The organism is Rhodococcus wratislaviensis (assembly GCF_041228765.1).
Lineage (GTDB): Bacteria > Actinomycetota > Actinomycetes > Mycobacteriales > Mycobacteriaceae > Rhodococcus_F > Rhodococcus_F wratislaviensis.
The window spans coordinates 1,959,897-2,882,642 of the sequence record NZ_CP150488.1 but is presented as its reverse complement, the minus strand read 5'-3'; the positions used below and the strand labels follow the sequence as shown (position 1 = coordinate 2,882,642).

The 922,746-nt window shown below is 67.6% G+C and carries 856 protein-coding genes, 6 tRNA genes, 13 pseudogenes and 4 riboswitches (2 of these 879 running past the window's edge); of the genes and pseudogenes, 402 read left to right on the top strand and 473 right to left on the bottom strand.

The genetic code is table 11. The features are described 5' to 3' along the window. From WKC72_RS13120 to rplJ, 7 genes are all read right to left on the bottom strand, one after another. Positions 1-927: the 5' portion of an MCE family protein gene (locus WKC72_RS13120; RefSeq protein WP_037233517.1), read on the bottom strand. The gene continues 153 nt to the left of window position 1, outside the view; 927 of the gene's 1,080 nt are visible here — the first part of the coding sequence; its start codon is at positions 925-927; its stop codon lies beyond the left edge, outside the window. Continuing rightward, positions 924-2,282 carry an MCE family protein gene (locus WKC72_RS13115; protein ID WP_037233514.1) on the bottom strand — a complete coding sequence of 453 codons (1,359 nt, stop codon included), beginning with the start codon at positions 2,280-2,282 and terminating at the stop codon, positions 924-926. The genes WKC72_RS13120 and WKC72_RS13115 overlap by 4 nt, the downstream gene beginning before the upstream one ends. Further along, positions 2,279-3,139: an ABC transporter permease gene (locus WKC72_RS13110; protein WP_025433123.1), complete on the bottom strand. Its 861-nt coding sequence runs from the start codon at positions 3,137-3,139 to the stop codon at positions 2,279-2,281. Before WKC72_RS13110 ends, WKC72_RS13115 begins: the two co-directional genes overlap by 4 nt. 4 nt (positions 3,140-3,143) lie before the next feature. After that, the gene (locus WKC72_RS13105; protein WP_005252107.1) at positions 3,144-3,938 is read right to left on the bottom strand and encodes an ABC transporter permease; all 795 of its coding nucleotides are present in this window, start codon (positions 3,936-3,938) and stop codon (positions 3,144-3,146) included. Positions 3,939-3,947: 9 nt separating this feature from the next. Further along, positions 3,948-5,042, bottom strand: coding sequence for an ABC transporter ATP-binding protein (locus WKC72_RS13100; protein WP_037233512.1), 1,095 nt, complete (start codon positions 5,040-5,042; stop codon positions 3,948-3,950). Positions 5,043-5,343: 301 nt separating this feature from the next. Next, complete coding sequence (gene rplL / locus WKC72_RS13095) at positions 5,344-5,730, bottom strand: 50S ribosomal protein L7/L12 (protein ID WP_005252104.1); 387 nt, start codon at positions 5,728-5,730, stop codon at positions 5,344-5,346. Between the two features lie 78 nt (positions 5,731-5,808). Further along, the gene (rplJ, locus tag WKC72_RS13090; protein WP_005252102.1) at positions 5,809-6,369 is read right to left on the bottom strand and encodes a 50S ribosomal protein L10; all 561 of its coding nucleotides are present in this window, start codon (positions 6,367-6,369) and stop codon (positions 5,809-5,811) included. Positions 6,370-6,831: 462 nt separating this feature from the next. Between rplJ and WKC72_RS13085 the strand changes: the two genes are divergently transcribed. After that, positions 6,832-8,451, top strand: a complete 1,620-nt coding sequence (locus tag WKC72_RS13085) for an MFS transporter (protein ID WP_112301798.1) — start codon at positions 6,832-6,834, stop codon at positions 8,449-8,451. 66 nt (positions 8,452-8,517) lie between these two features. Here the strand turns inward: WKC72_RS13085 and rplA are convergent, their stop codons facing one another. The 10 genes from rplA to WKC72_RS13035 all read right to left on the bottom strand — a co-directional run bounded on the left by rplA (position 8,518) and on the right by WKC72_RS13035 (position 13,010). After that, entirely contained in the window at positions 8,518-9,234 is a 717-nt protein-coding gene (gene rplA, locus WKC72_RS13080; protein WP_005252097.1) for a 50S ribosomal protein L1, read from the bottom strand. 131 nt (positions 9,235-9,365) lie between these two features. Then, complete coding sequence (gene rplK, locus WKC72_RS13075; RefSeq protein WP_005252095.1) at positions 9,366-9,800, bottom strand: 50S ribosomal protein L11; 435 nt, start codon at positions 9,798-9,800, stop codon at positions 9,366-9,368. 59 nt (positions 9,801-9,859) lie between these two features. Beyond that, positions 9,860-10,726, bottom strand: a complete 867-nt coding sequence (nusG, locus tag WKC72_RS13070; RefSeq protein WP_037233508.1) for a transcription termination/antitermination protein NusG — start codon at positions 10,724-10,726, stop codon at positions 9,860-9,862. 58 nt (positions 10,727-10,784) lie between these two features. After that, the gene (secE, locus tag WKC72_RS13065) at positions 10,785-11,237 is read right to left on the bottom strand and encodes a preprotein translocase subunit SecE (protein ID WP_037233495.1); all 453 of its coding nucleotides are present in this window, start codon (positions 11,235-11,237) and stop codon (positions 10,785-10,787) included. Positions 11,238-11,268: 31 nt separating this feature from the next. Then, positions 11,269-11,341, bottom strand: a tRNA-Trp gene (locus WKC72_RS13060). A 184-nt stretch (positions 11,342-11,525) separates the two neighbouring features. Continuing rightward, the gene (hadB, locus tag WKC72_RS13055) at positions 11,526-11,951 is read right to left on the bottom strand and encodes a (3R)-hydroxyacyl-ACP dehydratase subunit HadB (RefSeq protein WP_005252091.1); all 426 of its coding nucleotides are present in this window, start codon (positions 11,949-11,951) and stop codon (positions 11,526-11,528) included. Further along, positions 11,938-12,501, bottom strand: coding sequence for a (3R)-hydroxyacyl-ACP dehydratase subunit HadA (gene hadA / locus WKC72_RS13050; protein ID WP_009474668.1), 564 nt, complete (start codon positions 12,499-12,501; stop codon positions 11,938-11,940). Before hadA ends, hadB begins: the two co-directional genes overlap by 14 nt. 89 nt (positions 12,502-12,590) lie before the next feature. After that, positions 12,591-12,758, bottom strand: coding sequence for a 50S ribosomal protein L33 (gene rpmG / locus WKC72_RS13045; protein ID WP_005252089.1), 168 nt, complete (start codon positions 12,756-12,758; stop codon positions 12,591-12,593). A 61-nt stretch (positions 12,759-12,819) separates the two neighbouring features. Then, positions 12,820-12,892 (bottom strand) — tRNA-Met (locus WKC72_RS13040). Positions 12,893-12,937: 45 nt separating this feature from the next. After that, positions 12,938-13,010 (bottom strand) — tRNA-Thr (locus WKC72_RS13035). Between the two features lie 365 nt (positions 13,011-13,375). Here WKC72_RS13035 and WKC72_RS13030 point away from each other — a divergent pair. Then, entirely contained in the window at positions 13,376-13,681 is a 306-nt protein-coding gene (locus WKC72_RS13030; protein WP_245973446.1) for a hypothetical protein, read from the top strand. 102 nt (positions 13,682-13,783) lie between these two features. On the opposite strand, the gene WKC72_RS13025 is transcribed toward WKC72_RS13030, so the two are convergent. Continuing rightward, a tRNA-Tyr gene (locus WKC72_RS13025) sits at positions 13,784-13,866 on the bottom strand. A gap of 199 nt (positions 13,867-14,065) precedes the next feature. Between WKC72_RS13025 and WKC72_RS13020 the strand changes: the two genes are divergently transcribed. Next, on the top strand, positions 14,066-14,557 hold the full coding sequence (locus tag WKC72_RS13020; protein WP_007298080.1) for a YajQ family cyclic di-GMP-binding protein: 492 nt from the start codon (positions 14,066-14,068) through the stop codon (positions 14,555-14,557). 68 nt (positions 14,558-14,625) lie between these two features. Here the strand turns inward: WKC72_RS13020 and htpX are convergent, their stop codons facing one another. Both htpX and WKC72_RS13010 read right to left on the bottom strand, forming a co-directional pair. Continuing rightward, a complete protein-coding gene (gene htpX, locus WKC72_RS13015) occupies positions 14,626-15,486 on the bottom strand; it encodes a zinc metalloprotease HtpX (protein WP_037233493.1) in 861 nt (286 codons plus the stop codon). Between the two features lie 143 nt (positions 15,487-15,629). Beyond that, the gene (locus WKC72_RS13010) at positions 15,630-16,685 is read right to left on the bottom strand and encodes a polyprenyl synthetase family protein (protein WP_016882791.1); all 1,056 of its coding nucleotides are present in this window, start codon (positions 16,683-16,685) and stop codon (positions 15,630-15,632) included. Between the two features lie 130 nt (positions 16,686-16,815). Here WKC72_RS13010 and WKC72_RS13005 point away from each other — a divergent pair, with 130 nt between their 5' ends. Beyond that, the gene (locus tag WKC72_RS13005) at positions 16,816-18,078 is read left to right on the top strand and encodes a geranylgeranyl reductase family protein (protein ID WP_370182846.1); all 1,263 of its coding nucleotides are present in this window, start codon (positions 16,816-16,818) and stop codon (positions 18,076-18,078) included. Positions 18,079-18,081: 3 nt separating this feature from the next. Here WKC72_RS13005 and WKC72_RS13000 read toward each other — a convergent pair whose 3' ends face one another. From WKC72_RS13000 to menD, 5 genes are all read right to left on the bottom strand, one after another. Beyond that, positions 18,082-18,780 (bottom strand): demethylmenaquinone methyltransferase, encoded by a 699-nt coding sequence (locus WKC72_RS13000; RefSeq protein WP_037233487.1) that lies wholly within the window; start codon positions 18,778-18,780, stop codon positions 18,082-18,084. Positions 18,781-18,842: 62 nt separating this feature from the next. Next, on the bottom strand, positions 18,843-20,219 hold the full coding sequence (locus WKC72_RS12995) for an NAD-dependent succinate-semialdehyde dehydrogenase (RefSeq protein WP_037233484.1): 1,377 nt from the start codon (positions 20,217-20,219) through the stop codon (positions 18,843-18,845). 55 nt (positions 20,220-20,274) lie between these two features. Further along, complete coding sequence (locus WKC72_RS12990) at positions 20,275-21,420, bottom strand: glycosyltransferase family 1 protein (protein WP_218027725.1); 1,146 nt, start codon at positions 21,418-21,420, stop codon at positions 20,275-20,277. Between the two features lie 72 nt (positions 21,421-21,492). Continuing rightward, positions 21,493-21,933, bottom strand: coding sequence for a DUF3592 domain-containing protein (locus WKC72_RS12985; RefSeq protein ID WP_112301795.1), 441 nt, complete (start codon positions 21,931-21,933; stop codon positions 21,493-21,495). Then, positions 21,930-23,555, bottom strand: coding sequence for a 2-succinyl-5-enolpyruvyl-6-hydroxy-3-cyclohexene-1-carboxylic-acid synthase (gene menD, locus WKC72_RS12980; RefSeq protein ID WP_037233479.1), 1,626 nt, complete (start codon positions 23,553-23,555; stop codon positions 21,930-21,932). The genes WKC72_RS12985 and menD overlap by 4 nt, the downstream gene beginning before the upstream one ends. Positions 23,556-23,648: 93 nt before the next feature. On the opposite strand from menD, the gene WKC72_RS12975 reads away from it, so the two are divergent. Together WKC72_RS12975 and WKC72_RS12970 are read left to right on the top strand one after the other, a co-directional pair. Beyond that, complete coding sequence (locus WKC72_RS12975) at positions 23,649-24,245, top strand: flavin reductase family protein (protein WP_370182842.1); 597 nt, start codon at positions 23,649-23,651, stop codon at positions 24,243-24,245. A 65-nt stretch (positions 24,246-24,310) separates the two neighbouring features. Then, on the top strand, positions 24,311-25,138 hold the full coding sequence (locus tag WKC72_RS12970; protein WP_037233473.1) for a siderophore-interacting protein: 828 nt from the start codon (positions 24,311-24,313) through the stop codon (positions 25,136-25,138). 54 nt (positions 25,139-25,192) lie between these two features. Here the strand turns inward: WKC72_RS12970 and WKC72_RS12965 are convergent, their stop codons facing one another. From WKC72_RS12965 to WKC72_RS12955, 3 genes are read right to left on the bottom strand one after another with little or no spacing between them, the layout of a single operon-like run. Then, positions 25,193-25,639 (bottom strand): hypothetical protein, encoded by a 447-nt coding sequence (locus WKC72_RS12965; RefSeq protein ID WP_005258295.1) that lies wholly within the window; start codon positions 25,637-25,639, stop codon positions 25,193-25,195. 45 nt (positions 25,640-25,684) lie between these two features. After that, positions 25,685-26,686: an o-succinylbenzoate synthase gene (locus tag WKC72_RS12960; RefSeq protein WP_128641578.1), complete on the bottom strand. Its 1,002-nt coding sequence runs from the start codon at positions 26,684-26,686 to the stop codon at positions 25,685-25,687. Between the two features lie 4 nt (positions 26,687-26,690). After that, positions 26,691-27,344, bottom strand: coding sequence for a PaaI family thioesterase (locus tag WKC72_RS12955; protein WP_037233467.1), 654 nt, complete (start codon positions 27,342-27,344; stop codon positions 26,691-26,693). 73 nt (positions 27,345-27,417) lie between these two features. On the opposite strand from WKC72_RS12955, the gene WKC72_RS12950 reads away from it, so the two are divergent. Then, positions 27,418-28,311: a 1,4-dihydroxy-2-naphthoyl-CoA synthase gene (locus tag WKC72_RS12950; protein ID WP_037233464.1), complete on the top strand. Its 894-nt coding sequence runs from the start codon at positions 27,418-27,420 to the stop codon at positions 28,309-28,311. Positions 28,312-28,318: 7 nt separating this feature from the next. Here the strand turns inward: WKC72_RS12950 and WKC72_RS12945 are convergent, their stop codons facing one another. Beyond that, the gene (locus WKC72_RS12945; RefSeq protein ID WP_370182839.1) at positions 28,319-30,646 is read right to left on the bottom strand and encodes an arylsulfatase; all 2,328 of its coding nucleotides are present in this window, start codon (positions 30,644-30,646) and stop codon (positions 28,319-28,321) included. Positions 30,647-30,799: 153 nt separating this feature from the next. Here WKC72_RS12945 and WKC72_RS12940 point away from each other — a divergent pair, with 153 nt between their 5' ends. From WKC72_RS12940 to WKC72_RS12895, 10 genes are all read left to right on the top strand, one after another. Further along, complete coding sequence (locus WKC72_RS12940; RefSeq protein WP_037233459.1) at positions 30,800-31,249, top strand: hypothetical protein; 450 nt, start codon at positions 30,800-30,802, stop codon at positions 31,247-31,249. Positions 31,250-31,252: 3 nt separating this feature from the next. Then, a complete protein-coding gene (locus WKC72_RS12935; RefSeq protein WP_037233456.1) occupies positions 31,253-31,648 on the top strand; it encodes a VOC family protein in 396 nt (131 codons plus the stop codon). A 79-nt stretch (positions 31,649-31,727) separates the two neighbouring features. Further along, a complete protein-coding gene (locus WKC72_RS12930) occupies positions 31,728-32,936 on the top strand; it encodes an inorganic phosphate transporter (protein WP_037233454.1) in 1,209 nt (402 codons plus the stop codon). 11 nt (positions 32,937-32,947) lie between these two features. After that, on the top strand, positions 32,948-33,214 hold the full coding sequence (locus WKC72_RS12925; RefSeq protein WP_037233452.1) for a hypothetical protein: 267 nt from the start codon (positions 32,948-32,950) through the stop codon (positions 33,212-33,214). Positions 33,215-33,259: 45 nt separating this feature from the next. Further along, entirely contained in the window at positions 33,260-33,613 is a 354-nt protein-coding gene (locus WKC72_RS12920) for a DUF3349 domain-containing protein (RefSeq protein WP_037233450.1), read from the top strand. Positions 33,614-33,615: 2 nt separating this feature from the next. Then, positions 33,616-33,915: a DUF3349 domain-containing protein gene (locus WKC72_RS12915; RefSeq protein WP_005252058.1), complete on the top strand. Its 300-nt coding sequence runs from the start codon at positions 33,616-33,618 to the stop codon at positions 33,913-33,915. Next, entirely contained in the window at positions 33,912-35,057 is a 1,146-nt protein-coding gene (menE, locus tag WKC72_RS12910) for an o-succinylbenzoate--CoA ligase (protein WP_370182837.1), read from the top strand. The genes WKC72_RS12915 and menE overlap by 4 nt, the downstream gene beginning before the upstream one ends. Positions 35,058-35,226: 169 nt before the next feature. Continuing rightward, positions 35,227-36,141 (top strand): hypothetical protein, encoded by a 915-nt coding sequence (locus WKC72_RS12905; protein ID WP_112301914.1) that lies wholly within the window; start codon positions 35,227-35,229, stop codon positions 36,139-36,141. 148 nt (positions 36,142-36,289) lie between these two features. Next, the gene (locus tag WKC72_RS12900; RefSeq protein WP_005252054.1) at positions 36,290-37,276 is read left to right on the top strand and encodes a daunorubicin resistance protein DrrA family ABC transporter ATP-binding protein; all 987 of its coding nucleotides are present in this window, start codon (positions 36,290-36,292) and stop codon (positions 37,274-37,276) included. Beyond that, complete coding sequence (locus WKC72_RS12895; RefSeq protein ID WP_009474694.1) at positions 37,273-38,103, top strand: ABC transporter permease; 831 nt, start codon at positions 37,273-37,275, stop codon at positions 38,101-38,103. Before WKC72_RS12900 ends, WKC72_RS12895 begins: the two co-directional genes overlap by 4 nt. A 53-nt stretch (positions 38,104-38,156) precedes the next feature. On the opposite strand, the gene tatA is transcribed toward WKC72_RS12895, so the two are convergent. The 3 genes from tatA to WKC72_RS12880 are packed head-to-tail and all read right to left on the bottom strand — an operon-like array spanning position 38,157 to position 40,607. Further along, positions 38,157-38,324, bottom strand: a complete 168-nt coding sequence (gene tatA / locus WKC72_RS12890; RefSeq protein ID WP_005252050.1) for a Sec-independent protein translocase subunit TatA — start codon at positions 38,322-38,324, stop codon at positions 38,157-38,159. Beyond that, positions 38,324-38,998, bottom strand: coding sequence for a Rid family hydrolase (locus WKC72_RS12885; RefSeq protein WP_128641574.1), 675 nt, complete (start codon positions 38,996-38,998; stop codon positions 38,324-38,326). Before WKC72_RS12885 ends, tatA begins: the two co-directional genes overlap by 1 nt. A gap of 28 nt (positions 38,999-39,026) precedes the next feature. Further along, a complete protein-coding gene (locus WKC72_RS12880) occupies positions 39,027-40,607 on the bottom strand; it encodes a flavin monoamine oxidase family protein (RefSeq protein WP_370182835.1) in 1,581 nt (526 codons plus the stop codon). A 226-nt stretch (positions 40,608-40,833) separates the two neighbouring features. Here WKC72_RS12880 and WKC72_RS12875 point away from each other — a divergent pair, with 226 nt between their 5' ends. Together WKC72_RS12875 and WKC72_RS12870 are read left to right on the top strand one after the other, a co-directional pair. Then, complete coding sequence (locus WKC72_RS12875; protein WP_370182833.1) at positions 40,834-42,348, top strand: APC family permease; 1,515 nt, start codon at positions 40,834-40,836, stop codon at positions 42,346-42,348. Beyond that, positions 42,348-43,091: an IclR family transcriptional regulator gene (locus tag WKC72_RS12870; protein WP_370182831.1), complete on the top strand. Its 744-nt coding sequence runs from the start codon at positions 42,348-42,350 to the stop codon at positions 43,089-43,091. Before WKC72_RS12875 ends, WKC72_RS12870 begins: the two co-directional genes overlap by 1 nt. Positions 43,092-43,100: 9 nt before the next feature. On the opposite strand, the gene WKC72_RS12865 is transcribed toward WKC72_RS12870, so the two are convergent. Then, the gene (locus WKC72_RS12865; protein WP_370182830.1) at positions 43,101-46,352 is read right to left on the bottom strand and encodes a BTAD domain-containing putative transcriptional regulator; all 3,252 of its coding nucleotides are present in this window, start codon (positions 46,350-46,352) and stop codon (positions 43,101-43,103) included. A gap of 76 nt (positions 46,353-46,428) precedes the next feature. On the opposite strand from WKC72_RS12865, the gene WKC72_RS12860 reads away from it, so the two are divergent. Beyond that, positions 46,429-47,298: a 1,4-dihydroxy-2-naphthoate polyprenyltransferase gene (locus WKC72_RS12860; RefSeq protein WP_037233427.1), complete on the top strand. Its 870-nt coding sequence runs from the start codon at positions 46,429-46,431 to the stop codon at positions 47,296-47,298. A 13-nt stretch (positions 47,299-47,311) separates the two neighbouring features. On the opposite strand, the gene WKC72_RS12855 is transcribed toward WKC72_RS12860, so the two are convergent. The 4 genes from WKC72_RS12855 to WKC72_RS12840 form a co-directional block, all read right to left on the bottom strand. Beyond that, positions 47,312-47,692, bottom strand: a complete 381-nt coding sequence (locus WKC72_RS12855) for a phage holin family protein (RefSeq protein WP_370182828.1) — start codon at positions 47,690-47,692, stop codon at positions 47,312-47,314. Between the two features lie 60 nt (positions 47,693-47,752). After that, a complete protein-coding gene (locus WKC72_RS12850) occupies positions 47,753-48,319 on the bottom strand; it encodes a Clp protease N-terminal domain-containing protein (protein WP_037233423.1) in 567 nt (188 codons plus the stop codon). 6 nt (positions 48,320-48,325) lie between these two features. Beyond that, positions 48,326-48,541: a hypothetical protein gene (locus WKC72_RS12845; RefSeq protein ID WP_005258323.1), complete on the bottom strand. Its 216-nt coding sequence runs from the start codon at positions 48,539-48,541 to the stop codon at positions 48,326-48,328. Positions 48,542-48,606: 65 nt separating this feature from the next. After that, on the bottom strand, positions 48,607-49,359 hold the full coding sequence (locus WKC72_RS12840; protein WP_370182827.1) for a lysophospholipid acyltransferase family protein: 753 nt from the start codon (positions 49,357-49,359) through the stop codon (positions 48,607-48,609). Positions 49,360-49,486: 127 nt separating this feature from the next. Here WKC72_RS12840 and WKC72_RS12835 point away from each other — a divergent pair, with 127 nt between their 5' ends. Beyond that, positions 49,487-50,032, top strand: coding sequence for a GNAT family N-acetyltransferase (locus WKC72_RS12835; RefSeq protein WP_370182826.1), 546 nt, complete (start codon positions 49,487-49,489; stop codon positions 50,030-50,032). On the opposite strand, the gene WKC72_RS12830 is transcribed toward WKC72_RS12835, so the two are convergent. Together WKC72_RS12830 and WKC72_RS12825 are read right to left on the bottom strand one after the other, a co-directional pair. Continuing rightward, positions 50,020-51,129 carry a PLP-dependent cysteine synthase family protein gene (locus tag WKC72_RS12830; RefSeq protein WP_370182824.1) on the bottom strand — a complete coding sequence of 370 codons (1,110 nt, stop codon included), beginning with the start codon at positions 51,127-51,129 and terminating at the stop codon, positions 50,020-50,022. The two genes, WKC72_RS12835 and WKC72_RS12830, sit on opposite strands and share 13 nt — an antisense overlap. Further along, positions 51,126-51,503 carry a DUF4229 domain-containing protein gene (locus WKC72_RS12825; RefSeq protein WP_037233414.1) on the bottom strand — a complete coding sequence of 126 codons (378 nt, stop codon included), beginning with the start codon at positions 51,501-51,503 and terminating at the stop codon, positions 51,126-51,128. The genes WKC72_RS12830 and WKC72_RS12825 overlap by 4 nt, the downstream gene beginning before the upstream one ends. A gap of 187 nt (positions 51,504-51,690) precedes the next feature. Between WKC72_RS12825 and WKC72_RS12820 the strand changes: the two genes are divergently transcribed. Then, the gene (locus WKC72_RS12820; protein ID WP_037233625.1) at positions 51,691-51,918 is read left to right on the top strand and encodes a BldC family transcriptional regulator; all 228 of its coding nucleotides are present in this window, start codon (positions 51,691-51,693) and stop codon (positions 51,916-51,918) included. A 115-nt stretch (positions 51,919-52,033) separates the two neighbouring features. Beyond that, positions 52,034-52,237 carry a hypothetical protein gene (locus WKC72_RS12815; protein ID WP_037233412.1) on the top strand — a complete coding sequence of 68 codons (204 nt, stop codon included), beginning with the start codon at positions 52,034-52,036 and terminating at the stop codon, positions 52,235-52,237. A 47-nt stretch (positions 52,238-52,284) separates the two neighbouring features. On the opposite strand, the gene WKC72_RS12810 is transcribed toward WKC72_RS12815, so the two are convergent. The 10 genes from WKC72_RS12810 to hppD all read right to left on the bottom strand — a co-directional run bounded on the left by WKC72_RS12810 (position 52,285) and on the right by hppD (position 62,383). Then, complete coding sequence (locus tag WKC72_RS12810; protein WP_370182822.1) at positions 52,285-53,589, bottom strand: AAA family ATPase; 1,305 nt, start codon at positions 53,587-53,589, stop codon at positions 52,285-52,287. A 94-nt stretch (positions 53,590-53,683) separates the two neighbouring features. Continuing rightward, a complete protein-coding gene (gene ccsB / locus WKC72_RS12805; protein ID WP_370182821.1) occupies positions 53,684-54,661 on the bottom strand; it encodes a c-type cytochrome biogenesis protein CcsB in 978 nt (325 codons plus the stop codon). Beyond that, positions 54,658-56,322, bottom strand: a complete 1,665-nt coding sequence (locus WKC72_RS12800; protein ID WP_370182820.1) for a cytochrome c biogenesis protein ResB — start codon at positions 56,320-56,322, stop codon at positions 54,658-54,660. The genes ccsB and WKC72_RS12800 overlap by 4 nt, the downstream gene beginning before the upstream one ends. Further along, a complete protein-coding gene (locus WKC72_RS12795; RefSeq protein WP_037233399.1) occupies positions 56,319-57,149 on the bottom strand; it encodes a cytochrome c biogenesis CcdA family protein in 831 nt (276 codons plus the stop codon). Before WKC72_RS12795 ends, WKC72_RS12800 begins: the two co-directional genes overlap by 4 nt. Beyond that, positions 57,146-57,745, bottom strand: coding sequence for a TlpA disulfide reductase family protein (locus WKC72_RS12790; protein ID WP_037233396.1), 600 nt, complete (start codon positions 57,743-57,745; stop codon positions 57,146-57,148). Before WKC72_RS12790 ends, WKC72_RS12795 begins: the two co-directional genes overlap by 4 nt. Then, positions 57,742-58,401 (bottom strand): histidine phosphatase family protein, encoded by a 660-nt coding sequence (locus WKC72_RS12785; RefSeq protein ID WP_005566498.1) that lies wholly within the window; start codon positions 58,399-58,401, stop codon positions 57,742-57,744. Before WKC72_RS12785 ends, WKC72_RS12790 begins: the two co-directional genes overlap by 4 nt. 79 nt (positions 58,402-58,480) lie before the next feature. Continuing rightward, a complete protein-coding gene (gene hemL, locus WKC72_RS12780; RefSeq protein ID WP_370182817.1) occupies positions 58,481-59,806 on the bottom strand; it encodes a glutamate-1-semialdehyde 2,1-aminomutase in 1,326 nt (441 codons plus the stop codon). 61 nt (positions 59,807-59,867) lie between these two features. Continuing rightward, positions 59,868-60,380, bottom strand: coding sequence for a VOC family protein (locus WKC72_RS12775; RefSeq protein ID WP_370182815.1), 513 nt, complete (start codon positions 60,378-60,380; stop codon positions 59,868-59,870). Further along, positions 60,377-61,141: an SDR family NAD(P)-dependent oxidoreductase gene (locus WKC72_RS12770; RefSeq protein ID WP_370182813.1), complete on the bottom strand. Its 765-nt coding sequence runs from the start codon at positions 61,139-61,141 to the stop codon at positions 60,377-60,379. Before WKC72_RS12770 ends, WKC72_RS12775 begins: the two co-directional genes overlap by 4 nt. A gap of 33 nt (positions 61,142-61,174) precedes the next feature. Beyond that, positions 61,175-62,383 (bottom strand): 4-hydroxyphenylpyruvate dioxygenase, encoded by a 1,209-nt coding sequence (gene hppD / locus WKC72_RS12765; protein ID WP_370182812.1) that lies wholly within the window; start codon positions 62,381-62,383, stop codon positions 61,175-61,177. A 115-nt stretch (positions 62,384-62,498) separates the two neighbouring features. Here hppD and WKC72_RS12760 point away from each other — a divergent pair, with 115 nt between their 5' ends. Next, on the top strand, positions 62,499-63,014 hold the full coding sequence (locus tag WKC72_RS12760) for an Lrp/AsnC family transcriptional regulator (protein WP_037233380.1): 516 nt from the start codon (positions 62,499-62,501) through the stop codon (positions 63,012-63,014). Here the strand turns inward: WKC72_RS12760 and WKC72_RS12755 are convergent. Further along, a complete protein-coding gene (locus WKC72_RS12755; RefSeq protein WP_370182810.1) occupies positions 62,974-63,432 on the bottom strand; it encodes a MarR family winged helix-turn-helix transcriptional regulator in 459 nt (152 codons plus the stop codon). The genes WKC72_RS12760 and WKC72_RS12755 overlap by 41 nt on opposite strands. Before the next feature lie 75 nt (positions 63,433-63,507). On the opposite strand from WKC72_RS12755, the gene WKC72_RS12750 reads away from it, so the two are divergent. Together WKC72_RS12750 and WKC72_RS12745 are read left to right on the top strand one after the other, a co-directional pair. Further along, positions 63,508-64,362, top strand: a complete 855-nt coding sequence (locus WKC72_RS12750; RefSeq protein WP_037233374.1) for an alpha/beta fold hydrolase — start codon at positions 63,508-63,510, stop codon at positions 64,360-64,362. A 75-nt stretch (positions 64,363-64,437) separates the two neighbouring features. Next, positions 64,438-64,941 carry a DUF427 domain-containing protein gene (locus tag WKC72_RS12745; RefSeq protein ID WP_370182808.1) on the top strand — a complete coding sequence of 168 codons (504 nt, stop codon included), beginning with the start codon at positions 64,438-64,440 and terminating at the stop codon, positions 64,939-64,941. A gap of 18 nt (positions 64,942-64,959) precedes the next feature. On the opposite strand, the gene WKC72_RS12740 is transcribed toward WKC72_RS12745, so the two are convergent. After that, positions 64,960-65,292, bottom strand: coding sequence for a DUF3099 domain-containing protein (locus WKC72_RS12740; RefSeq protein WP_370182807.1), 333 nt, complete (start codon positions 65,290-65,292; stop codon positions 64,960-64,962). A gap of 160 nt (positions 65,293-65,452) precedes the next feature. Between WKC72_RS12740 and WKC72_RS12735 the strand changes: the two genes are divergently transcribed. Continuing rightward, positions 65,453-67,399 (top strand): acyl-CoA dehydrogenase, encoded by a 1,947-nt coding sequence (locus WKC72_RS12735; RefSeq protein ID WP_268789728.1) that lies wholly within the window; start codon positions 65,453-65,455, stop codon positions 67,397-67,399. Here the strand turns inward: WKC72_RS12735 and WKC72_RS12730 are convergent. The 9 genes from WKC72_RS12730 to WKC72_RS12690 form a co-directional block, all read right to left on the bottom strand. Further along, the gene (locus tag WKC72_RS12730) at positions 67,331-67,666 is read right to left on the bottom strand and encodes a hypothetical protein (RefSeq protein ID WP_112301772.1); all 336 of its coding nucleotides are present in this window, start codon (positions 67,664-67,666) and stop codon (positions 67,331-67,333) included. The genes WKC72_RS12735 and WKC72_RS12730 overlap by 69 nt on opposite strands. Then, complete coding sequence (locus WKC72_RS12725; protein WP_370182806.1) at positions 67,663-68,145, bottom strand: hypothetical protein; 483 nt, start codon at positions 68,143-68,145, stop codon at positions 67,663-67,665. Before WKC72_RS12725 ends, WKC72_RS12730 begins: the two co-directional genes overlap by 4 nt. A 255-nt stretch (positions 68,146-68,400) precedes the next feature. Then, positions 68,401-69,006, bottom strand: coding sequence for a hypothetical protein (locus WKC72_RS12720; RefSeq protein ID WP_037233357.1), 606 nt, complete (start codon positions 69,004-69,006; stop codon positions 68,401-68,403). Positions 69,007-69,034: 28 nt separating this feature from the next. Then, positions 69,035-70,009, bottom strand: coding sequence for a porphobilinogen synthase (gene hemB / locus WKC72_RS12715; RefSeq protein ID WP_370184353.1), 975 nt, complete (start codon positions 70,007-70,009; stop codon positions 69,035-69,037). 78 nt (positions 70,010-70,087) lie between these two features. Continuing rightward, entirely contained in the window at positions 70,088-71,653 is a 1,566-nt protein-coding gene (locus WKC72_RS12710) for a bifunctional uroporphyrinogen-III C-methyltransferase/uroporphyrinogen-III synthase (RefSeq protein ID WP_005566479.1), read from the bottom strand. 75 nt (positions 71,654-71,728) lie between these two features. Then, the gene (hemC, locus tag WKC72_RS12705) at positions 71,729-72,694 is read right to left on the bottom strand and encodes a hydroxymethylbilane synthase (protein WP_007300748.1); all 966 of its coding nucleotides are present in this window, start codon (positions 72,692-72,694) and stop codon (positions 71,729-71,731) included. Beyond that, a complete protein-coding gene (locus tag WKC72_RS12700) occupies positions 72,691-74,130 on the bottom strand; it encodes a glutamyl-tRNA reductase (RefSeq protein ID WP_037233350.1) in 1,440 nt (479 codons plus the stop codon). The genes hemC and WKC72_RS12700 overlap by 4 nt, the downstream gene beginning before the upstream one ends. Beyond that, the gene (locus tag WKC72_RS12695) at positions 74,127-74,981 is read right to left on the bottom strand and encodes a redox-sensing transcriptional repressor Rex (protein WP_370182804.1); all 855 of its coding nucleotides are present in this window, start codon (positions 74,979-74,981) and stop codon (positions 74,127-74,129) included. Before WKC72_RS12695 ends, WKC72_RS12700 begins: the two co-directional genes overlap by 4 nt. Positions 74,982-75,121: 140 nt before the next feature. Beyond that, a complete protein-coding gene (locus tag WKC72_RS12690; protein ID WP_037233346.1) occupies positions 75,122-75,382 on the bottom strand; it encodes a glutaredoxin family protein in 261 nt (86 codons plus the stop codon). Positions 75,383-75,561: 179 nt separating this feature from the next. Between WKC72_RS12690 and WKC72_RS12685 the strand changes: the two genes are divergently transcribed. Next, entirely contained in the window at positions 75,562-76,548 is a 987-nt protein-coding gene (locus WKC72_RS12685) for an HAD family phosphatase (RefSeq protein ID WP_037233343.1), read from the top strand. Between the two features lie 24 nt (positions 76,549-76,572). Here the strand turns inward: WKC72_RS12685 and WKC72_RS12680 are convergent, their stop codons facing one another. The 10 genes from WKC72_RS12680 to WKC72_RS12635 all read right to left on the bottom strand — a co-directional run bounded on the left by WKC72_RS12680 (position 76,573) and on the right by WKC72_RS12635 (position 85,051). Continuing rightward, entirely contained in the window at positions 76,573-77,592 is a 1,020-nt protein-coding gene (locus WKC72_RS12680; protein WP_005251979.1) for a lysophospholipid acyltransferase family protein, read from the bottom strand. Further along, entirely contained in the window at positions 77,589-78,632 is a 1,044-nt protein-coding gene (locus WKC72_RS12675; protein ID WP_037233342.1) for an NAD-dependent epimerase/dehydratase family protein, read from the bottom strand. Before WKC72_RS12675 ends, WKC72_RS12680 begins: the two co-directional genes overlap by 4 nt. A gap of 199 nt (positions 78,633-78,831) precedes the next feature. After that, positions 78,832-78,933, bottom strand: a complete 102-nt coding sequence (locus tag WKC72_RS12670; RefSeq protein ID WP_003402602.1) for a 30S ribosomal protein bS22 — start codon at positions 78,931-78,933, stop codon at positions 78,832-78,834. 220 nt (positions 78,934-79,153) lie between these two features. Continuing rightward, entirely contained in the window at positions 79,154-79,390 is a 237-nt protein-coding gene (locus tag WKC72_RS12665) for a helix-turn-helix domain-containing protein (RefSeq protein WP_005258384.1), read from the bottom strand. A 125-nt stretch (positions 79,391-79,515) separates the two neighbouring features. Then, positions 79,516-80,331 (bottom strand): pyrroline-5-carboxylate reductase, encoded by an 816-nt coding sequence (proC, locus tag WKC72_RS12660; protein ID WP_112301767.1) that lies wholly within the window; start codon positions 80,329-80,331, stop codon positions 79,516-79,518. Between the two features lie 36 nt (positions 80,332-80,367). Further along, positions 80,368-81,210 carry a thioesterase family protein gene (locus tag WKC72_RS12655; protein WP_370182800.1) on the bottom strand — a complete coding sequence of 281 codons (843 nt, stop codon included), beginning with the start codon at positions 81,208-81,210 and terminating at the stop codon, positions 80,368-80,370. Then, a complete protein-coding gene (locus WKC72_RS12650) occupies positions 81,207-81,842 on the bottom strand; it encodes a MerR family transcriptional regulator (protein ID WP_037233332.1) in 636 nt (211 codons plus the stop codon). The genes WKC72_RS12655 and WKC72_RS12650 overlap by 4 nt, the downstream gene beginning before the upstream one ends. A gap of 107 nt (positions 81,843-81,949) precedes the next feature. Further along, on the bottom strand, positions 81,950-82,891 hold the full coding sequence (locus WKC72_RS12645) for a sugar phosphate isomerase/epimerase (protein ID WP_052033243.1): 942 nt from the start codon (positions 82,889-82,891) through the stop codon (positions 81,950-81,952). Positions 82,892-82,898: 7 nt separating this feature from the next. Continuing rightward, a complete protein-coding gene (locus tag WKC72_RS12640) occupies positions 82,899-84,101 on the bottom strand; it encodes a hypothetical protein (protein ID WP_370182799.1) in 1,203 nt (400 codons plus the stop codon). Continuing rightward, positions 84,098-85,051 (bottom strand): Ppx/GppA phosphatase family protein, encoded by a 954-nt coding sequence (locus WKC72_RS12635; RefSeq protein ID WP_009474743.1) that lies wholly within the window; start codon positions 85,049-85,051, stop codon positions 84,098-84,100. Before WKC72_RS12635 ends, WKC72_RS12640 begins: the two co-directional genes overlap by 4 nt. Before the next feature lie 66 nt (positions 85,052-85,117). Between WKC72_RS12635 and WKC72_RS12630 the strand changes: the two genes are divergently transcribed. Together WKC72_RS12630 and WKC72_RS12625 are read left to right on the top strand one after the other, a co-directional pair. Continuing rightward, positions 85,118-85,903 carry a hypothetical protein gene (locus tag WKC72_RS12630; protein WP_112301764.1) on the top strand — a complete coding sequence of 262 codons (786 nt, stop codon included), beginning with the start codon at positions 85,118-85,120 and terminating at the stop codon, positions 85,901-85,903. A gap of 69 nt (positions 85,904-85,972) precedes the next feature. After that, positions 85,973-86,308 (top strand): hypothetical protein, encoded by a 336-nt coding sequence (locus WKC72_RS12625; protein WP_370182798.1) that lies wholly within the window; start codon positions 85,973-85,975, stop codon positions 86,306-86,308. Positions 86,309-86,394: 86 nt separating this feature from the next. On the opposite strand, the gene WKC72_RS12620 is transcribed toward WKC72_RS12625, so the two are convergent. The 8 genes from WKC72_RS12620 to WKC72_RS12585 form a co-directional block, all read right to left on the bottom strand. After that, positions 86,395-87,084 (bottom strand): response regulator transcription factor, encoded by a 690-nt coding sequence (locus WKC72_RS12620; protein WP_005251956.1) that lies wholly within the window; start codon positions 87,082-87,084, stop codon positions 86,395-86,397. Beyond that, a complete protein-coding gene (locus tag WKC72_RS12615) occupies positions 87,081-88,274 on the bottom strand; it encodes a cell wall metabolism sensor histidine kinase WalK (protein WP_037237858.1) in 1,194 nt (397 codons plus the stop codon). Before WKC72_RS12615 ends, WKC72_RS12620 begins: the two co-directional genes overlap by 4 nt. Positions 88,275-88,423: 149 nt before the next feature. Next, positions 88,424-89,179, bottom strand: coding sequence for a phosphoglyceromutase (locus tag WKC72_RS12610; RefSeq protein WP_174233884.1), 756 nt, complete (start codon positions 89,177-89,179; stop codon positions 88,424-88,426). 43 nt (positions 89,180-89,222) lie between these two features. Further along, entirely contained in the window at positions 89,223-90,815 is a 1,593-nt protein-coding gene (locus WKC72_RS12605) for an AMP-binding protein (protein ID WP_370182796.1), read from the bottom strand. A gap of 150 nt (positions 90,816-90,965) precedes the next feature. After that, on the bottom strand, positions 90,966-91,457 hold the full coding sequence (locus WKC72_RS12600) for a YbjN domain-containing protein (protein WP_112301762.1): 492 nt from the start codon (positions 91,455-91,457) through the stop codon (positions 90,966-90,968). Beyond that, the gene (mshA, locus tag WKC72_RS12595) at positions 91,454-92,812 is read right to left on the bottom strand and encodes a D-inositol-3-phosphate glycosyltransferase (protein ID WP_174233883.1); all 1,359 of its coding nucleotides are present in this window, start codon (positions 92,810-92,812) and stop codon (positions 91,454-91,456) included. The genes WKC72_RS12600 and mshA overlap by 4 nt, the downstream gene beginning before the upstream one ends. Before the next feature lie 12 nt (positions 92,813-92,824). After that, positions 92,825-93,652 carry an alpha/beta fold hydrolase gene (locus WKC72_RS12590; RefSeq protein WP_370182794.1) on the bottom strand — a complete coding sequence of 276 codons (828 nt, stop codon included), beginning with the start codon at positions 93,650-93,652 and terminating at the stop codon, positions 92,825-92,827. Beyond that, the gene (locus tag WKC72_RS12585; RefSeq protein ID WP_370182793.1) at positions 93,598-94,800 is read right to left on the bottom strand and encodes an MFS transporter; all 1,203 of its coding nucleotides are present in this window, start codon (positions 94,798-94,800) and stop codon (positions 93,598-93,600) included. Before WKC72_RS12585 ends, WKC72_RS12590 begins: the two co-directional genes overlap by 55 nt. A gap of 56 nt (positions 94,801-94,856) precedes the next feature. Between WKC72_RS12585 and WKC72_RS12580 the strand changes: the two genes are divergently transcribed. Beyond that, on the top strand, positions 94,857-95,630 hold the full coding sequence (locus tag WKC72_RS12580) for a PIG-L family deacetylase (RefSeq protein WP_112301760.1): 774 nt from the start codon (positions 94,857-94,859) through the stop codon (positions 95,628-95,630). Here the strand turns inward: WKC72_RS12580 and WKC72_RS12575 are convergent. Beyond that, positions 95,567-96,211: a hypothetical protein gene (locus WKC72_RS12575; protein ID WP_268789720.1), complete on the bottom strand. Its 645-nt coding sequence runs from the start codon at positions 96,209-96,211 to the stop codon at positions 95,567-95,569. The two genes, WKC72_RS12580 and WKC72_RS12575, sit on opposite strands and share 64 nt — an antisense overlap. A 63-nt stretch (positions 96,212-96,274) precedes the next feature. Between WKC72_RS12575 and WKC72_RS12570 the strand changes: the two genes are divergently transcribed. After that, a complete protein-coding gene (locus WKC72_RS12570) occupies positions 96,275-96,679 on the top strand; it encodes a PaaI family thioesterase (RefSeq protein WP_370182792.1) in 405 nt (134 codons plus the stop codon). A 3-nt stretch (positions 96,680-96,682) separates the two neighbouring features. After that, entirely contained in the window at positions 96,683-97,711 is a 1,029-nt protein-coding gene (locus WKC72_RS12565; RefSeq protein ID WP_370182791.1) for a tocopherol cyclase family protein, read from the top strand. Here the strand turns inward: WKC72_RS12565 and WKC72_RS12560 are convergent. Further along, positions 97,704-98,369, bottom strand: coding sequence for a cysteine hydrolase family protein (locus tag WKC72_RS12560; protein ID WP_128641554.1), 666 nt, complete (start codon positions 98,367-98,369; stop codon positions 97,704-97,706). The two genes, WKC72_RS12565 and WKC72_RS12560, sit on opposite strands and share 8 nt — an antisense overlap. A 120-nt stretch (positions 98,370-98,489) precedes the next feature. On the opposite strand from WKC72_RS12560, the gene WKC72_RS12555 reads away from it, so the two are divergent. After that, entirely contained in the window at positions 98,490-99,077 is a 588-nt protein-coding gene (locus tag WKC72_RS12555; RefSeq protein ID WP_370182790.1) for a DUF742 domain-containing protein, read from the top strand. Between the two features lie 89 nt (positions 99,078-99,166). Here WKC72_RS12555 and WKC72_RS12550 read toward each other — a convergent pair whose 3' ends face one another. Next, positions 99,167-100,441, bottom strand: coding sequence for an ROK family transcriptional regulator (locus tag WKC72_RS12550; protein WP_037237877.1), 1,275 nt, complete (start codon positions 100,439-100,441; stop codon positions 99,167-99,169). Positions 100,442-100,923: 482 nt separating this feature from the next. On the opposite strand from WKC72_RS12550, the gene WKC72_RS12545 reads away from it, so the two are divergent. From WKC72_RS12545 to WKC72_RS12530, 4 genes are all read left to right on the top strand, one after another. Beyond that, positions 100,924-103,359 carry a penicillin acylase family protein gene (locus WKC72_RS12545; protein ID WP_370182788.1) on the top strand — a complete coding sequence of 812 codons (2,436 nt, stop codon included), beginning with the start codon at positions 100,924-100,926 and terminating at the stop codon, positions 103,357-103,359. Between the two features lie 84 nt (positions 103,360-103,443). Beyond that, positions 103,444-104,742 (top strand): MFS transporter, encoded by a 1,299-nt coding sequence (locus WKC72_RS12540; protein ID WP_370182786.1) that lies wholly within the window; start codon positions 103,444-103,446, stop codon positions 104,740-104,742. A gap of 173 nt (positions 104,743-104,915) precedes the next feature. Next, entirely contained in the window at positions 104,916-105,863 is a 948-nt protein-coding gene (locus WKC72_RS12535) for a TauD/TfdA dioxygenase family protein (protein ID WP_370182785.1), read from the top strand. 9 nt (positions 105,864-105,872) lie between these two features. Next, positions 105,873-106,619: an SDR family NAD(P)-dependent oxidoreductase gene (locus tag WKC72_RS12530; protein WP_037237881.1), complete on the top strand. Its 747-nt coding sequence runs from the start codon at positions 105,873-105,875 to the stop codon at positions 106,617-106,619. Positions 106,620-106,967: 348 nt separating this feature from the next. Here the strand turns inward: WKC72_RS12530 and WKC72_RS12525 are convergent, their stop codons facing one another. Together WKC72_RS12525 and WKC72_RS12520 are read right to left on the bottom strand one after the other, a co-directional pair. Beyond that, complete coding sequence (locus WKC72_RS12525) at positions 106,968-108,152, bottom strand: Ig-like domain-containing protein (protein ID WP_370182783.1); 1,185 nt, start codon at positions 108,150-108,152, stop codon at positions 106,968-106,970. 32 nt (positions 108,153-108,184) lie between these two features. Then, positions 108,185-109,276: a UDP-N-acetylmuramate dehydrogenase gene (locus tag WKC72_RS12520; RefSeq protein ID WP_268789712.1), complete on the bottom strand. Its 1,092-nt coding sequence runs from the start codon at positions 109,274-109,276 to the stop codon at positions 108,185-108,187. A gap of 26 nt (positions 109,277-109,302) precedes the next feature. On the opposite strand from WKC72_RS12520, the gene WKC72_RS12515 reads away from it, so the two are divergent. The 4 genes from WKC72_RS12515 (at position 109,303) to WKC72_RS12500 (ending at position 113,056) form a co-directional block, all read left to right on the top strand. Then, on the top strand, positions 109,303-109,800 hold the full coding sequence (locus tag WKC72_RS12515) for a DUF2505 domain-containing protein (RefSeq protein ID WP_037237884.1): 498 nt from the start codon (positions 109,303-109,305) through the stop codon (positions 109,798-109,800). 51 nt (positions 109,801-109,851) lie between these two features. Next, entirely contained in the window at positions 109,852-110,352 is a 501-nt protein-coding gene (locus WKC72_RS12510) for a DUF2505 domain-containing protein (RefSeq protein ID WP_005560412.1), read from the top strand. Between the two features lie 21 nt (positions 110,353-110,373). Further along, entirely contained in the window at positions 110,374-111,171 is a 798-nt protein-coding gene (locus WKC72_RS12505) for a class I SAM-dependent methyltransferase (RefSeq protein ID WP_370182782.1), read from the top strand. Between the two features lie 337 nt (positions 111,172-111,508). Further along, entirely contained in the window at positions 111,509-113,056 is a 1,548-nt protein-coding gene (locus WKC72_RS12500; RefSeq protein ID WP_370182781.1) for a TROVE domain-containing protein, read from the top strand. A gap of 18 nt (positions 113,057-113,074) precedes the next feature. Here WKC72_RS12500 and WKC72_RS12495 read toward each other — a convergent pair whose 3' ends face one another. Continuing rightward, positions 113,075-113,692, bottom strand: coding sequence for a hypothetical protein (locus tag WKC72_RS12495; RefSeq protein WP_037237890.1), 618 nt, complete (start codon positions 113,690-113,692; stop codon positions 113,075-113,077). Positions 113,693-113,805: 113 nt separating this feature from the next. Here WKC72_RS12495 and WKC72_RS12490 point away from each other — a divergent pair, with 113 nt between their 5' ends. Then, a complete protein-coding gene (locus WKC72_RS12490) occupies positions 113,806-114,573 on the top strand; it encodes a DUF2993 domain-containing protein (RefSeq protein ID WP_037237892.1) in 768 nt (255 codons plus the stop codon). A 12-nt stretch (positions 114,574-114,585) separates the two neighbouring features. Here WKC72_RS12490 and deoC read toward each other — a convergent pair whose 3' ends face one another. Beyond that, positions 114,586-115,251 carry a deoxyribose-phosphate aldolase gene (deoC, locus tag WKC72_RS12485; protein ID WP_112301748.1) on the bottom strand — a complete coding sequence of 222 codons (666 nt, stop codon included), beginning with the start codon at positions 115,249-115,251 and terminating at the stop codon, positions 114,586-114,588. A gap of 57 nt (positions 115,252-115,308) precedes the next feature. Between deoC and WKC72_RS12480 the strand changes: the two genes are divergently transcribed. Both WKC72_RS12480 and purU read left to right on the top strand, forming a co-directional pair. Next, complete coding sequence (locus WKC72_RS12480) at positions 115,309-116,142, top strand: class I SAM-dependent methyltransferase (RefSeq protein ID WP_112301747.1); 834 nt, start codon at positions 115,309-115,311, stop codon at positions 116,140-116,142. 13 nt (positions 116,143-116,155) lie between these two features. Next, positions 116,156-117,040 (top strand): formyltetrahydrofolate deformylase, encoded by an 885-nt coding sequence (gene purU, locus WKC72_RS12475; RefSeq protein WP_370182779.1) that lies wholly within the window; start codon positions 116,156-116,158, stop codon positions 117,038-117,040. Here purU and WKC72_RS12470 read toward each other — a convergent pair. Then, positions 117,033-117,725: a GntR family transcriptional regulator gene (locus WKC72_RS12470; RefSeq protein WP_037237897.1), complete on the bottom strand. Its 693-nt coding sequence runs from the start codon at positions 117,723-117,725 to the stop codon at positions 117,033-117,035. The two genes, purU and WKC72_RS12470, sit on opposite strands and share 8 nt — an antisense overlap. A gap of 193 nt (positions 117,726-117,918) precedes the next feature. Here WKC72_RS12470 and WKC72_RS12465 point away from each other — a divergent pair, with 193 nt between their 5' ends. Genes WKC72_RS12465 through WKC72_RS12455 form a run of 3 tightly spaced genes read left to right on the top strand, consistent with a single transcriptional unit; the run spans position 117,919 to position 120,822 of the window. After that, complete coding sequence (locus tag WKC72_RS12465; RefSeq protein WP_112301746.1) at positions 117,919-118,671, top strand: HpcH/HpaI aldolase/citrate lyase family protein; 753 nt, start codon at positions 117,919-117,921, stop codon at positions 118,669-118,671. Next, positions 118,668-120,020: an MFS transporter gene (locus WKC72_RS12460; RefSeq protein ID WP_370182776.1), complete on the top strand. Its 1,353-nt coding sequence runs from the start codon at positions 118,668-118,670 to the stop codon at positions 120,018-120,020. Before WKC72_RS12465 ends, WKC72_RS12460 begins: the two co-directional genes overlap by 4 nt. Position 120,021: 1 nt before the next feature. Then, positions 120,022-120,822, top strand: coding sequence for a carbon-nitrogen hydrolase family protein (locus WKC72_RS12455; protein WP_370182774.1), 801 nt, complete (start codon positions 120,022-120,024; stop codon positions 120,820-120,822). Positions 120,823-120,892: 70 nt separating this feature from the next. Here WKC72_RS12455 and WKC72_RS12450 read toward each other — a convergent pair whose 3' ends face one another. The 7 genes from WKC72_RS12450 to WKC72_RS12420 form a co-directional block, all read right to left on the bottom strand. Next, the gene (locus WKC72_RS12450; protein WP_370182773.1) at positions 120,893-121,924 is read right to left on the bottom strand and encodes an alpha/beta fold hydrolase; all 1,032 of its coding nucleotides are present in this window, start codon (positions 121,922-121,924) and stop codon (positions 120,893-120,895) included. 16 nt (positions 121,925-121,940) lie between these two features. Further along, positions 121,941-122,711: a MerR family transcriptional regulator gene (locus WKC72_RS12445; RefSeq protein ID WP_370182772.1), complete on the bottom strand. Its 771-nt coding sequence runs from the start codon at positions 122,709-122,711 to the stop codon at positions 121,941-121,943. Beyond that, a complete protein-coding gene (locus WKC72_RS12440; protein WP_268789706.1) occupies positions 122,711-122,920 on the bottom strand; it encodes a hypothetical protein in 210 nt (69 codons plus the stop codon). The genes WKC72_RS12445 and WKC72_RS12440 overlap by 1 nt, the downstream gene beginning before the upstream one ends. A gap of 108 nt (positions 122,921-123,028) precedes the next feature. Beyond that, positions 123,029-123,322, bottom strand: coding sequence for a DUF2516 family protein (locus tag WKC72_RS12435; RefSeq protein WP_005251878.1), 294 nt, complete (start codon positions 123,320-123,322; stop codon positions 123,029-123,031). Between the two features lie 72 nt (positions 123,323-123,394). Continuing rightward, positions 123,395-124,225: a major lipid droplet protein TadA gene (gene tadA, locus WKC72_RS12430; protein WP_005261062.1), complete on the bottom strand. Its 831-nt coding sequence runs from the start codon at positions 124,223-124,225 to the stop codon at positions 123,395-123,397. Further along, entirely contained in the window at positions 124,218-124,724 is a 507-nt protein-coding gene (locus tag WKC72_RS12425) for a helix-turn-helix domain-containing protein (RefSeq protein WP_370182771.1), read from the bottom strand. Before WKC72_RS12425 ends, tadA begins: the two co-directional genes overlap by 8 nt. Positions 124,725-124,827: 103 nt before the next feature. Then, positions 124,828-126,099: a DUF445 domain-containing protein gene (locus tag WKC72_RS12420; RefSeq protein ID WP_037237978.1), complete on the bottom strand. Its 1,272-nt coding sequence runs from the start codon at positions 126,097-126,099 to the stop codon at positions 124,828-124,830. 190 nt (positions 126,100-126,289) lie between these two features. On the opposite strand from WKC72_RS12420, the gene WKC72_RS12415 reads away from it, so the two are divergent. Together WKC72_RS12415 and WKC72_RS12410 are read left to right on the top strand one after the other, a co-directional pair. Beyond that, entirely contained in the window at positions 126,290-126,985 is a 696-nt protein-coding gene (locus tag WKC72_RS12415; protein WP_370184349.1) for a TetR/AcrR family transcriptional regulator, read from the top strand. 48 nt (positions 126,986-127,033) lie between these two features. After that, on the top strand, positions 127,034-127,342 hold the full coding sequence (locus tag WKC72_RS12410) for a DUF4873 domain-containing protein (RefSeq protein WP_037237916.1): 309 nt from the start codon (positions 127,034-127,036) through the stop codon (positions 127,340-127,342). On the opposite strand, the gene WKC72_RS12405 is transcribed toward WKC72_RS12410, so the two are convergent. Beyond that, positions 127,329-128,804: an NAD(P)/FAD-dependent oxidoreductase gene (locus WKC72_RS12405; protein WP_112301909.1), complete on the bottom strand. Its 1,476-nt coding sequence runs from the start codon at positions 128,802-128,804 to the stop codon at positions 127,329-127,331. The genes WKC72_RS12410 and WKC72_RS12405 overlap by 14 nt on opposite strands. A gap of 35 nt (positions 128,805-128,839) precedes the next feature. Between WKC72_RS12405 and WKC72_RS12400 the strand changes: the two genes are divergently transcribed. After that, on the top strand, positions 128,840-129,700 hold the full coding sequence (locus WKC72_RS12400) for a polyphosphate kinase 2 family protein (RefSeq protein ID WP_370182769.1): 861 nt from the start codon (positions 128,840-128,842) through the stop codon (positions 129,698-129,700). Positions 129,701-129,721: 21 nt separating this feature from the next. On the opposite strand, the gene WKC72_RS12395 is transcribed toward WKC72_RS12400, so the two are convergent. Further along, complete coding sequence (locus tag WKC72_RS12395) at positions 129,722-129,952, bottom strand: hypothetical protein (RefSeq protein WP_012689035.1); 231 nt, start codon at positions 129,950-129,952, stop codon at positions 129,722-129,724. Positions 129,953-130,048: 96 nt separating this feature from the next. Between WKC72_RS12395 and WKC72_RS12390 the strand changes: the two genes are divergently transcribed. The 3 genes from WKC72_RS12390 to WKC72_RS12380 all read left to right on the top strand — a co-directional run bounded on the left by WKC72_RS12390 (position 130,049) and on the right by WKC72_RS12380 (position 132,167). Then, positions 130,049-130,606 carry a DUF2231 domain-containing protein gene (locus tag WKC72_RS12390; RefSeq protein WP_037237920.1) on the top strand — a complete coding sequence of 186 codons (558 nt, stop codon included), beginning with the start codon at positions 130,049-130,051 and terminating at the stop codon, positions 130,604-130,606. Positions 130,607-130,622: 16 nt separating this feature from the next. After that, positions 130,623-130,778, top strand: coding sequence for a DUF6131 family protein (locus WKC72_RS12385; RefSeq protein ID WP_005251863.1), 156 nt, complete (start codon positions 130,623-130,625; stop codon positions 130,776-130,778). A 186-nt stretch (positions 130,779-130,964) separates the two neighbouring features. Further along, the gene (locus tag WKC72_RS12380; protein WP_268789700.1) at positions 130,965-132,167 is read left to right on the top strand and encodes a glycosyltransferase; all 1,203 of its coding nucleotides are present in this window, start codon (positions 130,965-130,967) and stop codon (positions 132,165-132,167) included. A 22-nt stretch (positions 132,168-132,189) separates the two neighbouring features. On the opposite strand, the gene WKC72_RS12375 is transcribed toward WKC72_RS12380, so the two are convergent. Both WKC72_RS12375 and WKC72_RS12370 read right to left on the bottom strand, forming a co-directional pair. Then, entirely contained in the window at positions 132,190-132,498 is a 309-nt protein-coding gene (locus WKC72_RS12375; RefSeq protein ID WP_255221643.1) for an STAS domain-containing protein, read from the bottom strand. Between the two features lie 358 nt (positions 132,499-132,856). Next, positions 132,857-133,621, bottom strand: a complete 765-nt coding sequence (locus tag WKC72_RS12370; RefSeq protein ID WP_370182768.1) for a GAF and ANTAR domain-containing protein — start codon at positions 133,619-133,621, stop codon at positions 132,857-132,859. 221 nt (positions 133,622-133,842) lie between these two features. Here WKC72_RS12370 and WKC72_RS12365 point away from each other — a divergent pair, with 221 nt between their 5' ends. Together WKC72_RS12365 and WKC72_RS12360 are read left to right on the top strand one after the other, a co-directional pair. Continuing rightward, entirely contained in the window at positions 133,843-134,277 is a 435-nt protein-coding gene (locus WKC72_RS12365) for an ATP-binding protein (protein ID WP_268789698.1), read from the top strand. Continuing rightward, entirely contained in the window at positions 134,274-135,071 is a 798-nt protein-coding gene (locus tag WKC72_RS12360; protein ID WP_037237929.1) for an RNA polymerase sigma factor SigF, read from the top strand. The genes WKC72_RS12365 and WKC72_RS12360 overlap by 4 nt, the downstream gene beginning before the upstream one ends. A gap of 1 nt (position 135,072) precedes the next feature. On the opposite strand, the gene WKC72_RS12355 is transcribed toward WKC72_RS12360, so the two are convergent. The 4 genes from WKC72_RS12355 to aceA form a co-directional block, all read right to left on the bottom strand. Further along, on the bottom strand, positions 135,073-136,113 hold the full coding sequence (locus WKC72_RS12355; protein WP_370182766.1) for an NAD(P)-dependent alcohol dehydrogenase: 1,041 nt from the start codon (positions 136,111-136,113) through the stop codon (positions 135,073-135,075). A gap of 82 nt (positions 136,114-136,195) precedes the next feature. Continuing rightward, positions 136,196-138,490, bottom strand: a complete 2,295-nt coding sequence (gene metE, locus WKC72_RS12350) for a 5-methyltetrahydropteroyltriglutamate--homocysteine S-methyltransferase (protein WP_370182764.1) — start codon at positions 138,488-138,490, stop codon at positions 136,196-136,198. A 123-nt stretch (positions 138,491-138,613) separates the two neighbouring features. After that, positions 138,614-139,510: a 3-hydroxybutyryl-CoA dehydrogenase gene (locus WKC72_RS12345; RefSeq protein WP_370182763.1), complete on the bottom strand. Its 897-nt coding sequence runs from the start codon at positions 139,508-139,510 to the stop codon at positions 138,614-138,616. Between the two features lie 119 nt (positions 139,511-139,629). After that, on the bottom strand, positions 139,630-140,919 hold the full coding sequence (gene aceA / locus WKC72_RS12340; RefSeq protein WP_037237932.1) for an isocitrate lyase: 1,290 nt from the start codon (positions 140,917-140,919) through the stop codon (positions 139,630-139,632). 332 nt (positions 140,920-141,251) lie between these two features. Between aceA and WKC72_RS12335 the strand changes: the two genes are divergently transcribed. The 14 genes from WKC72_RS12335 to atzF all read left to right on the top strand — a co-directional run bounded on the left by WKC72_RS12335 (position 141,252) and on the right by atzF (position 158,671). Then, positions 141,252-141,611: a zinc ribbon domain-containing protein gene (locus WKC72_RS12335; RefSeq protein ID WP_370182762.1), complete on the top strand. Its 360-nt coding sequence runs from the start codon at positions 141,252-141,254 to the stop codon at positions 141,609-141,611. 21 nt (positions 141,612-141,632) lie between these two features. After that, positions 141,633-142,892, top strand: a complete 1,260-nt coding sequence (gene fmdA / locus WKC72_RS12330; RefSeq protein ID WP_037237936.1) for a formamidase — start codon at positions 141,633-141,635, stop codon at positions 142,890-142,892. 139 nt (positions 142,893-143,031) lie between these two features. Then, a complete protein-coding gene (ramB, locus tag WKC72_RS12325; protein ID WP_370182760.1) occupies positions 143,032-144,444 on the top strand; it encodes an acetate metabolism transcriptional regulator RamB in 1,413 nt (470 codons plus the stop codon). A gap of 262 nt (positions 144,445-144,706) precedes the next feature. Beyond that, a complete protein-coding gene (gene urtA, locus WKC72_RS12320) occupies positions 144,707-145,960 on the top strand; it encodes an urea ABC transporter substrate-binding protein (RefSeq protein ID WP_280779843.1) in 1,254 nt (417 codons plus the stop codon). A gap of 44 nt (positions 145,961-146,004) precedes the next feature. Further along, entirely contained in the window at positions 146,005-146,889 is an 885-nt protein-coding gene (urtB, locus tag WKC72_RS12315; protein ID WP_005251836.1) for an urea ABC transporter permease subunit UrtB, read from the top strand. After that, positions 146,886-148,004, top strand: coding sequence for an urea ABC transporter permease subunit UrtC (gene urtC / locus WKC72_RS12310; RefSeq protein WP_112301731.1), 1,119 nt, complete (start codon positions 146,886-146,888; stop codon positions 148,002-148,004). Before urtB ends, urtC begins: the two co-directional genes overlap by 4 nt. Further along, a complete protein-coding gene (urtD, locus tag WKC72_RS12305; RefSeq protein ID WP_037237940.1) occupies positions 148,001-148,846 on the top strand; it encodes an urea ABC transporter ATP-binding protein UrtD in 846 nt (281 codons plus the stop codon). Before urtC ends, urtD begins: the two co-directional genes overlap by 4 nt. Further along, on the top strand, positions 148,833-149,546 hold the full coding sequence (gene urtE / locus WKC72_RS12300; protein WP_037237942.1) for an urea ABC transporter ATP-binding subunit UrtE: 714 nt from the start codon (positions 148,833-148,835) through the stop codon (positions 149,544-149,546). Before urtD ends, urtE begins: the two co-directional genes overlap by 14 nt. After that, positions 149,546-150,244 carry a GntR family transcriptional regulator gene (locus WKC72_RS12295; RefSeq protein WP_005251830.1) on the top strand — a complete coding sequence of 233 codons (699 nt, stop codon included), beginning with the start codon at positions 149,546-149,548 and terminating at the stop codon, positions 150,242-150,244. The genes urtE and WKC72_RS12295 overlap by 1 nt, the downstream gene beginning before the upstream one ends. Positions 150,245-150,343: 99 nt before the next feature. Then, positions 150,344-151,180 carry an SDR family NAD(P)-dependent oxidoreductase gene (locus tag WKC72_RS12290; RefSeq protein ID WP_037237944.1) on the top strand — a complete coding sequence of 279 codons (837 nt, stop codon included), beginning with the start codon at positions 150,344-150,346 and terminating at the stop codon, positions 151,178-151,180. Then, positions 151,177-151,710 carry a carboxymuconolactone decarboxylase family protein gene (locus tag WKC72_RS12285; RefSeq protein ID WP_370182757.1) on the top strand — a complete coding sequence of 178 codons (534 nt, stop codon included), beginning with the start codon at positions 151,177-151,179 and terminating at the stop codon, positions 151,708-151,710. Before WKC72_RS12290 ends, WKC72_RS12285 begins: the two co-directional genes overlap by 4 nt. A gap of 33 nt (positions 151,711-151,743) precedes the next feature. Then, positions 151,744-153,183 (top strand): short-chain fatty acid transporter, encoded by a 1,440-nt coding sequence (locus tag WKC72_RS12280; protein WP_370182755.1) that lies wholly within the window; start codon positions 151,744-151,746, stop codon positions 153,181-153,183. A gap of 92 nt (positions 153,184-153,275) precedes the next feature. After that, positions 153,276-156,926, top strand: coding sequence for an urea carboxylase (uca, locus tag WKC72_RS12275; protein WP_370182753.1), 3,651 nt, complete (start codon positions 153,276-153,278; stop codon positions 156,924-156,926). Further along, the gene (atzF, locus tag WKC72_RS12270; RefSeq protein WP_370182751.1) at positions 156,926-158,671 is read left to right on the top strand and encodes an allophanate hydrolase; all 1,746 of its coding nucleotides are present in this window, start codon (positions 156,926-156,928) and stop codon (positions 158,669-158,671) included. Before uca ends, atzF begins: the two co-directional genes overlap by 1 nt. Here the strand turns inward: atzF and WKC72_RS12265 are convergent. Next, positions 158,668-159,525 carry an SDR family oxidoreductase gene (locus WKC72_RS12265; RefSeq protein WP_370182749.1) on the bottom strand — a complete coding sequence of 286 codons (858 nt, stop codon included), beginning with the start codon at positions 159,523-159,525 and terminating at the stop codon, positions 158,668-158,670. The genes atzF and WKC72_RS12265 overlap by 4 nt on opposite strands. Before the next feature lie 122 nt (positions 159,526-159,647). On the opposite strand from WKC72_RS12265, the gene WKC72_RS12260 reads away from it, so the two are divergent. Next, positions 159,648-160,058 (top strand): helix-turn-helix domain-containing protein, encoded by a 411-nt coding sequence (locus tag WKC72_RS12260; RefSeq protein ID WP_268789689.1) that lies wholly within the window; start codon positions 159,648-159,650, stop codon positions 160,056-160,058. On the opposite strand, the gene WKC72_RS12255 is transcribed toward WKC72_RS12260, so the two are convergent. Further along, positions 160,051-160,500 carry a DUF5709 domain-containing protein gene (locus WKC72_RS12255; RefSeq protein WP_112301725.1) on the bottom strand — a complete coding sequence of 150 codons (450 nt, stop codon included), beginning with the start codon at positions 160,498-160,500 and terminating at the stop codon, positions 160,051-160,053. The two genes, WKC72_RS12260 and WKC72_RS12255, sit on opposite strands and share 8 nt — an antisense overlap. A gap of 112 nt (positions 160,501-160,612) precedes the next feature. After that, entirely contained in the window at positions 160,613-162,013 is a 1,401-nt protein-coding gene (gene lpdA / locus WKC72_RS12250; RefSeq protein WP_011594956.1) for a dihydrolipoyl dehydrogenase, read from the bottom strand. Positions 162,014-162,080: 67 nt separating this feature from the next. Here lpdA and WKC72_RS12245 point away from each other — a divergent pair, with 67 nt between their 5' ends. Then, positions 162,081-164,159 carry a prolyl oligopeptidase family protein gene (locus WKC72_RS12245; RefSeq protein ID WP_370184345.1) on the top strand — a complete coding sequence of 693 codons (2,079 nt, stop codon included), beginning with the start codon at positions 162,081-162,083 and terminating at the stop codon, positions 164,157-164,159. Positions 164,160-164,211: 52 nt separating this feature from the next. Here the strand turns inward: WKC72_RS12245 and WKC72_RS12240 are convergent, their stop codons facing one another. Both WKC72_RS12240 and WKC72_RS12235 read right to left on the bottom strand, forming a co-directional pair. Beyond that, on the bottom strand, positions 164,212-165,045 hold the full coding sequence (locus WKC72_RS12240) for an alpha/beta fold hydrolase (protein ID WP_005251814.1): 834 nt from the start codon (positions 165,043-165,045) through the stop codon (positions 164,212-164,214). 73 nt (positions 165,046-165,118) lie between these two features. After that, positions 165,119-166,162, bottom strand: a complete 1,044-nt coding sequence (locus tag WKC72_RS12235) for an alpha/beta hydrolase (RefSeq protein WP_370182746.1) — start codon at positions 166,160-166,162, stop codon at positions 165,119-165,121. A 784-nt stretch (positions 166,163-166,946) separates the two neighbouring features. On the opposite strand from WKC72_RS12235, the gene WKC72_RS12230 reads away from it, so the two are divergent. After that, on the top strand, positions 166,947-167,153 hold the full coding sequence (locus WKC72_RS12230) for a PspC domain-containing protein (protein ID WP_005251806.1): 207 nt from the start codon (positions 166,947-166,949) through the stop codon (positions 167,151-167,153). Between the two features lie 580 nt (positions 167,154-167,733). On the opposite strand, the gene WKC72_RS12225 is transcribed toward WKC72_RS12230, so the two are convergent. The 6 genes from WKC72_RS12225 to WKC72_RS12200 form a co-directional block, all read right to left on the bottom strand. Continuing rightward, entirely contained in the window at positions 167,734-168,708 is a 975-nt protein-coding gene (locus WKC72_RS12225) for an alpha/beta hydrolase (protein ID WP_370182744.1), read from the bottom strand. Positions 168,709-168,982: 274 nt separating this feature from the next. Then, entirely contained in the window at positions 168,983-170,608 is a 1,626-nt protein-coding gene (gene groL / locus WKC72_RS12220; protein ID WP_005251801.1) for a chaperonin GroEL, read from the bottom strand. 228 nt (positions 170,609-170,836) lie between these two features. After that, the gene (locus WKC72_RS12215) at positions 170,837-171,391 is read right to left on the bottom strand and encodes a DUF6764 family protein (protein WP_037237967.1); all 555 of its coding nucleotides are present in this window, start codon (positions 171,389-171,391) and stop codon (positions 170,837-170,839) included. 80 nt (positions 171,392-171,471) lie between these two features. Then, a complete protein-coding gene (locus WKC72_RS12210) occupies positions 171,472-172,251 on the bottom strand; it encodes an HAD-IIA family hydrolase (RefSeq protein ID WP_370182742.1) in 780 nt (259 codons plus the stop codon). Positions 172,252-172,310: 59 nt separating this feature from the next. Next, positions 172,311-173,204 carry a universal stress protein gene (locus tag WKC72_RS12205; RefSeq protein ID WP_370182741.1) on the bottom strand — a complete coding sequence of 298 codons (894 nt, stop codon included), beginning with the start codon at positions 173,202-173,204 and terminating at the stop codon, positions 172,311-172,313. Positions 173,205-173,216: 12 nt separating this feature from the next. Continuing rightward, complete coding sequence (locus tag WKC72_RS12200) at positions 173,217-174,218, bottom strand: zinc-binding alcohol dehydrogenase family protein (protein WP_370184343.1); 1,002 nt, start codon at positions 174,216-174,218, stop codon at positions 173,217-173,219. A gap of 147 nt (positions 174,219-174,365) precedes the next feature. On the opposite strand from WKC72_RS12200, the gene WKC72_RS12195 reads away from it, so the two are divergent. After that, complete coding sequence (locus WKC72_RS12195; protein ID WP_370182740.1) at positions 174,366-175,529, top strand: PucR family transcriptional regulator; 1,164 nt, start codon at positions 174,366-174,368, stop codon at positions 175,527-175,529. A gap of 85 nt (positions 175,530-175,614) precedes the next feature. Next, positions 175,615-176,871 (top strand): NAD(P)/FAD-dependent oxidoreductase, encoded by a 1,257-nt coding sequence (locus tag WKC72_RS12190; RefSeq protein ID WP_370182739.1) that lies wholly within the window; start codon positions 175,615-175,617, stop codon positions 176,869-176,871. A 144-nt stretch (positions 176,872-177,015) separates the two neighbouring features. Here the strand turns inward: WKC72_RS12190 and hutH are convergent, their stop codons facing one another. Continuing rightward, on the bottom strand, positions 177,016-178,563 hold the full coding sequence (gene hutH / locus WKC72_RS12185) for a histidine ammonia-lyase (protein ID WP_370182738.1): 1,548 nt from the start codon (positions 178,561-178,563) through the stop codon (positions 177,016-177,018). A 477-nt stretch (positions 178,564-179,040) separates the two neighbouring features. Here hutH and WKC72_RS12180 point away from each other — a divergent pair, with 477 nt between their 5' ends. The 6 genes from WKC72_RS12180 to WKC72_RS12155 all read left to right on the top strand — a co-directional run bounded on the left by WKC72_RS12180 (position 179,041) and on the right by WKC72_RS12155 (position 184,914). Continuing rightward, complete coding sequence (locus WKC72_RS12180; RefSeq protein ID WP_037240667.1) at positions 179,041-179,496, top strand: SRPBCC family protein; 456 nt, start codon at positions 179,041-179,043, stop codon at positions 179,494-179,496. A 34-nt stretch (positions 179,497-179,530) separates the two neighbouring features. Further along, positions 179,531-180,055 (top strand): hypothetical protein, encoded by a 525-nt coding sequence (locus WKC72_RS12175; RefSeq protein WP_370182737.1) that lies wholly within the window; start codon positions 179,531-179,533, stop codon positions 180,053-180,055. Continuing rightward, the gene (locus tag WKC72_RS12170) at positions 180,030-181,067 is read left to right on the top strand and encodes a MerR family transcriptional regulator (RefSeq protein ID WP_370182736.1); all 1,038 of its coding nucleotides are present in this window, start codon (positions 180,030-180,032) and stop codon (positions 181,065-181,067) included. Before WKC72_RS12175 ends, WKC72_RS12170 begins: the two co-directional genes overlap by 26 nt. A 62-nt stretch (positions 181,068-181,129) precedes the next feature. Then, entirely contained in the window at positions 181,130-181,843 is a 714-nt protein-coding gene (locus WKC72_RS12165; RefSeq protein WP_370182735.1) for a phosphatidylserine decarboxylase, read from the top strand. Continuing rightward, positions 181,840-182,703 carry a CDP-diacylglycerol--serine O-phosphatidyltransferase gene (gene pssA / locus WKC72_RS12160; protein ID WP_370182734.1) on the top strand — a complete coding sequence of 288 codons (864 nt, stop codon included), beginning with the start codon at positions 181,840-181,842 and terminating at the stop codon, positions 182,701-182,703. Before WKC72_RS12165 ends, pssA begins: the two co-directional genes overlap by 4 nt. A gap of 27 nt (positions 182,704-182,730) precedes the next feature. Next, positions 182,731-184,914: an AAA family ATPase gene (locus WKC72_RS12155; RefSeq protein ID WP_037240654.1), complete on the top strand. Its 2,184-nt coding sequence runs from the start codon at positions 182,731-182,733 to the stop codon at positions 184,912-184,914. 78 nt (positions 184,915-184,992) lie between these two features. On the opposite strand, the gene WKC72_RS12150 is transcribed toward WKC72_RS12155, so the two are convergent. Together WKC72_RS12150 and WKC72_RS12145 are read right to left on the bottom strand one after the other, a co-directional pair. Further along, the gene (locus WKC72_RS12150; RefSeq protein ID WP_370180656.1) at positions 184,993-186,192 is read right to left on the bottom strand and encodes a DDE-type integrase/transposase/recombinase; all 1,200 of its coding nucleotides are present in this window, start codon (positions 186,190-186,192) and stop codon (positions 184,993-184,995) included. Positions 186,193-186,324: 132 nt separating this feature from the next. After that, positions 186,325-187,077 carry an isocitrate lyase/phosphoenolpyruvate mutase family protein gene (locus WKC72_RS12145; protein WP_037240651.1) on the bottom strand — a complete coding sequence of 251 codons (753 nt, stop codon included), beginning with the start codon at positions 187,075-187,077 and terminating at the stop codon, positions 186,325-186,327. A 112-nt stretch (positions 187,078-187,189) separates the two neighbouring features. On the opposite strand from WKC72_RS12145, the gene WKC72_RS12140 reads away from it, so the two are divergent. Next, positions 187,190-188,530 carry a hypothetical protein gene (locus WKC72_RS12140; RefSeq protein WP_128641518.1) on the top strand — a complete coding sequence of 447 codons (1,341 nt, stop codon included), beginning with the start codon at positions 187,190-187,192 and terminating at the stop codon, positions 188,528-188,530. Here WKC72_RS12140 and WKC72_RS12135 read toward each other — a convergent pair. Continuing rightward, a complete protein-coding gene (locus WKC72_RS12135) occupies positions 188,527-188,943 on the bottom strand; it encodes an NUDIX domain-containing protein (RefSeq protein ID WP_005264381.1) in 417 nt (138 codons plus the stop codon). The genes WKC72_RS12140 and WKC72_RS12135 overlap by 4 nt on opposite strands. Before the next feature lie 195 nt (positions 188,944-189,138). On the opposite strand from WKC72_RS12135, the gene WKC72_RS12130 reads away from it, so the two are divergent. From WKC72_RS12130 to mnhG, 6 genes are read left to right on the top strand one after another with little or no spacing between them, the layout of a single operon-like run. Next, a complete protein-coding gene (locus tag WKC72_RS12130) occupies positions 189,139-191,973 on the top strand; it encodes a Na+/H+ antiporter subunit A (protein WP_128641517.1) in 2,835 nt (944 codons plus the stop codon). After that, on the top strand, positions 191,970-192,536 hold the full coding sequence (locus tag WKC72_RS12125) for a Na(+)/H(+) antiporter subunit C (RefSeq protein WP_037240643.1): 567 nt from the start codon (positions 191,970-191,972) through the stop codon (positions 192,534-192,536). The genes WKC72_RS12130 and WKC72_RS12125 overlap by 4 nt, the downstream gene beginning before the upstream one ends. Next, a complete protein-coding gene (locus WKC72_RS12120; protein ID WP_112300901.1) occupies positions 192,533-194,155 on the top strand; it encodes a Na+/H+ antiporter subunit D in 1,623 nt (540 codons plus the stop codon). The genes WKC72_RS12125 and WKC72_RS12120 overlap by 4 nt, the downstream gene beginning before the upstream one ends. Then, a complete protein-coding gene (locus tag WKC72_RS12115; RefSeq protein ID WP_037240639.1) occupies positions 194,152-194,724 on the top strand; it encodes a Na+/H+ antiporter subunit E in 573 nt (190 codons plus the stop codon). Before WKC72_RS12120 ends, WKC72_RS12115 begins: the two co-directional genes overlap by 4 nt. Next, a complete protein-coding gene (locus WKC72_RS12110) occupies positions 194,721-194,981 on the top strand; it encodes a monovalent cation/H+ antiporter complex subunit F (RefSeq protein ID WP_005251754.1) in 261 nt (86 codons plus the stop codon). Before WKC72_RS12115 ends, WKC72_RS12110 begins: the two co-directional genes overlap by 4 nt. Continuing rightward, on the top strand, positions 194,978-195,316 hold the full coding sequence (mnhG, locus tag WKC72_RS12105) for a monovalent cation/H(+) antiporter subunit G (RefSeq protein ID WP_037240636.1): 339 nt from the start codon (positions 194,978-194,980) through the stop codon (positions 195,314-195,316). Before WKC72_RS12110 ends, mnhG begins: the two co-directional genes overlap by 4 nt. On the opposite strand, the gene WKC72_RS12100 is transcribed toward mnhG, so the two are convergent. The 5 genes from WKC72_RS12100 to WKC72_RS12080 all read right to left on the bottom strand — a co-directional run bounded on the left by WKC72_RS12100 (position 195,285) and on the right by WKC72_RS12080 (position 199,576). After that, positions 195,285-196,568 carry a phosphatase PAP2 family protein gene (locus WKC72_RS12100; protein ID WP_128641515.1) on the bottom strand — a complete coding sequence of 428 codons (1,284 nt, stop codon included), beginning with the start codon at positions 196,566-196,568 and terminating at the stop codon, positions 195,285-195,287. The genes mnhG and WKC72_RS12100 overlap by 32 nt on opposite strands. Before the next feature lie 118 nt (positions 196,569-196,686). Then, a complete protein-coding gene (locus WKC72_RS12095; RefSeq protein ID WP_370182732.1) occupies positions 196,687-197,811 on the bottom strand; it encodes a glutamate--cysteine ligase in 1,125 nt (374 codons plus the stop codon). 75 nt (positions 197,812-197,886) lie between these two features. After that, the gene (locus WKC72_RS12090; protein ID WP_370182731.1) at positions 197,887-198,588 is read right to left on the bottom strand and encodes a superoxide dismutase family protein; all 702 of its coding nucleotides are present in this window, start codon (positions 198,586-198,588) and stop codon (positions 197,887-197,889) included. 73 nt (positions 198,589-198,661) lie between these two features. After that, entirely contained in the window at positions 198,662-199,213 is a 552-nt protein-coding gene (locus tag WKC72_RS12085) for a LytR C-terminal domain-containing protein (protein ID WP_370182730.1), read from the bottom strand. Positions 199,214-199,237: 24 nt separating this feature from the next. Further along, a complete protein-coding gene (locus WKC72_RS12080) occupies positions 199,238-199,576 on the bottom strand; it encodes a DUF3263 domain-containing protein (protein WP_011594977.1) in 339 nt (112 codons plus the stop codon). A gap of 178 nt (positions 199,577-199,754) precedes the next feature. Here WKC72_RS12080 and WKC72_RS12075 point away from each other — a divergent pair, with 178 nt between their 5' ends. Genes WKC72_RS12075 through WKC72_RS12065 form a run of 3 tightly spaced genes read left to right on the top strand, consistent with a single transcriptional unit; the run spans position 199,755 to position 202,138 of the window. Then, positions 199,755-200,345, top strand: a complete 591-nt coding sequence (locus tag WKC72_RS12075) for a peptide deformylase (protein ID WP_112300904.1) — start codon at positions 199,755-199,757, stop codon at positions 200,343-200,345. Beyond that, entirely contained in the window at positions 200,335-201,300 is a 966-nt protein-coding gene (locus tag WKC72_RS12070) for an N-acetyltransferase (protein ID WP_268789674.1), read from the top strand. Before WKC72_RS12075 ends, WKC72_RS12070 begins: the two co-directional genes overlap by 11 nt. 34 nt (positions 201,301-201,334) lie before the next feature. Further along, positions 201,335-202,138 (top strand): exodeoxyribonuclease III, encoded by an 804-nt coding sequence (locus WKC72_RS12065; RefSeq protein WP_112300906.1) that lies wholly within the window; start codon positions 201,335-201,337, stop codon positions 202,136-202,138. Here the strand turns inward: WKC72_RS12065 and WKC72_RS12060 are convergent. The 4 genes from WKC72_RS12060 to WKC72_RS12045 all read right to left on the bottom strand — a co-directional run bounded on the left by WKC72_RS12060 (position 202,105) and on the right by WKC72_RS12045 (position 203,725). Then, positions 202,105-202,515 (bottom strand): hypothetical protein, encoded by a 411-nt coding sequence (locus tag WKC72_RS12060; RefSeq protein ID WP_370182729.1) that lies wholly within the window; start codon positions 202,513-202,515, stop codon positions 202,105-202,107. The two genes, WKC72_RS12065 and WKC72_RS12060, sit on opposite strands and share 34 nt — an antisense overlap. Continuing rightward, entirely contained in the window at positions 202,476-202,781 is a 306-nt protein-coding gene (locus tag WKC72_RS12055) for a hypothetical protein (RefSeq protein ID WP_370182727.1), read from the bottom strand. Before WKC72_RS12055 ends, WKC72_RS12060 begins: the two co-directional genes overlap by 40 nt. Before the next feature lie 93 nt (positions 202,782-202,874). Beyond that, complete coding sequence (locus WKC72_RS12050) at positions 202,875-203,237, bottom strand: GNAT family N-acetyltransferase (RefSeq protein ID WP_112300979.1); 363 nt, start codon at positions 203,235-203,237, stop codon at positions 202,875-202,877. Between the two features lie 101 nt (positions 203,238-203,338). Beyond that, entirely contained in the window at positions 203,339-203,725 is a 387-nt protein-coding gene (locus tag WKC72_RS12045) for a GNAT family N-acetyltransferase (protein ID WP_037240670.1), read from the bottom strand. A 133-nt stretch (positions 203,726-203,858) separates the two neighbouring features. Next, positions 203,859-203,966, top strand: a riboswitch (TPP riboswitch). Between WKC72_RS12045 and thiC the strand changes: the two genes are divergently transcribed. Together thiC and thiD are read left to right on the top strand one after the other, a co-directional pair. Beyond that, a complete protein-coding gene (gene thiC / locus WKC72_RS12040; RefSeq protein ID WP_370182725.1) occupies positions 203,959-205,605 on the top strand; it encodes a phosphomethylpyrimidine synthase ThiC in 1,647 nt (548 codons plus the stop codon). It overlaps the preceding riboswitch by 8 nt. 10 nt (positions 205,606-205,615) lie before the next feature. Next, positions 205,616-206,461, top strand: coding sequence for a bifunctional hydroxymethylpyrimidine kinase/phosphomethylpyrimidine kinase (gene thiD / locus WKC72_RS12035; protein ID WP_268789670.1), 846 nt, complete (start codon positions 205,616-205,618; stop codon positions 206,459-206,461). A 32-nt stretch (positions 206,462-206,493) separates the two neighbouring features. Here thiD and WKC72_RS12030 read toward each other — a convergent pair whose 3' ends face one another. The 7 genes from WKC72_RS12030 to thiO all read right to left on the bottom strand — a co-directional run bounded on the left by WKC72_RS12030 (position 206,494) and on the right by thiO (position 212,904). Next, on the bottom strand, positions 206,494-207,348 hold the full coding sequence (locus tag WKC72_RS12030; protein ID WP_370182723.1) for an adenylate/guanylate cyclase domain-containing protein: 855 nt from the start codon (positions 207,346-207,348) through the stop codon (positions 206,494-206,496). Between the two features lie 52 nt (positions 207,349-207,400). Continuing rightward, positions 207,401-208,855 (bottom strand): M20/M25/M40 family metallo-hydrolase, encoded by a 1,455-nt coding sequence (locus tag WKC72_RS12025; RefSeq protein WP_174233845.1) that lies wholly within the window; start codon positions 208,853-208,855, stop codon positions 207,401-207,403. Positions 208,856-209,000: 145 nt separating this feature from the next. Next, a complete protein-coding gene (locus tag WKC72_RS12020; RefSeq protein WP_370182721.1) occupies positions 209,001-209,795 on the bottom strand; it encodes an ABC transporter permease in 795 nt (264 codons plus the stop codon). Beyond that, positions 209,795-210,736: an ABC transporter ATP-binding protein gene (locus WKC72_RS12015; RefSeq protein ID WP_011594987.1), complete on the bottom strand. Its 942-nt coding sequence runs from the start codon at positions 210,734-210,736 to the stop codon at positions 209,795-209,797. The genes WKC72_RS12020 and WKC72_RS12015 overlap by 1 nt, the downstream gene beginning before the upstream one ends. Positions 210,737-210,849: 113 nt before the next feature. Continuing rightward, entirely contained in the window at positions 210,850-211,617 is a 768-nt protein-coding gene (locus WKC72_RS12010) for a thiazole synthase (RefSeq protein ID WP_128641507.1), read from the bottom strand. Next, positions 211,610-211,834 (bottom strand): sulfur carrier protein ThiS, encoded by a 225-nt coding sequence (gene thiS / locus WKC72_RS12005; protein WP_037240872.1) that lies wholly within the window; start codon positions 211,832-211,834, stop codon positions 211,610-211,612. Before thiS ends, WKC72_RS12010 begins: the two co-directional genes overlap by 8 nt. Positions 211,835-211,836: 2 nt before the next feature. After that, entirely contained in the window at positions 211,837-212,904 is a 1,068-nt protein-coding gene (gene thiO, locus WKC72_RS12000) for a glycine oxidase ThiO (RefSeq protein ID WP_128641506.1), read from the bottom strand. Further along, a riboswitch (TPP riboswitch) is annotated at positions 212,901-213,015 on the bottom strand. Its footprint overlaps the gene before it by 4 nt. A gap of 24 nt (positions 213,016-213,039) precedes the next feature. Here thiO and thiE point away from each other — a divergent pair. Continuing rightward, positions 213,040-213,738 (top strand): thiamine phosphate synthase, encoded by a 699-nt coding sequence (thiE, locus tag WKC72_RS11995; RefSeq protein WP_037240867.1) that lies wholly within the window; start codon positions 213,040-213,042, stop codon positions 213,736-213,738. Here the strand turns inward: thiE and WKC72_RS11990 are convergent, their stop codons facing one another. After that, positions 213,739-214,497 (bottom strand): NUDIX domain-containing protein, encoded by a 759-nt coding sequence (locus WKC72_RS11990; RefSeq protein WP_370182720.1) that lies wholly within the window; start codon positions 214,495-214,497, stop codon positions 213,739-213,741. It abuts the gene before it with no gap. 124 nt (positions 214,498-214,621) lie between these two features. On the opposite strand from WKC72_RS11990, the gene WKC72_RS11985 reads away from it, so the two are divergent. The 3 genes from WKC72_RS11985 to WKC72_RS11975 are packed head-to-tail and all read left to right on the top strand — an operon-like array spanning position 214,622 to position 219,311. Beyond that, on the top strand, positions 214,622-216,004 hold the full coding sequence (locus WKC72_RS11985) for a hypothetical protein (protein ID WP_370182718.1): 1,383 nt from the start codon (positions 214,622-214,624) through the stop codon (positions 216,002-216,004). Then, positions 216,001-216,981: a glutamate ABC transporter substrate-binding protein gene (locus WKC72_RS11980; protein WP_370182717.1), complete on the top strand. Its 981-nt coding sequence runs from the start codon at positions 216,001-216,003 to the stop codon at positions 216,979-216,981. Before WKC72_RS11985 ends, WKC72_RS11980 begins: the two co-directional genes overlap by 4 nt. Before the next feature lie 8 nt (positions 216,982-216,989). Beyond that, a complete protein-coding gene (locus WKC72_RS11975) occupies positions 216,990-219,311 on the top strand; it encodes a tetratricopeptide repeat protein (protein ID WP_370182715.1) in 2,322 nt (773 codons plus the stop codon). 3 nt (positions 219,312-219,314) lie between these two features. On the opposite strand, the gene WKC72_RS11970 is transcribed toward WKC72_RS11975, so the two are convergent. Together WKC72_RS11970 and pta are read right to left on the bottom strand one after the other, a co-directional pair. Next, positions 219,315-220,508 carry an acetate kinase gene (locus tag WKC72_RS11970; RefSeq protein WP_370182713.1) on the bottom strand — a complete coding sequence of 398 codons (1,194 nt, stop codon included), beginning with the start codon at positions 220,506-220,508 and terminating at the stop codon, positions 219,315-219,317. Next, entirely contained in the window at positions 220,505-222,625 is a 2,121-nt protein-coding gene (gene pta / locus WKC72_RS11965) for a phosphate acetyltransferase (protein ID WP_370182711.1), read from the bottom strand. Before pta ends, WKC72_RS11970 begins: the two co-directional genes overlap by 4 nt. A gap of 62 nt (positions 222,626-222,687) precedes the next feature. Here pta and WKC72_RS11960 point away from each other — a divergent pair, with 62 nt between their 5' ends. Beyond that, positions 222,688-223,197: a nitroreductase/quinone reductase family protein gene (locus WKC72_RS11960; protein WP_112300916.1), complete on the top strand. Its 510-nt coding sequence runs from the start codon at positions 222,688-222,690 to the stop codon at positions 223,195-223,197. An 8-nt stretch (positions 223,198-223,205) separates the two neighbouring features. Here WKC72_RS11960 and WKC72_RS11955 read toward each other — a convergent pair whose 3' ends face one another. Then, positions 223,206-224,480 carry a DUF222 domain-containing protein gene (locus WKC72_RS11955; RefSeq protein ID WP_370182709.1) on the bottom strand — a complete coding sequence of 425 codons (1,275 nt, stop codon included), beginning with the start codon at positions 224,478-224,480 and terminating at the stop codon, positions 223,206-223,208. Between the two features lie 144 nt (positions 224,481-224,624). Here WKC72_RS11955 and WKC72_RS11950 point away from each other — a divergent pair, with 144 nt between their 5' ends. Next, on the top strand, positions 224,625-225,287 hold the full coding sequence (locus WKC72_RS11950; protein ID WP_370182707.1) for a CatB-related O-acetyltransferase: 663 nt from the start codon (positions 224,625-224,627) through the stop codon (positions 225,285-225,287). A 1-nt stretch (position 225,288) separates the two neighbouring features. On the opposite strand, the gene WKC72_RS11945 is transcribed toward WKC72_RS11950, so the two are convergent. Beyond that, the gene (locus WKC72_RS11945) at positions 225,289-225,555 is read right to left on the bottom strand and encodes a hypothetical protein (RefSeq protein ID WP_112300919.1); all 267 of its coding nucleotides are present in this window, start codon (positions 225,553-225,555) and stop codon (positions 225,289-225,291) included. A 254-nt stretch (positions 225,556-225,809) separates the two neighbouring features. Between WKC72_RS11945 and WKC72_RS11940 the strand changes: the two genes are divergently transcribed. Further along, positions 225,810-226,724, top strand: a complete 915-nt coding sequence (locus WKC72_RS11940; protein ID WP_128641500.1) for a diiron oxygenase — start codon at positions 225,810-225,812, stop codon at positions 226,722-226,724. 69 nt (positions 226,725-226,793) lie between these two features. On the opposite strand, the gene fgd is transcribed toward WKC72_RS11940, so the two are convergent. Together fgd and WKC72_RS11930 are read right to left on the bottom strand one after the other, a co-directional pair. Then, positions 226,794-227,801 carry a glucose-6-phosphate dehydrogenase (coenzyme-F420) gene (gene fgd, locus WKC72_RS11935; RefSeq protein WP_370182705.1) on the bottom strand — a complete coding sequence of 336 codons (1,008 nt, stop codon included), beginning with the start codon at positions 227,799-227,801 and terminating at the stop codon, positions 226,794-226,796. A gap of 55 nt (positions 227,802-227,856) precedes the next feature. Further along, positions 227,857-228,198, bottom strand: a complete 342-nt coding sequence (locus WKC72_RS11930; protein WP_037240845.1) for a YidH family protein — start codon at positions 228,196-228,198, stop codon at positions 227,857-227,859. A 92-nt stretch (positions 228,199-228,290) separates the two neighbouring features. Here WKC72_RS11930 and WKC72_RS11925 point away from each other — a divergent pair, with 92 nt between their 5' ends. Further along, the gene (locus WKC72_RS11925) at positions 228,291-229,250 is read left to right on the top strand and encodes an alpha/beta hydrolase family protein (protein ID WP_268789661.1); all 960 of its coding nucleotides are present in this window, start codon (positions 228,291-228,293) and stop codon (positions 229,248-229,250) included. Here WKC72_RS11925 and WKC72_RS11920 read toward each other — a convergent pair. The 28 genes and pseudogenes from WKC72_RS11920 to WKC72_RS11785 form a co-directional block, all read right to left on the bottom strand. Further along, entirely contained in the window at positions 229,206-234,182 is a 4,977-nt protein-coding gene (locus WKC72_RS11920) for an amino acid adenylation domain-containing protein (protein WP_370184341.1), read from the bottom strand. The two genes, WKC72_RS11925 and WKC72_RS11920, sit on opposite strands and share 45 nt — an antisense overlap. A gap of 130 nt (positions 234,183-234,312) precedes the next feature. Further along, positions 234,313-240,741 (bottom strand): annotated as a pseudogene (locus WKC72_RS11915) (amino acid adenylation domain-containing protein); the annotation flags it as partial. Further along, positions 240,728-241,588, bottom strand: a complete 861-nt coding sequence (locus WKC72_RS11910) for a 3-hydroxyacyl-CoA dehydrogenase family protein (protein ID WP_370182703.1) — start codon at positions 241,586-241,588, stop codon at positions 240,728-240,730. The pseudogene WKC72_RS11915 and the gene WKC72_RS11910, both read right to left, overlap by 14 nt. Continuing rightward, a complete protein-coding gene (locus WKC72_RS11905; protein WP_370184339.1) occupies positions 241,585-246,015 on the bottom strand; it encodes a condensation domain-containing protein in 4,431 nt (1,476 codons plus the stop codon). The genes WKC72_RS11910 and WKC72_RS11905 overlap by 4 nt, the downstream gene beginning before the upstream one ends. Before the next feature lie 16 nt (positions 246,016-246,031). Further along, positions 246,032-255,178 (bottom strand): amino acid adenylation domain-containing protein, encoded by a 9,147-nt coding sequence (locus tag WKC72_RS11900; protein WP_370182702.1) that lies wholly within the window; start codon positions 255,176-255,178, stop codon positions 246,032-246,034. Next, the gene (locus WKC72_RS11895) at positions 255,165-256,736 is read right to left on the bottom strand and encodes an amino acid adenylation domain-containing protein (protein ID WP_370182700.1); all 1,572 of its coding nucleotides are present in this window, start codon (positions 256,734-256,736) and stop codon (positions 255,165-255,167) included. Before WKC72_RS11895 ends, WKC72_RS11900 begins: the two co-directional genes overlap by 14 nt. After that, positions 256,733-257,785, bottom strand: a complete 1,053-nt coding sequence (locus WKC72_RS11890; RefSeq protein ID WP_370182699.1) for an HAD-IIIC family phosphatase — start codon at positions 257,783-257,785, stop codon at positions 256,733-256,735. Before WKC72_RS11890 ends, WKC72_RS11895 begins: the two co-directional genes overlap by 4 nt. Next, complete coding sequence (locus WKC72_RS11885; protein ID WP_370182698.1) at positions 257,782-258,792, bottom strand: 3-oxoacyl-ACP synthase; 1,011 nt, start codon at positions 258,790-258,792, stop codon at positions 257,782-257,784. The genes WKC72_RS11890 and WKC72_RS11885 overlap by 4 nt, the downstream gene beginning before the upstream one ends. After that, positions 258,789-259,886: an acyl-CoA dehydrogenase family protein gene (locus WKC72_RS11880; RefSeq protein ID WP_037230726.1), complete on the bottom strand. Its 1,098-nt coding sequence runs from the start codon at positions 259,884-259,886 to the stop codon at positions 258,789-258,791. The genes WKC72_RS11885 and WKC72_RS11880 overlap by 4 nt, the downstream gene beginning before the upstream one ends. Further along, positions 259,883-260,182 (bottom strand): acyl carrier protein, encoded by a 300-nt coding sequence (locus WKC72_RS11875; protein ID WP_037230727.1) that lies wholly within the window; start codon positions 260,180-260,182, stop codon positions 259,883-259,885. Before WKC72_RS11875 ends, WKC72_RS11880 begins: the two co-directional genes overlap by 4 nt. A 44-nt stretch (positions 260,183-260,226) precedes the next feature. Then, complete coding sequence (locus WKC72_RS11870) at positions 260,227-261,369, bottom strand: LLM class flavin-dependent oxidoreductase (protein WP_037230728.1); 1,143 nt, start codon at positions 261,367-261,369, stop codon at positions 260,227-260,229. Continuing rightward, entirely contained in the window at positions 261,366-262,280 is a 915-nt protein-coding gene (locus WKC72_RS11865) for an LLM class flavin-dependent oxidoreductase (RefSeq protein ID WP_370182696.1), read from the bottom strand. Before WKC72_RS11865 ends, WKC72_RS11870 begins: the two co-directional genes overlap by 4 nt. Before the next feature lie 2 nt (positions 262,281-262,282). After that, positions 262,283-263,080 carry a DUF1684 domain-containing protein gene (locus WKC72_RS11860; protein ID WP_370182695.1) on the bottom strand — a complete coding sequence of 266 codons (798 nt, stop codon included), beginning with the start codon at positions 263,078-263,080 and terminating at the stop codon, positions 262,283-262,285. Beyond that, positions 263,077-264,441, bottom strand: coding sequence for an NtaA/DmoA family FMN-dependent monooxygenase (locus WKC72_RS11855; RefSeq protein WP_370182694.1), 1,365 nt, complete (start codon positions 264,439-264,441; stop codon positions 263,077-263,079). The genes WKC72_RS11860 and WKC72_RS11855 overlap by 4 nt, the downstream gene beginning before the upstream one ends. Before the next feature lie 4 nt (positions 264,442-264,445). Beyond that, positions 264,446-265,582, bottom strand: coding sequence for an LLM class flavin-dependent oxidoreductase (locus WKC72_RS11850; RefSeq protein WP_370182693.1), 1,137 nt, complete (start codon positions 265,580-265,582; stop codon positions 264,446-264,448). After that, positions 265,575-267,254 (bottom strand): dipeptide ABC transporter ATP-binding protein, encoded by a 1,680-nt coding sequence (locus tag WKC72_RS11845; RefSeq protein ID WP_370182691.1) that lies wholly within the window; start codon positions 267,252-267,254, stop codon positions 265,575-265,577. Before WKC72_RS11845 ends, WKC72_RS11850 begins: the two co-directional genes overlap by 8 nt. Beyond that, entirely contained in the window at positions 267,251-268,171 is a 921-nt protein-coding gene (locus WKC72_RS11840; protein ID WP_370182689.1) for an ABC transporter permease, read from the bottom strand. Before WKC72_RS11840 ends, WKC72_RS11845 begins: the two co-directional genes overlap by 4 nt. Then, positions 268,164-269,153, bottom strand: coding sequence for an ABC transporter permease (locus tag WKC72_RS11835; protein WP_370182688.1), 990 nt, complete (start codon positions 269,151-269,153; stop codon positions 268,164-268,166). The genes WKC72_RS11840 and WKC72_RS11835 overlap by 8 nt, the downstream gene beginning before the upstream one ends. Before the next feature lie 3 nt (positions 269,154-269,156). Then, a complete protein-coding gene (locus WKC72_RS11830) occupies positions 269,157-270,791 on the bottom strand; it encodes an ABC transporter substrate-binding protein (RefSeq protein ID WP_037230736.1) in 1,635 nt (544 codons plus the stop codon). A 152-nt stretch (positions 270,792-270,943) separates the two neighbouring features. Further along, positions 270,944-271,027, bottom strand: a complete 84-nt coding sequence (locus WKC72_RS11825; RefSeq protein ID WP_310794466.1) for a putative leader peptide — start codon at positions 271,025-271,027, stop codon at positions 270,944-270,946. A gap of 4 nt (positions 271,028-271,031) precedes the next feature. Next, positions 271,032-271,125: riboswitch (SAM riboswitch) on the bottom strand. A 46-nt stretch (positions 271,126-271,171) separates the two neighbouring features. Beyond that, positions 271,172-272,566, bottom strand: a complete 1,395-nt coding sequence (locus WKC72_RS11820) for an NtaA/DmoA family FMN-dependent monooxygenase (protein ID WP_128642364.1) — start codon at positions 272,564-272,566, stop codon at positions 271,172-271,174. A 15-nt stretch (positions 272,567-272,581) separates the two neighbouring features. After that, positions 272,582-273,640 (bottom strand): LLM class flavin-dependent oxidoreductase, encoded by a 1,059-nt coding sequence (locus tag WKC72_RS11815; protein ID WP_370182687.1) that lies wholly within the window; start codon positions 273,638-273,640, stop codon positions 272,582-272,584. Next, complete coding sequence (locus WKC72_RS11810) at positions 273,637-274,698, bottom strand: LLM class flavin-dependent oxidoreductase (RefSeq protein ID WP_037230738.1); 1,062 nt, start codon at positions 274,696-274,698, stop codon at positions 273,637-273,639. The genes WKC72_RS11815 and WKC72_RS11810 overlap by 4 nt, the downstream gene beginning before the upstream one ends. Beyond that, positions 274,695-275,237 (bottom strand): GNAT family N-acetyltransferase, encoded by a 543-nt coding sequence (locus tag WKC72_RS11805; RefSeq protein ID WP_370182685.1) that lies wholly within the window; start codon positions 275,235-275,237, stop codon positions 274,695-274,697. The genes WKC72_RS11810 and WKC72_RS11805 overlap by 4 nt, the downstream gene beginning before the upstream one ends. 11 nt (positions 275,238-275,248) lie before the next feature. Continuing rightward, positions 275,249-276,220 (bottom strand): ABC transporter substrate-binding protein, encoded by a 972-nt coding sequence (locus WKC72_RS11800; protein WP_037230740.1) that lies wholly within the window; start codon positions 276,218-276,220, stop codon positions 275,249-275,251. Between the two features lie 37 nt (positions 276,221-276,257). Then, positions 276,258-277,040, bottom strand: coding sequence for an amino acid ABC transporter ATP-binding protein (locus WKC72_RS11795; protein WP_112300936.1), 783 nt, complete (start codon positions 277,038-277,040; stop codon positions 276,258-276,260). Beyond that, entirely contained in the window at positions 277,037-278,017 is a 981-nt protein-coding gene (locus WKC72_RS11790; protein WP_037230742.1) for an amino acid ABC transporter permease, read from the bottom strand. Before WKC72_RS11790 ends, WKC72_RS11795 begins: the two co-directional genes overlap by 4 nt. A 145-nt stretch (positions 278,018-278,162) precedes the next feature. Then, positions 278,163-278,237: a putative leader peptide gene (locus tag WKC72_RS11785; protein WP_368681154.1), complete on the bottom strand. Its 75-nt coding sequence runs from the start codon at positions 278,235-278,237 to the stop codon at positions 278,163-278,165. A 7-nt stretch (positions 278,238-278,244) separates the two neighbouring features. Further along, positions 278,245-278,341: riboswitch (SAM riboswitch) on the bottom strand. Between the two features lie 212 nt (positions 278,342-278,553). Here WKC72_RS11785 and WKC72_RS11780 point away from each other — a divergent pair. Both WKC72_RS11780 and WKC72_RS11775 read left to right on the top strand, forming a co-directional pair. Beyond that, positions 278,554-279,321 (top strand): sulfite exporter TauE/SafE family protein, encoded by a 768-nt coding sequence (locus WKC72_RS11780; RefSeq protein ID WP_037230743.1) that lies wholly within the window; start codon positions 278,554-278,556, stop codon positions 279,319-279,321. Positions 279,322-279,397: 76 nt separating this feature from the next. Then, positions 279,398-280,192 carry an HAD-IIA family hydrolase gene (locus WKC72_RS11775; RefSeq protein ID WP_052033043.1) on the top strand — a complete coding sequence of 265 codons (795 nt, stop codon included), beginning with the start codon at positions 279,398-279,400 and terminating at the stop codon, positions 280,190-280,192. A gap of 21 nt (positions 280,193-280,213) precedes the next feature. On the opposite strand, the gene WKC72_RS11770 is transcribed toward WKC72_RS11775, so the two are convergent. Next, the gene (locus WKC72_RS11770) at positions 280,214-280,753 is read right to left on the bottom strand and encodes an LppA family lipoprotein (protein ID WP_370182684.1); all 540 of its coding nucleotides are present in this window, start codon (positions 280,751-280,753) and stop codon (positions 280,214-280,216) included. Beyond that, positions 280,750-282,411, bottom strand: a complete 1,662-nt coding sequence (locus WKC72_RS11765) for an alpha/beta hydrolase (protein ID WP_370182682.1) — start codon at positions 282,409-282,411, stop codon at positions 280,750-280,752. Before WKC72_RS11765 ends, WKC72_RS11770 begins: the two co-directional genes overlap by 4 nt. Positions 282,412-282,504: 93 nt before the next feature. On the opposite strand from WKC72_RS11765, the gene WKC72_RS11760 reads away from it, so the two are divergent. Continuing rightward, positions 282,505-282,825, top strand: coding sequence for a type VII secretion target (locus tag WKC72_RS11760; RefSeq protein ID WP_370182680.1), 321 nt, complete (start codon positions 282,505-282,507; stop codon positions 282,823-282,825). Between the two features lie 67 nt (positions 282,826-282,892). Here the strand turns inward: WKC72_RS11760 and WKC72_RS11755 are convergent, their stop codons facing one another. From WKC72_RS11755 to WKC72_RS11745, 3 genes are read right to left on the bottom strand one after another with little or no spacing between them, the layout of a single operon-like run. After that, the gene (locus WKC72_RS11755) at positions 282,893-284,116 is read right to left on the bottom strand and encodes an O-succinylhomoserine sulfhydrylase (protein WP_081792324.1); all 1,224 of its coding nucleotides are present in this window, start codon (positions 284,114-284,116) and stop codon (positions 282,893-282,895) included. Further along, the gene (locus WKC72_RS11750) at positions 284,113-284,532 is read right to left on the bottom strand and encodes a rhodanese-like domain-containing protein (RefSeq protein ID WP_005562410.1); all 420 of its coding nucleotides are present in this window, start codon (positions 284,530-284,532) and stop codon (positions 284,113-284,115) included. Before WKC72_RS11750 ends, WKC72_RS11755 begins: the two co-directional genes overlap by 4 nt. Before the next feature lie 48 nt (positions 284,533-284,580). After that, positions 284,581-285,033, bottom strand: a complete 453-nt coding sequence (locus WKC72_RS11745; RefSeq protein ID WP_037230749.1) for a hypothetical protein — start codon at positions 285,031-285,033, stop codon at positions 284,581-284,583. A 214-nt stretch (positions 285,034-285,247) separates the two neighbouring features. Between WKC72_RS11745 and WKC72_RS11740 the strand changes: the two genes are divergently transcribed. Next, positions 285,248-286,639 carry an FAD-dependent oxidoreductase gene (locus WKC72_RS11740; RefSeq protein WP_370182678.1) on the top strand — a complete coding sequence of 464 codons (1,392 nt, stop codon included), beginning with the start codon at positions 285,248-285,250 and terminating at the stop codon, positions 286,637-286,639. Positions 286,640-286,692: 53 nt separating this feature from the next. Here WKC72_RS11740 and WKC72_RS11735 read toward each other — a convergent pair whose 3' ends face one another. After that, positions 286,693-287,262, bottom strand: coding sequence for a TetR/AcrR family transcriptional regulator (locus WKC72_RS11735; protein ID WP_037230751.1), 570 nt, complete (start codon positions 287,260-287,262; stop codon positions 286,693-286,695). Between the two features lie 106 nt (positions 287,263-287,368). On the opposite strand from WKC72_RS11735, the gene WKC72_RS11730 reads away from it, so the two are divergent. Continuing rightward, a complete protein-coding gene (locus WKC72_RS11730; RefSeq protein WP_370182676.1) occupies positions 287,369-288,124 on the top strand; it encodes an amidohydrolase in 756 nt (251 codons plus the stop codon). 15 nt (positions 288,125-288,139) lie between these two features. On the opposite strand, the gene WKC72_RS11725 is transcribed toward WKC72_RS11730, so the two are convergent. The 5 genes from WKC72_RS11725 to cobF form a co-directional block, all read right to left on the bottom strand. Then, entirely contained in the window at positions 288,140-288,901 is a 762-nt protein-coding gene (locus WKC72_RS11725; protein WP_128641475.1) for a hypothetical protein, read from the bottom strand. Positions 288,902-288,999: 98 nt separating this feature from the next. Then, entirely contained in the window at positions 289,000-289,482 is a 483-nt protein-coding gene (locus WKC72_RS11720; RefSeq protein ID WP_370182675.1) for a DUF456 domain-containing protein, read from the bottom strand. Then, on the bottom strand, positions 289,479-290,690 hold the full coding sequence (purT, locus tag WKC72_RS11715) for a formate-dependent phosphoribosylglycinamide formyltransferase (protein WP_370182674.1): 1,212 nt from the start codon (positions 290,688-290,690) through the stop codon (positions 289,479-289,481). The genes WKC72_RS11720 and purT overlap by 4 nt, the downstream gene beginning before the upstream one ends. Before the next feature lie 38 nt (positions 290,691-290,728). Next, positions 290,729-291,595 carry an Fpg/Nei family DNA glycosylase gene (locus WKC72_RS11710; protein ID WP_037230756.1) on the bottom strand — a complete coding sequence of 289 codons (867 nt, stop codon included), beginning with the start codon at positions 291,593-291,595 and terminating at the stop codon, positions 290,729-290,731. A 55-nt stretch (positions 291,596-291,650) separates the two neighbouring features. After that, positions 291,651-292,391 (bottom strand): precorrin-6A synthase (deacetylating), encoded by a 741-nt coding sequence (gene cobF / locus WKC72_RS11705; RefSeq protein WP_370182672.1) that lies wholly within the window; start codon positions 292,389-292,391, stop codon positions 291,651-291,653. A gap of 86 nt (positions 292,392-292,477) precedes the next feature. Between cobF and WKC72_RS11700 the strand changes: the two genes are divergently transcribed. The 4 genes from WKC72_RS11700 (at position 292,478) to WKC72_RS11685 (ending at position 294,657) form a co-directional block, all read left to right on the top strand. Beyond that, on the top strand, positions 292,478-293,278 hold the full coding sequence (locus tag WKC72_RS11700; RefSeq protein ID WP_105415229.1) for a thymidylate synthase: 801 nt from the start codon (positions 292,478-292,480) through the stop codon (positions 293,276-293,278). Then, positions 293,278-293,784 carry a dihydrofolate reductase gene (locus WKC72_RS11695; protein ID WP_128641473.1) on the top strand — a complete coding sequence of 169 codons (507 nt, stop codon included), beginning with the start codon at positions 293,278-293,280 and terminating at the stop codon, positions 293,782-293,784. Before WKC72_RS11700 ends, WKC72_RS11695 begins: the two co-directional genes overlap by 1 nt. Positions 293,785-293,841: 57 nt before the next feature. Next, on the top strand, positions 293,842-294,255 hold the full coding sequence (locus WKC72_RS11690; protein ID WP_370182671.1) for a hypothetical protein: 414 nt from the start codon (positions 293,842-293,844) through the stop codon (positions 294,253-294,255). Positions 294,256-294,330: 75 nt separating this feature from the next. Next, entirely contained in the window at positions 294,331-294,657 is a 327-nt protein-coding gene (locus WKC72_RS11685) for a cupin domain-containing protein (protein ID WP_005254209.1), read from the top strand. Between the two features lie 222 nt (positions 294,658-294,879). Here the strand turns inward: WKC72_RS11685 and WKC72_RS11680 are convergent, their stop codons facing one another. Then, a complete protein-coding gene (locus WKC72_RS11680) occupies positions 294,880-295,071 on the bottom strand; it encodes a hypothetical protein (RefSeq protein ID WP_370182670.1) in 192 nt (63 codons plus the stop codon). A gap of 26 nt (positions 295,072-295,097) precedes the next feature. Between WKC72_RS11680 and WKC72_RS11675 the strand changes: the two genes are divergently transcribed. Further along, entirely contained in the window at positions 295,098-295,454 is a 357-nt protein-coding gene (locus tag WKC72_RS11675) for a hypothetical protein (protein ID WP_370182669.1), read from the top strand. Next, positions 295,451-296,176 carry an SRPBCC domain-containing protein gene (locus tag WKC72_RS11670; protein ID WP_370182668.1) on the top strand — a complete coding sequence of 242 codons (726 nt, stop codon included), beginning with the start codon at positions 295,451-295,453 and terminating at the stop codon, positions 296,174-296,176. Before WKC72_RS11675 ends, WKC72_RS11670 begins: the two co-directional genes overlap by 4 nt. A gap of 12 nt (positions 296,177-296,188) precedes the next feature. Here the strand turns inward: WKC72_RS11670 and WKC72_RS11665 are convergent, their stop codons facing one another. Further along, positions 296,189-296,812, bottom strand: a complete 624-nt coding sequence (locus WKC72_RS11665) for a hypothetical protein (RefSeq protein WP_009474921.1) — start codon at positions 296,810-296,812, stop codon at positions 296,189-296,191. Positions 296,813-296,929: 117 nt separating this feature from the next. Here WKC72_RS11665 and WKC72_RS11660 point away from each other — a divergent pair, with 117 nt between their 5' ends. Further along, positions 296,930-298,576 carry a GAF domain-containing sensor histidine kinase gene (locus WKC72_RS11660; RefSeq protein ID WP_037230762.1) on the top strand — a complete coding sequence of 549 codons (1,647 nt, stop codon included), beginning with the start codon at positions 296,930-296,932 and terminating at the stop codon, positions 298,574-298,576. 8 nt (positions 298,577-298,584) lie between these two features. On the opposite strand, the gene WKC72_RS11655 is transcribed toward WKC72_RS11660, so the two are convergent. After that, the gene (locus tag WKC72_RS11655; protein WP_037230763.1) at positions 298,585-299,220 is read right to left on the bottom strand and encodes a response regulator transcription factor; all 636 of its coding nucleotides are present in this window, start codon (positions 299,218-299,220) and stop codon (positions 298,585-298,587) included. Positions 299,221-299,392: 172 nt separating this feature from the next. Between WKC72_RS11655 and WKC72_RS11650 the strand changes: the two genes are divergently transcribed. After that, the gene (locus tag WKC72_RS11650; protein ID WP_112300985.1) at positions 299,393-300,256 is read left to right on the top strand and encodes a nitroreductase family protein; all 864 of its coding nucleotides are present in this window, start codon (positions 299,393-299,395) and stop codon (positions 300,254-300,256) included. A 23-nt stretch (positions 300,257-300,279) separates the two neighbouring features. After that, a complete protein-coding gene (locus WKC72_RS11645) occupies positions 300,280-301,230 on the top strand; it encodes an acyl-ACP desaturase (protein ID WP_370182667.1) in 951 nt (316 codons plus the stop codon). 265 nt (positions 301,231-301,495) lie between these two features. Here WKC72_RS11645 and WKC72_RS11640 read toward each other — a convergent pair. Further along, positions 301,496-302,233: pseudogene (locus tag WKC72_RS11640) on the bottom strand (alpha/beta hydrolase family protein); the annotation flags it as partial. Here WKC72_RS11640 and WKC72_RS11635 point away from each other — a divergent pair. Further along, complete coding sequence (locus WKC72_RS11635) at positions 302,166-302,387, top strand: hypothetical protein (RefSeq protein WP_370182666.1); 222 nt, start codon at positions 302,166-302,168, stop codon at positions 302,385-302,387. The pseudogene WKC72_RS11640 and the gene WKC72_RS11635 sit on opposite strands and share 68 nt — an antisense overlap. Here WKC72_RS11635 and WKC72_RS11630 read toward each other — a convergent pair. From WKC72_RS11630 to WKC72_RS11620, 3 genes are all read right to left on the bottom strand, one after another. Next, entirely contained in the window at positions 302,371-303,261 is an 891-nt protein-coding gene (locus tag WKC72_RS11630) for a universal stress protein (RefSeq protein WP_037230765.1), read from the bottom strand. The two genes, WKC72_RS11635 and WKC72_RS11630, sit on opposite strands and share 17 nt — an antisense overlap. Positions 303,262-303,309: 48 nt before the next feature. Further along, positions 303,310-304,350, bottom strand: a complete 1,041-nt coding sequence (locus WKC72_RS11625; RefSeq protein ID WP_268789637.1) for an LLM class F420-dependent oxidoreductase — start codon at positions 304,348-304,350, stop codon at positions 303,310-303,312. Positions 304,351-304,423: 73 nt separating this feature from the next. Then, positions 304,424-305,308 (bottom strand): universal stress protein, encoded by an 885-nt coding sequence (locus WKC72_RS11620; RefSeq protein WP_037230767.1) that lies wholly within the window; start codon positions 305,306-305,308, stop codon positions 304,424-304,426. A 249-nt stretch (positions 305,309-305,557) separates the two neighbouring features. Here WKC72_RS11620 and WKC72_RS11615 point away from each other — a divergent pair, with 249 nt between their 5' ends. Next, positions 305,558-306,034: an Rrf2 family transcriptional regulator gene (locus WKC72_RS11615; RefSeq protein WP_037230768.1), complete on the top strand. Its 477-nt coding sequence runs from the start codon at positions 305,558-305,560 to the stop codon at positions 306,032-306,034. 1 nt (position 306,035) lies between these two features. Next, positions 306,036-307,217 carry a globin domain-containing protein gene (locus WKC72_RS11610; protein WP_037230769.1) on the top strand — a complete coding sequence of 394 codons (1,182 nt, stop codon included), beginning with the start codon at positions 306,036-306,038 and terminating at the stop codon, positions 307,215-307,217. Between the two features lie 18 nt (positions 307,218-307,235). On the opposite strand, the gene WKC72_RS11605 is transcribed toward WKC72_RS11610, so the two are convergent. Further along, positions 307,236-308,744, bottom strand: a complete 1,509-nt coding sequence (locus WKC72_RS11605; protein ID WP_112300953.1) for a glutamate--cysteine ligase — start codon at positions 308,742-308,744, stop codon at positions 307,236-307,238. A gap of 119 nt (positions 308,745-308,863) precedes the next feature. On the opposite strand from WKC72_RS11605, the gene WKC72_RS11600 reads away from it, so the two are divergent. Continuing rightward, positions 308,864-309,124, top strand: a complete 261-nt coding sequence (locus WKC72_RS11600) for a hypothetical protein (RefSeq protein ID WP_005251602.1) — start codon at positions 308,864-308,866, stop codon at positions 309,122-309,124. 4 nt (positions 309,125-309,128) lie between these two features. On the opposite strand, the gene WKC72_RS11595 is transcribed toward WKC72_RS11600, so the two are convergent. Then, the gene (locus WKC72_RS11595; RefSeq protein WP_037230771.1) at positions 309,129-309,917 is read right to left on the bottom strand and encodes a M23 family metallopeptidase; all 789 of its coding nucleotides are present in this window, start codon (positions 309,915-309,917) and stop codon (positions 309,129-309,131) included. Positions 309,918-310,030: 113 nt separating this feature from the next. Beyond that, positions 310,031-311,509 (bottom strand): D-serine/D-alanine/glycine transporter, encoded by a 1,479-nt coding sequence (cycA, locus tag WKC72_RS11590; protein WP_174233846.1) that lies wholly within the window; start codon positions 311,507-311,509, stop codon positions 310,031-310,033. 176 nt (positions 311,510-311,685) lie between these two features. Here cycA and WKC72_RS11585 point away from each other — a divergent pair, with 176 nt between their 5' ends. After that, on the top strand, positions 311,686-311,943 hold the full coding sequence (locus WKC72_RS11585) for a hypothetical protein (RefSeq protein ID WP_105415257.1): 258 nt from the start codon (positions 311,686-311,688) through the stop codon (positions 311,941-311,943). Here the strand turns inward: WKC72_RS11585 and WKC72_RS11580 are convergent, their stop codons facing one another. Further along, positions 311,944-312,714, bottom strand: a complete 771-nt coding sequence (locus tag WKC72_RS11580) for a dienelactone hydrolase family protein (protein WP_370182663.1) — start codon at positions 312,712-312,714, stop codon at positions 311,944-311,946. A 71-nt stretch (positions 312,715-312,785) separates the two neighbouring features. Here WKC72_RS11580 and WKC72_RS11575 point away from each other — a divergent pair. Beyond that, positions 312,786-312,858, top strand: a tRNA-Arg gene (locus tag WKC72_RS11575). Positions 312,859-313,234: 376 nt separating this feature from the next. After that, positions 313,235-313,678 (top strand): VOC family protein, encoded by a 444-nt coding sequence (locus WKC72_RS11570; protein WP_370182661.1) that lies wholly within the window; start codon positions 313,235-313,237, stop codon positions 313,676-313,678. Positions 313,679-313,720: 42 nt separating this feature from the next. Here WKC72_RS11570 and WKC72_RS11565 read toward each other — a convergent pair whose 3' ends face one another. After that, positions 313,721-314,596, bottom strand: a complete 876-nt coding sequence (locus tag WKC72_RS11565; RefSeq protein WP_037231023.1) for an amidohydrolase family protein — start codon at positions 314,594-314,596, stop codon at positions 313,721-313,723. Positions 314,597-314,657: 61 nt separating this feature from the next. After that, on the bottom strand, positions 314,658-315,191 hold the full coding sequence (locus tag WKC72_RS11560; RefSeq protein WP_037230776.1) for a ribonuclease H: 534 nt from the start codon (positions 315,189-315,191) through the stop codon (positions 314,658-314,660). A gap of 72 nt (positions 315,192-315,263) precedes the next feature. Between WKC72_RS11560 and WKC72_RS11555 the strand changes: the two genes are divergently transcribed. The 8 genes from WKC72_RS11555 (at position 315,264) to WKC72_RS11520 (ending at position 321,455) form a co-directional block, all read left to right on the top strand. Beyond that, positions 315,264-316,190, top strand: coding sequence for a DNA-3-methyladenine glycosylase (locus WKC72_RS11555; protein ID WP_128641465.1), 927 nt, complete (start codon positions 315,264-315,266; stop codon positions 316,188-316,190). Between the two features lie 127 nt (positions 316,191-316,317). After that, positions 316,318-317,013 carry an energy-coupling factor ABC transporter permease gene (locus WKC72_RS11550; protein ID WP_268792283.1) on the top strand — a complete coding sequence of 232 codons (696 nt, stop codon included), beginning with the start codon at positions 316,318-316,320 and terminating at the stop codon, positions 317,011-317,013. Then, complete coding sequence (locus WKC72_RS11545; RefSeq protein ID WP_112300958.1) at positions 317,010-317,372, top strand: PDGLE domain-containing protein; 363 nt, start codon at positions 317,010-317,012, stop codon at positions 317,370-317,372. Before WKC72_RS11550 ends, WKC72_RS11545 begins: the two co-directional genes overlap by 4 nt. A 2-nt stretch (positions 317,373-317,374) precedes the next feature. After that, positions 317,375-318,139, top strand: coding sequence for a cobalt ECF transporter T component CbiQ (cbiQ, locus tag WKC72_RS11540; protein WP_370182660.1), 765 nt, complete (start codon positions 317,375-317,377; stop codon positions 318,137-318,139). Further along, positions 318,136-318,930, top strand: a complete 795-nt coding sequence (locus tag WKC72_RS11535) for an energy-coupling factor ABC transporter ATP-binding protein (RefSeq protein WP_370182658.1) — start codon at positions 318,136-318,138, stop codon at positions 318,928-318,930. The genes cbiQ and WKC72_RS11535 overlap by 4 nt, the downstream gene beginning before the upstream one ends. Before the next feature lie 51 nt (positions 318,931-318,981). Then, a complete protein-coding gene (locus tag WKC72_RS11530; RefSeq protein WP_112300961.1) occupies positions 318,982-320,052 on the top strand; it encodes a class I SAM-dependent methyltransferase in 1,071 nt (356 codons plus the stop codon). Between the two features lie 180 nt (positions 320,053-320,232). Beyond that, positions 320,233-320,835 carry a hypothetical protein gene (locus WKC72_RS11525; RefSeq protein WP_037231025.1) on the top strand — a complete coding sequence of 201 codons (603 nt, stop codon included), beginning with the start codon at positions 320,233-320,235 and terminating at the stop codon, positions 320,833-320,835. 191 nt (positions 320,836-321,026) lie between these two features. Beyond that, the gene (locus WKC72_RS11520; RefSeq protein WP_037231028.1) at positions 321,027-321,455 is read left to right on the top strand and encodes a hypothetical protein; all 429 of its coding nucleotides are present in this window, start codon (positions 321,027-321,029) and stop codon (positions 321,453-321,455) included. A 54-nt stretch (positions 321,456-321,509) separates the two neighbouring features. On the opposite strand, the gene WKC72_RS11515 is transcribed toward WKC72_RS11520, so the two are convergent. Further along, positions 321,510-322,706: a CaiB/BaiF CoA-transferase family protein gene (locus tag WKC72_RS11515; protein WP_037231030.1), complete on the bottom strand. Its 1,197-nt coding sequence runs from the start codon at positions 322,704-322,706 to the stop codon at positions 321,510-321,512. 8 nt (positions 322,707-322,714) lie between these two features. Next, positions 322,715-323,080 (bottom strand): helix-turn-helix transcriptional regulator, encoded by a 366-nt coding sequence (locus WKC72_RS11510; protein ID WP_005251569.1) that lies wholly within the window; start codon positions 323,078-323,080, stop codon positions 322,715-322,717. 167 nt (positions 323,081-323,247) lie between these two features. Here WKC72_RS11510 and WKC72_RS11505 point away from each other — a divergent pair, with 167 nt between their 5' ends. The 5 genes from WKC72_RS11505 to WKC72_RS11485 are packed head-to-tail and all read left to right on the top strand — an operon-like array spanning position 323,248 to position 328,452. Further along, a complete protein-coding gene (locus tag WKC72_RS11505) occupies positions 323,248-324,816 on the top strand; it encodes a long-chain-fatty-acid--CoA ligase (protein WP_128641462.1) in 1,569 nt (522 codons plus the stop codon). Continuing rightward, positions 324,813-325,856: an MBL fold metallo-hydrolase gene (locus WKC72_RS11500; protein ID WP_037230783.1), complete on the top strand. Its 1,044-nt coding sequence runs from the start codon at positions 324,813-324,815 to the stop codon at positions 325,854-325,856. The genes WKC72_RS11505 and WKC72_RS11500 overlap by 4 nt, the downstream gene beginning before the upstream one ends. An 11-nt stretch (positions 325,857-325,867) precedes the next feature. Further along, positions 325,868-326,629: a crotonase/enoyl-CoA hydratase family protein gene (locus WKC72_RS11495; RefSeq protein ID WP_037230784.1), complete on the top strand. Its 762-nt coding sequence runs from the start codon at positions 325,868-325,870 to the stop codon at positions 326,627-326,629. A 47-nt stretch (positions 326,630-326,676) separates the two neighbouring features. Continuing rightward, positions 326,677-327,555 (top strand): LysR family transcriptional regulator, encoded by an 879-nt coding sequence (locus WKC72_RS11490; protein ID WP_037230785.1) that lies wholly within the window; start codon positions 326,677-326,679, stop codon positions 327,553-327,555. Positions 327,556-327,567: 12 nt separating this feature from the next. Then, on the top strand, positions 327,568-328,452 hold the full coding sequence (locus WKC72_RS11485; protein ID WP_370182654.1) for a LysR family transcriptional regulator: 885 nt from the start codon (positions 327,568-327,570) through the stop codon (positions 328,450-328,452). On the opposite strand, the gene WKC72_RS11480 is transcribed toward WKC72_RS11485, so the two are convergent. Further along, the gene (locus tag WKC72_RS11480) at positions 328,434-329,396 is read right to left on the bottom strand and encodes an NAD(P)H-dependent flavin oxidoreductase (RefSeq protein ID WP_370182652.1); all 963 of its coding nucleotides are present in this window, start codon (positions 329,394-329,396) and stop codon (positions 328,434-328,436) included. The genes WKC72_RS11485 and WKC72_RS11480 overlap by 19 nt on opposite strands. 269 nt (positions 329,397-329,665) lie before the next feature. Here WKC72_RS11480 and WKC72_RS11475 point away from each other — a divergent pair, with 269 nt between their 5' ends. Continuing rightward, a complete protein-coding gene (locus tag WKC72_RS11475) occupies positions 329,666-330,490 on the top strand; it encodes an enoyl-CoA hydratase/isomerase family protein (protein WP_370182650.1) in 825 nt (274 codons plus the stop codon). Here WKC72_RS11475 and WKC72_RS11470 read toward each other — a convergent pair. From WKC72_RS11470 to WKC72_RS11445, 6 genes are all read right to left on the bottom strand, one after another. Then, the gene (locus tag WKC72_RS11470) at positions 330,459-331,118 is read right to left on the bottom strand and encodes a Dabb family protein (RefSeq protein WP_052033056.1); all 660 of its coding nucleotides are present in this window, start codon (positions 331,116-331,118) and stop codon (positions 330,459-330,461) included. The genes WKC72_RS11475 and WKC72_RS11470 overlap by 32 nt on opposite strands. Then, complete coding sequence (locus WKC72_RS11465; RefSeq protein WP_037230792.1) at positions 331,111-331,464, bottom strand: hypothetical protein; 354 nt, start codon at positions 331,462-331,464, stop codon at positions 331,111-331,113. Before WKC72_RS11465 ends, WKC72_RS11470 begins: the two co-directional genes overlap by 8 nt. Before the next feature lie 87 nt (positions 331,465-331,551). Further along, positions 331,552-333,201, bottom strand: a complete 1,650-nt coding sequence (locus WKC72_RS11460; RefSeq protein ID WP_370182649.1) for a class I adenylate-forming enzyme family protein — start codon at positions 333,199-333,201, stop codon at positions 331,552-331,554. A 17-nt stretch (positions 333,202-333,218) separates the two neighbouring features. Continuing rightward, positions 333,219-333,983, bottom strand: a complete 765-nt coding sequence (locus WKC72_RS11455; RefSeq protein WP_037230795.1) for an SDR family NAD(P)-dependent oxidoreductase — start codon at positions 333,981-333,983, stop codon at positions 333,219-333,221. 33 nt (positions 333,984-334,016) lie between these two features. Next, entirely contained in the window at positions 334,017-335,150 is a 1,134-nt protein-coding gene (locus WKC72_RS11450; RefSeq protein WP_037230799.1) for a thiolase family protein, read from the bottom strand. Between the two features lie 84 nt (positions 335,151-335,234). Beyond that, the gene (locus WKC72_RS11445; protein ID WP_370182647.1) at positions 335,235-336,563 is read right to left on the bottom strand and encodes an MFS transporter; all 1,329 of its coding nucleotides are present in this window, start codon (positions 336,561-336,563) and stop codon (positions 335,235-335,237) included. Between the two features lie 214 nt (positions 336,564-336,777). On the opposite strand from WKC72_RS11445, the gene WKC72_RS11440 reads away from it, so the two are divergent. From WKC72_RS11440 to WKC72_RS11430, 3 genes are read left to right on the top strand one after another with little or no spacing between them, the layout of a single operon-like run. After that, a complete protein-coding gene (locus WKC72_RS11440; RefSeq protein WP_128641457.1) occupies positions 336,778-337,971 on the top strand; it encodes an acyl-CoA dehydrogenase family protein in 1,194 nt (397 codons plus the stop codon). Positions 337,972-337,988: 17 nt separating this feature from the next. Next, the gene (locus tag WKC72_RS11435) at positions 337,989-339,146 is read left to right on the top strand and encodes an acyl-CoA dehydrogenase family protein (RefSeq protein ID WP_037230804.1); all 1,158 of its coding nucleotides are present in this window, start codon (positions 337,989-337,991) and stop codon (positions 339,144-339,146) included. Between the two features lie 49 nt (positions 339,147-339,195). After that, entirely contained in the window at positions 339,196-339,960 is a 765-nt protein-coding gene (locus WKC72_RS11430; protein WP_370182645.1) for a trans-aconitate 2-methyltransferase, read from the top strand. A 26-nt stretch (positions 339,961-339,986) separates the two neighbouring features. On the opposite strand, the gene WKC72_RS11425 is transcribed toward WKC72_RS11430, so the two are convergent. The 6 genes from WKC72_RS11425 to WKC72_RS11400 form a co-directional block, all read right to left on the bottom strand. After that, entirely contained in the window at positions 339,987-340,928 is a 942-nt protein-coding gene (locus WKC72_RS11425) for a TAXI family TRAP transporter solute-binding subunit (protein WP_370182643.1), read from the bottom strand. Further along, the gene (locus WKC72_RS11420; RefSeq protein WP_370182642.1) at positions 340,925-342,346 is read right to left on the bottom strand and encodes a sensor histidine kinase; all 1,422 of its coding nucleotides are present in this window, start codon (positions 342,344-342,346) and stop codon (positions 340,925-340,927) included. The genes WKC72_RS11425 and WKC72_RS11420 overlap by 4 nt, the downstream gene beginning before the upstream one ends. A 1-nt stretch (position 342,347) precedes the next feature. Next, complete coding sequence (locus tag WKC72_RS11415) at positions 342,348-343,007, bottom strand: response regulator transcription factor (RefSeq protein WP_037230808.1); 660 nt, start codon at positions 343,005-343,007, stop codon at positions 342,348-342,350. A 15-nt stretch (positions 343,008-343,022) separates the two neighbouring features. Next, complete coding sequence (locus WKC72_RS11410) at positions 343,023-344,390, bottom strand: MFS transporter (RefSeq protein ID WP_370182641.1); 1,368 nt, start codon at positions 344,388-344,390, stop codon at positions 343,023-343,025. Between the two features lie 138 nt (positions 344,391-344,528). Continuing rightward, entirely contained in the window at positions 344,529-345,662 is a 1,134-nt protein-coding gene (locus WKC72_RS11405; protein WP_370182639.1) for a CaiB/BaiF CoA transferase family protein, read from the bottom strand. Continuing rightward, positions 345,659-346,831, bottom strand: coding sequence for an acyl-CoA dehydrogenase family protein (locus WKC72_RS11400; RefSeq protein WP_037230814.1), 1,173 nt, complete (start codon positions 346,829-346,831; stop codon positions 345,659-345,661). Before WKC72_RS11400 ends, WKC72_RS11405 begins: the two co-directional genes overlap by 4 nt. A 147-nt stretch (positions 346,832-346,978) precedes the next feature. Between WKC72_RS11400 and WKC72_RS11395 the strand changes: the two genes are divergently transcribed. After that, complete coding sequence (locus WKC72_RS11395) at positions 346,979-348,013, top strand: LacI family DNA-binding transcriptional regulator (protein ID WP_268789623.1); 1,035 nt, start codon at positions 346,979-346,981, stop codon at positions 348,011-348,013. Here the strand turns inward: WKC72_RS11395 and WKC72_RS11390 are convergent, their stop codons facing one another. From WKC72_RS11390 to WKC72_RS11335, 12 genes are all read right to left on the bottom strand, one after another. After that, positions 348,014-349,537, bottom strand: coding sequence for an acyl-CoA synthetase (locus tag WKC72_RS11390; protein WP_370182638.1), 1,524 nt, complete (start codon positions 349,535-349,537; stop codon positions 348,014-348,016). Positions 349,538-349,584: 47 nt separating this feature from the next. Next, positions 349,585-350,193, bottom strand: a complete 609-nt coding sequence (locus tag WKC72_RS11385) for a hypothetical protein (protein WP_037231031.1) — start codon at positions 350,191-350,193, stop codon at positions 349,585-349,587. A gap of 171 nt (positions 350,194-350,364) precedes the next feature. Continuing rightward, complete coding sequence (locus WKC72_RS11380; RefSeq protein WP_037230821.1) at positions 350,365-351,147, bottom strand: enoyl-CoA hydratase; 783 nt, start codon at positions 351,145-351,147, stop codon at positions 350,365-350,367. A gap of 43 nt (positions 351,148-351,190) precedes the next feature. After that, positions 351,191-352,372, bottom strand: coding sequence for a fumarylacetoacetase (fahA, locus tag WKC72_RS11375; protein ID WP_370182636.1), 1,182 nt, complete (start codon positions 352,370-352,372; stop codon positions 351,191-351,193). Continuing rightward, on the bottom strand, positions 352,369-353,226 hold the full coding sequence (locus tag WKC72_RS11370) for a hypothetical protein (protein ID WP_370184334.1): 858 nt from the start codon (positions 353,224-353,226) through the stop codon (positions 352,369-352,371). The genes fahA and WKC72_RS11370 overlap by 4 nt, the downstream gene beginning before the upstream one ends. Then, positions 353,223-354,422: a homogentisate 1,2-dioxygenase gene (locus WKC72_RS11365; protein ID WP_370182635.1), complete on the bottom strand. Its 1,200-nt coding sequence runs from the start codon at positions 354,420-354,422 to the stop codon at positions 353,223-353,225. The genes WKC72_RS11370 and WKC72_RS11365 overlap by 4 nt, the downstream gene beginning before the upstream one ends. 98 nt (positions 354,423-354,520) lie before the next feature. Further along, entirely contained in the window at positions 354,521-355,075 is a 555-nt protein-coding gene (locus tag WKC72_RS11360) for a MarR family winged helix-turn-helix transcriptional regulator (protein WP_005261372.1), read from the bottom strand. A 132-nt stretch (positions 355,076-355,207) separates the two neighbouring features. Then, positions 355,208-356,779 carry a polyamine aminopropyltransferase gene (locus WKC72_RS11355; RefSeq protein WP_370182632.1) on the bottom strand — a complete coding sequence of 524 codons (1,572 nt, stop codon included), beginning with the start codon at positions 356,777-356,779 and terminating at the stop codon, positions 355,208-355,210. Positions 356,780-356,783: 4 nt separating this feature from the next. Further along, positions 356,784-357,254, bottom strand: coding sequence for a DUF350 domain-containing protein (locus tag WKC72_RS11350; RefSeq protein WP_037230847.1), 471 nt, complete (start codon positions 357,252-357,254; stop codon positions 356,784-356,786). Between the two features lie 28 nt (positions 357,255-357,282). Next, positions 357,283-357,705: a DUF4247 domain-containing protein gene (locus WKC72_RS11345; RefSeq protein ID WP_037230853.1), complete on the bottom strand. Its 423-nt coding sequence runs from the start codon at positions 357,703-357,705 to the stop codon at positions 357,283-357,285. Beyond that, a complete protein-coding gene (locus WKC72_RS11340; RefSeq protein WP_037230855.1) occupies positions 357,693-358,199 on the bottom strand; it encodes a DUF2617 family protein in 507 nt (168 codons plus the stop codon). The genes WKC72_RS11345 and WKC72_RS11340 overlap by 13 nt, the downstream gene beginning before the upstream one ends. Further along, a complete protein-coding gene (locus WKC72_RS11335; protein WP_037230858.1) occupies positions 358,196-358,792 on the bottom strand; it encodes a DUF4178 domain-containing protein in 597 nt (198 codons plus the stop codon). The genes WKC72_RS11340 and WKC72_RS11335 overlap by 4 nt, the downstream gene beginning before the upstream one ends. A gap of 223 nt (positions 358,793-359,015) precedes the next feature. On the opposite strand from WKC72_RS11335, the gene WKC72_RS11330 reads away from it, so the two are divergent. From WKC72_RS11330 to WKC72_RS11320, 3 genes are all read left to right on the top strand, one after another. Next, positions 359,016-359,663 carry an isochorismatase family protein gene (locus tag WKC72_RS11330; RefSeq protein WP_037230861.1) on the top strand — a complete coding sequence of 216 codons (648 nt, stop codon included), beginning with the start codon at positions 359,016-359,018 and terminating at the stop codon, positions 359,661-359,663. Between the two features lie 161 nt (positions 359,664-359,824). Continuing rightward, complete coding sequence (locus WKC72_RS11325; RefSeq protein ID WP_370182630.1) at positions 359,825-366,907, top strand: amino acid adenylation domain-containing protein; 7,083 nt, start codon at positions 359,825-359,827, stop codon at positions 366,905-366,907. Next, positions 366,904-367,968 (top strand): iron-siderophore ABC transporter substrate-binding protein, encoded by a 1,065-nt coding sequence (locus WKC72_RS11320; RefSeq protein ID WP_370182629.1) that lies wholly within the window; start codon positions 366,904-366,906, stop codon positions 367,966-367,968. The genes WKC72_RS11325 and WKC72_RS11320 overlap by 4 nt, the downstream gene beginning before the upstream one ends. Positions 367,969-367,984: 16 nt before the next feature. Here WKC72_RS11320 and entS read toward each other — a convergent pair whose 3' ends face one another. Then, on the bottom strand, positions 367,985-369,250 hold the full coding sequence (gene entS / locus WKC72_RS11315) for an enterobactin transporter EntS (protein WP_370182627.1): 1,266 nt from the start codon (positions 369,248-369,250) through the stop codon (positions 367,985-367,987). Positions 369,251-369,396: 146 nt separating this feature from the next. Here entS and WKC72_RS11310 point away from each other — a divergent pair, with 146 nt between their 5' ends. Both WKC72_RS11310 and WKC72_RS11305 read left to right on the top strand, forming a co-directional pair. Then, a complete protein-coding gene (locus WKC72_RS11310; RefSeq protein WP_037230874.1) occupies positions 369,397-369,645 on the top strand; it encodes a phosphopantetheine-binding protein in 249 nt (82 codons plus the stop codon). 75 nt (positions 369,646-369,720) lie between these two features. Beyond that, the gene (locus WKC72_RS11305; protein ID WP_112302542.1) at positions 369,721-371,064 is read left to right on the top strand and encodes a YhgE/Pip domain-containing protein; all 1,344 of its coding nucleotides are present in this window, start codon (positions 369,721-369,723) and stop codon (positions 371,062-371,064) included. A 1-nt stretch (position 371,065) separates the two neighbouring features. On the opposite strand, the gene WKC72_RS11300 is transcribed toward WKC72_RS11305, so the two are convergent. Beyond that, on the bottom strand, positions 371,066-371,275 hold the full coding sequence (locus tag WKC72_RS11300; RefSeq protein ID WP_128641443.1) for a hypothetical protein: 210 nt from the start codon (positions 371,273-371,275) through the stop codon (positions 371,066-371,068). Positions 371,276-371,398: 123 nt separating this feature from the next. Between WKC72_RS11300 and WKC72_RS11295 the strand changes: the two genes are divergently transcribed. Both WKC72_RS11295 and WKC72_RS11290 read left to right on the top strand, forming a co-directional pair. Then, the gene (locus WKC72_RS11295; RefSeq protein WP_370184332.1) at positions 371,399-372,934 is read left to right on the top strand and encodes a bifunctional 3'-5' exonuclease/DNA polymerase; all 1,536 of its coding nucleotides are present in this window, start codon (positions 371,399-371,401) and stop codon (positions 372,932-372,934) included. 83 nt (positions 372,935-373,017) lie between these two features. Next, entirely contained in the window at positions 373,018-375,240 is a 2,223-nt protein-coding gene (locus WKC72_RS11290) for an MMPL family transporter (protein ID WP_370182625.1), read from the top strand. Here the strand turns inward: WKC72_RS11290 and WKC72_RS11285 are convergent. Genes WKC72_RS11285 through WKC72_RS11260 form a run of 6 tightly spaced genes read right to left on the bottom strand, consistent with a single transcriptional unit; the run spans position 375,237 to position 379,047 of the window. After that, positions 375,237-376,088, bottom strand: a complete 852-nt coding sequence (locus WKC72_RS11285; RefSeq protein ID WP_370182624.1) for a DNA-3-methyladenine glycosylase — start codon at positions 376,086-376,088, stop codon at positions 375,237-375,239. The two genes, WKC72_RS11290 and WKC72_RS11285, sit on opposite strands and share 4 nt — an antisense overlap. Next, a complete protein-coding gene (locus WKC72_RS11280; protein ID WP_037231036.1) occupies positions 376,085-376,741 on the bottom strand; it encodes an alpha-ketoglutarate-dependent dioxygenase AlkB in 657 nt (218 codons plus the stop codon). The genes WKC72_RS11285 and WKC72_RS11280 overlap by 4 nt, the downstream gene beginning before the upstream one ends. A 5-nt stretch (positions 376,742-376,746) precedes the next feature. After that, entirely contained in the window at positions 376,747-377,457 is a 711-nt protein-coding gene (locus WKC72_RS11275; RefSeq protein WP_370182623.1) for a 2OG-Fe(II) oxygenase, read from the bottom strand. Further along, positions 377,454-378,056 carry a methylated-DNA--[protein]-cysteine S-methyltransferase gene (locus WKC72_RS11270; protein WP_112302537.1) on the bottom strand — a complete coding sequence of 201 codons (603 nt, stop codon included), beginning with the start codon at positions 378,054-378,056 and terminating at the stop codon, positions 377,454-377,456. The genes WKC72_RS11275 and WKC72_RS11270 overlap by 4 nt, the downstream gene beginning before the upstream one ends. Then, a complete protein-coding gene (locus tag WKC72_RS11265; protein ID WP_370182622.1) occupies positions 378,053-378,544 on the bottom strand; it encodes an RNA polymerase sigma factor in 492 nt (163 codons plus the stop codon). Before WKC72_RS11265 ends, WKC72_RS11270 begins: the two co-directional genes overlap by 4 nt. Next, positions 378,541-379,047 carry a methylated-DNA--[protein]-cysteine S-methyltransferase gene (locus WKC72_RS11260; protein WP_037230903.1) on the bottom strand — a complete coding sequence of 169 codons (507 nt, stop codon included), beginning with the start codon at positions 379,045-379,047 and terminating at the stop codon, positions 378,541-378,543. Before WKC72_RS11260 ends, WKC72_RS11265 begins: the two co-directional genes overlap by 4 nt. Positions 379,048-379,141: 94 nt before the next feature. Between WKC72_RS11260 and WKC72_RS11255 the strand changes: the two genes are divergently transcribed. Next, entirely contained in the window at positions 379,142-379,693 is a 552-nt protein-coding gene (locus WKC72_RS11255) for a hypothetical protein (RefSeq protein ID WP_037230905.1), read from the top strand. Here the strand turns inward: WKC72_RS11255 and WKC72_RS11250 are convergent. The 4 genes from WKC72_RS11250 to WKC72_RS11235 all read right to left on the bottom strand — a co-directional run bounded on the left by WKC72_RS11250 (position 379,690) and on the right by WKC72_RS11235 (position 383,377). Further along, positions 379,690-380,427 carry an SDR family NAD(P)-dependent oxidoreductase gene (locus tag WKC72_RS11250; RefSeq protein ID WP_370182620.1) on the bottom strand — a complete coding sequence of 246 codons (738 nt, stop codon included), beginning with the start codon at positions 380,425-380,427 and terminating at the stop codon, positions 379,690-379,692. The two genes, WKC72_RS11255 and WKC72_RS11250, sit on opposite strands and share 4 nt — an antisense overlap. After that, complete coding sequence (locus tag WKC72_RS11245; protein ID WP_037230913.1) at positions 380,424-381,449, bottom strand: phosphotransferase family protein; 1,026 nt, start codon at positions 381,447-381,449, stop codon at positions 380,424-380,426. The genes WKC72_RS11250 and WKC72_RS11245 overlap by 4 nt, the downstream gene beginning before the upstream one ends. Beyond that, positions 381,446-382,657 carry an acyl-CoA dehydrogenase family protein gene (locus tag WKC72_RS11240; protein ID WP_370182619.1) on the bottom strand — a complete coding sequence of 404 codons (1,212 nt, stop codon included), beginning with the start codon at positions 382,655-382,657 and terminating at the stop codon, positions 381,446-381,448. The genes WKC72_RS11245 and WKC72_RS11240 overlap by 4 nt, the downstream gene beginning before the upstream one ends. 99 nt (positions 382,658-382,756) lie before the next feature. After that, positions 382,757-383,377, bottom strand: coding sequence for a TetR/AcrR family transcriptional regulator (locus WKC72_RS11235; RefSeq protein ID WP_112302531.1), 621 nt, complete (start codon positions 383,375-383,377; stop codon positions 382,757-382,759). Positions 383,378-383,496: 119 nt separating this feature from the next. On the opposite strand from WKC72_RS11235, the gene WKC72_RS11230 reads away from it, so the two are divergent. After that, positions 383,497-383,955, top strand: a complete 459-nt coding sequence (locus WKC72_RS11230) for an SRPBCC family protein (RefSeq protein WP_037230919.1) — start codon at positions 383,497-383,499, stop codon at positions 383,953-383,955. Here WKC72_RS11230 and WKC72_RS11225 read toward each other — a convergent pair. From WKC72_RS11225 to WKC72_RS11195, 7 genes are all read right to left on the bottom strand, one after another. Then, complete coding sequence (locus WKC72_RS11225; RefSeq protein WP_112302530.1) at positions 383,952-384,941, bottom strand: NADPH:quinone oxidoreductase family protein; 990 nt, start codon at positions 384,939-384,941, stop codon at positions 383,952-383,954. The genes WKC72_RS11230 and WKC72_RS11225 overlap by 4 nt on opposite strands. A 3-nt stretch (positions 384,942-384,944) precedes the next feature. Continuing rightward, positions 384,945-385,703, bottom strand: a complete 759-nt coding sequence (gene fabG, locus WKC72_RS11220; RefSeq protein WP_037230925.1) for a 3-oxoacyl-ACP reductase FabG — start codon at positions 385,701-385,703, stop codon at positions 384,945-384,947. Continuing rightward, complete coding sequence (locus WKC72_RS11215; protein WP_037230928.1) at positions 385,700-386,941, bottom strand: acyl-CoA dehydrogenase family protein; 1,242 nt, start codon at positions 386,939-386,941, stop codon at positions 385,700-385,702. Before WKC72_RS11215 ends, fabG begins: the two co-directional genes overlap by 4 nt. 22 nt (positions 386,942-386,963) lie before the next feature. Next, positions 386,964-387,773: an SDR family oxidoreductase gene (locus WKC72_RS11210; RefSeq protein WP_370182616.1), complete on the bottom strand. Its 810-nt coding sequence runs from the start codon at positions 387,771-387,773 to the stop codon at positions 386,964-386,966. Positions 387,774-387,896: 123 nt separating this feature from the next. After that, complete coding sequence (locus tag WKC72_RS11205; protein WP_037230932.1) at positions 387,897-388,592, bottom strand: TetR/AcrR family transcriptional regulator; 696 nt, start codon at positions 388,590-388,592, stop codon at positions 387,897-387,899. A 44-nt stretch (positions 388,593-388,636) separates the two neighbouring features. After that, positions 388,637-389,398 carry an SDR family NAD(P)-dependent oxidoreductase gene (locus WKC72_RS11200; protein WP_370182615.1) on the bottom strand — a complete coding sequence of 254 codons (762 nt, stop codon included), beginning with the start codon at positions 389,396-389,398 and terminating at the stop codon, positions 388,637-388,639. Between the two features lie 41 nt (positions 389,399-389,439). Further along, positions 389,440-390,585 carry an acyl-CoA dehydrogenase family protein gene (locus WKC72_RS11195; RefSeq protein WP_005251441.1) on the bottom strand — a complete coding sequence of 382 codons (1,146 nt, stop codon included), beginning with the start codon at positions 390,583-390,585 and terminating at the stop codon, positions 389,440-389,442. A 137-nt stretch (positions 390,586-390,722) separates the two neighbouring features. Here WKC72_RS11195 and WKC72_RS11190 point away from each other — a divergent pair, with 137 nt between their 5' ends. The 13 genes from WKC72_RS11190 (at position 390,723) to WKC72_RS11130 (ending at position 401,844) form a co-directional block, all read left to right on the top strand. Further along, positions 390,723-391,322: a TetR/AcrR family transcriptional regulator gene (locus tag WKC72_RS11190; RefSeq protein WP_037182564.1), complete on the top strand. Its 600-nt coding sequence runs from the start codon at positions 390,723-390,725 to the stop codon at positions 391,320-391,322. Positions 391,323-391,402: 80 nt separating this feature from the next. Beyond that, positions 391,403-392,746: a DUF222 domain-containing protein gene (locus WKC72_RS11185; RefSeq protein WP_370182613.1), complete on the top strand. Its 1,344-nt coding sequence runs from the start codon at positions 391,403-391,405 to the stop codon at positions 392,744-392,746. Positions 392,747-392,843: 97 nt separating this feature from the next. Continuing rightward, positions 392,844-393,185 carry a hypothetical protein gene (locus WKC72_RS11180; protein ID WP_370182612.1) on the top strand — a complete coding sequence of 114 codons (342 nt, stop codon included), beginning with the start codon at positions 392,844-392,846 and terminating at the stop codon, positions 393,183-393,185. Continuing rightward, positions 393,182-393,772, top strand: coding sequence for a DUF3558 domain-containing protein (locus tag WKC72_RS11175; RefSeq protein WP_112302526.1), 591 nt, complete (start codon positions 393,182-393,184; stop codon positions 393,770-393,772). The genes WKC72_RS11180 and WKC72_RS11175 overlap by 4 nt, the downstream gene beginning before the upstream one ends. 3 nt (positions 393,773-393,775) lie before the next feature. Beyond that, positions 393,776-395,107 carry a hypothetical protein gene (locus tag WKC72_RS11170; protein WP_370182611.1) on the top strand — a complete coding sequence of 444 codons (1,332 nt, stop codon included), beginning with the start codon at positions 393,776-393,778 and terminating at the stop codon, positions 395,105-395,107. Then, entirely contained in the window at positions 395,104-395,853 is a 750-nt protein-coding gene (locus WKC72_RS11165) for an ESX secretion-associated protein EspG (protein WP_370182609.1), read from the top strand. The genes WKC72_RS11170 and WKC72_RS11165 overlap by 4 nt, the downstream gene beginning before the upstream one ends. 16 nt (positions 395,854-395,869) lie before the next feature. Continuing rightward, positions 395,870-396,343 carry a DUF309 domain-containing protein gene (locus WKC72_RS11160; protein ID WP_037230957.1) on the top strand — a complete coding sequence of 158 codons (474 nt, stop codon included), beginning with the start codon at positions 395,870-395,872 and terminating at the stop codon, positions 396,341-396,343. After that, a complete protein-coding gene (locus WKC72_RS11155) occupies positions 396,343-396,981 on the top strand; it encodes an LON peptidase substrate-binding domain-containing protein (protein ID WP_037230959.1) in 639 nt (212 codons plus the stop codon). The genes WKC72_RS11160 and WKC72_RS11155 overlap by 1 nt, the downstream gene beginning before the upstream one ends. Positions 396,982-397,042: 61 nt before the next feature. Further along, positions 397,043-397,119 (top strand) — tRNA-Met (locus WKC72_RS11150). A gap of 104 nt (positions 397,120-397,223) precedes the next feature. Further along, positions 397,224-398,447: a cytochrome P450 gene (locus tag WKC72_RS11145; protein WP_128641432.1), complete on the top strand. Its 1,224-nt coding sequence runs from the start codon at positions 397,224-397,226 to the stop codon at positions 398,445-398,447. A 33-nt stretch (positions 398,448-398,480) separates the two neighbouring features. Further along, on the top strand, positions 398,481-400,079 hold the full coding sequence (locus tag WKC72_RS11140) for a phytoene desaturase family protein (protein ID WP_370182607.1): 1,599 nt from the start codon (positions 398,481-398,483) through the stop codon (positions 400,077-400,079). Positions 400,080-400,149: 70 nt separating this feature from the next. After that, positions 400,150-400,989 (top strand): alpha/beta hydrolase, encoded by an 840-nt coding sequence (locus WKC72_RS11135; RefSeq protein WP_037230968.1) that lies wholly within the window; start codon positions 400,150-400,152, stop codon positions 400,987-400,989. Between the two features lie 51 nt (positions 400,990-401,040). Beyond that, positions 401,041-401,844, top strand: coding sequence for a transglutaminase family protein (locus tag WKC72_RS11130; RefSeq protein WP_112302521.1), 804 nt, complete (start codon positions 401,041-401,043; stop codon positions 401,842-401,844). Between the two features lie 4 nt (positions 401,845-401,848). On the opposite strand, the gene WKC72_RS11125 is transcribed toward WKC72_RS11130, so the two are convergent. Further along, entirely contained in the window at positions 401,849-402,229 is a 381-nt protein-coding gene (locus WKC72_RS11125; RefSeq protein WP_112302520.1) for a MarR family winged helix-turn-helix transcriptional regulator, read from the bottom strand. Positions 402,230-402,293: 64 nt separating this feature from the next. On the opposite strand from WKC72_RS11125, the gene WKC72_RS11120 reads away from it, so the two are divergent. After that, on the top strand, positions 402,294-403,790 hold the full coding sequence (locus WKC72_RS11120) for an MFS transporter (RefSeq protein ID WP_112302519.1): 1,497 nt from the start codon (positions 402,294-402,296) through the stop codon (positions 403,788-403,790). Between the two features lie 55 nt (positions 403,791-403,845). On the opposite strand, the gene WKC72_RS11115 is transcribed toward WKC72_RS11120, so the two are convergent. The 3 genes from WKC72_RS11115 to WKC72_RS11105 form a co-directional block, all read right to left on the bottom strand. Next, the gene (locus WKC72_RS11115; RefSeq protein ID WP_037230973.1) at positions 403,846-404,817 is read right to left on the bottom strand and encodes an alpha/beta hydrolase; all 972 of its coding nucleotides are present in this window, start codon (positions 404,815-404,817) and stop codon (positions 403,846-403,848) included. A gap of 172 nt (positions 404,818-404,989) precedes the next feature. Then, complete coding sequence (locus WKC72_RS11110; protein WP_037230974.1) at positions 404,990-405,541, bottom strand: gluconokinase; 552 nt, start codon at positions 405,539-405,541, stop codon at positions 404,990-404,992. A 34-nt stretch (positions 405,542-405,575) separates the two neighbouring features. Further along, positions 405,576-406,970: a GntP family permease gene (locus WKC72_RS11105; protein ID WP_037230976.1), complete on the bottom strand. Its 1,395-nt coding sequence runs from the start codon at positions 406,968-406,970 to the stop codon at positions 405,576-405,578. A 167-nt stretch (positions 406,971-407,137) separates the two neighbouring features. Between WKC72_RS11105 and WKC72_RS11100 the strand changes: the two genes are divergently transcribed. Further along, positions 407,138-407,869 carry a FadR/GntR family transcriptional regulator gene (locus WKC72_RS11100; protein WP_005251406.1) on the top strand — a complete coding sequence of 244 codons (732 nt, stop codon included), beginning with the start codon at positions 407,138-407,140 and terminating at the stop codon, positions 407,867-407,869. 37 nt (positions 407,870-407,906) lie between these two features. Here WKC72_RS11100 and WKC72_RS11095 read toward each other — a convergent pair whose 3' ends face one another. The 5 genes from WKC72_RS11095 to zwf form a co-directional block, all read right to left on the bottom strand. After that, on the bottom strand, positions 407,907-409,358 hold the full coding sequence (locus WKC72_RS11095) for a sugar porter family MFS transporter (RefSeq protein ID WP_268789600.1): 1,452 nt from the start codon (positions 409,356-409,358) through the stop codon (positions 407,907-407,909). A 228-nt stretch (positions 409,359-409,586) separates the two neighbouring features. After that, positions 409,587-410,765, bottom strand: a complete 1,179-nt coding sequence (locus WKC72_RS11090; RefSeq protein WP_037230981.1) for an ROK family transcriptional regulator — start codon at positions 410,763-410,765, stop codon at positions 409,587-409,589. A gap of 29 nt (positions 410,766-410,794) precedes the next feature. After that, positions 410,795-411,421 carry a bifunctional 4-hydroxy-2-oxoglutarate aldolase/2-dehydro-3-deoxy-phosphogluconate aldolase gene (eda, locus tag WKC72_RS11085; protein WP_370182604.1) on the bottom strand — a complete coding sequence of 209 codons (627 nt, stop codon included), beginning with the start codon at positions 411,419-411,421 and terminating at the stop codon, positions 410,795-410,797. A 10-nt stretch (positions 411,422-411,431) separates the two neighbouring features. Beyond that, positions 411,432-413,285: a phosphogluconate dehydratase gene (gene edd / locus WKC72_RS11080; protein ID WP_037230986.1), complete on the bottom strand. Its 1,854-nt coding sequence runs from the start codon at positions 413,283-413,285 to the stop codon at positions 411,432-411,434. After that, positions 413,282-414,760 (bottom strand): glucose-6-phosphate dehydrogenase, encoded by a 1,479-nt coding sequence (gene zwf / locus WKC72_RS11075; protein WP_370182602.1) that lies wholly within the window; start codon positions 414,758-414,760, stop codon positions 413,282-413,284. The genes edd and zwf overlap by 4 nt, the downstream gene beginning before the upstream one ends. A gap of 151 nt (positions 414,761-414,911) precedes the next feature. Here zwf and WKC72_RS11070 point away from each other — a divergent pair, with 151 nt between their 5' ends. Next, positions 414,912-416,099 (top strand): ROK family transcriptional regulator, encoded by a 1,188-nt coding sequence (locus WKC72_RS11070; protein WP_037230991.1) that lies wholly within the window; start codon positions 414,912-414,914, stop codon positions 416,097-416,099. 68 nt (positions 416,100-416,167) lie between these two features. Here the strand turns inward: WKC72_RS11070 and catC are convergent, their stop codons facing one another. The 3 genes from catC to catA (WKC72_RS11055) are packed head-to-tail and all read right to left on the bottom strand — an operon-like array spanning position 416,168 to position 418,458. Then, positions 416,168-416,449, bottom strand: a complete 282-nt coding sequence (gene catC / locus WKC72_RS11065; RefSeq protein ID WP_037230994.1) for a muconolactone Delta-isomerase — start codon at positions 416,447-416,449, stop codon at positions 416,168-416,170. Between the two features lie 15 nt (positions 416,450-416,464). Then, positions 416,465-417,586, bottom strand: coding sequence for a muconate/chloromuconate family cycloisomerase (locus WKC72_RS11060; protein WP_370182601.1), 1,122 nt, complete (start codon positions 417,584-417,586; stop codon positions 416,465-416,467). Positions 417,587-417,615: 29 nt separating this feature from the next. Then, positions 417,616-418,458, bottom strand: coding sequence for a catechol 1,2-dioxygenase (catA, locus tag WKC72_RS11055; RefSeq protein ID WP_037230996.1), 843 nt, complete (start codon positions 418,456-418,458; stop codon positions 417,616-417,618). A 207-nt stretch (positions 418,459-418,665) separates the two neighbouring features. Here catA (WKC72_RS11055) and WKC72_RS11050 point away from each other — a divergent pair, with 207 nt between their 5' ends. After that, positions 418,666-419,436 (top strand): IclR family transcriptional regulator C-terminal domain-containing protein, encoded by a 771-nt coding sequence (locus WKC72_RS11050; protein ID WP_112302564.1) that lies wholly within the window; start codon positions 418,666-418,668, stop codon positions 419,434-419,436. Between the two features lie 14 nt (positions 419,437-419,450). Here the strand turns inward: WKC72_RS11050 and WKC72_RS11045 are convergent, their stop codons facing one another. After that, positions 419,451-419,990: an intradiol ring-cleavage dioxygenase gene (locus WKC72_RS11045; protein ID WP_112302513.1), complete on the bottom strand. Its 540-nt coding sequence runs from the start codon at positions 419,988-419,990 to the stop codon at positions 419,451-419,453. 231 nt (positions 419,991-420,221) lie between these two features. On the opposite strand from WKC72_RS11045, the gene WKC72_RS11040 reads away from it, so the two are divergent. Both WKC72_RS11040 and WKC72_RS11035 read left to right on the top strand, forming a co-directional pair. After that, on the top strand, positions 420,222-421,169 hold the full coding sequence (locus WKC72_RS11040) for an acyl-CoA thioesterase (RefSeq protein ID WP_112302512.1): 948 nt from the start codon (positions 420,222-420,224) through the stop codon (positions 421,167-421,169). Between the two features lie 49 nt (positions 421,170-421,218). Then, positions 421,219-422,702: pseudogene (locus tag WKC72_RS11035) on the top strand (multicopper oxidase family protein). A gap of 10 nt (positions 422,703-422,712) precedes the next feature. Here the strand turns inward: WKC72_RS11035 and WKC72_RS11030 are convergent. Further along, a complete protein-coding gene (locus tag WKC72_RS11030) occupies positions 422,713-423,651 on the bottom strand; it encodes an AraC family transcriptional regulator (protein WP_370182597.1) in 939 nt (312 codons plus the stop codon). Positions 423,652-423,816: 165 nt separating this feature from the next. On the opposite strand from WKC72_RS11030, the gene WKC72_RS11025 reads away from it, so the two are divergent. Next, positions 423,817-424,377: a flavin reductase family protein gene (locus WKC72_RS11025; protein ID WP_370182595.1), complete on the top strand. Its 561-nt coding sequence runs from the start codon at positions 423,817-423,819 to the stop codon at positions 424,375-424,377. Between the two features lie 24 nt (positions 424,378-424,401). Beyond that, positions 424,402-426,018: a 4-hydroxyphenylacetate 3-hydroxylase family protein gene (locus WKC72_RS11020; RefSeq protein ID WP_144288115.1), complete on the top strand. Its 1,617-nt coding sequence runs from the start codon at positions 424,402-424,404 to the stop codon at positions 426,016-426,018. Positions 426,019-426,040: 22 nt separating this feature from the next. Here WKC72_RS11020 and WKC72_RS11015 read toward each other — a convergent pair whose 3' ends face one another. Next, a complete protein-coding gene (locus WKC72_RS11015) occupies positions 426,041-426,988 on the bottom strand; it encodes an AraC family transcriptional regulator (RefSeq protein ID WP_037225707.1) in 948 nt (315 codons plus the stop codon). Positions 426,989-427,192: 204 nt separating this feature from the next. Here WKC72_RS11015 and WKC72_RS11010 point away from each other — a divergent pair, with 204 nt between their 5' ends. From WKC72_RS11010 to WKC72_RS10980, 7 genes are all read left to right on the top strand, one after another. Next, a complete protein-coding gene (locus tag WKC72_RS11010) occupies positions 427,193-428,404 on the top strand; it encodes a cytochrome P450 (RefSeq protein WP_268789594.1) in 1,212 nt (403 codons plus the stop codon). A 2-nt stretch (positions 428,405-428,406) separates the two neighbouring features. Continuing rightward, positions 428,407-429,402 carry a 2Fe-2S iron-sulfur cluster-binding protein gene (locus tag WKC72_RS11005; RefSeq protein WP_370182593.1) on the top strand — a complete coding sequence of 332 codons (996 nt, stop codon included), beginning with the start codon at positions 428,407-428,409 and terminating at the stop codon, positions 429,400-429,402. A gap of 180 nt (positions 429,403-429,582) precedes the next feature. Continuing rightward, positions 429,583-430,959, top strand: a complete 1,377-nt coding sequence (gene benA / locus WKC72_RS11000) for a benzoate 1,2-dioxygenase large subunit (RefSeq protein WP_037225713.1) — start codon at positions 429,583-429,585, stop codon at positions 430,957-430,959. A 14-nt stretch (positions 430,960-430,973) separates the two neighbouring features. Beyond that, positions 430,974-431,483, top strand: a complete 510-nt coding sequence (benB, locus tag WKC72_RS10995) for a benzoate 1,2-dioxygenase small subunit (protein ID WP_037225714.1) — start codon at positions 430,974-430,976, stop codon at positions 431,481-431,483. A gap of 36 nt (positions 431,484-431,519) precedes the next feature. Next, the gene (benC, locus tag WKC72_RS10990) at positions 431,520-433,058 is read left to right on the top strand and encodes a benzoate 1,2-dioxygenase electron transfer component BenC (RefSeq protein WP_370182591.1); all 1,539 of its coding nucleotides are present in this window, start codon (positions 431,520-431,522) and stop codon (positions 433,056-433,058) included. Continuing rightward, positions 433,055-433,849: a 1,6-dihydroxycyclohexa-2,4-diene-1-carboxylate dehydrogenase gene (locus WKC72_RS10985; RefSeq protein WP_037225722.1), complete on the top strand. Its 795-nt coding sequence runs from the start codon at positions 433,055-433,057 to the stop codon at positions 433,847-433,849. Before benC ends, WKC72_RS10985 begins: the two co-directional genes overlap by 4 nt. 146 nt (positions 433,850-433,995) lie before the next feature. Then, entirely contained in the window at positions 433,996-435,348 is a 1,353-nt protein-coding gene (locus tag WKC72_RS10980; protein ID WP_037225726.1) for an aromatic acid/H+ symport family MFS transporter, read from the top strand. Here WKC72_RS10980 and WKC72_RS10975 read toward each other — a convergent pair. Continuing rightward, positions 435,324-436,391, bottom strand: a complete 1,068-nt coding sequence (locus WKC72_RS10975) for a 2-oxoacid:ferredoxin oxidoreductase subunit beta (protein ID WP_052032818.1) — start codon at positions 436,389-436,391, stop codon at positions 435,324-435,326. The two genes, WKC72_RS10980 and WKC72_RS10975, sit on opposite strands and share 25 nt — an antisense overlap. Before the next feature lie 5 nt (positions 436,392-436,396). Further along, entirely contained in the window at positions 436,397-438,331 is a 1,935-nt protein-coding gene (locus WKC72_RS10970) for a 2-oxoacid:acceptor oxidoreductase subunit alpha (protein WP_370182589.1), read from the bottom strand. A gap of 122 nt (positions 438,332-438,453) precedes the next feature. Between WKC72_RS10970 and WKC72_RS10965 the strand changes: the two genes are divergently transcribed. The 3 genes from WKC72_RS10965 to WKC72_RS10955 all read left to right on the top strand — a co-directional run bounded on the left by WKC72_RS10965 (position 438,454) and on the right by WKC72_RS10955 (position 443,550). Continuing rightward, complete coding sequence (locus WKC72_RS10965; protein WP_370182588.1) at positions 438,454-441,156, top strand: AAA family ATPase; 2,703 nt, start codon at positions 438,454-438,456, stop codon at positions 441,154-441,156. A 103-nt stretch (positions 441,157-441,259) separates the two neighbouring features. Then, complete coding sequence (locus WKC72_RS10960) at positions 441,260-442,096, top strand: class I SAM-dependent methyltransferase (protein ID WP_370182587.1); 837 nt, start codon at positions 441,260-441,262, stop codon at positions 442,094-442,096. A gap of 164 nt (positions 442,097-442,260) precedes the next feature. Continuing rightward, positions 442,261-443,550, top strand: a complete 1,290-nt coding sequence (locus WKC72_RS10955; protein ID WP_370182586.1) for a DUF222 domain-containing protein — start codon at positions 442,261-442,263, stop codon at positions 443,548-443,550. Positions 443,551-443,558: 8 nt separating this feature from the next. Here WKC72_RS10955 and WKC72_RS10950 read toward each other — a convergent pair whose 3' ends face one another. Continuing rightward, on the bottom strand, positions 443,559-444,227 hold the full coding sequence (locus WKC72_RS10950) for a hypothetical protein (RefSeq protein WP_370182584.1): 669 nt from the start codon (positions 444,225-444,227) through the stop codon (positions 443,559-443,561). Between the two features lie 106 nt (positions 444,228-444,333). On the opposite strand from WKC72_RS10950, the gene WKC72_RS10945 reads away from it, so the two are divergent. Beyond that, the gene (locus WKC72_RS10945) at positions 444,334-445,341 is read left to right on the top strand and encodes an NAD(P)H-dependent glycerol-3-phosphate dehydrogenase (RefSeq protein ID WP_037225735.1); all 1,008 of its coding nucleotides are present in this window, start codon (positions 444,334-444,336) and stop codon (positions 445,339-445,341) included. A gap of 135 nt (positions 445,342-445,476) precedes the next feature. After that, positions 445,477-460,182 carry an amino acid adenylation domain-containing protein gene (locus WKC72_RS10940; protein WP_370182582.1) on the top strand — a complete coding sequence of 4,902 codons (14,706 nt, stop codon included), beginning with the start codon at positions 445,477-445,479 and terminating at the stop codon, positions 460,180-460,182. Here WKC72_RS10940 and WKC72_RS10935 read toward each other — a convergent pair. The 3 genes from WKC72_RS10935 to WKC72_RS10925 form a co-directional block, all read right to left on the bottom strand. Beyond that, on the bottom strand, positions 460,117-460,833 hold the full coding sequence (locus tag WKC72_RS10935; protein ID WP_112302496.1) for a M50 family metallopeptidase: 717 nt from the start codon (positions 460,831-460,833) through the stop codon (positions 460,117-460,119). The two genes, WKC72_RS10940 and WKC72_RS10935, sit on opposite strands and share 66 nt — an antisense overlap. Before the next feature lie 28 nt (positions 460,834-460,861). Continuing rightward, a complete protein-coding gene (locus WKC72_RS10930; protein ID WP_370182580.1) occupies positions 460,862-462,817 on the bottom strand; it encodes an aconitate hydratase in 1,956 nt (651 codons plus the stop codon). A 130-nt stretch (positions 462,818-462,947) separates the two neighbouring features. Further along, a complete protein-coding gene (locus WKC72_RS10925) occupies positions 462,948-464,135 on the bottom strand; it encodes an AAA family ATPase (RefSeq protein ID WP_370182578.1) in 1,188 nt (395 codons plus the stop codon). A 169-nt stretch (positions 464,136-464,304) separates the two neighbouring features. Here WKC72_RS10925 and shbA point away from each other — a divergent pair, with 169 nt between their 5' ends. From shbA to WKC72_RS10910, 3 genes are read left to right on the top strand one after another with little or no spacing between them, the layout of a single operon-like run. Next, on the top strand, positions 464,305-464,892 hold the full coding sequence (shbA, locus tag WKC72_RS10920; protein ID WP_009475065.1) for an RNA polymerase sigma factor ShbA: 588 nt from the start codon (positions 464,305-464,307) through the stop codon (positions 464,890-464,892). Positions 464,893-464,944: 52 nt separating this feature from the next. Next, positions 464,945-466,042, top strand: coding sequence for a glycosyl hydrolase (locus WKC72_RS10915; protein WP_037225746.1), 1,098 nt, complete (start codon positions 464,945-464,947; stop codon positions 466,040-466,042). After that, positions 466,039-466,329, top strand: a complete 291-nt coding sequence (locus WKC72_RS10910; protein ID WP_128642355.1) for a MoaD/ThiS family protein — start codon at positions 466,039-466,041, stop codon at positions 466,327-466,329. The genes WKC72_RS10915 and WKC72_RS10910 overlap by 4 nt, the downstream gene beginning before the upstream one ends. Before the next feature lie 6 nt (positions 466,330-466,335). Here the strand turns inward: WKC72_RS10910 and WKC72_RS10905 are convergent, their stop codons facing one another. Then, positions 466,336-467,007: a cyclase family protein gene (locus WKC72_RS10905; RefSeq protein WP_128641411.1), complete on the bottom strand. Its 672-nt coding sequence runs from the start codon at positions 467,005-467,007 to the stop codon at positions 466,336-466,338. A 69-nt stretch (positions 467,008-467,076) separates the two neighbouring features. Here WKC72_RS10905 and WKC72_RS10900 point away from each other — a divergent pair, with 69 nt between their 5' ends. After that, the gene (locus WKC72_RS10900) at positions 467,077-470,574 is read left to right on the top strand and encodes a serine/threonine-protein kinase (RefSeq protein ID WP_128641410.1); all 3,498 of its coding nucleotides are present in this window, start codon (positions 467,077-467,079) and stop codon (positions 470,572-470,574) included. Positions 470,575-470,580: 6 nt separating this feature from the next. On the opposite strand, the gene WKC72_RS10895 is transcribed toward WKC72_RS10900, so the two are convergent. The 14 genes from WKC72_RS10895 to WKC72_RS10830 form a co-directional block, all read right to left on the bottom strand. Beyond that, entirely contained in the window at positions 470,581-471,597 is a 1,017-nt protein-coding gene (locus WKC72_RS10895) for an aldo/keto reductase (RefSeq protein WP_370182574.1), read from the bottom strand. Further along, positions 471,594-472,085: a hypothetical protein gene (locus tag WKC72_RS10890; RefSeq protein ID WP_370182572.1), complete on the bottom strand. Its 492-nt coding sequence runs from the start codon at positions 472,083-472,085 to the stop codon at positions 471,594-471,596. The genes WKC72_RS10895 and WKC72_RS10890 overlap by 4 nt, the downstream gene beginning before the upstream one ends. A 4-nt stretch (positions 472,086-472,089) precedes the next feature. Next, positions 472,090-473,691 (bottom strand): GMC family oxidoreductase, encoded by a 1,602-nt coding sequence (locus WKC72_RS10885; RefSeq protein WP_128641407.1) that lies wholly within the window; start codon positions 473,689-473,691, stop codon positions 472,090-472,092. Then, a complete protein-coding gene (locus WKC72_RS10880; protein ID WP_112302492.1) occupies positions 473,688-475,199 on the bottom strand; it encodes an aldehyde dehydrogenase family protein in 1,512 nt (503 codons plus the stop codon). Before WKC72_RS10880 ends, WKC72_RS10885 begins: the two co-directional genes overlap by 4 nt. Positions 475,200-475,215: 16 nt before the next feature. Next, positions 475,216-476,334, bottom strand: coding sequence for a Zn-dependent alcohol dehydrogenase (locus WKC72_RS10875; protein WP_370182570.1), 1,119 nt, complete (start codon positions 476,332-476,334; stop codon positions 475,216-475,218). Between the two features lie 34 nt (positions 476,335-476,368). Continuing rightward, positions 476,369-477,394, bottom strand: a complete 1,026-nt coding sequence (locus WKC72_RS10870) for an ABC transporter permease (RefSeq protein WP_112302490.1) — start codon at positions 477,392-477,394, stop codon at positions 476,369-476,371. Beyond that, positions 477,391-478,908, bottom strand: coding sequence for a sugar ABC transporter ATP-binding protein (locus WKC72_RS10865; RefSeq protein ID WP_370182569.1), 1,518 nt, complete (start codon positions 478,906-478,908; stop codon positions 477,391-477,393). Before WKC72_RS10865 ends, WKC72_RS10870 begins: the two co-directional genes overlap by 4 nt. Beyond that, positions 478,905-479,936, bottom strand: coding sequence for an ABC transporter permease (locus tag WKC72_RS10860; protein WP_112302559.1), 1,032 nt, complete (start codon positions 479,934-479,936; stop codon positions 478,905-478,907). Before WKC72_RS10860 ends, WKC72_RS10865 begins: the two co-directional genes overlap by 4 nt. 45 nt (positions 479,937-479,981) lie before the next feature. Further along, positions 479,982-481,022 carry a sugar ABC transporter substrate-binding protein gene (locus tag WKC72_RS10855; RefSeq protein WP_128642354.1) on the bottom strand — a complete coding sequence of 347 codons (1,041 nt, stop codon included), beginning with the start codon at positions 481,020-481,022 and terminating at the stop codon, positions 479,982-479,984. Between the two features lie 190 nt (positions 481,023-481,212). After that, a complete protein-coding gene (locus WKC72_RS10850; protein ID WP_268789575.1) occupies positions 481,213-482,337 on the bottom strand; it encodes a glycerate kinase in 1,125 nt (374 codons plus the stop codon). After that, positions 482,324-483,151, bottom strand: coding sequence for an aldo/keto reductase (locus tag WKC72_RS10845; RefSeq protein ID WP_370182566.1), 828 nt, complete (start codon positions 483,149-483,151; stop codon positions 482,324-482,326). The genes WKC72_RS10850 and WKC72_RS10845 overlap by 14 nt, the downstream gene beginning before the upstream one ends. Beyond that, positions 483,148-483,906 (bottom strand): SDR family NAD(P)-dependent oxidoreductase, encoded by a 759-nt coding sequence (locus WKC72_RS10840; protein ID WP_112302487.1) that lies wholly within the window; start codon positions 483,904-483,906, stop codon positions 483,148-483,150. The genes WKC72_RS10845 and WKC72_RS10840 overlap by 4 nt, the downstream gene beginning before the upstream one ends. Continuing rightward, on the bottom strand, positions 483,903-485,072 hold the full coding sequence (locus WKC72_RS10835; RefSeq protein ID WP_370182565.1) for an acyl-CoA dehydrogenase family protein: 1,170 nt from the start codon (positions 485,070-485,072) through the stop codon (positions 483,903-483,905). Before WKC72_RS10835 ends, WKC72_RS10840 begins: the two co-directional genes overlap by 4 nt. A 10-nt stretch (positions 485,073-485,082) precedes the next feature. Then, positions 485,083-486,645, bottom strand: coding sequence for a CoA-transferase (locus WKC72_RS10830; protein WP_370182564.1), 1,563 nt, complete (start codon positions 486,643-486,645; stop codon positions 485,083-485,085). Positions 486,646-486,763: 118 nt separating this feature from the next. Here WKC72_RS10830 and WKC72_RS10825 point away from each other — a divergent pair, with 118 nt between their 5' ends. Together WKC72_RS10825 and WKC72_RS10820 are read left to right on the top strand one after the other, a co-directional pair. Beyond that, positions 486,764-487,921, top strand: a complete 1,158-nt coding sequence (locus WKC72_RS10825) for a dihydrodipicolinate synthase family protein (RefSeq protein WP_370182562.1) — start codon at positions 486,764-486,766, stop codon at positions 487,919-487,921. Between the two features lies 1 nt (position 487,922). Continuing rightward, positions 487,923-488,726, top strand: coding sequence for a sugar phosphate isomerase/epimerase (locus WKC72_RS10820; RefSeq protein WP_112302485.1), 804 nt, complete (start codon positions 487,923-487,925; stop codon positions 488,724-488,726). A gap of 8 nt (positions 488,727-488,734) precedes the next feature. Here WKC72_RS10820 and WKC72_RS10815 read toward each other — a convergent pair whose 3' ends face one another. From WKC72_RS10815 to WKC72_RS10795, 5 genes are all read right to left on the bottom strand, one after another. Continuing rightward, positions 488,735-489,748, bottom strand: a complete 1,014-nt coding sequence (locus WKC72_RS10815) for a LacI family DNA-binding transcriptional regulator (protein ID WP_370182560.1) — start codon at positions 489,746-489,748, stop codon at positions 488,735-488,737. A gap of 100 nt (positions 489,749-489,848) precedes the next feature. Next, entirely contained in the window at positions 489,849-490,901 is a 1,053-nt protein-coding gene (locus WKC72_RS10810) for an alcohol dehydrogenase catalytic domain-containing protein (RefSeq protein ID WP_370184330.1), read from the bottom strand. After that, complete coding sequence (locus tag WKC72_RS10805; protein ID WP_370182559.1) at positions 490,898-491,932, bottom strand: Gfo/Idh/MocA family protein; 1,035 nt, start codon at positions 491,930-491,932, stop codon at positions 490,898-490,900. The genes WKC72_RS10810 and WKC72_RS10805 overlap by 4 nt, the downstream gene beginning before the upstream one ends. Further along, positions 491,929-493,281: an MFS transporter gene (locus WKC72_RS10800; protein WP_037225795.1), complete on the bottom strand. Its 1,353-nt coding sequence runs from the start codon at positions 493,279-493,281 to the stop codon at positions 491,929-491,931. Before WKC72_RS10800 ends, WKC72_RS10805 begins: the two co-directional genes overlap by 4 nt. A gap of 194 nt (positions 493,282-493,475) precedes the next feature. Continuing rightward, entirely contained in the window at positions 493,476-493,901 is a 426-nt protein-coding gene (locus tag WKC72_RS10795; RefSeq protein ID WP_037225798.1) for a pyridoxamine 5'-phosphate oxidase family protein, read from the bottom strand. Positions 493,902-494,054: 153 nt separating this feature from the next. Here WKC72_RS10795 and WKC72_RS10790 point away from each other — a divergent pair, with 153 nt between their 5' ends. Together WKC72_RS10790 and WKC72_RS10785 are read left to right on the top strand one after the other, a co-directional pair. Next, positions 494,055-495,107 (top strand): Dyp-type peroxidase, encoded by a 1,053-nt coding sequence (locus tag WKC72_RS10790; RefSeq protein WP_370182558.1) that lies wholly within the window; start codon positions 494,055-494,057, stop codon positions 495,105-495,107. Then, positions 495,104-495,910, top strand: a complete 807-nt coding sequence (locus WKC72_RS10785) for a family 1 encapsulin nanocompartment shell protein (RefSeq protein WP_005251300.1) — start codon at positions 495,104-495,106, stop codon at positions 495,908-495,910. The genes WKC72_RS10790 and WKC72_RS10785 overlap by 4 nt, the downstream gene beginning before the upstream one ends. Positions 495,911-495,925: 15 nt before the next feature. Here the strand turns inward: WKC72_RS10785 and WKC72_RS10780 are convergent, their stop codons facing one another. The 4 genes from WKC72_RS10780 to WKC72_RS10765 are packed head-to-tail and all read right to left on the bottom strand — an operon-like array spanning position 495,926 to position 499,661. After that, entirely contained in the window at positions 495,926-497,260 is a 1,335-nt protein-coding gene (locus tag WKC72_RS10780) for a hypothetical protein (protein ID WP_370182556.1), read from the bottom strand. Beyond that, the gene (locus WKC72_RS10775; protein ID WP_370182554.1) at positions 497,257-497,619 is read right to left on the bottom strand and encodes a hypothetical protein; all 363 of its coding nucleotides are present in this window, start codon (positions 497,617-497,619) and stop codon (positions 497,257-497,259) included. The genes WKC72_RS10780 and WKC72_RS10775 overlap by 4 nt, the downstream gene beginning before the upstream one ends. Then, entirely contained in the window at positions 497,620-497,814 is a 195-nt protein-coding gene (locus WKC72_RS10770; protein WP_037225804.1) for a hypothetical protein, read from the bottom strand. Beyond that, positions 497,811-499,661, bottom strand: coding sequence for a hypothetical protein (locus WKC72_RS10765; RefSeq protein ID WP_037225805.1), 1,851 nt, complete (start codon positions 499,659-499,661; stop codon positions 497,811-497,813). Before WKC72_RS10765 ends, WKC72_RS10770 begins: the two co-directional genes overlap by 4 nt. 263 nt (positions 499,662-499,924) lie before the next feature. Between WKC72_RS10765 and WKC72_RS10760 the strand changes: the two genes are divergently transcribed. Next, positions 499,925-500,437, top strand: a complete 513-nt coding sequence (locus tag WKC72_RS10760; protein WP_037225807.1) for a CGNR zinc finger domain-containing protein — start codon at positions 499,925-499,927, stop codon at positions 500,435-500,437. Positions 500,438-500,610: 173 nt separating this feature from the next. On the opposite strand, the pseudogene WKC72_RS10755 reads toward WKC72_RS10760, so the two are convergent. The 3 genes and pseudogenes from WKC72_RS10755 to WKC72_RS10745 all read right to left on the bottom strand — a co-directional run bounded on the left by WKC72_RS10755 (position 500,611) and on the right by WKC72_RS10745 (position 503,424). Then, a pseudogene (locus WKC72_RS10755) lies at positions 500,611-501,753 on the bottom strand (RNA-guided endonuclease InsQ/TnpB family protein). 292 nt (positions 501,754-502,045) lie between these two features. Continuing rightward, positions 502,046-502,218, bottom strand: a pseudogene (locus WKC72_RS10750) (AraC family transcriptional regulator); the annotation flags it as partial. 36 nt (positions 502,219-502,254) lie between these two features. Then, positions 502,255-503,424: an LLM class flavin-dependent oxidoreductase gene (locus WKC72_RS10745; protein WP_061044074.1), complete on the bottom strand. Its 1,170-nt coding sequence runs from the start codon at positions 503,422-503,424 to the stop codon at positions 502,255-502,257. Positions 503,425-503,559: 135 nt separating this feature from the next. On the opposite strand from WKC72_RS10745, the gene WKC72_RS10740 reads away from it, so the two are divergent. From WKC72_RS10740 to WKC72_RS10730, 3 genes are all read left to right on the top strand, one after another. Further along, positions 503,560-504,885, top strand: coding sequence for an MFS transporter (locus tag WKC72_RS10740; RefSeq protein WP_037225810.1), 1,326 nt, complete (start codon positions 503,560-503,562; stop codon positions 504,883-504,885). Between the two features lie 99 nt (positions 504,886-504,984). Then, positions 504,985-505,692: a TetR/AcrR family transcriptional regulator gene (locus tag WKC72_RS10735; protein WP_037225812.1), complete on the top strand. Its 708-nt coding sequence runs from the start codon at positions 504,985-504,987 to the stop codon at positions 505,690-505,692. Continuing rightward, positions 505,689-507,344 (top strand): FAD-binding dehydrogenase, encoded by a 1,656-nt coding sequence (locus WKC72_RS10730; RefSeq protein WP_370182550.1) that lies wholly within the window; start codon positions 505,689-505,691, stop codon positions 507,342-507,344. Before WKC72_RS10735 ends, WKC72_RS10730 begins: the two co-directional genes overlap by 4 nt. 43 nt (positions 507,345-507,387) lie before the next feature. On the opposite strand, the gene sfnG is transcribed toward WKC72_RS10730, so the two are convergent. Then, positions 507,388-508,503: a dimethylsulfone monooxygenase SfnG gene (sfnG, locus tag WKC72_RS10725; RefSeq protein WP_370182549.1), complete on the bottom strand. Its 1,116-nt coding sequence runs from the start codon at positions 508,501-508,503 to the stop codon at positions 507,388-507,390. Between the two features lie 125 nt (positions 508,504-508,628). Here sfnG and WKC72_RS10720 point away from each other — a divergent pair, with 125 nt between their 5' ends. Further along, complete coding sequence (locus tag WKC72_RS10720; RefSeq protein ID WP_370182548.1) at positions 508,629-509,840, top strand: SfnB family sulfur acquisition oxidoreductase; 1,212 nt, start codon at positions 508,629-508,631, stop codon at positions 509,838-509,840. A gap of 58 nt (positions 509,841-509,898) precedes the next feature. Here WKC72_RS10720 and WKC72_RS10715 read toward each other — a convergent pair whose 3' ends face one another. Continuing rightward, positions 509,899-511,371, bottom strand: coding sequence for a DUF4185 domain-containing protein (locus WKC72_RS10715; protein WP_370182547.1), 1,473 nt, complete (start codon positions 511,369-511,371; stop codon positions 509,899-509,901). A 482-nt stretch (positions 511,372-511,853) separates the two neighbouring features. On the opposite strand from WKC72_RS10715, the gene WKC72_RS10710 reads away from it, so the two are divergent. The 3 genes from WKC72_RS10710 to WKC72_RS10700 are packed head-to-tail and all read left to right on the top strand — an operon-like array spanning position 511,854 to position 514,773. Continuing rightward, entirely contained in the window at positions 511,854-512,852 is a 999-nt protein-coding gene (locus WKC72_RS10710) for a ScbA/BarX family gamma-butyrolactone biosynthesis protein (protein WP_128641391.1), read from the top strand. Further along, entirely contained in the window at positions 512,849-513,514 is a 666-nt protein-coding gene (locus WKC72_RS10705; protein ID WP_370182545.1) for an HAD family hydrolase, read from the top strand. Before WKC72_RS10710 ends, WKC72_RS10705 begins: the two co-directional genes overlap by 4 nt. Positions 513,515-513,540: 26 nt before the next feature. Further along, entirely contained in the window at positions 513,541-514,773 is a 1,233-nt protein-coding gene (locus WKC72_RS10700) for a cytochrome P450 (protein ID WP_370182543.1), read from the top strand. 21 nt (positions 514,774-514,794) lie between these two features. Here WKC72_RS10700 and WKC72_RS10695 read toward each other — a convergent pair whose 3' ends face one another. Both WKC72_RS10695 and WKC72_RS10690 read right to left on the bottom strand, forming a co-directional pair. Next, on the bottom strand, positions 514,795-516,315 hold the full coding sequence (locus WKC72_RS10695; RefSeq protein ID WP_370182541.1) for an FAD-dependent oxidoreductase: 1,521 nt from the start codon (positions 516,313-516,315) through the stop codon (positions 514,795-514,797). Further along, positions 516,312-517,886: an MFS transporter gene (locus WKC72_RS10690; protein WP_370182540.1), complete on the bottom strand. Its 1,575-nt coding sequence runs from the start codon at positions 517,884-517,886 to the stop codon at positions 516,312-516,314. The genes WKC72_RS10695 and WKC72_RS10690 overlap by 4 nt, the downstream gene beginning before the upstream one ends. Positions 517,887-518,021: 135 nt before the next feature. Here WKC72_RS10690 and WKC72_RS10685 point away from each other — a divergent pair, with 135 nt between their 5' ends. Then, the gene (locus WKC72_RS10685) at positions 518,022-518,336 is read left to right on the top strand and encodes a helix-turn-helix transcriptional regulator (RefSeq protein WP_037225829.1); all 315 of its coding nucleotides are present in this window, start codon (positions 518,022-518,024) and stop codon (positions 518,334-518,336) included. Positions 518,337-518,415: 79 nt separating this feature from the next. Then, positions 518,416-519,480: a GAF domain-containing protein gene (locus WKC72_RS10680; protein WP_370182539.1), complete on the top strand. Its 1,065-nt coding sequence runs from the start codon at positions 518,416-518,418 to the stop codon at positions 519,478-519,480. Here the strand turns inward: WKC72_RS10680 and WKC72_RS10675 are convergent. From WKC72_RS10675 to WKC72_RS10665, 3 genes are all read right to left on the bottom strand, one after another. Then, positions 519,403-520,494, bottom strand: a complete 1,092-nt coding sequence (locus WKC72_RS10675; protein WP_370182537.1) for a VIT1/CCC1 family protein — start codon at positions 520,492-520,494, stop codon at positions 519,403-519,405. The two genes, WKC72_RS10680 and WKC72_RS10675, sit on opposite strands and share 78 nt — an antisense overlap. 69 nt (positions 520,495-520,563) lie before the next feature. Then, entirely contained in the window at positions 520,564-521,232 is a 669-nt protein-coding gene (locus WKC72_RS10670) for a vancomycin high temperature exclusion protein (RefSeq protein WP_037225835.1), read from the bottom strand. Between the two features lie 20 nt (positions 521,233-521,252). Then, positions 521,253-522,287 (bottom strand): ABC transporter permease, encoded by a 1,035-nt coding sequence (locus WKC72_RS10665; protein WP_370182536.1) that lies wholly within the window; start codon positions 522,285-522,287, stop codon positions 521,253-521,255. Positions 522,288-522,382: 95 nt separating this feature from the next. Between WKC72_RS10665 and WKC72_RS10660 the strand changes: the two genes are divergently transcribed. Together WKC72_RS10660 and WKC72_RS10655 are read left to right on the top strand one after the other, a co-directional pair. Further along, a complete protein-coding gene (locus tag WKC72_RS10660) occupies positions 522,383-522,982 on the top strand; it encodes a TetR/AcrR family transcriptional regulator (RefSeq protein ID WP_025433238.1) in 600 nt (199 codons plus the stop codon). Positions 522,983-522,987: 5 nt separating this feature from the next. Beyond that, positions 522,988-523,377 (top strand): hypothetical protein, encoded by a 390-nt coding sequence (locus tag WKC72_RS10655; protein WP_370182535.1) that lies wholly within the window; start codon positions 522,988-522,990, stop codon positions 523,375-523,377. Between the two features lie 6 nt (positions 523,378-523,383). Here the strand turns inward: WKC72_RS10655 and WKC72_RS10650 are convergent, their stop codons facing one another. After that, positions 523,384-524,796, bottom strand: a complete 1,413-nt coding sequence (locus WKC72_RS10650; protein WP_370182533.1) for an FUSC family protein — start codon at positions 524,794-524,796, stop codon at positions 523,384-523,386. 66 nt (positions 524,797-524,862) lie between these two features. Between WKC72_RS10650 and WKC72_RS10645 the strand changes: the two genes are divergently transcribed. Beyond that, complete coding sequence (locus tag WKC72_RS10645) at positions 524,863-525,387, top strand: MarR family winged helix-turn-helix transcriptional regulator (RefSeq protein ID WP_016882593.1); 525 nt, start codon at positions 524,863-524,865, stop codon at positions 525,385-525,387. A 9-nt stretch (positions 525,388-525,396) separates the two neighbouring features. Here the strand turns inward: WKC72_RS10645 and WKC72_RS10640 are convergent, their stop codons facing one another. Further along, complete coding sequence (locus WKC72_RS10640) at positions 525,397-526,452, bottom strand: SDR family oxidoreductase (RefSeq protein WP_370182531.1); 1,056 nt, start codon at positions 526,450-526,452, stop codon at positions 525,397-525,399. Between the two features lie 90 nt (positions 526,453-526,542). On the opposite strand from WKC72_RS10640, the gene WKC72_RS10635 reads away from it, so the two are divergent. Then, the gene (locus WKC72_RS10635; RefSeq protein ID WP_370182530.1) at positions 526,543-526,860 is read left to right on the top strand and encodes an ArsR/SmtB family transcription factor; all 318 of its coding nucleotides are present in this window, start codon (positions 526,543-526,545) and stop codon (positions 526,858-526,860) included. A gap of 5 nt (positions 526,861-526,865) precedes the next feature. Here WKC72_RS10635 and WKC72_RS10630 read toward each other — a convergent pair whose 3' ends face one another. Together WKC72_RS10630 and WKC72_RS10625 are read right to left on the bottom strand one after the other, a co-directional pair. Continuing rightward, entirely contained in the window at positions 526,866-527,339 is a 474-nt protein-coding gene (locus tag WKC72_RS10630) for a hypothetical protein (protein ID WP_112300039.1), read from the bottom strand. Positions 527,340-527,410: 71 nt separating this feature from the next. Next, the gene (locus WKC72_RS10625; protein WP_370182529.1) at positions 527,411-528,226 is read right to left on the bottom strand and encodes a DUF72 domain-containing protein; all 816 of its coding nucleotides are present in this window, start codon (positions 528,224-528,226) and stop codon (positions 527,411-527,413) included. An 83-nt stretch (positions 528,227-528,309) separates the two neighbouring features. On the opposite strand from WKC72_RS10625, the gene WKC72_RS10620 reads away from it, so the two are divergent. From WKC72_RS10620 to WKC72_RS10605, 4 genes are all read left to right on the top strand, one after another. After that, positions 528,310-528,630 (top strand): GYD domain-containing protein, encoded by a 321-nt coding sequence (locus WKC72_RS10620; RefSeq protein ID WP_005251258.1) that lies wholly within the window; start codon positions 528,310-528,312, stop codon positions 528,628-528,630. A 76-nt stretch (positions 528,631-528,706) separates the two neighbouring features. Further along, positions 528,707-529,273, top strand: a complete 567-nt coding sequence (locus WKC72_RS10615) for a hypothetical protein (protein WP_128641381.1) — start codon at positions 528,707-528,709, stop codon at positions 529,271-529,273. A 56-nt stretch (positions 529,274-529,329) separates the two neighbouring features. After that, complete coding sequence (locus WKC72_RS10610) at positions 529,330-530,184, top strand: LLM class F420-dependent oxidoreductase (RefSeq protein ID WP_370182527.1); 855 nt, start codon at positions 529,330-529,332, stop codon at positions 530,182-530,184. Positions 530,185-530,300: 116 nt separating this feature from the next. Next, positions 530,301-531,707, top strand: coding sequence for an AarF/ABC1/UbiB kinase family protein (locus tag WKC72_RS10605; protein ID WP_268789553.1), 1,407 nt, complete (start codon positions 530,301-530,303; stop codon positions 531,705-531,707). A gap of 21 nt (positions 531,708-531,728) precedes the next feature. Here WKC72_RS10605 and WKC72_RS10600 read toward each other — a convergent pair whose 3' ends face one another. The 7 genes from WKC72_RS10600 to WKC72_RS10570 form a co-directional block, all read right to left on the bottom strand. Then, positions 531,729-533,297, bottom strand: coding sequence for a TerD family protein (locus tag WKC72_RS10600; RefSeq protein WP_370182526.1), 1,569 nt, complete (start codon positions 533,295-533,297; stop codon positions 531,729-531,731). Positions 533,298-533,305: 8 nt separating this feature from the next. Continuing rightward, entirely contained in the window at positions 533,306-534,544 is a 1,239-nt protein-coding gene (locus tag WKC72_RS10595) for a TerD family protein (protein WP_370182525.1), read from the bottom strand. 62 nt (positions 534,545-534,606) lie between these two features. Continuing rightward, a complete protein-coding gene (locus WKC72_RS10590; RefSeq protein WP_370182524.1) occupies positions 534,607-535,485 on the bottom strand; it encodes an HAD family hydrolase in 879 nt (292 codons plus the stop codon). Beyond that, positions 535,482-536,591 (bottom strand): cysteine protease StiP family protein, encoded by a 1,110-nt coding sequence (locus tag WKC72_RS10585; protein WP_370182523.1) that lies wholly within the window; start codon positions 536,589-536,591, stop codon positions 535,482-535,484. The genes WKC72_RS10590 and WKC72_RS10585 overlap by 4 nt, the downstream gene beginning before the upstream one ends. Then, positions 536,588-537,904, bottom strand: coding sequence for a phosphoribosyltransferase family protein (locus tag WKC72_RS10580; protein WP_370182521.1), 1,317 nt, complete (start codon positions 537,902-537,904; stop codon positions 536,588-536,590). Before WKC72_RS10580 ends, WKC72_RS10585 begins: the two co-directional genes overlap by 4 nt. Continuing rightward, the gene (locus WKC72_RS10575; RefSeq protein ID WP_081792170.1) at positions 537,901-539,127 is read right to left on the bottom strand and encodes an HpcH/HpaI aldolase/citrate lyase family protein; all 1,227 of its coding nucleotides are present in this window, start codon (positions 539,125-539,127) and stop codon (positions 537,901-537,903) included. Before WKC72_RS10575 ends, WKC72_RS10580 begins: the two co-directional genes overlap by 4 nt. Before the next feature lie 12 nt (positions 539,128-539,139). After that, positions 539,140-540,261 (bottom strand): hypothetical protein, encoded by a 1,122-nt coding sequence (locus WKC72_RS10570; RefSeq protein WP_037225871.1) that lies wholly within the window; start codon positions 540,259-540,261, stop codon positions 539,140-539,142. A 258-nt stretch (positions 540,262-540,519) separates the two neighbouring features. On the opposite strand from WKC72_RS10570, the gene WKC72_RS10565 reads away from it, so the two are divergent. From WKC72_RS10565 to WKC72_RS10540, 6 genes are all read left to right on the top strand, one after another. After that, positions 540,520-541,095 (top strand): TerD family protein, encoded by a 576-nt coding sequence (locus WKC72_RS10565; RefSeq protein WP_370182518.1) that lies wholly within the window; start codon positions 540,520-540,522, stop codon positions 541,093-541,095. Between the two features lie 118 nt (positions 541,096-541,213). Continuing rightward, a complete protein-coding gene (locus WKC72_RS10560) occupies positions 541,214-542,356 on the top strand; it encodes a DUF475 domain-containing protein (RefSeq protein ID WP_128641374.1) in 1,143 nt (380 codons plus the stop codon). Positions 542,357-542,436: 80 nt separating this feature from the next. Next, positions 542,437-543,060 carry an AIM24 family protein gene (locus WKC72_RS10555; RefSeq protein ID WP_037225874.1) on the top strand — a complete coding sequence of 208 codons (624 nt, stop codon included), beginning with the start codon at positions 542,437-542,439 and terminating at the stop codon, positions 543,058-543,060. Between the two features lie 5 nt (positions 543,061-543,065). Beyond that, complete coding sequence (locus tag WKC72_RS10550; RefSeq protein WP_037225876.1) at positions 543,066-543,764, top strand: AIM24 family protein; 699 nt, start codon at positions 543,066-543,068, stop codon at positions 543,762-543,764. Beyond that, positions 543,761-544,516: an AIM24 family protein gene (locus tag WKC72_RS10545; RefSeq protein WP_011595185.1), complete on the top strand. Its 756-nt coding sequence runs from the start codon at positions 543,761-543,763 to the stop codon at positions 544,514-544,516. Before WKC72_RS10550 ends, WKC72_RS10545 begins: the two co-directional genes overlap by 4 nt. A 110-nt stretch (positions 544,517-544,626) precedes the next feature. After that, the gene (locus WKC72_RS10540; protein WP_370182515.1) at positions 544,627-544,863 is read left to right on the top strand and encodes a hypothetical protein; all 237 of its coding nucleotides are present in this window, start codon (positions 544,627-544,629) and stop codon (positions 544,861-544,863) included. A gap of 83 nt (positions 544,864-544,946) precedes the next feature. On the opposite strand, the gene WKC72_RS10535 is transcribed toward WKC72_RS10540, so the two are convergent. Further along, positions 544,947-545,429, bottom strand: a complete 483-nt coding sequence (locus WKC72_RS10535) for a hypothetical protein (RefSeq protein WP_037225883.1) — start codon at positions 545,427-545,429, stop codon at positions 544,947-544,949. 52 nt (positions 545,430-545,481) lie between these two features. After that, positions 545,482-545,931 (bottom strand): PPOX class F420-dependent oxidoreductase, encoded by a 450-nt coding sequence (locus WKC72_RS10530; protein WP_037225885.1) that lies wholly within the window; start codon positions 545,929-545,931, stop codon positions 545,482-545,484. A 218-nt stretch (positions 545,932-546,149) separates the two neighbouring features. Between WKC72_RS10530 and WKC72_RS10525 the strand changes: the two genes are divergently transcribed. After that, on the top strand, positions 546,150-547,490 hold the full coding sequence (locus tag WKC72_RS10525) for a TrkA family potassium uptake protein (protein ID WP_037225887.1): 1,341 nt from the start codon (positions 546,150-546,152) through the stop codon (positions 547,488-547,490). 4 nt (positions 547,491-547,494) lie between these two features. On the opposite strand, the gene WKC72_RS10520 is transcribed toward WKC72_RS10525, so the two are convergent. Genes WKC72_RS10520 through WKC72_RS10510 form a run of 3 tightly spaced genes read right to left on the bottom strand, consistent with a single transcriptional unit; the run spans position 547,495 to position 549,703 of the window. Next, complete coding sequence (locus WKC72_RS10520) at positions 547,495-547,899, bottom strand: RidA family protein (protein ID WP_005251231.1); 405 nt, start codon at positions 547,897-547,899, stop codon at positions 547,495-547,497. Positions 547,900-547,943: 44 nt separating this feature from the next. After that, the gene (locus WKC72_RS10515) at positions 547,944-548,693 is read right to left on the bottom strand and encodes an IclR family transcriptional regulator (RefSeq protein WP_037225888.1); all 750 of its coding nucleotides are present in this window, start codon (positions 548,691-548,693) and stop codon (positions 547,944-547,946) included. Continuing rightward, complete coding sequence (locus tag WKC72_RS10510; protein ID WP_370182511.1) at positions 548,690-549,703, bottom strand: sugar kinase; 1,014 nt, start codon at positions 549,701-549,703, stop codon at positions 548,690-548,692. The genes WKC72_RS10515 and WKC72_RS10510 overlap by 4 nt, the downstream gene beginning before the upstream one ends. Positions 549,704-549,924: 221 nt before the next feature. On the opposite strand from WKC72_RS10510, the gene WKC72_RS10505 reads away from it, so the two are divergent. The 4 genes from WKC72_RS10505 to WKC72_RS10490 are packed head-to-tail and all read left to right on the top strand — an operon-like array spanning position 549,925 to position 554,949. Then, on the top strand, positions 549,925-551,247 hold the full coding sequence (locus tag WKC72_RS10505) for an amino acid deaminase (protein WP_370182509.1): 1,323 nt from the start codon (positions 549,925-549,927) through the stop codon (positions 551,245-551,247). A gap of 22 nt (positions 551,248-551,269) precedes the next feature. Continuing rightward, a complete protein-coding gene (locus WKC72_RS10500; protein ID WP_370182508.1) occupies positions 551,270-552,889 on the top strand; it encodes an amidohydrolase family protein in 1,620 nt (539 codons plus the stop codon). Beyond that, positions 552,886-553,515, top strand: coding sequence for a bifunctional 4-hydroxy-2-oxoglutarate aldolase/2-dehydro-3-deoxy-phosphogluconate aldolase (locus WKC72_RS10495; protein ID WP_037225894.1), 630 nt, complete (start codon positions 552,886-552,888; stop codon positions 553,513-553,515). The genes WKC72_RS10500 and WKC72_RS10495 overlap by 4 nt, the downstream gene beginning before the upstream one ends. A 42-nt stretch (positions 553,516-553,557) precedes the next feature. After that, on the top strand, positions 553,558-554,949 hold the full coding sequence (locus tag WKC72_RS10490) for a GntP family permease (RefSeq protein WP_009475153.1): 1,392 nt from the start codon (positions 553,558-553,560) through the stop codon (positions 554,947-554,949). Here the strand turns inward: WKC72_RS10490 and WKC72_RS10485 are convergent. Beyond that, positions 554,946-555,797: a spermidine synthase gene (locus WKC72_RS10485; protein WP_370182506.1), complete on the bottom strand. Its 852-nt coding sequence runs from the start codon at positions 555,795-555,797 to the stop codon at positions 554,946-554,948. The two genes, WKC72_RS10490 and WKC72_RS10485, sit on opposite strands and share 4 nt — an antisense overlap. 120 nt (positions 555,798-555,917) lie before the next feature. On the opposite strand from WKC72_RS10485, the gene WKC72_RS10480 reads away from it, so the two are divergent. Beyond that, positions 555,918-556,247 (top strand): hypothetical protein, encoded by a 330-nt coding sequence (locus WKC72_RS10480; protein ID WP_037225897.1) that lies wholly within the window; start codon positions 555,918-555,920, stop codon positions 556,245-556,247. Between the two features lie 39 nt (positions 556,248-556,286). Here the strand turns inward: WKC72_RS10480 and WKC72_RS10475 are convergent, their stop codons facing one another. Then, entirely contained in the window at positions 556,287-557,369 is a 1,083-nt protein-coding gene (locus WKC72_RS10475; protein ID WP_370182503.1) for a sorbosone dehydrogenase family protein, read from the bottom strand. A gap of 104 nt (positions 557,370-557,473) precedes the next feature. On the opposite strand from WKC72_RS10475, the gene WKC72_RS10470 reads away from it, so the two are divergent. From WKC72_RS10470 to WKC72_RS10460, 3 genes are read left to right on the top strand one after another with little or no spacing between them, the layout of a single operon-like run. Further along, on the top strand, positions 557,474-558,064 hold the full coding sequence (locus WKC72_RS10470; RefSeq protein ID WP_370182502.1) for a hypothetical protein: 591 nt from the start codon (positions 557,474-557,476) through the stop codon (positions 558,062-558,064). Between the two features lie 31 nt (positions 558,065-558,095). Beyond that, complete coding sequence (locus WKC72_RS10465; protein ID WP_128641364.1) at positions 558,096-558,920, top strand: arylamine N-acetyltransferase; 825 nt, start codon at positions 558,096-558,098, stop codon at positions 558,918-558,920. Between the two features lie 45 nt (positions 558,921-558,965). Then, entirely contained in the window at positions 558,966-559,745 is a 780-nt protein-coding gene (locus WKC72_RS10460) for an IclR family transcriptional regulator C-terminal domain-containing protein (protein WP_370182500.1), read from the top strand. Between the two features lie 67 nt (positions 559,746-559,812). Here the strand turns inward: WKC72_RS10460 and shiA are convergent, their stop codons facing one another. Further along, positions 559,813-561,171, bottom strand: a complete 1,359-nt coding sequence (gene shiA / locus WKC72_RS10455; protein WP_370182499.1) for a shikimate transporter — start codon at positions 561,169-561,171, stop codon at positions 559,813-559,815. 270 nt (positions 561,172-561,441) lie between these two features. On the opposite strand from shiA, the gene WKC72_RS10450 reads away from it, so the two are divergent. Both WKC72_RS10450 and WKC72_RS10445 read left to right on the top strand, forming a co-directional pair. Then, on the top strand, positions 561,442-562,857 hold the full coding sequence (locus WKC72_RS10450; RefSeq protein ID WP_037225908.1) for an amino acid permease: 1,416 nt from the start codon (positions 561,442-561,444) through the stop codon (positions 562,855-562,857). 116 nt (positions 562,858-562,973) lie between these two features. Further along, positions 562,974-563,957 (top strand): Gfo/Idh/MocA family protein, encoded by a 984-nt coding sequence (locus WKC72_RS10445; RefSeq protein WP_370182498.1) that lies wholly within the window; start codon positions 562,974-562,976, stop codon positions 563,955-563,957. Between the two features lie 10 nt (positions 563,958-563,967). Here WKC72_RS10445 and WKC72_RS10440 read toward each other — a convergent pair whose 3' ends face one another. The 9 genes from WKC72_RS10440 to WKC72_RS10400 form a co-directional block, all read right to left on the bottom strand. Further along, positions 563,968-565,503, bottom strand: a complete 1,536-nt coding sequence (locus WKC72_RS10440; protein ID WP_037225912.1) for a phospholipase C — start codon at positions 565,501-565,503, stop codon at positions 563,968-563,970. A 56-nt stretch (positions 565,504-565,559) separates the two neighbouring features. Further along, on the bottom strand, positions 565,560-566,426 hold the full coding sequence (locus tag WKC72_RS10435) for a TauD/TfdA family dioxygenase (RefSeq protein WP_128641359.1): 867 nt from the start codon (positions 566,424-566,426) through the stop codon (positions 565,560-565,562). A 270-nt stretch (positions 566,427-566,696) separates the two neighbouring features. Beyond that, positions 566,697-567,458 carry an SDR family NAD(P)-dependent oxidoreductase gene (locus WKC72_RS10430; RefSeq protein WP_037225914.1) on the bottom strand — a complete coding sequence of 254 codons (762 nt, stop codon included), beginning with the start codon at positions 567,456-567,458 and terminating at the stop codon, positions 566,697-566,699. After that, positions 567,458-567,940: a nuclear transport factor 2 family protein gene (locus tag WKC72_RS10425; protein WP_037225917.1), complete on the bottom strand. Its 483-nt coding sequence runs from the start codon at positions 567,938-567,940 to the stop codon at positions 567,458-567,460. Before WKC72_RS10425 ends, WKC72_RS10430 begins: the two co-directional genes overlap by 1 nt. A gap of 104 nt (positions 567,941-568,044) precedes the next feature. Continuing rightward, on the bottom strand, positions 568,045-568,875 hold the full coding sequence (locus WKC72_RS10420) for a mycofactocin-coupled SDR family oxidoreductase (RefSeq protein ID WP_370182495.1): 831 nt from the start codon (positions 568,873-568,875) through the stop codon (positions 568,045-568,047). 2 nt (positions 568,876-568,877) lie between these two features. Next, positions 568,878-569,678: a mycofactocin-coupled SDR family oxidoreductase gene (locus WKC72_RS10415; RefSeq protein ID WP_370182493.1), complete on the bottom strand. Its 801-nt coding sequence runs from the start codon at positions 569,676-569,678 to the stop codon at positions 568,878-568,880. 12 nt (positions 569,679-569,690) lie between these two features. Beyond that, positions 569,691-569,945: a hypothetical protein gene (locus tag WKC72_RS10410; protein WP_005258959.1), complete on the bottom strand. Its 255-nt coding sequence runs from the start codon at positions 569,943-569,945 to the stop codon at positions 569,691-569,693. Continuing rightward, entirely contained in the window at positions 569,946-571,637 is a 1,692-nt protein-coding gene (locus WKC72_RS10405) for an FAD-binding protein (protein WP_370182492.1), read from the bottom strand. A 144-nt stretch (positions 571,638-571,781) separates the two neighbouring features. Next, positions 571,782-572,300 (bottom strand): flavin reductase family protein, encoded by a 519-nt coding sequence (locus WKC72_RS10400; RefSeq protein WP_037225927.1) that lies wholly within the window; start codon positions 572,298-572,300, stop codon positions 571,782-571,784. Between the two features lie 130 nt (positions 572,301-572,430). On the opposite strand from WKC72_RS10400, the gene WKC72_RS10395 reads away from it, so the two are divergent. Beyond that, entirely contained in the window at positions 572,431-573,168 is a 738-nt protein-coding gene (locus WKC72_RS10395) for a PadR family transcriptional regulator (protein WP_037225928.1), read from the top strand. Here WKC72_RS10395 and WKC72_RS10390 read toward each other — a convergent pair. From WKC72_RS10390 to WKC72_RS10370, 5 genes are all read right to left on the bottom strand, one after another. Continuing rightward, positions 573,165-574,118 carry an alpha/beta hydrolase gene (locus WKC72_RS10390; protein WP_370182490.1) on the bottom strand — a complete coding sequence of 318 codons (954 nt, stop codon included), beginning with the start codon at positions 574,116-574,118 and terminating at the stop codon, positions 573,165-573,167. The two genes, WKC72_RS10395 and WKC72_RS10390, sit on opposite strands and share 4 nt — an antisense overlap. A 20-nt stretch (positions 574,119-574,138) precedes the next feature. Then, complete coding sequence (locus WKC72_RS10385; RefSeq protein ID WP_037225931.1) at positions 574,139-574,930, bottom strand: IclR family transcriptional regulator; 792 nt, start codon at positions 574,928-574,930, stop codon at positions 574,139-574,141. A gap of 171 nt (positions 574,931-575,101) precedes the next feature. Then, positions 575,102-576,007 (bottom strand): biphenyl-2,3-diol 1,2-dioxygenase, encoded by a 906-nt coding sequence (gene bphC, locus WKC72_RS10380; protein WP_268789533.1) that lies wholly within the window; start codon positions 576,005-576,007, stop codon positions 575,102-575,104. A 37-nt stretch (positions 576,008-576,044) separates the two neighbouring features. Continuing rightward, on the bottom strand, positions 576,045-577,226 hold the full coding sequence (locus tag WKC72_RS10375) for an acyl-CoA dehydrogenase family protein (protein ID WP_370182486.1): 1,182 nt from the start codon (positions 577,224-577,226) through the stop codon (positions 576,045-576,047). Between the two features lie 28 nt (positions 577,227-577,254). Continuing rightward, the gene (locus WKC72_RS10370; protein ID WP_112300074.1) at positions 577,255-578,415 is read right to left on the bottom strand and encodes a Rieske 2Fe-2S domain-containing protein; all 1,161 of its coding nucleotides are present in this window, start codon (positions 578,413-578,415) and stop codon (positions 577,255-577,257) included. A gap of 226 nt (positions 578,416-578,641) precedes the next feature. On the opposite strand from WKC72_RS10370, the gene WKC72_RS10365 reads away from it, so the two are divergent. Beyond that, positions 578,642-579,148 carry a hypothetical protein gene (locus WKC72_RS10365; protein ID WP_370182484.1) on the top strand — a complete coding sequence of 169 codons (507 nt, stop codon included), beginning with the start codon at positions 578,642-578,644 and terminating at the stop codon, positions 579,146-579,148. Between the two features lie 74 nt (positions 579,149-579,222). Here WKC72_RS10365 and WKC72_RS10360 read toward each other — a convergent pair whose 3' ends face one another. From WKC72_RS10360 to WKC72_RS10350, 3 genes are all read right to left on the bottom strand, one after another. After that, the gene (locus WKC72_RS10360) at positions 579,223-580,845 is read right to left on the bottom strand and encodes an NAD(P)/FAD-dependent oxidoreductase (protein ID WP_200887840.1); all 1,623 of its coding nucleotides are present in this window, start codon (positions 580,843-580,845) and stop codon (positions 579,223-579,225) included. 155 nt (positions 580,846-581,000) lie between these two features. Continuing rightward, on the bottom strand, positions 581,001-581,777 hold the full coding sequence (locus WKC72_RS10355) for an RsiV family protein (RefSeq protein WP_128641349.1): 777 nt from the start codon (positions 581,775-581,777) through the stop codon (positions 581,001-581,003). A gap of 31 nt (positions 581,778-581,808) precedes the next feature. Next, the gene (locus WKC72_RS10350; RefSeq protein WP_370182482.1) at positions 581,809-586,335 is read right to left on the bottom strand and encodes an amino acid adenylation domain-containing protein; all 4,527 of its coding nucleotides are present in this window, start codon (positions 586,333-586,335) and stop codon (positions 581,809-581,811) included. 199 nt (positions 586,336-586,534) lie between these two features. Between WKC72_RS10350 and WKC72_RS10345 the strand changes: the two genes are divergently transcribed. Beyond that, the gene (locus WKC72_RS10345) at positions 586,535-587,518 is read left to right on the top strand and encodes an LLM class F420-dependent oxidoreductase (protein ID WP_268789529.1); all 984 of its coding nucleotides are present in this window, start codon (positions 586,535-586,537) and stop codon (positions 587,516-587,518) included. 108 nt (positions 587,519-587,626) lie between these two features. Next, a complete protein-coding gene (locus tag WKC72_RS10340; protein WP_037225949.1) occupies positions 587,627-588,622 on the top strand; it encodes an LLM class flavin-dependent oxidoreductase in 996 nt (331 codons plus the stop codon). 43 nt (positions 588,623-588,665) lie between these two features. Here the strand turns inward: WKC72_RS10340 and WKC72_RS10335 are convergent, their stop codons facing one another. The 6 genes from WKC72_RS10335 to WKC72_RS10310 all read right to left on the bottom strand — a co-directional run bounded on the left by WKC72_RS10335 (position 588,666) and on the right by WKC72_RS10310 (position 597,045). Further along, positions 588,666-589,778 carry an NDMA-dependent alcohol dehydrogenase gene (locus WKC72_RS10335; RefSeq protein WP_370182481.1) on the bottom strand — a complete coding sequence of 371 codons (1,113 nt, stop codon included), beginning with the start codon at positions 589,776-589,778 and terminating at the stop codon, positions 588,666-588,668. Between the two features lie 23 nt (positions 589,779-589,801). Further along, complete coding sequence (locus tag WKC72_RS10330) at positions 589,802-591,310, bottom strand: aldehyde dehydrogenase family protein (protein ID WP_112300081.1); 1,509 nt, start codon at positions 591,308-591,310, stop codon at positions 589,802-589,804. Positions 591,311-591,426: 116 nt separating this feature from the next. Continuing rightward, entirely contained in the window at positions 591,427-593,082 is a 1,656-nt protein-coding gene (locus WKC72_RS10325) for a sigma-54-dependent Fis family transcriptional regulator (protein WP_370182479.1), read from the bottom strand. A 157-nt stretch (positions 593,083-593,239) separates the two neighbouring features. Beyond that, positions 593,240-594,382: a lipase family protein gene (locus tag WKC72_RS10320; protein WP_370184326.1), complete on the bottom strand. Its 1,143-nt coding sequence runs from the start codon at positions 594,380-594,382 to the stop codon at positions 593,240-593,242. A 93-nt stretch (positions 594,383-594,475) separates the two neighbouring features. Continuing rightward, positions 594,476-595,804: an MFS transporter gene (locus WKC72_RS10315; protein ID WP_370182476.1), complete on the bottom strand. Its 1,329-nt coding sequence runs from the start codon at positions 595,802-595,804 to the stop codon at positions 594,476-594,478. Continuing rightward, positions 595,801-597,045 carry a M20 family metallopeptidase gene (locus WKC72_RS10310; protein WP_112300085.1) on the bottom strand — a complete coding sequence of 415 codons (1,245 nt, stop codon included), beginning with the start codon at positions 597,043-597,045 and terminating at the stop codon, positions 595,801-595,803. Before WKC72_RS10310 ends, WKC72_RS10315 begins: the two co-directional genes overlap by 4 nt. Positions 597,046-597,173: 128 nt before the next feature. On the opposite strand from WKC72_RS10310, the gene WKC72_RS10305 reads away from it, so the two are divergent. Further along, positions 597,174-598,193, top strand: coding sequence for an Lrp/AsnC family transcriptional regulator (locus WKC72_RS10305; RefSeq protein ID WP_037225964.1), 1,020 nt, complete (start codon positions 597,174-597,176; stop codon positions 598,191-598,193). A 42-nt stretch (positions 598,194-598,235) separates the two neighbouring features. Next, positions 598,236-598,775, top strand: a complete 540-nt coding sequence (locus tag WKC72_RS10300; RefSeq protein WP_370182475.1) for a DinB family protein — start codon at positions 598,236-598,238, stop codon at positions 598,773-598,775. Between the two features lies 1 nt (position 598,776). On the opposite strand, the gene WKC72_RS10295 is transcribed toward WKC72_RS10300, so the two are convergent. Beyond that, a complete protein-coding gene (locus WKC72_RS10295; protein ID WP_370182474.1) occupies positions 598,777-599,538 on the bottom strand; it encodes a class I SAM-dependent methyltransferase in 762 nt (253 codons plus the stop codon). 84 nt (positions 599,539-599,622) lie between these two features. Here WKC72_RS10295 and WKC72_RS10290 point away from each other — a divergent pair, with 84 nt between their 5' ends. After that, positions 599,623-599,967 (top strand): TraR/DksA C4-type zinc finger protein, encoded by a 345-nt coding sequence (locus WKC72_RS10290; RefSeq protein ID WP_037225970.1) that lies wholly within the window; start codon positions 599,623-599,625, stop codon positions 599,965-599,967. Here the strand turns inward: WKC72_RS10290 and WKC72_RS10285 are convergent. Beyond that, a complete protein-coding gene (locus WKC72_RS10285; RefSeq protein ID WP_370182473.1) occupies positions 599,964-600,248 on the bottom strand; it encodes an ANTAR domain-containing protein in 285 nt (94 codons plus the stop codon). The two genes, WKC72_RS10290 and WKC72_RS10285, sit on opposite strands and share 4 nt — an antisense overlap. 360 nt (positions 600,249-600,608) lie before the next feature. Between WKC72_RS10285 and WKC72_RS10280 the strand changes: the two genes are divergently transcribed. The 4 genes from WKC72_RS10280 to WKC72_RS10265 all read left to right on the top strand — a co-directional run bounded on the left by WKC72_RS10280 (position 600,609) and on the right by WKC72_RS10265 (position 605,137). Continuing rightward, positions 600,609-600,827 carry a ferredoxin gene (locus WKC72_RS10280; protein ID WP_037225977.1) on the top strand — a complete coding sequence of 73 codons (219 nt, stop codon included), beginning with the start codon at positions 600,609-600,611 and terminating at the stop codon, positions 600,825-600,827. Further along, positions 600,817-602,181: an NAD(P)/FAD-dependent oxidoreductase gene (locus WKC72_RS10275; RefSeq protein ID WP_037225980.1), complete on the top strand. Its 1,365-nt coding sequence runs from the start codon at positions 600,817-600,819 to the stop codon at positions 602,179-602,181. Before WKC72_RS10280 ends, WKC72_RS10275 begins: the two co-directional genes overlap by 11 nt. A gap of 14 nt (positions 602,182-602,195) precedes the next feature. After that, positions 602,196-603,407 carry a cytochrome P450 gene (locus tag WKC72_RS10270; protein WP_037225981.1) on the top strand — a complete coding sequence of 404 codons (1,212 nt, stop codon included), beginning with the start codon at positions 602,196-602,198 and terminating at the stop codon, positions 603,405-603,407. A 584-nt stretch (positions 603,408-603,991) separates the two neighbouring features. After that, a complete protein-coding gene (locus WKC72_RS10265; RefSeq protein WP_037225983.1) occupies positions 603,992-605,137 on the top strand; it encodes an LLM class flavin-dependent oxidoreductase in 1,146 nt (381 codons plus the stop codon). Between the two features lie 26 nt (positions 605,138-605,163). Here WKC72_RS10265 and WKC72_RS10260 read toward each other — a convergent pair whose 3' ends face one another. Both WKC72_RS10260 and WKC72_RS10255 read right to left on the bottom strand, forming a co-directional pair. Then, positions 605,164-606,603, bottom strand: a complete 1,440-nt coding sequence (locus WKC72_RS10260) for a DUF222 domain-containing protein (RefSeq protein WP_370182470.1) — start codon at positions 606,601-606,603, stop codon at positions 605,164-605,166. 65 nt (positions 606,604-606,668) lie between these two features. Then, positions 606,669-607,616 carry an AraC family transcriptional regulator gene (locus tag WKC72_RS10255; protein ID WP_370182469.1) on the bottom strand — a complete coding sequence of 316 codons (948 nt, stop codon included), beginning with the start codon at positions 607,614-607,616 and terminating at the stop codon, positions 606,669-606,671. Between the two features lie 238 nt (positions 607,617-607,854). Between WKC72_RS10255 and WKC72_RS10250 the strand changes: the two genes are divergently transcribed. From WKC72_RS10250 to WKC72_RS10235, 4 genes are all read left to right on the top strand, one after another. Next, on the top strand, positions 607,855-608,427 hold the full coding sequence (locus tag WKC72_RS10250; protein WP_112300093.1) for a flavin reductase family protein: 573 nt from the start codon (positions 607,855-607,857) through the stop codon (positions 608,425-608,427). Positions 608,428-608,447: 20 nt separating this feature from the next. Further along, positions 608,448-610,064, top strand: a complete 1,617-nt coding sequence (locus WKC72_RS10245; protein WP_037225988.1) for a 4-hydroxyphenylacetate 3-hydroxylase family protein — start codon at positions 608,448-608,450, stop codon at positions 610,062-610,064. A gap of 21 nt (positions 610,065-610,085) precedes the next feature. After that, a complete protein-coding gene (catA, locus tag WKC72_RS10240) occupies positions 610,086-610,934 on the top strand; it encodes a catechol 1,2-dioxygenase (RefSeq protein ID WP_268789515.1) in 849 nt (282 codons plus the stop codon). A 73-nt stretch (positions 610,935-611,007) separates the two neighbouring features. After that, positions 611,008-611,802, top strand: coding sequence for an alpha/beta fold hydrolase (locus WKC72_RS10235; RefSeq protein ID WP_268789514.1), 795 nt, complete (start codon positions 611,008-611,010; stop codon positions 611,800-611,802). A 4-nt stretch (positions 611,803-611,806) separates the two neighbouring features. Here WKC72_RS10235 and WKC72_RS10230 read toward each other — a convergent pair whose 3' ends face one another. The 6 genes from WKC72_RS10230 to WKC72_RS10205 form a co-directional block, all read right to left on the bottom strand. After that, positions 611,807-613,039 (bottom strand): acetyl-CoA C-acetyltransferase, encoded by a 1,233-nt coding sequence (locus tag WKC72_RS10230; RefSeq protein WP_370182467.1) that lies wholly within the window; start codon positions 613,037-613,039, stop codon positions 611,807-611,809. Then, complete coding sequence (locus WKC72_RS10225; protein WP_268789512.1) at positions 613,032-614,738, bottom strand: AMP-binding protein; 1,707 nt, start codon at positions 614,736-614,738, stop codon at positions 613,032-613,034. The genes WKC72_RS10230 and WKC72_RS10225 overlap by 8 nt, the downstream gene beginning before the upstream one ends. Next, the gene (locus tag WKC72_RS10220) at positions 614,735-615,583 is read right to left on the bottom strand and encodes an alpha/beta fold hydrolase (protein ID WP_268789511.1); all 849 of its coding nucleotides are present in this window, start codon (positions 615,581-615,583) and stop codon (positions 614,735-614,737) included. The genes WKC72_RS10225 and WKC72_RS10220 overlap by 4 nt, the downstream gene beginning before the upstream one ends. Then, on the bottom strand, positions 615,580-616,383 hold the full coding sequence (locus WKC72_RS10215; protein WP_370182464.1) for a hypothetical protein: 804 nt from the start codon (positions 616,381-616,383) through the stop codon (positions 615,580-615,582). Before WKC72_RS10215 ends, WKC72_RS10220 begins: the two co-directional genes overlap by 4 nt. After that, positions 616,380-617,573, bottom strand: coding sequence for an acyl-CoA dehydrogenase family protein (locus tag WKC72_RS10210; RefSeq protein ID WP_370182462.1), 1,194 nt, complete (start codon positions 617,571-617,573; stop codon positions 616,380-616,382). Before WKC72_RS10210 ends, WKC72_RS10215 begins: the two co-directional genes overlap by 4 nt. Before the next feature lie 133 nt (positions 617,574-617,706). Beyond that, a complete protein-coding gene (locus tag WKC72_RS10205; protein ID WP_370184324.1) occupies positions 617,707-618,288 on the bottom strand; it encodes a TetR/AcrR family transcriptional regulator in 582 nt (193 codons plus the stop codon). 227 nt (positions 618,289-618,515) lie between these two features. Here WKC72_RS10205 and WKC72_RS10200 point away from each other — a divergent pair, with 227 nt between their 5' ends. The 8 genes from WKC72_RS10200 to WKC72_RS10165 all read left to right on the top strand — a co-directional run bounded on the left by WKC72_RS10200 (position 618,516) and on the right by WKC72_RS10165 (position 624,819). Beyond that, positions 618,516-618,995, top strand: coding sequence for a nuclear transport factor 2 family protein (locus WKC72_RS10200; protein WP_128970089.1), 480 nt, complete (start codon positions 618,516-618,518; stop codon positions 618,993-618,995). Beyond that, positions 618,992-619,345, top strand: a complete 354-nt coding sequence (locus WKC72_RS10195; RefSeq protein WP_112300101.1) for a DUF485 domain-containing protein — start codon at positions 618,992-618,994, stop codon at positions 619,343-619,345. The genes WKC72_RS10200 and WKC72_RS10195 overlap by 4 nt, the downstream gene beginning before the upstream one ends. Continuing rightward, positions 619,342-620,946 carry a cation acetate symporter gene (locus tag WKC72_RS10190; RefSeq protein WP_268789507.1) on the top strand — a complete coding sequence of 535 codons (1,605 nt, stop codon included), beginning with the start codon at positions 619,342-619,344 and terminating at the stop codon, positions 620,944-620,946. The genes WKC72_RS10195 and WKC72_RS10190 overlap by 4 nt, the downstream gene beginning before the upstream one ends. A 145-nt stretch (positions 620,947-621,091) precedes the next feature. Further along, positions 621,092-621,562 carry a DUF1348 family protein gene (locus WKC72_RS10185; protein WP_370182461.1) on the top strand — a complete coding sequence of 157 codons (471 nt, stop codon included), beginning with the start codon at positions 621,092-621,094 and terminating at the stop codon, positions 621,560-621,562. A gap of 20 nt (positions 621,563-621,582) precedes the next feature. Continuing rightward, positions 621,583-622,155 carry a TetR/AcrR family transcriptional regulator gene (locus WKC72_RS10180; RefSeq protein WP_112300104.1) on the top strand — a complete coding sequence of 191 codons (573 nt, stop codon included), beginning with the start codon at positions 621,583-621,585 and terminating at the stop codon, positions 622,153-622,155. Positions 622,156-622,196: 41 nt separating this feature from the next. After that, positions 622,197-622,520, top strand: coding sequence for a putative quinol monooxygenase (locus WKC72_RS10175; protein WP_370182459.1), 324 nt, complete (start codon positions 622,197-622,199; stop codon positions 622,518-622,520). A 54-nt stretch (positions 622,521-622,574) separates the two neighbouring features. Beyond that, positions 622,575-623,273, top strand: a complete 699-nt coding sequence (locus WKC72_RS10170) for an HAD family hydrolase (RefSeq protein ID WP_037226017.1) — start codon at positions 622,575-622,577, stop codon at positions 623,271-623,273. Between the two features lie 145 nt (positions 623,274-623,418). Beyond that, positions 623,419-624,819, top strand: coding sequence for an IS1380-like element ISRop1 family transposase (locus WKC72_RS10165; protein ID WP_370180111.1), 1,401 nt, complete (start codon positions 623,419-623,421; stop codon positions 624,817-624,819). Between the two features lie 156 nt (positions 624,820-624,975). On the opposite strand, the gene WKC72_RS10160 is transcribed toward WKC72_RS10165, so the two are convergent. Then, a complete protein-coding gene (locus WKC72_RS10160) occupies positions 624,976-626,058 on the bottom strand; it encodes a diacylglycerol kinase (RefSeq protein WP_370182457.1) in 1,083 nt (360 codons plus the stop codon). Positions 626,059-626,179: 121 nt separating this feature from the next. On the opposite strand from WKC72_RS10160, the gene WKC72_RS10155 reads away from it, so the two are divergent. Together WKC72_RS10155 and WKC72_RS10150 are read left to right on the top strand one after the other, a co-directional pair. Continuing rightward, positions 626,180-626,668 carry a hypothetical protein gene (locus tag WKC72_RS10155; protein WP_037226020.1) on the top strand — a complete coding sequence of 163 codons (489 nt, stop codon included), beginning with the start codon at positions 626,180-626,182 and terminating at the stop codon, positions 626,666-626,668. Between the two features lie 29 nt (positions 626,669-626,697). Further along, positions 626,698-627,582, top strand: coding sequence for an aminoglycoside phosphotransferase family protein (locus WKC72_RS10150; RefSeq protein WP_370182454.1), 885 nt, complete (start codon positions 626,698-626,700; stop codon positions 627,580-627,582). 171 nt (positions 627,583-627,753) lie between these two features. Here the strand turns inward: WKC72_RS10150 and WKC72_RS10145 are convergent, their stop codons facing one another. Next, positions 627,754-629,154, bottom strand: a complete 1,401-nt coding sequence (locus tag WKC72_RS10145) for an IS1380-like element ISRop1 family transposase (RefSeq protein WP_370182453.1) — start codon at positions 629,152-629,154, stop codon at positions 627,754-627,756. A 212-nt stretch (positions 629,155-629,366) separates the two neighbouring features. Continuing rightward, positions 629,367-629,644, bottom strand: a pseudogene (locus tag WKC72_RS10140) (M13-type metalloendopeptidase); the annotation flags it as partial. 87 nt (positions 629,645-629,731) lie between these two features. Here WKC72_RS10140 and WKC72_RS10135 point away from each other — a divergent pair. The 8 genes and pseudogenes from WKC72_RS10135 to WKC72_RS10100 all read left to right on the top strand — a co-directional run bounded on the left by WKC72_RS10135 (position 629,732) and on the right by WKC72_RS10100 (position 636,820). Continuing rightward, positions 629,732-630,082: a YrdB family protein gene (locus WKC72_RS10135; protein ID WP_370182452.1), complete on the top strand. Its 351-nt coding sequence runs from the start codon at positions 629,732-629,734 to the stop codon at positions 630,080-630,082. A gap of 260 nt (positions 630,083-630,342) precedes the next feature. Then, the gene (locus tag WKC72_RS10130; RefSeq protein ID WP_370182450.1) at positions 630,343-631,575 is read left to right on the top strand and encodes a fatty acid desaturase; all 1,233 of its coding nucleotides are present in this window, start codon (positions 630,343-630,345) and stop codon (positions 631,573-631,575) included. Next, positions 631,575-631,742 (top strand): rubredoxin, encoded by a 168-nt coding sequence (locus tag WKC72_RS10125; protein ID WP_112300111.1) that lies wholly within the window; start codon positions 631,575-631,577, stop codon positions 631,740-631,742. The genes WKC72_RS10130 and WKC72_RS10125 overlap by 1 nt, the downstream gene beginning before the upstream one ends. 1 nt (position 631,743) lies before the next feature. Continuing rightward, positions 631,744-631,929: a rubredoxin gene (locus WKC72_RS10120; protein ID WP_037226029.1), complete on the top strand. Its 186-nt coding sequence runs from the start codon at positions 631,744-631,746 to the stop codon at positions 631,927-631,929. 5 nt (positions 631,930-631,934) lie between these two features. Next, on the top strand, positions 631,935-633,200 hold the full coding sequence (locus WKC72_RS10115; protein ID WP_370182449.1) for an NAD(P)/FAD-dependent oxidoreductase: 1,266 nt from the start codon (positions 631,935-631,937) through the stop codon (positions 633,198-633,200). A 10-nt stretch (positions 633,201-633,210) separates the two neighbouring features. Beyond that, on the top strand, positions 633,211-633,837 hold the full coding sequence (locus WKC72_RS10110; protein WP_370182447.1) for a TetR family transcriptional regulator: 627 nt from the start codon (positions 633,211-633,213) through the stop codon (positions 633,835-633,837). 119 nt (positions 633,838-633,956) lie between these two features. Next, positions 633,957-635,356 (top strand): annotated as a pseudogene (locus tag WKC72_RS10105) (IS1380-like element ISRop1 family transposase). A 264-nt stretch (positions 635,357-635,620) separates the two neighbouring features. Further along, positions 635,621-636,820, top strand: a complete 1,200-nt coding sequence (locus WKC72_RS10100; protein WP_370180656.1) for a DDE-type integrase/transposase/recombinase — start codon at positions 635,621-635,623, stop codon at positions 636,818-636,820. A gap of 89 nt (positions 636,821-636,909) precedes the next feature. On the opposite strand, the gene WKC72_RS10095 is transcribed toward WKC72_RS10100, so the two are convergent. The 3 genes from WKC72_RS10095 to WKC72_RS10085 all read right to left on the bottom strand — a co-directional run bounded on the left by WKC72_RS10095 (position 636,910) and on the right by WKC72_RS10085 (position 641,003). Continuing rightward, entirely contained in the window at positions 636,910-638,088 is a 1,179-nt protein-coding gene (locus tag WKC72_RS10095; RefSeq protein ID WP_268789501.1) for a 4-hydroxybenzoate 3-monooxygenase, read from the bottom strand. Between the two features lie 91 nt (positions 638,089-638,179). Beyond that, on the bottom strand, positions 638,180-638,917 hold the full coding sequence (locus WKC72_RS10090) for an IclR family transcriptional regulator (protein WP_268789500.1): 738 nt from the start codon (positions 638,915-638,917) through the stop codon (positions 638,180-638,182). A gap of 16 nt (positions 638,918-638,933) precedes the next feature. Then, complete coding sequence (locus WKC72_RS10085) at positions 638,934-641,003, bottom strand: acyltransferase family protein (protein ID WP_268789499.1); 2,070 nt, start codon at positions 641,001-641,003, stop codon at positions 638,934-638,936. 275 nt (positions 641,004-641,278) lie between these two features. Here WKC72_RS10085 and WKC72_RS10080 point away from each other — a divergent pair, with 275 nt between their 5' ends. From WKC72_RS10080 to WKC72_RS10070, 3 genes are all read left to right on the top strand, one after another. Then, a complete protein-coding gene (locus tag WKC72_RS10080) occupies positions 641,279-642,556 on the top strand; it encodes an aromatic acid/H+ symport family MFS transporter (RefSeq protein WP_037226040.1) in 1,278 nt (425 codons plus the stop codon). 91 nt (positions 642,557-642,647) lie between these two features. Further along, the gene (locus WKC72_RS10075) at positions 642,648-643,124 is read left to right on the top strand and encodes a VOC family protein (protein WP_037226042.1); all 477 of its coding nucleotides are present in this window, start codon (positions 642,648-642,650) and stop codon (positions 643,122-643,124) included. A 26-nt stretch (positions 643,125-643,150) separates the two neighbouring features. Continuing rightward, a complete protein-coding gene (locus tag WKC72_RS10070; protein ID WP_037226255.1) occupies positions 643,151-643,543 on the top strand; it encodes a VOC family protein in 393 nt (130 codons plus the stop codon). On the opposite strand, the gene aztA is transcribed toward WKC72_RS10070, so the two are convergent. Further along, on the bottom strand, positions 643,524-644,159 hold the full coding sequence (gene aztA / locus WKC72_RS10065) for a zinc ABC transporter ATP-binding protein AztA (protein ID WP_037226044.1): 636 nt from the start codon (positions 644,157-644,159) through the stop codon (positions 643,524-643,526). The two genes, WKC72_RS10070 and aztA, sit on opposite strands and share 20 nt — an antisense overlap. Before the next feature lie 18 nt (positions 644,160-644,177). On the opposite strand from aztA, the gene aztB reads away from it, so the two are divergent. The 4 genes from aztB to aztD all read left to right on the top strand — a co-directional run bounded on the left by aztB (position 644,178) and on the right by aztD (position 648,467). Continuing rightward, on the top strand, positions 644,178-645,032 hold the full coding sequence (aztB, locus tag WKC72_RS10060; protein ID WP_268789498.1) for a zinc ABC transporter permease AztB: 855 nt from the start codon (positions 644,178-644,180) through the stop codon (positions 645,030-645,032). A 13-nt stretch (positions 645,033-645,045) separates the two neighbouring features. Then, entirely contained in the window at positions 645,046-646,320 is a 1,275-nt protein-coding gene (locus WKC72_RS10055) for an ABC transporter (RefSeq protein WP_268789497.1), read from the top strand. 5 nt (positions 646,321-646,325) lie between these two features. Next, positions 646,326-647,237, top strand: coding sequence for a zinc ABC transporter substrate-binding protein AztC (gene aztC, locus WKC72_RS10050; protein ID WP_268792275.1), 912 nt, complete (start codon positions 646,326-646,328; stop codon positions 647,235-647,237). Positions 647,238-647,312: 75 nt separating this feature from the next. Beyond that, complete coding sequence (gene aztD, locus WKC72_RS10045; protein ID WP_370182446.1) at positions 647,313-648,467, top strand: zinc metallochaperone AztD; 1,155 nt, start codon at positions 647,313-647,315, stop codon at positions 648,465-648,467. A gap of 15 nt (positions 648,468-648,482) precedes the next feature. Here the strand turns inward: aztD and WKC72_RS10040 are convergent, their stop codons facing one another. From WKC72_RS10040 to WKC72_RS10030, 3 genes are read right to left on the bottom strand one after another with little or no spacing between them, the layout of a single operon-like run. Beyond that, complete coding sequence (locus tag WKC72_RS10040; protein WP_037226052.1) at positions 648,483-648,902, bottom strand: carboxymuconolactone decarboxylase family protein; 420 nt, start codon at positions 648,900-648,902, stop codon at positions 648,483-648,485. A gap of 43 nt (positions 648,903-648,945) precedes the next feature. Continuing rightward, a complete protein-coding gene (locus WKC72_RS10035) occupies positions 648,946-650,493 on the bottom strand; it encodes an NAD-dependent epimerase/dehydratase family protein (protein ID WP_370184321.1) in 1,548 nt (515 codons plus the stop codon). After that, the gene (locus WKC72_RS10030; protein ID WP_370182445.1) at positions 650,493-651,725 is read right to left on the bottom strand and encodes an aminotransferase class I/II-fold pyridoxal phosphate-dependent enzyme; all 1,233 of its coding nucleotides are present in this window, start codon (positions 651,723-651,725) and stop codon (positions 650,493-650,495) included. The genes WKC72_RS10035 and WKC72_RS10030 overlap by 1 nt, the downstream gene beginning before the upstream one ends. 168 nt (positions 651,726-651,893) lie before the next feature. On the opposite strand from WKC72_RS10030, the gene WKC72_RS10025 reads away from it, so the two are divergent. Together WKC72_RS10025 and WKC72_RS10020 are read left to right on the top strand one after the other, a co-directional pair. Beyond that, positions 651,894-653,009, top strand: a complete 1,116-nt coding sequence (locus WKC72_RS10025) for an acyl-CoA dehydrogenase family protein (protein ID WP_370182444.1) — start codon at positions 651,894-651,896, stop codon at positions 653,007-653,009. A 77-nt stretch (positions 653,010-653,086) separates the two neighbouring features. Beyond that, positions 653,087-653,443, top strand: a complete 357-nt coding sequence (locus WKC72_RS10020) for an MmcQ/YjbR family DNA-binding protein (RefSeq protein ID WP_268789494.1) — start codon at positions 653,087-653,089, stop codon at positions 653,441-653,443. Here WKC72_RS10020 and WKC72_RS10015 read toward each other — a convergent pair. After that, a complete protein-coding gene (locus tag WKC72_RS10015; protein WP_370182443.1) occupies positions 653,440-654,786 on the bottom strand; it encodes a TIGR01777 family oxidoreductase in 1,347 nt (448 codons plus the stop codon). The two genes, WKC72_RS10020 and WKC72_RS10015, sit on opposite strands and share 4 nt — an antisense overlap. A 59-nt stretch (positions 654,787-654,845) precedes the next feature. Here WKC72_RS10015 and WKC72_RS10010 point away from each other — a divergent pair, with 59 nt between their 5' ends. Further along, positions 654,846-656,327, top strand: coding sequence for an SDR family oxidoreductase (locus tag WKC72_RS10010; RefSeq protein WP_112300125.1), 1,482 nt, complete (start codon positions 654,846-654,848; stop codon positions 656,325-656,327). Here the strand turns inward: WKC72_RS10010 and WKC72_RS10005 are convergent. After that, complete coding sequence (locus WKC72_RS10005; protein ID WP_370182442.1) at positions 656,306-656,905, bottom strand: lipocalin family protein; 600 nt, start codon at positions 656,903-656,905, stop codon at positions 656,306-656,308. The two genes, WKC72_RS10010 and WKC72_RS10005, sit on opposite strands and share 22 nt — an antisense overlap. Positions 656,906-657,112: 207 nt before the next feature. Between WKC72_RS10005 and WKC72_RS10000 the strand changes: the two genes are divergently transcribed. The 9 genes from WKC72_RS10000 (at position 657,113) to WKC72_RS09960 (ending at position 665,548) form a co-directional block, all read left to right on the top strand. Beyond that, positions 657,113-657,778 carry a fasciclin domain-containing protein gene (locus WKC72_RS10000; RefSeq protein ID WP_370182441.1) on the top strand — a complete coding sequence of 222 codons (666 nt, stop codon included), beginning with the start codon at positions 657,113-657,115 and terminating at the stop codon, positions 657,776-657,778. A gap of 171 nt (positions 657,779-657,949) precedes the next feature. Next, positions 657,950-658,597, top strand: coding sequence for a S9 family peptidase (locus tag WKC72_RS09995; RefSeq protein ID WP_037226062.1), 648 nt, complete (start codon positions 657,950-657,952; stop codon positions 658,595-658,597). After that, a complete protein-coding gene (locus WKC72_RS09990; protein ID WP_370182440.1) occupies positions 658,590-659,930 on the top strand; it encodes an NAD(P)/FAD-dependent oxidoreductase in 1,341 nt (446 codons plus the stop codon). Before WKC72_RS09995 ends, WKC72_RS09990 begins: the two co-directional genes overlap by 8 nt. Continuing rightward, the gene (locus tag WKC72_RS09985; RefSeq protein ID WP_370182439.1) at positions 659,927-660,658 is read left to right on the top strand and encodes a DUF1365 domain-containing protein; all 732 of its coding nucleotides are present in this window, start codon (positions 659,927-659,929) and stop codon (positions 660,656-660,658) included. The genes WKC72_RS09990 and WKC72_RS09985 overlap by 4 nt, the downstream gene beginning before the upstream one ends. Then, positions 660,655-662,037 (top strand): class I SAM-dependent methyltransferase, encoded by a 1,383-nt coding sequence (locus WKC72_RS09980; protein WP_037226065.1) that lies wholly within the window; start codon positions 660,655-660,657, stop codon positions 662,035-662,037. The genes WKC72_RS09985 and WKC72_RS09980 overlap by 4 nt, the downstream gene beginning before the upstream one ends. Continuing rightward, positions 662,034-663,344 carry a class I SAM-dependent methyltransferase gene (locus WKC72_RS09975; protein ID WP_370182438.1) on the top strand — a complete coding sequence of 437 codons (1,311 nt, stop codon included), beginning with the start codon at positions 662,034-662,036 and terminating at the stop codon, positions 663,342-663,344. Before WKC72_RS09980 ends, WKC72_RS09975 begins: the two co-directional genes overlap by 4 nt. After that, entirely contained in the window at positions 663,341-664,141 is an 801-nt protein-coding gene (locus tag WKC72_RS09970; protein ID WP_370182437.1) for a DUF1295 domain-containing protein, read from the top strand. Before WKC72_RS09975 ends, WKC72_RS09970 begins: the two co-directional genes overlap by 4 nt. 98 nt (positions 664,142-664,239) lie before the next feature. Next, positions 664,240-664,818 (top strand): sigma-70 family RNA polymerase sigma factor, encoded by a 579-nt coding sequence (locus tag WKC72_RS09965; RefSeq protein WP_005259110.1) that lies wholly within the window; start codon positions 664,240-664,242, stop codon positions 664,816-664,818. After that, positions 664,811-665,548, top strand: a complete 738-nt coding sequence (locus WKC72_RS09960) for an anti-sigma factor domain-containing protein (protein WP_370182436.1) — start codon at positions 664,811-664,813, stop codon at positions 665,546-665,548. Before WKC72_RS09965 ends, WKC72_RS09960 begins: the two co-directional genes overlap by 8 nt. 57 nt (positions 665,549-665,605) lie before the next feature. Here WKC72_RS09960 and WKC72_RS09955 read toward each other — a convergent pair whose 3' ends face one another. The 15 genes from WKC72_RS09955 to dctA form a co-directional block, all read right to left on the bottom strand. After that, positions 665,606-667,789: a malate synthase G gene (locus tag WKC72_RS09955; RefSeq protein WP_370182435.1), complete on the bottom strand. Its 2,184-nt coding sequence runs from the start codon at positions 667,787-667,789 to the stop codon at positions 665,606-665,608. Positions 667,790-667,924: 135 nt separating this feature from the next. Then, positions 667,925-669,397 carry a pyruvate kinase gene (gene pyk, locus WKC72_RS09950; RefSeq protein ID WP_370182434.1) on the bottom strand — a complete coding sequence of 491 codons (1,473 nt, stop codon included), beginning with the start codon at positions 669,395-669,397 and terminating at the stop codon, positions 667,925-667,927. An 18-nt stretch (positions 669,398-669,415) separates the two neighbouring features. Further along, the gene (gene aceE / locus WKC72_RS09945; RefSeq protein WP_370184320.1) at positions 669,416-672,286 is read right to left on the bottom strand and encodes a pyruvate dehydrogenase (acetyl-transferring), homodimeric type; all 2,871 of its coding nucleotides are present in this window, start codon (positions 672,284-672,286) and stop codon (positions 669,416-669,418) included. Positions 672,287-672,370: 84 nt separating this feature from the next. Next, a complete protein-coding gene (locus WKC72_RS09940) occupies positions 672,371-673,099 on the bottom strand; it encodes an aspartate/glutamate racemase family protein (protein ID WP_112300136.1) in 729 nt (242 codons plus the stop codon). 12 nt (positions 673,100-673,111) lie between these two features. Further along, entirely contained in the window at positions 673,112-674,629 is a 1,518-nt protein-coding gene (locus WKC72_RS09935) for an NCS1 family nucleobase:cation symporter-1 (protein ID WP_370182433.1), read from the bottom strand. Between the two features lie 207 nt (positions 674,630-674,836). Further along, entirely contained in the window at positions 674,837-676,180 is a 1,344-nt protein-coding gene (allB, locus tag WKC72_RS09930) for an allantoinase AllB (RefSeq protein ID WP_370184317.1), read from the bottom strand. Next, entirely contained in the window at positions 676,173-677,570 is a 1,398-nt protein-coding gene (locus WKC72_RS09925) for an NAD-dependent malic enzyme (protein WP_370182432.1), read from the bottom strand. Before WKC72_RS09925 ends, allB begins: the two co-directional genes overlap by 8 nt. Before the next feature lie 36 nt (positions 677,571-677,606). Then, entirely contained in the window at positions 677,607-678,665 is a 1,059-nt protein-coding gene (alc, locus tag WKC72_RS09920) for an allantoicase (protein ID WP_370182431.1), read from the bottom strand. Continuing rightward, positions 678,662-679,813, bottom strand: a complete 1,152-nt coding sequence (locus WKC72_RS09915; RefSeq protein ID WP_370182430.1) for a glycerate kinase — start codon at positions 679,811-679,813, stop codon at positions 678,662-678,664. Before WKC72_RS09915 ends, alc begins: the two co-directional genes overlap by 4 nt. 9 nt (positions 679,814-679,822) lie before the next feature. Beyond that, positions 679,823-681,628, bottom strand: coding sequence for a glyoxylate carboligase (gcl, locus tag WKC72_RS09910; RefSeq protein WP_370182429.1), 1,806 nt, complete (start codon positions 681,626-681,628; stop codon positions 679,823-679,825). Between the two features lie 36 nt (positions 681,629-681,664). Continuing rightward, on the bottom strand, positions 681,665-682,549 hold the full coding sequence (locus WKC72_RS09905) for a 2-hydroxy-3-oxopropionate reductase (RefSeq protein WP_037226085.1): 885 nt from the start codon (positions 682,547-682,549) through the stop codon (positions 681,665-681,667). Between the two features lie 34 nt (positions 682,550-682,583). Then, positions 682,584-683,405 (bottom strand): hydroxypyruvate isomerase family protein, encoded by an 822-nt coding sequence (locus WKC72_RS09900; protein ID WP_370182428.1) that lies wholly within the window; start codon positions 683,403-683,405, stop codon positions 682,584-682,586. A gap of 26 nt (positions 683,406-683,431) precedes the next feature. Continuing rightward, the gene (locus WKC72_RS09895) at positions 683,432-683,839 is read right to left on the bottom strand and encodes a gamma-glutamylcyclotransferase (protein WP_009475269.1); all 408 of its coding nucleotides are present in this window, start codon (positions 683,837-683,839) and stop codon (positions 683,432-683,434) included. A gap of 4 nt (positions 683,840-683,843) precedes the next feature. Further along, the gene (locus WKC72_RS09890; protein WP_112300143.1) at positions 683,844-684,626 is read right to left on the bottom strand and encodes an MTAP family purine nucleoside phosphorylase; all 783 of its coding nucleotides are present in this window, start codon (positions 684,624-684,626) and stop codon (positions 683,844-683,846) included. Beyond that, on the bottom strand, positions 684,619-686,052 hold the full coding sequence (gene dctA, locus WKC72_RS09885; protein ID WP_370182427.1) for a C4-dicarboxylate transporter DctA: 1,434 nt from the start codon (positions 686,050-686,052) through the stop codon (positions 684,619-684,621). Before dctA ends, WKC72_RS09890 begins: the two co-directional genes overlap by 8 nt. Positions 686,053-686,265: 213 nt before the next feature. Here dctA and WKC72_RS09880 point away from each other — a divergent pair, with 213 nt between their 5' ends. From WKC72_RS09880 to WKC72_RS09865, 4 genes are all read left to right on the top strand, one after another. After that, positions 686,266-687,036 carry an IclR family transcriptional regulator gene (locus WKC72_RS09880; protein WP_037226090.1) on the top strand — a complete coding sequence of 257 codons (771 nt, stop codon included), beginning with the start codon at positions 686,266-686,268 and terminating at the stop codon, positions 687,034-687,036. Between the two features lie 59 nt (positions 687,037-687,095). Then, positions 687,096-687,311, top strand: a complete 216-nt coding sequence (locus WKC72_RS09875; protein ID WP_005260938.1) for a hypothetical protein — start codon at positions 687,096-687,098, stop codon at positions 687,309-687,311. Next, positions 687,308-687,799 carry a Clp protease N-terminal domain-containing protein gene (locus WKC72_RS09870; protein ID WP_370182426.1) on the top strand — a complete coding sequence of 164 codons (492 nt, stop codon included), beginning with the start codon at positions 687,308-687,310 and terminating at the stop codon, positions 687,797-687,799. The genes WKC72_RS09875 and WKC72_RS09870 overlap by 4 nt, the downstream gene beginning before the upstream one ends. Positions 687,800-687,900: 101 nt before the next feature. Then, complete coding sequence (locus WKC72_RS09865; protein WP_112300146.1) at positions 687,901-689,139, top strand: LuxR C-terminal-related transcriptional regulator; 1,239 nt, start codon at positions 687,901-687,903, stop codon at positions 689,137-689,139. Positions 689,140-689,216: 77 nt separating this feature from the next. On the opposite strand, the gene fdhD is transcribed toward WKC72_RS09865, so the two are convergent. From fdhD to WKC72_RS09845, 4 genes are read right to left on the bottom strand one after another with little or no spacing between them, the layout of a single operon-like run. Further along, entirely contained in the window at positions 689,217-690,038 is an 822-nt protein-coding gene (gene fdhD / locus WKC72_RS09860) for a formate dehydrogenase accessory sulfurtransferase FdhD (protein WP_370182425.1), read from the bottom strand. Beyond that, a complete protein-coding gene (locus WKC72_RS09855; protein ID WP_370182424.1) occupies positions 690,038-692,344 on the bottom strand; it encodes an FdhF/YdeP family oxidoreductase in 2,307 nt (768 codons plus the stop codon). The genes fdhD and WKC72_RS09855 overlap by 1 nt, the downstream gene beginning before the upstream one ends. Positions 692,345-692,348: 4 nt before the next feature. Further along, the gene (locus WKC72_RS09850) at positions 692,349-692,981 is read right to left on the bottom strand and encodes an MBL fold metallo-hydrolase (protein ID WP_370182423.1); all 633 of its coding nucleotides are present in this window, start codon (positions 692,979-692,981) and stop codon (positions 692,349-692,351) included. Next, complete coding sequence (locus tag WKC72_RS09845; RefSeq protein WP_037226097.1) at positions 692,978-694,063, bottom strand: S-(hydroxymethyl)mycothiol dehydrogenase; 1,086 nt, start codon at positions 694,061-694,063, stop codon at positions 692,978-692,980. Before WKC72_RS09845 ends, WKC72_RS09850 begins: the two co-directional genes overlap by 4 nt. A gap of 256 nt (positions 694,064-694,319) precedes the next feature. On the opposite strand from WKC72_RS09845, the gene WKC72_RS09840 reads away from it, so the two are divergent. From WKC72_RS09840 to WKC72_RS09820, 5 genes are all read left to right on the top strand, one after another. Then, positions 694,320-695,816 carry an aromatic amino acid ammonia-lyase gene (locus WKC72_RS09840; RefSeq protein ID WP_037226098.1) on the top strand — a complete coding sequence of 499 codons (1,497 nt, stop codon included), beginning with the start codon at positions 694,320-694,322 and terminating at the stop codon, positions 695,814-695,816. Positions 695,817-695,881: 65 nt separating this feature from the next. Continuing rightward, complete coding sequence (locus tag WKC72_RS09835; RefSeq protein WP_037226100.1) at positions 695,882-696,997, top strand: ABC transporter ATP-binding protein; 1,116 nt, start codon at positions 695,882-695,884, stop codon at positions 696,995-696,997. Beyond that, positions 696,994-697,644: an ABC transporter permease gene (locus tag WKC72_RS09830; RefSeq protein ID WP_005250988.1), complete on the top strand. Its 651-nt coding sequence runs from the start codon at positions 696,994-696,996 to the stop codon at positions 697,642-697,644. The genes WKC72_RS09835 and WKC72_RS09830 overlap by 4 nt, the downstream gene beginning before the upstream one ends. Next, positions 697,641-698,396, top strand: a complete 756-nt coding sequence (locus WKC72_RS09825) for an ABC transporter permease (RefSeq protein ID WP_037226101.1) — start codon at positions 697,641-697,643, stop codon at positions 698,394-698,396. The genes WKC72_RS09830 and WKC72_RS09825 overlap by 4 nt, the downstream gene beginning before the upstream one ends. An 11-nt stretch (positions 698,397-698,407) precedes the next feature. After that, on the top strand, positions 698,408-699,316 hold the full coding sequence (locus WKC72_RS09820) for an ABC transporter substrate-binding protein (RefSeq protein ID WP_037226102.1): 909 nt from the start codon (positions 698,408-698,410) through the stop codon (positions 699,314-699,316). 137 nt (positions 699,317-699,453) lie between these two features. On the opposite strand, the gene WKC72_RS09815 is transcribed toward WKC72_RS09820, so the two are convergent. Continuing rightward, positions 699,454-700,593: a serine hydrolase domain-containing protein gene (locus WKC72_RS09815; protein WP_370182421.1), complete on the bottom strand. Its 1,140-nt coding sequence runs from the start codon at positions 700,591-700,593 to the stop codon at positions 699,454-699,456. Between the two features lie 223 nt (positions 700,594-700,816). Between WKC72_RS09815 and WKC72_RS09810 the strand changes: the two genes are divergently transcribed. Then, complete coding sequence (locus WKC72_RS09810; RefSeq protein WP_268789470.1) at positions 700,817-703,171, top strand: arylsulfatase; 2,355 nt, start codon at positions 700,817-700,819, stop codon at positions 703,169-703,171. A gap of 37 nt (positions 703,172-703,208) precedes the next feature. On the opposite strand, the gene WKC72_RS09805 is transcribed toward WKC72_RS09810, so the two are convergent. Beyond that, on the bottom strand, positions 703,209-704,987 hold the full coding sequence (locus WKC72_RS09805) for a CocE/NonD family hydrolase (protein ID WP_370184314.1): 1,779 nt from the start codon (positions 704,985-704,987) through the stop codon (positions 703,209-703,211). Positions 704,988-705,202: 215 nt separating this feature from the next. On the opposite strand from WKC72_RS09805, the gene WKC72_RS09800 reads away from it, so the two are divergent. Further along, a complete protein-coding gene (locus tag WKC72_RS09800; RefSeq protein ID WP_037226111.1) occupies positions 705,203-705,880 on the top strand; it encodes a GntR family transcriptional regulator in 678 nt (225 codons plus the stop codon). A 98-nt stretch (positions 705,881-705,978) separates the two neighbouring features. Here WKC72_RS09800 and WKC72_RS09795 read toward each other — a convergent pair whose 3' ends face one another. Next, the gene (locus WKC72_RS09795) at positions 705,979-706,776 is read right to left on the bottom strand and encodes an alpha/beta fold hydrolase (RefSeq protein ID WP_370182419.1); all 798 of its coding nucleotides are present in this window, start codon (positions 706,774-706,776) and stop codon (positions 705,979-705,981) included. Between the two features lie 77 nt (positions 706,777-706,853). Between WKC72_RS09795 and WKC72_RS09790 the strand changes: the two genes are divergently transcribed. Both WKC72_RS09790 and WKC72_RS09785 read left to right on the top strand, forming a co-directional pair. Then, positions 706,854-707,765 (top strand): amidohydrolase, encoded by a 912-nt coding sequence (locus tag WKC72_RS09790; protein ID WP_370182418.1) that lies wholly within the window; start codon positions 706,854-706,856, stop codon positions 707,763-707,765. 80 nt (positions 707,766-707,845) lie between these two features. Then, a complete protein-coding gene (locus WKC72_RS09785) occupies positions 707,846-708,736 on the top strand; it encodes an alpha/beta fold hydrolase (RefSeq protein WP_112300155.1) in 891 nt (296 codons plus the stop codon). Between the two features lie 9 nt (positions 708,737-708,745). Here WKC72_RS09785 and WKC72_RS09780 read toward each other — a convergent pair whose 3' ends face one another. The 4 genes from WKC72_RS09780 to WKC72_RS09765 form a co-directional block, all read right to left on the bottom strand. Then, positions 708,746-709,201: a hypothetical protein gene (locus WKC72_RS09780; protein ID WP_370182417.1), complete on the bottom strand. Its 456-nt coding sequence runs from the start codon at positions 709,199-709,201 to the stop codon at positions 708,746-708,748. A gap of 5 nt (positions 709,202-709,206) precedes the next feature. Next, positions 709,207-711,153, bottom strand: a complete 1,947-nt coding sequence (locus WKC72_RS09775) for a primary-amine oxidase (RefSeq protein ID WP_370182416.1) — start codon at positions 711,151-711,153, stop codon at positions 709,207-709,209. Continuing rightward, positions 711,150-712,640: an APC family permease gene (locus tag WKC72_RS09770; RefSeq protein ID WP_370182415.1), complete on the bottom strand. Its 1,491-nt coding sequence runs from the start codon at positions 712,638-712,640 to the stop codon at positions 711,150-711,152. Before WKC72_RS09770 ends, WKC72_RS09775 begins: the two co-directional genes overlap by 4 nt. Before the next feature lie 169 nt (positions 712,641-712,809). Then, positions 712,810-714,315, bottom strand: a complete 1,506-nt coding sequence (locus WKC72_RS09765) for an aldehyde dehydrogenase family protein (RefSeq protein ID WP_037226274.1) — start codon at positions 714,313-714,315, stop codon at positions 712,810-712,812. A 421-nt stretch (positions 714,316-714,736) separates the two neighbouring features. Here WKC72_RS09765 and WKC72_RS09760 point away from each other — a divergent pair, with 421 nt between their 5' ends. Continuing rightward, positions 714,737-716,191, top strand: coding sequence for an APC family permease (locus WKC72_RS09760; protein WP_174233820.1), 1,455 nt, complete (start codon positions 714,737-714,739; stop codon positions 716,189-716,191). Next, the gene (locus WKC72_RS09755; RefSeq protein ID WP_112300388.1) at positions 716,188-716,943 is read left to right on the top strand and encodes an IclR family transcriptional regulator; all 756 of its coding nucleotides are present in this window, start codon (positions 716,188-716,190) and stop codon (positions 716,941-716,943) included. The genes WKC72_RS09760 and WKC72_RS09755 overlap by 4 nt, the downstream gene beginning before the upstream one ends. Positions 716,944-716,945: 2 nt before the next feature. On the opposite strand, the gene WKC72_RS09750 is transcribed toward WKC72_RS09755, so the two are convergent. Both WKC72_RS09750 and WKC72_RS09745 read right to left on the bottom strand, forming a co-directional pair. Next, the gene (locus WKC72_RS09750) at positions 716,946-717,776 is read right to left on the bottom strand and encodes an SDR family oxidoreductase (RefSeq protein WP_235214665.1); all 831 of its coding nucleotides are present in this window, start codon (positions 717,774-717,776) and stop codon (positions 716,946-716,948) included. A gap of 107 nt (positions 717,777-717,883) precedes the next feature. Next, complete coding sequence (locus WKC72_RS09745; RefSeq protein ID WP_112300159.1) at positions 717,884-719,242, bottom strand: LLM class flavin-dependent oxidoreductase; 1,359 nt, start codon at positions 719,240-719,242, stop codon at positions 717,884-717,886. Positions 719,243-719,465: 223 nt separating this feature from the next. Between WKC72_RS09745 and WKC72_RS09740 the strand changes: the two genes are divergently transcribed. After that, on the top strand, positions 719,466-720,323 hold the full coding sequence (locus WKC72_RS09740) for an SGNH/GDSL hydrolase family protein (RefSeq protein ID WP_037226135.1): 858 nt from the start codon (positions 719,466-719,468) through the stop codon (positions 720,321-720,323). Between the two features lie 244 nt (positions 720,324-720,567). Next, positions 720,568-720,873, top strand: a complete 306-nt coding sequence (locus tag WKC72_RS09735; protein WP_037226136.1) for a WhiB family transcriptional regulator — start codon at positions 720,568-720,570, stop codon at positions 720,871-720,873. Positions 720,874-720,902: 29 nt separating this feature from the next. Here the strand turns inward: WKC72_RS09735 and WKC72_RS09730 are convergent, their stop codons facing one another. Continuing rightward, the gene (locus WKC72_RS09730; RefSeq protein WP_268789462.1) at positions 720,903-721,445 is read right to left on the bottom strand and encodes a PadR family transcriptional regulator; all 543 of its coding nucleotides are present in this window, start codon (positions 721,443-721,445) and stop codon (positions 720,903-720,905) included. A gap of 46 nt (positions 721,446-721,491) precedes the next feature. Here WKC72_RS09730 and WKC72_RS09725 point away from each other — a divergent pair, with 46 nt between their 5' ends. Continuing rightward, entirely contained in the window at positions 721,492-722,058 is a 567-nt protein-coding gene (locus WKC72_RS09725) for a peptide deformylase (protein WP_037226140.1), read from the top strand. A gap of 360 nt (positions 722,059-722,418) precedes the next feature. Here WKC72_RS09725 and WKC72_RS09720 read toward each other — a convergent pair whose 3' ends face one another. Then, on the bottom strand, positions 722,419-722,985 hold the full coding sequence (locus WKC72_RS09720; RefSeq protein WP_370182414.1) for a hypothetical protein: 567 nt from the start codon (positions 722,983-722,985) through the stop codon (positions 722,419-722,421). Positions 722,986-723,037: 52 nt separating this feature from the next. Between WKC72_RS09720 and WKC72_RS09715 the strand changes: the two genes are divergently transcribed. Beyond that, positions 723,038-724,669 (top strand): protein kinase, encoded by a 1,632-nt coding sequence (locus tag WKC72_RS09715; RefSeq protein ID WP_370182413.1) that lies wholly within the window; start codon positions 723,038-723,040, stop codon positions 724,667-724,669. Here WKC72_RS09715 and WKC72_RS09710 read toward each other — a convergent pair. Further along, entirely contained in the window at positions 724,647-725,081 is a 435-nt protein-coding gene (locus WKC72_RS09710; RefSeq protein ID WP_370182412.1) for a LytR/AlgR family response regulator transcription factor, read from the bottom strand. The genes WKC72_RS09715 and WKC72_RS09710 overlap by 23 nt on opposite strands. A gap of 77 nt (positions 725,082-725,158) precedes the next feature. Beyond that, positions 725,159-726,700, bottom strand: coding sequence for a DUF4118 domain-containing protein (locus tag WKC72_RS09705; protein ID WP_037226148.1), 1,542 nt, complete (start codon positions 726,698-726,700; stop codon positions 725,159-725,161). A 256-nt stretch (positions 726,701-726,956) separates the two neighbouring features. Here WKC72_RS09705 and WKC72_RS09700 point away from each other — a divergent pair, with 256 nt between their 5' ends. After that, positions 726,957-727,190 (top strand): hypothetical protein, encoded by a 234-nt coding sequence (locus WKC72_RS09700; RefSeq protein ID WP_005250954.1) that lies wholly within the window; start codon positions 726,957-726,959, stop codon positions 727,188-727,190. On the opposite strand, the gene WKC72_RS09695 is transcribed toward WKC72_RS09700, so the two are convergent. The 7 genes from WKC72_RS09695 to WKC72_RS09665 all read right to left on the bottom strand — a co-directional run bounded on the left by WKC72_RS09695 (position 727,187) and on the right by WKC72_RS09665 (position 734,250). Next, a complete protein-coding gene (locus WKC72_RS09695) occupies positions 727,187-727,786 on the bottom strand; it encodes a hypothetical protein (protein ID WP_037226150.1) in 600 nt (199 codons plus the stop codon). The two genes, WKC72_RS09700 and WKC72_RS09695, sit on opposite strands and share 4 nt — an antisense overlap. Positions 727,787-727,805: 19 nt before the next feature. Next, a complete protein-coding gene (locus WKC72_RS09690) occupies positions 727,806-728,468 on the bottom strand; it encodes a TetR/AcrR family transcriptional regulator (protein ID WP_370182411.1) in 663 nt (220 codons plus the stop codon). Positions 728,469-728,557: 89 nt separating this feature from the next. After that, positions 728,558-729,700 carry an acyl-CoA dehydrogenase family protein gene (locus WKC72_RS09685; RefSeq protein WP_370182410.1) on the bottom strand — a complete coding sequence of 381 codons (1,143 nt, stop codon included), beginning with the start codon at positions 729,698-729,700 and terminating at the stop codon, positions 728,558-728,560. An 11-nt stretch (positions 729,701-729,711) separates the two neighbouring features. Continuing rightward, positions 729,712-731,391: a class I adenylate-forming enzyme family protein gene (locus WKC72_RS09680; RefSeq protein WP_370182409.1), complete on the bottom strand. Its 1,680-nt coding sequence runs from the start codon at positions 731,389-731,391 to the stop codon at positions 729,712-729,714. Positions 731,392-731,415: 24 nt separating this feature from the next. After that, on the bottom strand, positions 731,416-732,150 hold the full coding sequence (locus tag WKC72_RS09675) for an SDR family NAD(P)-dependent oxidoreductase (protein WP_037226161.1): 735 nt from the start codon (positions 732,148-732,150) through the stop codon (positions 731,416-731,418). Between the two features lie 29 nt (positions 732,151-732,179). Continuing rightward, positions 732,180-732,974 (bottom strand): enoyl-CoA hydratase-related protein, encoded by a 795-nt coding sequence (locus tag WKC72_RS09670; RefSeq protein ID WP_037226164.1) that lies wholly within the window; start codon positions 732,972-732,974, stop codon positions 732,180-732,182. 124 nt (positions 732,975-733,098) lie between these two features. Next, on the bottom strand, positions 733,099-734,250 hold the full coding sequence (locus WKC72_RS09665) for an acyl-CoA dehydrogenase family protein (protein WP_370182408.1): 1,152 nt from the start codon (positions 734,248-734,250) through the stop codon (positions 733,099-733,101). 140 nt (positions 734,251-734,390) lie between these two features. On the opposite strand from WKC72_RS09665, the gene WKC72_RS09660 reads away from it, so the two are divergent. Together WKC72_RS09660 and WKC72_RS09655 are read left to right on the top strand one after the other, a co-directional pair. After that, positions 734,391-735,341: a hypothetical protein gene (locus WKC72_RS09660; protein WP_370182407.1), complete on the top strand. Its 951-nt coding sequence runs from the start codon at positions 734,391-734,393 to the stop codon at positions 735,339-735,341. Between the two features lie 131 nt (positions 735,342-735,472). Next, positions 735,473-736,084, top strand: a complete 612-nt coding sequence (locus WKC72_RS09655) for a TetR/AcrR family transcriptional regulator (RefSeq protein ID WP_005250938.1) — start codon at positions 735,473-735,475, stop codon at positions 736,082-736,084. 82 nt (positions 736,085-736,166) lie between these two features. Here WKC72_RS09655 and WKC72_RS09650 read toward each other — a convergent pair whose 3' ends face one another. Next, positions 736,167-736,634, bottom strand: coding sequence for a DUF6069 family protein (locus tag WKC72_RS09650; protein WP_268789455.1), 468 nt, complete (start codon positions 736,632-736,634; stop codon positions 736,167-736,169). Positions 736,635-736,817: 183 nt separating this feature from the next. Here WKC72_RS09650 and WKC72_RS09645 point away from each other — a divergent pair, with 183 nt between their 5' ends. Next, positions 736,818-737,357 (top strand): nitroreductase family deazaflavin-dependent oxidoreductase, encoded by a 540-nt coding sequence (locus WKC72_RS09645; RefSeq protein ID WP_128641277.1) that lies wholly within the window; start codon positions 736,818-736,820, stop codon positions 737,355-737,357. Here WKC72_RS09645 and WKC72_RS09640 read toward each other — a convergent pair. Beyond that, positions 737,335-737,895, bottom strand: coding sequence for a TetR/AcrR family transcriptional regulator (locus WKC72_RS09640; RefSeq protein ID WP_112300390.1), 561 nt, complete (start codon positions 737,893-737,895; stop codon positions 737,335-737,337). The two genes, WKC72_RS09645 and WKC72_RS09640, sit on opposite strands and share 23 nt — an antisense overlap. 251 nt (positions 737,896-738,146) lie before the next feature. Between WKC72_RS09640 and WKC72_RS09635 the strand changes: the two genes are divergently transcribed. Genes WKC72_RS09635 through WKC72_RS09620 form a run of 4 tightly spaced genes read left to right on the top strand, consistent with a single transcriptional unit; the run spans position 738,147 to position 744,999 of the window. Beyond that, a complete protein-coding gene (locus WKC72_RS09635; RefSeq protein ID WP_370182406.1) occupies positions 738,147-739,385 on the top strand; it encodes a cytochrome P450 in 1,239 nt (412 codons plus the stop codon). 26 nt (positions 739,386-739,411) lie between these two features. Beyond that, positions 739,412-740,038, top strand: coding sequence for a TetR/AcrR family transcriptional regulator (locus tag WKC72_RS09630; protein ID WP_112300172.1), 627 nt, complete (start codon positions 739,412-739,414; stop codon positions 740,036-740,038). Between the two features lie 33 nt (positions 740,039-740,071). Beyond that, positions 740,072-741,781, top strand: coding sequence for an AMP-binding protein (locus WKC72_RS09625; protein ID WP_370182405.1), 1,710 nt, complete (start codon positions 740,072-740,074; stop codon positions 741,779-741,781). Further along, positions 741,778-744,999, top strand: a complete 3,222-nt coding sequence (locus tag WKC72_RS09620) for a carboxyl transferase domain-containing protein (protein ID WP_370182404.1) — start codon at positions 741,778-741,780, stop codon at positions 744,997-744,999. Before WKC72_RS09625 ends, WKC72_RS09620 begins: the two co-directional genes overlap by 4 nt. Positions 745,000-745,031: 32 nt before the next feature. Here the strand turns inward: WKC72_RS09620 and WKC72_RS09615 are convergent, their stop codons facing one another. The 10 genes from WKC72_RS09615 to WKC72_RS09570 form a co-directional block, all read right to left on the bottom strand. Next, positions 745,032-746,021 (bottom strand): MDR family oxidoreductase, encoded by a 990-nt coding sequence (locus WKC72_RS09615; protein ID WP_370182402.1) that lies wholly within the window; start codon positions 746,019-746,021, stop codon positions 745,032-745,034. An 88-nt stretch (positions 746,022-746,109) separates the two neighbouring features. Beyond that, a complete protein-coding gene (locus WKC72_RS09610) occupies positions 746,110-747,180 on the bottom strand; it encodes an L-idonate 5-dehydrogenase (protein WP_370182401.1) in 1,071 nt (356 codons plus the stop codon). Positions 747,181-747,215: 35 nt separating this feature from the next. Beyond that, entirely contained in the window at positions 747,216-748,154 is a 939-nt protein-coding gene (locus WKC72_RS09605) for a sugar kinase (RefSeq protein WP_128641271.1), read from the bottom strand. Further along, positions 748,154-748,768, bottom strand: a complete 615-nt coding sequence (locus WKC72_RS09600; RefSeq protein ID WP_037226187.1) for a bifunctional 4-hydroxy-2-oxoglutarate aldolase/2-dehydro-3-deoxy-phosphogluconate aldolase — start codon at positions 748,766-748,768, stop codon at positions 748,154-748,156. Before WKC72_RS09600 ends, WKC72_RS09605 begins: the two co-directional genes overlap by 1 nt. Next, positions 748,765-750,144: an MFS transporter gene (locus tag WKC72_RS09595; RefSeq protein WP_037226190.1), complete on the bottom strand. Its 1,380-nt coding sequence runs from the start codon at positions 750,142-750,144 to the stop codon at positions 748,765-748,767. The genes WKC72_RS09600 and WKC72_RS09595 overlap by 4 nt, the downstream gene beginning before the upstream one ends. A 50-nt stretch (positions 750,145-750,194) precedes the next feature. Continuing rightward, a complete protein-coding gene (locus WKC72_RS09590; RefSeq protein ID WP_370182400.1) occupies positions 750,195-751,724 on the bottom strand; it encodes a mannitol dehydrogenase family protein in 1,530 nt (509 codons plus the stop codon). Between the two features lie 5 nt (positions 751,725-751,729). After that, positions 751,730-752,947 (bottom strand): D-mannonate dehydratase ManD, encoded by a 1,218-nt coding sequence (gene manD / locus WKC72_RS09585; RefSeq protein WP_012689609.1) that lies wholly within the window; start codon positions 752,945-752,947, stop codon positions 751,730-751,732. Beyond that, positions 752,944-753,948 carry a 2-hydroxyacid dehydrogenase gene (locus WKC72_RS09580; RefSeq protein WP_037226196.1) on the bottom strand — a complete coding sequence of 335 codons (1,005 nt, stop codon included), beginning with the start codon at positions 753,946-753,948 and terminating at the stop codon, positions 752,944-752,946. The genes manD and WKC72_RS09580 overlap by 4 nt, the downstream gene beginning before the upstream one ends. Continuing rightward, complete coding sequence (locus tag WKC72_RS09575) at positions 753,949-754,965, bottom strand: LacI family DNA-binding transcriptional regulator (RefSeq protein ID WP_370182399.1); 1,017 nt, start codon at positions 754,963-754,965, stop codon at positions 753,949-753,951. A gap of 111 nt (positions 754,966-755,076) precedes the next feature. After that, entirely contained in the window at positions 755,077-756,051 is a 975-nt protein-coding gene (locus tag WKC72_RS09570) for an MsnO8 family LLM class oxidoreductase (RefSeq protein WP_370182398.1), read from the bottom strand. A 141-nt stretch (positions 756,052-756,192) separates the two neighbouring features. Here WKC72_RS09570 and WKC72_RS09565 point away from each other — a divergent pair, with 141 nt between their 5' ends. Next, a complete protein-coding gene (locus tag WKC72_RS09565; protein ID WP_370184311.1) occupies positions 756,193-757,320 on the top strand; it encodes a nitric oxide synthase oxygenase in 1,128 nt (375 codons plus the stop codon). Here the strand turns inward: WKC72_RS09565 and WKC72_RS09560 are convergent. Beyond that, on the bottom strand, positions 757,308-757,778 hold the full coding sequence (locus WKC72_RS09560) for a group II truncated hemoglobin (protein ID WP_009475460.1): 471 nt from the start codon (positions 757,776-757,778) through the stop codon (positions 757,308-757,310). The genes WKC72_RS09565 and WKC72_RS09560 overlap by 13 nt on opposite strands. Positions 757,779-757,846: 68 nt before the next feature. On the opposite strand from WKC72_RS09560, the gene WKC72_RS09555 reads away from it, so the two are divergent. Next, entirely contained in the window at positions 757,847-758,425 is a 579-nt protein-coding gene (locus WKC72_RS09555) for a helix-turn-helix domain-containing protein (RefSeq protein ID WP_370182397.1), read from the top strand. Positions 758,426-758,433: 8 nt separating this feature from the next. Here the strand turns inward: WKC72_RS09555 and WKC72_RS09550 are convergent, their stop codons facing one another. Beyond that, positions 758,434-759,858 (bottom strand): MFS transporter, encoded by a 1,425-nt coding sequence (locus tag WKC72_RS09550; protein WP_112300185.1) that lies wholly within the window; start codon positions 759,856-759,858, stop codon positions 758,434-758,436. Further along, positions 759,855-760,307, bottom strand: a complete 453-nt coding sequence (locus WKC72_RS09545) for a MarR family winged helix-turn-helix transcriptional regulator (protein ID WP_037226211.1) — start codon at positions 760,305-760,307, stop codon at positions 759,855-759,857. Before WKC72_RS09545 ends, WKC72_RS09550 begins: the two co-directional genes overlap by 4 nt. A 255-nt stretch (positions 760,308-760,562) precedes the next feature. Between WKC72_RS09545 and WKC72_RS09540 the strand changes: the two genes are divergently transcribed. Continuing rightward, positions 760,563-761,759: an Ig-like domain-containing protein gene (locus WKC72_RS09540; protein WP_370182396.1), complete on the top strand. Its 1,197-nt coding sequence runs from the start codon at positions 760,563-760,565 to the stop codon at positions 761,757-761,759. A 9-nt stretch (positions 761,760-761,768) separates the two neighbouring features. After that, positions 761,769-763,178 (top strand): FAD-binding oxidoreductase, encoded by a 1,410-nt coding sequence (locus tag WKC72_RS09535; protein ID WP_370182395.1) that lies wholly within the window; start codon positions 761,769-761,771, stop codon positions 763,176-763,178. A gap of 562 nt (positions 763,179-763,740) precedes the next feature. On the opposite strand, the pseudogene WKC72_RS09530 reads toward WKC72_RS09535, so the two are convergent. From WKC72_RS09530 to WKC72_RS09520, 3 genes and pseudogenes are all read right to left on the bottom strand, one after another. Further along, positions 763,741-763,935: pseudogene (locus tag WKC72_RS09530) on the bottom strand (hypothetical protein); the annotation flags it as partial. Between the two features lie 125 nt (positions 763,936-764,060). Next, positions 764,061-764,705, bottom strand: coding sequence for an RES family NAD+ phosphorylase (locus WKC72_RS09525; RefSeq protein WP_370182394.1), 645 nt, complete (start codon positions 764,703-764,705; stop codon positions 764,061-764,063). Next, positions 764,706-765,332 carry a hypothetical protein gene (locus tag WKC72_RS09520; RefSeq protein ID WP_037231408.1) on the bottom strand — a complete coding sequence of 209 codons (627 nt, stop codon included), beginning with the start codon at positions 765,330-765,332 and terminating at the stop codon, positions 764,706-764,708. Positions 765,333-765,626: 294 nt separating this feature from the next. Between WKC72_RS09520 and WKC72_RS09515 the strand changes: the two genes are divergently transcribed. Further along, positions 765,627-766,871 (top strand): hypothetical protein, encoded by a 1,245-nt coding sequence (locus WKC72_RS09515; protein ID WP_370182393.1) that lies wholly within the window; start codon positions 765,627-765,629, stop codon positions 766,869-766,871. Positions 766,872-767,185: 314 nt separating this feature from the next. Here the strand turns inward: WKC72_RS09515 and WKC72_RS09510 are convergent, their stop codons facing one another. The 3 genes from WKC72_RS09510 to WKC72_RS09500 all read right to left on the bottom strand — a co-directional run bounded on the left by WKC72_RS09510 (position 767,186) and on the right by WKC72_RS09500 (position 768,240). Continuing rightward, positions 767,186-767,536: a hypothetical protein gene (locus tag WKC72_RS09510; protein ID WP_128970086.1), complete on the bottom strand. Its 351-nt coding sequence runs from the start codon at positions 767,534-767,536 to the stop codon at positions 767,186-767,188. Positions 767,537-767,854: 318 nt separating this feature from the next. After that, positions 767,855-768,055, bottom strand: coding sequence for a hypothetical protein (locus WKC72_RS09505; RefSeq protein WP_162484012.1), 201 nt, complete (start codon positions 768,053-768,055; stop codon positions 767,855-767,857). Then, positions 768,052-768,240: a hypothetical protein gene (locus WKC72_RS09500; protein WP_174484669.1), complete on the bottom strand. Its 189-nt coding sequence runs from the start codon at positions 768,238-768,240 to the stop codon at positions 768,052-768,054. Before WKC72_RS09500 ends, WKC72_RS09505 begins: the two co-directional genes overlap by 4 nt. A gap of 651 nt (positions 768,241-768,891) precedes the next feature. Between WKC72_RS09500 and WKC72_RS09495 the strand changes: the two genes are divergently transcribed. Next, positions 768,892-769,188: a lipase family protein gene (locus WKC72_RS09495; protein ID WP_235214661.1), complete on the top strand. Its 297-nt coding sequence runs from the start codon at positions 768,892-768,894 to the stop codon at positions 769,186-769,188. A gap of 408 nt (positions 769,189-769,596) precedes the next feature. Here the strand turns inward: WKC72_RS09495 and WKC72_RS09490 are convergent, their stop codons facing one another. Then, positions 769,597-770,502, bottom strand: coding sequence for an alpha/beta fold hydrolase (locus tag WKC72_RS09490; RefSeq protein WP_370182392.1), 906 nt, complete (start codon positions 770,500-770,502; stop codon positions 769,597-769,599). A gap of 109 nt (positions 770,503-770,611) precedes the next feature. Beyond that, positions 770,612-772,183, bottom strand: coding sequence for an MFS transporter (locus WKC72_RS09485; protein WP_370182391.1), 1,572 nt, complete (start codon positions 772,181-772,183; stop codon positions 770,612-770,614). A 52-nt stretch (positions 772,184-772,235) separates the two neighbouring features. On the opposite strand from WKC72_RS09485, the gene WKC72_RS09480 reads away from it, so the two are divergent. Then, positions 772,236-772,907, top strand: coding sequence for a helix-turn-helix domain-containing protein (locus WKC72_RS09480; RefSeq protein WP_037231402.1), 672 nt, complete (start codon positions 772,236-772,238; stop codon positions 772,905-772,907). Positions 772,908-773,110: 203 nt separating this feature from the next. On the opposite strand, the gene WKC72_RS09475 is transcribed toward WKC72_RS09480, so the two are convergent. Next, complete coding sequence (locus WKC72_RS09475) at positions 773,111-773,242, bottom strand: hypothetical protein (protein WP_370182390.1); 132 nt, start codon at positions 773,240-773,242, stop codon at positions 773,111-773,113. A 262-nt stretch (positions 773,243-773,504) separates the two neighbouring features. On the opposite strand from WKC72_RS09475, the gene WKC72_RS09470 reads away from it, so the two are divergent. The 4 genes from WKC72_RS09470 to WKC72_RS09455 all read left to right on the top strand — a co-directional run bounded on the left by WKC72_RS09470 (position 773,505) and on the right by WKC72_RS09455 (position 776,433). Beyond that, a complete protein-coding gene (locus WKC72_RS09470; RefSeq protein ID WP_370182389.1) occupies positions 773,505-774,086 on the top strand; it encodes a transposase in 582 nt (193 codons plus the stop codon). Between the two features lie 208 nt (positions 774,087-774,294). Then, on the top strand, positions 774,295-775,617 hold the full coding sequence (locus WKC72_RS09465; protein ID WP_370182388.1) for a cytochrome P450: 1,323 nt from the start codon (positions 774,295-774,297) through the stop codon (positions 775,615-775,617). A gap of 68 nt (positions 775,618-775,685) precedes the next feature. Further along, positions 775,686-776,003, top strand: a complete 318-nt coding sequence (locus WKC72_RS09460; RefSeq protein ID WP_370182387.1) for a 2Fe-2S iron-sulfur cluster-binding protein — start codon at positions 775,686-775,688, stop codon at positions 776,001-776,003. Position 776,004: 1 nt separating this feature from the next. Beyond that, positions 776,005-776,433 carry a DUF2834 domain-containing protein gene (locus tag WKC72_RS09455; protein ID WP_043779306.1) on the top strand — a complete coding sequence of 143 codons (429 nt, stop codon included), beginning with the start codon at positions 776,005-776,007 and terminating at the stop codon, positions 776,431-776,433. A 34-nt stretch (positions 776,434-776,467) separates the two neighbouring features. On the opposite strand, the gene WKC72_RS09450 is transcribed toward WKC72_RS09455, so the two are convergent. Continuing rightward, on the bottom strand, positions 776,468-777,826 hold the full coding sequence (locus WKC72_RS09450; protein WP_370184309.1) for an NlpC/P60 family protein: 1,359 nt from the start codon (positions 777,824-777,826) through the stop codon (positions 776,468-776,470). Between the two features lie 308 nt (positions 777,827-778,134). Between WKC72_RS09450 and WKC72_RS09445 the strand changes: the two genes are divergently transcribed. The 15 genes from WKC72_RS09445 to WKC72_RS09375 all read left to right on the top strand — a co-directional run bounded on the left by WKC72_RS09445 (position 778,135) and on the right by WKC72_RS09375 (position 794,079). After that, positions 778,135-779,238, top strand: a complete 1,104-nt coding sequence (locus WKC72_RS09445; RefSeq protein ID WP_280781277.1) for an NAD(P)-dependent alcohol dehydrogenase — start codon at positions 778,135-778,137, stop codon at positions 779,236-779,238. A gap of 55 nt (positions 779,239-779,293) precedes the next feature. Then, positions 779,294-780,088, top strand: coding sequence for an MlaE family ABC transporter permease (locus WKC72_RS09440; RefSeq protein ID WP_370182386.1), 795 nt, complete (start codon positions 779,294-779,296; stop codon positions 780,086-780,088). A 132-nt stretch (positions 780,089-780,220) separates the two neighbouring features. After that, positions 780,221-781,006: an ABC transporter permease gene (locus tag WKC72_RS09435; RefSeq protein ID WP_237735154.1), complete on the top strand. Its 786-nt coding sequence runs from the start codon at positions 780,221-780,223 to the stop codon at positions 781,004-781,006. 1 nt (position 781,007) lies between these two features. Next, positions 781,008-782,171, top strand: a complete 1,164-nt coding sequence (locus WKC72_RS09430; RefSeq protein ID WP_370182385.1) for an MCE family protein — start codon at positions 781,008-781,010, stop codon at positions 782,169-782,171. Next, positions 782,171-783,178: an MCE family protein gene (locus WKC72_RS09425; RefSeq protein ID WP_370182384.1), complete on the top strand. Its 1,008-nt coding sequence runs from the start codon at positions 782,171-782,173 to the stop codon at positions 783,176-783,178. The genes WKC72_RS09430 and WKC72_RS09425 overlap by 1 nt, the downstream gene beginning before the upstream one ends. Further along, positions 783,178-784,179 carry an MCE family protein gene (locus tag WKC72_RS09420; protein ID WP_037231341.1) on the top strand — a complete coding sequence of 334 codons (1,002 nt, stop codon included), beginning with the start codon at positions 783,178-783,180 and terminating at the stop codon, positions 784,177-784,179. Before WKC72_RS09425 ends, WKC72_RS09420 begins: the two co-directional genes overlap by 1 nt. Further along, a complete protein-coding gene (locus WKC72_RS09415) occupies positions 784,179-785,393 on the top strand; it encodes an MCE family protein (protein ID WP_370182383.1) in 1,215 nt (404 codons plus the stop codon). The genes WKC72_RS09420 and WKC72_RS09415 overlap by 1 nt, the downstream gene beginning before the upstream one ends. Next, positions 785,390-786,529, top strand: a complete 1,140-nt coding sequence (locus WKC72_RS09410) for an MCE family protein (protein ID WP_370182382.1) — start codon at positions 785,390-785,392, stop codon at positions 786,527-786,529. The genes WKC72_RS09415 and WKC72_RS09410 overlap by 4 nt, the downstream gene beginning before the upstream one ends. Then, a complete protein-coding gene (locus WKC72_RS09405; RefSeq protein ID WP_370182381.1) occupies positions 786,529-788,007 on the top strand; it encodes an MCE family protein in 1,479 nt (492 codons plus the stop codon). Before WKC72_RS09410 ends, WKC72_RS09405 begins: the two co-directional genes overlap by 1 nt. After that, positions 787,983-788,564: a hypothetical protein gene (locus tag WKC72_RS09400; RefSeq protein ID WP_037231334.1), complete on the top strand. Its 582-nt coding sequence runs from the start codon at positions 787,983-787,985 to the stop codon at positions 788,562-788,564. The genes WKC72_RS09405 and WKC72_RS09400 overlap by 25 nt, the downstream gene beginning before the upstream one ends. Next, entirely contained in the window at positions 788,561-789,091 is a 531-nt protein-coding gene (locus WKC72_RS09395) for a hypothetical protein (RefSeq protein WP_370182380.1), read from the top strand. The genes WKC72_RS09400 and WKC72_RS09395 overlap by 4 nt, the downstream gene beginning before the upstream one ends. Before the next feature lie 56 nt (positions 789,092-789,147). Continuing rightward, positions 789,148-790,185, top strand: coding sequence for an ABC transporter ATP-binding protein (locus WKC72_RS09390; protein WP_112300202.1), 1,038 nt, complete (start codon positions 789,148-789,150; stop codon positions 790,183-790,185). Positions 790,186-790,250: 65 nt separating this feature from the next. Then, on the top strand, positions 790,251-791,696 hold the full coding sequence (locus WKC72_RS09385) for an aldehyde dehydrogenase (protein ID WP_009475484.1): 1,446 nt from the start codon (positions 790,251-790,253) through the stop codon (positions 791,694-791,696). Between the two features lie 201 nt (positions 791,697-791,897). After that, positions 791,898-793,565, top strand: coding sequence for an AMP-binding protein (locus WKC72_RS09380; protein WP_370182379.1), 1,668 nt, complete (start codon positions 791,898-791,900; stop codon positions 793,563-793,565). 193 nt (positions 793,566-793,758) lie between these two features. Then, on the top strand, positions 793,759-794,079 hold the full coding sequence (locus tag WKC72_RS09375; RefSeq protein ID WP_037231323.1) for a 2Fe-2S iron-sulfur cluster-binding protein: 321 nt from the start codon (positions 793,759-793,761) through the stop codon (positions 794,077-794,079). 1 nt (position 794,080) lies between these two features. Here the strand turns inward: WKC72_RS09375 and WKC72_RS09370 are convergent, their stop codons facing one another. Beyond that, on the bottom strand, positions 794,081-795,109 hold the full coding sequence (locus WKC72_RS09370) for a LuxR C-terminal-related transcriptional regulator (RefSeq protein ID WP_327205292.1): 1,029 nt from the start codon (positions 795,107-795,109) through the stop codon (positions 794,081-794,083). A 169-nt stretch (positions 795,110-795,278) separates the two neighbouring features. Then, positions 795,279-796,418, bottom strand: coding sequence for a LuxR C-terminal-related transcriptional regulator (locus WKC72_RS09365; RefSeq protein WP_037231319.1), 1,140 nt, complete (start codon positions 796,416-796,418; stop codon positions 795,279-795,281). Positions 796,419-796,686: 268 nt separating this feature from the next. On the opposite strand from WKC72_RS09365, the gene WKC72_RS09360 reads away from it, so the two are divergent. The 4 genes from WKC72_RS09360 to WKC72_RS09345 all read left to right on the top strand — a co-directional run bounded on the left by WKC72_RS09360 (position 796,687) and on the right by WKC72_RS09345 (position 800,452). Then, entirely contained in the window at positions 796,687-797,667 is a 981-nt protein-coding gene (locus WKC72_RS09360) for a zinc-binding dehydrogenase (RefSeq protein ID WP_037231317.1), read from the top strand. Positions 797,668-797,722: 55 nt separating this feature from the next. Next, the gene (locus WKC72_RS09355; RefSeq protein WP_009475490.1) at positions 797,723-798,253 is read left to right on the top strand and encodes a MarR family winged helix-turn-helix transcriptional regulator; all 531 of its coding nucleotides are present in this window, start codon (positions 797,723-797,725) and stop codon (positions 798,251-798,253) included. A gap of 218 nt (positions 798,254-798,471) precedes the next feature. After that, complete coding sequence (locus tag WKC72_RS09350) at positions 798,472-799,626, top strand: acyl-CoA dehydrogenase family protein (RefSeq protein ID WP_128641238.1); 1,155 nt, start codon at positions 798,472-798,474, stop codon at positions 799,624-799,626. A 28-nt stretch (positions 799,627-799,654) separates the two neighbouring features. Then, on the top strand, positions 799,655-800,452 hold the full coding sequence (locus WKC72_RS09345; protein ID WP_112300208.1) for an SDR family NAD(P)-dependent oxidoreductase: 798 nt from the start codon (positions 799,655-799,657) through the stop codon (positions 800,450-800,452). 73 nt (positions 800,453-800,525) lie between these two features. Here WKC72_RS09345 and WKC72_RS09340 read toward each other — a convergent pair whose 3' ends face one another. Beyond that, the gene (locus tag WKC72_RS09340) at positions 800,526-801,587 is read right to left on the bottom strand and encodes an extradiol ring-cleavage dioxygenase (protein WP_037231306.1); all 1,062 of its coding nucleotides are present in this window, start codon (positions 801,585-801,587) and stop codon (positions 800,526-800,528) included. Between the two features lie 119 nt (positions 801,588-801,706). Beyond that, the gene (locus WKC72_RS09335; RefSeq protein ID WP_235214660.1) at positions 801,707-802,513 is read right to left on the bottom strand and encodes an IclR family transcriptional regulator; all 807 of its coding nucleotides are present in this window, start codon (positions 802,511-802,513) and stop codon (positions 801,707-801,709) included. A gap of 196 nt (positions 802,514-802,709) precedes the next feature. On the opposite strand from WKC72_RS09335, the gene WKC72_RS09330 reads away from it, so the two are divergent. The 12 genes from WKC72_RS09330 to WKC72_RS09275 all read left to right on the top strand — a co-directional run bounded on the left by WKC72_RS09330 (position 802,710) and on the right by WKC72_RS09275 (position 813,748). Continuing rightward, positions 802,710-803,774 carry an amidohydrolase family protein gene (locus tag WKC72_RS09330; protein ID WP_370182378.1) on the top strand — a complete coding sequence of 355 codons (1,065 nt, stop codon included), beginning with the start codon at positions 802,710-802,712 and terminating at the stop codon, positions 803,772-803,774. Beyond that, entirely contained in the window at positions 803,761-804,744 is a 984-nt protein-coding gene (locus WKC72_RS09325) for an alpha/beta fold hydrolase (RefSeq protein WP_128641236.1), read from the top strand. Before WKC72_RS09330 ends, WKC72_RS09325 begins: the two co-directional genes overlap by 14 nt. A 194-nt stretch (positions 804,745-804,938) precedes the next feature. Beyond that, positions 804,939-806,078 (top strand): MFS transporter, encoded by a 1,140-nt coding sequence (locus WKC72_RS09320; RefSeq protein WP_370182377.1) that lies wholly within the window; start codon positions 804,939-804,941, stop codon positions 806,076-806,078. A gap of 72 nt (positions 806,079-806,150) precedes the next feature. Beyond that, positions 806,151-807,347 (top strand): NAD(P)/FAD-dependent oxidoreductase, encoded by a 1,197-nt coding sequence (locus tag WKC72_RS09315; protein WP_268789428.1) that lies wholly within the window; start codon positions 806,151-806,153, stop codon positions 807,345-807,347. Positions 807,348-807,358: 11 nt separating this feature from the next. Continuing rightward, positions 807,359-807,646: a hypothetical protein gene (locus tag WKC72_RS09310; protein WP_012691800.1), complete on the top strand. Its 288-nt coding sequence runs from the start codon at positions 807,359-807,361 to the stop codon at positions 807,644-807,646. Continuing rightward, complete coding sequence (locus WKC72_RS09305) at positions 807,643-808,956, top strand: Rieske 2Fe-2S domain-containing protein (RefSeq protein ID WP_112300215.1); 1,314 nt, start codon at positions 807,643-807,645, stop codon at positions 808,954-808,956. Before WKC72_RS09310 ends, WKC72_RS09305 begins: the two co-directional genes overlap by 4 nt. Positions 808,957-809,016: 60 nt before the next feature. After that, the gene (locus WKC72_RS09300) at positions 809,017-809,520 is read left to right on the top strand and encodes an aromatic-ring-hydroxylating dioxygenase subunit beta (RefSeq protein ID WP_037231289.1); all 504 of its coding nucleotides are present in this window, start codon (positions 809,017-809,019) and stop codon (positions 809,518-809,520) included. Positions 809,521-809,550: 30 nt separating this feature from the next. Beyond that, positions 809,551-809,886 carry a non-heme iron oxygenase ferredoxin subunit gene (locus WKC72_RS09295; RefSeq protein ID WP_037231287.1) on the top strand — a complete coding sequence of 112 codons (336 nt, stop codon included), beginning with the start codon at positions 809,551-809,553 and terminating at the stop codon, positions 809,884-809,886. 45 nt (positions 809,887-809,931) lie between these two features. After that, a complete protein-coding gene (locus WKC72_RS09290; protein ID WP_037231285.1) occupies positions 809,932-810,714 on the top strand; it encodes an SDR family NAD(P)-dependent oxidoreductase in 783 nt (260 codons plus the stop codon). 81 nt (positions 810,715-810,795) lie between these two features. Continuing rightward, a complete protein-coding gene (locus WKC72_RS09285; RefSeq protein ID WP_009475507.1) occupies positions 810,796-811,716 on the top strand; it encodes an LLM class flavin-dependent oxidoreductase in 921 nt (306 codons plus the stop codon). A 5-nt stretch (positions 811,717-811,721) separates the two neighbouring features. Continuing rightward, positions 811,722-813,041, top strand: a complete 1,320-nt coding sequence (locus WKC72_RS09280; protein WP_009475508.1) for a CdaR family transcriptional regulator — start codon at positions 811,722-811,724, stop codon at positions 813,039-813,041. Beyond that, entirely contained in the window at positions 813,038-813,748 is a 711-nt protein-coding gene (locus tag WKC72_RS09275) for an SDR family oxidoreductase (RefSeq protein ID WP_370182376.1), read from the top strand. Before WKC72_RS09280 ends, WKC72_RS09275 begins: the two co-directional genes overlap by 4 nt. Positions 813,749-813,764: 16 nt before the next feature. On the opposite strand, the gene WKC72_RS09270 is transcribed toward WKC72_RS09275, so the two are convergent. After that, the gene (locus tag WKC72_RS09270; RefSeq protein WP_037231279.1) at positions 813,765-814,550 is read right to left on the bottom strand and encodes an SDR family NAD(P)-dependent oxidoreductase; all 786 of its coding nucleotides are present in this window, start codon (positions 814,548-814,550) and stop codon (positions 813,765-813,767) included. A 123-nt stretch (positions 814,551-814,673) separates the two neighbouring features. Here WKC72_RS09270 and WKC72_RS09265 point away from each other — a divergent pair, with 123 nt between their 5' ends. Beyond that, positions 814,674-815,714, top strand: a complete 1,041-nt coding sequence (locus WKC72_RS09265; protein WP_268789424.1) for a phosphotransferase family protein — start codon at positions 814,674-814,676, stop codon at positions 815,712-815,714. Between the two features lie 12 nt (positions 815,715-815,726). Here the strand turns inward: WKC72_RS09265 and WKC72_RS09260 are convergent, their stop codons facing one another. Beyond that, a complete protein-coding gene (locus WKC72_RS09260) occupies positions 815,727-816,767 on the bottom strand; it encodes an NADPH:quinone oxidoreductase family protein (RefSeq protein ID WP_268789423.1) in 1,041 nt (346 codons plus the stop codon). 20 nt (positions 816,768-816,787) lie between these two features. After that, positions 816,788-817,240 carry a MaoC family dehydratase gene (locus WKC72_RS09255; protein ID WP_009475514.1) on the bottom strand — a complete coding sequence of 151 codons (453 nt, stop codon included), beginning with the start codon at positions 817,238-817,240 and terminating at the stop codon, positions 816,788-816,790. 151 nt (positions 817,241-817,391) lie between these two features. Between WKC72_RS09255 and WKC72_RS09250 the strand changes: the two genes are divergently transcribed. From WKC72_RS09250 to WKC72_RS09240, 3 genes are all read left to right on the top strand, one after another. Beyond that, a complete protein-coding gene (locus WKC72_RS09250) occupies positions 817,392-818,654 on the top strand; it encodes an acyl-CoA dehydrogenase family protein (RefSeq protein WP_128641224.1) in 1,263 nt (420 codons plus the stop codon). A gap of 129 nt (positions 818,655-818,783) precedes the next feature. Beyond that, positions 818,784-820,055 (top strand): MFS transporter, encoded by a 1,272-nt coding sequence (locus WKC72_RS09245; RefSeq protein ID WP_009475516.1) that lies wholly within the window; start codon positions 818,784-818,786, stop codon positions 820,053-820,055. Further along, a complete protein-coding gene (locus WKC72_RS09240) occupies positions 820,052-821,068 on the top strand; it encodes a hypothetical protein (RefSeq protein ID WP_370182375.1) in 1,017 nt (338 codons plus the stop codon). Before WKC72_RS09245 ends, WKC72_RS09240 begins: the two co-directional genes overlap by 4 nt. A 51-nt stretch (positions 821,069-821,119) precedes the next feature. Here WKC72_RS09240 and WKC72_RS09235 read toward each other — a convergent pair whose 3' ends face one another. Continuing rightward, positions 821,120-821,671: a TetR/AcrR family transcriptional regulator gene (locus WKC72_RS09235; RefSeq protein ID WP_037231263.1), complete on the bottom strand. Its 552-nt coding sequence runs from the start codon at positions 821,669-821,671 to the stop codon at positions 821,120-821,122. A 45-nt stretch (positions 821,672-821,716) separates the two neighbouring features. Here WKC72_RS09235 and WKC72_RS09230 point away from each other — a divergent pair, with 45 nt between their 5' ends. The 5 genes from WKC72_RS09230 (at position 821,717) to WKC72_RS09210 (ending at position 826,442) form a co-directional block, all read left to right on the top strand. After that, positions 821,717-822,232: a thioesterase family protein gene (locus WKC72_RS09230; protein WP_128641222.1), complete on the top strand. Its 516-nt coding sequence runs from the start codon at positions 821,717-821,719 to the stop codon at positions 822,230-822,232. Between the two features lie 376 nt (positions 822,233-822,608). Next, on the top strand, positions 822,609-823,403 hold the full coding sequence (locus WKC72_RS09225; RefSeq protein ID WP_112300222.1) for an enoyl-CoA hydratase-related protein: 795 nt from the start codon (positions 822,609-822,611) through the stop codon (positions 823,401-823,403). 88 nt (positions 823,404-823,491) lie between these two features. Continuing rightward, positions 823,492-824,628, top strand: coding sequence for an acyl-CoA dehydrogenase family protein (locus tag WKC72_RS09220; RefSeq protein WP_370182374.1), 1,137 nt, complete (start codon positions 823,492-823,494; stop codon positions 824,626-824,628). A 29-nt stretch (positions 824,629-824,657) separates the two neighbouring features. Then, positions 824,658-825,554, top strand: coding sequence for an SDR family oxidoreductase (locus WKC72_RS09215; protein WP_009475533.1), 897 nt, complete (start codon positions 824,658-824,660; stop codon positions 825,552-825,554). A 78-nt stretch (positions 825,555-825,632) separates the two neighbouring features. Next, on the top strand, positions 825,633-826,442 hold the full coding sequence (locus tag WKC72_RS09210) for a PaaI family thioesterase (protein WP_370182373.1): 810 nt from the start codon (positions 825,633-825,635) through the stop codon (positions 826,440-826,442). Between the two features lie 19 nt (positions 826,443-826,461). Here the strand turns inward: WKC72_RS09210 and WKC72_RS09205 are convergent, their stop codons facing one another. The 17 genes and pseudogenes from WKC72_RS09205 to WKC72_RS09125 form a co-directional block, all read right to left on the bottom strand. After that, positions 826,462-826,770: a fatty-acid--CoA ligase gene (locus tag WKC72_RS09205; RefSeq protein ID WP_370182372.1), complete on the bottom strand. Its 309-nt coding sequence runs from the start codon at positions 826,768-826,770 to the stop codon at positions 826,462-826,464. Between the two features lie 68 nt (positions 826,771-826,838). Further along, complete coding sequence (locus WKC72_RS09200) at positions 826,839-827,189, bottom strand: hypothetical protein (RefSeq protein ID WP_370182370.1); 351 nt, start codon at positions 827,187-827,189, stop codon at positions 826,839-826,841. Between the two features lie 166 nt (positions 827,190-827,355). After that, positions 827,356-827,433: pseudogene (locus WKC72_RS09195) on the bottom strand (AMP-binding protein); the annotation flags it as partial. 117 nt (positions 827,434-827,550) lie between these two features. Further along, positions 827,551-828,585: a phosphotransferase family protein gene (locus WKC72_RS09190; protein WP_370182369.1), complete on the bottom strand. Its 1,035-nt coding sequence runs from the start codon at positions 828,583-828,585 to the stop codon at positions 827,551-827,553. A gap of 36 nt (positions 828,586-828,621) precedes the next feature. Continuing rightward, the gene (locus WKC72_RS09185; RefSeq protein WP_370182367.1) at positions 828,622-829,473 is read right to left on the bottom strand and encodes an enoyl-CoA hydratase/isomerase family protein; all 852 of its coding nucleotides are present in this window, start codon (positions 829,471-829,473) and stop codon (positions 828,622-828,624) included. 5 nt (positions 829,474-829,478) lie between these two features. Further along, positions 829,479-830,288, bottom strand: a complete 810-nt coding sequence (locus WKC72_RS09180; RefSeq protein ID WP_370182366.1) for an enoyl-CoA hydratase/isomerase family protein — start codon at positions 830,286-830,288, stop codon at positions 829,479-829,481. 78 nt (positions 830,289-830,366) lie between these two features. Then, positions 830,367-831,557, bottom strand: a complete 1,191-nt coding sequence (locus tag WKC72_RS09175; RefSeq protein WP_370182365.1) for a CaiB/BaiF CoA transferase family protein — start codon at positions 831,555-831,557, stop codon at positions 830,367-830,369. Then, a complete protein-coding gene (locus WKC72_RS09170; RefSeq protein WP_370182364.1) occupies positions 831,558-832,529 on the bottom strand; it encodes an EamA family transporter in 972 nt (323 codons plus the stop codon). A gap of 5 nt (positions 832,530-832,534) precedes the next feature. Continuing rightward, positions 832,535-833,320, bottom strand: coding sequence for an enoyl-CoA hydratase-related protein (locus tag WKC72_RS09165; protein ID WP_009475541.1), 786 nt, complete (start codon positions 833,318-833,320; stop codon positions 832,535-832,537). 116 nt (positions 833,321-833,436) lie between these two features. Then, on the bottom strand, positions 833,437-834,294 hold the full coding sequence (gene menB, locus WKC72_RS09160; protein WP_370182363.1) for a 1,4-dihydroxy-2-naphthoyl-CoA synthase: 858 nt from the start codon (positions 834,292-834,294) through the stop codon (positions 833,437-833,439). 105 nt (positions 834,295-834,399) lie between these two features. After that, a complete protein-coding gene (locus tag WKC72_RS09155; RefSeq protein WP_128641208.1) occupies positions 834,400-835,158 on the bottom strand; it encodes an SDR family NAD(P)-dependent oxidoreductase in 759 nt (252 codons plus the stop codon). A gap of 45 nt (positions 835,159-835,203) precedes the next feature. After that, a complete protein-coding gene (locus tag WKC72_RS09150; protein WP_009475544.1) occupies positions 835,204-836,127 on the bottom strand; it encodes a hydroxymethylglutaryl-CoA lyase in 924 nt (307 codons plus the stop codon). 19 nt (positions 836,128-836,146) lie between these two features. Next, the gene (locus WKC72_RS09145) at positions 836,147-837,385 is read right to left on the bottom strand and encodes an acetyl-CoA hydrolase/transferase family protein (RefSeq protein WP_370182362.1); all 1,239 of its coding nucleotides are present in this window, start codon (positions 837,383-837,385) and stop codon (positions 836,147-836,149) included. Next, a complete protein-coding gene (locus WKC72_RS09140) occupies positions 837,385-838,578 on the bottom strand; it encodes a thiolase family protein (protein ID WP_012691751.1) in 1,194 nt (397 codons plus the stop codon). Before WKC72_RS09140 ends, WKC72_RS09145 begins: the two co-directional genes overlap by 1 nt. Then, entirely contained in the window at positions 838,578-839,327 is a 750-nt protein-coding gene (locus WKC72_RS09135) for an SDR family NAD(P)-dependent oxidoreductase (protein WP_012691750.1), read from the bottom strand. The genes WKC72_RS09140 and WKC72_RS09135 overlap by 1 nt, the downstream gene beginning before the upstream one ends. Further along, a complete protein-coding gene (locus WKC72_RS09130; RefSeq protein ID WP_317569110.1) occupies positions 839,327-840,493 on the bottom strand; it encodes an acyl-CoA dehydrogenase family protein in 1,167 nt (388 codons plus the stop codon). Before WKC72_RS09130 ends, WKC72_RS09135 begins: the two co-directional genes overlap by 1 nt. A 72-nt stretch (positions 840,494-840,565) precedes the next feature. Further along, complete coding sequence (locus WKC72_RS09125; RefSeq protein WP_370182361.1) at positions 840,566-841,645, bottom strand: acyl-CoA dehydrogenase family protein; 1,080 nt, start codon at positions 841,643-841,645, stop codon at positions 840,566-840,568. 117 nt (positions 841,646-841,762) lie between these two features. On the opposite strand from WKC72_RS09125, the gene WKC72_RS09120 reads away from it, so the two are divergent. After that, entirely contained in the window at positions 841,763-842,524 is a 762-nt protein-coding gene (locus WKC72_RS09120; protein ID WP_012691748.1) for a FadR/GntR family transcriptional regulator, read from the top strand. Positions 842,525-842,591: 67 nt separating this feature from the next. On the opposite strand, the gene WKC72_RS09115 is transcribed toward WKC72_RS09120, so the two are convergent. Continuing rightward, entirely contained in the window at positions 842,592-844,535 is a 1,944-nt protein-coding gene (locus WKC72_RS09115) for an AMP-binding protein (protein WP_370182360.1), read from the bottom strand. A 2-nt stretch (positions 844,536-844,537) separates the two neighbouring features. Beyond that, positions 844,538-845,713, bottom strand: coding sequence for an acyl-CoA dehydrogenase family protein (locus tag WKC72_RS09110; protein WP_370182359.1), 1,176 nt, complete (start codon positions 845,711-845,713; stop codon positions 844,538-844,540). A gap of 62 nt (positions 845,714-845,775) precedes the next feature. On the opposite strand from WKC72_RS09110, the gene WKC72_RS09105 reads away from it, so the two are divergent. Together WKC72_RS09105 and WKC72_RS09100 are read left to right on the top strand one after the other, a co-directional pair. Continuing rightward, positions 845,776-846,228: a MaoC family dehydratase N-terminal domain-containing protein gene (locus tag WKC72_RS09105; RefSeq protein WP_370182358.1), complete on the top strand. Its 453-nt coding sequence runs from the start codon at positions 845,776-845,778 to the stop codon at positions 846,226-846,228. After that, positions 846,225-846,641, top strand: coding sequence for a MaoC family dehydratase (locus WKC72_RS09100; protein ID WP_370182357.1), 417 nt, complete (start codon positions 846,225-846,227; stop codon positions 846,639-846,641). The genes WKC72_RS09105 and WKC72_RS09100 overlap by 4 nt, the downstream gene beginning before the upstream one ends. A 61-nt stretch (positions 846,642-846,702) precedes the next feature. Here the strand turns inward: WKC72_RS09100 and WKC72_RS09095 are convergent, their stop codons facing one another. Continuing rightward, positions 846,703-848,388 (bottom strand): AMP-binding protein, encoded by a 1,686-nt coding sequence (locus WKC72_RS09095; protein WP_370182356.1) that lies wholly within the window; start codon positions 848,386-848,388, stop codon positions 846,703-846,705. A gap of 108 nt (positions 848,389-848,496) precedes the next feature. Then, on the bottom strand, positions 848,497-849,276 hold the full coding sequence (locus tag WKC72_RS09090) for an enoyl-CoA hydratase/isomerase family protein (protein ID WP_370182355.1): 780 nt from the start codon (positions 849,274-849,276) through the stop codon (positions 848,497-848,499). Positions 849,277-849,526: 250 nt separating this feature from the next. Here WKC72_RS09090 and WKC72_RS09085 point away from each other — a divergent pair, with 250 nt between their 5' ends. Both WKC72_RS09085 and WKC72_RS09080 read left to right on the top strand, forming a co-directional pair. Continuing rightward, positions 849,527-850,651, top strand: coding sequence for a LuxR C-terminal-related transcriptional regulator (locus WKC72_RS09085; RefSeq protein ID WP_370182354.1), 1,125 nt, complete (start codon positions 849,527-849,529; stop codon positions 850,649-850,651). Continuing rightward, complete coding sequence (locus WKC72_RS09080) at positions 850,644-851,612, top strand: LuxR C-terminal-related transcriptional regulator (protein WP_370182353.1); 969 nt, start codon at positions 850,644-850,646, stop codon at positions 851,610-851,612. The genes WKC72_RS09085 and WKC72_RS09080 overlap by 8 nt, the downstream gene beginning before the upstream one ends. A gap of 15 nt (positions 851,613-851,627) precedes the next feature. On the opposite strand, the gene WKC72_RS09075 is transcribed toward WKC72_RS09080, so the two are convergent. Further along, positions 851,628-851,948 (bottom strand): 2Fe-2S iron-sulfur cluster-binding protein, encoded by a 321-nt coding sequence (locus WKC72_RS09075; RefSeq protein ID WP_043779394.1) that lies wholly within the window; start codon positions 851,946-851,948, stop codon positions 851,628-851,630. Positions 851,949-852,235: 287 nt separating this feature from the next. Between WKC72_RS09075 and WKC72_RS09070 the strand changes: the two genes are divergently transcribed. From WKC72_RS09070 to WKC72_RS09050, 5 genes are all read left to right on the top strand, one after another. Continuing rightward, the gene (locus WKC72_RS09070; protein ID WP_370182352.1) at positions 852,236-853,558 is read left to right on the top strand and encodes a cytochrome P450; all 1,323 of its coding nucleotides are present in this window, start codon (positions 852,236-852,238) and stop codon (positions 853,556-853,558) included. Between the two features lie 4 nt (positions 853,559-853,562). After that, a complete protein-coding gene (locus WKC72_RS09065; RefSeq protein ID WP_268789396.1) occupies positions 853,563-854,792 on the top strand; it encodes an NAD(P)/FAD-dependent oxidoreductase in 1,230 nt (409 codons plus the stop codon). Between the two features lie 58 nt (positions 854,793-854,850). Continuing rightward, positions 854,851-855,957 carry an NAD(P)-dependent alcohol dehydrogenase gene (locus tag WKC72_RS09060; RefSeq protein ID WP_370184306.1) on the top strand — a complete coding sequence of 369 codons (1,107 nt, stop codon included), beginning with the start codon at positions 854,851-854,853 and terminating at the stop codon, positions 855,955-855,957. Positions 855,958-855,992: 35 nt separating this feature from the next. Then, positions 855,993-857,429: an aldehyde dehydrogenase gene (locus WKC72_RS09055; RefSeq protein ID WP_268789395.1), complete on the top strand. Its 1,437-nt coding sequence runs from the start codon at positions 855,993-855,995 to the stop codon at positions 857,427-857,429. 76 nt (positions 857,430-857,505) lie between these two features. Then, positions 857,506-857,760, top strand: coding sequence for a hypothetical protein (locus WKC72_RS09050; protein WP_128641193.1), 255 nt, complete (start codon positions 857,506-857,508; stop codon positions 857,758-857,760). Positions 857,761-857,775: 15 nt separating this feature from the next. Here WKC72_RS09050 and WKC72_RS09045 read toward each other — a convergent pair whose 3' ends face one another. The 4 genes from WKC72_RS09045 to WKC72_RS09030 are packed head-to-tail and all read right to left on the bottom strand — an operon-like array spanning position 857,776 to position 862,713. Continuing rightward, entirely contained in the window at positions 857,776-858,621 is an 846-nt protein-coding gene (locus tag WKC72_RS09045) for a PaaX family transcriptional regulator C-terminal domain-containing protein (RefSeq protein ID WP_128641192.1), read from the bottom strand. 9 nt (positions 858,622-858,630) lie between these two features. Further along, entirely contained in the window at positions 858,631-860,520 is a 1,890-nt protein-coding gene (locus WKC72_RS09040) for an AMP-binding protein (protein ID WP_370182351.1), read from the bottom strand. Between the two features lies 1 nt (position 860,521). Then, positions 860,522-861,334 (bottom strand): SDR family NAD(P)-dependent oxidoreductase, encoded by an 813-nt coding sequence (locus tag WKC72_RS09035; protein ID WP_128641191.1) that lies wholly within the window; start codon positions 861,332-861,334, stop codon positions 860,522-860,524. After that, positions 861,331-862,713 carry an MFS transporter gene (locus tag WKC72_RS09030; RefSeq protein WP_009475564.1) on the bottom strand — a complete coding sequence of 461 codons (1,383 nt, stop codon included), beginning with the start codon at positions 862,711-862,713 and terminating at the stop codon, positions 861,331-861,333. Before WKC72_RS09030 ends, WKC72_RS09035 begins: the two co-directional genes overlap by 4 nt. A gap of 421 nt (positions 862,714-863,134) precedes the next feature. Here WKC72_RS09030 and WKC72_RS09025 point away from each other — a divergent pair, with 421 nt between their 5' ends. From WKC72_RS09025 to WKC72_RS09005, 5 genes are all read left to right on the top strand, one after another. Beyond that, positions 863,135-864,298 carry a 2-hydroxyacyl-CoA dehydratase subunit D gene (locus WKC72_RS09025; protein WP_370182350.1) on the top strand — a complete coding sequence of 388 codons (1,164 nt, stop codon included), beginning with the start codon at positions 863,135-863,137 and terminating at the stop codon, positions 864,296-864,298. 30 nt (positions 864,299-864,328) lie between these two features. Next, complete coding sequence (locus tag WKC72_RS09020; RefSeq protein WP_009475566.1) at positions 864,329-865,654, top strand: 2-hydroxyacyl-CoA dehydratase subunit D; 1,326 nt, start codon at positions 864,329-864,331, stop codon at positions 865,652-865,654. Between the two features lie 20 nt (positions 865,655-865,674). Then, complete coding sequence (locus WKC72_RS09015) at positions 865,675-866,553, top strand: acyl-CoA dehydratase activase (protein WP_009475567.1); 879 nt, start codon at positions 865,675-865,677, stop codon at positions 866,551-866,553. An 81-nt stretch (positions 866,554-866,634) separates the two neighbouring features. Continuing rightward, on the top strand, positions 866,635-868,800 hold the full coding sequence (locus tag WKC72_RS09010; RefSeq protein WP_370182349.1) for a molybdopterin-dependent oxidoreductase: 2,166 nt from the start codon (positions 866,635-866,637) through the stop codon (positions 868,798-868,800). After that, positions 868,788-870,485, top strand: a complete 1,698-nt coding sequence (locus tag WKC72_RS09005; RefSeq protein WP_268789388.1) for an FAD-dependent oxidoreductase — start codon at positions 868,788-868,790, stop codon at positions 870,483-870,485. Before WKC72_RS09010 ends, WKC72_RS09005 begins: the two co-directional genes overlap by 13 nt. An 82-nt stretch (positions 870,486-870,567) precedes the next feature. On the opposite strand, the gene WKC72_RS09000 is transcribed toward WKC72_RS09005, so the two are convergent. After that, positions 870,568-871,359: an SDR family NAD(P)-dependent oxidoreductase gene (locus WKC72_RS09000; protein WP_370182348.1), complete on the bottom strand. Its 792-nt coding sequence runs from the start codon at positions 871,357-871,359 to the stop codon at positions 870,568-870,570. A 353-nt stretch (positions 871,360-871,712) separates the two neighbouring features. Between WKC72_RS09000 and WKC72_RS08995 the strand changes: the two genes are divergently transcribed. The 8 genes and pseudogenes from WKC72_RS08995 to WKC72_RS08960 form a co-directional block, all read left to right on the top strand. Next, on the top strand, positions 871,713-873,341 hold the full coding sequence (locus WKC72_RS08995) for an AMP-binding protein (RefSeq protein WP_370184303.1): 1,629 nt from the start codon (positions 871,713-871,715) through the stop codon (positions 873,339-873,341). A gap of 69 nt (positions 873,342-873,410) precedes the next feature. Beyond that, the gene (locus WKC72_RS08990; protein ID WP_370182347.1) at positions 873,411-874,463 is read left to right on the top strand and encodes an NAD(P)H-dependent flavin oxidoreductase; all 1,053 of its coding nucleotides are present in this window, start codon (positions 873,411-873,413) and stop codon (positions 874,461-874,463) included. A gap of 42 nt (positions 874,464-874,505) precedes the next feature. Continuing rightward, positions 874,506-875,357 carry a PaaX family transcriptional regulator C-terminal domain-containing protein gene (locus tag WKC72_RS08985; protein ID WP_368680404.1) on the top strand — a complete coding sequence of 284 codons (852 nt, stop codon included), beginning with the start codon at positions 874,506-874,508 and terminating at the stop codon, positions 875,355-875,357. A 134-nt stretch (positions 875,358-875,491) separates the two neighbouring features. Beyond that, entirely contained in the window at positions 875,492-876,664 is a 1,173-nt protein-coding gene (locus WKC72_RS08980) for a 2-hydroxyacyl-CoA dehydratase subunit D (protein WP_370182346.1), read from the top strand. Positions 876,665-876,756: 92 nt separating this feature from the next. Continuing rightward, positions 876,757-878,031: a 2-hydroxyacyl-CoA dehydratase subunit D gene (locus tag WKC72_RS08975; RefSeq protein ID WP_370184301.1), complete on the top strand. Its 1,275-nt coding sequence runs from the start codon at positions 876,757-876,759 to the stop codon at positions 878,029-878,031. After that, positions 878,031-878,966: an acyl-CoA dehydratase activase gene (locus WKC72_RS08970; RefSeq protein ID WP_370182345.1), complete on the top strand. Its 936-nt coding sequence runs from the start codon at positions 878,031-878,033 to the stop codon at positions 878,964-878,966. Before WKC72_RS08975 ends, WKC72_RS08970 begins: the two co-directional genes overlap by 1 nt. Next, positions 878,963-879,427, top strand: coding sequence for an SDR family NAD(P)-dependent oxidoreductase (locus WKC72_RS08965; protein WP_370182344.1), 465 nt, complete (start codon positions 878,963-878,965; stop codon positions 879,425-879,427). The genes WKC72_RS08970 and WKC72_RS08965 overlap by 4 nt, the downstream gene beginning before the upstream one ends. A 217-nt stretch (positions 879,428-879,644) precedes the next feature. Further along, positions 879,645-881,306, top strand: a pseudogene (locus WKC72_RS08960) (PucR family transcriptional regulator); the annotation flags it as partial. A gap of 94 nt (positions 881,307-881,400) precedes the next feature. Here WKC72_RS08960 and WKC72_RS08955 read toward each other — a convergent pair. After that, positions 881,401-882,621: an IS701 family transposase gene (locus WKC72_RS08955; RefSeq protein ID WP_370182343.1), complete on the bottom strand. Its 1,221-nt coding sequence runs from the start codon at positions 882,619-882,621 to the stop codon at positions 881,401-881,403. A gap of 375 nt (positions 882,622-882,996) precedes the next feature. On the opposite strand from WKC72_RS08955, the gene WKC72_RS08950 reads away from it, so the two are divergent. The 4 genes from WKC72_RS08950 to WKC72_RS08935 are packed head-to-tail and all read left to right on the top strand — an operon-like array spanning position 882,997 to position 887,153. Further along, entirely contained in the window at positions 882,997-884,376 is a 1,380-nt protein-coding gene (locus tag WKC72_RS08950; RefSeq protein WP_370182342.1) for an MFS transporter, read from the top strand. A gap of 42 nt (positions 884,377-884,418) precedes the next feature. Beyond that, positions 884,419-885,408 carry a hypothetical protein gene (locus WKC72_RS08945; protein WP_368680078.1) on the top strand — a complete coding sequence of 330 codons (990 nt, stop codon included), beginning with the start codon at positions 884,419-884,421 and terminating at the stop codon, positions 885,406-885,408. Between the two features lie 12 nt (positions 885,409-885,420). Continuing rightward, the gene (locus WKC72_RS08940; protein WP_368680077.1) at positions 885,421-886,641 is read left to right on the top strand and encodes a phosphotransferase family protein; all 1,221 of its coding nucleotides are present in this window, start codon (positions 885,421-885,423) and stop codon (positions 886,639-886,641) included. Continuing rightward, a complete protein-coding gene (locus WKC72_RS08935; RefSeq protein WP_370182341.1) occupies positions 886,641-887,153 on the top strand; it encodes a hypothetical protein in 513 nt (170 codons plus the stop codon). The genes WKC72_RS08940 and WKC72_RS08935 overlap by 1 nt, the downstream gene beginning before the upstream one ends. 274 nt (positions 887,154-887,427) lie before the next feature. On the opposite strand, the pseudogene WKC72_RS08930 reads toward WKC72_RS08935, so the two are convergent. Next, positions 887,428-887,687: pseudogene (locus WKC72_RS08930) on the bottom strand (IS21 family transposase); the annotation flags it as partial. A gap of 187 nt (positions 887,688-887,874) precedes the next feature. Here WKC72_RS08930 and WKC72_RS08925 point away from each other — a divergent pair. Beyond that, a pseudogene (locus WKC72_RS08925) lies at positions 887,875-888,888 on the top strand (class I adenylate-forming enzyme family protein); the annotation flags it as partial. Positions 888,889-888,953: 65 nt separating this feature from the next. Here the strand turns inward: WKC72_RS08925 and WKC72_RS08920 are convergent. Genes WKC72_RS08920 through WKC72_RS08900 form a run of 5 tightly spaced genes read right to left on the bottom strand, consistent with a single transcriptional unit; the run spans position 888,954 to position 894,332 of the window. Beyond that, positions 888,954-890,039, bottom strand: a complete 1,086-nt coding sequence (locus WKC72_RS08920) for an ABC transporter ATP-binding protein (protein ID WP_268789378.1) — start codon at positions 890,037-890,039, stop codon at positions 888,954-888,956. Between the two features lie 51 nt (positions 890,040-890,090). Beyond that, complete coding sequence (locus WKC72_RS08915; RefSeq protein ID WP_007301609.1) at positions 890,091-890,969, bottom strand: carbohydrate ABC transporter permease; 879 nt, start codon at positions 890,967-890,969, stop codon at positions 890,091-890,093. After that, positions 890,969-891,934, bottom strand: coding sequence for a carbohydrate ABC transporter permease (locus WKC72_RS08910; protein WP_037231181.1), 966 nt, complete (start codon positions 891,932-891,934; stop codon positions 890,969-890,971). The genes WKC72_RS08915 and WKC72_RS08910 overlap by 1 nt, the downstream gene beginning before the upstream one ends. After that, positions 891,931-893,256: a sugar ABC transporter substrate-binding protein gene (locus WKC72_RS08905; protein WP_037231371.1), complete on the bottom strand. Its 1,326-nt coding sequence runs from the start codon at positions 893,254-893,256 to the stop codon at positions 891,931-891,933. Before WKC72_RS08905 ends, WKC72_RS08910 begins: the two co-directional genes overlap by 4 nt. A 53-nt stretch (positions 893,257-893,309) precedes the next feature. Continuing rightward, on the bottom strand, positions 893,310-894,332 hold the full coding sequence (locus WKC72_RS08900; protein WP_370182340.1) for a sugar-binding transcriptional regulator: 1,023 nt from the start codon (positions 894,330-894,332) through the stop codon (positions 893,310-893,312). Between the two features lie 150 nt (positions 894,333-894,482). On the opposite strand from WKC72_RS08900, the gene WKC72_RS08895 reads away from it, so the two are divergent. Genes WKC72_RS08895 through xylB form a run of 4 tightly spaced genes read left to right on the top strand, consistent with a single transcriptional unit; the run spans position 894,483 to position 899,287 of the window. Continuing rightward, positions 894,483-895,487, top strand: coding sequence for an NAD(P)-dependent alcohol dehydrogenase (locus WKC72_RS08895; protein WP_370184299.1), 1,005 nt, complete (start codon positions 894,483-894,485; stop codon positions 895,485-895,487). Between the two features lie 10 nt (positions 895,488-895,497). Further along, the gene (locus tag WKC72_RS08890) at positions 895,498-896,979 is read left to right on the top strand and encodes a mannitol dehydrogenase family protein (protein ID WP_370182339.1); all 1,482 of its coding nucleotides are present in this window, start codon (positions 895,498-895,500) and stop codon (positions 896,977-896,979) included. Continuing rightward, on the top strand, positions 896,976-897,899 hold the full coding sequence (locus WKC72_RS08885; RefSeq protein ID WP_268789374.1) for a carbohydrate kinase: 924 nt from the start codon (positions 896,976-896,978) through the stop codon (positions 897,897-897,899). Before WKC72_RS08890 ends, WKC72_RS08885 begins: the two co-directional genes overlap by 4 nt. Then, the gene (gene xylB / locus WKC72_RS08880; RefSeq protein ID WP_370182338.1) at positions 897,896-899,287 is read left to right on the top strand and encodes a xylulokinase; all 1,392 of its coding nucleotides are present in this window, start codon (positions 897,896-897,898) and stop codon (positions 899,285-899,287) included. The genes WKC72_RS08885 and xylB overlap by 4 nt, the downstream gene beginning before the upstream one ends. Positions 899,288-899,321: 34 nt before the next feature. On the opposite strand, the gene WKC72_RS08875 is transcribed toward xylB, so the two are convergent. Further along, positions 899,322-900,329 (bottom strand): NADP-dependent oxidoreductase, encoded by a 1,008-nt coding sequence (locus tag WKC72_RS08875; RefSeq protein WP_037231170.1) that lies wholly within the window; start codon positions 900,327-900,329, stop codon positions 899,322-899,324. Between the two features lie 25 nt (positions 900,330-900,354). After that, positions 900,355-900,741, bottom strand: coding sequence for a DUF1304 domain-containing protein (locus WKC72_RS08870; RefSeq protein ID WP_370182337.1), 387 nt, complete (start codon positions 900,739-900,741; stop codon positions 900,355-900,357). 80 nt (positions 900,742-900,821) lie between these two features. Between WKC72_RS08870 and WKC72_RS08865 the strand changes: the two genes are divergently transcribed. Continuing rightward, positions 900,822-901,412, top strand: a complete 591-nt coding sequence (locus tag WKC72_RS08865; protein WP_037231167.1) for a TetR/AcrR family transcriptional regulator — start codon at positions 900,822-900,824, stop codon at positions 901,410-901,412. Between the two features lie 41 nt (positions 901,413-901,453). Here WKC72_RS08865 and WKC72_RS08860 read toward each other — a convergent pair whose 3' ends face one another. The 6 genes from WKC72_RS08860 to WKC72_RS08835 form a co-directional block, all read right to left on the bottom strand. After that, complete coding sequence (locus WKC72_RS08860) at positions 901,454-902,686, bottom strand: allantoate amidohydrolase (protein ID WP_370182336.1); 1,233 nt, start codon at positions 902,684-902,686, stop codon at positions 901,454-901,456. Between the two features lie 104 nt (positions 902,687-902,790). After that, positions 902,791-904,107 (bottom strand): FMN-binding glutamate synthase family protein, encoded by a 1,317-nt coding sequence (locus WKC72_RS08855; RefSeq protein WP_005569862.1) that lies wholly within the window; start codon positions 904,105-904,107, stop codon positions 902,791-902,793. 10 nt (positions 904,108-904,117) lie between these two features. Further along, the gene (locus WKC72_RS08850; RefSeq protein WP_370182335.1) at positions 904,118-904,816 is read right to left on the bottom strand and encodes a protein glxC; all 699 of its coding nucleotides are present in this window, start codon (positions 904,814-904,816) and stop codon (positions 904,118-904,120) included. Beyond that, positions 904,804-905,700, bottom strand: a complete 897-nt coding sequence (locus WKC72_RS08845; protein WP_037231159.1) for a glutamine amidotransferase family protein — start codon at positions 905,698-905,700, stop codon at positions 904,804-904,806. Before WKC72_RS08845 ends, WKC72_RS08850 begins: the two co-directional genes overlap by 13 nt. Positions 905,701-905,724: 24 nt before the next feature. After that, positions 905,725-907,086 carry a type III glutamate--ammonia ligase gene (gene glnT / locus WKC72_RS08840; protein ID WP_268789366.1) on the bottom strand — a complete coding sequence of 454 codons (1,362 nt, stop codon included), beginning with the start codon at positions 907,084-907,086 and terminating at the stop codon, positions 905,725-905,727. Positions 907,087-907,131: 45 nt separating this feature from the next. Further along, the gene (locus tag WKC72_RS08835; RefSeq protein WP_370182334.1) at positions 907,132-908,325 is read right to left on the bottom strand and encodes an NAD(P)/FAD-dependent oxidoreductase; all 1,194 of its coding nucleotides are present in this window, start codon (positions 908,323-908,325) and stop codon (positions 907,132-907,134) included. Positions 908,326-908,639: 314 nt separating this feature from the next. On the opposite strand from WKC72_RS08835, the gene WKC72_RS08830 reads away from it, so the two are divergent. The 8 genes and pseudogenes from WKC72_RS08830 (at position 908,640) to WKC72_RS08795 (ending at position 913,643) form a co-directional block, all read left to right on the top strand. Next, positions 908,640-909,023, top strand: a complete 384-nt coding sequence (locus tag WKC72_RS08830; RefSeq protein ID WP_005250830.1) for an ethanolamine utilization protein — start codon at positions 908,640-908,642, stop codon at positions 909,021-909,023. An 18-nt stretch (positions 909,024-909,041) separates the two neighbouring features. After that, positions 909,042-909,569, top strand: a complete 528-nt coding sequence (locus WKC72_RS08825) for a dimethylamine monooxygenase subunit DmmA family protein (RefSeq protein ID WP_370182333.1) — start codon at positions 909,042-909,044, stop codon at positions 909,567-909,569. Beyond that, positions 909,566-910,543: a 2Fe-2S iron-sulfur cluster-binding protein gene (locus WKC72_RS08820; RefSeq protein WP_370182332.1), complete on the top strand. Its 978-nt coding sequence runs from the start codon at positions 909,566-909,568 to the stop codon at positions 910,541-910,543. The genes WKC72_RS08825 and WKC72_RS08820 overlap by 4 nt, the downstream gene beginning before the upstream one ends. Next, positions 910,540-911,538, top strand: coding sequence for a DUF3445 domain-containing protein (locus WKC72_RS08815; RefSeq protein ID WP_370182331.1), 999 nt, complete (start codon positions 910,540-910,542; stop codon positions 911,536-911,538). The genes WKC72_RS08820 and WKC72_RS08815 overlap by 4 nt, the downstream gene beginning before the upstream one ends. Then, a complete protein-coding gene (locus WKC72_RS08810; RefSeq protein ID WP_268789361.1) occupies positions 911,535-912,110 on the top strand; it encodes a TetR/AcrR family transcriptional regulator in 576 nt (191 codons plus the stop codon). Before WKC72_RS08815 ends, WKC72_RS08810 begins: the two co-directional genes overlap by 4 nt. A 397-nt stretch (positions 912,111-912,507) precedes the next feature. Further along, a complete protein-coding gene (locus tag WKC72_RS08805; RefSeq protein ID WP_370182330.1) occupies positions 912,508-913,194 on the top strand; it encodes a leucine zipper domain-containing protein in 687 nt (228 codons plus the stop codon). A gap of 25 nt (positions 913,195-913,219) precedes the next feature. Further along, positions 913,220-913,366 (top strand): annotated as a pseudogene (locus tag WKC72_RS08800) (integrase core domain-containing protein); the annotation flags it as partial. A 106-nt stretch (positions 913,367-913,472) separates the two neighbouring features. Next, positions 913,473-913,643 (top strand): hypothetical protein, encoded by a 171-nt coding sequence (locus WKC72_RS08795; protein ID WP_370184661.1) that lies wholly within the window; start codon positions 913,473-913,475, stop codon positions 913,641-913,643. A gap of 284 nt (positions 913,644-913,927) precedes the next feature. On the opposite strand, the gene WKC72_RS08790 is transcribed toward WKC72_RS08795, so the two are convergent. Further along, positions 913,928-914,479: a HutD family protein gene (locus WKC72_RS08790; RefSeq protein ID WP_370182329.1), complete on the bottom strand. Its 552-nt coding sequence runs from the start codon at positions 914,477-914,479 to the stop codon at positions 913,928-913,930. Positions 914,480-914,681: 202 nt separating this feature from the next. Between WKC72_RS08790 and WKC72_RS08785 the strand changes: the two genes are divergently transcribed. Continuing rightward, positions 914,682-916,034 (top strand): ammonium transporter, encoded by a 1,353-nt coding sequence (locus WKC72_RS08785; RefSeq protein WP_370182328.1) that lies wholly within the window; start codon positions 914,682-914,684, stop codon positions 916,032-916,034. A 73-nt stretch (positions 916,035-916,107) separates the two neighbouring features. Here WKC72_RS08785 and WKC72_RS08780 read toward each other — a convergent pair whose 3' ends face one another. Beyond that, entirely contained in the window at positions 916,108-916,704 is a 597-nt protein-coding gene (locus WKC72_RS08780) for a transcriptional regulator (protein ID WP_370182327.1), read from the bottom strand. A 73-nt stretch (positions 916,705-916,777) separates the two neighbouring features. Further along, positions 916,778-917,443, bottom strand: coding sequence for an XRE family transcriptional regulator (locus WKC72_RS08775; RefSeq protein ID WP_005255983.1), 666 nt, complete (start codon positions 917,441-917,443; stop codon positions 916,778-916,780). Between the two features lie 170 nt (positions 917,444-917,613). Here WKC72_RS08775 and styD point away from each other — a divergent pair, with 170 nt between their 5' ends. From styD to WKC72_RS08750, 5 genes are all read left to right on the top strand, one after another. Beyond that, positions 917,614-919,101, top strand: coding sequence for a phenylacetaldehyde dehydrogenase StyD (gene styD, locus WKC72_RS08770; protein WP_370182326.1), 1,488 nt, complete (start codon positions 917,614-917,616; stop codon positions 919,099-919,101). Positions 919,102-919,140: 39 nt separating this feature from the next. Next, positions 919,141-920,256 carry an NDMA-dependent alcohol dehydrogenase gene (locus tag WKC72_RS08765; RefSeq protein ID WP_037231141.1) on the top strand — a complete coding sequence of 372 codons (1,116 nt, stop codon included), beginning with the start codon at positions 919,141-919,143 and terminating at the stop codon, positions 920,254-920,256. Positions 920,257-920,322: 66 nt separating this feature from the next. Further along, positions 920,323-920,643 carry a multidrug efflux SMR transporter gene (locus WKC72_RS08760; RefSeq protein ID WP_037231140.1) on the top strand — a complete coding sequence of 107 codons (321 nt, stop codon included), beginning with the start codon at positions 920,323-920,325 and terminating at the stop codon, positions 920,641-920,643. 52 nt (positions 920,644-920,695) lie between these two features. Then, positions 920,696-921,265: a TetR/AcrR family transcriptional regulator gene (locus WKC72_RS08755; protein ID WP_037231139.1), complete on the top strand. Its 570-nt coding sequence runs from the start codon at positions 920,696-920,698 to the stop codon at positions 921,263-921,265. A gap of 172 nt (positions 921,266-921,437) precedes the next feature. Continuing rightward, positions 921,438-922,746, top strand: partial view of a primary-amine oxidase gene (locus tag WKC72_RS08750; protein WP_268789355.1) — the 5' portion only. It continues 650 nt past the right edge of the window; 1,309 of the gene's 1,959 nt are visible here — the first part of the coding sequence; it begins with the start codon at positions 921,438-921,440; its stop codon lies beyond the right edge, outside the window.

The window sequence follows — 922,746 nt, the reverse complement described above, 5'->3', positions numbered from 1 at the left end:
CTGGAACCAGGATCCGTAACTGGCTGCCCGGCCGAGCTTCTCGAGCTTCACCGGAAGCGTCTGGAGAACGCTGTTGACCGTGTCGGAGTTACGGTTCAACGTCGTCGCCAGTGTGTTCAGCGACGTGATGGATTCCTGGATGGACGGTCGGGTGGGTTCGAGCAGGTCGGCCGTCGCGTCGGTGAGTCCCGCGAGGGACGTCACCGCCGAACCGACGGTTCCCCGCTCGTTCGCCAGGCCCGTGACGAGCTGCTGGGTGTTGACGATCAGCGAATCGAGTTGATCGTCACGCTGATTCACCGTGGCCAGCACGTCGTTGAGGTTGTTGATCACCGCACCGATCACCCGATCCTTGTCGGCGACGGTGTTGGTGAGGCTTGCCGTGTTCTTGACGAGCTCGGTGATGGTTCCCGATTCACCCTGGAACACCTGGATGATCTGGTACGACAGCTTGTTCACGTCATCGGCGCTGAGGGTCTGGAACAGCGGACGGAACCCGTCGAACAGCGTGGTGAGGTTGACGGCAGGCTTGGTCCGCTCCATCGGAATGGTGTCGCCGCCGCTCATCTTCATTCCCTGCTGGCCCTCGCCCTGTTCGAGCGCGATGTAGCGCTGCCCCACGAGGTTCCGGAAGCGGATGGTCGCGGTGGTGCCGGCGGGCAGCCAGTCCCGTTCCGCCACGGTGAACTGGACCTCTGCTTCGCGGTCGTCGTGGATCGCGATCTTCTCGACCTGACCCACGCGCACACCGGCGATGCGGACCTCGTCGCCCTCGTTGAGCGAGGTGACGTCCGAGAAGATCGCGTTGAACTTGGTGCCGCCGCCACCACCGAGGTTGGCGATGGTGGCGGCCAGCAGACCGGTCGCCAGGATGGTGACCACGGCGAACACGATCAGCTTGACCAATGGTGCGGTCAGGCCCCTCACTTGAAGCTCACCTCAGTCCCCCTCATGGTCGGCGCGCCGACGAGTGTCGTCCAGCTCGGCACGTCCTCCGGTGCCATGCCCCCGGCCTCGCCGTAGACGACGTCCAACGTGTCCTGCTCCATCTTCGAACCCGCGTAACTTGCGGGCGTGACCTCGGCTCCGTACCCCGGGACCTGATCGGGGACCCCGGCGGGCGCCGGGAGGAAGTCGATGGTCGAGGGGCCGGGATTCCGCGAGGGCACCTGGTAGGCACCGTCGTTGTAGGACGACCCGCCCGGGTACTGCGGGAACTTTCCACCCGGAGCGGTGACGTTGTCGTAGCAAGCCGGTCCACGGTTGTCGAGCAGCCGCGGCTCGTCCTGGTTGGGCACGTAGCGACCCTTCGGATTGACGAACTGCACGCTGGCACGCACACCCGGGTACGGATCGTCCGGTGCCAGCAGTTCTCGGGCGACGGGAGCGGATTTCGCGAAGCCCGCGAACGTGCAGCCGAAGCTCGGCGAGTAACGGCCGAGGATCTGCAGCGCCTCACGCGAATCGGCGGCGATACTGACGATCGATTCGGCGTTGGTCTGCAGGAGATCCGCGGTGCTCGACGCGGTTCCGGTCAGCGACGCGAGCAACGTGGAGATCTCGCCCTGCTTCTCCACCACGGTATTTCCGGTGGTGCGCAGGTTGTCGAGGGCGTTGACCAGGTCGGGTGCCGCCTCGGAATACGTCTGCGAGAAGTCGGCCAGGCCGCGCAGATCCTCCTGGATGGCAGGAAGTTCGGTGTTCAGACCGCCGAAGATTTCCTCGAGACGGTCGAGTGTCAGGCCGAGTTCGGCGCCGCGGCCGCTCAGTCCCTGGGACAACGCGCCGAGCGTGTTCGCCAGGTCCTGCGGCGGAATCGCCTGCAGCAGCGGCAGCAGACCGTCCAGAACCTCGCCGACCTCGACGGCGTTGCCGCTCTTGTCCTGACGCAGCGTGTCGCCGGCCTGGATCGGCGGAGCGGTGTCGCCCTCGGGAACGATCAGCGACACATAGCGCTCACCGAACAGCGTCTTGGGCAGCAGCCGCGCCGTCGCGTTGGACGGAATCAGCTCCGCCTTGTCCGGCTGGATCGCGAGGGCGAGGGTGACCTCGCCCTCCTGGGAGGATGCCGAGCGCACCTCGCCGACGATGAGGCCACGGACCTTCACGTCGGCATTGGGCGGCAGCGCATTTCCGGCGGTATCGGTGAGGAGGTCGATCTTGACGACCTTGGTGAAGGTCTTGTTGAACATGCCGATGGTGAAGGCCAGGAACAACGCGAGGACGAGGAAGAACACCAGCCCCAGCACCCGTCGGCCCACAACAGATGTCGTGTTGCTCATCCGGCCACCCTCACTGTGGTCGTCGTGCCCCAGATGGCGAGGCTCAGGAAGAAGTCGAGAACGGCGATGGTGACGATCGCGGTACGGACCGCCCGGCCCACCGCCACACCCACACCGGCGGGGCCACCCGACGCGTGATAGCCGTAGTAGCAATGGATCAGGATCAGCACGAACGCGAAGATCAGCACTTTCGCGAAGGAATACAGGACGTCCTGCGGTGGCAGGAACAAGTTGAAGTAATGGTCGTACGACCCGGTCGACTGGCCGTTGAATACGGTGCTGATGATGCGGGAAGCGAGATAGGCCGCGAGCAGACCGACGATGTACAGCGGGATGACGGCGACGAATCCCGCAATCATGCGAGTGGTGACCAGGAACGGCACACTCGGCACCGCCATGACCTCCAGCGCGTCGATCTCCTCCGAGATCCGCATGGCGCCGAGCTGCGCGGTGAAACCACAACCGACGGTGGCCGAGAGCGCGAGCGCCGCAACGATCGGCGCGATCTCACGGGTGTTGACGTAGGCCGACAGGAAGCCGGTGAGGACCGAGCTGCCCAGCTGTTCGAGCGCGGCGAAACCCTGCAGTCCGACGACGACGCCGGTGAAGCCGGACATCATCGCGATGACGCCGATGGTGCCGCCGATGACGGCGAGCGCGCCGCTGCCGAACGTGACCTCGGCAAGTAGCCGGAGCACTTCCTTGCGGTAGTGCACGAGAGTGTGGGGCGACCAGGCGATTGCCCTGGCGTAGAACGACATCTGCTCACCGGCCCGGTCGAGCACGTTGAGCGGCGCACGACCGACTCGGCGTGCCGCCATCAGCGTCCGGTCACCGCGTCCCTTGGCGATTGTCATCGGGTCACGATCCCTTCGCCGGAACGATCTGGAGGTACACCATGGTCAGGATCAGGTTCGCGAAGAACAACAACAGGAACGTGATCACCACCGACTGGTTCACGGCGTCACCGACGCCCTTGGGTCCGCCCTTCGGATGGAGGCCCTTGTACGCGGCGATGACACCGGCGATGACACCGAAAACGGCCGCCTTGAGCTCGCCGACCCAGATGTCGGGAAGCTGCGCGAAGGCCGAGAACGATGCCAGGTACGCACCGGGATTACCCCCTTGGAGGATGACGTTGAAGAAGTACCCGCCGGCGATACCGACCACGGACACGAGGCCGTTGAGCAGGATCGCGACGAGAACCATGGCAAGCACCCGAGGCACGACGAGTCGCTGAATCGGGTTGATACCGAGGACTTCCATGGCGTCGATCTCTTCGCGGATCGTTCGCGCACCGAGATCCGCCGTGACGGCCGAGCCCGCAGCCCCGGCCACCAGTAGTGCCGTCACCAGCGGGGAACCCTGCTGGATGACGGCGAGCACGCTGGCCGCTCCCGTGAACGACTCTGCACCGAGCTGCTTGATGAGCGATCCGGTCTGCAGTGACACCACTGCGCCGAACGGAATCGCGACCATTGCCGTCGGCAGGATCGTGACGCTGGCGATGAACCAGGCCTGTTCGATGAACTCGCGGAACTGGAACGGCCGCTTGAACGTGTTTCGTGCGACGTCGACGAAGAGCTCGACGATGTTTCCGGCCTGCGTCAGCGCACCGTTGACCGGCCGCAAGACCGAGCTGCGGGTAACCCCCATCCGATATGCCTACCCTTGCCCGTGAGTGGTGTTTTCGTATCCTTCACCCCGGTATGCGGGGATGACCTGGGTGTCTTCCTGGCTGTATGCGTAGTCGTAGCCCCCGCCGCCGTTTCCGCCGGACGTCTCGTCGAGGCTGTCCTGGATGGCGATCTGGGCGTTCTCCGGCAACGTGTGCATGATGTGCCGGACGCGTTCCTGACGGCGGGCGACGGCCTGCCGGAACGGCATCCCCGGCGTCGCCTTCATCTGCGGGACGATGCCCTCGACGTCGTCGACACCACCGGCGTGGTGACCGGCATCGACCATCGCCTGCTCCTGCGCCATGGTGGCCTCGTCCTTCTCCTCCGACATGCCGATCGGACCGATCATCGTGCCGTTCAGGAACTGCTTGACCACCGGCTCCTCACTGGTGAGCAGCACCTCCCGCGGACCGAACATCACCAGATGCCGGCGGAACAGCATCCCGATGTTGTCCGGCACCGTCCGTGCCAGGTTGATGTTGTGCGAGACGATCAGGATCGTCGCGTCGATCTCGGCGTTGATGTCGATCAACGTCTGCGAGATGTACGTGGTGCGCACCGGGTCCAGACCGGAGTCCGGCTCGTCGACGAGAATGATCTGCGGGTCCAGCACCAGGGCGCGGGCCAGGCCGGCACGCTTGCGCATACCGCCGGAGATCTCGCCGGGCAGCTTGTCCTCGGCCCCGAGCAGGCCGACGAGCTCCATCTTCTCCATGACGATCTTGCGGATCTCGGACTCGGACTTCTTGGTGTGCTCACGCAGCGGGAACGCCACGTTGTCGAACAGGTTCATCGAGCCGAACAGGGCGCCGTCCTGGAACAGCACGCCGAACAGCTTGCGGATCTCGTAGAGCTCCTTGCTGGAGCACTCGAGAATGTTGGTGCCGTCGATCACGATCGAACCCTGCTCCGGGCGGAGCAGACCGATCAGTGACTTCAGAAACACCGATTTACCCGTACCCGACGGCCCGAGCAACGCACTGACCTCACCGGCGGGAAGGGTCAATGTGACGTCCTGCCAGATCCTCTGCGAGCCGAACGACTTGGTCAGTCCCTCGACGGATACCTCGACTCCCACCATTACCTCCGCGACCGTTCGATGCACTCACCCCGTGTGGGTTGGGTCACTCTATCGCATCGACGTGTTACCTGTGACAAGGGATGCTACTCATGAGTAAGGAAGCATGCCAACACCGGGTCCCACTATGCAAAACAACGCGTCTGAACTGGGATAACGGTAGCGAAAATTCTGGTCGCGCGTCCAGCTTTCGGCCAGGAATCTCGACACTCCGAAGCCGTCTGCGGACGCAAAAAGAGGGCCACTCCCCACGGATGGGGAGTGGCCCTCTTCGTCTGCTCGGTGAGCAGCGCGGGAGACCGTCTTACTTGACGGTGATCTTCGCGCCGGCAGCCTCGAGCTTCTCCTTGGCGGCGTCGGCCGCGTCCTTGGCAACCTTCTCCAGGATGGCCTTCGGAGCACCCTCGACGAGGTCCTTGGCTTCCTTCAGGCCGAGGCCGGAAACGACCTCACGGACGACCTTGATGACCTGGATCTTCTTGTCGCCGGCCGACTCGAGGACGACGTCGAACTCGTCCTGCTCCTCAGCAGCCTCGGCGGCAGCCGGTGCTCCGCCTGCAGCGGCAACGGCGACCGGGGCAGCGGCGGTGACCTCGAAGGTCTCCTCGAATGCCTTCACGAACTCCGAGAGCTCGAGGAGGGTGAGCTCCTTGAACTGGTCCAACAACTCTTCGGTGCTGAGCTTCGCCATTGTGGCGGTCCTTCCTGTAAGTCCCATGTCGCTGATCCGCGACCGGGCGGGGTTATAGCAGTGATGCGCGGGTGCGGATCAGCTTTCGGCTGCAGCCTCGGCGGGAGCTTCGGCAGCTCCGCCTTCTGCGGCCTTCTTTTCCTGCAGTGCAGCAGCCAGTCGGGCCACCTGCGAAGCAGGAGCGTTGAACAGGCCTGCGGCCTTTGCCAAGTTGCCCTTCATCGCGCCGGCAAGCTTGGCCAACAGGATCTCGCGGGACTCGAGGTCCGCGATCTTGTTGACCTCGTCCACGGACAGCGCAGCGCCGTCCATGTAGCCGCCCTTGATGATGAGCGCCTTGTTGTCCTTAGCGAAGTTCTTCAGAGCCTTCGCAGCATCGACGGGCTCGCCCTTGATGAATGCAATGGCGGTCGGACCGACGAAAAGGTCATCAAGGCCCTCGACGCCCGCCTCAGCAGCGGCACGCTTGACCAGGGTGTTCTTGGCGACGGAGTAGGTGGCACCTTCTCCGAGAGCGCGTCGCAGTGTCGTGATGTTGCCCACCGTCAGACCACGGTATTCCGTGATCACAGCAGCGGTCGAACCCTTGAACTGCTCGGTGATCTCCGCAACCGCGGAAACCTTCTCAGGCTTTGCCATACTTCGCCTCCTCTCATGACAGTCGTTATCCCACTTCGGAACCGCTGCGCACCGCCGGAATCCCGGAGCACACAATCCACGACATGCAAAACGCCCCGGTGCAGGGCACACGGGGCGTGAAAGGAAACGATACGGTCAGGGCGCGAAGCCACAACCGATACGCATCCCCCTACCTCGTCCTCCTGCGTGGGCCGCCGGACATTCCCGGACTTTCAATCGCACCCTTGCGGGAGCGATCACCAACGGTCTTGGGCAGAACATGATTTGGGGTGAAGTTCAAATACTGCATTGAACTCCGCAGGACAGATTACGGCATGGCCTGCACAACCGCCAAATCGCGGCCGGACCGAGGCTCGCCGAAGTGATCGCCGTCACTGGGCGTGTGGTGGTGTGTCTCAACAGACTAAAGGCGCATCCAATTACCTGTTACGCGGCGTTACATATATAGGCTAGCTTTTTCTCATGACAATCCTCGAAGCCCGGGCCGTCGTGACCGGGTCCCGGACACGCCGCTTCCTCGCGCTCGCCGTGATCTGCCTTGCCGAACTGCTGGTCGTGCTCGACAACACCATCGTCAACGTCGCTCTCCCGTCGATCGGTGTCGAACTCCGCACCAGTGTCAGCGGCCTGCAGTGGGTCGTCGACGCCTACACGCTGACATTCGCCGGCCTGCTCCTGGCGTTCGGCAACCTCGGCGACCGCTACGGTCGCCGCCGCGTCATGGTCATCGGTCTGGTCGGCGTCGCGGTCATGTCGATCGCCGGCGCCAACGCCGAGAGTCTGGGGCAGGTCATCGCGGCCCGCGCGGCGATGGGTGTCTTCGCGGCTGCAGTCTTCCCCGCGACCCTCGCCCTCGTCATCAACATCTTCACCGACGTGCGCGAACGTGCCCTGGCCATCGCCGCCTGGACTGCGATGGCCGGATTCGCGATCGCCATCGGGCCGATGGCAGGCGGGTGGCTGCTCGAGCATTTCAGCTGGCACTCCGTCTTCTGGATCAACGTGCCGATCGCCGTGGTCGCGGCAGCAGCGACGCTGCTCCTGGTGCCGGAATCGCGCGCCTCCGTCATCGGCCGGATGGACCTCGTCGGAATCGCAGCCTCGATCACCGGAATCACCGTCCTCGTGTGGGCGATCATCGAAGCCCCTCACCACGGGTGGACGTCGTCCGTCACCGTCGGCGCCGTCGCCCTCTCGATCGCGGTCCTGATCGGATTCGTCTTCTGGGAGCTGCGCACCGAGCACCCGATCCTCGACCTGCGGCTGTTCCGCAACCGCAGGTTCTCCCTGCCCGCCCTCGCGATCGCCATCGGGTACTTCTCGATGTTCGGCTTCCTGTTCCTCATCACGCAGTACTTTCAGGGCGTCCGCGAGTACACGCCGTTCGAGTTCGGTGTCGCGTCGCTGCCGTTCGCGGTATCCGTGGCGGTCGGCGCCCCTGTCGCAACACTCCTGGCGCAGCGAATCGGGACGACCCCGGTCATCGTGTTCGGCCTCCTCCTCACCGGTGTCGGCCTGTACCTCGGCGGTCAGGTGGCCGTCGACAGCAGCTACTTGACGGACGTCCTCCCGTCGATGGTGTCGATGGCACTCGGCTTGGCCATCGTGCAGGGACCTTCGACCGAGTCGATCATGGCGTCTCTGCCCCTCGACGAGGCCGGAGCAGGCTCCGCCGTGAACGACACGACCAGGGAAATCGGAGGAACGCTCGGTGTCGCCGTGCTCGGATCGATCGTCGCGTCGTACTACGCGACGACGATGAGTCCGCTGCTCGACCGGATTCCGGCCGCATTGATGAACGACGACGAGAAGGGCTTCGCGCGCGCGACGGTCCTGAGTGTGCTCGAGATCCGCAAGCGGGAGATCCCGCCGTTCCTCGAACAGCAGCGTGAGAATCTCATCCTCACCATGAAGACGACGGTCCTGCAGGGGTCGCACACTGCGTCGCTCGTCGCGGCGGGCGCCGTGGTGGTCTGCGCGCTCGTCGTTGCGATCTTCATGCCCTGGGCGCCGGCTCGCACGGACTCCGTGATGCTGGCGTGGCGGAAGAACTCCGAATCGGGAACCGTCGACGAAGACTGATCCCGGAGAAAGCAGTTCGGCCGGTACGGAAGAATTCCGTACCGGCCGAACTGTGTGAAGCGTGACTTACGCGTCGGCATCCTCGAGAAGGTTGCGGGTGCGGTTCGGGTCCACCGGGATGCCCGGGCCGGTGGTGGTCGAAACGGTGACCTTCTTGACGTAGCGGCCCTTCGCGGAGGACGGCTTCGCACGCAGGATCTCGTCCAGCGCGGCGCCGTAGTTCTCCACCAGCTTGGCGTCGTCGAACGATGCCTTGCCGATCACGAAGTGCAGGTTGGCCTGCTTGTCGACGCGGAAGTTGATCTTTCCGCCCTTGATGTCCGCGACAGCCTTCGTGACGTCAGCCGTCACGGTGCCGGTCTTCGGGTTCGGCATCAGGCCACGCGGTCCGAGGACGCGGGCGATGCGGCCGACCTTGGCCATCTGATCGGGAGTCGCGATGGCGGCGTCGAAATCGAGCCATCCACCCTGGATCCGCTCGATGAGGTCCTCGGCGCCGACGGCGTCGGCTCCAGCTGCCTCGGCCTCGGCGGCCTTCTCTCCGACTGCGAACACGATGACGCGGGCGGTCTTACCGGTGCCGTGCGGCAGGTTGACGGTGCCGCGGACCATCTGGTCCGCCTTGCGGGGGTCGACGCCCAGACGGACTGCAACCTCGACGGTCGCGTCCATCTTGCTCGACGACGTCTCCTTCGCCAGCTTCGCAGCCTGCAGCGGGCTGTACAGCTTGTCGAAGTCGATCTTCTCAGCGGCGGCGAGATACGCCTTGCTGCGCTTTGCCATTTCTTCTGTCCTAACTTCTCACCGCAGTGTGTGTCTTGTCTGCGATGGTGAATGGTTCAGTAGTGGTCTGGGCCTGGCCGGCCCTCCCACGCTTTCTTCGACGGCGGTGCCGTCGATCGATCAGGGCTGACTCAGCCGTCGACCGTGATACCCATCGAGCGTGCGGTGCCGGCGATGATCTTCGCGGCCTGCTCGATGTCGTTCGCGTTGAGGTCTTCCTGCTTGGTCTTCGCGATTTCGCGCACCTGATCCATGGTCACGGAAGCAACCTTGGTCTTGTGCGGCTCGCCGGAGCCCTTCTGCACGCCTGCAGCCTTGAGCAGCAGCTTGGCAGCCGGAGGGGTCTTCAGCTTGAAATCGAAGGTCCGGTCTTCGTAGACCGAGATCTCGACCGGCACCACGTTGCCGCGCTGGGACTCAGTCGCCGCGTTGTAGGCCTTGCAGAACTCCATGATGTTCACGCCGTGCTGACCAAGCGCGGGACCCACGGGCGGTGCAGGGTTAGCCTGACCGGCCTGGATCTGAAGCTTGATGAGCCCTGCGAGCTTCTTCTTCTTGGGGGGCATCTCGATTTCCTAATTCTTGCTGGGTGTGTTTCTTGCTACTGCAGTGCAAGTATGTGGCGCTAGATCTTCGCGACCTGCGTGAAGGACAACTCGACCGGGGTCTCACGACCGAAGATCGAGACCAGGACCTTGAGCTTCTGCTGCTCGGCGTTGACCTCACTGATGCTGGCGGGCAGCGTGGCGAACGGGCCGTCCATGACGGTGACCGACTCGCCGACCTCGAAGTCGACCTCGATGAGCGGCTTCGCGAAGCTCTCTCCGCCGGTCTCCCCCGCCGAGACGGTCGCCGCGGCAGCCTGCTTCTTCTGCTCCTGCTGCGGAAGCAGGAACTTGATGACCTCGTTGAGGGTCAGCGGGGACGGACGCGACGTCGCACCGACGAATCCGGTGACGCCGGGCGTGTTGCGCACCGCTCCCCAGGACTCGTCGTTCAGATCCATACGGACCAGGATGTAGCCGGGCAGAACCTTGCGGTTGACCTGCTTGCGCTGTCCGTTCTTGATCTCGGTGACCTCTTCGGTGGGAACTTCCACCTGGAAGATGTAGTCGCCGACGTCGAGGTTCTGAACACGGGTCTCGAGGTTGGCCTTGACCTTGTTCTCGTAGCCCGCGTAGGAGTGAATGACGTACCAGTCACCGGGTGCGCGACGCAGAGCGGCCTTGAGTTCCGCAACGGGATCCTCGGGCTCTTCGGCAGCTACAGCCTCGTCGGCAGCTACAGCCTCGTCGGCAGTCACAGCCTCGTCAGCGGGCGCCTCGTCCGCGACGATCTCGTCGGCCGGGGCGTCCTCGGCAACGTCGTCACCGACGATTTCCGCGGCTTCGGTGCCCTCGTCGGCAGCCTCGACATCCACTTCGGCTGCCGCCTCGGCAGAAACACGCTCTTCGGCCAAAGCCTCATTCGTGTCGTTCTCGGGGGTGCTCACTGGGGCACTCGCTTCCTCTCGTCACTCACATACTTCGGATCCACCGGGGCGGATTCCGTCAACCGAACAACCAGGTGACGCCCTTGATGACCACCAGATCCAACACGCCGATGAACGTCACCATGAACACCACGAAGACCAGGACGACGCTGGTGTAGGTGATCATCTGCTTGCGATTGGGCCAGATGACCTTGCGCAGCTCGGCGATGACCTCGCGGAGGAACCGGCGCAGGCGCTTGAAGATGTTTTCCTTGCGCGGCTTGTCGGCGCGATCCTTCTTCGCCGGCTTGACCTTGGTGGTCGTGTCCGACTTCGACAGTTCCGGTGACTTCACGGAACTCGCGGCGACCTCGGTACCTGCCGGAGAACGACGGCCCTGGCGCTTACCGCTGGGCTTTCCCGAGGGAGTGGCGGAACGCGTGGTGGTGGCGTCGGCCGCGGTGTCGTCGGCACCGTCCGGGCGCGTCGACCCTGAAGTGTCGCCGTCGCGCTTGGCGCGCTCCTCGCTCACGTCGTTCCTCTCAGTCGCTGGCATCCGGGGGCAGGGGCGACAGGACTTGAACCTGCAACCTGCGGTTTTGGAGACCGCTGCTCTGCCAGTTGAGCTACGCCCCTTTGGTCGGGAGAGCTGATCCGAAACTAGCCTCGGACCAATTCTTGACCGACCTCTCTGTGATTACATGACACGCGCGCCACCCTTGCCGGCCATACAGCACCGTAGGGCAGCGCGCAGCGCTGAGTAATCCCAGAAATCTCAGTGTACTTCAAAGCCCCGGAACAAACCCAATCCACCCGGCTGTCAGGCCAGACGGACCGTTGCGGTGGCGCGACCGAAGATCTTCTTTCCCTCGGAGCGCGCCACGATCGCGACTACTGCTGTCTTGCTTTCCTCGTCGAGCGACTTCACCTTACCGGTGTACTCGACCTGCGCGGCCTCGTCCTCCCGGACGTAGACCGAGCTCGTAAAACGAACGTTGTATTCCTTGACGGCACCCGGATCGCCGAGCCACGACGTGACGAAACCGCCGCCTAGACCCATGGTGAGCATTCCGTGCGCGATCACGTTGTCCAGACCGGCGAGCTTGACGACCTCGTCGCTCCAGTGGATCGGGTTGGGATCGCCGGACACGCCCGCGTAGTTGACCAGGTCGCCACGCGTGAGCTTCACGATGCGCTCGGGGAGTTCTTCACCCACCGAGACGTCCTCGAACTTACGAAGCGCCATGCATGATCACGTCCTTGACTGCGTGAGCGATGTTCTCGTCGACCTCGCCACCGGTGCGCGCGACGAGCGTCGTCCACGTGGTCTGGACCAGTTCGTCGTACTGATCGGTGACGATGTTCTTGGTGACGATGATGTCGCTGCCGCCCATCTGACGGAACGACTCCAGGTAGACGTCACAGACCAGACGGTCGCCGACCTTGATCGGCTTGTGGAACTCGAGCCGCTGGTCGGTCTGGAGAATCTGGCTCGGGTCGTAACCCGTGACGATCTCCTTGAAGAGACGCCCCTGGGCGATGATGCCGACGAGCGAGATGAACGTCAGAGGAGCGAGGAGACCGTCGTAGCCGAGGCCCTTCGCGGCTTCCTCGTCGTGGTGAGCGGGGTGCCAGTCCTGCACGGCACGCGCGTACTCGCGCACCTTCTCGCGTCCGACCTCGTAGAAGTCGTCGACGCGGTAGTGGTGCCCGACCATTGCCAGTGCGTGCGCGGCAGGATCAGCAGGAACAGCCTCGGGCACGTATGCCTCTGTCTCTGTCACAGTGTCAGTCACGCGAAAGAACCTCTTCTACCCTTGACGTCAGCGCGTGAGGGCAGCCTAGAGGACTCCCTTCGCGAACGCAGTCCTAGTTCCGGACCGTGTTACTTGGACTCGCGATGCGACTGGTGAGTTCCGCAGTTCGGGCAGAACTTCTTGATCTCCAGGCGATCGGGGTCGTTGCGCCGATTCTTCTTGGTGATGTAGTTGCGGTGCTTGCATACCTCGCAGGCCAAAGTGATCTTGGGCCGAACGTCAGTCGAGGAGGCCACGGGATGCCTTCTTTCGGGTGAATCTGATTACGAACAATCAGGGTGGATCATGCATATTGTGTAGCGGTGACCGGACTTGAACCGGCGACGCAACGATTATGAGTCGTTTGCTCTACCAACTGAGCTACACCGCCTCGGTGTCGAGTGTCGCGCACTGGGCGCTCCACTTCAATCCAGCGAGCCCCCTAACGGAATCGAACCGTTGACCTTTTCCTTACCATGGAAACGCTCTGCCGACTGAGCTAAGGGGGCGTGCTTCGCTCGCACATCGCTGCGCGCTGAAGCCTTGACGAGATTACACAGAGTTCGCGTCCAGAACCAAATTGCCTGGTCAGCGGCTTTCGTATGTCGCTGCGCCCGACAGTTCGGGTGCGCAAGCCAGGCTAGAGACCTGCGATCGACCTCGGGGAGCCCGCCGACATCCACCCAGCCTGTCGCGACGAAGGCCATCCAGGACATCCGGACGCGAAATTCGATGGACTCGACGATCCCCGCGACCGTACCTTCGGCCGGTCCAAGGGTTCGCGTCCGGCACCGGGGTCGACATCAGCGCGGCCTTCATCGGCGCCGCCCGCGCGCGGGCCGTCGAGCTGGGCGTGGCCGACCGGGCCTGATTCGTGCACGGGGACGCGTCAGGCCACGTCGCCGACGATCGCAAGGACGACCTTCTCCCGCTGCCGGAATTGCTCGAGCAGTTCCGCGACCTGCGCTGCGACGTCGTGGACATGGTTCTGGCCGACCAGGACAGCTGGGATCGGTACGTCGCTGCGCAGTGGCTCGACATCCGCCGTTGGCTCGACGCCAACCCCGACGACGAGCCGGCCGACGACATGCGCGCGGAACTTGACGCGGCTCCCGCCCAGCACGCCAGGTACCAGCGCGAATACCTCGGGTGGGGAGTGTTCGTCCTGATGAACCGCTGACACACCACTCCACGCGGGCAGACCGGGATGCCGGCCGGGCACCCGGTCTCGTCCACGAACGACAGAACCCCGGTGAGCTGTCGCTCACCGGGGTTCTGTGTGTGGCAGATGTAGGATTCGAACCTACGTAGGCATAAGCCGACGGATTTACAGTCCGCTCCCATTGGCCGCTCGGGCAATCTGCCGGGGTTGCACGAGGAGCGCGAAATCTGTGCGAAATCGCTCTCCGCTGCGGAAAGAAGAATACAACGAACGGCCCCCCGTTTTGCAAACCGGGTGGATACGGGCGGTTGCGAACCGATAGCGTCGAATCTGCTCGCCGGCATTCGGCGAGCCCCCGGCCGGGTCGCGGCGGGGAGAACTAGACGAAACCGGGAGTGTGAAGTGGCTGATTCGTCCTTCGATGTGGTGAGCAAGGTGGAGCGTCAAGAGGTGGACAACGCCCTGCATCAGGCCGGCAAGGAGCTGTCGACCCGGTTCGACTTCCGGAACACGGGAGCCTCGATCGAATGGTCCGGCGAGGAAACCATCACCCTGACCGCCGACACCGAGGAGCGACTGCTCGCCGCCCTGGACGTCTTCAAGGAGAAACTGATCCGGCGTGACATCTCCCTGAAGGCGTTCGACGCGGGTGAGCCGGCGCAGTCCGGGAAGATCTACAAGCTGTCGGGCAGCCTCGTTCAGGGCATCACCACGGAGAACGCCAAGAAGATCACCAAGAAGATCCGCGACGAGGGCCCCAAGGGCGTCAAGGCGCAGATCCAGGGTGACGAACTGCGGGTGAGCAGCAAGAAGCGCGACGACCTGCAGGCCGTCATCTCGCTGCTGAAGGGCGAGGACTTCGGGATCGCGCTGCAGTTCGTGAACTACCGGTAGGCGCTCCGCGCCCGTGCGCGGTTCACGAGTCCCTGCACTCGTCAACCGCGCACGGGCGGCGAAGCCGCCTACATGCCCGCCATCCGCTCGAGCCGCTCGATCCGGTCGGCCATCGGCGGGTGGGTGGAGAACATCCGGCTCATCTTCTCGCCGGTGCGGAACGGGTTGGCGATCATCAGGTGCGACTGCGCGGCCAGCTGAGGCTCCGGCGGCAGCGGCGCGGCCTGAGTGCCCTGCTCCAGCTTCCGCAGCGCGGACGCCAGCGCCAGGGGGTCGCCCGTGAGCTCTGCGCCCGACTGGTCGGCCTGGTACTCCCGGGACCGCGACACCGCGAGTTTGACGACGGTCGCGGCAATCGGCCCGAGCAGCGACACCAGGAGCAGCGCGATCGGGTTGGCGCCCTGTCCCCCGCCGCGTCCGCCGAACATGTTGGCGAACATGGCGAAGTTCGCGAGTCCCGACACGACGGCGGCCATGGCGCCGGCGACGGAGGAAATCAGGATGTCGCGGTTGTAGACGTGCGACAGCTCGTGTCCGAGCACGGCCCGCAACTCTCGTTCGTTGAGAATCTGCAGAATGCCGCTCGTGACGCACACGGCGGCGTGCCGCGGACTGCGCCCGGTGGCGAACGCGTTGGGCGCGGCGGTGGGGCTGATGTAGAGCCGCGGCATCGGCTGGTGCGCGGTGGTGGCCAGTTCCCGGACGATGCGGTAGATGACCGGTGCCTGCACCTCGGTGATCGGCTGGGCGTGCATGGCCTTGAGGGCCATCTTGTCGCTGTTGAAATACACGTACGCGTTCATTCCGACCGCGAACACGATCGCCAGCAGCAGGATGGTGGGGTTGCGGAACAACGCACCGATGAACACGATCAGCGCCGACATGCCGACCAACAGAACCAGAGTCTTCGCCCCGTTTGCGTAGCGCACGTCACGCCTTCCTTGTCGTTGTCACCCGATCACGTCGCCCGAATTTCGGGATCTTGATCATTCAACGAAACACGGCGGCGGGACGGTTCCCGCTCGGACGACGAGAATCGGGTGAAGACGAGTTCAGGTACTGACGATACGGCTCAGCCGACGCGCTCGATCGTGTAATCGACGAGCTTCACGAGGGCGTCGTTGGCGGGGCCCTGCGGCAGTTCGGCGAGCTGCGCGCGTGCCTGGACCGCGAACTCCTCCAGCTTCGCCTTGGCGGCGGCCATGCCGGGTGACCGTTCGAGGAGCGCGAGCGCCTCCGCGACGTCGTCGTCGTTGGTGACGGGACCGTCGAGGAGAACCCGGAGACGATCGGCGTCGGGTCCCTCGTCGCGCAGCGCGTACAGGACGGGCAGCGTGTGGACGCCTTCACGCAGGTCGGTTCCGGGTGTCTTGCCGGACTGGGCGGACACCGAGGAGATGTCGATGATGTCGTCGGAGATCTGGAATGCGGTGCCCACGGCGTCGCCGAGGCGTTCGAGCCGCTTCACGTGGTCGGCGTCCGCACCGGAGAAGGTGCCGCCGAAGCGTCCGCACGCCGCGATGAGCGAGCCCGTCTTCTCCCACACGACCTTGAGGTAGTGCTCGACCGGATCCTGCTCGCCGCGAAGCCCGATCGTCTCGCGCATCTGGCCCGTGACGAGTTCGGCGAACGTCTCGGCGATGATGCGCACCGCCTCGGGTCCCAGCGTCGAGACGAGACGGGACGCGTGCGCGAACAGATAGTCGCCGGCGAGGATCGCAACACTGTTGCCCCACCGCGAGTTCGCGCTGGGTGCACCGCGGCGCATCGACGCCTCGTCCATCACGTCGTCGTGGTAGAGCGTGGCGAGGTGGACCAGCTCGACGACGGTGGCCGCAGTGACCACCGACGGGTCGGAGGCCTTCGGTCCGAGCTGGGCGGTGAGCACCGTGAACAGCGGGCGGAAACGCTTGCCTCCCGCCTTCGCGAGATGCAACGCCGCCTCCGTGAGGAAGTCCTCCCCGTCGGAGAGCTCACTGACCAGCAGTTCCTCGACTTGCTTCAGTCCTTCACGGACCGTGGCAGCGAGCTGCGGGTCGCCGAGATCGATCCCGGCGACCGTAGTGCCCACTACAGCGTCGGCAGCGGTGTGTGCTGCGCCCTCGGTGCTCACGTTCTCAGTACCCATTCCTGTCGTCAGTGACGGCTCGGTTCCCGCGCCGTCGGTGGCGGCTCGGCTACCACGGTAGTGAACCTAGCGGTTCCGCTGCCCGTCGGCCTCGCCGCGGTCGCATAGCGAAGCCTGACAGGATGTAGGTGTGGTCGCAGCAGAACAGTCGCCCGCGGGATCCCCGCTTCCCACCGCCACCGATGTCCTGGTCATCGGTGCTGGTCCGGCCGGTTCCTCGGCTGCCGCGTGGGCGGCACGCGCGGGACGTGATGTCGTCCTCGCCGACGCGGCGGTGTTTCCCCGCGACAAGACGTGTGGCGACGGACTCACCCCGCGTGCCGTCGCCGAGCTCGACCATCTCGGTCTCGGCGACTGGGTGCGGTCGAAGGGGACCAACCGCGGGCTGAGGCTCAGTGGGTTCGGTCACGAGCTCGAGCTCGAGTGGCCGGGCAGGTCGTTCCCGGCCGTCGGCAGCGCGGTGGCCCGCACCGAGCTGGACGACAGGATCCGTGCCACCGCCGTCGACGCGGGGGCCGTCATGGTGCAGGGCGCCAAGGCGATCGGCGTGGAACGGGACGGCGATCGGGTGACGGCGGTGACGCTGAAGACGTCCGACGGAACCCACACCATCGGCTGCCGGACGCTGATCGTCGCCGACGGCGTCCGGTCCACGCTGGGCAAGCAACTGGGTCGGGAATGGCACCGGGACACGGCCTACGGTGTGGCCGCCCGCGCCTACATCGCCACCGACCGCAGCGCCGACCCGTGGATCACCTCGCACCTCGAACTGCGGGACGAAGCGGGGACGCTGCAGTCGGGCTACGGCTGGGTGTTCCCCCTCGGCACCGGAGAGGTGAACATCGGCGTCGGCACCCTCGCCACCGCCAAACGTCCGGCCCCGGGTGCGCTGCGACCGCTGCTCGACCTGTACACGGCGCAACGCCGCGACGAATGGAACTGGGACGGCGAGCTGCGCGCGGTCGCGTCGGCGCTGCTGCCGATGGGCGGTGCGGTGTCGCACATCGCGGGCCGGAACTGGGCGATCATCGGCGACGCGGCGGCATGCGTGAATCCGCTGAACGGCGAGGGCATCGATTACGGGCTCGAAGGCGGGCGCCTGGTTGCGGAGATCCTCGACGCCGACGACCTGACGGAGCTGTGGCCCTCGATTCTCCGGGAGCGGTACGGCCGGGCGTTCTCCGTGGCGCGGCGACTCGCCGGGCTGCTGACCGTCCCCCGGGTTCTGCCCGCGTCCGGTCCGGTGGCGATGCGGTCCCGGGCACTGATGACCGTCGCGGTCCGGGTCATGGGCAACCTCGTCACCGAGGAGGACAGCGACCTCACCGCCCGCGCGTGGCGGGCGTCCGGTCTGCTGTCGCAGAAGGTCGACTCGCGACCGCTGTTCGGCTGACGTTCAGCGGGTGGCGCGGTGCAGGGCAACCACGCCGCCGGTGAGGTTGCGCCACTGCACGTTCCGCCACCCGGCCGCCTCGATGCGCAGCGCGAGTTCCTGCTGAGTCGGCCAGGCGCGGATGGACTCCGCGAGGTACACGTAGGCGTCGGGGTTGCTGCTGACGGCGCGCGCGACCCGCGGCAGCGCCTTCATCAGGTACTCCATGTAGACGGTGCGGAACGGCCCGAACACCGGGGTCGAGAACTCGCTCACGACGAGACGCCCGCCGGGCTTGGTGACGCGGGCGATCTCGCGGAGACCGGCGTCGAAGTCGGAGACGTTGCGCAGCCCGAAGGAGATCGTCGCGGCGTCGAACACGGCGTCGGCGTACGGCAGGTGCATCGCGTCGCCCGCGACCATCGGGACGTCGCGTCCGCTGCCGGCCTGCAGCATCCCCTTGGAGAAATCGGTGGCCACACACCACGCACCCGACCGTCCGAGCTCGACGGTCGACACTCCGGTCCCCGCCGCGAGGTCGAGAACGCGCTCGCCCGGCTTCAGGGCCAGGGCCGAGCGCGTCGCCTTGCGCCAACTGCGATCCTGACCGAACGACAGGATCGTGTTGGTGAGGTCGTAGCGCTTCGCGACGCCGTCGAACATCGACGCGACCTCGTGCGGATCCTTTTCGAGCGACGCCCGCGAACCGTGTGTAGTTGCCACGCCCGAAACGCTACCAACCGCGCCCGGCGCCGATGTCGGCGCCGGGCGTGGTGGCGAGGCGGTCACTTCTTGGAGACCCGCACCAGCTTCTTGTTGACGAATTCGTCCATCCCCCACGGACCGAGTTCGCGGCCGACGCCGGAGCGCTTGACGCCGCCGAACGGCAACCCGGGGAGCGTCGTGCCGTGTTCGTTGACGAAGGCCATGCCGACGTCGAGCCGGTCGGCGACCTCACGTGCCCCGTCGAGGTCGGTGCTCCACACCGAACCGCTGAGACCGTAGGAGGAGGAGTTGGCGAGTTCCACGGCTTCGTCGGCGGTGGCGACCTTGTAGACGACGCCGACCGGCCCGAACAGTTCCTCGCTGTACGCCCGCATCTCGGGGGTCACGTCGACGAGGAGCGTCGGTTCGACGTATGAGCCGGGACCGTCGATCTTCTTCCCGCCAGCGAGGAGCGTCGCGCCCTTGGCGATGGCGTCCTCGATCTGCTCGATCAGCGAATCCGCGGCACTCTGCGAGGACAGCGGCCCGAGGACGGTCTTCGCGTCGAGCGGATCGCCGGTCGGTGTGGCCTTGAACGACTCGGCGAGCTTCGAGACGAACTCGTCGTAGTTCGGCTCGGTCACGATGAAACGTTTGGGCGAGTTGCAGGCCTGGCCCGCGTTGGACAGGCGGGCACGGGTCGCGGTCTTGACCGTGGCGTCCATGTCGTTGGTGTCGAGGACGACGAACACGTCGGACCCGCCGAGTTCGAGCACCACCTTCTTGAGGTTGCGGCCCGCCGTCTCGGCGACACTGGTCCCGGCCCGCTCACTGCCGGTGAGAGAGACACCCTGAACACGCGGATCCGCGATCATGTCGGCGATCTGCTCGTTGGTGGCGAACACGTTGATGTACGCGTCCTCGGGGAGACCGGCCTGCCGGAAGATCTCCTCCATCAGCAGCGCCGACTGCGGACAGTTCGGGGCGTGCTTGAGCAGCACGGTGTTGCCGAGCATGAGGTTCGGCGCCGCGAAACGGGCCACCTGGTAGTACGGGTAGTTCCACGGCATCACGCCGACGAGCGCACCGATCGGCCTGCGGTAGACCACGGATTCGTCCGCGCCCGGCACGTCGAGCCGTTCCGCCTCGAGCAGCGCGGGACCGTTGTCCGCGTAGTAGCGGTAGATCGCCGAGGAGAGCTTGACTTCGCCTTTGGCCTCCCGGACGGGTTTGCCCATCTCGAGGGCGATCATCCGCGCCAGTTCGTCCTCGCGCTCCGCGTAGAGATCGGCGGTCCGGCCCAGAATCCGGGCACGTTCCTCGGCGGGGGTCGTCCGCCAGTCGAGATATCCGCTGTGGGCGCGGGAGAGCGCCGCCTCCACTCCTGCATCGTCCAAGGTCGTGAATTCCCGGACGGTTTCACCGGTCGCGGGATTGACAGTCTTGTACTTGGCCATACCTGGGCAACGACGAGACGCCCCCTGCAAGTTCCCGCGGCTACCGATCCGGTGGTCAGGCCGCTCGCGATTCGCGGGCGCCGTGCCCGCCGGTGACCGCCGCGTAGTGGCCCAGCAGTTCGTCGCAGATCGCGGGCCACGTGCGGTGCAGTACCGACTGCCGGGCGGCCTCCCCGAAGCGGGCCCGCATGCGGCGGTCGCTCAGTGCCTCGACTGCGCTCGGCAACAGTTCGCCGAACCGGTCGACGGGAAGCAGGTAGCCGTTGCGGCAGTGCGCGACCAGATCGCGCGGTCCACCGGCATCCGGTCCGATCACCGGCACCCCACTGGACAGCGCCTCCTGCACCGCCTGGCAGAACGTCTCGTGCTCGCCCGGGTGGACGAAGACGTCCAGGCTCGCGTAGGCCTCGGCGAGCTCCATACCGCCGAGCTGGCCGGTGAACACCGCATCGGGCATCAGGCGGCGCAGACGGGCTCGCTCCGGGCCGTCGCCGACGATCACCAGCTGGACCCGCTGGTCGCCGGAGAGTGCGGCCAGCCGCTCCACGTGCTTCTCGGGCGCGAGCCTGCCCACGAATCCGACGACCAGCCGGTCCGAGCCGTCCAGCCAGGAGTCCCGCAGACCGGTGCTGCGTCGGGACGGCGCGAATCGAGCGGTCTCCACGCCGCGCGACCAGCGGTGGACCCGCGGAATCCTCTGCTCGGCGAGTGCCTCGACCGCCGACGTGGACGGCGCGAGGGTGCGGGTGCAGCCCCGGTGGATGCGACGCGTCCAGGCCCACGCCGCGCGGCTGGTGATGCCGAGGCCGTAGCTCTCGGCGAAACCCGCCACATCGGTCTGGTACACGGCCACCGTGGGGACGTCGAGCCGGTGCGCCGCGCCGAGCCCGCCGGCCCCGAGCAGGAAGGGCGACGCCAGGTGCACGACGTCGGGGTCGAACGCCCGCAGCGCGGCGGTGAGTCCGGGCTGCGGCAGACCCACCGGGAGCGAACTGACCTTCGGAACCATCACCGCGGGGACCCGGTGGACGGGCACACCGCCGTGTTCGGTCGGCGCGGACGTCTGCGATCCGACCGTGTCCGGGGCGACGACCATCGCCTGGTGTCCGGTGCGCTGGAGGTGGTCGAGGACCCGCAGCACCGAGTTGGTCACACCGTTCATGTTGGGAAGGAACGATTCCGCGACGATGGCTACTCTCACGCGTTCAGCGTGGCAGTGCTCGTGGTCACAGCAGCGAGATCGACGTGACCGTCGCGCGAAGTTCCGGGAAACTCAGGATGACACGGCCGGCTGGGCCTCCGCCGGGCTCTCCCGCCGCCGCAGGTACCAGATCACCGGTCCCGCGATCAGCCACGTCACGACGATCAGCGAACCGGCGGGGACGACGGCCACGCTGGCGTCGCGTCCGGACACCCGCACGAGGTCGGGTTCGCTGCGCGCGTACTCGACGTCGATGCGCTGCCCCACCGTGAGCTTCGTCGGGTACAGCACGCCGAGTTCAGGGTTGTGCGTCACCCCGTCGGGCGTGACGAAGCTGATGGCCGACCGCAGCGAGCCCGCCGACAGCACCTCCGCCGTGGCCACGCCCCGGTCGGATTGGATGGTGTGGTCGTTGCGCCAGGCGGCCAGCACGAGGAGCACGGCCAGGACCGAGATGCCGATCGCCGCCACCAGCACCCCGCGCCGGACGCGCCGCGTCACTCGCGCATTCACAGTTGTGCCCGCACCGCGGCGTGCAGTTCGCGCAGCCCGGAACGTTCGGTGGTCACCTCGAGCACCCGGATGCCGCGGTCGCCGGGCGCCTCCGGGGCGCTCAGCCGCGTCGACAGCTCACCCAGACCCACCAGGTGATGCTCCACCCGGTACGCGGCGCAGAGTGCGGCGAGATCCATCCCGTGCGGAGTACCGAAGACCCGCTCGAACACCCCGGCGTACTGCGGATCGCCCTGCTCGAGCAGTTCGAAGATGCCGCCACCGTCGTCGTTCGCGACCACGATCGTCAGGTCCCGGGGACGCGGTTCGCCCGAGCCGATGAGCAGCCCGGACGCGTCGTGCAGGAACGTGAGGTCGCCGAGCAGGGCCACCGTGCGCCCCTCCTCGTAGGCCAGCGCCGCCCCGACGGCCGCGGACACGGTGCCGTCGATGCCGGCGACACCCCGGTTGGACAGCACCCGGATCTTCGGCGCCGGATAGCTGACGAGCGCGGCGTCGCGCACGGGGTTGGACGCCCCGAGCAGCAACTGGTCGCCGTCGGTCAGGGCGTCCATGACGGCCGCCGCCACGTGCAGTCCCGTCGCCTTCGGGTGGGCGGCGAGTTGCGCGCGCACCGCCTTGTCGGTGTGTTCGGACAGCGTGCGGCACCGGTTGATCCAGGCCCGGTCGGGTTCACCGGACACGACCGCGCGGGTTCCGGTGGCCAGCACGTTGCCGGACACGTCGGGCCAGCGGGGGCCGGTGGTGAGCGCATAGACGGCCACCGCCGGATCGGCCAGAACCTTCGACACGGACCGGTGGAGTGTGGGGCGTCCAGTGATGACGGCCTGCCGCGGCTTGAGCTGCGGCAGCGCCATCGGATGCACCGGGATGCCGTGCAGAGGCGCGGTCGGCTCGGCGACCGTCGGAAGTCCGGCAAGTTCCGGCCGCAGCGCGGACCCGTGCCCGGAGACCACGATGGTGTCGGGGGTGAGGTCGAGGTCCATCGGCACGTCGAGCGTCGCGTGCTGGGTGGTGGTCCACGCCGCGCCACCCGGTCGTCCCTGCGGGACCGGGCCTTGCGCGTGGACGTCGGGAACGAGCGGTTCCCGGAGCGGGATGTCGAAGTGCACGGGACCGGCGTTGCCGGACCTCGTGCCGCGCGCGGCGGCGAGGACCCGGCACACGGCCGAACGCCACTGGCTGTTCTGCCCGGCGTCGTCCTCGGCCAGGCCCAGGCTGATGGTCGCGCGCACCTGGCTGCCGAACAGTCCGAGTTGCTCGATGGTCTGGTTGGCGCCCGTGCCGAGCATCTCGTACGGGCGGTTGGCGCTGAGCACCACGAGCGGCACCCGGGCGTAGTTCGCCTCGAGGACCGCGGGTCCGAGATTGGCGACCGCGGTGCCGGACGTCATGACGATCGGGACGGGGCGCTTGCCGGCCACGGCCAGGCCGAGCGCGAGGAATCCGGCGGTGCGTTCGTCGATGCGCATGTGCAGACGCAGCCGGCCCTCGAGATCGGCGGCCTGCAGGGCGAACGCCAGCGGCGCGTTGCGCGAACCCGGGCAGAGCACGACCTCGCGTACTCCCCCGCGGACCAGTTCGTCGACGACCGCGGTGGCTTGTGCAGTGGACGGGTTCACGACATCAAGAGTGTCAGATACTCCGGCAAGTCCGTCCGGCGACCTCGCCGGGTGAGTTCACGGCCACATCGCGGGCGCTGACACCATGAACGCATGCGCACTGTCTTCGATCCCGCCGAGCTTCCCCCGCACCGCATGTACCAGGTGCTGACCGCTTCGATCGTGCCCCGGCCGATCGCATGGGTGTCCACGGTCTCGGCGGACGGGGTGGCCAACCTGGCCCCGTACAGCTTCTTCTCGGTGTCCAGCACCCGCCCGCCGGTGGTGCAGTTCACCTCGGTCACCCGCAAGGACAGCCTCCGCAACATCGAGGCGACGGGAGAGTTCGTGATCAACCTGGCGACGGAGCCGCTGATGTCGACGGTCAACGCCAGTTCCGCCACGTACGACAGCAATGTCGACGAGTTCGCTGCGCTGGGCATCGACACCGAGCCCAGCGAGCGGGTTCGTCCCGTCCGGGTCGCGGGTTCGCCAGTCGCCATCGAATGCACCCTGCACCAGGTGATACCTGTCGGTGATTCGTTCGTGGTGATGGGCGACGTCGTCACGGTCGCGGTGCGGTCCGAGGCGCTCGCCGACGACGGACTCCCGGACTTCGCGGCTCTCGCCCCGCTCAGCCGCCTCGGCCGCAACGAGTGGGGCCTGCCGCCGAAGGTCGTGATGCTCGACCGCCCGCATCGCCCCGAATAACCGATCAATTGGTTAGGCTTACCTGACAAATCGCACCGCTATTCCTCGGGGGAGCACCCAACGCCATGGCTCAACGCAGCAAGTTCGTCAAACCTCAGAGTCGCCGGATCGCGTCCGCACGAGTCGTCGCCGGCAAGCAGATCAGCCCGAACTTCGTCCGCGTCACCATCGCGGGCGAGGAACTCGACTCCGTCGCCCCGATGGGGTTCGACCAGTGGTTCCGGATGTTCATCCCCCAACGGGGACAGAGCACGCTGCGGCTTCCGACCAGTGCGAGCAACCTCTGGTACGCCCAGTACAAGCTGATGTCCAAGGACACCCGGCCGGTCGTGCGCAACTACACGATCCGCGAGATCCGCGTGGCGGGGTCGGGAACGTTCGGCGACACCACCGAGATCGACATCGACTTCGCGTCGCACGGTGACCTCGGTCCCGCGTCGGCGTGGGCCAACTCGGCCGCCGCCGGTGACGAGGTGGCGATCCTCGACGAGGGCCTGATCTACAACCCGACGCCGGACGCCGAGTGGCAATTGCTGGTCGGTGACGAGAGCGCGCTTCCCGCAATCGTGGGGATCCTGCGTTCGGCACCGCGGGACCTGCGGGCCGAGGTGTTCGTCGAGATTCCCGATGCCGAAGACGCTCAGGAGGTTTCGGTGGGCGACGGCGTGAACGTGCACTGGCTGGTGCGCGAGGACGCCGATGCCCGTCCGGGAGTACTCGCGCTGAACACGGTGAAACAGGCGGAACTGCCTGCCGGGCCGTCCTACACGTTCATCGCAGGCGAGAGCGAACTGACGACGGCGTTGCGACGCCACCTCGTCAACGAGCGCCGCATCCCGAAGGCCGACATCTCGTTCACGGGGTACTGGCGCCACGGTCACGCTGCCAACTGACCGCAGGTGAGTGGCAAAGCGTGCCGGGGCACACTTTGCCACTCACCTGGGTTCTCAGTTGGCGTGCTTCTGAACGAGGGCGCCCAGACGCGGAAGTGCCTCGATCACATTCTTCTTCGCCGACGGACGCAGCGACGAGTACACCTTCTTGACAGCACCGCGGTCGCTGCCCTCGATGCGCTCGTCGGTCACCCCGAGGAGCGAGTCCGCGACCTCGTCGCCACGCGCGACCAGGTACTCGGAGAATCCGGCCTCACCACTGGCGGTGAAGGCCTGCCAGTACGGCTCGAGCTTGGTGACGAATGCCGGCAGCAGGCCCTCGATGGCGTCCGGCACGATCGACGGTCCCACCTTCTTGACGGCGCCGTATCCACCCTTGAGTGCCAGTCCCGAGGCCCCCGACTTGTCCGAAACCTCCGCGTCGATGAGAGCCTGGACGTCTGCGATGACCGCAGGAACGCGCGACTCGTCGAGCAGGGTTTCGTTCAGAGCTGCAACCACTTTCAATGCCTCCGTATTGACTGAGCGATCAGGTCCGGCCAGACACTATACGAAAAACCGGACTCCGCGTTGTTCGAGCAGGCCATGGCACCGGCGCGCCCGCTCGACCCACCAGCGTGAACGCTCCGCGGACGCGGCGAGCGCCGTGACGCGTTCGACGTCGGGTACCACCGCTTCGACGGTGAGCTCGCCGTCCACCGGTTCGCGGGGACGGGCCACGTCCGCCTCGAAGAGGCCCCCGGTGCCCAGACCGCACGCGAACTGCAATTCGGGGAGCGCGGCGGCAGCGGCGACACCAGCGGCGATGCCGACAGCGGTGTCCAAGGCGCTCGACACGACCACCGGCACACCGTACGAAGACAACTCGTCCGCGAGCGACAGCAGACGTCGCATCCCCCCGAGCGGGGCGACCTTCACGACGGCCACGTCGGCACCGCCGGCCCGCACGACCTTCAGCGGATCCTCGGCGCGCCGGATGCTCTCGTCGGCGGCCACCCGCACGTCGGGCATCCGCCTGCGGACCTCCACCAATTCGGGCACACTCGCGCACGGTTGCTCTACGTATTCGAGCGGACCGTCGACGGTCAGTGCCCGCAGTGCGGTCTCGGCCTCGTCGACCGACCATCCCCCGTTCGCGTCGACGCGCACGTTCGGAACGAGTGCGCGGACCGCCCGCACCCGCGCGACGTCGTCGTCGAGGGTCTGTCCACGTTCGGCCACTTTCACTTTCGCGGTCCGTGCGCCGGGGTAGCGCTCGAGGACCGCGGGCACCCGGGCGGCGTCGACGGCGGGGACGGTGGCGTTGATCGGCACCCGCTCCCGGAGCGCGGGTGGCGGCCCGAGCCACGCGTCCTCGATCGCCGACTGCAACCAGTGCGCCGCCTCGTCGTCCGCGTACTCGGGGAACGGCGCGAACTCGCCCCACCCCGCGGGACCGCGCAGCAGCAACGCTTCTCGCGTCGTGATGCCGCGGAACCGCACGCGCATGGGCAGACTCACCACGACGGCGTCGGCCAGGACCTCCTCCACGGAGGGCAGGGACGTCACGGGGTCAGGGCTGCCCGGGCAGCAACTGGAGCATGAGGGCCTCGCAGTCGGCGAGCAACGTGTCGTCCTGCATCAACCGGGCGGTGATGAACGTCTTGCGCCCCTCCACCCGGTCGACGCTGCCCTCGACGGTCAGATGCGTGTCGAGCGGTGTGATCGCGCGGTAGTTCACATGCAGGTAGGCGGTACGGCTGATGGGCCGCCCGTATGCGTGGACGATCATGCCCATCAAGTCATCGAACAGCAGGGGCAGTGTGCCGCCGTGCGCGGCGCCGTTGCCACCGAGGTGGTAGCGCCGGAACATGCCCGCGCTGCGCACCCCCTCGGGCCCGAACTTCTCGATGTTCCACGGCGGCATGAGGAGACTCCCCCGGCCCGGCAATTCGATGGTGCGGCCCGCAGGCGACCGCCCCTCGGGAACGACGTGTGGGCCGAGCAGTTCGGCCAGCTTCTCCACCTGGTCCGCGGCCTGCGTGAGCACGTCGTCCGGGGCGTCGACCGACACCGCGAGGTCCTGCAACGTGCGCATTCCCTCGACGAACCGCGCCCAGTCCGGACCGGGTGTCACCGGCTCGTATTTGGGGAACCCGCCGTGGTGCTCGTACTCGTCGTCGCCCTTGCCGTCGAGACGGGTGACGTCGGCAGCCTGTTCGCTCATACCTGCACGGTAAACCCGGGCAAAGTCCTGCGCGCGCGGACACCCGCCAACGCCACCCGATAACCTCGGAGCCGTGACTTTCAACCCGCAGCACTGGCGACCGGTTCCCGGTTTCGAGAACCTGACCGACATCACCTACCACCGGCATGTCACCCAGGGAATCGTCCGGGTGGCGTTCGACCGTCCCGAAGTGCGCAACGCCTTCCGACCGCACACCGTCGACGAGTTGTACCAGGCGCTCGACCACGCCCGGATGACGTCCGACGTGGGCGCCGTGCTGCTCACCGGCAACGGTCCGAGCCCCAAGGACGAGGGCTGGGCGTTCTGCTCCGGCGGCGACCAGCGCATCCGCGGCCGCAGCGGATACCAGTACGCGGAAGGCGAAACCGCGGACACCGTCGACAAGGCCCGCGCCGGACGCCTCCACATCCTCGAGGTCCAGCGGCTGATCCGGTTCATGCCGAAGGTCGTCATCTGCCTCGTCAACGGCTGGGCCGCGGGCGGCGGTCACAGCCTGCACGTGGTCTGCGACCTGACGCTCGCCAGCCGTGAACACGCCCGCTTCAAGCAGACCGACGCCGACGTCGGCAGTTTCGACGGCGGGTACGGCAGTGCCTACCTCGCCAAGATGGTCGGCCAGAAGTTCGCCCGCGAGATCTTCTTCCTCGGTGAGACGTACACCGCGGAGGAGATGCACCGGATGGGCGCCGTCAACAAGGTCGTCGACCACGCCGAACTCGAGGACGTCGCAATCGACTGGGCCACCAAGATCAACGGCAAGTCCCCGCAGGCCCAGCGCATGCTCAAGTACGCGTTCAACTTGCAGGACGACGGTCTCGTCGGGCAGCAGCTGTTCGCAGGCGAGGCCACCCGCATGGCGTACATGACGGACGAAGCCGTGGAGGGCCGCGATTCCTTCCTCGAGAAGCGCGAACCCGATTGGAAGCCGTACCCCTGGTATTTCTGAGCCTTCCCTACGTGTACTCGACCGCCATGCGGTCGATGGTGCCGTTGAACGGGAACGGCGCCCGGTCGTAGTAGTCCAGCGACACCGGGGAACCGAGGCAGGTGCCGACGTCGAGACAGTCGTTGGCTGTGAACAGCAACGGCACGCTCACCGGCACCTGCCCCTCCCCGACGACGGTGCCGTCGGCACAGAGCTTCACGTTCAGCGGTCCACCGGGCCGCGCCTCGACGAACTCCGTCACGACCTGCACGGTGCGGGTGCCCGGCGGGATCGGCACGGTCGCACGAATCTTGGTGCGCATCAGGATGAACAGGTTGTACTCGTAACAGAGGTAGCCGTCGTCGACGAAGCACGTGAGTCCGCCGGCATTGCTTCCCAGTGCGTAGAGCACGCCGCTCGGATTCTCCGGCGCGGAGAGGTCGAGGGTGACCCGGTTGTTCTTGTTGCCCAGCGCGGGAGCACAGAACTCGGGCATGCGGATCGTGTCGCCGGAGAACTCCCAGCTCGTGTACGGCGTCGTGATCCGCTGCTCGGGATGCAATGCGATGACCCACAGCCCGCCGCCGATGGGAAGCGCATTGTTCTTCGCGGCCTCGATCACGAACAGTTCCCGCAGTTGCGCCAGCTTGTGCGGATGCTGCTCGGCGAGATCCCGGTTCTGGGTCCAGTCCTCGTCCAGGTTGTAGAGCTCCCACACGTCGTCGTCCGGGCTCCAGTCGCGGATGCCACCGGGCACACCGGCCGCCCAGGGTGCGCGCGGCCCGAACGCGGACGCCATCCAGCCGTCGTGGTAGATCGCCCGGCTGCCCATGATCTCGAAGTACTGGGTGAGCTTTCCCCCGGCCGCGCCGCGTTCGACGAGCGTCTGCGCGAAGCTGGCGCCGTCCACCGGGTCCTGCGGAACACCGTTCACCGTCCGCGGCGGGGTGATCCCGACGATGTCGTACAGCGTCGGCACCACGTCGTTGCAGTGCAGGAAATGCGTGCGGGGTGCCGGGTCCGGTGCCACCTTCGCCGGCCACCGGACGACCATCGGGTTGCGGGTGCCACCGAGATGGGAGGCCAGCAGCTTCATCCCCTTGTACGGTGCGCTGCCCGCCCACGCCCAGCCCGCGTGATACATGTTGTCGGTCTTCGGCGACCCCAGGACGTCGAGGCCACCGAGTTGTTCGAGTGCCGCGATGTGCTGCGCCGGTGTCGTCGGAATGCCGTTCTGCGCCAACAGTTCACTGATCGTGCCGTTCTGGCCCTCACCGGACGAGCCGTTGTCGCCCCAGATGTACAGGATCAGGGTGTCGTCCCGGTACCCGAGACGGTCCAGCTCGTCGAACAGCCTGCCCACCTGGACGTCACAGTGCTCCGCGTACCCGGCCGCCACCTCCATCAGCCGGCGCTGGAACGGTTTCTCGTCCTCGGGAATGTCGTCCCACGCGGCCATCGTCGGGTCGCGGTCGGTCAACTCGGCTTCGGGCGGGATCCAGCCCTTCTCCTTCGCCCTCGCGAAGACCCGCTCCCGGTAGGCATCCCATCCGTCGTCGAACTTCCCGGCGTACTTGTCGGCCCACGGCTTCATGATGTGGTGCGGTCCGTGCAGACAGCCGCTTGCCCAGTACATGAAGAACGGCTTGTCGGCATCGAATGCCTTGTGCCTGCGCAGCCAGCCGATGGCGTCGTCCGCGAGATCCTCACTGAGGTGGTAACCCTGCTCCGGTGTCTTCGGGGGCAGCACCACCGTCGTGTTCCGCACCAGGTTCGGTTCGTACTGCGACGCCTCGCCGGCGAGGAAGCCGTAGAAGTACTCGAACCCGAGACCTGTCGGCCAGTTGTCGAACGGACCGGCGGCGGTGGTCTCCTCGGCCGGTGTGTTGTGCCATTTCCCGAATGCGGCAGTGCTGTACCCGTACTGGCGCAGCACCTCCGGCCCCGTCGCACTCGACCGGGGGATGTGGCCGGAGTAGCCGTCCCAGTCGTTGGCCAGCTCGGCGATCTGCCCGTTCCCGACGCGATGGTGGTTGCGGCCGGTCAACAGCGACGCCCGGGTCGGCGAACACATTGCGGTCGTATGGAATCGGTTGTAGCCGACACCGTCCTGCAACATCGCATCGAGCGTCGGGGTGTTCACCTCACCGCCGAGACCGCTCGGCAGGCCCGGCCCGGCGTCGTCGATGAGAACGATCAGAATGTTCGGGGCGTCGTCGTGGAGCCGCCGCTCCTTCGGATGGGGGCTGTACACCGACTCCTGCATGGTCCGGCCGGCGATGCTTCCCGACGGCGTCGGCGGGAACGGTAACGATTCGCCACCCGGAATCGGCACGCCTGTCACGCTCGAACTCATGGCCCAGTCCCCTCGTCGTCCGACGCTGCCTGTCCAGTCCAGCACCGGCCGGTCGCGCGCGAGTAGACCCTCGGGGGGTGAAATCCGCGAGCGGATTCGTCGCCTCGGCAGGAGAGGGCGCGCGGCGACCCCGATTCGGGCACACTGACCCACATGAGCATCGACCGCGAGCTCCCCGCACCGGAACATCGTCGTCCGCCCGGAGTCAGTGACGACACCGTCGCCGCGCTCGGGAAGTTGTCCGAGGCCCTCGAAACGGTCGAGCGTGCCCGCGGGCACCTCTACTCGTTCCATCAGCTGATCGGACACGCCGATCTTCAGCTCGGTGAAGCCGTCGACGCGCTGCGGGACGCGGGACACGCGGCCGTCGCGGACCGGGTGCAGTCCGAGCTGGTGGGGCGCAACGTCGTCGAGGGCCGGTGGACGTTCCAGCTCGTCGAGGAGTTCGACGACCACTACTGGTCGCCGCTGCGCGAGCACGAACGTGGCGCTCGTCACGAACTCGCCGACGGACGGCGGCACCTGTTCGAGGCGGAGATGAAGGAAGATCGACGCACACACGGCCGGACGGGACACGAAGCCCGGCCCGGCGAAGGAGGGTGACGGGTGGAGATCCTCAGCAGCAGGACGATTCTACGGCCGCGCGACTACACGACGACGCTGAGCTTCTACCGCGACATCCTCGGTCTCGCCACTGCCCGCGAATACCCCGGGGGCACGGTGTTCTTCGCCGGTCAGGGCCTGATCGAGGTTGCCGCGCACGGTGGAACCGGTGAGTCGTCCTCCTTCGACGGCGCCCTGTGGCTGCAGGTTCGCGATCTCACCGCGGTCCAGACCGAGCTGGTTCTCGCCGGGGTGAAGATCGACCGCGAGGCCCGGCAGGAACCGTGGGGACTGTACGAGATGTGGATCGCGGACCCCGACGGAATCCCGATCGTTCTGGTGCAGATCCCGGAGGATCACCCCATCCGCCGCGACTCCCGTCCGAAGGGTGAGAACTGACCGGAGGCCATACGCAGGAGTGATCCTGTGCACCGGACGTCAGCTGTACTTTTTCGGTTGAAATCCGCACAATCTGGGTGTGACCGCAGAGCTCGTAGTTCTCCTGGTGGTGGTCGTCACCGCCCTCGCTTTCGATTTCACAAACGGCTTTCACGACACCGGCAATGCAATGGCCACCTCGATCGCGACGGGAGCTCTGCGCCCCAAGGCCGCTGTCGCGCTCTCCGCATCGTTGAATCTGGTCGGCGCGTTCCTGTCCGTGGAGGTGGCGGCGACAGTCGCCAAGGGCGTGGTGAACCTGGGCGAAGTGGGGGGCGAGGATCTGCTGCTCATCGTGTTCGCGGGCCTGGTCGGCGGCATCATCTGGAATCTGGCGACGTGGCTGCTCGGCCTGCCGTCGAGCTCTTCCCACGCACTGTTCGGCGGACTGATCGGTGCGGCCATCGCGTCCATCGGCATGAGCGGTGTGGAGTGGGGCGGCGTGCTCAGCAAGGTCGTCGTTCCCGCCGTCCTCGCCCCTGTGGTCGCAGCACTGGTCGCCACTGCGGGCACCAAGCTGGTCTACCGGATCACCTCGGGCGTGCCGGAGGACACCAAGGAGCACGGGTTCCGCATCGGTCAGATCGGTTCCGCGTCCCTGGTGTCGCTGGCCCACGGAACCAACGACGCCCAGAAGACGATGGGCGTGATCTTCCTCGCACTGGTCGCGCACGGATCCCTGTCCGCCGACGACGAGATGCCGTTCTGGGTGAAGCTCAGTTGTGCGATCGCCATCGCGCTCGGCACCTACCTCGGCGGCTGGCGCATCATCCGCACACTCGGCAAGGGACTCGTCGAGATCGCCGCTCCCCAGGGCATGGCCGCGGAGTCTTCCTCCGCCGCCATCATCCTGACGTCCAGCCACCTGGGACTGCCGCTGTCCACCACACACGTCGCGACCGGCTCCATCCTCGGCACCGGGCTCGGACGCAAGGGCGCCGAGGTCCGCTGGGGCATCGCCGGACGTATGGCCGTCGCGTGGCTGGTCACGCTGCCGTCCGCGGCGATCGTCGGAGCCGTGTGCTGGGTCATCGCCCACATGATCGGTGGTCTGCCCGGTGTTCTCGTCGTGTTCGCCGCCCTGATCGTGCTCGCCGGGTTCATGTACCTGCGCTCCCGCCTGCAGCCGGTGACGTCCGGCAACGTCAACGCCGAGTGGGAGTCGGACGACGCCCACGTTCCCGCCGAACCCGCAGAGCCGGGCGTGGCCGAGACCGCGGACTCCGCCGGTCCCGCCACGAACCGCTGAGGGGGCGCGCCATGACATTGCTGACCACCACCATCCACTCGCTCTGGCAGGTCATCCTCGTCGGTCTGCTGTTCGGTGCCGGCCTCCCCGCGATCTTCGCGCTCGGACTCCGTTCTCTCGGCGGCGCGGACACCGGTGAGGGAGTCTCGCAGCCGACCGTCGCAGGCCGGATCGGCGCCTGGGCCTGCTTCGCCGTGGTGCTGATCGCGATCATCACTGGGATACTGCTATTGATGCAGGGCTTCCTGGCCAGCAGCTTCGGTATCCACATCTTCTGAGCGGCGACCACGAGTCCCGTTCCATCGACGAAAGAAGCCGAACGCGTGCCCAAGAATTCACTTCGCTCCGTGCTCGACTGGCTACGCGCCGGGTACCCCGAGGGAATCCCGGCGAAGGACCATTTCGCGTTGCTGGCCGTGCTGCGTCGCCGTCTCACCGACGAGGAAATCGAACAGGTCGTCGCGCTGTCCATCGAGACGGCCCACGAGACACCCGAACGCCACGTCGACTACGACAACATCCGCCGCCTCATCAGCGAGATCACCCACGAGGAACCGTCCGAGGAGGACGTCGCCCGGGTGACGGAGAACCTCGAGGCCGGAGGGTGGCCGGTCGGACCCGACGCCGAATGCGGCGACGATTCCGGCGACACGGAAGAAACCCGCGACGCAGGCTAACCATGAGCCTTCCACCGTTTCTCTCCTCCATCATCGGCTGGCTGCGAGCCGGCTACCCGAACGGCGTGCCCGAGCAGGACTACATTCCGCTGTTCGCGCTGCTCACCCGCCGTCTGTCGGAAGACGAGGTGGACGCCGTCGCCGACGCCCTCGTCGAGGAGGGCGATCTGCCCATCGAGAAGACCGACATCCAGGTACTCATCACCAAGGTCACCGACGAGTTGCCGTTGGAGTCGGACGTCGACCGGGTGCGCAGCAACCTCGCAGCGGGCGGTTGGCCGCTCGCCGGGCCTGCACAGTGAGCGAACTGCAGGTCCTGCCCGTCCCGTCGGGTGCCGGGGTTCTCGGCATCCTGCCGCAGCTGTCGGCGATCCTCGACGGCACCGCCCCGGCCGCGCTCCCCGTCCCCGCCGCGGACGAGCGGGAGACCCGGCGACTGACGGATGCGCTGCGCCCCGGGGATCCGATCGACGACGGCGTCGCCCTCGTGGTCGCGACGTCGGGCACGACCGGAGTGCCGAAGGGGGCCATGCTGTCCGCGGCCGCTCTCCGCGCCAGCGGTGAGGCGACACACGCGCGGCTCGGCGGTCCGGGCTCCTGGCTGCTGACTCTTCCCGCCCACCACATCGCGGGCATGCAGGTGCTGCTGCGCAGCGTCCTCGCGGGCACCGAGCCGGTGGTGATCGACGTGACCGACGGCTTCGACCCCGGTGCGCTGCCTGCCGCACTCGCGTCGATGAACGGCCCCCGCCGCTACACCTCGCTCGTTCCGACCCAGCTGGTCAAGGCCCTCGACCACCCCGACGCCGTGGCGTCGCTGGCCGCACTCGACGCCGTCCTCCTCGGCGGAGCCGCGACCCCCGCCCCGGTCCTGCGGCGCGCCGTCGACGCCGGCATCACCGTCGTCCGTACGTATGGAATGAGCGAGACGTGCGGTGGATGCGTGTACGACGGGGTGCCCCTCGACGGCGCCCGGATGCGGATCGACGGTGACGGCCGCGTCCTCCTCGGCGGGCACATGCTCGCGTCCGGTTACCGCGGACTCCCCGACCACCCGGCGTTCGCCGAACCAGGCTGGTTCCGCACCGACGACGCCGGCGCCGTCACCGACGGCGTCCTCAGCATCTCCGGCAGGCTCGACGAGGCCATCTCCACCGGCGGTCTCACCGTCGTCCCGCAGGTGGTCGAGGCGGCCCTCGTCACGCACCCCGCGGTCCGGGAATGCGCGGTGATCGGCCTCCCCGACGAGCGACTGGGGCGCCGTGTCACCGCCGTCGTCGTCGCCGAGCCCGGCACCGAACCGACACTCGCCGAACTCCGCTCCGTCGTCGAACGCACCCTCGACCCCACCGCCGCCCCACGCGAACTGCACCTCGTCGACGCCCTCCCCCTCAGAGGTCCGGGGAAGATCGACCGGCGCGCGCTGGAATCGCGGTTCGGCTAGCGGGTCGCCGATCTGCGTAGACATTGGCCAGATGCGCCCGCAATTTCCGCGCGTCTGGCCAGAATCCACGCGGATGCTGTTATCCACAAGCCGACCTCTATCCACAGGCTCCGCGAAAGCCCAGGTGAGCGAACCGATCACCACCGCGGGGGTGGGGCACGATGTCGCCATGAGCGACGACGTGATCTTTCGACGCAGAGCCTTGGCCGACGGTTTCACCGACTCCGAGATCCGGCATGCACGCGATTCCGGACGTCTCGTGCGAATCGCGGCGGGTGCGTACGTTTCCGACGAGCACTTCGCCGCACTCGATGCGCCTGCGCTACACCGGGCCCGCATTGCGGCGGCCCTGCAGTCGCGACCACCCGGCGTCGTGGTGAGCCACACCTCTGCGGCACTGCTGCACGGCATGGACCTCGGCGACCTGCCATTGGAACGGGTGCATCTGACGAGGAGCCAGGCCTCCGGCGGTGGCCGAACCACGGGAGTCCACGTCCACGCCACGCCGTTGGACGCGTCCGACGTCGTCACCCTGGGCGGGCTGGCGGTCACCTCCCCCGCCCGGACAGTGGTCGACACCGCACGCATCTCGACGTTCGACCAAGCCGTCGTCGTCGGCGATTCGGCGCTGCACCGTCGACTCGTCACGCTCGACGAGATTCTGGACGAGGTCGGCAGGGCAGGACCTCGCAAAGGTATCGCGACAGCGCGGCGGGCAGCGAGCTTCCTGGACGGTCGCAGCGAGAGCCCTGGGGAGTCGCTGAGCCGCATCCAGATCCGTCGGCACAACCTGCCGTCTCCCGAACTCCAGCACGTGCTCCACGACGGCACCGGTGACTTCCTTGGCCGAGTCGATTTCTTCTGGAAAGAATTCGGCGTGGTCGGGGAGTTCGATGGCCTGGGGAAATACGGCGTCGACGGTGGCCAGGCGGCAGTAGCGGTCCACCGCGAGAAGCTCCGAGAGGACGCGATCCGCGACGCCGGGTACGAGGTCGTCCGGTGGACGTGGCGGGACCTGTTCGACTTCGCTGCCGTCAAGGCGCGCTTCGGCAGGGCTTGCGCGCGTGCCGAGCACCGGCGCTGACGGACGTTTGCCGTGACATTCGCCGGATTCCGGCGCAATTGCCCCTGATTCCGACCAATGTCTGTGAATCCGCAGGACAGCAGCGTCCGCAAGCCCGTGCAAGAGGCGTGCAAGCCCGCTGCAAGGGGTGGGCTGCATCGTCTACGGCATGAACCTCACTGCAACTCCCCCAGCCATCGAGGCCGACGGGCTCGTGAAGCTCTTCGGCCGTCAGCGTGCCGTCGACGGCGTGAGCCTGTCCGTTCCGACCGGGTCGGTGTACGGAGTGCTCGGCCCGAACGGCGCCGGCAAGACCACGACGGTGCGGATGCTTGCGACGCTGTTGCGTCCGGACGGCGGCGAGGCCCGCATCTTCGGCCACGACGTGGTGCGCGAACCGAACGCGGTTCGCTCGCTGGTCGGTGTCACGGGCCAGTACGCGTCCGTCGACGAGGACCTGTCGGCGGTCGAGAATCTGGTGATCTTCGCCCGGTTGCTGGGCCTGAGCCGGGGTGACGCCCGCCGCAAGTGCACGGAACTGCTCGAGGAGTTCGACCTCACCGAGGCGGCGACGAAGCCGCTGAAGAATTTCTCGGGCGGCATGCGACGACGTCTGGACCTGGCGGCCAGCCTGATCGCCCATCCCCCGCTGCTGTTCCTCGACGAGCCGACGACGGGTCTGGACCCTCGGACGCGCGCCCAGATGTGGGACACGATCCGCAGGCTGGTCGCGGACGGGTCGACGGTGCTGCTCACCACGCAGTACCTCGACGAGGCGGATCAGCTGGCCGATCGGATCGCCGTCATCGACCGCGGAAAGGTGATCGCGGACGGCACCGCCGACGAGCTGAAGGCGTCCGTGGGCGTCTCCTCTCTGCAGTTGACCCTGGTCGATCGCGGGCAGACCGACGATGCGCGTTCGGTGATCGCCCACACCCTCGGTGTGGAGGTGGCGATCACCCCGGAGATCGGCCGCCTCACCGCGCCGATGACCGATCCGTCGCTCACCGTGGAACTGCTGATCCGACTGCGCGACCACGGGATCGCCGTCGACGAGATCACCGTCCAGAAGCCGAGTCTCGACGAGGTCTTCCTCACCATCACCGGCCACGGCGCAGACGCCACCGAGGCCGACACCGAACGGAGCGTCGCATGACCACCACCCTCGAATCCCGCACTCACGCGGGCCCCCAACCGATTCCGGAGGCCCGGAACCGGATCAGCCTCGAGCAGTCCGTCGCGAACACGCTGACCATGGCGTACCGGGGACTGCTCAAGATCAAGCACAACCCGGAGCAACTGTTCGACGTCGTCGTCCAGCCGATCATCTTCACGTTGATGTTCACGTACATCTTCGGTGGCGCCATCTCCGGCGACGTGGCGTCGTATCTGCCGATCATCATCCCGGGCATCCTGGTCCAGACGGTGATCACCACCTCGATCGTGACGGGCACCCAGTTGCGGGAAGACATGGACAAGGGCGTCTTCGACCGCTTCAAGTCCCTGCCGATCGCCCGGATCGCGCCGCTGTCCGGTGCACTCCTCGCCGACGTCGTGCGGTACGGCATCGCCACGACCATCACGTTCGCCGTCGGTATCGCGATGGGTTACCGGCCAGGCGGCGGTGTCGTCGGGGTGGTGTCGGCAGGCGCGCTCGTCATCGTCTGCGCGTTCTCGATCAGCTGGATCTTCGCCCTGATGGGCGTCCTCATGAGCAAAGCGTCCTCGGTGCAGGGCATTTCGATGCTCATCCTGTTCCCGCTGACGTTCATGTCCAACGCGTTCGTGCCCGCCGACACGATGCCGGGCTGGATGCAGGCGTTCGTGAACGTCAACCCTGTGTCGCACGTCGTGACCGCGGTGCGGGAACTGGTCAACGACGGCCACTTCGGTGTCCATGTCGTGTGGTCGCTGCTCGGCGCCGCCGTGATCGTCGCGATCATGGCTCCGCTGACGGTGCGGACGTACATGCGTAAGGCCTGACACCCGAAGAACGAAGCGAGCCGGTGGACGCGGGGTCCACCGGCTCGCTTCGCCTATTTCTCCAGTTCGGGGGCGTCCGCCTGCAATTCCCCCACCTCGGTCTTGAGGATCCGCATGGAGCGGCCCAGGCCGCGGGCGGCGTCCGGGAGTTTCTTCGACCCGAACAGCACCACGAGCACCACCGCGATGATCGCCCAGTGGCTCGGGCTCAGCGCCCCCACTACTGGGGCTCCTCACCGTCGGGGTACACGGCGTCCACCTCGACCTCGACGAGCCAGCCCGCGGCGGGCAGGCTTGCGACCTCGAGCGCGAACCGGCTGGGACGCGCGGAGTTCCGTTCCATCGGGGCGGCCGGTTCCGCGGTGCCGAGGGGGACCAGTTCGGTGTCGCCGGTGTCGAGGTTGGTGTTCGCGAAGAACTGCCGGTAGGCGCGGTTCCAGCCGGCGTAGTCGGCGCGGTCGGTGCCGGGGGCGTTGTCGAGGAACACCCGCATGGTCACGACGTCCTCGAGTGTCAGGCCCTGTGCCTCGAGATTGTCGCGAATCCGCTTCAGCGCGTTGATGCCCTGCGCTTCGGTGATCGTGACTCCGGCCGGGAGTGCGCCGCCCGCGAACACGTCGGTGTCGATGTACGACTCGGGGGTGCCTTCGGGTGCGGCCTTGTTGGACGCGCCCGGGCCGATGCCACTCGACTTGTAGACGGCGGTGCCGCCACCGATCGCGACACCCTGCGCGATCATCGGATTCGCTTCCCCGGCTTCGAGAACGGACTTCGAGACGAAGGTGCTGCCGGGCGCCTCCGCTGCCGCCTCGTCGGAGGAGCACGACGTCGCCCCGGCGATCAGAGCGGATGCGGCGAGCGCGGCGGTCATGGCCTTGGTACGAAAAGACTTCACTGTTCGGGCTCCTTGTTCTTCGGGTGTGTCAGGCTTCCTGGGCCACGCGCTCGTGGATGTGAGTGACGACGTCGCGGGCGGACGTCAGGGCGCCGTGCTGCCAGGCGATGGCGTTGGACAGGTGGTCGCCGGCGAAGTAGATCTTGTCGACGGGTTCGAGGAGCTTCTCGTACTCGGGAGTGGCCGCCCCACCGTGCGAGCCGCCGCTGCCCGCCCAGTTCGCCCAGGCACTCTCGGAGTATTTGGTGCGACGCCAGCTACCCGAGAACGACGACGAGATGTCGCGGGTGTACTTCTCGCCGTGGATCTCCGAGCCCTCCGCGATCGCCTTGGCGAGCCGCTGGCGGTGGGTGAGGGACTCGAACGCCTCCTGCCGCTTGCCGCTGCTGTAGTAGGCGACGACCACGCCCCGATCGGAGTTGTAGTGGTCGTACGGGAACATGATCTGCGAGATATCCCTGTCGGTGTTGGATGCGCCGCCGTAGATGCGGTCCTCCGTCTCCCACCACCGGCGCGAGTACTCGATGCCGAGCTTCCCGGACGACGACGGCTTGGCCCCCTTCAGCGCGGTGAGCACGTCGGCGGGCAGATTGTGCTGCAGTCGCCCGACGAGGTGCGGCGGGATCGTGCAGATCGCGTAGTCGGCGGTGATCGACTTCTTCGAGCCGCCTGCGGTGTACTCGACGGTGACGCCCTCGGACACGTTCTTCATCGACGTGACCTCGGCGCCGAAGACGATGTTGTCGGTGCCGATCCTGTCCTGGAACGCGTAGTAGATCCGGTCCATGCCGCCGACCGGGGTGAACATCATCATCGCCTGGTCGTAACCGAAGTCGAAACTGAAGTTTCGGCCGATGCCGCTGCGGATCACTTCCTGCATCGCGAACGGCTTCTTCTCGGTGCCGAAGTTCAGGCCGGCCCCGGGCTCGGAATCGTAACCGCGACGCGAGGATCCCAGGTAGCGGCCGTCGTCGGACAGGTCACCGAAGTCGCTGAGGAACTCCGACAGCGCGTCCTTGTCCTCCCGGGTCAGCACCTGGTCCAGGGCGCCCTGATCGGTGGCCTTCTTCAGCAGTTCCGACATGTAGCCGAACGTGTCGGCCTTCGCGGCCCGGTAGGTGACGGACTGGCCGGACAGCGACGTGTCGCTCGCGTAGTTCACGAACGTGTTCGCGTTCTGGTTCCCGAAGCCCTGGATCTCGACGCCGAGTTCGCGGCAGTAGTCGAGCGTGATGTGGCTCTGCGGGATGCGGGTGGCGCCGACGTTGTAGAAGTGGCCCTCCGAGAAGGTGCACTTCTGCGTCTCACCGTTCAGGTCCGTCTCCTCGGTGCCGGCCCGGGCGGTCCAGACTCGGCCACCGGGCCGGGTGCGGGCCTCGAGGACCGTCACCTTGTACCCGGCCTTCTGCAGTTCGAACGCCGAACACAGACCGGCTGGGCCGCCGCCGAGCACGACCACGGAGTGGCTGCCCTTCACCTTGCCGATCAGGTCTCCGGCCGCGAGTGGCTGGAAGGCGCGGGCGGGCGCGGCGGTCGACGGTGCGAGCCCGAGCGTCGACATCGCACCGTACGCGAGTCCTGCGCCTCCGGTGGCCCCGAGGCCCTTCATGAAAGATCTACGTGTGAATGCCAATTCGCGCTCCCATTCTTGCGCCCGGCGACCCGGGTAACTTGTCCGGATTCATCCTGGGAGGGACGCGAGTCGGGAAGTTGTCGGCGGCGAAACAGTCTGAGGCCGGCGAGCGAGAACGGGCGCGTGCCGTTCTCACTCCCGAGTCGGAGTTCGACCCGAAACCGAAACTTTTCGGCAACACGACCCGGCTAGTTTCACGCGCATGTCAGCCCTTTCCGACGCCATCGCGCGTTCGTTCGCCACCGGCGAGCCCGAACGTCAGGCCCTGTCGCCGTTGCGCGCGCTGGGCCGGCGGCAGTTGTCGGGCTTCGAGGTTCTCGCCCAGTCGGTGGCCACGACGGCTCCGGCGGTGTCGATGGTGGTCCTGCCCGTCACCATGTTCACCCACCAGATGCTGCTGAGCGGTCTGATCACGATCGTCGTCGCGACGGTGGTGGTCTCCCTGATCGCGGTGTGCGTCTCGCAGTTCACGCGACGTATGGCGGCCGCGGGCGGGCTCTACAGTTTCGTGTTCCAGGGCCTCGGCACGCGTGCCGCGCTGACCGCCGGGGTCGCCATGCTGACCAAGTACGTGGGCAGTGCGGTGATGACGCTGTACCACGGTGGCCAGGCCGTGATCGCGACGCTCGGCTTCTTCGGGCTGGAATTGCGCGAACCCGCCGAACGTCTCCTCGTGTACGCCGGGATCGCGATCGTGATCCTCGGCTGCCTGGTCCGCGGAGTGCGGTTCGCGGCCCTCGCCATCCTCGCCGTCGAATCGTGCTCGTTGCTGTTCATCGTCGGTCTGATGATCGTGACCGGCGCCGGCGGCCAGCACGCCGCGGTGCCACCGTCCGATTCCGCGTACGGGCCGCTGCTCATGACGCTGGCCGCGGTGTTCGCCCTTGCCGGCTTCGAGAGCGCCACGTTCTTCGGGCCGGAGGCCAAGCGCCCGCTCGCCACCGTCACCCGCACCGTGATGCTCACGCCGATGATCTGCGGCGCTCTGTTCATCTTCTCGGCGTGGGCCGCCTGGTCCGGTCGCACGGACACCCTGGTCAACGCGTACCTGCACGGCACCTCCACCGGGGTCGACCCGGCCGTGGTGATCGCCCTGAACCTCGGGTTGGGCACGTCGTGGCTGGCGTCGGCGATGGCGTCGTCGAATGCCGCGTCGCGCCTGCTGTATTCGATGGGGATCGAACGAGTCGTGCCGTATCTGTTCGCCCGGGTGCACCGCAGCTACCGCACCCCGTACGCGGCGCTGGCGGTCATCGTGTGCGCCGTGTGCGCCGGTGCCGCGACGTTCGGCATCGTCGGCAAGTCGACCGGATTCGGTCACGTGCAGTTGATCGCCAGGACCGCGGTGGTCGCGGCGTACGTGCTGGTGGCCGTGGCGTCGGTGCGGTTCCTCAGCCGGATCGGGGAGCACACCCCGCTCGTACTGGTGGCGGGAGTCGCGGGCAGCGCCGCCGGCGGAATCGTTTTGGCCTACATGCTGTTCGTGAACATGGCCCACGGCTTCGCGATGGTCCCCACCGTGGTGCTGACCCTGTTGCTGTCGGGTTCGGCGTGGCAGCTGTACCTGCGATGGCGCCACCCGGCGAGCCTGCGGTCGATGGGTGTGTTCGACACCGCGGAAACGGACGACGTGCTGCCGGGAGCCGGGGTGTTCGCCACGGACGCCGCCGGAAACCTCGCGTTGACGGCGGCTGGACGTACATCCGGGTCCCGGTGATGGGCGCCCGAGCCGGGGAGATCGCGGGCCACGAACCACGCGCCGTGCAGAAGGCACTCGCTTTACTCGAGGCCGTGGCTCAACTCGGGTCCGGGGCGACCGCGCGAGACATCGCCGCGCACGCGGGGATCCCCCAGGCCACGGCGTACCGGCTGCTCAATCTCCTGACCGCCGACGGCTATCTGGTGCGGATCGCCGATCTGTCCGGGTTCGCGCTGGGCCGCAGGACAAGGCAGCTCGCGGGGGCGGATGCGGCGCCGGACCCGGTCGACCACCACGCCGTGCTCGAGGAACTGCGCGAGCAGGTCCGGTTCGGGATCCACCTGGCGTCGTTCGCGGGCGGCCGGGTGCGACTGATCGACCGGGACCCCGACCACGAACTCAGCGGCGAGAACACCATCGCCGCGCAGCTGCACGCGTCCGCCATCGGCAAGATCCTCCTCGCGTCCCGTCCGGACCTCGTGCCGCCGATTCTGCGCCAAGTCACGTCGCGGACCATCACCGACATCGCCGCGCTGCAGGGCGAACTCGACGCCGTCCGTCACGCGGGCTCGGCCCGAGAGGTCGACGAGGTGCGGGTGGGCCGCAGCGCCGTCGCCGTCCCGGTGCACGATGCGCAGAACGCGGTGGTCGGTTGTCTTGCGGCGATCGGCAAGACCGGACGCCTGGCGGTCGACGATCCGGAACTCACCGACCTTCTGCGCTCGTGCGCGGCCCGGGTGAGCGGCCGGGTCCCCGCCTGAGGCCGACGCTCACCTCGAACTGGCGAGCAGGTCCAGGATTTCGGCGCGCACCGCGCGGCGCGACCAGTTGCCGAACCGTTTCTGCGCCGACTCCCAGTGGTCCTCGCCCACCCGGTCGAGCGCGAACGCGACGTGCCCGGGGTGTCGCAGCGAGGCGATGTCCTGCCGGGCGCGCGCTTTCACCGACAACGCCAGCAGGGCGAGGCCCCGCTCCTGATCGCCGTGCGCGAGCTCGAAGCACCCCACACCGGCCGCGACGGCCCCGGTGACCGGCAGATCCTGATAGGCACCCTGCCCCAGCCTCGACAGCGCTGCCTCCGCGAGCTTCGGCACGAACTCCACCATCATCTCGGACCGGCCGTGCAGCACGTGAGCGCACACCACCGACGCCGCCAGCATCATTCCGAACGGATCGGCGTACGGCTCGGACAGCATCCGGGGATACACCATGTCCAGCGCCTCACGGTAGCGGGCGAGCCCGCGTTCGACGTCGCCGTCCGCGAGATCGATTTCCGCGAGACTGCCGGTGGCGGCGGCCCGCCATTCGTCCGGCTGGTGGTCGTCCGTCCCGGTGCCCGCACCGCGATGCTCGAGTACCGTCTCGGCCAGCACTTTCCGGCCGGCATCCACGTCACCGTCGGCGATCAGCGCGGAGGCCTGGAAGCTCCACAGCTGATCCGCCTCCTCCTGCGCACCCAGCTTCCGCATGCCCTCGACGGCATCCTGATAGTGCCGCACCGCGTCCCGGTACTCGCCGGACTGGCTCTGCAGTGAGCCGAGGAACTGCGACGCCATCGCTGTGCCCCACACGTCACCGATCGCCCCGCACAGTTCGGACACGGTCGCGGCATCCTTCATCGCGCCGCGGAAGTCGCCGAGGTTCTCCCGCATGCTGGCCCGCGCGGAGAGGGCGGCCGCGCGGGTCTCCGGATCCTCCGAGCGCACGCCTTCCGCGACGATCCTGGCCAGGCGCCGTCCCGAACCCAGCGACAGGATGAGCCGGACCGCGAACCCGGTGACCGACGGAAGGTCGGGGCGTTCCCGGAGCAGGTGACGCAGCCGGATCCGCGCACGGGCGAGCGTGCGTGTCTGGCCACCGAAGACCAGGTGCATCGCCGCGAGCAGGAACGTGTACGCCACCAGTTCCGAACCGACGTCCGTCAGGTCCGCGTCCGCCGTCGACCCGAGAATCCGCGGGGTCCAGTTCATCACCTCCGAGTGCGCGCCCCGAATGGCCCACAGGCCGCCCAGCACCGGGAACACGGTCGCCACCGTCTCGGCGTCGTCGCGCTCGACCGCCCACCGGAGGACCGCGAGCAGGTTGTCGTGGTCGGCGTCGATGTCGTCCGCGAGCGCGACCTGGTCGGCGCGGCACCGGCGGAGCGCCTCGGACGCGAACCGACTTGCCCAGACCCCTTGGCGAGCAAACACTTCCGATCCCTCGCCGGCCGCCGCGAGCTGTTCCTCGCCGTATTCGCGCACCGTCTCGAGCATGTAGTAGCGCAGCGTGTCCGAAGTCTCCGACACGGACAGCAGGGATTGGTTGACGAGACCCTCGACAGCGTCCACGACGTCGTCGACGCCGTCCCACTCCGCGATCGTCCGGGCGGCGTCGAGGGTGAACCCCGCCGGGAACCGGCAGAGTCTGCGCAGCGCGATCTGCTGTTGCTCGCCCAGAAGCTGCCAGCTCCAGTCGATGACGGCGTGCAGCGTGCGGTGCCGCTCGGGCGATGTCGGGTCGTGCGACCGCAGCAGCGCGAACCGGTGCTCGAGCCGTCGGCCGATGTCCTCGACGCTCATGCTGCGTACCCGGGCGGCGGCCAGTTCGATCGCGAGCGGGAGACCGTCGAGGGTGCGGCAGACGCTGCGTACCGTCTCCGGGTCGAGGCGCGCGGTGGGCCGCACGGCGCGGGCCCGCGCCGTGAACAGTCGGACGGCGGGCGCGTCGTCGTCGTCGATCGCGAGCGGCGGCAGCGGGTACACGGCCTCGGACGCGAGCATGAGAGGTGACCGGCTGGTGGCGAGGACGGTCAGCTGGTCGCCTGCGGCCACCAGGTCGGCCACGACCTCGGAGCAGGCGCCGATGACGTGCTCACAGTTGTCGAGGATCAGGAGCATCGGCCCTGCCGACAACGCTTCCCGGAGCCGTTCCCGCGCCGAATGGACGCGGCTGACGGTGAGCCGGCCCGGCGCGATGTCGACCTCGCTGAGCCCGAGCGTGCTGCTGATCGCCGCCACGACGTCCTCACTGCTGCGCAGCGACGCGAGTTCCACCAGAGCCACGGATGTCCCTGCGGCGGCGCGCGCACCCAGTTCGTGTGCGATTCGCGTCTTGCCGGCACCGCCGGGCCCGAGGACGGTTACCACCCGCGAGGACGTGAGCAACCTCTCGATCTCCGTGATGTCCGAGTCGCGTCCCAGGAGGGCGTTGGGTGCCGCGCGGAGCCCGATCGCCGCCCGATCCGGCGACGCGAGGTGCCGAGCCGCTACCCCGTCGGAACGTCCGCCCCGCAGGATCTCGGTGTGCAGGGCGACGAGCGCCTGCGACGGATCGGCCCCCAGCCGGGACACCATCCGCTTGCGGAAGGTCGCGAACACGTCCAGCGCCTCGTTGTCCCGCCCGAGCCCGGCGAGAGCCCGCATCAGGTGCGCGTGCGCTTGCTCGTCCAGAGGTTCGGCGGCGACGTGGGCCAGCGCCTTCGGGAGGGCGGCGTCCCAGTCTTCGACCGCAACCAGCGCCGCCAGTTCCGCGGCCTCGAGCTTCCCCCGGATCACTGCGGCATCGGCGGCGAGTTCCGTTGCGGCGGCACCGCCGGGAAGGTCGGCACCGGGGTCGCCGCGCCACAGCGCGAGGGCGTCGCGGATCTCGTCCGGCCCGACGCTGCGACCGTTCCCCCGGCCCCTCAGCCGGCGTGCCACGTCCTCCGCGCGCGTCAGATCGACGGCATCCCTGGGTACCGCCAGCCGGTAACCGGCCGGGCCGATCTCCAGCGCCCCGTCCGGCAACGCCGCGCGCAGGCGGGAGACCTGCGTGTGCAGCGCGTTCATCGGGGACCGCGGGGGATCCTCGCCCCACACCTCGTCGATGAGGGCCTGCGCCGACCGGCTCCGGCCGGGATCGCGGGCGAGAGCAACCAGCAGGCTGCGCGCGCGGGTGCCGGGCAGCGGTGCGAGCACGCCCGACCGCCACGTCGATACCTCACCCAGCAAGGCGACCTGGATCGGTGTGCTTGCGGGTGCCACCCTCTCGTCCACGCTCATGTGCTGGTCCACCGCGTTCGATGGTATTGCACGGCGTGGGTGCGGGCGTCTTCTCGCTCGGTGCAAAGATCGGTACATGGCAACGGCTGCTCAATGGATCGAAGGCGCTCGTCCGCGCACCCTCCCGAACGCGATCGCCCCGGTGCTCGTGGGCACCGGCGCCGCGGCGTCGCTCGGCGGCGCGGTGTGGTGGAAGGCAGTGTTGGCACTGGTGGTCTCTCTCGCGTTGATCGTGGGCGTCAATTTCGCCAACGACTACTCGGACGGGATCCGGGGCACCGACGACGAGCGGGTGGGGCCGCTGCGGCTCGTCGGGTCGAAGCTGGTGAAACCGTCGGCGGTGAAGGCTGCGGCCATCGCCTGCTTCGGCGTCGCCGCGGTGGCCGGTCTGGTCCTCGCCGTCACCACCGCCTGGTGGCTCGTGCTGATCGGCGCCCTGTGCATCGTGGGCGCCTGGTTCTACACGGGCGGCAAGAAGCCGTACGGGTACAGCGGCTTCGGCGAGGTCGCCGTCTTCGTGTTCTTCGGTCTCGTCGCCGTGCTGGGCACCCAGTACGTGCAGGCCGAGACGGTGGATTGGGCCGGCCTCGTGTCCGCGATCGCCGTCGGTTCGTTCTCGAGCGCGGTTCTCGTCGCCAACAATCTGCGGGACATTCCGACCGACACCGAATCCGGCAAGCGGACGCTCGCCGTCCGGCTCGGCGACTCGCGTACCCGCATCCTGCATCTCGTCACGCTGACGGTCCCGTTCGTGGTGACGCTCGTCCTGGTGCTGCGCACTCCCTGGTCGCTCGTCGGACTGCTCGCCCTGCCTCTCGCGGTCCGGGCGAACGCGCCGGTCCGCTCCGGCGGCCTGGGCCTCGCACTGATTCCCGCGCTACGGGATTCGGGGCTGGCGATGCTGATCTGGGGCGCCGCCACCGCCGTGGCCCTGTCGGCCGCCTGAGCGCCCCGCCGGGTCAGTTGCCGTCCGGGAGAAGGATGCCGAGGACGAAGTTGACGATCGAGATGATCAGGCCTCCCCACAGGGCCGTCCAGAAGCCGTCGACGGTCAGTCCGTAATCGGTCTGGGAGCTCAACCATGCGGTGAGCAGCAACATCAGGGCGTTGATCACCAGGGTGAACAGGCCGAGCGTCAGGATCAACAAGGGCAGCGACAACAACTTCACGAGTGGTTTGACGAAGATGTTGACGACGGTGAACACCAGCGCGATGCCGAGCAGCACCACGATGTCCCATCCGGTTCCGTTGCCCGAACTGGAGATGTCGATGCCCGACACCCAGGCTGCCGCCAGCCAGATCGCGAACGCGTTGATGACGAGGCGTACCAAGAAGGTCATGGGTGCATGCTGGCACATCGTTCGGACAAACGGGAACCGGATGACGCGGGACCGGGATGGTCAGGCCGCGCGGTCGTCGAGTGCCGCGTGCACGCGACGGCGGAGTTCGCCGACACCGACCTGGACCTCGAGGATCTCCCGCGTCGTGCCGTCGGCCACTCGCAGCACTCCGAGGAAGATGTGCTCGGCGCCGATGTGATCGTCCTTGCGCGCCAGCGCCTCCCGCAGTGACAGTTCGATCGCCTTCTTCGCGTCGCGGGTGAACCCGATGTGCCCCGACTTCCGGCCGAACCAGCCGCGCTTCTCCGACGGCTCTTCGGGGTCGAGGACGCCCTTGCCGAAATTCTGCTCGAGGCTCTGCCGCACCGCGTCGAGGTCGATCCCGATCGATTCGAGCGCTTCGGCGTCGGCGTCGCTCAAGGCCGTGCCGCGCGTCGCGACGGTCGATCGCGACTTCTCCTCCTCGATGCCGGCGTCGGCGAGGATGCCGTGGACGGGTTCGGTTTCCACGGACAGCAGCGCGAGTACGAGGTGTTCGGGCCCGATCTGTGGCGACTTCAGTGCGCGCGCTTCCTGTTGCGCGCCGATCACCACGGCCCGGGCGTCCGTCGAGAATCGTTCGAACATGCGCCGTCACCTCCCTCTCCGATTGTGCTTCTGATGGACGGCCTGCCTGCTCACCTCGAGGGAGTCGGCGATCGCCTGCCAGGACCAGCCCTGGGCGCGGGCGTTGGCGACCTGGATGGCCTCGAGCCGTTCGAGGAGACGCCGCAGCGCACGCACGGCCCGCAACCCCTCGGCGGGGTCGGGGCTGCCCGCCGCTGCGGCGAGCGTGGTTGCTTCGGTCATGCATGTCAATTTAGGTTGACACCCATCAGGTGTCAACCCTTCTTGACAGATTTCCGGGGCGGCCGTCAGTACGCCGCGACCGCCCCGTCGACGGCGATCTGCAGGTCCTTCTGCACGACGTGGGCGATGTCCATCGGTTTCGCCGGGAGGTCGAACAGTGGCTCTCCGACGAAGACGCTGGCCGACTTCACGTTCTCCGTATCGGGCCCGTGGGCGTCCGGCCCGTAGCTGATGCCGATGGACAGCAGCACGGGTGAGACTCCGCGATCCGCCGCACGTTTCGCGATGTGACCGATGCCGCTGTTGATGTGCTGCAGGCGGGTCGGGTCGTCCTCGTTGCACGTGCCCTCGGGGAAGATCGCCAGGTTGTCACCGCGGCACACCCGTTCGGCGGAGATATCCATCATGAGTCGGCCCGCGTCGGCGACCGCCCGGAGACCGTAGTTCTTACTGCGGAACACCGGGATACCGCCCATCATGTCGACCTTCTTGTGCAGGTCGGGATCGACGAACAGTTCGTCCTTCGCGAGCACCCGGGTGCGTCCGATAGCGCGGCGCAGCGGCGTCTTCCAGGCCGTGGCCGCGAGCGTGTACTGATCGCTGTGGGTGATGTGATTGGCGGCGACGATCAGCACCCTGCCGGACTTCACCAGCCCGGCCAGCTGCGCCTTCGCATCGTCCGCGTACGTGATCCGCGGCCGGTACTTCGCATACAGCGACGCGTACGCCAGCATGGCGAGCATCCGATTCTGCTGATGGTCGCGGTAGTACGCGTACACCGCTTCGAAGTTCTCGAGAGTCACCTCGGGCTTGTCCATGCTCGTCCCCGCTCCGTCGTCCTATCGCCAGGCTACCAACCTACGGTTGCGTAGCCTACGGTGGAGTAAGTTTTCGGAAAGTGCAGGGAAACTGTGCGAACAGCACGATTTCGGGTACAAAAGACCTGTGATCCGCCCGGCCATTTCCACCGACCTGCCCGTTCTGCAAGACATCGAAATCGCGGCGGGTGCGCCGTTTCGTGACATCGGAATGGACGCCGTCGCCGACGATCCCCCGTTCACACTCGACGAGCTGACCGAATACCTCCAGCTGGAATGCATTTGGGTCGCGGTCGACGCAGACGACGTCCCGGTCGCATACGCACTCGTCGCCGTGGTCGACGGGGCCGCCCACATCGAGCAGGTGTCGGTCCACCCCGGCCACGCCCGCCAGGGGCTCGGCGCCCTGCTCCTCGACGAGATCTCGTCGTGGGCGGCCGTCCGCGGACTGCCCGCCCTCACCCTCACCACGTTCGTCGACGTCCCGTGGAACGCCCCCTATTACGAGCGGCTGGGTTTCCGCCCGCTGCCGGAGGACGCCCTGACCCCGGGCCTGTCACGCATCCGCGCCGACGAGGCCCGGCACGGCCTCGCCGCGTGGCCGCGGGTCACGATGTCCCGCCCGGTGACGGCGCCGGCGCGGACCGCCGCGACCGCGCCTCAGCCGGGCTGACCGGGCCACTCCCCGGTCGCCGCGAAGCGGTCGAGCACCGCGGCCGGACCGGTGAGGTCGATGCCCTCCCCGGCCACCCAGTCGTCGTCGAAGTAGGTGTCCGCGTAGCGTTCGCCGCCGTCGCACAGGATCGTGACCACACTGCCGGACCGTCCGGCCGCGAGCATCTCCGCGACGACGGTGAACGCACCCCACAGGTTCGTGCCCGTGGAACCGCCGACCCGGCGGCCCAGCACCGCACTGGCGTGCCGAGCCGTCGCGATGGACGCGGCGTCGGGCACCCGCATCATCCGGTCGATGACCTGCCCGACGAACGACGGCTCCACCCGCGGCCTGCCGATGCCCTCGATGCGCGAGGGCATCCCCGTCGCGTAGTCGCAGGAATTGGTGTCGTAGCCGCCGAAGAACGCCGAGTTCTCCGGATCCACCACGAGCAGACGGGTGGCGTGCCTGCGGTAGCGGATGTACCGGCCCAGCGTCGCGCTCGTGCCGCCGGTCCCGGCGCTCATGACGAGCCACTCCGGCACCGGATGCTCTTCACGAATCATCTGGTGGTAGATCGACTCGGCGATGTTGTTGTTGCCCCGCCAGTCGGTGGCCCGCTCCGCGTGCGTGAACTGGTCCATGAAGTGACCGCCCGTTTCCGCGGCGAGCCGTCGGGCCTCGCTGTAGATCTCCGGCGGCCGGTCGATGAAGTGGCAGCGACCGCCCTGCGCCTCGATGAGGGCGATCTTCGCGCCGCTCGTGCTGCGCGGCATGACGGCGACGAAGTCGAGGCCGAGCATCTTCGCGAAGTACGCCTCGCTGACGGCGGTGGACCCCGAGGACGCCTCGATGACCGTCGTCCCCTCGGTGATCCATCCGTTGCAGATCGCGTAGAGGAACAGTGACCGGGCCAGCCGATGCTTGAGGCTGCCCGTGATGTGGGTCGACTCGTCCTTCAGGTAGAGCTGCACACCCCATTCGACGGGCAGCGGGTACCGCAGCAGGTGCGTGTCGGCGCTGCGCTGCGCGTCGGCGTCGATGAGGCGGACTGCGTTGTCCACCCAGTCACGCGGAAAGCTCCGGTCGATGACGACGCATTCGCCGTCCGTCACCGGGCCGTGCCCTCACCGCGGAGCCGGGCACGCAGGTCCGCCTGGTCGGCGCGGCGCTGCGCGTCGAACGCGGCGATCCCCTCGTTGACCCGGCGGCGGAGTTTCGCGAACAGCAGCAGCGACAGCGGGAGTGCGATGAGGACCGCGAAGATGGCCGCGACGAGCAGCGGCACGGCGACTCCGACGAGTGCGGCCACCCCGAGGATGATGGCGCCGATGACGACGACCAGCAGCAGCCGGGCGATCGAATAGATCGCGACGTCGCGCGCCAGCTGCCCCTTGGTCACCCGCCCGTCCTGCTTGGCCGGTGCGCTCGAATCGGCAGCACCGGGGCGCTCGACCTGGTCTTCTGGCTTCTCGGATGACTCACTCACGCCCCCAGGTTACCCATCGCCGAGGCCGCTCCTCACACGTCCGACTTATCCGATTTGTCTATTACCTCCCCTTTACCAACATTAGATCGTTCGAGTACCCGGGGTGCCGGATGCCACGATGACCGAGATCAGTCGCAACAGCGGCCGGCTTCAGCACAGACCAGTCGAAAGCAGTGGAGGACCGTCGATGAGCGCACCCACCTACAACGGATCCGGATTCAGCGGATCCAACGAAGCCCTCATGACCCCGGGCCAGGTGGCTGCCCTGTTCCATGTCGACCCGAAGACAGTGACGCGATGGGCGCACGCGGGCCGGCTCGGATCGCTGCGCACCCCGGGCGGACACCGCCGCTTCCGCGAGGCCGAGGTCATGCAACTGCTCCGCTCCCTCACGACAGAAGCAGGCCGACCGTAAGGCTGACCGCGACAACACTGCCCGGACGCCACCCAGCCGGGTAGGTGCCCTCTGCCGCCGACGCGGCTACGCTCAGGGATACCGGCTACCCTCGAGCGGTGTAAGGAGGTGCGCGGTGATCTATCTGTTGGCACTCATCGGGCTCGTGACAGTGGCGGTCCTGCTCTGGAAGGCGTTCGGCCCGAACACCAGGCCCGTGCTCAGCAATCGGGTGCAGGGACCCGACGACGATCCGGATTTCCTCTGGAAGGTCGACCGGGAGACCCGTCGGAAGAAGTCCGACGAACCCGATACCGGTCCGGCGGACCCCGCCGGATGAGCCGAGACCGGGGTGCCGGTCGATCCGGCGCCCGCGGTGTCATCGCCTCAGCGACGATCCTGTAGCGCGAAACTGGACGCTGGGAAGTCCGACGCCACCGCGGCAGCCAGTTCGAGAAGAGCGTTGCGCGTCTTCGGACGCAGCCGCTCCAGTTCGATCTCGGCGCCCTCCTCGAGGTGCGGATCGAACGGAATCAGCCGGACCAGGCGGCACCGCTGCTCGAAATGCTCGACGACCTTCGGCAGATCCACCTTGCCCGACCGTGGTCGCACCGCGTTGACGACGGCCACCGACCGGGACACCAGTTCGCGGTATCCGTGGGCGTCGAGCCAGTCGAGGGTCGCGGAGGCGCTGCGGGCGCCGTCGACGGACCCCGAACTGACCACCACGAGCGCGTCGGCCTCTTCGAGGATGGTCTGCATGGCGGAATGCATCAGTCCGGTGCCGCAGTCGGTGAGGACGATGCTGTAGAACTTCTCGAGCATCGTGACGGTCCGCGAGTAGTCGTCCGCGCTGAACGCCTCCGACACCGCCGGGTCGCTGTCGGACGCGAGCACCTCGAGCCGGTGCCGGCTCTGCGACGTGTAACTGCGGACGTCGCTGTACTTTTCGATACTCTGCTCGTCGCGCAGCAGGTTGCGCACCGTGGCGGGGGTCTCGAGGGGAATCTTCTGACTCAGCGTGCCCCGGTCGGGGTTGGCGTCGACGGCGATCACGCGGTCGCCGCGCAGTGACGCGAACGTGGAGCCGAGCGTCGCGGTGGTGGTGGTCTTGCCCACTCCGCCCTTGAGGCTCAGCAGCGCGATCTTGTAGCAACCCTGCAGCGGCTGGTTGACCTGCTTGGTCAGCTCGATCCGACGCTGTTCCTTCGCACTGTTGCCGACGTTGATGTACCGGCCGGACAGTTGGTACAGCGCCTTGCGCCACCCCGTGGTGGGGGCCGGCTTGACCTGCTTGAGGAGCAGCGACGTCGACAGGTCACGCGCCGACACCGCGTACTGCTGGTCGGCATTCGTGTTGTGCGGGCGGGGATGCTGGGGTGCGTGCTGGACCGGCGCCTGCTGCGGCGGAGTGAACGCTCCCGGCGCGGGAGTCTGCTGCGGGGCCGGGGCCTGCTGGGAGACGGGCGCCTGTTGCGGGACGGGCGCGGCGGCCGGGGCCTGGGTCTGCGGCCGCGCGGGTGCGGCGGAGGGGGCCTGGACCCCGTGCTGCGCGAACGGGTTGGGACCCTGCGGCTGAACGTACGGGGCCTGCCGCGCGGCGTTCCACGCGGCAGCCGAGGCGTGGTCGTCCGCGGGCGGATTCGATGCAGGCCGTACCGGCTCCCACATGCCGGCGTCGTTTTCGGACATGGCTGAACATCCCCCTCGTGAAGTCTCCATCGTCCCCACCGGATCACACCGGTCGGAGACGTCGCGGCGGAAGGATATCAGTCGGCAACTACCGTCAGTTGAGGCCCGCGTACGAGTGCAATCCCGACACCACCATGTTGATGATGAACAGGTTGAACAGCATCGCGACGAAGCCCGCCACGTTGATCCATGCGGCCTTGGTGTCACGCCAGCCCGACGTCGCGCGGGCATGGAGGTAGGCGGCGTAGATCACCCAGGCGATGAACGACACCGTCTCCTTGGGGTCCCAACCCCAGAATCGGCCCCAGGCGGCCTCGGCCCAGATGGCGCCGAGGATGACGCCCGCGCCGAACAGCGGGAACCCGATGATGGTGGTCTTGTACGCCAGCCGGTCCAGGGTCTGCGCGTCGGGCAGCCGCTCCGCGATCCGCGCGAACACGCCCGTTCCCTCCTCGCCGCGCGGGTACCGCATGCGCAGCAGGAACAGCAGGCTCGCGATGCCCGACACCAGGAACACACCGGAACCGACGCTCACGATGGTGACGTGGATGGGCAGCCAGTACGACCGCAGCGCGGGCACCACGGGCGCCGCGTCCGCGTACAGCACGGTGGCGGCGAGGAACATCAGGATCAGGACGGGGACGAGCAGGAACACCCACATCGACCGGTACGCCGGCTTCGACAGAAGCGCGAGACCGACGACGAGTGCGGCCGCGCAGGCCATGGTCACGAACTCGTACATGTTGCCGAGCGGGAACCGCTCGGTGGCGAATCCGCGCAGCACGATCGACGCGAAGATCAGTACCGTGCCGACGACGAGCACGGCGGCGCCCATGCCGCCGAAGCGCTCGGACATGGGCTTCTTCGGCTGTTCGACCAGTCGGCCGGGAGCCGACGGCGCCTCGGCCGGACGGGCGCCGGAGCCTGCCGAGACGAGTTCCCGGTCCTGCACGGCCTGCGCCCGGGTGGACGCGTACTGCACGATGAGCAGCACGAGTGCCAGCACCAGCACGGTGAAGGCTGATCGGAAGGCCCAGTCGCTGTACTGCGCCAGTGTCTCGTTGGTCGTCATCGTTGGCTCTCCTGCGCGTCAGGCTTCGTGTCGTCCGTGAGCAGACGGGTGCAGAGTCGGCCGAACTCGTCGCCCCAGCCGGCCTGATCGGTCCGGGCGAGTCCACCAAGCTCTACTACAGTACGTCGTGGGTCAAGATCGGAAGCGTCCGCGGGGTAGATGCGGGCCCAGACGCGGCGACGCTTGACCAGCAGCGAGACGAGCAGTCCGGCCATCATCGTCAGCGCCGACACCAGCACCCACTGCTGCGCCGGGTCGTGCGACACCTGCAGGTTCACGAAGTCCACGGCACCGTCGAACCGCACCTGGGTGCCATCGGCCAGCGTCGAGCTCTCCCCCGGCTTCAGATTCACCCGGTCCTGCTTCACGAGCCGGCCCTGGTTGATCAATTCGGTGTTGAGCGAGAACAGCGACTGCGGATTGCCCGTGTCGAGGCCGGTGTCGCCCTTGTAGATGTCGATGGCAACGGCCGGGTCGTTCATGGCCGGGTAGCTCGACGCCAGCAGATTGCCGTGCAACAGCGCGGTCGGCGCGAACAGTCCCTCGATCGCGATCTGGTTCTTCCGGCGCTCGTCGGTGTCGGTGTACATGCCGCCGGGCGGGTCGAACCGCATCGCGCCGCTGCTGAGGAACGTCGTCGCGTCGTCGGGCCGCCACTGCAGCGTCTCGGTGCGGGTTTCCCCGTTCGGGAACGTGACGGTGAACGTCGGTGCGTACCCGTGCCCCTGCAGGTAGACGCGGTCACCCTCGACGCGCAGCGGGTGGTTGACCTGCAACTGCCCGTCCCGCCACGTGTTCGTCTCGAGGTCGTCGCCGGCCTGGTAGGCGATGTTGGACGTGAACATCTCGGCCTGACCGCTGTCGAGGTAGTCGGCCGCGAAGTCCTTGACCTTGACGCACAGCGGTGTCATGCCGGTGCCGTCCTGCGTGTTGCCCGCCTTGAACGAGTCGAAGACCGCGGGCGACGTGGTGCAGAAGCCGGGACCGTTGTTGGCCACCACGATGACGTTGCCCTCGTAGCCGAACAGCTTGCCGACGGCGATCGCGACGAGCAACGCGACGAGCGACAGGTGGAAGACCAGGTTGCCGAGTTCGCGGAAGTAGCCCTTCTCCGCGGAGATGGTGATCTCGCGGTCGTGCGCGGCGCGCTCCCCGCCCTCGCGCGTCTCGACCCGCCACCCCTTCAGGTGGGCGCGGATGCGGGCGGCGAGTTCCTCCGGCGTCTCGTCGACGCGGTCCTCGTGATGGTGCGGCAGTCGCGCGAGATTCCGCGGGGCAGGCACCGGACGGGTGCGCAGCGCCTTCGCGTGGTCGACGCAGCGCGGCAGGATGCAGCCGACGAGGGAGATGAACAGCAGGACGTAGATCGCGGTGAACCAGAAGCTGCCGAACACGTCGAACAGCTCGAGTTTGTCCATCCACGGACCGAGGGTCGGCCGGTTCGAGATGTACTCGTCGACCTTGCCCGCGTTGAGGCTGCGCTGCGGGAGCAGGGCGCCGGGAATGGCCGCGAGGGCCAGCAGGAACAGCAGCACCAGCGCCGTGCGCATCGACGTCAGGCCGCGCCAGGTGTTGCGGACGACCGCGAACGCGCGACCCGGCAGCGATTGGCGGGGCACCGACGCGGCTTCCGGGGCCTCGGGGGTCTGGGTGTCGCTCATATCGGCAGAGTCACTTCCGAGATAAAGGCGTCGCGAACCCAGCCGACGAACTGGTCCCACGCGCCGGTGACGAGGGCGATGCCCACGGCCACCAGCATGATTCCGCCGAAGATTTGAATGGTGCGCGCGTTGCGGCGCAGCCAGCCGACACCGCGCAGCGCGCGGGACGAGCCGAGCGCCAGGATCACGAACGGCAAGCCGAGGCCGAGGCAGTACGCGACGATCAGGGCCACTCCGCGGGCGGCGGTGGCACCGTCGGTGCCTGCGGCCAGGGAGATGACACCCGCCAGGGTCGGGCCGAGGCACGGGGTCCAGCCCAGTGCGAACACGGCACCGAGCAGCGGGGCCCCGGCCAGGCTGGAGATGCGGCGCGGCTCGAGCCTCGTGTCCCGCTGCAGGGCCGGGATCAGGCCGATGAACACCAGGCCCATGGCGATGGTCACCACCCCGCCGACCCGCATCAGGATGTCGCGGTTGATCGCGAGGGCCGAGATGGCGCCGAACACCGACGCGGTGGCCAGCACGAACACCACGGTGAAACCGGCGACGAACAGGGCCGCGGCGCCCGCTACCCGCAGCCGTCCGTCGGCGACCGTCTTCGTGCGGGTGGCCGCCTCCTCCGCGGTGACGGCCGGGGCGTCCGCACCGACCACACCCGCGAGGTAGGACAGGTATCCGGGAACGAGGGGCACGACGCACGGCGATGCGAACGACACCAGACCGGCGAGGACGCACGCGCCGAGCGCGAGCAGCAGCGGCCCGGATGCCGCGGTGGACTGGAAGGCGTCGCCGACGCCGCCGGCGAGAAGGGTGGTGCTGGTGCTCACGATTCCTGCGCCACCCGTTCGACCACCGGCTTCAGGTCCTCGGCGAGCAGTTCCTTGAGGAACACGGCGGCCACGCGGTGTTCCCGGTCGAGCACGATCGTGGTGGGGATGACGCTCGTGGGGTAGTTCTGCCCCAGCGCGATCATCGTCCGCATGGCGGGGTCGTAGATCGACGGATACGACACCTTGTTGTCGATCACGAAGTCCTGCGCCTTGTCCTGCTGATTGTCCCGCACGTTGATCCCGAGGAACGACACTCCCTGATCCTTGGTTTCCTCGTACACCTGCTCGAGGTCGTTCGCCTCACCCCGGCACGGGCCGCACCACTGCCCCCACACGTTGAGGACCACCACCTGCCCCGCGAAATCGTCGAGCGAGGTGGTCTTGCCCTCGGTCATCAGGTCGGGTCCGGACACCGTGCCGATGGTGCCGCGGTCGGCAGGCGGGTCGTAGAAGATCTCCGTCTGCCCGCCCGGCGACACGAAGTCGAACGTGCCGCCCTGAGCCACGGCGTCGTCGCCGGACGCACACGCCGACAGCGACACCGCGGCCGTACAGATCACCGCGAGAAGCCCGGCGAAGCGCCCCCGACTCATGCCCCGGTCACCCTCGGATCCGACGCGCCCGCGGGCTCCGAGTACACAATGTCGATGAGGGTGTCGCCCTCGTAGACGAGGGAGGTCAGCGACGCGAGACCGCACTGACGGTGCCGCGGGTCGTGCCACAGCCGCTCCCCCTGCAGGAACCGGCGGAGGGTCCAGACGGGGAGTTGGTGGCTGACGACGACGGCCTCGTGGCCCACCGCCGACACGCGGGCGCTGTTGACGGCGGCCAGCATGCGGTGCGCGATCTGCAGGTACGGCTCGCCCCAGGACGGTGTGAACGGGTCGCGCAGTTTCCACCAGTGCCGGGGCCGGGACAGCGCGCCGTCGCCGACGGACACCTTGAGGCCCTCGAATTCGTTGCCCGCCTCGATGAGGTTCTCGTCGGTCGCGATCTCGACGCCGTGCGCGTCGGCGATCGGAACCGCCGTCTCCTGCGCCCGCTGCAGCGGCGAGGACACCACGTGCGTGATGTCGTGCTTGGCCAGCACCGACGCCACCGCGCGGGCCTGCGCCTCACCCGTCACCGACAGCCGGAACCCGGGGAGCCTGCCGTAGAGGATTCCGCGCGGGTTGTGCACCTCGCCGTGCCGGAGCACGTGCACGATGGTGCGGGTCTGTGTGTGGTCGGGATGATCGGCTTCGGTCACGTTGGGGTTCCTCGGGTCGGGACGGGAGGTCAGGTGGGTGTCGGCGGCGGGGCTACCGGCCGCGAGGGGGGACGACACGTCAGGGCTGGACGGCCGCGGCGGCGGCCTTCGCGGCGTGCGGCAGGGCGTCGGCGATGATCGAGAACGCTCTGTCGTCCATGGCGGCGGAGACGAACCACGCCTCGAACGCGCTCGGCGGCGGGTACACCCCGCGCGAGAGCAGTCCGTGGAAGAACGCCGGGAAACGCCAGGTCTGGGCGGCCTTGGCCTCGGCGTAGTCGGTCACCGGGTCCTCGCTGAAGAACACGCTGAGCATCGTGCCTGCGGTCTGCACCCGGTGCGGCACGCTCTCGGCGGTCAGCGCGTCGGACAGCAGGGTCCGCAGGGTGGCGCTGTTGCGCTCGAGTGCGTCGTACACGCCCTGGTCCGCGGCGCGCAGGCTGGCGAGCCCGGCTGCGACGGCGACAGGGTTCCCGGACAGGGTGCCTGCCTGGTAGACGGGTCCGGCCGGGGCGAGGTGTGCCATGACGTCGGCGCGGCCACCGAATGCGGCGGCGGGCAGACCACCGCTCATCACCTTGCCGAACGTGTAGAGGTCACCGGCGACGCGGTCGAGTCCGAACCAGCCGGCGGAGCTGACGCGGAATCCGGTCATCACCTCGTCCATGATGAGCAGCGCGCCGTTGTCGCTGGTCAGCTTCCGCAGGCCCTCGTTGAATCCGGGCAGCGGCGCCACGGCGCCCATGTTGCCCGCGGCGGCCTCGGTGATGACGCACGCGATCTGACCCTCGTTCGCGGCGAAGGCCTGGGCGACGGCGTCGAGGTCGTTGTACGGGACGACGATGGTGTCCTCGGCCTGCGCGCCCGTCACGCCGGGCGATGTCGGGAGGCCGAACGTGGCGAGTCCCGAGCCGGCGTCGGCCAGCAGCGCGTCGACGTGTCCGTGGTAGCAGCCGGAGAACTTGAGGACCTTGGTTCGGCCGGTGAATCCGCGGGCGAGGCGGACGGCGCTCATGGTGGCTTCGGTGCCGGAGTTGACCAGGCGCACCTTCTCCACCGGCGCGACCCGGCCGACGATCTCCTCGGCCAGTTCGATCTCGCCTTCGGTGGGCGCGCCGAACGACAGGCCGGTGGCGGCCGCCTTCTGCACGGCCTCGACGACGGCGGGGTGCGCGTGCCCGAGGATCATCGGCCCCCAGGAGCAGATGAGGTCGACGTAGTCGTTGCCGTCGACGTCGGTGAGCGTGTAACCGGACGCTTCCCTGATGAACCGCGGGGTGCCGCCGACCGAGTGGAAGGCCCGCACCGGGGAGTTGACGCCGCCGGGAATGACCAGATCAGCCCTTTCGAAGAGCTGGGCGGAGCGGGATGCGTGCACGTCGGGGTCACCGGAGGAAACAGTCACGGCCTCCAGTGTCCCAGTTCTGTCGAATTTGCCAACGACAGGGTGTAGTGGGTGGCCAGGATCACTCTGCCCGATCGGTCGCGCCGGGCGATTCGGGGACGAGCGAGGCGAACATCGCCCGCATCTCCTCGGACAGTTTCATCAGTTCCACGTATCCGCCGAGCGGGCCGCCCTCGAGGTACGCGAACTCCATCCCGACGCCCTCGAACCGGCCCCGCTGCACCACCGGCAGTCCCCGGCGCCCGGCCTCGGCGAGGGTGGCCTCGAAGTCTTCGGGAACCCAGGCCACGTGATGGACGCCGGGACCGCTCGTCTCCAGCTGTTCCGTATAGAGGTTGCGTCCCGACACCGGTTGGATCAGTTCCAACTGCTGTCCGCCGGCATATCCGAGCGACACGTGGACCACGTAGTCGGCGGGCTGCCCGCGGTACGTGCAGTGCTCGGGTCCGAAGTGCACGCCCGGGAGCCGCAACCATCGCGCGACGCCCAGCTGTTCCGTGAAGTACCGCTCCGCCGACTCGATGTCGTCGACGACCCAGCAGATCTGGAAGATCGGGCCTTCGACGAGACTCATGCCATCTTCCCGTTGTCCACCGAGTACACGGCTCCGTGGATGGCGGAGGCGTCGTCGGATGCGAGGAAGGCCACCGTCTTCGCCACGTCCTCGGGTTCCATCAGCCCTCGCGGGGAGGCCGACTGCATGACCAGATCGAAATCGACACCGTCGGGGAACGCGAAATTCGTGACCTGCGGCGTCATCATCCCGCCCGGGCAGACGGCGTTGACCCGGAGCGGTGTGCCGGTGAACTCGAGCGCCATCGCGCGGGTGAGGCCGACCAGTCCGTGCTTGGCGGCGCAGTAGCCGGCCGAGTACGCCTGCCCCTCCAGCCCGGCAACCGACGCGACGTTGACGATGTTACCTCCGCGTTCGAGCAGATGCGGCAGTGCTGCCCGCGACAGGTAGAACGGCCCGTTCAGGTTCACGGCGAGGTCCCGTGCCCAGTCGTCGTCCGTGACGTCCGCGGTGTGCCGGAGGGTGTGCGAACCGGCGACGTTGATCAGGACGTCGAGACCGCCGAGCCCGGAGACGCAGGCTGCCACGGCCGCGCTGCACGCGTCCGGCGACGCGACGTCCGCCGGCGCACAGTGTGTCGCCGCCTCCGGTCCGGCGATGTCGATCATGGCCTGCCGCAGCACATCCCCGTCCCGAGCGACCCCGAAGACGCGAGCTCCCCGGTCGGTGAGGAGCCGAGCTACGGCCCGTCCGAGCCCCGAGGATGCTCCGGTGACGAGAGCGACTTTCCCTGCGAACGTTCCCCGACCCGTGTCATCCATCAGTCGATGATGCACTGCGTGCCGGTCGGAGGTTCACAGATTGCCGCGGGCCGCCTGCTCGCGCTCGATGGATTCGAACAGAGCCTGGAAGTTGCCCGCCCCGAACCCGAGCGAACCGTGCCGTTCGATCAGCTCGAAGAACACGGTCGGCCGGTCACCGAGCGGCTTGGTGAAGACCTGCAGGAGGTATCCGTCCTCGTCGCGGTCGACGAGGATTCCGCGCTTCTGCAGTTCCTCCACCGGCACCCGGACCGTGCCGATGCGGGCCCGCAGCTGCGCATCCTGGTAGTACGCGTCGGGTGTGTTCAGGAATTCGACGCCCTCGGCCCGCAGCGCGTCCACCGTCGCGAGAATGTCTCCGGTCGCGAGGGCCAGATGCTGGCAGCCCGGCCCACCGTAGAATTCGAGATACTCGTCGATCTGCGATTTCTTCTTTCCCACCGCGGGTTCGTTGAGCGGGAACTTCACCCGGTGGTTGCCGTTCGCCACGACCTTCGACATGAGCGCCGAGTACTCCGTGGCGATGTCGTCGCCGACGAATTCGGCCATGTTCGTGAATCCCATGACCCGGTTGTAGAACCGGACCCAGTGGTCCATCCGGCCCATCTCGACGTTGCCGACGGCGTGGTCGAGCGCCTGGAACAGCCGAGCGGGTTTACCCGGTCGTGCCGCGAAACCGCTGGAGCGCGCGACGAATCCGGGGAGATAGGGGCCGTCGTACCGGCTGCGGTCGACGATGGTGTGCCGGGTGCTGCCGTACGTGGCAATGGCCGCGAGCCGCACGGTGCCGAACTGATCCGTGACATCGCGAGGCTCGTCGAGAATGGTGGCCCCCTGCGAGCGTGCGTGCGCGATGCAGCGATCCACGTCGAGCACTTCCATGGCCAGGTCCACCACGCCGTCGCCGTGGGCCCGGTGATGGTCCGCGAGCGGGCTCTTGGGATCCACGGCTCCGTGCAGCACGAACCGCGCCGACCCGGACTCGAGGACGAACGACTTGTGCGAGCGCTGACCGGTCTCCGGCCCGGCGTAGGCGACGAAGGTCATGCCCCAGGTGGAGACGAAGTACTGCATGCTCTGCGTCGCATTGCCGCACGCGAACACCACGGCATCCAACGCGACCACCGGAAACGGGTCCGACGCGTCGTCGTGTTCGACGAGCCCGACCAACTGCCGGAGTTCGTCGGTCTCCAGATGTGCGGCCACCTCGCGGGGCGTCAGGCGAATGTCGACGGTAGTCATACCTCACTGTGATCCAGCTCACACCACTGCGCAACGGCGCCTCTTGACGCTGTTCAACCTGTACAGAATGCTGGATGAAAATACGGATCGACCCTACATATTGACCAGGGACGCCATGAGCATCGATCAACTCGACGCCGCACTGCTCGACCTACTGCATACCGAGCCGAAGGTTGGCGTGCTCGAGGCGTCGCGACGCCTGGGAGTGGCGCGCGGCACCGTTCAGGCGCGACTCGACCGCCTCGAACGCACCGGCGTGATCACCAGTTCGGCACCGACTCTCGACCCGGACGCACTGGGGTTTCCGGTGGTCGCGTTCGCCACCCTCGAGATCGCCCAGGGCAACGGGCACGCCGCGGTCGTCGAGCACCTGACCGCCATCCCCGAAGTCCTCGAGGCACACACGATCACCGGAGCCGGCGACGTCCTGGTCCGCGTGGTGGCGCGCACCCACGCCGACCTGCAGCGGGTGATCAACTCGATCGTGGACGGGCACAACGTCCTTCGCTCGTCGACTGTCATCGCGACACAGACCCAGATCGCCCTGCGTCACGATCAGCTCGTCCGCGCCGCGGTCCCGCCGCCCCCTGTCAGCGATCCTCGGGACTCAGCTCGTCCAGCAGAGAACTGAGCAGATAGCAGGCGTCGTCGAACCGGTCGTGCCCGACGATGCCGCCCCAGCGCTGCTCGATCTCGGCGACCCGCACGGCGGCGTCCTGCAGCGCCTGCCGTCCCCGCGCGGTCGGGACAACCAGTTTCGCCCGCCGGTCCGTTGCGTCCGGAATCCGTTCGACGTACCCGAGATCCTCGAGATCGTTGATCAGTTCGGACGCGGCGGACAGACTCAATTCGGCACGGGAGGCGATCTCCGTCAACCGCCGCCCGTCCCAGCCGATGTTGCCGAAGATCTGCAGATGCGGTGGGCGGATGTCGCCGTAACCGCGCTCTGCCATGGGCTCGCTCAACTCCCGGCGGAACTCGTGCAGCAATCGGACCAGTAACTGTCCCACCGCCGGCCGATCGGACGGCAGACCTCTTGACCGTTCCATGACACAGGAGAATACTACGGTTACCGAAGTTTCGGTTTCCGAAGCAAACTCGAACCCACGCATTTGGGACCTCCCATGGACACACACTCGATCACCCGGACCATCCCGACGAGCGTCGGGAACCTCGCCGTCCACGTCACCGGCAACGGACCGCCGACCGTGCTGTGGCACAGCCTTTTCGTCGACTCGACGACGTGGGCGCCCCTGCGCAGCCATCTGGTCGCAGACCGGCAGTTGATCTCGATCGACGGACCCGGCCACGGAGCCGGCACCGCCGTGCAGCGGCGGTTCACGATGGAGGAGTGTGCGGAGGCGGCAATTGCCGTCCTCGACGCACTCGACGTCACCGAGCCCGTCGACTGGGTGGGCAACGCCTGGGGTGGACACGTCGGACTCGTCGCGGCCGCCCACACTCCCGACCGGTGCCGCACCGTGATCACCATCGGGACACCGACCCAGGCCCTCACCCGCAGAGAACGCGCCAGGATCGTGCCGATGGTATGGGCCTACCGCATCGCCGGGCCGATTCCACCGCTCACGAATGCGGTGATGAACGTCCTTCTCGGCAAGGAACTCTCACGAACGCACCCGCAACAGTTCCGGGCCGTCTCCCGCACTCTCCGGCAGGCACCACGACGTGGCATGCACCAGGCGATGCAATCGATCATGCTGCACCGCAAGGGGCTGGACCCCCTCCTGCCCCGGATCGGGGCGCCGACGCTGATGGTCGTACCCCGCGCAGACACGATGATCTCCATCGAGCAGGCACGGGCCGCCGCGGCGACGATGCCGCACGCCGCGGCCACCACGGTGGACGGCGCCGGCCACATCACACCACTGATCGCCGACCCCGCCGGACTCGCCGACCTGATCACCGCCTTCTGGCGCGATCCGGTCGGATACCTCGCGACGATCAGCACCTCGGCCTGACTCGGCTGGTCCGCGCATGTTTCAGGCAGCGAAGGCCGCCCGGCTGACGAATCGGCCCTCGTCGGCGGACCTCCCGTGACGAGCGGCCGCCCGATCCCGGACCCCGTCGGTCCGGGACAGGAATCGGTGTGGGACTACCCGCGGCCACCCGTGGTCCAGCAGAGCGGCGAGTTGGTGGAGGTGCGGTTCGGCGGGCACCTCGTCGCACGCACACGCAACCCGCTGCGCCTGCTCGAGACGAGCCACCCGCCGACGTACTACCTGCCGCGCACGTGTTTCGCCGAGGGGGTCTTGCGTCCGGTTGCCGGGAGCACGGTGTGCGAGTGGAAGGGGCGGGCGGATTATTTCGACGTCGTCGCGGGCGGACACGTCGCCGAGCGTGCGGCGTGGCACTATCCCCGGCCGGTCGCCGGGTACGAATCTCTCGTCGGGCACGTTGCGGTCATGCCGGGATCGATGGACGGCTGTTTCGTCGACGGCGAGCGGGTTCGGCCCCAGACGGGGGGCTTCTACGGCGGGTGGATCACCGATCGGGTGGTGGGCCCGTTCAAGGGTGGGCCCGGGAGTCGCTTCTGGTGATCGTTCCGGTCAGACGCCTCACCCGGTACCGTGGAACTCGTCCTTCTCCCACGGTGGCAGGTCGTCGACGATGAGGGCAACGATCCACGGCAGGGGAAGCGACACACCGATGATCGCCACAGCCGCCCACGGGTTGCCGGACAGACCGTAGACCACCGCCGACAGCACGAACGCGAGAATCCTGAACGACGTCACGATCACGTATCTGCGCACCCGTACCCGATGCTGTTGTTCGAGGGACACCGACGCCGTGGTGATGCTGATCGGGTGGCGGGCGGTGCCACTCGGTGCGGAGGTCCACCGAAAGGTCGGGCCCGTGACGGCGGAGCGCAGTACGCGGGAAAAGTTCACCACACCGGAATACCCAGGACATCACAGAGTGCAACCCCCATCGCCGATCTCACGGCCGGCCGAAGGGGGGTGATCGCAGATGCGTAGAGCACGCGGCCACGATCCCCATCCGTTCCTCGACCGACATCGCGCCCCTCACGGCGACGGCTACTGTCGAGTCATGGCCACCACAGCTGACCACCTGAGAAGCACACTCGACGGACGCTGGCGGGAGGTACGCGAGCGCGTCAGGGCGGAATTGTCCGGCTCCCCCGACTTCGCACCGCACTACACCCCCGACCTCGACGAGGCCCGCGCCAAGACGCTGGCGCAGTTGCGTCTGCTCGCGAGCAACGGGTACGCCGCCGACGGTTTCGCGAAGGACCACGGCGGTACCGGTGACGCCGGCGCCGCAGTCACGAGCATCGAGATGCTCGCAATGTCCGATCTGTCCCTGATGGTCAAGGCAGGCGTGCAGTGGGGACTGTTCGGCGGCGCGATCGAGAACCTCGGCACCGCGCGCCATCACGAGGCGTACGTGAAGCGTCTCGTCGACCTCGATCTGCTGGGGTGTTTCGCGATGACCGAGACGGGTCACGGCAGCGACGTGCAGGCGCTCGAGACCACCGCCACGTACGACGCGGACGCGGGCGAATTCGTCATCCACTCCCCCACGCCGTCCTCGCGCAAGGACTACATCGGCGGGGCGGCGCAGCACGCGACGATGGCAGCCGTGTTCGCGCAGTTGATCACGGGCGGCGAGTCGCAGGGCGTGCACTGTTTCGTGGTGCCGATCCGGGACGAGGACGGCAACGACCTTCCCGGCGTCCACACGTCGGACTGCGGCTACAAGGGCGGGCTTCCCGGGGTCGACAACGGCCGAATCACGTTCGACCAGGTCAGAATTCCGCGGGAGAACCTTCTCAACAAGTACGCCGACGTGGAACCCGACGGCACGTATACGTCGCCGATCGACAACGCGAACCGCCGGTTCTTCACCATGGTGGGCACTCTCGTGCGGGGACGCGTCACGGTGGGCGGGTCCGCCGGCGCCGCCGCTCGCGTCGCATTGTCGATCGCCACCCGATATGCGTTGCAGCGCAGGCAGTTCAACGCCCCGCAGGACGAGGACGAGGTGCTGCTCATGGACTACCTCGTCCACCAGCGCAGGCTGTTCCCGCTGATCGCGCGCTCCTACGCTCTGCAGTTCGCCCAGAACGAGCTCGTCGCCAAGATGCACGAGATCCAGAGCAGCGCCGACGCCGACCCCCAGGAACAGCGTGAGCTCGAGGGCCGCGCCGCCGGGCTCAAGGTTGCGAACACCTGGCACGCCACCCGTGCGATCCAGGAGGCCCGTGAAGCGTGTGGCGGCGCCGGGTACATGGCCGAGAACCGCCTCACGGCGCTCAAGGCGGACACCGATGTGTTCACCACGTTCGAAGGCGACAACCACGTCCTGACGCAGCTGGTGGCGAAGGAACTGCTCACGTCCTACGCGGACGAGGTGCGCGGCATGAGCCCCGTCGAATGGATGCGCTTCGCGGCCACCACGGTCTCCGACGTCGTCAAGAAGCGCACCGCCGCGCAGCAGATCATCCAGACGATCCTCGACACGAGGCAGGACAACGAGGAAGACGGCAGCCTCTTCAACCGCGGCACCCAGCTGACCATGTTCGAGGACCGCGAGCAGTACCTGCTCTCGACCGCCGCCCGTCGCCTCCAGGGTGCGCAGAAGCGCGAGGAGAACCCGTTCGACGCCTTCAATTTCGTGCAGGATCATGTGCTGCACGCCGCGCAGGCCCACATCGACCGGGTCGTGCTCGAGGCGTTCGTCGCCGGCATCGACGAGTGCGAGGACGACGACGCCCGCGACCTGTTGAGCGATGTCTGCGACCTCTACGCGCTGAGCGTCATCGAGGAAGACAAGGCCTGGTTCATGGAGCACCGGCAGCTGTCGGTGGAGCGGTCGAAGGCGGTGCAGCGGGGAATCAACGAACGATGCCGGTCGCTACGGCCCCACGCGCGGACGCTGATCGAGGGACTCGGGGTTCCCGAGGCGCTACTCGGCTCCGCGATGCTCGACGGTCCCGGGACCGACACCGTCCGCAAGACCCAGATCTTCCGGTGACGAGGACGGCTCGGCGGGTTCGCCCGCCGGGCCGGACCGGAGCCGGCGCACCGAGTCGATCACCAGCAACCCCGCGACCGTCACCAGGCCGGCGGCGACGGCGATCCACGACCCCGAATACGCGGTTCCCTCGAAGGAGGGTGCACCCGGCGCCACGGGACCGAACGCCGATGTGACCTGGGAGCGGTTCCAACACCACACCGCGGCGACGACGCCGGCCACGGCGCCGATCCACTCCGCTGCCGCCACCGCGGTCCGGCGGTTCATTCCGCCGACCCTCCCGCCGACTTCGCGAGCAGCGATTCGAGTTGCTCGCGCAATGCCACGTCGTCCTTCGCCCACGCCTGCACCAGGGCACCGCCCCGCAGTCGCAGTCCGATGCCCGTCCGCCGGCGGGGAACCGCCGACAGCTCGCCCAGACTCCGCGCGGTTTCCCACGGCTGCTGCTCGTACGATTCCGGGTCGGCGGGGGGCATGATCTTCAGGATCTCGGTGATCGGCAGGTCTTCGGTGCCCTGCCGCAACGACGACGGCGTGAGTTCGACGCTGGCATGTCTGCGGGCGGCCACCACCTGCACGTAGACGAACCCGCTGAGCAGCACCGCGAACAGCGACAGCGCGAACCAGTGCACCACCGGGCCGGTGAGCAGTTCGATGATCAAGGCGATCAGGCAGAACACCGGGCCGAACGCCACCATCCGCCAGCGGGCGCCGGGCTCACTGAACAAGACGGCTGGTTCGCTCACACGCTCATCCTGCGACATCACGGCCCGCGAGGAAAACGTGAGGCACGTCAGGAGAGGGCGCCCGGGATCACGACGAGCAACAGAGTCAGCAGCACGAAGGCCACGATGATGGCGAACATCAGTGCTTCTTTGCGAGACCCGTGTGCTCGATCGTCAGCGCGCATGGAGGAAAGTCCTTCGGTCGAAATGAAGTCTGCGGTCTGCCCTTGTGACGTACTTCACGGTACATCTTTATATTTCACGAGCAAATCGGAGCTACTCGGCGGAGGGGGGCAACCTCAGGAAGTAGCTGTTGGAATCCTTGCGGTGCATCAGCACGACGGCGCCGACGGCCACCACGGCCTGGAGTATCTGCACGCCGCCGAGAGCGAGCGCGGTGCCGCTTCCGTCGGATCCGATGCCGAAGAGCACCGGGACGGTCCACACCACCATCATCACGCACGCGATGGTGAGCAGCATCCGGGCCCAGTTCCGGCCCTTACGCATGAAGTGCACGAACAGGAGAAAGAGCCCGGTGAGGATCAGGATGAGGACGACAGTGAACCCGATGCCCACGTAGAACAGCGACTCCACGCTGTCGCGGCTCATGTCGACCTCGCCGGATGTGACGCTGGGGTTGTTCATCAGTTCGTCGACGAACGTCGACTTCTCGCCCACCACCAGAACCATCGCGGCCAACGCCTGGATCAGACCGAGCCCGGCCACCGCCCACAGCAACTGGGCCGCGGTGCCCACGTCGATCGGTGCCGGACGTTCGGGCTTCGGCTGCGGCACCGGCGGGGGGTAGGGGAAATCGTGCGGAGACGGGCTCTGCTGATGCGGAGCCTGGTGCGGCGGTGTCGGTGGCCACTGCTGGGTCATGGCACTACCGTATCCGCCGACGAGACGATCACAACCAGCCGGCCGCTTCGGTCGCCCAGTACGTCAGCACGACGTCCGCACCGGCGCGGCGGATACTGGTGAGCGATTCGAGGATCGCGGCGTCCCGGTCGATCCAGCCGTTCTGCGCGGCGGCCGTGATCATCGAGTACTCACCCGAGATCTGATACGCCGCAACGGGGACCGGCGAGCGGTCCGCCGTCTCGCGCAGAACGTCCAGGTAGGACATCGCCGGCTTCACCATCACCATGTCGGCGCCCTCGTCGATGTCGAGGTCCACCTCACGCAGCGACTCCCGGCGATTGGCCGAATCCTGTTGGTACGTGCGGCGATCACCCTGCAGTGACGAACCCACGGCCTCACGGAACGGGCCGTAGAACGCCGACGCATATTTCGCCGAGTACGCGAGCTGACCGACGTCGGTGTACCCCGCGTCGTCGAGGGACTTGCGGATGGCGGCGACCTGGCCGTCCATCATTCCGCTCGGACCGAGCAGATGCGCGCCGGCCTCGGCCTGCGCGACCGCCATGTCGACGTACCGCTGCAGCGTGAGGTCGTTGTCCACCGCACCGTTCGCGTCGAGAACGCCACAGTGACCGTGGTCGGTGAACTCGTCCAGGCAGGTGTCCGCCATGATCACCGTTGCATCGCCGACTTCGTCTGCGAGCCAGCGCAATCCGCGGTTCAGGATGCCGTCCGGATCGGACGCGCCGGATCCCTCGGCGTCCTTGTCGTCGGGACGGGGCACCCCGAAGAGCATGAGTCCGCCGAGTCCCGCCTCGACCGCTTCCGTCGCCGCCCGCCGCAGCGAGTCGGGAGTGTGCTGGAAGACGCCGGGCATCGACGAGATCTCACGAGGCTCGTCGATACCGTCCGCGACGAACATCGGCAACACGAGATGCCGTGGCTCGAGCGAAGTCTCGGCGACCAGACGACGCAGGGCTGGTGTCCGGCGAAGCCGTCGCGGTCGGTGGGTCGGGAACAAGGACATGCCCTCCTTCGTCGGGCCTGTGAGTGGTTGAGGAGTGCCTGGACTCCTCAACCACTCACAGGCGCGTAGCGCCTATCGCCGAGCGCGGGACTTCTTGCGCGGCGGGGGCAGTGCGCCCTCGGCACGCAGGCGCGCGGCGTGCTCGGCCAGAGCCTCCACCAGCGGGCCGACCTGAGCGGTCTCCGGCTGCACGTCCACGCGCAGGCCGAACTCGATGGCCGTCTCGGCGGTCTTCGGACCGATGCAGGCAACGAGGGTGCGCGCGTGCGGCTTTCCGGCGATGCCGACGAGGTTGCGGACCGTCGAGGACGAGGTGAAGCAGACGGCGTCGAACCCACCGGTCTTGATCATCTCGCGGGTCTCGGCCGGCGGCGGCGCAGCCCGGACGGTGCGGTACGCGGTGACGTCGTCGATTTCCCAGCCACGTTCGCGCAGGCCCTCGGCCAGCGTCTCGGTGGCGATGTCGGCGCGGGGCAGCAGAACCCGGTTGACCGGGTCGAACACGTCGTCGTAGGGGGCGAACTCGGCCAGCAGGCCTTCGCTCGACTGCTCGCCGGAGGGCACGAGTTCGGGGTTGATTCCGAACGAGCGCACCTTCGCGGCCGTGGCCTCACCGATGCAGGCGATCTTGACGCCGGAGAACGCGCGGGCGTCGAGCCCGAACTCCTCGAACTTCTCCCACACCGCACGCACCGCGTTGGTGGACGTGAAGACCACCCACTGGTAGCGACCGTCGACGAGGCCCTTCACGGACCGTTCCATCTGCGCCGGGCTGCGGGGCGGCTCGACGGCGATGGTGGGTACCTCGATCGGGATGGCGCCGTGCGTGACGAGGCGGTCGCTCATTTCGCCTGCCTGATCCTTGGTGCGCGGCACCAGGACCTTCCAGCCGTACAGTGCGCGCGACTCCCACCAGGACATCTTGTTGCGCTGGGCGACGACCTTGCCGACCGTCACGACCAGCGAACCGACCAGTTCGGAACCGGCCTCGTTCAGCGTCGCGAGGGTGGCCTCGACGGTGCGCTGCTGCCGGGTGGTGCCGCGGACCGTGATGGCCGCCGGGGTCTGCGGAGCCAGGCCGTGCTCGACGAGGGCGCTCGCCGTCTCGGCGAGATGACCCGACGTGGCGTGCAGGACCAGTGGTCCGGGCGCGGCGGCCAGGGCCGCCCAGTCGACCTCGCCGCGGACGTCGGCCTCGGTGTGTCCCGACCCCAGTGCCATACCGGCGTAGGAGGGGACGGCGGACGCGGACGGCAGGCCCGGCAGGACCTCGAACTGCACCTGGGTGCGGGCGACGGCGGTGACCTCGGCGATCACCGAGTCGGTGGTCAGCGGGTCGCCGGACACCAGACGCACCACGTCGTGGCCGTTCTTCGCCTCGTGGACGAGGGTCTTCGCGACCTCCGCCGGCTCACCCAGCGCGGGACGGACCTCGGCGAGCGGCTCACCGGTCTCGGCGTCGACGCCCAGGTCGGTGCCCACCAGGACGGTGACGCCCTTGTCGACGTCGGGGTCGGTGAAGGCGAGGGTCGCTGCGGCAAGGACGTCCCGTGCGTGCACGGTGAGCAGTGCCGGATCGCCCGGTCCGGATCCCACGAACAGGATTCGTCCGGGGGTGTTCTTACGGACTCGGCTCATCGGTAATTCTCCAGTGCGATCATGTGTCGAGATGGGTACAGGGAGCGGATCGGCCGATCAGTCGGCCTTCGCACATCAAACATCGGCATCACCGGCCTCGGTGACATTCATCAGCTCCCGCGCACCGAGCTCGAGAAGCTCCCGCGCGACGGAGCGGCCGAGTTCTTCGGCGTTCTCCGGGGAGCCCACGGCTCCCGTGCGAATGACGTCGGAACCGTCGATGGCTGCGGCGCAGCCCCGGACGGACAGTTCGTCGAAGATGCGGCCGTCGTCGTCGAGTGATTCGACGACCTCGGCGATCGCGCCGACGGGCGCGGTGCAGCCGGCCTCGAGCTCGGCGAGCAGTGCGCGTTCCGCGGTGACGGCGGCGCGGCTGTTCGGGTCGTCGAGCTCCGACAGGATCGCGACGAGTGCCGTGTTCGCCGACAGGCATTCGACGGCGAGCGCGCCCTGCGCGGGTGCGGGCAGCATCTGGACCGGCTCGATGGACTCGGTGATCAGGTCCAGTCGTCCGATCCGCGCGAGGCCCGCCCGGGCCAGGACGACGGCGTCGAGTTCGCCGGATTCGACCTTGCCGAGGCGCCGCTGCAGGTTGCCGCGCAGCGGCCGGATGTCGAGGCCGAGGCCCAGCGCCCGCAGCTGTGACGTGCGCCGCGGTGCGGACGTGCCGACCTTCGAACCGGCGGGCAGTTCACCGAGGACCAGTCCGTCGCGGGCCACGAGCGCGTCGCGGGGATCCTCGCGCGGCGGGATGGCGGCGATGGTGAACCGCTCGTCGGGGGCGGTCGGCAGGTCCTTGTAGGAGTGGACGGCCACGTCGACGCGGCCGTCGGCGAGCGCTTCCCGGAGTTCGGCGGTGAAGACGCCGACCCCGATCTTCTCCACCGACTCCATGGACTGGTCGCCCTTGGTCTTGATGATGACGAGCTCGGCGTCGTGCCCGGCCGAGATCAGTGCGTCGCGCACGGTGCCGGCCTGGGTGGTCGCGAGCTCGCTCCCACGGGTTCCGATCCGCAGCGTACGGGTGCCGACGGCGCTCATGCCTGCGATTCCTTCCCATGGTTGTCGTCTGTGACGAAGCGGCGCAGGCGCGGGTCCTGGCCGGCGATGAAGCCGTCCGTGATGTCGATGGCGCTCAGGTCGGTGGCGCCGCCGAGGTCGGTGGGCTTCGCGACGGCCTCGACGGATCCGGGGCTGAGTTCGAACAGTTCCCGCAGGGCGGCGGCGTAGGAATCGCCACCGGGTGCGGAGGCGAGCTGCTTCACCCGGACGGTGGGCGCGTGGAGGAGCTTGTCGACCACCCGCCGCACGGTGCGTGCGACCTCGTCGCGCTCGGGGTCGTCGAGTCCGGGCAGACGCGAATCCAGTCGCATCAGCTCCGCCTCGACCACGTCCGCGGCGCGCTGGCGCAGGGCTGTGACGGTCGGCGTGACCTCCGCCAGCCGCTGGCCGGCGAGGTAGTTGGCGAGTTCGGCGGCGACGATGGTCCGGGCGGCGTCGGCGTCGGACGCGGCGGCGCCTGCGGCGGGATCGCGCTGCAGCGACTCCATGTCGAGGACGGTGACCCCGGGCAGACCCGACACGGCGGGCTCCACGTCGCGGGGCAGACCGAGGTCGCAGATGACGAGGGGGCGTTCGGCGTCGCGGCCGGGCTGTGCCAGCGCGCGGTGGGTGTCCGCGAGCGTGACGACGGCGCCGACCGCGCCGGTACAGGTCACGAGGACGTCCGCCTGGGCCATCGCGGCCGGGAGTTCGCCCAGTTCGAGGGCCTCCGCCTCGACACCGTTGGATCGGGCCGTGTCGGCGAGGTGCTCCGCACGCTCCTTGGTGCGGTTCACCACGACGATGCGGCCGATCCCGGCACGCGTCAGGTGCGCGACCGACAGACCGCCCATGGAACCGGCGCCGACCACGACGGCGGTGCGTCCGGTCAGTCCGCCGTCGCCCACGATGCCGGCGGCGCGGTCGAGGGCCACGGACACGACGGACGCGCCCGCCGAGTCGATACCGGTCTCCGAGTGCACTCGCTTGCCGACGCGCAGCGCCTGCTGGGCGAGCTCGTGCAGCGTGCGGCCCGCGGCCTGCTGTGCGTCGGACGACGCGTAGGCGGTCCTGATCTGCCCGAGGATCTGCTGCTCGCCGATCACCATCGAGTCGAGTCCGCTGGCCACGGCGAACAGGTGCTCCGCCGCAGCCTCGCTGTAGCGCACGTACGCGTGCCGGTGCAGATCGGTGAGATCCAGCCCGGAATGGTCGGCGAGCAATTCGCCGACCTCGGCCAGCGCACCGTGGAATGCATCGACGACGGCGTAGATCTCCACCCGGTTGCAGGTGGAGACGATCATCGCCTCCGAGATGTGCGACGACGCCAGAAGCTTGTCCGTCAGCTTCGGGCGATCGGTGTCGGTGACAGCCACCCGCTCGAGAACCGGCACCGGGGCCGTCCTGTGCGAGACCCCGACAAGCAGAACACTCACGGCGCGATCACTGATCCGTTTCTTGGTGCGGTGGACGGGACAGCCGAATGTCCGATGCGGACGCGGGGAGCGGTGGGGACCGATTCCGTGTTGCGTGCGCTGTTGAACGAGAGGACCTGCATTTCGACCGCGAGATCGACGCGGCGCATCTCGACGTGGTCGGGGACGTCGAGCGAAGTAGGCGAGAAGCTGAGGATGCAGCGCAGTCCGGCGCGCACGAGCCGGTCGGCGACTTCCTGCGCCGCCTCGTCGGGCGTCGAGATGACACCGATCGTCGCCTCGAGCTCGCCGCAGGCCTGTTCGAGTTCGTCGACGTGCCGCACGGTGAGGTCGCCCACCGGCGCACCGACCCGCGCCGGATCGCTGTCGAACAGTCCGACCATGGAGAACCCGCGACGGCCGAAGCCGCCGTAGCCGGCGAGCGCCTGGCCGAGGTTTCCGACGCCGACGAGCACCACCTTGTGTCCCCGGTCCAGGCCGAGCGCCCGCTCGATGCGGGCCCGCAGGCGCGTCACGTCGTAGCCGACGCCGCGCACGCCGTTCGGCCCCAGGAAGGAAAGGTCCTTGCGGAGCTTGGCGGAGCCGACACCGGAAGCGGCGGCGAGTTCCTCGCTCGAGACGATGATCGTGCCGCGTTCCGTCAGCACTCCGAGGACCCGCAGGTACGTCGCGAGGCGCGTCACCGTAGCCTGGGGGATGTCCCGCGATTCGGGGATCGGAGCCGCGCCGGCGACCGAGGGGGCCGGAGACCCGACCACTGACTGCCCGACCGCCCCCGTGACGCCAGGGGCCACAGACCCATGCGTCTGGTGCGTTTCGGTCACGTCGTTGGCTCCTCGTCCGACCGGCATTCGATGCCGTTCTTCACGATGCTCCGGGGAATTGTTCACACCACGGTAACTGCTTGTGAACCCATGCACAAAGTCGCTGCGACTGCGCGACATGCGGTCCTACCTGCACGGCATCGGAAGATCCCACTTTTAGGGTTCCCTTACTTGCGTAAATCCGAGCGAAGGCGCTCTTCGTCGACCTCCCAGTAACTGTGCTCACGTCCGTCGAGCAATACCACCGGCAATCGGTCGCCGAATTCGGCCCGCAATTCGGGGTCCGTGGCCGCCGCCTCGTCCACGTCTATGCACGTCAGTTCCAGCCCGAACTCCTCGCACAGAACCAGCAGCCGGTCGCGGGCCGGCGCGCACGCACCGCACCCCGCCCTCGTGAGAAGCGTCACCTCGTGTCCGCTCGTGCTCATGCCTCGCCACTTCCTTTCGACGCCTCCGGTGGAGTCACTGTGCCGTTTCGGGGTCCGCAGACGCCAATCGGCTCGGAGATGAACGTCACACAGTTCCCCCAGCGCGGCCATCCACCCGCCCCGTCCCCGATTCGGGAGATAGGCTGCTCCCAGAGGCTTCTGCGATACGGGAGGTGCGAGTGCCTGCGCGATCACTACCGAACGGCACGGGTTTCGGTTCAGGTCTGGCGGGGATCATCCTCCCGGGCCGACGCCAGTTCAGGAATCCGCTGGGACCCAGCGAAGCCGAGGTACGTGCCAACGTCGCAGGTGAGGCGAGTGCCGATGCGGCCCTCGCACTCCACGTCGCGGCCGGCGAAGAAACCGAACTGGTGGAACACGATGTTCCCCTCGACCTCACGGCGGCCGCGTTCTTCGACGTCGACAACACGATGGTCCAGGGCGCCTCGATCATCCACTTCGCCCGCGGACTCGCCGCCCGCAAGTATCTGAAGACGTCCGACCTCGTCGACTTCGCGTGGAAGCAGATCAAGTTCCGCGTCACCGGCAAGGAGAGCAGCGACGACGTCGCCTCCGGCCGGGAGAAGGCCCTCTCGTTCGTCTCCGGACGGTCGACGGCCGAGCTCGCCCGGCTCGGTGAGGAGATCTACGACGAGGTCATCGCCGACAAGATCTGGCCCGGCACCCGCGCGCTGGCGCAGATGCATCTGGACGCCGGACAGCAGGTATGGCTCGTCACCGCGACGCCGGTGGAGCTGGCCCAGGTCATCGCGAAGCGCCTCGGCCTCACCGGCGCCCTCGGCACGGTGGCCGAGAGCGAGGACGGGATGTTCACGGGACGCCTGGTGGGCGACATCCTGCACGGCCTCGGCAAGGCGCACGCCGTGCGCGCCCTCGCCGTCCGCGAGGGACTCAACCTCAAGCGCTGCACCGCGTACTCGGACAGCCACAACGACGTGCCGATGCTGTCGCTGGTCGGCACCGCGGTCGCGATCAACCCCGACACCGATCTGCGCGAGCTGGCCAAGAACCGGGGCTGGGAGATCCGCGACTTCCGGACCGGACGCAAGGCCGCCAAGATCGGCGTCCCCACGGCGCTGCTCCTCGGCGCTGCCGGCGGCGCACTCGCCGCAATCGTCGCGCGGCGCCGCGAGCAGGCGGCCTGAACCGCTGCGCCGCGGCGCAGCGGTTCAGCCCAGGAACACGTTCCGGCGCTTGGCGAGGAGCCGGTACAGCGTCTGCTGGATGGTCTCCCGGACGTGGTCGGTGACCTCGAACAGTTCCATCGGGTCGTCGGCCGCCGCAGCGTCGTAGGTGTCGGTGACGATCGGCTTGCCGAACTCGATGTACCACTTCGACGGCAGCGGGACGAGGCCGAGCGGTCCGAAGTGCGGGAACAGCGGGGTCACCGGGAAGTACGGCATGCCCAGCAGCCGGGCGAGCGTCCCGAGTTCGCCGATCTTCGGGTAGATCTCCTCGGACCCGACGATCGAGCACGGAATGATGGGCGCACCGGTCCGCATGGCGGCGGACACGAAGCCGCCGCGGCCGAACCGCTGCAGCTTGTAGCGCTCGCTGAACGGTTTGCCGATGCCCTTGAAACCTTCGGGGAACACGGCCGCGACCTCCCCGTCCTGCAGGAGGCGCACCGCGTCCGGGTGGCACGCGAGGGTGTGCCCGGCCTTGCGGGCGACACCGCCGACCAGCGGCATCTCGAACGCCAGATCGGCGGCCAGCATCCGCAACGGGCGATGCGCGGGGTGATGATCGTGGACGGCGACGGACGTCATCAGACCGTCGATGGGCAGGACACCGGCATGGTTGGCGACCACCAGCGCGCCACCGGTCGACGGGATGTTCTCCAGACCGCTGACCTCGACGCGGAACCACTTGTCGAACAGCGGCCGCAGGATGGGGAGCCACACGTTCTCGGCGAAGTGCGGGTCGTAGCCGAAGTCGTCGACGTGATAGTCGCCCGACAGCCTGCGGCGCACGAACTCGGCTGTGTTGACGATCTGTTCGGCCAGGGCGTTGCGGACGGCGTCGACGGCCGAGGACTCGGTGACGGGCTCGGGTGGGGTGATCACGGCGGGTGGAGGCATCGCGGACGGATGTCGGCTCTCGCTCTGCTCACGCCTCGAACGTCCGATAGCGGCCCCGCGCGCGGCTGTCGCACCGTGCAACGGAATGACCTTCGCCACTTCGTTCACCTCTCCCCTTTCGCCGTGCCGGTAAGAGCGAGTAGTGCGTTTTCTGCTGCGTCGACCCATTCGTTCTTGATGATCGCCTTGACGCCTGCCGCGCGAGCGAAGTCGTCGAGCGCCTGCATCGAGGTCCACCGTGGCTCGAAGGATAGTTCGCTTCGCATGCGGGTGGTGTCGAGTCCGCAACCGAAGTGGAAGTACTCGAGTTGCTCGGTGGTGTACGACCTCATCACCGGACCCATCAGCGCACGTCCGAGGTTGCGGAACAATCCGAACGGCATCGGGACCTCGATCCGCCCGGCGCGGCGGATGGCCTGGGACATCATGACCACGCCGTCGCCGGCGACGTTGAACGTGCCCGCCGGACCCGACACCGTGGCCCGTTCCAGTGCGGCGAGCGCGTCTTCCTCGTGCAGCACCTGCAGGCGTGCGTCGCGTCCGAGGATGGTCGGCACCACGGGTGAGGTGAGGTACTGCGCGACGGTCGCGTTGAGACGGGGCCCGACCAGCGGTGCGAGGCGGAGAATCGACACACCGATGTCGGGGCGCCTGCGCCCCATTCCGCGCAGATAACCCTCGATCTCGATGCAGTCCCGTGCGTAGGCGCCCGCGGGACGCCGCCGGGCGCTCATCTCCTCGGTGAACTTGGCCGGGTCCTTGGCGCTGCAGCCGTACACCACGGAGGCCGAGCGCAGTACGACCTTCCGGACCGTCGGCGCCTTCTGGCAAACGGCGAACAACTGCATCGCGCCGATGACGTTCATGTCCTTCATGGCCGCGCGACTGCCCGACTTCGGCGGGCGCGCCAGCGTCGAGGCGTGCACGACCGTGTCGACCTCGGCGTTGCGAATAACCTTGCCGATCAGGGGATTCCGGATATCGGCGCGCACGAACTCGGCGCGGCCCATGCGCCGCAACATGTCCTTGCTCGGTGACACCGCGTCCACCGCGATGACCCGCTCGATGTCCGGATTCTGAGCGAGCCGGGTGACCAGGTACCCACCCAGAAACCTGCTTGCCCCAGTGACCAGTACGACGCGCGGCACCGCCGTCCGCGTAGTACTGTCTCCGTCACTCACAACCACTAGAACCCCCGATCACGTAGCGAGTGACGTCAACGATACGTGCAGGAGGGGGATGGCGCTCCGCACAACGACAATTGGTCGGTCGCCCACTATGCGGAGGGTGCCGGCGAAACGACGGATGCCCGCCACCGGAAGGTGACGGGCATCCAGACGCAACTCTTTACTTACCGAGTTTCCTGCGCTGCACTCGGGTGCGTCGAAGCAGCTTGCGGTGCTTCTTCTTCGACATGCGCTTGCGTCGCTTCTTGATCACTGAACCCATAGCGGGTGTCCCTCACGTTCTTCTCTAGCGTTCGTGCGCACGCCTGTCACGTACGCCTGCGCCACTCTGGCGCCTGGGCCTCGTTTTAACTAGCTCAGCGCCTTACGACACCAGCTGGCTGGTACGACAGTCGCTAATCGTACCGGTGCGGGTCCGCTCCCGGAAAACTAGGTCGCACCGCTCCCGGCGAAACCGAAGTGACCCTCTTCGTGCCGATCGGTCAACCGGCGTCGAAGTACGAGGTTTCGAGGTAGTCGTGCACTGCTTTCGCATGCACTCTGAACGAGCGGCCCACACGGACGGCGGGCAGTTCGCCGCTGTGCACCAACCGATACACAGTCATCTTGGACACTCTCATCAGCGTCGCTACCTCGGCGACGGTGAGAAATTGCGTTCCGGCCAGTGCCGGTTGTCCGTCCGGGGCCGAGCCCTTGGACGGCTTTTTTGCAGACGTCATCAACCACTTACCTCCGGCACGTCTCGCGCCGCCGGCTTCCCCTCCGGCGGAACAGACACGCACGTGCTACTTCGAGCTTAGCGGGACGGATGGGGTTACTGCGACGGGTGTGGGCAATCGAATATTCATTCGGTCGTCGTGCCGAGTTCGGCGGATCGAATTTTCGCAGCTTCGAGGGCATCGAAAAATGCTGTTCGGAGCCCGTTTCCCTCCAGCCGGCGGATCGCTGCGGCGGTGGTTCCGCCGGGCGAAGTCACAGCGGCACGAAGTTCGGTTGCGCTCTCCCCTGACCTGTCGAGCATGGCTGCGGAGCCGACCATGGTCTGCACGACCAGTTCGGAGGCGGTCGCCCGGGTCAATCCGAGCCCGACGCCCGCGTCGATCATGGCCTCGGCAACCAGGAAGAAATAGGCCGGACCGGAGCCGGAGACGGCGGTGACGGCGTCGATCTGCGATTCGGGGACGACGACGACCTTGCCGACCGACGACAGGACGCCGCGCACCAGTTCGAGGTGCTCCTTCTTCACGTGCCTGCCGGGTGCGAGCACGCTGACGCCCTCACCGACCAGCATGGGCGTGTTGGGCATGACCCGCACCACCGGGAACCCGGCAGGCAGTCTCGTCTCGTAGAAGGCGGTGGGGATACCGGCAGCGAGCGACACGAGCAACTGCTCGCGCTCACCGTCGAGTTCCACCTTGGACACCTCGGTGAGCGCAGCCTCGACGTCGCCGGGCTTGACGGCCATCACGATGACGTCGGCACCTTCGGCGGCGTCGGAGGGGGTGGTGACCCGCACCGAATACGCCGCGGCCAGCTCGTCGGCGCGCGCCGGATGCTGCTCGGCCACCACCAGATCCTTGACGGCGTGACCTGCCTGCAGAAGCCCCGAGATGAGGGCCTCGCCGATCTTGCCGCCTCCGATTACCGCAATTCTCGTCATGCCGAACAGCCTGCCACGACGCTCTGCGGCGCCTTCCTAGCGGGGGATCATCGCCAACTGCCGGCTCTGCACGACGATCGCCCCGGTCGAGTCGAGAACGGTGTGGTCCTCCTCGAACCACGCACCGCCGAGCACGGTGCTGCTGGCCATCACGCGCAGCCAGCCCGGCGCCGGCTGCCTGCGCAGGTACGTGGTCAGCTGCACCGTGGGGGCCCAGCCGAACATGCCGCGGTTCATCGTCACGGGGGCGCTGATGTCTCCGGTCATGATCGCGAACAGGGCGGCCGTGTCGGGATCGTCCTCGTCGCCTGCACGCGGTCGCACCCACATGCGCACCTCCGGTTCACCCTGGTTGCCGGTCAGGAAGTGCGCCGACGTCCCGTCCACCCGCATGTCGCAGCCCTGCGACACGTGGACGATCTGCCCCATCGGATGGTCGGCCGTGAGCACGACGGCGTCGGCGGGCGGTTCCGCCGGAAGCTGGGACAGGGCGTGGTCTCCGCTGTACTGCGGTTCCCCCACGTCCGGGACGCCGAGCGTGACCGACGCGTGCACGGCGACGCGGTCGCCCTGCTTCAGCTCCACGTCGACGAACGACACCTGCTTGCCCTGCTTGCAGACCGTCGTCGACAGCGTCACCTCGCCGGGGTCGGGAGCGGACAGATAGTTGGCACCGACCGCGAGGGGCTGCACCCGGGACAGATCGGCGTCGCCGGTCTCGTCGAGCAGTCGCCTGCGGGCCGCGGCCGCGCAGAGCGACATCATCGAACCGCCGTGCACCTTGGGGCCGATCGTCCAGATCGGGTCGATCGACGCCTGGTAGGCCCCGTCACCGGCAGCGGTGAGGACGTTGAGGTCGCGGAAGGGAGTTGAGCTCACTGCTGTTCCTGTTCTTCGGGGTTCCGGAGGCGCTTCTGCGCGACGTCCTGGTGCGCGAGCCGGCGCATCGCGGCGATCACCGGCTCGTAGATGGCCGTGCCGAGCACCGCGTAGCGGATCGCGTCCTCGGCCGATTCGGTGGGCATGAGTCCGATGTCGATCTCGGCGATCCCGCGCACGTGCCGCCCGTAGGCCTCGAGCCGCTCCTCGGTCATCGGGATGCCGGCTTCTTCGAGCCCCTCGAGTGCACGTTCGAGCTGGCCGACCGCGACGTACCGCGGGTCGTACACCTGCCCGAGCCTGTCGAGGACGGCACGTGCCCGCGGGAACTCGTCCACCTCGTCGGCGGACGCGTCGAGGTAGGGCGGGAGTTGCGCGATGGCCTCGCCGAGCACCTCGAACAGCGAGCCGTCAGGGTTGTCCACGAGCCGGAGGATCTCCCGGATGCGCGGAATCGGGAGTCCGGCTCCGGCCAGCGCCTTGACGAGGCCCAGTCGCTCGACGTGCTTCTCGCCGTACCGTGCCTGGGTAGCGCTCGTCGCCTCGCCGGGCATCAGCAGACCTTCGCGCAGGTAGTACTTCACCGTCGCGAGCGGAACGCCGGTACGGGCGACCAACTCGGAAACGCGCACGGCCCCTCCTTCGGCTCGTCGACCCTCGACTTCGGATACCCAGAACTAGATACTGAAACTATCCAATGTGGCGACGAGCTTACCGCAGCAGGCCCGCGGCAGAAATCTCAGGTGTCGTCGTGATCGCCACCGGAGTGGCTGCGCGGCGACCCCGAGGCAGCGCGGCCCGGTTCGAGGTGCTCACGGGCGAAGGCCAGCGCCTGCGCGAGCATCGAGGACCGTTCCCGCTGCGTCCGGGCGTTCTGCGTGTTGATCTCGATCACCGCCTGCCCGTCGAATCCGGTGTCGACGAGATGACGGCACAACTGCGCGCAGGGCTGGGCGCCGTGGCCGGGGATCAGGTGCTCGTCCATCGACGCGCCCCGGCCGTCGGCGAGATGGAGATGAGCGAGGCCCTCCCCCATCCGCTCCGCCAGCTTCATCGCATCCATGCCGGCCGTGGCCGTGTGCGACAGATCCAGGGTGTAGTGGGCGTGGCCCGAATCGGTGGGGTCGTAGGACGGGCTGAACGCCGACAGGGCCGCCCCCGGTCCACCCCGTCTCCGGAGCCGCTGGGCCGACCTCTCCTTGCTGCCGAAGAAACCGTCCGCCCGCATGGGGAACATGTTCTCCACCGCGACGATCACGTCACTGCGCTGTTCCAGGTCGGCCACCTGATCGGCGAAACCCTCCGCGTACCGGCGCTGCCAGCGGAACGGGGGGTGCACCACGACACTCGTCGCCCCGAGCGACTCGGCGGTGCGGACGGAACGCTCCAGCTTCGCGACCGGGTCGGCGCCCCACACCCGCTGCGAGATGAGCAGGCACGGCGCGTGGATCGCCTGCACCGGTATCGCGTACCTGCGCACCAGCCCGGCCACCGCCCCGATGTCCTGGCTGACCGATTCGGCCCACACCATCAGTTCGACGCCGTCGTATCCCAGATCGGCTGCGTACCGGAACGCCGCTTCCGTGTTCTCCGGGTACACCGAGGCCGTCGACAGGCCCACCAGTACCTTCCGCCCGCGCGGTGACCGTCGAACCTGCCCGTGCCCGCTGTCCCCGACCATGAGCAACTCAGCCCGACGCAAGCATGAAGGCTAACGGCCCCAGAGTGACGATCATCCCGACCACGACAGCGATCACGAAGCTGGTGATGTCGTCGGTGCGACGCAGGATGCGGACCATCGCGACCAGCCCCACGATGACGAGCAGCGCCAGAATCAGCGCGACCCACGGAAAGACGTCCCACAACTTCTCGAAACCCTTGAAGAGCAGGGCCCCGGCGATCACGGCTACGACACCCTGACCGATGAGGACGGCCCACTCCCGGGTGGAGTTCTCTCCTGCCTCGTCCTTCTTGCCCGCCCTCTCCGCTTTCGCGGCCTCGGCCTTCTCGGCCTTCGCCTCCTTGCGGGAGCGGCGAGGACTCTCGGGCTTGTCGCCCTCGTGCTTCTCCGTGTCCGCATCGTCGGTGGCGGCCTCGATGAGTTCCGTCTCCTCGCCCGCGTTCGCCGTGTCCGAGTCCCGGGACTGCCGCATCAGGTCGCCGGCCAGCGTCGAGCCGGACAGCAGTGCAGGTTCCGGCTTCGCCTTGGCGGGAGCCTCGGGCTTCGGCGTCTTCACGAACTTCGACGCGCCGTTCGACGGTGCAGCGCTACCCGCCTTGGCGGGGGTTCCGGTTTTCGCCGTCGCCTCGGGCTTCGCGGGTGCTTCGGCCTTCGTCGCCGGTTCGGCCCCGGCCGCCGGAGTGCCGGCCTTCACCGCCGGCTTCACGCGGGGAGCGGCGACGGTCGGGGCGGGCTCCGGCTTCTTCACGACCGGGGCGGCCACGGTGGGCGCCGGCGCGGGGGCCTCGGGTGCCGGCCGTTCTTTCTGGACGGATCGACTCACCCAGGTTCCCTGGTGTTCACGCGACGTCCCGCCCGACACCACTCCGCGCCCGCGGCCGCCGGGGCGACTGGCGATGGGCTCGTCGTCATCGTCTTCGTCGTCGTCGACCGGAGCCTTGAACGCTGCCGTGCGCTCGTCCGCGCGCACGGACGGCGCCGCCGGCGCGGGCGCGCGCGGCGGCTCGGGAGCGGCAGGTTCCGGTTCAGGGTCGGGTTCGAGTGCCCGCGAATCGGACGGATCCCGGACCACCGGGATTTCGCCGGTCAGCTCGGCAACGGAGATTCCCCCCTTGACGCCGCGACGACGCCGCCCGCCCCGGGACTCCACCTGCTGCCCGTTGCGTTTGAGCAGTTCTGACACAGAGATCTGCTGACTGTCCTCGGTCATCGAGCACCCACCATCAATTCACCGCCCATTTCCGTATCGAGCTTGCGGAGGATCAAACCCTCACGCAGAGCCCAGGGGCAGATTTCCAGTTCCTCCACGCCCAGTGCTCTCATGCTGGCCTCCGCAACGAGTGCTCCGGCCACGATCTGCTGCGACCTGTCGGAGCTCACCCCTTCCAATTCTGCACGGTCCGAGGCCGTCATCCGCGAAATGAAAGCTATGAGTTGCCTGAGACCGCTGGCGGTGAGGGTGCGCTTTACCCGCGGGCCCGCGCCGGACGGCGCCGCGCCCGTCAGCCTGGCCAGCGAGCGGAACGTCTTGGACGTGCCGACGGCCCGATCCCACTGCCCCGCCGCGCGCAGTTCCTTCGACGGGACGGTCAGTTCGGCGTCCAGCCAATCCCTCAGCACCGCCACACGACGCTTGCCCGGCGGGTCGGCCTCGAGCCAGTCCCGGGTGAGCCGTCCCGCGCCGAGTTGCAGCGACAGCGCGACGTCCGGGTCCTCGTCGCCACCCGTCGTCAGCTCGAGGGATCCGCCTCCGATGTCGAGGTTCAGGATGCGGCCCGCGCTCCACCCGAACCAGCGGCGCACGGCGAGGAACGTCAGCCGGGCCTCGTCGACACCCGACAGAACCTCGAGCGTCACCCCGGTCTCGGCGTGTACCCGCTCGAGCACGGCGTCCGAATTGTTGGCGTCGCGCACGGCGGACGTGGCGAAGGCCATGAGCTCACCGCACCCCGACGTCTTCGCGATGCTGGCGAAGTCTGCCACCGTCGAGACCAGGCGATCCGCACCCTGGGAGGTGATGTCACCCCGGTCGTCGGTGTTCTCTGCCAACCGCAGAGTCGACTTGGTCGAACTCATCGGTGTGGGGTGGCCGCCCCTGTGGGCGTCCACTACGAGAAGATGGACGGTGTTGCTTCCGACGTCGAGTACCCCTAGTCGCACATTGACACGGTACTGGGTCTACCGTCGGGCTTTGTGACAGCACGTAAAGCAGGGCGTTCACACAAGATGACACCCAGCCCCGAAGTACCCCTCGACTTCGCTCGCGAATGGGTCGAATTTCCCGATCCCGACAACACCGAGCACATCATCGCCGCGGACATGACGTGGCTGCTCTCCCACTGGACCTGCGTGTTCGGGACCCCCGCCTGCCAGGGCATCATCGGCGACCGACCGGACGACGGCTGCTGCTCCCACGGCGCGTTCCTGTCCGACGAGGAGGACCTGGAGAAGCTGAACAAGTCAGTGAAGCTGCTCACACCCGAGGACTGGCAGTTCATGGAGAAGGGTCTCGGCAAGAAGGGCTACGTCGAGGAGGACGACCTCGAGGACGAGCCCGCGCTGCGCACCCGCCGCTATCACGGCGCCTGCATCTTCCTGAACCGCCCCGGCTTCGAGGGCGGCGTCGGCTGCGCGCTCCACTCGATGGCCCTCAAGCGCGGGATCGAGCCTCTCGAGGTCAAGCCCGACGTGTGCTGGCAGCTCCCGATCCGCCGCACCCAGGAGTGGGTCGAGCGTCCGGACGGCGAGCAGATCCTCAAGACCACCATCAGCGAGTACGACCGTCGCGGCTGGGGTGAGGGCGGCTCGGACCTCGACTGGTACTGCTCCGGCTCCCCCGACGCCCACGTCGGCGCCAAGGCCGTCTGGCAGTCGTACGCACCCGAGCTGACGGAACTGCTCGGCAAGGCGGCGTACTCGGAGTTGGCGAAGATGTGCAAGCGCAGGGCCGGCCTCGGCCTCGTCGCCGTCCACCCCGCCACCGCGGCCGCCCAGCGGAAGGCCGCCGAGTAACGCATCAGACCCATCGGTCGATTTACCCGTCACGGCCCCATTCCGGGCACAGCCATGACGGGAGAGACAATGTTCGCTCGAATTCTGACCGGTGCCCTGTTGACCGCCGCCGCGACGCTCGCCCTCGCGCCGACCGCGTCCGCCCAGCCGACCCCGGACTGGAACACCTTCTACGACAAGACCGCGAACTTCGTCGCACCGTTCGATCCGGGAGCCTTCGGCGACAAGGGTGACCGGGCGCTGGTGCTGAGCCCGTACGGAACCAGCCGGGTCATCGAGTGCAAGGGCGACGGACACTACGTCGCGGTCTACTGCAGGCAGTTCGACGACCAGGGTCGCGAGCATGCCATCACGCAGATCATCTCGGCGCCGCTCCGCGGCGTGTACGTGTACAACCCGTTCTGACAAGCTCCCACCAATTCGTCAGCCGCACAGTCAATTTCCTGTGCGGCTGACGAATTCGTCTGCAGTTGTGGCGGATCGGCGTCCGCTCAGGCCTCCAGCTTGTAGCCCAGTCCCCGGACGGTGACGAGGTGTTCCGGCTTGGCCGGGTCGGTCTCGATCTTCGAGCGCAGACGCTTGACGTGTACGTCGAGGGTCTTGGTGTCGCCGACGTAGTCCGCGCCCCACACCCGGTCGATCAACTGTCCGCGGGTGAGCACCCGGCCCGAGTTCCGCAGCAGGTACTCGAGGAGGTCGAACTCCTTGAGCGGCAGCGTGACGGCCTCGCCGTTCACCTGGACCACGTGACGTTCGACGTCCATCCGGACCGGCCCCGCCTCGAGGACGGCCGAGTCCTGCGCGACGTCGAGTTCGCTGTCGACGCCGCGGCGCAGCACCGCGCGGATGCGGGCGATCAGTTCCCGCGCCGAGTACGGCTTGGTCACGTAATCGTCGGCGCCGAGTTCGAGGCCCACCACCTTGTCGATCTCGCTGTCCCGTGCCGTCACCATGATGACGGGGACACCGGACCGGCTGCGGAGCTGCTTGCAGACGTCCGTGCCGCTCATGCCGGGCAGCATGAGGTCGAGGAGGACGATGTCGGCACCGGCCCGATCGAACTCGGCGAGCGCGGACGGTCCGTCGCCGACGATCGTCGTCTCGAACCCTTCCTTGCGTAACAGGAATGCCAATGGGTCGGCCAGTGACTCCTCGTCTTCCACGATCAGCACACTTGTCATCGCTTGGCCTCCATACCGATTTCTCTCTTCCCGACGTTTCCGCTCGCGGCGTCCACTGTCTCGATGTGTGCAGGAATCTGCAGGGTAAACGTCGAACCTGTTCCGGGCTTGCTCCACAGGTCGATCGATCCGTTGTGGTTGGCGGCCACGTGTTTGACGATCGCGAGTCCGAGCCCTGTTCCGCCGGTCGCGCGTGCCCGCGCCTTGTCGACGCGGAAGAAGCGTTCGAACACGCGCTCCTGGTCGGCCTTGGCGATGCCCTCGCCGCGGTCGGTCACCGAGATCGCCACGTTGTCGCCGCGGATGGACCGGCTCACCGACACCGGCGTGCCCTTCGGCGAATAGGCGATCGCGTTCTGCACCAGGTTGGACAGCGCGGTGACGAGCAGGGCGCGGTCGCCGAGCACTTCGTAGCCGCTGTTGTGGTCCGTGGTGACGGCGATGCCGGCGGCTTCCGCGGAGATCTTGCAGCGCTGCAGCGCCTCGTCCACCACCTCGTCGACGGAGACGGCCTCGAGGTCGGGCAGTTTCTCGGCGCCCTGCAGCCGCGACAGCGCGATCAGTTCGGTGACCATCTTGCCGAGCCGGACGGATTCACTGAGCACGCGTTCGCCGAAGTGCCGGACCGACTCGGGGTCGTCCGCCGATTCGAGGAGCGCCTCGGCCAGCAGGCCCATCGCGCCGACCGGGGTCTTGAGTTCGTGGCTGACGTTGGCGACGAAGTCGCGGCGGGTCGCCTCCATCCGCACCTGCTCGGAGTCGTCGTCGGCGAACAGGACCACGAAGTTGTGGTCTTCCTTGCTGAGCAGACGTGCGGTGCCGCGCACCGCGATCCGATCGCGTCCCCGCTGCGGGTTCTTGGTACTCAGGTCGACCTCGACGGGTTCGCCGGTTTCGAGGACCCGGAGCGCCGCCACCCACGCGCGGTCGTCGACGAGCCGGTTCCGTACCAGGCCCAGCTCCTCCGCGCGGGGGTTGAACAGGACGACGTCGTGGAACTGATCGACCACGGCGATGCCGCTCTCGGATGCCAGCACGATCAGGTCGAGGACCTGCGACATGGTGAGCCCGGACTTCTCTTCCATGCGCTGCGCCTGCCGGGTGGACAGCATGGGGATCAGCACGCCACCGACGAGGTAACCGACGAAGCCGCCCACGATGGCAAGCAAGACGGCTTGAACAACACTCACGCCTGAATCGTACGTTCGCGCGGCGGGCCGGTTACGCAGGGTCCAGGCATTTCCGCGCACGTCACACACGGGAACCGGAGTCTTCGTCCGTAGTTAACCTGCTGTTGGCCGGATGTCCCGCGAACGGGACATCCGGCCGGGCGCACGGGTTACTTCCCGCCCTGGTTCGCGACCGCGGCGGCGCCCGCGGCGGCGGCTTCGGGGTCGAGGTACGTGCCACCGGGGTTGAGCGGCTTCAGGTTCTCGTCCAGGTCGTAGCGCAGCGGGATGCCTGTCGGGATGTTCAGGCCCGCGATGTCCTCGTCGGAGATTCCGTCGAGGTGCTTGACGAGGGCGCGCAGCGAGTTGCCGTGCGCCGTGATCAGCACGGTCTTGCCGGCCTTCAGGTCGGCGGAGATGGTGTCTTCCCAGTACGGGATCAGGCGGTCGACGACGTCCTTCAGGCATTCCGTCAGCGGGACCTCATCGAGGTTCGCGTAGCGGGGATCGGTGTCCTGGCTGTACTCGCTGCCTGCCTCGATCGGCGGCGGCGGGGTGTCGTAGCTGCGGCGCCACAGCATGAACTGCTCGTCGCCGTACTTGTCCTTGACCTGCGCCTTGTTGCGTCCCTGCAGGGCACCGTAGTGGCGCTCGTTGAGACGCCAGTCGCGGATGACGGGAATCCAGTGCCGGTCAGCGGTGTCGAGCGCGATGTTGGCGGTGCTGATCGCGCGGCGCAGCAGCGAGGTGTACAGCACGTCGGGGAGCAGGTTGTGCTCGAGCAGCAATTCGCCGGCACGCTTGCCCTCGGCGATGCCCTTATCGGTCAGGTGGACGTCCACCCAGCCGGTGAACAAGTTGAGCGCATTCCATTCGCTCTCGCCGTGGCGGAGCAGCACAAGGGTTCCGGTACTCATGCCGTTCATCCTGGCATGCCTCCCGGAACCCTCGCGCCGTGAACCCCTGCCGTCAGCTCCGGCCGGCCTCGCTCGCCCGGAGATCCTTGCGGAGGATCTTGCCCGCGGCGGACTTCGGCACCAAGTCGATGAACTCGACCCTGCGCACCTTCTTGTGCGGCGACACCCGCTCGGCGACGAACGCGATGACCGCGGCCTCGTCCAACTCGGCGCCCTGCTGTTTGACGACGAACGCCTTCGGCACCTCCTCACCCTCCTCGTCGAGGACACCGATCACGGCGGCGTCGGCGATCTGCGGATGCGTCAACAGCAACGCCTCGAGCTCGGCCGGCGGCACCTGGTAGCCCTTGTACTTGATCAGCTCCTTCATCCGGTCCACGATCGTCACCACCCCCTCGGAATCGACGGTCGCGATGTCACCGGTGTGCAGGTACCCCTCCCCGTCCAGGGTCTCCGCGGTGGCCTCGTCGTTGCCGAGGTACCCGGCCATGATGTTCGGGCCCTTGCACCACAACTCACCCGGTTCGCTGACGCCCTCGGCCGGGTAGGCGACCTCCTCACCGGTGCCGGGGTCGACGAGCTTGCACTCCATGTTCGCGATCGACGGACCGACCGAGTCCAGGGCGATGTCGTCGCGGTCGAACGGGATCGCATGCGAGACCGGGCTCATCTCGGACATCCCGTAGCCCTGCCGGACTCGGCACCCGAGCCGGTTGGCGACGGCCTTGCCCAGTTCCTGATCGAGCGGGGCGGCGCCGGAGAAGATCGAGTGCACACTCGACAGGTCGTAGTCGTCGACCAGCGGGTGCTTGGCCAGCGCCACCGCGACCGGCGGGGCGATGAACACATACGTGCACTTCTGCCCGGAGACGATTCTCAGGAATTCGACGAGGTCGAACTTCGGCATCGTCACCAAGCTCGCCCGGTTGAACAGGGCCGCGTTCAGCAGCACCGTCATGCCGTAGATATGGAAGAACGGCAGCACCGCCAGCAGCCGGTCCTCGGCGCCGATGCCCATCCGCGGGTTGATCTGACACACGTTGGCCACCAGGTTGCGGTGCGTGAGCATCACCCCCTTCGGCCGGCCGGTGGTCCCGGACGAATACGGCAGCACCGCCAGCTGGGTCGCCGGGTCGAACGACACGTCGGGGGCGGGGGCGCCCTCGGTCAGCAGATCGGTCAGCGACGGGTGCCCGTCGGCGCCGTCGAGGACGATCACGTTCCCCGCCGGGATCCCGACCTTCGCCGCGGCGGCCTGCGCCTGCGGCAGCAGCGGGGAGACGGTGAACAGGAACTTCGCCTTCGAGTCGGTGAGCTGCTTGGCGATGTCCTCCGCGGTGTAGAGGGCGTTGATGGTGGTCGCGACCCCACCGGCACGCAGGATCCCGTGGAACACCGACGCGAACGCCGGCACGTTCGGCGAGTGCAGACCCACCACCTCACCGACCGCGAGACCGCGGGCGGCCAGCGCCCCGGCCACCCCGTCGATCTGGGCGATGAGGGACTGGTAGGTGGTGACCGCGCCGGAGGCACCGTCGATCAGCGCAGGCCGGTCCCCATCGGCCGTATCGACCTGGCCGAAGAGGAAATCGTAGACACTGAGGTTCGGAATCTCGACGTCCGGAAACGGGCTCTTGAAGCTCACTGGGGCCTCTCCCTCGAAGTGTTGCAGCAGCAGTTGTCGGTACAAGTTTCTGTGAACATCAGACACATGTACCTAAGCTGTGACAACAGTCACAAGCTCGCCGCAACTCTACCCGTGCGTATTTTCCGTCCGCGGGCGGTCGACCAGCACTCAGGCCTGCGAGTCCTCGATGAGATGCTCGAACGGTTTCAGGTTCGCGAGCGACTCCCCCCGTGAGACGCGCCACTCCCACTCACGCTTGATGGAACCGGCGAAACCGAGCTCGAGGAGGGTGTTGAAGTCTCCGTCGGCCGCCTCGAGCACCTGCCCGAGAATCCGGTCCAGTTCGTCCGCGGTCACCGCGTGCTCGGCGATCTGGCCGACCAGGTAGATGTCGCCGATCTTGTCGATCGTGTACGCCACCGAGTACAGCCGGCGATTGCGCCGCAGCAGGTACTTGTAGACGCCTTCGAAGTTCTCGTCGGGCTTGCGGCAGACGAACGCCTCGACGCGCAGACCGTGCTTGCCGACGGTCAGGAGCGTGGTGGTCTTGAGCTTGCGCTCGCCGGGCAACTCGACGATGAAGTGCGTCGAGTCCTTCCTCGTGAAGTCCATCTCACGTTCGGTCAGGGCGGACTCGATCACGTCGGCCAGGTCGCTCATGCGCGCACTCCCCCGGCCCTGCGCAGCTTCCACAATCCGCGTCCGCGACGCGGGGAGAATTCGCTGGGGCCGTGTCCGTAGTTGTAGTTGACGGTCGCCATCCGATAGCTCTCGAGGAGGCCGTCGGCGGTGTGTTCCCAGGAGAAATTCTCCGCGTGGCGCGGAGCCTCGGCGGCCAGTGCGGCGAGCCTGCCGGGCTCCGAGACCAGTGACTGCAACGCCGTCGCCCAGTCCTCGGTGCGGTGCCCGTCCACCAGTAGCCCGGTCTCGCCGTGCCGGACCGCGACGCCGAGACCGCCCACGTTCGCGGCGATCACGGGTGTGCCGCAGGCCTGCGCCTCGATGGCAACCAACCCGAACGACTCCGAATAACTCGGCACCGCAACGAGATCCGAGGCCCGGTACACGTCGACGAGCCGATCGGGCGCCTGCGGCGGGAGGAACGTCACCCGAGCCGCGATGCCGAGCGAGGAGGCGAGTTCGATCAACGCGTCCGGCCGCGCCAGCCCGGAGCCGGACGGGCCCCCGACCACGAGCACCCGCAGTGACGATTCGGGATCTCGGGCGATCAGCTCGGCGGCAGCGCGGAGCAGGACGTCGGGCGCCTTGAGCGGCTGGATGCGTCCGACGAACGTCACGACGGTCTCGCTCGGGTCGAGCCCCAGCTTCGCCCGGGCGGCGGTCCGGTCGCCCGGCCGGTACCGCGTCAGATCGGCGCCCGGCGCCACCACGTCGATCCGGTTCGGGTCGGCGCCGTAGTGGCGCACCAGCTGATCGGATTCCTCGGTGGTGTTGGCCACGAGCCGGTCGGACTCGGCCACCACCTGCTGCTCGCCGATCTGGCGGGCGGCCGGTTCCGGGGTGTCGCCGTCGGCCAGGGACAGATTCTTGACCGCGGCAAGCGTGTGCGCGGTGTGCACGAGCGGCACACCCCACCGGTCGCGGGCGAGCCACCCGACCTGCCCCGACAGCCAGTAGTGCGAGTGCACCAGGTTGTAGTAGCCCGGTTCGTGGCGGGCCTCCTCACGGAGCACCCCGGCGACGAACGCGCACAGCTGCGTGGGCAGATCCTGCTTGTCCAGCCCCTCGAACGGGCCGGCCACCACGTTGCGGACGAGGACCCCTGGCGCGGCTTCCTGGACCGGTGCGTCGGCGGAGGACGTGGCCCGGGTGAAGATTTCCACCTCGACGCCGCGACGCGCCATCTGGATGGCGGACTGCAGCACGTAGACGTTCATGCCGCCCGCGTCGCCGGTACCGGGCTGCGCCAGTGGTGAGGTGTGGACCGAGAGGACGGCCACCCTGCGGGGGCGCGAGTTGTGCATGGGCGTCACCACTCCATAGTGCTCCCTCACCGATCGGCCCCTTTAACCGAGGTTGTCGACGAACTCGCCGACCTCTTTCACGAACCTCTCGGGATCCTCCACGAACGGTCCGTGATCGCAGCCTTCCCAGAACGACGCCCGCGCCTGCGGGATCAGTTCTGCAGCGTGCCTACCAGCCGAGACATCGACGACGGAGTCCTCGGTGCCGTGCAGGACGAGCACCGGGACGTCGAGCGCCCGCAGCAGGTCGTCGTGGCTCGCGGACCGGTTGAAGAGGGCGGCCCGCACCCGGGGCGGGGTGGCGAGGCCGGCCCCGAACAGCGCCTGCGACTGTGCGCCCTTGCCTTCCGGCGGTCCGATGAGCGCGTTGCCGAACGCGCCCAGCGCGCGGATGGCGTCGCGCGGCTCCTCGGACATCGCGCCGGGGATCGCCGCGCGCATCGCCGCACCGACCTTGCCGCCCGCCTCCCCCCGGCCGATGCTGGTGATGGCTCCGACGAGGACCACGCCGTCGACGGCGGCCGTGCCGTGAGACGCCAGGTAGTCGCAGATCACGAGGCCGCCGTAGGACCAGCCGAGGAGCACGGCGCCGGACGTGACGCCTTCGGCCGTGAGCACCGCGTCGACGTCCCCGGCCCAGATCGCGGAGTCGTCGTAGCCGGTGTGGGGCGCACCCGAGTAGCCGTGCCCCCGCAGATCGACGGCGATGACGCGGTAGCGGGCCGCAAGTTCGTCGAGCACCGCGGGGCCCCAGCACTTCGAGGACTGCGCCCAACCGTGCAGGAGTACCAGGGCCCGCGCGTCGGGGGCACCGGTCACCGAGTAGACGAGGGGCGTTCCGTCGACGCCGACTGTTTCACGAATAGCCATGGGGTCACCATAGAGGCCAGCAGCGCGGCGCCCGCCGCCACCGCGTATCCCGCTGTCGTGCCGAATTCGTCGATCATCCGGCCCGCGAGTGCCGACCCCACGGCGACGCCGACACCCAGTCCGGTGACGATCCAGGTGATGCCCTCGGTCAGCGCGGCCGCGGGCACGATCTGCTCGACGAGACCGGTCGTGGCGATCATGATCGGCGCCACCGTCATCCCTGCCACCGCGTAGGCGACGGCGAGCGCCGGGATGCTGTCGGCCAGCAGCAGCGGAATCGTCAGGACGGCCACCGCGAGGACCGCGACCATCAGCTGTTTCCGGAGCGACGCCGACACCCGGATCGCGCCGAACACGATGCCTGCCACAGCGGAACCGGCCGCGAAGAGGGCCAGCACCACGGTGGCGGAGGCGGGTGCGTCGTGGCTTCGGGTGAAGGCGATGGCACCGACGTCGACGACACCGAAGATGGTGCCCATCGACACCATGACTGCCACGAGGATCCACACGGCGGGCGTCCGGACGACGGACGGGCGTCCGTCGTGCGATGCCGAATGCACGGGTGGTTCGGTGCCACGCTGAGCGACGAGCGCGAGCGTGCCGACCACCAGCAGGACGAGCCCCGCGAGCGGTCCCGCCTCGGGGAACACCGTGACGGACAATCCGACGGAGACCACCGGTCCCGCGATGAAGCACAGCTCGTCCACCACGGCCTCGAACGCGAATGCCGTCCGCAGCAGTGGCGTGCCGCGGTACAGCTCGGTCCAGCGGGCGCGCACCATCGCACCGATCGTGGGCATGCAGCCGGCGGGAACGGCCCACACGAACAGCACCCAGTCGGGCGTCCCGAACCGGACGCACAGCAGCATCGCGGCGATGGATGTCGCGCTGATCCCCGACGCGACGGGAAGGACGCGGGACTGCCCGTACCGATCCACCGCCCGGGACACGACCGGCGTGATGAACGCGTACGTCAGCGCGAACACCGCGGCGAGGGCACCGGCCAGTGCGTAGTCGCCGCGCAGTTCGGACAGCATCGTGACGATGCCGATGCCGACCATGGCGATCGGCACGCGCGCAACGAATCCTGCGGCGGAGAACGCTGCGGAGCCGGGGGCGGCGAAGATCTGACGATAGGTACCGAGCACGCGTCGAGCCTCACAGATCGTGGCCGCGACTTCCAGCACGTGCAAGTATTGCGCTCATGAGTGTCCTGGTGTGTTTCCACGCCCATCCCGACGACGAAGTGTTCACCACGGGCGGCGTGATGCGTCAGGCCGCCGACGCCGGTCATCGCGTCGTCGTGGTCACCGCGACGGACGGAGCGCTCGGCGAGGCCCCCGAGGGAATCCTGACCGAAGGCGAATCACTCGCCGAGCGTCGGCGCCGCGAGCTGGAGGAGTCGACGTCGCTGCTCGGCGCCCAGCGTGTGGTGTTGCTGCACTACGCGGATTCCGGGATGGCCGGAACGCCGGAAAACGAGAATCCCGCCGCGTTCTGCAACGTCGACGTCGAGGAGGCCGCCGCCCGGCTGGCCGCGATCCTCGTCGAGGAATCCGCCGACGTGGTCACCATCTACGACCCCAACGGTGGCTACGGCCATCCGGACCATGTCCAGGTGCATCACGTGGGCATCCGGGCCGCCGAACTCGCCGGTGTGCCGCACGTCTACGAGGCCGCCGTCAGCCGCGACCACGTCCGGCGACTCATGGCCGCGAATCCGGAGTGGTCCGAGAACGCCCAGCCACCGGACCTCGACACGTTCGGTCTGCCGGACTCCGAGATCACCACGGTCGTGGACGTCACCTCGGCCATGGACGCCAAGCGCGCCGCGATGCACGCGCACGCCACCCAGATCGGGGATTTCGGCCCGTTCCTGCAGATGCCCGAGGAGCAGTTGCGGGCGGCGTTCGGTCAGGAATGGTTCCGCCGTCGCGGGGCGCCGGCCGGGCTCGCGGAGTCTTCGCTGCCCCTCTGATCGACCGGCCCTGGTGTCCTCCTGCCGGAGAACCTCTTTCCCGCCAGGGTGAGGACCGCTGCGGCGAGGAGGCATCCGCCCGCCCCGATCCCGGTCACCGTGCCGGGTGCCACCGTCGTCGTCAGACCCAGGAGGAGCCCGGCCGCGGCGACCACGACGAGCAGCGCACCGAGCACGGTCAGCGACGCCTCGCCGAGGACGCCGGCCAACGGCACGAAGTGCACGCCGACGGCGAAGCACACCCAGACCGGAATCCACGCCGACAGACCCGTGTTTCCGAGAACGGCTGCGCCCGCCCAGATCACCGCGAACTCGATCACCACCACGAGGGTGTACCGCCGGCGTACCGCCCGGTCCGCCAACGCGGAACTCTCGGTCGGACTACGCACGGCGAGCACCGCTCCCAGCACGGCGACGACGAGCGCCACCACGATGGCTGCGTCGAGGAGCGCGGTGAGGGGGCGGGGAAGGTCGACGGCCATGGCCCAGGCGAACCAGGCTGCGGCGAAGAATCCGACCACCGCGGCGGCACTCCCCCGTGCCCGGCCCGACCGGCGGGCGGCTTCCGACAGACTGGACATGCCGCCAATCTAGCCCCGCGAACCGCCTGCGCGGGTTCGGTTCCGCGCCTAGCATCCACGGGTATGGATCCCGCTGATCTCGTCGCGACCATGCCGTTCGCCGTGCACACCGGGGTTCGCCTCACCAAGGCCGCACCCGAGGAGGTCGTCGGGCACCTCGAATGGGACCAGCACCGCACCACCGCGGGAAGCGGCATGCACGGCGGGGCGCTGATGACGCTCGCCGACAGTGTCGGCGCCGTCTGCGCGTTTCTCAACCTTCCGGCCGGAGCGTCCACGTCGACCACGAGTTCGAGCACGGTGTTCACCCGCGGTGTGCGCAAGGGCACCGTCACCGCGACCGCGCGTCCGCTGCACGCCGGCCGAACCACGGTCGCCGTCGTCACCGAACTGCGCGACGACGAGCACCGGCTCGTGGCGCAGGTGACGCAGTCACAGGAAGTGCTGCACCCTCAGCCGGGAAGCTGACCGATGTCGCGACTGCTGCGGGCGTACCGCGCCACGGGAGCGGATCTGCCGTTCGGCAACGTCCTCGCCGCGCACGACGTCGCGATGGAAGGCTATTTCTGGCGGTTCACCCAGCCCGCGACGGGACAGGTCGTCATCGCGCTGGCGGGAATCAACCGCGCCGCGGACGGGCACTGGGCGACGCTCGGTCTCGCCGGTCACCCCACCCGGTTCCTGCGAACCGCCGCGCATCCGGAGGGCTGTGCCAACCCGGCCGGACTCGGCGCGTTCGCGGGCGACGCGTTCCGCGGGTCCGTCGACCGCGTGAAGGTGGATCTCGGCCCGGACGCCCGCCTCGACGTCCGGGTCGGCGCCCAGGTCCCGTGGCCGCGACGCAGGCTCGGCGGATCGAGTGTGTTCCAGACCGTGCCCGCGCTGAACCAGTACTGGCACCCGTGGCTGCTCGGCGGACGGGCCGAGGGAACAGCCGTGCTGGGCGGCACCGAGATCGACCTCGACGGCGCCCAGGTCTACGGCGAAAAGAATTGGGGTAAGGGCGGATTCCCCGACTCCTGGTGGTGGGGCCAGGCCCAGGGTTTCGCCGACCGGCAGGCGTGTGTCGCGTTCGCAGGCGGCGAGGTCACCGCGGGTGGACTGCGCACCGAGGTCACGGCCGTCGTCGTCGCGCTGCCCGACGGCACGGTGGTCCGCCTCGGCAATCCGGTCACGTCCCCCGTCCGGGCGCACGTCACGGACGAGCGGTGGTCGTTGCGGGGCCGCGGCACCTGGAGCGTCGAGATCGAGGGCGGTTCCCCGCTGGGCTCGGCGCACGTGCTGCCGGTTCCGCTCCCCGCCGAGCGTCGCAACATCCCCGGCGCCCTCGAGCACCTCGCGGGCTCGATGAGTGTCACGGTCCGCCGTCGGGGAGAGCTCGTCTGGGCCGACGAATCACCACTCGCCGCGTTGGAACACGGCGGGATCGAGCGGGCGCGCGCGGAGCTGCGCAGGCGGGGTGCGCCGCCGGACGCGACATCGGCGCCGCCGCTCAGCTGATCACCTCGAGCTCGGGTGGCTGCAACGCCTCGACGATCTCGTCGGTCTCCGCGTGGAGAACCCCGATTCGCCCGGCCTCCTCCAGGTGACGCGCATCGACGCCCGAGATCGCGTCGGCCGCGACGAGCACCTTGTAGTCCCGTTCGCTGGCATCGAAGATCGTGGCGCGCGGGCAGTTGGGATAGTTGCATCCCGCGATCACCACGGTGTCGACCCCCCACTGGCGCAGGCGATCGTCGAGTTCGGTGCGGTAGAACGAACTCCACCTGGGCTTGAACAGAATGTGCTCGGCCGGAGATACGGCCTGGAGGCCGCCGCCGAGGAGCGACTCGGGATCGAGCGGTGGCACGCCCAGCTCCGGCGCCACCTGGGAGCCCGCGGTGCCCGGTCTGGCGAGGTCGAATCCGGCCGCGATCACGCGGCGCCGGCACAGGTCGACGTCGTCGCCCTCGTACAACCGGACGACGTGCACGATCGGGGCCGAGGCCTCCCGGTAGGCGTCCACGAGACGCGCGATCGCGGGCAGCACTGCCGAGGTGCCCGGAATCGGGGCGGCCCCGCCGTCCACGAAGTCCACCTGTGTGTCGACGACGAGCAGCGCGGACCGGCCGAGATCGGGAGCGAGGAACGGATCCGAGTTCTGCCGCCAATGGGTCACGCAGCAAATCTAACGCTCGCGCGCACCCTGTAGCCGGAATCACAGGGACCGGTTCATTCACCCGAACCGAGGGTTTGGGACCATGGAGTGGGTGGGGTAGTGCGAGAAGGGTCCCAACCGATGACTGTGAGCGATGAGAACTGGCCGTTGATCGGCGCGACAGGGGCGCGCTTCGGATCAGCCGGCCGGCGCCGCAGCGCCAGGAAAGACCAGGACCCGAGCCCGCCGCAGTCGACCGAGTGGGTGGAGCCCGGCCCGGCCGAGGCCGCCCCCGAGCAGGTGGAACCCGCTCCCGAACCCGCCGGCCAGGCCCCCGAGACCATCGACAGTCCTGCCGCCGAGTCCACCGAGTGGGTGACGCCCGAGGACACCGTCTCCATCGTCCGGCCGTTCATCCTCACGGGCGGTCGGACCGAGTCCGGGGTCGATCTGCCACTGGAGGCGCTCATCGTCGCCCGCCCGGACGGGGACACCGTCGTGGACGGGATGCCGGCGCCGGACGAACTGCGCCGCGTCCTCGCGCTGTGCTCGGAACCGCGGTCGGTGGCCGAGATCGCGTCGCTCGCGTCGATCCCGCTCGGGGTCGCGCGCGTACTCGTCGGCGACCTCGCCGCGGCCGGGGCGGTCACCGTCAACGAGACGGCCGGGTCCACCGGCCCGGACCGGAAACTGATGGAACGCGTCCTCGACGGGCTGCGCAAACTCTGAGACCCGCCGGGGTGAGCGCCCGGACGGACACACACGAATTCGTCAGCCGCACAGACTATTGCCCGTGCGGCTGACGAATTGCTGTGACGCTAGTTCGATGTCCGGCGCATCGCTCCGACCGGATCGGAGTAGATCGTGCTCAGCGACACGACCGTCGAGGCGTACTCCTGCACCCGGTTGCCGAAGCCGGAAATGCGAATGTCCCTGCGCTCCAGCGACGACGCCTGCGCGAAGGCCTCCGCGACGTGCGGGATACCTGCCGGGTACTCGGTGAACGCCTGACCTCCGAGGATCACCCGGTCCGGGTTGAACAGGTCCCGCAGCATGGCCACCGTCTTCCCGAGCACCTGAGCGCGTTCCACCAGAAGCTCGTGCGCGGGAACGGAACCCGAGGACGCGGCCTTGTAGAGGGCGCTCATCGTCGGCCGCTGGTTGGACTCCGGGAGGATGCCCGCATCGAGGGCGGCGGAGATGACCGCGCGATCGCTGATCGTCGCCTCGAGGCACCCGCGTGAACCGCACGAGCACTGCGCCGACGAGCCGGTCGGCAGATGCGCGATGGAACCGGGACCGCTCGACGGCGTGTGGACGCGGCCGTCGATCGTGATCGCGATGCCTGCGGTCTCGCGGGCGTAGAAGTACAGGCCCGTTTCGCCTTGCGCGACACCGTCTTCGCTGTCCGGGCTCAGCAGCAGTTCGGACGCGGCCATCGCCTCGACGTGCGCCGCGACGGAGACGGGCAACCCGAGTCCGGTGGCGATGATGGCACCGACCTGGGCGGACTTCCATCCCAGCCGGGGATGGTCGACGACACCGGTCTGCGGATCGACGCGACCGCCGAGTGCGACACCCGCCCACAGCGGGCGACGCCGGTGCCAGCGGGAGGCGAAGGCCCGCGCGCTGCGTGCGATGCCGGCGAGTGCGTCGGCGGATGCTCCCTGCGGGGTGGGTACCTCGACCGCGCCGAGGACCTTCCCGCGCAGGTCGCTGGCGATGATGCTGGTCACGACCGCGCCGATGTGGATGCCCACCGTCAGGTAGGGCTCGTGGTTGACCTCGAACGGAACGCGCGGACGACCGATGGCGCCGGACGGCGTGAGGTCGCCGCGTTCGCGCAGCAGCCCGAGGTCGAGAAGCGCCGACACCTGACGGTTGACGGTGGCGATGCTCAGGCCGGTCGCTTTCGCGGCGACATCCCTGGACAGCGGCCCGCGAGACCGGGCCACCCGCAGAACACCGGCGGCCGGGCCGTCGCTGATCCGCAGCTCGGGGGGAACGATGTGGAGACGGGGACGGGACACGGGCCGCTGGAATCGAGATGCGGAGCCGGTCCGGGTGGGGCTGGAAAGAGTGGGGGTAGACACGTGGCAGTCCTTGCAAGCGGAGGCGGTGCGCACCTTCGTCCGAACGCTGCATCCGTCCCATCGGAGAGTGGGACGACCGAGGACGATCGATCAGGAGAAGACTGCGCGAATTAGCTGCAGATGCTGAGACAGCGACAACACAGTTCCCGCGCCAAGGGCAGCCGCGAGCCCAGCGCGGAAGTCACATAGGTGACCCGCGGAGCGGTCGACTGGCCTGAAGACATGACACGAAACTAGCAGCTTCGGTCGGTTTCACCAATCGGAGGGCGCGTCGGCGTGTAGCTCCGCGCCGCGCCACTTCCGCAGTTCCCGCCATTGCGAGGCGCCGCCTGCGGCGCGCATCGGAGAGCATCACCACTCTTGACGGCAATCGTGTTTCACGACACAATACGCCGGGATACCAACCGAACGTACGGTTATAGGAGCGAGATGTATCGATGTGATCGACACCGGTCTGCCACCGACCGGAACCGAGGCTGTCGATGAAGACGACGAAGGCGCTGCTCGCCCTGGGCGTCGGACTCAGCGTGCTGCTGACGGCCTGCTCGGCCACCGGAACGCAGGACTCCCCCGGAACCGGGATCACGGTGAAGAGGGACGGCTACGGAATCCCCCACGTGTACGCCGACACCACGCGCGCGCTGTACTCCGGATACGGCTACTCGGTCGCCGAGGATCGGCTGTTCCAGATGGAGATGGCCAAGCGGTCGTCGATCGGCACGGCGGCCGAGGTGCTCGGACCCGACTACGTCGAAATCGACAAGACGGCGCGCAACAGCATCGATCCACAGTCGATCAAGGATCAGCTGGCCCGACTCCCGCAGACTGAACGCGACATCTTCGAGGGCTACGCCGAGGGGTTCAACAAGCGGATCGACGAGGTCGGCGCAGATCCGGCACACCTGATGCCGAAGCAGTTCCTGGACGGCGACTTCCGGCCCGAGCACTGGACCGGGTACGACGTGGCCATGGTCTGGGTGCAGACCATGGCCAACAGGTTCTCCCAGTCGAGCAGCGAACTCGCGAACCTCCAGGTCCTGAAGAGCCTGCAGGCGAAGAACGGCGACGAGAAGGGCAGGCAGCTCTTCGACCAGCTGATCTGGGCCGAGGAAGATCCCGGCGCCCCGACGACGGTCCCCCGCGACGAGTCGACTTCGCCCGACGACGGGCCGCACGCGATGTCACAGGAAGCGGGGCTCTCCGACGTCACGCAGGCTCTGCCCGACGCGAATCTGACCCGGATGAAGAACGCCGGCGGAGGCGAATGGCCGCACATGAAACCCGAGGCCAGCAACCTCTGGATGGTCGGCGCCGACAAGACCGCCGACGGCACATCCATTCTGATGAACGGACCGCAGTTCGGCTGGTTCAACCCGTCCTACGTGTACGGCGTCGGTTTGCACGGCGCCGGCCTCGACGTTGCGGGAAACACCCCCTATGCCGTCCCGACCGTTCTGTTCGGCACCAACAAGACGATCTCGTGGGGAGCGACCGCCGGGCCGCTCGACGTCAACGACGTCTATCAGGAAGTGCTCGACCCCTCGAACGAGCACGCGTACCGGTACGACGGCGAATACCGCCCGATGGAGGTGCGGAACGAGACGATCGAGGTGCGGGGCGGACCGGACGTCGCGTACCCCGTCTACTCGACGGTGCACGGCCGCGTCACCAGTTTCGACACCCCGAACGGCAGTGCCTACTCCCTGAAGGAGAGCTGGGCGGGATACGAGATCCAGTCGCTGGTCGCCTGGATCGACATCATGAAGGCCACGAGCTGGGACGAGTTCCTCGAGCAGGCGAAGAAGGTGGCCATCACCATCAACTGGTACTACGCCGACAACCAGGGAAACATCGGGTACGTCTCCCCCGGTCGACTGCCGGTCCGCCCTGCCGACCAGGACCTTCGACTTCCGGCGATCGGTGACGGCAGCATGGAGTGGGAGGGCATCCGCCCCTTCGAGGAGAACCCGCAGTCGTACAACCCCGAGCAGGGCTATCTGGCCAACTGGAACAATCAATCCGCGGCCGGCGCACTCGCCGACGGCTACAACTGGTCCCCCGTCGACCGCGTGCGAGCGATCACCACTCGCCTCGAGGCCAAGGACAAGTTCACCCCCGGCGAGATCTGGGACATCAACCGGCAGGCGTCGTTCGCCGACCTCAACGTCGACTATCTGCTGCCGTACCTGGCGCAGGCCACCGAGCAACTGCCGGGCAGCGACCCTGTCGCCGCGGGCGTGAACATGCTCCGCGACTGGGACGGACAGGCCACCGACGACAACGCGGACGGCGTGTACGACGACCCGCAACCGGCGATCATGCGCACGTGGCTGCCGATCCTGTTCGACACGGTGATCCGGGACGACCTGCCGGAAGACGTGTACGCCTCGTACGCGGCCAAGGTGTACCCCTCCGCGGGCACCGCGCGTCCCGCCGAGGCGACGAAACTCGTCTACAACGCCCTGCGCGGCGACGAGTCCGGAGTTCCACAGACCACCGACTTCTTCAACGGAGCGGACCGGATGTCCGTCCTCCGTTCGACGTTCGGCCAGGCGATGGACCGGCTGCGCACCGAGCAGGGCCCCGACCCCGCCGGCTGGAAGATGCCGGTCGCCGCGAATCGGTTCGACTACAAGAACTACCTGGGCGTCCCCCAGGCCGGTAGCGACGAGGTGCTGTCCCTGTCGCCGTACATGAACCGTGGTACCCAGAACGACCGCATCGTGCTCGGCGACGGCATCGCCGACCTCTGCACCGTCGGGCCGCCCGGCCAGAGCGGGTTCATCGCACCGGACGGCACGCGTTCACGGCACTACAGCGACCAGATGGACATGTACCGGAACTTCCAGTGCAAGACCGACAACCTGACCGAACAGTCGGTCGACGCGAACAAGTCCAGCGAGGTGACGCAGAACTAGTGGGCTCGGCAGTTCGGTAGGCATCCCGTCATCACCCCGCCGGGGCGGCACGTCCGCCGCCCCGGCGCCCTCGAAGGAATCGACATGACCTCCACCCAGATCTCCGTGACACCGCAGGCGCCCGTCCGGCCGCTGAAGGTGGCCGGCGCCAGTCTCATCGGGACCGCCATCGAGTGGTACGACTACTTCATCTACGGCATGGCCGCGGCAATCGTGTTCGGCCCGTTGTTCTTCCCGTCCTTCTCGTCCATCGCGGGCACACTGGCCGCGTTCGCGACGTTCTCCGTCGGCTTCATCGCCCGGCCGATCGGCGGCGTCGTGATGGGCCACTTCGGTGACCGCATCGGACGCAAGTCCATGCTCGTCCTGTCCCTGATGCTGATGGGCGGCGCGACCGTCGGCATCGGACTGCTCCCCACGTACGCCACCATCGGCGTGTGGGCGCCGATCCTGCTGGTCACCCTGCGTTTCGTGCAGGGAATCGGCGTCGGCGGGGAATGGGGCGGCGCAGTGCTGATGGCGGTGGAGCACGCACCCGCCAACAGGAAGGGCTTCTACGGGAGCTTCCCGCAGATGGGTGTGCCCGGCGGCCTGATCCTGGCGAATCTCGTGTTCCTGGGGGTGTCGACGAGCCTCAGCGAGGAAGCGTTCCTGTCCTGGGGCTGGCGGGTGCCGTTCCTGGCCAGCGCGGTGATGGTGCTGATGGGTCTTGTCATCCGGTTCACCATCACCGAGAGCCCCGACTTCGAGAAGGTCAAGAGCACCCACCGCGACCAACGACTGCCGATCGTCACCGTCCTGCGGGAGAACCTGCGCGAAGTACTTCTGGCCGCAGGCGCGTTCATCGGCATCAACACCGTCGGCTACATCTTCATGGCGTACCTGCTGTCCTATTCGACGAAGGTCCTCGGCATGAGCAAGACACTCGTGCTCGTCTTCACACTGATCGCCTCGTTCGTGTGGCTGATCGTCATCCCCGTCGCGTCGATGCTGTCCGACCGGTACGGCCGGCGGCGACTCCTCGTCACGGGCTCGGTGGGGCTGACCGTCTGGGCGGCCGCACTGTTCCCGCTGATCGACCTCGGGAACCCCGCGGTGACGATGCTCGCCCTCCTCGGCACGGCCGTGTTCATGGGCATCGTCTACGGGCCGATCGCAGCACTGTTCACCGAACTGTTCAGCGCCGAGGTCCGGTACAGCGGTGCGTCGCTCGGCTACCAGATCGGCTCGGTTCTCGGCGGCGGCCTGGCCCCGACCGTGGCCGCCGCGCTGTACGCGAACTGGGGTTCGTCGGCACCGATCAGCCTGTACCTCACCGCGGTCACACTGCTCAGCCTGCTCTGCGTCATCGCGATCACACGGAAGGTTCGCGCCGCCGCGTAGCGCCGACACGATCGACGCTCCCGTCGCCGCCGCACCGCCTCCCGGTGCGGCGGCGACGTCGTTCCGCGCACCCGCCCGTTGCGATCAGGGTGACGTAAATCCTTCCGGCGACACACTGCCCGATGGTTCGGTTACGGGACTCCACACCGTCTCCGGTATCCGAAAGGCTCACCATGTCCATCGATTTCGCGCCCGAGCACGTGACAGACGCCGAGGGTTCCCAGAACACTGCGAGCGTCGTCAAGCTCGGCGCCCACATCGGCGCCCGGATCGACGGCGTCCGGCTCGGCGGCAACCTCGACCCCTCCACCGTGTCGCTCATCCGCCAGGCCCTGCTCGAGCACAAGGTGATCTTCTTCCGTGGCCAGGAACACCTGACCGACGACTCGCAGTACGAGTTCGCGGAGCTTCTCGGCTCCCCCACCACGGCGCATCCGACCGTCACGTCGCGCGGCACCAAGGTGCTGCCCATCGACTCCGACTACGGCAAGGCCAACAGCTGGCACACCGACGTCACGTTCGTCGATCGCATCCCGAAGGCGTCGATCCTGCGCGCCGTGCAACTCCCCACGTACGGCGGATCCACCACCTGGGCGTCGGGTGTCGCCGCCTACAACGCGCTGCCCGAACCGCTGAAAGTCCTCGCCGACAACCTGTGGGCGACGCACACCAACGTCTACGACTACGCGGCGACCAGCGCGGAACGCGCGCAGGACGAGAAGTCGAAGGAGTACCGCGCCGAGTTCCAGTCCACCTACTTCGAGACGGAGCACCCGGTGGTGCGGGTGCACCCCGAGACCGGTGAGCGCACACTGCTGCTCGGTCACTTCGTCAAGAGCCTGGTCGGTCTGAGCAGCACCCAGTCGCAGGCACTCTTCCGGGTTCTGCAGGATCACGCGATCTCGCTCGAGTTCACGACCCGGTGGAACTGGCAGTCGGGCGACGTCGCGATCTGGGACAACCGTGCCACTCAGCACTACGCCGTCGCCGACTACGACGACCAGTACCGGCGACTCAACCGCATCACCCTGGCCGGCGACGTCCCCGTCGACATCCGGGGCGAGCGCAGCCGCAGCGTCGCCGGCGACGCGAGTGGCTACTCCGTCATCGACGAGCCCTAACATGTCGGCATGACCTTTTCACCTGACACCCGCATCGCCGTCGTCACCGGGGCGAGCTCCGGAATCGGAGAAGCCACCGCCCGCACCCTGGCCGCGCAGGGATTTCATGTGGTCATCGGGGCCCGGCGACTGGATCGTCTGGAGAAGATCGCCGAAGACATCGGCGGTACCGCACTCGAACTCGACGTCACGGACCAGGATTCCGTGGACGCGTTCAGTGCGGTACTGCCGAGGGTCGACGTGCTCGTGAACAATGCGGGCGGCGCCAAGGGACTGGCCACCGTCGCCGAGGCCGATCTCGACGACTGGCGGTGGATGTGGGAGACCAACGTCCTGGGGACCCTTCGGATCACCAAGGCGCTGCTGCCGAAGTTGATCGAGTCGGGTGACGGTCTGGTCGTCACCATCACGTCGCTGGCCGCGCTCGAGGCGTACGACAACGGTTCCGGATACACGACCGCCAAGCACGCGGAGGGCGTCCTGCACCGCACGCTGCGCGGAGAACTGCTCGGCAAGCCGGTCCGTCTCACCGAAATCGCGCCTGGCGCGGTGGAAACCGAGTTCTCGCTGGTGCGATTCGAAGGCGACCAGGAGCGTGCCGACAAGGTCTACGAGGGAATCACCCCGCTCGTCGCCGCGGATGTCGCGGACGTCGTCGGGTTCGTCGCGTCGCGACCCTCCCATGTGAACATCGACCAGATCGTCGTCAAGCCACGAGATCAGGCTTCGTCCGGGCGTTTTCACCGCACGACGTAGACGCGTTCGCGGCTGTCCGCCGGTCCTGGTGTTCGAGCACCAGGACCACGGTCCACAGTCCCGCCACTATCGTCACGACCCCCAGCAACATCCATCCCATCCCACAGCCCCCTGCCGATCAACGACTTTCGACCGAAACGGACTGTCGGGGTCGTCCGTCGACCCCTCGACAGCGGACGACTCCCCACAGTTGTGTGAACCGAGAACACGGCGCCGTCGACGCGTCCTCATTCAGGTAGACGCGGCGGCCCCGGTTTCGGTTCCACCGGGTGCGAAAAAAAGTTCGTCGATCGGGTCAGGCACCGCACGTGAGTGGCAATGGGTGCCCGGGCACCCATTGCCACTCACCTATGCGAGGGCGGAGAGAGACTGCCATTCGGGCCAGCTGACGGCCCAGTCGTAGATGTCGCCGTCGGCGGCCGAGAGGTCGATGGACGTTCCGGTCACCTCGACGGGATCGCCGTACATCGCGGTGCCGAAGTACTGCTGGGCGTCCTCGAGGGACAGGTTGATGCAGCCGTTGGTGACGTTCGACGAACCCTGGACGCCGATGGTCTCGGGGTTCGCGTGGATGAACTCACCGTTGTTGGAGATGCGGACCGCCCAGCGCTCGCGCACGTTCTCGTAGAACGGCGGGTTGGACATGAGGAAGTCCTCGTGCTTCTCGGTCACCATGTGGATGCCGCTGCGGGTGACGTTGCGGGCCTCGTTGCCTTCGCCGTAGCTGACGGGGATGTCCATGATGGTCTCGCCGCCGCGCACCACCTGCATGCGGTGGCTCGGCGCGTTCGCGATCACGATCTGGCTGCGCCCGACGGTGAAGTTCAGCGACAGATCCTCCGCGCCGTACGCTCCGTCGCCGAAGTCCAGTCCGTACAGCTTGGCGTCGAGGCTCACGGTGGTGCCGGGCGCCCAGTAGTTCTGCGGGCGCCAGTGTGCGCGCGACCCGTTGTCGTCGGGCAGCCACGCCCACGAGCCGGGTGTGGGCGGGTTCGTCGTGACGGTCATCGCCTTCTCGACCGCCGCCTTGTCCTCGATCGACTCGTGGAACTGGACGATGATTGGGGCGGCGATCCCCACTTCCTGACCGTCGCCGATGTTGAGGGTGGCGCCGATCGTCTCGTCGGGCTCGACCGTGGTGAAGCTGCCGTCGACGGCGACGGACTTGCCGTCGGTGCCGAGCGCCGTGCCCTTCCACGTGTACGTGGCGCCGTAGCCCAGCGCCTCCCCGACGGTGAACGTGGTCCGGTCGGGTGACAGCACACCCTGCACGGCACGCCCGTCGGCGTTGACGAGGGAGATGTCGGTGAACGTGCCCTGCGACGCGGTCGCGGAGATCGGCGCCACCGGATTGACGTCCTCGGTGCCCGACGCCGGATTCTGGGTGACCTCGACCGCCGGCTCGGGCGGCGCGGTGGCGGTTCCCGACTCGGTGCCGACCGTGCATCCGGTCAGCAGAACGAGAAACGCGATCAGCGCCGTCGCGATCAACGCGACGCGCGACCGACTTGTCCGAGAACCCAGTTCATGCACAGCTAACAGGTTACCTGCGCTACGGACCTGTCTCAGATCGCGCAGCCCACCGTCACGGGTTCGGGTTCGAGCCGGACACCGAACGCCGACTGGACGCCGTCCCGGACATCGCGAGCCAATGCCAGCAGGTCTTCGCTCTTCGCGGCACCTCGATTGGTCAACGCGAGCGTGTGCTTGGTCGACAGCCGCGCGACAGCGTTCTCGCCGGGATACCCCTTCGAGAAGCCGGCCCGCTCGATCAGCCACCCCGCAGACAACTTTGTTCCACCGTCGGCCGGGTACTGCGGAACGGCGGCGTCGCCGAGGCGGGTCTCGATCGCGGCGAGGACACCCGCCAACTCGCCGTCGGGCACGACGGGGTTGGTGAAGAAGGAGCCCGCGCTCCAGGTGTCGTAATCCTCGGGATCGAGCACCATGCCCTTGCCCCGCCGCAGGTCCAGCACGGCGTCGCGGACCTGCGCCGACGGCAACCGGTCGCCCTCGGCACCGTTCAGCGCCGAGACCAGTTCGCGGTAGCGCAGCGGCTCGCCGAGCCCGTCGGGATGCACGGTCAGTTCCACGGCCAGCACCAGGGCGGCATCGGAATGCTTGAGGACGCTCGTGCGGTAACCGAGACCGAGAGCCTCGGGTTCGACCCAGCGCGACTCACCGGTGCGTCGATCGAGGAGGTGGACCCGCCGCAGCATCGACCCCACCTCGACGCCGTACGCGCCGACGTTCTGCACCGGGGTGGCCCCGGTGGAGCCGGGAATCCCCGACAGGCATTCGAGCCCGCCCAGCTCGGCGGCGACGGTCTGCGCGACCACCTGATCCCACTCGGCGCCTGCCTCGGCAGTGACGAATCCCTCCTCCAGACCGACGGTGGTGTTGCACACACGCACGACCACACCGTCGAATCCGTCGTCCCCGACCACCAGATTGGAGCCGCCGGCGAGGATCAGCGTCGGGATGTGCGCGGCGTCGAGCAGCCGCACCACGTCGACGAGGACCTGCGTGGTCGGACACTCCGCCACGATCCGCGCCGGCCCGCCCACGCGCAGCGTGGTCATCCCCGACAGTTCGAGGTTCTCGGACACGAAGGCGCCCGAATCGACGAGTTGACTGACAATGCTCACGTCCCACACAACCGCAAACGGTAGCCTCACGGATCGTGAGTCGCCGCATCGAGCATTCGTCGTCCTATGCGTTTCCCGTCGCCCAGGTCCATGCGGGCCTGATCACCGAGCAGTACTGGCGCGACCGTCTCGACCGGGTCGGAGGACCGGGGGCAACCCTGGAAGAGGTCACGACCGGCCCGGGCACCATCTCGGTGGCCATGTCGCAGTCGATTCCCGCCGAGCACCTGCCCAGCATCGTCTCGAAGGTCCGGTCGGGCGATCTCGTGATCAAGCGCACGGAGACGTGGGGCACGCTCGACGGCGATCACGCCGAGGGCACGTTCACGGCCGAAGTCCAGGGTGCGCCCGCGACGATCTCGGGGACCCAGACCCTGACGGCTACCGGTTCCGGGTCGAACGTGCAGGTCGAGGGCAAGGCCGACGTGAGGATCCCGCTGATCGGCGGCAAGATCGAGAGCGCGATCGCGGACGAGGTCCTGCGCCTGATCGAGAAAGAGCAGGGCTTCACGCAGCAGTGGCTCGGGGCCTGACCTGGGGCGGGTGTCCCTTGTGTTCTGTCACAGCCGGTAACCTTGGCGATCATGGCTCGCCGCATCGACTACTCAGCCCGTTACAAGCACACCCCGAAAGAGGTGTACAACGCGTTCACCAACCGTGACTACTGGGATGCGCGCATCGAGGAGATGCGGAAGTACTCCGAGAACCACATCGAGCACTTCGACGTGAACGACGACGGGATCGACATCGTCCTGCACCACATCCTGCCGCGGTCGGAACTCCCCGAGATCGCGCAGACCGTGATGAAGAAGGACATGGTCATCACGCGCAAGGAGTCGTACACGCCCTTCGGTGAGCCGACCACGGGCACGTACGAAGCGTCGATCCCCGCGGGCCCGGGCAGCCTTACGGGCACCATGAAGTTGTTCGCCACCGAGACGGGCTGCACGTTCCGTACCTCGTCCGAGGCCAAGGTGTACCTGCCGTTCATCGGCGGGAAGCTGGAGCAGCTGATGCTCGTCAATCTCATCGACCTCTTCCGCGCCGAGGCCGAGATCACCGAAACGTGGTTGTCGCAGCACTAGAAACCACCGCACGGATTTCCCATGACTTCAGCGACGCTGAAGCGGCCTCACGGTGTCATCACCCGGGGTACGACAGGCATCAATCGGCTGCGCCGCAGCGACCGCTGGCTCGTCCACGACGCGCTGGTGCGCCGGACGCTGCACGCTTCCGCCGACCCGCTCGTCGTCGACCTCGGGTACGGCGCCCGGCCGCACACCACGTTCGAGCTCGCCGACCGGCTGACGGCCGTGCGCGGCGACCGCCGGGTGGTCGGGCTCGAGATCGATCCCGAGCGTGTGGTCGAGAGCCGGAACGGAGTCAGTTTCGCCCGCGGCGGGTTCGAGCTCTCCGGACTGCGCCCCGTCCTGGTCCGTGCCTTCAACGTGCTGCGGCAGTATCCCGAGGATGCGGTCGGGCCGGCGTGGGCGCGGATGCAGTCCGGGCTCGCACCGGGTGGGCTGATCGTCGACGGCACGTGTGACGAGCTGGGCCGCCGCTGCGCGTGGGTGCTGCTGGACGCCACCCGCCCGCTGTCGCTGACGCTGGCGTGGGATCCGTTCGCCGTGGACAGGCCGTCGGACATCGCCGAACGGCTGCCCAAGGCGCTGATCCATCGCAATGTCCCGGGTGAGCCGGTCCACGCCCTCCTCGCGGCTGCGGATCGCGCGTGGGCCACCGCGGCGCCGCACGGCTCGTTCGGACCGCGGGTGCGGTGGCGGGCCGCCCTCGAACTGCTGCGCGCGCAGGGACTTCCCGTGCAACCCCAGCGCCGCCGGCTCCGCGACAACATCCTCTCCGTTCCCTGGGACGTGGTCGCGCCCGGTTCCGGCACGAATTAATTCACGCGACATCCCCCGACGCGCCCCGTAAAGTCACTTCACGAAACATGTTGTGCCGGTGCGCAGGCGAGGGCTACTTCGACTGTGGATCGCGTGGTCGCCGGTTCGAATCCGGTCAGGGACGCGGGTCCCTGTAGCTCAGTGGTAGAGCGCGTCCGTGCCTCCGCCGACTCCGAACTCGGCACGACATGCGTGCGCGCCACCCGGTGCGTAGACGACGGATACTTCTCAGGTGAAGTGCGCAAGCACGCGGTTCGACTCCGCACCCCGTCGTCGCCTCGACCTCGGGTGGCGCGCACCCTCGGGCACCGACACCTCCCGGAAGGAGGAACACCCCATGAGCAAGTTCAACCTGAAGACGCTGCGCCGCACCAAGGTACAGAGCCCCATCACGTCGGAAACGCAACCGGCCGGCCGCACGTTCGAGGGCGGCAGCGGCTACGCCCGCGACGCGAAGAGCGAGTTGTTCCTCCTCGCGGTCACCAACATGGTGGGTGAGCACACGTTCTACGAGTCGGCTCCGGACCGCGACGACCGGTTCGTCGAGCTCATCCACGAGGTCGCGCTGTCGGACCCGGAGTGGGCCGCCCGCCTGATCGGGTGGCTGCGCCGCGACGCGCATCTGCGTTCGGCGTCGGTGGTGGCCGCAGCCGAGTTCGTCCGGGCCCGGCTGGGCGCCGGTCTGCACGGCGGCAACCGCACCGTCATCTCCTCGGCGCTGGAGCGGGCCGACGAGCCGGGTGAGATCCTCGCCTACTGGATTGCGCGCCACGGTCGTTCGATCCCGAAGCCGGTCAAGCGCGGTGTCGCCGACGCCGCCGTCCGCCTGTACTCGGAACGCTCACTGCTGAAGTGGGATTCCGATGCCAGGGACGTCCGCTTCGGCGACGTCCTCGAGCTCACCCATGCGGCGCCGTCGGCGACGTGGCAGGGCGAGCTGTTCCGGCATGCAATCGATCGGCGGCAGGGACGCGAGAACCCGGTCCCCACCGGCCTGCGGATGCTCACGGAACGGGCGGCGCTGGCGGCGCTCCCGCCGGAGGATCGGCGTGCCGTCCTCCGGACCCCGGAGCGGCTGTCGGCGGCCGGGATGACGTGGGAGTCGCTCGCCGGCTGGCTGCAGGGGCCGATGGATGCCGCGGCATGGCAGGCGGTGATCCCGTCCATGGGATACATGGCGCTTCTTCGCAACCTGCGGAACTTCGACGAGGCCGGGATCCCCGACCACGTCGCGGAACAGGTGGCGGCCCGGATCTCCGATCCGGGTGGGGTCGCGAAGTCGCGGCAGCTGCCGATGCGGTTCCTCGCGGCCTACCGGAACGCGCCGAGCCTGCGGTGGGGACATGCTCTCGAGCGTGCGCTCGGGGCGTCGCTGTCCGCGGTCCCGTCGTTACCCGGCCGCACCCTGGTGCTCGTCGACCGGTCCGGATCGATGTTCTACAGCCGCGTCTCGGCGCGGTCGGATCTGACGCGGGCGGACGCGGCCGCCGTGTTCGGCACCGTACTGGCGGCGCGGGCCGAGCGGGCGAACCTGGTCGAGTTCGGCACGGACAGCCGGTACGTGCCGTTCAAGCACCAGCCGGTGCTGCGGGTCGTCGACAGTTTCGGCGACCTGGGCGGCACGGACACGGCGTCGGCGGTGCGGAAGCACTACCGCGACCACGATCGCGTCGTCATCGTCACCGACGAGCAGGCGGCGTGGGGCGATCCGACCCGGCACGTCCCGGCCGACGTCCCCGTGTACACGTGGAACGTGGCGGGCTACCGCCACGGACACGGACCGACGGGGTCCGCGAACCGCCACACGTTCGGCGGACTGTCGGACGCGGGATTCTCGATGATCCCGCTCCTGGAGGGCACCCGGAACGGCGAGTGGCCGTTCTGATCCCGGAACGGTGACCGGTCAGGTGCAGGTGGCCAGTGCGTGTTCGACGCGCTGCGCCACCTGCGCCGGCAGCGAACCGCACTCCCCGTGCAGTGCTCGCGCATTCAGTCGCCCGATCGCGACGCCGTCGGCGACCACCTCGTCGAGCAGTTCCTGCGAGATGCCGCTCGCGGCGAGGTCGAGTGCCGTGCACAGCGGTGTCGTGATGCGCAGGGGGCCGACCTGCTCGCAGTCCTCCGGGCGTAGCGATCGCCGGTGCAGCGCCAACTGCTGCGTCGGCGACGGAGGTGACAGCACCGTCGAGAGGTGGATGAACCGCGGGTACAGGTGCCCGAGCCCGTGAAGTTCGGCGGCACTCTGGTGGGAGACCGCGGCAGCGGCACCGAACCAGGTGCACCACTTCGCGAACTCCTCGAGATCGGAGTGCGGACAATCCTTCAAGCGGAACAGATCTCGCTCGACCTTGACCCACGAACCGTCGGCGACGCGCTCGCCGATCTCGTCAGAGGCGAAACCGAGGCGCAGCACTTGCGCAGTGGTGAAGAAACCCGCCTGAGCCGTCGCGACGCGCGTCAGTTCTTCACCGACGCCTTCGCGCTCCGGGTCACCGGGACGTGGAGCCAACCATCCGGACATTCCCCTAGATTACTGGGCAATTGTGGCACGCATCACAATTTCTGCGGATCCCGACGACACGCCTCCGACGCATTCACAGAATTTGTTCAGAGTTGTCGGGAAGAATCGCTGCAATGGCAGCCCGAACGAACTCCGCACCCCGAAGTAACCGTGTGCTCGTCATCTCCCTTGTCGTCATCGCCGCGCTCGTGGCGGTCCTCGTCGGCGGCGAACTCTACGTGCGCAACAGAGTGAAGACCTGCATGGCAGACCAGTTCGAGAGCCAACTCGGCTCGCAGGTGGACGTGGGGCTGAGCTGGAAGCCGGTCCTGCTCCAGTCGGTCGACAAGAACGTCCCGTACATCACCATCGACAGCGACGACACCAAGTTCGGCCCCGCGCAGGGAATGCAGGTGCACGCTCAGGTCAACGACATCCGGATCGAGAACACCGCGGACAGCAGCGGCACCATCGGCAGTTCCGACGCGGACATCACCTGGTCTACCGCGGGCATCCTCGCGACGCTGCAGCAGCAGGCGTTCGGTTCGCTCATCAGCGGTGTCACCGCCGATTCCAATGCCGGGACGTTGAGGTTCTCCGTCGGCCCGGCCGGGCTCGCGGATCTGACCGTCAAACCGGAGGTCGTGAACGGGACCGTCAAGGTGCAGACGGTGGGTGCGGAGATCCTCGGTTTCGGTCTTCCCACCGATCTCGTCGACGGGGTCGTCCAGACCCTGACCTCGAGCCTGCAGACCTACCCTCTGGGCATGCAGCCGACATCGCTGAAGGTCACCGACGACGCCATCGAGATCACCCTCGAAGGCGGCGCCTACACGATGCCTGCCGCCGGCACCCAGCAACAGCAGCAGGAACAGCAGAGCAGCTGCGGCCTCCTGGTCTGATCGACCGCCGGGTCAGTCGGGCAGCCCGTCCAGGACGGCACGGGTTCCCGACAGTCCCAGCCGCGTCGCACCGGCCGCGATCATGTCGAGCGCGGCCTGCGCGGTGCGGATCCCGCCGCTCGCCTTCACACCGATCCGCCCGCCGACGGTCTGCGCCATCAGCCGCACCGCCTCCACGGTCGCTCCCCCGGCGGGATGGAACCCGGTGGACGTCTTCACGAAGTTCGCGCCGGCGCGTTCGGCGGCCCGGCATGCTTCCACGATCGCCTCGTCGCTGAGCGCGGCGGTCTCGAGGATCACCTTCAGGACCGTGTGGTCGCCGACTGCCTCGCGGACGGTGAGGACGTCGGCCAGTACCGCGTTGAAATCGCCGGCGACGGCGGCACCGATGTCGATCACCATGTCGATCTCCTGCGCACCCTGATCCACGGCGAGCCGGGCCTCGGCCCCCTTGACCAGCGAGTGGTGCTTTCCCGAGGGGAACCCGACCACCGCGGCGGTCACCAGACCGGGCGCCTTGACCGGCAGCATGGACGGCGACACGCAGACGGCGAGCACACCGAGCGAGCGCGCCTCGTCGATCAGCGCCTTCACATCGTCGGTGGTGGCCTCGGGCTTGAGGAGCGTGTGGTCGACGAGGTCGGCCACCTGGGAGCGGGTCAGTGCAACGTCGGACATACCTGTGAGCTTCGCACAATGCCTTCCGGGGCTTGCGGCACGGCCTAGCATCGCCGTATGAGTGATCCGGGATCGATCTTCGACGAGGCGCGGCTGGAATTCGACCGGCTGACGACGGCCGTGTGGGCGCCGGCCGGGCAGTCACTCGTCTTCCAGCTCGGACTGCGTCCCGGCGATGCCGTCCTCGACGTGTGCTGCGGCGCAGGGTCTTCGGCGCTCCCCGCGGCCGCTGCCGTGGGACCGTCGGGGCTCGTCCACGGCGTCGACCTGGCCGACGAACTCCTCGAGCAGGGGCGGCTGAAGGCATCGGAGCGCGGACTGCAGAACGTCGAGTTCGTCTGCGCGGACGCCACCACCTGGGAGCCGCCGAGCACGGTCCCGGAAGCGGGCTACGACGCGCTCGCCTGCTCGTACGGCGTGTTCTTCCTGCCCCACATGGATGCCGATTTCACCCGGCTCGCGGGCCTCGTCCGTCCCGGCGGGAAGGTCGGGATGACGGTGTGGCGGCGGGGGGCGCTGCGCGACTTCGCGGACGCATTCCACGACGCCGTGGCCCGGCATCGGGAACCCGAACCCGAACCGGCCGGGTCGCCGTTCGATCCCCTCGAGCGCATCGACACCCCGGACGCGCTCCACCAGTGGCTGGGCGAGCTGGGCGCCCACTCGACCGAGGTACGGGAGCTGTCCAACATCATTCCCGCGACCCCGGAGTTCTCCTGGGACCTCGTCCTGGGTGGGAACTTCCGCCGCGCGCTCGCCCCGTTCGACGACCGGACGGTCGAGCAGATTCGCCTCGATCTCCTGCAGTTGCTCACCGAGCGCGCGATTCACGACGTCGACGCGAGCACCCTCGTCGGCACCGCCGTGGTGAACGGCCGGAGCGCGACCTGAAAGACTGTTGACCATGAGCGCTGCTTCGACCGAGGATCACCGGTACGTTCTTTCTCTCGGCTGCCCCGACCGCACCGGCATCGTCGCCCGGATCTCGACGTTCCTCGCCGAGGTAGGCGGCTGGATCGTCGAGGCGGCGTATCACGCGGACGCCGACACCGGCTGGTTCTTCACCCGTCAGGCTGTCCGTGCGTCTTCGGTCGACATGTCGATCGAGGAACTCCGGGAGCGATTCGCGGCCGTCGCCGCCGAACTCGGCCCCGAGACCGAGTGGACGGTATCCGACACCGGTGAGCGCAAGCGGGTGGTGCTGCTGGTGAGCAAGGAGGCGCACTGCCTCCACGACCTGCTCGGCCGCGCGGCCGGCGGCGAGTTGCCCGCCGACATCTGCGCGGTGATCGGCAACCACCGCGACCTCGAGACCGTCACGCGGCAGCACGGCATCGACTTCCATCACGTCCCGTTCCCGAAGGACCCCGCCGAACGCGGGCCCGCGTTCGAGCAGGTGCGCGAACTGGTCGACGCCCACGACCCCGATGCCGTCGTGCTGGCGCGTTTCATGCAGGTGCTGCCGCCGGAACTGTGTGAGCACTGGGCCGGCCGGGCGATCAACATCCACCACAGCTTCCTGCCGTCCTTCGTCGGCGCCCGCCCGTACCACCAGGCGTTCGCCCGCGGTGTGAAGCTGATCGGCGCCACCTGCCACTACGTGACGGCCGAACTGGACGCGGGTCCCATCATCGAGCAGGACGTGATCCGCGTCGACCACGCCGACGAGGTCGCGGACATGGTCCGGCAGGGTCGAGACATCGAGAAGCTCGTGCTGTCCCGCGGCCTGCGCTGGCATCTCGAGGACCGCGTCCTCGTGCACGGTCGTAAGACGGTGGTGTTCAGCTAGTTTCGTCGTCCCGCAACTGGGACGGCAGCAATGCCATCACTTCCGGGACGGGCCGGAGGTGGGCGGTGAGGATCTCCAGCGCCTTGTCTGCGTCGACGGCGTCGAGTGCGGCGACGAGCGCCCGGTGCTGGGCGTTGATGGTGCCGAGCCGCTGGGGTCCGACGTTCAGCGCGCGGACGGCGACGCGTTGCTGCCGTGATCGCAGCGAATCGTAGAGTTCGGTCAGCACCGAATTCTGCGCGGCGCTGACCATGGTCAGGTGGAATTCGCGGTCGAGGCCGGACACCGCGAACCAGTCCTGCTCGCGTCCCGCGGCTTCCATCGGCTCGATCAGATCGACCATGTGCGCGGGTGCGCCGACTCCCCGCGCGCACAGGGTGGACACCGCGTGGCCCTCGATCAGCAGCCGGGTCTGGTAGACCTCTTCGAGTTCGCGGGCGGTGACCGTGCGCACCTGCGCACCCTTGCGCGGAAGCAGCGTGATGAACCGTTCGGCGGCAAGGCGGTGAAACGCTTCGCGCACCGGAGTGCGTGACACTCCCATCGTCCCCGAGACCCAGAGTTCGTCGAGGAATCGGCCGCCTTCGATGGACCCGCGGATGATCTCGTCCCGCAGCCAGACGTAGACCCGATCTCGTGCCGGTCCGGATTCACCGGTGGGCCCGGCGAGCGTCGATGCCGACATCGCGATCCCTTCGTCAGACGGCCCATCGGATTGACGGACTCGTAACAAATTGATCATACAAGCTATGGACACACCAAGGATCCTCTGTGTATACATGAGGTATATAAATCGGATGTGCGAGCGGTCACAACGCCGTGACCGCCAGTAGCCATCCGTTCCGGAACGGGACCCCCAGAAAAAGGAGACCACCAGCATGTACAGCACCCCCGCCGATCGGCGTTACGCGATCTGGCTGTCCGACCCGAGCTTCGCCGCAGCGGAGATCGCGCGCGGCATCGGCTACGGCGCCGTGGTCCTCGACATCGAGCACGGATCCTTCGACCTCGCGGATCTCGAACGGTTCATCCCGTTCCTGCGCAGCATCGGCATGGAGGTCCTGGCGAAAGTACTCGGGCCCGAACGCGGCCCCATCCAGCAGGCACTGGACTTCGGCGCGACAGCTGTCGTCATCCCCCACATCGAAAATGCGGCTCACGCAAAGGAAGTCACGGCATTCGCGAAGTTCCCTCCACTCGGCGACCGGAGTTTCGCGGGCGGCCGCACCACCAACTACGGCGGTTTCACCGACGAGTGGGTCACGGAGCAGGATTCGTTCACCCGCTGCTACCCGATGATCGAGGACGCCGGAGCGATCGAGAACATCGCCGAGATCCTGGCACTCGACACCGTCGACGGCGTGTTCGTCGGACCGTCGGACCTCTCCCTCCGCCGCGAACGCGGGGCATACTCACGCGAGGAGGGTGACTTCACCGACCTCGCCGCGGTGGCCACGGCCGCCGCCGAGGCGGGTAAGCCCTGGGTGCTCCCGGCATGGAGCGTGGAAGAGAAGGAGTTCGCGGTGCAGCACGGGGCCGACCAGATGGCGCTGATCATGCAGCACGGTGCGCTCGCCGCAGGATTCGCGGCACCGTTCGAGCAGATCAAGCAGATCAGGGAGTCACGATGACGACCCAGACGTCGGGACCGGTATCCCCCGACCGCGCGGAAGCGGCGGCCCACCCCGGCGTGGGCCGTGCCCGGTGGACCATCGCCGGCGTTCTCGGGGTCGGAATGTTCGTCAACTACATCGACCGCGTCAACCTCTCGATCGCCGCCCCGGAGATCATGCGGGACTTCGATATCAGTGCGTCGCAGATGGGCATGGTGTCCTCGGCGTTCCTCTGGACGTACGCGATGCTCCAGATGCCGATCGGATCGTTCATCGACAGGATCGGCGTCCGCTGGGTCAACCGGGCCGCGGCGTTCCTGTGGGCGGTCGCCTCGTTCGCGTCCGCGGCCGCGGGTGGTCTCGGCATGCTTCTCGTCGCCCGTCTGGTCCTCGGCATCGGCGAGGCGCCGACGGTGCCCGCGGGGTGGAAGGCGATCGGTCAGTGGTTCCCGCGGCAGGAGCGCGGAACCGCGACGGCCATCTTCGACGGGTGCGCAAAGATCTCCAACGTGATCGGCATCCCGATCATGGCCTTCCTCGTCACCACGTTCAGTTGGCACGCGGCGTTCATCTTCACCGGCATCCTGTCCGTCGGCTACCTGGCCGTGTGGTGGCTGCTCTACCTCACCCCGAAGCAGGCACTCGCCAAGGGACGTCTCAGCCAGGCGGAATTCGACTTCATCCGAGCCGGCGGTGCGGAGGACGAAGACGCCGAGACGGCCGGGTCTCTGAACGGACTCGGTTATCTCCTGCGCCGACGCAAGACTTGGGGCCTGGCCCTCGGCTACGCGTCGTACACCTACGCGTACTACGTCCTGCTCACCTGGCTGCCGGCCTATCTGGAGAAGCAGTTCGGTGTGAACCTGCTCAAGGGCGGCATCTACACGATGATTCCGTGGCTGGTCGCCGTCATCGCGCAGTTCCTCATCGCGGGCATCCTGATGGACCGATGGCTGGCCCGAACCGGCGACGTCACCAAGGTCCGTCGAACCGTGCTGGTGGTCAGCCTGCTCGCGTCCCTCGCGGTGACGGGCGCCGCGTACGCGGGATCGATCGCCGTCGCGCTGATCTTCCTGTCGATCGGCGCAGCCGGACTGGCGGTGTCCGTTCCCGCGGGTTCCAGCATCGTCGCCCTGATCGCCCCGCAGGGGTACACCGGATCGCTCGGCGGAATCGTCAACTTCATCGCCAATCTCCTCGGGATCGCGGCGCCCATCGTGACCGGCATGGTGGTCGACTCCACGGGCTCGTTCGCGGGTGCCTTCATCGCGACCGGAGCGGTCTTGATCGGCGGAATCTTCTGCTACACCGTGGTGCTCGGCAAGATCGAACGAATGCCCGCACCCGTCACTTCGGAAAGGCACTGACATGGTCGACATCGCAATCGCACAGTTCGCACCGGGTTCGGACAAGCAGGACAACCTCGGCCGGATCGCGAAGTTCGCCGAGGAGGCGGCGGCGGGCGGCGCCCGGGTACTGGCCGCACCCGAATACGCGATGTTCACGGTCCCGACCATGGACGAGAGGTTCGTGGACTCCGCGGAATCCCTGGACGGCGAGTTCGTCACCGGGCTCCGCGGGATCGCCGCCCGGCACGGGTTGACCGTGGTCGCGGGGATCAACGAAGCGATCCCGGGCGAGCGCCGCATCTTCAACACCCTCGTCGCGGTCGCCCCCGACGGCAGTATCGCCGCCGCATATCGGAAGCTGCACCTGTACGACGCATTCGGTTACACGGAGTCGGACTTCGTGCAGGCCGGCGCGATCGGCGAACCCGAGACGTTCACCGTCGACGGCGTGACGTTCGGCATGCAGACGTGCTACGACCTGCGGTTCCCGGAGGTGACCCGACGCATCGTCGACGCGGGCGCGGACGTCCTGGTCCTGCCCGCCGAGTGGGTGCCCGGCCCGCTCAAGGAAGACCACTGGACCACACTCGTCCGCGCCCGGGCCATCGAGAACACCATCTACGTCGCCGCGGCCGATCAGAGCGCCCCGGCAGGTTCGGGTGCGTCGATGATCGTGGATCCGATGGGGGTGGTGATCGCGTCCCTCGGCGAACGGGTCGGGACGGCGATCGGCGCCGTCTCCCCCGAGCGCATCGCAGAGGTCCGTGCCAAGAATCCGGCGCTGTCGCTGCGCCGCTTCGGCGTGGTCGCCAACCAGTAGATTCCGACGGATTCGTCAGGCTCACACACCATTGCGTGTGAGCCTGACGAATTCGCGGGCAACTGTCGGATCAGAGGTTGCGGAGCCGGACGATTTCCTTGTCGAACTCGTCGATGCTTTCGACGGAACTCATGTGGCCCACGCCGGGCAGGACGATCAGCCGCTCGAGGTGACCGGCCTCGTCCAGGACACGAGCGAGCTTGCGGGCGTGGACCGGTGGGGTCAGCCGGTCCATGGAACCGACGAGCACCGTGGTCGGGACGTCGAGGTTGTCGAGAGCCTCGTGGATGTCGAGGCCGCTGAGCGCAGCACCCCAGCCGCCGCGGATGCGCGGCTTGCAGTCCCGGACGATGTTCTCGCAGAACTGGACTTCGGCGCGGGAGGCGTTCGGCGACATCGACACGTACTGGAGTGCGCGCGTCATCACCGGCGACGACACCAACGGGACCGGGGTGCTCAGGACGGCGCGTCCGACCGGAACCGGCACTCGCGGAAACCGATTCGGCAGCGGAATGACGGTGGTCTCGGCGATGAGCCGGTCGCAGGCGGTGCTGGCGAGCAGAACTGCCGACGCGTACTTCTTCACCTCGTCGGGGTGCCTGCCGGCCCACGCCATGATGCTCATGCCACCCATGCTGTGACCCACGAGCACGGCCTTCTTGTCGTCACGCACCGTCGCCTTCAGCACCTCCGACAGGTCGTCGGCGAGGACGTCGGGGCCGAGCGGGAGCGAGCCGACCGTGCTGCGGCCGTGCCCGCGCTGGTCGTAGGTGATGACCCGGTACTCGTCCGCGAGCGCGTTCACCTGCGGGTACCAGTATTCGGTGGAACAGGTCCAACCATGGCTCAGCACAATGGGATCACCGTCCACCGGCCCGTAGGCGCGGACGTACAGCGTGACCCCGTCGTCGGTGAGGATCTCCGTCACGTCCGGGCGCAGGTTCGGGGTGCGCAGCAGCTCGTTCGGCGCCACCTCGGTCGACAACGTCAACCCGCGGGTGGCGCGCTTGTGGCGGATCGCCGCTGCCGCGGCGACGACGGTGCCCACTCCGGCTGCACCGGCGAGTGCCCGGAAGGCGATGGTGCGCGAACTGCTGGTCATTCCTACCCCTGTCCTGTCAACTTGCTCTGTCGGTGTCTGTGCTCGCCGCCGGACTCGGCGTCTCAGCGAGTTGCCTGGCCGCCCGTTCGAGCGCCTTGGAGATCTGCTCCTCCATCGCCTCGTCGAACAGCGACTGGACGGCGTCGTGCGCGAGGGGACGCATCTGGTCGACGAGCCGCGCGATGTCCGAGACCGTCGACTCGTCGAGTTCGAGCGGCTCACCCTCGGCGGCGAGGTAGCGGTCGGCGACGACGGCGACGAACCGCGCGGCGACGTCCGAGAGGGCTTGCCGCACCGCCGCGGTCTGTTCGAGGACGTCTTCGAGCGGGATGCCGGCGTCGACGAGGACCTGCGCCGCCTCGACCAGTCGCGGATCGTTCACCGCGTAGTCGTCCCCGGCGGGAACGAGCACACCCAGTTCGGTGCCCCGGGCGATGTTTGCCTCGGTGGTCTGCGCACCGAACATGCGTTTCAGCTCGGCGATCGTGAGGCGGGCCGCTCGCCTGCGCTTCTTCCACCGGCTGCCCGGGTCGTCGGTCTCCAGAACGTCCTTGACCTGGAGTCCGTAGTGCGCAGCCGTGAGGAGTTCACTGATGGTGGCGAACGTGTAGCCGCGATCGAGCATGCGCCCGATCAGGTGCAGCCGGGCGAGATGCGATTCGTTGTACCACCCCGTGCGCCCCTGCTTCCGTGGCGGCGGAAGCAGTCCGCGGTCCTGGTAGACGCGCACGTTGCGCACGCTCACCCGCGCCTCGCGTGCAAGGTCGTCGATCCGGTATTCCTTCATCAGACGATGTGCGCCCGTCGGAGCAGCAGCCGGGACGGGCCGCCGACGAGTCCCACCTCGTCGAGAAATTCGATGGTCTTCGAGCAGCCCTCACACAGCATGTCGTGGTAGTGCCGGATCGACTTCGCGGCGCTCCTCGCCTGGTCCACGTGGAGACCTGCGGCCGGGTGGGCATCGCTCGCTGAGTCACGCAGATGGATGACGGACATGTCAGCTCCTCGGTAGCCGTGTCACCACAATAGCATTGTCACAATGTCCATTGTCATCGTCTGGGCGCGCGAGGTCCGCGCATTCGCGTGCTCATGGGGTGGGAGCGGCTACCAGCGAGGCCCGCGCTGCACGTCGTCGACGCGCGGGCGCACGTCCACGAGGTAGACGCACACCGCGACGACCGCGACGATGCCGAACAACTGCACGGCGGGGAACAGCAGGAGGACGAGGAACGCGACGGCGAGAATGCTCAGCCAGATCGGTTTGCTCAACTTGTCCACCGCGGTGAACGCGTCTTTGCGCTGGCGAGCCGCGTGGAACAGCGCGTATGCAGCACCGCCCAAGGCGACGATGCGAATCACCAACAAGATCACCGAGACGACGCCGTCAACTTGAATCACAGCCCCATCCTACGAGGTCGACACGCAAACGGCCCCCGCACCGAACGTGCGGGGGCCGAAAAGCGTGAAGGATCAAGCCTTCTTGGCCGGAGCAGCCTTCTTGGCCGGAGCGGCGGCCTTCTTGGCCGGAGCCGGGGCGGGAGTTGCCGCAGCCTTGGCCGGAGCAGCCTTCTTGGCGGGAGCGGCATGCTTGGCCGGGGCAGCCTTGTCGGCGCGAGCCTGGACGTCGGCCGCGGTGGCGGTGACGCGATCGGCAGCGTCCTTCGACGCTTCCTCGGCCTGGTCGCCCAGGTCGAGAACCTTCAGGGCAGCCTCGTCGCCGGCGTCGGCGATGGCCTCGCCGAGTCCCTCGGCGGTGTCGGAGATGCGACCCGAAGCGCGGCCCGCGAGCTTCGCGGCCTGCTCGCCGACGGCGCGCGTCTGGCGTGCAACGGTGCCGAGAGCTTCCTCGGTCAGCTCGACGGCGTCACCGAAGGCGGTCTCGGCGCGGCCGATGCCCTCCTCGACGACCGGCTGCTTGCGGATGCGCTCGACGGTGTCCTCGCCACGCTCGGCGAGAGACGTGTACAGGTCGGATGCGACCTTCAGGTAGGCCTCGGCGACCTTGCGCAGCTCGTCGGCGGTGAACTTCTCACGCAGCTCGGCAAGCTCCTCGGGGAGCTCGGACGGCAGTCCGGCGAGACGGTCGCGAAGGTTCTCGACACCCTCGGTGACCTCTTCCTGGAGTCCGGCGATGCGCTCCTTGGCGCCGCCGACGCGCTCCTCGACGTCACCCTGGGTGGACTCGGCGCGCGAGCGGACCTGGGCGACGACGTCGGCCACGGCCTGCACGACGACGTCTCCGGCGCCTACGGCCGCGTACAGCGAGGTCTTGACGCTGTCGATGGTCTTCTGGTCAGTCATCGGCTTTCTCCTGTTCAACGGTGGGGGGTTCTGGTTCCGGCGTCTGGGAATCAGAACGCTGGTGTTCTTCTGTCCGAAGCTCGGACGTCCGGGATTCGGCCGCTTCCGCCGATTCGTTCTCACGACAGAACGACTCGTAGATCTCGAGCAGCACTTGCTTCTGCCGCTCGGTAAGGGCCGTATCCGCGAGCAGAGCGTCACGGAGGGGACCGTGTGGCCGCTGCTCGAGGTAACCCGCCTGGACGTACAGGACCTCCGAAGACACCCGGAGACCCTTGGCTATCTGCCCAAGCACCTCGGCCGAGGGCTTGCGCAACCCACGCTCGATCTGACTCAGATACGGATTACTGACACCGGCCAGCTGCGCCAGCTGCCGCATCGACACCTGGGCCGCTTCGCGCTGGGCACGAATGAAACCTCCGATGTCGTGAGCGGCGTTGCTGACTACGCGAGCTGCCAGATCTCCTGCACCGGCCGCGTCGCGATCATCGCTTGCCATCAGTCCTCCGTGTTGCTGGGCAGAACCAAGCCTAAAGCAGGGTGCTAGCAATTGCAAGCACTCTGTTAGCACCCAGCTAGCGGACCCTCCGCCGAGGCGATGGTCAGCCGAACATCAACGTCGAGAACGTGTAGATCAGCAGGCCCGCGATCGAACCGACCACAGTGCCGTTGATGCGGATGAACTGGAGGTCCCGTCCCACCTGCAGCTCGATCTTCTTGGACGCCTCCTCGGCGTCCCAGCGCTCGACGGTGTCGGAGATGATCCCGGTGATCTCGTCGGTGTAGTGGACGACGACGTAGCGCGTGCCGGCGAGTACCCACCCGTCGACCTTCGTCCTCAGCTCGTGATCGTCGCGCAGCCGCTCGCCGAACCGCACGACGTTCTCCGCGACCTTTGTGCGCAGCGTGCTGTTCGGGTCGTCGACGGATTCCATGATCAGGCGCTTGGCGACCGTCCACGTCGCCGCGGCGAGGCCGGTCACCTCCTCGCGGCCCATGATCTCGGCCTTGATCTTCTCGGCCTTCTCCATGGTCGCCGGGTCGTTCTGCAGGTCGTCGGCGAAGTCGACGAGGAAGCGGTTGGCCGCCTGCCGCACCTCGTGCTCCGGGTTGGATCGCACCTTCCAGGTGAATTCGACGAGCTCGCGGTGGATCTTCTCGCCGAGCATGGCGTCGACGAACTTGGGCGACCAGGCGGGCGAATCGCGGCTGACGATCCGGTCGATGGTCTCCTGGCTCCCGAGCGCCCACTGGTGCGCCCGCTCGGCGAGCAGATCCAGGATCGGCAGCTGCCGGTTCTCGCGCAGGAGTTCGCCGAGCACGCGCCCGATCGGCGGCCCCCACTGGGGCTCGGCCAGCCTGCGCACCAGTGTGCTGTCGATGATCTGCTGCACGTCCTCGTCGCGAAGGATCTCGACGAAGCCGCGCAGGATGGTGGCCGTCTCGGCAGCCACGCGCGCGGCATGCTTGGGCTGCGCCATCCACGTGCCCAGCCGCAGCGGGATCTCCGCGGCCTCCACCTTGGCTGACACCACCTCGGGGGCGAGGAAGTTCTGGCCGACGAAGTTGCTGAGGCTCGCCCCCAGCTGGTCCTTCTTGCGCTTGATGATCGCGGTGTGCGGGATCGGCAACCCGAGCGGATGCCGGAACAGGGCCGTCACCGCGAACCAGTCGGCCAGCGCACCGACCATGCCTGCCTCCGACGCGGCCCGCACGTAGCCGACCCACGCCCCCGCACCCCGCGATTCCTGCCACCTGCACACCAGGTAGACCACGGTGGCGAACACGAGGAAGCCCGTCGCGACAGCCTTCATCTTGCGGAGATCGCGGCGCTTCGCGTCGTCGTCGAAGGCGGAAAGGCTCAATTGGTCCACAGACGCCATTGTGCCCAAGGTCGGCGCGGAGGCGGCTGCCCAGCCGCCGGACGCGCGCCCGCACAGACGGCGTTGTGCCGTGCGACAAGACCCGAGCACTAAGCTGACAGGAGATCGCGACACGAAACGGATGTGAAGAGAGTCAGTGGCGAACGACGGCGTGAAGGATCCTGAGCAGGTGACCGACTCGATGACGAAGCTGGACAAGGCAGCAAAGCCCGATGGGCGCAAGCGCCGCTGGCGTGAGCACAAGATCGCACGCCGAGAAGAACTCGTCGACGGCACGATCGCCGCCATCCGCCTGCGTGGACGGGACATCGGGATGGACGAGATCGCATCCGAGATCGGTGTCTCCAAGACGGTGCTGTACCGCTATTTCGCGGACAAGAGCGACCTGACGAACGCGACCATGGCGCGCTACGTGGAAACCACGCTCGCCCCGCGGATCTACGAGGCCATCGGCGGAGATCTCGACGACTTCGAGCTGACCCGCGCCACCATCACGGCGTACGTCGAGACGGTGGCGTCGGATCCCGACGTCTACCTCTACATCATGGCCAACGGCTCCGGCCCCGGCCGCGAGACGGTCGCCGACTCGGAACGGATGATCGCGGAGGTGCTCTCCACCGTTCTCGGCGAGCGGCTGCGGCAGATGGAGATGGACTCCGGCGGCGCCGTCCCCTGGGCGTACGGAATCGTCGGCGGTGTGCAGCTGGCGACGCACTGGTGGATCTCCAACCGGTCGATGTCGGTCGAGGATCTGATCAACTACCTCACGATGATGACCTGGGGTGGCGTCACCGGCATCGCTGCCGTCAACGGCTCACCCGCGCGATTCAACGCGGTCCCGCACCCGCTGCTGCCGCCCGCGGCCGAGGCCGACTGAGCCCGATCCTTTCTTGTGTAACTGACAGTTACAGGTAAACTTGCCCGTGTGAACGAACACGAGGAAGAAGAAGGGGGCTACCGCGGCCCCGCCGACGTCGTCGTCGGCGACCGTCCCGCCGTGACCGTGCAGGTCCAGTTGGCGGGAAACTTCGAACCCATCAGCGGTCGGTACGTCTGGCACGGCCGCGTCCGCACCCTGACGGACGCCCTCGGTGTAACTGCAGACCTGTCCGCGGGCACGGAATTGCAGATCACCAGCCCGGAAGGAACGGCCACAGCCCGGATCACCGGGGTGGACCTCTGGGGAAGCCATCTCGTCGACGGAGTGACGCCCCCGCCGTTCAGCCGGGTGTGAACTCGAAGTCCGCCGGTTCCACCGACCGCGTCCGCCGCCAGTAGCGCACGGTCGAACCCGGCCAGATCGTGCGGTTGACGCCGTGCGAATCCAGGTACCAGCTCATGCACCCGCCGGTGGACCACACGCCCTGAGCCAATTTCCGTTGGATGTCGGTATTGAAGCGGCTCTGCACCGCGGGCCGGACGACGGCGGAATCGGCGCCGCGCCGGTCGACGAGATCCATCAGTTCCAGTGCATAACGAATCTGCGCCTCGATCATGAAGACCACCGAATTGTGACCGAGCCCGGTGTTGGGTCCGAAGAGGAAGAACGCGTTGGGGTAACCCGCGACGGTGATACCGAGGTGGGTGCGGATCCCGTGCTCCTCCCATTCGTCGGCGAGGCGCCTGCCCCCGGCCCCGGTGAGCTCGACATTGTCGAACCCGTCGGTGACGTGGAATCCGGTGGCGTAGATGATCGCGTCCACGGCCCGCTCCACCCCGTCTCCCGCGACGATGCTGTGCGGGCGGACCGTGTCGATACCTTCGGTGATCACGACCGTCTTCGGTGAGATCAGCGCCGGGTAGTACACGTCCGACCCGAGGATCCGCTTGCAACCGATGCGATAGGACGGGGTCAGCTTCCGGCGCAGTTCGGGATCGGTGACCGTCCTGTTCAGGTTCCTCCGCGCCGCGCTCTCGATCGGCCGCATCAGCCGGGAGTGCCCGTTGAACCCGAGCGCGAGCGATTCGTATGTCCAGTAGACCGCGGTACGCACCATCCGACGGACCAGCGGGACCCGGCCGAACAGGCGCCGCGCCTCCGGCGGAATGCCGAAGTTCAAGCCAGGTATCACCCAGGGCGGCGTCCGCTGGTACACCTGCAACTCGGCGACGTCGCCCACGATCTCGGGAACGAACTGGACGGCGCTGGCGCCCGTGCCGATCACCGCGACCTTCTTGCCCCGCAGGTCGTAGTCGTGGTTCCACTCCGCCGAGTGGAATGCCGTGCCCTCGAACGTGTCGGCACCGGGCAGATCCGGGATGTTCGGAATGTGGAGGGCACCGATCCCGGACACCACGAACTGGGCGACGTACTCGTCGCCCGACTCGGTGCGGACATGCCACCGTCGCTGTTCGGCGTCCCAGTTCCCGCCCGTCATCGTGCGGCCGAAATGGATGTTGCGCCGCAGGTCGTACTTGTCGGCCAGGCCGCGCAGATAGTCGAAGATCTCCTCCTGACCCGACCACATCCGCGTCCAGTCCGAGTTCGGCTCGAACGAGAACGAGTACAGGTGCGAGGGGACGTCACACGCACAACCCGGGTACGTGTTCTCCCGCCAGGTGCCGCCGACCTCCTGCGCCTTCTCCAGCAGAATGAAGTCGTCGCGTCCCCGCTTACGCAGCTGGATGGCCGTGCCCAGACCGGAGAAGCCCGTCCCGATCACCAGGACACGACACCGATGCACCTTGCCGCCCACCACTCCATGTAACGCTCCTGTGGCACTGTTTGCACATGGCAGACAAGGCACGCGGACTCTGGACGACGCCGGCGATCGAGGTCCTGCGGGCGCGCCCCGGTCAGCGGATCGCCGAACTCGACTGCGGGAGCACACCCGGATTCGTGGGCGGCAAGTCGGACGGGCTCGCGCTGTTCGAGGAGCGCGGGACGGTGCTGTCGTCCCTCCAGGAGAAGCTCTACGCCAACGGACGATCCGGCGACAGCCGGTCGGTGCTCCTCGTGCTCCAGGGCATGGACACCGCGGGTAAAGGCGGGATGGTCCGCCACGTCATCGGACACGTGGATCCGCAGGGCGTGGATCACGCGTCGTTCGGCGTGCCCACCCCCGAGGAGAAGGGCCACCACTTCCTGTGGCGAATCGACAAGGCCCTGCCCCGCGGCGGGCAACTCGGTGTGTTCGACCGATCGCACTACGAGGACGTGCTGGTGGTCCGGGTTCACGATCTCGTGCCCGAGGAAATCTGGAGCGGCCGCTACGACGAGATCAACCAATTCGAGAAGGAACTCGTCGCCGGCGGCACGACGCTGGTGAAGGTCGCGATGTTCGTCTCGCTCGACGAACAGAAGTCGCGGCTGCTCGAACGGTTGGAACGCCGGGACAAGTACTGGAAGTACAACCCCTCGGACGTCGACGAACGCAGGCTGTGGCCCGCGTACCAGGACGCGTATCAGGCGATGCTCGACGAGACGTCGACCGATTACGCGCCGTGGTACGTGGTTCCGTGCGACCGCAAGTGGTACAGCCGGATCGCGGTCACCGAACTGCTGATCGACGCCCTGGAGAAGCTCGACCTCGATTGGCCGCCCGCCGCGTTCGACATCGAAGCGGAGAAGCGGAGGCTCGCGGAATCCTGAGGACGCCCGGAAATGCCGCCGTCAGAAGAGGTGCGGCGTTTCGTGGTGCAGCCTGTGATCGTGACGCACGGTGCCGCCGTACAGCGCCATCGCTCCGGCCAGCGCGACGACGCACAGAGATCCGGAGATCACCGCCCAGCCGCCCTGCCCCGAGCCTGCGGCGACGAGGAACCCGCCGAGACAGACCACCGACAACAACACGAGAGCGAAGCTGACCCAAGCAGCGAAGAGATTGAGTTTCACGGCACTCACCTCACCTTCGAGAACGTGGTCCCGACGCTACGCCCGACCTGCATCGACGACAAGGTAGGCCGGTTTTCTTCGCGCTGCCCTGGGTAACCGGGATTCATGAACCTCGAGAGCCTGTTCCGGAAGGCGGAATCCGCCGGGTTCCTCGACGGCGGCAGCCGGTTCCTGCAACAGCGGATCCGGGGGGCGCTCGGGTCGACCGGCGCGGGCGCGGTGTTGCGCGGATCCTGGCTCGGCCACCCGGTGCATCCCGTTCTCGTCAGCCTCCCCATCGGGGCGTGGGTCGGCGCGACCGTCTTCGATCTGGCACTGCGCGATCACGTCGGCGCACGCAGGCTGATCGGCCTGGGACTGCTCGCCGCTCCCCCGACGTTGGTGACCGGCTGGGCGGACTGGGCCGAACGCGATACGCGTCAGCGCCGCGTCGGCTTGATCCACGCCGAGGCCAACGCCATCGGCATCACGGCCATGCTCGCGTCCTATCTTCGCCGCAGGCACGGAACGGACGCACGCGCTGTCGTCACGAGCACCGCGGGACTACTCGCGATCGGCGTCGGCGGCGCGCTCGGCGGGCATCTGACCTACGCAATGGGCGCAGGAGTCGACGGGGTGCGGGAGGATCCGGGATCGGACACTCTCCTCGCCCCGGTGGGATGAAGAATCGAGGAACGTCATGATCGTGCTCGGACTGATCTTGCTCCTGATCGGATGGCTCACCGGTCTCACCTGGCTGTGGACCATCGGCATCATCCTCCTGGTGATCGGCGCGATCCTGTGGATTCTCGGCGCCACCGGGCGTGCGGTCGGCGGCAGGCGGCGTTGGTATTAGAACGCAACACCGGCCTGCCCGTGCCACCTGTCCTGTGACAGAGTGCTAGCCGGTCGGTTTACAAACCCGAAGTTCGGGAATCCCCGTGGCATGACGGCCACTCATCGCGAACCCAGACCTCCCGTGTGCGGCGGGCAGACGATGAGAACGGCAGCCGTCGGCAACTCGAGACGATTGAGGATTTCGATGGTCTCGGCCAACGCCAGTCCTCTCGACGTCTCGGACGGCGCCGACGTCGGGGGGCAGAGCATTCACCTCGCCGAACTGTCGGCCGCCCTCACGCGAGAGGGGCACGACGTCACCGTCTACACCCGGGCGGACAGCGCGGACGCCCCGGAGCGGGTCACCACCCCGGGCGGGTACACCGTCGTGCACGTGCCGGTCGGGCCGGCGCGCCGGATGTCCGAGGCCGAGATCCTGCCGCTGATGGGGGCATTCGGCAGCTTCCTCAAGACCGAATGGGAATCCGAACGGCCCGACATCGTCCACGCCCACTACTGGATGTCCGGGATCGCGACGCAACTCGCCGCCCGCACGCTCGGCATTCCGGTGGTCCAGACGTTCCACGCGCTGGGAGTGGTCGAGCAGCGATTCGAGCGCGCGGATTCGTCGAGCACCCACAACCGAATTCACTTGGAACAGTTGATCGCCCGCGGAGCCACCCGGGTGGTGGCAACCTGCACCGACGAGGTCTTCGAACTCTCCCACCTCGGCCTGCCGCGCTCGCGGACGTCCGTGGTTCCGTCCGGCGTCGACGTCGCCGAGTTCACGCCCGACGGCCGCGCCGACGAGAAGGGCAAACGTCATCGCCTCGTCATGGTCGGCCGGCTGGCGCCGAGCAAGGGGTTCGACACCGCCATCGAGGCGCTCACGCACTTCCCCGACACCGAACTCGTCATCGCGGGCGGGCCGGCCGCAGACGACGTCGCCGACGACCCCGAAGCGTCGCGACTGCTGACACTGGCCCGCGAGGCGAAGGTGCGCAACCGGGTACGGATCGTCGGGCGCGTGCCGAGAAATGCCATGCCCTCGTTGCTGCGCTCGGCGGATGCCGTCGTGTGCACCCCGTGGTACGAGCCGTTCGGCATGGTTCCGCTCGAGGCGATGGCTTGCGGCACCCCGGTGGTGGCGTCCGCCGTCGGGGGTATGCGGGACACGGTGGTCGACGGAATCACCGGACGCCTCATCTCACCGCGCAACCCGGTCCGCCTGGCCGAGGCCCTGCGACAGATCTTCGACGACGACGCCCTGCGCACGGGATACGGCATGGCGGGCTGCGATCGCGCCCGCGCCCGCTACTCGTGGGACCGGGTCGCCACCGACACCCTCCGTGCCTACGGCCGCTGCGTGTCGGCCCCTCCGCGCACGAGTCGAACCGGCGCCCACTGACGTCGGGCGCCGGTTCGGACGGTCAGGCCGTTCGGCCGTGCCAGGCCCCGAGGGCACTGTCCACGGAAGCGAAGCAGGGGTAGCTCGACTCCTGACCCGCGGCTCTGAGCAGCCGATACACCGGCCGGCCGCAGATCATCGCCCACGTCCGCCCGTCCCGGACGTTCGTCGCGTGCACAGTGTCGAGCACCGACAAACCCGCGGTTCCGATGAAATCCACCTTCGACATGTCGAGGATGAACTGCCCCTCGGGCGAGATCCGCGTGCACACGTAGTCGCGGAACTCCGGTGCACTGAACAGGTCGATCTCGCCTCGCACCCCTACCAACATCACCCCGGAACCGAGTCGCTCGGAAGTGAATTCCGCGCTCGCACAGCGTGTCGGAGCGGAACCGACGGCCGAGAGCGTTACCCTCGGCTTGTACGTGGTACCGAACTCCGTGCCCGAACACGCCATTTCAGGTTCTGGGACCCCTGGACCAACAGACATGGCTCACCCCATCTCGAACATTGAGTGGGGAAGCGGAGCACCTGCAGACAGACCCGACCTCGGACACATGACACCGTCTGCTACGGCAGCGCTTCCCGACATCGGCTGTGTGTTCAACCTCGATTCGAGACTACTCCCGCCTGTGATGTGTCACAAGGAAATAACAGATACTCGAGCTCTCATTTGCCCTGGTGAGCGATTACAAACCGTTACGCATGGTTGTACGCGCCGAAACAGCCGCGACGACACGTTCTGCGACGACGCGCAGTTTGACGTTCTCCCGCTGCGAACGCGTGACGAGGACGTCGAACGCGGTCTCGGCGTCGAGACCTCGCAACGCCATCACGATTCCCTTGGCCTGGTCGATGACGGCGCGGGACCGGAGGGCGATACGAAGTTGCTCGATCAGATTCCTCGCCTCGCTGTACCGCCGCGCGGTGCGCACCGCGACCGCCGCCGCCTCGACGTACAGCTCGAGCACGGACTCGTCCATTTGGTGGAAGGCGTGCGGCAGCACTCCGTACAGATTCAGCGCGGCGGACTGCTCCGCGACGGGCAGGGGTATCGACAGATAACTGTGGATGCCGGCCGGTTCGGAGTTCGCGGCGTACGCCGGCCACCTCTCGTGCGCGGCGGCACGGTCGGCCCGCACGGTGTCGCGGGAGCGTACGGCGTCGAGTGCCGGGCCCTCGCCGAAGCGGTACTGCAACTCCTCGAGATCCATGACCTCGTCCGGCGTCGCCGCCACCGTGACGGGGCCCGTCGCCCGGAGAACGGTGATCGAGGCCATCGCCGCGCCCGGGAACGCCTGGACCACCCGGCGGCACAGCGTGTGCAGCACGACGTCGGTCTCGTCCTCCGGCTCGAGCAACTCGAGCACGGAGTCGAGCGACACGGCGACCGCGTCGGCGTCCGCGGTCTCGACGTCACTCGTCAACGTGTGCAGGTGAATCTCGTCAGGCATCCCACTCGTCTCCCGTGACCACCATGACCCTGCCGAGGGCCTCAGGAACGCTGATCGTGCCGCCAACATTACCCGGGCAAACGTACTGATCGGACTGGTTTGATCGGTCCTGTTCTGCGGTATTCCACCTGCGGTGTCGCCGGATCGCTACCCTGACTTCTCAGCAGCGCGAGCCGACCCACCGCCCGCCGACAGCACGGTACGCCCGACCCGGAGGTCTCATGGCCATCGCCAAGACAATCGAACCCGACCAGGATCACACACATCCCGTCGTCGAACTGCGCGTGCGAGCAACGCCCGATCAGCTCTCCGTACTGCGCGCCCTGGCAGCAACCGTTGCCATCCACGAAGATTTCGACCTCGACTCCATCGCCGACATCAAACTGGCCATGGACGAGATCTGTACCCAGCTGATCGTCCGCGCGACACCGGGTGCGGTCCTGGTGTGCCGGCTGCAGTATCTCGACAACACCCTGCGAGTCGACGTATCGAGCACCACCACCTCGGTCGACTCCCTCGGCGAGCGCTCGTTCGCCTGGCACGTCCTCAACGCCCTCACCGATTCGGTCGATCTGAAACAGGAGCCCGACCCCGCCACCGCGGGTTTCGTGACCACCATGGAATTCACCAAGGTGAAGAACGGCCTGAGTCTGTGACGTCCCATACTCACAGTGGGGGGCACACGGCCCGTTGGCCGGACGAGTATCAGGACGTCACAGCACTCTTCGAACAGATGGCCGCCCTCGACCTGCACGATCCCCGGCGCAGCAGGCTGCGCGACGCCGTCGTGACGCGCTGTCTTCCCCTCGCCGAGCACATCGCCCGCCGTTTCGACGGCCGCGGCGAGGCGCACGACGATCTGGTTCAGGTCGCGCGCCTCGGGCTGGTCAACTCCGTGGACCGGTTCGACGTCGAGCGGGGATCCGACTTCGTGTCGTTCGCCGTCCCCACCATCATGGGTGAGGTGCGACGCCACTTCCGCGACACCGGGTGGGCCGTTCGAGTACCCCGCCGGATGAAGGAACTGCACCTCGCGCTCAGCCAGGCCGTCGCCGAACTGTCCCAGAGCCTCGGCCACGCCCCCACCGTCAGCGAACTCGCCGAACACCTGGACCTCGAACAGGAGGAGGTGGCGCAGGGACTCCTCGCCGGCAACGCCTATCAGACCGTCTCCGTCGACAACACGTCGTCGGACCGGACCGGCGAGCTGTCCATGGTGGAGACGCTCGGCGACTACGACGCCGCGATGGACGACGTCGAGAATCACGAAACCCTGCGGCCCCTGCTCCAATCGCTGCCCGAACGGGAGCGGACCGTCCTCATGCTGCGGTTCTTCGGCAACATGACACAGACCCAGATCGCCGACCGCGTCGGTATCTCGCAGATGCACGTGTCCCGCCTGCTGGCGAAGACACTGGCATCACTGCGAGATCAACTCGGCGACGCGTAGGTCAGATCGTTGCCGTGTCGATCACGAATCGGTACCGCACGTCGCTGCCGACCACGCGGTCGTACGCGCCGTCGATCTCGTCCGCCGAGATCACCTCGATCTCGGCACCGATGCCGTGCTCGGCGCAGAAGTTCAGCATCTCCTGCGTCTGAGCGATGCCGCCCACCATCGAACCGGCCAGGCTGCGACGGTTGGCTGCGAGACTGAACGCGCGCACCTCGATGGGCTTCTCCGGCAACCCCAGTTCGACGAGGGTGCCGTTGATCGCGAGCATCGACAGGTACGCGTCGATGTCGAGATTCACCGAGACGGTGTTGACGATGAGGTCGAATTCTCCGCGCAACTGCCTGAACGTGGTCGGATCCGAGGTGGCGTAGTAATGGTCGGCACCGAACTTCAGGCCGTCGTCCTTCTTGCCGAGCGACTGACTGAGCACCGTGACCTCGGCTCCCATCGCGTGCGCGATCTTCACACCGACGTGTCCGAGGCCGCCCAACCCGATGACGGCGACCTTCTTGCCCGGTCCGGCTCCCCAGTGTGCGAGCGGTGAGTACAGGGTGATCCCCGCGCAGAGCAGCGGCGCCGCGACGTCCAGTTCCAGGCCGTCGGGGATGGACAGGACGAATCGTTCGGTCACGACGATGTGCGTCGAATAGCCGCCCTGCGTCCACTCGCCGTCGCGCCCCTTGGCGTTGTACGTGCCGGTCACCCGGTTGGCGCAGTACTGCTCCTCGTCGGCCCGGCAGGCGTCGCATTCGCCGCAGGAGTCGACGAAGCAACCGACACCGACCCGGTCGCCGACCCGGTGCGTCGTGACGTCGGAACCCACCGCGCTCACCACGCCCGCGATCTCGTGACCGGGCACGACCGGATAGTGCGTGCTGCCCCACTCGTTGCGGGCGGTATGAATGTCGGAGTGGCAGATGCCGGCGTACTTGATCTCGATGAGCACGTCGAGCGGTCCGAGCTCGCGGCGTTCGATGGTGGTTTTCTCGAAGGAGCCTTCGCTGGACGTGACTGCGTATGCGGCTGCGGTAACCATGCTTACATGCCTACATGTTTGCGCGACCGAACGCACGTTCGGGGCCACCGCTGACGCGGTGACCCCGAACACGCCTGAGGAATCAGTCCTCGAATTCTTCCTTCTCGGACCGCCGGCGCAGGCGCCTCGCCGCCGCCACCATATTGCGCAGCGACGGCTCGAGCTGCCAGTAGTGACGCGTCTTCAGACCACCGTCGGGGTTGGCCCACAACCGCTCGAGCGAGACCGACTCGCTCGCCTCCGTGAGCAGTTCGTCCAACTCGTCGATGTCCGGAATCCGGGCCGACCGACTCTCGTACACGCCCGGACCGACGCCGTGGGTCAGCGCCCGCTCCTTGATGGCACCGAGCACCCACGTGATGGAGCGCGTCGCCACGATCGCCGTCACGTCCGCATCGAGCCGTTCGATGGCGTCGACCACCGACGCCCGGCTCGTGTACGTCAGATGCGTGTGGATCTGCGTCTCCGGCTTCGCCCCGCCCGTCGCGAGACGGAAGGCGTCGACCGCCCATTCGAGATAGGCCTCGCGGCCGTTCTCGCGCAACGGCAGCAGTTCCCGTATCGCCGGCTCGTCGACCTGGATGATCGCGATACCCGCAGCCTCGAGGTCGGCGATCTCGTCACGGATCACCAGCGCCAACTGATCGGCCGTCTCGTACAGCGGCTGATCCTGGCGGACGAACGACCGCGCGATCATCGTCACCGGACCCGTGAGCATGCCCTTGACCGGCTTGTCCGTCAGCGACTGCGCGTACGAGATCCACTCGACGGTCATCGGCTTCGGCCGCGACACGTCCCCGTAGAGGATCGGCGGACGTGTACACCGCGAGCCGTAAGCCTGCACCCACCCGTTGTGGGTGAAGGCATACCCCTCGAGAAGCTCCGCGAAGTACTGCACCATGTCGTTGCGTTCGTGCTCACCGTGCACGAAGACGTCGAGACCGATGTCCTCCTGCAACCGGATCGTGCTTTCGATCTCGGCCTGGATCCGCTTGTAGTACTCGTCCCACTCGAGGCGACCCTCACCCAGCTCGTACCTCGCCTGCCGGATCGCGTCCGTCTGCGGGAACGAGCCCAGCGTCGTCGCAGGAACCAGAGGCAGGTTCAGGCGCTCCTGCTGGGCGACCCGCCGCTCCTCGTACGGAACCCGGATGCGGTCACCCGGCTTGATCGCGTTGACCCGTGCGCGCACCGCATGCTTGAGCTTGAAGTGCACCGACGTGGGACGCTTGCGCCACTTGTCGGACGGACCCTCGGTGAGCGCCTTCGCCAGCGACACCACCTCGCCGACCTTCTGCTTCGCGAACGCGAGCCGGTCCGCGACATCACCGGGGATGTCGTACTCGGACAACACGTCGTACGGCACGTGCAGCAACGACGTCGACGTCGAGACCACGAGATCCGGCACGACATCCTTCAGCGTGTTCAGGTACGTCAACGTGTTGTACCGGTCGACGCGCCACACGTTGCGGCCGTCGACGACACCGGCGTAGATGCGCTTGCGCTTCATGCCCGGGATCTTCGCCAGCTCGTCGGCGCTCAGCCGGTGACTGACGAGGTCGAGGCCGAGAGCCTCCACCTTGGTGGCGGCGAGAATGGCGAGGGCCTCCCCGAGATGCCCGTACGGACCGGTGACGAGGATGCGGGGACGCAGCGGTGCGTGCGACAGCGTCTCGTACGCCTTGGCCAGCGCGGCCAGTTCTTCCGGTGTGCGGTCCTCGGTGAACGACGGCTCGTCCAGCTGGACGCACGTGGCGCCGGCCTTCGCGAGCTGCTCGAACAGCCGCTCGTACTCCGGCAGCAGCTTGTCCAGCAGGTCGAGGGTCGAGAAGCCGTGCCGCTTCGACGTCGGGCCGACCTTCGACAGCAGGAGCAGCGACACGGGTCCCAGCACGACGGGACGCAGTTCGATCCCGCGCGCCTTCGCCCGCTCGAACTCGTCCATCACGGTCTCGGACCGCAGCGAGAACTCGGTGTTCTCGTCGAATTCGGGCTGACGGTAGTGGTAGTTGGTGCCGAAGAACCGCACCAGTTCGAGCGGCGGGAAGTCCGGCCGGCCACGTGCCATCGTGAAGTAGAAGTCCAGCGGATCGAGCTGGCTCCCGAGCGCTGTGAACCGCTCGGGCACGGCACCGAACAGCAGCGCGTTGTCGAGTACGTGGTCGTAGTAGGAGAACGTGTTGCCCGGGACCTGGGTCAGACCGGTCGCGGCGAGCTCACTCCACGTCTCCTCCTGGAGGTCCCGGGCGACGGCGACGAGTTCTTCCTTCGTGCTCGTGCCGTGCCAGTAGGACTCGAGGGCACGCTTGAGTTCGCGGCGAGGTCCGATGCGGGGATACCCCAGGATGCTGGATCCGTATGCTGCGGTGCTGGACATGCGGTCGACCTTTCTGGGCTCAGTCCAGTGGCTGAGAATGCCTCTGGGCTCGATGCACCTGTGCGCCTCTCACAACCGCCAGTGGTCGTGAAAGGCGCACAGGTGTAGTCGCCTACCTACCTACTAGCTGGCCTTCTTGCTGGCACGGCCGTAGTCGCCGTACTCGTAGAAGCCCGCGCCGGACTTCTTGCCGACCAACCCGGCCTCGACCATGCGCAGCAGCAGCGGCGGCGCCGAGTACAGGGGCTCCTTGAACTCTTCGTACATGGAGTCGGCGATCGACTTGACCGTGTCCAGGCCCACCAGGTCGGTCAGCGCGAGCGGACCCATCGGGTGTGCGAGGCCGAGAACCGTTGCCTTGTCGATGTCTTCCTTGGTGGCGAACCCGGACTCCACCATGCGGATCGCGGAGAGCAGGTACGGCACCAGGAGGGCGTTGACGACGAATCCGGAGCGGTCCGCGGAACGGACGACCTGCTTGCCCAGCACATCGCTCGCGAAGGCCTCGGCCCGCTCGGACACCGACTTGCTCGTCTTGAGCGTGGTCACCAACTCGACGAGGGGAAGCACCGGAACGGGGTTGAAGAAGTGCATCCCGATGACCCGTTCCGGGGACTTCGTGGCGATGCCCAGCTTCATGATCGGGATCGACGACGTGTTGGACGCCAGCACGGCGTTCGGATCCGTCACGACCTGGTCGAGTTCGGTGAAGATCTCGCTCTTCACCTTCTCGTCCTCGACGACGGCCTCCACGACGAGCTGCCGATCGGCGAAATCACCGAGATCGGAGGTGAACCGCAACCGCCAGGCAGCCTGCTCACGTTCCCGCTCGGTGATCTTGCCGCTGCTCACTCCGCGGTCGAGCGAACGCAGGATGCGCGAACGTCCCGCCGCCGCAAGTTCGCGGGTCTGCTCGAACACCAGAACGTCGACGTGCGCGCGAGCGCACACCTCTGCGATTCCGGCACCCATGATCCCGGCGCCGATCACGCCGACGCGCTGAATCTTTTCGCTGGTCACGTCAGCTCCTTTTCGTCTAGTGGAGTCGTCGCCCGGGGAGGGGCCCTGTTACAGGCCCCTCCCCGGGGTCGGGTTGATCAGGTGAAACCTTGATCGGTCGAAGCCTTGGAGGACAAGGCTCAGTGGAACTGACCCTCTTCGGTGGAGCCCTTCAGAGCAGCCGTCGAGGTGTTGGGGTCGACCGTGGTGGCGATGCTGTCGAAGTAGCCGGCACCGACCTCACGCTGGTGCTTGATGGCGGTGAAGCCACGCTCCTCGGCGGCCTTGAACTCGCGCTCCTGCAGGTCGACGAAGGCGGTCATGCCCTCGCGGGCGTAGCCGTGCGCCAGGTCGAACATGCCGTAGTTGAGCGAGTGGAAGCCGGCCAGGGTGATGAACTGGAACTTGAAGCCCATCGCGCCGAGTTCCTTCTGGAACTTCGCGATGGTCGAGTCGTCCAGGTGCGCCTTCCAGTTGAAGGACGGCGAGCAGTTGTAGGCGAGCAGCTGGTCCGGGAACTCGCTGCGAACGGACTCGGCGAACTTCTTGGCGACCTCGAGGTCCGGCACGCCGGTCTCCATCCAGATGAGGTCGGCGTACGGGGCGTAGGCCTTGGCGCGAGCGATGCAGGGCTCGATGCCGTTCTTGACACCGAAGAAGCCCTCGGCGGTGCGGGTTCCGTCCAGGAACTGCTGGTCGCGCTCGTCGACGTCGGACGTGATGAGGGTCGCGGCCTCGGCATCGGTGCGGGCGATGACCACGGTGGGAACGTCCGCGACGTCGGCGGCGAGGCGAGCCGAGGTCAGGGTGCGGATGTGCTGCTGCGTGGGGATGAGCACCTTGCCACCGAGGTGGCCGCACTTCTTCTCCGACGCGAGCTGGTCTTCCCAGTGCGAACCGGCGACGCCGGCCGCGATCATGGCCTTCTGCAGCTCGTAGACGTTGAGAGCGCCACCGAAGCCTGCTTCGCCGTCGGCGACGATCGGGGCGAGCCAGTTGTCGACGGAGGTGTCACCCTCGACCTTGGCGATCTCGTCGGCGCGCAGCAGCGCGTTGTTGATGCGGCGCACGACCTGCGGGACCGAGTTGGCCGGGTAGAGGCTCTGGTCCGGGTAGGTGTGTCCGGACAGGTTCGCGTCACCGGCGACCTGCCAACCGGACAGGTAGATGGCCTTGAGGCCTGCACGGACCTGCTGAACGGCCTGGTTACCGGTCAGCGCGCCCAGCGAGTTGATGTAGTCCTCGTTGTTCACGAGGTCCCAGAGGATCTCGGAACCACGGCGTGCGAGGGTCTGCTCTTCGACAACGGTGCCCTGGAGCTTGGTGACCTGCTCCGCCGTGTAGTTGCGGGTTACTCCCTTCCAGCGCGGGTTGGTGTCCCAATCCTGCTGGATTTCAGCTGCGGTCTTCGGGGTGCCGGTGGTCGACATCAAGACTCCACTCTCTTCGATCTGCTGGTCCGGTACGGATGTACTGCTTCACATCCTTGCCAGGCCCTTCGTATGTACTTACCGAGAATGACACAAGCAAAAAGTGCCGTCTACCTGTTGCTACTGCCAATCTTGGCTAGCTTTTCACAGCCGATTGCAAAGACTGTTAATAAAGTTCGGCGCCACACCTGCCCGATCGGAGAGGAAAAATACTCGCCAGTAGCAAAAAGCCGCAGGTGGTGAACCAAATGCACGCAACTCGCCGTACACAGATATTTCCGCCCCTGCGACCCTCGCCTTCCCGCCGCGGCACACCCCTCGACGCGCCCGTTGTGACTGCAATCACCAATCAGGTCGGTTACCGTGACCTCGAATGGTCTCCTCCGGCGAAGGGCACCACGATGCCGCTGTACGAATTCCGATGCGCCGCCGACTGCGGCCCGTTCGAGCGGTCGTTCCCGATGGCCGACGTACCCGGCACCACGCGCTGCCCCCGGTGCGACCGCGACGCCGTCCGGCGCGTGTCCCCGCCGCGACTCGGACACGGGTCGTCGTCCGCGATGAACCTCCTCGACCGCACGAAGAGGTCGGCTCACGAACCGGAAGTCGTGACCGGTCCGCCGCCCTCGACCACGGCCGGGCGTTCAGCCGTCACGAGCAATCCGCTGCACCGCCGACTTCCTCGTCCCTGACCGGCTACCGAAGGAGCGCACATGCCCGAACTGCTGTTTCCGCTCGATTCCTCGAAGAAGTTCACCGATCAGGCGATCGTCGGCCACAACCGCTGGCACCCCGACATCCCGGCCGCGGTCACGGTGAAACCGGGCGACTCCTTCCGTGTGCACTGCCGCGAATGGTTCGACGGCGCCATCCACAACGACGACTCCGCCGACGACATCCTGAATGCGCCCCTCACCACGGTCCACACACTGTCGGGACCCTTCGCCGTGGAGGGCGCGAAACCCGGCGACCTGCTGATCGTCGACATCCTGGACGTCGGACCCATCCCTCAGGAGGATTCCGGCCCGCTGGCCGGCCAGGGATGGGGATACACGGGGATCTTCTCCCGCCACAACGGCGGCGGATTCCTCACCGAGCAGTTCCCCGACGCCTACAAGGCGGTCTGGGACTTCTCCGGGCAGACCGCCACGTCGCGGCACGTCCCGCACGTCTCGTTCACCGGCATCGTCCACCCCGGACTGATGGGCACCGCGCCGTCGGCCGCCCTCCTGTCGAAGTGGAACGCGAGGGAGGGCGCGCTCATCGCCACCGACCCGGGCCGGGTTCCCCCGCTCGCCCTGCCGCCCGAACCGCAGGACGCCGTCCTCGGGTCCCTGCCGGACGCCGACTTCGACCGCGTCGCCGGCGAGGCCGCCCGCACCGCGCCTCCACGCGAGAACGGCGGCAACCAGGACATCAAGAACCTCACGAAGGGCAGCCGCGTCTTCTACCCGGTGTTCGTCGACGGCGCGAACCTGTCCGTCGGCGATCTGCACTTCTCCCAGGGCGACGGTGAGATCACGTTCTGCGGCGCCATCGAGATGGGCGGATTCATCGACCTGCGCGTCGACATCATCAAGGGCGGCATGGACACGTACGGCGTGTCCGAGAACGCGATCTTCATGCCCGGCAACACGGACCCGCAGTACTCGGAATGGCTCGCGTTCTCCGGAACGTCCGTCACCCTCGACGGGGAACAGAAGTACCTCGACTCGCACCTGTCGTATCAGCGCGCCTGTCTCCACGCGATCGACTACCTCACGAAGTTCGGGTACAGCCCCGAACAGGCGTACCTCCTGCTCGGCGCCGCGCCGATCGAGGGCAGGCTGTCGGGTGTCGTGGACATCCCGAACTCCTGCTCGACGGTGTACCTGCCGACGGCGATGTTCGACTTCCCCGTCGCACCGTCCGCGTCGGGTCCGTTCCAGATCGACCCGGGCGTCGGCGCGCCGCGCTCGGAGAACAAGACCTGAACTGCGGGCGAATGTACCTTTCAGCGCCTCCAGTGCGCCCACAGGCACGTTCGCCCCGCGTCACCGCGTCCCGACCCGCGCAAGTAAATCTTGCGAAGGTTCCGTTCGCACATCTGACCTGCGCCGGTACCATTGCCATATGTCCAAGACCTTCGTCGGCACCCGGTTGCGTCAGCTCCGAACCGAGCGTGGACTGAGCCAGGCGGCGCTGGCGAAGACGCTGGAGATCTCCGCCAGCTACCTCAATCAGATCGAGCACGACGTCCGGCCGCTGACGGTGCCGGTGCTGCTGCGGATCAGCGAGGTGTTCGGCGTCGACACCACGTTCTTCTCCTCCCAGGACGACACGCGCCTGATCGCGGAGATGCGCGAGGTGGCGCTGGACCAGGAGATGGGCATCGACGCGGACGCCCAGGAGATCGCCGAGATGGTGGCGTCGCATCCGGGTCTGGCGAAGGCCATGGTCAACATGCATCGCCGCTTCCGCAACACCACCGCGCAGCTGGCTCTCGCCACGGAGGACCGATACAGCGACGGCAGCGGCAGCGGCTCGATCACGATGCCGCACGAAGAGGTTCGCGACTACTTCTATCAGCGGCAGAACTATCTGCACGAACTGGACACGGCGGCGGAGGAACTGACCGCGCGCATGCGATTCCACCGCGGCGACGTCGGCGGTGAGATCGCCCGCCGGTTGCAGACCGTGCACGACGTGCAGATCGTCAAGCGCATCGACCTCGGCGAGAACGTCCTGCACCGGTACGACCCCGAATCCCGGCTGCTGGAAATCTCGCCGCACCTGTCGGGCGGGCAGCAGGTGTTCAAGTTCGCGACCGAGCTGGCGTTCCTCGAGTACGGCGTCCTGCTCGACAAGCTGGTGGCGGAGGGCGGCTTCACCAGCGACGAGTCCGTGGCGCTCGCCCGGCTCGGGCTGGCCAACTACTTCGCTGCGGCCACGGTGCTGCCCTACGGACAGTTCCACGACGTGGCCGAGGACTTCCGGTACGACATCGAGCGGCTGTCCGCGTTCTACTCGGTGAGCTACGAGACGATCTGTCACCGCCTCTCGACGCTGCAGCGTCCGAAGCTGCGCGGTGTCCCGTTCATGTTCGTCCGCGTCGACCGGGCCGGGAACATGTCGAAGCGGCAGTCCGCCACCGGGTTCCACTTCTCCACCAGCGGCGGCACGTGCCCGCTGTGGAACGTGTACGAGACGTTCGCGTACCCCGGCAAGATCATGAACCAGATCGCGCAGATGCCGGACGGCCGCCGGTACCTGTGGATCGCCCGCACCGTCGAACGTCGAGCCCAGCGCTACGGTCAGCCCGCGAAGATCTTCGCGATCGGACTCGGCTGCGAGATCCGGCACGCCCACCGCCTCGTCTACGGCGACGGTCTCGACCTCGACGATTCCAACCCGGGCACTCCTATCGGCGCCGGCTGCCGGGTATGCGAACGCGTCAACTGCCCGCAGCGCGCCTTCCCTCCGCTCGGCAAGCAACTCGACATCAGCGAGCACCAGAGTTCGGTCTCCCCGTACCTGATCCGCTGACGCACCCAGTGTCACATCGGTTCAATCCGACTGAACCGGTGTGACATTGGCCGCAGCGGAAGCAGTATCCGGACCCGCCGGGAGCACTGTGAGCGCTTGTTCACGCAACCGTAATTCGCGTCACGAACACGTCACCGACAGACATTCAGGCGCAACAACGGCCGCTTAATGTTCGCCCCACGAATACACCTCTGTATACGTGGGGCGGATACATGTCCCGGGTTGCGGAGGTCACCAAGTCCTCCGACGGAAAGGCCCGTACATGCGCACCTTCTCCAAGCGCGCCCTCGCTGCACCGACCGCGCTCGCCGCCATCGGGCTCGTGCTGACCGGTTGCGGCAGCAAGGCGTCCGACACGGTCGGCGAGTCCACCGCGGCGTCCTGTGTGGACACCTCCGGGGACACGATCAAGGTCGGGTCGCTGAACTCGCTGTCCGGCACGATGGCCATCAGCGAGGTGACCGTCCGGGATTCGATCGCACTCGCGGTCGACGAGATCAACAACTCGGGCGGCGTGCTCGGCAAGAAGATCCAGATCGTCGCGGAGGACGGGGCCTCGGAGCCCACCGTGTTCGCCGAGAAGGCGGAGAAGCTGATCAGCAGTGACTGCGTCGCAGCCGTGTTCGGCGGCTGGACGTCGTCGAGCCGCAAGGCGATGCTGCCCGTGTTCGAGGACAACAACTCGCTGCTCTACTACCCCGTGCAGTACGAGGGGCTCGAGGATTCGAAGAACATCTTCTACACCGGGGCCACCACCAACCAGCAGATCGTGCCCGCCCTCGACTACCTGAAGGAGAAGGGCGTCAAGTCGCTGTACCTGGTGGGCAGCGACTACGTGTTCCCCCAGACCGCCAACCGCATCATCAAGGCGTACGCGGAGGCCAACGGCATCGAGATCAAGGGTGAGGACTACACCCCGCTAGGCTCCACCGACTTCTCCACCATCGTCAACAAGGTCCGCTCCGCCGATGCGGACGCCGTCTTCAACACCCTCAACGGCGACTCCAACGTCGCGTTCTTCCGCGAGTACGCGAACGTCGGCCTGAAGCCCGCCGACATGCCCGTCGTGTCCGTGTCGATCGCCGAGGAGGAGGTCGGCGGTATCGGCGTCCAGAACATCGAGGGCCAGCTGACCGCATGGAACTACTACCAGACCATCGACACGCCGGAGAACAAGAAGTTCGTCGACGCGTACAAGGCTCGGTACGGCGCGAACAAGCCGACGTCCGACCCGATGGAAGCCGCGTACACGTCCGTGTACCTGTGGAAGAACACCGTCGAGAAGGCGAACTCCTTCGCCACCAAGGACATCCAGGACAACGCGGACGGCGTCACGTTCGCCGCGCCGGAGGGACTGGTCACCATCGACGGGTCCAACCACCACATCACCAAGACCGCGCGCATCGGCGAGATCCGGAACGACGGCCTGATCTACACGGTCTGGGATTCGGGCACCCCGATCCAGCCGGACCCGTACCTGAAGTCCTACCCGTGGGCCGAGTCGCTGGGTAGCTAGAACACGGTCCGACGAGCACGAGGGAAGAGAGAGGACATACATCGATGGATGTAGTGATCGGGCAGCTGTTCACCGGGTTGAGTATCGGATCGATCCTGTTGCTGGCAGCGCTGGGGCTGTCGTTGACGTTCGGCCAGATGGGCGTCATCAACATGGCCCACGGCGAATTCATCATGGCCGGCTCGTACACGGCATACGTGGTGCAGCAGGTGGTGTCGAGCGCCACCGGTTCTCTGTTCATCTCTCTGCTCGTCGGCTTCGTGGTCGGTGGCGCGATGGGTGTCCTCCTCGAGGTCACCCTCGTCAAGCGGATGTACCACCGGCCGCTGGACACACTGCTGGTGACGTTCGGTGTGGGGTTGATCCTGCAGCAGCTGGCGCGGGACGTCTTCGGTGCGCCCGCAGTCAACGTCGCCGCACCGGAGTGGCTCTCCGGCGGTGTGGAGATCCTGGGCGCGGTGGTGCCGAAGACGCGCCTGTTCATCCTGGTGCTGGCCGTCGTGGCCGTCGTCGCATTGTCGCTGGCAATGCAGAAGTCCCCGATGGGACGTCGCATCCGCGCCGTCGTGCAGAACCGCGACCTCGCGGAGACCAGCGGGATCTCCAGTCGCCGAACCGATGTGACGACGTTCTTCATCGGTTCCGGCCTGGCGGGCGTCGCGGGTGTGGCGCTCACCCTGATCGGCTCGACGAGCCCGACCATCGGGCAGAGCTACCTCATCGACGCGTTCCTGGTGGTCGTGGTCGGCGGCCTGGGTCAGATGAAGGGCGCGGTGATCGCCGCGTTCGCCCTCGGCATCCTCAATTCGTTCGTCGAGTACTCGACCACGGCGTCGATCGCCAAGGTCATCGTGTTCGTGGTCATCGTGGTGTTCCTCCAGGTTCGGCCGCAGGGCCTGTTCGCCGTCAAGACGAGGAGTCTCGTATGAGCATCCTGACGAGTGGCCGCTACCGCGCGTGGGCGGGATTCGCACTGGCCGCACTGCTTCTGTTCGTCGTCGCCCCCGCGGTTCTCAGCGACTTCCGGCTGAGTCTGCTCGGCAAGTTCCTGTGCTTCGCGATCGTCGCGGTCGGTATCGGCCTGGCGTGGGGCCGCGGCGGCATGCTCACCCTCGGCCAGGGTGTCTTCTTCGGGCTGGGCGCCTACATGATGGCGATGCACCTGAAGATCGCCGACGCCGAACTCCGCGGCGACACCGTGCCCGACTTCATGCAGATCGCGGGCATCCGCGAACTGCCGGGCTACTGGGTGCCGTTCACGTCGCCGATCGTGACGATCCTGGGAATCCTGCTGATCCCGGCGCTGGTGGCGTTCGTCCTCGGGCTCGGCGTGTTCAAGCGCCGCGTCAAGGGCGCCTACTTCGCGATCCTCAGCCAGGCGCTCGCCGCCGCGTTCGCCATCCTGCTGGTGGGTCAGCAGAGCACCGGAGGAAGCAACGGTCTCAACCGGTTCCGCACGTTCTTCGGTTTCAACCTGAACGATCCGGCCAACAAGCAGATGTTGTTCTTCATCGCCGCCGGCGTGCTGCTGGCCGTGGTCGCCGTCACCCGGCAGCTGATGAACAGCCGTTACGGCGAACTGCTCGTCGCCGTCCGGGATCAGGAGGAGCGCGTGCGCTTCCTCGGATACGACCCGGCGAACATCAAACTCGTCGCCTACGTGACGGCCGCGTTCTTCGCGGGCCTCGCCGGCGCGCTGTTCGTGCCGATCGTCGGCATCATCTCCCCCGCCGACGTCGGGATCGTCCCGTCGATCGCGTTCCTGATCGGGGTGGCCATCGGCGGACGTTCCACACTCCTCGGCCCGGTCCTCGGCGCCATCGGGGTGGCGTGGGCGCAGAGCGCGTTCTCGGAGTCGTTCCCGTCCGGCTGGACGTACGCGCAGGGCCTGCTGTTCATCGTCGTCGTCGGCTTCTTCCCGGCCGGTGTCGCGGGACTGTTCGCGCTACTCAAGCGGAAGAGGAAGGCGTCCGCCGACGAACCTGCCCCGCCCGGACCGGAAGACGAAACCGAGGCGACGGAACGAATGGAGATGGCCCGATGACGATTCCTGCCACGGCCAAGGAGCCCGTCCTCGGCGGCAACGCCGGAATGTCCAGCGAGTACCTCGAGGTCCGGGACCTTCGGGTCAGCTTCGACGGCTTCAAGGCGGTCGACGGCGTCGACCTCACCCTGATGCAGGGTGACCTGCGGTTCCTCATCGGCCCCAACGGCGCCGGCAAGACCACTCTCGTCGACGCCATCACCGGGCTCGTCCCCGCGACGGGTTCGGTCACGAAATCCGGTGTCGAGTTGGTCGGCAAGAAGGTGCACCGCATCGCCCGGCTCGGCGTGGGCCGCACGTTCCAGACCGCGAGCGTGTTCGAGGAATTGACGGTTCTCCAGAACCTCGACATCGCGGCGGGCGCGGGCCGCTCGGCACTCACGCTGCTGCGCCGACGCAAGACGGTGCTCCCCGCCATCGAGGAGGCGCTCGACGTCACGGGTCTCGGCAAACTCCGCGACACCCCGGCGGGAATCCTCGCGCACGGGCAGAAGCAGTGGCTCGAGATCGGGATGCTGCTGGTGCAGAACTGCTCCGTCCTGCTGCTCGACGAACCGGTGGCAGGCATGAGCCACGACGAACGCGACGAGACGGGAAACCTGCTGCGCCGCATCGGCGGTGAGCGGACCGTCGTGGTGGTCGAGCACGACATGGACTTCATGCGCGCGTTCGCGACGTCGGTGACCGTGCTGCACGCCGGGAAGGTGCTGAGCGAGGGAACCGTGGAGCAGGTGCAGGCCGATCCGCGTGTGCAGGAGGTGTATCTCGGGACCGCCGCGGCCGGCGCCGCACCCGAGTTGCAGCCCGAAGTTTCGAAGGAGGACAGCGATGCTCGAGCTTGACGACATCCGGGCCGGATACGGCCGAACCGAAGTGATCCACGGAGTCTCGCTGACGGTCCCGTCGGACGGTGTGGCCGCGGTGATGGGACACAACGGCGCGGGCAAGACCACGCTTCTCCGGGCCGCGGTCGGACTGATCAAGGTCAACTCGGGGCGAGTGCTGTTCGACGGCGAGGACGTCACGGCGCTTCGGCCGAGTGCCCGGGTGGCGCGTGGCCTCGCCTACGTGCCGCAGGGCCAGCAGTCGTTCGGTCAGCTGACCACCGCGGAGAATCTTCAGGTGGTGGCCGACGGCCGCAAGCGCGGAAAGGAACTCGTCGGCGAGGTGCTGGATCTGTTCCCGGCTTTGCGCGGCCTGCTCGACCGTCGTGCCGGTCTCCTCTCCGGCGGGCAACGTCAGCAACTCGCCATCGCGCGGGCCCTGATCACGGAACCGACGATGCTGATCCTCGACGAACCGACGGAGGGCATTCAGCCGTCCGTCGTGGCCGAGATCGAGCGCACCATCATGGAACTCACCCGCCGCGGCGGTCTGGGAGTTCTGTTGGTGGAGCAGCACATCGGGTTCGCGCTCGAATCCGCCGACAGCTATTATGTCCTCGAGTCGGGGCGGGTCACCTCCTCCGGCGCCGGTGGCGCCGCACCCGATTCCGACGTCCGTATCGCGGTCTCCGACGTCCGCGCGGCGATGGCCATCTGATGGCACGCCGAGAACCGGCCGGCTCCCTCAGCGATCACGTGTATCTGTCGCTGCGCACCGACCTGATGAGCGGCCGGATCCCGCCGGGACAGCGTCTGGGCGAGGAGCGTCTCGCCGACACCTACGGGGTGTCGCGGACGCCGGTGCGAGAGGCCCTGGCCCGGCTCCTCGCCGACGGACTCGTCCAGCGCGATGTGGGCGGTTTGTTTCCGTACCGCCCTCGCATCGACGAGCTGGCCGGACTGTACGAACTGCGCATCACGCTCGAGCTCCAGGGAATCGCCCGGGTCCGCGCCGACGAGTCGCTGTCGCACGACCCGGACGTTCTGGGCCCCGAGCTCGACCGGTGGTACGCGTTGCGGAAGGAGAACCCCGAGCCGGACGCCGGGTTCGTGGCCCTCGACGAGCAGTTCCACACCGTGCTGTTGCGGTCGGCGGGCAACCGGGCGCTGTCCGATGCGCTCGTCAACGTGAACGCGAAGGTGCGGCCGGTCCGGATGTTCGACTACCTCACCCCCGACCGCATGAGCGCGACCATCGACGAGCACATCTCGGTGGCCGAGTTCGCCCTCGACGGCAAGCTGGATACCGCGTACGACACGCTGCTCGCACACATCAGTGAGTCGCGAGAAGTGGTGATCGAGCGCGCTGAACAGGCACTTTCCCTCGCACGGATGGCGTGGGCGATCCGCGATTGAGACAGTTGTCCAACTCGGTTGGACATTTTTCCCACCAACGAACCGAGCGGGTGCTAGCGTCTTGCTACCGCTCGGTAACACAGGTTGGGAACTCGCTTCATGTCACGCACTCTCGAAGAGAATCTGGTCGGACGCCGCGTCCTGATCACCGGCGCAGCCCGGGGTATCGGCGCCGGACTCGCCAGACGACTTCACGAGCGGGGCGCCCGTGTCGGGCTGCTCGGCCTCGAACCCGAACTTCTCGAACAGACGGCCACCACGTGCGGCCGGGCGCCGTGGCGTCGATGCGACATCCGCGACCGCCGAGCGGTCGAGGACTCGGTCGACTACCTCGCCGACCGCCTCGGCGGCCTCGACGTCGTCGTCGCCAACGCGGGCGTGACGCCGCCGGCACGCATCGTCGAGGGCGATCCGGACGTGATGCGGTACGCCATCGAGGTGAACGTGATGGGGACGTACCACACGCTGCGGGCCGCGGGACCGTACATCGGACACCGCAACGGGTACGCGCTCGTCGTGGCGTCGTCGACGACGTTCAGCCCCCTGCGCGGTGTGCACGGCGCGACGCGAGGCGGCGCCGAGGAACTCGGCGAGGCCCTGCGGGAAGAGATGAAGCCGCTGGGGACCCGGGTCGGTATCGCCCGGCTCGGCGAGATCGACACGGACCGGACCCTGATCGACTTCGACGGCGTCGCGGTGCCCCCACCCCGCGGCAGCGCACTGGCCCGGACCTCCTCGATCACGGTGGCGGTCGACGCACTCGAACGGGGAATCGCGGGGCGGAAGAATCGGATATACGCGCCGTCCCGGGTACCCGGGACGGATTCTGTGCGTATGCTCGCACTTCGGGCCACGGAGATGACCCGTTCGATCGAACTACGCGCGCACGCAGCCGTTCCCGCGAGGGGACGAGTAGAAGGAGAGGGGGCGGCGTGACCGCACGCATTCCACCCGGACGTCTGAAGGAACTCGGCCCCGTCAACTGGGTGCTGTGGCGAATCATCTCCCGTGTCGCCGGTGTGCCGGATGCACATCTGTTCAGTACGGTGGGCCGCACGAGGGGCCTCTTCCGTGCGTGGCTGCAGTACTCCGGCAAGATGATGCCGGGCGGGCAGATCTCCCGGTACGAGACCGAGCTGATCATCCTCCGGGTGGCACACCTGAGGAAGTGCGGCTACGAGATGGACCACCACGTGCGCCTCGGACGGCGGGCGGGCGTCACCCCGGCGCACCTCGAACAGGTGCTGGAAGGTCCCGCCGCGGAGGGCTGGGACGCGCGACGCCGCGCCATCCTCACCGCCGTCGACCAACTCGTCACCACCGACAACCTCGACGATGCCGCATGGTCGGCGCTGAGCACCCACTTCGACGACCGCCGGATGATCGAATTCTGTTTTCTGGTGACCCAGTACGACGCCCTGGCCACCACCATCGGGACTCTGAGGATCGAACGCGACTATTCGTAGGTTCCGCATCGCGTAGAGAAGAGGAACGGCCGCATGACATCCGCTACCGACGAAGTCCGTTCCGAGAAGGGGCTGGCGCGGGTCGCGCAGTCGCTGGCCGGCTGGACGGAGAAATGGTTTCCGGACGCCTACGTCTTCGCGCTCGTCGGCGTCTTCGTCGTCTCGGTGGCCGCACTGGCCAACGGTTCGTCGCCGCAGACGGTCGTGGACGCATTCGGTGACGGTTTCTGGGATCTGACGGCGTTCACCCTGCAGATGGCCATGGTGGTGCTGACCGGATACGTCGTCGCCACGTCCCCACCGGTCGCCCGGCTGATCGATCGCCTGGCCCTGGTGCCTCAGTCGGCGCGCACCGCAGTCAGTTTCGTCGCATTCCTGTCCATGTCGGTCTCCTTCCTGAACTGGGGGCTCAGTCTGGTGTTCGGCGGGCTGCTCGCCCGGGCGATCGCCCGCCGATCCGACCTGCGAGTCGACTACCGCGCGCTCGGCGCTGCGGCCTTCATGGGTCTGGGCGCCGTGTGGGCGCTCGGCATGTCCTCGTCCGCCGCGCAACTCCAGGCCACAGCCGCATCCCTGCCGCCGGCCCTGCTGGAGATCACCGGCGTCCTCGACTTCGGGACCACCATCTTCACCTGGCAGTCGCTGCTGATGTGCGTGATCATCATCGCCCTGACCGTGGTGATCGCCCACTTCTCCGCGCCGAGAGGCGCGGCCGTCACCACCGCCGAGGATCTGGACGTCGACCTGGACGACCGGCCGAAGGAGGTGGCACCCCGATCGCGACCGGGAGAGTGGCTCGAATACAGCCGGATCCTGCCGGCGCTGGCCGGTCTGATGACGTTGGGATGGCTGATCTCCCAGCTGGTGACCGAACCCGTGCTCACCGTCGTCAGTAGCCTGAACGCCTATCTGCTGGTCTTCCTGATGCTGGGGCTGGTGCTGCACGGGACGCCGCGCAAATTCCTGCAAGCCGTCGCGCTGGCCGTCCCGGCCACGGCCGGCATCCTGGTCCAGTTTCCGCTGTACGCGGCGATGGCCGCGATCCTCACGAAGGCCGAGGGCAGAAATGGCCTCACCATCTCCGAGCATCTGGCCGAGTTCTTCACGAACATCGGCAGTGGCGGCGGCTTCACCGTCGTCATCGCCCTCTACACGGTCGTGCTGGGTCTCTTCGTTCCGTCCGGAGGCGGAAAATGGCTGGTCGAGGCGCCCTACGTCATGCAGTCGGCCACCGATGTCGGGATGAACCTGGGCTGGACGGTCCAGGTGTACAACGTCGCCGAGGCCCTGCCGAACCTGATCAACCCGTTCTTCATGCTGCCCTTGCTCGCAGTGCTGGGGCTCAAGGCGCGCGATCTGGTGGGATTCACGTTCCTGCAGTTCATGTTCCACCTGCCGGTGGTCCTGCTCCTGGTATGGCTGCTCGGAACGACGTTCGACTTCGTGCCCCCGGTGCAGCCGTCCTCACCGTGACCCCGACGCGCGCAGGCCGTGAGAGGTCTTACTAACCCACGCTTTACCTCGAGAAATCTCGGTGAAACACCCCGTCCTTAGCGTATACAACCATGTCCACAGGGATGAATACGCCGCCGATCGAGTACTCCTTCGACACTCTGCTCGTCGCGAACCGGGGCGAAATCGCCTGCCGCATCATGCGATCGGCACACCTCCTCGGACTGAAGACGGTCGCGGTCCACTCGGACGCCGATTCGGCTGCCGCGCACGTCGAGATGGCCGACGTCGCCGTCCGGCTGGGCCCGGCTCCCGCCCACGAGTCGTATCTGCGGGCCGACGCCGTCGTGGAGGCCGCCTTGGCGACGGGCGCGGGCGCGATTCATCCCGGATACGGCTTCCTCTCGGAGAACGACGCGTTCGCCGCGGCAGCCGAATCCGCCGGGATCGCGTTCGTCGGCCCCACCCCCGAACAGCTGCGCACGTTCGGGAACAAGCACACGGCACGCGAAGCAGCCCGCGCCGTCGGCGTCCCGCTCGTCGCGGGCAGCGGGCTCCTCGACTCCGTCGACGCCGCCCTGTCCGCGGCCTCCGACATCGGCTATCCGGTGATGATCAAGGCGGTCGGTGGCGGCGGGGGCATCGGGATGCAGGCGTGCTTCGACGCCGCGGAACTCCGCGAAGCCTACGATCGCGTCCAGCGACTCGCCCAGGCCAACTTCTCCTCGTCCGGGGTGTTCCTGGAGCGCTTCGTCGCCCGTGCCCGGCACATCGAGGTGCAGGTGTTCGGCGACGGTCTCGGCCGCACGCTGAGCCTCGGCACCCGCGACTGCTCACTGCAGCGCCGCAATCAGAAAGTGGTCGAGGAGGCCCCGGCGCCCGGACTCCCCGACGAGGTGGTGGAACAACTGCTCAGCTCGTCCCGCAGTCTCGCGTCCTCGGTGAGCTACCGGTCCGCCGGCACCGTCGAGTTCGTCTACGACGTGGACCGCGGCGAGGCGTCGTTCCTCGAGATGAACACGCGACTGCAGGTCGAGCACCCGGTGACCGAGGAGGTCACCGGGGTGGACCTCGTCGAGTGGATGCTGAGGCTCGCCCGTGGGGACGGTTCCATGCTCGACGGGCTGCCCGACTCCGGACCCGAGATCAGGGGAACCGCCGTCGAGGCGCGCATCTACGCCGAGGACCCCGGCCACGACTACCGTCCCAGCGCTGGACGGCTCACAGGCGTGGAGTTCCCAGCTCACACCCGGGTCGAGACGTGGGTCGACACGGGCACCGAAGTGAGCGCCTACTACGACCCGATGCTGGCGAAGGTGATCACCCGCGGGCACCGGCGCACAGCGGCGTTCGCCGCCCTCGCAGAGGCACTCGCCGACACGCACATCTACGGGATCCAGACCAACCTGCCCCAGCTGCGGCGGATCTGCGTCGCCGACACCGTTCTGAGTGCCGAGCACACCACGCAGTCGCTGGCCGATCTGCGGCCCACCGGTCGCCGCGTCGACGTGCTCCGCGCCGGGACGATGACCACCGTGCAGGACCACCCCGGCCGAATCGGATTGTGGGAGGTCGGGATTCCCCCGTCGGGCCCGATGGACGACCTGTCGTTCCAGTTGGTCAATACCGCTGTCGGCAATCCGGTCGGCGCACCGGGGCTCGAATGCACCCTGCAGGGGCCGCGTCTCGTGTTCTCGGACGCCACCGTGATCTGCGTCGGCGGCGCCGACACCCCGGTCACGCTCGACGGCGAACCTCTCGCCCTGTGGGAACCGGTGGAAGTGCCTGCCGGGTCCGTCCTCGACGTCGGCACTCCGGCGGACACGGGCCTGCGGACGTACGTCGCGTTCCGGGGCGGCATCGACGCTCCGCTGTACCACGGCAGTGCGTCCACGTTCACGCTCGGCGGATTCGGCGGCATCACCGGCAAGGCCGTCACCACCGGTGACGTGCTGGGACTGTTCGACGACTCGCTGTTCGAGAACACCACGGGTCTCGGCGCACCGCATCCCGTCCCGGAGGACTCGCGTCCCGAGTTCACCCACGTGTGGCATCTCGCCGTCACCGAGGGACCGCAACCGGCGCCCGCCTACTTCACCGACTCCGACATGGCGCAGTTCTACGACACCACCTGGAAGGTCCAGACCCACGCGAACCGGACCGGGCTCCGACTCGACGGCCCCAAGCCGGTCTGGTCGAGGACCGACGGCGGCGACGCCGGGCTGCACCCGTCGAACCTGCACGACAACCCGTACAGCGTCGGAGCGCTCAACGTCTCCGGCGACACCCCGATTCTGCTCGGCCCCGACGGCCCGAGCCTCGGCGGCTTCGCGTGCCCCCTCACCGTGGTGAAGGCGCACCGGTGGAAACTCGGGCAGATCCGGCCAGGCGACGAAGTGCGGTTCGTCGCCGTCTCCGACGACGGCGCGCACGTGCTGCGATCGTCGGATTCGTCTCGCAGACTGGATGTTCCGCCCACGGCAACCCGAACGGCCAACAGCGACGGCGGGGTCCTGTCCCGCATCGCGCCCGTACTGAACCGTCCGGAGGTCGCGTACCTCCGCGGCGGCGACGACAACATCCTCGTCGAGTACGGCGACCGGGAACTCGACCTCGGACTCCGCATGCGCGTCCACGCGCTGTCGGAAGCGCTGATCCGGCGCCGGGTTCCGGGCATCATCGACATCACCCCGGGTGTGCGCTCCCTGCACCTGCACTTCGACGCCGACGAACTTCCCGCCTGCCGGTTGCTGGACATCCTCCAGGACATCGAGGAACTGCTGCCCGCGACACACGACCTGGTGGTGCCGAGCCGCACGGTCCGGTTGCCGCTGTCGTTCGACGACCCGTCCATCGCCGAGGCCATCGACCGGTACCGCAACGGTGTCCGCGACGACGCGCCGTGGCTGCCGTCGAACACCGAGTTCATCCGGCGCATCAACGGTTTGGACAGCGTCGACGACGTCCGCGACGCCGTGTTCGACGCCGAATACCTGGTGCTCGGACTCGGCGACGTCTACCTCGGCGCACCCCTGGCTGTGCCCCTCGACCCGCGGCACCGGCTGATCACCACCAAGTACAACCCGGCCCGCACGTGGACGCCGTCCGACGCGGTCGGGATCGGCGGCAAGTACCTGTGCGTCTACGGCATGGAGTCGCCGGGCGGCTACCAGCTGATCGGCCGCACCGTCCCGATCTGGTCGGGCTACCGGCAGCACCGCCCGTTCGAGGAGGGCACACCGTGGATGTTCCGGTTCTTCGACCGCATCGTGTGGGAACCCGTCACCCCGGAGCAGCTGCGCGAATACCGCGAGCAGGCGGCCGCGGGGCGGTTCGACGCGGAGATCTCCGACGGCACGTTCGCGTTCGCCGACCACCTGAAGTTCCTGCGGGACAACGCCGAATCCATCGCCGAATTCGACTCCCGGCAGTCCGCGGCGTTCGAGGCGGAGAAGTCAGCGTGGCGCGCGTCGGGCGAATTCGACCGCATCGAACAGGCTCCCGCACCCGAACCGTCCGCACGGGTCGACCTCCCGCCCGGGGCTGTCGTCGTCGAGGCTCCCATGGTCGGCAGCGTGTGGCGCGTCGAAGTCGAAGCCGGGCAACGCATCGAACCGGGTCAGAACGCCGTGGTACTCGAGGCGATGAAACTCGAGATGCCGGTCGCGTTCACCACAACCGGAACAGTCCTCGAAGTCCTCGTGTCACCGGGCGCGATCGTCGAACCGGGCACCCCTCTCGTCGTGATTGGAGCAGAAAACTGATGACTGTCGATGCCGTGAACCGCGGACAGACCACCCTCTCCCCCACCGCCCGTGTCGAGGACGCCTTCCGGCGGATCGCCGAGGTGGACCGTCCGGAGGTGTGGATCACCCTCCGGCCCGCCGAGGACGTGCACGCGGACGCCGTTGCCGTGCAGGCGCGTCTCAATGCCGGCGAGCGCCTCCCCCTGGCCGGGAAGGTCGTGGCGGTCAAGGACAACATCGACGTCGCGGGACTGCCGACGTCGGCCGCGTGCCCCGAGTTCGCCTACCTCCCCGACGTCACCGCGAGCGCCGTGCGCCGCCTGGTCGAGCAGGGCGCCGTCGTGCTGGGGAAGACGAACCTCGACCAGTTCGCGACCGGGCTGGTCGGGACACGCAGTCCGTACGGCGCCGTCCGGTGCTCGTGGGATCCCGAACGAGTGTCGGGCGGATCCAGTTCGGGTTCCGCCGTGGCCGTCGCCCTCGGCATCGCCGACATCGGAATCGGCACCGACACAGCGGGATCCGGTCGAGTTCCGGCCGCGTTCAACGGTCTCGTCGGCATCAAGGCGACACTCGGCGTCATCCCCGCCGACGGCGTGGTCCCCGCCTGCGTCGACTACGACTGCGTCACCGTCTTCGCCACCGAACTCGACACCGCCGTGACCGCCGCCCGCATCATGTCGGGCCTGGCGAGTGCGGACCCGCGGAGCCGCGCATGGCCGTCCGACGTCCGCCTGGCGGCGCCCGCGCAGCCGAGGGTCGCGATTCCCGCGGAAGGGAATCTCGCCCTGCTGGCACCGGAGTACCGCGCGGCCTTCGTCGCCACGGTGGCGTCGTTGACGGACCGAGGTGTCTACGTCGAGGCGGTCGACATCTCCCCGCTCCTCGACGCCGCCCGGCTGCTGTACGACGGCGCCGTGGTCGCCGAGCGGTACACCGCTGTCGGGAAGTTCCTCGACACCGCACCGGCAGGCGCCGATCCGGTGGTCACCGCCATCGTCGAGTCGGCGAGGAAGCCGGCGGGCCACGAGTTCGCCGCCGACCTCGACACGCTCACCCGCGTCAAGGCGCAGACGCGGGAACTGCTGGCCGGTTTCGACGGCCTCCTGCTGCCCACCACCACCGAACACCCGACCATCGCTGCCGTGCAAGCCGATCCGATCGACATCAACCGGCGGATGGGCACGTACACGAACTTCTGCAACCTGCTCGACATGGCGGCCGTCGCGGTCCCGGGCGCCCCGACCGCCGCCGGCGCACCGTTCGGTGTCATGTTCGTGGTGCCGGCGTTCGCCGATCAGGTGGCCGTGGACCTCGCGGCCCGGCTCGTCGGCGTACCGGCGCCCACCCTCGTCGAGGACGGCGTCGAACTCGCCGTGTTCGGGGCCCACCTGCGCGGACAGCCCCTGCATTTCCAGCTCGAGGACATCGGCGCACGATTCGTCGACACCGTCACCACCACGGACGCCTACCGGCTCACCGCACTCGCCACGACGCCACCCAAGCCCGGCCTCGTCCGCCGCGGCCCCGGCGCGGGAGCGGCGATCGTCGGGGAACTGTTCCGGGTGTCACCCGCCGGGCTCGGCAACTTCCTCGCCGCCCTGCCCGCCCCGATGGCGCTGACGAGCGTCGAGTTGTCCGACGGCCGCGCCGTGGTGGGCTTCAGCTGCACCCACGACGCGGTCGACGGGGCCACGGACATCACCGAGTTCGGCAGTTGGGTTGCTTACGCCCGTGAGTACTTGTCAACCGCGGGCGGTTAATAAGTACTCACGGCAAGGGCGGTGGCGGCAGGGGTCGAGTTGCGGCCGATCAGCTTCTGCAGGTCGCCGCTCTCGGTGTCGAGGGCGCCGACGGCAACTCCCGCATCGGAGTCGGCGAGCATGCTCGCGATCGGTGCGGGCAGTCCGGCGCCCTCGAGAACCGCGGCGTACTCGGCCTGCGGAAGGTCCTTGTACGAGACCGGCTTTCCGAGGACGGACGAGATGACCTCCGCCAGTTCGCCGTACGTCAGGCGCTCGTCGCCACCCACTTCGTACACCCTGCCTGCCTGCCCGTCGGCGAGCAGGACCGCGGCGGCCGCCTCGGCATAGTCCTTGCGGGCGGCGGCGGCGACGACACCCGTTCCGGCACTGCCGAACAGCGCACCGGTCTCGGCCGCAGCGGGAATGCTGCCGAGGTAGTTCTCCCAGTACCAGCCGTTGCGGAGCAGCGCGAAGTCGATTCCTGACTGCGTCAGCCGGTCCTCCGTGGCGCGGTGTTCCACAGCCAAGCCGATCGGGCTGTTCTGCGCGTCGAGGACGCTGGTGTAGGCGACGAAGCCGACGTCAGCGGCCTTCGCGGCATCGATCACGTTGGCGTGCTGGGCAATCCGCTGACCGACCTCGCTGCCGGAGACGAGCAGCAGCTTGTCGACGCCGGCGAAGGCGGTCTCGAGTGCGGCGCGATCGCTGTAGTTCGCCTGCCTGATCTCGACGCCCTTGGCGGCGAGGTCGGCGGCCTTGGCCGGGGTGCGGACCACGGCGACGATGTCGCCGGCGGGGGTGCCCTGGTCGAGAAGTGCCTCGACGACGAGTCGACCGAGGTGTCCGGTTGCTCCTGTGACGGCGATGGTCATGACGAACTCCTAGCGCGTGAGGTGCGAGTTGACTGTTCAAGCTCACTTCTCATCATGCACTAATTTTTCGTAAGTGCAAATGCTCGAGTAAGCACTTCCTTCGCGTGGGGTAGACTGGACGCATGTCCGAGCTCGCACAGCCAGCACGAGAACACGAAGACGTCACCCTCGAGGCCGACGTCTTCGCGCGCGACTGCACGTCTCGCGAGACCCTGCAGACCATCACCGGTCGCTGGGGCGTGCTCGCGCTCGCGGCGCTGACCGAAGGCAGCTACCGGTTCAGCGCGCTTCGCCGACGCGTCGACGGCGTCAGCGAGCGCATGCTGTCGCAGACGTTGCAGGCCCTCGAGCGAGACGGACTCGTAGTCCGTGAGGTGCTCGAAGCCATCCCACCGAAGGTCGAGTACAGCCTGACTCCGCTCGGCGCCGACATCGGTTCACGCCTCGTCGGCCTGATCGAGCTCGTCGAATCGCGCATGCCCGACGTCCGGACGGCACAGGAGAAGTACGAGGCCGGTCGCGGCGTCAGCTGAGTTCGTCGAAGTCGGTTTCCTCGTCGACGATGTGGACCGCGGCCTCCTCGGCCGACGCGGCTCCCCCGTCGATGCCGATGTCGGACGCCACCAGGTCCTTCTCCTGGTCCTCGCCCACTCCCTCGTCCTCTGCGACGAGCCGGCCCGACCGCAGCCGCCCGACCTCGTTGTCGTCGAGGATCTCCGCGTTGTCGTCGTCTTCCAGAGCCGGGTCCGGTTCTTCCTCCGCGAGCCGCTGATCGAGGGTCTCGCCCTCACGCTGCTCCGCGGACGTCGTCCCGTACGCGTCCAGCCCGAGCGGCCTCTCCGGAGGCGAATAGCCCTCGTCGAGAACGTCGTCCACACCTCTGTCGACCAACGTGTCCTCCGGCTGCAACTGGTCCTCTTCGTCCAGGCTGTACTCGCCCTCGGATCCTTCTGGCGTGCTGTCCGGCATGGTCATCTTCCCCACGATGCCACCGGAACGGACGCTTCGCCATCGGATCGCGGAAGCAACCCGGTGAGAGACGAAAAGGGCCCGCACAGAGACTGTGCGGGCCCTTGCGGTGTTCGGGTCAGAAGTTGATCATGTGCCCGGCGAGACCGTGGATGGCCTCCTGCAGGGCTTCGCTGAGCGTCGGGTGCGTGTGCACGTTGCGGGCCAGCTCGTTGACCGTGAGGTCCCACTTCTGCGCGAGGGTCAGCTCGGGCAGCAGCTCGGAGACGTCGGGGCCGATGAGGTGTCCACCGAGCAGTTCGCCGTACTTCTTGTCGGCGATCAGCTTGACGAAACCGGTCGGGTCACCGAGGCCGTGCGCCTTGCCGTTGGCGGTGAACGGGAACGTCGCGACCTTCACGTCGTACCCCTCGTCCTTGGCCTGCTGCTCGGTGAGACCGAAGCTCGCGACCTGCGGCTGGCAGAACGTGGCCCGCGGCATCATCCGGTAGTCCTCGATCGGCAGCGTCTCGACGCCGGCGATCGTCTCGGCGGCCACGACGCCCTGAGCCTCGGCCACGTGGGCCAGCTGCAGCTTCATCGTCACGTCACCGATGGCGTAGATGTGCGGCACCGACGTCTGCATCGTGTCGGTGATGCCGATCGCACCACGATCGAGCTGCACGCCGGTCTTCTCGAGGCCGTAGCCCTCGACGCGGGGCGCGAACCCGACCGACTGCATCACCTTGTCGACCACGACGGTCTCGATGTCGCCGGACTTGTTGTTCTTGATCGAGACGGTGACCTTGCTGCCGTCGTCGTCGATGCTCTGGACGGCGGCACCGGTCTTGATCGTGACGCCGAGCTTCTTGTACTGCTTCTCGATCTCCTTGGAGACGTCCGCGTCCTCGTTGGGCAGCGCACGGTCGAGGAACTCGACGATCGTGACGTCCACTCCGTAGTTCTTCAGGACGTACCCGAACTCCATGCCGATCGCGCCGGCACCGACGATGAGGATCGACTCCGGGAGATCGCGGGTGAGGATCTGCTCCTCGTAGGTGACCACGTTCTCGCTGAGCGAGGTGCCCGGCAGCAGCTTGGTGGTGGAACCGGTGGCGATGATGGCGTTGTCGAACGTCACCGTCTCCGTCCCGCCCTTGGACAGCTCGACCGAGAGGGTGTTGGCGTCGGTGAACGACCCCTTGCCGTCGTACTCGGTGATCTTGTTCTTCTTCATCAAGAAGTGAACGCCCTTGACACGCCCGTCCGCGACCTTGCGGCTGCGGTCGTAGGCTGCGCCGAAATCGAAGGACGCCTCTCCCGAGATGCCGAACGTCTTGGCCTCTTTTGTGAAGAGATGCGCAAGTTCGGCATTGCGGAGAAGTGCCTTGGAGGGGATGCAGCCGACGTTCAGGCAGACACCGCCCCAGTACTTCTGCTCGATGATGGCGGTGCTCAATCCCAGCTGTGCCGCGCGGATAGCAGCGACGTACCCACCGGGACCGGCTCCGAGGACAACGACGTCATAGTGTGAGGTCACGGTTGTTCAGGGTAGTCCCGTCCGAAATCGCTGTCTCCACGCGGTCGTATTACCCGCCGGTAGCCTCATCCGTCACACCTTTGCCGCCGCGACCAGGCACGACACCGCCTGCAAGAATGGCGCCATGACGGATCCCTTCCTCTGGCTCGAAGATGTCACCGCGGAACGGTCACTCGACTGGGTGCGGGAGCGCAACGCCCGCACGCTCGCCGAGTACACCGAGAACGCCGAGTTCTCCGCGCTCGAGAGCCGGATCCTCGACGTGCTCGACACGGACGACCGGATCCCCTACGCCGGCATGCGCGGTGAGTACCTGTACAACTTCTGGCGCGACGGCGACCACAAGCGCGGCATCTGGCGGCGCACCACCCTCGAGCAGTACCGCACCGACAACCCGGAGTGGGACGTCCTGCTCGACGTCGACGCCCTCGCCGAACGTGAGGGCGAGAACTGGGTGTGGGCAGGGGCCAGCGTGCTGCGACCCGAGCAGTCGCGTGCCCTGCTGTCCTTCTCCCGCGGTGGCGCCGACGCGTCCGTGGTGCGCGAGTTCGACCTCGAGACGCGCGAATTCGTCGGCGGCGACCACGCATTCGACGTCCCCGAGGCGAAGACCAGCATCAGCTGGATCGACACGGACACCGTGTACGTCGGGACCGACTTCGGCGACGGCTCGATGACCGATTCCGGCTACCCCAGGATCGCGAAGCGCTGGCACCGCGGCACCCCGCTCACCGAGGCGGTCACCGTCTTCGAGGGCGAGACCACCGACGTGTCCGTCGGCGCGTCGTACGACGACACTCCCGGATACGAGCGGCACTTCGTCGGCCGGTCCATGGACTTCTACAACTCCGAGCGCTACCAGCTGCTCCCGGACGGGTCGAAGGTCCGGATCGACACCCCCGACGACGCGGGCTCGTCCGTGTACCGCGACTGGTTGACCATCCGTCCGCGCACCGACTGGGAGGTGGACGGCACCGTCTACCCGGCCGGGTCGCTGCTCGCCGCGAACTACGCCGACTTCCTCGCCGGGTCACGGGAGCTGACGCCACTGTTCACCCCGGACGAGCACACGTCCCTCGAGCAGGGGACATGGACCCGGAACCACCTCCTCCTCGTGCGACTGTCGGACGTGCAGACCAAGCTGTCGGTGCTCACGCCGAACGACACCGGGTGGGAGGAGAAGCCCCTCGACGGTGTACCGGAACTCACGGCGAGCGGGATCATCAGCACCGACCCCCGCACCAGCGACAGCTTCTTCGTCAACTCCAGCGGATTCACGACGCCGGCGACGCTGCTGTACGGCACGGTCGGCGGACCGCTCGAACCCGTCAAGCAGGCGCCGTCGTTCTTCGACGCGGACGGCATGTCCGTGACGCAGCACTTCGCGGTGTCCGACGACGGAACCGAGATCCCCTACTTCGTCGTGCGCCGCGACGACGTCACCGGCCCCTGCCCCACCATGCTGTACGGATACGGGGGCTTCGAGAATTCGATGGTCCCGGGGTACAGCGGTTCGGTCGGGTTCGCGTGGCTCGAGCGCGGCGGCGCGTACGTGGTGGCGAACATCCGCGGCGGCGGCGAGTACGGCCCGTCGTGGCACACCCAGGCGGTGCGGGAGGGTCGTCACAGGGCTTTCGAGGACTTCGCCGCCGTCGCTCGCGACCTCGTGGCCCGGGGGATCACGACGTCGAAGCAGCTCGGGATCCAGGGCGGCAGCAACGGCGGACTCCTCATGGGTGTCATGCTCACCCGCTACCCGGAACTGTTCGGGGCGATCGTGTGCCAGGTTCCGCTCCTCGACATGAAGCGGTACCACCTGCTGCTCGCCGGGGCGTCCTGGATGGCCGAGTACGGCGATCCGGACAACCCGGACGACTGGAAGTTCATCAGCGAGTACTCGCCGTATCAGAACACCGACGCGACCGCGGACTACCCGCCGATCCTCGTCACCACGTCCACCCGCGACGATCGCGTCCACCCGGGCCACGCCCGCAAGATGACGGCGCTGCTCGAGGAGCAGGGCCACGAGGTCTGGTACTACGAGAACATCGAGGGCGGGCACGGCGGGGCGGCGGACAACGCGCAGGCCGCATTCAAGTCGGCGCTGACGTTCACGTTCCTGTGGGAGATGCTCACCCAACCGTGAGCACCTGCCGTGAGTACTTGTTAACCGCCCGCGGTTAACAAGTACTCACGGGTCAGGTGTGGTCGTGGATCCACTCGACGATCCGGTCGACGGTGCCGGCCGGGTCGCGGATCCAGCCGTTGTGACCCAGCGGCTGCGGTTGGTGCCACAGCGTGACGTCGGCGTTCGGGAGTTTCGCGAGGAGGTTCTTCGCCGAGGATTCCGGAGCCAGATCGTCACCCTCGACGGTCACCGACAGCACCGGCAGTTTCAGCCGGGCGATGCGTTCCTCGTAGTCGATGTCGGCGCCGTCGGGCTCGATCCTGCCGGTGCGGGCGAATCGCGACCAATCGGTGATCAGCGCCTTCGACTGCCGCCCGAACCCTCCGATGTCGAGTTTGTCGCCGGGCCAGAACCCCGCAAGGTTGGCCGTCATCGACATCGCCGCGGCGCCCACCAGCATCCGCGGGGCATGGATGCCGGGGAACCCCCGGTGATACGGCGACCCGGACGCGACGAGCACGATCCCGCCGAGCCGGCCGCGGATCCGGGCCGCGTACATCACCCCGAGCTGACCCCCCATGCTGTGTCCGAGCAGGAAGGGCGTGGCGGCGGGAAAGCGCTCCCGCACCACTTCGAAGATCGCGGGAAAGTCGAGGGCCACCAGTTCGTGGTAGCCGTACGTGCTGGCACTGCTCGGGCGGGGACGACTGTCGCCCTGGCCACGGAGTTCGCCGATCGCCGCGTTGAACCCCCGGGACACGAGTTCCTCGGCGAAGGGTTCGTAGTAGCCGGCGGGAATTCCCAGGCCGGGAAACACCACGATGACGGGGGCCTCGTCCGGGCCGGGAAACAGGCGAACCGGAGTGGTGGTTCCGTCGGGCATCTGGATCGGTACTGTCTCCACTTCGTCAGACTAGACGGCTCGACCCCCGCAGATCCGGGATCTGCGGGGGTCGAGTCTCATCCGAGACCGGTGATTACAGGCCGATGGACGCAGCGAGCATCGGCCACGACTTGTGCAGGTCTTCCTGCCAGTAGGACCACGAGTGCGTGCCGACGGGCCTGAAGTCGAACGTTGCGGGAATCTGCAGTCCGTTCAGCTTGTCCGCGAGCGCGTGGGTGCACTGGTTGGTGGCCGCCTCGATGGCGCCGCCGAGGAGAATCTGGTTGGCGAGCGTTCCGACGTCGCCGTTGATCCCCGGACCGTTCAGCTGATCGCCGGGCCCGGGCAACCCGGAACCGTTGCTGACGTAGATGTCGAGTCCGCGCAGCTTCTCCGCGTTGATGTACGGGTCGTTGGCCGTCCAGCCGGGGCCGTCTTCCGGTCCCCACATGTTGGAGGTGTCGCCGCCGCCGCGGCCCTCGACTACCAGCTGTACGTACGTGCGGCCGGGGTCGGTGCTGGTCATCGCGCAGCCGCTGTAGGCGCCGACGCTCTCGTACAGGCCGGGCGCCGACTGTGCCAGGCTCAGCACCGAACTACCCGCCATCGAGATACCGGCGATCGAGTTGACGCCGTTGGTGCCGAGCGCGGAATCGACGATCGGCGGAAGTTCCTGCGTGAGGAACGTCGTCCACTTGTTGTTGCCCAGTTCCGGGTCGGTCTGCTCCCAGTCCGTGTAGTAACTGAACGCGCCCTCCATGGGCGTGACGACGTTGACGTTCTTGTCGGCGAAGAAGTCGACGACATCCGTCCTGGCCTGCCACGTGGCGGAGTCCTCGCCGCCGCCCGCCCCGTTGAGCAGGTACAGCGTGGGCCTCGGTTCGCTCGTATCCGCGGGGGTGATCACCCGCAGCGGGATCTCCCGGTCCATGGAGGCCGAGTACACCTGCATGGTCGACTGCCGGTCGTCGATCTCGTCGGTGCTCACCAGGTGGGAGCCACCGTCCGCGACACTGGTGTCTTCGGTCGGATCGGCAGAAGCGGACGCCTGGACTCCGAGGCACGGAATTGCCGTCGTCAGAGCGACCGCGAGCGCAAACCGCACCCCGTACCTACCCGCTGCAGTGCGGTTGACCATCGTTCTCCTTCGCTGCGACGTCACCTGCCCGACTCCGAAGAGGCGAGAGCTGGAGTCCACATGATGTCATGTGGACTCCAGCTCTCGTCGAGAAGTGGGGTCGAAACGGGGGTTTCCCTATTCCGCGACAGACCCGATGAAGTCGATCAGTGTGGTGAGCGCTTCGAGCAGAGTCAGAAAGCTGTCGGACATAGTATTACTCCTTTTCGACGCAGTGGATTTCGAACTTCCCCCCGCGATCAGGGGCTCCGTCATTTGTACCCGAGTTTTCTCCCCGAATAAGCACAAAGTGGTAAACATTTGCGATCGTTGACTTAACGACGAACCCGGAAATCAGCACCGGTTACTTCTCAATTACCTTCAGAACATGCCCATCTAACTGGGGATATGCGGCGACTGCGATCGCCGGATCCACGTTCTCGTAATCGAAGAGCGACAGAACATACCTCGTTGCATTGTTTCCGGACTTTTTCTTGTCACTGCCCTTGAATTCTCCTGCGGAGTAACGAGGCGTGGACGAATTCGAACATCTCTTCTTCGCCCTGGTGAACGCATCCGATTTTGTCTCGAAACCAATAATTCGATGGCAAAAGTTTCCATTGTGGCATTTAATTGACCTGAAGTGTGGGATATCGGGCTTCTCGGCGCGGCGCGGACACGGAGAACGATCGATTCGACGCACGAGCAACCGGCGGTACGGAACGGACACTCAGGGTGAAAGACCAGGGTCGAGATCGGGGTACATCCCGATGTGCCGGCAGGCCCCGCCGAACAGAATGGAGGCATGACATTCGACAGCAACACTCCCCGCCAGTTCACCCGTTCCGACAACCAGAAGATGCTCGCAGGCGTCTGCGGCGGCATCGCCGAATACTTCTCGGTGGACGTCAACCTCGTCCGGTTGCTCACCGTGGTTGCCACGCTGGTCACCGGCGGCACCGCGGCACTCGTCTACCTCGCCGCATGGATGCTGATGCCGGCCGGACACTGACACGGGCGACAGCACCGGAAAGCACTGTGGCCGTGGAACGAATCCACGGCCACAGCCGACACGAGATCTACCGACGCGCCACGGTCACAGAGACCCTGTGACGAGGGCCGGAATGATCGCCAGGATGAGCTGAGTGAACTGGCTGATCGCTTCCCAGCCGTTGGTGATGCTTCCCATTCTTCCTCCATCTTCACGGACGCACAGCGCGTCGCTTTCGGTGACGAACTACCCCGGCAGCGCCGAGGGATGACTTGATCAGCTGAAGAACGTGGCGCTTTGCGCGAGCAGATCGAATACGAAAGTGATGATGTCGGTGAGGGTCGTGCTTCCCATGAATCCTCCTGTTACTTGGTGCGCAGCAACGGAATTCAGCCTCCGTTACCGTCCCTCACATTAAAGCATCAACCTCTGTGAGCACGTGTGGGTTTCGAAAAGTATGCTTCTGCAACAACTCTCGAGCACTTCTGGACGAGTCGGGGCGCGGACAGGACGAAACCGGCCCTCCGAGGCGAAGTGCCGGATCAATCGCTTTGTTGCAGCAGAACAGGATTCAACCGGACTGCGCGCGCGAATACTCCCCCTACAACCCCATGGAGGCGGCAAGCATCGGCCACGACTCGTGCAGGTCGTCTTCCCAGTAGCCCCACGAGTGCGTCCCCGACGGCCGGAAGTCGAACGTCGCGTCGATGCCGAGCTCGTCGAACCGAGACGCCAGCCGGCGAGTGCAGCTGTCGACCGCCGCCTCGATGATTCCGCCGACGATCACCTGATTGGCCAGCATCGACGGATCGCCGTCGACCGACCTGGCAGTCAGAGTGTCGTGCTCCCCGGGAAGTCCCGAGGACGACGAGATGAACATGGCCGCGCCGCGAAGCTTCTCGGCATTCACCAACGGATCGTTGGCGACCCAGCCGGGGCCACCCACCGGCCCCCACATGTTTTCCGAGTCGGCTCCGCCACGGCTCTCGACCACGGTCCGGACGTAGAACTGCCCAGCGTCGGTGCTCGTTTCGGCGTATCCGCTGTAGGCGCCGATGCCCCGATACAGCGACGGGGCCGCGATCGCGAGGCTCAGTACCGACGTACCCGCCATGGAGATGCCCGCGATGGCGTTGACGCCCGACGTCCCGAACTCCGCATCGATGATCGGCGGCAACTCCTGCGTGAGGAACGTCGCCCACTTGTTGCGTCCGAGTTCGGGGTCGTCGCGTTCCCAGTCCGTGTAGTAACTGAAGGCGCCGGCGAGCGGCGTCACGACGTTCACGTTCTTGTCGGCGAGGAACGACTCGACGTCGGTCTGGTGTTGCCACGTCGCCTCGTCCTCACCGCCCCCGGCGCCGTTGAGGAGGTACAGCGTGGGACGCGGGACGCTGGTGTCCGCGGGTGTCTGCACCGCCACCGGAACGACCCTGTCCATCGCCGGGGAGTAGACGTGCACCGTCACGGTCTCGGGGTCGGGATCGGGTTCGGCCGACGCCACCGGTAGACCGGCCGTCAACGGCAGCGCGACCAGCGCCGTCCAGCGTGCGTAACGCCGCGTTTGCCCACAACGCATTCGTCTCGTCCACTTCCGTCGTACCCACGCCGCAGCGAACCGGAAAGTCGTTCGGGAGGGTTGCTAAAGGTCCTTTTTACCCGAATTTCCGCGGTCCGAGACCGAAATGCGAAAAACAGTTGAACAACCGACCAGTTCATGGAAAAGGGGAGGTCACAGACTAGAAAGAGCCCGGGACACCAGATGGTGTCCCGGGCTCTTCGAGCACTTCGTGCCCGTGAGTGGTGGGCGAGTCCGAGGACTCCTCACCCACTCACGGGAGGCGTAGCCGCCTTTAGAAGTCCATACCGCCCATGCCGCCGGTCGGGTCGCCCACGGGCGCTCCGGCCTTCTCCGGCTTGTCGGCGACGACGGCCTCGGTGGTCAGGAACAGAGCCGCGATGGACGCTGCGTTCTGCAGCGCGGAGCGGGTGACCTTGACCGGGTCGTTGATGCCGGCTTCGAGCAGGTCGCCGTACTCGTTGGTCGAGGCGTTGAGGCCGTGACCTGCGGGCAGGTTGCGAACCTTCTCGGCAACGACGCCGGGCTCGAGGCCCGCGTTGAAGGCGATCTGCTTCAGCGGTGCTTCGAGGGCGACGCGAACGATGTTCGCACCGGTGGCCTCGTCACCTTCGAGCTTCAGGTCGTCGAGCGCGGGAGCCGACTGCAGCAGAGCCACGCCACCACCGGCGACGATGCCCTCTTCGACGGCAGCCTTGGCGTTACGCACGGCATCTTCGATGCGGTGCTTGCGCTCCTTGAGCTCCACCTCGGTGGCAGCGCCGGCCTTGATGACTGCAACGCCACCGGCCAGCTTGGCCAGGCGCTCCTGCAGCTTCTCGCGGTCGTAGTCGGAGTCGCTGTTCTCGATCTCGGCGCGGATCTGCGACACGCGACCGGCGATGGCCTCGGGGTCTCCCGCGCCTTCGACGATGGTGGTCTCGTCCTTGGTGATGACGACCTTGCGTGCCTGGCCGAGCAGCTCGAGTCCGGCGGTCTCCAGGGAGAGGCCGACCTCTTCGCTGATGACCTCGCCACCGGTGAGGATGGCGATGTCGGCGAGCTGAGCCTTGCGACGGTCACCGAAGCCGGGAGCCTTGACGGCCACGGACTTGAAGGTGCCACGGATCTTGTTGACCACCAGGGTGGACAGGGCTTCGCCCTCGACGTCCTCGGCGATGATGACCAACGGCTTGCCGGACTGGATGACCTTCTCCAGCAGCGGCAGCAGGTCCTTGACCGTGGAGATCTTGGAGCTCACGAGCAGGATGTACGCGTCCTCGAGGACGGCTTCCTGACGCTCGGGATCGGTGGCGAAGTACGCCGAGATGTAGCCCTTGTCGAAGCGCATGCCCTCGGTGAGCTCGAGCTGCAGGCCGAAGGTGTTGGACTCCTCGACCGTGATGACGCCTTCCTTGCCGACCTTGTCCATGGCCTCGGCGATGAGCTCGCCGATGGACGGGTCGCCTGCGGAGATACCAGCGGTAGCAGCGATCTGCTCCTTGGTGTCGATCTCCTTGGCGGTCTCGAGCAGACGCACGGTGACGGCCTCGACGGCCTTCTCGATGCCGCGCTTCAGACCCAGCGGGTTGGCGCCGGCAGCGACGTTGCGGAGACCCTCACGGACGAGAGCCTGGGCGAGAACGGTAGCGGTGGTGGTTCCGTCGCCGGCGACGTCGTCAGTCTTCTTGGCGACCTCCTTGACCAGCTCGGCACCGATCTTCTCGTAGGGGTCCTCGAGCTCGATCTCCTTGGCGATGGAAACACCATCGTTGGTGATCGTGGGGGCGCCCCACTTCTTCTCGAGCACGACGTTGCGACCCTTGGGGCCCAACGTCACCTTGACTGCGTCGGCGAGGGCGTTGAGTCCCCGCTCGAGGCCGCGACGGGCCTCTTCGTCGAACGCGATGATCTTGGCCATTGCGAAGTGATCCTCCGGATTGGGGGTGACACACAAGGCGACCGCTAGTCGGGTCGCCTCATTTACGCCTTCGGCCGAGTTCGGTGCCCGCGACGGACGACCAGGGGTGTCTTTGGTTCCCGGTCTCACCGTCCCGACCTGGCACTCACGCGTCGTGAGTGCCAAGTGCATTTTTAGCACTCGGACAGGGTGAGTGCAAGGTCGGGACGGAACCGGTGCGCCGGGCGATCAGCGCATCGCGCAGACCTGACCGGTGTTCACGTTGAACGCGAGGGACAGCGCGCCGACGCAGTCGACGCCGTTCGCGTCGGCAGTCGCACCCGAACCCCAGCCTGCGATCGCGACGGTGGTGGTGCCGTCGGCCGCACCGGAACGGGCGATGCCGCCGCCGAGCGCGAGCGCGTACGCCTGACCCGAGCCGGTCGACGCACCGAGCGACGTTCCGTATCCGTTGGCGTACGTGGTGGCGCCGCTGTGTCCGTTGGCGACACTCACCGCGGTGCCGCTGTCCGCGGCCATCGCGTGGGCGACGCCGGCCTCGGTCGCCTTGGCGCCGCAGCTCGCGGTGTCCGACACCTGAACGTCGTTCGCCGACGGCGGGGAGACACAGTTGACGGGGGCGGCACCGGCGACGCCAGCGCCGGCCACCGAGATTCCCGCCGCGACGCCCAGACCCACGGCCATCGCCGCTCCCACACGTGCCAGCCGTCGGCCGAACAGAGACGAGATACGAGTACGAGATGCCGAGGCGGTCGAGGTGACGGGGGTGGAGACAGCGAGCATGGAAGCTCCTTCTGGGAACGTCGAATTGGAGGATTCGCCGCGAGAGTACCCGCTCGCGGCCGGTTAGTCCCGGACCGCGGTCAGGCGAGTTCGTCGAGGAGCTTCGGCAGCTGCGCGACCGAATCGACGACGTGGTCCGGTCGCTGCGGGGCGAGGTCCAGAATCGACTGGCGGAACTTGCCCGTCCGCACCAGCACGCCCGTGAGTCCCACCCGCTGCGCGGCCAGGACGTCACCCGTCAGATCGTCACCGACCATCACCGTCACGTCCGGTTCCGTGCCTATCAGATCGGTGGCGGTGAGGAACGCGGCGAGCGACGGCTTGCCCACCGAGACGACGTTGGTTCCCGCGACCTCCTCCATGCCGGGGAGGTAGGTGCCCGTGTCGATGCGCAGCCCGTCGTGGGTGGCCCACGTGGTGCCCCGGTGCATCGCGACGACGGGGACGCCGTCGAGCATCAGCTCGACCACGCGGCTGAGGGCCTCGTGGGTGAATTCCGGCCCCGCCCCACCGAGGATCACCACCTCGGGGTCCTCGTCGTCCAGTTCGATTCCGGACAGATCGGCTGTGATGTCGCCGCTGTTGAGGACCCAGGCCCGCGACCCGGGGTAGGTCGACCGGACGTACTCCGCGGTGAGCCGGGCCGCCGTGACGATCTCGCCGGAGTCCGCCTCGATGCCTGCCGACCGCAGGGCCTCGGCGATCTCGTCGCACGTCCGGGACGTCGTGTTGGTGAGGTAGGCGCACGCGAGTCCGCGCTCGCGCACCTCCCGCACCGCGGCAGCCGCACCGTCGATCGGATGCCACGAAGTAACCAGCACCCCGTCTATATCGAGCAGGACACCCTCGACCCCAGCCATGACAGGAGCCTATCCGCGCGGCTCGGACGGTGTCACTGCCGAGCACGGCTCGGACGGTGTCACTGCCGAGCCCGGCAGACGAGAACGGGGCAGGGGGCGTGGTGGACCAGATTCTGGCTGACGGATCCGAGCAGGGCACCCATCACCTTCCCCCGGCCGTGGCTTCCGACCACCAGCAGTTGCGCCGTCGCCGCGTGCCGCAGGAGGACGTCGGCGGACACCCCCTGTGTCGTCACCTCGTTCACCGGCACGTCCGGGTACTCGTCCCGGATGCCGGCGAGGCATTCGGACACGACGGCCTTCTCCCCTTCCTCGTAGGCGGCCCAGTCCACGTACTTCGACGCATGGGCGAGCCCGTGCTGCTTCTCGCCGCTCCACGCGTGCACCACGTCCAGACCGACACCGAACGCGGACGCGAGTGCGAACGCCTCCTCGACGGCTTTCTCGCTGACCTGGCTGCCGTCCACGCCCACGACGATCGGGCGGGTGTCCGGCGACGCCGTCGCGGGCGCTCCCCGGACGACCGCGACCGGGCTGTGCGCGTGGTTGACCGTGCGGAGCACCGTGGACCCGAGAAGGTAGTCGGTGACCGCGCCCGCACCCTGCGCGCCGAGCGCCACGACCCGCGCCGCCCTCGACAACTCGATCAGGTGGGACGCCGCCGTCCCGGATCGGACGTCGCGCTCGACGGCGAGTCCGGGATGGTCCTGCAGGACGGCGGCGGTGGTGGCGTCGAGCATCGCGTTGCCGTCCTCGCGCAGTTCCTGGATGAACTGGGCGTCGATCATCATCGCGGTGCCGTTGTAGAACGTGGCCTCGTCCGGGTAGGTGTGGGCGAGCAGGAGTGGGGCGCCGATCCGGACCGCCGTGCCCGCGGCCCAGCGCGCCGCGTCGAGCGCGGCGCGTGAACCATCGATACCGACGACCACGGGCGGCCCTGCATGTTCGCTCATATTTCTCTCCCTCTACGGCTCGAGAACTGCTGCACCGCTGAACTTTCCGCCGTCCAGGTCGCGCAGGGCCCGGTCGGCGCGGTCGAGTGGGTACGGGTGGATGTCGATACTCAGCCGGTGTTCCGCTGCGATGCGCAGGAATTCGACGGAATCCGAACGGGTGTTGGCGGTGACGCTGCGGATCTGCCGTTCCCGGAACAGATGCCTCTGATACTCGAGCGTGGGAATGTCGGAGAGGTGGATCCCCGCGACTGCGAGGGTGCCGCCGTCGGCGAGCGCCTCCATCGCCACGGGCACCAGATCGCCCACCGGGGCGAACAGAATCGCGGAGTCGAGGGGTTCCGGCGGCACGTCGCGGACGCCCTGCACGGACGCCGCCCCGAGTCGCTGCGCCAGCGCACGGGCCTCCGCCCCGCGCGTCATGACGTGCACCCGGGCACCGCGGATCGACGCGACCTGGGCGGTGAGGTGCGCGCTGCCGCCGAACCCGTAGATGCCCAGCGCACCGCCGTCGGGGACGGCGGCACGTTCGAGCGCCCGGTAGCCGATGATCCCGGCGCACAGCAGTGGTGCGAGTTCGGTGTCCGAGTAGCCCGCAGGCAGGTGCAGCGCGTAGTCGGCCGGGACCGTCGCGAATTCGGCGTATCCGCCGTCCGCATCCCAACCCGTGTACCGCGACTGCCTGCACAGGTTCTCCGCGCCGCGCAGGCAGGCCGCGCAATGTCCGCAGGTGTGACGCAGCCAGGCGATACCTACCCGGTCGCCGACTGCGAAGGACCCCGACACCGAATCACCCAGTGCGGCAACCTCCCCCACCACCTCGTGGCCGGGAATCACCCCGGGCCGGTGCACGGGCAGATCCCCTTCGGTCACGTGCAGGTCGGTGCGGCACACTCCGCACGCCAGCACCTTCACGAGAAGTTCGCCCGGCCCCGGCTCGGGGATGGTCTCACGTCCGAATTCCAGAGGGTGGCCCGCGACGGGGCCCGGCGCGACCACGCGCCACGCGGTCATCGTTCCGGTTCCGCCCTGCGCCGCCGCCATACCCCCACAATGCCCGTGCGGGGTGGCCACCGCCAGGACCCTGAGGCCCGTGTCTCGAGGACACGGTGTCGCGGCGAAGACCGGGCCGGACCGGCCCCGGCAACTAGGCTCCCAGACATGGACCTGCGCGGTGAAGACCTGTTCACGGTGGCGGGGTCGCTGGCCGAGCTGATCGGCGCGCCGATCACGATCGAGGACGAGAACTCGACGGTTCTGGCCTATTCGAGCGGCGAGCAGGCCGTGGACCAAGCCCGCATCGAAACCATCCTGGGACGGCAGGTGCCCGGGAAGTACCGGCAGCTCCTCGAGGACGCCGGCATCTTCGAGCGCCTCCATCGCGACACCGACGTCTTCTACGTGGACATGCGAATGCCGAACATGACTCCCCGCGCGGTGATCGCGGTGCGCGACGCGGGACGGTCGGTCGGGTCGATCTGGGCGGCGATGACGTCCGCCCCCACCCCGGAACAGGAATCGATCCTGCGGTCCGCGGTCCCCGTCGTCGCCGAACACATCGCGGCGGAGCGGGAACGGGTGGACGTGACACGCCGGATGCAGGTCGATCGGGTGCGTGCGCTGATCAACGGCGGCGAGCCCGCCTTCCGCGCCGCCGACGACCTCCGGCTGGAGGGAAGGCTGACCGTCGCGGCGGCCGCCCCGGTCGCGATCGGCCGCTCCCTGCCGTCCGGTTTGCTCGCCTCCCTCGGCCTGTACCTCGACACGCTGGCGGTCGATTCGGTCGCCGCCCAGCTCGACGACGTCATCTACGTCGTCATCGCCGCATCGGAGAAGGATGTCCGTCGCCTCGCCGAGAATTTCCTCGGTCGCGCCCGCAGCGGGGCGGCATTCGTAGTCGCCGTCGGACGCGAAGTGACCACGGCCAGCCAGGCTCACCTGTCGCGGGGGGACGCCGACCGGGTCCTCACCGTCCTGCAGCACGCCCGATCCGGCGGTGTCGTCGGGACGATGCGGGACAGTCTCGCGTCCGTGCTGGCGTTGCGCGTCGCGGACATCTTCGACGGCCTGGGCGAGCTCACCCCGCTCGCCGCGCTCACCCGGCACGACGAGCAGCACGGGACCGATCTCGTGGCCACGGCCCGCGCCTTCCTCGCCCACGGCGGCGACGTCGCCGATGCGGCGGCCGCACTGCACGTGCACCCCAACACCCTCAGGAACCGGCTGCGACGCTGCGTCGATTCGTGCGGCGTGGACCTGGCCGACGCGGACACCCGGCTCATCCTGATGCTGCACCTGAAGCTGACGGGACTGCGGGACATGTGACCCCTGGCCGATTGCACAGGGGTCACTGTCCGGGACTGGCCGAACGGCTACTCCCCCGGCGCCGTCGCCGACCGATGATGGAGTCATGAGCACAGTGCAGCGCCCTGACCATGTCGCGATCGTCGGAGCAGGCGTCGTCGGATTGTCCACGGCGTGGTTCCTCCAGGAGCGTGGCGTGCGTGTCACGGTCGTCGACCGGGACGGTGTCGCGTCGGACGCGTCCTGGGGTAATGCGGGTTGGCTCGCACCGGCATTGACGCTGCCGCTTCCCGAGCCCGCCGTACTGAAGTACGGGCTGCGCGCGATGCTGAATCCGTCGTCGCCGGTCTATGTTCCCTTCACGACCGATCTGCGCCTGGTGCGTTTCCTCGTCGGCTTCGCGCGGCACTGCACGCCCTCCCGGTGGGAGGACGCGATGAAGGTCTACGCCGAGGTCAACCGGATCTCCCTGGGCGCCTACGACGAACTCGCGGACGGCGGCGTGCGGGAGCACACCCATCTCGCCGACCCGTTCCTCACCGCGTTCAAGTCGGACGAGGACCGGGAAGCGCTCGTCGACGAGTTCCGTCACGTCGAGGCCGCCGGCGGGGAGGTCGAGTACGACCGCGTCGACAGGGACGAGATCCACTCTCTCGAGCCGAGTCTCGGCGACGGCGTGCACTCCGGCCTGAGGCTGCGCAACCAGCGTTTCATCGACCCGCCGCGCTTCGTGCACTCCCTCGCCGACGCCGTCCGGGCCCGTGGCGGTGAGATCAGGTCCGGCTTCGACGTGACGGCTGTGCAGGATCGGGGACAGTCGGGGGTCCGGCTGGTCTCGGCCACCGGCGACGCGGTAGCCGCCGATGCCGTCGTCATCGCCAGCGGCGCACGCCTCAATGCACTGGCCCGCCCGTTCGGTGTCCGCGCCCTCGTGCAGGCCGGCCGCGGCTACAGCTTCAGCGTCCAGCCCCAGCAGATGCCGAAGAACCCGATCTACTTCCCCACCCAGCGAGTGGCGTGCACGCCGTTGCAGGATCGTTTCCGCGTCGCCGGAATGATGGAATTCCGCAGTCCCGACGCACCTCTCGACCCGCGCCGGGTCCAGGCGATCATCGAGGCCGCGACGCCCATGTTCACCGGCATCGACTGGGAATCGCGTCAGGAGGAGTGGGTCGGGTCCCGGCCCTGCACCACCGACGGACTTCCGCTCGTCGGAGCCACCCGCTCCCCCCGCGTGCACGTAGCGGGCGGTCACGGAATGTGGGGCATCGCGCTGGGGCCGCTCACCGGACGCATGCTGGCCGACTCCATGACCGGCGGCGAGGTTCCCGGCGTCATGCGGCATTTCGACCCGCTGCGTTGAGCGCGGCTCAGGACCGGGCCGCCCAGAATCTGCGCAATTCGACGACCAGTTCGCGCGAACGCTCGTCGGGGAAGAACAGCTTGCCACCCCGGATCTCCACGACTTCCCGCGCTCCCGGGATGAGGTCGCGCAGCCAGTAGGCCCTCAGTCCAGCTTTCCCACCACCGACTCCGCGCTCGCGACGAGAGCGCCGGACGAGGCGAGGGCGACCGCGGCCTCGATCTCCGGCGCGAGGTGACGGTCGGTCCCCGGTCCGTCCACGTGCTCGCGGATCGTGTCCCGCACCGCACCCGTCGCCGGCGACGGAGCGAGGGGGGCCCGCAGATCGAGCGCACGAGCGGCCGTCAACGCCTCGATCGCCAGCACCCGGGTGAGCCCGTCGACCGCACGGCGCAGCTTCCGGGCCGCCGACCACCCCATCGACACGTGATCCTCCTGCATCGCCGACGACGGAATCGAATCCACACTCGCCGGCGCCGCCAGCCGCTTCAGTTCCGAGACGATCGCCGCCTGGGTGTACTGGGCGATCATGTGGCCGCTGTCCACCCCGGGATCGTCGGCCAGGAACGGCGGCAGCCCGTGATTGCGGGCCACATCGAGGAAACGGTCGGTGCGGCGCTCGCTCATGCTCGCCACATCCGCGACGACGATCGCCAGAAAATCCAGCACGTACCCGACCGGCGCCCCGTGAAAATTGCCGTTCGACTCGACCCGACCGTCCACGGTGACCACCGGATTGTCGATTGCGCTGGCCAGTTCCCACGACGCCACCCGCTCGGCGTGCGCGAGAGTGTCCCGCGCCGCCCCGGCCACCTGCGGGGCGCACCGCAACGAGTAGGCGTCCTGCACCACCGTGCAATCCGGACCCGTATGGCTGGCGACGATGCCTGAACCCGCGAGCAACCGCGTCATGTTGTCCGCAGCCGCTGCCTGCCCGGGATGCGGCCGGAGCGCCTGCAGGTCCGGGGCGAACACCTTGTCGGTGCCGAGCAGCCCCTCCACGCTCATCGCCGCGGTGACGTCGGCCAGACGGAGAAGCCCGTGCAGGTCCTCGCATGCCAGCAGCAGCATGCCGAGCATGCCGTCGGTGCCGTTGATGAGGGCCAGCCCTTCCTTCTCCTCGAGGATCACCGGTGCGATACCGGCAGCGGCCAGCGCCTCCGCGGCCGGCCGCAGTTCGCCGTCCGCGTCCCGCACCGTGCCCTCACCGATCACCGCGAGCGCGACGTGCGCCAGCGGCGCCAGATCCCCCGAGCACCCGAGGCTGCCGTACTCGTGGACCACGGGGGTGATCCCCGCCGACAGGAGCGACGCGTAGACCTGCGCGACCTCCGGCCGCGCGCCGGTCCTGCCGGTGGCCAGCGTCGACAGTCGCAGCAGCATCAGAGCGCGCACGACCTCGCGTTCCACCTCGGGGCCGTTCCCGGCGGCATGCGAGCGGACCAGACTGCGCTGCAGCTGCGTCCGTAGCGCCGAGGGGATGTGCCGGGTGGCGAGTGCCCCGAACCCCGTCGAGATCCCGTACACGGGCTTCGGGTCCTCGGCCAGCGCCTCGATGCGCTTCCGGGTTTCCGCCATGGCCGACATCGCGTCCCGCGAGATCCGCACCGGCGCGCCGAGACGCGCCACCCGGATCACTTCTTCGGCGGCGACCGCTCCGGTTCCGACCACGACAGACTCTTCGGCTCCCACAACCCCCAGTCTCCCCCGGGGCCGGGCGGAGAGTGAGGAGATTGCGGGAGCGACGACGGCGTCTACAACCGGCCGCGGAGAGCTTCCTCGATTTCGCGTGGCGTCATCAAACGTTCGAGTTTTTCACTCGGCCACGAGGACGGACGTCCTTGCAATCGGGCTGATTCGAGTAGAGGGAGAGGGCTGCGGTCCCACCGCAGGATCGAATGAACATTCACTACCGATCACTTCCGAACACCGACTCGACAACTTTCCATTTGCGCCATTGCATCGGCGACATTTCGTCGCGCTCTTGACTCATCGCCCATCGTGCCCCTTTGGTTACACGGTTTCGATGAGGCGCGCGGAAGTGCTGGAAAACTGCGGTCGGGACGAGAATTCAGTGACCTACCGCACACGGCTCCGGCGCGAGCGCCTACCATGACGGAAAAGTAATTGTTACCTTACGTACCACCTTCCCCTGACTGGAGACAGCCGATGGCAAACACCCTCGAAGCAAGCATCGACATCGACGCGACCCCGCAAGACGTGTGGGCCGTCGTGTCGGATCTGAAGCGGATGGGCGAATGGAGCCCCCAGTGCCGCAAGATGCGCGTCCTCGGTGGCGTCGTCGAAGAGGGCACCAAGACCGTCAACATCAACCGCAAGGGCCTCCTCGTGTGGCCGACCACGTCGAAGGTCGTGAAGTTCCAGCCGAACAAGGCCATCGCGTTCCGGATCCTCGAGAACCGCACCATCTGGTCGTACGAACTCGAGCCGACGGCAGGCGGAACCAAGGTCACCGAGCGCCGCGAAGCCCCGACCGGAACGTCGAAGGTGTCGCAGTTCCTGGTCAAGACCGTCCTCGGCGGCAACGAGGACTTCGAGGTCGACCTCGTGAACGGCATGAACACCACCCTCGCCCGCATCAAGTCGGCGGCTGAGCGCACGTAGTCCGGTTGACCCTCGACCTGGTCGAGGCCCCATCGTGGTCCGCATGGACACATCGGACGCCGTCATGGCGAGGATCGCGCAGGGGCAGGAACTGGCAGTAGCGGGAGACCGGGAGGGCGCCCGACGCATCTTCGAGAAGGTGTGGGACGCCCTCGCGGGTTCCGGCGAGGACACAGCGGACCCGTTGCACGTCGTCACGCTGGCCCACTACATGGCTGACGTCCAGACGGACCCCGCCGAGGAGCTGCGCTGGGATCTGCGGGCCCTCGCCGCCGCCGACTCGCTGACCGACGAGCGAGCTCAGGAACACCACTCTTCGCTGCAGGTCGCGGGGTTCTACCCGTCGCTGCATCTCAACGTGGCGGCCTCTCATCACGCACTCGGCCAGTCGTCCGAGGCACGTCATCATCTCGATCGGGCCGCGCAGAGCTGCGAACATCTCGCCGAGGACGGATACGGACGGATGATCCGCGGGGCGGTCGAGCGCCTGCGCGCAGAACTCGACGCCGCGACTGTCGGACCGTGGGGGCAGAGTGAGTGCCGTGCTCAGCATCGGTGAACTCGCCCGGGCGTCCGGTCTGTCGGTCAGCGCGCTGCGGTTCTACGACAAGGCCGGGGTGGTCACCCCGCACGCGGTCGACCCGCGCACGGGCTATCGCTGGTACGCCGACCGGCACGTGGACGCGGCGATCCTCGTCGCCGCGATGCGCCGGGTGGGTATGCCGGTGAAGGAAATGGCGGCCGTACTGAGGGGGACGGACGCCCACGGACTCCTCGACCGGCATCTCGGCCGGCTCGAGAAGGGGCTGGACGACGCTCGACGCGAACTGGCGAGGATTCACGGACTGCTCGACGCGCGGACGGCACGGGAGTGCACGGCCGTCCTCCGCACCACCGACCTCCTCACCGCGTTCGGCGCGGTGCGGTTCGCCGCCGACGCCGACTCGGAGTTCCCGGTGTTGCGCGGCTGCCTCCTGGAGACGGACCACGGCGTGCTTCGGCTCGTCACCACCGACCGCTACCGGCTGGCGGTCGGCACGGTGACCGTTCTCGAACCACCGGACGAGCCGATCTCCGCCGTCGTCCCGTGCACGTTCCTGGACGACGCGGCCGGTCTGCTGGGACGCCACGACACGGTGACCGTCGTCGTCGGCTCCGACAGCATCACCCTCCGCTGCGACGCCGAACAGCTCAGCACCCGCCTCGTCGAGGGCGCGTTCCCCGACCATCGCAGCCTGTCGCCGCGCGACCCGGGAATCGAGCACACCTTCTCCTCGGCGGACCTGCGTGCACTTCTCGCGGACGCAGGCGACCGGGTGGTTCTCGGCGTTCTCGAGTCCGGCGAGATCGTCGTCGGCAGCCCGGGGACGGATCAGCCCGTGCGCTTCCATGTGCAGGTGAGCGCCGGTTTTCTCCTCGAAGCCGTCGACGCGCTGCCGGGTGAGCAGCTGACGTTCCAGGTGGGCGGACCCATCACGCCGCTCGCCATCCGGCCACGATCCGTTCACACATCGGACCCCGCGAGTGCGTACTCTCTCCTGATGCCGTTGCAGCCGGTAGCGCTCACGTAATCTGTGAGTGCGGCGCGATGGCGCGCAGGCAGCACGTCCGTCCGACACAGTTAGAGGAGCCCGTGGCACGCAAGCCCACACCCCCCGGAACCCCGCAATCCACGAGCGTCGGCCACATCGTCGACCTCGTCCGCGGAGCAGTTCCGCCCCTGCATCCGGCCGGGCTGCCCTTCGTCCTCGCACCACTCGGTGTGGCCGTCCTCGGCCGCAAGCGCAAGTGGGTCCGGCGTGGAGCGCTGACCTCCGCCGCGGCCTGCGCCGCGTTCTTCCGGCATCCGCACCGCGTTCCGCCGAACCGTGTCGGCGTCGTCGTCGCACCGGCCGACGGCGAGGTCGCACTCGTCGACTCCGCGGTCCCGCCGTCCGAACTCGACATGGGAACCGAGCCGCTCCCCCGGGTCAGCATCTTCCTGTCCGTGCTCGACGTGCACGTCCAGCGCAGTCCTGTCGGTGGTGAGGTCACGAAGGTCGTCCACCGGCCGGGCCAGTTCCTCTCCGCCGATCTCGCCGACGCCAGCGAGGTCAACGAACGCAACAGCATGCTGCTGCACACCCAGGGAGGCCACGACGTCGTCGTCGTGCAGATCGCCGGTCTGCTCGCCCGCCGGATCGTCTGCGACGCCAAGGTCGGCGACACCCTCCCGATCGGTGACACGTACGGCCTGATCCGGTTCGGCTCCCGCGTCGACACGTACTTCCCGGCGGGCACCACGTTGCTCGCCGAGCGTGGCCAGCGGACGATCGGCGCCGAGACCGTCATCGCTCAACTGCCGTGATCGCCAACGCCAAGCAGCAGAGGCGGGGACGACCCCAGCAGGCGGTTCGGCTCCTGCCGAGCGTGGTCACGATCCTCGCCCTGTGCGCGGGGCTGTCCGCCGTCAAGTTCGCGCTCGACGGCGACCTGGGGACGGCGCTGGCGATGATCGGCGCCGCCGCGGTGCTCGACTCGCTCGACGGCCGCATCGCGCGCCTCCTCGACGCCACCAGCAAGATGGGCGCCGAACTGGACTCGCTCGCCGATTCCATCTCGTTCGGTGTCGCACCGGCCCTCGTCCTCTACGTCACACTGCTGGACGGGCAGAGTTTCGGCTGGATCATCGCGCTGATCTATGCGGTGAGCATCGTGCTGCGGCTGGCACGGTTCAACACGCTCCTCGACGAGGACGACGCGCCGGGCTACACCAACGAGTACTTCACCGGGGTGCCTGCGCCGGCGGGTGCGCTGATCGCACTGACCCCGCTGGCCGCCGCCGCGCAGTGGGGTGACGGCTGGTGGTCGTCGTATCCCGTCGTCGTGGCGTGGACCGTGATGTCCGCGGCGCTGATCGTCAGCCGGATTCCCACACTGGCGCTGAAGACGGTGTCCGTGCCCCCGCGGATGGCGGCCGGTCTACTCGTCCTCGTGGCGCTCGCGGCGGCGGCCCTGGTCACCTACCCGTACATCCTGCTGATCGCGCTCGTGGCCGTGTACCTCGTGCACATTCCGTTCGCGGTCCATTCCAAGCGGTGGGTGGCCGCACGCCCCGAGACGTGGGACATCAAGCCGTCCGAGCGGCGGGCCATCCGGCGTCAGCCCGACGCCCGCGGCAGGCGATCCGCCGCACGGCTCGGACTGCGTCGTCCCCGGGCCCGATAGTTCGCTCCCGCACGTAGGCTCGACGGCGTGACCTCACCGGAACTCGCGCTCACAGTCCGACTGAACACCTCGGCCGCCGACGCCCGGCGCGGCGTGGTCCGGCTGCATCCGGAAGCCCTGGCCGCGCTCGGCGTCCGCGAGTGGGACGCGATCGCCCTCGTCGGCGCGCGCCGCACCGCCGCGGTGGCGGGTCGCGCGCCGACCGGAACCCCCACCGGGACTGCACTCCTCGACGACGTGACCCTGTCCAACGCCGGGTTGTCCGAGAACAGCACGGTCGTCGTGACACCGGTGACGGTGTACGGCGGGAAGACGGTGACGGTCAGCGGCTCGAATCTGGCCGTCAACTCCGTCTCCGACGTCACCCTGCGTCACGCCCTGCTCGGCAAGGTCCTCACGGTCGGCGACACGGTCTCGCTGCTCCCCCGCGATCTGGGCCCCGGAACCAGCACCGCCCCCGCGACACAGGCACTGTCCCGGACGTTCGGTGTCGCCTGGACGTCCGAGTTGCTCACCGTCACCGGGGTCGACCCGGCCGGTGGTCCGGTGAGCGTGCAGCCCAACACCGCGGTCGGGTGGGGTGAGGGTGTGCGCGCGACGGTGTCCGCGGCTCCGCCCCGGTTGCCCGCGCCGCCGGTACCGCCCGCCGAGGAGGTTCCCCCGGTCCCCGTCGAGGACCTGGTCGGTGCCCACACCCAGGCAGCCAAACTCACCGAGTGGCTCGGACTGGCACTCGACGAACCCGAACTGCTCCGCAAACTGGGGGCCTCACCCCATCTGGGCGTCCTGGTAACCGGGCCCGCCGGTGTCGGGAAGGCGACGCTGGCCCGTTCGGTGCTCGCCTCCCGTCGGGTGGTCGAACTCGACGGGCCGAGTGCAGGCGCGCTGGAAGCGGACTCGCGGCTACAGCGGGTCACCGCGGCGGTCGACGCGATCCGCAGCGGCGGCGTCCTGCTGATCACCGACATCGACGCCCTGCTGCCTGCCACCCCGGAGCCCGTGTCGGCGCTGATCGTCGAACAGCTCCGCCGCGCAGTCGACACCGTCGGCGTCGCGTTCGTGGCGACGTCGGCGCACCCGGAGTCGGTCGACGCACGGTTGCGCGGGCAGGACCTGTGCGACCGCGAACTCACCCTGACCCTGCCCGACGGCTCCACCCGCCGGGCGCTGCTGGAACTGCTTCTGCGGAAAGTCCCCACCGACGGGATCGCCCTCGACGCGATCGCGGCCCGCACACCGGGGTTCGTCGTCGCCGACCTCGCCGCGCTGTGCCGGGAAGCGGCCCTGCGTGCCGCCTCGCGCGCGACCAGGAAACCCGTCGACCCGGCGCTCACACAGGACGACCTGCTCGGCGCGCTCGACGTCATCCGCCCCCTGTCGCGGTCGGGCAGCGAGGAACTCGCGATCGGCAGCGTCACCCTCGACGACGTCGGGGACATGGTGGAGACCAAGCAGGCGCTGACCGAGGCGGTCCTGTGGCCGTTGCAGCATCCGGATTCGTTTGCCCGGCTGGGTGTCGATCCGCCGCGCGGAGTGCTGCTCTACGGTCCCCCCGGTTGCGGCAAAACCTATCTCGTTCGGGCGCTGGCAAGTTCGGGGCATCTGAGTGTGCACGCCGTCAAGGGCGCCGAACTGATGGACAAGTGGGTGGGCGCGTCCGAGAAGGCGGTCCGCGAACTGTTCCAGCGGGCGCGGGATTCGGCTCCGTCGCTGATCTTCCTCGACGAGGTGGACGCCCTCGCCCCGCGGCGCGGTCAGAGCTCCGACTCCGGGGTATCCGATCGGGTGGTGGCCTCGCTGCTCACCGAACTCGACGGCGTCGAACCGCTGCGTGACGTCGTCGTCGTCGGCGCCACCAACCGGCCCGACCTCATCGACCCGGCGTTGCTGCGCCCCGGCCGGCTGGAGCGGCTGGTATTCGTGCCGCCACCGGACGGTGATGCCCGACGCGCGATCCTGCGAACGTCCGGGAAATCGGTGCCCCTCGCCGACGACGTCGACCTCGACGCCCTGGCCGACGACCTCGACGGCTACTCGGCCGCCGACTGTTCGGCGCTGCTGAGGGAAGCCGCGCTGGCCGCCATGCGCCGGAACATCGACGCCGCCGACGTCACCGCGGCCGACGTCGCCGAGGCACGCGAAAAGGTGCGCCCCTCACTCGATCCCGAGCAAGTGGCGCACCTGAAGTCCTATGCGCTGTCGCGCCCGTGAGTACTTGTTAACCGCCCGCGGTTTGTGCTGTCTACGTAGATGTGAGACACGGGTGTCTACGTAGATGTGAGACAGATTTTAGGCGGGGCGGAGTTTGCCTTGGTAGCGCTTGGTGTGGTCGAGGTGTAGGTGGCCGATCACGTCGCCGTCGGTGGTGTAGGCGGTGACGTGGTCGTCGTCGCGCAGCAGGGTGACGGTCTGTCCGGCCATCTTTCGGCCGACGCTCAGGCGGGCGCGGGAGTCGACGCACACGGTGCCGGTGGAGGAGACGACGAGGGCGTGCACGGTGGCGTCGTGTTGGATCGGAAGGTGCTGTGGCCCACCGTGGATCGCCGCATTCCGCCAGGCCTGCAGCGGTGGCATCTTGACGGCGCTGTGCGGGCGTTCGGTGTTGTAGAACCGCTGGTAGGTCTCGCACAGTTGCTGCAGTTCGGTGGTGGTGGCCGCGGTGGTGGGCCGTGCGGCCAACCATTGCTTGAAGGTGCGGTGGTGGCGTTCGACCTTCCCGCAGGTCTGCGGGTGATACGGGGTGGAGTGGATCAGCCGGGCCCCGGCCTGCTCCACGACCCGGGTGAAGCCGGAGATGCCGCCCTTGGTGCGGCGGGAGGTGAACGCGCTGCCGTTGTCGGCGAGCACCAACGCCGGGATCCCGAAGCCGGTGAACGCGGCGGTGATCGCCGCGATCGCCCCGGCGGCGGTTTCGGCGTCCGCGACCCGGGTGGCGACCAGGGTGCGGGTGCAGTCGTCGAGGACCTCGAAGACGACGACCTTCTCGCCGGTGGCCAACCGGACCTGGGTGGCGTCGATCTGGTAGCAGTCGCGGGGGTTGCGGTAGCAGAACCGGCGGTACGACGATTTCGGGCGTTTCTTCGGTTCCGGGATCACCAGGTCGTAGCGGGAGAGGATCGTGTTGATCGTGGCCCGGGACGGGATGGTCCAGCCCTCGGCGGCCCAGTGGTGTTTGTCGGCGACGGCCTGCAGGTGGTAGGCGATGGTGTCGGCGCCGCGCTCGTGGTGGGGCAGGTTCAGGCGAAGCCGGACGATTTCGATCTCGACCGGTAGTGGGGTGGCGTGTGGGCAGGAGGTGGGCCGGCGGGACCGGGTGGTCCACCGGCCCTCCTCCTCGATCCGTTTCTTGTGTCGGTAGGCGGTGGCGCGGGAGATCCCGTGGTCGGCGCACCAGCGGGCGAAGTTCCCGTCGAACATGTCGGCGCCGGTGGCGTGGGCGAGCACCAGCAGGGCGTGTAGCAGGTCCATGACGGCATCCGTTCCGGTCATGAACCAAGTTCACGACCAGTCAGGTGCCTCACACCTCGTCGACGGCAGCGTGTCTCACATCTGGGTAGACATCATCTGTCTCACATGTCCCCAGACTCAACAAACCGCCCGCGGTTAACAAGTACTCACGGGTCAGGACCAGCGGCCGAGGAGCGTGGCCGCGTGTGCGGCGAGGGCGGCCTGGAAGAACGGGCCGAAGCTCACCCGCGCGACGCCGAGCGGGCCGAAGCTCGCCGGATCGTCCTGATCGGGCAGACCGATGGCGTTGACGGGCAGCGGGAGCTCCGACGTGAGCCGCTTCTGGGTGGCGTCGTCGTGGCGACCCACGGGGTACAGCACATCGGCTCCGGCCTCGGCAGCGAGCTTCAGCCGAGCGATCGCGCGATCGACACGGTCGGATTCGTCACCCACCTGCTTCACGAACAGGTCGGTGCGCGCATTCACGACCACGTGGATCCCGGCAGCGTCGGCCGCCTGCCGCAATCCTCCGACGAAGTCGGCGTGCTCCTGCGGTTCACGGAGACGCCCACCCTCGCTGTGAACCGTGTCCTCGATGTTCAGGCCGACTGCTCCCGCGCCGATCAGACCCTCGATCAGACGGGCTGGCTCGAGCCCGTATCCCGATTCGATGTCGACCGACAGCGGCAGATCCACCGCTGCGGTGATCTGGGAGATGCGGTGCAGCAGTTCGTCGAACGTGATCCCCTCGTTGTCGGGCTTGCCGATCGAGTCGGAGACCGGGTGGCTTCCGACCGTCAGCGCCTGAAACCCAGCGGACACAGCCAGATTCGCGGACCACGCATCCCACACGGTGGGCAGGATGACGGGGTTGCCGGGCTGGTGCAGCCCCAGCAGGGTGGTGGCCTTCTCGTTGATCGACGTCATAGGTGGGCTCCTCGCCTCGTTTGTATTCGATCGGAGTCGTTCTCGGGCACGCCTTCGGTGCCAACGCCGGGTTCGCCATTTCCATTCCTACCCGCTCGAGTACCGTGAGCGAATGGACTTCCGGGAACCTCTGTCGGCCGCGGCTGCTCTCGCGTCCGGTGCACTGGCCGGTTTCGTTCTCACCAATCCCCGCAACCGGGCCTGGACGATCAATGCTTCCGACCGGGAGATCGATCGGTGGCTCAGCAGCCAGCCGACGGGTGTGGTGGTGGCTCTCGTTCTCGCCGTCATCGCGGTGGCCGGTCTGCAACGGTCCGGCTCCCGGCGGGTGTCGTGGCTCCTGGCGGCGGCCTGCGCGCTCGCCCTGATCGGCGCGCGCTGGGCGGTGCCGCACGCCGGCGGGGTCGACACGCTGATCGCCCTGCACTTCGCCAAGACCGCGACTGCCGGGTTCCTGCTGGGTGCGGCGGTCGCCGCGGTGTGGGGTCGCTGGGTTTCGCAGCTGGCGCTGACTCTCGGTGTCGCGAGCGCGTTCCTCCTCGCGAGTGTGCAGCGACTGCCGCGCGGCGACACCGCGTACGTCGAACCCGCGAGTATGAGCACCTCCGCGATCGGCGAACCCCCGCAGTGGATGCTGATCGCGGTTCTCGTGCTCGCGCTCGCGTCGGCGGTGGTGGCACGGTCGCAGTTCCGGGTGCAGCGTCCCGACCGGAAGACCCTGCTGACCGCGCTGGTCGGCGCCCTGGCTCTCGCCCTGCTCAACCGGTTGCTCGGGGCGTGGATCGACGATCAGGAATTCGGCGAACCCCTGACGGTCTGGCTGATCGTCGCATTCTCACTGGCCGTGATTCTCACGGTCACGGTGCTGATCGCACGCCGGTTCCCGGGGATCGACGGACGCTTTCTGCTCGCCTCGACCGGTGTCACCGCCGCCGCCGTGCTCGTCCTCGACGACCTCCGCACCCCGCGGGTGACGACGCCCGCGCCGGCGTTGCTGGCGGTCGGCGTCATCACTCTGGTCGCGGGAATCGCGATAGCGGTCAGGGTCCCACCGAAGTGGCGGCGCCCGCAGTGGGGACTCTGCCTGGCCGCCGTCGTTCCGCTCCTCGCCGCCGTCTGGCCCGACTTCGGCGACGACGGCGTCGCACTGTTGATCCGGCTGGCCGTGCTGGGTTGCGGCGCGGGTTTCGCGCTCGCCGCCGCTCTGCCGGGGTCGGCGCCCGTCGCGGTACTCGGTTTCGCGTTGCCGTTCGCGTCGCTGGTGTTCGTGGCGGCGACCACGGTTCCCCGTAGCCGGGTGGTCTACTCGGGTGCGAGCACCGAACACCGCCTGCCGTCGTCGCCTGCCTCGACCGCCGCGTCCGACCACCTCGTCGGCTTCGTGATGCTGCTCGTCGTCGCGTTCTGCGTCTACTCGGTACACGAGCGGCGCAGCACACCGGAGGTCACCTAGTCGAGGAGGCCGAGCGACTGCAGCCTGCGGAACACGAGCATCGAGCCGGGCGCGACGTCGGGCATGGCCGCGTATTCGTCGACGGTGAAGTACCGGAGTTCGGCGATCTCGCTCGTCGGCCGCGGCTCGGCGCTCAGTTCGGCGAGGAAGCAGGTCATGTGCAGGTCGGTACCCTCGGGATGTCCGTACGCGGGCGCCTCGAAGACCCCCAGATGTTCGAGCGTCCCGTCGACGATTCCGGCGTCGAGTTCCTCCCGGATCTCGCGGTGGAGCGCCTGTTCGGCGTTCTCGCCCGGATCGATCTTCCCGCCGGCCATGTAGAACGCGGTCTTCCCCACCGATCGGGTCTGAAGGAGTTTCCGGTCGCGGATGTGGGCGAGCGCGGCGGTTCGGATCTCGGCAGGCACCGTCACAAGATAGAACAGTCAGGCCGGCCGCCCATAACACAATGCGCCCCATTAGTCCGATTTGCCGCGATTGTAAGTCCGAATAACCGACCCAGTAGGATGTATCCCGTAGCCCAGTTCGCTAGCTAAGCGAACGGTCTACACGACTCGGTTCGTTTCGTTCCGACACCCCGCCGCCCGCTGACCCCGACGGAGTGCCTTTTGCTTGCTGTTCTGCTCGCCCATGCCGTTGCCGCCGTTCTGGCTCCGCTTGTGGTGCGCAAGTTCGGCCGCAACGGTTTCTACCCACTCTCCCTCGTCCCGCTGGCGTCACTCGGATGGGTGATCGCGAACTGGGGCACCGAACAGACCCTGTCCATCGTGTGGGCTCCGGGCCTGTCGATGGACCTCGACTTCTGGTTCGATCCGCTCGCCGCGATCATGTCGGTGCTCGTGCTGGGTATCGGCACGCTGATCCTGGTCTACTGCGCGCGCTACTTCACCGACGACGAACCCCGGCTCGGCATCTTCGCCGCCGAGATGGTGGCCTTCGCCGGGGCCATGTTCGGCCTCGTCGCCAGCGACAACATGTTGCTGCTGTACATATTCTGGGAACTGACGACGGTCCTGTCGTTCCTGCTGGTCGGGCATTACGCCGAACGCGCGTCGAGTCGCCGGGCCGCGACGCAGGCGCTGCTCGTCACCACCGCGGGTGGTCTGGCCATGCTGGTCGGCATCATCATCCTCGGCCAGGTGAGTGGCACGTACAACCTGTCCGAACTGATCGAGATCGCACCTCGCGGCTGGCTCGCCGGCGTCGCCGTCGTGCTGGTCCTCATCGGTGCCCTGTCGAAATCCGCGATCGTCCCACTGCACTTCTGGCTGCCCGGAGCGATGGCCGCCCCGACTCCGGTCAGCGGTTATCTGCACGCCGCGGCCATGGTGAAGGCCGGCATCTACCTCGTGGCCAGACTGTCGCCCGGGTTCGCCGATTCGGCGCCCTGGCGGTTCACGATCATCACGCTCGGCCTGCTGACGATGGTCCTCGCCGGGTGGCGGGCGATGCGCGCCTTCGACCTCAAACTGGTGCTCGCGTTCGGCACCGTCAGCCAGCTCGGTTTCATGATGGTGCTCGTCGGCCTCGGCACCCGCGACGCCGCGCTCGCCGGCATGACGATGGTCGTCGCGCACGCGATGTTCAAGGCCGCGCTGTTCATGGTGGTCGGCATCATCGACCACACGACGGGCACCCGCGACATCCGCAAACTCGCGCACCTCGGTGACCGCGCACCCGCGCTCACGGTCGTCGCCGCGATGGCCGCGGCGAGCATGGCCGGGCTTCCCCCGTTCCTCGGGTTCGTCGGCAAGGAAGCCGCATTCGACTCCCTGCTGAGCACGACGGTCCTCGCCGACCCGGCGCGGATCGTCACCGTCGGCGTCGTGGTGCTCGGTTCGATCCTGACGCTCGCCTACAGCGTGCGGTTCATGTGGGGCGCCTTCGGTCGCAAGCGGCTCGCGCGGCCGAGCCCGGCCGTGCAGGGCATGCATGCACCCGGACCGTTGTTCCTCGCCGCGCCCGCCGTGCTCTCGGTACTGAGCCTGGCGGCGGGACTCGTGGCGCCGCAGCTCGAGAAGCTCCTGACGCCGTACTCGCAGACCCTGCCCGCCGAGGGTGTCTCCGACTATCACCTCGCACTGTGGCACGGCGTGAACACCGCCCTGCTGCTCACCCTGCTGGTGTTCGCCGTCGGCACCGCGCTCTTCGTGGCGCAGCGCTGGGTCAACCGGTTGCGGTTCGAGCATCCGCCGCTCGGCAACGCCGACCGCATCTACGACGCGACGCTGCGCGGCATGGACGCCCTGTCGATGCGGCTGACGGGCGCCACCCAGCGCGGTTCGCTCCCGCTGACGCAGGCGACCATCCTCGGCACCCTGGTGGTGGTGCCGCTGGTGCTGCTCGTCGTCGGCACGAATACGGGCGCCGACGTCCGGTTGTGGGATTCGCCGGTGCAGTTCGTGATCGGGCTGATGATGGTCGCGGCCGCGCTTGCCGCGACGGTGATGCGCAACCGTCTGGCCAGCGTGATCCTCGTCGGTCTCAGCGGCTACGGCTGTGGTGTGCTGTTCGCCCTCCACGGAGCCCCCGACCTCGCGCTCACCCAGTTCCTGGTGGAGACGCTGACCCTCGTCATCTTCGTCCTCGTGTTCCGGAAGCTGCCCGCCGAGGTGGACGAGCGCAGGGCCATCGGCTTCAAGATTCCGCGGGCACTGCTGGCGGTCGCGGTCGGTGCCACCATCACCACGATCGGCGCGTACGCCATCAATGCGCGGAACTCGGTGCCGATCTACGAGCGACTCCCCGACGCGGCGTACTACCTCGGCAACGGCAAGAACGTCGTCAACGTCCTGCTCGTCGACATCCGTGCCTGGGACACGCTCGGTGAGATCTCGGTGCTGCTGGTGGCGGCCACGGGTGTCGCGAGCCTGGTGTTCCGCAACCGTCGCTTCGGCAGCGCACCCCGGGTGTCCGACGCTCCCGCGGTCACGGCCGATTCGTCGGCGTCGCATTCCGAGACCACGTGGCTGCTCGGCGGCGAGCTCATCGATCCGAAACACCGGTCACTGGTCCTCGAGGTGACGACCCGGCTGATCTTCCCCACCATCATGGTGTTGTCGGTCTACTTCTTCTTCGCCGGTCACAACGCGCCCGGTGGCGGGTTCGCCGGCGGCCTCACGGCCGGTCTCGCGCTGGTCCTGCGGTACCTGGCGGGCGGACGGTACGAACTCGGCGAAACCGTCCCGATCGACGCGGGCAAGATCCTGGGCCTCGGACTCACGCTTGCCGCGGGCACCGCGCTGGCGTCGCTGTTCCTCGGCGCCCCGGCGCTGTCCTCCGCGGTGTTCGAGGTGACGCTGCCGCTGGTCGGCCACGTCAAGATGGTCACCGCCCTGTTCTTCGACCTGGGTGTGTATCTCATCGTGGTCGGGCTCGTACTCGACGTGCTCCGCAGTCTCGGGGCGCGTCTCGACGCACAGATCGAGGTGAACCAGCGATGAGCGCGAACATCGGATTTCTCGTCATCATCGGCGTCCTGGTGTCGGCCGGCGTCTACCTGCTCATCGAACGCAGCATCACCCGCATGCTGCTGGGACTGCTGCTGTTCGGCAACGGCATCAACCTCCTGATCCTCACGTCCGGCGGTACGGACGGCAATCCGCCCATCGTAGGCCGCGAGTCCATCCACGAGTCGATGGCCGACCCGCTGGCTCAGGCGATGATTCTGACGGCGATCGTCATCACGATGGGCATCGCCGGCTTCGTGCTGGCGCTCGCGTACCGGTCGTTCAAGATCACCACGCAGGACGCCGTCGAGAACGACCCCGAGGACACCAAGGTCCTGCGGCGCCGGTCGCCCGCCGAGGCCCCCGACCGCGACCGCTCCGACGACCCGGTCACCGGCGAGCCGAGTTTCAGCGGCGACGCATTCGACAAGGACGGAAACCCCATTCCCCTGGAAGAGCTGAAGAACCTCGAAGACCTCGAATGCTACGAAGACCTGCACGAGGGTGACTTCGACGACGAGGACTCCGACAAGGCCGGGATCGGGGAGAAGTCGTGACCATATCCCCGCACATCATCACGGCCCTCGCGCCGCTGCCGGTCCTCGTGCCGATGCTCGCCGCCGCGGCCACGCTGGTGCTCGGCCGGCGTCCGCGAGCTCAGCGGATCATCACGCTCGTCGCGTTGATCGGCGTCCTCGTCGTGTCGGGACTGCTGCTGTACCTGGCCGACCGCGACGGGACGACGGCCATTCAGGTGGGTGGCTGGGATTCGCCGATCGGCATCACGCTGGTAGTCGACCGGCTGTCGGCGATGATGCTGGTGGTCTCGTCGATCGTGCTGCTCGCCGTCATGGCCTACGCCGTGGGTCAGGGTATCCGCGACGGCAGTGAGGACCAGCCCGTCTCGATCTTCCTGCCGACGTATCTGGCGCTGACGGCGGGCATCTCCAACGCGTTCCTCGCGGGCGACCTGTTCAATCTGTACGTCGGCTTCGAGGTGCTCCTCGCCGCCAGCTTCGTGCTGCTGACGCTCGGTGCGAGCGCCGACCGTGTCCGTGCCGGTGTGTCGTATGTGATGGTGTCGATGGTGTCGTCGCTGATCTTCCTTGCGGGCATCGCATTCGCCTACGCGGCCACCGGAACCCTCAACCTCGCCGACATGGCCACCCGCCTCGACGGCATCCCGTCCGGCACGCGCACGGCCATCTTCGGTGTGCTGCTCGTGGCGTTCGGTATCAAGGCGGCGGTGTTCCCGCTGTCGACGTGGCTGCCCGACTCCTACCCCACCGCGCCCGCACCGGTCACCGCCGTGTTCGCCGGCCTGCTCACCAAGGTGGGTGTGTACGCGATCATCCGCGCGCACACGCTGCTCTTCCCGGAGGGCGAACTCGACAACGTGCTGATGGTGTGCGGCCTCCTGACGATGCTCGTCGGCATCCTCGGTGCGATCGCGCAGAGCGACATCAAACGTCTGCTGTCCTTCACGCTGGTCAGCCACATCGGGTACATGGTGTTCGGTGTCGCGCTGTCGACGCAGTCGGGGCTCTCGGGTGCCATCTACTACGTGGCCCACCACATTCTGGTGCAGACCACGCTGTTCCTGGTGGTCGGTCTGATCGAACGCCAGGCCGGGTCGTCGTCGTTGCGACGTCTCGGCGGGCTCGCCGCGGCGAGCCCCGTCCTGGCCATCGTGTTCCTCGTCCCGGCCCTCAACCTCGGTGGCATTCCCCCGTTCTCCGGGTTCATCGGCAAGGTCGCGCTGCTGCAGGCCGGCTCGGCCGACGCGAGCGTGCTGGCGTGGATCCTCGTCGCGGGCGGAACCCTCACCAGCCTCCTCACGCTGTACGTCGTCGCACGCGTCTGGACCAAGGCGTTCTGGCGGGCCCGCGCCGACGCCCCCGAGGGTGATCTCGCGGACGTCAGCCCGTCGGCGCTGCTCGACGAGTCCGAGGCCGACATCTCGTTCGACGACCGCGCCGACGTGGGCCGTATCCCCGCGATGATGCTCATCCCCACCGTCGCCCTCGTCGCCGTGGGGCTGGCGATGACGGTGTTCGCCGGCCAGATCATCCAGATCAGCGATCGCGCGGCGAGCGACCTGCAGAACCGGTCCATCTACATCGACGCCGTCCTCGGCGGGCATCCCGGCGGCGAAGCGCAGGAGGCACCGCGATGAAACGCGAGAGACTTCTCCAAGTCGGCGCGCTGCTGTGGCTGATGGCGGTGTGGATCCTGTTGTGGGGCAACGTCAGCTGGGGCAACATCCTCGGTGGGCTCGCCGTCGGCGCGCTCATCATGGTGCTCATGCCGCTGCCGCGGGTGCCCGTGGAGGGCCGGGTGCACGTCCTGCCGCTGCTCCGGCTGGCCGTGATGTTCGTGTACTACTCGCTCCAGTCGAGCCTCCAGATCGCGTGGCTCGCGCTCCGGCCAGGCCCGCCGCCCGTCACCGGGGTCCTGCGCTACCAGCTGGGGATCAAGTCGGACCTCGTCCTGACCCTGTGCATCGACGTCCTGAACCTCATTCCGGGCACCATGGTCCTCGAGATCGACCAGGTCCGGCGGATCGTCTACGTGCACGTCCTGGACATGGGCTCGCAGAAGGCGGTCAGCCAGTTCTACCGCACGGTCGCGCAATTGGAACGGCTGTTCATCGCGGCGTTCGAACGCGACTCCGACTGGAAACCGAGCCCCTGGCACAACCGCGACCTGCAATACGAAGACCCCACCCAGGAGGGCAGCTCATGACGGTCGTCTCGGTCATATCCGGAATCATCCTGGTCGTCGCCGGGGTCCTGACGACGTTCCGGCTGCTCGACGGACCCAACTCGCTGGACCGTCTCGTCGCCCTCGACACCCTGATCGCGCTCGCGATGTGCGGGCTCGCCGTGTGGGCCGCGTACACCGGCGACACGACGATCGTGCCCGCCATCGTCGCGCTGTCGTTGGTGGGATTCATCGGCTCGGTGTCGGTGGCCCGGTTCCGGGTGAGTGACAAGTCGTGACCACCGCGCTGAACGTCATCGGGGCCACGCTCATGCTGTGCGGCTCGCTGCTCGCACTGACGGCCGCCATCGCCATCGTCCGGTTCCCGGACACCCTGCGCCGCATGCACGCCGCCACCAAACCGCAGGTGGTCGGTCTCATCATGGTTCTCGCAGGCGCCGTCCTCGAACTGCGCGGCAACGTCGACATCTGGATGCTGATCCTCGTCGGCATCTTCACCCTGTTCACCGCGCCGGTCATCGCGCACAGCGTCGGCCGGGTGGCGTACCGGGAGCAGCGAGATCAGGACGGGCTGTTGATGATCAACGAGTTGGAGCCGCCAGAACGTCGGTGACCGCCGCCTTCGCGCCGCTGCCCCACCGCGCGAGTGCGGTGTCGGGCCGGGCGAAGAACGTCGCGTAGAACCCGAGGCTGATCGCGGCGAGGGCGCCGAGCACGAGCGGTCCGGACACCTCGGGGAATCGGCCCATCGGCACCGCGAGGTAGCGGTAGCTGAGCAGCAGTCCGGCGAGCACCAGCGCGCCGCCTCCGACGAGGCGGACCCGGAACCAGCCCCACCCCCGCTCGGGGTCGCGCAACGCGGATTCGATGGTCAGGCACAGGACGGCTCCGGCGACCAGGTCGACGCCGTAGTGGTAGCCGAATCCGAGGGTCGCCGTCAGCGTGCACACCAGCCAGAACGTGCCGCCGAGGCGCAGCCACCAGGCACCCTGCCGGGAGTGGATGAACAGGGCGAGGGCCCACGCCGTGTGCAGGCTCGGCATGCAGTTGCGGGGGGTCACCGAATCGAACGACATCGGTTCGGGTGCGAAGTCGGGTGTCGGGACGAGGTTGGGCCAGTAGTCGCTGACCTGGAACCCCTGGCCTTCGGTGCCGAACGCGAAGATCGGACCGACCACCGGGAACAGCACGTAGAACACGGGACCGACGAGACCGATCAGCAGGAACGTGCGCACCAGGTAGTGCGACGGCCAGCCGTTCCGCAGTTGGTAGACGGCCACCGCGATGGCCGCGACCGGCAGTTCGATGTAGACCCAGTGGAGGATGCCGTACCCGACGGGACCGAGAGCGTCGACGAACTGCCCCAGGTGCCACGACGGGCTGCCCAGCGCATGATCGGCCAGTTGGGCGTACTCGTCGAGCACCATCGGCCCAGCCATGATCGTGACCTGCAGCCAGGCGTCGCCGAATTTGGTCGCAAGTATCAGCAGCGCACCGAGACCGACGCCCTGGAGGGCGCTGCGCCGCTGGTCGCCGGTCCAGCGGACCGCCGCGTACACGCCCACCGCCGTGAGTACCCAGGTCGCGCCGTTTCCGACGGTCAGCGGGCCGCCCGACAGGTAGCGTGCCGCAGCGACCACGACGTCGATGCCTGCTGCGGCGGAGAGTGCGACGACGCGCTGGCGATTGGTGAGCCCGACCATCGCGAGCGCGAGGCCGGCCCACGGGACGGACGCCGACTTGGGGGTCAGGACGTAGTCGTGGAACAGGCTTTCGAGGGGGCCCTGGAAACCCTGGGTGGACGCGACCACTTGGACCACCACCAGCAGGATCGCCACACCGAGCGCCCCGCTCGCGACGAACATGCGGGAACGATCGACGGGCCCACCCGGCCGCATAACGGCAACATCGTCGATCGACACCCGCCAAGTGTAAACAACACGTGAACGGGAAGTGGACGAGTGTCCTGCCCGAGACCGTCTTTCAGGTCCCGAGCTCCTTCACCAGCGCATCGACCACAGCCACCAGGTCACCGCCGGTCGCCTCCGCGACCTGACGTTGCCGCTGGTAGGACGCACCCCGGCGGGGAATCTCCGCGACCGCGGCCAGTTCGTCCGCGCAGCCGAGACGCACGGCGGTCGGGACCAGCTTCTCGAGCAGGTCGTTCAGGTCGTCGGTGACGAGCCGCTCGTTGCTGTCCTCGTCGAGGATGATCTCGGCGTCGAGCCCGTACCGCGCGGCCCGCCACTTGTTCTCCTTCACGTGCCACGGCTGCAGGTTGGGCAGGTTCTCGCCCGCCTCGAAACGCCGGTCCAGGTCGACGATCAGGCAGTGCACGAGCGCGACGAGGGAACTGAGTTCGGCGCGGGTGGAGATGCCGTCGAAGACGCGGACCTCGATGGTGCCCCACCGCGGCGCCGGCCGGATGTCCCAGTGCATCCCGCCGATCTTGGTGATCACACCGGTCTTCATCTGGTCGCTGATGAAGTCCTCGTACTGCCCCCAGTTCGCGAACTGGTACGGCAACCCCGCGGTGGGGAGTTGCTGGAACATCAGCGCACGGTTACTCGCGTACCCGGTGTTGACGCCGGCCCACATCGGCGAGGACGCGGACAGCGCGAGCAGATGCGGGTACCGCTGCAACAGCGCATTGAGGATCGGGAACACCTTCTGCGGCGAGGACACACCGACGTGGACGTGCACACCCCAGATGAGCATCTGACGGCCCCACCACTGGGTGCGTTCGATCAGCTCGTCGTAATCCGGTGTGCGCGTGACCAATTGGGTCGACCACTGCGCAAACGGGTGGGTGCCCGCGCAGATGAGATCGACGCCGAGCGGGTTCGCCGCCCGCCGCAGCAGGTCGAGCGACTCGTCGAGGTCGTCCATCGCCTCACCGACGGTGGAGTGGATCCCGGTGACGAGTTCGACGGTGTTGCGCAGCAACTCCTTGGTGATCCTCGGATCCTCGGGACCGGCGAGACTCGCCACCGCGTCGAACACTTCCGCGGCCGTGTTGGAGAGATCCCGCGTGACCCTGTCGACCAGCGCGATCTCCCACTCGACACCCAGCGTCGGCCGCGGCGAACCGGGAAAGGGAACTACCACGGTTTCGATCCAACCACAGGCCGCAGTGCGCGGCAGCGCACCGACATCCCGGCCGAAGCCGGGATGTCACGCGGCTCAGCTGGCGCCGATGACACCGCAGGCCACGCGCGAGCCTGCGTCCCCGGTGTTCAGGGTTTCCTGATCGGGGGCGGGTGCGTAACGAGTGGGGATGTTGGCGAAATTGTCGGAACCCGAGTGGATCATGACCGCGGTGCCGCTGTCGCCGTTCTTCAGGTCCTCGACCGTGAAGGCGTCGGTGGTGGTGACCAACTCGGCCGTGCCGTCGGCAAGAACCTGCAGCGAGGTGAGGTCGCCACTCGCGGGGTGGCCCGAGTGACCTTCGGCCTGGAAGTGCCCGCCCGCGGACTGGAAGTTTCCGGGCGCACCGCCGGTGGGTGCCACGGAGTTCGTCTCACACTTTCCGACGGAGTGCACGTGGAAACCGTGGAAGCCGGGCGTCTGATCCTTGACGGAAACGGTGACCTCGACGTGACTGCCTGCCTGCTTGAACGTGGCGGTGCCCACGTCCTCGCCCTCGGCGTTCTTCAGCGTCGCGCTGACCGCGCCGCTCTCGGCGGATTCACCCGAACCGCTCTCGGCGTCGCCGGGAACGCCTGCGGCGCTGGGATCGGCGGCACCGGTCCAGACGGGAGGAGTGGTGCCGGGAACGTCGGTCGGCTCCTCGTTGTTACTGCAGGCGGTCAGTCCGAGTGCTGCAATGGCCACCACCGGGGTGACAATGCGCCAGGACATCCGACGGGTAGAACTCGAGGCCATCAAACCGCTCCTTTGAGGTGGCGAAGAAGTGCATCTGATCATAACCGCGGCGATGGTGCACCGACCGTCCGGTCTACTGCGCGGAGGTGACGATCACGATCACACCCGCAGACGAATTCGCGATACCCGGGAACCGCGGCTGGGCCGACACCCCGAGCTGCGCGGCGATCTCCGTTGCCGCTTCCTTCTCGGCGGCGGAAGTCCCGTAGTACACCGTGGTTTCGGAGATGGTGCCGTCGCTGTAGTTACCGGTTTCCGACACCGTCCACCCCGAGGACATCAGTTCGGTGGCCGTCTGGCTCGCGAGACCGGTGACGTTGCTGTTGTTGAGCACCCGCACCGGGACCGACGCCGCGTCAGCGGACTTCGAGGTGCTCGAGGCGCCGGACGTGGTGCTCGCCGCGGAAGCCGAGGTGGCGCCCGCTGCTCCGGCGGCCGTCGTCGGGCGCGCGGCGGCGGTGGTCCCGGCGGCCGCCGTGGTCGTGACGGTGGCGGCGGTCTCCTCCGAGTCCGAGCCTCCCAGGGAGGCGAACCCGAGACCCGCGAACAGAATCGCGAGGGCGATCAGCACCATCGCGAGGGCACGTAACGGCGGGCCGGACGATTCGGGTTTCGGAATACTCACGATGTCGACCTTAGCCACCGGGTGCTACGTGACGTCGAACCCGAGGCGACGAGCGGCGCGGGCCTTCTGCCTGCTTGCGCGCAGCCGTCGCAGCCGCTTCACGAGCATCGGGTCGGCGGCGAGCGCCTCCGGCCGGTCCACCAGCGCGTTGAGAACCTGGTAGTACCTGGTGGCGGACATGTCGAACAGCTCTTTGATCGCTTCTTCCTTCGCGCCGGCGTACTTCCACCATTGGCGTTCGAAGGACAGGATGTCGTGCTCCCGACGCGAGAGGCCGTCGTCGCCGACGTCCTTGACCCCCGCCGAGTTGTCGCCGTCGATGCGCTCGGACTGGTTCCGACTACGCGCTGTTGCGCCGTCCATCTCACTCCTCGACTACTAGCTCTCGCTCGACCTCAGCGAAACCACGTTCCCCCGGCTCCTCGATCGCGTGGCCGACCGAGCAACGAATTACACCGCTGTTCTTCAGCGACTATTCAACCATGACGAACGCCGCGGGCAGTGCGAACGGCTCGGGCGCGCCGCACTATCCTTGACGACCATGGCCATCCTCCCCATCCGGATCGTGGGCGACCCGGTATTGCACGAACCGACCGAGGCAGTGTCCCAGTCACCTGCGGAACTCGCTGAGATCATCGCCGACATGTACGACACGATGGACGCCGCCAACGGCGTCGGGCTCGCCGCCAACCAGGTCGGCCTGCCGCTGCGGTTGTTCGTCTACGACTGCCCCGACATCGACGGAGACGGCACGGCGCTCCGCCGCCGGGGTTGCGTCGTCAACCCGGTCCTCGAAACATCGGAACGACCCGAGACCATGCCGGACCCGGACGACGACGTCGAGGGTTGCCTGTCGGTTCCGGGCGAGCAGTTCCCCACCGGACGGGCCGAATGGGCGAAGGTCACCGGCACCGATGCCGACGGCAACGCCGTCGAGATCGAGGGACGCGGCTTCTTCGCCCGCATGCTGCAGCACGAGGTCGGTCACCTCGACGGCTTCCTCTACGTCGACATGCTGGTCGGCCGCAACGCGCGCGCCGCCAAGAAGACCATCAAGCGCGCCGGCTGGGGAGTTCCCGGTCTCAGCTGGGTGCCGGGAACGGTCGAAGACCCGTTCGGGCATGACGACTGACATTCCGCTGGGAAGCCGGGTGGTGCTGCGATATCAGCTGCCACCCGGTCACAGCCATCCGATGACCGATGTCATCGGGGTGCTGGAGAGCGTCGAACCGGTGGTGGTCGTCCGCGCCGCGGACGGCTCCGTCGTCGAGGTGGATCCGGAGCGGGTGATCGCGCTGAAGGCCGTCCCCGCACGGCCGGTGCGCGCAAGCGAGATCCGATCCCTCGAACTGGCCTCGGCCGACGGCTGGCCGGGTGTCGAGCACACGTGGATCGACGGGTGGCTCGCCCGCTACGGTCACGGCTTCACCGGACGCGCCAACTCGGCGGCCCCGCTCGGCGACCGTGGGTCGGTCGGCAGTCTGGACGATCTCTCCCCCGGCGGCACGCTCGATCGCCTGCGCGAGTGGTACGCCGAGCGCGACCGCCCGCTGCGGTTGCTGATCCCCGACCGGCTGGGCGAGGTACCGCTCGGCTGGAACGTCAGCGACGAAGTGGTCGTGATGGCGGCCGACATCGACAACCTGGCCCTGCCCGAGGGCCCACGAACCACCACCGTCACCGATCACCCCGACCCGGACTGGCTCGCCCTCTACCGCTACCGCGGGTCCGCGCTCCCCGACTTCGCGGTCGACGTGCTGGACTCGGTCCGCGGCGGCACCCTCGGGTTCGGCCGGATCGGCGCCGCCGACTCGACGCTCCTCGCCGTCGCCCGCGGATCCGTCACGTCCGCCCCCGACGACCGCCGGTGGGTCGGGCTCACCGCGGTCGAGGTCGCGGAGGCTCACCGCCGCCACGGGATCGGCAGCCTCATCTGCGGCGACATGATCAACTGGGGACGCGAACAGGGCGCGACCCACGCGTGCCTGCAGGTCGCCGTCGAGAACGAGGGTGCGCAGGCGATGTACCGCAACCTCGGCTTCGTGGCGCACCACCGGTACCGCTACGCCACCGAACCTGTCGGCTGACAACCTGTCGGCGACGGCCGCTAGGGTGGCTGCCGTGCGCATCGCAACCTGGAACGTGAACTCTGTTCGTGCCCGTACCGACCGGATCCTGGACTGGCTCCAGCGGTCCGACGTCGACGTGCTGGCGATGCAGGAAACCAAGTGCAAGGACGAGCAGTTCCCGTACGAGCGTTTCCGCGAACTGGGCTACGAGATCGCGCACGTGGGCCTCAGCCAGTGGAACGGGGTCGCGATCGCGTCCCGCGTCGGTCTCGACGACGTACAGATCGGGTTCGAGGATCAGCCCGGTTTCCACAAGGACCCGGAGGTCGCGCCCGCGCAGGAAGCCCGCGCCATCGGCGCCACGTGCAACGGCGTCCGCATCTGGAGCCTGTACGTCCCCAACGGCCGTGAGCTGACCGATCCGCACTACACGTACAAGCTCGACTGGCTGGCGAAGTTGCACACCGACGCGGTCGGGTGGCTGGAGCAGAACCCGGACGCGCAGATCGCGCTGGTCGGCGATTGGAACGTGGCCCCCACCGACGAGGACGTCTGGGATCCGGCGCTGTTCGAGGGCAAGACCCACACGTCCGCCCCCGAGCGTGAGGCCTTCCAGGCCTTCGTCGAATCGGGGTTCGCCGACGTCGTCCGGCCGCACACCCCGGGGCCGGGTGTCTACACCTACTGGGATTACACCCAGTTGCGGTTCCCGAAGAAGCAGGGAATGCGCATCGACTTCGTCCTGGGATCGCCTGCCCTCGCCGGCCGCGTCGACAAGGCCGAGATCGACCGCAACGAACGCAAGGGCAAGGGCGCCAGCGATCATGCACCGGTCATCGTCGACCTCGGCGACTGAGAACGCAGCACACCGAGCGCCACGACCGCGCACCCGAACCCGATGAGCACTCCGTGCCCGATGCGCAGTGGGGCGTCGACGTAGAACTGCGGGATGAACAGCGCGAACCCCACTGCCATCGGGATCCCCGCCCACCCGGCGAGCAGTCGGGATCGGGCGATCGCGACGGCGGCCGCGCCAGCGCCGACCGCGACGAGTAACAGTCCTGCGGCGAACAGCGTCGCCTGGGCCGCGCCCATCCGCACGCTCTCGGCGAGGGTCGTGACGGCCCCCTCGTCCAGGCTGCTGCCGCCCAGGGCGTACAGCGCGAACGTTTCGGCACCGTAGTAGGGCAGCGTCAGCCCGATCCCGATCCACGACGCCGCCAAGGAGACCACCGCCGCTCGTTCGCCACCCGTCCCTTCAGCAGGCCGCTGAGCGCGACGAGCGCAAGACCGAACGCGATGAATCCACCGACGGCGGCGAGGTGGGCGACGAGCCACCACGGTGAGGCGAACTCGGCCCGTCCGTCGGGGGCCCCGCCCGCCGCGTAGGGACGCACCACGGGGTAGACGACGAACAAGGCGCCGGCCACGGCGAACAGCACTGCGGCGCAGGTCCCTGCGACCCCGGTACGACTCTCGATCCGATCCGACACGGTCATGACGACTCCTTCGAGCGTGAGCACTGCTCTCTATACAGAGCAGTATTCACAGCGGAGCCGCAGATGGCAAGAGCAGTGCTCTCGAAAGCGGGGCTACCCGGCAATCAGCACGTCGAGATGCTGCGGATTCAGCGCCAGGTAACGCTGGACATACGTGCAGATGGGACGGACCTTCCATCCTCGCCGACGTGCCGAGTCCAACGCCTCGCCCACGAGGAACGCGGCCAGTCCGCGCCCACCGAACTCTTCCTTGACGACCGTGTGCATGAATGCGACCACCTCGCCGGGCTTGGCGGTGAATCCGGGGATGTCGTCCTCGTCCCGATAGCCGAGGATGCCGACCAACTCGTCCCCCAGCCACAGATCGAATCGTTCGTGGGCAGGGTTGTCGAGCACGCGAGCATCAGCGGCCGCGATGTTCCCCGGCGACTCGGAACTGTTCGAAATGTGATCCATGCCACTCATGGAATCAGTAAGGCGGCATCCTCGCGAGCGGAATCGCCGCCCCCGCAACCGTTTCGTTGCCGACGAGTGCTCGATTCGTGCCCCGACCGCCGTCAGCCCTCCACCGGGACGACGAGGTCGCGGTACTCGGGGTGCGCCGAGACGAAGCGCTGCACGTACGTGCACACGGGCCGCACCTTCCAGCCGTACCCGCGGGCGAGGTCGAGGGAGCGACCCACCATGAGGGCGGCGAGTCCGCGGTGACCGAAGTCCTCCACGATCACCGTGTGCATGAACGAGACCACGGGTGCCTGCCGCCCCCGGCTCTTCGGGCCCGGCGGCCGGGCGGCCACCACTCCCACGCCGGCACCGGCGCCGGGCGGCGTGTCCGCGAGGTCGAAATACCCGAGGATGCCGACCAGGTCACCACTCAGTCGTAGCTCGAATCGGTTCTGATCGGCGTTGTCGATCACGTCCACAACCTGGGCGTCCGTCAGCATGGCTATCTCCTGGGGGTATGTGTCGTAATCGAAATGTGATGTTCATCACCCTTTATACCGATGCCGGGAACCGCTGTCCAAGTTTCACCCGAATGTTTACTCAGAGAGATCTCGGTTACAGTTTGCGGGACAACTACACATCCACGGGGGCTCGCACCAGCGGGCTGAGAGGACGGCTAGGGCCGTCGACCGTCGAACCTGTCCGGGTAATGCCGGCGTAGGGAGCATCATCGATGAGCACAAACGTATCTACAGCCACGTCCGTCACCACGGGACCGATCGAGGGCAGCACCAAGCAGTACCTGCTGTCGGGCGACGACGTCCGGGTGCCGGTCCGGCGCGTCCACCTCACCAACGGTGAGCACCTCGACGTGTACGACACGTCGGGTCCGTACACCGATGCGGACGCCACCATCGACCTGGAAGCGGGACTGCCGCATCTGCGCGCGCCGTGGATCGCCGACCGCGAAGGCACCCAACTCGACGCCGCCCGCGCCGGCGCCGTCACCCCCGAGATGCAGTATTGCGCTGCACGCGAGGGCGTTTCATCCGAAACCGTGCGCACCGAGGTCGCGGCGGGACGCGCCGTGATCCCCGCCAACCGCTGCCATCCCGAACTCGAGCCGATGATCATCGGCAAGGCTTTCGGGGTGAAGATCAACGCGAACATCGGCAACAGCGCGGTCACGTCGTCGATCGCGGAAGAGGTCGAGAAGATGGTGTGGGCGACGCGGTGGGGCGCGGACACCATCATGGACCTGTCCACCGGCAAGAACATCCACGAGACACGGGAATGGATTCTGCGTAATTCGCCTGTGCCCGTGGGAACGGTGCCGATCTATCAGGCGCTCGAGAAGGTCGGCGGCGACCCGACCGCGCTCACGTGGGAGATCTACCGCGACACCGTGATCGAACAGTGCGAGCAGGGCGTCGACTACATGACGGTCCACGCCGGTGTGCTGCTCCGCTACATTCCACTGACCGCGCGCCGCGTCACCGGCATCGTCTCCCGTGGTGGGTCGATCATGGCGGCCTGGTGCCTGGCCCACCACCGGGAGTCGTTCCTGTACACCCACTTCGACGAGCTGTGCGAGATCCTCCACCGCTACGACGTCACGTTCTCGCTCGGTGACGGTCTGCGCCCCGGCTCCATCGCGGACGCCAACGACGAGGCCCAGTTCGCGGAATTGCGCACCCTCGGCGAGCTCACGGGGATCGCGAAATCGCATGGGGTGCAGGTGATGATCGAAGGCCCTGGGCACGTGCCGATGCACAAGATCGTCGAGAACGTGCGCCTCGAGGAGGAGTTGTGCGAGGAGGCGCCGTTCTACACCCTCGGGCCGCTCGCCACCGACATCGCGCCGGCGTACGACCACATCACGTCCGCGATCGGCGCGGCGATGATCGCGCAGGCGGGCACCGCGATGCTCTGCTACGTGACCCCCAAGGAACACCTCGGACTGCCGAATCGGGACGACGTCAAGACCGGGGTCATCACGTACAAGATCGCGGCGCACGCCGCGGACCTCGCGAAGCAGCATCCTCGGGCGCAGGAGCGCGACGACGCGCTGTCGAAGGCCCGGTTCGAATTCCGCTGGCACGACCAGTTCGCGCTGTCCCTCGACCCGGATACCGCGCGGGAGTTCCACGACGAGACGCTGCCGGCCGAACCGGCGAAGACGGCCCACTTCTGCTCGATGTGCGGCCCGAAGTTCTGTTCGATGCGGATCTCCGCCGACGTGCGTGAGTACGCGCAGCAACACGGACTCGATTCGGTCGAAGCCATCGAGGCGGGAATGGCCGAGAAGTCGAGCGAGTTCGTCGACGCAGGTGGTCGCGTGTATCTGCCCGTCGAATCCGTCACCTCAGAGAATCGGTAAGGTCCCCTTCGTGAAGCTGCTGCCCCTGACCCCCGACGGCCAGACCCCCGTCCGAGTCCTCACCATCGCCGGCACCGATTCCGGCGGCGGCGCCGGGATCCAGGCCGACTCGCGGACGATGGCGCTGTGCGGCGTCCACGCATGCGTCGCGGTCGCCGCGGTGACGGTGCAGAACTCGGTGGGCGTCAGCGGTTTCCACGAGATTCCGCCGGAGACGGTGGCCGCGCAGGTGCGGTGCGTCGTCGACGACATCGGGGTCGGGGCAGCGAAGACGGGCATGCTGGCGTCGACGGCCATCATCGAGGCCGTCGCCGCCGTGTGCACCGAGGTCGGGATCGGCCGCGACCAACCGGTCCCGCTGGTCGTCGACCCGGTGTGCGCGTCGATGCACGGAGATCCGCTCCTGCACGCCGAGGCGCTGGACGCCGTGCGGAACACGCTGATCCCGATCGCCACGGTGGTCACCCCGAACCTCGACGAGATCCGATTGATCACCGGCATCGAGGTGGTGGACGACGCGACCGCGCGCCGGGCCGCCGAGGCGCTGCACGCGCTCGGGGCCCAGTGGTCGATCGTGAAGGGCGGGCATCTCCGGACGTCGGCGTCGAGCACCGATCTGCTGTTCGACGGCGACACGTTCCGCGAGTTCAGCAGTCCCCGCATCGACACCGGCAACGACCACGGCGGCGGCGACACCCTCGCGGCCGCCATCGCGAGCGCTCTCGCCCACGGGTGGTCCGTGCCCGATGCGGTGGCGTTCGGCAAGGAATGGGTCACCAAGTGCCTGGAGGCGTCGTACGACCTGGGCGCCGGTCACGGCCCCGTCTCCCCCCTGTGGCGGCTCCGTCACTCGTGAGTACTTCTTAACGTCCGGCGGTTGAGAAGTACTCACGGGCGGCGGAGCCGCAACCGCCAGATACCGAGGTCGGAGGGCACGCCGTTGGGCGCGGGGGCGAAGAAGGCGCGTCGCCACGGTTTGACGCCGACACCCAGTTCGTCGAGGGTGCCCGGCTGCAAACTCTCCAGCGTGGCGGACGACGCCATCACGTTGCCGTCGCCGCCCAGTTCCATCATGCGTGCCGCGATCGTCACGTCCACGCCGAGCCAGTCGCTGCCGATCTGCCGGGGAACACCGGTGTGGATGCCGACGCGCATGCGGGGGCGGTAGCCGTCCACCTCCACGTCCGCGAGCGCTTCCTGTGCGGCGAAGACGGCGTCGATCGCGCGGTCCGGGCTGGGGAAGACGGCCATCACACCGTCCCCCAGGCGTTTCACCACATGTCCGCCCCGGTCGACGATGGGGGTCTCGACAGCACGGGCGACGTCGCGCAGCAGGGCGAGGGTGGCGCTGTCGCCGGCGGGCAGCGACCAGCTGGAGAACGCGACCAGGTCGGTGAAGACGATGGTCACCTCCTGCGTTCCCCGACCGCGTCCGGTGCGCTCGAGCAGTGCCTGCCAAACCTGCAGCGCGCCGAGGCTCATCTCCCGGGACGCACCCGGCTGGTGGTCGAGGAAGCGATCCGCGACGCGGGCGATGGCCCGTGCGCTTCCGGGTCCCGCCGTCGACAGTGGGTCGCCGAACGCGGGATCCCCAGGCAGGGCGCGACGGACCCTCCGCAGCCCCTCGATCAGCTGCGGCTGACGGTTCACCGATCCCACCCAGCCCAGAACCTTGTCGCCTCGTCTCGGTGTCTGCGCAGCGTCGAGTTCGGCACTGTTCTCTTCGGCCGGGTCGTCGCTCACGAGAGTAAGGGTAACCCAGCGTCACATGCACAAACCCGTGACGAATCGGACATCACTCCGCCGCCCGCGCCTTCTCCCGGTCCGCCCCGGTGGGGACGCCGTTCGGTCCGGCGAGGGACTCCGCGTACACCCCGACGGCGTATGCGACCGCGGCGGCATTCTCGGCGAGCGCAGCCCGGTTCACGTTCTCGAGGGTGTCGGTCGCACTGTGGTAGTTCTCGTCGTACACCACACCCGGGGTGCCGCCCCACTTCTGCGCCTGCTCCGGCGTCTTCGTTTCGTCGGCGCCGCTGAACACGCCGCCCGACGGGATGCCGTGCTCGATGAACGGACCGTAGTCGGATCGGCCGTCGAAGTCCGTGCCGTCCGCGGCGACGCCCTTGCTCTGCAGGAACTCGGTGAACGTGCGTTCGATGCCCGCGGAGCCTTCGGGTCCGGGCCCCTCGCCGACGTTGTCGGAGTTGTCGCCGTCGTACGCCAGGTAGCCGGCGTTCACGGAACCGAGCATGTCGAAGTTGAGGTACAGCGCGATGTCGTTCCGCTGGTCCTCGCTGAGGCTGTTCACGTAGGCCTCCGAGCCGAGCAGACCCAGTTCCTCGGCGCCCCAGAACGCGAAGCGCACCGCGTTGTCGACGTCGGGGGAACCGCCGAGTTGTACGGCCGTTTCGAGGGTCGCGGCGACGCCGGTGCCGTTGTCGTTGATGCCGGGACCGTCCGGGACGCTGTCCAGGTGGGCGCCGACCATCACGACGTCCTCGGCCGAGCCGGTCTTCGTCTGGGCGATGACGTTGCGAGCGGTGCTCGACTCGGTGGTGGTGTCGAGTGTGAGGGTGACGTCACCCCCGGCCTGCTCGAGTGCGGCCCCGTCCGCCTTGCTCACCCCGCCGGTGGGCACCTTGCCCACGTCCGGGTCGCCGAGGGTTCCGCCGCTCATCGGTCCGTCCTCGTTGTTGACGACGATCACGCCTGCCGCGCCGCGCTCGGAGGCCAACTGTTGCTTGGCCGCGAACGGGCACACCCCGCGGTTCACGAGGACGATCGCCCCGGTCACGTCGAGGCCGTCGTAATCGGTGACCTCGCATCCCGGACTCTCGTCCTTGGGTGCGGGCACCAGGCGGGCGGTGATCCCCTCCGGACCGGTGGACGGTGAGTACGACAGTGCACGCACCTCGAAGTCACGGTCGCCGGACCTGAGGGCCTCAGTCCGGACGTCGAACTTGTGGAACTCGAATTCCGGGGTCTGGACGTCGAAGCCCTTGTCTTCCAGCACCTGTGCGACGTAGTCGACACTGGCGTCGTAGCCGGAGGTTCCGGCCGCGCGGTTACCGTTGTTGTTCTCGGCGATCGTCTGCAGTTGCTCCAGGTGCCCCACCACGCCGCCCTCGGTGACCGAGGCGGCGAGAGCGCTCGCGTCGACCGGCGGCGAATCGGGTTCGCTCGTCGACGAGCACCCGGCCAAGATCATCGCACCGGCCACTCCGACTGTGAATGCTCCCCGTAGTCGCATGTCGGGAGCCTAACGCAGAAGCACCTGTGGGCCGGCGCGAATGGATTTCGCACCGGCCCACAGGCTCCCGCCCCGCTGTCACCCTCAGCCAGGTCTCCCGACGATCACCTGGCGGAGGAGCGAGGCGAAAGTACTGTATCGGGTGTCAGGCGTCGCGCTTGTTGACGACCACCAGGCCGGCCCCGAAGATCACGAAGACGAACACCGCGAAGTACACGAGGCTGCCCCACGGGCCCCAGTGGAATTCGACCCCCTGCGGCGCCCCCAGGAAGTTGTTGGCGTTGAGGAACGGCAGGAAGGGCATGATCTTCGAGCCGAACGAGCCGAACAGGTTGAACAGGCTCTCGATCAGCAGCGGCCACAGCAGCAGCAGGGCGATCGCGCCCGCCGACTGGCGCAGCAGGGTGCCGACACCCACGGCGAGAACCACGCACAGGAACGCGTAGATCGGGACGCCGTAGATCGACCGCCACGCGTCGTCACCCGACAAGGTGAGCGCCGCTCCGGCCTCGTCACCCGCGGTCGCCTTGGCGATGGCGTACGCGCCGAAGGTGAGTACGAACGTCAGCACGGCGCCGAACGCGCCGATCAGGCCGGCCTTCGCGACAAGGACGGACGCGCGGTTCGGGATGGCCTGGAACGTGGTGCGGATGACGCCGAACCGGTATTCGCTGGTCACGGCGAGCGCCGCGAGGATCATCAGGACCAGCACGCCGAATCCGGAGACACCGCCGACCGCGTCCGACATCTGCGGCAGGAACGGATCGAAATCCGGTTGCTTACCGTCGGCGATCTGGTTGTTGAAGGAGTTGATGCTGGCCTTCGCGCTCAGCCCGATGACCGCGGCGAGACCGAGACCCAGCACGATGATGATGACCGTGCACCACAACGGCGACCTCGTCGACGTGATCTTGATCCGTTCGGCATTGAGAACAGCCATTACAGTGCACCCCTCATCACATCTTCGACGCCCTCTGCGTGGTACTGCACGTCGTCTCCGGTCAACTTCATAAAGGCGTCCTCCAGCGATCCGCGCTGAGATGCCAACTCGTGCAGGACGATGCCCTGCGAACCGGCGATCCCGCCGACGACGTCCGTCGACGAATCCACCACGACGAGCGCCTGCTGCCCGTCGGATCCGTCCTCGCGCACGGTGAGCCCGTTGGACGTCAGCGCGCTCCGCAGCGCGTCCAGCTGTGGGCTCCGCACGCGCACCGTCGATTCCGAGGACTTGCTGACGAACTCGGACACGGTGGTGTCGGCGATCAGACGCCCCCGGCCGATGACCACCAGATGTTCGGCGGTGAGCGCCATCTCGGACAGCAGGTGGCTCGACACCAGCACCGTGCGCCCCTCCGCGGCGAGGCGCTGCATGAACTTCCGGATCCAGACGATGCCCTCCGGGTCGAGCCCGTTCACCGGCTCGTCGAACAGCAGCACCTTCGGGTCGCCGAGGAGCGTGGCGGCCAGGCCCAGTCGCTGGGACATGCCCAGCGAGAACCCGCCTGCCTTCTTCCCGGCCACCTCGGTGAGCCCGACGAGGTGCAGCACCTCGTCGACCCGGCTCTTCGGCAGCGAGTTGGACGCCGCCATCCACTGCAGATGGGCGCGGGCCGAGCGGTTGGGGTGCACCCATTTCGCGTCGAGCAGAGCCCCCACCGTCCGCAGCGGCTGCACCAGGTCGCTGTACGGTTTGCCGTCGATCAACGCGCTGCCCGCCGTGGGGCGGTCCAGCCCGAGGATCATGCGCATCGTCGTCGATTTGCCTGCACCGTTCGGGCCGAGGAAGCCGGTGACCATACCCGGCTTCACGTTGAACGTCAGGTTGTCCACCGCCTTCGTCGCACCGAAGGTCTTTGAAAGTCCCCTCACTTCAATCATGGTGAGAAGGATGCCGGAACCTGCGGCCGGCGCGCATCGGCCGCAGGTCTACTCCCGACTCGTCCCCTGGTACCGGTCGGACCCTGAGCGGGACCCCGACGCGACCCCGAGAACTACGACGACGCCTGCGCCCAGAACCGCTTGGGAATGCGGCCCGCGTGACGCGCCTCGTAGCCCGCCACCACGGCCCCGCGCATCGCCGACGCCATGAGTGCCGGGTCCTTCGCCCTGGTCACAGCCGTGGCCAGCAGCACGGCATCGCAGCCGAGTTCCATCGCGAGGGTCGCGTCGCTGGCCGTCCCGATGCCGGCGTCGAGGATGACGGGTACCCCCGCACCGTCCACGATCATCTCGATGTTGTGCGGGTTCGCGATACCGAGCCCGGTGCCGATCGGCGAACCCAGCGGCATCACGGCCACGCAGCCTACGTCCTCGAGCCTGCGGGCCAGAACCGGGTCGTCGGTGGTGTACGGCAGGACGATGAAACCATCGTCGACCAGTTGCTCTGCAGCGCTGACCAACTCGATGGCGTCGGGCATCAGGGTGCGTTCGTCGGCGATGACCTCGAGCTTCACCCAGTCGGTCTCGAGCGCCTCGCGGGCGAGTTGCGCCGTCAGCACCGCCTCGGCAGCACCGCGACACCCGGCGGTGTTGGGCAGCGGCGCGATGTCGAGCCGGCGCAGCAGGTCCAGCACACCGGTGCCGCCGACGGCGTCGACGCGGCGCATCGCGACCGTGGTCAGCTCGGTGCCGGACGCGACGAGCGCCTCTTCGAGCACCGTGAGGTTGGCTGCGCCGCCGGTGCCCATGATCAACCGTGAACCGAACGTGCGGCCCGCGATCGTGAGGCCCTTCTGCACGCCGGGCGTCGCGTCAGCCACCCTGCACCGCCGTGAGGATCTCGATCTCCCAGCCCCGGACCACGAGCTCGTCCCACCGGGCGCGCGGGAACACGGCGCCGTTCACGGCCACCGCGATGCCCTTGGTGGGCAGGTTCAGCACCTCCAGCAGCCCGGCGACGGTCAACGGTTCCGTGAACTCGTGGTCCTCACCGTTGACGCTGATGCCGATCGGCACCACTACTTGCTGCTCACTCATCTCTACCTCGCTACTTTCTCGAAACGTTCGGGGTCGGCGGCTTTCGCCTCGACCAGTGCCGAGCCCTCCAACAATGCCACCGTCGCGTCGGCGGTCACCGGGGTGAGCAGGATGCCGTTACGGCCGTGTCCCGTCGCCACCACGACCCGATCGGACACCCGGCCGATCAGCGGCAGGTTGTCCGGCGTCATCGGACGCAGACCCGCCGAGGTCTCCCGCAGTTCGTACTCGCCGATGGCGGGCATCAGCGCCTCGGCGTCCGCGATCAGGTCCCGCACACCGGCCACCGTGACCTGCGTGTCGTTGCCCGACTCGTACTGGGTGGCACCGACGACGATGCCGTCGGCTCGCGGAACCAGGTAGGCGGGCCTGCCGTGCACACTGCCGCGGATGGTGCGGCCCGGTGCGGGAGTCACCCCCGGACGCGAGCGCAACCGCAGAATCTCGCCCTTCACCGGGCGCACCGGAAGCCCGGGCCACAGGGCCGGGGACGCGATGCCCGCGGTGACGACGATCTGGTCCGTGTCGAGCCGGTCGAGGCTGTGCACGGCCTCCCCGATCAGCTCCACTCCGGCGTCGACGGCGCACCGCTGCAACGCCTGCAACAGCAGCCTGTTGTCCACGGCCAGTTCTTCGACGGCCAAGAGTCCCAATCGGACTCCACGCCCCAGCATCGGCTCGAGGGCGCGCACTTCGGCACGGTTCAGGATCTGCAGTTCCCGCCCCTGGGCACCCACCCATTCGGCGATGGTCCGCAGGTCCTCCGCGTCGGCGCCGTCCAGCGCGACGGTGAGCGAACTCTCCGACGTGAACAGCTCGACGCCGGCTCCGGCCTCGAGTTCCTTCCCGAATTCGGGCCACCGGTCGAGCGACGCGCTCCCCAGTTCGAGGACGCTCTCCTCGCCGGGCCAGCCCTCGGACAACGGGGCGAGCATGCCGCCCGCCACCCAGGACGCCCCCGAACCGATCGACGGGTCGTACAGCTTCACCGACCAGCCGTTGCGGGCTGCTCGCCACGCAATGGACAGGCCGATCACTCCGCCTCCGACGACGGATACCGATCTCGCCATTGAACTCCACCTCACTTCCTGCGCCGGCATGATCCGGGTCAGGTATGACGGTCGGGCTCGGCGTGAGCCCCTCTCAGCCCCACGTTCCCCGGGACTCCCGTGTTGCACTTTCACCGTAGAGGCTACCGTCATGCCGTGACCACCTCGCATCACAGCAACCTCACGGACCGTCGGCGCCGCCTCGGAACAGCACGTTTGTATCTGTGCACCGATGCTCGGCGCGAGAAGGGCGACCTGGCGCAGTTCGCCGAGGCCGCGCTGTCCGGCGGCGTCGACATCATCCAGCTCCGCGACAAGGGCTCGGCCGGAGAGAAGAAGTTCGGCACGATGGACGCCCGGGACGAACTCGCGGCGCTGTCGGTGCTCGCGGCCGCGGCCAGGCGTCACGGAGCGCTGCTCGCGGTCAACGACCGCGCCGACATGGCGCTGGCGGCCGGGGCCGACGTGCTGCACCTCGGCCAGGGCGACCTGCCCGTCCCGTACGCACGGACTGTAGTGGGTTCCGACGTCCTGATCGGCCGCTCCACCCACAGCCGCGCGCAGGCCAGCCTCGCGGCGATCGAGGACGGCGTCGACTACTTCTGCACCGGACCGGTGTGGGCCACCCCCACCAAGCCCGGGCGGACCGCGTCGGGCATCGATCTGGTGCGATCGACCGCCGACTCCGAGCCGAACCGCCCGTGGTTCGCGATCGGGGGCATCGACGAGGCCCGGGTTCCGGAGATCCTCGCCGCGGGAGCCTCCCGCATCGTCGTCGTGCGGGCCATCACCGAGGCCCGCGACCCGCAGGCCGCCGCGCGCTCGCTGTCCGCCCTGTTGCAGCAGAACGCGTAGTTACGGCTGATCCAGCCAGTTCAGCACCGTGGCGGGCGGCAGGACCACGACGGTGGTCGGCAACTGTTCGATCAGGTCGGGGTCGGTGGTGACGACCGCCGTCATCGTTCCCAGCGTGGTGCCGTGGCCGGCCGGTTCGGCGAGGCGACCGACTGCGTCCGGGGCCTCGAGCACCTCGACGCGCGGCAGCCACCCGTACGTGCCGTCCGGCAGGTGCACCGTGCGGGGCAGAGCCTTCGACAACTGCGCCAGCGCGCCGCGTTCGCCCAGCACGTCGTGCCGGTCGAGCAGCAATCGCACCTCGGTGGTGCGCAGTTGCGGCCACCCCGCTTCGAATCCCGGGTGCAGCGGGAGCCCGGCGACGTCGGTTTCCCGCACCCACCGCAGTTCGGTGCTCTCGCCGTTCGCGACGGTGGGTAGCGGGCGTTCGGCGTCGGCGATCACGGTGGTGTAACTCCAGCCGCTCGCGGCCTTCATCGTGACGACCTCGGTGCGGACACGGATCGCTGCACTCTCGATGCCGGCTTCCTCGTGCGCCTCGCGTACCGCGGCGTGGGTGGTGGTCTCGTGGCTGTCCCGGGCACCGCCGGGCAACGCCCAGGTGCCGCCCTGGTGACTCCAGGCCGCACGGTGCTGCAGAAGCACGGCCGGCGTCTCGTCCGGGAGCGGCGCACGCAGCAACAACCCGGCCGCACCGTGCTTGCCCCAATGACGACTGCCGTCCGGCCCGGTTGCCCAGCCGTCACCGTCACCACGCATCGACTACCCCTGTCCGACCTGATGGGTCTCCCTGCAGTTCCCTCACACTAACGGTTTCTTCCGGAACTGCCCGTCGGCAGTCGTGAACCGACCGCTGCTTATATGCTCCCCACAAAGTGCGGCCATGACACAGGAGGGGTGCGAGGTGGTTCTGCGGGAGGCACCGTCGATCGAACCCCGGGGCAGCCGCGCATTGTCCGCCGCCGCGGACGACGACGTCGACCCCGCGGTGGCACGCCGCAAGGAACTGCGCGCGTTCCTGGTGTCGACTCCCGCCAAGCTCACCGCCCTCGGCGCCCTCCTGGTCCTGCTCACCCTGACCGCCGGCCTCCTGGCCGCCTCGACGGTGAACAGCAGGGAGGCCACCCTCGACACTGTCCTCGCCGAGACGGAACCGCTGTCGTTCTCGGCGCAGAACCTGTACAGCGCCCTGTCGGTGGCGGATGCCGCGGCCACGACGGCGTTCATCTCCGGCGGTCTCGAACCTCCCGAACTCCGGGACACGTACACGCAGGCGATCGGCACGGCCTCCGGCGACCTCGTGTACGCGTCCGGCGGGCTCGCGGCGAGCGACGTGGACAGCCGGCGCCTGCTCGCCTCCATGTCCACCGACCTCAGCGTCTACTCCGGTCTCGTCGAGACCGCGCGCGCCAACAACCGCACCGGTCATCCCGTCGGCGCGGCCTACCTCAGCGAGGCGTCCACGCTGATGCAGACGAGCATGCTGCCGATGGCGCAGCAGTTGCACGCCCAGCAGGAAGCCGACGTCGCGGACACCCAACGGGACTACTCCCGTCCGCCCTGGCTGGCGCTGATCCTGATCCTCGTGGCCCTCGTCGCGCTGCTCGTCGCCCAGATCGTCATCGCGAGGCTCAGTCGGCGCACGTTCAACCTCGGGTTGATCGTGGCGTCGTCGTGCACGGCGATCCTCCTGGTGTGGATGCTGGTCGCCGGGTTGGTCTCCTCCCTCGACACCAAGCGGGCACTGACCGAGGGCGCCCGCCCGATGCACGAGTTGACCGCCGCCCGCATCCTGGCCCAGCAGGCGCGCACCGAGGAGACCCTCAAACTGGTCCGCCGTGACTCGAACGGTGACTACGACGCCGTCTTCGAAGACAAGTCCGGTCAGCTCGACACACTGCTGTCGAGCTACCCCCACGACGGCGACCGCGCCGTCGGCCACGACGAGGTGGCACGGGCGCAGGAGGCGTGGACGCGCTGGTCCTCGGCACACGACCGCATGAACGAGATCCTCGCCAAGGGCGACTTCGTCTCGGCGGCAATGGTCGCCATCGGACCGGGACCGTCGGATTCCGCGGCTCAGTTCACCGCCGTCGACGACGCGCTCACCGACGGAATCGGCACCGCACGCGACCGGCTGCGGTCGAATGTCGAATCCGCGGCCCGGGTGCTGACCGCGCTCGGTTCCGGTGCCCTCGTCCTGACGCTGATCGCGTTCGGCGGAATTATCATCGGGTTGTGGCCTCGATTGCGGGAGTACCAGTGAGGCGGCGCCGGATCGCGCTGGTGCTGGTGGCGGCCACGTTGCTGATCGGCGGGTGCGCCGAGTCGAGTCCGGAGCACGTCGGATCGCCGAGCGTGTCGTACACCGAGCCCCCGCTTCCCGCGGCCGCGATGCCGGCGCCCGAAACCAGCGCTGCGCCCCCGACTCCCGAGAAGGACTGCGGCGATCCCACCGCGAGCCTTCGCCCGTTCCCCGACACCGACGCCGCGCCGCCGATGCCGACCGTCGACGCCATCCGCGCACGGGGCCGTCTCGTCGTCGGCCTCGACACGGGCAGCAATCTGATGAGTTTCCGCGACCCGGCCACCGGTACCGTCCAGGGCTTCGACGTCGACATCGCCCGGGAGATCGCGCGGGACCTGTTCGGCGACCCGAACCGACTCGAGTACCGCATCCTCACGTCGGCGAATCGTGAGAAGGCACTTCAGGAATCGATGGTCGACATCGTGGCCAAGACGATGACCATCACCTGCGACCGAAAGGAACGGGTGGCGTTCTCCTCCGAATACTTCGAGGCGCAGCAACGGGTTCTCGTCGTGAAGGGCTCCCCGATCCGCAGCGCCGCCGACCTGGACGGGAAGCGGGTCTGCGTCGTCCGCGGCACCACGTCGCTGACACGGTTGCAGCAGGTGGCGCCCACCGCGGACATCCTGACGGTCCCCATGTGGTCGGATTGCCTGGTGGTCCTGCAACAGCGGCAGGTCGATGCGGTGAGCACCGACGACACGATCCTCGCCGGTCTGGCGTCCCAGGACCCGTATCTCGAGATCGTCGGAGACAGCATGGGCGCCGAGCCGTACGGCGTCGGCATCACCAAGTCGAACGAGGACCTGGTGCGGTTCGTCAACGGCACGCTCGAACGCATCCGCCGTGACGGTACCTGGACCAGGATGTACGACCAGTGGCTGTCGATGCTGGGGCCGTCCCCCGCCCCGCCGTCCGCCGTGTACCAGGACTGAGGGGACGCATGCCGCACCATCCGAAGAATCCCGAGTCCACCGACCCGGACATCGCCACCCAGGCCGCCGTACGGGAGCCGGAAGCGGACGCTACGCAGGCCGCGGTTCGGGAAGAACCGGACGAGGGTCCGGCCACCCAGGCGGCGCCGACGTCCCGGCCGTCCGGCGCGTCCGGCACCGGCCGCTCGACGCGCTCACCGCGCACCCGGTCCGGGCAGCGCCTGCGTCTCGGCGGCGGTCTCGTCGAGGTTCCCGTCGTGAAGACACTCGACCCGGCGTCCGCCGTGATGACCGACCCGAAAGTCCCCGAGAGCAAGCGCTTCTGCTGGAAATGTAACAAGCCGGTGGGCCGCACCAGCGCCACCTCCGAGGGCTCCGAATTCGGTCTGTGCCCCAAGTGCGGAGCCACCTACGACTTCCGGCCGCTGCTCGGCCCGAACGAGCTGATCGGCGGCCAGTACGAGGTGCAGGGCTGCATCGCGCACGGCGGCCTCGGCTGGATCTATCTGGCCATCGATCGCAATGTCAGCGACCGGTGGGTGGTCCTCAAGGGTCTGTTGCACTTCGGCGACGCCGAGGCTCAGGCCGTGGCGGTCGCCGAACGCCAGTTCCTCGCCGAGGTGGCCCACCCGAGCATCGTCAAGATCTTCAACTTCGTGGAGCATCCCCGGTCGGACGGGACCCCGATGGGCTACATCGTCATGGAGTACGTGGGCGGTCACTCGCTGCGGGACGTCCTGTCGACGCACGCGAAGCCCGAGCGCATGCCGGTCGAGCAGGCCATCGCCTACGTGCTCGAAATCCTTCCCGCACTGGCGTATCTGCACTCCACCGGCCTGGTGTACAACGACCTCAAACCCGACAACGTGATGGTCACCGAGGACGCCCTCAAATTGATCGACCTCGGGGCCGTCGCCGGCATCGAGGACTACGGCTACCTGTACGGCACGCCCGGGTTTCAGGCGCCGGAGATCGTCAAGACCGGCCCGACCGTGGCGTCCGACATCTACACGGTGGGGCGCACACTCGCCGTCCTGACGCTCGACATGCCGTCCGACAAGGGGCGGTACCTCGACGGGATCCCGTCCCCCGAGCAGGCGCCGCTCCTCGCGGAATACGAGTTCTTCCACCGACTCCTGTTGCGCGCCACCGACCCCGATCCGAGCAGGCGTTTCGCGTCGGCCGAGGAGATGGCGGGTCAGCTCACGGCGGTACTGCGGGAGGTGCTGGCGCAGCAGACCGGCGAGGAGCATCCCGGACTGTCGACCGTGTTCAGCAAGCAGAGAACGACGTTCGGCACGGATGAGGCCGTCGAGCAGACCGATGTGTACGTCGACGGCGTCGACCGGGACGAGAACCTCGATCCGCAGTCCGTGGCGCAGGCGTTGGCGGTGCCCCTGATCGACCCGACCGATCCCAACGCCCCGCTCCTGGCCGCCGCGGTGCACAGCGAACCGCAGCAGACACTGGATTCCATTCGGCACGCGCGCGAGAACGGTATCGAACGGGTCGTCGGCGACCTCGACGTGTCGTTCTCCCGGGAACTCACACTCGCCGAGATCAAGGCGCACCTCGATCTCGGTGACGCCGCCACCGCCACCGGACTCCTCCGCGACGTGGAGGGAGACATGGGCGGGAACTGGCGCGTCGACTGGTACGCCGGACTCGCGACGCTCATCGACGGCGAGTACGAGACGGCGTTCTCCCGCTTCGAATCCGTGCTGAAGGCGATGCCCGGGGAGACGGCTCCCAAGCTTGCGCTCGCCGCCACCGCCGAACTGATTCTGCAGCACTGGGAAAGTTCCGATCCCCACCAGTGGCGGGCGTTCGCCGAGAAGTACTACCGAACGGTGTGGCGGACCGACCACAGCATGGTGAGTGCGGCATTCGGGCTGGCGCGGCAACTCACCGAACGCGGCGACCTGCCCGGTGCCATCGCCGCCCTCGACCAGGTTCCCGCGACGTCCCGGCACTTCACCATGGCCCGGATGACGAGTGTGCTGATGCTGTTGTCCTGCAAACCGATCGAGGGGATCGACGAAGCAGCCCTCCGGGAGGCTGCACTCCGCGTCGCCGCGCTCGCACCCGAGGAGAGCCGGGCACTGCAGATGCGTACGCTCGTACTGGGCACCGCACTGGACTGGATGCGTGCCGGTCACACGTCGGCGACGGAACTCGAGCAGATCCTCGGTGTGCCGTTCACCGAACGGGGCCTCCGCAAGGGCGCCGAGGCCGGCCTGCGGGCCCTGGCCCGCAACGCCCCCGAGCGCACTCACCGGTACACGCTGGTGGATCTCGCCAACGCCATCCGGCCCAAGAGCCTGCTGTAACGCTCAGGCCCCGATCAGGTCCGCCGCCGCACGGGCGATCGCGAACTCCTCGTTGGTGGGCACGACCAGCACCTGCACGTCGGAGTCGTCCGCCGAGATACGGCGTGCGTCCCGGGAATCCGCGCCGTTGCGGTCGTCGTCGACGACGATGCCGAGGCGCCCCAGCCCGGCCAGGCTGTCGCGGCGGACGTCGACATTGTTCTCGCCGACTCCCCCGGTGAACGTGATGACGTCGACGCCGCCCAGTTCCACCAGGTAGGCGCCGATGTACTTGCGGAGTCGGTGCACGTACACGTCGTACGCCAACGCCGCGGCCTCGTCACCCTCGCCGACGAGCGTCAGGAGCGCCCGGAAGTCGTTGACACCCGACAGGCCCTTGAGTCCGGAGTGCCGGTTCAGGAGGTCGTCGATCTGATCGACACCCATCCCGCTGCGGTGCAGGTGCAGGATGACACCGGGATCGACGTCCCCGGACCGCGTGCCCATGACAAGACCCTCGAGCGGGGTCAGCCCCATGCTCGTGTCTACGGCCAGTCCCCCGCGGATCGCGGACGCCGAGGCACCGTTCCCCAGATGCAGCACGATCTGGTTCAGCTCGGACAGGTCCCTGCCGAGGAAGTCGGCCGCCTGCGCCGACACGTACTGGTGCGACGTGCCGTGGAAGCCGTACCGCCGGATGGAGTGCTCCCTCGCGACCTGCCGGTCGATCGCATACGTCGACGCCTCCGCGGGCAGGGTGTGGAAGAACGCGGTGTCGAACACTGCGACGTGCAGGATGTCCGGCAGTTCCTCCCGCGCCACCTCGATCCCGATCACGTTCGCCGGATTGTGCAGCGGCGCAAGGGCCGAAAGGTCCGAGATGGACTGCACCACCGCGTCGTCGATGATCGTGGGTTCGAAGAACACGTCGCCGCCGTGGACGATGCGATGACCGACCGCGACGATCCCCGCCTCCCTCAGCGGTCGGCCCACCTCGGCGACGATGTCCGACACCATCTTCAGCCCGGCCCGGTGGTCGGCGATGTGCACGTGGCGCTCCGCCAATCCGGTGCGGTGGTGATAGACGATGCGCCCCTCGGGTTCCCCGATCCTCTCGATGAGACCGGACGCGGAGGACTTACCGGTGTCCGGGTGGATCAGCTGGAACTTGATCGACGACGAACCGGAATTGACTACCAGTACGGACCCCTCGGTCACTGCTCTGCTCCCTGCGCCTGGATCGCGGTGATGGCCACGGTGTTCACGATGTCCTCGACCAGCGCCCCTCGTGACAGGTCGTTGACGGGCTTGTTGAGGCCCTGCAACACCGGACCGACGGCGATCGCACCGGCGCTGCGCTGCACCGCCTTGTACGTGTTGTTCCCGGTGTTGAGGTCGGGGAAGATGAAGACCGTCGCCTTACCGGCCACTTCCGAATCGGGCATCTTCTTGTCGGCCACGCTCTGCTCGATGGCAGCGTCGTACTGAATGGGGCCCTCCACCAACAGGTCCGGGCGACGCTCGCGAACAAGTTTCGTCCCAGAGCGCACCTTGTCGACGTCCGCACCGCTGCCGGAGTCACCAGTCGAGTACGACAGCATCGCGATGCGCGGATCGATGCCGAACTGGGACGCCGTCTGCGCCGAGGAGATCGCAATGTCGGCCAGCTGTTCGGCCGTGGGGTCGGGCACCACCGCACAGTCCCCGTACGCGAGCACCCGATCGGACAGGCACATCAGGAACACGCTCGACACCGTGGACACCCCCGGTTGCGTCTTGATGATCTCGAACGACGGCCGGATGGTGTGCGCCGTGGTGTGCGCGGCACCGGAGACCATGCCGTCCGCGATTCCCAAGTGCACCATCATGGTTCCGAAGTACGAGATGTCGGCCATCACCTCGCGGGCCCGCTCCACGGTCATGCCCTTGTGGGCGCGGAGCCGCGCGTACTCCTCGGCGAACGGACCGGCGTGGTCGGACGTCCGGGGGTCCAGCACCTGCGCGTCTCCGAGGTCGACGCCGAGTTCCGCCGCGCGGCGCCGCACCAGCACCTCGTCGCCGAGAATGGTCAGCGCCGCCACCTGTCGTTGCAACAGTCTCCCCGCCGCGCGGAGGATGCGGTCGTCGTCGCCCTCCGGCAACACGATGTGCTTGCGGTCGCGGCGGGCGCGGTCGATCAGCTGGTATTCGAACATCTGCGGAGTCACCACCGAAGGGATCGGCAGCTTCAACCGCTCCAGCAGCGTGGGTGCGTCCACCCGCAGTTCCATGACGCTCAGGGCGGTGTCGATCTTGCGCTGCGAACCTACCGCCACCCGGCCACGGGTCTGCGCTGCTGCGCTGGCCGTGTCGAACGTGCCCAGTTCGGTGGTGAGGATCGGCAACCGCGGCTTCAGGCCGGCCATCAGCTTCGCGATCGCCGGGTGCGGCATCAGCCCACCGTTCATGACGATCCCCGCCAGTGATGGGAATCCCTCGGCCTCATGCGCGTTCACCATCGCCAGCAGCACGTCGGAACGGTCGGCCGGGGCGATCACCACCGTGCCCTCCGTCAGCCGTTCGAGAATGTGCTCTGCCGTCATTCCGCCCACCATCACCCGCAGCGCCTCGCGGTGGAGAAGCTCAGGATCGCCACTGAACAGGCTGCCGTCGATCGACTCGAGAAGTTCGGCCATGGTCGGTGCGACCAGCAGCGGGATCTCGGGCAGACTCCACGCGGGCACACCGGTCGACGCCAACGCGGCGGTGACCGCATCGAGCTGATCCGGGTCACAGCGATTCGCGACCACGGCGAGCGGATGGGCGTGGTGAGAAGTTAGTTCACCGATCGCGAGATGGGCGAGTTGCGCGACCTCCTCGGGGGTGCGCCGGGCTCCCTTCACGGCGAGCAGCACCGGTGCGCCCAGGTTGGCCGCGATCCTCGCGTTGTAGCCGAGTTCGCTCGGGCTCGCCACGTCGGTGTAGTCGCTGCCGATCACGACGACGGCGTCGCACTGCGCCGCCACCTGGTGATACCGGGAAACGATCTCGCTGAGCGCCCCGTCGGGATCGGCGTGGACCTGCTCGTACGTGACCCCGAGGGACTCCTCGTAGCCGACGTCGGCCGTCGTGTGTTCGAGGAGCAACTCGAGGATGTAGTCGGTTTCCTGCGTCGATCGGGCAATCGGACGGAAGACGCCCACCCTCGCCGCCGACGCACACAGCATCTGCAGGACACCCAGCGCGATGGTGGACTTGCCGGTGTCGCCCTCCGGTGAGGCGATGTAGACGCTCGACGGCTGGGGACGGGCGGGCGGATTCACGGGTGAGGGTGTCGCTGGCGCAGCCATTGCCATAGCGTATCCGGCCACCGCCGCTCGCCGATTGACACCGCACCCGCCGGGCGGTCAGATGACCTATGGCCGAATCACCCTTCCCTGATGTCCGGTGGGGCAGCGAGAACAGCTTCCTCCGCGAGCCCGCCGCGAAATTTGCCGCCACTCGACCTGGATCGTGGGTGATCCGGAATCTCGCCGGAGTCGACCGCCGGCTCCTCCAGAAGAGCAGGGGACGCTTCACGATCCTCGGTCCGATCGCCGCACCGGTTGTCCTGCTGACGACGACGGGTCGTAAATCGGGAGCGCCGCGGACGAGCCCGCTCCTGTACTACCGCGAGGGAGAGCAGATCTTCGTCGTGGGCAGCAACTTCGGGCAGGATCACCACCCGGCGTGGTCGGGAAACCTCCTCGCCGAGCCGAATGCGAAGGTCACGATCGGCGGGAAGGACATCCCCGTCACCGCGACCCTCCTCACCGAACCGGAGCGGACGCGGATCTATCGCGAATTCGACGAGATGGTGCGCGTCTACGGCGTCTACGAGCACCGAACGAACCGCACGATGCGGGTATTCGCTCTCACCGCCGCGTGACCCGACCGTCATGCCGCGCCCGGGAGCGGCGGCGCGGCCGAGCGGTAGTGGTGCCCGGTCGGGGTGCCCACGTCGATGAGGTGGGTGCCGCCGGGGTTGTGCACCGGGCGGGCGGTCCATCCGTCGCCTTCCTTCGCGTAGTTGCAGGCCTCGCACAGCCCGGACCCGTTGTCTGCCGTCGTGGCACCGGATTCTCGGCGGGAGCGGATGTGGTCGTGGTGCCGGATCGGCGCATCACACCACGGCGTACGACACGTCCGGTCCCGCAGGTCGATCAGCTGTCTCAGACTCTTCGGGAACGTGCGCGACTGCGATTCCATCGCCGTCAACGCCCCCGACTGCGGGCACGAATACACCCGCCGCACCGACGTCTCCACGTCACCATCAAGGGCGTCCGCCACGAGTTGCCGGGCGATTCCGGCCGGCACCGGCCCGAACCCCTGCAACTGCGCGGCCTCGTGCCCGCCGGCAAGCAAGGTCTCGTCGGAGAGCACCAGGTTCACCGCCACCGGCACCCCCGACGCCACTGACGCTCCGGTGCCGCGCTCGAACAACAGGTCCACCATCAACTGACTGCGGGTACGACCGCCGCTGTTTCCTGTGGCGATCAGGCTGTCCGCATCCCGGCCGAGCGTGGCCTGCAAACACACCGCCTGCTCGACCGGCATCAGCACGCTCAGGTAGGCCATGGAATCCGGCGCCGGACGGGTCGTGACCCGACGCTCGGACACCGCCTTACGGTGCCGGCGCACGACCGCCGCGGCGTCGAGTTCCACCGCCAACGCTTTCGCCTGCGCGATCAGCCCGCGGTCGCCGACCCCGTCGAGAGTGGCCGGGTCCGAGCACAACCGGCGGTCCACGTTTCCCCGATCCGCGGCCGACAGGCACGCCGTCTCGCGCACCAACAGGGTGGCGCGCCATTCGTTCAACCGGCCCGACCGCAACAGGGCCAGGGTGTGGGGCATCTCGTGCACCAGGGCCTGCGCGAAATCGAGATGCCGACCGCCGCGGTTCGGGGATTCCCTGCGCGCCAACGCAATCTGCGACGCAATCCCGCGGCCCCAGTCCGCCCGCGGCAACCCCCGAGCCCTGCGGTCCGCACGAATACTCGCCGCGACACCATCGGTGATCACCGCCTGCACCGCACACCCGACCGACTTCAACGACTCGATCGCATCGAGCCACTCGATCCCCAACCCCGCATCCCCGTCGGCGGAAACCTCTCGCAGCCGTGCCGCGAACACACGCAACTCGGCCAGATCCGGCGCAATCACATCCCCCACGACCAACCTCCCCCAAGGTTCGAATACACGTTCGACTCTAGCAACAGCCCCTGAACAATGGCAATAGTCGGCCCTCGTAAAGCGCGTGCAGCGCAGCGCCGTACGGCGCTATACAAGAGATCGCGCACACCTGCGCCCGAGGGAATGGAGACACAATTGCCCACGAATGCCGCACCGGATCCGATGACCCTGCACCCCGTTTCGGGTCAGCCTCGGGTGGTCCTGCTCAAACCGCTGATCGAGAACCCGCTGATCGACGTCGGGGAGTACAGCTACTACGACGACCCCGAATTCGCGGACGAGTTCGAAACGCGCAATGTTCTGCACCATTACGGGCCGGACCGGCTGATCATCGGCAAGTTCTGCGCATTCGCGACCGGGACGACGTTCATCATGAACGGCGCGAATCATCGGATGAGCGGAGTGTCGACCTTCCCGTTTCCGATCATGGGAGGGTCGTGGGCCCAGCATTCCGATCTGCTCGCCGATCTACCGTCGCGCGGCGACACCGTCGTCGGCAGCGACGTGTGGATCGGAGGCAACGCGACGATCATGCCCGGGGTGCGTATCGGGCACGGCGCGATCGTGTCGACCGGTTCGGTGGTGACGCGGGACGTGCCGGACTATGCCGTCGTGGGTGGGAATCCGGCCGTCCACATCAAATACCGCTACTCGGAATCCGAGATCGCCGCGCTGGTGCGGATCGCGTGGTGGGACTGGCCGATTTCGGTCGTCACCGAACATGTGCGGACCATCGCCGCAGGTACTGTCGAGCAACTCCAGGATGTCGCCGACGGACTCGGCTGAATCAGCCGAGCGCCGCCTGCGGTGCGTCGGTGTCGAGGTCGAGTTCGCCGTCGTCGGCGAACACGAGGCGTCCGTCGTCGAGAGCTACGGCCCAGCGGTGCACGGGCGCCCAATCACGCCCGAGGAGTCCCTCCGACTGCGACAGGTCCGCGAAATCCTCGATCACGACACCGGGTGCGGGAGCGTCGGAGTCGCGACGGACCCGAACGCGGGCGCCGACGACGACGTCGTGGCTGTGGGGCTGTGCGGCACTCTTCTGATCAGACATGGGTTCATTCCGCTTTCTGCAGGGTGATGCCAGGGCAAGGGATCATCCGGGCCCGCTGCCGAGAACTCACTACAGACGATCGGCAAATTTTGAGCAAGCCGCGAGTCGGAGTTGTGGGGATCATCACCGAGGCCTTGACGCCCGAGGACCTACCCATTCTTTGTCCACTGTTTGTACACCAGAGGCATTGACGTCAAGGATCTTCTTCGACATGATTAGGTGTAACTGCTGGACACACTGACATGGAGGATTTCATGGCACGCTCGACGCTCGCTATCCGCAATCCGAAGATCACGGATCGCCAGGACACCGGCGCCCGGCTTCTCCAGTCCTCCGCACGCATGTCGTACGACCCGACTGTCGAGGTCGACTGGGACGCGCCCGTCCCCGACGACCTGTACGGCCTCACACCCGAGTGGTCCACGCTGTACGGCACGCCGATGTGGGACGAGATGACGTTCGAACAGCAGATCACGCTGACGAAGCACGAGGTGTCCTCGATCATGGGCACCGGAATCTGGTTCGAGATGATCCTCCAGCAGATGGTCATCCGGGACATGTACGCCACGGACGCGTCGCAGGCCCATTTCCAGTTCGCGCTGACCGAGGTGGCCGACGAGTGCAGGCATTCGGTGATGTTCGCGCGCACCGCCGAGAAGTTCGGGTGCCCCTCCTACGTTCCGCGCAAGTCGGTGGTGACGCTGGGTCGCGGGTTCAAGGCGCTCGCCTCGGGAGAGGTCGCGTACGCCGGCATTCTCGTCGCCGAGGAGATCCTCGACGTCATGCAGCGCGACTGGATGAAGGACACACGCGTCCAGCCGATCGTCCGCGTCACCAGCAAGATTCACGTGGTCGAAGAAGCGCGGCACATGCGCTTCGCCCGGGAGGAGACGCTGCGACGGGCTCAGGGCATGAGCAAGGCACACCGTGCGGCGAGCCGCGCGTGCATCGCGATCGCGTCGAACCTGATCGTCTCCAGCATGATCAATCCCGCCGTCTACGCGGCAGCCGGGCTGGACACCGAACGCGCGTTGCGCGAGGCGAAGAACAACCGGTTCCGGGCCGAGAAGATCCGTGAGAGTTCGCAGCCGCTCATGCGGTTCCTGGACGATGCCGATCTGCTCGGCGGTCCGTCCCGCCATCTCTACAAGCGCGTGAACATGCTCTGAGGCGCTCCGCGCCCGTGAGTGGTTGACGAGTCACTGCACTCGTTAACCACGCACGGGCGGCGAAGCCGCCTACCCCCGCAACCGCGGCGCGAGATCCCGCTCGAAGAGTTCCAGGAACCGCTTCTGATCGTGGCCGGGAGCGTGGAACACCAGGTGGTTCAACCCCGCATCGAGATACGGGCGGATCTGCGCCACCGCCTCATCCGGATCCGACGCCACGATCCACCGCTTCGCCACCTGCTCGATCGGCAACGCATCGGCTGCCTTCTCCATCTCGATCGGATCGTCGATCGAGTGCTTCTGCTCCGGCGTCAACGACAACGGCGCCCAGAACCTCGTGTTCTCCAGCGCCAACTCGGGATCCGTGTCGTACGAAATCTTGATCTCGATCATCTTGTCGATCTCCGCCACATCACGGTCCGCCTTCTCCGCCCCCTCCGCGACGGCAGGCATCAACTTCTCCGTGTACAGCTCCATGCCCTTACCGGACGTGCAGATGAACCCGTCACCGCTACGACCGGCGTACCGGGCCACCACCGGACCACCGGCGGCGATGTACACCGGAATCCCTCCCTCGGGCACGTCGTAGATCGACGCCCCCTTCGTGGTGAAGTACTCCCCCTCGAAATCGACCCGGTCGCCGAGCCACAGTTCGCGCATCAACCGGACCGCCTCCCGCAGCCGCGCGAACCGCTCCTTGAACTCCGGCCATTCCCCCGCGAAGCCTGTCGCGATCTCGTTGAGCGCCTCCCCGGTGCCCACCCCGAGCATGATCCGCCCCGGGTACAGACACCCCATCGTCGCGAACGCCTGCGCCACCACCGCCGGGTTGTACCGGAACGTCGGCGTCATCACCGACGTCCCCAACTGCAACCGTGACGTGCGCTCCCCGACCGCCGTCATCCACGCCAACGAGAACGGCGCATGACCACCCTCGTGCCGCCACGGCTGGAAATGATCCGACACCGTCGCCGAATCCATACCGTGTGCCTCCGCCAGAACACCCAGCTCCACCAACTCCCGCGGACCGAACTGCTCCGCGGACGCCTTGTAACCGAGCTTGAGTTCGTGGGCCACCGTGTACTCCTTCGTCTTCACGTCCGGTTCGCGAGATGCAAACCTCTTCTGCAGGTTAGAGCGCGGCCACCAGGCTGGCGAGCGCCGCTCCCAGTGCCACCACCGTCAGTGTCACCGCGAACAGCCACAACTCGTGGGGCGGCGGCATCGGTGATCCGTCGCGCAGGGCCTTCTCGACCTGCGACCACCGCCGCATGCCGACGAGGGCCGCGGCTGCGGCGAGACCGATCAGGATCAGGCCGAGGGTCGTCCGCACCCACCCGGTGCTGAATTCGGGGACCAGGTGGATCATCGCGATGCCACCGGCCAGAAGTGCGAGCGAACTTCGCATCCAGGCGAGGAACGTCCGCTCGCTTGCGAGGGTGAAACGCTCGTCGGGCCGGTCGTTGTCGGTCACCGAATCATCTTTACACCGGTTCGCTGGAACCGCACCAAGCAGGTACCCCGCAGTCCTAGATTGGAAGGGCAGGCCACAGCCAGGGGGCGTCCATGCGACCGTTCGAAGCTCTGCGATCCGCGTTCTCTCTGCGTGTACTGGCGGTGATGCTGCTGGTCGTATCCGGGTGGGCGGTGCTCGGTCCGCCGGCGGCGTCGGCGGAGCCCCGCATCGCCAGGGTGGACGTGTATTCGGAGTCGATGGGCCGGTGGGTGGCCAACGACGTCATCTCTCCCGCATCGGGCGGTTCGGCGCCCACCTTCTACCTGCTCACCGGGATCGGCGGCGGGTCGGACGGGATCTCCTGGTTCAACAACACCGGTGTGCGGGACTTCTTCGCCGACAAGCACGTCAACGTGGTAATGCCGATCGGCGGCCAGTACAGCATGTACACCGACTGGGATGCCGACGATCCGGTCCTCGGCCGGAACAAGTGGCAGACCTACCTGACGAGCGAACTCCCCGCAGCCATCGACGGCCGGTTCGCGACCACCGGGGCGAACGCGATCGGCGGGGTGTCGATGGCGGGCGGCGCGGTACTCGATCTCGCCATTCAGGCTCCGGGTTTCTATCGTGCCGTCGGCTCGTACAGCGGGTGTGCCGCGACGAGTGGGCTGCTAGGTCAGGCGATGGTGCGGTCGATGGTGGAATTGCGGGGCGGCGGCAATGCGGCCAACATGTGGGGCTCTGCCGTGGACCCGCGGTGGCGGGTGCACGACCCGATGCTGAATGCCGAACGTCTGCGCGGCACAGAAGTGTTCGTCTCGAGCGGCAACGGACTTCCCGGCAGCATCGACAACCACGACCCCGTGCTGGTGGTGCCCCAGACGATCGGCGGCAGCGTCGTCGAGATGGTGACCAACGCGTGTGCGGCCGCGTTCCAGTCGCGGCTGCACTCGCTGGGGATTCCCGCCACGTTCACGTATCTCTCGCAGGGCACGCATTCGTGGGGGCTGTTCGAGACCGAGTTACGGGAGTCCTGGCCCGTCATCGGCGGTGCGATCGGGGCGTGACGCCAGAGACCGCTCCAGGATCGGCCCGATGACCGCGAGGGCTTCCGGTGTGGTCATCCGCAGGTGGTCACACTCCACCTTGTGCTCGACGATCACGCCGGTGACCGCGGGCTGCCAGACGCTCGGCGACGGCCGTTCGCCTTCCTCCCCGGCGGCGGACTGCCCGGCGCTGAAGAACAGCAGGTCGCCGTCGAACACCCGCGGCCTGTATCCGGTGGAGATCTGCTTCGAGTTCTCCAGGCCGGTGCTGATGCGTCCGAGGAGGGTCGACGCGAACGCGGGGTCGCGGCCGAAGGACCGTCCGAGCATCTCGACCAATTGCTCGCGGTATGACGTGCCGGTGTCGCCCTCGCCCTCGAACTCGACACCCAGCCCGTGCAGCCACTCCTCGGCGTTCACCTCGAGGTCACCGAAGTTTTCGCCCTCCGCGACGTAGCTGTCCATCATCGCGAGGGTGCCGACCTCGGCGCCGGACTCACGGAGTTCGACGGCTATGGCCTGGGCGATGACACCGCCGAGGGACCAGCCCAGCAGGTGGTAGGGACCCTGGGGCTGCACCGCACGCATCTCGACGACGTAGCGGTGGGCGAGTTGCGCCATCGACTCGAACGTCGTTCCGCCGCTGAGGATCGGCAGTTGCAGTCCGTACACCGGACGGTCGGGCGAGACGTACTTCATCAGTCCGGCGTATCCCAGCGCGAGTCCGCCTGCCGGGTGCACGCAGAACAGCGCGGGTTGTGCGCCGGACGCCCGGAACGGCACGACGACGTTCAGCACGTCGTCGGCCGGCATGCTTCCGAGCACCGACGGGTCGACGATGCGGCGAGCCAGGCCTTCCGGGGTGGGGTTGCGGAAGATCCACTGCAGGACGACGTCGGTGCCGAGCCGGTCGCGGAGCGCGGACGCCACCCGGGTCGCGACGAGAGAGTTCCCGCCCAGCTCGAAGAAGTCGTCGTCGGCCCCGACGCGGTCGATTCCCAGGATGTCGGCGAAGACTTCCGCCACCGCCTCCTCGATTGCGGTGGCGGGCGCCCGGAACTCTCGTGGCGCGAGAATCGGTGCGGGTAGCGCTCGCCGGTCCAGCTTGCCGGTGCGGCCGACGGGCAGCCGGTCGAGCACCACCAGCTGGGCGGGCACCATGTAGGGCGCGAGGTGGGATCCGGCGTACCGGAGTACCTCGGCGGTGTCGATGCTCGCACCGGCTTCGGCCGTCACGTATCCCACCAGCCGGTCGCCGGTGCCGCTGTGCACGGTGACCGCCGCGCGGCCGACGCCGTCGCAGCGGGCCAGCACCGACTCGATCTCGCCGAGTTCCACCCGCTGGCCACGGATCTTCACCTGGAAGTCGTTGCGTCCCACATACTCCAGCCTGCCGATCTCACTCCACCGGACGAGGTCGCCGGTCCGGTACATGCGGGAGCCGGGTTCGCCGAACGGGTTCGCCACGAAGGACGCCGCCGTCAGCGCGGACCGCCGGTGGTAGCCGCGCGCCAGGCCCGGCCCGGCGACGTACAGTTCCCCGATCACGCCCACCGGAACGGGCTGCAACCACGCGTTCACCACGATCACGTCGACGCCCCGCCCCGGGCCTCCGACGTTCACCGGTTCGTCGGGCGAGAGCACCTCGCTGACCGTGGTCTGCACCGTCGCCTCGGTGGGTCCGTATCCGTTGAAGACGAATCGTCCCGGGGTCCAGCGGTCGGCCAGTTCGGGTGGGAACCGCTCGCCCGCGACGGCGAGAATCCGCAGGGACGGAACGTCCTCGGGGCGGAGGGTGTCCAGGATCGTGGGTGTGAAGAATGCGTGCGAGACGTGTTCGCTGGTGAGGAGTTCGGCCAGTTCCCGCCCCCCGAGGACCGTCGGTGGCACGACGACCAGTGTCGCGCCGACGGCGAACGCCATCAGCAGTTCGAACAACGACGCGTCGAAGCTCGGTGACGCCAGATGCGACACCCGCGCACCGTGCATGGATGCGAACCGTTCCCGTTCCTCGACTGCGAGATTCGCGAGTCCGCCGTGCGTGAGCACGACCCCCTTCGGTGTTCCCGTCGATCCCGACGTATAGAGCAGGAACGCGGCGTGGTCGACTCTCAGCGGACGCAGCCGGTCGGCGTCGGTCACCGCGTCGCCGGAGTATTCGCTCGCCACCGCGGGATCGTCGAGCAACAACCACGGGACCACTCCCGGTAGCCGGTCACGGTGCGCCGTCGCCGTCAACCCGAGCACCGCACCCGAATCCTCGAGCATGCCGCCGGTGCGCGCGGGCGGCAGGGCGGGATCGACCGGCACGTACGCCGCCCCCGATTTCGCGACCGCCCACACCGACAGCACCCATTCGATCGATCGCGGCACGCCGATCGCGACGAATGCGTCCGGGCCGGCACCCCGACGGATCAGAGCCCTGGCCAGTCGGTTCGACCGCTCGTCGAGTTCCCGGTACGACACGGTGACGCCTTCGCACGACACTGCGGTCGCCCCCGGTGCGAGCGCGGCGCCCGCGGTGAGGACGTCCGGGAGTGTGCGCTCCGCGGCCGCGGGAAAGCCGCGCATGGGCACGAGTTCGTCCCGTTCGAGGGCGTCGAGGATCTCGAGGTCGCCGACCCTGATCGACGGGTCGGTGACGGCGGTGTCGAGCATCCGGACGAACCGGTCGGCCAGGCCTGCGACGGTTTCGGCGTCGAAAAGGTCGGTGGCGTAGGTGAAACCGGCCGTGATGCCTGCCGGTGTTCCGTCGTCCGTGTACTCCTCGGACAACGTCAGCTGCAGGTCGAACCTGGCGATCGTCGCACCGAGATCGATACCGCCCACCTCGACGCCGGGCAGCGAGAGGTCGGGGCGCTCCACGTTCTGGAACTCGAGCAGCACCTGGAACAGCGGTGAATGTGCCGTCGAGCGGGGCGGATCCAGCGCTTCCACGACCTTCTCGAACGGCACCTCCGCGTGGGCGTACGCACCGAGATCGACGTCGCGCACCTGCTCGAGCAGTTCGGAGAACCGGCTCGCGTCGGCGACGACGGTCCGCAGCACCACGGTGTTGACGAACATCCCGACGACGTCGTCGAGGGCGGCCTCGCCGCGACCGGCGACCGGGGTGCCGACGGCGATGTCCTCGGTACCGGACATCCTCGCGAGGAACGCGGCCAGGGCGGCGTGCGCGACCATGAACACGGTCGACTGGTGCGTGGACGCCGTCGCCAGCAGCCGGCGGTGCAGACCGGCGTCGATCTCGAATCCGACCCTGCTCCCGTCGGGCGTGCGTTGCATCGACCGCGGGCGGTCGGCGGGCAGGTCCAGGGCGGCGGGGAGACCGGCCAGCGTGGTGCGCCAGTAGTCCAGTTGCTGCGACACCATCGACTGCGGATCGTCTTCCGACCCGAGGAGTTGGCGCTGCCAGAGCGTGAAATCGGCGTACTGGACCGTCGGCGGGCGCCACTCCGGGGCGTGCCCCGCCGCCCGCGCGGTGTATGCCACCATCATGTCGCGCGCGAGCGGGACCATCGACACGCCGTCCGCGACGATGTGGTGGACCACCACCAGCAGCACGCGGTCGGTGTCGGAGGTCTCGAACACGGCTGCCCGCACCGGGATCTGCGCTGTGACGTCGAACCCCTCCGCGACCGCCGCCGACAGCCGTTCCCGCAACTCCGCTTCGCTCGACACGGACGTGACGGGCAGGTCCGGCACCGAATCAGCGGCCGAGAGGATCACCTGCACCGGTTCTTCGCCGGCCATCGGGAATCGGGTGCGCAGCGATTCGTGACGCTCCACCACATCGGACACCGCAGCCCGCAGCGCACCGAGGTCGAGTGCGCCGGTGAGCCGGAACGCCATGGCGATGTTGTAGGCGGGCGACGAGGTGTCGAACTGGTTGAGGAACCACATGCGGGTCTGGGCCAGGGACAGGGGAATACGCTCGGGGCGCGGCGCTGCCCGCAACTCCGGCCGATGTGTCAGCACACCTGCTTTCGCCGCGCGCTCCGCGAACCCGGCCACGGTGGGCGCCTCGAACAGGGCGTGTACGCCGACGTCGACGCCGAGAGCGGCATCGACCCGTGCGACGACCCGGGTGGCCGACAGCGAATCTCCGCCCAACCGGAAGAAGTCGTCGTCGGCACCGATGCGATCGACACCGAGGACGTCGCCGTACACCTCGGCGACGACGGCCTCGAACGGGGTGGCCGGAGCCCGGAATCGACGCACCGGAGCGTCCGGTGCGGGGAGTGCGGCACGATCCACCTTCCCACTCGCCGTCACCGGCAACTCCCCCAACACCACCACCACCGACGGCACCACACCCCCCGGCAACACCGACCCCGCAAACTCCACCACCACACCCGGATCCACCCGCACCCCCACCTCCGGCACCACATACCCCACCAACCGACCACCCTCACCCACCACCACCACAGCCGCCCCCACCCCCGGACACGACACCAACACCGACTCCACCTCCCCCAACTCCACCCGCTGACCCCGCACCTTCACCTGAAAATCAGCACGCCCCACAAACACCAACGACCCCAACCCATCCCACCGCACCAAATCCCCCGTCCGATACAACCGCGACCCCACCACCCCAAACGGATTCGCCACAAACGACCCCGCCGTCAACCCCGCCCGCCCCAGATACCCCCGCGCCAACCCCGCACCCCCCACATACAACTCCCCCACCACACCCACCGGCACCGGACGCAACCACCCATCCAGCACCACCACCTCCACACCCACCGCCGGACCACCCACCGTCACCACACCCCCCGCCACCAACGCATCACTGACCGTCGCCTGCACCGTCACCTCCGTCGGCCCATACGCATCGAAAAACTCCCGCCCCGGCGCCCACCGCGCCACCAACTCCGGCCCACACACCTCCCCCGCCACCACCAACACCCGCACCGACCCCAAACCCCCCGACTCCACCGTCGCCAACACCGACGGCGTCACAAAACAATGCGTCACCCCCTCCACCGACAACCACTCCCAACGCCGCACCCCCGAACACCCCCGGCGGCGCCACCACCAACCGCGCCCCCACCGAAAACGCCATCAACCACTCGTACACCGACGCATCAAAACTCGGCGACGCCACATGCGACACCACACACCCCGACCACAACCCGAACCGAACCCGCACCTCCTCAACCAAATTCGCCAACCCCCCATGCGTCACCACCACCCCCTTCGGCCGCCCCGTCGACCCCGACGTATACATCACATACGCCGCATCCCCCACCACCAACCGCCGCACCCGATCCCCATCCGACACCCCCGCACCCGACACCCCCTCCACCACCACCACATCATCAACCCGCAACCACTCCACCACCGACGGCAACACCACCCCCGACACCGACAACCCCACCACCGCACCCGAATCCACCAACAACTCCCGCACCCGCACCACCGGCAACCCCGGATCCACCGGCACAAACGCCGCCCCCGACTTCACCACCGCCCACACCGCCACCAACAACTCCACCGACCGCGGCACCGCCACCCCCACCACCAACCCCGGACCCACACCCCGCCCGATCAACACCCGCGCCCACCGATTCGACCACTCATCCAACTCCCCATACGACAACTCCACACCCCCACACGAGACCGCCACACCACCCCGATTCGCCGCAACACCCCCCGCCACAATCTCCGGCAACAACCGCACCCCCACACCCACCCCACCCCGCACCGGCACCAACAACCCACGCTCCACCACACCCAACACATCCACACCGGCCAACGGCGTATCCGGATCGGAGGCCATCACCTCGAGCACCCGGGTCACCCGGCCTGCGATCGCGTCGACGGTGGCCCGGTCTACCAGGTCGGGTCGGTAGTGAAACGTCATGCGCAGCTGCGTGTCCACCGAGAAGGCGACGCTCAGCGGATAATGCGTGGCGTCGACGCCACGCACGTCGACCACCCGGATCCCGGCGAGGTCGGTGTCCTCGGTCAGGCCTCCCCGATCGATCGGGTACGACTCGAAGACGGTCGCCGTGTCGAAACCGATGTCGGGGCCGGCTGCTCGCTGGATGTCGGCGAGCCCGAGGTGATGGTGGTCGAGGAGGGCTGCCTGTTCCGCTTGTGTCCGGTCGAGCAGCCGGCCCAGCGTTTCCCGGGGGTTCAGAGTGATGCGGGTGGGCACGGTGTTGACGAACAACCCGATCATCGATTCGACACCGGACAGGTGCGGCGACCGGCCGGACACGGTGCTCCCGAACGTCACGTCGTGGCGGGAGGTTGCTGCGCCGAGCACGATGCCCCACGCCACCTGCGTCACCGTGTTCAGTGTCGTGTCGCGGGTGCGCGCGAGTGTCGTGAGGTCGGCGGTCAGTTCCTCGGACACGGTGAACCGGGCACTCTCGGGAGGAGCCGACAGCGGCCGTCCCTGTGCGTCGGGCACGAGCAGCGTCGGACCGTCGACGCCGGCGAGCGCGGTCGCCCACGCCGCTCGCGAGTCCGCCGGGTCTCGGCGATGCAGCCACGACAGGAAGTCTCGGTAGGGCCGGGGGCGTGGCAGCGCCGACACGTCCTCGTCTCCGGCCACATAGAGCGCGAGCAGCTCGCGGATCGCCGGCGGCATCGACCATCCGTCGAGAAGGGTGTGATGATTGGTCCACACGAGCCGCGATTCGCGGCTGCCGGTCGTCACGAGCAGGAACCGCACCAGAGGGGCCCGGGACGTGTCGAACGGCTCGGCGCGGTCGGCGGTGAGGACCCGGTCCAGTTCGGCGGTGCGCTCGGCCTCGGGTAGATCCGTGAGGTCGATCTCGCGGAACGGGACGTCGACCGCCGCGGGAACCACCTGGACGAATGTTCCGTCTCGGGCGGGAACGAACGCCACCCGCAGATTCGCGTGCCGCTCCAGCAATGCGTGTGCGGCGCGGCGCATCCGGTCCGGGTCGACGGCGCCTTTCAGGTGCAGTTCCACCTGCACCGTGTATGCGTCGATCGACGGTCTCGCCAGCAGCGCGTGGAACAGCAACCCGGCCTGCAATGGTGCGGGCGGCCACACGTCGGTGAGCGCACCGAAGCGCCGCTCCCATGTGTCGAGGTCGCTCTGGGTGACGTCGACGAGCGGAACGTCCGACGGTGTGAGTCCGCCTGCGTCCCCACCGCGAGCGTGGGACACCAAGGCGAACAACGCTTCCCGCCATCGTGCTGCCAGCCGCTCCACGTCGGCGTGCGCGAGCAGGGTGTCCGGGAAACCGAACCCGACCCGGAGTCGTCCGCCGGTCACGATCGCGTTGACCTCGACGGCGGCAGACGCCGGCATGTCGGGGTCCGGGACGTACCGCAGGTCGCCGAACCCGTCGGCGGGACTCCAGCCGACCGCGGAGTTGCCGTCCGCCGAATCCGGCACCTGACCGAGATAGTTGAAGCTGATCTGCCCCGGTTCCGTTCTCGGCAGGCTGCCTGCGGTGTCCGGATTCAGGTACCGGAGCAGACCGTAGCCGATGCCCATGTCGGGCACTGCCCTGAGTTGTTCTTTCACGCGTTTCACGGCGCTGCCCATGTCGTGGCCGCCGGCCAGCGCGTTGTCGAGGTCGATGCCCCGGAGATCGACGCGGACGGGGAAGACCGTCGTGAACCAGCCGACGGTGCGGGACAGGTCGGCACCGGGCACCACCTGTTGCTCCCGGCCGTGGCCTTCCAACCGGATCAGAGTCGACGTTCCCGGTATTCCCCGCTCCGCTCGCCACCTCGACGACGCCACCACCAGCGCCGTCAGCAGGACGTCGAGGACGCCCCCGTGATACAGCTCCGGCAGGCGTGTGAGCAGAGCGGACGTGTCGTCGCGGGACGTCTCGACACTCACGTCCTGCAGCGCGGTCGCGAGGTCCAGCCCCGGATCGAGGGGGCGGTCGGTGATCGGAGGATCCGGTCCTTCGACGACGTCTTGCCACCACACCAGCTCTGCGGCTCGCTCGCTGCGGGCAGCTTCCTCGGCCAGCGCGTGCGCCCAGCGGCGCATCGACGTCGCCGGTTCCGGGAGGTCCGGCGCGACCCCCGTGCTGATCTGGGACCAGGCAGTTGCGAAGTCGGGCAGCAGAATCCGCCACGACACCCCGTCGACCGCGAGGTGGTGGGCCACCACGATCAATCGGCCTGCCCGGGCCGGGGGCGTGGCGGCAGGCTCCGGGTCGAGCCACACGAACTGGACGACCACCCCGTCGGACGGCCGCAATCTGTTCACGGCCGCTTGGTGCTCGGCGGCGATCAGGTCTGCCACCGTGCCGGGATCGGTCGCCGGGTCGAAGGCGATCCGCCGGACCAATGCGTCGGTGTCGATCTCTGTCGCGGCACGAGTCTCCATCTGCCACTGCCCGTTCGCGCCCTGATAGAGCCGCGACCGCAGCATGTCGTGTCGTGCGAGCACCGCGGTGATGGTCTCGAGGAGCCGGTCCGAGTCGATGCCGCCCGGGAGGTCGAGCAGCACGCTCTGGCTGAACCGCTCGAAGTGTCCGCCGCGCTCGATCAGGTACCGGACCACCGGCGTGGGCGGGAACGTGCCGATTCCGCCGCCCGCGAGTTCGGCGAGCGCAACCGTGGTCTCACCATCCGTGATCTCCGACTCCGCGGCCAGCGCGGCCACCGTCCGGTGCTCGAACACCTGCTGTGGCGTGAACACGAGACCTCGTGCCTTGGCACGGGATACGAGCCGGATCGACAGAATGCTGTCGCCGCCCAGCGCGAAGAACGACTCGTCCAAGCCGACCTGGTCGACGCCGAGCACTTCGGCGAACACCGACGCCAGCGTTTCTTCCGTCGCTGTCCGCGGCGCGCGATGTGGTCCGCGCGCCACGTCCGGTGCGGGGAGTGCGGCACGATCCACCTTCCCACTCGCCGTCACCGGCAACTCCCCCAACACCACCACCACCGACGGCACCACACCCCCCGGCAACACCGACCCCGCAAACTCCACCACCACACCCGGATCCACCCGCACCCCCACCTCCGGCACCACATACCCCACCAACCGACCACCCTCACCCACCACCACCACAGCCGCCCCCACCCCCGGACACGACACCAACACCGACTCCACCTCCCCCAACTCCACCCGCTGACCCCGCACCTTCACCTGAAAATCAGCACGCCCCACAAACACCAACGACCCCAACCCATCCCACCGCACCAAATCCCCCGTCCGATACAACCGCGACCCCACCACCCCAAACGGATTCGCCACAAACGACCCCGCCGTCAACCCCGCCCGCCCCAGATACCCCCGCGCCAACCCCGCACCCCCCACATACAACTCCCCCACCACACCCACCGGCACCGGACGCAACCACCCATCCAGCACCACCACCTCCACACCCACCGCCGGACCACCCACCGTCACCACACCCCCCGCCACCAACGCATCACTGACCGTCGCCTGCACCGTCACCTCCGTCGGCCCATACGCATCGAAAAACTCCCGCCCCGGCGCCCACCGCGCCACCAACTCCGGCCCACACACCTCCCCCGCCACCACCAACACCCGCACCGACCCCAAACCCCCCGACTCCACCGTCGCCAACACCGACGGCGTCACAAAACAATGCGTCACCCCCTCCACCGACAACCACTCCCCCAACGCCGCACCCCCGAACACCCCCGGCGGCGCCACCACCAACCGCGCCCCCACCGAAAACGCCATCAACCACTCGTACACCGACGCATCAAAACTCGGCGACGCCACATGCGACACCACACACCCCGACCACAACCCGAACCGAACCCGCACCTCCTCAACCAAATTCGCCAACCCCCCATGCGTCACCACCACCCCCTTCGGCCGCCCCGTCGACCCCGACGTATACATCACATACGCCGCATCCCCCACCACCAACCGCCGCACCCGATCCCCATCCGACACCCCCGCACCCGACACCCCCTCCACCACCACCACATCATCAACCCGCAACCACTCCACCACCGACGGCAACACCACCCCCGACACCGACAACCCCACCACCGCACCCGAATCCACCAACAACTCCCGCACCCGCACCACCGGCAACCCCGGATCCACCGGCACAAACGCCGCCCCCGACTTCACCACCGCCCACACCGCCACCAACAACTCCACCGACCGCGGCACCGCCACCCCCACCACCAACCCCGGACCCACACCCCGCCCGATCAACACCCGCGCCCACCGATTCGACCACTCATCCAACTCCCCATACGACAACTCCACACCCCCACACGAGACCGCCACACCACCCCGATTCGCCGCAACACCCCCCGCCACAATCTCCGGCAACAACCGCACCCCCACACCCACCCCACCCCGCACCGGCACCAACAACCCACGCTCCACCACACCCAACACATCCACACCAGCCAACGGCGTATCCGGTGCCGCGACCGCGGCGTCGAGAATGTGGGCGAGGCGCTGGGCGTCGCCGGGGCCGTGCACGTCGACGGTCCAGGAACCGTCTCGGTCGTCGACTTCCACGAACACCCCGCCGCCGGTGGAGTCCCACCGCTTCACGACGGCGACGGCACCCTCACCGATGCGCTCGACGCCGAGGTGTTCGCGCATTCCGCCTGCGACCGGCCACGATTCCACCGGACCATCTGCGGACGCGAGGAACCGGTGTCTCCGGGATCTCCGGAGTTGCAATCCCACGTTCCGTGTCAGCGCGTCGAACGTGAGTTGCGGTGCGAGGGACAGCCTCACGGGCGTGGTGGACCCGTGCGACCGGTGCCCGACCAGCACGTCCTCGACACCGGTGCGGCTGTGCCGGTACACCGCCAGCGCCGCGAGCAGGACGGCGGCGGAACCACCACCACTGCGCCGTGCGAGCCGCACGAGCGCGCCGTCGGCGGGAATGGTGAACGGGCCGGGATTCCCCTCTTCGGCGATCGGTCCGGACGGGGTCTCGTGTCGCGGCGCTCCGGCGAGCAGGTGCTCCCAGTAGCGGCGATCGTCCGCCCAGGAGTCGCTCTCGCGGTATCGCGCATCGGAGGTCAGCGGGACGGAGGGCGGCACGAACGGCCGGGACTCCGGCGGCGAGGTGGGAGCGGCTTCCCCCGTCTCGTAGGTCTCGGCGGTGCGGCGGACGATCGCCGTCATGCCCGGTTCGTCGTTCACCAGGCGGTGGTAGCGCTGGAACCACCCGTATCGGCCGCGCGGAAGCCGGAACAGGACGTGCACATACAGCGGTCCGGTTCCGGGGTCCATCGGCCGGTTCAGCTCGTGGTCGATCCACGTCGTCACGAGCCGGCCGGGATCGTCGGACGCGGCGGCGTCGAGGACGTCCGGGCCGGTCACCGCGGCGCCGGCGACCTGTCCGGGTTCCGGGCCGTCGAGCACGAAAGTGGTGTGCAGGCCGTGGCATTCGGCCAGCGTCTGCTGCAGTGCCCGGCAGAACCGGTCTTCGTCGAGCGGCCCTTCGAGTTCGAGATACTGTCCGAAGGAGGAATCGGGCAGGTCGGCGCGGAGCACCGCGAGCTGATCGTAGGTGAGGGGCAGCACCTCACCGGTACTCATGGAATCCTCGCCCGGTCTTACGTCCGAGATGACCGGCCTCGACCAGGGCGACGAGCGCTTCGGGCGGGTGGTAGTGGTCGTCGCCGGTCAACTCGCGCAGCGCGGTCATCGTGTCGTGGACGTTGTCCAGGCCGATCAGGTCCGCGGTCCGCAGTGGTCCCATCGGGTGGCCGAGGCAACCTTCGAACAACGCGTCGGTGGTGTCCGCGTCGGCGATACCGTCGCCGAGCGCGGTTGCCGCCTCGGCGATACACAGCATGAGGACACGGTTCAGCAGGAATCCGGGACCGTCGCCGACGACGATGCCGGTCCTGTTCAGCGAGGCGAGGAGCGCCAGCGCACGGTCCAGCGACTGCGGCGACGTCCGCGGCCCCCGCACCACCTCGACGGTGTCCTTGAGCGGCGCGGGGTTCATGAAATGCAGTCCGACCACCTGTTCCGGTCTCGTCGTACTGTCCGCGAGACGGTCGACGGGGATGCCGGAGGTGCACGACGCGAGTAGCGCGGCGGGTGCGCACACACGGTCCAGTTCGGCGAAGACCTTCTCCTTGAGATCGATTCGCTCGGGGACGCATTCGATGACGACGGCGGCGTCCCGCAGATCGGTCATCTGCCCGGTCCAGTGCACCCGCGCGGCGACCTCGGCGGGTTTCGGACCACCGGCCCGGCCGAGGAGTATCGCGAGCCGCAGCGAGTCGCGCATCCGAGACCGGGCCCGCTCGACAGCCTGTGGGTCGGGATCGACGACGATCACGTCGTGGCCGGCCTGCGCGAGACATTCGGCCACCCCGGCGCCCATGGTCCCCGCCCCCACCACACCGACGCTCATCGCACTGTCTTCACTCATCGCGCCGCCTCCGTCGAGAAGCCTGTGTCGTCCTGATGCACGTACTCCATCGCCACCTCCTGGGTGGGCAGGTCGGGATGAGCCTCGAGTCCGGCGAGCAGCCGCCGGAGGTCGGTGAGCATCGCGGTAGCGGTGCTCCGGTCGAAGAGGTCGGTGGCGTAGTCGAGTTCGAGGGTGAGTGCCGTGGGACCGCGGGTCCACGACAGTCCGAGTTCGACGGGCGACGGGCCGGCCCGATCGTCACCGCCGTCGCGCTCCCCGTCGCAGCGCACCGGGAAGTGCTGCACCGCCGAGTCGGCCGCGCGAGGGTCCGCGGAGAGCTCCCCGCGTACGGTCTCCACAAGCTCCGGGTAGGTGGGTTCGCCGGACAGGTCCACGGCGACGAGTCGCGGCGGTCTCCCCGGCCCCGCGACGGTGCCCACCGCCACCTCGTCCTGCGCCGTGTACCAGGCGAGGAGCGTGAGCCAGGCGGCGAGCAGTTCCGGGTGACCCGGCTGTCCGTCGAGCGTCGCCGTCACCCGTGCGGTCGAGTAGCTCGGCGGTTCCGCGCCGGTCGAGGGCTGCCGGGGCCGGTCGGCCGGGACCAGGGGCGGTGCCACCAGTCGCGCCGCCGGCGTTGGGGCTGCGTCGGTCAGGAACATGGAAATGGGTTGTGTGCGGGGCGCTTCCGCGACACCCTCGAGGAGGCGGACATACTCGGCGCACAGCGCGGCGGCAGTCCGCTCGGTGAACAGTTCCGTGCTGAACTCGAGCCCGGCCGCCATGCCGTCCTCGCCGCCCCGCTCCGTGGTGACGAGGGTGAGATCGAACTTGGCCGTGCCGGACGGCACCCCGCCGAACGCGATGGCCGCGGGGTCCTCCTGGTCGAACAGCGTCTCCGTGAGCCCTTGCTGCGACTGCAGCGCCGGCAGTTCCTGGTGGACGTGGCAGACGTCGAACAGGGGTGTCCGGCTCAGGTCCCGGTCGCCGGTGAGTGCGGTGACGACGCGGTCGAACGGGATCTCCTGGTGCTCGAGGGCGCCCAGCACGACATCACGCACGCGGGCGCACAGCTCGGTGATGCTCGGGTCCCCGGACAGGTCGGCGCGCAGTGCCACCGTGCTGTTGAAGTACCCGATCATGCCGGACAGTTCCGGCCGGTTACGCCCGGTCGTCGGTGTCCCGACCACGAGGTCGCGCTGGCGGCTGCGGCTCGCCATGAGGAGGTAGAACGCGGAGAGCAGCACCACGAACAGCGACACGGACTCCCTCCGCGCCACGGCCCGCAGGCTCCGTGTCAGGTCCTCGGAGACGGTGAACGTGTGGAACGCGCCGGTGAAGTTCTTCCGTTCCGGGCGCGGGTGGTCGGTGGGCAGCCGGAGCACCGGCACATCCTCCAGAACGGTTCTCCAGTATTCGAGTTCGGAGTCGAGCGCGGCACTCGCGATCAGTTCCCGCTGCCACAGGGCGTAGTCCCAGTACTCGACGGGGAGCGGGGCGAGGTCGGCGCGGCGACCGGCTCGGCGTGCCGCGTACAGGGCGGGCAGTTCCTGTTCGAAGATCCTCGGCGAACCCCCGTCGTTGACGGAATGGTGGGTGGTGACCTGCAGGACGTGCTCGTCGGGGCCGATCCTGATGAGCAGTGCCCGCACAAGCGGGTCGGTGGCCAGGTCGAACGGTGCCACGGCGGCCTCGTGGACGAGGGCCCGGGCCGCGGCCACCGGATCCGGTTCGCCCGACACGTCGGCGGTGCGGAAGAAGTCGCCGAGGGATTCGCGGATCCGCAGTTCCGGCTCCCCGTCGACCTCGACGTAGTTGGACAGCAGCACCCGATGCCGCGCGGCGAGGTCGTCCCACATTCCCCGGACGGCGGATTCGTCGATCGGCCCGTGCAATTCGCTGACCATCGGGAGGTTGTAGATGGTCGTGACGGCGTCGAGTTGATGATGGAACCACATGCGTACCTGACCGAACGACATCACGTGCCGCCCCCGCGGCACGATCGGGGGTAGCCCACCGGACGCGGACGTGCCGTCCGCGAGGAGTGCGGCGAAGTCTGCGACCTTCGGCCGCTCGTAGAGGTCGATGAGTTTGGGCCGGACCCCGTACCGGTCCGACACCCGGTCGACGAGTTGCATGCCGATGAGCGAGTTTCCGCCGAGGTCGAAATAGTCGTCGTCGGCGCCGACGTCCCTCTCGCTGTGGAGCAACTCGCGCAGTGTCGTCTGCAACCAGTCGAGGCTGTCTTCCGGCGCGGCCGTCACCGCTCGGGTGCTCGGTTCCGCCGAGGGATTGTCCGGCGCGTCGGCCCAGTCGGGTTGGCCCGGGAGGTCGAACCAGCACCGCGAGCCGCGCATCGGATGGCCGGGAAGTCGCACTCGCCAGGCGGAGTCGTCACCGCGGTCGACGGCCGCCCAGTCGAGGTCGATTCCCCGCTCGTACAGCCCGGCGAGGAGGTGTGTGACCGCGTCGGACGTGTCCGGCGCGCGGAGTATTTCGGCGTCCGGCGTGTCGCGGAGAGCGTCGGCGAGCAGCGCGCCGAGGCGTCCCTCCGGGCTCGGCTCCACGAAGACGACGGGTCCGTCCGCGTGCATTGCCTTCGCGACCGCGACGAGCCGGTCGGTGTCGATCGAGGGGTCCACGGCCGCGGCGGCGATGTCAGCAGCCTCCACCGCCGACATCGTGTCCCGCAGATACCGGGCCGCGTACCGGGACACGCCGCCGCTGAGGACGGCGTCGACGGTGACTCCCGCGGCCCGGAGTTCGCGGTGGACGGCGATCTGGCCGGCGAGGAGGTCCGCCTCGGCGCCGGTGGCGGGAAGCTCCGACGGCAGGGTGCGGCCGCGCAGTGCGGGCGGCATCCGATCGGGCGACAGCAGCAACGCCACGGCGGGGCGTTGCCGGGTGAGCGGTGCGGAGTCCTCGCCGCGGGCGTCGAGTTCGGCGGCGCGGGCAGCGAGCGACTGCGCGAGTTCGGCAATGCTGCGCGCGCGCACCGCCACCCGGTGGTCGTGGTGCGGGCGGCCGCGATTGAGGGTGAAGACCACATCGTCGAGGTCGTGCCCGCGGATGGCAGTCGCCAGTTCGGCACACAGCGTGGCGAGGGCGCCCACGCTCTTCGCCGACACCCCGACCAATCGAGTCGTAGTGCTGGCGCGGGATCCGGCGGCACGCTCCGGCGGCTGTTCCACCACGCAGTGTGCGTTGATGCCGCCGAGGCTGAACGAACTCACCCCCGCCCGCCGGGGTCCGGTCTCGTCGCTCCACGTCCGGGCCTCGGTGACCACCTCGATTCCGTTGTCCGCGAGGTCGACTCCACCGGTGGGTCGTTCGAAGTGCAGCGACGGGTACAACTCGCCGTGCTCGACGGCCAGGATCGCCTTCACGAGGCCGGACACCCCGGCGGCGTGGTCGAGGTGACCGATGTTGGTCTTCACCGAACCGATCGGCAGTACGCCGGGACGGCCCCGGAACGCGGTCGTGATCCCTTCGAGTTCGACCGCGTCGCCCAGTGGGGTTCCCGATCCGTGGGCCTCGAGGTACCCGGCATCGTCCGGGGTGAGGCCCGCCTTCTGCCAGGCCCGGGAGATGACGGCCACCTGCGCCCGGGCGCTCGGGGAGCTGATCGTCGCGGACGAATGCCCGCTGGACACCGTTGCGGTGCCACGGATCACGGCGTGGACCGGGACGCGGTCGGCGCGGGCGCGGGCCATCGTGGTGAGGAGGAGCGCCGCCCCGCCCTCCCCGACCGCGGTGCCGTCCGCGTCCGCGTCGAACGCGCGGCAGCGCCCGCCGGGTGACATCAGTTCCGCGGATCCTTCGGCCATGTCCGCGCGGAGGCCGTTCACCCGGAGACTGACTCCGCCCGCGAGGGCGAAGTCGGCGTCACCCGACCGCAGCTCCCGGCAGGCGTGGTGCACCGCGATGAGCGACCCGTTGCACCCCGAATCGACGGCATAGCAGGGTCCGGTGAGGCCGAGCTGGTACGCGATCCGGGCCGGTACGGCGAACGGAACGTTGCCCAGGGTGCTCAGCACTCCCGGTTCCGCCCACATCGCCGGATACGTCGAGGTGGCGGCGCTGAACACCACTGCCGTCGCGCTGTCACGGAACTCCGCCACCGAGTAGCCGGCGTCCTCGACCGCCTGATACGCGAGGACGAGTGCCAGACGCTGCTGCGGGTCGATCAGCGACGCTTCCCGTTTCGACAGGGTGAAGAAGGCGTAGTCGAACGTGGAGATGTCCTCGACGAAACCCATCGCGTGGTAGTGGGAGGGAGGTCCCAGCCCGGTCTCCTTCGCCCGTGACCGCGACAGCGGACGTACCGAATCCCGGCCCGCCGCGAGGTTGGCGCGGAACTCCGCCAGGTTCGCGGCCTCGGGGTAGCGCGCGGCGATGCCGACCACGGCGATGTCGTCGTCGCCCGGCGTGGGATGTCGCATGGTAATGCCTCCTCCCGGCTGCTCAGAACTCGTAGGTGGCGGGCGCGGACGCCTCGCCCGTGTCGGTGGACTGCGAAATCGCCTCGGCCTGCGCCGCCACGGTGACGAGGTCGAACAGCTGGCCCACCCGCAGCGCTCCGGGCCACCGCTCGTCGAGACGACGCTGCAGTTCCACGACGCGATGCGAGTTGCCGCCGATGTCGAAGAACCCGTCTTCCGGACCGAAGTCGTCGTGCCCCAGCACCGCCGCCCAGTGCTCGGCGACCGACCGTTGCAGCGCGGTCCAGCGTTGCCGCGACTCGACGGGCGCAGGCTCCGCCTCGGAGACGAGTGCGCGCAGCGCGTTCTCGTCCACCTCGCCGTCCGCCGTTCGCGGGACCGCACCGAGTGCGACGAACCGCGTCGGAACCGATCGGGCGTCGAGCCGCCCGGCGCTGAACGCCCGCAGGTCCTCCGCCATCGGTAGCACGGCTGCCGCGGCCGCCGGGACCCAGAAGGCGGTGACGCCGGCCGCGGTCGTGAGGACAACCGCCTCGCGGACTGCCGGGTGGCTCTCCACGACGTCCGTGACCGACCGCGCCGGAGACCCGGTGGCGCCGACGCTCAGCAGTCGTCCGGACCGGTTCCACCGCGCGAGCGTTCCCGTCCGGACCATCCGGGCGCCTGGGGCGCCGAACGGATTCGCCACGAACGTCGTGGCCGCCGCCCGCGCCGAGGTGTGGTGCTCCCGCGTATCGGCCACGTACACGGCGCCGGTCACGCCTTCGGGGATGAGCTGCAACCGGGGATCGAGCACGACGGTCTCGGCCGCGGCACTCCATTCGCGAATCCGGGTGCGCTCGTCCGGGGCCAGCACGTCGACGTCTCCGACGGCGACACCCGGATCCGCGACGAATGCCGCGAGGATCCTGGTGAAACGATCGGCCAGGGACTGCACGGTCGCCGCATCGAAGAGGTCGGTGGCGTAGGTGAATCCTGCCGTCATCCCTTCCGGTGTTCCGGAGTCGTCGTACTTCTCGCGCACCGTCAGCTGCAGGTCGAAGAGCGACACCTCGACGTCGGGTTCGAGGACTTCGGCCTCCAGGTGCGGGAGCGCGAGATCGGGGTGCTCGGTGTTCCGGAACTCGAGCAACACCTGGAACAGGGGTGAATGCGACTGGGACCGAGGCGGGTTCAGCGCCTCGACGACCCGCTCGAACGGCACGTCCGAGTGGGCGTAGGCCGCGAGGTCGGTCTCGCGGACCCGTGCGAGCAGATCCTCGAAAGTCCCCGACACGTCGGTCCGCAGGACGAGCGTGTTGACGAACATCCCCACCACGTCGTCGAGGACGGCCTCGCCGCGGCCGGCGACCGGCGACCCGATCACCACGTCGCCGGTACCGCCCGAGCGGGCCAGCAACACGGCGAGGGCCGCGTGCACGACCATGAACACGGTGCACCGCCGGGTCCGCGCCAACGCCACCGCGTCCCGGTGCACGTCGGCTCCGATCGCGAACGTCACCCGGTCGCCGGACGCAGAGCGCCGCGGCGGGCGGTCACGGTCCGTCGGCAACGCGGTCACGGCCGGCGCGTCGGAAAGGGTGGATCGCCAGTAGTCCAGTTGGCGCGACAGCAGGGAGTCCGCATCGTCCGCCGAGCCGAGGAGTTCCCGCTGCCACACGGTGTAGTCGGGGTATTGCACCGGCAGCGGCTCCCATCCCGGCGTGCAGCCCTCGGTCCGCGCGGTGTAGGCCGTCATCACGTCGCGGGCGAGCGGAACCATGGAGAACCCGTCGGCCGCGATGTGGTGCACCACCATGACGAGGACGTGCTCCCGGTCGCCGAGTGGGAACAGCCTGGCCCGCATCGGGACTTCGGTGGCGACGTCGAAGCCCGCGGACACGAGTTCCGAGATCTGTTCGCGTACCGGATCGGCGGACGTCGACACGGTGAGCTGCGCGACGTGGCCCGCACCGACGATCACCTGAGTGGGTCCCGAATCGCCGTACGGGTACCGGGTGCGGAGCGATTCGTGCCGCTCCACCACGTCGGCGAGCGCGGCGGTCAGTGCGTCGACGTCGAGGTCACCCGACAACCGGACGATCATCGCGACGTTGTACGCGGGCGAGGACGGGTCGAACTGATTGAGGAGCCACATCCGGTGCTGCGCCCACGACAGCGGCACCGGGTCGGGGCGCCGGGGCACCGCCACGGCGGGCCGGGCCTCGCCGCCCGCGGTCTCGCGCGCGATCCGCGCCGCGAGCGCCCGCACGGTCGGGGTCTCGAACACGTCCCGCACACCGACATCCGTGTCGAGCGCGGAGTTGATCCGCGCGACCACCTGCGTCGCGGTCAGCGAGTTGCCACCGGACGCGAAGAAGTCGTCGTCGGCACCGACGACACCGCCCCCGAGGACCTCGGCGAACACGTCGGCCACCGCGGACTCGAACGGTGTGCCGGGTGCACGGAAGATGCGGGGCGCGAATTCGGGGTCCGGCAGCGCGTGCCGGTCGACCTTGCCGTTGGCCCCCAGCGGCAGCCGGTCGAGGACCGTCACCGAGGCCGGCACCATGAAGGGTGCGAGCACGGATCCGGCGAACCGCAGCACCTCGGTCGTGTCGAGGTCCGCGCCGTCCTCCGCCGTGACGTATCCGGCGAGGACCGCCTCCGCAGCGGGCGTGCGGCGGACGACGACCACCGCCTGCGCGACACCGGGGCAGCGGGTGAGCGCCGCCTCCACCTCCCCCGGCTCGACCCGCTGGCCGCGCAACTTGACCTGGAAATCGTTGCGGCCCAGATATTCCAGCCGCCCTTCCTTCGTCCACCGCATCAGGTCGCCGGTGCGGTACATGCGGGAGCCGGGGTGGTCGAACGGGTTCGCCACGAACGAGGCGGCGGTCGCTCCTGCCCGCCGGTGGTAGCCGCGCGCCAGCCCCTCCCCGAGCACGTACAGCTCACCGACCACACCGACCGGCACCGGACGCAGCCACTCGTCGAGGACGAGTTCGCGGACACCGCGCATCGGGTGGCCGATCCGCACGGGGTCGCCGGGTGTCATCGGGTCGCCGATGTTCGACATCACCGTCGTCTCCGTCGGACCGTAACCGACGAGCAGGGTGCGCCCGGACGCCCAGCGAGCCAGCAACTCCGGCGGGCAGCGTTCGCCGCCGACGACGAGCGTGCGGAGCAGGCGCAGTCCTCGCGGGTCGATCGTGGCCAGGACCGCCGGGGTGGTGAACGCGTGCGTGATCCGCTCTGCCGCCAGCAGCTCCGTCAGGGCGGCGCCGCCGTACACCTGGGGCGCCGCGATCACCAGTCGCGCACCGGCGCCGAACGCCATCAGGTATTCGAGCATCGTCGCGTCGAACCCGGGGGACGCGAGACTCAGGACGCGCGAGGCGTTCGTCGTCGCGTACCGGGCGCGCTGATCGATCGTGAAGTTCTGCAACCCCGCATGGGGGATCACGACGCCCTTCGGTGCCCCCGTCGACCCGGACGTGTACATCAGATACGCCGGATGGCCTGGTCGCAGCGGCACGACCCGGTCGTCGTCGGCGATCGGACGGGACTCCCAACGCCGCGTCGGACCCGGATAATCCAGGAGCAGCCATTCCACGCCGTCCGGCATCCGGTCGCGCTGTTCGGCGACGGTGAGTCCCGCGACCGCCCCGCAGTCGGCGAGGATGTCGGCGATCCTCCCCGGCGGCAGACTCGGATCCACCGGCACGAACGACGCACCCGACTTCGCCACCGCCCACACCGACACCACCAGTTCCACGGACCGGACGAGCCCGATCGCCACGTGGTCCTCCGGTCCGATTCCGCGGCGGATCAACACCCAGGCCAGGCGGTTCGACCAGTCGTCGAGTTCGCGATACGACATCACCGCGTTGCCGTACGACAGCGCGACGGCGTGCGGGTCCCGGGCGGCCGCGGCGGAGAGGATCTCCGGCAGCAGCCGGGTCGTGCCGGTGGGCCGCCCGCGCACTGGGACGAGTGCCTCGCGTTCGCCGGGGGACAGCAGATCGAAGTGGGCCAGCGGAACGTCGGGGTCGGCGACCATCGCGTCGAGGAGCCGCACGTATCGTTCGGCGAACTTGCGGACGGTCGCGGTGTCGAAGATGTCGGTGGCATAGGTGAATCCCGCGCTGATCCCGGCGGGTTCCCCGTCCTCGCCGAATCGTTCGGCCAGGGTCAGCTGCAGGTCGAACGTGGAGACGGAGACACCGAGGTCGATTTCCTCCACGTCCAGTTCCGGCAGGCTCGGGGTGGGCCGCACGACGTCCTGGAATTCGAACAGCACCTGGAACAACGGCGCGTGGGCCGTGGTGCGCGGCAGAGCGAGTGCCTCGACCACCCGCTCGAACGGCACCTCCGCATGCGCGAACGCCTCCAGATCGCGGTCCCGCACGGCGGCGAGCAGCGCGGCGAACGAGTCGGCGCCGTGCACGGGGGTGCGCAGTGCCAGGGTGTTGACGAACATCCCCACCAGGTCGTCGAGCACGGCCTCACCGCGGCCCGCCACCGCGGATCCGATCACCACGTCGGTGGTGCTTCCCAAGCGGGACACCAGTACCGCGAACACCGCGTGCGTCACCATGAACACGGTCGCATCGTGTTCTCGCGCAAGGGCTACCACCTTCCGGTGCAGGCGCTCCCCGATGTCGAACGACTCCCGCGCGCCGGCGAGCGACCGGTGTTCGGGACGTGCGCGATCCATCGGCAGGTCCGTCACGACCGGCGCATCGGCGAGCGCGGAACGCCAGTACCCGAGCTGGCGGGACATCAGGGAGCCGGGATCGTCCTCCGATCCGAGCAGTGCCCGCTGCCAGATGCTGTAGTCGGCGTACTGCACCGGAAGCGGCACCCAGTCCGGCGCGTGTCCCCGCGCCCGGGCGGTGTACGCGGACGTGATGTCCCGGGCGAGCGGGCCCAGCGACAGCGCGTCCGCCGCGATGTGATGGACCACGAGGGCCAGGGCGTGATCGTGTGGTCCGGCCTCGAGCAGGTGCGCCCGCAACGGAACCTGCGCGGTCACCTCGAAGCCCGCCGACAGCGCCGCCGCGAGCCGGTCCCGCAGGTCGCTCTCCCCCGACACCGTGACCGCGCGGAGACCGGGCACCGCGTCCGCCGCCGGGATCACCGACTGCACGGGCGTGTCGCCCCGCATGGGGAAGATCGTCCGCAACGCCTCGTGCCGGTCCACGACGTCGGTCAGCGCCTTGTGCAGCGCCGCGACGTCGAGGGGGCCGCGCAACCGGAAGGCCGCCGCGATGTTGTAGGCGGGCGACGTCGTGTCGAACTGGTCGAGGAACCACATCCGCGTCTGGGCAAGGGACACCGGCGCCGCCGCGGATCGGTCCGTCGCCACGAGCGGCGGCCGGTCGGCCGAGTCCGCCCGGCTCACCCGAGTCGCCAGCGACCGCACCGTCCGCGCCTCGAAGACGTCGCGCACTCCCACACCCGCACCGAGGACACCCTGGATCCGCGCCACGACCTTCGCCGCGATCAGCGAGTTGCCGCCGAGCGCGAAGAAGTCGTCGTCGACGCCGACCGCGCGCACGCCGAGCAGCGCGGCGAAGATGACGGTGAGCGACTCCTCGACGGGAGTGGCCGGTGCCACGAATTCGGCGCGAGAATCCGTGACGGGCGCCGGAAGTGCCGCCCGGTCCACCTTCCCGTTGACGGTCAGCGGCAGCCGCTCGAGGACCGTCACCGAGGCCGGGACCATGTACGACGGCAATGCGCCTCCGGCGAATTCGAGCACGGCCTCCGGGTCGACGATCGCACCCGCCTCGGGCACCACGTACGCCGCGGGCGCCGGGCCCGTCACCGGATCCTCGTGCAGGGTCACCACTGCCTGCGCGACCCCGGCACACCGGCCCAGCACCCATTCCAGTTCGCCGAGTTCCACCCGGAACCCGCGGATCTCGACCTGGAAGTCGTCGCGTCCGAGGTAGTCGAGACCCCCGTCGCGTCGCCACCGCACGACGTCCCCGGTCCGGTACATCCGGGCACCCGACGCATCCGCGACGAAGCGGGACGCCGTGAGCCCGGCGCGGCCCAGGTAGCCGCGCGCGACCTGCGGTCCCGCCACGTACAGTTCGCCCGCCACACCAACCGGCACCGGATGCAGCCGCGCGTCCAGCACCGACACCCGGAATCCGGGAATCGGCCGCCCGACCCTGCTTGTCCACGCGGCCGCGGCGAGCCCGCGACCGAGCGGGAGGTGCGTGACGTGCACCGTCGTCTCCGTGATGCCGTACATGTTCACGAGCACGGGCGCACCCTCGTCGCGGCGGGAGTACCAGCGCTCGAGTTGCCCGAAGTCGAGCGCCTCGCCACCGAGCACGACGTACCGCAGCGGCGGTGTGCCCGCGCCGTCCTCCGCATCGGCGACGTCGATCAACTGCGAGAACGCCGTCGGGGTCTGGCTCAGCACCGTCACCCGCTCGCGGCGCAGCAGCGCGAGGAACGCGGCGGGCGACCGGGTGGTGTCGAAGTCGACGACGACGAGCGTCCCGCCGTGCAGAAGCGCGCCCCACAGCTCCCAGACCGAGAAGTCGAATGCCGGGGAGTGGAACATCGTCCACACGTCGGTGTCCCCGAACCGGAACAGATCCCGGGTGCTCGTGAAGAGCGAGACCACGTTGCGGTGTGACACCGCAACGCCTTTCGGCCGGCCCGTCGATCCCGACGTGTAGACGACGTAGGCCACCGTGTCCGGATCGATCGGTGCCCGTTCCGCGTCGGTCAGCGGGTCGGCGGAGCCGCCGCCGAGATCCGGGTCCGTCGGATCGAGGAGCAGGACGGGGACGTCCGACGCCGGCAGCGCGGTCGCGGTGTCGCGGGTGGCCAGAATGCACATCGGGTGGGCGTCGTCGAGGACGAGCGCCGAGCGCTCACCGGGATGGTCCGCGTCGATGGGCAGGTACGCGGCCCCGGCCTTGACGACCGCCAGGAGCGCGACGACGAGCGCCGCCGACCGCGGCATCGCGACCGCGACCGACGACTCCGGACCCACCCCCAGCGAGAGCAGGCGCCGCGCAAGGCGGTTCGAGCGGGCATCGAGGTCGCCGTAACTCATGCGTTCGCCACCCGACACGACTGCCGCGGCGTCGGGGCTCCGCGCTGCCCGGGCGGCGAACAGCGCACCGAGCGTCGTCTCGTCGGCGGCATCCGCGGGCCGGGACGACCAGTCCCGCAGCAGGGCGCGTTCGGCCGGTTCGACCAGGTCGATGTCCCCGATCACGGCCGACGGATCCGCGGCGGCGGCCTCGGCGGTCCGCACGAACCGCCGAGCGATTCCCTCCACGGTGGCGGCGTCGAACAGGTCTGTCGCGTAGGCGAATCGGGCCGTCGTGTCCGACACCCGCACCCGCAGATCGAGGTCGCCGAGTTCCCCGCCCTGTTCCGAGAATTCGAGTAGCACCTGGAAGAGCGGTGCGTGCGACCCGGACCGCAGCCGGTCGAGCGCGTCTGCGATTCGGAGGGCGGGCACACCGCGGTGTGCGAACGCCTCCGCGGCCGCGACCCGCACCGTGTCGACGTACTCGCCGAAGCGGTCCGAACCGCGCACGTGGGTCCGCACCACCACCGGGTCGGTGTCCGTCCGCCTGCCGATGACGACGTCGTCGGTCCGGGCCGATCGTGCCAGCACCAGCGCCAGCACCGCATGGATCACGGTGGCGGCGTCCGTGCGGTGTGTGGCCGCCCACGCTTCCAGGCTGCGCCGCAGATCCGGGTCGAGTGCGACGTCGACGGCGGCGCTGCGATGGGACGGCCGTGCGGGCCGCGGACGGTCGGTAGGCAGGTCCAGCACCGGGGGCGCGTCCGCCAGTGTGCGCGTCCAGAAGTCGAGCCGGGCCGTCTCCTCGTGGACGGTGCTGAGCGCGGTGTCCGCGTCGGCTGCGACGAAATCGCCCAGCAGTCCCAGGAATTGCCGGTGATGCGCGTCGACCTCGTCGGCGTCGTACCGGTTGGGGTTGGCCAGGAAGTGAACGAAGGTCCGGACCGGCGTGCCGCTCCGGTACACGTTGACGAGCAGGTCCTCGACCGGCCCGGACGTGACGATGTGGTATTCGCCGACGAGCGACCCGAGAGCGAGTTCCTGGTGGAAGAGCATGACGTTGACCATCGGACCCGACAGTGTCTCCGCCGCAACGGCACCCGCGTCGCGCCGGATGTCGCCGAGCCCGAAACGCTGGTGTCGCAGCGAGCCCATCAGGTCGAGTTGCACCCGCTCCACCAGCTGCCCCACCGTGTCCTCGGGGCGGATCTGCACGGGAAGCGGCACGACACCCGCCACCATTCCGCCGGACCGTCGCAGGGTCGCGGTGGTGCGCGCCGACACCGGGATCTTCACGAGCACGTCCCGGCGTCCGGTCGTCCTCGACAGGTAGCAGGCGAACGCGGCGATGATCTTCGCGGTCCCGTGGGCGCCGGCGTCGCCGAGCGCACGCTCCGCCGCGTCGGGCAGGGGCGCGGTGACGTCGGTGCTCGTGGCAACCGCGGGCCCGGTCCGCCGGGCCAGGGTCGACCCGGGTCCGAGGCCGCCGACCCGTTCGGCCCAGAACTGCCGGTCCGCGGCGAAGCGGCTCGACGACCGGTACTGCTGGTCGGCGTCGTACAGATGCCGGGGGTCCACGGCCTCGTTGGGCGGCAGTTCCCGGTCGAGCACCTCCGCGGTGTAGCGGGACGCGATGCGGTTGAGCATCGTCATCGCACCGTAGCCGTCCAGGGCGACGTGGTGAATCTTGCTGTACCACAAGTAGTGCGCGTCGCCGACGCGAAGAATCGACGATTCGACGAGGCGGTCGCGAGTCGGATCCAGTGGGGTCTCGCAGTCGGCGCGGATCCATCGACGGGCGGCCTCCACCGGTTCGGCGTCCCCGCGGAAGTCCATCAGGCCGATCGACCGGTCCGCCGACGGATCGACCAGTTGGAACGGCTGACCGCCCCTGTCGATCAACCGGAGAAAGGGCGACCCGAATTCGTCGGCGGTCGCGACGGTGGCCTCGCGCAGGAGGTCGACGTCCAGGTCGCCGTGTACCTCGACGTACTGGGCGATGCACAACGGCACGTCGGGGGCCAGTTGCTGGGCCAGCCACGCCTCGTATTGGGCCGAAGACAGCGGGAACGGTGCGTCCGCGCGGCCTGCGGCCTCGGTATGGTGCTCACGCAACGCCACCACCTCCGCTCTGCAGCAGCCGGCGCAACGCCGCCTCGTCCACCTTGCTGCTCGGTGCGAGCGGAAGGGCACCGAGCGCGAGGAAGCGGTCGGGCACCGCCTGCGCGACGAGCCGCCCGGCGCAGTGCGCGATCAGGTCGCGCGGTGTGGGCAGTACGGTCGCCGCGGCCGCGGGCACCCAGAACGCGGTCAACACCGTCTCCCCGTGTTCGTCGGCGGTCGCGAGAACCACGGCCTGGTGTATCGCGGGGTAACTCTCCAGGACCGCCTCCACCGCGTGTCTCTCGACCCGGGCGCCGCGCACTTTCACCTGTCCGTCGAACCGGCCCCGGAATTCGATGTCGCCGTGCGGATCGACGCGCGCGAGGTCACCCGTGTGATACATTCGGGCACCCGGCCGCGCCGCGAAGGGGTCGGCGACGAAGCGGGCCGCGGTGGCAGCCGGGCGGGACGCGTACCCCTCGGAGATCTGCGGACCGCCGATGTACAGGTCCCCGACCGCTCCGTACGGCACCTCGACCAGTTTCGCGTCGAGGACGTACGCCGTGCTCGCCCCGAGTGGTCTGCCGATCGGCGCGATCGAGGCGGGCACGTCGCGCACCGGATGAGCCAGGCAGCTGACGGTCGTCTCGGTCGGACCGTACTCGTTGCTCAGCGGGACCCCGGACAGCACCGCTCGATGCTGTTCGACGAGCGTGCCCGGAAGGGCTTCTCCCGCAAGCGTCACCAACCGCAGACGTTCGCGCAGCGGGGTGAGATGCGGCAGCAGCAGCCGGTAGAAGGAGGGGGTCGCGACCAGGTGGGTGGTCCGCCACGTCCGGGCGAGCGCGGCGACGGCCTCGGCGTCCATCAGTTCGCGGGCGTCCGGGAGCACACTGGTGCCGCCGGTGCACAACGCCCACAGGGTTTTCAGCAGGGAGCCGTCCCACGTGAGGCGGAACGCGGAGAACGTGACGAGGTCGCCGTCGTCGAAGTCGTAGTTGCGACCGTCGACCATGCTCGCGAGGTTGGCGCGGCTCGCGACGACGGCCTTGGGGACGCCGGTCGACCCGGACGTGGTGATCACGTAGGCGGCGGTGCCCGCGGGCACGTCCTCGGGAAGATCGGCCCGTTCGGCGACGGGCGGGTGGTCGGCGTCCCGGTCGTGCAGTGCGGGAACACGTCCGCCCGCACTCCGGGCGAGTTCCCGGACCGACTCCGGCGACGTCTTCGGATCCGCGGACCCGAAGACGATGGCACCGCAGTCGATGTCGCCGAGGAGCGCGCGGAGTTGACCCACCGGATGGCCGGGCTCGATGACGCACCACGCCGCACCCAGCCGCAGCGCGGCGATCATCCCCACCACCGTCTCGACGCTCTGCCGCTGGTGGATCAGCACCACCCGGCCCGGCCGCACGCCCAGGGCAGCGAGTTGCCGCGCCAGTGCCTCGCTCGCCGAATCGAGTTCGCGATACGTCAGCGTCCGGTCGCCCACCACGATCGCGATCCGGTCGGGAACCCGCGCGCACTGGCGGAGGATCCCGGACATCACCCCACCGTTCGCGACCACGTCCGTCATGGCGCCACGTCTCCCGAGAGGACCGCGACGTGATCGGCGTTCGGTGCGCCGGCACTGCGAACGTCATTGCACAGCAGCAGCATCCGATCGGGGTTCGGGTCGACCACGTCGAAGCCCGCGAATCGCAGGGTCACCAGCATCACCCGGTTGACGTCCGTCGGCACGAACTCGGCGAGCGCCCGCCTGCCGTGGGCGCGTGCCCGCTCGACGACGTGCCGGATCAGCGCGGTCCCGACCCCTCGGGACATCACCCGGCACGACATCAGCAGCAGTTGCAGGACGGAATCGTCGCCGCGGATCTCCGAGACCGCGAGACCGATCGTGCCGTACCCGCCGAATCGGTCGCCGAGCGACGCGACGAGCACCTCGTGGTCGTCCGAGGCGCACAGCCGGCGCAGTTCGTCGATGCCGAAAGTCCGGCCCGTCGTGTTGAGTTGATGAGACCGCACCGTCAGTTCGTGGGCGCGTTCGAGGTCGTCCTCGGTCGCCCGGCGGACCGTCATGACCAGTTCGAGCGAGGCCAGGAACTCGGAGTTGGACCCGTGAAATTCCTGTTCGCTCACCTGACGGATCCGTTCGGCGTGGTACAGCGACCTCCGCTGCCTCGCCTCCTCGGTGACGGCGGGCGGCGTCAGTTCGGGAAGGTCGGGGAACGACGCGATCTGCTCGGCCGGATAGCAACGCACCGGGGGAAGCGCCTCGGACACCTCGGCCCGCTCGACGGGATCGTTGTCGACGAACGCGATGGTGTCCAGACCCAGATTCAGTGTCTCCGCGATGCGGCGCACGGCCTCCGACTTCGGGCCCCAGCCGACGTCGACGGCGCAGAACAGTTCCTCGATGCCGTGCATGCGCAGGTGCGCGGCGGCGGGTTCGTATTCGCCGCGGCTCGCCACGGCGTGCAGGATGCCGCGGCGGTCGAGCACGTCCAGGGCGCGGAGGGCGTCCGCTTTCGGCACCGGGGCATCCTGTTCGAGGACGACGCCGTCCCAGATGGTGTCGTCGAGATCCCAGACCATGCACTTGACCGTCTGCGCCATCGCGATCACTTCCCGTGCCCGGGTCGATCCGGCAGGCGCCGGAGCAGTGCGCTGCTCCAGGCCGCGACCGGGCTGCTGTTCATGATCACGCAGTAGTCGCCGGGCGCCTGTGCGGACGCCGCGCGCTCGAGGTTCGCCGCGACGTCGACCGATCCGAGGTGGCCGAACCGGGCCAGGTTGTCGCGGCAGACGGGATCGATGGTGACATCGAGCGCCTCCTGCCAGAACGCGAACGCACCGAGCGACAGGTTCTGCATGAGGAATACGCCGATCGCGTCCTGCTGCAGCCCGTTCCGGGCCAGCAGGTCCGCGTTGATCTCCGTGAACCTCTTCCGGCTCTCGACCGCGAGGCGGAACGAGTACGTGGGTTCGTCGGCGCATTCCTCGACCCAGTCGGCTTCGCGGACGTCGCGGTAGTCGATGTGGAACAGGTCGGCGTACTTTCCGTCGCTGCGGATCATCTGGTCGACGAGTTCGAAACGCCCGGTCCCCGACGTCGTCAGCAGGACCGCGGCGGCGCCGTCGCCCAGGAGCGTCATCGGCGACCGGTACCGTGACCGGGTCGGTGTCTTCGCCGCAGAGACGACGAGGACGTTCTGGCAACGGGGGTCGCCGCGGAGCAACGCCGACGCGAGCGCGAACGCCGCCGAGACGGACACGCACCCGAGGTCCCCCACACTTGTGGTGAACGCCTGGGTCGCGCCGAGCCGGTGCTGCAGCCGGGTCGCCTCGGATGCGAGCAGATACTGCGGAACCCGGCCCTGGACGAGCAGCAGCGCATCGAGCTGGGTGGCGTCGAGGCCCGCCGTCCGGAGCGCCTCGTCGGCCGCGGCGTGCGCCAGATCCACCTCGGAGAGCCCGATTCCGATCCGCACCGTGTCGATGCCCAGAGACAAGGCGTGCTCGCGCTGAGCGATCGGCAGTTCGTCGAGCTCGGGCAGGCCTGCCACGGTCACCTCGTCGTCCGGGAACCAGAGCGCGACCGAATCGATCGTGACCGGTCGGTCAACGGTCATCGCGCACCTCCCCCGAGCACGTACTCACCGATCTGGAGTTCGGCGACCTCCGTCGCGCCCTCGATGATCTGCATGACCTTGGCGTCGCGGAAGAAGCGACCCACCCTGCTGCCGGGGGCGCATCCCGCGGCCCCCAGCACCTGGACCGCCTGCTGGCTCACCGACGCGGCGACGCGGGCCGCGGCGTACTTCGCGGCGATCGTCGTGAACAGCGCGCTCGGCTCGTGGGCATCGCGTTGTTCGGCGGCCCGTTCGCACAGCGCGCGGGCGCCGGCGGCATCGACCCAGCTGCGACCGACGATCGCGCGGACCGAGTCGTGCTCGGACAACACGGCGCTGCCCTGCACCCGGGTGGAGGCGTGCGCGACGGCGTCGGCGATACACCCGCGCGCCATCCCGGCGCACCCCCAGGCGATGGTGTACCGGCCGTGGTCCAGGGCGGTGCCGACGACGTGGGACAGTCCGAATCCGGGCGGTGCGATCAGGTGGTCCGCGGGGACGACGACGCCGTCCAACGCGATGTGTGCGATCCGGGCGCCGCGCATACCCAGCTGTCCGTGGACCGGTTCGACGGACACTCCGGGTGAGTCCGTTTCGACCAGCGCGGTCGTCAGCCCGGCCTGCGACCGGCCGAGGACGAGCAGTACGTCCGCGACCTCGCCGAACGTGACCCACAGTTTTCGTCCCGAGATCCGGTGATCCGAGCCGTGCTCCTCGAAACTGGTAGTCACAGAGGAGAGGTCGCTGCCGGCGCCGGATTCGGTGGCGGCGAATCCGGCGAGGAGTTCGCCGGTCGCCAGGGCCGGCACCCACTGTGCCCGCTGTTCGGCGGTGCCCCACCGATCGAGGGCGGCGTTCACCATCCCCTGCACGGTCAGCAGCGAGCGCAACGACGTGCAGACCGCCCCGAGTCTTTCTGCGACCGAGCCGAGTTCGGCCGCGTTCAGGCCGAGTCCCCGGCAGTCCGTCGTCCGGTCCAGCCCGAGGACTCCCGCCCGCGCGGCGGCCTCGATGACGTCGACCGGCAGTCCGGTCTCGTCCCAGCTGCCGGCGTCGGTCTCGGCGGAGGCGACAAGTGTGTCGATTCCGATCACGGCGACGCCCCGTCCGTCGCACGAAGCTGCTCGCCCCGCTTTCTCCGAATGAAGCCCGCCACCCGCGTTGCGGTACGGAAGTTGTCGAGATCGAGATCCTCCACCTCGACCACGACGTCGTGGGAGCCCTCGATGTACGTGACGATCTCCAGGGCCCGCAACGAACTCACCAATCCCAGGGTGAAGTAGTCGTCGTCGGGACCGAGTTCCGTCGACGTGATCGAGCTCAGGTACTTCCGTAACTGCTCGACCAGCTCGTCATGGGACCCGGGCACAGGGGCATTTGCTGTGTCCATGCGCCTGGGATTCCCATTTGGACCAGCGTTCAATCATCGTGCTCTCAGGCGGCCAGCAGACCCGGCAGTCCCCACTCCGCCGCGAGCAGCTCGTAGGAGCGCAACCGGTCGCCGTGATCGTGGGTGACGCTGGTGATCACCAGTTCGTCGGCGTCGGTGAGCCTTCGCAGACTGTCGAGTCGGTCCGCGACGGTGGCTGGTGCCCCCACGAACTGGGTGATCAGCCGGTCCTCGACCGCCGCGCGTTCCGTCTCGCCGATCGGTGCCGTGTGCGCCGGGTCGGGATACGGGATCGCACCGTGCCCGCTGCGGATGCTGTGCGTCCAGTGTGCGAACGTCGACGCCAGTTCCTTCGCGGTCGCGTCGTCCTCCGCCACGACCGCGTCGGCGGAGACGACGACGTACGGCTTCTGCAGGTTCGACGACGGGCGGAACGCGGCACGGTAGGCCTCGACCGCCTCGAGGGTCGTCGACGGGCTCACGTGGTAGTTCGCCCCGAAGGGCAACCCCAGCCGGCCGGCCAGTTCGGCGCTGGGCCCCGCACTGCTGCCGAATACCCACACCTCGACGTCGGCGCCTTCGCCGGGGCTGGCGTGGAGCTCGATCCCGTCCGGGGTGCGGTACGTGCCGCCGAGCAGTGCCAGGATGTCGTCGACCTGCTGGTCGAATGCGGGCGACAGCGCGCCCGGTTGCTGGAGTACCGACTGGGCCGCCGAGAGCCGCGGAGACAGCAGGAGCCCGGACGGATCGAACGGTGCCGGGATCACGACGCCGTCGCGGATCTCCGTCTCCCGGCGGGGCGGGGCCGGCTGGTTGTTGCGCTCCGCAACGGCTTTCAGCGCCTCGGCCCGCCGCTGACCCGACCTCCCGAGCCCGAGGTCCAGGCGACCCGGATACAGCGCGTCGACGGTGCCGAACGCCTCGACCACGGCCGCTGCGGTGGTGTGGCCCAACTGCACCGCGGCGGCGCCGACCCGGAGCGTGCTGGTCGCCGCGGCCAGGATCCCGACGAGCACGGCCGGCGACGAACTGGCGACGCCCACGAAGTGGTGTTCGGCAACCCAGTACCGCTTGTATCCCCACGCTTCGGCGTGCCGGGCCAGGTCGACGGTGTTCCGCAGCGCGGTGCGGGCGGTGGCGCCCTCGCTGACGGGCGACAGATCGAGGACGGACAACGGAGTGGTCATGAGGGCACCTTCTGGAGAGAGCGGGGATTGACAGCGCGATGGCTGCGCGGGGCACCGAGTCCGAGGTGCTGCCGCAGCGTGGCGGTGGTGTATTCGGTGCGCAGAACGCCGCGGTCCCGGAGCAACGGCACCACCGTGTCGACGAACAGGTCGAGTTCGCCCGGGGTGAGGTGGGAGGGCAGGACGAACCCGTCCGCTGCGTCCCCGCGGACCCACCGGACGATCCGGTCCGCGACGGACGTGGCGGTGCCTGCGAACGTCGCGGCGGACAGAACCTTCACCGCACCGGCGGGCCTGCCGGCTTCGACCGTGCGGCGCGCGAGGTCGTCGTAGAACGCGCGACCGGCCTCGAACGTGCCGAGCGGCGCGAGGATCACGTCGCCGTGCCGGGCGGCGAGATCCCGGGCCTGCGGGCCGTCGCCCGACACGATCACCACCGGTTGCGCCTGCGGGCTCCGCGGGACGGTGAAGCGTCCACCGATGTCGAAGTGCCTGCCCCGGTGGTAGAACGCCCCGGCGGTGGGGTCCGAGACGAATCGCCCCGCGCCGCGGTCGACCGTCACGACCCCCTCGGCCCAGGAATCCCACAGCGTGCGGGCGGTGTCGACGAACTCCGCGGCCCGCTCGTCGCCGGGAGCCGGCGTGTTCCACGCCCCACGGCCGCCGGACAGGTGATCGAGTGAGGCCAGCCGGCGGGCCACGTCGTACGGTTCGGCGGAGGTCGTGTCCAGCGTCGCCGCGAGCCCGATCGCGTCGGTGAACCCGGCCAGCGCGTTCGCCGCGGTGACGCCGTCGGCGAGGAAGAAGTCGAATCTCCCCCGCTCCGCGGTGCGGGCGGCATGCGCGAGGACGGCGAAGTCCGTCCGGCCCGCGGGTGCCGCCGCCCCGAGCACGACCTGCTTCTCGGCCATGCCTACCGCGGGTTCTTCTCGCCGGCCTCGACCGCGAGCGTCAGCCGGTTCTCGGCGGGCGCGACCGGGCAGGTGGCGTAGTCGGTGAATGCGCACGGCAGGTTGGCCGCCCGGTTGAAATCGAGGACCACCCGGCCGTCGGCGGCGGGGGCGACCACGGCCAGTGACCGCGCCGCGGGGTACGTGCTGACCCCGCTGGTGGCATCGGTGAACAAAACGTGCAGGCCACCGTCCTTGCCGGCGAACGCGACGAGTTCGTGTGCGGCGCCGTCGTAGTCGAATGCCAGCGTCCCCAGCGCCGTGTGGTGGTGCTCGAGTCCCTCGACGACCGCACCCGTCGTCACGACGCGGGACTGTGGGAACGGGGTGAACGTTCCCGGCACGGCCCACTGCCGCGCAGGCAGGAACGTCGGGATTCCGGTGAACGCGGCGAGGGTGCCTGCCTCGGGGTCGTGGATCCGCAGGGCGACGTCACCGGTTCTGCGGATCACCTCGATGTTGCGGCTCCCGTGCCGGACGAGCAGACCGGGTGCACCCTCCAGCGGTGCGAGGGTCTCCGTGCCGTCGACCGCGTCGCCGTCGACCTCGAGACCGGCGTCGGCGGTGGCCGTGATCACCACCCCGTCCGCATCGGCCCGCCACTTCCCGGGCAGGTCGGGGAACGTGGTGTCCGTCTCGACGAGCCAGTGCAGGGCCGTGAGACTCAGCCATCCCAGCGGGTCGCGGAACGACTCCTCCCGCGCCGAATGCCAGTCCTGCCAGTCCTGCTCGAATGTCGCGCCTGCGGTGACTGCGGTCATGATGCCCGAACTCCTTCTGTCTGGTGATGCGGATGGCGCAGTCCGAGATGGCTGCGCAGGGTCGTCCCCGAGTACTCGGAGCGGAAACTGCCGCGGTTCTGCAACTCCGGGACCACCGTCTCGACGATCTCGTCGAGCCCGGCCGGAGTGAGGTGCGGTACCAGGATGAAGCCGTCGCACGCGTCCGCCTGCACGTAGCGGTCGATCTCCTCGGCCACCTGCGCGGCGGTGCCGACGAACTGCTGGCGGGTGGTGACCGCGATGATCAGTTCACGGATGCTGAGCTTCTCGGCTTCCGCCTTCGCCCGCCACGCGGCAGCGATCTCGCGTGGGTCCGTCGCGTGCCGGACCCGGCCGCGGGTGATGTTCGTGTCGTCGGCCGGTTCGACGTCCGGTAGCGGACCGTCCGGGTCGTACGCGGAAAGGTCACGGCCCCACACCTGTTCGAGAAACGCGATCGCCGTCTGTGGGCCCACCTGCTGGTGCCGGATGTGATCGGCGCGCTCGGCCGCGTCCGCCGCGGAGTCGCCCAGCACGAAGGTCGCCGCGGGCAGCACCTTGAGGTCGCCGTGGCTGCGCCCGTACTTCGCCAGCCTGCCCTTGACGTCCGTATAGAACTTCTGACCGTCCTCGAGCGATCCGTGAATGGTGAAGATCGCATCCGCTTGGGCGGCGCCGAATTCGCGGCCCTCATCGGAGTCACCGGCCTGCAGCAGCACCGGATGCCCCTGCGGGCTCCGGGGAATCGTGAACCGTCCCCGGATGTCGAACTGGGAGCCGGAGTGGGTGACGTCGCGAATCGCGTTGTCCGCGGCGAACACTCCCCGGGCGCGGTCGATCTGCAGCGCATCCTGATCCCAGCTGTCCCAGAACTTGCGGGCGCCCTCGATCAGTTCGCCTGCGCGGACGTACCGGTCGGCCTTGTCGAGGTATCCCCCGCGCCGGAAATTCTCCCCCGTGAACGCGTCCGAGGACGTCACCATGTTCCACGCGGCCCGGCCGTCGGACAGGTGGTCGAGCGAGGCGAATTGCCGTGCCAGCTCGTACGGTTCGTTGAACGTGGTGTTGATCGTCCCCGCCAGGCCCAGATGTGTGGTGACTCCGGCGAGCGCGCCGAGCACCGTCAACGTGTCGGGCCGGCCCACCACGTCGAGGTCGTGGATCTGTCCTCGGTGCTCACGCAGGCGCAGGCCCTCGGCGAGGAAGAAGAAGTCGAACAACCCGCGTTCGGCGGTCTCCGCGAGGTGCACAAACGAGTCGAAGTCGATCTGACTCTTCGACTCGGGATCGCTCCACACGGTGGTGTTGTTGACGCCGGGAAAGTGCGCGGCGAGATGAATCTGCTTGCGCTGGTTGCTCATGATGTCAGTCCTGCCCGGCGAAGTGATTGACGGGACGGGTGAAGCCGAGCCGCTCCCGGAGCACTCCGCTGTCGGGCGCTCGGTCGCCCGGGCGCAGCAGCGGCAGGACGCGCTCGGTGATCTCGTTCAGGCCGGACGTCAGCGCCAGCGGCCGGAGGGTCACGCCGTCGACGCCCCCGGCGCCCACCACGTCGGTGATCAGGCGGGAGAGTCCCGGCGCGTCGCCGCGATGGAGAATCGACGCCGGCTCGTATCGGCTGCCGGACCAGTTCTCGAGCTGGGCGAGGTCGCGTTCCGCCGCGTCGGCGGTCGCGGCGATCACCACCTCGACGTCCAGCAGGATCCGCAGCGAGGCGGAGTCCCGGCCCGCCTCGGCGGCGGCACGTCGCACCCGGTCCGCGGCGTCACGTGCTGCGTCCACGGTGGGCGCGCCGATGCGGATCACGTCGGCGCGCGCCGCGGCGACCCGGGTGGAGTGCTCGTCCCGCGCACCTATCACGATCAGCGACTGCCCCTGCGGCGATCGCGGCGTGATCGAGGGACCCTTCACGGAGAAGTGCGTGCCCTCGAAATCGATGTAGTGCAGCTTGTCCCGGTCGATGAAGCGGCCGGTGCGCACGTCGCGGATCTCGGCGTCGTCCTCCCAGCTGTCCCACAGCAGGCTGACGACCTCGATCGCGTCGGCCGCCTCCGCCCACAGACTCTCGACATCCTGTGCGTCCCTGCGCCCGAACAGATTCGCCTGCGCCTGACCGGCCGACACGTCCGCCTGCCATCCGGCGCGGCCGAGCGACGCGTGGTCGAGGCTCGCGATGGCCTTGGACACGTGGAACGGTTCGGTGTGGGTGACGGTCACCGTCGGAACCAGGCCGATCCGCTCGGTGGACGCGACGGCCCGTGCGGCGATCGCCACGGCGTCCAGTTGTCCACGCTGATCGGCGTGTCCCGTCGTGGCGATCGCGAAGGTATCGCCGACGAACGCGAGGTCCACTCCGGCGGAGTCGGCCTGCCCGAGCAGGCCGGTCCAGTAGCCGGCGGTGAAGAGGTCCTCGGCGCGCGAGTCCTGACGACGCCAGGACTGCGGATGAATTCCCGTGCCGTACAGATCGACGGCGACGAGCGGGTCGTGTGGCTCAGGCATGAATCGATTCCTCCAGCTGTGCAGAACGTGGACGCACGACGGATCGTCCCGGGATGGCGTCGAGCAACTGCCGGGTGTAGTCGTGGCGGGGATTGTCGAATATTTCCGCCGCGGTGCCCGATTCGACGATGCGGCCGGACCGCATCACCGCGACCGTGTCGCTGATCTGCCGGACCACGGCGAGGTCGTGTGAGATGAACAGGTAGCTGAGCCCGAGGTCCCGCTGCAGGCGCTCGAGCAGCCCGAGGATCTGCGACTGCACCGAGACGTCCAGCGCCGACACCGGTTCGTCGAGCACGACGAGTTCGGGGTGCAGCGCGAGCGCGCGGGCGATGGCGACCCGCTGCCGTTGGCCGCCGGACAACTCGGCCGGTCGGCGTTCGAGGTAGGTGCGCGGCAACGCGACCTGCTCGAGCAGGTCGGCGACTCGCGCCTCCCGTTCCGCCCGGATGCCGACACCGAACGCACCGAGCGGTTCCGCCACGATATCCGCAACGGCCAGCTTCGGATCGAGGGACGCATAGGGGTTCTGGTACACGATCTGCACTCGGCGCCGCAGGGCGCGCAGCGCGCCGCCGCGCAGGGTGGTGATGTCCCGGCCGTCGAACTCGACGCGGCCTCCGGTGGGAGACTCCAACCGGATCGCGATCCGGGCCACCGTGGACTTGCCGGACCCCGACTCCCCCACCAGCGACAGGGTGCGCCCGCGGGGGACCTCGAACGACACGTCATCGACGGCGTCGATGGCCGTGCGCCGATCGATCCGGAACGTCTTGGACACCCCGGACACCCGCAGCAGGACATCGGGTTCGGCCCCGCCCGCCTCCGCGGCGCGGCTGGGCCCCCGTCCCACCGAGAGACTCGGCGCCGCGGCCAGCAGGGTGCGGGTGTACTCGTGCTGGGGGTTCTCGAGGATCTCGCGGGTGGGGCCCGCTTCCACCACCTCACCCTGGCTCATCACCACGATCCGGTCGGCGCGGTCGGCTGCGACACCCAGATCGTGCGTGATCAGCAGGACCGCGGTGCCGGATTCGGCGATCCGCGCGTCGAGGTGATCGAGAATCCGGCGCTGCACCGTGACGTCGAGTGCGCTGGTCGGCTCGTCCGCGATCACGAGTTCGGGGCTGCACGCCAGCGCGATCCCGATCAGGACGCGCTGCCGTTGCCCGCCCGAGAGGTCCTGCGGGTACTGTCTCGCCCGCACCTCGGGCTTGTCGATCCCGGCCTCGGCGAGAATGCGCACCGCCTCGACGGCGGCCGTCCGCCGGTCGGCGAGACCGTGGATCCGGAGCACCTCGGCCACCTGGGCGCCGACCCGCAGGACGGGGTTGAGCGACGTCGTCGGGTCCTGGGGAACCAGGCCGATCCGGGCGCCGCGGACCCGTCCGAGTGCGCGCTCCGACTTGGTGTCGAGACGCTCACCGTCGAATGTGACGGTGCCGGCGACGGCCCGCCCGGATCCGCTGAGCAGCCCGAGGATGGCGTGCGCGGTGGTGGATTTTCCGGAGCCGGACTCGCCGACCACGGCCACCACTTCGCCGCGCGAGACCGTGAGGTCGACGCCCTTCACGGCCACGACGGGATCGCTCACGCTCCCGTACGCCACCCGCAGTCCGGAGACCTGGAGGAGCGGCGCCGTGGTGCCTGCCGCAGCAGTAGTGGTCGAACTCATCGCACTTCCCTCTGTTCGAGCGCATGTCCGAGTCGGTGCGCCGACAGCACGACGGCCACGATCACCAGTCCGGGCAGGGTGGTCATCCACCACGCGGTGGCGAGGTAGTTCCGGCCCTCGGAGATCAGCGAGCCCCATTCCGGGGTGGGCGGCACCGCGCCGAACCCGAGGAAGCTCAGCGACGACACCGCGAGGACCGCCATCCCGAACTCGACGGCGGCGAGTGCCACGACGGGCGCGTACGAGTTCCGCAGAACGTGGCGGCGCAGCACCGTGTGCCAGCGGACACCCGACGCGAACGCCGCCTCGACGTACAGCGACCGGCGCACGCGCAGCACCTCCGAACGCATCACGCGGGCGAAGTTCGCGATCAGCGACACGCCCACCGCGATGGCCACGTTGACCGTGCCGAATCCCAGCGCGGTCACCAGAGCGAGCGAGAGCAGCAGGGCGGGGATCGACAGGAGGACGTCGACGACGCGCATCAGGAAGGCGTCCAGCGCACCTCCGACGGCACCGGACAGCAGGCCGATCAGCGAACCGACGACCAGTGCGATGCCCACGGCCAACAACGTTGCGGTCAGCGACAATCCGGCGCCGTGGACCACGCGGGTATACACGTCGCGGCCGATGTTGTCGGTGCCGAACCAGTGCGCGGCGCTCGGCGCCTGCAGTTTCTCGGCGGGCACCCCGACCAGCGGGTCGCCGCTCGCGAACACCGACGGCGCCACCGCGAATCCGACCGCGACGAGGAGCACCGCGGCCGAGGCCACGAGCACGAGATTGCGACGCAACCACGTCACCACGCGGCGTCCGCGGCTGTCCGACTCGGACGCGATCACGGGCGGCGGTTCGACCGGCGGAGTGCCGAAACCCTCGGCCTCGTCGATCAGTTCCCTGCTGAGGATGTCAGACATGAACCTTCTCCTCCACATCCGCGCCGCCGCTGCGGTCCGAACTGCGCCTGCCCTCGACGATCCGGGGATCGATCAGCGGGTAGAGCAGATCGACGGCGAGATTGACGAGTACGTAGACGACGGAGCTCAGCACCACGATTCCCTGGACCACCGGAATGTCCTGCGCCATCACGGACGTCTGGGTGAGCCGCCCGACTCCGGAGCGCGAGAACACCGTCTCGACGACGACCGATCCGGCCAGCAGATTCCCCACGAGCACACCGGCGATGGTGAACGCGGGAATGCTCGACAGGCGCAGCGCGTGCCGGGTCTGGATCTGCCAGCGGGACGCGCCCTTCGCCCGCGCGGCTTCGATGAACGGCTGCCGCCACGTGGTCTGCAGACTCGCCGCCAGCACCTGGGCGATCACCGCGCCGGTCGGCAGCGCGAGCGTCACCGCGGGGAGCACCAGCGTCGCGATCCCCTGGTCGCCGAACGCCGGAAAGGCCTTCAGCCGGAACGAGAACAGCTGCAGCAGAATCAGTCCCACCCAGAACGTCGGCACCGCGACACCGAGCGGAGGCAGCGAGAACAGCAGATTCCGCACCCAGTGGACCCTGGTGTAGGTGGCGAGGAACGCGACCGCTGCCCCGAACACGACCGCGAGGAGCAGCGCCGCGGACGCCAGCGCGAGCGTGCTGGGGACCGCGTTCCCGATCGCCTCGGTCACCGATTGCCCGGTGGCGATCGAGTACCCGAAGTCACCGCGGACGGCGTGGCTCAGCGAATTCCAGTACTGCACCCACACCGGCTGGTCGAGGCCGTACCGCGCCTGCAGCTCCGCGACGGCGGCCGCGTCGACCGTCGTTCCGGCGGTCGCCGAGTCGACGGCGATGCTCACCGGGTCGGACGGCAACAGGAACAGCACGGCGAACGACACGGTGAACGTCGCCCACAGGACGGCGATCGCCTGCAGCACGCGTAGTCCGAGGTAGCGAATCATGGCTCAGCGTCCGCTGATCCAGGTGTCGAAGAACTGGAGCCGGGCCGAGGCCTCGAACTTCAGGTCCTGCACGTTCGGGCCGGCGCCGATCGCCTGCGACAACTCCACCGTGGGGATCCACAGGCCGTTGTCGAGCACCTGCTGCTGGGCGTCGGCGACGAGCGCGCTCCGCTCGGTGGTGTCGGTGGTGGCGAGCTGCTTCGCGAGCACGGCGTCGAGCGCGGGAATCGGTCCGCGGTTGTTCAGGTTGCGGCCCTCGAGTCCGAACTGGGTGCGGAGGATGTCACCGTCGGCGCGGGTGCTGTTGTAATAGGTGGCGTCGAAGTCCTTGGCATTCTGGCGAGCGGTGGCCTCCGGGGTGGACACGAGATTCAGCTGCAGATCCACTCCCACCTCTTTGAGCTGCTGCTGCACCAGTTCGAGGATGGCCTGGTTGCCGGCGAACACGGAGCTGAACAGAACGGGGAAGCTCAGCTTCTGACCGCCCTTCTCCCGGATGCCGTCGGCACCGGGAACCCAGCCCGCCTGGTCGAGGATCGACTTCGCCTTCTCCGGGTCGAATGTCACGTCCGGCAGCGCCACGTAGCCGGGGGTGCGGCTGGCCAGCGTGCTGGTGGCGGGCTTGAAGTTGGGCCCGAGCACGGTGTCGACCAGTTCCTGCCGGTTGATCGCCGGGACCAGCGCACTGCGCACGACCGGATCGACGAGCGGTCCGCGAGTCACGTTGGGCTGGAAACCGAACGGCGTCCCGGGGTTCGACGTGGTGAGCACCTGCCCGCCTGCGCCTTCGATCTGCGGGGCATCCTGCGGCAACGCGTCACTGATCGCATCCAGCTGTCCCGAGGACAGGCTGCCCGTGCGGACACCGGATTCGGGCACGACACTGAACTCGATGGTGTCGAGGTAGGCCTCGCCGTCGTGGCCGAACACGTCCGAACCCCAGTTGTATCCGGCGCGCTTGGCGAGGGTCACCGACTTGTCCTGCTGGTAGTCGGCGTACGTGAACGGTCCGGTGCCCGAGATGTTGCCGGTGCACCGCTCTTCGGCGGACTTCGCGACGGACGCATCGGACAGGATGCCCAGCTGCGGGGTGGACGACGCCTGCAGGAACTGCGCGTTGGGTGCGGCGAAGTCGACCTGCGCGGTCAGCGGGTCGATCACGGTGGTTCCGGTGTACCCGGCGAGGTAGCTGGCACCGAGCGGGGCCTTGGCGCCGGAGAGGGTGTTCACGATGGCGTCGAGATTCTTCTTCACCGACTCCGCGGTGAAAGGCGTTCCGTCACTGAACGTCACCCCCTCCTTCAGGTGGAACGTGAAGGAGGATGCGTCGGCGTCGGTTTCCCAGCTCTCGGCGAGCCACGGCTTCAGTTCGCCCGTCTCCGGGTCCTGGTCGGTGAGCGAGTCCACCACCTGACGAGCCACGTAGATCGTCTGATTCGTGCCCGACTGCGCGGGGTCGGCGCACGTGGGTGCCTGGGAGAGGCCGTAGCGGAGTGTGCCGCCCGGCTGTGCGGGGCCCGCATCCGCGGAGGAACTGCTGGAACCGCCACCGCAGGCGGTGAGCGCCGTGGCCAGCACGGCGGCGGCGCCGATACCTGCTGCGATGCGGGCACCGCGGTGGGGCGAGGACAAAAGCACTGATGGCACCGAGAACTCCGTGATCTCGAAGAAGTGCCGTGCGCGCTGCCCGTCGTATCGGCAGCGCTCACGCGCACAGGAAGGTGAGGGACACCGGATCCGACGCGGATGCGGTGTGAAGAGCCGGAACCCCGAGGGATCGGGGTATCAGGTCAGCTGTGACAGATCGAGGTGGACAGCCGACAGAGATCGACGTGCAGGCGCCCCCAGGCGCTCACGAAACCTTCGGTCAACATCGTTCCTCCATCGATCCCGGCGGTAGCACCCGCACCCGCAGGGCGGGGGGTTGCTGCGACGTCAACGAGCCAGGTCTCTCGGTCGCTCTGGATGGTCGTTACCGAGTGTAAGAGATCGCCGGTCGCGGCGCCACACGGACCCCGCTACCCGACCGCCTGCCGGGACTCGACCTCCCGGCGCGACAGGGCGGGCCGGAGCCCGAGGTGCTCACGCAGGGTGGAGCCTTCGTATTCCGTTCGGTACGAACCTCGCTCCTGCAATTCGGGCACCAGCAGGTCGACGATCTCGTCGAGTCCGGTGGGCACCAGATACGGCGAGATGTTAAATCCGTCCGTCGCCCCACTGCGAACCCACCGGGTGAGTTCGTCGGCGACCTGCCCGGGGGTGCCCGCGAAACCGGAGCGCTGGGTGGTCGCGATCGCCACCTGACGCAGCGACAGGTTCTGCGCCTCCGCCAGTGCCCGCCATTCCCTGGCGATGGCGAGCGGATCCTTTCCGTCACGCGCCGCCCCGCGGGTGACGGAGATCGGCGCGGGCACCGGATCGAATTCGGGCAGTGGACCGTCCGGGTCGCGATCGGACAGATCGCGGCCCCACACCTGACCGACCAGAGACAACGCCGTCTGCCCGGTGTACTGGCCCTCGAGAACCCAGCGCACCTTCTCCTCCACCTCGGACGCGTTCTCCGCGAGCACGATCTGCGTGCCCGGCAGAATCTTGACGTCGTCCTCGGGGCGCCCCGCACGACGCACTCTCGCCCTGATGTCCTCGGCGAAGGCGAGCGCCGCGTCGAAATGCGTTCCGTGCCGGGAGAAGATCACGTCGGTGTGCGCGGCCGCGAAGTCCCGGCCCGCCGGTGAGTCACCGGCCTGGAAGATGACGGGGTGTCCCTGGGCGCTGCGCGGCAGCGTGGGGGTGATCGTGACGTCGAACTGCGACGTGCGCCGGGACACCTCCCGCACCCCGTCCGGGGTTGCCCACGACGGCGCGTCGGTCCTCGTCGCGACCGCGCCGTCGGCCCACGCATCCCAGATCGCCCGGGCGGTGTCGAGGAACTGCCCGGCCCGCTCGTACCTGTCCGCGTGATCGAGGAAGCCGCCGCGCCGGAAGTTCTCACCGGTCCAGGCATTGTCCGTGGTGACCGCGTTCCAGCCGGCACGGCCACCGGACAGCAGGTCCAGCCCGGACAGCCGCCTGGCGAGGTCGGCGGGCTCGTTGTAGGTGGTGTTCTGGGTGGCCACCAACCCGATGTGCCGGGTGATGCCGGCGAGCGCCGCGAGCTGGGTGATCGCGTCCGGGCGGCCCACGATGTCGAGATCGAGAATCTTGCCCTCCTGTTCCCGCAGGCGCAGGCCCTCACCGAGGAAGAAGGCGTCGAACAGGCCGCGCTCGGCGGTCAGTGCCACCCGCCGGAACGTCTCGAAGTCGATCTGCGATCCGCTCGACGGATCCGACCAGATCGTCGTGTGGTTGACGCCCTGGAAGAAGACACCGAAGTGCACCTGGGCGCCGGGTCGGGCGTACGAGTTGTCGGTCATGTTCTCCACAACCTTTCAGCGAGAGGAGTGTTCGAGGCGCTCGGCCTGGAATCGGGTGACGGGACGGTCGAGGCCCAGCGTGCCGCGCAGGGTCGAACCGGGAACTGGACGGTGGGCGATGCCGGCACGGAGAAGCGCCGGAACCACGAACCGGGCCAGCACCGGAAGGTCCTCGTCGACGACGGCGGGATGCAGGCGCACGCCGTCGACGTGCGCATCCAGGGTCCGCAACAGGTCCACCAGCCCGGTGGCATCGCCGGCGAACGACACCCGTCCGCTCGGCGGGGCAGGCGGCGACGCGCCCAGCGCGACGTCCAGTTCCGCGAACACCAGTACCGCCCCGCCTGCCTTTGCGCGCACGGCCGCCTCGACGGTGTCCTCGACTGTCGGTCCGGACACCAGCACCACGTCGACCAGCGACGGATCGGTGTCCCCCGCACGGCCGAACACCACCAGTTGCCCCTGCGGTGGTCGCGGCACGATGGCCGGACCCTTCACCGAGTACGTCTCGCCCTGGAAGTCGAGGTAGTGCACTCGGTCGCGGTCGAGGAAACGTCCGGTCGCGTAGTCGCGGATCACCGCGTCGTCCTCCCACGAATCCCACAGGTCCCGGACCACGGTGATCGCGTCCCGTTCCTCCTGAACGAGATCGGCGGGTGCGGTGACCTCGGCCCGGCCCAGTGCGCTCGCGACCCGCGGGTCGGTGTCGCGTGCTGCGATCCAGCCACCGCGACCGCGCGACGCGTAGTCGAGCGTCGAGAGCTGGGAGGACGTGTGAAACGGCTCGGCATACGTGGTGCCGACGACCGGTACGAGTCCGATCGTGCTGGTGGTCGCGGCGACGAACGCCGCGCGGTTCACCGCGTCGATCCGGCCGACGGGTCCCCCGCCGGCGCCGGGAGGCAGGAGCGAATCATCGAAGGAGGCGAACGTGAAACCCGCGTTCTCGGCCGCCGCGACCCGGTCCGCCACCGTTCGCCCGGTCAGCAACCGGTCGGGTGTGTGCGCGGCTCGGCGCCAGGCTTCGGGATGCGCACCCTCGCCGTCGAGTTCGATGCCCAGAACCAGGCTCATGCGTCTTCCTCCTCGGTGCGGGCCGCGAGGGGGCGGCTCGGAATGGTCTCGCGCAGCGCGGGTGCCACCTCGGCCTGGAACAGCTCCAGGCTCTCGCGGTGCTGCTTGTCGGTGCCGACGCGGTCGGCGCTCAGGTGGATCACCTCGTGGCCGAACTGCTCGTGGTAGCGCTGCACCTTGTCGATCACCTGCTGCGGGCTGCCGATCAGTGCGGAACTGCGTTCGACGAAGTCCTCGACGGTCTCGAACACGACCGGAAGTCCTGCCCTGCGGGCGAAGTCGAGGCGAGCGGCGTGAATGGGACGCCACACGTCGAGCGCGTCCTGCGAGTTCGGAGTCACGTAGAACCCGGCGGTTCCGGCGCCGACGAGGGCGTCGGCGGGATCGTGACCGTAGTGCGTCCACCGTTCGCGGTAGTGCCGGACGAGTTCGGCGTACGAGTCGATGGGATACGTGACGTTCGCCGAGAAGATCGGATCACCGTAGCGGGCCGCGAGATCCACCGATTCCTTGCTCGTCGCGCTGCCGTGCCAGATCCGGATCCGTCGCTGCAGCGGGCGCGGCAGTGCGACAGCGTGCGCGAGCGACGGCCGGAACGCGCCCTCCCAGGTGACGTCCTCACTTTCCCACAACTGCCGGAACAGTTCGTAGCCTTCGCGGTTGCGGTCCCACTGGTCGTCCGGGGTGACGTGGAACAGCTCCGCTTGCGCGGTGCCGTTGCCCTTCCCGATGATGAGCTGCAGCCGGCCGCCCGACAGGTTGTCCAGCGTCGAGTAGTCCTCGAACGCGCGGACCGGGTCGAGCAGGCTCAGCGTGGTCACCGCGGTCCACAACTGCAGCGTGCCGGTGCGCGCCGCGATGGCGCTGAGCACCACGGGTGGGGACGAGGACAGGAAGGGATGCTCGTGGCGCTCGCCCACGGCGAACCCGTCGTACCCCAGTTGCTCGGCGAGGACGGCGGACTCCACGACCTCCTGCAGCCTGGCCGCAGTGCTGATCCTCTCCCCGGTCACCGGATCCGGTTGGTGAGTGATCAGGCTCATCAGCAGAAACTTCATACGGACTCGTACTCCTTTGCGGCCCAGGCGGAAGGCAGAGCGTTAGGGGTGTGCAGGACCTTCTCGAATCCGTGGATTCCGACGTCCTGCGGCGGGAGGGAGCGATCGAACAGCGCCGTGTACCCCGCGGCCAGGTACAGGGCCACCGCCTCGGGCTGCCGCGGGCCCGTGGTGAGGAAGATGCGGGAATAGCCGGCCCGGACGATCTCGGCCTCGAGCTCCCGCAGCACGATTCGTCCGAGGCCGCGGCGGCGGTGCGCCGACGAGGTCCAGATCCGTTTGAGTTCGGCCGTCGTGTCGTCGTAGCGGCGGAAGGCTCCGCCCGCCACCGATGTCCCGCCCTCGACGACGACGAGCAACGCGCCACCCGGCGCGGCGAACTCCTCCGCCGGATACGTGCTGAGATCGTCGTAGATCTCGTTGCGGGTGCGCCCGTACCGGGTGCTGTATTCGATCGCCAATTCTTCGAGCAGCGGCGCGGCGAGTGGATCTGCCTGGTCGACGAACACGGTCTGCACGGATTCGGTCCTCTCGGTCACTGGTCCTCCTGTCAGCTGGTCTTCGGGAGTCCGGGCGGGTTGACGACCGACGTGCCGACTGCCTCGCTCGCGATGTTCCAGCGGTCGAGAACCTGTGCGTACGTGCCGTTCTCGATGATGTGGTTGATTGCCTCGTTGACGGCGGTCACCAGGCCGTTGTCCTTCTTGGTGAGCACGGCGATCTCACCCTGGAGGGCGTCGCCCGCCCCCGAGAACGTTCCGGCGATCTCACTCTCCCCCGCCTGCGCCACGTGGAACGACGACGACGGGTTGGGCCCGAAGTAGGCGTCGATCCGGCCCGACGCGAGTGGCAGGTAGTAGTCGGTGACGTTCTGGTAGTAGGTGATGTCGGTGGGTTCGAGCCCCGCCGCGACGTTCTGCTCACTCCACTTCACCAGCAGCGCTTCCTGATTGGTGCCGGAGGAGACCGCGATCTTCAGGCCCGCGACGTCCTTGGGCTCCTTGATCTGGATGCCGCTGTCCTTCTTCGTCTCGAACGCGACCGTGTCGAGGCGGTACGTCGAGAAGTCGTACTTCTCCTTCCGCTCCTCGGTGACGGTGACGTTGGAAATGAACGCGTCGGCCTCCCCCGAATCGATGCGGACGAAGTTCTGCGCCCAGTCCGCGGCCTGGAGATCGACCTTCAACCCGAGAACGTCGCCGATCAGGTACGCGAAGTCGGTCTCGGAGCCGATGAGCGTCTTGTCGTCGTCGGCGTAGAAGCGCAGGGGCGGGGCGGAACCGGCGCTGCCCGTCACGATGAGCGTGCCGCGGTCGCGGATCTGCTGGGGAACCTTCGCGGCGATCGACTCGACCTCGTCGGTGGTGATGCGGTTCTGGTCTGCGGTGAGGTTGTAACCGGCGGCCGAGGTCGGCCCCGATCCCTCGTCCTCGACGTCGCCGCCCCCGCACGCGGCGGCGAGCAGCGCGACGGTGGTGAGGGCCGAGGCCAGAATCTTCGTACGGAACCGTGCGGTGGACATGTGTGCCTTTCGGGGATCCACACCGAGGTGTGGGAAATCAGAGAACTCGGGAGAGGAATGCTGCGGTGCGGTCGTGCTGCGGGTTGTCGATGACCTGCGAGGGTGGGCCCTGTTCCACGACGACGCCGGCGTCCATGAAGACCGCCGTGTCGGCGACCTCCCGCGCGAAGCCCACCTCGTGGGTGACGATCACGAGGGTCGCGCCGTCTCGAGCCAGTTGCTTGATCACGGCGAGGACCTCGCCGACCAGTTCCGGGTCGAGGGCCGACGTGGGCTCGTCGAACAGGATCACCGCCGGGCGCAGTGCGAGGGCCCGGGCGATCGCGACCCGCTGCTGCTGGCCGCCGGACAGCTGCCGCGGGTACTCGTGGGCCTTCTCGCCCACGCCGACCCGTTCCAGCAGCGCAATCGCCTCGGCCTCGACCTCTGCCCGGTCGCGGCCCTGCGCGGACACCGGCGCCTCGATCACGTTCTCCAGCACCGTGAGGTGGGGGAACAGATTGAAATTCTGGAACACGAATCCGATCCGGGACCGCTGCTTCAGGATCTCGCGTTCACGCAGTTCGTGCAGTTTGTTGCCCTTGCGCCGGTAACCGATGAGGTCGCCGTCGATGCGAATGGTGCCGCGGTCGACCTTCTCCAGGTGGTTGAGCGTGCGCAGCAGCGTGGACTTGCCGGAACCCGACGGCCCCAGGATCACCGTCACCTCGCCCTTGCGGACCAGCAGGTCCACACCCTGGAGGACTTCGAGTGCGCCGAAGGACTTGTGGACTCCGCGAACTTCCACTGCGTACTCCGCCGGATGGGCTTCGGTTGTCATTTCGTGGCACCTCTCGGTACGGAGACACCGGCGTCACGGATCTCGGCGAACTTCCGGGTGAGCTTCTGCCACGGAGTCGGCGGCAGTGCCCGAGCCGATCCGCGCGCGTAGTGCCGCTCGACGTAGTACTGGCCGATCGACAACAGCGTGGTCAGGATGATGTACCAGATCGTCGCGACCATCAGCAGTGGCACGACGCGGCCGTTGCGGCCGAAGATCACCTGAACCTGATAGAACAGCTCGGCGATCGCCATCGTCGACACGATCGAGGTGCCCTTGAACAGGCTGATCACCTCGTTCGCGGCGTTCGGCAGGATGCCGCGCATCGCCTGGGGCAGAACGATCTTGAAGAACTGGCGACGGCGCGGGATGCCCAGCGACTGCGCCGCCTCGATCTGCCCGTGGTCCACCGAGATGATGCCGGACCGGATGATCTCGGCGGAGTACGCGGCCTGGTGCAGGGCCAGACCGATGACGGCGGCGGTGAAGCCGCTGATGACGCCGTTGACCTCGAACGTGAAGAAGCCCGGGCCGAACGGAATGCCCAGCGACAGAGTCTGATACAGGTACGTGATGTTGAACCAGAACAGGAGCTGCACGATCAGCGGAATCGATCGGAACGCCCAGATGTACACCCAGGCGATCACCTGCAGCACCGGGTTGTGCGACAAGCGGCTGACCGCCAGCACCACACCGAGTGCGAATCCGAGGATCGTCCCCCACAGCGTCAGCTTCACCGTCATCCACAGGGCCTGCAGCACGGAGCCGGCCGTGAAGTACTTGGCGAACGTGGCCCAGTCCCACCCCGGGTTGGTGGCGAGGCCGTGGACGAACTGGGCGAGTAGTACCAGCACGACGGCGCTGACGATCCACCGCCACGGATGCCACCTCCGCGCCACTTCCAGCGCGGCGTCCCCGTCGCCGGAGGGCACTGACTCGAGGGGCGCGGCCGAACGCGCCCGGACGGGGGCGCTCACGCTCCCTCACCACTTACGACAGACATCACTGAGGCGGCCTTTCACCTGGAACCGGGACGGGAGGAGGGCGCGTCTTCCGCGGGATGCGGGCGCGCGTCAGGCGCTCACCGGGCGAAATGCCCGGGGAGCGTGCTGTGAGACCCCGTCAACAGTGGCAGGAGGTGGTCCGGCACAGGTCGATGTGCCGTCTGCGCCACGCAGGACGCGCGAGGTAGTTCATGTGCTGCCTTCCATCGATCCCGGCGGTAGCACCCGCACCCGAAGAATTCGGAAGGGTTGCTGCGACGTCAACGAGCCAGGTCTCTCGGTCGCTCTGGATGGTTGAAGCGAACACTAGCCGCATTCCCGGGACCCGTCAACACGGGGTATTTCCCTGCGACACAGGGGAAATGGTGACGATCGCTCGCAAGAATCACCGTGCGCAGAAGTACTGACAGACGGAGATCCATGCGGTTGAATGGGGCTTGCAGCCCTGCATCTCCACGGTGGTGCGACCCGGCTGCCGGGCCTCCGGAGGCCCTTGTAACGTCGCCTCGGTGACACCACTCGAAGTCATCGCGATCCTGGTAGCCGGCGTAGGCGCGGGCGCGATCAACGCCATCGTCGGCAGCGGCACGCTCATCACCTTCCCCACCCTGGTGGCATTCGGGTTCCCTCCGGTGACCGCCACGATGTCGAATGCGATCGGCCTGGTCGCCGGTGGCGTGTCCGGGACGTGGGGGTACCGGCGGGAACTGGCCGGGCAGGGACCGCGGCTGCGGTGGCAGATCCCGGCGTCACTGTGCGGTGCGATTCTCGGCTCGTGGCTACTGCTGCACCTGCCCGAAACTGTGTTCGAACTCGTCGTCCCGGTGCTGCTGATCCTCGCCCTGATCCTGGTGGTGCTGCAGCCGAAGATCCAGGCCTGGGCGAAGCAGCGCGGCAGCCACGAGGCGGGCCTGAGCCCGGCGCGCCTCACCCTGCTGACCGTCGGCACGTTCGCGGTGGGCGTGTACGGCGGATACTTCACCGCTGCGCAAGGCATCCTGCTGATGGGCGTGATGGGCGCGATCCTGCCGGAGAGCCTGCAACGGATGAACGGCGCGAAGAACCTGCTCTCGCTCATCGTCAACGTCGTCGCCGCGACCGCGTACACGCTCGTGGCCTTCGACCGGATCAGCTGGGCGGCCGCCGGCCTCATCGCGGTGGGCTCGCTACTCGGAGGCGTCCTCGGCGCCCGCTACGGCCGCAGGCTGTCGCCCACCGCGTTGCGGGGAACCATCGTCGTCGTCGGCCTCATCGGTCTGTTCCGGCTGCTCGCATAGTCGCGCATGCACCCTGCCACTCCCTCATACTGAGTCGGTGAGCAACGACGTAGAGCACCCGGGCTGGACCTACCTCATGGACATGGACGGCGTTCTCGTCCACGAAGAGCACCTGGTCCCCGGGGCCGACCTGTTCCTGGCCGAACTCCGGGAGTCGGGTACCCCGTTCATCGTGCTAACCAACAATTCGATCAGGACTCCGCGCGACCTCCGCGCCCGTCTGCTCCGCACCGGCCTGGACATTCCCGAGGAATCGATCTGGACGTCCGCCCTGGCCACCGCGACGTTCCTGGCGAGCCAGCGTCCGGGCGGCAGCGCGTACGTCGTCGGCGAATCCGGGCTCACCACCGCGCTGCACGACATCGGGTACGTCCTCACCGAGAACGATCCCGACTACGTGGTCCTCGGCGAGACCCGCACCTACTCCTTCGAGGCCATCACCACCGCAATTCGTCTGGTGGAGAGGGGCGCTCGCTTCATCGCCACCAACCCCGACCCCACCGGGCCGTCCCGGGAGGGTTCCCTTCCGGCCACGGGATCCGTTGCGGCACTGATCAGCAGGGCCACCGGTCGCGACCCGTACTACGTGGGCAAGCCGAATGCGCTGATGATGCGCTCGGCGCTGCGGGCCATCGGCGCGCACTCCGCGAACACATTGATGATCGGCGACCGCATGGACACCGACATCGTCTGCGGGCTCGAGGCCGGGTTGCAGACCATCCTCGTCCTCACCGGAATTTCGACGCGGGATTCGGTGGAACTGTTCCCCTACCGCCCCACCGCGGTGCTCAAATCGGTCGCCGATCTGGTCGGCCGCACGTCGGATCCGTTCGGCGGCGATGCGGCTCCGCCGCCCGTGAGTACTTCTTAACCGCGGGACGTTAACAAGTACTCACGGGTGGCGGCAGCCGGTGATGCCCCTGATGGCCGCTGCCCGGTACGTCCCGAACGTGATCCGGTTCCCGTCCCCACCGGCGAACGTGACGTCGTGGCGTCCGGGTCGGTCGGTGTGCACGTCGAGCCGGTCCATTCCGGCGTCGGTGGCGATCGCACGGGCCGCGGTCAGCACGGCGGGCCAGTCGGCGTCGCCGATCGGGTTGTCGGACAGCAATACCTGCGTGGTGACGGAAAGCCCCTCCGTGTACGCATACGGTCCCGGGCACCCGCCGCCCTGGCTGCGTTCGCGATGCCACCGCCACCGGACGTCCGGTGCTATCGCAGCGACGGCCTCGCTGATCCGCACCAGCGCATCGGTGACCTGCCGCTCGGTGACCGCGAGTGTCGGCCGGCCGCTCAGGCTCGCTGCCGCCGCAGCGATCTCGTCGTCGCTGAAGTTGTACGGGTTGTCCGTCACGCCACCACATCCGCTCGTCAGGATCGCCGCGCCGATCACGGCGACCGCCGTCATTGCCCATTCGCCGCGGACCCTCACCGGATCGCCAGTTCCGGCATGCCCGCGATGATCACCGCCATGTTGTATCCGGACGTCCGTAACTCTCCGTTGCCGCTCGGCCGTGGATACTCGCTGTGCCCGTTGGCATCTTCCCGCTGCACGCCGTCGGGGGTCGACGCCTCGCGCACCGACAGTTGTTCGAGGTCCGTCTGCACCGGATCGGGGCCGAGCCTGCCGAACCCGTCTGCCACGGTGATGGGGTCGTCGTGTGCGCGCATCACGAACCCGTGCCGGGGTGTCAAACCGAGATCCGATTCGTCGTTCGCGTGGAACCCGGGCGACCCGTAGAACACGGCGTCGTCGACCGGTTGCCGCGGTCCCGCGTCCTGCAGGGCCAGGCCCTGGGTGTACGAACCATACGAATGGCCGAGCGCGGTGATGTGCGGATCGGGCGTCCGCGAGGCGACGTCGAGGCCCTCGTAGAACGCGGCGAGCTTCGGTGCACCCGCGGTCGCGCGGTCGGACTGCCAGGAATCGACGAGCCATCCACGCCCGAGATTCTGGTCGATGAACGGCACATCGAAATTGCCCGGACCGGTGGTCGTCGGCGGTTGATACCCCAGCCACGCGATCGTCGACACCGAATCGCTCGAGCGGCCGGCCAGGTCCAATTGCCGTTCGGTCTCGGCTTTCAGCGCCGCCGCCTCCTCGGTCATCCCGCGCAGCGAGGCGACGGTCGTGTCGATGCCCGGTGTGGTGACGGAGATGTGGTCGGCGGTGTCCGGGTCGCCGAGTGCGAATGCGGTCATCGTCCGTTCACCCGACTGCAGGTCGAGCAACATCAGCCTGCCGTCCGGGTGAGCGCGCACGAGTTCCTCGAGGTTGTCGAGGTCCCGCAACTTCTGCTCGGCGTACCACAGTTCGGCGTCGTCGTCGGTGAATGTTCCACCGAACATGGTGTGGTCCAGCCTGTCCCGGAGTCGGTCTCGTTCCGTCTCCCACCGCGACCGCTCGTCGTCGAACCGGGTCACGTTCGCCTCGTGCCGCACCGCGGACGGGATGCCGTCGCGATTTCCCACCCATTCGGGATGCTGCTCGATCACCTCGCGGCGCTGGGCTGCCGGCAGGGCGTCCCAGTACGCGCGGTTGTCGAGCGGGGAGCCGTCCGGCGGGGGCGCCGGGGCGGACAGTCCGGTGCCCGGGCGATCCGCCTCACCGGGTTCGGTCGCGCCGTCCGCGGCCCGCGTGAGGACGGCGGCCGCGTCGGCGACGAGGTCCTCCGCGTGCAGAATCAGCGCGCGGGCGGCGGCACGGAGTTCTTCACGACGCGCTGCCACCGAGGCGTCGACGGGCGATCCATCGGTGACATCCCCATTGTCGGACAGGGCCATACCGTGGGTGGCAGCCGCTTCCCGGACGCCCTCGAGCTCGGTCTTCAGGTGCGTGACCGCGTCGACCAGGTCGCGGGCCAATTTCTCGACGACGGCGATCGCCGCGGCCTCGCCGCTCAGATCATCCGCGGCGCTCCGGAACCGCCGACGTGCAGCGTCCGCGGCGTCGTCCTGCCACGCCGGCAACCGGCCGATGTCGGCGAGACGGTCCTGCACGAAACGGATCGTCGCCGCCCGCGCGGACAGCGACCGTTGCACGGCGTGAAGCGCGTGGGTGTCCCACTGGGCAATGTCCCTCAGATTCACGATCCCCCCCAGGATGCATAATGCCCGTACCCTAACGGATCGATCGCGTCCGCGGGAGTCCGATCTCGTCTCGACCGACACGAAGGATCGAAAATGAGCGGTTCCATCCACGTCGACACCGCGGCCCTCCGCGCAGCGGCCGGTCAGCTCGACGTCCTGTTCGACGATGCGTCCTCACAGCTGAACACCACCGACGCGGCCCTGGCCGACTCGGGTGCGGCGTGGCCGGAGGCGGCCGGCGTCGCGTTCGGCCGGTTCACGTCCTACCTCGACGATCGGCGGGAACTGTTGCAGCGGACTGTGGCCGAGATGTCGGCGAGTCTCGCCGAGAGCGCGCGGCGGTACGACACTCAGGACGGGACCACAGCCGGGCACCTCGACGCGGTCACGCCGGCGACGAGCCTCGACCTCTAGGAGCTTCGCACCCGTGCGCCTTTCTGGTTGCTGGAACAACCAGAAGGCGCACGAGCGGCGGAGCCGCCTATGCCAGCGCCTGCTCCAGGTCCGTCAGCAGGTCCGCGGTGTCTTCGAGTCCCACGGACAGCCGGACGACGCCGTCGGTGATGCCCACGGCTGCACGACCTTCCGGGCCCATCGCCCGGTGGGTGGTGGTGGCGGGGTGGGTGATGAGCGACTTGGAGTCGCCGAGGTTGTTGGAGATGTTGACCAGCCGCAGGGCGTCGAGGAGTTCGAATGCCCGCTTCTTCGCTTCGCCCTCGGATGCGTTCAGCGCGAACGTGACGACGGTGCCGCCGCCGCTCATCTGGCGCTTCGCGAGTTCGTACTGGGGGTGCGACTCGAGGAACGGGTACTTGACCCAGTCGACAGCGGAGTGACCCTCGAGGAACTGTGCGATCTCCAGTGCGGACCCGACGGAGTGCCGCACCCGGATCGGCATCGTCTCGAGCCCCTTGAGGAGCGTCCACGCGTTGAACGGGCTCAGCGCCGGCCCGGTGTGGCGCATCAGGTTCTGGACGGGCCCCTCGATGTAGTCCTTCGGTCCGAGGATCGCCCCGCCGAGCACGCGGCCCTGGCCGTCGATGTGCTTGGTGCCGGAGTAGACGACGATGTCGGCACCCAACTCCAGGCTGTGCTGCAGCAGCGGCGTCGCGAACACGTTGTCCAGCACGACCTTTGCGCCGGCGGCGTGCGCGAGTTCCGTCACCCGGGGCACGTCGACGAGCGTCTGCATCGGGTTCGACGGTGTCTCGAAGAACACCGCGGTGGTCGGCTCGGACAGAGCCTTCTCCCACTGGTCGAGGTCTTCACCGTCGACGAACACCGTCTCCACACCCCAGCGGGGCAGGATCTCGTTGCACACCACGAAGCAGGAGCCGAACAGGCTGCGTGCCGCAACCAGCCGGTCGCCGGCCTTCAGCAGCGCACCCAGCGCGGTGAACACCGCGGACATGCCGCTGGCGGTGCCGAAGCACGCTTCCGCGCCCTCGATGAGGCGCAGCCGCTCCTCGAACATCTTCACGGTCGGGTTGCCGTACCGGGAGTAGACGAAGTGGTCGATCTCGCCGGTGAACGACGCCTCGGCCGCTCCCGCGCTCTCGAACACGAAACCGGAGTTCAGGAAGATCGCTTCGGACGTCTCTTCGAAGCCGGAGCGGAGGGTTCCTCCGCGCACGCTGATCGTGCCCTGGCCGATGTCGTCCGGCAGCGCCTTCTGAAACGCGCCGCCCTGAGGAATTGCACTCACCACTGCCTCCACGGCAGGCCCAAAGCCCGCCAGCCGACCGCCCCACGATGACCTTCGGCGTCCAGGCCGCCTTCGAAACCGTCGAGCACGTTGTACGACGGGCCGATGCCCGCCGCTGTCGCGGCCTCCGCCGCACCGATGGACCGCTGGCCGGAACGACACAGGAAGATCACCGGGGCATTCTCGCCACCCGCGATCCCCGCCTCCTTCAGCTGGTCCACGAAGTTGTCGTTACGAGTGCCCGTCGGGTAGCTGACCCATTCGATCAGCACGGTCTTCCGCCCGAGCGAGGTGGTGTCGGGCACGCCGACGTACTTCCACTCGGCGTCCGTCCGCACGTCCACGAGCACAGCGTCGGGATTCTCGCGGAGCAGCTCCCAGGCATGCTCCGGCGTTATGTCGCCTGCGTAACTCACCATGTCAGCTTTTCACAACCCTGTTCGGTGCGCCCTTCCGGGCAACGGTCAGTTGCAGACGACCCATGTCTCGCCGTCCCGCGTCAATTGCCATGTATCCGTCGTCTCGCCCTTGCCGTCGTCGGCGCTGACCCGGACCTCCGCCCGCGCACGGTCCCCGTTGACCTCCGACGACTCGACGCCCTTCAGCGTGACCTCGCCTTCCCGGTCCCGGAGCACCGACCGGTCGTCGGACCACGACGCGCAGACCAGCGTCTTCTGCAGATCGGCGTCGTCGTGGTTGTGGGCCTGGATGAAGTCGGCGACCGAACGGTTGATGCGGTCCGCTTCCGTGACGTTCTCGTCGGCGGGCGAGAGCCTGCTGGACACGACGATGGCGACCAGGATGACGACGATGACGGTGACGGCGGCGATGAACGGCACCGCCGTGGTGCGCCGCGGATCCACCGGATCTTCGGTGCCTTCCGCGTCGCGCTGGGGCGATTCGCTCGAACCGGACATGACTTCCCTTCGATCTCGGCGTGGCCACGAGTGTATAGAGCAGCCCCTACAAATCGTGTTTGTGACCCCCCAAGACGAAGGCGACTACCCTCTACAGGCGTGCGTCCCGAGAATGGGCTCTGCCCTGTCTGCCGCACCTCGGCCACCCGATTAGGCTGGGCTTAATTTAAGCTGAGGTTTCGTTGTCCGCCCATCAGAAGGTAGTTCGCTCCAGATGACTGATCAGACACGTCCGTTGCGCGTTGCGATCGTGGGTGCCGGCCCCGCCGGTATCTACGCAGCCGACGCTCTCATGAAATCCGATGCCGCGTCTGACGGCGGGATCAGCATCGACCTCTTCGAGCGGATGCCTGCCCCCTTCGGTCTGATCCGGTACGGCGTCGCACCCGACCACCCGCGCATCAAGGGCATCATCACCGCCCTGCACAAGGTGCTCGACAAGCCGTCGGTGCGCCTGCTGGGCAACATCGACTACGGCAGCGACATCACCCTCGAAGACCTGCACAACTTCTACGACGCGGTGATCTTCTCCACCGGCGCCAACGCCGACCGCGCCCTCAACATCCCGGGCATCGAACTGGACGGCAGCTACGGCGCCGCCGACTTCGTCTCCTGGTACGACGGCCACCCCGACGTCCCGCGCACCTGGCCCCTGGAGGCCGAGAAGGTCGCCGTCCTCGGTGTCGGCAACGTCGCCCTCGACATCGCCCGCGTCCTCGCCAAGACCGGCGACGAACTGCTGCCGACGGAGATCCCCGCCAACGTCTACGAGGGACTCAAGGGCAACAAGGCCGTCGAGGTCCACGTGTTCGGTCGCCGCGGACCCGCGCAGGCCAAGTTCACCCCCCTCGAGCTGCGTGAACTCGACCACTCGCCGACGATCGAGGTCATCGTCGATCCCGAGGACATCGACTACGACGAGGGCTCCGAGCAGGCGCGCCGCAACTCCAAGCAGGTCGACATGGTCGCCAACACCCTGCAGGACTGGGCCATCCGCGACGTGGGCAACCGCCCGCACAAGCTGTTCCTGCACTTCTTCGAATCGCCCTCCGAGGTGCTCGGCGAAGACGGCAAGGTGGTCGGTCTGCGCACCGAGCGCACCCAGCTCGACGGCACCGGCAACGTCAAGGGCACCGGCAAGTTCAACGACTGGGACGTGCAGGCCGTGTACCGCGCGGTGGGTTACCTGTCGCAGAACATCGCCAAGCTCCCGTTCGACGAGCAGGCAGGCACCGTCCCGAACGAGGCCGGACGCGTCATCGCCGACGACTCCGCCGAGGGCAACGACCGGTTCATGCCCGCCACCTACGTCACCGGCTGGATCAAGCGCGGCCCGGTCGGCCTGATCGGCCACACCAAGGGTGACGCCAACGAAACCGTCGCGAACCTGCTCGAGGACCGGTCCGGTTTCGCCGAGCCCGCCAACCCGTCCGAGGACGCGATCATCGACTTCCTCGAGGGCAAGCAGGTCCCGTACACCACCTGGCAGGGCTGGTACCGCCTCGACGCGCACGAGCGCAGCCTGGGCGAGCCCGAGGGCCGGGAGCGGATCAAGGTCGTCGAGCGCGAAGACATGCTCAAGGCCAGCGAGCCCGACAAGGCCTGATCTTCCGAATCGGTGTGAAGGGAACCTCCTGCGGGAGGTTCCCTTCCGTCGTCTCAGGCCAGGTGTGACGACAGCGCCCGCAACGCCGTGAGCAGTTCCTCGGCCGACATCGCGTGGTCGGGGTCGACCAGCCACTGCTCCGCGACGCCGAGCAGCAGCGCCTGGTACAGCGCGCCCAGCGTGTGCGCCCGGCCCGGCTCGATGCCCGCGTCACCGAAGAGCTCGACCAACCCGTCGCGGGCATCGGCGGTCGACGCCACCAGGTTCTTTCTCAATTCCGGCAGGGAGTCCAGGTGCCCGAGCAGTTCGAACTGCAGCATCCACAACCGACGATGGGCGGTGAACGACTCGATGACACCGGTCCAGATGGCCTCGAACCGTTCCGTGGGACTCATGCCGGGTTCGATCTTCTTCGCGGCGGCCGTCGCGAGGTCGTCACCCCAGCGTGCCATCTCCCGGTACAGCGCGGCGTGGAGCAGCGTCTCCTTGGTCCCGAAGTGGTAGCCGATGGCCGCGAGGCTCACCCCGGATGCCGACGCGATGTCCCGGGCCGTCGTCCGCGAGTATCCCTTTTCGTACAGGCTGCGCGCGGCGCCGTCGATCAGGTCTTCGCGATTTCCCATGACCTCACCCTAATGAGCCTGAGACGTAGGTGTAGGACGCTCGTACCAGCACTCGCGGACCGCTCCGCGACTCGGCGTGTCCCCCGCACAAGGCAGGATGTAAGTCGTGTTTGACGCCCACGTTCACATCATCGACCCCCGGTTCCCGGTGGTCGAGAACCACGGCTACCTCCCGGAGCCGTTCACCATCGCCGACTACCGGGCGCGCACGGAAGGCTTCGGTGTGGACGGCGGCGCCGTCGTCACGGCCTCGTATCAGGGCACCGATCAGAACTACCTGAAGGCGGCGCTCACGGAGCTCGGCCCCAGCTGGGTGGGCGTCACCCAGATGGAGCCCGACGCCACCGACGAGAGCATCCTCGAACTCGATCGCGCCGGGGTTCGCGCCGTCCGATTCAACCTCCGGCGCAGCGCGACCGACGTGAAACTCCTCACCAAGCAGGCCCTCCGTGCATACGAGCTGGCCGGCTGGCACGCCGAGTTCTACGTGGACGCCACGCTGCTGCTGTCGCTCGAGCCCGTGTTCGCCAAGCTGCCCGCGGTGTGCATCGACCACCTGGGGATGTCGACCCGGGGTCTGCCGTACCTGCTCGACCTCGTCGACCGAGGAGTCCGGGTGAAGGCCACCGGGTTCGGGCGAACCACCATCGAGAACGTCGGCGACGTGCTGCGCAAGATCCACGCCGTCAACCCCGAGGCGCTGATGTTCGGTACCGACCTTCCGGGTAGCCGTTCCCGAAGAGTGTTCCAGGACAGCGATATCGACATCGTCGCGGACGCGGTGGGTGACGACTTCGACGCCGTCATGGGCGGCAACGCACGCGCCTGGTACCGCTGCGACACTCCCGGAGGAACCTGCTAGCACGTAGGCCCCTTGTCAACAGCCTTCCATCTGCACACTGTTCATCGACACCATCTCGGCCACCGGCGGCGTCTGCGGTTGCGACACCAGCCACGTGTTGTAGTTGTTCATCTCGTCGCAGTCGAGCTGTTCGCGGCGTTCCTGCCGCCGCTCACGCTGCCGATCGTCCATCTGGTCGTCATTCCGGTCGACGGCGATGCCGCCTGCGGTCGACCCGTTGGCCTGCCGTTCGAGCCCCCGGACGCCGTCGGCGGTCATGATCCAGCCGAGGGTGTAGTCGGCGCCGTCGCGGTTGGTGGTTGCCCGGAACATGCCCTCGTCGGCGCCGGCCGGGTGGGCAACGAACGCCTTGTCGGGCATACCCGGCGCGCTGACCTGCCCCGTCACGGTGCCGTCACTCATCGACGCGGTGAGGGTCGCTCCGTCCGGCGAGGACAGCGACGCCTTGTCGCCGTCCATGGTGCCGGTCATCCATGTCCACATCTGGTCTCCGTCGCACAGGAAGGCGATCATCTCGTCGCCGGACCTGGCCAGCGCGACGTACGCGTCGGATCCGTCGACCGAACCGACGTAGGTCGGCTCCATCTGCGGGGTCATCACGAAGGGTGACGGAACCTTCTCCATCATGTTCGACGCGGGCGCCGCTTCGCCGCTGCTCGTGGCAGCTGCGCTGGTCGTGCTCGGTGCCGCCGAGTCGGACGAGTCGTCGCCGCAGCCGCTCAGGGAGAGGGCCACGGCGGCGAGGGGCGCCAGGATCCAGGTCGTCTTCTTGTTCACGGCGTATTCCTCCGCTAGCCGGGAAGATCAACATCCGCATTTCATCATCGCAGGTGGAGGACGCTTCTGGATACCCCTCGGCGCCGATTTCGAACGACCTACGTCGCGACCACCGCAGCCAGCCACACACCCGAGGCGATCAGGGCGCCGAGCAGTTCGATCAGCATCGACAGTCCGACGGCCTTGCAGGCGTGCCACGTCGACGCCCACGCCCGGTTGTGCGCACGCAACCGGTACAGCTCGGCCACATACGTTCCCGCGATGAAGCCGAGGAACAACCCCACTACGGGAATGACGAAGAACCCCACGATCCCGGCCAGTCCGCCGACGATCAGCGACTTACTGGGAACCCCCGCCGTGCGCATCCGTTTACCGGGCCAGGTGTATTTGACGACGCCGCTGATCACGAGGAACACCGTTGCGACCGCGAACACCGTCCACGCCGTCGCGCCGCCGGTCATGATGGCCCACACCAGGATTGCGGCGAAGATGAGGATGGTTCCGGGCAGGATCGGGATGACGATTCCGACGAGCCCGATGACGACGGCCAGGCCGACGAGGAGTTCGGCGACCGGACTCACGCGACGGGCTCGACGCGGGATGCCGCCTCCCGCGCACGGCTGCGCGCGGTCTCGACGTCCGGTCCCGTGGACACGGCGACTCCCATCCGCCTGCGCACGAAACTCTCGGGCTTGCCGAACAATCGCAGGTCCGTCTCGGGGACCGCCATCGCATCGGCGACGCCCTCGAAGCTGATCCCCGCGGCGTCGACGCCGCCGTAGATCACCGCGGACGCACCGGGTGTCGTGAGGGTGGTGTCGACGGGCAGGCCGAGGATGGCGCGGGCGTGCAGTTCGAACTCCGAGAGTCGTTGCGTCCGAAGGGTGACCAGCCCCGTGTCGTGCGGGCGCGGACTGACCTCCGAGAAGTACACGTCGTCGCCCTTCACGAACAGTTCCACACCGAAGATCCCGCGGCCGCCCAGCGCCGTGGTCACCTTCTCGGCCACCTCCCGCGACCGGGCGAGTGCCGCGTCGCTCATCGGTTGCGGCTGCCACGACTCCACGTAATCGCCCGAGTCCTGCAGGTGCCCGATGGGCTCGCAGAAGAAGGTGCCCACCTCGCCGTCGGAACCGATCGCCCGGACGGTGAGCTGGGTGATCTCGTAGTCGAAGTCGACGAACCCTTCCACGATGACGCGGCCGTGATTGATGCGGCCGCCCGCGAGCGCGTACTCGCAGGCCGTCTCGACGTCGCCGGCGTCGCGCACCGTCGACTGTCCCTTGCCGGACGACGACATCACCGGCTTGATCACGCAGGGAAAGCCGATGCGTTCGGTGGCCGCCCGGACCTCCTCGAGCGATTCGGCGAACTCGTAGGGCGACGTCGGCAGCCCCAGTTCCTCCGCCGCGAGGCGCCGGATCCCCTCACGGTTCATGGTCAGCTGCGTCGCCCGGGCGGTGGGGATGACCACCGCGGTGCCGCGCTCCTCGACCGTGGCCAGCGCGTCGGTGGCGATCGCCTCGATCTCGGGGACCACGAAGTGCGGTCGTTCCTCCTCGACGAGACGCAACAGCGCGTCCGGGTCGCTCATGTCGATCGTGTGCGCGCGGTGCGCCACCTGGTGGCCCGGCGCATTGTCGTAGCGGTCGACGGCGATCACCTCCACCCCGAGCCGTTGGAGGGCGATGATCACTTCCTTTCCCAGCTCACCCGACCCGAGCAGCATCACGCGCGTCGCGCCTGCCGTCAGAGGTGTACCGAACCGTACGGGTGCCTGTTCACGCATGGTCACAACTATATGCGGGCACGGTTTCGCGCCGACGCCTACTTCAGCAGCCGCGACATCCGGCGGTCGGCGAGCACCTTGCCTCCGGTCTGACACGTCGCACAGTACTGAAAAGACTTCTCCGCGAACGACACTTCCCGGACAGTGTCGCCGCAGACCGGACACGGGAGGCCGGTCCGGGCGTGAACCCGCATGCCGGATCGCTTCTCCCCCTTCAGCCGCGCCGCATCCTGGCCCAGCGACCTCTGGACGGCATCGCTCAGCACGGACCGCATCGCGTCGTACAGCACGTGCACCTGGTCATCCGGCAGGGTGCGCGACGTGGCGAACGGGGAAATCTTTGCGGTGTGCAGGATTTCGTCGGAGTAGGCATTTCCGACCCCGGCGAGGAGCGACTGGTCGACGAGCGCATTCTTGATCCGCGCCGACGTCGTGGACAGCAGCGCGGCGAACTCGGGTTCGGTGACGGCAAGCGCGTCGGGCCCCAGCCGGGCAATCCCCTCCACCTCCTGAGGGTCGTGCACCACCCACACCGCGAGCCGCTTCTTGGTGCCCGCCTCGGTCAGGTCGAACGCCGGCGTCGCGCCCTCCGGGGTGAAGAAGTGCACTCGCAGCGCCAGCGGGCCCTTCCCCGGCTTCGGCGGCGCCGCCGACGGGTTGTCGGTCCAGCGCAACCAGCCCCCACGCGACAGGTGTGTGACGAGCCACAACCCGGAGCAGTCGAGTGCGAGGTGCTTGCCGAACCGGGCTGCGCCCGTCACGTCGCGACCCTGCAGGTCGGTGATCGGGGGGTCGAACGTCTTCAGCACGCTCAGGGCCGCCACGTCCACTCGGCCGACGACCGCTCCCACGGCGTGTTCACGCAGGAACTCGGCTAACGCCTCCACCTCGGGCAGCTCGGGCATGGTCCCAGGCTAACGGTAGGTGAGCGCCGAAGTGTGCTCCTCGACGCTTTCGCACTCACCTGCGGAGGAGATAGGTGTCCATGATCCAGCCCTTGCGTTCGCGCAGTTCGGCGCGCACCCGCTGGATCTCGTCCTCGACCTCGCGCAGGCGACCCGAGATCAGCACCTCGTCGGGTGTGCCGAGGTAGGCACCCCACCAGATCTGGACGTTGTCGCCGGGGACCTGGGTGAACGTGCAGTGGGCGTCGAGCATGACCACCGCGTTGTCGACGCCGTCGGGCAGGCCCTCGGCCAGTCGCCTGCCGGTCGTGACGTGCACGGGTTCGCCGATCCGGTTGAGCACGATCCGGTGCTGCGCGGCCAGCGACTGCACGCTGGTGACGCCCGGGATCACCGAGTAGTCGAACGACACGTTGCCGCGGGCGAGCACCCGCTCGACGATCCGCAACGTGCTGTCGTAGAGAGACGGGTCACCCCAGACGAGGATCGCCCCGACCCGCGGCTCGGACGCGAACTCGGCCTCGAACAGTGCCGCCCGGCGCTCGTGCCAGTCGTCCACCACGCCCTCGTAGTCGGACGGCGTGCGGTCGCGGGGCGGATCGACGATGTCGACGACGCGGTGCGGGCCGGTGACGTGCTCTTCGAGGATCGTGGTGCGGAGATCGACGAGGTCCTGCTTCTCGTCGCCCTTGCCGATGACGAAGAACACATCGGCCTTGTTCATCGCCTTGATCGCCTGGACCGTCACCTGGTCGGGGTCGCCGGCGCCGATGCCGATCACGAAGAGTTCACGCATGGCGGCAGGCTATCGCTCGTGCGCCTTTCCGGTTGTTCCAGCTACCGAAAAGGCGCACGGGCGGGGAGCGCCTTAAACTGGACGCCGTGACTGTGCCGACCCCGTACGAAGACCTGCTCCGACTCGTCATGGACACGGGCACCCCGAAGGCAGACCGCACCGGGACCGGCACGAAGAGCGTCTTCGGTCATCAGATGCGCTGGAACCTCGCGGACGGGTTTCCGCTGGTCACCACGAAGAAGGTGCACCTCAAGTCGATCGTCTACGAACTGCTGTGGTTCCTGCGCGGCGACTCCAACGTGAAGTGGCTCCAGGACAACGGCGTCACGATCTGGGACGAGTGGGCGGACGCGGACGGCGAACTGGGCCCGGTGTACGGCGTGCAGTGGCGCAGCTGGCCGACCCCGTCGGGCGAGCACATCGACCAGATCACCCAGACCATCGAGACGCTGAAGTCGAACCCGGACTCGCGTCGCATCATCGTGTCGGCGTGGAACGTCGGCGACATCCCGCAGATGGCGCTGGCACCGTGCCACGCGTTCTTCCAGTTCTACGTCGCGGACGGCAAGCTGTCGTGCCAGCTGTACCAGCGCAGCGCCGACCTGTTCCTGGGCGTGCCGTTCAACATCGCGAGCTACGCGCTCCTCACCCACATGGTGGCGCAGCAGGCCGGGCTCGAACCGGGCGACTTCATCTGGACCGGCGGCGACTGCCACATCTACGACAATCACGTCGACCAGGTCACCGAGCAGTTGAGCCGGGAGCCGTTGCCGTACCCCACGCTGAAGTTGAACAAGCGGGACTCGATCTTCGACTACACCTTCGAGGACGTGGAGATCGTCGACTACCGGCACCATCCCGCCATCAAGGCGCCGGTGGCCGTCTAGTGGCGGCGCGTCAGGTCAAGCTGGTCTGGGCCCAGGGCGTCGGCGGCGTCATCGGCCTCGACAACACGATCCCGTGGCACGTCCCCGAGGACATGGCGTATTTCAAGAAGGTGACGCAGGGCCACCCCGTGATCATGGGCCGCAGAACGTGGGACTCGCTGCCCCCGAGATTCCGGCCCCTTCCCGGCCGGCGCAACATCGTGATCAGCCGTCAGCCCGACTGGACCGCGGAGGGGGCCGAGTCCGCCGACGGGATCGACTCGGCGCTCGCGCTCACCGACGAGGACGTCTGCATCATCGGCGGCGCCCAGATCTACACGGCGGCAATGCCGCTCGCCACCCACCTGCTGGTCTCCGAGATCGACGTCACGATCGACGGCGACGCCTGGGCACCCCCGATCGACGACTCCTGGCACGCACAGGACACCGGCGAGTGGCGCACGTCGGAGAAGAACGGCACCCGGTACCGGTGGATCACCTACACGCGGGCATTACCTGCGAGGTAATTGAGAGCATTCGGCTTCGGCGCGAGTCTGAGTGACGTACCCGTTCACTCGTCTCACGTGAGGACCGCCGCCATGATCGCCGCGCTCGAAACCCACACCGCACTCTCCCCACTGCGCCTCGCCCTCCGCGTCGACGCCGTCGTCACCGGCGCCAACGGGGTCGCCTACCTCGCCGCCGCCACCGTGCTCGACGACGTCCTCGGCCCGACTGCCGGTTTCCTTCGTGCCATCGGCGTCTTCCTGCTCGTCTTCACCGCCGGGGTGTGGGCGGTGAGCGTGCCCGACCGTCCCGCGCCGGCCGCAGTGGACGCCGTCGTCCTCGCGAACGTCGTCTGGGTGGGCGCGAGCGTGGCCCTGGTGCTGACGGAGTGGCAGCACCTCACCACCGTCGGGGTCGTCTGGGTGCTGCTGCAGGCCGTGGTGGTCGGCGCGTTCGCCGCAGCCCAGGGCTGGGCCCTCACCCGGCGCTGACCGGCACCCCCTTTGCCGCCGCACCGTTACCCCATTCGACGGGTGACGGTGCGCGCAGTGGTTCATACTCACCTCATGGACAAGAAGTCACTGACCGCCCTTGCCCGTCAGCAACTGAAGTTGGCAGGCGGGACGTCCAGCGGCCGCAGTTCGCAGACCGTGTACGGCGGGCATCGGCGCAGCCTCCGACAGACTGTCATCGCCTTGGCCGCGGGCCAGAAGATGGCCGAACACGAGAGCCCGGGCGAGGCCACCCTGTTCATTCTCAGCGGCAAACTGAACCTCGTGTCCGGCGAGGACTCGTGGAAGGGTTCCACCGGCGATCTGCTGGTCCTTCCGACCGATCGGCACAGCGTCGAGGCGATCGAGGACGTCGCGTTCCTGCTCACCGTCGCCATGTGACGGTCGTGCTCGACCGTGTCGAAGATTCCGTTCGGAGCTCTGGCGGCTCGTGGGGTACCGCCGCGAGGTCGTCGACGACCTGCCCGATGCGAGTCGCGGATTCGGATTCTTCACGTTCATCCCGGGGACCGACGTGCTCGGCGTGCGCCTGGCGATGGACGGCCACCATACCGTCACCGCGATGCTCCTCACCGTCGCGGCACTGACCTGGATCGCGCTCGGCTACGTCGTTCCGTGGACCGCCGTGCTCGGCACCTCGGAACGTCCGGTGGTGGCGCGCGCCAACGGAACCTGGTTCATCTGGGTGGTCGCCGCCCAGTCGGTGGCCGTCGCCGCGCGGATGATGCTGTATCCGCTCCGGCCCCGGGACCTCACGGCGCCGTACTGGGTGTCGATGGGTGCGTGTGCGATCACGCATCGTCGAGATGGAGGATGCGCCGATGGTGAACGCCACGCGCGGCCTCATCGGCGGGCTCGCGGTGGTGTTCTGGGCGTTCGCGACGTGGTTGATCCCGGTCCTGGTGGCCGCCGGATGGTGGCGTCACGTCGCGCACAAGGTGCCATTGCGCTACGACGCCACCGTGTGGAGCATCGTGTTCCCGCTCGGCATGTACGCGGTCGCCGGCATCTACCTGGGGTGTGCGGACCATCTTCCGCTCGTCGGTATCGTCGGTAGTGCCGAACTGTGGTGTGCATTCACCGTGTGGTGCGTGGCGTTCGTCGTCATGGTGGTGCATTTCTGGCGGTCGGTGGTTCATGTCGGACCGGCAACAGTGAAGACGCAGGAGAACGCGTGACCGAATCCCAGACCGTGATCGAGGTGTCTGTCGCTGCGGCGCCGTCGGTGGTGTGGCCTGCCCTGCGCGACCCGGAGTTGATCCGGCGCTGGCACGGCTGGGACTACGCCGGCCTGGCCGACGAGATCAGGGAAATCTACTTCGACGACGTGAAGGAGGACGCCGCCGCCTTCACTCTCGCCCTGAACGGCGCCGACAAGTTCAGTCTCCACGAGCACGAGGGCACCACGCTGGTGCGGATCACCCGCCCGCCCCGCAGCGGCGACCCCGCCGCCGACGACTGGTACGACGACGTCACCGAGGGCTGGACCACGTTCCTGCAGTTCCTCAAGTTCGGCATCGAGCGGCACGGACTCGACGAGCGTCGCACGCTGTTCCTCGAAGGTCCGGTCGCGGAGGGTGATTCGGCGCGGCACCTGCTCGGCCTCGACAAACTCGAGGGCATGACGGTCGGCGATCATTTCACCGTGGTCGCCGAGACGGGCGATCTGCTGCACGGGGTGGTGTGTTTCGTGGGCGAACACCAGACCGCGGTGAGTGTCGACGACCTCGGCCCGGGACTGTTGCAGTTCGGCGAGCAGCCCGTCAACGCGGCACGCCCCAACGGCGGCGCGCAGATCCTGCTGGCGGCCTACGACCTGGACGACGAGGAGTGGGCCGAACTCGAAGAGCGCTGGAGAGAGTGGTGGCAGGCCCGGCCGGGAGCCGAACCTGCCACCTGAGTTCTCGAACGGTCAGGCGAGCACGGTGCCCAGGGTGGGCCACCAGATCGTGCTCTTGACGACGTTCGGTCCCACCTGATGGTTCAGCGAGCCGTACACGGCCGCCACGACGAGACCACTGCCGAGCCCGGCGACCGGCGGCGAGGAGACGACCGTGGGAACCGCGACGTTGTTCTGGTCCAGCTTCACGATGCCGCTGGCACCGGTGGCGAAGCTGTAGTACACGACGTCCAGTTCGGCGCCGGTCTGGTCGTTCGCGATGACGCCCGGGCCGCCGAAGAATCCGAAGCGGAACTGGTTGCTCATGTTGGTCGCCACGCCCGCGCCGTACAGCTGTCCGAGGACCGGACCGCCCTGCCCGGTGTCGGAGTACGCGGGGATCTGGAAGATCTGGCCGGGGAGGGCGATGTTCGTTGCCGCGGTGTCGGTCGGCGACGCGGCGAGTCGCTCGAGTGCCGCTTCGGCCTCGGGGTTCCCGGCGGCGACGGTGCGCAGCTTCGCGATCGCGGTGGCCGGGTCGACGACGGGGGCGGAATCTGCGGGCTGCGCCGACACGACACCGGTGAACATCATCGTCGCTGCCACTGCAGCGGTCAGACCTGCCGCGACCCGTCGCCCGAAGTGCCGTCGATTCATTCTTCTTCTCCCTCGTCACGTCAATGGGTAAGCATTAGTTCGAATGAGTAAACACTCGAGCCCTTATCGACGCCCCGGTTCGCGGCGTTACGCCGCCCCCGGACCTATGCTGCAGACATGGGATCGGACGGTGGGCACGAGGCGAGGATCAGTGAGTTTCGGGAGGGGCTCGCCGACGTGGTCCCCACCCGCCGAAGTCTGCAGCGCTTGTTCGAGGCGGTCCTCGTGGTCGGGTCGGGACTTGAGCTGGATTCCACCCTGCAGCGCATCGTCACTTCGGCGACGTCCCTGCTCGACGCCCGGTACGGCGCCCTCGGTGTCCACGCCCCCGACGGGGGCCTGTCGGAGTTCGTCTACGAGGGCATCACGCCCGAAGAGCGTGCGGACATGGGCCATCTGCCCGAAGGCCTCGGCCTGCTGGGACTGCTGATCCACGACCCTCGCCCGGTGCGCCTCGCCAATCTGGCCGATCACCCGGGGTCGATCGGCTTCCCACCCAATCATCCCCCGATGAAGAGCTTCCTGGGCATGCCGATCATGATGCGGGGCAAGGTTTTCGGTAGCATCTATCTCACCGAGAAACTCAGCGGACCCGAGTTCACCGACGAGGACGAGGTGATCCTGCGCGCGCTCGCGACCTCGGCAGGCGTGGCGGTGGAGAATTCGCGGCTGTTCGAGGAATCGCGGACGCGGGAGCGGTGGTTGACGGCCGTCGCGGCGATCACGTCCCGGCTGATGGTCGGCGGATCACTCGACGAAACGCTCCACACACTCGCCGCCGAGGTACGCGAACTGTCCAGCGGCGACGAGGTCTTCATCGTCGTCACGCTCGGCGAGGGCGCGGTGGTCGGGGCGGACAGCACGGTGCGGCCACTACGCGACACCTTCCGAATCGCCACCCAGGCCGAACCGTTCGCCGACGTGCTGCGCTCCCGCACTCCCGCACTGCTGACGGGTCTCGACGGTCTCGCACCGTTCTCCGCCGAGGCGGGCCGGGCCGCGGTGCTGCCGTTGTCGACGGCGTCGGGGGTCGGCGGGATCCTGGTGGTCACGGCGCGTGGCAACACTGCATGGGATCCGGACGAGGTCGCCCGACTCGAATCGGTGGCCGACCTGGCTGCCGTCGCGGTGGAATTCTCCGATCAGCAGAGCAAGCAACGCCTGCTGTCGGTGCTCGCCGACCGCGACCGGATCGCGCGGGACCTGCACGACAACGTCATTCAGCGACTGTTCGCCACCGGCATGAGCCTGCAGAGCACGCATGCAGTCGGAGACGTCCCGGACGGCGTGCGCTCCATCGTGGCCACCGCGGTCGAGCAACTCGATCGCACGGTGCGCGAGATCCGCACCACCATCTTCGATCTGCAGGCCACCGGCATCGCGTCCGCGACCAGTCTGCGCCGTCGCCTCCTCGACGTGATCGGCGACCTCACGTCCCAGTCACCGATCGCGCCGAACGTCCAGTTCTCCGGCGCCATCGACACTCTCGTGCCCAGCCGCATCCACCAGCACGCGGAGGCGGTGCTGCGGGAAGCCCTGAGCAATGCGCTGCGGCACGCGCGGGCCACTACCATCGACATCTCGGTGGCCGCCGGGGACGACCTCACCGTGACGGTCGCGGACGACGGCATCGGGATCGCCGACGGCGCCCGGCGCAGCGGACTGGACAACCTCGATCGGCGCGCCGAGCACTGCGGCGGCATCTGCACCGTCGACGCCGCCGGCGGTGGGACCGTCGTCACCTGGCGGGTTCCGTTGACGTGATGAAGAATTCAGCGCTGGTTGCGTAGTTCGGTGGCCAGCACGGCCGCCTGCGTGCGTCGTTGCATCCCGAGTTTGGACAACAGCCGCGACACGTAGTTCTTGATCGTCTTCTCGGCGAGGAAGAGCCGCTCGGCGATCTCCCGGTTGGTGAGCCCCTCGCCGATCAACTCGAACACGGCGCGTTCCTGCTCGGACAGTTCCGCCAGCGGGTCTTCCCGGCGCGCGGACCTGATCCGGTTCATCAGCGCCGATGTCGCCCTGCTGTCGAGCAGCGAACCGCCCTCCCCCACCGTCCGCACGGCCGCGACCAGGTCGGTGCCGAGGATCTGTTTGAGGACGAATCCGGACGCGCCGGCCATGATGGCGTCGAACAGCGCTTCGTCGTCGGAGTACGACGTGAGCATCAGGCACCGCAGTTCGGGCAGGGCCGCGCGGAGGTCCCGGCACAGTTCGACGCCGTTGCCGTCGGGCAACCGGACGTCGAGCACGGCGACGTCGGCGCCGCTGCCCGGGATCCGTGCCATCGCCTCGCCGACGGACGCGGCCTCCCCGACCACCTCGAGGTCGGGCACGCTGCCGAGTAGGTCGACCAGGCCTCGTCGCACGATCTCGTGGTCGTCGACCAGGAACACCCGCGTGGTCATGTCTGCACCTCCACCGTCTTCTCCTCGAACCGTACCGCGCCGGCGACCGGTGCCCACCCCTCCGGGACCTCTCCCTCACGCATTGGGGACCTTCGACCCAAGCGCAGGCGCCGCGGTGCGCGGAAAACTGAGGTTGCGGGGGAACACCCGGACACCACAACTGGAGGTCGCGATGAACAGCTGGTCGCTCAGTGACATCGAGGTGGTCTCCCGCGCCATCGTCTCGGCTCCGTCGGTCCACGACACGCAGCCGTGGGATCTGCGGCTGGACGGCAGGTGCGCGGAGGTCACGGAGCGTCGCGGTTTCACGGACACACCGCGCGCCGACCGCGTGATCTCGTGCGGTGCGGGTGTCGCGAACGTGGAACTCGCGCTGCGGGCGCTCGGCAAGAAGATCGAGACCGACCTGCTGCCCGATCCGCGCAGGCCCGACCTCGTCGCGACCGTTCGGGCCGTGGGCACAGCTTCCCCGTCGAGCACCGAGCTGAGACTCTTCTCCGCCATGGCCCGCCGTCGAAGTCATCGAGAAGCGTTCGCCGACATACCGGTTCCCGCGGCAACCATCGCCGACATTGTCGCCGCGGCGGAGATGGAGGGCGTCCGTGCTCGGCTGCTCGCCGCGGACGAGGCGCCCGCGCTCGCCGACGTGCTTCTCTATTCCGCCGACCGGGTTCGGCAGGATCCCGGCCACCAGCGCGACCTCTTCCCGTGGACGTCGCACTGGCTGCCGCAGGGCGGTCACGAGTCGGTGGACCCAATCCGGACCGTCGTCACCCGCGGCGTCCCCGATTCGGCACGACTCGCCGCGGCGATCGAGAGAGAGACCGTCCTCGTGTTCGTGTCGGACACGCAGGAGTCGATCGACCTGGTCCGCACCGGAATCTCGGTCGAACGGGCGTGGCTGACCGCCGTCGACGCCCGGCTGGGCGCCTCCGTCCTCTCCCACCCGCTTCGCGTCGACGATTCGGCGCATCGGCTGGCACGTCGACTCGATGTGCCGGGCTATCCACAACTGATCCTGCGAATCGGATACTGACAGAACAGAAACGGAGTGCCCTTGTGAGCCGCGTACTCACGGACCGCGAACTGCTGCACGAACTCGAGGACGTCGCCGAAGACAACGTCAACCGGCACCTCGCCATGGCCAAGGACTGGCATCCCCACGATTACGTCCCGTGGGACGACGGCCGCAACTTCGCCGCGCTGGGCGGCGAGGACTGGGATCCGGAGCAGTCCCGGCTCAGCGACACCGCGCGGGCGGCGATGATCACCAATCTGCTGACCGAGGACAACCTGCCGTCCTACCACCGCGAGATCGCCCAGCACTTCTCACTCGACGGCGCCTGGGGCACGTGGGTGGGCAGGTGGACCGCGGAGGAGAACAGGCATTCGATCGTGATGCGGGACTATCTGGTCGTGACGCGCGGGGTCGACCCGGTAGCGCTCGAGCTGGCCCGGATGGACCACATGACCCAGGGCTTCGATCCCGGCGGTGGGTCCATGCTGGATTCGGTGTCGTACGTGACGTTCCAGGAACTGGCCACCCGGGTGTCGCACCGGAACACGGGTAAGGCGTGCGGTGATCCGATCGCGGACCGGATGCTGGCCCGGGTGGCGGCCGACGAGAACCTGCACATGATGTTCTACCGCAACATCGTCGGTGCCGCCCTGGACGTCGCACCCGATCAGGCGATTGCCGCGATCCACAAGGTGGTGACCAACTTCCAGATGCCCGGCGCGGGAATGCACAACTTCCGCCGCAACGCGGTCCTGATCGCGAAGGGCGGGATCTACGACCTGCGCCAGCACCTCGACGACGTCGTCCTGCCCGTGCTTCGCAAGTGGAACATGTTCGAGCGTAACGATTTCGGACCGGACGGTGAACGCTGCCGCGAGGAACTCGCGGCGTTCCTGCAGAACCTGGAAGCCAAGGCGGCCCGGTTCGAGGAATCCCGGGACCGCGCGCTCGCCCGCGAGGCACGCCGCGGCGAACGCGTGGCAGCCCGCTAACGCACCTCGAAGACCAGCGGGTACCGCGACGCGGCGTCGTCGAGTTCCGGTGCGGGTCCCCCTTCAGGAAGCGGTCGAACATCCCCGCCACGAGGTCGTTCGTCGTGTCGACCACCTCCTGGCGGGGAGCCGCGCCGAGGCTGAAGCCGGCGGGCACATCCATTCCCGGGGGATCGGGGATCGCCTGCGGGACGTAGTGCTCGGCGTCGGTGAAGCTGAAGTGCCCGGTGTCCCGCAGTGCGTAGACCTTGCTCCAGGACCGGGGGGTCTCAAAATACTGCCCCCAGAACCTCTCCCGGCCTTCGGGGCTCTCGGCGTGACGCGAGTTGAGCACGCTGAGCAGGGGGGTGCCGGGATCCTGGGAGACGATCGGGCTCGCCGTGTTCGCATACAGGAGCGCTCCGTCGACATTGACTCCGGCGTCGACACGCGGATCGTCGAGGACGACCTGCGTGGTCGTGGCTCCGCCGATCGAATGACCGAACATCCCGATCCGGTCGGGATCGACGGCCGCGGGAAGACCGTCCGGCAGTAGCCGGCCGATCCCGTCGGGGTCGTCGCCGCGGGAGAGGGATTCGACGGTGTCGATGACGAACCTCGCATCCTCCACCCGGGTGTCGAGCGCCTTCTTCTGGGTGTCGGCGGAGTACGGATCGGTGATCTGGGCCGTGACGACGCGGCCGTCCGGGAACACCGTCGCGAGGGCCTCACCCGTGTGATCCATGCTGATCACCACGTAGCCGCGGCTCGCGAGGTCCTCGGCGGCGACCGTGTACAGGGTCCGCGGCACATAGAAGCCCGGCGAGAAGAGGACGACGGGAAGCGGGCGGGTTCCGCCCGCGGCGAATCCGGCGGGATAGGTGACCGTCACCGGGATGGATCGCGCACGGCCCGGCGTCCACGGATCGACGCGATCGTGATCCACCAGTTCGAGTGTGCTGACGCCGATGTTCGAATCGCTCGCAGGCAAGCGCAGCACCGTGCCGGTGTCGGCACGCGACATAGCCGGCTGGACCGAGGCCACCGCGCCGAAAACCACTGCGCCGGCGACCAGTCCCCGGAGTGTGCGGGTTGCCTTCACTCGAACCTCCTCCGCGAAGTCGAGCGAAGGCTACCGCACCATCGTCGTGATCGGGGGCGCTAGCTTTCCGGCCTGACGATCATCACCGGGCAGTCCGCGGTGTGGAGCAACGCGTTGCTGGTGGAGCCCAGCAGCATTCCCTTGAAGCCACCCCGGCCACGGCTGCCCACGACGATGAGCTGCGCCTTCTCGGCGAATTCGCTGAGCACCCGCACCGGACGGTCCCGCGCCACGACGCGTTCGACCGTCACGTCGGGATACCGCTCCTGGTATCCGGCGAGGCGCTCCGACAGCACCACCTCTTCACCCGTCTGGATGCTGCTCCACAGCGGGTCCTCCGGGCTGGCGCCGAGCGACGGCTGCACACTGACATCGCTCCACACATTGACCGCGACCAGGCTCGCACCGCGGGCGGCGGCCTGCTCGAACGCCACTTCCACCGCCGCCTTGCTGCTTTCCGAACCGTCGACGCCGACCACGATCGGCCCCTCGGTCGGCGGCTGACCGTCCATGGTCCGCCCCCGCACGACCACCAGCGGGCAATGGCCGTGCGCGGCGACCGCGGAGGTGGTGGAACCGACCAGCAGACCGGTGAACTCACCGTGCCCGCGCGAACCGAGCACCACCATGTGCGCGTTCGCGGAGAGCTCGATGAGTGTCTGGCTCACCTTGCCCTCGTGCTGTTCGGTAGTGATGTCGAGCGCCTCGTCCACCGTCTGCTTGGCATGGACCCGCGCACTGCCCAGCCGGGACTTCGCCGTGTCCTCGAGTTCTTCCTTGAAACTCTCGGCCAGGTACGGCTCGGTGTAGTAGAAGGCAGGAATGTGCACCACTGTCACGATGTGCAGTGGGAGCGACAGTGCGGCGGCGGCGCGCGCAGCCCACGCCACCGCGGCCGAGGCCGACTCGGATCCGTCCACACCCACGACGATCGGCTTGATTCCGGTCATGGTCACCTTTCCTGATTATTCCGGCTGGGCACTGCTGGGTTTACGGGGCTACCCGCAGATCTTGCGGAGCTTCTCGACCAACGCGACACGGCCCGCACGATCCGCGGCGAGCGGGGTGACGGTGAGCGTGGTGACCCCCGACTCGGCGAAGGCGGCCACCCGCTCCGCGACGTAGCTCTCCGGACCGATCAGCGACACGGCCCGCACCAGCTCGTCCGGCACCGCGGCGGCGGCCTCGTCCTTCTTGCCCGACAGGTAGAGGTCCTGGATGGTCTCGGCTTCCTTCTCGTAGCCGTACCGGACCGCGAGGTCGTTGTAGAAATTCTTGCCCTTCGCGCCCATGCCGCCGATGTACAGCGCCAGGCCGGGGCGAACCCAGTCGAGCATGTGCTCGACGTCGTCACCGATGGCGAGAGCGGGTGATGCGAAGACCTGCAGCTCACCGAGGCTCGGGTCGCGCTTCGCCTTGCCCTTGGCCAACGGCTCTCCCCACACGCTCGCGGCCTTCTCCGGGTGGTAGAAGATGGGTTCCCAGCCTTCGGCGATCTCGGCGGTCAGCTCCACGTTCTTCGGCCCGAGCGAGGCGATGACGATCGGGATGCGATCACGCACAGGGTGGTTGATGATCTTCAGCGGCTTGCCCAGCCCGGTGCCCTTCTCGGCGGGCAGCGGGATCTGGTAGTACTTGCCCTGGAACTCGACCTTCTCGCGGCGCCACACCTTGCGGCAGATCTCGACGACCTCGCGGGTGCGCCCGAGCGGGGCGTCGTACTTGACGCCGTGAAAGCCCTCGATCACCTGCGGGCCGGAGGCGCCGAGACCCATCACGAAGCGGCCGTCCGACACGAAGTCGAGGCCGGCTGCTGTCATGGCGGTCAGGCTGGGCGTGCGGGTGTAGATCTGGAAGATGCCCGAAGCGAGTTCGAGTGTCGTGGTCTTGGCGGCGAGGTAGCCGATCTGGCTCACCGCGTCGAACGAGTAGGCCTCGGGCACGAACGCGATGTCGAGCCCGGCTTTCTCCAGGTCGGCGACCTCGTCGACCGTCTCGGCGAAACCGCCGCTGTAGTTCAAGCCCATACCTATGCGCACGTCGTTCCCCAATCCTGGCGTTACCTGCAACCTGTTCCTGCTTCAACCCCTGACCCTACTGCGAGCAATCGCGTCAGGGGCGTGCAGGCCTCACGACGACTACCGGGCAATGCGCACCACCGACCAGGCTGTTACTGGTCGATCCGAGCAGCATCCCCTTGAAACCTCCGCGCCCCCGGCTGCCGACCACCAGCAGCTGGGCCTTCTTCGACCACTCGAGCAATCGCGCCCTCGGATTGTCGATATACACCTCCCGGGTGACCCGCACGTCGGGGTACTTCTCCTGCCAGCCGGCGAGGCTCTCGGCGAGAACGGCGTGTTCGTCCTCCTCGAGCCCCTGCGGCACCAGGGCCGCGGCCCGAGGGTCCTCGAACGCTTTCGGTCCGAGGTCGCTCCAGACGTGGACGGCCACCAACGGCGCGTTCCTTAGCGACGCCTCCTGGAAGGCCACCGAGATCGCCCGCTCACTGGTGGGGCTGCCGTCGACGCCGACCACGACGGGCCCGCCTGCGTGGGCGTCACCGCGAACCACGACGACCGGGCAGTGCGCGTGGCTGGTGACGTTGATCGCCGTGTTCCCGAGCAGTGCGGTGGCGGCCGCTCCGGACCCGGACGCGCCGACCACCACGACCCGGGCGTTCTCGGACAGGTCGACGAGCCACTGAGCGCTGCTGCCGATCGACAGTTCGGTGTGGACGTCGATGATGGGATTGACCGCGAACGCCTGCTCCTGCGCCTCGGCGAGAATTGCCTTGCCGCTCGCCTCCACCCACTCGTACACGCCGCCCGAATCCATGTAGGGACCGCCGAACCCGTACGGAGCGAAGTCGAGTGCGTGGATGATCTTCAGGTTCAGTCCACGTTCGGTGGCCAGTTCGGCAGCCACCCGGACAGCGGACTTCGAGGTGTCCGATCCGTCGACACCGACGACGACGCTGTTGCGGTCCCGTGTGCTCATGACTTCACACTATCCCCGGCCTCCGCTTCGCGTCTGCCGCCCTTCGCCTTTCGAGGAGGGACTTAAGTCCTTGCAGACTCGGGCTCTCCGCCCGTAGCGGCGGCGGCCGACTTCGGCGATGATGAGAACGTGGGGTCATCTGTCCAACGCGAATATGACTGGGCCACAGCATTTTCCGATCCAGCTTCACCTCAGCGACGTCCGTCACAAATTTGGTATCCGAGATGAGAATTAAAGTACGTTCGGGTCATGCAACTCACACAGTTCACCGACCTCGGACTGCGGGTGGTCATGCGACTGGCCGTTGCCGGGGACGGCGAACGACCGGGGAGCCGGGCGATCGCCGAGGAACTGTCGGTGTCGTACACCCACGCCGCCAAGGTGATTACCCGGCTGGGTGAGCTCGGCATCGTCGACGCACGCCGGGGACGCGCGGGCGGTCTGGCCATCACCGAACTCGGGCGCACCGCGTCCGTCGGCTGGCTCGCCCGCCGACTCGAAGGCAATGCGGAGGTCGTCGACTGCGACGGCGCCCAACCGTGCCCGCTGCGATCGGGGTGCCTGCTGCGGTCGGCTCTCCGACGCGCGCAGAACGCGTTCTTCGAGTCGCTGGACGCCCTCACGATCGAAGACCTCACCCGGTCCCCCACCGGAACCGTGCTGCTCGCCCTCCCGCGAGTTACCGCCGCCACAACCTCCCAGATTTCTCGAACGATCGGAGAATGACATGCTCTCGCCCACCTCGACGGACGTCATCCGCGCCACCCTGCCCGTGGTCGGCGCCGCGATCTCGGACATCACTACGCTGTTCTACCGCAAGATGTTCGACGCGCACCCCGAACTCGAACGTGACCTGTTCAACCGCGGAAATCAGAAGCAGGGCGAGCAGCAGAAAGCGCTGGCCGGGGCAATCGCCGCGTTCGCGGCCCTCCAACTCGAGCCCGATCAGGCGCGCGTCGACCTCATCCTGTCGAGGATCGCGAACAAGCACGCCTCACTGGGAATCGAGCCCTCGCAGTACGCGATCGTGCACACGCACCTGTTCGCGGCCATCGTCGAGGTCCTCGGTGACGCCGTCACTCCCGAGGTCGCTGCGGCCTGGGACGAGGTGTACTGGCTGATGGCGGAGACCCTGATCGCGATGGAGGCCGGCCTCTACGCCTCGGCGGGGGTGGCGGCCGGCGACGTGTGGCGGGACGTGCGGGTCCGCGAGCGCCGCCACGAGTCCGCCGACACGGTGTCGTTCGTGCTCACGTCACTCGACGGCTCGCCGCTTCCGTCCTTCGCTCCGGGCCAGTACCTCTCCGTCGCGGTTCACCTGCCGGACGGCGCGCGCCAGATCCGTCAGTACAGCCTGTCGTCGGCCCCGTCGCGCGGCGACTGGAGGATCTCGGTGAAACGAGCAGGCGAGGTGTCGAACTTCCTGTATCACAATGTCTTCGAAGACGACGTCGTGACGGTGTCGACGCCGTTCGGCGACCTCGTCCTGCAGGACGACGACGCGCCGCTTCTCCTCGTGTCCGCGGGCATCGGATGCACGCCGATGATCGGGATGCTCAGCCACCTCGCCGACACCGAGGACAGCCGACCGATCTCGGTGCTCCACGCCGACCGGTCCGCCAGCAGTCACGCACACCGCGCGGAGCTGACCGAACTGGTGGAACGTCTGCCGTTCGCGGTGATGCACCGCTGGTACGAGGACCTGGGCGCCCGGCGGCCCGAGGGCAGCCTGCGAGAGGGACGCGCGGACCTCGGCGAGGTCACGATCGCGCCCGGCACCCGCGCCTACCTGTGCGGTCCGTTGCCGTTCATGCTCGGAATGCGCGAGGCGCTCCTCGCGAAGGACGTGCCCGCCGAGAACATCCACTACGAGGTGTTCGGCCCCGACAGCTGGTCGGCGACGGTGTGAGAACCGCGGCGGCGCCGTTCACACCGGCCAGGTGTGGACGGGGCTGCCCTCGCGCATGTTCTCCACGTACTGACGCAACATGGCGGCCAGGGCTTCCGGGCGGCTCAGACCGGCGTTCTCGTGCCGGACCACCTGCGCACGCTGCCACGACGCCCCCGTCTGCCGGGTGACGCACCGGCCCTCGATGACGCTGAGGTAGCGGTCGCGGGCCTTCGCGGACAGTCCGAACGCGGCGAGCCCCTCGTCAGCGATCGGCAGCAGCCGCCGCAGGACGAGCTCGTCGGCGCCCGCGAACCCGACACCGGGCCAGTACAACTCGGCGTCCATGCCGTACTTCGCGCCGGCATGCAGGTTCTCCTCGGCCGCGTTGAACGACATCTGCGACCAGACCGGCCGATCCGATTCGACGAGCCCACGCAGCGCGCCGTAGTAGAACGCGGCGTTCGCCATCGTGTCGAGCACCGTCGGGCCCGCGGGCAGCACCCGGTTCTCGATCCGCAGGTGCGGCTTGCCGTCGTCGCTGTCGTACACCGGGCGGTTCCACCGGTAGATGGTGCCGTTGTGCATCTGCAGTTCGCTGAGGTCCGGCACCCGGCCCGCATCGAGCTCGGCCGCCGGATCGACGTCGGAGACCTCCGGCAGCAGCGCCGGGAAGTATCGGGAGTTCTCCTCGAACAGGTCGAAGACCGACGTGATCCATCGCTCCCCGAACCACACCCGGGGCCGCACACCCTGGTTCTTCAGCTCCAGCGGACGCGTGTCCGTCGCCTGCTCGAAGATCGGGATGCGGGATTCGTGCCACAACGCCGTGCCCGCCATGAACGGCGCGTTCGCGGCAAGCGCCACCTGGGCACCGGCCAGGCACTGCGCGGCGTTCCAGTGTGCGGCGAATTCGTCCGGCGCGACGCGCAGGTGCAGCTGCAGGGACGTGCACGCGGCTTCCGGGAGCACCGAATTGGCGTCCACCTTCAGCTGTTCGGCGAGCCGGCCCTCGAGCGGCACACCCTCGAGGTCGAGTTCGATGTCCTCCCCGCGCGCGGCGAAGATCTGATCGTTGAGCTGCTCGTAGCGGGGATTCGCGGTGATCCACTCCCGGCCGAGGTGCTCGAGCTGCAGCGTCGGCAGCATGCCCACCATCACCAGCTGGGCGTCGTGCCCGTGGATCCGCGCGTCCGCGACGTGCAGCGACGCGCGCAGGGTGCGTTCGAGCTCGAACGTCCCCTCACCGATCAGGGGACCCGGCCGGACATTCATCTCGACGTTGAACTGACCGAGTTCGGTCTGGAACACGGCGTCGTCGTCGATCGACTCGAGGACTGCGAGATTGGACATCGCGGGCGTCATGTCGGCGTGGACGAGATTGAACTCGATCTCCATGCCCAGCATGGGCCTCGGCGGGTCGACGTCGTCGGCGAACGCGCCCTCCCGCAGCATCCTCTCGAGCGCGTCGACGCACATGAGCACCTTCTGCCGGAACAGGCGCCGGTCTGCTCGGGTGAATGTCCGAGACGTCACTTCGCGACCCATACCACTCCCCAACTGCGCGTCGAACTGCGCTCACGGGGGAGCATATCCGTTCATCCCGCGCGAATGCGGGATGGCGGGCTAACCTCGAACCAGACGCTGGTGAGCGGAAGGACTTTGAGATGACGCCTGATACCGACTCCAAGAAGAAACCAGAGTTCTCCGTGGGCACGCGCGTGAAAACGCGGCATTCGGCCGATCACGAACTGGCCGAGAAGAAGTGGCCCCTGGAGGCCGGCGTCATCGTCGACGACTTCGCCGGCGTCCAGGACATCAGCAACGATTCGTACGGCCGGGACTGGGCCGTCTCACGGCGCTGGGCGATCGCCCTCGACAGCGGACCACTCGTGTTCCGCAACGACGACGACCTCGAGCCGGAATAGGCCCTTACGCGTTGGCGCCTGCGTCGCCCCAGGTGACGGACACGCCGCGATCCTGCAGCCAGCGCCCCGGATCGATCTTGTTTCCGCTCGCGTCGTGCACCTCGAAGTGCAGGTGCGGTCCGGTGGACTGGCCGCGGTTACCGACGTGGGCGATTTCCTGCCCGGCGGTGACGCGCTGCCCCACGCTCACGGTGTAATCGTTGACGTGTCCGTAGACGGTGACGGTGCCGTCGTCGTGCAGCAGACGCACCCACAGCCCGAAACCGGACGCTGCTCCGGCGTCGATGACCTGGCCGTCGGCAGCCGCGAGCACCGAGGTGCCGATGGGCGCCGCGATGTCGATGCCGCCGTGGTGCGCTCCCCAGCGGGAACCGAAGTTGGAGGTCAGCTTGCCCGACACCGGCTGCACCGCGTGCGGCTTGACCGGGTTGACGTTGGACAGCCACTGCTGTGCCTGAGCGCCGAGGTCCGGGCCGCCGAGGTTCTGGGCGGCGGCACCGAGGTCGGCGGGCAGTTCGAAGCCGGCGGGAAGGACACCGGCCGGGATCTCGAACGGCAGGCCCGGCAGGGTCTGCGCGCCGCTCGTCTCGTGGGAGTCGACGGGGGCGGCAGCAGCGTTTCCGGCGCCCAGCTGGGCTGCACCGACAACGATGGCTCCGGTGGCGGCCGCAACAGTCGCGGCCTTGATGCCCACACCCGCTCCGGTCTGCTGGTTGCGATGGCGCCCGCGCGCCGCGTCCGGATCGATCTCGAAGCGAATGGAAGACCCGTTCGCCCGGTGGTGGGAACCCACAGTAAATACCTCGTCAGTCGTCGGATTGCAGCTCTCCCCATCCGGGGTGGGCTCCTCTGTCTGGCGACGAATGTAACAAAACGATATAGGTCCGCGCCACCGTTACCGAATGTTTATGTTCGGCGCTCCTCGAGCTCGGCCTTGAAAGCGGCGTAGCGAGCGCGGTGCGGGGTACGGCGGCGAATCACCGCCCACGCGATCCCGAGCACGACGAACCATACCGGGGTGACGAGAAGAGCCTCGAGGGTGTCCGCCTCCTGGGTCAACGCCCAGATGAGGAACACGAAGAACGCCAGGACGACCCAGCACATCACCACACCACCGGGCATCTTGAACTTCGACGCCTGGTGCAGTTCGGGCCGGCGCTTCCGGTACACGATGTAGCTGGCCAGAATCATCGTCCACACGAACATGAACAGCACCGATGAGATTGTCGTCACAGTGGTGAACGCCTCGATGACGGAGTCGCCGGAGAACAGCAGCGCGATCGCCGACAGCAGGAAGGCGCACGAGAACATCAGCGCGTTGGCCGGAACCTTGCGGGAGGAGAGCCTGCCGAGCCGGGCGGGGGCGTCACCCTCCTGCGCGAGGCCGTAGACCATCCGGGACGTCGAATAGATTCCCGAGTTCGCCGAGGAGGCCGCGGACGTCAGCACGACGAACTGGATGACTCCGGCCGCGATCCCCAGACCGGCGAGGGTGAACATCGCCGTGAAGGGGCTCTCGCCCGGCACGACCTCACGCCACGGCGTGACCGAGATGATCACGATCAGCGAGACCACGTAGAACAGCAGGATGCGGATCGGGATGGAGTTGATGGCCTTCGGCAGGTTCTTCTCCGGGTCCTTCGCCTCGGCCGCGGTGGTGCCGACGAGCTCGATACCGACGAACGCGAAGACCGCGATCTGGAATCCGGCCACGAAACCCATCGCCCCGGTCGGGAACATGCCGCCGTCGTTCCACAGGTTGTCGAAGCCGGCCTCGGACCCGTTGGGCGACGTGAAGTGCGCGAACACCATCACGAGCCCGACGACGATGAGGCTGACGATCGCGATGATCTTGATCAGCGCGAACCAGAACTCGGTCTCACCGAACGCCCGCACGGTCGGCAGGTTCAGCAGCAGCAGCGCCGCGATGGCCACCAGCGCCGGGATCCACAGCTGGAGGTCGGGCCACCAGTACTGCACGTAACCGGAGATCGCGATGATGTCGGCGATGCCGGTGACGATCCAGCAGAACCAGTACGTCCACCCCGTGAAGAACCCGGCCCACGGGCCGAGCAGGTCGGCGGTGAAGTCGGAGAACGACTTGTAATGCAGGTTGGAGAGCAGCAGCTCACCCATCGCGCGCATCACGAAGAACAGCATGAAACCGATGATCATGTAGACGAAGATCACCGACGGTCCGGCCAGCGAGATCGTCTTCCCGGACCCCATGAAGAGTCCCGTGCCGATTGCCCCGCCGATCGCGATCAGCTGGATGTGCCGGTTCGCGAGCTGCCGGGAGAGATGCGGCTCGCCCGCCGATCCTGCCCCCGAGCCATCACCCGGTTCCGATCCGATCGAGCCCGTCGAGGAAGTGCGGTCAGCCATGGAACACCTGCAACCCTTCTCAGTCCTTGCTGTCACCGTCCGAAAGCGTGGGTCACGTTACGCCGGGACCGCTCGCGGACCACGGTCGAGGACGGCATTCCGCATCGAGGGACTTGACAGAAGCCGAGTAGCTAAGGCTAACCTCAGTTCGTTACTTCGAGGCGAGGAGCCTGCACATGATCGAGGACCTGATCGAGATCGCGTACGCCCAGGGCGCAGTCACCTGCGTGGCTCAGGCCGCCGACGGCGTCGACGAGTACGAGCTCGCGCGGGTCGATTCGGTCGCGTCCAGCGTCACGGTCACGGTGCGGGCCGACGGCAAATTCGCGAAGGCCACGAGCGTCGAGGGCTACCTCAGCCTCGGGCAGGTCGTCCGGGCATGCGGTCTCGACTACCGGCACGCCACCTCGAGTGCGCGCCAGTACATCCACTGATCAACCCAGGTGCTCACCGAAGAAACCGTCGATCCTCTTCCACGCGTCGGCGGCGGCTTCCGGGTCGGGCACCATCCCCGTGACCTTCGCCAGCGGATGCAGCACCTTCGGGCCGGCCAGTTCGTCGTTCAGGAACGTATGACCGGCGGTCGGGTACTCCTTCACATCGTGAGTCGCGCCTGCCTTCGTCAGCGCCGCCTCCAACTTGGCCGCCGCGTTCCGCAGGGCGAAGTCCTTCCCGCCGTAACTGGCGACCACCGGGCACGCACCCGCCACCGCCGCCGCGAGGTCGCGCGGCAGGACCCCGTAGTTCGGGGCCGCCGCGTCGAACCCCGTGTGCAGGGTCATCAGGGCGAACCCGCCGCCCATGCAGAACCCGATGACACCGATCTTTCCCGTGCAGTCCGACGAGCCGGACAACCACTGACGCGCGGCCTCGATGTCCCCGTACGCCCGCCCCTTCCCCGAGAGCATCGCCCGCATCGTCGACACCAGACAGCGTCGCGCCCCGCCTGCACTGAACAAGTCCGGCGCCAGCGTCAGAAACCCCGCTGCCGCCAGCCTGTCCGCCTGCCGACGCATCACATCGTCCAAGCCGAACGCCTCGTGCACCATCACCACGCCCGGCCACGGACCCTCACCGGTCGGCCTCGCCAGATAACCGTGCAAGTTCAGCGAACCGTCGTGCCGCGCAGCGAGGTCGGTCAAGTCGATCTCGGACATGTGCGTCTCCCGTTCCGTCGTCACTTCCAGAACATCTGCGACAACCATGCCCTCCCCATCGCGAGCGCACCACCATTCCCGCTACACTCACCTCGGTGTGCGCCCAGCGCGTGCACAGCGCCTTCGTAGCTCAGGGGATAGAGCAACCCTCTCCTAAAGGGTAGGTCGCAGGTTCGAATCCTGCCGAGGGCACTCTCCTGCCTGCGGAAGTCCTCGCTGCACACAGTCCCCGCGCCTCGGGGAGGTAACGCAGGTCACGCCCGCAGGCGATACGCCGGGTAGGTCGGGACGACCCGAGGAGAGTCTCATGAACTGGGTGGACATCGACATTTTCCCACCGCCGATCGCCAACCCGCTGCACCTGTTGGCCGCGCTGACGAACAACGGGGCGGGATCATGATCGGCATACTGCCCGACCTGCCGTACATGGGATTGGACTGGGAGTTCTTCTTCCCGACCAATCTCTACATCGCCTTCATCAACTGGTGGAATCCTTTCTAGCGCACGGTAGCCCGGCCGGAAGTTATCGAGGACCGTCGCTGACCTCGATAGTTCGTATCGTCGCCCCATGACCACTACAGAGAAACGCCCGGCCGCCCTGCACTCCTACTTCGCCTACCGTGACGCCCCGGCCGCTCTGCGCTGGCTGGAGCGCGCGTTCGGGTTCGAGACCACCCTCGAGTTCCCGGACGACAACGGCGGGATCATGCATTCCGAATTGCGCCGAGGCGCCGCCGCCATCATGGTCTTCAGCGACGACGGCAACTACGACCGGCCTGCGCTCCGGGGCGAGACCGTCGGGCACGGCACGTATCTCAGCGTCGGCGCCGACAGCGAAGTCGACGAGGTCTATGCCACCGCCATCGAGGCCGGCGCCACCCCGGTCTGGGAGCCCGCCGACACCCAATGGGGGAACTATCGCTGTCGGGTCCTCGACCTCGAGGGCTTCGAGTGGACGTTCGGCACCCTACGCCCGGGCGAGAGCGACGGCGACTGGCCGGAGGGCGAATGACGGTGACACGGAACCCGATCGACGCGGCACCGCACCGGGTTGTCAGTCGATCGCGAAGAGTCGCGCCGCGTTGTCGTGGCACACCGCCCGCAGCCACGGCTCGCCGAGGTCGAATCGGGTGAGTCCCTCGAGTGCGTCGAGGTAGGGATACGGGATGTTGGGGAAGTCGCTGCCGAACACGATGCGTTCCTGCAGATCCGCCAGCCGGTGCACCTGGTCGCGCGGAAACGGTGTGGCCGCTTCGGTGTAGTCCGTGAACGTCATCGTCGTGTCGAGATACACGTTGGTGTACTGGTCGGCCAAGTCCAGGAATTCCCGGTACTCGGGCAGACCCATGTGGGCGATGATCAGGTGCAGCCTCGGGTACCGCGCCAGCAATTCGGCGATCGGGCCGGGGCCCGTGTAGGTGCCGGGCGCCGGCCCCGATCCGCAATGGATGACCACCGGAACACCCGACTCCTGCAGCACACCCCACACGGGGTCGAGGAGCGGATCGTTCGGCGAGTAATCGCCCACCTGGATGTGGGACTTGAAGACGCGCGTGCCCGACTCGACCGCCTCCGCGACATATGTGGCCGCGGACTCCTCGGGGTAGAACGTGGACGTCCGCAGACAATCGGGGGTCTGTTCGGCGAACTCGACCGACCACTGGTTCAGCCAGGCGGCCATCTCCGGCTTGTGCGGATAGATCATGGACGTGAACCGCCTGACACCGAACCCGCGCAGGTGTTCGACGCGGACGTCCTCTTCGTGCCGGTAGTGGATGGGCCACTCACGTCCGGTGAGGGGACCGACCGCGTCGAAGTAACCCCACACCTTCTCCATCACGTTCGCGGGCATGAAGTGGGTGTGGACGTCGATGATGCCGGGCAGCCCCAGCGCACGCCAGAACTCCTGCACCCGCAGATCCTCGGACAACAATCTTCTCCTCGACGCAGTGCCGGACGCAGAACCCCGGCGGATCAGAACAGGGGCCGCCTCAGAACAGGGTGAACGCGTCCTCGGCCTCGGGGGTGGACGGCGCGACGGCTGCCGGTGCGGGCGCGGGGGCCGGCGCTGTCACCGGTGCAGGCGCGAGCGCACCGGACGCGACGGCGCGCGCCGCCTCGCCGGCGAGGACGTCGGCCATCTCGTTGTAGTGGTTGCCGACGTGACCACGAACCCAGCGGAAACGCACGGGCCCGGGACGTTCGCCGATGGCCCGGTCGATGGACTGCACCAGCGCGAGATTCTTGACAGGAGCGCCACCCGCCGTCTTCCAGCCCTTGCGCTTCCAACCGGGCAGCCACTCCGACGCGCACTTGATGGCGTACTGGGAATCGGACTCGATCAGCAGCGGATCGGCCCCGGGATGCGCGGTGATCGCTTCGAGCAAGGCCCGCAGCTCGGCGATCTGATTTGTCCCGGAGGGTTCGCCACCCGATTGGCTGGGACCCTCGTGATTGACCCATGCCCAGCCGATCGCCCCACCGGGGTTGCGGAGGCAGGATCCGTCGGTACTCACGATGATCATGGCTGGGACTTTACGTGCGCGCTCCGACATCCGCCGGTAGCGGTCGCCTTCGGAGTGGATACGCTGCATTCGATGACGGTTTCGCTGGAGGTGGTCGAGACCACCGTGACCGCGCGGCGTCCCCTGGACGTCGCCATGTCGTTGCAGCCGCTGCAACGCGGCAAGGGCGACCCCTGCCACCGCCGGACGGCCGACGGCTCGATCTGGCGGACGTCGGTGCAGAAGTCGGGCCCGGTCACCTATCGCCTCACCCAGACCGACCGCCACTCGGTGCGCTGTCAGGCTTGGGGTGCGGGCGCCCACGAGCTGTCCGCCGGACTCGGCCGCCTCGTCGGCGACCACGACGACTGCGCGGACTTCGCCCCCGGCCATCCGATCCTCGTCGAGGCCCACCGCCGATTCCCGCAGCTGCGCCTCGGCCGCACCGACCGGGTGATGGAGGCCCTCGTGCCCGCGATCCTCGAGCAGCGTGTGCACGGCATCGCCGCGTTCGCGTCGTGGCGGCGTCTCGTGTGGAAGTTCGGCGGGCCCGCTCCCGGGCCCGCTCCGGACGGGATGCGGCTGCCCCCGACCGCGGACGTGTGGCGGCGGGTTCCGTCCTGGGAATTCCACCGGGCCAACGTCGACCCGAACCGGTCCCGGACGATCGTCCGCTGCGCGCAGGTAGCCGACCGGCTCGAGAAGATCGTCGACCTCCCCCGCGAGGAAGCGAATCGCCGGCTGATGTCCGTCCCCGGCGTCGGGATCTGGACGGCGGCCGAGGTGTCGCAGCGTGCGCTCGGCGACCCCGACGCCCTGTCGGTCGGCGACTATCACCTCGCCGCGATGGTGGGGTGGTCGCTGCTCGGCAAGCCCCTCGACGACGCCGAGATGGTGGAGTACCTGGCCCCGCTGCAGCCGCACCGCCATCGCGCCGTGCGGCTGCTGGAGGTGAGCGGGCAGGCCGTCAAACCCAAATTCGGGCCCCGCACGGCGCTCGTCGACCACACCTGGCACTGAACCGGCATTCGCGGGGGCCCCGCACGCGTTTCCCGCACCCATGAACACCTGTTCAAGTGTTCATACGAGAAACTAGACTTCGAAGAATCAGCTGCCGGCCGGAGGAGTCGCCGTGGAACCCGTGGCAATGCACATGAGCGACGGCCTGATCAATGCGCCGACCTCACTGCTGTTCGTCGTCGTCGCGGTGGCGGGACTGTCGATCGCCGCGTGGCGCGCGCGCTCGGAACTCGACGAACGCACCGCACCGATGGCCGGTCTCGTGGCGGCCTTCATCTTCGCGGTCCAGATGGTCAACTTCCCGATCCTTCCCGGTGTGAGCGGACACCTCCTCGGTGGTGCGCTCGCCGCCATCCTCGTCGGCCCCTACACCGGGATGCTCTGCGTCTCGATCGTGCTGATCGTGCAGGCCCTGCTGTTCGCCGACGGTGGGCTGACGGCGCTGGGAGCGAACATCACCAACATGGCGATCATCGGGGTGGTCGTCGGCTACGGGGTCGCGGTGGCCCTGCGTCCGCTCGTCGTGCGACAGCAGCGACTTCGCTTCCGCGTCCTCGGCGGACTCGCATTCGCCGCGGCACTGTGCGGAACGGTGGCGGCGTCGATGGGCTTCGTCCTCGAGTACGCGATCGGCGGTCATGCGACATCCGGAGATTCGACGTCGCTGGGCGCGGTGGCGGCGTACATGCTCGGGGCGCACGTGCTGATCGGCATCGGCGAAGGCCTCATCACCGCCGTCACGGTGACGGCCGTCGCGAAGGCGCGCCCCGACCTCGTGTACCTGCTGCGGACGGCACCGCGACGAGTCGAGGTGCGGGCATGAGCACGTCGTCGCCGGTCTCGCTGCGCCGATTCCTTCTCGGCTTCGCGCTGGTGGCGCTGCTCGTCGCCGGCGCGGTCTCCTACCTCGCCAGCTCGAGTCCGGACGGTCTGGATGCCGCGACCACTCGCGGGTGCGAAACCGTGGAAACCGATACCGGGGAGACGCTCGTGGGTGACTGCATCGCCCAGAACGCGTCCGCCCATCCGTTGTCGGACTCGCCGCTCGCCGACTACACGGTGGGCGGCCGGTCGCATCTCACCGGGGTCGCGGGCGTGATCGGCGCGACCGCCACGTTCGTCGTCGCGGGTGGACTGTTCTGGTTGCTCGCCCGCGCGCGGCGGAACCGAACGAGCCCCTGACCGTGGGAGCCGGTCACGCCCACCCGCTCTACCTCGACGGCACGTCCCCTCTGCACCGGATGCCCGCCGAGGTCGGGATCGTCTGCGCCGTCGTCTTCGTCTTCGCGGTGGTCGCGACGCCACGCGAGGCGTTCTGGGCGTTCGCAGGATATCTCGCGATCCTGCTCGTGATCTGGCGGATCGCCGGCATTTCGCTGCGGTGGATCGGGCCGAGGACGCTGATCGAGTTGCCGTTCGTGACGCTCGCGCTTCTGCTGCCGTTCGCCGAGGGCGGCGCACGCGTCACCGCCCTCGGACTGTCGCTGTCGGTCGCGGGCCTGTACGCGGCCTGGGGCATTCTCGTGAAGGGCACGCTCGGCATCCTGGTCTCGCTGACGCTCGCCGCGACGACGCCCGCGCGGGATCTGCCGTTGGGTCTGGCGCGGCTGCGGGTGCCCGCGATGCTCACCACGATCGTGGTGCTGATGCTGCGCTACCTCGACCTGCTCACCGCCGAGGTCGAGCGGATGCGCACCGCCCGGCTCTCCCGCGGCGACGACCCCCGGACGTTCCGGCAGATCGGTGCCACCGCCCGGGGCGTCGGCGGATTGTTCGTGCGGTCCTACGAGCGCGGCGAGCGCGTCCACCTCGCCATGCTGTCGCGGGGATTCACCGGTTCCGTTCCCACGGCCGGGGCGCCCCCGGCGACCGCCGCGATGTGGCGGGCGGGGCTCGTGCCCGCCGTGTGCGCGGTGGGGATCTGTGTCACGGCGTGCGTGCTCCGATGACCGCGGCCGTGCATCTCGTGGGCGTCTCGTTCGCCTATCCGGACGGCAGAGCCGCGCTGCACCGGATCGATCTCACGGTGCAACCCGGCGAGCGGGTGGCCGTTCTCGGTCCGAACGGGGCCGGGAAGACCACACTGATGTTGCACCTCAACGGCATTCTGACGGCCACCGGGGGCAGTGTCACCGTGGGCGGGCTGGAACTGTCGCGGGGGGCGTCCCGGGACACGGTGCGGGAGGTCCGGCGCCGGGTCGGCATCGTCTTCCAGGACCCCGACGACCAGTTGTTCATGCCGACCGTCGCGCAGGACGTCGCGTTCGGCCCGGTCAATTTCGGGGTTACCGGGACCGCGCTCGACGAGCGGGTGCACGACGCGCTGGCGGCCGTGGACATGACGGCACATTCGGATCGCAATCCCGCGCACCTCTCGGTGGGGCAGCGCCGCCGCGTCGCGCTGGCGACGGTCCTCGCGTGCGCCCCGGACGTCCTCGTGCTGGACGAGCCGTCGAGCAATCTCGACCCCGTCGCCCGACGTGAACTGGCCGAAGTCCTCCTGGGTATCGACACCACGCAGCTGCTCGTCACGCACGACCTGCCGTACGCCGCCCAGTTGTGCACGCGCGCCGTGATCCTCGACGAGGGACACCTGGTGGCCGACGGTCCGATCCTCGAACTGCTCGGCGACCCCGCGCTGCTCGCCGAGCATCGCCTCGAGTTGCCCTGGGGTTTCCGGCTTCCCGCGCCCGACCCTCATTCGCCCGGCGAACGATCCGTGACACCGCAGATCAGGTAGCTCACGATGGGGAGACGAAGCTTCGCCCCGCACTCCCACCGGAGGTCCGCGATGTCCATACCCGAAGCCGACGCCGGGGCCGTGTCCCAGCGCATTTTCGACGCATCGCTCGGGGCGATCGACCTCCTCGCCGTCCATCTGGGCGACCGTCTCGGCTGGTACCGCAGTCTCGCGTCGGACGGTCCGGCGACCGCGGACCAACTGGCGGAACGCACCTCCACCCACCCGCGGTACGCGCGGGAGTGGCTCGAACAGCAGGCCGTGTCGGGACTTCTCACGGTCGACGATTCGGAGCCACGGACGTTCACGCTTCCGGCCGGCGCCGCCGAAGTGCTCACCGACGAGCAGAGTCTCAACTATCTTGCCCCGCTGGCGCGGATCTTCGTCGCCGCGACCTCGCAGATGCCCGCATTGCTGGAGGCGTACCGCACGGGCGGCGGGGTGGGTTGGGCGAAGTACGGCGCGGATGCCCGTGAGTCGCAGGCCGACATGAATCGTCCGTGGTACGAGCAGGTTCTTCCCGGTGCGCTGGCATCGGTTCCCGAGGTCGACGCACTGCTCCGGACGCCCGGTGCCGCGATCGCCGACGTCGGATGCGGCGGCGCCTGGTCCACGATCGCACTCGCGCGCGCCTACCCGGACGCCCGGCTCCACGGCTACGACATCGACACCGCGACCGTCGAACTCGCGAGGTCCAATGTGCGCGAGCGGCCGGACGTCGCCGATCGGATCACGATCACCGAATCGGATGCGGCGGGAATTCCCGAGAGCAGCTACACGGCCGCGTTCGCGTTCGAATGCATCCACGACATGCCCGCGCCCGTCGATGTACTGTCCGCGGTACGCAGGGCATTGGTTCCCGGTGGCGCGCTGATCGTGATGGACGAGGCGGTGGACGACGAGTTCTCCGCGCCGGGAAGCGACATCGAGCGTCTGATGTACGGATTCAGCCTCACCGTGTGCCTTCCCGACGGGATGAACCACACACCGAGCGCGGGCACCGGAACGGTCATGCGCCCGAGCACATTGCGCGGCTACGCCGAGGCGGCCGGTTTCGGCACCATGGACGTCCTGCCGATCGAGGATTTCGCGTTCTTCCGGTTCTACCGGCTCACGGTGTAATCCCTGGACCGACACCCCGATACGCACGTATTTTGCGGAAAGGCCGAAAACTGGGGCATCCGAGGGGGGAAGATGTCTGCAGTAGGCAGGTTACGGACGCTTTCGCCGGTCGGGGCAAGTGAAGCGCCAGGTCGAACCAGATTTGTCGTTTGTCATCCGCTACTACGCATGGGAAACACCATGAAACTGCATAGAGTGACAGCACCGGCAGCGCTGCTGATCGCCACCCTGTGTGTCGGAATGGGTACCGCGTATGCCGCCCCCACTCCCGCCGACCAGGCCGTCATCTCGCACACCAGCCTGAGCGCCGACGGCCGATCGGTCGGCACTGCACTCGACGCCGGGCACTTCACCCTGTCGCGGACGGCCGCCGCCGTCGACATCGTCAACGATTCGGGCACCTCGGTGGGCACGATCCCCCTGCGCTATTCGATCGCCGGTGTGCAGTTCGCGATCGATCCGCTCATCACCGACGCAGGCCGGTTCCTGAACCTGACACCCACGACGACCCCTGTCGCGGGAACCCTCGCCCTCACCCCGGTCGACAGGGATTCGGCGTACAACAACATGGTCCAGCAGCTGCAGATCGGTTGGGACAACGGCGGCGGGACCGCGACCGCGATCGGCGCAGGCATCGGATTCGTCGTCGGGTGCATCTTCCTCATCCTCGGCGGGTGCCTCCCGGGTGCCGCGGTGGGCGCAGCGATCGGCGCCGTCACGGGGATCAGCAACGCGAACCCCGCTGCGCCACCAGCGGTTTACGAATTCCTCGGAACCCCGTAGCGGGGGTTTCCGTCCGACTCCGAAGACGATTTCGGGAGGGCTATGGGTTAGTTCGCACACGGGGAGCATCACCGCGCACCCACATATGCATGTAGCCGTTCCGGTTTTCCAGCGAATATGGTCCACGCACAACGATGTTCGGTGCACTCAGGTGGGGGCCGTGTTCGTCCTACGACATGGTGGGAATTTCCATGAAACTCTTGAAAACTCTGGCATTGTCCATATTCGTCATCTCCGCGATGGCCGTCGGGGCGGGCACTGCGTATGCCGATCCCGCACCTCAGGGAATCGACTGGTCGCAGCCACTGATGACCCCGGCAGCCGACGGCGGCAGCAGCCAGGTGGCCGAACAGTTCTTCCCGGAGAACGAAGTGAAGCAGGACGCCTTCGACAAGATGACCAACGAGATCAATACCGGCTGGAACAACGCGGGCCTGCAGGGCATGGCGATCGGTTCCAACGTGGGCATGGCCATCGGGTGCGTGTCGATCTTCCCCAACTTCATCGCAGGCTGCATTGTCGGCGCAGTGGTCGGCACCATCGCCGGCGCCGTCATCGGTATCGGCGTGGGTAACCCCAATGCCCAGCCTGCCGTCGAGCAGTTCTTCGCCACACCCTGAGCGAAGAGCGAGCTGCAGCCCCGGCCTCACTCGGGCCGGGGCTGCGGCGCGTCGTCAGCCGACGACGCCCTGGACGCGCATCGTCGCGATGTCTTCCGCCGACCAGCCCAGTTCACCGAGGATCCGATCGGTGTGCGCGCCGAGTGCGGGCACGTCACCCATCCGCATCTCCACATCGGAGAACGTCATCGGGGGCAGCATCGCCTTGATCGGACCGGCCTCGGTTCCGACGTCGCGCCAGCGGTCGCGCTGGTCCAGCTGCGGGTGCTCGATCAGCCCGCCCATGTCGTTGAGCTCGGCCGCCGGGATCCCGGAGTCCGCGAGCGCCTGGTCGAGAGCCGCGCTCGTGAAACGTTGAGTCTCCTCGGCGACGAGGGCGTCCACCTCCGCCCGGTGCTGCACCCGCAGCATGTTGGTCGCGAACCGGGGATGGTCGGCGAGTTCGGGTCGTTTGAACACGTCGGTCACCAGTTGCCGCCACCCGCGGTCGTTCTGGACACCGATGAGGATCTGCCCGTCGAGGGTGGGATACGAGTCGTACGGGACGATCGCCGCATGACCGAGCCCGACGCGCGGGATCTGCTTGTCGGCGTACATCTTCATGTACATCGGATGGCCCAGCCACTCCGCGGTCGCGTCGAACATCGACACGTCGATCCGCGCCCCCACCCCGGTTCGCGACCGCCGGAACAGGGCGCCGAGGACGGACGTCATCGCGTACATTCCCGCCGCGATGTCGGAGACCGGGACACCAGTCTTGGTCGCGGTGTCGGGGGTGCCGGTCACCGAGATCATCCCCGTTTCGGCCTGGACCAGCATGTCGTACGCCTTGCGTTCGCGCCGCGGTCCCGCCGACCCGTAGCCGGACATGTTCACGACGATCAGTTCCTCGTGTTCGGCGCGTAACTCGTCGGCGCCGAACCCCAGGCGGTCGGCGGCATCGGGGGCGAGATTCTGGATGAAGACGTCGGCCTTCGCGATCAGCTTCGCGACGGTGTCCCGACCCACCTCGGACTTCAGGTCGACGCCGAGCGACTCCTTCGACCGGTTCAGCCACACGAAATGCGAGGCCTGACCGAACACGGCGTCGTCGTAGTTGCGGGCGAAGTCGCCCTCGCCGACGCGCTCGATCTTGATGACCCGCGCACCCATGTCCGCGAGATGGCGGGTGGCGAGCGGAGCGGCCACGGCCTGCTCGAGTGCCACGACGGTGATGCCGTCGAGCGGCAGCAGTCCGGGATCGTTCTCCATGTCGGGATTCACCTTTCCTCTTCGGCTCCCGTGTGATTGTGATAGTGCGTGGCCCCGATCGTGTGCAGCAGTTCGTGCACGGTGTCGTCGGTGAGCCGGTACCGCATCGAGCGGCCGTCCCGCGTCGCCGACACCCACCCCTGGTTGCGGAGCAGTCGCAGCGCGTGCGAGACGGCGGTCCCGGTCATGTCGAGTGCCGCCGCCAGGTCGCCGACGCAGATGTCGGGGGCGTGGTGCAGGCACAGCAGCAGTCGCAGGCGGTTGCCGTCGGACAGCAGTTCGAATCGGTTGGCCCAGCCGTCGATGTCGGGGGTGTGCAGTGCCGCCGCAGCACGCTGAACGTCCTCGGGGTTCAGGGCGGGGGTGGCGGCCATCACGCCAGTCTACAAACGCCGCGAGGCCGCTCGACCTGGCATCCATAGGCGATTCCTCACTGTCCGTTCGGCTCTGTGACTTTGTTTCCGCACTCACACGGGTGGTCGACTGGCAGCACGCGTCACCCGATTCCCGGCGGCGGCGACGAGTCATCGAGGAGCGTGATGTGAGCGGTCTGCATCTTCCCCAGCGTGTGCGGCACCATGCCGCAGAACGGCCCGGAGCACCGGCGGTGACGTGGGGTGACACCACACTGACGTACGCGGAGCTCGACTGGCGGACCAATCGGATCGCAACCGCGCTGTCGGCGTTGACATCCGACGGCGGCCGGGTCGGGGCACTGCTCCGGATGCGCACGGAGGGTGTCGAGACGTTCGTGGCCGCCGCCAAATCGGGACTCGTGTTCGTCCCGCTCAACTGGCGACTCCCGGCCGCCGAGGCCGCCGCGATCGCGGTCGATGCCGAGCTCCGGGTGCTGATCGTCGAATCCGAATTCGCTGCCGCCGCGCACGCCGTCCGCGACGCGCTCCCGAGTGTGGTCGTTGTGGTCGTCGACGCGGCCGACGGCGACGTTCTTCCGCCCGGCACCTGGACGTGGGACCGGCTGGTCACGTCGGGCACCGCCACCGATCCGGGTCTCGGGGACGACCCCGACGCGGAGGTGCTGCAGCTCTACACATCGGGCACGACGGGCTTCCCGAAGGGTGTGGTCGCGACGCATCGCAACCTGCACAACGAGCCGGAAGGCTTGCTGATCTACCGCTGGAAGCCCGGCTCGGTGGCACTCGACGCGATGCCGCTGTTCCACATCGCGGGTGCCGGCTGGTTGAGCACCTGCCTGTCGGCCGGCGTCCACGTGGTGCTGCTCGGCGCGTTCGACGCACGGGAGGTCGCCGAACTCGTCGAACGGCACCGGATCACCCACGCCTTCCTGGTTCCGTCGACCATTCAGATGCTCCTCGACGTGCCCGACCTCGAACGTTACGACGTGTCGAGCCTGGAACTGGTCGCCTACGGTTCGGCGCCGATCACCACCACTCTGCTCCGGCGAGCGATCGATCGCCTCGGCTGTGGATTCGTGCAGCGCTACGGAATGACGGAGACGACGGGCTCGGTCACCGCCCTCGCCGTCGAGGATCACGACCCGTCCGGGCACCGCGCTCACCTGCTGCGTTCCGCCGGCAAACCCATGCCCGGTGTCGAGGTCGAGATCCGGGACGTGGTGACCGGCGCCCGGCTTCCGGTGGGCGAGTCCGGGGAGATCGTGTGCCGCTCACGCAACAACGTCGCGGGCTACTGGCGGCGGCCGGACGAGACCGCGCAACTCCTCACCCACGACGGTTTCCTGCGCACCGGCGACGCCGGGCACATCGACGAGGAGGGCTATCTGTTCGTCACCGACCGGGTGAAGGACATGATCATCACGGGAGGCGAGAACGTGTACCCGATCGAGGTCGAATCGGTGCTCGCCGAGCATCCGGCGGTCGCCGAGGTTGCGGTGGTCGGCGTGCCGCACCGGACGTGGGGTGAGTCCGTGACGGCGGTCGTCCGGCTCGTCGATCCGGCGAACCAACCGGACGAGCAGGACCTGATCGCGTTCACCGCCGACCGGCTCGCGTCGTACAAGAAGCCGCGGGAGATCGTCTACGTCGCCGAACTTCCGCGAGGGGCGAGCGGCAAGATCCTCAAACGCACCCTGCGCGAACGGCTCCGCGCCACGGAGGTGTCGTCGTGATCGTCACCGAGGACGTGGGTACCGTCCAGCGCGAGGCGTGGGCGCGCGGCGTCCTGCCGCCGGTCGAACAGGTACGCCCCGGATTGTGGTCGATCCCGGTGCCGATGCCACGAAACCCGTTGCGCTACGTCCTGATCTACGCGCTCGCGCTGCCCGACGGACTCGCCCTGATCGACGTCGGCTGGGATTCCGAGGAGTCGTGGCGGGCCCTCGTCGACGGCATCGCCGAGACCGGGCACCACGTCACCGACGTCCGCTACGCCGCGATCACCCACCTGCATCCCGACCACTTCGGTCTCGCGCCCCGGCTGCGCGAGGTCAGCGGGGCCGCGCTCGCGATGCACGGCGCGGATGCCGCACTGCTCGGCCACCATTCACCGACGGACGTCGCCGAAGACGAACAGACGTGGAACACCCAGCTCGCTCAGCTCGGGGCCCCCACCGGCATCCTCGCGGCTGCCCGCGTCGATCTCGTTCGCCTGGGGGCGGGCGAGTCCATGGACGTCGTGCTCGGTGACGGCACCGCCCTGGACCTGCCCGGCTGGGATCTGCGGGCGGTCTGGACCCCCGGGCACACTCCGGGTCATCTGACTTTCGTCGACGACGCCCACGGGCTGATGTTCAGCGGCGACCACATGTTGCCCCGCATCAGTCCGAACATCTCCACGGTCCCCGGCGAGCTGGAGAACCCGCTGCACCGCTATCTGCTGTCGCTGCACGCCACCACCTCGATGCCCGACGGTGAGGTGCTGCCCGCCCACGAGTACCGCTTCCGGGGGATCGCCGACCGCGCCCGGCAGCTGATGGACCATCACGAGGAACGGTTCGCCGAGATCGTCGACGCGCTGGGCGTGCGCCCGGAATCGACGGCGTGGGAGATCTCGCAACACATCTCGTGGTCGCGGCCGTTCGACTCCATGTCCGACCGCCTGCTCCGCCTCGCGGTCCGCGAAACCCATGCCCACCTGCTCGTTCTGGCCGACCGCGGGAGCATCCGCTCACTCGGCGGGCACCCCGAACGCTGGACCCCGACACCGTAAGGAAGACACCCATGAGTGTGGTTCTCACCGAATTCTCCGATGGCGTCGCCGTCATCACCCTGAACCGGCCGGAGGCGAAGAACGCCGTCGACCTCGAGGTCGCCAAAGCGCTCGCCGCCGCGATCGACGAGTTCGAGGCGCGGCCCGACCTGACGATCGCGATCCTCACCGGCGCTGGGGGAACGTTCTGCGCGGGCATGGATCTGAAGGCGTTCACCCGCGGGGAGCGGCCGTCGCTGCCCGGCCGCGGCTTCGGTGGGATCACGGAGGCCCCGCCGACGAAGCCGCTGATCGCCGCGGTCGAGGGATGGGCGCTGGCCGGCGGCTGCGAACTGGCACTGTCGGCCGATCTGATCGTCGCCGCCCGCGACGCCAAGTTCGGCATCCCCGAGGTCAAGCGGGGGCTCGCCGCCGCCGCAGGCGGTCTGCTGCGACTGCCGAAGGTGCTGCCGTACCCGATCGCGATGGAAATGGCGATCACCGGCGATCCCCTCACCGCCGAGGTCGCGCACGCGCACGGACTCGTCAACCGGCTCACCGAGCCCGGGCAGGCTCTCGCCGCCGCCCGCGAACTGGCGGCACGGGTCGCCGCCAACGGTCCCCTCGCCGTGCGCGCCACCAAGCAGGTCGTCGCGATGTCCGCCAACTACACCGACCCCGACGCGTTCGCCGGGCAGCGCCGCTTCCTCGATCCGGTGTTCGCGTCCGAGGACGCCCAGGAGGGTGCGCGCGCCTTCGCGGAGAAGCGCCCACCGGTGTGGCGTGGCCGCTAGCGGCATGATCGGCACAGCCCGCATCACGGCTTCCGTACGATGACCGCGTGGACCTGCATCTCGTCACCTACTTCGTCGCGGTAGTCGATCACGGCGGGATCACCAGGGCCGCGCAGTCCCTCTACATCTCGCAACCGTCGCTTTCGCAGGCGATTCGCACACTCGAACGCCGCCTCGGTGTCACGCTGTTCGACCGCACCGGGCGGCGTCTCGAGCTGACCGAGGACGGCCGCACCCTCGACGTCGCCGCCCGGCGCATCCTTGCCGACGTCGAGCGGGCCAAGGCCAAGGTCGCCGCGGTGCGCGAACTCGTGTCCGGCCGTGTCGACGTCGTCACCTACGCGGCGTTCTCGATCGATCCGATCGTCGACCTGGTGCGCCGGTTCCGTGAGCAGTACCCCCGCGTGACGGTCCGCATCATCGACGCCGACGGCCCCACCGGCGTCCTCGGCGCCCTGCGCCGCGGCGAGGCCGAACTCGGGGTGATCGACCTGTCCGTCGACCACAGTGCGCTGCGCTCGGTTCCCATCGGCGATCAGGAGCTGGTACTCGCCCTGCCCGGTGCACTCGCCGAGACCCTTCCCGATCCGGTGCCCCGCTCGGCCGTCCGCACCATTCCGCTCGTTCAGGATCTCGGGGACAAGAGTGACGCGGCGCTGATCACCGACCTCGTCGGCGAGCCCGCGAATGTCGTCATCGACTGCACCCACCCGGGCGCCACGTGGGAGCTGGTGATGCGCGGCGCCGCGGCCACCGTCCTCCCCCGCCTGGTCGCCGAGGAGCAGTTGCGCGGGGTCTCGATCCGGTCGATGACACCGAAACTGACCCGCCCCGTCGGCCTCGTGCAGCGGTCCGGACCGGGATCACCGGCGGCCTCGGCGTTCGTCGCGATCGCGCAGGCCACCCGAACACCGGCACCCGAGTGAGGAACTGAGCACATGGAGTTGCGTCAGGTCGAGTACTTTCTCGCCGTCGTGGAACACGAGGGCATCAACGGGGCCGCCGCGTCGCTCGGCGTCGCACAGCCCACCATCTCGCAGGCTTTGCGCGGGCTCGAGCGGGAACTGGGTGTGCAGTTGTTCCACCGCATCGGCCGGGGCATGGTGCTCAGCGCCGCCGGGCGCAGCATGGTCGGGCCGAGCAGGCAGATCCTCCGCGACGTCACCGCCGTCGAGGATCTCCTCGCCACCTCCGACGGGGCACTCGCCGGCCGACTGGACATCATGGCCTTTCCGGCGTTGGCGATCGGGCCCCTCGTCGACCTCGTCACCGAATTCCGGCGGGCCCACCCGAATGTGACGGTCCGGTTGGGTGAACTGAAAGACGAGGCGCAGGCCGGGTCGCTGATCGAGGACGGCCACTGCGAATTCGTGGTGGCGCACCTCCCGCTCGACGACGCCCGCCTGGACGTCGTCGAACTCGGCGAACAGGAGTACTGGCTCGTGTACCCGCCTGGCACCGACCTGCCGGAAGGTCCCGTTCCGCTCGCAGCGCTCCCCGACATCGCGATGGTCTTCGTCCCCCGCGGCCACTCCGTCGCCAACGAGATCGAGGAATCGATCCGTCATGCCGGGGCACGCCCCACCCTCGCGGCGCTGTCGGATCACCGCGAGGCGCGACTTCCTCTGGTACTCGCGGGAATCGGCGGAACCCTGCTGGAACGGTCGATCGCGGAGGCGGCCCGGGACCGCGCGGTGGTCCGCCGCGCGGAGCCGACGATTGCCCGCACCTTCGGGATCGCATTCGATCCCGACATGCTCTCCCCCGTCGGCCACGCGTTCGTCGAACTCGTGCGGGCAGAAGGCTACAGCGCGAGCAGGTAGTTCTTGGCCGCGGCGTACTCCGCGACCAGCCGGTCGACGAGTTCCGCCGTCGGTTGCACGGAGCGCACGGTGCCGATCCCCTGTCCGGATCCCCAGATGTCGCGCCATGCCTTCGTTTTGGCGGTTCCGCCGCGGAAGCTCATGGCGGACGGGTCCGACACGGCGAGGTCGTGCGGGTCGAGTCCGGCGGCCTCGATGCTGCCGCGCAGGTAGTTGCCGTGCACGCCGGTGAACAGGTTGGAGTAGACGATGTCGGACGCGGTGGAGTCGACGATCATCTGCTTGTACCGCTGGTCCGCGTTGGCCTCTTCGGTGGCGATGAACGCGGAGCCGATGTAGGCGAGGTCGGCGCCTGCGGCCTGCGCGGCGAGGACCGAGCGGCCGTGGGCGATGGACCCCGACAACAGGACCGGTCCGTCGAACCACTCGCGGATCTCCTGGATCAACGCGAACGGCGACAGGGTGCCCGCGTGTCCGCCGGCGCCGGCCGCGACGGCGATGAGGCCGTCGGCGCCCTTCTCCACGGCCTTCTTCGCGAACGTGTTGTTGATGACGTCGTGGAGAACGATGCCGCCGTAGCTGTGGATGGCCTCGTTGACGTCGGCGCGGGCGCCGAGGGACGTGATGACGATCGGGACCTCGAACTCGACGATGGTCGCGAGGTCCTCGTCGAGGCGGTCGTTGCTCTTGTGGATGATCAGGTTGACCGCGTAGGGCGCGGACGGTGTCTCGGGGTGGTTGGCGTCGTGCTTGGCGAGGGCTTCGGTGATGCGGGTGAGCCATTCGCGCAAGACGGGCTGCGGGCGGGCATTCAGGGAGGGGAAGGAGCCGACGATGCCCGACGTCGACTGGGCGATCACCAGGTCGGGACCCGAGACGAGGAACATCGGGGAGGCGACGGCCGGCAGGCGCAGGCGATCGGACAGGACGGGTGGTAGAGACATCGGTTCTCCTGATGAGGGGGAGTCTTCTGATGCAAGCACTTCCAGTTCCCGAACAGTTCAGCACGCGCGCTGGGCGCGGACAAAGACACATCGCTGATGGTCCGATTAATCGGAACCTATGACGCTCGGCGGTAACCATAGGTTTCACCTCATCCGGTGTATCCCAGAACGACCTTGCGACGGAACGTCCCCGGTGATCGACTGGCTGGGCGGCACGGCGTCGACCACTCCGGCGTTCGCCGAGAACCGCGCCGACGTTGGAGCCGCGTATGAGCATCGAATCCGTCACCCCGACCACAGACACCGAATCCGCCCAACGCTACGTTCTGATCAGCCGGGACGGTGCGGTCGCGACGATCACCCTGAACCGGCCCACACGGCGCAACGCCATGACCCTCGACTCGTGGATCGCGTTGCGCGAGGCACTCGGCGAACTCGCCCTCGACGACACCACCCGCGTCGTGGTCCTCACCGGCGCGGGCAGCGACTTCTGCACTGGCGCGGACCTCGACAAGCGCACACCCATGCACCCGCTGAACCGCATGCGTCAGATCAACGCGACGGCGCTGGCTGTGGCCGAGTTCCCCAAGCCGCTGATCGCGAAGGTTCGCGGCTACGCCGTGGGAGCCGGCTGGAACCTGGCGCTGCTGTGTGATCTGCTCATCGCCTCGCGCGACGCGCAGTTCAGCCAGATCTTCGCCAAGCGCGGCCTGTCGGTGGATTTCGGCGGTTCGTGGCTCCTGCCGCGCATGGTGGGCCTGCACCGCGCGAAACGTCTGGTCATGCTCGCCGAGATGATCGACGCCGAGCAGGCGGATGCGATGGGACTGGTCAGCGAGCTCGTCGAGCCGGACGAACTGGACGCCACCGTCGCCCAATTCGCCACCCGTCTCGCGGCAGCGCCGACCGTGGCCGTCATGCAGTCGACGCGGCTGATCGAGGACAGCACGACGTCGTCGCTGCGGGACGCACTCGAGAACGAGGCGCGTTCGCAAGCGGTCAATTTCGCAACCGACGCGCCCGCCGCGCTACGCGCATTCGTGGAGAAGCGTCCCCCTGCGTTCAGCGGGGAGTGGCAGGTGCCGCAACCGTGATGGTCGGGCCGTCGATCGCACAGAAGCTGTGGCAGAGCCGAGTGACGATCCGCGGCCCGCGTTCGGGATCGAACCACCGATCTATGTGCGCCCAGTGATAGGGATGTGTCATATACGGCCCGAGTAGCCCGTCCAGGTTCGCGTACTCCTGCTCCCAGACATGGGTCCACCTCGCGGAACCGGCCGATTCGTGCACCCGGCTCAGCTGCGAGGTCCCGATCGTGCGGATATGGTCCGGCATCGCCCGCGTCTCGGATTCGAACCGCTCCACTACCTCCGGGTCGACCGAATCGTCCACTGAGACAAGCAGCGTCCGGTAGACGGTCGGCTCGACGTGACGTCGGGCGGGAGTGGGCACACCCGCGTAGCCGACGCTGTCGATGTGCGCGATCTCGGGCGCGCACAGCTGTGCGGTGATGTCTGGTTCGACGGCGCGCCAGTGGCATTCGTCGTCGAAGTGGAGGTGCGCGATCACGTCGCCGCCGTTGATTCCGCCGGGCAGGGTCGGTTTCACGAGAACGCGCCGAGCCCCGGGAACAGCAGCCTCGCGCAACCTGCCGGCCAACGCCGCACCGGTGGAGGCATCCGCGTCGTCGGCAAGGTGAACGAGCTTGGTCACCTTAAACATCGGTCATCGCCTCCACATCCGCCGACGAGCAGGAGACGGTGCGGCGCCGGGTGGTGAGGACCTCGTCCGCGTCGGCCCACCAGCGAAGCACCTCCGCATCGTGGCGTGCGAGAAGGCTCTGCCGCCACCACGCGCGAGCACCCCGCAGAGTCCAGCTGACGGTCAGGGTGTTCGACTGGTCCTCCAACCACACCGGCGGGGAGACGAGCACGCGGTCCAGCGTCAGGCCACGCGCAGTCGCCCCGGGCGCATAACGCTCCAGGTAGTCGACGAGAAACGCGCGAGCCCGCCCGGGCTCGACCACCATCTCGTCGACGATGTACACGATCGACTCGGCCGGTGCCATCTGCGCTCCCTTTCTTCCCCCGACCAGGACGGTAGGGGGAAGAAGGGCGCGCCTCACAGAGTTGCGTCCACCCAGCGGGAGAAGACGCTAGGTCGCCGCGGTCGCGAGTTGCTCACGCAGCTTCGTCTTGAGGATCTTGCCGGCCGCCGATGTCGGTAGCTGCTCGACCACCACGACGTCGCGTACCTTCTTGTACGGCAGCACCCGCTCGGCGACGTACGCGGACACCGCATCCGGATCGATCGTCACGTCCGGCATCGGCACCACGAACGCCACCGGCTCCTGACCGACGCTGCCGGCCTCCCTGCCGACGACGGCGGCCGAGGACACGTCCGGGTGCGAGACCAGAATCTCCTCGAGCTCACGCGGATACACGTTGTAGCCCTTGTAGATCAGCATGTCCTTGGTGCGGTCGCAGATGAACAGGTACCCGTCCTCGTCCAGGTAGGCGATGTCGCCGGTGTCGAGCCAGCCGTCGACGTACTGCTGCGCCGTGATCTCCGGATGATTCAGGTAGCCGTCCGTGACCTGCGGGCCGCGGACCCACAACTTGCCGCGGGTGCCGGCCTCCAATACGGCACCGGAGTCGTCCTGGGCGCGGATCTGCACCTCGGTGTCGAACACCGGCAGCCCCACGCTGCCGAGCTTGTACGCGACGGAGCCGGTCAACGGTGCGGAGGCGACCAGGCAGGTGCCCTCGGTCAGCCCGTACCCCTCGACCACGCTCGCCGACGGGAAGGCTCGGCCCAGCGCCTCGAGCGTCACGTGATCGATCGGTGCGGCACCCGAGGAGACGACCCGCACCGAGTCGGTGTCCCGGGTCGCGGCGTCGGGGTGGGTGGCGACGGCATGCCACATCGCCGGGCTGCCGGTGATGTATGTGGCGCGGTGCGTTTCGATCAATTCCAGCATGCGGCCGGGCTCGAACCGTCCGGCGAACACCTGCGTCGCCCCGCACAGCAGGAGGAACGACATGTTGATCAGCGCGTGGGCGTGGAACAGCGGCGACACGACGACGGTCGCTCCGGCGCCGGGCACCACCCCGCGGTCCCCGAGACTCTCGACGGGGCGCAGTTCGATTCCGCCGTCGGCGGTGGCGCGCACCTCGTGGCCCGCCCGCCAAGCGATCATCTGCGTCACGTTGGCGAGGACGTTGCGGTGCAGCACCCGCACACCTTTGGACAATCCGGTGGTGCCGCCCGTGTAGGCGAGGTGGGCCACGTCGTCCCCGGACACCTTCGGGGAGAACGGCGCGGTGGCGTACCCGCGGACGAACTCCTCGAACCCGAACTGATCGCGACCTGCGCCTGCGGGGAGTCCGGCCACCACGATCGTGCGGACGGTGGTGCCGCTCGCCGCCTCGGTGAGGGTGTCCAGTTGCCCGGGCTGGGTGACGGCGGCGACCGCCGCCGTGTCGACGATCTGCGAGCGCAGGCCGGGGCCGGGCTGCAGCGGGTTGACCAGGGTGACGGTCGCGCCTGCCCGCAGTGCGCCGTAGTAGGCCACGACGAATCCGATGCAGTTGCCGAGGTGCAGAAGCACCACGTCGCGTTCGGTCACCCCCGCGTCCCGCAGTGCGGCGGCGAACGCGCCCGACCGCTGGTCGAGTTCGCGGTAGGTGCACACCGTCTCGCCGTCGACCACTGCGGCCTTGTCTCCGTACAGGCCCGCCATGCCGGACGGAAACGCCGCCAACGTCAGGTCGGGGTAATGCAGTACCGGTGCAGCAGAATTCACGTTGGGTCCCTTACTCGTCAGCGAGGCGCCATGCGGATGGCACCGTCCAGGCGGATGGTCTCGCCGTTGAGGTAGCCGTTCTCGAGGATCTGGCAGGCGAGCTGCCCGAACTCACTGGGCTTTCCCAGACGCGACGGGCCCGGCACGGACTTCTCCAGCGACGCACGCACGTCGTCGCGCAACCGGGCGAGGAGCGGGGTGTCCATGATTCCCGGGGCGATCGTGCACACCCGGATGTTGCGGCTGGCGAGGTCGCGGGCCGCGGTGACCGTCATTCCCACGATGCCGGCCTTCGATGCGGTGTAGTTGATCTGGCCGATCTGGCCTTCGAAGGCGGCGACCGACGCCGTCAGCACGACGGCGCCGCGCTCGCCGTCGATCTCCTCCTGCCGCGCCATCCGTTCCGCCCCGAGGCGCAGGGCGTTGAACGAGCCCACGAGGTTGAGCCGGATCACGAACTCGAAGTCCTCGACGGAGCCTGCCTTGCCGTCGGAGTCGAGGATGCGCATCCGACGTCCGGCCCCGGCGCAGTGCACGATGCCGCGCAGGCCACCGCGGTCGTCGGCGACGTCGAGGGCGGCCGCGAACTGCTCGGAATCGGTGACGTCGGCGGGAGCGAACTGGGCGGCGCTGCCCAATTCCTTCGCTGCCGCCTCACCGTCGGAGTTCGGGAGGTCGATGAGCGTGACCTGAGCGCCTGCGTCGACGAGGCGGCGTGCCGTCGCGAGACCGAGACCGGACGCGCCGCCGGTGACCGCGGTCGAGATTCCCTTGAGTTCCATCGTGCGGGTGTCCCTTCGAAAAGTGTTGTTGGATCAGAGAAGTTCGAGAATGGTGGCGTTGGCGAGGCCGCCCGCCTCGCACATGGTCTGCAGCCCGTACCGAATGCCGTTGTCCCGCATGTGGTGGACGAGTCGGGTCATGAGGATCGCCCCGGAACCGCCGAGCGGGTGACCGACCGCGATGGCGCCGCCGAGCGGGTTCAGCCGGTCCGTCGCGGCGCCGGTCTCCGCCTGCCACGCCAGCGGGACCGGAGCGAACGCCTCGTTCACCTCGAACGCGCCGATGTCGTCGATCTTCAGTCCGGAGCGGGTCAGTGCCTTCTCCGTCGCGGCGATGGGTCCGGTCAGCATGATCACCGGGTCGTCGCCGGCGACGGCGCAGGTGTGGATGCGGGCCATCGGGGTCAGACCGAGTTGCGCGGCCTTCTCGCTCGTCGTGACGAGCAGTGCACCGGCGCCGTCGGAGATCTGCGAGGAGTTGCCGGCGTGGATCACACCGTCCTCCTTGAACACGGTCTTCAACTTGCCGAGAGACTCGAGCGTGCCGCCGCGGCGGATCCCCTCGTCCCCGGCGAGGACGTCGGAGAGCGGTGCGAGTTGCCCGTCGAACGCGCCACGGTCCGCGGCGTGCGCCGCGAGTTCGTGGGAGCGCAGCGAGTACTCGTCCAGCACCTGACGGGAGAGCCCCCACTTCGCGGCCATCATCTCGGCGCCGGTGCCCTGGCTGAACCCGTCGACGCCGTACCGGTCGAGGACGGCCGCCGGGAAGTGCTCGCCGTTCTTGCTCGCACTGCCCATGGGAACCCGGCTCATGGACTCCACACCACCGGCGACGACGACGTCCTCGTGTCCGGCGATGACGGCGGCGGCGGCGAAGCTCACGGCCTGCTGGCTCGATCCGCACGCCCGGGTGAGGGTGGTACCCGGAACGGTCTCCGGCCAGCCGGCGGCAAGCACGGCGGTGCGGGCGACGTTGCCTGCCTGCTCGCCCACCTGGCTGACACAGCCCCAGACGACGTCACCGATCTCCTCCGGGGAGAGACCGGTACGCGCCACGAGGGCCTCGAGGACGTGTGCCGACAAATTTGCGGGGTGGATTCCGGACAGGGAACCGCCACGCCGCCCGATGGGCGTGCGGACGGCGTCGACGATCACTGCATCGCGCATGGTGTGTTCCTTCGATCTGAGGGGGTCACTCGAATCAATCACGGGCGATGTCGTCAGCACAACGACTTTCGGCCGATCACAGGGTTAGTTCGTGCCTATGCCCGCAGCGTCGCCCCGGACCAGCTTCTTGTCGCGCTCGGGGTTCGCGAAGACCAGCGCACCGACGGCGCACACGGCGGCGACGAGTCCGAGTGCCTGGAACGCGGTGGCATAGCCCGCGGCGGGCGAGGCCGCCGCGTCGACGATCAGACCCGTCGCATAGGGGGCGACGAGGCCACCGATCGCCATGACGGCGAGGAAGACGCCCAGGGTGCCCGCGGTCTGGCGGGGCGGGCAGATCTCCGAGATCGCCGCGTTGAGCAGCGGGAACACCGATGCGGCGAAGCCGTAGCCGACGGAGACGACGAGGACGGCGATACCCGGTGCGGTGATGGACGGGAGTGCCAGCAGGATCGCTCCGCAGATCAGCACCCCGACGGCGGGGACGATGACGCGGACGACGCGAGAGGTCGAGCCGCGTGCGAGGAGACGGTCACCGATCACGGACGAGAGCAGCATCAGGATCAACCCGGCGATGCTCGGGAACGCGAACATGGAGCCGGCCTGGAGGCGGCTGTATCCGAGGCCCACCTCGAAGTACGAGGGCAGCCACGTCAGGACCACGGCAACCAGTGCGTACACGCTCATGACGAGGAACGCACCGCTGATGAACGTGCGGGTCCGGAAGATACGACCCCACGGCACCGCCGGTTCGACCACTTCACCGGCAGCGGCGGAATCGGCGCCCTTGCCGCTGCGAATGTACGGGCCCTCACTCCAGACGGTCAGCCACACGACGCACCACACCACCCCGATGGCCGCCAGCGCGACCAGCGCGTAGCGCCATCCGAACGTGACGGTCACGAATGCGAGAGCAGGTGCGACGGCGATCTTGGCGATGGACGCGGCACCGGCGAGCAGGGCGCTCGGCAGTCCGCGCTTGGCGGGCGCATGCCACGAGTACGCCGCCGTGTGGAGCAGGGCGGAACTCGGACCCTCCGCGAGCCCGAGGAGCAGGCGGCTGACCAGCAGCACCGCGAACGACGCGACGACCACGAGCGGGAGTACCGCGACGGACCAGGCGATCGCGAGCAGCAGCAGCGCCCACCGCAGCGACATCCAGCGGTTGAGCGCACCGGCGAAGAACCCGCCGACGGTGAAGGTCAGGAAGAAGAGGCTTCCCACCAGCCCGATCTGCGAGGCGCTCAGCCCCAGCTCGTGGGCGAGGGGTTGGGCGATGATGCCGAGGACGGCCTTGTCGGCGTAATTGACGACGTAGAGCAGCACGAGGAGCACGGTCAGGCCCCAAGCGCGGCTGCGGGACTCGGAACCGGCGGCGACGGTCCGGTCGAGGAGGGCAGTGGAGCGGGTCACGGGGTGATCCCTTCGGAGAGCGTGGTGGCGTGGGTCACAGTGTCACGGTTCATTCAACGGACCGGGATGCCCGCGATCAATACGCACTCGGCGAAGGCACCGGCTACGTCTGCCTATGAGTCGGCAGAGGAGCCTCGCGTGCATTGGAGTGCGCTATCCGACCGATAGCCGAACGCCCCTAGCCGGGCCCCCGTGAATCGGGCATTCTCATCCCATGAGCCGCCTCGCCCAGACTCTCGATCTGACCGAGTTCCAGACCGAGATCGTCGACACCGTGCGCACCTTCGTCGATCGCGAAATAATTCCGGCCGCACAGGAACTCGAACACTCCGACACCTACCCTCAGGCCATCGTCGACAAGATGCGCGACATGGGCCTGTTCGGGCTGATGATCCCGGAGGAGTACGGCGGCCTGGGCGAATCCCTGCTCACGTACGCGCTGTGCGTCGAGGAACTCGCCCGTGGCTGGATGAGTGTGTCGGGTGTGATCAACACCCACTTCATCGTCGCGTACATGATCCGTCAGCACGGCACCGATGCCCAGAAGAACCACTACCTGCCGCGGATGGCGACCGGTGAGGTGCGCGGCGCGTTCTCGATGTCCGAGCCCGAGCTGGGGTCCGACGTCGCCGCGATCCGCACCCGGGCCAAGCGCGACGCGGACGGCAACTACGTGATCGACGGGCAGAAGATGTGGCTCACCAACGGCGGCAGCTCGACGCTCGTCGCCGCACTGGTGCGCACCGAGGAGGGCGCCGCCAAGCCGCACGCCAACCTCACCACCTTCCTCATCGAGAAGCCCGCCGGTTTCGGCGAGGTCCTCCCCGGCCTCACCATCCCGGGGAAGATCGACAAGATGGGCTACAAGGGCATCGACACCACCGAGCTCCTGTTCGACAACTATCGCGCGGCGGCCGGCGACGTCCTCGGCGGAACCCCCGGTCGCGGGTTCTCCCAGATGATGGACGGCGTCGAGGTCGGCCGGGTCAACGTCTCCGCCCGCGCGTGCGGTGTGGCGATCCGGGCGTTCGAGCTGGCCGCCCGATATGCGCAGCAACGCAGCACGTTCGGCAAGCCGATCGCCGAACACCAGGCCGTCGCGTTCAGCCTCGCCGAGATGGCGACGAAAGTGGAAGCCGCGCATCTGATGATGGTCAACGCGGCCCGCCTCAAGGACTCCGGTGAACGCAACGACGTCGCCGCCGGCATGGCCAAGTACCTCGCCAGCGAGTACTGCTCCGAGGTGACGCAGGCCAGCTTCCGCATCCACGGCGGCTACGGCTACTCGAAGGAGTACGAGATCGAGCGCCTGATGCGCGAGGCACCGTTCCTTCTGATCGGCGAGGGCACCAGCGAGATTCAGAAGATGATCATCAGCAAGGGCGTACTACGCAGTTACGCACTGTAATACGAAGGAGAAAACCCGTGCAGCGTACGGTGTTCAACGAAGATCACGACGCGTTCCGGAAGACGATTCGCGACTTCATCGCCAAGGAAGTCGCACCCGTCCACCACGAGTGGGAGGGCGAAGGGCATCCCCCGCGCGACTTCTACCGGCGCCTCGGGGAGCTCGGCGTCCTCGGCATCCAGGTGCCGGAGGAATTCGGCGGCGGCGGCGAGAAGAGTTTCAAGTTCGCCGCGGTGGTCGGCGAGGAGACGGCCGCCGCCGGCGTCACGTTCGGCAGCTACTCCGTGCACACCAACCTGATCCTGCCGTACCTGCTCGAGTACGCGAACGACGAGCAGAAGCAGCGGTGGCTCCCCGGCTTCGCGTCCGGCGACATCATGTTCGCCATCGCGATGACCGAGCCGGGCACCGGTTCGGACCTCGCGAACATCGCGACGTCGGCCAAGCTGTCCGCGGACGGGTCCCATTACGTGCTGAACGGTGCGAAGACGTTCATCACCGGTGGTGCGCTCGCCGACCGGATCCTGGTGGTGTGCCGCACCGCGCCCAGCACCCCCGAGGACCGCCGGGCCGGTCTCACCATCCTCGTCGTCGACACGACGTCCGAGGGTTTCGCGGTGGGTCGCAAGATCGAGAAGATCGGCCTGAAGGCCTCGGACACCGCCGAACTGTCCTTCACCGACGTGAAGGTGCCCGTGGCGGACCGCCTCGGCGACGAGGGTGCCGGATTCAGCTACCTCACCCACAACCTCGCCCAGGAACGCCTCTCCATCGCGCTCGGCGGGTCGGCCACCGCGGCCGCGGCGCTGCAGCACGCGATCGCGTACGTCAAGGAGCGCAAGGTGTTCGGCAAGCCCGTCGCGGCGTTCCAGAACACCAAGTTCGTGCTCGCCGAGTGCGCCACCGAGGTCGAGGCGATTCAGCTGATGGCCGACCGCGCGCTCGAACTGCACGACGCCGGCGAACTCACGGTCGCGGATGCCGCGAAGGCGAAGCTGTTCTGCACCGAGGCCGCGGGCCGGGTCATCGACAAGTGCCTGCAACTGCACGGCGGGTACGGCTACATCCTCGAGTACCCCATCGCGCGGCTCTACGCGGACACCCGCGTCTCCCGCATCTACGGCGGCACGAGCGAGGTCATGAAGACGATCATCGCGAAGGATCTCGGCCTCTGACCCCACACACCAACAGTATGGGCGTACTGTTTCAGGCGAGGAGGATGACATGTGGGATCCGGACAAGTACCTCGCCTTCGCGGACCATCGCGGGCGCCCGTTCTACGAGTTGCTGTCGCGAGTCGACGCGCGGTCACCGCGCCGCGTCGTCGACCTCGGCTGCGGCCCGGGAAACCTGACCGTCAGCCTGGCCGAACGATGGCCGGACGCCGTCCTCGAGGCGTCCGACAGCTCACCCGAGATGGTCGAGGCCGCGCGTGAACGCGGCCTCGACGCCGGCAGGCAGGACGTGCGCGACTGGACGCCGAAGCCCGACACGGACGTCGTCATCTCCAATGCCGCCCTGCAGTGGGTGCCCGAACACCGGGAGTTGTTGCGTCGCTGGCCGACCCAACTCCAGTCGGGGGCGTGGGTCGCGGTGCAGGTTCCCGGCAACTTCGACGCGCCGTCGCACACGATCGTCCGGGACCTCGCCAGGAGCGAACGGTGGTCCGGGTCGCTGCCGGACGTGCCGTTCCGCGAGAGCAAGGTCGTCGACGATCCCACCGGGTACGCCGGTCTGCTCGCCGACGCCGGGTGCGCCGTCGACGCGTGGGAAACCACGTACGTGCAGCAACTGACCGGAGAAGACCCGGTTCTGGAGTGGATCACCGGCACCGCGCTCCGCCCCGTCAAGGACGCCCTCTCGGCGCCGGAGTGGGACCGATTCCGCGAAGAGCTCGTCCCGCTCCTCGACGAGGCATACCCCCGGCGACCGGACGGCAGCACGTTCTTCCCGTTCCGGCGCATCTTCGTCGTCGCCCAGGTGCAGTGATCGACCAGGTGCAGTGATCGACCAGCTCAGCCGTGGTGCCTTCGGTACGCCGCGGCCGCTCCGGGGTGCAGCGGCACCCCCGCGGTGACGATCAGCGACTGCCGGTCCAGGAACTGGCTGCCGGTCGCCTGATCCGGCACCAGTTCCGCCGCGTGGTCGATGAGCACCTCGACGATGGCGCCGGCGGCGCTGTCCGAGACGGCGGGATCGGCGAGCAGCAGGTTGGCGAGACCGATCGTCGCGACCGACGTCTGCTGTCCGTACGTGCCGGGCGGAATCAGCACCGGCTCGTAGCGCGGGCCGAACCGCTCCCGCAGCAACTCCAGTTCGGCGGACAGGTCGAGCAGTCGCAGCGGGATCCCGAGATCCGCGAACGACGGCGTGGGCACTCCACCGGCCCACAGAACCGCGTCGACGGTGCCGTCACGCAGCGCCTGCCCCGCATCGGTCATCGAAAGGTGCAGACGCGTCACGTCCCCCGGACCGGCCAGGCCCAGCACCTCGAGGATCCGTTCGCCCGTGAGTTCCGCACCGGAGCCGGTGGCACCCAGGCTGATTCGGGCGCCTCTCAGCTGCGACGTGTCCGTGATCCCGGAATCGGCGCGCACCGCGAGCTGCATGTAGTTCTCGTACACCTTGCCGATGGCGGTGAATCGGGCGCCTGCGTCCAGAGCCGACACGGCGGCGTCGGCGAGGCTCAGTGCCAGTTCCGCGTCTCCGGACGCCAGCGCCGCCAGATTGTCCATCGACCCCGCCGTGCGGACCGCGACGATGCTCACCGGCAGGGCGGCACGCTCCGCGGCCTGGGCCGTCAATTGGGCGAACTCCCAGAAGAATCCACCCTCCTCACCGGCGGCGAGTCGCAGCGGATCGCGACCGTTGTCCGAGCACGCGGCGAGCACCGACCCCGTGGCCGCGGTCGTGCCCGCGGCGACGACGCCGCGCAGAAGTGCACGTCGCGTGATCACGGCGCCACCGCCGGTTCCGGAAGTATCAGCGTCACCCGGAGCCCGTGTGGCTGCTCCGCGGCGATCGTCAGCGCCCCACCGCCGCCCTCGACGAGCGCGGTCGCGATGGACAGCCCGAGCCCGGTGCCCTGGTGCGCCGCCGCGGACCCGCGGAAGAAGCGCGACGACAGTTTGCCGATCTCGTCCTCGCGCACCCCGACCCCGTCGTCGCTCACCCGGATCTCGATTCCCGCGGCGGACCTTCCCGTGTCGATCCGGACCGTCGACCCTCGACCGGCGTAGGCGTGCGCGTTGCTGAGCAGGACGTCCAGGACCTGCGACAGGTGGCTGGACCGGAAGTCGGCGACCAGCGGTTCGGCCGGTTCCCGGAGCACGAGGTCCATCCCCGAGTCCCCGAGGGCCTCCGTCCAGGCGTCGGCGCGGTCCGCGAGGACTGCACCGACGTCGCATCCTCCGTGCGCGGACTCGTCCTCGGCGGATTCCGCGGGCGATTCTGCGACGGCCAGCGCCAGCAGTCCGTCGAGGATCCCGCCGAGCCGATCGACCTCCATCCCGGTCCGGCGGTACGTTTCGGCCCCGGCCTCGGAGACGTGCGAGCCGAGGGAATCCAACCGGATGTGCAGGGCCGCGAGGGGGTTTCGGAGCTGATGGGCGGTGTCGGCGATCAGCTGCCGCTGCGCCTGACCGGACGCCCGGACGGCGCCCGACATGGTGTCGAACGCCTTCGCGAGTTCCTGGACCTCGGGTGGCCCGCTGTAGCTGCCGGACGGCCGCCCGGTGCTGCGACGCACCCGCGGACGCGGCGACGGCACGGCGTCCGTGAGGGCGCCGACCCTGGCCGTGAGCGCTCCGAGCGGACGAACGGTCCACCGGGACAGCGCGATCGCGACCGCGGTGACCGCCGCCAGCGCGGCGAGTGCCCCCGCGACGATCACCAGCCACGACGTCCGGATGGACTCACGTGCGGCGCGGGTGGACACGTCCAGGACGACGGCACCGTCCACCTGTGCTCCGGTGCCGACGGGCACGGCCGACAGGACACGGTCCGCCGACCATGGTGTCAGCGAACCGCTGATCCCCAGCTTCTGATTGCGCAGTCCCGCCGTGATCGCCGCCGCGACGTCGGAGTCGTCCGGCGACAGTCCGGCGCCCGCGCGGAGGTTGCCCCGGGCGTCGACGATGAGAACGCCTTCCCCGTACAACTCGTGGTAACGGGCCACCTCCTCCCGCAGCAGGGTGGTACTCCCGGGGGCCTGGGTCTGTCCGGCGAGGCTGGCGAAATGCGTCGCGTCCGCCTCCCTGCTCAGCCGCAGGGCCTGGGTTCTCCCGGCACTGGTGGCCAGCGCCAGCGGGACGGCGAATGCCACCACCGCGACGGCCGCGAACACCAGCAGTACGGCGAGCACACGGCGGCCCACGTCAGGCGCCCCAGCGGTAGCCGTACCCGCGGATGGTCGAGATGAGCCCCGGGCGGCCCAGTTTCGCGCGCAGCCCGGTCATGTGCACGTCGAGGGTGCGTGAGATCGCCACATATGCGTCGCCCCACACGGCATCCATCAACTGCTGTCGGCTCACTGCGGCGCCGGGACGGGTGACGAGTACCTCGAGAAGCTCGAACTCCTTGGCCGTCAACGCCACCGGAGCCCCGCCGACCTCCACTTCGCGTGCCGCCAGATCGACCACCACATCGCCTTCGGTGACCGTCTGCGCAGCCGAGGCCGCGGTCGCGCGGCGGCGCTGCGTCACGACGTCGAGCCGCGCCAGCAATTCCGCGAGCCGCGCCGGCTTGACGAGGTAGTCGTCGGCCCCGCCGCGCAACCCCCGCACCACCGACCGTTCGTCGTCGCGTGCCGTGAGGATCACCACCGGAACGTCGCTGACGGCCCGCAGCTGCCGGAGCACCTGCAGGCCGTCCGCGTCGGGGAGACCGAGGTCGAGGATCACCGCGTCCATACCGCGATGGCCGAGAAGGAGATCGGAGCCGCGCCGCATGCGCACCGCCTCGTGGCCGTGGGTGGCCAGTGCTTCCACGAGTGCGTCGCCGACTCCGTCGTCGTCCTCGACCACCGCGATCTGCACTTCTCTTCCCTTCGATCAGCTCCGCGCGTCGACCAGCTCGACGTCGTCGTCCGGGGTGTCCTCCCGGCTGGACGTCCGGTCGAGCGGCGAACCGTCCGAAGTCTCACGCATGAAGAAGTAGACGACGAGCGAGATCGCGATACACCCGGTCACGTAGTAGAAGAATAGCGATTCGTGCCCGGCCCGCTTCAGGGCGAGGGCGACGGTCTCGACCGTTCCGCCGAAGATCGCCAGAGTGAGGGCGTACGGCAGCCCGACCCCGAGCGCGCGAACCTTCGTCGGGAACAGTTCGGTCTTCACGATCGCGTTCACCGACGTGTATCCGGTGACGACGATCAGTCCCAGCATCATCAGTGCGAACGCCGCGATGGGGTTCGTCGTGGTCCCGAGCACGGTCATCAGCGGCACGGTGAGGACGGTTCCGCCGATCCCGAAGAAGATCAGCAGCTTCCGGCGGCCGATGCGGTCGGACAGTGCGCCGCCGATCGGCTGCAACACGATGAACACCAGCAGGGCCGCGAAGTTGATCCACGCCACCGTGTCCTTGGAGATGCCGGACGTATTGATCATGTACTTCTGCATGTACGTGGTGTACGTGTAGAACGCCACGCAACCACCGAGCGTCAGGGCGCACACCAGCAGGCACTCGCGGGGGTACTGCAGCAGCATCCGGAGCGAACCTTCCTTCGGCGCATCGTCCGAGGTGTCGGTGTCACGCTTCGCCTCCACCTCGTCGGTGAACGCCTCCGACTCGTCCATCGTGCGTCGGAGCCACATCACCGCGACGGCGCCGGCGGCGCCGATCAGGAACGGGATCCGCCAGCCCCACGACTGCATGGCCTCCGCAGGCAGCGTCAGCTGCAGGATGATCTGCACACCCAGCGCGATCAGCTGCCCGGCGACGAGCGTGACGTACTGGAAGCTCGAGTAGAACCCGCGCCGGCCCGGCGACGCGACCTCGGCCAGGTACGTGGCGCTGGTGGCGTACTCGCCGCCGACCGACAGTCCCTGCAGCATCCGGGCGATCACCAGCAGCACCGGTGCCACGAGCCCGATGCTCGCGTAGGACGGCGTGACGGCGATGACGAGCGAACCCGCCGCCATCACGGTCACCGACAGGGTGAGCGCCGAACGGCGTCCGTGCCGGTCGGCGTACCGTCCCATGATCCAGCCGCCGATCGGCCGCATGAGGAACCCGACCGCGAAAACGGCTGCCGTGGAAAGCAGCTGCGCGGTGGTGTCGCCTTCCGGGAAGAACTCCTTCGCGAAGTACACACTGAACGCCGCGTAGACATACCAGTCGTACCATTCGATCAGGTTGCCGACCGAACCCTTCAAAACATTGCCGATGACTCGGCGCTCACCCGTCGATGTTGTGCTCACGCGGGACTCCTCTCGATGCCCTGGATCTCTGCGTTCACACCACAGTGGGTCACGTCACATCGATACGGAAGGGCCGCGGAGCGTTCCTAACACTCCCTTAGGGAAGAGCCCCCGTGAGTACTTATTAACCGCGGGACGTTAACAAGTACTCACGGCTGGGGTGTCCTCGCCGAGCCGCGGCGGCGCGCTGCGATAGCTCGCCGGAGTGGCGCTGAGCCGGATCGGGTTCGCCACCTGACGCACGGGCCGGTCCCGACGGGGATCGTCGATCTCGACCACCGGATTCAGCCCGAGCCGCTCGGCGAGCGCCACGGCGTCGGCGATGTCGTTGAGCGGACCGCACGGGACACCCTGTGCGGTCAGCTTCTCGAACCACTCGTCCGCCGAGCCCGCGGACAACGCCTCGGTGATGTCCTTGACCAATTCCTCGCGGTGCGCCACCCGTTGCGTGTTGGTTGCGTACCGCTCGTCGTCGGCGAGTTCGGGAACACCGAGAACCTCGACGAGAGAAGCGAACTGACGGTTGTTCCCCACCGCCAGCACCAGCGGACGGTCGCCGGTCCGGAAGACCTCGTACGGCGCGATGCTGGGGTGCCGGTTGCCCATCGCCTGCGGGACCACTCCGGCGCCCACATACCCCGACGTCTGGTTCGCGAGGGCCGACAGCAGCGACGACAGCAGATTCACCTCGACCCGCTGTCCCTCCCCGGTTCGATCACGGTGACGCAGCGCCGCCAGGATCCCGACCGCGGCGTGCAGTCCGGTGATGATGTCGACGACGGCCACCCCGACCTTCGTCGGAACGCCGGGTTCGGGACCGGTGACGCTCATCAACCCGCCGACGGCCTGGATGAGCAGGTCGTATCCGGGCAGGTTGTTCTGGCCACCGAACCCGGTCACGGAGCAGTAGACGACGTCGGGATTGATCTCCCGTACGGCGTCGTAGCCGAGCCCGAGCCGGTCCATCGTGCCGGGAAGGAAGTTCTCGACCACCACGTCCGCCCGGGCGGCCAGTTCCCGCGCCTGCTGCAGGTCGCCGGGGTCGCGCAGATCCCAGGCGAAGGACCGCTTGTTGCGGTTGACGGACTGGAAGTAGGTGGATTCGTCACCCACCCACGGCGGCCCCCACTGCCGGGTGTCGTCGCCGACGCCGGCGCGCTCGATCTTGACGACGTCGGCACCGAGATCGGCGAGCAGCATCGTGGCGTACGGCCCGGCGAGCACCCGTCCGAAGTCGGCGATCAGCAGGCCGTCCAGGGATGCACTTCTCACCGGAACGCTGCCTCGCCCGTCAGTGCCTTGCCGATCACGAGCTGGTGCACCTCGGATGTTCCCTCGTAGGTGAGCACGGACTCGAGGTTGTTGGCGTGGCGGATCACGGGGTATTCCAGCGTGATTCCGTTGGCACCGAGGATGGTGCGGCACTCGCGGGCGATGGCGATGGCCTCGCGGACGTTGTTCAGCTTGCCCGTGCTGACCTGCTCGGGACGTGCCACGCCGCGGTCCTTCAGCCGTCCGAGGTGGTACGCGAGCAGGTGGCCCTTACCGACCTCGAGGGCCATGTCGGCGATCTTGACCTGCGTGATCTGGTAGGCGGCGAGCGACTTGTCGAAGACCTGACGGTCCTGCGCGTAGGAGATGGCCGATTCCAGGCAGTCGCGGGCGGCGCCGATCGCGCCGAAGATGATGCCGAACCGGGCCTCGTTGAGGCAGCCGAGCGGACCGGACAGTCCCTTGGCCTCCGGCAGCATCGCGGATTCGGGCAGTCTGACGTCCTCGAGCACGAGTTCCGAGGTGACGGACGCCCGCAGTGACATCTTGTGCTTGATCTCGGGCGCCGAGAAGCCGGGGGTGTCGGTGGGGACGACGAATCCGCGGATGCCGTCGTCGGTGCGTGCCCACACGACCGCGACGTCGGCGACGGATCCGTTGGTGATCCACATCTTGGTGCCGTTGAGGATCCAGTCGTCACCGTCCCGCTTGGCGTTGGTGCGCATGCCTGCGGGGTTGGAGCCGAAGTCGGGTTCGGTCAGACCGAAGCAGCCGATCGCCTTGCCGGCGGCCATGCGGGGCAGCCATTCCTGCTTCTGGTCTTCGCTGCCGTAGTGGTGGATCGCGTACATGGCCAGCGAGCCCTGGACGGACACGAGGCTGCGGATGCCGGAGTCGACGGCCTCGAGTTCGAGGCAGGCCAGGCCGTAGGCGGTGGCGCTCATGCCGGCGCAGCCGTACCCCTCGAGGTGCATGCCGAGCACGCCGAGTTCGCCCAGTCCTTCCGCCAGCTCACGCACCGGCAGTGCCGCCGCTTCGAACCATTCGCCGATGTGGGGCCGGATCTTCTCGTCCGAGAATCGGCGCACGGTGTCGCGGATCGCAATCTCCTCGGTGTCGAGCAGCGAGTCGAGGGCGAACAGCTGGGTCAGGGACTGCGGGTCGGACATTGTTCCTCCACGGGGCCGGTGGGGCTGGTGTGCAAACGTTCGCGAGAACGATTGCACGAACGATTTCGTCACGTAGACTAAGGCGCGTTCCGGCGGCCGTCAACCACGAGGCCCGCCGGCCCCCGTCCCCGAGCGCGAGGATTGCCCGTGAACCTGCCGGACCGCCCGACACGCACCTCCGGGCGTCCGCCGACCCTCCGCGAGATCGCCGAACGCGCCGGCGTCCACGTGTCGACGGCGTCCCGGGTACTCCGGCAGCCCGAACCCGCCGACGGCTGGTCCGAGGCAGCGCTGCGGGTGCGCGAGGTGGCGGTGGAACTCGGCTACCAGCCCAACCTGTGGGCCGCGAGCCTGCGGACCCGGAAGACCACGACCCTCGGCGTCGTCATGCCGCGACTCACCGACGGGGTGGTCGCGACCATGTTCCAGGGCATCGAGGAGACGGCCACGCAGGCCGGCTACTCGGTGTTGCTGTCGAGCCCGCCCGACGACCTCGACGCCCAGCGCCGCGCCATCGAGTTCCTCGTCAGCAGGCAGGTCGACGGCCTGCTGCTCAGCAGCCTGCACAGTCCCGGCCGCGAGTTCGTCGACTCGCTGTCGGTGGGGGCGCTGCCGATGCTGCAGCTCAACCGGCACGCCGACGTCGGTCTGCCGTTCGTGTCCGGTGACGACCACCGGGGCGGCTACCTCGCCGGACGCCATCTCCTCGACCGCGGCTTCACCGAGGTCGCCGTCATCACCGGCCCCGACCATGCGAGCACGTCCCGCGACCGTCTCGCCGGTTTCCGCGACGCGCTGGCCGAGAACGGCATCGAACTCCGACCCGATCGCGTCGTCCGCTCCGACTTCGACGTGTCCGGCGGTGTCGCCGCGGCCACCGTTCTCCTGGAATCGGATTCGCGCCCCGAGGCGATCTTCACCGTCAGCGACACCATCGCGATCGGCGTCCTCGGCGTCGCCAGGGACCTCGGACTGCGGATCCCCGAAGACCTCGCGCTCGTCGGGTACAACGACATTCCGGTGGTCGCCCAGCTGCCGGTGCCGCTGACGACCGTCCGGTCACCCGCCCGCCTGATCGGCGCGACCGGTGTGCGTCATCTCCTGTCGATCATCGCGGGCAACGACGTGGAATCGGTGAAGCTCCCGGTCGAGCTGATCGAGCGGGCGTCGACAAGGAAGTGATCAGAGTGTTGCCCGCAATTCCCGCTTGAGCAGCTTCCCGCTCTGGTTCCGGGGCAGTTCGTCCACGAACACCACCTGCTTGGGCACCTTGAACGGCGCGATGCGCTCCTTGACGTGGGCGATCAACCCGTCCGGTGTCACGCCGGCCGCGTCCTCCCGCAGCACCACCACCGCGGTGATCGCCTCGATCCACTTGTCGTCCGGCGTCCCGATGACGGCCACCTCGGCCACATCCGGATGCGTGTAGACGGCGTCCTCGACCTCCCGCGACGCCACCAGGATGCCGCCGGTGTTGATGACGTCCTTGATGCGGTCGACGACGGTGATGTACCCCTCCGGGTCCCGCGTCACCAGATCGCCCGAGTGGAACCAGCCGTCGCGGAACGCCTCCGCGGTGGCGTCGGGGTTGTCCCAGTACCCCAGGCACAATTGGGGCGAACGGTAGAGCACCTCACCCGGCGTGCCGTCCGGAACGTCGTTGCCGTCCGGGTCCACCACCCGCGTCTCGACGAAGAACACGGCCTTGCCACACGACGACGGCCGCTCCTCGTGTTCCTCGGGCTGCAGCACCGTGGCGAGCGGACCGATCTCGGATTGTCCGAAGCAGTTGTAGAAGCCGAGGTCGGGGTAGCGTTCGCGCAACCTGTTCAGCACCGTGACCGGCATGATAGACGCGCCGTACTGAGCCTTCTTCAGCGACGACAGGTCGCGGGTCTCGAGATCCGGATGTCCGGCGAGCGGCACCCACACCGTCGGCGCCAGGAACAGCGAACCGATGCGATCCGCCTCGATGCGCCGCAGGATCTCCGGGATGTCCGGGGTCTGCATCAGATTCACCGAGGCACCCACCGACAGGTACGGCAGCATGAACACGTGCATGCCCGCCGAGTGGTACAGCGGCATGCAGATCAGCGGATTGTCGCCGTCGCTCAGCGCGAGGGCGATCACGGACGACACGTACTCGTGCACGAGTCCGCCGTGAGTCATCATGGCGCCCTTCGGCTTCGACGTCGTCCCGGACGTGTACAGCAGCTGCGCCAGGTCGGTGGACGCGACAGGCACGGCGAGCACGGGTACGTCGCCGGAACCGCTGTGCGCGAGAAGCGAGTCTTCGGCGTCGCGCAGGGGAACCACGTGACGCAGGTCGAGCGCGCCCCCGACCGAGTCGAGCGTGTCTTTCAACGCCGGATCGACCAGCACGGCGGCGCTTCCGGACTGCGACACCAGATAGGTCAGCTCTTCGCCCTTCAGCGCATAGTTGACGGGGACGTGCACGAGACCCGCACGCGCGCAGGCCAGGAACCCGATCGTGTACGCGTCCGAGTTGGTGCCGTACGCGGCCACCCGCTCACCGGCCGACAGTCCGAGCGACTGCAGGTACGCGGCCGCGCGGCTGACCGCGTCGTCGAGTTCACGGTACGTCCACATGCGGTCCTCGAACGTCAGTGCCCTGCGGTCGGGGAACTTGGCTGCCGAGCGCCGCAGCACTCCGTCGACGGTATCGGTGCGCGCATCCAGGCTCATGCACGAAGGTTATAGGACGTCCAAGTACCTTGCCAGAGGTTTCGGCGCTACCGGCCGGCCGCCACCAGCATCGGCGAGTGCATGTCGTAGTACGTCACGTCGTCGGTGAGCCTGCCTTCCTCCTCGAACAACGACCGCAGATCGTCCGGCACCTCCAACTTCTCGTGCGAGCGAGCCTCCGCCTCGGACGTGAAGTACACCGCCTCGACATATCCGCCGTCGCCGTAGGTGCACAACGTTCCCCCGAGGATCTCCGGGCGCAGCTGATGAAGCTGGGGTTCGGCCTGTTCCAGCAACTCCCTCATCCGGCTCGCGTCGGTGGTATGGCCCTCCATGACCTGAACGAATGTCGCGTCGTCCGAGCCTCCACCCATCCACTCCATCACGTCCGGGCAGTCCATGAACGACACGGCACCGTCGAAGCACCGCTCGGTCTCCGCCCACCACGCGCCCTGTTCGGGACGCTCACTGTTGCGCCGGGCGGCGTCGGCCGATTCGAACCGCGCGAGCGCGATGAACGTTCCGTCGTCGCACAATCCCTGAGTGCAGCCCAGGAAGCCCGTCGCTCCCGGTCGGACGTCTTCGGTCCAGCGGTCCATGCACCGGCGTAGGCCTGCCTCGTCCGACACCTTTCCCTGAATTACCTGAATGAACATCGATGTCTCCTCCCGCGGGACGTCGCCCCGCAGTGAGAACGATCTCTGGGTGACCGACCCGTCGCGGTCCACCGTCAGCGGGCACCGACGGCCCGCGGCCGCAGCCACTGCACGCTCAATCCTTCGCCGGTTCGCTACACCACGCAATGCAGCCAGGGTCCGCCTGTGCCGCTATTTTCCCTGCCATTGCGGAGTGCGCTTGTCGACGAACGCCTGCATGCCCTCCTGGGCGTCGCACGTGACGGCGTTGGTGGCCATCGTCTCCGCCATCGCCGTGTAGGCCTCGCCCTGAGGAAGCTCGATCTGCCGGTAGAACGCCTGCTTGCCGATCTTCACGGTGAGCGGGCTGGCCTTCGTGATCTTCGCGGCGAGAGCCCGGGTCTGCGCATCGAGCTCCTCGGGTGCGACGACCAGGTTCACCAGCCCCCAGTCCGCGGCGGTCTCCGCCCCGATCGTCTCCCCGGTGAGCAGCATCTGCAGGGCGCGCTTACGTCCGATCGCGCGGCTGAGGGCCACCATCGGGGTGGAGCAGAACAGGCCGATCTTCACCCCCGGCGTCCCGAACACGGCGTTCGACGACGCGACGACGAGGTCGCACGACGCCGCGAGCTGACAGCCCGCCGCGACGGCCGCGCCCTGGACGGACGCGATGACCGGTTGGGGAATGTCCTGCACGGTCTGCATCATCTCGACACAGGTGTCGAAGATGGCCTGCTCGTCCTCGAGTGTGCGGCCGATCATCTCCTTCAGGTCGTGGCCCGCGGAGAACACCGGTCCGGCAGCCCTGATGACGACGACGCGGGTGGTGTCGTCGTCGCCCAGCTTCCGCAGGGCCGCGGTGACGTCCCGCATGGCCTCGGACGACAGCGGATTGCGCTGGTCGGGGCGGTTCAGGGTGAGGAACGCGACGCCGGTGTCCGGCTCGGCACTGATCTCGACGAAGTTCTCGGTCATGACTAATGACTACCATCCGTGAGTACTTGTCAACCGCCCGCGGTTAACAAGTACTCACGGGTGGAGCAATGCGGGCCCGCACCTCACCGAAGCCGATGCGGGTTCCGTTCGGGCCGGGTGCGGTGGCGGAGATGGCGATCTCGTCGCCGTCCTCGAGGAACGTGCGCTTCTCGTCCCCGACGACGACAGGTTCCTGACCACCCCAGGTCAGTTCGATGAACGCGCCGCGCTGGTCCTTCTCCGGTCCGGAGATGGTGCCCGACGCGAACAGGTCGCCCGTGCTGGCGGCGGCGCCGTTGACCGTGGTGTGCGCGAGCATCTGCGCCGGCGACCAATACATCTGCGCATACGGCGGTCGCGACACGACGTGTCCGTTCCATTCGACGGCCAGGTCGATGTCCAGGCCCCACTTCTCCTCGCCGCGCAGGTACGGCAGCGGCTGCGGATCCTGCGTCGGGGTGTCGATGCGGGCCGCCTCGAGCGCGTCGAGGGGAACCACCCAGGGTGAGACGGACGTGGCGAAGCTCTTCCCGAGGAACGGGCCGAGCGGTACGTACTCCCAGGCCTGGATGTCGCGGGCGGACCAGTCGTTCACCACGACCGCACCGAACACATACTCCGCGAACTGATCCGGGGTGATGGTCTCCCCCAGCGTCGTCGGGACGCCGACGACGAAACCCATTTCTGCCTCGATGTCGAGGCGGCGGGACGGCCCGAAGTCGGGGGCGTCCCGATCCGGCGACTTCCGCTGTCCGCACGGCCGGATGACGTCGGTGCCCGACACGATGACGGTGCTCGACCGCCCGTGGTATCCCACCGGCAGGTGCTTCCAGTTGGGCATCAGCGGCTCGGAGTCGGGGCGGAACAGTCGTCCGAGGTTGGTGGCGTGATTCTCGGACGCGTAGAAGTCGACGTAGTCGGCGACGGCCACCGGCAGGTGCATCGTCACCTCGTCGACCGCGAACACCGCGGTGTCGGCGACGTCGCCCTGCACGAGTTCGGTGATCTGCCTGCGGACCTCGGTCCAGCGGGCCCTGCCCTGCGCCATGAAGGCGTTGAGGGTGGGCTGCGCGAAGACGTCGTCACCCAGGGTGGCGGCGAGATCCACGACGGAATCTCCCACCCGCACTCCGACCCGGGGGGCCGAGTCTGCGGTCGAGAACACGCCGTACGGCAGGTTCTCGATCCCGAAGAGGGAATCGGCGGGGATGTCGAGGACGGTCATGCGTGGGCTCCTTGATCTGCGGAGGCGAGGGCGGAAGACGGCACGAGATGCAGTCCGACGAGATCCTCGAGGGGTTCGAGGATGCTGCACGTGCCGAAGGATCGGAAGGCGGTGCGAACGGTGCGGACGACGTCGGCCGGGAGGTCGCGCAGTTCGCGGGCGAGCAGTGCGCCGTCACGTTCGGCGAGGGTGGCGGCCACCTCGTCGACACCGGCGCCGCCGAGTGCGTGCCGGGTGGCGAGCAGCACGTTGAGGAAACCGTGCTGTTCGAATCCCGTGCGCGGATCGGTGTTGCGGACGGCGTGGTGCAGCCCGGCCGTGGCCTTGAACGGAACGCCCGACGCGGTGACGGCGGTCAGCGCCGACGCGAGTTCCGCCTCGTCCGGGTAGGCCTCGGCGACAACGCCTCCCGTGCGGAATTTGGCCGCGAACGAGCCACCGACAAGTGCGGCGAGGAAATCGGCCCGGCGCTCGCCGCGCGGCACCTCCACGAACACGTCGAGGCCTGCGGTCTGGGTTTCGACGGCGTCCATCGCGGCGAAGAACTCCGCGGCCGTCTGTTCGGCGGGCGCAGCGATCTCGAGCGCCACCGCGGTGGCACCGCCGATCCGCGCGAGACGGTCGAGTGCGGGTTCGAGCGTGGCCGGACCGCCGGGCAGCGTCAGGCTCAGCTCGAGCGAACCGGGCGTCAGCTCGTCGAGCCTGGCGACCGGAAAGACGAAGGGACCGACCAGATCCGCGTACGGCGCCGACCGGTGCCTGACATGTGCGGGTAGGGCGTCGGGCAGGGGTACGTTCCCGGGCGGGAAGAGCGCGGCGTCGTCGCAGAGGCCGGCGAAGAGGGCGGAGATCACTGCTTCGGCCCCCGCCCCGCCCACGTCCACGCGTAGCCCGAGTCCTCGCAGGCCAGGGCGCCCTCGCCCAGCTCGAGCGGGCGGAACGTGTCGACCATGACGGCAAGTTCGTCGAAGAACTCGGCGCCGATGCTGCGTTCGTACGCGCCCGGTTGCGGACCGTGCGCATGCCCGCCCGGGTGAATCGAGATCGAACCCTGGCCGATGCCGGAACCCTTGCGCGCCTCGTAGTCCCCGCCGACGTAGAACATGATCTCGTCGGAATCGACGTTCGAGTGGTAGTACGGCACCGGAATCGACAGCGGGTGATAGTCGACCTTGCGGGGCACGAAGTTGCAGATGACGAAGTTGTTGCCCTCGAACGCCTGATGCGCCGGCGGCGGCTGGTGCACGCGCCCGGTGATGGGCTCGTAGTCGGAGATGTTGAACGTGTAGGGGTAGAGGCACCCGTCCCAGCCCACGACGTCGAAGGGGTGCTGCGGGTACACCATTCGCGTGCCGACGATTCCGTGCGACGTGCGGTGCTTGACGAGCACCTCCACGTCGGCGCCCTCGACCTGCAGTGTGCCGGTCGGCCCGTGCAGATCGCGCTCGCAGTAGGGCGCGTTCTCGAGCAGCTGGCCGAACCGGGACAGGTAGCGCTTCGGCGGGACGATGTGGCTGTTGGCCTCCATCGCGTAGGCGCGCAACGGTTCCGGACCCTGCGGGATCCAGCGGTGAGTCGTCGACATCGGAATGAGGACGTAGTCGCCCTCCTTCGCCTCGAGCGCGCCGAACACGGTTTCGACAGTGGCGGAACCGGATTCGACGTACACCATCTCGTCGCCGATCGCGTTGCGGTACAGCGGCGACTCCTTTGCGGCGACCACGTACGAGATGCGGACGTCTGCGTTGCCGAGGATCAACCGGCGCCCGGTGACCACGTCGGTGTCGGCCCAGACCGTGTCCGGGAACAGGTCGTGCAGCTTCAGGTGGCGCGGCTTGAGCGGATGATTGGGAGTCGTGCTCTGGTCGGGCAGCTCCCACACGGTGGCATCGACGATCGCCGACGGGATGTGGCGGTGGTAGAGCAGTGAGGAGTCGGAGGAGAAGCCCTCTTCTCCCATCAATTCCTCGAAGTAGAGCTGACCGTTGTCGTCACGGTGCTGGGTGTGCCGCTTGGGCGGGATGTTGCCCACCTGCCGATAGAACGCCATGACCGGCCTCCCTAGAAGTGCGTGTCCGTAGTAGTAAACACATTAACTAAATTACGGGCGTGATGGCAAGCACAGGTTTTCCGGGAGGCACAGCAGGGTCAGTTACGCCCGCGGACGTCGAACTGGCTGCGATTGGTGATCAGCTTGTCGAGCAGCATGACGAGAATGCGCTGCTCCGGTTCGGTGAGAACGCTTGCCCACGCGTGTTCGCGCTCGTTCTGCTCACGGTAGATCTCACCGATCTCGCTCCGGCCCTTCTCGGTGAGCGACAACTGGACGGACCGGCCGTCCCGCTCATCCGGGGTCCGCTCCATCAAACCACCGCCGACCAGCGTCTTCGTCAGATTCGAGACGGCAGCCCTGCTCATGCCGGTGAGCTTGGCCGCCGTCTTCGACTCGACGGGACCGGCCAGCCAGGTCACGAACATCAACCGGAACGCCGACCACGACAGGCCACGCGGACGGTGGATCGACGACTCCAGGTCGTACGTCACCACGTTCGACGCGCGGTTCAACGTCAGGAGGACCTGGGTGGCGAGTTCGTGCGTCGAGCCGTATTCCGTGCTCAGGCGCCGGTTCGCCAGTTCGATGAACGACCAGAAGTCGAGGCCGTCGGGCACCTCGACGGGCACCGGCGCTGCGTCATCGGTCATGGGGGAACCCTATCGCGAGCGGGTGGCGAGCCCGGTGCCCGCCACCTTCGCTTTTAGTATATCTATGAACTAGTTGCCTTCGGCCTGTGAGTACTTATTAACGCCCGGCGGTTGACAAGTACTCACGGGTGCTCAGCGCTCGTAGCCCTTCCGCATGTCGTCGACGATGCGCGGGCGGTCGAGGGTCGAGGGCTCGAGCTCGCGACGGGGGCGGTCGCGCGGGAAGATCGCGGACGCGGCGAGGGTCGGCTCGTCGAGGAAGCGCAGTTCGGGGGCGTCGTGGGGCAGGCGCAGGGCCGGCGGTTCGGGTCCGCGCCGGGCAAGGACGTAACCCCAGTCCCCGAAGCTCGGCACCAGCACGTGGTACGGCGTGACGGCCAGACCCGCCGACGCGACGGTCGACGTGGTGCGCCAGTACGCGTCCGGCGTCGAATAGGGGCTTCCCGACTGCACCACCATCAGTCCGCCGGGGTTCAGTGCGGCGGCGGCGAGACCGTAGAACTCGGTGGAGTACAGGCGCCCGAGCGCCGGGGTGTCGGGGTCGGGGAGGTCCACGATGACGGCGTCGAATCCCGAGTCCGGTGCGTCGCGCAACCACCGGAACGCATCGTCGAGGACCACGTGCACGCGCGGGTTCTGCAGCGCTCCCTGGTTCAGCCCGAACAGCCGGGTGTTCGCGAGTTCGATGACCGCAGGATCGAGTTCCACCTGCACGATCTCCTCGACCCCGGGCAGTCGCAGGACCTCTCGGGCGGCGAGGCCATCGCCCCCGCCGAGGATCAGTACCCGTTTCGGGTCGTCCGCCATCGCGGGGTACACCAGGGATTCGGTGTACCGATGTTCGTCGATGCTGGAGAACTGGAGGTCGCCGTCGAGGAAGAGCCGCACGTCTCCCTCGCGCTCGGTGACGACGATCTCCTGGTACTGCGACCTCTCCGCGGCGACCACCGGATCGGTGTAGAGACGTTGCCGCGACGTGGTCTCGATGCCGTCGGCGCGCACCAGCAGTACCGCGATGCACGCGGCGGCGACGAGCAGCGCCACGACCGCGAGCAATCGGGTGCGCAGACTCAACTGCCACCGCAGCAGGATCAGCGCGACCACTGCGGCGGCGACGAGATTGACGATGCCGGTGATCGCGGCGCCGCGGATCATCCCGGCGATCGGCAGCAGGACGAACGGCCAGAGCAGGCCACCGACCAGGGCACCTGCGTAGTCGGCGGCGTTGAGGTTTGCCAGCACCTTTCCGGTGCTCTCGGCGTCGGTGTCGCTGCGGCCCGACTGCAGCAGCGTCATCAGCAACGGCACCTCGGCGCCCACCAGCACACCGATCAGCGCGGTGGCGAGCACCAGAACGATTGCGCTGGAACCGAAGAACGTGAACGTCACGTACAGGGTCACTGCACTGAACCCGCCGACGAGTCCGAGGACGATCTCGACGACCACGAACGACGCGGCCGCGGTGGAGAGGAGCGGCTTGGCGGCGAGGGCACCCACCCCGAGTGCGGCCACGAAACCCGCGACGATCAGCGACGTCTGGGTGATTCCGCCGCCGGTCAGACTGACCGACAGTGTCAGCAGCGCGAGTTCGTAGATCAGCCCGCACGCCGCACACGCGGCCACCGCGGCGAGCAGGAACGCCCTGGCCCGCCCGCCCAGCGCGCGGGTGGTGGAGGAATTCGGCTCTGTCGCTGTGGTGGTCACGAGATCAGGTGAGTGCGGCGGCGTTCACGAGGCCGATGGCGAAGAGGCTCGCACCGACCGCCCACGCGGCACCGCACATCTGCGGGTTCCCCACCAGACCGACGAGTTGCCCCGGCAGCAGCAGATTCATCAGGCGCAGCGCGATGACCTGCAGCAGCACCCCGAAGAGGCCGTAGACCGCGGAATCGGCCAGTCCCTGCGCGAATCCGTCGGAGCTGGTGAGGATCGCCGTGACCACGACGACGGCGAGGGCGAGGTGGTTCGACGCCAGCAGGATTGCCGCGTTGGGGTTCTTGTCGACGTACACCTGGTGCCGGAGATTGCCGGGGGTGGCGAGGTCGAGTACCGCGAAGCCGACTCCGAGGACGGCGATGCCGATGACGAAGTATGCCAGGGTGCCGAGCATGCCGACGGCGAGCAGTCCGACGTCGACCGTGCCGATTTCCGTTGCTGCCGCCGTGTAGGTGGTGTTCACGCGCTTCTCCCGAGTCGAGTGTTCTCTGTCATTTCGCGCTCCCGGATCCGCCGCTGCCGCTGGCGCCGCCCGCAGGCGAACCGGGGTTGAAACCGGGCCCCAGATAGGCGAACCCACCGCTCCGGTAGCGTCCGTCGATGTCTTCGACGCGGACGAGGCTCCCGCCACCCGGTCCGGCGCTGACCGTGACGATGTCGTCGTCGTAGCGCAGGTATTCGCTGCCGCCGTCCGCCTTCCGTGCTGCCGGTTCCTCCTCGGCGACGATGTTGGAGACGGTCGTCCCCACCGGGTCGTTCGACGTGTATGTCTTCGCGTCGCCTGCGGTGTTCTGCAGGGCGTACGCGTCGGCGATGTAGTCGCGGACACCGCCTCCGCACGCGGTCGCGGCAAAAACCAGGAGCAGCATCGGGGCGAGCCGCATGCGCGCACTGAACCGGGTCACGGCTGCCACCTGCTTCGAGTTTTCACGATCACCCCACCCTTGTCTCCTGGGTACAGATGCCAGGTCTGCCAGGCCCATCCGCCGGAATGTTCACGCGTCGCGGTGAGCGCGGTCAGTGCGGTGTGGTCGCCGGGGAACGTCCCGCAGATCCACCCGTCCACCTCGGTGGCCTGGCGCCGCAGCCAGTCGGCGGTCTGCTCGAGGTGGGTGCGGTCGACGGTGTCGGTGGTCGAGTCGAACCGGTATCCGCTCGCGCTGTCGGATACCGGCAGCGGCCTGCCGCCGGCCCGGATCGCATCGCACGACACCTGTTCGGTGATCCGGCTTCCCGCGGCGGACGCCGTCACCGCGTGCGACGCCCCGAGAACTGCGAGCGTCACCCGGTCGTCACCGTGCGTGATGGTGAGTTCGGCAAGCGGAAGCGGTGTTTCGGCGTTCACGACGAGACCGAGCGCCTCGGCCGTCACATCACGCGACTCGATGTCGAGGACGTGCAGCGTCACTGCGGCGGACCGGAATGGATCACGGTGAGTTCACCGCGCGTGACGGCGCGGCCCGTGGAGACCTCCCACGACTGCGTCCGCGCCCAGCGCTCGAAGGACAGCAGGCCGGTCTTGTCCGCCGTCTCGTAGTCGGCATAGTCGACGATGCCCTGGGGCGCCGTCCCGGTGGTGCCTTCCGCGGTGAACGAGGCGGTGCCGCGCTCGATCTGCCGGTGCACCCTGTCGTCGAGGATCACGTCACCGTCCGGTTCGAGCCCCGTGCCCTCGCGGCGCATCCACAGCGTCATGTCGAGGTTGCCCTCGTCGTTCTCGACGGTCAGCCACCGCTGACCGGTCGACCCGTCGAGGAGGTGTTCGTGCCAGATGTATCCCTCTTCGTCGAGGGTGATGGTGCCGCGCACGACGTGATCGATTCCGGCGTACGTGATGATGTCGCCGACTCCGATCTTGTACGGGTCGTAGACCTCCGGGTAGTCGGCAAGCGGATCGACCCGGGCAGCGGGAGTGGCGTTCTTCCCGGCCCGATTCCGCAGGATCAGCACGATGCCCACGATCACGACGACGATCAGCAGCAGTATCAGCAGCGTGGTCAACAGTCTCTCCTGGTCAGCGGCTCCGGCACGGGAGACCGGCGCCCGGCCCCCACCGGTCAGTCACCTTACTGTGCGCCGCGCGCCCACACACCTAGCGATTGCAGAGCCAGATAGCAAAGGCTAGCCTAACCGAACGCGCGAGCGGTGGGGCGGAGCGCTGTCATTCACCGAGATTCGCGCGGCATACGCCCAGACGTCGACAAGACCGACAGTGAGGAACCATATGGCCATCCCGCCTATTTCGACCTACACGATCCCGGAGATTCACGAGGTCCCCGAATCGAAGGTGTCCTGGCGCCTCGACCCCCGACGTTCCGCACTGCTGGTCCACGACATGCAGAACTACTTCATCGACGCGTACGACGTGCGGTCGGAGCCGATGTCGACTGCGATGGCGAACATGGTCCGGATCCGCGAACTGTGCTCGGAAGCCGGGATTCCCGTGATCTACACGATGCAGCCGGGCGACCAGCACCCGTCGCGCCGCGGCATCCTCGCCGACTTCTGGGGCCCTGGACTGACGTCGGGTCGCGATACCGAGGTCGTCGAGCCGCTCGTCCCCCGCGAGGGCGACATCCAGGTGACCAAATGGCGGTATTCGGCGTTCCAGCGCACCGACCTCCGGCAGCTGCTCGGCCACCATGGCCGCGACCAGCTGATCGTCACGGGCGTCTACACGCACATGGGCTGCATGCTGAGTGCCGCCGAGGCGTTCATGTCGGACGTGCAGCCGTTCCTGGTCTCCGACGCGACCGCGGATTTCAGCCGTGACGAGCACCTCATGGCCCTCACCTACGCGGCGAAGCGCTGCGGTTCGGTGACCACCACGGATGCGCTGGTCTCCGCGCTTTCGCCGCTCGAAGTCGGCTGAGCCGCCCCGAAGACCCCACTCCGGCGCAGCGCTTCGTTCCGAAGCCTGCGCCGGTGTCGGATCACCACAGCCCATGTGGTTAGGCTAACCTGACACGCCGAGTAGCTGAAAGCCCGAAAGCCCCAAGCCCGAAAGCCGAAAGCATCAGGAGTGCCTGTTAGATGTCCCTTTCGATATCGTCGCCGTCCACCCTGCAGACCGGGGAGGACACGGCCGACGTCTGCTTGACCGCCGCCCAGCGCGAGCTGTGGGCCGGGCACCATCTCGACCCCACCCGGTCGGCCTTCACCACGGCCGAATACGTCGAGGTCGCGGCGCCCGTCGACATCGAAGCTCTCGCCGCGGCGGTACGCACGGTGATCGTGGAGGCCGAGGTGCTCTCGGTCCGCTTCGAGGCCGAACCCGGTGACGATTCGGCCGATGTCGTCCAGGTGCACGATCGTCGCCTCGCACCCGAGCTCGAACGTCTCGAACTCGACCGGGCGGCCGCTCTCGAGTGGATGCGCGCGGACGTGCGCCGACCGCTCGATTACGACACGGCTCCCCTGGTGCGCACAGCCCTGATCACGACCGAATCCGGTGCGCTCTGGTACCTCCGCGCCCCGCACGCGCTGCTCGACGCGTACGGGTATTCGCTGCTCACCCGCCGCGTGGCGGCGCTGTACGCGGCCCGGCTCGCGGGCACCGAACCCCGGGCGGCAAAGTTCCCACCATTGCGGGCGCACGTCGGGGCGGCACGGGATTTCGATGCCGCGGCCCCCGACAGCGGCGCGCCGCATGCCGCCGCACGTCCGGTCGGATTCAGCGACACGGTGCGCCGGCCCGTCCCCGACCCGCATCGCTGCACGCTCGCGATCGAGCCCGCGGTGGCGAAGACCCTGCGTGACGCGGCCACCGCGCAGGCAACGACGTGGGCCGAGGCGGTCTATGCGGCCGCGGCCGCCTACCTCGGCGCCCACACGGGAGCGGAAGAAGTCCGGCTCCGCGTGCCGGTTCTGGCCCGGCAGGGTATCGAGCTGACGTCGCCTGTGACGGCCACGAACATTGTGCCGCTCCGCATTCCGCTCGACGCACGACCGACGTTCGCCGACGTGATCGGCCGGGTGGCTGCCGCACTGTCCGAGACGCGACCGTTCCAGCGCGTCCGCGACGCCGGGAGCCGCGCCACCGGCGGGGCGGTGGTGAACGTCAAACCGTTCGCCGCCAGAATCGCTTTCGGTCCCACGTCCGGGGCGGTGCATCAGCTCGCCACCGGTCCGGTGGAGGATGTGGTGATCTCCGTCTCGGGCGCCGGGGACGAGCTCACGCTCGAATGGGCCGGGAATCCCGAGGTCTACACGGACGACGAGATCCGGGACCACGCACACCGATTCGCGCACTACCTCCGAAACATCTCCGTGGCAGCAGAACCCGTCTCCGTGGTAGACGTCTGCGCTCCCGACGAACTGCCCCTGTGGCGGTCCGCGGCCGGCCTCGACCGGGCCACCGGCACGGCAGTTGCGCTTCCGGACAGCATCGTCTCCGCCTTCCTCGCCCAGGCGCGCACCCACCCGGACCGCGTCGCGGTGAACGATCTTTCGTACCGCGAACTCTCGAATCGCAGCGCCGACCTGGCCCGGCAGCTGAGGTCGGCGGGCGCGGGGCGCGGCACCGTCGTGGCCGTCAGCCTCCCCCGCGGCACCGACCTGATCGTCGCCATCCTCGCGATTCTCCGCAGCGGCGCGACCTACCTGCCGATCGATCCGTCCTCCCCGGCCGAACGCGCGCGGTTCATCGTGCGGGATGCGCAGCCGTCGCTGGGAATCGGATCCGCCGACCTGCTCGGCGACCTCCCCCGGATCGAGGAGGACGCGGAACAGTCCGCCGGCGGTGAACTCGGAAACGAAGTGTCCGCGGACGACATCGCGTACATCATCTACACGTCCGGATCCACCGGTGTCCCCAAGGGCGTTCCGATTCCCCACCGTAACGTGAGGCGACTGTTCGACGTGTCCCGCGAATGGTTCACGTTCACCGAGGACGACTGCTGGCCCCTGCTGCACTCGTACGCGTTCGACTTCTCCGTCTGGGAGATCTGGGGTGCGCTGCTGCACGGCGGCCGCCTCGTCACGGTCGACGAGGCCACCCTGACGTCGCCGGCCGACCTCGCCGCACTTCTCGTCGACGAGGGTGTCACGGTGCTGAACCAGACGCCGTCCGCGTTCGGGCATCTCGTCGACGCTCTCGTCCGCGCGGACTCGTTCGACCGGCTACGACTGCGGTACGTCGTGTTCGGCGGTGAAGCTCTCGATCCCGCCGTCCTGCGATCCTGGTTCGCCGCGACCGGTCCGGATGCGGGAACCGAACTGGTCAACATGTACGGAATCACCGAGACCACCGTGCACGTCACCGCCACGCAGGTCACCGCCGCCGACGTCGTCGACATCGGCGTTCCCCTCGGCGACCTCCGCACGTACGTTCTCGGACCGGGGCTGCGCCCGGTGCCGCCCGGCGTCACCGGCGAGATCTACGTGTCCGGCCCCGGACTGTCCCCGGGTTACCTCGGGCGTCCCGACCTGACGTCGGGACGGTTCGTCGCCGACCCGTTCGCCCCCGGCGGGACGCGCATGTACCGCACCGGCGACCTCGCACGGTACGACGCGACCGGCGCTCTCCACTACCACGGCCGAATCGACGACCAGATCCAATTGCGCGGTTACCGTGTCGAACTCGGCGAAATCAGCGCGGCGATGACTGCGGTTCCCGACGTGCAGGCAGCGGTGGCCACGGTGCACGAGCAGACCGACGGCGACCAGCGGATCGTCGGGTACGTCGTTCCCCGGCCCGGCAGCGAGCACGACGCCGTCGAGGAGGAGGTACGCGGGCACCTGGTCCGCTCCCTGCCCGGGTACATGACTCCGTCCGCACTGGTGGTGCTCGACCGATTGCCGTTGACCCACAACGGCAAGGTCGACAAGGATGCGCTGCCCGCCCCCCGTTGGCTCGGACAGGCCGGCGACACGCCGCGGACCGACACCGAAGCCCGGATCCTGCCGCTGTTCACCTCGGTGCTCGGCGCCGAGCAGGTCGGCGTCCATGACGACTTCTTCGCGCTCGGCGGAAACTCTCTGCTCGCCGCTGCTCTCGTGTCCGCGATCACCGCGGAACTGGGTGTGCCGCTGCGGGTTGCGACGGTCTTCGAGAATCCCACCGTGGCCGCCGTGGCCGCGCAGCTGGAGGATGCCGGCGAGCGGGTGTCGGCGAGCAGGCCGTCCCCGCGGGATCTCCCCGAGGGCGCGCCGGTGCCGTTGTCGCCCGCGCAGGAACGCCTGTGGTTCCTCGACAGCGCGGCCGGCGGCGGAACGTACCTGCTGGCGCTGGCCGTCGATTTCGGGGAAGGCCTCGAACCCGACGCCCTGTCCGCGGCGCTCGCGGACGTCGTGACCCGGCATCAGTCGTTGCGGACGGTGTTTCCCCTCGTCGATGCGGTGCCCCACCAGGTCGTGCTTCCCGCCGGAAACGCGAAGGTCCGGCTCGAACGTGTCGACAACGTCGGCAACATCGAGGGACACATCGCAGCGATGACGACGGTGGGGCTGGGGCTCACCGACCAGCCGCCGCTGCGCGCGGTGCTGTACGAACCGCAGCACACCCTGGTCCTGTTGATGCACCACATCATCGGCGACGAATGGTCGCAGTCGAAGCTCCTCGACGATCTCGCCTTCGCGTACAACGCCCGCCGCGCCGGACGGGCACCGGAGTTCACGCCGCTGCCGTTGCAGTACCCGGACGTCGCGGTGTGGCAACGCGAACGCATCGGCGCCGGACCCGGCGACGCGACCCCGCTGCTGACCGCCCAGCTCGACTACTGGCGTGAGCAACTCGCCGGTCTGCCGCTCGAGCTGGGCTGGCGCACCGACCGGCCGCGACCGGCCCTGCCCACCAACCGCGGCGCGAGCGTCCACCGTATGCTGTCGCCGTCGCTGCACGCGGCCGTCGAGTCGCTCGCCGCCGAGCGCCGAGCGAGCTTCTTCATGATCGTCCACGCCGCGGTGGCCGTGCTGCTCGAAAGGCTCGGCGCCGGTGAGGACATCGCGCTCGGCGTCCCCGTCGCCGGTCGCAGTCACCCCGACCTCGACGCCATGGTGGGCTGCTTCATCAACACGGTGGTCCTGCGGACCGACGTGTCGGGCGACCCGACGTTCGACGAACTGCTGGACCGGGTCAAGGCCGTCGACCTCGACGCCGTCGACCACGCCGACGTGCCGTTCAACCGCATCGTCGAACTCGTCAATCCCCCACGGTCGTCGGCCCGCCACCCCCTGTTCCAGGTGATGCTCTCGCACTGGAAGCAGGACGGCGCCGCGGAGCGATTCGACGGGACGACCGCCTCCGTGCGGATGCTCGACGCGACATCCGCGAAATTCGATCTGGCGCTGCGCTTCCAGGAACGTCCGGACAGCGGCGGGATCGACGTGACGTTCGAGTACTCCACCGAACTCTTCGATGCCGCGACCGTCGAATCCTTCGCGGACCGCCTCGGCGTGGTGATCGAGCGGCTCGGCGAGAACCACGAGCAGCGGATCGCCCGGCTCGACATCCTGACCCCGCAGGAGCGGGACCGGGTGCTCGGCGAATGGTCCCATGCGGAGCACTCCGTCCCGGCGCGCACCTTCGACGAGTACTTCTCGGCGCAGGTGGCGGAGACACCCGGCGCCGAGGCCCTCGCCGTCGGCGCGAGCGTGCGGCCCGCGGTCTCCCTCACGTACCGGCAGCTCGACGAACGGGCGAACCGGATTGCCCACCTGCTGATCTCGCGTGGCGCCGGCCCCGGCGACGTGGTCGCGCTCGCACTCGACCGCTCCGCCGAGCTGATCGTCGGTGTTCTCGCCGTACTGAAGAGCGGTGCCGCGTACCTGCCCGTCGACCCCACGTACCCGGCCGACCGGATCGCGCACATGCTCGCCGACGGCGCACCGGTCGCGATTCTCACCTCCTCCGTCGGTGTGCCCGACCGCACCCCGCTGGGCACGGCCGTGCCCATACTCGACCTGGACGATCCGGACCTGCAGGCGCTTCTCGCCGACCAACCGGTCACCACGCCCACGGACGCCGACCGGAGCAGGCCGCTGCACCTCGACGACGCCGCGTATCTCATCTACACGTCCGGTTCGACGGGGGTGCCCAAGGGCGTCGTCGTCCCCCACCTGGGCATCGCGGATCTGTTGTCGCTGCAGTCCGACGTCATCGGCATGGACGAGAGCACTCGGGCGCTCCACTTCTCGTCCATCAGCTTCGACCTCGCGTTCTGGCAGATCATGTGGGGTGTGCTCTCCGGTGGAACGCTGGTGGTCGCGACGGACGCCGACCGTTTCCCCGGTGAGCCGCTCGCCCGCGTCATCAACGAACACGACGTGAACTTCGTTGGCGTGCCACCGTCTTTCGCCGCCGCGTTCCCGCCGGAACATCCCATCCCGGACGGCGTCGACCTCATGCTCGGCGCCGAGAAGCTCACACCCCAGCTGATCGAACGGTACGCACCGGGGCGCCGGCTGTTCAACGCGTACGGACCCACCGAGTGCACGGTCAACGCCACCCTGGCCCTCGTCGAACCGGGACACGAAGGACCCGTCCCCATCGGCGTCGTCGATCCGGGCAAGCACGCCTACGTCCTGGACCACGCGCTGCGGCCGGTGCCTCCGGGCGTGTCCGGCGAGCTGTATCTCGCGGGCGACAGCGTCACCCGGGGCTACCGCAACCAGAGCCCCAAGACGGCGGAACGTTTCATCGCCGACCCGTTCGCGGAGCCGGGCAGCCGCATGTACCGGACGTCGGATGTGGTGTGGTGGGGCCGCGACGGCCAGATCTACTTCACCGGCCGCGCCGACTCGCAGGTCAAGGTGCGCGGATTCCGCATCGAACTCAACGAGATCGAGGCCGTGCTGTCCGGTGACCCGGACGTCGAGCACATCGTCGTCGTGGTCCGCGAGGACCGCCCGGGCGATCAGCGGCTGGTCGCGTACGCCACGTCGGTGCCGGGCGGCCGGATCGACCCCGACCAGTTACACCGCCGTGCCGCCAGCAGGCTGCCCGACTACATGATCCCGGCCGCGTTCATCGCCGTCGACGAGTTCCCCACCCTCCCCAACGGGAAGCTCGACCAGTCGTCGCTTCCCGTTCCGCATCTGTCACTGCAGGTGTCCGAGCGCGGGCCGCGCACGGCGCGCGAAGAGGTGCTGTGCCAGTTGTTCGCCGAGGCTCTCGGTATCGAGCGGGTCGGCATCGACGACAGCTTCTTCGACCTCGGTGGCCACTCGCTGATGGCGGCCGGATTGATGAGTGCGATCTCGAAGCGGCTGTCCGTGAGCGCGACGGTGGCCTCCCTGTTCGCGGCGCCGACGGTGGCCCAGCTGGCCGGCCGTCTCGACGACGATCACGACGCCGACGCGCTGGCCGTCCTGCTGCCGTTCCGCACCGAGGGGTCCCAGCCACCGGTGTTCTGCTTCCACCCCGCAGGCGGAATCAGCTGGGGCTACTCGGGCCTGCTGCGGCACATCGACGACGACTACCCGCTGTACGGCGTGCAGGCCTCCAACCTGTCGACGTCCAAGCGGCCGCCGGAAACGCTCGAGGACATGGCCGCCGAATACATCGAGCACATGCGGACCGTGCAGCCGAAGGGCCCCTACCACCTCCTCGGATGGTCGCTGGGCGGTGTCGTCGCGCACGCCATCGCCGGTGCGCTGCAGAACCAGGGGGAGGAACTGGGCATGCTCGTCATGCTCGACTCCTTCCCGTCGGACGCGTGGGCCTCGATGCCGACGGAGCAGGACGCGCTCGCCGCGCTGCTCTACATGGTCGGCTACGACCCGGAACCGCTCCTGGCGGATGGACTCGACCGGCAGCAGGTGATCGACATCCTGCGCGGCGAGGGCAGCGCGCTGGCCGGGATCAACGAGCACACACCGGCCGCGATGATCGACAACTTCGCGAACGCCGTGCGCCTCGAATCCGAACCCTCACAGATCGTCGTGGACTCCGACATGCTCTTCTTCACTGCGGCCAGGAATCCTGCGACCGCGGCGACGTACGACTTGTGGCGGCCCTACCTGACCGGCACCATCGTCAACCACGACCTCGACTGCGAGCACAAGGACATGACTCAGCCCCGTTGGATCGGCGAAGTCGGCTCCGTCGTGAACGAGGCTCTCGCCTCGTTCGGCTCGCGCATGAACCCCATCAACAAAGAACAGGGAGATCGATGAAAACGTCCGGAAGATACTGGCGTAGAGCCGGAATCGTGATGATGGCGGCAACCGCGCTGTTCGCGGGTGCCTGCAGCGAGTCGACTTCCGACTCGACCGACGCGGCGGGATCCGCCACCGGACAGGCCGACGCATCGGCCTTCCCCGTGTCGATTCCGTCGGCGCTCGGCACGGCGGAGATCACGGAGGCCCCGGAACGTGTCGTCACGCTCGGCTGGGGCAGCGAGGACGCGGCACTGTCGCTCGGCGTCGTGCCCGTCGCCGTGCAGAACATGAAGTCGGACACGGGAACCGACGACGGCCTGCTGCCGTGGTCGCGGGCGAAGCTCGAAGAGCTCGATCCGAACGCGGAACCCACGTTGCTGACGGCGTCGAGCAAGGAGATGCCGTACGAGCAGATCGCGGCGCTCAACCCCGACGTGATCCTGGCCGTGCACTCGGGCGTGAACCAGGAGCAGTACGACAAGCTGTCGGCCATCGCCCCCACCGTGGCGTACCCGGAGCGTCGCTGGGCGACCAGCTGGGAAGACCAGATCACCACCGTCGGCAAGGCCCTCGGCCGGTCGGCACAGGCCGAGGCACTGGTGACCCAGACTCAGGACACCCTCGCGCAGGCGAAGTCGCAGCACCCCGAGTTCGCCGGGAAGACGGTGGCATTCGGTAGCGGCACCGAGCCGGGATCGTACAACTTCTACTTCGACACCGATCCTCGCCTGAAGATGCTGGCAAGCCTCGGTTTCACGGTCGACCCGCTTGCTCAGCAGTTGCGCGAGAGCAGTGACCAGACCAAGTTCGCGGCTCCCGTCAGCCTGGAACTGCTGCCGACGTACAACCCGGACGTGCTGCTCGCCTGGTACCTGTCGCCCGAGCTGCAGAACGAGGTCCAGTCGAACCCGCTGTTCGCCGGGATGAAGGCCGTGCGCGACAACGCCTACGTCGGCCTCACCGATCCGCCGCTGGTGTTCGCGTCGAGCTCACCGAACGTGCTCAGCATGCCGTGGCTGCTGGACAAGCTGCTCCCGCAGCTGTCGCAGGCCGCGAACAACGCTCAGGCCAGCTAGTTCCCAGCTGACAGCGTCACTGTGCCGCTGCCGAGAGGTCGTCCTCCTCGGCAGCGGCACTGCTGTAGGTGCGCAACCCCTTCAAGGTCAGCGCGAGAACCGCGAGCACCACGATGCCGCCCGCCCCGTAGAGCAGGAACGCCTCACGCGGACCCACCGCGGCTCCGACGGCACCCGCGACGAGCGCTCCGGCAGCCGAGCCCGTGGAGATCTGGGCGCCCCACACACCGGCGACGCGTCCGCGGTATTCCTCGGGCGTCTCGGTCTGGATGACCGCGTACCGGAGGATGTCACCGAGGACGCGGCCGAATCCGTGTGCGGCGAGCCCGAGGAACGTGACCGCGATCATCGGGACGGCTCCGACGCCGATCAGCCCGGCCGACGCGATCATGGCCGCGAGGAACACGATCAGGCCACCGCGACGAGCAGTTCCCGTCCAGCCACTCGTGAGTGATCCGGTGAGGGCTCCGACCGCGGGGGCGCTGTAGAGCAGTCCGGTCGCCGCCGGGCCGGCGTGGAGGACCTGGCTGGCGTAGGCGGGCAGCAGCACGTTCCAGCCGGTCAGCATCATGGCGCAGAACCCGACCAGCAGCGTCCCGCCGACGACGGAGTCCTTGGCGGCGTAGGTGAAGCCGCTGGCGATCGACCGGAGCGGACTCTCGGTGTTCTTGACCGGCGGCGGCAGCGACGGCAGCCTGGCGATGCAGTACGCGGTGATTCCCGAGGACACCGCGGCCAGAACGTAGTTGGTGCCCACGGACGTTGCCGCGATGATCACACCACCGATGGCTGGTGACGCGACCGTGCCGAGGTCGGCCATCACGGTCATCAGGGCACCGGCGGCGGCCATCTTGTCCTTGGGGAGCAGCGACGGGATCACCGCCATCAGCGCGGTGGCGGAGATGCCGCCGGCGAGCCCCTCGATCACGCCGCACAGGTAGATGATCCACAACTGGGGTGTGGGGAGGAACGCGTTGACCGCGAGAATCGCGAAGGCCACACCCGCTGCGGCGCGGGCGAGCGAGATGACCGGCCTGCGGTCGTACCGGTCGGCGATCACGCCTCCGAACAGGGTGCCGATGAACACCGACGAGCCCACGACGATGCTGGCCGCGCCCACTGCCAGTGTGGAATTCGTCATGTCGTACACCTGCAGCGGCACCGCCACCAGCAGCAGACCCAGACCGAAGATGGAGATTGTGCGGGCAATGAAGATATATCGGAACTCGCGACTCGTCCGTAGAGGCGTCAAGTCGATTGCGTATCGCGATAATCCGGCCATTGTCATCCATTCACATTCGGTTGCAACAGCTCTCCGTTTCGCCGTTCGCGCGGAGAGCAACTATGCTTAGGCTTCACTAACCCAGCAACCTACCCCATGTCGTCGAATCGGCTCAACGGGCCGCGGTTCGACCGACGCACCGGAGGATGACAGTGAGTTCCGCTCCCAGCACAGTTCCGACCCGCGACCGAATCCGCGCCGACGTAGCCGACGTGCTCGACGTCCCGGTCGCCGAGATCGACGATTCCGCGAACCTTCTCGACGAGGGAATGGACTCCGTGCGCGTGATGGCGCTGGTCGAACGATGGCGAGCGGACGGCGTGCAGGTGGATCTCGTGGACCTCGTCGGCGAGCCGACACTCGACGCCTGGTTCGAGGTCACGGCAGCGCGATGAACGGTTCCACCGCCTACTCTTGATCCGGCTGGTCGATCCCAGGGTCGGCCCGGACACGGGAGGATGCGAGGGGACATGGCTCACGAAACCAGCGGTGCAGGCAGGATGAGCGTGCTCCGGACACCACGGTTCTGGATCGCTCCCCTGCTCCTCGTCTCCGTCGTCATGTCCCTGCTCGCCGCGCTGTACATGGGGGGAATGCTCAATCCCCCCAAGCATCTCAACCACTTCCCCATCGCCCTCGTCAATCAGGACGAGGGCGACACCATGCCCAACTCCGATCCGCCGCAACAGCAGAATTTCGGCGACCAGATCGCCGCAGGGCTCGTCGAGGGTGTCGATCCGAACAAGGTCGACCTCCGGCAGATCGGGATCGCGCAGGCCCAGTCCGCGCTGGACAACGGGGAAATCTACGGCGCGATCGTCATACCGAGCGACTTCACGAAGCGCACCTTCATCCTTGCCCAGGCGAGCGTGATCCCAGGGGACGTCGAACGTCCGGTGATCACGATCTACACGAACCCCCGCGCGGGCACGATCAGCGCGAACCTCGTCCAGAACATCGGTGAGATGGCATTGGACAAGGCCAATCAGACGATGGGCGAGCAGCTCACCACCCAGGTGACGCAGCAACTCCAGGCGACCGCCCCCGACCTCCAACTGTCGGGGGCCAGCCGGCTCGTACTCGACGACCCCATCGACGTGCGGGTCGTGGCCCACAACCCGCTGCCCGACGGCACCGGTTTCGGCCTGGCGGCGTTCTACTACGCGCTCCTGATCGTCCTGGCCGGTTTCACCGGTGCGACCATCGCGAGCACCCTCATCGACGGCATGCTCGGATTCACTCCGACCGAGGTCGGGCCGCTGTACCTGCACAACGAGGCGGTCCCGATCTCACGTTTCAACACCCTGCTGATCAAGTGGGCGGTGATGGTGCTGCTGGCGATGATCGTGTCGGGTCTGTACCTGTGGATCAGCTCTGCCCTGGGCCTGCCGATCACCGACCCGCTCGCCCTGTGGGAGTACGGCGCCTTCGCGATCGCCGCCGTCGGGATCACGGCGATGTCCGTGATGGCCGCATTCGGCAACCTGGGCCTGCTCATCAACCTGCTGGTGTTCGTTGTCCTGGCGTTGCCCTCGTCGGGCGGCACGATCCCACTCGAGGCGGCGCCGCGGCTGTACACCTGGCTCGGCGAGTTCGAACCGATGCACCAGATCTATATCGGGGTTCGCGCCATCATGTTCTTCGGCGCCGCGGGCGACGCAGGGCTCATCCACGCCGTGTGGATGACCCTCGCCGGCCTCGTCATCGGCCTCGTCTTCGGTGCCGTCATCACCCGGTTCTACGACCGCAAGGGTTTGCATCGCCGCCACAAGGCGCAGACCGAACCCGAACCGGTGGACGCAGCAGGGGCGTGAGTCACGCGGGCGTGGACGACCAGGCCGTGCCGAACTGTTCGTACCAGGGATGCGGGGCGGGCATCGCCGCCAGGATCCGTTCGACGAACCGATCGGGGTCGCCGAGTTCGGCGAGTCCGACTCCGCGGCGCTCGTAGTCGGCGAATTTGTCGTGCAGTCCGGCGATCACCTTGTCGGTCACCGTCTGCTCGAACTCTTCGATGGTTGCCATCGGATGCCCCTCCTTCCGGCGAGAAGCGTCTGCGTTTCAGTGTAGTGCCGACCTGCGGGTTTGCCCTCGTCCGGCGGCGGATTATCGACTGTCGGTGGCGCAGAGCAGACTGGGCCCGTGAGAATGGTCCTGGTTCCCGACGCCGATGGTGGCGCGACGACCGTTCGCACCGATCCTGCGGGCGTTCCGGTCGAGTCACCCCGTCGTCATTCGGACGTCGTGGCGGCGGTCCGCGACATCGAGCTCACCGAACATCCTCGCTGGGTCTGGACGAGTACCGCGGCCGTCTACCCGGCGCTGATGCGGGCGGGGGTGCGGGTGCGGCGCTGCCAGGACCTCGCGCTCACCCAAGCCATCCTCAGCATGCGCGACGGTGTTCCCGCGCCACCGCCGGACGAACCCGTCGACGAACGCCCCGGCCTGTTCGAAACCACACCCACCACGGATCCGGCGCAGGTGGTGGCGGACTTCGCGGAACAGCGGAAGACGATCGGTGACGATGCGCGGCTCGACCTGCTGGTGGCCGCCGAATCCGCGGGAGCGCTGGCCGCCGCAGAGATGAGTTTCGACGGGCTGCCGTTCTCCAGCCGTACCCATCGCACCTTCCTCGAGGCGGCGCTCGGGCCGCGGCCGGCCGGGTACGACCTCCCGCAGCGCATCCAGGACGTGACCGTGGAGATCGGGGCAGCATTCGGCCGTCGCATCAACCCGGCGTCCCACGTCGAGGTCGTCGACGCGTTTCGCCGTGAGGGCATCGAACTCGCGTCGACCCGCAAGCACCTGCTGCGCGAGGTCGATCACCCCGCGGTGCCGCTGCTCCTGCGCCACCGGGATCTGTCGAAGCTGTTCAGCACTAACGGATGGCAGTGGCTGGACAGCTGGGTCCGCGACGACCGTTTCCGGCCCGTGTACGTCCCCGGCGGCGTGGTGTCCGGCCGCTGGGCGAGCCGCGGCGGCGGCGCACTGCAGATTCCGAAACCGCTGCGGTCGAGCGTGATCGCCGACCCCGGTCACACGTTCGTCATCGCCGACGCCGGCCAACTCGAACCCCGCATCCTGGCCGCCATGTCGGGTGACGCCCGCATGGTCGCCGCCGCGGGCGCCGACGACCTGTACGCACCGGTCGCGGCGGAGACCTTCGACGGCGATCGGGGCAAGGCGAAGGTCGCGATCCTCGGTGTCCTGTACGGCGCCACCGCAGGTGAGGCCCGTTCCCTGCTCACCCTGCTGCGCACCCGCTTTCCGGTCGCCGTCGAATATGTGGAAAGGGCGGCCCGCGCCGGAGAACGCGGCGAGGTCGTGCACTCGTGGCTCGGCCGGGCGTGCCCGCCCCCGTCCCCCGATTTCTGGTCGCACGGCGACGCGCGTTCCCGCGGCCGATTCACCCGAAACTTCGTGGTGCAGGCCACGGCATCCGAGTGGGCACTGTGCGTTCTCGCGGACCTGCGGCGCCGACTGGCCGACGACCCGGACAGCGAACTCGTCTTCTTCCAGCACGACGAGGTGATGGTGCATACCCGGGACCCCGAGTCGGCGACGCGGCACGTGCTGGGCGCGGTCGAGGTAGCCACCCGGTTGCTGTTCGGCGAGACGCGGGTGCGGTTCCCGATGGATGTGGCGGTGCGGGACTGCTACGCCGAAACGTCCGACGAGGCCTGACGCGCGCGGATTTCCGGTGTCGCCGGCGCTCTCGACATGGTGTACTGGGACGCACTGCTGGCGGGGGCGGCGAAGGAGAACCCATGACGAAGCTGGATTCGACGGACTCGAGCACCAGCGGCGAGACGCCGCGCAGATTCCGCTGGCCTGCGTTCACCATCGTGGCCATTGCGATCATCGCTTTCTTCGCGGGCGGATTCGGGGGTTCGTTCCAGGGAAAGCTCACCGAGGTCCAGAAGAACGACAACGCCGCCTACCTGTCGAGTTCAGCGGAATCGACGATCGTCACCAACGAATCGTCCAAGTTCCTCACGGTCGAAACGATCCCCGGTTTCGTGCTGTTCCACAGCGACGCTCCGCTCACCGAGCAGGACAAGGCTGCCGTCGCCCAGGCCCGTGAGGCCATCGCGGCGGTAGACGGCGTCGACGCCGAAGGGATGTCCCAGCCACAGTTCTCCGAGGACGGCACCACGGCCTCGGTCTTCGTTCCCCTCGTCGCAAAGGAGGACGGCACCGCGGTTGCCGGCGACGTGCTCGCCGCCACCGAAGAGAACGTCCTCACCGCAGCGAAGGACGCGGCGGCCGCGCTCGAGGTGCTTCCGGCCGGTCCCGGTGGGCTTCTGGTGGCGTTCATCGACGCGTTCGCCGGGCTCGACGGTGCACTGCTGGGCGCCGCTCTGCTCGTGGTCGTCTTGATCCTGCTGGTGGTGTACCGCTCCCCGGTGCTGTGGTTCTTCCCGCTCTTCTCGGCGCTACTCGCGCTCGGCCTGGCGTCGATGGTCATCTACTTCCTCGCCAAGGCGGAGGTGCTCACGCTCACCGGACAGAGTCAGGGCATCCTGTTCGTCCTTGTGATCGGTGCGGGCACCGACTATGCGCTGCTCCTGATCTCCCGATATCGGGAAGAACTGCACTTCTACCCCGGCCGGTTCGACGCCATGGTCAGGGCGTGGAAGGAATCCGCCCCCGCCATCACCGCGTCGGCGGTCACCGTCATCCTCGGCCTGCTGTGCCTGACGTTCTCCGAACTGAACTCCAACAAGAGCCTCGGGCCGGTCGCCGCGATCGGCATCGCGTGCACGTACCTCGTGATGATGACGTTCCTGCCCGTCGCACTGTCCGCGGCGGGACGGTGGGTGTTCTGGCCGCGGAAACCCAAGGTGGACGAGGCCGCGGACCTCACCACGCACGGTCTGTGGGGCAGGATCGCCGCCCAGGTCGGAAGCAAGGACCGCCCCCTCTGGATCGGTACGACGGTGCTGCTGGCCGTGCTGTTCCTCGTCGGCATCGGCAGTCTGAAGACGGACGGGCTGTCGTCGTCGGAGAACTTCACCAACCGACCCGACGCCGTCGTCGGTCAGGAGTTGTACGACTCCAAATTCGATCCGGGTGCAGGCGCGCCCGCCGTCATCGTCACCAATGCCGATCAGACGGATGCGGTCATCGCGGCGGTGAGCGGTGTGGACGGGGTGTCGACGGACCCCGGCGCCGTGTGCCCGCAGGTCGACGTCGAGAAGCTGTCCGCACTCGTCAAGTCGAACCCGGCCGCGGTGGCGTCGGCGGCCGGGCAGGGGTGTGCACCCGACTTCCTCACGGCCGCACCGATCGACGGGCAGATGGTCGTCAACGTGACACTCGCCGACTCGTACGACTCCCCGGAAGCCCTCGAAACGGTGAAACGCCTGCGCGACGCGGCGCACGCCGTGCCCGGTGCCGACGCGCTCGTCGGTGGCAGCACGGCAACCACTCTCGATGTGCAGACGGCGTCGGTGCACGACCGCAACCTGATCATCCCGATCGTTCTCGTCGTCATCTTCGTCGTGCTCGCCCTCCTGCTCCGCGCACTGCTCACGCCGATCATCCTCATCGCCACCGTGGTCCTGTCGTTCGCGGCGACCCTCGGGGTCTGCGGACTCTTCTTCACCCACGTCTTCCATTTCGCGAACGCAGATCCGGCGTTCCCGCTGTTCGCGTTCGTGTTCCTCGTGGCGCTCGGCATCGACTACAACATCTTCCTGATGACCCGGGTCCGCGAGGAAACCGAGGAACACGGCACAAAATCCGGTGTGCTGCGCGGATTGGCGGTGACCGGCGGTGTCATCACGTCGGCCGGTGTCGTGCTCGCCGCGACGTTCGCGGTGCTGGGCGTGCTTCCCCTGGTGTTCCTCGCCGAGGTCGGTTTCGCGGTCGCGTTCGGTGTGCTGCTCGACACGATCATCGTGCGCAGCATCCTCGTCCCGGCGCTCTCCCACGACATCGGCAAGAAGATCTGGTGGCCGTCGGCGCTGGCGAAGGCCAAGGACTAATACGCTTCTGCCGTCCACAGGTGGAACAGCGCGTAGGCCCGCCACGGTCGCCACGACTCGGCGAGTTCCGCTGCCTGCCTGCCGGTCCTGACCCGCAGCGCGCGTTTGAGGACGAGGTCGTCGGGGGTGAACGCGTCCGGGTCGGCCAGCACCCGCACCGTCAGATAGTCCGCCGTCCACGGACCGATGCCGGGGAGCGCAAGCAGACCGGCCCGGAACTCGGCCGGGTCGGTGTCCGCGCCGAGGCGCAGACCGTCGGACGCGGCCTCGGCCAGCGCGAGCACCGTCTTTGCCCGGGCGCCGGTGAGGCCGAGGGTCGAGCGCAACAGTTCGGGTGAGAGCGCAGCGAGCGTCTCCGGTTCGGGGAACGCGAAGAATCCGTCGTGCACCGGCCTGCCGTACGCGTGCACGAGTCGGCTGCCGAACGTCCGGGCCGCCGCCAGCGAAACCTGTTGTCCCAGAACGGTCAGAACCGCGGTTTCGAACCCGTCCACGCTCCCCAGGCGCCGCAGACCCGGTCGTAGTGCCACCAGCGGTGCCAGTTGAGGGTGACGGCTCAATGCGGCATCGATCGGCAGTGGATCCGCGTCGAGGTCGAGCCAGCGCCGGACCGCGGCGGTCAGCGCCTCGACATCTCCCGGATCCGCCGGTGTCAGGTGCGCCTCGACGTACCCGTCGGCGGGACGTACGACGACGGACACCAGCGCGGGCCCCCGCGGACCGTTCACCACCCGGGTGTGGGTTCCGTCGGGGTCGTGTCGCTCGAGCCCGGACACGGTGTGGGCGCGGAGCGCGCCCCACAACGGCGCATGGGTGAACGGACCCCGGTACGGCAGGTGCACTCTCATGTGTCCTCGAGTCCCGTCATCCGCAGCGTGATGTTCAGCCGGCCGGTCGTCAGTCCGCAGTCCGGATCGCTCGTGCCGGGAAACACTTTCGGCACTCCGTGATACGCGAAGCGCGCCTCGCCGCCGAACACGAAGAGGTCGCCCGACAGCAACTCGACGTCGGTGTACGGCTTGGTGCGGGTGGTGGTGTTGCCGAAGCGGAACACACATGTGTCGCCGATGCTCAACGACACGACGGGCGCATCGGACCGCTCCTCCTTGTCCTGGTGCATGCCCATCTTTGCGGTGTCGTCGTAGAAGTTGATCAGCGCGGCATCGGGTGTGTACCCGTCGGCCGGCTGCCCGTAGGCCGCGCTCACCGCCCGCCTGCCGAGTTCGACCAGCCAGTCGGGCACCGGTGCGACACGGCCGCCACCCGCGTCGTCGGCGGTACGCGAGTAGGCATACGGCTTCCAGTGCCAGCCGAGGCACACCGTCTGCACCGACATGCGGTGACCCGTCGGCAGTTGCGCTGCCCGCATCGGGACCGGTGCGGTGGCCCAGCGCCGGCATTCGACCACCAGGTGGCGTTGCTCGGCCGGGGTGAGCCAGTCGGGGACGTGGACGGCGCCGGGCGCCACCACGGTTCGGGGGCGGGGTATCAGGGCGGACATCACGGTCACTCGGCGTCGTGCAGGACCAGGCCGAGCGTCCGGCGGGTGCCCCGCCGGACGGTGCTGACACCGTGCCGTACCGGTCCCGTCGACCAACCGCGGGTCGAGCGCACGGGCCTGTCCCTGGTGGTGAAGATCAGCGCGTGCCCCTGCTGCAGCGTCGTCACCGTGCCCCGGGACTGGGCGCGGGGCCGCTGCTCGACGAGCATGAACTCACCGCCCTCGTGGTCCACTCCCGGACGGTCGAGGCCGATCACCACCTGCAACGGGAACACCAGGTCACCGTAGAGGTCGCGGTGCAGGGCGTTCCAGTCGTTCGCGCGGTAGCTGAGCAGGATCGGTGTGGCCCGTTTCTGACCGGCGTCGTGGCACATGTCCAGCCATTCGTCCAATGTGTCCGGCCACGGCGAGGGCTGCTTCAGCTTGGCGGCCCAGTCCCGAGCCACGGGAAGCAGTTTCGGGTAGAAGGCGGCACGCAGTTCGGCCACGACCTCCGGTAGCGGGTAGCCGAAGTACCGGTACTGTCCCGAGCCGAAGCGGTGCCGGGCCATGTCGACGGTGGACCGGAAACGCTCGACCTCCTCGTACATGTCCGCGATCCGACCGCACTCCTCGGCGGTCAGGATCTGCTCCGATTGCGCGCATCCCGCGGCATCGGTCTCGGCGTGGAGACCCTGCCAATCCAGGTCGTCCACGCGTTGTGTCACGGTAGTCATGCCGCTGCCTCCAATGTCAGCAGTATCGACTTGGCCTCCGGCCCACCCGCGTACTGGCCCATGCTGCCGTCGCTGCGGACCACCCGGTGGCAGGGAACCACGACCGGGAGCGGGTTGAGGGCGCAGGCCGTTCCGACCGCGCGCACTGCTTTCGGACTGCCCGCGGCCGACGCGACTGCGGCGTAACTCGCGGTGTGCCCGTAATCGATCTCGGGAAGATGGTGAAGAACCTCGAGCCGAAATCCCTTGGACAGCCTGAAGTCCAGCGGGATGTCGAAGCTCGTGCGCTCGCCGAGGAAGTATTCGTCGATCTCGTGGGCCACCCGGTCGAGCCGGGCCGGTGCACGCAGGATCCGGGGGCTGATCTGCTCGGCGAGGGTCTGCAGTACGGCGTCGTGATCCTGGTTGGGGAAGGCGACCCGCACGAGCCCGCGATCGGTGGCGGCGAGCAGGAGCGAACCGACAGGAGTATCGAGTGTCCGGTACGCGACGTCGAGGAGCCCAGCTTCGGCGGCGAGGGCGGCGAGGCGCTCACGCAGATTCTGCTCGACCGCGGAGTCCGACGTGGACAGGGCGTAGACGATGTCGGGGATGTTCATGTGATGTCTCCACTCACAGAGATCGAGAGGGTCTTGCGTAGCGCCGCAATGCCGTCGGCGGCCGCCCGCCGCGACGCGTCCGGGGAGTTGCCGAGGATCACCGCGATCTCGGCGTACGGCAGCCCGGCCAGGTAGTGATACGCCACCGCTGCCCGCTGCTTCATCGGCAGGGCGCCGACCGCGTTCCACAACTCGGGGTCGTGAACGCCGGGAAGTCCGCGGTCGGTGGTCTGCTCGGGAAGCTCGTCGGTGGGGACGGGCCGCCGGTCGCGCGCGCGGATGTGGTCGAGCGCTTTCCGGTGCGCGATCGTGACCAGCCACGCCTCGACGTTGCTCCCCGGACGCAGCTCGGGGTACGCCCGCATCGCGGCGATGAACGTCTCCGACCAGGCGTCCTCGGCGTCCACCGGACCGACCACGGCCCGGCAGACTCGCAGCACCGTCGGGCCGTGCTCGGCCACGATGTCTTCGAACGGCTTCAGGGTCATCGGCTCAGCCGGAGTCCCGCCCGTTCCGCTTCGCGTTCGAGCAGGAACCGTTTGCGGTCGAGCCCGCCCGCGTACCCCGTCAGGCTGCCGTTGCTCCCGATGACGCGGTGGCACGGAACGATGATGCTGATCGGATTCCTGCCGTTCGCCGCCGCCACCGCGCGAACCGCGGTCGGGGTGCCGAGGGAGTCGGCCAGCTGACCGTACGTCCACGTCTCGCCGTACGGGATGGTGCGCAGGGCGTCCCACACCCGTTGCTGGAACGGGGTGCCTCGCGCCGCGAGCGGGACAGTGAAGTCGGTGCGCCTGCCGTCGAAGTATTCGGTGAGCTGGGTGGTGGCCACGTCGAATCCTCCGGTGTCACGCTCCCCGAACGTCGCGGGATTGGGCTGATGCCGGTGCTCGACCATGTAGATGCCGCTCAGCACCCCGTCGACGCTCACCAGCGTCAGGGGGCCGATCGGTGAATCGATGACTGTGTGTGCTGCGCGGTCGGCATTCACGGTGCCAATCCTTCCAGGTGTGCGGGTCTCTGAAAGGTAGACGTCTGCCACGACCGAAACGTGAGGTGCGAAATGCATCAGGCAGGATGGGCCGATGGCTCTCGTACAACTCGGCACCCGCGACCTGGTGCGTACCCTCACCGGGATCGCCCGGTGGTCGGCGGACACCGCTGAACTCGTCGTCTCCCTTCCCGGCCGGATCGGCGTCCTTCTGGACCAGGTCGAGGTGCTGATTTCCCGCATCGAGGCGATCAGCGACGGCGCCGAGATCGCGGTGGCGAAGGCGAACGCGGTTGCGGAGGCGGCGGCCACCGTGGTCTCCACCGCCGGGCACACGTCCGCGTCGGCGCAGACCCTGATCGGTCTGTACGAGCCGCTGGCAACGAAGGCCGCCCCACTGGCCCAGCGGTTCGTCGACGACCTCACCGAGGAGGAGATTCACGCCGCGATCGGATTGGTGAACCACCTGCCCGAGCTGACCCTGCGCATGGAGGGGCTGATGCCGATCCTGGCGACCCTGGACACCGTGTCGCCGGAGATCCACCAGCTCCTCGAGGAGGTTCAGGGCGTGCGTCAGGCGATCCAGGGCGTGCCCGGTTTCAAGTTCTTCCGCAAGCGGGGCGAGGCGCAGGAGGACGAGGACTAGGCGCGGTAGCCGTCTGTTCCGGCGCGTCCGACGACGATCTTCGGGACCACCGCACGCGACGACAGCCGCAGCAGGGCGTCGACGAGTTCGACGATGTCGTTGACCTCGATCATCGCCTCGGGCGGGATCGTGTCGTGGATCCACGCGGACATGTCGGTGTCGACGTACGCCGGGGCGAGCGCGGTCGCGGAGACGCCGTTGCCCGACTCCTCCACGTTCAACGTCTCGGTCAGGGAGATCAGCGCGGCCTTGGTCGCCCCGTAGACGGCGAGCCCCGCTTCGGCGTACACGCCGGTGATCGACGCCAGGGCCACGACCTTGGACCCCCGTCTCGGGTTCTCCGCCGCACCGGTCCGGAGCAGCGGCAGCGACTGCTGCAGCAGGCTGAACGGCGCCCGCAGGTTGACTTCGAGGCTCTTGTCGAATCGGTGCATGGGAAACTCGCCGATGGCGCCTGCGGTTCCCACCCCGGCATTGAGGACCAGTGCGTTCAGTGAGCCGAAGGCGTCGGCGTGCGCCTCGACGACGCGTCCCGCCGACTCCTCGTCGGCGAGGTCACCTGCGACCACGACGACGTCCTTCGCGCCCGCGGTCCGCAGTTCGGCGGCCACCGACTCGAGCCGCTCGCGATCGCGGGCGGTGATCGTCAGCCCGTACCCCTGCTCGGCGAGGCGGGTGGCAATGCCCAGTCCGATGCCACGCGAGGCGCCGGTGATCAGCGCGGTGCGGCTCATACGGTCTGTCCTTTCAAGGCGCGCAGGCCGGCCGCGATGAATTCGGGCACCGCGTCGCCCGCTTTGTCGAAACCCTCACCGACGGTGGCGCCGACCCGGTAGCGGTGGTTGATGCCCTCGGCGATGACGGCGAGTTTGAAGTTCGCGAGCGCCAGGTAGAAGTTCCAGTGGACCAGTTCGCGCCCCGATGCCACGGTATAGCGCTGCGCGAGATCGTCGGCAGACGGCAGTCGAGGGCTCGTCCAGGCCGCCGGTTCGCCGAGCACCAGGTCGAGAGCCGGATGCCGGTAGACGCACATCAGGGCGACGTCGGTGAGCGGGTCGCCGAGGGTCGAGAGTTCCCAGTCGACGACCGCCGCAACGGTGCTCACGTCGCCGGCCGCGAGGATGGTGTTGTCGATGCGGTAGTCACCGTGCACGATCGACGACTCCGACTGCTGCGGAATCGATTCGACCAGCGCGGCATGCAGTCGGTCGACGTCCGCGGAGTCCGTCGTCTTCACCCGCCCCCACTGACTCGCCCACAACGTGACCTGCCGGGCCACGTAGCCGTCCGGGCGGCCGAGCGCGCCCAGTCCGACGGCGTCGTAGTCGACGTTGTGCAAAGCGCCGAGCACACGGACCAGTTCGCCGGTGCACGCGTCGATGTCGTCGCCGGACAGCGCCTCGAGATCCGACTTGGTCCGGATCACCTGGCCCGTCACGTGTTCCACCACGGTGAACGGCGCGCCCATCACACTGTCGTCCTCGCACAGCGCGACGGTGGCGGCCACCGGGACGTCGGTGCCCTGCAGCGCCGACGTGATACGGAACTCGCGGGCCACGTCGTGCGCCGAGGGTGTGAGCCCCGCGGTGGGCGGCCTTCGCAGCACCCACCGCGAGGAGTCGTCGAAGATGGCGTAGGTGAGGTTGGACTTGCCGCCTGAGATCAGGTCGGCCCGCAACTCACCGTCGAGAGGAACGTCCGACTCGGACAGGAACTTCCGCAGCGCAACGAGGTCGAGCCCCCGATGTTCGCTCATGCGCCTGCCTCCCGTGCGGCCTTCTTCGCGGCACCCACGACACGCTTGGCGATGGCCCAGCGGTGCACCTCGGACGGTCCGTCGTAGACGCGGAACGGTCGCACCTCGCGGGACAGCCGGGCGAGGGGCAGGTCGCCGGACACACCGAGACCGCCGCACATCTGGATGGAGCGGTCGACGATGCGGAAGATGGCCTCGGACGCGTAGGTCTTCGCGATGGACGTGGAGTTGCTCGCATGGCCGCCCTGATCGAGTTCCCAGCACGCCCGCGTCAACAGTGCCCGGGTTGCCGCGATGTCGATCTCGTTGTCCGCGACCATCTTCTGGACCATGCCGAGATCGCCCAGCTTGCCTCCGAAACCGTCACGTTGCGCGACGTGTGCCACCGCGACATCGTGGCCGCGGCTCGCCGCGCCGAGCCAGCGCATGACGTGCGTCATCCGCGCGGGCCCGAGCCGGACCTGGGCGTAGGCGAATCCCTGGTCCACCTCGCCGAGAACCCCGCTGTCGGGGACGAACAGATCCTCGAAGAACACCTCGCAGTGCCCACCGATCATTGCCCTGTCGAGGGTGTCGATGTGACGACCCACCGTCAGCCCCTCGGCGTCGGCAGGCGTGAGGAACATCGTGGCGCCGCCGCGGTCGCCGGGCACGCCGGACGTGCGGGCGAAGATGATGAAGAACCCCGCGCCGTCGGCACCGGTGATGAAGTACTTGTGGCCGTTGATCTTCCACCCGCCCGGCACCTTCTCGGCGCGCGTGGTCAGCGCCGAGGGGTCGGAGCCCGCCCCGGGCGACGGCTCGGTCATGGCGAACGCCGACCGCATGTCGCCGTGCGCCAGCGGGGCGAGGAACCGCTCCTTCTGCTCGGGGCTGGCGATGTGCGCGAGCATGTGGACGTTGCCTTCGTCGGGTGCGCCGATGTTCAGGGCCGTCGGACCGAACAGCGAATAGCCCGCAGCCTCGAAGACGGGCGCGCGATCGGTCATGTTCAGGCCGTGTCCGCCGTACTCGACGGGTGCGTGGGGGGCGAAGACGCCGGCGTCCTTGGCTGCCTTCTGCAGCTCCACGCGCAGGGTGTCGCCACCGGCCGCTGTGATGTCGCCGCCGTGCTCGTCCTCGATGGGCAGCACGACTTCGCGGGTGAACGCCTCGGTCTTCTCGACGAGCGCGGTCACCTCGGGTGCGTAGGACAGATCGATCGCCACAACTTCCTCCAGTCAGTACGGCGACTCCAGTACCGACCGATCACTCGCTCGGTCGAAGTCGTCCCCGACAATTCCACACCTTCGGAAGCCGGTCAAGACTCAGTCGGACGCGCCGACCGTGCTCCTCGCGATCGCCAGGTACCGCTCGACCAGTTCGTCGGGCGACAGCGGACCGTCCTCCCGGTACCAGGTGGACACCGCGACACACATCGTGACGACGGCACGGCTCGCGTCCTCCGGGAACGGCGTCCGGAACAGCCCGGCGGCGACTCCCTCACGGACGATGTCGTCCAGCATCTCCTGCTGCTCGTCGCGCAGCGCGATGTACGCCTTCCGGCTCTCCGATTCCATGCTCCGCGTCTCACGGGACGCGACGAAGGCCTGCTCGCGCCGGTACATGTGGAACCGCAGCAGCGACTCGATGACCGCGTCGAATCGCTCCCCCGGTGTCGGGCCAGCCTCGGCCACAGCCGCGTGGCTGCGATCGAGGAGTTCACGCATCACCGCGTTCGTCAGCCCCACCAGCAGCGCCTGCTTGGAGGGGTAATGGTGATAGAGACCGGGGACCGAGAGCCCGGCGCGCGATGCGATCTCACGGATCGACGCGCCGTCGTATCCCTTCTCGACGAACGCCGCCAGCGCCGCGGCCAGAACCTTGGACAACCCCTGGTCGGTGTACTCACGCCAGGAACTGCCACGCTGGGTGCCCTCTACCGTCATGGGTCCTACGGTAGAACAGGTACCCGCCGCTCCCCTGCTGTGGTCGCGGGAGTTGACTAGAGTCGAACGAGGTCGCCCAGATCGACAGCCTTCTCCGACAGAGAGCCAGGGACCACCTGATGATCCACGTCCGTCACTCCGCGATCGCAGCCGTGCCCATCCACGTGGCGTTCGCGTACATCGACGACTACCGGACGGTCCCCGACTGGATGTTCGGAGTCTCGGAGTTCCGTCCGATCGGGGAATTCGACCAGGGGATGGAGTCGACCTTCGACGCCGCGATCCACATCGGCCCCAGCACCCTGCGGTCGCGGCTCGAGGTCACCGAGTGGGAGCAGGACCGGGTCATCACCCTGGCGTCGCTCGACGGCGCCGCCAACTCCTCCACCTGGGAGTTCACCGCTCACGGTGAGGACAAGACCGAGATCAGCGTCGACTTCGCGTACAAACTCCCCGGCGGTATCGCCGGCAAGGCCCTCGGTCTCATCGTCGAACCGTTCGTCGAAACGGCCGTGAAGAACACCGAGGCGACCTTGCGGCACAACCTCGAGGAGCTGTACGCGAAGCGCAACCGCTAGCGGCCGGGCAGGAAAGCCAGCCGTCCGACCGTCGTACCCTCGCCGAGTCGCGCAATGCCGTCCGCGACGTCGGTGAGCCCGAGCCGCTCGCTGATCATCGGCTTGATCTCGCCGGCGGCGGCCATCCTCGTCAGCTCGTCGTGGCACTCCCGGATCGCAGCGGGGTTGTAGGCGTTGTACAGCCCCCAGTGCAGCCCGATGATCGAGTAGTTCTTGATCAGCGCATGGTTCAGCCCCGGTGACGGGATGGTGCCACTCGCGAATCCGATCACGATGATGCGACCCTCGAACGCGATGCACTTCGTCGACTTCGTGTAGGAGTCGCCGCCCACCGGATCGAACACGACGTCGGCACCGCGACCGTCCGTGAAGTCCTTCACGGCCTGGACGAAGTCCTCGCTGTGCCGGTCGATCACGAGGTCGGCCCCGAGTTCCCGCGTGTAGGCCGCCTTCTCGGGCCCGCCGACGACGCCGATCACCGTGGCGCCTGCCGCCTTACCCAGCTGCACGGCCGCGCTGCCGACACCGCCTGCCGCAGCATGCACGAGCAGCGTTTCGCCGGGCTGGATCTGCGTTCTGCGGTGCAGCGCAAACCATCCCGTCTGGTACCCGATCGACAGCGCCGACGCCTCGGCGTCGTCGAGCGCCTCCGGGGCGGGAAATGCGGTGGCCGAGGACATGACGGCCAACTCGGCGAACCCGCCGTTCGGCAGGCTCGGCATGCCGATCACCCGGTCGCCGACGGAGAACTCGGTGACACCGTCGCCGAGCCCCACCACCTCGCCGCACAGCTCCACACCGGGAGTGAACGGAAGCGGCGGCTTGATCTGGTACTCACCGCGGCACAACAGCACATCCGGGAAGTTGGCGGCCGCCGAGAGAACCTTGACCAGCAACTCCCCGGGCTTCGGTTCGAGGTCGGGGACGTCCTCGAACGTCAGAACGTCCCTCGGCTGCCCCAATTCGTGTACACGCCACGCCTTCATCGATCAGTCCTTCGGTCCACCGGCGACGTAGACGACCTGACCCGACACGAATCCGGCGCCCTCGCTGACGAAGAACGATGCGGTGTGTGCGATGTCCTCGGGCTGCCCGACGCGGTTCACCGGGATCTGCGACGCCGCCGCCTTCTTGAAGTCCTCGAAGCCGACACCCACCCGCTCGGCGGTGGCGGCGGTCATCTCGGTCTCGATGAAGCCGGGCGCGATCGCGTTCGCCGTGACACCGAACTTGCCGAGCTCGAACGCCAGTGTCTTGGTGAAGCCCTGCATACCGGCCTTGGCGGCCGAGTAGTTGACCTGCCCGCGGTTGCCGAGCGCCGAGGTGCTGGACAGGTTGACGATGCGGCCGAACTTCGCGTCCACCATGTGCTTCTGCACGGCCCGCGACATCAGGAACGCACCGCGCAGGTGCACGTTCATGACCGCATCCCAGTCGTCGACGGTCATCTTGAACAGCAGGTTGTCGCGGGTGATCCCGGCATTGTTGATCAGAATGGTCGGGGCGCCCAGTTCATTCGCCACCCGCTCGACTGCGGCAGCGACCGACGCCTCGTCGGCGACGTTCGCGCCCACGGCCAGCGCTTCGCCACCGGCGGACTTGATCGCGTCGACGGTCCCGGCACATGCCGCCTCGTCGAGGTCGAGGACGGCGACCGCGTAGCCGTCGTCGGCCAGTCGCTTCGCGACGGCGGCACCGATCCCGCGGGCCGATCCGGTGACGATGGCGGTTCTACGTTCCTGACTCACTTGTTTCCTCCATGCTGGTTGTTCTCGGTCTTCGTACGGTATTTACGCAGTTCTCTTCTCGCGATGGACATTTTGTGGACCTCGTCCGGTCCGTCCGCGAGACGCAAAGTCCTCAGATGGGCATACATCATGGCGAGCGGGAAGTCGTCGGTGACGCCGGCCCCACCGTGCACCTGAATCGCCCGATCCACAATCTTCAACGCAATATTCGGAGCCGCCACCTTGATCGCCGCGATCTCCGTCCGCGCCTCCTTGTTGCCCACCGTATCCATCAGATACGCCGCCTTCAGCGTCAACAACCGGATCATCTCGATCTCGATCCGCGCCTCCGCAATCCAATCCTGAACATTCGCATTCTCACTGACCGGCTTGCCGAACGTCACCCGCGACGACGCCCGACGACACATCAACTCCAACGCACGCTCCGCCATCCCGATCGCCCGCATGCAGTGATGAATCCGCCCCGGACCCAACCGCGCCTGCGAAATCGCGAAACCCTCCCCCTCCCCCTTCAGCACATCCGCCACCGGCACCCGCACATCCGCGAAATCGATCTCCGCATGCCCCTCACGATCCTGATACCCGAACACCGGCAACCCCCGCATCACCGTCACCCCCGGCGCATCGATCGGCACCACCATCATCGACTGCTGCCGATGCGGCGCCGCCGACGGATCCGTCTTCCCCATCACAATCAACACCTTGCAATTACGATGCAACGCATTCGACGCGAACCACTTCCGGCCGTTGAGCACATACTCCTCACCGTCCCGCACCATCGACAACTCCACATTCGTCGCATCCGAACTCGCCACCGCCGGCTCCGTCATCGCGAACGCCGACGCCATCGTCCCCTCCAGCAACGGCCTCAGATACTTCTCCTTGTGCTCGGCCGTACCGAACAACTCGAGCACCTCCATGTTGCCCGTATCCGGCGCATTGCAATTACACGCCTCCGACGCAATATGACTGCGCCCCATGATCTCCGCCAACGGCGCATACTCGAGATTCGTCAACCCCGCACCCGTACCCGGATGCGGATGGAACAAATTCCACAACCCCCGGCGCCGCGCCTCCGCCTTCAACTCCTCCAACACCGGCGGCTGGAAATGCGGATCACCCGACTCCCGCATCTGCTCCTCGTACACCGCCTCCGCCGGATACACATGCGAATCCATGAACTCCAGCAGATCGGATTGGTATTGCCGGGCGCGATCGGATAGGTCGAACAGCGACATTCGGACTCCTCGTGCGGTCGGGTCAGGACGGCTGGGCGAGGAGCGTGGCCTGGTAGCGGCGCATTCCCCGGATCCATCGGTCGTAGTCGGCGCCCTTGTGCCGGTACATCTCCAGCACTTCGGGGTGCGGAAGGATCAGGAACTGTTCGGCTTCCATTGCGGCGAGCACGCATTCGGCCACCTCGGACGGTTCGAGCACCGAACCCGCGGTGGTGACGGCGCGCGCGGCGGTGGCCGACAGGGCCGCGTCGTCGGTGAGCAGCTTGGTGTTGACGCCCATGGGGCACAGGCAGCTGACGCGGACGCCCTTGTCGCCGTACGTGACGGACAGCCATTCGGCGAATCCGACGGCGGCATGCTTGGTCACCGAGTAGGGGGCGGAACCGATCTGAGTGAGCAGCCCGGCGGCCGAGGCCGTGCTGACGAAGTACCCCTCGCCGCGCTCGATCCAGCCGGGGACCAGGCGGCGTGCGGCCCGGATGTGCGCACGGACGTTCACGTCGAGGGCGAGGTCCCACACGGCGTCGTCGGGCTCGAGGTCATCCCCTGCTCCGACGCCCGCATTGGCGAAGTAGAGGTCGACGGGGCCGAAGGCATTCTCCGCGGCGTCGATGACCGAGGCGATCTGTGCATCGTCGGACGCGTCGGCTTGCACCGCAAGCGCAGCGCCGGGGTGCTCTGCGTCGATTCTTCGGACGATCGATTCCAGCGCGGTGCCGTCGAGATCGGTGACGACGACCCTGGCACCCTCTGCGGCGAGCCGCTCCGCGAGTGCACCGCCGATTCCACCACCGCCACCGGTGACGATGGCAACCTTCTGCGCAACCTGCACGAGATTCCTCCCTCGAGGGGACACGGACGTGACCCCAGTCTTCCACAGAAATCACCTGAACCCGGTGTCGGATTCAGTTTCGCCGACCTGGGTGTCCCGCACGCTCACGCCGTCATGTGGCGCTCAACTCCGCTCGGGGAACCTCAGTCCGTTCGCCCAGATACGTGTCGTGGTGAACACGACGTCGTCGAAGTCGACGGGAGTGCCGTCGGTCCCGTTCACGCTGGCCACGAACACGTTGTACGCCAGCCTGCTGACCATCCCCGACAACGCCCGCGACGCCAGCATCGGGTCGAGTTCCGTGTCGGCGATGCCCCGCGCCTGCAACTCCGCGATGCCCCGCGCGTTGCGCGCGATGAACGCGTCGGCCCGCTGACGCCGTAGGTCCGCGAACGCCGGGTCGATGTGCGCGACCTGCTCGAGCAGCCCCATCAGCTTGGCGTTGCGCCGGTAGGCCTCCAGGTAGGCGCGGTTACTCGCCTCCAGGACGGCGTACGGGTCGTCGGTGTCCTGCACCCGCTTCATGCCCGGGTGCATCATGTCTTCCTGCGCCACCTCGAGCACGGCGGCGAACACCTGCTCCTTGTTGTCGAAGTACGTGTAGAACGACCCCGTCGAGCAGTTGGCTTCCTTCGTGATGTCGGTGAGCCGGGCATCGAGGTACCCGGAGCGCTCGAACACCGTCCGCGCGGCCGCCACCAACGCCGCGCGCGTGCGTGCACCACGCGGGGTCGCCGGAGGCTCCCGCAACAGATCGGTCGCCGCCATCGACGGGGCGGGCTGGTCGTCCCACTCTTCATGGACGGTGCGCGTGGTCATTTCCTACTTATACGCCAGCACGGCAGCCCCGCCCAACCCGACGCTCAGGTGATGGTGATGCCACCGTCCACCGCGATCGTCTGACCGGTGACGTACGCGGCGGCGTCCGAAGCGAGCCAGACGACGGTCGCGGCCAGCTCCTCCGGGTCACCGAGGCGACCGAGAACCAGCCGCGATTTCATCGATTCGAGGTACCCGTCCTGGTACTGGTCCGTCATCTCCGTCTCGAAGAATCCGGGAGCGATCGCATTCACGCGAATGCCCTTGCGGGCACCCCACTGCTGTGCCAGGTCGCGGGTGAGACCGATGACCCCGGCCTTGCTCGCGGCGTACGCGGCCTGCGGAAGTCCCGCGGTGGTGAGGCCGAGCACGCTCGCGATGTTCACGATCACGCTGCCCGGCTTCATGACCTTGCCCGCCGCCTGCGCCGCCCAGTAGGAACCGTTCAGGTTGATGTCGACGACCTGCCGGAACTGCTCCGGCGTCTCCCGCGTCGCGGGGACCGCCGTACCGACGCCCGCGTTGTTGACGAGCACGTCCACGCGACCGAACTTCTCCATGGCCACGTCGATCATGTTCTGCGCCTGAGCCGGGTCGGCGATGTCCGTCGCGACGCACAGCGCCTGACGTCCAGCGGCCCGCACCAGTTCGGCAGTCTTCTCGAGACGGTCGGTGCGGCGTGCTGCCAGCACCACGTCGGCGCCTGCCTCCGCCGCGGCCTGCGCGAACGCGACCCCGAGGCCCGACGACGCACCGGTCACGACGACCACCCGATCGGTCAAGCTGAACTTGTCGAGAACGGACATACGAAGCGACTCCTTTGTCGTCGGGCTACGGGGTACCGGGTTCAGAGGCCGAGGTCGCGGCCGATCAGTTCCTTCATGATCTCGTTGGAACCGGCCCAGATCTTGGTGACACGGGCATCCATCCACGCACGGGCGGCACGATACTCGGTCATGAATCCGTAGCCGCCGTGAAGCTGCACGCAGTGGTCGAGGACCTCGTTCTGCACCTGAGCAGTCCACCACTTGGCCTTGGCGGCGTCCACTGCGGTGAGCTCACCGTCGGCGTGGGCGGCAACGCAGTTGTCGACGTAGGCCTGGGTCACCTCGACGCGGGTGACGAGGTCGGCGAGGAGGAACTTGTTCCACTGCAGCGAGCCGATGGGCTGCCCGAATGCCTTGCGGTCCTTCGCGTACTGGATCGTCTCCTCGAGGATCGGCGCGGCGTGCGCGATGTTCGAGACGGCGGCACCGACACGCTCCTGCGGAAGCATCTCCATCATGTGGATGAATCCGCGGTCGATCTCACCGATGATGTTCGTCGACGGCACACGCACGTTCTCGAAGAACAGCTCGGCGGTGTCGGACTCGTGCTGGCCGACCTTGTCGAGCTTGCGTCCGCGCTCGAAGCCCTCCATGCCGGTCTCGACGGCGAACAGGGTGATGCCCTTGGACTTCTTCTCAGGGCTGGTGCGCGCCGCGACGATCACCAGGTCGGCGTTGTAACCGTTGGTGATGAACGTCTTGGACCCGTTGATGATCCAGTCGTCGCCGTCCTTGACCGCGGTGGTCTTGAGCGAGGCGAGGTCGGAACCGCCGGAGGGCTCGGTCATGCCGATCGCGGTGAGCAGTTCACCGGTGCAGAACTTGGGCAGCCAGCGCTGCTTCTGCTCCTCGGTCGTGAGCTGCACGAGGTACGGCGCGACGACGTCGGCGTGAATGCCGAAGCTCGACGACACGGCGGCGCTCGCCCGCGAAAGCTCCTCGGCGAGCACCGCGTTGAACCGGTAGTCGCCGGCTTCGCTTCCGCCGTATGCCTCGGGGACCTCGAGGCCGAGGAATCCGTTGCGGCCCGCTTCGAGCCAGATCTCGCGGTCGATGAAGCGCTGCTCGATGAGCTTGTCTGCCACCGGCAGGAGGTTGCGGTTCACGAACTCCCGGGCCGATTCGCGGAATGCCTCGTGATCGGGGCCGTACAGGGTGCGTCGCATGACCGCTCCTTTTCGAAATCCAGCTGTGGTGTGTATCCACGCCCATGTAAGCGTGTGCTTATTTTCTAAGCGCTTGCTTATACTGATCGTGCGGCGCGGTATTGTCAACAGCCGCGCAGCCGAGGATGGAGAAAGACATGAGCGAATCACCGAACCAGGTGATCAGCCCGTCGAAGGCTGCCGCCCGCATCCGAGCCGCAGCCGTCGACGCGTTCGCGACCAGCGGTTACGGGGGCACGACCACCCGCGAGATCGCCGCCCGCCTCGACATGAGCCCCGCCGCGATGTACCCGCACTACCGATCCAAGGAAGAGCTGCTCTTCGCGATCAGTTACGAAGGCCACACCGCCGCGCTCGACGTCGTCGTGAGTGCAGACCTCCCCGACGAGGCGCCCTCGACGAGGCTCCAAGCACTGATCGGCGCGTTCGCGAGCTGGCAGGCCACGCACCACGCACAGGCTCGCGTCGTGCAGTACGAACTCAACGCCCTCACGCCCGAGCACTACCGCGACGTGGTCAAACTGCGCCGCGACATCACCCACATCGTCCGCGCCGTCGTCGACGCCGGGGCCGCATCCGGCGAATTCACGGTGCCCGACGGCGAAGGCGTCACCCTCGCCCTCATGTCTTTGTGCGTCGACATCTGCCGCTGGTTCCCGGCAGGCGCCTACACCGAGCCGGAGGCTGTCGCAGACCTGTACGCCGACCTCGCGATGCGCATGGTGGGTGCCGGCTAGGTATTGCCAGCTCCCACAGGGTCGGTTACTGTAGAACATGTGTTCGATTCGGGGGAATCGACGGTAACCGGGGGGTCGGTGTGGATGTAGCAGCGGTGACCGAGTTTCTGGCCGAGTTACCGAAACTCGACCGGGCCATCGACGATGCGACGCGCATCGATGTGCTCCGCGCACTCGAAGAGGTGAAAGCCGCCTGCGCGGGTGTCCAAGCCCGGGTGACCGCAGACCTCGACGCCTCCATCCGCGCCGAACGAGCAGACCGCGACGTGCCGGTCGCACAGCGCGGGCGAGGTATCGCCAACCAGGTGGCGTTGGCACGACGGGACTCACCCTTTCGAGGTGGCCGGCATCTCGGCATGGCGACCGCTCTGGTCCACGAGATGCCCTGCACCTTGGCGCTGCTCGAACGAGGGGTGCTCAGCGAGTGGCGGGCAACGATTCTCGTCCGCGAAACGGCGTGCCTGACCCGAGAAGACCGCACCGAACTCGATTACGCGCTGTGCGCCGACCCGGCAACTTTGGACGGACTCGGCGACCAGGCCGTCTGCGCGAAAGTGCGCGCGGCCGCTGCAGAAGTCGACGCCGAGGCCGTCGTACGACGGGCCCGCAAAGCGGTATCGGACAGGCGGGTCACGTCCCGTCCCGCACCGGACACGATGGCCTACGTCAGCGCCCTGCTGCCGGTGGCACAGGGGGTCGCGGTGCACGCGACTCTCGCCCGTGACGCCGATTCGATCCTTGCCGCCGGTGACGAGCGCACGCGGTCGCAGATCATGGCCGACCTCCTCGTTTCTCGAGTGACCGGCGCGCCCCACACCGCGACGGCACCTCCGATCACCGTCAACCTCGTGATCTCCGACCGCGCGCTCCTCGACCGGGGGTCCGAACCCGCCTACGCGCAGGGGTACGGGCCCGTCCCCGCGGCGCTGGCGGGGCATTGGATAAATGAGGCAGTCAAGGCCACGATAGATCCGGAAACCGGTAACGAGGCACGGGTGACTCTGCGCCGCCTGTACGCGAACCCGCACTCCGGAGCCCTGACGGCGACCGAGTCCCAGGCCCGTTGTTTCCCCGCCGGGTTGGCTAGGCTGATCGATCTGCGCGATCGAACCTGCCGGACACCGTGGTGCGATGCGCCGATCCGGCACCACGACCACATCCAACCCCGCGAACACGACGGCCCGACCACCGCACACAACGGCGCCGGCCTGTGCGCGGCCTGCAACTACGCCAAGCAAGGCGCAGGGTGGAACGCCAAGCCCCACCAGCTGCCCGGCGGACTGCACAAGATCGAGATCCACACCCCCACCGGACACCGGTACCGATCAACCGCACCACCACTACCGAAACCGTTGCCGTTCCGCGAGGTTCAGATCAGCTCACCGGTGGAACGCATCCTCATCGAATACCTCCACGCGGCCTGAACATCGGGGCGCTGCGCACTACACCGAGTGACACACCTGTGCGGTAGCATCTCCGCACGCGGCCGTGGGGGTCCTGTCGAGTAGTGGGGGGATGGGAATGAGCAAAACACTGCGTCTGGAAGATGACGCAATCCAACGATGCGTCGGCATCTGCAACACGATGATCGAGCAGATGGATCAGGCGATTAAGAACGCCGACCAGTTGAAGTACATTTCTGGGTTCGGCGGCTTCGACTCGGCGAAACAACTGCAGACGCGATACAACGACAAGTTCAATGGTGGCGACGGTTCTGGCTCTGTACGCGAGCGCCTGAGGGAATTCCGCGATGTGATCATCACTATGCGTGACACATTTGCCGCGGGAGGCGCGGAATTTTCCGATACCGACAGCGCGATCAGCCTGGCACTCTCTGGTATTCGAACAGGAGTCGATCAATGACGCGCAATGCATTATGCGGAGTCGCCGCGGTTTCCCTCCTGCTCGCAGGATGCAGCACCCATGCAGCAAGCCGAGAAGCCACTCCGACGGAATTGCCCAGTTCGACTGTTCGCGTGCCTCGACATGTCGATCAATCTGACCGACCGCAGGTCACATTCGATCCCTGCCTCGACATCCCTGATTCGACACTGACCGCCGCCGGTTACGACCCGACGAGCGAAAAGAACGCCGACTTCACGGGGGGAAGCTACACCTTCCTAGGGTGCAGCTACGACAGCTTTCACAAGCCGGAGGGCTTCTACTACGGCATGAATGTCCTGTCGGGAAACATCAGCTTCGCCGAAGAACAAGAGAAGAAGAAGGATCACTCCACCCCTATCGAGATCAACGGCCGAAGAGCCCTCCTGATCTTCGACAGCACGGTGAGGGATTACTGCGAACTCAGTGTCGAAACTCCATACGGTGTTCTCGGATTCACGCGAAGCATTTTTGCCGATCACGCTGGCCCCGTATCGGTACCAGAGTGGTGCGGAGGCCTCGAAGACACAGCCCGCACCTACGAGCCGCTCATTCCGAAGGAGGACTGACCGATGGCACCGAAAGACCCGCTCGCTCCCTTCTTCGATGCCGTGCTGCCCAATGGTGCCGGCGATCAGCACCGCACCAAGCTGCAGAGGTCGGCGGAGCAACTCGGGTCAGATGCGATCGACCCGCCCTACATCACCACGATGGAATGTTTCGAGGGCTGGCAGCACTCGGAGATCCACGCGAAGACGCAGGAAATGAACCCTGACGACATCGGCGGACTCGCTCAGGCTTGCCACGCCATCGTCGGCTCACTACCCATCGGCTTCGGGTTCGCCCTTCTCAAGAACACGATTGCCGAAAAATGGGAGGGCGCAGCCGCCGACGCGGCGCTCGCGGCGACAGAAACCCTTGCGGGCGCGAGTGACCAATTGACCTCGGGTGTGCAAGCGATTGGCGTGAAGCTCGACATTCTCAGCAGTGCTGCGCAGGATGTGAAAAACAGCATCCCAGCACCGATGTCGGAGCAACCACTGAGCCTTCTCCCCCTGACACCCACTGCCGCCGAAGCTCGAGAAGCAGCGCGGGATGCGGCAAGGGAAGAGGCCATTCGAAAGCTGCAGAACATCTACGTCCCGAATTACCAGGACGTGGGCACGAATGTGCCCGTCCTGCCGGCACCGCACTCACCCAACGGCAGGGCCGATTCCGTCGATCCGAACGTCGCTGCGCCGAACTCGGGCGGTCCCGGTTCCTGGGGCACCACCGACAGCAAGACCTCCTCCGCGTCGGGCGAGGGCGGGGGCGATTCGTCCGCAAACGGCGAGAACCCGGCGGACGGGGAGTTCGCAGCGGATGACGCCGCGACTACGTCTGCAGCGAACGCCGAAGCCGCTGCCAATCAGGGCGCCGGGGCCGGGTCCGGCTCAGCCGCACAGACTGCCGCCGCGAATGCGCAGAACGCAGCCGCTGCCGGTTCGCAGTCGGCCACGGGCACGGGGGCTGGCGCCGGGGGTTACGGCGGAGTAGGTGGAGGGTCCGGTGCCGGCGGATCGGGCATCGGCGGCTCGGCGTCGAGCGCGCGCCGCAAGAACGACAAGCGCGAGTCCGAGTCCAACTCGAGCGGTGTGGTTCCGGGTGGCCCGATTCCGTCCGGTGGTGCCGCAGCGGGCGCCGGGGCGGCTGCCGCTGCTGCGGCGGCGACTCCGGTGAAACCGAGCATGAGTCGTCCCGGAATGGGTATGGCACCTGGGATGATGGGTGCGCCCGGCCGAGCTGGCGGCAACGGCGACAGCGACACGGAGCACCAGACGCCGAGCTACCTCATCACCGTCGACAACGGCAACGAACTGATCGGCACACTCGACCCCGTCGCACCCCCGGTGATCGGCGCATGAACTGGCGGCTGACGTCAGCCCAATTCATGTGTCTCTGGGAGGCAACCGATCTCGACCGGATGCCGTACCCGCTGCAATACCGATCGGCGGCTGCGACGGAAGATCAGTACGCCGTCCAGCAGCGCGAGCTGGAGCAGTGGCGGACCGCGCTCGACGAACCGAAACTGGTCGCCGCGATCCAGGCGCTCCGGGATCCGCAACTGTCCGTCACGGTGCTCGCCCCCTCCCCCGAACTCGACTCCGGGCTTCGCCGGAGGGGCAGCATCCGTGGCCGGGTCGCCGTCGTCGCCGAACAGATGCGCGGAGCACCGGGCCGCGGCGACATCCGGATCGACGCCGGCACCGAGGGCGTCGACTGGCTGACCACCCAACTCCTGAAAGACTTGCCCGACTGTGCGCCCGGACGAACCCCGTCTCTGACCGCGCACCCCGACGACCTCGGGAACCGCAGCAGCGGGAGTTCCGTCCTGCAGAACGCCCGAGCCTCCGACGGCACTCTCCTGCGAAGGATCGTGGGCCGGCCGCGGACCGGAATCGGATACATCTGCATCCGTGGTGCTCGCAGCGGCCTCGACGAGCCCGTTCTGGGTGAACTGACCTGGATCGACGTCGAAGCGGACGGCCGGTATCTCTATCACCAGGACGACCGTGTTCACCTGCGGTCCGCGACAGTCCGGTCGGTTCGCGACGAGCTGTCGAAACGCGTGTCGGCGGCCCTCGCCAACGCTTCGCCGACCCGCGGCTGAGCGTTACCCTTGTCCCATGACCGATCGGGACAGGGACGGGGCGGGGAAACCCCTCAATGCACGCCCCCGCGACGAACTCGGCCGCCCCCTGCCGCACGACGCCGAGGGTGTACCCCGTATCCCCGATGACCTGCGGTTACCACCCGACGAGGCGATCACCGAGGCTCAGCGGCTGCTCGACCACGGCATGCCGTTCCACGCCCACGAGATCCTCGAGGGTACGTGGAAGATCGCCCCCGAGGACGAGCGGGAACTATGGCAGGGGCTCGCACAGCTCGCGGTGGGTCTCACCCACCTGATGCGGGGCAACAAGACCGGCGCGCGGTCGCTGCTGCGCCAAGGCCACGATCGGATCCGGCATTACGAGGTGGAGGCGCCGCACGGCCTCGACATCGCCGGCCTCCTGACGTGGTCGGAACACCTCACGGACGAGATCGATCGCGTCGACCCGTTGCCGGCGACGCCCGTACCCCGATTGAGAATCCCCTGATGACTCTGCTCCCCATGTTCCCGCTGGGCTCGACGATGCTGCCCGGTCAGCAGCTCCCCCTCCACGTCTTCGAACCCCGCTATCAGGAACTGGTTCGCGACTGCCTGGACGCACCGGACGGTCCCCGTTTCGGGGTCGTTCTCATTGCCCGCGGCAACGAGGTGGGGGGCGGCGACGTCCGCCACGATGTCGGCACCATTGCGCGGATCGAATCCCACGCCTCGATCGGCGACGGGCGGTACGAGCTGTTCTGCCGCACGGAGGAACGGATCAAGGTGTCGAAGTGGTTGCCCGACAACCCGTATCCGATCGCCGAGGTGGATGTGTGGCCGGACGAGAACACCGGCACTCAGACAGCGGACTACGAATTCCCGTCCCTCATCGAGAGACTCGAATTCCTGTACGGCCTTCTCCGCCGTCTCGCGACGGAGACCGGCAACGTTCCGCCCGATGTTCCCGTCATCGGCGGTTTCCGCGGGTCGCTCGGCACGAGGCTCTACGAGATCGCCACCTACATTCCGATGGGGGACGCCGACCGCCTGCAGATCCTCGCTGCGGCCGGCGCAGACGAACGCTTGCGCGAGGTCTCCGAGGCGATCGAGAACGCCATCGAAATGGTCCAGTTCCGGCTGATGTGACCTAGCCCTCCCCGGGGTTGGTCAAGAGCACTCCGGGAAGGGTGTAGTGTTGTCAATGCAACGCGGGGTGGAGCAGCTCGGTAGCTCGCTGGGCTCATAACCCAGAGGTCGCAGGTTCAAATCCTGTCCCCGCTACCAAGTGGAAACGGCTCCGGAGATTCATTTCTCCGGAGCCGTTTTTCGTTGTTCCACATCCTCCAGGACTAGAACGTATTCTTGTACGTGAGGCCTCAGGAGGGACCGTGCAGCTCGCCGACGTCGATCTCTACAACCCGGACACCTTCGCGAAGGGCGTGCCCCACGAGATGTTCGCCGTGTTGCGGCGGGAGGCACCGGTCTACCGGCACCTCGACGAGCGCGGCGTCCCGTTCTGGTGTGTCACCCGTCATGCCGACATCGTGACGGTGAACCGGGACGCCGAGACGTACTCGTCGTGGCGGGGCGCCACCTATATCGACGACCTGAGCCCGGATGACCTGGCGGGCCAGCAGTTGATGATGCTGAACATGGACCCGCCCGACCACACGGCGCTGCGGAAGATCGTGAGCAAGGGTTTCACGCCCCGCCGCATCGGCCAGCTGCACGAGATTCTCGCGCGGCGGGCCACGACCATCGTCGACGCGGTGATCGAGCGCGGCGAGTGCGACTTCGTCGTCGACGTCGCATCCGAACTCCCGCTTCAGGCGATCGCCGATTTCCTGGGCGTGCCCCAGGAAGATCGCAAGCTGATCTTCGACCTGACGAATCAGATGATCGGCTCGTCCGATCCGGAATTCCATCTCGAGGAAGGGCAGGAACGGGCGGCGGCGGCCCAGATGTTCGCGTACAGCCTGGAGATGTTCGAGGATCGGAAGAAGCACCCGCGCGACGACATCGCGACAGCTCTCATCCAGGCCGACGTGCACGGCGAGAAGTTGGGCGAACTGGATTTCAACATGTTCTTCATGCTCTTGGCGGTCGCGGGCAACGAGACCACCCGCAACGCCATCTCGCACACCCAGCTGGCGCTGATGGAGCATCCCGAGGAGCGCAGGAAGGTGCTCGAGGATCCGTCCAAACTCGACGCTCTGATCGAGGAGGGGTTGCGCTGGGCCACACCGGTGATGCAGTTCCGGCGGACGGCGACCACGGACACCGTGCTGCACGACGTCGAGATCTCCGAAGGCGACCGCGTGGTCATCTGGCACATGTCGGGAAACCGCGACGAGGCGGTCTTCGACGACCCCTACACGTTCGACATCGACCGGCCCACCGGCCACTACTCCCAGCACATTGCGTTCGGTGGTGGCGGTCACCATTTCTGCCTCGGCGCCAACCTCGCTCGGGCGGAGATGAAGGTGATGCTGGGTGAGATTCTGCGGCGCATGCCGGACATGGAGCAGACCGCGCCTGCCCAGCGCCTGCGCTCCAACTTCATCAACGGGCTGAAGCACATGCCGGTGACGTTCACGCCCTCGCCCATCTGAGCAGAGCGCCGCCTTTTCTGACAGCCTGGTCGGGTGAACAACGTCGACGCAGTGGTCATCGGATCCGGTCCCAACGGACTCGTCGCGGCCGCGACCCTGGCCGACGCGGGCTGGGACGTCGCGGTCGTGGAGGCGCAGCCGACGCCCGGCGGTGCGGTGAGGTCGGCAGAACTCGTCCCCGGCTTCACCTCGGACCTGTTCAGCGCGTTCTATCCCCTGTCCACCGTGTCGCCCGCACTCCGCGGTCTCGACCTCGAGTCGCACGGCCTGCGGTGGAGTCATGCGCCCAGAGCGCTCGGTCACGCCCGCTCGGCTGCCGACGAGGACGCGCCGGTGATCCACCCGAACCCCGCGGACACGGCCGCCGACCTCGAACGCCGTCAACCTGGTGACGGTGCCGCGTGGACGGCGCTCGTCGAGCAGTGGCACGACGTCAAGGAACCCCTGCTGAGCACCCTGTTCAGCCCGTTCCCACCCGTGCGGGGTCCGAGCCGACTGCTGCGACAACTGGGCACGGCCGAGTCGCTGCGACTGGCCCGGTTCCTCCTCCTGCCCGCACGGCGGATGGCGCATGAACTGTTCCGCAGCGAGGCGGCTCGACTTCTGTTGCTGGGTAACGCGATGCACGCCGACACCCCGCCGGACGCACCGGGCAGCGGCGTCATGGGTTACATCCTGACGATGCTCGCCCAGGACGGCGGGTACCCCGTTCCGGTGGGCGGGGCGGGCGAGTTGTCGGCCGCGATGGTGCGCCGCGCCGAGCACGCGGGTGCGCACTTCCACTACGGCGACGCCGTGACCGGGATCGACGTCCGGTCGGGTAAAGCCGTGGGTGTTCGGACGGCGTCGGGTGTCCGCTACACCGCTCGTCGGGCGGTGATCGCCGACGTGTCCGCGCCCGCCCTGTACGGGTCGCTGCTTCCGGACCACGCCGTCCCTGCCCGCGTGCGCGCCGACCTCGACCACTTCGAGTGGGACACTCCCGTGCTGAAGGTCAATTACGCCTTGTCGGAGAAGATCCCGTGGCGATCACCCAGTCTGAGCGGTGCGGGCACCGTCCACCTGGGCGCCGACGACAACGGGCTCGTCCGCTGGATGGCCGACCTGACCACCGGCACCATTCCGGCCAGCCCGTTCCTGCTGTTCGGGCAGATGACTACCGCGGACCCCAGCAGGTCACCGGAGGGCACCGAAAGCGCCTGGGCGTACACACATCTACCGCGGGACATCACCGACGACGCGTCCGCCGATCTGCTCGCGATGCGCGTCGACGACGTCCTCGAGGCGCACGCACCGGGTTTCTCGGAGCGGGTCGTCGGACGCGTCGTACAGCGCCCATCGGATCTCGAAGCGGCCGACGCGAATCTCGTGGGTGGCGCCGTCAACGGCGGAACGGCGCAACTCCATCAACAACTGGTCTTCCGGCCGGGACCGGGCACGTCCCGTTCGGAGACCCCGGTCCAGGGCCTGTACCTGGGAAGCGCCTCGGCGCACCCGGGTGGGGGCGTACACGGGGTGTCGGGCCTGAACGCCGCCCGCGCCGCGCTGGGCGAGGACGGACCGCGTGGGTGGCTGCGGCGACGCACCTCGCGCGCCGTGATCGACCTGTTGTCGAAGGGACCGATACCCTAATTTGTCCCGTGCCGGGGTACCTCACCGTGCAATGATCTGAGTCGTCGTGTTCGGACCACGAAGGGGCATCATGCAGCATCGAGAATCATCCTTCGCCGGCGTCGGCGGAATTCCCATCGTCTACGACGTGTGGCTCCCCGAGCGGCGCCCGCGCGGCGTGCTGGTTCTGTGCCACGGCTTCGGCGAGCATGCCCGGCGCTACGACCATGTGATCGAGCGGCTCGGGGAACTCGACCTCGCGATCTACGCGCCCGACCACCGCGGGCACGGGCGGTCGGGCGGCAAACGGGTCCATCTGAAGGACTGGACCGAGTTCACCGACGACCTGCACCAGTTGTTCGGCATCGCGTCGACGGACTGGCCCGGCACCGACCGGTTCCTCCTCGGGCACAGTATGGGCGGGTCCATCGCGCTGACCTACGCACTCGACCATCAGCAGGATCTGAAGGCACTCATGCTGTCCGGGCCTGCGGTCGACGTGACGAGCGGCACGCCGCGCATCGTGGTCGAGATCGGCAAGCTGGTGGGGCGCTTCCTCCCCGGGGTGCCCGTCGAGTCGCTCGACGCGAAGCTGGTGTCCCGCGATCCTGCGGTCGTGTCGGCCTATGAGGAGGATCCCCTCGTCCACCATGGCAAGGTCCCGGCCGGGATTGCGCGCGGGATGATCCTCGCCGCCGAACGGTTGCCGGAGCGTCTGCCGTCGTTGACAGTTCCCCTGCTGCTCCAGCACGGCCGGGATGACGGACTCGCGAGTGTGCACGGCACGGAACTCATCGCCGAGTACGTCGGTTCGGAGGATCTCACGGTGGAGATCTACGAAAACCTGTTCCACGAGGTGTTCAACGAACCGGAGAACGAGGAGGTTCTCGACGACCTCGTCGAGTGGTTGCGGCCGCGCGTGCAGGCCTGATTTCGGCGGGGGTGTTCTGCACCCCCGGACGATGGGTGCCAGGATGGGCTGATGAAACGTCACGTCAGCGCCACTCTCGACATCGCGGTCACCGACGCCACCAGTCTCGAATTCAAGATCGCGGTTGCCCGGACGCCCGGTTCGGAGTTGTCGGAATCGTTGACGTTCACCCTCGACGGTAACCGTGTCGAGGCACGGGAGATGGTGGCGGAGCACGGCACTCGCGTCCACCTGCTGGACAGCGAACCCGGATCGCTGCACGTCGAGTACTCGGCTTCGGTTGCGGGTAAAGCTGATTCGCCTCCGGTCACCGACTACGACCTGTCGAAGTATCTGCGCCCGAGCCGATATGCGGAGGCGGACAAGTTCTTCGGCTTCACCGGCGGTGAATTCAATCTGTCCAAGCCGCACCCGGAACTGCTGCAGGACATCACCACGTGGGTGGGGTCGCGGCTGCTGTACCAGGCGGGTTCGAGCAGATCCACCGACAGCGCCGTCGACACGATGCTGTCCGGGGCGGGCGTGTGCCGTGACTTCGCTCACCTCACGGTGGCGCTTCTGCGGGCCGTCACCATTCCGGCGCGGCTGGTGGCCGTGTACGCGCCGGGGTGCGACCCTATGGATTTCCATGCTGTCGTCGAGGCGTTCGTCGATGACGAATGGCGTGTGGTCGACGCGACCCGATTGGCCCCGCGTTCGGCACTGCTGCGGATCGCGACGGGTCGCGACGCCGCGGACACCGCATTCCTGGACAACCATGGAGGGGCGATCACGCTCGAGAACACCGTGGTGACCGCCGTCGTCGACGGCGAGTTCCCGTCCGACGACTACGCGACACCCACCTCGTTGACCTGACGGATCAGGTTGCGTCCGAAAGCCTTTCGGTAAGCACGCCCACCTGAATCTTCTTGGCGTCGGAGTGCACCTCGCGGCCGGCGTCGGTGACGTCGACGAACACGCCTCGCCGGTCCGCCTCACACAGCGCCCGCGCGACCAGGCCCGCCTTCTCCAGCCGGGCCACGCTCCGGGACAGGGCGCTGGGGCTGAGGTACATCTCGGCCGCCAGGTCCTGCATCCGCGGTCGCTCGCAGGTGGCGTCCATCAGTCGGTCGAGCGTCTCGAAATCACTCATGCTCAGGCCGTGAGCGTGTTGCATCTCACGATCCAATTCGCAGGCGATCGAGTTGTATCTGCTCGCGAGCAGCCGCCACGTGCCGCGCAGGTCTGCTTCAGAGCTCATGTCCCGCACCCTAGCGCGCGTACGCAAAAGGTGCAAGCGAATTAAATGCAAACGAAATTAGTGCTTGCGCATTGATTGCACGTGCATCTACATTCTCCCTGTGACTATCAGCGACGCCACCCCGGACCTCGCCCCCTCGTCGGGCGCCACCGCCACCCCGTCGACCGACCAGGCCTGGACACCCCGCCTCTGGGGCGTCCTGGCCGTGCTGTGCCTCGTCATGTTCCTCGACGGTCTCGACGTCTCGATGGTGGGTGTTGCGTTGCCCTCCATCGGAACCGAGTTGGGGCTGTCCACCACCTCGCTCCAATGGATCATCAACGGATACGTACTCGGATTCGGTGGTCTGTTGCTGCTGGGCGGACGCACCGCCGACCTCCTCGGACGCCGCCGCGTCTTCCTGATCGCACTCACCGTGTTCGCGATCGCGTCCCTGGTCGGCGGGCTCGTCGACAACGGCACGCTGCTCATCGCGAGTCGTTTCGTGAAGGGCCTCGCCGCCGCGTTCACCGCGCCGACCGCGATGTCGATCCTCACCACCACGTTCAAGGAAGGGCCCGCCCGTAACCGGGCCCTCTCGATCTTCTCCGTCTTCGGAGCGAGCGGCTACTCGTCCGGCCTGATCCTGGGCGGACTGCTGACCAGCGCCGGGTGGCGCTGGACCTTCCTGATGCCGGTGCCGTTCGCGGTCCTCGCCCTGGTCGCGGGTGCCGTCCTGATCCCCCGCGACCGCGCCGCCGACAACGGCGGACACGACATCGTGGGCGCCGCCACGCTGGTATCGGGAATGCTGCTCGCCGTCTACACCGTCGTGTCGGCACCGGCCCGCGGCTGGGCCGATCCGCTCACGCTGGGCTCGTTCGCACTGGCCGCCGCCCTGCTGGCGTCGTTCTTCGTCGCGGAGAACCGGGTGGCGCACCCGCTGGTGCGTCTGAGCATCCTCCGGGCCGGGTCGATCGTGCGGGCGAACCTCAGCATCGTCGCGCTGTTCGGCTCCTACCTGAGCTTCCAGTTCATGATGACCATCTTCCTGCAGTCGGTGCTCGGATGGTCGCCGCTGGAGATGGCACTGGGTCTCCTGCCCGCCGGCATCATCGTTGCGTTCGGATCGCCGTTCGTCGGACGCCTGATCGACGCGTTCGGCACGGCACGCATGATCATCGCGGCACTGACCTCGTTGAGCCTCGGCTACCTGTGGTTCCTCTTCGCGGGGAGCGACCAGCCCCACTACGCGGTCGCGATCCTGCCGAGCGTGCTGCTGCTGGGCGTCGGTTTCGCACTGGGCTTCACGTCGATCATGGCCCAGGCCACGTCGGGCGTCGACGACTCCGAGCAGGGGTTGGCGTCGGGCCTCGTGCAGACGTCCGCGCAGGTGGGCGCCGCGCTCGTGCTGGCACTCACCACCGCGCTCGTCACCGCCGGCTCGCACACGGCCACCGGTGTCAGCGGCGCCGGATTCCACCAGTTCCACTCCGGCCTCGTGCTCGTCACGGGAGTCGCGCTGCTGGGTCTGCTTATCACGGTGTCACCGCTGCTGCGCAGGGTCCTCAACCCCGCATAGGCCCGGAACGGCAGAACGGGTGGGCACAGGCCCACCCGTTCTGCCGTTCAGTCGTTCAGGCCGAGTGCCGCTTCGATTCCGTGAGCGCGCGCGACGCGAAGTCGACGGTGAGCCCGATGATCGTGCGGCTCTCCCGCAGCACCTTGCCGATCACCGGAAATGCGTGGATCTGCCCACTCCAGATGTGGGTCTCGATCTGCCGTCCCTCGCGATCGAACCTGTCCGTGATGATCTCGACGTCGGGCCGCATGATTTCGTATTCGGCGGCGGTGAGGAAGACGGGCGGGAACAGCGCCGGATCCGCGTTCACCGGCGACTGGGCACCCGGAATCTGATCGGGCCCGGCCAGCCAGCGGTCCTTCAGCTTGGCCACCTGCGACATCGGCAGGTACGCATCACGCTTCATGAAATCGGGGTCGTGATCCTCGAGGTCGAGGTTGAGCAGCGGGGAGTATCCGATGACGGCCGCCGGGCGGGTGATGCCCCGCAACGCGGCGACTTCCGCGACCTTCATCGCCAGGTATCCGCCCGCCGAGTCCCCCGCGACGATCACCCTGGTGGGGTCGTCGCAGACCTTCAGCACCTCGGTGTACGCGGTCATGGCGTCCACCAGCGACGCCCCGATCGCCCCCTTGGGAAGCTGCCGGTACTCGACGGAGACGACGGGCGCACCCGAACGAGCGGCGAGCAACCCGCACAGTGCGCGGTGGGTGGCGAGCCCGCAGAACACGAATCCACCGCCGTGAAAGTAGAGGATGGTGGCGCCGTCCATCGACGTGACCGTGGGTCGCGGATGCGTGATCTTCTCGCACGGCACCCCGCCGAGCGAGATCGCCTCGATGTCGAGGCCCTTCGGCTTGGGAAGCCGGTCGATCAGCTCGTCGAGGGTCGCCAGCAGTTCGATGCCGCGGTCCGTCGTCGGCCATATCGTGAACAGCGGTTTGACGAAAGCCCTGGCAAACCAGAACGTCATGCGCGCCCGCCGACTGACATCCCAGTGCCACACGATCGATTCACGCGTTCGCATACTGCCCTCCGTTGTATCGGACGCTTGTCCAGCCAACTGGACACCCTAGGGCGATCCGGAGAGAAACGCACCCGAAACCGTCACGTCCGCTCCCCGAGACCTCCCGCCACGGTAGGACGAAGTCGCCCGTTGCCGAGCGACTTCGACGGATTTTCGTCCGATTGCCCGAGGTTCACCGAGCCAGTCGCTCCTCCAGCCGGGCAATGATCTCGGTCGCCACCTGGGTGGGTGATCCGCCCACGTCCACCACGATCGCGTCCTCGTCCGGCTCGATCGGTTCGAGCGTCGAGATCTGTGTGTCCAGCAACGACGGGGGCATGAAGTGGTCGAGCCGGGCCGTCAGCCGTTCCCCGATCTGCGCCCGCGACCCGGCGAGATGCACGAAGACGACGTTGTCGCCCCGCAGCACGTCGCGGTAGCTGCGCTTGAGCGCCGAGCAGGTGATGACCCCGGGCAGACCGTTCTCGGTGTGTTCCCGAATCCACCCCGCGACGACATCGAGCCACGGCCAGCGGTCCTCGTCGGTCAACGGCTGCCCCGACGCCATCTTCGCGACATTCGCGGGTGGGTGCAGGGCGTCTCCCTCCTGCAGGTCCCAGCCCATGGCGCCGGCGATGATTCCCGCGACCGTCGACTTCCCCGACCCGGACACCCCCATCAGCACGAGGACCGGATCCGCGGTCTGCGGCGTGCGTCCTGCAGGTTCGCGCGTACTCACGTGCATCTCACCAACCTCACTCGACATTTCTCGGCCCCCTTTAGATGAATACGCTCAGTGCGAGGACACCGGCCAGACCGGTGACGGAGATGATGCATTCCATCACCGTCCACGTCTTCAGGTTCTGTACCACCGTGACGCCGAGGTATTCCTTCACCAGCCAGAAGCCCGCGTCGTTGACGTGCGACAGGAACAGCGAGCCGGACCCGATCGCCAGCACCATCAGCGAGACGTGCGTGGAGGTCAGTTCGGCGGCGACGGGTGCGAGGATTCCGGACGCGGTGACCGTCGCGACGGTGGCCGATCCGGTGGCGACGCGGATGAGCACGGCCACGAGCCAGGCGAGGAACAGCACGGGAAGGGCGCTGTCCTTGATCGCGTCGGCGATCACGTCGGCGATGCCGGTGTCGATCAGGACCTGCTTGAATCCGCCGCCCGCGCCGACGATGAGGAGGATCCCGGCGATCGGGGGCAGCGAACTTTCGAGCGAGACGGCGATGGCCTTGCGATCCATGCCGCCACCCCGGCCGAGGAGCGCCATCCCGGCGAGCACCGCGAGTCCGAGGGCCACGACCGGCGTTCCGAGGAAGTCGAGCAGCGCCTTCGCGGGCGACTCCGAGTCGGCGGCGACGACGTCGGCGATCGCCTTGCCCAGCATCAGGACGACAGGAAGCAGGATGGCGGACAGGGTGGCCGCGAAGCTGGGCCGGCGACGCTCGGCGGCGGCCTCGGCGCCTTCCCGGTCCTCGACGGTCACGTAGAGCTCGGGAACGGGGACGTCCACCCAGCGTGCCGCCAGCTTGCTGAACAGCGGCCCGGCGATGACGACGGTGGGAATCGCGACGAGGACGCCGAGGGCGAGGGTGAGTCCGAGGTTGGCGTTCAGGGCCGCGACCGCGACCAGTGGCCCGGGGTGTGGCGGAACGAGACCGTGCATGGCCGACAGACCCGCCAGCGTGGGAATCGCGATCCGCATCAGCGACAGTCCCGAACGCCGTGCGACCAGGATGATGACGGGCATCAACAGCACGAGGCCGATCTCGAAGAACATCGGCAGGCCGATCACGGCGCCGACCAGCGCCATCATCCACGGCAGCGACCGCGGGCCCGCTCGTCCGACGAGGGTGTCGACGACGCGGTCGGCGCCACCGGAATCGGCGAGCAACTTGCCGAACATGGCACCGAACCCGATCAGGATTCCGACGCTGCCCATCGTGGCCCCGAAGCCCTCGACGAACGACTTCACCGAGTCTTGCCCACCCAGACCTGCGGCGATGCCGACGCCGACGGCGCCGATCGACAGCGCGAGGAACGGGTGGAGTTTGAGCCAGGTGATCAGCGCGATGATCACGGCGACGCCGACGACGGCGGCCGTGATCAGCCGCGCGTCGTGGCCGGCACTGTCGGCCGCTGCGAGTAGTGACGCGGTACTCATTCTGTTGCTCCAGGGAGATCGGTGATGGAATGACCCTTGTTCGTGACTCAGGTCACTCTGCCTCATAAACCATATGATTTCAAGGCCGAACCAAATTAAGTACTACTTAGAGTCTGAATCGCGCGCCAACGTGTGTTCAATAGGGCTAACCGTGGGAACATCGGCGGATGACCAACGCAGACGGCGGCGAGTACCGGCAATTGCACGAGACGGTGCTCGATCGACTGGGTAGCGACATCGTGGCCGGGGTCGTCGCACCCGGTACCCGGATCTCCGCCGACGACGTGGTCACCCAGTACTCCGTCTCCCGCACCGTCGTCCGCGAGGTGGTCCGCGTCCTCGAATCCCTCGGGCTGCTGGCCGTGCGGCGTCGCGTCGGGATCACCGTACTGGGTGAGGAGCACTGGAATTCGCTGGATCCGAGCGTGATTCGGTGGAAGCTGGCCGGCCCACAGCGATTCGAGCAGCTGTCGAGCCTGAGCGAACTACGGTCGGGCATCGAACCTCTCGCCGCGCGTCTCGCAGCGACGCGGGCGACGCCGGAACAGTGCGGGGCGCTGACGGCGGCCGTCATCGGAATGTCGTCGACGTCCCGCGCGGCGGACACGGACGCCTACCTGGCTCACGACTCCGACTTTCACCGCACACTGCTGACCGCGTCGGGGAATCCGCTGTTGCGCGCGATGTCGCAGATCGTCGTGGAGGTGCTCGAGGGCCGCACCCGGCACTCGTTGATGCCGCACGTCGCCGAGACCGAAGCCATCCGCCTGCACGGCGTGGTGGCGTCGTCCATCCAGATGGGCGATGCCGATGCGGCGGAGGCGGCCATGCGCGCGATCGTGAGCGAATCCGCGACGGCAGTCGAGCAGATGAAGGACGAAGAAGACACCCACGAGTGACGTCCTCGCGGGTGCCTCCTTCGTGGCGCGGTCGGTACTACGCGGCCGAATCCGAATGCATCGCTTCGAGTTCCACGCCCTTCGTCTCCTTGACCCAGCGCAACACGAAGACGAGTGACAGCACGGCGCACACAGCGTAGAAGCCGTACGAGATTCCCAGCGAGAAGTCCTTCATGGACGGGAACGTCACAGTGATCAGCCAGTTCGCCGCCCACTGGGCGCCCGCGGCGAGCGACAGGGCGGCGGCCCGGATGCGGTTGGGGAACGCCTCGCCGAGCAGGACCCACACCACGGGACCCCAGGACATTCCGAAGGCCACCACGAAGAGGTTGGCGGCGACGAGCGCGATCGGGCCCTGCAGTCCGGTCAGCTGCGGCGTCGTGACACCGTCCACGACGGTGGTGGACGCGGTGCCGAAGATGAACGCCATGGTCGCGAGCGTCACGGCCATGCCTGCGGAGCCGATGATCAGCAGCGGTCGCCGGCCCACCCGGTCGATGTAGGCGATGGCGATGAGGGTGGTGGCGATGTTGACCACCGACGTGATAACCGTGATCTGCAGTGAGCTGCCCTCGTCGAAGCCGACGGCCTGCCACAGGACGCTGGAGTAGTAGAAGATGACGTTGATGCCGACGAACTGCTGAAAGACGGAGAGTCCGATGCCGATCCACACGATCGGCATCAGGCCGAACGCGGAGCCCTTCAGATCACGGATCGACGGTTGCGTCTCACGGGCCAGCGTCGAGCGGATGCTCTCGATCTTGAGGTCCAGACCCTTCTCGCCGAGCAGGACCGCGAGGATGCCGCGAGCCTCACCGAGGCGGCCCTGGGCGATCAGGTAGCGCGGGGATTCGGGAATCGTCAGCGACAGCAGTCCGTAGGCCAGTGCGGGCACGCACATCGCGAGGAACATCCAGCGCCAGGCCTCGAGCCCGAACCACAGTTCTTCCTGCGACCCACCGGCGAGGGCGGCGAGGGCGTAGTCGACCAGGAGCGAGACGAAGATGCCCGTGACGATCGCGAGTTGCTGCAGCGACCCGAGACGTCCGCGCACCCGGGCGGGCGAGATCTCGGCGATGTAGGCGGGTGCGATGACCGAGGCCAGCCCCACTCCGATGCCGCCGACGATCCGGAACGTCACCAGCATCTCGACGTTGGCCGCGAATCCGGTGCCGATGGCGCTCAGCAGGAACATCACGGCAGCGGCCCGCATGGTGACGAGGCGTCCGTACCGGTCGGCGATCCGCCCGGCCAGCATCGCTCCCGCCGCGGCGCCCAGCAGTGCCGAGGCGATCGCGAATCCGAGGAGAGCGGAATCGACCTGGAACTTGCCTTCGATCGCCGACACCGCGCCGTTGATCACCGCACTGTCGTAGCCGAACAGCAACCCGCCGAGTGCGGCGACGACCGCGATACGGACGGGAACCGAAGTGCCCTCTGCTGTGTCGCCGGGCGATTCCGCACCGGGCAACAGGACGTTTTCAGTCATGGGACTCCTCGTGAGCAAGGGGGTGATCGAGTCTCGGATCGAGCCGAGGCCTGCGCGAGAGCGCATTCGTTGTGGTGTGGAACACAGTAGGCAACGGAATAGGGAACCGTCAAGATGTGAACACAAATAGACGAACACCACCGCGCAAATGTTCACTAATGAACGACCTGACCGTCACGAGCTCAGAGTTCACCCCACAAACTGATGTGAGAATTCAGCGGCGAACAGTCAGGCCGGAAGCGCGGATCGCAGACCCAGCGCGACGGCACCGAGCACCTGCGCCCGGGGACCGAGTTCGGCGACGCGGATGTCCAGGGAACGGACCGCGCTGGGCACCGCGTAGCGTCCGACCACCTCACGCATCGGCCCGAGCAGCAGTTCCCCGGCCAGCGCGAGTTCACCGCCGATGACGAGACGTTCGGGATTGACGAGGTTGCACAGGCTCGCTGCGGCGACGCCGACGTGCCGTCCCGTGTCGGCGAGCACCCGGATGCAGGCGGCATCTCCGCCCTCGGCCATCGCGACGATGTCGGCGATGGTGAGGTCGGGGCCGCGGCTCGGTGCGAGCAGGCCGATCACGACGTGCGAGGCGACGAGGGTCTCGAGGCAGCCGCGGTTGCCGCAGCGGCATACCTGACCGAACTCGTCGAGTGTCAGATGGCCGATTTCGCCTGCGGTGCCGCCTCTTCCGCGGTACAGCCGGCCGTCGAGGACGAGTCCGGCACCCACTCCGTCGGACAGTTTGATGTAGGCGAGATCGGTGGTTCCCCGGCCCGCTCCCCACATGTGTTCGGCGAGCACGCCGAGGTTCGCATCGTTGTCGACGTGCACCGCGGTGCCGAGATACTCCGACGCGATGGCTGCCGCGTCGACACCGACCCACCCCGGGAGGATCGACGGGCCGCCGACCTCACCGGTATCGGTCTCGAGCGGCGCCGGCAGACCCATGCCGACCGCGAGAACGGACGTACGGTCGCAGCCGAGGCGATCGAGGGCCGCGTCGAGAAGAGCGCCCGCCTGCACCACGCCGTCCTCGGCGCGGTGCCCCGCGCCGAGTTCGACGCGCTCCTCGGCCAGCACCTGGTGGGCCATGTCGGCGACGGCAACGGTGAGATGGCGGTGCCCGAAGTCGATCCCGACCGCGAGCCCCATCTTGCGGGTCAGCTTCACCGCACGGCCCCGCTGGCCCGGGTGGTCGCCGCCGGGCACGGCGACCATCCCGGCCGCGGTCAATTCCTTGACCATGTTCGAGACGGTGGCGGGGGCCAACCCGGTGCGACGCGCGATCTCCGCCTGGGTGAGCTCACCCGATGTCTGGAGTGCGCGGACCACACGGTGCTGGTTGGCGGACTTCAGCGAGGACTGAGAACCCGGCCGCTGGGAGTCACCGTTGTCACTGTCGCGCACGACATCACCGTACCGCGCCGCTTCCCTTGCTACCGGGCGAGTGCCGCCGCCTCACGCGCGAGTCCGCTGATCCGGTCCCAGTCCTTCAGCTTCACGGCGTCGGCGGGCGTGAGCCAGGATCCGCCGACACAGCCGACGTTGGGCAGCGACAGGTAGTCGCCGACGTTCGACGTCGAGATGCCGCCGGTGGGGCAGAACCGTGCCGCCGGAACGGGTGAGTGGATCGAGCCGAGGAACTTCGCGCCACCCGACGCCTCTGCCGGGAAGAACTTGAGTTCGCGGTAGCCGTGCTCGAGCAGGAAGAGCACCTCGGAGACCGTCGCCGCACCCGGGAGGTGCGGCAGTCCGGTGTCCGTCATGGCCTTCAGCAGAGTTTCGGTGCTCCCCGGCGAGACCAGGAACTGCGCTCCCGCGTCGGCCGCCTGCGCGGCCTGTACCGGTTCCACGATCGTGCCCGCGCCGACGCAGATTTCCGGCACGTCGCTCGCGATCGCCTTGATGGCGTCGAGCGCGCAGGGCGTGCGCAGGGTCAGTTCGATCATCGGGATGCCGCCGGCCACCAGCGCGCGGGCCACCGGCACTGCGTCGCCGAGGTCGTCCACGACGACGACGGGGATGACCGGGACGCGGTCGAGGAGGGAGGGGCTGTTCGTCACTGAATACTCCTTAGACGGGTTGGGGGTGGAAAACGCTGGCGCCCTGGGTCGCCGGTCCGACAGCGGCTCGCAGGCCGGCGAAGAGTTCGCGCCCCGTGCCGACCCATTCGTCGGCACCGAGCGCACGACCGGTCGCCGGGCGGGCGGCCAGTTCCTCGTCGTCGAGGTGCACGTTCACGGATCCGGTCACCGCGTCGACGGTGAGGACGTCGCCGTCACGCACCCGCGCGAGGGGTCCGTCCGCGGCCGCCTCGGGGGTGAGGTGGATGGCCGCGGGAACCTTCCCGGAGGCACCCGACATCCGGCCGTCGGTGACCAGCGCGACCTTCCGGCCCTGATCCTGCAGAACACCGAGTACCGGTGTGAGCTTGTGCAATTCGGGCATGCCGTTGGCGCGCGGGCCCTGGTACCGGAGCACGGCGACGAAATCACCGGTCAACGTGCCCGCCTCGAACGCGGCCAGGAAGTCGAGCTGATCGTCGAAGACCCTGGCCGGAGCGGTCACCACACGGTGGTCCGGGTGGACGGCCGACGTCTTCATCACGCACGAACCCAGGTTTCCGGTCAGCATCTTGAGGCCGCCGTTGACGTCGAACGGATCTTCCGGTCCGCGCAACACGCTGGTGTCGAGGCTGATTCGCGTGCCCGGCTGCCATTCGACGCCCTCGCCGGACAGCTTCGGTTCCTCCGTGTAGCGGCGGAGCCCGGGGCCGACGACGGTCTTCACGTCCTCGTGCAGCAGTCCCGCGTCCAGCATCGACGACACGACGTAGCCGAGGCCGCCGGCCGCGTGGAAATGGTTCACGTCCGCGGAGCCGTTGGGGTAGATCCGGGCGAGCAGCGGCACCACCGCGGACAGTTCCGACAGGTCGTCCCACGTGAGGGTGATTCCCGCGGCGCGGGCGATGGCCACGAGGTGCATCGTGTGGTTGGTCGAACCGCCGGTGGCGAGCAGCGCCACGCAGCCGTTGACGACGGCCTTCTCGTCCACGACCTCGCCGACCGGCGTGTAGTCGTCGCCGAGCGCGGTGAGACCGGTGACGCGCTTTCCCGCCTCCGACGTGAGAGCCTCGCGCAGCGGGGTCCCCGGGTTCACGAAGCTCGATCCGGGCAGGTGCAGGCCCATGACCTCCATGAGGAGCTGGTTGGAGTTGGCCGTGCCGAAGAACGTGCAGGTGCCTACACCGTGGTAGCTCGCCGCCTCCGCGTCGAGCAGTTCCTCGCGATCGGCCTTGCCCTCCGCGTACAACTGCCGCACGCGCGACTTCTCGTTGTTGGGCAGACCGGACGTCATCGGCCCGGCCGGGACGAAGATCGTCGGGAGGTGACCGAAACCCAGGGCGCCGATGAGCATTCCCGGCACGATCTTGTCGCACACACCGAGCATGAGGGCACCGTCGAACATGTCGTGGGAAAGTCCGATCGCCGTCGCCATCGCGATGACGTCGCGGCTGAACAGCGACAGCTGCATGCCGTCGCGTCCCTGGGTGATGCCGTCGCACATCGCGGGGACACCACCGGCGAACTGGGCGATGCCGCCGGCTTCCATGACCGCGGCCTTCAGCTGCCGCGGGAAGTGCTCGAACGGCTGGTGCGCCGACAGCATGTCGTTGTACGACGAGACGATCGCGATGTTGGGCTTGACGAAGCTGCGCAGCGCCTTCTTGTCGGCCGGGCCGGACGCGGCGAATCCGTGCGCGAGGTTCGCGCAGGCCAGCTTGCCGCGCGCCGGACCGCGGTCGGCGGCCTGACGGATACGGTCCAGGTAGATCGTGCGCTCGGGCTTGCTGCGCTCGATGATGCGTTCGGTGACGGCGGCGAGGACGGGGTGCACGTCGGCCGTCGGTGTGGGTGCGTCGGTCATGCGGTGACTCCTTCGTGCCAGGCGCGGCCGTCGCGCTCGATCAGGGTGGTTGCGTCGGTGGGTCCGTTGGTGCCCGCCGGGTAGCGGCGCGGGGCGCGCTCGGACTTCTCCCAGCCGACGAGGATCTGCTCGACCCACTCCCAGGCGGCCTCGACCTCGTCGCGGCGCATGAACAGGGTCGGGTTACCCCGGACCACATCCATCAGCAGCCGCTCGTAGGCGTCGGGTGACGGACGCTTGAACGTCTCGATGTAGTTGAGGTCCAACGACACCGGCTTGAGCCGGATACCGCCGGGGCCGGGTTCCTTCGCCGTCATGTGCAGCCGCATGCCCTCGTGGGGCTGCAACTGGATCACCAGGCGGTTGGGTTCGCTGTGGCCCTCGCTGCCGGGGAACATGGGGTGCGGGACGGGCTTGAACTGCACCACGATCTCCGAGCAGCGCCGGTCCATGCGCTTGCCGGTGCGCAGGTAGAACGGCACGCCGGCCCAACGCCAGTTCTGGATCTCGGCCTTGACGGCGATGAACGTCTCGGTGGTGCTCTCCGGGTTCTCGACGTCCTCCTGGTATCCGGGGACGGCGATCCCGTCGGCGAGGCCGGGGCCGTACTGGCCTGCGACGGTGCAGCGTTCGACGTCCTGCGGGCTCATCGGCTTGAGGGCCTGGAGGACCTTGAGCTTCTCGTCTCGGACGGTCTCGCGGTCGACGTAGGTGGGCGGTTCCATCGCGACGAGGCAGAGCATCTGCAGGAGGTGGTTCTGCAGCATGTCGCGCAGGGCACCCGCCGACTCGTAGTAGCCGCCGCGACTGCCGACTCCGAGCGACTCGGCGACGTTGATCTGCACGTGGTCGATCGACGAGGAGTTCCACAGCGGTTCGAGGAACGTGTTGGCGAATCGCGTGACCAGGAGGTTCTGGACGCTCTCCTTGCCGAGGTAGTGGTCGATGCGGAAGATCTGCGACTCCTCGAACACGGCGCCGACCGCGTCGTTGACGGCGCGGGCCGAGGCGAGGTCGTGTCCGATCGGCTTCTCCAGCACGACGCGGGACTGCGCGTCGGCGAGACCGTTCAGGGCGAGGTTCTCACAGATCGGCCCGAACAGACCGGGAGCGCACGCCAGGTAGAAGACCCGGATCGACCCTTCCCGCGCGGCGAGACACTCGCTGAGGCCCGCCCAGTTCGTGGGGTCCGCGGCGTCGACGGAGATGTATTCGAGGCGATTGAGAAATCGCTCACAGGTGTCCGAATCCAGCTGATCGCCGGACACGAACCGCGCGAGTTCGCCTCGCACCTTGTCGCGGTAACCGTCGGTGTCGAGACCGGCTCGCGAGGCACCGATCACGCGGGTTTCGGCGGGCAGCTGGCCGTCCCTGTCGCGCAGGTAGAGCGCGGGAAGCAGCTTACGAACCGCCAGGTCGCCGGTTCCGCCGAACACGACGAAATCGCACGGTTCCACGGTGGTCGCTGGTGACATGTCATCTCCCTCTGAAAGCCGGATGTGTGGGCCGTCACAGACGACAGTAGGCGACCTTTCGCTTTCGATCAATACAGACTTAAGTATTTCGGCGAACAAAGATCCGGGCCTTACGTTGTCAGACGCGTGTCCGGTTGGTTGAATGGCCTGCATGCGGACGCCTCGCTCGACGACCTCCCCGGCGACGGGTGGCGACGTCTTCGCCCTCATTCGCGCAGGGCAAGCAACGACGCGCACCGAGATCGGCACCCTCACCGGCCTCTCCCGCACCGCGGTCGCGGCGCGGGTCTCCTCGCTTCAGGCGTCGGGGCTCGTCGTCGAACGCGAGGAGGGTGTCTCGACCGGGGGTCGACCGCCGGTGAAGCTCTCATTTCACGTTCAGGCCGGTGTCGTGCTGTCGGCGGCCATCGGCCGGAGCCGCACCCAGCTGGCCATCTGCGACCTCGCCGGCGATGTCATCGTCGCCGAGGACGTGGAGCAGGAAATCGGCACCAGCCCGGCCGAGCTGATGCCCGTCATCGCTCAACGCCTCATCGCACTGCGCGAGAGTCTGGGCGAGACCGCGGGCAGGACGGTCGGGATCGGGATCAGCCTCCCCGGAACCGTCGACACCGAACGCGGGTGCAGCCTGAACTCCCCCATGATGTCGGGCTGGGACGGCGTCCCCCTCCAGCCGTTCCTCGCCGACGTCACCGACGCACCCGTCTTCGTCGACAACGATGCCAACGTCATGGTGCTGGCGGAGCGGCGCGGAGAACGCCGCGACTTCGCCGACATGCTGCTCATCAAGGCGTCGACCGGTCTGGGCGCCGGCCTCGTGTCCGGTGGCGTCCTCCAGCGTGGTGCCCTCGGCGCGGCAGGCGAAATCGGGCACACGAAAACCGCAGCGGCACAAGGAGTCGTGTGCCGCTGCGGTGATGTCGGGTGTATCGAGGCCGTCGCCGGCGGGTGGGCGCTGGTCCGCAATCTGCAGGAGCAGGGACGCGAAGTCACCCACATCCGCGACGTGATCACCCTCGCCCTGGCCGGGGACGCCGAGGCCCGGCGGATGATCCGCGAGAGCGGACGGCAGATCGGCGAAGTGTTGTCGGGTGCGATCAACCTCCTCAATCCGGAGGTCGTGATTGTCGGCGGTGACATGGCGCAGGCCTACGACACGTTCGTCGCCGGGCTACGCGAAACCCTGTACGGCAACGCCATCGCCGTTGCCACCCAACAGCTTCAGATCCTCCCCTGGACGCACGGGGAACTGTCGGGAGTCGTCGGCAGCGCCACCATGGCACTCGACCACGTCCTCAGCGTGCGCGCGGTGGACCAGCTGCTGGCGCAGCAGAAATAGGCGGCTCCGCCGCCTGTGCGTGGTTGACGAGTCCAGAGACTCGCTAACCACGCACGGGCCCGGAGGGCCTACTTGACGTCGGAACCGTGCTTGGTGAGCGGCATGATCTCGATGTTCATGTACGGGAACAGTGGAAGGTTCCACAGGATCTCGTGCAGTTCGTCGGCCGACTCGACGTCGAAGATGCTGATGTTGCTGTACTGCCCGACGATCCGCCAGATCTCGGGCCACTTACCGGAGCGTTGGAGCTCCTGCGAGTACGCCTTCTCCTTGGCGATGGTCTCGTCCCGGACCTGCGGGTCGAGGTCGCGGGGAATGGCGACGTCCATGCGGACGTGAAAGAGTGCCATCGGGTGGTGTGCTCCTTAGTTCCTGGTCCAGGTCTTGACTGCGTCCATGTTGAGCTCGATTCCGAGGCCGGGTCCCTCGGGCAGGAACACCTGACCGTCGGCGTAGCGGATCGGTTCCTGCAGCAAACCCTCGCTGAACAGCAGCGGCCCGAACAGTTCGGTGCCGAAGTCGATGCCGGGCTCCGCGCACGCGAAGTGGATGGACGCCGCGGTGCCGATCGGGCCTTCGATGGACGTGGCTCCGTGGCAGGCGATTCCGGCTGCCTTCGCGATCGCGACCACCTCGCGGCTCTTCTTCAGGCCGCCACATTTGGTGGTCTTGAGGGCGATGACGTCCGCGGCTCCGCGCCGAGCGACCTCGAGGGCGTCGTGCGGAGTCTGCACGCTCTCGTCCGCCATCACCGGGACGGGGACGAGTCGGTTGAGCTCGGCGAGGACCTCGAGCTGCTCACCGGGCGTGGGCTGCTCGATCAGTTCGACGCCGCCTTCGACGAGGCGGGGCACGTACTTCAGCGCAGTGAGCCGGTCCCAGCGGGCGTTGACGTCGATGCGGACGCCGGCCTTGCCCTGCAGAGCCTGCGCGATCTGGACTACCCGGGCAGTGTCGACCTCGGGATCGAGCGCACCCATCTTCAGCTTGAAACTGAAGTGCCGCTTCGACTCGACGAGCCCGAGCGCCTCCTCGATGATCTCCTCGGCGGGTGCGGCGCCGAGGGCCCACGTGACGTCGACACTCTTCCGGAAGGCGCCGCCGAGCAGCGTGTGCACGGGCACACCCAGGCTGCGGGCCCGGGCGTCGTGCAAAGCGACGTCGACGGCGGCCTTCGCGAAACGGGCATTGGCGACGACTCGTTCGATGTCCGACATGATGCCGGTGATCTCGTCGACACCTCGCCCCAGCAGCACCGGGACGATGTACCGCTCGACGATCGCCTGCATCGTCTCCACCGATTCGCCGCCCCACCACGGGCCGCCGGGGACGACGCCCTCGCCGTAGCCGGTCACGCCGCCCGCGGTCGTGACGGCGACGAGCAGCAGTGGCTGCGCCGTCATCGACGTGGTGGCGAACTTGTGGGGACGCACCAGCGGCACATCGAGGATCGTCGTTTCGACGGAAACGATCGACAGGTCGGTCATCGGATCACTTTCTCTACGGGTGGAACGGGTCACGCGGGGTCGAGCACGAAGTTGTAGGTGACGTAGTTCTTGCCGTCGTCACCGGTCTTCGGGTCGAGGATGAGTTCCGGCTTGGTTGCCGACGCGACGTCGCTGTCGATCCACTCGCCGCCCTTGAAGTACAGCTGCGTGGTCACCGATTCCTTACCGGGCGCGGACACGATGAGGTGAAGGTGCGCGGGACGCCACGGGTGACCGTCCTGCGCCTCGATGAACTGACCGGTCGGGCCGTCGGTCGGGATCTGGTAGGGCGCCGGCTGGATCGTGGTGATCTCGTAGCGGCCCTCCTCGTCGGCAATGATGGTGCCGCGCAGGTTCCACTCGGGCAGGTGCGGGGCGAACTGCGAGTAGTAGCCGTCGTTGTCGGCGTGCCACAGTTCCACCTTGGCGCCTGCGAGGCCGTTGCCGTCGAGATCGGTGACCTGGCCCGAGAAGACGAGCGGGGTGATCTTCTCGTCCTCGGGACGCATCGGCAGGGTGCACTTCGACGGCAGCTCGGGGGAGTTCTCGATGTAGTACGGGCCCTCGATGCTGCCCTTGGTGCCCTTGCGGCTGCGGGCGAGAACCTCTTCGACGGAGTGCTCGATGAACACGTCGAGGAACAGCGGCCACTCGCCGCCCTCGCCGACGTCGATGAGCCACTGCTTGAAGACGCGGTACTCGGGGTAGGTGACGCCGTGCTTCAGGATCACGTCGTTGAGTGCGCCGAGCGCATCCTTGGCAATGGCCGCGAGCCGCTCCGGCGAGGTGTCGGCGGTGACGCGCTCGGCTTTGAACTTGTCGGTCGCGGCGGAGCCGGATCCGGCGGCGGTGGGGCTCTCGGTGGTGGTCATCTGTTTCTCCTTGGGCTGGGAGGGGAGCGGATTGGGCTGTATCGAGTTTTGGGCGGCGCGGTGGGTGTTCACGCGCCGAGGGTCTTGCCTTTTGTACGCTCTGCGTACTACTATCACGCTGTGCGTACATCACTACTGTGCGCGCAGTCACATTGAAATGTCAACCCCGAGTCCGAATACGCACACGAATCGCTGGTGGAGGCCGCAATGACCGAGAGCGATCGCGATTACATCCAGAGCATCGAGCGCGGTTTCGCCGTGCTGCTGGCGTTCGACGCCCAACGCCCGAACCCCACGCTCGCCGAACTCGCCACGGAAGCGGGACTGTCGCGCCCCGCCGTCCGCCGGATCCTGCTCACCCTGCAGAAGCTGGGGTACGTCGCCGGCGCGGGCGGCCGGTGGTCGCTCACCCCCCGTGTGCTCAGCATCGGACAGCACTACTCGGAGTCGCACGCGCTGATCGAGGCCGCGATGCCCCGACTGCTCGAGGTGGCCGAGAAGACCCAGGAGTCCGCGTCGCTCGGCGTACTCGACGGCGCCGACGTGGTGTACGCGGCTCGAGTCCCCGTCCGGCGGATCATGAGCATCAACGTCTCCGTCGGCACCCGCGTCCCCGCCTACGCCACATCCATGGGCCGCGCGCTCCTCGCCTGGGCTCCCGCCGACGTGGTCGAGCGGGTGGTCGCCGAGTCCACGTTCCAGAAACTCGGGCCCGAAACCATCGGCACGGCAGCCGAACTCGAGCGGGAACTCGCCAAGGTCCGCGAGCAGGGATTCGCCCTGACGTCCGAGGAGCTGGAGAAGGGGCTGATCTCGCTGGCCGCCCCCGTCCGCGACGCAGGCGGCACAGTGGTCGGGGTCGTCGCCTGTTCCACGTCGTCCGCGCGCAACACTCCCGTGCAGTTCCGGGAACAGGCCGTCCCGTGCGTCCTGGCCGCCGCGGCCGCACTGAGCTCGGACATGGGCTACGCCGGCTGACGGCGTCACGTCGGTCAGACCGGGTCGAGCACGAAGTCGCAGGCGACCTCGCCGCCGGCACTGACGCCGACGGGCGACTCCACGGCGGACGCGCCCACTTCCCGCGACGCGCCCGGCGTCGGAACCAGCCGCGTCTCGAGCGGACGGAAGCCCCGCGCATGCACGATCACGTTGACGTGACCCACGTCGGCTTCGCTCCGGGCGCTGGAGAATTCGCACGGTGCGGGCCGCACGGTCGAGATGTCGAAGCGGCCACCGGCGCACGTGACGACGATGCCGCGCAGGTTGTTGCGCAGAATCTCGACGGAGTACCCGGAGTAGCAGCCGTCGGCGTCCGCGTGCCAGATCTCGAGTTCCGCCCCCGACAGTGGATCGCCGTCGCGTGAGCGCACCACCCCCGCGATGCGGAGCGGAGTTCCCGGTTCGCCGGGGAGCGCCGCGAGGTTCGCCTTCCATGGCAGCACTCGCTGCGCGGGGAGGTAGAACTCCCGGTCGACGTGGTCGAGGCCTGCCCGGTCCACGTGAGGTGCGGTCGTCGTCGACGTCGAGGTCATCACCTGATCCGATCACTCGTACGCTGTGCGTACATTGAGAACGCTGTGCGGTCGATGTCGAGTGTGCGCGTGGTCACACGCATTCGTCAACCTCCGGTCTGTTCACATCGCGGACGGGTCGGCTGGGTGCATCTGTGGGATAATTTCCCCGCCACCGGCGGACAACGACGTTTCGCCGTCCCCGGTTCGCGCCCTCGTGCCGGCCACGTCGAATTCCCGAGGATCACATCGATGACCACGCCTCCCCGCAGCATCACCCTCCGCTTCCTGGCCGCACCCACCGAGGTGGCGACGCTCGGAGGGGCCGTCCAGGGGGGCCGGATCCTCGAATGGATCGACAAGGCCGCCTACGCCTGCGCGGTCGGCTGGAGCGGGAGCTACTGCGTCACCGCCTACGTGGGAAACATCAAGTTCACCCGGTCCATCGAGTCGGGACACCTCGTCGAGGTCGAAGCGCGGCTCGTCCACACGGGGCGCTCGAGCATGCACATCCAGTGCACCGTGTCGTCGGCCGACCCGCGGACCGGGCAGTTCACCGAGGCCAGCAACTGCCTGATCATCTTCGTGGCCGTCGACGACTCCGGAAAGCCGACGAGTGTGCCGCCGTGGCAGCCCGTCACCGCCACCGACCGAGCGGAGTCCGAAGAAGCGGTCATGCGCATCGGCCTGCGAGCCGACATCGAAGAGGCGATGAGCAAGCAGAATTACACCGACGCGGGCACCGCACCGGAATCGCTCACCCGGTTCCTCGCCGCGCCCACCGACGTCAACTGGGGCGGCAAGACCCACGGCGGAACCGTGATGCGCTGGATCGACGAGGCCGCCTACCTGTGCGGCACGTCGTGGAACGGCACACCGTGCGTGTCCGTCTACGCCGGCGGGGTTCGTTTCTACCGCCCGATCCAGATCGGTCACGTCGTCGAGGTCGACGCCCGCCTGCTGCACACCGGCGCGCAGACCATGCACATCTCGGTGCACGTGCGGTCCGGTGACCCGCGCACCCGGGAGATGAACCTGACCACCCACTGCCTCACCGTGGTCGCCGCCGTCGACGAGGACGGCGCCGCGACGGCGGCGCGGCAGTGGGTTCCGCAGTCCGACGAGGATCGCAAACTGGAGGCGCACGCCCGCGAACTCATCGCACTGCGCGACCGGGCGCGAATCGGCGCCCTGGCCTGACCCGCCCGAGTAGCGTCACGGGAAACGGTCACCCGCGGAAGGAGCGGGGATGCCTGGGAACCGTCCACTCGACGTGCAGTTGTCCCGGCGACGCGTGCTGCAGTGGGGAGCGGGAGCCGCACTGCTCGGGCTCACCGGGGCCTGCTCCCGCACCGACGACGCCGAGGCCGCGATCGGGCCCGACTCTCCGGACGTACGCGCGTACGCCGAGGCCGAGGAACGCCGCTTTCCCGGGGGCAGACCGGTCGCCTACGAACTCTCCGCGGCACAATCCGACGTCGACATCGCAGGTACGCGCACCGCTGCGTGGCTGTACAACACGCAACTGCCGGGCCCGATACTCCGGGCGAACGTCGGGGACAGGGTCCAGGTGCGGTTTCGCAACCAGCTCTCGGATTCCACCACGGTGCACTGGCACGGGCTGGCCATCCGCAACGACATGGACGGGGTCCCGGATGTCACACAGGCCCCGATACCGGCGGGCACAGAGTTCGTCTACGACTTCATCCCGCCCGACCCGGGCACCTACTGGTACCACACGCACGGCGATCTCCAGCGCGGCCGAGGGCTGTACGGGGCTCTGATCATCGACGATCCCGGGACACCCGCGAACTACGACACCGAGTTCGTCGTCGTGCTGTCCGACTGGTTGACCGACCGCACGCCGTCGCAGGTCTTCGACGCGCTCCGCGGCGGGCGGATGGCGTCCATGCCCGAGATGACGTCGCCCGTGCTCGGCGGTGACTCCGGCGACGTCCGGTACGCCGTGTACCTGCTGAACGGGAAACCACCCGGCGATCCGACCGTGTTCACGGCGCGGCCGGGGCAACGCGCCCGCATCCGGCTGATCAACGCCGGCGACGACACCGCGTTCCGGGTCGCGCTGGGTGGCCACCGGCTGACCGTCACCGACACGGACGGCTCCCCGTCGAACCGGTCGACACCGATTCGGTGCTGATCGGTATGGGCGAGCGGTACGACGCCGTCGTCACCCTGCAGGACGGGGTGTTCCCGCTGGTCGCTGTCGCCGAGGGGAAGGGCGCGCAGGGATTCGCGGTGGTGCGCACCGGCGGCGGCGCCGCCCCCGACCCCACCGTGGCGCCCCGCGAACTGGGCCCTCCCCCGCTCACCGTGGCCGACCTGAGGGCCACCGACGCCGTCCGGCTACCCGTCGTCGACCCGGGTGTCACCCTCGAGGCGTCCCTCGGCGGCGACATGAAGCAGTACACGTGGACGGTGAACGGCCACGCCTATCCCGACCACACGCCGCTGACCGTCCACCGGGACCAGCGGGTACGGCTGGTCTACACGAACTCCACGATGATGTTCCACCCCATGCACCTGCACGGGCACACGTTCGCCGTGGCCCGGCCGGACGGCTCCGGACCGCGGAAGGACACCGTGATCGTGCTCCCCGGACAGACCGTCGCCGCCGACATCGACGCGACCAACCCGGGCCAGTGGATCACGCACTGCCACAACGACTATCACCTTGCCGCCGGAATGGCGACGATCTTCTCCTACGTGAGCTGACGCCGGACCGTCAGCCCCGGAGTGCTTCCGAGGGGGCCACGCCGTACTTCCGCCGGTACGCCGCCGCGAACCGGCCGGTGTGGGTGAAACCCCAGCGCATCGCGACCTCGGCGACCGTCGACGAACCGTCCGCGCGCAGCAGGTCGTCGTGGACGCGTTCGAGCCGGACGTCCAGCAGGTAGTCGCGGGGGCTCACCCCGACGTACTCCTGGAATCCCTCCTGCAGGCGCCGAACCCCGACACCCGCGATCTCGGCCATCTCGGCCGCCGTCCACGCCCGCGCAGGATCGGCGTGGATCTCGTCGATGACGCGCTTGACGATGCGCGGCCGGGTACCGGCACCGGCCGTCTCGTCGTCCGGGACCGCTGCCAGGACCAGCGCCGTGGTGACCGCCCCCGACAGTTGCTCGGCGACGAGGGGGTTCGTGTAGATGCCGTCCGACCGCAGCATCTGGTCGAGCAGCGACCGCACCAGGGCCAGCCAGCTGGCACCGTTCTCGCTGGTCAGATCCAACTGCGGGGGCAGTCGCAGTCCCGGCCGCGCCAGGATCCGCGCCATCTCGCGGTGCAGGTAGTCGCGGTCGACGCGCACGCCGATGATGGAGCAGTCCTTGCTCCAGTCGGTGATGAGCGTCGTCGTGTCGGGCGGGCATATCGTTCCCGCCCCGGGCACGGACGACACCTCGTGCTTGCCGGTCACCGATTCCAGATGCCCCGACAGCGGCACGTTGATCGCATACGCGCCGGGGTGGTCCGACTGGATCGACACGTCCGCGCCCCAGCCGATGTGGGTGATCTTGACCGGCCCGAGTTCCACCGCCTCCGCGACGGTGTTGCCCGCGTTGGACCTGTTCAGCGGGGTCAGCCGGTGTGGGAAGTACACGTCCGACACCACGTGCGACGCTTCGTCCCAATCTTCGGGGCGAATCAGCTTGGACGCGGGCTGCATGGCACCAGTGTGACTACGGACACCTTCGATTGCAATTTTCGGCGTGATCCAAGTCACCGCGCAAAGCGGATCACCTCCGCGCTCAGCGGATCGACGCGCCGTTCCCACGGTCGTACCTTCGTCCGTACCTCATCAGCGCCCCGGACAGGAAGGGAGGCTCCGAGCATGGAGCAACGCGAACTCCGGAACATTTTCGGGCAGTTTGCCAGCGGAGTCACGGTCATCACGTGCGCCAACTCCGAGGGCCTGCCGCACGGAGCGACGGTCACCGCCTTCACCGCCGTCTCGATCGAGCCGAGATTGTGCCAGATCACCCTGACCCGAAAGTCCAAGGCCTGCAACTACTTGAGCAAGGCACCCTTCGCCGTCAACATTCTCGCCGCCGACCAGGTGGACACCGCGATGCATTTCGCCGGGCGACCGCAGAACCCCGAACCCGTGTGGGCCGACGGGCCGACCGCCCCCATCATCTGCGGTGCCGCCGCCACGTTGTCGTGCCGGCCGTGGGCCGAGTACGACGGTGGCGATCACATCATCTTCATCGGTGAGATCGTCGCGGCCGAATCCAGCGGCAAGGACCCGCTGCTGTTCTACCGGAGCACTTTCCACGACCTCGGCTCACCGTCCGCGTCGGCCGCATGGAACGGATCGATGGACGATCCGAACAACGGCTGGTTCGACGCCACCACCTCCTTCACCCCATTCCATCTTCAGCCCGTCAACTGACCGCCCGATCCGAAAGGACATTCCATGACCACCACCGAAAGCGCCCCCGAGACCGCGCTCGACCCGACGAAGGTCAACCCGGCCGCAGACTGCGAAGCCAACCGCACCGCCAACTTCGCGTCGCGGCCGATGACCGGTGACGAATACATCGAGTCGCTGCGCGACGACCGCGAAATCTGGTTGCACGGGGAGCGCGTCGAAGACGTCACCACGCATCCGGCGTTCCGCAACCCGATCCGGATGACCGCACGCCTCTACGACTCGATGCACACCGGCGAGCACGTCGACAAGGTCACCACCCCCACCGACACCGGCAACGGCGGCGTCACGATGCCGTTCTTCAAGGCACCCACCTCCTCGGACGACCTGCTGAAGGAACGCGACGCCATCGCCACCTGGGCGCGCATGACGTACGGCTGGATGGGCCGGTCCCCCGACTACAAGGCCTCCTTCCTCGGCACCCTGCACGCCAACAAGGAGCTGTACTCGCCGTTCCAGGACAACGCCGAACGCTGGTACAAGGAATCGCAGGAAAAGGTCCTCTACTGGAACCACGCCATCATCAACCCGCCCGTCGACCGGCAGCTCCCGCCGGACGAGGTCGGCGACGTGTTCATGAAGGTGGAGAAGGAAACCGACGCCGGATTGATCGTCTCCGGCGCCAAGGTCGTGGCCACCGGATCCGCGATCACCAACTACAACTTCATCGCCCACTACGGGTTGCCGATCAAGAAGAAGGAATTCGCCCTCATCTGCACCGTCCCGATGGACGCGCCGGGCGTGAAGCTGATCTGCCGGTCCTCGTTCACCCAGAACGCGGCCGTGATGGGCACGCCGTTCGACTACCCCCTGTCGAGCCGCATGGACGAGAACGACACCATCTTCATCTTCGACAAGGTGCTGGTGCCGTGGGAGAACGTCTTCATGTACGGCGACGTGGACAAGATCAACGGCTTCTTCCCGCAGTCCGGATTCCTGCCCCGCTTCACGTTCCAGGGCTGCACGCGCCTGGCCGTGAAACTCGACTTCATCGCCGGCATGCTGATGAAGGCCCTCGACGCCACCGGAGCCGGCGGCTTCCGCGGCGTGCAGACCCGCGTCGGTGAGGTCATCGGCTGGCGAAACCTGTTCTGGTCACTCACCGAATCCATGGCACGCAATCCCGAGCCGTGGATCGGCGACACCGTCATCCCCAAGCTCGAATACGGCCTCACGTACCGCATGTTCATGATCCAGGGCTACCCGCGCATCAAGGAGATCATCGAACAGGACGTCGCGTCCGGCCTGATCTACCTGCCCTCGAGCGCACGCGACTTCAAGAGCCCCGACGTCCGCCCGTACCTGGACAAGTACGTCCGCGGCTCCGACGGGATGACCGCGGTCGAACGCGTCAAGATCATGAAGGCGCTGTGGGATTCGATCGGCAGCGAGTTCGGTGGCCGCCACGAACTGTACGAGCGCAATTACTCCGGCAACCACGAGAACGTGAAGGCCGAACTGCTGTTCGCCGCCGAGAACCGCGGCGACGTCGCCTCCATGAAGGGCTTCGCCGAGCAGTGCCTGTCCGAGTACGACCTCGACGGCTGGACGGTCCCCGACCTCATCGGCAACGACGACGTCTCGTACTTCGGTAACAAGTAACCGAACACCCGCGCAGTCCCCGTCAGAAGCGAATCAGCTCTGACGGGGATTTGCCGTACCGCCGGCGGTACGCGGCGGAGAACCGGCCCGCATGGGTAAACCCCCATCGGGCAGCGACTTCGGAGACCGTGACACCCGGCTCCAGCGCCCTCAGGTCGGCGTCGGCGCGACTCAGGCGGATGTCGAGGAGGCATTCGGACGGGCTTCGTCCGACGTACTCGCGAAACCCTTCCTGCAACCGGCGCACACTGGTGCCGGCGAGTTCGGCCATGTCGGCTGCCGTCCAGGCCCGGGCCGGGTCGTCGTTCAACCCGTCGAGGACCCGCTTGACGATCCGCGGTCGGGGCGCGCCGCCGCGCACCTCCTCGTCGGGTGTGACGGCGAGGACGAAGGCCGACGTGATCGCGCCGGCGAGTTGCGGGCCGACCACCGGATTGGCGAGGAGGTCGGCCGGCTCCCGCAGCTGCGCGGTCAGCGAGCGGACCAGGCGAAACCAGCTGCTCTCCGATGCACCGGTGAGATCGATCTGGGACGGCAGGCGCAGCCCGAGGCGCAAGTCGGTGCCGAGAATCCGGTCGGCCTCCCGCTGGAGGTAGTCGCTGTCGAACTTGACGCCGAGCACCGTGCAATCGCCGCTCCACCGGCTGATCAGAGTCGGCTCGTCGGCCCGGAAGACCGTGGCCTGCCCCGGACGCGACACCACCGTGTCGCCCTGCGAACAGGATTCCAGTGAACCGGACAGCGGGATGTTGACCTCGTACGCACCCGGGTAGTCGCATTCGATCGACACGTCCGCGCCCCAGTCCAGCCTGCCGAGCGTGACGGGACCGAAGTCGACGGTCCGCATCGACAGCGTCATCGCACCGCCCGACGACAGATCGGTCAGGGTGTGCGGAAAATACGCACCGGCCACCGCCCTCGACGCCGCATCCCAGTCGTGGGTCTCGGTGATCGTCGATGCCATCGTCATGCACCTGCCTCGGTAAGAGTCGTTCCGACCTATTGAAGCTGCGCCGGGACGCCGAGTCGAGGATAACTGAGACCCCGATCACAACTGGTCGCGCACATCGTCCAGACCCCGCGCAGAATGGCTAGACCACCCACCGACCTGCGCAATACGTTCTCCTCCACGCCGCCATGGCCGCGAAAGTTGTTTCCGAAGAGGAGAATTGACATGACCGCCACCCTGTCCTGGATCGACGAGATCACTATGACGGAACTCGAGCGCAACCCGTACCCGGTGTACGAACGGCTGCGCGCCGAGGCGCCGCTGGCGTACGTCCCGGTTCTCGGTTCGTTCGTCGCGACCACCGCCGACCTCTGCCGCACCATCGCCAACAGCCCCGACTTCGAGGGGATCATCACCAAGGCCGGCGGCCGCACGTTCGGTCACCCCGCCGTGATCGGGGTCAACGGCGAGATCCACCGCGACCTCCGCTCGATGGTCGACCCCGCACTGCAGCCGTCGGAGGTGGACCGCTGGGTCGACGGACTCGTCCGCCCCATCGCCCGGCGTTACGTGGAGCAGTTCGAGAACGACGGCAAGGCCGACCTGGTCTCTCAGTACTGCGAGCCCGTCAGCGTCCGCGCACTCGGCGACCTGCTCGGCCTGAACGACGTCAGCTCGGACACGCTACGCGACTGGTTCCACCGGCTGTCGAACTCCTTCACCAACGCCGGGGTGGACGCGAACGGCGAGTTCACCAACCCCGAGGGATTCGTCCAGGGTGACGAGGCGAAAGCCGAGATCCGGGCGATCGTCGATCCGCTGATCGACAACTGGATCGTCAACCCCGACGACAGCGCCATCTCGCACTGGTTGCACGACGGCATGCCCGAGGGCCGGGTTCGCGACCGGGAGTACATCTACCCCACCCTCTTCGTCTATCTGCTGGGCGCGATGCAGGAACCCGGCCACGGCATGGCTTCGACGCTCGTCGGCCTGTTCACCCGGCCCGAGCAATTGGAGGCCGTCGTCGACGAGCCTGCCCTCATTCCGCGGGCCATCTCCGAGGGGATGCGCTGGACGTCCCCGATCTGGTCGGCCACCGCACGCATCAGCACCACGGACGTCACGCTCGGCGACGTGTCCCTCCCCGAGGGGTCCGTCGTCCTGCTGTCGTACGGTTCGGCCAACCACGACGCGGAGGTCTACGACGCCCCCACCCAGTACGACATGACCCGTCCCCCGCTCCCCCACCTCGCATTCGGCTCGGGCAACCACGCGTGCGCGGGAATCTATTTCGCCAACCATGTGTGCCGGATCGGACTGGAGGAACTGTTCGAAGCGATCCCGAACCTCGAGCGCGACACCGCCGCGGACGTCGAGTTCTGGGGCTGGGGCTTCCGCGGCCCCACCGCACTCCAGACCACGTGGGAGGTGTAGCCGTGACCTTCACCGTCTCGGTCGCCGCCGACACCGTGGAGTGCGGACCGGACCAATCTTTGCTGGACGCGTTTCTGCGGGGCGGCGTGTGGATGCCGAACTCCTGCAATCAGGGCACGTGCGGAACGTGCAAGCTGCGGGTCGTGTCGGGGTCCGTCGATCACCGTCGGTCGCCGGAGAACACGCTTTCCCAGGCCGAACGCGAGCGGGGGTTTGCTTTGGCCTGCCAGGTGACCCCGTGCAGTGACACGGTGGTGGAACGCCTGGACACGGCGCCGGCGGGCGCCGTCCACGCCCTGCGGGACCTCGTCGGCACCGTGAGCGCGATCGAGGACGTCGCCCGTGACACGCGGCGGGTTCTCGTCACGCTCGACAGCCCGCTCGAATTCTCGGCGGGGCAGTACGTCGAATTGCGGGTACCCGGCACCGACCAGGGTCGTCAGTACTCCATGGCCAATCCACCCGGTGAATCGAAGGTGCTCGAATTCCACATCCGCCGGCAGCCGGGCGGAGTGGCTACGGACGGATGGGTTTTCGGATCGATGTCCGTCGGCGAGCGCGTCGACCTGCTGGGCCCGCTCGGCGCCTTCCGCCTCGATCCGGGCGACGAGGGTCCGATGGTTCTGCTCGGCGGCGGGACAGGATTGGCGCCGTTGAAAGCCATGGCCCGCCAGGCACTCACGTCGGCTCCGGACCGCGCGATCCACCTGTATCACGGCGTGCGCGAGGAGTCCGACCTCTACGACGTCGACCTGTTCCAGGAGTGGGAACGCACGCACCCCGGCTTCCGATACGTTCCGTGTCTGAGCGACCAGTCGTGGTCCGGGCGGTCCGGCTACGTCACGGACGCGTTCGTGGAGGACTTCGACACCTGTCGCGGATACTCCGGGTATCTGTGCGGGCCGCCCGCGATGGTCGACGCCGGCGTCAAGGCATTCAAGCGCCGGCGTATGGCTCCGCGGCGAATCTTCCGGGAGAAGTTCACGCCTGCCGTCTGATCGCGGCACCGACGCACACCGGGGTTCTCCGAGACCCCGGTGTGCGCATGCCGAACACGTCCTAGTCAGTACTCGGTAAATGCCTAGTGTGATGCAGCGCACAGGCTGCAAGAGTGGAATTCATTGCCGGACCCGGGCGCCCTCGCAGGGCGCAAGCCCCCGGAGATCTTGGAGGATCCCATGACTGAAACCCTGTACACAGCGCCGTCCGAAAACGTGCGGGCCAAGCTGGCCGACGCACTCATCGAGGACGCGGAAACCGGCCGCTACCAGGTGCGACGTAGCGTCTTTACAGACGAGGACCTGTTCGAACTCGAGATGAAGCACATCTTCGAGGGCAACTGGATCTACCTGGCCCACGAGAGCCAGATCCCGAACGTCGGCGACTACTTCACCACGTACATGGGCCGCCAGCCGATCGTGATCTCCCGCAACAAGGAGGGCGAGCTCAACGCCCTGGTGAACGCGTGCAGCCACCGCGGCGCCATGCTCTGCAGGCGCAAGACGGACAACCGGACCACGTTCACCTGCCCGTTCCACGGTTGGACGTTCAACAACTCCGGCAAGCTCCTCAAGGTCAAGGACCCGCGTGAGGCCGGGTACCCGGAACAGTTCAACAAGGACGGCTCCCACGACCTCACCAAGGTCGCGCGGTTCGAGAATTACCGCGGCTTCCTGTTCGGCAGCCTCAACGCCGACGTCCCGCCGCTCGAGGAACACCTCGGTGACACCACGAAGATCATCGACATGATCGTCGACCAGTCGCCCGACGGCCTCGAGGTCCTGCGCGGCGCGTCCACCTACACCTATGACGGCAACTGGAAGCTGCAGACCGAGAACGGCGCCGACGGCTACCACGTGTCCGCCACCCACTGGAACTACGCCGCGACCACGTCGCGCCGGGAGTCGGGCGAGTCCACCAACGCCACGAAGGCGATGGACGCCGGCAAGTGGTCGAAGCAGCAGGGCGGGTACTACTCGTTCGACAACGGCCATCTGCTGCTGTGGACCAAGTGGGCCGACCCCGCCAACCGTCCGCTGAACGAGCGCCGCGACGAACTCGTCGCCGAGTACGGCGAAGACCGCGCCGACTGGATGATCGGCGTGTCCCGCAACCTGTGCCTGTACCCGAACGTGTACCTCATGGACCAGTTCGGTTCCCAGATCCGGCATTTCCGTCCGATCTCCGTCGACAAGACCGAGGTCACCATCTACTGCATCGCCCCCAAGGGTGAGAGCCGCACCGCACGCGCCGCCCGCATCCGCCAGTACGAGGACTTCTTCAACGCCACCGGCATGGCCACCCCGGACGATCTCGAGGAGTTCCGCTCCTGCCAGAAGACGTACCAGGCCGGCGCCGCACCGTTCAACGACCTCAGCCGCGGTGTCACCCACCAACTCCAGGGCCCCGACGAGGACGCGAAGAAGATCGGCATCAACCCCATCTCCAGCGGCGTGAAGACCGAGGACGAGGGCCTGTACCCGATCCAGCACGGCTACTGGGTGCAAGCGCTCACCAAGGCGCTCGACGCCGACGTTGCCGCGAACAACCGCTGAGGGAGACGAGAAACATGACCGCAGTAGCCGAAAGCACTGTCACCCAGCACGACATCGAGCAGTTCCTCTACCGTGAGGCCCGCTACCTCGACGACCGCGAGTTCGAGAAGTGGATCGAGTGCTATCACCCCGACTCCGAGTTCTGGATGCCGGCGTGGGCCGACGACGGTGAACTGACCACCGACCCGATGACCGAGATCTCCCTGATCTACTACGCCAACCGTGGTGGCATCGAGGACCGGGTGTTCCGCATCAAGACCGATCGGTCGAGCGCGACGAGCCTTCCGGAACCCCGCACCGGTCACAACATCTCGAACGTCGAGGTCACCGAGCGTCGCGGCGAAGTCGTGGACGTCCGGTTCAACTGGTTCACGCTCTACTTCCGGTACAACACGGTCGACACGTACTTCGGGAATTCGTTCTACACCATCGACTTCTCCGGTGAGCAGCCTCTGATCCGGAAGAAGAAGGTCGTGCTCAAGAACGACTACATCCACCACGTGGTCGACATCTACCACATCTGATTTCTTCCCCATTCTTCGCGAATCGAGCTGTTTTCCATGACTTTCCAAGTTGCACTGAGTTTCGAGGACGGGATCACCCGCTTCATCAAGTGTGACGGCGACGAGACGGTCGCCGACGCGTCCTACCGCGCGCGCATCAACATTCCGCTCGACTGTCGAGACGGGGCGTGCGGCACCTGCAAGTCGCTCTGCGAATCCGGCACGTACGACGGCGGCGACTACATCGAGGAAGCGCTCACCGACGAAGAAGCGGAGCAGGGGTACTGCCTGCCGTGCCAGATGATGCCGGAAAGCGATCTGGTGCTGCAGATCCCGACCACGTCCGACGTCGCCAAGACCGCCGCGGGCACGTTCTCGTCGACGGTCACGGAGATCCGCAAGTTCTCCGACACCACCATCGGGTTCACGATCGAGATCGCGAACCGGGACGACCTCGTCTTCCTCCCCGGCCAGTACGTGAACATCACCGTTCCCGGGACCGAAGCGACGCGCTCGTACTCGTTCAGCACCGGACCCACGTCGAAGGAACTGTCGTTCCTGGTCAAGATCACCGACGGTGGCCTGATGTCGGAGTACCTGCGTAGCCGCGCACAGGTCGGCGACACGCTCGAGTTCACCGGCCCGATGGGAAGCTTCTTCCTCCGCGAGCAGAAGCGTCGCGCCCTGCTGCTGGCCGGCGGCACCGGGCTGGCCCCGCTGTTGTCGATCCTCGACAAGATGCGCACCGACGCCGCCGACCAACCCGTGCACCTGGTCTACGGCGTCTCGTCCGACGCGGACCTGGTGGAACTGGACAAGCTCGAGGAATACACGAAGTCCCTGCCCCAGTTCACGTTCGACTACTGCGTGTCCGACCCGGCGAGCAGTGCACCGAACAAGGGGTACGTGACCGGGCTGTTCGAGCCCGCCCACCTGAACGACGGCGATGTGGACGTGTACCTGTGCGGTCCGCCTCCCATGGTCGAGGCGGTGCGCGACCACCTGAAGTCGGAGGGTGTCACGCCGGTGAACTTCTACTTCGAGAAGTTCAACAACGCGGCGACGCCGAGTGGGTCGGAGGCCTCCGCACCGCCGGCAGCCGACACGGTCGAGGCGGCCCCCGAGTACGAGATCGGCGAGGAACACCAGCCTCTGTCCGAATCGGACGCACAGTTCGACGCCCGCATGGCGCTCGAACTCGGTGCGATGGAACTGACCATCGGCCGGATGACGAAGGAACAGCTGTCCGAGTACCGGATCCTCGCCGAGACCTCGTGCGAATCGATCGAGAACGACCACTTCACGGACGCAGGCGCCTTCACCGACACCAACGCCGCATTCCACGAATTCCTGTTCCGGTGCACCGCCAACGACGTGCTCCTTGAGGCGTACAACCGCCTGGAGGTCACGCAGCTCATGACGAAGGTGCTTCGCACCGCGGACTGGGTGGACGAGCACATCCAGCACGACCACCTCGACATCGTCACCGCGTTCGAGAAGGGTGACCGGGCCGCCGCCCACGACCTGATCGTCAGCCACAGCGCGCACGCCAAGGCCACCATGTGCCGCGCCATCGAGAGGAGTGCCGTCGCATGAGTGGACTCGTCACTCCGCACCGCTTCGACGGCAAGGTCGTCGCGGTCACCGGCGCAGCGCAGGGCATCGGCCTGACGGTCGCCACCCGGCTCGCGGCCGAGGGTGCGTCGCTGATCCTGATCGACCGCGCCGAACTCGTCCACGACGTCGCGAAGGGTTTGCGCGAGAACGGCACCGACGCGCACAGCATCACCGCCGATCTGGAACAGTTCGCCGACGCAGAGGCGGCGATCGACGAGGCGCGGCAGCAGCACGGCCGGCTCGACGTGCTGATCAACAACGTCGGCGGCACCATCTGGGCCAAGCCGTACGAGCACTACACCGCCGAGCAGATCCAGGCGGAGGTGCAGCGGTCGCTGTTCCCGACCCTGTGGACGTGCCGCGCCGTCCTCCCCCACCTCATCGCGCAGGAGTCGGGCACCATCGTCAACGTGTCCTCGGTGGCCACGCGGGGTGTCAACCGCGTGCCCTACGCGGCGTCGAAGGGCGGGGTCAACGCCCTGACCGCCTCTCTCGCTCTCGAGGCCGCACAGTACGGAATCCGCGTGGTGGCCACCGCTCCCGGCGGCACCGAGGCGCCCGCTCGCCGCGTTCCTCGCGGCCCCGGAGCGGAGACCGATCAGGAGAAGGCCTGGTACCAGCAGATCGTCGACCAGACGGTCGACTCGTCCCTGCTGAAGCGGTACGGAACGCTGGACGAGCAGGCCGCGGCCATCGTCTTCCTCGCCTCCGACGAGGCCACCTACATCACCGGGACGGTACTGCCCGTCGCCGGTGGCGACCTCGGCTAGCTGCCCACAGATCTCGACCGCCTCATCGGCGGGGCGCATTGCATCGTCTCGCCGGTGGGGCATTTTTCTACCTGAATTCACTTGTGACACAGCGCACTTATGAGCAAGACCCGGTTCCCCGTCACACCCACCGAGCGGAGATCACCATGAACCCATCCACCACCCCCGACACCTGGGCGAGTCCGAGACACCGCAGTGCCGTCACCTGGGTCGTCGCGATCGCCACGATCGCGATCATCTTCGACGGCTACGACCTGGTGGTCTACGGCACCATCCTCCCGACATTGATGAACGATCCCGGCCAACTCGGCGAGATCTCCGCGCAGCAGGCCGGTGCGCTGGGCTCGTACGCGCTCATCGGTGTCATGGTGGGCGCACTCACCGCCGGCGCCGTGGGCGACTACCTCGGCCGGAGGCGGATGATGCTCGTCAACATCGCCTGGTTCTCCATCGGGATGGGACTCGCCGCATTGGCCACCAACGTCACCATGTTCGGCCTGCTGCGATTCTTCACCGGCATCGGGGTCGGCGGCCTCGTCGCCACGGCCGGGGCGATGGTGGCGGAGTTCGCGCCTCCCGGGAAGCGGAACCTGTACAACGCCATCGTCTACAGCGGCGTCCCCGCCGGTGGGGTGCTCGCGTCCCTCCTCGCCATCGTCCTGCGCGACACGATCGGCTGGCGCGGCCTCTTCTGGATCGGCGCACTGCCCATCGTGATCCTGCTTCCGCTGGCGCTCGTGAAGCTGCCGGAGTCGCCGAAGTGGCTCGTCGCCCGAGGCCACGAGGACAAGGCCCGCCGCATCTCCGAACGTACCGGCATCCCGATGCCCGGCGCCGACGAGATCGCCGCGGAACGGGCCTCGGTCGAGAAGGTCGGCTTCGCCGCACTCGCGACGCGCCGTTACGCCTGGGGCACTGCGCTTCTCGGAATGATGAGCTTCTCCGGCCTCCTGCTCACGTACGGACTCAACACGTGGCTTCCGAAGATCATGGAGGACGCCGGTTTCAACGCGAAGGGTTCGCTGTCGTTCCTGCTCGTCCTCAACGGCGGCGCGATTCTCGGCGGCCTGATCGCCTCCAAGGTCGCCGACGGTATCGGACCGCAGCGCGTCGTCGCCACGACGTTCGGTCTCGCCGCACTCGCCCTGATCCTCCTGACGCTCGGCTTCCCGCTGCCGGTGCTCCTCGCGTCCGTCGCCGTCGCCGGAGTCGGCACCATCGGCACCCAGGTCCTGATCTACGGCTTCGTCTCCAACTATTACTCGACGTCCGCGCGCGGCGCCGGGGTGGCGTGGTGCGCCGGATTCGGCCGGCTGGGCGGCATCTTCGGCCCCCTGATCGGCGGAGCACTGATCAGCGCCGGCATCAGCAGCCAGGTGGCGTTCTACGTCTTCGCGGGCATCGCCGTCCTGGGCGGGATCGTGACGTTCTTCGTTCCGCGCGCACGGGTCACCCGCGCCGCGCCCGCGGCCGCCTACTCCACCGTCCAGGTGTCGTGACCGGTCAGCAGGCGCTGCAGCGAGCCGTCGTCGACGGGGTCCTTCTCCCGCGCGATCTCGTTCTGCAGGCGAACCATGTCGTCGTACGTGTCCCGCGTGACGCTGCGGAACACACCGGTCACGGTGTGGGTGAGGTCCTGGTCGGAGAGCCTCGACAGTGCGTACGCGTAGTCGGGGTCGTCGGTGTGGGCGTCGTGCACGACGATGTCGTCCCGGTCGACGTCGGCAGCCGCGACCACCTTCAGGCCGAAACCCGATCGGACGACACAGTATTCGCCTGCTCCGCCGAAGACGATCGGCTCGCCGTGGGTCAGCGGGATGAGGCGCTGCTCGGAACCCTCCTTGCGTAGGACGTCGAACGAGCCGTCGTTGAAGATCGGGCAGTCCTGGTAGATCTCCACGAACGACGTGCCGCGGTGGGCCGCCGCCTGCCGCAGCACCTCCGTCAGCCCCTTGCGGTCCGAGTCCATGGCTCGGGCCGCGAAGGTCGCCTCGGCTCCCAGCGCGAGGGAGAGCGTGTTGAACGGGTGGTCCACCGAACCCAGCGGCGTCGACTTGGTGACCTTGCCGACCTCCGAGGTCGGCGAGTACTGCCCCTTGGTCAGCCCGTAGATCCTGTTGTTGAACAACAGGATCGTCATGTTGACGTTTCTGCGCAGGGCATGGATGAGATGGTTGCCCCCGATCGACAGTGCGTCGCCGTCGCCGGTCACCACCCACACCGACAGGTCGGGGCGCGTCACCGCGAGACCCGTCGCGATGGCAGGCGCACGACCGTGGATCGAGTGCAGGCCGTACGTATCGAGGTAGTACGGGAACCGGCTCGAGCATCCGATACCGGAGACGAACATCAGGTTCTCGCGTCGGAGTCCCAACTCCGGCAGGAAACTTCGGATCGTGGCGAGGATGACGTAATCGCCGCACCCCGGACACCACCGGACCTCCTGGTCCGACGTGAAGTCCTTGGCCTTCTGCGGTTCGTCGGTCGTGGGCACGTGAGCGGTGGCGCTCAGTCCCAGATCTGCACCGACACGACTGATCATCTGTGTCACACCGATTCCTCCCACCGGGGTCCGGTCGATCGGTAGGTCGCCGACGCGAGCGCGCCGGTGGTCTTCGCGACCTCGTGCTCACGCAACGTTCCGGCCAGCGCGGAGTCGATCACGTCGTGCAGTTCGTCGCCGAGGAACGCGAGTCCCCGCACCTTCGTCACCGACTGCACGTCGACGAGGAACCTCGAACGGAGGATCATCGCGAGCTGGCCGAGATTCATCTCCGGTGCGACGACGGTCCCGTAGCTGCGCAGCACCGCACCGAGATTGGCGGGCAGCGGGTTGATGTTGCGCACGTGCACGTGGGCCACCTTCTTGCCCTCGCGGCGGGCCCGCCGGCAGGCCTCACCGATGGGCCCGTACGAGCTGCCCCACCCGACGAGCAGCAGGTCGGCCTCACCCGAGGGGTCGTCGACGACCGCGTCGGGAACGGCGATTCCGTCGATCTTGGCCTGACGCAACCGCACCATGAGGTCGTGGTTGGCGGGATCGTAGGAGATGTCGCCGCTGCCGTCGGCCTTCTCGAGTCCGCCGATGCGGTGTTCGAGCCCGGGCGTTCCCGGTATCGCCATGGCACGGGCGAGCGTCTCCCGGTCGCGCGCGTACGGTGCGAATTCGCCGTCCACCGGTGGTGCCGTGTCGCAGCCGGGGTCGATCCGGTCCAGTTCGGACACGTCCGGGATGGCCCACGGTTCGCTGCCGTTCGCGATGGCGCCGTCCGACAGCAACAGCACCGGTGTGCGGTACGTGAACGCGATCCGGGCGGCCTCGACCGCGGCATCGAAACAGTCCGCGGGTGAGCGCGGCGCGATCACGGCGACCGGCGACTCGCCGTTGCGTCCGTACATTGCCTGCAACAGATCCGACTGCTCGGTCTTCGTCGGGAGCCCGGTGGACGGGCCGCCGCGCTGGACGTCGATGACGAGCAGCGGGACCTCCGTCATCACCGCCAGCCCGATGGCTTCACTCTTCAACGCCAGTCCGGGTCCGGACGTGCTCGTCACACCGAGCGCACCCCCGATCGACGCGCCCAGCGCCGCGCCGATTCCGGCGATCTCGTCCTCGGCCTGGAACGTGGTGACGCCGAGATTCCGGTGCTTGCTCAGCTCGTGCAGGATGTCCGACGCCGGCGTGATCGGATAGGTGCCGAGGAAGACGTCCCGCGACGCCAGCCGTCCCGCGGTCACCACCCCGTAGGCCAGGGCCGTGTTCCCGGTGACCTGGCGATACGTTGCCGGTGGGAGCGTCGCCGCCGACACCTCGTACGTGGTCGCGAAGCTCTCCGTCGTCTCCCCGTAGTTCCACCCGGCCTTGAACGCGAGCAGGTTACCCTCCGCGATCTGCGGCTTCGCTGCGAACTTGGTCTGCAGGAACCGCTCGATGCTGTGGGTGGGGCGGTTGTACATCCACGACAGCAGTCCGAGCGCGAACATGTTCTTCGCCCGCTCGCCGTCCTTCCGGCTCAGTCCGGCGGGTTCGACCGCGCCGACCGTCAACGTCGACATCGCCACCGGATGCACCACGTAGTCCTCGAGGGAGTCGTCGTCGAGGGGGCTCGTGGCGTATCCGACCTTCGCGAGATTCCGCTTGGTGAACTCGTCCGTGTTCACGATGATCATGCCGCCGCGCGGCAGATCGTCCAGGTTCGCCTTCAACGCCGCCGGGTTCATGGCGACCAGGACGTCCGGGCGGTCGCCGGCCGTGAGGATGTCGTAGTCCGCGATCTGGATCTGGAACGACGACACACCGGGGAGCGTGCCCTGAGGCGCCCGGATCTCGGCGGGAAAGTTGGGCTGGGTGGCGAGGTCGTTGCCGAACGCCGCCGCCTCCGACGTGAACCGGTCGCCGGTCAACTGCATGCCGTCGCCGGAGTCTCCGGCAAAGCGGATCGCCACTCGCTCCAACTTCGTGGAGTTCGCCTCCGTCGTCATGAATGCACCGAATCCTTCGACTCGTAGTCGTTCTGACCAGCAGCTTCTAACCTCACGGTACAAGCGTTCCCAGTTTTCGCCAGGAACACGCCGAAATCAGGCGTCGCGATACGGTGAGTGGTGTGAGTGACCCAGGGAACATCGAGCTCGTCGGGCGTTCCCGCGAACTCGCCGAATTGGAGGCGATGCTGCGTGAGGCGGGCGAGAACGCGCCCGTCGTCGTGGTCGTCGAAGGCGTGCCGGGCATCGGCAAGACCTCTGTGATGGAACACTTCCTCGCGGTGCATCCCGACCTGCCGGCGTTCTCCGCGGTCTGCGCCCCGTGGGCGTCGGGCCATCCCTTCGGCGTCGCCGAACAGCTGCTCGGTGCCCCCGTGACGTCGAAGGACCCACTGGACGTCGCCCGCGAACTCGTCGCGGCAGTCGATCCGCCTGCCGGTGACGCGCCGTTCGTCTTCGTGCTCGACGATGCGCACTGGGCAGACCTCGCCTCGCTGCAGGCGCTGACCTCCGCCGTGCATCTGCTCGACCGACCCGCGATGATCGTCCTCGTCGCGAACTCGGAACCTCCCGACGGTATTCCCGCGGACGTCCTCGACCTCCTCGACCGGCATCGCCGGCATCGGATCCACGTCCGTCCGCTCGATGCGTCCGGCACCCGCAGACTTGCGAATACCCTTGCGCATATCGACCTTCCGGCCCCGGTGGCGCACCAGCTCGTTCAGCACACTGCGGGAAATCCGCGGCACCTCACGCAACTTCTGCAGGAAGTCGATCCCAGCGCCTGGGACCAGTGGCAGCCAGTGCTCCCGGTGCCCCGCATATTCGCGGCGAAAGTGCAGTCACAACTGTCGGCGTGCTCAGCGTCTGCCCGGGCGCTCGTCGAGTCGGCGGCGGTACTCGCCGGGGATCCCCGATTCGCCCACGCCGCGGCACTCGCCGGAATCGAGAACCCGGTGGAAGCGCTCGACGAAATCCATCGTGCCGGCCTTCTCACCGTCGGCGAGCGTCGCGGCGTGACCGTGCTGACCTTCCCGTCACCGCTCACCCGCGCCGCCGTCTACCGCAGCCTCGGGCCGATCCGACTGCGCGACCTGCACGATCATGCCGCACGGATCGTCGAGGACGAGGGCAGGCGACTGGACCATCGCGCCGCAGCGGCACCGTTCGCCGACCCGGCGCTCGCGGACGAACTGGACACCTACTCTGCGCAGAGGGCAACCGTCGGGGCGTGGTCGGCCGTCGCGGACGCATTGATCAAGTCGAGCCGCCTCACCGCGGACCGCGGCGAACGCGAACAACGCCTCATCCGGGCCGTCGACGCTCTCGTCGGTGCCAGTAACCTTCCCCAGGCACTGGCGTTCGCGCCGGAGATCGAGAGCTTCCCCGAGAGTCCGTTACGCGACGCCGTGCTCGGCTATCTCGCCATCCTCAGGGGACGACCCGCGGAGGCCGATCTGCTGCTCACCCAGTCGTGGACCGCATGCGACCCGGATACCGATCCGGGCACGGCCGCGCTGATCTGCCAGCGCCGGGTCCTGGACTCACTCGTCCGCTGGCACGGACCGGACCTCGTCGAATGGGCCAGCCGGGCCGTAGCTCTCGTCGATCCGGGCGATCCGTCGGCCGTCGAATCCGCCGCGATCATGGGACTCGGACTCGCTGCCACGGGTCGGATCGTGGAGGCACGAGCCGCCTACGACACGCTGTCCGCGAAGATCGCGCTCGGTGCCCAGTCCCAGCGCTTCGACATGGCCAGGGGTTGGCTCGATCTGGCGCTGGACGATCCCGAATCGGCGCGTCAGGAACTCGAGAGCGCCGTCCCCACGGCCTTCCGGATGGGCTCGACCCGCATCTCGCTGTGGGCGCAGGCCTGGCTGGCGCGAACGCAATTCGCCCTCGGCGACTGGAGCGGCGCCATCGCCACGGTCGATCGTGCGGGACACCAGCTCGAGGACGCCGCGCTCGACCTCGTCCGGCCCCTCGTGCACTGGACCGGCGCGCAGACGCACGCGCTGCGCGGAAACTGGCCCGCTGCGCACGAGCACCTCCGCCTCGCGGCTGCGAGTTCGCACGACTACCCGATGATGTTCATTCCGTCCTCCCTGGCACGCGCCCAGTGCGCCGAAGTGCAGGCCGACTACGCCACCGTCATCAGGGCGCTGGAGCCACTCACCCGCCTGCAACCGCGGGAGGGCATCGACGAGCCCGGCTTCTGGCAGTGGCCCGACGTCTACGCGAACGCGCTCGTGATGGCCGGTCGCGTCGACGACGCGGACGCCTTCCTCACCCCGCACGAGGAACGCGCCGCGGAGCGCGGGCACCGGTCGGCGATGGCTCGTCTCGGTTACGCCCGCGGTCGCGTCGCCGGGGCGCGCGGCGACATCGACGCCGCCCGGGAGGTGTTCGAGACGGCTTTGACGCACCTCGACACCCTTCCCCTCCCCTACGATCGCGCCCGGGTGAACTTCGCGTACGGCCAGACCCTGCGCCGGGCAGGCAAGCGACGCGAAGCGGACGCTGTCATGCAGGCCGCCCGGGAGGGGTACTTCGCGCTCGGAGCCACCTCCTACGTGCAGCGGTGCGACCGCGAACTCAAGGCCGGGGGCCTCAACCTCAAACGCAGCCGGTTCACGCTCGAGGAACTGACTCCGCAGGAACGGGCCGTGACCGAACTCGTCGCGGGTGGCGCCAGCAACAAGGAGGCGGCCGGCGAGTTGTTCCTGTCCGTCAAGACCGTGCAGTACCACCTGACCCGGGTCTACGCGAAGCTCGGCATCCGCTCGCGCAGCGAACTCGCGGCGCAGTTCCGCGACCAGGAGTGACGTCCGGGGTGACGGGAACCTACCCCGAGGGTGCCTGTTCGGGGCCTCGTCGTCGGGCCAGGCTGGATCTCGACCGATGCAGCCGACCCACCGGAGTACCGAGATGGATGACACGATCGACGCAGTGCAAGCCGACCGCGACCTGAAGAACAAACACCGCGCCATGTGGGCTCGCGGCGACTACCCCGCCCTCGCCACCGACATCATCGCCGGCCTCGGGCCCGCCCTGGTCCGGGCGAGCCGGATCAGGCCCGGTGACCGTGTTCTCGACGTCGCGGCCGGCTCCGGCAACGCCGCCATCCCTGCGGCGCTGTACGGCGCGAGCGTCGTGGCCGGGGACCTCACCCCCGAACTGTTCGACGCCGGACGCCGCCGGGCCGCCGAACTCGGCGCCGAGGTGGAGTGGCGCGAAGCCGATGCCGAGGCCATGCCGTTCGCCGACAACGAGTTCGACACCGTGATGTCGTGTGTCGGTGTCATGTTCGCCCCGCACCATCAGGCGAGCGCCGACGAACTCGTCCGCGTCTGCCGGCCGGGAGGGACGATCGGCCTGCTCAGCTGGACCCCCGAGGGTTTCATCGGCCAGATGTTCGCAACGATGAAACCGTATGCACCCCCGCCCCCGCCGGGCGCGCAGCCCCCGCCGCTGTGGGGCCGAGAGGAACACGTCCGGGCGTTGTTCGGCCACCGCGTCACCGACATCGTGGCCACCCGGCACACCGTGCGCATCGATCAGTTCCGGTCGCCCGAGGACTTCCGTGACTACTTCAAGACCCGCTACGGTCCGACGATCGCCGTGTACCGGAACATCGCCGACGACCCCGCCCGAGTCGCCGCGCTGGACCACGAACTCGCCGATCTCGCCCGTCGTTTCGACCACGGCACCGACGGCACCGTGATGAACTGGGAATACCTCCTCCTCACCGCACGGAAGTGGTAGCGAGATCGACGACGATCGTGCTCTCGTTTCCCGGGTCGGCAGCGCCGGCCTCCTGCCACCCCGACCATGCACACGTTTCCCAGTCGGCGATTCGGGTATTGCCCGGTCCGAACTCGGTTGCTAGAGTCGAACACAGTTTCGAATAACCTTGGGGGAGGTTGGTTGTGGGGGAAGTGGTAGCGCCGGATCTGGCCGAGTTGCGTGCGTTCGCGGCCCGGCTGCGAGTGGTTTCCGCCGACGGGGATGCGGGGTTGGGGATCGACCTACTCGATGCGATCGAGATGCTGAAGTCGGTCGGGTGTGCGGCGCAGGCGGTGATCACCGACGACGTCGCCACCCGCATCCGCGCGGACCGGAGGGCGGCGGGGTTGCCGCGAGCGGATTGGGATCGCGGCATCGCCTCGCAGATTGCGTTGGCGCGCAGGGAATCCCCGAACCGCGGCGGCCGGCATCTCGATTTCGCGCAGGCCCTGGTGCACGAGATGCCGCACACTCTGGCCCTGTTGCGGTCGGGCCGGTTGAACGAATGGCGCGCCACGTTGCTGGTGCGGGAAACGGCGTGCCTGTCGGCCGCGGATCGGGGAAACGTGGACCGCCGGTTGTGTTCGGACCCGGCCACTCTCGACGGGGTCGGCGACCGCGGGCTGATCGCACGGGCGAAAGCATTGGCGGTCGAACTCGACGCCGCGGCGGTCGTGGCCCGGCATCGCAAAGCGGTGTCGGAGCGTCGGGTCACGACCCGTCCGGCGCCGGATTCGATGGCGTATCTGAGCGTGCTGATGCCGGTCGAGCAGGCGGTGTGCCTGCAGGCCACGCTCGGCCGGGATGCGGACAGCCTGATCGCCACCGGGAACAGTGGTGGTCGTACTCGTAATCAGTTGATGGTGGACTTGTTGTTCGACCGCGGCACCGGAGCATCAGTGGCGCCGGGTGTGCCGGTGGCAGTGAACCTCGTGCTCTCGGACGAGACACTGCTGGCGGGTGGGCACGAGGCCGCGCAGTTGCAGGAGTTCGGGCCGGTGCCGGCGGGAATCGCGCGGCAGTTGGTGGCCAATTCTGTCGATGCCGACGCGGAGACGGCGTTGCGGCGGGTGTATTCGTGCCCGCAGTCGGGAGCGTTGACGGCGATGGAGTCACAGTCGCGCACGTTCCCGAAGAGCCTACGACAGCTGATCGACCTGCGGGACCGGACGTGCCGCACCCCGTGGTGTGATGCGCCGATCCGGCATCACGACCACATCCGCTCCCGCCGAGAATCCGGTGCCACGACGGCGGACAACGGGTCCGGGCTGTGCGAGGCCTGCAACTACGCGAAGGAAGCGCCGGGCTGGACTGCCCGACCGGTACACAACCCCGGCGGCACCCACCTCATCGACCTGGGCACCCCGACCGGGCACCACTACCGCTCGGCCGCGCCGCCGCTCCCGGACCCGGCGCATCTGCGCGCGTCATGACAGCGCGATCACGCCTGGACGACGCCGACCACCGGGGCGTAATCACATGGCGGCAACGCCCGGCTGGTGTTGTCGAGGATGCTCCCGAAGACGACGAACACGATTGTGCCCCTGCCTGTCTCGAGGGTGTTGGACAGCGTGACGATGAAATCGGCGGGCCGCTCCTGATACAGCGGCGCTCGCCCCGACTGCATGGTGGTGAGGTTCAGCCAGGCGACCTCGACGAGGTCGGCCTGCAGCGGCGACGACATTGCCGTGTTCATCCCGCTGAAGAAGACATTGACCTTCCCCGGCGAAATGACAGGGACAGGCAGGTTCTCGTCGACGGCGGGGCCGGCTACCGCGCGGGCGATACCGACCGAATCGTTCTGCTCTCCGAAGCCGGCCGGGAGGCAGTCGGCGGCGGTGGTGTCGTACAGGAATGGCTGGGCTGTGCCCTCGACGAGATGAACCGATCGGGGGAAGTAGTTGTAGCGCGGTGTGCCCGCGGCGATGCGCCCGATGGTGGTCGTGATCGACTCCGCGGTGCGGGTGCTGATCGGCATGGCGGCCGACTGGAGGGCGGCTCGCACTGCCGCCGCGTCGCCGAGCGGCGGGGGTGCACCGTGCGCCTCACCGGCTGCCATGGAGACGAGCACACCGACACACGCCGCAAGTCCAGCAATTCGTCCACGCATGAATGGATGCTAGCGGCCACAGGGACTTGCCGAATCAGCTTCGTGAACGTCCGGCAAGTGCCAGGCTTGAGGTCATGGACAGCATCAACTCGATGGGTGATCGGTAATGGCCCGCCCGGTGCGCGTCGTCGTGCTCGGCGCCGGCTCGTGGGGAACGACGGTGGCAGGTCTCGCCGCCCACAACACACCGACCCTGCTGTGGGCGCGGAACTCGGATACTGCCGACGAGATCAACAACGAGCACCGCAACTCCCGCTATCTCGGCGACCGCCCACTCCCCGACTCCATACGCTCCACATCCGACCTGGTGGAAGCGGCCCAGGAAGCCGACGTTCTCGTGGTCGGGGTGCCGTCGCACGCCGTCCGCAGCACCCTCGCTCAGATCGCCAACGAGGTGCGGGCGTGGGTGCCGGTGCTGTCGCTGGCGAAGGGGCTGGAGCCGGGAACGCGACTGCGACCCACCGAGGTGATCGCCGAGTGCCTGCCCGGTCACCCGGTCGGGCTTCTCGCGGGCCCGAATATTGCGCGGGAGATCGTCGACGGACTCGCCGCGGCGTCGGTCGTCGCCACCCAGGATGTTCGGGTGGCCACCGCGTTGCAGCCGTTGTTCGCGTCCGCCGTGTTCCGCGTGTACCGGAACACCGACGTGCTGGGCTGCGAACTCGGCGGTGTGCTGAAGAACATCGTGGCCATCGCCTCGGGGATGGCCGACGGACTGGACGTCGGCGACAACACGCGCGCGATGGTCCTGGCACGAGGGTTGGCCGAGATGACCCGGCTGGGTGAGGCGATGGGCGCGAATCCGCGGACATTCGCGGGACTCACCGGGGTGGGAGACCTGATCGCCACGTGCATGGCCCCGAGCTCGCGCAACCGGCGGGTGGGCGAGTTCATCGCCCGCGGCATGACGGTCGACGAGGCCGTCGCCAAGTTGGGGCAGGTGGCCGAGGGTGTGAAGACCGCCCCCACCGTGATGGAGCTGGCCCGCGACTACAACGTGGACATGCCCATCGCCGCCGAGGTCGAGGCGGTGGTCGCGGGTCGGCAGACGCCGGAGGGCGCCTACCGTGGCCTGCGGAAAGTCGCTGCCGGCGGCGAGCATGAGGTGGCGTGACCGCACAACTGCAACCGGCAGTAGCACTATCTAGACGTTTCTAAGCAATCTCCTAGAAAACTGGGGCAGACTCCTGAATGGAGGCACCCCAGCAAGCAGCGTCGTGCGGGGACGTATGCGTGAGAGAAGTCAGCGATGAGTTCACCGACCTCGGTTGGTCCCGGAGACTCGTCGGCGCGCGCGTTCCCCCTGTCACCCGCGCAAACGGGGATGTGGCTCGCGCAGCACGTCGAGCCCACGGTTCCGGTGTCGGTCGCCCAGTACGTCGACATCCACGGCGATCTCGACCGGGGCGTCCTGACGTCCGCGTGTGTCCGGGCGGCGGCCGAGTTCGAGTCGTTCTTCCTGCAGATCTCCGAGGTCGACGGGCAACCGCTGCAATGGGTGGAACCGAGCCTGGACGCTCCCGTCGGCTATCTCGATTTCCGGGATACGCCGGACCCCGAGGCGTCGGCGCACACGTGGATGCGCACCGAAACCGCCGATCCGATCGACATCCAACGTGACCGCCTGACCGTCTCGTTCCTTCTCCACGTCGGGCACCACCACTACTTCTGGTATTCGCGCGCCCACCACATCGCGATGGACGGTTTCGGGTCCGTCACGATGCTCTACCGGATCGCCGCGCTCTACACCGCCGCGGTGCACGGACTGCCGCCACCCGCGAGCAGGCCCGTCGGTCTGCGGCGCATCCAGGAACTCGAGACCGACTACCGCACCTCCGCCCGCCGGGAGTCCGACCGGGACTACTGGACCGAGACGATGCGCGGTGTCACGCACGCGAGCACCCTCGCGCGCGGATCCGCCCCGGCGACCGCCGGTTCCCGGGACGTCAGCGGAACGTTGAGCACCGAGGCCGTCGATCAGCTCGAGAAATGCGCGGCAGCGCACGGCGTCAATCCCGCGACGCTCACCGTCTGCGCGGTCGCGGGCTATCTGGCGCGAATGACCGGAGAGGACGACGTCACGCTCAGCCTGCCCGTGTCGGCCCGCACGACGGCGGCGCTGCGCCGGTCCGGCGGCATGGTGTCCAATGTGGTGCCGCTGCGCTTCACGTCCGCGGGGACGGCGACCATCGGCGATCTGGTGTCCCGTACGCGACTCGTGATGTCGGGCGCCCTGCGACATCAGCGGTACCGGCACGAGGACATCCGCGCGGACCTCGGGAACACGGTGTCCGGGCCGCGACTGTTCGGCCCCGCCGTCAACATCATGCTGTTCCCCGAGGAGTTCGAACTCGGTTCGCTGCGGAGCCAATTGCATGTGCTGTCCTCGGGTCCGATCGAAGACCTCCTGGTGAACCTGTATCGGTACGGTCCCCGTGGACGTGTGCACCTCGATTTCAAGGCGAACCCGCGACTGTATTCGCAGGACGAGCTCGCGGGACACCACACGAGATTCCTGCGATACTTCCGGCACTTTCTCGACGCCGATGCCGCCCACCCGATCGGTCGACTCCCGGTCCTCACCGAGAACGAAACCGCGGCGCTGGTCCCCTTCCCCGGACCTCCCGACAGCGTCCCGGTCACGCTCGCCGACGTGTTCCGCGCCTCCGCCGCACAGCATCCGGACGCGACCGCCGTCGTCAGCGCCGGCCGGACGATCAGCTACCGCGAACTCGACGGCCGATCGGATCGGGTCGCTGCGGCGCTGGCGCGGAGTGGCGTCGGGTCCGGCGACATCGTCGCGGTGGCTCTGCCTCGGTCGTCCGACTACGTCTGCGCGGTCTGGGCCGTCGCGAAGACGGGGGCCGCCTTCCTGCCGGTGGATCCGAATTACCCGGTCCCCCGCGTTCAGCACATGCTCGACGACTCCCACGCGGCAGTCGGGTTGACGTCCGCGGAGTACGCAACCACACTGCCGGACAAACCCGAGTGGCTACTGCTCGATGAGACAGTCGGCTCGAGTGTCCACGATTTCCCTACGCCGGCAATACGACTCGACGACGCCGCCTACCTCATCTACACCTCCGGATCGACGGGAGTTCCCAAGGGAGTCGTGGTCACCCACCGCGGAATCGCCAATCTGGTCTCCGCACAGCGAACCCGGCTCGATCTCGACAGCGCGGCGAGGGTTCTGCATGTCGCCTCGCCGAGCTTCGACGCCTCCGTCTTCGAGATGCTGATGGCCTTCGGCTCCGGCGCTGTTCTCGTCATCGCCCCACCCGCAGTGTTCGGCGGTGCCCCTCTGGCGCAGCTGATAGCCACCGAACGTGTCACACACGCGGTGATCACCCCGTCGGTCCTGGCGTCGATGGAACCCGGAGGAGGTCTGCGCACCCTCGTCGTCGCCGGTGAGAAGTGTCCACCGGAACTGGTGTCTCGGTGGGCCTCCCGATGCCGGATGATCGACGCGTACGGTCCGGCGGAGACCACCGTCATGGCGACGGTCAGCGAGCCCCTCGTCGAGCCCGGCCCGGTCACCATCGGCCGGCCGATCCACGGAACGAGGGCCGTCGTCCTCGACCACCGGCTCCGTCCGGTCCCCGTCGGAGTGGTCGGCGAGCTGTATGTGGCGGGGACCGCCCTGGCCCGCGGCTATCACCGCAATACCCGGCAGACGTCGGAACGGTTCGTCGCCGATCCGTACGGGCCGCCGGGCACCCGCATGTACCGCACCGGCGACACCGTCCGCTGGACCCGCGACCACGAACTCGAGTACCTCGGACGCAGCGACGAACAGGTGAACCTCCGGGGTCTGCGCGTCGAACCCGGCGAGATCGACGCCACACTCCGCCGGCATCCGGCGGTTCGATTCGCCGTCAGCGTGATTCGCGCGCAGACGGCCGGCGATCAGCTCGTGTCGTATGTGGTGGGCGCCGACACCGTGACCGAGCAGGAGTTGCTGTCGTTCCTCACCGCCGAACTGCCCCCGCATCTCGTGCCGGCCGCCGTCGTCGTGCTCCCCCACATTCCGTTGACCCCATCGGGCAAGCTCGACCACGCCGCTCTCCCCGAGCACAGCCTCCGGTCACGTTCCCGGACCGCGCCCGACACCGAGCGCGAACGGACGCTCCACGCCCTCTTCGCCGACATCCTCGGGACGTCCGAATTCGGTGTGGACGAGTCGTTCTTCGCGCTCGGCGGCGACAGCATCATGGCGATCCAATTGGCCTCCCGAGCGCGGCGTGCGGGATTCTCGTTCACTCCGCGTGACGTGTTCGAGCAGCGGACGATCTTCCGTCTCGGCCAAGTGGCCGGACACGGCGTCGACAGACCCACCCTCGCGGAACTTCCGGGCGGCGGGATCGGCGACATGCCGCTCACCCCGGCCGCCCGATTCCTCCTCGACCGAGCAGGCGTCATCGACCGATACGCCCAGGCCGTGGTGGTGGAACTGCCACGCGCTATCGATTCCGACACGCTGGACTGTGTGATCGGCGCCGTCGTCGATCGGCACGATGCACTGCGGGCGCGCCTCGTGCGCCGCTCGGACGGGACGGCGTTTCTCACCGTGAGCCCGGCAGGCACACCGCTGCCGGAGGGCACGATCCTGCGGGTCCCGCTGTCCGCCCACGCCGACCCGGCGCAGCGGACGCGGGCGGAACACGAGTCCGCGATCCGCCGGTTGAATCCGGTTGCGGGCGTGATGATGCAGTGCGTCTGGCTCGACCCCGGACCGGAAGACACCACCCGCGCCGGGCGGCTCCTCCTCGTCGCCCATCACCTGGTGATCGACGGGGTCTCGTGGCGAATCCTGATCGGTGATCTCGCTGCAGCGTGGGCGCAGGTGGAGGCGGGGGTATCGCCCACTCTCGCACCGGTCGGCACCTCGCTGCGCCGGTGGTCGCACGGCCTGATCGAGGAGGCGCAGCGGCCGGGCCGCAGGTCCGAGCTGGCGTTCTGGCGTGAGATGACCGCGTACGAGGATTCGCCGCTCGGCACCCGCCCCCTCGACGCGCGGCGTGACGTGAATTCCACCGTGGAGCGGATCCACACGGAAGTGTCTGCGACCGTCACGCACTCGTTGCTCACCGGACTCCCCGCCGCCTTCCGCTGTGAGGTCAACGACGCACTGCTCACCGCCCTCACCCTCGCCCTCGCGCAGTGGCAGCGCCGGCGGGGACGACCGGCCACCGCGCCGGTGATCCGGCTCGAGGGCCACGGCCGCGAGGAGGCGGTGCTCCCCGGCGCCGACCTCTCCCGCACCGTCGGGTGGTTCACCAGCATCTATCCGATCCGCCTCGACCTCGGGGACGTCGACCTGGACGAGGCGTTCGCGGGCGGCCGCTCCGCGAGCACCGCGATCAAGTTGGTCAAGGAACAGTTGCGTGCGGTGCCCGACAAGGGCGTCGGCTACGGGCTGTTGCGGTATCCGGGGGGCGGCGTCGGCCAGATCGCCTTCAACTACCTGGGTCGTCTCGATACCGCAGAGACCGAACGTGATTGGCGCCCGGTGCGGGACGGCGCGACCCTGTTCTCGTCGGCCGAGCCGTCGATGCCGGTCACCGCGCTGATCGACATCACCGCGCTCACCACCCACGGCGTCCTCGACGCCACCTTCGCCTACCCGACGGGTGCGATCGGATCCGAGGACGTGCGGGCGCTGGCCGATCTGTGGGAGCAGGCGCTGACGGCGCTCGCCGCGGTGGCGCGTTCTCCGCACACCGGTGGGCTCACCGCGTCCGATCTGCCGCTCGTCGCCGTGGACCGGAACGACATCGACGAGTGGGAGCGGGACCGTCCGGGTCTGCTCGACGTGTGGCCGCTGACGCCGTTGCAGTCGGGCCTGCTGTTCCACGCGGCGCTCGCGGGCACGGATGTCGATCCGTATGCGATGCAGGTGATCCTGACCCTGTCCGGGCGCCTCGATCAGGATCGGCTCCGGCGCGCGTGCGTCGCCGTCGTCGCGGGACACGCGAACCTGCGCACCGCGTTCGTGCGCGACAGTCGCGGTGTCCCGGTGCAACTCGTGCTCGACGACGTGCCGCTGCGGTGGCGGCACGTCGACCTCACGGACGATGGTGCCGAGGAGATCCTGCTCGACGACCGCACCACCCGCTTCGACATGTCTGCCCCACCGCTGATTCGGTTCACCCTGCTGATGCGAGGGCCGAACCGCGCCGAACTGGCGATCACCGCCCACCACATCGTGTTGGACGGCTGGTCCATGCCGTTGCTGGTGCGCGAACTCTTCACCGCCTACCAACGCGACGACGTCCGCACCGAGTCGCCGGATTCGAGCCCGTACCGCGACTTCCTGGAATGGCTGGCGGCGAGGGATGCCGCCGCGTCGGCGCGGGCGTGGGTCGCGGCACTCGACGGCATCACCGAGCCTGCCACCCTGGCCGAGCCCACCCCCAGCACATCCGAGGCGGTGCTGGAGCTGAGCGAGGACGACACCCGGAACCTGACCGCGCGAGCAACAGAACTCGGCGTCACAATGAGCACCGTCGTGCAGGCGGCCTGGGGAATTGTTCTCGGGCAGGCGACCGCCGGGGACGACGTCGTGATCGGCGCGACCGTGTCCGGCAGGCCCGCGGACCTCGCCGGTGTGGAGAGTGCGGTGGGGTTGTTCGTCAACACTGTGCCCGTGCGGATTCCGCTGGACCCCGACATCGACACCGCCGCACTGCTCACCCGCCTGCAGGCCGACCACGTCCGTCTCCTCGAACACCAGTACCTGGGTCTGGCGGACATCCAGCAGGCGGTCGGCGTGGCGCCGCTGTTCGACACGCTGGTCGCGTTCGAGTCGTACCCCGTGGACCGCACTGCGCTGCCGGAACCCGTGGACGGGCTCACGCTGGAAGGTGTTCGCGCACAAGACGCCTCGCACTACGCCGTGACGCTCGCGGTGACGGTGTCCCGGACCCTCCGGCTGACGGCGAAGTGCCGGTCGCGACGGTACGACGAGAAAGCCCTGCTCGCCCGGGCCGGCCGCGTCCTCGAGTGCATCGGCAGGGATCCGCACGTCGTCCTCGGCAGGCTCGACCTCCTCGGCGATCAGGAGCGCGAGCGGGTTCTGCGCACCTGGAACGCGACGGACGCACCGGTGCCCTCGCAGACCCTGGTGGACCTGTTCGACGCGCAGGTCGCGCGTTCCCCGGAGGCCGTTGCGGTGGTCTTCGGCCCGGGTCGACTGACGTACGCGGAGTTCGACGCACGGGTGAATCGGCTCGCCCGGTATCTCGTCGCGAAGGGAATCGGACCGGAAACCGTCGTCGGTGTCGCGGCTCCCCGCTCGATTCAGCTTCTCGTCGCGCTGCACGCGGTGTTGAAGGCCGGCGGCGCCTACCTGCCGATGGACCCCGAGCACCCACTCGGGCGAACGGCACTCGTCATCGACTCGGCCGCACCCGCGCTGGTCCTCACGTCCGATTCCCGGAATCGCACGGTCCCGGACGGAGTCGCCGTCGTGGATCTCGATCTGCTCGACCTCACCGGGTACGCCCCCCGATCGATCACGGATTCCGAGCGACGCGCACCGCTGCATCCGGCGAACGCCGCGTACGTCATCTACACGTCCGGTTCCACCGGTCGACCCAAGGGCGTGACGGTGACCCACGAGATGATGGTGAACCAGTTTCGCTGGGCGCAGACGCTGACTCCGCTCGACGGTTCCGATGCAGTACTGCACAAGACCCCGCTCACCTTCGACATTTCCGCGTGGGAACTGCTGTGGCCCTTACACACCGGTGCACGGGTGGTGATCGCCGAACCCGGCGGCCACCGCGATCCCCGCTACCTCGCTCGCATCATCGCGCAGGAGTCGATCACGACTCTCCATGTCGTTCCGTCGATGCTCGACGCCTTCCTGGACCAGTGCGGGCCGCGGGCGCTCTCGACGCTGCGCCGCGTGTACTCGGCGGGTGAACCCCTGTCTGCGGCGACGGCATCGCGATTCAGGGAACGCAGTACCGCCAGGCTGTACAACTGGTACGGCCCGTGCGAGGCGGCGGCGGCGACCTCGGAGTTGTTCGACGGCAACGAGTTCGGCACCGCGGTCGCCATCGGCCGTCCCGTTCACAACATACGTACGTATGTACTCGACGGCCGGCTCCGACCGGTGCCGGTCGGGACGAGGGGCGAGTTGTACCTTGCCGGTGGGTACTTGGCGCGCGGGTATGCCGGACGCCCCGATCTGACCGCCGAACGCTTCGTGGCCGACCCCTTCGGCGGAACGTGCGGCCGGATGTACCGCACCGGCGACGTGGTGCGGTGGAACGAGTCGGGCCGGCTCGAGTATCTCGGGCGCAGCGACTTCCAGATCAAACTCCGCGGCCAGCGCATCGAACCCGGCGAGATCGAGTCCGCACTCACGTCCGACCCGGCGGTGACACACGCGGCGGTCACGGTGCACCGCGACCCGGAAGCGGGAGACCGGTTGATCGCCTATGTCGTGGCCGCGGACGGTGCGCCGCCGGACGAGCGCCGGATCGCCGACCGTCTCGCCGGTCTGCTCCCGGCCTACATGATTCCCTCCGCCATCGTTCCGCTCCCGGCGCTGCCGCTGACGACCAGTGGAAAGCTGGATCGCGCCGCCCTACCGGAACCGGCGCCCGCGCAGTCTGCATCCGATCCGCCCGCCACCCCCACCGAGGACGTGGTCGCGTTCGTGTTCGCGGAGGTCACCGGCAGTGGCGGGGTAGGAAGAAACGACAACTTCTTTGCGGCGGGCGGAAACTCGCTGACCGCGGCGCAGGCCGTCGCCCGCGTCGGAGCCGCGCTGGGAACGTCCGTCGACATCCGCGAACTGTTCGACCACCCGACGGTCGCTGAACTGTCCGAGTATCTCGCGAAACGAACACACGACACCGAGCGGCCGCCCCTCGTCCCCCACGCCCCGACCGCCCACGTGCCGCTGTCCCTCGCCCAGCAGCGAGTGTGGTTCCTGAACCGTCTCGACGGACGCTCGGCCACCGACAGCATTCCCGTCGTGCTCCGCCTCACCGGCACGCTCGACGAATCGGCCTTGTGTGCGGCGGTGGGTGACGTGATCGAACGGCACGAACCCCTGCGCACCGTCTACCCCGAGCACGACGGAATCCCCTGCCAGCACGTTCTTCCCGCCTCCGCGGTGCCGCCGTGCACGGTGCGGGAGACGACGGACCCGGTCGGCCGGGTGCGCGACCTGCTGTCGGCGGGATTCGACCTCACTGCCGAACCCCCGGTTCGCACCGAACTTCTCGCGGTCAGCGCGGACGAGTGGGTACTGACCCTCGTCGTCCATCACATCAGCGCCGACGGGTTCTCGCTGGGACCGCTCGCCCGGGACGTGATGACGGCGTATCGCGCTCGGGCGCGGGGCGACCTTCCGGTCTGGACGCCCCTCCCTGTCAAATACGCCGACTACGCCCTCTGGCAGCATGAAATGCAGTACGGACAACGGGGCCTCGCGTATTGGACGCAGACCCTGTCCCGGTTGCCCGAACTGCTCCCCCTGCCGTTCGACCGTGCCCGCCCGCCCGTCGCGACGCACCGCGGCGCGAGCGTCGAGTTCACTCTCGACGCCGAGATTCATCGGCGGATTCGTGCTCTCGCGCGCACGAACGACGCCACTCCGTTCATGGTGGTGCACGCGGCGCTGGCCGTCCTCGCGGCCAGGCTCGGCGATACCTCGGACATCGTCGTCGGCACGCCTATCGCGGGACGCGGGCCCCGCGCACTCGACGACCTCGTCGGGATGTTCGTCAACACACTGGTGCTACGGACAGACGTCGCGCTGAACGACACGTTCGCCGACATACTCACCCGCGTGCGCAACGTCGATCTCGCCGCGTACGCCCACGCGGACGTCTCGTTCGAGGAAGTTGTGGAGGCGGTCGCGCCCGCTCGATCCCGTAGTCGCAATACACTGTTCCAGCTGGCGCTCGCCTATCACAACACGGTGCCGGTCGTGATCGATCTACCGGAGGTTTCCGCCGAGATCGTCGAGATCGAGACGCACACCGCGAAATTCGACCTGCAGCTGACGGTCACCGAATCGGTCGACGACGCGGGCGACCCGGGACCGTTGTCGTGCGTCTTCACCTACGCCACCGATCTGTTCGACGACGCCACGGTGGCGGGATTCGCGGACCGGTTCCAGCGCATTCTGCGGGCCGCGCTGGCCCACCCGGCCGTCGTGATCGGCGACGTCGACGTGCGGGACGTCGCGGAGCAGCAGGCGCGGCACGACGGACCGCCGTCGTTGCCGCAACGCGCCCTGCCCGACCTGATGTCCGCCGCCGCCCGGCAGAATCCGGGAGGATCGGCGCTGACCGCGGACGGCCGGTCGATGACGTATCGCGAACTCGACGCCGAGTCGAATCGGCTCGCCCGCGCCCTGCTGCTGCGTGGGGTCGGACCCGGGGCACTCGTGGCCCTCGGGGTGCCGCGGTCCGCCCTGTCCGTCGTCTCCGTGTGGGCGGTCGCGAAGACCGGTGCCGCGTTCGTGCCCGTCGACCCGCACTACCCCGCCGCGCGGGTCGAGTATCTGATGGCCGACTCCGGCGCCGCCCTCGGGCTGACCACCGCCGCGGACCGCGAGGCCCTGCCGGACGATACGGACTGGCTGGTGCTCGACGACCCGGACTTCCGAACCGAATGTCGCGGTTACTCTTCGGCCCCGGTCACCGATGCCGACCGTGCTCGGCCGCTGGATGCGCGCCATCCGGCGTACGTGATCTACACGTCCGGTTCGACGGGAAACCCCAAGGGAGTGGTGGTGACCCACACCGGTCTCGCCGACTTCACTGCGGAGCAGCGGGACCGGTATTCGGTGACGGCGTCGTCGCGCACGCTGCACGCTTCGTCTCCCAGCTTCGACGGCGCGGTGCTGGAGATGCTGCTCGCGCTCGGTGCGGGCGCCTGCCTGGTGCTCGCACCGCCGACGGTCCGGGGCGACGATCAACTCACCGACCTGCTGGCCCGCGAGCGGGTCAGCCACGTGTTCACCACGCCTACGGTGCTGGCGACCGTCGACCCGCGCGGCCTGCACGACCTGCGGGTCGTCGTGGTGGGCGGCGAACCCTGCCCGCCGGAACTCGTTGCGGTGTGGGCGGCGCAGCAACAGATCGCCGTGTACAACGGCTACGGTCCGACCGAGACGACGATCATGACGAGTATCAGTGATCCCATGGCGGCCGGCGAGCCGGTCACGATCGGCCGTCCGGTCCGCGGCGCCGCCGTGCTCCTGCTGGATTCGCGTCTGCACCCGGTGCCGACGGGAGTGGCCGGCGAAATCTACATCTGCGGGCCGGGCGTCGCACGCGGCTACCACCGCAGGCCCGCGCTGACCGCCGCACGCTTCGTCGCCTCCCCGTTCGGCACCTCCGGGGCGCGGATGTACCGGACGGGTGATGTGGGCCGGTGGCGTCGCGACGGGTCGATCGAGTATCTGTACCGTAACGACTCGCAGATCGAACTGCGTGGCGTCCGAATCGAACTCGGCGAGGTCGACGCGACCCTCCTCACCCATCCGGCCGTGCGATTCGCGGCGACCGATGTGCGTGAACTTCGGGACGGCGTCGACGCACTCGTGTCGTACGTGCTCCCGGCACGGAACGAGACAGTCGATCCCGATCAGCTGATCCGCTTCGCGGCGACGCGCCTGCCGACGCCGCTGGTGCCCGCGATGGTGGTCGTGGTGGACGCAGTGCCGCTCACCGTGAACGGGAAGCTGGACCGCTCGGCACTACCCGACCCCGTTCCTGCGGCCACCGAGTTCGAGGCGCCGCACACGCCCGCCGAACGGGTGGTGGCGACAGCGTTCGCCGAGGTGCTCGGACTCGACCTCGTGGGGCGCGACGAAAACTTCTTCGCCCTGGGCGGCAGTTCCCTCTCCGCCACGCGTGCCGCGTCCCGGATAGGTGCCGCGCTGGAGACGACGGTGCCGGTGCGCGCGCTGTTCGACACGCCGACCGTTTCCGCGCTCGCGGCGACCGTCGCCGAGCAGACCGACGGCGCGACGCACGTCGCCCTGACCGTGCGTCCGCGCCCCGCCCGCGTGCCGCTGTCGCCTGCGCAGCAACGACTGTGGTTCCTCGCCCGCCTCGCCCCCGGCTCCCCCGAATACACCATCCCGATGGCATTGCGGCTCACCGGGACGCTCGACGTCGATGCCCTCACCGCGGCCGTCGCGGACGTGGTGGGCCGTCACGAGCCGCTGCGCACCCTGTATCCCGACAGCGACGGCGTCGCGTACCAGCAGTTGGTCCCGGTGTCGCGGGCCGCTCCCACGCTCCGCCCGGTACCCGTGCCCCGCGGTGACGTCGGCGCGCGGGTCGCGACGTTCGCGTCGAAGGGTTTCGCGCTGGGCGCCGAACCGCCGATCCGTGCGCGGCTGTTCGCCCTCGCCCCCGACGAGTGGGTGCTCGCCGTCATGATCCATCACATCAGCGCGGACGGGTTCTCGGTGCCGCTACTCGTCCGCGATCTGATGACCGCCTACCAGGCGCGGGTCTCGGGCGCGGCGCCCCGGTGGGCCGAACTGCCCGTCCAGTACACGGACTACACCCTGTGGCAGCACGAACTGCTGGGCGACCGCGACGATCCACAGTCCGTTGCCGCGCAGCAACTGTCGTACTGGAAGGACACGTTGTCGGGTGCGCCGGAACAGCTGTCCCTCCCTGCCGACCGGCCGCATCCCGCCATCGCGTCGCACCGCGGCGGCACAGTCGAATTCGCGCTCGACGACGCTCTCTACCGTGCGGTCGAGCACACCGCTACGACCCTTGCCGTCACCCCGTTCATGGTCGTGCACGCGGCGTTCGCGGTGCTCCTCGCGAGGCTCAGCGGATCCACCGACATCGTGATCGGCACTCCCGTCGCGGGACGCGGGGATCAGGCCCTCGACGAACTGGTGGGCATGTTCGTCAACAACCTGGTCCTGCGCACCCAGGTGATTCCCGCGGAAAGCTTCGCGGAGCTGCTCGGCCGCGTACGAGAAGGCGACCTGGACGCGTTCGCGCACTCCACCGTTCCGTTCGAAACGGTGGTCGAGGTGCTCGATCCCGCCCGGTCACGCGCACGCAATCCGCTGTTCCAGGTGGCCCTCGCGTTCCAGAACCTCGATCACGCCCAGCTCACCCTGCCCGGACTCCGGGTGTCGGCGATGGCTCCCCCTACCCGGTCGGCCCGATTCGACCTGCAACTCACCGTGACCGCCGATCCGGACCCGTGGACGGAACGTCCCCGGCGCGCAGCCGTATTCACGTACGCCACCGATCTGTTCGACCACCACACCGTCGCGGACATCGGCGAACGCTTCATCCGGACGTTGAGCGAGGCGGTCGCACAACCGGGTACGGCCGTCGGCGACCTCGCCCTCCTCGATCCGGACCCGGACATCCCCACCGCGGCGCCGTCCTCCGGTGAGACCCTCGTCGATCTGTTCGAGCGGCAGGTCGCCGCCGCACCCGACGCGATCGCCGTCGTCTCCGGAGACCGAACACTCACCTATCGTGAACTCGACGAACAGGTCAATCGCCTCGCCCGGCACCTGATCGGCGCCGGCGTCGGCCCGGAGGCCATGGTGGGCCTGGCGATTCGCCGCTCCGTCGATCTCCTGGTCGGAATGTATGCCGTCGCGAAGGTGGGGGCGGCGTACGTGCCGATCGACCCCGATCAGCCCGCGCAGCGCAATGCCCAGGTCATCCGGTCGTCGGCCGCACGCGCCGTCCTCACCACCGAGCGCGATCGGTTCGACCTCTCCGACGTCCTGCCCACGGAGACGCTGCTCTCCGTCATCGACCGGGTGGACCTCTCCGGTATCGATCCGTCACCGATCTCCGATCTGGACCGGATCGCGCCCCTGCGGGCGCAGAACCCCGCGTACGTGATCCACACGTCGGGGTCGACGGGCACCCCGAAGGGTGTCGTCGTGACCCATGCGGCCGTCGTGAGCTTCCTGAACTGGCGTCAGGACACCGACCCGCTCGGCGCGGACGACACGGTGATGCTCAAGTTGCAGTACACGTTCGACGCCTCGGTCCGCGAATTCTGGTGGCCGCTGATCGCCGGTGCGCGGCTGGTGATCGCTCGACCGGACGGCCACCGCGACCCGCGGCATCTCGCCGGGCTGATCGGACGGCACCGGGTGACCGCGGGATACTTCCTTCCCCTGATGCTGGCCGAGATCCTGGCGATCCCCGACGCGGACCTCACGTCACTGCGACAGGTGTCCTGCGGCGGGGAGGTCCTGCCGCCCGGCACGGCACACAGTGTCCACGCGCGGTGCCCGGCCGCGGTGCTGTACAACGAGTACGGCCCGACCGAGACGGCGGTCGCCGTGACCCGTACGGTCGTCGAAACCGTGGACGCGACCGTCCCGATCGGCGTACCGCAGAGGGGCGTCGGCGTGCTCGTGCTGGATTCGCGGCTGCATCCGGTGCCCGTCGGCGTTCCGGGTGAGCTCTACCTGGCGGGTGCCCAGTTGGCGCGCGGCTATCTCGGGCAGCCGGGAGTGACGGCCTCCCGATTCCCGGCGAATCCGTGGGGACCGCCCGGTCACCGGATGTACCGGACCGGCGACGTGGTGAGTCGCCGCAGCGACGGCACGATCGACTACCTCGGCCGGCGCGATCTCCAGGTGAAGATCCGCGGCCAGCGCGTCGAACTGGAGGAGATCGAGACGGCGCTGCGACACAATGCCGCCGTCGCGCAGTCCGCGGCGGCCGTGTACGAATCAGCCGGCACGGGGGCCCGGCTGGTCGGCTACGTGGTGCCGCGTTCAGGCATGGTGGTGGATACCCGTGCCGTGTCGGCGGAACTGGCGCAGCGGCTGCCCCGGTACATGGTGCCCAACCAGATCGTGGGGCTGGCGGCGCTGCCGTCGACACCGCACGGCAAGCTGGATCGGCGGGCGCTTCCGGATCCGGGTGTGCCACGGGCGCAGCGGTTCCGTCCCCCGACGACCCGCACCGAGAAACTGGTCACCGCGGTGTTCGCGGACGTTCTCGGCACAGGCCTGGTGGGCTTGGACGACAATTTCTTCGAACTGGGCGGCAACTCCCTGTCCGCGACCAGGGCGGCGTCACGGCTGCACGCCACGACTCGGGTCGAGGTCCGGCTCGACTGGTTCTTCGCCGACGCGACCGCGGAGAGCATCGCCGCGAGAATCTCGTCGAGTTTCGCCGCGGCCTCCGACACCTCCGCCGGGCTCGGGGTGCTGCTGCCGCTGCATCCGGACGGCAGTGGCGAGCCGCTGTTCTGCATTCATCCGGCCATCGGGTTGGCCTGGTGCTATGCGGGATTGAGTGCGCATCTCGGCCCCGACCGTCCCGTCTGGGGTGTGCAGTCGCCCGCCGTGACCGTGCCCGTCGAACGGTTTTCGTCTATCGCCCAGCGGGCCCATCGATACGTGGAAGAGATTCGCCGTGTGCAGCCGCGGGGGCCGTACCACCTGCTCGGGTACTCGGTCGGGGGCGTGATCGCGCACGCGATGGCCGTCGAGTTGCGCTCGGTCGGCGAGGAGGTGCGTGTGCTCGCGATGATCGACAGCTACGCGTCGGCGGAGCGGGACACCCCGGCACCGACACTGCCCGAACTGCTCACGGAATTCCGCGGCGCGGCGTCGGAGCAGCTCGGGCCGGAGCAGCTGACCCGGTTGTACGAGGACTACGTCGACGTCGTCGACGCTGCCGCCGACTTCGTTCCGCGACATTTCGATGGGAGCCTGGTGTTCTTCGGCGCTGCCGGGGACGGATCCCAACCTGTTGCAGCGAGCGGGACGTGGCGACCGTGGATCGGTGGGGACGTGATCGCCCACACCGTCCACCGCCCTCACGCGCGGATGACCGACCCGGAAGCGCTGGCCGTCATCGGGCCGATCCTGGCCGGATACCTCGCGGGCGCCTCAGCCGCCGACGGGACGGAGAATCCACCAGCCACCCAGGGCGAGGCAGCTCAGCGTCACGAGTAGGGACAAGGCCACCCAGACGATGCCGGGAACGCGGGTGAGCCGCGCCAGCTGATCCGCATCCGACTCCGGGGCTGCGCCGCGGGCGCGTTGCCGCTGCAGTTCGAGGACCGGGCGCGGCGCGGCGACGAGCATGAACAGGGTGATCAGATATGCCGCGGCCACCTGCTGGTCCTGCGTCCCGAACCACACGAGTCCGAACAGCAGCGCCCCCACCACCGTGAGGGAGAACAACCCGTACAGGTTCCGGACGAGGATCAGCATGGCCGCGAGCGCCACGACACCGATCCACAGCACCGCGACCGCGTGCTGGGTGCCCAGCACCCAGGCCGCGCCGAGCCCCAGAACGGCGGGACCCACGTAACCGGCGAACGTCATGAGGACCACGCCGAGCCCGGTCGGTTTACCGGACGAGATGGCGACACCCGACGTGTCCGAGTGCAGCCGCACCCCCTTCAGCGTTCGGCCGAACAGCAGGGCGACCACCAGATGCGCGCCCTCGTGCACGATGGTCACCACGTTGCGGGTGAGTCGCCAGGCGTGCGGTTCGAGGACGAGGATCACCGCCACCACCGCCGTGACCTGAACGATCCAGGGAGCCGGCGCGGGGCTGACGGCGCTCATGCGCTCCCACAGCGATTGAATTCCAGTCATCGGCGCCGAGTGTACGGCGACCGGCTGATCACTCCCTGCGTGCCAGCTGTGGAATCAATCCGCCCGCGAGCACGTCGTCGACCTGACGTGGGGACAGCCGGTGACGCACCGGGATCTCCACGTCACGGGTCGAGTCGAACAGGGTCAGGTGGGGGCCGGAACGAATGGCCTCCCGGACCCCGTCGAGGATCAGCACGTCGTCCTGCCGGATCGTGTCGTAGTCGTCCGGGTTCTCGAATTCGAGCGCGAGTACACCGAAGTTGGCGAGGTTCTGCCAGTGGATGCGGGCGAACGAGGTGGCGATCACCGCGTGCAACCCCAGGTAGCGCGGGGTGATCGCGGCGTGCTCACGCGAGGAACCCTGCCCGTAGTTGTCACCGCCGACGATGAAATGCCCGGTGGTCTTCGCCGTCTCCTCCGCGCGCGCCGGATAGGTCTCGTCCACCTGGGTGAACGTGAACCGGGACAGCTTGGGAATGTTGGAACGGAACGGCAGGGCCCGCGCCCCGGCCGGAGAGATCTCGTCGGTGGAGATGTTGTCACCGACCTTGAGGAGTACCGGGGCCTCGATGCGGTCGGGCAGGGGCGGAAACTCGGGCAGGGACGAGATGTTGGGCCCCTTCACGAGTTCGACGTGCCGAGCTTCCTCCTCCGGCAGCGGGGCCACCAGCATGGCCGTGTTGACGGTGGCCTCGTCCGGAAGCGTGATCTCCGGGTAGGGCATCCCCACTTGCTCCGCCCAGTCCCGCGGGTCGGTGATCACCCCGGTGAGTGCCGACGCGGCCGCCGTCTCGGGTGAACACAGCCACACGGAATCCTCGCGGGTGCCCGAGCGTCCCGGAAAATTGCGGGGCATCGTCCGGAGAGAATTCCGGCCGGTCGCCGGCGCCTGGCCCATGCCGATACAGCCCATGCAGCCGGATTGATGAATTCGCGCGCCCGCCACGACGAGTTCGAGTGTGGCGCCCATCTTGGTCAGGTCGGAGAGGATCTCCCGCGAACTCGGATTGACGTCGAAGCTCACGCTCGGGTCGGTCTGCCTCCCTGACACCATGGCCGCAGCGATCGCGAAGTCGCGCAGTCCGGGATTGGCGGACGACCCGATCACCACCTGGCTGACGTCCTCACCGGCGACCTCCCGGACGGGCACCACGTTTCCCGGCGACGACGGTTTCGCGATCAGCGGCTCGATCGTCGACAGGTCGAGGCGTTCGTGCACGTCGTATTCCGCGCCTGCATCGGCGAGCAGTTCCACGAAGTCGTCTTCCCTGCCCTCGGCGCGCAGGAAATCGCGGACGGCGTCGTCGGCGGGAAAGATGGACGTCGTGGCGCCCAGTTCGGCGCCCATGTTCGCGATCACGTGACGATCCATCGCCGTCAACGTCGCGAGCCCCTCACCGTGGTATTCGATGATTCTGTTGAGCCCGCCCTTGACCCCGTGGCGGCGGAGCATTTCGAGGATGACGTCCTTCGCCGAAGTCCAGTCGGGGAGCCTGCCGGTCAACTCCACACCCCAAATCTGAGGCATCCGCAGGTGCAGGGGCTGACCCGCGATCGCCATGGCGACCTCGAGCCCACCGACTCCGATCGCGAGCATGCCCAGCGATCCCGCCGCCGGTGTGTGCGAGTCGGAACCGACCATGGTCTTGCCGGGAACACCGAAGCGCTGCATGTGGGTGGGATGGGAGACCCCGTTGCCCGGCTTCGAGAACCACAACCCGTACCGCAGGGCGGCGGTGCGGAGGAACTCGTGGTCCTCCGCGTTCTTCTCGTCGGTCTGCAGCAGATTGTGGTCGACGTACTGTGCGCTCAACTCGGTTTTGATGCGATCGAGGTGGAGCGCCTCGAGTTCCTGCATGACCAGGGTTCCGGTGGCGTCCTGGGTGAGGGTCTGGTCGATCCGGATCGAGATCTCCTCGCCCGGTTCCATCCGGCCGTCGAGGAGGTGTGCACCGATGACCTTGCGGGCGACATTGTCCGACATCGCTGATCCCTTCGTCGTACCTCCAGGATGCGCCGGAGCCACGGCGAGGGCCAGCGCCCGGAACAGGTCCGGCACTCGACAGGACAATCTTCGACTATCTAGGCAAATTCGTAGAGAGAGCTAGATTCCGCTAGTCGTTCTGCGCGCGGAGATACTTGCCGAAGTGCGGCACAGTGAATCCGATCGATCCGCGCTCGGCCGAATAGATGAGGCCCTTCTTGATCAGCCCGTCCCGCGCCGGTGACAGCGACGCGGGTTTGCGGGCGAGCTCGGAGGCGATCGCCGACGTGGCGACCGGTCCGTCGTCTCCGGAGAGGTCGGCCATCGCCCGCATGTACTCCCGCTCGGCAGGCGTCGCGCGCTCGTACCGCGATCCGAAGAACCCGACCGCGAGTTCCTCCTCCGCGGTCGGCGCGGCCACCCGCACGTCCTCCTCGGTGATCGGGCTGGCCGCGGCCACATCCCACGTCGCCTTGCCGTAGGCCTGGACGAAATAGGGGTAGCCGTCGGCGGCGGCATACAACGCGTCGAGCGCCTCGTCCGTGAACTTCACATCCTCGCGCTCGGCGGGCGCGATCAATGCCCGATCGGCCGACACCCGGTCCAGCCGGTCGATGCGGTGGTAGCTGAACAGCCGCTCCGAATAGCTCTTGGACGCCGAGAGCACCGCGGGCAGGTGCGGAAGTCCGGCTCCGACCACGATCAGCGGCGCCGCGTCCTGGCTGAGCTCGTGGCACGCCCCGCACACCGCCGAGACGTCCGCGGCGCCGAGGTCCTGCATCTCGTCGATGAACAGTGCGATCCCGACCCCGACGTCGCGGGCCAGGGACGACGCGTCGAGCAGCAGTTCCACCAGGTCGATCTCGATGTCCCCGGAATCGGCGCGCCCCTTCACGGCGGGGGCGTCGATGCCCGGCTGCCACCGCTCCCGCATACCCTTGTCGGCCGTCGCGCGCAGGGCGAACGACTTCAGGACGCCGAGGAACTCCTCCACCCGGTCGGGGTCGCGATGCGAGCCCGCGATCTCCCGAACCGCCATGTGCAACGCCGACGACAGCGGCCTCCGCAGATCCTGATCCGGGCGAGCCTCGATCTTCCCCGTGCCCCACCGCCGCGAGATGGCGGCCGACCGCAGGTGGTTCAGCAGAACCGTCTTCCCGACCCCGCGCAGACCCGTGAGCATCACACTGCGTTCCGGGCGGCCGCGCGCGATCCGCTCCAGCACCACGTCGAACGCGTCGAGCTGCCTGGTTCGGCCCGCGAGCTCCGGCGGGCGTTGCCCCGCGCCGGGCGCATAGGGGTTACGGACAGGGTCCATGGCCACGAAGGTAACAACCTCTGTTGCCGAATCTGCGCTCATCTAGCGCGTGTCCTAGATCCCGCTATGAAGTCGTAGCGGGGGTGGTGACTTCAGCACCCTTCGGTGCCTATCGACGATCGCGTGTTCCCCCGAGGCTGGATGCAGCACCAGGAACAGGGAGAACACCATGATCGAATTGGACGCCAGAGCCGAGTTGGAACGACTCGCGCCGTACGCCGCGACGGGCGACGAAGACGCTGTCGAAGAGGTTCTCCGCATCGCGCACCCCCTCGTGCACCGCTACTGCACGAGCCGGCTCGAGTCGGTGGATCACCCGCACGCCACCGCCGACGACGTCACCCAGGATGTGTGCCTCGCGTTGATGAGCTCCCTGCGGACGTACGAGAACCAGGGGAAGTCGTTGCTGTCGTTCATCTTCGGCATCGCCGCGCACAAGGTGTCCGACGCGCGGCGACGCGCCACCCGGTTGTCCGCACCAACCACCGCGCGCGGCGCTGCCGCACATCACGTGGTGGACGTCGAGGACGGCCCCGAGCATCACGTCCTGCGCCGCGAATTGCGCGGCGAGATGGGTCAGCTCGTCGAGACCCTTCCGGTCCGGCATCAGCAGATCCTCTTCATGCGCGTCATCGTGGGAATGTCGGCCGAGCAGACGGCACGGGTCCTGGACACCACACCGGGCGCCGTCCGCGTCGCCCAGCACCGGGCACTGAGCCACCTGCGGGCGCGGATCGGGCACGGGCCTGCCCGCTGAGAGTTCCCGCTCCGTCGTTGCCAACTGCGGGGCCGAGTGGTCCGATGTATTCATGAGCGCACCCGACACAGTCCTGGTCGCGATCGGAACGAAGAAGGGCCTGTGGCTGGCCACCAGCCGCGACCGCGCCACCTGGTCGCTGTCGGGCCCACATTTCCTGATGAACGAGATTCCCAGTATCGGGATCGACACGCGGGGTGGACGCACCCGCATCCTGGTCGGGGTCCGGTCCGAACACTGGGGTCCCACCGTCGCGCACTCCGACGATCTGGGTGCCACCTGGACCGAACCGGACCACGGCGCCATCCGCTTCGGCGACGGTGACGGCGCCGCGCTCGAGCGGGTGTGGCAGCTCCGGCCCGACACGGACGGCCGTCCGGGCGTCGTGTGGGCGGGGTGCGAACCCATCTCGGTGTGGCGGTCGGTCGACGGCGGCGAGCATTTCGACCTCGAACGCGGACTGTGGGACCATCCGCACCGCCCCGAGTGGGGAGCCGGATACGGCGGCGCCGCAGCACATTCCGTCGTACCTCATCCGCACGACGACAACACGGTGCATGTCGCGATGAGCACCGGAGGGGTCTACCGCACCACGGACGGGGGCGCGTCCTGGGAGCCGCGCAACACCGGGATCACGGCCTACTTCCTGCCGGACCCGAACCCGGAGTTCGGCCAGTGCGTCCACAAGATCGCCCGCGACGCCGTCGCCCCCGACCGGTTGTACGCCCAGAACCATCACGGCGTCTACCGCTCCGACGACAGCGGCGACACGTGGAAATCGATCGCGGACGGACTGCCGACGGACTTCGGGTTCGTGATGCTCACCCATCCCCGCCGCGAGGGAACCATCTGGGTCGTTCCGATCGAAGCGGACGGCAAACGGATCCCACCCGACGGCCGGCTGGCCGTCTACCGGAGCGAGGACGCCGGGAACAGCTGGACCCGCCTCGACAGCGGTCTGCCGGAACGCGACTACAACGTGGTGCTCCGCGACGCCGCGGCGGTGGACGCCGCCGACCCGGTCGGGGTGTATTTCGGCACGCGTGGCGGCGAGGTCTACGGGAGCGCCGACGAGGGCGCCTCGTTCGGCACGGTCGCGGCGCACCTGCCCGACGTCCTGTGCGTGCGGGCCGCGGTGATCGCATCGTGAGCGAGGGCGTCACCGTGCGGGTTCCGCGGGCGCTGGCGTCGATCGTCGGTGGTGAACGGTCCGTGCACGTGCCCCTCGACACCGCCTCGACGGTGTCCCACGTGCTCGACGTCCTCGCGGGAGAGTTCCCGATCCTCGGCCGCCGGATTCGCGACGAGACCGGCGCCCTGCGGCGGTACGTCAACGTCTACGTGGACGGCGAGGACGTCCGGCTCCTCGGCGGTGTCGGCACCGAGGTGACGCCCGGGCAGGAACTGCAGATCCTGCAGTCCGTCGCCGGCGGGTGAGCGGGACTATTCGGCCAGCTCCATCGCCACTGCCCGGGTGGGCGCCCCGTCCCCGGCCTCCAGGGCGATCGGCAGGAGGCTGAGGAGCGGGTCCGGGAAGTCGATCCGGTCGAGCCCGCACAGATTCTCGCCGATCACTCCGCCGGCGTCCGCGATCAGATGGTGCACCGGGTATCCCGCGTCGGCGTGCTCCCCGGCCGGTGTCTCGTCGATGCTGGGGGCGTCGAGGCAGAACGTCCGCACCCCCCGTTCGAGCAGAAGAGCACACGCCGCGGGGTCCAGGAACGGATGCGTGTAATAGGCATCAGTTCCGTAGTGCCGAGACCACCCGGTATGGAAAACGGCGATGTCGCCCGGCCCGACGGCGTCAGCCCGGGACATGATCAGTTCGCGGGTAATCCGCTGTCGCGCAACGAGCTCGCGCAGGTCGAACACGACGCCGCGGCCCACGAACAGCTCCGGTGCCAGCTCGTCGACGGTCGCGGCCCCCGCCTTCAGATGCGCCGGGGCGTCGACATGTGTCCCGGACTGCGAACCGATTCTGACGTCCAGCACGTTGTAGCCGTCGCGCTCGAGGGTGCAGTGCCGGATCAGCGTCGGCACCGGGTCGCCGGGATACACCTGCATCCCCGGCCCGATGGTGTGTGACAGATCCACGATTTTCCGCACGTGTGGCATCGCTCGATTGTCCGGCCTCGGGGTCACGCGTACCGCGATATGCTCGATGACGAGCGAAGAGGTGGTGGAATGACCGATTTTGACCCGCTCGCCACCCAGCGTGAGTCGGTGTCGAAGACCCTCGCGGCCGAGCTGTCCGCAGTCGGTCTCGAGGATGCCAGGGAGATCGGGCACGGTGGCTTCGGGGTGGTCTATCGGTGTGCGCAACCGGAACTCGATCGAACCGTGGCGGTCAAGGTCCTCACCGCGGCGCTCGATGCGGAGAACCTCGAACGGTTCCTGCGGGAGCAGCGCGCCATGGGCCGGCTGAGCGGCCACCCGCACATCGTCAACATCATGCAGGTCGGGACGACCGACGCCGGCCGGCCGTACATCGTGATGCAGTTCCATCCCCACGATTCGCTGGACGCGCAGATCCGCAGGCGCGGGCCCATCCCCTGGAGCGACGCCCTGCGGATCGGGGTGAAACTTGCCGGTGCGCTCGAAACCGCGCACCGGGTGGGCATCCTCCACCGCGACGTCAAACCGGGAAACATCCTGCTGACGGAGTACGGCGAACCGCAGCTCACCGATTTCGGGATCGCCCGGATGTCGGGGGCGTTCGAAACGACGGCGGGCACCGTCACCGGCTCCCCCGCCTTCACCGCCCCCGAGGTGCTGTCGGGGCGGACCCCGACGGCCGCCTCCGACGTGTACAGCCTCGGTGCGACCCTGTTCAGCGCGATTACCGGGCACGCGGCCTTCGAACGACACAACGGCGAGGAGGTGATCGCGCAGTTCCTGCGCATCACCACGCAACCCGTCCCGGACCTGCGGACCGAGGGTTTCCCCGAGGACCTCAGCGCCGTGATCCAGCGGGCGATGTCCGGTAGTCCGGAAGATCGCCCCGCGTCCGCCGCCGCGTTCGGGGACGAGCTGCGGGAAGTCGAACGCCACCACGGATTGGCGGTGGACGAGATGGCGATGCCCGTCGACGCCGGGGTCCACCACCTCGAGGAGTCCTCGCCCGGAGCGGTCTCGACCGTCTCCGGTCCGTTCCGGACCTCCACGACCGGACGGGCGCGATACGCGTCGACGCCGCCGCCCGCGCCGGCCACCCGGTTCCGGCCGCCCGCCGCGACCCGCCAGCTCGTGGAGCGGGGACGGCTGATCGAGCTGCTGCGGGCCGGACGCCGACGCCTGCTGACCGTGATCCATGGCCCCACCGGGTTCGGCAAGAGCACCCTGGCCGCCCAGTGGCGGAACGTCCTCGCCGACGAGGGCGTGGCCGTCGCGTGGCTCACCGTCGACAGCGACGACGACAACGTGGTCTGGTTCGTCGCGCACCTCATCGAGGCGATCCGACGCGTGCGTCCCAACCTGGCCAAGGAACTCGGCCAGGTCCTGGAGGAGCACGACGACGAGGCCGAACGCTACGTGCTCACCTCGCTCGTCAACCAGATCCACGAGAGCGGCGAACGGATCGCCCTGATCATCGACGACTGGCAGCGCGTGTCCGAGCCCGCGACGATCGCCGCCCTGGAGTTCCTCCTCGACAACGGTTGTCACCACCTGCAGGTCGTGGTGACGAGCCGAACCAGGGCCGGGTTGCCGATGAGCCGCATGCGCGTCAAGGACGAACTCGTCGAAATCGACTACTCGGAACTGCGTTTCGACGATTCCGAGGCCCGGTCGTTCCTCGTCGACCTCGGTGGCCTGCCCCTCGACAACGACGACGTCACCGAACTCCGCGACTCCACCGACGGGTGGGTGGCCGCGCTCCAACTGGCGTCGCTGTCGCTGCGCGGGCGAGCGGACCCCTCGGAGTTGATCGCCGGACTGTCCGGGCGGCACCACGCGATCGGCGAATTTCTCGCCGAGAACGTCCTCGACACCCTCGAACCCGAGATGCTCGACTTCCTGCTGGCCACCTCGATCACCGAACGCACGTGCGGCAGCCTCGCCGGCGCCCTCGCACACACGGCGCGCGGGCAGGCGATGCTCGAGGCCGCCGAGGACCGGGACCTGTTCCTGCGCCACATCGACGACGAGCGAACGTGGTTCCGCTACCACACCCTGTTCGCCGAGTTCCTGCGCCGCCGGCTCGAACGCGACCAACCCGACCGGGTCCGGGAACTGCACCGCGTCGCGTCCCGGTGGTTCTGCGACCACAGCCTGCTCCGCGAGGCCGTCGACCACGCCCTCGCCGGCGGCGAAGAGCAACGCGCCGTGGAACTCGTCGAGGCCGACGGACTGATACTGCTCGAGCAGTCCCAGGCGGCGACATTGTCGGCGGTGGTCGACAAGCTGCCACCGACTCTTGTCGCCGCGAGCGCCCGGCTGCAGGTCACGACGGCGTGGGCGCACGCGATGGCGAACCGGACCATGGCCGCCGAACGCGCGCTCGAGCGAGCCGAATGGGCGCTCGAACACAGCGGCGCGAGCGCGAGCGACACAGCGGATCTGCGGGCGGAGGCGGGCGTCGTCCGTGCGGTGGCCGAACTGCGCAACGACCGCAGCGACCGGATCGACGAACTCGCCGCCGACTGCCTGGCGCGGCCGGAGGCGATGGCCCCGTGGGTGGTGTGCGCCGCTTTCAACGTCATCACGTTCGCCGCCGTGTACCGCTTCGACTTCGCCGAGGTGCGCAGGATCCAGGAAGTCGGCAAGCCCTACTACGAGCGGAACAAGGGACCGCACAACGTCGTTCACGGCCAGAGCTATCTCGGTGTCGCGTCCTACGAGCAGCTCGACATCGACGACGCCGTCGACCATTTCCGGCGGGCTCGCCGAGCCGCCAGGAAACTGGGCGGTCCGCGAACGCCGTCCGCCCGGCTCGCGGGGTCGCTGCTCGGTGAGGTGCTCTACGAACGCGGGGACGTCGAAGAAGCCGAACGACTCCTCGACGACGGATACACCCTCGCCGTCGAGACCGGCGGGGTGGACTTCAAGGTCGCCCGGTTCGTCACCGGCGCTCACGTCAAGGCCCTGCGGGGCGACCGTGAGGAGGCGACGACACGTCTGCACGCCGGACTCGAGGTGGCCGAGACGTACTCCCTGGCCCGCCTGCGGGCCCGCGTCGAGAACGAACGGAGGCGGCTCGGCATCACCCCGCATCCCACGCTGGGGGCACCGGTCCCGGTCCGGCACGAGGACCGGCGGCGCCCGGTGTCGGGCATCGACGAGATCGTCGCGCAGATCGAGGAGACCACCGCAATTCGGATGCTGCTCGCCACCGGGGCGCGCGCGAACGTCGAGCTGGCGTGCACCTGGGCGCAGGAGTGGACCGACCGGCTGGCCGGCACCGGCCGCAACCGCGCCTACCTGCTGGCCGAGCGCCTCCGGGTGGCGTGCCTCGCCGCCGCGGGCCGCGACGACGAGGCGAAACAGGCCCTCGCCTCCATCGCCTCGATCTGCGCGGCGCGCGGACTCCACCGCGTACTTCCCGACGGCGGACCCTTCGTCGTCGCCCTGGTCGCGGATCTCCGGGCAGATCAGCTGGCCGGAGAATGGCGGCCGGATTGGGCGACGGTGCCCTCCGACTTTCTCGAGGAGCTACAGAACTCGACCGCTCCGTACACGATGTGACCGCGGTCAGGACGGCGTGGGCGCCCCGTCCAGGATCAGTCCCGCGGCACGCAGGTCATCCCAGAACTCGGCCGGGATCGGGTGTTCGAGCCAGGCCGCGTTCTGCCGCAACTGCTCGCAGTTCCGTGCGCCCAGCAGAAGTTCCCGCACCGCGGGATGCGCGGCCGCGAACTGAATCGAGGCGGCCGCCAACGGAACCCGATGACGCTCGCAGACCTTCTCGATGTCACGCACCCGGCTCAGCACCTCTTCGGATGCGGGCTGGTAGTTGAACTTGGCGTCCGGCACCGCACCGGTGGCCAGGATGCCCGAATTGAACACACCCCCGAGGACGATCGCGACATCGCGCTCCACCGCGAGCGGCAGCAGGTCCTTCACCGGATCCTGCTCGAGCAGTGTGTATCTCCCCGCGAGGAGGACGCAGTCGAGATCGACGCGTTCGAGGGCATCGACGCAGACGTCGGCCTCGTTGACCCCGACGCCGATTGCCCGGACCACGCCCTCCTCCCGCAACCGGATCAGCGCGGGAAACGCACCCTCGAGCGCTTCCGCGAACCGCGCGGGCTGGGCGTCGCCGTGTGTGTACTTGTCGACGTCGTGCACGTAGAGGATGTCGAATCTGTCCTGGCACATGCGCTGCAGGCTGTCCTCCACCTGCCGCAGGACCGCGTCGTACGAGTAGTCGAAGTCGGCCCGGAACGGCGGGGTGTCCACCCAGATTCCGGTGTCGAACGACCCACGCGGCGCGGGGGTCAACGTGCGCCCCACCTTCGTGGACAACACGTAGTCGTCGCGGTCCCTCGTCAGCAGAGCATGGCCCACCCGGTGCTCGGACAGTCCGTGCCCGTACATGGGTGCGGTGTCGAACGAACGCACCCCCATGTCCCAGGCTTCGGCGATCTGAGCCTGGGCCTCCACCTCGGGGATCGGCCGGAAGATGTTGCCGATGGGTGCACCGCCGTAGCCGAGCAGGGTCACGTCGAACCCTGCGCGCCCGAACGTCCGAGTGTCGTTCACCTTCATGGATTCCCGCTTCCGTTGCCGAGGAACAGAGTGCCCGGGTCGCGCATCACGGCGTCCATTTCACGAAGGCACACGACCTTGATCGCCGCGACGACGAGCTCCGAATAGAACTGGTCGTGGAACCACTTGTCGCCGCTGTACGCCACGACCAACCCGCCCTCGCCCACCGCGCTGCCACCCCACTTTGTCCAACCCTGCTGGTAGAGGTAGGGATGCAGCTGCTGCACGGCATGCGACGGCAGACCGGTGGTCCAGCTGATACGCGCTTTCGACTCGGCAATCGCGTCGTACGGCCCGGCCCAGTCCTTCTCGTCACCCCAGCTGCGGCGGAAGACGACGGGCAACTCCGCATCGAGGGAAGGGGCGACGCCTGGCCGGAGCACGACGAGATGCCCCGGGGATCCGTGGGAGAGGTTCTCGATCGACGGCCGAGCCAGCTCGACCGCCTCGCGGGCCACGTCCTCGGTCAGTCCGGAAAAATTGGTCATCCGGTCATCCTTCACCACGGATCAGATCGATCGCCTTCTCGGCGATCATCACCGTGGGGGCCTGGGTGTTGGAACTGACGATGCGCGGCATGACGGACGAGTCGATCACCCGCAGCCCCTCGATGCCCATCACCTTCAGTTCCGGTGAGACCACGGCGTCGTCGCCGACACCCATCGCGCACGTGCCGACCGGGTGGTACGAGGTGCGGCCGTACGCGCGAACGAACTTCACGTAGTCGTCCTTCGTGTTCACCGACAGACCGCCTGCCAGATGTTCGGCCTTGATGTGCCGGGCCATCGACGACTGCGCCATGATCTCGCGGCTCTGCCGAAGCCCCTCGATGCTCGACTCCAGGTCGAAGTCGGTGGCGAGGAAGTTCGGGTCGATCAGCGGCTGGGCGGTGGGGTCGTTCGACCTGATCTTCACCGAGCCCCGGCTCTCGGGCCGCAGCGAGTACGAGTTCAGGGTGCAGCCGTAGCCCGGGCGGACCGCGGCGACACCGGCCTCGACGCCCGCTGCAGGCAGGAAGTGGAACTGCAGATCCGGGATCGATTCCCCCGCGTGCCCGAAACTGAACCCACCGGCCTCGACGACCGTCGATGCCAACGGTCCCCGCCGGAACGCCGCGTACTCGAGTCCGGCCTTGGCCGTGGCCGGACGCACGAGGTTCAGGCGGTCGAGGCTCTGGTATTCGCGGAGTTCGTAGATGACGTCGAGGTCGCAGTGGTCGTGCAGGTTCCGGCCGACACCGGGAAGGGCATGGGCCACCTCGACATTCGCGTCGCGAAGGTCGTCGGGATGACCGATCCCCGACAGCTGCAGGATCTTGGGTGATCCGAACGCGCCCGCGGCGACCAGCACCTCGCGGGACGCGCGGAACGTCTCCACACCGTGCGCGGTGAGCACCTCGATCCCGGTGGCGCGGCCGCCGTCGAGCAGCACCCGCGACACGGCGACGTTCTCCCGCACCGTCAGGTTGGGTCGCTTCCTGGCGGGTGCGAGGTACGCGACCGCGGCGCTGCACCGGCGGGCGTTCTTCGTGGTCGTCTGATAGAGGCCGACACCGTACTGGTGCTCGCCGTTGAAGTCGCCGTTGAACGGCAGCCCGAACTCCTGCCCCGCCTGCACGAACGACTTCGACAGCGGATGAGGGTTGACCGGATCGGAGACCCCGAGCGGCCCGTCGGTGCCGTGGTACGGCGCCGACAGCCGTTCGTTGTCCTCGGACCGGAGGAAGTACTTCTGGATCTCCTCGAACGACCATCCCGCGCAGCCGTATTTCAGGGCCCACTCGTCGTAGTCCTCGTGCGCGCCGCGGGTGAACACCTGGGCGTTGATCGAGCCGCCGCCGCCGATGACCTTGCCCTGAGCGAGGGGAATGACCCGGTCGTTGCAGTGTTTCTGCGGAACGCTCGAGAATCCCCAGTCATACTTGCTCGCAGTGAGTTTCGCGAATCCTGCGGGCACGTGGATGAACGGATGCCGGTCGTTGCCGCCGGCCTCGAGCAGGAGAACCCGGACCGTCGGATCCTCCGTCAGCCGTCCGGCCAGCACACAGCCCGCGGTGCCGCCGCCCGCGATGACGTAGTCGTAGGTGGCACTCATCGGTTGCCTCCGGTCCAGTTCGGGAACACGCGCTTGCGTGGTCCGGTGCGGATCTGAATGGTCTTGACGTCGGTGAACTCGTCGAAGCCGGCCTGCCCCATCTCGCGGCCGAACCCGCTCTGCTTCATGCCGCCGGCAGGCAGTTGCGGGGCGCCGTCGATGGTCGTGTTCACCCACACGCGGCCGCTGCGCATCTCCCTCGCCACCCGCAGCGCCTTGTCGATGTTCTTGGTCCAGATCGAGCCGGCGAGTCCGTATTCCGTGGCGTTGGCGAGCCGGATGGCGTGGTCGACGTCGCTGAACCGGGTGACGGTGAGCACGGGACCGAAGATCTCCTCCTGGAAGGCGGCGGACTCTTCGGCCACGCCGTCGAGGATCGTGGGAGCGACGAAATGCCCGCTCCCCCAGTTCTCTCCGCCGAGCCGGCCACCGCCGGTCAGGACGGTGGCACCGTCCCGCCGCGCCGCGTCGATGTGGCCGAGCACCTTCTCCAGGTGGCCGGCGTCGATCATCGGGCCCAGTTCGCTCGCGTCGTCGAGCGGTCCGCCCACCGTGATGCGGCCGGCGGCCTCGACGAGGCGGGCGAGGAAGGCGTCCGCGATCGAGTCCTGCACCAGGAGCCGGGCACCCGACACGCAGCACTCACCCTGATTGAAGAACACACCGAACAGGACGCCGTCGAGTGCGTCGTCGAGGTCGGCGTCGTCGAACACGACGCTGGCGGCCTTACCGCCCAGTTCCATCGACAGTCGCTTGACGCTGCCCGCCGAGGCCTCGACGATGCGCTTACCCGTCTCGGTGCTCCCGGTGAACGACAGGATGTCGATCAGGCTGCTCTCCGCGAGCGGAGCACCGACCTCGGCGCCCGCCCCCGTCACCACGTTCACCACACCGTCGGGGACCCCGGCCTCGGTGAGCAACCGGGCCAGCTCGACGGCAGTGCCGGACGTGAACTCGGACGGCTTCACCACCGCCGTGCAGCCCGCGCCGAGCGCGAACGGCAGCTTCTGCGCGAGCAGGAGCAGCGGGAAGTTCCACGGGATGATCATGCCGACCACGCCGGCGGGCTCGCGGACCACCATGGCGGTGCAGTCGTCGCCGAGCGCGGTGTGCGCCTCACCGTGCATCGTCATGGCCAGCGCCGCGGCGTACTCGAACAGCTCGATGCTCGCCCCGACGTCGCCGCGGGCCAGAGTGATCGGTTTGCCCGACTCCTCCGCGTCGATCCGGGCGAGTCGTTCCTCGTTCTCGCGCATCAGCCCCGCGCAGCGCAGCAGCGCCCGGGCGCGGTCCATCGCGGTCCAGTGCGGCCACTCGCCCTCGTCGAAGGCCTCCCGCGCGACCGCGACGGCCAGGGCCGCGTCGGCGCGGGTGCCCGCGGTGAACGTGGCGACCACGCGGCCGTCGGCCGGGCTGACCCGTTCGATGATGTTCTCCGACGGGGGCACGCTGCGCCCGCCGATGAAGTGTCCGTAGCTGCGGATCTGTGTTGCTTCGACTGTCGACATCTTTGGCAATTCCTCGTCAGTGTTCGTGGATCAGGACACCACGCAGGTTGAGCCCCGCGTGCATGTCCACGTATGCGTCGTTCACCTGGTCCAGGGTGTAACGCCGGGTGATCAGTTCGTCCAGCTTCAGTCGCCCCGACTTGTAGTAGTCCAGCAGTGCCGGGATGTCCCGGGTGGGGTTGCAGTTGCCGAACAGGACCCCGCGCAGATGCTTGGCGTAGACCACCAGTTCGAGCGGGCTGATCGGGATCCCGGGTTCGTTCTGGCCGATCGACACGACCGCGACGGTTCCCTCCTTGCGGACGGCGCCGAACGCGTCGGCGATCAGCTGTCCGTCCACCACCCCGACGGTGACGACGGCGCCGTCGGCGCCCTGACCGTTGGTGACCGAGCGGACGAACGGCATGGCCTCGTCGATCGACGCGTACGCGTGGGTGGCGCCGAGTTCGAGGGCTCGTTCGCGCTTGAACGCGACCGGGTCGACGGCGACGACGTGTGCGGCACCCGCGTGGTGGGCACCCTGCACGGCGTTGATCCCCACACCGCCGACACCGACGATCATCGTCGTGTCCCGGGGACGGACGCCCGCGCCGTTCACGGCGGAGCCCCATCCGGTGGCGACCCCGCAGGAGACGAGGCAGGCCACGTCGAACGGGATGTCGTCGTCGATCTTCACGGCCTGGGCCTGCGACGTGACGAGGTAGTTCGCGAACGTGCCGAGGCGTTGCATGGCGCCGATCGGCCGCCCTGACTGCGTGCCGAACCGCGCCGTTCCGTCGAGCATGAAACCAGCCTCCATACCGGCCCCCGTGTCGCAGATATATTGCATCCCCTGCGCGCACCAGGCGCAAGTTCCGCAGGCCGGGAGGTAGGCGGTGGCGACGTGATCGCCGACGGCGAGCCGGGTGACACCGGGTCCGACCGCGTCGATCACACCGGCACCCTCGTGTCCGCCGACCAGCGGCAGCGTATTGGGGATGTCACCGGTGACGAGGTGATCGTCGGAGTGACAGAGTCCGGACGCCATCACCTTGATCCGCACTTCTCCGGGACCGGGCTCCGCGAGGACGAGATCGTCGACCTCCCACTTGCCGCCCACTTCGTGAATCACCGCACCGCGTGCCGTCGTACTCATCGTTCTCCTTCGAATCTCACACTCACACCGAGTCTTACTTGATGATCGAGAGCCGGCTGCGGTCGAGGGTCACGGCGACCGCGACGATGACGACCGCGCCGTACACGATCTGCTGGAAACTGGGGTCGATGCCGGCCACCGAGCCGCCGACCCGGAGCACGGTGACCACCAGGGCGCCGACGAGTACCCGCCACGCTCCGCCGATTCCACCGGTGATGGCGCAGCCGCCGACCAGCACGGCCGCGATGGCGGGCAGCAGCAGCGAATCCGCGAGTTGCGGTGCGGCGCTCTGCTGCTGGGCCGACAATACGACACCCGCGGCGCCCGCGAAGAATCCGGACAGGGCGAATGCTCCGATCCGGACGATCCGGGTTCGGACACCGCTCATCATCGCGGCCTTCTCCCCCAGTCCGACGAGGTGAAAGACGTTGCCCCGCGGCGAGAACCGCATCGCGCCGAACACCGCGGCCACCGCCGCCACTGCGGCCCACACCGCCATGGGGAGACCGAGCACCGTCCAGGAACTGAGCCAGAAGATCGCGTCGTAGCCTTCGCTGATGTAGATGGTCGTCGACCCCGAGGCCACGAGCGCGACCGCACCCCAGAACCCCAGCGCCCCCAGCGAGACGACGAATGACGGGACCTGCCCGAACACGATCAACAGACCGGTCAGCGCGCCGATCAGAGTGAGTGCCACGAGGGTGACGACGACGGCGAGCGGACCGAGGGAGCCGATCACCGTCGCCAGGATCACGGTGGCCAGCGACGCGAGCGCCGCCACGGACAGGTCGATACCGCCGGTGAGGATGACGAACATCTGACCCAGCCCGAGCAGCAGAATCGGGACCGCCTGCGCCGAGACCACTGCGAGGGCGTTCATCGACAGGAAGTTCGGTTCGGCGAGCGCGACGAGGAGAACGAGCGCGACCAATACGACCGACGGGCCGGCCAGCCGCAACCGGTCCCGGGTCGTCCGGGACACCGCCTGCGCCGCACCCTCGGGTGCGCGCGTCTCGGTGGAAGTCCTCTCGGTGGAAGTTCTTGTTGCCACGGCGATCACATCATCTTCTCGAGGAGTTGGAGTTTGCTGGGCGGGTTTCCGGGCGGCGAGTCGAACGCGCCGGTGATCTCGCCGTCCCGCATGACGATCACGCGGTGGCCGAGGCCGATCGCCTCGTCGAGGGTGTCGGCGAGCACCAGAATCGCCACTCCCCTGCCGGAGAGGTCGCGGAACAGGGCGTAGAGGTCTTCCTTCGCACCGATGTCGAGTCCGCGGGTGGGGTGGTCGAGAACCAGTACCCTCAGGCCGTCGCCGAGGATCCACTTGGCCACCACGGCCTTCTGCTGGTTGCCGCCCGACAGTCGCGCGATGTCGGCGTCCGGGTCGGCGGGCCGGATGCCGAGTTTCTCGATCCAGCCGCGTGCGGTCTCCTCCACCCGGGCACCGGAGGAGATCCGGCCGCCACCGGCCTTCACCGGATGCACCGTCGCAATATTCTGCGCCACGGTCGCTCCCGCGATCATGCCCTCGACGCGACGCTCGGCGGGAACGTATGCGACACCGGACCGCACGGCGTCCGCAGGTGATCCCGGGGCCGACCGCTGTCCGTCGACCTCGACGGTTCCGGAGTCGATGGGGACGGCGCCGAAGACGGCGCGGGCCACCTCCTCGCGCCCGGAGTCGACCACGCCCACCACCGAGACGATCTCGCCGGCGTGGACGTCCAGCGACACGTCCTTCGTCTTGCCGCCGCAGGTGAGGTTGCGGACCGACAGGGTCGGCGTGCCCGTCCGGGAGACGGCCTGCTTGCGCTCCGACGAGTAGATCTCCTCGGCCGCACCCTTCCCGATCATCAGCTGGTACAGCTCGGATTCTGTTGCTGCCGAGGCGATCCGCTCGCCGACCACCTTGCCGTCGCGCAGCACGTACACGCGGTCGGAGAAGCGGAGGACCTCGTCGAGGCGGTGGGAGACGAAGATGACGGAACCGCGTTCCTTGAGGGCGGTGACCCGGCGGTGGAGTACCTCGACGTCCTCGGGTTCGAGCACCGATGTCGGCTCGTCGAGGATGAGCAGCGGCGGGTGTTCCACCTGCCTGCCGCCGACGGCCCGCGCCACCTCCACCATCTGGCGCTGGGCGAAGCCGAGCGATTCGGTGAGCGCGCCCGGATCGACCGTCGACTCCACCACCGACAACATTTCCTGGGCGCGGGCCCGGATCCGGCGCCGGCGGAGGAACCCGGCACGGGCTGTGTCACCCTCGTGCCCGAGGATCAGGTTCTGGCCGACGGTGAGGTTCGGGAGCAGCGACTGCTCCTGATGCACGACCCCGATTCCGTGGTCGGCGGCGTCGGCCGGGCTTCCGAAGCTCACGTCGCGCCCGCCCAGCACCATCCGGCCGCCGTCCTGGCGGTGCACTCCCGCGAGGATCTTGAGCAGCGTGGACTTTCCGGCACCGTTCTCGCCGATCAATCCCACGACCTCGTTCGGGGCGATGGACAGGCTCACGTCGTCGAGGACGGTGTTGGGTCCGAATTTCTTGGTGACATTGCGGAGTTCCAGGAGTGATGTCATTTCACGACCCTCAATCGGCTGCGGGCGGGCCACCCGGTGGCGATCACCGCGACCACGATGATGAGACCCTGCGCGCCCTGCTGGATGTACGGGCTGGCGCCCGACAGGAGAAGTCCGTTGCCGAGGACCACGAGGAGCAGCACACCCACCAGGGAGTGCAGGGGTCCACCGCGACCGCCGCTCAGCAGGGTGCCGCCGACGACCACCGCGGACAGGGTGAGGAAGAGGCTGCCCGATCCGACGCTCACGTCGCCGACGCCGAGCCGGATGGTGGCCAGCACTCCGCCGAGCCCGGACAGCAGTCCGGCCACGGCGAACAGGATGATCTTGGTGCGGCCGACCGGGACGCCCGCCAGACGGCTGGTCGCCTCGTCGCCGCCGATCGCGTAGGTGTGCATGCCGAGCCGGGTTCCCTTGCACAGCAGCACTGTCACGGCCACGGCGGCGAGTGCGAACACCACGACGACGGGAAGCCCGAGCCAGTGGCCGCCGGCCCAGGCCGCGAGCGACGGATCGGCGAGCTGCGGGGTGGCGGTGCCGAAGAGCACGGTCGCGACACCGAGCCCGACGAACCAGGTACCCAGAGTGACGAGGAAGGACGGTACCCGGACGACGACGTGCAGCACGCCGTTGACCACCCCGAAGAGCAGACCGACCCCCAGCGCCAGCAGGACCGCGAGGAGTCCCAGGTCGTTGCCGTTGACACTGTTCGCTGCGAGCAGGACGAACGTCAGCCCACTGGCCGCCATCACGCCCTCGATCGACAGGTCCACGCCGCCCACCAGGACTACCAGCGTGGCGCCCATCGCGAGGACCACGGGAATCGCGGCCTGCTCCACGATCGCCATCGCGTTGCTCGCCGTCGCGAAGCCGGGAGCCAGCGCGGCGAAGACGGCGCACAGTCCCAGCAGGGCGGCGAGCGGGCCGGCGGTGGAGAGGAGCCGGCGCACGCGTGGTCGCGTGCTGCGCACGGGTGTGGCGGGTTCGGCGGGGGTCGTCACCTCCCCGGTCACTTCAGTCGTCGACATCGTCACTCCTTCGGAAGATTGTGTGATTCGTGAATCGAGAGTGGGCTACCGGGCAACCGGGCCGGTGATGCGGGAGAACGGATCCTGCACGGACCGCACGATCTCCTCGTCACTCGGCACGGCGAGGAACTGGTCGACGTTGTTCGCGGTGATCAGCGACTGGTCGACGAAGAACTCGCGGTTCTCACGGGGCAGCGACTCGACGTCGATTCCGCCGGTCATGGCCTGGTAACAGATGGCCAGCCCCATTGCACCGTTGAAGTAGGGATCGGTCGTGTAGGTGGAGACCAGCTCCCCGTTCGCGATGGCGTCCAGGCCTTCCGGGGTGGCGTCCGCGGCGCTGGCGATCTTGATCTCCCCCGCGCGACCCGCCTCGCGGACCGCCTGCAGAGCGCCCAGCGCCATGGAATCCGTTGCGGCCCAGATACCGTTCACCTGGTCGCCGTACTTGTTGAGCAGGGTCTGCGTGGTGGTGTAGGCCTTGTTGCGGTCGAAGTCGGCGGGCTGGTCGTCGAGCAGGGTGACGCCGGACTGTCCGTCCATGGCCTGCTGGAAGCCCTGGAACCGGGTCTGGCTGATCTCGTTGGCGAGCAAACCCTGGAGCGCGATCACGCCGCCGGTGCCGCCGAGCGAATCGACGAGGGCCTTGCCCGTGTCGGCTCCCTGCTGGACGCCGTCGTAGGCGACGTAGGACGCCCATCCGTTCCCGACGTCCCAGGGGTGCAGGTCGGCCGGCTTGCTCCACTGGGTGACCGCGCACCCGCCGCTGTTCTGCACGGCGCGCACGATCGCGGGGGTGTCGGCGCTCGTGTTGGGGTTGATGTTGAGCAGGACGGTCTTGCCCGCCGCGAGCACCGACTGCAACTGCGACAGCGCGTTCTGCGAGTCGCCGCCGTAGACGATCACCTTCAGTTCGATCCCCAGCGATTCGGCGTATGCGCGGCTGCCCTGCACCCACGCGGCCTCGTACGGGTTGGTCAGCGACCGGACCTCGGAGACCATCACCATGTCGCCCCGGTCGACGGCTGCGCCGTCCCGCTCGATCTGTTCCGATCCCGTCGAGCAGGCGATGGCGGAGCTCGCCATGACGGAGACTGCCGCGGCAACGCCGACGGCCCGGGCTGCCGCCCTGATTGATCGTTGCGTCCGTGTCATCGTTCGTCCACTTCCTGAAAAAAGAATGTAAACGCTTTCTTACCGTGATCGGCGTCACAAGTCAAGCGCTGCATGGTGTGGTCAAGGGTCATCCGGATCGACCGGACAGGAGAGAAACCGATTACAAACTGCTGGTGAGCCGCGCGGCCGCGACCGCGCCGGCCACGCGGCACCACATCGTGGGTGCGACGAGTGCCGCTTCGGAGCTTCCCGCCAGGTCGGTCAGCGAGAGCCCGATACCGGGCGGCGACGCCGCGAGACGGCCCGCGACGACCACCGATCGGGTCGCGGTGTCCGCGCACCGCTCCAGCACGGAACCGACGAGTTTGCCGGACAGCGACGTCGCGTCGAACTGGCCTTCACCGGTGACCACGACGTCGGCGCGGCCGAACTCGGCGCTCAGCCCTGTGAGTTCTGCGATGCGGGCGGCGCCCGGCACCAGCCGGCCGCCCCAGGCCGACAGTCCGAATCCCGTGCCACCCGCAGCTCCGGCACCGGGTTCGTCGGGAGTGCACGGCAGTCGTGCGCCGAGGCAGGCGGCGAACGTCGCGAGCGCGCGATCCAGGAGGTCGCGCACCGCGGGGTCGGCGCCCTTCTGCGGCCCGAAGACGTGCGCCGCCCCCTGCGGGCCGCACAGGACGGCCGTCGTGTCCGTCAGCAGCTCGACGCCACCGGGTGGGGGCTCGGTCAGCGAGCCCACGTCGATCGCGGCGAGAGCGGCCAGGCCGGCACCCCCGTCGGAGATCTCCCGGCCGTCGCGGTCCAGGAGCTTCGCGCCGAGCGCCCGCAGGGCGCCCGCACCGCCGTCGGTGGACGCGGAACCGCCGAGTCCGATCAGCAGTGCCTTCGCGCCGTCCGCCAGTGCTGCGGCGATCACCTGTCCCAGCCCGGTCGTCGACGCTCCCCCCGGATCCGGCGAGTCCATCAGCGGCAGCCCACTCATCTGGGCGAGTTCGATCACCGCCGTACCGTCCCGGAGCAGCAGCCAGCGTCCGGTCGTGGGACGCCCGTCAGGACCCCGGACACCCGGCACCGCACGCCACACGCCGGTGTCGTGGCAGGACGCGACGGCGTCCACCGTGCCTTCGCCGCCGTCCGCCTGCGGGAGCAGGACCAGCTCGTCGTTCGGCCGGACCGTCGACCAGCCGGCCGCCAGAGCCGCCGCCACCTCCGTCGCCGTCAGTGAGCCCTTGAACGAATCCGGGGCCAGTACCACCCGCATCGAGCCGGCGTCAGTCGACGTCATCGGGGTGGGGTCCCGTGCGCTGATCGCGATTCAGAGCCGAGATCGCGTCCATCTCCGCGGCGGACAGCCGGAAACCGAACACGTTCGCGTTCTGCCGCATCCGTTGCACCGCAGAAGATTTCGGCAGGGGAATCGTCCCGATCTGCAAGTGCCAGCGCAGCACGATCTGCGCGACCGACACCCGGTGCCGGGCGGCGAGCGCCGCCAGGAGTGCGTGGTCGTTCAGATGCCCCCTCGCCAGCGGTGCCCACGCCTGGGTGCGGATGCCCATCGACCGGTGCAGATCCGTCAGTGCGGACTGCGTGAGCAGCGGGTGCAGTTCGACCTGATTGACCGCCGGGGTGATCGTCGCGATCTCCGCGAGCCGCGCGAGCTGTTCGGGCTGGAAGTTCGACACGCCGATCGCCCGCACCCGTCCGTCGTAGTACAGCTTCTCGAGTGCGCGCCACGTCTCCAGGTACAGTCCGCGGCCCGGTGCCGGCCAGTGGATGAGGCACAGGTCGATGCGGCCGAGTTTCGCCGCGCTCGCCTCGAAGGCGTCCAGTGCCTGCTGGTACCCCTGATCCTCGTTGGAGATCTTGGTGGTCACGAAGATCGCGTCCCGATCGACGTCCGCCCCGGCCAGCGCCGCACCGAGAGACGCCTCGTTGCCGTACATCGGGGCGGTGTCGAACGCACGATAGCCGGCGGCCAGCGCGTGCGACACCGTGGAACCCATGTCCTCGTCGGGGATGGTGAACAGGCCGAACCCGAGTGCGGGCATCGTGACGTCGTTGTTCAACGTGACCGAGGGAACGGTCGCCAGGCTCGTCATGTGATCGAGTACCCGCCGTCGACGGGCAGGACCACGCCGGTGACGTACCGCGCGGCGTCGGAGACCAGGAACAGCACCACGTCGGCGACGTCGTCGCCGTCGGCGAATCGTTGCAACGGGATACGGCTCAGCTTCTGGGCGCGGAAGTCTTCCTGCCCCAGCACGTCCGCCGTCATCGGGGTTTCGATGTAGCCCGGCGAGACGGTGTTGACGCGCACGCCGTGGGGGCCGAGTTCCACGGCCAGACCCTTGCCGAGCTGCGTCAGTGCGGCCTTCGTCGCACCGTAGGGAACGATCCCCGGGACGGCGCGATCCGCGGACAGCGACGCAATGTTCACGATGCTGCCGCGGGCGTCGACGAGCGACTTGGCCGCCTGCCGCGTCAGCCGGTAGGCCGCCGACAGATTGACGTCGAGGAGGCGTTCCCACCCGTCCTCGTCCACGTCGATCGCCGTGGTCCGCAACTGGATCCCGGCCGCGTTGATCAGGATGTCGAGGCGCCCCGACAGCTGCTGGGCGAGATCGACTGCGCGTGCGCCGAACTCGGGGTCGGTGAGGTCGCCGCAGAGACCGTGCCCGCCGAACTCCGCCGCGACGTCGGTGACCTTCGGGTCGGCGTCGGCCGCGACCACGAGTGCCCCGCTGCGGGCGAGGGCGCGGGCGATCGCCGAACCGATCCCGCCGGCCGCACCGGTCACGATGGCGGTCTTCCCGGACAGATCGACCGAGTTGGTGGATTGTGCAACGCCGCTCATGCCGCGGCTCCCTTCAGTACTGCCCGGCTGATGATGAGCCGCTGCATTTCGCTGGTGCCTTCGTAGATCTTCGTGATGCGGGCGTCGCGGTAGAGGCGCTCGACCTCGTATCCGCGGATGAAGCCGTTGCCGCCGAACACCTGCACGGCGGCGTCGGCGTGGCGCACGCATCCCTCGGACGCGTAGAGCTTGGCCATCGAGCAGAGCGTCTCGGCGTCCGCTGCCCCCGTGTCGAGCGCCCGCGCCGCCTCGACCGACAGTGCGGTGCCGGCCCGCAGCTCGGTGGCGACGGTCGCGAGGGAGAAGGAGATGCCCTGGTTGGCGGAGATCGGCTTGCCGAACTGGCTGCGGTCGAGGGACTGCCGGGTGGCGGCGTCCAGGGCGGCGCGGCTGATGCCGAGGCTCAGGCCCGAGATGCCGAGACGGCCCTTGGCCAGCACCTTCATCATGTAACCGAACGCCTTGCCTTCCTCGCCGAGGAGGGCGTCGGCCGACAGTGGGACGGAGTCGAACACCAGCCCGCCGACCTGCGAGGCCCGCTGGCCCATCTTGTGTTCGTGGTAGGCGCGGCTGACGCCGGGCTGGTCGACGTCCACCAGGAAGACGGAGATGCCGCCGCGCTTCCCGAGTTCGGGGTCGGTGACGGCGAGGACGACCGCGAAGTCCGCGACGGGGGCGTTGTGGATGTAGATCTTCTCGCCGGTGAGCACCCAGCCGTCGCCGCTGCGGACCGCCCGTGTGGTGATCGATCCGAGGTCGGATCCGGATCCCGGCTCGGTGAGCGCGTAGGCGCAGCGCTTCTCGGCGGAGAGCATCGGGCGCAGGTACTGCTCCTGCTGCTCGGGTGTGCCGTAGTTGCCGAGCAGGCTGCCGAGGATCTCGACGAGGCCGCACTGGTCGGCCACCGACGAGTACCCGTAGGACAGGGACTCCATGACGAACAGGTAGTCGAGGGCGGTGCCGCCGAAGCCACCGAACTTCTCGGGCACGGTGATGCCGAAGAGCCCGATCTTGCCCATCTCCCGGTAGATCTCTTCGGGGAATCGTTCGGTCTCGTCCAGTTCGGTGGCGACCGGACGGATCCGTTCGTCGACGAACTCGGCGACGAGCTTGCGTTCGTCGGCGCCGAGCACCGACGAGGGAATGACGCTGTTTCCGGTTGACATGCAGTTCTCCTCAGATGTGTACGGCGACGGGGGCGAACAACCCCGCGTCCATCAGGCGTGGGTTCTTGATGATCGGACGGAATCCCATGTGCGGCAGAATGTCCCGATCGATGTCGATGCCGGGTGCGATCTCGACGAGTTCGAGGCCGTCCCGGGTGAGGGCGAAGACGGCGCGTTCGGTGACGTAGACCGCCTCACGTCCCTCGCGGACGGCGAGAGCACCGGAGTAGGTGACCTGATCGACACGGTCGACGAACTTCGGCACCGAGCCTTCGCGCCGGATCACCAGTTCTCCTCCGACGATCTCGACGTCCAGGCCGCGGGCGGTGAACGTTCCACAGAACACGGCGCGCGGCGAGTTCTGGGAGATGTCGATGAACCCGCCCGGTCCGACGATTCCGCCGCCGATCTTGCTGACGTTGACAGCGCCGGTGGAGTCGACCTCGGCCATGCCGAGGCAGCTGACGTCGAGCATTCCGCCCGAGAACAGGTCGAACTGGGTGGTCGACGAATGCACGACCTTCGGTCCTCGCGCGGCCCCGAACAGATCGCCGGAGACGGGGATGCCGTCGATCAGTCCCTGTTCGATGGCGAGAGTGATGTCGTCCAGGCGATCCTGTTCGGCGAGCGCGTCCACGACCAGGGCGGACACCCCGAAGCCGACGTTGAGGACGTCGCCGTCCCGGACCTCGGCGGCGGCCCGCCGGGCGATCAGCATGCGGATCGGGTCGTGGTTCGTGGCCCCGAATCCGGAGTTCGCAGCGTCGCCGGAGAGTTCCGGGTCGAATTCGCCCGCGTACGTCTGCCATTGGGCCGGTGCGTGGACGACGTCGTCCACCAGGACCGCCGGGATGTGCACGAGCCGCGGATCGATCGGCCGGTCCAGCAGGTTCTTCACCTGCACGATGACCCGGCCGCCGCTCGCCTTCGCCGCCTGAGCAACGGCCAGCGCGTCGAGCTGGGCCGCCTCGCCCGAGCACGTGACGTTCCCGGACGGGTCGATGGAATCGCCGCGGACGATGGCCACGTCGACGGGAAACGGCTTGTAGCGCAGGTACTCGCGGCCGTCCAGAGTCAGGAGTTCGACGAGGTCCTCGGTGGCGGACGGCGTGAACTTGCCCCCGCCGTGCCGTGGGTCGACGAAGGTGTCGAGACCGGTCGCGGTGATGAGGCCCGGCCGGCGCGCACCGATCTCCCGCATCAGCTGACTGATCGCGCCGCCGGGCCACGCGTACGCCTCGATCTCGTCGTTGCGAACGAGGTCGATCATGGTCGGCGACCACGTCCAGTGCCCGCCGATGACCCGCTTGACCATGCCCTTGTGCGCGAGGTGGTTGGTTCCGCGGCTCACCCGGTCGCCGATGCCGAGGGCGTGCACGATCGTGAGTTCCCTCGGCGATCCGGTCGCGAGGAAGCACTCCTCCAGTGCCTTCAGGACGGTGTCCGGTTCGAGGATCCCGCCGCCCGAACCGGTGAGGGCGATGGTCGCTCCTGGCGCGATGTCGCTCACGGCTCGTGTCGCGGTGGTCAGTGTCCAGCGCCTCGAGGCGGCACCCGTTCCAGGCTGTGTCATATCCGCTCCTGTAAATGCTTACATTCTGCCAATCGGCCCATTAACACTATGGACCTCGGTGATTGACACAGTATATTGTGAGCTGCACAACATCAAGAAAACGATTACAGGAGATTTCATGGCTTCGATCCTGCTGCCCGATCGCCACGGTTCGCCCACGACTCTCGCGTTGAACGCACCCGCCCGACTGGACACCCGGTCCACGCCGCCGAGCAGCAGGGCGGTGTACGCGGCCTCGCACGTGGTGGCCGATCCGCTACGGGCGTCCGCGGAGAATGCCGCGGATCAGATCGACTGGGACGCCACCCTGCAACTGCGCCGCGACCTGTGGTCGCTGGGGCTCGGGGTGGCCGAGTCGATGGACACCGCCCAGCGCGGCATGGGGCTCGACTGGGCCGGTGCCCGGGAACTCGCCGTCCGCACGCTCACCGACGCGAAGGCGGTCGGCGGGAAGGTGGTCGTGGGCGTGGCCACCGATCAACTGAAGACCGACACCCCCACGCTCGACGAGATCCGCGACGCCTACCTCGAGCAGGTCGAGGCGATCGAATCCGCCGGCGGCGAGGTGGTGCTGATGGCGAGTCGGCACCTCGCCCGCGCCGCCGGCGGCCCCGACGACTACCTCGCCGTGTACGACGCGGTGCTGTCGGCGGCCACCCGCCCGGTCGTCCTCCATTGGCTGGGCTCGGTGTTCGACCCCGCCCTCGACGGGTACTGGGGCTTCTCGGAGCCGGTTGCCGCGATGGACACCGTCCTGCAGATCATCACCACACATCACGAGCGCGTACGCGGCATCAAGGTCTCCCTGCTCGACCCCGCGCTCGAGATCGCCCTGCGCAACCGGATGCCCGACGACGTTCGGGTGTTCACCGGCGACGACTACAACTACGTCGACCTGATCGCCGGCGACGGCACCCACACCAGCGACGCCCTGCTGGGTGCGTTCGCCGCGCTCGGCCCGTTCGCCTCCGCCGCGTTCGCCCGGCTGGACGACGGCGACGAGCAGGGGTTCCGGAACATCCTGGGCCCCACCGAAACCCTGAGCCGGCTGCTGTTCGCCGCCCCGACGCAGTACTACAAGGTCGGCGTCGCGTGGTTGGCGTACCTGAACGGCAAGCAGGACCACTTCCGGATGATCGGCGGCTTCGAAACCGGTCGCAGCCTCACCCATCTGGCCGAACTGATCCGCGCGGCCGACGCGATCGGCCTGTTCACCGATCCCGACTTCACCGCCGCACGGGCCTCGGCATACTTCGCTGTGCACGGAATCCGCTGACATGGACCTCGCGCAGTGCAGTCTCAACTCCGTCACCGTCAAGGGTGCCGGCTTCACCGAGGTCGCCGAACTCGCCGAGCAGTGGGGGTTCGGGGGAGTCGGCCTGTGGCGGGACGTCCTCGACGGCGTGGACCTGGCGGGCGCGTCGGCCCGGCTCAGAGGGTCGGGGCTGCGCGTCACCAGCGTTTGCCGGGGCGGGATGTTCCCGCAACCGACCGCCGAGCTGCGACGAGAAGCCATGGCCGACAACCGAGTGGCGGTCGATCAGGCGCACGCCCTCGGCGCCGACTGCCTCGTCCTGGTCTGCGGCGCCGCCCACGGCGACCTCGCCGGCGCAAGATTGCAGGTCCACGACGGCATCGCCGAACTCGAGCCGTACGCCCGCCAGGCCGGTGTGCGGCTCGCGGTCGAGCCGATGCACCCGATGATGGCGTCGAGCCGGTCGGTGATCACGTCGCTTCAGGAGGCGAATGACCTGATCGAGGCGATCGATTCCGACCTGGTCGGCATCGCCCTCGACTCGTATCACGTGTGGTGGGACGCGGCGCTGCAGCAGCAGATCGCCCGGGCAGGCGAACGCCTGTTCTCGGTGCAACTCGCCGACTGGGTCACCCCGATCCAGGGCGAACTCAGCAGCCGCGGCATGCCCGGCGAAGGCTGCATCGACATGACCGGATTCGTCGCCGACTGCAGAAACGCCGGCTACGCGGGGCTCGTGGAGGTCGAGATCCTCAGCGACCGCTGGTGGGCCGAGGCCGCCCCGCGCGCGGTCCACGCCGCGGCGAACGGCCTCGCCGCCGTCTGAAACCCGGCTCAGCTCGAGGCGGGCCCCGTCGACTCGCGAATGACGACGTCGGCGGGGATCAGCGGCGGAGACGTGGTGGTCTCGTTGTTCAGGGCCGCGCGCATCAGCGACCACGCCTGGTCGCCCAGATCGATCTTCGGGCTCACCACCGTGGTCAGGCGTGGCGCCAGGTGGCGCGCCATGTCGATGTCGTCGAAGCCGGTGACCGAAATGTCCTCGGGGACACGGAGTCCGCGCTCACGCAGCTTCGAGATGACGCCCAGCGCGGTCAGGTCGTTGAAACAGACGAGGGCGGTCGGCTGGTGCGTGAGTGCTTCTTCCACCACGTCGTAGCCACCCTCGATGGTTCCGTCCGACGGCACCGCCGTCGCCTCGATTCCGAGCACCTTCGCCATTTCGATGGCGCGCCACCGCTCGCGGTTCTGCCAGGCCAGATCCGACCCCTTCACGTAGACGATCCGGCGGTGGCCCAGCTTCGCGAGGTGTCCGCACAGCTGCATCATGGGGGTGAAGTTGTCGACGGCGACCATGGGGAGATCGACTTCCAGTTCCACCCGGTTGACGAGCAGAACGGGAGTCGACTGCTTGGCGAGGTCCTTCAGACCACTCGTCGGAATCCTCGACGAGAGCAGCACGAGTCCGTCGACCTGACCGAGCAGGTCGAGTGCGGTGGCGAGTTCGTCGGCCGCGTCACCGGAGTAGTCCGCGACGAGCATGCGGTATCCGTCGGCGGTGGCGCCGTGGTGCATCTGCTTGACGACGTCGAAGAAGTACGCGTTCGCCAGGTCGGGCAGGATGACGCCCATGTTTCTCAGCGACCCGAGGACGAGTCCGCGGGCCGCGGTGCTGGGCCGGTAGGACAGCTCGTCGGCGACCTTGTGGACCCGGGCGGCGAGGTCCGGGGTGACCGACGAGCTGCCGCTCATGACACGGGAGACGGTGGCGATCGAGACACCGGCCGCCTTGGCTACGGTATTGATCGTGACGCGACGGCTCGCGGGCACTCGGGTCTGATCAGCCATAGCTGCCTCTACATCTCTCGTCACCATTGCTACCGTCTGCCACCTCGGGGTGGAAACGCTTACAGCGTATCGCGAAGACGGCCCCGGATCACGTGGACATTCACTCCCTGCGCAACAAGGCGCGCGTCCCCAGCAGTTTCCGGGAGGTCAGCAGCACCTTGACGTGCCTGCTGCCGTTCGATTCGAGTTCCTCGACCGCACGGCCGAACTCGTCCAGCGCGAACGTCGCGGTGTGCAGCGGCGACGCGTCCACCCTCCCCGACTCGAGTAGTTCGGCCGCCTCGACGAAGTCCTGCCGGACGTAGTTGCGGCAGGCCACGACGGACAGTTCGCGGGCGTAGAGCGCGCTGTAGTCCAGGGTCAGTTCGTGCCCGGGTTTCGCGGACGCGATCGCCACGTAGCGGCCGCCGGGTGCGAGGACCCGCAGCGCCAGCCGAGACGATTCCTCGGTGCACACCGTGTCGTAGACGAGGTCGACCGAGTCCGTCCGCTCCCGGAGCCAACTCTCGAGCGCGTCCCCCGAGTCGGTCGTGAAGTCGCTCATCCCGCAGGCCAGGGCAGGCTGTTCACGTTCGGTGTAGCGATCGACACCCAACACCCGGACGCCGCGACTCCGGGCGACCAGCGTGGTCGCGAGACCGATCGCACCGGTCCCGATGACCAGAGCGGTGTCCCCCTCCGACGCGCCGCCGCGCCGGACCACGTGAACGCCGACGGCGAGCGGTTCGACGAGCGCCCCGAAACGGTCCAGCACCGAGTCGCTCACCGGCACGCACTGCACCTCGGGAACGACGAATTCCTCGCTGAAACACCCGCGTGGGTCGGACAATCCGAACACCCGGATGCTCGGGCAGTTGTTGATCCTGCCGTCGCGGCAGGCGCGGCACAGGCCGCACCCCGTTGTCGGGTAGACCATCACCGGCTGACCGACCGCGAGACTCGTGCCCGGACCCACCCGCGACACGCGTCCGGCGCATTCGTGGCCCAGCACCGTCGGATATGCGGCGACGGCGTTCCGGCCACGCAGATGCGACAGGTCGCCGCCGCAGATCCCGGCCGAGTCGAGAGCGACGAGCACCTCCCCCTCGCCTGGCGGCGTGACGTCACCGTGGTCGAGGCGATACTCGTTCGGGCCGTCGACCCGAATACTCAAGACTGACATGCGCTTTCCCTTTCCTCGGAGACGGTGATCGTGATCGGCGTCGCGCCGGCTGCGGCGGACCGGTAGGCGGCGTCGATCAAGGACTGCACGGGCAGCCCGGACCGGGCGTCGGACAACGGTGCCGTGCCTGCCGCCCAACTGGTGAAGACGTCGTCGTACAGCGACCGGAACCACGCTGTCATGGACAGCGGGTCCGGCCCGGACGCGTCGACGTGCCCGTCGACGAGTGGGCGGACGCCGTCGCCGATCTGGACGAGCGAATCACCCACCAGCCGTAGCTGTCCCGCGTCGCCGTAGAGGTGGATCGTCTCGGCTCCACCCGGCCACGCCGCCGTGCTCGCCGTCACCGACGCCGTGTGCGTGCCGTGGTCGATCAGGAGGTGAATCGTGTCCTCGGCCTCGAGCCGGCCTCGGCTGGTGGAAGCCGTGGCCACGACACTGCGCGCGGGGCCGGTCAGCGACAGGTAGAGGTCGAGGGTGTGGATGGCCTGGGTGATCAGCACGCCGCCGCCGTCGCGGTTCCAGGTGCCGCGTCCGGCCTCGGCGTAGTAGGAGTCGGGGCGCCACAGCGGGACGGTGACGGTCGCCGAGCGGAGCGCGCCGATCGCGCCGTCCGAGAGTAGCTGCCGCGCGCGACGCGCCGCCTCCTTGTAGCGGTGTTGCAGCGTGACCGCGGCCCGCACGCCGGACCGCTCGGCGACGTCGACGATCGCCTGCGCTTCGTGCAATGACGCCGCCAGCGGTTTGTCGATCACCAGGTCCAGGCCGCGCTCGGCCAGTGCCGACGCGACGGCCAGGTGACTGGACGGCGGCGTGACCACCACCGCCGTGTCGGCGTCCAGGGCTACTGCCGCATCGAGGCTCGGGAGTATCCGCGCCTCCGGTGCCAGCCGGCGTGCGGCCGCCGCCCTCGTCTCGTCGCGCGTCACCACACCGACCACGTCGGCGCCGACAGCCCGGAGAGCCGTGAGATGCGCGGCGCTCGCGAGGCCGGCACCGACCACCACGACACGACGGGTCACGATGCGGCCTCGGCGGTCTGTCGCGAGCCCACGCTCCGGCCGAGGGTCTCGGGAAGCAGGGCGATGCCGATCAGCCCGACCACGCTCAAGCCCATGAGGTAGCTCGCGACGAGCCAGGGTGTTCCGCCCGCGACGGCGACGAGGGCGGTGGCGACCAGCGGGATCGTGCCGCCGACCACGGCGGCCGGGATCTCCCGGGAGATCGCGATACCGCTCCACCGGATCTTGGTGGGAAACAGTTCGGAGAGCAGCGCACCGCCCGGACCGGACGTCGTGCCCTGGACGAGGCAGATGCCGAGGATCAGCGCCAATCCGACCATCCACGGCGACCGCGTGTCGAGCATCATGAACATCGGGAACGGGAACACGATGCCGAAGATGGCGCCGGACAACAGGACCGGCTTGCGGCCGATCTTGTCGGCCAGTCGGCCGAACCCGATGATGACGGGGATGGCGCAGAACTCGGCGACGATCAATCCGATCAGGGCCTGGGTGGAATCGACGCCGAGGGTCTTGGTCACGAACGAGAGCGCGAAGACCTGCATGACGTAGGCCCACGGGATCACGAAGCTGAACAGGGCCAGCCCGCACAGGATCTGCCGCCAGTGGTTTCGGACCGCCTCGACCAGCGGGGCGCGGTCCACCTCGCCGTGCTGCGCGGCCTCCTCGAACACCGCCGTCTCGTTCACCTTCAGCCGCAGATAGCCGGCCACGAGAACGATGACGGCGCTGGCCAGGAACGGAATTCGCCAGCCCCAGGACAGGAAGAGGTCGTCGGGCATCAGCGTGAGCAACGCGAAGATCATGGTGGCGCCGCCGGTTCCGACGTAGATCGCGGCTCCCGGATACGCACTGGAGAGCGCTCGCCGGGAGCTGTCCGTGGATTCGGTGACCATCGTGATCGCCCCGGCGAACTCGGCGCCCGCGCCCGCACCCTGGAACAGGCGAAGGACGATCAGGAGAATCGGCGCCCAGATACCGATCGAGTCCGCGGTGGGCAGCGCACCGATCAGCGTCGTCGAGGCGCCCATGACGAGCAGGGTCATGAGGAGCATCGGCTTGCGGCCGAGCCGATCGCCGAAGTGGGCGAAGACGAGTCCACCGATCGGGCGGGCGCCGAGCCCGACGGCGAACGTCCCGAAGGCGGCCATCGTGCCGGCGAGGGAACCCGCCCCGGGGAAGTAGAGGGGCCCGAAGACCAGGGCGGCCGCGAGACCGTAGAGCGTGAAGTCGTACCACTCGATCACGGTTCCCGCCGCGCTCGCCTTGATCACCCGGCGGCGTTGCTGCCCTGCCGACCCGTGCGGCACCGCGGTCGACCGCTCGGTGCCGAGTTCGGTCATGCCCATCGAGAACTCCTGACTGTGAAGGGAAACTGCCGGAACCCGATTACTATGACCCACGTCACCGATTTTGTAAACGCTTTCTCACATGTGCGGCAGGTTTCCCATTTTCACAGTTCACAGCTATAAGCTCGACGTTTAGCGACTAGACCCGGTCAGATACCGCTTTCATTTCGCTGACGGGGCGGCCCGCCACGCGGTCAGGCGGGACCCATGTCCGCCGATCGCCAGTGCTCGGGGCGGAGATAGATGGCGACCTGGTCGCCGAGTTCGGCCCGGGCGAAGTCGAGGTAGGCGTCGACCTTCTCCGGCGCGAGGTAGCGCTCGGTGATCTCCCGCAGCTGGGCGTCGGTTCCCGGGACGCTTCGCGTCACCGAGCCCTCGACGGAGACGTATCGGACGGTGGGGTCGACTCGTTCGACCATCATGGTGAATCGCCCGGCCGCCTCGATGAGGCGCGCCTTCTCCGAACCGGCGCCGGTCAGTACCCACAGATCACCGCCCGCGGCGTACTGATACCAGATCGGGACCGTCAGAGGTCCGCGGTTCTCACCAGCGGAGACCGACAGCGCCGCGATGTGCGGCTCGGACAGGAACTGTTCGCGCTCGGACACAGACAATGGCATGACCTCGACGATAGGAGCCCCCACCGACAGGTTCCGGAGCCCCGCAGCGGCGCGGCGGACCGATTGAATGGAACCTGGCGGTTCGAAACGGTTAGATGGGACCTGAGGTTCCGGACAGTGCAGCGTCGTACGTCGAAGTGAACGGAGACACAGATGCCAGGCCCAGTCGCGAGATTGGCACCCCAAGCAGTCCTCACTCCGCCCAGCCCTGCCTCCCTGTTCCTGGTGCTCGTCGCCGGGGACTCCGACGACGACCTCGCGACGGTGTGCGACGTGCTCTCCGGTATCGACGGACCGCTCAAGGCGGTGGGATTCCGCGAACTCGCCGGCTCCCTGTCCTGCGTGGTCGGTGTCGGTGCGCAGTTCTGGGACCGCGTGAGCGCGTCGTCGAGGCCGGCGCACCTGCATCCGTTCGTCCCGCTGTCCGGACCGGTCCACAGCGCGCCCTCCACGCCGGGTGACGTCCTGTTCCACATCAAGGCCGCCCGCAAGGACCTGTGCTTCGAACTGGGGCGCCAGATCGTCTCCGCACTGGGCTCCGCCGCCACCGTGATCGACGAGGTGCACGGCTTCCGCTACTTCGACTCCCGCGACCTCCTCGGATTCGTCGACGGCACCGAGAATCCCACGGACGACGACGCCGCGGACGCCGCGCTGATCGGCGACGAGGATACCGACTTCCGGGGCGGCAGTTACGTGATCGTGCAGAAGTACCTGCACGACATGAGCGAGTGGAACACGCTGAGCACCGAGGAGCAGGAACGCGTCATCGGGCGCACCAAGCTCGAGAACGTCGAACTCGACGACGACGTCCAGCCCAGCAATTCGCACGTCACCCTCAACACCATCGTCGACGACGACGGCGTCGAACACGACATCCTCCGGGACAACATGGCATTCGGCAGCCTCGGCGAGGCTGAATACGGTACCTACTTCATCGGGTACGCCAAGGATCCCGCCGTCACCGAGCTGATGTTGCGACGCATGTTTCTCGGTGAGCCGCCCGGCAATTACGACCGCATTCTCGACTTCTCCACGGCGGCCACCGGCACGTTGTTCTTCGTGCCGAGCCGGGACGTCCTCGAATCGCTCGGCGACGAGCAGGCCGATGCGGAGTCGGCACCCGAAGACCCGGTCGAGCCCGACGCGGCCGGCCCGTACGACCTGTCCCTGAAAATCGGTGGTCTCAAAGGAGTATCGCAATGAGTGATTCGAGCAATCTGCACCGCAACCTGGCACCCGTCACCGAGGTTGCCTGGCAGCAGATCGGCGAAGAGGCCGCCCGCACGTTCAAGCGGCACGTCGCGGGCCGACGCGTCGTCGACGTCGCGGGACCGTTCGGATACTCCTACTCGGCCCACAACCTCGGCCGGGTCACCCCGATCAAGACGTCGGACAGCAGGATCCGCGCGCAGCAGCGGCAGGTCGACCCGCTCGTCGAACTCCGGTTCCCGTTCACCCTCAGCCGCGCCGAGGTCGACGACGTCGCCCGGGGTTCCCTCGATTCCGACTGGCAGCCCGTCAAGGACGCCGCGAAGGCCGTCGCGTTCGCGGAAGATCAGTCGATCTTCCAGGGATTCGACGAGGCGGGCATCCGCGGACTCGGGCCGTCCAGCGACAACCCGGTCCTCAGCCTGCCGGAGGACCCGCTGCTGATCCCGGACGCCGTCGCCTCCGCGCTGTCGGCGCTGCGACTCGCCGGTGTCGAGGGACCGTATTCGGTGGTGCTCGACGCCGACGCGTACACCGCGGTCAGCGAGACCCGCGACGAGGGACATCCCGTGTTCCACCACCTGCGCGACCTGGTCACCGGCGACATCATCTGGGCACCCGCCATCAGCGGCGGGTACGTGCTGTCCACTCGCGGCGGCGACAACCAGCTGACCCTCGGCACGGACCTGTCGATCGGCTACGACAGCCACACCGCCACCGATGTCACGCTCTACCTCGAAGAGACGTTCACGTTCGCCTCGCTCACCGCGGAGGCGGCGGTCGTCCTCGCGCGCTGACGCACGCCGGGGCCGTCAGCCGCCGAACAGCAGGTACAGCCCACCGAAGGTGTACGTGACCATCGTGAACAGCAGTGCCAGCTGCCCGGTGAGCTGATGACCCCGCGGCAGGACCCGCACGGATTTGTCGTGTGCCGCAATCACTCCGAGGACATGTCCCGCGAGGACGCACAGTACCTTGATCGACGCCGTCGCGGCCGGATGCTCGGACAGCACGTACCAGACGTCGGCGTCGCCGAGCCCCAGCGGGTTCCATCCCCGCCCCATCGGGTCGGCCAGCAGGATCACCGTCGCCTGCCCCTTCTCCACCAGATACGTCAGATAGTGGGCGAAGACGTAGCCGATGATGATCGGGATCAACGAATGCGACAGCAGCCCCGGGAGGGCGGCGCGCTGCTCGGGCCGTAGACCGCCCGTCGCGCGCGCAGCCAACCAGAACGACACCCCGACGAAGCCGATGAACACCAGCAGCCCCGCCGTGCGCGCGAGGGTGGCGCCGATCGGCGAACCGATTCCGTCCACCAGCCGTGACCACCACGGGAAGGCCGAGAAACTGTCGAAGGCCGTGGACCCCAGCAGCGTTGCCATCAACGCGACGGAGCCGGCACGGACGGGCATCGATCCCAGGTGGTCCAGCGGATTGCGCAGCACGATCCGGCCGTCGTGCCGATCCCGGCTCAGCGGAGACAACCGCGACGCCAGCGTGCTGTACACCTCGAACGGATCGCCCCGCTCACACCAGCGTTCGCCGCACGCGAAGGCCCCGGCCGTCGTGACCACGACGTAGACCAGCAGCCAGGTGCGCACGGCGGCAACGGAACCCGGGTCGCCGGAGGCGAGTTCGAGCCAGACGAAGGCGAACAGGCCGGCGACCGCGGGCCGGTATCCCCACGAGTTGCGGTACCGCGCAGTGCCTTCCGTCGGCGAGCGGCCGATCACCGCGCACACCGATCGGTGAAGTGTGCGGACCGGGGAGAGCACCCGCCACACCGGTCCGAACGCCAGCGACACCGCGACCAGTCCCACCCAGAGCAGCACGTAGAACACACCCGGCAGTGCATTCTCCGAGGATGCCCCGGGTCCGAAGAAGGCCGCCAGCGCCACCCACACCGCGAACACCACACCGAACGCCGCCAGCACGTTCCGCGTGATCGGCGCATCGGCGAACTGCGTCACCCAGCGCGGCAGCCTGCGACCCGGACTGTCCGGATCCAGCTTCGGCGTGCGCCACGCGAACGCCAGGACCACGAAGGAGACGGTGAGCGCCCAGCTCGCCCCGATCAGCGCATACGTGAACGGGATCGGAAGATCGGTGGATCCGCCGAGGCCGTGCGCGAGAACAGCGGTCATGGACGCACGAGCAGGGTGGCCACCGTCTTACCCGGGTCGTGCAACTCCATCGCCACCTGGCCCGGAACGTCCACGGAGAACTGGGTTTCCTGGGTTCCGGGGTGAATCTCGAACGAATGCTCCGGCACGGCGTGCACGTGCAGTTCGTCGTCGGCGTCGCTCTCGATCCGCACGGTGATGGTCTCCCCCACCGTGGCCTCGATGCGCTCGTTGTCCGGTGTGACCGAGCCGCCCCCGATCACGACGTCGATTACGACACCGTCCTCCGTTGCCGGAGTGTCGACGTCGCCACCACAACCCGACACCAAGGCGACCACGACAGCAGGTACCACGACAACCCCGGCCAACCGCCTGATCACCTAATTCTCCTCGTCTTTCTCACTCGGGCCGTGTTTCGCACTCTCGGCATTCTCGGCCGCTTCCGCCTTGCGGTCCCGGACCGCCAGATAGATCACCAGGCCGGCCACCAGGAAGGCCGGGACGAACGCGGGAATCGCCAATAGCACCGAGTGATCGGCGAGATAGACGACGTCCGGGTCGTTCACCGGGTTCATGTCACCTTCACGTCCTCACGGGTTCCGGTGGTCGCCTGCCCCTGCGTGTACTTGCTGATCCGGCCCGCTCCCCACGCCAGCGCGGTGATCAGCGCAAGAGTGCACACGAGCACGACCAGCGACGCGGCACCGAACAGCCAGGACGGGTGATCGAAGTTGCGCTCCCGCTGCAGGATGGTGATCTCCGGGACGAAGTCGCGGGTCGAGGACGCGACGGCGGGGAGTTCCTCGGCGCCGATGCCCGGGTCGCTGGGCAGGTAGATCGGGACGGCCGTCATCGTGCGGCCGTCCTGCACGCGCAGCAACGTCTTCCACGTTCCGTGGACCGGCACCGGTTCGTGAGTCCGGTAGGTGCCGGGCCCGGTGCGTTCGAGTCGGTCGACCGTGAATCCGTTGCCCAGTCCGGGGCCGCCCTGCCAGGACAGAATGGACACCCAGGCAGGATTGTCGCCGGCGAGATCGGGTGGGTCGATGCGAACCTCCGCGTCGACCATCCGGCCGCCGTCGGGGGCGGCCTCCGTCAGAGCGATTGTCGCCGTGGCCTTGTCCGGAACCGTAGCGACGAGGCCGTTGGCCGTGGCCCCGGCGATCACCACGACCGTGGCGACGACGATGGTGCGGCTGATCGCGGGACGCGGAAGCCCCTCGGATCGGAGCACCCGCCCGAGCAGCGCTCCGCAGGCCCCGGCCGCGATGCCCACGGGCACCGCCATGGCCAGCGCCTCCGGCCACATGCTGGTGGGCCAGGGGTAGATGTACACGGCGTCGATCCACAGCGACTCGAGCCACAGCCCGACCGTCGCGACGAGCAGTCCGCCGACGGCACCGAAGGCCACCCGGTTCTTGATCAGCGGTGTCAGGGCGAGCAATTCGATCAGCACTGCGGCGCCGAGGCACAGTTCGAACACGTTCGTGGGGGCGCCGAGAACCGGCCCGACCATCAGTGCCGTGATCGCGCGCACGACGCCGGCCACCGCCACGGCCACGATCGCCGCGAAGGGTCCGAGAACGATGCGGGCCGCCACCAGGGTGAACGCGGCCGCGCCGGCGATCATCATCGGTTGCAGGACGAGGCGGAACTGTTCGACGCCGAAGTCGTATTCGATCTGGAAGACGGACAGGCCGATGAGCAGGCCACCGAATGTGCCGCACCGCAGGAACCAGATCAGCCTGCTGTCCTGCTCGGTGTCGCCGGGGGTCGCCATCCGGCCCTCGTAATCGAGGAGCAGGACGCCGATCAGCGACAGTCCCGCACCGCCGATCAGCATCAGGTGCGTCGGCCCCCACAGCGTGACGTCCTGACCGAAGACGCGATGCCAGACGTCGTCGAGCGGGAAGCCGATGAGGGCGTACAGCCCGGCCCCGGCGACCAGGACGCCGCCGACCGGGACGTACCAGGTGCGGGTGATCTTGATCGCCGCCGGACCGGGCTTCTCGTCGCGCGGCAGGATCATCGCCAGCATTCCCGTGATGAACAGCAGGAAGAGTCCGACGAGGATGAAGTAGTGCGCGGGGTTCGCGAGCGGCCCGTCGTCGCGGCCTCGCCCGATGTGCAGGCTGACGTCCCAGATGAAACCGAAGAACGCCGTCAGGATGGTCCCGACGAAGGTCACCAGGGGCAGGGCCACCCACGGGGGCCGGTCGAGCGCGCGCGCCGCCGTGTCGGCGGTCGTCTGCAGCCACGTGATCTTGCGTGTGCGGTGCAGGTACGCGATCCACAGCAGACCGACGGTGATGATCGCCGTCGCCACCGAGATTCCGATGATCTGGTCGAACGCCGCACCGCCACCCTCTCCGCCCGATTGGGCAAGGATGGGTGAACTCGGAGTAACAGTAACTTGGCTCACGTGGTGATTATGTGCGCCCCGTGCCGAAAAGGCCAGACCCTCGAGGCGGAAAGCATCGGTCCGTAGGCAAATCTATTCAGATCTGCGATCAGACGTAGATATGGCTAGATTCCTCTAGCGATGCCTCGACCAGCGATAACTGCCACCGGCCGCACGGGCAGCCGAGGTACGTGACGACCCCCGTGCTCGTCCGATGCCGAGATACTTCCTGCCAGTCGTGTTCGTGATGTTCGCTCATGCACCCAGCGTGATGTAATGGCATTGTGCATCTCAACCCTTACGGCGAATACGCGGTCACACTCGCCGCCGACCTCGCCAATCACAAGCCCGACTCGACCGGCGAACTCGTCGACCGATGCGTCGACGCCGGCATCATTGTCGACTTCCCCGTTACCGACGACGACCTCGCCGACGTGCTCGCGATGCTCGACCGGTGGGCATCCATCGCGGACACCACCAGCGACGAGGCCCGGGCCGAACAGGTCAACCTCATGCTCACGAAGGCATCCGCCTACCCGCGACTGACCAATCACGCCGGCGACGGCTGGCACCTCCACTACCGCGACGACCAGCAGACGCTCGCGGGCGTGCTCGAGGCGCTCTTCTCCGTCGGCACCGCACTGCACCTCGTCGGCCGCGGCATGCACCGGCTCGGCCGCTGCGCACTCGAGGAGTGCACCGCCATCTACGCCGACACGTCCCGCAACGGCCGCCAGCGGTACTGCTCACCGAAGTGCGCGAACCGGGACGCCGTTCGACGCCACCGGGCGCGCTGACCCGTATCGCTCAGTGCGGGAAGTCCTCTCCGGTGAACTCCCGCTTCTCCACGAGCACCAGCCAGTTGCCGGAGTTGTCCAGCTTGACGTCCACTCGGCCGTGAACGACCGAGAATCCCCTCGAGACTCGCGTCCCGAGGTTCCTGTTTCACCGACAGTTGCCTCCCCACACCCTAGGCGCGGGGCGGTCTCACACCATCTCCGCAGGCTGTCACCGTCAGTCCGACGGCCAAAATGTTCTTCGCCGCGTTCACATCCCGGTCGTGGACGGTGCCGCATCGGCACGCCCACTCCCGCACGGTCAGCGGCATCGTCGACGCGAGCACCCCACACACCGAGCAGGTCTTCGACGAGGGATAGAACCGGTCGATCACCACCACCCGCCGCCCGTACCAGTCGGCCTTGTACTCGAGCATCGACCGGAACTCGGACCAACCCGCATCCGAGATCGCCCGAGACAACGACCGATTCTTGACCATGTTCCGCACACTCAGATCCTCGATGGCGATCACTTGGTTTTCGCGCACCAGCCGAGTGGAAAGTTTGTGCAGATGATCGCGACGCCGATCGGCGATCCGACCAAAAATCTTCGCGATCTTCAGTCGGGCCTTGGCCCGGTTACGGGATCCCTTCTCCTTCCTGGCGAGCACCCGCTGCGCCTTCGCCAACCGCGCACGGTCCCTGCGCTCGTGACGCGGGTTGGTGATCTTTTCCCCCGTCGAGAGCGTGTACAGGCTCGTGATCCCGGCATCGAGTCCGACCACCCGATCGGCCGGTTCGAGTTCGGGAATCGTGTCCTCGACGAGAATCGAGACGTGGTATTGACCGCGTGCATTGCGTGACACCGTCACCTGCGACGGCACTGCCCCCTCCGGGAGCGGCCTCGACCACCGAACATCCAGCGGTTCGGTCTGCTTGGCCAACCGGATCTGCCCGCCGCGGTAGGTGAAGCAGTTCGAGAAGTAGGTCGCCGACTCCTTCGACCGCCCCTTCTTCTTGAATTGCGGGTATCCGGTCTGCTTGCGTCAGAACCTGTCGAACGCACCCTGTAACTGTCGCAGCGACTCCTGCAGCGGCCCCTTCGACGGCTCCGACAACCACGCGGTCTCGGTGTCTCGCTTCCAATCGGTGAGCATCTTCGACGTGTCCGCGTAGGTGACCCGTCGCTGCTCCTGCGACCAGGCACGCGTCCGCTCGGCCAATGCCCGGTTGTAGACATACCGGGTGCATCCGAACGTTCGAGCTAGCTGTTCCGCCTGCACCGCGGTCGGATAGAAGCGGTACTTGTACGCCCGCTTCACCACCCTCCCCGCCATGACCGAAGACACTAGCCACACGGTCCGACAAAACCAGATCGGCTATCCCGGACCTGAAGGACCGGGTATGCGCCGAAAGACCCACGGATTACCGCCTCGATGCCGTAATGCCGTCGGCTGCGTGAACTCGACGACCCTGGCGACCAAATCCCGGTACGTCTCGTGACAGTCGGTGGTGATCAACCCGAATCTGCCCATCGTCCCGCTCTCGAGCGACCGGCGGACCGCGTCTGCCGTGTCGGCGTCGAGGGGGCGGCGCTTCTCCGAAATTGCGGCGGTCACCGGCGGTCGCTCAGCCGTGCATGAACACGTGGCACCCAGGATGCGCGGCGCCCCGTGCTCGGCGAACTTCGCCTGACACACCGACGGCGACGCGCCGACCAGCTGACGGAATTTGGCACCGAACGACCCGAGGCTGGTGTACCCGACGAGGCGGCAGATCTCGGTGACCGTCAGGTTCGCGCTCGCCCGACCGCCGCCATGCCCCCAGTCTGACAGCGGCTACCGACTCGAGGACAGGAACGCCGTCGACCCGGACAGGTCGCCGGGGCGGTGACTGCGCGACTGCACCAGCCCCCGTCGTTCGAGGATCGGCCGGACCCCTTCACCGAAGTTGAAGGCCTCTTCGAGGTGCGGGTAACCGGAGAGGACGAAGTGATCGAGTCCGAGCGCCGCGTACTCGGCGATGCGGTCGGCGACCTCCTCGTGGGAGCCGACCAGCGCGGTGCCGGCGCCGCCGCGGACCAGCCCGACACCGGACCACAGGTTGGGGGCCACCTCGAGGGCGCGTGCTCCGGCGTCCTTCGAGTAGGCGCTCCCACCGCCGTGCAGTTCACGCATGCGGCGCTGGCCTTCCGAACCCGACCGGGCCAGACTCTGCTGCGCCTGCTCGACCGTTGCCGGGTCGAGGGCGGAGAGCAGCCGGTCGGCCTCGGACCACGCCTCCTCGGACGTGTCACGGCTGATCACGTGCAGCCGGATGCCGTAATCGAGCGTGCGGCCCTGAACGTCGGCGAGGTCGCGGATCCAGGCGATCTTCCCGGCGACGGCGCTCGGCGGTTCACCCCAGGTGAGGTAGGTGTCGGCGAACTGGGACGCGACGGTGCCCGCGGCCGGCGACGACCCGCCGAAGAAGATCGGCGGCACCGGGTCGGGGATGCGCTGCAACTGGGCGTTCTCCACCCGGATGTAGTCGCCCGCGTAGTCGACCGGTCCGGTTCCCGCCCACAGCTGACGGATGACGTCGAGGAACTCGCCGCAGCGGGCGTAGCGCTGGTTCTTGTCGAGGTAGTCGCCGTAGGTGCGCTGCTCGTGGTCCTCGCCGCCGGTGACGACGTTGAGCAGCAGCCGCCCCTGCGACTGCCACTGGAACGTGGCCGCCATCTGTGCGGCCAGCGTGGGGCTGAGCAGGCCCGGCCGCAGCGCGACCAGGAACTTCAATGTCTCGGTGGTCTCCAGCATCATGGCCGTGGTGAGCCAGGCGTCCTCGCACCACGCGCCGGTCGGCGTCAGAACCGACTCGAAGCCGTTCGACTCCGCCGCCGCGCCGATCTGATTGAGGTACCGCAGCGTGGCGGGACGGTCTCCTGCCATGGAACTCCCGTGACCACCCGCCATCAGGTTGCGGGAATCACCGTAGGTGGGAAGGAACCAGTGGAAATGCAGAGACACGCGCGATCCTCTTGTCGACGACAGATGGGTATCACACATCAGTTCATCACCACGGGAGCCGGGGCACGAGGGTTTCGATCACCGTGATCCGGAGTAGTGCCCGACCGAAGCGGGCAGGGTTACGGTCGCCGCGCTATGACTACGCTGTCCGACGCCCCGTACGCATCCTCGACCGAATCCGACCTCGAGCGGCGCAAGCGGCTCCGCACCGTCGTCGCCGCCAGCCTCCTGGGGACGACAGTCGAGTGGTACGACTTCTTCCTCTACGCGACGGCCGCCAGCCTGGTGTTCAACCAGCTGTTCTTCCCCGATCAGAGTTCGTTCGTCGGCACCATGCTGGCGTTCGCCACATTCGCGGTCGGTTTCGTGGTCCGGCCGATCGGCGGAGTCGTCTTCGGCCACATCGGCGACCGCATCGGACGCAAGAAGACGCTCGCGCTCACCATGTTCATCATGGGCATCGCCACCGCTCTGATGGGCGTGCTGCCCACCGCCGCGCAGGTCGGGGTGATCGCGCCGATACTGCTGCTCCTGCTGCGCATCCTGCAGGGATTCGCACTGGGCGGTGAATGGGCGGGCGCCGTACTCCTCGCCGTCGAACACAGTCCCGCGAAGAAGCGCGGCATCTTCGGCAGCATCCCCCAGATCGGCCTGGCCCTGGGGCTGGCCCTGGGCACCGGCGTCTTCGCCGCGTTGCAGGTGATCTTCGACGACGCCCAGTTCCTCTCCTACGGGTGGCGGATCGCCTTCCTGCTGAGCCTGATTCTCGTCTTCGTCGGATTCGTGGTCCGGCTGAAGGTCGAGGAGACCCCGGCGTTCCAGGAGGTGCACGACCTCGCGAAGCGCTCCTCCGCTCCGCTGAAGGACGTGTTCCGCGGCCGGGTCCGCCGGGGCACCCTCCTCGGCCTGCTCTCGCGCTGGGGTGAGGGCGCCGCGTTCAACACCTGGGGCGTCTTCGCGATCACGTACGCCACCAAGAATCTGGAGTTCGCGAAGATCCCCGTCCTCCTGGTCGTCACCGTCGCCGCAACGGTCATGGCCGTGCTCCTGCCGTTCTCCGGCCTGCTGGTCGACCGCTACGGCGCCAAGCGGATCTACCTCATCGGGATCGCGGCCTACGGGCTCGCGGTCTTCCCCGCGTTCGCCTTGTTCGGCACGGAGAATCTCATCCTGTTCGGTGTGGCGATGGTGCTCGTGTTCGGCGTCATCCACGCCCTCTTCTACGGCGCGCAGGGCACGCTGTACGCGAGCTTGTACCCCACCGAGATCCGCTACACCGGCCTGTCCGTGGTGTACCAGTTCTCCGGGATCTACGCGTCCGGCATCACGCCGATGATCCTTACCGCCCTGATCGCGGCCGGCGGTGGAACTCCCTGGCTGGCCTGCGGATACCTCGTCGCCACGTCGGTGGTCAGCGTCGTGGCCACGGCCCTGATCCGAAAGCAGGACCTCTACCTCTGAGATTGCCCGAACGGGCTCTGACAGTCACGTCCGATACACCGGCGTATCCGATACGCTAGTGTATCGACGACTGCTGTCGACCCGATCGGAGGAGTGCCCATGCCGACCTCACCGGCCCGCTCCTCCGAGCCTGCCACCGACACACCTCGCCGGGTAACGAAACGGCGAGGCCAGACTCGCCGGCGTCTGCTCGACGCCGCGGTCGAGGTGTTCGCCGAAAACGGCTTCGGACGGTCGACGGTCGAGCAGATCTGCGAACGCGGTGGCTACACCCGCGGCGCCTTCTACTCCAACTTCGCCTCGCTGGACGAGATGTTCTTCGCCATGTGGGAACAGCGCTCCAGCGCGATGCTCGCACAGATCCGGCTGGCCGCCGATTCGTCGAGCATCGACCTCTCGGGGCTCACGCCTGCCGAAAAGCTGCGCGCCGGCACCGAACTGGTGCTCGGAGTCGTCCCCGTGGACGACCAGTGGTACCGGATCAACGCGGAATTCACCGCCCACGCCCTGCGCAACCCGTCCCTGAAGAAGGCCCTCGCAGCACGCGAGGACACGATTCTGGACACGATCGTGCCGATCCTCGAGAAGGCGCTTCACCGCCTCGGGCGGCGCGCCGTCGGCGATCCGCGGGTGCTCGGCCGCGCGCTCGTGGCCCTGCACGACGGAACGAGCGTCCAGTGCCTCATCGAGGACGACGACGCATCCGCCCGGGAACTACGTCTCGAACTGTTCACCCACGTCGTGGCCGCGTACACCGAACCCGACACCACCCACACCCATACACACCGGAAAGAGGGGTCCTCGTGACCGAACAGGCTGATGTGATCGTCGTCGGCGCCGGACTGGCCGGACTCGTCGCCACATACGAAATGGTCAAGGCGGGCCGGAAGGTCCTCGTCGTCGACCAGGAGAGTTCGGCGAACCTCGGCGGACAGGCCTTCTGGTCGCTCGGCGGCCTGTTCCTCGTCGACAGCCCCGAACAACGGCGACTCGGCATCAAGGACTCCTACGAACTGGCGATCCAGGACTGGATGGGCACCGCGGCCTTCGACCGCGCCCGCGAGGACCAGTGGCCGCGGCTGTGGGCCCAGGCGTACGTCGAGTTCGCGGCAGGCGAGAAGCGGCAGTACCTCCACGACCTCGGCCTGCGCCTGATGCCGAACGTCGGATGGGCCGAACGCGGACGCGGATCCGCTCTCGGACAGGGCAATTCCGTTCCGCGCTTCCACATCACCTGGGGCACCGGACCGGGTGTCGTCGAAGTCTTCCTCACACGTGTCATGGCCGCGTCGAAGCGGGGCCTCGTCACGTTCAAGCACCGTCACCAGGTCGACGAGATCGTCGTCACCGACGGTGCCGCCACCGGCGTGCGCGGCACCGTCCTGGAACCGTCCACCGAAGCACGCGGCGTCAAGAGTTCGCGAACCGCGGTCGGGGAGTTCGAATTCTCCGCACAGGCAGTAGTCGTCACATCCGGCGGTATCGGCGGCAATCCCGAACTGGTCAAGAAGAACTGGCCCGCGCGCCTCGGTAAGGCTCCCGAGAACATGCTCGCCGGCGTTCCCGCGCACGTCGACGGCCGCATGCTCGAGATCACCGAGAACGCCGGCGGCAACATCGTGAACCGCGACCGCATGTGGCACTACACCGAGGGCATCCAGAACTGGGACCCGATCTGGCCGAACCACGGCATCCGCATCATCCCCGGACCGTCGTCGATGTGGTTCGACGGCAACGGCAAACGCCTCCCCAGCCCCAACTTCCCCGGTTTCGACACCATGGGAACACTCGACCACATCATGAACAGCGGCCACCATCACACGTGGTTCGTCCTCGACCAGAAGATCATCGAGAAGGAGTTCGCACTGTCGGGCTCCGAGCAGAACCCCGACATCACCGGCCGCGATTTCAAACTGCTCGCCGAACGCCTCAAGAAGGGCGCACCCGGGCCCGTCGAGGCGTTCAAGCAGCACGGCGCGGACTTCGTCGTCCGCGACAATCTCCGCGACCTCGTCGACGGCATGAACGCCCTCACCCCCGAGGCACCGCTGAAGTACGAGGACCTCGAACGCGAAATCGTGGCCCGCGACCGGGAGGTGAAGAACAGCTACACCAAGGATTTCCAGATCATGGCGATCCACAACGCACGGAACCTGCTGGCCGACAAGATCACCCGCGTCGTGAGCCCCCACGAGTTGCTCGACCCCAAGAACGGCCCGCTGATCGCGGTCCGGCTGCACCTGCTCACCCGCAAGACCCTCGGCGGCCTCGAGACCAACCTCGACTCGCAGGTGATCAGGCCCGACGGCACACCGTTCGAGGGTCTCTACGCCGCCGGTGAGGTCGCCGGATTCGGCGGCGGCGGCGTCCACGGTTACAGCGCACTCGAGGGCACCTTCCTCGGCGGCTGCATCTTCTCCAGCCGGGCCGCGGGTCGCGCGCTGGCCCGGCACCTGTAGGCGGCTCCGCCGCCCGTGCGCGGTTGACGAGTCCCTGGACTCGCTAACCACTCACGGGCGCGAGCCTCTCGGCAGCCTCGAGTTCGCGGACCAGCGGCAGGACGTTGGCGCCGAAGTACTCGATCTCCTCCTGGAAGTGCAAGAACCCACCCAGGATGAGGTCGACTCCGCGACGCCGGTATTCGACGATGCGCTCGGCGATCTGCTCCGGCGTCCCGATCAACTGGGAACGGAATCCGTCGTTGTACTGGACGAGATCCTCGAACGTGGAGTCGGCCCACATCCCCGATTTGTCGGCGGTGGACGCGCCGGCCTGCTGGACGGCGGACCTGAATCCCTCGACCGCAGGCTTGTTCGCCTTCTCGATGATTTCGCGGAGGGTGTCGCGCGCTTCCTTCTCGGTGTCGCGAGCAATGATGAATCCGTTGAGCCCGAACTTCACCTCCCGGTTGTGCTCACGCGCCACCTGTCGCACGTCGACGATCTGTTCCGTGACGCCGTCGTAGTCCTTGCCGTTGCTGAAGTACCAGTCGGAGTACCGGCCCGCGTTCCGCCGTGCGGCGACGGAATTGCCGCCCTGGAACAGTTCGGGGTTCGGACGGTCGGGCGTGTTCAGCGGCTTCGGCTTGAGGGTGAAGTCGTGGATGCGGTAGAAGTCGCCACGGAAGTCGACGTCGTCCTCGGTCCAGATCTTGCGGAGCACCTGCAGGAACTCGGCGCTGCGCCGGTACCGTTCGTCGTGCTCGAGCCACGGCTCGCCGAGATGGGTGAATTCGTCCTTGAACCAGCCGCTCACGACGTTGACGGCGAACCTGCCGTTCGACAGGTGGTCGGCCGTGGCCCCCAGTTTCGCCAGCACCGCGGGCTGCCACAGACCCGGGTGGACGGCGGCGATCACTTTCAACCGTTCGGTGGCAAGCAGCAGTGCGAGGCTGAAGCTGGTCGACTCGTGCTGATATTCGGCCCCGTAGCTGGCCTCGTACCGGACCTGGCTGAGCGCGTACTCGAAACCGTTGTTCTCGGCGGTCTGGGCGAGCTTCTTGTTGTACTCGTAATCCCAGCTGGTCCGCTGTTCGATGTCGGACGTGACGAGCCCGCCACTGACGTTGGGCACCCAGTAGGCGAACTTGATCTGCTCAGCGATGTGTTCGGTTGACATACCCAGCATGCAACCCGCCCACACAGCGCACGCCCACCCTTCCAATCAGTGCGCGTACAACCCTTCACCCGCTCGTGGGTCCGTGTGAGGTTCGACGGCATGACAGCAGTACAGGGAGGTCAGGCATGACCGCCGTCCAGAGCGCCCACCGCATCAGTGACGAGGCCGAAGCCCTCGTCGTTGCTGCCGATCTCGCCGCACAGTTCGCCGAGGAGGCGGCGGCTCGCGATGCCGGCCGGCGACTCCCCTTCGAACAGGTCGGCGCTCTCGCCGCGTCCGGACTGCTCGCGCTCGGTGTTCCCCGCGAGCACGGTGGCATCGACGCGCGAACCGAAACCCTCGCCGAAGTCTTCCGTCTTCTCGCCGAGGGCGATCCGAGCATCGCGCAGATCCCGCACAGCCACTACACGTTCCTCGAGGTGCTGCGTCACCTGGGCACGGCTGCGCAGCAGGAGTTCTTCTATTCCGAGGTTCTCGCGGGGCGCCGGTTCGCCAACGCCCAGAGCGAGCGCGGAACCACGACGATCGACATCGACGCCACGACGCTCACCGGGCAGGGCGAAGACTTCGTCGTCGACGGTCGCAAGTTCTACAGCACGGGCGCACTCTTCGCCGATTGGATCGCGGTACGGGCCACCCTTCCGGGGACGACGACGCCGACGGGGAAAGCCGCCAAGGCCGTCGCCTACCTGCCGCGCAGCGCCGCCGGGCTGTCGATCGTCGACGACTGGGACGGCATGGGGCAGAAGACCACGGCGAGCGGAACCGTCACCCTGGACGCCGTCCGGGTGCCCGCGTTCCACGTCGTGCCGTTCTCCCCCATCTTCGACGCACCCACCACGTACGGGTCACAGGCCCAGATCCTGCACGCCGCCATCGACGCCGGGATTGCCGCAGCAGCGCTGAACGAGGGCGTGCGGTCGGCGCGTCAGGCAAGGCCCTATTTCGAGGCGGGCGTCACCGACGCCGTCGACGATCCCCTGCTGATCCAGCTGGCCGGTGAGGCGGCGGTCAGCGTCCGGTCCGCGACGGCACTCCTCCGGGAGGGTGCGCGCAGCATCGACGCAGCACGTCGCGACCTGACCGAGCAGAGCGCCGCGGTCGCCTCGATCGACGCCGCCGCGGCCAAGGTTGCCGCCGCCCGCGCGTCACTCGAGGCGTCGAGCGTGCTGTTCGAGCTGGGCGGCACCCGCAGTGCGTCGGAAACGTCCAACCTGTCGCGGTACTGGCGGGACGCCCGCACCCACACCCTGCACGACCCGACGCGGTGGAAGATTCAGCACATCGGCCGCTGGACGCTGTCGGGCACCGTCCCGCCACGCCACGGCCTGCTGTAGGCCCTCCGGGCCCGTGCGTGGTTAAGGAGTCCCTGGACTCGTCAACCGCGCACGGGCGCTATGCGCCTATGTCCGCCTTCATGAGGAAGACGTTGTAGTCGGACCACGTCGACATGGTGAAGTACAGCTCGTCGCCGCTCGACCACGGGTGGATGAAGCCGCCGTACAGTTCCGGGTACTCGACGGCGCTGACCATCGGCGCCCCATCCGACCAGACGCCCTGCGGCGAGTCGGACTCCCGGAGAACGATGGCCGCCTTCGACGTGTCGAGGTACGCCATCTGCCACTTGCCGGTGGCCTCCTCGTAGCGCACGGACAATTCGGCGGCGGGGGCGTCCACGATCGGGGTCGCCTCCGTGTAACCACCGACCGGCGTCCAGTTGCCGTTCTGCCAGTACTGGTAGGCGGACGTGTTCAGCACATCGGCGGCCGGGACGCGGGCCAGGCCGATGGCGCCGAGCCTCGTGTTGGGGGTACCGAACATGTACACGAAGTCGCCGGCGGGGACCATCGACGCGACCTGGAATTTGGTGACCCCGAAGATGTTGTCCCACTTCGCGTACGGGTCCTTGGTCCAGGTCGATCCGCCGTCGTCCGAGTAGGCGATGCCGCCGTAGTTCGTCCACCACGTGGCAGGGATGCTGTTCCAGGTGCGGATCGACATGTAGCTCATGTACTGCCGGTTCCCGACGGCGAAACCCGAGGTCGGGATGGTGGTGATCTCGATATTGTCGAGCTTGCGGCTGTCGAGCAGTTCCGCCGCGTGGCACCGGCTGTCCTGAACCATACTGTCGAGGCTCATGCCGTCGGACAGGTTGCGGTCGGAACTGAAACCGAGGACGTTGCTGCGCCAGTCGTCGCCTTGACCACCGGGTGGCTGGAATCCCTTGCCGACGGTGTCGCCGAACGCGACGGCGATCTGGTCGGGGGCGCTCTCCCACATGATGCCGAGGTCGGTGCCGTTGACCTGGTAACGCTTGTCGGTGCGACTGACGGAACCGGACCCGGTCACCTTGGCCACGCGGGTCACGTCGCCGATCTTCGGCGTGGCCGGGGCCGCGCTGCGCGGCGCCTCCTCGGTCGCGGGGTGCACGAGGGGCGGCCGCGGGGGCAACTGGATGTCGGCGCCCGGGACGGGAATGCCGAAGTGGAAGGGCGTGAACTTCACGCTGACGTCCGGGATGTTCAGCACGCTCGACAGGTTCCCCGGGGCCTGGTCGGTCTCGTCGGTGAGGTCGGGGCACGGATCGGTGCACGTGTCGGCGGGCAACGCCTGCGACACGCGGACGGGATCCGTGACGGGAGCGGGATACGGCACCGTCGTGATCTTGGGGTACGGGATCGGAATCTCGAGCTTCTCCGGTATCAGCGAGTGTGTCTCGTTCGACACCTCGCTCGCGCAGGGACCGCTGCCGGGTAGGCCGTTGGACACCGGCTCGGGTTCCGCGACGGCAGCGTTCTGGTTCGAATAGGCGATCACGCCCGAGCCGATCGCCACTGCCGCGACCGACGCGACCCACCTCTTCGACATCCCCGACCCCTCCGTCAACTCCGGCCACTCCCGGCGAGGGGAACATAGCATCGCCCCTCTACGCTCGCCGGTTACCACACGCCATACCTGGCGGTAACATTTCCGTCCCGATCCGGAACCAAGGCTGTGACTCCCGCCACGCGACAAGGAAGTTGCTCGGACGCGGAGTCACCGATACCGCAGGTCAACGACTTTCGACCGTGGTGTTCGCGTGCCGAACACCGTCAAGGGATCGGTGAACACCGGATTACATCTGTTGACGCTCCGGACCGCCCGGTATTCACTGATCGTGCGCATCCACCGGGATCCCCGGTCCGCGACGAGACCCCGAGCTCCTCGCCCTCTGCGCTGCGGGCTCGCCCGCGTTCTTCCGCTCCAGCGCGAACCACCGTCTGCACGGGTCACGCATTCCACTGCTCACCGCCGTCGTCGCCCGGCGGCATCGACCCGTGCGAATTCCGCTGTCAACGAAAGGAATCGACATGACCGCCGTCCTGGAACCGACCCTGTCCTATTCGTCCGCCATCCCCCGCGCGCACGTGCACCGCGCCGCGATCTGCGAGGTCTTCCTCACCGACATCATCTGCGAGAGCTACCCACAGTTCCGTCTCGGCGTGCAGCTTCCCAGAGTCCACAGCTACTACAGCGATCACAATATCGTTGTACGACAGTATGATCCGCTGCTTCTGCTCGAAACGTTCCGGCAGGCGTCCATCCTGATCTCGCATCGGCACGTCGACGCTCCGCTCGACGCCAAGTTCGTGTTCAACGCCGGAGCGCTCGAGGTCGTCGACCTCGACGCCGTGAAAGTGGGCCCCGCACCCGCCGCGGGGGTTCTGGACGCCACGATCACCGCCGAGAAGAGACGGGGCGCCGACATCGTCGGAATCACGCTCGCCATGACACTCGCGCTGGACGGGTCTGCCGCGGCCACCATGAGCATGACCATCCAGTGGATGCCCGGCGACGCGTGGGACCGCCTCCGGCAGAGGGGTCGAGCACCGCTGCAGCTCGACCCCGCCCGACCGCATCCGTTGCACGAGCGGGTCGAGCCTCGGGAGGTGGCTCGACATTCGTTCGACAACGTGGTGCTGAGCCGGATCGGGGTCGACGGCGACACCGTGCGCAGCCAGGTGCTGGTCGATCAGGCCCACCCCGGCCTGTTCGATCACCCGCTCGACCACGTGCCGGGCGCCCTGATCTTCGAGGCGATGCGTCAGACCGCCCTCGTCGCCGCGCACGAATTGTTCGGCCTGTCCCCACGAATGCTCGTGCTCGTGGGGTGCGACGCCGTCTTCGAGAGCTTCGGTGAGCTGGAGTTGCCGACGGATTGCGCAGCCGTCGCCGAGGCGGAAATCTGCTCCCGCCAGGTCGTCCTGTCCGTCACTCTCGCGCAGGAGGGGCGGCAGATCGCCCACGGCCGGGTCACCCTGCAACGAGTGAGCGCCTCGACTGCCGCTCTCGATCGGATCGTCCGATGACGACGCGGGACGACACCATGGTCTGGTTCGACTTCGGTGGTGTGCTCTCGCCCCCGCTCGCCGAACTCTTCGCGGCGTACGAAACGAAGACGGGCATCTCACCCGCAGCCCTGCAGGCGGCGATGCAGGCCGTCGGCGACGACCTCGGGGCACCTCCTCTCGCCCCGATCGAGTTGGCCCAGATCACCGAGCGCGAGTGGGGTGCGAGGCTGAGGGAGCACCTCGCCGCCGCCGACCCCGGTCTGGACCTCACCAGGGCGCGGCTGGAGACGTTCGGAGAGCAATGGTTCGACGGTATCACCGTGAACACCGCGATAGCCGCGGCGCTGCGCGGCCTGAAGGCTCACGGTCTGCGCGTCGGCGTCCTGTCGAACAACGTGGTCGAGTGGGAGCGGTTCTGGAGGCCGATCATCGAACCCGCCGGCCCGCTCGATGCTGTCGTCGACTCGTGCCTGGTCGGCGCGCGCAAGCCGGACCCCCAGATCTTCGCGATCGCAGAGAAGACTGCCGGCGTCGCCGCCGATCAGTGCATCCTGATCGACGACCTGGAGCAGAACGTACGCGCTGCACGCGAGAGCGGCTGGCGTGCCATCCATTTCCGCACCAATGCCCAGGCGTCGAGTGAGCTGTCCCGGCTGACCGGCGTCGCCGCCGTCCTGTGAATCCCACCAACGTGAAGGAGTACGACGTGACGACCCAGGTTTCGACACTCACTCCACCTGGACGCCGACGCGGTGTCGCGGTGTCCATCGACGACATTCCCCACCTGGACCCGCCGGTCGCGTACACCCCGGTGACCGCGGAGGGGCCCACCGGACTGCCCGAGATCACCCTGCCGAGCGGGCACACCGCCCTGCACGTCACACGATATGACGACGTCCTGAAGGTGCTCACGGATCCGTCCTTCGGCCGGAGGGACACCAACGTCGAAGGCGGGCCGAGTTTTCAGCCCACGACGATGCCCCCGGATCTTCTGCTGAATCTGGACACCCCGGATCACGCGCGGATGAAGAGTTTCGTCAACGCGGACTACAGCCCTGCCGGCGTCGAGAAGCTGAAGGGATCGGTCCGTCGCATCCTCGACCGCCGGATCGCACTGCTGCGCAGCGAGGAAAGCCCCGACCTGTTCGCCACGGTGCTCGACCGCCTGCCGGTCGAGGTGAACGTCGGCTTCCTCGGGATCCCGGAGTCGGACATCGACTACTTCCGCCCGTCGTCGCGGGTGGTGCAGTTGTCGCACGACACCGACATTCCCGGCCTGCTGGAGAACTTCTGGCTCGTCTACCACTACGTGACCGACCTCGTGCAGCGGAAACGACCCGTCGAACCGGGCGGGCTGATCGACCGCTTCCTGGCGGCGCGGGACGAGGCGGAACCGCCGCTGAGCGACGACGAACTGGTCGCGATCCTGCTCGGCTCCGTCCTCGGCGCCGACCAGAACGTGCTGTCCGTGCTCGCGAAGGCCGTGTACGTGCTGGTGCAGGCGCCTGCGCTGTGGACTCTGCTGGTGGACGAGCCTGCCGCTGCGCCGCAGTTGGTCGAGGAGCTGTTGCGGGTGCTTCCACTGGGAAACATTTCGACGTTTCCCCGGATCGCCACCCGTGAAGTTCAGCTGCGGGACTCCGTGATCCCCGAGGGCGCCCTCGTCTACGCCGACGCGTTCGCCGCGAACCGGGACCCCGACACGTTCCCGCACCCGGAACTGATCGACCCGTTCCGGGACGGGAAACGCCATCTGCAGTTCGGGTACGGCATGCATCACTGCATGGGCGCGTCGCTGGCCCGGATGGAGATCACCACGACACTGGTCCGGTTGGCCCATGAATTCCCGACCCTCGCTCTCGCCGTCGAACCGGCTGCGGTGCCGTGGGATTCGGGAGTACTCCTCCGGCGTCCGACGTCGCTGCCCGTCCGCTGGTAGGCGCTTCGCGCCCGTGCGCGGTCAACGAGTCCCTGCACTCGTCAACCGCGCACGGGTGGCGGAGCCGCCGAACGTCTCCGCCAGCCGGGCGACGAGTTCGCTGCCGTCTCCCGGTTCCCCCGACCAGGCCACTTCACCGTCCGGGCGCACGAGCACCGTGGTGGGCCCGAGGTTCCGCGCCCGAATCACCCGGACCCGTTCGCCCCAGCAGGGTTCGACGAGTGCGCGGACGGATTCGGATGCGTCCCCGCCCAGCAGGAGACCCCGGTTTCCCGCCGCGACGTGCAACCGGATCAGGTCGGTGACTCCGGTGTCCGTCTCGAGCACGGTGTTCGCGGCGAAGTCGCCGCGCGCCGCATCCTGGAGAGTGCTGGGCGCGGGCTGACTCTGCGCACTGATCACCGAACCCAGCGCCCGATTGCGGTCGCGATCCTCCAGCAGGACATCGAGTTCGTGTCGCAGGCGGTCGCCGGCGACACCGATGCGCATCCGTTCACGCTGATCCGCGACGTTGGCGATCACCCCGGCCGCGCACGCGTGCCGCTCCCGCGAGTACGCGTCCAGCACCGACGGGTCGGCCTGTCCCCGCGCGACGAGGGCGAGGCGCCAGCTGAGGCCGACCGCGTCTCCGATGCCGAGGTTCAACCCCTGCCCGCCGAGCGGAAAGTGCACGTGCGCAGCGTCACCGACGAGCAGGACCCGGCCGAGCCGGTAGTCGTCGACCAGCCGCGAGTAGTCGCTGAACCGGGACAGCGACCGTGCGTTGCGGAACGGAACGGGACGGCCCGCGAATCTGTCGACCGTCTCCTGCAGTTCCTCCGCGGTGAGGGGCCGGCGATGATCCTCGTGCGGACCATCGAGATCGAATGTGATGATACGGCTGAATCCGCCGTGGTTGACGTTGAGGACGGTCCAGCCCCGTTCGGTACGCACCCACCCCCTGGGGGCGGTCGCCGGGTCGTCGAGGACGGCGAGACCCAGGAGCGCCGCGGCGGTCGGAGCAGTCTCCGTCGCCGGGAAGCCCACGCTTCGCCGCACGATGCTGCGGGCGCCGTCCGCGCCGACCACCCAGTCGGCTGTCACCCTCCGGGTGCGTCCCTCGTGGGTGAAGGTCACCGTCGCCCCACCGTCGTCCTGATCGACGCCCGTGACCATCGCGGCCTTCAGCACCGGGGTGCCGAGACCGATCAGCCGTGCGGTGAAGAGTCTTTCGAGATCACTCTGCCCGATACCGGCGATGGCAGGTCCCTCGCCGGGTGGTGCCGTGATCTCCAGACCCCAGACGCCGGCGTAGTGGAAAGTGGTCGACGCGGCTCCGGCGTCGACGTCCGGCGCCGCGAAATGTCCTCGCCGGGTGAGCAGCTGAATACTGCGTGCGTGGATCGTCCCCGCCTTCGGAACGTCCGTGGTGTGCGGAGCGGCCTCGAGGACGAGTACGTCGATTCCGCTGCGCGCCAGCTCGAGTGCCGTCAGCGATCCCACCGGGCCGCCGCCGACCACCACGATCCGGTAGTGCTGTCGCAGGTCGTCCGCCTCCGTCATCGCGCGCCCGCCCCGCGTCGCAGCAGCACCGCGATGACGCCCGACAATCCGGCGACGACGACCGCCAGAACGACCAGCGTCGTGTGGAACGCACTGTTGTAGGCGTCGATCACGAGCGGCGCCACCTGTTCCCGGACGTCCGGTCCGGCCGCCGCCAGGGCCTGCTCGAGGTCACCGCTCGCGGCCTTGCCGACGACGTCCGTGGCATTGCCCACGCCGTCGACGCCGGCCAGCGCTTCCTCGCCCCTGCGGGTCACGAGACCGGTGAGCAGCGCCGCGTACACCGCGACGGCGATGGCCTCGCTGCCCAGTCGCATCGTGTTCACCACTCCCGCAGCCATACCCGCCTTCTCCTCGGGGACGAGGGCGAGCGCCTGACCGTCGACGAGACCGGCGGACAGTCCCATTCCGCACCCCGCGAGGAGCAGCGGCACCGCGATGACAGCGACCGCCGTGTCGGGGCCCGCCAACAGAAGTCCCAGGTCACCGGCGATCAACGCTCCCAGGCTGATCCAGATGACCACGAGGGGGTTCACCCCGGCGCCGACCGCGCGGCCTGCGGCGAGCGGTCCCACCACGACCGGAATCGTGAGGAGCACGATCACCAGACCCGCCTTCGCCGAAGACTGTCCGGCCACGAACTGGAGGAAGGTCGGAAAGTAGGTGAGCAACGTGACGAAGCCGAACGACGCGGCCACCGGAACGAGGCACAGGGCCATGAACCGTGCGTGCGTGAGCAGTTCGAGGTCCAGCAGCGGCGCCGGACGTCGCGATTCGACACGGGCGAACCCGACCAGCAGCGCGACCGCGAGGAGGAACGACGCCACGACCGCCGGGCTGCCCCAGCCCCACGGTTCGCCTTGGACGATGCCGACCATCGCCGCGAGCAGACCCAGCACCAGGAGGACGGTGCCGAGCAGGTCGAACTTCGCGGCCGCGTCGCCCGCCGGTCGTGCCAGTCCGATCACCGGGGTGGCCGCCAGCACCACGAGCAGCACGGCGGCCTGGACCGCGAAGATGGGTCGCCAGCCGGCCGTGTCGACGAGAAGCCCGGACAGCGTCGGTCCGAGCGCCACACCGATGCCCGCGGTCGTCCCGAACAGGGCGAACGCGCGCAACCGGGCGGGCCCGTCGAAGGCGGAGGACAGGATCGCCGCGCCGCACGAGAAGATGGCGGCGCCACCGAGACCGGCGACGCCGCGGGCGATGTCGAGGACCACGATGTTCGGGGCCAGTGCGCTGGCAACACTCCCGACCGCGAACGTGGCGGCACCGGCGGCGAACAGGCGGCCACGGCCGAGACGGTCCGACAGCGACCCCCAGACCAGGGTGAAGCACGCGAACGACAGGTTGAACGCGTTCACCACCCACTGCTGGCCCGATGCTCCGCCGCCGATGTCGGAGGTGATGGCGGGCAGCGCCACCGCGGTTCCGGAAATCGACATCGGGACGACGAGAACGGCCAGCAGTACGGCGGCGAGGGTGAGGTTCCCGCGTCGCGGGTCGGACGGTGTTGCTTCGGGTGGTGACGTCGGCGTCGTGGCGTCCGGCGTGGTCAGCTCCGAGGTCATGTCGATCCTTCCTGAAGAGTGCGTTGCCCCCGTGCACCAGAGGTTCGATACAATACGAACCATGCACCAGAGTGAGGTTCGATGCAAGACGAACCTTCACTCTGGTGGTCGACGATGCGAACCTGGAGGTGCGCTGTGCCCGACGCCGAGGGACATCCTGCGGTCGACGAGATCGAATTGGTCTCCGTGCTCGCCGCACTCGCCGACCCCCTGCGCCTCGAGGTCGTGCAGAAGCTCATGGCCGAGGCGGACGGGGCGGAACGTCACTGCACGTCGTTCGGGCTGCCGGTGTCCAAATCGACCCGCAGCCACCACTTCAAGGTCCTGCGCGAGGCCGGGCTGATCACACAGGTCGACCGCGGCAATTCCCGGATGGCTCAGCTGCGCAGATCCGACATCGAATCCCGCTTCCCGGGACTCCTGGACGCCGTCGCGACCGCGCCGGACTGAACGCTGTCGCGGCAACCGTCTCGCCGAGCATCCGGATCGCCGCCGTGCGATGATCGTGCGCCAAGAGGGGGCGGTACGAGTGGGACAACGGGGAAGCGGAGACGGCTGGATTCTGGCCGAAATCCTGGGGGACGCACCGACGGTGATCGCGGAGGGCATCAAGCAGCGGCAGTGCCGGCCGCTCGGCAACGTCTACCGCGGCAGGATGCTGACCCTGGTGGCGGGAGCCATCGACACGGTCAGGTCGTCGGGACAGCCGGTGCAGGTGACCCTCGGCGAGACGGTCGGCGACATCGATCTCGTCGTGGCGAAACCGGTACTCGGTCCGGGCGGGGACGTCCTCGCGGTGCAGATCTTCACCGGTCGCGCGGACAGCCCGGTGCCGCAGCCGCACCGGGCCGCAGGATGGGAATGGAATCTGTCCGTGTCGGCGGGTCCGCGACGCACTCGATGGACGCGTGAGTTCCGGAATCTGTACGGGGTGGCGGACACCCGGCCGGAACACGACCATTTCGGTCTCGCCGACCTGTACCGCAGGGTGCCGCGGATCTCCGACATCGCGGTACTGATGGAACGCGTCGACAACGCGCGGGACGGCGAGTTCCTGTCCGGCGAACTCATCGCCCGGCACGACGACGGAACGCTGCGCCTCGTCCGGTTCGTGCGCCGAGCCGTCGAGACACCCGAGGGGGTGGTGCTACGGGGCGTCGATCACGACATCACGCACAAGACCGACGTCGGCGAACTGGCCATCCGGGTGATGGATTCCGACATCGCGTCGACCGTGCACGCGGTCGCGGGGGTTCATGCCGCACTGGTCGATTCACAGCACGGGTACGCCATCAAATGGATCACCGCACCGCTGACCGGTCTGTCTGCCGCGGCAGAGGGCGGGCAGATCGGACTGCTGCACGGCGAAGACCTCGCGGCAGTGCGGCAACGGATCCCGGCGCGTCTTCCCACTGTCGCCCGCGTCGCACTGTCGGACGGATCCTGGTCCCGGCACACGGTGCGCACGTTTCCCGTCCCCGGCTACGGTTCCACACCGGTGGTGATGATGACGTTCTCAGGCGCCTGTCCCGAACAGCATGCCCAGCACGTAGGTGGCGGCGGCTGCGCCGTACCCGATTGCCAGCTGGCGTAATGCCCGCTTGACCGGTGGTCCACCCGACAGCAACCCCACCACCAGACCCGTCCCGAGCAGCGCAACGCCGACCAGTGCGGCCGCGACGACGAGAGCGGCGGTGCCTTCCATGCCGAAGAGGTACGGCAGCACGGGGATCACCGCACCGGACGCGAAGAAGCAGAAACTCGCGGCGGCCGCACCGAGCCCGGTGCCGATGGCCTCGTGCTCGTCGACGGCTTCCGAACCCGAAACAGGCTCGGGCTGAACGGCTCTCCGCAACACGTCGGCGGCACGTTTCTCGGCGTCCTCCGCGGGCATGCCCCGTGCGCGGTACACGAGTGCGAGTTCGTTCGCGTCGACGTCGAGGAGCGGCACCGCCTCACGGGCGCCCTGCCCCGGCGCCGACGCCTCGAGCAGTTCACGCTGCGACCGCACGGACACGTACTCGCCCGCGCCCATCGACAACGCGCCCGCGAGCAGACCGGCGAGCCCGGTCAGCAGGACGATGTGATTGTCGACGCCGCTACCGCTGATGCCGAGGACGAGGGCGAGGTTGCTGACCAGGCCGTCGTTGGCACCGAACACGGCGGCACGAAACGTGCCGGACAGCCGATTTCGCCCGCGCGCCGCCAGCGCCCGCACCACCTCTTCGTGGATGCGCTCGTCCGCGCCCATGGCGTCGGTGGCGTCGACGTCCGTCGGATACGGCGACCGGGTCTCCGCGCGCTGCGCGAGGGCGAGCACGAACACCGATCCGAACCGCCGGGCCAGCACACCGAGGATGCGCGTGCGGACGTCACCGCGCACGGGCTTGCCGACGTGTTCGCCGAGCAGCTCGCGCCAGTGCGCCTCGTGCCGTCCCTCGGCGTCGGCGAGCGCCAGCAGAATCTCGCGTTCCTCACCGGTCCGGCGTTTCGCGAGGTCGCGGTAGACAGCCGCCTCGGCGCGTTCGTCGGCGAGGTAGCGACGCCATTTCCGGACTTCACGCGGACCGGGATCCGGTCGTGCACCCGAACCCGTCGGAGAAACCATCGTCAGCCTCCCGATCGTCGACGGTGAGAAGCCTACCGACGGGCCCCTCCCCACCGCGGCGGTTCGAGGTCAGCCCTCGGCGGCGAGAGCCTTCCCCAGCGAGTCCTCGGGTTCGGACACCACCACGGGATCGCGCCCGGACAACAGGTCGAGGACGGCCTTCGGCCGGGCCAGCGATTCGCGCACCGTGTTCCTGGCCATCGTGATCGGGCGGCATTCACATCCGGCGTTGACTCCGGCGACGTCGATCCCGGCACCGCGACACAGCGCGACCGCGCGGGGGACGTGGAAACCCTGAGTGACGATCAGCGCCTTGGTCACTCCGTACGTCTGGACGGCCCGCGCGCACGTGTCGTAGGTGTCGAGCCCGTACCGATCTCCGACGATCTTGCTGCGGTCGATGCCCTTCTCCACCAGGTAGTCCGTCATCGCCGCGATCTCGTCGCCGGATCTGCCTGCACCGTCGCCCGAGACGAGGACCGCCCGCGCACGGCCGTCCTGCACGAGACGGACGGCGACGTCGAGGCGTCCGGCCAGGTACTCCCGGGGTTTGCCGTCGCGCACCTGCGCACCGAGGACGATGACGACCGGCGCTTCGGGTGCGTCGTCGACGTCGTAGACGTGGCCGGAGGCCTCGCGCGATATCCACACCGTCGAGGCCGCCACGACGAGGACCGCGAGCGCACCGAGGCCCGCTCCGATGCCGACCAGTCGGCGGACGATCCGTCTTTCCCCCATGCCGCCATCAAACCACAGCGTCAGGCGACGGCCAGTTCTTCCCCGGCGCGCCGCTCACGCAGTCCGGACACCAGGCACAGGCCCAGCCCGAACAGCACCCAGCAGGTCAGCACGAGCACCGCCGCACCGGCTCCGTGTCCGTCGAAGAACGCCGTCGACCGCACCACGGTGCCCGCCGCGCCGGGTGGCAACAGCTGACCGAATGCGCCCCACCCCGAAGGGAGCCACGCCGCGGAGGTCGCCAGGCCGGACAGCGGATTGGCGAGGAAGATCATCGTCACCGCTCCGAGCGCGAACCCCGCTGTGCCCAGCACCGATTCGAGCCCGAGAACGGTCAGCGAGATAGCGGCGATGCCGAGCACGACGGCACCGGTGGTCGTCCAGTAGTTGCCGTCGACGCTGCCGAGACCGAACTGCAGAATTGCCGTCAGCACCAGCCCGGCGCTCACGGCGAACAGCACCGCCCCGGCCACCCGCCGAGCGAGACTGCGCGGAAAGAGCCGCACGAGCGCGAGCGCGGGGATCATGCCGCCGAAGACCAGGGGTAGCGCCAAGGCACCGAGACCGACGCCGGCGGGGTCGTCGGCCGTCAGCGGAACGACGTCCTCGACCGCAACGGGGTGTCCCGCAGCCGTGCTCATGCCCGCCGCGATGCCGTTCATCGTCTGCGCGATGGGCGCCCCGCCGGCGCCGGCCGACAGGACCTTCATGCCGTCCGGTGTCGCGACGATTCCGCCGACCACCTCCCGGTGTTCGATCGCCGTCCGGACCGCATCGGAGTCGGCGAAGCGCTCGGTGACGAATGCGCCGGGGTGTCCCGCGGCGAGCACGGTGTCGATCCGGGTGACGGCCGCGTCGGGTCCGGCGACGCCCAGCCGGAGGTCGTGGGGGCCGCTGTTGACGGCGGGCCACGCGAACGCCAGCAGCATCAGCGCGATCACCGCGGTGAGTCCCAGCACGACAGCGGTCAGTTTCACCGGATCGGACGGGCTGTGCGCCGATCGCCCGGCGGGCTCCGTGCGCGGCTCGAGTGTCCCGGTATCCGAAGTGCTCATCGGACTCCCCTTCCACTAAGTGGAGGAAATTCCTCCGTTACTTGTGGAGAATATTCCTCCGGTTATGCTGGGTTGTCAACGAAGGAGGTGAAATCGTGCGGGCAGACGCGCTGGAACGACGCAACACGCTGATCAAGGCTGCGCGCGCGGTGTTCGCCGACCGCGGGCACGACGCGCCGCTCGACGCCATCGCCGCAGAGGCCGGGGTCGGGATCGCCACCCTCTACCGGAACTTTCCGAGCCGGGACGAACTCGCCCACGCCGTGGCCCGGACGACTTTGGCCGAAGTCCGCGAACTCGCGGTCCGGGGACTGGACGAATGCGGGGACGATCCGGAGGGAGCGTGGCGGCGGTTCGTCGACGCCGTGGTCGAACTGAGGATGGGAGCGTTGGTTCCCGCACTGGTCAACAGCCTCGACGAACTACCGCCCGACGTCCGCGAATCGAGGGAGCTCACGAAGTCGACGGTCACCGAGTTCATCCGCCGGCTCCAGGACGACGGACTGGTGCGCGAGGACGTCGTGCCGCTCGAGATCATCATGGGAATCGCCATGCTGACCCGGCCCCACGTGCTCATGTTCGACGACACGACAGCCAATCTCGTTCCGCGGCTGATCACGGTGTTCCTCGCCGGGTTGCGCCCGGACGGGGCTCCGCTGCCGCCACCGATACTCCCGGAACCCGCAGTACAGTGACGAACATGCAGCCAGGGGGGCCTCAGTCACATCCATGGAATCACCCGTGTCCGGGTGACGATCAGTCGCGGCTGAACGGCTGGGACGTGGCGGTGTCGGCGGCCGCGCTCGTCGTCGCGGTCGCCGTCGCCAGCATTTCCGCGGTCGCGGGGCTGTTCTGGCTGCTGTTCCTGGACTACTGCCCGCCCGAGACCTGCAGCGCCGAGAACGCGTGGATCGCGGTGTGCGTGGCGCTCGCGGTCGCCGCACTGGTGACCGTGATCGGCGGCGCGGTCACGATCGCACGCATCGCGCGGCGCACGATCGCGTGGCCGGTGGCATGTGGAACCCTGGCCCTCAGCGCGGGCGCGTGCGCGATCGGATTCGCCGGTTACGTCTCCGCGACGGGAATCTGAGCCGCCTCAGTTCACGTGATGGTGGTCGGTCCGGCTGATCGCGACAGCCGAGACGATCACCCCGACCACCACGCCGACGAGCGTGTCGACGACGCGGCTCACCGCGATGTCCGGTGCGACCGCCGACCCGAGTCCGGTGAGCAGCAGAGCCATGGGCGTGATGGCGACGGACGCGAACGCGTAGTTCTTGATGACCACCAGTTCGGTCACGGTCTGCAGCACCACGATGACCACGACGGTCTGCCAGTACCCCATCGCTGCGGCGATCAGCCCGGCGGCGAGGACCGCCCCTGCCACATTGCCGACGAGGCGTTGAATTCCCCGCTGCACGGTCTGACTGAAGTTGAACCCCTGCATCGCGGCCATCGCGCCCATCGACGCCCACAGCGGGTGCTCCAATCCCATTGCCACACAAATCCATCCGGCCAGCGCGGCCGCAGCGGCGATACGGGCCGCGTTGACGATCCCCTCCCGCGACCGCAGCGCCAGGCGACCGTCTGCGAAGAAGCCACCCGGCTTCGGCAGCACCGCGGGATCCGCACCGAACGCCGAAAGGTCGCTGCGGCGCTTCACCTTACGAAGTTCGGACTCGTGATCGACGAGCGCACGCAGGGTGTCGTGGTCCCTCTCGTGCGCCCACCGATCGACCAGCGTGTCCGCTTCGGCGAGAAGCGCGAACAATTGGTGGGAGTGCCCGTCGCGGCCCCGTCCGCTGTGCGCGATCACGTCACGCGCGTTGTCGATGGCCTTGCGAGCGGACGCGATCGCGGAAGTGTCGTGTGCATGCTCCAGTTCCGCGGCCGCGGCCAGCGCCCGCGCCACCGCCAGCCGGGCGGGCCCGAGGGGAACGAACAGGCAGGGCGTCATGGCGGCGAGCCAGCCCACGACGACACCGACCGCAACGGCCACGACGGCCGGTCCGAGATCGGAGAAATGGGTCGCGTGTCCGACGGCCGCGGTCGCCGCAAAGATCAGGATGACAGGGCCGGGACCGGCGATACGGAACGCCGCCAGCAGCCACGCGGCGACCCCCGAGGCCACGGACATGGCCGCTATCTGCAGCCAGAGCGGCAGTCCCGCAGCACCGAGGAGCGCTCCTCCGGCGACGAAGGCGATGAGTGCGACACCGACGAGACCCGCCTTGCGGGCGAGCCGGGGGTACGGCTCGTAGCGGCCGAATGCGGCGGTCAGCGCACCGAGCGCCGCGAAGCCCGCGAGGTTGCCGTGCCCGAGAAGACCACCGATGACCAGCACCAGGGCAGTTGCCGCACCCACCCGCAGTGCGGGTGCGATGGTGGCATCCGCATTCCGGACCTCGAACGCACGACGCCACGTCGAGGGCGCCACCGAGTAGGCCAGCGCCCCACGGGAGTGATGGAGCCGGTTGAGGTCGGGTGCGTATCCAGTGGAAGCCTGCATGACCTCAGCGTACCGTATATTTCACTAGTAAAATAGTTCTGAATTAGTGTGAAGTTGGTCGCTACGATGGTTTTCATGAGCACTGCCCCACGTCCGGATGAGGACTTCACCGATCGCGTTCGACGCGAATGGGCCGAGACCCATCCCGAAGTGGACACGTCACCGATCGAAGTGATGGGCCGCATCACCCGGATCGGATCCCAGGCCCTGCAGCAACTCGACCGCGCCCTGGACGCGAGCGGGGTCTCGCGCGCCGAGTTCGACGTCCTGTGTGTACTCGCCCGCAGCGATCGGCCACTGCGGGCCAGCGAAGTCACCGCCGTGACGATGCTCAGCGGCGCATCCACCACCAAGCACGTCGACCGCCTGGCCCGACTGGGCCTCGTGGAACGACTGCCGTTCGAACGCGACGGGCGCGTCGTGTTGCTCCATCTGACCGAGCCCGGGCGGCAACTCGTCGACACCGAGTTCCCGCAACGCGTCGAACGGGACCGGCAATTCCTCGCCGGACTCGACGAGGACGAATGCGCGGTGCTGGCCGGGCTGCTCCGGCGGATCGCCGCCAACGTCGAATCCGGGATTCGCCGGTAGCTCCCACCCTCAGGGAATGATCTTCCGGGCCCGAAGGTCGCGGAAGATGTCGAGGAACATCCGCTCGGTCTCGACGTGTCGGTGGAAACCCAGCCGGCGCGCCTTGGAACCGTCGGCGATGACGTCGTAGTCCCAGCCGAAGACGAAATCGCCGAACGCCCACGACGAGACGTCCGAGTACGGCGTGGGTTCCAGTCCGTGCCTCGCGACGAGGCGGTCCCACACCGGCGCCTTGTCGGCCATGACGACGTCCATCGACATCGGCAGCGGCGGTGCGACGTCCAGTTCGAAGAAATCCGCGATCTTCGGCAGCATCTCGTCCCAGCGGAACAGATCTCCGTTGTTGATGTTGAACGCCTGGTTGGCGCACTCGGGGGTGGTCGCGGCCCAGACGGTCGCCTCCGCCAGCAGCCCGGCGTCGGTCATCTCGATCAGACTCGTATACGCGCCGGGCTTCCCCGGAAACCGCAGCGGCACTCCGAGTTCCTTCGACATCGTGGCGTAGACGGCAATCACCAGTGCAAGATTCATCGGATTGCCGAGAGCGAATCCGCAGACGACCGAGGGGCGGATCGCGGACCACGTCCAGCGCTTGCCGCGCTGGCGGTCCTCGAGGAATTGCTGCTGGTCCACGTTGAACTCGGGCGGCATGTGCGGCGGGTCGCTCTCTCGCGCCGGCGTCTTGAACGGTCCGAGGTGGGCGCCGTAGACCTTGTAACCCTGCATCAGGCTGATGTGCTCGAGCCCCTCAGCCACGGGTTCGAGCGCGTTCACCGTGTTGACGAGCATCGCGACGTTGGGCGCGACGAGCTCCGCCCACGACGGACGGTCCTGGTACGCGGCGTAGAAGATGTGGGTCACGTCGCGCAGTTCGGCCAGCTTCTCGGCCGCGTCGCGCTCGTCGAGCAGATCGACCGCGATGTGCCGCACCCGATCGGTATCGGGTCCGCCTCGGCGCGACAGTCCGACGACGTCCCACTCCCCGGTCGTCTCGAGGTGGTCGATCAGATTGCCGCCGATCACCCCGCGCGCACCGACGACCACTGCCACTCTGCGCTTGGCCATCACTCACTCCTATCGGTATATCGCGAAGTTGCGATATGTCGAGTGAACCATACATATCGGAAAATCGCGATATGGCGGTACGATGGGCCCGTGAGTGAACTTCCGGACTCAACCGACCTGGCCCTGGTCTTCAAAGCGCTGTCGAACCCGACCCGCGTGCGCATCCTGCAGTGGCTGAAAGACCCCGGCAGCTTTCCCCCACAGCTCGAACCCGCGGAAGACGTGGGCGTGTGCCTGAAGCACATTCAGGCGAGGGCCGAGGTCTCCCAGTCGACGGCCTCGCAGTACATGGCCGCCCTACAGAGCGCCGGACTCGTCACCAGCCATCGGATCGGGCAGTGGACCCACTACCGCCGCGACGAAGACCGGATCGCCCGGCTGGCCGATCACATCCGCACCGAACTCTGAACGAATCAGGGCATCTCGACGGTTTCGGCGCGCGCGATCTCGTCGAGCGCCCGGCGGACGTACCCGTCGGCGGGAACCTCCGCCGCACTCAGCAGATCGGCGATCACCAAAATCGCGGCCTCCACGGCACGCTCCGGTCTGCGCGGGTTCTCCTCGACATCGGCCACGCCGAGTGCACCGGTCAGCACGGTGACCAGCGAATCGACGTCGACGGCCGGAAACCACAGAGCCGCCGCCCGCGCGCACCGGGTGAGAACGTCCTGCACGTCCTCACCCGTCAAACCGTCCGGGTGCAGCGTCTCGAGCAGTTCCCGGACCACTCCCGACAGCACCGCACCCACCTGCTCCGCGGGCAGGGCCGCCAGTTCCTCCGTCGCCTCGGTCAGCGCCGCCGCATCCGACGCACGCGCCGCGACGATGGCGGCATCGAGTGCTTCGGCGATGTCACGTGCGACAGCAGGCCAATGAGTGGGCCACATCCGGTAGATCCTCTTCTCGTCTTCGTCGAACCGAAGCTCACTGTGCCATGGGACACCGACAAGCGGCGCACTCAGTGCAGCCGCTCGATCAGCCGCAGCGCGTCGAACGGCGCGTACCCCTTCATGTCGTTGTCGAAGTACGCGAAACAGTCGAGGCCCTGCCCGAGCCACCGCTCGACCTTGCGGGCCCACTCGTCCAGCGCCTCGTCGGTGTAGCCGCTGGCGTACAACTCCTTGTCGCCGTGCAACCGGGCGTAGACGAAATCGCTCGTCATCGCCTCCACGTACGGGAACCGGCCTGCCGTGTCGGCGAAGACGAACGCGACGTCGTGCGCGCGGAGCAACTCCCTCGCCTCCTCCGTGTCGAAACTGGGATGCCGGACCTCGAGCGCGTGGCGGACAGGACGAGCGGCATCCGTTTCGGTCCACGCCCTGTCGCCGGAGAGCTTGTCGTCGTGCCGAGAAGCGAGCGCCGCGGCGTCGGTGGTCGTCCGCGGCAACTGCTCGAAGAACGCCGCGAGACTCGTCGAATCGAACGCGAGCGTCGGGGGCAGTTGCCACAGCAGCGGTCCCAGCTTGGCGCCCAACGCGAGCACCCCGGATGCGAAGAAGTTCGCCAGCGCCGACTCGGCGCCGACCAGCCTCTTCATGTGCGTGATGTAGCGACCGCCCTTGACGGCGAACACGAAACCCTCCGGTGTCTCGTCACGCCACTTCGTATAGCTCGTCGGCCGCTGCAACGAATAGAAGGACCCGTTGATCTCGATCGACGTCAATCGCCCCGCGGCGTACGCCAACTCCTTGCGATGGGCCAGACCTTCCGGGTAGAAGTCGCCGCGCCAACCGGGATACGTCCAGCCGGAGATACCTACGCGGGCCTCGGCCATCTCACGACCCTAGCGCCGGAACCTATTGCATGTGGCCCGTCCCGGGAGAACCATGAGGGGACCCCACAATCGAGGAGGCACTGATGCCGAGATATCTCTGGCAGGTCACGTACTCACCCGAAGGCGCGAAGGGACTACTCGCCGAAGGCGGCACCGCACGACGCGACGCGATCACACAGATGGTCGAAAGCGTCGGGGGCACAGTCGAATCCTGCTACTTCGCGCTGGGTGGCCGGGATCTGTTCGTGATCGGTGACGTGCCGGACGACGTCGCGGCCGCCGCGCTCGGCATCCGCACCACCGCGTCCGGTGCGGCGAGGTCCGAATCGGTGGCGCTGCTGACGCCGGAGCAGGTGGACGACGCGGTGCGCCGGGACGCCGAGTACCGTGCGCCCGGCAGCTGATCGTCTACCCCTGCGGTAGCGAATATCGTTCTGCAGGATGATGTGCGGCGGCGGAATCGGCCGATAGCGTCGAGCCATGTCAACCGACCAGGCCAACTCGACGTCCGTGAACCCGTTCACCACCGAGTCCGTTCGCCGTGCCCTGTTCGCGCTCAGGGCCTTTCCTGCGGGCCTCGTCTCACTCGGCGCCGCGGCGACCGGACGGCACCGCCGGGCCGAGCGGTGGCAAATCGCTGCCGCCGACTCGAACGCGCCGGCGCGGATCGACGTGCGGTCGCCGTCGTGGCTGCGCGTTGTCGCGCATTCGGTGCTGTCGCTCCTGGTCGGGATGGTGGCGTGGTTCGTCGCGTTTCTCGGTCTGATCGCCGCGGTCCGGGGCCTGTTCTACGGGCTGATCACCGACGGTTCCTACGAGTACAGCTGGGGTGGCCCGACGCTTGCCGGCGCCTGGCTGGTGCATCTCGTCCTCGGACTCTTACTCGTGCCGGTTGTCCTGTGGATCCTGACGGCCATCGCGTCCCTACTGGCCGGACTCACCCGGCGTCTACTCGGCGACGGCGGTCCGGTGTGGGCCGTTCCCGTCGCGCTCGTGCTCGCCGCCGCGGGCGCGCTCCTGTTCCGCTCCTGGCTGCACCAGGCCTGAGACCACGTACTCGAGAACACCGGAATGAATGACCACGAGGGAAGGTTGCACGCCACATGACGGAGACCACAGCAGAAACCCCGCAGCTCGGACAGTTCGGCGTCTGGCGTCACGCAGGCGGATTGGCCCCCGAGGTGGGTGCGGCGATCGAATCGGCAGGCTACGGCGCGATCTGGATCGGCGGCTCCCCGCCTGCCGACCTCGACGTCGCCGAACGCCTCCTCGACGCGACATCCACCATCACCGTCGCGACCGGAATCGTGAACATCTGGACCGCGCCCGCCGACGAGATCGCGACCTCGTTCCACCGGCTCGAGGCCCGTCATCCGGGGCGCTTCCTCCTCGGCATCGGTGTCGGCCATCCCGAGCAGCCCGGACTGAACTACAGCAAGCCGTACGCCGCCCTCGTGGAGTATCTCGACGCCCTCGACGCCGCCGGTGTCCCGGCGGGACGACGCGTCCTCGCCGCGCTCGGACCGAAGGTTCTCGAACTCTCCGCTGCCCGCGCCGCCGGCGCCCATCCGTACCTGACCACGCCGCAGCACACCCGTGAAGCGCGTGAGCTGCTCGGCCCCGGTCCGGTGATCGCACCGGAGCAGAAGGTCGTGCTGGACACCGATCCGGAACGCGCTCGCCCCATCGGACGTTCGGCCGTCGAGAATCCGTACCTGCACCTACGCAATTACGTCAACAACCTGAAACGGCTCGGGTACACCGACGAGCAAATCGCGAACGGCGGCAGCGACGATCTGATCGACGCGCTCGCCGCCCACGGTGACACGCAGTACGTCGCCGGCCGCCTCCGGGAACACCTGGACGCGGGCGCCGATCACGTCGCCATCCAGGTACTCCCGGCAGGCGACGATCCGGTGCCTGCCCTGCGGGAACTCGCAGGCGCGCTGGGACTCTGAGTTCTGCTAACGAAATGTGTGATGGCGGGTACCGCATACTGAAAGGGGTTCGCCGAAACGGTCGGGGTATGGTCCCCTTCTGAACGGCAGGCAGGACTGAACGCAAGGTAGGAACTGTGCAAGAGCCAACGGCACGTCCGGTCGGCCCGTACGCTTCGGGGCCGCCACCTGCAGCCCTGACCGTGCACTCCGCGAGCCTCGACCATTTCCGCGCCGCGGAGTTGTGGCGGGCGCTGGTCATCGGCGTGGTCGTCGTCGCCTACACACTGTTCGCGCTGGTCACCTGGCCCGTCCGACGTCGTGGCCGCACCCTTGCGGACGCGGCGTCGGAGGGCCTGGTCAACGGTTTCGAGGTGCTGGGTCCGACGTTCGTCAAGGTCGGGCAGCTGATGGCGTCGTCTTCCGGCGTGTTCCCCGCCCCGCTGGCCAACGCGTGTCTGCGATGTCTCGACGACGTGCCGCCGGTGCCCGCCGAGGAGGCCCGCCGGGTCATCGAAGCCGACCTGGGGCATCCCGTCGACGCACTGTTCGCGTCGTTCGACGACGTCCCCCTCGCCGCCGCCTCCGTCGCGCAAGTGCACGGCTGCGTCCTCCCCGACGGCAGGGAAGCCGTCATCAAGGTCCAACGCCCCGACATCTTCCGCCGCATGGTGGTGGACCTGCGCACCGCGTACTGGGGCGCACGGATCCTCGAGAAACTCTTCGAGTTCTTCCGCATCGCCAACGCCACGGCCATCATCCGCGACCTCCACGCGGCGACGATGACCGAACTCAACAGCGCGGTCGAGGCCGACCGGCAGGCCCGGTTCAGAACGAACATCGGGGCATTCGGCGACAACAAGGGCGTCACCACCCCGGAGGTGTACTGGGACTACTGCGGTCCACACGTCATCTGCATGGAACGCATGTACGGGCTGCCACTCGACCGGTTCCCCGACCTCGTCCACATGGACACCCGGATGCTGATCCGCCGCGGCGTCAAGGTGTGGATCGAGTCCGTCATCCTCCACGGCCCGTTCCACGGCGACGTGCACGCGGGGAACCTGTGGGTCCTCGACGACGGACGCATCGCGATGCTCGACTTCGGCATCGTCGGTGAGCTCCCCGAGTCGTGGCGGCAGATCCTGCGCGACATGTTCTACGCCACCCTGATCGACGGCGACTTCTCCCGCATGGCCCGCGGAATCCGCAGCCTCGGCTATGCGACGGACAACGACGCCACCGACGACGAGATCGGCCTCCAGGTGGCCGCCGCCCTCGCGCCCCTGCTGGGCCGGGACCTCGGTGAGCTGCGGCTCAGCGAACTCATCATGGCCCTGATCGGCATCGGCAAGAAATGGGGCGTCGCCAGCCCCGAGGAACTCGTCCTGTTCGGGAAGCAGCTCGGCTACTTCGAGCGGTACGCCACCGAACTCGCACCCGGCTGGGTGATCGGGCAGGACCTGTTCCTGTTCCGCAACGTCTTCCCGGACGCCGTCGCCGCGAAGGCCCTCGAACTCGGGGTCGAGCTGCCCGACGAGTGACGCGTACTCGCGGCGAGAGATCTATTGCCCGGTCAGAGAATCCAGCACCGACGCCCGGTGGAGGGGGTGGTCCGGAAGCCGGTCGGGTGTCAGGATCCAGTCGTTGCCCGTCCACGGGTCGGAGACGGTGAGGACCCCCGACGTCGGAACCTGTTGCGCGATGCGTTCGAGTACCGCGACGCCCGGATCCGAATCCGCGGCGGCGCTGTCGCCGACGATGATCAGCGACGTCCCGACCGCGGGGCCGTGATCGGCGAGGTGCACGATGCGCGCGGCGTCCTCGGCGCCGTACCCGTGTGGGAAGTCGCCCAGGATCACCAGCCGCGGCTCCGGCACGGTGTCGCGGATTCCGCTGCGGGCCGCCATTTCTGCGAGGTCGACGCTCTCGGACAGCGCGGTGAGGCGGGCGATGATGTCGGAAGCCGAGGACACGACCGGCGCAGCCAGCAGCGCGCCGAGGGGTTCGGTGAATGTGCGCAGCGAGCCGCTGAGGTCGACCACCTCCAACCGTTGTGCCGCCCCAGGTGACGCGACCAGCATGCGCGCCGCCAGCGCCGCCACCACCGGTGCGGCTTCGGCCGGATCGCCGACGATCCACAGCGGACGCCCCACCGGGTAGTGGACACAGAACGGGACCCGCAGCTCACCGAGGTCGGGTGCGGACAACTCGCCGAGCCTCAGCCCGTCCGTCACTGCGCTGCCGGTGACCGGCTTCGTCCAGGCGGCGGATTCGAAGGTGGCCAGCGACCGCGGCAGCAGCGGATCGACGGCGCGGAGTTCGTCGGCCAGTTGAGAAGTCTCACCGTCGAATTTGCGCTGCGCCTCGGCGACGAGGGCATCGCATCGCTCCTGAGCCCTGGCCTGCGAGTGCACGACCGCCGGACTGTTGCGCGTGGACGGGTCGGCCACCGACTCGGACAGTTCGTCGTCCAGCCGCGCCTGCGCGTAGTCGCGCGAGGATCGGAACGAGGCCGCGGACCTGGCGGCGTCCTCGAAGATCATCCACGCCCTCTCGAACGAGTGGGCAGGGTCGAGCGGTATACCCGCCGGACCGGGTATCGCCGGAATCTCCTGGACGACCGGGTGTGCGGGTTCATCCACCTCGACGCCGTGCCTGGTGACGAGTTCGGCGAGGCCGCCGTCGTATCCCTGCCCGACGGCCCGCACCTTCCATTCGGTGCCGCGGCGGTAGATCTCGAGGCAGATCGCGGCCGCCTCGGAACCGACCAGCGGGACGTCGAAAACGACCAGGGCACGGTCATTTTCGTCGGCGAGTGTGGCCGACAGACCCTCTCGGGCCAGCGTCGACGAACCGTTCGGGGACGCCGGATCGGCACTGACCACGCAGAGCACGCCCGCCGCAGCGGCGTCCACCTCGTCCAGCCGCAGCAGGACCGTTCCGTCCACGTCGAGTTCCACCCCGGCGGCGCGCCGCTGGTTGTAGAACACGAAGTGGTCCGAGGACAGCGCGCGGAGATCTCCGTCCACGATCAACACGGAGACGTCGATCGGCGTCGCATCGACCGCGCGGAAACGCAGTACGCGCGACGGCAGCGGGGCGTTCTGCCCCGGAACGAGGTGGACTGTCACCGCCGCCCCTAGACGCCGAGGAAGCGGCCGAGTTGAGGCGCGGCCTCACCCGCGTGCTTGGCCTGAATGCCCTCACCGATGGCCTGCAGCTTCCACTCGCCGCCGACCCGGTACACCTTGGCCATCACCATTCCGGTGAACGGCATCCCGCCCTGCAGCGTGAACCGGGCGAGTTCGGCCGACGACGTGGTGTCCACCAGGCGGCAGAAGGCGTTCTTCACCTGCTCGAACGTGTGCCCGCGGTACGACGTCACGATGAACACGATGGTCGAGATGTGCGGCGGAATGCGGGTGAGATCGACGAGGATCACCTCGTCGTCGCCGGCGCCCTCACCGGTGAGGTTGTCGCCCTGGTGCCGAATCGATCCGTCCTTCGACGCCAGCTGACCGTAGTAGGCGACGTCGACCATGTTGTTGTCCGCGAACAGGACCGCCGACGCATCGAGGTCGACGTTGGCGGAACGGTTTCCGAACATGCCGCGCTTCTCGATCGGGTCCCAGCCGAGTCCCATCTGGATGTACGTCAGCGCAACGCCACCGTCCTTGCGGAGCGTGACCTTCTGGCCCTTGGACAGGCTGACCGGTCGCGCCTTGGTGAGACTGACCTCGGCCGGAGCAGCGGGCGCGGGAGGTGCCGCGGGAGCCGGGGGTGCGGCGGGCGCGACCGGCGGCGGGTAGGCAGCCTGCGGTGCCGGTGCGGGAGCGGGCGGCTGCTGGACGGGAGCGGCGGCGGGTGCGGGAGCGTCGTCGACGGACACGCCGTGATCGGTGACGAGAGCGGCGAACCCGCCGGCGTAGCCCTGCCCGACGGCCCGCACCTTCCAGGCGCCCTGGCGGCGGTACAGCTCGAGCGCGATGACGATCGACTCGGAGTTCAGTCCCTCGATCTTGTACTCGTACAGCGAGTTTCCGGCGCCGTCGGCGATGCGGGCGGTCGGCGGCGCGGAGCGGCCGAAGTTACTGGTGGCGTCGTCGAGGGTGATGACCGCGCGCACCTGGGCGATGTCGGCAGGCACCGCGCCGAGCGACACCTTCAGCGAGGCCGCCTGTCCGGTGGCTCCGGGGACGAGCTGTACCCCGGGACCGGTCGGCTGGTTGAAGAAGACGAAGTCGGCGTCCGAGCGGACCTTCCCCGAGTCGGTGACGAGCAGCGCGGACAGGTCGGCGGCGGCCGTCAGTTCGAGGGAGACGATGACGTCGTCGACGCTCAGCGGGCCGTTCTGACCCTTGGCTAGCGGAGTGGACACTGCGGTGGTTCCTTCACTGTGGGAGCGTCGGGTTTGTCCCGTTTGGCCTGTTTGCCTACAACCTACAAAAGAGCGCCGACGGCCGTCGTCCCCGCACCCCGCGCGACGCGGTCCGCGAACCAGTGCAGGATCTCCTCACCAGCGGCGATACCGCTGCTACCGGTGACCGACAGGGTCGGGTGCTGCCAGTCGAGCGTTTCGAGTTCGCCGTGCCGGGGACGGATGGCGGCGTCGGCGGCACTGAGCATGTTGGCGTCGAGGGCCCCGTCCCCTGCCGCCAGCACGGGGGCTTCCGGCGCGAGCACTCCGTCGTCGACGAGCCTCGAACGGACCTCCGCGACGGCACGGCTCTTGCACACCGCGTCGGGCATCGTGTAGATCTTGCGGCCTTGCCGGGACGCCCCCCATCCCCGGTCCACGCACCAGTCGTTCCACTCCTCCACGAAGCCCACCGGCATCGCGTCGAGGTCCACGACCAGGTAGGAGAACAGTTCGTCGGCCACCCGGGACGAGCGGACCCAGCTGTCGTCGATCCGGCGGCTCAGCTCGGCGCCGACCTCCACCAGCGAGGCTCCACCGTCGGCCATCGCGATGTCGACACCCGACCGCCATCCGCTGTCGGGGACACCGTCGACGAGGATGTTCCCGCCGTTGGTCGTGATCGCGTACCGCCACGGCGCCCCCGGCAGGTCGATGCGCTGGAACTGCGCGACGGTGCGCGTGGTGGCGGGCACGACCACGGCGGACGCGGTGAGCTTCCGCAGCATCGCCTCGGCGGCCGACGTGACATAGGACAGCGGTTTGCCGTCGTACACCTCGACGCACAGCAGGTCCTCGTCGCCGTGCCGCTCGGCCACGTCGCTCTCGGTCACGGCGAGTTCCATGGCCCCGCGCGAATAGATCATGGTGCGGTCGAGGTCGGTCGCGATCAGCGCGATCATGTCACATCCTTGATCAGGCCCATGCACGAATACGCCAGGGCGGGAACCTCTTCGACGGGGACCGAACGCGCGGCGGCGAGTAGCCGGATGTGGGCGTGCTCCGGCGCCTCGAGGTCGCGGACCAGCACCCGCCACGGCACCCGGCGCAGCAGCACCCGGGTGGTCTCGCCGACACCGGGCTTCACGAAGTTCACACTCGAGATGCCGTACTGCTCCCGGACCTCCTCGACGGACTTCCAGCCGTCCCAGGTGGGGGTGCGGTCCGACCGCAGCAAGTCCTGGACGTCGCCGGGAACGTGCTCGCGCACATCCCCGAAGGACGCGCTGACGGAATCGAGGAGGTGATTGGACACGTCCTCGCCGGCCAGGTGGGCGTAGAACTTGGCGCCGTGGAAGTCGCCGGGTCCGATCAGCGTGTCGTTGAGGACGGTCCGCGACACCAGACCCGACACGGTGGAGTTCAGGCACGCGGAGGCGATCAGGAAGTCGTCGCGGGTGCCGAACGTGCGGACGCAGTGCCCGGGATCGGCGAGGACGGCGAGGTCGTCGTCGAACTGGGCGCCACCGGCGTCGCGGTACTCGACGAGTGCCTGCGACAACTCGCGGGCGATGGCACCCTTGCCCGTCCAGCCGTCGACGAACACCACGTTCGCCGGGTCGTGATGCTGCGCGAGGTAGTCGAGCGCGACGGCGTCGATCCCCCGGTCGCGGACGATGGAGACGGCGTAGTGCGGCAGCGTCAACCCGTGGACGTCGCGCGCCCAGCGGCGCATGAGCACACCCACCGGGGTTCCCGCCCGCGCCAGCGACACGAGCGTGATGTCGCGGCCCCGCTCGGCCAGCACGAGGTCGGTGACCGTCCCCACGGCGCGTGCCAGTCGGATGGAGCTGTCCTGCAGAACCTTCTCGAACAGCTCGCGATACTCCGCGTCGGGCTGGTACTCGATGGGCAGCGTCTCCGCGTAGTGGGCCTCGCCCGACTGGATGCGGTGCTCCCGCTCGGCGATATCGGCTTCGAGGTCGACGTGCGACAGGTCTGTGAGCAGCCAGCCCACCTCGTCGGCCGTGTACGAACCGAACGCCGGGCCGGTCAGCGGCGCCGTCACGTCGGCGCTCCCGGCCGGGTCGTCTTCGGCGGCGCCGCCGTCGCGGCTCGGGCGGCGCGCAGCGACAGCGGGTCGAAGCCGGACACGACGGTCAGGAGCACATCCGTTCCCGACGCGGTGAGCACGTCGAGGAGTCCGCCTGCTGCCGTGAGCCGCTCGGTGTCGGCCGCGGCGTCGATCACCGCGACCACGACGGCGTCCTCGTCCGGCCACTGTGCGTTGTAGACGAAACGCGGCTGCTGTTCACCGTTCTCGGGTGCCGTGAACCGGAATCCGCGGCGCAGCGGGTATCCCGGCCGGTCGAGCACGTAGGCGGGTGACCGCGTCGTCGTCTGGAATCGAACCCGGAAGCCGGACGTGGCGAGCGCGTCCGCGAGTCGCAGCGGGAGGTACATCAGCTCTTCGTGTCCGACGACGATCACCGGGCGCTGCGGGTCGAGTCGGTCGAGGAGCACCGCGGCCGCCGACGTGACGGCCGCATCGAACTCCTCGGTGTCTTCCCGCAGGAACCCGTGCCGACCACCTTCCGGAACCGTTGCGGGCCAAGGTATGTCGGCGCGCTCGACGGTCCCGGTCCGCTCACCGACGGGGTTGAGCACCGGTTCGGGAAGGGCACCGACCGAGTCGATCAGTCCGCCGGGAAGCTCGGTGCGCCCCACCGCCAGACTCACGCTGTCGATCTGCACACCCAGTTCGGCGGCCGCGGCGTCGACGGCGTCCCGGTGACCCTGCTCGCGCATGTCGACGAGCGAGGCCACGACGTAACGGCTGCGCGGATTCTGCCGGTGCAGCGCGCGGATCGCGTCGACCGCAGTGGCGCCGGTGGAGATCTCGTCGTCCACGAGGACGAGTGGACGATCGCCCGTGAACAACTCGACGGACGTCGGCTGCAGCTGGTGACTGGTCGCGTGCGAGTGCCCCTCCTCGAACCCGGCGGACGTTCCGATCTCGGGGACGTCCCGCCGCGTGGAGTGCAGGTAACACCGGGCGCGCAGCCGGGCCGCGACACAATGCCCCAGACCTGTTGCGGTTTCCGCGAATCCGAGCACGACGGGATCTGCATCCGGCCCGAGAACGTCGGCGACCAGATCGCCGAGGCGGTCGCCCGCGCCGATCACGGCACCCGGGTCGGTGGGCACGTGCTTGCCGAGGACCGTCGAGACGAGCAGGTGGGCGCGGCGCGGGTTGCGACGCAGGCCGGGCTCGACGAGTTCGGGGATGGTCAGCCCCGTCTCCGAACCCACGTGGGCGAGCGTCAGCCCCAGGTGTTCCGTGGCCCAGGGCACCGCGCGCACGGCGGTGGGTGAGCTCATCGGACGGCCAGTGCGGTCAGAAGATCCACGAACGTGATTCCCTCGTTTGTCACGCCGAACACCTTCGCCCGGACGAGTGTCTTCTCGGCCCAGCTGCGGTGCGGGCGCATTTCGTTCATCTTGTTGCGATAGCCCGACGCCTGGACGCCGCCGACGCTCTCGGCGCCGAGAATGTCGAGCGCATCGTGGTACTCCTCGTGCGTCACCGCGGACAGGGCGTGTACGGCCGCGACGTGCGTCGGGTGGATGACCGTCTTCCCCTGGATGCCGTTGGCACGGTCGAGGGCGATCTCCCGCAGCAGGCCGTCCAGATCCCGGCTGACCAGCTGCTGACGGAACCGCACCTCGTTGTGTTCCTCGAACGGCGTGGCGCGCAGGGTCGGCCGGAACATCCGCTCGTGGTCGGCGAAGTACTCCCACACCGGACCGGTGATGACGTGTCCGGTGTCGTCGGCCCGGCCCAGGAAGTTGACGATGCCGGCAATCGCGTCCGCGACCACCCGCACGTCGTAGATCGTCAGGTCGCGGTCGCGGCGGATGCCGAACGTGGCACACATGTCGGTGGCGCCGATGCGCACGGCGAGGATCCGCTCGCGGTGTTCGACGAGCAGTTCGCCGATCTTCGCGAGTTCGTCGTCGCGGGTCTCCCGGTGCACCAGTGCCGGCGATTCGAGCACCGGCATCGCGTACAGGTGTTTGCCGAGCCGCTCCGACGCTGCGGCCAGCTCGTCGAGGAAGGCACGTCCCGTCGCACTACCGAACTTCGGAATCACGAATCCGGACAACACCTCGACGCCGGTGGTCAGCAGGTCGGCGATTCGCCGAAGGTCCTCGGCGGCCCGTACCCGGACGAACAACTGCATCCGCGCACCACCGTGGACCGCGAGTCGATCGAGCGCGTCGACGGCGTTGAGCAGCGCCGCTTCCACCTGGTCGTCGGCCACCGCGTCCTCGAGGTCCAGGACCATCGAGCACACACCGTCACCGGACCTGCGGAGGATGGTGTCCGCGAGGTCGGACCTCGTCGCAGGCACGTACAGCGTCGCGCCCAGCGCGACGGCCAGCACCGTTCGATCCTCGTCGGGCCCGAGAGCCTGCGGAGCGTGCAGGAACAGCCGGCCGTGCGTCTCGGGATCGAGGTGGTGGAAGTGCCGCACATGCCGCACCGCCGCCGTCTCACCTGGCGGCACCGCCGCCGACATGATCTCTTCGCTAATGCTCATCGTCCCCCCGTGTCATCGCTGTCCTGTGTGTCCTCTCATCTTCTGAACCACCTCGGCAATGAACGCCGACACGGCATCGAGCTGGGCGACGTACGCCCAGTAGTCGGGATGCCTCCCGGTCAGTGTCCCTGCAATCCGGTCGATCCGCTCGAGCTGAGCGTCGAGGACCGACCCCCATTCCCGCACGAGACCACGATTCACAGCCAACATCTGGGCGTCGCGGAGGCGAAATCTGATCTCGTTCTCCTTGGCCCGTGGGTTCTCGCGGACCTCCCGCAGCAACAGCAGGCGATCGGTGACGCCGTCGACGTTCGCCTCGGCGTCGACCAGATGGGTCCGCGCGGCGGCGGTCAGATCCAGCGCACCCTCCGGATTTCCCGCGGTCAAAGCCTTCTGCGCCTGCTGCAGATCGGTTTGCGCCTGCTCGATGTGCCTGCGGCTCTCGCGGTCGTTGTGGACGAGATCCGCCGAACTGGCCGCGTTGAACTCGCGCAGCAGGGCGGAGTAAGCGGGCGCGAGCCGTTCCGCCCGCGTCTGCACCGCGGCGATCCTCGTCGTCACCGACGACACGGCGTGAGCGGCGTCCAGTTCCTTGGACGGGGCCGCGGCCAGCGCCTTCTCGAGCGCCGCCGACTCCTCCCGCACACGCGCTGCCGCTTCGCGGACCGGGTTGGCTCCTCGGGCGCCCTGCAGCGCCACGACCGCGGCGTCGAGTGCCGCTCCCCGGTTGCGCACCGACGGGTAGCCGGCGTACGCGGCGCCCTCGGTCTGCACCCGCTGCTGCGCCGCGGAGGCGACCTGAAGCGCCTGCTGGGCGAGCTGGGGCACGGCCGCCAGCATCGCGGTCGACTCCTCGAGATGGCCCCGATGTGTGCGATAGAACTCGTCGAGGGACTGCGTCGCCGCCACCAACTGCCGCGTCACCTGCTCGTACGCGGCGGCCGCCGCGGGTGACTGCACGTTCTCGAACTGGTCTTCCGCCGCCAGATACGCCGTCGCGGCCTGGTAGCACCCGTCGCGAACCGGTTCCCAGGCCCGCCGGATTCCGCGTTCCGGAGTCAGCTGGTCCGAGGCGTCCACGGCCGCGGCGGCGATGCTCTGCCGGTTGTCCATATCGAGAAACGCTGCGACCATCGTGTCGTGGGCGCGACGGGCCGAGTCGTCGCCCCGGGCTCTTCCTCGGAAGCGTCCTGCCCATCCGCTCGTCACGTCCTGAATCGTACTGGTCGGGCCGACAACACCGAGTGGTCCGGAATTGCCTGTGCACAAACCTGTGGACAGTTCGCGGGATGGGACAAGTCGGACAAATTCATTATCGTGGTGTTGCACGACGAACCCGGAACTTCGACAGCTGTCGAGGGTCCACCCACCTCCTCTCGAAAGGACCCCTGAATGGGCGTCAGCTTGACCAAGGGCGGCAATGTTTCTCTCACGAAGGAGGCGCCGAACCTGACCGCGGTGGCTGTCGGACTCGGATGGGATGCCCGCTCGACCACCGGCACCGACTTCGACCTCGACGCCAGCGCCATCGGTGCGGGTGCCGACAAGAAGGTCGTGTCGGACCAGCACTTCGTGTTCTTCAACAACCTGCGTTCCCCCGACGGCTCGATCGAGCACATCGGCGACAACACCACCGGTGCGGGCGAGGGCGACGACGAGGTGATCAACGTCAACCTGGCGGCGGTCCCCGCGAACATCGAGAGCATCCTGTTCCCCGTCTCGATCTACGATGCGGAGACGCGTTCGCAGTCGTTCGGTCAGGTGCGCAACGCCTACATCCGCGTCGTCGACCAGGCCAACGGCAACGAGCTCGCCCGCTACGACCTGTCCGAGGATGCGTCGACCGAGACCGCTATGGTCTTCGGCGAGCTGTACCGCAACGGTGCGGAGTGGAAGTTCCGCGCCATCGGCCAGGGCTACGCGTCCGGGCTGTCCGGTATCGCCCGGGACTACGGCGTCAACGTCTGACAGTCGTTTCGTTCTCCAGCCGGGGGAGGGTTTCACGGCCCTGACGTGAAACCCTCCCCCGGTGTTCGTCCACCTGCAGTAGCCACCCTGCATGCCCACTAGAGAAAGGCCACGCTTCGTGGTTCTGCGAATATTCGGTCTCTCCTTCGCCGTGACGGTGATCTCCCTCATCATCGCGGCGATCTACGGAGGCCCCCAGGCCGTCCTCCTCGTGGTGATCCTGTCGATCCTCGAGATCTCGCTGTCCTTCGACAACGCCGTCATCAACGCCACCGTGCTGCGCCGCATGAGCGAGTTCTGGCAGAAGATCTTCCTCACCGTCGGCATCGTCATCGCGGTGTTCGGCATGCGCCTGGTCTTCCCCCTCGTCATCGTGTGGCTGGCGTCCGGCCTCGGCCCCGTCGCCGCCCTCGACCTGGCCCTGAACCCGCCTGCCGACGGCGCCGCGTACTTCCCCGACGGCAGCGCCAGCTACGAAACCCTGCTCACCGACGCGCACCCGCAGATCGCGGCGTTCGGCGGCATGTTCCTGCTGATGCTGTTCCTCGGCTTCATCCTGGAAGAGCGCGAGATCACCTGGCTGTCCTGGCTGGAGAAGCCCCTCGCCCGCGCCGGCAAGCTCGACCAGCTGGCCGTCATCATCGCCGGCGCCCTGCTGCTGATCACCGCCGCGTACATCGCCCCCGAGGACACGGTCTCCACGGTGATGATCGCCGGCGTCCTCGGCATGGTCACCTACATCGCCGTCAACGGTCTCGGTGAGCTGTTCAACACACCCGAGGAAGACGAAGACGGCGAACCGGTCGCAGGGTCCACGGGCGGACCGACCGAGCTGGCCAAGGCCACCGGTAAGGCCGGGTTCTTCCTGTTCCTCTACCTCGAGGTCCTCGACGCGTCGTTCTCCTTCGACGGTGTGATCGGCGCGTTCGCGATCACGTCCGACCCGATCATCATCGCCCTCGGCCTCGGCTTCGTCGGCGCGATGTTCGTCCGTTCCATCACGGTGTTCCTCGTCCGCAAGGGCACCCTGTCGGACTACGTGTACCTCGAGCACGGCGCCCACTGGGCCATCGGCGCACTGGCCGTGATCCTGCTGGTGTCCATCGGCTACCACGTCAACGAGAACGTCACCGGACTCGTCGGCGTCGCCCTCATCGGTGCCGCCTTCATCTCCAGCATCGTCCGCAACCGCAAGGCCGTCGCGGCGGCCGGCAAAGCGGAAGACGACGTGGACGAGCAGAACCCGGTGTCCGTCGGCTAGGTTCTGCCTGTACTCACATCCAGCGGCAGTGCTCGTGACTCGGTCACGGGCACTGCCGCTCGACACTGGAAAGGGCACCCATGGGGCGGCTGCTCGAGAAGTCCACGAAGGTGGTGGAGGCGCAACTCGCCGGAACCACCATCCGGGCGATACAGGGTTCGATGATCGCTTACGAGGGCAACGTCAACTTCAAGTCGGCGGGTTTCGGCGGCGGTGACGGTGTGCTCGCCGGCATGAAGCGGCGTGCCACCGGCGAGGCGCTGTCGTTGATGGAATGCTCCGGTCACGGTGTCGTGTACCTCGCGGTGGGCGGTCAGTACGTCTCCGTCGTCGACCTGGCGAACGAGACCCTGCAGGTGGAGTCGCAGCAGCTGCTCGCCTTGAGCGGCAACCTGAACACCAACGTCACGTTCACCGGACTGCGCGGCGGGGTCGGCGGTCAGGGCCTGTTCACCACGACCGTCTCCGGCCAGGGGCAGGTGGCACTGCTGTCGGCGGGCGGGCCACTCATACACCTCGAGGTGTCGCCGCAGTACCCGCTGGTGGTCGACCCCGACGCATTCGTCTCGGCGCGCGGGCAGGTCACGCAGTCGTTCGTGACCGACGTGTCGTGGCGTAACGCCGTCGGCCAGGGCAACGGCGAGGCCTTCTCCCTCAAATGGGACGGTCACGGCGTCGTCTCCATTCAACCGGCAGAGCGGTGAGCCCCATGGTCTTCTCGAAAGTGAACTCGAAGGTCGTCAAGGTCGACGTCGGCGCCGCCGGCGGTGTGGTGGCGCGCACGGGTGCGATGCTGTTCTACACAGGCCAGGTCCAGTTCTCGCCGCATCAGGTGCCGGGTTCCCAGTCGATGGCGGGCATGGGTGGATTCACCCGGATGGCCGGACGCATGATGCAGGGCGAGCACGAACGCACGATGCTCGCGCAGGGGCAGGGCGAGGTGCACTACGGTCACGCCGGACTCGAGGTGCACGTCGTCGACATGTCGCAGGGCGGCGCGCTGTGCGTCGAGGCGTCCCGGCTGCTCGCGCACAATGCGGGACTGCAGAGTTCGGTGATCTCCGTGACCAGTCAGGGCGGTGGCGGTGGACGCGGCATGCTCGGCGCCCTGCGCGGCGCGGCGGCAGGCGCCCTGTCCGGTACCGGAATGTTCACGACGCAGCTGTCCGGGTACGGGTCGGCGGTCCTCCTCGCGCACGGTGGCTTCATCGAACTGCCTGTGGGCGGCCCGAATCCGGTGTTCGTCGACCCCGACGCGTTCGTCGGCACGTACGGGAGCGTCCAGGTGGAACTGAAATCCGCCGTCGGCTGGCGTGAGGCCATGGGCCGCGGTGTCGGGGAAGCGATGCAATTGCAGTGCACGGGTCAGGGCATCGTCTACGTTCAGGCTTCGGAGGAGAAACTGTGACCGCCATCCACAATCCGTCGACTCTCGGCGCCAGCGACAACATTCCCGACAACAGCTACGCGTTCTGCATCGACCTCACCGCGCCCTGGTTCATCCGCAAGGGTGCGATGATCGCCTACTACGGGCAGATGCAGTTTCAGGCACTGACCCACGGATTGCACGGCGCCGCACTGCACATGGTCGCCAACCAATTCTCGGCGCCGCTGTACATGGGCGACTACGCGGTGGCCGAAGGATTCGGGAAACTGATCATCGGCGACCGCGGTTACGACATCAACTCGTACGACCTCGACGACGGCAACCTCACCATCCGGGCGTCGAATCTCCTTGCGTTCGAACCGGGTCTGGCCCTGAACCAGTCCATCGTCCCCGGCTTCCTGACACTCATCGGGACGGGCAAGTTCCTGGCGTCGTCCAACGGCCCGGTGATGTTCGCCGAGCCGCCGCTGCGGATCGACCCCGAGGCGCTCGTCGGGTGGGCCGACTGCCCGTCCCCGAGTCACCATTACGACCAGGGGTGGATCAGCAACTTCCTCGCGGCAGGCGCCCACATGATGGGAATCAACTCCGGGGAGGAACGGCAGTTCGACTTCACCGGCGCCGGAACGGTTCTGATCCAGTCGAGCGAGAAGGTTCTCAGCGACACGCATGTCGTGCGCAGCATCGAGGGTCAGATCCACGGCATCACCCCCAGCGGTCTGCAACGGCTCAACGGAGTGATCGCCGCCAAGCTGGCGGAGCAGCCTCGCTGACATCCAGGAGATTGACAGGCTGAGCGAAGAGTTGTGGCAGGGACGGGGAGCAATCTGATCTGTGTCAGGAAGTTCTGACACCGCATCCGATACGTTCCAGGAGGAACCGCATGAAGTCCGTCGTGACCAAGGCCGTCGCAACCGGTGGTATCGCCCTCGCAGCCCTCGGCATCGGAGCCGGCGTTGCCAGCGCCGACCCGGTGGGCCACAACAACCCCGCACCCGCCCAGCAACAGCAGCAGGCCCCGCAGCCTCAGCAGCAGCAGCAGCACGCTCCGCAGCAGCAGGCTCCCGCGCCGAGCCCGCACGGATTCTGGTTCTTCGGCACCTGGGTTCCCCTGCCCTGATCTGCGTTCCCCTCGCAGGGCGAATGTGCCCTTCGACGCTCCCACGGCGCCGAAGGGCACCTTCGTCTGTCTAGCCGCGATGACTAGCGGGCGGGTCGCATACTCGGATTCGGGCCGAGAGTGATCGTCCGGGTTCTCGGCAGCAGTCCTATTTCCTTCCACCCCGCGGTCAGCGTGATCGTTCCCGACTCCGGGTAGTCGCTGATCCAGTAGTGCGGCGCGGAATGATATTCGGACGCGTCCTCGGCGTCGGACTTCGACGTCGAATGCGGGTGCCGGGGATCGGCGACACCCTCCATGTCGTCGACCTGCACGTTCACTGCGAGATACGACCACCGCGCCGACGGGTCGTCGGGATCGTCCAGGGGACGCGTCTCGTGGCGCGCCAGATCAGCGGATCTGCCTCTCGCCGTCAGCTCGACGCGCAGCAGCATGCCCGTCGGGTGCGCGACGACTTCCGACAGGCGCAGGCTCAGGTCGCGGCTCGTCACGAGCTCCACCGGCCCGTGCACCACGATTCCCTCCGTGGCAGGCGGCGGTGCCGCCGGCCACCGTCTCCTGCGCATGACTCAATCGTCCCACCGGCTCCGACCGGCTGCCACAGCTACGTTCGCACACTCAGGGCAACTGGGCCATGCCGTACACGTTCGTCGCGCGGACCCGGAGTACCTGCCGGTGCTCGGACACCATCGCGCGGCGGAACTCCTCCCAGTCGTCGTGCTCCTTTCCGGACGCGAGCCGGAACACGTCGACGAGTTCGTCCGCCGCCGCGTCGTGCGGATCCGCCGCGACCGCACTCAGCTCCGCATCTCCCTCCACGACCGCGTAGCTCCAGAAGTCGGTCGCGCTGACGTGCAGCGACACCCTCGGGTCGCGCGCGGCGTTCCGGGTCTTGGCCCGATCCGCCGTCACCGACACCCTCGCGGTCTGCGTGCCGGGGTCCCAGGCATAGATCACGTTGGACAATTGCGGGCGCCCGTCGCGTTTGATCGTCGCGAGGACCGCACGGTTGTGTGCGGCGACGAGGTCGAGAAGGGGGCGCCGGTCGTCATTCGCATCGAGGCTCATGACTCACCCAACCACTGACGCCGGCGCGGTGTTCCCGCGCGGGGGGGCGCGGCCGCCCCCGGTCGCGATCAGGGCGCCCCTACCGACGAGTAGGGCGGTGGAGTCGCAAAATCATTGGCCGATAACGTGTTCCGACTACTCATCGGTAGGCCTTCCCGTGTGGGATCTGCGGTTTTTCTCGGGTACGCTCTCGTGACCCCGAGCCGGAAGGACCACACGTGAACGACTCATATCTCGTCATCGGCGAAACCACCGTGGCCCGACGGGTCTGTGCGTCCCTCCGCGAAAGGGACTTTCACGTACGTCATCTCGTCGCCCCCGACGACGACGAACTCCGCCTGGCAATGGCGGACGAACCTTGCGGGATGGCCGTACTGGTGCGCGACGACGTCGTCGCCCTGCGTTACGCGCTGGCCGCCGCGCACATCTCGGCGTCGATCCCGTTGGTGGTGACGATCTTCGACCGCACGGTCGCGGACCAGCTGTCCCAGCTGCTTCCGCAGTGCGAGGTGACGTCACCGGCAGATCTCGCCGCACCCACGCTCGCCGGTCCGTGCCTGGAACCGGAACTCGTCGCGGCCCGGCACGCGGGCGAGCACATGCTGACTGTCCGGATGATCGACGGACACCCCGAGGGCGCGCACGTCGACCTGCCCCGGCGGAACTGGTGGCGCACCGCGGCGACCGGCGCGACCGGACTGTTGCGGTCGCACGACATCGGCACGCGCATCCTGCTCGGTGGGCTCGCCGGACTTCTCGCGGTCCTGTTCGCCGACTGGTTTTGGCTGATGCTCGGTCAGCACGTGGCACCGCTCGACGCGTTCAACGAGGCGGTGCGGGTGGTGACCACCGTGGGCCCGGGAACCGACACCCACGGCAGCCCCGCCTACGCGGTGTTCGCCTCGGTGGCGATGCTGTTCACCGTGGTGTTCACGGCCATGTTCACCGCCGGGATCATCGAGCGCCTGCTCGGCCCCCGGCTGGTCGGCCTGGTGGGCAGCCGCGTCCTGCCCCGCTCCGGCCACGTCATCGTGGTGGGTCTCGGCCAGGTCGGGCTCCGGCTCTGCCGGGAGCTACAGGCTCTCGGTGTCGCGGTGGTGGGCGTCGAACGCGACCCCCACGCCAAGAACTTGCGGCTCGTGCGGGCGATGAACATCCCGACCGTCGTCGGGCACGGCGGCGACCGTGAACTCCTCGAGCGACTGGGCGTCGGCCGCGCCCTGGCGCTGGCCGCCGTCGGATCCGACGACCTGGACAACATCGCGGTGTCGGTGGCCGCGCAGGCCCTGTCCCCCGGGCTGCGGCTGGTCCTGCGGGCCGGCGAGCAGGAGGCGATCGCCGAGACGCGGTCGCTGCTGCGACTCGGAATCATCCGCGACGTCACCAGCCTGAGCGCCACGTACGTGGTGGCCAAACTGATCGGCCTGCAACCGCAGGGGGTCGTGGCGGACGGCAGCCACCTCTACCTGGAGGTACCGACGGCGGAATCGTCCGAGCCCGTGTTCACCGAGCTGCCCGTGTCGCCGCGGATGAGCTGCCGGCACCTCGTCACCACGTAGCGACCTAGCCGGTCACTGCCAGCGCGTCGATCTCGACGAGCATGACCTCGTGTGGGAGGTCGACGAACACCGTGGTCCGGCACGGCAGCTGTCCGCTCGGCACGTTCTCCGCGATGAACTCTCCGTACACGTCGTTCATCGCGGCGAAGTCGTCGCGGGTGGTGAGGTAGACGCGGAACATCAGCACGTCCTCCACGCTCGCGCCGCCGGCTTCGAGGATCGCCTTGACGTTCTCGAGAGTGCGACGGGTCTGCTCGCGCACGTCGCCCTCCGCGATGTACTTGTTGGTGACGGGGTCCATCGGTCCCTGCCCCGACACCTGGAGCATGTTTCCCTTCTTGATGCCCTGGCTGAACGTGTGCGCGGGGGCGGGGGCGCCTTCGGTGCGGATGACGGTGGTGTCGGACATATCGATTCTCCTGTGTGTGGTTACTTTTCGGGTGGACGGGATGGTCAGGGCTGGGCGCGGTATCCGCAGTCGCGGGAGATCCGCGCCCCCACGGCCTGAAGGGGTTCGAGCAGGTCGAGGACGCGTTCGTAGCTGAGCACGACGTCGGGCACCGAGACGGAGACGGCGGCGACGACGCGGCCGGACGCGCCGCGGATGGGCACCCCGATGCAGTTGACGGACGGCTCGTTCTCCTCCTGATCGTGCGCCCAGCCCTGCTCTCGGACCGTGCGGATCTCGTCGAGGTAGCGTTCGGGCGTCGTGATCGTGTTGGCGGTGCGGGCGGAGAAGTCCATCGAATCGACGAGGGGCCGCAGTTCCGAATCCGGCAGGTCGGCGAGGATCACCTTCGCGACCGCGGTGGAATTGAGGTTGGCGCGCAGTCCGATTCGCGAGTACATCCTGATCTGATCGTGCGATTCGAGTTTGTCGATGTACACCACGTCACCTCCTTCCATCGCCGCGAGGTGCGTGGTGCGCCCGTATTCGCGGTTGAACGCGACGAGGTGCGGCGACGCGATGCGACGGACTTCCCGCTGATCGGTGGCCTGCGCGGCGAGCTCGAAGATGCGGGAACCGAGGTGGTACTGGTTACTGTTGTCGCGGAAGGTGAACCGCTCGTCGGACAGGGTTCGCAGCAGCCGGAGAACGGTGGTCTTGTGGACACCGGTGGATTCGGCCAGCTGGTCGAGATTGGCGGGACCGTTGCCGAGTTGCACCAGCAGGTGCAGGGCGCGGGAGACACTCTGACTCATCCGTTCACTCCACTTTCTCGGGGGGAGAAGCCTTCGGCGGTGACGCTCGTTGCCGCCCAGTCCGATTCGGAGCACCGGAGCAGCTCGTCCAGCAGTTCGGCGGGCGGCGGGGGCGCCGAGTCCGCGGCCACCGTCAGGGTGGCGGCGGCACCGATGTGCCCGCGGCGCAGGCACCGGGCCTGATCGTCGCCGCGCACCACACCGCTGAGATATCCGGCGGCGAAGGCATCGCCCGCGCCGACGGGTTCGACGACGTCGACGCGGAGCGCGGGAACCGCAACACTGCGTCCACTTCGGTCGACGGCCAGCGCCCGATGCGCTCCGTCCTTGACGACGACGGTGGCCGGGGCGGGCAGGATGAGCCGCAACTCGTGTGGATCTGCGGTTCCGAGAACGCGCAGGGCCTCGTCCGCGCCGACGAGAACCAGATCGGCGAGATTCGCCAGTTCCACGACCATCCGCGGGTCGCCGTCCGGCCACAGTTGCTCACGCCAGTTGACGTCGAAGCTGACCACACCGGAGATTCCCGGCCGGTCGCGGAGAAGCCTCCGCATCAGCGCGAGGCACGAATCGGACAGGGCCGGTGTGATTCCGCTGCAGTGGACCACGGCGGCGCGGCCGAACAGGTCCGCGACCGCCGGCCTGTCGAGGAATCCGGGGTCCATGGCCGATGCCGCCGAACCCGCCCGGGAGTACAGGCTGTCGGTCCGCGGCTCGCCGTGGTCGTCGAGGGCGGTGGATTTCGAGTAGTGCCCGGTGGGCCTGCCGGGATCGACCTCGATCGCGCGGACGTCGACACCCCGGGCCTGCAGTTCGGTGCGGATGAGGACGCCGAACTCGTCGTCGCCGAGCCGTCCGACCCAGGCGGCCGGGACACCCAGCGCGGCGAGGCCGGCGGCGACGTTCGCCTCGGCGCCGGCGAGGTGGTGTGTCGAGTCCGGGGCCACCAGAACCATCGCCTCACCGAGGCACGCGACACCGGACTCGGGGGTGGGGGTCGATTCCTGCACTTGTTACCTCTACGACTGCTCGGACGGGCACTGGAGTTGCGTTTCGAGAGCCCTCGCCCCGGCGATGCATGCCACACCGGACCGTTGACGATGACCCAGGCCAATGCTAGACATAGGTGACTCAAAAACGCAATCAACGTTGCATAGAGCGCAACGTAGCACTTCACGGCCATTCCTCCGATGAAGGCCTGCCCCACAAAACCCGAACGACAGGATCGACGATGACGCTCAGCGGACCGGACACACTCGATTCCGGCGCCTTGGCGGAGCTCGACGAGCTGCGCTTGTCCGACGTGGACAAAGCCCTCCCCTCCGCGGCGAACGGGCTCACCAAGACCGAGTTCCTCGGAACGCAGCCGAGGCTGTCCGCCTTCAGCACCCCCGTGATGGTCCTCGACGAGATGGCCATCGCCGGCAACCTCGACACGATGGCGGCCTGGTGCGAGGCGCACGGAGTCGACCTCGCTCCGCACGGGAAGACGACGATGTCCCCGGTGCTGTGGGACCGGCAGATCCGCAGCGGCGCCTGGGGGATCACGCTGGCGAACTTCGGTCAGCTCCGGGTGGCGGTGCGATTCGGCGCGCGCCGGGTGCAGATAGCGAACTCGCTCGTCGACCCGACCGCACTGCGGTGGCTGGCGGAGCAGATGGACGCGAACCCGGAACTCGAAGTCCTCATGTGGGCCGACTCCCCGCAGACGGTCGACGCGATGACCACGGCGCTCGCGGACGTCACGGTGGTCCGTCCACTGCCCGTGCTCGTCGAACTCGGCGGAGAGGGAGGACGCACCGGCGCACGATCCGTGGCCGAGGCAGTGAAGGTGGCCGAACGGATCGGTGAAAGCCCCGCACTCCGGTTGGCCGGCGTCTCCGGCTACGAGGGGGCCCTCGCACACGACGCCTCCGAGGAGTCCCTCGCACGGGTCCGCACATACCTCCGGTCGATGGCCGAACTGCATCGCCGGCTCGAGGCCGAGGGGCGCTACCCCGAGGGTCGGGACTTGTACGTGACCGCGGGCGGCAGCGCCTACTTCGACGTGGTCGCCGAGGTGCTCGCCGAACTTGCCGGCGGCAGAACCAAAGTGGTGGTCCGCGCCGGCGCGTACATCATCCACGACGACGGCTTCTACACCGGGATCTCACCGTTCGGCCGCGGCGAAGACAGGCAGGCACGTCGTCTCACGTCGGCGATGCACACATGGGCCCGGGTGGTGTCCCGCCCCGAGCCTGGCCTCGCCCTGCTGGACGCCGGCAAGCGCGACGTCCCGTTCGACGAAGGACTCCCCACCGCGCAGGCCGTCGCCGGCCAACTCGGGGCGACGCCGCGGCCCCTCGTCGGCACCGAAGTGACCGCCGTCAACGACCAGCACGCGTTCCTCCGGCTCGATCCTGCACGGCCCGAACACGATCTGCGTGTCGGGGACGTCGTCCGGCTCGGTCTCTCCCACCCGTGCACCGCGTTCGACAAGTGGCGCTGGATTCCCGTCGTCGGTGACGACTCCGACGATCCTGTCGTCGTCGACCTGATCCGCACCTTCTTCTGATCCCCGGCCGAGGACTCACATCATGACCACTCTGATCCGTTCCGCCACCGTCGTCGACGGTTCGGAGGCGCCGAGGTATCGCGCCGACGTGCTCGTCGACGGAGACCGGATCGCCGAAATCTGGCCCGAAACAGATCACTCCGAGACCGGACGCCCCCGCGCGGATCAGGTGATCGACGCCGACGGCCTGGTGCTCGCGCCCGGTTTCATCGACATGCACGCCCACTCGGACCTGCAGATCCTGCTGAACCCCGAACACCCGTCGCGAATCACCCAGGGCGTCACCACCGAGGTACTCGGACAGGACGGGCTCTCCTACGCGCCCGTCACCGACGACGTGCTCGCGGTGGTCCGGCGCAAGATTGCGGGGTGGAACACCGATCCCGAGGATTTCGACTTCTCCTGGCGGAGCGTGGGCGAATACCTCGACCGGCTCGATCGCGGCATCGCCACCAACGTCGCGTATCTCGTCCCGCACGGGGTCGTCCGGGCGCTGGTGGTCGGCTGGGACGACCGGCCGGCGACGCCGTCTGAGATCGAGGAGATGCAGCGGATCGTGGCGCAGTCCATGGCGGAGGGCGCCGTCGGGTTGTCCGCGGGGCTGACCTACACGCCGGGGATGTACGCGGACAACGAGGAGTTGCTGGCACTGTGCCGGACCGTCGCCGAGTACGGCGGCTACTTCTCCCCGCACCACCGGTCCTACGGCGCCGGCGCCATGGAGGCCTACGCCGAGATGGTCGACCTGACGTCGCGGGCCGGGTGCGCTCTGCATCTCGCCCACGCCACACTGAACTTCGGACCCAACAAGGGCCGCGCCCCGGACCTGCTGGCCCTGCTCGACACGGCCGAAGCCGCCGGCGCGGACATCAGCCTCGACACCTACCCCTACCTTCCCGGCGCCACCACGCTGTCGGCGATCCTGCCCAGCTGGGCGTCGGCGGGGAGCATGGAACAGACGCTCGATCGTCTCCGGGATCCGGTTGCACTCGAACGTATCCGGGAACATCTCGAGGTCACCGGCTCCGACGGCTGCCACGGGGTGATCGCCGAGTGGCACACGCTCGAGATCAGCGGCGTGCAGAACGCGGAACTCGACGACTACGTCGGGAAGACCGTCGCGGACATCGCCGTCGCCGAGAACCGCGACCCCTTCGACGTGTGCATCGACATCCTGATCCGCGACCAGCTCGGCAGCGGCATCCTGCAACACGTCGGCCACGAGGAGAACGTGCGCGCGATCATGCAGCACCCCCGGCACACCGGCGGCAGCGACGGACTGCTGGTCGGCGCGAAACCGCACCCACGCGGATGGGGAACGTTCGCGCGCTACCTCGGGCACTACAGCCGCGACCTGGGTCTGATGTCCCTCGAAGAGTGCGTCGGTCACCTCAGCGGCCGAGCCGCGACCCGGTTGCGACTCGTCGACCGCGGATTCGTCCGCCGCGGCTACGCCGCTGACCTCGTGCTCTTCGATCCGGACACGGTCAGCGACACCGCGACCTACGCGCAGCCGCGCCAGGCGGCGGCCGGAATCACCCATGTGTTCGTCCGCGGCCGCCTCGCCCTCGAGGACGGCCGCCTCACCGGCGCGACCGCCGGAAGATCATTGCGCCGCGAAGAAGGAGGAGCAGTTCGATGACCGAGATCGACATTCTGCGTGCCGACCGGGTACTGACGGTGGTGCGAGCGGAGACCATCCCCGACGCCGCGGACCTGTGCCACGCCCTCGCCGAGGGCGGAATCCGGACGGTCGAGCTGACGTTCACCACGCCCGACGTGCTCCATCATCTCGGTCGCGCCGCCGACGCCGCAGCCGCGGCAGGCAGCGTCCTCGGCGTCGGAACCGTGATGACCGGCGATCAGGCGGCCGCCGCGATCGACGCAGGCGCCCGGTTCCTCGTCACCCCCGGAATCCGTCCCGACGTCGCGAAAGTCGCTACGGGAAGGTCGATTCCCGTTTTCCTCGGTGCCTTCACCCCCACCGAGGTGGCCATGGCCGTCGACCTCGGCTCTGCCGCGGTCAAGATCTTCCCCGCCAAGCGGCTCGGCCCCGACTACCTGTCGGACCTGCACGGACCGTATCCCGGCGTGGAACTCCTCCCGTCGGGCGGGATCAACGATTCCAACGCCCGCCAGTTCCTCGACGCCGGCGCGCTGGCCGTGTGCGCAGGCACCAGCGTCGTCCCACCGTCCAGCGTCGCGGCAGGCAACTGGACCGACATCACCGACCGCGCACGATCGTTCGTCACCGCGCTCTCGAACTAGCCCCACTCTCGCCCGACCCCACCCACCTCCCCTGGAGACGCAATGACGTCGTTCGTCGACTGGCTGCAGCACGACACAGCCGGACTACTCACTCTCGCAGCGGTATCCATCGCCGTGCTGTTGATCCTCATCATCAAGCTGAAGCTCGAGCCGTTCATCGCACTGATCGTCGTCGGTGTCGGCGTCGCGCTCATCGCGGGAGTGTCGGTGGTCGAACTGGTCGGCACACCGACGTCGGCGGCCGACTCGATTCTGGAGAAGGGCTTCGGCGGCATCCTGGGGCACATCACCCCGATCATCGGCCTGGGCACCGTCCTCGGCGCGATGATGGAACGCTCCGGCGGAGCCGACGTCCTGACCGAACGTCTACTGAAGCTGTTCGGCCCCAAGGGCGCTCCGCTGGCGATGGGTGTCACCGGCCTGGTGCTGGGCATCCCGGTCTTCTTCGACATCGGCATCTTCATCCTCGCCCCGCTCGTGTACGTGGCGGCGAAGCGCGGCGGCAAGTCGCTGGTGATGTACGCGATGCCGATGCTCGCCGGCCTGTCCATGACGCACGCGTTCCTGCCCCCGCACCCCGGACCCGTCGCCGCGGCCGGTCTGCTGCACGTCGACATGGGCTGGATCATCATCATGGGCCTCGCCTGCGGCATCCCCGCCTGGTTCGTCAGTGGCGTCGTCTGGGGTAGCTGGATCGGCAAGCGCGTGATCATCGAGGTCCCGGACGAGTTCATCCCGGAGGAGAAGGAAGCCGACAAGAACCCGCCGCCGCTCTGGCTGATCTCGTTCATCATCCTCGTGCCGATGGTGCTGATCCTCGGTGCGACGGTCGGCAACGTGGTCCTCGAAGAAGGCTCGACACTGCTGTCGGTCCTCATCTTCCTCGGCACACCCACGATCGCACTGACCATCGCCGTCCTGCTGGCGCTGTACCTGCTCGGTACCCGGCGCGGAATCACGGCGCAGGAGATCGGTGCGATGTCCGCGGCGGCGTTGAAGCCGGTCGGCATGATCCTGCTGGTCGTCGGTGCCGGAGCGTTCTTCGGCGCGGTGCTGCGGGCCACCGGAGTCGGGCAGGCCCTGGCCGACTCGATGGACGCACTCGGTCTCCCGGTCATCCTGTCCGCGTACCTGATCAGCTGCGCACTCCGCATCGCCCAGGGTTCGGCGACCGTCGCCATCGTCACCACCGCAGGCGTCATCGAACCCTCGATCGCTGCCGGGAATTACTCCTCCCCGCAGATCGCCCTGATCGTGATCGCCGTGTCGGCCGGATCCATCATCGCCAGCCACGTCAACGACGGCGGATTCTGGATCGTGTCACGGTATTTCAACATGTCGGTGAAAGACACCCTGAAGACGTGGACGGTGCTCGAAACCATCCTGTCGGTTGTGGGCTTCGCGATGGCCTCGCTGATCTGGGTGCTCGTCTAGCTCCCGGAGTCCGCATCGCGCAGCACCCGCGCCGCACCGGCGAACGTCCGCACCTGCCGGTCGTCCCAGACATGGGCAGGCACACCACCGCCCAGCAGTGTGCGGACGAGCGCGGGGTCGTCGCCGATCGGCACGTCGCTGCCCGCGATCACGATGTTGCCGTAACGGCGGCCCTTGAGCATGGCCGGATCGGCGATCACCGTGGTGGACGGAAACACGCTGCCGATGGTCGCCGCCTCCCGGCGCGCCAGGACGAGGTCGCGGGTGTCGCCGCAATTGACCGCGTAGATCCCGCCGGGTGCCAGCACTCGTCGCACGTGGCCGGTGAACTCCGACGTCGTCAGCGGCGCCGGGGTCGTGTTGCCCGCGAACACGTCGCGCACGATCAGGTCGCGGCTGGACTCCGTCAACGTCTCGGTGACCGCCCGCGCCTCACCCACCCGCAGTCGCAGCAGTGGGGCCCGGGGCAGGTCGAACCAGTCCCGCACCAATTCGGCGAGTCTGCCGTCGAGTTCGACCACCACCTGCCGGGCGTCCGGATACCGGGCGGCGAGATGCCGGGCAAGTGAGCAGGCGCCGCCACCGAGGTGCAGGGCCCGCACCCGCTGGTCCGTTCCCCAGTGCGACGCGACCAGTTCGGCGATCCACCGCATGTACTCGAAATCGAGGTGCGTGGGGTCCGACAGGTCGATGTGGGAACTCTCGACTCCGTTCACCTTCAGCACCCAGCCGTGCGGATTGAGGTGGTCTTCGGTGAGTTCGCACGTGCCCGTGTCGATCGGGTACACGCCGGCGACGGGACCCCCGTCCGTTGTCCGGGCAGCCCGACCGCCGCGCTGCCTGCCCATCGACCGTCTTCCCTACTGCTCGCACCGTCCGCTCGCGTCTGCTGCGAGAATCGTCCTCCCACGATACCGGGACGAGACACGGGTGACCTACCGTGGTGACGCGCACGAGAAGGGAAGACGATGGAACCTCAGGAAGTCGACTTCGCGCACACCGAAGGCGCTGCGAAGCGACGTCGCGAGAAGGCGATGGGACTCGCGCGGTATGTGTGGGATCGCGGAATCAGCGGTCAGGAACTCCTCGACCTCACCGACGGCACGCTGCGGAAACTCGCCCGGGAGGCCGGGTCGAACCCGCCCAGCACCATGGAGACGTGGCTGACCGTGGTCGAGTTGCTCGAGCAGAAATCGGCATGGGCGGAACGCCACCCCGACCATCCCGCCGCCACCCCGGCGCACCGGGACGAGAAGATCATGTGGGTCAAGCCGCCGATCGTCCCCTGGAACTCCTGACCCGTGAGTACTTATTAACCGCGGGCGGTTAACAAGTACTCACGGGCGGAGCATGAGGATGCGGTCGTCGCCCTCCGCCGGATCGCCGCGACCGTCGCGGTTGCTGGTGCTGAACCAGACGGCACCGTCGGGTGTCGCGACGACGGTACGCAGTCGCCCGTACTCGCCTTCGAACAGCGACTGCGGTTCGCCGAGTGAGCCGTCCCCGGCCACCGGGATCCGCCACAGCCGTTCGCCGCGCAGCGCCGCGACCCACAGCGCGCCGTCCTGGAACGCGAGCCCGGACGGGGACGCCTCGCCGGTGGACCATTGGACCACCGGGTCGACGAAGCTCGCCTCGTCCGACTGCCCCTCGACTTCCGGCCATCCGTAGTTGCCGCCGGGTTCGATCAGGTTCACCTCGTCCCAGGTGTTCGCCCCGAACTCGGTGGCCCACAGCCGGCCCGCGTCGTCCCACGCGAGGCCCTGCACGTTGCGGTGGCCGAGCGACCACACGGGTGATCCGGGGGTGGGATTGTCGGCCGGGATGGACCCGTCGGGGTTGATCCGCAGGATCTTGCCGCCGAGCGAGGACGGGTCCTGGGCGCGTGGCCGGTCACCGGCTTCACCGGTGGCGACGTACAGCTTGTCGTCCGGGCCGAACGCGATCCGGCCACCGTCGTGGATCGATCCGGCGGGGATCCCCGTCAGGATCGGGGCCGGCTCGCCGAGGCTGCGACCGTCGAAACGCAGGGCGACCACCCGGTTGTCGTCGTTCGTGGTGAGGTACGCATAGATCGTCTGGTCCGTTGCGTAGGCCGGTGAGACGGCCAGCCCCAGCAGCCCCGATTCACCCTGCGCCGCCACACCGGGCACCTCACCGATCACGGTCGTGCCGCCGTTCGCCTGCAGGTGCCGGATCGCGCCGCTGTCCCGTTCCGCGATCAGCGCCGTCCCGTCCGGCAGGAGCGTGATCCCCCACGGCACGTCGAGGTCGGCGGCGATCACCGTGGGCTCGGTGTCTGCCGGTGCGGCGACCGCGGTGGTCGGCGACGGCTGCGCGGAACTACCCTCGGACTGGCATGCCGCCGCGCACGTGACGACCACCAGCAACGCCGCAGCCGAGAAAAGTCGCCGTCCCATGGGTGTCCTCCCGTCGCACGACCGCACCCTGTCCATCCTCCCCCAGGTGAGTGGCAAAGTATCCTCGACCACGCATCGCCACTCACATGAGGAGGTGACGGCGGGTGATCCTTCCGCAGAAGGTCGCGCAGGGGGTGGCGGACGGCACCGTCACGGTCGCCTTCCGCCGCTGGGCCGCACCTCGGGTGCTCGAGGGCTCGGAATTCCACACGGTCTCGGGAATGGTCCGGATCAGCTCGATCACGACTGTCGACCCGGACGGAATCACCGAGGACGACGCCCGCCGCGCCGGTGCCGCCTCCGTCGCCGAGGCGCTGGCCGCGCTGCGCGGCGCCCCCGGACAGCCGGTGTACCGCATCGGACTCGAGTGGGTCGGCGAGGACCCCCGCGTCGCGCTGAGCAGCGACGACGACCTCGCGGACGACGCGATCGCGGAGATCGCGCAGCGTCTGGAGCGCCTGGACACGCGGAGCAGTCACGGCCCGTGGACGCGCACGATTCTGCAGCTCGTCGCCGACAACCCGGGCCGCCGCGCACCCGATCTCGCGGAGAGCCTCGGCCGTGAGACGCAATCGTTCAAGCGGGACGTCCGGAAGCTGAAGAACCTGGGGCTGACGCACAGCCTCGACGTCGGGTACCGGATCTCGCCGCGCGGCGCCGCCTACCTCGCGGCAACCGCGCCCGACGACGCCTGATCGGTCATTCGCCGCGCTTACACTGTGCTCCATGGCCACTGCGGGCGATCTGAACCTCGAGCGGTACTTCGAACGGATCGGGTACGACGGCGACCGATCCGCGACCACCGCGACACTGAACCAGCTTGCCGCACATCACGCCCGGTCGATCCCGTTCGAGAACCTCGACCCGTTCCTCGGCACACCGAACCGGCTCGACCTGCCCTCGCTTCAACACAAATTGGTCGAATCACGAAGAGGCGGTTACTGCTTCGAACAGAATCTCCTGCTGCGGGCGGTCCTGCTCGAAATCGGATTCGACGTCACGCCGCTCGCCGCGCGGGTTCTATGGGGATCTCCGATCGATGCGGTCACTCCGCGCTCGCACATGCTGTTGCTCGTCGACGTCGCAGGCGAGCGACGGCTCATCGACGTCGGGTTCGGCGGCATGACCCTCAACACCACGTTGCGCCTCGAACTGGGCACCGTGCAGGACACTCCGCTGGAACCGTTCCGGCTGGTCGACGTCGACGGCGATTACGCGATGCAGGCGCTCGTCGGCGACGAGTGGCGGACCGTCTACCGATTCGATCTCACCAGGCAGTTCCCCGTCGACTACGAGGCGCCCAACTGGTACCTGTCGACCTGGCCCGGATCGCATTTCGTGACCGGACTGATGGCGGCGCGGGCCACGGAGGACCGCCGCTACGCCCTGGCCGGTACGCGACTGACGGTGCACCACCTCGGCGGTGCGTCCGAGAGGCGCGAACTGGCGTCCGTCGACGAACTCCGGGACAGCCTCGAGACCGATTTCCTCATCGACACGAGCGGACTGCCGTCACTGGGTGCGGCGTTCGGCCGGCTCCGGCACAGCTAGTCGCCCGGTACCATGACGGCGTGTGCGAAACAGGTGGCTGCTGAGGTGGCCGAGCAGCCCGCGTCGGGGGAACGGTATTTCCTCGAGTCCCTGGACCGCGGCCTGAGCGTTCTCGAATGCTTCGACGAGCAGCACCGGGAACGCACACTGAGTGAGGTGGCGCAGGCTGTCGGGATCACCCGGTCCACGGCGCGCCGGATTCTGCTCACCCTGGTGGACAAGGGTTTCCTGCGTCTCGACGGACGCAACTTCTCGCTCACGCCCCGGGTGCTGCGGTTCGGCTTCTCGTACCTCGCCGCGCTGCGACTGCCGCAGGTCGCCGACCCGCACATCGAGGCTCTCGCGAAGGAACTGGGCGAGACCATCTCCGTCACCATCCTCGACGGTCCCGACGTGGTGTACGTGGCGCGGGTCCGCTCGCCGAGGATCATTCGCATCTCCATCACGGTGGGCATGCGGTTCCCCGCGTACGCGACATCGACGGGACGGGTTCTGCTGGCGGGACTTTCGGCCGACGCGCTCGACGACTACCTGAAGACCACCGAATTCCAGGCCTTCACCCAGCACACGATCTCCGACGCCGAACAATTGCGCGCCGAGGTCCGGAAGGTTGCCGCGGACGGCTGGTCGATGTCGGAGAACGAGCTCGAGATCGGCATCCGCGGCGCGGCCGTTCCCATCCGGGATCGGACGGGCGCCGTGGTCGCCGCCCTCAACTCGTCGCTGCAGGGCACCCAGTACACGCGGGACGACGTCGCTGTGTCGGTGGTGCCGAAGCTGGTCGCGACCGCGGAGCGGATCGGTTCCGACCTGTCCCTCGGCTGACCGTCTACGCGGCGCGCCTGCTCTGTTTACCCCCACTGCCGGGCCACACCAACTGCGGCAGCAATATTCAGTGCGCGTTCTCGAGCTTGGCTCGAGTGACGGCATCCGACGTGTCGGCACTCGAATCGGGCTGCAGTCGCCAGGCGATGAGCGCGCTGACGATGCAACCACCGGCGAGGTACACGGCCGCGAGGTGCCAGGACCCGCCGCTGGCGGTGACCAGGGCCGCCGCGATGAACGGGGTGAAGCCGCCGCCGATCGCGCTGGCCACCTGGTACCCGACGCCCGCGCCGCTGTACCGGTACTCGGCCCCGAACATCTCGGTGAACAGCGGCTGCTGGACGCTGACGACCATGTCGTGGGAGATGTTGACGAGGAGCACGGCGAGGATGACGGTGCCGATCATCGACCCGTTCTCGAGGAAGACGAAGAACGGGAACGCGCACACCGCGCCGATCAGTGCGCCGAGGATGTAGACGCGTCGCCGGCCGTGCTTGTCGGACAGCCACGCGAACAGCGGGATGGTGCCGATTCCCACCGCACCGACGAGCAGGCCGACGTTGAGCATGAAGTTGCGCTCCATCCCCAGTTCCTGAGTGGAGTAGCTCAGCGCGAACGTGGTCACGATGTACATGGAGAACAGTTCGGCGAACCGCAGACCGATGATCTGGAGGAATGCCTTCGGGTGGTTGCGCAGTGCCTCGACGAGCGGAATCCGCTTCTTGTCCTGCGCGGTCTGCTCCTCCTCGATCTTCTCGACCTTCTCGACGAATTCGGGGCTCTCCTGGACTCCGGCACGGATCCACAGACCGATACCGACCAGGACGACGCTGGCGACGAACGGAACCCGCCAACCCCACTGGCTGAATGCGTCCTCGGTGGTCAGGTTGCTCATGAGCATGACGAATCCGGTGGCGAGGATGAGCCCCACCGAGTAGCCGACCTGCACTCCGCTGCTGTAGAACGCCTTCTTCTTCGGCGGCGCGCTCTCGACGGCCATCAGCGCGGCCCCACCCCACTCGCCGCCGACGGCGAAGCCCTGGATGGCGCGCAGTGTGACGAGCAGGACCGGTGCCCACCAGCCGATCGACCCGAACGACGGCAGCAGTCCGATCAGGGCCGTGCTCGTGCCCATGATCAGCACGGTCAGGATCAGCATCCGCTTCCGTCCGATGCGGTCGCCGTAGTGGCCGAACACCACGCCGCCGAGCGGCCGGAACAGGAATCCGACGCCGAACGTCGCGAACGCGGCGAGCGTGCCGATCGCCGGGCTGACGTTCGGGAAGAACTCCGAGTTGAAGACCAGTGCCGCGACCAACCCGTAGAGCAGGAAGTCGTACCAGTCGATGACCGCGCCGACGAAACTGCTCAGCGCTGCTCGTCGCGCCTGCTTCTCGGCTGCCGGGGTGAAGGCGTGATCGCTCATTCCGATGTCCCGTCCTACGTTGGTGCCGGACACGCTCTGTTCGCATACCGAACGCATGTCCGCTGGTTGAATAATGTGACGGTAGCCATAGCGTTTCCGCGTTGTCAAGGCAGACAGTCGAGACCGTGCAGATGCGTGGTACTGCCGTTTCGTCTATCCCGGCCGCGCGAATTTCACCGAATCGGCGGTACCCCGGCCCCCTCGGCTCGTACACACTTTCCGGATCAGCGACGCACATCACACCCGGAGTAGCGCCGAAGGGATTTCTCCATGTCTGGAACCACCGATCCGCAGCTTCAGCACACGCTGAAGAAGCGGCACCTCTCGATGATCGCTATCGCGGGGGTGATCGGCGCAGGCCTCTTCGTGGGCTCCGGGGTCGCGATCCGCGAGACGGGCCCCGGCGTTCTCGTGGCATACGCACTCGCAGGCATCGTCGTCATCCTGGTGATGCGCATGCTCGGCGAAATGTCGACCGCCAACCCCGAGACGGGATCGTTCTCGGCGTACGCCGACCGCGCGATCGGCCGCTGGGCCGGCTTCAGCATCGGCTGGCTCTACGCCTGGTTCTGGATCATCGTCCTCGGCATCGAGGCGACGGCCGGTGCCGTCATCATGAACCGCTGGATCCCCGACGTCCCGCAGTGGAGTTGGGCACTGATCCTGATGGTGCTGCTCACGCTGACGAACATCGCGTCCGTGAAGTCGTTCGGCGAGTTCGAGTTCTGGTTCGCATCGATCAAGGTCGCAGCGATCGTCATCTTCCTGGTGCTGGGCGTCCTCGCGATCTGCGGAGCCCTGCCCGGCGTCGAAGCACCCGGACTCACCAACCTCACCGGTCACGGCGGGTTCTTCCCCAACGGGGCAGGTGCCGTATTCGCGGCAGTGCTCGTCGTCGTGTTCTCGTTCTTCGGCGCCGAGATCGCGACCATCGCCGCCGGCGAATCCGCGAACCCCGTGGCCGCCGTGCGCAACGCCGTGCGCTCGGTCGTGTGGCGGATCCTCATCTTCTACATCGGCTCCATCGCCGTCGTCGTGACGCTGCTCCCCTGGGACGACGCCTCCGTCGCGCTGAGCCCGTATGTCGCCGTCATGGACTCGTTCGGCATTCCCGCGGCCGGCAACATCATGGACGTCGTCGTGCTCACGTCCGTGCTGTCCTGTCTGAACTCCGGCCTGTACACGGCGAGCCGGATGATCTTCTCGCTCTCCCGGCGCGGCGACGCCCCGGCCTCGTTGTCGAAGATCGGATCGTCCGGCGTTCCGCGCCAGGCCGTGCTCGTCTCGACGGTCGTGGGATTCCTGACCGTCGGCCTCAACTACCTGTACCCGGACACCGTGTTCCTGTTCCTCGTCAACTCCTCGGGCGCGATCGCCCTGTTCGTGTGGCTGGCGATCTCGGTGTCGCAGCTGCGCATGCGGCGCAGCCTCGAGGCGGAGGGCAAGGACCTGTCGCTGAAGATGTGGCTGTTCCCGTACCTGACGTGGTGCACCATCGCCGCCATCATCGCGCTCTGCGTCGGCATGCTCGTGCTGCCGGAGACCAGGAGCCAGATGTACGTCTCGATGGGACTCGCCGTGGTCGTGGTCGGAATCGGGATCTACCGTCAGCGCACGCGCGGGGCCGTCGACGAGACGCCGGACCCCTCGACCTCCGGCGAAGAGGTCGACGCCCTCCGCCCCTGAGCTCGGACCCCACGCCGCGCTGTTCGCATATCGAACAGTAGTGCGCTCTCGGAACTCGGCGTACAGTCCCGCCGAGGAACGGCCGGACCCACCGGCCCGAGGAAGGACCGAAGCTCATGAGGTGGGCGATTCTGGGCGCGAGCAACATCGCTGCCACACGCGTGATCCCCGCGTTGCGCGAGTGCGGGCAGACCGCGGCAGTCGTGCTCAGCGGCGACGCGGCACGCGCGGAGGACTACCGGCGGACCCACGACATCGAGGCCGCCACCGGTGACCTGCGCGAAGCGGTGGGCGGGGACGTCCAGGCGGCCTACATCTCGTCGACCAACGACAAGCACTTCGACCACGCCATGGCCGCGATCGACGCGGGTCTGCACGTGCTGTGCGAGAAGCCGCTCTCCTTCGACGTCACTCAGGCGCAGAAGATGGTCGACGCGGCCGCGGCAGCGGGGGTGGTCTTCGCGACCAACCATCATCTCCGCAATCACCCCGTTCATCGCGCGGCGCGAAAGATGCTGGCGGAGGGCGCGATCGGCGACATCCTGTCGGTGCGCGTCAGCAACGCCATTCTGCTGCGCCAGGCCCTGCGTGGGTGGCGTCTCGACGGTGTCGGCGGCGGAGTCGTCCTCGACCTCGCGGTGCACGACCTCGACACGCTCCGCTTCGTCACCGGAATGGAACCGACGAAGGTGACGGCGGTGGGGGTGTGCCAGAGACTCAGCGAGGGTCCGGCGGACGCCGTGATGACGAGCGGCGTCCTCGGCAGTTCCACCCTGTTCTCCCTCCACGACGCGTACACGGTCCCGGGCGCCGTGACCGGTTTCGAGATCCACGGAACCACGGGCACTCTCGTCGCAGGCGACTGCATGCGCCCGGATCCCACCGGAACGCTGCGGATCGTTGCGGACGGTCAGGACACGACCGTCCCGCTCGAGCCCGTCGACAACCTGTACGCACCGGGGATCCGGGCGTTCGTCGACGCCGTCAATGGGGACGGTGACGGTGAACCCGTGGCGACCGGACACGACGGACTGCGTTCGGTGACCGCCGCACTGGCCGTCCTGCAGTCGATCGACGAGGGCCGGACGGTGCGCCTCTGAGGGGAGGCCGCTACATGATCAGCCCGCTGGGGCGACGCCGCAGCGGGGACTGTTCCTGCACGGGCATCGAATTCGGCGGGACGGGGTAGGGTGCACCGGCGTTGAGCGTCCCCGCGGCCACGTTCGGCCCGCACTGCGCGATCGCCGCCTGCAGGCGTGGCCCGGGGTCGGTCATCGCGGGAACGCCGGCGTTCGGTGCGGACGAGAAGTCGAACGCGGACGTCATGTCGCCGACGGCGCCGCGGCGCCAGTCGGTGAGATTGGGGACGGGCACGCCGAACCGCTTCTCCAGCAGCCGGAGCTGCGACGTGTGGTCGAACGTGTCGGACGCGACGAGGCCGCCGCGACTGTACGGCGAGACGATCAGCGACGGCACCCGGAAACCGAGGCCGATCGGACCCGGATTGTTCTCGCTCTCCGACACCGTGTTCAGCGGAACCGTCAGATATTCGCCCGGGGTGCCCGGCGGCGGTGTGGGCGGGGTGACGTGGTCGAAGAAGCCGCCGTTCTCGTCGTAACTGATGATCAGCGCCGTCTTCTCCCAGATCGCCGGGTTCGACGTGAGGATGTCGAGTACCTCGACGATCCCGACCGCGCCCGCGGCCGGGGGCAGCGCCGGATGCTCACAGGTGAAGATGTTGGGCACGATCCAGGACACCGCGGGCAGGGTGCCGTTCGCGACATCGGCCCGGAAGTCGTTGGGGTACGTCGGATCGAGACCGCGGCGAGCGAGTTCCGAATTCGGGTCGCTGTACTGCGTGAAGCAGCCGAGCATCCCGTCGAGCGCGACACTCGACACGGGGCCGAGGTCCTTGTTGGCGTACACCTTCCAGCTGACGCCGGCCTCCTGCAGGTTCTCCGGATAGGTGCGCCACGAGTAGACGAACTTGGGGATCACCGTCGGCGTCTCGACCAGCGGCCCACCGGCCAGCCCGTCCGGGTCGATCGTGCCCGTCATCCAGTACAGCCGGTTCGGGTCCGTCGGTCCGAGAACCGAGCAGAAGTAGTGATCGCAGATCGTGAAGGCGTCGGCGAGGTCGTAGTGCACCGGGATGTCGGCTCGCGTGTAGTAGCCCATCGTCGCGGGGCCGTTGAGCGGCCCCTCGTGCGCGATGTGCACCGGCATCCACCGGTCCATCGCGCCGCCGTTCCACGCGTCGTGCTGCGGACCCCACGAGTGGGTGGGGTCGTTGATGCATTCGCCGTCGAGGTGCGTGCCCTGCGTGGTGTCGAGCCGGAACGGGTTGAGGAACCCGGTCGGGGTGGGCCCGGCACCCGGCGTCCAGCCGTACTGCTGCCACGCCGGTGACGGGTCGTCGAAGCCGCGTACCCCCGACAGCGTGCCGTAGTAGTGGTCGAACGAGCGGTTCTCCTGCATGAGGTAGACGAAGTGCTCGATGTCGTTCAGCGACCCGCTACCGCCCGGGTCCTGTGCATAGGCGCGGTCGATCACCGGGCCCGCCCACGAGCTGAGGAAGGCGGCGCCGCCGGCCGCTGCGGCGGAGGCGAGGAACTTGCGTCGTGAGATGTCCGATGCCGGGGTCACGGATCGTGACGGTAGTCGCTGCGGACTCCGCCCGCCCGGCGAATGCGGAGGTTGCTCTACTGCGGGCCGAAAGGCACGTCACCTTCCAACGTGATGCGGTGCATGACGCGGTGCTGGGTTCCGTAGTCGCGGTTGGCGTAGTGCGCGGTGCTGCGGTTGTCCCACAGCACGAGGTCGCCGAGACGCCAGCGGTGCCGCACGATGTGCTCGGGTTTGGTCAGGTGTGCATAAAGGAAGTCGAGTATTCCGCGGCTCTCCGCCTCGGACACTCCGGCGATGTGGGACGTGAAGCCCGGGTTCACGAAGATGCCCTTGCGTCCCGTCTCAGGGTGAACCCGAACGACGGGATGCTCGATGGGCACGAGCGCGGTGACTTCCTCACCGTCCCAGACGTTTCCCTTGCCGCCACGCTTCTGCGCGAGGTAGTACCCGAACTCGCGGTTGCCGTCGTGCACCGCGGTCAGCTGGTCGATCATCTGACGGATCGGCAGCGACAGCGACTCGTACGCCAGTTGGCTGTCGGCCCAGTTGGTGTCGCCGCCGTGCGGTGGGAGGACGACGGGGCGGAGGATCGACCCCAGCGGCGGTCGCTTCATGAACGTCACGTCGGTGTGCCACACGTCGGCGAAACCGTTGTCCTGGCTGTCGAGTGCGTACACCTCCTGCGCGACGTCCCCGCTGTCGTGGACGGGGTGCCCGGCGGTCAGCCGGCCGAGACGGCGACCGAACTCGATGTGGCTCGTGTCGTCGAGTGACTGACCCCGCAGGACCAGCACCTTGTGTTCGGTCAACGCCGAACGGATCGCGGCCACCTCGTCGTCGGTGGCGGACGCGACGTCCAGGCCGATGATCTCGGCGCCGAAGTGGGGGCCGAACTTGTCGAGCGTCAGCGACGCCGTTCTGGTTTCGAATGCAGTGCTCATGGTGTCTTTCCGCGAAGGTGATCGAGCCTGGAGACGGGCGCACCGGCCCGGACCTGCGAACGCGGAGAATGCGTGAGGAATGACCGGATGCCGGAGGCTACCGAGGAGTGGACAGCACGCGGTACGCGCGCCGGACCATCAGCAACAACAGATATTGGCGCACGTACGGCACAGGTCGACGGTCAGGCGTCGCACCAGGTGAGTCGTATGCACGAAGCAATTCCTACCGGATGGCAGGGAAATGAGCAAGCTCGGGGCAATCGGCGGCGATCAGCTCCAGCGCGCCTGACCACCGTCCAGCGGGATGGTGGCACCCGACAGGTAACCGGCGTCGGCGCCCACGAGGAAGACGACGGCACGCCCGATGTCCTGCTCGCAATCACCGATCCGGCCGAGCGGGATCGACTTCACGAACTCGGCGGCCTCCTCGGGGTTGTTCTCCGTCCACCATTTCAGACCTGGCGACAGTGCATGCGGCGCAATCGCGTTGACGCGGATTCCGTCGGGTCCCCATTCGCTGGCCGCGGTCCGGGTGAGCGAGCGCATCGCCTCCTTGGTGGCCGCATAGAGCCCGTATCCGCTGGTGTCCCACCGCACCGCCGAGGAACTGACGAGGTTGATGATCGAGCCGCCGCCGCGCGCCTTCAGGTGCGGGTAGCACAGCTGCATGAGGAACAGGGTCGCCACCGGGCCGACGGCCATGGCACGGTCCAATAGTTTCGGAGTGATGTCGAGGAGCGGTCCGAGCGCGCTCGCGTTGGCATTGTTGACGAGGATGTCGATGCCGCCGAACCGGTCCACGACCCGGTCGACCATCGGGCCGAGCTGATCGCGTTTGCTGACGTCGCAGACGATCGGCTCGGCGTCGCCGCCGAAGTCGGCGATGGCGGTGCACGTGTCGACGAGTTTCGCCTCCGTTCGCCCGACCACCGCGATCCGGGCGCCCTCCTTGGCCAGTGCGAACGCCATACCGGCGCCCACGCCCTGACCGGCGCCGGTGATGAGCGCGACCTTGCCGTCCAATGTTCCCATCACGAGTCTCCTTTGCCGGGTTCCGTGTCCGCTGCCCACCGGTTGGACGTGAGCCGGAAGCTGGGAATGTCGGACAGCGACATCACCGCCTCGTAGGTGCGCTCGTATCCGGTGTGGGCGATCCGCCATCGGCCGTCCGGTCCGCGGACGTAGCGGTCGGAGTAGAACGCCGCCCCGCGCAGCACCATGCCGTGTTCCGGGATCAGCACGGTGTCGGACAGGTACCAGCGTCCGGTCGCCGTGTCGCCGTCGACGTCGATCTCCGGGTGACCGCAGTGGTGTTCGGTGATGGTCTGCGGCCCCAGATTCGACTTCATGAAGTCGACCAGCGCGTCCCGCGACTCGAACGCGAGATGCTCACCGTAGTTCGCGGTCGCGTCGGGAAGGAGAGTGTCGGCGAACTCGTCCCAGCATTTCGTGTCCAGGGCCCGCAGATACGCGTATTTGAGCCTGCTGATCGCGGCGACGGCCTCGAGATCCACGGAATTCACCCTTCGTCCGCCCCCGAAACTGACACCTGTTCTACCACGGATCGCCAGGCGTGGGGGCGGACTCGGGGATTACCGGCCGACGCTGCCCGAGGCGGTCATCGGCTGACGCTGCCCGCGTCGACCGGCAGGGCGACGGACGTGATGTACCGCGCCTCGTCCGAGGCCAGGAACAGTGCGGCGTTGGCCACGTCGACCGGCTCGATCCACGGAATCGGCAGCATGTTCATCGTCACGGCGGCCGCCGCGAACTCTTCACGGGTGGGGTGCTCGAGGTCGGGCCGGAACGCCCGCCGCACCATGTCGTTCTGGATCATGTCCGTGTCCACGTTCGTGGGATGCACGCTGTTGACCCGCACCCGGTGCGGCGCGAGTTCCTTGGCCAGCGACCGCATCAGACCCACCACCCCGTGCTTGGCCGCGGTGTAGTGGGCGACGCCGACGAGCCCGCGCAGACCGGCGATGGAGCTCGTCAGGACCATCGCCCCGCCGCCCCGCTCGATCAGGTGAGGGGCCGCCGCCCTGCACGTCTGCCACACCCCCGTCAGATTGACGTCGAGCATCGTCTGCCACGTCTCGGAGTCGAGGTCCAGCGCGGCACCCGAGGATGTGATGCCTGCCGTGGCGCACACGAAGTCCAGGCCGCCCAGCTCGCCGGCCGCCGCGGTGACCGCCTCGGCGAGCGGCGTTCCGTCACGCACGTCCACCTGCGCGGTCACGATCCGGCGGCCGGTGTCCCGGACCAGTTTCGCGGTCTCCTCGAGATCCTCCGGGCTCGCCGGTGGCGTCACCACCGTGCCGACCGGGCCGCACAGGTCGACGGCGACGACGTCCGCACCCTCCTGTGCGAATCGCAACGCCTGCGCCCGGCCGATCCCGCGTGCGGCACCGGTGACCAGGACGACTCTTCCGTTCACTCGACCTGTCATCTCTACACCTTCTGGGTCAGTCCGGCGTCGACCACGAGTTGTGTGCCGGTGATGTATCGCGATTCGTCCGAGGCCAAGAACAGCAGCGCATTGCTGACGTCCCGCGAGTCCAGCCACGGAACGGGCAGCATGTGGTTCGCCGCGAGGACGGGGACGACGTCGTCCGGGGTCGGATTCTCGAGGTCCGGCCGCAGCCGTGCCATCGTCTCCGGGTTCAGGGTCATGCGGGTGCCGACGGCACCGGGATGCAGCACGTTCACCCGGATGAACTGCGGTCCGAATTCGTTGGCGAGGGTCCGGGCCAGCCCGACCACAGCGGTCTTGGACGCCGAATAGTGGGCGGCCCCGGCCACCGCCTTGATGCCTGCGGTCGAACTGACGATCACGACGGAACCGCCGCCGTCCCGCATCGCCGGCACCGCGGCCTTCGCCGTGTTCCAGACGCCGGTGAGGTTGACATCGAGCGATCGGTGCCAGACCGCGTCGTCGATCGTCCACGCCGGGCCGGGGTTGTCGCAGACACCCGCGTTCGCGACGACGACGTCGAGAGGGCCCAGTTCCGCGACTCCGGCATCGACGGCCGCCCGCAACGCGGACGGGTCGCGCACATCGGCGTGGGCGGTGACCGCCCGCCGGCCGAGTTCGCCGACCAGCCTTCCGGTTTCGGCGAGATCCGCCTCGGCCGACGGCAGATCGACGACGACGACATCGGCGCCCTCCTCCGCGAGCCGGACCGCGTGACTGCGTCCCATGCCGTTCCCGGCACCGGTGATGAAGGCGACCTTGCCTGCCATCCGTGACATCGGTTGTCCCCTCTAATCCAGGCGGCCGGGAGTCGGGTAACTGCGCAGGGAGAGCCCCACCCGCCCGTCCTCCACCGCATCGTCGATCGATCCGCGGAGCGCACCGCAGGTGGGGACGAACATCGAGTGCTCCCCCTCCTGCGCGCGCCGGGCGAACTCCGGGCAGGTCTGCTCGGCGTCGCCCAGCCACTGCACGCTCGTGTGCGCCTCGCTGTATTTCTCCACGAGCACCGCGTTACCGCAGCGCCGGCATTCGACGGGAAGCACTCAGCTCACCGCCCCGGTCACATTGCGGGGCCCCGCCCCGGCTGCATGCCGAGCGCCGACCCAGCCGAACACCATCGCGGGACCGATCGTCGCGCCCGCACCGGCATAGTCGTTGCCCATCACGGACGCGGACGTGTTGCCGGTGGCGTAGAGCCCGGGGATCGGCTCCCCGCTGCTGCGGCACACCTGGCTGTGTTCGTTGCACACGAGCCCGCCCTTGGTGCCGAGGTCGCCGGCTTCCATCCGCACCGCGTAGTACGGGGCCCTGTCGACCTCGTCCATGGTCGGGTTGGGCAGTCGCGGGTCGCCGTAGTACCGGTCGTAGGCGCTGTCGCCGCGACCGAAGTCGGCGTCGATTCCCGCCCGAGCGAAACCGTTGAACCGGGTGATCTCCGCGGACAGCGAGCCCGCGGGAACACCCATCTTCTGCGCGAGTTCGCCGAGGGATGCGGCTCGCTGCATCAGCCCCGTCTCGAACCATTCCGCGGGGAACTTCTGCCCGGGCATCACACCACCGAACTGGTAGCGGCTCTTGGCCTTCGAGTCGAACACGAACCACACGGGGTCGTGACCACCGGCGATCTGGTCGTGGACGAACGACACGTACGGGGACGCCTCGTTGGTGAACCTCTTGCCGTGCTGGTCGACGATCAGCGACGGCGGGATCGAGCGCTCCGACACGAGGACGTGCATGACGCCGTCCGGCCGCCGGAACGACGGCATCCACCAGGCGTCGTCCATCAGATCGACGGCGGCGCCGACCTGCTCCCCCGCGACGATTCCGTCTCCGGTGTTGTCGGGTGAGCCGGCGCTGTAGTTGTCCTTGCCGCCTTCCCGGAGGTACTGCTTCCGCATCTCCTCGTTCTGCTCGAATCCGCCGGTGGCCATCATGACGCCGCGGCGGGCGCGGATACGCAGTTCCCGTCCCCCGGACTCGACGACCGCGCCCGTGACAGCTCCTGATTCGTCCGTGATCAGACCCTTCAGCGGGGAGTTCAGCCACAGCGGAACCCCCGCCTCCTGGAGCGTGAGCCGCAGCCGGCCGACGAGGGCCTGCCCCAGGGTCTCCATCCGCCTGCGCCGCAGCATCGCCACGACCGAACGCCAGCCGACACCGAGCGCGGTCCTGCGTCCGGCCCAGGTGCGGAAGACCATGTTGAGGTGGCGGAACTCGGTGGACGTCATGTACAGCCCACCCGGCATCGCGAGCGAGTTCGGCCGCTGCAGGTCGCCGTCGGCGCCGAGCTGGTTCATGTCGAACGGCAACGGCTCGACCGTCCGCCCCTTCGGCCGTCCGCCCACGTTCTCGGGGTGGTAGTCGGAATAGTCCTCGCACCACGAGAACCGGAGATGCGGGCAGTTCTGTTCGAAGAACCGCATCATGGCCGGCCCCTGCTCGATGTACGCGTCGAGGCGCTCGGCCGGCACGCTGTCGCCGACGATCGACTCCAGGTACTTCCGGACGTCGCCGGGGTCGTCGGCGCGGCCTTCACGGACGAGGATCGGCGAGTTGGGAATCCACAGGGCGCCACCCGACAGTGCCGTCGAACCGCCGTACACCCCGGACTTTTCGACGACGAGGGTGTCGAGTCCTCGCTCGGCCCCGGCGAGGGCGGCGGTCATTCCACCGGCACCGCTGCCGATCACCAGGAGATCTACCTCCCGGTCCCAGTTCTGCTCGTCTACGCTCATCGTGCACACCTTCCGAAGTGGTCTCGATCACACCCTGCCGGTGTCAATTGCTTTTTCCCACAGCCTTTCCCGCGGAGCGGGAGACAGCGGCACCGCCGCCGAGCGGGAGACAGCGGCACCGCCGCGGAGCGGGAGAAAGCGCGGCTATGTGGCCGCGGTGAAGATGCCGAGCCCACCGCGGTACACCAGGAGCGGCGGCGCATCCCTGAGCACGTCCAGGCCGGTGACGCGCGCGACGACGATGGTGTGGTCACCGGCGTCGTGCTCGAATTCGACGGTGGCCTGCACCCTGGCCAGCACGCCGTCGAGTGCCGGGGCACCGTTGCGGGCGTGCGACCACCCGACGTCGGCGAACTTGTCGGCGCCGCTCGTCGCGAACGTCCCGCACACGTCGCGCTGGTCGTGGGCGAGGACGTTGACGCAGATGTGTTCGCTCGCCCGCAGCCGGGGCCAGCTGGTCGACGTCCGTGCGGGGCTGAACGACACGTACGGCGGGTCCAGCGACAGCGACACGAAGGACTGGCACGTGAAGCCGTGGGGGCTCTCGCCGTCGTGTGCGGTGATCACCGTGACGCCGGTGCAGAAGTGTCCGAGCACCGACTTGAGTTCGGCGGGGTCGATGCGTCGTGCCACCGGCGGCACGGGTTCTTCGGTTCGGGTCATCGTGTCTCCTCGGATCGACGGGTTGCGTTCAGCCTGGCCGCGGTGCCTTCCGGCGGGGAATGCCTCGTCCCGCCCAGCGGCAGGGTTTCGCGCTGTCCGGCAACCGGCGCGCGGTTGATAGGCTCGGGAAATGCCATCGTCCGACCCCACACAGAGTTCCGGGTTCGCCGGCCTCCGATCGACGAGCTGGCCGGTACTCGGCATCCTGTCGTTCGGCGAAGAGCTGTCCGGCTACGACCTGAAGAAGTGGGCGTCGTACAGTGTGCGTTTCTTCTACTGGAGCCCGTCGTTCAGTCAGGTGTACTCGGAGCTGAAGAAGCTCGAGGACCTGGGATACGTGACGTCGCGGACCGTCGTGGACGACGAGGCCCGGGTGAAACCCAAGCGGCTGTACAAGATCACGGACGCGGGCATGGACGTCATGCGCAGGTGGGCGCGGGAGGCGCCGATCGATCCGCCCGTCCTCAAGCACGGGGTGATGCTGCGCATGTGGCTCGGTCACCTCACGGAGCCGGAGCAGCTCAAAGAAGCACTCGAGGAGCACATCTCGTACGTGGAGGGGATGAGCAGGCAGGCCGCACTCGACGCCCGCGATTCGGACGTCGAACCCACGTGGGCGTTCGCGCACATGGTCAACAAGTGGTCCGAGCGGTACTACGCGGCCGAGAGCGAGCTCGCGAAGCAGATGCTCGCCGACATCGACGAGGCAGTCGAACGGATGCACGGCGAAGGGACGCCGGAACATCCCGGTGTGCCGAAACCGACCGCATCACACTCGATCCGGCGCTCCCGGGCAGCGCAGCAGGAGTACCAGGCCGCGATGAAGGCGGCCCGGGACGCGAACGACGAGGCGGAGCGCGAAGACTAGTCGGACGGGGTGTGCACCGGTTCCGCCATCAGAGTCCGGAGCTGAGGCCACAGTTCTCCCCGCGCGGTCTGCGCCGCGGCCATCGCGTCGATCGTCAAGAATCCGTGGAACATTCCCTCGACCCGCCGGCACTGGACGGGGACACCGGCGTCGGCGAGTGCCGCGGCGTACTTCTCCCCCTCGTACCGGAGGGGGTCGCGTTCGGCGGTGATCACGATCGCGGGTGGGAGCCCGCCGAGGTCCTCGGCCCGTACCGGGGCGGCATAGGCGGGCACGGCCTCGCGGTGCGTGGGCAGGTACTGATCCCAATACCATTGCATCGCAGAGCGGGTGAGGAAGTGATCTTCCGCGAACTGCTCGTAGGACTCGGTGTCGAAGACCGGTTCGATGACGGGGTAGACGAGTAGCTGTCCGGCGACGGCGGGGGCCTCCCTGTCCCGGGCCATCAGCGCCGCGACCGCCGCGAGGTTGCCCCCGCTGCTGTCGCCTGCGACGAGAAGACGGTCCGGATCGCCGCCGAACTCGCGGGCGTGCTGCGCGACCCAGCACGTCGCCGCGTAGGCGTCGTCTGCTGCGGCGGGAAACTGCGCTTCCGGGGCGAGTCGGTAGTCGACGGAGACGACGACGGCGCCGATCCCGTTGCACATCGCGCGGCAGAAGCCGTCGTGGCTGTCGAGGTCGCAGATCACGAACCCGCCGCCGTGGAAGAAGACGACGACGGGCAGGGACTCCGCGGGGTGCCCCGCCGGCGAATAGATCCGCACGGCAACCGGTCCGGACCCACCGGGGATCTCCCGGTCGCGCACACTACCGACCGGCTCGGGGTCGGCGACGGCCTTGCGTCCCGCCTTGGTTGCCGCTCGCGCCTGGGCGCCCGTCATGGTCTCCACCCGGGGAAAGTTCTCGTTCAGTCCCCGGAGGATGGTCTCGGCCTGCTCGTCGAGCGGCATTCGTGCTCCTTCGTCCCGCCTCAGGCGGAGTATCGGTCGGTGCGTCCGGCGGCCGGCGTCGCGGTCGACATGTAGTTACGCCAGGTGCCCTTGGCGGACATGCGAATCGGCGCGGTCAGGCGGTGATCGAGCTTGATCTGGCTGCTGGGACCGCACACGGAAATGGCCGCGACCACGTTGTCCTCTGTGCCCACCGGCACGGCGACACAGCTGACGCCGACGAGATCCTCTTCCCGGTCGTAGGCCGCTCCGCGTTCGCGGGTCTTCTGCAACTCGGCGCGGAACGCGGCGGGTGAGTCGATGCTGAATCGTGTGCTGCGCGGCAGGCCCGCTTCGACGACGCGGTCGACCACGGACTCGGGCGAGTGGGCCAGCAGCACCTTGCCGACACTCGTACAGTGCGCGGGCTGGCGGCCGCCGACGCGGGACGGCAGTCCGACTCCGAACCGTCCGGCGATCTTCTCCAGGTAGACGACGTCGATCCCCTCGAGCACCGCGAGGTGCACGGCGTGCCCGGTGAGGCGGTGGAGTTCGTGCAGGAAGGGCAGGGCGGCCCGGTGCAGGCGGTCCTGGTGCACGGCCAGCGACCCGAGTTCGAACAGCCGCATGCCGAGTTCGTAGTCCCGGCCCTCCCGGCGGAGCCACCGCAGCTGGACGAGACGTTCGAGCATCCGGTGCGCGGAGGAGCGCGGAAGCCCCGTGCGGCGCACGATCTGCGCGAGCGTGAGCCTGCCCGGGCCGTCGAAGGCGTCGAGGAGAAGGGCGGCGCGATCGAGGCCGGCGGTGGGGGTGGGGCTGAGTGTCGTCGTCATGGGGACCTCCGTAGCGGCGCTGCTCGGTGCGGCGACGCGGTGTGTGACTGGCGACACTTACTATAAATAGGCATATACCTATTTGCAATAGTGCTGGATGACGGGCCCCGAACAGCCCAAAGGCCCGGCGCACGCATCGAGCAGATACGCACACCAGGCCCGGACACCCCTTTACATGGCCGCCAGCGGCTCGCTTCCGGACCAGTCGTGGCCCCAGTAGCTGTCGGCGGTGATCTCCTCCGCGGAGTAGTACTTCTCGTCCACCTTCATGCCCTCGGTGCCGAACTCGATGTCCCAGCCGCCGGGGGCCCGCACGTAGAACGACACCATCTTGTCGTTCGTGTGACGGCCGAGGGTCGAGGAGACGGAGAATCCGTCCTTCACGACGCGGTCGAGCGCCTGCCCGACGGCGTCGAGCGTGTCGACCTCCACCATGATGTGCACCAGACCCGGCGCGCCGCCGTGCGGTGCGGGGCACAGCGCCAGGCTGTGGTGACGCTCGTTGACGCCCAGGAAGCGCACCCGCATCGGGCCGAACTCCGGCGGTGCCGGGATGCGGAAGGCGCCGCGGGGCAGGAAGCCGAGCACCTCGGTGTAGAAGTCGAACGCACCACTGAAATCCATCACCGGAAGCACCACATGGCCGAGACCCTGCGGCCCCGTGACGAACTTCGCGCCGAACGGGGTCACCACCGGGCTGTGGTCGAGTACCGCGCCGTGGAAGATCTCGATCGTCGCACCGGTCGGATCCTGGAACGTGACGACCTCTTCGACGCGGCGAGCGTCGGCCTCTTCCACCGACAGCGGTTTGACGGCGATCCCGGCACCCTCGACCGCTTCCTGGACGCGGACCAGGCCTGCGTGATCGCGAACCTCCCACCCGATGGTGACGACCTCGTCCGTCTCGCCCGGCACGATCACGATGCGGGCCGCGCGCTCGTCCATGCGGAGGTACAGGGCGTCCTCGTCCGGGCCCGAACCCTCGGCGAATCCGAGCACGTCGAACGCGAACGTGCGCCACCGCTCCAGGTCGTTGGTCTGGATCTTGACGTAGCCAAGCCCCTTGATGTCTGTCATGTGTTGTCCTTCTACTGTTTTCGAGGTCCGACGGCGGTCAGATCATCGACTTGAGGTTGTCGGCCGGGTCGAGGCCGAGCGAGCTGAGCGCCGAGGCGTGGTAGACGGTGCTCGGCACGTGGATGGCGTGTGCCAGGCCGGCGTGCGCGTCCCGCCAGTACCGCTGCAGCGGCTTGTCCATGCGCAGCGCGTTGCCTCCGGAGCGAGCGAAGATCTGGTCCACGGCGGTGACCGCCCGCCACGCGGCACGCACCTGCGTCCGGCGCCCGGCCGCGCGGTCCTCGAACGTGACTTCCCTGCCCGACTCGACGAGGTCCCAGATCCTGTCGACGTTGGCGAGCAGTTCCTGGCGGGCGGCGTTGATGTCGGCCGCGGCCTCGCCCACGGCGAACAGCACGTAGGGGTCGTCCTTGATCGCAGTGCCCTGCGCTCCGACACGGTCGCGCTGGTAGTCGAGGTGAGCGGCCAGGGCGCCCTCCGCGATTCCCACCACGGCGGAGGAGATCCCGAGCGGGAACATCGTCGACCACGGCATGTTGTACAGCGTCTCGGTGCGCCCGAACTTCTGCACCGCGGTGCCGTTCATGACCTCGTCGGCGTCCATCACCCGGTAGTCGGGGACGAAGGCGTTCCGGACGATGATGTCCTTGGACCCGGTGCCTTTGAGCCCGACGACGTTCCACGAGTCCTCGACGATCTCGTAGTCGCTGCGCGGCAGGATCATGTGCAGCATCTTCGGCGGCAGGGCCATCGCGCCGTCCTTGTCGCCGAGCATCGCGCCGAGGAAGATCCAGTCGCAGTGATCGGTTCCCGACGAGAACTGCCAGCGTCCGCTGAAGAGGTAGCCGCCGTCGACCGGGGTCGCGATCCCGGTCGGTGCGTAGGGCGAGGCCATCCAGGTGTCGTTGTCGGCCGCCCACACCTCGTCCTGCACGTTCGGGTCGGCGAACGCCAGCTGCCAGGGGTGCACGCCGACGATGCCGCACACCCATCCCGTCGCCGGGTCGAGGGACGCGGCGGCCATCACCGTCTCCGCGAACTCGCGGGGGTGAGACTCGTAGCCGCCGTACTTGCCGGGCTGGAGCAGCTTGATCGGTCCGGCCTCGCGGAGCTTCTTCGCCGTGTCGTCGGGCAGCCGGCCGATGCGCTCGGCCTCGGGGGCCTGATCGCGGAGCTGATCCGCGATCGCCATGATGTTGTCGAGAACCTCGTGGGTCATCTGTCGTGTCCTTCTTCTCGGTGCCGGCTCAGGCGTTGGTGTCGAGCGGCACGACGCCGTTGGCGAGGTTGTCGGCGACCTCCGCCTCCCAGCTCTGCACCGCCCTGGTGGTGTCGATCTCGAATTCGAAGCGCTTGGTCATGTCGTCGGTGATGTCCTCGACATCCACGTAGAACTGCTGGTACCAGCGACGCAGCTGGTACACCGGCCCGTCCTCCTCCGACAGCAGCGGGTTGTCGATGCGCGACTTGTTCAGCCAGATGTCGACGTCCTGCTTGAACCCGAGTTCCACGCCCTCGGCGAACTGGGCAGCCATGCCGTTCGCGACCTCGTCCGACAGCCCCTCGGGCTTCTTCACCATGGCGCCCCACTGCAGGACGAACGAATCGGCACTGACCGGGTAGTGGCAGTTGATCAGCACCGTCTCGATCATCATGCCGTTCGCTTCGCTCCACAGCTTGTCGATCATGTACGACGGGCCGAAGTACGACGCGTCCGAACGCAGCGTCGAATTGGGGTCGTCGTAGCTGGTGCCCACCGAGATGTCGTGGCGGGGCGTCGACTGCATGTACTGGGTGGCCACGTGCCCTTCGAAGACGTTCTTGAAGTAGCGCGGGAACGAGAAGTGGACGTAGTAGAAGTGCGCCATGTCCACCACGTTGTCGACGATCTCGCGGCAGTGCGAGCCCTCGACGAGCAGCGAATTCCAGGTCCAGTCGGTCCATTCCGGGGAGCCGAATCCCTCGATCTCGGGAATCGTCACGTCGGCGGGCGGCGGGTTACCCTGCGGGTCGTTCCACACGTAGAGCTGCCCGTTGCGCTCGATGGTCGTCCAGGCCCGGGTCCGCGCCAGCGGCGGGACGCGTCGCGCATACGGGATCCCCGTGCACTTGCCGTTGCCGCCCCAGCGCCAGTCGTGGAACGGGCACGCGATGGAATCGCCCTTCACGGTGCCGTGCGCCAGGTTGCCACCCATGTGGCGGCAGTAGGCGTCGAGCACACTGAGGGTCCCGTCGGACGTCTCGAACACCACCAGCGACGTCCCGAACGCATCGATCTGATGCGGGGCGCCGTCCCGGAAGGTCTTCGCCAGCCCCAGGCAATGCCACCCGCGCGCGAAACGCGTTGGTGCCGATCCCACTTCGATCATCCGGACTTCGTCGCCGTCAACGGCACTGTTGCGCGCCATGTCTACCTCCGCCTCGCTGTACGTCAAGAACACCCTCGGGGTGTGGTGTAGCTCATAGTCGGCGCACGCGGTCCGCTGCGGTACCCGACTCTCCCACTCAGCGAGAGGCTTTCGCATCCACCCGCCACGGCGGTACGTCGGCGTCCCGATCACAGGGACCACACCCCCCGTTTACCGGCCTCGGCGACTACCGTGCGGATCACACACCCGTGAATTGGGAGGAACGATGGCCGCACTCATCTCTTCGCAGTCGTACACAGCGGAGATTCGCCGGCTCTGCGCCGACGCCGTCCCGAGCGGGGTGGTCGTCGCACCCGAACCGGGAACGGCCGTCGAGCAGGACTTCTTCCTGCTACGGCCGCACCGGACGTCGGACGACGTCCTCTCCGCACACGTCCGGAGGGTCGGCGACCACGACCTGCTCGTCCGCTTCCGCAACCGCGACGAACAGCTGGTCTTCGAGTTCTGGACGAACAGCTTCACCGGGACCGTCACGCCCGACGATCAGGCGGTGGACCTGATGGAGCGCTACTGCGCCGAGCAGTTCCCCGGTGCCCTCCGCAGGTTCCGCACCCGCATCCGGCGGGCCGTGCCGTCCGGTGCGGACTTCTCCTCGTCGCTGCAACAGACGTACGTCCAGGACGGCGCACGAATGGCGGACGTCACCGTCACGTGCACACTCGATGGTGAGGTGCTCGCTCAGGCGTGGGCCACGTACGCGCTGCCCGACTGAGCTCGACTCCGTTCTCCCACGAAATGGTCAGCCGCGCAGGCAATTGCCTGCGCGGCTGACCAATGTCTGGGAAACTATCCCACCGGGTCGGCCAGCCTCGTCCGGGACCGGCTGAACTCGAAACCGCGGAACCCCTCCTCCGCGACGTCCGCGCAGATCCGCCCGTACGCGCCGAAGCCCCCCAGGTACGGCATGAACACGCGGGGCTTGCCCGGGATGTTCGCGCCCATGTACCAGGAGTTCGCCAACGGGAACAGGGTCTGCGCGGCCAGCTCGCGGCAGTGCTCCACCCACTGCTCGGTGGCGGGGACGGACGCCTCGATCGCGTCGTGGTCCTTCTCCCACAGGTGCTCGATGCAGTCCGCGATCCAGTCGACGTGCTGTTCGGCGCCGAGCACCATGTTCGCCAGCACCGACGGGCTTCCCGGCCCTGTCACGACGAACAGGTTCGGGAACCCCGGAACACCCAGACCGAGATAGGTTTTCGGTCCCTCACTCCAGTACTCCGAAAGCGACACACCGCCGCGCCCGACGATCCGCATGCGGTCGAGGGCACCGGTCATGGCGTCGAATCCGGTGGCGAACACCAACGTGTCGAGGGCGTAGTCGGCGTCGGCGGTGGTGATGCCCGACGCGGTGATCGATTCGATCGGCGCCGCCTTCAGATCCACCAGGGTGACGTTCGGCCGGTTGTACGTTTCGAAATAGTGGGTGTCGGTGACGATCCGCTTGGTCCCGATCGGGTGATCGTTCGGGATCAGCTTGTCCGCGACCGCGGGGTCGTCGACCAGCAGTCGGATCTTCTCCTCCGCGAACTCGCGTGCCGTCGCGTTCGCGGCCTCGGTCTTCGTCTGGTCCGGAAAGGTTTTCGCGAACAGCACCCCGCCGAGCTTCCACCGCGTCTCGTAGGCCTCCCGGCGTTCCCCGTCGGAGACCTCCAGCGCGGACTTCGGGTGCGCGTTGTACGGGGAACCGCCACCGCTCTCCCGGGACAACCGTCGGCGCTCGTCGTATCCCGCCTTGATCGCGCGCCGCATCTCGTCGTCCCACGTCTGGTTACCCGCCGGGACGCTGTAGTTGGCGCTGCGCTGGAACACGTACAGATGTTCGGCCTGCTCCGCGATGAGGGGAATCGACTGAATTCCCGAGGAACCGGTGCCGATGATCCCGACCCGTCTGCCGGTGAAGTCGACACCCTCGTGCGGCCACTGACCGGTGTGATGCGTATCGCCGGTGAACGATTCGCGACCCGGGATGCTCGGCATGTTCGCGGTGGACAGCGCGCCCGTCGCGAAGATGCAGTACCGGGCGGACAGGACGTCGCCGCGGTCGGTGCGCACCTCCCACCGCAGCGATTCCTCGTCCAGTTCCGCGGAGGTCACCCGGGTACCGAACAGGAAGCGGTCGCGCAGGTCGAACCGGTCCGCGACGTGATTGATGTACGCCAGGATCTCGGGCTGGGTGGCGTACTTCTCGCTCCAATCCCATTCCTGCTCGAGTTCCCGCGAGAACGAGTACGAGTAGTCGACGCTCTCCACGTCGCACCGGGCGCCGGGATAGCGGTTCCAGAACCACGTTCCGCCGACGCCTCCCGCCGCCTCCACACCTTGGACGGTCAGACCCAGGCTCCGCAGCTTGTGGACGGCGTACAGACCCGCGAATCCGGCGCCGACGACGATCGCGTCCACGTCGCCGATCCGATTCGCACGAGCATCAACTTCGGTGCGTGCACTCACGGGCGCGCTCCTCTCCCATTCGACAGACACATTCGGCAGCAAAGGCCTGTCTGGGACGGTAGGTCGCGGCACCGGGGCGGCCACAGGTTCGTTCCCGGTGAGCGGTCGGGCAGCGCCTAGCTCGACACGACGGGAGCGAGAGCGGGGTCGATCACGTCGGCCAGGGCCTCCCACGGCACGGTGACGGTGACGAGCCCGATCGCGTGCGGACCCACCTGGTAGTCGTTGAAATGGATTTCCATGCCTGCCGGGGTGGCAAGCCAGTTGGCGAAGTTCGCCTCGGTCGGCTCGATGCCGCTGCGCTCGAAGTCCGGTCCCGCGACCGTCGCGGGGAGCAGTCGCGCGGATTCGTCCGACAGCGCCTGCAGTCCCGCCGGCACGTCGGGGAAGAGATCGGCGAGCGTGATCGGCGCGGCCGTATCGGCGTTCACCACCACCGTCGCGACGATCGGTGTGGGATGCGCACCGGGTGGATCGGCGTTCCACGACGTCACCAGCAGACCGCTGATCACGTGCTCGCCGATGTGCGCCACGCTGTGCTCCTGGCTGCTCAGAGTGAAGGCGTCGGTGCCCGAGCCGTCGATCTGGTCCTGGAGTGCTGCCCGCATCGATTCGTTGAACTCGGCGGTGACCGCCGGATCCCCGCCCTCGATCTGCGGGATGAGGACGTCGTAGCCGACGCGGCCGGTGGAACCCGTGACCTGCAGTTCAGTCTCCGAGTACGGCAGGCTCGCGGGCGTGGTCGCCTCGGTTCCGGCCGTGTCCGCGGCGGAGACGGTCGTTGTTGTCGACGGCTCGCTCACAGCGGTGCCGGCCTGGTCCGAGCAGGCGGCCAGGGCGAGAACGGCCGCGACGAGCGCCGCTGCCCGACCAGCTCTCCGGATGGCGCTCATGAGCTATCTCTACCACGTCGATTCCCCGGGGTCACCTACCGATCGGGTCGACGATGGTGTGCAGCGTGTCGACGAAACCCTGTGCGGTGGATGCGTCGTAGAGATCGGCGGAATACACCAGTTCGGCATCGATTCCGTCGGGCCGCCCGTCGACGTCGTGACGTTCGGTGAAGTGGAAGTGCAGATCGCACTTGGCGATGTCGAGCGGACGGGGTGTGACCTCGAAGTCGAGCCCGGACACGTTCAGCGCTGCGGGAGCGAAGTTGTTCAGCGACAGCGCAACCTGGAACAGCGGATGCAGGGACGGTGACCTCGGCGGGTCGAGCACCTGGACGAGTCGCTCGAACTGCACGTCGGCGTTCGCCAGAGCCCGAAGCTCCACACCGCGCGATCGATCGACGATGTCGCACAGCGTCATCGTCGGGTCCACCCGGGTTCGCAGAACCAGCGTGTTGACGAACATTCCCACCACGTCGTCGAGCGCCGGGTCTCCCCTACCCGCGATCGGAGTTCCGATCGCGATGTCGGGATCGCCGCTGACGCGGGCGAGCAGTACCGCCACGGCCGACCTGAGCGCCGTGAACAGGCTGGCGTGGTGCTCGTGCGCGGTGGCCAGCAGGCCACGGTGCGCATGCTCGTCGAGGGAGAACGGAAGTCTGCCCGCTCGATAGGTCCACCGGTGCGGCCGGGGGCGGTCGGTGGGCAACGCGAGCTCCCCCCGAAGCCCCGACAGTTCCTTCGTCCAGTGGGTGATCTGCTGGGACGCGACACTGTCCGGGTCGTTCTCGTCGCCGAGCAATGCCCGACGCCACACCGTGTAGTCGGCGTAGTGCACGATCGGCGGCTCCCACACGGGCTCACTGCCGTTAGCCCGGGCGCGGTAGGAGTCGGCGAGATCTCGTGCCAAGGGTGCGAGCGACCAGCCGTCGGCGGCGATGTGGTGGATGACGCAGGCCAGAAGATGATCGCCGTCACCGAGCCGGAACAGCCGGGCGCGCAGCGGAGGGTCCCGCCGGACGTCGAATCCCGCGGACAGCAGTTCCGACGTCTGCGCCGCCACGTCCGCGTCACCGGTCTCCACCGGAGTCAGGTCGGGCAACGCATCGGCCACGTCGAGCACACGCTGGTACGGCCCCGACGGCGAGTCGGGGAACACCGTTCGCAGCGAGCGGTGCCTGCGCAGGACGTCCGCCATCGCCGAGCGGAGAGCGTCGACGTCGAAGGCGCCGCGCACTCGCACCGTGAACGGGATGTTGTGGAGCGCGGGTTCCACGACGGTGCGGTCGATGAAGTACTGCGACGGCGACAGCGGCACCCGGTCCGGCAGTGGTGCGGCGCCCAACTTGGGTCCGCGGGACCGCCCCGCGTTCTGCGGCTGTGCGGCCGCCTCCGCGACCGTCCGCGCGAGCGCCGCGACCGTCGGTGCATCGAAGAGCTCGCGCACACCCAGTGCGGTGCCCAGCTCGGCGTTGATCGTCGCGACCACGCGGATAGCCGACAGCGAATCGCCGCTGAGGTCGAAGAAGGAATCGTCGGCACCGACCGAATCCACGCCGAGTACCTGCGCGAACACGCGCGCGACGCGGCGCTCGGCCGGGGTCTCGGGGTCGCGGTGAGGCACCGAATCCGAGCCGAACTCCGGCAGCGGGAGCGCCGCCCGGTCCAGCTTTCCCGTCGGTGTCAACGGGATCGAGTTCACGAGCATGATCGATTTCGGGACCATGTAGTCCGGCAGGAACCGTGCCAGGTGCGCCTTCACTGCCTCACGATCGATCGACGCGTCACCCTCGACCATGATGTAGGACACGAGCGTCGGGTCGCCGGCCGAATTCCGTTGCACCACCGTCGCGGCGAAGCCGACACCCGGGTGCGTGTTCAGCGTGGCGTCGATCTCGCCCAGCTCGACACGGAATCCTCGGATCTTGACCTGGTCGTCCGCCCTGTCCAGGAACTCGAGCGTCCCTGCCGCCGTCCACCGCACCACGTCCCCGGTGCGGAACATCCGGGATCCGCTGCGGCCGAACGGGTCGGCGACGAACCGGGAAGCGGTCAGCCCGTGCCGCAGATGGTAGCCCCGGGCGAGTGCCGGGGTGGCGAGGTAGAGCTCACCGACAGCACCCGGAGGAAGCGGACGCAGCCGGTGATCCAGAACCACCGCGTCCACGCCGCGCATGAGCGAGCCGATCGTCATCCGCTCGTCCGGTGACACCGGATCCGTGAGAGTGACGCTGCACGTCGTCTCCGTCGGACCGTACGCGTTCCGCATGGTCCGGCCACCGGCCCACCGCCGCGCCAGCTCCTGCGGACACACCTCCCCACCGACCAGTACCAACTCCAGGTCGTCCAGTGCGCAGGAGTCGAGGGCGGCCAGGGCGGACGGCGTCATCAGGAGGTGAGTGACGTGTTCGTCGCGCAACAGTCGGGACAGTTCCTCACCACCGAACACCCCGGGCGGGGTGACGACGAGCGTCGCGCCGCCGACACAGGCCGAGAGTACTTCGACGAGCGCGGTGTCGAAGCTCGGTGAGGCGAAATGCAGGACGCGAGAACGCGCGGACACCGCGTACTTGTCCCGAATCTCCTGGGCGAGGTTGGCGAGGCCGCGATGGGTGACGACGACACCCTTCGGCGCTCCCGTCGACCCGGACGTGTAGATCAGATACGCGGGATGGTCTACGAGCAGCGGGCGGGTCCGTTCCGCATCCGGGAGGGTTTCTTCACAGAGGTTTTCGAGGTCGTCGATATCCGTGGTCAGCCATGCGACGGTGCCGGGCAGTCGGGCGCGCTCCGAGTGGACCGTAAGCCCGACTGTCGCGCCGCAATCGTCCAGGGTGTACGCGATGCGAGCGCTCGGGTGCGAGGGGTCGATCGGAGCGTAGGTCGCGCCGGCCTTGGCGACGGCCCACAACGCCAGCACCGACTCGATCGACCGCGGGATGGAGACGGCGACGATGCTCTCGGGTCCGATGCCCCGGCCGGTCAGGAGCCGGGCGAGCCGGCCTGCGAGCCGGTCCAGGTCGCCGTACGACAGTTCACGTCCGCGGTCGCGGATCGCGATCGCCTCCGGGTGCTCTGCGACGGTCCCCGCGAGGAGGCGGTCGAGGGTGCGGGGCTCGGCATCCGGAAGCCCCTGCGCGGGAGCGAATTCTTCGCGTTCGCCGGAGAGGAAGACGTCGAGGTCGGCGACCGGTCCATCCGACTCGATCGCTGCGGTGAACCTGTCGAGGTAGGCGAGGAAACGCGCGTGATGTCCGGCCAGTTCGGCGTGGTCGTACAGTGCCGGATTTCCCTCGAAGTCGATGCGGGCGGCACTGCCCTCGGCCCCGGGGTAGATGTTGACGGCGAGGTCGGCGACGGGACCGGTGGTGAGTACCCGCACCGTCCCGTGCACGGCGCCCAGCGTGATCTCCTTCGTGAACATCATGACGTTGACCACCGGACCGAAATGCAGGAGTTCGACACCGCCCGTGGCGAGGTCCCGGCCGATGTCCTCGCGGCGGTAACGTTGACGGCGCAGTACCGCCGTCAACGCCGCCTCGGCGGTTCCGACCGCATGACGGACGGTGGCAGAGCCGATTCCCTTCAGCCGCAACGGAATCACATTGGAGACCGAACCGCCCGAATACCTGAGGCGGGCCGTCGTTCTCGCCGACACCGGAAGCGACAGCACCACGTCGTCGACACCGGTCATCCTGGCGAGGTAGGCGGCGAAGGCGGCGACCGTCACGGCCGTCGAATTCCGTGAGTTCCCGTTCGGGCTCGTGTGCCCGGTCGCCGTCCGGGCGTCGGTGTCCGGCCGCGCCGTGCGACCGCTGAGGCTGAGGACCGAAGCCAGGTCGCCGCCGGTGTCGCGCCAGTAGGCGCGGTCCCGGGCGAACCGGGTGGAGGCACGGTAGGTCGCGTCTTCCCGCACGAGAGCTTCCGGTCCCACGATCCGGCTGTCCGGCGGTTCGCTGCCCTCGAGGGCAGCGACATACAGTTCGGCCGTGCGGCTCATCAGCATCATCGCCGCGTACCCGTCCGACACGATGTGGTGAGCGCGGGAGTACCAGTAGTAGTGATCGTCGCCCAGCTGCAGAATGTGCGAGACGAGGAGCGGTCCGTCGTACATGTCGGTGCGTGCGCTCCGGTCGTTCCGCATCCATCGGTGGGCAGCGTCGACGGGATCGTCCTCCCTGCGAAGGTCGGTGATGGGTACCCGATCGCCGACGGCCGGGTCCACGACCTGATGCGGCTGTCCGTCGATGTCCACCAGGCGCACCGATCCCCAGCCGAATTCGAGATTCGCGCGACGGGTGGCGTCACGCAGAACGGCAGGCTCGACCGGACCGCGCAGATCGACGTAGTGGGCGATGACGTACGGGGTCTCCGGCGTGAGCTGTTGCGCGAACCAGATGGATCGCTGCGCCGCGGTCAGCGGGAAGGCGCCCACGGTCGATCGCGTCGGGTGCCCGAGCGGGCGTTCCACGATGGCGACGCCGGGCCGGACAGGCGCGGGCCTTTCCGGGCAGGCGCACGCCGTGCCGCCGGATTGCTGCGAATCGAAATCGAAAATCATCTTTCCCCCTCGGGCTGCGCTCTGCACTCCATCACCCCACTGCGCAGAGTCGTCGCGGATGTCGGATCGGCGACTGCTATGGCACCAACCATCAGCCTCCTCGCCCCGCACCGCCTTCACCAGGCACCCCAGGGTGCGCACCTGCCTACCCTCGAATTCGGGGAGGTGCCGAGGCGTCCATCCGAGTAGCGTCGAACGGGTGACTATTCGCCTTGGATATCAGATGCCGAATTTCAGTTACTCCACCCCCGTCGCGGACCTGTTCCCGACCGTCGTCGCGCAGGCCCGTGAGGCCGAATCCGCGGGCTTCGACACCGCATTCGTGATGGATCACTTCTATCAGCTGCCGGGCATCGGTGCGCCCGACGAACCGATGCTCGAGGCGTACACCGCCCTCGGCGCCCTCGCCACGGCCACCGAGAACATCCAGCTGTCCGCACTGGTCACCGGCAACACCTACCGCAACCCGCCCATGCTCGCCAAGGCGGTGACCACCCTGGACGTCGCCAGCGGCGGACGGGCCGTCCTCGGGATCGGCGCCGGCTGGTTCGAACTCGAGCACCAGCAATACGGCTACGAGTTCGGCACGTTCACCGACCGATTCGAACGACTCGACGAGGCACTGCAGATCATCGCGCCGATGCTGCACGGCGAACGTCCGACGTTCGACGGCAAGTGGTATCACGTCGAGAACGCGATCAACGAGCCGCGGATCCGCGACGACCTGCCGATCATGCTCGGGGGTGGGGGTGAGAAGAAGACGTTCGGTCTCGCCGCCCGGTTCGCGGACCATCTGAACATCATCTGCAACGCCCGCGAACTGCCGCGCAAGCTCGAGGCTCTCGACGCCCGGTGCTCGGAGATCGGTCGCGACCGGTCCACGCTGGAGACCAGCTACCTGGCCTTCGTCATCATCGACGAGGACGGCGACCGCGCCCGGCAGCTTCAGCACGACTTCCTGCTCACGCAGGGCGTCGACCTGTCGACGGCGTCGGACGAGGAACGCGCCGCCGCCACCGACCGGCAGTTCTGCGGTGCCCCCGACGAGGTGGCCGAGCAGCTGAAGACCCGTGTCCTCGACGCGGGAATCGACGGCATCGTCCTCAATCTCGTCGCCAACGGACACGAACCCGGCATCGTCGAACTCACCGGGCGCACGTTACGTCCACTCGTCGACGCCTGACCGTTCCGGCAGCCCGGAATACGCGCACTACCTCTGCGGTTGCACCCAGAGGTAGTGCGCGAGGCTAACCTCTCGCGCCGGTTCTTGGTGACGAAAGGTACGAAACCCGTGAGCGCTGTTCTGTCGATTCTGGATCTGGCCTACATCCGCGAGGGCGACACGGCGCGGGACAGTTTCGATGCGAGCGTGAAGCTCGCACAACTCGCGGAGACCCGCGGGTACCGCCGCATCTGGTACGCGGAGCACCACAACATGCCGTCGATCGGTTCGTCCGCGACGAGCGTTCTCATCGCGCACGTCGCCGCACACACCGAGAGCATCCGGCTCGGCGCCGGCGGCATCATGCTGCCCAACCACGCCCCGCTCACGATCGCCGAGCAGTTCGGCACCCTCGCGACACTGCACCCCGGCCGCATCGACCTCGGACTCGGACGCGCCCCCGGCAGCGACCAGAAGACGATGTACGCGCTGCGCCGCGACCCGGCGTCCGCGGACCGGTTCCCGCAGGACGTGCTGGAACTCCAGGCATACCTCAGGGGTGTGTCACGGGTTCCCGGCGTCGACGCCATCCCCGGCAAGGGCACCAACGTTCCCCTCTACATCCTCGGGTCGTCGCTGTTCGGCGCGCAGCTCGCCGCGAAGCTCGGCCTCCCCTACGCCAACGCGTCCCACTTCTCCCCCGATTCGCTCGTCGACGCTGTCACGCTGTACCGGGAGCGGTTCGAGCCGTCCGAGGATCTGTCCGAGCCCTACGTGATCGCCGGCGTCAACGCCATCGCCGCGGACACCACCGAGGACGCGCACCGGCAGTTCGAAGCGTCCCTGCGGCGGCGGGTGGTGCAGATGGTCGGCCGCGGGCAGAAGTTCACCCCCGAGGAGGTCGACCTCATCATGACGTCCCCGGCGGGTCAGCAGGTCGCGCAGATGGTGCGCTACTCCGCCGTCGGCACCCCTACCGAGGTCAAGACGTACCTCGACGAGTTCGCCGAGCACGCGCAGGCCGACGAGCTGATCGTCGCCTCCCACGCCGAGAACACCGAGTCCTGGCTGAAGACGTACGACCTGCTCGCCGACGTGTGGCGCGGAGCGCCCGTGCGCGGTTAGCGAGTCTCTGGACTCGTCAACCGCGCACGGGCGGCGAAGCCGCCTACTGCTGGTGGACGATCACGCCACGCAGGTTCTTTCCGTCCCGCAGATCCTGGTAACCCTCGTTCACCTGCTCGAGGGTGTACTTGGTGGTGATCAGCTCGTCGAGCTTGAGCTGACCCGCGTCGTACAGGCGGAGCAGGCGGACGATGTCGTACTGCGGGTTGGCCGAGCCGAACAGCGAACCCTTGATCGTCTTCTGGTTCAGGGTCAGGTCGGTTCCCGAGATGTGCACGGTGAGCTTCGCGGGGTCGGCGAGGCCGGTGATGACGACGGTGCCGCCCTTGCCGATGACGGCGGTCGCGTTCTGCACCACCTCTTCGTCGACGGTGCCCACCAGGATGAGGGCCTGATCGGCGCCCTGCCCCCAGGTCAGTTCGTTGACCTTCTCCGCCGCGGTCGCCGCGTCCGCGAACGCGTGGGTGGCGCCGAACTTCAGCGCGGCCTCCCGCTTCATGGCCACCGGGTCCACCACCACGACGTACTTGGCGCCGGCGCTGACCGCGCCCTGCACGGCGTTGATGCCGAGTCCGCCGATGCCGTAGATGACGACGGTGTCACCGGCGCGCACCCCGCCGGCGTACACCGCGGTGCCCCAACCGGACGGCACACCGCAGCCGACGAGGACGGCGATCTCGAGTGGGAGCCAGTCGTCCACCTTCACCACCGAGTGCTGCGAGATGGTGGCGCGCTCCGCGAACGTGCCGAGCATGCACATGGCACCGAAATCCTGCTTGCCCGAGTGGAACCGGAACGACCCGTCGGGCATCGAACCCTCGAGGATGGTGGCGCCCATGTCACACAGGTTCTGGCGGCCGGTGGCGCAGTACCGACACGTGCCGCAGTTCGGGATGAAGCTGCAGACCACGTGGTCGCCGGGCTTCACCTTGGTGACACCGGGGCCGACTTCCTCGATGATGCCGGAGCCCTCGTGCCCGCCGACGATGGGGAAACGTGGCGGCAGATCGCCGTCGGTGAGGTGCAGGTCGGAGTGGCACAGCCCTGCCGCGACATACTTGATGAGCACTTCCCCGGGACCCGGACCGTCCAGTTCGAGTTCGATGATCTCGAACGGCTTGTGCGTTTCGAACAGAACCGCTGCTTTGGTCTTCATGTCTTCTCCTCGTTGAGTGACGGTCAGAGTGCGATGTTGACGGCTTTGGTCTGGGTGTAGAGATCGATGGCGGTCGCCCCGAGCTCACGTCCCCAACCGGACTGCTTGTATCCGCCGAACGGCATGGCGGTGTCGAATCCGTTGTACTGGTTGATCCACACCGAACCGGCCTTGAGCTGACGGGCCGTGAGGTGCGCCTTGGACAGGTCCTTGGTCCAGATTCCGGCGGCGAGGCCGTAGATGCTGCTGTTCGCCGCCTTCGCGACTCCCTCCTCCGCGTTGAACGGGAGCGCTGCGACGACGGGGCCGAAGATCTCCTCCTCGACGATGCTGAATTCGGGCTTCACGTCCACGAACACCGTCGGCTCGACGTAGAAACCGGTGTCGCCCCAGCGCTTTCCGCCGGTCAGGGCGCGGGCGCCGTCGGCGAGTCCGGCGGCCAGGTAGCCGGTGACCTTGTCGAACTGCTCCTGCGACACCAGCGGTCCGAGCTGGGTGGTGGGGTCGAGTCCGGGACCGATCTTGACCTGGCTTGCAGCCTCGGCGACCGCCGCCGTGAAGTCGTCGAAGATGCTGTCCTCGACGAACATCCGGGTGCCCGCGACGCAGCACTGGCCGTGGTTGAACAGCCAGGCGTTGAGCGATCCGGTGACGGCGGCGTCGAAGTCCGCGTCCGCGAACACGACGTTGGCGCTCTTGCCGCCGAGTTCGAGCGACACCTTCTTCAGGTTGCCCCTGGCGGCGTCGACGATCTTCTTCCCGACCTCGGTGGAACCGGTGAACGCGATCTTGTCGACGTGGTCGTGAGCCGACAGTGCGGCCCCGGCGTCTCCGTAACCGGTAACGATGTTGACGACGCCGGGCGGGAAGCCGGCCTCCTCGAACACCTCGCCGAGCAGAAGTGCGGTCAGCGGGGTCTGCTCCGCGGGCTTGAGGATCACCGTGTTGCCTGCGGCGAGCGCGGGGGCCAGCTTGAACGCGGCCATGAGCAGCGGGAAGTTCCAGGGAACGATCAGTCCGCAGACGCCGACGGGTTCACGCAGCGTGTACGCGTGGAACTGGCCGCCGGGAACGAACGGCATGCTCACGTTGACCGTGCTGCCCTCGATCTTGGTGGCCCAGCCCGCGAAGTAGCGGAAGATGTCGGCCGACCACGCGACGTCGACAGCCGAGGCGATGCCCGCCGACTTGCCGTTGTCCAGCGCCTCCAGTTGGCCGAATTCCTCGGCGCGCTCGGAGAGGATGTCGCCGACCCGCCAGATCAGCCGTTCCCGCTCGTTGGGCTTCATGGTCGACCACGGGCCCTCGTCGAAGGCGGTGCGTGCGGCCCGGACCGCGCGGTCGACGTCTTCGGCGCCACCGCGTGCGACGGTGGTCAGCACCTGCCCGTTGGCGGGGTCGATCGTCTCGAACGTCGCGCCGCTCGCCGATTCCACCCACTGCCCTCCGACGAGGAATCGCTTGGTGCCGGACAGAAAGTTCCGTACCGACGGCAAGAGTTCCGCTTGGCTGGGTTCGATCGTCGCTGTCATCAAAACCTCCGAAGTTGCGAATGTGACGTGGCTCATAGTGCACTGGTTGCCATATCACTAACTGTCCTGACTTCGGACACCTCCGGACGGTCGCGGATCGGTGGATGAAACTGCAGCTAGACGGTGATATCGAGGGCTCGGATCCGGACGTACAGCGTGCTGCGGCTGATGCCGAGCGCGGCCGCGGCGTGCACCTTGTTGCCGCCGCATTCCTGCAATGCGTCGACGATGGCCTGGCGTTCGGCGCGCTCGCGGCCCGCCAGCCTGGACACCCGCGTCGGCGTCCGATACTGGTCGGGTAGATCCGCGACGGCGATGTTCGCGCTGGTGCGCCTGCCCGCGGCCGCCTGCAGCACGACGGACAGTTCCGCGATGTTGCCCGGCCAGTCGCGGGCGATCAGAGCGTCGAGTGCGCTCGCGGTGAGCCGGAGGCCGGGATCGACGGAATCGAGGATCCCCTGCGCGATGTCCGCGAATTCGCGGCTGCGTTGCCGCAGCGGCGGAAGCACCACCTGTCCGGGGCAGCGGCCGACCAGACCCGCAACGCCCGGCGGCAGGTCACCGAGGGGCGAACTCGTCATCACGATTCGTGGCCCCGCGTCGGCCGCCAGCATCTTCACGACCAGCGGCAGCATCGACTCGGGCAGCAGTTGCACTTCCTCGATCGCCAGGACCGCGGAGGGTCCCGCCGCCAGCGTGAGAAGTCGGTCGATCCAGGCCTCGGTTCCGTCGAGGGCGATGGCGGCCGCGTCCATACATACGAGCGACTGGTCGCCGGCCAGATCACGGACCGCCGTCGTCCTGCCTGCTCCCGGTTCACCGCTGATCACCACCGGCTCCCGCGTCTCGCGTAACCGCGACAACTCCGACCTGCTGCGTTCGACGACGGAACTCGACGGCGACTTGCCCCGTCGAATGGGGGTGCTGGTCCGGCGGTCCGGTCGGACGACGAACACGGCCCCACCGTCCGTGCCTGCCACACGGTCGGCCCGGACCAACGCCGGTTCGCCCGAAGACAATTGGATCCGCACCGTCTTCGACTGCTCCGGACGCAGGTCCGCGGCAAGCCCCCGCAGCGTCGCATGATCGGACACCTGGAGCAGGTCGAGCGCCACCCGGTTGCTGAGCAGGATGTCCTCGCCGATCGCGGTGACCGCCATCTGATTCTGCGGCGACACCCGCTGGAACGCGTCCACGAGCCGCTGCTGAGACACCCGGGACCCCTCGAGCAGCCGTCGTTCGATGTCCCCGGCCGCACGGGCCAGGAACGGGGCGAACAGCGGGTTGGCCCGCGACGCGACGCCCGTCATGTCGAGGATGCCCTCGACGCGGCGCGTCACCGGATGGACGATCGGGTGTCCGTAGCAGCTGAGGTCCTTGAACCGCTCGAGGTAGTGCTCCTCGCCGTGGATCACGACACCGCGCCGGACCTCCATCGGAGTCCCCAGCGCGGTGGTCCCGACGCAGTCCTCACCGAAACTCGACCCCAGCACCGCGCCGGCGCCGTCGATCAGGCGTTCGAGTCTGGGGCCGTCGAAGAGCCGGGCGACGATGCGGCAGTCGCGGTCGGCGAGCAGGACGCAGAATCCGGTGCCCTGAATCTGCTGTTCCATCTCGTCGAGGACGGGCCGGGCCGCCTGCAGCAGCCGACTGGACGTGTCCAGGTCGGAGCAGGGGTCACCGCTCGGCGTCGAACTCGGTTCCAGGCCGCTGAGCGCCGAACGCTTCCAGGACAACGCGATCTCCGGCCGCATCGCCGCGTGCCCGGTCATGCCGCCAAACTCCAACCTCGACTCCTTGCCGCGCGCGCATCCGGTCGTGCACCGGTGCACGACTCACATCCGAACGTACCCACACAGTGTGACCCACGCCATAGTGCCTGTGGGCGCGGCGAGCAACTGTCCGGATTCTGGACAGTGCCGCGTTCACTCAGTCGAACAGCCCCCGCACGAACGGGATGGTGTCGGCCTGCGAATCGACGAGTGTGCCGCTGTGGTCAGTGGGATAGGTCTGGAACGTGACCGGCTCACCGTTGGCGGTCAGTGCCGCGACCAGCGACAACGCCGAGGGCGCGGGCACGTCGATGTCGGTGAGCCCCTGCCCGATGAACAGGGGACGGTCGTAGCCACTCGTCGGGACGCCCATGTAGTCCACGAGCAGCCCGTGGAAGTTCGGGATCTGGTTCAGCGGCTTGCTGAAAAGGTCGCCGACCACCACACCTTCCGCGGCATCGTGAAGGTCGTTGACACACAGCTGCTCCGCGGCGTTCACGTAGTGGGCACCGAGCGGCGTGAGATACGAGTCGAGGTCGATCTCGGGGTGCGCCGACCGCAGTCCCGCGAGGATGTAGAACAGGTACGACGTGAGGCCGGCGGGGATCGCCGTGGGCGGCACCCCGGGACCCAGCGGCAGCAGTGTCAGTTCGATGTTCGCGGGCACCCCTGTTCCCACGGCCCCCCGGTAGTCGAGCGTCTCGCCGCCGTACTCGGTGGCATAGCGGGCGGTGGTGATCGCGGCGCCGCCGCCCTGCGACTGGCCGACCACGACCCACTTGTTCGACAGGGACTCGTCGACGGCGCGGGCGGCCTTCACCGAGTCGACGACGCTGTGCGCCTCGACCTTTCCATCGAGGTACGGCATCACGCCGGGCGTGCCGAGGCCCACGTAGTCGGTGGAGACGACGGCGTACCCCTGCTCGAGCCAGCGTCCGAGGTACGGGTAGTCGCGCTCGGGGAGCGCGGGCCCGACGAGTGAGGGCGCGCAGTCGTCCGCGAGACCGGACGTGCCGTGCGCCCACGCGACCACCGGCCAGCCCCCGTCGGGCGCCTCCCCCGGTGGCACGTACACGGCGCCGCTGCTGAGTGCGGGATTTCCGTCGGACCCGATCGACCAGTAGGTGATTCGCTGCGCGTCGGCGGCGCCGGGGAGCCAGAGGTCGGACGGCAGCGGCTCGACCTCCACGACACTCCCCGGCGCGCGTTCGGCCTCCTCGGCGAACGCGGCCGGGGAGGCGAGGCAGGTGCCGCCCACCGTCAGGGATGCGATCGCGACACCTGCCGCGGCTCGCGCCATCCGTACCGAGTGTGTCTTCACCGCTTCAAGATAGAGCGTCCCCCGCACGTGAGTGGCAAAGCGCACCGGAGCACGCTTTGCCACTCACGTGCGCTACGTCTGGGACGCGAGATTCCGTCCCCGGGTCTCGGGGATCGTGATCAGTGCGGCGATCGAGACCGCGACCAGCGCGAGTGCGTACCACTCGAACAGTTCCGGCGTACCGCGGTCGGCGAAGAACGTCTGGACGTACGCGGCCGTCCCACCGAACGCCGCGACACCGATCGAGTACGGCACTCCGACACCGGCGGCACGCAACCCGGTCGGGAACAGTTCGGCCATCATCGCCGGCATCACCGACAGGATCGCGCCCATCACGAACAGGGCGATCGCCATCGCGACGAACAGCGTGACCGCGCTGTGCCCGATCATGGCGTTGAGCGGAAACAGCAGGGCGGCGATACCGACGTTGCCGATGTACAGCACCGGTTTGCGCCCGATCCGGTCCGACAACGCACCCCAGAACGGCAGCGACGCAATCAGTACGAGGTTGGCGCCGACCCCCGCCCACAGTGCGCCGGACGGATCGATGCCCCGGACGGCGATCGCGTACGCCGGCGCCGACACAGCCCACACGTAGTAGACGACGGTGCCGCCGACCGTGAAGAACAGGATCTGGAACACCTGCCGCCGGTGCGCGAGGAACAGCTGCCACATCGACTGCTTCGCGGTCTCGTCACCCGACTCCTCGTAGACTTCGGTCTCGCTCATCCGGGACCGCATCCACAACACGAACAGTCCGAGCACGCCGCCCAGCAGGAACGGCACCCGCCAACCCCAGTCGGCCATCTGCTCCGAACTCAGCGTCGTCGTGAGCAGCGCGCCGAGAAGCGTGCCGACGACGACCCCGGTGGTGTTGGAGATGTAGATGAGACTGGACCAGAGTCCACGCCGGGCCGTCGGCGCGAATTCGACGATGTAGGTCTGCGCGGACGGCAACTCGCCGCCGTGCGCGACGCCCTGCGCGAGACGTGCCACGACAAGCACCACCGCCGCCGCGACGCCGATCGTCTGATGGGTGGGGGTCAGACCGATGACCAGGCTGCCGATCGCCGCGAGTCCGACGGCGAGCGTCATCGACAGCTTGCGGCCCCGCCGGTCCGACAGCCAGCCGAACAGCAGACCGCCGAACGGCCTGGCGACGAATCCGACGGCGAAGACGCCGAACGACGCGAGCAGGTCGGAGACGGCGGAGCCGGTGTGGAAGAACTGCGGGGCGAAGAACGCGGCGAACGTCGCGTAGACGGTCCAGTCGAAGTACTCGATCCCGTTGCCGGTGCCCACGCCGACGATCGCGCGGGCCTTCTCCCAGCGCTCGGATCTCTGCCGGACGGTGGGCGGGCCGGCGTTCACGGACCCGCTCTCGGTGGCGATCTCGATCATCGTGCGTCACTCCCCGCTGCCACAGCGGCATTGTCGGACCGCGCCTTGTCCAGCCGTCGAACGGCCAGTCCGGCGTAGATGGTGGCGGCGTCGGCGAGCACCGCGTCGTCGAATTGCGCTCGGGGCGAATGGTTCATGGGAGCGGCGGCGGGATCGGCGCCGGGCATGCACGCACCCAGTCCGATGAACGCCCCGGGCACTTCCTGCAGAACGTAGGAGAAGTCCTCGGACCCGGCCATCGGATGGGTGACGGTCTCGTACCGGTCCTCGCCCATGAGGTCGCTGACCACTTCGGCGCCGAACGCGACCTCGTCCACGTCGTTGATTGTCATCGGGAACTCGGGGGCCACGGTGACGTCGACCTCGACCCGTTGCGCGGACGCCACCCCTTCGAGCACCCGGCGCAGCGCCGCAGGCACCTTCTCGTACGTGGCGGGCGAATAGCACCGGACCGTCGCCTCGAACCGCGCGTCGTCGGGAATGATGTTGTGCCGCGACCCGGCCTGCACGTTCGCGACCGTCACGACGACGGGATCGAACACGTCGAACGTCCGGGTGATCATGGTCTGCAGCGACGTGATCATCTCGGCCATCGCGGTGATCGGATCGCGGGCGGTCGACGGGGACGATCCGTGTCCGCCCGCCCCGCGCACCGTGACGGTCAGTTTGTACGACGCCGCGAGCAGCGTGCCCGCCTTGGAGAAGAACCGTCCCTGCGGCTTCTGGCAGGAGAAGACGTGCATGCCGTAGGCGGTGTCGGCGCGGCGGCCGGCGGCGTCGAGCACACCCTCGTCCACCATCACCTTGGCGCCGTCCCAGCCCTCCTCGCCGGGCTGGAACATCAGGACGACGTCGCCCGCCAACTGGTCGCGGTGACGGCTGAGCAGTTGCGCGGCGCCGACGAGCGCAGCGGTGTGCAGATCGTGCCCGCATCCGTGCATGGCGCCGTTCTGCGCCGCGAAGTCGAGTCCGGTCTGTTCGGTGACCGGGAGTCCGTCCATGTCGGCGCGCAGCAGCACCGTCTGCGCGGCGTCGACCGAACGCCTGCCGCCGCGGAGCACCGCGGTCACGGACGTCGTGCGGGTTCCCGTCGAGATCTCGAGCGGCAGGCCGTCCAACGCCTCGAGAACACGCTCCTGCGTGCGCGGCAGGTCCAGTCCGACCTCGGGTTCGCGGTGCAATACGCGACGCAACTGCACGAGGTCGCCTTGTAGTGCGCGGGCGTCGTCCAAGAGATCCATTGCTCTCCCTTATGTCGGTGGTCACGTTTTCGACCGAATGCGTCGGTGGTCATATGCTGTGATCCGCCGGGCGACGGACCGCCGAGAACGTCGAAAACGATCATCCGAACCGACTCAGGATGTGTTCTATGAGTGAAATGCTGACAGAATCCGAGCTTTCGCTCATTCATGCGTTGCAGATCCGTCCCCGGGCGACGTGGGCCGAGCTGGCCCCGATCCTCCGGACGACGTCCGCGACGCTGGCGAGGAGGTGGGAGTCGATCACCGCACGCGGACTGGCCTGGATCACCGCGTACCCCGCGCCGATGACGGGCGCCGGTGCGTTCACCGCCATGATCGAGGTGACGTGCGATCTCAGCGGCACGAAGGCCCTGGTCGAGGCGCTCACCCGCGACCCGCGGGTGGCGTCGATCGAACACGCGGCGCGCGGGCGGGACCTCATCCTGACGGTGCAGACGGGATCCCTGCACGAGTTGTCGGACCTGGTGCTCGACGAACTGCCCGGCCACCCGAGCGTCAATTCGACCCGGACCCACACGTGCACCGCACTCCACGCGGAGGGCAGCCGCTGGCGCCTCGATTCCCTCGACACGGCACAGTCCGCCGCGATCGCCGCACTGGAGAACACCCCTCCGCAGTCCGGATCGGCTCGGCCGGAAAGCCTGACGGACGAGGTCGCCCGCGCACTCGTCCGCGAACTCACCCGGAACGGCCGGGCGTCCGCGCGCGAGATCGCCTCGGTCATCGACCGGCCCGCGTCGTCGGTTCGCCGGCAGCTCGCGGGGTTGCTGCGCTCCCGGGCGGTGGTGCTGCGCTGCGACGTGGCCCAGGACGCGACGCGGTGGCCGATCACCGTCACATGGTGGTGCCGCCTGCCCGTGCGCGCACACCGGGAAGTCGTCGAAGTCGTCAACACCCGGCCCGAACTGAGGTTGTGCATGTCGCTCACCGGGCCCGCGAACTTCCTCGTCAGCATGTGGGTGTCTTCGCTGCCCGACCTGTTGCGGGTGCAGGAGTGGCTGGAGAGCCGGGCCCCCAGCCTGGAGATCATCGACTCGTCGGTGACGCTCCGGTCCCGGAAGCGGATGGGGTGGGAACTCGATACCCACGGCCGCGCGACCGGTTACGTCACCGCGCACGGCGGCTGACCGCTACGGTCGAATGCGCCATCATCGGACCGGCTGGAGCAGGTGATCACCGTGACCTCTACCGCGAGAACTTCGACGACCGGCGAGCGTGCCGACTTGCTGGAGTCGCTGGCCAAGCACCGCTACTTCCTTCGCTACACCGTCCGGGACCTCACCGACGAACAGGCGGCCCAGCGCACGACGGCGAGCGAACTGTGTCTGGGCGGACTCGTCAAACACGTGTCGGACGTCGAACGGGTGTGGGCCGACTTCATCGTGCGCGGCACCGACGCCGTGCGTGGCGGTCCCGCGGACGGCACCGGCACCGGCAATCACGAGAAGGAGTTCACACTCCGCGACGACGAGACGCTGGCCGACGTCCTCGACCGGTACGCGAAGGTGGCGCACCGGACCGACGAGATCGTGGCCTCGCTGCCCGACCTCGACATCTCGCACCCACTGCCGAAGGCGCCGTGGTTCGAACCGGGATCACGCTGGTCCGCGCGCCGGGTCCTGCTCCACATCATCGGCGAGACCGCCCAGCACGCCGGGCACGCCGACATCATCAGGGAGGCTCTCGACGGGTCGAAGTCGATGGGCTGAGTCAGCCGCGTTTGCGGGCCTCGATGAGGAAGCGGGTCGAGTGGGCCACGAACGGCCCCTGCGCCTCGATCAGATCGTGGAGTTCCCGCAGCCGTTCGCGATACTCCGCGACGGTGAAGCTGGGCACCATCCAGATCACTTTGCGCAGGAAGTAGATGACGGCGCCGATGTCGAAGAACTCGATCCGCAGAGATTCGAAGCGGAGATCGACGACGTCGAGACCGGCGGCCTGCGCGTCCGCAGTCTCGTCCTCGTAGTGGCGGCCTCGCCGCACCTTCTCGGGTTGGGGCCCGAGGAAGTACTCGACGAGTTCGAACACGCTCGCATGTCCGACGTGCTGTGAGAAGTACGTGCCTCCGGGTTGCAGGACGCGGGCGATCTCGTCCCACCACACCGTGGCGGGGTGCCTGCTCGTCACCAGGTCGAAGGCGCCGTCGGCGAAGGGCAGCGGCGGCTCGTCCGTGTCGGCTACCACGACCGCACCGAGCGGGTGCAGCAGTGCCGTCGCCTTCGCGACGTTCGGCGGCCACGATTCCGTCGCCACCATCACGGGAGGCATCTTCGCTGCACCGGCGAGGACCTCCCCGCCCCCGGTCTGGATGTCCAGAGCGGCGTCCGCGCGCGCGAGCCGTTCACCCATCAGGCGCTGATACCCCCACGACGGCCGCTGTTCGGTGGCCCGGCCGTCCAGCCAGGAGAAATCCCAGCCGTCCACCGACACGGATTCCGCCTCGGCCACCAACTCCTCGAATGCGCGTGCCATGCCGGGAAGCCTGACAGAAAGTTCCGGATCGATCGAGCGGATTACCGGGGGAAGCACCGGACCGTCACCGATGTTGAAGGGGAGATGACCCTCCCGGAACAGCATCGCACCCGCATCGCCGAGGAGCGAGCCGACGCCGAGCGCCGCATCGCATCGCTGACCGGCCGATTCACCGCCATCGTGGAGGGTTCGGAATTCACCACGGACGACGACGAACACGACCCCGAGGGCTCGACCATCGCGTTCGAGCGGGCCCAGGTGTCGGCACTGCTGGCGGACGCACGGCGTGAGGTGGAGGATCTGGCGGAGGCGCAGCAGCGACTCGACAATGGGACGTACGGCCTCTGCATTCGGTGCGGCCTGCCGATCGCCGAGGTCCGACTCGACGCGCTACCTGCGGCGCAGACCTGTATCGACTGCGCCGGTTAGCCGGTGTTGCCGGACAGGAGGGCTCCCCATTCCCGGGTGGCCACCTCCCGTGCCCGACGGTGATCGTCGGCACCGGGGTGGATGCCGTCGGCGAGATCGGCGAGAGCTTCCGCCAGATCTCCGACATCGACCTGATGCCGCATGGAGGAGTCGAGTAGTTCGTCGAAGGCCTGGTCCGCGCTGTACGAGCTTCCGCGCGCGGTGGTCAGGATCTGAATTGCAGCGTCCAAAGCGGACAGGTGCCGGGTCGCGCGGGTGTCACGGTGAGCTTCGATCGTCAATATTCCGCCTCTGAGGTGTCGCCACTGGGCGTTGCCGGTCTCTTGTCATCACATCACATCACGATCCGGCCGTCCGTGTTGCCGAATCGAGACCGTGTCCGAAAGTTGTTTCTCGACAGCAGGATACGAACTCCGGCAAGATACTTGTAACTCTCGTTACTACTGTGGGGTTCTACCCGCGAGTACGACTCCGCGGAGTAGCGCATTTCTGAATGGCTCCAGAACAGCGGATCGAAACCGAACAGTCCGGCCATTCCGCAATACTGATCTCCGGGTGGAGGTCTCCGCCCGACGCGATCGGACGGCCGTGCGCCGCGCAGCCCCAGTGGACCCGTGTGACCAGAACTGTTCAGAATCGGGATGATTGACGTGAAACTCGTCGTCGACCTCAATCGGTGCCAGGGTTACGCGCAGTGCGTGTTCCTCGCACCCGACGTCTTCACCCTGCACGGAGAAGAGGCTCTGCTCTACGACGCGGGCCCCACCGACGACGAGCGCGACCGCGTGTCGCAAGCCGCCGCGGCGTGCCCGGTGCACGCCATCACTACGGACATCCCCGACCACCGCAATGGGCAGTGACGTGCGGATCGTCATCGTCGGTGCGTCGCTCGCGGGTGTGCGCGCGGCGGAGGCACTGCGGGGGCAGGGCTTCGACGGCTCCCTCACCCTGATCGGCGACGAACCCTACGAGCCGTACGACAGGCCCCCGCTGTCGAAGGCTGTACTCCTCGGCATCATGCCGCCCGACCACGCGGCGCTGCCGTTCCGTCCGGACCTCGACGCGCAGTGGCGGCTCGGCGTGCGGGCCACCAGTCTCGACCTGGAGAACAACCGGGTGGTTCTGAGCGACGGCGACGCCGTCGAGTTCGACAAGGCGCTGATCGCGACCGGCGTCCGCGCCCGGCCGTGGTCGAACTCGTCCGAGGCCGCCCTCGACGGTGTCTTCACCATCCGAACCTGCGACGACTCGCGTCGGCTGAACGAGCGACTGTCCGCCGGACCACGTCACGTCCTGGTGATCGGGGCCGGGTTCACGGGCTCGGAGATCGCGTCGGTGTGCCGGGAGCGTGGGCTGTCGGTGACGGTCACCGAGCGGGGTCCGGCACCGCTGGTCGGTGCGCTCGGCGGAGTGGTGGCGGCGGTCGCGGCCGACATGCAACGCGACCACGGCGTCGACCTGCGCACCGGGGTCACCGTGACCGGGCTCGACGGGGACGGCAACGGGCAGCTGTGCCGTGCGCATCTGTCGGACGGGACCACACTCGACGCCGACGTGGCGATCGTCGCGCAGGGCAGTATCCGCAACACCGACTGGCTGTTCGGCTCCGGGCTCGCCGCCGGACCTCGGGGAGTCACCTGCGACGCCGGCTGCCGGGCGTTCGACATCAACGGCATCGTCACCGACAACGTATTCGTCGCCGGCGACGTTGCGCGGCAACCGCATCCGCTCTACGACTACCAGCTGCTGGCACTGGAGCACTGGGGCAACGCGGTCGGTCAGGCCGAGGTGGCGGCCCACAACATGATCCACGACGGCCTCCGTCGGCGACCGCACCTGGAGATTCCGGCGTTCTGGTCCAGCCAGTTCGGCGTCAACATCAAGTCCGTGGGTATCCCCACCTACTCCGATCAGGTGGTGATCACGCAGGGTTCCGTCGCCGATCGGCGATTCGTGGCGGCGTACGGCTTCCGCGGACGCGTCACAGCCGCGGTGGCGTTCAATCAGGGTAAGTGGCTCGACTTCTACCGGGGACTGATCGAGTCGGCGGCCGCGTTCCCCCCGGACTTCGACGTCATGGACCGGGCGGAGCCGTTCGAGGTCCGTGCGTCGGAATTGCCGGACCCTGCCGTTCTCAGCCACGGCCCCACCGTCGCCGTGACCGGTCATCTGCCCACCGAACGTCGCGTCGAGTTCGTCTCGCTACCGAAGTAACAGGGAGAGTGTCCATGTCGCGTGCGCAGCTGTTCCAGCGGATCACCGACCAGGCGAGCCGGCCGAATCCGTATCCGCTGTACGAGGAACTTCGTGAGACGCGGGTGGCGCCGCAGGACAACGGTTCCTACCTCGTCGGACGGTACTACGACGTCATGGCGCTCCTCCACGACCCGAGGATCAGCTCCGACCTGCACAACCGTGGGCCAGGGCTCCCCGGCGCGGATCGTGCCGGGGACGGGCCGGAGTCCTTCCTGAAACTCGATCCGCCCGAGCACGATCGGTTGCGCAGACTGACGACGCGGCAGTTCGGTCCGCCGCACAGCCCCGGCCGAATCGACTCCATGCGTGGCGAACTCGCCACACTCGTCACGAAACTGGTCGACGGACTCGATGGTAGGGAGCGCATCGACATCGTCGACGACTTCGCCTACCCCTTCCCCGTCACCGTCATCTGCCGGCTGCTCGGGGTGCCCCACGAGGAGGAACCCAGGTTCCACGCCTGGGCCGACGCGCTGGTGGCCGCCATCGACCCGCGGCGTGCCGGCGCCGACACCGAGCAGGTGAAGGTGGCGAAGCAGGCCCAGATGGAGATGGCCATGTTCATGGCCGGTCTCATCGAAGACCGTCGCCGCGATCCCGGTGACGACATGCTGTCGGGGCTGGCCAACGATTCGGGGCCCGACGGTCAGTTGAACACCGTCGAGTTGGTCACCAACTCCATCCTGCTGTTCATCGCCGGGCACGAGACCACCGTCAACCTCATCACCAACGGCATGCTGACCTTGCTCCGCAACCCCGAAGCTCTCGAACGTCTTCGCGCCGAACCGGACCTGATGCCGCAGGCTGTGGAGGAACTGCTCCGCTTCGAACCGCCCGTGCATCTCCTTGGCCAGCGAACGCCGATCGTGGACATCGAAATCGACGGTGTGACCGTCCCGAAGGGTTCGCCCCTCGTCCTCGCATTGGCGTCGGCGAATCGTGATCCCGAACGCTTCGTCGACGCCGACCGGTTCGTCCCCGACCGCGCCGACAACCAGCACGTGGGTCTGGGCAGCGGCATCCACAGTTGCTTCGGCGCTCCCCTGGCCCGCCTCGAAGGGCAGATGGCGCTCGCCGAACTCATCCGCCGTCTCCCCAATCCGCGCCTCGTCGAGGACCCGCCGCCTTACCGCCCGAACCCGGTGCTGCGAGGTCCCCGGCACCTGCTGGTGGACTGTGGGTGACGGGGCTTACCGAGAACTACTCGAGAATTCCGTCGATACGGATGCTCGCGCCGAGCACAGTTCGGAACACGTGCTTAATCGCGACTAGCGGCCATCGATCGCTGAGCGACGGTGAAACCTTTGTAACTACGGAATTGCCCACCGCGACCGGCCACCGAGCCAGGACCGATGGACGGTCACCGATAGCGGACCCTATGCGGTGTCACTGAGGAGAACCGCTCCAGTGATGCCCGAATGTCATCCTTGTAGGAGCGCAAAACTGTGCAGCGCCGCCCGACTGGAGGATGCGATGCCGGTGACCGGGTGGCTTCAGTCTTTCGAGGGCCTAACGACCAGTGACATCGAGGGCTGACGGGAGGACTGTCAAAACGACCGGTCTCGTCTTGGCTGGCCATGGAAACACGATTCGTTTGGCCGGTGGCGGATCATGTCCCGATGGACGACGCGAACTCGGGGCGGCGAGTGTTCAGCGAATGCGAAAGTGTCGCACCGGCTCCAGCGCGTGCCCCTCGCGGTGCAGCAAGAAGACCGCACCTCGAGTCAGAAGCGTGGTAATGAGAACGGACGCTTGAGAAGGACCTGCCATGAACGGCTTCAGAACCGGGCTGATGGACGGTGCATTGCACGTTCGATTCGCCCCCGATTTGCTGCTCCGCACTACCCGACAGATCGCCGCCGCTGGTGGGGCAGACTCGATGTGGATACCCGATCACCTCAACGGCGTGTTTCCGTCGTCAATCTGGAACCCGAAATACCTCGGCGTGGCCAAACTCGCGCCGCGAGCGGACGCAATCTACGAACCCTGGACCACCCTGGGCTACATCGCCGCACAGAACCGGATCACCCGACTGAGACTCGGCGTGGGGGTTACCGACGCCGGAAGGCGAAACCCCGCCGTGACGGCGCAGGCCGCCGCCACTCTTCATCACCTCAGCCGCGGGCGGACCATACTCGGTATCGGCCCCGGCGAACGGGAAGGCAACGAGCCGTACGGGGTTGACTGGGCAAAGCCGGTAGCACGATTCGACGAGGCGATCGCGACCATCCGCGCTCTGTGGGACTCGGGCGGCGCGCCGGTGACCCGGGAATCGCAATTCTTCCCGCTCCACGACGCCGTGTTCGACATCCCGCCGCACAAGGGCGGGTGGCCGGAGATCTGGGTCGCGGCGCACGGCCCGCGGATGCTGGGCATCGCCGGCAGGTACGCCGACGCCTGGTTCCCCTCCTATCCGCAGCAGCCGAAGCAGTACTCCCAAAAGCTCGCCGTGATCAGGTCGGCGGCAGAGGGCGCCGGACGAGATCCGTTGGCCATTACGCCGGCGGTGTTGTTCTTCGTTTTGACCGCGAGCAGCAGCGCACAGGTCGACGAGATGGTCGGATCGACCACGGCCCGGGCATTCGCACTGTCCGCATCCGCCGAGGTGTGGGCACGCCACGGCGTCGAGCACCCGATGGGCCCTACATTTTCCGGTATTCAAGACTTGTTGCCGCAGACCATCGATGAACACACCGCCCTCAGCTATGTCGAACGTGTGCCGCCGTCGTTGGTCCGTGAAACGTGTCTGGCCGGGACCCCGTCGGAAATACTCGATCAATTGAGCGAATGGCGCGACCACGGTGTCCGATACGCCGTCATTGCCAATATCAGCCCTGTTCACCCCAAACTCCGTATTGGCCTCGGCTCTTCACTCTCACTCGTGCAACTTCTCCGCGGTATGCGCCGACTGTGACCAACGTCGGTGTCTCCCAGTTGTTGTCACGGCGCCCGGGCCTCCCGTCGCGCATGCTCGATCAACTCACCGGGGTGATGTCGGTGGTTGATGCGCGGTCTTCGGGTGGGGTCGATGTGTGGTGGCGGGATCCACTCGGTGCGGCCTGCGAATGTGGAGTGCACAGGCGCGGACCGCGTCGCCCACCCGGCCGGGCCGTCGTTGACCTGGGCGTGGCAGGCGTCGCAGACCAGGGCCAGACCCTCGATGTCGGTGCGTCCGCCCTTGTGCCAATCCGTGACATGGTGCACCGCGCACAGACTCGACGGCGCCGAACACCCCGGCCGTGTGCAACCCCCGTCCGAGGCGATCAGGGCGATCCGCTGATCGGCGCTGGCCAGACGACGCCGCCGCCCCAGGTGGAGCGGACGACCTGCATGATCGAACAGCGCGAGCACCGGATGCGCCTTCTCTGCCAGCGCTAATGCGTCCGCGATCGGGAGCAACCCACCGGTGGCCGTTGTGGCCAGACCCCCGACCGCCTGCTCCAACTGTTCGAGTGTCATCGTGACGATCACTGTGGCCGGTAGTCCCCGGTGCCGGCCGAGCACCCCCGACTCGAGCAGCGCCCGAAATACCGCGCTGAACGCGTCGTGATTGCGCTGCGCCGCGGTACGGGTATCGCGGGCGGCCGCCGCCGCCAACAGGTCACGATCGATAGAGGGGTCTTCGCCGTCACCAGCCGGTGAGTCGGGATCGTCCGTATTGTTCATTCCGGGCCGCGCCCATTTTGCGAGGATCGGATCGAGCATCGCCCGCGCGACAGGGTCGAGTTCACCGGAGATTCTCGACATCAGTTCGGTGTCTTGCCTGCCGATCGAAATGCCCCGCCGGCGTTTCCGGTCGCGGTCGTCGCCGAGATTCCCGTCCGGGTTCAGATATGCCAGCAGCCGATGCCCCGCCTGCTCCACATCCTCCGGGGTGCCGCTTCTCGCCAAGTTGGCGAGCACGGCCTCGGCGTCGACCACCGCGTCGTTGTCGACGACGTGGGGAATCTTGCGCATCACCTTCGCGATCGCCCGTACATGATCCGCGCCGATGTCGCCGTCACGTTGCGCCGCAGCAGTTTCCGGCAAGACCGGTGACATCGACTCGCCGGCCAGGGTGTGCCACACGCCCAGTTCGCGGGCAGCGGTGGTACGGGCGGACGCATCCGCACCCGAGATCCGGAGCACGTCGATCAGGAGTTTCTTCGGCGAGGTATACCCCAGACGCGCCGGGACCGAGCGTTCGACGCTCTCCACGACCAATCGGTGTGAGACCGCCTCCGCGCGGCGAAGCGACTGCTCCATCCCGCGCATCACCTCGACGACCTCGGTGTCCGACAATTCGGTGAGCCCGGCATCGAGCAGCCCGTCGACCGCGGCAGCGAGCATCGACAGATGCTCCGCCGCACGGCTACCCACCGACCCCCCAGTCGAACTCATGTGCGAATACTACCGCGGGGATCCGACACGTTTCGGAGGCGAAACCGACCTCGCCACCGAACCGATCAGAGCCCGCGATCGCGCAGCGACTCGGACGGCGTCACGCCGTACTTGCGGCGGTAGGCGGCGGCGAATCTGCCGGTGTGCATGATTCCCCAGCGCGTCGCGACTTCGGAAATGGTTGCGCAGGAACCACTTCCGGTGAGTTCGGCATGGACACCCGCGAGGCGCACATCGGCGAGGTACTCCATCGGCGTCATGCCCACGTACTCGCGGAACCCCTGCTGCATACGCCGGACGCTCACGCCGACGAGTTCGGCCATCTCCCCGGCGGTCCATGGGCGGGCCGGGTCCTGCTGGATCGCGTCGATGACCCGCTTGACGATGCGCGGCCGGATTCCCGCGGCACCCGCGTCGTCGTCCGGCATGGCGGTGAGCACGAGCGCGGTGGTCAGCGCTCCGCACAGTTGTTGCGACACCTGGTCGCTGTGCAGAAGAACGCTGTCGCGCAATGCTTGGTCGGCGACGGCACGGACGAACCTCAGCCACTCGGCGCCGGCGCCGGCGCGCAGGTCGAGTTGCCGCGGCAACTTCTGCCCGGGCCTGGCGAGCACGCGGTCCATTTCGCGCTGCAGGTAGTCCCGGTCCACCTTGAATCCGATGATCTCGCAGGAACTACTCCAGTTGGTGATGACGGTCCGGGTGTCGGGCGGGCAGATGGTGGCCAGACCCGGCGTCGAGGTCACTTCCGTGCCGCCGGTGACCGACACGATGCGGCCGGTCAAGGGGATGTTGATGCCGTACGCACCCGGATGGTCGGACTCGATCGACACGGGCGCCCCGAAACCGATCCGGGCGAGCCTGGACGCGCCCATCTGCGAGGACTCCAGCGAAGACCGCGCCGCGGTGTCCCGCGACAGCGGACGCAGCTCGTGAGGGAAGTACGCGTCCGCGACCACCTCGTGAACCTCCTCCCAGTCGGTGAAACCGGGACCTTCCAGCTGTCCTCGCATGCGCCTACCAGACCTCTCACCTCGCGCAACGACCGCGCACGGGCAACTCCCGACCTTAGCATCGCCTGTGACTCACATCACGGGCAAGTGCCGGCGGCCCCCGTCCGGCAATCCCGTTTCGCGTTCCGGATCGAGCCTTCGCAATGCGGATCGACGGATTGTGACGCCCGTCATACGTTGTGCAGGTCCCCATCGCAGGGGTTATCGCACGAATCGTGCAGAAAGGCGGTCAGGAGAAATGGACCAGCGCACTCTGCGTAACATTTTCGGCCAGTTCGCCAGTGGCGTCACCGTCATCACGTGTGCCAACGGCGACGGCGAGCCGCACGGGGCGACCGTCACCGCCTTCACCGCCGTCTCGATCGAACCGCGGCTGTGCCAGGTGACGCTGACCCGGAAGTCGAAGGCGTGCAGCTACCTGGATGGTGCGCCGTTCGCGGTGAACATTCTGGCCGCCGATCAGCTCGACACGGCGATGCACTTCGCGGGCAAACCGCAACGGACGGAACCGGCGTGGGATTCTGCCGGCATCGCTCCCGCGTTGTCCGGCAACGCGGCCACGCTCACGTGCTCACCCTGGGCTTCCTACGACGGCGGTGACCACATCATCTTCATCGGAGAGATCGTCGACGCGTCCGTCGACGCGACCAAGGACCCACTGCTGTTCTACCGCAGCACCTTCCACGATCTGGGTGCCGCCTCGGGCACCACGGCGTGGAACGGCTGCCTCGACGACCCCCACAGCGGATGGTTCGACGCCGCCGCGTCGTTCACCCCGCTTCACCTGCAGCTCGCCCAGGCTGCCTCGTAATCCTGACCGAAGGGAACACCATGACCACCACCGAATCCGCCCCCGAGACCGCCGTCGACCGCACGAAGGTCAACGTCGCCGCAGACTGCGAGGCCAACCGCACGAAGAACTTCGCGTCGCGGCCCATGACGGGCGACGAGTACATCGAGTCGCTGCGCGACGACCGCGAGATCTACCTGCACGGCGAGCGTGTCAAGGATGTCACCACGCATCCGGCGTTCCGCAACCCCATCCGGATGACCGCCCGCCTCTACGACGCCATGCACACCGGCGAGCACGTCGAGACCCTGACGACGCCCACCGACACCGGCAACGGCGGCGTCACGATGCCGTTCTTCCGGGCGTCGAAGAACTCCGACGATCTGTTGAAGGATCGTGACGCCATCGCCACCTGGGCGCGCATGACATACGGCTGGATGGGCCGGTCCCCCGACTACAAGGCCTCCTTCCTCGGCACCCTGCACGCCAACAAGGAGCTGTACTCGCCGTTCCAGGACAACGCCGAACGCTGGTACAAGGAATCGCAGGAAAAGGTCCTCTACTGGAACCACGCCATCATCAACCCGCCGGTCGACCGGCAGCTCCCGCCGGACGAGGTCGGCGATGTGTTCATGAAGGTGGAGAAGGAAACCGACGCCGGCCTCATCGTCTCCGGCGCCAAGGTCGTGGCGACCGGCTCGGCGATCACCAACTACAACTTCATCGCCCACTACGGCCTGCCGATCAAGAAGAAGCAGTTCGCCCTCATCTGCACCGTCCCGATGGACGCACCGGGCGTGAAGCTGATCTGCCGCACGTCCTACACCCAGAACGCGGCCGTGATGGGCTCCCCGTTCGACTACCCGCTGTCATCGCGGATGGACGAGAACGACACCATCTTCGTCTTCGACAAGGTGCTGGTGCCGTGGGAGAACGTGTTCATGTACGGCGACGTGGACAAGATCAACGCCTTCTTCCCGCAGTCCGGATTCCTGCCCCGCTTCACCCTGCAGGGCTGCACCCGCCTGGCCGTGAAACTCGACTTCATCGCCGGCCTGCTGATGAAGGCCCTCGATGCCACCGGAGCCGGCGGCTTCCGTGGCGTGCAGACCCGAGTCGGTGAGGTCATCGGCTGGCGGAACCTGTTCTGGTCACTGACCGAATCGATGGTCCGCGATCCCGAGCCGTGGGTAGGCGACACGGTCATCCCGAAGCTCGAATACGGCCTGACGTACCGCATGTTCATGCAGCAGGGTTACCCGCGGATCAAGGAGATCATCGAGCAGGACGTCGCGTCCGGTCTGATCTACCTGCCGTCCTCGGCCGCCGACTTCAAGAGTCCCGACGTCCGCCCCTACCTGGACAAGTACGTCCGCGGCTCGGAGGGCATGACCGCGGTCGAACGCGTCAAGATCATGAAGGCGCTGTGGGATTCGATCGGCAGCGAGTTCGGTGGCCGCCACGAGCTGTACGAGCGCAACTACGCAGGCAACCACGAGGGCGTGAAGGCGGAGCTGCTCATGTTCGCCGAGAACCGCGGAACCGTCAGCTCCATGAAGGGTCTGGCCGAACAGTGCCTCGCCGAGTACGACCTCGACGGCTGGACCGTGCCCGACCTGATCGGCAACGACGACGTGTCCTACTTCGGCCGCAGCTAGCCCCTCAGACCAGGAGAAACCATGACCACTATCGACAGCCCTACCGCGGTCGGCTCCGGCAACGCCGCCACCGACAAGTTCAAGGGCGCCCGGTTCACCGCCGACACGTCACCCGAGCGCCTGTCCGCGATCGCCACCGAGGCGCTCGCCGGATTGAGCGCGCTGATCCACAGGCACGCCGTCACCTACCCGGAATACCGGGTTCTCAAGCAGTGGCTCATCGAGGTGGGTGAGGGCGGCGAGTGGCCGCTGCTCCTCGACGTGTTCGTCGAGCACGACATCGAAGAGGTGAACTCCACCAGGTTCCGGGGCACCAAGGGAAGCATCGAGGGACCGTACTACGTCCCCGGTGCCCCGGAACTCCCCGCACAGTGCACCCTGCCGATGCGCGACGAGGACCGGGCACACACCGCTCTCGTCCTCAGCGGCCGGGTGACCGACCTGGACGGTGCCGGACTCGGCGGCGCAATCATCGAACTCTGGCACGCCGACGACGAGGGTTACTACTCGCAGTTCGCTCCTCATCTTCCTGAATGGAACCTCCGCGGGACCATCGTCACCGATTCGGAGGGACGGTACGAGATCACCACCATTCAGCCTGCCCCGTACCAGATTCCGACCGACGGCCCGACCGGACAGTTCATCGAAGGGGCGGGCTGGCACCCGTGGCGTCCGGCGCACCTGCACCTGCGGGTGACCTCCCCGGGCAAGCAACCGATCATCACTCAGCTCTACTTCGCGGGGGGCGACTGGATCGACGACGACGTCGCCACCGCGACCAAACCCGAACTCCTCCTCGATCCCCGGCTCGACGACACCGGGCGTAAGGTTGTCAGCTACGACTTCGCGCTCGATCCCGAAGCGGACTGACACACCGTCAATTTCCCCGGGCGACGCGAAAGATCGTGTCGCCCGGGGCTTCAACGTTTACGGAGGAATCATCATGCCGAGCACGCCACAGGCGCGGACGACGGAATTCGTCCACACGGCTGCGGCCGTGATCGAGGTCGTCGTCGAGGGCAGTGGTCCGTCGGTGATCCTGCTGCCCTCGCTCGGGCGCGAATCGTACGACTACGACGACGTCGCGGACGGTCTCGCGCAGAACGGGTTCCGGGTATCCCGTCCGCAGCCGCGTGGCATCGGCCGGAGCACGGGACCGCTGGAGAACATCACGTTGCACGATCTGGCCGCCGACGTCGGAGCGGTGATCGAGGCGCAGGACAACGGTCCGGCCGTGGTGGTCGGTCATGCCTTCGGGCACTACGTGGCACGAATGCTGGCCGCCGACCGGCCCGACCTGGTGCGCGGCATCGTCGTGGCCGCCGCAGGCGCCCGCAATTACCCGGCCGAGCTGACAGCGCTGGCGGTGAAGTGCTCGGACTCCACGCTGCCCGACGAAGAGCGGATCGGCTACCTGCAGACCGGCTTCTTCGCCCCCGGCAACGATCCGGCGGAGTGGCTCACCGGCTGGTACCCGGAGGTGTCGAAGCGCCAGCTCGCCGCATCGGCCGCCACACCCAAGGAGGAGTGGTGGGATGTCGCGCACCAGCCGATCCTGGACCTGCAGTCCGCTCTCGACCCGTTCCGTCCGCGTGAGACGGAGAACGAATTGCGGGATCGGTTCGGCGAATTGGTCACCGTGACCGTCGTCCCGAATGCCAGCCACGCCCTGATGCCGGAAGCGCCCGCACACGTGGTGCGGGCGCTCACCGACTGGATTCGGGCTCTCGACAGCTGAGCGGTCAGACCCGCTCGAAGATCGCGGTCAGCCCCTGGCCGCCGCCGATGCACATCGTCTCGAGACCGTAACGGGCGCCGCGGCGGTCCATCTCGCGCAGCAAGGTGGTGAGGATTCGCACTCCCGTCGCGCCGACGGGGTGTCCGAGCGAGATCCCCGAGCCGTTGACGTTGGTGCGGTCGAAATCCCGCGCACCGAAGTTCCATTCGCGCGTGACTGCCAGCGCCTGCGCCGCGAATGCCTCGTTCAGTTCGATCAGGTCGATGTCGGCGAGAGTCAGCCCGGCGCGTTTCAGGGCCCGTTCGGTGGACGGCACCGGTCCGATACCCATCTCGGACGGCTCCACACCCGCGACCGCCCAGGTGACCAGGCGGGCGAGCGGCTGAAGCCCGAGACGCTCCGCCTGTGCCCGGGTAGTGACGAGGCACGCTGCCGCACCGTCGTTCTGTCCGCTGGCGTTGCCTGCGGTGACGGTCGCGTCGGGGTCGCTGCCTACGATGGGCCGCAGCCGAGCGAGTGACTCGATCGTCGTGTCGGCTCGGGGGTGCTCGTCCCGATCGACGACCTGCGGATCGCCCCTGCGGACGGGCACACCCACCGGGACGATCTCCTCGGCGAACTTTCCGGAGTCGATCGCAGCGACAGCCCGCTGATGGGAACTCACCGCGAGCTCGTCCTGCTCCCGGCGGCTGATGCCGTACTTGCGGCGCAGGTTCTCCGCCGTCTCGAGCATGCCGCCCGGCACCGGATAATTGCGTCCGCCCGCGGTGACGCGGCCGCGGGCGAGTCTGTCGTGGAGCGCTGCCGGCGCACCTTTGGCTCCCCAGCGCATCGACTCGGTGTAGTACTCGGCGCGGCTCATCGATTCCACGCCGCCGGCGATCACCAGTTCGGCGACCCCCGTCTGTACCCGCATCGCCGCGTCGAGCACGGCCTGCAGACCGGATCCGCAGCGGCGGTCGAGTTGCTGACCGGGAACCGTCACCGGCAGTCCCGCATCGAGGGCCACGACCCGCCCGATAGCGGGCGCCTCGCCGTTCGGGTAGCACTGACCGAAGATCACGTCGTCGATGCTGCCCGGATCCACCTTGGTGCGAACGAGCAGTTCGGACACCACCCACGCGCCGAGGTCGGCGGCGGGAACGTCCTTGAACTGTCCGCCGTATCGGCCGACGGGGGTGCGGAGGGGCTCACAGACGACGACATCGCTGCCCTGGGCGTTCGAATTCTCAGGCACTGCGGAAATCCCTTTCGTAATCGGTCCACCGCTGCGCCCATTCGCGCAGTTCGACCGCTCGGATCTTGGTTCCGTTACCGCCCACCGTGGTCGGCATCTGCTCGATCATGTGCACGGCGGCCGGGACCTTGAAGGCCGCCAACGACTCTGCGCACCAAGCCTTGAGATCTGCGGCATCCGCCGATGTGCCCTCGGTGGGAACGACGAACGCCACCGCCTCGGTGTATCCGCCGGTGCCGGTGATCCCCACGACCTTCGTCAGGTGCACGGCCTCGTGTTCCGCCAGCCGGTGCTCGATCTCGGCGGGATCCACCAGGAACCCGCGCAGCCGGAGCACGTCACCCATCCGGCATACATACGTATAGCCGCCGTCGCCGGTCGCGACGGCCAGGTCGCCGCTGCGGAACCAGCCGTCCCGCGTGAATGCTCGCGCGGCCGCATCCGGATTGCCGAGGTAGGCGTCGACGACGTTCGGTCCGCGTACCTGAAGCTCGCCCTGCTCGCCGTCCGGAAGGGCCGAGTCGTCCAGTGGGTCGACAATGCGCACCTCGATGCCGGGTTCGACCGGACGTCCGCCGCCGTTCCAGCGCAGGGATTCCGGATCCGCGGCATCCCACAGCAGCATCAGCGCGAACACCTCGGAAGACCCGAAGACGCCCGTCGTGACGGCGTCGAACTCGTCACGCACCCACGCCGCCACCTCGTGCGAACGCCCGAGGAAGTCGGCGATCCCGAGGCGCTTCAACGACGACAGGTCGGCGCGGTCGCCCCCGTGCCACGTGTCGTACAGCCGCGCGAAGAGGTCGTCGCCGCCGACCACGTGCGTGACCTTCAGCGACGCCATGCGGGCCAGCGTGTCCGCGGCGTCGAAAACCGGTTCCATCAGCAGGGCGCCGCCGCCGGCGAGAGTCGCCAGGGCGGTGCTGTATCCGAACACCCCGGACACCGGCAGCACGCACAGGGTGACGTCGCCGGGTTCGACGCCGAGGACGACGGCGTCTGCTCGCGCGTGCCGAACCACCGCGGATTCGCGATGGGCGGCGAGTTTGGGGACGCCGGTGGATCCGGACGTCGTGAACGCGACCGCGAGCACGTCGTCCGGCGCCGCCCGCTCGCCCGCCGCGGTGGTGGTGGCCATGTCGGGTGTCTCCGGCACCTGGACGGTGCCGGTGTCCGTGCTGCCGGCTGCCCAGGCGCCACCGCCGAGGTCGAATCGCGCCGGGTCGGGGGCGTCGCCCGTCGTTCCGGGACCGCGCACCACGGCGACCGCCGGGGCCGGGACGTCGAGGGAGCGCTGTGCCTCGTCGAGCCGCCCGAACAGGTCGAGACCGTGGAAGTGGTCGGCCACGGCCACCACCGCGGGACGCGCCGACGTGAGGATGTGCGCGATCTCGTGCGTGTTGTAGCGGGTGTTGACGCCGATGACGTGCGCACCCACCGCGGACGCGGCGAGTTGCCAGACGATCGCGTCCGACCAGTTCGGCAGCAAGACAGCCACACACTGGCCGCGCCGGACGCCGACGCCGACGAGTTCCGACGTCAGCGCGTCGACGCGGGCACGGAGTTCGGCTCGACTGGTGACGATCGGCTCGCCGTCGACGACGTCGAGGGTGGCGGCGGCATCCGGGTCGGCCGTCACGAGTTCGCCGAGCAACGCGGCGAGTGTGTCACGGCGCGTGGCCGCGGTGTGCGCTGTCACGAGAGCACCACCGCCGCACGCAGTTCGGTCAACCACTCGTCCGTCACCGCGGCGAAGTCGTCGACCTCCTCCATCGGGTAGTGGCCGACACCCTCGAGCAGGGTGAACGTCGCACGTCCCGGCTGGGCGGCGTCGAGTGCCGACGCGGCCTGCTCGACGACTGCGGCATCGATCCACGGGTCCTGCGCTCCGGCGACGAGCCTGATGGGGCAGGTGATGTCGGCGAGTCGGTCGCGCACGTCGTGCGTTCCCCACGCGATCAGGTCGGAGGACGAGATCTCCGGGTCCTCACGTTTGTGCATGGTGGCGATCAGCTGCGCCGTGGGCTCGGGCACGGTGTCTCCGATCGAGGCGAGCGTGCCCAGGTACGTGCGGTCGGAGCGGCTGGGTCCGGCGACGTCCTCGAGTTCGCGGCGCAGCCCAGCCACGTTGACGCGGCCGGGACCGGCCTCCGCTGCCATCGCGATCGCTCCGGCCAGCGGCCTCGACGACCGCGTGGCGAGTTCGAGTGTCAGCTTGCCTCCGATGGAACATCCCATGACGAAGGGACGTTCGACGGCGAGTGCGTCGAGTACCTTCCAGAGCCAGTCGCCGAACGTGACGATGCTGGTGACGGGCCCGTCGACCGCGGGCTCGGAACGTCCGTGCCCCGGAAGGTCGGGGACGATCACCCGGTGGCCGCGGTCTGCCAGTTCGGACGCGACGTGCCGCCACTGGACTCCGCTCTGGCCCGCGGTGTGCAGGCACAGCACGGTGGGCACGTCGGTGTCCGGGTGATTGTCGGGGGTGATGATCTCGACGAAGCCGAGCGCTCCGTCGATCTCCAGGTAGCGGGCCTCGATCATGGCCGGGCCTCCCTTCCGCACGTGAGTGGCAAAGTGTGCCCCGGCACGCTTTGCCACTCACGTGCGGCGCTGCGGGCGTGGGCGATGATGATGTCGAGCGGTTTGGTGAGTCGCAGGTATTCGTACCCGTCACCGCTGGAGGAGAATTCGCCCCGGATGGCGCGGCGCAGAAAGTCGTTCCGTTCGGCGAACACCAGGTCGACCCAGGTGACGGCCGGAGCGATGAGCGTGAATGTGGCCCCACCCGGGACCCGGCGGGCGACGTCGATGATCGTTCCGCGATAGATCCGTAGGTGCAGTTCCCGGGCCCGGCCCGAGGAGTCGGTGCAACGCAGGCCCACGGTGCCGTCCCACGACGACAGTGAGGACGCGAAGGCCGGATCGGTGGAGAGGGATTCGCGGAGACGCTCTCCCCAGGCCGGTGTGCAGAAGTCGACAGCGGGATCGAATCGGACGTCGGACGGTTCGGGCGAACTCCACGTCTCGATTCCCTGTTCACGTACCGAGCCGCCGTCGTCGACGAGCCGCACGTGGCGATCGAACACGGCTCCGTCCTTCGACTGTTCGACACGCGTGACGACGGACTCGACATGGACGACATCGTCACCTGTCACCGCGGACTGCGAATTCCATTGCAGCCCGGTACGTGTGGCACCGGACGTCGCCGGCGGCGCGAGTATTCCTGCCGCGACGATCCCCGTCAGCGATGCATCCGGCAGGGACAGTCCGAGTTCGGAGACGCGCCGGGCGTCGCTCACAGTGCGATCGCCGACAGCGATGCTCATGGTGAGTGTGCTCATTCTGCAGTCCTTCCCAGCAGTTCGTCGGAGATGATCCGCATCTGGATCTCGCTGGTGCCCTCGAAGATCTTCGTGAGCCGCGCATCCCGCCAATGCCGTTCCACCTGAAAATCTGTGGTGTACCCGGCGCCGCCGTGAATCTGCACCGCCTCACTGGTCACCCGTTCGGCCATCTCCGTGGCCACCAGCTTGCACATCGACGCCTCCAGCGAACACCGCCGGCCGGTGTCGATATCCGTCGCCACCGAATACATCAACTGCCGGGCTGCCTCGATGTCGGCAGCCATCTTCGCCACTTTGAACCGCAGATGCTGGAAATCGGCCAACTCGTGCCCGAACTGACGGCGGGTATGCAGGTACGCGATCGAATCCTCCAAGGCGCCCCGCGCCAGACCGATCGCCCGGGCCGCGGTATGCGCCCGCCCCACCTCGAGACCGGACACCGCCAGGTAGAAGCCCTTGCCCTCCTCCCCGAGCATCGACGTGGCCGGCACCCGGAAACCGTCGAACGAGAGCTCCCACGTGCTCCACCCGAAATACCCGATCTTGCGGATCTTCGTCCCGCTGATCCCCTCGGGGAAACCCCCGCGGTCCTTCTCGATCAGGAACGCGCTGATCCCGCGGTGCGGCTTCGCCGGATCCTTGTTCGGATCGGTGCGGGCGAACAGCACCAGGTAATCGGCCTCGTCGGCGTACGTGCACCACATCTTCGTGCCGCTGATCACCCAGTCGTCACCGTCCCGGGTCGCGCGGCAGGAGATGTTTGCGACGTCCGATCCGGCCTCGGCCTCCGACAGGGCGTACGCGCCGAGGTAGTCGCCGCGGGCGACCTTCGGCAGCAACGCCGACTCCTGCTCGGGGGTGAACCCGCCGCCCATCCCGTTACCGCGGGCCAGCAGTCCCGACACACTCATCCACGCCCGCGACAACTCCTCCGCGACCAGGCAGTACTCGAACACACCGAGACCGAGACCGCCGTGCTCCTCCGGGATCATGATCCCGAAGAAGCCGACCTCGGCCATCGCCTTCTTCAGCGTGTCGGGGATGGTGCCCTGCACCGGATCGAGTTCGTTCGCGACCGGAAGCACCTGCTTCATCGCGAAATCGCGAGCCAGGTCGCGGATCGCCAATCGGTCCTCGGTCAGATACCGCGGTGAATCGGTACGTGGCTGCGACGGCCGGTGAGTCATGGACACTCCTCATCCATTCGAACTACGGGGCGCGCGACCCGGGAGAACTCGTAGTTCTGCACTCGGATCACATTAACGCTTGTTCACCCAGTAGAGCATGTCCGGACCGCAGCGTCAATGCTGAACCGCCGACTCAGGCCGGACGATATCCGACCAGGTTGAGCGCGTAGATGCCGTACGAGTCCGCAACCGCCTGCGCGGACAGTGGTCCGTCCGGCCGGTACCAGAGCGCGATGCCCGCGCACATCGTCAGCACGGCAGTCACCGCCTGGTGAACGTGGGGGACGTCGAAGTCGCCGGCGGCCACACCCGCCTCCGCGATGGTGACGAACAGGTGCTCCTGCGCATCGCGCGAGCCCACGACCCGTTTGCGATCCACCTCATCCAGATAGCGCAGTTCGGTGTTCGCCACGAGGCAGGCCTGCTGATTGCGGGCGGTATACAGCGAATGCGCGACCACCGCGGCAGTCCACTGCTCCGCCGGTGCGGACCCCGCCTTCCGCAGAGCGGTCCGGGTGGCAGTGAACTGTTCGTCACTGGCCGACCGCAGAATCTCGACCAGGAGTTCGTCCTTGTTCTCGAAATGGTTGTACACGTTGGCGGCGCTGCAGCCCGCACGCTTGGCGATGGTGCGCATCGTCGCCGCATGAAAGCCGGCGGTATAGAACTCCTCCAGCGCCGCGTCCAGGATCCGCTGCCGGACGGAGGGAATCACCGCACCACTTGACCGAGTGTTCACCCCTCGGAGGGTAGGTGCCGCGGGAGGCGCGGGCAACACACCCTGCAGAAAATGCAGTTCACCAGCCTTTACGCACGTCGAACGGGGTGAACGGCGCACGGTGTTGACCGACGGTAGAGCGTCCGTTACGGTCCAGATCACGTGAACGGTTGTTAATTGCCAGTTCGCGCATTCCGCTCCTCACACCGTGGAGGTATGCCACCTTGAGCACCCTCGAAGAACGAATCCGCCGCCTCGAAGACCTGGAGGCCATCCGGTACCTCGACGCGCAGTACTGCCGCCATCTCGACGACGCCAACTGGGACGCCCTGATGGATCTGTTCACCGACGACGGCGAATTCGACGGGCTGTCCAACCCGAAGGGCAAGAGCGAGATGCGGGCGTTCTTCGCCGGCCTCGCCCCCGGCGGGCTCACCGCGTTCTGGCACTTCATCACCAACCTGGAGATCGACCTCGACGGCGATCGGGCCACCGTCCGCTCGTTCCTCTGGCAGCCCTGCGTATCCGACGGCAACGCCTCCATCGCCGCCGGCCGGTACACGGACGAAGCCGTCAAAGTCGACGGCCGCTGGTTGTACCGCGTCAAGCAGGTGCGCTTCCACTACTTCGGGCCGCTCTCGGAGGGCTGGGACGAGAACCGTTTCGCCCTCGAGTCGGCGCGACGCGCGGCGGTGAACGCGTGACCACCGAGTCCCCTGCCACCGCGGCGAGCGCAGCCGTCTGGTCACCGATTCTCGCGTTGCCGGAGTTCGTCGAACTGCGACGCCGCCGACGCGCCGTCACCACCGGACTCGGCCTGATCGCGATCGCACTGTTCTCGGGGTTTCTGGTCGGATTCGCCTACTTCCCCGAATTCCTCGGCGATAACACAGCATTCGGTGTTCCGCTGTCGCTGTGGGTGGTGTTCTCCCAATTCGCCGGCACCTGGGTACTCGTGTACGCGTATTTCCGACTGTCCCGTACCTACATCCAACCCGCCGCCGATGACGCCGTCCGGGCCATCGCGCAACGTGATCAGGAGCATGTCTCATGACCGGCGACGCCGACTTCCTCGCCATCGGCATCTGCGCCGCCGTCATCTCGCTCACGCTGTGGGTGACGTTCGCCGCATCGCGCCGAAGCCGCAGCGCCACCGGTTTCTTCGCCGCGGGCCGCTCGATCAAGGGCTGGCAGAACGGTTTCGCGATCGCCGGCGAGTTCATTTCGGCGGGCAGCTTCCTGGGCACCACGGGTTTGATCTTCTACAAGGGCGTCGACGGCGCCGTCATTCTGTGCACGTCGGTGGTCTCCTTCCTCCCCGTCCTCTTCCTCCTCGCCGAGAAGATGCGGAACGTCGGAAAGTTCACGCTCGCCGATGTTCTGGTGTTCCGGACCGGTGCACGTCGCGTGCGGGTGGTGGTAGCTCTCAGCACCATCGTCACCGGAACATTCGTGCTGCTCGCCCAGCTCGTGGCGGCGGGCGTCCTGCTCGAGTCCGTCTCGGGCATCCCGTTCGGCCTGTCCGTCGTGGTGGCCGGATCACTCATGGGTATCTACGTCTTCGTCGGCGGAATGCTGGCGACCACGTGGGTTCAGGTGATCAAGTCGTCCATCCTGTCGATCCTGGCAATCGTGGTGTGCCTCGGGATCCTGGCGAAATTCGGCTTCAGCCTCCCCGGCATGCTCGGGGCGGCGACGTCGAACGCGGCAGCCGGAGATGCGATCCTCTCCCCGGGCCTGATCTTCGGGCAGACCGGTGCGATCAACCTGATCTCGTACTCCCTCGCGTTCGCGCTCGGCACGGCCGGTATGGCGCACATCCTGATTCGCTTCTTCACCGTCCCCGAGGCCGCGACGGCACGGAAGTCGCTCGGCTGGACCGTCGCACTGTGCAGCATCTTCTACCTGATCGTCATCGTCATGGGCTTCGGCACCGCGGCGCTCCTCGGCCCGGACGGGGCGGATCGTGTCGGCGCAGGCGGCAATCTCGCGGCACCCACGCTGGTCACGGAACTCGGCGGAGGCGTCGGCACCATCGGCGGATCGATCGCGCTGGCCATGGTGGCAGCCGTCGCGTTCGCGAGCATCGTCGCCGTCGTCGCGGGCGTCGTGATCTCCGCGGCGGGAACGTTCGCCCACGACGTGTGGCCCACCCTCACCCGCAGGAAGGCTGCGGACGCCGACACGGAGACCGCGGATGCCCGCGAGGCGAAGGTCGCCCGGTACGCGGCCGTCGGTTTCAGCGTGGTCGCGATCGGACTGACGATGGCGATCGGCGATACCACCAACATCACGTATTTCATGGGAATGGCGTTCATGGTCGCAGGAAGTGCGCACCTGCCGAGCCTGCTGCTCAGCCTCAACTGGCGACGGTTCAACAGCACCGGCGCCGTGTGGGGCATCTCGGTGGGATTGACATCCACCGTGGTGAGCCTGATGTTCACGGAAGCGCTCTGGCTGGGTAGCGGACCGGCGCCGCTGACCATTCAGTTGCCGGTGATCATCACGATGCCGCTCGGGTGTGCCGCCGCCGTGATCGGCTCCCTCGCCGGCGAACGCCTTCACGGACGTTCGGCGGATCGAGACGAGAAATTCGCCGAGATGCTGGTGCGCGCCGAGACCGGCATCGGCGCGGAACTCGCCGAAACGCACTAGTTTTCACGATCAGCTGATGCCCTCGCCGTCACGGCGGGGGCATCAGCCGTCAACTGAGTGCGGCGCGACCCTGGACAGCGCTTGTACCTATCGGTACAGTCTGTACTGAAAGGTACAAGCCCCTCTCCGAAAAGGAGCGCTCACCATGTCCGTCCGCCCACCCGTTCCACCATTCACGCTCGACACCGCGAGCGCGAAGGTCCGCGCCGCCGAGGACGGCTGGAATTCCCGTGATCCGGAGAAGGTCGCGCAGGCGTACACCGAGGACAGTTGGTGGCGCAATCGGTCCACCTTTCTGCAGGGGCGCCGCGAGATCGTCGACTTCCTCGCCGGGAAGTGGGACCGCGAACTGGAATACCGTCTGATCAAGGAACTGTGGGCGCACGACGGGAATCGGATCGCGGTCCGGTTCGCGTACGAGTTCCACACCACCGACGGGCAGTGGTTCCGCGCGTACGGCAACGAGAACTGGCAGTTCGACGACGACGGTCTCATGCGGTGGCGGCATGCCAGCATCAACGACGTGCCGATCGACGAATCCGACCGCAAGTTCTTCTCGGACATGTCCGGCGTGCGACCGTCGGATCATCCCGGGCTGAGTGATCTCGGCCTCTGACCGGCACACGAGGAGTAGTCATGCCCCGAGCAGTAGCCGAGCGCGGCGACGTCGTCCCCGTGCTGGCCGAGGTGTTCCGATCCCACGGGTTCGACGGCGCGAGTCTGGCCGTCATCACCGAGCACACCGGACTCGGCAAAGGAAGCCTGTACAACTTCTTCCCCCGCGGCAAGGACGAGATGGCCGAGGCCGTCCTCGACGAGGTCGACGCCTGGTTCCAGACCGCCGTGTACCGGCCGCTGCGCGGGTCCGAGCCCGCCGTCGCCCGCCTCGAGCGGATGTTCGACGAGGTCGAGACGTATTTCCGGTCGGGTCGCCGTATCTGTCTGTTCGGCGCGTTCGCGCTCGGCCTCGAACGTGACCGCTTCGCCCACCGGGTCCGCGCCTACTTCACCGACTGGGTCGATTCGCTCGCCGGCGCCCTCGCCGACGCCGGCCACCGCACGCAGTCGCGCCCACTCGCCGAGGAGGTCGTTGCAGGAATCCAGGGCGCGCTCGTTCTCGCTCGTGCCCTGGACGACCCCGACAGCTTCACGCGCATCCTCACCCGGCTACGGCGTTCGGTCGAGGATCCAGCGGAATCGCGCGCGTAGGATTCGTCACGGAATGCGGGAACTCGAGAAGTGAGGCAGCCGTGATCTTCATCGTCGTCAACTTCACCGTGAAACCGGACCACGCGGACGGCTGGCTCGACCGGGTGCAGCCGTTCACCGACGCGACCCGAAACGAACCGGGCAACCTGTGGTTCTACTGGTCGCGCGCGGTGGAGGATCCGAACCTGTACGTCCTCGTCGAAGCGTTCCGTGACGACGACGCCGCGGTCGCCCACGTGCAGAGCGAGCATTTCCGGAATGCGATGCACGAATTGAAGCCCGCCCTCGCGCAGACGCCGCGAATCATCAACACCACGATCGACGGCACCGACTGGTCACCGATGGGTGAACTCGAAGTCGACTGACCCCCGTCCGGCTTCACCCTGAAGTCGCGCGCACCGCGCGTTAGCCTGGGAAACGTGGCTTCCGATCTCACCGAATTCGACGCAGTGATCTTCGACTTCTCCGGCACGCTGTTCCGGTTGGAGGAGGACGAGAGCTGGATGTCCGACCTCACCGACCACGAAGGTGAACCGTTCGACCTCCACCAGCAGGCCGAGCTCATGCGGCGCATGACGGCGCCCGTCGGTCAGACCGTCGAGATGGACGCGGCCGAGCACCACGCGTGGACCAACCGCGACCTCGACCCCCGGTTTCACCGGCAGGCGTACCTCGATGTGCTCCGCAAGTCCGGGGTCGCACACGAGGACCAGGCGGTCGGGCTGTACGAGCGGGTGATCGACCCGGGATGCTGGAGCGCATACCCCGATACCGCGGAAGTGCTTGCGTCACTGAAGGACCGTGGAATCAAGGTCGCGGTGCTGAGCAACATCGCGTTCGACATCCGGCCCGCGTTCGCGGATCTGGGAGTGGAGCATCTCGTCGACGCGTTCGTGCTGTCATTCGAGGTGGGTGCGATCAAACCGGACCCGAAGATCTTCGAGCACGCCCTCGCCGCACTCGGTTCCGAGCCCGAACGGACTCTGATGATCGGCGACAGCGAGGAAGCCGACGGTGCGGCGAGAAAGGTGGGCTGCGCGTTCGCACTCGTCGAACCCGTTCCACTCGCGGAGCGCCCCGACGGTCTCCGAAATGCGCTCAGTGCCTTCGGCCTGTGAGTACTTATCAACCACGGGCGGTTAATCCTGGATCCACCGATGTGGTGTCGGGGTAGGTGAGTCGAAACGGCGAGATGCCCTTGCGTGCTGAAAGAATTGGACTTCTCACAGAACCAGTTCGATCGACACGAAGGGCATCTCTAGGGTGCAACTATCCCACACCCACCCGGTGACGGCCTCGGCGTTCGACGACCGCAATCTCCTCGCCGCGGCCGGACTGGTCCCGGTCCTGGGGTTGGCTCAGGACTGCGGCCTCGATGACCTGGCAGACGAGCATCTGACGCTGCCCACCGACAAGGGCGCACACGCGGGCCGGAAGGTGACCGCACTGGTAGCGGGCATGGTCGCCGGCGCCGACAGCATCGACGACATGGCGCTGCTGCGGCACGGCGCCATGCCCACGGTATTCGACCGCCCGTACGCCCCGTCGACGCTGGGCTCCTTCCTGCGGACGTTCTCCTTCGGGCACGTCCGCCAACTCGACGCCGTCGCCGCCCGATTCCTGCAAGGCCTGGCCGAACGAACACCGCTGGTCGGTGGGCCCGAATCAGGTGGGCGGATCCTCGTCGACCTCGACGACACCATCGTCGAGGTGCACGGGCACGCCAAGCAGGGTTCGGGCTACGGATATACGGGGGTCCGGGGGTTGAACGCGCTGATCGCCACCGCCACCACCGACGGGCGGGCACCGGTGATCGTCGGCCAACGCCTGCGCCGCGGCGGCTGCGGATCCCCACGCGGGGCATCCCGGATGGTCAGCGACGCCCTCGCCACACTCGGCCGCCTGCGCCCGCAGCTGTCACCGGGGTCTGTGCTGGTGCGGGCCGACTCGGCCTTCTACGGGCACCCGACCGTGTCCGCGGCACTGCGCTCCGGCGCCGACGTCTCGGTCACGGTGCGGATGACCGCGACGGTGAAGGCGGCGATCGCCGCCATCGACGAGGATGCGTGGACCCCGATCGAATACACCGACGCCGTCTACGACGAACAGGCCGGCCGGTGGATCTCCCGCGCCGAGGTCGCCGAGATCGACTTCACCGCGTTCACCCGCCTCGCCTCCGAGCGGACACCGGGCCGGTTGGTGGTGCGCCGCATCCCCGACCTGCGGGAACACACCGATGGTCAGGGCACGTTGTTCGACGCCTGGCGGTTCCACGCGTTCTTCACCACCACCGACCCCGCCGTCCTGGACACCGTGGCCGCGGACAAGATCCACCGCGGGCACGCGATCATCGAGCAGGTCCACGCCGACCTGAAGAACTCCGCGCTCGCGCACCTGCCGTCGGGGCGGTTCGCCGCCAACAGTGCCTGGCTGGTGCTTGCGGTGATGGCGTTCAATCTCACCCGCGCCGCCGCCACCCTCACCGGGGCCCGCCTGGCCAAGGCGACGACCGCCACCATCCGCCGGACCCTGATCTCGGTCCCGGCGCGGATCGCGTCCTCGGCCCGCCGCCTCACCCTGCACCTGCCGCGGCGCTGGCCCTGGGAATCCGAATGGAACCAACTCTTCACCCACACCCGACATCGAAGACCCCAGGTCACCTAATCCGCCCGGCCACCCCCGGCCCCGACCCGAAAGACCCAGTGGAACAACCCGACACATCGGTCGGGCGATCACCCACACCCCTGACAGCCCATCAACGGCCACAACCGAACCCATCACCCGACCCGCCCCTATCGGTGGATCCAGGTTAATAAGTACTCACGGGCGCGAAGCGCATAATCCGCGACCGGTGACGAGGGGCAGGTCGACTGCGGTCACGAGCCCGGGCTTCGCTTCGACCACCGCGTGCACCGAATTCACCAGCCGCATCGCGGTGACGATCATCCCCGACACGTTGTGGTCGCCGTGCTCGCCGTGGTGGTTGAACTCGACGGTCATCATCGGCTCGCCCGTGATGTCGATGCGGTAGCACCCGTCGCTGCGAGTGGGTTTCGGCCAGTCCGGTTTCTGTTCGGGGTGGGTGCGGGTGACGTGCTCGAGGACCACGCGCGGCACCCCGTCGACCGTGCCGACGACTTCGAACCGCACTGCCGCCGCCGTGCCCTTTGCGATGTGGCACGACAGAATGTCCAGATCCTCCTCGGCGGGGATGCGTTCGAACTTCTCCACCAGCGGTTCGTCGAGCGTGAGGTCCAGTCCCGCGGCGATCTGGCGGACGACGCTCCCCCACGCCAGCGACAGCACGCCCGGCTGGAACAGCATCGGCGTCTCCTCGACGGGTTTGCCGAATCCGAAGATCTCACTCATCACCACCGGCTGGTAGTAGGTGGAGTAGTCGGCGATCTCGGAGCAGCGCACCTGGTCGATCCGCTGCGACAGGCTCGTCATGGCCAGCGGCAGAACGTCGTTCGCGAATCCGGGGTCGATGCCGTTCACGTGGAGGCTTGCGCCTCCCTGTTCGCCGGCGCGGCGGATGCGGTCGACGAGTTCGTCCGGGACCACACCGATCGGGTACTGCAACAGAACGGGTCCCGAGGACACGACGTTGATGCCCGCTTCGAGGAACGAGATCAGGTCCTCGATCGCGTCGAAGATGCGGTCGTCCGTCATCGCGGTGTGCACGATGCAGTCCGGCTTCAGGGCGAGAAGTGCCGCCTTGTCGTCGGTCGCCGTCACCCCGAGTTCTCGGCCGAGGCCGGCCAGCTCCCCGGCGTCCTTCCCGACCTTCTCCGGGTTGGACACCCACACGCCGACCAATTCGAGGTCGTCGCGGGCGTCGATGCCTGCGATGGCGTGACGCCCGACCGTACCGGTGGACCATTCGACGACGCGGTAGCTCATGAGTTCTCTCCGAGTTCCAGAAGTAGTACCCCTCCCGCGAATGTAACAGGTTCTAGTTTACCCGGGTAGACGATCGCCGAAGCGTGCTGTCGCGGTTCGGCGTCAGGGAGAATCCATACGTATGACACCCACCGACGTCTACCGCGCACCGATGCGTTCCCGCCGCGACGGCGTGGACCCAGGGCTCGCGGTGCAGCGCGCGCTCGCGATGGACGTGTGTGGAATCGGCGGGTTGCTGGCCCCACCTCCCGTCGATCTGAGTGAGGCGCTCGACGCGACCGAGCGCACCTACGGTGATCCGGCCGCACGCCGGCTCGAACGCTTCACGCAGGTGCTGGACGGATCGTTCGTCTGGTCGCGTGACGCCGACGGGCTCTACCTCCTCGGCCGGATCGACGGTCCGTGGCGCTACGACTCGAGTCCGGAGGCCGCGGCTGTGGATCTGGTGCACCTCCGAGACTGCGAGTGGCTCGACGCACCCGTCGCCGAGTTCGACGTACCGCCCGCGACCGTGCACACCTTCGCCCGCGGTGGACGCAACTTCCAGCAGACCCACCACTCTGACATCGCCGAGCAGACGCAGCGCGTGTGGGACCGCGGAAGGCGGTGACCCGACGACCTGCGAGGCACAATGCGGGTGTGCCGGATCTTGAACTGCCGACGAACCTCGTGCGTGAGATGGCCGAGTACGACGCTCCCGACGCGCCGCGCCGAACGTGGCTGGCCGACCTCCCCGCCGTCGTCGCGACGGTGAGCCGGGAGTGGTCGCTGGACGTCGGGCGCCCGTTCCAGCCGGGCGGCGTGACGTCCTGGACGGCGCCCGCACGCACCGCCGCCGGCGAACGGGTGGTACTGAAGGTCGGCTGGCGACACGACGAGGCACTGCACGAGGCGGACGGACTGGCGGCGTGGAACGGTGACGGCGCCGTCCGACTGCTCGACCACCGCGTGCTCGACCACACCACGGCGCTGCTCCTCGAAGCTTGCGAACCCGGCACCCCGCTGTCCGACGTCCGGCCGCCCGAGGAACAGGACGTCGTGATCGCGGGGTTGCTGCGCAGACTGTGGATCGAACCCCCTGCCGGCACTCCGTTCCGCCCACTCACCGGCATGTGCGACGTATGGGCCGACGAGTTCGAGGAGAAACTCGCACGCAGGCCGCACCTGGATCCGGGCCTCGCGCGAGCCGGGATGGAGCTGTTCCGCGAGCTACCGAGGACGGCAACGCAGTCGCGGTTGCTGTGCACCGATCTGCACCCCGACAACGTGCTGTCGGCCGCCCGCGAGCCGTGGCTGGTGATCGATCCCAAACCGTACGTCGGCGATCCGATGTACGACGTGCTGCAGCACATGCTCGACCATGTCGATCGCCTCGCCGCCGACCCGGTCGGATTCTCGAACCGGATGGCGGGCCTGCTCGGCCTCGAAGTCGAGCGGCTACAGCTGTGGCTGTTCGCGCGCTGCGTGGAGGGGTCGATCGACCAGCCCCGGCTCGGGCACATTGCCGCGATGCTTCGCCCGTGAGTACTTATTAACCGCCCGTGGTTAATCCTGGATCCACCGATAGGGGCGGGTCGGGTGATGGGTTCGGTTGTGGCCGTTGATGGGCTGTCAGGGGTGTGGGTGATCGCCCGACCGATGTGTCGGGTTGTTCCACTGGGTCTTTCGGGTCGGGGCCGGGGGTGGCCGGGCGGATTAGGTGACCTGGGGTCTTCGATGTCGGGTGTGGGTGAAGAGTTGGTTCCATTCGGATTCCCAGGGCCAGCGCCGCGGCAGGTGCAGGGTGAGGCGGCGGGCCGAGGACGCGATCCGCGCCGGGACCGAGATCAGGGTCCGGCGGATGGTGGCGGTCGTCGCCTTGGCCAGGCGGGCCCCGGTGAGGGTGGCGGCGGCGCGGGTGAGATTGAACGCCATCACCGCAAGCACCAGCCAGGCACTGTTGGCGGCCAACCGCCCCGACGGCAGGTGCGCGAGCGCGGAGTTCTTCAGGTCGGCGTGGACCTGCTCGATGATCGCGTGCCCGCGGTGGATCTTGTCCGCGGCCACGGTGTCCAGGACGGCGGGGTCGGTGGTGGTGAAGAACGCGTGGAACCGCCAGGCGTCGAACAACGTGCCCTGACCATCGGTGTGTTCCCGCAGGTCGGGGATGCGGCGCACCACCAACCGGCCCGGTGTCCGCTCGGAGGCGAGGCGGGTGAACGCGGTGAAGTCGATCTCGGCGACCTCGGCGCGGGAGATCCACCGGCCGGCCTGTTCGTCGTAGACGGCGTCGGTGTATTCGATCGGGGTCCACGCATCCTCGTCGATGGCGGCGATCGCCGCCTTCACCGTCGCGGTCATCCGCACCGTGACCGAGACGTCGGCGCCGGAGCGCAGTGCCGCGGACACGGTCGGGTGCCCGTAGAAGGCCGAGTCGGCCCGCACCAGCACAGACCCCGGTGACAGCTGCGGGCGCAGGCGGCCGAGTGTGGCGAGGGCGTCGCTGACCATCCGGGATGCCCCGCGTGGGGATCCGCAGCCGCCGCGGCGCAGGCGTTGGCCGACGATCACCGGTGCCCGCCCGTCGGTGGTGGCGGTGGCGATCAGCGCGTTCAACCCCCGGACCCCCGTATATCCGTAGCCCGAACCCTGCTTGGCGTGCCCGTGCACCTCGACGATGGTGTCGTCGAGGTCGACGAGGATCCGCCCACCTGATTCGGGCCCACCGACCAGCGGTGTTCGTTCGGCCAGGCCTTGCAGGAATCGGGCGGCGACGGCGTCGAGTTGGCGGACGTGCCCGAAGGAGAACGTCCGCAGGAAGGAGCCCAGCGTCGACGGGGCGTACGGGCGGTCGAATACCGTGGGCATGGCGCCGTGCCGCAGCAGCGCCATGTCGTCGATGCTGTCGGCGCCGGCGACCATGCCCGCTACCAGTGCGGTCACCTTCCGGCCCGCGTGTGCGCCCTTGTCGGTGGGCAGCGTCAGATGCTCGTCTGCCAGGTCATCGAGGCCGCAGTCCTGAGCCAACCCCAGGACCGGGACCAGTCCGGCCGCGGCGAGGAGATTGCGGTCGTCGAACGCCGAGGCCGTCACCGGGTGGGTGTGGGATAGTTGCACCCTAGAGATGCCCTTCGTGTCGATCGAACTGGTTCTGTGAGAAGTCCAATTCTTTCAGCACGCAAGGGCATCTCGCCGTTTCGACTCACCTACCCCGACACCACATCGGTGGATCCAGGTTAATAAGTACTCACAGGCGAAGCAGGGCAGCCGAACGACTGTCCGAACTGTAGCCCGTCGATCTTCTCCTCCGCCGTACCGGGATCGGAATCGAGCACGGCCTGCAGTGCGTCGTACGACGCGTTGACTCCACCGAGATCGGCAATGCTCTCGCCGAGAGTCAGGTTGCCGTGGACGTGGACGTCGGGCCGGCCGGGATCGGGGTGTAGGCGTCGAACTGGTCGGCGAGTTTCTCCGTCCGGGCCGCGAACTGCTCTCGGTCCGCGGGTGTCCACCAGTTCACGTTGTTGCCGTTGCCGTCGAATTGGCTTCCCTGGTCGTCGAACCCGTGCGTTGCCTCGTGTCCGATGACGGAGCCGATGCCACCGAAGACCTTGCCGGCCCCGATCTGCACGAGTCTCTCTTCCGTCGTCCCGTGTTCGGCCTCCCTTTCAACGTACGCATCTAAGCTGGGTCGATGAGCGAAGCCGGCGCGCCACGAGTGGGTGTTCTCGACGTCGTGGCTTTCGCCTGCGAGATCGCGATGCTGGTCCTGCTCGCCGTCGCGGGCTGGTCGCTCGCGAACTCGACGGTCGTTCAGGTGGTACTGGCGACGCTCCTCCCAGTGGCCGCGGCCGTGCTCTGGGGCGTCACCATGGCACCGAAATCGTCTCGACGACTACACAATCCCGCACGACTGTTCGCCCAGACCGCGCTGTTCGCGGTGACCGGCGTGCTCATCGCAGTCGCCGGTCACCCGTGGTGGGGGCTGGTGTTCGCCGTCGTGGCGACAGCGACGTTCGCGGCGCGCTCGCGGACGCCGGAGTAGACGACTACCAGCGGTACCCGAGCAGGCCGAGGACGAATTCGAGCCAGTCGGGAAGTCCGGGGTCACGGAACATCGAAGGCCTCCTCAGCAGTGGAACAGTGTCGAACTCTTTATCGGTGGCGAAGCCCCCGGCGTTAGAGCACCGCACTAATTTACAAATGCGCTGATTTGTCTAGACTCTGGATGCATAGCCGTGTACTGTCCAATGCAGAGTGAGCTGGTTCATACCGCGACAGCTACTGGACGAGGAGGTTCGGACCGTGACGACGTCGGATATCGGCAGGACGACAGAGGAAGCACCACCGGAAGCCTGGCGCGACCGCAAGCGCTACCTGTGGCTGATGGGGTTGATACCCCCGACCGCCCTGTTCCTCGCCGCGGGATTGGTGTGGGCGTTCAACCAACTCGGATGGTCGGTGGTGGCCCCGGTGTGGTGGTGGATCGGCGCCCTGTTGCTGTTCATCGCGCTCCCGATCCTCGACAGGTTCTTCGGGCCCGACGGCCAGAACCCTCCCGAGGAAGTGATGGAACAGCTCGAGAACGACAGGTACTACCGGTACTGCACGTACGTGTTCATCCCGTTCCAGCTGGCGAGCCTGGTGTTCGCGTGCTACCTCTGGTCGGCGGACAATCTCTCCTGGCTCGGCATCGACGGCGGCCTCGGGCTGGTGTCGAAGGTCGGCGTCGCGTTCAGCGTCGCCGTCATGGGCGGCATCGGCATCAACACCGCACACGAGATGGGCCACAAGAAGACCGAGCTCGAACGGTGGCTGGCAAAGATCACTCTCGCGCAGACCTTCTACGGCCACTTCTACATCGAGCACAACCGGGGCCATCACGTCCGGGTCGCCACCCCGGAGGATCCGGCGAGTTCACGTTTCGGAGAAAGCTTCTGGACGTTCCTGCCCCGCAGCGTCTGGGGAAGCCTGAAGTCGTCCTGGGAACTCGAGAAGACCCGGATGCAGCGACTCGGCAAGAGCACGTGGAGCATTCACAACGACGTGCTCAATGCCTGGCTCATGTCGGTGGTGCTGTTCGGCGCACTCATCGCCATCTTCGGTCCGGTCGTCATCCCGTTCCTGATCATTCAGGCGATCTACGGTTTCTCTCTCCTCGAGACGGTCAACTACCTCGAGCACTACGGCCTGATGCGTCAGAAGACTGCCAGTGGCCGCTACGAGCGCTGCGCGCCCTCACACAGCTGGAATTCCGACCATATCGTGACCAACATCTTCCTGTACCACCTGCAGCGCCACAGCGACCATCACGCGAACCCGACCCGGCGCTACCAGACGCTGCGGAGCATGGACGGTGCTCCCAACCTGCCCAGCGGCTACGCCAGCATGATCACGCTCGCGTATTTCCCGCCGCTCTGGCGCAAGGTGATGGATCACCGCGTGCTCGACCACTACGACGGCGACATCACCCGCGTGAACATCCAACCCGGCAAGCGCGAGAAGGTGCTGGCCAAGTACAGCGGCGGAGTTCGGTGATGGCCGCCTACCAGTGCCCGGTCTGCGACTACGTCTACGACGAGGCGTCCGGCGCACCGCGTGAGGGATTCCCCGCCGGCACCTCGTGGGCCGATGTGCCCGACGACTGGTGCTGCCCCGACTGCGGGGTCCGCGAAAAGATCGATTTCGACCCGAAGGTGGCGTGACATGAGTACCGATTTCAAGCTTTTCCGCTGTGTCCAATGCGGATTCGAGTACGACGAGGCCGAGGGCTGGCCGGAGGACGGCATCGAGCCGGGCACCAGATGGGACGACATTCCCGAGGACTGGTCGTGCCCCGACTGCGGGGCTGCCAAGGCGGACTTCGACATGGTCGAGGTCAGCAGGGCGTGAGCGCAATGCCGAATCTCTCTGCGGAACTGTCGACGGTAGTCGTCGTCGGGTCCGGTATCGCAGGGGCGAGCGCCGCGCAGACGCTCCGCTCGGAAGGCTTCCGCGGGCGCGTCGTCCTGATCGGAGACGAACCCGCACTGCCGTATCGGCGCCCGACGGTGTCGAAAGACTTCCTGTCGGGTGCCACGGCCGCGGAGAAGACCACGCTGAAGCCCGACTCTTTCTGGGAGGAAAGGGAGATCGAATTGATCACCGGCGCAACGGCCGTCGGACTCGATACCGGCAGGAAGCGCCTGGCCCTCTCCTCGGGGGAAACTCTGCAGTTCAGTGCCCTGCTGCTCGCGACCGGTGGAAAGGCCCGCCGACTCGACGGTGTCTCCGGTGCGAACGTCTTCACTCTGCGCTCGATGGCCGATGCCGATTCCCTTCGCGCGTCGATTCGACGCACCGGTTCCCTGCTCGTGATCGGCGGCGGTCTCATCGGATGTGAGGTCGCTGCGACGGCGCGGTCGCTCGGCGCGGAGGTCACCGTTCTCGAACGCGACCCGGCGCTCCTCAGTCGAATTGTGCCCCCGGAAGTCTCGACGATGATCGCGTCGCTGCACGCCGAGAACGATGTCGACGTCTGCACGGATGTCGCACTGTCGTCGCTCGGCGTGAGCGACGACGGCTCCGCCCGCGCCGTCGCGGACGACGGTCGCAGCTGGAATGCCGGAACCGTCCTCGTCTCGGTCGGCACCGTCCCGGAGGTGACGCTCGCGGTCGCGGCGGGACTGCGCGTCCACAACGGCATCACCGTCGATGGGCAGTTCCGCACCTCGGCCGACGGCGTCTACGCGGCCGGAGACGCCGCCAACATCCCCGGTGCGCGTGACGACGAGCGATATCGTTCCGAACACTGGAACGGCGCTCAGGCACAGGGAATTGCCGCCGCGCAGTCCATCCTCGGGAAGCCCACACCGTTCACCGACGTTCCGTGGGGGTGGTCCAACCAGTACGGCCACACCGTGCAGTTCGCCGGCGCGACCCGGTTCGACGACGACTACGTGATCCGCGGTTCGATCGCCGATCGCGATTTCACAGCGGTCGCGGTGCGTGAGGGCACGCCGGTCGGGGTCATCGCCGTGGGCCGCCCGAAAGACCTCCGCACCGTGCGCACGATGATCGCCCGGGGCGGCGCCGTCGACCGCGCCGCGTTGGCGGACGAGTCGGTTGCTCTGACCGACGTGCTCGCCGGCGAGCGGGAGGGTCGGGTCGCGGCCGCCCGCTAGCATCGAGGTCATGCCAGCAGACGACCGCACCGACCGACCGAGTCGGTACCGGCTGGCCGCGACGTCGCTGATGCGGGAGACAACCCTCGATGCGCTCCGGGAACTGCTGCTGGAACGTCCGTGGCCGACAATCACCATGACCGACGTCGCGGTCGCCGCGGGGCTGAGCAGGCAGACGATCTACAAAGAGTTCCGATCGCGGCGCGGCCTGGCGGAGGGGTACGCCCTTCGGCTGACCGACAGCCTCGTCACCGTCATCGAATCCGCTCTGTACGACAACCCCGGCGACGCGACAACCGCTCTGCGGCAAGGCTATGCGACGTTCTTCGAACTCAGCGGAGCCGATCCCCTGGTGATGTCGCTGCACCAGGGGAAGGCACCCGAGGATCTGCTGCGCCTGATCACGACGGACAGCAACATCATCATCCAACCGGCGGCCGAACGGCTCGCCCAGACGTTGCAACGGTCGTGGGTGAACTCCTCCCCGGACGACGCCGGGATCATCGCGCACGCGATCGTCCGGCTCGCCTTGAGTTTCATCGCCAACCCACCCCAGGACACCGCGGCGGCGTCCGCGAACACTGCCCGACTGTTCGCCCCGTTCGTTGCGGCTCCGCCACCCGTGAGTACTTCTTAACCTGGATCCACCGATGTGGTGTCGGGGTAGGTGAGTCGAAACGGCGAGATGCCCTTGCGTGCTGAAAGAATTGGACTTCTCACAGAACCAGTTCGATCGACACGAAGGGCATCTCTAGGGTGCAACTATCCCACACCCACCCGGTGACGGCCTCGGCGTTCGACGACCGCAATCTCCTCGCCGCGGCCGGACTGGTCCCGGTCCTGGGGTTGGCTCAGGACTGCGGCCTCGATGACCTGGCAGACGAGCATCTGACGCTGCCCACCGACAAGGGCGCACACGCGGGCCGGAAGGTGACCGCACTGGTAGCGGGCATGGTCGCCGGCGCCGACAGCATCGACGACATGGCGCTGCTGCGGCACGGCGCCATGCCCACGGTATTCGACCGCCCGTACGCCCCGTCGACGCTGGGCTCCTTCCTGCGGACGTTCTCCTTCGGGCACGTCCGCCAACTCGACGCCGTCGCCGCCCGATTCCTGCAAGGCCTGGCCGAACGAACACCGCTGGTCGGTGGGCCCGAATCAGGTGGGCGGATCCTCGTCGACCTCGACGACACCATCGTCGAGGTGCACGGGCACGCCAAGCAGGGTTCGGGCTACGGATATACGGGGGTCCGGGGTTGAACGCGCTGATCGCCACCGCCACCACCGACGGGCGGGCACCGGTGATCGTCGGCCAACGCCTGCGCCGCGGCGGCTGCGGATCCCCACGCGGGGCATCCCGGATGGTCAGCGACGCCCTCGCCACACTCGGCCGCCTGCGCCCGCAGCTGTCACCGGGGTCTGTGCTGGTGCGGGCCGACTCGGCCTTCTACGGGCACCCGACCGTGTCCGCGGCACTGCGCTCCGGCGCCGACGTCTCGGTCACGGTGCGGATGACCGCGACGGTGAAGGCGGCGATCGCCGCCATCGACGAGGATGCGTGGACCCCGATCGAATACACCGACGCCGTCTACGACGAACAGGCCGGCCGGTGGATCTCCCGCGCCGAGGTCGCCGAGATCGACTTCACCGCGTTCACCCGCCTCGCCTCCGAGCGGACACCGGGCCGGTTGGTGGTGCGCCGCATCCCCGACCTGCGGGAACACACCGATGGTCAGGGCACGTTGTTCGACGCCTGGCGGTTCCACGCGTTCTTCACCACCACCGACCCCGCCGTCCTGGACACCGTGGCCGCGGACAAGATCCACCGCGGGCACGCGATCATCGAGCAGGTCCACGCCGACCTGAAGAACTCCGCGCTCGCGCACCTGCCGTCGGGGCGGTTCGCCGCCAACAGTGCCTGGCTGGTGCTTGCGGTGATGGCGTTCAATCTCACCCGCGCCGCCGCCACCCTCACCGGGGCCCGCCTGGCCAAGGCGACGACCGCCACCATCCGCCGGACCCTGATCTCGGTCCCGGCGCGGATCGCGTCCTCGGCCCGCCGCCTCACCCTGCACCTGCCGCGGCGCTGGCCCTGGGAATCCGAATGGAACCAACTCTTCACCCACACCCGACATCGAAGACCCCAGGTCACCTAATCCGCCCGGCCACCCCCGGCCCCGACCCGAAAGACCCAGTGGAACAACCCGACACATCGGTCGGGCGATCACCCACACCCCTGACAGCCCATCAACGGCCACAACCGAACCCATCACCCGACCCGCCCCTATCGGTGGATCCAGGCTTAACCGCCCGACGTTTGTTGAGTCTGGGGACATGTGAGACAGATGATGTCTACCCAGATGTGAGACACGCTGCCGTCGACGAGGTGTGAGGCACCTGACTGGTCGTGAACTTGGTTCATGACCGGAACGGATGCCGTCATGGACCTGCTACACGCCCTGCTGGTGCTCGCCCACGCCACCGGCGCCGACATGTTCGACGGGAACTTCGCCCGCTGGTGCGCCGACCACGGGATCTCCCGCGCCACCGCCTACCGACACAAGAAACGGATCGAGGAGGAGGGCCGGTGGACCACCCGGTCCCGCCGGCCCACCTCCTGCCCACACGCCACCCCACTACCGGTCGAGATCGAAATCGTCCGGCTTCGCCTGAACCTGCCCCACCACGAGCGCGGCGCCGACACCATCGCCTACCACCTGCAGGCCGTCGCCGACAAACACCACTGGGCCGCCGAGGGCTGGACCATCCCGTCCCGGGCCACGATCAACACGATCCTCTCCCGCTACGACCTGGTGATCCCGGAACCGAAGAAACGCCCGAAATCGTCGTACCGCCGGTTCTGCTACCGCAACCCCCGCGACTGCTACCAGATCGACGCCACCCAGGTCCGGTTGGCCACCGGCGAGAAGGTCGTCGTCTTCGAGGTCCTCGACGACTGCACCCGCACCCTGGTCGCCACCCGGGTCGCGGACGCCGAAACCGCCGCCGGGGCGATCGCGGCGATCACCGCCGCGTTCACCGGCTTCGGGATCCCGGCGTTGGTGCTCGCCGACAACGGCAGCGCGTTCACCTCCCGCCGCACCAAGGGCGGCATCTCCGGCTTCACCCGGGTCGTGGAGCAGGCCGGGGCCCGGCTGATCCACTCCACCCCGTATCACCCGCAGACCTGCGGGAAGGTCGAACGCCACCACCGCACCTTCAAGCAATGGTTGGCCGCACGGCCCACCACCGCGGCCACCACCACCGAACTGCAGCAACTGTGCGAGACCTACCAGCGGTTCTACAACACCGAACGCCCGCACAGCGCCGTCAAGATGCCACCGCTGCAGGCCTGGCGGAATGCGGCGATCCACGGTGGGCCACAGCACCTTCCGATCCAACACGACGCCACCGTGCACGCCCTCGTCGTCTCCTCCACCGGCACCGTGTGCGTCGACTCCCGCGCCCGCCTGAGCGTCGGCCGAAAGATGGCCGGACAGACCGTCACCCTGCTGCGCGACGACGACCACGTCACCGCCTACACCACCGACGGCGACGTGATCGGCCACCTACACCTCGACCACACCAAGCGCTACCAAGGCAAACTCCGCCCCGCCTAAAATCTGTCTCACATCTACGTAGACACCCGTGTCTCACATCTACGTAGACAGCACAAACCGCCCGACGTTAATAAGTACTCACGGGGGCGTCAGCCCAAAGGGGTGCCGACATAGTTCTCGGCGATGAGGGTGCGGCCGGCGACGGAGCGGGTGACCATGTCCAGTTCGGCGACCTGCCGCTTGTGGCCGAATCCGGTGTCGTCGGGGAGTCGATGCAGCATCGAGGACATCCACCAGGAGAAGTGCTGGGTCCGCCACACGCGTGGGAGGACGCTGTCGGTGTAGCCCTCGAGCCCGGCCCGGCTGCGGGTGGCGAAGAACTCGGCCATCGCCTTGGACAGGAAGTACACGTCGGCGATCGCCAGGTTCATGCCCTTCGCGCCGGTGGGCGGCACGGTGTGGGCGGCGTCGCCGGCGAGGAAGAGGTTGCCGTGCTGCATGGGCTCGCACACGAAGCTGCGGAACTGCAGGATCGACTTCTGGAAGATCTTGCCGTCCTTGATCTCCGCGCCCTCGCCGTCGACGCGGGCGTGCAGTTCCGACCAGATGCGGTCGTCGGACCAGTTGTCGACGGAGTCGTCCGGGTCGACCTGCAGGTAATGCCGCTGGACCTCCGGCGTGCGGGTGCTGATGAGCGCGAAGCCGCGAGGGTGGTTGGCGTAGATCAGTTCCTCGGACGACGGCGGGGCCTCGGCGAGGATGCCGAACCAGGCGAACGGGTACTGGCGGAAGTGGTCGGTGCGCACGGTGGTCTCGGGGATGAGACCGCGGGTCGTGGTGCGCGATCCGTCGCAGCCGGCGACGAGCGCGCAGGTGAGCGTCTGCTCGTTGCCGTCGGCGTCGAGGTAGGTGATTTTCGGGTTGTCGGACGTGTGGTGCAGAACCTGCACGTCGGAGACGCCGAATCGGATGTCGCCGCCGTCTTCGAGGCGCCGGGCGATGAGGTCCTTGAGGACCTCGTGCTGCGGGTAGACGGTGACGGCGCGACCGCCCGTCAGTTCGTCGAAGTCGATGCGGTGGCCGCGGCCGCCGAACCGTAGTTCGATGCCGTGGTGGGTGAGTCCTTCACGCTTGACGCGGTCGCCGAGTCCGGTGTCGACCATCAGGTCGACGGTGTTCTGTTCGAGCACACCGGCCCGGATCGTGCCCTCCACCTCCTCGCGGGTGCGGCATTCGAGCACGACGGAATCGATGCCCTTCAGGTGCAGGAGATGGGACAGCATCAGCCCTGCGGGACCCCCGCCGACGATCCCGACCTGTGTGTTCATGAGCAGACTCCTCGCGTAGTTCGTGACACCAGTCACTGTGCTGCCCACCGTGTGATCGCAACACCCCCTCTTTCACTGAGTGAAAGACGAGCTACGCGACGCCGCGGGAGATGCCCCGCGCAGCCGCCCGCACCGCCGGGATCAGGGGTGCGGGATCCTTCTCCGCCGGAACCACGACCGACACCGCTGCCACCACCTCACCCGTCGACCGCGACACCGGCGCGGCCACGGCCAGCGTCCCGACGTTGAGGTGTTCGCGGCACGTGACCCAGCCGGTCCGGCGGATGTCGTCGAGGGTGCTGCGCAGGCGATGTTCGGTGGTGATGGTCGACGGCGTGAAGCGTTCCAGGCCCGCCGCGAGGACCTCGTCGAGCAGGGCTTTGCCGCCGAACGCCAGCAACACGAGACCGCCGCTGGACGCGTGCAGCGGCAGCCTGCCGCCGGCCCTCCCGACGACGGTCACGGCGCCGCGCGCCGACAGCCGTTCGAGGTAGAGAGCCTCGAGATCTTCCCGGACCACGAGCTGGACGTTCTCGCGCGTCGCCTCGTACAGGTCCTCGAGATAGGGCAACGCCACCTGCCGCAATCCGTGAGCGCGGGGCGCGAGCGCACCCAGCTCCCACACCCGCACCCCGATCTCGTAGTGCCCGTCGTCGACGCGTTCGAGGGCGCCGTTGTCGACCAGCTGACGGCACAGCCGGTGCACCGTCGGCAGCGGCAGTCCGGTGCGCCGGCTCAGCTCCGACTGCGACAGCCGCGGACGCTCCGACGTGAACGAACCCAGCACCAGGAAGGCGCGTCCCAGCATGCTGCGATCGTTTTCGGACATGCCGCAAGTATCCCGGTCACCACCAGCGGGTGGCCATGCCGATCTGCCGGTCGAGTTCGGGGACGAGGCTCCGGACGTATGTCGCCGAGAGATGATGCGAATCGTGATAGACGAGGATGTTTCCCTGCACCGCACGGCAGATCGCCACGTCACACACGGCGTCCGTGAGGTCGAGCGGATACACCGACGGCAGGTCGCGGGCCGCGTCGAGCGTGGGGTTGTCCGGGGCGAGCACGTCGTCCCGGGGCATGCCGCAGCTGTCGGCGTCGCCGCCGTCGGCGAGGCAGTCGACGACCGAATACGGGACGCCGTCGTTGTGCAGCCACGGCGTGTCGCGGATGCCGAGGAACGGCAGCCCGAAATCCGCGAGCCGCGCCCACAGGCCCACGTAGTCTTCGGGCGTGACGTCGCCTGCGCCCTCCTCGTTGGGACGCGAGGACGTCGAGAACACCCAGTCCGGCCGGTGATCCCGGAGACGGTCGAGGACGTCGCGGGACCAGTCGCCGCAGTCGGGATACGGCTCGCCGGCGAGCAGCGGGACGTCCGCGACGGTCAGCGGGCACCCCATCTTGAGGTACGTCTCGACCCGGATACCGCGCTGCTGCCCGATGCGATCGAGCGCGGGCACCCAGTGCTCGGCGTGGGAACTGCCCACCACGGCGATCGTCCGCTCCGCGCTGAGGTCGCCGTACACGCAGGTGACGACGTCGCGGGTGGTCAGGTCGGAGATGCAGCGGTCGAGGGTCGGCTGCGGAAGATCTCCCGACGCCTCGAGCAGGGTGGGTCGCATGTCCGTGCGCGGCGCGAATGCGCCGTCGGTCAGCGACGCCGCGCCCGGGTACAGCCACGGGTCCAGCTCACCGACCCGGGCGGTCGTCTCGGGGTTGCGGACCAGATACACGTGCCAGCCGGACGCGGTTCCCACCACGGCGACGCCGAGGATCGCGACCAGCGCGGTCAGCAACCGCCGCGGACGGGCCGACCCCGTCTGGAACCGCACTTCGATCAGCCGCTGGGTGAGCCACGCCAGCACCAGCGACACGAGGATCACCGCGAGTCCACCGAGCGCGCCGACCGCGGGCCGCTCGCGCCACGTGAGGTAGAAGATGAGGATCGGCCAGTGCCACAGGTACAGCGAATAGGCCAGGCCACCGAGTTCGACGAACGGCCGCGACGCCATCATCGTCACGATCCCCGGTTGCTCGGAGGGGCCGACGCCCGCGAGGATCAGCGCCACCGCCGCACCGACCGGAATCAGGGCCGCCGGACCGGGGAACAAGGCGGCGCCGTCGACGAGGAACCCGCACCCGAGGACCACGGCGAACCCCGACACCGCGAGGACGGTGCGCCACCACCGAGACAGCGCGACGCGGTGCACGACGAGCGCGAGCAGCGCACCCGCGAGCAGCTCCCACAGTCGCGCGAACGTGTCGAAATACGCCCACGACTGCCGGTCCTGCGACAGCACCGCGGCATAGACGAACGACGCCACGAACCCCGCACCGAGCACGCCGCCGAGGAGGGGTCGCACGAGACCGATCCGGCGGCGGCACGTCCAGGCCACACCCGCGACGACCGCGAGCGCGAGCACGTAGAACTGCCCCTGCACGGACATCGACCACAGGTGCTGCAGCGGACTGACCGACGCGTCGGCGGCGGCGTAATCGGACGCGGTCCGGGCCAGCTGCCAGTTCTGCACGTACAGCAGTGAGGCGAGGAGTTGGTCCGCGATCCCCGACCACTGCGTGAACGGCCGCTGGATCACGGTCGCGACCGCGGTCGCGGCCGACACCACCACCAGCGCGGGCAGCAGGCGGCGGGCGGTGCGCCGCAGGACTGCGGGGACCGACGGACCCGAGCCCGCAGACGCGCGTCGCACGAGCATGCCGGTGAAGAAGAATCCCGAGAGCACCAGGAAGATGTCGACGCCGCCGGACACCCGGCCGAACCACACGTGATAGACCACGACCAGCGCGATCGCGATTCCGCGCAGACCGTCGAGGTCGTACCGGTAACCGCTCGCAGCCGACGGTGGCGTCGCGGCGTGGCTCGGACGGCTCGCGGCCACCTGGGGGTTGGGTCTCACAGTCCGTCCTGGCTCATCAACTCGGTACCCGATCGATTATCCACACAGGGTTTACCAGTTCTTGACCAACCCGAGCGCGGCCGAATGTCACAGCGGTCTGCATGGACGGCACCGAGGTGACATTGGGCGAGCGCCCAGGAGCGGCGGATCGCCTGGGTGTGGAGTAGCCGATGTTTGACAGGCAACTATGGCGCGCCACACAATAAGTGCGCGTATAGAACTAGGGTTCGCATTGCGAACGCCCGCGCACATCACCGTCGAACGTCGAGGACACCATGACCACTTCCCAACGAAGCGCCGCCCGCGCCTCCACCGCCCTCTGGGTCGCGCCCCTCTGCTGGGTAGCCGTGCTGCTCGACGGCTTCGACCTGGTCGTCCTCGGCGCCGTCATCCCTTCCCTCCTCGACTACGAGGACTGGGGTCTGACCACGGGAACGATCACGTTCATCTCGACATTCGGCCTGGTCGGCATGACGATCGGCGCGCTGGTCATCGGCACGCTCACCGACGTCGTCGGACGCAGGCGTGCACTCCTGTTCGCCGTTGCGGCGTTCTCCATTCTCACGCTTCTCTGCGCGGTGGCACCCAACCCGTTCTTCTTCGGACTGTTCCGCTTCCTTGCGGGGGTCGGGCTCGGCGGCGCACTACCGACGGCGCTGGCCCTGGTCAACGAGTTCTCGAAGAGGCAGGGCGGCGGCTCCGCGTCGACGCTGCTGATGACCGGCTACCACGTGGGTGCCGTCGCGACCGCTGCGCTGGCGATCGTCCTGATCGAACCGTTCGGCTGGCGTTCGATGTTCGTCGTCGGCGCCCTGCCCGCCGTGGTCCTGATTCCGCTGATGCTGCGGTACCTCCCCGAGTCCCCGTCGTACCTGCTGGCGCACGGCAAGCGCGCCGAAGCCGAGGCCATCGCGAAGCAGTACGGCCTGGAACTGGAGGCGGCACCGGCCGCCGACGCTCCCGTCGCGGCCTCGGCCAACCCGGTGCGCGCCCTGTTCTCGCGCCCGTTCCTGCGCAACAGCATCGCCATCTGGGTCACCTCGTTCATGGGACTGCTCCTCGTTTACGGTCTCAACACGTGGCTGCCGACGATCATGCGCGAGGCGGGCTACGACCTCGGCGCGTCACTGACGTTCCTGCTGATCCTCAACGCCGGCGCTGTGGTGGGACTGCTGATCGCGGGCGGCGTCGCCAACAAGATCGGCCCGCGCACGGCGGCCATCATCTGGTTCGCGGGCGCCGCGGTGTTCCTCGCCCTGCTCAGCGTCAAGGTGTCGTTCGGCATCTACGCGCTGGTGTTCCTCGCCGGCTGCTTCGTGTTCAGCGCACAGGTCCTCGTCTACGCGTTCACGAGCGCCAACCACCCGCCGCAGATCCGTGCGACCGCTCTCGGCTGGTCGGCCGGTGTGGGCCGGGTGGGCGCGATCTGCGGACCGATCCTCGGCGGCGTCCTGCTCGGTGCGGGCTATGCGGTCCCGTGGGGCTTCTACGCATTCGCCCTGGTCGGGCTGCTCGGCGCGATCGCCATCTCGTCCACCCGGACGGTGCGCTGAACTCCTGACAGCCGTCCGATGAGTTTCGGGCATGGGCGCGGTCTATATCGGCGAGGATGAATCGACGAGGACCTGCGAGAGGAACTGCGCCATGAAACCCATCACCCCCTGCCTCTGGTTCGACACCGAAGGTGAAGAGGCCGCGAAGTTCTACACGTCACTGTTTCCGAATTCGCGGATCACGGAGGTCACCCACTACGGCCCCGACACTCCCGGCCCCGAGGGGACGGTGCTGACGGTGTCGTTCGAGATCAACGGGCAGCCGTTCATCGCGCTCAACGGCGGCCCGCAGTTCACGTTCGACGAGGCCGTCTCTTTCGAGATCCTCTGTAAGGATCAGGCGGAAGTGGACCGGTATTGGGACGCCCTCACCGGCGACGGCGGCGAGGAAAGCCAATGCGGTTGGGTCAAGGATCGTTTCGGGGTCTCCTGGCAGGTGGTCCCCGAGCGGTTGTACGAACTCATGCGCGACCCGGACACCGAGAAGGCGCAGCGCGCCATGCAGGCCATGCTGAAGATGCGCAAACTCGACGTCGCCGAACTCGAGAAGGCGTTCGAGCAGGCGTGACGCCTGCCGACGGGGAGGTGGACGGCATGGCCGAGGACGGTAAGACGCACATCAACGGGGTGCACACGGTGGCGGTCCCTGTCACCGATCAGGATCGGGCGCTCGAATTCTATGTGGGCACACTCGGTTTCGAGCGTCGTATGGATGCGGAGTTCAGCCCCGGACAGCGGTGGGTGGAGGTGGCGCCACCGGGATCGGCAACGTCGATCGCGCTCGTGCCGACCCGTGACGGCGTCCCCGCGGGCGTCGAGACGGGTATCCGCCTCACCACCTCGGACGCTGACGCCGACCATGCGACGCTGTCGGCGAACGGCGTCGACGTGGACGCGGAGGTCCTGCGGATGGGCGACTACGTGCCGCCGATGTTCTACTTCCGAGACCCGGACGGCAACAAGCTCGTCATCGTCGAAGTGGGGTGAGCTGCACCCCCGACGACAGGGCCAGCACCTGGTCGGCGCGTTCCGCGTCGCGGGATTCGTGCGTGGCCACGACGACGATCGCACCCCGCGCGGCCTCTTCGGAGACGACGTTTCCGATCACCGCGCGGGCTTCGGCGTCGAGACCGGTGGTGGGCTCGTCGAGGAGCAGTAAGTCGCCGCGTTGCACGAGCGCCTGCGCGAGCAGGGCGCGTTGACGCTGCCCGCCCGACAGGGTGCCGATCCGCCGCCGGCCGAGGTCCGCGAGACCGAGCCTGTCCAGCGCCGTGTCGACGGCGGCACGGTCGCCGGGAGTGAGCCGGCGCCACAATCCGCGTCGGTTCCAGGCTCCCATGGCCGCCACCTCGCGCACGCTCAGCGGGAGCTGATCGCTCACCGCATTGCGTTGCGGCACATATGCCGTGCCCAGCCCCTTCGTGCCGTCGATCCGTCCCGCCGTCGGTCGCGCGATGCCGGCCAGGCACTGCAGGAGCGTCGACTTCCCCGAACCGTTGTGCCCCACGACGGCCGTGACGGTGCCCGGTGCGAGCCGCACGCTCACACCGTTCAACGCCGTGGTCGGGCCGTACCGGACCGCGATTTCGCTTACGACAATCATTATCGTTAGATTAGCAGAGTGCAGTGGCTACTCGACCCCCTGATGGTGTCCTTCGTCCGGCGCGCGCTCTTCGCGGGAATGCTGGTGTCCGTCCTCTGCGGCCTGGTGGGCACGTGGGTCGTGTTGCGCGGCATGGCCTTCATGAGCGAGGCCATCTCACACGGGATGCTGCCCGGGGTGGCCGTCGCCTATCTCGCCGGCGCGAACCTCCTCGTCGGCGCGGCCGCGAGTGCGGTCGTCATGATCCTCGGCGTCGCCTGGGTGTCGAAGAATTCGCGCCTGTCCGAGGACACCGGGATCGGCCTGCTGTTCGTCGGCATGCTCGCGCTAGGTGTCGTGATCGTCTCGCGTGCACGGTCGTTCGCGGTCGATCTCACCGCCTTCCTGTTCGGTGACGTCCTGTCGGCGACGCGGGAAGACCTGATCGGGCTCGCGGCGGCGGCCGCGGTCGCCGGGATCGTCTCGGTGATCGCGTACCGCCCCTTCGTCGCCCTCGTCTTCGACGAACGCAAGGCCCACACCCTGGGTCTGCAGCCTCGGTGGGCGCTCCTCGCGCTCCTCGCACTGGTGGTCCTCGCCGTGGTCGCCTCGTTCCGCATCGTCGGCACCCTGCTCGTGTTCGGTCTCCTCGTCGCCCCGTCCGCCACCGCAGCGTTGTTCGGCAGGTCGATCGGCGCGACGATGGCGATTGCCGTGCTCCTCGGCTGGTCCGCCACCTTCGCCGGGCTGATCGTGTCGTGGAATGCCGACACCGCCGCGGGCGCGACGATCGCCGGAATCGCCGTGCTCCAGTTCTTCGTCGCGGCCCTGGCCCGGTCGGCGGCGCGACGACTTCGGCCTGCCCGCTTGCCGACCCCGATACCCGTTCGATAGATGGAGACCCTGAATGCCCAACACGACCCTCGCCCGCGCAGCAATTGCCGCGGTCGCCGCGCTGACCCTCGGCGGTTGCGGATCTCCACAGGAGGAGGCCGCGTCCCCCGACAGCCGGAGCCAACCGGGTAGCGACCTTGCCGCCGAGGCCGGATCCACCGAGGTCGAGGGGCCCGAACCTCGGCTCGTCGTGTCGGATGCCGATTCCGGCCGCGTGGACGTGCTCGACCTCGCGACCGCCGAGACTCTCCACTCGTTCGAGTTCGACAACCCGGCGCGGGTGACGACGGTGAAGGACCGCTACGCGTTCGCCGTGGACGGCGCGGGCGGCGCGGTGCATGTGGTGGACGCCGGTTCCTGGACCATCGACCACGGTGACCACACCCACTCGTACACCAAGCCACCGGTCGAACTCGGCGTCCTCGAGGGCGGCACCCCGGCGCACGTGATCGAAGGTGACGACAAGGTGGCGACGTTCTTCGACGGCGACGGCGTCGCCCGCGTGATCGATTTCGCCGCGCTCCGCAAGGACAGCATCGACGTCGGGGCCGTCGTGGACGCCGACGCACCGCACCACGGCGTCGCGCTGCCGATCGCCAACGGTTTCGTGGTGTCGCACTCGGCCGCGAACGGAACCGATTCCCGCTCCGGCACGTTCGAGGTCCACACCGCGGACGGGGAGGTCGAGCATGGCTTCGACACCGCCTGCCCGAACATGCACGGCACGGCGGTGTCCGACACGGACGCACTGGCCGCGTGCGACGACGGACTGTTCCTCGCGACCACCGCCGCCGGCGCGTGGACGTCGCAGAAGGTTCCGTACCCGGCAGGCATCGGCGCCGCCACCCGACCCATGTCGTTCCGCGGACACGACGGCCTGCCGATCCAGGTCGCCGCCGCCGGACCCACCGCCACCAATGACGGGGTGCTGGTCTTCGATGCCCGCACCCGCGGGTGGACGCACGTCCGGACCGCGGATCGCGCGCTGGATGTCGCGCTGTCGGGCGACGGCCGCTCCGTGTTCGCGGTCCTCGCGGACGGCACCTTCCGCGTGTACGACACGGCGTCCGGCGCGGAGACCGCTTCCTCGCACGTCCTGGCCGCCCCCTACGACTGGAGCGACGAGTCGGCGACTCCGCCTGCCGTCGTCGTCGGCGGCACCCGCGCGTACGTCTCGGATCCCGCGTCGAAGACGGTGACCGAGATCGACTTCCGGGACGATGCGCGGGTCGCGCGCACTCTCGATGTCGGGGTCGCCGCGTCCACCCTCGGCGTGGTCGGGCTGTGAGCGGGATGCGGCGCCTGCTGCCGGCGGCCCTGCTGGCCGCACTCACGACGCTGTCCGTGACGGCGTGCTCCCCGGGCGCCTCCGACGGACCGGTCGTGGTCGTGACCACGAACATTCTGGGTGATGTGGTGCAGAACGTCGTCGGCGACCAGGCCGACGTGATGGTGCTGATGCCGAGAGGCGCCGATCCCCATTCGTTCGAGATCTCCGCATCGGACGCCGCGCGGGTGGAGCGTGCCGACCTGCTCGTCTCGAACGGTCTCGGACTCGAGGAGGGAATCGGCAAAACCGTCGACACCGCACGCTCCGAGGGCGTCCCGATCCTGCACGTCGGTGAGGCCGTGCGGCCGATCGAGTACCGTTCCGGAAAGTCCACGGGCACCCTGGATCCGCACATCTGGACCGATCCGGACCGGGTACGCGAGGCTGTTGCACTGATCCGCGACGCGGTGATCGACCACGTGCCGGAGATCGACGCGGGAGCCGTCCGCACGAACTCGGACAGCTACGCCCGGCAACTCGGGGAACTCACTGCCCGGATGACGGACAGATTCGCGACCGTCCCCGCAGATCGGCGAAAGCTGGTGACCAATCATCACGTCTTCGGTTATCTGGCCGAACGTTTCGGCTTCGACACCGTGGGGGCGGTGATTCCCAGCGGGACCACCCTGGCGTCGCCCAGCGCGTCGGACCTCTCGGACCTCGCCGCGACGATCACTGCGGCGCGGGTTCCCGCGATCTTCGTCGACTCCTCCCAGCCCGATCGGCTCGCGCAGGTCTTGGCCTCGGAGGCCGGTGTTCCCGTCGACGTCGTCTCGCTGTTCACGGAATCGCTGGGCGAGATCGGCTCGGGCGCGGGCACGTACATCGAGATGATGGATTCGAATTCCCTGGCGATCGCGGAGGGGCTGACGTAGCGACGCATTCACACATGCACACTTCCGACTTTGACAACCGTTTGCAATAAGAGTTAATTCTCCTGAGTGACCCTTATGCGTAGACCTCTCCCCACCGCCGTTGCCGCCGTGGCACTCTCGGCGACACTGCTCACGTCCTGCTCCACCGACTCCGGCACGGCCGAAGCGACCACCACCGACCCGGCCACACCGCGGCTGGCACTCAGCTACGACGGCGGCGTGCTGGTTCTCGACGCGCAGAGCCTCGACGTGGTCGGTTCGGCCGAGGTGGACGGCTTCACCCGGCTCAACCCCGCAGGCGACGACCGGCACGTGCTGGTCAGCACCGGAAACAGCTTCACCGCCCTCGACACCGCCGAACCCGCCCTCACCGACGTCACGTTCGAGGCGAAGACGCCCGGCCACGTGGTCCGGCACGACGGCAAGACCGTGTTGTTCGACGACGGCACCGGACTCGTGCGCGTGTTCGATCCGGCCGGACTCTCCGAAGGCACACCCGACACCACCGAGTTCACGACGCCGGAGGCGCATCACGGAGTGGCCGTGGAACTCTCGGACGGCAGCCTGCTCACCACGGTCGGCAACGAGGACGAACGCACCGGCATCGTCGTACTCGACCGCGACCGCAAGGAGATCGTGCGCAACGAGGACTGCCCCGGCGTGCACGGTGAGGCCGTCGCCGCCGGCGAGACGGTGGTCGTGGGATGCCAGAACGGCCTGCTGATCTACCGGGACGGCGTCATCACCAAGGTCACCAGCCCGGACCCCTACGGGCGAATCGGAAACCAGGCCGGCGACGAGGATTCACCGATAATCCTGGGCGACTACAAGACCGATCCCGACGCCGAACTCGAACGCCCCGAACGAGTCTCGCTCACCGACACCGCCACCGGACAACTCACCCTCGTCGACCTGGGCACCAGCTACACGTTCCGCTCGCTCGGGCGAGCCCCGCACGGTGAGGCCCTCGTCCTCGGCACCGACGGCGCCGTGCACGTGATCGACCCGAACAGCAAGGCGGTGAGCCGCACCGTCGACGTCATCGAACCGTGGACCGAGCCGGACAAGTGGCAGTCGCCGAGGCCCGCGCTGTACGTGCAGGACCACACCGCCTACGTGACCGACCCCGCGAACAAGAAGATCCACACGATCGACCTCGACACCTGGGCAGTGTCCGGGCAGGCCGACCTGCCGGAGACCCCGAACGAGATCACCGGCGTCGCCGGCTGATTCGCGTACGCAGCGTCAGTCTTCGGCTTCCAGCGGTCCCAGTTCCGCGTCGAGCGCCTCCTGCACCACCGCCATCGCCGACAACCCGGCGGGGGCGCCGCAGTAGGCGCTCGCGTGGATCACCGCTTCGACGACCTCGGTGCGGGTCAGACCGTTGCGCAGGGCACCCCGCACGTGACCCTTCAGCTCACCGTGCGCGCGCAGCGCGATGAGCATGCCGAGGTTGAGGAGGCTGCGGCTGCGCCGATCCAACCCCGGCCGGTTCCACACGGCGTCCCAGACGTGCTCGGTGACGAACTCCTGCAGCTGCTCACTGTCGGTCCCCGCTGTGCGAGTGAGCGCCCGCTCGACGAAGTCGGCGCCCATCACCTCACGCCGCACCGTCAGCCCCGCCTCGACGGCCGGACTCCGCTTCCCGGGTTCTTCACTGGTCATGGGTTCACTCCTGTTCACAGCGCCTACGTGTTCGGGAGTCACTCTACGAGTCGACGCGATCGGCGCGGGTGAGGGCGACGACGTCGCGGACGGAGTAGGCGTGCGGAATATCCTCCAGCCCACCCTCGTACCGCAGCCGCCGCGGGAGCAGTCCGTCGGCCGGGTTGACCGACATCTGGGTCCGCGAGCGGGAAATCTTCGATCGCCATCGTCCCGGCCGGGACACGCGCTCGGTCGCGTCGCCGACCCTCACCACCAGCGGAGTGGCACCGAACCGGATCCGGGCGTAGCCGAGGGCAACCGCCAGGGCGTCGTTCACCCCGGCCGCAGTCGCACGACCTCGCTTCCCTGTGCTCAACCCGTGTCCGGGGAGGTCCACGACGACGACGTCGACGCCGTTCTCCGCCAGTTCCGCGGCGAAGGGGGTGAGGTACCGCGCGTGGAGTCCGGGTGGTGCCGGCAGGACCACGGTGGCTGAGCCGCCCGACTCCACGGTGGCTGAGCCGCCCGACCGCGCCGCGTGAACCTCGGCGTGCACGGCCCCGGTCGCCGCGGGAATCTGGACGTGCTCGATCCCGCGGCCGTCGACGCCGACGAATTCGGACGCCGGCTCCAGCGCCGCCTCGCAGGCGATGCGGCGCTCCAGGGCATCTTCCCTGCGCAGCAGGGGTTTCCCCTGCAGCAGGATCATGACGGCCGCCGACTCCCGGGCCGTCAGCGTCGGCGCCCAGCCGGTCGCCTCGGTCAGGCGCGTCGAATCGACGACGGTCTCCCCCGCGGTCACCCACTGGCCGGAGAACGCGGTGAGTCCCAGCCGGAACGCGACGTTCGCCGCCACGACCGCCGGGCGTTCGGGCACGTCGAACATCCGCTGTCCCTGCATCGCCGCGAGGTCGCGGACACCCACCCAGTCCCGCGGTCCGAGGTTGAACGGGCCCACCAGGTCCTGCTTCGCGGCGCGGTGAAACGCATCCGCCATGTCCCGCTGGTGCAGGAATTGATACGCGGCGTCGTCGGCCCGCGGAAAGGCCCCGACCGGGCCGGTGAGCTGGTCGATGCCGTCGTTGGAGAAGTCCGGTCCGATGATGTAGGTGGGCCGCAGCATCGAGATCGCCATCTCCCCCGGGTGGCGGCGCAGCCACCACTCGGCGTAATGCTCGACCTCGGCCTTGTCGTGGAAATAGTATCGGTCGGGATCGCCTGCGGGATAGACGTCTTCGTTCACCGGCTTCGGACGCAGCTCGGGGCCGTACGCGTTGATGCTCGACGCGATCACGACGCGCAGCACGCCTGCCCGGTAAGCGGAGTCGATGACGTTGCGGGAACCCCTCAGGTTGATGTCGTGGGTCTCCGCCTTGTCCCGGATCTCCTCCACCACGAACGCCAGGTGGACCACGGCCTCGCAGCCACGGAACACCTCCTCGATGCCCGGATCACGAATGTCCATCCGGACGGACTCGAGTTTCGGATGTTCGATCGGCAGTTCCCGCCTGGCGAGCCCGATCACCGTGTCGATGTCCGGATCCGCCAGCAGCACAGGCAGGATCGCAGCACCGAAGTCGCTCGTCGCGCCGGTGACGGCCACCTTCATCACGCCGCGGCCTCCGTGACGGTCTCGGAGATCACGTCGACCGCCCGCCGCAACTGTGTGTCCGTGTGGGTGGCCATGACGCACAGCCGGAGCATCGCCCCCGAGCGGGGAACGGCGGGATAGAGTGCCGCACTGGTGAACACACCCCTGTCGAACAGGGCGCGCCAGAGGTTCATCGCCTCGAGGTCGTCGCCGACGTGGACGGACACGATGGGCGTCACGGTCTCACCACCGCCGGGCAGGGGCGACAACGCACCCACGTCGAGTCCGTTGTCCGCCAGTCCGGACCGCAGGACCGCGGCGTTGTCCAGCGCGCGTCGTGCGCGCTGTTCCCCCTCCTCGCTGCGGATCAGTCGCACCGCGGCGAGGGACGCCCCCACCGCGGCGGGAACACCGGACGTCGTGAACAGGAAGGCACGGGCATTCACCCGCAGCGAGTCGAGGAGGTCACGGGACCCCGCGATGAATCCTCCTGTGGAGCTGGGGCCTTTGGACAGCGAGGCCATCCGGATGTCGGTGTCGCCGTCGATGCCGAGCAGTTCGGCGGCGCCGGTCCTCTGCTTGCCGAAGATGCCGAGACTGTGCGCCTCGTCCACCATCAGGGCCGCACCGTAGCGGTCGCAGAGTTCGGAGACCGCGCCGAGTGGGGCGAGATCGCCCTCCATCGAATACAACCCGTCCACGATCACCAGCACCGCGCCGTCCCCGGCTGCGGTGTCCCCGAGAATGCTCTCCAGGTCGGCGACGTCGTTGTGACGGAATTTGCGGATCGTCGCACCGGACAGAGCACATCCGTCTCGAATCGACGCGTGGGCGGCAGAGTCGACCGCGACGACGTCGCCCACGCCGACGACGGCACTGATGGTGCCGAGATTCGTTTGATAGCCGGTGGTGAAGACCATGGCGTCCTCGGTGCCGTGCCATTCGGCGATTTCCGATTCGAGGTCGAGGTGCAGGTCCATGGTGCCGTTCAGGAGGCGGCTTCCGGTGATCGCGCCGCCGAACGTATCGAGGGCGTCCTGCGCTCCCTGACGGATGGCGGGGTGATCGGCCAGCCCGAGATAGTTGTTGGAACCGAGCATGATCCGGTCGGCGCCCTCCACCTGGACGATGGGCGCGGTGGCGGACTCCATCACCCGGAAGTACGGACTCACATCTGACTCACGAACTGCCCGGAGCAGATCTACCCGGTCGTCGCCAGCCAGCCTCTGGATCAATCTGTTCGCAGCCATCGATACCAATCTCCTCGCGGTGTGCATGATCGGAATTTCCCCGTTGATTCGGAGCGGCCGCCGATGCGGTTTGGTGGCACCGACCAAACCGGATTACTCCCCACTCCGAATATCCCTATGGATCTCCCTGGAGATCCGGAATTTCCGCGAACACATTCGAGGAGTGTCATGACCGCATTGATGGCCCGTGAACACGCAGCGCTGAAGTCGTATCTGCCCGACCTCGCCACCTACCTGGACGAGACACCACTGCTCACACTGGAGGGCCGGGACAGCGGGGCGATCGGGCGCTTCCGGGACGCGGGCGGTACCGCTCTGACCATTCCGAAGGAGTCCGGCGGGCTGGGCGCCTCCGCCCTGGACTCCGTGCGGGTCCAACGGGCGATCGGGAGCAGGTCGCCGTCTCTCGGCGCCGCCACCACCATGCACCATCTGTCGCTCGCCACCCTCAACGAGTTCGCGCAGGAGGGTACGGACGAGGACCGCGCTCTGATCACGAGCCTGGTGGAACAACGCGCCGTCGTCGCCTCCGGCTTCTCCGAGGGCGTCACCGGCGGCAACGTCTTCATCCCCACGATGACCGCCACCAGGACCGGGTCGAGCTACCTCGTCAACGGCAGCAAGAAGCCGTGCAGTCTGTCGAGTTCGATGGACCTGCTCACCGCCAGCGTGGAGGTCGACACCGGTGAGCGGGCGATCGCGCTGATCCCCGCCGGCACGCCGGGCATTTCGGTGCGCCCGTTCTGGGAGAGCTGGATCCTCGCGGGAGCCGAGAGCGACGAGGTGCACCTCGAGGACGTCGAGGTGCCCGCCGACCTCGTCCTCCTCAACGGCGCCGACGACCCCGACGGCCGACACGAGATGACCGGGTACCTGTGGTTCGGCATGCTCGTCACCGCGAATTACCTGGGCGCGGCGAGCGCGCTGCTCGAGCGGCTACTGGCGGCAGGCATGGACGACTACGAGGGTTACGTGCGCGCCGCCGCCGACGTGGAGAACGCGATGGCCGCGATCGAGAACATCGCCCGCGCCGTCGACGAAGGCGAACGCGGACAAGACATCTCGGTGCGGCTATTGTTCTCGCGCATCGCGATTCGCGACGCACTCGTCCGCGCGTCCGCGGCGGCCGTCGAGTCGCTCGGCGGGATCGCGTTCATCACGTCCTCCGATATCGGCTACCTCGCCGCCGCCGTCCACGCATTCGCCTTCCACCCGCCGTCACGGCGTTCGGTCTCCGAATCGCTCGCCAAGTTCCACGCCGGAGACGAGTTCGCCTTCGTCTGACCCCGCCGCGGTCCGGGCTGTCGGTGGCCGGGGATATAAAGGTCCCCGGACCACCGACCGCCCGACCAGGAGCTGTGATGCCCACCGAACACGACGTGCGCGCGATGATGCTGGCGTTGCCGGAGGCGCACGAGGTCGTGATCGCCAACTGGGGTGATCAGCCGACCTTCCGCGTGCGCAAGAAGATGTTCGGTCTCGTCGGGTACGGCGCCCCCACCGTGTGCCTCAAAGCGACGAAGGAAACGCAGGCGGCTCTGCTGCAGGAGGATCCCGACGTCTTCCTGGTCGCGCCGTTCTTCGGCCGGTGGGGCTGGATCGACGTCGTCCTCGACCGTGTCGACGCCGATGAACTGGCCGAGCTCGTCGAGGAGGCGTGGCGTCTCACCGCCCCGAAGCGCGTCGTAGCGGCGTACGACGCCGGGGGGCACCCCTAGTCCGTCGTGAACCGCCCGAGCTGGTGGCGCAGCGCCGTGTCGAGGTCGGGGCGCCGGAACCGGTGACCGCGGTCGAGGAGCTTGCCCGGGGTGACGCGCTGATCGGCGAGGGCGAGTTCGCGCGCGCCCTGCTCGCCGAGCAGGAGCTTCGGGCCGAAATCGGGGACCGGGAGGAACGCCGGCCGGTGCAGCACCGACGCCAGGACTGCGGTGTACTCCTCGTTGCGGACCGGGTTCGGCGCCACCGCGTTGACCGGACCGCTCAACCCCGCATCGACGACGGCGCGGTGGTAGACGTCGATCAGATCGTCGATGTCGATCCACGACAACCACTGCGTTCCGGCACCGAGACGACCTCCGAGTCCGACCTCGAACAGCGGCCGTTGCAGGCGCAGAACGCCGCCGCTCGGCGACTGGACGATCCCCGTGCGGACGTGGACCACCCGCAGTCCGGCGCTGGCGGCCGGCTTCGCTGCGTCCTCCCAGTCCGCCACGACATCGGCGAGGAAGCCGTCGCCCCGCGGGTCCTGCTCGTGGAGCACCTCGTCGCCCCGGTCGGGGCCGTAGTACCCGATCGCCGACGCACCGACGAAGATCTTCGGCCCCTGCCCGGACGCTGCGGCGACTTCCGCCAGCCTTCGGGTGGGCTCGATGCGACTGTCCCTGATCGCCCGGCGATGACCGTCGGTGAACCGTCCCGCGATGGATGCGCCGGCGAGGTGGATCACGGCGTCGACTCCGTCGAGCAGGTCCGCGGCAGGAGCGTCCGGGTTCCAGCGCCGCTCGTCGGGTGTGCTGGGAGCGCGGCGCACGAGACGAACCACCCGGTGCCCGCCGGTGCTCAGGAACGCGGTGAGGGCGGAGCCGACGAGACCGGAGCTCCCCGTCACCGCGACGGTGAGGGGACCGGGCAGGAGGGTGGACGCCCAGTGGTGCCGGTCCATGTCGTCGGCGAGCTGGCGATGGCGGTAGACGAACGTCGATCGGAGGAAGTGGCCGGGCACGATGGTGTCGACCCGGTCGGTGACCCGGGTCCGGCCCTCGGACACGACGTCGAACGTGTGCGTGTGCCGCCACGGCACCAGCAGTCGCAGCGGCAGGGCAGCCGAATAGTCGACGAACCGGTGCGGAGGGTCATACTCCTTCGCGTCGTGCTGCGCGATCCACGTCAGGCCGCCGGGCAGGCGCAGTTCGGCACGACCCGATTCCAGAGACTCGGATTCCTTCGCGAGACTCAGTGGCTGCCAGGGTGGTGAGAGCCGGGTGAACGCCCCGGCCCTCGTGTGCCAGGCGAACAACTCGTCCCGCGAGGCCTCGACCACACTCGAATGCACGATGCCCATGACCCGACCTTAGTCGCCACAGCGGGCGAGGCGGCGACAACGACGAGTAGCGTGTGGGAATGACACAGTTACGTGTACTGGTCACCGGCGCCACCGGATACATCGGCGGACGCCTCGCACCCCGGCTCGCGGAAGCCGGCTACCGGGTGCGGGTGCTGGTGCGTTCACCCGAAAAGCTCACCGACGTTCCCTGGGCCTCCGACGTCGAGATCGCCCGCGGCGACCTGAGCGATCCCGAATCCCTTTCTGCCGCTTTCACGGACGTGGACGTCGTCTACTACCTCGTGCATTCGATGGGCGGGTCGGACGAGTTCGAGGAGGCCGAACGCGTCAGCGCGGAGAACGTGGCCGAGGCCGCCCGCACGTCCGGTGTCGGCCGGATCGTCTACCTCGGCGGACTGCATCCCGACTCGGTCGACCTTTCGCCGCACCTGCGCTCCCGCACCCAGGTGGGGCAGATCCTCGTCGACTCCGGTGTTCCCACAATGGTTCTGCAGGCCGGGGTGGTCATCGGCTCCGGTTCGGCGTCGTTCGAGATGATCCGCCACCTCACCAACCGGCTCCCCGTAATGACCACCCCGCGGTGGGTGAACAACAGGATCCAGCCGATCGCCGTCCGCGACGTTCTGCACTACCTCGTCGCCGCGGCCGAGGCACCGTTGCCGCGCAGCCGCACCTTCGACATCGGCGGCCCCGACGTCATCCGCTACGGCGAGATGATGCAGACGTACGCCGAGGTCGCCGGTCTGCGTCAGCGTCGCATCCTCGTCCTCCCGGTGCTGACCCCGAAGCTCGCCGGTCTGTGGATCGGTCTGGTCACCCCGATCCCCCGCTCGCTCGGGCGGGCCCTGATCGAATCGCTGCAGAACGACGCGGTCGCCTCCGAGCACGACATCGACGATGTCATCCCGCCCCCGAAGGCAGGCCTGACCACGTACCGGGATGCCGTGCGATTGGCGTTGCGGCGCATCGACAACGGCGAGGTGGAGACGACATGGGCCAGTGCGTCCCCGGTCGGCGCCCCGTCCGATCCGCTCCCGTCCGATCCCGATTGGGCCGGTGAGGTCGTCTACACCGACGAACGCACCAAGGACTGCGACGCGAACGCCGGAACGCTGTGGAGCGTCGTCGAGAGCATCGGCGGGGAAAACGGCTGGTACTCGTTCCCACTCGCGTGGTCGGTGCGCGGCTGGCTCGACCGCGTGGTCGGCGGTGTCGGACTCACCCGTGGACGCCGGAACCCGAAACAGCTCAACACCGGCGACCCCCTGGATTTCTGGCGGGTCGAACGCATCGACCGGGGGTCGCTGCTACGACTGCGCGCCGAGATGCGGGCACCGGGCGGGGCGTGGCTCGAATGGCGCGTCCACAGTGTGGATCCCGACCGGTCCCGACTCGATCAGCGGGCCATCTTCTTCCCGAAAGGCCTCGCCGGACGGCTGTATTGGTACTCCATCATGCCGTTCCACGGAATCATCTTCAAAGGCATGATGGAGAACATCACCGGCTCCGCGGCCCGTCAGACCGTGCAGAGCGGCTGAATTCCTTCTCGGCCACCGGTGGTCGGGGACGTCAGCAACAGGCACGAGTTGTAGCCACGCGATTCCACCACCTGCCGGATCTGCGTCCATCCCGCGTCGTCGACCGCCGGGTTGCGGGACAGGACGAAACCCGAAGCCCGTGCCGGGTCACCGACGAGCGCCCACGAGTAGTCGTCGGCGATGTAAGTGACCACATAGTTGGTGGGACCGTCTAGTGAACTCTGAAACGGCACGTCCGGGAAACTCACGTGGAGTTGCGCATTGGTGACCGGGTCGGTGACACGCGCATTGCCGTTGATGCCGTTCGTTCCGCCCGACCAGGTGATGCACGAGTTGGCGACGCTGACGTTCGACGGGTCGACGAGCCCGTACGTCGCCCTCGTGTCCCGCGCACAGTCCAGGTTGAACGGCTGTGGCACAGCGGCCAACTGATACCACGTGCCGAGGTACCTCTGGACGTCGAGGGACGGGACGGGTGCGAGCGCACCGGGCTGAGCCTGTGCCGGGTTCGCCAGCACCACGGCCGCAGCGACGGTCAGCAGTCCTGCGGCGAATCCACGTGCCTTCGAGAGTGTCATCTCGAGTCCTTTCACGATCTCTTGCGTCGACGAAACGGGCAGCCTGAACAGAGGGCCTGCGCAGCACCCTCTCTCGGGGCATTCGACGCCTCTCCCGGATCGGATGGGTCGATCCGCGAAAACCTTCGACCCATCCGTTCGGGAGACCGCTCCGAATGCCTGTCGATGGTGCTCTTCCGCACCCACACCGGAGAGAGGCAATAACCCATGAACATCACCACACGAGTTCTGGCAGTCGCAGCGAGCACGTCCCTCGTCCTGCTGGGCGCAGCGTGTTCGTCGGACGACAGCGACTCGTCGAGCAGCGGCTCGGCTTCGGAGGCGATGACGTCCGAGTCGATGTCGTCCGGTTCGATGACCTCGTCCGCCATGGCCGATCCCGCCGCAAACCTGGTCGGTCCGGGCTGCGCCGAGTACGCGAAGACGGTGCCGGAGGGCGCCGGTTCGGTCAGCGGCATGGCGCAGGATCCCGTCGCGACGGCCGCGTCCAACAACCCGCTGCTCACCACCCTCACCGCCGCCGTATCCGGTCAGCTCAACCCGCAGGTCAACCTGGTGGACACGCTGAACAGCGGACAGTTCACGGTGTTCGCGCCGGTGGATGCCGCGTTCGCGAAGGTCGACCCGGCCACCATCGAGACCCTCAAGACCGACCCGGCGCTGCTCACCAAGGTCCTGACGTACCACGTGGTCCCAGGCCAGATCGCGCCGAGTGACATCGACGGCCAGCACACGACCGTCGAGGGTGGCACGGTCACCGTCACCGGTTCGGGCGACGACCTGAAGGTCAACGACGCCGGCGTCATCTGCGGTGGCGTCCAGACCGCCAACGCCACGGTGTACCTGGTCGACTCCGTCCTGATGCCCCAGTAAGCACCCTCCTCTCACAGTTCTCCGCGCCCGGCGGCATCGGTCCCACACCGATGCCGCCGGGCTGTCGCGTGCCCCACGTGAGTGCCATGGTGTGCTCCGGCACGCTTCGCCACTCACGTGAGCGGGTGCGGGTCCGCCCATCCGGCGCAAAGTCAGCTCCGAATAACGGTTATGGAGAAAGGCTCACCCACCGCCCCGGCGTACGTGCTCGTACTGCCCGGCGGCAAACCACGCAGTCAGGCACCCTCGCGGTTCTGGCACCTGTCGAATCTGCGCATGACCTGGATGGCCTGGTCTCTGCGGTCCACGCTCGGGAGGCAGGGAATCGTCGTGGAGCGCCTGCAGTACCGGCTCCGCGGATGGAACGCCCCCGACGCCAGCCCCGTGCACGACGCCCGGGTCGCTCTCGAGCGGGCCCGACAGCGGTTCGGGGACGTCCCCGTCGCCGTCGTCGGGCATTCGATGGGCGGCCGCGTCGCCGCTCACCTCGCCGCCCTCGACAACGTCCGGGCGATCGCCGCGCTCGCACCCTGGTGGCCCGAGTCCGACGGCGAACTGGTGCCCGCCGACCGCAGTCTGATGGTCGCGCACGGAACCGCCGACCGCTGGACGAATTCCACCTCTTCCCGGGTCCAGACCGAGCAGGCGCTGGCTCGTGGGGTGAACGCGTCGTGGACTCCCCTGACGGGAGCCGGACACTTCATGCTCACCCGGCCTCGCCGGTGGCATCGCATCACCGCCGATTTCGTTCTCGACGCCTTCATTGCCGAAGGTGTCGTCGCCGCACCGACTGACCGGAAAGCAGGTCGCCATGCATGATTCGGAGAAGCTCGAACGCAGGAACGTCGCGGTGATCGGTAGCGGCGTCGCAGGGCTGACCGCCGCCTACGTTCTGTCCCGCCACGACCGTGTCACCCTCTACGAGGCCGATGCCCGTCTCGGCGGTCACGCCCACACCCACCACCTGACGCTCGACTCGGGCGCAGAAGTGGACGTCGACACGGGCTTCATCGTGCACAACGACCGCACCTACCCCACCCTGCTGCGCCTGTTCGCCGAACTCGACGTGGCCACCCAGGATTCGGACATGTCGATGTCGATCCGATCCGATGCGAGCGGGCTCGAATATGCAGGCGCGAAGGGGATCCGCGGGCTGTTCCCCACCGCGCGCACCCTGGCCCGGCCGCGGTACTGGCGGATGCTCGGCGAGGTCCTCCGGTTCCACCGTTGCGCCCGCACCGTGCTCGACGCTCCCGCCGACGACGTCGGCGCGCAGGAACCGCTGGGCGAGTTCCTGAGCCGCAACGGTTTCAGCCCGTACTTCGTCGAGCATTTCATGACTCCGCTCGTCGCGGCGGTGTGGTCGTGTGACGCCACGACGGCCGAGCACTACCCGGCCCGCTACCTGTTCACGTTTCTCGAGCACCACGGAATGCTCACCGTCTTCGGGTCACCCACCTGGCGCACCGTGACCGGCGGCTCCGCCCGCTACGTCGAGAAGGTGGCGGCACACCTCGACGAGATACTTCTCGACACCCCCGTCCAGCAGGTGGAACGCACCCCGGACGGCGGCGCGTGCATCGTCGACGCCCGCGGCGACGTGCGGTACTTCGACGCCGTGGTGGTGGCCGTTCACCCCCGTCAGGCGCTCGCCGTGCTCGGCGACGCCTCGGACCTCGAGACCGAGATCCTGGGTGATATGCCGTTCTCGGTGAATCACGCTCAGCTGCACACCGACGAGTCGCTGCTCCCCCGCGCGGAGAACGCCCGGGCCTCCTGGAACTACCTGACTCCCGCCGACGGCACGGACGCGACCGGCGTGATCGTCACCTACGACATGACCCGGCTCATGCGCCTGGATACCGTGCGCGACCGGCGGTTCCTCGTCACACTCGGCGGGAAGCACCTCGTCGACCCGTCGAAGGTCGTCACTGAGATGACGTACGAGCACCCCGTCTACACCCCCGATTCCGTGGCCGCGCAGTCGCGGTTGCACGAACTCGGTTCCGGCACCTTCGCTTTCGCGGGCGCCTACCACGGCTGGGGGTTCCACGAGGACGGGGCGCTCTCGGGTCTGCGCGCCGCCGAACGGATCGGCGGATCGTGGGACACGCACGCCGGACGACACCGCGAACGGGAGACGGTGTCGTGACCGCGCCGGCGATCTACTCGACGACGATCCGGCACGCACGCACCGAACCGGTCCGCAACAGTTTCGAATATTCGAGCTACAGCTGGTACGTCGACGTCGACGACCTTCCCGGCTGGCTCGGTCCGTTCGCCCGCTTCCGCGCCGAGGACCACTTCGAACCGGGCCCCGGCGCCGGCGCGGACACGCTGCGCGCCAGGGTGGATGCGTTCCTCGCCACCCACGGAGTCGACCTGCGCGGTGGCACGGTGACGGCGCTACTCAACGCGCGGGTGCTCGGCTACGTGTTCAACCCGCTCAGCGTGTACTGGTGCCACGACATCGACGGCGGCCTCCGCTGTGTGATCGCCGAGGTTCACAACACCTATGGTCAGCGGCACAGCTACCTGATCCGGCCCGACGGCAACGACCGCGCCGAGGTGGACAAGCAGTTCTACGTCTCACCGTTCAACGACGTGAGCGGCCGTTACGAGATGCGGTTTCCCGAGCCCGGCGACACGCTCTCCCTGAACGTGGTGCTCCACCGGGACGGGCACGCCCCGTTCACCGCGACGGTGCGGGGGACGCGGCAGCCGGCCACCCGCCGCACGGTCCTGAGAACTCAACTACGCACTCCCCTGGCACCTCTCGTGGTGTCGGCTCGCATTCGCATCCAGGGAATCACTTTGTGGGCCCGTGGACTCCCCGTCACGGCCCGGCCCGACGGCCGGCAGAAGGAGACAGTTCAGTGAGAAGGAACAAGGACACCGACATGGACGGATCGCCCGCCCTGAGTACCGCCGACCTCGCGTTCACCGGCGAGGATCCGCGGATCGACAACCGGATCTGGCCCGGGCTGGCCGACGTGCCGACCGGTGCGCGCGCCTCGGTGTCGGCGAAGGTCGCCGACCGCCTGTTCCGCCGCGCGGCCGCCGACCTCGACGTCCGCATCGAGTACCCCGACGGCACCCTGGTGGGGGCACGCCGGGAGCAGGAAATCCTGCCGCGCATGATCATCCGGAATCCCGACGCGTTCGCCCGGCGGGTCGGGACGAGCGGCCTCATCGGTTTCGGCGAGTCCTACATGGCCGGCGATTGGACGTCGCCGGATCTGGCCGCGGTGCTGAGCGTGTTCGCCTCACGGATGGCGACCCTCATTCCCCGCCCGCTGCAACGGTTGCGCGCACTCTACGTCGCCAAACACCCCGCCCAGGAACGCAACACCGAGCAGAACACCCGCTCCAACATCTCCCGGCACTACGACCTGTCCAACGAGATGTTCGAGACATTCCTCGACGAGACGCTGACGTACTCGAGCGCACTGTTCTCGTCGACCCCGACCCGCGTGGGGCAGGTCCGGGACGTGACGGTCCTGCGGGCACCCGTCCCACAGATCACCCCGAAGTGGGAGGACTTCGCGGACGCGCAGCGCCGCAAGATCGATCGGCTGCTCGACGAGGCCGGCGTCGGTGCGGGCACCAGGCTGCTCGAGGTCGGGACGGGCTGGGGAGAACTGTGCATCCGGGCGGCGGAACGCGGTGCCGTGGTCCGTTCGGTGACTCTGTCCAGCGAACAGCAGAGCCTGGCCCGTCTGCGCGTCGCCGAGGCCGGACACTCGGAGTCCGTGCAGATCGACCTGCTCGACTACCGCAACGTGGACGGCGAGTACGACGCCATCGTGTCCGTCGAGATGATCGAGGCCGTCGGACATCAGTACTGGGCCACCTACTTCCGGGTGCTCGACAAGCTTCTCGCACCGGGCGGAAAGGTTGCGCTGCAGGCGATCACCATGCCACATGATCGGATGCTGCAGACCCGCAACACCTACACCTGGGTGCACAAGTACATCTTCCCGGGCGGATTCCTCCCGTCGACCGAGGCGATCGAATCGATCACCGCCGAACACACCGCACTACGGGTGCGGGAACGCCTGAGCATGGGACAGCACTACGCGGAGACGCTGCGCCTGTGGAAGGAACGGTTCGCCGCGCACAGCGCGCAGGCCGAGGCACTCGGATTCGACGAGACGTTCCGCCGCATGTGGCATTTCTACCTCTGCTACTCGGAGGCCGGGTTCCGCTCCGGCTACATCGACGTCCAGCAGCTCGTCCTCGACAAGACGGGAGCATGACCGTGACCGTTGCCGCCGAACTCGACAGGGCGTTGCGTCCGCTCGTCCGCGGCGAACTGCCCGTGCATCTGACCGCGTGGGACGGCAGCACCGCAGGCCCGGTCACGGCGCCGAAGGTGGTGCTGCGCAGCCCGGACGCCCTGCGCCGATTGCTGTGGAACCCCGGGGAACTCGGGGCCGCGCAGGCTTACGTGACGGGTGAGATCGACGTCGAGGGCGACCTGGGCGAGGCCCTGGCACACGTGTGGGCGGTGGCCCGTGAGCGAGGGCTCGGCGGAGTCCGGCCGAGCCCGTCGACGGTTGCGAAGGTGCTGCGTGTCGCCGCGAAGCTGGGGGTCGCGGGCGGACCGCTCCCCGCGCCTGCCACGCAGGCGAACATCCGCGGCCGACTGCACAGCCTGCTGCGTGACCGCGCCGCGATCAGTCACCACTACGACCTGTCCAACGATTTCTACGCCCTGATCCTCGACCCGCAGATGGCCTACTCGTGCGCCTACTTCACCCGGAATGCGCCGGGAACGCCGCAGGATTCGGACTACGGACTCGAGGACGCCCAGCGGGACAAGCTCGACCTGGTGTGCCGCAAGATCGGACTCGAACCGGGCATGCGACTGCTCGACGTCGGTTGCGGCTGGGGATCGCTGAGCCTCCACGCCGCAGCCGCCTACGGCGCACAGGTGGTCGGTGTCACCATCTCCCGCGAGCAGAAGACGTTCATCGACAAGCGGATCGCCGAGCGAGGGTTGCAGGACCGCGTCGAGATCCGTCTGCAGGATTACCGCGAGGTCCCCGACGGCCCGTTCGACGCCGTCGCCTCCCTCGAAATGGGTGAGCACGTGGGCGAGAAGAACTACGCCCGGTACGCGCAGGCCCTCTACGACAACGCGAAGCCCGGTGCGCGGGTGCTGATCCAGCAGATGTCGCGCACCGGACGCCATCCCGGCGGCGGCCCGTTCATCGAGTCGTTCATAGCTCCCGACATGACCATGCGTCCCGTCGGTGAGAGCGTCGCGTACCTCGAACGAGCCGGGCTCGAGGTGCGCGACGTGCATGGTCTTCGCGAGCATTACGTCTGGACCGTCGACGCCTGGCTGGAGAAGTTCGAGTCCCGCTGGGACGACGTCGTCGAGATGGTCGGGCTCGAGATGGCCCGGGTATGGCGTCTGTATCTCGTCGGCGGCGGGATGAGCTTCGAGCAGGGCCGCATGGGTGTCGATCAGATCCTGGCCGTGAAGCCGACGGCCGCGGGTCGGTCGCTGATGCCTGCCGTGCGAGTCGACTCCGCGGGATCCGACGTGCTCCGATGAACGGATTCGACTGGTCGGACTTCGGCGCCGTCACCGCGGCGAGCGTACTGGTGCTCGCCGTCCTCCAGGCCGCGACGTTCCTCGTCGGCCGGCGGATCGGACGCTACAACGTCGTCGACGTGTCCTGGGGCCTCGGTTTCGTCCTGGTGGCGCTCGTGGCCGCAGTCATCGGCGACGGCGACACACTGCGCCGCTGGCTGGTGGTGGTGCTCGTCGCCGTGTGGGGTCTGCGACTGACCTGGCACATGTACGCCAAGTCCGCGGGCAAAGGCGAGGACCCGCGGTACGTGGAGATGCTCGACCGGGCCGGCGGCGACTCGCCCGGTGTCGTCGTCAGGAAGATCTTTCTCACCCAGGGACTCGCGCAGTGGTTCGTCTCGCTGCCGCTGCAGGTGTCGGCCGTCCTCGGTCCCGCATCCGGCCTCGGCACGATCGTCGGGTTGCTCGGAGTGCTCCTGTGGGTGGTCGGCGTCGTGTTCGAATCGGTCGGCGACCACCAGTTGAAGGCGTTCAAGGCGGACCCGTCCAACAAGGGCGAGATCATGGACGTCGGCCTGTGGGCGTGGACGCGGCACCCGAACTACTTCGGCGATTCCTGCGTGTGGTGGGGACTGTGGCTCATCGCGGCGAGCGTGTGGCCCGGCGCCGTCACCGTGCTGTCTCCCGTGGTCATGACGTACTTCCTGGTGTTCGCGACCGGGGCCAGGCTGCTCGAGAAGTCGATGTCGCAGCGTCCCGGCTACCCCGAATACCAGCAGCGAACCAGCTACTTCCTCCCCTTGCCGCCGAAGCGGTGAGCGCCATGCCGGCATCGCTCGCTCCCCGTCGGGTCCCATCGTGGCCACACCGGCCGCAACCTGCTATTAGGCTGTGGATCGATGAACGGAATGGGCCGATGACCGGTGTCGACAGGGACACGGAGAACGTGACGCTGACGGCGTTGCTGGCGCGTATCGCTCAGGGCGAGCGGGATGCCTTCAGCGACTTCTACGAACGCACCAGCGCGCGGGTGTACGGCATGGTGCTGCGGGTCCTGCGCGATCCCGGATACAGCGAGGAAACCACCCAAGAGGTGTACCTGCAGGTCTGGAACAACGCGGAGAAATTCGATCCGAAGCAGGGGTCGCCGCTGTCGTGGCTGATCACCCTCGCCCATCGCCGTGCCGTCGACCGGGTGCGGTCGGAGCAGTCCGGCACCGAACGGGAAGCCGCCTACGGCGCCTCGAGTTGGTACGGACCGTTCGACGCGGTGTCGGAAGAGGTCACCCGACGCGGCGACACCAGCGACGTCGTCGACTGCCTCGGCACGCTCACCGAAGTCCAGCAGAGAACCGTGGTCCTCGCCTATTACGGGGGGCTGACGTACCGAGAGGTGTCGGAACGGCTGTCGGTGGCGCTTCCCACGGTGAAATCACGAATTCGAGACGGATTGATCAGGCTCAAGCAATGTCTGGGGGTGCAGTTCGATGGATGAGTCCCAGCACGACATCCTCGACCTCGCTCAGGTGTACGCCCTCGACGCCGTCGACGATCAGCAGCGCCGCGAGATCGACACCGCGGTCCAGAGCGCACCGCCCGACGTCCGCCTCGACTTCGACACCGCCGTCCGCGGCGTGCACGAGACGATGGCCGCCCAGTCCGCGTCCACCGCGGTCGAGCCGCCCGACTACCTGCTCGGGCGCATCCTCGATGCGTTGCCCGGCACTGCCGCTGCGCCCGCACCGATAGCGCTGGACGAGGTTCGTGCGCGTAAGCGCAGGCGTCTGGTGGCGGCGCTGAGTGCGGCGGCCGCGGTGATCGTCCTCGCCGTGGGTGGCATCACCGTCGCTCAGCAGTTGCAGAGCGAGGACGGCCAACCCGTGCCCGCGCAGATCCTCGCGGCCGACGACGTCCGCACGGCGGTGGCACCGATTGCCGGTGGCGGTTCGGCCACCGTCGTGTACTCCAAGGACGTCGACGCCGGCGTGCTGGTGATGAACGACGTCCCACCGCCCGAGTCCGGTTCCGTCTATCAGATGTGGCTGCTCGGACCGTCGCACGAACCGGTGTCCGCCGGAATCATGGAAGCCGATGACGTGTCGCCGTCGACCACCGCGGTCGTGAACGACATCGACCAGTCCACGGCGCTCGGATTCAGTGTGGAACCGCCCGGCGGTTCCACCCAGCCGACCGGCGACATCTTCGCGACGGTGAATCTCGCCTGACACGTGAGTGGCGAAGTGTGCCGGGGCACGCTTCGCCACTCACGTGGGGGCTATCGGTCAGGCGTTGGCGGCTTTGTATTCGCGGCGGCGGCGGTGCAGGATCGGTTCGGTGTAGCCCGACGGCTGGTGGGTGCCGTCGAGGATGAGTTCCTTGGCGGCTTGGAAGGCGATGTTGGTGTCGAAGTCCGGGGCCAGCGGCCGGTAGGTGGGATCGCCCTGGTTCTGCCGGTCCACCACCGGGGCCATCCGTTGCAGCGACTGCACCACCCGGTCGGCGGTGACCACGCCGTGCCGGATCCAGTTCGCCAGCAGCTGGGAGGAGATGCGGAGGGTGGCCCGGTCCTCCATCAGGGCGACGTCGTGGATGTCGGGGACCTTGGAGCAGCCGACGCCGGCGTCGATCCACCGGACCACGTACCCGAGGATGGACTGGCAGTTGTTGTCGAGTTCTTCCTGCTTCTCGGCCTCGGACCAGTCGGTGTTCGGGGCGAGGGGGATGGTGAGGATCTCGTCGAGGGTGGCCCGCCGGGTGCCGGTCAGCCGGTTCTGGACGGCGACCACGTCGACCTGGTGGTAGTGGGTGGCGTGCAGGGTGGCCCCGGTCGGGGACGGCACCCACGCGGTGTTCGCGCCGGCCTTGGGGTGGCCGATCTTCTGCTCGAGCATCTCGGCCATCAGCTCGGTCATCGCCCACATGCCCTTGCCGATCTGCGCCCGCCCCTGCAACCCGCACGCCAGGCCGACGTCGACGTTCCAGTCCTCGTAGGCGGTGATCCAGGTCTGCTTCTTCATCTCGGCCTTGCGGATCATCGGCCCGGCCTCCATCGAGGTGTGGATCTCGTCGCCGGTGCGGTCGAGGAACCCGGTGTTGATGAACACCACCCGCTCCGACGCCTCCCGGATGCAGGCGGCGAGGTTGACGGTGGTGCGGCGTTCCTCGTCCATGATGCCGACCTTGAGGGTGTTGCCGGGCAATCCCAACACCTGCTCGACGCGGCCGAACAGTTCGGTGGTGAACGCGACCTCGTCGGGTCCGTGCTGCTTGGGTTTGACGATGTAGATCGACCCGGTGCGGGAGTTGACCAGCGGGCCGGTCGCCTCGGAGGTGCCGAGCCCGTGGACGGCGCACAGGGAGGTGATCAGGGCGTCGAGGATGCCCTCGGGGATTTCGGTGCCGTCCGGGTGCAGGATCGCCGGGGTGGTCATCAGATGGCCGACGTTGCGGACGAACAGCAGCGACCGCCCGTGCAGGGTCAGTTCGGACCCGTCCGGGGCGGTGTACACCCGGTCGGGGTTGAGGCGGCGGGTGAACGCCGTCCCGCCCTTGGTCATCTCCTCGGCCAGGTCGCCGCGGTTGAGTCCGAGCCAGTTGCGGTAGCCGATCACCTTGTCGTCGGCGTCGACGGCGGCGACGGAGTCCTCGAAGTCCATGATGGTGGTGACCGCGGACTCGAGCACCACATCCTTGACCCCGGCCGCGTCCGTCCGGCCGATCGGGGAGGTGGGGTCGATCTGGATTTCCGCGTGCAATCCGTGATTGCGCAGCAGCACACCGGTCGGGGCGTCGGGGGCGCCGAGGTAGCCGACGAACTTGCCCGGCTCGGCGAGGCCGGTGATGGTGCCGTCGGCGAGCTGCACCCGCAGGGTGGTGCCGTCGACGGTGTAGCGGGCGGCGTCGGCGTGCGACCCCTGCGCGAGGGGGGCGGCGGTGTCGAGGAACTGCCGGGCCCAGGCGATGACCTTGTCGCCGCGGACCTTGTTGTAGGTGTCGCCCGCCTCCGCGCCGCCGTCGTCGGGGATGGCGTTGGTGCCGTACAGGGCGTCGTACAGCGACCCCCAGCGGGCGTTGGAGGCGTTCAGCGCGAAGCGGGCGTTGAGGACCGGGACCACCAGCTGCGGGCCGGCGGTGGCGGTGATCTCGGTGTCCACGTTCGCCGTGGACACCGCGAACGGGGCCGGTTCGGGCACCAGGTACCCGATCTCGGTGAGGAACGCCGTGTACTCGGCCGGGTCGATCGCGGTGCCGGCCCGGTCCCGGTGCCAGGCGTCGATCCGGGCCTGCAGGTCGTCGCGGGTGGCGAGCAGCGCCTGGTTCTTCGGCGCCAGATCCCCGATCACCGTGGCCGCACCCGACCAGAACCCGTCCACCGACACCCCGGTCCCGGGCAGCGCCTCCTCGTTCACGAAGTCGTAGAGCACCTTCGCGACCTGCAGACCGCCGACCTCAACACGCTCAGTCATGAAATGACTCACCTTCCGCACTTGGCAAAACTTCCACGATGCGAAAACACAGTTTCGTATCTTGACATTAAGAAAACCGTGTCCATCGAGTTCTGTCAATAGCGGACGGGCGTACGGTTACAGCGTCACATCCGATCAGTGGTCTTCCTCGCCGATCCTGTGGACGTGGATCAGGTTGGTCGAGCCGACGGTGCCCGGAGGCGATCCCGCGACGATGACGACGAGGTCGCCCCGCTGGTACCGGCCCAGGCCGAGGAGCGCGTGGTCGACCTGGTGGATCATCTGGTCGGTCGATTCGACGGGGTCGACGAGGAACGTCTCGGTGCCCCACGTCAGCGCGAGTTGAGCGCGCACCGCCGGGAGCGGGGTGAACGCCAGCAACGGCAGCGGAGTGTGTAGCCGCGCGAGCCGCCGGACGGTGTCTCCGGATTGGGTGAACGCGACGAGTGCCGCCGCGCCCAATCGTTCCCCGATGTCGCGTGCCGCGTAGGACAGCACTCCGCCCTTCGTGCGGGGCACGTGCGCCAGCGGCGGAACGTGTGTGGACTTCTCCTCCACGGCACTGATGATGCGGCCCATGGTGCGGACCGTCTCCATCACGTGGTTCCCGACGGACGTTTCACCCGACAGCATGACGGCGTCGGCGCCGTCGAGGACGGCGTTGGCCACGTCGGACGCCTCGGCGCGGGTGGGCCGCGAGTTCTCGATCATCGACTCGAGCATCTGCGTCGCGACGATCACCGGCTTCGCGTTCTCGCGGGCGACCTGGATGGCCCGTTTCTGCGCGAGCGGCACCTGTTCGAGGGGAAGTTCGACGCCCAGATCGCCCCGGGCGACCATCACGGCGTCGAACGCCAGCACGATCGCCTCGAGGTTGTCGATCGCCTCCGGTTTCTCGAGCTTCGCGATCACGGGGACCCGGCGGCCGACCCGGTCCATCACGGCATGGACGAGTTCGATGTCTGCCGCCGATCGCACGAACGACAGGGCGATGAGGTCGACACCGAGACGCAGCGCGAACTCGAGATCGGCGATGTCCTTGTCCGACAGGGCGGGAACCGACACGTTCATCCCCGGCAGCGACACACCCTTGTTGTTGCTGACCGGGCCACCCTCGGTGACCCGGCACACGACGTCGTTGCCGTCGACGCCGGTGACGACCAATCCGATCTTGCCGTCGTCGACGAGCAACCGGTCACCGGGCGCGGCGTCCTCGGCCAGTTGCTTGTAGGTGGTCGACACACGGTCGTGGGTGCCGTCGCACTCGTCGACGGTGATCCGCACGACGTCGCCGTCCGACCAGACGGTGCTGCCTTCGGCGAAGCGCCCCAACCTGATCTTCGGGCCCTGGAGGTCGGCGAGTACACCGACCGCCCGGCCGGTGAGTTCGGACGCGTCCCGCACCCGGAGGTAGTTCTCCTCGTGGTCGGCGTGTTCGCCGTGGCTGAAGTTGAGCCGTGCGATGTCCATTCCGCAGTCGACGAGTTCGCGTATGCGGTCGCCGGTTGCCGTTGCAGGCCCGAGGGTGCACACGATCTTCGCGCGCCTCGCCGACGCGGGCGCCTCCCGGACGGGTGTGAGGAGTTGTTCGGAAACTGTTGCTGTCATCGGTTTTTCGATTCCGTTCTATGCACTGCCGGTGTCGGCGTAGGAGATGGCGGCGGCGCGGACGTCGTCGATGCGGTACCGGTTGGCGGCTTCGACGGCCTTGGAGCGGTCGAGGGTGCCTTCGCCGGCGAGGGCGGACAGCACGGCGACGACGATGGATTCGGCGTCGACGTTGAAGTACCGGCGGGCGGCGGGGCGGGTGTCGGAGAACCCGAACCCGTCGGTGCCGAGGGTGGTGTACGAGCCGGGGACCCACTGGCGGATCTGGTCGGCGACGGCGCGCATCCAGTCCGAGGCCGCCACGAACGGGCCGGCGGCATCGGACAACGCCTGCGTGACGTACGGCAGCGGGGCGTCGGTGCCGGGGTCGCGCAGCGCCTGCTGCTCCCGTTCGATGCCCTCGCGGCGCAGCTCACCCCAGGAGGTGACCGACCACACGTCCGCGGCCACACCCCAGTCCTCGGCGAGCAGCTGCTGGGCGCGCAGCCCCTCGGGCATGGTGACACCGGAGACCAGGATCTGGGCCCTAGGCGCGGAGCCTGCGGAGTGCCCATTTTCTGGCGCGGAGCCTGCGGAGTGCCCATTTTCTGGCGCGGAGCCGCCGGATGCCTCGGACTTCTTGAACAGGTACATGCCCTTGAGCAGGCCCTCGACGTTCAGGTCGGCGGGCTCGGCGGGCTGGGTGTAGGGCTCGTTGTAGAGGGTGATGTAGTAGAAGATGTCGTCGCCACCGAACCCGTCGACCCCCTCGGTGCCGCCGTACATCCGGCGCAGCCCGTCCTTGACGATGTGCGCGATCTCGTAGGAGAACGCCGGGTCGTAGGCGACGGCGGCCGGGTTCGTCGACGCCAGCAGCAGCGAGTGCCCGTCGGCGTGCTGGAGTCCCTCGCCGGTCAGGGTGGTGCGGCCGGCGGTGGCGCCGAGGACGAAGCCGCGGGCCATCTGATCCGCCGCCGCCCACAGGCCGTCGCCGGTGCGCTGGAACCCGAACATCGAGTAGAAGATGTACAGCGGGATCATCGGCTCACCGTGGGTGGCATAGGAGGTGCCGACCGCGGTGAACGAGGCGGTCGAGCCGGCCTCGTTGATGCCCTCGTGCAGGATCTGCCCGATCTCCGACTCCTTGTAGGCCAGCATCAGATCGGCGTCGACCGCGGTGTACAACTGCCCGTTGCGGTTGTAGATCTTCAGCGACGGGAACCAGGAGTCCATCCCGAAGGTGCGGGCCTCGTCCGGGATGATCGGCACGATCCGCTTGCCGATCTCCTTGTCCCGCAACAACTCCTTCATGATCCGCACCAACGCCATGGTGGTCGCGACCTGCTGCTTACCGGAGCCCTTGCGGACCACGTCGTAGGTCGAGTCCGCCGGCTGCGGCAACGGCGCCGGGCTGGTGCGGCGCTGCGGCAGGAACCCACCCAACGCCTTCCGCCGGTCGAGCATGTACCGGATTTCCGGGGCGTCCGTGCCGGGGTGGTAGTACGGCGGCATCTTCGGGTCCTTCTCCAACTCTTCGTCGGAGATCGGGATGCGCTGCAGGTCCCGGAAATTCTTCAGATCATCCAGGGTCAGCTTCTTCATCTGGTGGGTGGCGTTGCGGCCCTCGAAGTGCTTGCCCAGGGTGTAGCCCTTGATGGTGTGCGCCAGGATCACCGTCGGCTGCCCCTTGTGCGCCATCGCCGCCGCGTACGCGGCGTAGATCTTGCGGTAATCATGCCCGCCGCGCTTGAGGTTCCAGATGTCCTGATCGGACAGGTTCGCGACCAGTTCCTTCGTCCGCGGATCCCTCCCGAAGAAGTGCTCCCGCACGTACCCGCCGTCGTTGGCCTTATAGGTTTGGTAGTCGCCGTCCGGGGTGACGTTCATCAGGTTGACCAGGGCACCGTCCCGGTCCGCGTGCAACAACGCGTCCCACTCGCGGCCCCAGACCACCTTGATCACGTTCCAGCCGGCGCCGCGGAAGAACGACTCCAGCTCCTGGATGATCTTGCCGTTGCCGCGGACCGGGCCGTCGAGGCGCTGCAGGTTGCAGTTCACCACGAACGTCAAATTGTCCAGACCTTCGGTGGCCGCCACATGCGCCAGACCCCGCGATTCCGGTTCGTCCATCTCCCCGTCCCCGAGGAACGCCCACACATGCTGATCGGCGGTGTCCTTGATGCCGCGGTCGTGCAGGTAATGGTTGAACCGGGCCTGGTAGATCGCGTTCATCGGGCCCAACCCCATCGACACGGTCGGGAACTCCCAGAAATCCGGCAGCAGCCGGGGGTGCGGGTACGACGGCAACCCGCCGCCCTGATCGGCGTGCGAGTGCTCCTGCCGGAACCCGTCCATCCGCTCCGCCGGGATCCGCCCCTCCAAAAAGGCGCGGGCATAGATGCCCGGCGACGCGTGGCCCTGGATGAAGATCTGATCCCCACCACCGGGATGGTCCTTGCCGCGGAAGAAGTGGTTGAACCCCACCTCGTACAGCGCGGCCGACGACGCATACGTCGAGATGTGGCCACCGACCCCGACCCCCGGCCGTTGCGCACGGGTCACCATCACCGCCGCGTTCCACCGGATGAACGCCCGGTACCGGCGCTCGGTCTCCTCGTCGCCGGGGAACCACGGCTCGTTCTCCGTCGGGATGGTGTTCACATAATCGGTCGACGTCAACGCCGGCAAGGCGACGTGCTTCTCCCCGGCCCGCTCGAGCATCCGCAACATCAGATACCGGGCACGGGTCGGTCCGGACCGGTCCAACAGTCCGTCGAACGATTCCAACCACTCCGTGGTCTCGTCCGGGTCGATATCCGGCAGATAAGACGCAACACCCTCACGGATGACGCGAACCGAACCGGCGCGGCCGGGGTCTACGGAGGTCGTGGTCTGTTCGAGCAAAGGGATACTCCATCGTTGCGGGCGCGGGATAGGGCGCCGTGGTGGCCGTCCGGGGTGAGGACGACGCTGTGCGACTCACTGCACAGGTGACTACCGCGGTTTCGCGAGCGGCCATCCTGTGATCTGCTTGGGACGTGGGGGCGCGTAGGTGCGCACCTTCGAGGTCGAGAGTCCCAACCCTACAAGAGATTCCGCCAATTTGACAGCCGCACTGACGCCGTCGACCACCGGAACGCCGGTGCGCTCACGGATTCGGTCGTCGAGGCCGGCCATTCCGCCGCAGCCGAGGCAGATCACCTCGGCCTTGTCTTCGCGCACAGCAGCTTCGGCCTCGTCGACGATCGCCTCGATCGCGGCCTCGGGGTCGGATTCCAGCGCGAGGACGGGCAGACCGCTCGCGCGTACACTCGCGCACTTGGCGTCGAGGCCGGCGAGCCGGAGCCGGTCTTCGATGAGCGGTACGGTGCGGTCGAGGGTGGTGACCACGGAGTACTTGTGTCCCAGCATCATTGCGACACTGGCGGACGCCTCGGTGATGTCGACGACGGGTACGTCGAGCAGTTCCTGCAGGCCCTCCCGGCCGTGTTCGCCGTACCCGGCCTGGATCACCGCGTCGTACTGTTCCGGGTACGACCGCACCCGGTCCATCACCGCGATCGCGGCGAGGTAGCTTTCGAAGTTCCCTTCCACGGATTCCGCACCGATCTCCGGTGTGAGCCCGACGATCTCGGTACCGGGTGCCGCCACGGTCTCGGCCTGCTTGGCGATGGCGTCCGTGATGGACGTGGTGGTGTTGACGTTGACGACGAGAATACGCATCGAAAGCTCCTGTCAGTGGTCGCCGTGGCCGCTGTCCACGGCGATGGACTCGCCGGACACGTCCACGTACTGCCGGGTGCGGTCGCCGACGACCGCGTAGATTGCTGCCGCCAGGCCCGCTCCGATGAACCAGGAGAACGGGGCGACGAGATGGAAGGCCGGGACGACCGCGAACAAGGTGCTGACGAGCGCGGCGGGAACGAGGGCATAGATCGCCCGAAGGTTGAATCCCTTGCGGTAGTAGTAGGTTCCGGTCGGACTGTCCGAGTAGAGGGCGGGTACGTCGACCTTGGTGCGGCGGATGAACCAGTAGTCGACGAAGATGATGCCGAACAGCGGGCCGAGGACGGCACCGAGGCCACCGAGGAAGTAGTTGATCACCACCGGGCTGTCGTAGAGATTCCAGGGCAGCAGGACCACGCCGATGCAGGCGCTGATGATGCCGGCCTTGCGGAAGCTGATCTTCTCGGGGGCGAGGTTCGACAGCACGTACGACGGTGCCACGAAGTTCGCCATGACGTTGACGGCCATCGTCACGATCACGAGGGCGAGGCAGGCCAGCGACAGGAACAGGGTGTTCGGGATTGCCGCGACGATGTCGGTGGGGCTGTCGATGATCGTCCCGTCGATCTGGAACTGGGCGCCGCACAGAATGAACGCGATGACGGCGAACGCGAGGACGTTGACGAACAGACCCCAGAAGTTGCCGCGCACGACGGCGGTCTTCGACGGGGAGCGCCGTGAGAAGTCGCAGAAGTTGAGGATCAGGGTGCCGTAGATCGACATCCACAGGGCCGCCCCGGCGAAGACCTGCCGCCACATCTCCCCACCCGAGGCGGGCTGATCGGACGTCCACGCGATCGAGAAGTCGGTGCGGAACAGCATCCACAGGGCAAGCGAGCCGACCGTGACCAGGATCAGCGGACCGGCCAGGCTCTCGAATCGGCGCACGGCCTCCATCCCGTAGACGAGGACGACGATCTGGACCGCCCAGATCCCGATGAAGCAGATCCATCCGAGGCTGGAGAGTCCGAGGATCGAGTTCTGGTCGAAGCGGTCGAGCGACGGTGCCACGGCGACGAGGAAGATCCGGAAGACGATCGACGCGAGGTAGGTCTGGATTCCGAACCAGACGATCGCGATGACCGCGCGGACGATGGCGGGAATCTGGGCGCCGCGGATTCCGAAACTGATCCGGCTCATCACGGGGAAGGGCACGCCCGTCTTCTGGCCCATGAACCCGGCGTAGGTCATCGCGACGCACACGATGACCGCGCCGATCATGAGCGACAGGATCATGTGGCCGCCGCCCAGCCCGAGCGCGAACAGGCCGATGGCGAACGAGTAGTTGGCGATGTTGTGGACGTCGTTGGTCCACAGCGTGAAGATGCTGTAGCTACCCCAGCGGCGACCCGAGGCCTTCGTGGGTGCCAGGTCCAGGTTGTAGAGTGTGGTACTCGTCTCGGTCGCTGGCGGCGTCGGTGTCGCGACGGTGGTGGTGTGCCGCGAGACTGTGTCGTCTATGAGCATGTGCCTGTCCTTGCGTGGCGGCGAACGATATTCCGTATCACGGAAATCTTGTTCCATTGGTCCCTCCAAGTGTGAGCCAGGCAACACTGGCCGGTCAATGATTTCCGCAGGATATATCTTGGTGCCGCATCGCCCCGAACACGACAAACCCCCTGTAGCACTAGATATTTCGGATCCAGCACTACAGGGGGTGAGGTCGGGGCAGGGTCAGGCCAGTCCGCGGCTGAGCAGCCGTCCCCGGGGCGCCTCATCGAGGTCGATCCGCTTGCCGGCAAGCCAGGTACTGCGCACGACGCCGGCCAGGGCACGCCGGTCGTAGGCGGAGACGGGATTCTTGTGCTGCAGGGTTGCCACGTCGACGACGAACGCCTCCTCGGGCGCGAACACGGCGAAATCCGCCGCGTACCCCAGCGCGATGTGCCCTTTCGTGTTCAGCCCGACCTGCTCGGCCGGGTTCTCCGCCATCCACCGGACCACGTCGTTCAGGCTGTGCCCGCGACGTTTGGCCTCCGACCACACCGCGGACAGCGACACCTGCAGCGAGGCGATGCCGCCCCACGCGACACCGAAGTCGCCGATGTCGAATCTCTTGAGGTCGACCGTGCACGGGGAGTGGTCGGTGACGACGCAGTCGATCACGCCGTCGGCCAGGCCCTGCCACAGCAGCTCACGGTTCCCGGCTTCACGGATCGGCGGACAGCACTTGAATTGCGTTGCTCCCGAAGGTATCTCTTCGGATACGAACGACAGATAGTGCGGGCACGTCTCCACGGTGAGCTTCACGCCGTCCTTGCGGGCCGACGCGATCATCGGCAACGCATCGGAGCTCGACAGGTGCAGGATGTGCACCCGGCACCCGGTCCACCGGGCCAGCTCGATAACCTCTGCGATGGCGAGATTCTCGGCACCGCGCGGCCGCGAGTCGAGGAAGTCCGCGTAGTTCTCGCCGCCGGGTGACGTCGCGCGGTCGATCGCGTGCGCGTCTTCGGCGTGCACGATCATCATCGCGCCGAAGCCCGCTATCTCCTTCAGCGCCAGTTCGAGCTCGGCCGGATCCAGCGGCGGAAACTCGTCGACGCCGGAATGCAGCAGGAAGCATTTGAATCCGAACACGCCCGCGTCGTGCAGGGCTCGCAGGTCCGGGACGTTGCCGGGTACGGCGCCGCCCCAGAACCCGACGTCGACGTACGCCTGATCGGCGGCGACCCGGCGTTTCACGTCCAGTGCCGCGACGTCGACGGTCGGCGGGATGCTGTTGAGCGGCATGTCGACGATCGTGGTCACCCCGCCGGCGGCCGCGGCCCGGGTCGCGCTCGCGAACCCCTCCCACTCGGTGCGGCCCGGTTCGTTGACGTGCACGTGCGTGTCGACGAGACCGGGGATCAGCACCTCGTCGTCGCCCAGCTCGACGACGACCTCGGCGTCGAGCTGGGCGCCGAACGGTTCGATGACGACGATCCGGCCGTCCCGCACACCCACGCAGCGGGCGACCTCCCCGGCCGCGGTGATCACCCGCGGGGCACGGAACAGCAGGTCGAGCCGGTCAGACATCGTCTTCACGCCCCACACCCGCGGCGCCGCGCACCGCGGCCGCCACGGCCGGGGCGACTGCGGCATCGAACACACTCGGCACGATGTACGTGGGATTGAGTTCCGACGGAGACACCGAATCGGAGATCGCGCGGGCGGCGGCGATGAGCATGTCGTCGGTGATCTCGACGGCGTGCGCGTCGAGCAGACCCCGGAACACGCCCGGGAACGCGAGCACGTTGTTGATCTGGTTCGGGAAGTCGGAGCGCCCGGTCGCGACGACCGCCGCGTGCCTGCCTGCCGCGACCGGATCGACCTCGGGCACGGGGTTGGCCAGTGCGAACACGATCGAGTCGGGACCCATCGTTTCGATGTCGTCGCCGGTCAGGATGTCCGGCGCCGAGACACCGATGAACACGTCCGCGCCGACCAGTGCGTCCCGCAGCGATCCGGACCGCGCGTCCGGGTTGGTGTTGTTCGCGATCCAGGACCGGAACGAGTCGGACGTGTCGTCGGGCGAGAGGATTCCGTTCCGCCCGCACGCCACGATGTTCGTCGCACCCTGCGCGACCAGCAGCCGGATGATCGCGTGTCCGGCGGCTCCGACACCCGAGACCACCATCTTCACCGTGTCGAGGCTCTTCTCGACCACCCGCAGCGCGTTGGTGAGTGCGGCGAGAACCACGATGGCGGTGCCGTGCTGATCGTCGTGGAACACCGGGATGTCCAGCATGCCGCGGAGCCGTGCCTCGATCTCGAAGCAGCGGGGGGCGGAGATGTCCTCGAGGTTGATTCCGCCGTACACCGGTGCGAGGGCCCGGACGATCTCGACGATCGCGTCCGTGTCCTGGGTGTCCAGGCAGACCGGCCACGCGTCGACGTCGGCGAACTGCTTGAACAGTGCCGCCTTGCCCTCCATCACGGGAATCGACGCGGCGGCACCGATGTTGCCCAGCCCCAGCACGGCCGAGCCGTCGGTGACGACCGCGACGGTGTTGCGCTTGATCGTCAGCCGCCGCACGTCCTCGGGGTTCTCCGCGATGGCGGTGCAGACCCGGGCGACACCGGGCGTGTACGCGCGGGACAGGTCGTCGCGGTGCTTGAGCGGAACCTTCGGCACCACTTCGAGTTTCCCGCCGAGGTGGAGCAGGAACGTGCGGTCACTGACCTTGCCCACCACGACGCCGGGCACGTCGGCGATTGCCGATGCGATCTGCTCGGCGTGCTCGACGTCGGAGGCGTCGCACGTCACGTCGATGACCATGTGGTCGGGGTGGCTCTCCACCACGTCCAACGCGGTCATGGCGCCTTTCACGGAGGCCACCGCCCCCGCGAGAGTCGAAGTGGTGCCTGCCCCGACCGGGGCCGTGACGCGAACGGTGATGGAGTAACCGGGACTGGGATTGGGCATGCGTGTTTCCTCGGGTTCGTCAGGTAGGGGCTCGGACTAGCGCGGCGCCTGGTCGGCGACGAGCGCTTGATGGCTCTGGGGAAGGGCTTCCCACCAGGTGCGTCGCGTCTCCGACAGCGCTGTCGCGTCGAGGTCGCCGAACAGCCGCAGCCGGGACAGGCCGCCGTCGGGGTAGACGTCGAGTCGCAGGTGCGTGGCCGCGTCGGTGGCGTCCAGGACGAACCGGTGCCTCGTGTCGGGCTGCACGGCCGTGCGGGACAGCAGTTCGGTCCACGCGCCCTCGTCCGTGATGTCGGCGGTCCGCGCGTCGGCGGTGCTCAACCGCACCCAGCCGGGCGCGTTCCCCACGTAGTAGCTGGTGTCGATCTCGACGTGCCGGGGAATGCCGGCCGCGGCGAGCGAGAACACCGCGAAGTCGTTGCCGCCGCCACGACGCCGGGAGTTCTCCCAGCCCTCCCCCATGTTCCGGGCCCGCCCGGGAAGGATGATGTTCGCGGGCGAGGCGTAGAACGCGTCGGAGCAGCCGACGAGGCGTCCGCCGTTCTCCGCGGCCAGCAGGTCCACCGTCCCGTCCAGGAACCGGGGGTCGGGCACGACCTCACCGTGCACACGCAACCGTGCGACGCCGCCGTCGGGGTAGATCGACAGCCGCACGTGTGTCCACCGGTGCCGGTCGGCGACGGCGTAGGCGTTCGCGGCGTGCCCCTCGGCCGGGGACTTCTCGACGATGGTCTGCCAGTCCGCCTTCATGACCTCCTCGATGGACGGGTAGCCCTCGATCGACGCCGCCTCGACGGAGATGAAGGGCGGGTAGTTGCCCTTGAAGTGCGCGGTGTCCACGACGATCCCGTGAATGATCCCCGCGGCCCCGAGCCGGACGATCGCGTAGTCGTGGCCGTCGTCGCGGCGGCGGCGGGTCTCCCACCCGTCGTACACCTTGCCCTTGTGCCCGAAATCGGCCGGGTCGAAGAACGGGGCCTCCGCCTTGATGAGGTTCTCCCGCTGGGCGAACAGTTCGTCGTTGGCCGCGGATACGCTTCCGCCGAGGGCGCGTGAGGCGAGGTCGGGTAGTGCGGTGAAGTCGGTGGACGTCATGATTCTCCTCGTGTGCTGAGTGGTGCGAGTTCGGCAGTCGATGCCGCGATCGTGCAGCCGATCCGGCGCAGTAGTTCCGCCGCATCTCTGATCGATCGGTGAAGGTCCGGTTCCAGGTCCGCGAGCGCGTATGCCGCGGAGATGCCGGCGCTGTGCAATTGGATGTCGCTGAGCAGGTTTCGGCCGCACACGGCCAGGACGGGGATTCCGGCCCTGCGCGCCTCGGTCGCGACGCCGATCGGCGCCTTGCCGTGGAGACTCTGCTCGTCGAGTGACCCCTCGCCGGTGATGACGAGGTCCGCCCCGGCGAGCCTCCCGGGGAAGTCGACGAGCCCCAGGACGGTGTCGATGCCGGGCCGGGTGTCGGCCCCCAGCACCGAGATCGCGCCGAACGCCGCACCTCCCGCAGCGCCCGCCCCCGCGACCCGGCTGTCGTCGCGGCCGGTCGCGGCGCGCACGACCTGCGCCCACCGGGTCATGGCGTCCTCGAGCACCACCAGTTCTTCTGCGGCAGCGCCCTTCTGGCTTGCGTACACCGCGGTGGCCCCGGTCGGGCCGAGGAGCGGATTGTCGACGTCGCAGGCGAGTCGGAAATGCGCCTCACGCGCCGCCGGGTGGAGGCCGGTCAGGTCGACCCGGGCTGCCTGGCGCAGGGCCGCTCCCCCCTGCGCGACCTCGGTGCCGTCGGCGCCGAGGACACGCACGCCGAGAGCCTGTAACAAGCCGGCACCGCCGTCGGTTGACGCGCTGCCCCCGAGACCGACGATGATCTCGCGGGCTCCCCCCTCCAGCGCGTGCCTGACGACGGTGCCGAGTCCGAATGTACTGGCACCCAAGGGGTCCGCCACACCGTCCGGGAGCAGTACCAAGCCCACGGCCGATGCCAGTTCGACCACCGCGGTCGAGCCGCGCACCGCGTAGGACGAGGTGACGGGCCGACCCGTCGGCCCGGTGGTGGCCACGGCGACCGGCGACCATCCTGCGGCGACGGCCGCCGCGACGGTGCCGTCGCCGCCGTCCGCGACCGGAACACGATCGATCACCCAGGACGGATCACCGGCGACGAGTCCGTCGGCGAGGGCGTCCGCCACTTCCGCGGCGGTGAGGGATCCCTTGAACTTGTCGGGTGCGACCAGTACACGTGTCACGGTGCCCCCCTAGTCCAGCAGCATGAGGGCTGTGGGAGCGTGCTCCCAGCTCTCCGCCAGATCCTCGAACTCGGCGACGTTGTCGAGTTCGGTGCCCATCGCGATGTTGGTGACCCGCTCGAGGAAGACCTCGACCACCACCGGCACCTTGTGCTCACCGGCGAGTTCGCGCGCCTTCTCGAGGGCGCCGGCGATCTCACCGGGCTCGGTGACCCGCAGCGCCTTGCAGCCCAGGCCCTCGGCGACCTTGACGTGATCGACGCCGTACCCCTTCGGGACCGCGGGCAGCACATCGTGTTCGGTGGCTTCCTGGGTGTTGATGTTGTCGAAGCCCAATTGCACGCAGAAGTCCATGTCGAATGCGCGCTGCGCCTGACGGATCAGTCCCAGGTAGGAGTTGTTCACCACCACGTGGATGTACGGCAGGTTGAACTGGGCGCCCACCGCCAGTTCCTCGATCATGAACTGGAAGTCGTAGTCACCCGACAGCGCCACGACGGGCGTCTCCGGCTCCGCGGCAACCACTCCGAGAGCGGCGGGAATGGTCCAGCCCAGCGGGCCGGCCTGCCCGCAGTTGATCCAGTTGCGCGCCTTGTAGACGTGCAGGAACTGGCCGCCGGCGATCTGCGAGAGCCCGATCGTGCTGACGTACCGGGTGTTGCGCCCGAAGACGCGGTTCATCTCCTCGTACACCCGCTGCGGTTTGACCGGGACGTCGTCGAAGTGGGTCTTACGCTGCATGGTCCGCTTCCGGGTGGCACAGTCCTCGACCCAGGTGCTGCGGTCCGCCAGGGTTCCGGCGGCCTTGCGCTCCTTCGCGACGGCGACGAACAGCTCGAGCGCGGCCTTGGCGTCGGAGACGATCCCGTAGTCCGGTGCGAACACGCGCCCGATCTGGGTGGGTTCGATGTCGACGTGAACGAACTTGCGCCCCTTGCGGTAGGTGTCGAGTCCGCCCGTGTGCCGGTTGGCCCAGCGGTTGCCGATGCCCAGGACGAAGTCCGACGCCAGCATGGTGGCGTTGCCGTACCGGTGGGCGGTCTGCAGACCGACCATGCCCGCGGCGAGGCGGTGATCGTCCGGTATGGTGCCCCAGCCCATCAGCGTCGGCACCACCGGAACGTCCAGCAGTTCCGCCAGTTCCACGAGCAGATTCGCGGCGTCGGCGTTGATGATGCCGCCGCCTGCGACGATCAGCGGGCGGTCGGCGGCCTCCAGCATGTCGAGGGCCTTCTCCGCCTGCGCCCGGGACGCGGCCGGTTTGTACACGGGCAGCGGCTGGTACGTGTCCGGGTCGAACTCGATCTCCGCCAGTTGCACGTCGATCGGCAGGTCGATGAGAACCGGTCCGGGCCGACCGGACCGCATCAGGTGAAATGCCTGCGCGAACGCACCCGGAACCTGGGCCGGCTCGAGCACCGTCATCGCCATCTTCGTGACCGGCCCCGCGATCGCGGCGATGTCGACGGCCTGGAAGTCTTCCTTGTGCAGACGCGCGACCGGGGCCTGCCCGGTGATCGCGAGGATCGGGATCGAGTCCGCCATCGCCGAGTACAGGCCGGTGATCATGTCGGTCCCGGCCGGCCCGGACGTCCCGATGCAGACACCGATGTTTCCGGCCTTGGCGCGGGTGAATCCCTCCGCCATGTGGGATGCGCCCTCGACGTGGCGGGCGAGGACGTGCTTGATCCCACCGTGGTCACGCATCGCTGCGTAGAACGGGTTGATCGCCGCACCGGGGAGGCCGAAGGCCTGGGTGGCACCTTCGAGTTCCAGAATCTTGACCGCTGCATCAGCGGCGCGCATACGAGGCATATCAGTTCTCCATCGAGGATTACGAGTTGAGGCGGGTCACTGGGAGGGGCGGCCGGACAGCCGCTCCACTCCGCGCAGCAGGCCCGAATGATCCAGGCCACCATCACCGTTCGCACGGGCGGAGGCCATCAGCTGGGCGACGACGGCACCGAGGGGTGTCACGACGCCGGCCTCACGGGCAGCGCTGGTCACGATGCCGAGATCCTTGTGGTGCAGGTCGATACGGAATCCGGGTTCGAACGACCGGTCCAGCATCTTCTGCGCCTTCTGGTTCAGGACGGCAGATCCGGCGAGCCCGCCGCCGAGTACCTCCACCGCGGCCGCGGTGTCGACACCGTAGGCCTCGAGGAAGATGATCGCCTCGGCGAGGAGCTGGATGTTGCCGGCGACGATCAGCTGGTTCGCTGCCTTCACCGTCTGCCCGGATCCGTTCGGGCCCACGTGGACCACCGTCTTCCCGACGACGTCGAGGATCGGCCTGGCCGACTCGAAGTCTTCCGGGGCGCCGCCGACCATGATCGACAGTGCGGCGTTGACCGCCCCGGCCTCGCCACCCGATACCGGGGCGTCGATCAGCCGGAATCCACGCTCGGCCGCCTGCGCGGCGAGTGCGGTGGTCACGTCGGGCCGGATGCTGGAGAAGTCGATGATCAGAGCGCCTGCCGGGGCGTGGTCGAAGACTCCGTCCTCACCGGCGAGTACGGCCTGCACGTCGGGCGAGTCGGGGACCATCACGGCCACGACGTCGGCGCCGGCGACGGCCTTGGCGATGGAGTCCGCCGCGGTGCCCCCGGCTTCGACGAGTGCCGCGGTGCGCTCGGGCGAGCGGTTGTATCCGACCACCTGGTGGCCGGCCTTGGCGAGATGAACGGCCATGGGGCTACCCATGATTCCGAGTCCGATGAATGCGATAGTGCTCACGAGTCTCCTCGATTCCGTCGAAAGTGGTGGTGTGTCAGTGGGCGGCGCGGGACGCGCGCTGTTCGCGGGGCAACCAGTCGAAGGTGTCCGGCCGCGTGGACTTGTACTCGAGCCCGACGTATCCGCGGTAGCCGTGTCCGGCGAGCCTCTTCAGGTAGCCGTCGATGTCGAGCGTTCCGGTGCCGGGTTCTCCGCGACCCGGAGCATCCGCGATCTGCACGTGCCCGATGCGGTCGGCGTAGGCGTCGATCGCGGCGCCGACGTCGTCGCCGTTGACCTCGAGGTGGTAGAGGTCCGCGAGGAGCCGGAGCGAATCGACACCGTGTTCGGCCTTCACCCGGTCGATGACGGCGATCGCCTCGGCGGCGGTCTTCAGCGGGTACGCCGGCGTGCCGCTGACCGGTTCGACGAGCACGACCGCACCGATGCGATCCGCCGCCTTGCCCGCCTGGGCGAGGTTGTCGGTGGCCGTGTCGTCCTGAATCTTCGGATCCGTGCCGTCGATACGATTACCATACAGGGCGTTGAAAGCTTTGGTGCCCAGCCGTTCTCCGATTCCGACGGCGATGTCGATGTTGTCGCGGAACGCCGAGACCTGCGCCGGGTCGGACAGCAGTCCGCGATCCCCCGCCGGCATGTTGCCCGCCGCGAAGTTCAACCCGGTGAGCTGCACTCCGGCGTTCTCGATCGCGGCCACGAACGCGTCGACGTCGCTGTCCCGCGGTACGGCGGTGTCGAAGGGCCACCAGAATTCGACGGCGTCGAATCCGGCGTCGCGGGCAGCCTGCGGGCGCTGCAGGAGCGGCACGTCGGTGAGCAGGATCGAGCAGTTCAGGGTGTAGGCCAAGGTATCCATCGGTTGTTCTTTCACTGTCGGGGTGTTCAGGAGACGGTGGTGTTGTCGGGCTCGGGCAGGCCGCGATAGCGTCGCCAGCCGCCGTGATCGGTGATCTCGGTGAGCTCGCCGGCTCTGCTCTCGAGGAGGCCCGGTCGCAGGCCTACCGCAAGAACCGAACGGCCGTCCGACAGTTCGATCACGGTGAGCTCGAGTTCCTCGGGCTCCTCGGGGAGGAAGTCGGTGCGAATGTCGCCGATCGGCACGTCGTAGAGCTCGCCCTCGATCGAGGCTCCCCCGGTCTCCGCCAGCAGCAGTGCGGGGAATTCGTCGCGTACGGAGAAGAATCGGTACTTCGGTGCGGTCCGGACCGTGCCGAGGAACGTGTGTGCGGACACGTTGTGATGCAGGTTTCCGCCACGCATCGCTCCACCGTTGCAGAACAATTCGGCCATCTTGTCAGCTCCTTCTTCCGTGGGCAGGTGTCGCCGGTTCGGGCTTGCCTGCCAGTTCGATCGCTACCTGAAGCAGCGCTTCGCGTAGTCGTTTGGTGTTGGCGTCCAGACCTTCGCGCACCAGGTCCTGGGTGACCGGCCACGGGGTGTCGCTGATGACGTCGTGATCGGTGACCAGGGCGATGCAGGTGTAGGACATGCCGAGTTCACGGGCCAGCGCCGCCTCGGGGTACGGGGTCATGCTGATCAGGTCCCATCCCTGGGCCGCGTACCAGCGGGATTCGGCCCGGGTCGAGAATCGGGGGCCGCGGATCGCCACCATGACGCCGCCGTCGTTGACCACCCATCCGCTCCGGCGGAGCGTCGAGACCACCGCTTGGCGTCCGCGGACGCAGAACGGATCCGCGAAGGACACGTGGACGTCGTCGTCGTGGAAGGTGTCGTCGGTGCGGCCGGTGCGGTCGACGAGCTGGTCGGGCACGACGACCGAGCCGACGCCGATCGCCGGTCGCAGCGAGCCGGACGGGGTGGGCGCGAGGATCGTTCGCACACCCAGGCTGTGCAGGGCCCAGATGTTCGCGCGGGCATTGATGCGGTGGGGCGGGATGTCGCGGTGCCGTCCGGTGCGGGTCAGGTAGGCGAGCCGGCGGCCCCCTGACGACCCGAGGACGATGCTGTCCGACGTCGGCCCGTACGGGGTGTCGACCTGAACCTGCTCGGCGTCGTCGAGGAGTCCGTAGTAACCCCAGGTGCCGAGCACTCCGACGGTGGGCTGGGTGTCAGGCATGGTGGTTCGCCGTTCCTTCCGAGGCCCCGTTCGTGGTCAGCGCTTCGCGCCTCTCGATCGCCGGCCGTGCCGGGGCGTCCTGGAGGTGTTCGTGCCCCGGGTGCGGGTGGATGGTGACGTCGTCCGGGTCGTCGGGCGTGACCTTCCCGTCGAGAACCGCTCGCATCTTGTCCTTGTCGAGCATGCCCTCCCAGTTCGCGACCACGAACGTGGCGAGGCAGTTACCGAGCAGGTTCGTGAACACGCGCATGGAGTCCATGAGCCGGTCGGCGCCGAGCAGCAACGCGACGGCGGCCACGGGGAACGCGCCGATCGCGGCAGCGGTCGCGGACAGGGCGACGAAGGCCGACCCCGGCACCCCCGCCATACCCTTGGAACTGAGAATGAGGATGCCCATGATCGCGAGCTGCTCGCCGAAGCCGAGGTCCACCCCGACCGCCTGCGCCAGGAACATCATCGCCAGCGACAGGTAGATCGCGGCTCCGTCGAGGTTGAACGAGTAGCCGGTAGGGATTACCAGACCGACGACGGCGCGGTCGCATCCCGCGTTGTCCAACTTCTTGATGATGCGGGGCATGACCGCCTCGGACGATCCGGTGCCCAGGGCGAGCATGAATTCTTCGCGGCAGTACTTGATGAACTTCCATGCGTTCACTCCGGTGATCAGCTTGACCACGATCGACAGGACGACGATGAAGACCAGTGCAGCGCCGTAGCACGCCAGGATGAGTACTCCGAAGGATTTGAGGGAGCCGGCACCGTAATTGCCGACGGTGAATGCCATCGCACCGAACGCACCGAGAGGCGCCAGGTACATGATGTAGCCGACGATGCGGAAGATGACGTGCAGCGTCTGGTCGATCACATCCATCAGGATCGGCGGAGCCGATTCACTGAAGGACGCCAGCGCGACGCCGAACAGGATCGCGAACAACAGCACCTGAAGCAGGTTGTTCTGCGCGAACGCATCGAACACGCTGGTCGGGATGATGTGCATGACGAACTCGACGCCACCCGGCAGGTGGCCGCCCTGCGTCTTCTCGTCCAGGGCGCTGGTGTCCAGCGTGGCCGGGTCGATGTTGAGCCCGCTACCCGGCTTGACGAGGTTTCCGACGAGCAGGCCGAGCCCGAGCGCGAAGGTCGTCGCGGCCGTGAACCAGAGCAGCGCCTTGCCGCCGATCTTTCCGAGCGCTTTCATGCTGCCGACCTTGGCGATGCCGGTGACGATCACTAGGAAGATCAGCGGCGACACGACCATTTTGATCAGCTTGATGAAGCCCTCACCCAGCGGCGCCAGGTGATGGGAGAACTCCGGAAACAGGATTCCGGTGGCGATGCCCAGGGCAATTCCGATCAGGACCTGGACGAAAAGTGATCTGTACCAACGCTGCTTTGTGGGTTTCGCAGCGATTTCGACTTCAGACACGGGGCCCTCCCTCGGGGCTTGGCGTTTTCCATATTATGGAAGTTGTATTTCGTATCTCGATATAGTGAACGCCGTCACACCCGGGTTTGTCAACCGATGTAGCGAAGGAATCGTCGCGATCCGTCACTCCCGCGCTATCGTCATACGGAGCGCCCTTTCCGTCTGACGGAAAGAATGTGGAGGCTCTCGGGCAGTCAGAGGATGGAGACAGACATGACGAACGGTCAGAGTCCGGCCGGTGGCGTGCAGTCGGTCGAGCGCGCATTCGACATACTCGAGATCATGGCGAGCGCCGGTGGGTCCATCGGGGTCAGCGAACTCGCCGACCTGGCCGGACTCCCCCTCCCGACCATCCACCGGCTCATCCGCACGCTGATGAACCGCGGATATGTCCGGCAGCTACCCACCCGGCGGTACGCGCTCGGGCCCAAGCTCATTCGCCTCGGCGAGAGCGCCACCCAGCTGATCGGCGCCTGGTCGCGACCGCACCTGTCCGAACTGGTGCGCGGAACCGGCGAGACCGCGAACATGGCCGTTCTCGACGGCACCATGGCCGTCTATGTCGCGCAGGTGCCGTCCGAGCACGCGATGCGGATGTTCACCGAGGTCGGCCGACGCGTCTACCCGCACTGCACCGGCGTCGGCAAAGCCATCCTCATGCAACTGTCGAATGACGCCGTGCGCTCGTTGGTCAGCCGGACCGGCATGACGACGTACACCGAGAACTCCCTGACCGACCCCGACATGCTGATCGCCGATCTCGAATTGAGCAGAAACCGCGGGTTCGCGATCGACGAGGGCGAGCAGGAGATCGGCGTCCGTTGCTTCTCGGTGCCGGTGCCGAACGCTCCGACCCCCACCGCCATCTCCGTCTCCGGGCCCGCGGCCCGCGTCACCCTCGAGTCGGCCGACCAGATCGTGCCGTTACTCAAGCGCGTCGCGAAGGAACTCGGCACCGAGTTCGACAAGAACGCCGCTCTCTGAATCCGGGCGACTCATCAACAAAGGTTGACGGATCCGCCGCATCAACTTAAGTTGATAGCGTGAGTGACGATCCGAACCCGGCGACCGCTTTCGCCGCCGTCGTCGCGCTGCGGCGTCAGGCCGACCAGCTCGAGCGTGACGCCGTCGCACACGCACTGTCCGCCGGCTGGACCTGGGCGGACATCGGTCAGGCTCTCGGCGTCTCGGGTCAGGCGGCACACAAACGCCTCGGTCCCGGACGATCCTCCGACAAGAAGACGAGGGGCACACGATGAAGTTCACCCGGGCATGGCGCGACATGCGGACGATGAAGACGCTGTTCTCCGAAACAGAGGCCGAGGCCGACCGGCTGGGCGACCGGGAACCGGGCCTCGAGCACCTGCTGCTCGCATCGTTCACGCTGCCGGACAGTACAGCCCGCCGGGTCTTCGAGCATCTCGGATCGGACCGGGACGCATTGCGCGAGGCGGTCATTCGCGTGCACGGGGAAGCCCTCGCGGCGGCAGGCATGACGGACGCGGGCGTCGCCACCAGCGCACTGAGCCGCCCCCGCACCGGGCCGCTGCGGCTGACCGAACCGGCCCAGGCCGCGTTCCGCAATGCGGTGGCTCTCGCGAAGTCGGAACGGCGACCGATCGTCGGTGCCGACATCGTCGCAGCCGTCGCCACCATCACGCACGGCACCGCGGCGCGGGCACTGGAATCACTGGGGCTCGTCCGGTCCGACGTCGTCGACGCCGCCCGGGCCGAGCCGGCATCGTGAGCGGACGGCCCAGGCCCGGTGTTCGCCGCCTGCGCGGATAGGCTCGACACGTGGTTCTTCCCAGCTCGACTTCTGTGTCCCCTGCAGATGTTCTCGGTTCCATGCGGGACGTCATCGACGGTCCGCTGCCCGACATCGCCGTCCGCTTCTCCAAGTTCCTCGCCGACATCTGGCCGCACACCGCGCTGGTGATCTTCACCCGGGAATGCACGGGACGCCCCCGCAAGGTCAGCGGTGATCCGTCGGTGGTCGAACGCGTCACCATCGCCGAACTGGACGCGCTGCGCACCCGCATGACGGAAGGCACCCCGTTCGACGACCAAACCGTGATTGCAGGCGCGAAGCGGAAAGTGTGGGCGCTGCTGGACGCGACGGGCACCCTCCTCCTCGTTCTCCCGAAGCCGCGGCAGCGCATTCGGGAGGTTCCGCTGGTGGCGGGCGCCTTCGGCGTCGTCGCCGTGTCGATCCGGCATCAGGTGGCGCAGGCGAGCCCGGCATACCTGGCGGAGTCGCGGGCGGCGTCGAGCGAACGGGCCAGGACCATCGTGGAGCTGACGGACCTGCACGCGGCGACGCTCGAATCGATCCTGTCGACGCTCCGGTCCAAGGACCTCGACGACCGTCGGTCGCGGATCACAGCGAGCGAGACGGCGTCCTCGGCGCTGGTGACTCTGCGTTCCGCGGGCGAATCCGACCGCAACCTCGCGGAGGAAGCCGTCACCACCGCGTTCGCCCGGCTGCAGGGCGAACTGCGGCCGCTGCTCCAGCACCGGCCTGTGCGCGTCGACTACGTCGATCCGCCGGTGGACGGTCGCGCGCTGCCCGGCGAGGTCGCCAGCGCCGCGCGGGCCGTCGTGCGGAGCGCCGTCCTGGCGTTCGCGGCGCAGGCCGCCCTGGAGCGAATCCGCATCGCCTGGGACTGCGACGGCGCGAACCTCCTCGTCGAAGTCCGCGACGACGGCGACGGCGGTCTCGACACCGACGCACTGGTGCGGCAACTCTCCGGCCGGGTGCACACACTCGGTGGCCGGATCGACGTCGAGTCGGTCGACGGGTGGGGGTCCCGGGTGGCCGTCGCGATCCCCCTCGACGTGCCGGTGGCGCGACCGGACGAACAGCAACTCGGCGACCTCAACCCCCGCGAACTCGAGGTCCTCGGCCACCTCGCGACCGGCAAGCGGAACAAGGCGATCGCCGACAGCCTCGGCATCAGCGAGAGCACGGTCAAATTCCACGTCGCGGGTGTGCTGAAGAAGCTCGGTGTGGCGTCCCGAGGTGAGGCGGGCGCGATTGCCCTCGAGGCCGGCATCCGCGCCGACGCCACCAGCAGGCATGCATGAGCGTCGCGACGCTGCCGATCCGGCGCTGACCCCCATGTGAGTGGCAAAGTGTGCGGGCGCACGCTTTGCCACTCACGTCAGGTGATGCGGTCGGGGTGCGTGTAGATGTTCATGGTGGTGCCGCGGAGGAACCCGATGAGGGTGAGCCCGGTGTCGTGGGCGAGGTCGATCGCCAGCGAGGAGGGCGCGGACACGGCGGCGAGGATCGGGATGCCGGCCATCACCGCCTTCTGCGCCAGCTCGAACGACGCCCGGCCGGACACGAGCAGCACCGTGCCGCGCAGCGGGACCCGGTTCTGTTCGGTGGCCCAGCCGATCAGCTTGTCGACGGCGTTGTGCCGCCCCACGTCCTCCTTGATCGCGAGCAGTTCCCCGGTCCGGGTGAACAATCCGGCCGCGTGCAGACCGCCGGTGGTCTCGAAGACCCGTTGCGCGGCCCGCAATCGGTCGGGCAGCTCCGCGATCGTCGCGGCCGGCACCCGCACCGTGTCGGTGGCCGGTGAATGATTCGTGCGTTGCCGGATCGCGTCGAGGGACGCCTTCCCGCACACCCCGCACGAGGAGGTGGTGTAGAAGTTGCGTTCGATTCCGGTGTCGGGCAGGAACACCCCGGGTGCGAGGTCGACGTCGAGGACGTTGTAGGTGTTGGCACCGTGCTTGTCGACGCTGTTGCAGTAGCGGATCGACGCGATGTCCGCGCGGTCGGCGATGATGCCCTCGGTCAGCAGGAAACCCTGCGCCAGTTCGACATCGGAGCCGGGTGTGCGCATGGTGACCGCCAGTGGTGTCCCGTTCACCCGGATCTCGAGCGGCTCCTCCACTACCACGGTGTCGGGGCGGGTGGACTGCCGGGTGTCGGTGATCCGGGTGACCGGGGTCCGGGTGGTCACACGCCCCATCACAGACGCCGTTCGAGACGGATCGTGATTGCCTTCGACACCGGGGTGTTCGACTTGCGGGCCACGTGATCGAGCGGGATCAGTGGATTCGTCTCCGGGTAGTAGGCGGCGACGTTCCCCCGCGGCGTGGGGTACGGCACCAACCGGAAGTCGTCGGCGCGGCGCTCCTGCACCGTCCCGTCGGGGGCCTCCCATTCGGAGATCAGGTCCACCCGGTCCCCGTCGGTGTACCCGAGTGCGGCGATGTCGTCGGGGGCGATGAACAGCACCCGCCGTCCGCCCTTGACACCGCGGTAGCGGTCGTCGAGACCGTAGATGGTGGTGTTGTACTGATCGTGCGAGCGCATCGTCTGCAGGATCAACCGGCCCTCGGGCACCGGCAGCCAGGACAGCTCGTTGACCGTGAAATTGGCCTTTCCCGTGTCCGTCACGAACCGGCGCTCGTCCCGGGGTGGGTGCGGCAGCCCGAACCCGTCCGGCCCGCGGACCTTGGCATTGAAATCCTCGAACCCGGGGATCACCCGGGCGATGGAATCGCGGATGCGGTCGTAGTCGGCGGTGAACTCCCGCCACGGCACCGAATGGTCGGGACCGAACAGCGCCTGCGCGATCCCGCACACGATCGCGATCTCACTACGCAACTGGTCGCCGGCCGGCTTCAGGCTGCCGCGGGACAGGTGCACCATCGACATCGAGTCCTCGACCGTGACCTGCTGTTTCTTACCGTTCTGGACGTCCTTGTCGGTGCGGCCCAACGAGGGCAGGATCAGCGCGGTCCGCCCCGTGACGAGGTGGGAGCGGTTCAGTTTCGTCGACACCTGCACCGTCAGCGCACACCCCCGCAGCGCGGCCTCGGTGGTCTCGGTGTCCGGGGTCGCGGAGACGAAGTTGCCGCCCATCCCGACGAACACCGACGCCTTCCCGTCCCGCATCGCCCGGATCGAGTCGACCGCGTCCAGGCCGTGCTCCCGCGGTGACCGGATGCCGAATTCGGCGTCCAACGCAGCGAGGAACGATTCGGGCATCTTCTCCCAGATCCCCATCGTCCGGTCGCCCTGGACGTTCGAGTGCCCGCGGACCGGGCACACCCCGGCCCCGGGTTTGCCGATCATCCCCTGCAACAGCAGCAGGTTCACCGCGTCCTGGATGGTCGCGACCCCGTGCGTCTGCTGGGTCAACCCCATCGCCCAGCAGATGATGGTCTTCTTCGAGGCGATCAATGCGTTCGCGGTGGCCTGGATCTGTTCGAGCGTCAGCCCGGTCGCCGCCGCCACCGTGCCCAGATCGACCTGCCGCAGATGCGCCGCGCACTCCTCGAAGCCCGCGGTGTGCCGGTCGATGAACTCCCGGTCCAGCACCGTCCCGGGATTGCGGTCCTCCGCCTCGAGCAGCAACCGGCCCAAACCCTGGAACAGGGCCTGGTCGCCGCCGATCCGGATCTGCAGGAACTCGTCCGCGATCTGCACACCGTCGCCGACCACCCCGTGCACCTTCTGCGGGTCCTTGAACCGCATCAGCCCGGCCTCCGGCAGCGGGTTGATCGCGATCACCTTCGCCCCGTTGCCCTTCGCCTTCTCCAGGGTCGAGAGCATCCGCGGGTGGTTGGTGCCCGGGTTCTGCCCGGCGATCAGGATCAGGTCGGCGTTCTCGAGGTCGGGAACCGACACCGACCCCTTCCCGATCCCGATCGTCTCCACCAGCGCACTGCCGGACGATTCGTGGCACATGTTCGAGCAGTCCGGCAGGTTGTTCGTCCCGAACGCCCGGATCATCAACTGGTACACGAACGCCGCCTCGTTCGACGTGCGCCCGGACGTGTAGAACACGGCCTCGTGCGGCGACGCCAACGCCCGCAACTCGCCGGCGATCATCGCGAACGCCGCGTCCCAGCCGATCGGCTCGTAATGCGACGATCCCGGCAACAACACCATCGGATGCGTCAACCGGCCCTGCTGCCCCAACCAGAACTCGGTACGACCCAGCAGATCCGACACCGAATGCGCGGCGAAGAACTCCGGGCCGACCGTGCGGGTTGTCGCCTCCTCCGCCACCGCCTTCGCCCCGTTCTCACAGAACTCCGCATGCTTGCGGTGCCCCGGAGTCTCCGGCCACGCACACCCCGGACAGTCGAACCCCTCCCGCTGGTTCAACTTCATCAACGTCCGGGCCGTGCGCACCGGGCCCATCTGTTCGATCCCACGACGCAACGACACCAACACCGCAGGAACACCTGCCGCATAGGATTTCTCGTGCGTGACGACGACATCGTCCTCGTCGAAGGTGTACCTGTCGGTGGTGTCGGTCATGGAGTCAGTTTCCTCGTGCAATCCATTCGGCGAGGTGCGGGGCCTCGGTGCCGATCGTGGTTCCGTCACCGTGACCGGTGTGGACGAGCGTGTCCTCGGGAAGAGCGAACAGCCGGTCGCGGATCGACCCGATGATGGTCGGGAAATCCGAGTACGAACGGCCCGTGGCGCCGGGGCCACCCGAGAACAGGGTGTCGCCGGAGAACAGCGCCCCGGCCTCGGGCAGGTACAGGCACACCGACCCCGGCGAGTGGCCCGGTGAGTGGATCACCTGGAGCTCGGTGCCCGCGATGGCGATCCGCTGCTGGTCCTCGAGATTCCAGTACTTCGAGTCGGGGTGGCTCATCTTCCACAGCACGTCGTCGCCCGGGTGGAGCAGCACCGGTGCATGCAGACGCTCGGCGAGTTCGGGGGCGACGGTGACGTGGTCGTTGTGACCGTGTGTGCAGATCACGGCGTTCACGTGCCGGTCCCCCACCGCGTCGATGATCGGCTGCGCGGCGTGGGCGGCGTCGACGATCACGACGTCGGTGTCGTCACCGATCAGCCAGATGTTGTTGTCGACGTTCCACTCTCCGCCGTCGAGGGCGAAGGTTCCCTCGGTGACGACCCGCTCGATCCGCAGCTGCCCGCTCACAGGACGACCACCGAACGCAGCACCTCGCCGGCGTGCATGCTGTGGAACGCCGCTTCCACCTCGTCGATCTTGATGCGTTCGGTGACGAACTTCTCCAGCGGCAGCCGGCCCTGCTGGTACAGGTCGACGAGCATCGGGAAGTCACGCTCGGGCAGGCAGTCGCCGTACCACGACGACTTCAGGGATCCGCCGCGGGAGAAGAAGTCGATAAGCGGCATCTCGAGGGTCATGTCGGGGGTCGGGACACCGACCAGCACGACGGTGCCGGCGAGGTCGCGGGCGTAGAACGCCTGCTTCCACGTCTCCGGGCGGCCGACCGCATCGATCACGACGTCGGCGCCGAAACCGCCGGTGAGTTCCTGTACGGCCTCGACGGCGTCCACCTGGCCGCCGTTGATCGTGTGCGTCGCACCCAGGTCCTTCGCCCATTCGAGTTTCTTGTCGTCCCGGTCGATCGCGATGATCTTCACGGCGCCCGCCAGGCGGGCGCCCATGATCGCGGCGTCGCCGACACCACCGCAGCCGATGACGGCGACGGTGTCTCCACGGGAGACGTTGCCGGTGTTCACGGCGGCACCGAGGCCGGCCATCACGCCGCAGCCGAGCAGCCCGACGACTGCCGGGTCCGCGGAGGCATCCACCTTGGTGCACTGCCCGGCATGGACGAGCGTCTTGTCGGCGAACGCGCCGATCCCCAGCGCGGGCGTGAGTTCGGTGCCGTCCTCGAGCGTCATCTTCTGCGCAGCGTTGTGCGTGTCGAAGCAGTACTGCGGGCGGCCGCGCTTACAGGCGCGGCACTGACCGCAGACGGCGCGCCAGTTCAGGACGACGAAGTCGCCGACCGCCACAGAGGTGACGCCCTCGCCGACACTCTCGACGATGCCGGAAGCCTCGTGGCCGAGCAGGAACGGGAACTCGTCGTTGATCCCGCCGTCGCGGTAGGTGAGGTCCGTGTGGCACACACCGCATGCCGCGATGTCGACTACCACCTCTCCGGGACCGGGGTCCGGAATGTTGACGGTCGCGATCTCGACGGGGGCACCCTTGGAGCGGGCGATGACGCCTCGTACCTGCTGCGGCATTGGACTCATTCCTTCGGTCGATCAGTCATAGCGGGATCGATGCATGGCCATATATGCACCTCTCCCGAGACCCTACGTTCCCGAAGATCACGGAGGGACTGATCGAAGTGAGAGGTTGACCTAGCCGGAATGCCAGCCCCTCGCTGCGGTATCGCAACAGAGGTCATGACAGGAAACTGACGGTTGACACGCTCCGGTATATACAGGACTATACATCTCGAAGAGTGAGGCACACCACATCGATCACGGAGTTCTGATGACCCGGAGAGATTCCAGCTCGACCGAGGAACCGCACCCGCCCCTTCCGGTGGTACTCGACGGTGCCCAGCTCACCGTCGATCAGCTCACGGCGCTCGCCCGGGAGCCCGTCGTGGTCGAACCCGACCCCGCAGCGCTCGACCACGCACGCCGTTCGTGGGAGACCGCGGTGCGCATCGCCGAACGGCAGCCCATCTACGGACGCACCACGGGCGTCGGGGGCAACCGGGACACCTCCGTCTCCGACGGTGTCGACCAGGACCTTCGACTTCTCCGCAGCCACGCCACGGGCTCGGGCCCCTCGCTGCCGGATCACGTCGTCCGAGCCGCCATGATCATTCGCGTCAACCAAATTCTCAACGGCGGATCCGGTCTGCACCCCGACATCGTGACCGCGTTGATCGATGCCGTCGCGGCGGACGAACAGCCCACCGTGCACGCTCGCGGGGCGATCGGCACCGGCGATCTCAGCGCGTTCTCCGAGATCGCGCTCGGGTTGATGGGCGAGGCACCGCTGCGGGACGGTCGGCTCGTCACCCGGTGGACCGCACACCAGGGTGACGCACTCCCGCTGATCTCGACGAACGCGATGACGGTCGCGCTCGCGGCGACGGCCACCGACAGCGTGGCGAACTGGCTGGAGCACTCACTGATCGTCGGCGTGCTGTCGCTGCTGGCGACGCGCAGTTCCGTCGAGCCGTTCGCGGCGCGGGTGCAGGCAGCCCGCAGGCACCTCGGTCAGGAGGAGGTGGCCGGCCGCGTCCGGGAACTCCTCGCGGGCCAGCACGTACAGGCTGCCCGCGTGCAGGATTCGTACGGATTCCGCGCCCTGCCGCAGATCCTCGGGGCGACCTGGCAGGCGCTGCAGAGGTTGCGGGGGACGCTCGCGATCGAGATGAACTCGTCCTCCGAGAACCCCCTCATCTCCGTCGAGGACGACGCCGTGTACCACAACGGGAACTTCCACGGAATGCCGATCGCCCTCGCGGTGGACGAGGCGAAACTCGCGCTGTCGAGCGCAGCGCTGTTGTCGCAGTGCAGGCTTGCCAATCTCTCGGATCCGGTGGTCACCGGTCTCCGGCCGTTCCTGGCCGACGGTCCGGCGGGCAGCAGCGGCACCATGCTGCTGGAGTACACGACGTCCGCGGCCATCGCCGAGATCCGGATGGCCGCGGCGCCGGGGTCTCTCGGACACACCGTGATCTCCCGCGGAACCGAGGACCACGCGAGCTTCGCATCGCAGGCCGCCACTCAGCTCACCGACATCCTCGCCCAGTCTCGCATCGTGCTCGCGTGCGAACTGATCTCGGCGGTGCGCGCCCTCGGCCAGCAGAACCACGAACCCGACACGAGCACCGAACTCGGCGCGTACCTGGACCGGGCGCGCAGGTGCCTGGACCCGCGGACGACCGACCGTCCTCTGAGCGACGACCTGAAAGCAGCGGTGAAGTTTCTGGAACAGATGCCGAATCCGGAGAAAGACGCAACTCGGTAAAGCAGTCCCACGACACCGAACTTCCGAGTGTGTCACCACTCGGATTACACGAAAGTAGCTCGCGAATGATCACATTCGACAAAGTCACCAAGGCGTACCCGGACGGCACGACAGCGGTGAACGAACTCGACCTCGAGTGCCCGAGCGGGAAGATCACCGCACTCGTCGGCCCGTCGGGGTGCGGCAAGACGACGTCGCTTCGCATGATCAACAGGCTGATCGAACCGACGTCCGGAACCATCTCCCTCGACGGCGAATCCACGGCGGACATGGATCCGGCACTGTTGCGCAGGCGCATCGGATACGTCATCCAGCACGCCGGACTGTTCCCGCATCGCACCATCGTGGACAACGTCGCGACGATGCCGAAATTGCTGGGAAAGACGAAGAAGGAAGCGCGAACCCGGGCGATGGAGCTGCTCGAGACGGTCGGTCTCGCGGCGAACTTCGCGGACCGGTACCCCTGGCAGCTCTCGGGTGGCCAGCAGCAGCGAGTGGGGGTCGCGCGCGCCCTCGCCGCGGACCCGGCCTTCATGCTGATGGACGAACCGTTCAGCGCTGTCGACCCGGTGGTCCGGAGCCAGCTCCAGGACGAATTCCTGAGGCTGCAGAAGGACATCGGCAAGACGATCATCATCGTAACGCACGACATCGACGAGGCCCTCAAACTCGGCGACCAGGTCGTCGTGTTGCGGACCGGCGGAATCCTGGCGCAGGCGGCGACGCCGCTGGAGTTGCTGACCGAACCCGCCGACGAGTTCGTCGCCGACTTCGTCGGACGCGACCGCGGCTACCGTTCGCTGGGTTTCTCGAACCTCGGCGGCCGCGTGGAGACGGTTGCCGAACCCGTTGCCCGTCTCGGTGATTCGGCGTCCGACGCCCGCACTCGGACCACGGACGACTGGTTACTCGTCGTCGACTCGGCGAACAAGCCGATCGGCTGGGTGCAACCGGCGAAGGTCGTCGACCGTATCCGCCCGGGCGACGTGAATCTCAGCGGGACGGTCGCCGATGCGCACGGGACGATGCGGGCGCTGCTCGACGCCGCCCTGTCCGCGCCCAGCAAGCGCGGTGTCGTCGTCGACGGCGACGGCGTGCTCGTGGGGACCGTGACGGCACACGCGGCGGTGGCGGCGATCGAGTCGGCGGATCTCGTGGCCGCGGAGGCGATGGCCCGATGAACATCGAATGGCTCGGCCGCCAGTCCGACCGCATCGCCGAACTGGTCGGCTGGCACATCCTGCTCTCGCTCGTGCCGCTCGTCGTCGGTGTGATCGTCGCGTTGCCGATCGGCTGGCTGGCGCATCGCAGTCGCCGGATCAACCCCTACGTGGTGGGGACCGCAGGCCTGCTCTACACGATCCCGTCGCTGGCGCTGTTCGTCCTGCTCCCGCCGATCCTCGGAACGAAGATCCTCGATCCGATGAACATCGTCGTCGCGCTGACGATCTACACCGTCGCCCTGCTCGTCCGCGTCATCGCCGACGCCCTGGATTCGGTGCCGCAGGAGACGGTGCTCGCCGCCACGGCAATGGGCTACCGGCCGTACCAGACCCTGCTGAAAGTGCAGCTGCCGGTGGGTGTTCCCGTCATCTGCGCCGGACTGCGCGTCGCTGTCGTGTCGAACGTCAGCCTCGTCTCTCTCGCCGCGCTGCTCGGGATCCCGCAGATCGGTTCACTGTTCACCCAGGGCTTCCAGTTGCGTTTCTACACACCCATCATCACCGGTATCGCGCTGTGCCTGCTGCTGGCGCTGGTTCTCGACCTGCTCATCGTGCTCGCCAATCGGTTACTCACGCCGTGGACCCCGAAGGTGGTCGCATCATGATCGACTTTCTGCTCGACGGTGCTCATTGGACCGGGCCCGAGGGCATTCCCGCTCTCCTCCTGCAGCACCTGATGTACACGTTCCTCGCCCTGTTCGCGGCGGCGCTGATCGCGGTTCCGCTCGGTCTGTACATCGGGCACACCGGCCGCGGAGCGGTCGTCGTCGCGGGCCTGGCCAACTCACTGCGCGCCCTTCCGACGATCGGTTTGCTGATCCTGCTGGTGCTGGTCATCGCGCCGTCGTTCACGACCAAGCTGGCCTATCTGATTCCCAGCCTGATCGTGCTGGTGCTGCTGGCCATCCCGCCGATTCTCACCAACACGTACGCGGGCATTCGCTCGGTCGACCCGGCCGCCGTGGACGCTGCGCGGGGCATGGGGTTCCGGTCGATGCGCATCCTCACCGAGGTGGAGATGCCGTGCGCACTGCCGCTGATGCTGTCGGGTGTGCGCAGCGCCGTGCTGCAGATCGTCTCGACGGCGACCGTCGCCGCCTACATCTCGCTGGGCGGACTGGGACGTCTCCTCATCGACGGCAAGGCGCAGAGCGACTACGCGCAGATGGCCGCCGGAGCGGTCCTGGTGTCCCTCCTCGCGCTCGCATTCGACCTGGCGATCGGATTCCTCACGGTTCGGGTCGTCTCACCCGGTCTGACGCGACGCGTCCGGAGCGGCGCGAAGCAGCGATCCGGTGCCGACGACACCGCCGTCGCGGCCCGACCTACATCCGCTCCCGAACCCTCGCTGATCTGAAGGACATCATCATGAAGAAGGCATTGATCGTCGCGCTGACCGGCGCCACCCTGATGTCGTTGACGGCATGCGGGATCGGCAAGGACCCGTTGGCGTCCGATGACGGCGGAAGCAGTGACGGCGCCATCGTCGTCGGCTCCGCGGATTTCCCCGAAAGCCAGCTGATCGCGACGATCTACGCGGAGGCGCTGCGCGCGAACGGCATCGACGTCACCGAGAAGCTCAACATCGGAAGCCGGGAGGTGTATGTCCCGGCCATCCGGGACGGCTCCATCGACCTGCTGCCCGAATACTCGGGTGCGTTGCTCCAATATCTCGACAGCGCCACCACCGCGACCGCGTCGGACGAGGTGACCGCGGAGATCAAGGCCAAGCTGCCCGCCGGACTCGTCGCACTGGAACCGTCCCCCGCCGAGGACAAGGACGTTCTCGCGGTGCGGCAGGAGACCGCGGACGAGTACTCGCTGGAGACGATCGAGGACCTCGTGCCCCACGCCGACGAGCTGACCCTCGGCGGCCCGCCCGAGTGGAAGACCCGGGAGAACGGCGTCGCAGGCCTGCGGGACAAGTACGGCCTGACGTTCAAGGAGTTCCTGGCACTGGACGCGGGCGGCCCCCTCACGCTCAACGCCCTGCTCAGCGGTCAGATCGAAGTGGCGGACGTGTTCAGCACCGACCCGGCGATGCGTTCGGAGAACCTCGTGGCGCTCGAGGACACCAAGCACCTGTTCCTGGCGGAGAACATCACCCCGATCATCAACGAGAACAAGGCAGGCGACGACGTCCGCGGCGTCCTGGCCGCCGTGTCGGCCGCATTGACGACCGAGGATCTCATCGAGATGAATCAGCGGGTGGCCGACCTCGAGGACATGGGCGACATCGCCCGGGAATGGCTGCAGGACAAGGGCCTGGCGTCCTGATCATGCCCCGGCGTGAAATTGCCGGTGCAGTGCGTGGATCGCCTCCTCGAGTTCGGGAATCGGACCCTCCACCTCGACGTCGGGCGCCCCGAGGTCGCTCGCCCGTGACTCCTTGCATGGTGCCACGGACGGGCGCGTCAGCTCAGCGCATCGAACGTCGCCGTCGCATATTGGGCGGTCCGGTCGGAGCCGAGTAGTCCCGGCCCCATCTTGTTCATCACGTACGTCATGGTCATCCGTCGTTCGGTGTCGACGACGACCTGCGAGCCGCCCCAGCCACCCCAGAAGCAGATGCGCCCCTCGGGGACGAACGGCACGGACACGGGCGTCGGCAGACCGTACCCGATGCCGAATCGAATCGGTTGCCCCAGAGCCAGATCCACGCCGTTGGACTGCTCCTCGAAGATCAGGGAGATGGTGTCCGGCGACAGCAGGCGGACACCGTCGAGTTCTCCCCCGCAGGCCACGACGGACTGGATCCGGGCGAGCGACCGGGCGTTGCCCTGACCACCGGCCGCGCCGTTCTCCGCCGTGCGCCACTCGTCGGACCAGGACGCGGACGCGTCCGGTCCGGGGCCGGTGAACGTCCTGACGATGACGCTGGACGGGTCGAGGGAGGCCAGGTCGATCGGCAACGGCGGCGGCGGGACCACGTTCGACACGCGGCCGAACTCCGACGGGGACAGCCCGATGTGGAAGTCGGCCCCCAGCGGCCCGGCGATCTCCTCCGCGACGAAACGGCCGAGTGTGCGCCCGTCGATTCGGCGGACGACCTCACCGATCAGATGGCCGTAGTTCAGCGCGTGGTATCCGGACGCCGTGCCCGGCTCCCACCACGGTGCCTGGGCCGCAAGTCGTTTTGTGGACTCGGCGAGGTCGAACGTGTCCTCGACCGTGATCGGCTGATCCCACCCCGAGACACCCGACGTGTGCGAAAGCAGATGGCGGACCTCGACGCGCTCCTTGCCTGCCGCGGCGAATTCCGGCCAGTACTTTGCGACGGGCGCGTTCACGTCCAGCAGTCCGCGATCGACGAGCATCAGTGCGGCGAGCGCGGTGACCGTCTTGGTGCACGACCACACGTTGGTGATGGTGTCGCGCCCCCATTCGGTGGTGTGATCGGTGTCGGACCATCCGCCCCACATGTCGACCACCGGCTCTCCGTCGAGGGTGACGACGATCGACGCGCCGAGTTCCTCACCGGAATCGAGATTGTCCTTCAGTGCCTCCTGCAACGCCGTGAAGCGCTCGTCGCACACTCCTCCGAGCTTGGTCACCTGTGGTTCCTCTCCACCAGCCGACGCAATATTGATCTTGACATCGGGTTCAATTGAGGGTTTCAGTGTGGGCCAGGGCCTCCTGTGATGTCAATCACTTCGATGTCCATCCTCGCGAGGTCCCGCCACGGTCGGGGCTCACCGGGTTCACCCGTGTCGGGTGAGGTTCGCGACGGCGCGGCGGCCGACGCTGAACCCAGGACTACCGGTGAGGAGACATGCCATGGGCAAACCATTTCGGGGTGTCGTCAACGTCGACATCCGCGACTCGGTTCCGGATTGGGCCCCGTTCGAGCCACCCCAGGCTCCCGCCGATGCACCCAACGTCGTCTATGTCGTCCTCGACGACGTCGGCTTCTCCGCGATGCGCTGCTACGGCGGGCCGATCGAAACACCGAACATCGACCGGATCGCCGCCAACGGTGTTCGCTACACCCAGTGGCACACCACCGCGCTGTGCTCGCCCACGCGTTCCTGCCTGCTGACGGGACGCAACCACACGCGCAACAGCATGGCCTGCATCACCGAGGCTGCGATCGGATTCCCCAACGCGAGTGGCACCATCCCACCGGAGAACGGCATGCTCTCGGAGATACTCGCCGAGCGCGGCTGGAACACGTACATGGTGGGTAAATGGCACCTGTGCCCGACCGATGAGATGAACCTGGCCGCCACCCGCCGGAACTGGCCGAGCGGGCGAGGCTTCGAACGCTGGTACGGCTTCCTCGGCGCGGAGACCAACCAGTGGTATCCGGATCTGGTCTACGACAACCACCCCGTCGACCAGCCGCGGACACCGGAGGCGGGCTACCACCTCACCGAGGACATCACGGACAAGGCGCTCGAGTTCATCAAGGACGCCAAGGTGATCGCGCCGGACAAACCGTTCTTCCTCTACTACGCGCCCGGCGCGTGCCATGCCCCGCATCACGCCCCGAAGGAATGGATCGAGAAGTTCGCGGGCAAGTTCGACATGGGCTACGACGCGATCCGTGAACAGACACTCGCCCGGCAGAAGGAGTTGGGCATCGTCGCGGCGGACACCGAACTTCCGCCGATCAATCCGATCGGCACCCCCGAGACGCGATCGGGACCCGAAGGCGAACCGTTCCCGGAACTCGATTTCACCCGACCGTGGGACACGCTGAACGACGACGAAAAACGCCTCTTTGCGCGGATGGCCGAGGTCTACGCAGGCTTCCTGGCCCATGCCGACCATCACATCGGGCGTTTGCTCGATTATCTCGAGCAGAACGATCAGATGGAGAACACGGTCATCGTGGTCGTCTCCGACAACGGCGCGAGCGGGGAGGGTGGCCCGAACGGCTCCGTCAACGAGATGAAGTTCGCCAACGGCATCCCGGACGACCTCGCGGAGAACCTCGCGAAACTCGACGATCTCGGCGGGCCCAAGACATACAACCACTACCCCAACGGCTGGGCGATGGCGTTCAACACCCCGTTCAAGATGTGGAAGCGCTACGAGTTCAACGGCGGGACTGCCGACCCCTGCATCATCTCGTGGCCGGCGGGAACCAAGGCGCGGAACGAGATCCGGGACCAGTACCATCACGCGATCGACCTCGTACCGACGGTCCTCGACCTGCTCGGGGTCGATGCTCCCGAGACCATCAAGGGTCACGTCCAGCGCCCGTTCGACGGCGTCAGTATGCGGAGCAGCATCGACGACAAGTCCGCGCCGTCGGAGCGGAAGTCTCAGTTCTACTCGATGCTCGGCTCGCGGTCGATTTGGCACGAAGGATGGAAGGCCGTCACGACACATCCGACCATCGCAGGCTGGGGGCACTTCAACGACGACGAATGGGAGCTCTACCACACCGACGTGGACCGCGCCGAAGTGCACAACCTGGCAGCGGAGCATCCCGGCAAGCTGCGGGAGTTGGTGAACATCTGGTTCGCAGAAGCGGGTGCGAACGGAGCGTTCCCCCTGGACGATCGATCGGCCGTCGAGATCATGGGCACACCCCGTCCTCAACTGACAGCGGCCCGAAACCGATATGTGTATTACCCGGACGTCGCCGCCGTGTCCGAATGGCAAGCAGTCAGTACCCGCGGCCGATCGTTCGTGATCGGTGCGCTCGTCGACATCCCGGCACCGGGAGCCGAGGGCGTCCTCTTCGCGATCGGTTCCCGCTTCGGGGGCCACGCGCTGTACGTGAAGGACAACCGGCTGCACTACGTCAACAACTTCGTGGGCAGCGAAGAACAGATGATCGTCGGCTCCGAGGACATCCCCACCGGAACGGACCTGATCCTGTCCGCCTCGTTCGACAAGGACGGGCAGGAGCCCACGTCTACCGAGGGAATCCTGTCTCTCTTCCACGCGGATCGAAAGGTGGGAGAAGGCCGGATCAAAACCCAGATGGGGGCGTTCGCGATCGCGGGTGCGGGGCTGTACGTCGGTCGACACCCGGGCGAGCCGATCACCGAGGACTACCCCGGCGAATCACCTCACCGCTTCACCGGTGGCACGATCAATCGGGTCGCGGTCGACGTCAGCGGCGAACCGTATCTCGATCTCGAGCGGGAGGCCGCCCTGATGCTCATGCGCGAGTGATTCCGTCGGCACGCGACGCGCAGTGCTGCCCTCCACCTCAGCCGGTCACGGGCAGCACCAGCGCCTGTCCCGGATCACCCGAGGCGATGGTGACCTGGTGCGGCACCAGACTTCCGCGGAAGCTCGGGTCTCCCCCGGCCACCACGAGGCGAACGCGGTGCCCCTCGTCGAAGCGGTGGACGATGGCCGGCATCGTGACCTGGACGGGCTCACCGGGTGCCACGATGCGCACCGGAGCGACCTGCCCGTTGATCAGCGTTTCGGTGCCGTCGGGAGCCACGTCGTACAGCTTCGCGAAGACCACGACCGAGTCCTCGACACCGGCGACCGCGGGTGCGGCCGTGACGCGGACGTCGAGCGTCGGGGCTCCGACCACGTCCACCGGGGCGTCGAGGATGCCGGACGACCATTCGGCCTGGGTGCCGGGGATCAAACCCTGCGAGACCTGGTTCTCCGGCCGGGTGTCCGGCGCTTCCCGGTCGGTGGGGAGACCGCCGGGCAGCGTGTTCAGCGTCTGCGCGCCGGGAACGATGCCGTCGAGGCGGTCGGTCAGCGCACCGTCGCCGGAGAGGTAGAGCGAATAGTCGTGGCCCACCGAGACATCCGTGGATTCGGCGTACGCGGGCGCGGCGTTGCCGGTGTAGTCGACCCAGTTCCGGAAATAGCTGAATACCGGTCCGGTGTCGACCGCGCTGTCCTTCAGGTAGTGGTCGAACCAATCGACCATCCGGCCCGTCTCGTACTGGGTGTCGGGGTTCGGATCCTTCATGCTGATCTCGCCCTCGGCGGGAGTGAGATCGGAGTGCCCCCAGCTGTGCCAGATCATCTTCACGTCGTTGCCCTGCGCCTGCAGGGTCTCGAACGTGGCCTTCGACTCGTTGAGGTCGAACAGGGTGTCCTGCTGGCCCTGCATGATCAACACCGGAATCTTCACCCGGTCCGCGTACGACACCACGGACGACTGGCGCAGGAAGTCTACGGACCCCGGGTCCGGGTAGCCCTGCACCGCGGCCTGCGCCAGTGCGGCGCAGGCGGGGTCGGCGAAATTGGGGCAACCCAATGCCCGCACAGGGTCCTGCGTGTAGCCCTCGACCCGGGGGTTGGTCACGCCGATGGCCCCGAACATGAGCGACCACACCACCTTCGACGCTCCGGGAACCGACGTGCTGACCCCGGTCGTCTGGTCGGTGCCATTGGGTGCGAGCGAGTAACTGAGGTCGTTCCACGTGATCATCGGGATGATCGTGTCGATCCGGGGGTCCACCGAGGCCGCGGCGAACTGCACGGCCCCGCCGTAGGAGCCGCCGACCATGCCGACCCGCGGGTCGTGCGCCTCGGCGGCGCCGTGGTGAGCGGTCGCGTCCTGCACCACGTAGTCGAGACCGGGGACGGGAACGGTGTGCGCGGGATCGACGAACGCCATCCCGTCGCGTCCGCCGAGGAAGCTCACCAGTTCACTGGCCGCGCGCCCGTCGTAATCGGGGTTGTCCATGTGAATCTTGCAGCCGGAACCGCCGAAGCCCAGCCCGGAATACGCGAGCACCGCGTAGCCGCGGGACGCGAGGAACGAGGCGATACCGGCCTGATCGTTCTTGGAACCGCCGAAGCCGTTGGTGGTGAGGACGGCGGGCACCCGATTCGACGCCGACGCCGAGTCGGGCTTGTACACGTCGCCGATCACGTCGCACGGCTCGTCCCGGTTCGGCCCGACGAGAACCTGGAAGTGGAGCGTGGTCTTGGTGAACCCGGCCGGATCGGCTGTCGCCGGCCCCGACGCCGCGATCGGTGTCAGTACCGCGGCGGCCGCCGTCACCACCGCCAGCGTTGATCTACGCGCCCTGTGTTTCACAGCCCACCCGCCGTCCGTCACTCCGCCCCGAGCACCTGCGACGAGCGTAAACGCTCTGGACGCACGACCAACTCAGGCTGGCGGTGTGTCGCGGCACCGGTGTGGGGCGCGGCTCGCAGACTCGCGCAGGTCGTCCGGCACCCGGCTGCGCCCCTCGTGCGGTTTATATTTGAGCTGTGGTCATGACCAAGCGCGCCGAAACGTCCCTATTGACCGATCAGGTCTACGAGACGATGCACGAGGCGATCATGAACGGTGATCTGCCTGCCGGCTCCCGCCTGCGCATTCGCGACATTGCCGCGCAGGTCGGCACCAGCGTGATGCCGGTGCGCGAGGCGATCCGGCGTCTGGAGGAAGCCGGTTTGGCCGAGCGTGTCCCCCACAAGGGCGCGGTTGTGAAAGGCCTGACCCTGGCCGAACTGGTGCATGTCTACGATGTGCGCCGGCTGCTCGAGGTGGAGGCCGCACGATTGGGCGCCCAGCAGATCAGCTCAGCGGACGTCGACCGGATGCAGACCGAGTACGAGCTCATGCTGGCCGCCATCGCCGAACGGCGGGTGGTGGCGCTTCTCGACCACGACGAGGCGCTGTTGACCATTCTCTACGAAGCAGCAGCGAACCCCGTGCTCGTCGATTCCATCCGTAACCTGTGGCAGCACTGCCGTGCCTACAAGATCGTCGGTGCCCAGGGCACCCTGGACACGCCGGAAGACGACTCGTTGTGGAGGTACCAGGAACGTCTCGTCGAGGCCGCCCGCAAGGGCGACGCCGACGCTGCGGCCGCCGTCAACAACGAGTCGTTGATCAACGCGACGTCGCGGATCAGGGTGCAGCTCGCCGCCCAAGAGGACGCGGGTTAGCCTCGGCAACAACGACTTTCGCGGCTATTCTCGTAAGCGGTACCCGACGAGGAAGTCATCGCCGCGCTCACCGCCGACGCAGCCGACGTCCGCGAGTGTCAGTTCTGCCGCGATGAGTGATCGAGTCGATCCAACCAGTCGCCGAACAACGCGGCGAGTAGTTCGGGCCGCTCGTGCATGAGCGCATGGCCGACATCCTCGACGACCGCCAGGGTGGCGTGCGGGTAGCGCTCGAGCAATTCGGCCACGTCGGCGTACCCGACGACCGAATCGCGGCGGCCCGCCACGATCAAGGTCGGCCCCGAGAACGCGCTCGACGCGACGTCGACCGTCCACCCGGCGAAGATGCGCCCGAGGGCCTCCTCGTCGACGAGCGTCGTACCCGGCACGACATGGTCGCGGTAGCGGCGAGCGGTGGCCGCCGTGCGCACGACGAAATACTCGTCGAATCCCGCCCACTGCGCGCGTTCGAGTTCGTCGTAGACATCGGCGTCCTGGCGAACCACGCCGTGGTCGGGCACGTGTCGTGACCGCTCCGCGACCGGACACAACAACGCCAGACCGAGCACCGTGTCCGGTCGCTGTGCGGCCACCCCACGGGCCAGGTAGGCGCCGTACGAATGTCCCACCAGCATCACCGGGCCCGCGCCCAAGCTGTGGATGAAGTCACCGAGCAGCGACACCACATCGTCGTTGCAGGTCAGGCCGCCGGTTGTCGAGAGGCCCATCCCCGGCAGGTCCGGGTAGATCCGTCGGTATCCCGTGCCCGGAACGATGGCTTCGATCGCCGCCTCGACCTCCCGGTGATCCACGCCGGCGCCGTGCAGTGCCACGAGCGGCACGCCGGTGCCGCGCTCGACGTAATGGACCAGGGCTTCGTTGATCCGGCGCTCCATGTCGACACCTTATCGATCCACGCGGCCACACGAGCCGCGCTCGACCAATTGCCCGATTCCCTGTCGACAACTGAAATATGCTGCGTGAGGTGGACATTGTCGATGCTCATCATCACTTCATCAACCTGCCCGAACTCGCGTACCCGTGGATCGACAGTCGCCCGCCCGTGCTCACCGCCCTGCTGCCGAACTACTATGACGCTGCGCACCGGTACCTGCCGAGCGACTATCGGGCACAGGTCGAGGGGATGCCCGTCACGGCCTCGGTCGCGTGCGAGTTCGGCGCCGCAGACGGTGTCGCGGAGGCTATCTGGGTTCAGCACTGCGCCGACCGCTTCGGAGTTCCGAACGCCTTCATCGCGGCCGTGCAGCTCGATTCGGTCGATCTGGCAGGCGTTCTCGCGCGATACCGGGATCTTCCGGTTGTCCGGGCTGTGCGTCAGCCGATGTACTGGGCGGCCGACCCGATCAAGCGCCTGGGTGCGCGCGGCGACTACCTGTCGGACCCGGCGTGGCTGCGTGGATTCGAGCAGGTCGCCGATGCCGGGCTGGTATGGGATCTGCTCGTCTACGACGAGCAGCTACCCGCCACGCACGACCTCATCACCGCGTTTCCCGACACCACCTTCGTGTTGGAGGCGGCCGGTTGGCCTGTCGACCTCACTGCCGAGGGCTTCACCCGTTGGGAGGAACGCCTCACGGCAGTGAGTCAGTTTCCGAATGTCGTCCTCAAGTTGCAGGGAATCGCCCTCATTTTCGGAACATCCCCGGAAGCGATCAGTCGGTGGGTACGGGCGGCCATCAGCATCTTCGGCGCCGGGCGGTGCATGTTCGCCTCGCATTATCCGATCGACCACCTGCTGTGGGATACCGAAACCATGGTGTCCACCGTCCAGGCAGCACTCGGCGACCTGCCGTCGACAGAACAAGCGCTCTTCTTCGGCGAAACCGCACGTCGGGTGTACCGCCTGCCCGCCGGTGACGCTTAGTATGAGGGAGATCGGAGTACCTGCAGTTTCGACGCCGCCAATCCACTTTCGGCGTCCGGCCAACGCTGTGAGGAGTCCACGTGACGCGAGAGGGCAGTATCCGGGTCGGCGACCGGACCATCACGTATCTCGAAGCCGGTGACCCGGGCGGACCGCTCGTCCTGCACAACCACGGCGGACCCTCGAGCCGCCTGGAGGCCGAGCTGTTCGATTCGCATGCGAAGGCCAATGGCCTGAGATTCGTGTGCGCGGACAGGCCGGGCATGGGCGGGTCCGATCTTCAGCCGGGCCGCACCTTCGAAGGCTGGACCGATGACCTCCTGCTGCTGGCCGACTCCTTCGGCGCACAGCGATTCGCGGTGACCGGCTGGTCCGAGGGTGGACCGTGGGCCCTGGCGGCCGCCGCGTATCTGGACCCCGCGCGTCTCGTCAATGTCGTGTGCATCGCCGGTGGCAATTACGGAACGTTCGGATCGAACTGGGCCGCGAAGTATCTCAGCAGCGTCGACGCGCTGGGCGGCCGCCTGGCACTTCACTTCCACCCCGGTTTCACACTGATGTACGACGTGCTCGGTATCAGTGCCACCCACTTCGCGGATCGCTACGCGAAGGCGATCACGCAGTCGGCGTGCACCGCGGATCGGGAGGTGCTGGCCGACGAGAAGGTCCTCGACGCGTTCCTGAGGGCAGGGCGCGAATGCTTTCGACATGGTGCGGACGGACTCGTCGTCGACGCCACGATGCTCTACAAGGCCTGGCCGTTCGACATGACGACAGTGACGCGCCCCGTACACTTCTGGCAGGGCAGCGCCGACACCCTGGTGCCTGAGATCATCAACAAGACAGTAGCGGACAAGACCCCGGGCGCCGTCTGGCACCCGATCAGCGGCGGTGGTCATTTCATTGCCGTCAGTCACGCGAACGACATTCTCGCACTGGTGGCGAACGATCTTGCACCAGTGCAACACTGACATTCTCCGTCAGTCCAGGACTTCTCGGGCGTCGAACCGAGTCTTGTAGAACAGCACCGTCACGGCGACGACCGCTTCCAGTGCGGCCGTCGCGAGTGCCGCCGCCATCGGAGCCGACATCGAATGACCCATCGGGGCCGACGCCGCTGCGTGCATCGCGTGCCCGTGGTGGCCGCCGCCACCGGAACCGGGACTCATCACGGTGACGTGCAACGCGATCATGCCGACGTTCATCAGCGCGACGAGACCCCAATCCCGGTGCGAACCACGCATCCACAGGTGCCGCGCGCAGTACAGGCATCCGAAGATCATCGCGACGGTCACCAGTCCGAGCATCGGCGACGACGTCGCATGCTCACCGAGCGACGCGGCGTGGAGCCCTGCCGCGGCCACCGCGAGGGCCGCGGCCGCCCGCCGCAACCAATGACTGGTGCGGTGGGCGGCCGGAGAAAGGACGGCGGACACGACTTCTAGCCTTCGCAGCAGTGCTTCGCGGTGCTCGCCGGCACGTCGAGCGCGGGGTTGCGGTCGAAGAATCCGACCGGCTTGAGCTTGAACCCGGCATAGTCGACCGGCATGACCGGCCAGTCCTCGGGCCGGGGGAAGTGCGTCAGCCCGAACGTGTGCCACAGCACCAGGTCTTCGCCCTCGATGTCCCGGTTGCCCGCCACGAACGTCGGCAGACCCGCCTGGCCCGGATGCTGGTTGACGAAGTCGCCTGCGGGATAACGCTCGGACTCGTCGTATTGCGTGACCCACAGGTGCTTGGTCGCGAACGCGGCGCGGGAGGCGATCGAACTGGACGGGTCCGCCAGGAGCACCGGCTGACCTTCGGGGTGCAGCGCGTACCCGACGTCCTGCCCCAGCCGGTTCTGCTTGGTGGGATTGGTGATGTGCCAGACCCGGGCCTTGAGGTTGTCGGCGGTGCGTTGCCCCTCTGATTCGGTGGTCAACTTGGTCTTCTGGCAGCGGAAGGCATTGCCCCACGGGTTCTCCGGACCCATCGGGACGGGCACGGCATCCACTTCCTCGACGGTGTTCACGTTGCCGTCGACGGCCATGTCGAGCCTGGCGGAGAAGAGGTGCTGGTGGAACGGGGCGCCGAGCCCGGGTGCCATCTGGGTGGAGAATCCCTCGGCACCGCGGTAGGCGGACGTGAAGACGATTCCGGTGGCCTTCGCCTCGAGTTCGATGGTGCCGTCGAGGTAGAGGTACCAGTAGAAGCCGTAGTCGTAGTTGCCGATGGTGAGGAAGAACGAGATGACGAGGCGGCGCGAGCGGCGGGTCTCGGTCATGCCGTTGAACATGTCCGTGTGCTTCCACAGGACGCCGTAATCCTCCTCGTGGAGGCAGATCGCGTTCTTCATGACGCGCGGGTCACCGGACTCGTCGGCGATCGTGACGTCGAAGTACTGGATTTCACCGAGGCAGTCGCAGCCGAGTTCGAGCGAGTTGGTGTACCGGCCGAACAGGTACTCACCCTGGTCGAAGTAATTCTGCCAGTAGCGAACCGGGGACGGATCGGCGTAGGGAACCACCATCTCGGCGATCGAGGCACGATAGATCACGGGACGTTCGACTCCCCCGTCGTCGAACGAGAGCTGGTGCAGCGTCAGACCTTCGCGCACATCGAAACCGAAGCGGAACTTCCAGTCGGCCCACGTGATCTCGTTGCCGTCGACGGAGAAGCTGGCACCCTCGGGCTGAGTGATCTCGATCGGCTTGAGGTCCGTGCGGGTGGGTGTGGCGTGCGGTTCGGCGTTCCATTCGCCGCGCTCGGCGGGGACGGGAAGCTCGATCTCGTCGACCACCTTGACGACGCGACGCTCGGTGAGATCGACGTAGGCGACGACCCCGTCGATGGGGTGCGCCCACGGCAGATCCGCCTTGTCCTCCTGGTGGAAGGCGAGGACGCGGACGATGCGGTGCCCGACCTCGTCCTCGTGACCGAACACGCCCGCCGACAGGGGAACCGCACGGACCTTCGACGGTTCGATGCCGCGCTTGGCCATCGCCGCGAGCCAGTCGGAGCTGCCGAGCAGGAACGCCTCGATGTCCTCGAACTCCTCGTCGAGGATCGGCACGTGGCCGTCGGTGGCGGAATCGACGGTGGTCGAGCTGATCACACGGTTCTCCGTCACCGACACGACGAGGTCGGTGCCGATGCCGGTGGATCGGTCGAGCAGCAGGATCCGGGCGCGTCGCTCGATCGGGTCGCCCGCGGTGAACGCAAGGACCGTCGACTTGTGCGGCTCGGCGAGCGCAACGAAGACGAAGCGCACGTTCTCGCCGATCAGCCCCTCGTCGGTGAGGAGTGTCTTCGCCGAACGGATCTCGTCCGCAGACAACGGAGTGAGCGGATGATCCGGGGCGGCGGAACCGACGGTGGCCGGGGTCTCGGTGGTGGCGGTACTCATCGTGCGATCTCCTTGTCGATGATGGTGTCGTTCGTGTCGTGCTGCGGTAGGGCGGTGTCGTGGCGTGCGGCGTGGGGTCGGAGAACGGCGACGGCTGCTCCGCCGGCGAAGGTTCCGACGAGCAGGACCCCGATGACGGTGGCGAGAGTGCTCGACCCGCCGACGAGAAGGGGAAGGTTGGCGACGGTCATGATCAGGAGCCCGGCCAGGCCGACGAGGCCGAGCAGGGGTGCGATGACGGTGTTCCACACCCGCCGGTCCACTCGCGTCCTGCCGAAGTAGACGAGGACGGCCACGGAGGTCAGAGTCATCAGTGCGACGATGCCGACCGAGGACACGCCGGCGAACCAGGCGAACACCTCGGTCACCGGGTCGAGTCCGGCAACGGCGGACGCGACGATCAGGACGAGAGCGGACGCCGTCTGCACGACCGACGCGATGTACGGCGACGCGTGCTTGGCGTGCGAGCGGCCGCATCCCGCGGGCAGGGCAGCGCTGTTCCCGAGGGAGAAGATGTACCGGGACAGCACGTTGTGGAAGGACAGCAGGGCCGCGAACAGGCTCGTGATCAGAAAGATCTGGACGAGGTCGCCGGCGATCGCGCCCACGTAGCGGGTGGCGGTCTCGGTGATCATCCCTTCCGGATTCTCGGTCGCGATGGCCACGGCGCCCTCGTCGCCCCACGCACTGACCATCGCCCAGCTCGACAGTGCGTAGAAACCGCCGATGACCAGCAACGCCAGGTAGGTGGCCCGGGGGATGGTGCGGCCCGGGTCGCGGGCCTCGTCACGGAAGACGGCGGTGGCCTCGAATCCGATGTACCCGGCGATGGCGAAGATCAGTGCGATGCCGGGTGCTCCGGAGAAGAACTCGGCGGGGTGGAACGCCGCCGTCGAGAATCCCTCGTCGCCGCCGCCCCGGACGATGACGGCGGCGTCGATGACGAGGACGATCCCGACCTCGCAGACGAGAAGTACGCCGAGCACCTTGCCGGACAGGTCGATGTGCCGGTATCCGAGGATCGCGACCACGGCCGTCACGGCCAGGGCCCACACGTACCAGGGAAGTTCGGGGCCACCGTGAGCGGTGACGAAATCGTTGACTGCGGCTCCGATGTATCCGTACACCGCGCCCTGGACCGCGGTGTAGGACAACAGCGCGAGGAATGCGGAGCCGAGACCGGCATGCCGGCCCAGGCCCTGCGTGATGTAGGTGTAGAACGCGCCGGCGCCGGGGAGGTGCTTGGCCATCGCCGTGAATCCGACGGCGAAGAACAGCAGCACCACCGTGCAGACGATGTACGACGCGGGATAGGCGGCGCCGTTGCCCGCTGCGATGCCCAGGGGCACGGTTCCGGCGATCACGGTCAACGGGGCCGCCGCTGCGACGACCATGAACACGATGGCACCCGGACCGAGGGTGCCTGCCAGTCTGCGAGGGCCGACGTCGCTGACCGCACTCGAGTGCGTGGGGGCGTTGGTTGTCATGGCTTCCTTCGACTTTCACGAGGAGAGGGTCTGCGTGGAGGCTCCGCGGTGAGCTCTGGAACGAGCATGCGACTGCGGGTTGTCGGCGCAGTTGCCGCAGCGTCACAGTCCGTCGACAGCAAATGAGAACGCACGCAGGACGATTCTCATTCGGGTCCGGTCGAGGAATCTAGAGTGCGATGTTGACGGACTTGCTCTGGGTGTATTCGGCGATGGCGCCTTCACCGAGTTCCCGTCCCCACCCGGACTGCTTGTAGCCGCCGAACGGAAGCGCCGTGTCGAACGCATTGTGGCAGTTCACCCACACCGTGCCCGCCTTGATCTCGGCGGCCACCTCGTGGGCGCGGGACACGTCCCGTGTCCATACGCTGGCGGCGAGGCCGTACGGGGTGTCGTTGGCGGCCGCGCGGACGCCTTCCTCCCGGTTGAACGGCACCGCCACCGCGACGGGCCCGAAGATCTCCTCCTGGTACACGCTGAAGTTCCGGTTCACGTCGACCAGCAGGGTGGGCTCGACGTAGAAGCCGGTGTCGCCGTGCCGCTGCCCCCCGGAGAGGGCGCGGGCACCGTCGGCGAGTCCGGCGTCGATGTATCCGGTGACCTTGCCCAACTGCTCCTGGGAGATCAGCGGGCCGATGTCGTTGGTGGGGTCGAGTCCGGGACCGATCTTCTGCGCCTTCGCGAAATCGGCTACACCGGATGTGAATTCGTCGAAGATCCGGTCTTCGACGAGCAGGCGCGTTCCGGCGGTGCAGGCCTGGCCGTGGTTGAACAGGAACCCGCCTGCCACGCCCGGGATCGCCGCCTCGAGGTCGGCGTCGGAGAAGATCACCTGCGGGCTCTTGCCACCGAGTTCGAGGGACACCTTCTTCAGGTTCCCCGACGCGGCATTGACGATCTTCTTTCCGACCTCGGTCGAACCGGTGAACGCGACCTTGTCGACGTCGTCGTGGCTCGACAGCGCCGCGCCGATGTCACCGAAGCCGGTGAGCACGTTGAACACGCCGTCGGGGACGCCGGCCTCGGCAACCACCTCGGCGAGGAGCAGCGCGGTGAGCGGGGTCTGCTCCGCAGGCTTGAGGATCATGGTGTTCGAGCAGGTCAGCGCGGGCGCCACCTTGAACGCGGCCATCACCAGCGGGAAGTTCCACGGGATGATCTGGGCGCACACACCGACCGGTTCACGGGTGGTGAAGGCGTGGAAGCGGGCTCCGGGCGCCCACGGCACCGACACGGGAATGGTGCGGCCTTCGATCTTGGTGGCCCAGCCGGCGTAGTAGAAGAAGATCTCCGCCGCCCACGTCACGTCGACAGCCTTCGCGACGGCCACGGACTTGCCGTTGTCGATCGACTCGAGCTGCGCGAACTGGTCGGCCCGGGCCAGAATCCCCTCGCCGATCTTCCAGAGGATCCGCTGACGTTCCGCGGGGGTGAGCGAGCGCCACGGCCCGGACTCGAAGGCCCGCCGGGCCGCCGCTACCGCCCTGTCCACGTCTTCGATGCCGGCGTGCGGCACTGTCGTGATCACCTGTCCGGTGGCGGGATCGACCGTCTCGAACGTCCTGCCCGACGCCGAGTCCACCCATCGGCCGTCGACGAACATGCGCTTCGGCGACGAAACGAAGTCGACGACCCGGGGGTCGAGTCCGGCTGGGGTGTGAACGACTGCAGTCATCATGTCCTCTTCGATGGAGTGAATGAATCTGTGGATGAATCCGGCTTCTGCAGAACACTTTTGGCGGTAGTTTTCGCCTCGTCGTGCTGCGGCCTGAACCCACGATAAACCCCGGATGTGTCGCCGGTCACTACTAAATCCGGATGGGAATCAGCGACTGCGGCATTCTCATTCGACTTTTCGGCCGCGGCGGCGCCGATTCTCATTCCGGCTTTTCGGGTCGGTGCAGCTGATCCGCGGTGCGCGCAGGCGCAGGCTCCGGAATCGGGAACGAATTCTCCGGCCATTCTCATTCGAGGTGATCGAAAATTAATTCCGATCGGCGCATCGCGCTCGTCTCCTGCGCTAGCGTGCAACTCATGCAGCCCCGGGTTGATCACTCGCGCGGGGCCGGCCGGAAAGTGTGGAGAGCAGGTGCGTGGTGTCCGGTACACCGAGAATCAGAAGTAGATCACCGGTCGCCGGTCTCGAGCGGGCGCGTCTGAGTTTCGTCCAGGTGCTGGGGCAGTCCGTTTCCGCGGTCGCACCTTCGGCCGTGATGGTCACGCTGCCTGCTCTCGTCATACCCGATGCGGGCCGGGCGACCATCGCGGTATTCGTCGCGGCGGCGATTCTGATGACGGCGGTCGGCTACTGCATCGGGCAGTTCGCCACCCGGATGGTGGCCGTCAGTGGTCTCTACAGCTACATCGTGAAGGGCCTCGGCCCGGTACCCGGTTTCGGCGGGGGCTGGTCGCTGCTCGTCGGCTACGCCGCCGCGGCCATGGCGAGCACGCTCGGTGCCGCGAGTTACCTCGCCGCGCTGCTCGGGCGAGTCGGGCTTCCGGCGGGGACGCCTCTCATCGCGGTCCTCGCGGCGATCGTCGGACTGCTCGCTCTTCTGCTCATGGTCCGGGGAGTGCAATTGTCGGCGCGGATCATGCTCGCCATCGAGGTCTTCGCCATCGTGGCGGCCTCCGCCGCGCTGGTGGTCGCATTCGTGCAATCGGTCCGCGAGGGCGCCACCCCGTCCGCGGGCGGCGCGAAATCGGGGTCCGCGGTCGGGTTCGCCGTATTGCTCGCGATCACGTCGTTCGTCGGATTCGAGAGCGCGGGCACGGTGGCGCGGGAAGCCCGCAACCCGTTCGTCGCCGTCCCGCGCGCGATCCGGTGGACCCCGATCGCCCTGGGGGTTCTGTACGTGTTCGCGGCCGCCCTGCAGTTGCCGGAGCCGGTGCGGCAGGGAGTCGACTCGCTGCCGATCGTCCTCACCTTGCCCGACACGTCGGGCGCCGGTTCGTCGGCGTTGTCGATCGTCATGGAACTCGGCATCACCGCCTCCTGGTTCGCGTGTGTCCTCGGATCGACGACGGCGTTGTCGCGCACCCTGTTCGCGATGGGCCGCGAAGGGGTGGTTCCGAGTGTGTTCGGCCGGACGCACCACCGGTTCCACACCCCGCACGTGGCGCTGACGGCCGCGATGCCGGTCGTCGTCGCGGTGCCCGTCGTCTATCTGTTCGTCAGCGGTTCGAGCCGCGACGTCCTGATCGGACTCCTCGCCGTGTCCGCGCACGGCTACGTCCTAGCGTACGTCCTGCTGTGCGTCGCGACGCCGGCGTTCCTTCGGCGGATCGGCGAACTGACTCGGCTTCCCCTGATCATCGGAGTGCTGACGGCGACGGCGATGGTCGCACTGGTCGGGTGGGCGGCGTTCTCCCGCACGTATGTCGCGGGCGCGGCGACGGCGGTCTACGTGCTCCTGATGATTGTCGGCGCCGCGGTCTTCGCGATCCGCGCCAGGAGATCCCCCGGAATCGGAGAACGGATGGGTGTGTACGACGAGGCCGTGGCCGAAGACCTGCTCGGCCGGTACCGACCGTGGGAGGTCCGCCGGTGAGTGCCGACGACAGAGCCCTGTCGGGGCGGCAGCCGAAGGCCGTCACCAGCGCGCTGCGGGTGCTCGAGGAGGTCGCCCGGGCCGGCTCGGGTGTCACAGCGAAAGACATCGCGACCCGCCTGTCGATGCCGTCGGCGACCACGTACCGACTGCTCAACATCCTCGTGGGCGAAGGCTATGTGGTGCGGCTCCCCGACCTGTCCGGGTTCGCGCTGGGCCAGAAGATCGGGATCCTCGTCGACGCCGCCGTCGTGCCCACAGTATGTGCGGCGGCGCGTGAGGTTCTCGCCGAACTGCGACTGTCGGTGCGCTTCGGGGTCCACCTGTTCTTCTACACCAACGTCGCCGTCCGCACGGCCGACGCCGACCCCGAATACCCGCCGCCGGAGGACGAGTCGTTCCTCAACCAGCACCTCTACGCGTGCGCCGTCGGCAAGCTCCTTCTCGCGGAGAAGTCGGAACTCGAATCCGTGCTTCCCCGGTGGGAGCCACGGGCGCTGACGGCCCGCACGATCGTCGCGAGGAGCGAACTGCTCGCGAATCTGGACCTGATCCGAAGCCAGGGCTTCGCCACCCAACTCGCGGAACTCCGGGACGCGTCGGCTTGCGTCGCCGTCCCCGTCCGGTCCGGAACGGGGGCCCTCGTCGGCAGTCTCGCACTGTCGGGACATGTCGATCACGAACACCTCATGCTGCGCCACGTCCCGTCACTGCGCGAGCACGCGGAACGGCTGGCCCCGCTGATGGCCTAGCGCTACGGCGTCTGCGACTGGCGGGCGAGCCGGCGGTCGTAGTCGGCCCGCCCGGCGGGGTCGACGGCAGTGAGCGCCCGCCGGTCGTCGATCAGACGGCGGCCGAGATCGAGGAGACGCTCGGGGACCACGGCGTCGATCAGATCCCATCCGGCGAGGTAGCGGGGCACGGCGGTTTCGGCGCGACGATGGTCGAGCGTTCGGACGATGGCGTCCGCCACGTCCTCGGGGTCGACGGTCGGCATCCCGCCGTCCAGCGGCACACCGGACGACAGCCCGGTGCGCACCGCGCTGGGAAGAATGGTGCTCACGCTGACTCCGGCGGGAGCGAACTCGGCCCGGACGGCGGCGGAGAGCCCCACCGCTCCGAACTTGCTGGCGTTGTAGACGGCCATCCCGGGCACGGGCAGTTTGCCAGCCATGGATGCGACGTTGACGATGTGACCACGCCCGCGCTCGATCATGCCGGGCAACACCGTTCGCATCCCGTGCAGCGGACCCCACACGTTGACGTTCATCGTCATCCGGCTGGTCGAGTCGGGTTCCTCGAGGAACCCACCGAGCGGCATGACGCCGGCGTTGTTGACCAGCACGTCGATGCGGTCGCAGTCCGCCAGCACCGCGTCGACGAACCGCCGCCACGACTCCGCGGACGCGACGTCCACCGTGTACGCGCGGGCGCCGATCGCGGCCGCGGCCTCGTCGGCGACCGCACGATCGAGGTCACCGATGCACACGGTCGCGCCCCTGGCCGCGAACAGTTCGGCGGTGGCGCGCCCGATGCCCCGTCCTCCTCCGGTCACGACGACGACAGCGTCGTCGAGGTCGATCACGGGATAGTTCCGACCGCTGAAGATGCCCCTATTTCGGAGACTAGCAGTATCCGAGTTACGTCGGTAGCCCGAATTCCCTCCTGGAGGTATCGCTCGACCAGCCGACGTCAGGCGCCGACGGCCACTCCGCGCGGTGCGGGAGTGAGGCTCGCGCCGCCGAGACCGAGGTGGTCACGCAGGGTGCTTCCGGTGTAGTCGGTGCGGAAGAGTCCACGCCGCTGCAGCTCGGGGACGACGAGGTCGACGAAGTCGTCGAACGTTCCCGGTGCCTGGGCCGCGGACAGGATGTACCCGTCCGCCTCCCCGCCGAGGAATCCTTCCTCGATCTGATCGGCGATCTGCGACGCCGTCCCGACGAACTGCGGCAGCAGCACACCCTGGGCGTAGAGCTTGCCGATGTCGCGCAACGTGAGGTCGTCCTCGACGCTGAGCCGGCGCGCGACGTCGAACAGTCCCTGGGTGCCCGGCACGACGACATCCTCGATCGGTGCGTCGAGGTCGTACTGCGAGAAGTCGTGATCGGTGTGCACCGACAGCGTGATCAGGCCGGAGACGGGGTCGGCGAGTTCGTTGTGGAACGCCTGCTTCTCCCGCGCGATCGACTCGGTCTCACCCACGAACGGCACGAAGGACGGGAAGATTTTGATGTCGTCGGGGTTTCGGCCGAAGTTCGATGCACGCGACTTCACGTCGTCGTAGTAGGCCTTACGGCCCTCACTGGTCGGGTCGATCTCGAAGATCGCCTCGGCCCAGCGGGCGGCGAAGTCCTTACCGACCGAGGAGGACCCGGCCTGGATGATCACGGGACGGCTCTGCGGTGAGTGCGGCACCGTCAACGGTCCGCGCGTCTTGAACCACTCGCCCTCGTGGTCGACGGTGCGCACCTTGTCGGGATCGGCGAACACACCCGACGCCTTGTCCTGCACCAGGGCGTCGCGATCCCAGCTGCCCCAGAGCTTGAATGCGACCTCGAGGAATTCCTGGGCGCGGTCGTACCGCTCGTCGTGACCGAGGTGGTTCTCGATGCCGAAGTTCTGGGCCTCCGCCTGATTGAGCGAGGTGACGACGTTCCAGCCCGCCCGGCCCCGGGACAGGTGGTCGAGGGTGGCGAAGATCCGCGCCACCTCGTACGGGTGGAAGTAGGTGGTGGACTTGGTGATCGCCAGACCGATCTTCTCGGTCACATTGGCCAGGCCCGCCGCCACCAGCGAGGGGTCGATGGTCGCCGACGCCTGCGTTCCGCTGCTCAGCGGAACACGGATGTCGTTACCGTACCGAACGGGTGTGGCGAGGAGATCGGCGAAGAACAGGAAGTCGAACTTTCCGCGTTCGAGTGTCTGCGCCACGCGCCGGTAGTAGTCGGGTCCGAGGTAGTCGGTCTCCGACGCCGGATGCCGCCACGCGGCGTGGGAGTGGGTGACGTGCGAGGCGATGAGGAAGCCGGCGAGGTGCAGTTCACGAGACATGGTGTGGCTCCTTGATCGGTCGGAAGTCTTAGTTCAGCCTTCAACAACGCGGCGATGGATGTCACCGATTGGACTCAGCGTGACGCGAAGTCCGCGACATTCGCAGACTCGCATGGAGCCGAGTCCGTCGAAGTCAGGTCGATATCCGGTGCACCGCAATATGATGAGTGATGACGAAAAACCCGCCGGTCCCCCACGATCCGGTCGTCCTCGAAGCGTTCCCGTGAGGTCGGCTCTGTCGGCGGTCCTCGCCGGGTGCGTAGTGGCGCTCGCGCTCCCGTGGTCGCATGTCGCCATGGCCGACGCCGCGCCCGATTCCGCCATCCGGTACGTCGCGTTGGGCGATTCGCGGGCCACCGGGTCGCCTCACGACCCGCTGTCGATTCGAGACGGGTGCTTCCGCACCTCCGACGCGTACCCGCAGATCGTCGCCGACACCCTGGGCGCGGCATCCTACGTCAGCCGGGCGTGCGCCGGGGCGAAGACCGAAAATATCACGGATACACCACAATTCACCATCACCGGGCCGCAGCCACCGCAGATCGGCGCACTCCAGCCGGACACGACGCTCGTCACCGTCAGCATCGGGGGAAACGACATCGCGTGGTCGTCGTTGGTGGAACCCTGCTACACGCTCGTCCCGGGACTCGACGCGAACTGTCGTTCCGACGCCACCACTGCCCGGCGCATGAACGACGCTCTCACCGTGCTCGGCCCGAAGGTGTCCGCCACCCTGGCTGCGATCACCGGGAAGTCCCCCGCCGCAACGGTGCTCGTGGTGGGGCACGGGGGCATCTTCGGCGACCGCGGTTGCTGGCCGTACATCCCCACGAGCGACGCCGACGCCGCCTTCGTCGTGCAATTCTTCGTGAGAATGAACAACGTTCTCGCCGACGCGGCACGCACGAACGGCGCCTACTTCGTCGACGTGGCCGCGGCCGCAGTAGGGCACGATGCGTGTGCCGGATCCGATCGACGGTGGTTCGAAGGCCTCGTCCCCCAATCGTTCACGATGCCCCTGCACCCCACCCACGAAGGACTGAGGGCGATGGCGTCGCTCGTCGTTGCCACCCGTCCATGATCCGCTTCGTGGAAACCGACTGGCGCCACGCCAGCCCAGGTCAGCACTGAGCTACTTGCCGACCCCCGGCTGGATATCCGACCCGGTGGCGCAGGCGTGAGGTCGTCCGGTATACCTTTGAAACGGGCCGTCCGGTTTGTTACTGGAAACCACCAGTAACCGATACCGACGCTCACACGAAGTACATCGATATCTGTTTCCCGACACGTGGATCTGTCCACGAGCCGGGAACGGAAGGACCGCAGTGCTGTTGGCAGAAACGTCACGAACACCGGCCCCCGTGGCCGCACCCGATGCCGAGGACTGGCGCGAGCTGGCCTCATGCCGCGGGGTCGCATCATCGGTGTTCTTCTCCCCCGACGGCGAGCGCGGTCATGCCCGCGCCCGTCGCGAAGCGAACGCCCAGCAGATCTGCCAGGACTGCCCTGTGCTCGCCCAGTGTCGCGACCACGCCCTGACAGAGGACGAACCGTACGGAATCTGGGGCGGGATGACCGAAGCCGACCGCCGACGGCACGCCCGCCGACTCCGTTCCGGCGAGCGCCGCTGATCAGTTCCGCCGAACAACTCGGTACCGGATCACCGTGCCTCCAGCTTGTCGATATCGGCGAGGACTTTCTTGTGCCACGCGATCTCGGTCTGGATGCGCATCTTGGCGTGGGCGACGATGAGATCGTCGGCGGTGCTCTGGTCGGGCCATCGGCGATCGAGCTGGTGATCGAACTGCAGCTCGCGTGCCGCGAGGACCGCGATGCGGTCTTCGACGTAGCCGCGAAGTACGTCTCGGTCCAGATCGGCACTGACGGCCAGGGCGAGGTCGACGGGGTCCGGTTTGAGTTCGAACTCGGTGAACGCCTCATCGCGGAGCGCTCGAAGTTCCCTGATTCCTTCCGCCGTGATCTCGTACACAGTTCTGGCGGGCAGCGCACCGTCCTGCTCTGTCCGCAACGGCCGGATCAGGCCCTCGTCTTCGAGCCGATGCAACGCACCGTAGAGCGACCCGGGCTTCACCTGTGACCACAGTTCGGCCCGATCCACACGCGCGTCGCGACGCAGTTGGTGACCGTGCATCGGTCCCCGCTTGGAGAGAGCGCCGAGGACGAACAGCCGCGTGGGATTCATGCCGTCAGTTCTACCCGAGTACTCACATTTGAGTACTCTCCTTCGCATGGCCATTCGACCAATACTCATTGCCGGAGACACCAGACTGACCACACCAGCGGTGACGGTCACCGCGTTCGACAGCGAACTCGCCGCCTTCGTCGACGACCTATACGAAACCAACACCGCAGCTCACGGCGCCGGCCTGGCGGCCAACCAAGTCGGAGACCCGAGGGCGATCTTCGTGTACGACCTGATCGACGACACCCGGCGACATCGAGGGCACGTCATCAACCCGACACTCGAGACTTCACCGCTGCCCGAGACCATGCCCGACCCCGACGACCTCGAAGGGTGCCTCTCCGTTCCGGGCGAGCGTTATCCGACGGGCCGAGCCGAATGGGCGCGAGTGGTCGGCGTGGACATCGCCAACAACCCGATCTCCGTGGAAGGCACCGGCTATCTTGCCCGGTGCCTGCAGCACGAAACCGATCACCTTGCCGGGCATCTCTATCTGGACCGGCTCGTCGGACGCAATCACCGCGCCGCCCGCAAGATGATCAAACGGCGTCAGTGGACCGACCCCGGCAATGCGTGGGTACCCGGAGCGGATCGTGATCCGTTCGGTTGGTGAGAGGCATGGCGCCGTAGATCCCGTGCGGAGTTCCCGGATACACCTCGAGCGTGCCGTCCTTCGCGCCCTGCTCGGTGTAGTAGATCTCGGTTCCATCGGACGTGGTGATGTACGGCATGACTGACGCTCCTCGGGTGTGGGGTGTTCGGCGACGGGTCGAAGTACTCGGGGTCAGGCCCGGCACGGCGGACGATGCGAGCGGACTCCTCGCGCTCGAAGCCCTCGAACGACGATGCGGCCAAGTCGAATACAGCGCCGAGCACCGCATCGCTCATCGCAGTGCCGGAATCGAGTTGGGTGTGTTTTCGAACTCGTTCTCGAACACGCTGTTCTCGTTGACGAGGGCACCGACGTCCGCGGCTAGAAACCATGTCCACCGAAGCCACCGAAGTGGCCGAAGTGCCCGAAACCTCCGAAGCCGCCGAACTCCCCATGGAAAGGCCCGACATCCTGCCGTCCGGGTCCGAAAGGCCCTGTCGTTCCCGGCCAGCCCCAGGGGAAACCCGAATCCGGAAGGTCCGTCACGGGACCCGCATCCGGCACGACGCGGGCGGCAGGAGTAGTCACTCCATCGGGTACCGTTGCGGCGGAAGCAGTTCCGGCACCGAGGGCGATAAGCGGTGCGATTGCGGCCACGGCGACCGCCGCGCGGATTGCGAACTTGTTCATTGTTCTCACCTTCATTTTCTTTCTGTGCTGCGCCGATTTGTGCGGAGCAGGTGATGGGTTGATGATCGAACGACCATTGATGTAAATCGTCGCGGAATCGGGGCCCGGCGTCGCCACTGCCAGCAGGAGCTTGCGGATGCAACCAGCCACAATCTCTCTCTTCCAGGTAGCTGCAATTCCATGATTGTTCGATGTGTGCATGCCGGCGTCACGGCGTGTCGAGCCGGGCGCCGATGACGTATTGTCGAAGTCGATCACCTCGACGGTGATCGGGCTTTTTTCTCACGGACGGGGAAGCTCGGGGTCGACGATGGCCGAATTCCATCCTCCGGCGACGCGGTCTGATCCGCTCGGGGCGATTGCGGTCGAGCTGGCCGCGGCCGGGTTCGATGACGCTCAGGAAGTCGGACGTGGCGGTTTCGGGGCGGTCTATCGCTGCCGGCAGCGCTCACTCGAGCGCACTGTGGCCGTCAAGGTGCTCACTGCCGCCGCACTCGACTCGGACAATCTCGACCGATTCCTCCGCGAACAGCACGCCATGGGCAAACTGTCCGGGCATCCCAATATCGTCAGCATCTTCCAGAGCGGCACCACCGAATCGGGGGTGCCCTACATCGTGATGCAGTACCACCCGCGGGACTCCCTCAACGCGCTGATCCGCGAGGCGGGTCCCCTGAGCTGGCAGGATTCGCTGCACATCGGGGTCAAGATTGCCGGGGCGCTCGAGACGGCGCACCGGCGGGCCACCCTCCACCGGGACATCAAACCCGCGAACATCCTGCTCACCGAATACGGGGAGCCTCAGCTGACCGACTTCGGTATCGCACGAATCGCGGGTGGCTTCGAGACCGCCACCGGCCTCATCTCCGGTTCCCCCGCGTTCACCGCGCCCGAGGTACTCCAGGGCGAGACGCCCACACCGGCCTCGGATCTCTACAGCCTCGGCGCCACGCTCCTGTGCGCGCTCAACGGGCACGCGGGCACCGAACGCCCCCGCACCGACCAGACGGCCACCCAGGTTCCCCAGACCACCGACGCGACGCCGCCCGATACGACGTTGTCCGACGTTCCCGCCGACGTCCGCTCCGCCATCAACCATGCGATGGCGGGCAACGTCGAGGATCGGCCCGCGACCGCCGCCGAGTTCGGGGAGGAATTGCGGCGGATTCAGCGCCGCCACGGCCTGACCGTCGACGACATGGCCGTGCCCACCGACAACGGCGACGACCACGCCCGCGAACACCCGCAGTCGGCGCGGGCACGGGCGAACTCCGACAGCAGCCCGGTGACGACACGGCTGCGCGTGATCCTGGCCGAGGACGACGTCCTGCTCCGCGAGGGTGTGGCGAGCCTGCTCACCCGCTCCGGCTTCGACGTCCTGGAACAGGCCGGCGACGCAACCACACTCCTCGAACTGGTCCGCTCGCGAGCCCCCGACCTGGTGATGGTCGATATCCGGATGCCCCCGACCCACACCACCGAAGGCCTCGACGCGGCCCGGGCGATCCGCGAGGAATTCCCCGCCGTCGGCATCCTGGTCCTGTCGGCGCACGCCGACGTCGAACACGCGATGGAGCTACTGGCCAGCGGCCGGGGCATCGGCTATCTGCTCAAGAGCCGCATCACCGACGTGGAGGATTTCATCGATACCCTCCAGCGCATCGCCGCGGGGGCCTCCGTCGTCGACCCCGCACTGGTTCAGGAGTTGGTCTCCGTCCGGCGGCGCAACGACCCGCTCGGCGCGCTCAGCGCGCGGGAGCGGGAGGTACTGGCCCTCATGGCGGAGGGACGTTCCAACTCCGGCATCGCCCGCCGACTGTGGGTCACCGAGGGCACCGTCGAGAAACACGTACGCAGCATCCTCACCAAACTGAACCTCCCGGAGACCGGAGACGATCACCGGCGAGTTCTCGCGGTCGTCACCTTCCTCGAGGCCCACTGACCGGAGTCACGGGTTTCCCCTCGGTTCCGTCACCGGCGCGGAGCAGATCCCGGATTGCGTCGGACGACAGCTCGGACTTCGACACGAAACCCACCGCGGGGCTCCCCGAGATCACCTCGGCCAGGTCCTGCTCGGCGTGCGTGGAAATCAGGATCACCGCCGACGGGAAAGCCTCGCCGTCGAGTCGCTCCGCGAGGTCGAATCCACTCTCTTCACCGAGTTCGACGTCGACCAGGATGACATCGGGTTGCAAATCCCCCGCCGCCAGGACCGCGTCGGCACTAGTGGACACCATGCCGACGACCGTGATGCCCTGCTGCTCGAGCAAACGCCGAGCAGTATCCGAAAAACCTGGGTTGTCATCGACGATCAGGCACCGTAGACGACCGAATTGCAACACCATGGCTTCCATGGTTGACCCCATACTCCCCGGTACGCATTCCCGCTAGCAGGAAGATACCGCGTCACGGGCGGCGCGTTCCCCGTCGGTCACCCGCCGTCGACCGGGATGGTGATGTCCAGCGTGGTCCCGTGACCGGGCGGACTCGTGATCTGCATGTGGCCGCCGAGTGCCTCGACACGGTCCTGCAATCCGATGAGCCCGGAGCCCGCACCGGACGAGGCACCGCCGACACCGTCGTCCCCGATCACCAGGTGCACAGTGCCGTCCGCCGCGCCCAGGGACACATCCACCTCCGAGGCGTGGGCGTGTTTGGCGACATTGGTGAGCGCCTCGGCGACCACATAGTAGGTGGCCACCTCGACCGATTCGGTGAACCGGCCATCCAGCGCCACATCGAGGGACACGGGGACTGCCGAACGGCGAGCCAGCGTCCGCACGGCCGATCCCAGCCCGCCCTTCGACAGGATTGCCGGATGGATCCCGTGCGAGAGTTCCCGCAGATCCTCCGACACCCCCGTGAGCCCCGAGGCGATCGCCGACAGCTGCTCCTTCACGTCCACCCACTCGGCCGGCACCGACGCCTCCGCCATCCGCACCTCCAGTCCCAGCGACACCAGCCGCTGCTGGGCCCCGTCGTGCAGGTCACGTTCCAGGCGACGGCGCGCCTCGTCGCCGGCTGCGACGATCCTGGCCCGCGAGGCGATCAATTCGGCGCGGGTCGCCGCATTGGCGATCGCGGTCGCGACCAGGTCGGCGAAGTCACCGAGGCGGGTTTCGGTGTCCGCGGGCAGCGGCTCGGTCTGCCGCGATCCGACGATCGCCGCGCCCCACACCCGTTTGTCCACGACGATCGGGACTCCCACGATCGATCCGAAGCCCTCGGCGCGAATGCGCGTCGCGACTGTCCCACCGACGTGTGCGTGGTTGTCGATCCTGGCACCTCGGCCGGTGCGTAATACGATCGCTCCGACGTCGTCGCCCGCCGTCGAAATCCGGTCACCGGTGACGGGCAGCAGAGTGACCCCGGGCTCATATCGGACGGCGACCAACGTCCCGGTGCCGTCCCCTTCGTAGCGAAGCAACGCGGCATTGACCACATGCAGCCAGAGCGCCAGTTCTTCGGCCACCGCCGTGAACACCTCCGACGGGCTCACCCCACGCGCCGCCAAAGTTGCCACCCGGCGCAGTGCGGCTTGGTGTTCGGCGAGGATCGCGAGCTCGTCCCGGCTCGCCTCCGCCTCCCGGCGGCGCAGAACCGCCTCCGCGGTGCGCAATCTGGCCTGCCCTGCCATGAGATTTGCGACCAGCGCGACGGGCAGGAAGACCACGACGGCCACCCAGTCGCCGGGTTTGGCCGGAAGCAGGGTCCCCTCCACCTGGAGGTGAAAATAGACATAGACGATGGCGCTCACCAAAGTCGTCATCACCGACAGCGCGAATCCCCACCGAGCCGAGACCACCAGAACCCCGAGCAGGAACACGGCGCCGAATGCGTTCTGCGGCGCGACCTTGTTCAGCTGGTGCACCACAACGGTTTCCACCGCAATCACGGTGGCGGCGACCACGATCCCCAACCACAACGGCGGGGTGGTCGGACGCACCAGGAGCGATATCAGACGCGCAGGCATCCGGTGCGCGTCCGCATCGAAAGCACCCCACGGGGACGCTGCGCCGCGCCGGGACAGCGCTCCGATTGACCGCCGTGACCACTGTCGCGTCATCGTGCATGCTCGGATCAGTCGTGGAGTTCTCGGACAGACCTCGTGAGCATCATATCGAGGTGCCGGTCCGGTCTCATCCGATCGAGCTCCCGTCACCCGGCTGACACCCGCCGATGTCGCTACGCTGGGCACAGGCCGATGCAGTAGACCTTGGGAGGAAGCGGTGGTAGCCGTACAGATACAGGTAGGTGATCTGGTGCAGGCGTCCGGTCACGCCGGTCCCTGGCTGGTGGTCGAGCTCAGCAAGGGCATGGCGTCGCTGCAGCATCCCGACGGCCATCGACTCTCGGTCCGGACAACGGCCCTGTCCGTGGTGCACAAGGCGACGAGCCCCGCAGGCGAGGTCGAACCGGCCGACCGCGAACAGCCGGGAGAGGCCCCCACCCTCTTCGACTAGTCGTCGATCGTGGTGACGATCGATGTGGCGGCCGGTGCGCGCGGGGTCGAGCCGAACCCGAATCGGACGGGCGGATCCACGGGCCGCAACGGGCCGAGATCCCGGCCCCGCCAGGAGCCGGACATTCCCACCAGCCGCCGCTGATCGACGGCGCCGTAGTACTCGCGACGTCCGTTGCCCGCGGTGCCACGGGTGCGCACACCGTGGAGGGCGACACGGGCGATCGGGTCGCTGACCACACAGAACCACGGCGCACTCGCGACACCCCGCGGGATCAGGTGCAGCAGGCGTCCGAGTGCGGTGCGGGCGCCGACCTCGAAACTCACGTCGAGGTCGCCGGCCTCGACGGTCCGGCTGCCACCGGACCGCGAGCATCGGACAGGCGTGATCACGGTCTCGTCGAAGACGTACGTCGCGGTCACGAAGTCGCGGACCGCGGCCGACGGGGCGAGCAGTACCCGGTGACCGTCGGCGAGTTCGACCATGACATCGGTGAACTCACCGAGCGGCGATCGCGACCAATGTCCGACGACGATGCGCACGCCCGCGCCGGTGCCCAGGCCCGTGATCTCCCCCTCGAACCGCCATCTGGTCATCCGGCCAGCGTATGCGCGGTCACTCCGTCAGGTGCCGGTACGCGGCGGTGCTCCGGTCCGACAGCACGGTGCGGAGGATGAATCGTGTTTGCGCCGTGATGTATTGGTCCACCGTGTAGCGGGTCGCGAAATGCCAGTGCTTGAGCGCCCACCCGTGCGCGAGCATCATCATGTCGAAGGTCGTCAGGTCGACGTCGAGATCGCTCGCGATGCCCGCGGCGATCGCGGCGTCGAGGGCGTCGTGGAGCGGCTTGGACGTCGCGACCTCGAGTTCCTTGATTCGCTCACGCCCGTCCTGGTCGAGTGTCCGACTCTCCCGGTACGTCAGCACGACGGCATCCAAATTCTCGTCGACGATCTCGACATAGCGCCGGAACCCGGCCACGAGCCGCTCGACGGGGTCGTTTCCCGCTGCGTCCATCGCGGGCTCGAGCTGATCGCGGAATGCGTCGAGGATGTCGACGATCGTGGCGAGGAGGATGTCTTCCTTGCCGCCGAAGTACTTGTAGATCAGCCCGACACTCACCTCGGCCTCGTCGGCGAGCGCCTGCATGGACATCTGGTGGAAGCCGGTCCGCTGCATCACAGTGACGGCGGCGTCGAGCACCTGACGTCGCCTCGAGCTGACGCGGACGGCGCGGACGGCTTCCTCGAGTGGAAGGGCGGACGTGTCCTTCGCCATGACAGATGACCTCTCCTTGCTGGCAGAACCTGCGGTGAATGAGTATTCACAGTATCCCGCGCGGGGCCGGAACTGCAGTCCGGCCCGCGTCAGATACCGAGATCCTTCGCGACGATGGTCTTCATGACCTCGGTGGTACCGCCGTAGATCGTCTGGATCCGAGCGTCCACGAACGCGCGCGCCACCGCGTATTCACGCATGTATCCGTACCCGCCGTGCAACTGCAGGCACCGGTCGGCGACGCGAACCTGCAGTTCGGTGGTCCACCACTTGAGCCGTGCCGCACGGGCCGGGGTCAGCTCGCCGCGGACGTGCTGCCGGATGCAGTCGTCGAGATAGGTCCGGGCCAGATCGAGTTCCGTGGCCAGTTCCGCGAGAACGAACTGGGTGTTCTGGAAACCGGCGATCGGACTTCCGAAGGCGCTGCGTTCCTTCACGTACTCCAGCGTCTGCTCGAGCACACCCTCGGCGGCCGAGACCGCGCCGACGGACAACGAGAGGCGCTCCTGCGGCAGATTGTGGACGAGCTGATAGAAACCCTGCCCCTCCTCGCCGAGGAGGTTGGCCACCGGGACGCGCATGTCGGTGAACGTCAGCTCGCTCGTGTCCTGGGCGTGCAGCCCGATCTTCTCCAGGTTTCGGCCACGGGAGAATCCCGGTGTGTCGGACTCGACGACGAGCAGGGACAATCCCTTGTGCTTGTCTGCCGACGTACGCACGGCGACGACGAAGAGCGTGCCGTTCTGGCCGTTGGAGATGAACGTCTTGCTGCCGTTCACCACGTAGTGGTCGCCGTCGCGCACTGCCGTGGTGCGGATGCCGGTGAGGTCGCTCCCGGTGCCCGGTTCCGTCATCGCGATGCCGAGAATCGTCTCACCGGTGACGGTTCCGGGAAGCCAGCGTGCCTTCTGCTCCTCGGTCGTCATGTCCGTGAGGTAGGGCAGCACGACGTCGTTCTGCAGAGAGAATGCGATGCCCGCGGCGGCGGCGCCCGCCCGATTGACCTCGTCGACGACGATCGCGTTGTAGCGGAAGTCCTCGACGCCGGGGCCGCCGTAGGCTTCGGGAACCGGGAAGCCGAGCAGCCCCTGCTTACCCGCGTCCGTGAACAGTGCGGGGTCCAGGCAGCTTTCGCTCTCCCACTGCTCGTGCCGCGGGACGATCCGCTCGCGCACGAAGCTGCGGACACTGTCTCGGAACTGGTGGTGCTCGGACTCGAATTCGATGGTCATGACGGTGTCCTTTACGAGCTGATGGTGCGGGATCCGCGGGCACTCGGAACGACGAACGCCCCGCTCTCGAACTCCCGGCGCGCGGTGTCGGTGGCCTTGTAGTGCAACTTCTTTCCCGTCGCCGACACGGGGAGTGACTCCACGAAACGGTAGGCCCGGGGGCGCTTGAACTGCGACAGCATCGGGTGTCTGCGGCAGAAGTCGTCCAGATCGTCCGCGGACGGGACCGGTGCGGTGGTGACGACGTACGCGACGACGATCTGCCCCCACTTGTCGTCGGGAACCCCGACCACCAGCGAATCCGTGACCGACGGGTGCCCGCCCAATGCTTCCTCGATCTGCACCGGGTGCACGTTCTCGCCGCCGGACAGGAGCATGTCGTCCTTGCGGCCGACGATCGTCACGAACTCCTTGTCGTCCCAGGTGGCCAGGTCGCCGATGTGGAGCCAGCCGTTCCGGAACTTCCGTTTCTCCTGCTCCGGGGCATCGAAATAGGCGTTGGCGCCTTTCGGTGAGCGGACGATGACCTCACCGATCTCGGTTCCGTCCTTGGCGACCGTCTCGTGCGCGTCGGCGAGGCGGTCGTCGAACAGCCTGACCACGGCGACGTCGTCGTCGATGCAGGCCCGCCCGGCGGTCCCGGCCATCTCCGGCAGATCGGTCGGCCGGAGGAACGTATTCCAGAATCCTTCGGTGCTGCCGTACCCGTTGAAGATGCGGGGATTCAGCACCTTCTGGTAGTGCAGTGCCGCCTGCCGATCGAGGGGCGCGCCCATCGTCACGATGCCGTTGAGGGTGGACAGGTCACGGGGCTTCTCCTCCTGTGCGCGAGCGAGCATCGCCAGGTTGGTCGGGGCACCGATCAGGAACGTCAGCCCGAATTCCTCGACGTGGTCGAGGGTGACCTCGGCGTCGAAGCTGCGCTGCGCCACCAGCGAGGCGCCGAGATAGAACGTGGGATTCGGTCCGGCGCAGTACAGTCCGCCGCGGTGGAACCACGGCGTCATGTTCAGGGTCTTGTCTTCCGCGGTCAGCGGAAGGTGCATGATCACGTCGTGGGCGCTGAAGATCTCGATCATGCTGTTCAGCGGAACACCTTTGGGCATGCCGGTGGTTCCGGACGTGAACAGCCGGGTGGTCTCGTCCCACACCGTGCGCGTCACCTCCGGCGGCGACGCCGACTCGGCCACGAGTTCGTCGAACCGGATCACCTCGAAGCCATTGCTCGGCAGCGGTTCTCCCGGCCCGACGGCGACGACGAGGGCGGGCTTGTACGTGGAACGTGCCAACGCGTCCCGCACCATGTCACTGATCTCGGTGTCGTAGACGAACACCGTGGGGCGGTTCGCGTCGAGGATGACCGCCGTCTCCCCGGACGCGAGCCGGAAGTTCATCGGCGAGCCGACCGCACCGCAGGCCTGCCCGGCGAGGTACAGCTGGGCGAACTCGGGACCATTGAACAACTGGTAGGCGACGACGTCGCCCGGTGCGACTCCGGCGCGGGCAAGCCCGGTGGCGAGCCGGTCGACGCGATCGCCGAGTTCGGCGTACGTCCAGCTCTCGCCGGTCGACGGGGACTGCATCGCGAGTCGATCGGCGTACCGGTGGGTGTTGCGCCGGAAGCCGTTCAGATAGGTGAAATCGTGCTCGAAGTACTGACGATAGGCGTGGGCATCGTATGTGTACATCATGATGAGTCCTCCGTCCGGTGCCGGTCAGCCGGCCATGGTGAGGCCACCGCTGACGCTGATCACCTGGCCCGTGATGAACGATGCGGATTCGGACGCGAAGAACAGGACCGGCGCCGCCACTTCCTCCGGGCGCGCGAGCCGCCGGAACGGAATGGCCTTCACGAGAGCCTCTTTGAGCTTCTCGGCCTGCGCCTGGAACAGCGGAGTGTCGGTCGGGCCGGGGCACACGCAATTGACGTTGATCCGGTACCGGGCCATCTCCCGGGCGAGCGACTTCGACAGCGCGATCACGCCGCCCTTCGCACCGGCGTAGATGCTCTCCCCCGCACTGCCGACACGGCCGGCATCGCTCGCGAGGTTGACGACGCGCCCGCCGTTCCCCGCCTCCACCATGCCGGGGAGGAACGCACTGCACATGTGCACCGGCCCGAGGTAGTTGATGGCGACGACCTTCTCGGCGAATTCTGTAGTGGCGTTGAGGAACTGGTCGGTGCGGTCCCATCCCGCCGCGTTGACGAGAACGTTCGCGACGCCGACCTCGGCGGTCACCCGGTCGCGCAGGGCGTCGACCTGCGCCCGGTCGGCGACGTCGACGGTCATCGGAAAGAGCCGGTCGGGCCGTTCGGCTGCCGTCTTCTCCGCGGCCTGCAGGTCGAGGTCGGCGACGACCACCGTGTCGCCCTGCTCGGCGAGGGCGAGGGCGATGGCGCGGCCGATGCCGGATCCTGCGCCGGTGACCACTGCGATGGTGTTGCTCATGGTTTTTCCCACTTTCCGTGCTGTCGGACTCAGGCGTTCACGTATTTGCTGAAATCGGGCTTGCGCTTCTCCGCGAACGCCGCCGCCCCCTCGAGACCCTCGGGTGAGTGCGTGAACAGGTCCAGCGCCGACATCGCGAGGTTGCTCAGTCCGGCCTGGTGATCGGTGTCGGCGTTGAACGACTGCTTCAGGAATCGCAATGTGGTGGGGCTCTTCTCGGCGATCTCGGCGGCGACGGCCTTGGCCTCGTCGAGCAGTCGGTCGGCGGGGACCACCCAGTTGACCAGGCCCCAGCGTTCGGCGGTGACCGCGTCGTACTGGCGGCAGAGGTACCAGATCTCCCGGGCGCGCTTCTCGCCGACCACTCGGGCCAGGAACGCGGATCCGAAGCCCGCGTCGAAGGAGCCGACTCGGGGACCCGCCTGGCCGAACTTCGCGGTCTCGGACGCGATGGTGAGGTCGCAGAGAACGTGGAGGACGTGGCCGCCGCCGACCGCGATGCCGTTCACGGCGGCAATGACAGGCTTGGGGACGTCGCGGATCAGCTTGTGCAGGTTGCCGATCTCGAACATTCCACTCTCGGTCGGGCCGTAGTCGCCCGTCTCGGCGCGCTGCTTGACGTCGCCGCCGGTGCAGAACGCCTTTTCCCCCGCACCGGTGAGGATGATCGCCTGCACCGCGTCGTCGGCCCACGCCGAGCGGAAGGCCTTGATCAGCTCCTCGACGGTCTTGCCGCGAAAGGCGTTGTAGCGCGCGGGACGGTTGATCGTCACGACCGCAGCCGGGCCGTCGACCTCGTAGGTGATGTCTTCGTAATCGGTCACGGTAATTCCTCTCTCTGGAGTCTGCAATGAGGGTGTGTTCAAGAATTATGAACAGTGATTCTATGGGAATGAACGTATATTCACATTGGAGGTTGTGTCAAGGGTCACTCGGCGCCCGGTGGCGCTAGAGGAAGGCGCTGACCCCGGTCTCCGCCCGGCCGATCAGCAGCTTCTGAATCTGGCTCGTGCCCTCGTACAGCGTCATCACACGCGCGTCGCGCATGTACTTCGCGACGGGATATTCGTCGACGTACCCGTAGCCACCGAAGATCTGTATTGCATTGTTGGCGGCGCGAACCGCGGCCTCACTGCAGAAGTACTTCGCCTTCGACGCGGCCGTCCCGAAGGGTTCACCGCGCTCGATCAGGTCGGCCGCCCGCCAGGTGAGCAACCTCCCGGCGTCGGCGTCGACCGACATGTCGGCGATCAGGTCCTGCACGAGTTGGAACGAGGCGAGCGGACGGTCGAACTGCGTGCGCTCGCGGGAGTAGTCGACGGCGGCCTCGAGGCAGCCCTGGATGATTCCGACGCAACCCGCACCCACCGAGACGCGCCCCTTGTCCAGTGAGTGCATCGCGATGGAGAAACCCTGCCCCTCGGATCCGAGCAGGCAACCCGCCGGTACGCGCACGTCCGTGAAGGACAATTCGGCCGTCGCCTGCCCGCGCAATCCGAGCTTCCCGTGGATCTCGCGCGATTCGAATCCCGGAGTGTCCGTCGGAACGAGAAAGGCCGAAACCCCCTTGGGCCCCGGACCTCCGGTGCGCGCGAACACCAGGCACAACTTCGCCCACGTGCCGTTGGTGATGAAGATCTTGGAACCGTTGATGACGTAGTCGTCGCCGCTGCGTACCGCCTTGGTCTTCAGGTTGCCGGGGTCGGAACCGTTGTCGGGCTCGGTGAGCCCGAAACAGGCGAGCGCCTCGCCGGACGCGATGCGGGGAAGCCATTCGTGCTTCTGGTCCTCGGTGCCGTGCGACAGGATCACCTTGCCCACGAGCCCCATCGACACCGACACGATGCCCCGGACCGCGGAGTCCGCCCGGCCGAGTTCCTCCATGCCGAGGCAGTACGTGACGTAGTCGCCGCCGAGCCCGCCGTACTCCTCCGGAATCGTCATGCCGAAGAAGCCGATGTCGGCCAGTTTCTCGACGATCGCGGTGTCCACCGATTCGGCACGGTCCCACGCGGCGCGGTGCGGGACGACCTCCTTGTTCAAGAAGTCGCGGGCCAGCTGCCGGAACTCCTTCTGCTCCTCGGTCAGTGCCAGGTCCATGGATGCTCCTCGATGCCGTGATGAACGCACGATCACAATTTGTGAGTGAGTACTCACTTTGAGTGAAGCTATATTCACACCGGGGTGCCGTCAACCCCGGGCACTGGCCCGGTTCCGCATCGGCTGAGTAGGCTCGACTCATGCCGGTCACCTGGTCGGACGAGGTAGATGACGTCATCGGCGGCGATCTGACCTGCGGGTTCGCGTATATCACGCCCGCAGGCGGGGCCGTGGTGACGGCGGTGGCGCCCCTCGGGCTGCGCGACCGCGAGCGGGGGACAGTCGGCTTCACCACCTCGCTGGGGTTCGGCCGCAAGCTCGATCGCATCAAGGGTGAACCCCGGGTGGCGCTCGCCTACCACGCCCGCGAGCACGGGATCGGCGACTCCACCAATCAGCGCTATGTGCTCGTGCAGGGAGACGCGACGTTCGATCCCACCCCCGACCCGGAACTGCTCGACGAGATCGGCCGACGCTCGGTCCCCTACGCGGGCGAGCCACGCCGAGGCGTGTTCTGGGACCGGTGGCTCAGCGCGTACTACTCCGACCGGGTACCGGTGACGGTCACGGTGACACGTGTCATCGCCTGGCCCGACCTGCACCTGACCGGCCCGCCCGAGGTGTTCGGCGCACCGTTACCCGCGGTGGACGCGGAACCCCAGACCCCGCCGAAGAAGGGCACCGGCCCCCGCGTGGATGCGGCCAAGACCGGGGAGCGCGCGGCGAAGCTGTCGCACCGGCTGCTCGCCTACCGTCAGGCGGACGGATATCCGGCCGTCGTACCGGTCGACGTGAGTTCTGCGAGCAGCGAGGGCGTGCGCCTGACGGTGCCCGCAGGAGTGCCGCAGGGCGGCCGCCGCGCAGGGCTGCTCGCCCACGCCTACCGCGCCCAGCTCGTCGGACTCGAGTCGCATCAGAACTCCGGCTGGATCGAGGTCACGGGCACCGAGGCGCTGTACGCACCCCATACCCAGACCGGGTTCGCGGCGCCGCCGAACAAGACCCTCCTGCTCCTCGCCAACGGTTTTCTGGCCCGGCGGGGGTTGGCGAAGGCCCGCAAGGAGGGCCGGACCCAGGCCACCGGCGCCTGATTCGGACGTCATACGTGGTTCACCGCCGACGCGTCCGTCGCTGTATTCTCGCCTCAACCGAACCTTCGGTCGGCTCCGTGTATGTCGGCGCACCGATGCGGTGGAGTTCTGCACCTGGAAGGATTGCGCGCATGACTACGGCACGCCCCGCACGGAAGACCGGATCGCCCGGACGTCCCGGCTACGACCTCGACTCACTGCTCGCTGTCGCCGTGAAGGTGTTCAACGACAAAGGCTACGACGGCACCAGCATGGAGGTGCTGGCCCAGCGCCTGGGAATCACGAAGTCGTCGATCTATCACCACGTGTCCGGGAAGTCGGAGCTGCTCGAACTGGCACTGTCGCGTGCGCTCAACGCCCTCTTCGCGGTCACCACCGAGGAGAAGGCGACGAGCGGACGGTACATCGACCGTCTCGAGTACCTCGTCCGCCGCAGTGTGGAGGTTCTCGCCGCCGAGCTTCCCTACGTGACGCTCCTGCTGCGCGTTCGGGGCAACACCGCGGTGGAGCGTCGCGCGCTCGCCCGCCGCCGCGAGTTCGACGCGTTCGTCAGCGACCTCGTCGTCGCGGCGGCGGAAGAGGGAGACCTGCGGCCCGGCATCGATCCCGCGCTCACCAGCCGGCTCGTGTTCGGCACGGTCAACTCGCTGATCGAGTGGTACCGCCCGCGCACCGGCGGGACGGTCGCCGACCTGGCGGACGCCGTCGTCGAGCTGACGTTCGACGGGCTGCGCCGCACCTGACCACCGTGCCGCCGCACGCCTTCCTCGCGACCGGCGTCATCGCACTCACCATCGAGGCTCATGCGCCGGCGAACAGCACCCCCTAGACGTTCGCGGCGCGAAGCAGGGGTCGCCGCATCGCTTCCAGGCCCGCGACGACCGCCACGGCGATCACCACGTGCATGACCGAAAGCGCGATGGTGCTGGCGGTGTCGAAGTCGGCCTGAATGGTGAGGGCGATCGTCGCGAGCGGCAGCAGGGCGCCGATCACTTCGGCCGGCCGGATGACGGCTACCCATTTCAGCGACATCAGCGCGGCCAGTGTCATCCCGAGCAGTATCGGAACGACCGTCAGCATGACGACACCGCCGGGCGCCACACTGCTGGTCTTACCGGCGTCCGTCATCTCGAAGGAACCGCCGGCCGCCAATCCCAGCAACCAGATCACCAGGTTGGGGACGAGCGCGCCGATCGCTGTCGCGGCGATCGCCCAGGGGCGGCTCAGTTCGAGCGTCGCAGGGTTGAGGCGTGAGGTCGTGGTTGCAGAAGTGGTGGTTCCAGTGCTGGACATGTTCGTTACTCCCCTGTCGAGTGGACTTCGAATTGCTACTGACCGATCCTGCAACCTCAACCATTGTTTGGGTCAAGGCCTGAAATCGAGGTCTTTTCGGTGAGACCTGACAGGTAGACCCGAGAGGAACCGAAAACTCATCGCGGTCGGCCCCGATCGGCAACCTGAGGGATGATGGCGGCTATGAACGCAGCCCCCACGACGCCACCCCGATCGCGGCGGCTCCGCAACCCACTCCGCATTCTCGCGCGCTGGCTCGGCACCCGCGAGTGGATGATGCGCATGGCACCGGTGATCATCTGGCTGGAGTCGCACCTGCGCGCCTGGACCGGCAACCGGGTGAGCCTCGTCGGCATCGGCGGACTGCAGTCTCTGCAGGTGACGGTCCCAGGCCGCAAGAGCGGCACCCCGCGGACGACGGCCCTGCTCTGCATTCCCTACGGCGACGGATACATCGTGACCGGTTCCAACTGGGGACGTCCCGAGCACCCGGCGTGGTCGGCGAACCTGCGTGCCGCCGACGAAGCACTCGTCAAGGCCGGGGCACACGAGTCCCGGATGCGCGTGCACATGGCCACCGGCGACGAACGCGAGAACCTCTGGAAGCTGGTGGTCGACTACTGGCCCGGCTACCTCATGGAGCATCGACGGTCCGGAGGACGCGAATTCCGGCTCTTCGTACTGGAGCCCACCGGATCGGCTACGACGACTCGCGAATCCTGAAGACGGGCTCCACGAAGCGTTCGACGGCGCGACGCTCCGCGGTCGCGTCGGGCAACGGCCAGGTCAACAGAGCCAGGACGACACGCACGATCCATCCCGCAGCCTCCTCGTCGGGCGCAATGCGGGTCAGTGAGATCGCCACCCGGCCGAGTTCGGGTGCGCGGGCCAGGTACTCGTCCGTACTTCTCGACCGTGCCCCGGTGAACCACCGCGCCAGCGTCGGCTCCGCGCGGATCTCCACCACCGCAGCGAGAATTGCCTCGACGATCCGCTCCGACGTTTCGAACGGTTCCAGCGTCTGCTCGATGCGTTCGGCCACGGTGTCGGCGGCGCGTGACATCACGGCGTCGACGAGTGCCCGCTTGCCCCCGACATACCGGTAGAGCGTGGCGCGTGAGCACCCGGCACGCGCCGCGACCTGGTCGACATCCACCCCGTCGATTCCGCGTTCGCGGATGAGGTCGGCCGCGGCGGCGTGAATCCTCTCGACGGCGAGCACCCGCCGGCTGCCGCCGGTCAACCAATCCGCGTGTTCCACCCGCTCCACCGTTCGAGACCTCGTTGCCATTTTGTCTCAACATGAGACGAATACACGAGAGATTCTAGAACATGTTTTCTTGTTTAGTTCCGTGATCAGCGACGATGGTTCCGGATCCACTCGCGCTGAAACACCGGCAAAATTGCCGTTGAACAGCGATGTCTCAGTATTCCGGCCACCCTTGACAGCACCCTCCTCCGACGCGAACTGTGGTGATCCATAACAGGTTCTTGTCAACAAGGAGTTGCTCGATGGCCCACTCGCCGACCCGCGGAATCGACATCTTCGATCCCGTCCATCTCGACGAACCGAACGAGCTCTATCGGACACTCCGCGAGCACTCCCCCGTCCACCACATCGCCGGCACCGACTTCTTTCTGGTGTCCACGTGGGATCTCGTGACCGAGGCGGCGAACCGCACCGACGTCTTCTCGTCGAACCTCACCGGCGTGCTGGTGCAGCAACCGTCGGGACCGCCCGCGACGTTCGACCTGGACGGCGGCGGTCAGGCCGTGCACGTGCTGGCCACCGCCGACGACCCGACTCACCTGCACCATCGCAAGCTCGTCCTGCCCACGCTCGGCCGCCGCATCCGCGCGCTGACCCCGACCGTGCACTCGCTCGTCGGCACTCTGTGGAACGAGGGACTGCGCGACGGGCAGATCGACTGGGCGTCCGCGATGGCCGACCGGCTGCCGCTCGCGATGGTCGCGCAACTCATCGGCCTGCCCGAGTCGGACGTACCGCAGCTACTCACGTGGGCTTACGACAGCACGGAGATGCTCGGCGGGGTCGTCGCCGCGGATCGACTCGGTCCCCTCGTCGCCTCCGCGGCCGAATTGGCTACCTACCTGCGGGCCGAACTCGTGCGGGCGAGGACGAACCCCCGCGACGACCTCCTGGGGGTCCTCGCGCACGCATGCAGTGCCGGCGAACTCTCCGAGGACGTGGCGACACTCGTTCTGGTCCAGCTGGTCGGCGCCGGCGGCGAATCGACCGCGGGGCTGATCGCCAACGCGGCCCGCCTCCTCGCCACCCGCCCCGGACTGCAGACCCGGCTCCGGCAGCAACCCGCACTCGTCGACGCGTTCCTCGACGAGGCGCTCCGTCTCGAGTCGCCGTTCCGCGGCCACCACCGTCACGTCGTCGCGGACACCACGCTCGGGGGCGTCGATCTGCCCGCCGGCAAGCACCTGCTCCTGCTGTGGGGCGCGGCCAACCGGGATCCGGCCGTGTTCGAGCGTCCGGACGAGATAGTGCTCGACCGGCCGCACATCCGTTCCCATCTCGCGTTCGGCAAGGGCGTCCACTTCTGCGTCGGATCGGCGCTGGCCCGCATGGAGGCCCTCGCGGCCACCACCGCACTGCTCGCGCGCACCGACAATTTCTCCCTCGCGGCCGACGCCGAGCCCAGTTGGGTCCCCAGCCTGTTCGTGCGCCGTCACAGCGCGCTCCCGCTCCGGATCGGGCAGGCGACACGCCCTGATTGACATTGACGTCAACATCAACACATACTGTGACCGTGACCACAAGTGAGGCTCAGGAGCGGGCGCGGTCGGCGCGGAAAGACAACGACGGTCCCCGCCGCCGCGAACTCCTGTGCGCCGCGAGCGCCTGCTTCGCCGAACTCGGCTACGACCGGACGACCGTCGAAGTGATCACCACCCGGGCCGAAGTGTCGCGGGCAACGTTCTACGCCTACTTCTCGTCGAAGGACGAGGTGTTCCACGCCGTCGCCGCCGACGTGTGCGAGGAGTTCCTCGAGGCCCAGCACGTGGAAGGACCGGCCAGCGAGGACCTGCGAGAGGTGCTGCGCACCACCACGAAAGCGTTCGTGGAAGCCGTATACACCAACGGGCGCGTCCTCGAACTGATCAGGCACCGCGCCCGGCTCGACCCCGAGGTCGGCCGAAGCTGGACCACCGTGCAGACCCGGCTCATCCGCCGCTACACCCGGTTCATCGAGCGCATCAACGCCTCGTGCGACGTCACACCGTGCGCGCCGCCCGCCCGCATCGCGCAGACCCTCGCCGACGCCCAGCTCGCGGGCGCCGCCCGGCTGGTGGACGCGACGGCCCGTGAACAACGCCGGTACACCGCCGACCTGACCGCCATCTCCGAAAGACTCATCGGCTTCGCCTAGCAACGACAATCCGCACAGAATCGGGAGTTCGGTATGCCCACTTCGCCTTCGAGCGACCCCACGGCACTGGAATCGGCCCTCGCCGAGATACGCGAACTCCAGGACGCCGCGTGGCCACCGCAGGTACCGCGGACGGTCGAGTACCCGATCGAGGGCCGCACCGTGATCGACTACCTGCGGCACTGGGCATCGGAGCGACCGCAGACCGTCGCGATCGACTTCTACGGTCGTGCCATCACGTACGCCGAACTCGACGAACTGTCCGACCGCTTCGCCGGCTGGCTCCGGAAGCGGGGCGCAGCCGCCGGCGACCGCGTCGGCGTCCATCTCACCAACTGTCCGCAGTTCCATGTCGCCATGCTCGGGATCCTGAAGATCGGCGCCGTCCACGTCCCGATCAACCCGTTGTTCCGGGAGCACGAACTCGCATACGAACTCGTGGACGCCGGTGTGGAGATCCTGCTGACCCAGGATTCTTTCGCGGACATGGTCGAATCCGTGCGCGACCAGACGGCGCTGCGGCACGTCGCGGTCACGGCGCTGTCGGACATGCTGCCGGACGAACCCAGCGTGGCACCACCGTTCCCCCACGCCTCCGCAGTCACCGACTGGGCGGAGATCATGAACACCCCACGCGCCGAGCCGATTCCGATGGATCCCGACGCGCTGGCGGCACTGAACTACACCGGGGGCACCACCGGGATGCCGAAGGGCTGCGAACACACGCAGGCGCACATGGTCTACACCGCCGCCACCGCGACGCTGGCAGGCGGCAGGCAGGTGGGCGAGGCTCCCCCGGTGGTCCTCGGATTCCTGCCCATCTTCTGGATCGCCGGCGAGGACTTCGGCATCCTGTATCCGCTGATCAACGGCGGCACCGTCGTGCTCCTCAACCGCTGGGACCCGGACGCCGCGGCGACGCTCGTCGAAAGTCGTGGGGTGACGTCGATGGTGGGGACGGTCGACAACTTTGTGGAACTGATGGACCTGCCCGGCTTCCGCGACAGAGACTTCTCCACCCTCGACAACGCGATGGCCGTGTCGTTCGTGCTCAAACTCGACCCCGCGATTCGCGGGCGCTGGCGCGACGCCACCGGTCACGTGCTGCGGGAAGCGAGCTACGGTATGACGGAGACGCACACCGCCGACACCATCACGCTCGGTTTCCAGACCGGCGACGAAGACCTGCTCAGCCAACCCGTGTTCTGCGGACTCCCGGTTCCGGGCACCGACGTGCTGATCGTCGACGAGGCCGGTGCGCCCGTGCCGGTGGGGCAACCCGGACAGATCATCGTCCGCAGTCCGTCGCTGCTCACCGGTTACTACGGCAAACCCGATGCCACCGCCGCCGCGCTCCGCGACGGCTGGCTCCAGACCGGCGATGTCGGCAAGCTGAACGGCAAAGGCGCACTGCACTATCTGGCGCGCAACAAGGAAATGATCAAGACCAACGGAATGAGCGTGTTCCCCTCCGAGGTGGAGGCACTGCTCCTGCTGCATCCCGACATCCAGTCGGCAGCGGTCGTCCCGAAGCCCGATCCGGGCAAGGGTCAGGTGCCGTTCGCCTTCGTCCAGCTCCTGCCCGACCGCCAGGTTTCCGCAGAGGAACTGCGGGAGTGGGCGGCCCGGAACATGGCCACCTACAAGGTCCCCACCGTCGAGGTCCTCGACGCCCTACCCATGACGGCGACCGGGAAGGTCCGCAAGGCCGACCTGTTCGCTCTGGCCGAGGAGTACAAGTGACCCTGCTGGTCGCCAATCGTGGCGAGATCGCGCTGCGCATCATTCGCACCGCCGAGGAGATGTCGGTCGGCACCGTCGCCGTCTACGCGGAGGACGACGCGGACAGCCCCCACGTGCGCGCCGCGACCGAAGCGGTCGCACTCCACGGTTCCGGCCCGTCCGCCTACCTGGACACTCGGGCCATCCTCGACGCGGCCGCGGAGTTCGGTGCCACGGCAGTGCATCCCGGGTACGGCTTCCTCAGCGAGAACGCCGACTTCGCACGTGCGTGCGCCGAGGCCGGGCTGACCTTCGTGGGACCGAGCCCCGAGGTGCTCGACATCTTCGGCGACAAGTCGTCCGCACGCGAGGCCGCGGTCGCCGCGAAGGTACCGGTGCTCGCCGCGACCACCGGTCCCACCGACCTCGACGGCGTCCGCACGTTCTTCGCGGAACACCCGGGCGGCATCATGATCAAGGCGCTCGCGGGCGGCGGCGGTCGCGGCATCCGTGCCGTCCGCAGCGCAGACCGGATCGACGAGGCCTACCGGCTCTGCGCGTCCGAGGCGCAACTCGGATTCGGCAACCCCGCACTGTTCGCCGAGGCACTGCTCGACGGCGCCCGGCACGTCGAGGTGCAGGTGGTGGCGGCGCAGCAGGCGGGCGCGACGAGGGCCCTGGCCGTCGGTGACCGCGACTGCAGCGTGCAGCGTCGCCACCAGAAACTCGTCGAGATCGCCCCCGCGCAGGGGCTCGATCCCGGACTGCGCAGCGACCTGCACGAGGCCGCGGCCCGGCTGTGCGCCAGTGTCGGATACCGGGGACTCGCCACCGTCGAATTCCTGGTGTCCCGGGACGGCTTCGTGTTCCTGGAGGTCAATCCCCGAATCCAGGTGGAACACACGGTCACCGAGGAGGTGACGGGTATCGACCTCGTCGCCGTGCAGATCGACATCGCGCGGGGAGCTGATTTCGGGGACCTTGTGCTGCAGGACGGGATCAGCGCCGTGGGGCTCGACACGTCGGGCGTCCCCGCCGTCGCGCGCGGGATCGCCGTCCAGGCGCGCGTGAACATGGAAACGATGCGCCCCGACGGTCAGGCCGTCCCCGCAGCGGGCACCCTGTCGGTCTTCTCGCCGCCCACGGGACCGGGTGTGCGGGTGGACACCTACGGCCGGCCCGGGCTGTCGCCGAGCCCGCGGTACGACTCGCTGCTCGCGAAGGTGATCGTGCATTCGCGGGGCCCGTCGTTCTCGGCCGCGGTGCGCAAGACGGATGCGGCGCTCGCCGAGTTCGTCGTCGAGGGCGTTCCCACCAATATCGGCTTCCTCCGGGCGATTCTGGCCGATCCCGGCTTCGCCGACGGCGTCGTCGGCACCGACCATCTCGCCGAGCGGATGAGTACGCTCGTCGACGCCGCGTACGTGCACCAGCCGGCGGAGGTGGCGTCGGAGGCACTCGAGTTGCGGGCCGGCGAGGACGTGTTGCGCGCCCACATGGCCGGGACGGTCGTGGAGTCGACCGGAGAAGGGGCGACCGTGGAGTCGGGTGCCCAACTCGTCGTGCTCGAGGCCATGAAGATGCAGCACGTGATCGCCGCCCCCGCGGGCGCGGTGGTCGAGCGGAATCTGGTGTCGCCCGGGCAGACCGTCAACGCCGGTGACCCGTTGGTCGTGATCCGCCGCACCGGATCAGAGGCAGGCGACGTCGCCGACAGCGCAACCGATCTGGATCGTGAGCGCGCGGATCTGGCAGAGATCCGGCAGCGGCACGACGTGACCCTCGACGCCGCCCGGCCCGCCGCAATCGCGAAGCGCACGAAACTCGGGAGACGCAGCGCACGCGCCAACATCGACGATCTGGTCGACCCCGGCAGCTTCGTCGAATACGGACCCTTGGTCCTGGCCGCGCAGCGCAGCCGCCGCTCCGAGCTGGATCTGATCGAGAACACCCCCGCCGACGGTCTCGTCGCCGGACTCGCCACCGTCAACGGTGACGTGTTCGGCTCGCGCGACGCCCAGGCGGTAGTCCTGTCGTACGACTACACGGTGCTCGCCGGAACCCAGGGCATGCGCAACCACGCGAAGACGGACCGGGTGATCGAACTCGCCGGCCGCAAGCAGGTTCCGGTCGTCCTGTTCGCCGAGGGTGGCGGCGGACGGCCCGGCGACACCGACGCCGGCCCGGCAGCGGGCCTGGACCTGAACACCTTCCGGTCGCTGGCGGCGCTGAACGGGAAGGTCCCGCTGGTGTCGGTCGTGTCCGGTCGATGCTTCGCGGGCAACGCCGCCCTGGCCGGAGTCTGCGACGTCCTCATCGCCACGCCCGACGCGAACATCGGCATGGGCGGCCCGGCGATGGTGGAGGGCGGCGGGCTGGGCGTGTACCGGCCGGAGGACATCGGGCCCGTCGACGTGCAGCGACGCAACGGCGTCATCGACCTGCTCGCCCGGGACGAGGCGCACGCGGTCGAATTGGCGAAGAAGTACCTCTCGTACTTCCAGGGCGCGCTCCCCGACTGGGAGGCCCCCGACGAACGGCTGGCACGCCACGTCGTCCCGGAGAACCGGTTGCGCGCCTACGACGTGCGCAGTGCCGTGGAATCCATCGCCGATGTCGGCTCGGTCCTCGAACTACGCCGCGACCACGGCGTCGGTATCGTCACCGCGCTGATCCGGGTCGAGGGAGCCCCGTACGGTCTCGTCGCGAACAGCAGCCACCACCTCGGCGGCGCGATCGACGCGGTCGCGGCGGACAAGATGGCCCGCTTCCTGGAGCTGTGCGAATCGTTCGGTCTGCCCGTCGTCTCACTGTGTGACACACCGGGATTCATGGTCGGACCCGACTCGGAGAAGGAGGCCACGGTTCGCCGGTTCGGGAAACTGTTCGTCGCGGGCGCGCGGATGACCGTGCCGTACGGGACCATCATCCTGCGCAAGGGGTACGGCCTCGGCGCGATGGCCATGGCGGGCGGCTCCTTCCACGCGTCCGAGTTCACGGTCGCGTGGCCGACCGGCGAGATCGGGGCCATGGGACTGGAAGGCGCGGTGCGGCTCGGCTTCCGGAAGGAACTCGAGGCCATCGACGACCCCGCCGAGCGCGACACCGCGTTCGCGCACCTCGTCGACGCCGCCTACCAGCACGGGAAGGCCCTCAACGCGGCGACGATCTTCGAACTGGACGACGTGATCGACCCGGCCGACTCCCGTGCCTGGATCGTGCGCCTCCGGCGCCCGTGAGTACTTGTTAACCGCCGGACGTTAATAAGTACTCACGGGGCGACAGCCACGACGGCCCGGCCCGAGTAAGTGCCGGCTCGCACCCGGTCGATCACCGAGACGACGTCCGCGATCGGAACGTCGTGGGTGATCGACTCGAGCCGGGACGGCGCGAGGTCGGACGCGAGACGGCCCCACAGCCGGCGCCGCTGGTCGATCGGGTACTGCACCGAATCGATCCCGAGCAGGCTGACACCACGCAGGATGAACGGCAGGACCGTGGTCTCCAACTTCGGTCCGCCGGTCAGCCCGCTCGCCGCGACCGCGCCGCCGTACTCGATGGTGCTGAGCACGTGTGCGAGGGTGGCGCCGCCGACGCAGTCGACCGCGGCGGCCCACTGGGCCTTGCCGAGCGGACGCGGTTTCGTGTCGGGCTCCGGGAGTCGTCCGATCACCGTGCTCGCGCCCAGTTCGGTGAGCAGTTCCGCCTTCTCCGGCTTTCCGCTCGACGCGACCACCTCGAAGCCCGCCGCCGACAGCAGGTCGACGGCGACGGTGCCGACGCCGCCACTGGCACCGGTCACGAGCACCGGACCGTTGCCCGGCGCGACTCCACGGGACAGCAGTGCCTCCACGCTCATCGCGGCCGTGAAGCCGGCGGTCCCGATCGCGGCGGCGGTGCGGGTGGACATGCCGTCGAGTTTCACCACCCAGTCGGCCGGAACGCGGGCGAACTGCGCGTACCCGCCGTGCCGGGCGGTGCCGATGTCGTAGCCGTGCGCGACGACCGTGTCGCCGACGGAGAACTCCGGGGACTGCGACTCGACGACGGTGCCTGCCACATCGATGCCGGGCACGATGGGGTACTCGCGGACCACTCCACCCTTCGGCGTGAGCGCCAGCGCGTCCTTGAAGTTCACGCTGGAGTATTCGACCTGGATCGTCACCTCGCCCTGCGGGAGGAACGACTCGCGGACCGTCTCCTGGGAGAGGCCGATGGCACCCTCGTTCTCGCGAGCGATCCAGGCGGTGAATTCCTTCATCAGCTTGCTCTCCTGACCTCGGGGGTGCGTCGAGACCATCATGCGACAGCCGTGCCCCGCAGACGAGGCCGGGGCGAAGTTCCCCGGATCAGAACCTGAGGAGCACCTTGCTCGACGACGACGCATCCCTGGCCGCCGCGAAGGCGGTGAGCGCATCGGCGACGTCGTACTCGGCCGTGACGATCGGATCGACCACCAGCGAGCCGTCGGCGAGGGCGGCCACCACCTCGTCGATCTCGTCGTTGAACCGGAACGAGCCGACCAGGTCCAGTTCCCGGGTGATTGCAATCGACACGGGTACCGGCTGATCACCGGACGGAAGCAATCCGACCATCACGACCCGGCCGCCGCGGGCCGTTCCGTGTATCGCCGATGCCAGACCGCGATGGTTGCCCGAGCATTCGATGGTGACGTCCGCTTCCACGGCCGCGACTGCGTCGGCATCGGTTGCGGTGAGTGTCTCGTCCGCACCCACGGCGCGCGCGATCCTCAGCGGGTACTCGTGCATGTCCACCGCCGTGATCTTCCCGGCGCCCGCTCGCTTCAGTACCGCCACCACGAGCGCGCCGATGGGTCCGGCACCGATGACGAGGACCGACCTGCCCTTCACGTCCCCTGCTCGCGCGACCGCGTGCCACGCGACGCTCGCCGGCTCGGCCAGTGAGGCGAGACGAAGGTCGAGGCCGTCGGGAAGAACCCGGAGCATGCGCGTCGGGACGGCGACGTGGCTGACGAACAACCCGTCCGCGTGCGGGAAATGCGCCGCACTGCCCAGGTATGTGCATCCGGGAGAAATATTGGGACGATCGGCCGGATACTTCGCGCTGTCGCCGCCGGGGGTCGCGGGATGGATGGTGACGGGGGTGCCTGCGCCGGGACCGCTTCCGTCCGTCGCGCCGATCAGGACGGTGCCCGATGCCTCGTGTCCGAGCCGCATCGGTGCGCGAAGGATCGATTCGCCGGCGGCGCCGTGCTGCCAGTAGTGGAGGTCGGATCCGCAGATGCCGCCGTAGGCGATGCGGATCACCGCTTCGTCGGCCTTCGGTGCGGCGATCGGCACCTCCTCCACGCGCAGGTCCTGCGCACCGTGGGCGACGACCGCCTGCGCGTGCGTCGGAACCTCGGTGGCTTCGGAGGCGGTGGTCGGGCTGGTGTTCATCGGTGAAATCCAGTTCTGTCGGAGGTCGGAGCTCGTCATCTGGTGACGGGTTCCGTGGTGGTGAGGAGTCCGAGTTCGTCCCGGCGCGGCATGCCCTCCCAGTCGCCGGACACGGTGCATGCGAATGCCCCCACCGTCACAGCGGTTTTCAGGCGGTCGGCGGGTGCCTTCCCGGCCAGGCGTTCCGCGAGGTAGCCGGCGACGAAACCGTCTCCTGCCCCGACGGAGTCGACCACGCTCACCGGCACCGCGGGGAGGGAGTACGTCTCTCCGTCGACCATCGCCAGGCATCCCTGGTCGCCCAGCTTCAGGATGCTCTCGCGTGGTCCGAGGTCGCGGACACGGGCGACGAGTTCGGCGGGGGTGCCCTCGCCCACTGCGATCGCGGCCTCGTCCTCACCTGCGAAGACGATGTCCGACAACGCGATCAGCTCACGGAAGACGGGGCCCGCGTCGTCCGGCGACCACAGCGCGCGGCGATAGTTGAGATCGAACGACACCGGAATACCCAGTGCGCGTGCCCGTTCGACGCAATGCAGGGTGGTCTTCCTGGCAGAGTCGGACAAGGCTGGGGTGATGCCGGTGACGTGCAGCAGGGACGCCGACTCGAGGCGGGCGTCCGCGATGTCCGACGTCGTGAGCCGCGACCCCGCGCTGCCGGTCCGGTAGTACCACACGCGGGTGGCAGTGGCGGTTCGCCGCTCCTTCACCATCAGTCCGGTCGGAGCATCCGGATCGCGGATGACGTCGGCGGTGATTCCCTCGGCCCGGAGTTCCCGTTCGATCAGGTCGCCCAGGCTGTCCTGGCCGACGCGACCGATCCAGGTGACGTCGACGCCGAGTCGCCGCAAGGCGATCGCGAAGTTCGATTCGGCGCCGCCGATTCCCAGGTGGAGCGTCGATGTGTGGGCGAGTGCACCGGTGTCCACAGCCCGGGTGAGGGCCATCGTCTCGCCGAATGTCAGCACCGCCATCACACGACCTCCAGTTCGGCGACGACGTCGCCGAGGCGCCGGCATCGTTCGGCCAGCTGACCGAGGTCGCCGCCGCGGAGTGCGTCACCGATCAGCGGGCCGCCGAGGCTGACCGCCGCCGCTCCGGCGGCGACCCACGCGGGGACGTCCTCGATGCTCACCCCACCCGAAGGGACGACCTGGATGTCGGGGAAGGGTCCGCGCAGGTGCCCGATGTACTCCGGTCCGACTACCGATGCCGGGAACAGTTTCACGGCAGTCGCACCGGCGTTCCATCCGTTCCACAGTTCGGTCGGGGTGAATCCGCCCGGATAGATGGGGATTCCGGCACGGACGGCCGTGGCGATGACCTCGAGGTTGGTCGTCGGCGTCACGAGGAAGTCGGCTCCCACATCGAGGGCGGCGCGGGCCTGGTCGACGGTGGTGACCGTCCCGACCCCGATCTCGACGCCGTCGGGTGCATCGCGCCGGATGCTGCTCAGGGACTCGAGGGTGCCCGGCGTGCTCATCGTCAGCTCGACGGCGCGCACGCCGTTCTCGGCGAGGACGTTGACGACGGGGGCGTACCGGTCGGCGTGCGCGGCGCGCAGCACCGCGATGACGGAGGAGGTCATGCCGCCGTCACCTCACGGTCGGTGGCATTGGCGGCCAGCGTGAGGTCGCGGTCGCGGGTTTCCGGTGCCATCGCCGAGGCGATCAGAACGGTCACGGCCATCACGATCATGTAGACGGCCACGGGGATCCACGAGCCGGAGAAGGCCGTGACGAGGGCCGCACAGATCAGCGGTGCGACGCCGCCCCCGAAGATCGAGGCGAATTCACGGCCGAGAGTGACGCCGGCGTAGCGGTAGCGGGAGCCGAAGATCTCCGGGAAGTAGCTCATGGTGACGCCGACGGCGCCCTGGCAGGCCAGGATGAAGCCGACGATCATCGCCATCGTGATCAGCAGGTGTGAGCCGGTGTTCAGGGCCAGGAAGGTCGGGACGGGCAGGATGATGAGAGCGATCACGATCGAGATGTACACCGGCTTGCGGCCCACCCGGTCGGAGAGACGGCCGAACCCGTAGGCGGCGATGCCGCCGCAGATGGCGCCGACCAGGAGCACCTTGGGAATGAAGGTGGGGTCGACGTGGACGTCGTTCTTGAGGTACGACGCCATGAACACCTGATAGGTGTACGACTGCGCGCTGATGCCGATCGTCATGAACATGACGATGAACAGCGGCTTCTTGCCGTTCGCGAAGATCTCCTTGACGGGTGTCTTCGGAACCTGGTGCTGCTCCTTGAGTTCCTGGAACACCGGGCTCTCGGTCAGCTTGCGGCGGATGACGAACGCGGCGACGGTGACGAGCAGACTACTGATGAAGACCAGACGCCAACCCCAGGACATGAGCTGCTCTTCCGGCAGGAGCTGCGCGGCGATCCACGCGACTGCGCCGAGAGCAGTGCCCAGCGCGGCCCCGGTCATCACCAGAGCTGCGAGCCGACCTCGCCTGCCTATCTGCGCTGTCTCCGTCAGAAGGGTTGCACCGCCGGACTGTTCGGCTCCCGCACCGAAGCCCTGGAAGAACCGGCAGGCGACGAGGAGAGCGGGTGCGAGCAGCCCGACCTGACTGTAGGTGGGCAGCAGGCCGATACCCAGTGTTGCGCCGCCCATCAGCATCAGCGTCGCGACGAGCACCCACTTGCGGCCGAGACGTTCTCCGTAACGCGAGAAGAACAAGCCGCCGAGCGGCCGGGCGAGAAACCCGACGGCGTAGGCGCTGAAGCTCGCGAGGATGCCCGCCGCGGGCGAGATGTTCGGAAAGAACAGTGTGTTGAAGATCAGCGCCGAGGCGGTGCCGTAGATGACGAAGTCGTACTGTTCGAGCGTGGTGCCGATGAGTCCCGCCCACGCCGCCCGGCGGACCGCGGACGGGTCTGCCTGGGGTGTGCCGCCTGCGCGGCCGGGAGTTTGCGGGTTCACCGTGGGGTCGAGTGTAGTGTCCATGGATTCCTCCATTGGTGGTTCCCGGAATTGTCCGGGCAGGGGTGAGGGAGTCAGATGGCCGCTCTGGACTGCAGCGACGTGATCGTCCCGAGGTCCGGGTCGGATGCTTCGGCGGCGGCGACTGCCGGCCCGTGGCGGACGATGATGTCGACGAAGTCGGCGATCCGCGAGACGAACTCGGTGTGCGAAGCGAGAGTGCTGGGAAACAGACCTCCGTCGACGAAGACGGAGCGAACGAATTCGGTAGTGGAAGCGGCGTTGTCGGCCATTCCTGCCAGGCGCGGTCGAGCGGGGTCGGTCATGGATCGTGCGTGGGGGCCGGGATCGAACCCGGGCAGTGGGGCAATGCAGCAGAGGTATGCCGCGACCGTGAGAGACAGGTACTGCGGGACGGTACCGCGGCCGAGATGTTCGAGTGCGGGGATCGGGATGCGCTGCGCCAGCTTGACCGATCCGTCGGAGCCGACCTGCGAGGTACGGTGCCCCAGAGCGGTATTGGACCAGCGCGAGAACAGTTGCCGGATGTAGTCGTCCGTGTCCACCGATTCGGGAACGGTGACCGTCGGCAGGTACTCGTCGCACAGGATCCGCCGCGCGGCGGCCTCGACGAACGGTTGCGCCACGGACTCGGGGATGGTGGCGCGCCCGTCGAGAGCGCCGAGGTAGGCGATGAGCGAATGCGTTCCGTTGAGCAGTCGGACCTTCATCAGCTCGTAGGGCTCGACGTCGTCGGTGAACAGCGCGCCGCCGTGCTCCCAGACGGGACGGCCGGCGGCGAACCGCTCCTCCATGACCCACATCGTGAACGGCTCGGCGGGGACGGCGATCGTGTCCCGCACGCCGAGGTGTGCCAGTGCCGCCTCGTTGTAGCGGTCCGCACCGGACGGCACGATCCGGTCCACCATCGAGTTGGGGAACGTCACGGACGAGGTCATCCAGGACAGCATGTCGTCGCGGAGCGGCGGCGCGAAGGTGCCGACGAACTCGCGTACGAGCCTCTCGGTCTGACGCCCGTTGGACAGCAGGTTGTCGCAGCTGAGGATCGTGATCGGGGCGGCGTGTGTGCTCGCCCGCCGGGCCAGTCCGCGGGCGATCTGCCCGATCGTGGTGCGGGGCGTCCGCACCTCGGCGAGGTCGCGGCGCACGGCGTCGGAGTCGAGGTCGAGGGAACCGGTCTCGGGTGAGACCGTGTACCCGTGTTCGGTCACCGTGATCGTGACAATTTTCGTCGCCGGGTCCGCGATGGCGCGGACGACGGACTCCGGGTCCTGTTCGGCCACCAGGGTTCCGGTGTGCGAACCCGGGACGCTCACACGAGAACCCTCCGGCGAGATCTCGACGACGCTGTACAGGAGGTCCTGCGCGTTCATCGCATCGGCGACGGCGCGCGAACGGCTCGCCACACCGAGAATGCCCCAGGGTCCGGGTTCGCGTTCCATCGCGAGCGCGGTGTACACCGCTTGGTGCGCGCGGTGGAAGTTGCCCAGGCCCAGGTGCACGATCCCGGTGCCTTCCGGCACCCGCCGGTGGATCAATGCCGCAGAGGGAACGTGTCGGCGAGAGAGTGTCGGTTCGGACATGCCCGTCACCAATCCGTCATGGAGCCGTCGCGGCGCCGGGCAACCGGGAGATACGCCTGCTCGTACGGATACTTTTCCGCGAGTTCCTCGTTCATGTTCACTCCGATACCCGGAACGTCGCCGGGGGTGAGGTGACCGTCCGAGAACGACCACGCGTGGGGGAAGACCTCGCTGACGAGCGGGTCGTAACCCATGTACTCCTGGATTCCGAAGTTCGGTGTCGCGAGCCCGAGGTGCAGGCTCGCGCCCAGGGAGATCGGTGAGACGTCCGACGGGCCGTGCGGTCCGCCGCGAACCTGGTACACCTCGGCGAGCGCGAAGATCTTGCGGACGTGGCTGATTCCGCCTGCGTGGACGATGGCCACGCGGATGAAGTCGATCAACTGCTCGGTGATCAGGTGCTGGCAGTCCCAGATCGTGTTGAAGACCTCGCCGATCGCCAGGGGTGTCGTGGTGTGGTTCCGCACCAGACGCAGCGCATCCTGGTTCTCGGCCGGCGTGACGTCCTCGAGCCAGAACAGGTCCACGTGCTCGACCGACTTCCCCAGCCGCGCGGCCTGCTGCGGGGTGAGCCGATGGTGGGCGTCGTGCAGCAATTTGAGTTCGGGACCGACGTGTTCGCGAACGGCCTCGAGGATCCGGGGGGCATGGTTGAGATACGCGTCCGTGTCCCACACTTCTTCGACCGGGAGGGCGCCGCGGCTCGCGGGCTCGTATCCGGCGGCGCCCTGGTGAACGCCGTACACCGAATCCAGGCCGGGAACCCCGGACTGCACTCGAATCGCCTGAAAGCCCTTCTCACGCTTCGCGTCGACGGAGTCGAGCAGCGCGGGCGCGTCCCACCCGGTCGCGTGGGTGTAGGAGAGCACCCGGTCGCGGACGGCACCACCGAGCAACTGGTAGACGGGCTGGCCGAGGGTCTTGCCCTTGATGTCCCAGAGGGCGACGTCCACGGCGCCGATCGCGGCCATCGTGACCGGCCCGCGCCGCCAGTACACGCCGCGGTAGAGGTATTGCCAGGTGTCCTCGATCCGCGCCGGGTCGCGTCCGATCAGCAAGGGAGCGACATGGTCCCGGAGGTACGACGCGACGGACAGTTCACGGCCGTTGAGCGTGGCGTCACCGTAACCGACGACGCCGTCGGCCGTGGTGATCTTCAGGGTGACGAAGTTGCGGGTGGGGCTGCAGACCAGTACGTCCGCGGAAATGATCTTGTCGGTCATGCTCGTGATCCTTTCGAGCCGACGGCGGGAGCGACGACGTTGCGCAGTTGCTCGCCGCGAGCGAGTCGAGTGATGTTGTCGGCGATGTCGTCGACGCGGCCGACGAAAGTCTGTCGTGACACCCCGGAAGAGTGCGGTGTCATCAGGATGTTGGGGAGTTCGGAGAACGGCAGAGCGCTGGGCGTCCCGCGACCGTCGGGTCCGGGATAGTCGTACCAGACGTCGATGGCCGCAGCCGCGATGGTCGACGAGGACAGTGCGTCGAACAGTGCCTGCTCCTGGACGAGAGGTCCGCGGCCCACATTGACCAGCACACCGTCGCTGCCGAGTGCGCGCAGTTCGTCGGCGCCGATCATTCCCCGCGTCCGGTCGTCGAGCGGTGCGGACACGACGACGACATCGGATTCGACGAGGAGACGCCCGAGCTGGGAAACGTCCGCCGCCCAGTCCAATCCCGCACTCGGCGCGTCGACGTTGCCACGGCCGGTCACGGCCGCTCCTGTCGCGCCGAATGCTCGGAACAGATTCCACGTGGCGTGGCCGATGTGGCCGAACCCCACGAAGCCCACTTTCGCGTCCTGCAGCGAATTCGACTGTGTGAGACGGTCGTCGTAGACCGAGGTCGCCCAGACCCCCTGCCGGAGCGCCTTGTCCTGAGCCACGAAACCGCGCCGGAGCATCACCGCGGTCGCCACGACGTACTCGGCGATCGACTTCTCGTGGTGGAAGGTGTTCGCCACCAGCACATCCGGTGCCAGGGCGTCGAAGGCGATATTGTCCGTTCCTGCACCGGCGACATGGACGAGGCGCAGCCGCTCTGCAGACGACGCCAGGGATGATGTGAACTTTCCCCCGACGTAGACGTCGGCGTCGCGAAGATCCTCGGCCAGGGCCGCTTCGTCGAAGCCGTCGTGCCAGGACAGCCGCGAATCGGACGGAACCGTGGCCTCGAGCCGGGATCGGTGCGGAATCAGGTTGCGGTCGGCAACAACGATTTTCATCTAGCGGCTCTCTTTTCCGGGGCGAAACACCCGATCGTGCGCCGGTCCGGCCGAAGCACGGACGACCAGCTGAGTGGGGAGGTGGATTTCTCGGATATCGGAGTCCGGCTCGTTCGCGCGCTGGAACACCAGATCCAGACTCAGCACGCCGGCTCGTGCCATCGGCACGTTGATGCTCGTGAGCGCGGGGCTGGCGAGTTCGGCCAGCGGCGAGTCGTCGATGCCGACGACGCTCAGGTCCGCCGGCACCGAGAAGCCCATTGCGCGGACGCCGTTCATCACTCCGATGGCCATCGGATCGTTGTGCGTGATCACGGCGCTCGCGCCCGTCGCGATCACGCTCGCAGCCGCGGCATGACCGCCGGCGAGGGTTTCCTGCTGCCAGCCGAGCAGGCTCAGCTGCACATCCCGGGCCTTGCAGAGTTCCTCGACCGCGGCGACGCGACGCTGGTTCGACCAGGACTGCGGCGAGCCCTGGACGTAGGCGAGGTGCTCGTGCCCGAGGGCGACGAGGTAGTCGACGGCCTGACGAATTCCGTCCTCGGAGTCCGCCACGATGCAATCGCATTCGGGTGACGAGCGGTTGACGAGCACCAAGGGGGTGTCGCCGGCGAGCTGCACGATGTCCGATGCGGGCAGCCGCGGAGCGCAGACCACGAGCGAGTCGACGCGTGACTGCAACTCGCCGAGAACCTCACGCTCACGGTCGGCGCTGCCGTCGGTGTCGGTGAGGAGCACCGTCTGGCGCCGGTGCCACCCCTGAGCCTGCGCCGCCTTCACGAAGCTCGCGAAGACCGTGTGCCCGATGTCGGGCACCACGACCGCGACGGTGGTGGCGGTGGGGCGCACCACGTCGGTGCGCGTCGGTGACGCCGCCCGATAGCCGATCTCGTCGGCGACCGCGATGATCCGCGCGAGCGTGTCGGGTCCGATCCGGTCCGGGGCACTGAACGCCCGCGACGCGGTGGACAGGGATACCCCTGCACGTTGTGCGACCTCGGTCAAGGTGGGTGCCACGGTGCTACCGCCTCGCTGTTCGTTGTGACTGCCGACACACACTATCCACCGTCTTGCGCAAGATTGTCAATACTTGCGCAAGGCTTGCGGCAACCGTGGGCTCGTGCGCGTTCACACGTCCAGGATCGACAACAGCCGGTCGGATTCGAACAGCGCCGCCCGGTCGAACGTCGACGTCGAGGCCAGGAGTTCGTCCGCGCCGGTGCGCGCGGCCAGCGCGTCGAGCGCGACCGTGACCTGCTCGGCGGTGCCGTGGATCGACGTCACGATCGAGGCGTCGACCTGTTCGCGCAGCCGCGAAGTCCACGCCCGACCCCGGATGTCCGCGACCGATTCGAGCGGCGGGAACTCGCCGGTCCGACTCGACTGCGCCAGCGCCCACGCCTCCGGAAGTAGCAGCTCACGCGCCCGGTCTTCGTCCTCGGCGATCATCACCTCGAGCGAGATCATCACGTACGGGGACCGATTTCCGGCGGACGGGACGAAGCTGTCGCGGTACCGGTCGAGTTCCGGGACGCGGGTACCCGACCCTCCGAGGACCGGCCCACCGACCACCACCGGCAGACCGGCCTTCGCAGCGAAGTCGAGCCCCCGCCGGGTGGCGAGAACGAATATCGGCGGCGGACTCGTCACCTGGGGACGGGCCGTCACGGCGCCCTTGCCCTCGAGATAGCTCCGCACCTCGTCGAGGTCGTCGGCGAACGTGTCGGGGGCGTCGCGGTCACGGCGCAGCGCCTCGCGCACCGGCTTCGTGAACCCGAGCGACCGTCCGACCCCCAGATCGATCCGGCCCGGGTACATCGCCTCGAGCATCAGGAACTGCTCGGCCACCACGAGAGGCTGGTGATTCGGCAGCATCACACCCCCCGAGCCCAGCCGGATCCTGTCGGTGCGGGCGCCGAGGGCAGCGAGCAGCACGGGCGGCGACCCACTCGCGATGCCCGGCACGGCATGATGCTCGGCCACCCAGAACCGATGGAAACCCAGCTGCTCGGCACGCACCGCACGCTCGATCGTCCCGGTCAGCGCGGCCGAGTCGGGCACACCCCGTCGCGTGCGGGACCGGTCCAGAATCGAGAGCTTCACCCCCGAGGCAACGGTCCGTCGACCGACGGTATTTCCTCACCCCGCCCGCACTCGGTGGACGAGTGTGCCCGCTTCGCTGACATACTGACCGCCGCAGGATCCACGATCGCCGGGAGGTCAATGGTGAGCAGCACAGGGACTATGTCGTACTCGCTGGACGTCACGTCGCGGTCCGCAGCGCAGATGCGGGAGTGCGCAGAGTTCTTCAGCGAGCCCGAGCTGGCCCACCTGCCCACGGCCCGCCTCGCGGACGCACTGGAGTCGCTGGCGGAGACGGGCCGCTACGAGCACACCGTGGAGGAACTGGAAGTCGGCTCGCAGCTGGCCTGGCGCAACCACGCCCGGTGCGTCGGTCGCAAGCACTGGCGCACGCTGAAGCTGATCGATGCCCGGCACGTCACCACCGCGGACGAGATTGCGGAGGCGTGCTGGGAGCACCTGCGGGTCGCGACGAACGGCGGCGCCCTGCGCTCGGTCATCACGGTCGGTCCCCTACCGCTGGCGGACGGACGCGAGTACAAGATCGTCAGCCCGCAACTGATCCGGTACGCGGGCTACCGCCACGCGGACGGGACGGTGACCGGGGACCCCGCCCAGGTCGGAATCACCGAGGCGGTGACGAAGATGGGGTGGCGGGGCGCAGGCACGCCGTTCGACGTGCTGCCGCTGCTGGTCAGCACACCCGACGAGACGCTGCGCTGGTACGAGATTCCATCCGAGCTGGTGCTCGAGGTCGAGATCGAGCACCCGGACTACGCCTGGTTCGCCGATCTCGGTCTCAAGTGGCATGCCGTTCCCGCCGTGTCGAACATGAGCTTCTCGGTCGGCGGGCTGACCTACCCGCTCGCCCCGTTCAGCGGGTGGTACGTGAGCACGGAGGTCGGGGCCCGCAACCTCAGCGACGAGGATCGGTACGACATGCTGCCCGCGATCGCCGAACGGCTGTGCCTGGACACGACATCGGAGCGGACGCTGTGGCGCGACCGCGCACTGGTCGAACTGAACCGCGCCGTGATCCACAGTTACCGGCAGGCCGGCGTGCACATGGTCGATCATCACACCGTTGCCAAGCAGTTCATCAGCCACGTCGAACGCGAAGAGTCACTCGGCCGGAAGTGCCCGACCGACTGGTCGTGGATCAACCCGCCGATGTCGGCTGCGCTCACCCCCACGTTCCACCGGCTCTACGACGCACCCGACATGGACATCCGCCCGAACTTTCTCCCGGCCGCCAGCTCGGGTTGCCCGATCTCCGGTCAGCCGCGGTAGGGCGGGGCGACGCCCCAACCCCAGTGCGGTACGGGTGCGTGCTCGACCACCTCGGCGCCCGGGCTCGAGTTCTGTAACGCGAGCCTGGTGCCCCACTCGACGTATGCCATGAAGGCCGAGCGGAATTCGGGGTCGGACGGCAGCCCGGCGTCGTCGGCGGCAAGACTCATCGTCGCGGCGAAGCGGTGCCGCTGCTCCCGGCTGATGTCCAGACCGATGTGGTGTCGCAACATCCGTTCGTAGCCACCGAGTCGGTCGGTGTAGCCGGGTGGACCGCCGAACACCTCGCACCACCACAGCGTCACGTTGCGGCGATGCTCCTCGTGCACTCCGCCGGGGAACATCGGGGACAGCAGGTCGTCGCGCTCCACCCGGTCGTAGAAGGCGTCGATCAGCCGCCGGAACGACTGCTCACCGCCCGCCCATTCGTACAGGGACGGTGTTTCCTGATCACCCATGGGAGCTCCTCATCTCCGTCTTCTCCATTACAATACACATCAGTATTGAATTGAAACGAGGATCGAGCATGACTGTGACCGGGCGCAGCCGCGACACCGACATCGACACTCGCGTGCTGAAAGTGGCGGGCAGGCAATTGTCCCGGGCCGGATACGACGCGATGTCGATCGCCGCGATCGCCGCGGAGGCCGGCACCACCCGGCAGGCGCTGTACCGGCGGTGGGCGTCGAAGTCGGAGCTCGCCGCCGCCGTCGTGGCGCAGTTGGCCGACGAACGGTCGGGGCGGGCCTCGGCCGATCCCTTCGGGGATCTGGTGCGCGAGCTGACCGACTTCCAGCGCGGGGTGTCGCGGAGCGGCCGGTTGTCGCTGGTCGGCACGATGCTGCAGGACACCACGGACGCCGACGTCCGCGCGCAGTACCGCGCCCGGGTGGTGGCGCCGCGCCGGCGCCGAATCCGCGCCATCCTGGACCGCGCCGCCGAACTGAAGCTGATCGACGCCGACGCCGATCTCGACGTCGCCGTCACGATGACCACCGGCAGTTGGTACGGCCGGGCGTTGGCCGGTGATCGCCCACCCGCCGATTGGCCGGCCCGGACCGCGACATTGATCTGGCGGGCCGTCGGCGGGACGCCGCCGGCCTGACGCGGTTGCTACGCCGTCGACGCGTTCGTCGACCGCCGGTCCCCCATGTTCCGTGACATCAGGACACCGATGAGGAGGAGGACACCCGCGACGGCGATGAACCAGCCCGTGCGGTGCAGTCCGTCGTCGCCGATCACATGACCGGCGGTGGTCTGCAGCACGACGGCGGACAGGTTCGCTCCGATGTACTGCACGGTGCGGTACATCCCGATCGCCGTGCCCACTTCCTCCACCGACGTGACCGAGCTGATCAGATTCTGATTGCCGATATTGTTGAATCCATTGGGAATTCCCAGCACTGCGGCCACCAGGAGAAGCACGACGATCGGGGCCGTACTGCTCTCCACCGACGCCAGGAGCAGCCCGCCCACCAGGAGCGCACATGTCCCGACGGTGAGCGTTCGGCGCACCCCGTACCGCCGATACGTCCGTGACGCGAACAACGTGGAGCCGATACCGACGACGGCGACGGGCAGCATCGTCAGACCCGCCTCGGTGGCGCTCATTCCGCGGGAGTACTGCAACCATTGCGGGATGCCGAAGAAGACACAGTAGAACGCGGTGTAGGTGAGGAGGGTGCGGGCGAGTGTGGCGCTCAGCGCACGGTTCCGGGCCAGGGCCCGAACGTCGATGAACGGCTCGTCCGCCCGCCGTTCCCATTGGACGAACAGGGCCAGCACCAGCACCCACACGGGGATCAGCCACCACACGGGGTCGGTGGTGAGCGACAGCAGGAACAGCATCGTCGACGAGACGAGCCCGAGGAACAGGACGACCCCGGCCACGTCGAGCGCGTGCAGCAGTTGCCGGCCGCTGACCGAGATTCCGCCGACGAAGCCGACCTTCGCGAATTTCGTGACCGCGACCGCGCTGAACGCGACGATCGGGAGGTTGATCCACATGATCGACTGCCACCCGAACGCCCCGACGAGCAGTCCGCCGAGCGTCGGGCCCAGTGCCACGACCGCCTGGCTGCAGATCGCGAGGGTCGTGATCGCGGTGCGCGGTTGCGCGCCATGTCGCTCCGCGTACCCGCGAATCATCGTCATCGCATTGGGATACTGTGTCGCGGTTCCGATTCCGACGAGGATGCGGGAAAAGATGAGCCAGCCGACGCTGGGTGCGAGCAGACCGGCGATCGAGCCCAGCGCTACCAGGGCGAGGCCCCCGAGGTAGACCTTCCGGGCTCCGAGCAGCGCGCCGAGCTTGCCTGCCATCGGGGCGGTGACGGCCGTGGCGATGTAGAGCCCCGAGATCACCCACGTGATCCCGGACGAGGAGCCGAACTGGGCGGCGATGCCGACGATCGCCACCGCGATCATCGACGAGTTCAGCGGCTGGAGGATGCTTCCCGTGGCGACGGAACCGCTCACCCGGAACGGGACGGACGGGGACTTCTGGGCGAGGCCGGTATCGGCGACGGTCGCGCTCACGAGTTCATCAGTGACTCCTGCGGCGCCGGTTCGGGAGTTCCGGCGAGCCGGCGGAGTAGCCGTCCGGCGATGAAGAGGAGGTCACGTTCGGCGTCGGTGCATTCGGCGGCCAGCGCGGCCGTCAGCCACTCGCTACGCCGCGACCGGTCGTCGACGAGCGTCTGCAACCCCAGCGCGGTGATCGCGACGATGCTCGCTCGCGCGTCCTGGGGATCCACGGTCCGGGTAACCATGCCAGACTCCTCGAGTATCGAGACGGTCCGCGCGATGGACTGCGGCGCCACCTGCTCGAGATCGGCGAGAGCGCGTGCGCTCATCGGACCTTCCCGGTCCAGATGCGCGAGGGCCTGGAGCTGAGAGGGGGTGAGCAGGTGCCCTGCTCGCTGGGTCCGGATACGTCGGTTGAACAGAACGACGTCCTCGCGGAGCTGATCGACCTTGCGGTCCATGGGGCCTCCCTCTCACAGTCAGGTTCATTAGCCAGTCTAGCTGTTTTATTTCCGGTCTTCAATGGACGTAATCGTCCTGATATCGACGAAACAGACACTAATTTTCATCAGCACTGCTGTCTAATGCACCGAAGGGAGGCGCCACGCGCTCGAATTCCTGCAGGCAGGGCGAGCGGGGCGGGTGTCTCACAGGAACCTCCGAGGCGATCGCTGGCAGTATGAGGACGGCGAGCGCTGATCCAGATCCGAAAGAAGGTGGTCGTGACTCTTCGCACACGGACAGCCGGCATTGTCGCGGTGGTGGCCATGACGTTCCTGGCCACGGCATGCACCATCGGAGACACCGGCACCTCGGAACCCCCGACCACCTCCCAGTCCGCGCCCGCCTCGATTGCCGTCCCCGCCTCCGACGGGGCGCCGATCAACCCGACCACCCCGATCGTGGTCACCGCGACGGGCGGCCGGCTGACGGCCGTGACCGTCACGAATCCCGCGGAGCAGAACACACCGGTCGCCGGAAACCTCACGCCCGACGGCACGAACTGGACGAGCAGCCAACCGCTGGGCTACGGCTCCACGTACACAGTCGTCGCGGACGCGGTCAACCCCGACGGCGCCCCGGTCGAGCAGACCTTCACCGTCACGACGTTGACGCCCGGCACCACCGCGTACGCGAACGTCGTCCCGGCACCCGAGGTCGTCGCGGACACCGGGATCGGCGTCGGCCAGCCGATGGTCTTCCAATTCACCGCACCGGTCGTGAACAAGGCCGAGGTGCAGCAGCGACTGCAGGTGACGACGACACCGCCGCAGCCCGGCGCCTGGTATTGGACCGACGACCAGAACGCGCACTACCGAGCGGCGGGATACTGGGCGCCCGGCACCAAGATCCACATCGAGGCCGACGTGTACGGCGTCGATCTGGGCGACGGGACCTTCGGCGCCGAGAACAACTCCGCCGACTACACCGTGCACGACTCGTGGGTGGCCAAGGCGGACGGGGCGAGCAAGATGCTCACCGTGTTCCACAACGGCGTCCAGGAGAACGCGATGCCGATGAGTCTCGGCACCCCCGACCACCCCTCGCACGAGGGTCCGCACGTGATCTCCGACAAGCAGCAGAGCATCATCATGGACTCCTGCACGTACGGGGTCTGCGCCGGCGACCCCGACTACTACCGCGAAAAGGTCGATCTCAACCTGCGGATCTCCAACGACGGCGAGTTCGTCCACTCGGCGCCGTGGTCGGTGGGCGACCAGGGCAGCAGCAACGTCTCCCACGGCTGCGTGAACCTGGCACCCGCCAACGCGCAGTGGATGTTCGACCATTTCGGTATCGGCGACGTCGTCGAAATCACCAACTCGGGCGGACCGCTCCTGCCCGTGTGGGACACGTACGGGGACTGGGAGGTCCCGTGGGATCAGTGGCAGGCAGGTAACGCAACCGGATAGGAGGCGCTCGTGAGTTCACCATCCGCGGAATGTGTCGCGCAGTTGAAGGCGGTTCTCCCGCACCGGGTTCATCTGCCGGACACCGACGACTACCGCACCGCACTGGGCAGAGTGTTCTTTCCCGATGCCGCGAGACGCCGGCCGTCCTGCGTCGTCCAACCGGTGTCCGTGGAGGAGGTCTCCACCGTCATGAGGGTCGCGCATCGGACGGGCGGCACCGTCACCGTCCGCGGCGGTGGGCTGAGTTCCAACTGCGTCGCCGACGATGCCGTCATGCTCGACCTGTCGGCGCACCTGAACACGGCCCGACCCGACGACGACCGGGTGGTCGTCGCCGGCGGTGCCACCGTGGGAACCATGCTGGACGCGCTCGCACCCACCGGCCGGGTGGTACCGGTGGGGATCGTGGGCCACGCCGGGTTCGGACTCGTCACCCGCGGCGGCGTCGGATACCTCACTCGCAGTCTGGGATTGACGCTCGATCAGCTCGCCGAGGTCGAACTCGTGCTTCCGTCGGGCGAGGTCGTCCACCTGTCCGATGCCAGCACCGGCGACGAGGCGGATCTGTGGTGGGCGGTCCGGGGTTGCGCGCCGTGCTTCGGCGTCGTGACGTCGGCGGTGCTGCGGACACACCCGGTGGGTCCGGTGTGGGTCGACCGCATGGTGCTCGGACTCGAGGCGCTCGCCACCTACTTCCGTGTCGCCCCGACGCTTCCGCGGGACACGACGATGGGCGCGGTACTCGGCTACAGCGCACTGTCTCCCGAAGAACCCGTCCTCTTTGTGTACACCGCATGTGCGAGCGGGGACGAATCCGACATCGACCGCGCCCGGGCGGCTGCCACCGCGGTCGCCGACGTGTCGGGCAGCGTCCTGTACCGGTCGGAGTTGTCCGGCACCTACCTCACCGGGTTACCCGAATTCGCACCACCCGGACCGGGCGGCGCAGAGCCGGAACCGATCCGGCTGCCCGGACCGGGCGAGCGCCGGGGGTCGTTCTTCGGCAAGGCGGTCTTCACCGGACCGACCCTCGACTCCCCACTCGCGGAGGCGTTGGCCACCCAGATCCGCGGGGCGCCGACGCGCGAATGTCGTATCGACTTCCAGCACACCGGCGGAGCCCTCGCCGACGTCAGAGACGGCGACACCGCGTTCTGGGGCCGGAGCGGCGAGTGGAACATTCCGCTCAACGCCATCTGGTCCGACCCCTACGACGGTGCCGCCTGCCTGTCGTGGGCAGGTGGCACCCTCGACGCGCTCGCACCCCACACGATCGGCGTCTACAGCGTCGAGGTCCGGCCGGGCTTTCCCGAGACCGGCGCCGAGATCGACGCGGCCTACGGCGGGAACCTTCGCCGACTGCGAGAACTGCGGCAGAGGCACGATCCGATGGGGGTGCTGACGCACTATCCGCTCTGAGATTCCGGGTGTCACACGCAATCGCCAACGGGAGCCACACCGGCGAAACGGGCCGCGAGGAAAATCGACCGCATCCAGTGCACCGGAGATCAAGTGGCGGTGCGATTTCCGTCGGGGGGGGGACGAACCACCTGCACCGCATCCCCCGCAGCACATGCCTGACGGACGAACTCGTCTGGACCGGGACGGGGACCAACTCGTCCCCTCCGCATGATAGCTGTAAAGAGGTGTTCTCGTCCCGACCGCTGCGAGGCGACAGCACGATCAGGTAGAGGGTGTGGCATCACCCCGCCAGCCTCGCGGAACCACCGCCATCCGACCGTCTTCGACACGCAGACTGCTAGCGGACCTGCCAACCTCCCTGTAGGCGGACACGTTCGTCCCTGCTGACGGTCAGCTGATCGCCCTGTCGATGGGCATGGGGCCGGCGGTGTGTCGGTCCTGACACCGACGCCCCTCCAGGGTTTTGCTCGAGGTCTTCGACCACCTTGAGCGACTCCCACCGGAGGGACGCATGAAGAAGTCTGACAGGGACATCATGGAAATTCTCGAGGCCTACGACGTAGCCCTCGTCGGCACCGTTGCGGACCATGACACCACCCTTGACCCGGATAACCGCTCTTTTCGGTGTTCCGTCCGGGCGCAACACTCCGGCGCGTTTCATGATTTCCTGGGCCTTCACGAGTTTGAGTTTCTTGCTGGCGTCGGCACGCAACTCGTTCGCTTCCCCGGACCGGTACCGGGAGACGGCTGCTCTTGGAACTCGCGTTTTGGCGGTGGGAGCTCCTACTCGCCGCGCAACGAGCGTCAGCATCGCGGCCCCGGTGCCGGGACGCCATGTGCCGCGATCCCAACCGATTCGCCCTCGCGTGTGTCGCAGCGTCAGGTGATGGTGTAGCCGAGCTGATAGGCCGCGCTGTCGATCGGCCCGGACAACCCGGGATGCGACAACGGCAGCGACAACGCCGGCAGCACGGGGAACGCGTCGGCGGCGCGTTCGGTGATCGCGATGCAGACACTGCCGGCGAACCGGCCGCGGTAGACGATCCCGTCGAGATCGTCATGGGCGCGGTGAATGGTGCGGGCCCAGTGCTGGGTTCGGCCGTGCGCGGCGGAGTCGAGGGCGTGGTTGCCGCCGACCCGTGTCGCCCACGTCCCCTCGCCGATGCCGGACACATCGAGCAGTCTCAGCGGCCGGGTGAATCGCAGCCCGGTCAGATACGGATCGCCGCGGTGGCGGTCGATCACCCGGGCGCTCTGAAACGCCTCGGCCAGCCCGCCGCGGGGACTGGAGGCGCCGTACCAGATGCCGTAATCGGGATGCTCGGCGCGTGGGGGCGGGTGGTGGTCGAACCGCAGGATCGGCCCGAACGTGCGCAGTCCGTTCCAGGGCAGCACATGGGTGCCGGTGGTGCGATGCACCCGCCACACCGCCTCGGCCGGTTGCCAGTCGATCACTTCCTCGCCGCGCACGCCGGCATCACGAAGGTCGGCGATGGTCGGTGGTGCGGGCAGCATCGACCCCATCTATGCCGATTCCCATTCGGCGGCGATGATCACGTCGTGGACCTGTTCGATGTCGGCGGCGGTTCCGGCGCTGCCGGTCAACCAGGCCACGATCGACACTGGCCGGCCCTCCACGGTCAGGGACGGTTGCGGGAGGGTCAGCAACGCCTGCACGGTCAGCGGGTGCAGGTCTTTCGCCAACAACGGCATCACCTGGTCGAGGTGCGGCACCGCACCGGTATCGGTGAACTGAGCGGGCGGGAGCAACCGGTTCCGGCCCGACGCGAACGCCCACAGGGTGCCCTCGCCGAGGCGTTGCCGGATCCGGGCCGCGGTCACCCCGAGACGGTCCGCGGCCTCCGCGATCGACAGGGAGTGGCGGACCAGTTCCTGCATCCGAATGCCGCGGTCCACCCGTGCGGTCGTCGCCGCGGCCGGGTCGTCGACGAACCCGGCCTGATCGAGCAGGGCTGCGTCGTGGTCGGACAGCGGCGGTGCCGCCGGGTTCCGGTCGGAGAGGCTGTGCAGGATCTGGGCAAAGAACTTCCGGCCGACGTCGGTGCCGGTCACCTCTCGTAGCGCCTCCTCGAAGCCGAGATCGCCGCGTAGGTAGCGGGCTTCGGTGCTGGCATCGGTGGCCTCGTTCATCACGCCCAGCCCCTTACTTTCATCTATTATCACACACAAATTCATGATAGCGCGAAACGAGAGGGGCCGCTACCGCACCCGTGACGGGCTGGTGCCGGCGACTCACCTGATGACCTCCTGCCGGGGGTATGCCACCTGCCGCTGAAGAACCGGTCAGCTCGGCCCGTCCGCCCGCGGCGCACATGCGGGGCTTCGTGCGGTGTCGGGACCATGTGCCAGGCTGTCGTGCGCTGCCCCGACCACACACGTCAGGGCGGCAAGTAAGGCACATGCGGGGAGGAAGGGTTCATCGGGGTGGATACAGCAGTAGCGCAATGGGCGGGACGCCGCGGACGCCGTCTGACCCTCGCAGAAACCAGCAAGTACGTCCAGACCCACCTCGTTCAGAGCGTGGACATGCAGATCGTCATCACCGGGGAGTGCCGCTGGGTCCGACGACTCTCCGGTGGCGGCTGGCAGATGGACCTCGCCGCCCCACACGGCCGCGCCGTCGACTGCATACCCGTGTACTTCAGCAAAGATGTCGCCGCCGCAGTAGGCGCATTCCTCAAACACCGTGTGGGACGCCGCTTCGGCGACCACATCACCAACGGCGCCGGAGTCACCATCGCAGGAATTTTGACCGTCAGTTCCTACACCCGCGCTCTGCAACTGCGCGCCAACCAGATCTACCCCGAACGCACAGACCCAGGGCCCGTGACCGTCGCCGAGAACGCACATCGAGACAGGCTCGAGAGCCTCGGCTTCCCCAAGTCCCTGTTCACTAAAGGCATCCCCATCAGCCTGAAGTGGCCGGACAAGCTCCGCCACATCACCGTCATCTCCTCCAACGGCTCCAAAGCCGTCACCGACATCGAGGCGATGCTCGGCAAGGTACGAGTCGGTGTCCCCACCCTCGACCCGGTCGTGGTGTCGATGAACCGCCACCAGATCGCCGAACACCTCACCACACCGTCGGCCTTCGGCACACAACTTGCCGGGCAACTATACAAAACCACTGCCGCACAAAGAAAGATCACACCCGCACCCACCGTGCACACCCAACTGCACGCAGCGAAGACGCAGGCCACCGGCGCACACGAGGACTACCGCGCACGGTACGACCAGCTCGTCCAGTGGCACACCGCAACCACCCACAACACCCACTACTGGTGGGACGCCTACGTCGATGAACTCCGCACCGGCAGCGCAGCACCGAGTCAAACTCCATTGCGTTCGGGCAGCCATCGCGACACTGCTGGTCGGCACCGGGCTCGTCACGGCGACCGCGTTGCTGTCACCGAACCCCACCGTTCCCATCACCACCGGAGCCGCGACACTGCTGCTCGCCGCCCTGTGCTGGCACACCAGAACCCCCACGACCACCCCACCACGATCGATGCGATTCCGCCGGCCACCGCAGAACACCCACGACTGGATCCGCGCCACCCGCAAAGCCCGCACACCCCACCGATACCGCACCCTGTGGACACACATCCCACCAGAGCTCACACAACCCTGACACCACACCAACAACACCGGTGCGGATGTAAATGGTGAGCGCGCCCTCGAGCGGGACGATCGCGACGAAAAAGCTGTCGACAGGAAGGACTGCCGCTGCAGCGAATCCGCCACAACACAGCGCCGGCCGAGGACGCCACGACTCGGGGTGAAACTGGGTGAGGCCACCGGGCGCCGTCGGCCTCCCCCGGGCCCGGGCCAGACCCGCGCCAGCGCCGCCGTTGCCGTCAGGACGGCGGCCACCACCGCGATGACGCATACGAACGTCGCAGGGACGGTGGAATACCCGAACAGCCCAGCAGCGCCCACACCGGCGGCCGTCGCCGTCAGCGCACCGACCGGCAGCAACACCGCTAGCATCCGCGCGGTCGCGGACGCCGATCATCACCCGACCCGGCCAACACCCACCAAACACCCAGCAGCGCGTACCCGTATGTCAGGACCGCGCTGCCGGCGTAGAGCACCAGCACCGAAGCCCATTCCACGGCGATGCTCACGGTGGCCGTGAAAGCGGCATAGATCAGCACCAGCATCGGCAGCAGCCCCACGGTAATACCAGCCAGGGCCGCGGCGACGGTCCGGCCGAGCAGGAAGGTGCGCCGACGGCGGCGTTCGTCCTCGCTCGTCTCGTCCCGCACCACCCGCCACCCGGACAGCCACAAGACGATCCCGCAACCGGCCCCGGCCACCATGGCTGTGGCCAACCCGGCCAAGCATTCTCTTCCGACGCTGACATCCGAATGTGATTGCACCGCAATTAGTTCCGCCGATGAGAAATCGACGGGACTGAAACCTTCGGGCATTGCACCGAGATCTCGGGACTGCCATGACGCGAAACGCACCCCGGAACAGAGAAACGGCGGGAAAGTGCTTGAGCCCACTATCACGGCCACAAGGAGACCAAGAGGAGGCAACACCTGATAACGCCTCCCAATTGATATCCGATCCCATTACGGGTTGCGAATACTGCGTCGTGGAGCGGGATGCGGATCCAACCGTGCGTGTCCGGTTCCAGGCCCGGGCTACGGAAGTCGGGCGCTGCCCGCACCCACATAGTTCAGGTGGTGGACCTCGTCGAGGACCTCGCCCACCTCGTCGAAGGTGTCCGGGTCGGTCAGCACGTCGTGGGATTCGGCGATGGTGAGTGCGGTCGAGTCGAGGGTTCCGCGGTTCAGCAGCATCAGGGCGAGTTCGGCGGGATTGCAGCGGCAGTGATAGTTCACCCGTCGGCACCGGGGTTGACGTCGAGGATCTGATGGCAGGTGGTGCGGGACCAGGGGTAGGCGCCGCGGTCACAGCCCACCAAGGTCCCCGACAGGTTCAGCGATCGGAGGTCGCCGTCCAGCAGGGACGCCGCCATGACGTACCGATCCACACCCTCCGGGTGTGTGCCTTGTCGGCGAGCCATTTCCGGCGCATGGTCCCCGACCGCGGGATGTGCATGTCGCGCGGGATGCCGGTGACGGCTCCCGCAAGGGACGATGCGACGTACAGGTAACCGCCGTGGGAGTTCGTCGATCAGATCAAACCACCCGGGCAGTGGGTGACCGGGCGCTCGGATGCCGCTGGCTTTGAACGAGTTCGGCGGGTGCCCGGACCCGGTACTCGAGATCCGGTGCAGTGCGGTGCCCGCGAGAATAAGCCTGGTCTGCGGGCCGGCCGTTGCAGCACTGTGCCCCGGGATCACTCCATCCCCCCTCTGCTCGGCCGCCACCATCAGCTCCACCTCTGCCTCGGTCAGCGCGTGCGCGCTGAGTCGGTCCACTGGCCGCTGGTCCCCGATCAGCGGATTCTCGGTGGACCACCTGTCCAGGGCCCCACGGGTCCAGGTCGCACTCCATCAGCAGGTTCACGTGCTCGGCGGCGGGGCGGATCTGTTTTGCGCTCGTGGTCGAACCGGACCAGCGCCGAGTCACCCGGAATTCACGACGACGGTCACGTCGATGCTCAACCCCGCCGGCATCGATTTCCTGCACCGCACCGCGACCGAATGCAATGACACCGCCGTGCTCCATGCGTTCAGTCCACCAGCTCGCTGTCGGTCAGCGGTCGCCCGATCGTGGACGAACTCGAGGCCGATCCCGCGATCAAGGCTGTCCTCGACAGCTTCGACCTGGGCCGAAGCGCTCCTGCCGCACCCGTACTCGTCGCCCAGAACGTCAGCGACGACGTCACCCCTGCCGCGGACACCTACGAAATGGCGAACGCCTGGCGTGCAGCGGGTGCCGACGTGACCGTCGCAAAACTCGACACGCCCCCACTGCTCCCGCAAGCCGGGGTTGCAGGGCATTCGGCCGGGCTGCTCCTCGACAATCCGACCGCTGTCGGATGGCTCATCGACAGGTTCAACCATTGACCACTTGCCGATCGTCAACAGAAGCCGGCTCGGTATGACGGAGTGGGCGGATGAGGCCAACCGAAGTCGGTGACGAATTCCGGGCGTGTGTCGGCGTGTGTCGGCGTGGTCCGGAGATCGTCTCGGACCTTCGACACAGGAAGCCCCGCTATCTCAGAGCCGCTCTCACTGTGATCACAGCGGGCTGGGCTCCCAATTCAGCGCAGACGCCGATCGCGTAGCCCGATTCGGTGCGGCGTAGGCGTCCTCCGTCGCGGCGAGCGTCCCTTCGTTTGCCTCGTGCTCAGCGATCTCCCGCCAGCCACGTCTGGCTCGAGTTCGGGGGCAGATCGATCGTCTCGCGGAGGAGGCGGTGCGCCTTGGTCCTCGAGGTGGCCTGAGCGAGGCCTTCATTCGACCCCGGACGGTTCACCTACTCGTCTCGTGATCCTCCCCAACTGCTGACCGATCCAGCAGCGCGGCAATGACAGCAGGCTTCTCGAGGGAAAGAAAATGCCCGGCATCCGGTATCTGTACGAACTCGGCACCGGGCAGCGCACGGTTGTTCGCGTCGCGGTCGGACGCCCTGGACCAATCGTGTTCCCCGTAGACCAGATTCACGGGAACCGTCACCCGTGGATACACGGACCTGGCAGCGACCAGACTCGGCAGAGCGCCGTACACGGCACGGGCCACCGAGGCATAACCGGGCCGCTTCCCCACCGCGAGAAGCTCGTCCAGATATTCATTCGTCAGAGCGGAGTCGTCGACGAGACCACCTCGCAGAATTGCACGCATGACGGGTTTCGGTTCGACCGTCACGAACCGAGGGCCGATGACCGGCGCGAGGATGGCCGAGATGATGCCGCGCGCAAGTACACCGGAACGAAGAATCCCGCCCGCGTAATCGTAGGGATTGATCGCGACGACTCGCCGAACTCGCCCCGCAGACTCCGCCGCGGTGGTGAGGGCAAGGACCGCTCCCATCGACTCCCCCACCACCGTCACCTCGCGCAGGTCCAGGTGCATGAGCAGCCGTCTCACGCCGGCACGCATCGCAGGTTCGTCGTAGGACGCCCCCGGCACGATGTCCGAGTAACCCATCCCCGGCAGATCCAGTGCGTAGAGCGTGTGGTGCCGAAGTAGAAACGGGATGAGGCGGTGGAAGTGTTCCGCCTGCGTACGAACGGTGTGCAACAGCAGAACCGGAGACCCGGAACCACCCATGAGATAACGCAATCGGCCGGCGAGCGGGCCGTCGTCGGGTGACGGGTCCAGGAAATGACTCGTCGTGCCCGCGATGGTGATGCTGGGTCTGGGATCGCCGGCGACCATTGGTGAACTCCCCACTCCAGGATTACTTGATATTCTCAAGCTAGCATGTGATGGTTGCGCTGTCGTCGCGGTAAGTCTCGACGACGCAGCATCGGCCCGGTGCACGCCATCATCGCCGTGAGGCCTCGACAAGCCGCACCGTCGACTCTTCCTTCGGTCGCGACGGCAGGAACAACGCTGCGACGATGGCACCGAGCGCGGTCACTCCCGCGGCGACATACGATCCGGCCGTCAGGCCGTCGAGGAAGGCACTGTTCGCAGCGTGTGACACCGCCTGCGCTGTGATCTCGTCGCCGCCTCCGCGGAGCTGCTCGGAGGCATATACCGCGGCGCCGATAGACTCCCCGGCAACAGATTTCACCTCTTCAGGGAGGGCCTGCGCCGCGTCGGATGCTGCCAGAGACGAGGCGTACAGGGAGGCGTAGACGCTGCCGATGATCGCGACTCCGAGCGTTCCGCCGACCTCCCTGGTGGCGTCGTTCATCCCCGATCCGATACCCGCTTTCTCCAGCGGCACGGCCCCCATGATCGCTTCGGTCGCCGGAGCCGAAGTGAGTCCCAGGCCGAGACCCAGTGGGACCATCTGCAAGGCGATCTCGGTGTAGCTCGTCGATTCGCTCAGCGTGGAGATCCAGAGAAACGCCGAGGTGAACAGGACGAGGCCGACGGTGACGATCAGCTTGTTGCCCAGTTTTACCGCCAGGATGGTGCCGAGGACGGACCCTACCGCGATCGACGCCGCGACCGGAATGAATTTCAATCCTGTGTCGAACGGGCCGAACCCGCGCACGAGCTGGAAGTATTGGGAGATGAGGAAGATGAAGCCGAACAACGCGAAGTAGGCGAAGGTCACCGCGGCGCTGGCAGCGGTGAAACGCAGGTTGGTGAACAGCGTGACGTCGATCATCGGGTCGATCTGCTTGCGCTCCCACATAACGAGAGCGAACAACAGTGCCGCGGCGACGGCGAATCCTCCCAGGGTCGCGGCGCTGGCCCAGCCGTGTTCCGGCGCTTCGATGACGGTGTAGACCAAAGTTCCGACTGCGAGCACCGACAGGACCAGGCCACCGGCGTCGAGGGGCGGTGTGCTGGGGTCACGGGAGGTAGTCACCACTCCCGCCGACACCGCGATCGCGATGACGGCTGCGGTGGCGAGCGCGAGGAAGACGCTCCCCCACCAGAAGTGCTCGAGCAACCAGCCGCCCAGGATCGGCCCGCACGCCACACCCACTCCTGTTGTGGCCCCCCAGATTCCGATGGCCTTGGCCTTCTCTGCGCGTTCGGTGAAGACGTTGGACAGGATCGACAGTGTCGTCGGGTAGACGAATGCTGCGCCGAGCCCCATCACCGCCTGCCAGGCGATTAACTGTCCCGAACTCTCGGCGAACGACGCTCCGACAGCTCCGCCGCCGAAGATCGTCAGCCCCAGAAGCAGGGCGCCCTTACGTCCGTAGCGGTCGCTGAGGCTACCGAACGCCAAAACGAAGGTGGCGAAGAGCAGGTTGTAGGCATCGACGATCCACTGCAGTTCCCGGTTGGTCGCCTGGAAATCCAGTGCGAGCGAGGGTAGGGCCACATTGATCACGGTCGTGGCGAGGCTGATCGCCAGAGTCGCCGCGCACAACACGAGCAGGACCGCCGAGCGCGACGTCTGGCGTCGCTCTTGGATGATTGAGTTCACGACTTTATTATTTCAAGCATGACGAAGAAAATGTCAAGTGTAAGATGGGTGTGTGAAGTCGTACGGGGAATTCTGCTCGCTCTCGCGGGCGCTGGATGTGGTCGGTGATCGGTGGACGATGCTGGTGGTCCGCGAACTGCTGGTCGGGCCTAGCAGGTATTCGGATTTGCACAAGGCGCTGCCCGGGATCGCTACGAACCTGCTGGCGAGTCGGCTGCGAGCCCTGGAAGAGGCGGGAGTTGTCGCGGCGACCGATGCGCCCGCGCCGGTGTCCGCGCGTGTCTATTCCCTGACCGAATGGGGCCGAGGACTGCAACGCCCCCTGGTCGAACTCGCGCGGTGGGGCGTGCCCCTGATGTCGGCGGGTACCGGCGAGGACCACAGCAGAGGACGGTGGCTGGTATTCGCGATCATGGCGTTGTTTCCGGAGCCGGCCGCGACGCAGGAGGACTCCGGGGTTCCCGCGGTGACGGTACGCATCGATGCCGACGGCGACAGTCTGCTGCTCGTCTCCGACCCGACGGGAGTTCGCGCGTCGGTCACGAGCGCCGGCGAGCCGGCCGAGGTGATCGTGGCGGGTTCATCCGAGGAGGTGTTCCGCACACTCTCCGGCGACCGCACCGAAGGCCCGCACGCCCACGTCACCGGCGACGCCGACGCGCTCCGACGCTTCTTCGCGCTGACCTCATCGGCACTGACCGCCCGGCCGAGAGAGAGCATCTGACGGATCGACGCGGGTCCGGGAAGTCAAGCGGCACGACCGCCGCGACGAACACAACCCGGTTTGGCCTCGTCCGCGACCTGACCGCTCAGCAGGCCGGGCAGATCACCGACGCGATCACCGCGTCCTCGCCATAGATGCTCACGCTGACGAACTCCGTCATGGCAGGTGGTCAAGGCCCAATTCTGCTGAACTCGACGCCGATTTCAGAATCGCGATAACCACACGCCCGTCACCGCCCGTCCGTCGCCGGCGGCGGCGGGCTGATCCTCGTCGACCATCTGCGTCTCGGCGCTCTCGGGCGCGGCAGGTACTGGATTCAGTGCCAGGAACTCCACCAGCGAACTATGGGCACCAACCAAGGGTCCACACCATCCAGCTCGTCCCAACCCGTACGGCGGGATCACTACACCGTGAATGGAAGCGCCTGCCGCCACCGCACTGCCGCGACCAGTGCGTCGATGACGGGCATGAGCGGGGGGAAGTAGTACGGCATGTCCAGCATCACGATCACCTCCTGCGCTGCGTATCGCCGGGAAGAGGCGGATCGGTACAACGCCTTCTCCCCGGAGCGGCCGGGATCCGATGGCGTCGGCAGGAATGGTCGACGCGCAGGCCGTCAAGGGCGCCGACACGGTCGGCACGGACACCCGCGGATGGGACGGCGGGAAACGGGTCAACGGCCGGAAGCGACACGTGGTCACTGACTCGCTGGGCCTGTTGGTGGTCGTGCTGGTGACCGCGGCGAGCGTACAAGACCGCGACGGCGGGCGCCTGGCGTTGTCCCGGGCGAAGACAGTGATGCCGTCGATGGTGTTGGTGTGGGCAGACGGCGGCTACGCCGGACGCCTCGTCGCGTGGGTCGCGGAGCATTGCCGGATGACGCTCGATATCGTGCGGAAACCCAAGGGGAAGGTCGGATTCAGTGTGCTGCCACACCGTTGGCTAATCGAACGGACACTGGCGTGGATCGTGCGTGGCCGTCGACTTGACCACGACTACGAACGCCTCCCGGCGCACTCGGAGGCGATGATCACTCCCCTGGCAGTCGACCCGCGCGGCGTGACACTTTCAGAACACTTTCTAAGACTCAGGCCCATCGCGGTTACGACCGCTGCCAGGAAGAACGACCATCGCCTCGTCCGCGCCATGGACAGTATTCTGCCACTCAATTCGGTCTAAGTATAGATATTATCCGACCAAAGCAGTCAAGGCCGCCCCGCGCGCACTCAGCACCGCTCAACCCCTCCGAAGCGGGATCAAAACACCTCATCCGGGTGACGCACCCATCGTGACCATCCATGAGACTCGAGTCACAGAGCATGAGTACGTAGGGGGTGACCCTCATGCGTCCGGCTCTCTTCAGCCCACCCCAGAGAGAAGGTTGATCATGACGACAGTCGAATCCGCCGACACCACAACAGTTCCCGACGAGATAGGCAGGCAGATCGTCCTCCCCGAGGGACACAGCGACGACGCAAAACTCTACGAGGCGTACCGGTGGCTCCGCGAGAACCAGCCCCTCGGGCAGGCACGGGTAGAGGGGTACGACCCCCTCTGGCTGGTCAGCAAGCACGCCGACCTGATGGAGATCGAGCGACAGCCAGAGATCTTCAGTGCGGGTGGTGGCGAGAACAAGGGCTCGCACAACCCGATTCTCACCAATCAGGCCGGTGACGAGTTCACGAAGACACTCACCGGTGGCAGTCTCCGCATCCTCGACGCGCTGCCCTACCTCGACCCGCCGGAACACACCACGATCAAGGACGTTGCGTTCGACTGGTTCCGCCCGGCGAACCTCAAGAAGTGGGAAGACCGCATTCGCGAGACCGCGCGGGAATCCGTCGCGCGCCTCGTGTCCGGAAAGCAAGACCTGGATGCCGTGCACGAGTTCGCGGTTTTCTTCCCGCTGCACGTCATCATGTCACTCTTCGGTGTTCCCGTGGAAGACGAACCACGCATGATGGCGCTGACGCAGGACCTCTTCGGAGTCGCCGACCCGGACGCGAAGCGCGACGACATCGAAACCCTTTCTCCCGACGCCGCGGCACAGCAGTGGGCGGCGGCAATCGCGGACTTCTACGCGTATTTCGATGTTCTCGTCGAGAACAGGCGCGCCGAACCGCGCGACGATCTAGCCACCCTCATCGCCGTCGCGAAGGACGCGAGCGGGGAGTACTTCCCCAAGACCTTCGCCTACGGATGGTTCGTGGCCATCGCCACCGCCGGCCACGACACCACGGCCAGCACCCTCGCGGGATGCCTGCAACAGCTGGCTGCACGTCCCGACATCCTCGAGCGTGTCCAGGGCGACCTCAGCCTGGTTCCACACCTCGTGAACGAGGCACTGCGGATCGTGTCGCCGGTGAAGCAGTTCACCCGCGTCGCTCTCAGCGACTACGAACTCCGCGGACGCACCATCAAGGCCGGCGACCGCCTGATGCTGCTGTTCCAGTCGGGCAACCGGGATGCCGAAGTCTTCGACAATCCGGACACCTTCGACATCGATCGACGCCCGAACAAGCAGATCGCCTTCGGCTACGGCCCGCACATGTGCATCGGACAGCATCTCGCCAAGCTCGAGATGAAGGTCATGCTCGAGGAGCTGCTGCCCACACTCCGGCGCATCGAGGTGACCGGTGACCCCAAGATGATCCAGACGAACTTCGTCGGCGGACTCCGGCGCCTGCCCGTCCACCTGACGTTCGCCTGACCCGGTGGTGCGCCGAGGCGAGAACCGCTTCGGCGCAACGCCTTCCCGCGAGAAAGCGCCACCACATCATGACGAAAGTTACCTACCATCTGCCCGACGGGACGACCGAGCAGGTCGACGTCCAACTCGGCGAGACGCTCATGAATGCGTCGCTCCGAAACAATCTCCCCGGCATCGTTGCCGAATGGGCCGGCAGTTGCGCGTGCGCGACCTGCCACGTTCATCTCCCGAAGGAGTACACCCACTTCTTCGCCGAACCAACCGACGAGGAGACGGACCTGATCGCATATCTGGATGCGGCGGACGACGATTCCCGCTTGTCCTGCCAGCTCGTCGTCGGTGACTGCGATGCCGAGATCCACGTCCGAGTCGCAGACAGCAGGTGACATGGTGACGACGCAACTACACCGCAGCACGGCGATGAACGTCCGGCATGCCTGCTACCTCGTCGCCGGGATCGCGGCGCTACTCCTGACGTGGCCGTTCGCGTTCGACTGGATCGGCGACGGCGGCAACATCTTGAACCCGGTCGAGTTCTTCGGTGACGGCATCGAACCGGGCGGCACGGCGGCCTTCCTGAGCATCGACATGTTGATCGCGTGGGCGGTCTTCATCGTATGGGTTCTCACCGACACCGTGCGGATCGGGATGGGCCGCAAATGGGGCGTGGTCTTCGTTCTGCTGTCCTACATCGGCGTGTCGATGGCCTTTCCGTTCTATCTCATTGTTCGTGAGCGGTTCCTGGCGAGCCGCGCTCCCGGACAACCGGTGCCGCCGTCGGACGGCCGCGAATCCAGCGCCGCGCAAAGCATGTAGCCGGCCGGCAGGTACACAACACGCGAAGTGCCGTTCACACCACCCGACGAGCCTTCATCCCCTCGAAGACCGGTGCGACGCGAACCACGTCGCCGGTCGTCGGGGCGTGGACCATCTGCCCGTTCCCGACGTAGATCGCGACATGCCCGGGGCCCGCCGGGCCCCAGTTCCCAAACAGCAGATCTCCCGGCATCGCATCCGCGAGCGGAACCTCCACACCGACATTCCACTGCGTCTCGGAGGTGCGGGGAAGGGAAAACCCGGACGTGGCCGCGTGGACGGCATAGGACGTCAGACCGGAGCAGTCGAACCCGCCTGCCGAAGGGCCATTCACGTTACCGCCGCCCCACACGTACGGGAGACCGAGATACCGGACGGCGGCTTCGACGATCTTGCCGCCGATGCCGTCCGCCCCGCCTCCGAAGATCCCGAGAAGCGAGGCATATCGCGACTCGGAAGCGCGGATCTTCGCAACGTAGGGCTTCGTCTGGTTCTCGTAATCTGCTTCACCCGAGGGCATACCGCGATGCAGTCGAACGGCGCCGACGCCCGCGTTGTACCCCGCGATCGTGAGGTCGAGCGTGTCGCCGACCACCTCTCCCTGCGATTTCCACTGCTCGATCTGCTCGTACATGTCGCAGAGAAGGTGGCCCGAGGCCATCACCGAGTCTGCGACGTCGAGGATGTCGGCCTTCCCGTCGCCGTCGGCGTCCTTGCCGTACCTTGCCCAGGTGGCCGGCATGAACTGGCCCGGACCGCGAGCGCCGGACGGCGACACCGGAGCAGTGACACCATAGCGAAAACCGTTCTCCGCGGAGTACAGCGCGGCAAGAACGGGCGCCTTCACGCCGTCGCAGATGGCGCCCGCCTTCTGGAACCACGGAACGAACACGGCGATCGAACCGATAGCCGACGACGTCGCTGCGGAGGGATCGAGCACCGACGGCACCCATTGCGACAGCACACCATCACTCTCTCCCTGCGCAAGTGCATCGTTCGCCGTCGGTGACGGCCACCATGACGGGGAATACGGCTCCGTAGCGACCGGCCCGGAGGACTGGGGACTCACGTTGCCCTCAGGTCGGGGATCTCTGGGAGGCAACGGATCCTGCGGGGGTGCCGGCACCGGCGCGGGAGGTAGATATGGTGCTACCGCGTCCGCAACGGCAACGGCCGCGGCGTCGACAGCTCGACGAGCCGGGTCCTGAACTTCTGGGGGCAGATTCGCAATGGCCTGGTCGATCTGCGCGTCGAACCCCGGTGCGGCCTCTACGATCGACTGAACCTGTTGCGTCGCAATGCCATGCGCGGGCTCTGGCAGATCCGTTCCATGCACGATGCCCCCGATTGCCGCGGCTACCCCGACGATGATCGCCGAAGGATCAACAGACATTCGCTTCCTCCTGAAGTGTGAGCCAGGCCAAAAAACCCCTGAGATGTGACTTGAGTCTCTCGCGCTCGCCTTCGTCACCGCGTCGCACCAGAGGGTGGTTCGGGTACTTCATCGGAGCGACGGTCGGCCATCCCACGATGTGGCCCCGATTTCCCACCTCCCCCCACCGGGGGGGGTGAAGGGGGAGATTGGAGCGAACTTGCCCTTCACCCCTGTTTTTCACCCTTGTGACCTACCTAACATCACCCGTACGGAAGTGATGCCCGCCTACGGGTGAACGCCGAAACAACCTGAATCTAGGAGCAATCGTGCAGATCAGCGCCGCCGTAATCAACGAAGTCTCGGGAGACTTCGCCATCGAGACCGTGTCTCTGAGCGAACCCACGGAACACGAAGTCCTCGTCGAGATCGCCGGCGTCGGTCTCTGCCACACCGACCTGGCCGTCAAAGAGGGGCATCTCCCGTTCCCCCTCCCGGGCGTCGTCGGCCACGAAGGCAGCGGCACGGTCGTGGGAGTCGGATCGGGGGTCACCAAGGTTGCTGAGGGCGACAGGGTCGCCATCAGCTTCAACAGTTGTGGCCAGTGCGCCCACTGTGGCAAGGGCGAGCCTGCCTACTGCCACAATTTCATGGCATTCAACTTCGGGGGCGGGCGCCCGGACGGCAGTTCGGCACTCACCTCGGGAGACACCACGCTCGGCGGCAACTTCTTCGGCCAGTCCTCCCTCGCGACACATGCCATCGCTCACGAGCGCAATGTCGTGAAGGTCGCGGACGACGCCCCTCTCGAACTCGTCGGTCCGCTCGGCTGTGGAATCCAGACCGGCGCGGGCGCGGTGTTGAACTCGCTCGACGTCGCTCCGGGGTCGTCACTGGTCGTCGTCGGAGCCGGTTCGGTCGGCCTGGCGGCAGTGCTCGCTGCCGTGGTCCGCGAGGTCGGCACGATCATCGTCGTCGAGCCTCACGAGTCGCGGCGCGAGCTCGCGCTCTCCCTCGGCGCTACCCACGTGGTCGATCCGGCCAACGGTGCACTCTCCGAGCAGATCCGGGCAATCGTTCCCGACGGCGCCGACTATGCCATCGATACGACCGCCCTACTTCCCGTGCTGGACCAGATCTTGCAGGCACTGGGTGTCCGGGGCTCCCTCGGCCTCATCGGGGTCCCCGCCGACCCGACCGCCACACTCCCGATCGGCATGATGCCGACGCAGCTGTTCGGTCACACGATTCGCGGGATCGTCGAGGGAGATGCCGACCCCGACACGTTCATTCCTCACCTTCTCGATCTCCACCGTCAGGGCAAGTTCCCGTTCGACAAGTTGATCACGACGATGCCTTTCTCCCAGATCAACGAGGCTGTGGCCGTGCAACATCGAGGTGAGGCGGTGAAGGTCGTCCTCGTCCACGAGTGATGACCAACCCTGTTTGCCCGTCGGATGCTCCGGAAACAGTGAGAAAGGCTGGTCGATGTCTGTAGATCTGAAAGCACGCCCGCCGAAGGCGAGTGCTGTCCGGAAGGCCGTCCAGGTCGCGCCGACGGCGGTCGGCGCGTTCTACGCGACGTCGATGGAGACGTTCCGATGCATGTTCAAGCGCCCCTTCCACGCTCGCGAGTTCGTTCAGCAGGCGTGGTTCATCGCCGGTGTGTCGATCATGCCGGCGCTGCTGATGGCGATTCCCTTCTGCATGATGTTCGTCTATCAGATCAACATCCTGCTGGCCGAGATCGGTGCGGTCGACCTCAGTGGCGCCGGCGCCGGCGTCGCGATCATTCGGGAAATCGGCCCGGTTGTCACGGTTCTCGTCGTGGCAGGTGCCGGCTCGACCGCGATCTGCGCCGACCTGGGTTCACGGACGATTCGTGAAGAGATCGACGCGATGAAGGTGCTGGGGATCGATCCGATTCAACGCCTGGTTGTGCCGAGGGTGCTGGCGTCGACTTTGATCGGGATGTTCCTGAACGGCCTCGTTTCGGCGGTCGGCCTGGTGGGCGGATATATCGCGACCGTCTACATGCAGGGTGCGTCGCCGGGCCAGTACGTCACGGCGATCTCGATCCTGACCAAACTGCCCGACTTCCTCGTCAGCGAGGTGAGGGCGGCGGTGTTCGGCCTGCTAGCAGGCCTCGTCGCGTGCCATTTGGGACTCAACGCGAAGGGCGGACCCAAGGGCGTCGGAGACGCAGTGAACCAGACCGTCGTGTTCAGCTTTCTGCTGCTTTTCCTCGCCAACTCGGTTATCACGACTCTCGCGCTGCACTGACAGCGCTCCACCTCAAGCCGCGAAGACGGCTGTCAACGGGAGAATTCTGTGTCGAAAGCTACTCGGGCCACCGGCGCGAGACCCAGGGTTGCCAAGGTCGCGCTCAGCGTGGTCGATGCACCGATCGGCCACATGGAGGAGATGGGGCGACAGCTCCACTTCTACAGCCATGCCGTCACCGCGATTCCACGCACTTTCCGGCGGTACCGGAAGGAAACGCTCCGGCTACTCGCCGAGGTCAGCATGGGCACCGGCGCCCTCGCGGTCATCGGAGGAACTCTCGTCGTCATCTCCCTGCTCACCACCGCCGTCGGATACGAAGTGGGCCAGCAGGGTGCTACCTCGATGGGGCGCATCGGGATCGGCGCGCTGTCCGGATTCATCTCGGCATTCTTCAATACCCGGGAGGCCATTCCGGTCATCGCAGGTATTGCGCTGACGGCGACGGTCGGTGCGGGTTTCACCGCACAACTCGGCGCGATGCGCGTGAGCGAGGAGATCGATGCCATGGAGACCATGTCCATTCCGTCGCTCCCCTACCTGGTGACGACCCGGGTGATGGCCGGGATCATCGCGGTGATTCCGCTGTATGCGGTGGCGTTGTTCGTCGGATACGTCGCCACCCAGCTCGTCACCGAATACCTCGGCGAGGCGAGCGGAACGTACCAGCACTACTTCAACGTATTCCTCGTGCCCAGCGACGTCGCGTGGTCGATGGTGAAGGTCCTCGCGATGTCGGTGGTGGTGATGTGTGTGCACTGCTACCACGGTTACAACGCGAAGGGCGGGCCGGCGGGAGTCGGCGTCGCGGTCGGGCGGGCCGTGCGCACCTCCTTGATCGCGATCATGGTCATCGACCTGCTCATCGGAATCGCCGTCTACGGTGGCTCCGCCGGCGCCGTGAAAGTGGCGGGCTGACATGGGTGGCCATATCGAAGAGCGAAGCCGCCTGGTGTATGTGCTCCTGGGTGTGTGTCTGGTGACGCTGTTCGCGATCGCGACGGCGGTATCCGTCGGCGTCTATCGCGGATCGTTCGCCTCGACCGTCCCGGTGACGTTGTATTCGGCGCGGTCGGGTCTCATGCTCGAACCCGGATCCGATATCAAGATGAGAGACGTCGTCGTCGGCCGGGTCTCGAAGGTGCAGCTGGTGGACGACCAGGCCCAGATCACCATGGACATCGACGAGAGCCGGACGTCGGCGATACCGGAGAACATCACTGCCGTGATCGATCCGACCACGTTGTTCGGCCGCAAGTTCGTCACACTCGTGCAGCCGGAACATCCCTCGGCGACCACTGTGTCGGCGGGCTCGGTAGTCCGGGGCACCGGCGTGGCCACCGAGGTGAACGACCTCCTCGACTCGCTGGTGACGGTGCTGCGCACCGTGGAACCACAGAAGGTCAACGCGACGTTGAGTGCGTTGTCCACGTCGCTGCAGGGCCGCGGCGACCAACTCGGTGACATGATGGTCGAGCTCGACACGTACCTGTCCGAGTTCAACGGCAGTCTTCCCACGTTGCAGCGCGATCTGGTCAAGGGTGCCGAGGTCTCCGAGGTCCTCGCCGACGCCGCTCCGGACCTCCTTCGGACCGTCGACCATGTCAGCACCACCGGTGACACGGTGACCGAGAAGGAGGACCAGTTCAGCGCGTTCCTGCTCAGTTTCAGCAGCTTCGGCAACAGCGGACGAAGTTTCTTCGAGGCCTCCGGTGACCCGTTGGAGAAGTCGTTGGATGCGCTGGAACCGACTACGGCACTGCTCGCGCAGAATGCGCCGATGTATCCGTGCTTCCTCGCGAGCATGGACCAGACCAACAAATATCTCGAACGCACCGTCGGTGGTAGTGATCAGGCCGGGCTGAACATCCTCGGCACCCTGTTGATGGGCGATCCGCCGTATACGTACCCGGAGAACGCGCCGAAGAACGGTGCGGACGGCGCACCGCGGTGTTACGACCTCGCGCAGGCACCCGGGCACACCGATTTCGACGACGGCAGCAAGGCATATCAGCCCGCGCGTGGTGTCGAAGACCTGATCGGCAATCCGTTCGCGCAGTTCATGTTCGGAGGTGGGCGCTGATGACCAAGGCACCCGGAATCAAGTTGCTGATCTTCGTCCTGGTCACCTCGTTGACCGGATTCGGTGTGGCGACGGTGGTGGGCAACATGCGCTTCGGCAGCACCAACACGTATCAGGCCGTCTTCGCCAACGCGTCCGGACTGGGCAACGGCGAGGACGTCAAGGTCGGCGGTGTGCCGATGGGCAAGGTGAAAGGGGTGGAGTTGGCAGCGGACGGCACCGCGGTGGTGTCGTTCTCCCTGTCCACCGAGCGCCCTCTGACGGAGGGGACCACGGCACGGATCAAGTACAAGAACCTGATCGGTGACCGTTACGTGGAGTTGTCGAACGGACCGGGTGCCATCGGTGCGCTCGACGGCCCGATTCCACTCCAGCAGACCACCCCGGCACTCGACCTCGACCAGGTGGTCAACGGGTTCCGGCCCCTCCTGCAGGGGCTCGACCCGGATCAGACCAATCAACTGTCCGCCTCCCTGATCGAGGTACTCAACGGCCAGGAGGCGAGCATCGGGCGTCTGGTGAGTCAGATCGGGTCCTTGAGCAACACGCTGGCGGACCGGGATCAGGCGATCGGTCAAGTGGTGAGCAACTTCAACACCGTCGTCGGGACCGTGAACGATCGCGGTGACCAGTTTTCGACGCTCATCGATCAGCTTCAGCGGCTGGTCGCGGGCATCGACGGTGACCGTGATCTGATCACCAACTCCCTGGTGAACATCGACCACGTCACCGACAGTCTCTCGAGTGTGCTCGACCAGAACCGGCCGGCGATCGCGCAGGACGTCGTCGCATTGGGTGATCTCGCGGGCAACCTCAACGCCAACACCGACACCCTGAACATGGTGCTCTCCACATTGCCCGAGAACTACCGCCTCATCAGCCGCGTCGCGGGCTACGGCAGTTTCGTGAACTTCTTCGTCTGTGGTCTCGCGATCAAGTACGCGTCCGGGCCCGGTCCCGGCGGAGTCACACCGATGTTCAAGGCTCCCGCAGAAAGGTGCCAGTAATGGCTCAGAAATCCTTCCTCGAGCGGGATGCGTTCCGCATGGGCCTGATCGGAACAGCGGTCCTGATCGGGGTCCTGTTCCTTGCGCTCAACTTCAAGTCCATCCCCGGTATCAGCGGGGCCACCACCTACCATGCCGAGTTCGCTGATGCCAGCGGCCTCGCCGTCGGTGACACGACACAAATTGCCGGAGTGAAAGTCGGTGAGGTGAAGAAGCTTTCGATCAGCGACGGAAAGGTCGACGTCGAGTTCGACGTCGACAGTGGCGCGGTCGGGCTCGGTGACGACACCACGGCAGCGATCAAGGTTGAAACTGCTCTCGGTCGGCGGTACGTGGAGATCACTCCCGGGCGTCACGGCGAACTCGCCGACAACGCGACCATCCCCCTGGCACAGACCAGCTCGGGATACGACATCACGCGGGCGCTCGAGGAAGTCACCGACAAGGTGTCCGAGACCGACACCGTCAACCTGTCCGGCGCACTCGAGCAGGTCTCTTCGGTCGAAGACGAGCTTCCGCCGGACCTGCGGTCCTCTCTCGACGGCCTGTCCCGCCTGTCCGCGACGGTATCGAGCCGGGACGAGGAACTGCGTCGGTTGCTCGCGGGTGCGGCCGATGTGTCCAAGATCCTCGCGGATCGGGACGGCCAGGTTTCCGCGCTGTTCGGCCAAGGCCAGTCGCTCTTCGCCGCGCTGAACAACCGGGCGGACACCATCCATCGCGTCCTCGTGCAGTCCCGTCAGGTGGCCGACGCGCTCACCGGGCTGTCCCGCGACAACGCGGCAACACTCGGACCCACTCTCGATCAGATGAAGACTCTGGTGGCCACATTGAACAGCAATTACGACAACATCAACGCATCGCTCACCGGCCTCGAACGGTTCGCGAGGCAGGTCGGTGAGGCGGTGGGCAGCGGACCGTTCTTCGGGGTGCTGCTGCACAACATCGTCCCGGCCAATCTGTCCGGGCAGCTTCCGGGAAGTTTCGGGGGGCCGCGCTGATGGCATCGGTACGCGAAATGGCACGGGAACTGCAGGCAAGGCTGTTCGCCGTGATGATCGCCGTGGCCCTCGTCGGGTTGCTGACGGCCGCCTGGATCGAAAACCACTCCGTCAACCACGTCACGGCCTACTTCCGGAACACCACCGGCATGTACGTCGGAGACCGGGTGATGGTTCTCGGCGTCGAGGTCGGCCGCATCACGACGATCGAACCGGACGGCGAACGCGTCCGGGTGGAGTTCGAGTACGACAACGAGTACGACGTCCCCGCCACCGCGAAGGCGGCGGTCGTCGCCCCGACCCTGGTGACCGGCCGCTACATTCAGCTCGCGCCGGCGTACTCGGGTGGACCGACCCTGTCGGACGGTGACGAGATCCCCCTCGACCGGACCGCCGTACCGGTCGAGTTCGACGAGATCAAGAAGCAGGTGGTCAAACTCAGCGAGGATGCGGGCCGCACCCCGGAGCACCCGGACGGTTCCCTCAATCGCTTCGTGAGCAGCACCGCCCACACCCTGGACGGAACGGGTACCGCACTGCACGATTCCCTCACCCACCTTTCCGACGCCGCCACCACACTGAACGCGAGCGGCGAGGATCTGTTCGGCACCGTCGAGAACCTGCAGAAGTTCACCACCGCCCTCGCTGCCAGCGACCAGCAGATCCGGGCGTTCAGCGGTGAATTGGCCAACGTGTCGGGGCTGCTCAACGCCAACCGGACCGAACTCGACGCACTGCTCAGCAGCATGCTGACCACGTTCCAGGAAGTCACGAAGTTCGTCGAAGACAACCGTGGGGCACTGGTCGAGAATACCGGGCAGCTCGAAACCATCTCCCGGTTGCTCGTCGACCGGCAGGACACCCTGATGTCGATCCTGCACGCCGGACCGACGGCGCTGTCGGACTTCTACAACATCTACGATCCCGACGCCAACTCACTCACGGGCGCCCTCGCCGTGCCCGAGATGCCGGACCCGCGCTCGCTCATCTGCGCGCTCTTGACCACGGTCGACGCACCCGCGAATGAATGCGCGACTGCTGCAGGAGCTTTCGCCGCACCTCTGGCCAATGCTGCCGTGCAACAGGCAACGTCGGCACCCGTAGACAATCGGACTCCACCGGCAGGCGCGCCGCGATCCCCCGGCCCGAGTGATCCCGTCGCCTCCATCACCCAGAGTCTCCAGAATCTCATTCTTCCGGAGGGACCACGATGACGAACTCAATTCGGAGGTCGGCGCTCACCGCGACCATGCTCGTCGGCGTCGTGGCCGCGGCGGCCGGGTGCCGATTCGACGGAATCAATTCGATCGGACTGCCCGGCAACGTAGTCGGAGGTGACGCACACGAGGTGACGGTCGAACTGGCGGACATCCAGAATCTGGTGGGCAACTCGCCGGTGAAGGCCAACAACGTCATCGTCGGGAACATCAGCCACATCACGGGTGACAACTGGGGCGCCAAACTGATACTCGAAATCGATCCCGAGGCGGAGATCCCGGCGAACGTCAGCGCCAAGCTCGCGCAAACCAGCGTGCTCGGCTCCCAGTACCTCGAGCTGACGGTGCCGCCCGGTGTCGAGGCGGTCGGCGCACTCGCCGACGGCGACGTGATCCCCCTCGACCGCACCAGTCAGTACCCGTCCACGGAGGAGGTGCTCTCTGCGCTGGCCCTCGTACTCAACGGAAGTGGTTTGCAACAGATCCGCACCGTGACCTCCGAACTCAATCGTGTTCTGGGTGGCCGCGAGGAATCGTTGCGCAGCCTCTTCGGCAACCTCGAAGAATTCGTTGGCGGTGTCGACCGACAGCGCGACGACATCGTCCGCGCGATCGACGGGCTCGACCGCCTGGGCGCGGAACTCGCCAGCCAGAATCAGACGATCGACCGAGGCATCACCTCGATCCAGCCGGCGATGCAGATCCTGGACGAGCAGCAGAAGCAACTCACGACGATGCTGAACGACGTGGGGCGGTTCGGCGAGATCGCCACCGAGATACTCGAGAGCAGCCGCGAGGATCTCGACGCGAATCTGCGGTCGCTGCAGCCGGTGCTCTCGCAGCTCGCCGCGGCCGGCGATCACCTTCCGGAAGCACTGAAGATCGCGGCGACGGTCCCGTTCCCGGTGACCACCACTCAGCGCGCCATCAAGGGTGACTACATGAATCTCTTCCTCACGCTCGACGTCAGCGCCGAGACGGTAGGCGGCAAGGTTCTCGGCAGCATTCCCCTCGACGAGTTGGCGGGACTGAACCCGGCTCGCCAAGCGGTGAATCCGCTGTTGGCACCCACCGGTGCAACGACATCCGGCGGACCCGCAACGTCCGCACCGAAGAACGGAGCACCGCGCTGATGAGATCGAAACTCGTTCGCTTCCAGCTCATCGTCTTCAGCGTGGTGGCAGTTCTCGCGGTCGGCAACGCTGCGGTCAACTATCTCGGGCTGAAGAGGGTCACCGGGATCGGCATGTACACGATCACGGCGGAGTTCGACCGCGCCGGAGGACTCTATGTGAACTCACTGGTGACGTATCGCGGCGTCGGCGTCGTGAAGTCGATCGACGTCCGCCCCGATCGGGCGGCCGCGGAACTGCAGCTCGATTCGGACTTCGCTGTTCCGGCGAACAGCCAGGCATTCGTCCGCAGCGTCTCGGCCATCGGTGAGCAGTATCTGGACATCGTTCCGGCGTCCTCGGAGGGCCCCTTCCTCGAGGACGGTGACGTGATCACCGAGCAGAACACCGAGATCCCGGTGCCCGCCTCCGAGGTAGTCGACAAGGTGAACGTGCTCCTGTCGGAGCTGCCCAAGGACGATCTCCGGGTCACGGTCGACGAGGCCTACACCGCCTTCAACGGGGCGGGACCGGCCCTGTCGCGGCTCATCGACTCCTCGCGCCCGCTGATTGAACTCGCGCAGGCCAAGATCGGTTCCACCAGAACACTGCTCGATGACGCCGAACCCGTCCTCGAGGCCGGTGCCGACTCCCGCGCCGACATCGCGAGCTTCTCCCGTGATCTGTCCTCGTTCTCCGAGCAGTTGGTGATGAGCGACGCGCAGGTTCGCGGTGTCCTCGACAACGGTTCCCAGTTCTTCGACACGGTCAGCGGCACCCTCGACGACGTCCGCCCCACCGTTCCGCTGCTGCTGGCGAATCTCCAGACCGTGGGTGAGGTGGCACGGGTCAACATCCCCGGGATACAGCAGATCCTGGTGATCTATCCGGCGGTGTCCGCGTCGATCAACTACATGCACCGCGGAGTCCAAACTGACGACCGGGTGTACGGCCAGGGCGCCCTGGACGTCAAACTCGGCAACTCCGCGAACCCGCTCCCCTGCACCGAGGGTTACCAGGAAACGCAGCGCCGCGACCCGAGCGACGTCAGCTCGGCTCCGGCTCCGGAAAATTCCTACTGCAAGCTCCCGCAGGCAGATCCGCGGGTCGCACGTGGCGCACGGAACATCCCGTGCGCGACGAATCCCGCGGTGCGCACCGCCGAGATCGCGAACTGCCCCGGCGGCCTGCCGTCCACCTGGCCGGAAATGCTGGCACGGCCCGGACAACCGTATTCGCCCCCGTCGACCGACACCGGCGCACCGGACACGGGACCGATCGCGAGCCGGCCGGCTCCCGAAGTTCCCGAACCCCTGACCGTCGCGCCGGCTTCGTGGACGCCCCCGCAGGCGATTGTTCCCGACGGCACCACCAGCGTCCCGTATGACCCGATCACCGGGAACTTCCGGGCACCGAACGGCGATCTGTATTCGATCGCCAGCGTTTCTGCACCAAAGCTAGAGGAGGAATTGACATGGCAGGCACTACTGCTCCGGTAGAGGTCGAACCGGACCTCGATCACACCGGAAACGATGCCACGGCCGCGACAGCCGACTCCGAGGTGCGTCAAAGTACCCGAGGGTTCATCGCGACGATGGCGGCAATCGCACTCGTCGCCCTCGCCGCCCTTGTCGTCGGCGGCGTCTCGTGGACGAACCTGCGAGCGGAGCAAGCAGCACAGTCACGAGACGAGCAGATACTGGAGACGGCCCGCCAAGTGGTCGTCAATCTGGTCACGCTGAGGCATCAGAGTGTGGACGAGGACATTCAGCGCGTCGCCGACGGCACCACCGGGCCGTTCCGGGAGCAGTTCACCAGTGCGTCCGGCAGCTTCGGTGACGTGCTGAACCAGGGCCAGGTGGAGTCGACCGGCGAAGTCAAGGAAGCCGGCCTGGTCACGTCCGACGACGAGCATGCCGTCGTCCTCGCCGCCGTGACGTCCACAGTGAAGAACACCGAGGCGCCCAACGGCGAGATCCGCGTCTATCGCATGAAGGTCTCTCTCGATTCGGTGGACGGCAACTGGCTCGTCTCAGATGTGGAGTTCGTAGCATGAGAAACACACTCGCCCGGATACCCGAAGCAGTCGCATCCTGGTCCTCCGCGCGGCGGCGGGCCACCCGATACCTCGCCGTGCTCCTCGCCGGTGGGCTCGTCGCGGCGACCGTCGCCATCGCTCTCCAGGTACACGATCGCCGCCAGATCGACACCGCGGAGGGGCAGGCGCGCGACCGCGCCACCCAACTGGTCGCCGACGTACTCTCCTACGACTTCAACACCGTCGACGCCCACTTCGCCGACATCCTTCCCAGTCTCGGCGGAGACCTGCGCGGCCAGTTCGACAGCGTCGGCAAGGAGGTCATCATCCCGTCGGCGAAACAACGCCAGGTCGTGACCTCGGCGACCGTCGTCGAATCCTCCGTCGTCTCCGCGTCGGAACACGCAGTGACGCTGCTGTTCTTCGTCAACCAGTCGACCACCAGCACCGACAGTGCCGCCCCGAAATTGGACGGAAGCCGCGTCCGCGTCGGCATGACCGAACAGGAGGGTACGTGGGTCATGACGGAAATGATCCCCGTCTGACCAGTTCCCCGAAACATGGGGATCAGTCGATGTTTTCGCAATAGTAGGAGGTAGTCGTGGGTGTCGAGGTATCGGTCGAAGGTCTGACCAAGTCGTTCGGCTCGCAGAAGATCTGGCAGGACGTCACGCTGACCCTTCCGGCCGGTGAGGTCAGTGCGTTGCTCGGGCCGTCCGGTACGGGTAAGTCGGTGTTCCTGAAATCTCTGATCGGTCTGCTCCGTCCGGAGCAGGGGTCGATCGTGATCGACGGCACCAACATTCTCGAGTGCTCGTCGAAGGAGTTGTACGAGATCCGGAAGTTGTTCGGGGTGCTGTTCCAGGACGGTGCGTTGTTCGGGTCGATGAACCTGTTCGACAACGTGGCATTCCCGTTGCGGGAGCACACGAAGAAGTCCGAATCCGACGTGCGCAAGATCGTGATGGAGAAGATGGAACTCGTCGGTCTGCTCGGGGCGGAGGACAAACTGCCCGGGGAGATCTCGGGTGGTATGCGCAAACGGGCCGGCCTCGCCCGCGCCCTGGTCCTCGACCCGCAGATCATCCTCGTCGACGAGCCCGACTCCGGTCTCGATCCTGTCCGCACCACCTACATCTCCCAGACACTGATCGACATCAATGCCGAGATCGACGCGACGATCCTGATCGTCTCGCACAACATCAATCTCGCCCGCACGGTTCCCGACAACATCGGTATGCTCTTCCGCCGGAAACTGGTGATGTTCGGCCCGCGAGAGGTTCTGCTCACCTCGGACGAACCGGTGGTCAAGCAGTTCCTGGGCGGCACCATGATCGGCCCGATCGGCATGTCCGAGGAGAAGGACGAGGCCACCATGGCGGCCGAACAGGCCATGGTCGACGCCGGCCACCACGCCGGCGGGGTCGACGACGTCGAGGGCATCGTCCCACAGATGAAGGCGACGCCCGGAATGCCGTTCCGGCAGGCGGTCGCCCGCCGCCAGGAACGCGTCCGCGAGATCATGCACACCCTGCCCGACAGCGCCCAGATCGCCATCCAGGAAAGCTTCGAGGAGGGCTTCGGGACGTACGACACCGAGGAATTCCCGCTGTACGAGGAACCCCTCGAATCCGTGTAATCCATCGTCAGCGAACGACTCGGCAAGAAGAGCAACACAACTCAGATCAACGAGAGGAACCCGTCATGACGACGAACAACAACGCATTCTTCATAGGAGGCGAGTGGCACGCGCCCACTTCCAGTGACGTGATCACGGTCGTGTCACCCAACGACGAGCAGGTCGTCGGTCACGCCCCCGACGGCGCCGAGGCCGATATGGACGCCGCTGTCGATGCGGCGCGCCAGGCCTTCGACGATCCCACCGGCTGGTCGCAGTGGGAGCCGTCGCGGCGAGCGGCGGCACTGAAGCGCCTCGCTGATGCGCTCGACAAGCGCGCACCCCAGATGGTCCAGGCTGTGAGCTCGCAGAACGGCATGCCCGTCGCCGTCGCGGAGAAGCTGGAAGCGGTCTTCCCTCAGATCCTGCTCCGCTATTACGCGGGCCTGATCGAGAACGACGGATTCGAGGAAACGCGTCCGGGCCTGCTGGGCGGGTCGACCCTCGTGACCAAGGCCCCGATCGGTGTGGTCGGCGCTATCGTTCCGTGGAACTTCCCGCAGGCGCTCGCCGCATTCAAGTATGCGCCGGCCCTCGCTGCCGGGTGCACGATCGTCATCAAGCCGTCCCCCGAAACAGTGCTCGACAGCTACGTCCTCGCCGAGGCGATCGAAGAGGCGGACCTTCCGGCCGGCGTGATCAACATCGTTCCCGGCGGCCGCGAACTGGGCGCGTACCTGGTCTCGCACCCCGGCATCGACAAGGTGGCGTTCACCGGGTCGTCTGCCGCCGGCCGCAACATCGCCGAGGCCTGCGGTCGCCTGCTCCGGCCGGTCACACTGGAACTGGGTGGCAAGTCGGCGGCCATCATCCTCGACGACGCGAACCTGGATCTCGCCACCGTCGGGGAGCAGTTGTTCGGCGCGACCATGTTGAACAACGGGCAGGTCTGCTACCTCGGCACCCGCGTGCTCGCACCGCAGTCGCGTTACCAGGAAGTGGTCGACACGTTCAGCGCTCTGGCCGGGTCGCTGACCGTGGGAAGTTCCCTCGACCCCGCCACGATGATCGGCCCCATGGCGAGCGCCCGGCAACGCGACCGCGTGGAGTCCTACATCGCAAAGGGCAAGGGCGACGGCGCCCGCATCACAGTCGGCGGCGGACGCCCCGAGGGCCTCGAAAAGGGATGGTTCGTCGAGCCGACCATCTTCGCTGACGTGGACAACAACTACACCATCGCCCAGGAGGAGATCTTCGGCCCGGTGCTCTCGATCATCTCGTACCGCGACGACGAGGAGGCGGTCCGCATCGCGAACGACAGCGACTTCGGGCTCGGTGGCACCGTCTTCACGGCCGATCACGACCACGGGGTCGCCGTCGCCCGGCGCGTCCAGACGGGAACGATCGGGATCAACGGCTACCTTCCCGATCCCACGGCACCCTTCGGTGGTGTCAAAGCCAGCGGCCTCGGCCGTGAATTGGGCCCGGAAGCACTCTCCGCCTACCTCGTGCAGAAGTCGATCTACCTGTGACACCCGGGTGCGGGTGCGGCACACGCGCCGTACCCGCACCCTCCACGGAGCACTCATCCCGACGGGGTATTTCCCTCATCCCGGAGGAGGAGAAGACGTCCGTTTCATACCTTTTTCCCACCCCGGTCGACATTATGGTTAGACCAATCACTCCGGCCTGTCTCCTGTCGAGGAGAGGCACCTGAAAGCAAGGATCCGCGCATGGATGTCATGGAACACGCGGGAGCCATTCTCCCCGAGGACCGCTACAGTGCGAGCACCCTCGAGGCGTTCCGATCGAACGGCTATTGGCGCGACGAGAGCCTGGCCGAGCACGTGGATCGCTGGGCGACTATCGATCCGGACTTCGTGGCTGTCACCGACGGCTACGGGTCACTCACCCGAGGCGAGCTGCGGGCGCAGGCGTACCGCCTCGCGGCGGCACTGAAGAAGCTCGGCGTCGACAGCGGCGACCGCGTCCAGGTCCAGTTGCCGAACTGGAACGAATTCGTCGTCATCTACGTGGCGCTCGCCAGGATCGGCGCGGTACTCGTTCCGACGATGCCGGTGTACCGGCACGACGAGGTCCGGTACGTACTCGAGCACTCCGGCGCCAAGATCTCCTTCGTCACAGAGGAATTCCGCAAATTCCGGTACACCGACATGCTGGCCGAGGTCCGCCCGGAAGTGCCCGGACTCGAGCATGTCGTCGTCGTGCGCGGAACAGCGCGGGCAGGCGAGATCGCGTTCGAGTCACTCACCGTCGGCGACCGCGTCCCCGGTGACGACGAACTCGGGCCGCCGCCGTCCACCGATGCGGCCCACGCCATCATCTACACCTCGGGAACCGAGTCGCGGCCGAAGGGCTGCCAGCACACTTTCAACACGCTCTCGTTCACCGTCCACGGATTGGGTGGAGACGTGATGGGCCTGAACCCCGCTGACGTGATGTTCATGCCCTCCCCCGTCACGCATGCGACCGGACTTGCCGTGGGTGTTGCGGCACCCCTGATCCTCGGAAGCGGCATTCATCTTCTCGACGTGTGGGAACCGGGCGAGGGCCTACGCCGCATCGCGCAGTTCAAGACGACGATCAGCATGGCGGCGACACCGTTCCTTCAAATGGCGCTCGGGGCCATCGAGTCGGGCGCCGACCACGATGTCAGCTCGATGCGGATGTGGGTCAGTGCAGGCGCACCGATCCCAGAAGCACTCCTGAGGGCGTGGAAGAAGGCACTCCCCGCATGTCTCCTCCTCCCCGTGTACGGCAGCAGTGAGGGACTTCTGGTGACCGCTGTACGCGCGGACGACCCCATCGAGAAGGTGCTTTCCTCCGACGGACGGGCCTTCGACGGGGTCGATCTCGAGATCCGCGACGAGGAGGGTGCCGTCGTACCCGCCGGCGAGGAAGGCCAGATGTTCTATGGGGGTCCGGGGATCTTCCTCGGCTACTGGCGCGACTCCGAACGGACGGCGGCATCGGTCGACAGTCGAGGCTTCCTCGCCTCGGGTGATCTGGGGCGCGTCGACGCAGAGGGCTATCTGCGGGTCACGGGACGGATCAAGGACCTGATCATCCGCGGCGGTATGAATATCTCCGCGCGTGAGGTGGAAGAACACCTGCTGGCACATCCGCGCATCACGGGCGCGGCCGCGGTGTCCATGCCGGATCCCCGCCTCGGAGAAAAGGTGTGCGCCTTCATCGAGGTGAACGGTCCGGCGCCGACCTTGGACGAGCTGGCCGATTTCCTCCGAAACGAGCGGAAGGCCATGATGCAGAAGATTCCAGAGAAGGTGGTCGTCGTCGATCAGCTTCCCACCACCGCCACCGGAAAGATTCAGAAGTTCTTGCTTCGCAAGCAGGCGGCCGAACTGACCGGCAACGCGTAACACCTTCCGGCACTGCCGGATACCACGAGCAGGGGCTGTCGCAACGAGGTTGCGCCAGCCCCGTTTCGTTACCCCGATTCCCGACGAAGCAATCTCACCCCAAGGGCGTAGGAAGATCTCTCGTCGAGGTGACGTGTCATCGGGCGGCGCAGGAGAGACTTGGATCACACGAGAGACCTCGAAAGGAATCGAAATGAGCAAGATCACCTACGTGCTGCCCGACGGAAGTGAGTCGACGATCGACGTCCCGACCGGCCAGAGCATCATGGACGGCTCGGTCCGCAACAACCTTCCGGGGATCATCGCCGAATGCGGGGGAAGTTGCTCGTGTGCAACGTGTCACGTCATTCTCGACGAAGACTCCACGGGCCTGTTCGACGAGGCCACCGACGAGGAGCGTGATCTGCTCGAATACCTCGAAGGGGTGCAGTCACATTCACGCCTGTCGTGCCAGTTGATCGTCAACGGGCAGTGTGACGGTGTCCGAGTCGTCGTACCGGACACCAACGGCTGACTCAGGTGGTGCGGCGGGACGAGGCGTCGGAGTCGGTGATCTCGAGGTACCGGTAGATCGCCTCCGACCGGTTCATCGCCCCCAGCTTCCGCAGGATCTTCTTGACATGCGATTTCACGGTGAACACGCTGATCACGAGTTCATCCGCAATTTCCGTGTTGGATTTTCCCGCCGCCAAGAGCTGGAAGACTTCGCGCTCGCGCCTGGTGAGTTCCTCGAGGCCCGGTGCGCGGCAATCGGAAGGCAGTGGCACCGGCGACCACGCCGCCGCACCGGCGCCACTCGGCTTTCCGAAAGCGACTTCGGCGTTCGACAGTCCCTCCGCCTCACGACTTTCCTCTTGCAGGCGTTCGAGGATCAACCGTTTCTGCTCGCTGAGCCGTTCGGAGACGAGGGCCCGTTCGAAGAGCGTCCCGAAGCTACCCGCGAAAGCATCGAGAAGGTCTCGCTCGGCGACGCTCGGCTTTCGCTCGTCGGCGCGACACGCGTGAATCAGGCCGATTACCCCCGTGGAGACCGCAATCGGGGCCAGGACGTACCCGCCGGCACCAAATAACGGGACACCTGGGACGGCCGTGGAGTTCCCCGTCGAAAGCTGCGGATTCGGCAGTACGAGGACTGCAGCGCGTTTCTGGACTGCCTCTTCCTCCGGCGACCCCGGCGCTATCGCTGTCGACGCCAGTGCAGTCACGTCCGGCGCAGAGCCCTTCTCGAACTGCGTCTCCACGATGGTCCACGCGTTATCGTGAACCTCGGACAGCAGCACCCGGCCGAGGCCGGTCATCGCGGCGGCCTCGGAGCACACACTCCTGGACAATCCGGCCACCGTTTCGGCACCGCGAAGACGTCGAACGGCGCCTGCGAAGTCGGCGGCACCGACAACACCAGACGAGGACGGCGCCGCGTGCAGACGGAGGCGGACCTCTCGGATCTCGACGAGGAGCCGCCCGAAGGACACCTTCTTGTCCGCTGGGATCGACGACAGTCCACGGAGTCCTGCTTCGGTCGCCTCGTCCAACATGGCGAGCATGAGGCCCGGTGACGCCTTCCGCGTCTCAGTCGGGGCCTCTGGCCCGAAACCGAATTCCTTACGCAAGCGGCCGAGAAGCGATGTGGCCGTCTTCAGACCTTCGGCCTCGGCTCGCGACCGTGCCGAGTTCTGTGCCGGTGATTGGCCATTGTTCACGATGGCGTGCCCGTCATCGTCGGTTCTGGTGGGAATAGAGCACCGCCGCCGCGGCCCGCGTAGGCACCCGCAGCTTCTTGAGGATGTGCTTGACGTGTGACTTCACGGTTCCCTCGGAAATCACGAGTGTCTGCGCAATCTGATTGTTGGTGGCTCCGGTAGCGATATGGGAGAGGATCTCGCGCTCGCGGAACGTCAAGACCGCGTTCACCTCCACCGCGCTGGTCTCGTCGACGATGCGTCGAGGGACGGAGGACCGCACGTCCGGCGGGGGACGCAGGCCCAGTTCCGTCTTCTGCATGCGTTCGAGCATCGAATCGGTGGCGTCGAAGGAGGCTGCGAGTCGCGTCCGCTGCGCGCAGATTCGTTCCCGCAGTACCGCTTGCTCGTACACGAGAGCGAAGAACGTTGCGAACGCGTCCAATCGGTCGCGGTCGTCCGGGTCGAGCGAGTCCCGCACGCCAGGACGATCAGCATGTACGAGGCCTATCACTCTGCCCTTGGAAACTATGGGCGCGGCAACATAGCTGGAGCAGCGTGACACAGCCACGATCTCTTTGAACGTCCGGTCGTCGTCTGCCGGCGCTGGAACGAGGGCGGGCACTCGCCTGCGGACGAGTTCCGTCTCCAGCCGCGCCTCCGACAACGAAAATTCCGCGGAATCAACGAAGTACGAGAAATCCATCGGTGACCCGTCGAATTCGGGCTGCACGTGGAGTCTCTGCGGTCGCCACAGTGATCCACTGATCGCCGAGATCATGGCGCGCGCGAACGGGAGCGCAGAACAGATCGCCAATGGTGCCGCCTGAACGATGTCATCGGATGCGAGATCCCGTAGCCCGGCCGCGGCGTCGTGGACGGCACGCAACTCGGCGGCACGGCTGATGGCCGCGCTCTCGGCGCACCGCTCCTGGTGTTCTTCGATCCGGACCAGGAGGAAGCACGCCTCCTCGATGTCAGCCTCGGGCAGGCGTCCTTCGGTCAGCGCGTCCCCGAGTTGGTGTCGGGCAGCGGCGAGTGCGACATAGGCATCATTGAAGCTGCAAGCACGGAAACCCGGCCCGAGGATCTTCGCTGCCAGTTCTACATACTCGTGCGCGTGCTGAACGAGGCCCTCGTCCCGCACTGCGACCGACTGCGCTGTCCGACTCATCACGCTCCGTAGTTCAGTTGCCTCACGACGCGGATTGCGTCGCAAGGCAGACGTTCCTCATCCGACAACCCAGTATATGTGACTGCCATCACTAAACACGATTCGCGCACTGAGGGCAAGACGTGCCGCACACAGAATGGAGTGACCAATAGCGTTGGGAGGGTGCGCGTTCCAGAGCTGGCACCAGACACCGTGCGCCTGCCCGACCGAGCAGCGCTCTTTGCTGCAACAATGTTACCATTAAAAAGGTACGACCGAAAGGAATTCTATGGACGCCGTGGTTTTACGAGAGTTCGGGGAGCCGGACGTCTTGAGGTTGGAATCGATTCCCGATCCGGTTGCGAGCCCGGGCTGGGTCACTGTCCGACTGAAGGCCGCCGCGCTCAATTGGCACGACGTTCTCGTTCGCCAGGGCAAGTACTCGTCCCCACTGCCCCATGTCCTCGGCGCCGACGGCGCGGGTATCCGCACGGACACGGGCGAGGAGGTCCTCGTCCTCCCGTCGCTGTGGTGGGGCGACCGCGAGGCGGCCCCCGGTGCGCAGTGGGAGATCCTCGGCGACCACCAGCGCGGCACTTACGCCGAGCTGGTCCGCGTCCCGGAAAACTGCGTCGCCCCGAAGCCTCGTGGCCTCAACTGGGAACAGTCGGCTGCCCTGCCCCTGGTCGGACTCACGACCTACCGCGCCCTCTTCACCCGCGGACGCCTCCGCGCCGGTGAGAATCTCCTCGTCCTGGGCGCCGGCGGTGGCGTCGCGACGATGGCAGTAATGCTCGCTTCCGCGATCGGCGCCAACGTCACCGTCACGTCCTCTTCTGCCTCCAAGATCACGCAGGCCCAGGAGCTCGGCGCCGCCAACGGCGTCCTTTACACCGACCCCGAGTGGCCGGACGCCGCGCGAGCGCTGTCCCCGGAGGGGCAGGGGTTCGATCTCGTCCTCGACTCCGTCGGGACGTGGGAGCAGTCCATCGCAGCGCTGCGACCGGGTGGCCGGCTGGTCGTGCTGGGGGCGTCGCGCAGCGATCTCGCCAGCCTCGACGTCCGGCCGTTCTACTTCGGCCAGTACGAACTGATCGGAACCACGATGGGCAGCCCACAGGATTTCGCCGGACTTCTGACGCTGCTCGACGCGAAGGACGTTCCTCCGGTCCCCATCAGTGCCGTGTTCCCGCTCGCGGAGGCGGCGGCCGCGCACAAGCATCTCGAGCAGGGAAGCGGATTCGGCAAGGTCGTTCTGTCCCACGGCTGAGAGCGGTGTCTATCATCGACCGCAACGTGGTTCGGTGACGAGGAGAGGACGCTCAGTGGCGAGTGAACCGCCGGCGCCCGCCGACGACGATCGCGGTGATGTGGTCGACTGGATGCGCACCGAATGGGCGGAGTCGCGGGATTCGGCCGAGTTGGAGTTCGCCACGACGATGGCGTTGCTGCGCACCCATCAATGGGTCGTCCGCGCCATGGACCGGGAGCTTCGCTCACTTCGCTTGTCGCGCAACGCATACCTCATTCTCACTTCGCTACAACTGTCCGACGAACACACTCGGACGCTCGGCAAGTTGAGCAAATACCTCATGGTCCACCCCACCACGGTCTCGATGGCGGTCGATCAACTCGTGAAGGCCGGCCTCGTCGAACGCCGCGCGCACACCACGGACCGCCGAACCGTTCTCGCCACGCTGACCCCGGCAGGCATGACCGTGGTCGAGGAAGCGAATGATCTTCTCGCCGGGGTTCGTTTCGGCCTGGCGTCGGTCGATACCGAGACGCTGGAAGCGGTGATCGGACAGCTTCAACAGGTCCGTCGCGCCGTCGGCGACGTCGAAACCGGGAACTGAGCCCAGCCCCTCTTCCCTGCTGACCGGTCGAGTCCGACCACCGTTCCGCGACGAAGTGCAACTACCTGGTGGACACCCCTTGCCCCAGATGCTTTGTCGACCTACTATTCAAACCTAGAATACTTCTTCAGGGCACGGAACGGACCGTCCGGCTACTCACTGCGCGCCGCGCTTCGTCTTCCCCGTCCCGAGCCAAGCAACGCACAGGAGCGCCTCCGATGGTTTCATTTGCATTCACCGACGAACAGGAAGAGTTCCGGAAGACGCTGGCAGCGTTCAGTGATCGTGTCCTCCTCCCGGGTTACCGCGACCGCGCGGCGTCGACCGAATTCCCCTTCGACATCATGAAGAAAATCGGCGACCTCGGTCTGCTGGGCATCGGCCTGCCCGAGCAGTACGGCGGAACCGGCACCGAGGATCCCGTTCTGCTCGGACTCGCCACCGAAACCCTGGCCTACGGCGACGTGAACATGGCGTCGGCCCCCGTCCAGATCGGCCTCGTCGCCTCCCAACTGGCGCTGTGCCGGGACGAGATTCAGGAGCGTTATCTTCCTCCCCTCATCCGCGGTGAGCAGACCATCGCCATCGCCCTGACCGAACCCGGGTCGGGGTCCGACGCAGGTGCACTGACCACCACCGCAACGGCGGTCGACGGCGGGTGGCGCCTGAGCGGTGAGAAGACAGCGATCTCCTGGGCGATGAATGCCACCGCGGCCCTCGTCTATGCGCGCGAGCCCGGATCGAGTCGCGCTCGGGGCGTCAGTTGCTTCGTCGTGCCACTCGACGCGGAAGGCGTCATCGTCAGCCACATGCCCGGCATGGGCTGTCTGCCGCTGGGCTGGGGAAGCATTCATCTGTCGGATGTCTTCATTCCCGAATCCCACCTTGTCGGTGAACTCGGCAGGGGCTTCCACTCGGTCATGGACCACTTCGACTTCAGCCGTGCCGCCCTCGGTCTGATGTGCCTCGGGGCGGCAAAGCAAAGCCTGGAGGAAGCCGCCGCATACGCCAAACAGCGGGAGACGTTCGGGCAGCCACTCTCCGAACACCAGGGTCTGGCATTCCAATTCTCCGAACACGCAACATATCTGGAGGGTGCGCGCTGGATCTGCTACCGTGCGCTGTGGCTCCGGGAAACGGCCCAGCCGCACACTGCGCTGGCGTCGATGAGCAAGTGGTGGCCGCCCGTCGTGGCCAAGAACGCGATCGAGTTCGCGATGCGAGTCCACGGCAACCTCGGCTACTCCACGGAATCTCCCCTGCAGCAACGCTACCGCGACGTCACCGCCTACCTCGTCGCGGACGGCACTGCAGAGATCCAGAAGCGGATCATCGCGAAGGGCATTTTCGCGCGCGGCACAGTATCCCTCTGACAACATCACCCCCGAACGGAGTACACGAATGGGTACGCACGAAATCTCGCCCCCGAAGGAACTGAAGGACAGCAGTGGACTGATCGTGGGCGGCACGGCCGGCATCGGCCTCGCGACGGCTGTGGGACTGGCGCAGGCCGGGGCACCGCGCATCCTGATCGTCGGACGCGGAGCTGAACGCGGAGAGGCTGCTCGGGAGCACATCTCATCCGTCAACTCGGCATGCGACGTGATCTTCCTGTCCGCCGACGCGACCACCGTCGACGGCGCCGCTCACATCGCGTCCGAGGCCGAGCGGATCCTCGACGGCGTGGACATTCTCGTCTCCACGACGGCCGCCGACGTTCGGCCGGAACTCTTCGCGAACATCCCCACCGACGACATCGCTAGGACATTCAACCAACTTGCGTTGCCGTGCATGTATCTTGCGAGCGAGATTGTCCCTCACATGACAGCGCGGAAGGGTGGCGTGATCATCAACGTCGCCTCGGATGCGGGCAAGACCGCGACGCCGGGCGAATCGGTGATCGGGGCCGCAAAGGCTGCAATCATCATGTTCACTCGCACCCTCGCCATCGAAGCCAAGCGAAGCGGGATTCGCGCCAACGTCCTGACGCCCTCACTCGTCAACGGGACCGCGTCGACCGAACGGATCACCTCCGACGGATTCAGCGCAAAGCTGTTCGCCAAGGCCGCTCAGCAGGCGCATCTCGGCGTTCCCGAATCCGACGATATTGCCGCACTGGCCGTCTTCCTCGCATCGCCGGCGGCGCGCCGCCTGACCGGACAGGCGATCAGCGTGAACGGGGGAATTTCGGCGGCGTGACCCTCCACTCCCTGCACGGAACATGACAGTGGCCGGTGGTTCTCGAACCACCGGCCACGACCGTCGCACCCGGCTATGCGTAGACCGCAAATGCCTTGTTGGAGTTGAAGACGTCGGTCACCACGAGGTCCGACCATTCCCGCCGCAGGCCGAGTTCCTCGACCGCACCGAGCATGCAGAACCAGTTGAGGATCTCGTGCTGGCCGGCGTCGACGACTTCTGCGCTGGTGTAGTTGCGCATCAGCGCGAAGTCGTCTTCGAGCAACGCCTTGTAGATGCGCATGTCGGCCTCGGTGTCGGGGCGCATATGCCACAGCTTGTCCGCCAGGAAGGCGTGGGACCAGCTGGAGGAGGCGACGAACGCCACCCTGAGGTCGCGGTCGCGGAAGTGCTGCGCGACCGCGCGACCCACTTGGAAACACCGCGCCGGTGTCGGGCCCGCCGGGTCGAGCACCTCCGACTCGATATCGGCGAATCTGGCCAATCCGCCCTTTCGCGCGATGGCGTGCTGCCCATAGCAATTGACGGTTATCGGGATGAAGGGGTACGCCATCTCCGCACCGGCGTTCTCGTAGTCGAGGAATAACTGCGTGTTGAGGATGGCGTGCGGAAAATGCGCGCCGGCGCGTTTCTTGTACGAGTACGCCATGTCGAATCCGCGCTCGATCAGGCCGTCCGTGAGTTGCCTGGCTCCGGACACGTCGCCGTGCATCACGATCTCGAAGTCGTCAGGCTTACCCCAGTAGTTCGGACTGCCCCTCTCGTTCATCACCTCGAACGCGGGCACCTCGAGGTCGCCGTAGGCGAGCACGCAGAACGGGGGCACCACCTCCTCGCGGAAGTTCTCGTACTGGTCATCGCCCCAGACCACGACGACGTCGGGAGCGAACTCGTCGACGGCTTCACGCACCCGAGTCAGATTCGACACCAGTTCCGCGCGATGTGCGGTTGCGGCGGCCGTTCCGCCGTCGTCCGACCATTCGCGGCGCATCCGGTCCGGCCAATGTGCCGGGTCCTTCTCCTCCGCCGGGATATCCGGATCGGTGAGGGTCCATCGAAGCAGACCTGCCATGTGCTCGTCGGTTCCCGCCAACAGCGGGTAGTGCGTCATGCCGAGAGCGAGGAAGTCTCCCATTGGCCGTCCTTTCTGAGGTGGCGCCTCGGCACCGTCACACGCGCCGGGCGTATCGCTCCCCATCGTGTGACGTGCGCGTGCTCCACGCACAGCAAGTTCCAGTGCCCGGAACGCGGTGATCAGTCGTCGAACGGAAACAGATCTCCCCTACCCTGGGCGAGCATCTGGGTGGTGTCACTACAAATGCGGTGCGCAGTCAGCTTCACGGCGTTGATCACCGACTCCGAAACCTGCTTCGACGAGTCGAATTGAACGGCGACAGCACCCATCGGCCGGCCTTTGATCAGGACGGGCGCAGCGATGTTGCCCAGGCCGAGAACCACACCATCCTTCTGGACGGCAACTCCCGATACCCGCACCTGCTTCAATTCTTCGCGAATCCGGGCCGGGTCCGTGATGGACTTCGGCGTGATTCCGACGAGGGGGCCGGACAGCAGTTCGGTGAGCTCGTCTTCACGCAGGTACGCCATCATCGCCCGGCCCATCGCGGACAGGTGCGCGGGGATCCGGGTGCCCACCTCCCCGATGGGCCGCGCGTGATCCACGGCGAAGAGCGCCTGCAGCACGACGACCTCGTTGCCCCGGAGCACCCCGAAGTGCACGGATTCCTTCGACCACGCCTGCAACTGCGCAAGATGCGGCAACGCCACCTCACGCATTCCGTCCACCGGCATAGAAGAAACCAACTGCAGCAGCCGAATGCCGAGCCTGTACCCCGCACCGTGTTCCTCGATCACATCCAGCTCACCCAAACGCTGCAGCAAACGGTGGACCGTCGACTTGGGCAGACCCGTCTTCCTGCTGATCTGAGTCAGTGTCAGCACCCGATCACGCTCGTTGAACGCTCCGATGACCAAGAACGCTTTCGCCAGGATGGAGGGAGGCGTACTCTCCGCGCCACCGACGTCTTGCTTGTCTTCTGCCATGTGCACCATCCGGGCCTCCGCACTCTCCGCTCCGCCGACCCACGGGGAAACCCACTGTAACGGCGGTCACAACGTGCCGGCATTCAGGGTACGGGTTTCACCGCCCGGTTCCAGCCCCCGGAACAGCGGCCGCCGCCGTCTCGTGTGACCACCTAACGTTCCCTCGAACAACAGGTTGCGCACGAAAGGAGACCTCGTGGTTCCACCCGGCACCATCGATGTGCATGCGCACTACTTCCCCCCGGGCGCTCCTCCTGCCGAGGTCATCGCAGGTTTTTCGCGAGCACCTCGATTGGTGGTCGACTCTCCGGCAGAGGGAAGGCTGGTTCGCGGGTCCGACAACTTCCGCGTCGTCCGGCGCCCACTCTGGGACGTACGGGCGCGTCTGGAGGACATGGATCGTGCCGGTATCGGGGTGCAGGCGATCTCTCCCGTTCCGGTCACACTGGCGTACGGTGCCCCGGCCGCACCGTTCGCCGCGTACTGCCGGTGGATCAACGAGTCCGTCGCCGGCGCGGTGGCAGAAAGTAACGGCAGACTCATCGGCATCGGAACCGTCCCCCTCGGGTCACCTCCCGGCTGCCTGGCCGAACTACGTTACCTTTCCGAGGTTTTGGGTCTTCGCGGCGTCGAGATCGGCACGCGAATCAATGGAATGGAGTTGGACGACCCGGCGCTGGCGTACTTCTTCGACGCCGCCGACAGCCTCAGGCTCGCGGTGCTCGTCCATCCCGTCGACGGCGGCGGCGGCGCGGTGCGCCGTTCCGGATTCACCTACGACTTCGGACTGGGGATGCCGTCGGACACCGCGTTGGCGGCCACCGCGCTCGTCTTCGGCGGGGTTCTGGACCGCCATCGAGGACTGCGCATCGCGATGGTCCACGGGTGCGGCACCTTCCCCTGGGCGTACCCGCGACTGCGCCTCGGCGCGCAGATTGCCGCCACCCACCTCCCCGAGGAGCTGGACCACCTCGTATCGCGGCTGTATGCAGACACCTTGGTGTTCGATGCGGCCCACCTGCCGGCATTGGTGCACCGCTTCGGCTCGAACAGGGTGCTGCTCGGTAGCGATCACCCATTCATCCCGGGTGAACCCGAAGGTGGACTGGCGGACTTGGACTCTGCGGCACAGTACCTGCCGCCCGGAACGGTACCGAGAATCCTGCGCGACAACGCACTCGAATTCCTCGGACTGTCCTCGGGCGCGCTCGTCACCGATCACTTCTCACCGATAAAGGAAGATCACTATGGCACTCACTGATGAAAATCTCGTCGACATTCCCGGGCTCGCCAGCCGGTGGGTCCGACTGGCGAACGGCGCTCGCGCGCATTACATGACTGCCGGCACGTCCGGCCCCGCCGTGATCCTGCTCCACGGCGGCCTACCCGGGTCGTCGGGTCTCGCGGGATGGCGCTTCATGGCTCCTTACCTCGGCGAGAACGGTTTTCGCGTCTACTGCCCCGACATGCCGGGCTTCGGCCTGTCGGACACGCGGGAGGAGTACTGGCCGGACGGCATGGAGTCCTTCGTCGACTTCATCGACCAGTTCGCCACCGCGCTGTGCCTCGACGAGTTCCACCTCGCGGGCAATTCCATGGGTTGCATGAACACGGTCAACTACACGGTTGCGCACCCGGACAAGGTCAAGAGTTTCATCCTGATCGCGGGAGATGTCGGCGACGTGGTCCCGGAACATTTGACACCGCCGGCGGGCGAGTTCCGTCTCACCGCCTACGACGGCACACGCGAGGGAATGCGCACGATGATGGAGGCGATCATCCACCGCGGCGAGGCGATCAGTGAGGATCTGATCGACATGCGTTACCTCTCGGCGAGGGACCGGATGGACGCGCACGCGAAGTTCTGGCCCACTCTGTTGCAGTACCGCCGGATCACCGACTGGACAGACGAGAATCGCGCCGCCCGTCTGGCCACCAAGGGGCGTCTGGACCGGTTGAGCACTCCGGGGCTCTACCTGTACGGCCGCCAGGACATCCTGACTCCGGTCGAGTGGGGATACGTCCAGGAAGACCACCTGCCCAATGTCCAGTTCTTCTACCCCGACGAGTGCGGCCACCAGGGTCAGACCGACCGGCCCGATCTGTTCAACCCGGTCTTCCTGGAGTTCTTCCGGGACGGCAAGGTCTCCGGAGATCTCGCCGATGCCGCCGGCGTCTCCGACCGTCGCCCCGAACTGCCGTTGATCGATCGCTCCCTGGTCCCTGCCTGACTTCTCCACCGACGGCCGGCTCCGAATCTCAGGATTCGGTGTCGGCCTTTCGGCCGTTTCACCCCCTCGCGAAACCTAGGACGTGTTCGATGTCTGTGCCGCACACTGCTTCGCCCGGAAAGTCACCAACCCCCACGACGGAGGCGCGGGAACCCGGTCGTCGTGACCGGACCTGGCTTTCAGTCTGCGCGGCAATGTTCGTGGTGGCGTGGGGAGGTAATCAGTTCACGCCGTTGTTGACCATGTACCGGGCGGAGCGCGGGTACAGCGAACTCGCCGTAAACACGCTGCTGTTCGCGTATGTGATCGGCTTGATACCTTCGCTTCTGCTCGCCCATCGACTCGCCGAGCGGTGGGGCCCCCGGGCTCCCCTGGTCCTCGCCGTGCCCGCGAGCGCACTGGGTTCGATCCTGGTCGCGGCTGGGTCGCACAACCCCGTTCTGATGTTCGCCGGGCGAATGTCGACCGGCGTGGCACTGGGCATCGGGATGGTGGTCGGCGGGCTGGCGCTCGACTCGCTGACGAACACACCCGGCCGCGCTCCACGAGCGTCGGCGATGAGTCTGACCAGCGGATTCGCCGTGGGCGCCGGCGCCGCGGGCGCCCTCGCCCAGTGGGTACCCGCGCCGACCACTGCGCCTTATGCCCTGCACGTGATCCTCTGCGCTGCCGGTGCGGTGCTGGTCGTGCGATTCACACCGAAGACAGCACGCACACCGGCGGTACCGCCGGGCAGGGCGCCGGCGCGAACACCACTCCCCGGCGCATTTCATCTCCTGGTGATCCCCGCGGCTCCGTGGATCTTCGGCGCGCTGGGTATCGCCTACGCGGTCCTCCCGTCCATCGTCGCGCCCCAACTGAACGGCTTCGCCACTGCTTTCTCCGGACTGCTATGTCTCCTCAGTCTGGGTTTGGGCTTCCTCGCGCAGCGGCTGGTCGGGACCGCCGAACGGCGAACGGGTCCGGCGCGGACGACAGGAGTGGCACTCGTTGTAACCGGCACGCTCGCGGCCGCCGGCGCCGCCGCAACCGAGGCGCTCTGGCTGGCCGTGGTCGCCGCATCAGTGCTGGGGATCGGCTACGGGTTGACGTTGGTCGGTTGCCTGCGCGACTGTGAGCGATTGGCTCCGCCCGGCAGGTTGGGGACCATGACCGGGCGGGTCTACTGCCTCGGCTACCTGGGGTTCGGATTGCCGACCGCGATCGCTTGGCTGCACAGTTCGTTCGCGATCGGCACGGCGGCGACATTGTTGTGTGTGGCCGCGGCGGCTGTCGTAACCAACGCTGGAGGAGCGGCCGTTCTGCGCATCGTGCGACGAGTGCATCCGGGCTGATCTGCACTCTGAGGTGTTCCAGCGGTCGGAACTACGCACCACGCGGGCGTGCGACGTCGCTACGTTTCGACTATGTCCTTCCTGATCGTCGGCGCCTCGGTTGCAGGCACCAGAACAGCAATCGCTCTGCGGCAGCGCGGTTTCGCCGGGCGCATCGTGCTCCTCGAGAGCGAGGAGCACTGGCCGTACGACAAGCCCCCGCTGTCCAAGGATCTTCTGGCCGAGGGAGATGTTCCGGACGTCCCGCGCCTCCTCACCCCCGACCTCGCAGCAGAGTTCGACCTCGACGTCCGGTTGGGCGTGCGCGCCACCCGCCTGGACCCGGCACGGCGGGTGGTGCTCACCCACACCGGCGAGCAGTTCTCCTACGTGCAATTGGTGATCGCTACCGGCGCCCACGCGCGCACGCTGCCGATTCCCGACGCTCCGGCCGGGGTTCACACGCTGCGCACGCTCGACGACGCGACGGCCCTCCGAGAAGCACTCGCCGCCGGGCCACGCGTCGCCGTGGTGGGGGCCGGATTCATCGGCGCCGAATTCGCCTCCGCGGCGCGAGGCCGGGGACTCGACGTCACCCTGATCGAGGCACTCGACGTCCCGATGAGTCACATCTTCGGCGCCGAGGTCGGTCATGAGATCTCCTCGATCCACACACTGGGCGGGGCAAAGCTCGTCACCGGAGCGCGGGTCGAGCGTTTCCTCGGCAGCGAGCGGGTCGAAGGGGTCGCCCTCGCCGACGGAACTGAAGTACCCGCCGACCTCGTCGTCGTCGGCGTCGGCGCAGTACCGAATACGCAGTGGCTCGGGGGAAGTGGGCTTCCCATCGACGGCGGGGTGCAGTGCACCGACCGCTTCGAGGTCGAAGGCTTCCCGTCGATCTTCGCCATAGGCGACCTCGCTCTGCGTCGGCATCCGCTGTTGGGTGTGACTGCTCGGATCGAGCACTGGACCAGTGCCGGTGAGCAAGCCGACGCCGTCGGGGCGATCGTCACCGGTGCCGAGCCCCCTGCACCGCAGCTTCCGTACGTGTGGTCCGACCAGTACGGCGCCCGGATCCAGATCGTCGGGATGCCCTCGCTCGGCGAACTCGCCCACCGTGAGGGGTCGATGTCGGAGGGCCGGTTCCGTGCCGTCTACACCGACGCCGACCACAAGCCGATCGCCCAGGTCAGCGTCAACGACACCCGAGTCGTCGCGGCATTTCGCAAGAACCACCGTCGCGGCGGGAATCTCGAGGACCTCGTCGGCGAACAGACTCCCGCCCGATAAGGAAGGTAATCATGCGTCAGATCCAGCATTTCAAAGGCGGCCCGGACAAGATCCTTCACATCGAGACCGAGGGCTGCAAGGTCAACGTGATCATCGGAACTCACGACCTGAGCAACGAGGTCTTCACGACCGTCGAGATTCTGCCCGCCGAACCCGACGACGACGGAAGAAACTGGATGGCAATCGGCCCCACCGCCGTGCTGGTCGTTCCGGCCACGGGCTCCGATCCCGACAGTTGGCTCTTCCGAGACCTCGCCGCAGCCAACCCGACACCTCATCAGAACGGATCATCCTCATGACCGCAGAGCAATTCATCATCGACGACCGCGAGAACAACCTCTTCCGGGTCAACCGTGAAGCCTTCACCTCTGAAGACGTGTTGCAGCGCGAGCGAAAAGAGATCTTCGGCAAGACGTGGCTCTACGTCGGACACGAGTCCGAAATTCCCGGCAAGAACGACTTCCAGACCCGGGACGTCGGCGGCCGGCCGGTGATCTTCAACCGCGACCGCCACGGTGACGTCCGGGTGCTGCTCAACACCTGCCTGCACCGCGGGTCCTCCGTCTGCCGGCACAGCTCCGGGAACGCCAAGATCTTCACCTGCTTCTACCACGGCTGGGCGTACCGGAATTCGGGCGAGTTGGTCAACGTGCCCGGCAACGAGGACTACAAGAGCGAGCCGGCGGCCGTGTACAAGGGTCTGCAGTCCCCTGCACAGGTGGACTCCTACCGCGGGCTCTACTTCGTGAACTTCGATCCCGACGCACCGGATCTGCTGACGTTCCTCGGTGAAGCCCGCTACTTCATCGATCTGGCAGCCGATCAGTCCCCCGAAGGCGTCGCCATCCTGGAGGGAACGCACAAGTATTCGCTGAAGGCCAACTGGAAGCTCCTCGTCGAGAACAGCATCGACGGATACCACGCCAAGTCCGTCCACCACACCTACTTCGAGATGATGATGGAGCTCGGCGCCACACCCCCGATGCTCGGCAAGGACACCGTCAACGGTGTCGCGCCGGCCGGTATGGGCACCGAGTTCCCGAACGGGCATGCCACACTGATGTATCCGGCCAACGGACTCCCGCTGGCGACCGACAGCGTCAAGCAGACCCTCGCCGGCCTTCGATCACAGGCTGAGCAGGCGTTCGGTGAGAACTACGCCAACGCGATGTTCGGTCTCGCACGAAACTCGGTGTTCTTTCCCAGCCTCATCCTGATCGACCTCAGCTTCGGACTGACGCTGCGCACGTTCTACCCGGTCAGCGCATCGGAAACCCTCGTCACCGGCTGGCAGATCATCCCCAAGGGCGTCGACGAGGAGTTCGTCAAATATCGCATCAACAACGCGCTCACGTTCTGGGGACCGGCGGGGCTCGCAACCCCGGACGACGTCGAGGCGCTCGAGCAGGCCCAGAAGGGGTTCGGCGCACGCGGCGAGGTCGGCTGGTCCGACGTGTCGAAGGGAATGGGCAAGCCCGTCCCGGCGGCCAACGACGAACTGCAGATGCGGTCGTGGTGGCGAGAATGGAACAGGCGCATCACCGGAGAACAGCTCCCCACCGAGGGAACGTCCTTCGTCCCCTTCGACAAACAGGGTGTCGATGCCTGACCTCGCTGGATCACACCGAATCATCCACAACGCAGCTCGTCATCTCAGAAGGACATCCCTATGACTTCCGTATCGGAGACACCGTCCATCACCACTCGTAGCGCAGTCGAGGAGTTCCTCTTCCACGAAGCCGGCCTGATCGATCGATGGCGGCTCGAGGAGTGGCTCGATCTGTTCACTCTCGATTGCACGTACGAGGTGCCCGCCACGGACCGTCCGGACGCAGACCCCGGTCTCACCTGGTCGCTCATCCACGACGGTCGCACCATGCTCGAACAGCGCGTGATCCGCCTAAAGAAGCCCGAAGCGCACGCCGAGTTTCCGCATTCTCAGACGAGCCGGATCGTCGGCAACGTGCAGATTCTCGACAAAACCGACGAATCGATCTCCGTCACCGCAAATTTCATCATCAACCGGGCAAAGGCCGGCAAGTTCGACACGTACGTCGGCCGATACGAGTACGAGCTCGTCCCCCGGAACTCGTCGTTCCTGATCCGTCGAAAGCGTGCCGTTCTGGCTCACGACATGCTCGATCCCCAGGGCAAGATCAGCTTCATCATCTGAACGCATCCGCGCTTTACGAGAGGGCCGACCATGGCACCAGAAGTGTCCACCGAAGCACTGATCTTCGCGTGCAACGAGGACGATCTGACCGACGGTGAAAACCTCCGGTTGGACGCCGATGGCGGGATCGCCGTCTTTCGCGTCGACGGCGAGTTCTTCGCCACGTCCGACTCCTGCAGTCACGAGAAGTGGTCGCTGGGCGAGGAGGGCGAGCTCGAGGGGCACGAGGTGCTCTGCACGCTCCACATGGCCCGGTTCGACGTCCGCACCGGGGCGCCCCTGTGCTTTCCCGCGGTTCTCGCACTGAAGAAGTACCGAACTGTCGTGACCGACGGCCGGGTGTACATAGCACCGAACGAAGACTGAACGCTCTCGCGTGCAGCGCATTCCAGCGGAAGGTAATACCACAACATGAACAGGTTCAAAGGCCGGACCGTGGTTGTCACCGGGGCCGGCAGCGGCATCGGCCGCGCCATCGCCGTGCGGCTGGCGGATGAGGGTGCCGATCTCGTTCTCGGAGACCTCAGTGCGGACGCCGTGGAGGCGGTCGCCGAACACCTTCGGCCCGGCAACGCGGCGTCGGTGACCACGGTCGTCGGAGACCTCTCGCAACGAGAGGATGCCGCCGACCTCATCCGAAGGACGGTCACCGAACGCGGTGCGATAGACGTGCTGGTGAACTGCGCGGGCGGCGGCGTCATCCTTCCGACGTTCGACCACACCGAAGAAACATTGCGGGCCACCATCGACCGCAATCTCTGGACCACCCTGTACACCACGCTCGAAGCACTACCCCACATGGTGGACGCCGGATACGGCCGGATCGTCCACATCGGAGCCGAATCCGTACGCAATGGTTTGTATCGGCACGCGATCTACAACGCCGCGAAGGGTGGAGTTCATGCATTCGGAACCGGGCTCGCGCGGGAGTTCGCGGATTCCGGAATCACCGTGAACACGGTCGCTCCGGCATGGATCGAGACGCCGGAGGCCGCCGCCAAGTTGGCCTCCGCACCGCCCGAAGTGAAAGACGACATGGCGATATTCGGCGCCCAGATGCGCACCCTCATCCCGATGGATCGCCCTGGAACGGTCGAAGAAGTAGCGGCCACAGTTGCCTTCGTCGCGTCCGAAGAAGCGTCCTACGTCACCGGTCAAGTGATCAGCGTGAACGGTGGCAGCTCGATGCTGTGACCACGGCGTTGCACACCCCGGCCTTGCCATCCGCTGGTTGGAAAGTTTATGGTCAGTCCATTCGCATGAGAGGAGATCAGCGTGTCGATCAGAGTGGGATTGTCGGTCACCGACGCACTCCTTGTGCCGAAACCCGCAGATCGGCGGCTTCTCCTCGATTCCGCGGCAGAGGCGGGGATCGACCACATCACCGTCGGTGACCACATCAGCTTCCACGGCGGTACCGGGTTCGACGGCATGGTGTCGGCGACGTCCGTGCTGTCGGCCCACGACACGCTGTCGGTGATCATCGGTGTCTACCTGCTCGGTCTGCGGCATCCGATGCTCGCTGCGCGCCAGATAGCGACGCTGTCGCAGATCGCTCCCGGCCGGTTGGTCCTCGGCGCCGGTGTGGGCGGCGAGGACCGCTCCGAGATCTCGAACAGCGGGGTCGACCCCAGCACCCGCGGCCGTCGCCTCGACGAGACCCTCGACGTATTGCGCGCCGTCCTCACCGGCGAGGAGGTCACGCATCACGGCGAGTTCTTCACCCTCGACCGCGCGCGCATCCTGCCGATGCCTCAACCGCAGGTGCCGATCCTGATCGGTGGCCGCGGCGAATCCGCCATCCGACGCACCGCCCGGTACGGCGACGGCTGGCTCGGTATCTTCTGCACTCCGCGGCGCTTCGCCGAGACGCGAACCGCGATCCTCGACGCCGCAGCGAAGGAGAACCGCGCTCCGGATTCGTTCGGTGTCAACGTGTGGTGTGGCCTCGACACCGATGCCGCGGTCGCAGATCGTCTGGTCGGCGAGAAAATGCAGGCGCTGTACCAGTTGCCGCGCGAGAAGTTCCGACATCTCGCACCCGCCGGCACCCCCGAGCAGGTGGCCGAGTGGCTGAACTCGTTCGTCGAGGCAGGCGCCGACAACATCACCCTGGTCCCGGCAACCACGTCGATGGAATCGGCCATCGAGCACACGGCCTCGGTCCGCGCGCTGCTCCTCGACCATCACCGCTGACGTCGATGCCCACCTCCGACGAGCACAGCGGCCGTAAGCATCTGCCGCTCAGCATGTTCGACGAACTTCTCGACGACGCCGCCGTCGCGGTCGACTGCCTGTCCGCTATCGTCCGGGTCTGCTCCGAGGCCACCGGAAAGGCGGTGACCCTGTTCGATCGCAAGGGCCACATCGTTGCGTCCACCCGACCCGAGGCGGCCAGGCAGACCGCGTTCCCACCACTCGGCGACATCGTGGGCGGGCAGCCGACCCCGACCGGCGCGGACCCCGTCCTCATCGCTGCCGAACTGGGCACCGGGTTGTCGCGGCGCAAGATCCTCAGCGCGATCGTCGAACGCGGTGAACACCTCGGATGGCTCGTCGTCGACGAACAACCCACGCCGTTCGTTCCCACGGACGAGTACGTGACCCTCCGCTGCGCCCGTCGCATCGGGGCGCAGTTCCTCACTCAGCGTCGCATCACGCGGGTCGCCTGGAACGCCCGGTCGAATCTCGCCCGCCAACTCGTTCGCGGCTCCGGCGCCTGGGCCGATCTCGCGGCCGGTGCCGAATACCTCGGTGTGAACGTCCACGCCCACCGCGCCCTAGTGTATGTCCGCGAACCCGAGGGAGCGCCCGACGATCTGGACCGCACCCTCGCCGAGTACACCGAGCGGGCGCTCGGCCTGGAGGTGCTGTCGACGCGCGGGTCGGAGGGAATCCTTCTGCTCATCGAGGCGCCCGCGCATGCCGCATCGCCGACCGTCGTCAGGCGCATCACCGCGACCCTCGAGGCCGCGGTCACCGAACTGAGCCCGACGGGCGGGTTGATTGCCGGGGTGTCGTCCGTGTACGAACCCGATTCGTTCGTCCGCGCATATCGGGAGGCCCGGGAGGTCGTGCGCTGCATCGACCGTTTCACCGACGGAACCGGACACCGCGTTCTCGCCGTCGACGATCTGGGACCCGCCCGGCTGTTCCTGGCGAACGGCGAGGTGTCGGCGATTCGGCACTTCATCGACGACATGCTCGGCCCCCTCCTCGACGACGATGTCGCGTCGGCCGAACTGATTCGCACACTGGCCGTCTGGTTCGAGGAGAATCGCGGCATGCGCCGCACCGCCACCAGGCTGGGCGTGCACGAGAACACGGTCCGTCTCCGGTTGTCGCGGGTGCACACCCTTACCGGTCTCGACGTCACCGGCGACGCGACCCATCAACTGAGCATCCACACCGCACTACTCGTCCTTCGGCTACGCGACTATCCGGCACTCCACGCCGAAAGTCGTTGCGCCGATGCGAAGGACGACACCGCGTCGCTCACCGACGAACGGAGAACCGCATGACCGACCCGCGCCGCCGCAAGGCCCTGGTGACCGGTGCCGCACGCGAGGGCGGGATCGGCAAGGCCATCGTCGCCCGCCTCGAGGCCGACGGGATGGAGGTCGTCACTCTCGACCGTTCACCTGGCTGCACGTATCAGGCCGAAATGTCCGCCGACGAACTGCCGGCACTCGACGACATCGACGTCTACGTCGCGAACGCGGGGCTGACGACGATGTTCGGTGCCGCGCACAGCTTGTCGATCGACAAGTGGCGGAAGGATCTCGACGTCAATCTCACCGGGACCTTTCGAGTGCTCCAGCAGTGCCTGTCGGGAATGCGGGAACGGCGGTACGGGCGCGTCGTCGTCATCTCCAGTACCGCAGGCACGCAGGGCATGCCGGCCCAGGTCTCCTACAGCACCACGAAGGCCGGCCTGCTCGGTCTGGTCAAGACCGTTGCGGCCGAGAATGTCGCCCTGGGCATCACCGCCAACGCGGTCCTACCCGGAATGACCGCCAGTTCCGGCATCCTGTCCATGCCGCAGGACATCCAGGACGCGTGGCTCGCATCGATGCCCAACGGCTTCGTCGACCCGGCCGACATCGCGGACGCCGTCGCGTTCTTCGCCTCCCCTACGGCTCGCAGTGTCACCGGCCAGTTCCTCACCGTCGACGCCGGCGACGGACTGAACACCCGCACGGTCACGTCCTCGGTGGCACAGCGCTGACGGCGCCCGCGCGCACTCAGTTCACCAGCACGCCCCCGTCGACGGGGAGACTTACCCCGGTCAGGTACGCGGACGCGTCGCCCGCCAGGAACACCACGACCGCGGCGATGTCTTCGGGATCGCCGATGCGTCCGAGGGGAATCTTGGCATCGATGATCTTACGTTTGTAGTTCTCGCTGTAGTGCGCGGTCGCCTCCGACGGAAAGACCCCCGGCAGAATGGCATTGACGCGTATTCCACTCGGCCCGAGTTGCGCGGCGAGGTCGCGGGTCAGGCCGAGGACGGCCGCCTTGCTCGCGCTGTATGCGGCGGCGGGCATCTTCGCGGTCGTGAGAGCCATGACGCTGGAGACGTTCACGATCGAACTGCCCGCCCCCATCACCCGCGCGCACGCCTGGATCATCCAGTAGGAGCCGTGCAGGTTTACATCGACGACGGACCGGAAGTGGTCGGGCGAATCCTGCGTCACGTGGTGGTACTCGCCGCCGGTGCCCGCATTGTTGACGAGGACGTCCACCTTCCCGAATGCGTCGATGGCGGCATCGACGAGCCGATTGCACTGATCCACCTGCGTCACATCGGTCTCCACCGCCACCGCGCGGGGGTTGTATTGCCGCACCAACTCCGCGGTCGCGGCCAGTTTGTCGCCGCGCCGGGCGCCTAGGACGACGTCCGCGCCCGCCTGCGCCAGCGCGAATGCGTAGGCCACGCCGAGTCCGGAGGATGCTCCCGTCACGATCGCCACCTTCCCGCGCAAGGAGAATCGCTCCAGCATGTTTCGGTCATCGGCGGTATTCGACATAGGCAACCTCTATCACGCAGTCGGGCGGCAGCCGAAGCATCGAATGGAACGCCACTGTGGGTTTCTTCAGCGGCAATCGCTTCCGTGTTTGCGGTGTCGGCATACCGGCCTGATCGTGGACTCGTGACGGAATTCGACGTGAACATCCTGACCACACGGGCCACCGACGCGTCCGGTCGCCGGTGGCCGGGAGCCGTGGTGTCCGCACCCTCGGCGCTGCCGGGTGGGGTGTCGAGCCTGACGTACCGGGCCACGCTGACGCGACCGGGCCTGCCCGACAGCGAGATAGTCCTCAAGATAGCACCGCCCGGGCTGGAACCGGTCCGCAACCGGGACGTGCTCCGCCAGGCACGCATCATCCGTCTCCTCGACGGCGCACCCGGCGTCCGCGTGCCGTCGATTCTCTTCGAGGAGGACGGAACGGCCGAACGCCCACCGCTCTTCGCGATGACCCTCGTCGACGGACAATCCTACGAGCCACTGCTCGACGTCGCCGACGACCCGCCCGCCCCGGGCACCGTCACCGTCCGCGCCCGTGCGGCCGCCCGGATGCTCGGCCGCATGCAGAACCTGGATCCCGTCGCACTCGGAATCGGCGACGAACCGGTCGTCACGGTGCCGGAGGAACTGGAGCGCTGGCAGCGCCTGCTGGACACCGTCGGCGACGACATCGCACCCCGGCACGCCGAACTCCATGCCGCCCTCGCGGAACGGATCCCGACACCGGTCGCTCCCACCCTGCTACACGGCGACTACCGACTCGCGAACATGCTGTTTTCTGGCGAAGACCTCGCCGCGATCATCGACTGGGAGATCTGGTCGGTCGGCGATCCCCGCACCGACCTGGCGTGGTTGCTGATGCACACCGACCCGGTGCACCGGTTCCGGCGGTCCCGTCCCACGACCGATATCGAGGCCGGCACCGGAATGCCCTCCCGCGACGAACTGTTGGGCGCCTACCGCGCCGAGCGTGACGTTCCGGTTCCCGACCTGGACTGGTTCCTCGCCTACTGCCACTACAAGACGGCGTCGACCCTCTCGGTCTTCGTCAAGCGCAACCGGAAACGCACCGATCCAGACCCGGCCCTGGTCGTCGCCGCCGACAGCCTCGCCGCGGTGATCGAGCGCGGCCTCACCGTCCTCGGAGCACCGGTGGCGCCCTGAGGACCGACGGCATCAGGCCGACGACACCACCTCCGTGACATTGCGAGGTACCACCGCCGTGACATTGCGAGGTACCACCTCGACGACAACCTTCCCCGTCGCGGCGCGGTCGTCAAGCGCGCGCAGGGCGGTCGCCGCCTGCTCGAGCGGGAACGTCGCCCCGACGAACGGCCGGATCGCGCCCTCGGCGGCGAGTCCCTCGACGGCGTCCCGGACCATCCGCAGCGTCCCTGGATATTCGGTTTCCATGTTGTCCATGGTGATTCCCGTGACGGTGAGGTTGCGGTGGAGGAGCCGGTTGACCTTCACGGTCGGGATCGAACCTCCCGTGAATCCGACGACGACGAGCCGCCCGCCCTGCCGCAACGAGCGGAGCGAGTCGGTGAACCGGTCACCGCCCACCGGGTCGATCACGACGTGGACGCCGCGCCCGTCCGTCAGATCGCGGACGTCGTCGAGCCAGGGTCCGTCCGACCGGACCACCGCGTGTGCACCGCATCGCCGGGCCACCGCGGCCTTCTCGGCATTCGAGACCACAGCGATCGCCTTCGCGCCGAAGGTCTCGGCGAGGTCGAGTGCGGCGGTGCCCACCCCGCCCGCTGCGCCGTGGACGAGGACGTACTCCCCTGGCTGAATCTGCGCTCGATGAAGTGCGTACCAGGCCGTCGAGTAATTCATGTACAGGGCAGCGCCTTCGACGAATGACATCGCCGCCGGGAGCTTCACCGTGTAGTCGGGCAGAGCCAGCGCGCGGTCGGCGAGCGCACCGTGCCAGACGATTCCCCCGACCCTGTCGCCCGGCCGGAAATCGGTCCCGGCCGGTGCCTCGACCACGACACCGGCGAATTCGCTGCCACATACGTATGGTGTCGGCACGCCGTTCTGGTACTTGCCCCAGGTCTGCAACGGGTCGATGAACGACAGACCGGCGGCGTGCACGTCGACGAGCAGCCGCTGTCCGTCCGCGCGTGGGTGGGCGCCGACAGGTTCCGGCACTTCTGCCAAGGTGGCGGCCTCGGGGCCGGTTAAGTCCTCGACGACGACTGCGCGCATGGACGTCACTCTCCTCGTGTTCAGTGGAAGTAGGCCACGACCGCGTCCGCGACGCAGGCGGGCTTGTCGGAGCCCTCGATTTGGAAGGTCTGACGGATCGTGAACCTGTATCCGCCGTCGATCGGCCGCGCATCCTGCAGTCGCGCCGTCATGCGGATCCGGGAGCCGACCCGGACAGGATTCAGGAACCGCACCGAATCGAAGCCGTAGTTGAGGCCAAGCGAGTGCCCGTTCATCTCGAAGATTTCGTAGAGGAACTTCGGCCCGAGCGACAGGGTGAACATCCCGTGGGCGATCGTGCCGCCGAATCCGGCCTCCCGGCCCCGCTCGGGATCGAGGTGGATTCGCTCGAAGTCCTCGGTGTCGTGCGCGAACGCCGTGATGCGGTCCTGGGTCACGTCGTGCCAGTCCGTCGTGCCGAGGTCGGTGCCGACCCTCGCTGTCAACTCGTCGATACCGTTCAGCTTCAGCATTCCCGCATGCAACCACAGAATTCCCCACGATCAATGGAGTCGTCCTCACCCGCACTGGAGAAATCAACAGTGCGGCGCGACGACCTCCTGGCCGCGGATCCCGTCGCTCCCTAGCGTCCGAGACATCGGATCCCGAATCGGAGGACGCCCCATGGACTGGACCATTCCCGACGACGTGCAGCAGTTCGTCACCGACCTCGACGCGTTCATCGACCGTGAGATCGTGCCGCTCGAGGCCAAGCACCCGCAGTTCTTCGATCACCGCCGCGAGTACGCGCGCACGGACTGGGAGCGGGACGGGTTTCCGAAGCAGGAATGGCGCGAGTTGCTGCTCGAGGCACGGCGTCGATCCGATGCCGCCGGCTTCTTCCGGTTTCCACTGCCGCGGGCGCTCGGCGGGAACGACGGCAGCAACCTCGCGATGGCCGTCGTCCGCGAACACCTTCTCACCCGGGGTTCGGGCCTGCACTTCCCCCATTCCGACGAGGCGTCGGTGGTCGCGAACCTGCCGCTCGCCCTCGTACTCCACGAATACGGCACCGCGGAACAGCGGGAGCAGTACCTCGAACCGCTGATCCGCGGCGACATCGAGATCGCGTTCGGACTCACCGAGCCGGGGCACGGCAGCGACGCGACGTATCTGGAGACGACGGCCCGGCGCGACGGCGAAGACTGGGTGATCACCGGGGCGAAGCGCTTCAACAGCCTGGTCGACTGTTCCGAGGTCGACCTTGTGTTCGCACGCACGTCGGGGCAGGCGGGCACGGCGGACGGGATTACCGCGTTCCTCGTGCCGACGGACGCCCCCGGCTTCTCGGTGCCGTTCAACCACTGGACGTTCAACATGCCCAGCGACCATTCGGAGGTCCATCTCGACGACGTGCGGGTGCCCGCGGGAGCCGTGGTCGGCGAGGTCGGCCGCGGACTCGACTGCGCCCAACTGTTCGTTCACGAGAACCGCATCCGGCAGGCGTCGTCTTCGCTCGGCGCCGCGCAGTACTGCATAGACGAGAGCGTGCGGTACGCGCAGGAACGGGTCGTCTTCGGCAAGCCCCTGCACGAGCACCAGGGCATCCAATGGCAGCTGGTGGAATTACAGACCGACGCGGAACTGATCCGCAACACGATCTACAAGACCGCCGCGATGATGGACGAGCTCGGGAAGACGGCCGTCACCGACAAGGTCGCGATGGTGAATCTGCGCAGCAACCAGCTCGCGTGCCGGGCCGCCGACCGCGCGATCCAGATCCACGGCGGCGTCGGATACACCCGCCACAAGCAGTTCGAACACATCTACCGCCACCACCGCCGCTACCGCATCACGGAAGGTACGGACGAGCTCCAACTTCGTCGCATCGCGAGCAGGATGTTCGACTTCGGGTCTCGGCGGGGAGCGACTGTGGGAACCGCTTGAGGCAGTTTGGTCTGTCCTTTGCATTTGGCCTGTCCATATGCTCTCATGCTGTGACGAGCGCCACTCAGGTGGCTCGCCCGCACCCCAAGTACACGGTCCGACCCTCGACATCGATCGACAGGAGCTCCCATGAGCACAGCGTCCACGCGGCATCTGAACCGCTGGTGGTACGTCGTCACAGGCTTTGTGACACTGCTGTTCGGCACGACCGCCGTCAACGTGTTGTTCAACATTCTGGGTAAGCCCATGACCGCAGAATTCGGCTGGGAACGAAGCGTCATCAGCAACGGCCTGTCCATCGAAACGGTGCTGGTGGGCATCAGCATCGTCATTCTGGGTTTCCTCATCGACCGGTACGGGCCCAAGATCCCGTCGGTTCCGATGTCACTGGCGTTCGGCATCGGCCTGATGCTGATGTCCGCGCTGCCGAACAATCAACTCGTCTTCTACCTGCTCTGTGTCGTGATCGGCGCCGGAGCGGGCGCCGTGAACCCGGTGGCGCACTCGACCGTGGTGAGTGCGTGGTTCCAGGACCGTCGCGGCATGGCGCTGGGCATCCTCATGGCCGGCCTCGGCTCGTGCGGAGTACTCATGCCGTATCTGGCCAACTGGATGCTCGGCATCGGCGGATGGCGGATGGCGTTCCTGGTCATCGGAGCCCTGTGCACGGTCATCCCGGCCGCGGTCTACGCCTTCGTCACCCGCATGCCCGCCGAACACGAGGCCGAGCGCGTGGCCGCGCGTCTACAGGGCCGGATGGCCGGGGAATCGCTGCTCACCATCGCGAGGAAGTACCGGCAGTTCTGGCTGCTGTCCGTCGCCATCTTCTTCGTGTCGTCGGCGACGTTCGGCCTGATGTCCCAGGTCGTGCCCATGACCACGGACAAGGGCATCAGCCAGGGCACCGCCGTCTCCATTCTGTCGGTGCTGAGCCTGGCGTCGATCGGAGCACGACTGCTGGTCGGCTACCTGCTGGACCGGTTCTATGCCCCCGTCATCGGCTCGATCATCTTCGCCCTGTGTGGGGTCGGGGTCTTCCTCATGATCACGTCGTCGCAGACGGGCGTACTGTTCGCCGGCGCCGCCCTGATCGGTCTGGGTCTGGGTTCCGAAGGCGACCTCGCCGCCTACATGGTGAGCCGGTACTTCCCCAAGCACTCGTACGGCCGGGTGCTGGGATTCATCTACTTCCTGTACGCGCAGGGGTCGGCGTTCGGCATCTTCCTGCTCGGACAGGTTTACGGCGCCACCGGCTCCTACAGTGCCGGCGCGCTTCCGATCATCGTCCTGGTCGGCGTCGCCATCGCGTGCCTGCTGATGATGGGTTCCTACCGCTTCACGCTGGACCATCGCGAAATCGGCGCCGACAATGTGACCGTAGAACAGAAGGAGCACGTATGACCGACGGATTTCACGACGCCCTGGTGACGCACACCGCCGAGGACATGCCGGAGAAGTTCTTCGACCGGTTCATGTTCAATCTCCACCCGGACGGAGCCGCTGCACCGTCGGTGATCCTCGGCGCCGGCGTCTATCCGCCGCGGAACGTCGTGGACGGCTTCGTCGTCCTGACCACGGAGTCCGAACAGCGCAATCTCCGCTTCTCCACCGAACACTCCGACACCGACGGCGCCTCCGTCGGACCGTTGACGTGGGAAACCGTGGAGGACAACAAAATCTGGCGAATTCAGCTGGGTGAGAACAAGACCGGGCTCGAACTGGATCTGCTCTGGCGCGCACGGGCGCCGTACTGGCTCGGATCGGTGGACGTGAAGAACACGGACGGCAACGTCACCGCGTTCGATCACCTCTTCCAGCCCGGTCGCTACGAAGGCACTCTCACCCTCGACGGAACCACTACGGACGTCGGGGGGTGGTACGGCCTGCGGGACCGCTCCCGCGGCGTGCGCACGATGTCCGGGGGCCAGGGCCTGCACATCTGGTACCAGGCCCAGTTCCCGGACCGCACGTTCGGATTCCTGCTCGTCGAGGACCGCGTGGGCGGACGGATCCTGTTGGAGGGCGCCGTCATGCACGACGACGGCCGACTCGACGACATCGCCGACGTCCGGCACGACCTGGTGTTCACCTCGGGCAACGACCTCGCTTCCGGCACGGTGGAGATCGTGACAGCCTCCGGAGCCACCTACCGCGTCGACGCGGACGCCTCGGCCGGCGGGGGCTTCATGGCAGGCGGCGGCTACGGCGGGCACCACGGCAAGGTCCGCGGCCGCGACCACGAGGAGTTCGACGTCTACCCGTTGGACGGGACGGTGGGGCCGAAGACTCTCGACTCGGCCCTGACCGACCGGTGCTGCACGTTCGACTGGGACGGGCAGACCGGGTACGGGATCTTCGAGTTCGCGCTGTCGCGGTCGTCGTCCTACGCGTACCGCGCCAGCATCGCGACGTAGTCCGATGCGTATCACTGCCCCTGCACCCGCCGACAGTGCAGGGGCAGTGCACTATTCGCGGAAGGCGTCCAGGCCCTCGCTCGCCATCCGCACCATGTGGTCGGCCAGCCCGGCCGTGCGAGTCACCTTGGCCGGCCAGTATGCGATGGAGAAGATCATGCCCAGGCAGGACTGGGTGGCCACGGACACTTCCGCCGGTGACGCGGCGGGGATCGACCGCGCCACCGCAGCCTCCCAGCTCTGGACGTACTGCTTGCGCCGGCGATTGATCGCCTTCCGCCACGGATCGACCAGCGACCGGTCTTCACGCTGGCTGACATTCACGAGATGCCGGTGCCGGGCTGCGAACAGGGCGTGGTGCCGGATCATCCGCTGGAGATCGAGATCCGCGTCGTCGTGGACGGGTTCGGTGGCGCCGATCAACTCGTCCATCGCCTCGTCGAACAGGGTGGCCAGGATCTCGTCCTTGCCGGAGAAATGGCGGTAGATGGCGGGACCGCTCAGTCCGGCACGGGACCCCAGTTCGTCGACACTAGTACCGTGAAAGCCTTTTTCGTAGAACAGCTCTGCGGCAGTGTCGAGGATCTTCCGGTTCCGGTCCACCGCGCCATTCTAGCACCGGTTGTGAACGATCGTTATAGTGGATCGATGACGATACCAGGCGGAATCCCCTCCTACCTCCAGGTGGTCGCACTGCCCCGCGAGTGCGGGCCGGTGCTCGTTCCGTCCGCCTACGAGGACGAGAACGGCCACATGAACATCCGCCACTACTTCGACCTCGAGGCGCAGGCGATCGCGGAGGTGTTCGACCGGATGGGCATCACCGACGACTACCGCGCCACCCGCGGCCAGGGGTTCTTCACCGCGGAGCACCACATCCGCTACTACGCGGAGGTCCACGTCGGCGACCGGGTGTCGGTGCACGCGCGGATCGTCGCACGCTCCGACAAGGTGGTGCACGCGATGGCCTTCCTCGTGGACGACACCACCGAGCGCCTCGCCAGCACCCTCGAGGTCACCGCCACCCACGTCGACCTCACCAGCCGCCGGGTCGTGCCCTTCGCCGACGACGTCGCCGAAGCGGTCGATCGGGAACTCGCCCGCACCGACGTCGACTGGCCCTCACCCGTCTGCGGTGCGATGGGCATCCGCGCCCGGGCCTGAGCGGATTCCGTCCGCCCCGGGCAGACGCGCACCTTCTCGGTTCCCGCACTCGCTGCAGGGGCCGACAGGGGGTGCGTGAGCGCAAATGTAGTGCGTCTACCTCGATCACGTTCGTAGATAGTCGAATTCAGCGCTCGAGTACTTCCCGACGACTCGAGGCCACCTGCGCCTCGTCGCACGGGCTCCAGACGAGCCGGTTCCGAGCCGAATCCATTTTGCAGAGAAGTGCGAAATCCATCGCCGCAGGTACAGGCGTTTTTCAGTCGCCCCCTTGAAAACGCTCGTTATCAGCGCTACCTTCGTCATAAGGTAAGACCAAAAGAATTTCGCGGACCGGCTCTCGTTCCGCGTGCAACAGGAAAGGACCAGTAGGTCGATGAGTGACTTCACGGATGTGACGTACGAGGTCGAGAACGGACTCGCCTGGATCACGATCAACCGGCCCGACCGGTACAACGCGTTCCGCGCGAAGACCGTCGACGAGTTGGTGAAGTCGTTCAAGAAGGCGTGGGGCAGCTCCGAGGTCGGGGCGATCGCGCTCACCGGTGCCGGCGAGAAGGCGTTCTGCTCGGGTGGCGACCAGAAGCAGCGCATGGAGACGGGCGACTACGGTCCATCCGACAGCGGCTTGTTCGAGGTCGAGGCGCTGCACCGGGTGATCCGGGACGTGCCCAAGCCCGTGATCGCCGCGGTGAACGGTGTCGCGGTCGGCGGCGGACACGTGCTGCACCTGCTGTGCGACCTGTCGATCGCCGCAGAGCACGCCATCTTCGGGCAGAACGGACCGCGCGTCGGGTCGTTCGACGCCGGACTCGGCACCGGGTACCTCGCCCGGGCGATCGGCGAGAAGCGGGCGCGTGAGATCTGGTTCCTCTGCCGGCGCTACAGCGCCGAGCAGGCCCTCGACTGGGGCCTGGTCAACAAGGTGGTGCCCGGTGACCAGTTGCGGGCGGAGGTCCGGGCGTGGGCGGACGAGATCCTGCAGCTGTCGCCGACGGCGCTGAAGGTGCTCAAGCAGTCCCTCAACGCCGACACCGAGCACTTCATCGCGCAGGGCAACATGGCGTACTCCACGCTCAAGCTGTTCGGTGAGTCGGCCGAGGCCATCGAGGGCATCAGTGCGTTCAACGAGAAGCGCAAGCCCGACTTCTCCAAGTTCCGCGGGGCCTGACCCATGACTTCCGGACGGCGGGGCTGTCTTTCGCCTCGCCGTCCGGCAACTCACTTCCCAGGACCCGTCACAGAGAGCAGTAGGCCACATGCGTTTCACCCGAGAGCAACGAGAGTTCGCGGTCGCCGTCCGCGAGTTCTGCGACGCCGAATGCAAGACCCTCCAGCAACGTGACTTGCTCACCGAGGGCGGAACATTGGCAAACAGCCCGATCATCCTCGACAAGTTCGCCGGCCTCGGCTGGCTGGGAGTCTCGCTGCCGGAAGAATACGGTGGCGGGGGCGGAGGAATGGTCGAGGAATGCATCTTCCTCGAAGAGTCCTCCCGGGGGCTCGCCCCCATCACCGCCTACTCCACCGGCCTCACCGCCGCCCAGACCTATCTGCGCTACGGCACCGAGGAACAGAAGCGCACGATCGTCGGAAACATGGCGTCCGGCAAGCTCGAGGCGATCGCCCTCAGCGAGCCCGGTGCGGGTTCCGACCTCGGTGGTGTCCGAATCAAAGCAGACCTGCTGGACGACCACTACGTCATCAACGGGCAGAAGACGTGGATCTCCGCAGCCCACATCGCCGAGCACATCCTCCTCCTGGCCCGGACCGAAACGTCCGGCAACAAGCACCAGGGCCTGACCCTGTTCATGGTGCCGACCGACACGCCCGGCCTCCAGATACACGAGATCAAGACCATGGAAGCCCGGACCTGCAACGACCTCTACTTCACCGACGTCGCGGTCCCGGTGAGCGCTGTCGTCGGCACACCGAACCAGGCGTGGCGCCATCTGATGCGCGGACTGAGCGTCGAACGGCTCATCATCGCGACGATGGCGCTCGGCGGCGCCCAGCGTTCGCTCGACGACCTGATCGCCTTCGTCACCGAGCGCGAGCAGTTCGGCCACAAGATCAGCAGCTTCCAGGCCATCCGGCATCGGATCGCGGATCTCGCCACGGAGATCGCCTTCGCGAAGTCCTTCGTGTACGAGGTGGCCGAGCGGATCGACGCCGGCGAGGAAGACAACCTCAACCGCGAGGGCTCGATGGCCAAGCTGAAATGCACCGAGATCGCGAAGAAGACCGCGCTCGAGGCGATGCAGATGATGGGTGGTTACGGCTACACCCGCGAATACGGCATGGAGGAACAGGTCCGCCGCTCCCTGGCGCCGCCGATCTATGGCGGTACCAACGAGATTCAGCGCGAGATCATCAGCAAGAGCCTGGGCCTGTAGCCCTCGTTCCCGACCATTAGGACCAGCGCATGACCACTTCCCCCTTCGCGTCCGACGCCCTCGCGGGCAAGCGCGTGCTCATCACCGGCGGCGGCACCGGGCTCGGTCGCGGCGTCGCCCGGCACCTCGTCGACCACGGCGCCGAAGTACACCTGTGGGGCCGCCGGCCCGCCGTCCTCGAAGAGGCCGCCGCGGAGGCATCCGTCTCCAGGCCGGGCTCGGTGCACTGGCAGACCGTCGACGTCCGCAACGCCGACCTCGTGTCGTCCGCGATGGACGAGATCTGGGCGCTGCACGGCCCCCTGACCGGCGTGATCAACAACGCCGCCGCGAACTTCATCGCCCCCACCGAATCGCTCAGCCCGCGCGCCTTCGAGGCCGTCACCTCCACGGTGATGAACGGGTCGTTCAATACCACCCACGCCGCGGGCCGTCGCTGGATCGAGGGCGGCACCAAGGGCGTCGTCCTGTCGACGCTCACCACCTGGGTGTGGAGCGGTTCTGCGTTCGTCGTCCCGTCCGCGATGGCGAAGGCCGCCGTGCACTCGATGACGATGTCGCTCGCCGTCGAATGGGCCCGCTACGGCATCCGCCTCAACGCACTCGCCCCCGGACCGATCCCGACGGACTACGCGTGGGAGATGCTCAACCCGACCGAGAAGAGTGCCGTCGGCGCCACCCAGGCCGACCAGGTGCCGATGGGCCGGATGGGCACCATGGAGGAACTCGCCAACCTCACCATCTTCCTGCTGTCGGACGCCTGCGACTACCTCACCGGCCAAACCATCGCGATGGACGGCGGCCAGATGCTCGCCGGCCCCGGCACTTTCGCCGGACTGACGTCGATGAGCAGCGAAGACTGGGCCGCCGCCCGGGAAAAGAGCAAGGCCGCCAGCGAAGCCGCGAAGGCCCAGCGCGGGGTCTGACCCACACCCGTACGAGGAAGGCCTGCCGACGAGACTCGCGTCCGTCGGCGGGCCTTCTCCTGTCTGTCCAGGAGGGACATGACCATCGAGGACGTCACCGCACTCCCGTTCGTCGCGACCGGTGTCGAAGCACTGTTCCGAGTAACACCCGTGACCGGCGACGCCACCCACGGCAAGTCCACGATGACGACCGGACCGTGGATGGCCGATGAGCGCGGACTGCCGTGCCGCGGCGCACTCGGTGTGCTGATGGACGACGTGACGGGATATCCGATCACCGCCCGCGCCCCGGCCGGGCACTGGTCCGTCACGACGGACCTTCACCTCGACTTCTCCCGCAACCCTGCACTCGACGGTTCGGTCCTGCGGGCAGAGAGCCAAGTCGTCACCGAAGATCCCGACGGGGGGCTGGCAACCAGCCGGGTCGTCGACGAGTCCGGACGGGTCGTTGCGCTCGCAAGCGCCCGCCTCCGATTCGTCGCCGCCGACATGCCAACGGGTTCGGTGCCCGACCACGTCGCTCCAGCCCGAATGAACGCGACCTCGATCATCGAACTGCTCGGTGCGCACCACCGAAGGGACAACGCCGCTGCCGGCCTCGAACTCGAACCGTCGGAGTCGCTCCGCAATCCGCTGGGCAACGTCCACGGCGGGGTCCTGCTGTGCGCCTCCGAGCTCGCCGGCCACTCCGCGGTGACACCACATGCCGAATTCCAGACGACGTCCATCGCCATGGCGTTCGTACGGCCCTGCCCGGGCACCGAGCCGATCACCTTCGCACCCAGAATGATCTACCGCGGCCGTACCTTCGCCGTAGTTCAGGTAGTCGGACGCAATCCATCCGGAAAGACCTGCACCACAGCGACGGTCACGTGTCATCGCATGTGACCGGCCGCTGCGCCGGCGATCAGGCGCCGGTGCCACTCATCGCACGCGATTCGTGCTCGAGGACCTTCCCGGTCGTGTTCCGCGGGAGTAGGTCGACGATGCGCAGTTCGAGCGGCAACTTGTACCGGGCCAGTGCGGCACCGGCGAACTCTCGCAGCTCCTCCAACTCCAGTCGCGCGCCCGGCACGGGGACGACAACCGCCACCACCCGTTCTCCCCAGCGATCGTTGGGGGCGCCGATCACCGCGACCTCGGCAATGCCCGGATGGCCGTACAGCACGCTCTCGACCTCTGCGGGGTAGAAGTTCTCGCCACCACTGATGATCATGTCCTCTGATCATGTCCTCGAGCCGGCCCGCCATGTTGTAGTAGCCGTCATCGTCCTGATAGGCGACGTCACCGGTGCGCAACCAGCCATCCGGGCCAAGTGCGGCGGCAGTTTCCTCGGCCATGTTCCAGTATCCCGGGGTCACGGTGTCGCCGCGCACGCAGAGTTCTCCGCGCGCACCGGGCGTCGTCACCACGTCGCCGTCGGCGTCGATCAGACGGGCCTCGTTCAGCATGCCGGCGGTGCCGCAGGGACCCCAGCTTGTCGAGCGCGCGATCGGTGCCCCGGAACGTCGCTCCGGTCGCCGCCTCGGTGAGACCCCAGCACTGGCTGACGGGAATGCCCCGTGCCCCATACAGCCGCAACATCGGTTCCGGGACAGGCGCTGCACCCGCGACGATGATACGGACGCTGGACAAGTCGGCGGTGTCGAAACGCTCGCGTTTTGCTCGTGAACATCATGGCCGGCACCATGAACAGCGACGTCACCTGATATCGCTCGATGTCGTCGAGCAGTGTCCCCGCGTAGAGTGGCGCCGACGTGAGCGCGGCATGTTCGGCGTTGTAGTTCACCGCCAGCATCCAGTTGACGTTGCTGGCCCACAGGTTTCGGTGTGTCAGTATCGCGCCCTTCGGCCTTCCCGTGGTTCCGGAGGTGTACAGGATCGGGGCGGGCGAATCTGCGTCGAGGCGACTTCGCCCACATGGCAGGGCCGCTGCGCCGGCAGGTCGTCGATTCCTTCCCAGCCGTCCCTGCCTGAGACAGCCTTGACGCAGAGGTCAGACCACGGACTGTGTCAGCCCCGCCGCGCGGTGGGCGGCGTCGAGGAAGGCACGCACGAGTGCCCCGTCGCGGTAGTACTGATCGCCGACTCCGGCGACGGCGCGGCGGCGCCCGTACTCGTACAGCACCGCCAGCTTCCACAGGGCCAGTGCCGTGTACCAGTTCAGGTTCGACAGGTCGGCGCCGGTGGCGGCCGCGTATCGCTGGGCGAGTTCGTCGCGGGTCGGGTAGCCGTCCTCGAGCACCGCGACGCCTAGGTCCTCGGTGGGTGTGTGCTCCTCCCCTTCGACGGGATACGACGCGAGAAAGTACCCCAGATCGAAGAGCGGGTCACCGATCGTCGCGAGCTCCCAGTCCAGCACTGCGGCAATACGTCCCGGTGAGTCAGGGGCGAGAATAACGTTGCCGATGCGGTAGTCGTTGTGGATGATCGCCGCACCGGATTCGGCGGGCACGTTGGCGCCGAGCCACGCGTCGATGTCCGCGAACTCCGGCGGCGGCGTCCCGTCCTCGGCCGCCACCAATTTGCCCATGCGTCGCAGGTGACGCGCGTTGAATCCCTCCGGACGACCCAGATCACCCAGCCCGGCAGCCTGCCAGTCCACCGCATGCAGTGCCGCGAGGGTGTCGATCAACGCCTCACCGATGCGACGGCGGTCCGCGGGCGCGCTCAACGCCGGCGGTGTCTCGGTGGTGACCACCGGACCGGCGACGTAGTCCATCACGTAGAACGGGACATCGAGTACGTCACCGGTCTGCCCGACGGCGAGTACGTCCGCCACCGGCACACCACTGCCCGCAAGGCCCCCGACGAGGCGCGCCTCCCGCAGCATGTCGTGGGCGCCCGGCGGAACCGGCGGAGGCGGGGGACGGCGGACGATCACCTGACGGACCCCGTCGGACACCAGGAACGTCAAGTTCGAATGCCCGTCGCCGATCCGGGAAGTCGTGAGCGTGCCATCGGTGATGCCCCGATCGCGCAGGAACGACTCCAGCGCACCGAGCGTGTCGGGCGTCCAGTCCCAGGTCATTCGCTCGCCTCCATCCGTGTTCTCATTCGTTGATACCTATCGGCCTGTGAAGCGCGGTTCCCGCTTCTCCTTGAACGCCGCGAGCGCCTCCGGCATGTCTGCGCAGCGGGTGAGCAGCGCCTGTCCTCGGTTCTCCAACTCCAGGGCCGCGGAGTAGGACGTGACTTCCTGGTTCCGCTGCAGAGCCCGCTTCGACATCCGGACGCCGCCCGGGGAGTTCGAGGCAATGGCCTCGGCCACCGCGACGGCCTCGTCGAACAGGTCCTCGCTCGGCACAACTCGGTTGGCCAACCCGATTCGGGCAGCTTCCTCGGCGCCGACGAAGCGTGCCGTGTACGCAATTTCCGCCGCCCGGCCCGGCCCGACGAGCCGGGTGAGCTTCCACGACGTGCCCAGTTCGCCGACGGACAGGCCGACTTTGACGAACGCCGCGTTGAACTTCGCCGTCGGCGCTACGAGGCGGATGTCGGCGGCGAGCGCGAGAGCCATCCCGCCTCCCGCCGCGGCACCGTGAATCGCCGCGATTACGGGGAACGGCAGGTGGTACAGCGCCGCCAATCCGCCGGTCGCGGTCTCCTGGAACCGCAGGAACTCGCGCACACCCATTTCGGTGATGACGTGGATCTCGTCCAGATCGAACCCCGCACAGAACACCCGGTCGCCCGCGCCACGGATGATCAACGCCCGGGCGTCCGTGTCACGCAACGCGTACGCGGCGGTGTTGAACTCCTCGAACATCTTCACGGTCATCGAGTTCATCCGGTCCGGCCGGTCGATCGTGAGGACGGCGATCTTGCCCTCGATCACCTCGAGGGTGAGGGTCTCCAGCTGGGGCGGCGTGTAGTTGCTCAGCACCGCTGTATTCTCCCGCGTTTCCGTCTGCGTCATGCCGGTCACCGCCCCGTGAACTTCGGGTTGCGCTTTTCCTTGAAGGCGGCCAGGGCTTCGGGCATGTCCTCGCCGCGGGTGAGCAGCGCCTGACCGCGGTTCTCCAGTTCGAGCGCCGCCGCGTACGACGACACCTCCATGTTCGCGTGGAGCGCGCGCTTCGACAGCTGCACTCCGGCAGGAGAATTCGCACAGATCAGGCAGGCCATCGCGAGAGCCTCGTCGAGCAGCGACTCGGCCGGAACGACCGCGTTCAGCAGTCCGAGGGACTCGGCCTCGACGGCCTCGATGAAGCGGCCGGTGTAGGCGAACTCCGCTGCCCGCGCGGGACCGATGAGCCGGGGCAGGTGCCAGGACGCGCCCAGGTCGCCGGCCGAGAGACCGATCCGCACGAACGCCGCGTTGAAGCGCGCCGCCGGCGAACCGATCCGGATGTCGGCGGCGAGGGACAGGGACAGCCCACCGCCGGCGGCCGCACCGTTGACCGCCGCGATCACCGGGACGCGGATACTGCGGATCGCCGCGAGTGCCCGCGCCGCCAGTTCTTGCTGGTCGAGCATGCCCATCGGCGTCAGTGACGACAGCCCCTCGGCGTCGTCGAGGTCGAATCCCCCGCAGAACGCCTTACCGGCGCCGGTGAGGATCACGACCCGCAGGTCGTGCTCGTGATCCAGCTGCAGCGCAACCTTCTCCAGTTCGACGAACATGGTGTTCGTCATCGAGTTCATCCGTTCGGGGCGATTCAACGTCACGACGGCGATGCCGGGTTCCGGCCGCTCGAGCGTGAACGTCTCCCATGTGGTGGGCTCGGTCACGAGTTCACTCCTTCTCAAGTTCGGCGATCCCAGGTGATCGCCGTCAGTGTGTGGTCCGGGCGTCTCGCGCCCGGCAGGTCAGGTCGCTGCGGCGGCCTCGCGCACGGCACCCGAGCGCAGCCAGTCGGCGACGCGGCCCGAGGCGATCCCCCAGTCGGTCAGGATTTCGGTGGTGTGTTCGCCCGGCGCCGGCGGACGGCGGTCCACCGCGGCAGCCGTGCGACTGAATCGCGGCGCGGGCGCGGGCTGAACGAGCCCGTCGACCTCGACGAACGTGCCGCGCGCGACGTTGTGCGGGTGCGCCGGCGCCTCGTCGACGTCGAGGACGGGCGCGATGCAGGGCGTCAGTCCCTCGGCGGCGTCGAGCCAGTCGGCGAGAGTGCGACCTCGCACGGCGTCGGCGAAGATCTTCTTCATCTGCGGCCACTGCGATCGGTCGTTCTGGTCCGGGAGGTCGTCGGGCAGGTCCAGCAGCGCGACGAGGTCGGCGTAGAAGTGCGGTTCCAGGGCACCGACGGCCAGCCATTTGCCGTCCGCGGTCTCGTAGGCGTCGTAATAGGGCGCGCCGCTGTCGACGAGGTTGGTGCCGCGCTCACCGTTCCACACCCCGGTCTGCGCGAACCCGAAGAACGGTGTCGCGAGGAGTGCGGCACCCTCGACCATCGAGGCATCGATCACCTGTCCGAGCCCTGAACGTTGTTTCTCGAAGATAGCGGACACGATGCCGAGGGCGAGAAGCATTCCCCCGCCACCGAAGTCGCCGATCAGGCTGAGCGGCGGGGTCGGCGGCTGGCCTTGGCGTCCGATCATGGACAGGGTGCCACTGAGCGCTACGTAGTTGATGTCGTGTCCGACGTGCTGGGCGAGCGGTCCGTCCTGCCCGAAACCGGTCATACGACCGTAGATCAGCCCGGGGCTCCGTGCGGCGCAGTCGTCCGGTCCGATGCCCAGTCGCTCGGCAACTCCGGGACGGAAGCCCTCGATCAGGACGTCGGCGTCCTCGACGAGCGACAACACCACCTCTGCACCCTCCGGGTGTTTGAGGTCGACGGCGAGTGAGCGACGGCCCCGGTGCAGCAGTTCCGTGCGGAAGTCGGCGTTCGGGCCGACCAACCCGGCACCGACGGCGCGGTCCACGCGAATCACGTCGGCGCCGAGATCTGCAAGGAGCATGGCGCAGAACGGCCCGGGGCCGATCGAACCGATCTCCACCACCTTCAGTCCCGACAGCGGTCCGGTGAACGAGCGTTTCACGCTGCCCTGCGCCATCTACCCGCCTCCCGTCACTCTTTGGTCCGATAATAATACCTTGGAACCGTTCAAGGTGGAATCCCCGGACGGTCGCTTTCGAGCGTATGCACTGACGACCAGCACGACCGACAGCAGAACCACCGCTCCCCCGACCACCAGCGCGGGAGTGACGGGCTCGGACAGCACGACCGATCCGAGCGCCACAGCCACCAGCGGATTCACATACGTATGGGTGGCAACCAGCGGCAGTGGCGCGTGGTGCAGTAGCCACGCGTATGCGGTGAACCCGACGATCGAGCCGAACACCACGAGGTAGCCGAACGCACCCCATGCCCGGGGTCCGATGGCACCGTCCAGGCGTTCTCCCGTCGCGACCGAGGCGAACGCCATCGCCGCGCCCGCCGCCAGAAGCTGATACATCGCACTGACATACACGTCGTGGGGCAGCCAGATCCGCGGCTTGATCCACGACCCGAACGACCACGAGAGACTGGACAGCACGATGACGGCCACACCCACGAGCGGGAGTCCGGACCGGTCACCACCGTGCGGCAGCACCAGGATTGCCAGACCGATCAGCCCCACACCGACGCCGGCCAGCTCCAGAACCTGCGGTCGGTCGCCGGACAGGGCGCGATAGATGCAGATCCACAGCGGCACCATCGCGACGAGAAGTGCCGTCACCCCGGAGGGCACTCCGTGCAGCTGGCCCACCGAGGTCAGGCCGTTGCCGCAGGCGAGCAACAGCACACCCAGGAGCGCGGCACCCGCCGTTTCCCGCCCGGTGAGGCGCAGCCGCCGCCAGCCGCCGCGACAGGCCAGGAAGGCGGCCATCAACGCGGCGGCGAGCAAGAACCGTGCGCCCATCGAGCCGAGCGGCGGAACCTCTTCGATCACCAGGCGGATCGCGAGGTAGATCGACCCCCAGATCACGTAGACGAGGAAGAGGGCGAGCGCGATCGCACCCCTTCCGGCACGCCCGGACGACACGACGCTCAGGAGAAGCGCGGAGCGCGCTTCTCGAGGAAGGCGGTGATGCCCTCCTTCGCCTCTCCGTTCTCGAACAGATCCTGCTCCTGGGCGACCTCGAACGCGAAGCCCTCCTCGAGCGGTGTATCGAACGACGCGTCGACCGTGCGGATGACGGCGCGCTGCGCGGGCAACGACATCGTGCACAACTCGGCCGCGAGGGCCAGCGCGGCGTCCGTGGCGGTGCCCGCGTCGACGAGTCGGTCGATCAGACCGATCGCGTGCGCCTCGGGGGCGAGGACCTGACGGGCAGTCAGCATGATGTCCAGGGCGCGGCCGCGCCCCACGAGACGCGGAAGTCGCTGCGTTCCACCGGCTCCGGGAATCAGACCCAGCTTCACCTCGGGCAGCCCGAACTTCGCGTCCGCGCCGCCGACCCGCAGGGTGCAGGCCATGGCGAGTTCGAGGCCACCGCCCAGCGCGAGGCCGTCCACCGCGGCGATCGAGATGCGGTCGGCCGAGGCGAGCCGGTCGAGTGCCCCACGGAGTCGATCACCGTACGCGGTGAAGGACTCGGCGTCCACGGACGACATGTGCTTGATGTCGGCGCCGGCCGCGAAGAAGCCCGGAATGTCCGAGCGGACGACGATCACCTTCACCGAGCCGTCGGCATCGGCTGCGTCGAGTGCGGCGTTCAGGCCGTCGATGATCGGCAGCCCGAGGGCGTTCGCCGGCCGTCGCTGCAACGTGATCGTCATGACGCCGGCGTCGACGTCGCTCCACGCGACTGCGGGCGTTGCGGTTTCCGACATGCACACCATCCTTCTCGGTCCAGTCCCAGGTGAGTGGCAATGTGTGCCCAGGGACGCATTGCCACTCACGTGGGGTATTGACCCAACCATACTAATTGTCGGACCGAAATGGAAGGTCAGGGTCGGCGCGGAAACTTCTCGAACTCGGGGCGCCGCTTCGCCTTGTACGCCTCCCGGCCCTCCTTCGCCTCGTCCGTCGAGTAGAAGAGCAGATTCGCATCGTGGGCGAGCTGCTGGATCCCGGCCATGCCGTCCTCTGCAGCGTTGAAACTGGCCTTCATCAGCCGCAGCGCGAACGGCGAGAGCTCGAGCATCTCGCGGCACCACTGCACGGTTTCCAGCTCCAGGTCGGCGAGCGGGACGACGGTGTTGACCAGCCCCATCTCACGCGCCTGCTCGGCGTCGTACTGGCGGCACAGGAACCAGATCTCCTTGGCCTTCTTCACCCCGACCAGTTCGGCGAGCAACCCCGCGCCGTAGCCGCCGTCGAACGAACCGACCTTCGGCCCGACCTGACCGAACCGGGCGTTGTCCGCGGCGATGGACAGATCGCAGACCAGGTGCAGGATGTGCCCGCCGCCGATCGCGTAGCCGGCGACCATCGCCACGACCGGCTTCGGCAGGCGCCGGATCTGGATCTGCAGATCGGTGACGTGGAACCGGCCGACACTGCCCGCCTTGCCCGGCTCGGTGAGGTAGCCCGTGTCGCCGCGCACCCGCTGATCGCCACCCGAACAGAACGCGTCGGGCCCCTCTCCCGTCAGCACGATGACACCGACCGAGGAGTCCTCGCGGGCATCGACGAGAGCTTCGGAGATCTCCATCAACGTCTGCGGACGGAACGCGTTGCGCACCTCCGGCCGGCAGATCGTGATCTTCGCGATTCCGTCACCACTGTGCTCGTACCGGATGTCCTCGAACTCACCCACCGGGGCCCAGGACACGAAATCCGTTGTATCACCGTTGTTCGTCATGCCCCGATCATAGGCACATCTGTAAACGATCGTTACCGTCCGACCCCCGCGAATGCCGGACGCGCGGCCGGATGACTCCAGCCGCGCGTTCGGGAAAGCCTGGAGTCAGGACATCGTCAGACCGCCGCTGACCGACAGGGTCTGGCCGGTGACGAATTCGGCCGCGTCGGACGCGAAGAACGCCACCGCGGCACCGATGTCCTCAGCCTTGCCGAGCCGCTTCATCGGCACGGCGCGGGTCATGCCGCCGATCACCTTGTCCGCCTCCTGGCCCGAGCTGTCCGCGAACTTGCGGAGCGCAGGAGTGTCGGTCGGGCCGGGGCACACCGTGTTCGCGGTGACGCCCTTGGTCGCGACCTCACGGGCGAGGGTCTTGGTGAAGGCGATGATGCCGCCCTTCGCACCTGAGTAGACGGCCTCGAGGGACGAGCCGACCCGGCCGGCGTCGGAACCGATGTTGATGACCCGGCCGAAGCCGCGCTCGACCATGCCCGGGACGGTTGCCTGGATCACGCGCAGCTGGCCCTTGAAGTTGATGTCGAGGATCCGGTCCCAGAACGCCTCGTCGGTCTTCAGGAACGGCATGAAGTCGTCCCAGCCTGCGTTGTTCACGACGATCTCGACCGGGCCGAACTGCTCGGCGACCTGCTTCACCGCGGCCTGCACCGACGCGGTGTCGGTCACGTCGACGGGGACGGCGATCGCCTGGCCGCCGGCGTCGCGGATGCCGGCGGCGGTCTCCTCTGCGACCTCCAGGTTGAGGTCGGCGACCGCGACGCGGAAGCCCGCGGCCCCGAGGGCGTCGGAGATGCCCTTGCCGATGCCCTGCGCACCGCCGGTCACGAATGCAACTCGATTACTCATGTTCTTCTCCGTCTGTGTCTTTCGTGGATTGATGGTAAGCCGACTTCAGCGCAGGCTCGATGCCCATTCGATGGGACCCGCGACGATCGAGTGACTGGTGAGCTTGCGGCCCAGCACCGTCTGGGCTTCGCGCGCCGCCTCGATGACCCGGGGAAGGTCGAGACCCGTCTCGACGCCCATCTCGTGGAACATGCTCACCAGGTCCTCGGTGGCGATGTTGCCCGTCGAGCCCGCCGGAACCGGGCAGCCGCCCAGCTCACCGAAGCTCGATTCGAAACTCGCGCAGCCCGCTTCGAGCGCCGCGTAGGCGTTGGCGAGGCCCTGGCCGCGGGTGTTGTGGAAGTGGGCGGTCACCTCGACACCCGGCAGCCGGTCGAGTGCCGCGGCGAAGAACTCCGACGCATACGCAGGGTTGCACATGCCCGTGGTGTCGCCGAAACCGATCTCGGTGGCACCGGCCTCGGCGAAGCGCTCCGCCAGATCCAGCACGCGGGTCAGGTCGACCTTGCCCTCGAACGGGCATCCGAACGACGTCGCGATCACCGCGGCGCAGTCGAGCCCCTCGGCGACGATCCGCTTGGCCATGACGTCGTTGTCGGCCATCGTCTCGTCGACGGTGCGATTGACGTTCTTCTTGTTGTGGGTCTCCGACGCGCTGACGAAGATCGCGACCTCGTGGAACTTGTCGCGCACCTTCAGTGCGTTGTCGAGCCCCTTGCTGTTGGGGACGAGCACCATCAGCTTCGTCTCGTCCGGAACGTCGATGCGCGACAGCACCTCGACCCCGTCCGCGAGCTGCGGGATCACGTCGGGCCGCACGAAACTGGCCACCTCGATCCGGGTGAACCCCGCCCGCCCCAGGGCATTGATCAACCGCACCTTGTCGTCGGTCGGAATGTGCTCCGGCTCGTTCTGGAAGCCGTCACGGGGACCGACCTCCCGGATCTGGACCCGCTGGGGACGCGTCATGGCGTCGACTCCTTTCCCCTCACTCCGCTGCGGATGCAAGGTCGTATTCCTCGAGATCGAATTCCAGGGTGGCGCGGTGCTCGGGTGCCGCGACCGCGATCATGCGGCGGGCGCGTTCACCGAGAGAACATCCGCGCAGTGCCGCGACACCGTGCTCGGTGACCACGAAGTCGACGTCGGCGCGGGCGGTGGTGACCGCGCCGTACTGCAGGGCGGTCTTGATCGTCGACTCCCCGCGAGAATCCGCGCGCATCGCGATGATCGAGCGGCCGCCGGTCATCGCCGCGGCCCGCGAGAAGTCCACCTGACCCCCGACGGCACCCGCGTAGGTGGTGTTGCGCATTTCCGCACCGACCTGCCCGGTCAGGTCGACCTCGATGGCCGAGTTGATCGACACGAACGAGCGAAGCTGTGAGAGCACGTGCGGCGCATGGGTGTAGCTCGCCGGGCGGAACGCCACCGGAAGTCCGGGCAGCCGGTCGTACAGCGCCGCGGTCCCGAGCGCGGCGCCCGTGATGTGCAGGCCCGGATCGATCTCCTTCCGCGCCCCGGTCAGCACGCCGCGGTCGATCAGCCGCAGTGCCGCGTCGGAGATCATGCCGGAGTGCAGCCCGAGGTCCTTGTGCCCCTCGAGAGCGGTGAGGACGGCCGACGGCAGTGTTCCGACGCCGATCTGGATCGTGTCGCCGTCCGCCACGAGATCGGCGACATTCCGCGCGATAGCCGACTCCGCCGCCGCGGGTGCGCGGTCCGGCGCCTCGAGCAACGGCCGGTCCGTCTCGACCACCGCCGCGAAGCGCGACAGCGGAATTCGCGGTGCGCCGAGCGTGACGGGCATCCGCCGGTTGATCTCGGCGATGAGGACCGGTGTGTGGTCGAGGGCGTCCGCGATGTAGTCGACACCGACGCCGAGCGAGCAGTTCCCGGCGGAGTCCGGCGGCGACACCTGCACGAAACCGACGTCGCACGGCAGCCGTCGTTCGGCGAACAGCCGCGGCAGCGCCCCGTAATGGCAGGGCACGACCTCGAGGCGGGCGAGACGGCGAAGCTCGCCGAGGCCACCGTAGGAGACGACGGAGAGCTCGTCGGGCAGTTCGCTCGTCAACCGCCGATCCCAGGTGAGTCCCACGAACGCGCGGACCGGGCCGATCGACGAGACCTGGTCGAGCAGCGCGTGGACGAGCGGGGTCGGTTCCGCGCTCGTCTGGCTCCACCAGATCCCGTCGCCGGGCCGGATGTGCGGTGTCAGGTCGATCATCAGTCGATCCGCTGGATCAGGGTCGCCGTTCCCAGGCCGCCGCCGCAGCACATGGTCACCAGGCCGATTTCGGCGTCCCGCCGCTCGAGCTCGGCGACGATCGTCGCGATGAGACGGGCCCCGGTCGCGCCGACCGGGTGGCCGAGCGCGATCGCACCGCCGTTGACGTTGACCCGGTCCATGTCGGGCTTCAGTTCCCGCTCCCAGGCCAGGACGACCGAGCTGAACGCCTCGTTGACCTCGAAGAGATCGATGTCGTTCATGCTCATCCCGTTGCGGTCGAGCAACTTCCGGGTGGCCGGGATCGGCCCGGTCAGCATGATGATCGGGTCCACCCCGACCGTGGTCTGGTCGAGGATCCGGGCCCTGGCCCGCAGTCCGTGGGTATCGGCCGCCTCGCGGGAGGCGAGCAGTACACCGGCCGCCCCGTCCGAGATCGGCGACGAACTGCCCGCGGTGATGCGGCCGTTCTCCCGGAACACCGTCTTCAGCCCGGCCAGGCTGTCGAGGCTTGTGCCGGGGCGGACGGTCTGGTCGCTGGAGCGGGTCTCGCCGGCGAGATCGAGGGGGATCATCTCCGCGTCGAAACGACCCGCTTCGATGGCGTCGCTCGCCAGACGGTGGGAGCGTACGGCGAACTCGTCCATTTCCTGCCGCGAGATCTCCCACCGGTCGGCGATGAGTTCGGCGCTCTCGCCCTGGTTCACGAAGTCGTACCGGTCGCGCAGTGCTTCCGGCCACGGGTCCCCGTACAGTTCGGAGATCTTGGCCGGTGAGTTCATCGGCACGTGGCCCATGTGCTCGACACCGCCGGCGAGGACGACGTCGTGGGTGCCGGAACCGACGAGGGCGGCGCCCATCTCGACCGCGGTCTGTGCGGACCCGCAGCGCCGGTCCAGGACCACGGCCGGAACCTCCGGCGGGTAGCCCGCCTGCAGCCAGGCGTTGCGGCCGATGTTGCGGGACTGCTCGCCGAACGGTGCGGTGCAGCCGATCACGAGGTCTTCGACGACGGCCGGGTCGAGGCCGCTGCGGCGGATCAGGTCGGTGTACACCGCGCCGAGCATGTCGTTGGGGTGGGTGTCGCGGAACCAGCCGCGGTCGGGGTGCGACTTGCCCATCGGGGTGCGGGCGGCTTCCGCGATGACGACCTCGCGCGCGGAACGCTGGAAGGGGTTGCGCTTGTCGGCCATCAGATCACCGTTCCTCCGTCGACGGGCAGTACCTGGCCCGTGATGTACGCAGCGCCGTCGGACGCGAAGAACACGAAGCTCGCGGAAATCTCGTCCGGTTCCGCCCAGCGGCCCAACGGGATCCGCGCGAGCGTCTTGGCGGCGAGCTTCTCGTTGCTGCGGATGTTCTCCGTCATCTTGGTCGCGGCGAGCGGGGCGAGCGCGTTGACCGTCACCTGCTTCTTGGCGAGCTCACGCGCCAGCGACTTCGTGAGACCGATGATGCCCGCCTTCGCGGCACCGTAGTTGGCCTGCCCGATGGTGCCCACCAGGCCGGCCGCGGACGTCACGTTGATGATGCGCCCACTGCCGTCGGTGGGCAGGTACGGGAGAACGGCCTTGCTGCACACGAAGCTGCCGACGAGGTGGATGTCGACGATGCGGCGGAAGTCGTCCTCTTCGAGGTTCGGGAACATCGCGGGAGCGATGGCACCGGCGTTGTTGACCAGGATGTTGAGTGTGCCGTCATTCAGCGCGGCGGCCTGTTCCGCCGCCGCTGCGGCCGCCTCGCCGTCGCGGACGTCGAGGGCCGCGGACTTCGCCGAACCGCCGGCCGCGGTGATCTCCGCGGCCACGGCGGCTGCGGCGTCGCCGTCGACGTCGGTGACGAGCACGGCCGCACCCGCGCGGGCGTAGGCATGCGCCACCGAGGCGCCGATGCCGCTGCCGGCACCGGTGACGAGTGCGGACTTTCCGGTGAGTTCGAACATCAGTAGCTCCTGGGGAGGCCGAGGACGTGCTCGCCGAGGTAGTTGAGGACCATCTCCTGGCTGAGCGGGGCTATCTTGGTCAGGCGGGCTTCGCGGAAGTACCGGGCCACGTGGTACTCCTCCGAGTAGCCCATCCCGCCGTGGGTCTGCAGGGCACGGTCGGCGGCCTGGAAACCGGCGTCGGCGCAGAGGTACTTGGCCATGTTGGCCTCGCGGGCGCAGGGCTTTCCGTTGTCGTAGAGCCACGTCGCCTTGCGCAGGACGAGTTCCGCGGCGTCGAGTCGTGCGAGCGAATCCGCGAGCGGGAACTGCAGGCCCTGATTCATGCCGATGGGCCTGCCGAACACCTCACGCTCGTTGGCGTACTGGACGCCCCGGCGCAACGCGGCCCGGCCGATGCCGAGGGCCTCCGACGCGACGAGCATGCGCTCCGGGTTGAGGCCGTCGAGAATGTATTTGAAGCCCTTGCCTTCCTCACCCACCCGGTCCTCGACCGGGATCTCGAGGCCGTCGATGAACAACTCGTTCGACGTGACCGCGTTGCGCCCCATCTTCTTGATCGGGCGGATGTCGACCTTCGAGCGGTCCAGGTCGGTGAGGAACAGCGTCAGACCGTCGGTCTTCTTCTTCGCATCTTCGAACTTCGTTGTGCGGGTGAGGAGAAGGATCTTCTCCGACTCCATCGCCTTCGAGATCCAGACCTTGCGGCCGTTGACGATGTACTTGTCGCCCTCGCGCCGCGCGAAGGTGGTGATCTTGGTGGTGTCCAAACCGGCGCCGGGCTCGGTGACGCCGAAGCAGACGTGCAGATCGCCGTCGACGATCCGCGGAAGGGTGCGCTGCTTGAGCTCCTCCGAGCCGTGCACGATCACCGGGTGCATCCCGAAGATCGACAGGTGCATCGAGCTCGCGCCGTTCATGCCCGCGCCGGAGGCGGCCACTTCCTCGAGCAGGATCGAGGCCTCGGTGATGCCCATCCCGTGCCCGCCGTACGCCTCCGGCGTGGTGATGCCGAGCCAGCCGCCCTTGGCGAACGCGTCGTAGAACTCGGTGGGGAACTCGTGTTCGCTGTCCTTCTCCACCCAGTACTGCTCGTCGAACTTGCCGGCGAGCTCTCGCACCGCATCTCGGATCGTCGCCTGATCCTCGGTCAGATCAAAGTCCACAGCACGTCCCGTCGTCGTTGGTTCCGTTTGGACTTAAATTACTAAAGGACAGACCAAAAAGTCAACGGCCGATCATCCAGCGGCCGGCAACAGGGGCAAATCCCGTGCGACGCGCTCGTTCCACACGCCCGGGCCGCCGAACAACTTCTTGTTCAACTTGGCGCGCTTGTAGTAGAGGTGCAGATCGTGTTCCCACGTGTAGCCGATCGCGCCGTGCATCACGAGAGCACTGTCGGCCGCCTGCACCGCATTGCGGGGCACCTGAGCCTTGGCGACGGCAGCATGAATCGCACGGTCGTCCAGACCGAGATCGACCGACGCCGCGGCGTAGTACGCAATGGACCGTCCCGCCTCGACGGACACGAGAATGCCTGCCGCAGCGTGCTTCACGGCCTGGAACGACCCGATCGCGACACCGAACTGCTGCCGCTGCTTGCTGTAGTCCACGGCGAGATGCAGCATGCGGCCCATCGCCCCGAGCGAGTCCGCGGCCACGAGCACGGCCGCCCGCAGTCCGGCGTCCTCGAGAGCGGTCTCGGCCTCGATGTCGAGACGCCGCCCGGTGACGCCCTCGAACCGGACATTCGCGGCCGCGCGGGACGGGTCGAGGAAGCGGTGCTGTTCGACCGTGACACCCGGGTCGTCGACGCGTACGAGGTACAGGGCCGCGGTGCCGTCCGGGCCGGTCGCCGGGACAACCAGCAGTTTCGCCCGTTCGGCGCCGAGCACCGTGGCGACGCGGCCGGTCAGTGCGCCGCCCTCGTCGGCGCGGACCGAATCGGCGAGGCCGAACGGACGCGTCGCGTCGACGGCCACGGCCGCGAAACCACCCCCTGCCAGCACGTCGGCGGCGACGTCGGCGGGCAGCAGGGGCGCCGCGATGACGGACGCGGTCCAGGCGCTCGACGGTGCGGCGTACCGGGCCAATGCCTCTGCGGTCAGCGCCAGTTCGAGCAGACCACCGCCCTGACCACCGATGTCTTCGCCGAGGCCGGCGGAGAACCAGCCTTCCTCGACGAATTTCTGCTCGAATTCGGCAGGATCTCCCGATTCACCCCACTTGCGGACATTCGCCGGAGCGGCGAACCGCCCGAGCCAGCCGTCCAGGGCTTCGGTGAACATTTCCTGCTCTTCTGACAGTTCCCAGCGCATAGAACTGGTCCTCTCGATGAGACGAAGAATAGGCTGCAAGACGAATGCAGCGAGAACCCAATGGTATATTAGGTCTGACCGTTAGACCAGAGAGGGCGGGGAGCCATGCCACCAGCCGTGCCGAACACCACCCGGAACGGGCGTTCCTCCATCCAGTTGACCCCGATGGAGGTACCGAAGGCGTCGGACGTCCTCGCGAACGAACTGCGCGAGCGCATCCTCAGCGGGGACTACGTCGAAGGCACACCGCTGCCACCGGAACGCGAACTCGTCGTCCAGACGAAGATGAGCCGCACCACGGTCCGCGAGGCCCTGCGCATCCTCGAGGTGCAGGGACTGGTGCGTATCAAGGCGGGCCGGGCCGGGGGCGCCTTCGTGCAGCGCCCGGGTGAGCAATCCATGGCCGACACGGTGGCCCTGCTCATCCGCGGTCGCCAGATCCGTCTCGCCGCTCTGCTCGAGACCCGCGAGGCGATCGAGCCGTTCTGCGCGCAACTCGCCGCCCGCCATCGCACCGACGAGGATCTCGCGCGACTCGACGCCGCCAACGACGATATCGCCGGTGCAGGCGACAGCCTCGACGACTTCCTTCAGGCCAACATCGACTGGCACGTCGCCGTCGCGAGCGCCAGCCACAACGAGTTGCTGTCGGGTCTGATGATCTCGCTGTCGCGGGCCATCTACGCCGCCACCGAAAACGAAGGCTTCATCGACGACAAGGTCCGCGAGATCACCGTCAAGGCGCACCGCTCCGTCACCAAGGCCATCCGCGACAAGGACGCCGACGCCGCCGTGCGTCGCATGAGCCGGCACGTCCACTCGTATGCCGAGTCGATCAAGGACTTCGAGAAGCGCACCGACATCCCACTCGACGAGTAGCTTTCACATTTTCCGTTTCGACGAAGAAGGGGCCCACACCGTGCGGTGTGGGCCCCTTCTTCGTTACTCACATGTCGCCGCCCGCCACCACGGCGCGGATCTCGTCGATCGCCTCCGGGTTCTCGGCACCGGACAGGTCACCCGGGTCGGTCCCCAGGGCGGCGGCGCGCACCGCCCGGCGCAGGATCTTCGCCGACCGGGTCTTCGGCAGCCGCGACACCCGGTGAACCACGCTCGGCGCGAACGGTTTTCCGAGCTCCGCGGCAACGGCGGCGACCAGTTCGGCCGAGATGTCCGCCGTGTGGGCGTCCGCGCGGGGAACCCAGAACGCCCACACCGCCTCGCCCTTCTTCGGGTCCGGGACACCGACCGCCGCCGCCTCCGAGACCGCCGGATGCGCGGTGAGCACCGCCTCGACCTCCGCCGGGGCGAGGCGCTTGCCGGCCACGTTCATCACGTCGTCCGAGCGGCCCCGGATGTACCAGTGGCCGTCGTCGTCGACGAGGGCGTAGTCGCCGTGCCGCCACATGCCGGGGAACGTCGACCAGTACGCCTCCAGGTAGCGTTCCTCGTCCTTCCACACCCCGCGCGTCATCGACGGCCACGGCTGCCTGCAGACGAGTTCGCCCTGTTCGCCGCGCAACGACCGTCCCGCATCGTCGACGACGTCGACGTCCATCCCGAGCGACGGACCGCCCAGCGAGCAGCTGTGGATCGGCTCCACCGGGTACGGCGCCAGGAACGAGCCGCCCACCTCGGTGCCGCCGGAGAAATTGATGACCGGAACGCGGCCCCCGAACACATCTTGTGCCAGCCAGTCGTACGAGTCCGGATCCCAGGGCTCGCCGGTCGACCCGATCGTGTGCACGGACGACAGGTCGTACCGCGCCGCGACATCCGAATCCCGTCCGCGCAGGGTACGGATCAATGTCGGCGAGACGCCGAGCATGGTCACCCCGTGCCGCTGCGCGAGCTGCCACAGCCGGTCGGTGTCCGGCACGTCCGGCGAACCCTCGTACAGCACGAGGGTGCCGCCGTTGGCGTGGGTGCCGACGATCGACAGCGGCCCCATGATCCAGCCCATGTCGGTGATCCAGCAGAACACCCCGCCGGGCGTGAGGTCGAACGAGTACGCCACCTCGCTGGCTGTCTTCACGAGGAACCCGGCGTGCGTGTGCACGGCTCCCTTCGGCTTGCCGGTCGTCCCGGACGTGTACGCCAGCGCGAACGGCTCACTCGCGTTCATCGCCTCCACCGGGCCCGGGTCGCCGCCGTTGCCGAGCAGCTTCGCCCAGGAGATGTCGCGGCCGGTCGATTCTACGTCGACGCCGATGTTTTCGACCACGACGACCGACTGCACGGTCGGGCACGAGACGAGAGCCTCGTCGAGGGCCGGCTTCATCGTGACGGACTTGCGCCGCACCGTTCCGTCCGCGACGATCACCACCTTCGCGTCCGCGTCCTGGATGCGGGACGCGATCGCGCTGGGAGCGAAGCCGGAGAACAGCGGAACCAGCACCGCGCCGAGCCGCGCGACCGCGTACACCGACACGACCGCCTCGGGGATCATCGGCAGGAACAGGGCTACGGCGTCCCCCCTGCCGACGCCGAGCTCCCGAAGTCCCGCGGCCGCCCGCTCGACGTCCGCCGCGAGCTCGCGATACGACAGGCTCCGGACGGTGCCGTCCTCCGCCTCGTGCGCGACCGCGGTCCGGTCGGCGGCCGCCGGGTCGGTGAGCCACCGCCCCAGACACGCGTCGACGACGTTCGTCTTGCCCCCGACGAACCAGTCCGGGTGCTCGATTCCGCGGGAGGTGTCGAGCACCTCGCGGTACGGGGTCTGGAACGGCAGGCCGAGATCGCGAACCACCGCGTCCCAGTACCACCGCACGTCGGCGACGGAACGGGCACGGAGTTCGCCCAGGCCCGAGAGCCCGTGGGCGCGGGCGAGCCGGGTGACGTTGGCGTTCTCGACGTACTCGTCGGTGGGATGCCAGGTGTAGTCGGACACGGTCAGCTCCTCGGCATGTCGAGCATGCGCTCGGCGACGATGTTGCGCTGGATGAAGGTGGATCCGCCGGCGATGGCGGTGCCGCGGGCCTGATACGCGAGTCGTTGCCACCGCGCTGTCTTCTGCTGGTCGTCGTCGAGGGCGAACTGCCCGCCGACCGGTTCGAGGGACAACCGGAAATCGGCGAGTTCCTCGACGAGCGGGCAGAAGAACAGCTTGCCGATCGACGTGACCGGCCCCGGCGGGCCGTCGTTGGCCGCGAGCGTGATGACGCGCTGGCCGATGAGGTAGTGCACGAGGGCCCGGCCGTACAGATCGGCGACCTTTTGCCGGATCACCGGATCCTCACCGAGCGGACGGCCTGCGTCGTCGGTCATCCCCGCGATGTCGCCCACGATGTCGTCGACGGCACGTTTCGTGTTGACGCGACCCGTCGCAATCGCCACCCGCTCGTAGGCGAGCGTGCCCATCGCGACCTTCCATCCGCCGTCGACCTCCCCGACGACGAGGTCGTCGGGAATGAACACGTCGTCGAGGAACACCTCGTTGAATTCCGCTTCGCCGAGCATGTGGGCGAGCGGGCGCACCGTGATGCCCTCACTGGCCATGGGCACCAGGAAGTAGGTGATGCCCTTGTGCCGCGCGCCGCCGCCGGTGCGGGCGAGCAGGATCGCGTGGGCCGCGATGTGTGCGCGACTGGTCCAGATCTTCTGCCCGTTGACCTTCCAGCCCCCGTCCACCTTCGTGGCCTTGGTTCGCAGTGACGCGAGGTCCGATCCTGCCTCCGGCTCGGAGAACAGCTGGCACCAGATTTCCTCGCCGGTCAGAATGGGCCGGAGGAACCGTTCCTTCTGCGCGGGTGTCCCGAAATCGATGATGGTCGGGCCCGCGAAGTCCTCGCCGATGGTGTTGAGCCGCTCCGGCGCACCCACGCGGTCCATTTCCTCGGTGAAGATGGCCTTGCGGATCGGGTCGGCGGCCTGACCGCCGTACTCCTGCGGCCACGACATCCCGCCGTAGCCGGAGTCGAAGAGCAGTCGCTGCCATTGCTGCCAGAACGGCACCTTGTCGACCAGATCGACCGGTTCCGGCCACGGCAGCGTCGGGACCGCTTTCTCGGCCCACTCCCGGACCTCTGCACGGAATGTGGCCTCGTCTGGGGAATCAGCGAGCTCCATTGCACCCTCCTCACGAATTTAGGCTCAATGATACTATAGGTCAGTCCAAAAAGGAGGCCCGGATGTCAGACCCACTCCCCGCCGGCGTCGTCGACCGCGTCGAATACGACGTCGAACGCGGCAAGATCCGCGAATTCACGCGCGCGACGTTCACGACCGACCCGTTGCACACCGATCCGGCCGCCGCGCGCGACGCCGGATTCAGCGATGTGCCCGCGACTCTCACGCACACCGTCGTCGCCGGACACCAACGCGACCAGCGCGCGTTCGTCGACTCGCTGGGCCTGGCCCTCGCGCGGGTGGTGGTCGGTTCGGTCACGTGGACGTACCTGCGACCGCTCACCGCCGGCGACCACGTGGTCGGCACCCGCCGCGTCGTCGACGACGTACAGCGAGAAGGCAAGCGGGGCGGGACGATGCGCGTCGTGACCCTGGAGACCGAGTACGTCGACGCCGATGGTGAACCCGTGGTGCGGCTCGAGGAAGTCCTGATCGAACGAGGAGAGCAGCGATGAGAACTCCGGCCAAGGTCCGCGTCGGCGATGCCCCCGACACCCGGGTGGTCGGCCCTATCAGCCAGACCGACATCGTCCGGTTCGCCGGCGCCGGAGGCGATTTCAATCCGCTGCACCACGATCCCGGCTTCGTCGCCACCTCGGGTTTCCCGGGGGTGATCGCGATGGGGCAGATGCAGGCCGGGATTCTGGCCGGGTGGCTGTCCGACACGTTCGGCGTCGAGCATGTGCGCTCCTTCGGTGTCCGGTTCGTCGCCCCGGTCTTCCTCGGCGACACCCTGACCGTGGGCGGCACGGTCGCGACGATCACCGAGGCGAATGGTGAGTCGCTGGCGACCCTCGATCTCGTCGCCTCCGGAGACAAGGGCCCGGTCGTCACCGGATCGGCGACGGTCGTGGTGGCCGCGACCTGACCACTCTTCCCGCACGACCAAGGGGGCGAAGCCGATCGACTTCGCCCCCTTCGTCTTCCGATCAGCTGACGGCTTGTGCCCGCTGCAGCCGGTCGGCCTCGATCTTGGCCGCGATCTGGGCACGGAGCACGTTCTTCTGGATCTTGCCCGTGGCCGTCGTCGGCAGCGCCTCGACGATCTCCAGCCGCTCCGGAACCTTCTGGATCGCCACCCCCTGCTCGAGCAGGTAGGTCTTGATCTTCTCGAGCGTGATGTCGCCGTAGCCGGGCGCGGCGACGAGGTACAGACACACCGCCTCCCCGAGACGCTCGTCGGGCATCGCGACCGCCGCGACACCACGCACGGCGGGATGCGCCGCCAAGAGATCCTCGACTTGACGGACACTGATGTTCATGCCGCCGCGGATCACGATGTCCTTGGTGCGGCCGGTGACGCGCACGTAGCCGTCCTCGTCCATCCGGCCGAGATCCCCGGAGAGGGAATACCCGTCCGGCGTGAACAGCTTGGCCGTCTCCTCGGGATTGTGGAGGTACCCGAGCATGTGCATGGCACCCTTATAGGCGATGTCGCCTTCCTCACCGCGCGGAACCTCGTCACCGAGTTCGTCGACGACCTTCACCGACTGCATCGGCAGCGGACGCCCGTCCGAGGTGAGCGACCGCTCGGGCTCGTCATGCACCGTGCACATGGTGGTCGTGACGTTTTCCGAGCGGCCATACAGGCTCAGTACCTGCAGGCTCGGGAACAATTCGGCCGCCTTGGTGACGAAGCTGGCGGGAATCGGGGCGCCGGCCGCCACCCACAGCCGCATGCTGCTGATGTCGTGCACAGCGGGGTCGTAGGCGTCCATGACCATCTGCAGGAACGTCGTGGCACTCACCGCGACCGTGCACCCGCGTTCCTTGATCTGCGCCATCCCGCGGACCGGCTCCCACACCTCGATGAGATGCGACGCCGCTCCGTGCATGAGCGGAAGGACGATGCTGGTGACCAGGCCGGTGGTATGCGTGATCGGCGAAGGGCCGAACTGCACGTCGTCGGGCGTGTAGGCGAACCCCTTGGCCAGCAGGCGGGATCCACAGGCGAACGTGTTGAACGTGTGGATGCAGCCCTTGGGCCGGGACGTGGTGCCGCTGCTGTAGACGATGACGAACGGCTCGTCCGGCCCGACACCGGGCCCGAGTTCGGCGATCGCCTCCTCGGGTCCGATCTCCGCGAACAGCGACTCGAACGACACCGCGCGGTTCGGCAGGTCGCCGTTCCCGCGGACGACGACCACGTCCTCGAGCGAGTCGACGGCACCCAGGATCTCGGTGTACATGCCCGCGTAGTCGAACTTCTTGAAGCTCTGCGGCGTAATCGCCAGCCGCACACCGGCATTACCCAGGATGTATTCGACGTCGTCGCGGCGGTAGATCGGCATGATCGGCACCAGGACGGCGCCCAGGCGCGACAACGCCACGGCGATGATCGCGAATTCGATCCAGTTCGGAACCTGCACCGACACGCGGTCGCCGACGGTGATCCCGTGCCGCCGCAGTCCCACGGCCAGGCTCAGCGCCCTGTCCCGCAACTGCCGGAAGGTGATGCCGCCGCTGGTGTCGTCGGTCAGAAAGACACGGTCGCCCCGCTCGGCAACCTGGACCTCGAGCATGTCGAAGAAGGTGTCGCGGTGCCACTGCCCGGTGGCATAGAACTCTCGGATCTGTTCGTCCGAATAGCGATCGGTGACCGATGCGAACGCCATGGGATGCCTTCCTCTGAGCGCAGATATGAAGAGGGAATAAAAGACTCTGTGTTGGCCCTCACAATATAATGGTTAGACCGAAAGTGCAATGAGTTCGGACCCAGGCGATCAGCGCATGCTCCATACGGGAGAACGCTTTTCACGGAACGCGGTGACCCCCTCGACGATGTCGTCGGTCGTGAACGCGAGAGCGAGCTGCGACTGCAGCGCCGTGAGGGCGTCCGGCAGGGACATGTCGCGAGTGTTGTTGATCGCCTCCTTTCCGAGCCGCATCAACAGCGGCGACTTGCCCGCGAGCCGGCGGGCCCACGCCCGGACCTCCGCCTCGAAGTCGTCGTCCGGGATCACCCGGTTCACCAAACCCAGCTCGAGCGCGTCCGCGGCCGTGATGAGCTCGCCGTACATCATCAGCTCGTTCGCCTTGAGTCGCCCGACGTTCCGGTAGATGAGCGCGGAGATCATGAAGGGAAAGACACCGACGTTGATCTCCGGGCACCCGAACCGGACCGACTCCTTTGCGAGCACGAAATCGCACGCCAGCGCGAGCCCGAACGCGCCGGCCAGCACGTCGCCACCCGCCGCGCAGATCACCGGTTTCCCGAGGCCACCGATGAGTTGATACAGCCGCGGGAAGCGATCCAGCCCGGCATATTTGACGATCGTGGGCGTCTCGCTCGCGAACGCCTTGAGGTCGCCGCCCGCCGAGAAGATCTTCTCGTGCGACGACGCGAGCACGACGACCCGCACCTCCCCGTCGTCCCGGGCGCGTTCGAGGGCGGCAAGAAGCTCGTCGAGCAGGTCGCCAGACAGCGCGTTGCGGGTTTCGGGGCGATTGAGGGTGACAACGGCGATGTGCTCGTCGACGTCGTATCGCACAGGGTGCGCCATTAGGCCGGTCCTTCCATTTTGGTCGTACCATTCGACCCTAGTACGGGGTTCGCATCCGAGACAAGAACCTCCTCGGATCATTTTCGCGGAGTACGTGACGTATTTGGACTGACCATATACATTGGAGACAGGCCGCGGGCGGTGCAGCAACGTCCCAGGTGACACCTTCTCTATACTGTGCGTTGTGTCACAGGAACGGACGACGGTGTCGTCGTCATCCGTGCGGCGGCCACGGCGCGAGGAGTGGTGAGTGGTCATTTCGACGAGTTCGTCCGAGCTTGCCGAGCAGGCGGTTGCAGAGTTGCAGGACCTTCTCGGCAACGAGCCGAATCTGATCCGCCTGGCGGACGGCGAACCCGACCTCACGGTGATTCGTGCGTTCGCGGCCCGGAAGTTGCGTGAGGGCGTCGACTCCCCCGAGCGCACCCTGCGCCTCGCAGCACTCGTGACAGAACTCGACGCCGCGAGTCGCGACGACATCGCCCGCCGACTGAGCGTGCACACCGCCCAGTTCGAGGCACTGCAGCGGGTCGTCCGTGCGCTCGATGCCGGTGCGGATCGCCTCGCCGACGTCGTGACCCAGGAACTGTGCACGAGCCTCGGATACGGCAAGGCGATGTTCTCCGTGGTCCGCGGTTCCACCTGGTCTCCCATCGCGTTAGCCGTCAACCCGGAACTGACGGGGGACTTCCACGAACTCGCCACGGCAATCGACGGACGCGAGATCGCGCTGCGCGAGGCACCGCGCGAGGCCGAACTGGTCCGCCGGCGCCGACCGTATGCCGTGGACGCCGTCGACACCTACCGGCACACGTACCGCCCGCTGATCGATCTGTCGCGGCCCGCCGGATACCTCGCCGTGCCGGTCGTCGTCGACGCCCGCGCGGTGGCGATCATCCACGTCGACCGCCAGAGCGACAGCCTGTCCGACACCGACGTCCACCTCGTCGCGGTACTGGCCGGCGCCTGCGCCTCATCGAAGGAACGCGCCGACCTGCGGCGGCAGATCTCCACCCGCAACGAGCACGTCGACGCCGAGATACAGCGGCTCACCCAGGCACTGCGGCACCTCGAGCAGCCCCTGACGATGCCGGAGGTCGCCACCTGCGACCTTCCCCGGACCGACGCGTCCACCGACTCTCCGCAGACTCCGGTCATCCCGCGCGCGCATGCGCTGACCGCGCGCGAACGCGAGGTGCTCACGTTGATGGCCACGGGGGCGACCAACGCCACCATTTCCCGTCGGCTGTGCATTTCCGACGGCACCGTCAAGTCCCACGTCCAGCGGATCTTCAAGAAACTCGGCGTCTCCACGCGGGCCGAAGTGGCGGCGCTGTGCGCCAACGCCAACGCCAAGACGGTGTGCGGTGGCTGACGCTCCCCACCCCGAACCGCACACGGACGAGAACACCACGGACACCGATCGCGCCATCGCGGACATCCTCGCCGAAATGCGCACGGCCACTTCGGAGCACGCCGTCGAGCTCGGAAGGCGTCTGGTCGATCTCCTCGATCGCAGGAACGCACTCGCTGCGACGCGCACCGCCGACATCGCTGCAATTGCGGAAGGTATCGATCGCGCCGTCCACGCACTCGACGACGCCGCCTCGAGTGCGGAACTCATGCGGCGAGCGTGTGAGCGCGCCGCCGAACTCTGCTCCGCGGACAAGGTGGTCCTCTCACGCCTCGACGGCGACCGGATCATTCCCGTCGCCGCGTTCAGCGCCGACCCCGACACGACGCCCGCTCTGCCCGCCGGGTTCGGTCTCCCGGCAGGTTCACCCGAAGCACGTGCCCTCGAGACGAACACGGTCACGGTCGGTTCCCAGATTCCCGCCGAGCTGCGAGAGACGCTGGGCGCGAACGGTTTCACCATCGTGCCCGTCGTCGTCGACGGGACCGCTGCCGCGCTCCTTCACGTCGGCGCAGTGCTGGACGGGTCCAGGCGCCACGCCCTGGGAGTGTTCGCCGAAGTGCTCGGCGGGCACTTCGAGCGAGTCGGTCTGGAGTCGCGTCGCGAGCGTCAGACTGCGCTCTTGCGCGAAAGCGCCCGGCGGTGGACCGGCGACGACGCGCCACCTTCCCACGGCGCCCTCGATCTCGCTCCGTCGCAGGCCGACCGCGACGCCGCCGAGCAGCGCCTGCTCGAACCACTGACCGAACGCGAAGCCGAAGTCATCCGATTGATTCTCACCGGGGCGTCGAATTCCGCGATCGCCGGCGAACTGGTCATCACCGTCGATACGGTCAAGTCCCACGTGAAACGCATCCTCCGCAAACTCGGCGCCACCAACCGCGCCGAACTGATCGCGAAGTATCAGTCCTCCACGCGGTGACGCGGCCGGATGGCTTCAGGCGTCCGAGGACGGCACGGTCACCGTGACGGTGTCCACGTCCGGTGTCAGGACGAGCTGGCAGGCGAGACGCGAACACGGCTGGACACCGTCGAGGAACTCGAGGAGGTCCTGTTCCTCCAACGTCGGCTCGCCGAACGCCGCACTCGCATCGTCGTCCAGGTACACGTGGCAGGTGGCGCACGAGCAGCTACCGCCGCATTCGGCGACGATGCCGGGCAGGTTGTTGCGTACCGACCCGTCCATCACGCTCTGGCCGGCGGGGACGTCGACGGACGACGTCGAGCCGTCAGGGAGTTGGTATACGACGGTGGGCATGGCGATCTCCTTCGGGTTGACCGGGTGAACGTCAAAATTGTGTCGCCGGTCACTGTCCGGGCGCATCACCACTTCGACTGATTACCCCCCTCCGGTGGGGTGATTCCCGGCGTCTACGCAGGCGGCGACGACGGGGTGACGCGGCACACATCCCCCGTTAGGTGGACAACTATCGATCGATGGTGTGATGCCCCTCACTCCCGCAGCTGACAGGCTGAAGTCACTCCAGTCGGCGAGGGCGCCGCGACGTTCGGCGCCGCATCTCACTGCACCACGAAGGGGAATTGATGAGCACTACAGAGCAGGTCACGGAACTGATTCCGGACGCTGTCGCCCGCCAGGTCGTCCTGCCCGAGGGACACCGGGACAACGACGCGCTGTTCGAGGCCTACCGCTGGCTGCGGGAGAACAACCCGCTCGGGCGCGCCGAAGTGGAGGGGTACGACCCCATCTGGCTGGTGAGCAAGCACGCCGACATCATGGAGATCGAGCGCCAGCCCGACATCTTCACCAGTGCGGGCGGCGAGGACAAGGGCTCCGTCAACCCGATCCTGGCGAACCAGGCCGGCGACGCGTTCACCAAGAGCATCAACAACGGCAGCCTCCGCATCCTTGAGACCCTCACCTACCTCGACCCGCCAGAGCACACGGCGATCAAGGACATCGCGCTGGACTGGTTCCGGCCCACCAACCTCGCCCAGTGGGAGACCGTCATCCGCGATCTCGCCAAGGCGGCCGTCGCCCGGCTGCTGAAGACGGACGGGCGGATCGACTTCGTCAAGGATTTCGCCCTCCACTACCCCCTGCACGTCATCATGAGCCTGTTCGGGGTACCGGAGTCGGACGAGCCCCGGATGATGGCCCTCACGCAGGAATTCTTCGGCACCGCCGATCCCGATGCCGCGCGTGAAGACGTCGAGCCGCTCACCCCGGACGCCGCCGCGAAGCAGTGGGTGGCCACGATTCAGGACTTCTACGCCTATTTCGAGCGGCTGCTGCAGGACCGGCGGGCCAACCCGAAGGACGACCTCGCGACGATCATCTCGGTGGCACGCGACGAGAGCGGCGAGTACTACCCGAACGAGGTGGCCTACGGCTACTTCATCGCCATCGCGACCGCGGGTCACGACACCACGTCGAGCACCCTCGCCGGCGGCATGCTCGAACTCGGCCGCAACCCCGACCTGTTGGCGAAGGCGAAAGCGGACCTGGCGCTGGCCCCGCACATCGTCAACGAGTCGCTGCGCTGGGCCTCGCCGGTGAAGCACTTCATGCGTCAGGCAACCCAGGACTACACGCTCCGCGGTCGCGACATCAAGAAGGGCGACCGCTTCATGCTGCTGTACCAGTCGGGCAACCGCGACGCGGATGCCATTCCGGACCCCGACCGCTTCGACCCGACCCGCCGCCCCAACAAGCACATCGCCTTCGGCTACGGCCCGCACATGTGCATCGGCCAGCACCTGGCGAAGCTGGAACTTCGAATCATGTTCGAGGAGTTGCTCCCCCACGTCGAGTCGCTCGAGTTGGTGGACGACACCAAGATGATCCAGACGAATTTCGTCGGCGGGCTCAAGAACATGCCCGTCAAGATCGAGTTCACCGGTTAGCACGATGCTCACGCCACACACCACACCCACAGTGGTGATCGTCGGGGCCGGGCATGCCGGCGGCACACTCGCCGGCATGCTGCGGCAGCAGAAGTTCGACGGCCGTATCGTCCTCTGCGGCGAGGAGTCGCATCCGCCGTATCACCGCCCTCCGCTGTCGAAGAAGTACGCCGACGACGAGTTCGTCCAGTGGCTCAAACCGGAAACGTTCTACGCAGACAACGCGATCGAGACGCTGCTGGGAGATCCGGTCGTCCGGATCGATCGCGAAACCCGTACTGTGACGACGGCGTCCGGCACAGTCCTCGCGTACACGACGCTCGTCCTCGCGACGGGTGCCGCGCCGCGAACCCTGACGCTGCCGGGGAGCGACCTCGAGGGTGTGCTCAGCCTGCGCACCCTCGCCGACGCCACCCTGCTGCGCGACGCCGTGCACACCGGATCGGCACTTGCCATCATCGGCGGTGGATACGTGGGCCTCGAGGTCGCAGCCTCGGCCCGCGCTCGCGGATGCGAGGTCACGGTCATCGAACGGGAGGACCGGGTGCTGGCGCGGGTCGCCAGTCCGGAACTGTCGACGGTCCTCACCGAGTTCCACCGGAACCGCGGAACCCACATCCGCACGGGCGCGGAAGTTCGGGAGATCACCGGGACGGCGGGACGCGTCGATGGTGTCGTGCTCGGCGACGGAACCGAAATCCCCTGTGATCTCGTGCTGGTGGGTGTCGGCGCAATCCCGAACGACGCCCTGGCCCGCGAATCGGGCATCGACTGTCTCGCGGGCATCGTGGTCGACGGTTCGGCACATACCTGCGATCCGAACATCCTCGCGATCGGTGACGTGACCTACCGCCTGCACGACACGCTCGGCAAGATGGTGCGACTCGAAAGCATCCCCAGCGCAGTCGAACAGGCGAAGCAGGCGGCGTCGGTCATCACGGGGACGCCGCTGTCGCCGCACGAGGTGCCGTGGTTCTGGTCGGATCAGTTCGACCTGAAGATGAAGATGGCAGGTATGGTCGGCCCCGACACGAGGGCCGTCCTGCGCGGTAACCCGTCCGATTCGTCCTTCGCCCTGTTCCACCTCGACAGCGACGGCGTCCCGGTGGCCGTCGAGACCGTGAATGCCGCAAGCGAATTCATGGCAGGCAAGAAGTTCATCGGCAATCGCAGCAAGGTCGATCCCACCGCTCTCGCCGATCCGGCCATCTCGTTGCGGGAAGCCGTCCTCTGAGCATTTCGATTCCGGTCGTCCCCACCGGGCCGGCCGCACAAGACATGGAGACATGACGATGGAAGCACTCGCAGCAGTCGCGAGAGAACCGCACACCGAGTTCACGCTCGAGCCGATCACCATCGACGGACCGAAGACCGGCGAGGTACTCGTCGAGATCGAGGCCGTCGGCATCTGCCACACCGACCTCGCCGCCCGCGACGGCGCCCTCCCCACCGCACTGCCCGCCGTCCTCGGCCACGAAGGCTGCGGCATCGTCCGCGAAATCGGCGACGGCGTCACCAAGGTCGCCCCCGGCGACCGCGTCGCCATCACCTTCAACAGCTGCGGCACCTGTCCCTCGTGCACCACCGGGGCACCGTCCTACTGCCACCAGTTCATGCACCTCGCCTACGACGGCGTCCGCGACGACGGCACCGGCCCGATCACCACCCCCGACGGCGAATCCCTGACCGGCCTGTTCTTCGGGCAGTCCTCGTTCGCCACCTACAGCCTCGCGTTCGAACGCAACGTCGTGAAAGTGCCCACCGACATCCCCGCCGAACTCCTCGCACCGCTGGGCTGCGGCATCCAGACCGGCGCCGGCGCCGTGATGCGCTCCCTGAACTGCCGGCCCGGATCTGCGATCCTCGTCGCCGGCGCCGGATCGGTCGGCCTGGCCGCCGTCATGGGTGCCGTCGTCCAGGGCTGCACCACCATCATCGCCGTCGAACCCCACCAGTCTCGTCGTGATCTCGCCCTCGAACTCGGCGCCACCCACGCCCTCGACCCCGCCGCCGGCCCGGTCGCCGAGCAGGTCCGCGCCATCATCCCCGCCGGCGTGGACTACGCGATCGACACCTCCGGCGTCCCTGCCGTGATCGAATCGCTCGTCGGCTCCATGACCTTCCACGGCAAGATCGGTCTCATCGGCGTGCCCGCAAACCCCGAATCCTCGATTCCGCTGAACATCATCAACTCCCTCGCCATGGGTCTGTCGATCACCGGAATCATCGAGGGCGACAGCGTCCCCGACGAGTTCATCCCAGAACTCGTCGAGCTGTACAAGGCCGGCCGGTTCCCGCTCGACAAACTCGTCACCACGTTCCCGTTCGCGAAGATCAACGACGCGATCGACGCCCAGCACCGCGGCGAGGTCCTCAAACCCGTGCTCGTGCAGGACTGACACCCCCTCACCGAACCTCCCCAGAAGGACACCCGATGACGATCGACTACACCGATCTCTACATCCGCGGCGGATGGGCCAAGCCGTCCGGCGCCTCCACCATCCCGGTCATCTCCCCCACCACCGAACAGCAGATCGGCTCGGTCCCCGAGGGCGCCGAGACGGACATCGACGACGCCGTCGACGCCGCACGCGCCGCACTCGCCGAGTGGGCGGCATGGAGCGCAGCACAGCGCGCCGAGGTGCTGGGCCGCTTCGCCGACGAACTCGAAGCCCGCGCCGAGGACACCTCGACACGCGTGAGCAGCCAGAACGGCATGCCCATCACCCTCGCCCGGCAGTTCGAGGGCGGCTTCCCACCTGTCTTGCTCCGCTACTACTCCGAGATGGCGGCGAAGCAGGAAGACGAGATCCGGCCCGGCATGCTCGGCGGATCCACCCTCGTCACCCGCTCCCCGATCGGCGTCGTCGGGGCCATCGTCCCGTGGAACGTGCCGCAGGCCATCACGTTCCTCAAACTCGCCCCCGCCCTCGCCGCCGGGTGCACCGTCGTCCTCAAGCCCTCCCCCGAGACCGTGCTCGACGCGTTTCTCATGGCCGAGGCCGCCATCGCCGCGGGACTGCCCGCCGGTGTGCTGAACATCGTCCCCGGCGGCCGCGAACTCGGCGCCTACCTCGTCGCCCACCCCGGCATCGACAAGGTGTCCTTCACCGGCTCCACCGGGGCCGGCCGCGCCATCGCCCGCACCTGCGGCGAACTGCTCCGGCCCGTCACCCTCGAACTCGGCGGCAAATCCGCCGCCGTCATCCTCGACGACGCCGACCTTGCCGCGAACCTCGAATCCTTCTACGCCGCAACCCTCCTCAACAACGGCCAGATCTGCTGGCTCGGCACCCGCGTCCTCGCACCCCGCTCGCGGTACACCGAGATCGTCGACACCATCACCGACCTCGCCAGGGGCCTGTCGGTCGGCGACCCGCTGTCCGACACCACCCAGATGGGTCCCCTCGTCTCCGCCCGGCAACGGCACCGCGTCGAAAGCTACATCGACAAGGGACGCTCCGACGGCGGCCGCGTCACCACCGGCGGCCGCCGACCCGACAACATCGACCACGGCTGGTTCGTCGAACCCACCGTCTTCGCCGACGTGGAGACCGGGCACACCATCGCCCAGGAGGAAATCTTCGGACCCGTCCTGTCGGTGATCCCCTACACCGACGAGGCCGAAGCCATCGCGATCGCCAACCACTCCGACTACGGACTCGGCGGCTCCATCTGGACCGCCGACCCCGACCGCGGCGCCGCGTTCGCCCGCAACGTCGCCAGCGGAACCGTCGGCATCAACGGCTACTCCAACGACCCCACCGCACCCTTCGGCGGCATCAAGGACAGCGGCCTCGGACGCGAACTCGGACCCGAGGGACTCGCGAGCTACCAGCAGCTCAAGAGCATCTACCTCGACGTGAGATGACTCGGTCGGGTGCGGCCGCGCGAGGAATCGCACGGCCGCACCCGCCTACCCGACAGCAGAGAAACAGGAGACACCCGTGACCAGGGAAGAACTCGACATGCTCGACTTCGCGGTCAAATGGGCACCCTTCGGCGGCGGTGACGAACACATCCTCCCCGAATTCGGCGTGTTCCCGGCCGTGTTCTACCGCCGGTTGCAACGTCTCCTCACCCACCACCCCACCATCAACGACAGCGTCAAGCGCCGACTCGACGAACTCTGCACGACCAAACTCGCACCCGCACGACCGGGCAGGAAAAGGTCGTACTCGCGCGTTCGCACCGCGGGGTGACTGGACCAGCGCGACCTATTTCGGCGCGGATTCCTCGACGACCCTGAGCCAATGCGCATGGGCGTGCGCTGCCCACTGTTCGCGGCGTCGCTGAAACAGCACGGCGCCGTCACGACCGATCCATTCCGGCAAGAGTTCCTTGGGAAGTTGTGGGTCGAGCCTCATGAACCTCTGCTGCAGACTCACGAGTTCGATGTAGGCAAGTAGCAGTTCGTCGTCGTCGCCCGGCTCGGATGCACCGTCCTGCGTAAGCAGTGTTCGGTAGCTTTCGGCAAGGTCGGTCAGATCCCAGGCTCGATCGACGACTTCGTGGTTGCCCAGTCCTCCCGGGTGAAGATTCCCGGTGAGGACGAGTGCCGATTCGGTCAGACCGAGCGTCGAGATCAATTCGCTCAGCTCTCGCGCTCTGTCGACGTGCGGTGTAACCCAGACTCCTGGTGTGGGATTGCCCATCCCCAACCACGTCAGTCCTCCGTTGAGACGGTTGCGAACCGAGTTCTTGCGTTGGGGCACGGTGATCGTCAGCACGAGCCATTCGTCATCCCACGGAGACGGTCCGTCGAGGAACGCATGCGACCGCTTGATGCCGTCGGCCGCCAACGCGCGACCGTGGTCGGCGAGATGCCAGCGCACCCCACGACCGACGCGTTCCCGCTTGATCCACATGGCCGATGCGGCGCGCGAGAGCAATTGCCGTGCAGCGTGATCCTCTATCCCCATCCCACCGAGGACCTTCATCAGGGCAGCCGTCCACGCCCCCTCCTCGGCGTCGTACAAAAACTCACCGATGACCGTCAACAGCATCGACCGCGCACTCGGCGGCGGCAGTGGCTGCCGCGCAAGACGGTTGGACGCAATCAACGAGTCCTCCTACTGTGTCGCAACGAATGTACCCACTTCGACCCGCACCGAGAACTCGTAAGCCCCCAACTTCTCCTCCAACGACTCGATGTCGACGCTCGATGCCGATGCGGGTGTCAGCGTCACGGTCACTTCCCGACGAAGACCGGTGTCGTCGAGTGCGATATCACAGACTACGGGTGCCCGGCTCGAGCTCGAAACGACGTGACAAACCTCGTCCTTCAACGCCAGTGCTCGTAGTGCGGGCTTCGATATCTTACCCACGGGAGTCAGCGGCAGCCGATCCAGCACCGTGACATGGACCGGGGTAGCCGCTTTCTCCTGCACATGTTCTCGGCAGAACTGCAATAGTTCGGCGGGCTCGGCAACAGACCCGGCCTTGAGCTGAACATAGGCGACCGGCATCTCCCCCTTCGCCTGGTCCGGTCGACCTACCGCAGCCACCACTTCGACCGCCGGATGCGAGCCCAGCGCCTCCTCGATATCTCGTGGATCGATGTTGTGACCCCCACGGATGATCAAATCCTTGCTGCGTCCAGAAACCCAGACGAATCCGTCTTCGTCCACTGTGCCTAGATCGCCCGTCCGTCCCCACACTCCCCCGCCGGGCACACCGGTCACGAAGAAGCCGGCATCGAGATGCGCGTCATGGTATCCGGGGCTGACAGTCGGTCCGCCGATCAGCAACTCTCCCTGCTCCCCTGGATTGCAGTCACGCATCCACCGGCCGTCGATATCGAGAACGACAGCGCGCACCCGGGAGTGCGGCAGGGACCGGCCGGCCGAGCCCACGCGCGGTTCGACGCCGTCGTTCGGATGTCCGGTGATCGTTCCGTGAAACTCTGTGCCTCCCCAACATTCGCGCAGCCATATTCCGAACCGATCGTGAAACGTCCGGATCAGAGCAGTGGAAACCGTGCTTCCACCGACGTGGAAATCGGTCAGCGTCGTCGAGCCCTTCGGTGCGTCCGCCGCGTTCAAGATCGCGAATGCTGTCGTCGGGGTGGTCATCGTCGATGTCATGCCGTATCGCTCGACGATCGCCCAGAAATTCTCGACAACGTCCCGAGACCGGAAGCCACCGGACGTCAAAGTCAGCAACGTCTGTCCGTAGACGACCGATCGAAGGGCAAGCGCGATGCTTCCGCCGCAGTGAAAGTTCGGCATACCGTGGCCAACCACGGCATCTTCCTCGCACCCCATCAGTGCTCCGACGTTCCACGCCACGACGAGTTGGCCGCTCTGCGACATGCGCACCAACTTCGGCGCACCCGTCGTGCCACCGGTGGGCATGACCATTGCATCCCGGTGGGGGTCGTCGTCGACGTCGACGGCGCGGCCGCGATGTTCGGTCAATGCTTCCGTGAACGTGCTGTTGTCACCGCCGACGAGAAGGACATCCCGAAGCGTCGGGACACTCGTCAGAACCGTATTGGCGTCCACACCGCGTTCCCGAAGGATCTCGTCAGTCGTGACCAGGACGGTCGCCGAGGTGAGCTTCAGGATGTTGACGAGCGAGGCGAGTTCGAGAAAGGGGTTCAGCGGCACGGCCGTACCCACCCGCTGAGCACCCCAGGTGGCGAACAATCCCTCGGGCACCATCGGAACCATCACGGCGACGACACTCGGTGCGTCCGCCGCACGTTCGAGGAACACCGATGCCGATGCCTCCACCCCTTCGAGTAGCTCGTGATAGGTGACCTCTCGGGTCGGCCTCATGAAGTCCGGCGCGTCGAGATGCAGAATCGCGCTCTTGTCCGGGTGCCGACGAGCCGATTCGGTCAGGCATGCGTGAATGGTCGAACCGGGTAGCAGGTGCTGGTGTCGCTGCTGTTCCACGTCGAGGATGTCCTCTCTCGACCGGACACGACGGCGCACCAAGGGCGCACGTGTGCTCATCTCAGGCAACGGAGATACCACCGTTCACACTGATCACCTGTCCTGTGATTCTGCGCGAGAGCGGAGATGCGAGGAACAGAATTGCGTCGGCCAGATCCTCGGGCTCGGTGAGACCCAGCTGAGCCTGTGAGACGATCTTGTCGAAGATCTTCTTGCTGAACTCGGCATTCATGGCCCGATCGTACGATCCGGTGTTGACGATGAGTGACGGTGTCAGAACATTGACACGAACGCCGTATCGCTTGGCTTCGACGGCGAGGGTTTGCGAGAACGTCACGATCGCAGCCATCGCGGCACCGATTCCGGTCTCTCCCGGGGTGGGGACCTTCGCTGCGTCCGACGCGATGGTGACGATCGCGCCGTGTCCGCGCTCGCGCATCACGGGCACGACGGCCCTGCTCATCAAGATCGGTCCGATTGCCTGCTGGACCAAGATGTCGATCAACTTGCCGGGTTCGATGTCGTGCAGCAACGTGGGCTGATATTGCGCGACCGTAGAGTTGACGAGAACATCGACTGCGCCCAGATGTTCGTGTGCCTGCCGGACGACTTCGTCCGCTGCCCCGGCTTCGTTGACATCTGCCGCGACGAACAGGATGTCGCATCCGGGATTGGTCTCTGCGAGTCGGGCAAGTGCGTCCTTGCCGCGACGTTCGTTGCGGCCGACCAGTACCTGCTTCGTCGCCCCTGCGTCGGCGAAGTATCTCGCGGTGGCGAGACCCACCCCCGACGTCCCACCCGCAATGAGAATGCCTGAGCCGGAAAAGTCGTACCCGCGCTGCGCGGACAGTGGCGATGTGTGCGGAGGGATCATTGTACGTTGCTCGCTTTCATTGAAGATGACGGAGAAGTCTGCGCGACGGCCGAGGCCTGCTGCGGAGCGTGAAGCTTGACGATGTAGGCGGCGCTGAATGCACCCAGAGCGCAGAGTGCGAGGCACAGTGCGCTGACGGTCCACACACCGCCCGCGGTGGGCTCGAGCGCGGTCGCGACCAGTGGTGCGAAGCCGGCAACCAACGCCGCCAGCTGCATTCCGAACGATCCTGCGGTGTATCGCACAGCGGCAGGCAGGCTCTCCACGACGAAGGCCGGGAAGATGCCGTTGACCACCGCGTGCCCCAGCCCTGCAACGAGGATGAGTGAGATGAACACCAGCGCCAGGTTGCCGACGCCGAGCATTGCGAAGTAGAAGAACAGAAGCACGGCCTCGCTGAGCAAACCGAAGACGATGAGTCGACTCCGACTGACCCTGTCGGAGAGTGCCCCCCACACCGGGTTCATGAGGACTACGACCAGCGTTGCCGCAGAGACCACCCACAACATGCTCGTTCGAGGAATACCCGACTGGTTGACGGCATAACTGAGGCTGTACACGGTGATGACGTACCAGATGGACATCATTCCGGCCATGATGAACGTGATACCGAGGATCGTCATCGGATGCTTGGACAGCGCGTCACGGATCGGATTGTGCTTGACCGCAGCCGCGTCAGAGGACGAAGCTGCACGGTCGGTCTGACTCTGCTTGAAGTCCGGTGTCTCGTCCAGACCGCGACGGATCAACATTCCGACGAGAACGATGACGGCACTGAGCAGGAACGGAATCCGCCAACCCCACGAATTGAACCGATCGTCCGGCATCAGCGTGACGACGGCGAAGACGATCGTCGCGAGGAGGGTTCCGCCCTGGGCGCCCGCGGTGGAGAAGCTGCCGTAGAAGCCACGCTTGTTCTTCGGGGCATGTTCGACCGAGATGAGGACAGCTCCGCCCAGTTCACCGCCGACCGCGAGTCCCTGCAGGACTCGTAGAACGACCAGAAGGATCGGGGCAAGCGAACCGATCGAGTCGTAGGTGGGCAGCAAACCGATACACACGGTCGCGGCGCCCATCACGGAGATCGTGAGTAGCACTGCAGTCCGGCGACCGTGCTTGTCGCCGATGTAGCCGAACAGCAACCCGCCGAGTGGACGAGCTACATATCCCGCGGCGAAGGTGGCGAAGGACAGCAGCAGTGCGACATGAGTGCTGACGTCACGGAAGAAGAGGTCGCCGAAGACGAGGGCTGCGGCAGTTCCATAGGCAACGAGGTCGTAGTACTCGATTGCCGATCCCGAGAAGGCCGCAAGAGATGCACGGCGGGAGGTTGCTTTCGATGGTGGCGTGACTATGTCGAGAGGCAGGGACGAAGTCATATCTGCTCCTGGAGCACTGGAAGAGGAAGGATCGCGACGAAGGGTCGACCGCGACGTCGATTGCCGAGCGGTCCGCGAATGGAATGACCATAAAATGTGACGTGCATCTCGTCAAGTGGACCGTCCGGACGGATTTGCGTGAGGCCTGTTGCATGCAAACGTATTTCGTCATTTTGCGCGAGCCGGCAGCAAGCCACCACACATCGCTCCCATGATCCGGTTCGCACGTTCGTAGCCTCCACATCCGCCTCGCACTCATCAGAGTAGCCCATCTAGCTGCGACGTTGTACAAATTTTTAAACATCTAGTTGCAACTTGTGAAAAATGGGCGCATGATCGCTCCTGTCGGGTACGTCACAGCCGAAGGCGCGTGCCTGGGTCCAGCGCCATGAGTTACACGAGAAAAGGACGGGCGAGAACCATGCCGTCGACATTCACACGGGCAATGCGCGCCATGAGCGCCGTCGCCGATAGTCCGAACGACTATGTCGCACAGTGGAAAAGACGAACCGGGAGACAGGCACTCGGAGTTTTTCCGATGAACTTCCCCGCCGAACTCGCGCACGCCGCAGGTGTACTTCCCGTGATCATCCAAGAAGACCGGCAACCGATCACAGTCGGGCGTAATCTGCTGGGCGAGTTCAACTGTGGATACACCCGAAACGTCGCCGATCAAGCAGCACTCGGCCGATTGGACGTCTACGACGGCTTCTTCCATGCCGACCATTGCATCCAGTTACTGGGTGCCATCGACGTCGTGCGCGAGGATGAATCGGACAAGCCGGTCTACTTCGGCCAATTGATGTCCTCTATGAGCGACGATTGGGCATTTCCGCAGGTACTTGGAAAAATGGAAGATTTTCGCAGCGAGCTCGAGAAATTCGCTGATCGCAGGATCTCCGACGCGGATCTCTCGCGAAGCATCGACGTCTTCGACGCCAACCGGCGCCTGATGCGGACGATCTTCGAGAACAGGCGGTCCGGCGACGCCGCACTGACATCCGCCCAGCTCCAGGTCCTCGTCAAGTCCAGCATGATCATGGACAAGGAGGAACACACAGAACTGCTTCGCGACGTGATGGGCGACTCGAGCCATGTGCCGCGCGACGACCGCATCCGCATCCACCTCTCCGGCCACTTCTGCCACGCCCCCAAACCGGAACTCCTGGACATCATCGAGGACTGCGGAGCCATCGTGGTCGACGACGACCTCTTCCACGGAACACGATATGTGTCAACAGATATCGGATCTGGAGGCGATCCTCTCGAAGCCCTCGCGTCGGTGTACCTCCGGCGCAACACCGCCGTACCCTGCCCCACCCGGGTTCAGCACGAAGTGGACTGGGACCGGTTCCTCGTCGACTCGGTCGACGCCAGCGGCGCGCAGGGCGTCATCGTCCTGATGGCGAAGTTTTGCGAACCGCACATGCTCTTCTACCCGGAGCTGCGGAAAGCATTGGAAGCCAAATCGATTCCTCTGCTGCTCATCGAAACCGAACACGAGGGTCTACCGATGGAATCCATCCGCACCCGGGTGGAAGCGCTGGTGGAGCGAATCAGACGCAAGCAACTGTCCACCGTTTAGCACCCACACCCACCTTCGGAGGAATTTACTGTGTCAGCCCCCACGCTCGGCAATTCCAACAAGATCGTTATCCCGACCGCCACCAACATGGTGGGCGACTACTGGGAGAACCTGTTCACGGCGAAGGAACGCGGCAAGCAAGTGGTCTGGTACAACGGTTCAGCCGTGAACCCGATCTTCCAGGCCGCCGGACTCGAGTGGTGCCACGGCGAGGCGTTCTCGGCACGCCTGGCCGCACAACAGCTCGAGAAGCCGGCCCAGCTCGCCGGCGAGGAATACGGGTACATCGGCGAGTTGTGTTCATACGCAAGAACACATCTCGGTTGCGCCGTACTCACCAAGCAGGCCAAGTCCGAGGATGAGAACGGCATCGTCGGACTCGTCGACCAACAGCAACTCGCCTCCCGCCTGCCTGCACCGGACTTCTTCGTCAACGCGTACGCCGGCTGCAGCACCGGCCAGCAATGGGACGAAATTTCGTACCGCGTCTTCGGAAAACAGGTGCCGATCTTCAACGTCTCCCTCCCCTTCCTGCCCAGCAACAAACCCGACGCAGGCTACCTTCGCGGTGAGGAGTGGGAGCAGGCCTCACGTTATGTGGCCGATCAACTGCACAAGCTGATCGCCTTCCTGGAGACGATGACAGGCCGGCCATTCGACTGGGATGCGCTACGGCAGAACATGTCCTACATCAAACGCGCCTCGGAACTACGACGCGAGGCGATGGCGCTGTGCCGTGCCGCCCCGACACCGGCCACCTACTGGGACTGGATCGCCAGCATCGCGCACATCAACTTCATGCCCGCCGGACCGGAATTGGTCCAGTACTTCGCCGACGTCAAAACCGAAGTCCAGTACCGTCTCGACCACGCCATCCCCGGCGTCCGCAACGAGCGCTACCGTCTCTACTTCGACGGCATCATGAACTGGAACAAGCTCGGCTGGCTCTCGCGCAAATTCGCCGACGCCGACGTCGCCGTGGTCTGCGGAAGATACACCCACAATGCGTTCTGGCAGGAACCGCACCTGATCGACACGGAAGATCCCATTCTCGGTATGGCGCAGCACTATCTGCTGTGCCCGACGAACCACGGCGTAAAGACGCTCAAGCACCTCACCAACCGCGATTGCATCGACTACGGAATCGACGGAATCGTCTTCCACGCCTCCCGTACCTGCCGAGCATTCACCAACCCCCAGCACCTGCTCGCGAAGTCGGCGCAGAAAGAACTCGGAATCCCCTCGATGTTCTTCGAAGGTGACGTCGCCGACGCATCCTTCTACAAGGACGAGATCCTCGAAAGCCGTCTGGCAGCCATGCTCGAGGGCATCGACGTCCGCCGAAGCCGGGTCTGATCGACGTGACGGAATACTTCATGGGAGTCGACCTCGGATCGACGTCCGCCAAAGCCGTCATCCTCGACGGGTCCGCAGCATTTCTGGGCGCGAGCGCCATTCAGATGGGCGCCGTGAGCCGAGCTGGAATGCGGCAGGCAATCGACGACGCCCTCGGCCGGGCCTCGGTGGCGCCGTCGCAGATCACGGCTACCATCAGCACCGGCTACGGTCGCAGACTCGTCCCCGGCATCGGGCGGACGTTCACCGAGATCACCTGTCATGCGCGCGGCGTCGCAGCATTGTGCCCCGGCGTCCGATTGATCGTCGACATCGGTGGGCAGGACAGCAAGGTCATCGCTGTGGACGGCGAGGGACTCGTCGAGGACTTCGCAATGAACGACCGATGTGCCAGCGGCACGGGGCGATTCTTCGAGGTACTCGCGAGGGCCATCGAGTGCGAGGTCGACGAGCTGGCCGACCTCGCCCTGTCGGGTGAGAAGAACCTGGAGGTCAGCAGCATGTGCGCAACCTTCGCCGAAACCGAGATCGTGTCGCTGCTCGCAAGCGGGTGCGAGCGGACCGACATAGCCGCCTCCGTTCACCGGGCGGTTTCCGCCCGGACGCTCGGTTTGATTGCTCAGGTGGGCAAGAAGACGCCGGTAGTGATGACCGGTGGGGTGGCGAAGAATGCCGCGGCCGTACACTTCTTGAGCTCGGCACTGGGGGTGCATGTGGATGTCCCGCCGGACCCGCAGATCACCGGCGCCTACGGTGCAGCCCTCCTCGCGCTCGAGACGTGCGGCACCGTGGCTTCGCCCCCGGACGTCGAACTCTCGCCCACCGGCCCGCCGGCCCACTCGTGCGGAGACTGCACCGGCTCGATCGAACTGCACATGCCGACCGTACCGGCGTCATAACGCGGTCGCCCAGCCTGCTGAACAGCCGTAGCTGCACCAACCACCTGACGATCGAGCTCTGTCCACGACGTACGGAGATCAATGAAGCACACGCGTAATTCCTTCTGCCGGATCTGCATCAATCACTGTTCGATACGTGTCGACGTTGACGAGGGAGTTGCGACCGCGATCCACGGGAACGGTCGCAATCAGGTGTACGGCGGATACACCTGCGTCAAAGGACGATCACAGCACGAATACCTCCGGCACGCCGATCGTCTCGTGCACTCGCTGGTGCGGACACCGGACGGCCATGTGCGTGTCCCCGTCGAGCAGGCCATGGACGAGATCGCCGCCAAACTTGCGGACATACGCGATCGGTATGGACCTCGCGCGATCGCCAGCTATGCAGGGACCATGGCGCACATCACCACCGCTCCGACTGCAGCACCCGTCCACAACGCCCTGTTCGATGCCCTCGGCTCCGACATGAGGTTCGACCCGAACACCATCGACAAAGGCGGGAAACAGGTCGCGCAGTCCCTCCTCGGGTACTGGTCCGCCCCGTCCCAGGGATTCGACGCACCGGAGGCCATCCTGCTGATCGGGATCAACCCGGTGGTTACCTGCACGGGCTTTCCAGCGGGCTCGCCCAAACGTTGGCTCCTGGACACCCTTGCCCGGGGGTGCAAACTCATCGTCGTCGATCCGCGCCGGACCGATGTGGCACGACACGCCGATTGGTACCTGCAGGCGGCACCCGGGCACGACATCCCAATTCTCGCGGCCATGATCAGGATCGTCATCGACGAGGGCCTGTTCGACCGGGACTTCGTCGCCCGGCACGTGCGCGGCCTTCCGGAGTTGAGCGCCGCGGTGCACGGGTTCGATCCTTACGAGGTGGCGCGGTTGGCGGGGATATCCGGCGCGGACCTCGTCGCCGCCGCCCGCTGCTACGCCAGCGCGAAACGTGGCTACACCATGGCGGGAACCGGACCGAACATGGCGGGCGAGGGCACGCTGGTCGAGTACCTGGTGCTCGCCCTCGAGACCTTGTGCGGACGCTGGCTGCGCGCGGGCGAGACCGTGTCGGCGTCACCCACGTTGCTCCCGTCCTATGTTCCTGTCGCCCAGGCCACATCGCCGGATGCCGACTGGGCGTTGCCGGGCACGGTGCGGGTCCGCGGATTGCGTAAGACCCGGGCGGGCAGGCCGACGGCAACGCTGCCGGAGGAGATTCTCACCCCGGGAGAGGGGCAGGTGCGTGCCCTGATCAGCTGGGGAGGTAACCCGGCCGTAGCGTTCCCCGACCAGCGGCGGACTGTCGAGGCACTCGAGTCCCTGGAATTGTTCGTCCAGATCGATCCGTGGTATTCCGCTTCGGCACGTGTGGCCGATTACGTGATCGCACCGACGATGCCGTTGGAGGCGCCGTCGACGACCGTGTTTCTCGATGCGCTCGCAGCGAGGGGAACGGGCTATGGAATCGGGCAATCCTACGCACAGTATTCGCCTGCAGTCGTCGAGCGCCCCGAGCGGTCCGATGTCATCGAAGAGTGGCGGTTCTTTCACGGGCTCATGACACGACTCGGGTATCCGGTCGAGGTATCGCCGTTCGGATGTCCGTCGTCTCCCCCTCGGCCGATCGACGGCGTCTCGACAACCGACGAACTCATCGACATCCTGACCGAGGGTTCCGCCATCCCCCTGTCGGAGGTCAAATCCCATCCCGACGGAATGACCCGGACGACCCGCCTCCTACAGGTGCAACCGGGCGACCCCGACGTGCTCGATCGCCTCGACATAGGCAACCACCTGATGCTCGCCCAGTTGGCCGGACATGCCGGCGTCGTCGAGCTACCCCGGTCGGACCGGCCGTACCGTCTCCTGTGCCGACGACACCTCCACGTCTACAACTCCTCCTGCAACATCGATCGAACCCACCGCGGCGTCCCCTACAACCCGGCGTTCCTGCACCCCGACGACATGACCGAGCTCGGTGTGTCCGACGGCGCGCTCGTTCGTATCAGCTCGGACCTGTCCTCCATCACCGCTGTGGCAATGAAAGATCCAGCACTACGAACCGGAATGGTGTCGATGGCGTTCGGCTACGGACCCACCGGTGACGCCGAAGAAGTATGGGCAGTCGGCAGCAGCCCCAGCCGGCTCGTGTCCCTCTCCGAGAAGTTCGACCGGTACACCGGGCAGCCGCGAATGACGAACATTCCCGTCTCGATCGACAGAATCGACCCTCCATGCCACACGTGATCACCCAACAGTGCTGCAACGATGCGAGCTGTGTGAGCGTCTGCCCCGTCAACTGCATCCACCCCACTCCTGAAGAGCCTGACTACGCGCGCGCGGAAATGCTCCACATCGACCCTGCGACCTGCATCGACTGCGGGGCATGCACGGATGTCGACGTCTGCCCGGTGGACGCGATCGTCCCGGACTCGGCTCTCACACCCGAGACCATCCGGTACGCGGACCTCAACGCGCGCTTCTTCGACGACTCGACACGAACGCAATACAGGCGCGAAAGAGTTGCGCGCGAGCGATCCGACCACAACGGGTCATCCGTAGGCCCGCTGCGTGTGGCCATCGTGGGGTCCGGGCCGAGCGCCTGCTACGCGGCGGACGAGTTGACGACCACGCCGGGTCTCGACGTCGAGGTTCACATCTTCGACCGTCTGCCCACGCCGTGGGGCCTGGTTCGCTACGGAGTTGCACCGGACCATCAACACACCAAGTCCGCAACACGGACATTCGAGCGCATGGCAAGTCGACCGGGAGTGTTCTTCCACCTCGGGGTAGAGATTGGCACGCACCTCACCCACGACGAACTCCTTGCCCACCATCATGCGGTGATCTACGCGGTAGGTGCGCCCGCCGACAAGCGACTGGACATTCCCGGAGAAGACCTGCCGGGCAGTGTGTCGGCAACCGATCTGGTCGGGTGGTACAACGGCCATCCCGATCACACAGACCATGCCTTCGACCTGTCCACCGAGCGGGCGGTGATACTGGGCAACGGGAATGTGGCGCTCGATATCGCACGGATCCTCACACGCGACGTCAAGGAATTGGCACGTACGGATATCGCCGGACACGCCCTGTCGGCGCTGGCCGGCAGCGGCATCCGGGAGGTCGTCGTAGTAGGTCGCCGTGATCCGGCGTATGCCGCTTACACGACACCCGAGTTGCTGGGGCTCGCCGGGTTGACAACCGAGGTCGAGGTAACCCTCGACTGTCCCGCGACGGAAGTCGACCCTGCCGAGAATGACAACGATCAGACGGCCTGTCCACCGACGACGCTGAAGGCGCAAGTTGCAGATGAGCTCGCGTCACGACCCGCAGGTAGCGCCCCACGCAGGATAGTGCTGCGATATCTGGCATCACCGGTGGAGATCCTCGGCGACGATCGCGTGCGAGGAATACGGTTGCGACGCAATGAGATGGTCGCCGATGGTAACGACCGTTCCGGCATCCGGCCCACGAAGACCACAGATGTGCTCGAATGCGGACTCGTCGTACGGTCGGTCGGTTACCGAGGCCGCCCGATGCCCGGCCTTCCCTTCGACATCGACCGCGGAATCATTCCGAACCACAACGGTCAGGTTGTGGATCCGAATACAGGAGAAACTCGGACGGGTGTGTACGTGACCGGGTGGATCAAACGTGGCCCTTCCGGCGTCATCGGCACGAACAAGCACTGCTCGATCGAAACGGTCACGAGTCTTCTCGACGACCACGCGAACGGGCGACTCACAGCTGCAGCGAGAGGCAGTCGATCGTTGCTGGATCTCGTGCGAGAACGAAGGCCGGAATCGATCGACTACGAAGGGTGGCAGGCCATCGATCAGTTCGAACGGGCTGCGGGGAAGCAAGCGGGACGTCCACGGGTCAAGATCGTCGACATCGATGGCATGCTTGTTCGGGCCCAATTCTCCTGACGCTACGCCGTAACGCACCACCACCCCCTGGCGGCGATCGCTTTCTGCCGGCAGGGGGGGCGAGGGTGGGGTTCATGGTGTGTCAGAAGGCAGAGATACCGCCGTTGACACTGATCGTCTGACCGGTCAGGCGAGCTGCATCGGGGCCGCCGAGAAACACGATGAGGGATGCGAGATCCTCGGGCACAGCCACCCCGAGATGAGCTTGAGCTGACGCCTTCTCGAAAAGCGACTTGCTGAAACCATCGCTGAGCACATTGGCCGCTGTTGGTGTGCCATCGATCAGCGAGGGAGTCACCGCGTTCACTCGCACACCGTTGCGCTTGGCTTCGATCGCGGTAACCCGCGTGAACATCACGATCGCGGCCATCGCGGCCCCGAGAGCACTCTCGCCGGGCGTCGGCACCTTGGCTGCATCGGACGCGATGTTGACGATGCTTCCCCCTCCCTGTTGCTGCATCAACGGCAACACTGTCCGGGTCATCAGCATCGGGGGTAGGGCCTGCCCCATCAGGATGCCCGCGATGTCGGCGACAGGAGTACGGTGCAGCAGCTCAGGCCGGTAGGACGTGGTTGTGGAGTTCACAAGAACGTCGACCGATCCCAACGCCCGGTGAGCCGCGACGACGGAAGATTCCACCTGACCGATGTCGGATGCATCAGTCGCGATGAAGGTTACGTCGACATCCGAACACCGATCCTGGACCGTTCGCTCTGCGGCCTTCCCTCGCTCTTCGTTTCGACCGAGCAACACGATTCGGCGTACGCCCGCGTCAACAAAGCCGAGAGCCGTCGCGAGGCCGACACCTGAGGTGCCACCGGCGATCAGCACTCCCGAGTCTTCGTAGTTCCGGACCAGCGTGGATGAGGACATGCACTACCTCCAGGGGCGATGCTATTACAGCATAGTTGACAGATATTGATGTGTCATGGACATTTATGTAGAGTATAGACACAACGCAAGGCATCTCCGAAAGGACGTCAGGACCCCGGAGGGCCTAGTTGTTTTTGATTGATGATGAGGTAATCGCTTTATCCTCGCCGGTACCGGAGGCATCCACGACGCCGCCCGGCTCGACGTTCCAGTCATATGACAATGCTGGACGAATTTTGGTTTTCAATGTATTACTTCAGTGTGTGATAGAGGCAACAAGGTTTCGAGATGTCTCGTGTACCGAGGATCGAAACGACACTTCAACTCGAACGCTGAAGACAGGATTACGCCCCATGCACCCAGAACTATCACTGTGGCCGTCGACTTCCAGCACAGGAGTTCGCGACATTACCCTCGGTGGGTTGCTTCGCGAGGCTGCAAGCACAGTGCCCGACCGCATCGCCCTCGTCGACGCCGCTCCGGACCCCAGCGAGCGGACCTCGTGGACCTACAGCGAACTGCTGACCGAGGTCGAGTCGGTTGCCAAGGCACTGCTGACCAAGTGCGAACCTGGAGATCGGATCGGTATCTGGGCCCCGAACAGTGCCGATTGGGTCATCCTGCAGCAGGCCGTCGCGATGGCAGGAATGGTCGTCGTCGCTGCGAATCCCGCCTACCGCGCCCACGAACTCGAATACGTGCTGAAGCAGGCCGGTGCCGTGGCACTGTTCTATCGCGACTCCTACCGAGGAGTCGACCTCCGATCGATCATCGACGAGATCCGGCCCAATCTCCCCGGGCTGCACACGATCGTCAGCACCAGCACGTGGCGGTCGTTCGTCGACGCCGCCGACAGCACGAAGGACTTGCCCGACGTAGATCCCATGGATCCCGTGCAGATCCAGTACACGTCGGGAACAACGGGCTTCCCGAAGGGTGCTCTACTGCACCACAAGGGCATCATCAACGAGGCCAACTTCGTGTTCGACCGCGCCGACATGGAAGAGGCCGGCGTGTGCATCAATGCGATGCCGATGTACCACATCGGCGGCGGCGCGGTCACCGAGTTGGGGACTTTCTCGAAGCGGGGCACCTACGTCGTACTCCCTGCATTCGATGCCGCGCAGACTCTGGAAATGATCGAAACCTACAACGGCACGCACTCGTTGATGGTCCCCACGATGCTCATTGCACTGCTCGAACACCCGGATCTGGCGACGAGGGACATTTCCAGCCTGCGCACGGTGTTGTCCGGAGCCGCAACCGTGCCCGAGAGCCTGATCCACCGAGTCATCGACCGCCTGGACTGCCGGTTCACGATCCTGTTCGGACAGACCGAGATGCACGGTGTGATCAGCCAGACTCGCGTCACGGACGATCCGGTCGATCAAGCAACCACCGTCGGTCAGCCGTTACCCGAACTCGAGGTAAAGATCGCGGACCCGCTGACGGGTGAAGCACTGCCAATCGGTGAGCAGGGCGAAATCTGTTGCCGCGGTTACCAGAACATGCTCGGTTACTACGAGATGCCCGATGCCACCGCCGCAACCATCGACGCCGAGGGATGGCTACACATGGGAGACCTCGGCACCATGGATACCCGGGGCTTCATCAAGGTCACCGGACGCCTTACCGAGGTGATAATCCGCGGTGGCGTGAACCTGTATCCTCGCGAGATCGAGGAGCTACTGTTCCAGCACCCGTCGATCGCCGACGTCATCGTCGTGGGCGTGCCGGACGAGCGGTGGGGTGAGCAGGTGGGGGCAGTCATCCGACTCCACGACGGCCACGATCGCCCCGACCCCTCTGCGCTCAAATCCTGGTGTCGCGAACGCATTTCGGCCCACAAGGCGCCTTCGCTCTGGTATTTCACCGACCAGTTCCCGATGACGCCGAGCGGCAAGATTCAGAAGTTCCGCCTGCGCGACCGAATTATCGCCGGCGAGCTGGCGTCGGCACCCGAACGCGCGGACGTGAGTTGACGCATCAAGGCGCTGACGCACCTACTTTGTAGCACTACGTACACCCCATTTCCCCGGCAGGAGCCCTGCATGCATCCCATCACCAACCGGTATACGCGCCTGATCGGAATCGACCACCCGATCGTCCAGGAAGGACTCGGCCCGTTCCGGACTCCCAAACTCGCGGCCGCTGTCTCCAACGCGGGCGGGTTGGGGACGGTCTCGATGCCCGGCATGCCTACCGACCTCGAGGCAGGCGCACGCACGTTCCGCGAACACATCGAGGAGTGCGCGTCCCTGACCGGCAATCCGTTTGCGGTGAACATTCCGGTCGGTGTCGACGGCAACGGCGTCGTACTGCCGTTTACCGACGTCTACATCCGCACGGTGCTCGAGGCTCGGCGATCAGATTCGGTACTGACCGACCAGTTGACCGTACTCACCACCTCGGCGGGATTCCCCGGCGACTACATCGGGCTGATCAAAGACGCCGGTCTGATCCACCAGCACAAGGTGGGGTCCACGAGGCAGGCCGTCAAGGCCGCAGACGCCGGCGTCGACGTCGTCATTGCTGCGGGTTTCGAGATGGGCGGCCACGCACCGAGCAAAGCCGTTCACTCGTATGTCTTGATTCCCAGTGTCACCGAAGCGGTCGACATTCCGGTTCTGCTCACCGGCGGCGCCCGCGATGCCCGGGGCCTCGCGTCGGCGCTGGCGATGGGCGCAGACGGTGTGGCGATGGGAACCCGGTTCATCGCCAGCACCGCGAACTCCGACTGGCATCCGGCGTATATCCAGGCGATTCTCGGGGCCGGGGAGGGTGACGATGTCGCATTCGACGGTGTCTACGGGCCGTGTCGAGGCCTGCGCAATGCTGCATCGAAGATGCTCACGGATCACCAGGAGTCGGCGGGTGAGATCCTCGACACCGTCGAGCTCACACGATGGAAGATCGAATCGATGCAGCGCGCTCAGACCGACGGGGACGTCACCGAGGGCCTGGTCCTGACCGGCCAGGTGGCGTCCGCGATCAACGACATCATCGAAATCGCCGAGTTCGTCCCTCGCATGGCGTCCGAGGCGGCCGACATCCTTCGCCGACTGGCATCTGCGTTGCCGACACCGGTGCCGACGCCGGTCTGAGCAGATTCCCTGGCAGCGGTGGTTCGAGTGGTCGCAGATAGCATGTCGTCCGTGACCGAATCAATGTCGAAGCCGGGTACGGGGGGGTCGACCTCAGTTGGCAGCGCGCGTTCCGCACTCATCTCGATTCTCGGCGAGTTCGTCGCTCCGTACCGTCGACCGGTACGGACGGCGGCGCTGCTCTACGCCCTCACCGGCCTGGGCTTCGGGGAGGCTGCCAGTAGGCAGGCAATCGCTCGCGCGGGTGCATCCGGTCTGATCACCGCCAAACGGGACGGTCGCGAAACGAAGTGGAGCCTCACCGAGCGGGGCCATCAGCTGTTCATCGAAGGTACGACGCGTGTGTTCCCGGACGCATCCCAAGCCGCGCGATGGGACGGCCGGTGGCTCGTCGTCATCGTTCCTGTTCCCGAGTCGCACCGCGCGGTACGGAAGAAGCTGTATGCCGCGTTCCGATGGGCCGGTTTCGGCAATCCCAGCCCCGGTGTGTGGGTCACCCCGCACGTTGATCGCCTGGCCGAAGCCACGAAGGTCATCGATTCCCTCGGACTGTCGCCGAACACCGTCTCCTTCATCGGGTCGCCCGCAGCCGCGGGCATCTCGGAGGACGAGTTGGTGCAGCGTTCGTGGGATCTCGAGAAGATCGCCCACGATTACGACGACCTACTGACCAGGTTCGCTGACAAGAAAGGCCTGTCGGGCGAGGCTGCACTGTTCGCCCACCTGGAGTTGGTGGACGCACTCCGGCAGACGCCCTACATGGATCCACACCTGCCGGACATCCTCCTCCCCGGCTGGGCCGGCCTCGGGGTCGTGAAACGACTCCAGGATTTCCGCACCGAGTGGGCACCTGCAGCGCACGCGCACTGGCTGTCGATAGCGCGCCTCGACTGAACACCGCTCGAACCGTTCGGGCATACGTCTAACCAGATTTAGTTTTACATTTCTCGACAGCGCCTGTCCTAAAATGTATAGTTCGAGGCAGCGCCGTTGCGGTGCGTTTCACTTCAGGAAGTTGAAGGAGAACAGTGAGCGAACTCCACGCACCCTCGCTGGCCACGCTGCGAATTGCCGCCGACGATCCGGTGTCGTACGCACAGAACTGGAAAGACACACATCGACGACCTGTCATCGGCTCGTTCCCCATGAACTTTCCGTCGGAGATCATGCATGCTGCAGGCGCCTTGCCGGTGATCGTTCAGGAGAGCAAGACACCGATCACCGAGGGTCGCAGTATGCTCGCCGAGTTCTATTGCGGATACACCAGAAGCGTCGCCGACCAGGCGGCCATCGGCGAACTCGACGTGTTCGACGGATTCGTCGCTGCCGACCACTGCGTTCAACTTCTGGGCGCCGTCGATGCCATCCGCTATGCACGACCCGAAAAGCCGGTGCACTTCGCGCAATTCACCAGCGCGATGGATGACGCCTGGACCAAATCGCGAGTCGACGGCCGAATCGGCGAACTGAAGACCGAGATCGAAACCGTCGTCGGCACTGTCGTGGCCGCCGAGGACCTCACACGCAGTATCGGACTGTTCAATGCGAACCGTCGCCTGCTCCGCCGGTTCTACGACTTGCGCCGATCAGGCCTGACACGCATCACTGCCGGCGAGATGCAACTTCTCGTCAAATCGAGCATGGTCATGGATATCGAGGAGCACACAGCCGTCCTCGAGACACTACTCGATCGACTCGTGCTGCGCGATCAGGCACCGGATGACCTCGTGCGGCTGCATCTTTCGGGTCATTTCTGCCACGCGCCCAAACCTGAGATCCTCGACGTCATCGAGGAATCCGGCGGACTCGTCGTGGATGACGACCTTTACACCGGCTACCGCTACATTTCTACCGATGTCCCCGAAAGCGACGATCCACTGAAGGCGCTGTCGACGTGGTACATGCAGCGAAACATCAACGCACCGTGCCCTACTCGCGTCACCAGCAAGGTTGACTGGGATACGTACCTGCTGGATTCGCTTGCGAAGAGTCGTTCTGTCGGAGTCGTCGTTCTGATGGCCAAATTCTGCGAGCCGCACATGCTGTACTACCCGGAGTTGCGCAAGGCGCTCGAAGAGCACGATGTGCCATCGCTGTTGATCGAGACCGAACACGAGGGCATTCCGGTGGAAACGTTGCGGACCAAGATGGAGACATTCATCGAGCGCATCCGTCGTCATGCCGCACCCGTCCCTGCCTGATTCGTAACCCACGTTCGAAGGAGTTCGTAGTGCCGATCGCAACGCCCCAAGACAAGACCAACCGACTGTCGAGCACCCGAGTCGGCGGAAAGATGACCGCCGATTACTGGGAGAACATCTTCACCGCCAAGGAGCGTGGCAAGCACGTTGTCTGGTACAACGGTTCCGCCCTCAACCCCATCTTTCAGGCAGCAGGCCTCGAATGGTGCCACGGTGAGGCATTCGCTGCCCGCCTCGCCGCACAGCACCTCGAGGAGCCGGCCCAGGCCGCTGGTTCCGAGTACGGTTATATCGGTGAGCTGTGCTCGTATGCCCGCACTCATCTCGGGTGCGCTGTATTGACGCAAAAGAACGTCAACGAACGCGAGAGCGGCGTCGTAGGCATGCTCGACCAGCAGGAACTGGCGGCCAAACTTCCTGCGCCGGACTTCTTCGTCAACGGGTATGCAGGTTGCAGCACCGGTCAGCAATGGGACGCGATGACGTACCGTGTCTTCGACCGAAAGCTCCCCATCTTCAACGTGTCGATTCCGATGCTGTGGGGCAACAAGCCGGACGCTGGATACATGCGTGGTGAAGAGTGGAACGAGGTCAGCACCTACGTAGAAGGCCAGCTGCGGGAACTGGTCGAATTTCTCGAGCATCAGACCGGGCGACCGTTCGACTGGGATGCGTTGAGCGAGAGCATGTCCTACATCAAGAAGGCATCGCAACTGCGCCTCGAAGCGATGGAGCTGTGCACACTCGCCCCGACTCCGGCGACGTATTGGGACTGGGTCGCCAGCATCGCACCCATCAACTTCCTCCCCGGTAATCAGGCACTCGTCGACTACTTCGCGGGTGTGAAAGCCGAGATCCAGCAGCGCATCGTCGACGGAGTCTCCGCCGTCGCAAATGAGCGGTACCGCGTGTACTTCGACGGCATAATGAACTGGAACAAACTCGGATTCCTCACCCGCAAGTTCGCCGAGTACGACGTCGCTGTCGTCGCTGGTCGCTACACGCATGAATCCTTCTGGCAGGAACCGCAACTCATCGATGTCGACAATCCGCTGCGCGGGATGGGCCAACATTACCTGCTGTGCCCACTGAACCACGGGCTCAAGAATCTTCAGGAATTGCTGCTCAAGCGCCTCGACCAGTACTCCATCGACGGCATCGCCTTCCACTCGACTCGCACGTGCCGCGCAATGACGAATCCACAGTCGATGCTGGCCAAAGCAGCCGAGCGGGAACGTGGGGTCAAGTCGTTCGTCTTCGAAGGCGACGTCGCGGACGCTTCGTTCTACAACGATGAGCTGTTCGACAGTCGCCTCGAGGCGATGTTGGAGGCCATCGACGTGCAGCGGATGAAGACGCTGGTCTGATGAACTGGTACGTGATGGGCGTCGACCTCGGCTCGACGACGGCCAAGGCCACCGTCGTCGACCAGGACGGTGGCTTGGTCGGCTCGAGCGTTGTCCAGATGGGTGCCGTCAGTAGAGATGCGGTGACACGCGCAATGAACCAGGCGCTGACGGCAGCAGATGTCACTCAGGACGACATCAGACGAACCATCAGCACAGGATACGGGCGCAAGCTCGTCCCAGGCGCCGACCGGTCGTTCACCGAGCTCACCTGCCATGCGCGCGGAGCAGCCGCCCTGTACCCGGGGGTCCGATTGGTCATCGATATCGGCGGTCAGGACAGCAAAGTCATTGCGGTCGACTCCGACGGTTTGGTGGATCGCTTCGCCATGAACGATCGGTGTGCGAGCGGGACCGGGCGCTTCTTCGACGTGCTCGCCCGCGCACTGGAAGTCGATGTCGAGGAGGTGGGCAGCCTCGCGCTGGCGGGCGCCGACGGCCTGGAAGTCAGTAGCATGTGCGCCACCTTCGCCGAGACAGAGGTGATCTCCCTCCTTGCTCAGGGGCAAGCCAAGTCTGATATCGCCGCCTCGGTCCACAAAGCCGTTGCCGCGAGAACCCTCGGCTTGGTCGCCCAGGTCGGCAAGGCGACGCCAACCGTCATGACCGGCGGCGTCGCCCAGAATGCGGCAGCCAGGCATTACATCGAATTGGCATTACGCCACCCTCTCGAACTGCTCGAGCAGCCACAGATCGCAGGAGCGTACGGCGCCGGCCTTCTGGCACGGGACGAGTACGCAGGATCAGTCGCCCCGACCGAGTCGCGTGACGGCGCAGCCAAGCAACAACTGGCCGCACGGGCAGCCGGAATAGTTCCTCAGTGCGCCGGTTGCGACGGAACCGCCGGCGACCACAGCCACGTCTCAATTCCGCTGACGGTGCGGACCACGACATGAGCCCCGTGCATGACTCCACGATCTTCATCGTGGGTGGTGACCAAGGACTTGGTTTGCTGATTGCGCATCGACTCGTCGAGCTCGGTGCACAGCGAATCGGCCTGATCGGCCGCGATGTCGAACAAGGTGAAATTGCGGCAAAACGGCTGTTCGAATCGGCGTCGGGTATTTGGGCGCTGTCCGGAGCCGGGGATCTACCCTCGAACGAGGACGCCTGTCGGGTAGTGGCGGAACTCGCAGCGTCACTCGGTGATGCCGACATTCTCATCAACTGTCTGCCCGGCGACACTGCCGTCACGGACGTCGTACTGAAATCCATGCGTGCACTCGGCCACGGAACCGTTGTGAACGTCGGCGGGACTTGCGATTCGGATTCCGGCGGTGTCAGCGTTCAATCGGTCGCTGTCGACGAGGATTCCGTCGTTGCGGACAAGGTGCTCGACCGACTGCGACACAACTAGCTCCGGTTTCGCAATCTTGACCGTGCCCGAGCCTCCGCGCCGCCCGGTCTTGACCCACAAACTCGCTGGTTCGCCCTTGCCGTATCCATCCTCAGGATTTATGGTCAGTCCAAATGCTGGAAGACCTGTCGCACTGGAATCGATCGAGCCATGAACCAGCACTCACCAAAACGGTGATGACTAGCCGCCTTTGGTGCGCCGCCACAAGCGAGGAGCCATGACTGATCGGTCGCCGATTCCGCCTCACCTGCGCCTGCTCGACGACGTACTCACACGCACCGCCGAGCAAGCTGACTTTGCGACCGCCTACGTGCTGGTGGCGGACGGGGCCCGCGGCAGGTTCATCCCGCTTCCGTACAGCGGACCCCTGGCCTCCGGACTGCGAGTGCCGCCGAGTGACCCGCTGATTCGTCGAGCGTTGGCGTCCGACGAGCCGATCCTTGCTGCGGGCGCGGCACTGACAGGAACCTGCTTCCAGGATTCCGCGCGGATCGTGGTGTTTCGGCTGTCCGATCCCATGTCGGATCCCGTCCGGATCCTTCTCCTCACCGACCCGCGGCTCGATGCCGAGTTCACTACCCTGCACTCTGCTGCGCTCGGCTCGATCCGCTCGCTCGTCGATTCCGCGGCGGCTACCGTCCTCGACGCCGAGGAGCAGCGCCGCCGGATGCGGGACCTCGAGCACGGCCGGCTGCTGACCGATGAGCGTGCCGCGGTGGTGGAGCGACTCGAGGATGCCGTCGCCGTTGCCGACACCATGTCCGCGATCGTGAAGGTCTGCGCGGAGTTGACGGGGAAGTCCGTGGTCCTGTTCGACAGGCGGGAGCGAATGATAGCCGCTGCCGGTCCACACACGGCGCGGCGAACGTCGATGCCCACGCTCGCAACCATTCTCCGCTCCTACCCGTCGGACGCGGATGCCGGATCGAAACCGATCGTTCTCACCGCCGGAGCGTCGACCGAGATGATCCGCCGAAAGATCGTCACCCGGGTCGCCGAGCGGGGTGAGCATTTCGGTTGGCTCGTGATCGACGAACATCCCACACCGCTCCGCCCGACCGACGAGTACACCGCCGCGCGGTGTGCACGTCGTATCGGCGCCCAGTTCCTGATCCAACGACGCATCGCCCGCGTCGCCTGGAACGCGAAGTCCGCGTTGACCCGACAATTGATCCTCGGTACGACCGCTCGAGAGGATCTCGCGGCGAGCGGTGAGTACCTCGGCGTCGACACCGACGCACACCGCGTGCTCGTATTCGTACGGGCTCCGGACGGAGAGCGCGAGGAATTCGACCAAGCCGTCACCGAACACCTCGAGCGTTTCCTCGGTGTCGAGGTGCTGTCGACCGCCGGGTCGGAGGGGGTGATCCTCTTGGTCGAGGCCCCAGTCGATGTCGCATCCGTGATTGCGGTATCGCAGGTCAAGGATGCGCTCATTCGCGCGGCAGCGGCGGTGTGCCGATCCCCGGGGCTGATCGCCGGTGTGTCCTCGGTCTGCGAACCGGCCGGACTCTCCCGCGCCTACCGTGAGGCCCGCGAAGTCGTCCAGTGCGCCGACCGATTCACCCCGCCCGCGGCGCGCCGAATTCTCGCGGTGGACGATCTGGGCCCGGCCCGGGTGTTTCTGGCCAACGGTGACCTCGACGCCGTGCAGCGGTTCGTCGACGACCTCCTCGGACCTCTCGTCCGAGATGCGCCCGGCACCGACGGTCTGCTGCGTACCGTGCAGTGCTGGTTCGACGCCGGCCGGAGTCCGCGCGGTGCCGCGCGCCATCTCGGCGTGCACGAAAATACTGTGCGACTACGCCTCTCGCGCGTTCACACCCTGACGGGCCTCGACGTGGTCGGCGACGCGGCACATCAGTTGAGCATCCAGACCGCGTTGCTGATTCTCCGCTTCCAGGGCCACCCCGCGCTCGACCCCGTCGAGGAAGCGACCACGACAGCCGGCGAGGTGGTCGATGAGCCGTGTCTCACCACCACGGTGCGACCGCGTTCGGCCGGGAACGCACCGGCCGCACATGCGACACCTCGCCCGCGTCCCGGTCCGTCGTACTCGTCTCCAGGATCGACAGGTACGCCGCCGCCACCATCGACAGGGTGACGTGTCGGTACCACGCCCTGTACCCGCGGACCTGATAGTCCGCGAGACCTGACTTCCTCCGTGCCGCGCGGAGGCACCCCTCGACTGCCCGATGACCATCGGCTGTCCGGGCGAGCTCGGACAGGATGCTGCCGACCGGCCCGAAACACAAGTGGTAGGTGACGTCGGACGGATCGGTGATCGATCGTCCGGCCAGCAACCAGCTCCCGTGACGCTGTCCGGACCTGTGCAAATCGACGGCCGCCCAGTCCCGCACGCGAAGTCCGGTGGCACTGTCGCCGTGACTGAGCCGGTGCCACACCGTCTCCGACAATTCGTCGATCACGGTGTCGACGTTGCGGACCTGGAGGTTTGCCGTGGTCACCCGGCAGTCGCCCGGTACCTCGATGATGTGGGGAACACCCCGCTCCTCCAATGATCTTCGCAAATGCTCCGATCGGCCGTAGGTCACGCCCGCCGTCACCCAGACGAACGGCACCCCTGCGTCGAGAGCCCGGTCGATCATCGTTCGCGCCAATTCTTCCGGGCTCTCGTATTTCACCGAATCGTCGATACCCGCCGCCCGGCAGCGGTCCCGGTGGTCGGTCCATTCCCGCGGCAGGTACAGCTCCCGGTCGATTAGGCCCACACCCGCGTCGGATGCGTACGCCAGGAATACTCCGGTCTGGGCGTTCTCGGTCCTCCCGGTCTCCCCCGATACCTGAGGGGCGGCCCCGGCAGACCGGCCGCCCCGCTTCCGGAATGAGAGATCACCGACGATCAACCGCCCCTGCCAGACATCGCCGACGGCCTGGACCACCACCCCACGCGTGTCGTCGCGCACGCCGTCCTCGTCCCAGGATGCCGCGTTCAGCAACCGTTGCATGCCCTCCGGGCCGGTCTCGCCCGCCGCCTCCGCCTGCGTCCACCCGTTCTTGCGGCGGGGGCCACCCATCAGTCCGTAGACGTAGGCCGACATCCGCCGACGCGGCTCGACTCGGGGGAATCGAGGGGCGAACTGCGCGCAGAAGACCACGAAGCCCCGCGGGAGGGCACGCGCCGTTCCGCGGTCGCGACGTCCCGCGTCGTGCGCCCGACCCGATTCATTCATCACGATCTGTCGTTGTAGTACATCCGGCACGGTTTCGGAACACCCCGCCATTACAGGTGATGTCGCGCACTCAACAGCTCGGATACGTCCACGGTCGCCCATCAGTCCCATCCAACTAGCCATGGGAGACCGAATGCGGGTATCTGCGCACTGGCAGGCCGGATTCTCTATTACTGCATTCACCAATGATTGGCAAGCATCCCCGCGGGACCGTGCTGTCGGCAGCCACAGCGCCGATTCACCCGCGATACCGGTGGGCGCCGGGCAGAGCGTTGTCCTGCCATTCCCGCCGTTCCTATGGTTCGCGGTGACGTCGTCACTTCCGCTGGGATCTGCACCCAGTCCGCGATTCCCCCTCAGAAGGTTCAGGTGACCATGGACAACCACCGTCGGCGAAACACCGCCGAACTCACAACCGACCACGCTCCCGGTTCGAGCATTTCGCGCAAGATCTCGTTCCGGATCGTGCCGATGTTGTTCCTCGCTGCGTTGCTCAGCTACGTGGACCGCACGAACATCGGCGTGGCCAAGCTGCAGATGCAGGCCGATCTCGGCCTCTCCGAAGCCGCCTTCGGCCTCGGCGCCGGAGTCTTCTTCATCGCGTACGTCCTCTTCGAGGTTCCCAGCAACATCGCACTCCATCGCATCGGGGCCCGAATCTGGATTGCCCGCATCATGGTCACGTGGGGGGTGGTCACGGCCTTGATGTCGCTGGTCGAGAACATCTGGATGTTCTACGGGATGCGCTTCCTCCTCGGCGCCGCGGAAGCCGGCCTGCTACCGGGCGTGGTCTACTACCTCACCCGATGGGTGCCCTCGGCGAACAGGGGACGGATCCTCGGGCTGTTCTTCCTTGCCATTCCCGTCGCGTCGGCAGTCGGGTCGCCCCTCACCAGCACTCTCATGTCGGTCCACCCGTGGGGCCTCGCCGGCTGGCAGTTCATGTTCATCGCCGAAGGCCTGCCCTGCCTGTTGCTCGCCGCCGTCATCGTCAAGTTCCTCCCGAACGAGCCCGGCGACGCGCGTTGGCTCGATGCGGCCGAAGCGCAGTGGCTCACCGACAAGATCAACCAGGAGGACCCCACCGTTACCGAGGCCGGCGCCAGTCGTCCGCACTGGACGGACGGACTGAAGAACTACCGGGTCCTCATGCTCGCTGCCGTGTACTTCTCGATGGTCGTGCCCATCTATCTCATGGGATTCTTCCTCCCCTCGATCATCAAGGAGATGACCGGAGGCACCGTCGGCACCACCGGGATCGGCTACCTGGCCGCGGTGCCGTACGTCTTCACGGGAATCGCCATGGTGCTGATCTCCCGGAGTTCGGACCGCACCCAGGAACGCATGTGGCACTTCGTCGTTCCTACCCTGGCCGGCGCCTGTGCCTGGGTGATCGCCGCCGCAACGGTGTCCTCCAGTCCGTACATCGCAGCGATCGCGATCTGCGTCGGCACCATCGGCGCGATGGCCACCATCCCGACTTTCTGGACCACCGCACCGAGAATCGTCTCCGGCGCCGCCGCGGCGTCCGGGATCGCGTTGATCAGCAGCATCGGCAACATCGGCGGATTTGTCTCGCCGTACATGTTCGGCATCATCCGCGACGCCTTCCCAGGCGAGGCCGGAAACAGGCTGTCGTTCCTCGTCGGCGCGATCATCCTCGGCCTCGGCGGCCTCATCATGATCGCCGTCTCGAAAACCCTCCGAACGACCACACCGATTCACGCGAATACCAAACAGCTGCAACACGACTGAATACGACAGACCGACCCGCCAGACCACACGATTGGACAACGCATGATCACGCACACCGATACCGAATTCCACTCCCGAGACCTCACCGACAAGACCTGGACCGAAACCACCGTCCTGATCATCTCCGTGCCCGAAGCGAGGATCTTCGGCAACGCCTATGTGCTGGCCCGGCCGAACCTCGGCGTCACCCTGTCCTCGGTCATCCTGGCCGAGGGATTCTGCCGCCAACCGTACGAAGTCGATTTCACCGACCCCCAGATGCATCTGCCCTGCCCCGACTCGTTCAGCAACTACTCCCTCCAGAACGGCCTGACCGTGTCCTCGGACGGCCCCCGCAACTACCACATGCAGTACAAGAACGCCTTGGGGGCAGCAAGTTTCGACCTCACCTTCGAGGGACTGCACGAGCCGTTCGACCCGCACGACCCGAACCAGAATCCGCTCCTCGAACTCGACCACGAGACCGCAGACGACTCGCGAAAGGGCAACGAGTGGGAGAACGGGCACTTCGAAGTCAAGGGCCGCATCCGCGGCGAACTGGAACTGCGGGGCAAGACGTACCAGGTCGAATCCTACGAGGGCATGGACCACAGCTGGGGGCCCCGACCGGAGGTCGGCACCCGGTCGGTCTCCTGGGTCTCGATCAACTTCGGTGAGGACTTCGCGATGCACATGGCGGTGCCGATGCGGATCGAACGAGGGCAGGTGTTCTACGACAAGATCCGTTTCGGATACGTCGTCGAGCACGGCGAGGTCTTCGGCCTGCTCGACGGAACGATCGAGGCGGAGCGCGTCGACATGCTCGCGTTCAGCAATCACGTCACGGCCACCGATGTCCGCGGCAGAAAACACGAGTTCTTCGGCAGCGCGATCGCGGGACACCCGTGGTACACGTTCAACCCGTCCCACGTCTGCTACCAGTCGTTGTTCCGGTACGAGCGGGGTTCCGCCGTCGGCTACGGCGAGATGGGAGACATCTTCGGATTGGACTACCTGGCCGAGCGGATGTCCCGTCACGGACGCCAGAAGTAGGAGCGAATTCAGATGACCAGCACTTCTTCGTCCCTACCCGACAGGGACTGGGCCGACGCCCCGACGAACGCCCAGATCGAACGTCTCCGCGCGCGGTACCCCACCGAGCCCGAAGTCGATCGGACGCTGACCCGCAAGATGAACCGCCGCGCACTCGGTTCGTACCGGCGAATGGACCTCGACGAATTCACCCGCTGTGTCGAGACGTTTCTGTCGGCGCACCTCGACGGCCCCTTCCGGGTCTCCGATGCCCGCTGGTTCACCGGCGGCGTGTCCAAGGTCCAGATGGGATTCACATTGCACCGCAATGATTCCGAATCCCCGACGAGTGAGCGACTGGTCGTCCGCATGGACCCGGCCGAGGGATCGAACGCCACCAGTCGCCTTCGCGAGTTCGAACTCGTCGGCGCGGTACGGGGCACCGTTCCCGTTCCGGAACCACGCTTCATCGACATCGACGGCGAGTATTTCCCGGAGCCCGCACTCATCTACTCCTACGTCTCGGGGGTGACCAAGCCGTCGGCGACCACCACCGGCAGGATCAGCGGCCTGGGAACGAATTTCGGTGCCGGCACACGCGAGCGTCTCGCCGATCAGTTCGTGTCCTACCTGACCGCCCTTCACGCGTTCGATCTGTCCGAGGCGGAGTTCACCAGCCTCGCACGACCCCGCGTGGGGACCGACGACGCGGCGCGGTGGCTGCTCAATCAGGCCCGCCGGACATGGGTGGAGGACCGTGCGGCCGACATGCCGCTGATGGACGTGGCCGAGCACTGGATGCTCGCTCATCTGCCCGTCCTCGATCACGTGAGTGTCGTCCATGGCGACTACCGCAGCGGAAACTTCCTCTACGACGAGGACACCCTGAAGATCACGGCCTGGCTCGACTGGGAACGCGGCCATCTCGGCGACCGGCACCGCGACCTCGCGTGGACCACGCAATCGACCTTCGGCCACTACGACGAACAGGGGCGGTACCTCGTGTGCGGGCTGGTCCCGGAGGACGACTTCTACCGGCGCTACGAAGCCGCCACCGGTTTGCCGGTGGACTCCGAGAAACTCACCTTCTACAAGATCCTCAACGCGTACCAGATCGTCGTGTCCACGATGGCCTCCGCACACCGGGTCGCGAAGTTGGGCAAGTCGCATCAGGACGTCATCCTGTGTCGTGTCAAGGGCATGTCTGCGGTCGCGGCAGACGAACTGAACACACTCCTGGAAGAGGTGCTGTGATGGATCACTCGCGCAACACACTCGGAGCCCTGCGCAAGTCGCTTCTCGACTCGGTCGCGCCCGCCGTCGACCGAGCCGATCCGCTTGCCTCCGAGCAACTACCGCTCGTTGCCGACTACTTGGGGTTCCTGCGCACGCGGATCTACCGGATCCACGAACGGTCGAGATTCGAACTCGGCGAGTATCTCCGGATGGCCGACGGCGTCTTGGCGCGAGTCCCGCGATCGAGCCCAGCGATCGGCGACCTGACCAAGCACATCGATACGGCCCGGACCGCACACGAATCCGCGTCCACCGGCACGGCGGAGCTCATCGAGCTGGGCGCGACCCTGGCCACCGCTGTCAGCACCGTCGTCCAGGACGAGTCACTGCCGGACGAGGTCCGCCTGGTAGTCGGAAAATGGGTCACCGAGGCATCCCGCGACCTCCTCGCGTTCGAGCGGTCCTGGTACGCGCCCTTCGGGTTCGAGGCCGCACCTGAGGAACTCCGGAGCATCGACGAGTTCCTGTAGGCAGGCGCACCCACCGAGGCGGCCGGTCCGGACCTCACGCCTGAGGACGTGAGGTCCGGACGCCGCGTCGGACGAGTCACCACGCCGGGCACCCCCCGGAACCCTCCTCGCACCGGATAGTGGGCCTCGCCACACTCCATCATTGGCTTTATTATCAGTCCAAAAATCGAACGATGAAAGCAGCCCCGATGAACACGGACCCTGGACGAGTAATTGGGTGACGCCCACAGCCTGCCCGGCGCGCTCAGAGCCGGTGAGGGAAACGCTGCCCGTTAATCCGGTCATGGTGCGCGGCGATCGCCGGCACGTCACCGCCCGAGCTGCCGGGTCGCCGACCTCCGGAAACCATCCCGAGATCAGCTCCCGCCAGAGCGTCTCGTCGAACTTCCCGCCCTCGCCCGGCGTCCACCCGGCCGCCAACGCGGGTGCCAGGTATTTCCGGATCGTCTTGCGGTTGATTCCCAGGGCCGTCGAGATCTGCACCTGGGACCGGCCGGCATGCCAGTGCCGGAACAACTCCGTCAGATCGGTCATCGTCCACGATCTCCTTGCCACCGTCAGGCCCCTTCCCGGGCCGTTGTCGGTGGCCCAGTGAGGAGCGAACCTGCAGCAGCGCCGGAACCCCGGCCGACACGCCCCGAGGTGGGGAATTACGTGACGGCCGGGTGGGGAATTACGTGACGGACGAACCCCTCAACCAGGGGAATTACATGGCCGCTGACAGGCCGGGATGGCGGACCATGTCGTCTGCGTCAACGCGATGCCGATGTACCACATCGGAGGCGGCGCCGTCACCGAACTCGGGACGTTCGCCGCGCACGGAACCTATGTCGTCCTGCCCGGCTTCGATGCCGCACTGATGCTCGAAATGCTCGAAACCTGTCGCGGAACACACTCACTGATGGTCCCGACGATGCTGATCTCGCTTCTCGAGCATCCGGATCGCCGAAGTCGTGACCTGTCGAGCCTCCACACCGTACTGTCGGGAGCCGCCGCTGTTCCCCAGTCGCTGGTCGAACGGGTCATCGACGAACTCGACTGCCAGTTCACGATTCTGTTCGGGCAGAGCGAGATGCACGGAGTCATCAGCCAGACCCGGGTCACCGACGACCCTGCCGATCAAGCGACCACCGTGGGCCAGCCACTGCCCGAGCTGGAAGTGAAGATCATCGATCCCGTGTCCGGTGAGGTTGTGCCGATCGGCGAGCAGGGTGAAATATGCTGTCGCGGCTACCAGACGATGCTCGGATATTCCGACATGCCGGACGAAACGGCAGCGACGATCGACGCCGACGGATGGTTGTACATGGGCGATCTCGCCACGATGGACGAACGAGGCTTTCTGCGGATCACCGGGCGCCTCAAGGACATGATCATCCGGGGCGGACTCAACATCTACCCGCGCGAGATCGAAGAACTGCTGTTCCAGCACCAGGACGTGGCCGAGGTGGCGATCGTCGGGGTTCCGGATGAAAAGTGGGGCGAGCAGATCGGCGCCGTCGTGCGGCCCACGGACCCGGCCAATCCGCCGGACGCGACCGAATTGAAGGCCTGGTGCCGCGACCGAATCGCCGCACACAAGACGCCCTCGCTGTGGTATTTCACCGACGGACTCCCCATGACGCCCACCGGCAAGATCCAGAAATTCCGCGTGCAGCAGGAGATAGCGTCCGGGGCACTGACCGCCACGCACCTCGACGACAAGCCGGCGCCGGAACGGCTGTCCAACAGCTGATTCGACGTCCGGGCAACAGGGTGGGCGCGGACCCGATCTCGGATCAGCCCGCGCCCACGCACACTCTAGTCGCCGATCCGCTCCCCTGTCTCCGGGTGGAACAGGTGCACCGCTCCTTCCCGCTTGCGCAGCGACACGGTGTCGGCCAGCCGCGCGGGGGTGCGGGTCAGCGACCGGGCCACCAGTTGCGTACCGTTACCGGCGATGTGGGTGTGCACGTAGGATTCACTTCCGAGTTCCTCGACCAGGTCCACGATCACCTCGATGCCACCCTCCCCTGTCGACAACTCCAGCTGCTCGGGACGCACACCGACCGTGACGGTCTCCAGTCCGGCGGCGTGCAGCGCCGACAGCTGGTCGCGTTCGAGCGCGAGTGTCGAGTTCCCGAGGCGCACGCCGTCACTGACGATGGGCATGGTCATCAGGTTCATCGCGGGCGAACCGATGAATCCGGCCACGAACGCGTTCTTCGGGCGATCGTATAGTTCGGTGGGAGCCGAGAACTGTTGCAGCTTGCCGTTCTTGAGGACGGCTACCCGGTCACCCATGGTCATGGCCTCGACCTGGTCGTGGGTGACGTACACGGTGGTGGTGCCGAGTCGGCGCTGCAACGCCGCGATCTGCGTGCGGGTCTGGACGCGCAGCTTGGCGTCGAGGTTCGACAGCGGCTCGTCCATGCAGAACACCTGCGGCTCACGCACGATCGCCCGGCCCATCGCGACGCGCTGGCGCTGACCGCCGGACAGCTTGCCGGGCTTACGGTCGAGGTAGTCGGTCAGGTCGAGCAGCTTGGCGGCATCGGCCACCTTCTTCTTCCGTTCCTCCACACCGACTCCGCGCATCTTCAGCGCGAAGCCCATGTTCTCGCCCACCGTCTTGTTGGGGTAGAGGGCGTAGTTCTGGAACACCATCGCGATGTCGCGGTCCTTCGACGGCACACCCACCATGTCCTTGCCACCGATCTCGATGGTGCCCTCGTCGATGTCCTCGAGGCCGGCGAGCATCCGCAGTGCCGTGCTCTTGCCGGAGCCGGACGGGCCGACGAGGACGATGAACTCGCCGTCTTCGATGTCGAGGTCGAGCGTATCGACCGCCAGCGTGTCGGCGTTCTCGTAGATGCAGGATGCGCCCTTGTACGCGATGTCAGCCATGATTGCTCCTCTTGTGGGTACCGAAGTCGGGGGAAGTGGTTGCCGGGGTGATCATTTGATCGCACCGAAGGACAGGCCGCGGACCAGCTTGTTCTGTGCGATCCAGCCGGCCAGGATGACCGGGAGCGCCGCCAGCGTCGCCGCCGCCGACAGCCGGGCCCAGTACAGGCCCTCGCCGGTGATGAATCCGACGAGGAACACCGGAATCGTCTGCGCCTGAACGGCGGTGAGGTTGACGGCGAAGAAGAATTCGTTCCACGAGAAGATCACGCAGATCAGCGCGGTGGCCGCGATGCCGGGTGACACGAGCGGAAGGATCACCTCGCGCACCGACGTCCACAGACTCGCGCCGTCCATGCTCGCGGCCTCGAGCAGTTCGCCGGGGACCTCGAGGAAGAACGAGCGCATCATCCACACCGCGATGGGAACGTTCATCGCCGTGTACAGGATCACCAGCGCCCAGATGTTGTCGAGCAGGCCGATGTCGTTGACGATCACGTACAGCGGGATGATCGCGGCGACGATCGGGAGCATCTTCGTGCTGATGAAGAAGAACAGGGCGTCCTTCGTCTTGCGGACCGGACGCAGCGACAGCGCGAACGCCGCCGGCACACCGAGCACCAGCACGAGGATCGTCGACATGGCGGTCGCGAACGCCGAATTCAATAGTGCCGTGCCGATTCCACTGTCGAGGACTGCCTTGAACTGGTCCAGGGTGGGGGTGAAGAACAATTTCGGCGGGGTCGTGTAGGCGTCGCCCTCCTGCTTGAACGCGGTGAGCACCATCCACGCCACGGGGAAGAAGAAGCCGAGCGCCACGATCCACGCCACCACGCTCCACGGGCTGAACTTGCGGTGCTTACGCGCCCGCTTCGTCTCCGGGGCGGTGGGGGTGGACTCCACCGGCGCCGCCGCAGTGTCGGTACTCATCACGCTGCCTCCTCGTTACCGGTAAAGCTCTTGAAGATCAGGCGCAACGCCAGGGTCGCGACGACGATGGTCGCAATCACGACGATGACGCCCATCGCGGCGGCCTGCCCGATGTCGAAACCGAGGAATGCGCGCTGATAGATGTAGAAGGGAAGGTTGGCACTGGCCGTGCCCGGCCCGCCCTGCGTCATCATGTAGATGGCGTCGAACGTGTTGATCAGGTAGATCGCACCCAGCACCGCACCGAGTTCGATGAACCGGCGCAGATGCGGGAGGGTCAGTTCGCGGAACATCGCGAACGGTTTGGCGCCGTCCACCCGTGCCGCCTCGAGGATGTCGCGCGGCATGGACTGCAGACCCGCCAGGATCAGCAGCATCATGAACGGGGTCCACTGCCAGATCAGGTTCACCATGACCGCGGCGAGCGGGAACTTGCTGACCCAGTCGACCTGTCCCACCCCGAACGGGGAGAGGACGAAGTTGACGATGCCGAACACCGGGTCGAACATTGTTGTCTTCCACAGCAGCGCACCGGCGACGGGTGTCACCAGGAACGGGGTGATGAGGAGGGTACGCACGATGCCACGGCCCAGGAAGGCGCGGTCGAGCAGCAGCGCGAGCAGCAACCCGAGCACCACCGAGATCAGCACGGTGCCGACGATCAGGATGACGGTGTTGACCGCGACCTCACGGAACTGGCTGTCCTGGAACACGTCCACGTAGTTCTGCAGTCCGACGAACGCCTGGGAGCCCGGTCGCACCAGGTTCCAGGACTGCGTCGAGTAGTACAGCGTGAACAGGAACGGGATCTGGGTCACCACGATCATGAAGATCAGAGCGGGCAGCAACGGCCCCCGGCGACGCCATCCCTCGGCGCGGGAGACGCTGTCGTCCTTGGCCTCCCGCAATTCCCGCACCCGGTCGGCGGTGCCGTCCGTGGTGGGTTTCTCGGCGATGGTTGTCATCGTTCCTCCCGATATGTCGCGCCGACCACCTCGGCGTACTGCTGTGCCTGGGCGAGCGCCTCGGGCACCGTCTGCTGGCCCGCGATCGCCGCACTGATCTGCTGGCTGACGCGGGTTCCGAGATCCTGGAACTCCGGGATCGCCAGGAACTGCACGCCGGTGTACGGAACCGGTAGCACGGTGGGCGCCTCCGGTGTCGCGTTTTCGATCGCCTCGAGTGTCAGCGGTCCGTAGGCCGCCGAGGCCTCCTTGTACTCGGGAATCTCATAGGTCGACAGCCGGCTGCCCGGCGGCACCCGCTCCCAGCCCAGATCCTCACCGACCGTGCGTATGTATTGCTTGTCGGTCATCCACGAGATGAACTTCCACGCCGCATCGGGATTCTCACTGCTCTCGGGAATTCCGAGCGACCAGCTGTACAGCCAGCCGGCGTTGTCCTTCACCTCGATGGGCGCGGGCGCGTAGCCGATCTTGCCGACGACGGCGCTCGACGACGGATCCTCCAGCGTGGACACCGCGGACGTCGAGTCGTACCACATCGCCACCTGCCCCTGAGCCAGCTGCGTCGCGCACTCACCGAAACCGCTCGTCGCGGCACCGGGCTCACCGTATTCGCGTACCAGGTCGACGTAGAACTGCACCGCGCGTTCCACCTCCGGGCTGGTCAGCTGAGCGTTCCAGTCCTCGTCGAACCAGCGGCCACCGAACGTGTTGATGACGGTGTCGAGGGGTGCGAGCACTTCACCCCAGCCCGGCTTGCCACGCAGGCAGATGCCCGCCATGTCGTCGGAGTCGAGTTGCTTTGCGGCCGCTGCCACCTCGGTCCAGGTCGGCTTCTCCGACAGGGTGATGCCGGCCTGCTCGAACAGGTCCTTGCGGTACATCAGGAACGAGGACTCGCCGTAGAACGGCACCGAGTACATGTTCCCCTCGTAGGACAGGGATTCGCGCAGGGTCGGGATGAAGTCGGCCTCGTCATAGCCCTCGGTGGCCTGCGCGTACTCCGACAGATTCTTCAGCCAGCCGTACTTGGCCCACTGCGGGGTCTCGTAGTTGCTGATCATCACGACGTCGAATTCGCCGCCACCGGTCGCGGTGGATGCCGTGATCTTCGCGCGCGCCTGATTCTCCGACAGCGTCACGAACTTCAGGTCGATGTCGGGATTCTCTTCCTCGAACTGCGAGGCGAGCTTCTGGGCATCTTGCATCTGCGAGTTCGAGACCATCGCGATGGTGATGGTCTGATCCGACGCACCGAGCGTTCCGGCGCCCGCGCATCCGCTGAGCGTGAGGCACAGCGCCCCCGCTCCCGCTACCAGCATCGTCGCCGGCTTCTTGTGTTTCTTCACCGATCTTCACCTCTCCTTGCGTGGTGCTACTGATCGAGCAGCCAACGCGCGCATTCGATGTCGCAGACCAGCATCTTGGCCAGTCCGCCGTGGAGGGCACCCAGTGCCGCTTGGTGTTTGGCGACGCCACCCGTGACGAGGATCGATCCGTCGCACGCGCGGATGTCGTCGAGGGGAACGGACATGGCCCGTTCGTCCAGTGGGCCGGCGACCTCGGTTCCGTCGAGCCGGTAGAAGCGTCCGCCGACTTCGCCGACCGCGCCGAGGTCGGTGAGCACGGACAGCATGTCCGTGTCGATGAAGCTGCCTTCGAACAGGGTGGTCGACGTGGAGACGGCGCCCGTGCCGAACATCATCATTTCCGCCGTCCGGCCCGCCTCGAGCGCCTTGGAGATGACGGAGTCGCCCCGCATGGATACCACGGTCGACGCGTCCGCGTACAGGGGAACGGGAAGCCGAACAGTATTGGCCTGCAGCTGCTCTGCGCATCTACCCAAGACGTACTCCGTTCCGGTCTGATAGTTGATCGCACTCACCGATCCGTCGAGCTGGACGACGGACGCGCACGTGGCCGCCCCGGATGGCAGACCCTGCGCGACGGCGACCGTCTCCGGCCCCCACGTGAATCCGAGGGTGTCGCCTTCTCGTATCCGGCGGACCAGCAGCGACGCCGCCGCCCGCCCGACACCGGCGAAGCTGTTGTGGTCGTCGATCGCACCGGCGGCGTCGACGGAATCGGCGACCACCACCGCCTCGACGAGTTCGTACTTCTCCTCGAGCGCGCGCTCCTCGTCCGAGCGCAACGCATCACGCAGATGAGCGGGAGCCTGCACCTCGATGCGCACCAGGCCCTGGGCGCGGGCTCGCGCCACCAGCCGGCCCGCGGTGGGGCGGGAGACGCCGAGGCGCGTGGCGACCTCGGCCTGGGTCATTCCGTCGAGGTAGTACAGCGTCGCAGCGCGCAACGCGAGGCGCAGATCCTCCGTCGTGGACGGCGGTGGTGCCGCGATGAGAGACGGCGCCGGGGCCGCCGAGTTGGGGGATGTCACTGATTCTCCTCGCCATGATCCCGAGCCCGTCGAGCGTGTCTTCGGAGCCCCGAGAAACTGTGAGCAAATGATCACTATGCGTTCATCTGCTCAATACGCTAGCATCGAAGTGTGACCCACACAACACTTCCTTCGGATATCCCCAGGACGATGCGTGCCAGCGTGCTCGTCGAGCCGGGCGTGATCGAGATCCGGGAACGCCCCGTGCCCACTCCCGACCCCGGCGACGTCCTGGTCCGCGTGGCGTCGGTGGGCGTCTGCGGATCGGACGCCCACTACTACCGCGAGGGCCGCATCGGCGAGTTCGTGGTCGAACAGCCGATCGTGCTGGGCCACGAAGCGTCGGGCACCGTCGTGGGCGTCGGAGCCGGGGTCCCGGCAGCGCGTATCGGGCAGCGAGTCTCCATCGAACCGCAGCGCCCCGATCCGGACACCGACGAATCCCGGCGCGGTCTCTACAACCTGTGCCCGCACATGCAGTTCTATGCCACCCCGCCGATCGACGGGGCACTGGCCGAATACGTGACCATCGGCTCGGCGTTCGCCCATGCGATTCCCGACGAGATGTCCGAGGACGCGGCCGCGCTGTGCGAGCCACTGTCCGTGGCCATCGCCACCACCCGCAAGGCCGGAGTGACAGCCGGATCCCGCGTCCTCGTCGCCGGCGCGGGACCGATCGGAATCGCCATGGTGCAGACCGCCCTCGCGTTCGGAGCCACCGAAGTGGTCGTCTCGGACCTCGATCCCCGGCGACGCGAGGTCGCGACGAAATTCGGTGCCACCGCGGTGCTCGACCCGCGTGAGCAGGACGTCGCGGGACTCCACGTGGACGCGTTCGTCGATGCGTCCGGCGCACCGAGTGCGGTACTGGCCGGGATCCAGGCCGTCCGGCCCGCAGGATCCGTGGTTCTGGTGGGCATGGGCGCCCCCGAGATGACGCTGCCGGTCCAGACCATCCAGAACCGAGAGTTGGTGCTGACCGGGGTATTCCGCTACGCCAACACCTGGCCGACGGCGATCGCGCTCGCGCGGTCGGGACGTGTCGACCTCGATTCGATGGTCACCGGAAGATTTCCGCTCGCCGAAGCGGAGCAAGCACTGAACGCAGACCGGACGCCGGGCAGCCTCAAGGCCGTCGTACGCGTCCAGGAATGAGGAGAGACCGATGCAACTGTGCGCGCAGGCACTGCAAGAGTTCGACGACACCGTGCAGGTGCCGAACTACGATCGAAGCGACATCACCGTAGGGATAGTGCATTTCGGTGTCGGCGGATTCCACCGCGCGCATCAGGCGATGTACGTCGACCGATTGCTGCGGCGCGGGGAGGCCCGCGAGTGGGGCATCTGCGGGGTCGGGGTCCTGCCCGGTGACCGGCGCATGAAGGATGTCCTCGACGCGCAGGACGGCCTGTACACGCTGGCGCTGCGGCACCCGGACGGCACCTGGGACGTGAGCGTCGTCGGGTCCATCGTCGACTACCTCTTCGCCCCCGACGATCCGGAGGCGGTGATCGAGAAGATCGCCGCAGAGTCCACGAAGATCGTCTCCCTGACGATCACGGAGGGCGGCTACAACTTCACCCACGACACGGGCGAATTCGATGCCGAGAACCCCGACGTCGTGCACGATCTCACCGACGGTGCCGTGCCGCGGACCACGTTCGGACTCGTCGTCGAGGCACTGGCCCGGCGCCGCGCGCGCGGGTTGCCGTCGCCGACCATCATGTCCTGCGACAACATTCAGGGCAACGGCGACGTGGCGCGCAAGATGTTCCTGGCGTACGCCGAGTTGAAGGATCCCGAACTGGCGGCGTGGATGCGCGAGGAGACGTCGTTCCCCAACTCGATGGTCGACCGCATCACGCCCGTCACCACCCCCGAGGTGACGGAGGCGCTGTCGGCTCGGTTCGGCATCGACGACCAGTGGCCCGTCGCCGCCGAACCGTTCACGTCGTGGGTGCTCGAGGACGCCTTCCCGCTCGGTCGCCCCGCATTCGAGGACGTCGGCGTCCAGGTGGTCGACGACGTCGAACCCTACGAGTTGATGAAGCTGCGCCTGCTCAACGCGAGCCACCAGGGCCTCTGCTACTTCGGCTACCTGTCGGGATACCGGCTCGTGCACGACGTCGCCCAGGATCCACTCTTCGCCGACTTCCTGCTGGCGTACATGGACGAGGAGGCCACGCCCACCCTGCCGCCGGTGCCCGGGGTCGACCTGGACGACTACAAGCGCACGCTGATCGAACGCTTCTCCAATCCCGAGATCCGCGACACCGTCGCCCGCCTGTGCGCCGAATCCTCCGACCGTATCCCGAAATGGCTGCTGCCGGTGATCCGCGAGAACCTGGTGGCCGACCGGCCCATTCGCCTGTCGGCCGCGATCGTGGCGAGCTGGGCCCGGTACGCCGAGGGAGTCGACGAGGACGGCGAACCCATCGACGTCGTCGACCAGTTGAAGGACTCCCTCGTGCCGATCGCGCAAAGCCAGCACGAGAACCACACGGCCTTCATCGAGAACCAGGCGGTCTTCGGTGACCTGGCCGAGAATCCGCGCTTCGTCACCGCGTATCTCTGGGCGCTGGACTCACTGCACGGCGTCGGTGCACGGAAGACGCTCGAGGCTCTGCGTGAGAAGGTGCAGTCATGAGTCTGGTCATCGGTGAAGCCCTCATCGACATCGTCACGGCGAGCGACGGCGCCACCACCGAATACGTCGGCGGCAGCCCGCTCAACGTCGCGGTCGGTCTCGGCCGGCTCGGCCGCCCGGTCGAGTTCGTCACCCGGATCGGCGACGACACGAGGGGCCGGTCGATCGTCCGGCACCTCGAGGAGTCGGGGGTGAGCCTCGCGCCCGGCAGCATCACCGCGCAGCGAACGGCGACGGCGCACGCCACCCTCGATTCCGCCGGATCCGCCACCTACGAGTTCGACATCGAATGGGATCTTCCCTCCCCCAGCGGTGGGTCCACCCCGGCGCTCGTCCACACCGGTTCCATCGCCGCCGTGATGGAACCCGGCTGCGACGTCGTCGCCGACATGCTCGACCGCCGTCGCTCCTCGGCGACCATCAGTTACGACCCCAACGTGCGACCGGTGTTGATCACCGACAAGGCACGCGCCCGGCAGCGGATCGAGCACCTCGTGTCGATCTCGGACATCGTCAAGGTCAGCGACGAGGACCTCCGCTGGTACGACCCCGAACGGGATCCCGTGGACATCGCCCGCGCGTGGTTGTCCCGCGGACCGGCGATGGTCGCGGTGACGAAGGGCGCCGAGGGCGCATTCGCGGTCTGCGCGGCCGGACTCGTCGAGGTCGCGGCCCGCGACGTCGAGGTGGTCGACACGGTCGGCGCGGGCGACGCGTTCATGGCCGGGCTCCTCGACGGGTTCTGGTCGCACGGTTTCCTCGGCGCGGAGAGCCGCGACGCCCTCCACGCGATCGACCCGGAAGAGGTGCGGAACGTGCTGGACAACGCGGTGCTGATGTCGGGTCTCACCGTCGCGCGCGCCGGGGCGGACCTCCCCACCCGCGAGACCCTGGATCGCGCGGCAGGTGTCCGGCAATGACACTCGTCGCAGGCATCGATTCGTCCACGCAGTCGTGCAAGGTGATCGTCTGCGACGCCGACACCGGTGAACTCGTCCGCGAGGGCAGGGCGTCGCATCCGGACGGCACCGAGGTCGACCCGCAGGCGTGGGCCGCGGCCCTCGACAGCGCCATCGCCGCCGCCGGCGGACTGGACGACGTCGCCGCGGTGTCGGTGGGCGCCCAGCAGCACGGCATGGTGTGCCTCGACGACACCGGAACGGTCGTGCGTCCGGCGTTGCTGTGGAACGACACCCGCTCCGCCGACGCCGCCGCGCAGCTGGTGAACGACCTCGGCGGTCCGGACGCATGGGCGGACGCGGTGGGTGTGGTGCCGCTCGCCGCGATCACCGTCAGCAAGCTGCGCTGGCTCGCCGATTCCGAACCGGCGAACGCCGACCGGACGTCCGCGGTCTGCCTGCCCCACGACTGGCTCGGCTGGCAGCTCACCGGCAGAGCCGATCTCGGCACCCTCGCCACCGACCGCGGCGACGCCAGCGGCACCGGATACTTCTCCGCGGCAACGGATTCCTACCGCCCCGACCTGCTGTCACTGGCACTGCGCGGACGCACGGCCGCCGTGCCGCGCGTGGCCCGCCCGGCCGAGCGGATCGGGGAAACCTCGTGGGGTGCCGCCGTCGGACCCGGCACCGGCGACAACGCCGCCGCCGCACTCGCTCTCGACGCCCAGGAAGGCGACGTCGTCGTCTCCGTGGGAACGTCGGGCGTCGTATCCGCGGTGTCCGTGACACCGGCGAACGACCCGGGCGGCTTCGTCGCCGGCTTCGCCGACGCCACCGGACGCCACCTGCCCCTCGTGTGCACACTGAACGCCGCCCGGGTGCTCGACGCGACCGCCGCGCTGCTGGGCGTCGATCACGACGAGTTGTCCCGGCTGGCGCTGTCGGCGCCGTCCGGCAGTGGCGGCCTGGTGATGGTGCCGTATTTCGAGGGTGAGCGCACCCCCAACCGCCCGAACGCCACCGGCTCCGTTCACGGACTCCGGCTTGCCAATTCGACCCCCGCCCACCTCGCCCGAGCGGCAGTCGAGGGGCTGCTGTGCGGACTGGCGGAAGGCATCGACCACCTGATCGCCCAGGGCGTCACCGTACGTCGCATCCTCCTCGTCGGAGGCGGCGCCCGCTCCCGGGCACTGTGTGAACTCGCGCCCGCCATCTTCGGCGCCCCGGTCCTGGTGCCGCAACCGGCGGAGTACGTCGCGATCGGCGCGTGCCGTCAGGCGGCGTGGACGCTGGCCGGCACCCCCGAACCACCCAAGTGGGATCAGACCTCCACCCGGCGCTACGAGGCCGACCCGGCACCCGAAGTGCGCGAGCGGTATAGGCGCTCCGCGCCTGTGCGTGGTTAAAGAGTCTCTGGACTCCTCAACCACGCACGGGTGGCTACGCCACCTTCACCAGCATCTTCCCGACGTTTCCGCCGCGCATGAGCTGCAGGAACGCGTCGACCGAGTTCTCGATGCCGTCGACAATGGTCTCGTCGTGAACCACGTCGCCGGACGCGAGCCACGGACCCATCTTGGCGGCGAACTCGGGGAAGACGTGCGTGTAGTTGCCGAGGGTGAAGCCCTCGAGGGTGAGGCCGCGGCTGATGATGTTCACCATGTTGTCGGGGCCCGGCGTGCGCTCGGTGGCGTTGTACGCGGAGATGGCACCGCAGAGGGCGGCTCGTCCGCCGTTCCGCATGACGTCGAGTGCGGCCTCGAGGTGGTCGCCGCCGACGTTGTCGAAGTAGACGTCGATGCCGTCACCGGCGAGCCCGCGAAGCTGTTCGCGCACCGGTGCCTGCTTGTAGTCGAAGGCGGCGTCGTATCCGTAGCGGTCGGTGAGCAGCGCGACCTTCTCCGCGGACCCGGCGGATCCGATGACGCGCGACGCGCCCTCGAGTCGGGCGATCTGCCCGGCGGCGGTCCCCACCGCACCCGCGGCGCCGGAGATGAACACGGAGTCGCCGGCCTTCAGATGGGCGATGTGCACGAGTCCGACGTAGGCCGTGAGCCCGGTCAGTCCGAGAATCCCCAAATAGGCCGAGATCGACACTCCCGGAATCTCTTCGACGACGCGGAACACCGAGGCGTCACCCTGCGCGACGTCCCGCCACCCGAGGTCGTGCACCACCACCGAGCCGACCGGATGCGTGGCGGCGGTGGATTCGACGACCCGGCCGACAGCTCCGCCGGTCATCGTCTCGCCCAGCGCGAACGGCGGAATGTACGACTTCACGTCGTTCATCCGGCCGCGCATGTAGGGGTCTACCGACACGAACTCGTTGGCCACGCGCACCTGGTCGGGCCCGAGGTCGGGCAGTTCGACGGTGGCGGTGCGGAAGTCGTCCTGGGTGGGCCAGCCCACCGGCCGGTTGATCAGCTGAATCTGGGTGCTCGACGTCATGGTGTTCCTTTCGATCCTTCTGAGGTCACAGCGCCAGTCCGAGCGCGAGGAGGACTACGGCGAGCAGCGGAAGTGTTCCCTGCGTGATCGCCGCGCGAGCCTTGTCGGGCGACGACAGCAGGAGCACGAGCGCTGCGAGCAGCATGGATCCTGCGCCGGCGAAGATCAGGGCCGAACCGACGGCGGTCGCGCCGATGATCACGGCGACGATGCCGACTGCCGTCACGATCGCCAGGAAGAGGTTGTAGAAGCCCTGGTTGAAGGCAAGCTCCTTGGTGGCGCCGGCTTCTTCGGCACTGGTCCCGAACGTCGCGCGGGTGCGCGGCGCGGTCCAGAGGACGGACTCGAGCACGAAGATGTACACGTGCAGCGCACCGGCGAGTGCGGCAAGAACAAGACCCGCGGCGACCATACGAAACTCCTCCTCGTTCTGAACTGACCATTTCAATATATACTGAAATGGTCGTTTCACAACCAGGAGTGAGGATCGTCATGCCGCGCACGCAGGATTTCGACACGGCCGAAGTGGTCGGCCGCGCCCGCGACCTGTTCTGGGACAAGGGCTTCGAAGCCACGTCGATACCCGACCTCGAGCGCGTAACCGGCTTGAATCGGTCGAGCCTGTACAACGCGTTCACCAGCAAACGCGGACTTTTCGACGCCGCCGTGCACGACTACCTGGACCGGGTCGTTCGCCCCCGGCTCCGCATCCTGACCGACGAGCCCACTCGCCCCGACGCCGCCGTGCGCTACTACCGCAGCCTCGCCGGCGCCCTCGCGTCTCTGCCCGACGAAACCCCCGGACGCGGCTGCCTCCTGCTCAACAGTGCCGCCGGTTTCGCCGCCCACGACGACACCCAACGGTCCGTCGTCGACGCATACCAGCGTGAACTGTCCGGGGCGCTCACCCACGCACTCCGGGCGCACGACCCGGACGCGTCGACCGCCACCCTGGCACACCGGACCCGGCTCCTGACGTCACTGTCCGTCAGCGCGCTCCTGCTGTCGCGGGTCAACCGGGACGAGGCCGTGGCTGTCGCGAACACCGCCGTCGAGCAACTGGAGGAATGGCGCCGCACGTGAGTGGCAAGGAGTGCCCCGACACGCTTTGCCACTCACGTGCGCTACCGCTGCCCGCCGACCCAGTCCGCCATCACGTCCGCCAGCGCCTCGGCGCCGCGGTTGCAGTCGTCCGCCTCGGCGAACTCTTCGGGCGAGTGGGACACGCCGGTGGGGTTGCGGACGAACATCATCGCGGTGGGCACCCTGGCCGACAGGATCCCGGCGTCGTGCCCGGCCGCGGTCGGGAGGACGGGAATGTCACCGAGGTGGGCGAGTGAGCGGCGCAGTCGTTCCCGGGTGGAGTGCGGGAACTCGACGATCGGCGTGACGGATTCGGCGTCGACCACGAGGCCGATGCCGTCGGCGGCCGCGTAGGCCTGCGCCTCGGCGGTGATCTGCTGCACCAGCTTCGTCAGCGTCTCCTCGTCGGCGGCCCGGGCGTCGAGCCACGCCCGCACCTCCGACGGAATAGCGTTGGCACCGTTGGGAAGTACCCGTATCTTGCCGAACGTCGCGACCGCCTCGTGCAGCGTCGCGGCGGTCCGGGCCGTGTGAACGGAGGACGCGAACGCGAGCATCGGGTCGCGACGGTCGACGAGTCGGGTGGCGCCGGCGTGGTTGGCCTCCCCGGAGAACACGAACTGCCACCGGCCGTGTGGCCAGATCGAGGAGGCCACGGCAATGGGGCTGTCGATCAGGTCGAGGGCGCGCCCCTGCTCGACGTGCAACTCGACGTACACGCCGACGCGGTCGACGAGGTCGGGGTCCTCGCCGAGATGGTGCGGGTCACGGCCGGCGCCGACCAGGGCCTCGCCGAGGCTGATGCCGTCGTTGTCCCGCAGCGCCAGGGCGCGAGCGGGTGCCAGTGCCCCGGTGGACAGTTGCGAGCCGACACAGGCGACACCGAACCGCGCGCCCTCCTCGTCGGAGAACGCCGTCACCGCCACCGGACGCGTCGGCGCGATCCCCCGCCCACGGACGAGGTCGATCGCCGCGAACGCGGACACCACCCCCAGCGGTCCGTCGTAGGCGCCGCCGTCGGGTACCGAGTCGAGGTGCGATCCGGTGACGAAACTGTCGTGGGGGTCGCCGTCCCAGCCCTCGGGCATCCACCATGCCCACAGGTTGCCGTTGCGGTCCTCCTCGACGCTCATTCCGCGCGCCTGCGCGCAGTCCGAGAACCATTCACGCAGCGTCATGTCGGCGTCGTTCCACGCGAATCTCCGGTAGCCGCGGGTCGACTTGTGCTGTCCCACATCGAGGATGGTCGTCCACAGCGAATCGAAGGAAGTCATGTTCTCGGTCCTCTACTCATAGTTCAGGCTGACAGGCGCTTCGCACCCGTGCGTGGTTAGCGAGTCCCTGGACTCCTTAAGCACGCACGGGCGGCGGAGCCGCCCTACAGGGCGCCGGGGATCCAGGTGGTTCCGGCGAGGGGCACGCGGGCCATCGCCGACGCCTCGACGGTGAGGGCGACGAGGTCCTCGGGTTCGAGGTTGCGCAGGTGCGACTTGCCGCAGGCGCGGGCGAGGGTCTGCGCTTCCATGGTGAGCACCCGCAGGTAGTTCGCGAGCCGGCGGCCGCCCTCGACGGGGTCGAGGTTCTTCGACAGCTCCGGGTCCTGGGTGGTGATCCCGGCGGGGTCCTTGCCGGCCTGGAAGTCGTCGTAGAACCCGGCCGCGGAACCGAGTTCCTCGTACTGCTTCGCGTAGCGGGGGCTGTTGTCGCCCAGCGCGATCAGGGCGGCGGTGCCGATGGCGACGGCGTCCGCCCCGAGGGCCATGGCCTTCGCGACGTCCGCGCCGCTGCGGATCCCCCCGGACACGATGAGCTGGACCTTTCGGTGCACCCCGAGTTCCTGCAGCGCCTGGACCGCCTGCGGGATCGCGGCGAGGGTGGGGATGCCGACGTGCTCGATGAACACGTCCTGCGTGGCGGCGGTGCCGCCCTGCATGCCGTCGACCACGACGACGTCCGCGCCGGCCTTCACGGCGAGCTTCACGTCGTAGTAGGTGCGGGTGGCGCCGACCTTGATGTAGATCGGCTTCTCCCAGTTGGTGATCTCGCGCAGTTCGATGATCTTGATGGCGAGGTCGTCGGGGCCGGTCCAGTCGGGGTGCCTGCACGCCGACCGCTGGTCGACACCCATCGGGAGGGTGCGCATCCCGGCGACGCGTTCGGTGATCTTCTGTCCCAGTAGCATTCCGCCGCCGCCGGGCTTGGCGCCCTGGCCGAGGACGATCTCGATGGCGTCGGCCTTGCGCAGGTCGTCCGGGTTCATCCCGTACCGCGACGGCAGGTACTGGTAGACGAGGTTCTTCGACTGCCCCCGCTCCTCGGGGGTCATGCCGCCGTCACCGGTGGTGGTGGACGTACCGACCTCGCTGGCGCCGCGGCCGAGGGCCTCCTTCGCCTGCCCGGACAGTGCGCCGAAGCTCATGCCGGCGATGGTGATCGGGATGTCGAGGTGCAGCGGGAACTTGGCGTTGCGGTCGCCGAGCACGACGTCGGTGTCGCACTTCTCGCGGTAGCCCTCGAGCGGGTACCGCGACATCGAGGCGCCGAGGAACAGCAGGTCGTCGAAGTGCGGCAGCTTGCGCTTGGCACCCCACCCGCGGATGTCGTAGATGCCGGTCTCGGCGGCCCGCTGGATCTCGGAGATGACGCCGCGGTCGAACGTCGCCGATTCGCGCAGGGCCGGGTTCGGGGTGTTCATGACGGTTCTCCTAGTACGCGCTGGCGTTGTCGACGTGGAAGTTGTAGAGCTGGCGGGCAGAGCCGTAGCGGGTGAACTCGGACGGGTCGGCGTCGAAACCGGCCCGATCCAGCAGCTCCCGCAGTTCCGTCAGGTGCTCCTCGCGCATCTCCTTCTTGATGCAGTCGGCGCCGAGGGAGGCGACGGTGCCGCGCACGTAGATGCGGGCCTCGTACAGCGAGTCGCCGAGGGCCTCGCCGGCGTCGCCGAGGACGACGAGACGTCCGGCCTGACCCATGAACGCGGACATGTGGCCGATGTTGCCGCCGACGACGATGTCGACGCCCTTCATCGAGATGCCGCAGCGGGCGGCGGCGTTGCCGTCGATCACGAGCAGGCCGCCGTGGGCGGTGGCGCCCGCGGACTGCGACGCATCACCCTTGACGTGCACCGCCCCCGACATCATGTTCTCGGCGACCCCGACCCCGGCGTTGCCGGTGACGGTCACCGTCGCGTGCTGGTTCATGCCGGCGCAGTAGTAGCCGACGTGACCCTCGATGGTGACGTCGATGTCGGAATCCAGGCCGCAGGCCAGTGCGTGCGCGCCCTGCGGGCCGGTGACGGTCACCGCCTTCGGGGCTTCCGGCGAGGTGAGCCGCTCGTTGACGGCACGGGTACTCGACGTCTCCAGGTTCAGGACAGTCGCTTCGGTGGTGGCTACCGGTGCCATACGTACACCTCTTCCGGTTCGGGCTCGAAGATTCGGGCGTTGTCGACGCCGGGCAGGTTCGCCAGGGCGCGGTATTCGGAGGCCATCGCGACCCACTGGTCGGTCTCGGCGATGACGGCGGGCTTGCAGGAGATGGCGTCCCGGACCACGGCGAACGAGTCGGCCGTCGAGACGAGCAGGGTGTAGAAACCGTCGAACGTCTCGTTCAGCATCAGCAGCGCCTTGTCCAGGTCGACGCCCTCGGCGAGTTGCTTGGCGACGAACCGCGCCCCGACCTCGGTGTCGTTGGCGCTGTCGAACAGGACGCCGTCACGTTCGAGCTGATGCTTGATGCTCATGTGGTTCGAGAACGAGCCGTTGTGCACGAGGCACTGGTCGGGGCCGACGGAGAACGGGTGCGAACCCTCGGCGGTCACCGCGGATTCGGTGGCCATGCGGGTGTGCGCGACACCCTGCCATCCACTCGCCGACGGCAGCCCGAACCGGTTCGCCAGGTCGATGGGGTTTCCGACGCCCTTGAGGACGGTCAGGTCGTCACCGAAGCCGATGACCCGCACCGACGGCACCACACTGCGCACGGCAGCCGCGAGATCGGCCGCGCCGACGACGCCGTGCAGGATCGTCGTCGGGTGCAGGTCGATTCCGGTGACGGTGGTGTCGAGGGACGCCGACAGCGTTGCGGCGAGTTCCGCTGCGGGGACGGGGCAGTCGAGCAGCGAGACGGTGGATTCACCGACCGGGGACCAGGCCCGGTCCCCGTAAATCGCCATGCCTGCGGAATCGGGTCCGCGGTCGCACATCTGACCGAGCATGTCGGTGAGCAGGGCGCCGAGTTGTGGGTACAGGGACGGCTCACGCAGGTGAAGTCCGACGATTCCACACATGGATGTCTCCTTTCGGGAGGTCTGTCAGAACGCTGTCAGGTAGTGGTCGAGTTCCCAGGGGGAGACGGTGTTGTGCCAGGCGAAGAACTCCTCGCGCTTGAGTTTCGCGAAGTACTCGGCCACACCGGGGCCTGCGACGTCGAGGGCGCCCGTCACCACCGGATCCGATTCGAGTGCGTCCATCGCGTGCAGCAGCGTCATCGGCAGCATGTCGCTGGGACTGTCGCCGGAGCCGGGGGTGCCCGGGTCGAGATCCCGTTCGATGCCGTCCAGGCCGGCGGCGATGGCGGTGGCCGCGGCGAGGTAGGGGTTGGCCGAGCCGTCGCCGCCGCGCAGTTCCACCCGGTTCCTGTCGGGAACCCGGAGGTAGTGGGTGCGGTCGTTGCCACCGTAGGTGGCGTACCGAGGCGACCAGGTGGCACCGCTGCTCGTCGAGGTGGCGCCGGTCCGCTTGTACGAGTTGACCGTCGGGGCGATCACCCCCTGCAGTGCGCACGCGTGCTCGAGAATTCCCGCGATGAACGCGTACGCCGTCCTCGACAGTCCCAGCCCCTTCGGGTCGTCCCCGTCCGGGAACACCGAACCGGCGTCGTTCCACAGCGACAGGTGCAGGTGCATGCCGGAACCGGTGCGGTCGGAGAAGGGTTTGGGCATGAACGTGGCCTTCATGCCGCGCTTCTCGGCGATCACGGACAGCAGGTACCGGGCCGTGATCACCCGGTCGGCAGTGGTCATGGCGTCGGCGTAGTCGAAGTTCTGCTCGAACTGCCCGTTACCGTCCTCGTGGTCGTTGGCGTAGTTGCCCCACCCGAGGGTGTTCATGGCCGCGGACACCTCGGTCAGATGGTCGTACATCCGGGTGACGTCGCGGGCGTCGTAACACGGCTGACGGCTGACGTCGGCCGTATCGGCGGTGGTGAGGGCGCCGTCTCCGACGCGGTGGACGAGGAAGTACTCGATCTCCGCGCCGACGTTGACGAACAGGCCGAGATCGGATGCCTTCTTCAGCGTCTCCTTCAGGATCACCCGCGGCGCATACGGCCAGGGCTTTCCCTCCACGTGCGGGTCGCAGTGCACGATCGCCAGCCCGGGCTTCACGAACGGAATCGGTGTGAACGACGAGACATCCGGTACAGCAACGAGATCGGAGTCCTTGGGCTCCTGCCCCATGTGCCCCGCCGCGTACCCGGCGAAGCCCACGCCGTCGTCCTGAAGCTGCTCGACGGCCTCGATCGGGACCAGTTTGGCGCACGGCTTGCCGGACAGCGTCACGAACAGGGCGAGGATGAAGGTGGTTCCGGTGGCCCGGGCCACCTCGGACAAGGTCTGCGGTGGGGTTGTCACGATGTTCTGCGCGGTGAACGCGTCAGCAGTGTCGACAGCCATGGGTAGCTCCTGAACTGGTGGTCTACGGGTGAGGGGGTCTGTGGGTCAGCGCATCTCGCCGGCGCCCTCGTAGGGATGCAGGCTGAAGAGGAGGTCGCCCTCCTCGAAGCGCGAGTAGCGGAAGTCGGACGGCTCGACGTTCGGGAGGCCGGTCTTGCCGTCGTCGAGGAGCATGTCGGCGACGAGGCGGCCGACCGCGGGCGAGATCTTGAAACCGTGACCGGAGAACCCGGTGGCCAGGAACAGTCCGTCGACCGGCGCGGGTCCGATGATCGGGTTGTAGTCGGGTGTCACGTCGTACGCGCCGACATAGCTCGAGGTGATCCGCGGGTCGGGCATGTCGGGCAGACGGTTCCCGAGCTTGCCGATGTTCTTCTCGATGGTGCTGTCGTCTGCGCGGTTGCTGTACTTGTCGGGGTCGATGTACTCGGGTGCGGCGTGGTCGCTGTTGCCGACGAGCAGTTCCCCGTTCGGCTCGCGGCAGATATATTGCAGTCCCGCGAGGTCCGACAGCACCGGCACCTCCGGAGTCGGAACGCCCTGATCGATCAGGACGAGCTGCGCCCGTTGGGCTTTCACCGGGATGTCGACGCCGACACCGGCGCCGAGTTCGGGGGCCCACGGACCGGTCGCGAGGATCACCTGCTCGGCATGCACCTCGTCACCGTTCGTGAGCGTCACCCCGTAGATGCGGCCGTCCGCGTTCTGCAGCAGCGACGCCACCGGCGTGCTCTGGCGGATCGTGACACCCAGCTTGCGCGCCGACGCACCGAACGCCATGCCGGCCATGTACGCCTCACCACGACCACCGAGTGGCTCGTAGGCGAAGGCGGCGAAGTCGTCGAGGTGCAGCCCCGGCCACAGTTCGGCCATCTTGTCGTGGCCGATGTAGTCGACGTCGATACCGAGGCCCTGCATCATCGCGACGTTCGCCTTCAGCGGGTCGATGTTGTTCTCACCGACGCCGACGACGTATCCGCACTGGCGGAACGCCATGTCGTCGCCGAAGATCTCCGTGGCCCGGGTGAAGATGTCGACGCCGTACCACGACATCGCCGCCAGCGACGGCGTCCCGTAGTGGCACCGGACCACGCCGCTGGACTTCCCGGTCATGCCCGAGCACAAGGTGTCACGCTCGAGGACCAGGACATCGGTCTCTCCGCGGTCCGCGAGCGACCACGCGATGGCGAGACCTTCGAGTCCCCCACCGACGATCACGAACTTTGCTGTCTGTGTCACGTTGCTTCCTTCATTCGGCCGGATGATCGGGCGCTGTCGGCTTGGGTAGCGGTTCGTTTCACCTCATGAATCGCTGTTGTTCACTATGAAACAGTTCTACTATGTCGATCGTGTTACGGCAACGTTGTTGGTGCATCACCAAATCACTTCGTTCAGACCCTCTTTCGATAACGATCCTCGCGCTGATCTGCACGTTTACGGCCTTGCCAGATTGATTTACGCCATCGAAATATGTCTTGTGGTTTCCTGTTGCTACTCCTCGTTTCATGTCGAGGAGGTCGCGGATCCACTCACCACGCCTTCAGGGAGAACCCATGACCACGACCGACAAGCCCACCGCCGTCCCGTTCCGCGTCACCGCCGGATTCCACGAGAACCTGCCGCAGATGCCGGTGTCGGAGTACCCGGGCACCAAGGGATACATCGACGACGTCTTCGCCAACCCGGACGGCTCGGAGATGTCGGCCGGCTACTTCGAACTCCAGCGCACCGACGCCCCACTCGACTACTACTACGCCTACGACGAGATGAAGGTCGTCCTCGAAGGGGAGTTCACCCTCGAGAACCTCGACACCGGCCAGGTCGAGGTGGCGAAGGCGAAGGATGCGATCTTCTTCCCCAGAGGCTCGCGTATCCGCTTCACCACCCCCGACCGCGCACTGGCCTACTTCGTCGGCCACCGTTCCTTCGCGCCCTGATCCGCGATGGCGGTCTCGATGAGGTCGACGAGCGTCCCACGGTGGCGATCCGATTACTCGGCCGTCGACGAACTGGCGGCCGGCGCTCGCGTCACCCGGTACGCACTCGTCTCGGACAGCTCGGTCAGCGCGCAGGCGACACGCGAGCTGTCCGAGCGGGTCGCCCCGGTGCCGACTCACGCGGTGACCGTCGACGACGTGGCCGGATCCGGGTTCGGCGGGCTCGACGACCTGCTGTCCGAGGCGCGCATCGGATGGCGGTTCGTCGTGGCGGGCTCCGAGCGGACGGTGGGGGCGATACGCACTCGGCTCATCTCCGCGGGCGCGGTGCCCGCGGAGATCGCCGCGGTGATCACCGACCCCGGCGCCCCGGTGCGCGACGTGTTCTGCGCGCACTGCCACACGACGTCGTCCTCGGTGCCGGTCGCCATCGGCGGCCGGACACCGTGCGCGGGGTGTTCCGCCGAACTCACCGTCTACTACCACTACTCCCGGCGCCACAGCGCCTACCTGGGATACCGCGCCGACTCGGAGGAAATGCCATGACCACGGCCCTCGAAACAGTTGCTGGCGAGAGCATTACCGGAGGACTGACCCTGACGGTGCGCGAGGCACGATTGCTGTGCCCGGGCATCCGTCACATCGTCCTCGCGGACCCGGCGCGCCGCACCCTGCCGTCGTTCACCCCGGGCAGCAACATCGCGGTCAACTGGGCGGAGGGTCGGCAGAACTCGTACTCGCTCACCGGCCCCTCGATCGAGCCGGACCACTATGCGATCTCGGTCCGGCTCGACGAGAACGGCCACGGCGGTTCGCGCTGGGTCCACGACCTCCAGCCGGATCAGCGCGTCCGCGTGAGCCTTCCGCGCAGCGCATTCGCTCCCGTGCTCAATGCTCGGCACCACCTGCTGGTCGCGGGCGGAATCGGTGTCACGCCGATCCTGTCGCACGTGCGGGCGGCCCTCGAGTGGGGTCGTTCGTTCGAAGTGATCTACTCCTTCCGCGATCAGTCGGGAGCGCACGCCGACGAATTGGCTGCGCTGTGCGGCGACCGGATGACCACGGTCTCCACGCCCGGAGAACTCGCGGACCGCCTGATCCCGAAACTGGCGGACCAACCGCTCGGCACCCACGTGTACACGTGCGGTCCGGCGCCGATGATCTCCGCCGTGGCCGAGTGGGCCCGCGACTGCGGCTGGCCGCCGGGGCGCGTGCACTCGGAAGCGTTCGGGGCGGGCCCGCTGCCCGAGGGGGCGCCCTTCGCCGCCACGCTCGGGCGCACCGGGATGATCGTGCCCGTGCCCTCGGGAACCAGCCTCCTCGAGGCGTTGCTGGACAAGGGAATCAACGTCCCGAACCTCTGCCGGCAGGGTGTGTGCGGCGAATGCCGGCTGTCGGTTCGCGGCGGCGAGATCGAACACCGCGACCTCTTCCTCACCGACGAGGAGAAGGCCTCCGGAGATTCGATCATGCCGTGCGTATCACGTTCCGCAGGAGACCGATTGGAGCTGGATCTGTGACATCGACCGACTCGCGTGCCGACCACATCACGCGCTTTCCGTTCCCCTTCCCCCGCGACCGGTACCGCTACAGCACCAACGTCGAACCGGCCGGACACCGCACCGACACCGTGGCCGGCAGCTGGGGTGATACCCGCATCGCCATCGACGCCGACTACCACCGGGAACTGGCCGAGCGCGAGCGAATCCTGGCCGAGGATCCGTCGCGGCACCAGTGCCTGTCCCACATGGTCCCCGCCGCCTGGGACGCGATGCTCACACTGATGCGCACCCTCGCCGACGAATACCCCCACACCATGACCCTCGAACAGCGCGCGGACGGGTGGTTCTGGAAGAACGACCTTCTCGGGATCGAGCACAGCTTCGTGTTCGGGGATCTCGATACGTTGCCGGCGCCACCGCTGATGTACATCTGCGGCCAGATCCAGGAGGACGTCGTGCTCCTCGATCAACGTGAGGGCGAATTGTGGGGCGACGCCGGGCTGGTGACGTTCGCGGCGGACTGGTCCTTCGGATTCGACGTGGGCATGAGCTTCCTCGAGATCCACGGCCCCGTCCCCCGCGTCCACAGCGAGAAGATCATCACCCGCGCACACAACTTCCTGATGCGGCTCGAGCCCGGCCAGAGCTATCGGCGCACCAATTGGACGTTGACCGTCGACGGCAAGCTCGACACGTCGACCGAGACCTACCCGGAGTGGGGGAAGGACCGGCGCACCCTCGCCGACGGTCCGCTGGACGAGGTCGGGGACCGCCTGTTCCTGAGAACCGAAGTGCAGCATCTGATCCGGCTCTCCCACTCCGGCGTCGTCATGTTCCTGATCCGGACGTATCTGCTTCCGCTGCGGGACGTCGCGTCCGTTCCGGAGTGGGGCGGGCGTCTGTACCGGGTGCTCGAGGACCTCCCGGTGGACATGGCCGAATACAAGGGCATCAGCCGTACCCGGGAACCTGCCCTGAGATGGCTGCTGACTCATGGGAATGTGGAACCGTGACGCTGGCCGACAGGCGGCCGCGGCAGGCAGCGCCCCAGAGCGATCAGGCTCTCGACCTCGTTCTCGCCACGGTCTCCGTGATCGCCCGCGACGGCCTGCGCGGGCTGACGACCCAGGCTGTCGCCCGGGAGTCCGGTGTCTCGATCGAGGGCGTCCTGCGCAGCGTCGGGTCGACGGACGCCCTCGTCGACGCCGCACTCCGTTACGCACTGGACAAGAGTGCGAGTGTCTTCGCCGACATCGCCGCCGGATCGTCGCTCGACCACTTCGTCGAACACCTCACCGACCTCGTCGCCCGCGACCCCGACCTCCAGGTGTTCCAGTACGAGCTGATGCTCGAGTCCCGGCGGACCCCACGCCTCGACCCGCACGTGAAACTGCTGTACGCCACGTATATCGAGGCGACGTCCCAGGCGCTGACCCGCCTGGGCATCACCGCCGACGAAGACCTGACCCTGCTGGTGTACTCGGCGATCGAGGGATTCATCATGCACCAGCTCGTCGCGAAAGATCGTCCCGCGACCGAGCGCGCGATCGAGCGGCTACGCCGGATTCTGTCGACCGCGAGGTAGTCCCTGCACGTGAGTGGCAAAGTGTGCCCCGGCACGCTTTGCCACACACCCGCGGCCGGGGTCCGGCGACCTGCAGCTGCCGGCGGACTGGACCGGTGTGCCCGCAGCCCCCTTTGATCAAACCGGCAAACCCGCACTCATGACGACGAACGACAATCGGCGGACGAACGAGGTGGGTGATGCGTGGTGCATCACCCGACGCAGTAGCCGTTCAAGCGGGGCCGTCAGAGTCCACGAACACCATCTTCACATCGTCGCCGACCCCCAGGTGAGTGGCAAGGTGTGCCCGACACTCTGTCTGAGTTCAGGACATGTAGGACTGTCGATGTTTCAGGACATCGAGGACACTGACGACCCGTGCCCGTGACAATCGGGCATGGGTGGAAAAGGGTTTTCGATGAATCCGGACATCGTGGCCACGGTCTCGGCGGTCGCAGGCGGGGCACGGGTGAACGTGTCCCGCCTGTGCCGAGAGCAGGGCATCTCCCGCAATACCTTCTACGTCCTGGTGGGCAGGTTCCGCACCGAGGGCGCCGCAGCGTTCACCACCCGCTCGACCCGGCCACACCACAGCCCGACCCGTACCGGACCCGAGGTGTGTGAGGCCATCGTCCGTGCCCGCAAGGAACTCGACGACGAGGGCTTCGACAACGGCCCGATCTCGATCGTGTGGCGCCTCGAGGCCCAGGGACTCGACCCGACCCCGTCGCGCTCAACGGTGTACCGGGTACTGAGGGAGTGCGGACAGATCGTTCCTCAGCCACGCAAGAAACCCCGTTCACGCCGCAGTTTCGAGTACTCCGCCCCCAACGGGTGCTGGCAGATCGACGGCCTCGAGCATTATCTCGCCGACGGCACCGTGGTGTGCATCCTGCAGATTCTCGACGACCACTCGCGTCTGGACGTGTGCTCGTATGCCGCCCGGGCCGAAACCTCCGCCGACGCGTGGGCGGCACTGCAACGGGCGATGGACGGGCACGGGTGCCGGTGCACCTACTCTCCGACAACGGGCTCGCCTTCTCCGGGAAACGCCGGGGCGGGATGTCCGAGGTCGAACGCAACCTCGCCGCCCTCGGGACCGTGACGATCGCGTCTCGGTCCGGCACCCGCAGACCTGCGGCAAGAACGAACGAGCCCATCAGACCCTGCGCAAGTGGTTGGCCAAGCAGCCACTGGCGGCGACGCTGACCGAGCTGCAGTCCCAACTCGACACCTACCGGCAGCTCTACAACAACAGGCGCCACCAGGGCATCGACGGTATGACCCCGAACCAACGCTGGAACGCCACGCATCCCGTCCGGCCCGCCCCCCGGTTCGGCGGCCCGATCGGGATGCACCACCCGGCCGGTGTCGAGTACCGGCGTGATCCAGTTCGACGGGCTCTCGATCATCCTCGGCCGCCGACACAAGAACACCACCGCGACCGTCTACTGGCAGGGCGATCGTGTCGCCGTAATGATCGACGACACGATCGCCCAGACACTTGCACTCGACAGGACCACGCGATATCAGAAACTGTCCTCAAAGTTCTGAGACATGACACTGTGCCCCGACACGCATTGCCACTCACCCGCGGTCGGGGTCCGGCGACCTGCGGCTGCTGGCGGACTGAACAAACCCGCACTCATGCCGACTAACGGCAATCTGCGAAAATCAGGGCGGTGATGCACCGTGCATCACCAGACTCCCGAGTGATGCACCGTGCATCACCCCACCAGTAACCGTTCAAGCGGGCCGTCGGAGTCCACGAACGCCATCTTCCCATCGCCGCCGACCCCTACGTGAGTGGCAAAGTGTGCCCCGGCACGCTTTGCCACTCACGTGCGGTCGAAGACCTCCGCCAGCACGACCGACGCCGGCCCGGACACGCGGACCGACCCCTGCTCGACGAGGAGGCAGTCGCCGGGCTCGACGGGACCGAGATGCGTCGTCAGCCGCCCGCCGAGGACCAGGACGAGGACGGCCAGCCGCCCGCCTGCGTTCACATCCTGCGCCGCTCCGATGTCGACGATGTCCACGGAGGCCGCGGCGGTGGACCTGTGCACCATGACGTTGAACGCCTCGGTCGGTCCGTCCGCCACACACTCGGGGCCGCGCTCACCGGCGAAGGCCGTCGGACTCAGCCGCGGAACCACGGTCGGGGCGTCGCCGAAGTCGAGCGACACGGGATGGTCGCCGATCACCGTGAATATCCGATCCACCCCGGGGAACGGCGAGAACGTCGACGACGCCTCGAGGGTCGCGACGCTGAAACGCCACCGGGACGTGGCACCGGCGGCGATCTCCGCCGTCGTACCGGCACCGTTGGCCCACGGGGTGATCAGACGGTCCGAGCGCCGGATGATGCGGGCCTCGCGAACTGTGATCACACATTCTCCTCACTGACATCGTCTACTGTCACGATACATTGTTAATTCAGGAAACAAACGGTGCGCACGCCCAAATCGGTTACGTATTCGTCACGTGGCGAACCATTTCCGCAATCTATTCTTTGGTTCACTGTGGCTAGACATTGATTCCCAACGGCGGACGTAACGAGTGTCCCGCCATCCTCGATCAAGGTGGACGACTATGAACGAAGCAGTCGCTGCGGCCGACACCGCCTGGATTTTGGCGGCCTTCACGGCAGTGAGCCTCATGGTGCCGGGCCTGGCCATGTTCTACGGCGGAATGGTCAGCGTGCGCAACACGCTCAACATGGCCATGATGACGTTCGGCGCGTTCGCCGTCGTCGGCGTGCTGTGGATCGTGTTCGGCTACTCCGCCGTGCTGGGCAACTCCCTCGGCGGTCTCGGCATCCTGGGCGACCCCCTCGAATTCTTCGGCTCGAGCGCGCTGCTGGAGGCGCCGGCCGAACCCGGACTGCCGCCCGCGCTGGTCTCCGGTTTCCAGCTGTTGTTCGCCGGCATCACCGTGGCACTCATCTCGGGTGCGCTGGCCGACCGGATGAAGTTCGGCGCCTGGATGCTGTTCGCCGGACTGTGGGCCACGTTCGTCTACTTCCCCGTCGCCCACTGGGTGTTCGCGTTCGACTCCGAGGACGGATCGGTGATCGGCGGATGGATCGCCAACACGCTCGGCGCCGTCGACTTCGCCGGCGGCACGGCAGTACACATCAACGCCGGCGTTGCCGCTCTCGCCGTCGTCCTGGTTCTCGGGGCCCGCAAGACGTTCCCCGTCTCGCCGCGCCCGCACAGCCTTCCCCTGACCATGCTCGGAGCCGGCATCCTGTTCTTCGGTTGGTTCGGGTTCAACGGCGGCTCGGCGCTGTCCGCCGGTAACAGCGCTTCCGTCGTCATCCTCAACACCGTCGCCGCGTCGTGTGCAGGCATCTGCGCGTGGCTGGCCGTCGAGAAACTGAGGGAAGGCCACGCCACGTCGCTGGGCGCCGCGTCGGGTCTGATCGCGGCACTGGTCGCCATCACACCGGCCTGTGGCGCCGTCTCACCCCTCGGCGCACTGGTCGTCGGAGGCGCCGCCGGCGCGGTCTGCTGCTTCGCGGTCTCCTGGAAGTACCGGCTCGGCTACGACGACGCACTCGACGTCGTCGGCGTGCACCTGGTCGGCGGCATCCTCGGCACCGTCCTCATCGGATTCCTCGCAGATCCGGCCGCCCCCAGCGGCGCCGCGGGACTCTTCTACGGCGGCGGCGTCGACGTGCTGTGGCGCCAATGTGTCGCCGTGGCAGCCGTTCTCGTCTACAGCTTCGTGATCACGCTGGTGATCGCCCTGGCACTGAAGAAGTTCATGGGCATCCGCGCCGACCAGGAAAGCGAATACGACGGTCTCGACGTGGCCGTTCACGGCGAGACGGCCTACGTGCTCGACGCCGTCGGCCTCACTGGCGCGTCCAAGCACGGCACCGACGCGGTGCTCGGTGCAGAAGCAATCACGACCAGGGCGGCGGACCCCGCCAAGGCCTGACCCAGCGTCCGACACAGGCAGTGGCCCTGACCCGCAGCACTCCGCGGGGGCAGGGCCACTCTCGCGTCCCCGGCTAGGTCAGGCTCTGGACCAGATTCCGAAGCCTCGCGCTGTAGTTGTTCGGCTGGGCGGAAAGGAACTGGCTCAGCACGATCAGGTCGAATTCCTCCATGGCGGACGAATCTGCAGTAATCGCGGCATGATTCGCGACTTCGTGCTCCAGAAGTTCGACCGACTCCCGCCACCCGCGGATCGCGGGGCTTCCGAGTTCCATCTGCGGCTCGAATCGCAGAGGTTCCGCGAGCGGACTTCCGAGGATTTCCTGCAAATGCTCCTCGAGACTCAGGCGCGCCAGTCGGATGATCAGCTGAGATTGCCCTTCGTGCCACTGCATGGTGGCGGGGCGTCCGGGCTGCAGAATCGACGCGACCGACATCGTCGAATCGAACTCCTGTGCGCCAGAGGTAATTCGGGCGGTGCCCGACAGCGGGATCTGCACGACGTAGAAGTCGCCGAGATCGTTCGGGTGCATCTGCGCGTCGGTGCCGTAGTCGAAATAGTAAACACCGATCGTGCCCGCGGTGGCCAGGTGGACTGGCTCGAGGTGGTCGAAGGGCAGCGCGGTCTTGTCGTCGGACGCTATCTGAACTGTCGCCAGCACCGTAACCACGACCTTTCGAAATCACCCGCCACTCTACGCGCCGGCGCGGGGGTCGAGGAAGGTCGAAATCGCGATTTCGTCGTCAGTCCTCGTGGTGGTCGGGGTAGGCGGTGACGGCGAGGAACCGGATGGGCAACCGCACGAGATCGTTGGGACCGTGCAGGCCTTCACCGTCGAGGAGCAGCGAATCCCCGGGCCGCAGCGTGTACTCGGCCTCGCCGTGCCCGTAGACCATGACGCCTTCGAGCATGTAGAGCAACTCGGTGCCGGCGTGCTGGAACAGCGGAAACGTCTCGCTGGAGTCGGTGAGCGTGACCAGCACCGGCTCGAGCCGCTTGTGCTGCCCACGCAGTGCGCCGAGAAGTTCGTAGTGGTGCCCGACCCGGGTGCCTCGCCCGACGATGACGGCACCGTGGCCCGCCTCGACGTATACGGCGTCGCGGGCGGTGTCGGCACCCCGGAACAGCGAGGTCACGGGCACGTCGAGCCCGGCCGCCAGACGCGCCAGCGTCGACAGACTGCAGGAGGTCTGCGAGTTCTCGATCTTCGACAGCATGGCCTTCGAGATTCCGACCTTGGCCGCCATGTCTCCGACGGAGAGTCCGCTGGCTTTGCGGAGCGACCGGACCTGTCTGGCGATCACCTTCTCGAGGTCGGGCCCGGTAGGCGTGTCGGACGGCACCTCACGTTCGACGGGCGCGGGGTCTCCCGTGTCGCGGTGGACCTCGGTCTCGGGTCGAGTGGTCACGTCCGCATCGTAACAGCGCCGTTTACTGTCAGGAAACTGCGACTCACTACGCCGGACGGTGGATCGGTGCGCATACGAGCAACAACCATGCGCGTGCGTGCAAGACGACGCCGCGCCCGCGCCCGCATGCTTGTGACAGCCATCACAACACCACCGGGAGAGTTGACGCTATGACCGCAGTACACGAGAACGTCAGTGCCACAGGGCTTCCTGATGGAACCGCAACGCAGCTGTTCATCGGCGGACAGTGGCGCCCGGCGTCGGACGGCGGGACGTTCACGGACCTGAACCCGGCCACCGGCCGGCCCCTCGTCGACGTGTCCGCCGGAACCGCGCAGGACATCGACGACGCGGTCCGGGCCGCCCGCACCCAGCTGAACGGTGAATGGGGGTCGCTGCCCGGCGCCGCCCGCGGACGGATCCTGAACAAGGTCGCCGATCTCATCGAACGCGACGGCGAGATCCTGGCCCGGCTCGAGGCCCTCGACGTCGGCAAGCCCGTCGGCCAGCCCACCATGCTCGACATCCCGATGGCCGTCGGCACGTTCCGGCACTTCGCCGGCTGGGCCGACAAGATCACCGGCCAGTCCATCCCGACCGCCGGCTACTTCGGCCGTCCCACCCACTCGTACACCGTCCGCGAACCGGTCGGCGTGATCGGCGCGATCGTCCCCTGGAACACCCCGCTGATGATCTCGGCGTGGAAGATCGCCCCCGCCCTCGCCGCCGGAAACACCCTGGTGGTCAAGCCGCCGGAGGACGCACCGCTGTCGATCCTGCACCTGGCGACGCTGCTGGAGGAGGCCGGACTGCCCGCCGGCACCGTCAACATCGTGCCCGGCCTCGGCGAGGTCACGGGCGACGCACTCGCCGGCCACCCCGGCGTCGACAAGATCAGCTTCACCGGCAGCCCCCGCGTCGGCCGGATCATCGCCAAGCGCGCCGCCGACACGTTCAAGCGCACCACCCTCGAACTGGGCGGCAAGTCCCCGCAGATCATCCTCCCCGACGCCGACGTCGAGGCCGCGGTGGGCGGCACCGCGATGGGACTGTTCTTCAACCAGGGCGAGGTCTGCGCCGCGGGCACCCGCATCCTGGTGCACCGGTCGCTGTACTCGCAGGTGGTCGACGGTCTCGCCGCCGCCGCGTCCGCTCAGGTCCTCGGCGACCCGTTCGACCCGGCCACCACCATGGGCGCCCTGGTCAACGCGAAGCAGCGCGACACCGTCCTCGGTTACATCGAGTCCGGACGCAGCGAGGGCGCGCGGGTCGTCGCCGGCGGTGGCCGCCCGGACGGGGACGGGTTCTTCGTCCAGCCGACCATCTTCGCCGACGCGAACAACGACATGACGATCGCGCGGGAGGAGATCTTCGGCCCCGTCGGCACCGTCATCGCGTTCGACAGCACCGACGAGGCGATCGCGATCGCCAACGCCACCGACTACGGGCTCGCCGCCTCCATCTGGACCCGCGACGTCTCCCACGCCCATACCCTCGCCGGCAAGGTCCGCGCCGGAGCGGTCGCGGTGAACGGCTGGGCACCCATCGACCCCGCCCTGCCCTGGGGCGGCATGAAGACCAGCGGCACCGGCCGCGAACTCGGCTGGGCCGGAATCGAAGCCAACACCGAGGAGAAGGTCGTCACGATCATCCTCTGACCCCCACCGCATCGACGTCGTCGGACAGGAGCAGGACTTATGAAGACCCAGGCAGCAGTGCTGTGGGAGCCCGGTCAGCCGTGGCAGATCGAAGAACTGGAACTCGACCCGCCGAAGCACGGTGAAGTACTTCTGCAGTTGGCGGCGTCGGGGATGTGCCACTCGGACGAGCATGTCCGGGACGGCAGTCTGCCGCTCGAGTACTACCCGTTCATCGGTGGCCATGAAGGCGCCGGAATCGTCCTCGAGGTCGGGCCCGGCGTCACCAGCGTCGAGAAGGGCGACCACGTCGCTCTCGGATTCATCCCCGCGTGCGGCCGGTGCCGGCAGTGCGCGACGGGGCAGTCCAGCATCTGCGACCTGGGAGCCCACCTGCTCGAGGGCTGGCAGATCTCGGACGGCACGGCCCGGCATCACGTTCGTGGCAAGGACGCTGCCATCCAGTGCCTGATCGGGACGTTCTCGCCGTACACGGTGGTCAACGAGGCGTCGTGCGTCAAGATCACCAAGGACATTCCGCTCGACAAGGCCGCCCTGGTCGGCTGCGGAGTCACCACCGGCTGGGGGTCGTCGGTGTACGCGGCCGGCGTCCAGGCCGGTGAGACCGTCGTCGTGATCGGCATGGGCGGCGTCGGGTGCGGGGCGGTTCAGGGCGCTTCGCTCGCCGGGGCCCGGCACGTCGTGGTCGTCGACCCGTCGGAGTTCAAGCGGGAGCAGGCCAAGATCTTCGGCGCGACCCACACCGCGGCGAGCATCGACGAGGCGCTCCCCCTCCTCCAGGATCTGACGTGGGGCCAGCTCGCCGACAAGGTGCTCATCACCGTCGCGAATGCGAGTGGCCGCATCATCGCGCCGGCAATGAGCCTGGTGGCCAAGGGCGGCACCTGCGTCCACGTGTCGGTCGGCGACGTCACGCAGAGCGACGTCGACCTGAACCTGTTCGATCTGACGGCGATGCGCAAGACCCTCAAGGGCGCGTGGTTCGGCAACGCGAACATCCGGTTCGACATCCCTCATCTGCTCCGCCTGTATATGGAGGGTCAGCTGAAGCTCGACGAGATGATCACGAGGACATACACACTCGATCAGATAAACGACGGCTACGAGGCGATGCGGAAGGCCGAGAACGTCCGCGGCGTCATCATGTACTCGTAGATCGGCACTGTCGGGAGCGGTGGGGCGCTGCACGCCTCTCCGCTCCCGACATGGTTCCCTGTCCCCATGCCGTACGTGTTCCTGATTGCCGCGATCGCCGCCGAGGTCTTCGGAACGAGCCTGCTGAAGTCCACCGAGGGCTTCACGAAGCTCTGGCCGACGGTCGGGTGCCTCGCCGGGTACATTCTCGCGTTCGTGTTCCTGTCGCAGGCGGTCAAGACGGTGCCGGTCGGCATCGCCTACGCCATGTGGTCGGGGCTCGGGACGGCGGCGATCGTCGCGATCGGCGCGGCGTTCCTCGGTGAGCCGCTGACCGCGACGAAGATCTTCGGCCTGGGGCTCGTCGTGTCGGGAGTGGTCGTTCTCAATCTCGGCGGAGCTCATTGATACCGTGGTCGCATGATCGCTGGTGGGGCAGGTACGCGTCGTGCCTAAGCTCGTGGATCACGACGAACGTCGGCGAAGCATCACCGCCGCCGCCTGGCGGTTGATCGCCGCCCGCGGCATCGATGCTGCCAACATGCGCGACATCGCCACCGAGGCCGGGTACACCAACGGCGCCCTGAGCCACTACTTCGCCGGCAAGGACGAGATCCTCCGCACCTCGTACGAGCACATCTCCGAGGCCACCGACCGCCGGATCTCGGAGGCGCTCGGCGACGCGACCGGGCTCGACGCGCTGCGCATCCTCTGCCGCGAAGTGATGCCGATCAACGAGGAGCAACTTCTCGAGGCCCGGATCGCCGCCTCGCTGTGGCCGCGGGCCATGTACGACGAGCAGATGGCCGCCACCAACCGCCGCACCATGGACAATTGGCGCGAGCAGATGGCGATCTTCCTCGAGCAGGCCCGCGAGGAGGGCACCGTCGGCGACATCGACGTCACCATCGTGGTCGAGCAGCTTCTCAACATGATGATGGGCATGCAGATTCTGGGTGTCCTCACGCCCGGCGAAACGTCGTCGGAGCGTCAGCTGGAGATGCTCGAGCAGTTCGTCGCCGCACTCTGAGTTTTCCGGAGCTCATCCAAAACCGTTGCTGCGGAATCCGATAGAAAACGGTTTTTGACCGAACGGTCAGTTTGTTCGGGCGCGAAACTCACTGTTTACACGAGGACACCTCGGCTGTAACGTACGTCACTAAGCTTTTTATTCAACACCCGTAGAACCAAAGGATCGCGACATGCCCACCCTTTCCCCTGCGCGTATCGACCACCCGCTGTCGCTGCCGACCGTCGAAGAAATCGCCTCCCTCCGCGAGATCCTCGAGGCCGCCGACGCGCTGACCGAGCAGACGAGATTCGTCTACGTCGGCCTCGAGGAACCGGACAAGTCGACGCTGTACACGGCGGAGGCCCCCGAGACCGATCGCCGATTCCGCGTTCTGCTGCACGACATCTCGTCACCGAACGCAGTGGACGTCGTCGTGTCGGTGACCCAGCGGTCGGTGATCAGCTCGGTGACCCTCGACGCCGCCCGCGACGGTCAGATGCCCGTCCTGGACGAGGAGTTCGAGCTCGTCGAGCAGGTGCTGGCCGCCGACGAACGCTGGCTCGCCGCGCTCGCCGCCCGCGGACTCGACGTCGCCGACGTCCGGGTCGCTCCCCTCTCGGCCGGCGTCTTCGACTACCCCGGCGAGACGGGCACGCGGATCCTCCGGGGGCTCGCGTTCCGACAGGACCATCCGAAGGACCACGCCTGGGCCCACCCGATCGACGGGCTCGTCGGATTCGTCGACGTCATGAACCGGACCGTCACCGACGTCCTCGACCTCGGTGCCGTCCCGGTCCCCGAGGAGTCGGGCAACTTCGACGACCTCGCCGTCACCGGTCCCCTGCGCACCACCCAGAAGCCCATCGAGATCACCCAGCCCGAGGGACCCAGCTTCGTCGTCGACGGCAACCGCGTCGACTGGGAGAAGTGGTCGTTCCGGGTGGGCTTCGACGCCCGCGAGGGTCTCGTGCTCCATCAGCTCGGATTCGCCGACGGCGACCGGGTCCGCCCCATCATCCACCGCGCGTCCATCGCCGAGATGGTGGTGCCCTACGGCGACCCCTCGCCCGTCCGGTCGTGGCAGAATTACTTCGACACCGGCGAGTACATGGTGGGCCGCTACGCGAACGCCCTCGAACTCGGCTGCGACTGCGTCGGCGACATCACCTACTTCGACGCCGTCATCGCCGACGAGTTCGGCACTCCCAAGACGCTGAAGAACGCCGTGTGCATGCACGAGGAGGACTTCGGCGTGCTGTGGAAGCACACCGACCTGTGGGCCGGGTCCGCCGAGACCCGCCGCCAGCGCCGTCTCGTCATCTCCTTCTTCACCACGATCGGCAACTACGACTACGGATTCTTCTGGTACCTGTACCTCGACGGCACCATCGAGTTCGAGGTCAAGGCCACCGGCATCGTCTTCACGTCGGGTCACCCGGGCGGCGACTACCCGTACGCCTCGGAGATCGCCCCCGGCCTCGGCGCCCCGTACCACCAGC

Excerpts from the sequence above, each read along its gene's own strand:
- WKC72_RS13115 (WP_037233514.1), bottom strand. The coding sequence starts at position 2,282 with ATGAGCAACACGACATCTGTTGTGGGCCGACGGGTGCTGGGGCTGGTG.
- WKC72_RS13110 (WP_025433123.1), bottom strand. The coding sequence starts at position 3,139 with ATGACAATCGCCAAGGGACGCGGTGACCGGACGCTGATGGCGGCACGC.
- WKC72_RS13105 (WP_005252107.1), bottom strand. The coding sequence starts at position 3,938 with ATGGGGGTTACCCGCAGCTCGGTCTTGCGGCCGGTCAACGGTGCGCTG.
- WKC72_RS13100 (WP_037233512.1), bottom strand. The coding sequence starts at position 5,042 with ATGGTGGGAGTCGAGGTATCCGTCGAGGGACTGACCAAGTCGTTCGGC.
- rplL (WP_005252104.1), bottom strand. The coding sequence starts at position 5,730 with ATGGCGAAGCTCAGCACCGAAGAGTTGTTGGACCAGTTCAAGGAGCTC.
- rplJ (WP_005252102.1), bottom strand. The coding sequence starts at position 6,369 with ATGGCAAAGCCTGAGAAGGTTTCCGCGGTTGCGGAGATCACCGAGCAG.
- WKC72_RS13085 (WP_112301798.1), top strand. The coding sequence starts at position 6,832 with ATGACAATCCTCGAAGCCCGGGCCGTCGTGACCGGGTCCCGGACACGC.
- rplA (WP_005252097.1), bottom strand. The coding sequence starts at position 9,234 with ATGGCAAAGCGCAGCAAGGCGTATCTCGCCGCCGCTGAGAAGATCGAC.
- rplK (WP_005252095.1), bottom strand. The coding sequence starts at position 9,800 with ATGCCCCCCAAGAAGAAGAAGCTCGCAGGGCTCATCAAGCTTCAGATC.
- hadB (WP_005252091.1), bottom strand. The coding sequence starts at position 11,951 with ATGGCGCTTCGTAAGTTCGAGGACGTCTCGGTGGGTGAAGAACTCCCC.
- WKC72_RS13010 (WP_016882791.1), bottom strand. The coding sequence starts at position 16,685 with ATGGGTACTGAGAACGTGAGCACCGAGGGCGCAGCACACACCGCTGCC.
- WKC72_RS12995 (WP_037233484.1), bottom strand. The coding sequence starts at position 20,219 with ATGGCCAAGTACAAGACTGTCAATCCCGCGACCGGTGAAACCGTCCGG.
- WKC72_RS12975 (WP_370182842.1), top strand. The coding sequence starts at position 23,649 with ATGCGCACTGTCTTCGATCCCGCCGAGCTTCCCCCGCACCGCATGTAC.
- WKC72_RS12970 (WP_037233473.1), top strand. The coding sequence starts at position 24,311 with ATGGCTCAACGCAGCAAGTTCGTCAAACCTCAGAGTCGCCGGATCGCG.
- WKC72_RS12955 (WP_037233467.1), bottom strand. The coding sequence starts at position 27,344 with ATGAGCGAACAGGCTGCCGACGTCACCCGTCTCGACGGCAAGGGCGAC.
- WKC72_RS12945 (WP_370182839.1), bottom strand. The coding sequence starts at position 30,646 with ATGAGTTCGAGCGTGACAGGCGTGCCGATTCCGGGTGGCGAATCGTTA.
- WKC72_RS12940 (WP_037233459.1), top strand. The coding sequence starts at position 30,800 with ATGAGCATCGACCGCGAGCTCCCCGCACCGGAACATCGTCGTCCGCCC.
- WKC72_RS12925 (WP_037233452.1), top strand. The coding sequence starts at position 32,948 with ATGACATTGCTGACCACCACCATCCACTCGCTCTGGCAGGTCATCCTC.
- WKC72_RS12915 (WP_005252058.1), top strand. The coding sequence starts at position 33,616 with ATGAGCCTTCCACCGTTTCTCTCCTCCATCATCGGCTGGCTGCGAGCC.
- WKC72_RS12905 (WP_112301914.1), top strand. The coding sequence starts at position 35,227 with ATGAGCGACGACGTGATCTTTCGACGCAGAGCCTTGGCCGACGGTTTC.
- WKC72_RS12900 (WP_005252054.1), top strand. The coding sequence starts at position 36,290 with ATGAACCTCACTGCAACTCCCCCAGCCATCGAGGCCGACGGGCTCGTG.
- WKC72_RS12895 (WP_009474694.1), top strand. The coding sequence starts at position 37,273 with ATGACCACCACCCTCGAATCCCGCACTCACGCGGGCCCCCAACCGATT.
- WKC72_RS12880 (WP_370182835.1), bottom strand. The coding sequence starts at position 40,607 with ATGAAGGGCCTCGGGGCCACCGGAGGCGCAGGACTCGCGTACGGTGCG.
- WKC72_RS12875 (WP_370182833.1), top strand. The coding sequence starts at position 40,834 with ATGTCAGCCCTTTCCGACGCCATCGCGCGTTCGTTCGCCACCGGCGAG.
- WKC72_RS12870 (WP_370182831.1), top strand. The coding sequence starts at position 42,348 with ATGGGCGCCCGAGCCGGGGAGATCGCGGGCCACGAACCACGCGCCGTG.
- WKC72_RS12865 (WP_370182830.1), bottom strand. The coding sequence starts at position 46,352 with ATGAGCGTGGACGAGAGGGTGGCACCCGCAAGCACACCGATCCAGGTC.
- WKC72_RS12860 (WP_037233427.1), top strand. The coding sequence starts at position 46,429 with ATGGCAACGGCTGCTCAATGGATCGAAGGCGCTCGTCCGCGCACCCTC.
- WKC72_RS12855 (WP_370182828.1), bottom strand. The coding sequence starts at position 47,692 with ATGACCTTCTTGGTACGCCTCGTCATCAACGCGTTCGCGATCTGGCTG.
- WKC72_RS12850 (WP_037233423.1), bottom strand. The coding sequence starts at position 48,319 with ATGTTCGAACGATTCTCGACGGACGCCCGGGCCGTGGTGATCGGCGCG.
- WKC72_RS12845 (WP_005258323.1), bottom strand. The coding sequence starts at position 48,541 with ATGACCGAAGCAACCACGCTCGCCGCAGCGGCGGGCAGCCCCGACCCC.
- WKC72_RS12840 (WP_370182827.1), bottom strand. The coding sequence starts at position 49,359 with ATGGACAAGCCCGAGGTGACTCTCGAGAACTTCGAAGCGGTGTACGCG.
- WKC72_RS12820 (WP_037233625.1), top strand. The coding sequence starts at position 51,691 with ATGAGCGCACCCACCTACAACGGATCCGGATTCAGCGGATCCAACGAA.
- WKC72_RS12810 (WP_370182822.1), bottom strand. The coding sequence starts at position 53,589 with ATGTCCGAAAACGACGCCGGCATGTGGGAGCCGGTACGGCCTGCATCG.
- ccsB (WP_370182821.1), bottom strand. The coding sequence starts at position 54,661 with ATGACGACCAACGAGACACTGGCGCAGTACAGCGACTGGGCCTTCCGA.
- WKC72_RS12800 (WP_370182820.1), bottom strand. The coding sequence starts at position 56,322 with ATGAGCGACACCCAGACCCCCGAGGCCCCGGAAGCCGCGTCGGTGCCC.
- WKC72_RS12790 (WP_037233396.1), bottom strand. The coding sequence starts at position 57,745 with ATGAGTCGGGGGCGCTTCGCCGGGCTTCTCGCGGTGATCTGTACGGCC.
- WKC72_RS12775 (WP_370182815.1), bottom strand. The coding sequence starts at position 60,380 with ATGAGTCTCGTCGAAGGCCCGATCTTCCAGATCTGCTGGGTCGTCGAC.
- WKC72_RS12770 (WP_370182813.1), bottom strand. The coding sequence starts at position 61,141 with ATGGATGACACGGGTCGGGGAACGTTCGCAGGGAAAGTCGCTCTCGTC.
- hppD (WP_370182812.1), bottom strand. The coding sequence starts at position 62,383 with ATGACTACCGTCGACATTCGCCTGACGCCCCGCGAGGTGGCCGCACAT.
- WKC72_RS12760 (WP_037233380.1), top strand. The coding sequence starts at position 62,499 with ATGAGCATCGATCAACTCGACGCCGCACTGCTCGACCTACTGCATACC.
- WKC72_RS12755 (WP_370182810.1), bottom strand. The coding sequence starts at position 63,432 with ATGGAACGGTCAAGAGGTCTGCCGTCCGATCGGCCGGCGGTGGGACAG.
- WKC72_RS12750 (WP_037233374.1), top strand. The coding sequence starts at position 63,508 with ATGGACACACACTCGATCACCCGGACCATCCCGACGAGCGTCGGGAAC.
- WKC72_RS12735 (WP_268789728.1), top strand. The coding sequence starts at position 65,453 with ATGGCCACCACAGCTGACCACCTGAGAAGCACACTCGACGGACGCTGG.
- WKC72_RS12730 (WP_112301772.1), bottom strand. The coding sequence starts at position 67,666 with ATGAACCGCCGGACCGCGGTGGCGGCAGCGGAGTGGATCGGCGCCGTG.
- WKC72_RS12720 (WP_037233357.1), bottom strand. The coding sequence starts at position 69,006 with ATGACCCAGCAGTGGCCACCGACACCGCCGCACCAGGCTCCGCATCAG.
- WKC72_RS12710 (WP_005566479.1), bottom strand. The coding sequence starts at position 71,653 with ATGAGCCGAGTCCGTAAGAACACCCCCGGACGAATCCTGTTCGTGGGA.
- hemC (WP_007300748.1), bottom strand. The coding sequence starts at position 72,694 with ATGAGCGCCGTCGGCACCCGTACGCTGCGGATCGGAACCCGTGGGAGC.
- WKC72_RS12695 (WP_370182804.1), bottom strand. The coding sequence starts at position 74,981 with ATGCCGGTCGGACGAGGAGCCAACGACGTGACCGAAACGCACCAGACG.
- WKC72_RS12690 (WP_037233346.1), bottom strand. The coding sequence starts at position 75,382 with ATGAGCACGAGCGGACACGAGGTGACGCTTCTCACGAGGGCGGGGTGC.
- WKC72_RS12670 (WP_003402602.1), bottom strand. The coding sequence starts at position 78,933 with ATGGGTTCAGTGATCAAGAAGCGACGCAAGCGCATGTCGAAGAAGAAG.
- WKC72_RS12665 (WP_005258384.1), bottom strand. The coding sequence starts at position 79,390 with ATGACGTCTGCAAAAAAGCCGTCCAAGGGCTCGGCCCCGGACGGACAA.
- proC (WP_112301767.1), bottom strand. The coding sequence starts at position 80,331 with ATGACGAGAATTGCGGTAATCGGAGGCGGCAAGATCGGCGAGGCCCTC.
- WKC72_RS12645 (WP_052033243.1), bottom strand. The coding sequence starts at position 82,891 with ATGGTCGGGGACAGCGGGCACGGGCAGGTTCGACGGTCACCGCGCGGG.
- WKC72_RS12640 (WP_370182799.1), bottom strand. The coding sequence starts at position 84,101 with ATGACCGAGGACAGTCAGCAGATCTCTGTGTCAGAACTGCTCAAACGC.
- WKC72_RS12630 (WP_112301764.1), top strand. The coding sequence starts at position 85,118 with ATGACACCCAGCCCCGAAGTACCCCTCGACTTCGCTCGCGAATGGGTC.
- WKC72_RS12625 (WP_370182798.1), top strand. The coding sequence starts at position 85,973 with ATGTTCGCTCGAATTCTGACCGGTGCCCTGTTGACCGCCGCCGCGACG.
- WKC72_RS12620 (WP_005251956.1), bottom strand. The coding sequence starts at position 87,084 with ATGACAAGTGTGCTGATCGTGGAAGACGAGGAGTCACTGGCCGACCCA.
- WKC72_RS12610 (WP_174233884.1), bottom strand. The coding sequence starts at position 89,179 with ATGAACGGCATGAGTACCGGAACCCTTGTGCTGCTCCGCCACGGCGAG.
- WKC72_RS12600 (WP_112301762.1), bottom strand. The coding sequence starts at position 91,457 with ATGAGCGACCTGGCCGACGTGATCGAGTCCGCCCTGACCGAACGTGAG.
- WKC72_RS12590 (WP_370182794.1), bottom strand. The coding sequence starts at position 93,652 with ATGGCTATTCGTGAAACAGTCGGCGTCGACGGAACGCCCCTCGTCTAC.
- WKC72_RS12580 (WP_112301760.1), top strand. The coding sequence starts at position 94,857 with ATGAGTGTCCTGGTGTGTTTCCACGCCCATCCCGACGACGAAGTGTTC.
- WKC72_RS12575 (WP_268789720.1), bottom strand. The coding sequence starts at position 96,211 with ATGTCCAGTCTGTCGGAAGCCGCCCGCCGGTCGGGCCGGGCACGGGGG.
- WKC72_RS12570 (WP_370182792.1), top strand. The coding sequence starts at position 96,275 with ATGGATCCCGCTGATCTCGTCGCGACCATGCCGTTCGCCGTGCACACC.
- WKC72_RS12565 (WP_370182791.1), top strand. The coding sequence starts at position 96,683 with ATGTCGCGACTGCTGCGGGCGTACCGCGCCACGGGAGCGGATCTGCCG.
- WKC72_RS12555 (WP_370182790.1), top strand. The coding sequence starts at position 98,490 with ATGACTGTGAGCGATGAGAACTGGCCGTTGATCGGCGCGACAGGGGCG.
- WKC72_RS12545 (WP_370182788.1), top strand. The coding sequence starts at position 100,924 with ATGAAGACGACGAAGGCGCTGCTCGCCCTGGGCGTCGGACTCAGCGTG.
- WKC72_RS12540 (WP_370182786.1), top strand. The coding sequence starts at position 103,444 with ATGACCTCCACCCAGATCTCCGTGACACCGCAGGCGCCCGTCCGGCCG.
- WKC72_RS12535 (WP_370182785.1), top strand. The coding sequence starts at position 104,916 with ATGTCCATCGATTTCGCGCCCGAGCACGTGACAGACGCCGAGGGTTCC.
- WKC72_RS12530 (WP_037237881.1), top strand. The coding sequence starts at position 105,873 with ATGACCTTTTCACCTGACACCCGCATCGCCGTCGTCACCGGGGCGAGC.
- WKC72_RS12510 (WP_005560412.1), top strand. The coding sequence starts at position 109,852 with ATGGCTCGCCGCATCGACTACTCAGCCCGTTACAAGCACACCCCGAAA.
- WKC72_RS12505 (WP_370182782.1), top strand. The coding sequence starts at position 110,374 with ATGACTTCAGCGACGCTGAAGCGGCCTCACGGTGTCATCACCCGGGGT.
- WKC72_RS12500 (WP_370182781.1), top strand. The coding sequence starts at position 111,509 with ATGAGCAAGTTCAACCTGAAGACGCTGCGCCGCACCAAGGTACAGAGC.
- WKC72_RS12495 (WP_037237890.1), bottom strand. The coding sequence starts at position 113,692 with ATGTCCGGATGGTTGGCTCCACGTCCCGGTGACCCGGAGCGCGAAGGC.
- WKC72_RS12490 (WP_037237892.1), top strand. The coding sequence starts at position 113,806 with ATGGCAGCCCGAACGAACTCCGCACCCCGAAGTAACCGTGTGCTCGTC.
- deoC (WP_112301748.1), bottom strand. The coding sequence starts at position 115,251 with ATGTCCGACGTTGCACTGACCCGCTCCCAGGTGGCCGACCTCGTCGAC.
- WKC72_RS12480 (WP_112301747.1), top strand. The coding sequence starts at position 115,309 with ATGAGTGATCCGGGATCGATCTTCGACGAGGCGCGGCTGGAATTCGAC.
- purU (WP_370182779.1), top strand. The coding sequence starts at position 116,156 with ATGAGCGCTGCTTCGACCGAGGATCACCGGTACGTTCTTTCTCTCGGC.
- WKC72_RS12470 (WP_037237897.1), bottom strand. The coding sequence starts at position 117,725 with ATGTCGGCATCGACGCTCGCCGGGCCCACCGGTGAATCCGGACCGGCA.
- WKC72_RS12465 (WP_112301746.1), top strand. The coding sequence starts at position 117,919 with ATGTACAGCACCCCCGCCGATCGGCGTTACGCGATCTGGCTGTCCGAC.
- WKC72_RS12460 (WP_370182776.1), top strand. The coding sequence starts at position 118,668 with ATGACGACCCAGACGTCGGGACCGGTATCCCCCGACCGCGCGGAAGCG.
- WKC72_RS12455 (WP_370182774.1), top strand. The coding sequence starts at position 120,022 with ATGGTCGACATCGCAATCGCACAGTTCGCACCGGGTTCGGACAAGCAG.
- WKC72_RS12450 (WP_370182773.1), bottom strand. The coding sequence starts at position 121,924 with ATGACCAGCAGTTCGCGCACCATCGCCTTCCGGGCACTCGCCGGTGCA.
- WKC72_RS12445 (WP_370182772.1), bottom strand. The coding sequence starts at position 122,711 with ATGAAGGAATACCGGATCGACGACCTTGCACGCGAGGCGCGGGTGAGC.
- WKC72_RS12440 (WP_268789706.1), bottom strand. The coding sequence starts at position 122,920 with ATGTCCGTCATCCATCTGCGTGACTCAGCGAGCGATGCCCACCCGGCC.
- tadA (WP_005261062.1), bottom strand. The coding sequence starts at position 124,225 with ATGACTGACCAGAAGACCATCGACAGCGTCAAGACCTCGCTGTACGCG.
- WKC72_RS12425 (WP_370182771.1), bottom strand. The coding sequence starts at position 124,724 with ATGGCAAGCGATGATCGCGACGCGGCCGGTGCAGGAGATCTGGCAGCT.
- WKC72_RS12415 (WP_370184349.1), top strand. The coding sequence starts at position 126,290 with ATGACGAAGCTGGACAAGGCAGCAAAGCCCGATGGGCGCAAGCGCCGC.
- WKC72_RS12400 (WP_370182769.1), top strand. The coding sequence starts at position 128,840 with ATGGCAGACAAGGCACGCGGACTCTGGACGACGCCGGCGATCGAGGTC.
- WKC72_RS12390 (WP_037237920.1), top strand. The coding sequence starts at position 130,049 with ATGAACCTCGAGAGCCTGTTCCGGAAGGCGGAATCCGCCGGGTTCCTC.
- WKC72_RS12385 (WP_005251863.1), top strand. The coding sequence starts at position 130,623 with ATGATCGTGCTCGGACTGATCTTGCTCCTGATCGGATGGCTCACCGGT.
- WKC72_RS12380 (WP_268789700.1), top strand. The coding sequence starts at position 130,965 with ATGGTCTCGGCCAACGCCAGTCCTCTCGACGTCTCGGACGGCGCCGAC.
- WKC72_RS12375 (WP_255221643.1), bottom strand. The coding sequence starts at position 132,498 with ATGTTGGTAGGGGTGCGAGGCGAGATCGACCTGTTCAGTGCACCGGAG.
- WKC72_RS12370 (WP_370182768.1), bottom strand. The coding sequence starts at position 133,621 with ATGCCTGACGAGATTCACCTGCACACGTTGACGAGTGACGTCGAGACC.
- WKC72_RS12365 (WP_268789698.1), top strand. The coding sequence starts at position 133,843 with ATGGCCATCGCCAAGACAATCGAACCCGACCAGGATCACACACATCCC.
- WKC72_RS12355 (WP_370182766.1), bottom strand. The coding sequence starts at position 136,113 with ATGGTTACCGCAGCCGCATACGCAGTCACGTCCAGCGAAGGCTCCTTC.
- metE (WP_370182764.1), bottom strand. The coding sequence starts at position 138,490 with ATGTCCAGCACCGCAGCATACGGATCCAGCATCCTGGGGTATCCCCGC.
- aceA (WP_037237932.1), bottom strand. The coding sequence starts at position 140,919 with ATGTCGACCACCGGCACCCCGAAGACCGCAGCTGAAATCCAGCAGGAT.
- fmdA (WP_037237936.1), top strand. The coding sequence starts at position 141,633 with ATGCCCGAACTGCTGTTTCCGCTCGATTCCTCGAAGAAGTTCACCGAT.
- ramB (WP_370182760.1), top strand. The coding sequence starts at position 143,032 with ATGTCCAAGACCTTCGTCGGCACCCGGTTGCGTCAGCTCCGAACCGAG.
- urtA (WP_280779843.1), top strand. The coding sequence starts at position 144,707 with ATGCGCACCTTCTCCAAGCGCGCCCTCGCTGCACCGACCGCGCTCGCC.
- urtB (WP_005251836.1), top strand. The coding sequence starts at position 146,005 with ATGGATGTAGTGATCGGGCAGCTGTTCACCGGGTTGAGTATCGGATCG.
- urtC (WP_112301731.1), top strand. The coding sequence starts at position 146,886 with ATGAGCATCCTGACGAGTGGCCGCTACCGCGCGTGGGCGGGATTCGCA.
- urtD (WP_037237940.1), top strand. The coding sequence starts at position 148,001 with ATGACGATTCCTGCCACGGCCAAGGAGCCCGTCCTCGGCGGCAACGCC.
- urtE (WP_037237942.1), top strand. The coding sequence starts at position 148,833 with ATGCTCGAGCTTGACGACATCCGGGCCGGATACGGCCGAACCGAAGTG.
- WKC72_RS12295 (WP_005251830.1), top strand. The coding sequence starts at position 149,546 with ATGGCACGCCGAGAACCGGCCGGCTCCCTCAGCGATCACGTGTATCTG.
- WKC72_RS12290 (WP_037237944.1), top strand. The coding sequence starts at position 150,344 with ATGTCACGCACTCTCGAAGAGAATCTGGTCGGACGCCGCGTCCTGATC.
- WKC72_RS12280 (WP_370182755.1), top strand. The coding sequence starts at position 151,744 with ATGACATCCGCTACCGACGAAGTCCGTTCCGAGAAGGGGCTGGCGCGG.
- uca (WP_370182753.1), top strand. The coding sequence starts at position 153,276 with ATGTCCACAGGGATGAATACGCCGCCGATCGAGTACTCCTTCGACACT.
- atzF (WP_370182751.1), top strand. The coding sequence starts at position 156,926 with ATGACTGTCGATGCCGTGAACCGCGGACAGACCACCCTCTCCCCCACC.
- WKC72_RS12265 (WP_370182749.1), bottom strand. The coding sequence starts at position 159,525 with ATGACCATCGCCGTCACAGGAGCAACCGGACACCTCGGTCGACTCGTC.
- WKC72_RS12260 (WP_268789689.1), top strand. The coding sequence starts at position 159,648 with ATGTCCGAGCTCGCACAGCCAGCACGAGAACACGAAGACGTCACCCTC.
- WKC72_RS12255 (WP_112301725.1), bottom strand. The coding sequence starts at position 160,500 with ATGACCATGCCGGACAGCACGCCAGAAGGATCCGAGGGCGAGTACAGC.
- WKC72_RS12235 (WP_370182746.1), bottom strand. The coding sequence starts at position 166,162 with ATGGTCAACCGCACTGCAGCGGGTAGGTACGGGGTGCGGTTTGCGCTC.
- WKC72_RS12230 (WP_005251806.1), top strand. The coding sequence starts at position 166,947 with ATGACATTCGACAGCAACACTCCCCGCCAGTTCACCCGTTCCGACAAC.
- WKC72_RS12225 (WP_370182744.1), bottom strand. The coding sequence starts at position 168,708 with ATGCGTTGTGGGCAAACGCGGCGTTACGCACGCTGGACGGCGCTGGTC.
- groL (WP_005251801.1), bottom strand. The coding sequence starts at position 170,608 with ATGGCCAAGATCATCGCGTTCGACGAAGAGGCCCGTCGCGGCCTCGAG.
- WKC72_RS12215 (WP_037237967.1), bottom strand. The coding sequence starts at position 171,391 with ATGCTCGCTGTCTCCACCCCCGTCACCTCGACCGCCTCGGCATCTCGT.
- WKC72_RS12210 (WP_370182742.1), bottom strand. The coding sequence starts at position 172,251 with ATGGCTGGGGTCGAGGGTGTCCTGCTCGATATAGACGGGGTGCTGGTT.
- WKC72_RS12205 (WP_370182741.1), bottom strand. The coding sequence starts at position 173,204 with ATGAGCGAACATGCAGGGCCGCCCGTGGTCGTCGGTATCGATGGTTCA.
- WKC72_RS12200 (WP_370184343.1), bottom strand. The coding sequence starts at position 174,218 with ATGACCGCGTGGCGCGTGGTCGCGCCGGGCCCCGTCGCGGGCCACCCT.
- WKC72_RS12195 (WP_370182740.1), top strand. The coding sequence starts at position 174,366 with ATGGACCTGCGCGGTGAAGACCTGTTCACGGTGGCGGGGTCGCTGGCC.
- WKC72_RS12190 (WP_370182739.1), top strand. The coding sequence starts at position 175,615 with ATGAGCACAGTGCAGCGCCCTGACCATGTCGCGATCGTCGGAGCAGGC.
- WKC72_RS12180 (WP_037240667.1), top strand. The coding sequence starts at position 179,041 with ATGGCAAACACCCTCGAAGCAAGCATCGACATCGACGCGACCCCGCAA.
- WKC72_RS12150 (WP_370180656.1), bottom strand. The coding sequence starts at position 186,192 with ATGACCGGAACGGATGCCGTCATGGACCTGCTACACGCCCTGCTGGTG.
- WKC72_RS12145 (WP_037240651.1), bottom strand. The coding sequence starts at position 187,077 with ATGACGTCGATCAACGAGAAGGCCACCACCCTGCTGGGGCTGCACCAG.
- WKC72_RS12140 (WP_128641518.1), top strand. The coding sequence starts at position 187,190 with ATGGACTTCCGGGAACCTCTGTCGGCCGCGGCTGCTCTCGCGTCCGGT.
- WKC72_RS12125 (WP_037240643.1), top strand. The coding sequence starts at position 191,970 with ATGAGCGCGAACATCGGATTTCTCGTCATCATCGGCGTCCTGGTGTCG.
- WKC72_RS12115 (WP_037240639.1), top strand. The coding sequence starts at position 194,152 with ATGAAACGCGAGAGACTTCTCCAAGTCGGCGCGCTGCTGTGGCTGATG.
- WKC72_RS12110 (WP_005251754.1), top strand. The coding sequence starts at position 194,721 with ATGACGGTCGTCTCGGTCATATCCGGAATCATCCTGGTCGTCGCCGGG.
- WKC72_RS12100 (WP_128641515.1), bottom strand. The coding sequence starts at position 196,568 with ATGTTCGTCGCGAGCGGGGCGCTCGGTGTGGCGATCCTGCTGGTGGTG.
- WKC72_RS12090 (WP_370182731.1), bottom strand. The coding sequence starts at position 198,588 with ATGGCCTCGAGTTCTACCCGTCGGATGTCCTGGCGCATTGTCACCCCG.
- WKC72_RS12080 (WP_011594977.1), bottom strand. The coding sequence starts at position 199,576 with ATGGACGGCGCAACAGCGCGTAGTCGGAACCAGTCCGAGCGCATCGAC.
- WKC72_RS12075 (WP_112300904.1), top strand. The coding sequence starts at position 199,755 with ATGGCCATCCTCCCCATCCGGATCGTGGGCGACCCGGTATTGCACGAA.
- WKC72_RS12070 (WP_268789674.1), top strand. The coding sequence starts at position 200,335 with ATGACGACTGACATTCCGCTGGGAAGCCGGGTGGTGCTGCGATATCAG.
- WKC72_RS12055 (WP_370182727.1), bottom strand. The coding sequence starts at position 202,781 with ATGACCGTGTCGGATCGGATCGAGAGTCGTACCGGGGTCGCAGGGACC.
- WKC72_RS12050 (WP_112300979.1), bottom strand. The coding sequence starts at position 203,237 with ATGGATCACATTTCGAACAGTTCCGAGTCGCCGGGGAACATCGCGGCC.
- WKC72_RS12045 (WP_037240670.1), bottom strand. The coding sequence starts at position 203,725 with ATGCTGACGGACGCCCAGGTTGTGGACGTGATCGACAACGCCGATCAG.
- thiC (WP_370182725.1), top strand. The coding sequence starts at position 203,959 with ATGAGCACAAACGTATCTACAGCCACGTCCGTCACCACGGGACCGATC.
- WKC72_RS12025 (WP_174233845.1), bottom strand. The coding sequence starts at position 208,855 with ATGCGACTACGGGGAGCATTCACAGTCGGAGTGGCCGGTGCGATGATC.
- WKC72_RS12020 (WP_370182721.1), bottom strand. The coding sequence starts at position 209,795 with ATGGCTGTTCTCAATGCCGAACGGATCAAGATCACGTCGACGAGGTCG.
- WKC72_RS12015 (WP_011594987.1), bottom strand. The coding sequence starts at position 210,736 with ATGATTGAAGTGAGGGGACTTTCAAAGACCTTCGGTGCGACGAAGGCG.
- thiS (WP_037240872.1), bottom strand. The coding sequence starts at position 211,834 with ATGAGTGAGCAGCAAGTAGTGGTGCCGATCGGCATCAGCGTCAACGGT.
- thiO (WP_128641506.1), bottom strand. The coding sequence starts at position 212,904 with ATGGCGAGATCGGTATCCGTCGTCGGAGGCGGAGTGATCGGCCTGTCC.
- WKC72_RS11990 (WP_370182720.1), bottom strand. The coding sequence starts at position 214,497 with ATGCGTGGTGACGGTGACGGCTGGGCAACCGGGCCGGACGGCAGTCGT.
- WKC72_RS11985 (WP_370182718.1), top strand. The coding sequence starts at position 214,622 with ATGACACAGGAGGGGTGCGAGGTGGTTCTGCGGGAGGCACCGTCGATC.
- WKC72_RS11975 (WP_370182715.1), top strand. The coding sequence starts at position 216,990 with ATGCCGCACCATCCGAAGAATCCCGAGTCCACCGACCCGGACATCGCC.
- pta (WP_370182711.1), bottom strand. The coding sequence starts at position 222,625 with ATGGCAATGGCTGCGCCAGCGACACCCTCACCCGTGAATCCGCCCGCC.
- WKC72_RS11960 (WP_112300916.1), top strand. The coding sequence starts at position 222,688 with ATGGCCGAATCACCCTTCCCTGATGTCCGGTGGGGCAGCGAGAACAGC.
- WKC72_RS11950 (WP_370182707.1), top strand. The coding sequence starts at position 224,625 with ATGGAGACACAATTGCCCACGAATGCCGCACCGGATCCGATGACCCTG.
- WKC72_RS11945 (WP_112300919.1), bottom strand. The coding sequence starts at position 225,555 with ATGTCTGATCAGAAGAGTGCCGCACAGCCCCACAGCCACGACGTCGTC.
- WKC72_RS11940 (WP_128641500.1), top strand. The coding sequence starts at position 225,810 with ATGGCACGCTCGACGCTCGCTATCCGCAATCCGAAGATCACGGATCGC.
- WKC72_RS11925 (WP_268789661.1), top strand. The coding sequence starts at position 228,291 with ATGCGACCGTTCGAAGCTCTGCGATCCGCGTTCTCTCTGCGTGTACTG.
- WKC72_RS11910 (WP_370182703.1), bottom strand. The coding sequence starts at position 241,588 with ATGAGTGAAGACAGTGCGATGAGCGTCGGTGTGGTGGGGGCGGGGACC.
- WKC72_RS11895 (WP_370182700.1), bottom strand. The coding sequence starts at position 256,736 with ATGACGGACGTGGTCGCGAACGGTGGGGTGATGTCCGGGATCCTCCGC.
- WKC72_RS11885 (WP_370182698.1), bottom strand. The coding sequence starts at position 258,792 with ATGACCGTTGACCGACCGGTCACGATCGATTCGGTCGCGCTCTGGTTC.
- WKC72_RS11875 (WP_037230727.1), bottom strand. The coding sequence starts at position 260,182 with ATGGACACAGCAAATGCCCCTGTGCCCGGGTCCCATGACGAGCTGGTC.
- WKC72_RS11870 (WP_037230728.1), bottom strand. The coding sequence starts at position 261,369 with ATGACCACTCCGTTGTCCGTCCTCGATCTGTCGCCCGTCAGCGAGGGC.
- WKC72_RS11865 (WP_370182696.1), bottom strand. The coding sequence starts at position 262,280 with ATGGCCGAGAAGCAGGTCGTGCTCGGGGCGGCGGCACCCGCGGGCCGG.
- WKC72_RS11860 (WP_370182695.1), bottom strand. The coding sequence starts at position 263,080 with ATGACCGCAGTCACCGCAGGCGCGACATTCGAGCAGGACTGGCAGGAC.
- WKC72_RS11855 (WP_370182694.1), bottom strand. The coding sequence starts at position 264,441 with ATGAGCAACCAGCGCAAGCAGATTCATCTCGCCGCGCACTTTCCCGGC.
- WKC72_RS11850 (WP_370182693.1), bottom strand. The coding sequence starts at position 265,582 with ATGCCTGAGCCACACGACCCGCTCGTCGCCGTCGATCTGTACGGCACG.
- WKC72_RS11845 (WP_370182691.1), bottom strand. The coding sequence starts at position 267,254 with ATGAGTTCGACCACTACTGCTGCGGCAGGCACCACGGCGCCGCTCCTC.
- WKC72_RS11840 (WP_370182689.1), bottom strand. The coding sequence starts at position 268,171 with ATGTCTGACATCCTCAGCAGGGAACTGATCGACGAGGCCGAGGGTTTC.
- WKC72_RS11835 (WP_370182688.1), bottom strand. The coding sequence starts at position 269,153 with ATGATTCGCTACCTCGGACTACGCGTGCTGCAGGCGATCGCCGTCCTG.
- WKC72_RS11825 (WP_310794466.1), bottom strand. The coding sequence starts at position 271,027 with ATGTTGACCGAAGGTTTCGTGAGCGCCTGGGGGCGCCTGCACGTCGAT.
- WKC72_RS11820 (WP_128642364.1), bottom strand. The coding sequence starts at position 272,566 with ATGACCGACAACTCGTACGCCCGACCCGGCGCCCAGGTGCACTTCGGT.
- WKC72_RS11815 (WP_370182687.1), bottom strand. The coding sequence starts at position 273,640 with ATGAGCCTGGTTCTGGGCATCGAACTCGACGGCGAGGGTGCGCATCCC.
- WKC72_RS11810 (WP_037230738.1), bottom strand. The coding sequence starts at position 274,698 with ATGAAGTTTCTGCTGATGAGCCTGATCACTCACCAACCGGATCCGGTG.
- WKC72_RS11800 (WP_037230740.1), bottom strand. The coding sequence starts at position 276,220 with ATGTCCACCGCACGGTTCCGTACGAAGATTCTGGCCTCGGCCCTCACC.
- WKC72_RS11795 (WP_112300936.1), bottom strand. The coding sequence starts at position 277,040 with ATGACAACCGAAGCCCATCCGGCGGAGTACGCAGTGGAAGTTCGCGGA.
- WKC72_RS11775 (WP_052033043.1), top strand. The coding sequence starts at position 279,398 with ATGGACATGGACGGCGTTCTCGTCCACGAAGAGCACCTGGTCCCCGGG.
- WKC72_RS11760 (WP_370182680.1), top strand. The coding sequence starts at position 282,505 with ATGAGCGGTTCCATCCACGTCGACACCGCGGCCCTCCGCGCAGCGGCC.
- WKC72_RS11745 (WP_037230749.1), bottom strand. The coding sequence starts at position 285,033 with ATGTCCGGTTCGAGCGAATCGCCCCAGCGCGACGCGGAAGGCACCGAA.
- WKC72_RS11740 (WP_370182678.1), top strand. The coding sequence starts at position 285,248 with ATGACTGATCAGACACGTCCGTTGCGCGTTGCGATCGTGGGTGCCGGC.
- WKC72_RS11735 (WP_037230751.1), bottom strand. The coding sequence starts at position 287,262 with ATGGGAAATCGCGAAGACCTGATCGACGGCGCCGCGCGCAGCCTGTAC.
- purT (WP_370182674.1), bottom strand. The coding sequence starts at position 290,690 with ATGCGTGAACAGGCACCCGTACGGTTCGGTACACCTCTGACGGCAGGC.
- WKC72_RS11710 (WP_037230756.1), bottom strand. The coding sequence starts at position 291,595 with ATGCCCGAGCTGCCCGAGGTGGAGGCGTTAGCCGAGTTCCTGCGTGAA.
- cobF (WP_370182672.1), bottom strand. The coding sequence starts at position 292,391 with ATGCGTGAACTCTTCGTGATCGGCATCGGCGCCGGCGACCCCGACCAG.
- WKC72_RS11685 (WP_005254209.1), top strand. The coding sequence starts at position 294,331 with ATGGACAAGAAGTCACTGACCGCCCTTGCCCGTCAGCAACTGAAGTTG.
- WKC72_RS11675 (WP_370182669.1), top strand. The coding sequence starts at position 295,098 with ATGGTGAACGCCACGCGCGGCCTCATCGGCGGGCTCGCGGTGGTGTTC.
- WKC72_RS11665 (WP_009474921.1), bottom strand. The coding sequence starts at position 296,812 with ATGAATCGACGGCACTTCGGGCGACGGGTCGCGGCAGGTCTGACCGCT.
- WKC72_RS11660 (WP_037230762.1), top strand. The coding sequence starts at position 296,930 with ATGGGATCGGACGGTGGGCACGAGGCGAGGATCAGTGAGTTTCGGGAG.
- WKC72_RS11655 (WP_037230763.1), bottom strand. The coding sequence starts at position 299,220 with ATGACCACGCGGGTGTTCCTGGTCGACGACCACGAGATCGTGCGACGA.
- WKC72_RS11650 (WP_112300985.1), top strand. The coding sequence starts at position 299,393 with ATGAACAGCTGGTCGCTCAGTGACATCGAGGTGGTCTCCCGCGCCATC.
- WKC72_RS11630 (WP_037230765.1), bottom strand. The coding sequence starts at position 303,261 with ATGACCGGAATCAAGCCGATCGTCGTGGGTGTGGACGGATCCGAGTCG.
- WKC72_RS11620 (WP_037230767.1), bottom strand. The coding sequence starts at position 305,308 with ATGAGCACACGGGACCGCAACAGCGTCGTCGTCGGTGTCGACGGATCG.
- WKC72_RS11615 (WP_037230768.1), top strand. The coding sequence starts at position 305,558 with ATGCAACTCACACAGTTCACCGACCTCGGACTGCGGGTGGTCATGCGA.
- WKC72_RS11610 (WP_037230769.1), top strand. The coding sequence starts at position 306,036 with ATGCTCTCGCCCACCTCGACGGACGTCATCCGCGCCACCCTGCCCGTG.
- WKC72_RS11605 (WP_112300953.1), bottom strand. The coding sequence starts at position 308,744 with ATGGGTCGCGAAGTGACGTCTCGGACATTCACCCGAGCAGACCGGCGC.
- WKC72_RS11600 (WP_005251602.1), top strand. The coding sequence starts at position 308,864 with ATGACGCCTGATACCGACTCCAAGAAGAAACCAGAGTTCTCCGTGGGC.
- cycA (WP_174233846.1), bottom strand. The coding sequence starts at position 311,509 with ATGGCTGACCGCACTTCCTCGACGGGCTCGATCGGATCGGAACCGGGT.
- WKC72_RS11585 (WP_105415257.1), top strand. The coding sequence starts at position 311,686 with ATGATCGAGGACCTGATCGAGATCGCGTACGCCCAGGGCGCAGTCACC.
- WKC72_RS11580 (WP_370182663.1), bottom strand. The coding sequence starts at position 312,714 with ATGGTTGTCGCAGATGTTCTGGAAGTGACGACGGAACGGGAGACGCAC.
- WKC72_RS11570 (WP_370182661.1), top strand. The coding sequence starts at position 313,235 with ATGACCACTACAGAGAAACGCCCGGCCGCCCTGCACTCCTACTTCGCC.
- WKC72_RS11560 (WP_037230776.1), bottom strand. The coding sequence starts at position 315,191 with ATGATCATCGTGAGTACCGACGGATCCTGCCTCCGCAACCCCGGTGGG.
- WKC72_RS11555 (WP_128641465.1), top strand. The coding sequence starts at position 315,264 with ATGACGGTTTCGCTGGAGGTGGTCGAGACCACCGTGACCGCGCGGCGT.
- WKC72_RS11550 (WP_268792283.1), top strand. The coding sequence starts at position 316,318 with ATGCACATGAGCGACGGCCTGATCAATGCGCCGACCTCACTGCTGTTC.
- WKC72_RS11545 (WP_112300958.1), top strand. The coding sequence starts at position 317,010 with ATGAGCACGTCGTCGCCGGTCTCGCTGCGCCGATTCCTTCTCGGCTTC.
- WKC72_RS11535 (WP_370182658.1), top strand. The coding sequence starts at position 318,136 with ATGACCGCGGCCGTGCATCTCGTGGGCGTCTCGTTCGCCTATCCGGAC.
- WKC72_RS11530 (WP_112300961.1), top strand. The coding sequence starts at position 318,982 with ATGTCCATACCCGAAGCCGACGCCGGGGCCGTGTCCCAGCGCATTTTC.
- WKC72_RS11525 (WP_037231025.1), top strand. The coding sequence starts at position 320,233 with ATGAAACTGCATAGAGTGACAGCACCGGCAGCGCTGCTGATCGCCACC.
- WKC72_RS11520 (WP_037231028.1), top strand. The coding sequence starts at position 321,027 with ATGAAACTCTTGAAAACTCTGGCATTGTCCATATTCGTCATCTCCGCG.
- WKC72_RS11515 (WP_037231030.1), bottom strand. The coding sequence starts at position 322,706 with ATGGAGAACGATCCCGGACTGCTGCCGCTCGACGGCATCACCGTCGTG.
- WKC72_RS11510 (WP_005251569.1), bottom strand. The coding sequence starts at position 323,080 with ATGGCCGCCACCCCCGCCCTGAACCCCGAGGACGTTCAGCGTGCTGCG.
- WKC72_RS11495 (WP_037230784.1), top strand. The coding sequence starts at position 325,868 with ATGAGTGTGGTTCTCACCGAATTCTCCGATGGCGTCGCCGTCATCACC.
- WKC72_RS11485 (WP_370182654.1), top strand. The coding sequence starts at position 327,568 with ATGGAGTTGCGTCAGGTCGAGTACTTTCTCGCCGTCGTGGAACACGAG.
- WKC72_RS11480 (WP_370182652.1), bottom strand. The coding sequence starts at position 329,396 with ATGTCTCTACCACCCGTCCTGTCCGATCGCCTGCGCCTGCCGGCCGTC.
- WKC72_RS11475 (WP_370182650.1), top strand. The coding sequence starts at position 329,666 with ATGAGCATCGAATCCGTCACCCCGACCACAGACACCGAATCCGCCCAA.
- WKC72_RS11470 (WP_052033056.1), bottom strand. The coding sequence starts at position 331,118 with ATGTTTAAGGTGACCAAGCTCGTTCACCTTGCCGACGACGCGGATGCC.
- WKC72_RS11465 (WP_037230792.1), bottom strand. The coding sequence starts at position 331,464 with ATGGCACCGGCCGAGTCGATCGTGTACATCGTCGACGAGATGGTGGTC.
- WKC72_RS11455 (WP_037230795.1), bottom strand. The coding sequence starts at position 333,983 with ATGGAACTCAAGGGAATCTCGACCGCGGTCACCGGCGGCGCGTCCGGT.
- WKC72_RS11450 (WP_037230799.1), bottom strand. The coding sequence starts at position 335,150 with ATGCGCGATGCAGTGATCGTCGACGCCGTCCGCACGCCCATCGGGCGG.
- WKC72_RS11440 (WP_128641457.1), top strand. The coding sequence starts at position 336,778 with ATGAGCCGCCTCGCCCAGACTCTCGATCTGACCGAGTTCCAGACCGAG.
- WKC72_RS11430 (WP_370182645.1), top strand. The coding sequence starts at position 339,196 with ATGTGGGATCCGGACAAGTACCTCGCCTTCGCGGACCATCGCGGGCGC.
- WKC72_RS11400 (WP_037230814.1), bottom strand. The coding sequence starts at position 346,831 with ATGTCCGACCCGCAGTCCCTGACCCAGCTGTTCGCCCTCGACTCGCTG.
- WKC72_RS11390 (WP_370182638.1), bottom strand. The coding sequence starts at position 349,537 with ATGAGCCTGGATGCGCGCACCGATACCGTCGACGGAGTGCTGCGGCGC.
- WKC72_RS11385 (WP_037231031.1), bottom strand. The coding sequence starts at position 350,193 with ATGTTCATTCAGGTAATTCAGGGAAAGGTGTCGGACGAGGCAGGCCTA.
- WKC72_RS11380 (WP_037230821.1), bottom strand. The coding sequence starts at position 351,147 with ATGACCGAGAACTTCGTCGAGATCAGTGCCGAGCCGGACACCGGCGTC.
- fahA (WP_370182636.1), bottom strand. The coding sequence starts at position 352,372 with ATGACCGTCCTCGACATCCCCGCCGATTCCCTCTTCGGGATCGAGAAC.
- WKC72_RS11365 (WP_370182635.1), bottom strand. The coding sequence starts at position 354,422 with ATGGCGTTCTATCGGCAGGTGGGCAACATCCCGCCCAAGCGGCACACC.
- WKC72_RS11360 (WP_005261372.1), bottom strand. The coding sequence starts at position 355,075 with ATGACCGATGACGCAGCGCCGGTGCCCGTCGAGGTGCCCGACGGCCTC.
- WKC72_RS11330 (WP_037230861.1), top strand. The coding sequence starts at position 359,016 with ATGGCCATCCCGCCTATTTCGACCTACACGATCCCGGAGATTCACGAG.
- WKC72_RS11325 (WP_370182630.1), top strand. The coding sequence starts at position 359,825 with ATGTCCCTTTCGATATCGTCGCCGTCCACCCTGCAGACCGGGGAGGAC.
- WKC72_RS11320 (WP_370182629.1), top strand. The coding sequence starts at position 366,904 with ATGAAAACGTCCGGAAGATACTGGCGTAGAGCCGGAATCGTGATGATG.
- entS (WP_370182627.1), bottom strand. The coding sequence starts at position 369,250 with ATGGCCGGATTATCGCGATACGCAATCGACTTGACGCCTCTACGGACG.
- WKC72_RS11310 (WP_037230874.1), top strand. The coding sequence starts at position 369,397 with ATGACAGTGAGTTCCGCTCCCAGCACAGTTCCGACCCGCGACCGAATC.
- WKC72_RS11305 (WP_112302542.1), top strand. The coding sequence starts at position 369,721 with ATGGCTCACGAAACCAGCGGTGCAGGCAGGATGAGCGTGCTCCGGACA.
- WKC72_RS11300 (WP_128641443.1), bottom strand. The coding sequence starts at position 371,275 with ATGGCAACCATCGAAGAGTTCGAGCAGACGGTGACCGACAAGGTGATC.
- WKC72_RS11295 (WP_370184332.1), top strand. The coding sequence starts at position 371,399 with ATGGTCCTGGTTCCCGACGCCGATGGTGGCGCGACGACCGTTCGCACC.
- WKC72_RS11290 (WP_370182625.1), top strand. The coding sequence starts at position 373,018 with ATGACGAAGCTGGATTCGACGGACTCGAGCACCAGCGGCGAGACGCCG.
- WKC72_RS11285 (WP_370182624.1), bottom strand. The coding sequence starts at position 376,088 with ATGAGAGTGCACCTGCCGTACCGGGGTCCGTTCACCCATGCGCCGTTG.
- WKC72_RS11280 (WP_037231036.1), bottom strand. The coding sequence starts at position 376,741 with ATGTCCGCCCTGATACCCCGCCCCCGAACCGTGGTGGCGCCCGGCGCC.
- WKC72_RS11275 (WP_370182623.1), bottom strand. The coding sequence starts at position 377,457 with ATGACTACCGTGACACAACGCGTGGACGACCTGGATTGGCAGGGTCTC.
- WKC72_RS11270 (WP_112302537.1), bottom strand. The coding sequence starts at position 378,056 with ATGAACATCCCCGACATCGTCTACGCCCTGTCCACGTCGGACTCCGCG.
- WKC72_RS11265 (WP_370182622.1), bottom strand. The coding sequence starts at position 378,544 with ATGACCCTGAAGCCGTTCGAAGACATCGTGGCCGAGCACGGCCCGACG.
- WKC72_RS11255 (WP_037230905.1), top strand. The coding sequence starts at position 379,142 with ATGGCTCTCGTACAACTCGGCACCCGCGACCTGGTGCGTACCCTCACC.
- WKC72_RS11250 (WP_370182620.1), bottom strand. The coding sequence starts at position 380,427 with ATGAGCCGCACCGCGCTGATCACCGGCGCCTCGCGTGGCATCGGACTG.
- WKC72_RS11245 (WP_037230913.1), bottom strand. The coding sequence starts at position 381,449 with ATGAGCGAACATCGGGGGCTCGACCTCGTTGCGCTGCGGAAGTTCCTG.
- WKC72_RS11235 (WP_112302531.1), bottom strand. The coding sequence starts at position 383,377 with ATGACGGTAGAGGGCACCCAGCGTGGCAGTTCCTGGCGTGAGTACACC.
- WKC72_RS11230 (WP_037230919.1), top strand. The coding sequence starts at position 383,497 with ATGATCCACGTCCGTCACTCCGCGATCGCAGCCGTGCCCATCCACGTG.
- WKC72_RS11225 (WP_112302530.1), bottom strand. The coding sequence starts at position 384,941 with ATGAAGGCGTGGCGTGTACACGAATTGGGGCAGCCGAGGGACGTTCTG.
- WKC72_RS11215 (WP_037230928.1), bottom strand. The coding sequence starts at position 386,941 with ATGTCGCTGTTCGACCTATCCGATCGCGCCCGGCAATACCAATCCGAT.
- WKC72_RS11205 (WP_037230932.1), bottom strand. The coding sequence starts at position 388,592 with ATGACCACGCGCACCGTCCATGAAGAGTGGGACGACCAGCCCGCCCCG.
- WKC72_RS11200 (WP_370182615.1), bottom strand. The coding sequence starts at position 389,398 with ATGTCCGTTCTCGACAAGTTCAGCTTGACCGATCGGGTGGTCGTCGTG.
- WKC72_RS11195 (WP_005251441.1), bottom strand. The coding sequence starts at position 390,585 with ATGCGACGCACCCTGTACGGCCCCGATCACGAGGCATTCCGCGAATCG.
- WKC72_RS11190 (WP_037182564.1), top strand. The coding sequence starts at position 390,723 with ATGAGCGAATCACCGAACCAGGTGATCAGCCCGTCGAAGGCTGCCGCC.
- WKC72_RS11180 (WP_370182612.1), top strand. The coding sequence starts at position 392,844 with ATGAGCAAAACACTGCGTCTGGAAGATGACGCAATCCAACGATGCGTC.
- WKC72_RS11175 (WP_112302526.1), top strand. The coding sequence starts at position 393,182 with ATGACGCGCAATGCATTATGCGGAGTCGCCGCGGTTTCCCTCCTGCTC.
- WKC72_RS11170 (WP_370182611.1), top strand. The coding sequence starts at position 393,776 with ATGGCACCGAAAGACCCGCTCGCTCCCTTCTTCGATGCCGTGCTGCCC.
- WKC72_RS11165 (WP_370182609.1), top strand. The coding sequence starts at position 395,104 with ATGAACTGGCGGCTGACGTCAGCCCAATTCATGTGTCTCTGGGAGGCA.
- WKC72_RS11160 (WP_037230957.1), top strand. The coding sequence starts at position 395,870 with ATGACCGATCGGGACAGGGACGGGGCGGGGAAACCCCTCAATGCACGC.
- WKC72_RS11155 (WP_037230959.1), top strand. The coding sequence starts at position 396,343 with ATGACTCTGCTCCCCATGTTCCCGCTGGGCTCGACGATGCTGCCCGGT.
- WKC72_RS11135 (WP_037230968.1), top strand. The coding sequence starts at position 400,150 with ATGCAGCATCGAGAATCATCCTTCGCCGGCGTCGGCGGAATTCCCATC.
- WKC72_RS11130 (WP_112302521.1), top strand. The coding sequence starts at position 401,041 with ATGAAACGTCACGTCAGCGCCACTCTCGACATCGCGGTCACCGACGCC.
- WKC72_RS11125 (WP_112302520.1), bottom strand. The coding sequence starts at position 402,229 with ATGAGCTCTGAAGCAGACCTGCGCGGCACGTGGCGGCTGCTCGCGAGC.
- WKC72_RS11115 (WP_037230973.1), bottom strand. The coding sequence starts at position 404,817 with ATGCGAACGCGTGAATCGATCGTGTGGCACTGGGATGTCAGTCGGCGG.
- WKC72_RS11110 (WP_037230974.1), bottom strand. The coding sequence starts at position 405,541 with ATGCACGTGAGTACGCGCGAACCTGCAGGACGCACGCCGCAGACCGCG.
- WKC72_RS11105 (WP_037230976.1), bottom strand. The coding sequence starts at position 406,970 with ATGAGTACCGCGTCACTACTCGCAGCGGCCGACAGTGCCGGCCACGAC.
- WKC72_RS11100 (WP_005251406.1), top strand. The coding sequence starts at position 407,138 with ATGACCAACGCAGACGGCGGCGAGTACCGGCAATTGCACGAGACGGTG.
- WKC72_RS11095 (WP_268789600.1), bottom strand. The coding sequence starts at position 409,358 with ATGACTGAAAACGTCCTGTTGCCCGGTGCGGAATCGCCCGGCGACACA.
- edd (WP_037230986.1), bottom strand. The coding sequence starts at position 413,285 with ATGACCGACGCACCCACACCGACGGCCGACGTGCACCCCGTCCTCGCC.
- zwf (WP_370182602.1), bottom strand. The coding sequence starts at position 414,760 with ATGTCACCAGCGACCACCGTGGAACCGTGCGATTTCGTCGTGTTCGGC.
- WKC72_RS11070 (WP_037230991.1), top strand. The coding sequence starts at position 414,912 with ATGCGGACGCCTCGCTCGACGACCTCCCCGGCGACGGGTGGCGACGTC.
- catC (WP_037230994.1), bottom strand. The coding sequence starts at position 416,449 with ATGGCACTCTTTCACGTCCGCATGGACGTCGCCATTCCCCGCGACCTC.
- WKC72_RS11060 (WP_370182601.1), bottom strand. The coding sequence starts at position 417,586 with ATGACCGACCTGTCGATCGTTTCCGTCGAAACGACGATCCTCGATGTG.
- catA (WP_037230996.1), bottom strand. The coding sequence starts at position 418,458 with ATGACCACCACCGAGAGCCCCACCGCCGCCGGATCCGGCTCCGCCGCG.
- WKC72_RS11050 (WP_112302564.1), top strand. The coding sequence starts at position 418,666 with ATGACCGAGAGCGATCGCGATTACATCCAGAGCATCGAGCGCGGTTTC.
- WKC72_RS11045 (WP_112302513.1), bottom strand. The coding sequence starts at position 419,990 with ATGACCTCGACGTCGACGACGACCGCACCTCACGTGGACCGGGCAGGC.
- WKC72_RS11040 (WP_112302512.1), top strand. The coding sequence starts at position 420,222 with ATGACCACGCCTCCCCGCAGCATCACCCTCCGCTTCCTGGCCGCACCC.
- WKC72_RS11030 (WP_370182597.1), bottom strand. The coding sequence starts at position 423,651 with ATGCAGCCCGCGTCCAAGCTGATTCGCCCCGAAGATTGGGACGAAGCG.
- WKC72_RS11025 (WP_370182595.1), top strand. The coding sequence starts at position 423,817 with ATGGAGCAACGCGAACTCCGGAACATTTTCGGGCAGTTTGCCAGCGGA.
- WKC72_RS11020 (WP_144288115.1), top strand. The coding sequence starts at position 424,402 with ATGACCACCACCGAAAGCGCCCCCGAGACCGCGCTCGACCCGACGAAG.
- WKC72_RS11015 (WP_037225707.1), bottom strand. The coding sequence starts at position 426,988 with ATGACGATGGCATCGACGATCACCGAGACCCACGACTGGGATGCGGCG.
- WKC72_RS11010 (WP_268789594.1), top strand. The coding sequence starts at position 427,193 with ATGACCGCCACCCTGTCCTGGATCGACGAGATCACTATGACGGAACTC.
- benA (WP_037225713.1), top strand. The coding sequence starts at position 429,583 with ATGACTGAAACCCTGTACACAGCGCCGTCCGAAAACGTGCGGGCCAAG.
- benB (WP_037225714.1), top strand. The coding sequence starts at position 430,974 with ATGACCGCAGTAGCCGAAAGCACTGTCACCCAGCACGACATCGAGCAG.
- benC (WP_370182591.1), top strand. The coding sequence starts at position 431,520 with ATGACTTTCCAAGTTGCACTGAGTTTCGAGGACGGGATCACCCGCTTC.
- WKC72_RS10985 (WP_037225722.1), top strand. The coding sequence starts at position 433,055 with ATGAGTGGACTCGTCACTCCGCACCGCTTCGACGGCAAGGTCGTCGCG.
- WKC72_RS10980 (WP_037225726.1), top strand. The coding sequence starts at position 433,996 with ATGAACCCATCCACCACCCCCGACACCTGGGCGAGTCCGAGACACCGC.
- WKC72_RS10975 (WP_052032818.1), bottom strand. The coding sequence starts at position 436,391 with ATGATCAGTCGTGTCGGTGCAGATCTGGGACTGAGCGCCACCGCTCAC.
- WKC72_RS10970 (WP_370182589.1), bottom strand. The coding sequence starts at position 438,331 with ATGACGACGGAGGCGAACTCCACGAAGTTGGAGCGAGTGGCGATCCGC.
- WKC72_RS10960 (WP_370182587.1), top strand. The coding sequence starts at position 441,260 with ATGGATGACACGATCGACGCAGTGCAAGCCGACCGCGACCTGAAGAAC.
- WKC72_RS10950 (WP_370182584.1), bottom strand. The coding sequence starts at position 444,227 with ATGCGTGGACGAATTGCTGGACTTGCGGCGTGTGTCGGTGTGCTCGTC.
- WKC72_RS10945 (WP_037225735.1), top strand. The coding sequence starts at position 444,334 with ATGGCCCGCCCGGTGCGCGTCGTCGTGCTCGGCGCCGGCTCGTGGGGA.
- WKC72_RS10940 (WP_370182582.1), top strand. The coding sequence starts at position 445,477 with ATGAGTTCACCGACCTCGGTTGGTCCCGGAGACTCGTCGGCGCGCGCG.
- WKC72_RS10935 (WP_112302496.1), bottom strand. The coding sequence starts at position 460,833 with ATGACTGGAATTCAATCGCTGTGGGAGCGCATGAGCGCCGTCAGCCCC.
- WKC72_RS10930 (WP_370182580.1), bottom strand. The coding sequence starts at position 462,817 with ATGTCGGACAATGTCGCCCGCAAGGTCATCGGTGCACACCTCCTCGAC.
- WKC72_RS10925 (WP_370182578.1), bottom strand. The coding sequence starts at position 464,135 with ATGGACCCTGTCCGTAACCCCTATGCGCCCGGCGCGGGGCAACGCCCG.
- shbA (WP_009475065.1), top strand. The coding sequence starts at position 464,305 with ATGATCGAATTGGACGCCAGAGCCGAGTTGGAACGACTCGCGCCGTAC.
- WKC72_RS10915 (WP_037225746.1), top strand. The coding sequence starts at position 464,945 with ATGAGCGCACCCGACACAGTCCTGGTCGCGATCGGAACGAAGAAGGGC.
- WKC72_RS10905 (WP_128641411.1), bottom strand. The coding sequence starts at position 467,007 with ATGCCACACGTGCGGAAAATCGTGGATCTGTCACACACCATCGGGCCG.
- WKC72_RS10900 (WP_128641410.1), top strand. The coding sequence starts at position 467,077 with ATGACCGATTTTGACCCGCTCGCCACCCAGCGTGAGTCGGTGTCGAAG.
- WKC72_RS10895 (WP_370182574.1), bottom strand. The coding sequence starts at position 471,597 with ATGAAGGTGAACGACACTCGGACGTTCGGGCGCGCAGGGTTCGACGTG.
- WKC72_RS10890 (WP_370182572.1), bottom strand. The coding sequence starts at position 472,085 with ATGACCAATTTTTCCGGACTGACCGAGGACGTGGCCCGCGAGGCGGTC.
- WKC72_RS10885 (WP_128641407.1), bottom strand. The coding sequence starts at position 473,691 with ATGAGTGCCACCTACGACTACGTCATCGCGGGCGGCGGCACCGCGGGC.
- WKC72_RS10880 (WP_112302492.1), bottom strand. The coding sequence starts at position 475,199 with ATGTCGACAGTCGAAGCAACACAGATCCGCAGCTACGGACACTTCATC.
- WKC72_RS10875 (WP_370182570.1), bottom strand. The coding sequence starts at position 476,334 with ATGAGTACGACGGCACGCGGTGCGGTGATTCACGAAGTGGGCGGCAAG.
- WKC72_RS10865 (WP_370182569.1), bottom strand. The coding sequence starts at position 478,908 with ATGACATCACTCCTGGAACTCCGCAATGTCACCAAGAAATTCGGACCC.
- WKC72_RS10860 (WP_112302559.1), bottom strand. The coding sequence starts at position 479,936 with ATGTCGACGACTGAAGTGACCGGGGAGGTGACGACCCCCGCCGAACCC.
- WKC72_RS10855 (WP_128642354.1), bottom strand. The coding sequence starts at position 481,022 with ATGGCGAGCTCCGCCATCGCCTGCTCGACGGGATCGGAACAGATCGAG.
- WKC72_RS10850 (WP_268789575.1), bottom strand. The coding sequence starts at position 482,337 with ATGACGTCGACTGACGCCGGCTCGATGCGGGTGGTACTGGCCCCGGAT.
- WKC72_RS10845 (WP_370182566.1), bottom strand. The coding sequence starts at position 483,151 with ATGACGAGCCTGGCGACCGTTCCCTCGGTCACGTTGAACAACGACGTC.
- WKC72_RS10840 (WP_112302487.1), bottom strand. The coding sequence starts at position 483,906 with ATGAGCGGCGTTGCACAATCCACCAACTCGGTCGATCTGTCCGGGAAG.
- WKC72_RS10835 (WP_370182565.1), bottom strand. The coding sequence starts at position 485,072 with ATGTCAACCGGAAACAGCGTCATTCCCTCGTCGGTGCTCGGCGCCGAC.
- WKC72_RS10830 (WP_370182564.1), bottom strand. The coding sequence starts at position 486,645 with ATGACACAGCCTGGAACGGGTGCCGCCTCGAGGCGCTGGACACTGACC.
- WKC72_RS10825 (WP_370182562.1), top strand. The coding sequence starts at position 486,764 with ATGGCTTCGATCCTGCTGCCCGATCGCCACGGTTCGCCCACGACTCTC.
- WKC72_RS10820 (WP_112302485.1), top strand. The coding sequence starts at position 487,923 with ATGGACCTCGCGCAGTGCAGTCTCAACTCCGTCACCGTCAAGGGTGCC.
- WKC72_RS10815 (WP_370182560.1), bottom strand. The coding sequence starts at position 489,748 with ATGGCTGATCAGACCCGAGTGCCCGCGAGCCGTCGCGTCACGATCAAT.
- WKC72_RS10800 (WP_037225795.1), bottom strand. The coding sequence starts at position 493,281 with ATGGGCATGACCGAACTCGGCACCGAGCGGTCGACCGCGGTGCCGCAC.
- WKC72_RS10795 (WP_037225798.1), bottom strand. The coding sequence starts at position 493,901 with ATGCCATTGTCTGTGTCCGAGCGCGAACAGTTCCTGTCCGAGCCGCAC.
- WKC72_RS10790 (WP_370182558.1), top strand. The coding sequence starts at position 494,055 with ATGCCAGGCCCAGTCGCGAGATTGGCACCCCAAGCAGTCCTCACTCCG.
- WKC72_RS10785 (WP_005251300.1), top strand. The coding sequence starts at position 495,104 with ATGAGTGATTCGAGCAATCTGCACCGCAACCTGGCACCCGTCACCGAG.
- WKC72_RS10780 (WP_370182556.1), bottom strand. The coding sequence starts at position 497,260 with ATGACCGCTGTTCTCGCGCACGGCCTCGGCGGATCCACCGATCTTCCG.
- WKC72_RS10770 (WP_037225804.1), bottom strand. The coding sequence starts at position 497,814 with ATGAACCCGGTGAACGACCCGGACGTCGTCTATCTCGCCGATCACTCG.
- WKC72_RS10740 (WP_037225810.1), top strand. The coding sequence starts at position 503,560 with ATGACTACGCTGTCCGACGCCCCGTACGCATCCTCGACCGAATCCGAC.
- WKC72_RS10735 (WP_037225812.1), top strand. The coding sequence starts at position 504,985 with ATGCCGACCTCACCGGCCCGCTCCTCCGAGCCTGCCACCGACACACCT.
- sfnG (WP_370182549.1), bottom strand. The coding sequence starts at position 508,503 with ATGTCAACCGAACACATCGCTGAGCAGATCAAGTTCGCCTACTGGGTG.
- WKC72_RS10720 (WP_370182548.1), top strand. The coding sequence starts at position 508,629 with ATGACCGCCGTCCAGAGCGCCCACCGCATCAGTGACGAGGCCGAAGCC.
- WKC72_RS10715 (WP_370182547.1), bottom strand. The coding sequence starts at position 511,371 with ATGTCGAAGAGGTGGGTCGCGTCGGTCGCGGCAGTGGCGATCGGCTCG.
- WKC72_RS10710 (WP_128641391.1), top strand. The coding sequence starts at position 511,854 with ATGACCGCCGTCCTGGAACCGACCCTGTCCTATTCGTCCGCCATCCCC.
- WKC72_RS10705 (WP_370182545.1), top strand. The coding sequence starts at position 512,849 with ATGACGACGCGGGACGACACCATGGTCTGGTTCGACTTCGGTGGTGTG.
- WKC72_RS10695 (WP_370182541.1), bottom strand. The coding sequence starts at position 516,315 with ATGACGGAGGCGGACGACCTGCGACAGCACTACCGGATCGTGGTGGTC.
- WKC72_RS10690 (WP_370182540.1), bottom strand. The coding sequence starts at position 517,886 with ATGACCTCGGAGCTGACCACGCCGGACGCCACGACGCCGACGTCACCA.
- WKC72_RS10675 (WP_370182537.1), bottom strand. The coding sequence starts at position 520,494 with ATGGTTTCTCCGACGGGTTCGGGTGCACGACCGGATCCCGGTCCGCGT.
- WKC72_RS10670 (WP_037225835.1), bottom strand. The coding sequence starts at position 521,232 with ATGGGGGAAAGACGGATCGTCCGCCGACTGGTCGGCATCGGAGCGGGC.
- WKC72_RS10665 (WP_370182536.1), bottom strand. The coding sequence starts at position 522,287 with ATGAGCACTTCGGATACCGGGACACTCGAGCCGCGCACGGAGCCCGCC.
- WKC72_RS10655 (WP_370182535.1), top strand. The coding sequence starts at position 522,988 with ATGCAGCCAGGGGGGCCTCAGTCACATCCATGGAATCACCCGTGTCCG.
- WKC72_RS10650 (WP_370182533.1), bottom strand. The coding sequence starts at position 524,796 with ATGCAGGCTTCCACTGGATACGCACCCGACCTCAACCGGCTCCATCAC.
- WKC72_RS10645 (WP_016882593.1), top strand. The coding sequence starts at position 524,863 with ATGGTTTTCATGAGCACTGCCCCACGTCCGGATGAGGACTTCACCGAT.
- WKC72_RS10640 (WP_370182531.1), bottom strand. The coding sequence starts at position 526,452 with ATGGCCAAGCGCAGAGTGGCAGTGGTCGTCGGTGCGCGCGGGGTGATC.
- WKC72_RS10630 (WP_112300039.1), bottom strand. The coding sequence starts at position 527,339 with ATGTGGCCCACTCATTGGCCTGCTGTCGCACGTGACATCGCCGAAGCA.
- WKC72_RS10625 (WP_370182529.1), bottom strand. The coding sequence starts at position 528,226 with ATGGCCGAGGCCCGCGTAGGTATCTCCGGCTGGACGTATCCCGGTTGG.
- WKC72_RS10620 (WP_005251258.1), top strand. The coding sequence starts at position 528,310 with ATGCCGAGATATCTCTGGCAGGTCACGTACTCACCCGAAGGCGCGAAG.
- WKC72_RS10615 (WP_128641381.1), top strand. The coding sequence starts at position 528,707 with ATGTCAACCGACCAGGCCAACTCGACGTCCGTGAACCCGTTCACCACC.
- WKC72_RS10610 (WP_370182527.1), top strand. The coding sequence starts at position 529,330 with ATGACGGAGACCACAGCAGAAACCCCGCAGCTCGGACAGTTCGGCGTC.
- WKC72_RS10590 (WP_370182524.1), bottom strand. The coding sequence starts at position 535,485 with ATGATCGCGCTGATCGCGACCGACCTCGACCGCACCATGATCTATTCG.
- WKC72_RS10580 (WP_370182521.1), bottom strand. The coding sequence starts at position 537,904 with ATGAGCTCACCCACCGCCGTGCGCGCGGTGCCCTGGGCCACGGAACAC.
- WKC72_RS10575 (WP_081792170.1), bottom strand. The coding sequence starts at position 539,127 with ATGAGCATTAGCGAAGAGATCATGTCGGCGGCGGTGCCGCCAGGTGAG.
- WKC72_RS10570 (WP_037225871.1), bottom strand. The coding sequence starts at position 540,261 with ATGGTCGCAGCGTTTCTCGATATGGACAACCGGCAGAGCATCGCCGCC.
- WKC72_RS10565 (WP_370182518.1), top strand. The coding sequence starts at position 540,520 with ATGGGCGTCAGCTTGACCAAGGGCGGCAATGTTTCTCTCACGAAGGAG.
- WKC72_RS10555 (WP_037225874.1), top strand. The coding sequence starts at position 542,437 with ATGGGGCGGCTGCTCGAGAAGTCCACGAAGGTGGTGGAGGCGCAACTC.
- WKC72_RS10550 (WP_037225876.1), top strand. The coding sequence starts at position 543,066 with ATGGTCTTCTCGAAAGTGAACTCGAAGGTCGTCAAGGTCGACGTCGGC.
- WKC72_RS10540 (WP_370182515.1), top strand. The coding sequence starts at position 544,627 with ATGAAGTCCGTCGTGACCAAGGCCGTCGCAACCGGTGGTATCGCCCTC.
- WKC72_RS10535 (WP_037225883.1), bottom strand. The coding sequence starts at position 545,429 with ATGCGCAGGAGACGGTGGCCGGCGGCACCGCCGCCTGCCACGGAGGGA.
- WKC72_RS10530 (WP_037225885.1), bottom strand. The coding sequence starts at position 545,931 with ATGAGCCTCGATGCGAATGACGACCGGCGCCCCCTTCTCGACCTCGTC.
- WKC72_RS10520 (WP_005251231.1), bottom strand. The coding sequence starts at position 547,899 with ATGTCCGACACCACCGTCATCCGCACCGAAGGCGCCCCCGCCCCCGCG.
- WKC72_RS10515 (WP_037225888.1), bottom strand. The coding sequence starts at position 548,693 with ATGAGTCAGAGTGTCTCCCGCGCCCTGCACCTGCTGGTGCAACTCGGC.
- WKC72_RS10505 (WP_370182509.1), top strand. The coding sequence starts at position 549,925 with ATGACGCTCAGCGGACCGGACACACTCGATTCCGGCGCCTTGGCGGAG.
- WKC72_RS10500 (WP_370182508.1), top strand. The coding sequence starts at position 551,270 with ATGACCACTCTGATCCGTTCCGCCACCGTCGTCGACGGTTCGGAGGCG.
- WKC72_RS10495 (WP_037225894.1), top strand. The coding sequence starts at position 552,886 with ATGACCGAGATCGACATTCTGCGTGCCGACCGGGTACTGACGGTGGTG.
- WKC72_RS10490 (WP_009475153.1), top strand. The coding sequence starts at position 553,558 with ATGACGTCGTTCGTCGACTGGCTGCAGCACGACACAGCCGGACTACTC.
- WKC72_RS10485 (WP_370182506.1), bottom strand. The coding sequence starts at position 555,797 with ATGGGCAGGCAGCGCGGCGGTCGGGCTGCCCGGACAACGGACGGGGGT.
- WKC72_RS10480 (WP_037225897.1), top strand. The coding sequence starts at position 555,918 with ATGGAACCTCAGGAAGTCGACTTCGCGCACACCGAAGGCGCTGCGAAG.
- WKC72_RS10475 (WP_370182503.1), bottom strand. The coding sequence starts at position 557,369 with ATGGGACGGCGACTTTTCTCGGCTGCGGCGTTGCTGGTGGTCGTCACG.
- WKC72_RS10465 (WP_128641364.1), top strand. The coding sequence starts at position 558,096 with ATGGCCACTGCGGGCGATCTGAACCTCGAGCGGTACTTCGAACGGATC.
- shiA (WP_370182499.1), bottom strand. The coding sequence starts at position 561,171 with ATGAGCGATCACGCCTTCACCCCGGCAGCCGAGAAGCAGGCGCGACGA.
- WKC72_RS10450 (WP_037225908.1), top strand. The coding sequence starts at position 561,442 with ATGTCTGGAACCACCGATCCGCAGCTTCAGCACACGCTGAAGAAGCGG.
- WKC72_RS10445 (WP_370182498.1), top strand. The coding sequence starts at position 562,974 with ATGAGGTGGGCGATTCTGGGCGCGAGCAACATCGCTGCCACACGCGTG.
- WKC72_RS10435 (WP_128641359.1), bottom strand. The coding sequence starts at position 566,426 with ATGAGCACTGCATTCGAAACCAGAACGGCGTCGCTGACGCTCGACAAG.
- WKC72_RS10430 (WP_037225914.1), bottom strand. The coding sequence starts at position 567,458 with ATGGGAACATTGGACGGCAAGGTCGCGCTCATCACCGGCGCCGGTCAG.
- WKC72_RS10420 (WP_370182495.1), bottom strand. The coding sequence starts at position 568,875 with ATGACAGGTCGAGTGAACGGAAGAGTCGTCCTGGTCACCGGTGCCGCA.
- WKC72_RS10415 (WP_370182493.1), bottom strand. The coding sequence starts at position 569,678 with ATGTCACGGATGGCAGGCAAGGTCGCCTTCATCACCGGTGCCGGGAAC.
- WKC72_RS10405 (WP_370182492.1), bottom strand. The coding sequence starts at position 571,637 with ATGAGCGTAGACGAGCAGAACTGGGACCGGGAGGTAGATCTCCTGGTG.
- WKC72_RS10400 (WP_037225927.1), bottom strand. The coding sequence starts at position 572,300 with ATGACCCGAACCGAAGAACCCGTGCCGCCGGTGGCACGACGCATCGAC.
- WKC72_RS10395 (WP_037225928.1), top strand. The coding sequence starts at position 572,431 with ATGCCATCGTCCGACCCCACACAGAGTTCCGGGTTCGCCGGCCTCCGA.
- WKC72_RS10390 (WP_370182490.1), bottom strand. The coding sequence starts at position 574,118 with ATGCCGCTCGACGAGCAGGCCGAGACCATCCTCCGGGGACTGAACGAG.
- WKC72_RS10385 (WP_037225931.1), bottom strand. The coding sequence starts at position 574,930 with ATGACGACGACACTCAGCCCCACCCCCACCGCCGGCCTCGATCGCGCC.
- bphC (WP_268789533.1), bottom strand. The coding sequence starts at position 576,007 with ATGACAGACATCAAGGGGCTTGGCTACGTCAAGATCCAGACCAACGAC.
- WKC72_RS10375 (WP_370182486.1), bottom strand. The coding sequence starts at position 577,226 with ATGACCCACGAGGTTCTCGACAACATCATGGCGATCGCGGATCAGCTC.
- WKC72_RS10370 (WP_112300074.1), bottom strand. The coding sequence starts at position 578,415 with ATGGCGCGCAACAGTGCCGTTGACGGCGACGAAGTCCGGATGATCGAA.
- WKC72_RS10365 (WP_370182484.1), top strand. The coding sequence starts at position 578,642 with ATGGCCGCACTCATCTCTTCGCAGTCGTACACAGCGGAGATTCGCCGG.
- WKC72_RS10355 (WP_128641349.1), bottom strand. The coding sequence starts at position 581,777 with ATGAGCGCCATCCGGAGAGCTGGTCGGGCAGCGGCGCTCGTCGCGGCC.
- WKC72_RS10350 (WP_370182482.1), bottom strand. The coding sequence starts at position 586,335 with ATGATTTTCGATTTCGATTCGCAGCAATCCGGCGGCACGGCGTGCGCC.
- WKC72_RS10335 (WP_370182481.1), bottom strand. The coding sequence starts at position 589,778 with ATGAAGACCAAAGCAGCGGTTCTGTTCGAAACGCACAAGCCGTTCGAG.
- WKC72_RS10330 (WP_112300081.1), bottom strand. The coding sequence starts at position 591,310 with ATGACAGCGACGATCGAACCCAGCCAAGCGGAACTCTTGCCGTCGGTA.
- WKC72_RS10325 (WP_370182479.1), bottom strand. The coding sequence starts at position 593,082 with ATGACCGGGCACGCGGCGATGCGGCCGGAGATCGCGTTGTCCTGGAAG.
- WKC72_RS10320 (WP_370184326.1), bottom strand. The coding sequence starts at position 594,382 with ATGGCGCGAGCCGCGGCAGGTGTCGCGATCGCATCCCTGACGGTGGGC.
- WKC72_RS10315 (WP_370182476.1), bottom strand. The coding sequence starts at position 595,804 with ATGATCGAGATCGCCACCGAGAGCGGGTCCGTGAACGCCGGCCCGCCC.
- WKC72_RS10310 (WP_112300085.1), bottom strand. The coding sequence starts at position 597,045 with ATGGATCTCTTGGACGACGCCCGCGCACTACAAGGCGACCTCGTGCAG.
- WKC72_RS10305 (WP_037225964.1), top strand. The coding sequence starts at position 597,174 with ATGAGTGAAATGCTGACAGAATCCGAGCTTTCGCTCATTCATGCGTTG.
- WKC72_RS10295 (WP_370182474.1), bottom strand. The coding sequence starts at position 599,538 with ATGGCACGCGCATTCGAGGAGTTGGTGGCCGAGGCGGAATCCGTGTCG.
- WKC72_RS10290 (WP_037225970.1), top strand. The coding sequence starts at position 599,623 with ATGACCCTCCCGGAACAGCATCGCACCCGCATCGCCGAGGAGCGAGCC.
- WKC72_RS10280 (WP_037225977.1), top strand. The coding sequence starts at position 600,609 with ATGATTGACGTGAAACTCGTCGTCGACCTCAATCGGTGCCAGGGTTAC.
- WKC72_RS10275 (WP_037225980.1), top strand. The coding sequence starts at position 600,817 with ATGGGCAGTGACGTGCGGATCGTCATCGTCGGTGCGTCGCTCGCGGGT.
- WKC72_RS10270 (WP_037225981.1), top strand. The coding sequence starts at position 602,196 with ATGTCGCGTGCGCAGCTGTTCCAGCGGATCACCGACCAGGCGAGCCGG.
- WKC72_RS10265 (WP_037225983.1), top strand. The coding sequence starts at position 603,992 with ATGAACGGCTTCAGAACCGGGCTGATGGACGGTGCATTGCACGTTCGA.
- WKC72_RS10260 (WP_370182470.1), bottom strand. The coding sequence starts at position 606,603 with ATGAGTTCGACTGGGGGGTCGGTGGGTAGCCGTGCGGCGGAGCATCTG.
- WKC72_RS10255 (WP_370182469.1), bottom strand. The coding sequence starts at position 607,616 with ATGCGAGGACAGCTGGAAGGTCCCGGTTTCACCGACTGGGAGGAGGTT.
- WKC72_RS10250 (WP_112300093.1), top strand. The coding sequence starts at position 607,855 with ATGGACCAGCGCACTCTGCGTAACATTTTCGGCCAGTTCGCCAGTGGC.
- WKC72_RS10245 (WP_037225988.1), top strand. The coding sequence starts at position 608,448 with ATGACCACCACCGAATCCGCCCCCGAGACCGCCGTCGACCGCACGAAG.
- catA (WP_268789515.1), top strand. The coding sequence starts at position 610,086 with ATGACCACTATCGACAGCCCTACCGCGGTCGGCTCCGGCAACGCCGCC.
- WKC72_RS10235 (WP_268789514.1), top strand. The coding sequence starts at position 611,008 with ATGCCGAGCACGCCACAGGCGCGGACGACGGAATTCGTCCACACGGCT.
- WKC72_RS10220 (WP_268789511.1), bottom strand. The coding sequence starts at position 615,583 with ATGATCGAGGCCCGCTACCTGGAGATCGACGGAGCGCTCGGCTTCGTC.
- WKC72_RS10215 (WP_370182464.1), bottom strand. The coding sequence starts at position 616,383 with ATGAGCACACTCACCATGAGCATCGCTGTCGGCGATCGCACTGTGAGC.
- WKC72_RS10210 (WP_370182462.1), bottom strand. The coding sequence starts at position 617,573 with ATGACTCACCGGCCGTCGCAGCCACGTACCGATTCACCGCGGTATCTG.
- WKC72_RS10190 (WP_268789507.1), top strand. The coding sequence starts at position 619,342 with ATGACCGGCGACGCCGACTTCCTCGCCATCGGCATCTGCGCCGCCGTC.
- WKC72_RS10185 (WP_370182461.1), top strand. The coding sequence starts at position 621,092 with ATGTCCGTCCGCCCACCCGTTCCACCATTCACGCTCGACACCGCGAGC.
- WKC72_RS10180 (WP_112300104.1), top strand. The coding sequence starts at position 621,583 with ATGCCCCGAGCAGTAGCCGAGCGCGGCGACGTCGTCCCCGTGCTGGCC.
- WKC72_RS10160 (WP_370182457.1), bottom strand. The coding sequence starts at position 626,058 with ATGAGCTACCGCGTCGTCGAATGGTCCACCGGTACGGTCGGGCGTCAC.
- WKC72_RS10155 (WP_037226020.1), top strand. The coding sequence starts at position 626,180 with ATGACACCCACCGACGTCTACCGCGCACCGATGCGTTCCCGCCGCGAC.
- WKC72_RS10135 (WP_370182452.1), top strand. The coding sequence starts at position 629,732 with ATGAGCGAAGCCGGCGCGCCACGAGTGGGTGTTCTCGACGTCGTGGCT.
- WKC72_RS10125 (WP_112300111.1), top strand. The coding sequence starts at position 631,575 with ATGGCCGCCTACCAGTGCCCGGTCTGCGACTACGTCTACGACGAGGCG.
- WKC72_RS10120 (WP_037226029.1), top strand. The coding sequence starts at position 631,744 with ATGAGTACCGATTTCAAGCTTTTCCGCTGTGTCCAATGCGGATTCGAG.
- WKC72_RS10115 (WP_370182449.1), top strand. The coding sequence starts at position 631,935 with ATGCCGAATCTCTCTGCGGAACTGTCGACGGTAGTCGTCGTCGGGTCC.
- WKC72_RS10110 (WP_370182447.1), top strand. The coding sequence starts at position 633,211 with ATGCCAGCAGACGACCGCACCGACCGACCGAGTCGGTACCGGCTGGCC.
- WKC72_RS10100 (WP_370180656.1), top strand. The coding sequence starts at position 635,621 with ATGACCGGAACGGATGCCGTCATGGACCTGCTACACGCCCTGCTGGTG.
- WKC72_RS10095 (WP_268789501.1), bottom strand. The coding sequence starts at position 638,088 with ATGAACACACAGGTCGGGATCGTCGGCGGGGGTCCCGCAGGGCTGATG.
- WKC72_RS10090 (WP_268789500.1), bottom strand. The coding sequence starts at position 638,917 with ATGTCCGAAAACGATCGCAGCATGCTGGGACGCGCCTTCCTGGTGCTG.
- WKC72_RS10080 (WP_037226040.1), top strand. The coding sequence starts at position 641,279 with ATGACCACTTCCCAACGAAGCGCCGCCCGCGCCTCCACCGCCCTCTGG.
- WKC72_RS10075 (WP_037226042.1), top strand. The coding sequence starts at position 642,648 with ATGAAACCCATCACCCCCTGCCTCTGGTTCGACACCGAAGGTGAAGAG.
- WKC72_RS10070 (WP_037226255.1), top strand. The coding sequence starts at position 643,151 with ATGGCCGAGGACGGTAAGACGCACATCAACGGGGTGCACACGGTGGCG.
- aztA (WP_037226044.1), bottom strand. The coding sequence starts at position 644,159 with ATGATTGTCGTAAGCGAAATCGCGGTCCGGTACGGCCCGACCACGGCG.
- WKC72_RS10055 (WP_268789497.1), top strand. The coding sequence starts at position 645,046 with ATGCCCAACACGACCCTCGCCCGCGCAGCAATTGCCGCGGTCGCCGCG.
- aztC (WP_268792275.1), top strand. The coding sequence starts at position 646,326 with ATGCGGCGCCTGCTGCCGGCGGCCCTGCTGGCCGCACTCACGACGCTG.
- aztD (WP_370182446.1), top strand. The coding sequence starts at position 647,313 with ATGCGTAGACCTCTCCCCACCGCCGTTGCCGCCGTGGCACTCTCGGCG.
- WKC72_RS10040 (WP_037226052.1), bottom strand. The coding sequence starts at position 648,902 with ATGACCAGTGAAGAACCCGGGAAGCGGAGTCCGGCCGTCGAGGCGGGG.
- WKC72_RS10035 (WP_370184321.1), bottom strand. The coding sequence starts at position 650,493 with ATGAAGGTGGCCGTCACCGGCGCGACGAGCGACTTCGGTGCTGCGATC.
- WKC72_RS10030 (WP_370182445.1), bottom strand. The coding sequence starts at position 651,725 with ATGGCTGCGAACAGATTGATCCAGAGGCTGGCTGGCGACGACCGGGTA.
- WKC72_RS10025 (WP_370182444.1), top strand. The coding sequence starts at position 651,894 with ATGACCGCATTGATGGCCCGTGAACACGCAGCGCTGAAGTCGTATCTG.
- WKC72_RS10020 (WP_268789494.1), top strand. The coding sequence starts at position 653,087 with ATGCCCACCGAACACGACGTGCGCGCGATGATGCTGGCGTTGCCGGAG.
- WKC72_RS10015 (WP_370182443.1), bottom strand. The coding sequence starts at position 654,786 with ATGGGCATCGTGCATTCGAGTGTGGTCGAGGCCTCGCGGGACGAGTTG.
- WKC72_RS10010 (WP_112300125.1), top strand. The coding sequence starts at position 654,846 with ATGACACAGTTACGTGTACTGGTCACCGGCGCCACCGGATACATCGGC.
- WKC72_RS10005 (WP_370182442.1), bottom strand. The coding sequence starts at position 656,905 with ATGACACTCTCGAAGGCACGTGGATTCGCCGCAGGACTGCTGACCGTC.
- WKC72_RS10000 (WP_370182441.1), top strand. The coding sequence starts at position 657,113 with ATGAACATCACCACACGAGTTCTGGCAGTCGCAGCGAGCACGTCCCTC.
- WKC72_RS09995 (WP_037226062.1), top strand. The coding sequence starts at position 657,950 with ATGGAGAAAGGCTCACCCACCGCCCCGGCGTACGTGCTCGTACTGCCC.
- WKC72_RS09990 (WP_370182440.1), top strand. The coding sequence starts at position 658,590 with ATGCATGATTCGGAGAAGCTCGAACGCAGGAACGTCGCGGTGATCGGT.
- WKC72_RS09975 (WP_370182438.1), top strand. The coding sequence starts at position 662,034 with ATGACCGTGACCGTTGCCGCCGAACTCGACAGGGCGTTGCGTCCGCTC.
- WKC72_RS09970 (WP_370182437.1), top strand. The coding sequence starts at position 663,341 with ATGAACGGATTCGACTGGTCGGACTTCGGCGCCGTCACCGCGGCGAGC.
- WKC72_RS09965 (WP_005259110.1), top strand. The coding sequence starts at position 664,240 with ATGACCGGTGTCGACAGGGACACGGAGAACGTGACGCTGACGGCGTTG.
- WKC72_RS09960 (WP_370182436.1), top strand. The coding sequence starts at position 664,811 with ATGGATGAGTCCCAGCACGACATCCTCGACCTCGCTCAGGTGTACGCC.
- WKC72_RS09955 (WP_370182435.1), bottom strand. The coding sequence starts at position 667,789 with ATGACTGAGCGTGTTGAGGTCGGCGGTCTGCAGGTCGCGAAGGTGCTC.
- pyk (WP_370182434.1), bottom strand. The coding sequence starts at position 669,397 with ATGACAGCAACAGTTTCCGAACAACTCCTCACACCCGTCCGGGAGGCG.
- WKC72_RS09940 (WP_112300136.1), bottom strand. The coding sequence starts at position 673,099 with ATGCGTATTCTCGTCGTCAACGTCAACACCACCACGTCCATCACGGAC.
- WKC72_RS09935 (WP_370182433.1), bottom strand. The coding sequence starts at position 674,629 with ATGCTCATAGACGACACAGTCTCGCGGCACACCACCACCGTCGCGACA.
- allB (WP_370184317.1), bottom strand. The coding sequence starts at position 676,180 with ATGTCTGACCGGCTCGACCTGCTGTTCCGTGCCCCGCGGGTGATCACC.
- WKC72_RS09925 (WP_370182432.1), bottom strand. The coding sequence starts at position 677,570 with ATGCCCAATCCCAGTCCCGGTTACTCCATCACCGTTCGCGTCACGGCC.
- alc (WP_370182431.1), bottom strand. The coding sequence starts at position 678,665 with ATGACGTCCACCGACTTCACCGCACTACCCGACCTCGCCTCACGCGCC.
- gcl (WP_370182429.1), bottom strand. The coding sequence starts at position 681,628 with ATGCCTCGTATGCGCGCCGCTGATGCAGCGGTCAAGATTCTGGAACTC.
- WKC72_RS09900 (WP_370182428.1), bottom strand. The coding sequence starts at position 683,405 with ATGGATACCTTGGCCTACACCCTGAACTGCTCGATCCTGCTCACCGAC.
- WKC72_RS09895 (WP_009475269.1), bottom strand. The coding sequence starts at position 683,839 with ATGGCCGAATTGTTCTGCAACGGTGGAGCGATGCGTGGCGGAAACCTG.
- WKC72_RS09890 (WP_112300143.1), bottom strand. The coding sequence starts at position 684,626 with ATGCCTGACACCCAGCCCACCGTCGGAGTGCTCGGCACCTGGGGTTAC.
- WKC72_RS09880 (WP_037226090.1), top strand. The coding sequence starts at position 686,266 with ATGACGAACGGTCAGAGTCCGGCCGGTGGCGTGCAGTCGGTCGAGCGC.
- WKC72_RS09870 (WP_370182426.1), top strand. The coding sequence starts at position 687,308 with ATGAAGTTCACCCGGGCATGGCGCGACATGCGGACGATGAAGACGCTG.
- WKC72_RS09865 (WP_112300146.1), top strand. The coding sequence starts at position 687,901 with ATGCGGGACGTCATCGACGGTCCGCTGCCCGACATCGCCGTCCGCTTC.
- fdhD (WP_370182425.1), bottom strand. The coding sequence starts at position 690,038 with ATGGGGCGTGTGACCACCCGGACCCCGGTCACCCGGATCACCGACACC.
- WKC72_RS09855 (WP_370182424.1), bottom strand. The coding sequence starts at position 692,344 with ATGACCGACACCACCGACAGGTACACCTTCGACGAGGACGATGTCGTC.
- WKC72_RS09845 (WP_037226097.1), bottom strand. The coding sequence starts at position 694,063 with ATGCCGCAGCAGGTACGAGGCGTCATCGCCCGCTCCAAGGGTGCCCCC.
- WKC72_RS09840 (WP_037226098.1), top strand. The coding sequence starts at position 694,320 with ATGACCCGGAGAGATTCCAGCTCGACCGAGGAACCGCACCCGCCCCTT.
- WKC72_RS09835 (WP_037226100.1), top strand. The coding sequence starts at position 695,882 with ATGATCACATTCGACAAAGTCACCAAGGCGTACCCGGACGGCACGACA.
- WKC72_RS09830 (WP_005250988.1), top strand. The coding sequence starts at position 696,994 with ATGAACATCGAATGGCTCGGCCGCCAGTCCGACCGCATCGCCGAACTG.
- WKC72_RS09825 (WP_037226101.1), top strand. The coding sequence starts at position 697,641 with ATGATCGACTTTCTGCTCGACGGTGCTCATTGGACCGGGCCCGAGGGC.
- WKC72_RS09820 (WP_037226102.1), top strand. The coding sequence starts at position 698,408 with ATGAAGAAGGCATTGATCGTCGCGCTGACCGGCGCCACCCTGATGTCG.
- WKC72_RS09810 (WP_268789470.1), top strand. The coding sequence starts at position 700,817 with ATGGGCAAACCATTTCGGGGTGTCGTCAACGTCGACATCCGCGACTCG.
- WKC72_RS09800 (WP_037226111.1), top strand. The coding sequence starts at position 705,203 with ATGACCAAGCGCGCCGAAACGTCCCTATTGACCGATCAGGTCTACGAG.
- WKC72_RS09795 (WP_370182419.1), bottom strand. The coding sequence starts at position 706,776 with ATGGAGCGCCGGATCAACGAAGCCCTGGTCCATTACGTCGAGCGCGGC.
- WKC72_RS09790 (WP_370182418.1), top strand. The coding sequence starts at position 706,854 with ATGCTGCGTGAGGTGGACATTGTCGATGCTCATCATCACTTCATCAAC.
- WKC72_RS09775 (WP_370182416.1), bottom strand. The coding sequence starts at position 711,153 with ATGAGTACCGCCACCACCGAGACCCCGGCCACCGTCGGTTCCGCCGCC.
- WKC72_RS09770 (WP_370182415.1), bottom strand. The coding sequence starts at position 712,640 with ATGACAACCAACGCCCCCACGCACTCGAGTGCGGTCAGCGACGTCGGC.
- WKC72_RS09765 (WP_037226274.1), bottom strand. The coding sequence starts at position 714,315 with ATGACTGCAGTCGTTCACACCCCAGCCGGACTCGACCCCCGGGTCGTC.
- WKC72_RS09745 (WP_112300159.1), bottom strand. The coding sequence starts at position 719,242 with ATGTCTCGTGAACTGCACCTCGCCGGCTTCCTCATCGCCTCGCACGTC.
- WKC72_RS09730 (WP_268789462.1), bottom strand. The coding sequence starts at position 721,445 with ATGAATCCCACGCGGCTGTTCGTCCTCGGCGCTCTCTCCAAGCGGGGA.
- WKC72_RS09725 (WP_037226140.1), top strand. The coding sequence starts at position 721,492 with ATGGCCATTCGACCAATACTCATTGCCGGAGACACCAGACTGACCACA.
- WKC72_RS09715 (WP_370182413.1), top strand. The coding sequence starts at position 723,038 with ATGGCCGAATTCCATCCTCCGGCGACGCGGTCTGATCCGCTCGGGGCG.
- WKC72_RS09710 (WP_370182412.1), bottom strand. The coding sequence starts at position 725,081 with ATGGAAGCCATGGTGTTGCAATTCGGTCGTCTACGGTGCCTGATCGTC.
- WKC72_RS09705 (WP_037226148.1), bottom strand. The coding sequence starts at position 726,700 with ATGCCTGCGCGTCTGATATCGCTCCTGGTGCGTCCGACCACCCCGCCG.
- WKC72_RS09695 (WP_037226150.1), bottom strand. The coding sequence starts at position 727,786 with ATGACCAGATGGCGGTTCGAGGGGGAGATCACGGGCCTGGGCACCGGC.
- WKC72_RS09690 (WP_370182411.1), bottom strand. The coding sequence starts at position 728,468 with ATGGCGAAGGACACGTCCGCCCTTCCACTCGAGGAAGCCGTCCGCGCC.
- WKC72_RS09685 (WP_370182410.1), bottom strand. The coding sequence starts at position 729,700 with ATGACCATCGAATTCGAGTCCGAGCACCACCAGTTCCGAGACAGTGTC.
- WKC72_RS09680 (WP_370182409.1), bottom strand. The coding sequence starts at position 731,391 with ATGATGTACACATACGATGCCCACGCCTATCGTCAGTACTTCGAGCAC.
- WKC72_RS09675 (WP_037226161.1), bottom strand. The coding sequence starts at position 732,150 with ATGAGCAACACCATCGCAGTGGTCACCGGCGCAGGATCCGGCATCGGC.
- WKC72_RS09665 (WP_370182408.1), bottom strand. The coding sequence starts at position 734,250 with ATGGACCTGGCACTGACCGAGGAGCAGAAGGAGTTCCGGCAGCTGGCC.
- WKC72_RS09660 (WP_370182407.1), top strand. The coding sequence starts at position 734,391 with ATGCCGGTCACCTGGTCGGACGAGGTAGATGACGTCATCGGCGGCGAT.
- WKC72_RS09655 (WP_005250938.1), top strand. The coding sequence starts at position 735,473 with ATGACTACGGCACGCCCCGCACGGAAGACCGGATCGCCCGGACGTCCC.
- WKC72_RS09650 (WP_268789455.1), bottom strand. The coding sequence starts at position 736,634 with ATGTCCAGCACTGGAACCACCACTTCTGCAACCACGACCTCACGCCTC.
- WKC72_RS09645 (WP_128641277.1), top strand. The coding sequence starts at position 736,818 with ATGAACGCAGCCCCCACGACGCCACCCCGATCGCGGCGGCTCCGCAAC.
- WKC72_RS09635 (WP_370182406.1), top strand. The coding sequence starts at position 738,147 with ATGGCCCACTCGCCGACCCGCGGAATCGACATCTTCGATCCCGTCCAT.
- WKC72_RS09625 (WP_370182405.1), top strand. The coding sequence starts at position 740,072 with ATGCCCACTTCGCCTTCGAGCGACCCCACGGCACTGGAATCGGCCCTC.
- WKC72_RS09615 (WP_370182402.1), bottom strand. The coding sequence starts at position 746,021 with ATGAAGGAATTCACCGCCTGGATCGCTCGCGAGAACGAGGGTGCCATC.
- WKC72_RS09610 (WP_370182401.1), bottom strand. The coding sequence starts at position 747,180 with ATGAACACCAGCCCGACCACCGCCTCCGAAGCCACCGAGGTTCCGACG.
- WKC72_RS09605 (WP_128641271.1), bottom strand. The coding sequence starts at position 748,154 with ATGGCGGTGCTGACATTCGGCGAGACGATGGCCCTCACCCGGGCTGTG.
- WKC72_RS09600 (WP_037226187.1), bottom strand. The coding sequence starts at position 748,768 with ATGACCTCCTCCGTCATCGCGGTGCTGCGCGCCGCGCACGCCGACCGG.
- WKC72_RS09595 (WP_037226190.1), bottom strand. The coding sequence starts at position 750,144 with ATGGACACTACACTCGACCCCACGGTGAACCCGCAAACTCCCGGCCGC.
- WKC72_RS09590 (WP_370182400.1), bottom strand. The coding sequence starts at position 751,724 with ATGTCCGAACCGACACTCTCTCGCCGACACGTTCCCTCTGCGGCATTG.
- manD (WP_012689609.1), bottom strand. The coding sequence starts at position 752,947 with ATGACCGACAAGATCATTTCCGCGGACGTACTGGTCTGCAGCCCCACC.
- WKC72_RS09580 (WP_037226196.1), bottom strand. The coding sequence starts at position 753,948 with ATGAAAATCGTTGTTGCCGACCGCAACCTGATTCCGCACCGATCCCGG.
- WKC72_RS09565 (WP_370184311.1), top strand. The coding sequence starts at position 756,193 with ATGTCGTACTCGCTGGACGTCACGTCGCGGTCCGCAGCGCAGATGCGG.
- WKC72_RS09560 (WP_009475460.1), bottom strand. The coding sequence starts at position 757,778 with ATGGGTGATCAGGAAACACCGTCCCTGTACGAATGGGCGGGCGGTGAG.
- WKC72_RS09555 (WP_370182397.1), top strand. The coding sequence starts at position 757,847 with ATGACTGTGACCGGGCGCAGCCGCGACACCGACATCGACACTCGCGTG.
- WKC72_RS09545 (WP_037226211.1), bottom strand. The coding sequence starts at position 760,307 with ATGGACCGCAAGGTCGATCAGCTCCGCGAGGACGTCGTTCTGTTCAAC.
- WKC72_RS09525 (WP_370182394.1), bottom strand. The coding sequence starts at position 764,705 with ATGGGGTCGATGCTGCCCGCACCACCGACCATCGCCGACCTTCGTGAT.
- WKC72_RS09520 (WP_037231408.1), bottom strand. The coding sequence starts at position 765,332 with ATGAACGAGGCCACCGATGCCAGCACCGAAGCCCGCTACCTACGCGGC.
- WKC72_RS09500 (WP_174484669.1), bottom strand. The coding sequence starts at position 768,240 with ATGGCTCGCCGACAAGGCACACACCCGGAGGGTGTGGATCGGTACGTC.
- WKC72_RS09490 (WP_370182392.1), bottom strand. The coding sequence starts at position 770,502 with ATGGTCGCCGGCGATCCCAGACCCAGCATCACCATCGCGGGCACGACG.
- WKC72_RS09470 (WP_370182389.1), top strand. The coding sequence starts at position 773,505 with ATGGTCGACGCGCAGGCCGTCAAGGGCGCCGACACGGTCGGCACGGAC.
- WKC72_RS09465 (WP_370182388.1), top strand. The coding sequence starts at position 774,295 with ATGACGACAGTCGAATCCGCCGACACCACAACAGTTCCCGACGAGATA.
- WKC72_RS09460 (WP_370182387.1), top strand. The coding sequence starts at position 775,686 with ATGACGAAAGTTACCTACCATCTGCCCGACGGGACGACCGAGCAGGTC.
- WKC72_RS09455 (WP_043779306.1), top strand. The coding sequence starts at position 776,005 with ATGGTGACGACGCAACTACACCGCAGCACGGCGATGAACGTCCGGCAT.
- WKC72_RS09450 (WP_370184309.1), bottom strand. The coding sequence starts at position 777,826 with ATGTCTGTTGATCCTTCGGCGATCATCGTCGGGGTAGCCGCGGCAATC.
- WKC72_RS09440 (WP_370182386.1), top strand. The coding sequence starts at position 779,294 with ATGTCTGTAGATCTGAAAGCACGCCCGCCGAAGGCGAGTGCTGTCCGG.
- WKC72_RS09435 (WP_237735154.1), top strand. The coding sequence starts at position 780,221 with ATGGAGGAGATGGGGCGACAGCTCCACTTCTACAGCCATGCCGTCACC.
- WKC72_RS09430 (WP_370182385.1), top strand. The coding sequence starts at position 781,008 with ATGGGTGGCCATATCGAAGAGCGAAGCCGCCTGGTGTATGTGCTCCTG.
- WKC72_RS09425 (WP_370182384.1), top strand. The coding sequence starts at position 782,171 with ATGACCAAGGCACCCGGAATCAAGTTGCTGATCTTCGTCCTGGTCACC.
- WKC72_RS09420 (WP_037231341.1), top strand. The coding sequence starts at position 783,178 with ATGGCTCAGAAATCCTTCCTCGAGCGGGATGCGTTCCGCATGGGCCTG.
- WKC72_RS09415 (WP_370182383.1), top strand. The coding sequence starts at position 784,179 with ATGGCATCGGTACGCGAAATGGCACGGGAACTGCAGGCAAGGCTGTTC.
- WKC72_RS09410 (WP_370182382.1), top strand. The coding sequence starts at position 785,390 with ATGACGAACTCAATTCGGAGGTCGGCGCTCACCGCGACCATGCTCGTC.
- WKC72_RS09405 (WP_370182381.1), top strand. The coding sequence starts at position 786,529 with ATGAGATCGAAACTCGTTCGCTTCCAGCTCATCGTCTTCAGCGTGGTG.
- WKC72_RS09400 (WP_037231334.1), top strand. The coding sequence starts at position 787,983 with ATGGCAGGCACTACTGCTCCGGTAGAGGTCGAACCGGACCTCGATCAC.
- WKC72_RS09395 (WP_370182380.1), top strand. The coding sequence starts at position 788,561 with ATGAGAAACACACTCGCCCGGATACCCGAAGCAGTCGCATCCTGGTCC.
- WKC72_RS09385 (WP_009475484.1), top strand. The coding sequence starts at position 790,251 with ATGACGACGAACAACAACGCATTCTTCATAGGAGGCGAGTGGCACGCG.
- WKC72_RS09380 (WP_370182379.1), top strand. The coding sequence starts at position 791,898 with ATGGATGTCATGGAACACGCGGGAGCCATTCTCCCCGAGGACCGCTAC.
- WKC72_RS09375 (WP_037231323.1), top strand. The coding sequence starts at position 793,759 with ATGAGCAAGATCACCTACGTGCTGCCCGACGGAAGTGAGTCGACGATC.
- WKC72_RS09370 (WP_327205292.1), bottom strand. The coding sequence starts at position 795,109 with ATGCTCGCCATGTTGGACGAGGCGACCGAAGCAGGACTCCGTGGACTG.
- WKC72_RS09365 (WP_037231319.1), bottom strand. The coding sequence starts at position 796,418 with ATGAGTCGGACAGCGCAGTCGGTCGCAGTGCGGGACGAGGGCCTCGTT.
- WKC72_RS09360 (WP_037231317.1), top strand. The coding sequence starts at position 796,687 with ATGGACGCCGTGGTTTTACGAGAGTTCGGGGAGCCGGACGTCTTGAGG.
- WKC72_RS09350 (WP_128641238.1), top strand. The coding sequence starts at position 798,472 with ATGGTTTCATTTGCATTCACCGACGAACAGGAAGAGTTCCGGAAGACG.
- WKC72_RS09345 (WP_112300208.1), top strand. The coding sequence starts at position 799,655 with ATGGGTACGCACGAAATCTCGCCCCCGAAGGAACTGAAGGACAGCAGT.
- WKC72_RS09340 (WP_037231306.1), bottom strand. The coding sequence starts at position 801,587 with ATGGGAGACTTCCTCGCTCTCGGCATGACGCACTACCCGCTGTTGGCG.
- WKC72_RS09335 (WP_235214660.1), bottom strand. The coding sequence starts at position 802,513 with ATGGCAGAAGACAAGCAAGACGTCGGTGGCGCGGAGAGTACGCCTCCC.
- WKC72_RS09325 (WP_128641236.1), top strand. The coding sequence starts at position 803,761 with ATGGCACTCACTGATGAAAATCTCGTCGACATTCCCGGGCTCGCCAGC.
- WKC72_RS09320 (WP_370182377.1), top strand. The coding sequence starts at position 804,939 with ATGTTCGTGGTGGCGTGGGGAGGTAATCAGTTCACGCCGTTGTTGACC.
- WKC72_RS09315 (WP_268789428.1), top strand. The coding sequence starts at position 806,151 with ATGTCCTTCCTGATCGTCGGCGCCTCGGTTGCAGGCACCAGAACAGCA.
- WKC72_RS09310 (WP_012691800.1), top strand. The coding sequence starts at position 807,359 with ATGCGTCAGATCCAGCATTTCAAAGGCGGCCCGGACAAGATCCTTCAC.
- WKC72_RS09305 (WP_112300215.1), top strand. The coding sequence starts at position 807,643 with ATGACCGCAGAGCAATTCATCATCGACGACCGCGAGAACAACCTCTTC.
- WKC72_RS09300 (WP_037231289.1), top strand. The coding sequence starts at position 809,017 with ATGACTTCCGTATCGGAGACACCGTCCATCACCACTCGTAGCGCAGTC.
- WKC72_RS09295 (WP_037231287.1), top strand. The coding sequence starts at position 809,551 with ATGGCACCAGAAGTGTCCACCGAAGCACTGATCTTCGCGTGCAACGAG.
- WKC72_RS09290 (WP_037231285.1), top strand. The coding sequence starts at position 809,932 with ATGAACAGGTTCAAAGGCCGGACCGTGGTTGTCACCGGGGCCGGCAGC.
- WKC72_RS09280 (WP_009475508.1), top strand. The coding sequence starts at position 811,722 with ATGCCCACCTCCGACGAGCACAGCGGCCGTAAGCATCTGCCGCTCAGC.
- WKC72_RS09275 (WP_370182376.1), top strand. The coding sequence starts at position 813,038 with ATGACCGACCCGCGCCGCCGCAAGGCCCTGGTGACCGGTGCCGCACGC.
- WKC72_RS09270 (WP_037231279.1), bottom strand. The coding sequence starts at position 814,550 with ATGTCGAATACCGCCGATGACCGAAACATGCTGGAGCGATTCTCCTTG.
- WKC72_RS09260 (WP_268789423.1), bottom strand. The coding sequence starts at position 816,767 with ATGCGCGCAGTCGTCGTCGAGGACTTAACCGGCCCCGAGGCCGCCACC.
- WKC72_RS09255 (WP_009475514.1), bottom strand. The coding sequence starts at position 817,240 with ATGCTGAAGCTGAACGGTATCGACGAGTTGACAGCGAGGGTCGGCACC.
- WKC72_RS09250 (WP_128641224.1), top strand. The coding sequence starts at position 817,392 with ATGGACTGGACCATTCCCGACGACGTGCAGCAGTTCGTCACCGACCTC.
- WKC72_RS09245 (WP_009475516.1), top strand. The coding sequence starts at position 818,784 with ATGAGCACAGCGTCCACGCGGCATCTGAACCGCTGGTGGTACGTCGTC.
- WKC72_RS09240 (WP_370182375.1), top strand. The coding sequence starts at position 820,052 with ATGACCGACGGATTTCACGACGCCCTGGTGACGCACACCGCCGAGGAC.
- WKC72_RS09230 (WP_128641222.1), top strand. The coding sequence starts at position 821,717 with ATGACGATACCAGGCGGAATCCCCTCCTACCTCCAGGTGGTCGCACTG.
- WKC72_RS09225 (WP_112300222.1), top strand. The coding sequence starts at position 822,609 with ATGAGTGACTTCACGGATGTGACGTACGAGGTCGAGAACGGACTCGCC.
- WKC72_RS09220 (WP_370182374.1), top strand. The coding sequence starts at position 823,492 with ATGCGTTTCACCCGAGAGCAACGAGAGTTCGCGGTCGCCGTCCGCGAG.
- WKC72_RS09215 (WP_009475533.1), top strand. The coding sequence starts at position 824,658 with ATGACCACTTCCCCCTTCGCGTCCGACGCCCTCGCGGGCAAGCGCGTG.
- WKC72_RS09210 (WP_370182373.1), top strand. The coding sequence starts at position 825,633 with ATGACCATCGAGGACGTCACCGCACTCCCGTTCGTCGCGACCGGTGTC.
- WKC72_RS09205 (WP_370182372.1), bottom strand. The coding sequence starts at position 826,770 with ATGATCATCAGTGGTGGCGAGAACTTCTACCCCGCAGAGGTCGAGAGC.
- WKC72_RS09190 (WP_370182369.1), bottom strand. The coding sequence starts at position 828,585 with ATGACCTGGGACTGGACGCCCGACACGCTCGGTGCGCTGGAGTCGTTC.
- WKC72_RS09185 (WP_370182367.1), bottom strand. The coding sequence starts at position 829,473 with ATGACGCAGACGGAAACGCGGGAGAATACAGCGGTGCTGAGCAACTAC.
- WKC72_RS09175 (WP_370182365.1), bottom strand. The coding sequence starts at position 831,557 with ATGGCGCAGGGCAGCGTGAAACGCTCGTTCACCGGACCGCTGTCGGGA.
- WKC72_RS09165 (WP_009475541.1), bottom strand. The coding sequence starts at position 833,320 with ATGTCGGAAACCGCAACGCCCGCAGTCGCGTGGAGCGACGTCGACGCC.
- menB (WP_370182363.1), bottom strand. The coding sequence starts at position 834,294 with ATGACGAACAACGGTGATACAACGGATTTCGTGTCCTGGGCCCCGGTG.
- WKC72_RS09155 (WP_128641208.1), bottom strand. The coding sequence starts at position 835,158 with ATGAGTAATCGAGTTGCATTCGTGACCGGCGGTGCGCAGGGCATCGGC.
- WKC72_RS09150 (WP_009475544.1), bottom strand. The coding sequence starts at position 836,127 with ATGACGCGTCCCCAGCGGGTCCAGATCCGGGAGGTCGGTCCCCGTGAC.
- WKC72_RS09145 (WP_370182362.1), bottom strand. The coding sequence starts at position 837,385 with ATGATCGACCTGACACCGCACATCCGGCCCGGCGACGGGATCTGGTGG.
- WKC72_RS09140 (WP_012691751.1), bottom strand. The coding sequence starts at position 838,578 with ATGGCCGACAAGCGCAACCCCTTCCAGCGTTCCGCGCGCGAGGTCGTC.
- WKC72_RS09135 (WP_012691750.1), bottom strand. The coding sequence starts at position 839,327 with ATGTTCGAACTCACCGGAAAGTCCGCACTCGTCACCGGTGCCGGCAGC.
- WKC72_RS09125 (WP_370182361.1), bottom strand. The coding sequence starts at position 841,645 with ATGCGCTGGGAACTGTCAGAAGAGCAGGAAATGTTCACCGAAGCCCTG.
- WKC72_RS09110 (WP_370182359.1), bottom strand. The coding sequence starts at position 845,713 with ATGGAGCTCGCTGATTCCCCAGACGAGGCCACATTCCGTGCAGAGGTC.
- WKC72_RS09105 (WP_370182358.1), top strand. The coding sequence starts at position 845,776 with ATGTCAGACCCACTCCCCGCCGGCGTCGTCGACCGCGTCGAATACGAC.
- WKC72_RS09100 (WP_370182357.1), top strand. The coding sequence starts at position 846,225 with ATGAGAACTCCGGCCAAGGTCCGCGTCGGCGATGCCCCCGACACCCGG.
- WKC72_RS09095 (WP_370182356.1), bottom strand. The coding sequence starts at position 848,388 with ATGGCGTTCGCATCGGTCACCGATCGCTATTCGGACGAACAGATCCGA.
- WKC72_RS09090 (WP_370182355.1), bottom strand. The coding sequence starts at position 849,276 with ATGGCGCACCCTGTGCGATACGACGTCGACGAGCACATCGCCGTTGTC.
- WKC72_RS09075 (WP_043779394.1), bottom strand. The coding sequence starts at position 851,948 with ATGCCCACCGTCGTATACCAACTCCCTGACGGCTCGACGTCGTCCGTC.
- WKC72_RS09070 (WP_370182352.1), top strand. The coding sequence starts at position 852,236 with ATGAGCACTACAGAGCAGGTCACGGAACTGATTCCGGACGCTGTCGCC.
- WKC72_RS09065 (WP_268789396.1), top strand. The coding sequence starts at position 853,563 with ATGCTCACGCCACACACCACACCCACAGTGGTGATCGTCGGGGCCGGG.
- WKC72_RS09060 (WP_370184306.1), top strand. The coding sequence starts at position 854,851 with ATGGAAGCACTCGCAGCAGTCGCGAGAGAACCGCACACCGAGTTCACG.
- WKC72_RS09055 (WP_268789395.1), top strand. The coding sequence starts at position 855,993 with ATGACGATCGACTACACCGATCTCTACATCCGCGGCGGATGGGCCAAG.
- WKC72_RS09040 (WP_370182351.1), bottom strand. The coding sequence starts at position 860,520 with ATGAGCACACGTGCGCCCTTGGTGCGCCGTCGTGTCCGGTCGAGAGAG.
- WKC72_RS09035 (WP_128641191.1), bottom strand. The coding sequence starts at position 861,334 with ATGATCCCTCCGCACACATCGCCACTGTCCGCGCAGCGCGGGTACGAC.
- WKC72_RS09030 (WP_009475564.1), bottom strand. The coding sequence starts at position 862,713 with ATGACTTCGTCCCTGCCTCTCGACATAGTCACGCCACCATCGAAAGCA.
- WKC72_RS09025 (WP_370182350.1), top strand. The coding sequence starts at position 863,135 with ATGCCGTCGACATTCACACGGGCAATGCGCGCCATGAGCGCCGTCGCC.
- WKC72_RS09015 (WP_009475567.1), top strand. The coding sequence starts at position 865,675 with ATGGGAGTCGACCTCGGATCGACGTCCGCCAAAGCCGTCATCCTCGAC.
- WKC72_RS09010 (WP_370182349.1), top strand. The coding sequence starts at position 866,635 with ATGAAGCACACGCGTAATTCCTTCTGCCGGATCTGCATCAATCACTGT.
- WKC72_RS09005 (WP_268789388.1), top strand. The coding sequence starts at position 868,788 with ATGCCACACGTGATCACCCAACAGTGCTGCAACGATGCGAGCTGTGTG.
- WKC72_RS09000 (WP_370182348.1), bottom strand. The coding sequence starts at position 871,359 with ATGTCCTCATCCACGCTGGTCCGGAACTACGAAGACTCGGGAGTGCTG.
- WKC72_RS08995 (WP_370184303.1), top strand. The coding sequence starts at position 871,713 with ATGCACCCAGAACTATCACTGTGGCCGTCGACTTCCAGCACAGGAGTT.
- WKC72_RS08990 (WP_370182347.1), top strand. The coding sequence starts at position 873,411 with ATGCATCCCATCACCAACCGGTATACGCGCCTGATCGGAATCGACCAC.
- WKC72_RS08985 (WP_368680404.1), top strand. The coding sequence starts at position 874,506 with ATGTCGTCCGTGACCGAATCAATGTCGAAGCCGGGTACGGGGGGGTCG.
- WKC72_RS08975 (WP_370184301.1), top strand. The coding sequence starts at position 876,757 with ATGACCGCCGATTACTGGGAGAACATCTTCACCGCCAAGGAGCGTGGC.
- WKC72_RS08970 (WP_370182345.1), top strand. The coding sequence starts at position 878,031 with ATGAACTGGTACGTGATGGGCGTCGACCTCGGCTCGACGACGGCCAAG.
- WKC72_RS08965 (WP_370182344.1), top strand. The coding sequence starts at position 878,963 with ATGAGCCCCGTGCATGACTCCACGATCTTCATCGTGGGTGGTGACCAA.
- WKC72_RS08955 (WP_370182343.1), bottom strand. The coding sequence starts at position 882,621 with ATGAATGAATCGGGTCGGGCGCACGACGCGGGACGTCGCGACCGCGGA.
- WKC72_RS08950 (WP_370182342.1), top strand. The coding sequence starts at position 882,997 with ATGGACAACCACCGTCGGCGAAACACCGCCGAACTCACAACCGACCAC.
- WKC72_RS08945 (WP_368680078.1), top strand. The coding sequence starts at position 884,419 with ATGATCACGCACACCGATACCGAATTCCACTCCCGAGACCTCACCGAC.
- WKC72_RS08940 (WP_368680077.1), top strand. The coding sequence starts at position 885,421 with ATGACCAGCACTTCTTCGTCCCTACCCGACAGGGACTGGGCCGACGCC.
- WKC72_RS08935 (WP_370182341.1), top strand. The coding sequence starts at position 886,641 with ATGGATCACTCGCGCAACACACTCGGAGCCCTGCGCAAGTCGCTTCTC.
- WKC72_RS08920 (WP_268789378.1), bottom strand. The coding sequence starts at position 890,039 with ATGGCTGACATCGCGTACAAGGGCGCATCCTGCATCTACGAGAACGCC.
- WKC72_RS08915 (WP_007301609.1), bottom strand. The coding sequence starts at position 890,969 with ATGAGTACCGACACTGCGGCGGCGCCGGTGGAGTCCACCCCCACCGCC.
- WKC72_RS08910 (WP_037231181.1), bottom strand. The coding sequence starts at position 891,934 with ATGACAACCATCGCCGAGAAACCCACCACGGACGGCACCGCCGACCGG.
- WKC72_RS08905 (WP_037231371.1), bottom strand. The coding sequence starts at position 893,256 with ATGCTGGTAGCGGGAGCGGGGGCGCTGTGCCTCACGCTCAGCGGATGC.
- WKC72_RS08895 (WP_370184299.1), top strand. The coding sequence starts at position 894,483 with ATGCGTGCCAGCGTGCTCGTCGAGCCGGGCGTGATCGAGATCCGGGAA.
- WKC72_RS08890 (WP_370182339.1), top strand. The coding sequence starts at position 895,498 with ATGCAACTGTGCGCGCAGGCACTGCAAGAGTTCGACGACACCGTGCAG.
- WKC72_RS08885 (WP_268789374.1), top strand. The coding sequence starts at position 896,976 with ATGAGTCTGGTCATCGGTGAAGCCCTCATCGACATCGTCACGGCGAGC.
- xylB (WP_370182338.1), top strand. The coding sequence starts at position 897,896 with ATGACACTCGTCGCAGGCATCGATTCGTCCACGCAGTCGTGCAAGGTG.
- WKC72_RS08875 (WP_037231170.1), bottom strand. The coding sequence starts at position 900,329 with ATGACGTCGAGCACCCAGATTCAGCTGATCAACCGGCCGGTGGGCTGG.
- WKC72_RS08870 (WP_370182337.1), bottom strand. The coding sequence starts at position 900,741 with ATGGTCGCCGCGGGTCTTGTTCTTGCCGCACTCGCCGGTGCGCTGCAC.
- WKC72_RS08865 (WP_037231167.1), top strand. The coding sequence starts at position 900,822 with ATGCCGCGCACGCAGGATTTCGACACGGCCGAAGTGGTCGGCCGCGCC.
- WKC72_RS08860 (WP_370182336.1), bottom strand. The coding sequence starts at position 902,686 with ATGACTTCCTTCGATTCGCTGTGGACGACCATCCTCGATGTGGGACAG.
- WKC72_RS08855 (WP_005569862.1), bottom strand. The coding sequence starts at position 904,107 with ATGAACACCCCGAACCCGGCCCTGCGCGAATCGGCGACGTTCGACCGC.
- WKC72_RS08850 (WP_370182335.1), bottom strand. The coding sequence starts at position 904,816 with ATGGCACCGGTAGCCACCACCGAAGCGACTGTCCTGAACCTGGAGACG.
- WKC72_RS08845 (WP_037231159.1), bottom strand. The coding sequence starts at position 905,700 with ATGTGTGGAATCGTCGGACTTCACCTGCGTGAGCCGTCCCTGTACCCA.
- glnT (WP_268789366.1), bottom strand. The coding sequence starts at position 907,086 with ATGGCTGTCGACACTGCTGACGCGTTCACCGCGCAGAACATCGTGACA.
- WKC72_RS08830 (WP_005250830.1), top strand. The coding sequence starts at position 908,640 with ATGACCACGACCGACAAGCCCACCGCCGTCCCGTTCCGCGTCACCGCC.
- WKC72_RS08825 (WP_370182333.1), top strand. The coding sequence starts at position 909,042 with ATGAGGTCGACGAGCGTCCCACGGTGGCGATCCGATTACTCGGCCGTC.
- WKC72_RS08820 (WP_370182332.1), top strand. The coding sequence starts at position 909,566 with ATGACCACGGCCCTCGAAACAGTTGCTGGCGAGAGCATTACCGGAGGA.
- WKC72_RS08805 (WP_370182330.1), top strand. The coding sequence starts at position 912,508 with ATGAATCCGGACATCGTGGCCACGGTCTCGGCGGTCGCAGGCGGGGCA.
- WKC72_RS08785 (WP_370182328.1), top strand. The coding sequence starts at position 914,682 with ATGAACGAAGCAGTCGCTGCGGCCGACACCGCCTGGATTTTGGCGGCC.
- styD (WP_370182326.1), top strand. The coding sequence starts at position 917,614 with ATGACCGCAGTACACGAGAACGTCAGTGCCACAGGGCTTCCTGATGGA.
- WKC72_RS08765 (WP_037231141.1), top strand. The coding sequence starts at position 919,141 with ATGAAGACCCAGGCAGCAGTGCTGTGGGAGCCCGGTCAGCCGTGGCAG.
- WKC72_RS08760 (WP_037231140.1), top strand. The coding sequence starts at position 920,323 with ATGCCGTACGTGTTCCTGATTGCCGCGATCGCCGCCGAGGTCTTCGGA.